The following is a 922,746-nucleotide window of genomic DNA, read 5'->3' on the forward strand; positions in this document are numbered from 1 at the left end:
CATTGAACTTCATTATTCCGCGAGCCATGCCTGGAGACCCAGTGACCATGATGTTCGCAAACGCAACAACGCAAGTAACGCCAGAACGAATCGAAGCGATGAAACAGCTTCTCGGTTTCGTTGATGGTCCGTTGCCCGTACAGTATTTGACCTATTTAAAAAGCATTCTAAGTTGGGAATTAGGCACGTCGATTAAGTTCTATCCGTTAAGTGTCAATGAATTACTGGGTAGTGCATTTGGTTGGTCGTTATTTCTAGCGGGTACTGCGGTTGTGATCTCGTTCTCAATCGGTTCTCTACTGGGCATTTTTGCCGCATGGAAACGAGGCAGTCGTTACGATACGTTTATTACCCCAGGGATGTTGGTTATACAAGCCGTTCCACAAGTGGTTATTGCGATGATCGCTATGTTTACTTTTGCTATCGGCTTGCAATGGTTCCCTACGGGTTATGCCTACACTGCTGGTACGATGCCAGATTGGACAAGTTGGACATTCATTAAAGATGTGGCTTACCACGCTTTCTTGCCTCTTGTCTGTGCGTCTCTAGTACAAATCGGTGGGTTTCTCGTCAACATGCGTAACAACATGATTAACCTGCTCGCTGAAGACTACATCACGATGGCGAAAGGGAAAGGGCTCAGCGAAAACCGTGTGGTTTTCCAGTACGCCGCTCGTAATGCTTTATTGCCAAGTGTCACCGCTCTATCGATGTCTTTGGGTATGGCTATCGGTGGCCAGCTCATCATTGAAATTATCTTTAACTATCCTGGCCTTGGTACCGTTTTATTTAATGCGATCAACGCTCGTGATTACCAAGTTCTGCAAGGGCAGCTACTGATTATGACGCTCTTTATGCTGTTCTTTAACCTGTTGGCGGACATGCTTTATGTCGTACTAGACCCTCGCCTACGCAAGGGAGGTAAATAATCATGAAAGATCTCATTAAACTCATTCGCGGCAATACCGTTGCCATGGTCGGTGTCATTATTTTGGGCCTATTTTTATTCATCGCCCTTGCTGCGCCACTGATCACCAAACATGCGCCAGATAAACGTACCGGAAATCCACACGAGTACCCATCGTTCGTCGTCAAAGCCGCTAAAGCAGATCCGAATGGCTGGATTGCTGAAAACTTGGCGACTGACCGCCGCACCTTACTACTCTCAAAAGGTGAAGACCATGTGCTAGGCACCTCTCGTATGGGACGCGATGTTTGGTCACAAGTGGTGTATGGCGCACGTGTCTCACTCGCCGTGGGTTTTGGCGCAGGAATGACCGTCTGCTTTCTTGCGACTGTGATTGGTGTTTCTGCCGGTTACTTTGGCGGTAAGGTCGATGACATTCTAACCGCCGCTATGAATATCATGCTGGTGATACCGCAATATCCTCTTTTATTCGTGGTCGCGGCATTTATTGGAGAGGCCGGCCCATTAACCATTGCACTCATCATTGGCTGCACCTCCTGGGCTTGGGGCGCTAGGGTCGTACGCTCACAAACCCTCGCACTGCGTGAAAAAGAATTTGTCAGAGCGGCGGAAGTCTTGGGTGAATCATCATGGCGCATCATTTTCGTTGAGATTCTACCTAACCTCATCTCCATCGTTGGCGCTAGCTTCATCGGTTCAGTGATGTACGCCATCATGATGGAAGCGACCATCTCCTTCCTTGGTCTTGGCGATCCAAACACCATCAGTTGGGGCATCATGTTGTACAACGTTCAAACGTCCTCTTCTATGCTGATTGGCGCTTGGTGGGAACTGCTTGCTCCTTGTATTGCTTTGACTCTGCTCGTTACTGGTTTGGCTTTACTGAACTTTGCGGTCGATGAAATTGCCAACCCACAACTGCGTTCACACAAAGGAATGAAGCGTTGGAAAAAACTCGCAGAGCAAGACAAGAAAGAGCGTCAGCCTGACCTGCCACCACAAAATGCACTTTGGAGCGGAGATAAATAATCATGACAAACCCACTTATTTCAATCCGTAACCTATGCGTTGACTACATCACCGACGCAGGTGATGTTCGAGCATGCAGCAACGTCAGTTTTGACATTGCACCTGGCGAAGTATTTGGCCTTGCTGGTGAATCTGGCTGTGGTAAATCAACTATCGCATTTTCACTGATGCGTCTGCATAAGCCGCCCGCGTTTATTACTGGCGGAGAAGTGATTTTTAATGGTGAAAATATCATTAAATACAGCGATGAACGCATGCAATCCTTTCGCTGGAGCCAAATGTCGATGGTGTTTCAAAGTGCGATGAACGCTTTGAACCCAGTATTGACGATGGAAGAGCAATTTTGTGACGTGATCATGCGCCATACCAACATGACTCGTGAACAAGCTAAACGCCGTGCTGAAGGTTTGTTAGAAATTGTCGATATTCACCCAAGTCGATTAAACGATTACCCACACCAATTCTCTGGGGGTATGCGTCAGCGCTTGGTGATTGCAATTGCTCTCGCGCTCAATCCTAAAATGATCATTATGGATGAGCCCACTACGGCACTTGATGTGGTTGTCCAACGTGAAATATTGCAAAAAATCTATGCGCTGAAAGAAGAGTTTGGCTTCTCTATCTTGTTCATCACCCATGACTTGTCGTTGATGGTCGAGTTCTCCGATCGGATTGGCATCATGTATTCCGGTGAATTAATTGAAGTGGCTCCTTCTAAACAGATTCTGGAAAGCCCTTTCCACCCTTACACCAAAGGGCTGGGTAGTTCTTTCCCTCCACTGACAGGCCCTAAAACGAAGTTAACTGGAATACCAGGTAACCCTTTGAACTTATTGGATATACCTCAAGGTTGTCGTTTCCAAGCTCGTTGCGATCGCGTACATGAAGCTTGCACCAAAATTCCAACGAGTTTGCGCCAAATAGAGCTTGGACGCTTCTCCAGTTGCCACCTTTACGGTGACCCAATTGCTCAAGTGAAACTGTAGAGCACAAGCTGTATTACAAAAATTTCTGGAGACAATTATGAGCAAAAATTTCGGTGAATTACTGGTTGAGGGGAAAAATCTAGTTAAAGATTTTCCAATCAACAGTAACACCCTAAAACAACCTATGATGCGAGCGATCAACGACGTATCGTTCAAAATGTTCAAAAGCCGCGGCTTGGCTGTCGTGGGTGAATCAGGCTCTGGCAAATCAACAACCGCTAAAATGATTGCCAAAATGTACGCCCCAACATCCGGTGTAATTGAATACAAAGGACGCGATATTTTAGACATCACTTCACGCAGTGACCTGATGCACTATCGCGAAGGCGTCCAGATGGTATGGCAAGATCCGTTTGGCTCACTCAACCCAACTCATACCATTTTTCATCATATTGCTCGTCCACTGCTTATCCATAAAAAAGTGACGTCAGGTAATAAGAGAGAGTTAGAAGAACGCGTTCACGATTTACTGGAACAAGTCGGCCTTATTCCACCAAAAGAAACAGCCGCGAAATATCCGCACCAGTTGTCTGGTGGACAGCGCCAACGTGTCAACTTAGCGCGTAATATCGCGGTTGGTGCCGAAGTGGTACTGGCTGATGAACCAACCTCCATGTTGGATGTGTCGATTCGTGCGGGTGTTCTCAACCTGATGGAAGAGATGAAATTTGAAAAGCAGATGTCGCTGCTTTATATCACGCACGACATCGCCACCGCACGCTACATCGCCGAAGACTTAGCCGTCATGTACGTCGGACATATGGTGGAATGGGGCGATACCGAAGAGATCATTCACGATCCTCAGCACCCATATACTCAACTATTGGTTTCCGCAGTACCCGATCCTAGTAAATCGATACACGAAAAGCTCAAAGGGAACAAAGGCGAAATTCCACTTTGGACTCCAGTATCAACAGGCTGCCCTTTTGCTGGTCGATGCATGCAGGCGAGTGACAAATGTCGTGAACAACTTCCAGCGGTGACTCAGTTGTCTGATAACCACTTTGTTCGTTGTTACTTATTTGAATAATCACTAACGCACACCTTAAGGTATTGAAGCCGCTGACATAACCTCATCAGTTTCAATACCTTAGGTAAAAATATAAAACAAAGTCAGCACACGCCCCCGACAGGTTGAGTGCTGGCGAGAAATCAAAGATCTGGCTTGGAGATGTTTAATGCTGCTACTGATTAACCATATTGGTTATGAGCCACAAGGGCCCAAACAGGCGATACTAATGAGTAACACGCTCCGTGTTTCTTCCGATATCGCCCTGCTTGTTTGTGCAAACAGCCATCAAACGGTGTCGACTTTCGTTGTTGAACCACAAGCTAAAGTCGCACATTGGCATTTAGGTAGCTTTTATACGATCGACTTTTCTCAATACACCACTTCAGGGCAGTATTACCTGCGTTTTGAAAATACCCACTCCCCTATTTTTGAAATTGGTGAAGGGATACTGATGAAAAAAACGTTTTCTGATGTATTGCACTACTTCAAATCACAACGTTGTGGTGGCATTTTCGACCAGCAAGATAAGCTCGTACCACTGCTTGGTACATCAACCACTGCCGATGTACACGGTGGCTGGTACGACGCTTCCGGTGACGTCAGTAAGTATCTGAGTCACCTTTCTTACGCCAACTATTTAAACCCTCAACAAACCCCAATGGTGGTTTGGAATATGCTAAAGGGATTGGCACAACTAGAACACCACTCGAGTTTTGCTGCATTTTCTCGCACTCGCCTTAAGGAAGAGGCGTTATTTGGTGCTGATTTTCTGATCCGCATGCAAAACTCCGAGGGGTTCTTTTATACAACGGTCTTTGACAAATGGAGCAAGGACATTAAGCAGCGAGAGATCTGCGCCTATGCCACTCAATCCGGCCACAAGTCTGACGATTATCAAGCCGGATTTCGCCAAGGAGGTGGAGTTGCGATTGCCGCTCTTGCGGTGGCAGCACGTTTAGATGTTCACGGTGATTTCACCTCAGAACACTATTTAACAGCGGCGGAGCATGGTTACTGGCATTTAAAAGAAAATAACACGCGCTATCTCGACGATGGCCAAGAGAACATCATTGATGCCTATTGCGCTCTGCTTGCATCGGTTGAGCTCTACCGCTCAACTCATCAAGCAAATTATCTACTTGAGTGTCGTCTTTGGGCACAAAGGTTATGCGCTTATCAACACAGCGACGCTAACATCGCTCATTATTGGGCAGCCAATAGTGATGCCAGTCGCCCTTATTATCACGCCGCCGAAGCTGGGATACCTGTGATTGCACTGTGCGAATATCTCGAGATTGAAACAGAAGAACACCGCAAACAATCAGTCGTTCAAGTGATTGAGAATGCTTGCCGCTTTGAGCTCACCATCACTCATCAAGTCAGTAACCCATTTGGCTACCCACGCCAATATGTGAAACCGATAAATGGCGACAAACGCTGCGCATTTTTTGTCGCTCACGACAATGAATCCGGCTACTGGTGGCAAGGCGAAAATGCGCGTTTAGGATCGCTCGCGTGTATGGCTTATCGCGCCCAAGCGTTCGTCAACGCGGATCTGCATGCCCCTTTAACCACCTTTGCACAAAATGCATTGAACTGGATTATCGGATTAAATCCATACGATATGTGCATGCTCGATGGGCACGGTCGCAACAATCCAGACTACCTCCCCCACCTAGGCTTTTTTAATGCCAAAGGGGGAGTGTGTAATGGCATTACAGGCGGTTTTGAAGATGAAGAAGATATCGCTTTCAACCCAGCGAAACAGAAGGATGACATGCTGCAAAACTGGCGTTGGGCTGAGCAATGGATTCCTCATGGTGCTTGGTATCTGCTGGCCATCACAACCCAGTTTTGCCACTTCTCAACACCAGACTTAGAGAGGCAATCATGACTTTTTATTATGTCGGTATTGATGGAGGCGGCACATCATGTCGCGCACGCATCCGCAACGAGCAAGGCGCGCTGTTAGGTGAAGCGAAAAGCGGTAGCGCCAATATTTTATTGGGTGTGGAACTTGCCATGCAGGCGATCATTGATGCAATTACTCAAGCGGCGCACCAAAGCGGGCTGACGAAAGAGAATTTTGCTCAGATGCACGTGGGTCTTGCTCTGGCTGGCGCAGAACAAAAATCCGCATGGCATGCGTTTATGTCTCAGAGACATCCTTTTGCTTCACTAACGCTCAACACAGATGCTTACGGTGCCTGTATTGGTGCTCATAATGGCGACGATGGCGCAATTATGATCGCGGGAACGGGCTCTTGTGGCCTATTTTTACACGCAGGGCAGCAGCATGTGGTGGGTGGACGAGAGTTTCCCATATCCGATCAAGGCAGCGGTGCCATCATGGGTTTACGCCTAATCCAGCGCGTGCTGCTCATTGAGGATGGCATCGGCGAACCTTCATTATTAAGCGCTCATGTGATGCAACATTTTAACCACGATGTTGATCAGATTGTCGAATGGTCAAAAACCGCACTCCCACGCGACTATGGCCAGTTCTCTCCCGTTATTTTTTCTCTAGCGCAACAAGGTGATGCGCTGGCGATCGAGCTTCTCAAACAAACCGCGGCAGACATCGAAATGTTTCTTGTCGCTCTTCATAACAAAGGAGCCAAGCGGATCTGCCTCATGGGTAGCATTGCAGAGCGTATCTTGTATTGGCTTTCTCCACCGGTACAGCAGTGGATTGTTCAACCTCAATTCGACGCTATCGAAGGCGCGATTATGTTTGCCGGCAAAGCCGAGCATAATTTGTATTAAGGAATTACTATGAGCTATCGAATTGACTTTGCGGTACTCTCAGAACAGAAGCAATTTTGCCGTTTTGGTTTAACGTTCCATAACTTAAGCGATCAAGACCTCAAAGACTGGTCGTTACATTTTGTGATTGATCGCTTCATTCAGCCAGACAGCATCACCCATGGCAACGTAGTGCAAATAGGCAGTTTCTGCTCATTAACGCCAGATATGACCGTGCTTGCTGCAAACTCACATTTTTACTGTGAATTTAGCATCAAAACCGCCCCTTTCCATTTTTACACTGATGGCGTAAAGCACGCTTTTGTTCAATGCAATGGTGAGCAACCGCTCGAACGTCATGATGTGATCGTAACTCCGATTGCTCTCGCCTCGCCTTATCGTGAGCGCAGTGAAATACCCGCAACAGAAGCCGCGAGCCTCAGTCTCATTCCATTACCAAACAAGATTGAATCCGGCACAGGGCATTGCACCTTAACGACTTCGAGCCAGATTACCTTGCAATCCACGTGCGCTGAGCAAGCTGCGACTTGGTTACAACAGGAACTCAACCGTATATTTGATTTTCAGCCCAAACCCATTGGCAGCGCTGATATTATCTACCGCACTAACCCGACCTTTGACGAGGGCGCGTATCAACTCAACGTCGATCGTACCGGCATTCGCTTAGAGGCGAGTGGCCATCAAGGCTTTATGTATGCTAGCGCGACCCTGTTGCAGTTGATCCAAGTTCAAGATCAATCCTGGTTAGTCCCCTGCGTCAAAATCAGTGATGCGCCACGCTTTAAGTACCGAGGCATGATGCTCGATTGTGCGCGCCATTTCCATGGAATCGAGACAGTTAAGCGGCTTATTAACCAATTAGCGCATTACAAATTCAATACGTTCCATTGGCATTTGACCGATGACGAAGGATGGCGTATCGAAATTAAAGCATTGCCTCAACTCACCGACATCGGTGCATGGCGAGGGGTTGATGAAGTGCTCGAACCTCAATACAGCTTGTTAACGCAGCGCCACGGTGGTTTCTATACACAACAAGAAATCAAAGAGGTTATCGCATACGCTCAAGAGCGTGGTATCACAGTGATCCCTGAAATTGATGTTCCCGGACATTGCCGCGCCGCGATCAAATCTCTGCCTCATCTGCTGGCCGATAAAGAGGATCAATCACACTATCGCAGCATTCAATATTATAACGATAACGTCCTCTCCCCCGCCCTTGAAGGAACGTATGAGTTCTTAGATATCGTCTTGCAAGAAGTCTCTGAGCTATTTCCATCCCCCTTTATCCATATTGGTGCCGACGAAGTGCCCGATGGGGTCTGGATTAACAGCCCTAAATGTCAACAACTGATGGCTGATAATGGCTATACCGAGGCCAAAGAATTACAAGGACACTTACTACGTTATGCCGAACAAAAACTGCGTACGCTTGGCAAACGCATGGTCGGCTGGGAAGAAGCGCATCATGGTAATAAGGTCAGTAAAGATACTGTTATCTACTCTTGGCTTTCTGAAGCGGCGGCATTGAACTGCGCGAAACAGGGGTTTGATGTGATTTTACAACCCGGTCAGTACACGTATCTGGATATTGCTCAAGATTATGCACCAGAAGAACCGGGCGTTGACTGGGCTGGTGTTACCCCATTAGAAAAAGCCTATCGCTATGAACCTTTAGCCGAAGTGCCCGAAAACGATCCACTCCGTAAGCGAATTCTCGGTATTCAGTGCGCTTTATGGTGTGAATTAATCAATAACCCACAGCGTATGGAATACATGATTTACCCACGCTTAACTGCACTCGCCGAAGCAGGATGGACTCATAAAGTGCATCGTGATTGGCAAGATTATCTGTCACGGCTCAAAGGACATCTGCCTATGTTGGACAAGCAAGGCATCCGTTACCGAGCACCATGGAAATAAACACAACACTTGGAGTCGGCATTACCTCTCCTTGGTTTTCACTAGCATAATTTTTGGCTGAAAAAGACGCAGTTTGTTTAAAAGGAAATGACAATGAAATACGGCTATTTCGATAACGACAATCGTGAATATGTCATCACACGCCCTGACGTTCCAGCGCCTTGGACCAACTACTTAGGGACAGAAAAATTCTGCACCGTGATCTCTCATAACGCGGGCGGTTACTCTTTTTACAATTCACCAGAATATAACCGTGTTACCAAATTTCGCCCGAACGCTTCTTTTGATCGCCCGGGGCACTATGTTTACTTACGTGACGATGCAACTGGCGACTATTGGTCTATTTCTTGGCAACCCGTAGCAAAAAGCTTAGAAGAAGCGAAGTATGAAGTCCGCCACGGCCTCTCTTACTCCAAATTCAAATGTGACTACAGCGGCATTACTGCCACTAAAACTCTCTTTGTACCGAAAGGCGAAGATGCTGAAATTTGGGATGTCGTCATTAAAAACGATTCCACTGAGACTCGCACTATCAGCGCTTTTTCGTTTGTTGAATTCTCTTTTAGTCACATTCAATCCGATAACCAAAACCATCAGATGTCGCTTTACTCTGCAGGTACCGCTTATCACGCGGGTGTGATTGAGTACGATCTTTACTACAACACCAATGATTTCGAAGGCTTTTACTACTTAGCCTCGACGTTTGATCCAGACTCTTATGATGGCCAACGCGATACCTTCCTCGGCTTGTATCGTGACGAAGCCAATCCCATTGCAGTAGAACGTGGTCACTGCTCGAACAGCGCGCAAACCTGCTACAACCATTGCGGCTCGCTGCACAAACAATTTGTGATCCAACCAGGTGAAGAAGTTCGCTTTGCTTATATTTTGGGAATTGGTAAAGGCAATGGCGCGCGTTTGCGGGCTAAGTACCAAGACTTGGCTAATGTCGATGCCGCTTTTGCTGGGATCAAAGCGCATTGGGATGAACGTTGTGCGAAATTCCAAGTAAAATCACCGAATGAAGGCCTTGATACCATGATCAACACTTGGACGCTTTATCAAGCGGAAACGTGTGTGGTGTGGTCTCGCTTTGCCTCTTTCATTGAAGTGGGCGGTCGTACTGGTCTTGGTTACCGTGATACGGCGCAAGATGCCATTTCAGTACCGCACGCAAACCCGAAGATGACCCGTAAACGCTTGGTTGATCTGCTTCGTGGTCAAGTCAAAGCGGGCTATGGCCTACACCTATTTGATCCTGACTGGTTTGATCCAGAAAAAGCGGATGTCAAACCATCAAAATCACCAACCGTTGTACCAACGCCAAGTGATGAAGATAAGATCCACGGCATTGAAGATACGTGTTCTGACGATCATCTCTGGCTCGTTCCAACCATCTGTAAATACGTGATGGAAACGGGTGAAACATCCTTCTTTGATGAAGTGATCCCTTACGCCGATGGTGGCAATGCAACGGTTTACGAACACATGAAGGCGGCGCTTAACTTCTCGGCAGAATACGTAGGGCAAACAGGTATCTGCAAAGGTTTACGTGCTGACTGGAACGATTGCCTGAACTTAGGTGGTGGCGAATCATCTATGGTTTCTTTCCTCCACTTTTGGGCGCTGCAAGAGTTTATCGACCTTGCAAAATACCGTGACAATGCAGAGGATGTTGCGAAATATACCGAAATGGCGGCGAACGTACGTGAAGCTTGTGAAACTCACCTTTGGGATGAAGAAGGTGGCTGGTATATCCGTGGCCTGACGAAAAATGGCGACAAGATAGGAACTGCTCAGCAAACCGAAGGTCGAGTTCACCTTGAATCAAACACACTCGCCGTCTTATCGGGCGCAGTGTCGCAAGAGCGTGGTGAAAAAGCGATGGATGCCGTTGATGAGAATCTATTCTCCGAATACGGCTTACATCTGAACGCACCTTCCTTCTCTACCCCTAATGATGATATCGGTTTCGTTACTCGTGTTTATCAAGGTGTTAAAGAAAATGGCGCTATTTTCTCACATCCAAACCCTTGGGCATGGGTTGCAGAAACGAAGCTTGGCCGTGGTGATCGAGCCATGAAGTTCTACGACGCATTAAACCCTTATAACCAAAACGACATCATTGAAAAGCGCGTTGCCGAACCTTACTCATACGTGCAGTTCATTATGGGACGTGATCACCAAGATCACGGCCGTGCGAACCATCCATGGTTAACAGGTACGTCTGGTTGGGCCTACTTTGCCGTCACCAACTTCATTTTGGGTGTTCGTGTCGGTTTTGATGGCCTCGTCGTCGACCCATGCATTCCTACCAATTGGCCTGGTTTTGAAGTCACTCGCCAATGGCGCGGCGCGACTTACAACATCACAGTGCAAAACCCGAACTCCGTCAGTAAAGGGGTGAAAACAATCACAGTGAATGGCGAAGCAGTAGAAGGCGTGATTCCTGTCATGGCACAAGGCAGTGTCAACGATGTAGTGGTTATTCTCGGTTAACGCGATTTGAGCCTCAGCGCGAAGGAGCTGAGGCTCAACATTCGTCCCACAAGGATTTTATTATGATCAAATTTGGTACAGGTGGCTGGCGCGCCTTTATTGGTGAAGAGTTTACCAAAGACAACGTCTGTCTAGTGGCTCAATCACTTGCCAACATCATTAACCACGAAAATGTGGCTAACAACGGGTTTGTTATCGGCTACGACCGCCGCTTTCTTTCTGACAAAGCCGCACGTTGGTTTGCGCAAGTCTTAGCCGCGAATGGCGTGGTGGTAAGTTTTATCGATAAGTTTGTTCCTACCCCTATTGTGATGTTCAAGGCTAAAGAGATGAATTGCGCCTATTCGGCGTGTATTACGGCATCCCACAACCCTGCGGACTACAACGGCATCAAAGTGTTCATTGAAGGTGGACGAGACGCTGATGAGGTAATCACACAAAAGATTGAACAACAAATCGCGTCACTGACGCTTGCCGATGTAAAACATGTCGAATTTGAACAAGCGCTGCAAGATAAATCGATTGTCATCATCAATCCAATGAATGAGTTTGTCGATTCAATCATCAACTTTATCGATATTGAAGCGATCAAAAAAGCCAACCTGCGTGTGTTGATTGACCCTATGTTTGGCGTCGCGAAAAATGCATTGCAGACGGTTCTGATCAATGGCCGCTGCGATGTGGATGTGATCAATGATGGCAAAAACCCCGATTTTGGCGGTTTAATGCCTTCCCCTAATGCAGCGACGCTTTATCGTCTCAAACATTTAGTGGCCGCAGAAGGTTACGATATTGGGATAGGTACCGACGGCGATGCAGACCGACTTGGTATTATTGATGAGAAAGGCAACTTCATCCATCCTAATGAAGTACTGATCCTGCTTTACTACTACCTGCTTGAATATAAGGGTTGGAAAGGATCCGTGGTGCGTAACATCGCCACCACCCACCTGCTGGATAAAATTGCCGCTGACCACGATGAGAAAAGTTTTGAAGTCCCCGTTGGCTTTAAGCACATCAGCTCACAAATGGAAGCGGATGATTCACTAATTGGTGGTGAAAGCTCCGGCGGTTTAACCATTCGTGGACACATCAAAGGTAAAGATGGGGTTTTTGCATCGAGTTTGTTGGTTGAAATGATCAGCGTGACAGGCAAAAAACTCTCCGAATTACTGGGGGAAATTTACGCGAAATACGGTTACGCCTACACCGCAGAAGGTGACTGCAAATTTAAAGCCGCACAAAAAGAGTCGTTGTATAACAAAATCTACGTTGAGAAACAGTTGCCTCAATTTGAGTATGAGGTTGAGAAAGTCAGTTACGAAGACGGAGCCAAAGTCTACTTTAAAAACGGCGGCTGGGTTATTGCTCGTTTCTCTGGCACTGAACCATTGCTACGCATTTTTGCCGAAATGGCAGATAAAGACACTGCAGAACGTGTTCTTCAACAGGTGAAAGATTTTCTATCGTTATAGCTTTTACCCACTTCGACTCAAATTTGAGTCGCTATACCCGCACAGTATGAAGAGGTTGTAGGTATATCGATGAAGAACACTTGCCCGGCGTCATGCCGGGCTTTTTTTAAAAAGCCAACACACCTTGCGTATCAATGCTGACTGCAACATTTTGCCCAACGCTCAACGGCTGTGAAGAACTCGCCAGCAACTTACTGCCATACGCATCAATCACATAACGGCAGTGATCGCCCATAAATTGCTGCTCTAACACGCGGACTTTGCTCTCTTGCTGCGCACTAATTTGAATGTGTTGTGGCCGCAGTAGTAATTCGCATTTGGCTTCAAGCTCAATAGGTTGCTGAGCTTTGGCGTCAACCACACCTAAATCGGTCTCAAATTGCCATTCTGAAATTCGTTTGGCGCTTAAATAACTTCCACCGCCCAAGAAATCGGCTACAAATTTACTAGACGGTTGGTAGTACAGTTCAGATGCGGTGCCATATTGCTCAATCACACCGTGGTTCATTACCGCCATTTTATCAGCAAAAGCAAAAGCTTCTTCGCGGCTATGGGTCACAAAAATAGCCGTCACACCCTGCTTTTTAAAAATGTTGCGAATTTCACCGATCAACTCATGGCGAACTTGGGTATCGATGTTGGAAAACGGCTCATCAAGCAGCAGTAGATCCGGTTTATACGCCAAGGAGCGAGCAATCGCCACTCGCTGCTGCTGTCCACCCGATAGTTGATGAGGATAACGATCCCCCAGCCCCGCTAAGTGCACTAATGCCAACATCTCTTCGACTTTCGCTTTGCGCTGGGTTTGAGATAGTTGACGCAATCCAAACGCGATATTTTCCGCAACAGTTAAGTGAGGAAACAGCGCATAATCTTGGAAAATCATCCCTATGTTTCGCGCTTCCGGTGGCAACCAATGTTGACCATCATCAATCGTCACACAATTAAGGCTCATCACCCCAGAGCTGAGTGGCAACAAACCCGCAACGGCTTTCAATAAGGTCGTTTTACCACAACCACTTGCTCCTAATAAACAGACGATTTCTCCCTGTTTTACTTCCAGCGACAGTGATTGTAAAACCGTTTGGTTTTCATATTTGCAAGTCAAATCATGAATAGACAGCGCACAACTCATCAGTGATTTTGCTCCAGTGAACGGTTAACAACGATAAGCGGAATTAAACCAACCGCGACCAAGAGTATCGCAGGCAAAGCAGACACTTCTAATTGTTCATCCGATGCGTAGTTATAAACATAGGTCGCCAAGGTTTCGAAATTGAACGGACGCAATAACAAAGCGGCATTCAGCTCTTTCATTGACTCAATAAACACCAACAACCCAGCGATAAGCGTACCACGGCGGATCAATGGCAGATGAACTCGCCACAGCATAGCGTTCGATCGATAACCCATAGTTCGAGCCGCCATATCCAAAGAAGGTGAGACTTTATTAAGACTACTTTCTATGCTACCAATCGCCACGGCCGAAAAACGCACCACTAAAGCAAAAATAATAGCAAACATCGAACCAGAAAAGATAAGACCCGGTCGCCCCCACTGCATCGCTTTAGCAACATCATTGACCCAATGATCCATAAACAGCACCGGAACCATCACACCAATCGCTAGCACGGTTCCAGGAACCGCATACCCCATAGAAGACAAGCGCATAAAGGCTAAAGTCGCCCCGTTGGCGTTCAACCGATGGCAAAAATTCACGACCAAAGCAATCAACACCGCCACCAGCGCGGCCGTCAACGAAACCGTTAAGCTATTGATCGCAAAGTCTTGGAACTCCGAAGTCCAACTTTTCGCAAAATAGTGATAAGCGAATGAGACCAACTGCAATAAAGGCAGAAGAAACGCGAGCGCAACTAGCCCCCAACACCAACACAAAGCGGCCCATTTTTTCCACCCTTGCAACTGATAGCGAAAATCTTCATGGCTGTTAAATTGGCTTTGAAATAATTTCTGTTTACGACGGCTATAGCGCTCTGCGCTCAGCAGTAATAATACAATCACCAACATGATGGCGGATATTTTCGCTGCCGCATTCAAATTAGAATAACCGAGCCAAGTGTCATATACCGCAGTCGTTAGGGTATTAACGGCAAAGTAACTCACCGTACCAAAATCTCCCACCGTTTCCATCGCCACTAAGGAGAGGCCAACCGCCATCGCTGGCCGTGCAAGCGGTAGTGAAATAAGACGAAAACTCTGCCACGGAGAGCATTTTAATAGACGAGCGGATTGCAATAAGGAGACGTTCTGTTCCATGAATGCTGCACGGCACAGTAGGTAAACATATGGATAAAGCACCAGCGCAAGCACAATGCTTGCCCCGCCCAAACTGCGAATGTCGGGAAACCAGTAATCAGCTGCACCCCAGCCAGTAAGATCTCTAAGTAACACTTGCACTGGGCCTGCGTAGTCAAACCAACCGGTAAAGATGTAACCGATAATGTAGCCAGGCATCGCAAGTGGTAACACCAAGGCCCATTGCAAAATACGTTCGCTAGGCAACCGGCACATCGCCATTAACCAAGCACTGGGAATGCCAAATAGCAAAGAAAGCCCCATCACACTGAACGTTAATACGACGGTATTAAAGGTATAGGTGGGCATCACGGTTGACATGAGATGAGCAAAAACCTCATCACTTTGTCCCGCAGCGGTAATAAAGATGGCTAAGATCGGCAAAACCAGTAGCACAGTGACACTGGCACTACTGGTTTTCCATAATGTATTTTTTTCTTTCATTGCCTAATTACAATAAGGCTTACTGACACATAAATGCGTTTGCAAATACATCTCATGCCCCTTCAATAGAATAGGGGCACTGTTATACCCCTAGAACCGATTAAAGGTCAAATTTCACTTCATCAAGCAGCTTAATTGCCGCGGCATGATTGTCGGCAATTTTTTCGAGCGGCAGTGGATCCGCTTTAAAATCACCCCATGAAGCGACTAGTGCAGAACGCTCAACACCTGCTTTTACTGGGTATTCAAAGTTGACGTCAGCGTACATGTGCTGTGCTTTATCGCTGGTCAAAAACTCCATCAGCTTAACTGCGTTTTCTTTGTTAGGCGCGTACTTCGCCATCGCCATACCACTCACGTTAACATGCGTGCCTTGCGCATTCTGACCTGGGAAGTTGATGTAGACAGCTTCAGCCCATGATTTTTGCTTCTCATCAGCTAACATTTTCCCTAAATAATAGCTATTACCCAATGAGACATCACACAAACCTTCTTTAATCGCTTTAACTTGGTCACGATCGTTACCTTGAGGCTTACGTGCTAAATTTGCTTTGACACCTTCAAGCCAAACTTTAGTGCTCGCTTCGCCTTGCTCTGCAATCATGGATGCAACCAGCGCCACGTTGTAAGGGTGCTTACCACTACGAGTACAGATTTTGCCTTTAAATTCAGGCTTCGCGAGGTCAGCGTAATTGAAGTCATCACCCAGCTTGCCTACGCGATCGCGTGATGAATAGACGCTACGGGTACGCACAGTCAGTGCAAACCACTCATCGGAGCTATCGCGATACTGGGCAGGAATGTTGGTTTCAATGGTTTTGTTATCCACCGCCTGGACTAAACCTTTTTCAGATAACTCAAAAAGACGGCTAAATTCTGAGGTTAAAATCACGTCAGCAGGGCTGTACTCACCCTCTTGTACCAATTTCTCAGCAATCCCTTCTTTCGCAAACTTCACATTCACTTTAATGCCCGTTTGTTGAGTGAACTCTTTAAACATCGGCTCAATCAAAAATGGTTGGCGGTATGAGTAAACGTTGACCTCATCTGCCGCAATCGCGCTCGGAGCAATAACACTACATGCTATAGCAGAAAGAGTAAGCAGTTTCTTCATTTCTAGTTCCCTTTAAAATTGGTAATGATAATGTTTATCAGTTTCGTTATTATATTGATGATGGATTGAAAAACAATTCAATCAATAAAAAAACCTGCCTTAATCGGCAGGTTTTTAGGTAGGTTATCTGTAAGGAAATATTACTTTATTGTGACAAATTCTGGGTAGGCCCCCACCCCACAGTCGTGCATATCCATCCCTTTTAACTCTTCTTCTTCCGAAACTCGAATGCCTATCGTTGCCTTAAGGATGCCCCAAACCACAAGACTTGCACCAAATACCCAAGCGAAAATCACTGCGGCTCCAAGTAGTTGAGCGCCAAAAGTCGCATCAGTATTGCTGATTGGCACAACCATTAAACCGAACAAACCACATACGCCATGTACTGAAATTGCGCCGACAGGATCGTCAATTTTCACTTTATCAAGGGCAATAATGCTAAACACCACCAACACACCCGCTACGGCACCAATTGCTACCGCATACAGTGGTGATGGAGAGAGAGGATCAGCAGTAATCGCGACTAACCCGGCCAACGCACCGTTGAGTACCATGGTTAGATCCGCTTTACCCCAAGTGGTTTTACACACTAATAGAGCCGCGATAGAACCCGCTGCTGCAGCGGCATTGGTGTTGAGGAAGATCTGACCCACCGCTGTCGCGTTTTCAAAATCAGACAGCATTAATTGTGAACCACCGTTAAAACCAAACCAGCCAAACCACAGGATAAATGTACCCAAAGTCGCAAGTGGCATGTTGGAGCCCGGAATAGGGTAAATTTCACCATTTTTACCGTATTTACCTTTACGTGCTCCCAACAAGATGACCCCAGCTAGCGCCGCCGATGCACCCGCTAAGTGAACAATACCAGAGCCTGCAAAATCACTGAAACCGGCAGCAGAAAGAAAGCCACCGCCCCAAGTCCAATAGCCTTCCATTGGGTAAATGAATGCGGTCAAAACGACGGAAAAAATAAGGAACGACCACAATTTCATTCGCTCAGCGACAGCGCCAGAAACCACCGACATCGCGGTTGCCACAAACACCACTTGGAAGAAAAAGTCTGATTCAAGGGAGTGATCCGCGCCTTCTGCTTGGCTACCTATCAAGGAGCCGAATGAAGGCAGCCAGCCTGCTTCTGCGTTATCAACATACATAATGTTGTAACCAACCACTAAATACGTGGTACAGGCAATCGCGTACAAACAAAAGTTTTTGGTTAAAATTTCAGTGGTGTTTTTAGAACGGACTAAACCCGCTTCTAACATGGCAAAGCCAGCTGCCATCCACATGACCAACGCACCCGAAATTAAGAAAAAAAACGTATCGAGTGCGTAACGTAGCTCTGTTACCGTTGCTGCTAATTCCATAATGGTTATCTCCAATCCTTTGAATCTTTACAGTGCTTCACTGTCCATTTCGCCAGTGCGAATACGCACAGCTTGGCTGAGGTCATACACAAAAATTTTTCCGTCACCAATTTTTCCGGTGTGCGCCGCTTTGATAATCGCTTCTATCACGCGATCGACATTTTCAGCTTGTGTCGCTATTTCTAATTTCACTTTAGGCAGAAAATCGACTTGATATTCCGCGCCTCGGTAGAGCTCGGTGTGCCCTTTTTGGCGACCAAAGCCTTTCACTTCGGAAACCGTCATCCCTTCGATGCCGACATCGGCCAAAGCTTCACGCACATCGTCTAACTTAAATGGTTTAATTATCGCGTTGATCAGTTTCATTGCATCCTCTCACAAGCAGTAGTCCGTTTACGATCAATACAATCCAAGCTGCGTGCCAACTTTTTAAATCAATGATTTTAAAATATTTTTAACCATTTCCTATGCCAAAAAGAAAAGGGTTGCACAAATGAGGTGCAACCCTTTCCCAAAAATAAAGCGAAGTGGTTAATCTTCACCAGTTTTGTGCAGCGCTAAGTGAAGTCCGCAGGTGAGTAACGTACAAATTCGCACCACTGCTTGATCATCAAAGCAAAATCATCAATGCCGCAGCTTGCGGTGCTTTCACAATCGTAAAAATCAAACTCACTGTCACTATCAAGCGCTTCACCATGCGTCAAAACATTGGCCTGAACCGTGACCTCATCGGCAAGAATCATCACGCTGATTTCCTGCCCCTCAAGCGTCTGCTCTTGATTAAATGCACGTTTCGATGCTGCCATTAGCGCAATAACTTGATCTATTTTGGGAAGATCGTTGCTGATCTCCTCTTGTAGCCAACGGCCAATAATTTCGTGCCCCATCGAAAAAGAGCAGTAATAGCTGCCATCTAAGGTATTTTTTTTAAATTCGTAGTCCATCGGGTTCTCGATATTGGTGCTTGGGGATACGGATAACTTTGTTATTATCGGTGATTATGGCTAACGAAACCACTTGAGATTATGCAGATCACAGAAACCACCGCACGCCAGATTGTAGAAAGAGCGATGAAGATCATCACTTATTCAGTCAACGTAATGGATGAAAAGGGACGCATTATTGGCTCAGGTGATCCCACTCGTTTGCACCAGAAACACGAAGGGGCGATTTTAGCCATCAATGAAAATCGAGTGGTTGAAATTGATCATGCCACCGCCAGTTACCTAAAAGGCGTTAAACCCGGCATCAATTTCCCCATCATTTATCAACAACGAGTGATCGGCGTGGTTGGAATTTCCGGTAACCCAACGGAGGTTCACCGTTATGGCGAGCTGGTCAAAATGACGGCGGAGCTTATCGTTGAACAAGCCGCACTGATGGCACAAGTACAGTGGAATAAGCGCCACCGTGAAGAGCTGCTATTACAACTAATTCAAGGTGCCACTCTCAACGAAACACAACTCAATTCAATCGCCGAGCGATTAGGGCTCGATCTTTCCCAGCCGCGTATCGCTGCCGTGGTCAAATTGATCCCAGATAACGACACTGCCTTATCGCTAGAACACTTACAGCAGTTAGTGCATCTGCTGGAATACCCTGAACGGGATAATTTGGTGGGGATCATTTCAGTTTCTCACAACGAAGTGGTGGTTTTAAAACCCATCTCACTCACCGAAAAAGGTTGGTCACAAGAGGCCGAAACTAAACGAGTCAATCAACTGTTGAAGCGAGTGAAAAAAGAGGGCAAATTCACCATCAAAATTGCACTAGGTGATTATTTTCCAACGCTCTCTGGGTTGGCTCAATCTTATCAAACCGCCAAGTTGACGATGCAAGCCTCCCATCATAAACAGGGAGACGTCTTCTTTTATCAAGATGATAAGTTACCTGTACTGCTCAATAGCGTACAGCATGAGCCATGGAGCCGCGAGCAGTTACGCCAACCCTATACCCTGCTGGAACGGTATGATACTAAGGGAATATTAATTAAAACCCTCCGCCATTATTTTGAGCAAAACTGCGATGTTCATCAAACTTGCCAAACACTGCATATTCACCGTAATACCTTGCGCTATAGGCTTGAAAAAATTGAGCAAGTAACTGCTTTAAAATTCAATCAGTTAAATGACATTACTCACCTTTATTTGGCTTTATCTTGCTTCAAATAAAAACATAAAATTGTGCATTTGCACAATTAATCAGTCGTATCAAAGCCAGTAATCTGTGCAATAGACTGAAGACTCTTTTATTTTTGCTCCCTATATTGCAGCCAATCACTGATAAAAAATATGGATATAGAAGATGATTGAAGTTTCAACTCTCGGAGCTCTGGCCGCATTAGTCGTGGCTATCACGCTCATTCTAAAAAAAGTACCACCCGCCTATGGCATGATCATCGGCGCGTTGGTCGGTGGCGTGATCGGCGGTGTATCGCTGACCGACACCGTTGCTCTGATGATTGGTGGCGCACAAGGCATTGTGACCGCAGTGCTACGCATTCTTGCAGCAGGTATTTTGGCTGGTGTATTGATTGAATCAGGCGCTGCCACTTCCATTGCAGAAACCATAGTGAAAAAGGTTGGAGAAACTCGCGCTTTATTTGCCTTGGCCTTAGCAACCTTAATTTTGACTGCGGTCGGCGTGTTTGTCGACGTGGCAGTAATCACCGTATCTCCTATCGCGCTGGCGATCGCTCGTCGTGCCGATCTCTCCAAGGCGGCCATTCTGCTAGCGATGATTGGCGGCGGTAAAGCGGGTAACGTAATGTCACCTAACCCTAATGCGATTGCCGCAGCCGACGCGTTTAACGTGCCACTTACTTCTGTCATGGCGGCGGGTATTATTCCTGGGATCTGCGGGCTTATTGTGGCTTACTTGATTGCCAAACGTTTAGTCAATAAAGGAAGTAAAGTCTCCGCCAGTGAAGTCGTTGCGGTGGATCATTCTAGGCTACCCCGCTTTAGCTCAGCGATCATCGCACCATTAGTGGCGATTGTGTTACTCGCACTACGCCCTATCGCTGGCATCAATGTGGATCCTTTAATTGCACTCCCATTAGGCGGATTAGTCGGTGCGGTCGTGATGGGACGATTTGCAGACACTAACCACTTCGCGGTTTCAGGTCTAACTCGCATGGCTCCGGTTGCAGTTATGCTGCTTGGTACTGGTACTTTAGCCGGCATCATCGCCAATTCAGGTCTTAAAGGCGGTTTAATCGAAGTACTGACCGCTTCTGGCTTGCCTTCTTACCTACTTGCACCGATCTCAGGTGCAATGATGTCACTGGCGACCGCTTCAACCACCGCAGGTACAGCCGTTGCTTCCAGCGTCTTTAGCTCCACTATACTCGAGCTAGGCGTACCCGCGCTGGCAGGGGCTGCCATGATCCATTCAGGTGCGACCGTACTTGATCATATGCCACACGGTAGTTTCTTCCACGCCACGGGCGGAGCGGTACATATGGACATTCGTGAGCGTCTCACCTTAATTCCTTATGAATCGACAGTAGGTTTAGTGATTGCCTTCATTTCTGTGATGATTTTTGGCGTATTTGGTCTGTTTGTTTAACGCAGTTAAGGTGTTAAAAATGAAAATTGTTATTGCTCCAGATTCTTATAAAGAGAGCCTAACGGCAATGGAAGTCGCCACCGCGATAGAGAATGGATTCAAACAAGTGTTGCCCGATGCGCACTACATTAAGTTACCGATGGCCGATGGCGGCGAAGGGACGGTCCAATCACTGGTTGATGCCACTAATGGATCGATTGTTACCACAACCGTAACGGCGCCGCTAGGTGAACAAGTCGAGGCTTTTTATGGCTTAATGGGTGATGGTAAAACAGCGATCATTGAGATGGCGGCCGCATCGGGCTTACACCTTGTGCCGCCAGAGCAACGCAACCCAATGAACACCACCAGCTACGGTACTGGTGAGCTGATTAAAACCGTGCTTGATCAAGGTGTTGAACACATCATCATCGGCATTGGTGGTAGTGCAACCAACGATGGTGGCCTCGGCATGGCGCAAGCCCTCGGCATTCAACTGCTTGATTCAGATGGCAATCCATTAGGCTTTGGTGGCGGTGAATTGTCAAAACTGGCCTCGATTGATCTCACACTACTGGACCCACGTTTAACCCGCATCAAACTGGAGGTCGCCTGCGATGTCGATAATCCACTGTGCGGCGTACAAGGCGCTTCGCACGTCTTTGGCCCACAAAAAGGAGCAACACCCGAGATGGTCGCGCAACTTGATGCCAACCTTGCGCATTATGCAAACATCATCAAAATGCAATTAGGTCGTGATGTTAAAGAGATGCCGGGTGCTGGCGCAGCAGGCGGTTTAGGTGCGGCGCTGGTTGGTCTACTAGGAGCGAGCCTTCGTCCGGGCATTGAAATTGTGATGGATGCCGTGAACCTTAGCGATGTAGTAAAGGATGCCGATTTAGTCATCACTGGGGAAGGACGCATTGATAGCCAAACCATCCACGGTAAAACGCCAATCGGTGTTGCGCGCACTGCCAAACGTTTTTCCGTGCCAGTGATCGGTATTGCAGGCTGCTTGTCAGCAGACTGCGCCGTTGTTCACCCACATGGCATCGATGCGGTATTCAGTATCGTTCCACGCTCGGTCGACTTGCCTACAGCCCTTGCCGAAGCGGCGCAAAATGTAGAAATGACCGCGCGTAATGTCGCGTGTGTTTTTAGCTTGTCTTACAGGCAATAACTATTTCGCTGAATACCATATGACGTTCACGCTCATTTTAACTCCATTGACAGAACAACGTTATGAATTATGGGTCAAGTCATTGTTGGCGGATGCAGCCACCGATCGAACTTAATCTAATGCTATTTCAGCATTGAGTGAGAAGCTAGAATGGTAAAAAGCCACCGAATCGGTGGCTTTTTTATCAGGAGGTTAGCTTGGATAGCTCTTACACCGCTTGCTGGACAATCACACTGTCTGCTTTTTTAGTGTATTGCGCCATACGATGGAAGTTGAGGTAGCGATAGGTGTCAGCTGCAGTTGCGTTGATCTGCTTCGCGTACTCTAGATACTCTTCCAGTGTCGGAATGCGGCCTAAAATGGCGCCCACGGCCGACAGCTCTGCCGAAGCAAGGTAAACATTCGCGCCAGTCCCTAAACGGTTCGGGAAATTACGAGTCGATGTCGACATGACGGTCGCTTTATCAGCAACACGCGCTTGGTTACCCATGCATAACGAACATCCTGGAGTTTCAATGCGTACCCCAGCGCGACCAAAGATGCCGTAATAGCCCTCTTCGATAAGCTGATCTTTGTCCATCTTAGTCGGTGGCGCAACCCACAAACGCGTATCTAACTGACCATTGAACTTCTCAAGCAATTTACCTGCCGCGCGGAAGTGACCAATGTTGGTCATACAAGAACCGATGAAGACTTCATCAATAGGCGTACCTTGTACATCAGAAAGTAAGCGCGCATCGTCTGGGTCATTTGGCGCACATAAAATCGGCTCTTTAATCTCAGCCAGATCAATCTCGATCACATGTGCGTATTCTGCATCACTATCCGCTTGCATCAACTCAGGATTGGCTAGCCACGCTTCCATCGCCGTAATACGACGCTCGATAGTCCGGCGGTCACCATAACCTTCGGCGATCATCCACTTCAACATAGTGATGTTAGAGTTGAGGTACTCTTCAATTGAGGCTTGTGACAATTTAACCGTACAACCTGCAGCACTACGTTCTGCCGAGGCATCAGAAAGTTCAAACGCTTGCTCAACCGTTAAGTGCTCAACCCCTTCGATTTCTAGCACACGGCCAGAGAATTCGTTAATTTTCCCCGCTTTCGCCACTGTAAGCAGGCCTTGCTTAATCCCGTAATAAGGGATCGCGTGCACTAGATCGCGCAGCGTGATGCCCGGCTGCATTTCACCTTTGAAACGCACCAAGACAGATTCTGGCATATCCAGTGGCATCACACCCGTTGCGGCCGCAAAAGCAACCAAGCCAGAACCGGCTGGGAATGAAATGCCAAGCGGGAAGCGTGTATGCGAGTCACCACCAGTACCGACGGTATCAGGTAACAACATGCGGTTTAGCCATGAGTGAATAACGCCATCACCCGGACGCAGTGAAACACCGCCACGGTTCATGATGAAATCAGGCAAGGTATGGTGGGTATTCACATCAACAGGCTTTGGATAAGCCGAGGTATGACAGAAAGATTGCATGACTAAGTCAGCAGAGAAACCGAGACACGCCAAATCTTTCAATTCATCACGTGTCATCGGGCCAGTGGTATCTTGCGATCCAACCGTGGTCATTTTAGGTTCGCAGTAAGTCCCCGGGCGAACACCCGTCACGCCGCATGCTTTACCGACCATTTTCTGAGCCAGTGTATAACCTTTGCCTGTATCAGCCACTGCAACTGGGCGACGAAATACTGTTGACGCTTCTAAGCCTAGTGCTTCGCGTGCTTTATCCGTTAAACCACGACCAACGATCAGTGGAATACGGCCGCCAGCGCGCACTTCATCAATCAATACGTCGGTTTTAAGCTTGAACGTGGCAAGCACTTCGCCAGTGTCGTGGTTACACACTTTGCCTTCAAATGGGTAAACATCAATCACATCACCCATGTTGAGTTTGGTAACGTCAACTTCAATCGGCAACGCGCCGGCATCTTCCATGGTGTTGAAGAAGATAGGTGCAATTTTACCGCCGAGCACGTAGCCACCCGCGCGTTTATTAGGCACAAATGGGATGTCGTCACCCATAAACCACAAAACAGAGTTAGTCGCGGATTTACGAGACGAGCCTGTACCGACCACATCGCCCACATAGACTAGCTGATGGCCTTTCTCTTTTAGAGCTTCGATTTGAGTGATAGGGCCAATGCTGCCTGCTTTATCGGGTTGAATGCCTTCACGTTCATTTTTCAACATAGCCAGTGCATGCACTGGAATATCTGGGCGTGACCATGCATCTGGCGCTGGTGACAAATCATCAGTATTGGTTTCGCCAGTAACTTTAAATACGGTTAGCGTGATCTTCTCTTGAAGCGCCGGTTTTGAAAGGAACCATTCCGCGTCTGCCCATGATTGCAACACTTTTTGTGCATGTGCATTACCCGCTTTTGCTTTCTCTTCAACGTCATAGAACGCATCAAACATCAGTAGAGTACGCGATAGTGCATCAGCCGCAATCGGTGCCAGCTCAGCATCATCAAGCAATGAGACTAGCGGCTCGATGTTATAACCACCTTGCATAGTTCCGAGTAGTTGCGCAGCTTTTGCGCGGCTCACTAACGGTGAAGAGACCTCACCTTTAGTGATGGCGGTTAAAAAGCCCGCTTTAACATAAGCGGCCTCATCCACACCGGGAGGAATTCGATTTTCAAGGAGATCAAGCATGAACGCTTCTTCACCTTGAGGGGGATTTTTCAACAGTTCAACAAGTCCTGCGACTTGTTCAGCATTTAGGGGTCTAGGAACAACTCCTTCGGCAGCACGCTCTGCGACGTGTTTACGGTAGGCTTCAAGCACGACTTTTTCCTCTCATTGCGGTTTACCCCATTATTATTGACATGATGGGCAAACATCCTTGGAAACTTGGCTCTCCATTGCCAGATATTTTTATGTAATCAGCGGCAGAGAGGCCAAACTGTGGGACGAAGAATAGCAAATTTAACTTTAAATTAAAATCTTATCATTTTGACCAACATAGCAACTTAAGACTAAAGTTCTATGATTTTTGAGTCACTTACCGCCCACTTTTCAGCTCAATTCTCGCTAAAAGGTAGTGCCAATACTCAAGTATATCGAATCAAAATTATCTTCGGTTCGACCATAAGCAAACATAATCGGTCCAATCGGCGAATCAACACCAGCAAACACCGATCCCGCACCGTATAATGGGGCGGTATCAAAGCTTAGATCAGGATCAGACCATACACCGCCGTATTCTATTGATGCACCGACATAAAATGGGGAACTGAACAGGCCAAAGTCATTATCAAACCAGCGATAACGATACACCAAACTGGTGAACGCTTTATTCTGTCCAATCAAGCTGTTACGAGGAATACCAGATAAATTTAAGAAACCACCAATGGATTTAGGGTTTATCGGCTCACTAGAATTTTTACTTTGTACCACACCGTAATCAAGATTACCGACCAAAGTATGCCTGCCAAGGCTATAAGCAGCGATCAATTCACCGGAAAATTCATACACCGTATCGTTTGATTCAAGATCGGAAGAGACACCAGAAACTTTATCGTGCGATGCAAGATACTCAAGATCAAGATAAACACCGCGGGTAGGCAAGCTGAAGTCATCTAAGGTATCAATGCGGTAGTTAGCAAACACACCAGCACGGGTGTAATCCATATTTCCCATGGATGGCCAATTTGACACTTCAGCCTCCCCATCGGTATAGCGGATCCCTAACTTAAACTCTCGCCATAATTTATCTTGATAACCAAGCGACAATTCTCCAATCCATTCTAAATAGCTGATCGGCAAATAATCTTTACTGGCTTCTAGACTGGTGTCATCAAACCCTTGCATTGGCTTATTACGTTTATCATTGCTAAACGAAATCAAAGCTGAGGTAAACGCTTTTTGCCCTGAGAACAGAGGAGAAAAAAGCTCCGCTTCGATGATCTTATCGGTGCCCATTTCTAAATTGAAACGTAATTCAGAACCAAACGAATTTAAGTTAGTGAAATTGGAAGAGATACCCAGCGCATACTGACTATCCGTATGAAAATCATCTTCTAAGAAAAAGCGAAAATTGAGGTAATTTGGCCCCCAAGATTTCTCTTTTACATCGATGACCAGTTGGTTCTTTCCTTCAAATTCTCGGTATTCATAGGTCACTAACTCAAACCGATCCAATGCATAGAGATTTTCGACCGTCGCTTCAATCTGCTCGGTTGATAGCGGTTGTCCTGTCTTTAAATGTAAACGGTTTTTTAACAATTGATCGCTGTAATGACTGCGGTTGTTGAGTACGATTTCATCAACCTGCACATCATCGCCATAAATTAAAGCCCTGCGGCGAGCTTGTTTTGCTTCCACATAGCGTTGATAACTAGCACTCGATAATGACAACGAAGTCAATACCGATTGGTTCGCCATTGCAATCTCATACCCTTTTTCATAAGCGGTAGGCATTTTATCAAATTCAGTGGTTTCCATACTGCCGACATCAGGGCGTAAAAAGACATCTTGCTCATTCAATAAACGTGCTTGTTTTTGAGTGCTTCTTTGTACGAGATAGTTGGAAAGCTGATCGGCTACCGTCAAAAAGGTGGTGAAAGCTTCTTGGTTTTTGTAATCGGTACTGATATCTATCGCGATAACAATATCAGCCCCTAAGGCACGTGCAACATCAACAGGCATGTTATTGGTCACACCGCCATCGACTAACCAACGACCATTAACTTCGTAAGGTGGCAGTGCTCCGGGTACTGACATACTCGCCATCATCGCATCCACTAAATAGCCACGATCCAACACTACTTCCTCAAGAGCAATGATATCAGTGGCTACCGCGCGATAAGGGATAGGCAGTTGGTCAAAGGACTGAAATTCAGAGAGATTGCCCGACGTTTCTCGCAAAATACGCAACATATTCTGCCCTTGCACCACACCGCGTGGTGCGCGGATCTCCCCCCAACGCAGTCCAAGGTCGGTGGTCAGTTGATAGCGGTCTTCGTACTCTTTATCCCGAACACGACGTTGGCTGCGGTTGACCCGGTCACGATAACCTTCATTCCAATCCACGCTGTAAATTAAACTTTCAATTTCATCGGCGCTCATACCACTGGCATAGAGGCCGCCCACATAAGCGCCCATGCTGGTACCAGTAATGAAATCAACGGGGATACGCATCTCTTCCAGCGCTTTGAGAACGCCAATGTGCGCTGCACCTTTTGCTCCGCCACCAGCAAGTACCACAGCAATCTTGGGGCGCGCAGCACTGTCCAGCATAGGTTTTTCAGCTTGTGGCTCATCGGCCACCGCGAAAGTCGCAGGAAACATGAATACCAAGAACAATAAGTTACTTAAAAACTGTTTCACGACTCTTCCTTAAATCCCTTTTAAATCAATTTAATATAAACTCCCCCAGCTACCACTGAAAGAGATTTTTTAACCATTGTCCCGGTTGTTTATCACAGCTCTGTTTCAATGCGCCGTTTTTATCCCACATGGGCAGTTTAAATTCGTTGTGACAATCTTGGACTAATTCACCCTCGGAACTGGTTTTAAAGCCAATCGTGGTAATGCCTTGCGGCCAAGGAAGAAGTAATTTTTCCGGGATCCGATGTTGTAAATATTCCGCGTACACCCGTAATGCACCACTCGAACCCGTAAGTTTGATCGGCTGATTATCATCGCGGCCAAGCCAAACCGTGGTGACTTCACGACCATCCACCCCGACAAACCAACTGTCGCGGCTATCGTTAGTGGTACCAGTTTTCCCCGCCAATGCCGCCCAAGCGAACTGGTTATTGAGATAGCGCCCGGTCCCTTCAAGTACTCCTCGCTTCATCGCATAAGTTGTAAGCCACGCCGCTTGCTGCTCAACGGCTTGGGATACTTTGGGAATTGATTGATAGAGCACATTGCCCTCTAAATCCAATACCGAGCGCAGCGCCGATAAGGGCGCTTTTTTACCCGAGTTGGTTAAGGTTTGGTACATCTGCGCCACTTGATAAGGCGTCAGAGAGAATGCGCCAAGAAACATCGACGGTACAGGACGGATCTCCTCTTTGTTGACACCAAGCCGCACCAAAGTGTCAGAAACTTGTTCAATCCCAAGCTGCATGCCCAATTGTACCGTGGGCACATTCAGTGATTTAGCTAACGCGAGATACAACGGCACTTCACCACGGAACTGACGATCAAAGTTGCGCGGTGACCACACTTCGCCTTTGTTCCCTTTGAGTGTGATGGGTTTATCGATAAGCGTGCTGGCTAAGTTGTATTTATCTGGCTGTGCGAGTGCGGTGAGATAGACCGCTGGTTTGACTAACGAGCCGATAGGACGGCTTGCATTTAAAGCGCGGTTAAAGCCGTCATAACCGGTCTGTTTACCGCCAACCATGGCACGGATCTCACCACTGGTTCGATCAACAGCGATCGCTGCGGCTTCTAAGTTTTTCCCCGCCGTTTTGGAAAGCACTGGAATTTGTCGATCAATCGCCAGCTCCAATTTGGCTTGCGAAACAGGATCGAGCGAGGTAAAAACGCGCAAGCCAGTATCCGCTTTGAAGATCTCGCCCACTTTCTCTTTCAGTTCAATTTTTAACTGCTGAAAATACGCTGGCTGGCGGCTGGCAATGTGAGGATGCTTTTGCACATCTAACGGTCGACTGGCCGCTTGTTCAAACTGTTTAGCCGTCAAAATATCTTGCTGCATCATCAGCTTTAAAACCAAGTCGCGACGCTCTTTCGCACGTTCAGGGTAACGCGCAGGGTTATAATAAGAAGGCCCTTTAACCATGCCCACCAACAACGCTAATTGATCAATGCGCAATTCTTGCAATGGTTGACCGAAATAAAGCCGTGAGGCGAGGCCGAAACCGTGAATCGCCTCACCGCCACTTTGCCCCAAATAAACCTCATTTAGATAGGCTTCTAAAATGCGATCTTTACTGTAGCGATAGTCAATAATGAGCGCCATATAAGCTTCACGCACTTTACGCCATAAGGTTCGATCGCTGGATAAGAAAATATTTTTTGCCAGCTGTTGAGTTAACGTGCTGCCGCCTTGCACAGTGCGCCCAGCCTTGATGTTGGCCACTAAAGCACGGGCAATCGCAAATGGAGAGATGCCATCATGTTGATAAAAATAGCGATCCTCGGTCGCAAGCAACGCATCCACCATCACTTCAGGAAACTGATCACGACGTAAAAACAGCCGCTGCTCATCGTTGCCTTTTTCAAGCATGCCGAGCATTTTGGGCTCAATACGCAAGTAACCTAAATCCCCTTTTTGCTCAAGAGATTGGATACGAACTAAACCGCTGTCATTAAAATGGAGCATCACATGGCGGTCAGGCTCAGGGCCATCGGCAAACTCAAAAGGGCGGCGGATGATCTCAATTTTGCTTGATGATGAAGAGTACTCGCCAGCATAGCGTGGCTGGTTCACTTTGCGATAGTTGAGTACATCAAGCTCGTTGCGCAGCTCTTGCAGCGGGATGTCATCACCGGGTGCTAAATTCAAAATGCGCGCATACACGACGGTCGGTAAATCAAAAAGCTGGCCTTCGAAGCGTTGTTTGACCACGCTATTTAGGTAAATACCAACAAACAACAGCACCGCGGCCAGTGCAAGGCTCAGTTTCCAGCCAATACCCCACACAATTTTCCACCATGCTTTGCGTGGCGGTGAAGGCTTCTTGGCCGGACGACGTGAAGGTTTTTTTACGCTATTTTTTTGAGTGCCCGTAGGCTTTTTCTGGGTTGTCATTGTGCTAATTGCCGCTTAGTTTTCGTCGTCGCTATATGGTTGGCAGGATCATCAGGCCAAACGTGTTTTGGGTAACGCCCTTTCATCTCTTTTTGTACTTCTTTATAAGCGCCCTGCCAGAAACCGGCGAGATCTTGAGTTACCTGCAAAGGCCGCTGCGCAGGTGAGAGCAGTTCCATTACCACTTTTTTACGCCCTTGAGCGATGGTGGGGGAATCTTGCTCGCCAAACATCTCCTGCATACGAACCGACAGCATCGGCTCCGCGCCCAGTTGATAACGAATGGCGGCTCGATTACCTGTGGGTAGCGGGTGGTGAGTTGGAAGCCAGCGATCAATCTCTTGGTTTAATGGCCAACCTAAATAGGCATTGAGCGCATCAAAAAGCGGTACTTTCGCTAACGCTTTGACCGATTTTACTCCGACTAAATAGGGGGCTAACCAAATTTCAAGATCATCAAGCAGCGCTTGTTCCTCGACAGCAGGCCACGCCGCTTCCGGTAGCCATTGCGCAGCGCAACGTATGCGCGTTAATAAAGCGCTCGCCGCTTCGCTCCACTGTAATACCGATAGCCCCTTGCGACGAACATAATTGAGCAAAGCTTGCGTCATTTTTTCATGAGCAGGCTCTGGCAGCGCTTCACGCTCAATGACCAATTTACCGCACAGGGTTAGCCTTTCCGCGCACAGTTTCCCCGCTTTCTCATCCCAATCGACTCGTTCTTGCGTACTAAATAGCTCTGGGAAATGGGCTTGCAGTGCATCCATATCCAACTCTGTCGCAACAAAGATTTGGCTCGCTTGTGAGCCGCTGCGCATTAAATCCACCACCACTAAATAGTGCGCGCCGGCGAGGCGTTCATCGTCACGCATTTGCGCGCCGTGACCATTCGCCAATAAAAACTGCCCCCGTTGCGACTCGCTGCGGCGCTGAGCAATGCGATCGGGAAAAGCCAAACTCAGCACTAACGCCAGCAATGATTCATCCACTTTTTTTAGCTGAAATTGGCCACCAAGTGTGCGCGAAAGCGTCGTGGCACGCTGATGTAGGTTTTGTGTTTTAGGGTGAGTCGCTTGCTGCCAACGCATTAAGCTATGTTGTAAATCCAGCACATTACGCTCAGGCTCTTCCAATAAAGCGGTCACAGCGAGCGCCGTATTTAGCATTGAATCACTCGTTTCATGGGCTTTGAGCAGCATACTCACTAGCCTTGGTTCCACACCAAGTGACTGCGCTTTTTTACCCAATGCGCTGAGCTGCTGTTTGCTGTCCATCAAACCAAGCGTATGCAATAGACTCCAAGCTTGCTGCATCGCTGCTGCTGGTGGAGTATCTAGCCAAGGCAAATCGTTAACCGACACCACACCCCACTGCGCAAGCTCCATCGCCAAAGGCGCTAAGTCACTGTGCAATATTTCCGCGCTCGGTACATTGGGTTGCTGCTTATATTGTGCTTCGCTGTAAAGGCGCAAACAGATGCCGGGTTCTAGGCGTCCAGCGCGCCCCGTACGTTGCTGCGCCGATGACTGGGCAATTTTCACTTGCTCTAAACGAGTGATGCCCGTTTTAAGATCAAACTTCGCTATCTGCTCTAGCCCCGCATCCACCACTAAGCGTATCCCTTCAATGGTCAGCGATGTTTCGGCAATATTAGTCGCTAGCACAATTTTACGTTTGCCTGCTACTGCAGGCGCAATCGCTTTTTGCTGCGCTTGTAGACTCAACTGCCCGTATAAAGGACAAATATCAAACTCATCGGCTAAGTGTGCGAGCTGCTGTTCAAGCTGTTTAATGGCTGAAACGCCAGGTAAAAAAGCCAGCAGAGAGCCACTTTCAGCTCGCATCAAGCCTTCAATCTGTTTGCTCATCGTCGGCACAAGATAATCATTGGCTCGCAGCGGTGCATAGCGCACTTCAACTGGATAAGCACGACCTTCAGATTGCACATAAAGCGCTTGGGGTAATAATGACTGTAATGCCAATTGATCTAAGGTTGCCGACATTACGACGATTTTAAGATCTTCTCGCAGCGCTGATTGCACTTCCAAACTTAATGCGAGAGCCGTATCCGCGTGAATACTTCGCTCGTGATACTCATCGAAGATCAAGAGATCGATGCCGCTTAGCTCAGGATCGGTTTGAATCATACGTGTCATGATCCCTTCTGTCACAATTTCAAGCTGCGTCGCTGCGCTGACTTTACTCTCACCACGCATACGATAGCCGACGGTTTGCCCAACACTCTCACCTAATTGCTGTGCTAAATAGCAAGCAATACTGCGCGCCGCCAAACGACGCGGTTCAAGCATGATGATCTTACCCGTGAATAATTGCGCTTTTAATAGCTGTAACGGGAAATGGGTCGACTTACCCGCGCCGGGAGCGGCTTTGACAATCATCTGTGGGTGAGCTTGTACTCCCGCCAGCAGCTCGGGCATCACAGCTTGAATGGGCAATTGTGACAATGTGCAATCCTTATGGTTAAATGGCGGCAACATTGTACATAAAAACAGTAGATAAATGCAGTTCAATCCTCCACTTCGATCCGCGACCTTACTCAAACGCTACAAGCGTTTTTTGGCCGACATTGAGTTTGCCGATGGTCAGCAAGAGACTATTCACTGCGCCAATACTGGCGCGATGACGGGCTGCGCCGAGGCGGGTAATCGTGTCTGGTTCTCCACCTCAGACAACCCTAAACGTAAATACCCACACAGTTGGGAGCTGACTGAAACCCAGCAAGGCCACTGCATTTGCGTCAACACGGCTCGGGCGAATACGCTGGCAGTAGAAGCGATTCAAAACGGCATCATCAAAGAGCTGCAAGGGTATGAGCAATTACAAACTGAAGTGCGCTACGGCCAAGAAAATAGCCGAATTGATATCTTGCTCAAATCACCCTCTAAACCGACGTGCTATATAGAAGTGAAAAGCGTCACCTTATTGGATGAGCGTTACTCTCCACACGACGATATCGCCTGCAATTCAGGACAAGGTTATTTCCCCGATGCCGTTACAACGCGTGGACAAAAGCATTTGCGTGAATTAACGGAAATGGCAAAAAGTGGAAGCAGAGCAGTACTTTTGTTTGCTGTTTTGCATTCAGGGATTGAAAAAGTCTCGCCTGCACTCCATATAGACGCAAACTATTCACTATTATTGAAACAAGCGCAAAAAGAAGGGGTGGAAGTACTGTGCTACAAGGCTGTACTTTCAAGGAATGAAATCAAGCTCGTTAACACTGTAGAATTCGCCCATTAGTGACAAAAAATTGATGGCGCCTTCACATTGACAATAAGTTTACGATTGAGTGTTTGCCTCCTATAGATCTTTTTGCTATAGATACCCGCCTAAAATTAGCTGCTCGCGCAGTTGACTAGGTGTTAGTAGGAGATGCTGCATGCCGGAATTAAAGAAAAAAGCGATAGGCATCCTAGCCATTGCAGGTGTTGAGCCGTATCAGGAAAAGCCAGGTGAAGAGTATATGTCACCTGAGCAAATAGCTCACTTTACAAAAATTTTAAGTGCTTGGCGCAACCAACTTCGTGAAGAAGTTGAGCGTACCGTTCACCATATGCAAGATGAAGCCGCAAACTTTCCCGATCCCGTTGATCGCGCTTCTCAAGAAGAAGAATTCAGCTTGGAATTGCGTAACCGTGACCGTGAACGTCGCTTGATCAAGAAAATTGAAAAAACATTAAGCAAAATTGAAGAAGATGATTTTGGTTTTTGTGAATCTTGTGGCGTGGAAATCGGCGTTCGTCGCTTAGAAGCTCGACCAACAGCGGACCTTTGCATTGACTGCAAAACGCTAGCCGAACTTAAAGAAAAACAGATGCAAGGTTAATCTTACCTTTTGTTTGTGTTAAAAAAGGGAGCTAAAGCTCCCTTTTTGTTTTCACTCGATACCCAAATAACTTGTAACTTGGATGAATCGCAATGCACTATATTGGCCGATTTGCCCCATCACCTTCAGGCCCACTTCATTTTGGTTCTTTGATCGCTGCACTTGGCAGCTACTTTCAAGCAAAATCACAGCAAGGTAAGTGGTTGGTTCGCATCGAAGATTTAGATCCGCCAAGGGAAATGCCAGGAGCCTCCACCCTGATACTTCAAGCCATTGAAGCCTATGGTTTGCATTGGGATGGCGAGGTGGTTTATCAAAGCCAGCGCCACACTTTATACCAAGATCAAATTGAGGCTTGGCTTGAATCAGGGCAAGCCTATTATTGTGATTGCACGCGTAAACAAATTAAACAGATGGGTGGCTTTTATCCCGGTACATGCCGCTATAAAAAACCAACATTAACCGAAGATTGCGCGGTTAGGTTGCGTGTTGATACACCGGTAGAGTCATTTTTCGACCAAAAACATGGCGAAATTCACATTCCTAAAGCATTAGCACAGGAAGACTTCATCATTAAGCGACGTGACGGTTTATTTGCTTATAATCTTGCCGTAGTGCTCGATGATATCGATCAAGGAGTGACGGAAGTGGTGCGGGGAGCCGATTTAATTGAACCAACAGGACGACAAATCAGCTTGTATCATTGCTTACATAAAACTCCGGTAAGCTACCTTCACCTGCCGCTCGCGATGGATGGTAATGGCAATAAATTATCCAAACAGAATCATGCCACAGCCATTGATATTCAAAACCCTAAACCTACCTTGCTTAAGGCAATGCGCTTTTTAGGGTTTGAGATAAAACAAGAGATTAGCGACGCTTCCATCGATGAAATTATCTTTTGGGGCAGTCAGAATTGGCACGTTGAACAACTCCCTCGGGAGACCGAGATCACACCGTGATTCTCAAAAGGCTATCCTTACGCTATGATTAGCCGCAAAATCGTCCCGAACGGGCACTTTAAATAACAAAAGCAAGGTTGGCAAAAACCAATTATTGCCAGATGCACATGAATAAAAACGACTATACACCACGCGAAAATCGCGTTTACCAAGACTTAGCTCTAAATATTATCACTCGTGATGAACACAATATTTCGCGCAAGCAAATCAGCGATAATGCGCTCAAGGTGCTATACCGACTTCATGGCGCAGGTTTTGACGCCTATTTAGTCGGTGGTGGAGTACGCGACCTACTATTAGGTGAGACACCAAAAGATTTTGATATCGCCACTAATGCAACACCAGAGCAAATACGCCAACAGTTTCGCAATTGCCGCTTGATCGGCCGTCGCTTTCGCTTAGCGCACATCATGTTTGGCCGCGACGTAGTGGAAGTGGCGACTTTCCGTGGACACCATCAAGAGCCGAGCCAAAACGTCTCAGCACAATCTGAAGCGGGTATGCTGCTTCGTGATAACGTCTACGGCACCATTGATGAAGATGCTGAACGCCGTGACTTCACGATTAACGCCATGTATTACAACATCGGTGATTACAGCATTCATGATTATGCTGGCGGCATGGACGACTTAGAAGATAAGCTCATCCGCTTAATTGGCGATCCTGAAACGCGCTACCGTGAAGACCCAGTGCGCATGTTGCGTGCGATTCGTTTTGCGGCCAAGCTCGATTTCGATATCGAAGAAGAGACTGCCGACCCAATCGAACATCTTGCTCCTTTACTGCAAGATATTCCTGCGGCACGTTTGTACGAAGAATCGCTAAAGATGCTGCAAACCGGCCACGGTTTAGAAACCTACCACTTAATGCGTGAGTACAACCTGTTCCAGCAGTTGTTCCCTGTGATAGCTCAAGAGTTCACTCCAGACTACGACTCGCACACAGAACAGATGTTGGATCTGGTCTTAGACTCAACCGACCTGCGTATTGAAGAAGGTAAACGCATCAACCCAGCCTTCATGTTTGCGGCCATGTTCTGGTACCCGACAGTGAAACTGGCTGATGCGTTAATGCAGCAGCGTAATTTCGCCTATTACGACGCCGTCATGGAAGCGAGTAACCTCATCCTTGACCAAGTGGTGAAAACCCTTGCCATACCTCGTCGTCATACCGCGACAATTCGCGAAATTTGGCAATTGCAGTTGCGCTTACCACGTCGCAATGGGAAACGCGCCTTCCGCCTTATGGAGCTCAACAAATTCCGAGCGGGTTTTGATTTTCTACAAATGCGTGGCGAGATCGAAGGCGGAGAGACTAAGAAGCTGGCTGACTGGTGGACAACGTTTGAAAGCGCCGGGCGGGATATGCGCCAAGCGATGGCAAATGATTTGGAAAGTGGCGCAAGTAACAAGCCGAATGTACGCCGCCGCAGAAGCCCACGTAATAAAAAGAGCCGCCCAGAATCATGATTCTCGTTTATATTGCTGTTGGCAGTAATTTAGGCGACCCAATCGCGCAAGCTGAGCAGGCCATTGAAGCCTTGAAATGTTTGCCACACTCTCGATTTTTAAGCGCCTCATCCTTGTACAGTAGTACACCGATGGGGCCACAAAACCAGCCCGATTACATCAATGCGGTGGTTGCGATAGAAACCGATTTAACGCCACTTGAACTGCTCGATTATACCCAAAGCATCGAGTTAGAACAGGGGCGTGTTCGCAAAGAAGAACGTTGGGGGCCAAGAACACTCGATCTGGATATTCTTCTTTACGGCAATGAGGTGATCGATTCCGAGCGATTGAGCATTCCTCACTACGGAATGAAAGTACGTGAATTCGTGCTCTATCCGCTCGCCGAAATTGCACCAAGTTTACAACTCCCTGATGGGACTGAGCTCAATCAACTGTTACCGCTTGTCGAACGTAACGGGCTCAGTATTTGGCACTCGCCAGCGCCTCGTAAGGACATTTAATGAAAAAAATTACCATAAACGATCTGATCCAATGGAAACAACAAGGTCGTAAATTTGCAACCGTCACCGCGTATGACGCAAGCTTTGCTCAGCTTTTTGAAAGCCAAGAGATGCCTGTATTATTAGTGGGCGATTCTCTAGGCATGGTGCTACAAGGTCACACAGATACCCTACCCGTCACCGTCGAAGAGATTGCCTACCACACACGCAGCGTGCGTGCTGGTAGCCCTAACTGTTTATTGATGGCTGATATGCCTTTTATGAGCTATGCCACACCACAACAAGCCTGTGAAAGCGCCGCTAAATTGATGCAAGCGGGTGCAAATATGGTCAAAATCGAAGGTGGTGATTGGCTGGTAGAAACGGTGAAAATGCTGACTGAACGCGCGGTTCCGGTTTGTGCACACCTTGGTTTAACACCGCAATCGGTCAATATTTTTGGTGGCTATAAAGTACAAGGCCGCGACCAAGAAAAAGCAGACCGAATGGTCAAAGACGCGTTGGCGCTCCAAGAAGCGGGCGCACAAATTGTGTTATTAGAGTGTGTACCGGCCAGCCTAGCAGCGCGAATTACCGAAGTGCTTGATGTGCCAGTGATTGGCATTGGCGCAGGTAACGTGACCGATGGACAAATTCTAGTAATGCACGATATGTTCGGAATTTCGGCGAATTACATGCCAAAATTCTCGAAAAACTTTCTTGCTGAAACAGGGGATATGCGTAAAGCCGTCGCAAAATACATCGCAGATGTAGAAAGTGCCGCTTTCCCTGATGACGCTCATACCATCGCCTAAAGGAGATATTCATGCAAACTTTTGCTGACATTTCAGCTCTTCGCGAGCAGATCAAACAGTATAAGCGTGAAGGCCGCCGAGTCGCTTTTGTGCCGACCATGGGCAATTTACATGAAGGCCACTTAACCCTAGTGCGTAAAGCACGTGAAGAGGGCAATGTGGTCGTGGTCAGTATTTTTGTTAACCCGATGCAATTTGACCGCGCGGATGACTTAAATAACTACCCGAGAACACTGGATGAAGACTTAAGTAAACTCAACGCGGAAGCGGTTGATTTGGTCTTTACCCCAACCCCAGAAATAATGTACCCGCAAGGATTAGAAAAACAGACCTTTGTTGAAGTACCGGGGCTTTCTCATATGCTCGAAGGCGCATCAAGACCAGGGCATTTCCGTGGCGTTGCAACCATAGTCGCTAAGCTGTTCAACATAGTGCAGCCGAATGTTGCCTGTTTTGGTGAAAAAGATTTTCAACAGTTAGCGGTGATCCGCCAAATGGTCAGCGATCTTTGTATGGATATCGAGATTGTCGGCGTCCCTACCGTCCGTGAAATGGATGGCTTAGCGATGAGTTCACGTAACGGGCTGCTGACGTTAGATGAACGCCAACGTGCGCCTGTCCTTGCTCGTACCATGCGTTGGATAAGCAGTGCACTGCGTGGTGGCCGCGACGATTACGCGTCGATCATTGAAGATGCCAGTGACCAATTGCGCGCTGCTGGGCTACAACCTGATGAGTTGTTTATTCGCGATGCCAAAACGCTGCAACTGATCTCGAATGAGACCACACAAGCGGTGATCTTAGTGTCTGCATTTCTGGGTAAAGTACGCTTAATCGACAACCAAGTGTTGGAATTTAGCGCCGAAACGAAAGCGGACCCTGAAGAAGAGTAATTGCTATTTCAAGTGATGAAGTGATGACTCATTCTCACTTCAAAACCCTATATTGCAAAGGTCGCCCATAAGGAGCGACCTTTTTTGTATCGTTATTTAACTGAGGTGAACACGATTGTCGGAGAACAATAATTATAAATAGCTTGTTACATGTAACCATATCTAACTTTTTGTTTTATATGACTTTGTTTAAGGTTGCACTTTTGGATACTTTTAACCATCTCAGAAGTAACCTTGATTTGAAATTATTATCTTTAAATTCAGATAATTAGCTGTATATTAGTTGCGTTACATTGCTATTGTCCGCACGAGCATTACTCAGAGCCATGTTTTTTCGTATGAACGTAGCATTTTGTGATTGAACTTTAGCTAGCATAGCTTTTAATTCTGCCACCTCAGACCGCAGCTCTCGATTGCGGTCTTTGTATTCATTCAGTTCAGTTTGTTTAGCGTCACGCTGTTGTCGAATGCCTTTATTTACACCACCTTTAATGCGCTCTAATAGGTCTGGGCAATCACGATGAATCAACGCTCGGCTTACGCCTGCTTCTTCGGCAACGGAAGCGACACTCATTTTGCGTTTATCAGAGACAACTTTAGGACGACCCTTTTCGATACGAATAATGGCAAGTCGAACCATTTTATGTGTCGCCTTTTCTTTCTGGTTAGACATTTATCACCTCGATATGCTCTCTCTCATTAATTTCTTGCTTCATGGTTTCAACATCAATACCCAATGCCGCCAGAACCTTTTCACAGCGTTCCATGCCCTTTTTGACCGCCGCTCTACCAACTTCACCAATATCATCTAATTGCATCAGTTTCATTTGCTGCACTAACATTCCCTCCCAATAAGGCAGGTGTCGCTTATCTACAATGCCACTTTCACAGCTATCAGGCTTACCACACTTACACTCATCATCATTGGTACACCACCCAATACCTGTTGAACGAATTGGTATGGAGCTGGAGTATGCCTTTGCCATAGCACTAAGCGAGCCAAAAGATCTGATTAACTCTTTATCTTCACGTACTACCTTGATGTTTTGAGCTATATCACCACCAGTGATAGGCATATCTAGTTCAAACCAATCTTGCTTAATTTCTTCTTCAACCAGATATTTCTCTCGGAGCATTTCTTCGAACAATTCCGCATCCAAATCATCATTAAAGGCATACAAAGCGGTCATGGTAATTGACCAATGTTTAAAGTGGTCTTTCAATGCTCTCAAGTCGCCAAATTCAGAATGAACCGCATAATTAGCAAAGGTACGCCTGAATTGGTGCGCTGATAGGTTCCAATTGCTCCCTATCTGTTTACATAAGTTTGGCAACCTACTGTTAGTCATGGCCACCCCCGACAATAGGTAAATTGCGTTTCCTTTTCCAAGGTTTTTCGATAGACAAATGTGGTCTGAGATTTCCTCAAGTCGATGTACTTCCAAATAGTCATTGCTTACTTGCGCTTTTAGTAAATCACACTCAAGCTGTCGTTGAAGTGGAGCACTCAAACGACCAAGGATATCAATCGCTTCCGTGGCTATCTTTGGCGCAATCCACTCAGCCAACCCTGTATGTGTTTTCTCAGATACAGTTTCGATGTAATAGTAAGTTGTGTCATCTTTCGTTTCAGAGCGATACGCATCACGCTTAATGCCTAATATTTCATGGATACGCATACCCGTTGTGAGTAGTAGCCAGAAGATACAGCTATCTCGTAGTAGCAATTTTTCTTTCTTTTTTGCTGATGCTAAAATTTCATCAGCTCTATCTAGGTAAGGTTTAGTAAGCTGGCACAACGGAATTAGCACTTTATCTGGAATAATGGGGGTCTTGCCTTTGACAATGGCTTCCCGATACGCTTCACCAACATAGCCCGCTTGCTCATTAGCGCTTGATCTAGGCCAAGGATGCTCTTCGACAAAATCAAACTCTTTGCAGTGGTAATAAAGGTCTTCTAGAGCGCGAAATCTATCCACTTTGGCGGTTGCCGTCAGTGGTTTAGTCTCGCTTTTTCGCTTTGAGGTCAAGGTATTTACGTGCCTAACGTAAGCATTAGAGGTAAAAGCTGTGAGCCCATGTGTCGCTGTAGTATCTGAGCTTAAAACCCACTGAAAGTAAATTTTCAACTTGCCCAATATTTTCAGCAGAGTGTTAATTGCTAAACCCTTTTTCATTTTGCTCCAGATTATCCACTTTGCCATGCGCTTCATTTGAGTGTCCGAAATGGTGGAAAAAGTAAGGTTTAATGCACTTGCTATAGTTGCTTTCGTTCCTTTACTGGCAGGAAACATCCATACATCTTCCTCAAATCGCGATAGCGTTTGGTATTCACTATTGGCCAGTTTGATGTAGGTAACGATACCCGTTAGAGAACCATCAATGGCTTGCTCAAGCGCACTGGTGCTTGGCTTTGGGCATTGCTGAATCGCAAACTCAGCTTGCGTGAGTATTAACTCAATTGAACTCATTGCGTCACCTTCAACATATCAAGATTTTGCCAGTACGGATGAGGATTAGTTCTTGCTCGTTCTTTTTCAGCCTCTACACGCTGTAACTGTCCAAGCTTTGTAAATTCAGGGACAACTTCTTCATCTACGACTCTTAGAACATTTTTTAAATGACGCTTCCAGTCTTTGCGACCAAACTCATCACGGTTGCGAATAATCGCCCAATAAAAACTAAAGAGTTTATACAAATCATCACCTGTAATAACGAAGCTCTTACAGCGGAAACAACCTAAGAAGTCATTACAGAATGTGCCATCTTTAGGTGCTCTATGGCCATTCTTAGGGTCTTTACAATGGCCTACAGGGACGCTTGGCTCTGCGCACGTTAGCTCTTTAACTCGTATCTCACCCATTAAGCCTAAGTTGCGCTTTGATTGCTCAGGAGCTTGCAGGTAGTGGTCAAGCGTTCCTGTCCCACTGTGTTTGGCTTGTTGCGCAGCAATTAACAAACTCTCACCACTCAGCTCATAAATACCATTGATGAACGTCTTGCGAAAACGGCTTACATTAAGTTTCATCGTTCGACCATCTTCATCTCTTAGGTCGTACTCTTTGATGAATTTTTTGATGTTATATCGAAGCAGCCTTTCTGCTAGAGAGGAGGCCCTACCACTCTCTGCACCTATGTGGGCAACTCTAGGCTCATAGACAAATACCAAGTCGGTATCGATAGACTTTCTCGCTTGGCTATTGCGCTCAATGATAGTCTCAATAAGATAAGCCACATCAAGCTTTATCCCTTGGACCACTTCAAGTTCCTGTGATTTTCGTAAATTGTGCAATTGCGTTGCGTTGCCTCTTTTTTTGAATACAGTTAACAGTTTGCGGCAATCTTTAAGTGGGTGGTCAGTCAATGAGTCGGTAGTCATATCGAGAAGCGGAGAGGTATTAATACCAGTCTGGATTGCCACAGCTAGTAAGCAAACCACTAATTCATAACCTGTCAATGGTTCAGTCTTTTGATAAATCGGCTTAATTGCTTGTTTTAGCGCAACCACTACCTGTCTTTTTTCATGGGGAGTAAGTGATTTCTCGCCCTTGGCACGTTTGCTTGAATTTGGAAATGGGTTCTTAGGAAAGAAATCATTGTTTAGGTTGATGTCACCAATGACAGACCAATAGCCCTTGTTTCTCATGTATATCAGCATTGACTTGAGGTGAGTGTAGTAACCTTTTTGGGTGTTATACCCTAACTCACAACCTCTAAGGTGCAGTAAATACTGCTCGATCAACTCTGGCGTAATGTCATCTTGTGTTAAGTCCTCACCCGCTGAATACCTAAATAATGTAAGGTATTCAGCGAAATGGGAAAAACCATTTGTAAAATAAGTTTTTTGAGTCTCCTCGCTAAGAGCATCGGTATTTTTCAGCAAAGCTTTTGCGGTGTAGTACACTCGACTTGTGATGTCATCAAAACCTTTGCCATAAAAACGAGTAAAATTGACGTTAGAACCATTGCCACCTTTTGAACCGATATTCGGGTAGTTCACAACAGGGCTGATTGGTCGGATAATCTCTTGGTTTTGAGTAGAGTCAATCGTTGGCTCAACTACAGATGTTTTCTTGAGCTTTTCTTTGTTAACCGTCAGGTTTTTTCGTTGTTTAGCCATACCTTACCTACGCAATCGCATCAATTTGTTGCTGATACTCAATCGACAGGTCATCGACTAAATCATTAACCAAGTGCAAATACTTCATCGTGGTTGTGATACTGGAATGTCCAAGCCGAGCTTGTAGGTACATCAAGGGTTCAAATTTGCTGCTTTTATGTTCTAACATTCCTTTCAGCATGTGCGTTGCGTAAGTATGTCTTAACATGTGCGGTGATACGTGAAAGGGTAAATTTAGCGACTTTAGAGCCTTACCAAAAGCAGAGCCTTGAGAAGTCCACTCTTGGCCATCAGACGTTAAAAACAAACAATCTGATACCACTCCTGACTCTTGCTGCTTCTGAAAACGAGCCTCATTGACATAACGCCACAAGTCCTCCATTAGACGTGTCGGGATGTGTATTTTGCGCTCTCTCTCACCTTTGGTTCGTGAAATATTGACCTCATAATAAGCTCTGTTTCCAGTAGGCTTTCTTATTATATGCAAGGGAAACAGCAACAGTTCTTTTCGTCTAATTCCTGCCTGTAGACATAAGCGAACCATCAGCTTTAAGGTTGGATTTTCAATCGCAGATAAAAGCTCTCTCACTTCAATTACCGATAAAAACTGAGCTTTCTTCTCAAAGGTTTTCATCATCAAATCAGAGCTGTATTTCTTACCACCATTTCTTTCTGTATGAGCCAAAAACTGCTGGCCTTTATTCACTGAAACGGATTCTAAAGAGTAAGGTAATGATTTAAACCACTTGCCAACACCATAAGAGTAGAAACGCACTATCGTTCTTAAATGCTGATTGGTTGAATTTACCGACATGCCCAACTCACCAACACAAAGGTCACGATAAGCACTGACTAACATTTCATCTTCACTGCTTTCTGAAATGTCTCGCCAATCCAAACTGTTCTGCTCACAGAATGTCAGGAATTGAGCTAGGTGATTGCCATACGTCCACCAAGTGTTCTCACTATTCACTCGACCTCGTTTTAAGCACTCATATACCAAGAACTGTAACGCCTCTACACAAAGCATTCCTGATTCAATCCCTAGATCTGAATTATCAGTCTCCCAAGTTAGCAAAGGGAAGTTAGGGTATTTGACGCTTTCTATCTCAAAGTCAGATGTGGATTTAATGCAAAGCATAGTGGCTCACTCAAACTGTATATACATACAGGTTAAGTGCTAAGGTTATACTTCGCAAGAGATTAGGGTGATTTTTATGCATACGTTGACTTGTAACACATTATTGGACAATTATCATTTTCGGAAAATCGAATATTAGCAATTTATGAATAACTATATGTATGGGAAACCACTTCCGAACTCAGTATTACGGTTGATTTAAAACACCGAGCCCCCATATTCTTAAAATCCACCCACAACGCTACCTTGGCTATGCAAATCAAACGAGACTTTGACTACTACCACAATCTTCACAACGTTATTACCCACGCCCTGCTTCATTTGCTGTGTCAGGTATCCGCATCTTCCCGTTTTGTTCCAGTAACATCACGCAATGACATACTAATAAAGTACCTTAAGCCAAAGCTCAACGATAAGTCGTTATCGAATATCAAAAAAGACATCAAACTGATGCTCAGCGTAGCAAGAAAAAAAGGTGGGAACCTAGAAATGAAACTGCATCAACTTAATTCACAGTCGAAGCATACTAAACTCGTCGGTGCTGAAAAGCTTTATAACCTACTCGTACACCTTTATGACGTAGAGGGTATCGAATCAAGACTGTTTGAGGAGGGTAGTGAAGCGGAGCCAGGGATTCTTTATATGCTAGAGGAACAAGTCAAATACGGTTTTGACCAAGAACACAATCAAGTCTCCCCACTATCGATGCTTATCCAACTAGAGCGTGCACCAGAGCTTATCAATTCGATTAATGCTCACGGCCTATTTCTTGCTGAAATGAAAGAGTGGAACACCGAGATACATCAAGCCCACATCTTAGTACACCCTGCTTAAAAAAGCTGGCTACCGCTCATTTAAACTTCCAATCATTCGTCCCACATGAGCTGGCTTCACCAGCTAGCTCGAAGTTGGACATTTACGTGTTACGACGAGATAGAGAGCCTTCTCTTTCAGATAACTTTTTCGGCTCTTCTCCGCTTTCATGAGTCTGTATGCACAGGCTCATTCATCATAATCACATGATTTATAATGCTTATTTTAAAAATAAGTCAGTAGTCTATTTTGTCGTCTTTGTCTTCCTCGTTATTTAGCTTTAAAGGCCAGTGTGTTGAATCTTGTTCAATAGAAGAAATGTCCCAAGGCGTACTCGTTCGCTGTCGTCGAGATCGTAGGTATAAAGTCAAAGAGCCAATATCAGGGACTTCCTGCACCGTCGATCACTACGTTAAAAGACGTCTTCAAGATTTACCTGTGAGTGGGCGACCTTGTACGATTGAGGTTGAGCTGGCTAAAACTAGAGACAAAGAAGGACGACGGTTGATCGAAGAGACTGAATATGTGGCTAAAGGTGGTCGTTATACCGCTCGCTTTTGCAAGTTCATCAGTGGGTTATGTCGCCATATGAGCATACATGCCGTCTCTCAACATTTAGGAATCCGTTGGGAAACAGTAAAAAATATCGATAGGGAATACTTGCGTTCAAGCTTACCAGCATTAGACCCCGAGAAACTGAATAACTTGGTTCATATTGGCGTCGATGAAGTTGCCAGAGCCAAGAGACACGATTATATGACGGTTGTTTATGACCTCGTCTCTGGGCATTTAATTTGGGTTGAACATGGCCGAAAAGCAGAAGTTCTGATCTCCTTCTTTGAGCAACTATCAGAAGAAACCAAATCAGGAATCAAAGCAGTATCAATGGATATGGGCCAGTCTTACCAGTCGGCGGTCAGGAAAATGCTTCCCAATGCTGATATTGTTTTTGACCGATTTCATGTCATGCAGAACTACTGCATCTTAATCAAAAAAGAGAGAGCAAAAGCTTTTAGAAATGGCTCTCACGACGAAAAAAAAATGTTGAAAGGAACGCTCTTCCTCCTACTGAAAAACGCTCACAAATTGGATGATAGACAGTCTGACAGACTTGATGACTTACTTGAGAGCAACAAGACTTTGTGCGTTGTTTACATGCTCAAAGAGCAGCTACAAGCCATATGGGATGAACCCGATTACGAAACAATGGTGGCAGCTCTAGAAGCTTGGTGTCGTCTTGCCAAATCGACCAGAATACTTTCCTTAATTAATTTTGCCGATGCTTTATTGGAAAGAAAAGTGGGTATTTGTAACTACGGAAAATACAAACTGACTAACGCTCGGGTAGAAGCAGGTAATGTCTCGATTGGCTTACTCAGACGAAGGGCAAGAGGGGTGAGAGATACAGACTATTTCAAATTGAAGATCAGACAAACATCGGTTCCCGATACACACTCAACTTTTTACCCAAATATCAAGCTCACCTAAGCGGAGAAGAGCCCTTTTTCTATTCCAAATCACGCGAGTCGCCTACAAACAGCAGACCAAATTCACTAACCCACTACACATAGACTTTTTAGTTAGCTCAGATAATCCAGTCATACAACCTCAATTGACTATATTGATAAAATAAAACATTTAACGCCCGCTTAAGGGGCAGACAACGCTACTACCAAGTTTCCGCATAATACCGTAATCACAGAAATCGACGCATAGTAAAAATGCTGCGCGTTGGCTGTCCCTCTTGAAGCGTTTGTTAAGCGGCTATAGAAACATGTCTGAGTGCATTTGCATAATAGTTATAATGCTTGTGATCTGCATTAAAGTTATTTTCAAAAGCAAGTAAAAGTGAGCCAAACAGAGCATCATTGGAAATACTTACTTTAGAATTAATTTGCTTAATACTAGCCGATATGAACTTTGACACCGCTGAGAATAAAAAATGCCCTCTTATAAAATCACTAAAATCTCTAGGTATTCCACCAATTAAATTGGTTATATGGTCTATTTCGCTTTGACAAACTGAAAAGCCAATATTTTCAATAAAATAATTAACTTTAGCTTCACACATATCATGGGATTTTTGTGATTTAAAGAATCTAGAACAATTATCACCAACAACGGAAATACCAATGCAGTTTAGCTCATTATGAACATCATAAATGACTAGCTTTTTCATGATCTGGATGAAGCAATTTAACCATATTTCCAATTCTTTAATAGGCATATTTTTAGTGGGTATTTTTCCTACACTTTTAATTACTTTTAATATTGTAGATGGGCAAATTAATGAATTTTCAATTGCGTACCCATAAGTTCTGATTATATTAGGATTGCATAAACTACCTTTGAGGATTTCGAAATCACTATCACAAGCAATTATTCCTTGTAATTTCCCTAATTCTAATTCGTCTATGTATTTGGCTAATTCTTTTGAACCGCCAACTTCTTGAATTTCAACTCTGTATTCAACCAAACAATTGAATATAACCTCCCAGAAAGGTACATCATCCTCACCTTCCACATAAACCATAACATCTGCACCATAAAACAAATGCACAATATTATTGGCTTCTTCGGAGTGGTAAAAATCATTCATTTATAATTCGCTCCATGTCGTAAATATAATCTCTGTACTTTGACGCAACTTCTGGTGAGTGTGTTGCTGCAATAATTTGCGCGTTAGGATTTAATTGCTTTATCGCTGGTATGATTTTTCTTTGCCATGAAATATGTAAAGATAACTCTGGCTCATCTGTTAAAAAAATATATGGCTTTTTTCTTTGCAAGAGCGTTTCAATAAACAATATTAACAACTGCTTTTCACCTGAAGATAAACCATCATAGCTAATTGAATTATGTTCATTGCTAATGACTAAATTACCTCCATTAAATTGAAAAATCTTATCGCTTATAAAATCTTTTATTATTTCTAAAAAAAGGTCTATAGGAGAAAAAATATGTGATGTTTTTTCTTCTGCAATTAAAGACATTTTAATTATTTTTTGAGTTCTCCTTAAAGCTTCAAGTGAAGAAAAGTCTATTTTAACATGTGATTTTTCTTTGTTATCTTTTTTCAATTCTGTAACAGTTTCATCAATTTTCATGACATGAAAATTGATTCTTCTCCTGACATCTGAATCTATTGCATTTAATTGACTATAAGCAGATATCAAGCTTGATTTTTCTTTATCTTTGTCAAAGTCTAACGCATACCCCTTTGTTTCCACATCTTCTTTAGAATAAAGAATCGATGCTAAAACATCTTTTTGAAGTGATGTCGCTACTTCTCTTGCTTGCTGAGATAGATCAAGTTGGTAATGTGTTAAACCACGAAGTAATTCTGTCAGACGGTAATCGACTGGTGCAACTGCTCTAGCCCCGTGTTTATCTCTTATTTCATAATCTTGACCATTTCGAAGTCTATAAACAGATAATGATGATAACGAAACTAAATCAGATAGCAGACGCCTAAGTTCTTCAGACTCTTCATGAGCCTTTCTCCGATGATGGATAGCAAAGCGTCTATCTTCTGCTGCGATGATCCTGACATTATATTTAGATTGTGATATTTGATATTCCATTGTTAAAAAAGGAACATTGTCATCCTCGATTTTAGTAGCCTTTATTGTCTTCTGCTTACCGTTTTGAGTTAATTTAATTTCAACATAACTAAAATCGTTATCGCTAATTCCATCTACATCTACAGATAAAATTGAGTACAGTATGTTCATGAATGTTGTCTTACCTGTACCATTTTTACCTATAATGATATTTACGTCTTCATTAAATTGACAACTTGCATTAAACCGCTGCCAGAAGTTATCTATTCTTACACTTTGGATTTTATACATAATTTAAAATCTACTCTTTATTATTGGAATCATGTGCGTACTTTCAGCCGCTTAACGCCGCGTTAAGTAGTGAGCAACGCTACCACAAAACCCAACCATATCACCGTAAACACAAAACCCAACGATGGAATGAAAAATGCCATGCGTTGGGAATCTGTCTTAAACGCTTTGTTAGAGCGCTACTAACTCTGCAAGTTTACTAGCAACATTACCTATTGGATCTTCTGCTGTATCTAAACCACTTCGAGAGCCAAGTAACGGACTTACATCACGAAGATCTTCATACGTAGTATCGTGGACAATTGGCACGAGCAAGTCTGTAGAGAGTAAAGCAGATAGCTCTTTGTCTGCGACACCCTCTCCGGCTATGCGCTTCAAAAATGATGGAGTTACCATGACGATTCCAATTCTTGATTTAGCCAAACCTTTATCGATTTCACGCATTAAATTTGAGCCGAGCAAAACGTCTTTTTCGCTAAACCAAACTGAAACACCTTTAGCTTCGAGTAAGTCATGTAACTCCTTGGCAATTCCTTTTCGGTCATCCCAAGCATGACATAGGAACACATCACGAAGATCAGGTTTAGAAGCTCGTCTCTCTACATTTTTTCGTACTGGAGTAAGAGTTCTAATTTCAGCCGGAGTATAAACCACTGAGGAACCGGGGCTTGACCAACTAGGTCTAGGACGGCTTGAACTTGAACCACTTGAGCTGTTGCTACTGCCGCCGTACGAAGAGTATGAAGACGATGGATACGAGGAATATGAACGGTAGCTACCACGACTACTACATGCTGGGCAGTTAGCTCTAGCACTTGCTGTTCGGTGACCATTTACTGGTGCTGTACATCTTGCCATTTAACGATTTCCTAAGTATGAATTCAATCCAATGATAAACGATTGAATACAATATGAAACAACGGCAGTAAGGCGTTTCAAAGACGGTCACAAAAATACCGGTGCGCTCTAACGCCCAATTAAGTGGTGAACAACGCACTGACCAAGCCGCTGCATAACACCGTAAACACTTTACCTAACGCATAGTAAAACTGCCACGCGTTGAGAATCCACTTGAATTGCTTGTTATGTGAATTTTACCGTGAATTCAAAGTAAACCACCGTAGAAATGAATAAATTTGAATAAGTTACGTACAAAAATGATGCTTACCAAAACCTAAAATTCACAGCGATCTGAGCCAAAGAGAGCCACTTACAAAGTCGACAACAAAGAAAGCGCCCTTCCAGCAACCGCTAAATTTTTTGCGTCACCAGATTTTCAGAGCTGAATGTCAGCAAGAAAACCAGTCAAAAGGACATTTCAATTAAAGCGATTTGAAACCACCGAAACCCAACGCAAACCAGATCCAGCACTCAATTGAGGCAACCCAAGAACCTTGAAAACGATCAATCTCAGGTTGTTCAAGAATCCATTTCGACCAAGCCAACTTGCCGAAAACACGGAGCGAATTCTCAATGAAATCGTAGAGTTAGCCCTAAAAACTCATCAAACACATAACGCCCAATTAAGTGGTGAACAACGCACTGGCCAAGCCGCTGCATTGCACCGTAAAACACTTTACTCAACGCATAGTAAAACTGCCACGCGTTGAGAATCCACTTGAATTGCTTGTTATGTGAATTTTACCGTGAATTCAAAGTAAACCACCGTGGAAATGAAGAGATTTGAATAAGTTACGTACAAAAACGATGCTGACCAAAACCTAAATTTCACAGCGATCTTAGCCGAAGAAAACCACTTACAGAATCAACAACAAAGAAAGCGCCCTTTCAGCAACCGCTAAACTTTTTGCTTCACCAGACTTTCAGTGCTGAATGTCAGCAAGCAAATCAGTCAAAAATGCATTTCAATTGAAGCGATTTGAAACCGATAAAACTCAACACAAACCAGATCCAAAACTCAATTGAGGCAACCCAAGAACCTTGAAAACGATCAATCTCAGATTGTTCAAGAATCCATTTCGACCAAGCCAATTTGCCGAAAACACAGAACGAATTTTCAATGAAATCGTAGATTTAACCTCAAAAACTCATCCAACACATAACGCCCAATTAAGGTGTGAGCCACGCTACCACAGCACTCAATTTGGACACCGTAAACACTAAACTAGACCCAAACCAAAAATGCCAAGCGTGGGGAATCACTCTTAAATTGTTTGTTAGCTTACCAGTTTCAAGTAACTCAAGACGATCTTGCCAAAAACAGAAACCTTGTATCCTGCATTTTTAGCAAACATCGATTGATGCCTCATGAATAAGCCTGAAACAGTAAGAAGTTCTAGCTGAGTATCAACATTGAAGTCCCTACTCCAGAAGCTAAACGAATTATCAGCTTCAAATTTTGCGCTAAGATCCTGAAATACTGAGTCGTTCCAAATAGCAGTTTCAGATGACTTTAACCCGCCAGAAGAAAACTCTCTCCTTTCAGGTTGCATAGAGGCTACAATAACAAATAACTTTCGCTGCTCGTCACTTAACTCACTGACTTTCCGCATTACCCATGCTTTTTGGTTATCATCTGTGAATTGATACATAGAGCTAACAGCATACAAATTTGAAATAGCCTCCACTTTTTCTTGTGAGTCTTCATACTCAATTAGAGTAATTAACTCCTTGAAAAGGTTTACCGCTTCTCCAGTCGAAAACCAATCAAGATTAATTGTACTTTGCTCTAAGTGACTATACTTTTCCTCAAGAGCTGTAATTGTAGCTTCTATGTTTCTAGTACGGATTTCATCTGACTTATCAAATATAAGATGGTCTAACGCACCACCGACAACAGGAATAGCAGATACTCCTGCTCGAAAAAATGAGCCTGTATTGGGGACATATTTTGAATCTTTTGCCTTTTCAGCAATCTCTGTAATTTTATCTTTCATCGTCATACTTACTCTGGTTAGCTAACGCCCAATTAAGTGGTGAACAACGCACTGGCCAAGCCGCTGCATTGCACTGTAAAGCACTTTACCTGACGCATAGTAAAACTGCCACGCGTTGAGAATCCACTTGAATTGCTTGTTATGTGAATTTTACCGTGAATTCAAAGTAAACCACCGTAGAAATAAAGAGATTTGAATAAGTTACGTACAAAGACGATGCTGACCAAACCCTAAATTTCACAGCGATCTTAGCCAAAGAGAGCCACTTACAGAATCAACAACAAAGAAAGCGCCCTTTCAGCCACAGCCAAACCTTTTGCGTCACCAGATTTTCAGAGCTAAATTTCAGAAAGTGAATCAGTCAAAAATGCATTTCAATTGAAGCGATTTGAAACCACCGAAACCCAACAAAAACCAGATCCGAAACTTAATTGAGGCAACCCAAGAATCTTAAAAACGATCAATCTCAAGTTGTTTAAGAATCCATTTCGACCAAGCCAACTTGCCGAAAACACAGAACGAATTATCAATGAAATCGTAGAGTTAACCTCAAAAACTCATCCAACACATAACGCTTTCTAGACGGCTTTCAGCCGCTTTTCATACTACTATCATGCAATCTTTCTAAATACAGTTCAATTGATAATCAATAGGTTAATGAGATGAATTGAGCATTAGATTGCAAAATGACGCATAGTTTTTAAAAAGTTTAGGTCGACATTCCCTCAGATAACTACAGGTAAGGCAAACGTACAGTCACAGATTATGAGTAAACTTTCGAGCTGAGAAGGAATGGGGCAGAAATGAGTTTGGCAACATCGCCTCTGTTTGTCGCCTCTGTTAGATTCCAATCAGCACAGAAAGCACTACCTCTATAAGAACTATGCTTTAGTTCAGTTCACCCTTACAACCGTAGATATTAACCATTAAGACAGACGTTACACTTTCAAGGATGCATAACAATATAGTTTGATCATTTTTGAGGTTCGTTACTACTACTGAGATTAATGAAATGATAATAAATAGAGATTAATTTCTAGCTCATTTTTGGACAAAAACTGTTTCAGCAAACCACGTCGATCATCATAAATGGCTTACTCTCAACGCTCACAAAACTAATTCCCTCCCCTTCAAGGGGAGGGTTAGGGTGGGGTGAACCCCCTCCTAGCCTCCCCCTAAAAGGGGGGAGGAACAGAACCGTTATGAGCTTCTACTTTAAAGCATTAAGTGGCAAAAATTGTTTTAGCAAACCACATCTATCATCATAAATGGCTTACTCTCAACGCTCACAAAACTAATCCCTCCCCTTCAAGGGGAGGGTTAGGGTGGGGTGACCCCTCCTAGCCTCCCCCTAAAAGGGGGAGGAACTATTAAGTCCTTAACCCGATACCACGCGAAACCAGATAATGCGCAACCCCATACAGCGCCACTACAAAAATACCAAGCACACTGAACGAGGTAACAATTCCCACATCCGACACACCAAGAAAACCGTAGCGGAAGGCATTAACCATGTAGACGATTGGGTTGATTTTCGATACCGAATAGGTTGATCGAATAAAACACCCCACCTAAGTAGGTTAATGGCGTCAATACAAAGGTAGGAATAATCGAAATGTCATCAAAGGTTTTAGCAAAAATGGCGTTAATCATGCCACCTAAAGCGAACACAACAGAGGTGAGAAAAACCGTCGCCACAATAATCCCCCAATGATCGACCTTGAGATCAACAAAGAACAGCGACACAAGGGTCACTATCGTACCCACCAGCAAGCCACGCACTACCCCGCCCATCACAAATCCGGCGATAATGACGTAGTTAGGTACAGGTGCAACTAACAACTCTTCGATGTTTTTCTGAAACTTCGCACTAAAGAAAGAAGAGGCGACGTTCGAGTATGAGTTAGTGATCACCGACATCATGATTAAGCCCGGGACAATATATTCCATATAGCTAAAGCCGTTCATCTGGCCAATACGCGAACCAATTAGGTTGCCAAAAATAATGAAATAGAGCGTCATGGTGATGGCTGGCGGTACTAAGTTTTGCACCCAAATACGCGTAAAACGGTTGATTTCTTTAGTCAGCAAACTGCAAAAAGCCGTCCAATATAAACGATACATCATGATTATCCTCGGCTTTGCTGTTGAACAATGCTGACAAACAGCTCTTCAAGGCGGTTCGCTTTGTTACGCATCGAAAGCACCGTAATTCCCTGTTCTGTTAACTGTGAAAAGACTGAATTTAGCCCTTTCGTTTTCTCCAACTCAATTTGTAACGAACCGTTGAGCATGGTTTGCGAGATCACACCACTGAGTTGTGGCGCTGGCGGAGAATTCTCTGCGATATCTAAAATAAAGGTTTCGAGCTGTAATTTGGCCAGCAAATCCTTCATCGAGGTATTTTCAATAAGCTCACCTCGGTTAATAATGCCGATATTGCGGCACAGCATCTCCGCTTCTTCTAAATAGTGCGTGGTTAAGATAATGGTGATCCCTTGCGCGTTAATCTCAGTTAAGAACTCCCACATCGAACGGCGCAGTTCAATATCCACACCAGCGGTGGGTTCATCTAAAATCAGCAACTTAGGCTCATGCATTAAGGCTCGAGCAATCATCAAACGACGTTTCATACCACCAGAAAGATTACGTGCACGCTCTTTACGTTTTTCCCACAAATCGAGTTTTGAGAGGTACTTCTCTGCCCTCTCTTTCGCTAACGCTTTCGTCACGCCGTAATACCCAGCTTGCTGCAACACAATTTGTTCAACCGTTTCAAACTGGTTGAAGTTAAACTCCTGCGGTACTAAACCAATATGTTGCTTGGCCAGTTCAAGATCTTTGTCAATATCAAAACCAAACACTTTAACGGTGCCAGAGGTTTTATTGACCAGCGAAGAGATAATGCCAATGGTGGTTGATTTCCCTGCCCCATTGGGCCCAAGCAGTGCGTAAAAATCGCCTTTTTCAACCTGTAAACTCACCCCTTTTAGGGCCTCAAACCCACCAGCGTAAGTTTTTCGTAATTGTTCTATTTTTAATGCGTACATTCCACGGATCACTCTTTGTGATGTTAACCTATCCAATGTGCTGCTAAGGCTCGCGTTTTTCAACCCAATATTAGAAATTGATAAAATAAAAAACGCAGATCCAACGATCTGCGTAATTAATTCTTGCACAACCTTAACGATTTTGGGCTACCTGCTTAACCGCAGCATTGAGCGCTTCATAACGAAACGAAAAAGTCTGCTCGGTTGGCACCAGATCCAAAATATGAAACTTTTCCAGTTGCTGTTTGGTGTGCACATTTGGGCAAAGTAAGTAGACCGCGCAGTGGGCATCTAAGGCATCATTAATCGCGTTTTCTAAAGCAAGCCCAACCGTCACATCAATCATAGGTACATCAGTAAGATCTAAAATCATCGCTTCATAGTCACTGATGTGATTGTGCTGGCGAGCGATCGCTTTAGATACACTAAAAATCATCGGCCCTGAGAGATAAAAAAACAGCACCTTACCATTGGCTTGATCCAATAAAGCTCGTTCGCTATCAGTCAATGGCACATCGTTTTCATCAGCATCACTAATGGCTTTCACTTGGCGAGCTTGCTCGCGGCTCAAGCGTTCTATGATCAAAATATTTGAGATAAAAACGCCCAAGCCAACCGCAACAATCAAATCGACAAAGACAGTTAACAGCATCACGCCATACATGATGGCCATCCCCTGCACACTCACTTTATGCGCGCGTTGGATAAAGCTCCAATCAAGAATGTTAAAACCAACATACACCGCAATCCCTGCCAATACCGCCATTGGAATCGGTTCGGTTAAGCCTCCTGCCACCAACACCACTAAGGCTAATATTAAGGCACGAACTACACCAGACAGAGGAGAACGCGCGCCGACCTGAATATTGGTCACCGTCCCCATGGTTGCACCTGCACCCGGCAACGCACCCAATAAACCCGCGATCATATTAGCCAGCCCTTGCCCTCGCAGTTCTTTATCGGAATCATGCTCTTTACGCGTTAGAGAATCGCCAATTACCGCGGTGAGCAACGTATCAATGCAGCCGAGCGTACCGAGTACTAAAGCGTCAATCACCATGGTGGTGAACATCTCGGCATTGAAGGTTGGAATAACAAAAGAGGGTAAGCCAGCAGGGATCACACCAATACGGCGGATCTCATCTCTATCAAATAACAGTACTGAAATAAGCGTCACCCCAACTAACGCAATCAACTGAACGGGCACTTGTTTGCGATATTGAGCCGGGAGAAAAAATAAAATGCCTAAGGTTAACAAACCAAGAAAGAGCTCACTGAACTTCATCTGGCTAATGATCTCGGGCAACGCGGTTAACGTTCCCATCACTCCCCCAGCGGGAGCCGCCTGACCAAGCAGCGGTGACAACTGCAGGATAATCAAAATCACCCCAATTCCTGACATAAAGCCGGAGATCACGCTATAGGGCATTAAGGTGATGTATTTCCCGAGTTTTAAAGTGCCAAGTACAATCTGAAAAGCGCCAGCCATCATGACAACCGTGAAGCTAACTGCAAGCCCCGTTTCAGGATAACGCGACACCATGCTGGTTAAAATGGCCGTCATAATGACCGTCATTGGCCCTGTAGGTTCAGAAATTAATGTAGATGAACCACCAAACAAGGCAGCAAACAGCCCCACCAATATTGCTCCCCAAAGCCCTGCTTCTGCCCCCGCACCAGACGCCACACCAAAAGCCAAGGCAAGTGGCAGTGAAATAATCGCGGTCGTGACGCCACCAAAGACGTCACCTTTTAGGTCGATATCGGCAAAACGGCCTCTAAACACAATGCTTTTCCTCATACTCAAAATAGGTTGCCTCACTGTAGCAAATCATCATTCTAATCATTAACCATTATTTTACATGTGATTGATTCTCTGTTGACCATCCAAATAGCGATGGAAACAGTTTAATTTTTTTACAGCGAAAACTCGTCAGATGAGTGAGTGTTTTGTCATTTTATAAGAGAACGGAATTGTAACATTGTGTATAGTCAGTCCTATTCTTGCGCATTACTATGATGCGGTTGCACTATTTTTAAGGGAAGTGAGATGCCAGAACTGAAACAGCTTTTTGAAAATAACTCACGTTGGTCTGAATCGATTAAGGCTGAACGTCCTGAGTACTTTGCAAAACTCGCTCGCGGGCAAGACCCAGATTTTCTATGGATTGGTTGTTCTGATAGCCGAGTTCCGGCCGAGCGTTTAACTGGGCTTTATTCTGGTGAACTATTTGTACACCGCAACGTTGCAAACCAAGTGATTCACACTGACCTTAACTGCCTTTCTGTGGTGCAGTACGCGGTTGACGTACTGAAGGTCAAGCACATCATCATCTGCGGGCACTATGACTGCGGTGGCGTCAACGCAGCGATTGATAACCCACCGCTGGGCTTGATCAACAACTGGTTACTGCACGTGCGTGACTTATACCTTAAGCACCGTACCTACTTAGATGCAATGCCAGAACAAGATAAAGCCGACAAATTGTGCGAAATCAACGTTGCCGAGCAAGTGTATAATTTAGGTAACTCAACCGTACTGCAAAACGCATGGGAGCGCGGCCAAGATGTCGAGTTGCATGGCGTGGTCTACGGTATTGAAGATGGACGTTTGGAATACTTAGGCGTTCGCTGCGATTCACGTGAGCGAGTCAACGACACCTATCAAAAAGCGATGGAAAAAATCCTTAATTCACAGCATAAATTACTGTGTCGATAACATCGCGTGTTAATTACCGTTAAAAGCAACACCTAAAAATGCACAATGCCCACTATTTTAGTGGGCATTCTATTATCGCTGGCAAAATTACGCTTGCGGCACAACTTTACCAATGTAAGGTAGGTGACGATATTTTTGCGCGTAGTCGATACCTACGCCCACGACAAATTCATCTGGGATTTCAAAACCGATCCACTTGACCTCTACAGGTACTTCACGGCGTGAAGGCTTATCCAGTAAAGTACAAATATGAATGGATTTAGGTTCACGTAAAGACAAAATTTCTTTTACTTTATTTAGTGTATTACCCGTATCAATAATGTCTTCTACCAGCAACACATCTTTACCTTTAATGTCATCATCCAGATCTTTCAGAATGCGCACATCACGTGAGCTTTGCATCGTGTTGCCATAACTTGACGCGGTCATAAAATCGACTTGATGAACTAAGTCGATCGCGCGAGCTAAGTCTGCCATGAAGACAAATGAGCCGCGCAACAAGCCCACCAGCACCAGATCTTCACTACCTTGGTAATGTTCTGTGATTTGTTTGCCTAATTCACGAATTCGTTCCTGAACGACTTGCTCAGAAATCATCACTTCAACTGTATGTTTCATACTGTTCTCTTTTCGGGTGATGCGACACGCTACGATCATCGCAGTTTAATGATGGCGTCGCGTAACTAGCTTGGCGCGTATAGTACCACTGCCACACAGGATAGTTAAATAATTAGCAAAACTCTGGATATGATGAAATAAAGCTCCTACGCTGCCGCAGATACGCTCACCACAAATACGCCACATCAATAAAAGCTACAATAAAACACGTTGAATCTGATGGGATTTAACACGATCGCACAAAAAACAAACTCGAAACGTTGACCTCAACCATATGCAGCAGTACACTCATAAAGCTTTAAAGCAACTAACAAAATAATCATTAGAGCGAAAAGCTCAATTCAACAGTCATTGGCAAGGATTAACAACTCATGGAAACATCGATAGAAAAACGCCCCAGAACTCGCTTATCACCACAAAAACGCAAACTTCAACTGATGGAAATCGCCCTTGAAGTGTTTGCAACACGGGGAATAGGCCGAGGTGGCCACGCAGATATTGCTGAAATCGCCCAAGTTTCAGTCGCTACTGTCTTTAACTACTTTCCAACCCGAGAAGATTTAGTCGACGACGTACTCACTCATGTTGTACGTCAGTTTTCAAACTTCCTCGCAGATAATATTGATCTTGATTTGCATGCGAAAGATAACTTAACCAACATCACCACTAAGATGATTTCTCTTGTGATTGAAGATTGTCACTGGTTAAAAGTATGGTTTGAATGGAGCGCTTCAACGCGCGAAGAAGTGTGGCCACTTTTTGTCTCCACCAACCGTACTAATCAACTTTTGGTACAAAATATGTTTATCAAAGCCATTGAACGTGGCGAAGTGTGCGATCAACATGAGCCAGAACATCTTGCTACGCTCTTTCTTGGTATCTTCTACTCACTGTTTGTACAAGCAAATCGCATACAAGACGAAGCCAGCATGGGCGTACTCGTGAAAAGCTACCTCAGTATGCTCTGCATCTATAAAAAAGATCACTAGGCTTAACTTCCTAGTCTCTGAATTATGAGCATAAAAAAACCGCTGAATTCAGCGGTTTTTACTATTTAACTAACCAGCAATTTAATGAACCGGCAATTTAACGCATCAGCGTTGAGGTTACTTTTTCTTCTTCGCTTTTGCGTTTGGCAGATCAGTAATCGTGCCTTCAAATACTTCCGCAGCAAGGCCTACCGATTCATGTAACGTTGGGTGAGCATGAATCGTCAAAGCGATATCTTCTGCATCACAACCCATCTCGATAGCCAAACCGATTTCACCAAGCAGTTCGCCGCCGTTAGTACCAACGATAGCGCCACCAATCACGCGGTGAGTCTCTTTATCAAAGATAAGCTTAGTCATACCGTCAGCACAATCAGAAGCGATAGCACGGCCAGAAGCTGCCCATGGGAATGTCGCGACTTCGTAGTTAATGCCTTCTGCTTTGGCTTCTTTTTCAGTTTTACCAACCCAAGCCACTTCTGGCTCAGTGTATGCAATTGAAGGGATAACTTTAGGATCGAAGTAGTGCTTCTTACCAGAAATTACTTCTGCCGCTACGTGGCCTTCATGCACACCTTTGTGCGCCAACATTGGTTGACCAACGATATCACCGATCGCGAAGATATGAGGAACGTTAGTACGCATTTGCTTATCAACATTGATAAAGCCGCGCTCATCCACTTCAATACCTGCTTTTTCAGCATCCATCAGCTTACCGTTTGGTACGCGGCCGATAGCAACAAGAACGGCATCATAACGCTCAGCTTGCGCTGGTGCTTTTTTGCCTTCCATTGAAACGTAGATACCATCTTCTTTTGCTTCAACAGCGGTTACTTTGGTTTCAAGCATCAGGTTAAATTTGTCTTTGATACGTTTGGTGTAGACTTTAACCATGTCTTTATCCGCCGCTGGGATAAGTTGGTCAAACATCTCAACCACATCAATCTTAGAACCTAGCGAGTGGTAAACCGTCGCCATTTCTAGACCGATGATACCACCACCCATGATCAACAGTTTTCCAGGAACTTCTTTCAGTTCAAGTGCATCCGTTGAATCCCAAATGCGTGGGTCTTCATGAGGAATGAATGGCAGTTTAATTGGACGAGAACCAGCTGCAACGATGGCGTTATCAAAGTTAACCACGGTTTTGCCGTCTTCACCTTCAACTTCAATGGCGTTAGGGCCAGTAAATTTGCCGAAACCGTTCACGACAGTCACTTTGCGCATCTTCGCCATGCCGCCAAGACCGCCCGTTAACTGGTTGATAACTTTTTCTTTCCAAAGGCGGATTTTATCGATGTCCGTTTGTGGTTCACCAAACACAATACCGTGCTGGGCCAATGCTTTCGCTTCTTCGATAACTTTTGCAACGTGCAACAACGCTTTTGATGGGATACAACCCACGTTCAAACACACACCGCCAAGGGTGCTGTAGCGTTCAACAAGTACTGTTTCAAGACCTAAGTCTGCACAGCGGAATGCAGCGGAGTAACCAGCAGGACCGGCACCAAGTACGACGACTTGGGCTTTGATTTCTTTGCTCATTTTGACCTCTTGTAGTCATTATCCCTAACAGGCTGAGTGGATGTTCTCGTTGTTTTTAGTGTTTAATCCAATGAATTAAACCCATGACTGAGCCAATTACTTAAAACAAATGAATTAAAACGAATTATTTTCAGACCGCAACAGTTTACAGAGATGTTAATGGTGTGAAAAGTAAATCCATTTAGCCTGTGAGCTAGACGACAATTCGATTAAGAAAAAACCCTTCATAATCCAATTGTTCAATTATTCGTGTTAACAAGGGCGGCTTTAACGGCCGCCCTCTCTTTCACTAAACTTGGCTTACAGAACCAGACGACGAATGTCTGATAGCGCGCCATTTAGGAATGTGATGAAACGCGCACCTTCCGCACCATCAATCACACGGTGATCGTATGACAGTGATAGTGGCAGTTGTAGGCGTGGTTCGAACTCTTTACCGTTCCACACTGGCTTAAACTCAGACTTAGATACCCCAAGGATACCGACTTCTGGCGCGTTAACGATAGGCGTAAACGCTGTACCGCCGATACCACCTAAGCTAGAGATAGTGAAACAGCCACCTTGCATGTCTGCAGCGGTCAGTTTACCTGCACGGGCTTTCTTCGATACTTCAGCCAGCTCTCTTGATAGCTCATAAATACCTTTTTTGTTCACATCTTTGAAGACAGGAACAACAAGACCATTTGGCGTATCAACAGCAATACCCACGTTCACGTACTTCTTCAGAATCAAGCTTTCGCCATCTTCAGAAAGTGAAGAGTTAAACGATGGGAATGCTTCTAGTGCTTTCGCTACCGCTTTCATGATGAACACCAGTGGGGTGATCTTCATGCCAGTGTCGTTCTTCGCTTCAATCGCATTTTGCTCTTTACGGAAGTTCTCAAGCTCGGTGATATCCGCATTATCCCATTGGGTAACGTGTGGGATCATCACCCAGTTACGATGCAAGTTAGCACCAGAGATCTTCTTAATACGTGAAAGCGGTTTTACTTCTGTGTCACCAAACTTGCTGAAGTCCACTTTTGGCCAAGGTAGCAAGCCAAGCGCGGCGCCATCACCTTTACCAGAAGCCACTGCGGCAGAACCCGATTCAAGACGCTTCAGCGCTTCTTTCACGTAGTTTTGCACGTCTTCTTTTAGGATGCGGCTCTTACGGCCAGAACCTTTGACTTTCGCTAGGTTAACACCAAATTCACGCGCAATACGGCGTACAACCGGTGATGCGTGAGAGTACTCATTGTTCTCTTCAAACTCGGCAGGTGCTGCCACCGCTGATTTTACCGCTTCCGCTTTTGGCGCTGATGCGGCTGGAGCCGCTGCTTGCGCAGGGGCCGCTACGGCAACGGGCGCTGCACCGGCAACTTCAAACACCATGATAAGAGAGCCTGTTGACACTTTATCGCCAGCTGCAACTTTGATTTCTTTCACAACACCAGCAAACGGCGCAGGAACTTCCATTGATGCTTTATCGCCTTCAACGGTGATAAGAGACTGCTCTTCACTCACGGTATCGCCAACCGCCACCATGATTTCCGTCACTTCGACTTCATCACCACCGATATCCGGTACGTGGATCTCTTTTGCTGCCGAAGCGGCTGGTGCTGCAGCTACAGGTGCTGCCACTTGAGCAGAGGCTGCCGCCGGAGCGGAACCCGCCACTTCAAAGATCATCACCAGTGAGCCTGTCGATACTTTATCGCCAGCGGCCACTTTGATCTCTTTCAGTACACCAGCAAATGGAGCAGGTACTTCCATTGAGGCTTTGTCACCTTCAACCGTCAGTAGAGATTGCTCTTCTGCGATTGAATCGCCGACTGCGACCATGATTTCAGTGACTTCCACTTCATCACCGCCGATATCTGGCACGTGAACTTCTTTAAGCTCAGCGACAGCCGCGGAAGCAGGAGCCGCAACTGGTGCAGCTTCCACTGCTGGCGCTGCGACCGCTGCGCCTTCTGCTTCAAAAATCATGATAAGTGAACCGGTCGATACTTTATCGCCAGCGACTACTTTGATTTCTTTTACAATACCCGCTTGAGAAGCCGGTACTTCCATAGAAGCCTTATCACCTTCTACAGTAATAAGAGATTGCTCTTCTTCAACCTTGTCGCCAACGCTGACAAGAATCTCAGTAACTTCAACCTCATCCGCACCAATATCCGGTACATTAATTTCGATTGCCATTATTCTTTCCTACCTTAATTAAGCGTATAGCGGGTTTGTTTTTTCAGTATCGATGTTGAATTTCTTAATCGCTTCAACCACAACTGATTTCTCAACATCACCACGTTTCACTAGTTCGCTTAGCGCGGCAACCACCACGTAACCTGCGTTCACTTCGAAGTGACGACGTAGGTTTTCACGGCTATCAGAACGACCAAAACCATCAGTACCTAGTACTTTGTATGATTCAGCCGGGATAAACGCACGCGCTTGCTCAGCGTAGTTCTTCATGTAGTCAGTTGCTGCGATGGCAGGCTCGCTGCCCATTACCGTTTGAATGTAAGGTACTTGCGGCTGCGCTTCAGGGTGAAGCATGTTGTAACGCTCACATGCTTGGCCATCACGAGTAACTTCATTGAATGATGTTACTGAGTAAACATCTGAAGCCACGCCGTACTCATCACTTAAGATTTGAGCCGCTTTGCGTACTTCGTTCATGATCGTACCTGAGCTCATTAACTGAACTTTACCTTTAGAGCCAGTCGTTCCTTGTGGAGCGTAGCTTTCTAATTTGTAGATACCTTTACGAATACCTTCTTCAGCACCTTGTGGCATTGCTGGCATTGCGTAGTTCTCGTTCATCAGCGTTAGGTAGTAGAACACGTTTTCTTGATCGCCATACATGCGGCGAATACCGTCTTGCATGATGACTGCAACTTCGTAAGCAAATGTTGGATCGTAAGAAAGACAGTTAGGAACCGTCGCCGCCAATATGTGCGAGTGACCATCTTCGTGCTGTAGACCTTCACCGTTCAGCGTCGTACGACCAGCAGTAGCACCCAATAGGAAACCACGTGCTTGTTGGTCACCTGCCATCCATGCCATGTCGCCAACGCGTTGGAAACCAAACATAGAGTAATAGATGTAGAACGGAATCATTGGCAGATCGTTTGTCGAGTATGAAGTTGCAGCAGCAACCCATGAAGACATAGCACCCAGCTCGTTGATCCCTTCTTGCAGTACCTGACCTGAAGTCGCTTCTTTATAGTAAGAAACGATGTCGCGGTCTTGAGGAGTGTAGTTCTGACCGTGTGGGTTATAGATACCGATTTGACGGAACAGACCTTCCATACCGAAAGTACGTGCTTCATCTGCAATGATTGGCACAATATTTTTACCAATGCTCTTATCTTTGAGCAAAATGTTCAACGCACGGACAAACGCCATTGTGGTTGAGATTTCACGTTTTTGCTCTTCAAGCAGAGGCTTGAACTCTTCAACCGCTGGAATCACAAGTTCTTGAGTGAACTTAGGCAAGCGTTGAGGTGTGTAACCTTTTAGCGCTTTACGACGAGCGTGTAAGTATTCGTGCTCTTTCGAGCCTTCTGCCAATGTTAGGTATGGCAACTCTTTCACAGCTTCATCCGTCAGAAGATCTTGTAGACCAAGACGATCACGCAGTTGCAGCACGTGAGTCATGTCCATTTTCTTCACTTGGTGAGCGATGTTTTTACCTTCTGCCGCTTCACCCATGCCGTAACCTTTAACGGTCTTCGCCAGAATCACGGTTGGCTTGCCTTTCGTGTCTTTAGCATTAGTAAAGGCTGCGTACAGTTTAGAAGACTCGTGACCACCACGCTTCAGCGCGAAAATTTGATCGTCAGTCATATCAGCAACAAGCGCCGCTGTTTCTGGGTATTTACCAAAGAAGTGTTTACGCACGTAAGCACCATCTTTCGCTTTAAATGTTTGGTAGTCACCATCGATGGTTTCGTTCATCAACTGAAGCAGCTTACCTGTGGTGTCTTTCGCCAGTAGAGAATCCCAGTTGTTACCCCAAATCACTTTAACAACGTTCCAACCTGCGCCTTTAAATAGGCCTTCAAGTTCTTGGATGATCTTACCGTTACCCATGACAGGGCCGTCTAGACGTTGCAAGTTACAGTTAACAAGGAAACATAGGTTATCAAGCTTCTCACGAGCGGCGAATGAAATCGCACCGCGTGATTCTGGCTCATCCATTTCGCCATCACCTAGGAACGCGTATACACGCTGTTCAGAAGTGTCTTTCATGCCACGGCCATCAAGGTATTTGAGGAAACGCGCTTGATAGATTGCAGAAATTGGACCCAGACCCATAGATACGGTCGGGAATTGCCAGAATTCAGGCATCAATTTCGGGTGTGGGTAGGAAGGAATACCTTTGCCATCCACTTCTTGGCGGAAGTTGTCAAGTTGCTCAGCCGTTAGGCGGCCTTCAACGAACGCACGTGCGTAGATCCCTGGAGAGATGTGACCTTGATAATAAACCAAGTCACCGCCATCTTTTTCATTCGGCGCACGGAAGAAGTGGTTAAAACATGTTTCGTAGAACGAAGCAGAAGACTGGAATGACGCCATGTGGCCGCCAAGATCGAGGTCTTTTTTCGATGCACGTAGAACGATCATAATCGCGTTCCAACGGATGATTGAGCGAATGCGACGCTCAAGCGTTGTGTCACCTGGGTATGCTGGTTCTTGCGCAGCTGGAATGGTGTTGATGTAGTTGGTGGTAATACCGGTTGGCATATCAACACCGTCTAGACGTGCTTTATCTAGAATTTGCTCAAGTAAGAACTGAGCGCGTTCTACACCTTCTTCACGTACAACTGACTCAAGGGCGGCTAGCCATTCCTGAGTTTCCAGTGCATCTACGTCATGCTTCATGTCAGACATGGCGATCTATCCTTCTATTGGTTGGATCTATAAAACAAGCAATTCGCCGTAGGTTACGACTCATTACCCTGCTGAATTCGGCGCAACGAACGCTCACGACGAGACTCTTCTTTGGTCAAATCCAACAATGTTTCTTCGATATAAGCTAAGTGAGAATGGGACATTTCGCGCGCCTTTTCCGGCTGACCAGAAACGATCGCATCCACGATATTAGCTCGGTGTCTACTTACTTTCTCCACCACTTCATGGCGGCGGTGTAATAGTTTTAAATTCTGTAGAACATTTTGCTCAAGCAAAGGGGCAAGACTGCGGACGATATGCAAAAGCACCACGTTATGAGCAGCTTCTGTAAGCGCGACTAAAAACGCGACTACAGCAGACGCTTCTGCTTCGACCTCTTTTTTTACTTGTTGTTCACCAATTCTCGCCAAACAGGCTTGAATGCGAGCAAAATCTTCCTCAGTACCACGCAATGCTGCGAAATACGCTGAAATACCTTCCATCGCGTGACGCGATTCCAATAGATCGAGCTGGGTTTCAGAGTGGCTAGACAATAAATTTAGCAGAGGATCAGAAAAACTCTGCCAAATGTTCTCACTGACAAACGTACCTCCACCTTGACGGCGGGTTAATAAACGCTTGGCTTCGAGGCGTTGAATGGCTTCACGAATGGATGGACGAGACACCTCGAACTGTTTTGCCAGTTCTCGTTCTGGAGGCAATTGTTGCCCCGGAGAGAGTGTTCCTTCCACTATCAGCCTTTCTAACTCCTGTTCAATTACATCAGAGAGTTTTGGCTGACGAATCCTTTGATAAGCCATAATTTATTATTCTTCTACTCTTTGCAGTCAATTGGTAATACCAATTTCAAGTTGGTGCAGAAATTAACATAATTAAAACGTAGCTGTCCAGCCAAAAGTTGACCTAAATCATAGAACAGCTCACGCTTAAACACTTTGATAACAACAGTCGATTAAAACAGCAATATTATTGGTCAGACCAATTACAAAATGAATACAGATGGGGAAATGATGGGCTAGAAATGGGGAAACATTCTTTGGCTCCTCCCCCTTCTAGGGGGAGGCTGGGAGGGGGTGTAATTCGAAAAACACAATATCAATCAAAAGATATACCCCACCCTAACCCTCCCCTAATAAGGGGAGGGAATGTAAGAGCAAACATTCGTTGAGATCTCCTTTCTAGGGGAGGGAAGGTTATGTCACGCATCGAAAGAAGAGAAATATCAAGCCGTTACTTCGCTTCGAGGTGATCAATCATCAATTGCAGTGACTGATTGCCGCGAAACTCATTAATATCAAGCTTATACGCAAGACGCACCGTTTTCACCGACGCATCTGGCCAGCGTCTTAAATCGACATTAAAAGCGATACCATCGATCATAATGTTGGTTGGGTGGCCTTTGAACAGCGGTTCAAGCATCAGTTTCAAATGCTTTTCTCCCACCAGCTTTTGGTGCAATAGTTTGAACTCACCGTCAAAGAGAGGCTCAGGAAACGCCTGCCCCCATGGGCCACCGGAACGCAAGGTTTCAGCGGTGTGCATCGAGAACTCTTCAGGTGTTAACTCCCCGTCGGATAAAATCACGCCCTTGAGCGCGCTTTCATCTAACTCGCGACGTACGGCTTGATCAAACAGCTCAGCAAAACGCTCAAACGCTTTTTCGGCAATAGTTAAACCTGCCGCCATCGCGTGACCGCCAAATTTGGCGATTAAACCGGGGTTTTGTGTATCAATGCGATCCAGCACATCGCGCATGTGTAACCCAGCAACAGAGCGGCATGACCCTTTGATACTGCCATCGCCACCATCGGCAAACGCAATCACAGGGCGATGATATTTATCTTTAATACGTGAGGCTAAAATACCAATTACACCTTGGTGCCAATCGCGTTGAAACAGCACTAAACCGTGCGGCAATTCGCTATTTTCACTCAGTTGTAAGCGCTCACAAAAAGCCAGCGCTTCTTGCTTCATCCCCTCTTCAATCTCTTTGCGAGTTTGATTAAGACCATCCAGCTCACTGGCCATTCTACGCGCAGCGTGAATGTCATTGCACATTAGCAACTCAACGCCAAATGACATGTCATCCAAGCGCCCTGCCGCATTGATGCGTGGCCCTAACGCAAAGCCAAAATCCGAGGCAACTAAACGCCTCGCGTCACGTTTAGCCACTTCAATCAAAGCTTGAATACCCGGCCTTGCATGCCCGGCACGAATGCGTTGCAAACCTTGATGCACTAAAATGCGATTGTTTTCATCGAGCGGCACAACATCAGCGACAGTACCCAGTGCGACTAAGTCAATCAGCTCCATCAACTTGGGTTCACTCATGCCTTGTCGAGTAAACCAGCCGTTTTTTCGCATATGCACGCACAGCGCCATCATCAAATAGAAAGCCACCCCTACGCCGGCTAATGCCTTCGAGGGAAACGGGCAGTTAGCCAAATTGGGATTCACCATCGCATCAACCTCTGGCAACTCGTGTCCCGGTAAATGGTGATCGGTCACCAAGACGGTCAGCCCTTGCTGCTTGGCATAACGCACCCCGTCGATAGAGGAGACGCCGTTATCGACCGTCATGATCATCTGCGCGCCAAGCTCAATCGCTTGATCGACCACTTCAGGGCTTAAGCCATAACCATCTTCAAAACGGTTAGGCACGAGATAGTCCACATTGTGCGATCCCAACATTCGCAACGCCAAAACAGATAAGGCGCAACTGGTTGCGCCATCAGCATCAAAATCCCCGACGACTATGATACGCTGCTGATGCTCGATGGCGTGAAAAAGTAGTTGTACCGCTCGTTCTATGCCACCTAATTGTTGGTAGGAATGCAGTGCTTTAGCGGCCTTGTCGAGTTGTTCAAGGTTCGTGATACCACGGTTGATATAGATACGTTTAAGCAGTGTTGGAATCGTGTCAGGAAGTTGCGAAAGATCGGGGGCTGGTCTTTGTTTTATCTCAATCATAAATCAGCGGGCTCAAGAACACTCAAGCCCGACTCCTAAAGTTATTGAATCTGCTGAAGGCGTTGCAACAATTGCTCTGGTGGTAAATAACCGCCAACCATTTCGCCATTCGGTAGGAAAATCGCAGGCGTGCCGTTGATGCCTAACTCACGCCCGAGCTGATAGTGTTTGGTAATCAACTGCTTAGCTTGTTGGATGTTCTGCCCTGCTTCTGGCAATTGATGATTGGTTTTTGCCTCATTCATCGCTGCCATTTTATCATCTGCATTCCAGATAGCGGCCATCTGATCAGCTACCTGCCCCGTAACGCCTTGACGCGGGTAAGCCATGTAGCGCACGGTGATCCCTAAATCGTTATACCCTTTCATTTGACTATGCAAACGAGTGCAATAACCACAGGTAATATCAGTAAAAACAGTCACCACGTATTTTTCATTGGCGGCTTTGTATTCGATCATACTCGATTCAAACTGCGCGATCTTCGCCGCATTAACGGGCGCTTGGCGTTTGGCTAACACATCGACATAACCACCATTCTTATCTAATTCATACAAGGTTCCGGCGATAAAATGGCTCGCGTCAGGCGCAGAAAACAGCACGCCACCGGAAGTTTGCACTTCAATCACTCCCGGAATATCAGAGGCTTGAACACTCAGCACTTCCAATCCGAGTTTAGAAAAACGTTGTTCAAAAACCGTTTTATCAAGCGCAGCCGCTTGCACAGCCGTTGACGTCACTTGCTCTGTGGTTTCGGCGTTACACGCCACAGCAAAAAGTGGCAATGTAAGAAGAGTCAGTTGGCGTAATACGCTCATTAAATTCACCTTTTCAAGCCCTTGGATGGTGCTCGCTATGTAATTGTTTAAGTCGCTCAGTCGCAACATGAGTATAAATTTGCGTGGTCGATAAGTCACTATGACCGAGCAGCATTTGCACTACACGCAAATCGGCACCGTAATTGAGTAGATGCGTGGCAAAAGCATGCCTTAATACGTGTGGAGAGAGTTTTTCCACATCGATTTGTGCGATCACTGCGTAGTGTTTAATTCGGTGCCAAAAGGTTTGACGAGTCATCTGCCTTGCTCGTCGGCTGGGGAAAACCACATCCGACGTTTGTTCGCCCAGCAGAGTAGACCGCCCTTGTTCAAGAAAAGTTTCAATCCAATCAACGGCATTTTCGCCCATCGGTACAAGACGCTCTTTGCCACCTTTACCAATCACTCTTACTACGCCTTGACGTAAACTGATATTTTCCATGGTCAGTGAAACCAATTCGGTCACCCGTAGCCCTGTTGCATACAAGAGTTCCAACATCGCTCTGTCACGTAATTCTAGAGGATTATTAGTATCGGGAGCATTCAATAAATCTTCCACTTGCTGCTCGGATAAATCTTTAGGCAGACGCTGCGGCAATTTAGGGCTAATTAAGAGCGCGCTCGGATCATCGCCGCGGAGCTTCTCACGGTGAAGATATTGAAATAAACGACGAATCGCCGACAACATACGTGCCCGCGAGGTTTGCTTATAGTCTTGATCAGCGAGCCACGCTTGGTACTGCTGCAAACCAGTGACACTAATAAAGTCAAGGCGATAATTATTGTGCTGCATCCATTGCAACAATTTCGTCAGATCATTGCGATACGATGAGAGCGTGTTTTCAGCTAAACCACGCTCCATCCACATCGCATCTAAAAACTGTTCCACAACCCCTTGATCAGGAGAAATATATTCAGACACATCAAACCTCTGTGGTGAAAATCGAGTTGCTCAGGTTATGTGAGCCACTGGTTTAATACCATAAAAAAACATCATCGGCAGGATAATCGCTGCAAAGCGCGTCATTTTATGGTTAGAATTCACTATTCTTGATTTAAAACGAACACAAAATTATGAAGATCGGTCTTTTTTACGGCTCAACAACTTGTTATACCGAAATGGCAGCAGAGAAGATCCGTGCGCTCATCGGTGAGGATTTGGTGGAGATTCACAATGTGAAAGAAACGCCACTCTCTTTGATGAGCAACTATGATCTTTTAATACTGGGCATCTCAACTTGGGACTTTGGCGAAATCCAAGAAGATTGGAGCGCAATATGGGATCAAATCGGTGGCGTGTCGCTAAACGGCAAGTACGTCGCATTATTCGGCTTAGGCGATCAAGAAGGTTATGGCGAATGGTACCTCGATGCGATGGGGATGCTGCATGATGAGCTAAAACAAATTGGTGCTCAATTGATTGGCTACTGGCCCAACCAAGGCTACCATTTTGAAGCGTCAAAAGCCCTAACGAAAGATGGCCGCCACTTTGTTGGTCTCGCACTCGATGAAGATTCGCAATACGAGCAAAGCGACGAACGCATTCAATGCTGGGTTGAGCAAATTTTAGTGGAATATCACGATTCGATTTAATTCGTTGTTCGCTATTTGTTGTTAGTCATTTGTTGCCAACAAGGTTCGATAGCACCGCCAATCAAATACCAAACCGGGGTCAGTTTTGCGTAATGGCGCAATGTATTGATGCCCGGTGATGCGTTGATTGGTGATGAGCGGATAACGCCGCTGCAATGCACACGTCAAAGTCGCTAAGGCTTGATATTGCGCAGGAGTATAAGCCGTCTCATCGCTCCCTTCCAATTCAATCCCAATCGAATAATCATTGCATTTTGCACGACCAGCGAAGCTTGACTGGCCCGCATGCCAAGCTCTGGCATTAAATGGCACAAATTGCACTACTTCTCCCTCTCGCCGAATAAGGCAGTGAGCCGAGACGCGCATCTGGTGGATGGTTTGAAAAAAAGGGTGTTGATTCGGGTCAAGCGTGCCAGTGAAAAACTGCTCAATATATGGGCCGCCGAACTGGCCCGGAGGCAAGCTGATATTATGTACCACCAGCAATGAAATATCTTGCGCATCGCTTCGCTGATCATAAAACGGCGATGGCACTCGACGTGCGCTTTGATACCAACCCTTTTTATCGATCATCAGTTGACCCCTTACACTCACACAAAAATGAACCTTAGCCAGAGGAAATGCGAGATTAGTGGCTGAATTTGAGTAAAACTCAGCGTATCATTCTCACTCTGTTCAACACCATATTAGATTTGCGATGAAAAATACACACAACAGCCAACAACGCCTTGATTATCTGAAACAGCAACTCCCATTGGAAATTACTCGTGCCGTTAGCGATGCACTCAGAGAAGATCTCGGTGGCAGCTTGGATGCGACTGCTGATATCACCGCAAACCTTATTCCAGCGGATGCGCGTAATACCGCGACTCTCATCACCCGTGAACATGGCGTATTTTGTGGCCAAGCATGGGCAGAGGAAATCTTCAAACAACTTGGTGGTGAAGTGAAAATTGACTGGCATGTCCAAGATGGTGATCAAGTTAAGCCAAACCAAGTTTTGTGCACTCTTGAAGGTCCAGCTCGCGCGCTGCTGACTGGTGAACGCAATGCGATGAACTTCATTCAAACCTTGTCAGGTTGCGCCAGCATTACTGCTCAGTATGCCAAACAGCTAGAAGGCACCGAATGCCGACTACTTGATACACGCAAAACTATCCCTGGCCTGCGCAGCGCACTAAAATATGCTGTCGCGTGTGGCGGCGGCTTTAACCATCGTATTGGCGTGTTTGATGCTTATTTAATTAAAGAAAACCATATCATTGCTTGTGGCGGTATTACCCAAGCCATCAGCACCGCTAAACAGCTCAACCCCGGTAAACCCGTCGAAGTCGAAACCGAAAGCTTGCAAGAGTTAGAAGAGGCGATTCAAGCGGGTGCTGACATCATTATGCTGGATAATTTTAGTATTGAGATGATGCGCGAAGCGGTAGCAATTAACGCAGGCCGCGCGGCTTTAGAAAATTCTGGTAACGTCACATTAGAAACCATTGGCGATTACGCGCGAACCGGTGTCGATTACATCTCAGTCGGCGCGCTGACTAAGCACATTAAAGCACTCGATCTCTCAATGCGCTTTCAGTAATTAATTACATCAATTATTGGAATAAAGATCAAAAATTTCAAATAGTTAAGGAAGCCTGACGAGCTTCCTTTTTTATTGCTTGCGTATCAAAAGCAAGACGGCATTTTTAAGTCAGTCGTATTTCAGTGATTGATATATGCAACTAAACAGGTAAAAAATCCAAATCGCTCGCGCACTGCTCTTTATCTCATTCCCACCAACCCACAAGCTTCTTATGCTCTGCCTATCCTTATGCGTTCAAACGGAGCAAATCAAATAATGAACACAAATAAGAAAACGAAACAAAGTGGTTTTACCTTAATTGAATTGATGATTGTGGTGGCAATTATTGGCGTACTCTCTGCGATTGCCGTTCCTGCTTATAAAGATTACGTAACAAAAAGCGAGGTAGCTTCGACTGTTGCAACATTAAAGTCGATTATTACTCCTGCTGAATTGTACTATCAAGAGGAAGGTAGCTTTCCAGCAAATGTTACTGAACTAAATAAAGTAGGTGTCAGCCAGGGCGCGATAAAAAACGGAACTCTTTCTATTGGTACTAACGGTAAAAGTATAGAGCTTACAATCAATGGACTACCAACCGGGGCTAAAGCAATTATTACTAGAGACAGTGACCTCGGTTGGAGCTGTGCAACCTCTGGTTTCTCCACCAAATCAGCAGCAGCACCCACGGGTTGTCCACATAGTTAAAATATATGCTAACCAACCTCCCTGCGATTCTGCGTCAGGCTCAGATATTGAGCCCGACGCAAGAACACGCAGTTATTGAACATATCAAAGCGTCTGGTGCGAATGTGCCAGAAGCTTTGCTCGCTTTGGATTTTTTCCATCCTCATGATCTGACTGAGCAGTTAAGTACCCTTTTTGGCCTACCGGACACCGACTTAACCCGCTACGACTACCCACAGCTCTGCCAACAGCTTGGTTTGCGTGATCTCATCACCCGTTACCAAGCACTGCCGATTGCCCATAATGGCCAAACCCTGACCATCGCGGTTTCCGACCCGACCCATTTACAAGTGGAAGATGATTTTCGCTTCGCGACAGGCTTACAAGTTGAACTGGTTTTAGCCGACTACAAAGCGCTGCAAGCAGCCATCCGGCGCTTGTATGGCCGAACGATTCAAGGATCCTCTTCTTCAGGGAAAGAGATCAGCCAAGATGAACTGGCGAACTTAGTTAAGCTATCTGATGATGAGATTCAATCGATTGAAGACCTCAGCCAAGATGACGCCCCAGTCAGCCGTTTTATTAACCAAATCCTGCTTGATGCGGTGCGAAAAGGCGCATCCGATATCCATTTCGAACCGTACGAAGCGCTTTACCGAGTACGATTGCGCTGTGATGGTATTTTGGTGGAAACGCAGCGTCCCTCAAGCAACTTAAGTCGCCGGCTTGCCGCGCGGCTTAAAATTTTATCCAAACTCGATATTGCCGAGCGGCGCTTACCACAAGATGGACGAATTAAACTGCGGTTGAATCAAGACACCGCCATCGATATGCGCGTTTCCAGCCTCCCCACTTTATGGGGTGAAAAAATCGTGCTACGTCTACTCGATAGCAGCGCTGCTAACTTAGATATCGACAAATTGGGTTATAACGACCAGCAAAAACAGCTCTACTTAGCTGCGCTGAAAAAACCACAAGGGATGATTTTAATGACGGGCCCGACGGGCAGCGGAAAAACCGTCTCGCTCTATACGGGGCTACGCATTTTAAATACTGCTGAAGTGAACATTTCCACCGCTGAAGATCCGGTTGAAATTAACTTATCCGGTATCAACCAAGTTCAAGTGCAACCAAAAATTGGCTTTGGCTTTGCGCAAGCATTACGCTCCTTCTTACGGCAAGATCCCGACATTGTGATGGTTGGCGAAATCCGCGATTTAGAAACTGCCGAAATCGCCGTGAAAGCGGCACAAACCGGGCATTTAGTTCTTTCTACCTTGCATACTAACTCCGCCGCCGAAACGGTAATTCGCTTGAGTAATATGGGAATTGAAGCGTTTAACTTAGCCTCTTCACTCAGTTTAATTATTGCCCAGCGTTTGGCTCGTCGCCTTTGTCGGCACTGCAAAATTGCCGTCGTGCCCTCAATGCAGTTGCAGCAACATTTTCAGCTGCTAGCGACAGAAACCATTTATGAAGCGAACCCGCATGGTTGCAACGAATGCACAGGGGGCTATTCAGGTCGAGTCGGCATTTATGAAGTGATGGCGTTTAACCCACAGCTGGCCGAAGCGATTATGCAAAAAGCAAGCATTCATCAAATAGAACAGATCGCGAAAGCCAACGGAATGCAGACACTACAAGAATCAGGCATTGAAAAGCTCAAAAACGGCGTCACCAGCTTCAAAGAGCTGCAACGCGTGCTCTATTTCTAACGCTTTGACCCCTCTTAGCTAGCCATTGAGTGACTCTATTGTATGAACACAAAAATCAAATCAGAACTCAAAAATTATCGTTGGAAAGGCATCAATAGTTCGGGCAAAAAAGTATCTGGCCAAACTCTCGCTTTAACCGAACTGGAAGTGCGTGACAAACTTAAAGAACAGCACATTCAGATCAAAAAAATCAAAAAAGGGGGCGTCTCTTTTATCACCCGCTTGACTCATCGCGTGAAGGCCAGAGACATCACCATTCTGACACGCCAATTGGCGACCATGCTGACCACGGGCGTGCCCATCGTGCAAGCCTTAAAACTGGTCGGAGATAACCATCGCAAAGCCGAAATGAAATCCATTTTGTCGCAAGTCACCAAAGGGGTTGAAGCCGGAACGCCAATTTCCAAAGCGATGCGTACCGCCAGCACCCATTTCGATACCTTGTATGTTGATCTCATTCACACAGGTGAACAGTCAGGTAACTTGGCTGAAGTGTTTGAGCGGCTAGCGACTTATCGAGAAAAAAGTGAACAACTGCGCGCTAAAGTCATTAAAGCACTCATCTACCCAACCATGGTGGTGTTGGTCGCGTTAGGTGTTTCTTACTTAATGCTTACTATGGTGATCCCTGAGTTTGAAAGCATGTTCAAAGGATTCGGAGCCGAATTACCTTGGTTTACACAGCAAGTATTGAAACTCTCTCATTGGGTGCAAAGTTACAGTTTGTGGGTAATCATCATCATAATCCTCACCACAATTGCCGTGAAAGCAGTACGGCAAAAATCTTTTTTAATACGCTTAAAAACCAGCCGATTAGGATTAAAGTTTCCCATTCTTGGCGGGGTGATAGGCAAAGCCTCTATTGCTAAATTCAGTCGCACACTCGCCACCAGTTTTAGTACAGGCATTCCGATTTTAGCCAGCTTAAAAACCACCGCTAAAACCGCTGGCAATGTCCATTTTGAGACGGCGATTAATGAGGTCTATCGTGATACGGCAGCCGGTATGCCAATGTATATTGCGATGCGTAATACCGAAGCCTTTCCTGAAATGGTGCTGCAAATGGTGATGATTGGTGAAGAATCAGGCCGATTGGATGACATGCTCAATAAAGTCGCCACCATTTACGAATTTGAAGTCGATAATACCGTCGATAACTTAGGCAAAATTCTCGAACCATTGATCATTGTCTTTTTGGGTACGGTGGTCGGCGGTTTAGTGGTGGCAATGTACTTGCCCATCTTTAACTTAATGAGTGTATTAGGATAGTATTAGCACTGCTAATCTTTTACTTATCGAGTCTGTGCATGGAAGTTTTTATTTATTACCCTTGGCTCTTTCCACTTTTTGCAGCGTTGTTTGGCTTAATCGTGGGGAGTTTTCTCAATGTGGTCATTTATCGTCTACCCAAAATCATGGAGCGAGAATGGCGACAAGAGTGCGCTGACTGCTTTCCCGAATATCACATTGCGCCACCGGAAGGGCAACTCACGCTCAGTCTCCCCCGTTCTAGCTGCCCACACTGTGATACGCCAATCCGTATTATTGACAATATTCCGCTACTCAGTTGGCTCTTTTTAAAAGGGAAATGTTCCCGTTGCCAAGGTCCGATCAGTGCACGCTATCCTTTGATTGAACTGCTCACCGCCAGTATGAGCTTTGTCGTGGCTAGCCACTTCGGTTTTAGTTATTTTTCACTAGCGCTATTGTTTTTCACTTTTGTGCTCATCGCGGCGACGTTTATCGATTTCGATACCATGCTATTACCCGACAAGCTGACACTGCCACTACTGTGGGCGGGCCTCAGCTTATCATTGATGCACATTAGCCCAGTCAGTTTGCAAGATGCGGTGATCGGCGCCATTGCTGGCTATCTGAGCTTATGGTCGGTCTATTGGCTGTTTAAACTCGTCACAGGCAAAGAAGGAATGGGTTATGGCGATTTCAAACTGCTGGCTGCTCTCGGCGCTTGGTTGGGCTGGCAATATCTGCCCATCATCATTCTCATGTCATCTGTGGTTGGCATTGTCTTTGGCCTAATTCAATTGCGCTTGCAAAAAAAAGGGATCGACAAAGCCTTTCCTTTTGGCCCCTATCTCGCCATTGCTGGCTGGCTAACCTTGTTGTGGGGTAACGATATTATGAGTTGGTATTTAGGTTCAATTATGGGGTTATCGTCATGGGGTTAGTAGTGGGTTTAACCGGCGGGATTGCCAGCGGAAAAAGCACCGTTGCTCACTTATTTCAGCAGCATTTCTCGATTGATGTCGTGGATGCTGACATCATCGCTCGAGAAGTCGTCGAACCAGGTAGTGAAGGATTAACGGCGATTTGCGCGCACTTTGGCCTCACCATATTAAAGCCCGATGGACAATTGGATCGCACCGCGTTAAGAGAAAAGATCTTTGCTGATGAGCAAGAAAAGGCTTGGCTTAATCAGCTTCTTCACCCAATGATCCGTGCAAAAATGATTGCTGATTTAGCAAAAACCACCTCGCCTTATGCTTTATTGGTTGTGCCATTATTGATAGAAAATAACCTACAAACCTTAGTCGATCGCATCTTAGTGGTTGATGTTGATCTAAAAACCCAAATCGCTCGCACTATGGCAAGAGACAAGGTATCAGAGCAACAAGTCCGTTCGATCTTAGCCGCTCAAGCGAGCCGTGAGCAAAGATTGCAATACGCTGACGATGTGATTAAAAATAGCGCAGAAAACCAAAAACTTTTGCCTCAAATCACAGAATTACACAAAAAGTATCTAGCCATATGCAGCCTAAGTCTGTAAGAATAACCCAGACCGGACCTAAGGCTAGCTAGATGACCACGCATAAGTTTGAACACCCACTGAACGAAAAAACTCGTATCTATTTAAGAGTCGAAGCGCTGCTTAACCAGTTGATGCATTCTGCTCAGTTTCGTGACGGTATTCAACACCAACTCTTCTTTCGTTCATTGTTTGATTTACTCGAAATCTTCGAACAGATCCAACTCAAAAGCGAGTTGGCTAAAGATATTGAAAAACAGCGTTTGAACTACCGTAGCTGGCTCAATGTGGATGGTGTTGATCAAGAAATGTTGCTAGCGCTCCTTGAAGAGATCGACGAGGTCCATCGTAATTTAATGAGCGCTGAACGCTTTGGTCAATCACTCAAAGAAGATCGTTTCTTAAGCACGATTCGCCAACGTTTTAATTTACCGGGCGGGTCGTGCTGTTTTGACCTGCCAGCTCTGCACTACTGGCTACACATTCCGATAGAAAAGAAGACCCAAGATGCGCACCAATGGATGGAAACGCTGCGACCGTTATCAGATGCGTTGCAACTTTGGCTGAAGTTAACACGCGAAACGGGCCATTTTAAAGCACGCCTAGCACGATTAGGTTTTTATCAAAGCGATGCCGAAGACGCTAATATCTTGCGCTTGTCGATCCCACTTGAGTATGGGGTATACCCCATGATCTCTGGACATAAAAATCGCTTCGCGATTAAGTTTATCGAATTCCAATCAGGCCAAGCAACAGGGCGCGATATCGAGTTTGATCTCGCCGTCTGCTGTTAATCAATTCCGCTTCAATTCCCGACTGACTCTTACTTTCCATTGCGTTAGGTAATACACTTACGCCTATCCATCGTTACTTGAAGTCCGTTATGTCAAAGAAAATTACCATTGTAAAATGCCCGCAGTGCAAAGCCGATGTCGAATGGGGAGAACAGAGCCCTTATCGTCCTTTTTGTTCCAAACAGTGTCAGATGATCGATTTTGGCGAGTGGGCCGATGAGGAAAAAAGTATTCCCGGTGCACCGGATATGTCAGACAGTGATGGTTGGTCAGAAGATCAATATTAGCGTACATATAAAAACAGGGGTCGATTACTCGCCCCCTGTTTATTACTATGAGAACGCTAGTTTATAGCATTACTTCTTAGCAAGTTTCTCTTTGATACGAGCTGACTTACCAGAACGCTCACGTAGGTAGTACAGTTTGGCACGACGTACTGCACCGCGGCGTTTAACTTCAATGCTATCAACCACTGGAGAGTGAGTTTGGAACGTACGCTCAACACCTTCACCGTTAGAGATCTTACGAACAGTGAATGCAGAGTGTAGGCCACGGTTACGGATTGCGATTACAACGCCTTCAAAAGCCTGTAGACGCTCACGATCACCTTCTTTTACCTTAACTTGAACAACAACAGTGTCACCTGGTGCGAATTTAGGTAGGCCTTGTTTCATTTGCTCTTCTTCAAGAGCCTTGATGATGTTACTCATTTTAAAAATTCCTAGAATAAACTGATACTAAATTAAATAGGTTACTGATGTATTTGAGTTTCTTTAATGAACTCAACCAGTAATAGTTCCTGTTCGTCAGTCAGAGCTAGGTTTTCCAGGAGCTCTGGCCTTCTATGCCAAGTTCGGCCCAACGACTGTTTCAGCCGCCAGCGACGAATATCCTCGTGATTACCGGATTTCAGTACCGCAGGTACTTCTTTTCCATCTAACACTTCAGGACGCGTATAGTGCGGGCAATCTAGCAAGCCATTTGCAAAAGAATCCTCTTCTGCTGATGCGAAATCTCCTAATACTCCCGGAACAAACCGAGAGACAGAATCAATCAACGTCATGGCTGGCAGTTCGCCGCCTGTCATCACAAAATCACCAATCGACCATTCTTCGTCAACTTCTGATTGGATGATACGCTCATCTACCCCTTCATAGCGTCCGCAAATAAGAACTAGGTTCTCATTCGTCGCCAGCTCTTCGACTCCTTTTTGGTCGAGTTTTCGACCTTGAGGAGAAAGGTAAATGACTTTCGTCTTTCCCGGTGCGGCTTGTTTTGCTGCATGAATGGCATCGCGCAAAGGCTGAACCATCATGAGCATTCCAGGACCACCACCGTAAGGTCTGTCATCGACGGTGCGATGTTTGTCATGAGTGAAATCTCGAGGATTCCAAGCTTCAATAGACAGCAAACCTTTTTTAACCGCTTGACCTGTTACTCCAAAATCAGTAACAGAACGGAACATTTCAGGAAATAGGCTTATAACGCCAACCCACATGTGTTCTCTCGCTCTGAAATTTTAGAGTTAGAATGCCGGATCCCAGTCAACTTCGATCCGTCGAGCTTCGCGATCAACATTCTTGATCACTTGCTCTTCAAGGTACGGTACCAACCGTTCCTTTTGGCCAAAAGCATCTTTCAAATTCGCTTTCACAACCAGAACATCGTTGGAGCCAGTTTCTAATAGGTCAGTGACCTCACCAAGGTTATACCCCTTAGTAGTAATAACTTGCATACCGAACAATTCACGCCAGTAGAATTCATCTGCTGACAATTCTGGTAATGATGCGGGATCAATAGCAATTTCAAAGTTGGTGAGTAGATGTGCGTCTTCTCGAACATCTAAACCTTCAAGTTTTACCACCATACTCTTGCCATGGCGCTTCCAACTCTCTACTTTGTACTCGATCCACTGGCCTTTTTGGTTAATAAACCAAGGGCTGTAATCAAAAATACTTTCAGCTTCGTCTGTGTAGGAAAAAACTTTGAGCCAGCCACGAATGCCATAGGTAGCACCAAACTTGCCCATAACAATCTTTTCGTTTTCTTTGCTCATTGTTTCTTTACCTTTCATCGACATAAGCTAATGTTCTTCTATAAAAGTAAGAATTAAGCCGCTTTTTGAGCGTCTTTTACTAGCTTAGCTACGCGATCAGATAGAGATGCGCCTTGACCAACCCAATGGTTAACGCGATCTAGATCAACACGTAGGCCTTCTTCTTGGCCAGTAGCCGTAGGATTAAAGAAACCTACTTTCTCGATGAAACGGCCAGTTACTGCGTTACGGCTATCCGCAACTACGATTTGATAAAATGGACGCTTTTTAGCGCCGTGACGTGCCAAACGAATGGTTACCATGTCGTCCTCTTTGCTTTCTCAATAATAAAATTAACCCCAAAAACCATTTACGAAAAACAGTCTGGGGTCTCGTGCCAAAATAAAGCCTCGGAATTTTACTCTTATTCCGAGGCTTTGCAAGGGGTTTAGCTATTTTTTCACCAGCAAAAGCATTATGCTTTTGCAGTGATGAGCATCACGCTTTAGTAAATTTTAAGCATCGCAATGAGTTAGGTTAACGACCAAAGAAACCGCCGCCACCCATGCCACCCATTCCGCCCATCATGCCTTGCATATTACGCATCATGCCTTTCATGCCACCTTTCTGCATTTTTTTCATCATTTTCTGCATTTGGGTGAACTGTTTCAGTAAGCGGTTAACATCTTGTACTTGGGTGCCAGAACCCGTCGCGATACGTTTTTTACGTGAACCTTTTATCATATCTGGGTGCTGACGCTCGTGCATGGTCATCGAACAGATGATCGCTTCCATCTGCTTGAACATCTTATCATCGACCTTATCTTTCACGTTGGCAGGTAGGTTTGCCATGCCAGGCAGTTTATCGAGCATGCCCATCATGCCGCCCATATTCTGCATTTGCCCGAGCTGTTCGCGGAAATCTTCTAAATCAAATCCTTTCTTTTCCTTGAATTTTTTAGCTAGGCGTTCTGCTTGCTCGTGATCAACATTACGTTGTAGATCTTCAATTAATGAGAGAACATCGCCCATTCCCAATATGCGTGATGCAATACGATCAGGATGGAAAGGCTCGAGCGCGTCAGTTTTTTCGCCGACCCCTAAGAATTTAATCGGTTTACCGGTGATATGACGAACGGAAAGTGCGGCACCACCTCGAGCATCACCATCAACTTTGGTTAAGATAACCCCCGTTAACGGCAGCGCATCACCAAAGGCTTTTGCGGTGTTCGCGGCATCTTGCCCCGTCATGGCATCCACAACGAACAATGTTTCAATCGGATTAATCGCCGCATGCAGATCTTGGATCTCTGCCATCATCAGTTCATCAATAGCAAGACGGCCTGCAGTGTCGACAATCAGCACATCGAAGAATTTCTTCTTCGCATGGTCAATGGCCGCATTGGCGATATCAATCGGTTTTTGGTCGGCTGAAGAAGGAAAAAATTCAACGTCCAGATCGTTAGCTAGCGTTTCAAGCTGTTTTATCGCCGCTGGGCGATAAACGTCAGCCGAAACCACCAGTACTTTCTTTTTATCGCGTTCTTTAAGCAGCTTAGCAAGCTTACCAACACTGGTGGTTTTACCCGCGCCTTGTAAACCCGCCATTAAAATCACTGCTGGCGGCTGGGCGGCAAGGTTAAGTGCTTCGTTGGATTCGCCCATTACCGCTTCAAGCTGCGCTTGAACAATCTTGATGAACTCTTGTCCTGGTGTCAGCGATTTAGACACCTCAACACCCACTGCGCCCTCTTTAACGCGCGCGACAAAATCACGCACTACAGGCAGTGCAACGTCCGCTTCAAGCAGCGCCATGCGCACTTCGCGTAGGGTTTCTTTAATATTGTCTTCGGTGAGACGGCCTTTGCCGCTGATATTTTTCAGCGTCTTGGATAGTCGATCCGTTAAATTTTCAAACATCGTTGTCTCTTCGCTAGTTCGGCGATTAATTGGGGTCAGTATACCTTAGCCAATCTAATAGTCATACCCATTGACGCTTCGCGATAAGCGACTTAAACCCGTAAACGTAACATTGGGTCCCCAAAACAGGGGGGTCAAAAAGAGTTATCTCTGCGATTTATGGAATAAAAGCCTTCACCCTGTTAATTATTTGCACCATGACCTCAACTAAGGTGGGTATATGTCAAATCAATCGGTATCCAACGTAGCTCATTATCGTGATGCAAGGTATAATTCGCCAATTCAGCCACCATTTTGTAAGAAGTATGGAAAACTTAATCGCAATAGTCGCCACTATTTTGTATTTTTTATCCATAGCGACCATTATTCCAGGCTTAGTTAATCAAACTGGGATTCGTGCGCAGACAGTATTGTTCAGTTCAGCACTGGCGCTGGCTTTTCATGCGTGGTTACTGAGTGATTTAATCTTCAACGCTAATGGGCAAAACCTCAGTATGCTCAATGTGGCATCATTGATAAGCTTTATCATCTCGCTGGTGATGAGCATTGCGATGTTAAAAACGCGATTGTGGTTTCTGTTGCCGGTGGTGTATAGCTTCGCCGCGATCAACGTCAGCGCCGCCTCATTTCTTCCCAGCATGTTCATGACTCACTTAGAAAACAATCCGCCACTGTTGTTGCATATTTCTCTAGCACTATTTTCGTATTCAACCCTTTCGATTGGCGCACTCTACGCTTTGCAATTGGCTTGGCTGGACTACAAGCTAAAGAAAAAGAAGATGCTAACCATCAACCCCAATTTGCCACCACTACTGATGGTAGAAAGGCAACTGTTTAAAATCATCTTGATAGGTAACGTATTACTTACTGGTACCTTGATTACTGGTTTTGATTTTGTCGGTGATATGTTTGCTCAAGGCAAAGCGCATAAAGGCATTTTGTCTTTCATTGCTTGGGTTGTCTATTCTGTATTGTTGTGGGGACATTACCGAAAAGGTTGGCGCGGTAGAAAAGTGACTTGGTTTGCTGTCGCTGGTGCAACCTTACTCACACTGGCCTACTTTGGTAGCCGTTTTGTAAAAGAAATCATTTTGAGCTAACTCAACACGTTTGATAGCGTATTGACACATTCATTTAATTAGATCATTACTTAATCACACTATTTATAAGGAAAAACCACGTTTTGGACGACATTTCAACGGGTATATTGTTTGCACTACTCGCGGGTCTCATCGTAATTTCGGCTTATTTTTCAGGTTCAGAAACCGGCATGATGTCTTTGAACCGCTACCGCTTAAAGCACTTGGCCAATACCGGCCACAAAGGTGCAAAGCGTGTTGAAAAACTGCTTGATCGTCCAGATCGCCTCATTGGTTTGATCCTCATTGGCAACAACCTAGTCAATATTTTAGCTTCTGCAATTGCCACTATTATTGGTATGCGCCTTTATGGGGATCTAGGAGTGGCCATTGCCACTGGTGCGCTGACGTTGGTCGTTCTGGTTTTTGCTGAAGTGACGCCAAAAACATTAGCAGCGCTTTACCCTGAACGCGTCTCTTACGCCAGCAGCATCTTACTGACCTTCTTAATGAAGATATTGTCACCATTGGTGATGTTCATTAACTTCATCACCAATGGTTTCATCCGCTTACTAGGCCTTAAGGCCAAGCATGGGGCGGAGGATCATCTAAGCTCTGAAGAGTTGAGAACCGTCGTCAACGAAGCGGGTGGTCTTATTCCTCGTCGCCACCAAGATATGCTGCTTTCCATTCTCGATCTCGAACATGTTACGGTGAACGACATCATGATCCCACGTAACGAAATTACTGGTATCAATATTAACGATGATTGGAAATCTATCGTGCGTCAGTTAACTCACTCGCCACACGGACGCGTGGTGCTTTACCGAGACAAAATTGATGAAGCGGTGGGCATATTGCGCCTTCGTGATGCTTCTCGTTTGATGTTGGAAAAAAAAGAGTTCAATAAAGAGATGATTTTACGTGCCGCTGATGAAGTCTACTTCATCCCGGAAGGCACACCGCTCAACGTACAATTACTTAAATTCCAACGCAACAAAGAGCGGATTGGCCTGATCGTTGATGAATACGGTGATATCAATGGCTTGATCACTGTTGAAGATATTCTCGAAGAGATTGTGGGGGAATTCACAACCTCGATGGCACCAAGCTTAGCCGATGAAATTACACCACAAAGTGATGGCAGCTTCTTGATTGATGGCAGCGCAAATATCCGTGACATTAACAAAGGGCTGAAGTGGAAACTGCCAACAACGGGCCCAAGAACCTTAAACGGTTTACTTTTGGAGCACCTTGAAGATATTCCAAGTAGCCATTTAAGTGTCAAAGTCTCTGGTCATGCGATGGAGATTGTGGATGTAGAAGAAAACCGCATTAAGCAGGTTAAAGTCTTTCCACGCAAAGCCAAAAAGCATTAATCGCCAGTCACTGCATAAAAGAAAGAAAAAAGCTTGGTCACTGCCAAGCTTTTTTCTTTTAAAGGGCCAGATCTGGCGGTCTTTAATCCACTTTCAGCTCTTTGAGCATCGACTCAGGTAAAGCAAGCTCATCATTTTTATTCACCGCAATACCTGCCGTGATAATCGCTTGAGCAATCTCTTTAGCTTCTGTTAACGAGTGCATTGAGGCTGTACCACATTGGTATTCGTTTAGTTCAGGGATCTGATCTTGGCTCTCTACTTTTAGCACATCATGCATCGCCGCTAACCACGCTTGCGCCACTTGCGCTTCTGTTGGCGCGCCAATCAAACTCATGTAAAAACCTGTGCGGCAGCCCATAGGTGAGATGTCGATGATTTCTACATCATGACCATTTAAGTGCGCGCGCATAAAGCCAGCGTATAAATGCTCTAAAGTGTGGATCCCTTTTTCCGAAAGAATATCTTTGTTTGGAGCAGTAAAACGGAGATCAAATACGGTGATTGTATCCCCTTTAGGCGTCTGCATATTTTTTGCCACACGTACCGCAGGCGCATGCATACGAGTGTGATCTACAGTAAAACTGTCGAGTAATGGCATTGCTTTCTCCTTATTTGGCAAAGAGCGATGCTCTGCCTATCAATGTTAGATTATGATCGAGAGATCATTTTAGGTACGAAAAATAGCTTTCAAGAAATTCTTCAAAACTTTGAGTATCGTGTTGTTCTATCTGTTGCTGAGCGGCTCGAGAACGCAGCACTTCCTCTTCCATCACAGACTCAGAATAAGTTTGATAGTGATGTGCCAGGTTGGCTTGTCGGTATTCGGCTCCTAATGCACAACCTACCTTACCGAGACCGCCAAACTGTTTAGTCTGTTCAAGTAGTTGGGCGGAAAAGGTTAATTCTGGATTATCAATCCACGAGCTTAGTTTCTCGCATACGGCTTGGTATGCGTTGCCACCACAAGCGCTATCCATTACTTGCGCTATTTTGCGTAAGTCATCGAATACATTATGCGCCCACGCTTGCAGCGTCAGTTTCTCTCCGCGACAGCCAATTTGTAGCTCTAAACCCGGTTTACGACCTTCTAAAATCACTTTGTTCCAGTTATCTCGCCAACATGCCAGCTCACAATTGTCCATCGGATCTGAATCTGAAAGAGCTGTCCAAGTGAGGAACAGATCGAGAAAACGCACTTGATCTTCAGTAATACCAATCGGGCTAAACGGGTTTACGTCTAACGAACGCACTTCGATGTATTCGACTCCGCCTCTCTCTAACGCTTGTGACGGCTTTTCGTCATTTTTGGCCACACGCTTAGGACGGATCGGTGCATAGAGTTCGTTTTCTATCTGCAAAACATTGCTGTTGAGCTGACGATGTTCACCATCGACATACACGCCTAGTTCTGCAAACTCTTTTGATGGGGTGCGGATCGCCTGATTCAACCCTTCTAGATATTGATCCAAGCTATTAAAACCAATTTGCAAGCCACTTTGCGCGCTATTGGTATAACCTAAATCACTGAGACGCAACGAGGTAGCATGAGGCAAATAAAGCGTTTTACCAATATTTTCAAATGGCAGATGGCTTTCACGTCCGCGCACAAACGATGAACATAACGCAGGTGATGCGCCAAAGAAATAGGGAATAAGCCAGCCAAAACGGTAGTAATTACGAATCACACCAAAATAGGCTTCCGATTTTGTCTCAGTACGCTGGGATTCAGTTTGCTCGCCATGCAAGGCATCCCAAAATGATTCTGGAAATGAAAAATTGAAATGCACGCCAGAAATGATCTGCATTAAGCTGCCGTAACGACGCTTTAAGCCTTCTCGATAAAGGGTTTTCATTTTACCCGTATTTGATGAACCATATTGCGCCAGTTCGATATCATCTTCGCTGCCAACATAACAAGGCATAGAAAGCGGCCACATCTTTTCGTCACCCAATTTGGTTTGAGCAAAATGGTGAATATCCGCCAGTTGTGAGAGTAAAGTCGGCACGTCATGAGAGACTGGTGTAATAAATTCAAGCAATGACTCCGCAAAATCAGTGGTGATCCAACGGTTGGTTAATGCGCTGCCGAGTGCTTCTGGATGAGGAGTCAGAGCTAACGAGCCTTCTGGGGTATAGCGTAACGTTTCACGCTCAACGCCTCGGCCAAACTGCTTAAACACTTCTGATTTTTTAGTGACTTGTTCAAGTCGTGCGGCAAAATTAGTCAAAATAATGATTCGCTTATAGGTGAATGATCCGAATGAAAGCGGCTCTAACTCAACAAGAGAGTAGAATGGAGGCAAACAATCTGCCCCCTATAAATGTGTACTCTAGCGGATGATTTCAAGCTCTTCTACGGGAATATCTAATTTTTCAAGTTGTGGCTTCAACGTTTTCGCATCACCCACCACGATAATTTGATACTCTTGTGGTGCAAACCATTTAGCGGCGAGTTTATTGAGCGTTGATTTTTTTACGTTTTCTACCAGTTCATTTCGTTGCTGTAGGTAATCTTCATCCAAACTATAGGTCAAAATATTACTAAGCAACTGCGCTTTTTGTGATGGTGTTTCATACGTCAGTGCATCTTGTTGGCCGACAGCAAGGCGCATAAATTTTAGCTCTTGGTCGGTTAAGCCACTTTGACTGAATGTTGCCATCTCTTTTTCTATTTCAACGATTGAAGCTACAGTGGCATCAGCACGCACTTGAGCATTGAAAACGATAGCGCCCACTTCTCGATTGCTCGCGAAATAACTCCCAGCGCCATAGGTGTAGCCTTTATCTTCACGCAAATTCTGATTAATGCGGCTGTTAAAGTTGCCCGCTAAATTGAAGTTAGCCAGTTGGCTGAGAAAAAGCTCGCCAGTGGCATCGAAAGGCAACCCTTTTCGCACAAAACGGACGATGCTCTGCGGCGCATCAGGCTTATCAACCAGATATATCTTCCGCTCTGTCAGTGAGTTCACCACTTGGGGATGTAACAAAGGAGAAGCTTCACCGCGCCACTGCCCCAAAAAGGTTAACTGTTTAGCGACCTCTTTTTTGGAAATGTCGCCAACGACAACGATTTGCGTACCATGTGGCGTGTAATGTTTCGCATAAAAGCGTTTTACATCTTCTAATGTTAAATCGTTTAGTGATTGCTCAGTGCCTTCACTTGAACGCGCAAAAATAGAGTTGCCAAACAGTACTTGACGAGTAGCTTGTGAAGCAAGCCATCCCGGTGTTTGATGCTGATAAACCAACCCTTCCAGCATCTGCTGCTTCAGCCGTGTAAAATCACTCTCTTTGAAAGCAGGATGAAATAAAACTTCTTCAACCACATCCAATGTTGCTGCAACATTCTTCTTCAAACTAGAGACCATAATACTGGTCGAATACTCATTGGCAGTAACACTGATAGTCGAACCTAACGTGTCGAGTTGAGCTTGAATGGCTTCCACTGAGCGTCGAGTTGAACCTTCTTCAAGTAGCGCCGCGGTTAAATTAGCTAACTCTTCTTTGCCACGCGCGGCATGTCGCTCTCCTGCTGGTAAATTGATATTAATTAGCACGGTCGGCGTTTCGCTGGTTTGTGTGGCTAATAACTCAATACCGTTATCAAAATAGAGTTCATACAGTGTCGGCATTTGTGCTTTCACACCTTTTGCCACAGAAGGCATGATTGAGCGATCAAATTGATCTTCAACCTGGCGATAAGCCAATTGATCTTCGGTTATCGTTTGATGCTCGGGCAGCACTCTTTTAGGGGATACGAAATTAGCTTTTTGAACGGCAAGATCGGCTTTATGTTTAGGCACAACACTTAAGGTAACCTTATGTTGATGAGCAATGAAGCGCTGATAAGTCTGTTGAATTGACTCTGGGGTGACCGCATGAATCTGAGCTAATTGTTGCTCTAGGCGATCAGGCTGCCCATAAAACGTTTCGTTGGACGCAAGCTGCGTCACTTTTCCAGATACACTTTGCAGCGCAAAGACCGCATTCGCTTCCGCCATACCGGTAATTTGATCAAGTCGACTCTGATCTACCCCTTGCTGTTCAAACTGACTGAGTGTTTGCATTAACTCTCGATACAAAGGAGCAAGCTGAGCCTTTTCACCCGAAGGGGCCATGGCATAAACATAGAAGGTACAAGCCAATTCGGCGCAATCTTGGAATGCACCCGCATTGACGGCTTTTTGAGTTTTGACCAACGCTTGGTAGAGATAACTATTGGTACCGCTGCCTAACACTTTGGCAAGCGCATCTAACGAGGCTTGACTTTGAGCACCGCGATATTCTGTCGGCCAACCCACCACAACCATGGGTTGCTGAATGCGATCTTCCAAGGTAATGAAACGATCTTGCGCCAACTGGGCCGGCTGTTTAGGTGCGTTATCAACGGCTGGGCCTGCCGGTATGGTGCCAAAATATTGATTAACCCATTCAAGTGTTTGCTGAACATCAATATCACCACCAATGGTCAGCACTGCATTATTCGGCCCATACCAACGTAAGAAAAACGCTTTAAGATCGTTGACGTCCACTCGGTCAAGATCTTCGACATAACCAATGGTTTGCCATGAATAAGGGTGCCCTTCGGCATACATCGCCTCCGCCATTTTTTCCCACATCAAGCCATAGGGGCGGTTGTCGTAGTTTTGTGCGCGTTCGTTTTTTACTGTGTCACGTTGGATCTCAAATTTACGTTGAGAAACCGCGTTGAGCAAAAATCCCATCCGATCAGATTCGAGCCACAACACTTTTTCTAGCTGATTTGAAGGCACGGTTTGGTAATAATTAGTACGGTCACGGTTGGTACTCCCATTCATGGTTCCTCCCGCTTCGGTGATCAAACGAAAATGTTCTTGATCGCCAACGTGCTCCGTTCCTTGAAACATCATGTGTTCAAAGAAATGAGCAAACCCTGATTTTCCAACCTCTTCACGTGCCGAACCCACATGATAAGTGACATCGACATGCACTAAAGGATCTGAGTGATCCGGTGAGAGCACGACAGTAAGGCCATTATCGAGCTGATATTTTGCATAAGGGATCATCACTTTTTCTGGTTGAGCATCCACTTGCTCAATCAGCGTAACCCCTTTCGGTAATGATGAAAAAAAAGCGATAGGTGCGACCGTTGATGAACAGCCATAAATGGCAATAAGAGAAAGGGCACCTAGCCAAATTTTTCTCATAACAGCTCCTTAGAAAAAACCATAGAATACAGCGGCAAGCATGATGTAACGCAGTGCTTTGCCGATCAAAATAATGACAAAAGTAGGTAAAAATTTCATGCGTAGCCAACCTGCGGCCAAACAAAGCACATCACCCACCACAGGTAGCCAACTAAATAAGAGAGCCCAATAACCATATTTATTGAGCCAAGCTAACGCTTTATGACCGTGCTTTTCGCTTTCAGTTCGATTAGGCAACCAGATACCGAGCCAATAGTTGGTCAGACCGCCGAGGGTATTGCCAGCGCTTGCAACGGCGATAACCCAAAATACGGGAAATTGATTCAGGCTTAATGTGGCGAATAAACTCGCTTCTGAGCTTCCCGGTAATAAGGTAGCACTGAGAAAACCACTAAAAAAAAGCACCCACAGAGCAGAGCCAGCAAACCAATACGAGAGCGGTTCCAAATAGGTGCTAAAAATGTCTAACATTTCATATCAAGAAGAACTTTGCCTCGAGTATGGCCTGTTTCAATCTGTTGATGAGCCGCAGCCACTTCCGCCATCGGATAAACAGCTTGAATTTCCGTTTTCAATAAGCCAACGCTGACCATATAAAGCATGGTATCAAGCTGTTCAGGATTAGGATCAACTAACATGCCTGTGGCTTCAAAACCAAGTAATTTTGCTTTTTCACAGATAAGCTCAGCACTTAGAGTGGGAACAGTAACGACACGCGCATGATCTTTCAAGCATTTCAAAGCGTCGAGAGCCGCATCACCCCCGACTAAATCAATCAGCACATCCACTTCTTCTAAACGCTGTGAAGCAGGAGCAAAATTATAATTAATCGCATGAGCACCAAGAGTCGCTAAATAATCCAAATTTTGTTCGCTGCACGTGGTATACACTTCGGCTTTTGCTGCTAAAGCAATTTGTACCGCTAAGTGCCCGACACCACCAGCGCCTGCGAGGATCAATACGCGATCCCCCTCTTTCACTTGCGCTTTATTTAGGGCTTGCGCCGCCGTTTGCCCTGCCAGTGGCAGCACCGCTGCTGCTTCTAAGGTCACAGCATCAGGAACAAGGCTGAGTTCGCTTTCTGCCACACACAGGTATTGGCTGTAACCGCCACCACGCAACGGAAACCCAACAAAGCCCGCCACATTATCTCCAATTTGAAAGCGGCGATTATCTTCCCCCACCTCAACAACTTGTCCAGAAATATCGTAACCTGGCACCCATGGCAGCTTATCTTTGTTTTGCGCTGCAGCCCACCCCAGACCAGCCCGAGTTTTTACATCAATAGGGTTTACACCAGCAAACGCCACTTTTACTAACACTTCGCCAGCTTTAGGTTGAGGAACGTCACTGGTTTGAATAACGAGCACCTCTGGTCCACCAAACTCAGTAATTGCGATCTGTTTATTATCCATGTCAAACTTCCCTATTGATAAAAAGAAAGGGATGCCTCAGCATCCCTTTGAATATATACCATTTTATTGCTTCTAGTTAATCTTTAGCTCGCAAAATAACCATCAGCTCGTCTAGGCTTAGCCAACAAGAGCAAGCAAAACACCCGCCGCAACTGCAGAGCCCAGTACACCTGCTACATTTGGCCCCATGGCGTGCATCAATAAGAAGTTCTGTGGATTAGCTTCAAGCCCCACTTTGTTCACTACTCGCGCCGCCATCGGTACCGCAGACACACCAGCCGCACCAATGAGAGGGTTAATATCCTCTTTCGAGAATTTATTAAGCACTTTCGCCATCAACACACCACCAGCCGTACCAATACTGAAAGCAATAGCACCGAGCGCCAAAATACCTAATGTTTCCAAGTTCAAAAACTTATCAGCCTGCAGTTTAGAACCAACGCCTAAGCCTAAGAAGATAGTAACGATGTTGATCAGTTCATTTTGCGCTGTCTTGGATAGACGCTCAACCACACCCGATTCACGCATTAAATTACCTAGACAGAACATACCCACTAATGGCGTTGCTGACGGTAAAAATAGAATCGTCATCAATAGCACCGCCAGAGGAAACAGTATTTTTTCTGTCTTCCCAACGTGGCGTAGCTGAGCCATTTTGATTTTTCGCTCCTCAGGTGTTGTAAGTGCCTTCATAATCGGTGGCTGAATGATAGGAACTAATGCCATATAGCTATAAGCCGCCACAGCGATTGCACCTAATAAATCCGGCGATAATTTACTGGCAAGGAAAATAGCGGTTGGGCCATCGGCTCCACCAATGATGGCGATGGACGCAGCATCGGCCATGGTAAATTCCATACCCGGTACATAGTTGAGTAATATCGCACCAAACAGGGTGGCGAAAATACCAAACTGAGCGGCCGCACCTAGCCATAACGTTTTAGGGTTTGCAATCAACGCCCCGAAATCGGTCATCGCGCCCACGCCCATAAAAATCAGCAGTGGAAAAACGCCCGTCTCAATACCAACATGATAAACGTAATAAAGCAGACCGCCGGGTTCGGTAAAACCCGCATTCGGAATATTCGCTAAAATCGCACCAAAGCCGATCGGCAATAACAGCAGTGGCTCAAAGCCTTTGCGAATAGCCAAAAACAGCAGTAAACAACCGACCAAAATCATGCAGATTTGGCCTAGCTGAAAATTAGCGATCCCTGTTTCAGACCATAAGGTCAATAATCCGTCCATGGTTCTCCCTTACGCTAAGCTCAGCAATGGTGCACCAACAGTCACAGCATCACCCTCTTTGACATGAAGATCTTGAACAATACCGCCACGTGCCGCACGGATCTCAGTTTCCATCTTCATCGCTTCCAGAATCACTAACACATCCCCTTCTAACACCTCAGAACCGGCTTGAACATTCACTTTAAAAATGTTGCCAGCGAGTGGTGAAGGAACCGCTTCTGCATTGTTACTTGCCGGCACGCTTGATGACTGTGCTGCTTGAGACTGGCTGGCAGCAATTGAGCTAAGCTGGCCTTGTGGTCCCACTTCAACCGTGTAAATTTGCCCATCCACTTTAACACTGTAGGTTTCAATACCACCTTTTGTCACAACGGTGGCAGGTGTAGGTTTGGCTGACTCCAAGGTTGGCGCAGGCTCAAATGCATCCGGATTGTGACGATTTTTCAAGAACTTCAAACCGACTTGTGGAAACAATGCATAAGTCAGAACATCATCCACCGTATCTGTAGCTAATGAAATTCCCTCTGCTTTTGCCTTTTCAAGCAATTCAGTGGTCAACACGGCCATTTCTGCATCCAACAAATCGGCTGGACGGCAAGTGATCGGCGTAAGATTACCCAACACCTTGGCTTGCAACTCAGTATTCACTGGCGCAGGCGTGGCACCGTATTCACCTTTTAATACCCCTGCAGTTTCTTTCGTGATGCTCTTATAGCGCTCACCAGTCAGGACGTTGATCACCGCTTGTGTTCCCACGATTTGAGATGTTGGAGTCACAAGGGGAATGAAACCTAAATCTTTTCGCACACGAGGGATCTCTTCAAGAACCTCATCAAGGCGATCGGCCGCTCCTTGTTCTTTTAGTTGACCTTCCATATTAGTCAACATACCACCAGGAACCTGCGCAATAAGAATACGAGAATCGACACCTTTTAACTGTCCTTCCCATTTAGCGTATTTCTTACGCACTTCACGAAAATAAGTGGCAATCGGTTCAAGCTGTGTCAGGCTCAAGCCCGTATCACGCTCGGTTCCTTCAAGCATAGCGACCACTGTTTCGGTTGGTGTGTGGCCATAAGTTTGGCTCATTGAAGAGATAGCGGTATCCAAAATATCGATACCAGCTTCTACCGCTTTAACGGCTGTTGCCGCTGAAAGACCAGTCGTTGCATGGCTGTGTAGCGCTAAAGGTACGGCACAAGAGGATTTAATACGGGTGATCAGATCTTCAGCTTCATACGGCTTGAGCAACCCTGACATATCTTTAATACACAAAGAGTGGCAACCGAGATCTTCCAACCGCTTGGCAAGATCAACCCAAGTATCTGAATTATGAACAGGGCTAGTGGTGTAAGACAGTGTGCCCTGCGCGTGTGCGCCAACATCAATTGTCGCTTTGACCGCTTTTTCAAAATTGCGAACATCATTCATCGCATCAAAAATACGGAAAACATCCATCCCATTCGCGTGAGCTCGTTCGACAAACTTTTCAACAACATCATCGGCATAGTGGCGATAGCCTAGTAAATTCTGGCCGCGTAGCAACATTTGCATTGGGGTGTTGGGCATCGCTTGCTTAAGCGAACGTAAACGCTCCCATGGATCTTCACCGAGAAAACGGATGCAAGCATCAAACGTTGCTCCTCCCCAAGTTTCCAGTGACCAATAACCGATCTTATCGAGCTCTGCTGCAATAGGCAGCATGTCTTCGATACGCATGCGCGTGGCAAATAGTGACTGATGGGCATCACGAAGGACCACATCCGTAATAGCTAGTGGTTTAGACATGCTCATAAACTCCTTTTCATCCTTTCTATGCTATTTAGCTAATGCGCGGTGCTGATGCACTGCTGCAGAAATTGCCGCCACAATTTGCGGGCTCACAGCTGAAGGGTTTGGTTGAACTTTTCGATGTTGAATCGGCGCTGCGATCGGTTGTGGTACTTCTTCCGGTACCAAGGTTGACATTAACCGAACGAGATAAACGAGAATAGTTAGAAAAATAAAGACTACAGCCATCCCCGTAATCATAAGGGTGGCGGCGTCAACTAATAGGCTTCCAATAGTAGTCATGTTGCTTCCTTTCTGTGTCATCCTGACAACAATTGCTACGCATTTTTACACATGCGATCTTGGCAAGTGGACTAGGATTATCTCGATTGGTTAATAATTGTCAATTTTGTTTAAGGGACTCTTGTAGATAACACACAAAATCGGCGAACAATTACTCACACAAATCACAAAACTCTGAATTTTCTCTATTAAGAAGGGCATTTAACTAGCCAATACGGCTACGTTAATCAAAAAATGATGCAGATACTGAGAGGGAGTTAAAACATTGCAGATTAACAAGATAAAACAAATAGTTGCCATTTTCAATTTAACAAAATAGCAACAAAAAACCAACATAAAAAAAGCCCCGCACAATGCGAGGCTTCTTAATAAATGGCGCGCTCAGGAGGATTCGAACCTCCGACCGCCTGGTTCGTAGCCAGGTACTCTATCCAGCTGAGCTATGAGCGCGCAAAGCTTTGATATTAATCAACGATAATCGCTAACAGTATCAGGATCAATGACCCTTTGAATAAGTGGCGCGTCCTGGAGGATTCGAACCTCCGACCGCCTGGTTCGTAGCCAGGTACTCTATCCAGCTGAGCTAAGGACGCGCAGAGTTAATGACAGTATCACTAACTTTAAATAAGTGGCGCGCTCAGGAGGATTCGAACCTCCGACCGCCTGGTTCGTAGCCAGGTACTCTATCCAGCTGAGCTATGAGCGCGCAAAGTTTTAATATTAATCAGCGATAATCGCTAACAATATCAGGGGCAATGACCCTTTGAATAAGTGGCGCGTCCTGGAGGATTCGAACCTCCGACCGCCTGGTTCGTAGCCAGGTACTCTATCCAGCTGAGCTAAGGACGCGCAGAGTTAATGACAGTATCACTAACTTTAAATAAGTGGCGCGCTCAGGAGGATTCGAACCTCCGACCGCCTGGTTCGTAGCCAGGTACTCTATCCAGCTGAGCTATGAGCGCGCAAGATGTGAATTGCATCACAAAAATTTTATTTCTGAACAAAAAAATTGACTCATGGTCAATAAATGGCGGTGAGGGAGGGATTCGAACCCTCGATACGGCTATAAACCGTATACTCCCTTAGCAGGGGAGCGCCTTCGGCCTCTCGGCCACCTCACCGCATTTTCACATTCAATATTACGAAAGAATATGGCGCGTCCTGGAGGATTCGAACCTCCGACCGCCTGGTTCGTAGCCAGGTACTCTATCCAGCTGAGCTAAGGACGCACATTGTTCTTTATTTGGATGCTAAACCAAATAAGCAAGAATGGCGGTGAGGGAGGGATTCGAACCCTCGATACGGCTATAAACCGTATACTCCCTTAGCAGGGGAGCGCCTTCGGCCTCTCGGCCACCTCACCGTCTTGCGGAGGCACATATTACTTTTTACCAAAAATATGTCAAACACTTTCTTGGTAAAAGCGACAAAAATCAAATCAACCGTTGGCTATTTAATCAAAGCGCTGTGAAATTAAACTTTTCTGTCATATCAGTGACTTCAAAGCATAAAAAAGGCCAGCAAAATTCGCTAGCCTTCCTTGTGATAATTAGTAGTTGCTAGGTGCAACACTACCATTACCTTTTTCAGCTTGAATGCGCATGTAGATTTCTTCACGGTGGACAGAAACCTCTTTCGGTGCATTCACACCGATACGCACTTGGTTACCTTTTACACCAAGAACTGTTACTGTCACTTCATCACCGATCATTAGTGTTTCGCCAACACGGCGAGTCAAAATTAGCATTCTTTGCTCCTTGAGTAATCTCTGTATTATATTGCAACTGCGCTATTATCCACTAAAAGTTATATTTTCGTAAACTATCTATTAGTGCGCTCTCACCCTAAAGAGACATGTTTTAGGTGAAAAGCTAATAGCTCATCTGACGTTATATAGGCCTCATGTAAAATATTGGCTGCCTTATCAACATGTTGTGGCTGCATAACTAGCATTAACGATTGTTTATCAACCGAAAGGGAACTCACTTCGATCCCTTGTTCTGCAAGTAATTCACATGAGCGTTCAACTAATTCCTGAGCTAGTAAACCTACCGTGGTCAATAAACTAACGGGTTCACTATTACGGATTTTGTCATTGAAAACCAGAGCTAATTTAGCACAAGCGTCTCGTTTTATAATGACACCTGTCCATTCTGCCTCTTCGATCACACTCCACACTTCCACACCGAGCATTTGGCACTGCTTGGCTAAACTCGGGAAATGATCATGTTGCACAGTAATAAGCGCCATATCGCGTTGAATCGCAATGCCACATACTGCTTTATGACACTGCTCACCTTTGATTAGACTGCCTGCGTTTACATCAAAAGTAGACAGTACGCGTAAAGGAACTTCATTTTCCCACGCATATTGCACACAAGGTAAATGCAGAACTTTAGCGCCTTTACGTGCCATTTCTTCCATTGACGGGAAATCAACGATCTCTAATTTTTGAGCCGTTGCAACCACACGTGGATCACATGTGTAAACACCATCCACATCAGTGAATATTTGACACTCATCGGCTTTAAGAGCTCCCGCTAGCGTCACAGCACTAGTGTCAGAACCTCCACGTCCTAAAGTGGTGATATCCCCATTCTCATTCACACCCTGAAAACCCGCTACCACCACAATATGATCTTGTGCCAGCAACTCGGTAATCGTTCGAGTATCAATCATTTTAATCGTCGCGTCATTGTGTTGATTATCGGTCACAATGTTCGCTTGAGCTCCGGTTAGTGAGCGAGCTGAATAGCCTAATTTATTGAGTGTCATCGCTAATAGCGCCATAGACACTTGCTCACCAGCAGAGAGCAAAACATCAAGTTCCCTTGCAGTTGGTACACTATCGATTTGTTGTGCTAAGCCCAACAGTCGATTGGTTTCTCCTGACATTGCAGAAACAACTACAACCACTTGATTACCATCATTCTTCGCCTTAATGATGTGTTCAGCGACGGTATGTATTCGTTCTATTGAACCCACCGAGGTTCCGCCAAACTTTTGCACGATAAGGGGCTTTTTCACCTATCTTCACCTTCCCAAGACCAAAGTCTCATTAGGACCAAATCGAAAGCAGAGCACTATGTTGAGTATCGATTCAGTAGTTACAAAAACAAAACCAAGCAGATAACTGGCTCGTATCCTATTGCGCCAATTAGACCACTTGGTTTGGTAAATAAAATTACGCCCAATCAAAAAACAGTGATTGAGCGTGACTTATTACAGCGGTTTATAGATGCTCAGCAATCCAAGCATCTACTGAAGCTAAAGCGCCAGGCAAGGCATTAACATCCGTACCTCCCGCTTGAGCCATATCCGGACGGCCGCCACCTTTACCACCCACTTGCAAGGCAACCATATTGACCAGCTCCCCTGCTTTAACTTTAGCGGTAAGATCTTTGGTCACACCCGCAATCAAACCCACTTTATCATCAGCCACATTACCCAGCATGATAATGCCACTGCCTAACTGATTTTTTAGCTCATCAACCATACCACGCAGCGCTTTGTTATCAGCGCCATTAAGTTGAGCAACTAGCACTTTCACACCCGCAATTTCTTTTACATTGCTGATCAGATTGGCACTTTCTTTCGCTGCAAGTTTATCTTTTAACTGCTGCAACTCTTTTTCCAAAGATTTCGCTTTAGCCGCCATTTCAGCCACTTTGACTTCATATTGAGCCTGCTGTTGATCCAATAGATCCAGCGCGCCTTCACCCGTCACCGCTTCAATACGACGAATGCCAGCGGCAATACCGCCTTCAGAAACTATTTTGAATAGGCCGATGTCACCGGTGTTACTTGCGTGAATACCACCACACAGTTCGGTTGAGAAATCACCCATCGACAATACACGAACTTCATCGTCGTATTTTTCACCAAACAGTGCCATAGCACCTTTGGCTTTTGCCGCTTCGATGTCCATAATATTGGTTTCAATCGTGTGGTTACGGCGAATTTGCGCGTTCACTAGACGTTCCACTTCTTTTAGCTCTGCGGGCGTCATTGCTTCTAAATGAGAGAAGTCAAAACGCAAGCTTTCCGCTTTTACCAATGAGCCTTTTTGCGCCACGTGCGTACCTAATACTTGGCGAAGTGCAGCATGCAACAAATGTGTGGCGGAGTGGTTCAGTGAAATTGCAGCGCGGCGCTTAGCATCAACAATGGCTTTCGCTTCATCGCCTTTGGCGAGTACGCCCTCGATAAGTTCACCGTGATGAGCAATGGCGTTGCCGAGTTTTTGTGTATCTTCAACTTTAAACAAGCCCGTGGCCGTTTGAATAACACCCGCATCACCACATTGACCACCGGATTCAGCGTAGAAAGGTGTTTCGCCCAAGATCAAAATCGCTTTATCACCCGCAGATAGAGTGTCAACTTCATTGCCGTCAACAAACATAGCGGCAATGCGGCTCTCGCCTTGTGTCGCGCTGTAGCCACAGAAAGCGGTATTGGTATCAACTTTAATGATTGCATTGTAGTCAGTGCCAAATTGGCCCGCTTCACGCGCTCGTTGACGCTGCTCTTCCATCGCTTTTTCGAAACCTTGTTCGTCAATGGTCAGCTCACGTTCACGTGCAACATCATTAGTTAAATCAGCCGGAAAACCGTAGGTATCGTAAAGTTTAAAGACAGTTTCACCATCCAGTACGCTACCCTCTAAATTATCGAGTGCATCATTGAGGATCGCCATACCGCGTTCAAGAGTGCGACCGAAGTTCTCTTCTTCAATGCGCAGCACTTTTTCTACAAGCGCTTGCTGCTTTTTCAGTTCTTCACCAGCCGTTCCCATCACTTGTGCTAGTGGGCCAACCAGTTTGTGGAAGAAAGCACCTTGTGCGCCCAATTTATTACCATGACGCACCGCTCGACGAATAATCCGACGCAGTACATAGCCACGGCCTTCATTCGATGGCATCACACCATCCACAATCAAGAAAGCACAAGAACGGATGTGATCAGCAACAACGCGTAGCGATTGATTGGAAAGATCGCCATAACCCGTTACATCAGCGGCGGCTTTAATCAAGGCTTGAAACACATCAATTTCATAGTTTGAGTGAACACCCTGCATGATCGCAGAAATACGTTCAATACCCATACCAGTATCAACGGAAGGTTTTGGAAGTGGCTCCATCGTGCCATCGGCATGACGGTTAAACTGCATGAATACGTTGTTCCAAATTTCAATGAAACGATCGCCATCTTCCTCTGCCGAACCTGGAGGACCACCCCAGATATGATCGCCATGATCGTAGAAAATTTCAGTACAAGGACCACACGGACCCGTGTCACCCATTTGCCAGAAGTTGTCTGACTCATAAGCTTTACCACCCGGTTTATCGCCAATGCGAATAATGCGCTCAGCCGGAATGCCTACTTTTTTATTCCAGATATCAAATGCTTCATCATCGGTTTCATACACGGTAACCAGTAGACGATCAGCGGGTAACTTGAGTGTTACAGTAAGAAACTCCCACGCGTATGCAATAGCGTCTTCTTTGAAATAATCACCAAAGCTGAAGTTACCCAACATTTCAAAAAAAGTATGGTGACGAGCGGTAAAACCAACGTTTTCCAGATCGTTATGCTTACCACCAGCTCGCACACAACGTTGCGCCGTTGTTGCACGTGTATAAGCACGCTTTTCTAAACCAAGAAAACAATCTTTAAATTGGTTCATTCCTGCATTTGTGAACAACAGGGTTGGGTCATTAGCGGGGACTAATGATGAACTATCAACAATTTGGTGTCCTTTACTTTCAAAGAACGAGAGGAACGCGCGGCGAACCTCATCAGTGCTCATAAACATGCAGCTCTTCCTGAAATACTCAAGTTAGAATTTTGCGTTATTGTAAAGCATGGACAAGAGTTCGACTAGTTTTCTTATAGAAAAGGCATGGCAGGAAATAAATTGCGGATCAGACGAAGAGTTAAGCTTCCGATGATGATAAAGCGTAGCTAATTTGCTCGAAGCTAAAACCTCGATACTGCAAAAAACGCACTTGTTTGGCATGTTCTTTTGAACCTTTTTCCGCAGGTTCTCTGAATTTTTTTTCAGCCACCGCTTTTGCCAATTCAAACCAATCTTGAGGCTCTTGATGTAAAGCGGTTTCAATATCATCGCTACTGACTCTTTTTTGGCTCAGCTCTTGTCGAATACGCCGCTCACCATGACCTTTAGTGACATGTTGTCTTATTTGACTTGCGGCATAGCGCAGTTCATCCAAATAATGGTTCTCAAGGCAGTAACTCATTGTTTGAACGATAATTTCCGCATCATACCCTTTACTCATGAGCTTTTGCTGTAGCTCATGCTCGCTGTGATCTCGTCGGCTCAGTAATTGCAATGCGCACTCTTTGCACGATAACGTCGATTTGAATTTAGAGGAATACATACTGTCCCTATTGGTCATGGATAAAACAAAGCCCTGCATTGCAGGGCTTTGTTGAAATATAAACGTGGAGAAGATTACAACTCTTCTTCTTGAGGCATTTCGCTCAAAATAGGTTCTTCAACAATTAACTCGGCTGGATTGAGCAGCATTTCACGTAACTTAGTATCAAGAGCCATAGCTGCAGCTGGATTCTCTCTCAAGAATTTACAGGCGTTTGCTTTACCTTGACCAATTTTATCACCGTTATAGCTATACCAAGCGCCCGCTTTCTCAACCAATTTATGTTTCACGCCAAGATCAACCAATTCACCTTCACGGTTAAAACCTTGTCCGTAAAGAATTTGAGTATCCGCTTGTTTAAAGGGAGCCGCGATTTTGTTCTTAACCACTTTAATACGCGTTTCATTACCCACGACTTCGTCACCCTCTTTAATAGAGCCTGTACGACGAATATCTAAACGAACTGAAGCGTAGAATTTAAGGGCATTACCACCTGTTGTGGTTTCAGGGTTACCAAACATCACACCAATTTTCATACGGATCTGGTTGATGAAGATACACATGCAGTTGGACTGTTTTAGGTTACCCGTTAACTTACGCATCGCTTGAGAAAGCATACGTGCTTGCAAGCCCATGTGGCTATCGCCCATTTCACCTTCAATTTCAGCTTTTGGTGTCAGTGCAGCCACAGAGTCAATGACGATAACATCAATGGCACCAGAACGGGCCAAGGCATCACAAATTTCAAGCGCTTGTTCGCCCGTATCAGGTTGTGAAACCAAAAGCTCATCGATGTTTACACCCAGTTTTTTAGCATAAATTGGGTCAAGGGCATGTTCTGCATCGATAAAAGCACAGGTTTTACCCACTCGTTGTGCTGCTGCGATCAATTCCAGCGTTAACGTTGTTTTTCCTGATGATTCAGGGCCGTAGACTTCAACGATACGTCCCATTGGTAAACCGCCAGCACCCAATGCAATATCCAAAGAAAGTGAACCGGTAGAAATGGTTTCAACATCCATTGTACGGTTGTCACCAAGGCGCATGATCGAACCTTTACCAAATTGCTTTTCAATTTGACCCAGTGCTGCGGCTAACGCCTTCTGCTTATTTTCGTCCATTACTTTCTCCAAACTGTCGCTGTGGGTAGCGGCTCGTTAAATTTTTTATCGACTCTTTAGTCGCCAATTGGGGTTAATTATACTGTTGATTCATACAGTGTCTATAGCTGTGTCGAAAAAATTTCGACTAGGTTCAATTTGGCTGCGATAAAAAGTGACTCACCACTTGTAATGCATGAGTAATCGCCTGCTTGCGCACCTGTGCGCGATCACCTTTAAAACAAAGCGTCTCAGCACGTTCCCAGCCTTGCTTAGAAGCCCATGCAAAGCATACCGTTCCCACTGGTTTTTCTGCGCTACCACCGTCAGGACCAGCAATACCACTGATCGCTACACCAATAGTGGCTTGGGAATGCAAAAGTGCTCCTTGTACCATTTCACGCACCACGGGTTCTGAAACCGCGCCAAAATCCACCAGTGTCTGTGCTTTGACACCGAGCATCTCTTGTTTAGCAAGATTACTGTAGGTCACAAACGATCGTTCAAACCAAGCCGAACTTCCTGCAACCTCGGTAAGTGCAAATGCCACACCACCGCCAGTGCATGATTCAGCACTGGTGAGGATCTCTTTTTGTGCTAACAATTGCTGACCTAATTGTTCACTTAATGCAAAAATCGCTTTCATTACGCCCTCTCCAAAGCCACGTTATTTTCGCTTGAACCTTTATAGCAGATTGAATCATCAGAAAACAGAATGGGCACGCAAGCGTACCCATTCTGAATCGTTCGTCCGTTGTATTTAGATCTCAAACATTAAACTATCTGTGTCTAAGAATGGCCAACGAATGGTGTGCGGAGTGCTGCTCTCCCCACCAAAAAAGTAGCCCACTTGTGGTGTAGCAAAGGTTTTGTCGCCTCGTGTGAGTGGTTGTTCACTCAATGCTCTATGGGTTAATTTTGCTTCCCATAATTGCTCACTCTCCCAGCCGACTGGCGCGAGTTCCACTCGCACTTCAGCGCCAACAGGATTGACAGAGACCACTTCAAAAGGCAATGAAGCTTGGCTATTTTGTTTGTTCGATAGGCTCAACTCATGGCTGCGCACATACAACTTTCCTGATTGATTAATCGCGTGATCTTTCGGCGGTAAGATAAACGATTGGCCATTGACCCACTGCTCGTTATTCCAGTTGGCTTGGAATACATTCACATTGCCAAAAAAGTCAAAGACGAAGCGACTGTTCGGTTGAGCATAAAGCTGCACTGGCGAGTCGATCTGTTCGATGCGGCCATTGCTCATCACGACCACGCGATCAGAGAGTTCAAGTGCTTCATCTTGATCGTGGGTGACAAATACGCTCGTAAAACCGAGCTCTTCGTGCAAGCTGCGCAACCAGCGGCGCAATTCTTTACGCACTTTGGCATCCAGTGCGCCAAAAGGCTCATCCAGCAGTAGCACTTCCGGCTTTGTTGCAAGAGCGCGAGCCAAGGCGATGCGCTGCTTTTGCCCGCCGGACAGTTGTTCAGGATAGCGCTCAGCTAAATGGCCAAGTTGTACAATATCTAATAGCTGTTTGACTCTTTTGGTGATCTCCACCGCCGCTGGTCTATGACGGCGATCCATCACTTGCAAACCAAACGCGACATTGTCGGCCACCGTCATATGACGAAAAAGTGCGTAGTTTTGGAACACAAAGCCAACTCGGCGCTCGCGGACGTGGACATGAGTCACATCGCGATCTCTAAAATGAATGGTTCCGCTATCGGCTCCTTCAAGGCCGGCAATAATGCGCAACAAAGTGGTTTTGCCTGAGCCTGAAGGACCAAGTAAGCCAATCATCTCGCCATCATCAATCTGTAACGAGAGCGGAGAGAGCGCTTGAAATTGACCAAATTGTTTGGAAATGTTGTCTAAACGTATACTCATACCGTCTCTTGCTCTCTGTTCGTTTTTGTCTGATTGTTGTGTTGACGCCATTCAACATAAGCTTTAAAAACTAAGGTTAATAATGCAATGAAAGCCAATAGCGAGGCGCTAGCAAACGCCGCTTCCGATTGATAATCTTCATACAGTAGCTGCACATGTAGCGGTAAGGTATTGGTTTCACCACGAATATTGCCAGACACAACTGCTACTGCGCCAAATTCACCAATGGCACGCGCATTGGTTAGGATGACACCGTAAATCAGTGCCCACTTTATATTTGGTAAGGTGACGCGACGAAACAGTTGCCACCAAGATGCACCCAAAATAACCGCCGCTTCTTCATCTGATCGGCCTTGCTGCTGCATCAGCGGGATCAGCTCACGCGCGACAAACGGGCAAGTCACAAAAACCGTGACCAATAAAATTCCCGGCCAAGCAAACATCACTTGCAGATCGCGCTCAAACAACCACTCACCTAACCAGCCGCTGCTGCCGTAAAGCAGTAAATACAGAAGGCCTGCAACAACCGGTGATACGGCAAACGGAATATCAATTAAAGTGGTTAATATTTTTCTACCCGGAAATTCAAAACGAGTCACAGCCCAAGCCAATAATACGCCAAACACTAAGTTAATTGGCACCGTGAGTAGCGCAACTAACAGTGTTAAACCAATGGCATGACGCGTATCGGGTTCAATTAAATGACTAATATAAGTCGATAAACCACTGGCAAAGGCTTGTTTGAAAATGCTCACTAGCGGGATAATCAGCAACAATGCAACCCAAAACAGCGCAAAGCCAATCAAACTCCACTTCACCCAAGGTGCTTCTCCGACTCGTAACGGTTGATGTGCTTTCATCATCGGTTCCTTAACGTCCATGAATTCGACGCAGGTATGCGCCTTGCCATAGATTGATCAGTAGTAGCAGCGATAACGATGCCATCAATACTACCGAGGCAATGGCACTCGCCGCCGGAAAATCAAATTCTTGTAAGCGTACAAAAATCATTAATGAGGTAATTTCACTGACGTAAGGCATATTGCCCGCAATGAAAATCACTGCACCAAACTCGCCCAAGCTACGCGTAAATGAGAGTGCAATACCAACCAATAGTGCTGGACGAATCGAAGGCATGATCACTTTCCAAAATACGGCGCTGTCTGATGCGCCTAACGTCATTCCCGCTTCTTCCTCTTCTTTGGAGATCTCCTCCAAGACGGGTTGTACCGTGCGCACCACAAACGGAATACTGGTAAACGCCATCGCGACAACAATCCCCAAGGGGGTATAAGCCACTTTAATTCCAAGCTCGCCAAGTACGCTGCCCACCCAGCCATTGGATGAGTAAAGCGTCGCCAACGTGATGCCTGCAACGGCGGTAGGCAAAGCAAACGGTAAATCGACTAAAGCATCAAGAATACGTTTGCCATAAAAATCATAACGAACCAGTACCCAAGCGAGTAATAATCCTAGCAAGCCATTAAACAATGAGGCGATGAGTGCCGCGCCCACCGTTACTTTGTAACTGGCCAGTACACGAGGGTCCGCCACCACCTGCCAATACTCGGTGAGCGACATTTGGCTCGTCTGCATAATCAAACCACTGGCGGGCAATAGCAGCACTAAGCTGACAAAAAACAGCGAAGTACCGAGGCTAATACCAAATCCGGGTAGCACCCTTTTATGGCGTGGGCGAGATAAAGAAGCGGTGAAGGAATTGCTCATAAACCCTCGAAACAAAACGGATGCGTAAGAAAACCACCCACACTCAGCGCAGGTGGCGATGACGAATTAACGACGTTGAAGTTGGTCAAGCTTCGCGCCATTGGCAAAATGAAGTTTCATGGCACTTTCCCACCCGCCAGCAATGCTCTCAACTGTTAGCAATTCAACTTCAGGGAAGCGATCAGCAAATTCTGCGTTCACTTTCTCATCATGAACGCGGTAGTTAAACCCAGCCAGTAAACGTTGCGCTTCTTCACTGTACAGATAAGCGAGATATTCTTTGGCTACCTCAAGCGTGCCTTTACGCTTGGCATTTTTTTCCACCACGGCCACGGGAAACTCGGCCAAGATAGAGGTCTTAGGCACCACTACTTGATATTCATCCACGCCATACTGCTGACGAATATTGTTCACTTCAGATTCAAACGTAATCAGCACATCGCCAATGCCACGTTCAACAAACGAAGTAGTCGCACCACGGCCACCAGTATCAAATACCGCGACATTGGCTAAAAATTGTTTGAGGAATTGATCCTGTTCGGCTTGGTTCTCTTTGCCAAAAGTCTTTTGTGCATAACCGACCGCGGCCAAATAGGTATAACGTGCATTGCCTGAAGTTTTAGGATTGGGGAATACAGAAGCCACATCAGCTTTAGCGAGATCGCCCCAATCTTGAATATTTTTTGGATTCCCCTTGCGCACTAAAAATGCGGTCGTGGAATAGTAAGGTGAGCTTGCATTGGGCAATTTTTCTTGCCAATTAGCATCGATAAGCTTGCCGCGATCGTGCAGCACCTGAACATCCGTTACCTGATTGAATGTCACTACATCGGCGGCTAACCCCTGCAAAATTGAGCGAGCTTGCGCAGATGACCCACCGTGCGACTGTTTGATCTCCACTGTTTGGCCTGTCTTTTGTTGCCAGTGTTTTTCAAACACTGGGTTATAAGAAGCAAACAGCTCGCGAGCGATGTCGTACGATGAGTTGAGAATGGTTTGATCCGCGGCCGAAACATTCAACGATCCTACGGCTAATAAGCTGGCTAAGGCTGACTTGATGAACTTCATATATTGCTACTCCCTAATCACTACGGCCAAAATGGCGTCCTTGGCAATTAGAGTATGAGGAAAATGAATTATAACAAAGAGGATAACTAGAACTTTTTGGAATAAACTCTAGCAATAAATTGTATGCCAATTACCAGCACGACTTTATAGTAGTGTTCGGTAAGGTGGATACGTCATCTTACTCTTCCGACTAAAAAAATTAAGGACAACATGATGGCGGACTTTCCAACGATTGAAGCATATGTCGGGCAAACGCCTTTAGTTCGCTTGCAGCGACTGGCGGCTCACACCTCAAGCACCGTATTGGTCAAGCTAGAAGGCAATAACCCAGCAGGTTCAGTCAAAGATCGCCCAGCACTCAATATGATAGTGCAAGCAGAGCGTCGCCAAGAGCTCCAACCGGGCGATACCATCATTGAAGCGACCAGCGGCAACACGGGTATTGCGCTGGCAATGGCGGCCGCCATCAAAGGCTACAAAATGATTTTAATCATGCCAGATAATGCCACCCAAGAGCGTAAAGACGCGATGAAAGCGTATGGTTGTGAGCTCATTTTAGTCAGCAAACAACAAGGCATGGAAGGAGCGCGCGATTTAGCATTAAAAATGCAAAGTGAAGGCAAAGGAAAAGTACTCGATCAATTCAATAACCCCGACAACCCGCAAGCTCATTTTGATTCAACTGGCCCAGAAATTTGGCAACAAAGCCACGGGGAAATCACCCACTTTGTCTCAAGTATGGGCACAACGGGCACCATCATGGGCACTTCTCGCTATCTAAAAACGAAAAATCCAGAGATAAGCATTGTCGGTTTACAACCAGCAGAAGGCAGTGCAATTCCGGGCATTCGCCGCTGGCCTCAAGCTTATTTACCCGGCATTTTTGAATCATCACGTGTTGATGTGGTACTCGATATCGAAGAGCAAGATGCCATCAATACGGCTCGTGCTTTGGCAACCCAAGAAGGTATTTGCGCTGGCGTCAGCTCTGGAGGCGCCGTTTTCGCTGCGTTACAAATCGCGCAACAAAATCCCGGAGCGGTGGTTGTCGCCATCATTTGCGATCGAGGCGATCGTTATCTCTCATCCGGTCTTTTTTCTTAGATCAAATATCCAACCCAACGGGCTAATCAGTGCTGACGCGCTCATCACTCTTTAGCCCTTGGCTTTGCTTCCACATCAGCATCCCTTGATTGCTCAGCAATAGCGAAGTTTGTTATCCTCTCCAACTATTTAAATGCATGTTCTGACGATTCTTTTTAACTCATGTCAGAGCTAAGGCCGCTGACATTCCTGTACAGTGGTCATTTTCACAGTCAGCCATTGATAATCGAGTGACGAATAACATGAGCAAATCCAGCGCATCTTCCGCCGAGTCTTCACCACAGCACACCCCGATGATGCGGCAATATCTGCAATTGAAAGCCGAAAACCCCGATATTCTGCTCTTTTATCGGATGGGCGATTTCTACGAGCTGTTTTACGATGACGCTAAACGCGCATCGCAATTGCTGGAAATATCACTAACCAAACGCGGTGCTTCTGCGGGTGAGCCTATTCCAATGGCGGGCGTTCCCTATCACGCCGTGGAAGGTTACTTAGCGAAATTGGTACAGCAGGGCGAATCCGTCGCGATTTGTGAACAAATTGGCGATCCTGCCACCAGCAAAGGCCCCGTTGAACGTAAAGTGGTGCGGATTGTCACGCCCGGCACGGTCACGGATGAAGCCTTGCTCTCTGAGCGAGTCGATAACTTAATTGCTGCCATCTACCACCACGATGGTCGCTTTGGCTACGCAACCTTAGACATCACTTCAGGGCGCTTCCAACTGAGTGAGCCAGAAACCGAAGAGGCGATGGCCACCGAACTGCAACGCACCGCACCGCGCGAACTGCTCTTCCCTGAAGATTTCACGCCAGTCACTTTAATGGGCAATCGCAAAGGAAACCGTCGCCGCCCTATTTGGGAATTTGAGTTAGAGACAGCAAAACAGCAGTTGAACCAACAATTTGGTACGCGTGATTTGGTCGGTTTTGGCGTAGAACAGGCTAAACTGGGCTTATGCGCCGCTGGCTGCTTGATTCAATACGTGAAAGATACGCAGCGCACTGCACTGCCTCATATTCGTTCGCTGACGTTTGATCGCCAAGATCACTCGGTGATCTTAGATGCCGCCACGCGCCGTAATTTAGAGATCACGCAGAACTTGTCCGGTGGCTTTGATAACACCTTAGCGGAAGTGCTCGATCACTGCGCCACCCCAATGGGCAGCCGCATGCTCAAACGCTGGTTACACCAACCGATGCGCTGTATTGATACGCTGAATCTACGCCTTGATGCGATCGGCGAGTTGAAACAGCTTGCTCTGTTTAGTGAATTACAACCTGTGCTGAAACAGATTGGCGATATTGAACGTATTCTTGCTCGTTTGGCATTGCGTTCCGCTCGCCCAAGAGACTTAGCACGCCTGCGACATGCGATGCAGCAATTGCCGCAGCTCAGTGAAATACTGCAACCCTTATCGCAACCCCACTTAGTTCAGTTAACTCATCATGTACAGCCATTGGATGAGCTGTGCACACTGCTTGAGCGAGCGATCAAAGACAACCCACCAGTTGTGATTCGTGATGGTGGCGTGATTGCCGATGGCTACAGCGCCGAACTGGATGAATGGCGTGATTTAGCCAACGGCGCAACCGAATACTTGAATAAATTAGAAGCTGAAGAGCGCGAACGTCACGGCATTGATACGCTAAAAGTCGGCTACAATGCGATTCACGGTTTCTACATTCAAGTCAGCCGTGGCCAGAGTCACCTTGTTCCTCCCCACTATGTGCGCCGCCAAACGCTGAAAAATGCCGAGCGTTATATTATTGCCGAGCTAAAAGCGCATGAAGATAAAGTGCTCAACTCGAAATCAAAAGCACTGGCAGTGGAAAAGCTGCTTTGGGAAGAGTTATTTGACTTATTGTTGCCTCATTTAGAGCAGATGCAAAACCTTGCATCTTCGCTATCGCAGCTCGATGTGTTGCAAAACCTTGCCGAGCGCGCTGAAAGCTTAGATTACTGTCGCCCGACCTTGAGTAAAGAGCCAGCGATCCATATCCAAGCGGGCCGTCACCCTGTCGTTGAGCAAGTGATGAATGAACCCTTCATTGCCAACCCAATTGAGCTCAATCCGCAACGAAAAATGTTGATCATTACCGGGCCTAACATGGGCGGTAAATCGACCTACATGCGCCAAACTGCATTGATTACTTTATTAGCGCATATCGGTTGCTATGTGCCAGCAGAAGCAGCACACATCGGTTCGATTGACCGCATCTTCACCCGCATTGGTGCATCGGACGATCTCGCCTCTGGTCGCTCTACTTTCATGGTTGAAATGACCGAAACTGCCAACATTTTGCATAATGCGACACAAAATAGCTTGGTATTGATGGATGAAATTGGCCGCGGCACCAGTACCTATGATGGGTTATCACTGGCTTGGGCAAGTGCACAATGGCTCGCAAGCCAAATTGGCGCGCTAACGCTATTTGCCACTCATTATTTTGAACTGACCGAGCTGCCAAACCAGTTACCTCACTTAGCCAACGTGCATTTAGATGCCGTGGAACATGGCGATAGCATTGCCTTTATGCATGCGGTTCAAGAAGGGGCGGCAAGTAAATCTTACGGCCTAGCAGTGGCAGGTCTTGCTGGCGTGCCTAAAACAGTGATCAAAAACGCGCGCGCTAAACTGTCGCAGCTCGAGTTATTGAGCCAACAGCAGCCCAATGGCAGCAAAAGCTCAACCGTAGATATTGCTAATCAACTCAGTTTGATCCCAGACCCAAGCGAAGTCGAACAGGCATTAGCAGCTATTGATCCTGACGATCTAACGCCTCGCCAAGCGTTAGAAGCGCTTTATCGCTTGAAGAAGCTAATATAACAATCTGATATTAAAAATAAAAAAGGCATCGATTTTAAGTCGGTGCCTTTTGTGCTTTTATGCAATAGTTTTATAAATCAACGGTTTTATAAATCAATGGTTCTATGAATCAAGGTCTTGTTGAACCAACCTTTAGTCGTATTCAACATTAAACAGCGCTTCCATGTTCAAGCCTTGTTTAACCAAGATCTCTCTCAAACGACGTAGGCCTTCCACTTGAATTTGACGAACTCGTTCACGGGTTAAGTTAATTTCGCGGCCTACCTCTTCTAAGGTGGACGGTTCATAACCTAATAGCCCAAAACGGCGTGCAAGTACCTCTTTTTGTTTTGGGTTTAGTTCATCTAACCAATTCAGTAGTGATTCACGGATATCATCATCTTGCGTAGAAATTTCAGGATCAGAGTTGTTCGCATCTGGGATGATATCGAGTAGTGCTTTATCACCATCGCCGCCAATCGGTGTATCAACAGAACTGATACGCTCGTTCAGACGCAGCATTTTACTGACATCTTCTACTGGCTTATCCAGTTGGAACGCAATTTCTTCTGCGGTAGGTTCATGATCTAACTTCTGCGATAGCTCGCGAGCCGTGCGAAGGTAGATATTCAACTCTTTAACGACGTGAATTGGCAAACGGATAGTGCGCGTTTGGTTCATTAATGCACGTTCAATGGTTTGACGGATCCACCAAGTAGCATAGGTTGAGAATCTAAAGCCACGTTCTGGATCAAATTTTTCTACCGCACGAATCAAGCCTAAATTACCCTCTTCAATTAGATCGAGTAAAGCTAAGCCACGATTACCATAACGGCGAGAAATTTTAACGACCAAACGTAAGTTACTTTCGATCATGCGTTTACGAGCAGCTTCATCGCCTCTCAGTGAACGACGAGCATAAAGTACTTCTTCTTGAGCTGTTAATAATGGAGAAAAACCAATCTCGCTAAGATACATCTGTGTTGCATCTAAGCTTTTTGTTGACGCATCAAATCCTTCTTTGGCATCTTCGATTTGAACATCGTCATCGCTTTGGCTTTTAGTGGTGGTGAGTTCTTCATCAACCTCAATCGAATCCATGATCTCTTGGTCTTCAAACTCTTCGACTTTCGTTACTGCATTGCTGATACTCATAGCGCCTCCCCCTGGCGAGCTAGCAAGACATTACTACTTTCTAATGTCGCTACATGACTCTTTCAAGTATGTTTACGGTAAGTAGCGTTTTGGATTCACCGACTTACCTTGATAACGAATTTCAAAGTGTAAACGAACACTGCTGGTTCCTGAGCTGCCCATGGTTGCTATTTTTTGGCCAGCTTTAACACTTTGTCCTTCTTTTACCAGTAACCGATCGTTATGAGCATAAGCACTGAGGTAGTTATCATTATGTTTAACAATCACAAGATTGCCATAACCTCTTAATGCATTTCCCGAATAGACAACGGTTCCTGCAGCAGTTGATAAAATGGATTGACCACGCTGTCCTGCGATATCGATCCCTTTATTTCCTTGATCGCCTGCTGAAAAGTTTTTAATTATTCTCCCTTGTGTCGGCCATAACCATTTTGAAACTTTATCATCTTTTGGTTTAGCAAAGGTTACATTAGCATTAACATTTTGCTTACCTTTTGAATCAACATACTCTTTTGATTTCGATTGTTCAACTACCTTAGGAGGATCTTTTTTTGCGACTTTGGTCGAAGAACTTGCGGCATTAGATCCACTATTTTGATTAGAGTTTTTACTCACTCCGTCTACAACCATTGGGGGGGAAACTAAGCCAGCCATTGTGCTCGAAGGGGTTGCAGCCACAATGACTTCTGTTACACCATTACCACCGTAAGCAGGAGGCGTGTAATTGGGGATCCATAATTTGAGTTTTTGACCAGGATGAATGGTGTAAGGTTTTTTTAAATTATTGAAACGGATCAAGTCGTTTACATTTTTATCTGTGACATAAGATATAAAATAGAGCGTATCGCCTTTTTGCACTTCGTAAAAACTGCCGCGATAACTACCACGAGGAATGGCATTATAGTCTTTATTGAGCCCAGAAACGGGTGCAGGAGTATGAGCAGCACATCCGATAAGGACGCTACTAATTAGCACCATTATTACTCTGTTTCTTAGGTTACTCATCATCACTAAGCTAAATCACCGGCAACTAAAGGAACAAAACGCACCATCTCAATGGTGTTAGAAATAAAATCATCGCCTTGGCGAACTATTTTCAATAACTGTTGCTCACTACTGCCGACAGGGATCACTAAACGGCCACCTTCCGCAAGCTGATCAAGCAGCGCATTTGGGACAAATTCGGCCGCCGCCGTAACAATGATCGCATCAAAAGGAGCTTTAGCATCCCAGCCCAACCAGCCATCACCATGCTTAGTGGAGACGTTATAAATATCAAGTTGCTTTAAACGACGCTTCGCGTCCCACTGTAATGACTTGATCCGTTCAATCGAATACACGTGCTCAACCAACTGGGCAAGCACAGCGGTTTGATAACCCGATCCTGTGCCAATTTCTAAGACCTTACTCTGCGGCTCAAGTTCTAAAAGCTGCGTCATTTTTGCCACAATGTAAGGTTGTGAAATCGTTTGTCCTTGGCCTATCGGCAAGGCATTGTTGTCATAGGCTTGATGCATCATCGCCTGAGAAACAAAGCTTTCTCTTGGCAAACAATGAATGGCATCCAAAACGGTTTGATCTTGGATACCATTCGCGATCAGAAATTCAATTAATCTGTCGGCATGTGGATTGGCCATTACCCTTTTTCCTTCAACCAGTTATCCATACTTGGCAGTGACTCATGAGCCGTGAGATCAACCTGCAACGGCGTCAAGGAGACATAGCCATGCTCAATCGCATAGAAATCAGTCCCTTGCCCTGCATCTTGCTCTTTACCCGGAGGACCTAACCAATAAATATCATGCCCACGAGGATCTTTCTGCTTAATCATACTTTCTGCGTGATGGCGAGCACCTAAACGCGTCACTTGAATACCCGCTAACTCCTCAAATGGACGATCTGGTACGTTCACATTCAATAATCGATTGGTTGGGATCGGGGCATTGAGATGCTGTTCGACCAACTGGCGCGCTATCTGCGCTGCCGTAGTAAAATTAGCCGTCCCGACCAGTGAAAACGCGATCGCTTGCACCCCAAGAAAGTGCCCTTCCATCGCCGCCGCAACCGTGCCCGAATAGAGCACGTCATCGCCCAAATTCGCACCATGATTGATGCCTGTCAGCACCAAATCAGGCAGATCATCTTTGAGCAGTTCATTGAGTGCAAAATGCACACAATCGGTTGGTGTGCCTTGCACTGAATAGGTATTGGGTGCAATGAGATCCACACGAAGCGGCTGCTCTAATGTCAGCGAATTGGAGGCTCCTGACCGATTACGATCCGGCGCGACAATCACGATCTCGGCGAGATCCGCCAGCGCGCGTGCTAGGGTATTTAAACCTTGCGCGTATACACCATCATCATTGCTTAATAAAATCTTCATCGAGTTTTTTCCTTAGAACTCGCGTTCAACCGCTATCTCTTCAACCAATTCGCGAATGACTGAGGTAGCAAAACTTCCTGCATCTAAATCAAAACGTAACGTCACATTGTCTTGTTCAACTGTCCAAGAAAGATTCTGCGGCTTAAGCATCAGCGCCCGGCGCTCATGACGCATACGATTACTGCGGATCAGTGCCATCAAGTCAGGTTCAGCATCAAGGTGAACTTGTTCTAAATCTAAAGCCTCGCCTTGCGTCGGTAGTGCGTTATCGCCCGCCAAAGCAGCACTTATTTGCACTTCATTCAATGCCAGTTTGTTATTGAGATCGGTAAGATTCGCCAAGGTGACTAAGGTCGTTTTCTCTCCCTCAAGTGCGATATCTCCTTCGATAAGTTGATGTAACTTATCTTGCTCGATACGGGCAGAGACAATTTGGTTGAAAATCCACGAACGGGCCGCCGAGAGATACAAACTGCGCTGATTTTGGTTACGTGAACGCACGTTCTCTTTTCCCCAGCGACGCGCTTCACTGAGGTTATTGCCGTGATTGCCAAAACGTTGGCTACCAAAATAATTAGGCACACCGTGAGTGGCAATGTGCTCTAATCGCGTCACTACTTCGGCGGTGTCGGTGACTTCAGAAAGCGTGATTTCAAAATGATTGCCAACTAAATCACCGGGGCGCAACTTTTTATTGTGACGCGTAATTTCCAGAATTTCGATGCTCGGATATTGAGCCAAAAACTCTGTAAAATCTGGCGTCTCACCTTTTGGTAAATGTACACTGAGCCACTGCTGCGTAACCGCATGACGATCTTTCAGACCAGCCCAACTCACATCTTTTGATTTCACACCGCATGCTTTGGCCAATTCATTGACCACAAAACTGGTATTCTCACCAGTTTTACGAATATGAACCATTAAATGTTCGCCACTTCCTGACAGTTCGAATCCTAAGTCTTCAATCACTTTAAAGTGCTCTGGCTTGGCTTTTATTTTGGCTTTAGCGGCTGGTTTACCACAAAGGTAAGCCAATGAAGATAATATATCTGACATGTTTTCATCCGTCGCTGACGCGAGTTGGCGGTAATAATAAAAACAGCGACGCATGAGCCGCTATTGCGCGTTACTGAGCGTGCCATTCGTTGGCGGTAGTCCATCAATAACGTGTTTTTACATAGAAGGAGAGGTAAGTGAATTACCATTACCTCTTCAATTTGGGTCGTTTTATTGAGGCGATATTATGCTTTGATCAACCGTGCATTTAATCTGTAGTACATTTGATCAATAAGACAACCGCTTCGCAAGCAATACCTTCTTTGCGCCCAGTGAAACCAAGGCGCTCGGTTGTGGTTGCTTTGACGTTAATATTATCTAGCGTCGTTTCAAGATCTTGCGCAATAGCAGCGCACATCGCTTCAATATACGGCGCCATCTTCGGCGCTTGCGCGATAATGGTGACGTCGGCATTTCCTAAACGGTAGCCTTGCGCTTTCACACGGCGATAGACATCTTTCAATAATTCACGGCTATCTGCCCCTTTCCATTTATCATCGGTATCGGGGAAATGGCGGCCAATATCACCTGCGGCAATCGCGCCAAGCAGCGCATCACTTAAAGCATGCAAGGCGACATCACCATCGGAATGAGCAATTAAGCCTTGCTCATAAGGAACGGCAATTCCCCCAATGATGACTGGGCCTTCACCGCCAAATTTATGAACATCAAAACCGTGGCCAATTCTAATCATGGTTATTTCCTATTGCGGCTAGTGAGGAAGTACGACCTAAATAAAACTCAGCTAAAGCGAGATCTTCGGGTTGCGTAATTTTGAGATTATCCGCTCGCCCAGCGACCAACGCTGGATGTAACCCTTGCCACTCCATTGCGGATGCTTCATCGGTGATGATGACTTGCTGATCTAACGCGTCCGACAAAGCCTCAAAAAGCGGCTTGGCTCTAAACATCTGGGGGGTGAGTGCATGCCATAATGCGACGCGATCAACGGTATGATCAATGTTGTTTTCGCCATCAGCACGCTTCATTGTGTCTCGAACAGGTGCAGCTAAAATCGCACCTACTGGATGCTCTTTAGCCGTCGTAATCAATCGGTCAATATCTGCAAAAGTAAGACAAGGCCGCGCTGCATCATGCACGAGAACCCATTCACCTAGGGAATTAGCTAAAACATATTGCAGCGCCGAGAGCACCGAGTCGGCTCGCTCTTGACCACCGCTGACACGAATAACATTGGGGTTAGTGGCTAATGGCAGAGCAAAATAGTAAGGATCATCGTCACTGACGGCGACAACAACGCGATCAATATTAGGGTGCGCGAGCAGCGTCGCTATTGTGTGTTCGAGAACGGTTTTGTTGTGTATGGTTAAATACTGTTTCGGACGATCCGCTTGCATTCGGCTGCCAACACCAGCAGCCGGTACAATCGCGGTAAGAGAAAGCGTACTGTGCGGCATTTATTGACTATCCTCACCGACCAATCGATAGAAAGTTTCACCTTCTTTTATCATTCCTAATTCATGACGCGCTCGCTCTTCAATCGCGTCCAATCCTTGTCGTAAATCATCAATTTCGACGAACATTTCCGAATTTCGTAGCGTTAGGTTTTCGTTTACTTGTTGCTGCACGTCAATTTCATCGACAATGGTTCGATAATCAGCAATGCCATTTTTACCGAGCCACAAATCGTACTGTAATAAACCGAATAATAACGCCAATGTCACCGCAAAAAGTCGCATCACATCTATAACCATTCAAAACGTTCACTATGAAAGAGAACGTAAACGATAAACAAAGCGTGCTGTTTAAAAAAAGTGACGCTCTAACACAGCACGAAAATGATGGCTATTTATACCACAAGCCTTTATTTAACTCATCATTAGGAACGCAAATAAGCCGCCACCCAGAATTAAACGGTAAATGACAAACGGAGTCATACCCATTTTAGAAATCAGTTTTAAGAAGAAATGGATACAAATATAAGCACTGATAAAGGAGGTCAGGATACCCGTCATTAAGAAACCAAAATGCACAGGTTCGCCACTGGTCACCAGCTTTAACCCTAAATAGCCACCCGCCAAAACAATGATAGGAATCGACATCAAGAAAGAAAAACGCGCGGCCGCTTCACGAGTAAAACCAAGATACAACGCCGCAGTGATGGTCGCTCCTGAGCGAGAGGTACCGGGGATAACCGCAACCGCTTGTGCCAAACCAATCATCAGCGATTTTTTCCAATCGGCTTGGTATTCATCATCCGCTAATGGAGCGTTTTTATCGACATACCACAGTAATAGACCAAAAATAATAGTGGTGGTTGCTATCACCCAAGCACTGCGTAGGTAGAGTTCAACAATATCTTTCATAAAAAAGCCGAAAATACAGGCAGGAATGGTTGCTAGTACGATCATCCATGCCAGTTTCGATTCTTTACTGCGCTCGCCTTTAAAAATCGAGGCAAAAAAAGCGCGCAGTAAAGTCACGACTTCTTTCCTAAAATAGATAACCACGGCAGCTAATGTGCCGACATGCACCGCCACATCAAAGGCAAGACCTTGATCTTCCCAGCCTAAAATGGCTGAAGGCAAAATTAAATGGGCGGAGCTGGAGATAGGTAAAAATTCGGTTAAGCCTTGAATCAAAGCCAAAAAAAACGCTTCTAAATAACTCATTACTGACTCTTATTAATTAATGTCGAACCAAAGTTTGACAGGGGTGAGCGATTCTAAGTTGATCGCCTGTTGCCATATTTGACGCACACTACGACCATCATTGGGAACGATTCGTTCCGGTGACAAATCGTAAAGTGGTTGTATGACAAATGGATATTTAAAGATATCACTGCGTGGCAGTTCAGGATCTTGCGCTGAAATGTCTTCACCAAACAAGATGATATCGAGATCTAAGGTGCGATCTTGAAATTTTTTCGCCTGCGGGTCGCGCCCCCATCGAGATTCAATCGCTCGAAGTTGCGCCACGAAATCACTCAACGAAAGCCTTGTTTCCAGCACAACGACTAAATTATAAAAGGCCGCACTATTGAACCCAACCGATGCACATTCGTAAATGGTCGAGATCTGTAGATGATTTCCGATGGTCGACAATTCCTCGATGGCCACTTCGATATGTTTGCGTCTTTCAATATTAGAACCGACGCCAACATAGACCGTAGTCATGCATCGCCTCGCTCAATAATAACGCCAACACTGGATGCCTGTGCTACCGCGCCGGGCTTTGCTAAGCGAATTTTAACCCAAGGAACGGAAAAACGCTGCATCAGAAGCTCTGCTACTTCTTCTGCAACACGCTCTACCAATAAAAAGCGACCATTTTCAATATGTGCGATCACCGCTTGACTCACTTGTGCGTAGTCTAATGCATCGCTCACATCATCACTTTTACCTGCGGGTTGATTGTCGTGCGCCATTTCGATGTCGAGCACCAACTTCTGCTTAATCTCTTGTTCCCAATCATACACGCCAATGGTCGTAATTACCGTCAGCTGTTCAATAAAGACTTTGTCCATTTTTGCGTCTCTTCCTCTAGAGGTCGGATACCCTAATTACGTAAAAAATCGTACTATTTTGCCTAATCGCGATATCATATACCCAAACTGAGTCGAGATGCGAAATCCAAAACATTTTTTTACTTTTCATCATGGTTAACAATGGCTTGTGAACTTGCTTTAGGGCATTTCCACTGCAGAGGTACTTATGACACCACTCGCACTGATAATGATCATTTCTGCCTATTTACTGGGTTCGATCTCAAGTGCGGTGTTGATCTGCCGTTTATTACGCCTGCCCGATCCTCGCAATATGGGCTCAAATAACCCCGGTGCAACTAACGTATTACGCATTGGTGGAAAAAAAGCCGCCATCGCGGTACTGCTGTGTGACATGCTCAAAGGTACTATTCCAGTATGGGGCAGCTACTATTTGGGGATTGACCCCATTCTATTGGGCCTAGTCGCCATCGCCGCTTGCCTTGGCCATATGTATCCTATTTTCTTTCATTTTAAAGGCGGAAAAGGTGTTGCAACAGCACTGGGAGCAATCGCACCGATCGGTTTAGATCTCACCGCACTTATCATATTGACTTGGGTCAGCGTTGCATTTTTATTTCGCTATTCATCCTTAGCGGCTTTGGTTACCGTGCTGCTCGCTCCGTTCTACACTTGGTTGATCAAACCGCAATATACCTTACCGGTAGCAATGCTGTGCTGCCTTATCGTGTTTCGTCATCACCAAAATATTAAACGGTTATTGGCTGGCACAGAGCCGAAAGTGGGTGAGAAAAAAACGCTTGGTTCTTGAGCTAGCTTGGATGATGGATAAACCCGCTTGCAAATAACGTCAATGACGAATAAGTAAAAGGCCTCTTACGAAGCCTTTTTTGATTAAGCATGACCCGCTAATAAGGGAAGACTAGCTAAGCGCTTTTTTCAAGAAACGGGTCAACATAGCGGTAACGTATTCAGGTTGCTCTAAGTTACTGATATGTCCAGCATTAGCAATAACCTCTAACTCACTGCCGTGAATGGCATCATTCATTAAGTAAGCCTCAAGAGGCGGACGAGGCATATCTTCAGCGCCAGCTGCAATCAACACTGGCAACCTCAATTGCTCCACCTCTTCAATCATGTCACGACGACCGAAGATCATTTTCCCCAACCGAGCCACTTCCACCGCTTGTTGACCAGTAAGCGCCGATAAATGTTGCTTGAATCCAGCCACTAATGCCGGAGATTTCTGCTCGCCATCTTTTGCAAAAAACATCGGTACAACTGCATCAACAATCGGTGATGGCACTTGCTGCATCGCCGCAATCGCATCGAGCATGGCAAAATATTTTGCATGGCTGACTTCAGGCTCTAGACCAACAAAGGTATCCATCATCACTAATGATTTCACGCGCGCAGGCGCAAGAACGGCTAACTCAGCCCCCCACATTCCACCTACAGAAAGACCAATGATAGAAAACTGCTCAATCGATAAGTGGTCCATCAAAGCCAAAATATGCTGAGCATAATCTTTTAGTGTGTTCATGGATGACGGTGCGAAATCTGACTGACCATGCGCCCATAAATCAGGCACGATACAGCGGTAGTGTTGACTCAACGCTTCCACCTGAGGTGCCCACATTGCGCTATCCCACAGATAGCTGTGACCGAAAACAAGCACTTCACCTTGTCCTTGATCCAAATAACGCATCTGGCAATCATCAATAACAAATGTCTTCATTGTGAATCCAATATTAGTAAAGTAGGTTGGCATTGTAGCATTGATATGAGCGATAACAGCTCAGAGCAGAATGTAAGCAATGGCTAATTAAAATCAATACAGAACGCCACAGAAACGGAAGTACCAAAGAACAAAACGGCCTCTAAAAAGAGACCGTTGCGACACCCGCTAAATAATGGGTTTAAGTTGATCAATCGGCCAGCGAGGTGTTGCCTGCACCGCTAAATCGACTGTTTCACCATTTTTTAAACGCTGCATACCCGCATAAGCAATCATTGCACCGTTGTCGGTACAAAACTCAGTACGTGGGTAATACACTTCGCCACCAATTTTTTTCGCCAGTGCGCCAAGCTCTGCGCGTAACTGCTTATTGGCACTCACGCCACCGGCAATAACAATACGTTTCATGCCAGTTTGCTCAAGGGCTCGCTTGCACTTAATCACTAAAGTGCCACACACCGCCTCTTGAAAGGCATACGCAATATCCGCTCGAGTCTGATCATCATTCTCATTAGCTGCAATCGTATTGGCTGTAAATGTTTTTAAACCAGAGAAACTCATGTCTAACCCTGGTCGATCCGTCATCGGACGCGGAAACTTAAAACGCCCTGGCGTTCCTTTTTCAGCCAAACGAGCCAACAATGGCCCCCCGGGATAATCAAGCCCCATCAGCTTCGCGGTTTTATCAAACGCCTCACCGGCCGCGTCATCAATAGACTCTCCGAGGATCTTATATTCACCAATCCCTTTCACCTCTACCATCATGGAATGACCACCGGAAACCAGTACGGCCACAAACGGAAACGGAGGCGGATTATCTTCAAGCATCGGAGCTAAAAGGTGCCCTTCCATATGGTGAACAGGCACCGCTGGCACATTCCACGCATAAGCCAAACTACGGCCAATCGTCGCGCCAACAAGCAGCGCACCCACTAAACCAGGACCTGCGGTGTAAGCCACGCCATCAATATCCGCTGGCGTCAAATTCGCTTCAGCCATCGCTGCTTTTATCAGTGGAATGGTCTTTTTAACATGGTCTCTAGAAGCAAGCTCCGGCACCACACCGCCGTAATCGGCGTGCAGTTTTACTTGGCTGTACAATTGATGAGAAAGTAAGCCTTTCTCTTCGTCATAAATGGCGATGCCAGTCTCGTCACACGAGGTTTCAATACCAATAATGCGCATAATTTTCTCAGCACGCTTTCATCAACAATTGGAAATGGCCGCCATGTTACCCCGCCTTGGCTCCGTAAACAAATTTTGTACAGACTATAATCGACAAAGTGCTTTACAAAGCTATTGCGATCGGATTAAAATTCCGCACCATTTTTGATCAAGCTGATAACCGAGCAAACAGACAAGAAATCTTGTGGTTTAAGCCTCAAAATATCAGCGTTAACGAATAACCCCTGAGGTGAAAGGCATATGCCAATAGTTAAAGTACGTGAAAACGAACCGTTCGATGTTGCATTACGTCGTTTCAAGCGCTCTTGCGAAAAAGCAGGTATCCTTTCTGAAGTGCGTCGTCGTGAGCACTATGAAAAACCAACTACCGTTCGCAAACGCGCTAAAGCAGCAGCTCAAAAGCGTCACGCTAAGAAGCTAGCTCGCGAAAACGCACGTCGCGTTCGCCTGTACTAATAACCTTTTTCCATTAAGGAACGAGAGTTATGGCTCTAATTGATATCCTCAAAGAAGAGCAAAAATTGGCGATGAAAGCCAAGGATAAAGTACGCCTTGGCACTATTCGTTTAGCCTTATCCGCGATCAAACAACGAGAAGTCGACGAGCAGATCACTCTGAACGACGACGATATTCTTGCTGTGATGGTAAAAATGGTTAAACAGCGTCGCGACTCTGTCGCTCAATATGAAGCTGCCAATCGTCAAGATCTCGCAGATGCAGAGCAAGCAGAAATCACTATCCTTGAGGCATTTATGCCTCAGCCGTTGAGCGATGATGAAGTGAGCGCATTAATTGATGATGCGATCACCCAGTCCGCTGCTGCTGGCATGCAAGACATGGGGAAAGTGATGGCTGTCTTGAAACCGCAAATTCAAGGGCGTGCAGATATGGGTAAAGTCAGCGGATTAGTTCGAACTAAACTCGCTTAAATGCCCGCATCAAATTGCATCAAGCCGTGCTATCCTCTGGAGCGCACGGCTTGTTTGTATCTAATCATTCGTTTTAATCTTTTCTTTTAGGTTTTATGGCAGGACACATCCCTCGCAGTTTTATTGATGATCTCCTTGCTCGACTTGATATTGTCGACATCATAGACGCACGTGTGAAACTTAAGAAAAAAGGTAAGAACTACGGTGCTTGCTGCCCATTTCATAATGAAAAAACGCCCTCATTTAGTGTAAGCCAAGAAAAACAGTTCTATCACTGCTTTGGTTGTGGCGTGCATGGCAACGCCATCGACTTCATGATGGAATATGAACGCCTTGAATTCGTCGAGGCCATCGAAGAATTGGCTTCTTTTGTGGGGCTAGAAGTTCCCCGAGAGCAACGCTCTAGTGGCCATTTCTCATCAGCCCCTAAAGCCAATAGTGAAGAAAAACGCACCCTTTATGACTTAATGGGCAGCATTGCGCAGTTTTACCGCAACCAACTCAAAGTTCCGGGTAATCGTCATGCCATCGAGTACCTAAAAGATCGCGGTCTTTCTGGCGAAATCGTGCAGAAATTTGGTATTGGCTATATCGCTGACGAATGGGATTTAGTGCGCAAAAACTTCGGTCAGCAACAAGAAAGCCAAGAGATGCTCGTCACTGGCGGCATGTTGATCGAAAATGACAAAGGCAACCGCTACGATCGTTTTCGTGGACGTATTATGTTTCCCATTCGCGACCGCCGCGGACGAGTGATCGGCTTTGGTGGACGCGTTACGGGTGATGGAACGCCAAAATACCTGAACTCCCCAGAAACCCCCATTTTCCATAAAGGTAAAGAGCTGTATGGCCTATACGATGTCATGCAAGCCTATCGTGAACCCCCGCAAATATTAGTTGTTGAAGGTTATATGGATGTGGTGGCTCTGGCGCAATATGGAGTGGACTACTCGGTTGCTTCGCTAGGAACCTCAACTACTGGCGATCACCTGCAACTGCTTTTTCGCCAAACCAATACGGTGGTCTGTTGCTATGATGGTGACCGAGCAGGACGAGAAGCGGCGTGGCGCGCACTGGAAAATGCGTTGAGTTATCTCAAAAGTGGCAATATTCTTAAATTTCTGTTTTTACCTGATGGTGAAGACCCAGATAGCTACATCAGAACCCATGGAAAAGCGGCCTTTGAACAGTTAGTGCAAGATGCTGAACCCTTATCCAAATACCTATTTACCAACCTACTGTCACAAGTTGATGTCGGTAATAACGAAGGGAAAGCAGCGCTTGAGGCGCTGGCATTACCACTGATTAATAAAGTGCCAGACACATCTCTACAAGCGCAATTGCTCAAAATATTAGGGCAAAAAACTGGGATTTATAAAAAGCCATCACTGCCAGAATCAGACAAACACCGCTCACAGCCACACAAAGAGCTCAAACGCACACCGATGCGTGAAGTGATCGCTTTGCTTATTCAAAATCCAAGCTATGCTGAAATGGTGCCTGATATTTCCAGCGTTCAATCCTTGCCCATACCCGGTTTAAGTTTATTAATTGAGGTACTTGAGAATTGTCAAGCGTACCCCAATATTACTACAGGCCAATTGCTTGAACACTGGCGCGGTAATAAAAACGAGACCCTTCTGTCTCGCCTCGCAAGTTGGGAAATTCCACTTGTTGAAGACAACCAAGAAGAACTATTTTTAGATTCATTGGACAAAATATTGGCTCAATGCATCGAAAAGCAAATTGAAAACCTGCAGGCAAAAGAAAGAAGCGTCGGTTTATCAGCCGAAGAGAGACGGGAGCTTCAAGACTTAATGAAAGACTTGAAAGCGTAACCCAGTTTAAATAGTCAGCAATGAATAAATTTGTTAGTATATGTGGTTTGCATTTCGCATACTAATTCCTTCACCAGATATGAAGTTGGATACCGTCTATGGATCAAAATCCGCAGTCACAGCTAAAACTACTTGTCATTAAAGGCAAAGAGCAAGGCTATCTGACCTACGCCGAAGTAAATGACCACCTACCAGCAGAAATCGTAGATTCCGAGCAGGTAGAAGATATCATTCAGATGATCAATGACATGGGCATTAAGGTGGTAGAAACTGCCCCTGATGCCGATGATCTTGCTCTAAATGATGACAACGCAATCACCGATGAGGATGCTGCCGAAGCTGCAGCCGCTGCATTATCCAGTGTAGAAAGCGAAATTGGTCGTACTACCGACCCTGTGCGCATGTATATGCGCGAAATGGGTACCGTAGAACTGCTGACTCGCGAAGGTGAAATTGATATCGCTAAGCGTATTGAAGATGGTATTAACCAAGTTCAACGCGCAGTGGCTGAATATCCAGGCACCATTCCATACATCTTAGAGCAATTTGACAAAGTTCTTGCTGAAGAACTTCGTTTAACAGACCTGATCTCAGGTTTTGTTGATCCTGACTCAGATGCAACGAACGCCCCAACAGCGACCCATATCGGTTCAGAGCTTGCTAGCGCTGACCTTGCTGATGAAGACGATCTTGATGATGACGACGATGACGACAGCGAAGATACTGACTCTGAAGAAGATGCAGGAATCGACCCTGAGCTTGCGCTAGAAAAATTCACCGAACTACGCAACAAGTATCAAAATCTTCAACTCGCGAAAAATGAGCATGGCTATGACAGTAATAAAGCCGCCCAAGCCACCGAGTTGATGTTGGATATTTTCCGTGAATTCCGACTCACGCCAAAGCAATTTGACTACCTAGTCAACAAGCTTCGCACCTCTATGGATCGTGTTCGTACTCAAGAACGTCTGATCATGAGAGCTGCGGTCGAATACGGTAAAATGCCTAAGAAATCATTCATTGCCTTATTCACTGGCAATGAATCAAGCGATGCATGGTTAGATGAAGTACTCGCTTCAGAAAAGCCTTATGCAGAAAAAATCAGACAACAAGAAGAAGACATTCGTCGTTCAATTCATAAATTGAAAATGATCGAAGAAGAAACGTCTTTGAATGTGCAGAACATTAAAGACATCAGCCGTCGCATGTCTATCGGTGAAGCGAAAGCTCGTCGAGCGAAAAAAGAGATGGTTGAAGCAAACTTGCGTCTGGTTATTTCTATCGCGAAGAAATACACCAACCGTGGCCTGCAGTTCTTGGATCTTATCCAAGAAGGTAATATCGGCCTGATGAAAGCGGTAGATAAGTTTGAATACCGCCGTGGTTATAAGTTCTCAACTTACGCCACTTGGTGGATTCGCCAAGCTATCACACGTTCAATTGCAGACCAAGCACGTACTATTCGTATTCCAGTACACATGATCGAAACGATCAACAAACTGAATCGAATCTCACGTCAGATGCTACAAGAGATGGGCCGCGAGCCTCTGCCAGAAGAATTGGCAGAACGCATGCAAATGCCAGAAGATAAAATTCGTAAAGTACTGAAAATTGCTAAAGAGCCAATCTCTATGGAGACACCTATCGGTGACGACGAAGATTCGCATCTTGGTGACTTTATCGAGGATACAACCCTTGAACTACCACTTGATTCTGCTACGGCCACCAGCCTAAGAGCAGCGACTCGTGACGTTCTTGCTGGCCTAACTCCTCGCGAAGCGAAAGTACTGCGTATGCGTTTCGGTATTGACATGAATACCGACCACACGCTAGAAGAAGTTGGTAAGCAGTTTGACGTAACGCGTGAGCGTATCCGCCAAATTGAAGCGAAAGCACTGCGTAAACTGCGTCACCCAAGCCGCTCTGAAACATTGCGCAGCTTCCTAGACGAGTAATCGCAACCTATCCAATCTAAAAGGTGAGCACAAGCTCACCTTTTTTGTATCTCATAGTTTAAGTGGATAAAAACTAAGCGCATTTACCCTATTTTGCGGGTAGACACTCATAACTCCATCCCCTATAATCACACACCTAATTTGGCCCCTTAGCTCAGTGGTTAGAGCAGTCGACTCATAATCGATTGGTCCCCAGTTCAAGTCTGGGAGGGGCCACCACTTTCTCTCCGATAACATCCGTCAAAACCTACAAAGCCAATTAAATCAATACGTACCAAATTATTCAGCATTCATAGTCTCTTGTGACATCAATGATTTAATGTACCATCGAATGTACCAGCGGCTAAATATCGACTGTTCTGGTGGTACATCATGGCGAAAAGAATAGCCCCTTAGCTAACACTCAAGCTAAACAAGCTAAAGAATCTAGAGTCCATCCTACCCAACATAGGGTAAGCGCCTCTAGGATTATTGGCTTGTGACTAAATCGAATAATCGAAAACGATGATCTCTTCGAGCAAAGGACGAAAGACATCCTTTAGCACGTTATGCTCTGGATGAGGTAGGTAATTTTGGCGCCCTTGCTCATCGCTAAATGTCATTAAAACGCTGTGAGTATAACCTTGGTTTTTGCCTTCTGGGCTGTCGTTCACGCCCCACTCAACGGCAGCGACCCCCTCGATTTTCTCTGGCATGGCTTCAAACAGCGACTTGAGCTGTTGAATGTCGGCAGGCTGAGCTTGTGGTTTGAATTTGATCAATAAGATATGGCGGATCATTGTTCGCTCCGTTTCTGGCCGTAGAATTTCTTTTCATAAAGAGGGATAACGCTGGCTCACTTTTGCTAAAGCTGCTGCGCTTAAAATAATAAAGCGGCAATCAAGATTTGAAGCGCCGCTTTACACCTTAAATGGGTTACAACCTTAACCAATATTGACCGATGAGCCACCAATAATTACGCCACCGCAGTCAACAGCATCGCCGACTCGCGCGGCGGGCTTGCCATCAATCATAACGCTACCCGAGCCGCCTTTAATTGCACGTGGGTGGCTTGGGTTTTTCGGTTTATCATGAGGCTCTAGCGGGTCGCCCTGCCTTGCCACTGCTTTGCCATCAATTTTTACCGTCGGTGACCCAGCGGTGATCGGCGTCGGAGGAAAACCATCATGATCGGATCCGATATCTCCTACTAATGCACCATTTGCCATTGATTTGCTCCTTATCAGATTCGTTGATTAAGCTTGTTGCGATGTTGTTTACCCTAAGGGCTTAGGATTTTATCGGCTAGTGATACACCATCAATACCGCTAAACAGCCAAAAGTGAGCTGTACGCCGGAGACACAATTAGAGTACCAAAGTGCCGCTGGTGTGAAAAACCTTTAAGCTATTCCTCTTTTAATTCTTGATTAAAGATAGGATGCTTGTACTGATCGTTAACTCGCTGTAACGGAAGATAGTCGACATTATTATGAACACTCTTCACGAGCTCAATAAAACGTGTTTTTTCATCAAAGGAACTAAAAAAAAGTGTTCTACTAAATCGAGGATGTCTTCTGCTTTCGGAATTCAATTTCACCATCTTTTCTTTGATCGGGTCAAAAACAATCAATTGGTCAGCAAAGTAAACCTCTTTCTGATGTACGGTGGGATGGAAGTTGGTCAAACCAAAGGCCAGCAGGGCAAAACCGCCTGCACCAACAAACGCTAACGGGCCAACAACGGCTAAGGCTAGCAAACAGACCGCAATCCCCACCCAAGCAAAACCACGTACAAAAGTGTAGGCCGCATCCGGAATCACTTCTTGGTCGGTATAATGAACCCCCGCTTGCGTTAGACTATAGCAATAGCGGTGGTCGGGCATAAAAAGATACCTCACCGCGGCCATGCCCGCTGCGCCAAAGCTGATAAAGCCCCAAAACTCTATACTGTTAAAAGCAATATCCCCGAACACAAGAAATAGTGAGGGAAGCAAAAAACCAACACCGATCGCGGTAACCCAACGTGATAAATAACTCTCATTCATATCACCTGTCGTACACTCCCACTGATACAGAACCTCACTATTGTGTAATTGTTCCTTTAATCGCTCTAACTCATCTTTATCTATTAACATTTAGCCCTTTCCTACAACGAGATTTCTTGTGGCAATATCATTCGCCTCTGCAGATTGTAAATCCAATTCCCCCGCGCGAGTTCCGCGGGCGCAAAATTTGAGACTCTGCTCCTTGACCCAATGCAGTGGTAGTGAAACGCAAACTCCAACGGTATCCTTCTCACTGCCACCCAGTGCAATACGATACACGGCTTACCCTCTGTCCATGATCCATATGCCCCGTTGTTGATTGTTAACCTGCGATCGCTTAAATAACAAAAGCTCCGCAATACGGCGCTGGGGATCGTCCATACTAAACAAAACTATACAAACGATAAGCAATAAACCTCGTTTAGATAAGGCAGTATCCATCACTAAGATGATGAAAAAACATTCAATACTGGGCCACTATCTGGCTGATTTTTTTTGCTGCTCTGCGATGTGTTTCAGGGTTTGCTGATATTCTTCATCACTCATATCACGCCAGTATCGCGGATTGCGTCCAGTCTGCTTATCATAGGCGGCAGTGGTTGGGTCTCTTTCACGTGCAGGCTCAAGCACTAAAATATCGGGCATGGGTTGGCTGATATCCATGTAACGTTGGATCATATTCCACAACCGATAATACTCTACCACCCTCTCATTACTGCCAATTAGATTACCGATAGGCACCCCAACGGAATAATCATGGTATCGATGCACCAACATCAGGTTGTAATTTAAGTGCCCTTGTGGGCTAGGGGCGGACATCAGCACACAATCAAACTCAATAAACGGATGGCTAAAACGCTCTTTATTGCCTTTTTTAAACAACGTGACCATGCCAGTTTGGCGATTGAGGCTATACACTCGTTTACTTTTTAAAAAGGGAGCCAGAAAAAGATGCCCAGCACTAACCAACTTAAAATGACCATAAATAAGTAAAAAAGGAAATGTTATATATAGGGTTAATCCATAAAAGGTTTCAGAACGAGCAGACCATCCACCACTTCCAAATATTAAGCCGATAAAAATCAAAAAATATGCAAGCGGCAAGACCAAAATTAAAGAAACTTTTACCATCCCAACGATAATAAAATAAAACTGTGACCAACCAGACAATGCCTCACTATTTAAATCTTTTTCATCCCAAAATAAATTATCTTGATTATAGCTTTGCATAGCGGACGGCTTAGTCTCTCTTGCTAGAGCCAATGAAATAGTTTCATTGGCTTTAGTAAAAGGAAATACCTGTCCTTTGGTTAAGACACGCCGTAAAAAACCTTGCGCCTCTTTAGGCGGCTGGAGGGTTAATTGTTCTGAGTTATAAGCCATTATCATTCCTAATGTTTTTGATGACCGATGCTACGCTTTACGCCAATACGGTATTTTGCGCCCAATCTTGATCACTGTTGTTATCTAAAGCAAACGTTGGAACCATATTCACGATACGAGAATCATCACGCTCTTCTAATGCTAATGTCGGAAAGCTGGCCTGCTCAACATGCAGCTTAGTTCTGAGCACAAAAACAGGCTGATAGCGATACTGATAAGAACGCATCATTAGTAGGCTAAAATCGGTACTGTATTCGGGGACGATTAAATCATATTTCACAAAATAGGCAGTACCTTCATTACGCTGCTCTTGATGGATAACCGTAACATTGTGCGGGCTTAGGTTGATCAGCTCACTACTTTCCCTTGAGCCCGTTCGGCTACTTGTTATGGTCTTTTTTTCAATCGCTTGTCGAGCATAAAACTCAACCGTGACCGATTGAGCATTGAGTAACGCCGCTAAATTGGTGTTGACATGGATAACATGGGTAGCACCTAATACTTGCATCTGCTGAGTAAACACCTCGGGGAATTCGGTTTGTGCGCCTAAGCGGTACGCTTTAACCGATAGATTGAAAATCAACCCAATAAACCGCTCAAACGCCGTCGTCGGGTCTTGCAAATGTGCGTAAGTCGCCGAGGGTGACTGACCAAACGGGCCATTTTTCAGCCACGCCTCCATTGGGGTATCCTTCCAAAACATGTAGAGCGCGAAACCTGCAACAGACAACCCAATCCCTAGCCATGCCACCGGTCCCATACCAAATAACACTGGAGCACTGGTGGTAAAAAAGCCCGTTGCAACCGTGGTGGTTAACGTTCCTATCGCCACCATACCCATCGCAACGCTGGCATCAAGATCATTTTCTTGCCAACGGCGCATCGCATCCCAACCAGCAATACCCGCAGTTAAAAAACCAGCAACAAGAGTTGTAAGCCCTAAAAAGCTCACTTTTTTTACTAGTTGAACTGCCCCATCTTGAAAAGTAAACCGATCAACCCATGCCTTAGGCATAACAACCGCGGCATTATGTGAAGCTGTCGCCAAACGAGAGGCATTTTGTGTATACAGATTTGAGGCATGAGTGAGCGCAATAGTAAGATCCAGGGCTGCACTTAGCGCGTTAGCAAGTGAATATGAATAGTTCGAATCTACACCTATAAATGTATTTATTAAATGCTGCTGATTATTTCTCAGGTTAATCAATTCCACTACCGCAATAAAGTAAGGAATTCTGAATTTTTCATAAGCATTACTGACGTTGAGATCCGTACGATTCATATCGCGTAACGCTCTTTGCGTATTCGCTTGATTGAGGGCCGCTGCCATGCGGCTTTCTTGAGAGACAACCACCACTTTAAGTGGTGATTTAGCCCCGACTGAACCTCGACTTTCTGAAATCAGATCGCTAGAGCTAAAAGCATTTTTATTGGTTGATGCCACCAATTTACCCGAACGATCATACAAACGACCAAAGGCTGACTTCTTCTTCGAGTCAACAAACTCACGATCAGCAGCGCTTAACCCATAGCTCAAACCATGACCGTGTACACCAACGACAATACCTTTCAACTCTGAACCACTGACGGGTACATAAGTGATATCCCCCAACATTTTGGCATTAGTGGCTTTCAACAAACCAAGTACTGGGGCATAAGCGGCGTTAAATTGGATCACTTTCGCTTCACTGGTGAGATCTTGGCTTAGGTTCAGTAAGGTATCAAAGTGCCCCTTTAAAATATCATTCATGATACTGGCAATACGCCGTTCAAGGTTAAAAGCCTTTTCCTGGTTGCTATTGGAAGGCGACATAAAAGCCAGATCCATCACTTGTAACTGCTCATCTTGAATGAGCATCTCCTCTTTCGACCACAAAGCTAACGATTCAAGCGTTGCAAATCCAGATCCCGAGTTAAATGGCAGTGGTGCGCTATAGCTAGCTTGCTCCAAATTTATCATACCTTCTTCTGGAAATAATATTCGGTGCAAAGGATGGTTATCTTTTGGAGAGAGGATTTGTCTAGCGGTTTCTAAATAAGGTGAACGAACGTCACTTTCAGGGTTTGACATTTGATCCAATTTATCAATATTCACGCTCAGAGCGCTCAGCGCATAGCCAACAATCACATGCGCAGCCGATGCGTTAATATCGTTCATTGAACTGATATCACGCAGCACTTGAGCCAATCTCTTCTGGTTCACCTGCAATTGGAGTTTCTCTTGCAATACCTTTACATCTTGGCAACAAAACTGTCGTTCAGTGGTACGTAATGTTCTATGGAAAACGCCTCCATAGTAATTGTCTATATCATTACGATATTGATAGTAAGGATTTTCTTGTTGTCCGAACTTGGCTGGAACCACCAATTTTTGCACTAGCTCTGCAGTGCGATAGTACTTTTGTTGACTCATATCGATATAGACTTGCTGTAAATACCCAACAGCAGATTGAGTAAGAAAAGCGTGATGTCTTAAATCAAAAAGAGGATCGTCCAATACAATTGCTCTCAGATGACGCTTTTTCGCATCTTCTAAAAAATCTTTCGAGTCACCAATAGTCCACAACTTAGCTTGATTTGGATCTGAGTTGATAATCTCAATCAGTGCGGCTTGCTTAATAGCATATTCATATCGATGAGGTTGAGCATATTTAAAAACCTGTACCGCCTTATCACCGTCTTCATTCGCGGATAAGATTTCCTCTTTGATGGTTTGGTAAGTGCGTGTTACCCACTCCCCAGAGAGATCACGGTTGAGATTACTTGGCTCAGCAAGAAATAACTCCAACTCCGGCGCTCTTATTCGCATTGGCGGCAGTAAGCTAGCTTTCAATACATCGACATTGCTATCCACATTCAACTGATGAAATGCAACAGCTCGTTGAACTAACTCGTTTTGATTCGCCTCAAGATAATTAAGATATTGTGCACTCCACTGAACTTCTGAAAAGGCAAGATGGATCCGTGCCCCCTTGTTATTCTCTTTAGCCGGTATCCAAATCTCTTTTAGTGCCACACCAGTTGCGATTCGATCTTCATCTTTAAACGGTTTATCTCTACCAGTACGATATTGGTAAAGATTGACATCTTTAAGAGAGTAATCACCGCTATCTTCTGGGCTAATTTGAATTTCACGCCATACTTTATGGTTGTAAAAGATATAAATAAAACCGGCTCGAACAGGAGCAATTCTCTCTTTATAAGTTAACGATGATTGATAAGTAGGTAAAAGCGTTAAAGGTAAAACTGCATGTACCAAATAATCTTGCTCGTCTTTCTTTCTTGGTATGTCTGCCACATTTTGAAAAAGCGGTAATTTGATTGGTTCATCTTCCGCTTCAATTTTCAGCCAAACATTTCGATTGGCACTCTCATCACACCAATCCCAACTGTATACCGTACTTTCATCAAGTTCAGGATCAATACTCTTTTTCGCTTCTAGAGCAGCCTGCTGTGACATATCAGTTAAGTCATAAAACTCAAAGTCTTGTTCAGAGCCATGTTGTATACCCGTTACTTCAATGAAAAACTTTTTACCATCACAGCTCGGACTTGAAGCAAACTTAGCAGACATATGCATTCTCCCTAGACATTAAGTATTCTATGTGTTCGACGATATTTTCTGATGTTTGATGCGATTTCGAATGAAAATTAAGATCATTGAGGGCAACATCATAGCGCTGTATTAAATGGCGTAATCGAGAAGAAATTTGAGGATCTGTTATCTGGTGTTGTGAGCAGAATAAATGAACCATTTTCTGTTTCTGCCAATTCAACTCTTTAATATTGTTTTCTGTAGCCCACTGCACGATCTCATTTTCATGATATTTATCATTGAGAGCATTTTCCTGAGATTCTGTAAGAAGCCAAAGATTTGAAGCAAGCTCCCCCCCCTCACTAACGACAACGACTTTGCTCCATTTAGCTAAATCACTGTATGTTTGACGATAAAAATAAAGGCTGCTGAAACATCCCAACCATTTGCCAGTATCGATCGTATCTGAACGCTCAAAAAAATAACTTGCCACTGAAGGACAATAATAATGAAACAGCCCTCTTCGATTACCTGAGAATTGAATATGTAATCGATTCCTTAGTTGAGCTAAGGCAACATCAAAAGAGACATTAAGTGGTGCAGAAAAATACAGTGTATGTTCTTTAGGTAAGATGTTTGTCATTGGATCTTGCTCATACAATGCAATCAACAAAGGGCTACGATTTAGTAATGACTCAACTGACGTCGATAAATATAACGGCTCAACCAAATGCCCAGAGATCCTCTCATAAACTTCAGCATGCATATTATGGTAATCATTGACTAGAGCAAACCAGTTCACTGCAACGTCATTACAGTGGCTATCGAGAACTAACATCATTTATTGTTTCCACAAGGGCAGTCACTTAACGGACAGCTTCCATCAGAACGCTTTTGACAAACCTGAGTGATTGGCATCTCCGTTTTGATATCGGCTATCACTTGTTGAATTAAACTCGCTGTTGGCAAGCTTAAGACCAGCTCATCCGGCGCACTTGGCGCTGCCAACCCCATAGGCAACGCCGCTACAACACCGCCATAACCCGATCCGCTGCCTGCGCTGCCGCCGGAGTTAAGGTTGATCGCAGGCCCGACTAGGTGCACGCCGCCGCCATCCACTTTGATAAAACTGCCCGCAGCTTTGATGGTGATCTCATTACCCGCGTCTAACACCAACTTATTGCCTGCTTTAAGGTGCACTTCATTACCTGAGTCAAAAACCGTTTTTTCACCGATTTTTTGGTGCAGTGAACCACCCACATCAAGGCTACGATCTAACGCTATTTTCTGACGGCTTTCGCCCTCGACCGTTAGGTGTTGGTTATTTTTAATGTGGCTGAACTGGTCGTTATCCACTGTCAGGTGTTTATCGTGTTTGATGTGTGTGGTGGCATCATTAAGCACTAGCGCTTCATAGTCTTTTTGCGCATGCAGGTAGATTTTCTCTTGCCCTGCTTGGTCTTCAAAACTAAGCTCATTAAAGCCTTCACCTTGATGCGTTTCACTGCGCAGTACGGTTTTGGTTTTGTTATCTGGCAGTGTGTAGGGCGCTTTATTGGTGGCGTGATAAGCGCGGCCCGTGACGATGGGTTGATCCGGATCGCCATTTAAAAAGTCGACAATCACTTCATGGCCAATTCTTGGGATAGCCATCATGCCATATTGGCTGCCAGCCCAACCTTGCGACACCCTCACCCAACATGAACCGTGTTCATCGCCGTTAGAATATCTGTCCCATGGGAAATGCAGTTTAACGCGGCCATACTCATCGCAGAAGATCTCTTCGCCATCGGGGCCAACCACATGGGCGATGCATGGGCCATCCACTTGCGGCTTCGTGTGTGGTGTTGCGCGCCACGTTACATCGGCCGGGATCAAGGTAAATTGGTTACTGTAGGTCGTTGCACCACTACCGCCAGATTCTTCTAATGCTTGCGGCTGCCGGCCTTGATGGTTTACTTGCACCACAACCCAATCTCGGTTCGCGCTGTCGTCTAAATGCTCGACCAAATCAAACAGGGTTCCGGCTTGCAAACGCGCTTCATTGCTTTGGCCTTGTGCGGTACGCGCCTGCCTTCTTAAGTACTCTAAACGAATTTGGTTAAACGCTTTGCCGCTCTCATCGTCCTTAAATCGACCCGGGAAATCAAAATGTTCATAGTGGGTCTGCTGGTAATCCATCGCGGTGCCGAGTGCACTTTGCTTAAAACCGTAAGTCGGTTTTTTAAAGCTGTAATCCGCCAATTGGCTTTCCGCCACTTGCGATTGCGTATGACTGATTAAGTTGGAAATGTAAGGCGTATCAGCGATACCACCGGACAGCACATTGTAAGGGATCGGCGTATCGAGCTTCGTTAAGCTTTGACTGTCGTCACTGAAAATGAGGGTATGTTTACCTTCTTCATGCAGGAGGTGATAGACCAAGCCCTCTTCGGCGGCTAAGCGGTGTAAAAAGTGGATATCGGTTTCACGGTACTGTACGCAGAATTCGCGCTGAAGACATTCTCGTTTAAGTGCGAAGGCATAGTCGTCAATGCCCATCTCTTGCAGCACAATAGAAAGAACTTCAGGTACAGTTTTAAGCTGGAAGATGCGGCTATTTTGGCGCAGCGACAAGCGTTCTAATGCCGGTACTAAAGTGAGTGAGTAAAAGGTGTGATGATGACCAATGTCGCCTTTACTAAACTGGCGCACGATGCCATGCACGCGCTGCACCACCCCGCCATTACGAAAAACCGTTAGCTGAGCCGTTTTGTCGACGACATCGATTGCACTCAAAATAGATTGACGGCTTGCGAGCTCAATGTGGTAACGAAACCCATAACAAGGCTCGCCATTGGCCAGCGCACTCTCCGATAAGGATTCTTGTCCTTGGTATTCTCGCACCACAAATGCATCGTCGGCGAGCCCGTCAACCTTTAACGTAAAATTCAGCGTGGCCATCTTCCATCCTCTTTACACTAGAAACAGCAAAGCCTTAAGCAAGTCACACTCATTGAATGCACTTTGCTTAAGGCTAAAAAAGGTGGCTGGCCGGATTGGCTTTGCTTACGCAACATCAGCCAGCCACCCAAATCAAAGCTTACGCTTCTACTGGTTTTCGCCAGTCATCTGAACCTGAAGTACCCGCGTTCACGTGATCCCACAGGATTTTACGGTAAGACATAGAAACCGTAACGTTTTGCGTGAAGTCGCCATTCGCAGGATCTTGGCAGTGTGGCATTTCGCAGTGAATATCGACGATAGACGCGCTTTCAAGTTTAGTGGTGAAGAAGTTCTCTTGTTTACCTTCGATAGACGTGCGGTACCATTTTAGCTCAACCGATTTCATCTTCTCGCCAGACGCCAACGCGTTATAAAGAAGAGGAACCGCTTTATTTAGCGCAACGGTGAATTTGAATGGTTTGTGAACACGTTGACCAGAAGGCTGACCTGATTGTGGGTCAGTCGGTACTGTCACAACGTGGTCAAACATTTGAACCAACATTTGATCTTCATGACCTTCAACGAAAGCATCGCCGATAGAGTCAGTAGAAAGAGCGCCTGCAGTGATGAGACCCTGAGTTTCGCCTTCGATAGAGATATAACATGGAGTTGGCATGACTTAATCCTTATTCAGTAAGAAAAAGCGATGGAAATTGCATCGCGTTATGTAATGTTTCTTAAAGCAAAGGGAATGCCAAAACAAAAACAGTTAAATTTCAAACAATTAAATTATAAGCTTTCATTTTCGAGCAAGAACTTGCTCGTCCGGGTAGAAACTTGCTCGTATCAAGCAAGTTTTCGCTGCGATTTCGCAATACGTCACTCTGTATCGCTTTTCTTAATCTAGCCACAATCTGCGGTAGATAACCTTAGCCACCTCAACTAGAATGCGGATTGAACACATTTTTACTTTGGTTGTATGCTCAAACTATCCAACACTATTGAACTGGCAGACTGGGAAATCGAACTTACTGCGATTCGTGCAGCCGGAAATGGCGGGCAAAACGTCAATAAAGTCTCCAGTGCGATCCACTTACGTTTTGACATCAGACGCTCAACGTTACCGGACATCTACAAACAAAAATTACTCGAAAGACCAGATTCCAGAATGACCAAAGAGGGCGTTATTGTCCTCAAAGCGCAATCTCACCGCACCCAAGAGCTGAATAAAGAAGATGCACTCAAGCGTCTCAAAGAGATTATTCTTTCTGCGATGGTGATAGAAAAACCGCGCCGGGCAACCAAACCGACAAAAAGTTCTCAACGTCGGCGAGTTGACGAGAAAAAACGGATAGCGGCCAATAAATCATTGCGCGGTAAAGTCTCTTTTTAAATGAATGGATTGGCAGCAAGGCAAAACAAAGAAGAAAAGAAATAAGCAACCTCGCGCTAAAAACAGCAACGGGAGCACGAAGCTCCCGTTTATTCCAGATCAGCAAAACAAAGGTTCAATTGACATTTTTATATTTTGTACCGCCCTTATAAGCTAGCACCAAATAAGCAGCACCAAAACAAAACCAGTTCATTTTGTGAGCAGAAAATGATTTATTGTTGCTAAAAAATCATTGTTGCATCAAAGATTCTAGTTCATCTCCAATTTGAGACGGATTTCATTAAACTGTAAAAAAAGAGCAATCAATTACTCACTTAAGCGCAGCCAGATTGTCATCTTCCCTCTTTAGCATAAGCACAAAGCATAAAATGCGAGGTTGCTATGCTCACGATAAGCCCTTTTAAATTACCGAGAAAAACGCCGTTTGGACTAGGTGAACACTTCACTGAGTGGGCTACAGGCCTTACTCGTTTAGATAAGTTTTATGCACAACGCCCACCCCATTGTGATACCGCAACATTTTTGCGTTTTACGTTAGAGGTATTGGGTATTGACTATCAAGTGGTGAAAGGATCATTAGCTCAAGTGCCCGCTCAAGGCGCGACAGTCGTTGTTGCAAATCACCCACTTGGCTGTGTGGAAGGCGTTATTCTGGCTGAGATGCTGCTTTCAATTCGCTCTGACGTGCAGATATTGGCCAATCACTATTTAAAAACCGTACCAGAGTTAGATTCGCTGTTTATTGGTGTAGATGTTTTTGAAGGCAAAGCAGCGCAAAAAGCAAATATGCAAGCCTTGAGAGCCGCCAATAAACACCTTGCTCAAGGTGGGCTACTATTGATGTTTCCAGCAGGTGAAGTGTCACAACTGGTTGATAGTAAAACTCAGAGACTGGAAGACAAATAGTGGAGCCGTTCAGTCAGCCGACTGATACAAAAGCATCAAGCAACGGCATTACCTGTGTTCATCAACGGGCAAAATTCGAAACGCTTTTACATGGCTGGAAAAATCCACCCGCTATTAAGAACATTAATGTTGGGCCGTGAACTGCTCAATAAAAAGCATCAGCGTATCGAAATTGCTATCGGAGATGCGATCAATCATAAAGAAATCCAACATCTGTGTGATGAAACACTGGTCAACTATTTAAGACTCAACACCTATCTTTTAAGCCACATCAGCCCAGCCAAGCGTAATAAAACCAATGATGAAACATTGCCACCAATCGAGCCACGACTGCCATTAAGCACTTTATTACACGATATCGAGCAGCTTTCTTTTTCTGATCATCTATTAAGGCATAACGAATTCGATGTGTATTGTACCAGCGCAGAAAACATCCCCTCGTTACTGCACGAAATAGGACGAGTGCGAGAGCACAATTTCAGGCTAGTAGGTGAAGGCACTGGCACCGAGCTCGATATCGATCAATACGATCGCAACTATCTGCATCTATTCATTTGGGATCGCGAAGCACAGAAATTGGTCGGAGCTTACCGTTTAGGCTTAGTCGACCGTATTGTGCCGATAAGCGGTATTGCAGGTTTGTACTCACGAACGCTGTTTCAGTATGACCACCGCTTTCTCAATACCATAGGTAATGCAATTGAAATGGGGCGTTCAGTCGTCGACATCGAGTATCAAAAAAGTATGGCTCCGCTATTGCTGCTTTGGAAGGGAATCGCAACCTATGTGCACCGAAACCCGCACTATACGCACCTATTTGGACCCGTAAGTATCAGCAATGATTACAGTGAAAGTGCGCGCCGTTTATTAGCCGACACAATGACGCAGCACTACTACAATAACCAACACGCCCATTTGGTAGAGGCAAGTAACCCACTCCCCAAGCAACAAGCTCCTTGGAATGCCAGTTTGCTGAGTGCATTGGCTGATTTACAATTGCTTTCAAAAGTGATTGCCCGGTTGGATGAAGGGAAAAGCGTACCGGTGCTACTGCGTCAATACCTCGGTTTAAATGGCAAGTTAGTCAGTTTTAACGTAGACCCTGATTTTAATGATTCGTTAGATGGCTTGATTGTGGTCGATTTACGCAACGTTCCGGTGCGCAGCTTAAGCCGCTACATGGGCACCAAAGAAGCATACGAATACCTCACCCATCACGCGCTTTAACTCTGTTGTTCGGGTTGTTTATACCTCCTCTTTTTAAGGGGAGGTATCCCTATAACACACTCCCCCAACCTAGCACTCCTTTTGAAGAAAACAGAGCTGATTTTCGCATATTGGATAGCACTATCAGGGGCGCTTTCAAATTAAAAATGGCTTACTCCCAACGCTCACAAAATTGATTCTCTCCCCCTAAAAGGGGAGGTACAGAACGTTTATCAACTTCCGCTCTAGAGCATAACTGAGCCTATAAACTATACATCCAGTGGAATAGTGGTATTGGTCATTTTAGCGACCAGTCCACCAATTCGTTTGCGCATCTCACGTCTATCTACAATCATATCTAGAGCACCATGTTCTAAGAGGAATTCACTTTGCTGAAAGTCCTCTGGTAGCTTCTCTCGAACGGTTTGTTCAATAACTCGGCGTCCTGCAAATCCGATCCTTGCTTTCGGCTCACCAATGTTAATATCACCCAACATGGCGATACTTGCAGATACCCCCCCATAAGTTTGATCGGTCAGCACAGATATGTAGGGTAACTTAGCCATTGATAACTGATTCAAGGCAGCACTGGTTTTAGCCATCTGCATCAATGCGATGAGTGATTCTTGCATTCGAGCGCCCCCACAAGCAGAAAAGCATACCAATCCACAATTTGCATCAATAGCCGTATTAATAGCCTTAACGAAGCGTGCGCCTACCACTGCCCCCATCGAACCAGCCATAAAAGAGAATTCGAATGCACAGGCCACAATAGGTAAGCCCATAAGTTTTCCTTTCATTGCAATTAACGCATCTTTTTCTCCTGTACTTTTCTGGGCGAGAACAAGACGTTCCTTGTAGCGTTTTAGATCCTTAAAATTCAGCAAATCTTTCGGTTCATATTCACTGGCAATCTCAATTCGCTCTGCTTTATCCAAAAAGCTATCTAATCGGCGGCGAGCTGACATCCTCATATGGTGATCGCATTTTGGGCACACATCTAAATTTCCCTCGAGGGCTATACGGTACAAGATCTGGTCACAGGACGGACATTTAATCCATACTCCCTCGGGAATCGGCGCTTTATGTGTACTGATGATCTTCTTCTTATCTATTAACCTTTCTAACCAACTCATGGGATGCCTCACTAGGTAACTTAGTGAGGAACATTGTATAAGCCAACTTCTGGTAATAAAGTGGTTTAAATGGGTTTGATAATCCAACTTAATGGGATTAAATGAGATGCTTGATAAGATTGATCAGCAGTGGCTAAAAAGTTTTCACTGCGTTTATGAGAACAAAAGCTTTAAACGAGCCGCGGAATTTCTATCTTTACCGACATCAAATGTCAGTCGCCATATCGCTTTACTCGAAGAACGGCTAGATATAAGACTATTTGACAGAACCACACGCCGAATCGCTCCGACAGACGCAGGAGAACATCTTTACTTACGCACACAGCCGTTGCTAGACAAACTTAATGATGCTCTTGAGGAAGTGACACTGCACTCCCATGAAGTCATGGGTCAACTGAGAGTTTTGATGCCTGATGCACCAACTTTAGCCCAAGCAGTGGTTTCATTTTGTACTCAACATCCCTCAATTTCATTATGTTGCGATACGAGTCTTAGCCCTAAAGAGGATCTGTTTGATCGGTTTGACATCATTTTAAGTTTTCATAGAGGAAGGCTCGAAGACACTAATTGGGTCGCGAAGAAGGTTAAATGTTGGCCAAGTGCGGTGGTGGCATCTCCCAAACTCCTTCAGACTACGCGAAGACCTTTCCAGATTACCGATTTGAAACATGTTCCTTGTATAAGTAGTTTTACCGTGTTAAACGGGACACCGTGGGTCTTCAAAAACGCTAAAGGTGAGCTGACAACCCAAAAGGTAAAGTCTTCATTTAAAGTCAATAGTGGACATTTAGCTAAATTAGGCGCGTTAGCTGGTTTGGGGTTCGCGATATTGCCAACCGAATCTTGTCGTAATGAGATAGAGGTAGGTTCTCTGGAAATAATAAAAATGGAGTACGCGCCTGAAGATTTGGTTTTATATGTCTTTTACGCTTCCAGAAAACACTTGGCAAAAAAGGTCTCAATGTTTATTGAACACTTACAATATTTGTATTTGGATAATAAAGTTTGATCAAAGTTAATAAAGTCTGATCAAAAGTAATAAAGTCTGATCAAAAAATACCTCTTGGTGTATGCTGAATACATCAGGAGGTATTTTTTATGCCAGACTCAAATAAACCAGTTCATCCAGCCGATCTCAAAAAGCTCAAAACACGTGGAAAAGGCGTGGGGAAAGATTATGAGCCTTTTATCTACATTCATGAATTAAGCAGTCTGGGCGAAAGCTGTCGCAGTAACAGCGCTACGGTTGGTCGAGTTCATCACCTCCTATCTCGACTTGAGTTAGCTGCTTTCCTCTCATTTGATTATTCCTCCAATACCATCGATATTCGAGAGCAGTTTCCCATTCCTATAGAAGATACTTTGGATATTTGTCGCCAGTTAGGAATTAAACATCCTCAGGTTTCAGGCAAACTCAAAGTTGTTACCACAGATTTTCTGTTTGATTTTAAAAAGCAGAAACAATTGGCATTGACCGTTAAGTACGTTGATGAGTTAGCGGATCCCCGAGTTATCGATAAGCTCCAAATTGAAAAAGCGTATTGGGAAAATAAGGGAGCTGACTGGCGTATATTCACTGAACGTCAAGTTGAACCTGGCCTAAAAGAGAATCTCCAGTGGATTCATCCAGCATTAGTTAATGATTCTGGTGAACGATCAAACCAAGAACTGTTGAGCATAGTGGAGCGCCTGTTAACTCATCAAAACGTAAAAGTCGGTGGCTTGTGTGCTCAACTTGATGATAGCTACCAAGTTGAACCTGGTTTTCATATATACCGAATCAACTTGAAGATGCAGGCTTGAGAACCTGAAAATGATCATTAATTCGAGATGTCAAAGAGCCTGCGATCTCTGGAAGAGTCACAGAAAAAAATTGGTCTATTGCCGCCTTGAAGTCCCGTTTTCTTTTGAAGTAAACGTTGTTCCTCGACTTCTCATTCATTACTTTCCATAGCCGCTCTATTGGGTTGAGGTTTGGACTGTAAGGTGGAAGATAATGCAGTTTAATATTCAGGACAAACGCCGCATCTTTGACTAAGTCACTGCGGTGATATCCCGCACCATCTAATATGATATGAAGCTTATGGGCTAACGAATAACTCTCTCTTAACTTACAGAAAAAACGAACAATCGATTCACTGTTAATGCTCTCATAGTCGTGAACAATGGTTGCACCAATATCCGACAGGTTCAGTGCGCCAATAATGTTCAATCGGCTACGATTACCCGTTGTTTCAATCACTTTATCCTGACCAGTACGTATCCAGCCATGCGATATCTTTGTTGATAGTGTTGGGTGAACTGCATCGATAAAGACTATCGATTCATCCTCGCCACAGCTTGCCTTTAGCGCTTCATACGCCTCTATGAATGCTTGCTGTTTTGCTTCATCAAACTTGTGTGGTATGCCTTTCGGTTGCTTGTAGCTAAAACCATTATGGTGAAGCCATTTGTTCATACCAGAAACAGTATAATCAAGCCCAAACGTCTCTTTAACATAGGCGACAATTTGATGAGTATGAGAATAGGTTTTCTCAGTCAAATGCTCGATTAGGTGCATGGTTTGAATAGCAGAAAGCTTGCTTTGGCTTCCTCCATTCTCAGGCTTAAGTTTTTCAGAAAGTACGTAGTCACTGAGGTGACGTGCAACGGTCGATTCATGAATACGAAGAGCTTGTGAAATCATAGTCTGACTCCAGCCTTCAGAAGCCAGCAAAACAGCCTTAATACGGTCGCAAACTCGACTATCACGCTCAATGTCGTGCATCTGTTCGAGTTGCAGTTTCTGTTGAGGAGTCAGTGTGATTTTCATGGTTTGTAGCATGATCCTGATTCTATTGAAAATCAAGCATCTTCAATGATCACGGGTATAGAAGCATTCAGATTAGCAATTGCGAGAAAGATAGTCTTAGCGCCATTGGCGCAATCATTTTACCACTGGACAACAAGTGAGTTGGTTATTACCGAGCACTCCTTAGCGTTAAGGAGAGGCAATGTATCTTAATCAAGTGTATTTAGAAAATTTAACTGAGCATCGCTATCGGGTTGTATGGGAACATCTGAACTTTTGTATGTTGATCGATATTGATGATGAAAGCGCATGGCCGATTCAGTTGAATCTTGATGACTTATTGAATCCCGAGCAATTTTCACTAATTAGTGAGCCATTTGTTTTACCGTCGGTTGAAATAGGGAGTATTTCGGCAGAAAGAAGAGATGAAGCTTATCGTGCCATTTCACATCTCCTTGATAACTACACTTTACTTTTTGATAAGGCGACTCGAAATCAGTTAATTCGAGAACAAGTAGAGAAGACTGATAAACCAAGAATCTATATTCTTCGTCAGCTCAGGCGTTATTGGAAACGCGGAATGGCTCCTGATGCTTTAGCTCCTGATTACGAGAAGTGTGGGGGCGCTGGCACTCCAAGGCGCAATGTTAAGAACAAGCTTGGCCGAAAGCGTAAAAATGCTGATGGTGAAGGAATTATTATTACCGACGAAGTGGCAGACTTATTTCGTTTGGCAATCGATGGCTTTTACTTGAAAAATGAAAAAGTGAATCTCAAGGATGCTAAAGACAGAGCTGTAGGTTTCTACAAATCTCGTTATCCTAAAGCGGATAAAACGAGCATACCCACACTCTCTCAATTTAAATATTTCTACAAAACCAACTATCAGACTACCAATGTTCTCAAAGCTCGAACCCCACAAATCCAATTCAATAAGGATACAAGCCCGTTAACGAGTACTTCTGCTTATTTGAATTTTGGTCCCGGTGCTAGATATGAAATTGATGCAACAATTGTTGATCTGTATTTAGTGTCTGGATTAGATAGAAATCGCATCATTGGACGCCCCGTTATTTATTACGTTAAAGACGTATTCAGTCGCATGGTAGTCGGCCTGTATGTGGGTTTAGAAAATCCATCCTGGGCGACAGCTACGATTGCCTTAGCGAATGCCTTTTCCGATAAAGTGAAGTATTGCCAACAATTCGGGATCGAGATTGATTCATCAATGTGGCCAAGTGTCGGTATTCCAGCCACGATTACGGCTGATAGAGGTGAAATGTTAGGTAGACAAGCCGACGTTCTAGTTAACCGTTTAGGTATTTCACTAACCAATACCCGAGCGTATCGGGGGAGTGATAAAGGTGTTGTTGAACGAGCATTTAAGGAAATGCATGCTCATATTAAGCCTTATGCCCAAGGTATTGTAGAACCTCTTAATGGCAAAAAGCGTATCGGACATAGATATGAGTTAGATGCTGAATTGTCGCTAACAGCATTTACCAAAATCGTTATTCATCATGTAATTAATCACAATACGACTCACGTTGTTACTGAATATGATTTTGCTCCTGATATGCCAACTGACCTTGCGTCTAAGCCAATTGACCTTTGGAATTGGGGAGTGAAAAATCGCACTGGTAAGCTAAGAGTTGTTGATGAAGAACTCACTTTTATCAATATGCTTCCTCAAGGTAAAGCAACGGTTTCTGTTACTGGAATCAAGTTTAATGGTATGTCCTATACCTGTAGTGAAGCTATGCAGATGGGATGGTTTCATCGGTCGAAATCAGTGACTAGACCCGAATCAGTTGATATTTCCTATGATCCTAGGAATACAAACGTAATTTACTTAAGACCTGATGCTCGATTCGATTCTTATTGGGTCTGTTTATTGTCGGATAAAAGCCGAAGGTACCGCGATATGACGTTTGCTGAAGCTAAGCTTTTGCTGTCACAGGCCAAGAAAACGGAAGCAACCAATCAACAACAAGAAGACTTTGAAGCTCCAGATTTACAGCAGAAAATCATGAAGATTGTTAAAGAAGAGCGAGATAAAAAAGCACAATCTCCATCTTCTCAGACTAATACTGAAAAGCTTCGTGGCATTCGGGAGAACCGCAATGCAGAAAAAGAATTAGAACGACAAAAAGATAGAGATGAGTTGGCTGATAAATCGAAAAAACAAGAACTTTCTCCAGTTGTTCCAATTCGTTCATCAGATTCGGATGAATCTTTTGATTTTCCAGATTTAGATTCATTCTTGGAGGATGATGATGAATAGAATTCGTACTGCATGTTACATTGATGCTGAAATTCAAGAGTATGAGGGACATCCGTTAATTAATGCCTTGCCACCAATTAACTCTCCGGAACAAACCGCTAAGTTATTGTATAGATACCCAAAGATCACCGATGAAGAAAGGGCTTTACCGGGGCATATTAAACGTCATGCGATGATGAGAATACTGGATAAGTTTTTGTATCCAACAAAAGCTCATTCTCAGCTCGAACAAATGATATCTGGGATGATACGTAGTGGGTATCTGAGCAGAAATATTGCAGATAAAAGCTATGTCGAATCATTAAATGCTGTCGATAGAGTCAAGAGTGTTAAATCTCGAAGGAATGCAGGCAATGAAGCTTTAGTTAGCTCGGTTATTGGCTGCTCTGGCGCAGGAAAATCGACGGCGGTTGAAGCGATTTTAAATAGTTATGAACAAGCCATATTGCATCCAGATTATCAGCATGTACAACTCGTATGGTTAAAGTTGGAATGCCCACATGATGGATCGGTTAAGAGTTTATGTATTAATTTTTTCAGGGCTGTTGATGAAGCATTGAATACTGATTATCAAGAAACCTATGTAAAACCTCGGTCATCGGCAGAATCATTGCTGGGTGATATCGCCAGAGTTGCTGCATTGCATTCGATTGGCATTTTGGTTATTGATGAAATTCAGCATCTTGATCATTTTAAGTCCGGCGGATCAGACCGAATTCTAAACTTCTTTGTGGCGTTAACTAACGTTATCAAAATCCCCGTTCTTTTTGTCGGCACACCAAAAGCAAACCAAATTTTTAGTCCAACTATGCGCAGTGCGAGGCGCGCAGCTCAATTTGGTAGTTTGAATTGGGGTCGTTTTAACCGTTCCACTCAACCTCAAAAAGACGATGAGTGGGAAAAATTCTTTGCTCGTTTATGGAAACTTCAGTGGTTTCAATCACCAGTTCCGTTAACCGATGGTATACGTGACTTATTTTGGGAGTATACTCAAGGAATTGCGCATATAGCTGTAGTTCTGTTTTATCTTTGTCAGGTTCGTGCGGTTATCGTTGGAAAAGAATTGATCGATAGAAAGCTTGTCGAGAAAGTGTATAACGAAGAGCTATCTATTGTTCATCCGATGATTAATGCTTTGCGAGGTGGGCGGGAAGAAGAGATTCTGAAATATGCGGATCTTGATTTGCCGCTCAAAGAGGTCTTGGTTCTTGCTGAAGGATCTGATGAGGTCATTGAAGATGCTTTTGAACAAGAAGAATCATCATTATGTTTTGATAAGCAATCCCAATTAGTAGCGTTGCTTCAGCAGTTTAATATTGGTAGTGATTTGGCTCCTATTTTAGCCAAACAAGTTATGGAGCAGTTTCCAAACGAGGATCTGTTTGGCTTAGTCGCTAAAGTTAAAGAACTGAAAGATCCAACACCCCAGATTAAAAAGAAAAAGCAGAAAAAAGAGTCAGGTTACATTCCGGTATACATTGATGAGGATTTGAGAGTATTGCGCGATAGCGATCCTGATATGAATTATGAAGCTTTATACCGTAGTGGTGTGATTATTGAGTTATCGGACTACTTATAAAAAATAGAACTCTATATATTCAAGGAGTGAATTGGTGACGTCAGAAGCAGATACCAGAGCAAACTACATCGATCCAGCGTTAAAAGCCGCACATTGGCAACCGGGCAATATCATTCGGGAGCACTACTTTACCGATGGCCGTAAGCTTGCTGGCGGTGTCCGTGGTCGTCGTTGTTTCGTCGATTATCTGCTGCACAAAGACAATCGTTACCTTGCGGTTGTTGAAGCCAAAAAAGAGTCCGAGCATCCAACCAAAGGTCTTCAGCAAGCCATCGACTATGCCAAGAAGCTACTCGTTCGTTTTGTCTATTCAAGCAACGGCAAACAAACCTATGAGTTCGATTTAGAAACTGGTAAAGGCGACTACATCGAGTTTTACCCAACACCACAAGAGCTTGAAAACCGCTACGCGGGTGTTAACTCGGACCTAGGCCAGCAGCTTCGTAATGTGCCCTTTCATTTAGAAGGCGCAATGCAGCCGCGTTATTACCAAGAATTAGCGGTACACGCCGCCACAGATGCCATTGGTAAAGGTAAACCACGCGTGCTTTTAACGCTGGCGACTGGCACAGGTAAAACCTTTATTGCCTTTCAAATCGTCCATAAACTGTTTCAGTCTCGTTGGAACAAAGAATCTCCGGGTACACGTAGGCCTAGAATTTTGTTTTTAGCCGATCGTAATATTTTGGCTGACCAAGCGATTAACACTTTCAATCCCTATGAAAAAGACCTCATCAAAATAAACGGTGAGGAGGTACGCAAGCGTGGCGGTGTAGTGCCAACCAATGCACATATCTTTTTTGCTATCTACCAAGCCATTGCTGAGCGAGAAAACATTGAAGGCTATTACAAAGCGTATCCAAGTGATTTCTTTGACCTAGTAATGATTGACGAGTGTCACCGTGGCAGTGCTAATGAGACAGGGTCTTGGCGAGCCATACTCGATCATTTTGGCAGTGCGGTGCATGTAGGTTTAACAGCCACACCAAAACGTGAAGCTAATGTGGATACCTATGATTACTTTGGAACCCCCGCATTTGAATACTCATTAAAAGACGGCATAAACGATGGCTTCTTAACGCCATATCGTGTTAAGCGGGTACGTACCAACTTAGATGAACTGGTGCTAACCAAAGATGACCAAGTAATCGAAGGAGAGTCTGGTCAAGACGTCTATCAGGTAGAAGACTACGACAAAAAAATCGTCGTAGATGAACGTACCGAACTGGTCGCAAAAGCCATTTTGGATAATATCAATCCACTAGAAAAAACCATCGTCTTTTGCGAAAACCAAAATCATGCACTGACAATGCGTGACATGATCAATAAACACAAAAAGCTGAAAGATCCACATTACTGTGTGCGTGTAACCAGTGATGAAGGTAAAGTCGGCCGCGAGCTACTGGAAAAATTCCAAGATAACGACAAAGACATTCCCACCATCATTACCTCATCGCAAATGTTAACCACGGGGGTAGATGCCCGTAATGTACGTAACGTAGTGCTGGATAGAACCGTCGGCTCAATGGTGGAATTTAAACAAATTATCGGTCGCGGCACCCGCGTTTTTGATGGCAAAGACTATTTCACGATTGTCGATTTTCGGGGTGCAACCAATAAGTTTTATGACAAAGATTGGGATGGCGAGCCTGAAGCACCAGAGCCCGGTGGCACAGGGGAGCCTAAACCGCCGCCATACACACCAGAACCACCCGAGGGAACAGATGGCCCAGAGCCTGAACCGGGTGAGCCAAAACCTCGGTTGAAAGTAAAGTTAGGCAAACACCGTGAACTGAAAGTCATTGACGTTGAAACCCGTTATATCGATGAAAACGGTAAACCTCTCACGGTGCAAGAATTTGTTGAGCGTTTGATCACTCAATTACCAGGGTTGTTTAAATCGGTTGAGGAATTGCGGCAGATATGGTCAGACCCAGACGAACGCGAAACCTTGATCGGTAAACTCGTACAAGCAGGCTTTGATAAAGAGCAACTCGCCATACTACGACGCATGTTTGAAGCAGAAGACTGCGATATCTTCGATCTGCTGGCTTTTTTAGCCTTTGAACAGCCAATGGCAACCCGTAAAGCTCGTGCCGATCAAGTACGTACTAACAGCGCTTTCTTTAATCAGTACCAACAAGAAAAGGCAAAGCAGTTTTTGCACTTTGTGCTTAACCGGTATGAGCAAACCGGCAGCACCGAGCTATCGCGTGAGCGCTTGCCAGCACTTATCGAGCTATCAGGGTTGGGTACTGTCAAAGACGCCTCAACAGCATTCGGTGGAAAACCAGCCTATTTGCTGGCGGCTTTTAAACAATTACAACAACAGCTTTATCACGTGAACTGAAATGGAATTAACACTCGCACCTAACCCGCTGTACGACCAGCCACAAACCTTAAACATCAATAAGGTTGCCACTTTAATTGGTGAAAATGGCAGCGGAAAATCCAGTATCTTACATTCGATCTTTAGAAAGCAGATTGAGGAACCTAGTGAAACGCTTCAGCTGATCTGTGCTACTTCAGGACAAAATGAAAACTTTTCTTCCTTTTTCGAACGAAGACTAGCCTCTTTACGATCAAGAAAAGATATAAGTGACATTGATTTTTCTAGCCTTTTCTTTACTCAGAAAGATGTTCGATTCCTTACGTTTCTCGCCTATACATTCAAGAGTAACGGCTTAGTTTTTAATTTTGTTAACAACCACAAGGCATTCAAGGATCAAGTTTCAGTTAAATTGAGACTGAAAATATCTGTTCCTGATACTTACATAAAGAATGTACAACAAGACCAGATAGCTGAAGCTAAAGACTATGAACACCCATCGATAAGAAAAAGACCTTTTAATCAGAGACTTGACGCCTTTCTTGAGAAGATAGAAACACTTCCAGACCTTGATGCTCTGCTAGAAAAAGGCAAAGGCTTAAAGTCAACCGAAGTCGAGGTAACTAATGAGAATTTTTTTGATGTTTTTGATGGCTCTAGAGTTGATGCTATAAAATTTCTAATCGAAGGCTCATACAACGAATATTTCTTTTCAGCTTCTGAAAGTTTGCTTTACCTAACTGATAATATTGAATTTTCATTGCTCAGTGATGGTGAGTATCAGTTTCTATTCGTTGCTTCACTAATTGATCTATTTGATAGCACTTCTTCTCTTTTCATGTTGGATGAAGTTGACTCACACCTGCACCATAAAAACGTTGAGCTCCTTTGGGACATCCTAAGCAAAACTAAGGGTAAGGTCATAACCACAACTCATTTAGTCGACTCAATCGCTGAGAATGACTTCGAATCATTGTTTTTGGTTGAAAATGGGCAGATAAAAAATGATCAGAAATCTCAAAAGCTCTTGGAAAGATTGAAAATTTTATCTAAAAGTAAAGTCGTCGAGTTAGAAATAGCCTCCAAATTGAACAACATCTGCTTGATTGACTACTACAACGATTGGAAGATTTTTGAGTTATTAGCAAAGAAGAAAGGGCTTGATTGGACACCTCTTTCCTCAATCAGTCCTATAGCAAAGTCATCTGGTTACAGTGCGGCAGGTGACAGCTTCGGCGCGCCTAAGATCAATTGGCTGCATGAATTGAGAGATATGAAAGAACATCTCAGAGTGTGCAAGGCGGAAGTGCACAGAAAAGATAAAGCTCTTCATCCACGCAAAATAACAAATGTGTTCATGGTATGCGATCGAGACGAACTGCCAGAAGCTAACATTCACGCACAAAGTGGTGTCAAGGTAGTTGGAGTTGATTACCCTGACAAATTTGACTTAGTTTTGCCTTGTCCAGAGAGAATAAACTGCTATTTACTGACTTGGAAACGCCGCGAAATCAAAAATTATCTGCTTTCACATACAGCGCTATCGCATCACAATGTTCTTGCTGAAATCAATAACGCTGATATTGCACTGCGAAATCATTTACAGCCAAACACCCCAGGTGATAACGACGATATCCGTCGATTGAATGCCAAAAATGTCATTGACCCTCTGATCAATACCGAAGGTATCGGGCTCGACATTAACAAGCTCCAAGCCTATATCGACCAGATTCCGCCAGACGAAATCAGCGAAGACATCACCAATATGTACAATTTTATTATCGGAAAACTATAAGCCATGTCATTACAACAAAAGATTGACCGAATTACCGACATACTGCGCCGCGACGATGGCATTAGTGGTGCAATGCACTATACAGAGCAAACCTCTTGGGTGTTGTTTTTAAAATTTTTAGATGATTACGAGTCTGAAAAAGAAGATGAAGCAATGCTGTCTGGTAAAGACTACCAACCGGTATTAGATGAAGAGCATCGTTGGTCAAATTGGGCATGCCCTAAAAATGCTGAGGGCAAACTGGATATTAACAAGGTCCGTACGGGTGATGACTTAACAAAATATGTTAACGATGAGCTGTTCCCCTACCTAAAGGGAGAAGAGTTCACTGGGGTTAACGTAGATAGAAAATCGTTTAAATACAAGCTTGGTGCTATTTTCCAATATTTAGATAACAAGGTAGCTTCTGGTCATACCCTACGCGAAGTACTTGATATTATCGATACGCTGAATTTCCAGTCTAGTGATGAAATGTTCGAACTGTCATTGGTTTACGAAGGGATGCTACAAAACATGGGCGATGCCGGTGGTTACGCCGGTGAGTTCTATACGCCGCGACCAGTAGTTCGTACCATGGTGAAGACGTTAGATCCCCAGCCTCTAGATAAAGTCTACGATGCAGCAGCAGGCTCTTGTGGTTTCTTAGTCGATGCTTTTGAGTATAATCTACCAAAAAATCGTAAAAAACGTGGAGTTAGAGAGCTCACAAGCGAAGAATATGACTTCCAGCGTTTCGATGCGTATTGGGGCTTTGAAAAAACGTCACTAGCCTATGTTATGGGCATGATGAACATGATTCTGCATGGTATCGAATCACCTAATCTGTTCCGTGGTAATACCTTAACTCAGAATATTCGTGATATTCAGGAAAAAGATCGTTACGATATTATTCTGGCTAACCCACCATTCGGTGGTAAAGAGAAAGACCAGATCCAACAAAATTTCCCAATTAAAGCAAACGCCACTGAACTGCTGTTTATGCAGCACTTTATGAAAACCCTGAAGAGTGGTGGTAAAGCTTCAATTGTCGTCCCGGAAGGTGTGCTATTCCAAACTAACAGCGCTTTTAAGCAGGTTAAACAAGAGTTACTGGAAAATTTTAACCTGCACACCATTTTAAGCCTGCCTGCTGGGGTATTTTTGCCCTATTCGGGTGTTAAAACCAACGTGCTGTTTTTTGAGCGCAGCGGCGGCACCAGCGATGTGTGGTACTACGAATGCGAACCCGAGCAAAAGCTCACCAAGAATAAACCCATTACCGACGAACACTTAAAAGAGTTTGTTGAGCTGTATAGCAGCCGCGAAACCACCGATCATTCGTGGACGGTTTCCGCCAGCAAACTGGCTGAAGATTATGACCTATCAGCCAAAAATCCAGCCAAGCAGAAAGATGCCGAGCATTTAGCGCCCAGCGATATCCTTAAGCAGATCCGTACCAAGGAAAATCTGGTATCTGGGCTGTTGGATGAAATTGAAAACCTGTTAGCGGAGAAATAAGCATGGAACAGGTTTTAAATCAACTACCTAAAGGCTGGATTAATGTTCAAGTCAAAGACGTGACGAAGTCTCTGAGCTCTGGGTTTGCATGTAACAAAAGTTTTGAAACTTCAGATGGCTACGTGCATTTAAGAACGCACAATATAAGCACAAGAGGTTGTTTGAATTTTGATCAAATAATCAAAGTTAGTCATGAAAAAATCGATGAAAAAAAGTCAAAAATATTCAAAGGTGAGATTCTATTTAACAATACTAATAGTAAAGAACTTGTCGGAAAAACGGCATATGTTGACCAAGACTATGATTTTGCATTTAGCAACCACCTTACAAGGATAGTTCCTAATGATAAGGTCCATAGCAAATTCTTGGTCTATTGGTTAGTTTCTCTCCAAACTTCTGGGTACTTCAATCAAATATGTAAAAAATGGATTGGTCAAGCAGGCGTAAACAATACGGTACTCAAAGGCCTGAGTGTTCCATTACCGAGCAAAGAAGAACAAAGACGTATCGTTGAAAAACTCGATGCATTGCTCACCCGCATCGATACCGCCATCGAGTATTTACAGAGCAAGCTCGATCTATCTAAACAACTGTTCGACAGCGTATTAGATGAATTTTTTAAACTGTCGGATTGTGATTCTGTGCCACTAACGGAAGTGGTTGATTTTATCGGTGGCTCTCAGCCTCCAAAATCACAATTTTCTGATGTTCAGAAAGAAGGCTATGTTCGACTAATTCAGATTCGTGATTATAAGACTGATAACCATATTGTTTATGTCGATAGCGCATCAACGAAAAAATTCTGTACGAAAGATGATGTGATGATTGGACGCTATGGACCACCAGTATTTCAGATATTGAGAGGGCTTAATGGCGCTTATAACGTTGCTTTGATGAAAGCCGTACCTAATGAGGATGTGCTGACGAAGGATTATCTATTTTGGTTCCTTCAGTATCCGTCAATACAGAACTATGTTATAGGCATTTCTCAAAGAGCTGCTGGTCAGTCAGGGGTAAACAAAAAAGCGTTAGAAAAATACCTAATCCCAGTTCCATGCAAAGCTATTCAGAATGATATTGTTGAAAAAGTGGGACAGTTAGTAAATAAAAGCCGCAATTTGGAAGCTAAAGTGTCAGCAGAAATTACGTCTCTGAACCAACTGAAAGCATCAATTCTCGATTCTGCCTTCAAAGGCGAGCTCTAAGGAGGGAGTATGGCATTCAATACCACAGTTTTTGAACAAAAAAAGTTCAGAGAAGCAATCAATAAACTCGAAGAATTGCTCTCACACTCAAAAGCGGTTCTGTTAGGTGCAGGGGCGAGTGTTTGCGCTGGCCTACCATTAACAAACCAGCTAACTGAAAGAGCACTAATAAGTGACAAGCTCTCTGATGATTCAAAGCAGATATTGACTGCCATACAAAACTCTTTTGCTGGCGCAAATCCAGCTTCGCATATAGAAGACTACTTAAGTGAACTCGTAGATTGGCTTGCCATCACTGCTCGTCGAGCAAATCGCAATGTAACCGCTAGTAGTGTATCTATTGGTGGTACTGAATATAGTAACGAGCAGCTATTACAAACGATAAACGAGATAAAACTCGCTATTTTTGACGTAATTAATGTTGAAGTAGACTCTGCTGTGCATGAGCGTTTTGTTCAGGCACTGCATCGACCAATGCGGCCAGGCAAAGACAGCCTTCCGAGCACCATTGATTATCTGGTGATGAACTACGACACGTTAATTGAAGACTCACTCGCACTATCACAATTGCGATATGCCGATGGTTTAGAAGGCGGCGTATCAGGATGGTGGAACCCTTCGACGTTTGAACAGAACAATCTAGATGCCCGAGTGTTTAAGCTACATGGTTCCATCAATTGGGCTGAACATGCTTCTTCATCAACACCACTGCGTATTGCTCCGCATTTGAAGCGCAGCCAAGATCAAGCTGCGAAGATTATGATTTGGCCTGCATCGACTAAATACCGTGAAACTCAACTCGACCCCTACGCAAATTTAATGCACAGAGCAAGAGCTGTTTTAAACCCGCGAGATGGTAGCCAACGAGTTTTATTGATTGCAGGTTATAGCTTTGGCGATGCCCATATCAATCTAGAAATCGAACGTGGTTTAAGGGCTTCAAATGGCAATTTAACCGTGATTGCGTTTACGAGCGACCCTGTACCTAGTGGCGCGCTGAAAATTTGGTATGAAGACAGCTCAATCAACGAACAAGTACTTATTTTTGCCGATAAAGGTTTTTATCACGCCGACCACAAGGCAATCTCAACCAATAGCATTGAATGGTGGAAGTTTGAAAACCTAACCCAGATCCTTGAAGGAGGTATTTGATATGGATAATAAATACATAAAACCCATTGAGAATCTCTCTATCGGGAAAATTATTGAGGTGGATGGCTCGCGTATTATCGCCGAGATCGACCCTACTATTTCAGACTTATCCCGCGTATTTGCTGGTGAAAACTATCCAATTGGCCAATTTGGATCAATCATCAAAGTCCACTTTGGCCGCCGCTCTATCTATGGTTTAGTCAGCCGATTGCGTATGAAGGCTGACTACCAGCTAGAAAAGGGCTTGCCTGTCGCGTCCTCAGATGAGCGAATAATTGAAGCTGATTTGTTCGGTGAAGGGGAGTGGCGCAGGAAAGATGAAAATGAGTTTGCCCTTGAGTTTGAACGCGGTATTGCTACTTATCCACTACCACAACAAACTATTTATCTGACACCCAAATCAGAACTTAGGTTTATTTACGGTGACGCCAAAGGTGCGGTTATTGAACTTGGTGAGCATGTTGGCTCTGGCGGTGCACCTTGTTACGCTGAGTTGAATGAATTACTAGGTAAGCACACTGCCATCCTTGGCTCCACCAGTGCCGGTAAATCAGGCACTGTAGCGGCAGTTATTCACAGTATTCTCGAACGTGGCCAGATAGCCAATCATGAACACTGGCACCCACAAATTATTATCCTTGACCCACATAATGAATACGGCAAAGCGTTCCCTGCACACCAACGTTTATCAACCGATGAAGGTTCACTAAAACTACCGTATTGGTTACTCGATTTAGAAGAGTCGTTGAGCTTGTTTATCGGCAAGACCGAGTTTGCAGCAACATCACAATCAAACATAATTAAAAATGCCCTAATAGCGGTTCGTGAGGCAGCAGCTGGACAGCTTGGGCTTGATAATAATCAGTTAACGGTTGACTCGCCGATCCCTTACATTATTGGAAGTGCAGAAGGCTTAGATCATTTCGGATTCAAAGATGGAGCACGATACGAAGAAGGATTAATCGGTGCCATCAACGCGCAGCGACCAGAAAACAAAGATAAAAAGCAGCATGAGGATTTTAGTCGAGTTATTCGAAAGATAGATTCATTGCTAAAAGATGGTCGACTCAAATTCATGATGGAAAGTTGGGATGGTGACAAAGATCCGTTACCTACAATCGTCAATCAGTTCTTAACGCAGCAAACCACAGTGCAGATTGTTGACTTGTCTGGTGTACCCAATGAAGTGGCAGGGGTAGCTAGCGCCGCAATCGCGAGAATCGTGTTTCAGCTTAAAGTCTGGCAAACCGAAGCTGAACGGCAAAATAGCCCTGTACTTTTGGTGTGTGAAGAGGCACACCGATACGTACCGAATCGTGGTGAAGCTCAGTATGAGGCAGCGCAGTCTGCAATTCGTCGAATTGCGAAGGAAGGCCGTAAGTATGGCGTTGGTCTGTTACTCGTTTCTCAGAGACCGAGTGAAGTTGAGGCAACGGTGTTATCGCAATGCAACTCATGGATTGTACTTCGAATAACCAATGATGCCGACCGTGAACATGTTCGTAGTGTGTTACCGGATTCGATGTCTGGCTTAACAAAAATGCTCTCCGGTTTAAGGCGTCAGGAGGCCATATTTGTCGGACAAGCAGCAACGTTACCAACTAGAGTGATGATTCGCAGCTTATCTGATGACCAGTTGCCTCGCTCAAATGATGTTAATTTCGATAAAGGTTGGCAGCAACAGGCGATGACGATAGAGCAGATTGGTGCGGTGGTGACGAAGTGGCGCTATCAGAGTAAATAGTGTTTAACTTGGAATGGGCGAGTAGTTTTTAAGTACTACACTTGGTTGTATTAAAACCTCATATAAAGGTTTTTTATGATCATGCAATTTCCGGTTCCCTATCAAGATGAACTGTTATCAAGTGTATTGGCTCGTTTTATCTTACGGCAAGGAATAAATGCCGATAAGCAGGCACTAGAGGTACTGTTCGGCTCAAGGAATTTTGTTCCATCTTCGATATTTCAGGGGCATATCCAGCTTTTACTATCAAATGTTGGTCATATCTGGAATATATCTCCTGAGCAAGTTATTGATGATCATTCTTTGCTTGGTGTTTTTAAGCCCTTTATGGATGTAGCTAGGTGCGATGCACAAAAGCAAGAGCTGATTGTTGGTAATAAGAACCAAAGCCTGACAAGTATTGGGATCAACGCATCTAAGCTTATCTGGCCGCAGCGTTTTCGATATTGTCCTGTTTGCCTTAAATATGATTTAGACACCCTCGGCGAAACCTATTGGCGACGTCATTTTCAATTGCCTGGTATGTCCTGCTGTTCAATTCATTCGTGCCTCTTAGTTGAGAGCGACATCAGTATTCATTCATCACAACGCCATGCTTTTGTGGTGCCACACTACGAAAAATCAAAATTTCTTTCGGTTGGCGCGGCAATGGTCGAGTCAGATACCAACCAAACGGTTCTCTCCAAACAAATTTATCGTTTGCTATGCTTTAGAGCTTCCTGTCATTCGGTTAACCAGTGGAGTCTCTATTATCAAAATCTAGCTCGTTCACTAAATTTAATGTTAGGAGGCCATATAGACCAGTCATTGATTCAGTTTATGGTTCGAAGTACTTGGGGTGACAACTGGTTGATTAAAAATGGATTGAATCTAGAAATTGAGAATAACTGGTTACTTGCAATGTTCCGCAAGCACCGTAGAGCTTTTTCGTATCTACATCATTTAGCTGTCATGATTGCATTATTGGGACAGTCTATGTCGATAGAGGACGAATGTTTAAAAGTTGATAAGTTGCCAGATACGCCAAGTTCGAAAAATCGCTATTTCACGTCTGAATATGAAGCACGAAAAACGGAGTATCGTTCGATTTGGTTAAAATTTCTCAAGACTTTTAACTCACTCAAAGATATTCGGTCGACTAGAGAGGGAGCGAGAGTTTATTCATGGTTATATCGGTTTGATCGTGATTGGCACATCCAGCATTCATTGGATCATGTGAAAAAAAGGCGTATAGATCGTCGCGTTGATTGGGAGATGAGAGATCGAGAATTAGTTAAAAAGCTCATATTTATAGAAAAGAAAACATACTTAGCTTTATTTTTGCCTAGGAAGTCTCGTCCATGGTTTGCAAAACAGGTTAATGCGACGAATTTGATCCCTGATAAACTTAGAAAACTACCTTTATGTAATTGTTTCCTAAATCGTTATCAAGAGTCGGTAGATGAGTACCAATTAAGACGATTACTCGCTATCGTTGTCGATAAGCTTAATCACGGACAGGCAATTCCTCAAATATATGAACTTGAACGTAGCGCTGGACTCAGTAAAGAACGCATTCGGGAACCTGCAAAAGAAATTCTCCGAGTGGACATCCCCAGAATCACGCGCCAAGCGCGGATTACCGGAGAATACAAAGTTAATTCAAATCGTTGGCATCGCGCTTCATCGTAATTTTAGACAAAAAGTACGTCCCCATTTAGTCTTGAATTGGGATGGTCATGATGATTGGGAATCCGTTCCAATAGAATTAGCTAGTATGATGGTCAGTCAAAGTTCGTACAAAGATAAGGAAAGGCTGGCAGATAAATCGCTTGAGAAGCTGTCTATAACCATTACTGGTGAATTACCACGCCAAGTAAGGCGAACCGTTGATGATACCGTGTATCGATGTTATACAACCAATCGTGACGTTACCATATCAGTGACTAATTTTGAGTTGGCCCGAGTTCTATTCTTCCATAACCAGTATCTGATAAGAGCCGCATTCAGCTCTGGCGGGGTTATGGATATAGCACATTACAATCAAGATCCAAGTGACCCCAAAATCATCTTTCCTGATTCAACCAACTACCCAGTTTCGAATATTAGATCTAGAAAATCGAAATCACATTTAGCATGGTTACTAACTGATCCATCTGCTGCGAAAAGTTTTTTCTCTATATTTAAATCTGTAAATGAAATCGACTCTTCTGATGTGTACGATTTTGGTTTTGTTCCTCCACCACTTGTGGGATGGGAGTTTGAATTAGCGGGTTCTTACTCTGAAAATCTAAAAAATTTCTGGGTATCAGAGATTGCTACGATCAATGACAATTCATTTGTTACTCCTGTTGGTTTGAAGATTAAGCATCCAAAGTTGAAACATTTAGTGCCAGTCCCTCATAAAGAACGTAAGGTTAAGAAATTGCCACCAAATGACCCTAATCCTGAATTAGATATGGGGGATTTACCAAAGTTAGGTAAAAGATTACATCGGAAAGACGATCAGGCTTTTAGTTTTAATTTTATAAATGCTGGCAATATAGGTTTAGAAATTGAGGATGAGCAAGAACGGCCTGGTAAATCAAAAAATCTACCTTCGGATGAAAAAAAATCAGAAGGGGCCAGTGTGGGCAATGCTGTCAAAGATGGAAACAATCAAGAGTTTGATTATGGACTAAACCGGAATGAAGGCGATGAGGATTCTAATAATCTTATCGACGCTGAACCAACGGAAAAATTCCGACTATTTGAGAGAGCTATTGAGGTTATTAAAACAAAGAAAGACTTCACGGTACATGGTGTGAGATGTGGTTCGTTCCCGCCACCAAAAACTGGCAGCCGAATGGTACTCAATACCGTAGACGGCAGCTTTCTTCGTTATCACATGGCAAACATCAGCTATTTAGATGTTGGTGCTGTTGTCATTGAAGTCGATGTAGATAGCTTAAATAGACCCACCAACGTGAGTACATTGGTTGTTTCATTTTTGACTGATTCAAATCCTGAACAGATATTAAAATCCATCCTCCAAGATTACTCAGACCAAGCCCGAGGCTGGAATCATGATTGGATCAAAAAGAATACCGCTGTGAGCAAGTTCTGCCGTCATCCTAAAAAGACTAAGAAAGAAAATGATGTAGAGCGTGATATTACCGCTGACGAGTACGTTGAAGCTTGGGCTGAGATACTGTGTGGGAAGTTGAGGAATATAAATGAGATTGTTACTTGATAGGACCTCTTCATAAATTTATAAAAGATATTTTTAAAATTAATTTATGTACTTAGCTCTGTATGAGCTAAATCAAACTTATTTAGAACTAATATTGAATGAATGAGCTTGTATAAGCTAAACTACGTTATGTTTTCGACATCGTATTAGGAGATTGCCATGAGCGAATCGGTAAATGATGTCTGTGATTATGTTATTGATAAAGTTACAGATTCAGGTGAGTCTTTAAGTAACTTAAAACTACAAAAATTAGTTTACTATGTTCAGGCATGGTATCTAGCTTTCGAAAATAGTTCATTATGTGATGAAAAATTCGAGGCGTGGGTCCATGGTCCTGTTTCAAGAGCGTTGTTCAACAGATTTGCCAGTGATAAGTCCTTGTATTCAGATATATATAGAAGCGACATGAGGGACGGATTCACTCCTGCGAACCTCAGTGCTGAAGCAAGAGCCCATATAGATAGAGTTCTATCTGTGTACGCAAAATTTTCTGGGCAGCAACTTGAAGATATGACTCATAAAGAAGATCCATGGGTTGAAGCCAGAAGCGGTTTTGAGCCATGGGAAAGGTGTACCAATAACATAGATGAGCAGACAATGAAGCGTTACTATGCTTCTCGCTTGAATAGATAAGTATGAATATACCTGTTCTTGATTTTGAACCAGGCTCCGAGAAGGAGCCTGTTTTACTTTCGAAACCACAAGATCGAAGATGGTCTTTTTCCTTTCGCTATTGGAAGCAGGTCGAGTTTTTCGGACTTGATCAGACTGACTCGAAATGGTTTGTATCATTGTTGGAAAAATTAAGGGAACTATGTGGTAAAAAAGTCGAGGACTTTATTTCTAATGAAGGTGAAAAAGGTTCTTGGAGATACCACAAGATAAATTGGAATCAAAAAAACATACCGATTCAGCGTGGTGACTTAGAATGGGTTGATAAAGTGTATAGAGATAATCCTGATGATTATCCGTTATTGCAGTTTCAAGTTTCTACAGCTCTTGGTCGTGTTGTAGGTTTTGGGATGAAAATAATGTATTCAACATTGTACTATTAGATCCATTACACAATATTCAACCATCAAAACACTTTGAATACAAAGTTGATAGATGTAGTCCACTATCATGCCAATATAGTGTGCTTTTATCCGAAATCGATACGCTGAAAAAGTTAAAAGCGTGCGATAAACCATGTGACTACCGTGAAAAAATCATGGATCTTTCATCAGTAAATACATCTACAAATATAATCATGCACTTCATAAGCGATATAGACAAAGCAATAATAGATGAGGCCCTACAAGCGATAGATGAAGATAACGGATATACTCAGTTGTTGCTATCTTCGGCTAGGGACTTATTAAAATAATGATCAAACTATGCTTTAGTTCAGTTCACCCTTACAACCGTAGATATTAACCATTAAGACAGACGTTACACTTTCAAGGATGCATAACAAACTTTATTATCAACTTTCTATTTAATCTCAGTAGTTTTTCATCAAAAACGATCAAACTTTGTTATTTTAGATTTGAAGAATGGCCCTCAATAGGGCCATTTATGATCAAACTATATTATCCACATACAAATATGCGCTCTAACCACCTTGTATCACTCAACCGTTACGGCTTTGGCCAGGTTACGAGGTTGGTCGACATCCGTACCTTTGATTAAAGCAACATAATAAGAAAGAAGCTGCATTGGAATGGTGTAGTAGATCGGCGCGGTAATTTCACTCACGTGTGGCATGGTGATGATTTTCATTGTTTCATCAGCCGCAAAGCCAGCGTCTTGATCGGCAAACACATACAGCAAACCGCCACGAGCACGTACTTCTTCAATGTTAGATTTTAGCTTCTCTAACAGCTCGTTATTTGGCGCAACCACGACAACGGGCATATCAGCATCAATCAGTGCTAATGGGCCGTGCTTTAATTCGCCTGCCGCGTATGCTTCAGCATGAATGTAAGAGATTTCCTTCAGCTTTAATGACGCTTCAAGCGCGATAGGATAAAACTCACCACGGCCCAAGAATAGAGTGTGGTGTTTATCTGCGAAATCTTCAGCCAGTGCTTCAATCTGCTTTTCATAGGCAAGGGCTGCATTAATTTGTGCAGGCAGTGCATGCAGAGCTTCAACAATTTCCGCCTCTTTTTCTTTATTAATGCACTGCTTTTGTTTACCAAGAGCGGTCACTAACATTAGCAAGGTTGCAAGCTGAGTAGTGAAGGCTTTGGTTGACGCCACACCAATCTCTGTTCCAGCGCGAGTCATGAATGCAAAGTCAGATTCACGAACCAGCGAAGAACCCGCTACGTTACAAATAGTCATCGCGGCCATGTAACCTTTTTCTTTCGCCAAGCGCAAAGCGGCTAAGGTATCTGCCGTTTCACCGGATTGAGAAAGCGTGATCAACAAGCTATTTGGACGAGTGACAAATTTGCGATAGCGAAATTCAGAGGCAATTTCCACATCGCAACTCACGCCTGCCAATGCTTCAAACCAATAACGCGCTGTCATGCCTGCGTTGTACGACGTTCCGCAAGCGACGATTTGTACATGTTCCACTTGGCTAAGAATTTCGGCAGCGTTCACGCCAATGCTTTCTGTCACTACGCTGTCTTTGGTGATGCGGCCTTCCATGGTGTTAATCAATGCCGTTGGCTGTTCAAAGATCTCTTTTTGCATGAAATGACGATATTTACCTTTATCGCCAGCGTCGTGCTCTGCGTTAGATTCGCTAATTTCACGCGTCACCTGTTCGCCGTTTGCAGCAAAAACCGTCACATCGCGGCGCGTAACTTCCGCAACATCACCCTCTTCAAGATACATAAAGCGGCGTGTAACATTCAGCAAAGCTAATTGGTCTGAAGCTAAGAAATTCTCACCGACACCAAAACCGATCACGATCGGGCTACCAGAGCGAGCAACCACAACACGGCTTGGATCTTTGCGATCAAGTACCACAGTACCGTAAGCACCCTCGAGTTGTTTAACCGTTTTTTGCACCGCTTCAAGCAGTGAACTGGCCGTGCGCAGTTCCCACTCAACAAGGTGAGCAATCACTTCGGTATCGGTTTGCGATTCAAAAAGGTAGCCGCGTTCACGCAGAACGTCACGTAGCGTTTCATGGTTTTCGATAATGCCGTTATGCACAACCGCAATATCGCCCGACATGTGTGGGTGAGCATTAATTTCGGAAGGTTCACCGTGTGTCGCCCAGCGTGTGTGCGCAATGCCAGTGCCTCCGGCAACATGTTGTTTTTCGACTGCATCGGCTAGCTCTTGCACTTTGCCTAAACGACGAACGCGCGTTAATTGACTCGCACTATCCACCACAGCAACACCGGCTGAATCATAGCCGCGGTATTCCAAGCGGCGTAGTCCTTCCACTAAAATTTCAGCCACATCTCGTTGTGCTACTGCACCGACGATTCCACACATAAGGTTTTTACTCCATTTTAGATTTATGCTTCATCCCTAAAGCCGCAAGCGAAGGCCTTTATTTAGGAATGGTTGAATAGGGGTTAATTAGGCTCGGATCACTCGCACTTGGTGCGATTCAATCAATGCGGCATCTTGAACGGTTAGATCGTTATCGGTCACTAACACGTCGATATGCTCCCAAGCGAGCTCAAGGTTGGGAATTTTTCGGCCAACTTTGTCTGATTCGATCATCACGATCACTTCTCGTGAGACTTCGGCCATCACTTTGCTCAGGCCAATCAGTTCATTGAAGGTGGTGGTGCCACGTTCAAGATCAATACCGTCAGCGCCAATAAACAGTTGGTCAAAATCGTAAGAACGCAGTACCGATTCAGCCACTTTGCCCTGAAAGGACTCGGAATGGGTATCCCAAGTACCGCCCGTCATTAATAGTGTCGGTTCACTTTCTAGTTCATTAAGGGCGTTCGCTACGTGCAATGAGTTGGTCATCACAACCAAACCGCGTTTATCATTCAGTTGCTGAATTAATGCTGCCGTAGTACTACCACAGTCAATAACGATGCGATTGTGGTCTCGAATTAACTTAGCTGCCGCCTTAGCTAGATTTATCTTTCGATTCGAAACTTTAGGATTAAACTCATCATTGACCACCTCTTTAGGCAGTGCAATCGCACCACCGTAACGGCGTAAGAGTTGACCGTTTTTCTCTAAAGAGGCCAAATCCTTTCTAATCGTCACCTCTGAGGTTTCAAACTGAGCAGAGAGTGCATCAACACTGACCTCACCCTGTTCATTCACAAGGTTAGCGATGGTGTGTCTTCTCAGTTGTGTATTTCGTTTCGACATTTATATTTTTCTTAAAGATTACGAATCGAAAGCAATATTAATCGAATCGAAACTTTATTGTCTATTTATTTCGATCTAAAAAATTAATAATTCACGCTAAAACCTTGTCCTAAGACAATTCTTAGGCAGTGATATTGAACTCATTAGGTGGTAGAATTCGCGCCGAAAAGAAAAAAAATTACAGAATTGACTGTTATTCTTTTGCAACTTAACCGATTTAAACTCAATAAGTGGCAAAATAACGCTATAAAATAGACAATGCTTGGTCATAAAATGACTAAACTGTTGAAAGACTTTCAGCTCTAATGTCACAAAATCACATTAATATTGTTGGGTAATAGATAAGAAAAATTGCCGCTTGTGATGACGCTAGAACACTCAACCAACTTCAAATTGTAATCATATTTACCGGAGAGAACCTTCCATGAAAAAGACCAAAATCGTATGTACGATTGGCCCTAAAACTGAATCTGTAGAGAAGCTTACTGAGCTAGTGAATGCTGGCATGAACGTTATGCGTTTGAACTTCTCTCACGGTGACTTCGTAGAACACGGCACTCGTATTGCGAACTTCCGTAAAGTAATGGAAAACACTGGTAAACAGCTTGCGATCCTTTTAGACACTAAAGGTCCTGAAATCCGTACCATCAAACTAGAAAATGGTGATGACGTTGATCTCGTGGCTGGCCAGGATTTCACTTTCACTACTGATGCAACCGTTATAGGTAACAAAGATAAAGTTGCCGTGACTTACTTAGGTTTTGCTAAAGACCTTACTGTAGGTAACAAAATTTTGGTTGATGACGGCCTGATTGAAATGGAAGTGATTGCAACCACAGAAACTGAAGTGAAATGTAAAGTGCTGAACAACGGCGCGCTAGGTGAAAACAAAGGTGTTAACCTTCCTAACGTTTCAGTGAACCTTCCAGCTCTTTCTGAAAAAGATAAAGCAGACCTTAAATTTGGTTGTGAGCAAGGCGTTGATTTTGTTGCGGCTTCTTTCATTCGTAAAGCTGACGACGTACGTGAAATCCGCGAACTGCTAACAGCAAACGGCGGCGCAGATATCCAAATCATCTCTAAAATTGAAAACCAAGAAGGCGTTGATAACTTCGACGAAATTCTTGAGCTTTCTGACGGTATCATGGTTGCTCGTGGCGACCTAGGTGTTGAGATCCCTGCTGAAGAAGTTATCTTTGCACAGAAGATGATGATCGAAAAATGTAACCGCGCACGTAAAGTGGTTATCACAGCAACTCAAATGCTTGATTCAATGATCAAGAACCCACGTCCAACTCGCGCAGAAGCTGGCGACGTAGCCAACGCGGTAATGGATGGTACAGATGCAGTGATGCTTTCTGGCGAAACAGCAAAAGGTAAATACCCTGTTGAAGCGGTCACTATCATGGCGCAAATCTGTGCTCGTACAGACCGCGTTCTACAAGCTGAGTTGGGTTCTCGTTTAGACAGCCCACGCCTACGCATTACTGAAGCCGTATGTAAAGGTGCGGTAGATACTGCTGAGAAATTGGCGGCTCCACTTATCGTGGTCGCAACTGAAGCGGGTAAATCAGCTCGTTCAGTGCGTAAGTACTTCCCAACTGCGAACATCATTGCCGTAACCACTAACAAGAAAACGGCGGCTCAACTCGTTCTAACTAAAGGTGTAACACCGGTTGTTGTTGATACTATCGACAGCACTGATGCGTTCTACATCAATGGTAAAGAGATTGCACTGGCTTCTGGTCTAGGCAAGAAGGGGGACATCGTAGTGATGGTTTCTGGTGCACTTGTCGCTTCAGGTACAACCAACACAGCTTCTGTTCACGTTCTATAATAGAAACGTAAGCTAGAAATAAAAAAATCGGGGCTTGCCCCTAATGCCGTTCACTTAAGAGTGAACGGCATTTTTGTTCTTAGCATACCGTTGTGGTCTAGGCTTAACTGTTCTAGGGAATGTTCTTTCCCTTCGCCCTTCAAGTATTAAGCTTTCAGCCATGTTGTGAAAACCCTTTAACTGACGAGGTATTGCTCCTGGTGTTGAGTAAGGTAAGCCTACAAGTAACGCAGATACATGAGCTAATGTGCCGTTAAAACTCAGTTGATAAGGAAGGTAGTTTCCCTTTAAATTGAAGCAGAGCTCTACCATCTGATATCGAATTAAATTGTAAGTAAGTAAGATGCCCCATAACTCCTGCTTTACCAACTCTGGCAAACGACTTCGCAGCGTGAGACGGTTTCCAAGCATGTATTGTTTTTGCTCTCGGTAGCCTAGCTCTATCTCCCAACGATGCTCATAAAGACCAGTAATATCTTTTGATGGGTAACGCAGCGGATCTGTCATAGAAGTTAATACTTGGTAGTCTTTTCCTTTAATTTTACGAGTGACAAGTCGAGCGGTTATCGACTTTGGTAAATCAGACCATCGCTTTCTAGCTCTTGGATTACTGTGTAATTGAACAAGTTTGTCATTTCGCCCTAAAGATTGAACAATGTCATATTGTGTATTTTTCTTGAGGGGAATAAGCCAATGGCGCTCTGAGCCAGAGTCTTGCCATTTATGTAATAAGCCTAAAGAATAGAACCCCTTATCGAACATTGTCACGCTATGATTCGGTGTTGTTTCTATCAGTTTTTCAGCTAATACCATTTCGTTTGTATTGTAGTTATCAAAAGCACTGGCCGTGATAATATGACTGCTTAGTTCCATTTGGCAGACCATTCTCACTTGCGGATATTGTGTCCCTTTTTGTCGAGAAAATGCATTTTCATTTTGCGGGTTATCGGGCGTGCGCCAAACCACTCCATCGACGCCAAGAAGCGTTAATCCATTCCACTGGGGTAACTTTGCACTTTTTAACCATGAAGTCGTCATTTGCTCAAAGACCGCTTTAATTGCGCCTTCACCCAACGTCTTTCGACGTTGAGTCAACGCACTCGGTGCGACAAAAGCTTTACCCGTACGATCGACAATATCAAGCTGGTTAACTAAGTCTTTCATGGATTTATTGTTATAGATAGCCATTCCAACAAGTAACCAAACCATGGATTCTAGAGTTAATTTCCTCTTTCTCATCGTGACGGTATCAGTAAGAGAATAAGCTTCGTTGATGAGGTCAATTGGAAGTAAGTCAGACAAAGTCTCAACGTTGCTAGGTTTCCAATCATTAATTATGTTTAGAGCTTGGGAAACATCCATAAAAAAATCCAAGTGCATTAAATACACTTGGATTTTGACAGCTCTGAAGGATCGTTCAACCGATCCCTTTGGCCTTAACTGATCGGCATTAGGGCTTGCCCCGATTTTTTTATTTCCGCTATTTACGCTTTACTTACCAAGCCCATCACTCTTTGTAGTATGCCTTAAGCAAGATCATCACTACTTTTACACAGTGAAACTCGATTTCGTCCTAAGGTTTTGGCCTCATATAAAGCAATGTCAGCGCATTTATACGAGCGTTTACCATCTGCGGTTAAGTCAGTAAAGCCAGCGCTGATAGTCACGGTGAGGCTTTGCTCTACCGCTACTCGTAATCGGTCTAGGACAGTCTCGGCTTCTTCTACAGAAGTATGCGGCATAATAATCGCAAACTCTTCACCGCCAATACGTGCCAGAAAATCCGTGGTACGCAATGTTTGGCTCAAAATTTCACCAACTTTAATAATGACGCGATCACCTTCATCATGTCCTTGTTCATCATTCACTCGTTTAAAGTAATCAATATCAATTAAGACGAGACAAACATGATGGCTTTCGGGATAACGTTGAATGATGTGCGTATGATGCTGCAATTCTGCTTCAAATTTACGCCGATTCCATAGCTGAGTTAACGCATCTTTTTCACTCAATTCTCGCAATCGGTTTTCTAAGACTTTGTACTGAGTAATATCGACTAAAGAGGTGATGTAATAACTGACTTTAGTCGCCTCTTTAATCGCTTGAATTCTCATGATGGCGGTTAGCGTCTCACCTTGTGTATTGACCATTTCTACTTCACCTTCCCAGAAATGTTGCTGCGATACCTCTTCAAGCACCTCGAGCATAAACTCCATACCATTTGGACTGAGCAGTAACTTTAATGCGTTACTGCCTTTTATCTCGTCAATAGTCAGACCGGTAATCTTTTCAAATTCGCCATTAACCATCATCACTTTGTGCTTTCTGTCTGAGATCATCACTGCAGACATACCATTCAAGGCCGCTCTTGCCAATTTGCTTTCAATACTTCGATGATGGTAATGCAACGCCATGGAAACCATGGGAAGCGCAAAAATGAGTATAACGAAGAAGACAAAAAAAGCTTCTTTGATTAAATCGTTGACGTCACGCTTCGCTCGATGATCTAATTGCTCATCGGTGAGTTGAATCATCAAAAAAACAGGTTTCAATGAAGCAAATTTAAGGGTTTTATAAACCGTAACCTTGCCATTTTCGAATACATAGCCAGAAGGAGTTGTCTGCATCTGCTGCCAAGTTTTCGGTAGCAGAAGTGCAAGATTCTCGTATTGATTGGACGGTAATAAGTCTCCAAATAATTTGGTTTTATCGTTGGAAGACCAATAGAAACCTGAATCGCCGATCAGCTCAGGAGTTAATTGTGGATCACGGACATGATTTAAACGCGAAGATTGTGACCAAATATCAACATCGAGGACTAAATAGCCTTTTCGCTCCCCTAATACGGTAACTGGCGTAATCACACATAGCATCGGCTGTATAGCCGCAGCACTTCGAGCACTAGCCAATGCAATGCCCCAAACCCCCACTTCTCCCTCTGACAGGTTTTCTGCAAAGGCAACATAACCATGATGTGACAGGTCTTGAAGATTTTTTGCACTAGAGGCTAAATGGTTGTCCGCAGAATAATCAATACGGAGTCGCTCATGCCCAAATAAATCCAAAAGTGTAATCGAACTATACCATGTTTGCTTTTCAGCAACCGAAGACCATATATTTTCAAGATGCTGCTGATTTATCTCTGAAGGAGAAAAAATAAATTCATACAAACTTTGGCTTCGACTAAGCAAATCAATAATGGAACCGACCTGAGCTTTCAACCCCCGATACTGTCGCTCACTTTCATTGAGTTGATCAAACGCCTCCGCTACCGTGTTTTGCGTTGCGTTGTCTTTCACTTCTTGGTAGCGCTGATAGTAATACCCAGTCACTATTGCGCTGAATAAGAAACAAATGATGAGAAGGATGCTGATTATTTTTGTGTATCTCATGACTTGTCTAAATATTAACCCTAAATAGTGATGAGCGGATTATAGCATCTTAAAAAATAGACAAAACAAAAAGCTACCGATTAATAATACAATCAATTTATGGAAGTAAAGGCTCGTTTTTATCCATTTTAAATTAACCAATCAATCAGTAGCTTAGGTAAGGGCTTAGTTGTTTAATTGATAGACTACGTCCACCCTATCGCGAATAATAAGCGTCGAGTCTTGGTAACTATTAGATTCAGATTTTGCATCCATTGCCATAGCACGCATCATAATCGGCTGCACGCTGGGCGAGTTGTAGTCTATCTGCCACACATCACCTAATTTCAACTTAAATCCTTCCGCCAATGATAGTGCTTTGGTATTCGCATCTTGAATCGCCGCTAGCCGAGCTTGTTGCTGGTATTGATCTTGATTCCGAACTTTAAGTTGAATATTGTCGACTTGGTTAATGCCCTCACCGAGCGCTACATCAAGGTATTGATTAAGCTGGCTTAAATCTTCAACCTCAACCGTGACACTTCTTGTTGCTTGATAACCCACTAACTCAGGCTTACCGGACTTAGGGTAGTGATATTGAGGGGCAAGGTAGAGATTTGAACTCGATATTTGTTGGGAAGTCACACCGGATTCTTTCAAACGCGCCACAAATGCTTCTACCACTTTGTCGACCGCTCTTTTTGCCTGCTCCGCCGTCAGCGTCGATTCAACCACTTTAACTGAAAACTCAGCCATATCAGGTGCCGCAACGACTTCACCATAACCTGTCGTTGAAAGATGAGGAAAATTCATTTCCTGCGCCATAGAACCAAAACTGAGCAATCCAGATAATAGCGTTACACTTGTCATTAATTTCATGGGAGTTACCTTACTCAAATGGGTGAATACATCATAGGCGATACTCTACATAAGCACAGTTAATAGCTTATGAAATGACACAACTTTGACGTTGAACTTTTGTCATTGCGGCAACACTTGGCGAGCATATTGAACGATGGCCTGAGAAATTTCCTGTAATATTCCCGTTTCTAACTGCCAATGATGCCAATAAATACGGTTGGTTAAAATGAACCCTGGTGTAATGTCGGTAAGCGTGCCTATTTCGAGCTCTTGTGCTATCTGTAAGCGAGGGATCAAACAATACGCCGCACCGGATAGGGCTAATTTAACAAAAGCTTCTGAACTACCCACGGTATGGTTTATGACGGCATCTCTTGGCACATTGAAGTGATCATGCAAATATTTTTTATGCAGATCATCATACTGATCATACGATACCGCTGGTGCTTTTTTTAAAGTATGAAAGTTCACACCTTGAGAGAAATAACGCTGATAAAACTCCGGGCTGGCAACACACACATAGTCCATTCGGCCTAAGTAGTCAGCATGACAACCAGGAATGGCTTGCGATTCTAAGCTTATTGCGCCAGCTACTTCGCCATTTTTAATTTTTTCGATCGTACGTGACTCACCGAAAACCGTCAGGTTCAACTCAACTTGCCGCGTTTTCATCGTATTCGATAACGCAGGAAGTAACCAAGTAGCCAAACTGTCCGCATTAGTGGCAATAGCTATTGAAACAGGCCGCGTATTCTCCTCATTCATCAATTCAGGCACCAGTTCATTTTCAAGCAAACACACCCTACGATACAGCCCTAGCAATTTTTTTCCCACCAGCGTTGGCCTTGGTGGCTGCTCTCGAATCAGGACCGGTTGGGCGATAAATCTCTCTAATTGCTTGATTCTTTGAGAAATAGCCGATTGTGAAATATAGAGATTTTCAGCGGCTCGTTCAAAGCTTCCTTGTTGCAGTACCGCATCTAATGCCTCAATCCATTTGTAATCTAGCCCTCTCATCCAAGGCTCCTTTTTATAATTATTAGTATTACTAATATAATATTAAAATCATTAATTATACTTATTTTTATACTCTCGCTATTGTGCGCTCACTGTATTGAATTATTACGACGAGGTGAGCTGTGAATGTGTGGATTTTGCTACAAGGTTTTGGATTAGGTGCAACGATGATTATTCCTATTGGTGCACAAAATGCCTATGTGCTAAACCAAGGAATTAAGCGCAATCACCACTTAACGACGGCGACCATCTGTAGTCTACTGGATGTGATTTTTATTTCTCTGGGTATATTTGGTGGCGGTGCCCTACTCTCAAGTAACGAAATCTTACTGACCTCGGTTACCTTAGGCGGTGTTGCTTTTCTCTCATTTTATGGATTTATTTCTTTAAGGAGTGCCTTCACTTCAACAAGCACTAATGAATCGGATGGCGAAGTGATCGCACGTGGTAAACGAACGGTTATTTTGGGCGCGTTAGCCGTTACTGTGCTTAACCCACATTTATACTTAGATACGGTTGTGATTTTGGGATCGATTGGTGGTCAGTTTGAAGGCCATGATCGCATCGCGTTTGCTCTAGGAACCATGATGGCCTCTTTTGTATGGTTTTATTCTTTATCAATTGGTGCTGCGAAACTGGGGCCGACGCTCTCAAAGCCTAACGTGAAGAAAGGAATAGACATGGCCGTGGCTGCAATGATGTTTAGCATCGCCTTTATCCTTGCAAAAGGGCTGGCAATTCAATATCTGGTGTAAGTGTATAACCAACAAAAAGAAAGGGCATGAACTGAATAATCATTTCATGCCCTTTTCACTTGATTGAAAATGAATTAATTCATTTTATTCAGATGAACATCCATTTGTGGGAATGGGATCTCAATACCTTCTTTATCTAACTCTTCTTTGATGGCTTGTAACAAATCAAAATAAACAGCCCAATACTCTGTCGTTTTCACCCAAGGACGAACCACAAAATTGACTGAAGAATCGGCCAAGGCCATTACACCGATAGTCGGTGCAGGATCTTTCAACAAACGAGGCTCTGCCGCGACTACTTTAGCCAGCACTTCCTTGGTTTTTTGCAGATTGGACTTATAAGAAACACCAATCACCAAATCAATACGACGAGTGTCATGGCGTGAATAGTTAACAATTGGGCCACTGATGATCGAACCATTAGGCACAATCACCATTTTATTGTCAGGCGTGCGCAGTACTGTTGAAAAAATTTGAATCGATTCAACCGATCCAGCAGTACCACTCACTTCCACGTAATCACCGGATTTAAATGGGCGGAATGCCACAATCAAAACGCCCGCAGCAAAGTTTGATAGGGAGCCTTGTAGCGCTAAACCAACCGCCAAACCAGCCGCACCGATAATGGCCACAACAGAAGCGGTTTGCACACCAATGCGACCTAAAGCGGCAATTAATACCACCACAAATAGCGTATAACGGACTAGACCATGAACAAACTCAACAACTGCTTTGTCCATGTCTTTCTTTTTCAGAGCCTTGGCAACACTTCCAGCCACAGCTTTAACAACAATGTTACCGATAAATAGGATCAGAATAGCGGAAATAATATTGACGCCGTATTGTATCAAAAGATCTGAATTATTGGTCAGCCAAGTATTGGCTTGCGCTAAACCATCGACTAATGGAGCTTCGATGCCCATTGATTCACCTGACATATTGCATTTCCTCTTTATAAAATCATTTTGAATGTTGTTACCACTGAACATCAAAGACAAAAAACGACTGACAGCAGAGTGTCAGTTTTTTGGCACAATATCTCACTTTGGTTATGTTGCAAAGTCAGTTTTATGTAAACACTGACAAAACAAATAGTTACTTGGAAGCATTGATATGAGCTTGTTAGAGGTTAAGCAATATTTTAACAATCCGCCAGTCATTTTGTCTGAATCTCGGCCATAAAAAAACCCGCTCATTGAGCGGGTTCATCACTTAGTCCAGATAAATGAACTTATAGTACGTCGATCGCATTAAGGTCAGCGAAGGCTTTCTCTAAACGAGCAACCATCGATGCTTGACCAGCACGTAGCCATACGCGTGGATCGTAGTATTTCTTGTTTGGCGCAGATTCACCCGTAGGGTTACCAATTTGACCTTGTAGGTAATCATGGTTTTCAGCTTCGTACTGACGGATACCGTCCCAAGTTGCCCACTGAGTATCAGTATCGATGTTCATTTTGATAACACCATAGCTGATTGACTCTTTGATCTCGGCTTCAGAAGAACCAGAACCACCGTGGAATACGAAGTTTAGAGAGTTCGCTGGAAGGCCAAATTTCTCAGAAACATACGCTTGTGAATCACGTAGGATAGTTGGAGTCAGTACCACGTTACCCGCTTGGTAAACACCGTGTACGTTACCGAAAGAAGCTGCGATAGTGAAACGGTGGCTCACTGCGCTCAATTTCTCGTAAGCGTAAGCTACGTCTTCAGGAGAAGTGTACAGCTCAGATGAATCCATGTCTGAGTTGTCAACGCCGTCTTCTTCGCCACCAGTACAACCCAGTTCGATCTCGATAGTCATACCCATTTTAGCCATACGCTCTAGGTATTTCGCACAAGTTTCAACGTTCTCTTCTAGAGACTCTTCAGAAAGGTCTAGCATATGAGAAGAGAACAGAGGCTTACCAGTTTGAGCGAAGAACTCTTCGCCTGCGTCTAGTAGACCGTCGATCCAAGGAAGTAGTTTCTTCGCAGCGTGGTCAGTGTGAAGAATAACAGGCACACCGTAAGTTTCTGCTACAGCGTGAACATATTTCGCGCCAGCAACCGCACCTAGGATTTGTGCACCTTGACCAGCAAGTTTAACGCCTTTACCAGCAAAGAAAGCCGCGCCACCGTTAGAGAACTGAACAACCACTGGCGCTTTAACTTTAGATGCAGCTTCAAGAACCGCATTGATAGAGTCAGTGTTCACTACGTTTACTGCAGGAAGAGCAAAGTTATTTTGTTTTGCAACTTCAAATACTTTCTGTACGTCATCGCCAGAAATTACGCCTGGTTTTACGAAATCGAAGATCTTAGACATGGATTTGATCCTATTTTTTCTATCGTTTTAAAAATAAAACAGTTAAGTTTAAATTCTTGCAAACGTTTGCTCACAACTGGCGTCATTCTATCAGAATAAAAACACACGTGCAGCAAACAAGAAAGCGGGAATCACTCCCGCTTTCATTAGTCATTAAGCTTTCGCGCGTGCTTCTAGCATTTCAACCGCTGGTAGTACTTTACCTTCAACAAACTCAAGGAATGCACCGCCGCCAGTAGAGATGTAAGATACGTCGGCTTTGATACCGAACTTGTCGATTGCCGCTAGTGTGTCACCACCACCAGCCACTGAGAAACCTGCAGATTTCGCAATCGCTTCAGAGATACCTTTTGTACCTGCTTCGAAGTTTTTGAATTCAAATACGCCAACAGGACCGTTCCATAGAATGGTTTTTGCGTTAGCGATGATTTCAGCCAGTTGTGCGGTTGAGTCTGGACCTAGGTCGAAAATCATATCGTCATCTTGAACATCCGCCACGTTTTTGATTTCCGCTTCTGCGTTTTCATCAAAGGCTTTTGCACAAGCAACATCTGTTGCTACTGGAATAGAACACTCTTTCATCAACTTTTTAGCCGTTTCAAGCAAGTCTGCTTCATATAGAGACTTACCTACGTTGTGGCCTGCTGCTGCGATGAAAGTGTTAGCAATACCACCGCCAACAACCAGTTGGTCAGCAATTTTAGATAGCGATTCTAGAACCGTTAGTTTAGTAGACACTTTTGAGCCACCAACGATAGCCACTAATGGACGCTCTGGGTTATCCATGGCTTTGCCTAGTGCTTCAAGTTCTGCTGCCAATAGTGGACCAGCACAAGCGATAGGTGCTTGCATACCAATGCCGTGAGTTGAGGCTTGTGCACGGTGAGCCGTACCAAATGCATCCATCACAAATACGTCGCAAAGAGCGGCGTACTTTTTAGATAGTTCTTCTTCGTTCTTTTTCTCGCCTTTGTTAAAGCGAACGTTTTCTAGAACAACAAGCTCACCTGCGTTTAGCTCTAGGCCATCTAGGTAATCTTTTGCCAGTTTTACTTCGCAATCTAGCGCGTCGTTCAGGTAATTAACCACTGGTAGTAGAGAGAACTCTTCCGCGTATTCGCCTTCAGTTGGACGACCTAGGTGAGAAGTAACCATCACTTTAGCGCCCGCCGCTAGGCAGTGCTGAATTGTTGGTAGCGATGCAAGAATACGTGCATCAGAAGTTACTTTGCCATCTTTCACTGGTACGTTTAGGTCAGCACGGATAAATACGCGTTTACCTGCTAGGTCCAGGTCGGTCATCTTGATTACAGACATGGTTTGTCCTCTCAAATATTAATAAATAAAGTTTTTGGAAACCCGGCAACCTTGCCGAGCCTATAAATTCTTCAAACTGGTTATCGATATGGAGATTTGAGTTATTTATTTCAAGCCTGAAAATAAATAAATCTCCATCATCCTGCTACTACTCGGATGCTTGCATTGCGAGTGCCGTATCCAGCATGCGATTCGCAAAGCCCCATTCGTTATCACACCAAACGAGCATTTTAACAAGCTGCCCGTTACTCACTCTTGTTTGTGAACCATCAACAATCGCACTATGGGGATCGTGGTTAAAATCGATGGAAACAAGCGGAGCTTCAGTATAGTCAACAATGCCACGTAATGTACACTGAGATGCGTTAACAATGGTTTGATTTACGTCATTAACTTTCACATTTGTATTAATTGTGACACTCAAATCCATCGCGGTGACATTAACTGTCGGTACGCGCACTGATATCGCTTCAAATTTGTTAGAAAATTTCGGAAAGATCCTTTCAATTCCTTTGTGCAACTTGGTGTCCACTGGAATGATGGATTGGCTTGCGGAACGTGTTCGACGCAAATCGGTGTGGTAGGCATCAATCACTTGTTGATCATTCATTGACGAGTGAATGGTGGTAATGGTTCCTGAATCGATACCAAACGCTTCATCAAGCACTTTAATAATCGGTACAATGCAATTGGTGGTACAGGATCCGTTTGACACAATGCGGTGTTCTGCGGTTAGCGTCTCATGGTTGACCCCATAAATGATTGTATTATCGAGATCATGTGAGCCTGGATGTGAAAAGAGTACCTTCTTTGCGCCTGCCTCAATGTGCTCCAAACCATCGGCTTTTGAGCCGTACACACCCGTGCAGTCGAGCACAATATCAACGCCTAAATCGCGCCATGGCAGAAGTTTGATTTCACTAAGGTGCAAAATTCGAATCGAGTCATACTCATCCAGCCCATGATGAACATAGATATGCTCTTGATCATTAGTGATCTTTTTACCAAATCGACCATGAGTAGTGTCGTATTGCAGTAGGTGCGCCATCGCATCAGGTAGCGCCAGCTCGTTCACCGCCACCACTTTTATCTGCTGACTTTTTCCACTTTCATATATCGCACGCAGCACGTTGCGCCCGATACGCCCAAAACCATTGATCGCGACTTTAAGCATCATTCCATCGTCTTAACTTTTTTCGTGGTACAGATAGTAACCGATAGCGACCAAGAGCAACACCCCAAGCCATCAGTTGTCGCAAAAGATTCCGTTTCTAAACGGACTCAAGGTACAAGCAACGGCGGCTACGACAAGAAAGGTGACCATAAAAAATGGCTCACCAAACGGGAGCCATTTCATTTGCGGTATTGATGGTTTAAAAGTTAACGTCAATACCTAACCAATAACGACGTCCATCTTCTACATAGCCATATTCTTGGTATGAAATTTCTTCATCGAGTAGATTGTAAATCGCACCTTTCAAGCTTACTTGAGAAGAAAGCGCGTAAGTGATGCCAGTATCGATGAACTGATAAGCTGGCTCAATCAAGCTGCTACGAGAAGGGCCAGTGACTGGGTTGCTCTCTTTTCCACGATAAGTCAGCTTCAACCAACTGCTCAAGTTGTCAGTCGCTTGCCAATCAATATCAGCGCTGAAGCGATGTTCAGGTTGTTGCTCAAGTGGCATACCTTGATATTTTCCGGTTTTTTGCTCTGAGTCAGTAAAGGTATAACTCGCGTTGAAATAAACCGTTTCTGTGATAGGTAAACCGAGCGTACTTTCGACCCCACGCGTGTACGCTTCATCAACGTTCACTCGATAAGTGGGATCAGAACCCCACTCGTTCGGACCTGCAGTACAAATGTGGTTGGGGCACACAACACGGGTAATTTTGTCTTTAAAATCATTATGGAAGAAAGTCAAACTCGCGTTAAGACCCGCTCCATTTTGGTACATCAACCCCAACTCTTTGTTGATTGAAGTTTCGGGTTTTAAATCTGGGTTGCCGTAGATATTACCGCCACCACTCACTTGCGCCCAATTTGGCGTGACTTCTCTGAGCTGCGGTGAACGGAAACCCGTGGCCACGCCACCTTTCAGAATCCACGCTGGATTGATGGTCCACACGCCATACGCTCTTGGGCTAAAATGAGAACCATAATTTTCATCGTGGTCAACACGGCCACCTAAGGTTAGGTTAAACGACTCGGTCATGCGCCACTCGTCTTCAACAAACGCCGCCCATTGAGTGCTTTCAATCTGAGTTAAATCAGAGGCTTTATTTGAGGTAAAATCTTCTAACTTTGAATGTGAAGCCTCAATGCCTACGGTTGCCGTATTGTTAGTCAATGGCACCACTAAGCTTGATTTAGCCACCGTATTGATGATCTCCATCTCACGGCTTTTATTGTTACTTACTTCACGTTGGACATAAGTATCCGACACACCATAGTCGCCCCAATCCCCTTGGTGAGAAAGGGAAATATAGGTTCTACGGTATTCGTTTAAGCTGTCTTCGCACCCACCTTTACAACCTGTCGTTGGCACGGATAACCCTACATTGCCTCGGCGATCTTGTGCGGAAGTGCCCACTTCAAAAGTCAGATCATGCTGCTCATTAAGTTGGTAGTTCAACTTTGAAGTTAAACTTTTTAAGCTTTTGTCTTGGTAGCCACGTTCAATCTTATCTTCATCGCGTTCGGTACTCTGTCCATAAACTTGCAGAGAAAGATTGTCGGCCAGTGGCCCTGTCAGGAAGAAGTTGACGCTGTTCTGATCGCCAGAATCGCGATTTTCTTGGAAAACCGTATCCAACTGAACACTGCCTGACCACTCTTGATTATCTTTTCGTGTGATGATGTTGATCACACCACCAATGGCATCTGAACCATACAAAGTCGACATTGGGCCACGAATCACTTCAATTCGTTCAATGGCTTGCAGTGGTGGCATCCATCCCTGCTCAATACCTGGGCCATCACTATTTGGTCGAGTTTGACGTGAAGATTGACGCTTACCATCGACTAACATCAAAGTGTAGTTTGAACTCATACCGCGCAAGCTGATGTCTGTTTTGTCACCACCTCCAGTCACCAACACGCCCGGCACACTGCGCAGTGCATCGGTTACATCACGATAATAACGTGATTGCAACTCTTCTCGTGTAATCACACTGATACTCGCTGGAGCCTGCGCTTGTGTTTGTTCAAAACCAGCCGCCGTCACCACTAATTTCTCATAAGATTGAATTTCTTCAGCGAACACGTGTGATGAGGTGAATAACCCGAGCGCTGCAGTAATTGCAACATTCAGCGGATTGAGTCTGGACATGTACCACTCCTTTAAATGATAATGATTATTAATTTCATGAGTGGATTATTCATAATTTTGATGATTGAGATAGATAGACAGATGGAATGGTCGATACCGAATATGGAACACAGTGATGATTAGATTAAAAGGCCATTTTACTTATGCATGATTTCAGTGCGATCAAAGCTTTCCATGCTCTCTGTCAATACAAAAGCCTGACTGCGGCGGCGAAAGCGCTGGAACAGCCTAAGTCCACCCTCAGTCGACGTTTGGCGTCTTTGGAAAACGATCTCGGACAAGCCTTAATTGCTCGGCAAGGCAACCGTCTAACTTTGACTAAAGCTGGGCAAGTTTTTGCAGTTTATACAGAACAACTGCTTGAATTAGCAGAAAAAAGCCATGAAGCACTGCAAGAGTTTAATAACCAAATCAGCGGTGAAATGACCTTGGTGGTTCATCCGAACTTAATTCGTGGCTGGTTGAGCAATGTATTGGATGAATTCATGCAAACCCACACCGAAATCAACATTCGACTCTACAGCCAATATGTGGCAGAAGAGTCGCATCTTGAGCCTGATTTATTGATTTGGATTGGCCCGTTTGCTCAACAAGGCTGGAGACGTGAATTGCTCGGCCATTGGCAATATTCACCTTATGCGTCGCCACACTATCTTGCCAATAACGACATGCCAGAGCATCCACAAGATCTAGTCAAACATCCTTGGATTGATTTTATCGCTTTTCGCCAAGAAGCTTTGGCTCTCATCCATCCTATTCACGGCAGCTATCTTTTACCTGCGCTCACAAGCCGCTTGCAGAGTGATAACCTAGCTATGCAAGCGGATGCAATAGCCAAAGGAAGAGGCATCGGCTTACTGCCGACATGGTTTGCCAAAGGCTTTGAACAAGCGCACCCAAACAGTGTGCAAGCATGTTTGCCAGAATGGTTGTCGCCACCCACTGAAATTAGTTGTCATTATCCAGCAGGCAGACATCCGCTCAAACTGCGTCTGTTTATCGACGCGCTACGTCAAGCCTGTCCTGAGGAATGGAAAGCACCATAAACATCAAGATCAAAAAAGCCCAGCGAGTCATTCGCTGGGCTTTTACATTAAAAATAAGAAGACTTAAGCAAGCAGCTCTTGTGCTTGTTTCACCACGTTTTCAGTCGTAAAGCCGAACATTTTGAACAGTTGATCCGCCGGTGCTGACTCACCAAAGGTAGTCATACCGATGATCTTGCCGCCAAAACCAACGTACTTGTACCAGAAGTCGGCGATACCTGCTTCAATTGCAATACGCTTAGTCACGGCGGCTGGTAGTACGGCTTCGCGGTAAGCTGCGTCTTGTTTATCAAACGCATCGGTCGATGGCATCGAAACTACGCGCACTTTCTTACCTTCTGCTGTAAGTTGCTCTGCGGCTTTTACCGCCAGTTCAACTTCAGAGCCAGTGGCAATCAGGATAAGCTCAGGCTGACCAGTGCACTCTTTTAGGATGTAACCACCTTTCGCGATATCCGCAACTTGCGTTTCACTGCGTGGCTGCTGCGCTAGGTTTTGACGAGAGAAAATCAGCGCTGATGGGCCATCTTTACGCTCAATCGCCAACTTCCATGCGACGGCTGATTCCACTTGGTCACACGGACGCCATGTGCTCATGTTCGGTGTCAAACGCAGTGAAGCCACTTGCTCAACTGGTTGATGGGTTGGGCCATCTTCACCTAAACCAATCGAGTCATGGGTGTAGACTTGGATGTTTTGGATTTTCATCAACGCCGCCATGCGCATCGCGTTACGGGCGTATTCCATAAACATCAGGAAGGTTGCGCCGTAAGGTACGAAACCACCGTGCAACGCGATACCATTCATGATGGCCGTCATACCGAATTCACGCACACCGTAGTGAATATAGTTACCCGAGAAGTCTTCCGCCGTGAGCGATTGAGAGCCCGACCACATGGTGAGGTTAGACGGTGCCAAGTCCGCCGAGCCGCCCATAAATTCTGGCAGCATTTTACCAAACGCTTCCAGCGCATTTTGTGACGCTTTACGTGACGCAATATTGGCTGGGTTAGCTTGAAGGTCAGCGATAATTTGACTCGCTTTCGCTTCCCATTCTGCTGGCAACTCGCCGTTTACGCGGCGTTTGAACTCAGCGGCTTCGGCTGGGTAGGCGGCGGCGTAGGCTTCAAACTTGGCGTTCCAATCGGTTTCTTTCGCTTGGCCAGCTTCTTTGGCATCCCACTGCGCGTAAATGTCGGCAGGGATGTGGAAAGGTGCATGCGGCCAACCCAGGAATTCACGCGCTGCTTTGATTTCTTCAGCGCCTAAAGGGGCACCGTGACAGTCGTGTGAGCCTGCTTTGTTTGGCGAACCAAAACCGATGATGGTTTTGGTGCAAATCAAGGTTGGACGAGGGTCTGCTTTCGCAGCCTCAATCGCGGCATTAATCGCTTCAGCGTTATGGCCATCAACCGCAGCAATAACATGCCAGCCGTACGCTTCAAAACGTTTTGGCGTGTCATCAGAGAACCAGCCTTCCACATGACCATCGATAGAGATGCCGTTGTCATCCCAAAACGCAATCAGTTTGCCAAGGCCTAGCGTACCGGCCAAAGAACACGCCTCGTGCGAGATGCCTTCCATCAAACAACCATCACCCATGAACACATAAGTGAAGTGGTCAACAATGTCGTGACCCGGTTTGTTGAACTGCGCCGCCAGTGCTTTTTCAGCCATCGCCATGCCGACCGCATTGGTAATACCTTGGCCTAGTGGGCCCGTGGTGGTTTCAATGCCCGGCGCGTAACCGTATTCTGGGTGACCTGGTGTTTTTGAGTGCAATTGACGGAAGTTTTTCAAATCATCAATCGACAGCGCGTAACCGCTCAGGTGCAATAAAGAGTAAATCAGCATTGAGCCGTGGCCGTTCGACAGCACAAAACGGTCGCGGTCAGCCCATTGTGGGTTTTGTGGGTTATGGTTTAAGTGGCCACGCCAAAGAACTTCAGCGATATCGGCCATACCCATCGGTGCACCAGGGTGACCAGAGTTAGCTTGTTGAACACCGTCCATACTAAGAGCACGGATGGCATTGGCGAGTTCTTTATTAGAAACAAGGTTATGGGAAGACATGTCTGCTCCTGAGTGCATTAAGCGAATCCAAATTAACGGAAATGGGCTGAAAATAGCGCGGCTATTCTCTCAAAGCACTTTTCTCACTGCAAACGTTTTACTGGAGGAATAGTGCTCTTTGGCGCTTATTTTTAGGATAAAAAACCAAACTCCAATTTTTCATCTAAATTTAAGCAAACGTTTGGTTTACAGACAGGCGTAAAAATAACTTGTAATTCGACTATTCAAAACTAGAATAGACGTCTAGATGTAGAAACACCTGCATAAACTAATGAATAACGATGGTGAGCAAAGCTTGCCATAGTCCAACGAATAAAAGTGGAGCTCCCATGGCTAAGCACCTGTTTACTTCTGAATCCGTTTCAGAAGGTCATCCAGATAAAATTGCAGACCAAATTTCTGATGCGGTTTTGGATGCGATTCTAGAACAAGACATCAAAGCGCGTGTTGCTTGTGAAACTTACGTGAAAACCGGCATGGTCATGGTTGGTGGTGAAATCACGACCTCTGCATGGGTGGACATTGAAGAGCTTACTCGCCAAACCGTTCGTGAAATTGGTTACGTCAACTCAGAGATGGGTTTCGATGCCAATTCTTGCGCCGTTTTGAATACCATTGGTAAACAGTCACCTGATATCAACCAAGGTGTTGATAAGGCCGATCCTAAAGAACAAGGCGCCGGTGACCAAGGTATTATGTTCGGTTACGCGACCAACGAAACTGAAATCCTGATGCCAGCACCGATCACCTACGCTCACCGCTTGATGCAAAAACAAGCAGAAGTGCGTAAAAATGGCACGCTTTCTTGGCTACGTCCTGATGCAAAATCTCAAGTTACCTTCCAATATGACCAAGGTAAAATTGTCGGAATTGATGCAGTCGTTCTTTCAACGCAACATTGCGACTCTATCTCGACAGCTGACCTACGCGAAGGCGTCATGGAAGAGATCATTAAGCCTGTGTTGCCAGCCGAGTGGCTTAGCAAAGAGACCAAATTCTTCATCAACCCAACCGGTCGTTTTGTGATTGGCGGCCCAATGGGTGACTGTGGTTTAACTGGTCGTAAGATCATTGTTGATACCTACGGCGGCGCAGCGCGTCACGGTGGTGGTGCATTCTCTGGTAAAGATCCATCAAAAGTAGACCGTAGTGCAGCCTACGCGGCGCGTTATGTAGCGAAAAACATCGTGGCGGCTGGCCTTGCTGACCGCTGTGAAATTCAGTTGTCATACGCCATTGGTATTGCAGATCCAACCTCAATCATGGTCGAAACCTTTGGTACTGAGAAAGTATCACAAGAGATCATCATTGAAGCGGTACGCCAGCACTTCGACCTACGCCCATACGGCCTACAAGAAATGCTCAATTTGCTGCAACCGATCTACAAGAAAACCGCCGCTTACGGTCACTTCGGCCGTGAAGAGTTTCCTTGGGAAGCGACTGACAAAGCCGCCATCCTACGTGACTTTGCTGGCTTGAAGTAATTTTCAACCTAGTTTAAATTTGTAAGCCCTTGCTCATTCGCAAGGGCTTTTTTCTAGGAATGAATCTGTGCCTAATTTTGAGCTACATTACCGTGCGCAAGTAAAAGCAAAACAGTGCATCACAACCGCTCGTCACTATTTTCAACACGACTTCCCTATGCCGAGTATCAGCTATCAGTTACGGGGAAAGGCGGCAGGTAAGGCTTATTTACAACGTTGGGAAATCAGACTGAATCCAGTGCTGTTTGCTGAAAATCAACGCGCCTTTCTCGATGAAGTGATCCCACATGAAATCGCCCACCTAATTACCTACCAGCGCTATGGTCGCGTTCGTCCACACGGTAAAGAGTGGCAGGGTGTGATGAATCAAGTGTTTCATTTACCAGCCAATACCACTCATCGCTTTGAAGTCTCTTCTGTGCAAGGCAAAACCTTTGAATATCACTGCGCCTGTGCGCATTATCCGCTCACTGTCCGTCGTCACAATAAAGTGATGCGCAATCAAGCCACCTACCGCTGTCAACACTGTGCGCAAACGCTCCATTTTACTGGCGTGCAGCTTTCCTAAATAAACTTTGGTTGCTGCTACTTGAATCCACAGCGGTGTGGTTACACCCATCTGCAATTAACAACAAAAACATCATTTATTATTCTTTAATCTGAGTGTTAGACTAATAAAAACCATACTTATATCAGTCTAAATGATGTCCTATTTTCGCTTATTGCTTGTGAATAGCAGCTTAGCTTTGTTCTCGTTTTGTGCCCTAGCTGCGCCTCCCGCTTCCTTTTCTCAAGCTAAAAAAGAAGCATTGAAAATCTATCATGATCATCCAGTGAGCTTTTATTGCGGTTGTGACATTGCATGGCAAGGTAAGAAAGGCACGCCCGACTTACAAGCTTGTGGTTACCAAGTTCGCAAACAACAAACTCGCGCCAGCCGTATTGAATGGGAACACGTCGTCCCTGCTTGGCAATTTGGCCACCAGCGTCAGTGCTGGCAACAAGGTGGGCGTAAAAATTGCACCAAAAATGATACTATTTTTCGTTCGATGGAAGCTGACCTTCACAACCTGACGCCGGCGATTGGCGAAGTCAACGGCGATCGTTCAAACTACAATTTCAGTCAGTGGAATGGCGTAGAAGGTGAAAGCTATGGCCGTTGTGAAATGCAGGTCGATTTTAAACAACGCAAAGTCATGCCACCCGATAGAGCACGTGGCTCAATTGCTCGTACCTATCTGTACATGAGCCAAAACTATGGCTTTCAGTTATCCAAGTCCCAAACACAACTAATGCAAGCTTGGAATCGCCAATACCCAGCCGATGAGTGGGAATGCAAACGCGATCAGCGAATTGCCAAAGTTCAAGGCAATCACAACCCATTTGTGCAGCAACAGTGCCGTTCATAAGGTACTTTTTGTGGGCCATTTTCGTGATTGAAACTCGCCCTTGCCCCTTGTTTTTTCAGTGTAAAGCATCCATGTTAATGGCTATTAAACGTCAGGTAGGAACTATCCATGCGTATCCCTAGAATTTATCATCCGACTCCTCTTCAACCCTCAAGCATTATTGCTCTCAATGATGATGCGGCTGGGCATATTGGCCGGGTGTTACGCATGCAAGCGGGCCAAGAAGTACTGCTTTTTGATGGCAGTGGCGCGGAATTCCCAGCGGAAATTACCGAGGTCAGCAAAAAAAATGTGCTGGTCAATGTGTTGAAAAGAGTCGAAAGCAGCTGTGAATCGCCTCTTAATTTACACCTTGGGCAGGTGATCTCACGCGGTGACAAAATGGAGTTCACCATTCAAAAATCGGTCGAACTTGGCATCAATACCATCACACCTTTGATTTCTGAACGTTGCGGCGTGAAATTAGATGCCAAACGTTTTGAGAAAAAACTTGAACAGTGGCAAAAAATTGCAATCAGCGCTTGTGAGCAGTGCGGCCGCAATATAGTGCCGCTGATCCGCCCAATTATGCAGTTGGAAGAGTGGTGTGCCGAACCCAGTGATGCGCTCAAGCTCAACTTACATCCACGTGCGAAGTATTCGATTAATACCCTGCCTCAACCCATCAATAAAGTCCGTTTGTTGATTGGCCCTGAAGGGGGCTTATCAGAATCAGAAATTAGCATGACTGAACAGTACCATTTTGAAGAAACCTTGCTAGGCCCACGCGTACTGCGTACTGAAACTGCGGCCTTAACGGCTATTACTGCTCTTCAAATTCGCTTTGGCGATCTTGGCTAACCGGAGAAAAACAATGATTAAACTTGGTATCGTCATGGACCCTATCTCGTCCATTAACATCAAAAAAGATTCCAGCTTTGCCATGTTGCTAGAAGCGCAGCGTCGTGGTTATGAAATCCACTATATGGAGATGAATGATCTACACTTAGATCAAGGTATCGCTTTTGCCGATACCAAAGTGGTGACATTAAAAGAAGATCCGAACGGTTGGTATGAGTTTTTATCTGAGCAAACTATTCCACTGGCTGATCTCGATGCAGTGTTGATGCGTAAAGATCCGCCGTTTGACACTGAATATATCTACGCAACCTACATTCTAGAACGAGCAGAAGAAGCAGGAACATTAATCGTCAATAAGCCGCAAAGCTTACGTGACTGCAATGAGAAACTGTTTACGGCATGGTTCCCTGAACTAACGCCAACCACCATAGTGACGCGTAAAGCGGAAAAAATTAAAGCCTTCCGCGCGCAACATGGTGATGTGATTTTAAAACCGTTAGACGGTATGGGCGGGGCATCTATCTTCCGCGTTAAAGAGGGTGATCCAAACGTATCTGTCATTATCGAAACATTAACTAACCACGGCCAAAACTACTGTATGGCGCAAACTTTTGTACCTGACATCAGCAACGGTGATAAACGTATTTTAGTGGTCGATGGTGAACCAATGCCTTACTGCCTAGCGCGAATTCCGGCACAAGGTGAAACCCGTGGCAATTTGGCAGCGGGTGGCCGTGGTGAAGCGCGTCCACTGAGCGAAACCGATAAAAAAATTGCTCAAGCTATTGCTCCAACATTGAAAGAAAAAGGCTTAATCTTTGTCGGACTTGACGTTATTGGCGACAAGCTCACTGAGATCAACGTGACGAGCCCTACGTGTATTCGTGAAATAGAGGCCGCCTTTGATATCTCAATTACCGGTAAGTTGATGGACGCGATTGAGCGTCGAATCAACAAGTCATGCTGAACTGGGCAAACTCTTGCCCAGTAATTTGCGATAGGTTGGAGGCAGTATGAATCTTACAAATCATTTTTTAGTCGCCATGCCAAGTATGAGAGACCCTTACTTCAAGCACAGTGTTATTTACATCTGTGAGCACAATGAAGAAGGGGCGATGGGCTTGATGATTAATGTGCCGATTGATATCACCGTGGGCGGCATGTTAAACCAAGTCGATGTTGAGCCAAGCTATCCGAAGCTTCAACTTGATAGCCTAAAAAGGCCCGTATTGAATGGCGGTCCTGTTTCTGAAGATCGTGGGTTTATTCTACATCGACCGAAAGATCATTATGAGTCCAGCATCCGTATGAGCGATGACATTGCCGTCACCACATCGAAAGATATTTTAGCGGTACTGGGCACGGATGCCGAACCAAGTCACTATCTTGTGGCTCTGGGTTATTCAGGCTGGGAGCCCGGTCAGCTTGAGTTAGAGCTGGCTGAAAATTCTTGGTTAACCATTGAGGCCGATCCAGAGGTTATCTTTAATACGCCCATTCACGATAAGTGGAATCAGGCGATTAAAAAACTCGGCATTGATCCCATCCAACTCTCAGCGCAAGCTGGGCATGCTTAACTTTTACGGCTCTAACCTTTACGGCTCTAACTAGGTAACGCGCCTTTTTAGAGCCTTTATTGCACCATTCAAGATACTGATTATGACATCCAGAACCATTATGGCTTTTGACTTTGGCACCAAAAGCATCGGCAGTGCGATTGGCCAAGAAGTTACAGGCACCGCATCGCCACTTAAAGCCTTTAAAGCCAATGACGGAATTCCACATTGGGAAGAGATCGAAAAGCAGATCAAAGAGTGGCAACCCCATTTATTGGTGGTAGGGCTACCAACAGATTTGCACGGCAAAGCATTAGAAACCATTACCCCACGAGCTAAAAAATTTGCGCAGCGTTTACACGGGCGCTTTGGCTTACCCGTCGAGATGCATGACGAACGGCTTTCAACCCGAGAAGCGCGCGCCGACTTATTTGCCATGGGCGGCTACAAAGCGCTGAGCAAAGGCAATGTCGATTGCCAATCAGCTGTAGTGATCTTAGAGAGCTGGTTTGAAGCGCAATGGGGCGCGTAACTTAACCTCACGCAACTTAACCTCGCGTAACTTAACTTTAATACAGCGGTGCAGAACAATCCCGAATCGAGTTCGGGATTGTTCGTCTTAAACTGCGACTATTCCATATCAATCTGCACGTTATTCAATGTGCCACTGCTGATCCCTTCGCCACGCTTTGTTTTTAACATTAAACGTAAATCGTTAGCCGAGTCAGCGCTGTGCAGTGCATCTTGTTCACTGATTTTGTCCTCAACGACCAGTTGATACAGTGCTTGGTCAAAAGTCTGCATCCCCACTTCTTTTGATTTGCCCATCGTCGCTTTCAATTCGTGCAGATCACCGCGGCGGATCAAATCGGAAATTCGAGGGCTGTTGAGTAAAATCTCAAACACACCATGTCGTCCCTTGCCATTTTTATCGCGGATCAACTGCTGCCCCACGACGCCTTTGAGGTTCATCGACAGATCAAATAAAAACTGCTCTTTTTGCTCTTTAGGGACCAAATGCAAAATTCGTTCAAGCGCTTGGTTGGCATTGTTAGCATGTAACGTTGCCATACATAAATGACCTGTCTCGGCAAAGGTCATCGCATATTCCATCGTTTCACGTGAACGGATCTCACCAATTAAAATCATATCAGGGGCTTGGCGCAGCGAGTTTTTCAGCGCCACTTCGTAACTCTCGGTATCCAACCCCACTTCTCGCTGGGTCACAATGCAACGCTGATGCTCATGCACAAACTCAATCGGATCTTCCACCGTTAAAATATGCCCTGTTCGGTGCGAGTTACGATAACCCGTCATGGCCGCCATGGTGGTCGATTTGCCCGACCCCGTCGCGCCGACCACCAGCACCAGCCCACGCTTTGCAATCGAGAGATCTTGCAACACACCCGGTAACTTTAATTCTTCAAAAGTGGGGATATGAGTTTCAATACGGCGGATCACCGCACCGGGCAGCTCACGCTGAAAAAAAGCACTGACACGAAAACGGCCAATCTCTCTCACCACTGCAAAATTGGCTTCACGTGTGCGTTGAAATTCACGGCGGCGATCCTCATCCATCATGGCATCTAACAACGCCATCACCTGCGTTTGGGATAACTTTTCGCCATGAGCTCTTAACTCTCCATCGACGCGAAATAACACTGGCGCTCCTACGGTGAGGTACAAGTCGGAAGCTTTTTGAGTCAACATACCCTCAAGACATTGGTTCAGTTCCATGAGCTCTCTCTTAAAATGGTGATGAATTGACTTCCAGTTTTTTCTGCACTTCTTCTTGATCGACAATACCTTGCGCAATCAACTGTTTGGAATTCTGTTCCATAGTTTGCATGCCATGCGCCGCACCCGTTTGGATGATGGAGTACATCTGCGCAACCTTATCCTCGCGGATCAAGTTACGAATCGCTGGAGTGGCAAGCATAATTTCATGACATGCGACGCGGCCCCCACCTAAACGTTTTAGCAACTTTTGCGCAATCACGGCTCGCAATGATTCAGAGAGCATTGAACGAACCATCTCTTTATCACTACCGGGAAACACATCAATGATCCGGTCGATAGTTTTCGCCGCAGAGCTGGTATGTAACGTGCCAAACACTAAATGCCCTGTTTCAGCCGCGGTTAACGCTAAGCTGATGGTTTCTTGATCGCGCAGCTCACCGACTAAGATTACATCCGGATCTTCGCGCAGCGCCGAGCGTAGCGCTGCTTTAAAACTGTGGGTATCTCGGTGCACTTCACGTTGGTTAACCAAACATTTATTGTTGCTATGCACAAACTCAATGGGGTCTTCAATGGTTAAAATGTGTTTGTTGTGATGAGAATTAATGTAATCAACCATTGCTGCCAGTGTGGTCGACTTACCCGACCCTGTTGGCCCAGTCACCAGCACCAATCCTTTCTCATAATTGGCGATTTTATTAAAAATGTCAGGTGTTTGCAGATCTTCCAAGGTTGGGATCACCGTAGGAATCGTCCGGAAAACCGCAGAGCAGCCACGAGATTGATGGAAAGCATTGACACGAAAACGCCCTACATTAGGCAGCTCAAATGAGAAATCCACTTCCAGTTTCTCTTCAAATTCACTACGCTGAGCATCGTTCATGATCTCAAAAATCAAACGATGCACGTCAGCATGAGTAAAAGCAGGCACTCCGAGCTTTCTTACTTCACCATCTATCCGTACCATAGGTGGAACACCTGCAGATAGGTGTAGATCCGAAGCGTTGTGCTTTACACTAAAATCCAGTAGCTCAGCGATATCCATTTAATTTCCTTAGTAAAGTCAGGCTATGAGTAGTATTCAACAAAACATTGAACAGATCACTTCACAAATTGAAAGTGCACAACAAAAGTGTGGACGCGCTCGAGAGAGAGTGCAACTTTTAGCGGTCAGTAAGACCAAACCTGTCGAGGCGATTCTAGAAGCAGCGCGCGCTGGGCAACGTTTATTTGGTGAAAACTATGTGCAAGAGGGCGCGTATAAAGTTCAATACTTCAATACCTTGCACCCCGAACTGGATTTAGAATGGCACTTTATCGGCCCAATTCAGTCCAATAAATCGCGCATTGTGGCCGAGAACTTTGCTTGGGTGCATACGGTGGATCGAAGTAAAATTGCCCAGCGTTTAAATGATCAACGCCCAGCAGGCATGCCACCACTACAGGTCTTGATTCAAGTCAACACCAGCGGTGAAAGCTCGAAATCGGGCATTGGTGAACACGAAATAGTTGAGTTGGCAGAGTTGATATCCGCGCTACCCAACCTCACGTTAAGAGGACTGATGTCTATTCCTGAGAATGTCCCCGATTACGCTGCGCAACTTGCCGCATTTCAAAAACTGGCGAGCTTACAAGCGCAATTGTCTGAACGTTTTTCAGGGTTAGATACGCTCTCAATGGGCATGAGTGGCGACATGCAAGCGGCGATTGAAGCTGGTAGCACTATGGTGAGGATCGGCACCGCTATTTTTGGTGCGCGTGATTACGCTTAGCACTGGCTTATCTATCAACCACATAATAATCAATCAGCGACAAGCAATTAGAGGTCAGCAGATGCAGCAGAGAAACATCACTTTTATCGGTGCAGGCAATATGGCCAAAGCAATTATTGCAGGCTTAGTCGCCAGCGGTTATCCAGCTGATAGAATTACCGTGACCGCACCGTCAGAAACAAGACACAAACCACTGGAAAGTGCTTATGGTATTCACACCACCAGCGATAATCTTGCCGCAGCGCAGCAAGCCGATGTGGTGGTACTGGCGGTCAAACCGCAGTTGATGGCCAGTGTCTGTCAACCTTTGCAATCCATTGATTTTAGAAATAAGTTGGTGATCTCCATTGCAGCAGGTGTTTCTGCGGCGCGCCTTAATGAGATGCTGGCGACCGAACTACAACTAGTACGCGCCATGCCCAATACACCTTCGCTGATCAATCGAGGCATGAGCGGTCTATTTGCCGCTCCAAGCGTATCAGAGCAAGACAAACGCTTTACCGCACAATTGCTACAAGCCGTTGGTGAAGTGTGCTGGGTTGAAAACGAGTCCGCCATTAATGGCATCATCGCCGCTGCAGGCAGTGCGCCTGCCTACTTCTTTTTGTTTATGGAAGCGATGCAAAATGAAGCCATCGCTCAAGGCTTTGATAAAGAAACGGCCCGTTTGTTAGTACAACAAGCGGCGTTAGGCGCAGCCGAAATGGTGGTGGCAAACCCTGAGATTGAACTCTCGACATTGCGTGAACAAGTGACCTCCAAAGGCGGCACCACCGCCGAGGCGATTCGCACCTTTAACGAGCATCAACTTGCCAATATCGTTGCACAAGCGATGCAAGCGGCCGTAACTCGTGCACAAGAAATGGAAAAACTGTTTTAATCCTAGTGGCGTTTCACTAAGCTATAGCGCAAAAGCGCAAACGACACTCTACTCATATTAAGGGCTAGCTATGAATTCAATGAGTTTTTTGATCTCCATCCTGTTTGATCTGTACATCATGGTCGTAATTTTACGTATCTGGTTACAAGCAGCGCGTGCCGATTTCTATAACCCATTCTCCCAGTTTATCGTCAAAGCAACACAACCTGTGGTTGGCCCACTGCGCCGAGCGATTCCATCCATTGGTAGCCTAGATTTGGCCACGGTTCTCTTTGCGTACGTGCTGTGCGTATTGAAATTTATTGCCTTAATGCTGGTGGCATCAGGTGGTGCAGTTAGTTTTAGCGTCTACTTTTTATTCTTAGGCTTACTCTCGTTAGTCAAAGCCGCTGGCGGTTTACTGTTCTGGGTGCTGTTGATCCGCGCTATTCTTAGTTGGGTTAGCCAAGGCCGCAGTCCGATTGAATACGTATTTCATCAATTAACCGAGCCGATGCTTGCGCCGATCCGCCGTATCCTACCAGCGATGGGTGGTTTTGATTTAAGTGTATTGGTGCTGTTTATTGTGCTGCAGTTTGCTAACTTCCTAATGGGCGATTTTATTGGCCCAGTATGGTATCAGTTGGTAATGTCATCTGCTGTTTGGCAAGAGGGAGAGGATCTAATCCTCAAGCTCTACATCCAACCCAAAGCAAGCCGCGATAGTATCGTCGGCCTTGCATGGTGAGGAACTCAAAATTGCCATCACCGCACCGCCTGTTGATGGCAAAGCCAACGCGCATTTAACCAAATTCTTGGCCAAACAATTTAAAGTCGCCAAAGGTTTAATCGAGATAGAAAAAGGGGAATTGGGACGTCATAAACAAGTCCGAATTCATTCACCTCAAGTGATACCACAGCCGATTGAAGCCATCTTGTGATGGCTTTTTATTTAGCCCACTCTGTTTTGTAAGGAGCACCACATGCGTAAATGGATGATAGCGTTTGTTATAGCCTTTATTTCGCTACCCACACTCGCCGAGCAGTTTCAAACCATCAAGAATGTTGAAGTTCACTACTCAGCTTTCAACTCAACATTTTTAACGCCACAAGTGGCGCGCAGTTATCAGTTAAAACGTAATGGTTACTCGGCTATTTTAAACATCAGCGTATTAGATAACTCGGCCTTAGGTAAACCAGCTATGGAAGCGACACTCAAAGGCAATGCGAAAAACCTAATCGGTCAGGTACGTGAACTTGAATTTAAACAATTCAAAGAGGGCAACGCGATTTATTACCTCGCTGAATTCCCCATTACCAATGAAGAGAATTTGAGTTTTGACATTGAGGTTGATGCGGGCTTAAAAGGCACCGGTAAGCTTAAATTCACCCAAAAATTCTACGTCGAAGAATAGAGAAATAGTGCAATGAAAAAAATAGTATTAGCCACAGGAAACCAAGGCAAAGTGCGCGAAATGGCTGATCTGCTGGTTGATTTCGGTTTTGATGTAGTGGCGCAAACAGAATTAAACGTCCCAGAAGCCGAAGAGACTGGCACCACCTTTATTGAAAATGCGATCATCAAAGCACGACATGCTGCCAAAATCACTGGCTTACCTGCGATTGCCGATGACTCCGGCTTAGAAGTGGATTATCTGCAAGGTGCTCCGGGAATTTACTCGGCGCGCTACGCGGGTGAAAATGCCAGTGACCAACAAAACCTAGAAAAATTATTAGCGGCGATGGAAGGTGTACCAGACGAACAACGCACCGCTCGTTTTCATTGCGTGCTGGTTTTCATGCGTCACGAAAATGACCCAACACCATTGGTCTGCCATGGTACGTGGCAAGGTCGCATCTTGCACCAAGCTCACGGCAGTAACGGTTTTGGTTATGATCCGATCTTCTTTGTCCCTGAAGATAACTGCGCTTCAGCTGAACTGCTACCTGCACGTAAAAAGCAGCTTTCACATCGTGGCAAAGCGCTAAAAATGCTATTTAAAACCTTAAGCGAGCAAAATTCATAATGTTGCAACCACCCGCGCTGAGTTTGTACGTGCACATCCCGTGGTGTGTACAAAAATGCCCCTATTGTGATTTTAACTCTCACGCGCTAAAGCACGATATTCCTGAACGTGAATACATTGATGCGCTATTGGAGGATCTCGATACCGATATCGCCAAATACCGCCTTGCAGACCATCCTCGCCCATTGCATTCCATTTTTATTGGCGGTGGTACACCGAGTCTTTTTTCTGCTGAAGGTATTGCTCGCCTGCTGCAAGGCATTGAAGCGCGTATTGCGTTTAAGCCTGGGATTGAAATCACCATGGAGGCCAACCCGGGCACGGTAGAAGCTGACCGTTTTGTTGGATATCGACAAGCAGGGGTGACGCGCATCTCGATTGGTGTACAAAGTTTTGAGCCACAAAAACTGGCACGTTTAGGGCGAATTCATGGTCAGCAAGAAGCGGTTAATGCCGCTCAATTAGCTCATCAAATTGGCTTAAACAGCTTCAACTTAGATTTGATGCATGGCTTACCCGATCAAAACTGTGAACAAGCGCTGGCCGATTTAGACAAAGCGATTGCACTAAACCCACCTCATCTTTCTTGGTATCAACTGACCATTGAACCTAATACGGTTTTCTACTTTAAACCGCCTACTTTGCCAGATGATGACGCACTGTGGGATATTTTTGAGCTAGGTCACCAAAAATTGGCCGCCGCTGGGTACGTGCAGTATGAAATTTCTGGCTATAGCAAACCCGGCTATCAATGCCAACACAACTTAAATTACTGGCGCTTTGGTGATTATCTGGGGATTGGTTGTGGCGCGCATGGCAAGCTCAGCTTTAACGACGGGCGTATTGTACGCACCACTAAAGTGAAGCATCCGCGTGGCTATCTCAATTTACTCAAACCTTACTTGGATGACGAATTTGAAGTCGCCGCTGCGGATCGCCCTTTTGAATTCTTCATGAACCGCTTTCGCTTGATGGAACCTTGTCCGAAACAAGACTTTGTTGAAACAACTGGATTAAGTTTAAGCGTGATTCAGCCAACGATAGATTGGGCACTAGCCGAACACTATTTAACGCAAACCGAAAGTCACTGGCAAATCACAGAAAAAGGAAAACTGTTTCTTAATGACTTGCTCGAAGCCTTTATGGCTGACGACTAAAAAGATAAACCCAAGAGATTGGCTAACCTAATCGGTAGCCAATCTTTTGCCAAAAGCACGGGCTGTCAGAGAATATTGAACTTAAAAGATAGAGCGCCCAATACGCTCAGCCAAGAGTTCTAACATCTTAGTGCCCGCTAAAGAATTACCTGACGCATCAAGCTCTGGCGACCAAACCGCAATCGTCATCTCCCCAGGAACAACAGCAATAATACCGCCACCTACGCCCGATTTACCCGGCATGCCAACACGATAAGCGAACTCTCCTGCGCCATCATACAAACCACAAGTCGCCAATAAGGCATTGATCTGCTTGCTTTGTGTTGGCGTTACTATCGCTTCCTTGGTATGCACGGACACCCCTTTATTCGCCAGATAACTGAAGGTTTTCGCTAATTGAACACAGCTCATTTTAAGTGAACAAGCGTGAAAATAGTTGTGCAGTACCGGGATAACGTCATTATCGAAATTACCGAACGATCGCATCAGATAGGCGATGGCAGCATTGCGATCGCTGTGCATCATTTCTGAAGCCGCTACCACTTTGTCGTATACGATGCCCTCTTCACCCGACAACTGACGTACAAACTCCAGTAAGCGCTGCCGAGGGGCTGATAAACGGCTATGCAGCATATCCGCCACCACAATAGCTCCAGCATTGATAAAAGGGTTACGCGGAATGCCCTGCTCCATTTCAAGCTGGATCATCGAATTAAACGCTTGGCCTGAAGGCTCTTTTCCGACACGAAGCCATAGCTCTTCTGGTTTATAAAGCATCATAGCAAGCGTTAAGCTCAAAGCTTTAGAGATGGATTGAATTGAGAATCCTTCCGTGGCATCTCCAGCCGAAATCACTTCACCTTGATTGGTGTAAACCGCGATCGCCAGCTTGTTATTCGGTACTTTAGCTAAAGCAGGAATGTAATCGGCGACTTTTCCTTTGCCGATCAGTGGGCGAACCTCACACAAAATATCAGCAAGTAGATTGGGTGTTAGCTTCATGGGTGACCTTACCTCGGGTGAGAAATGTTTTTCTCTATTTTTATAATGATTTTCGTAGGGCGCTAAGGCCGAAAAAGCCAACATTATAACAATGTTGGCTTTTCTTTAATCGCTAATTTTGTTGCAGCAACAAAAGTGAGTCGTTACGCGGTGCGTTTATATTTTATATCCCACACACCATGACCTAAACGGTGACCACGCGCTTCAAATTTAGTCAAAGGACGCTCTTCTGGACGAGGAATATAGTCACCTTCTGCGGCAATATTGGCAAAGCCCGGCGCTTGATTCATCACTTCAATCATATGCTCAGCGTAGTTTTCCCAATCGGTCGCCATATGAAAGATGCCCTCTTCCATTTTTAGTTTTTGACGCACCATTTCCGCAAATTCTAACTGCACAATACGGCGCTTATGGTGACGTTTTTTGTGCCAAGGATCAGGGAAGAACAGTTGCAGTGTATGCAGGCTACCATCAGGGATCATGTGTTCAAATACTTCCACTGCATCATGGCACATCACGCGTAAATTAGTCACGCCAGCATCACGAGCGGCTGACAAACAGGCGCCAACACCTGGGCTATGCACTTCAATACCAAAGAAGTTTTTTTGCGGTGCATTTTTAGCCATTTCAACTAATGAAGCGCCCATACCAAAACCGATTTCTAAAACCACCGGGTTATCGTTACCAAAAACCGCCGCCCAATCGAGCAATTGTGGCTGGAAATCAATACCCATTGTTGGCCAACATTCATTCATTGCCGCTTCTTGGCCTTTGGTTAATCGACCCTCACGACGAACGAAACTACGGATTCGACGCAGTATTTTGCCTTCTTCGGTATATTCGTTGGTGGTTACTTCACTCATTGATCTTGCCTGCACATTGATTAATCAAAGCGGGGATTATCCAAAGAATTATTCTCGGTGCAAGTGTTATCGAAATAAACTTGTTGGATAAATCCACACAATTTGTCCGTTTTACAACGTCACATTTATGTGGTGCAATTTTGCTCCACTAAAACTATAAACCAAAGAGCCTGTCGTGACACCTTTCGCTAACGCCATTTTAAAATGGTATGACGCCTATGGGCGCAAACATTTGCCGTGGCAACAAAACAAAACGGCCTACAGCGTTTGGCTGTCGGAAATTATGCTCCAACAAACTCAAGTCGCAACGGTAATCCCTTATTTCGAACGCTTCATGCAACGCTTTCCAACCGTGATTGATCTGGCCAATGCAGAACAAGACGAGGTACTGCACCTATGGACCGGCCTTGGTTATTACGCGCGTGCGCGCAATCTACACAAAGCAGCCAAAATAGTGGCCAGCGAATATGGCGGTGAGTTTCCCCTTGATATCGAACAGATGAATGCTCTACCGGGTATTGGCCGCTCAACCGCTGCGGCGGTGCTTTCTTCGGTTTATAAGCAGCCGCACGCCATTTTAGATGGTAACGTAAAGCGTACTTTAGCCCGCTGTTTTGCTGTCGAAGGCTGGCCGGGGCAAAAAAAAGTTGAAACTCAGTTGTGGCAACATGCCGAACAAAATACGCCAGCGCAAGATGTTGATAAATATAACCAAGCCATGATGGATATGGGGGCGATGGTCTGCACACGCAGCAAACCGAAATGCACGCTCTGCCCAGTTGAATCTTTTTGCATCGCCAATAAACAAAATAACCCACTCGATTATCCGGGCAAAAAACCAAAAACAGACAAACCAACCAAACAAACTTGGTTTGTGATGCTGCACCATAACCATCAAGTATGGTTAGAACAGCGCCCTCAAAGTGGAATTTGGGGTGGATTATTTTGCTTCCCTGAAAACCCCAATAGCGCCATCGAAGATCAACTTGATCACAGAGCCATCAAAGAGAGCGCTATCCGCTCTATTCGCCCACTCATCGCTTTTCGCCACACGTTTAGCCATTATCATTTAGAGATCACACCGATCTTGGTGGAGTTATCTCAACAACCGAACATCATCATGGAAGCAAGCAAAGGTCTTTGGTATAACTTAGCCCAACCGGAACAAATCGGCTTAGCCGCTCCTGTAAAACAGTTGCTAGAAAGCCTTCCATTTGAAATTAACCCTTAAAACACCGAAGAGGAAGTGACCATGAGCCGCACTGTATTTTGTGCTCGACTAAATAAAGAAGCCGACGGTTTGGATTTTCAACTGTACCCAGGTGAATTAGGTAAACGTATTTTTGACAACATCTCAAAAGAGGCTTGGGCACAATGGCAGCATAAGCAAACCATGCTGATCAACGAGAAAAAACTCAATATGATGGACCCTGAACATCGTAAATTGCTGGAAACCGAAATGACCAACTTCCTATTTGAAGGAAAAGAGGTCCATATCGAAGGCTACACGCCACCAAGCAAATAAGAGATACCTTATTTATTTCGAGGATAATCAATGACATCATGGTAAACGCTCTGATGTCATTTTTGTATTGGGAAGATAATGAGAAAGCTGACTTACTTTTTTATTGCAATGCTACTGGCCGGTTGTAGCCGAGAATTAGTTGAACGCATATACAGCGTCGACTATGAGCCGACCAATCGTTTTGCCAAAAACTTAGCGCAATTACCCGGGCAATTTGTCAAAGATACCGCCGCCTTAGATGCACTGATCAGCAGTTTTTCTGGCAACATCGAGAAACGCTGGGGCAGTAAAGAGATCAAAGTCGCCGGTAAAAGCAACTATGTAAAATACATCGATAATTACCTGAGTCGTTCCGAAGTCAATTTCTCCACGGGAACCATTATTATCGAAACAGTTTCCCCAACTGACCCCAAAAAACATCTGCGCAATGCCATTATTACCACCTTGCTCACGCCTGATGATCCCGCACACGTTGACCTTTTCTCTTCACAAAATATCGAATTGAATGGTCAGCCATTTTTGTACAACCAAGTGCTTGATCAAGATAAACAACCGATCCAGTGGGGTTGGCGCGCGAATCGATTTGCTGATTATCTTATTGAAAATAAATTAAAAGTTAAGAACGTTGATTTCAAAAAAGCCTACTATGTGGAAATTCCTATGGTAGCGGATCATGCCTCTAAACGAGGTTATAAATACGCCGACATCGTGCACCGAGCCTCGAAAAAATATAACATTCCCGAAGATCTGATCTACGCGATCATAAAAACTGAAAGTAGCTTTAACCCCTACGCTGTCAGTTGGGCCAATGCGTATGGCCTGATGCAAGTGGTTCCTAAAACCGCAGGTCGAGATGTTTTTAAACTGGTCAAAAATAAATCTGGTGAGCCCAGTCCTGAATATCTGTTTGATCCCGAAAAAAATATTGATACGGGAACGGCCTATTTTTATATTCTGAAAAACCGCTACCTCAAAGAGGTCAGCCATCCAACGTCACTCGAATACAGTATGATTTCGGCCTACAACGGCGGCACAGGAGGAGTACTGAATACCTTTAGCAAAGATAGGAAACGAGCGATGAGGGACTTAAATTCACTGCAACCCAATCAAGTCTATTGGGCGCTGACCCAAAAACACCCTAATGCTGAATCGAGAAGGTACTTAGAAAAAGTAACAAAATTCAAAAAGGAATTTAACGCAGGTGGATAAAAAAGCGCAGCTTTGTCTAAATTCGCAGCAAACAAACCGTTTTTTCAAAATATTTCCAAAAAGCAGTTGACGATTGAAGGGAAAATCCGTTTAATAGCGCTCCGTTGCCCGGATAGCTCAGTCGGTAGAGCAGAGGATTGAAAATCCTCGTGTCGGTGGTTCGATTCCGCCTCCGGGCACCACAAATTAAATTGTTGGTGCTTTTGTTAAAGTAGCAGCAAGCAATAAATAAAGTGCGCCGACTTAGCTCAGTAGGTAGAGCAACTGACTTGTAATCAGTAGGTCACCAGTTCGATTCCGGTAGTCGGCACCATTTATTGCCTCGATAGCTCAGTCGGTAGAGCAGAGGATTGAAAATCCTCGTGTCGGTGGTTCGATTCCGCCTCGAGGCACCATTATTTGGTGCGAAGTCTTAGACTTACACAAATAATTCCCCCTTAGTTCAGTCGGTAGAACGGCGGACTGTTAATCCGTATGTCGCAAGTTCAAGTCTTGCAGGGGGAGCCACTTTTAAAGCCAAGTCTAACGACTTGGCTTTTTTATTACCTGTCATATTTATCCAATCCCCTCTACCTCTACAGCGATTACCTCTACAACGATTGAATTATGGGTCAGTCCATTTTCCGTCAAAAACTAAAACCAGTCTGGTGAGTTTGCTCCTTTAGTGTAACCAAGCGGATAAACGTGTGTTTTTCAACGCGCTTTTATTCGCTATTTGCTCCATTCAAAGCTCCTATTTTCTTTTCAACGCCTCTTTCCCTATCTAATCTGACACTAATTTTTAACGAAAATGGGCAAAAACGAGTCACTAAGTATAGAAAAACAACAAACGACATTTTTTTTGCATTTTACTGTTGACGTTAAATGCGAAAAACCTTTTAATACACCCCGTCGCCCGGATAGCTCAGTCGGTAGAGCAGAGGATTGAAAATCCTCGTGTCGGTGGTTCGATTCCGCCTCCGGGCACCACAGTTTCTAAATTGTTGGTGCCTAGCACAGACAATAAATTTAAAGATAAAAATGTGCCGACTTAGCTCAGTAGGTAGAGCAACTGACTTGTAATCAGTAGGTCACCAGTTCGACTCCGGTAGTCGGCACCATTCTTTAAAACCTGTTCCCCCTTAGTTCAGTCGGTAGAACGGCGGACTGTTAATCCGTATGTCGCAAGTTCAAGTCTTGCAGGGGGAGCCACTTTTCATCAATGAGCACTGCTTATTGATTCGGCGCCGACTTAGCTCAGTAGGTAGAGCAACTGACTTGTAATCAGTAGGTCACCAGTTCGATTCCGGTAGTCGGCACCATTTATCTGCATAAGATAAGCAAACATTCGTTCCCCCTTAGTTCAGTCGGTAGAACGGCGGACTGTTAATCCGTATGTCGCAAGTTCAAGTCTTGCAGGGGGAGCCACTTTCTAAAGCCAAGTTTTCAAACTTGGCTTTTTTTGTGTCTTGCGTATGCTCATAATAAAAAGAGCCAGTTTTCACCAGCTCAATCGATTGGAACGTTCGCGGTAATTCACGATAGCCGGTTACTTAAAACCCTTCTCTTTCTTAATCAAATCGTACGCATTTTGGATCTCTTGCGATTTTTCTTTCGCAACGTTCATCATCTCTGGTGGTAAGCCTTTGGCCATCAATTTATCTGGGTGATGCTCATTCATCAATTTGCGATAGGCACGTTTAATTTCTTTAGCATCCGCATCTTCACTCACGCCTAACACATCGTAAGCATCAGTGAGGCGTTCAGCTTGCGCGGCTTGTTGCCACTGCCCAGATTGCTGGTAGCCTTGCTGTTGGCCACCAAAATTTCCGCCTTGTTGAAAACGAAAGGCCGCTTCTTGCATACGCAAGCGTCTTTCCAGTTGATCGGATGAGAAACCTAAACTACGAGCGATTTTGTGCAGTACATTGCGCTCGCTAGGGTGAACATCCCCATCGGCAAACGCGGCTGATATTTGCAATTCGAGGAAAAATTGCAACAAGTCAAAGCGTCCACCCGTCGAAAGGCGCACACGCTCCAACACTTCCTCTAAAGGAAAGCCACTCTCTTTACCCTCACGAAACGCATCTTGAGCCGCTTTACGTTGCTCACCATGTAAGTTCATACGCTCCATCATGATGGTAGCTAGCTGGATCTCTTCTTTGGTAACTTGCCCTTTCGCTTTAGCAACATGGCCCATGACCGCGAAAGCGGCTTTAAAAAATTCGTCTTGTCGCTCAGTTTGGCTTGGCCCAGAACCAAATGAGCCAGTTTTAAACCCCGCTTGATTCAAACGACAAGCTTTATCAAATTGATGCCCGAGAAACAAACCAAAAAATGCGCCAAACGGTCCTCCAAATAAGAAGCCAAAAAAAGCGCCAAGAATTTTGCCAAAAATATGCATTATGTGCTCTCAATCTATGAATTTTTCAGGAGTAAAGCGGTCTGATAGTGCCGGGAGCTTCAATTTCCTTTATGATAAGAAACGTTTTATTTTACATTCGGCCATCCATCTTCCGAATCAATCAAGTTCAAACAGGATAGTACAACTCGATGTCATGTTTTTCCCGCACCTTGTTAGCCGCTTCAATTAGCGCAGCTCTTTTTGTGCCACAGACTCAAGCAGAAGCTATGTTAGACAATAGTGTGCAGGAAATGCCCGCTATAGATCAATGTTTGATCAACGAACCTGAAGCAGAAAACTCAAGTCAGCAACCGATTAATGTCGAGGCTGATACGCTAGAAGCCGTGAACGGTGAACGCGCAAACTACTCAGGCAATGTGGTCGTTGTTCAAGGTAAAAAACGCATTCTAGCGGATACCGTTACCCTGCATCAGAAAGATAATATTGTGGTTGCGCAAGGTAATGTCAACTTCAGTGACGGTGAAGTAAGGACCATTTCTGACAAAGCCACCAACAATCTTAATACGGATTTAATGACATTAGAGAACACAAAATATCAATTTTTGTGTGAACCCGGCCGTGGTGAAGCTGTGTATATTTCCAAAACGGGTAAGGCCGTTTATGAGATAGAAGATGGTTCGATTACCTCTTGCCCTGAAGGCAATAATGCATGGCGATTGAAAGCATCCAGCATTGATATTGACCAAAATGAAGAGCAAGCCACTTTTTATAATCCGCGCTTCGAGATTCAAAATATTCCGATTTTTTATCTGCCATTTCTTACGGTGCCGATTGGCGACACACGTAAAACGGGATTTTTATACCCTACCGTTTCTTACGGTTCTAGCGATGGTTTTAAAGCCCAAGTACCTATTTATTGGAACTTAGCGCCAAACTATGACCTAGAAACGACCTTTAAATACATGCAAGAACGCGGTACGCAATTAAACAGTGAATTCCGTTATCTGAATGATTTTGGTACAGGTAACATTAAATCTGAATATTTACCTGATGACCAAAAACATCCGGAAAAGGGCAGCCGCTGGGGCTTCCAATACCAACACAGTGGTATTTTCAACCAAGCTTGGAAGTTTGAAATTGACTACTCTCAAGTCAGTGACATTAGCTACTTTAGTGATTTAGACTCAGGTATCGGTAACCGAGAAGATGGTCAGCTTATCCAAGAAGGTAAAGCCACCTACCGGACCCACAATTGGGATTCATCGATACTGGTTCGCGACTTTCAGCTGCTTACAGAAGACAAAACTAGCACCAACCAACCCTATCGCTTGATGCCACAGATTGCGTTTAATTACTATGCGCCCGAATTATTACCGTATTTGAACTTTGATATGGTGAGCCATCTATCGCGTTTTGAAACCGATGCAAGAGGAAAACCTGCAGCCACCCGAGCGCACATTGAACCGGGCTTTACTATTCCTATCAGTAACACCTGGGGCACTTGGACAACCGAAGCGCGAGTGCTTGGTACTTATTACCAACAAGATCTCAGCGGTGTTGACCTCAATTCGGATAACTATAAAGACCTAAAAGAGAGCGTTTCACGCATCATTCCGGAATTTAGAACTCATGCGGGATTAGTACTGGAAAGAGATACGGTTCTGTTTGATGACTATACGCAGACACTTGAGCCGCAGATTCAATACCTGTATGTACCGAGAGAAGATCAGCGCAATATCGGGCTGTACGATACAACGCTACTGCAAACCGATTATTATGGTTTATTCCGCAGCCGTAAATACAGCGGTGTCGATTATATTGCCCCGGCAAATCAGATCAGCTACGGTGCCTCTTCACGGTTTTTCGACGATCAGTATAAAGAACGTTTAAATATCTCTTTTGGTCAAATTTTTTACCTCAAAAAAAATCTCAAAAACTCCTCACCCAATGAGACTGAGAATTTAGACACTAACTCCAACTACTCGGCTTGGGCCGTCGAAATGGATTTCAACTATGATGATTTACTCTTCTACCATGGCGGGGTTCAGTACGACATTGACAGCAGTACGATGCAGCTCGCCAATAGTACTCTAGAGTACAGAGTGGGTTCTGGATACATTCAAACTAACTATCGTTACGTCACCAAAGAGTATATTGATAATACCGTTGGCGATACAATTACCAATATTAATGCCATTACCAAAGATGGCATTTCACAAGCCGGTTTACTGGCTGGGTATCAGATCTCCAAAAAGTGGAATGCTAGCGGACAGTACTTCTACGATTTAACCACGAAAAAGAGCCTGGAGTGGCTGGCTAACCTAAGCTACACCTCTGACTGCTGGTACATCGGTTTTACTTATAGTAATCAACTGCGGAAATGGGATGGTGATTTTGTTACCGACCCTAATGCTACGCCACTCTACGAAAATAACTTTAGTTTGAACTTTGGTATTGTCGGTTTTGGCACCACGATTGGTGCTGGTTCCGGAATGACTGGCGTAGACAGCGCTGGAAATTCATTAAGTTATGGTCGTCCATTTTTCCTAAACAACTAATTTATTCGGCCTTTGCTTAAGCGTAAAGGCCCTTGCTCATTTTGATAGGACTACAAATGAAATTGTGGAAACACACACTGATTGGATTGATGGCAACATTAAGCCTAAACACCGCATACGCTACTCCTGTTGAGCTCGATCGCGTCGCCGTCATCGTCAATAGTGGCGTTATTTTACAGAGTGACATTGATGGTGCATTAAAAACCTTGACCATTAATGCAAAGAAAAATGGTCAAACGCTACCCGAAGACACAGTGCTGCGTGAGCAAGTGGTTGAAAAATTGATTATTGATACCATTCAGCAACAAGAAGCACAACGCATTGGCGTTCGCATTGACGATAACCGACTCAGTGACGCGATCGCCGACATCGCGAAAAACAATAATCAAACCCTAGAACAGCTTAACGCTTCTGTTACTGCTGAAGGGCTGACTTATGCGGAATTTCGCGAACAAGTACGTAAAGAAATTGCAGCAAGTGAAGCGCGCAATGCTTTAGTTCGTCGCCGGATCAATATATTACCGGACGAAGTGGACAACTTAGCCAATATTCTTGCGCAAGAAACCAATGCAACGGTGCAATATAAAATCAGCCACATCCAACTGCGTGTTGACGACACTCAAGATAAGGCCGCAGTAGAACAGCAAGCCAAAACCTTAGTCGAAAAACTCAACCAAGGAGCGGATTTCAGCACCATGGCTTATACCTATTCAAAAGGTCCGAAAGCGCTGCAAGGTGGTGATTGGGGCTGGATGCGCAAAGAAGAAATGCCGACAATTTTTGCCGACCAAATCAAAATGCAAAACAAAGGCTCTATTATTGGGCCATTTCGCAGTGGCGTCGGCTTCCACATTCTTAAAATTGATGACGTCAAAGGATTAGAAACCGTCGCGGTCACGGAAGTTAATGCACGCCATATTTTAATCAAACCCACGGTTATTTTAAGCGATGACGGCGTACAAAAAGAGCTACATGACTTCATTCGTCGCATTAAGGCAGGTGAAGCGACCTTTGGTGAATTGGCGCAGCAATACAGCCAAGATCCCGGCTCTGCGGCGCAAAATGGCGAATTGGGTTATCAAACACCGGATCTGTACGTGCCGGAGTTTCAACATCAAATCGAAACATTATCTGTTGGGCAAATCAGCGAACCCTTTAAAACCGTTCATGGTTGGCATATTGTCGAAGTGCTTGATCGCCGTGAAGTCGACCGCACCGACTCCGCACTGAAAAACAAAGCTTATCGCATTCTTTTTAATAGAAAATTCAATGAAGAAGCCAGCGCATGGCTACAAGAAATGCGTGCCAGTGCCTTTGTCGAAATTATACAGGACAACCAAGATGACAATTAAACGCATCGTGGTTACCGCTGGCGAGCCCGCGGGTATTGGCCCAGATTTGGTGCTGGCCTTATCAAAAGAAGATTGGGCACATCAACTGGTGGTATGCGCGGACAAAAGCTTGCTTGCAGAGCGCGCTAAAGAGCTCAATATTGACGTTATATTGGAAGACTACTTAGTCACCTCCGCACCAAAACCACAGCAAGCGGGACGGTTAGTAGTGGATCATATTCCCCTCGGCGCACCGGTGATAACGGGGAAACTGAATGAAGCCAATGGACATTATGTATTAAATACATTAGAAAGAGCCGCTTTAGGCTGTATGAATGATGAATTTGATGCTATTGTCACCGGCCCTGTGCACAAGGGGGTGATCAACCGAGCTGGCGTTGCATTTAGCGGCCACACTGAATTCTTTGCAGAAAAGTCTAATACTCCACTGGTGGTTATGATGCTCGCAACAGAAGGGTTGAGAGTCGCGCTAGTGACAACACATATTCCACTGGCTTATGTATCAAAGGCAGTAACGGTCGAGCGGTTAGAAAAAATCATCACTATTTTGCATAAAGATTTGGTGGAAAAATTTGCTATTGCTCAACCCAAAATTTATGTGTGTGGTTTAAACCCACACGCAGGAGAAGATGGCTGTCTGGGCCGTGAAGAGATAGAAACCATCACTCCAACACTAGAAAAAATTCGTCAGCAAGATGGCATTAATTTGATTGGCCCACTACCAGCCGACACCATCTTCAATGACAAATACTTGCAAGATGCCGATGCTGTTTTAGGCATGTATCACGACCAAGTCCTGCCCGTATTAAAGTACAAAGGCTTTGGTCGTTCAGTAAATATTACTCTTGGTCTACCCTTTATAAGAACATCGGTCGATCATGGCACCGCACTCGAATTGGCAGGGAAAGGGCTTGCGGATACAGGGAGCTTTAGAACAGCACTCGCCTACGCGATTGACTTGGTAGAAAAGAAACCTAATTAATTTCGAGAAAACTATGAGAAATGATGTCCACTTAGGGCACAAAGCGCGTAAACGTTTTGGTCAAAACTTCCTAAACGATCCATACATTATTGATGGCATCGTCTCTGCGATTAACCCTCGTCCGGGACAAAATTTGGTTGAGATCGGCCCCGGTCTTGGAGCGATAACTGAGCCAGTCGGCCGCGAAGTGGATAAATTCACTGTTATTGAGCTAGACCGTGACTTAGCTGAGCGCCTGCGCAACCACCCAGAATTATCGAGTAAATTGACGATTCACGAAGGTGATGCGATGCGTTTTGACTTCACGCAGTTGGTGAAACCGAATAATAAACTGCGCATTTTCGGCAACTTGCCATACAACATTTCAACGCCATTAATGTTCCACTTATTTGAATTTCATAAAGATATTCAAGATATGCACTTCATGCTGCAAAAAGAAGTGGTCAACCGTTTAGCTGCCGGTCCCGGCAGTAAAGCTTACGGGCGCTTAACGGTTATGACGCAGTATTTCTGCAAAGTGGTTCCTGTGTTGGAAGTTCCGCCAACGGCCTTTGTACCGCCACCGAAAGTTGATTCAGCTGTTGTGCGCTTGGTGCCTTATGAAGTACTGCCGCATCCAACGACAAACATGAAATGGTTAGAGCGTGTCTGCCGAGATGGTTTTAACCAACGTCGTAAAACCGTACGCAACTGCTACAAAGGTTTGATTGAGGTGGAAACGCTAGAAGAACTTGGGGTCAACCCTGGCATGCGCCCGGAAAACCTAACACTTGAACAGTTTGTTGCTATGGCAAACTGGTTAGACGCTCATCACGCCTAATAACGATTGAGCGATAAACGGCCAATGTCTATCGCTCATCTATAAAAACAAGGAGTTAACATGGATATCTCTGAACCTTGTATCAAAATCCAAGTCCATACCCAGTATCTCCCCGAGCAGTCCAATCCCGATTTACACCGCTATATCTTTGCCTATGTGATCACCATCCGTAATCTCAGCAACCAGCAGGTACAGCTGATGAGCCGCCGTTGGTTAATTACCGATGCGAATGGCAAACAGATGTCTGTGGAAGGTGATGGCGTGGTCGGGGAACAACCGATTATCTTGCCCAATGATGAGTACCGCTATAACAGTGGTACGGCGTTGGAAACGCCAGTCGGTGTGATGCAAGGTCATTACATTATGTTAGATGAAGCAGACGCTGAATTTATTGTTGAAATTGAGCCGTTTCGTCTCGCTATTCCTAATGTTTTAAATTAAAAGAGGTAGCCGTGGCGAACTATATTGTCGGCGACATTCAAGGCTGTTTTGACGAACTACAGTGTTTATTGGCTCAAGTGCAATTCCAACCACAACAAGACACACTGTGGGTAGCTGGCGACTTAGTAGCAAGAGGCCCTAAATCTCTAGAAACGCTACGTTTTATCAAACAATTGGGTTGTTCGGCGCGTATCGTTCTAGGCAATCACGATCTTCACTTACTGGCCGTCTCGCTGGGCATCCACCCATGTAAACCTCGTGATAAAACCTTACCCATATTACAAGCGAACGATGCAACAGAGCTACTCACTTGGTTGCGCCATCAACCGCTCCTCGCTGAACATGCTGACTTTGTCATGTGCCATGCGGGGATTTCTCCTCTATGGGATCTTGAAACTGCACGTCAAGCAGCAAAAGAAGTCGAAAGTATTTTGCAAAGTGATCGTTGGCGTTGGCTTATCGAGCAGATGTACAGCAACACACCTGATATGTGGAGCTCGAAGCTAGAAGGGATTGATCGCTATCGCTATACCATCAATGCCTATACTCGGATGCGTTTTTGCTTTGCTGATGGGCGTCTTGATATGGCGTGCAAACTTCCCCCTCAAGAAATAAAAGATGAAGAATTGTTACCGTGGTTTGCCCTACCCAAACGCCTTAAACTCGATAAAACAGTCCTATTTGGCCACTGGGCTGCGTTAGAAGGTTACCGCAGCGACGAAGTGATAGGGCTTGATACTGGCTGTGTGTGGGGAGGATGTTTGACCATGCTACGCTGGGAAGATAAACACTACTTCACTCAACCAGCGTTAACCCATAAAGGCTAACGAATAAAAAGATTCGGATCGTTGCTTAATATCGATCCGAAATCCTCTATTGCTTATCAAAAACCACAAACTGCATGTTGTGAGCATTTTTGTCATCCGCTTGATACATTTCACGATGAACTTCTTGCCACTCACTCCCCCACTCGGGAAATTGCGTATCTCCCTCAATATTTAAGTCAATAAAGGTGAGGTATAGTTTATTGGCCTGTGGCATACAGGCTTGATAGATAGAGCCGCCACCAATGATCATCACTTCATCCACATGACCCGCAACCTCAATGGCTTCTTCAATCGAAGAGACAATACTCACCCCTTCAATAGCCAATGAAGCATCACGACTGATCACGATATTATGGCGACCGGGTAACGGGCGACCAATAGACTCATAAGTTTTTCGCCCCATGATCACTGGTTTGCCCAATGTACAGCGTTTAAACCATGCAAAATCGGCCGGTAAATGCCATGGCATTTGATTGTCTTTACCAATAATCCGGTTGTCTGCCATCGCGGCAATCATGCTGATGATCATAAATAAGATCCTAAAGTGTCATCACGAAAAATAGCCCATGCCCTTACACTATGGGTTTGCGCCGATAGAATAACAAACCCGGAACCGCAAGGCCAACCGCTAAGCCCGCGATAATAAACATCGCTTTTAAAAAATTATCCATCAGTATCGCCAGCAGCTCTGGCGTAAAACCAAGATGGTTAATTTCAACCATTGCAATCATCGCTTTAAAGGCAAAAACCCCGGGAACCATTGGGATCAAAGCCGCTACCGTAAACACTTTAGGGTGGGCTAAAAATTTACGCGACCAACGCACGCCAATCATTCCAACGATAGTTGCAGCAAAAAAAGTCGCCCACTCAATGGGAATTCCAAATTGCATCATTAAGTAACGTGAGCCATGACCAATCGCACCACCTAACGCACAATATTTTAGGGCTGGTACAGGAACATTAAACACCAAAGCAAAACCAACGGCTGGGATTGCAGCAAAAAACATATCATTGGCTAAACCGAGTAATAAATTCATCCAATCCATCGCTACCACCCCCATACACCCGTCACGCTCATCGCCGCAACGATGCCCAAACTCGTTGCCAGCGTCAGCAAACTTGCCATCACAAAACGGGCAATACCCATATTGATATAACCTTTAAGCATATCCGCGACCGCATTAATTAAAGGAAAACCGGGGACTAACATCAGTACAGAAGAAGCCATCACAATGGTTGGTTTATTGCCTAGCTGGTAGATGATAGCTTGCGCTGAAATGATCGAAGTGACAAATGAGGTCACCGTAAAGTTGACGAGCGGATTAAATTGGCGATGCCCAATCTCTTGGCGCACAATCATACCCGCCGCAGAAGCAATGAACGTCATCGTAAACACCGTCCAATCTCCGCCAGCTAAACGAGCAAATGCAGCACAAGAAAGACCAATCATCACCACAACTAACCAACGGTTGTAGCGTTCAGGGCTGATCTGATTAAGTTTTTTCTGCGCAAGGGAATAATCTAAAATCCCTTTTTCCATCATGATGCAGATGCGCTGGACTTGCGTCACTACCCGCATATTGATCCCACGATCAGGACAACGGCGCGCAGTCGTAATGCAATGGCCATCATAAACCGTGGTTAGCACAAGTGAACTCGCCGAGAGCGATACTTCCACTTCACTCATGCCACACGCCGCTCCCATGCGACGCATAATATCGCCCACCAGTGTACTTTCCGCACCATGAGCCAACAACATTTGCCCAGCCTGGGCGATCAATCGAGAAACAAGCCTCTGTTTGGATGTCATGATTCCTTTCCGAACGTCCTAAAAGCCCAATAGTGTGCCCGAAATTGGGTGCTTTAAATATGATTTAGCTATAAAAAAGCCGCAATAATTATTGCGGCTCAATCAATTCAGGAACATTAATCACGAACATAGATAACGTGACCGTCATCTTCTTCGTCGTCCCAATCATCCCAGTCATCACCATCTTCAGTGATCACATTTTGGCTGCTCATCTCATCTTTATGGTAATCATCCCACATGAAATCGACTTTCTGAGCTTCACTGAGCTCTTCCTGCTCACGAGGTAACGTTTCCATATAGTCAGCCAACTCACGGCACAAATCCGCCGTACCTTGTTGGTTTACTGCCGAAATTTTGAAGTATCGCCCTTCCCAAGCCAGCGCATCTAAGATCTCTTGGATCTTTTCATCGGCTTCTTCTTCAAGCATCAGATCAACTTTGTTGAACACCAACCAACAAGGTTTTTGTGACACTTTTTCACTGTATTGCTCTAGCTCATCAAAGATGGTCAGCGCATTTTGCGCAGGATCACTTTGATCAACAGGAAGGATGTCGATCATATGCAGCAACACTCGGCAACGTTCTAAGTGCTTTAAGAAGCGAATACCTAAACCAGCACCATCGGCCGCGCCTTCAATCAAGCCCGGAATATCAGCGATCACGAAACTTTTCTCAGGAACCACACTCACGACACCCAAACTTGGGATCAGCGTAGTGAAGGGGTAATCAGCGACTTTTGGCTTCGCTGCTGAAACAGAACGAATAAAGGTTGATTTACCCGCATTCGGCAAGCCAAGCATACCCACATCAGCTAACAGTAAAAGCTCAAGGCGTAATTCGCGCACCTCACCTTTTTTACCCATGGTTTTTTGGCGTGGTGCACGGTTAACGGATGACTTAAAGCGAGCATTACCTAAACCATGCCAGCCACCTTTAGCGACCATCACTTTTTTGCCATGCTCTGCAACTTCACCCACAACTTCATTGGTGTGAATGTCAACCGCTCGAGTCCCAACAGGCACCTTCAAAGTAATGTCTTTACCGCGCTTACCTGTACAGTTAGCACCGCCACCATTTTGGCCGCGCTCAGCAGCGTAAAAGCGTTGGAATCGGTAATCAACCAAGGTATTTAAGTTTTCATCGGCTTGGATATAAACGTCGCCACCATCGCCGCCATCGCCGCCATCAGGGCCGCCTTTCGTCACGAATTTTTCACGCCAAAAGCTCACGACACCGTTACCGCCATCACCCGCTTCGACTTTAATTATCGCTTCATCAACGAATTTCATTTGTTACTCCACGCTCTTTGCGTTGCGATATCATTGTCACACAATGATATAAATTCTAGCAGATACACATTCAGGATCGACCGTGATCATCCTTCGTTTTATCCACAATTGGAACACATAAGGAGAAACTCTAGTGATTAGAGTGTCTTCTTTTCTGTTCGGCTGATAAATAAAAAACCCCACCGTAACGGCAGGGCTTTTGAGTTCAGTTAGGTATAAATTTATTCAGCGTCGATGCTAACAAATTTACGGTTTTTAGGACCTTTAACTTCAAATTTCACTTTACCTTCAGTAAGAGCGAAAAGAGTATGGTCTTTACCGATACCAACGTTAGTGCCTGCGTGGAACTTAGTACCACGTTGACGAACGATGATGTTACCTGCAAGAACAGATTCACCACCGAAACGCTTAACACCAAGACGTTTGCTTTCTGAATCGCGGCCGTTACGAGTAGAACCGCCAGCTTTTTTGTGTGCCATTGTTAAACTCTCCTAAATTACTTAAGCGTTGATGCCAGTGATTTTCACTTCAGTGAACCACTGACGGTGGCCTTGTTGTTTACGAGAGTGTTTACGACGACGGAACTTAACGATTTTAACTTTATCGCCACGACCGTGTTGTACTACTTCAGCAGTAATTTTACCGCCTTCAACAAGAGGTGCACCAACAGTGATTTGCTCACCGTTAGCAACTAGTAGAACTTTATCAAATTCAACAGTTGCACCAGTTTCAACGTCTAATTTCTCTAAACGAAGAGTTTGACCTTCGCTTACACGGTGTTGTTTACCACCAGATTGGAAAACAGCGTACATATTTTACTCCGCTCTTTCCGCACAGCCGTATGCTTTTTATTTGAGCAATTTGGGTGTGCGCTAAACTAATCATCAATAGGGCGCAGATTCTACGCGAATGAGTACCCCAAGACAAGCCATATTTTGAAAAAATTGGCGAAAAGCTAATCGCCAATGAAAAGTGGCGCAATCATGCCTTTAAGCCTTGTATTAATCAACGTTTTTTAGTGTATTATTCGAGAATTATAGAAGAACACAACACCTTATAGGTTCTAACTTCAGCCGGATTAACCATGGATTTTAAAGCTATCCAAACGCTTACTGCCGATGACATGGCAAAAGTGAATGAAACGATTCAAGCTCAGCTCAACTCTGATGTATCTTTAATCAATCAATTAGGATTCTACATCGTCAGCGGAGGTGGGAAACGTCTGCGTCCTTTGCTGGCTATTTTGTCGGCTCGAGCCCTTGGTTATCAAGGTGAAGCGCACACGACTGCCGCTGCATTTATTGAATTCCTCCACACGGCAACCTTGTTGCATGACGACGTTGTCGATGAATCGGATATGCGCCGTGGCAAAGCAACAGCGAACGCGGCATTTGGCAATGCAGCGAGCGTGTTAGTGGGGGATTTCATCTACACGCGTTCCTTCCAAATGATGACTACACTAGGATCGTTAAGGATCCTTGAGCTGATGAGCGATGCGGTGAACGTTATCGCTGAAGGCGAAGTGCAACAATTGATGAACTGTAATGATCCAAACACTACCGAGGAAAATTACCTACAGGTGATCTACTCGAAAACGGCGCGTTTGTTTGAAGCAGCGACCCAGATTGGTGCGATATTAAGTAATGCTTCTCCTGAAATTGAAACGGCATTACAGAACTATGGTAAATACCTTGGCACGGCTTTCCAGCTCATTGATGACGTGATGGATTACACCTCTGATGGCAGTGAAATGGGCAAAAATGTGGGCGATGATTTAGCGGAAGGCAAACCAACACTTCCTCTATTGTACGCAATGCAGCATGGTACACCCGAACAAAAAGAGATGATCCGTGAGGCCATCGAAAAAGCCAATGGCATGGAACAGCTTGATGCGATTCTAGCGGCAATGAAACAAACAGGCTCGCTTGAATACACAACCAACAAAGCGCTCGAAGAAGCCGATAAAGCGATCAATGAGCTGTCTATCCTGCCAGAAAGTGAATATAAACAAGCACTGATAGCTCTAGCTCATATGGCTGTGAATAGGACAAAGTAGAACAGCAGCTAGCTTGGACGAAGAATCGACCTTTGCCTAGAAATGCACCGCTACAAAAAGAGCCTCAATTGAGTAATGCCGTTCACTTAAGAGTGAACGGCATTTTTGTTCTTAGCATACCGTTGTGGTCTAGGCTTAACTGTTCTAGGGAATGTTCTTTCCCTTCGCCCTTCAAGTATTAAGCTTTCAGCCATGTTGTGAAAACCCTTTAACTGACGAGGTATTGCTCCTGGTGTTGAGTAAGGTAAGCCTACAAGTAACGCAGATACATGAGCTAATGTGCCGTTAAAACTCAGTTGATAAGGAAGGTAGTTTCCCTTTAAATTGAAGCAGAGCTCTACCATCTGATATCGAATTAAATTGTAAGTAAGTAAGATGCCCCATAACTCCTGCTTTACCAACTCTGGCAAACGACTTCGCAGCGTGAGACGGTTTCCAAGCATGTATTGTTTTTGCTCTCGGTAGCCTAGCTCTATCTCCCAACGATGCTCATAAAGACCAGTAATATCTTTTGATGGGTAACGCAGCGGATCTGTCATAGAAGTTAATACTTGGTAGTCTTTTCCTTTAATTTTACGAGTGACAAGTCGAGCGGTTATCGACTTTGGTAAATCAGACCATCGCTTTCTAGCTCTTGGATTACTGTGTAATTGAACAAGTTTGTCATTTCGCCCTAAAGATTGAACAATGTCATATTGTGTATTTTTCTTGAGGGGAATAAGCCAATGGCGCTCTGAGCCAGAGTCTTGCCATTTATGTAATAAGCCTAAAGAATAGAACCCCTTATCGAACATTGTCACGCTATGATTCGGTGTTGTTTCTATCAGTTTTTCAGCTAATACCATTTCGTTTGTATTGTAGTTATCAAAAGCACTGGCCGTGATAATATGACTGCTTAGTTCCATTTGGCAGACCATTCTCACTTGCGGATATTGTGTCCCTTTTTGTCGAGAAAATGCATTTTCATTTTGCGGGTTATCGGGCGTGCGCCAAACCACTCCATCGACGCCAAGAAGCGTTAATCCATTCCACTGGGGTAACTTTGCACTTTTTAACCATGAAGTCGTCATTTGCTCAAAGACCGCTTTAATTGCGCCTTCACCCAACGTCTTTCGACGTTGAGTCAACGCACTCGGTGCGACAAAAGCTTTACCCGTACGATCGACAATATCAAGCTGGTTAACTAAGTCTTTCATGGATTTATTGTTATAGATAGCCATTCCAACAAGTAACCAAACCATGGATTCTAGAGTTAATTTCCTCTTTCTCATCGTGACGGTATCAGTAAGAGAATAAGCTTCGTTGATGAGGTCAATTGGAAGTAAGTCAGACAAAGTCTCAACGTTGCTAGGTTTCCAATCATTAATTATGTTTAGAGCTTGGGAAACATCCATAAAAAAATCCAAGTGCATTAAATACACTTGGATTTTGACAGCTCTGAAGGATCGTTCAACCGATCCCTTTGGCCTTAACTGATCGGCATTACCTCAATTGAGGCTCTTTTTGATTCTAAGCGTTATTTAAAACCCGCCTTGCCAAATCATGCCAAATGCAAAAACAGCCACGATCGTTAAAGCACAAGCTCCTAACTTTTCTTTGCCTTGAAAAGGATGAATGCCCTGCTCTCGTTTGGCTTTCATGTAGAAATAGAGCCCAGGTAAGTAGAGTAGCGCGGAGAGCATCAAATAGTGCAAACCAGAGGCATACAAAAGCCAAATCCCATAAATGGTGGCACAAGAACCTATCACCAGAAGTTTGCCTTTATTCTTCTGTTCAATCGCGATCTTTAACGTAAAGGCGCCGATCAAAAAATAGGGAACAAGGATCATTTCTGAAGCGAAGATCAGCAGCGTATCGTAGGTACTGCCTGCATACATCACCAGAATCAGTGAGACCTGAATGCAAATATTGGTTAGAGTTAACGCTTTTACTGGGCTCCCCGCTTCGTTTTGCTGGGCGTAGATGGCAGGAAACATCTTATCTCTAGCACATAAAAATGGCGCTTCGGAGGCCAGGACCGTCCAGCTAAGAAAAGCACCGCACACCGAAATAATTAATCCAACACCGATAATGTACTCACCCCAAGGACCAAGAATTGTCGTCAGCACTTTGGCCATTGAAGGATTCTGATATTGCGCCAATTCAACCGGTTTAATCACACCCATCGACAATAAGGTGACCAATACATAAATGGTCAACGCCGTAAGCAAACCGAGAATAGTCGCTTTACCGATATCAGCACGGTGGCGAGCGCGGCTTGACACGACAACCGCTCCCTCTATTCCGATGAACACCCATACCGTGATCAACATGGTGCTTTTTATTTGATCCAGCAGATCATGGCCAACACCGAAGTGTAAGCCTGTAAAATCCAATGTGAATTTGTCCCAAGAAAAAGCAAAAGCGGCACAAATGATGAACAACACTAGAGGGATCATTTTAGCAAAGGTGGTAACCAGATTAATGAATGCGGCCGTTTGTACTCCTTTTTTGACCAACGCATGCACCAACCAAAGTAATACCGATGCACTCCCAATGGAAAGCCACGTATTACCCGCCCCAAACATCACGTTATCTGGTGTATCAAACAACATACCTAAGGTACTAAAAACAATTACCAGATAAGAGACATTAGCCACCATGGCGCTAAACCAGTAACCCCATGCGGAACAAAAACCCGCAAAGTCACCAAATCCTTCTCGAGCAAAACCAAATACGCCACTATTAATATGAGGTTTATGGATGGCAAGTTGTTGAAAAGAGAGCGCGAGAAAGATCATACCAACGCCGGTGATCCCCCAACCGATCATTACCGCCAAAGGGCTGGCGACTGAGGCCATGTTTTGTGGCAGGCTAAAAACACCAGCACCAATCATTGAACCAATGACCAGTGCTGTCAGTGAGCCCAAACCAAGCTTATTATCCATGGGAACTATCCAGTGAGTGTTTACACATTAGAGGAAGGCGCTATTTTAGAGAACATATTTACCAGACATCAATCCCTATGTGATCGCGGTCACTGAGATAGTGAGTCAATAGTCAAATTCATTGCTAGGGATCAAAAAGTTTGTAAGTTCACGACGAAAATAATGCACTGCTCAGTAAAAAAAACCGCATATTACACAGTTCAAAGCATCATCATACAAAAATATTGGTAAAAACCATAAAAAATGCCGCTTGGATGAGCAAGCGGCATTTTTGTATAAGATAAGGTTATTCTTTATTTGGCGAAATCAACACCTAGCTGAATATCACCTTTCAGTGTTGTCAGCATTCCATCTAACGCGGCTTGTTCATAGGCACTCAATGCACCATAGCTCAACACTTCTTCGACACCCTCTTTACCGAGTTTAATCGGTTGTGCAAAGAATGAGGCATGCTCACTACCACCGTCAACGTAGGCACATTCCACAACACCTGGTTCACCTTGTAGTGCTTTGACTAATGATAAGCCAAAACGGCAAGCCGCTTGACCCATTGACAGTGTTGCACTGCCGCCACCCGCCTTCGCTTCCACCACTTCTGTACCTGCGTTTTGAATGCGCTTAGTTAGGGCTTCCACTTCTTCGGCCGTGAACTCAACCCCTTCAATTTGCGAAAGCAAAGGAAGGATAGTGACGCCTGAGTGGCCGCCAATCACAGGCACAATAATCTCGCTAGGGTTTTTATCTTTTAGTGCCGCGACAAACGTTTCTGAGCGGATCACATCCAACGTTGTCACACCAAATAGCTTACGCTTGTCGTAAACGCCTGCTTTTTTCAAGACTTCCGCTGCAATAGGTACTGTTGTATTGACAGGGTTGGTGATAATGCCCACACAGGCTTTTGGACAGACAACCGCAATCTTTTCAGCCAACGCTTTCACAATGCCAGCGTTAACATTAAACAGATCCGCGCGATCCATACCCGGCTTACGAGCGACACCTGCAGAAACAAGGACTACATCCGCACCTTCAAGCGCAGGTGTTGGATCTTCGCCAGCATAGCCTTTGATCGATACGGGAGTAGGAATGTGGCTTAGATCGGCAGCAACGCCCGGAGTCACCGGTGCGATGTCATACAGCGCCAGATCGGAACCAGCAGGAAGATGGTTTTTAAGTAGAAGTGCTAGGGCTTGACCGATGCCACCAGCGGCACCAATAACAGCTACTTTCATCGTAGTTCTCCTTGAGAATAAATCTCTTATAAATGTTTTTGTGTAGGGTATTTTTAAGCTAGAAAACTATAGCAATCACAATATGATTACAATCAATTAACGCTAGCTTTGCGACCTCGCGCAATTCGCTAAAATCATGCTACAGCACCGATGGCAATTATGACCTTGTTTATCTTTACCGACAAAGAGTTAAGTTGCCATTCGACCAAAGTTTTACATAAAAGTTTACAGTGACCTTTTAAACACTTTTGGACGATAATTTGGCGATGACTGCATAGCTATGCGAGAATATGCAGCAATAAATGGCTAATCGAAGACGATAACTATGCGCAACAATAATGATAAGCAAGATAATCTGGTTCGTGCTTTTAAAAATCTATTAAAAGAAGAACGTTTTGGATCTCAAGGTGACATTGTCGATGCCCTGCGTAATGAAGGGTTTGATAATATCAACCAATCCAAAGTATCTCGCATGCTGACTAAATTTGGCGCGGTACGCACTCGCAACGCAAAAATGGAGATGGTCTACTGCCTTCCTGCTGAACTCGGTGTACCAACCGTATCAAGTTCACTGCGCGAATTAGTGCTAGATATAGATCACAATGCCGCGCTGGTAGTGATTCATACCGGACCAGGGGCGGCGCAGCTTATTGCTCGGTTACTTGATTCTCTGGGCAAATCAGAAGGCATCTTGGGTGTGGTGGCCGGTGACGATACCATTTTTATCACACCGACACTGAACGTAACGACAAAGCAGCTGTTTGATTCAGTCTGTGATCTGTTTGATTACGCAGGGTAATTTGTCACTAAACGCATTTCATCTCACTCTCTAGTAGAATCACACTGAGTCAAGTCGGCGTGATTCTCTTCACATCTTCAACAATAAGTTGTCACAGCAGAAAGAGAAATAACTCCTTGATAGGCAAGCTATTGCCATATTTTGGCTCTGACAATGACGCTTATTGATAGCCAATTTCGCTACATTTTTTAACATTCCTGTAATTATGTGTCGATTTTTTGGTATTATTTAGCCACTTTTTCAACATACGGATTGAAAAAGATGCCGTTTCTAGATGAGGAAACTCCCCCGATACCCAAACAACTTGAAGTTGCGGGTAGGCGGCAAGTGAGTCAGTCGTCATAAGCATGGATAATTCTGTGAATGGGGTGAACCAACGTAGCCAACACCACAGCAACTTCAGGTGGGAAGGGTGTAACAACAATTATCTATGGGGTTAATAATGAATAAGGAAGGAAAATTCATGGCATTGAATAAATTGATTAAAGTTGGAATTATTGCAGCAGCGGTCATGGGTACAGGTACGTTAAGCGCACAAGAGTTCATTACGATTGGTACAGGATCCGTCACTGGTGTTTACTACCCGACAGGTGGTGCTATTTGTAAGCTGGTTAATAAAGGGCGTAAAGATCACAACATTCGCTGCTCAGTAGAATCAACGGGCGGATCGATCTACAACGTGAACACGATTCGTGCAGGTGAACTCGATTTCGGTATTGTTCAATCTGACTGGCAGTACCATGGTTATAACGGTACCAGTGAATTTGCCGAGCAAGGCCCGAATAAAAAACTGCGCGCAGTATTTTCCCTTCATACCGAACCTTTTAATATCATTGCCCGCGCCGATTCAGGCATTGAAAACGTGGCTGACTTGAAAGGTAAACGTGTCAACATTGGTAACCCAGGTTCTGGTGACAGGGCTACCATGGCAGTGGTGATGGATGCATTTGGTTGGACCAATGACAGCTTCAAACTGGCTTCTGAGCTCAAAGGCTCTGAGCGCTCTCAAGCATTGTGCGACAATAAAATAGATGCCTTTATTTATATGGTTGGCCATCCAAATGGTTCAATCAAAGAAGCAACGACCTCATGCGATGCAAAACTCGTCTCTGCTACTGGCCCTGAAATTGAAAAAATTGTTGCCAATAACCCTTACTACGCTTACAGCACGATTCCTGCTGGCATGTACCGTGGAACAGATAAAGATGTAACCAGTTTTGGTGTGGCTGCAACCTTGGTATCAAGCACTGATGTGTCTGATGAAGTCGCATACAATTTGGTCAAAGCGGTATTTGAAGATTTTGATACCTTTAAACGTCTTCACCCTGCCTTTGCTAACTTGAAAAAAGAAGACATGGTGAAAGCCGGGATCTCCATTCCTCTTCACCCTGGCGCAGAAAAATACTACAAAGAAATCGGTCTGCTAAAATAATTTCGCATCGCGAAAACCAACAATAGCGATACCGAATCAAAGGAGGCTGAACGTCTCCTTTGGTTGCCCTTTCAGTCACGAGCGATATGCCCTTTATCCCTTGGCGTTATGGTCAGCGATGATGGCCTGTTCTCTTACGTTTACAACGACTCTCTGGGCACATTTGGGTTTTAAATGATTAAACAACCCACCTTTTGTTCTGTTCCGCAATAGCCCACTTCTCATTAGCAGTGAATTGACCCTGTGACCAACCGAGACGTAGGCAGCCAATAATAAGGATAACGTACATGACGAGGACACTTACTCCGTCAACCGATGTGCAGGAAATGGTAGCGCAATCTGATACCGGCGCAAGAAACCCTCACGGCTTGCCGGGGCGCATTTTGTGGTTTGTCCCACTATGTTGGTCACTATTCCAACTTTGGTATGCTTCACCGCTGCCCTTTATTTTTAACTTTGCCATCTTAAACGATACGCAAGCACGAGCCATTCACCTCACATTCGCTGTTTTTCTCGCCTTTACTGCCTACCCTGCGTTAAAAAACTCACCACGCGATCGCATTCCATTGATTGATTGATTGGATTTTGGCATTGGCGGGCAGTTTCTCTGCTGCTTACATCTATTTATTTTACAATGAGTTGGCTGGTCGCTCTGGTGCGCCAACCTTGATTGATATAGCGGTCTCCGTCACAGGGATGGTGTTATTACTTGAAGCAACACGTCGAGCATTAGGGCCACCACTAATGTTGGTCGCAGCACTCTTTTTGCTCTACACCTTTGGTGGCCCCTACATGCCGGATGTGATCGCTCATAAAGGAGCGAGCCTAAACAAAGCGATGTCTCATTTATGGCTTACTACTGAAGGGGTTTTTGGGGTGGCTCTTGGAGTTTCCACCTCTTTTGTGTTCTTGTTTGTTCTATTTGGCGCAATGCTTGAACGAGCTGGCGCAGGTTCCTATTTTATCAAAGTAGCCTTTTCATTGTTGGGCCACATGCGAGGCGGTCCCGCGAAAGCAGCGGTTGTGGCCTCAGGCTTATCAGGGCTAGTGTCTGGCTCATCGATTGCAAACGTAGTTACCACCGGTACTTTTACCATTCCCTTGATGAAACGTGTCGGCTTTCCCGGAACCAAGGCGGGCGCTGTTGAAGTAGCCGCTTCCACCAATGGCCAATTAACACCACCTATCATGGGTGCTGCCGCATTTTTAATGGTGGAATATGTCGGTATTTCCTATGTTGAAGTAATCCGTGCGGCGCTACTGCCAGCGCTTATCTCTTATATTGCCTTAATTTATATTGTCCATTTGGAAGCCTGCAAAGCAGGAATGAAAGGCCTACCTCGCCGTCATACACCGACATGGGTGCAAAGCTTACTTTCATTTACGGGTACTATTTTAGGGCTTTGCGTTCTCAGCGCTGTTGTTTACTACGGCATTGGCTGGACCAAAGAGGTGTTTGGTGACGCCGCTACTCCAATTGTTACGGTTGCGCTTTTACTGACTTATGTCGCTCTGATTAAAATCTCATCTCGCTACGCCTCAGAAAGTACAATGGACATGGATATCCAAGAAGTACCCGACCCTGGGCCGACGGTAAAATCAGGGCTTCATTACCTGCTACCTATTGTGGTGCTCGTATGGTGTTTGACGGTCGAGCGCTTCTCGCCCGGATTATCCGCTTTTTGGGCCACGATATTTATGGTCTTCATTTTGATCACTCAGCGGCCAATCATGTCGTTACTCAATAAGAGCAACGATTTGAACACGCAAGTGAAGGCTGGGTTTGTTGATCTTGCCGAAAGCTTGGTTTCGGGCGCGCGGAATATGATTGGCATTGGTGTGGCAACCGCTGCCGCAGGAACCGTCGTTGGTGTCGTCACCTTGACTGGCATTGGCTTAGTGATGACCGATTTTGTTGAGTTTATCTCCGGTGGCAGCGTCATACTGATGCTGATTTTTACCGCCGTGATCAGCCTCATTCTTGGTATGGGCTTACCGACCACCGCCAACTACATCGTCGTATCAACCTTAATGGCTCCCGTCATTGTGACACTGGGAGCCGCTCATGGTCTTATCATCCCATTGATTGCCGTACACTTATTTGTGTTCTATTTCGGCATTTTGGCAGATGACACCCCACCAGTTGGCTTGGCGGCATTTGCCGCAGCCGCTATCGCTAAATCAGACCCTATTCGTACAGGTATTCAAGGGTTTGCTTACGATATTCGTACCGCCATTTTGCCCTTTATGTTCGTATTCAACACTCAACTACTGCTAATGGGAATTGATACATGGTGGCACTTAGCGTTAACCATTTTCTCGGCAATTACCGCAATGCTGCTGTTTTCTGCTGCGACTCAAGGTTGGTGGCTCACTCGCAATAAGTGGTGGGAAACCATCTTGCTGTTGGTGCTGACGTTCTCGTTCTTCCGACCCGGTTTTTGGTGGGACATGATTTATCCTGCGAGCGAGCTGCACCCAGGCACAGAGATAGCGCAAATTGTAGAAAACCTCGATGTGGGTCAATCGATAGAGCTTATCGTCGCTGGTGAAACCATTGAAGGTGATTACTTATCAAAAACAGTACTACTCCCTTTTGATGATCAAGCGTCAACGGCAGAACAGCGTATTCAATCAATGGGGCTAACCCTGAAAGAAACCAGTAATCGTATGCTGGTGGATATGATTGAGTTTGGCAGTCCAGCTGAAGCTGCAGGCATAGATTTTGATTGGGAAATCCGCTCAGTTGTGTTGGAAAGCCAGCGGCCAATGAAAGAGTGGGTTTTCTTACCTGCATTATTATTAGTGCTGACGCTAGCTTGGAATCAAAAACGCCGTATGAGAACACAAGAAATACGCGCTTAATCAATATGCCTAGCACGAGCTAGGCATATACTTTACGGAAACAAGGTGCTCTAAAGCACCCTATCGTAGATGAGATAATCCATAATGTATAAACACATCCTTGTTCCAGTGGACCTTAATGAAAAAGGCTTTTCTGACAAAGCCGTTGAACTTGCTGTTTGGCACGCGACACATTCCAATGCTGAAATTCATCTTTTAAATGTATTACCTGGTATCCACATGTCGATGGTCGCCACATACTTCCCGAAAGATGCCGCGGCGAAAATGAAAGAAGACGTCAAGCAACAGCTAAAACAGTTTGCTGATCAACATATCGCTGACGAAATAATCTACAAACTGCATGTAGCGGAAGGTAAAGCCTACACCACCATTTTAGATTACGCAGAAAAGCTCGGAGCTGATTTGATTATCATGCCAAGCCATAAACGATCGAAGATCGATAAAGTGATGCTGGGATCGGTGGCCAGTAAAGTAGTGCAAAACTCGCCAATCAATGTACTGGTTGTCAAACCGCAAGGATAGAAACCCTGCATCGTCATAAAAAAGCGCATGAGGCGCTTTTTTTATGCCAACGATAAGCGCCTCAGTTAGGAATTGGCTATCAAACTAATAGGTTCAATTATCTTTACTTGTTGAGAATAATTATCAATAATGTTTACATCAACCCGATAACCGTTTAGGTGAACATTATGAAAAAAACGCTTAGCTTTGCCGCGATCCATTTCAGTATTGCGTTTACCGTCGTTTATCTACTTACGGGCGACATTATTCTTGGTAGTCTGATTGCCATGCTTGAGCCGATGGTCAATACCGTTGCTTTTTACTTTCATGAAAAAGTATGGGCACACTACGCCCCGCTGCGCCGCTACTCACAATCAGCTAAAATTAAAACAGGTAGCTTCGCTGTAGTACACTTTAGTGTTGCATTTAGCGTGGCATATATCATGACCGGAAGTTTTATCATTGGTGGTGTGTTAGCCATGATCGAACCGAGCATTAATACGTGTGCTTACTACTTCTACGAGAAGTTCTGGCAAAAGAGGCATCCGCAAGAATGGTCAGCAATGAAATGCTCTCATTAGCTGTACGTTGATCAGATAGGAAAATGGGTAACACAGAGATCTTCGCTTAACGCGATATGGAAGGATTGCTGCTGACCATCAAGTTGCACCGATAAGGTATACAAATCATTCGGGTTAAGCTGTGTAAGATCTGCGTACTTCGGCGCTTCCACTTGAAATAAAGCACTGGCGTGCTGATGGCGCACATCAATAGGTAACTGATAGCTCATACCATTAAATTTCACCACCGCGGAAACTAATCCTGGTGCGTAGGTTTGATAATGTAAGTGAACCAAAAACTCACAGCCACCACCATAGTGCCAGATTTGCTCAGTAGTAACATGCTCCAAACGAACATGACGAATGCATTGCAGATAAGGCTCTTGCCAAATACCCATTCGCTCATCGTATTTCTTCACCGAGTGGTGTCCCAATGGGCATAATTGCGGTAAATCTTGATCCTCCAGCAACCACTCTTCTTCTTGCTCAACAAACAAAATTTCGAATCGATTGCGGCCAAGTTGCAGCAAAGGCCGAATGTCTTTTTTATACACCGCTTGGCTACCATCACAATCAAATAGTGCCACACCGTTTAAACGTATTTCCGCATAAAAATCGATCCCCTCAAGCACAAGATCAATTGCAGCAAAACCAAGCATCACTTTATCCACCTCAACATCATGCATCAAATGCCACTCTTGCTCGGCAATTTGTGCTTCTGTCATATCGTGAGGTAATACTTGGCTAAGAGGCGCAGGAAAACAAAGATCATCTTGCGGGATCGATAAATCAGTCAACGGTGAAAGCTGCCAAAAGCCAGCAAGAGAAATTCGCATAATAAACTTGAGCTAGATCAATGTTGAGCGATTATATACAAAATAAATAAAGATGTGCTGACAAAAATAATGATTCGTCACTAAAGTGCCCCGCTAGCTTTGCATAGCGAAAAAAATACCAGCCAAAGGGCTGGTATCTCACATCAAGGTAAATAACGCCTAATCACTCTTGGTCGTCTTCATCTTCTTCATCGTCGTATAGCGCATCTTCACCCGAGTAGTAAGTGCCCCATCCGTCGTAAATAATGTCATATTTTTCAGCAAGTTGAATAAGCTTCTCTGCCTGTTCATCGATCGCTTCGGCCTTCAGTACCGATTGCATAGTCGCGTCACAGCACAATAGTTTATTGCCGTCTTCATCTTCTGTTTCTTCTGCTTCAAGCACTTCAAAGCCCATTTTAAAGGCTTCAACAACCGCTTTTTCTAGCGTGTCAAAATCTTCAGCAAATAGGTGGTGCTCTATCTCATATAACGCATCTGGATCACTGCCATCTTCGAGCAGGGCTTGAATGATGTCGCGAGTATCTTCTTTTTGAATTTCGATTAACTCTTCAACGGATACGTAGTCATCTTGCTGAGGTTGAGACATAAGGTGCTCCAGATTTGGCTAAATGTAGACTATACTCCATCAACTTGGCGTTGCAGATAGGCGGCAAGTGAGTTCATCCCAATGAACATAGATAAACTATGTGACTGGGGTGAGCAAACGTAGCCAGCACCGCTGCAACTTCACGTCGGAAGGGTATAAATGAATTTCGACGAAATATGGCATGGTTCGCCTAAAATTGCCACCAACAACGTACCGCGATCTTTATCTTTCTAAAGGATCACTGCTCAATCAAGTACAGATCAAATAAAAAACACTTTAATTTAACAATTTATTTTCATTTTGCTAATTCAGTAGATTATCTGCCTGATGATTTGCTCTTTCACCGCATTAAACTGCCTGTTTATCAAACATTCATGCATAGCGAAAAAGGTCGCTTTGGCTAAACCTGCCCGCATTATGCACTTTTTATGTAAATAACCGCATAGAAAATCACTTATTCTTCATGCTTAATTCACCCTCCTCTGAGCCAAAAACGCATAACAAAGCACTTTGTCGTTATTAGGCTTATTTGGCTAGTTTTGGAGTTATTTTTTAATAAGCGCACACTTTAAAGCATACACAACTATAAGTTCACAAAATAACAGCTAATACCACCACTAAGTAGACTTGCATCGTTCGCTTAAGCTTGTCATAAAGAACATGAGAAATAAGAGTAGGGATACAAAATGAATAAGCTGTACGTTGGATCTGAAGTTGGGCAACTGCGCCGAGTATTACTCAATCGGCCAGAGCGTGCCTTAACTCATCTTACACCGTCGAACTGTCATGAACTGTTATTTGATGATGTGCTTGCCGTAGAAGATGCAGGAAAAGAGCATGATGCCTTTGCCAACACGTTGAAGGATCAAAATGTGGAAGTGCTGTTGCTGCATGATCTCTTAGTCGAAACCTTAGCCGTTGCCGATGCCAAAGCGTGGTTGCTCGATACGCAAATTTCTGATTTTCGCTATGGTCCCACTTTGGCGCGCGATCTGCGCTGCTATTTAGCTGACATGAATAACGAACACCTCGCCACTCTGCTACTCGGTGGTCTTGCTTATTCCGAACTGCCCATCCACTCCTCTTCGATGCTACCTAAAATGCATCGTCCGTTAGATTTTGTGATTGAACCGTTGCCTAATCATCTCTTTACCCGCGATACCTCTTGCTGGGTATATGGCGGCGTATCGCTTAATCCGATGATGAAACCAGCACGCCAACGTGAAACCAACCATTTACGCGCCATTTATCGTTGGCATCCTGTATTTGCAGGAGAGAATTTTATCAAGTATTTCGGTGATGAAGATCTGCACTACGATAATGCCAATATTGAAGGGGGCGACGTACTGGTGATCGGTAAAGGTGCAGTGTTGATTGGTATTTCCGAACGCACGACTGTGCAAGGGGTAGAAAATTTTGCTGCGAGTTTATTTAAACATGGGCAGGCCAAAGAGGTGATTGCCGTTAACCTGCCTAAACACCGCTCTTGTATGCATTTAGATACGGTGATGACACATATGGATGTCGACACCTTTTCTGTTTACCCCGAAATTATGCGTCATGATTTAGAAACATGGCGTTTAACGCCAAAAGGCGATGGCGGGATGAACGTCGATTCAATGCCAAGTTATGTTAATGCGATTGAACGCGCGTTAGGTTTGGACAAACTCAAAATCATCACCACTGGTGGTGATAGCTATGAGGCTGAGCGCGAGCAATGGAATGACGCCAACAACGTGCTAACGGTTAAACCCGGAGTTGTGATTGGCTACGAGCGCAATGTCTACACTAACGAGAAATACGATAAGGCGGGCATCAAAGTATTAACCATCCCCGGCAATGAACTCGGCCGAGGCCGAGGCGGCGCGCGCTGCATGAGCTGCCCGATCGAGCGAGATGATATTTAACCTTCTCAATTCAACGCAGTGAATAAAAGAGATAAAAAAGCGGCGCATCAAAACGCCGCTTTTTATTTGCTTACGCTGCGCGATACAAACCACGTCAGCTCTGAGCGAGTAACAACGTTATTCGGTGCCACCAACAGTGAGCGAATCTAGCTTAAGCGTAGGCTGCCCTACTCCAACAGGCACACTTTGTCCTGCTTTACCGCACACTCCAACGCCGCGATCAAGGCTCAAATCGTTACCCACCATCGAGACTTGTTGCATTGCCTCAATGCCAGAACCGATCAAGGTTGCACCTTTGATTGGATAAGTAATTTTGCCGTTTTCAATCATATAGGCTTCAGAGGCAGAGAACACAAATTTACCCGAGGTGATATCCACTTGGCCACCGCCAAAGTTGGGCGCATAAACGCCTTTCTTCACTGTTGAAATGATCTCTTCTGGCGTATGTTCACCCGGCAACATGTAAGTGTTGGTCATGCGCGGCATCGGTAAATGTGCGTACGATTCACGACGCCCATTACCCGTAGGGTTCACCCCCATCAAACGTGCGTTGAGTTTGTCTTGTATGTAGCCTTTCAACACGCCATTTTCAATTAAGGTGTTGTATTGACCATTGACACCTTCATCGTCGACATTGAGCGAGCCACGCAGATCTTTCAACGTGCCATCGTCAACAATCGTACAAAGCGTTGAGGTTACTTTCTGGCCAATTTTACCGGAGAAAACAGAAGATCCTTTGCGGTTAAAATCACCTTCTAAGCCATGCCCTACCGCTTCGTGAAGCAAGACACCCGGCCAACCAGAACCGAGCACAACAGGCATCGCGCCAGCAGGAGCTGCGACAGCTTCAAGGTTGACTAAGGCTTGTCGGATAGCTTCATCGGCAAACTGAAACGCAACTTTACAGCCATCTTGTTCTGTGAGGAAAAAGTCATAACCAAAACGACCACCACCGCCAGAGCTGCCTCGCTCGCGGCGATCACCTTTTTGTGCTAACACGCTGATCGACAAACGGACCAACGGGCGGATATCGCCTGCGTAAGTCCCATCGGTTGCAGCAACTAACATCTGTTCATGCACACCACTTAAGCTCACCGAGACTTCTTGGATCAAAGGCTCTTTGGTACGAATGTAAGCATCCAGCTCTTGCAGTAATTCTGTTTTTTGCTTTTTTTCCCAACTGGCTAGTGGGTTATCCGCCGCATAATAGGCTTGATTATCGCTACGTTTAAAGGCTTGAACACAACCACTTTTACCTTGCTGCGCAATGCCTCGTGCGGCTATTGCACTCTGTTTCAAACCTTCTAATTGGATTTGATCTGAATAAGCAAAACCCGTTTTTTCACCAGTGATGGCGCGCACACCAACACCGCAATCGATATTAAATGAGCCGTCTTTAATAATGCTGTCTTCGAGCACTAAAGATTCATGCCAGCTCGACTGAAAATAGATATCGGCATAATCAATTTGACGAGTGGCAATTGTCGCTAGTGTATCCGCAATATCTTGCTCGGTTAATCCTGCAGGTTTTAATAGTGCATCTTCAATGCGGTTAATACTCATAGTGTGCTCTTATTATCTATAAACTGATTGGTGAATCGGGTGTGTGCAGCAATGGGCATTTTTTGTCGAACTTGCTCAACGTAAGCCAAGTCAATATCGGCGACTAAATTCCCCACTTGCTGGTTTAAGCTTGCAATAACCTCACCCCACGGGCTGATGACCATCGAATGACCCCATGTCTCGCGCCCACATGGATGAAGCCCAGTTTGCCCAACCGCAACAACCCAACACTGATTCTCTATCGCTCGGGCTCTTAACAAGACTTCCCAATGTGCCTTTCCGGTCACCGCCGTAAAGGCCGCAGGAACCACTAATATCTGAGCACCCTGTACTCTTAATTGGGAATAGAGGTGCGGAAAGCGCACATCATAGCAGATGGAAAGGCCAATTTGACCAAATGGCGTCGACGCAACACTCAGCTTTGTGCCGCAGGTAAAAGTTTCCGATTCTCGATAGCGCTGGTGGCCGTCAGCGACATCGACATCAAACATGTGTAGCTTGTCGTAGTGCGCGACAAGATCGCCACTGGCGTCAAACAGCAAGGAGGTGGTCGTTACCCCGACCTCACGACGGATAGGCATGCTGCCCACCAACAGCCACACCCGATGAAAGCGAGCCATAGCAGCCAATTGGCTCTGAAAAGGACCTTGTCCCAATGGCTCGGCATGTTGGTGGTACTGTTGCCGCGTACCAAACACCAGTGCATTTTCCGGCGTGACAATCCACTTCGCACCTTGCGCCACAAGTAGTGACACTTGCTGTTCGATATAAGCCAAATTCTGCGCAGGTTCAGAGCTTGACGTCATTTGAATAAGTCCAACGCGATCCATGCTTTCTTCCTTATTTTTCAGTCAGCTTTCTCAGTTTTTCTGGCAATTTAAACTCGCCTCGACTACGCGAAAGCTCTTTAACAACCGGTGAATTAATTGGTCCTTTAACCTCATAATTGACTTGGGTAAAGACCTCAACCACAGGTGCAATCACGGTCGTAATAGCTAGGACATACAGCGCTGTTTGCGGCGTCACCGCAAAAGCCGTCAAGACGGGAATTCCTGATGTGATGTCTGGTACAAAATTCACCTCAGCATCAACAGTACGGCTATTGAGATCCGCTAAGCCTTTAATGGTCATTTCACCGGCAACAGCATCCATTTTGATGTTGTTGGTAACAAAAATCCCTTGCGAAATTTCACCACTGCCTGTAATTGAGTTAAAGGCCATTCCTTTATCAAACACGTCACTAAAATCGAGCTGCATTTTACGGATAATGGAATCTAAACTGAATAATCCGAGTAAACGAGCGGCACCGCTGACATCAGAAACTACCCCTTTACCCATAGTAGTCTCTATCTTGCCTTCTAAGCTGTCGATCTTCATTGACCAAGGCGCGCCATCCCATTCGGTTTGACTCGACATTTCAAATGGCGCTCTTTGGATACCGGAGCTGATGCCAAAGCGCTCCATCAAATCGCTATTATTGTCACCTTTCATGGTGAGATTCAGTTGGGTATGGCTACGCTCATCACCTTGTGCGTCTTTATTCAACGTCCAAGCACCACTGATATTGACTTGGTTTGAACCACTACTGATATCAATCTTCTTCCATTGCAAAGTATCACCTTGCCGTTGGAAGTCCATATTCATCTTGCCTACCTTGTAACCCTGCAACCAAAGATCATCAATGGCCAAAGTTAAGTTTGGCACCAATCGATGAAACTGTCGGTCAAAATCAGTAATAAGCGGCTCAGACTGGCGATCTTGATCAACCAACAGTGATTTTTTGGAGCTGTCCTCCAGCTCAGGAATGTAAACGTGCAAACGTTCAAGCGAGACGGACAAATCATAAGGTTCAATATAACTCGCTTGGCCTTTTGCTTCTTGGCTCTCGAGCTGTGCGTACCAACCGAGATTTTTACGTCTGGCATTAAAATCAACATCGTGCCACTCAATGCCCGCTAGTAGAAGTGCTTTGACGTTGATGTCCACTCTCTCTGGTGGTGGGATCTCGGGAGTATTCATCTCCGCTAGAGCTGATTTTTTCTTCGGCTGAGGCTCATTGGCCAAACTCAACCATTCATCCAAATTAAAGGTATCGCTGCGGATCTGCGCATGGTGGCCAACCACTGGGCTGATTTTGAAATTGCCGCTCCCTACTATGAGATTGGTGGCCGTCAGGCGTGGTTTTTTCGATGTGATATCGATTTCAGCTTGGTATTTCGCTTGTGGTAATTGTAGGCGGGCGGTGATCGACTCTTGGTTACCCGATGCTTGCAAGTGAGCCTTGCCTGCCACGTTGAAGGCTTTTTTTAGCGGGTAAGGGTAATCACTTTCTACCATTTTTAAATCGGCTAAGGTGTCGATTTGATAAGTGAAACCGACATCATTGAGCTGAATATCAACGCCCATTTGCCAAGGAGCATGCCCTTTTAAACGGTTTAGCCAGCGCTCACCGACAAAAGGCGTCAGGGGTTTAATATCCCAGTCTCCCACCACATCAATATTCACCGCATAACCTTGGCTGGCATTTTCACCTTTAAAATCAATCGCGATCGGTTGAGTCAGCAGATCCGCCGACAAACCGGCTGCCGTCACAACGTCATTATCAAATTCAATTTTGCCAGAGACACCCTCAAGCACCATTGGCGGTGCATCAATTTCCACGTGGTTATTATTTAAATTCGCCCAACCCCATGCTCGGGGTTCCTGCTCACTATCAAAAGGAATACGAAGCTGAAATTCAGATTGCACTTCGCCACTGACTTGGATCGCCGTTAACGCCGCTCCCACCGAATCCACTAAAGGTGTTGAGGTCATATAGTCGCGTACGGCATTGCCTTGGGCTGTTGCACTGGCTTCGATTTCGATGTGTCCACCTTCGGCTAGCTCAGGTATTCGCCCTGTGATCCGCTGGGCAGTGACATCCATTAAGGTCGCAGAGTGTGAATCAAGGTACATCGCATCGTTTTCAAACAGCAGATCGAGTTGCAAATTGGTGATCGGCGGCCACGCCGTATCAAAACTAAATTTCGCCTCTTTTAAACCAACCCAAGCTTGGAATACGCCATTGTTTTGTTGGTAGGGAAAATCGCCAAGCTCACCATACCAAAGCAGTTTAGCAGTGTTGGCTTTACCGCCTTGTATCGCAGTGGAGAGATAATCCGTCAAGTCATGGCCTAAAGCCAAGGTAGGCAAATAACGCCAAGTTTCACCCGCATTGTATAAATCAGCTTCCGCATAAAACGAAAGTAAAGGACTGCGTTTTTCAGGAAAATCGAGACGAAATGCTCCGAGCACTTGCAAATCAGGTGTCGCGGCTGTCACTTTACTGGCCCACAATGACCAGCCATCAGTTTGCTTTTGCCATACCACATCGGCTTCACCTTGACGAATATTCAATGGTGCTTGGAAAACCTCACCATAAGGTAACACGTCATCAATCAGCGTTACTTTGGCGCGAGCACTCTCCATGCTACCTGCAATGGAGGCTTTGAGATGGTGTACTTGTGGCAATAACTGCCATTGTGCCATGGCGCCATCACTGAGTTCAGCAGAATAACGAAGCGATTGCAGGCTATCTCCTTTGCTGAGCCGAATATCTTCTAAGGTGCCCCCCAAATCCAATTGCTGCAAAAGCTCGTTCGTTTGGCTGGAATCGGGCATCATTTTCACAAAGGGAAGCAAAGTTTTTATGTCCAACTGAGATAAGTTCAAACGCCATTGCGTCGGTTGCCATTCAAACGCGACATCAAGTTTAGGCCACACTTCGTCATCCGTGCGCAACTGAAGTGAGTAAGCGTTAACTTGCCATCCTTGTTCAATAGGTAACAGTTTGATGATTCCCGACTCTAACAGCAATTCATGCTGACGCTCTTCACCCCAAACCAGTTCAGAGGGCTCTAGTTCGACATAGCCATCTTTGGGTTGGTTATGTTCTAAGGTCAGCCATGCATTAAAACTCACCTGTCCTTTCTTAATGCCGGTTTCGTCTTTGAGATAACGAGTCAACCACGGGTTTATTTTGATATTGTCAGCGCTAACATAGAAGCGACCTGAAATATCGCGTAGTGAACCATGATCTTCAAAGTTAGCACTCACTAACAGAGAGTTAATACTGGTATCAGCGATGCTCACCACGCCTTCAGCTTTATGTTGCTGAGCGTTATTTTTCCACCGAAGACGTTCAATATCTAACTGGCGAATCTCCCCCGCGACAGATTGATAGAAAACCGTCGAGTCGAGTAGCGCAAAATCATCCAATTGCCGCAACAGTAGGTTGTCTAAACGCTCAATGACATTGCCTTGTGTGCGGCTCTGTTGGTTATCTTCCGCCTGTAGCTCAAGCCAGTTTACCGAGCGAATATCCAATTTGAGTTGATGAACACTGAGATCCGCGACCACAGGTTGCATTTGCAGTATTGACTGAATGAGGTCAAATTCAACATCGATTTGTTGCGCAGAAAAGTGAATTTGCGATCCATCAGGTAGCTTTGCTTTTAGCCCCTTAAGTGCAATTGACGGGTGAGTATTACGCCAAAAACCAGTGACCTCACTTAATTCAAATTCAAAACCTGAATTTTGGTTGATCAAGGTTTGTATTTCGCCTTGGAAACGATTCATTTGTGGCAAAAATACACGCAAGGTGGTGACAGCAACAGCCAACACCACTAGCACGCTAACGATAAACCACAATACTATTCGCCAAAGGCGCGTAAAAGTTGAGATCACAAAAACCCTACTACATCATCACAACGTCAAATTGTTCTTGGATATAAAGTGGCTCCGCTTGGATACGCACTTCTTTTCCAATAAACACTTCCAACTCAGCAAGGGCATGAGACTCATCACCTTGCAAGGTTTCTGCCACCGCAGGGGATGCGTAAACCACAAATTTATCCGCATCGTAAGCGCGGTTGACACGCGTGATTTCACGTAAGATTTCGAAACAGACGGTTTCAACGGTTTTCACACTGCCGCGGCCTTCACAGGTTGGACAACTCGAACATAACACGTGTTCAATACTTTCACGGGTGCGCTTACGCGTCATCTCGACCAAGCCTAACTGCGTAAAACCATTAATATTCGTTTTGACGCGATCTTTAACCAGAGCGGCATCTAACGAGTTGAGCACTCGCTTACGGTGCTCTTCAGACATCATATCGATAAAATCAATAATGATGATGCCCCCTAAGTTGCGCAAACGTAACTGACGGGCAATGGCTTGGGTCGCTTCCACATTAGTATTAAAAATGGTTTCTTCGAGGTTACGACGGCCAACAAACGCGCCAGTATTGATATCAATTGTGGTCATGGCTTCGGTTTGGTCGATGATAAGGTATCCACCAGACTTGAGCTCCACTTTACGCTCGAGAGAACGCTGAACCTCGTTTTCGGTGTCGTACATATCAAAAATAGGCTTGTCACCTTCATACAGTTCAAGCTTATCGGTTAACTCAGGCACAAACTCTGAGGTAAACTCTTTGAGGTTCTCAAATTCAAGTCGTGAATCGACTAAAATCCGCGTCAAATCGGTGCCGACAAAATCTCGTAAAATACGCTGAGCTAAACCCAATTCGCCATACAGTGTCGAGCGTGTTTTGTATTTAACTCGACGCTCCAACACTTTCAGCCATAGCCGTTTAAGAAAGGCGGCATCTTGTGAAAGCTCTTTCTCATCAGCCCCTTCAGCGGCGGTACGAATAATGAACCCACCGTGCTCATCACAATAATGAGCCACGACTTTTTTGAGACGATCACGCTCTGATTCACTTTCAATGCGTTGTGAGACACCAACATGACTTGCGCCGGGCATAAAAACGAGATAGCGCGAAGGTAGGGTAATATCTGTCGTTAAACGGGCGCCTTTAGTGCCTAATGGATCTTTGACCACTTGCACCACGATATCTTGGCCTTGACGAACTAGCTCTGAAATATCACGAACTTGAAACTGCTGTTTTTCGTTCTCAGCCACACATTCAGTATGAGGAACAATGTCAGAAGCGTGAAGAAAAGCGGCCTTGTCTAAACCAATATCGACAAAGGCGGCCTGCATTCCTGGAAGAACTCGGCTGACTTTTCCTTTGTAAATATTGCCCACAATGCCGCGTTTCGCTTCTCGCTCAATGTGGACCTCTTGAAGAACTCCGCCTTCAATCATCGCCACTCGAGTTTCACTCGGGGTGACGTTTAGTAGCAACTCTGCACTCATGAGTACACCTCAATGTTTTTAATTATATAAATTCGTGCAAGAGCTGGTCAGTTTCGAATAATGGTAATCCTACAACAGCGTAATAGCTGCCTTCGATCTTCGTTACAAATCGTCCACCCAATCCTTGAATGCCATAACTGCCAGCCTTATCGCAAGGTTCACCCGATTGCCAATATTGTTCTATTTCTTCATCTGACAAAGGTTTAAACCATACATCCGTCGTTACCACGACGGATTTAGAATGATCATGTGTTGCTACGGTTACGGCCGTCATCACTTGATGTTTTGTACCAGATAAGCTGCGTAACATCTGTTGTGCTTGAGCAAAATCAGCAGGTTTTTCAAGTACTGTTTCACCTTGCACGACTATGGTATCAGACCCAATAACTATCGAAGCAGGGTTGGATAAAGCAACACCAGCCAGTGCCTTATCACGTGATAAACGTTCAACATACACTGCTGGGGCTTCATGCTCATTACGGCATTCTTCAACGTTGGGCACCACAATATCAAACTGATAACCCAGTTGAGTCAGTAACTCTCGTCTTCTTGGCGAGCCAGAAGCTAATACAATTTTTTTATTCATCATCTAAGGTGCCAGTGGCGTCGCACACGACGAAGCAGTAGGAACATCCAAGGCCATAATATGCAATTGATCATACCAACCCATAGTGAGAGCGGGTTAAATGTCACATCTTGAATTAAATATTCGCCGCAAAAGATCAGCACTTCAAGCAACATAGATAACACGCCAATGATTACGGCTTGTTGCCATAACGCCATATTACGCAGCACTAAGAAGTTAATCGCCACTAAGTAGACAACAATGGCCATCATCATGCCACGAATGCCCAATGTTGAACCAAGCAGCAGATCCCATAACAAACCAAGGATCAAAGCCGACCCTACGTTGACTCGATGCGGCAACGCTAAAACCCAATAGCATGTCACCAGCAGTAACCACGATGGGCGCAGTAGATCCAGCTCACCCGGCCAAGGGATAGTTTGTAAAACCAGAGCAAAGAGAAATGATGCACCAATCACCAATTTACTTTTCACGACACTACTGGCCATCGGTTGCTTCCTCTAACATTTTCTCTGGTGTAACTTGCAATACTTTCTGTTGCCTATCTTCGTTAGGCCAGATCAACAGCAAATAACGTAGACGATCAAAATCCACCACGGGATCGGCGGTGATCGACGCAAATTCACGCTGAGTATCTTTGTCGACCACCGAAACGTGTGCGACAGGATAACCTTCAGGATATACGCCCCCTAAACCTGATGTGACGAGCAAGTCACCCACTTCAATATCGGTGCTGGTGGGAATGTGTTCCAATTGAATACGATCCACCTGGCCATTCCCTGAAGCAATCACTCGAATATCATTACGAATAATTTGCACTGGAATCGCACTATTGGTGTCAGTCAGCAACAACACCCGGCTGTTATGCGCCGCCACAAAAGTCACTTGACCAACAATACCTTTATCGTTGATAACGGGTTGCCCTTCGTAAACGCCATCCGTTCGCCCTTTATCAATCACAACTTGGTGACGATAAGGTGAGGTATCGACCGCCATCACCTCAGTGACAACCTTCTTTTCATCACGAACAAAAGAAGATCCAAGCAATTTACGTAACCGTTGGTTCTCTTCTCGGTATTGATCAAACAAGATCAAATCACTTTTCAAGGTGATCGCTTCTCGCTTTAAACGTTGATTCGATTCAATCAGTTTTTGATGAGTGGCGAATCGCTCATACAGATCATCAAACATGCTGCGCGGTAAATCCGCCATGTATTGAATGGGAGCCACTAAGCTATTAAGAAAAAAACGAACGTTGGAAAAAGCACCTAAACGACTATCAGCCAGCATAAGACTGGCTGATAAAATCACGGCAAAAAAGAGACGTAGCTGAAGAGATGGTCCTCGACCAAATATTGGCTTCATTCTATAAAAATCCTAGATGTCATGATGGGAGCTTTACGGCTCCCAAAGCCATTATTCTTCGCTAAATAGGTCGCCACCGTGCATATCGATCATTTCCAACGCTTTACCGCCACCAAGGGCAACACAGGTTAGAGGATTATCGGCAACCACGACTGGTATTCCCGTTTCTTCGGTCAAGAGGCGGTCGATATCTTTGAGCAGCGCTCCACCACCGGTTAATACCATACCATTTTCTGAGATATCAGAAGCAAGCTCTGGCGGACACTGTTCAAGCGCAACCATCACCGCAGAAACAATACCGGAAAGCGGTTCTTGCAGTGCTTCTAAGATTTCATTGGAGTTAAGAGTAAAGCTACGAGGGACCCCTTCAGCAAGGTTACGACCACGAACTTCAATCTCCATCACTTCATCGCCGGGGTAAGCCGAGCCAATTTCATGTTTGATTTTCTCTGCGGTCGCTTCACCGATTAAGCTGCCGTAGTTACGACGCACATAATTGATGATCGCTTCATCAAAACGATCACCGCCGATACGCACAGAGGAAGAGTAAACCACACCGTTCAAGGAAATAACGGCAACTTCAGTCGTACCGCCACCGATATCGACCACCATTGAACCCGTTGGTTCAGAAACACGCAGACCAGCACCGATGGCCGCCGCCATAGGCTCATCAATCAAATACACTTCACGCGCGCCAGCACCAAGTGCTGATTCACGAATCGCACGGCGTTCAACTTGGGTGGAGCCACAAGGCACACACACAAGAACGCGAGGGCTTGGTTTGAGTACACTGTTGTCATGCACCTGCTTGATGAAGTGTTGCAACATTTTTTCGGTCACGTAGAAATCCGCAATCACGCCGTCTTTCATAGGACGAATTGCAGAAATATTCCCCGGCGTACGACCAAGCATCTGCTTAGCGGCATGACCGACAGCAGCAACGCTTTTTCCACCACGACCTTTATCTTGGCGAATAGCAACAACGGAAGGCTCGTCGAGGACAATACCTTGTCCTTTAACGTATATAAGAGTATTGGCGGTACCTAAATCGATCGATAGATCGTTGGAAAACATGCCACGCAGTTTTTTGAACATATTCTTCGCTCGTCCTGCAAGAATTAGAAGATAGAAAATTGCACTAAATGTACCAATGCCTTGCGATCACAGCAAGGCGTTGACGCATAAACATGGACTGAAACACGCAATTTCTAACAGATTCCTAACTTAGGTAGAAAAATCTCTATGAATTTGTGTGAATTATCCGGTTAATTTTTTTCACGCCACCAGATTACCCGGTCGCTGCCTCGGTACAATCCAAACTGTACTCGGCCTGAGACTTCATTTTCAAACGCGCTATTTTGATCATTGTAGAGACGCAACCAAGGCAACCCATGAGCATTGAGATCAAGCAAAGTATCAATGAATCCTTGATGACCCGCTCCCGGAGCCGTAAAGTTGATATTCGCGGTACCCAAAGTGAGCGTTTGACTGACTAAAGTAGAATCGACTTCAGGAGCACCAGCCGATCCAAGAGTCAAATCGGTCGGTGTAAGTGTAAAATTCGCCAGTGCAGGTAATAACGTACAACGATCAAAGTTATTGGTAACAAACCCGTTTGAAGTGAAATATTCACTCGTGACTGGCTGACTCAAGCCGCTGGTTTCTGGGCCATAAGTGTCGTGGATTACCAGCTTACCCCAGCGCAGTTTCATCTCTTCATCAATATCTGTAATCGTATAGTCTAGGCAAGGATCACTGGCCGTTGCGCGGTAGCAAACCCCATCAAGATCTGTAAGATCGGATGCTAAGAGGATAAGATCTAGATTGCTGTTAAAAGGCACTATCGGCTGTGATGGTTTTTGATAAATTAACTCTTCCCCGAAAAGCTCAACGCGAGAATCAACGCCATTGACTCGGTTCACACTCGTCAAATCGCTATCAAAGCTGATTGGTAAACTATTCACAGTATCATTATATATTCGGTTGTCCCACTGCCGATCATAACGCCACCAAGCACTGTCGAAATAATTGATCGTTTCACTGCCTGACGCGGATCTTGGGTGTAAGTAAATACCCGGATTGTCTTTATATCCAAACGGTTGTCCTAAATAACTGAACGATTCGTCATTCGGAGAAGTCACCTCACACTCAGCCTGTAAGCTGGTCACCACCGAAGAAGGAGAAAAATAGGCTGGGATAAAACGACCTATCGGGCCCGTTGAGGCAACGGCAATCGGCAGATTCTCACTCGCTAAATCGAGTCCAAGATACGTCGTTGGCGCGTTCAGCGAGAAATCAAACACCCCAACCTCACTCACTCTTTGTTGTACAGTCGTCGAGCTACCTAATTGGTGATCATATTCAACTTCACCGAGAGCACCGGGCACGCCTGTCGCTGGTGCGATTAGAGTATGTTTAAGCTCAATGTTTGCTTGTTGATAATTTGTCACTACTAAATTGTTAGTGAAATCATTATCCTCAATCGGTGCCTCCGCAACCGCTTTGATATTGAGATTAAAGTTTTCATCCGCCCTAGCAAAAATATCACAGCTAATATCGGCATTAGGACACGCTCCACTAACACCATAATAACTGGTCGCGCTGAGTACTAAAGCACGAGGAACTCGTATAAAAGTCGTTTGACCTGTTAGTTGCAAATCCTGCTCATCACCACTTCCCGTTAAACGGGCATTCAAAGCCAGGCTGCCAGCCTCACGATAGGAGACGTTAATACTCGCCTCACCATTTTGGTTGAAATTGAGCACCACTGGCGCCGCAGTATTGGATGACGGCCCTACCGCCACACTATTCACACCAACCGATAAAGCTCTAAAACCTTGCCCCCCATTAGGGCTCAAGTAATCACTCCAAAAGGAAACGGGTTTTTGTACATTTTTAAAACTAGGCAAACACAGTTGTGAAGCGTTATCTTTTCGTACCGCTTTAATGGTCCCAGTTACCGATTGATTGGCATAGGAATTAGGCACATCCAAAATGAAGCCACTATCAACGAAATTAAGTGTACAATTTTGGGCAGAATACCCCCCACTACCATATCGACAAAGATTGGTCGAAAAAGGTTTCGCACTAGGTACTGAGCTCTGAACCCCCACAGTTACATTCCCTGCACTATTTTTACGAAGCTTCAGATTAGCAATACCATTCGTCATATTAACTTGGGAGCCACCTTGCCATCCACCGCCAGCAGAAGGCAATGAATTTGGTAGTAAAGTCGCGGTGATCGGCTGTTGGTAAAGCTCACTACAACTGCTATTTGCACAAGCTTGTATTTGTACATCAGCGGCGTTGCAAGTTAGCCCATCTGACGATGGTAAAGTAAAACGAAAATGATCAACCTGCTCCCCCACGTCACGAGACTTCAAGGCACAAACCTTAAAGTTTTCAATCTCATGGTTATTAACAGAAGCCCCTGTTGAGCCTGCAAGAGAAAGTAAAAACTCTTCAGGTGTCGCACCTTGATTAGGATTCGATAGCACATTAAACCAATCGATAACTGTCTGCATATTGCCATTCACCAGACGATCCACACGAACATAAACCGCGTTATTATTTCGTGAATCGATGGTGATGAAATAGCGATGCCCGGGACCTGGCCCTGGAAAAGAACAGTTACCGCCCCACCATTGACAAGTACGACGTACATCCAGCTTGGGGTTCAAATTAGCGGCAGTTCCCACTAGATAGCGATAACTTGCGGCTTCAGAGCCTCGAATGGCAACGGCTTGGCGACGAAAACCAGGCCCTCCGACTCTTCCCTCTGTTGGGTTGGAATAATTTCCCCATTCATCCAAACCAACCCCAAGCCAACCTCCAGCAAAACCCGGCTTAATTGGATTGGAACTTGTGGTGGGTGCATACCCTAGAGAGCCGCCAAAACCACCCGTTCTAGGGATAATCTCGGCATCCGAAAAAATAATCGACACCCCATCAGCACCATCACCGGTTAAATTCGCCCACGCATAGTAATCAAACTCAACAGTAACTAAGTTGCCAGCCGCTGGGAAAATTCGTTGATAAGTCACTGCGGTTGCTTGGTTATTCTGATCCTCAGTTAAGCGTAAGCGATTACTAATCAAACTCGGCGTAAAGCTACCAGTACTAGTATAAGGGATCCAATTCTGACCAAGCGAGGAGCGGTTAAAATCATCCTCAAAACAAGCATAGCCTTGCTGCTCATTTTGATTGATCTGAGTATTCCCCTCCATCATTAATCGGCGGCTTGTCGTACGGCCATTGATTGTGGCAGAGTTATTCAGAGCTAGAGTGTTACCTATGTAAACATAACCATTAACTTGTGTATTACCATTCAGAGAAAGATTATTAAATCCAACGATCGTTAAATTCCCCGCACCAGAAATATTGATATCTGAACTATTCCAGCTAGAACTATTTTTTATAAATAGCCGAACATCGCCTTCTACTTCAACAATTGCATTGGAGTTTAGCTGTAATGTTTCAATCCAATAGTCACCGGACGACAACACAAGAGTTGCGCTTGAGCCCATATCTAAAGACTTTATTTTATATTCAGACAACCCTGAAAATTGAAGCGTGCAGCTATCGTATAGTTGTAGTTTTCCTATATTTGATTGGTTCAATACTATGCTTTGTCCACTATAACACCAGTTGATTTGGTTATTATTATTACTGGAATTTTTGAATGCATTCCCACCGCTTAAACTTAAGGAAGCCACACCTCCCCCTGTAACTTGGCAAAACTGATCATCACAACGAGCATTTTGGCGTTCAGAAATATTGTTGATGGAACAAAATGCCAGTGGGTCACCCGCTGTTCCCGTAATCTGTGAGTATCCGTATTGGATAAGTTGAGGATTTGGAGAGCTTGCACAACTGCCCTGACCTTGGGCAACGTGAGGAAAATAGATAGAATTATCAATCTGCTGGAAAGCCATTACACTTGTAGCAGAGATAGATAGTATTGTGCTGAGCAGTATGCTAATCAGCCATTTATAGTGAATCACTTTTCACCCCCACTTCGATGACTCGCTGCAACATCCAATCGCCAGACTGACAACGCCCGGTTGACGAGAGTTGATGAACAGTACGGCCATCATCCATTGTACCCACCAAATTACATTTAACCTGTGCGCTACATTGCGCTAATCCTTCACCTTCAAAAGTGAGTGATTGTACTGAATTAGTATGGCAACTCCCGTCGGTTGTCGTTTGATAAAAACGACTCAGTTCAACGTTGATCGCCGATCGCGCCGCCATTTCAGCTCTTGTCCCTAACACCATCGAAACCAATTGCTGGCTATTGCGCTGTTGATTACGGTTAGCGACCGATGCAACAAAGCCGACCACCACAATGATAAAGATGACCAATACTAAGCCGCTGCCTTGCTGTTTACGGCGTGTTGTAGATAAGCGCATCATGGTCAAACTTTACCTCCTCGCCGCGGTCGGAAAATGTCAGTTCAATTTTCACTAAGCCGTTGCGTTGTAGCTCTGGCTGCGTGACGTGAAAATTGGCTTGGCTTATGTTTTCAGCCATCAATACTGGAGTGCCAAGCTGTTCAGGGCTGAGCGCACTGCGATTAAGCGTGTAATCCGCGTAACGATAAATACGGCTGTTCTGATAACAAAAAGCCACTGGCGTGCGATAAAAATAGACTCGCTTAGCTGGCGATTGAATTACAAACCCAGTCGGTTGTGTCAAGGCTACATCGACCATGCTTGTGTTGTTGGGTGGCGTAAAATCAACATCTCCGTTTACTTGCGCTGTTTGCCCGCTGGCACTTGGCGCTTGGCGTAGCGAAGCGGCGTTGGTTAGGAACACGACTAGACGATCGCCATTGAGTACCTTTTTGTCGATCGGCAATAAACGCACAGCAGCCGAAGGCGATTGCACGGTTGGCAGGTCGTTGTAGATCGCGCTGTCAGTGATCGGCAAAAACTCAATGCAACCATTTTCTACCATCACGCTGTTTGGTACCGCTTCACGCAGTTCTCGGCTCAGCCGCTCAGTAACAAAGCGCCCTTGTTGGATCAAAGCTTCGCGGGCGGTGGTATCAACATAAATACCCATACTTTGGCGGATCACAGAGCCTAAAAATAGCCCGACCACCGACAACAGAATAATCGCAATCACCATTTCAATCAGGGTAAAACCACGCATCAGAAATTGCCCTTAATCGCCGCAAACGGGTAGCGATTGCCCTTCGGGTCAATGATCACCACAGAAACCCGTTTATAGTGGGTCAGTTGGTTAGCGTTCACTCCGCTGAGTTGCCCACCACTGTCTTGCTCATAAAATACTTGAATCTCAACGTTATAACGTTGGTAATCAGCACTGATATCAATGCCTAATACGTCTTTAACCGATCCCGTTAGGCCATGGAAATCATCCACATCGTTGTACAACGTATTATTGGTTTCACTAGGTTCTGGACCCAGTAGCGCTACAGATGTACACACTTCTCGTCCTAATGCTGTCACTAATACACACTCAGGCACTCCACCATTAGGGCCGGAGTTTTCGTCAAAGGCTCGGCCCATCACTTCATCCATAACCGCGCGACCTAACTCGGCGGCTTTTACTGCTAGCACCTGTTCAGCGCTTTGTTGCGAGCGAGGATAAAGCGCGGCTGTAATGCCTGTCATGGCTATTGCTGTTACCGTGATAACGATGATCATCTCAATGAGAGTAAACCCGCGCGGCGCGTTAACACGCATAAATGTACCCCTCGCTATTGATGCACACTTGGCGAGATTCACCCGATTGCAGATTATTTAAGGTAACGGTGCAGTTTGCCGTTAAGCACTGCGTGGCGCGGCCTAAACTATCAAAATCTAAAAAATAGCTGCCATCGTTATTGGTTAACGTCAGGGTGATATCGTTCGCAGCCGCGTCAACAAAACTACTGTCGGTTGCAGGACTGAGCAGTGAAGTAGTGCAGGCACCAGCAGAAACAGAAGGAGATACTTGCTGCGCTTGATTATTGCTGACTAACCAGCGATTGCAAAAACCAGTGCGCTGCATAGCGCGGTTTTGGGTTAGACGCAATGAGGCCAACACTTCGCTTTGTGTGGTCACGCTTGAAAAGGAGGAGATACCGGTATAACGGCTTGCTGCATATACAGCCACAATGCCCAGCAGCACAATTACCACGACCAGTTCGATCAACGTAAAACCACGCCGTGCTGCTAAATGTTGCTGCATTTTATACCTCTAGCGAAAAAACAAGTGCTTAAAGTATATAAGAAATTTCCGTAGTGGGCTTAAGTTTTACTGACTTTTGTAGGTGAGAAATAACTAGCAGTAAAGGCCAGCAATGCTGGCCTTTATTAAATCTAATTACAATTTGAGACAGATATTGCAGGTTGAGCGTTACTTACCGCTGGATCAATTGCATAGGTCACAGAACATGAACTAGCATTTGCTCCTGTTACACCACTCTTAAAGCTATATGAAATCGATGTTGTTGGTGAAGATGCGACAACGCTCCAATCACCACTCAATCCAGAAACTGCTTTGCCAATACCATCAACACTTGCTTCAGGGTAACCCCAAACAAGTTTCACAGCGTCAGTTCCAATTGTGACTGTTTTACCTTGTGAGACAGACTCATTCCCATCAATAGCAGCTCGTCCATAAACTATCCCGGCGGATCCATCCATAGCTCCTTTTAACCCTTGTAAAGAAGCTTGGCGCGCATCGCCTTGCAAATTCAAAAAACGTGGTGCGGCGGTGACGGCGAGAATGCCGAGAATCACAATCACAACCACAAGTTCGATTAGGGTGAAACCGTTTTGTCTTTTCATAGTTACTTTCTCTCTATGTTTTAATCAATGCGCAGACTTACTGCAAAGTGACGGTCACACGACCAGTTTTTATCTCATACACAAACTGGTGCGCGGTTCCGCCCTCTTTTTGCACATAAGTGCAAGTGGCTTGACCGTCATCGGCTTGTGCTGAATATTTTACATTAGCGTTATTGGCTGCATTAGCGACTGTGTCAACTTTTGGTGGGTTTTGCAGCAAATTATCCATTAAATCAATACATGACTGATCCGTAATCGCCGCTGGATAACTGGTATTATCGGTATTGAGCGCCAACGGATAACCGTCCCTAAAACCGGTCGCGGCGCCACTGCTAGCTGTAGAGCGAGTCAGCCAGAAATTGACACCATCATAGTTGACGGTGTTTTGTTTTTCCGAGCCCAAAGTCACAGAGGTTCTTGCCTGAGCTTCCCACTGAGCACGCGCCGATAGAACACCTGTAGCAAAACCACCGGCAACCCCTTCGATGCTGGCTTTTTTCGCTTCATCGGTGACATCTAGAAAGCGGGGTAGCGCTGCAACGGCTAATAAGCCGACAACCACAATCACTACGACTAATTCAACTAAGGAAAAGCCCGTTTGTTTGTTATCCATGCTCTACCTATCTCTTTGTTATTACCGTGTATTATACGCATTTGTTCTCGCATCGCTACGAGCGAGTGCCCATTTCACTGCTTATGTCGAAAACTCATGCTGAAAAATCGACGCTTACTGTAAACTTATCCCTTAAAAGCTCAATGGTTATCACCTGTTTTTGGCTGTAAACATAGCGACATTGATACAGGTTCGCTTGATGGGCCGATTCAATTGAAATCACTTTGCTCTCAAGCAGTTGTTCATCTGGGTATAGCAGGCTTAACCAATAACGACAATTTATACTTGATTCATTCGCAGCCAATGGTAATACCCAGCCTGTTGCACTCATATTGAGTAATCGACCATTCGCGATTAAAGTTGAGGGCAGCCCCTTTAATAACCAATCTTGCTTATAAAAATTGGCACTTTCTACGATTTTACTGCTCGCCATCGCTAATGCGGTTTGATTGGCTTCTTTTTCTATCGACTGCCATGCTGATAGCAAAGCCATCAAAAGAACAAATACAATCAACCCCCAAATTACGAACTGAGAACGCTCTATCGCCGTTTTCATCTGACAACCTTTATCCTTTGATCGCGTCGAGCATTCCCCACATTGGCAAAAAGATGCCAAGTGCCAGCACCAACACCATAGCGGCAACAATCACCAATAAAATCGGCTCTATGCGCGCGGTGAGGGTTTTGAGATCGTAATCCACCTCTCTATCATAGAAGTCCGCGACTTCAAGTAGCAACTCATCAATGCGCCCTGTCTCTTCACCCACCGAAATCATCTGAATAACTAATGGCGTAAAAATATTGGCGTTTACCGCGGTGGTGGATACGCTTGTTCCCGCTTCAATGGCAGCTTTCATTTCTAACAGGCGAGATTCTAGAAATTTGTTATCCAACGCTTCGGCAGATAATGCTATCGATTGGTTTAACGGCACCCCCGCTTTCAACATCAAGGCAAAAGTTCGAGAAAAACGCGCCAATTGCGCTCGGTTCACTATGCCGCCGACAATAGGCATTCTTAAGCGAAACTTATCCCACTTTTGACGCCCTGCGGCTGTGCTAAGCCAAGCTCTGAAAGCAAATAAACACCCAAGCAATACGCCTATCATCATCGGCCAGTAGTTGACAAAGAAATCTGACATACCAATTAAAATGCGAGTTGGCAGCGGTAAATCAACCCCGAAACGGCTAAACATGCTAGTAAATTGTGGGATCACTTTAACGTTGAGAATGAACATCGCGACCAAAATAAAGCTGATAACAAAACTCGGATAACGCATCGCCGTTTTAATCCGTTTACGAGTTTCGACTTCTTGCTCGTAGTAATGAGACAATTGTAACAAGGCTTCATCAAGCCGCCCTGTGTTCTCACCGACGTGGATCATCGACACAAACAACGGGCTAAAGACTTTCGGGTACATCTGCATTGAGCTCGATAAACTGCGCCCGTTGGTTAGCTCATTACTAACCGCTTCCAATGCTTCTTTAAGCTGTTTATTGGCACAATTTTGGATAAGTCCTTTCATCGAGCGCAGCAGCGGCACTCCCGCCTTGGTCAAGCTGTAAAGCTGACGACAGAAGATTACCAACACCTCAAGTGGCACACTTGGGGTAAACAGCGATTTCCAATCAATCGAAAAATCAGCCCCTTGGTCTGACGAAATTAAGGTCGGAATCACGCCTTTGTTAAATAGCGCTTCCGCCGCGAGCTCTTCTGTCGGGGCATCAACATGCCCCGAGGTTTTGCTACCATCTAAATTTCGACCCTGATAACGATACGTTGGCATGAGTAACCTTAACTATAGATAGATGGCTTGAATGATGCCGGATGAATCACCTTCACCTAAGCTCATCACTTCATCTAAACTGACAACCCCTTGTAGCGCCAACTCCATCGCCGAAGCTAGCAGCGGTTTGTACTGCTTCGACTGACGAGCGGCTTGCGCAAAACTAACCGCATCGTTGGCGCGCAGCGCATCCATCATCTCGTGTTCAAGTTCTAGCATTTCAAAAACCCCAATTCGCCCACGGTACCCCGTCAAATTGCAGTTCTGGCACCCACGCCCACGCGTAAAAGCCGCTTCAACTTGATTTGGGAAACGCACCGTCAGCCACTGTCTACGGGCTTCATCAACCTCATCCACCGCTTTACAATCGGGGCAAACTTTACGCACTAAACGTTGGGCAACCACCGCCCGCACGGCGCTGGCCACTAAATAGCCCGGTGCGCCCATGTCCATCATGCGCAAGGCGCTATCAACCGCATCATTGGTGTGTAAGGTGCTCAACACTAAGTGGCCGGTTAAGGCCGCGCGCAAACCAATTTCAACGGTTTCTTGATCGCGCATCTCCCCGACTAGAATAATGTCCGGGTCTTGACGCAAAAAGGTTCTCAGCACCGTTGAGAAATCAAGGTCAATTTTAGGGTTGATTTGCACTTGGCTGATGCGTGGCAATCGGTACTCAACCGGATCTTCTGCGGTAATGATTTTTTTACCGGGAACATTGAGCTCTGATAACGCGCCGTACAGCGTCGTCGTTTTCCCTGAGCCAGTTGGGCCGGTTACTAAGATCATGCCGTGTGGACGTTTAAGTTGATGACGTAAACGCTGTAAAATATCATCAGGAATACCTGACTCTTCCAGTTTACGAACTCCGGATGATTGGTTGAGCAAACGCATCACCACCGATTCACCGTATTGTACAGGCATGGTCGACATACGAATATCGACCGATTGGCCTTTGGCTCGGATATTAAAACGGCCATCTTGTGGGAGGCGTTTTTCTGAGATATCAAGATTGGCCATCAATTTTAAACGCAGCACTAAAGCCGAAGCGATGTTGGTTTCATTGAGTAGGGTTTCGTGTAATACCCCATCAATCCGCTGGCGCAAACGCAATACGTTGGCATCAGGTTCGATATGAATATCAGACGCCCCGACCTGAATCGCATCTTCAAATAGAGAGTTGATGAGCTTAACAACGGTCACTTCATCACTGTCATCATCACCGATATCGAAATCAAAGGCGGTATTGCCTTGGTGTTCCAGTTGTAGCTGCTCGGCAAAGGACGCAATTTCCTTGGTGCGGCGATAGTAACGATCAAACCCTTCAACCAATTGTTTTTCTGGAGCAATAACAAATTCAAAACTGTATTGGGGTAATTGAGTGAGCAGAGATTCTTGAGCAAACAGATCCGCCGGATCACTCATTGCGATGCGCAGCGTGTCGCCATTTTTGCCAATGATTAAAGCGCGTAAACGGCGTGCATGTACCTCCGGGAGGATCTGCACTGCATCAATATCGACATTGGCTCGGCTGAGATCGATCAGCGGCAGCGAAAGTTGCTGCGATAAGAAGCTAAGCATCTGCTGCTCTGACAAAAAGCCGAGTTCGATCAGTGTGTCACCCAGTTTACGTCCACTGCGTTTTTGCGCAGCGAGCGCTTGTTCAACTTGATTTTCAGTGATGATCCCTTCTTCAACCAGCAGATCACCTAAGCGTTTTCGTAGCTTAATTTGCACTCGCACTCTCCTCTAAACTGCTTAGTACGACTAGGCGATCACGAATAAACAGTTGCGACTGACTCGAGAGGCCAACTTTCGCAAGCGCTTGTTGGTAGGTATATTTGGCCGCCTGAAAATCCATCGTACGCTCTTGTGCTATCGCAAGCCCTAACCACCAACGTGCGTTCTCAGCATCAAGCTTGACTAAGCGTTGATAGCTTTCTAATGCGAGTGCATCTTGCTTGGCTTTTTGTGCCAAGGCTGCCCTTAGCGAGAGATAATCGATCGAAGCATTGTCAGGTAAATGAACTAACGGGGTTAACGCCGCTTCACTCTGCTTCTCTTTAATCAGCAATTTAGCTAACGCGATCCGCAAGCTTTCTCCATTATGATTGAGCTTTATACCGCTTTGTAAAATTTCAAAAGCTTTGCGTGCATCACCTTTGCCGTAATAGAGTGCGGATAATTTTTGACGGGCGAGTTCATTATCTGGAGTAAAGCGTAGCACTTCACTGTACGCATCCAGTGCCTCTTTGAGCTCATTGCTGTCCACGGCTTTATCAGCGCGGCTCATTGCTTTTACCGCCAGTTGCTCTGGCGTCAAATCCACTTGTTCAATCAAAACACTTGAGATTTTTTGGCCACTTTCAGCACCGAGCGCGACCGCACGGTTAGAATACAACGGCTGTTGATTGGCTAAGGCCGAATCCTGTTTAACCGTCACTGTGGGCGTTGCTAAATTTGACGTTTTTTTGTCCACTGCAACAACGGCAGTTTGATAAACGGGACGATGAACTGGAACAATTTTGGTGGTCGGAGAAACAAGCGCAGGCGAAGAGCTTCGCTCATCAACCTCTAACAACAGGCTCTTAGGTTCATTCACTATCGCTTGATTGGCCAGTGTCTGACTGACCACTGTTTGACTGACCATAGTTTGACCGACAATAGTTTGGTCAACCGCAGCTTGGTCAACCATAGCTTGCTGCTGTGACACCGCCCATCCACCGACCGCAAGGCTGGCAGCAAACCCGGCTACCATCCACAACCAAGCGCGGCTGCGTTTTACTTTCGCAACTTGCGCTGGTTGCAAGTTCACCACTGATTGGCGTTGCGCTTGTGCCAGTTTTGATAGTGCATCGTTCATCGCACTCATGATTAACTCCATCCCCACATAAAAGGGCGTTTAAACTTAGGCTTACAGGTATCAAACGTATCGTGAATCGCTGTAAATAGGTGCTGATTGCGAATTGTGCTGTCGTTTTGCGTAAAAGCCAGCAACAGAGCTTTGTGACACACTTGGTTAATCAAACGAGGGGTACCATAACTGGCTCGCCACAACGCTTTTTTCTGTTCAAGATTAAACAGTTGCGCATCACCTCCGGCTTTGCTCAAGCGGCTCTCGATATAAGCGACTGTTTCATCTAAAGAGAGCGGCCGCAGATAAGCGCTAAAAGTAATTCGTTGGCGAAACTGGCGCAGATGGTGCTGCGCTAAACGCTCATCGAGCTCTGGTTGGCCGATCAACACCAGTTGCAACAACTTTGTGTATTCTGTTTCTAAATTGCCGAATAAACGCAGCACTTCTAATGCATCGTCTGGTAACGCTTGTGCTTCATCAACAATCGCGACTACTCGTTTCCCCTGCTGCTTTAGCACAATCAATTGTTGCTGAATACGATCAACAATATCCGCATCATCTTGCTTACTAAGGCCTAGTTCGCTGGCGACAGCTTGGCGAAGTTCTCGACCATTAAGCGCTGGGTTGGGTAAATAAATCAGTGCAATATGATCATGTAAATAATTGATCAACATACGACACACCATGGTTTTTCCGGTTCCGACTTCTCCGGTTATCTTGATCACCCCTTCGCCTAAATCAATGGCAGCACTCACTGTCTGAATCGCCTCGTAATGTGGCGCTAAGCCTAAAAACAGTGATGTATTAGGCGTGAGATGAAAAGGCAGTTGCTCAAAACCAAAGTGCTCAAGATACATGATGTTTATTCTTCGTCTGGGAACCACTCCTGTAGTAGTTCACGCGAGCGTTCGAGCTCTTTTTGCCACGTATTAACACCCACAACCGTTGGTTTAAGCAAAATCACCAATTCGGTTTTCTCAGTCAGCTCAGAGGTGTTACGAAACAGATACCCTAAACCGGGTAAATCCCCCAAAAAAGGGACTTTAGATACTTGATTGGAGGTGTTGGATTTCATTAATCCACCAATCACCACCACGTCACCATCTTGTGCACGGATTACCGAGTCTGATTCGCGGATCGTACTGCGCGCTAATGGCAACACAATTTGGTTGCCTGCATATTCAATTTGTTTCGTCTGCTCGTCGACTTCAATCACAGCGGGGTGCACGTGCAATAGCACATTGCCTTGGTCATCAATTTGTGGCGTCACGTCAAGCGAGATACCCGAGAAAAAAGGCGTTAGTTGGATATCTGGTGCAACATTGGAGTTATCGCCATTACCAACCACACCCGTTACGTCAGTGACATAGTATTCATCGGTGCCGACTTTGATCACCGCTTTTTGGTTATTAGCAGCGGTGACTCTTGGACTGGATAGGACATTCAAATCCCCTTGAGTTCCCATGAAGTTAAGCACTGCTTTAAAACTGCCATCTGAAATGGTGACATTGGTTTGGCCTTGCAGCAGAGTGCCAATCGCATCCATCCCCGGCAGTAACGAGGCCGCACTACCGACCTTATTAATCACAACATCACCATTGCCAAAGGACATATTTGACCAATTGATCCCTTGCTGGTAACCATCGCTCAAGGTGACTTCTAAAATTTTTGCTTCAAGGATCACTTGTCGCTGCAGACGTTGCTGAGAAATGCCTAAAAACTCTCGCACTTCACGTATTTCATCTGGGTAGGCTCGAACAGTGATTACGCTCGCTTGTGGCGTGACAACAACGCCTTGACCTTTGCCCGAGCCAATCAGCTGTGCAACGGCTTTTTCAAGCTGCGGCCAGAAATCGCTTTCACTGGTGGTTTCAATTTCCGTTCCACCTTTCGAATTACTGGATGAGTTACTCGAATTGGAATTAGAACTGGAATTTGAGCTAGAACTACTCGAGGAACTAGAACCGGTATCCGTATTAGTGATCGTACCGGTGGTGATGGAAGTTAAAGAACGGCCCGTACGTTTAAGTTGTAAATAATCGACCGGGATAGTCACAGTACGCAGACCTGATGGGTAAACCTGAATCACTTTACCCTTTTTAATAATTTCATAGCCATACATGTCACGAACGACGGCCAATACATCATCCAAAGTCACGTCGGTTAGATTTACCGTTACACTTCCAGTAACTTCAGGGTGGATGGCGGCACTAAACTCAGTTCCTTTCACTAAACTGGTAAAAAATACCCTTGCATCCACATTATCAGCTTGGATACGAAAGCGTTTAACCGTTTCTTGACTGCGCGCTGTGATTCCCTCAATGTCAGGCATCAAGTCAGCTTCTACGGAGGCCGGTAGAACGGCTAGATTTCGGCTGTTGGCTTCATTAATCGCCTGATTCAAAGACTGTTTCATCTCAACTGGATCGCGATGCCCCATAGAACAGCCCATTAAGGATACGATGACTACGCCTAATACGATTTTACGCATACGATTTCTATACCTTACTGCTTGATGTCCAGAGAAAAGAGGCCTAAATCCCACGTCTTTCCTCTGCGAGAAAGGGTCACTTGCTGTGGTTCAATGGCTTCTACTGTGTAGCCAAATAGCGACTCTCCGATGCCAACCACTTGATCGTTAAGCACTGCCACACAAGGTATGGTTTGTTGGCATACAATACTTTGCAACCTAGGTAGCGGGTAACTCTCTATTTTATTGACAGGTGATGCGCTCTCACTCGCCCAACCTAATGGCGCGGTAGGATCTTGCGCTGCCCAACTACTGCATACAACACACATCAACAGTAGTGAAAAAACGGATCTAACCACCAATAAACTCCTGTCTAATGCCTAATGTGTACACTTCCATAATGACTCTGGCTTGGGGGTAATTTTCTACCTTGTATTGGAAATGACGCCAATAATACTTCATCGGTAAACTTTCTAAATTGGTCAAATAATTCAATATCGCGAAGTAATTACCGGTGAACTCCAATCTCACAGGATGAACATAATAGCCTGAATATTCAGATGATTGGTTGTTATTTGCAATCGGCTCTGCTGCTAATGACTCCATGGAGACCAACGTCAACTCTGGGCTGGTTGCCAAAACACTTTCAAGCAATTGCGCCATCTTCGCGGGTGTAATCAGTGAATCAACCAATGCTACCAGCTCAAGCGAGAGAGTTTGGCTCTGCGCCATTAACTGTTTGAATTCTAGATTGATCTCTTGATTCGGATCTTTATTAAGCTTAGCAGTCAATAACAGAATTTCACCTTGCATTCGCTGGTTCATCTGCTCAACAGACTGAAGCTGTAACCGATTAGCCGCCACCGATTTCATCGCGGGTTCGAGTAACAAGCTAAACAAGAGCAGTGTAATCACCACTAAGCCACACAGGGCGATCAACATTTTTTCACGCGAACTGATGGCTAAGAATTTGTTGCTGATGCTCTGCCAATTCATTGGCTATCCTCCGCTTTAGTTTTAAGCTCAAAGATGAGAATGCCTTGCTCATTGCGCGCAATTTTTAACTTTTCAAAACTACGTCCCACTAGGTTCAGTTCGCTTTTAAACTGACTTAACCAGTTTGGAATATCTTTCGCCTCTCTAGCCAAGCCTTGCAAATCGAGCTGCTCATGATGGATGGTAATGGTCGTTAATGAAATATCATCACGGCTGAGTGTGGCTAGCGAACGCATGACTCCTGAGTAACCGACCTGTTGTGATTGATCAAACTCATTAATCGAATCCAATGTGGCTTGTTTGCCCTTAATTTGCTGCTTCAAACGCTCAATCGCCGCCATTTTTTCAACCGATGGCTTATGCTTATCAACTTTCTGTTTGGTCGTTTCTAATTCAGCAGCAAGGACTTTATTTTGCGCTTGTTTAGCTTGTAGCTGCTGTTTCAATTGACTATTTTGCCATTGATAACTGGCATATACCAATAGCATCACTAAAGCGACAATGCCCCAAATCGCGCAGACCATGGAGAGTGAAAAATACTCTTTCTTCGGCTTAAGATGCGCCGGGTATAAGTTGAGCATTGAATCGTCAATGCGAGTCACTTGCTCCACGAGCAGATGCGCCGAACTCGGTAACCGCTCATCAAGCAGGGAAACTTTGACATTTAGGCGTTCATTTAATGCATCGACCAACTCTTGCTGCGCTTCTTCATCACACAGCACTTTTAGCTGATGTAATGAGGCCCCTTTAAGCTGCGAGGAAAGGTAATCGATCGAACGTTGCAGTTCTAACGCTAAGCCATCGAGCTGTAAAACCGAGCTGGCGACACCAGTAATGGGAGAGACAACACCTCTCATTGTGCGTTGAAAACAGCATTTTCGATCCACAAATGCGTCAAACTTAAAACTGCTGTTTTTACTGCGCTGTAGCAGCAAAAAATGCTCAAGATCACCGGCACTTCTCGCCCACACTTCATCTTCGGGAATTACTTTGCCTAACTCTAAACCCATCGCACTCAGTTGCGACGCCACTTCCAATACCGTGCGTTTTGAGACCACGTAGGCTTGAATTTTATTATCTGCGGGTAACGGAAAAGCATCAGCGATGATGTCAGTGACTTTCTCTGTCACCAGATCTTTCAATAAAAATGGCAGGGCGACTGACCACTCTTCTTTGGGTAACTGCGGTTTTTCTATTTGATAAGTTTGATAAAAATGAGCGTGGAGGACAAGGTTAATTACCGTACCCTTGATGTTGAGCGGTTTGAGTGCGTGAAAGAGTACCTGTTGCCACGTTGCACCATCAAGCGGGATCTCTGTCGGCAAAGTCGCATCATCCAAAGCCGAGAAATAGAGAGCATCAGGTCTTACGACAACGAACAATTGCCGCAACGTCGCTTTAGATGGTTTTAATTTATCAATCAGTGACTGAAGATTCATATAGGTTCGCTTTTATTTTTTACGCCAACGATTTCTTCGCCCTAAGGTCACGCTAGGGCTAATTATTTTCTCAGGTAACAAAGGCTGTTCTTCTTCAAACAGTCGGCCTTGCCCACCATGAATGCCTAGGTTTTTTAGCGTTTGCCACTCTTGCTCTGTTTCGACACCGACCGCAATAACTTGAGTCTGAGTACCGCCACAAGCACCGATCATGCTACGAACAAACAGCTGATTTTCATGCCGTTGGTCTATTTTCTTCATCAAACTGCGGTGTAACTTAAGGAAATCAATCTTAAGATCTTTTATGTAGTGAGTGCTGACAATCGTTCTGCCAGCCTGCCCTACTACTACCTTAGCACCGAGGCCGGAGATCATCTTAATAACGGGGCGCATATAATCGAGATGCTGTACTAATCGCCCCTCTGGAAACTCAAAGGATAGCAGTACTCTGCTACTCGAGGTCAGTTGCAGCAATTCATGTCGAAACCACTTAAAATACGACTTATCGGCGAATGGGACGACATGCAAGTTCACTGACACATTAACCTTAACTTCAGAGCGTTTGAGTAAACGAACCACCTGCAGCAATACGGCTCGATCCATCACCATTTCATAACCTACAGTTTCTAAGGCTGAATGGAAGCGAGAGGTTTTTATAATACCTTGTTCTGGATCATCAATACGCGCAAACAACTCATCGTGCAGCCATACTAAATCATTCGTCTTTTCAAGCAAATAGCAAGGTTGACGGAATAAAATTATTTTCTCAGGCGTCAGCACCTGATCAAACAAAGTTCGCCAACGCACACTGCCGCGTTCCTCTTGGAAAAAAGTACTCTTTTTAAAGCGGCTCCACGTGTTCACTCGCTGTAACTGAGCACTTTTTAAGGCCGTTTCTGCCTCATCCAACACTCGACCACGCCGCTCGCCTTCGCTGTACATACTGATACCTATATGGCACCAGTTTTCTTTATCGAGCGGCTCTGGAGGCGATATGCGCGCTAAAAGCTTCAAACATTGTGTAGCAATAGAAGCGACCTCTTTTACCCCTTGGTGCGGCACAAAAATGGCAAAATCGGTATCGTAATAGCGAGATAAAATCACATCCGGGTAACGCTGTATGACGTTAGAGATGTTCTCCCCGACTTCCACAACGAGATCATCCGCTGCTTTTTTATCATTTTCTTCGCACAGAGAATCCCAATCATCGATACGCACTAACAAAACGCCACCACGCGCGCCATTCTCTAACAAGGCTGATTCCAATTTGCTATCAAAAAGGACACGGTTGGCCGTACCCGTCAACTTATCTAAGAAGGTTTGGGTCCGGATAAAAGTATCAAAGCGGCTACGCTCTTGACGAGCATCTTGCAGCTCATCAATCAGGACATCAAGCGCCTCACTCGCCGTATAAGGCCACTCGCGGTGATCACCTTTGGCGTACTGCTCCACTCGACCGGCGAGAATCATTCGCCCTCGCTCCTCCAACAATTCAGATCCAAGCAATTGCTCTTTAAGCCACTTTACCCCACGAATCAAACAAAACACGATGAGACCAACTGCCAACGTAATAGACCACATGGCACCCAATGAGTAGCTATAACTGAGATAGGGCGGAACGGCTTTAAAGCTGATGCTGTAGCCTGGATTACGTTCAAGGGTAATATCAATATGGTACAAACGGGCAGGGTCGACTTTGGACGAGGTATCTTTAAAACGGTAAATAACGCCTGCTGGTGAAGAGAGCTGCATTTCAACAATGCTACTGGCTTGCAACATTTTGGGCATCCAACGTTGCAATGAATAAGCGGCATCAGGATCTTCTATTTCTTTATCGACTACCTCCACAATTCCTGCTAGGTAGTGATTGAGATATTCTTGTCCAAGCCGTTGAAAAGACAAAGTTCCACCAATAAACAAAATGAACATTGCACTGGTTACGATGAGCGTAACAAAAGCTACTAACCGAGTACTCAGTTTCAGTGTTGGTGTATACCGCATGAATGCTGAATTCCTTTTCAACGTAAACTTTGTCGATCACTAAGCTGTGCTGACAAATAAGAAAATGCTAATAGTGATAACTATATAAAAAAGCCGCGGTTTTCGCGGCTTTTTTCGACATTCGAACGTTTAGAATGGGATGTCGTCATCAAAATCCATTGGTGGTTCATTATACTGAGGTTGAGCCTGTTGAGGAGCTGACTGTTGCTGTGGTTGCTTTTGCATCGCAGGCTGCTGAGGTTGCCCCCATCCGCCACCTTGTTGCTGTTGTTGTGGCATTCCACCTTGCGCTGGAGCACCACCCTGAGCACGGCCACCCAACATTTGCATCACACCATTAAAACCTTGTACGACAACTTCGGTGGTATAACGATCTTGTCCGCTTTGATCTTGCCACTTACGAGTTTGTAGCTGGCCTTCAATGTACACTTGTGAACCTTTACGTAAGTATTCACCAGCAACTTCGGCTAATTTGCCAAACAGCGCAACACGGTGCCATTCGGTTTTTTCGCGTTGCTCGCCAGTTGCTTTATCACGCCATGAATCTGACGTTGCAATGGTGATATTTGCCACAGCAGCGCCACCAGGCATATAACGAATTTCTGGGTCGTTACCTAGGTTACCCACTAAAATAACTTTATTTACTCCACGGCTTGCCATGTTTTGCTCCGTCTTCCATCATGAGTGTTCTTTAAATAGCTGACTAGGATACCACGCTTTATGCGAGGCACAAATCTTCACAGAAATAGTTGTCAAAATTCATCTCACAATCTTGCTCAATTTCCTATTTTTTAGAACCACTACCTCTAATTTAAGGATGACAAAACACTCAGTTACCTTACTATATGAAACTAAGCGCAATTTTATTTATCTCGTTGGCTTTATAACCTAATTTCCGTCATTTTCTAGACAGTTGTCTAACATTCTCGTCAAAAGGAAGTGACCATGAGAAAAGCAAACTATACCCGCACCATTTACTTTCTCTGTTTAGATAAAGAGCAAGAACACCCTTATATTGACCATTTAACCGATCGGCTTGGGCTGCCCATTCCTAAAATTGAGCCCGAAACCCTGCGCCAAGCGTATTGTTCAGATAAACACAAAATATTGATGATTGACCATGCCGATTATGCGCTACTGCAGCAACGCTTGGGAAACTGCCCATTAAGCAGTCAGCATCATGAAACGATCCTTATCAATGTGTTGCAAAGATTAACCACGAATGACTTATTAACCTTTGGCCATTTAAAGGGGCTATTTTATAAAAATGACACCCTAGATAAAATTGCATTTGGGCTTGGTGAAATCATTAACGGACAAAATTGGCTACCCAGACACGCTGTAAGTCAGTTACTGCACTACTATCGCTACGCGTTTGAGTCCCATACTGCTCAAGTGATTACAGACTTAACCGCCCGCGAAATACAGATCCTCCGCTGCTTACAAACTGGCGCATCGAATAACCAAATGTCGGAAGATTTATTCATCAGTGAATTCACGGTCAAATCACATCTCTACCAAATATTCAAAAAGCTATCGGTCAAAAATAGGGTCCAAGCGATTGCGTGGGCCAATCAAAATATTCTGTCTTAATTATGTGCTTTCACGCAGAATTTAACTGAGTTCACCGCTTTAGTGGTGATAGCGTTTCATAAAGCATGATAAGGTTGCGCCATCAATTAACAATTCAAATAAAAATAAGGTTATAGCATGATCAAAAAATGCCTATTCCCAGCCGCTGGCTACGGTACACGTTTTCTTCCAGCGACAAAATCAATGCCCAAAGAGATGATGCCAGTCGTCAATAAACCCTTGATCGAATATGGTGTTGAAGAGGCGATTCAAGCCGGAATGACCGGGATGTGTATTGTGACTGGGCGTGGAAAACACTCGATCATGGATCACTTCGATAAAAACTATGAGCTAGAGCATCAAATTAGTGGCACCAACAAAGAGGAGCTACTAGTTGATATTCGTGAAATCATTGATACCGCCAACTTCACCTACATTCGCCAACGTGAAATGAAAGGTTTAGGCCATGCGATTTTAACGGGTCGAGAGTTAGTCGGCGATGAACCTTTTGCGGTGGTGCTGGCCGATGACTTATGTGTCAATCAAGAAAAAGGTGTTTTGGCACAAATGGTCGCTCTGTATAAACAGTTCCGCTGCTCGATTGTTGCCGTTCAAGAAGTGCCTGAAAACAAAACACATAAATACGGTGTTATTTCCGGTGAAATGATCAAAGACGATCTGTTCCGAGTGGATGACATGGTTGAAAAACCAGAACCAGGCACCGCACCAAGCAATTTAGCCATCATTGGCCGCTACATTTTAACCCCAGATATTTTTGATCTGATTGAGCAAACAGAGCCGGGGAAAGGTGGCGAAATTCAAATTACCGATGCGCTACTCAAACAAGCGCAATCAGGCTGTGTATTGGCGTATAAATTCAAAGGCCAACGCTTTGACTGCGGTAGCGTAGAAGGCTATATCGAAGCCACTAACTACTGCTTTGAAAACATGTACAAAAAGAACGAACAAAAAGTCGCGCTGGATAAACATTCGACTCATAAAGCTTAAGTAAGCTAATGCGTTAGTCACCTAGTGCGTCAGTAACCTAGCGCCTCCCCAATAAAAACCACGGCAAGTTCCGTGGTTTTTATTTACTGTTTTTTTATCCAGTATCTATTTGCACAAAACTCACACTATGCAATACTTGCCTAACTTGTGTTACATAGAGCCTAGATGATGGACAAAATTGAAGTTAGGGGCGCTCGAACCCACAACCTGAAAAATATCAACCTGACCATTCCACGCGATAAATTAACAGTGATTACAGGGCTATCAGGCTCGGGGAAGTCGTCTCTCGCCTTTGATACACTCTACGCAGAGGGCCAACGCCGCTATGTTGAATCACTGTCTGCCTATGCACGCCAATTTTTATCTTTGATGGAAAAACCGGATGTTGACCATATTGAAGGTCTTTCACCGGCTATCTCTATTGAACAAAAGTCAACCTCGCATAACCCTCGTTCTACGGTTGGCACCATTACTGAAGTTTATGACTACTTACGTCTGCTTTATGCGCGAGTCGGTGAGCCGCGTTGCCCTGAGCACAAAGTGCCACTTCGCGCCCAAACCATCAGCCAGATGGTTGATAAGGTATTGGAGTTAGCTGAAGGTTCAAAGCTGATGCTGCTTGCACCGATTGTGAAAGAGCGCAAAGGTGAACACGTTAAAACGCTGGAAAACTTGGCCGCGCAAGGTTTTATCCGCGCCCGTATTGATGGTGAAACGTGCGATCTGACTGATCCACCAACCCTTGAACTGCACAAAAAGCACACCATTGAAGTGGTGGTTGATCGCTTCAAAGTTCGTCCTGACCTACAGCAACGCCTAGCCGAATCCTTTGAGACAGCGCTCGAGTTGTCAGGCGGTATTGCTGTGGTTACTGATATGGATGGTGAAGGCGAACAGATTGTATTCTCAGCCAATTTTGCTTGTCCACACTGTGGCTACAGTATGCAGGAGTTAGAGCCTCGGCTGTTTTCATTTAATAACCCAGCGGGCGCATGCCACACCTGTGATGGTTTAGGCGTACAACAATATTTTGACCCTGAACGCGTTATCCAAGATAGCCAACTCAGCCTCGCGCAAGGAGCGATTCGTGGCTGGGATCAGAAAAATTACTACTACTTCCAGATGCTCACGTCACTCGCTGCGCATTATGATTTTGATTTACATACCCCATTTAACAAACTGCCTAAAAAGGTTCAGGAAATCATCTTGAAAGGCTCGGGGAAAACTGAGATTGAGTTTAACTACATTAATGATCGTGGTGATATTCGGGTTAAACGCCATCCGTTTGAAGGCATTCTCAATACACTTGAACGGCGTTATCGCGATACAGAATCTAACTCTGTCCGTGAAGATTTGGTGAAATACATCTCGACTAAGCCTTGTACCAGTTGTAATGGCACCCGTTTACGCATCGAAGCTCGCAACGTATTTATCAATGACACCGCGCTCCCGGAAGTGGTGGAACTGAGCATTGCCGATGCCTTGCAATTTTTCCAATCTCTTGATTTAGAAGGCCAACGAGCACAAATTGCTGAAAAAGTAATGAAAGAGATCAATGACCGTTTGCATTTCCTCGTCAACGTTGGGTTGAATTATCTCAACCTTTCTCGGAGTGCTGAAACCCTGTCAGGAGGCGAAGCACAACGGATTCGCTTAGCGAGCCAAATTGGCGCTGGACTCGTTGGGGTAATGTACGTCTTAGATGAGCCATCGATTGGGCTCCACCAGCGTGATAACGAACGGCTATTAAAAACGCTCACGCATTTGCGCGATCTAGGCAACACGGTATTAGTTGTAGAACATGACGAAGACGCCATTCGTATGGCCGATCATGTAATTGATATTGGCCCCGGCGCTGGTGTGCATGGTGGGCAAGTCGTCGCAGAAGGGAATGTGAATGACATAATTTCCAACCCTAATTCGCTCACGGGACAGTACCTGAGCGGCGCAAAAAAAATTGCGATTCCTACCGTGCGTACCCCGAGAGATCCCAAGAAAACGGTGGAGCTTATCGGCGCGTCGGGTAACAACCTCAAGACGGTTGATTTATCAATTCCTGTTGGCTTATTTAGCTGCGTAACAGGAGTTTCAGGCTCCGGTAAATCAACCTTAATTAATGATACCTTTTTTAAAATTGCTCATACGGCCTTAAATGGAGCCACCACAGCAACGCCTGCTCCATATCAAAAAATCAAAGGGTTAGAGCATTTTGATAAGGTCATCGACATTGACCAGAGCCCGATAGGCCGAACTCCCCGCTCAAACCCGGCCACCTATACGGGCATTTTCACACCGATCCGTGAGCTATTTTCGGGCACTCAAGAGTCTCGCTCTCGAGGCTATAAACCGGGTCGTTTTAGCTTTAACGTACGCGGTGGACGCTGCGAAGCATGCCAAGGTGATGGTGTGATTAAGGTTGAAATGCACTTTTTACCCGATGTTTACGTGCCATGCGATGTGTGTAAGGGCAAACGCTATAATCGTGAAACATTGGAAGTCCGCTACAAAGGCAAAGCGATTGATGAAGTGTTGGAGATGACCGTCGAAGATGCTTACGCTTTTTTTGAGCCCGTACCGATGATCGCTCGCAAACTCAAAACTTTGATTGACGTGGGTTTATCCTACATACGCCTCGGACAAGCGGCGACGACATTGTCAGGGGGCGAAGCTCAACGCGTCAAACTGGCTCGTGAACTATCAAAACGCGATACAGGGAAAACCTTGTACATTTTGGATGAGCCAACGACAGGCTTACACTTCCATGACATCCAACAGCTCTTGACCGTACTGCATCGCTTGCGCGACCACGGCAATACCGTGGTGGTAATTGAACACAACTTAGATGTGATCAAAACCGCAGACTGGGTGATCGACCTAGGGCCAGAAGGTGGACAAGGCGGCGGCGAAATTATTGCTCAAGGAACGCCCGAAGATGTGGCGCAGATCGAAGGTTCACACACAGCACGCTTTCTTAAGCCTATGTTGAAATAGAAAAAAACGGTAAAGTAAAGAAACCAGCAAGTGGTTGCTGGTTTCTTTTAATTGGAACGCGAGACCTATGGCAACATTGCATCTAAGCGGTACACAACTTGAAGCACAAACACCCGCCATCCCCTTAAACAAACCCTTTTTGCTTTCGATTGGCATTCTCTATTTACTGGCAATGCATTTTTTTATGCCCAACCCTGGTGGCTCAGGTCTGGCTTTATCTTTTAATCCAACCACTTGGCTTGCCCTTAGTTTTACGCTCTCATTAGGTCTGTATCAACTCGCATCTAACCGTAGGTTACGCTATTCCAAACTGACCATCGGTCTTTTCATCAGTTGTACCATCATGACGATTCCGCTGCTTTATACGAATGCTCAAATTGAGTCGTCGTTGAGTCGAATGTTAGGACTATGGACTGGGCTGCTTTTTTTTGTATTGCTGCAACAATTTCGTTTTAGTAACAAACATAAGCAGCGATTACTTTGGTTTATCGTACTCGCGGTATTGATTGAAACTCTATTTGGTCTGTACCAATACTTTTTGCTTTCACCCGATAATATTTTTGGCTACAACACCCTCATCAACCGCCCTTACGGCATTTTTCAGCAACCGAATGTGATGGCGAGCTTTCTCGCGACAGGGCTAGTTATGTCCGGCTATTTACTGGCTCGTCAACCGAAAAAGTACAACCAGCATGTTAGCGAAGTGAGCCTACTTTATGTCACTCCACTGCTCACTGCACCGTTGCTGGTGATATTAGCCTCGCGCACTGGCTGGATTGGCGCGGTACTCGGCACGCTTTTTGTTCTGCCTTACCTATTTAAATTTTCGACGCCTAAACGGTTTTGGGGATGGAGCGCTGCAACGCTATTGGGTATTGCTTTAGGGTTTGTCGCTGTCTATTCCCAAGGCACGGGCGATTTTCTAGAGAATAAGGCTGATTTAGAGAGCCCTCGCCGTTATACCTTTCCTCAAACCATCGATATGGTCATAGAGAAACCCTTCACGGGTTATGGCTATGGCAAGTTTGAATCTGAATATTTGCTTTATACTGCAAGGCAACACCAATTAAACCCTAGCTACCAACCGGGGTTAGCGTCGATGGATCATCCTCATAATGAATTACTATTCTGGGCGGTGGAAGGCGGTTTGTTACCTGTGCTAGGGATCACACTGGCCATGCTTTTCGTGCTCATGCGGATGTATTCGGCCAAGAAAGGGACCAGGCTTGCGATGTTCGCCCTTTTCATCCCTATCGTGTTGCACAGCCAACTCGAATACCCATTTTACCATTCTGCCATTCATTGGATAACCTTCATTATTCTGCTTTTTTGGGTTGATCAACGCGTGGCTAAATACCGTTCGGCCCCTTTTGGCCTTATCAGTAAATCCCTATTTCGAGTATTGACTTTAGTAGTGCCGATTTTGACTGGCTTTTATATGCTCAGCGCACTGCACAGTAATTACGTGCTTACCCAATTTGAGAAATCTCAACCCAAGAACCCGGATATCCTACAAAAGGTGACGAACCCTGTGGTTTGGAAAGACCGTTTTGATTGGGATGTCTACAGCACTTACCTCAACATTGGCCTGTATAATCAAGATCCTAAATTGATTACGCCATACATCGACTGGTCATTGGCCATCATAAAACATAAACCGCGTCCTGCTTTTTACAATAATCTGATCTTGGCTTACCAAGGTATTGGTGACGAAAGCCGCGCCGAGCAAATTCGCTCCGAAGCCGCATTTTTGTTCCCCAATATGGATTTCAGTGAGGTGCAGTATAGCCCGCCAACCAGTTCGGCTGATCGTTCGTCTGCCGATTAAATCGATCATATGAGCCTTATTCATAAAAAAAGCTTTCCCAAAAATAGAGAAAGCTTTTGACCGTTGGGCTTATTTCACACTCCAACCAGTAGATCTCACTGCAGGATGGGTGGCTTACGTCACTGGTGGAAAATCCAACACCATGGTAGCAACGCTGAAATGTAAGCGCGTCATAAACCCCGCATTCTAATCACCTAGCCCGAATAATAAGATCAAACCTCCAACCCAAAGGAGATTTGAAATGGCCAAACGACGCACTAACCAAGAATGGCGAACCCTGTTCGAACACTATGAATCCAGCCAACTATCACAACGATTATTCTGTGAACGTAACGGACTGAGCCTCTCCACTTTTTACGCTAAGCGCCAACAGTTAAAGCACATCGAAAAACCGAACACGGTTGGCTTTGTTAAAGCAGAAGTCGTTGAAAAGACCACAAAGTATCAAGCCACTCACGTTGTCGTTGCCAATATGACGCTGCTCGTCAATGATGTTGAACTGAGCATCCCACAAGGCACGCCAGCGACCTATCTCGCAGAGCTTATCGGTGCGCTGTCATGAAACGTATGCTCAGTGCTCCCGAAATCTATCTCTATCGCGAAAGCGTCGATTTTAGAAAGTCCATCAACGGCCTCGCTGCGATTATCGAAAATGACACCGACTTGCCCTTGGGCAGCGGCGCACTGTTCCTGTTCACCAACAAACAGCGCGACAAAATCAAAGTGCTGTACTGGGATAAAACAGGCTTTGCTCTTTGGTACAAGCGCCTTGAAAAAGCCAAGTACAAGTGGCCATCAAAAGAGCAAAATGAGGTGTTTACCCTAACTCAATTCGAGCTTGACAGACTGCTTTCTGGCTTCACGATTATCGGCCATAAACCCGTTAGAATAAACGATTTTACAATGACTTAAGCGATAATATAGCCATATCCACCAAGCATTAACGGCATGATTTTAGTATAATCAATGCCATGAAAAAGACGCCAAATATCAACTCAGAAAGCCAAGATGTTGCCGAGCTACAAGCGATGGTGAAAGCGCTGTTGGCGTCAGAAACCCAATTGAAACAAGAGCGTCAATCGCTGCTTGAACAGCTCAAACTTGCCTTCGACCGTCAGTTCGCTAAACGCTCGGAGGCGTTAAAGCCTTACGATGAATCTCAAGGTGATCTCTTCAACGAAGCGGAGTGTGAGGCCGCTAAGGAAGAAGAGGTTGAAGTTGTCACAACGACCATCACAAAGAAGAAACGTGGTAAACGCAAACCACTGCCAAAGACCTTGCCTCGTGAAGTTATCGAACTCGATTTAAACGACGATGAAAAGCAGTGCACTTGCTGTCAACATAACCTGCATAAAATCGGTGAAGACCGTAGCGAGAAACTTGAGTTCACGCCAGCGGTACTAAAAGTGTTGGAATATGTTCGTCCTAAATATGCTTGCCGCCAATGCGAGCAAACAGAAGACAAAAACCACGTCGTTCAAAAGCCAGCGCCGCAAAGCATTATCCCGAAGAGCTTCGCCACAGAAAGCTTGTTGGCCAATATCATCCTCGGCAAATATCAATACGCGATGCCACTTTACCGCCAAGAATCCCTGTTTACCCAGTCGGGTATCGAACTCTCACGAACCACCATGGCAAGGTGGATTATCCAAGTCAGTGAGAAGTTCGCTCCACTTTACGCGGCCTTAAAAACGCACCTACTTGAGCAAGTGGTGATTCAGGCGGATGAAACGCCGCTCAATGTCCTCAAAGAAGATAAACAGTGTTATATGTGGCTTTACTGCTCGGGCGCAGACTCGCCTGAAGCCGCCCTCCCTAATGTGAGAAATATCGTCTTGTACGACTATCAAAACAGTCGAGCTAGGGCGTGCCCTGTTGCCTTCTTGGGGGATTACAGTGGTTATCTACAAACCGATGGCTATGGTGTTTATGATGGGCTTCATCTCGTCACCAATGTCGGTTGCTTGGCGCATGCTCGGCGCAAGTTCATGGAGGCGAAAAAGCTGCAAGGCAAAGGCAAGTCAGGCAAAGCGGATAGTGCATTGGCTAAAATCCAGAAACTCTATGGAATAGAATCACGCTTAAAAGGTGCCTGTGCCGAAAAACGGAAAGCAGAGCGCCAAGAGCATGCTAAGCCGATACTGGATGAGCTTTATGAATGGATGACAACTCAGAAAGTGCTTGAGTCTAGCCCGCTGGGTAAAGCGATAAAATACACGCTCGGTCAGTGGCCGAAGCTGAGCCGCTATATCGATGACGGTCACTTATCGATAGACAATAATCGTGCTGAACGCGCAATAAAACCGCTGGTTATAGGCAGAAAGAACTGGCTCTTCTCGACCAATCCCAATGGAGCTGAAGCGAGCGCGATGCTTTACAGTATCGTCGAGACAGCGAAAGCCAACGGCCTTATCCTTTACGACTACATGGTTAAGTGCATGAAAGAGCTAGCGAAATCTGAGCCTGATATCGATGCACTCCTGCCTTGGAACTTCCAACACTAACAATATCGCCCCGTGGGATCATGGGGCGGATACGCTGAAATAGATGATCACCCCGATAGAATCAGCAATGGTCGTGATCAACGGAGCACTGGCTGACGCAGGATCGAGCTTAAACTTATTCAGAATGAACGGAAGGAGCATTCCAACAATACAACCAATAATCACCACAATTTGCATCGTTACCGCAACGACAAAAGCGATATCACTGCCGCCTCGCCAAAAACCCAATAAAGAAACAGCAATGGCCATTGTTGCCCCTAATAACGCCGCAATCCCTAACTCTCGCACCAACATGGATAGCCAATCTTTCATCACCACTTCACCAGTGGCTAAGGCTCGAACCATCAACGTTGCTGACTGGGATCCTGCATTACCGCCGCTATCAATCAACAGTGGTAAGAAGAAGACCAAGGCGACATAGGTTTGAATCGTCTCCTCAAAGTACGCAATTCCGGCACCAGAAAAAAGATTACCAAAGACTAACAACACCAGCCAAAACACACGTTTCTTGTACATTAGCCATACGCTGGCTTCTTTAAGGTTACCGGTAAAACCAACCGCAGCGACTTTATGAAAATCCATATCCGCTTGCTGCTCGGCCACGTCCATCGCATCGTCATAAGTCACTATACCGACCAAACGGAATTGCTCATCAAAAACAGGCACCGCAAGTAAATCGTATTTACTGATGGCTTGCGCTGCACACTCTTGATCTTCATCAGCTCGAACAAACACTGTCTCTTTGGTCATGATGTCAGAGACAAGCGAGGTCGGTTGTGCCAGCACTAAATCCTTAAGCGAAAGTGTACCAAGTAAGCGATTCTGTTTATCAATCACATACGCTTGATAGATGGTTTCCCTCTCGTTGGCCATTTCACGTAAACGCGCAATCGCCTGCGGCACATCATCATCGGCGTTTAACGTCGCATAATCTGTCGTCATGATAGAGCCGACCGAGCCTTGAGGGTAGGCTGCGAGTTGTTGTACATCTTGCCGCTCTTGTTGATCCAGTAGAGCAAGTAGCGGCGGTTGGCGCGTCTCATCCAAGTGAGCATATAAGTCAGCCCTTTCATCATGGGGCATAACTTGAAGCACTTTCGCAAGCGCTTCGAGCGGCATTCTCTCCACCACTTTTTCTCTGATAGGCTCAGAAAAATACCCCAATAGCGCCGCTTGACGAGCGATTGGCATCAATTGCACCAGCTCAAAGACATCCTCTTCGCTCAAGGTCTGATTAGCCAACTGCTCAGCGAAGACTTGAGCAATATCAGCGATGGGATACTGTTCCATTAATTGATTTAAGTTTAATGGGTCACGATTAAAATTAATCGCAGCGAGTTCTAACGCTATTTTTTGTAATTTCATTATCATATCTCAGCCGATATTTAACTTTAAAAATAAACATAATAATTTTAAAGCTTATTTTTAGAATCAATGTATTCAATGAATAACTTAAATTTTAAGCACACTGTTCCAATCTCACTAAAATTTCATTTAGTGAAGTTGAGCGACTTATTTTAAAGTTTGTTAATATTTATTATATAGAATAGGCGCCAATCACTCGATTCCGACTATCGATGATAGGAATCATAGGCAAATGACTGTCTAATAATAACTTTCTAGCTTGAACCTTATCCATTAAGGCCGATACGGCAATATCGCTTTTGTGCATAATATCTTTCATGATGATATTCATCTGTGATACCACCACCTTGCTTAAATAAACAAACCCTAAGTATTCACCTGCATCACCAGAGATAAAGATAAGGTTTAAGCGCTTATCGGTTAAGGACGATGAGCGTAGAATCGCAATCACCGCTTCTACAGATAGCGATGCGCCTACACAAATAAAGTTGTTATCCATTTCGGTTTGAATAGAGTGAGCAGCAGGTAGCCGGTTGCCCATAGCTAATGATGTATTGTACATAACCATCTTTGTATCTCCTTGAAACTATCAAGGCAAAGAAACCAAATTATGCAGAAAATCCACGTAACTGAACTGCAATAAGCTTATACCATCAAGCTCAAGCATTCCCCGCTTTGAACAAGCAAGTTAGGAGAAGATAAAGTCAGTCAAATAGAGAAGCCGTGTACTTGCGAAAGTTCTAGCGGTGTACAGATGACACGCAAGAAATTCAAAAGCATTCACGCTCTAGCCAGTAGAAACGCTGTATTGAATAAATCATATGATCGACTTAAACAAACACGATACTCTATAAAAAGAGTGTGATATTGACAGGAGAGAACAAGAAAAGGAGCTTCGTTAGTATGAATACCAACTTAGCAAAAGCGAGGCTTTAAATGAAAAGTTGGCAACAAAACGTAGGCTTTTCTACTAACCAGAAAATACCACACTTGGATAATCGACTACTCGACGAGTCCATAGGTTTCTATTGCACCTCTAAAAAGTTAATAATAAGTATGCTTTCTCAGCGCGGTTATCCTAACGCAGATAAAATAATGGTCAACCAAAACAATCGAACAATGTTCATTTTTTACAATACCATGACAATACAAAGTAGTATCCAAACTGGTTCTAATATTTAGGCCACGAACTTTGTCATCGTATATTTATTATAAATACACAAAATGCCACTTATATTCATACGAGTAATTAAACCATTAACGACAAACTTTATCTTAAGATATCAATCACGAGTATTCCACTCAGGCCAGGGAAGAGCTAACAATAAAAATGAATTTTATGATTGATGCTGAGACGAACAACGTTCAGCATCAGCACCACTAAAAAGGAGCAAATGCTCCCTTATGTGTTTTTTTTGCTAATTTGTTAATGACTCTTCTAACGCCCGTAAGCATAAGGCCACGTTTTCACTGCGCGCCCCATACCCCATTAGACCAATACGCCACGCTTTACCCGCTAAAGTGCCAAGGCCTGCGCCGATCTCCAAGTTGTATTGATTGAGCAAATGCGCTCGCACTTTAGCCTCATCAACCCCCTCTGGAATATAGATCGCATTCAATTGCGGTAAACGACAATCTTCAGCAACGACAAATTCAAATCCTAATTTTTCTAGACCCTGCTTTAATTTGTCATGCATCACACGATGACGTGCCCAAGCCTGCTCTAGACCTTCGTTTCTCAACACCAGCAAGGCTTCATGCAATGCGTACAAACTGTTAACTGGCGCAGTGTGGTGATAACTGCGCTTGCCTGCACCGCTCCAATAACCAAGCACTAAGCTTTGATCTAAAAACCAGCTTTGAACGGGGGTTGTGCGAGATTGAATTTTTTCAATCGCTTGCGCTGAAAAAGTCAGTGGCGATAAACCCGGAGGGCACGATAAGCACTTTTGGCTCCCAGAATAGACGGCATCGAGCTGCCATTGATCCACATAAAGTGGCACGCCGCCTAAGGATGTCACCGCATCTACAATACTCAGCATGTTGTTTTGCTTAACCAGCAAACCTAATGCTTGCGCATCACTCAATGCACCAGTTGACGTTTCTGCATGGACAAACGCGAGAATTTTAGCATCAGGGTTAGCCTGTATGGCTTGCTCGACTTTATCGAGCGAAACGGGGGCTCCCCACTCATCATCCACCAGCACCACTTCTCCGCCACAGCGCACTACATTCTCGCGCATACGCTCGCCAAAAACGCCATTGCGACACACGATGACCTTATCTCCTGGCTCAATCAGGTTGACAAAGCACGCCTCCATACCAGCGCTGCCCGGCGCGGAAACCGCGATGGTAAACTCATTTTCCGTTTGAAAAGCGTATTTAAGCAGCTGCTTTAGCTCATCCATCATCTGGATAAAAAGCGGATCTAAGTGGCCAACAGTCGGCCTGCTCAGCGCTTGTAATACTTGGGGGTAAATATCTGACGGGCCTGGCCCCATCAAAATTCGCTGGGGTGGGTTAAAACTGGTAATGGACATAGTTGCTCCTTGCTTGCGGCCAAATACGAATACCCAGAGTAAAACAAATCCGCTGATGCAACAATTCGACCGAAGTCTAGAGGTCAAACCAGTGTCACACTCTGGTTAATTTTATTTTACATTTGGACTTAATTAGCGATTGACATTAACAGTTCAAAAACGTTCAATGAATGAGCTATCTAGCAGAAGAGGAGCACTGCCCAGGCAGATGTTTTGTGGAGCCTCAACTCCAATACAAAACATTAATGGGGAGCAGTGCCGAGATAAACCAAGGTTGTGGATTTGGTTTATCGGTTGAATGGGCTGAATCCCTTCAACTGTCATCAGCAACCCTGATGAAGAGCTTCTGAGGTAAACCAATCATAAAAACACCTCTTTATTTGCTCTAGAAAAACTCTCTTCAAACATTGGACGTTGGTACACCAACACTATTTTTATTTCAGGAAGTCGTGGGAGAAATGCCGTGAGCGCATTCAATGTCGCCAAATTTGGCGGAACAAGCGTTGCTAACTTTGAAGCAATGAGCCTTTGTGCCGCTGTGATCGAAAATAATCCAGAGACCAAATTAGTCGTGAGCAGTGCCTGCTCTGGCGTGACGAATTTATTGGTTGAATTAGCCAATGGCGTACAAGATGCTAATCAACGCTTAAGTATTATCAAACAGTTAGCTGATATTCATCATGCGATTATTGATAAACTTGCCGACCCGCTACAAGTTGAAAAAGAGGTACACTCAATTTTAGATATGGTGGCCAGTGTCGCAGAAGCGGCCTCTTTTCAAGCGAGTAAAAAACTGACCGATCACTTAGTGGCTTGTGGCGAGTTAATGTCGACCTTCATTCTGACGCAATTACTGCGTGAACGTGGCATGGATGCGATCCGTTTTGATATTCGAGAAGTGCTGCGTACTGATGATCACTACGGTCGGGCGGAACCGCAATTAGAGCAGATCCAGCAATTAGCCCAAGAGAAGTTAACACCACTTTGTCTGCAACACGTAGTGGTAACTCAAGGTTTCATCGGCGCTGATGAACAAGGGAATACAACCACATTAGGCCGAGGCGGCAGTGATTATTCTGCGGCCTTGATCGCCGAAGCGGTACAAGCTTCTGGCTTAGAAATCTGGACTGATGTGCCGGGGATTTATACAACTGACCCACGCATTGCGCCTAAAGCCGCTCCGATTGCGGAGATAAGCTTTAGCGAAGCATCGGAGATGGCAAACTTTGGCGCTAAAATTTTGCATCCATCGACGTTGCTGCCCGCGCTTCGCCACGATATCCCTGTGTTTGTCGGCTCCTCAAAAGAGCCTGAAAAAGGCGGCACTTGGATCCGTAAACGTGTGGAAAGCTCACCTCTATTTAGAGCCTTAACCCTACGCTGCAATCAAACCATGGTTACACTACGCAGCGCTAGCATGTTTCACGCATACGGCTTTCTTTCGAAGGTGTTTGAAATTTTAGCCAAACACAAAATTTCGGTGGATTTGATCACCACCTCTGAAATCAGCGTCTCATTAACATTAGATAAAACCGATACCTCAGGTGGAGCGCCTGAACTGCCTCAAGCGGTGCGCTTAGAATTAGAAGAGCTGTGTAAAGTTGAAGTCGAACATAATCTGTGTTTAGTTGCGCTGATCGGCAATAACATGAGTGAAAGCAAAGGCTATGCAAAACAAGTTTTTAGCACCTTAGAAGATTTCAATTTGCGTATGATTTGCTATGGTGCCAGCCCGCACAACCTCTGCTTTTTATTACACGAGTCGGTTTCTAAAGCGGCAATTCAGAAACTTCATCAAGATTTGTTTGAACGATAAAACCACATTGAGTAGTTACACGCTGAATAAAAAACAGGTTGGCTTAGCCAACCTGTTTTTTATTACTTAATCTAAATTCGGCCCAAGCCATTTTTCCGCTTCTTGTGCATTCCAACCTTTACGTTGCGCGTAATCTTGCATCTGATCTTGCTGAATTTGTGCAATGGCAAAATAACGAGAATCAGGATGCGAGAAGTACCAACCTGACACCGAAGCACCCGGCCACATAGCGTAACTGGTGGTTAAAGACATATCGATGGTCTGCTCAACTTGTAACATCTCCCACAAGGTGCCTTTTTCCGTATGCTCAGGACACGCTGGATAGCCCGGTGCTGGACGTATACCTTGGTATTTCTCACGGATCAAATCATCGTTCGACAACTCTTCGTCAGCAGCATAACCCCAAATTTCTTTACGAACTTGCTGATGCAAATATTCCGCAAAAGCCTCAGCAAGACGATCAGCCACCGCTTGGATCATGATGGCGTTGTAATCATCGCCTTGCGCTTTATATTGGTCTGCTAATTCTCGCTCACCAATTCCGCCTGTCACGGCAAATGCACCGATCCAATCTCGTTTACCACTCTCTTTTGGTGCAATGTAATCGGACAAGCAGTAGTTATAACCTTTGGGCTTTTCGGTTTGTTGACGTAAGTGATGAAGAACATGAGCAACCTCGGTGCGCGATTCATCGCGATACACTTCGATATCATCCCCCACACTCGCGGCCGGGAATAAAGCGCAAATACCGCGAGCCTTGAGTAGCCCTTCTCGCTCAACTCTATCAAGCAATGCATTAGCATCATGGAACAAACTTTGCGCTTCCTCTCCCACCTCTTCGTGTTCAAAAATCGTCGGATATTTACCCATCAATGACCATGTCATGAAAAATGGTGTCCAGTCGATGTAACGACGAAGGGTAGCCACATCAAAATCATCAAACACATGTACGCCCAATTTAGCCGGAACTGGCGGCGTATAGTTATCCCAATCGATAACCGCTTTATTTGCCCTTGCCACTTCTAATGAGACAGGCTTAGTTCGGGGGGTTTTACGGTGATGTTGATCACGCGTGCGTTCATAATCGAGGTTTAATTTTTCCACAAAAGCAGGACGTAACTCATCAGAAAGAAGCGAAGAACAAACGCCTACTGCGCGCGAAGCATTATTCACGTACACAACAGGCTGGTGATAATTTTGCTCAATTTTAACTGCGGTATGTGCTTTAGAGGTGGTTGCTCCGCCAATCAAAAGCGGTAATTTAAACCCTTGTCGCTCCATTTCTTTAGCGACGTGCACCATTTCATCTAAAGAGGGAGTGATGAGGCCGGATAACCCAATGATGTCGACATTCTGTTCTTTCGCGACTTTGAGGATCTGCTCGCATGGCACCATAACGCCGAGGTCAATGATTTCGTAGTTATTACACTGCAAAACGACGCCAACGATATTTTTGCCGATGTCGTGTACATCCCCCTTAACTGTGGCAAGAAGGATTTTGCCATTATTGGAACCCGCTTGCTTAAGCGCGTTGATGTAGGGCTCTAAATGCGCAACGGCTTGCTTCATAACGCGCGCCGATTTCACTACTTGCGGCAGGAACATTTTCCCTTCGCCAAAGAGGTCGCCGACCACGTTCATTCCATCCATGAGAGGCCCTTCGATCACATCCAATGGGCGAGTGGCATTTTGACGAGCTTCTTCTGTATCTTCAACAATATACTCGGTGATACCTTTGACCAACGCATGCTCTAAACGTTTTGCGACTGGCCATGAACGCCATTCCAGCGCACTGGCATCCTCTTCCTTACCGACACCTTTGTTCGCATATTCAGCCGCAATATCCAGTAAGCGTTCAGTGCCATCGCTGCGGCGATTGAGAATGATATCTTCGACTGCTTCACGCAGTTTCTCAGGCACGTTATCGTAAATCTCAAGCTGACCAGCATTGACGATACCCATGTCCATGCCGTTTTTAAAACAGTGATAAAGGAATACAGCATGGATCGCTTCACGCACATAGTTGTTACCGCGAAAAGAGAAAGAGACGTTGGAAACCCCGCCGGAAATCATCGCATGGGGTAAATTACGTTTGATATCAGCCACGGCTTCGATAAAGTCCACAGCATAATTATTATGCTCATCAATACCAGTCGCAACCGCGAAAATATTGGGATCAAAAATGATATCTTCAGCAGGGAAACCAACCTCATCAACCAAAATTCGATAAGCTTTGGTACAAATTTCAAGTTTTCGCTCACGGGTATCCGCTTGGCCTACTTCATCAAACGCCATCACGATCACAGCAGCACCATAGCGGCGAATGAGTTTAGCTTGTTCAACAAACTTCTCTTTTCCCTCCTTGAGGGAAATCGAGTTCACAATCCCTTTGCCTTGAATGCATTTGAGACCTGCTTCAATCACCTCCCACTTAGAAGAATCAACCATGATTGGTACTTTGGAAATATCCGGCTCAGAAGCGCATAAATTGAGAAAGCGGACCATGCAAGCTTGCGCATCCAACATCCCTTCATCCATATTGATATCGATGATTTGTGCACCGTTTTCGACCTGCTCTCGAGCAACATGCAGCGCCTCATCATACTGCTCATCTTTGATTAAACGCTTAAAACGCGCAGAACCAGTGACGTTAGTTCGCTCACCTACGTTGATGAATAAGCTCTCTTTGGTAATCGTCAGCGGCTCTAGACCGGATAGACGACAAGCCACTGGAATATCGGGTAACGCTCTTGGTTTCACACCTTCGACCACTTTTGCCATTTGTCTAATGTGCTCAGGAGTGGTTCCACAACAGCCACCAACAAGGTTCAAGAATCCCGCTCGCGCCCATTCCCCGATGTGCTGCGCCATCTCATCAGCTTCAAGATCATACTCACCGAATGCGTTAGGCAACCCCGCATTGGGATGAGCCGAGACATAACATTCAGAAATACGTGATAGCTCTTCAACGTATTGGCGCAATTCATCCGGACCGAGTGCGCAGTTCAAACCAAATGAGATAGGCTCAACGTGTCGCAGTGCATTATAAAAGGCTTCGGTTGTTTGCCCAGAAAGCGTTCGACCAGAGGCATCGGTGATTGTCCCTGAGATCATCACGGGCAGTTTGTAACCCAACTCTTCAAACACACAATCCACCGCAAAGGCACAGGCTTTAGCATTTAAAGTATCGAAAATGGTTTCAATCAAAATTAAGTCGCTGCCGCCACGAATTAAAGCACGTGTTGATTCTGAGTAAGCTTCAACTAATTGCTCAAAGCTGATATTTCGAAACCCAGGGTCATTCACGTCAGGGGAGAGCGAGCAAGTGCGGTTTGTTGGCCCTAGCACTCCCGCCACGTAACGAGGTTTATCAGGCGTTTTCGCCGTCCATTCGTCAGCAGCTTGGCGTGCAAGATTTGCAGCAGCGAAATTGATCTCATTGCTAATGGCTTGCATATCGTAGTCGGCCATTGCGATGCTCGTCGCGTTGAAGGTATTCGTCTCTAGGATATCAGCACCTGCTTCCAAGTAAGCACTATGAATTTCTTTGATTAACTGAGGCTGCGTCAAGACGAGAAGGTCATTATTTCCTTTCAGATCGCTTGGCCAATGGGCAAAGCGATCTCCGCGATAATCTTGCTCTTCCAATTTATAGCTCTGAATCATGGTGCCCATGCCACCATCAATCAATAATATTCTCTGTTGCAATTGAGCTTCAATTTGACTTCTAACTTCTCTTCCCACAGTACAGCCTCATTCCTTTTGGTTATTCGCTCATCCTATCATATAACCATTAGAAATCTAGACGTCTAAACTTCACTTTAATTATCGTTTGATACATCTGCAATCATGGCTAAAAAGTGTTTGCTATTTGTACATCATCCAAGGAGAATTTCATTCATATTTTGTTACACGACGAGAAAACAATGTCTGTCTATTACACTTTATGCTTCCTATCAGGAGCAGCAATGTTGATTGCCTTTCTAAACAGTAAGATAGGCAATATGCAAACCACTATCGCCATTACAGCAGGATCGATGATGTTGTCATTATTGATCTTAGTTGCAGGTCAAAATGATTGGTTTCATCTAACTCAAATAGCGACAGAAACCGTCAACAGTATTAACTTTGAAAATTTTCTGCTCAAAGGAATACTCGGTTTTCTACTTTTCGCTGGTGGCCTAGGCATCAAATTACCCAACCTAAAAGATCAGAAATGGGAAATCGCGGTTCTTGCGCTAGGCGCAACGCTATTTTCAACCTTCTTCATCGGTTTTGGGCTATACGCCTTCTGTCAATTTATCGGTATTCACTTCGATCTCGTTTACTGTCTGCTATTTGGTGCACTCATATCACCAACAGACCCAATAGCCGTATTAGCTATTGTTAAAAAGTTAAATGCACCAAAACGTATTTCAACCCAAATCGAGGGAGAATCGCTCTTTAATGATGGTTTTGGTTTGGTTATCTTTGTCACTATTTTCACTATTGCATTTGGTACAGAAGCACCAACCATAGGTAGTGTAACTATGTTGTTTATTCAAGAGGCAATGGGGGGCATCCTGTATGGCCTAGCTCTTGGGCTATTATTCCACTACCTCATCAGCGCCACCGATGATCACTCAATGGAACTGCTTTTAACCATTGGTATACCGACTGCTGGCTATGTTTTTGCAGATGTTATTCATGTTTCCGGACCTTTAGCTATGGTTGTATCAGGGATAATGATTGGCAACTGGACACGCTTCATTGGCTTTTCAAAAGAAAGTGAAGAACACCTTGACCACTTTTGGGAATTGGTTGACGAATTTTTGAATGGTGTGCTCTTCCTACTTATCGGTATGTCGATGCTACTTTTCAAATTCCATGAAGAGGACTGGATATTGATGGCTTTCGCCATTCCTCTTGTCTTATCTGCTCGCTATCTAAGCGTTTTTTTCTCTTACATCGGCTTCAAGCGTTACCGCTCCTACAATCCATGGTCAATAAAGATACTAACTTGGGGAGGGCTACGAGGTGGGCTAGCACTAGCAATGGCACTTTCTATCCCATCTGGCATATTAGTTATCCCAGACAAGCTTATTGATGTAAAAGAGATAATCCTTGTTATGACATACGCTGTCGTGGTGTTCTCAATACTTATTCAAGGTTCAACAATTACCCCATTGATAGATAAAGCAAAACAAGCTGAAAAATCGTCAATGTAGAAAGAAAACTGTCAGTAATGACTGATCAAACCAATTTTACCTCTAGCCGATGTTCTAGAACATCGGCTTTTGCTATCTTTACTTTGTTACTCCTCTCTCTATATCTACTGTAATACCAATTTAAAAAAATATGATCTAATTAAGGCTGTTGAACTATGGTGAAATATCACTATGGATAGCTTTAGTAACACTTATTTAAAAAGCTGGCGAACCCTATTCAAATGAAGGTGTGATGATGGCTCTCGCACACCCCAAAGAAAGTCATTCATGTACACAAATAATCACACAATAGCTTAAAGTCAGCCGAACAAGTTTGAACAAACAGGTTCAATGATTATTGAAGAAGGACGCCAAGTAAAACTACGGACCGGTAAGCGAGCCCTAGCTAATCAGAGTGTTACGAATTACAAGGAGTGAGTATGTAAGTATGCGTGGAATTGATTTTTAGAAGACGGCACTGAGAGTGATAAAAAATAAAATGCTATTTTACTCAAACGAAAAAAGCCCAGCTATTACTAGCAGGGCTTCTTAATAAGTGGCGGAGCGGACGGGACTCGAACCCGCGACCCCCGGCGTGACAGGCCGGTATTCTAACCAACTGAACTACCGCTCCGCAGCGTGTCTGGTTAGACAATATTCAAAGCCTGGCGATGTCCTACTCTCACATGGGGAGACCCCACACTACCATCGGCGCTGTTGTGTTTCACTTCTGAGTTCGGCATGGAATCAGGTGGGTCCACAACGCTATGGTCGCCAAGAAAATTTCTTAATTCGGAAAGCTGTTTCGTTCTCATTCACACATTCAATGTTCTTCCATTGAGTCCACAAAACCCCTTCGGTGTTGTATGGTTAAGCCTCACGGGCAATTAGTATTGGTTAGCTCAACGCCTCGCAGCGCTTACACACCCAACCTATCAACGTTCTAGTCTCGAACAACCCTTTAGGACACTTAAAGTGCCAGGGAAGACTCATCTCAGGGCTCGCTTCGCGCTTAGATGCTTTCAGCGCTTATCAATTCCGAACTTAGCTACCGGGCAATGCCATTGGCATGACAACCCGAACACCAGCGGTTCGTCCACTCCGGTCCTCTCGTACTAGGAGCAGCCCCCTTCAATCTTCCAACGCCCACGGCAGATAGGGACCGAACTGTCTCACGACGTTCTAAACCCAGCTCGCGTACCACTTTAAATGGCGAACAGCCATACCCTTGGGACCGACTTCAGCCCCAGGATGTGATGAGCCGACATCGAGGTGCCAAACACCGCCGTCGATATGAACTCTTGGGCGGTATCAGCCTGTTATCCCCGGAGTACCTTTTATCCGTTGAGCGATGGCCCTTCCATTCAGAACCACCGGATCACTATGACCTACTTTCGTACCTGCTCGAACCGTCATTCTCGCAGTTAAGCGGGCTTATGCCATTGCACTAACCTCACGATGTCCAACCGTGATTAGCCCACCTTCGTGCTCCTCCGTTACTCTTTGGGAGGAGACCGCCCCAGTCAAACTACCCACCAGGCACTGTCCGCAACCCCGATGAGGGGCCTACGTTAGAACATCAAAACGACAAGGGTGGTATTTCAAGGTCGACTCCACGCAATCTAGCGACTGCGCTTCTAAGTCTCCCACCTATCCTACACATGTAGGTTCAATGTTCAGTGCCAAGCTGTAGTAAAGGTTCACGGGGTCTTTCCGTCTAGCCGCGGGTACACTGCATCTTCACAGCGATTTCAATTTCACTGAGTCTCGGGTGGAGACAGCGTGGCCATCATTACGCCATTCGTGCAGGTCGGAACTTACCCGACAAGGAATTTCGCTACCTTAGGACCGTTATAGTTACGGCCGCCGTTTACCGGGGCTTCGATCAAGAGCTTCGACCTAAGTCTAACCCCATCAATTAACCTTCCGGCACCGGGCAGGCGTCACACCGTATACGTCATCTTGCGATTTTGCACAGTGCTGTGTTTTTAATAAACAGTTGCAGCCACCTGGTATCTGCGACTCTCGTCAGCTCCATCCGCGAGGGACTTCACCAATAAGAGCGTACCTTCTCCCGAAGTTACGGTACCATTTTGCCTAGTTCCTTCACCCGAGTTCTCTCAAGCGCCTTGGTATTCTCTACCCGACCACCTGTGTCGGTTTGGGGTACGATTGCTTATAATCTGAAGCTTAGAGGCTTTTCCTGGAAGCAGGGCATCAATGACTTCACTGCCGTAGCAGCTCGACGTCGTGTCTCAGCCTAACAAGAAACCGGATTTACCTAGTCTCTTAGCCTACGCACTTGAACCAGGACAACCGTCGCCTGGCCCACCTAGCCTTCTCCGTCCCCCCATCGCAATTATAAGCAGTACGGGAATATTAACCCGTTTCCCATCGACTACGCTTTTCAGCCTCGCCTTAGGGGTCGACTTACCCTGCCCCGATTAACGTTGGACAGGAACCCTTGGTCTTCCGGCGGGGAGGTTTTTCACCCCCCTTATCGTTACTCATGTCAGCATTCGCACTTCTGATACCTCCAGCATGCTTTACAACACACCTTCAACGGCTTACAGAACGCTCCCCTACCCAATACAGTAAACTGTATTGCCGCAGCTTCGGTTTACTACTTAGCCCCGTTACATCTTCCGCGCAGGCCGACTCGACCAGTGAGCTATTACGCTTTCTTTAAATGATGGCTGCTTCTAAGCCAACATCCTGGCTGTCTGAGCCTTCCCACATCGTTTCCCACTTAGTAGTAATTTGGGACCTTAGCTGGCGGTCTGGGTTGTTTCCCTCTCCACGACGGACGTTAGCACCCGCCGTGTGTCTCCCGGATAGTACTTACTGGTATTCGGAGTTTGCAAAGGGTTGGTAAGTCGGGATGACCCCCTAGCCTTAACAGTGCTCTACCCCCAGTAGTATTCGTCCGAGGCGCTACCTAAATAGCTTTCGGGGAGAACCAGCTATCTCCGAGTTTGATTGGCCTTTCACCCCTAGCCACAAGTCATCCGCTAATTTTTCAACATTAGTCGGTTCGGTCCTCCAGTTGATGTTACTCAACCTTCAACCTGCCCATGGCTAGATCACCCGGTTTCGGGTCTATATCCAGAGACTGAAGCGCCCAGTTAAGACTCGGTTTCCCTACGGCTCCCCTATTCGGTTAACCTTGCCACTGAATATAAGTCGCTGACCCATTATACAAAAGGTACGCAGTCACACCACGAAGGTGCTCCTACTGCTTGTACGTACACGGTTTCAGGTTCTATTTCACTCCCCTCACAGGGGTTCTTTTCGCCTTTCCCTCACGGTACTGGTTCACTATCGGTCAGTCAGTAGTATTTAGCCTTGGAGGATGGTCCCCCCATATTCAGACAGGATAACACGTGTCCCGCCTTACTCGATTTCACTTATAATGATGGAACAGTTACGGGGCTATCACCCTTTATTGCGCCACTTTCCAGAGGCTTCACCTGCATCATTAAAAGCTTAAGGGCTAGTCCAATTTCGCTCGCCGCTACTTTCGGAATCTCTGTTGATTTCTTCTCCTCGGGGTACTTAGATGTTTCAGTTCCCCCGGTTTGCCTCCTTACCCTATGTATTCAGGTAAGGATACGTGCTTATGCACGTGGGTTTCCCCATTCGGAAATCGTAGACTCAAGTGGCTGTTACTGCCTAATCTACGCTTATCGCAAGTTACTACGTCCTTCATCGCCTCTGACTGCCAAGGCATCCACCGTGTACGCTTAGTCACTTAACCATACAACCCGAAGAAGTTTCGTGTTGTAGACAAGTCACCAAGGTTGTCTCTCATTATTTGAATGAGCGAGAGACGTTTGATTTTGCCGGACTCAATTTTGAAAACTTACCGAAGTAAGCTTTCCCAAGAACACTTGAATGTGTTTGGTATCAATACGTTAAACGCATTGATGTTGAGAACTTTTATTTGATAACAACAAACACGTTCGTTGTTATCAGTCAGCTTTCTAAATTGTTAAAGAGCGAGTGGTATTCCTAACGGAATGAATCACTTTCTAATGACTTTCAGAGTCAAACAGACCAACCAGTTCAATTACTTAATCTGGTTTGGCAATGTGCATCCAAAAATCCTTAGAGAGTGGTGGGCGATACCGGGTTCGAACCAGTGACCCCCTGCTTGTAAGGCAGGTGCTCTCCCAACTGAGCTAATCGCCCACATGTTTTTTCACATTTCTTGTGGAAGAAATGGTGGAGCTAAGCAGGATCGAACTGCTGACCTCCTGCGTGCAAGGCAGGCGCTCTCCCAGCTGAGCTATAGCCCCACATGTTTTTTCACATTTCTTGTGGAAGAAATGGTGGGTCGTGCAGGATTCGAACCTGCGACCAATTGATTAAAAGTCAACTGCTCTACCAACTGAGCTAACGACCCCTTTACTTCACAACGAAAGTGGTATCCCGTAGGGGAGTCGAACCCCTGTTACCGCCGTGAAAGGGCGGTGTCCTAGGCCTCTAGACGAACGGGACACTAAGTAAGAATGTTTGGGAACATCCTCGTCTCTTAAACTGTATAAACCATCAATCTGTGTGGACACTCATCAGTGTAATCTTCGCATAAGGAGGTGATCCAGCGCCAGGTTCCCCTAGCGCTACCTTGTTACGACTTCACCCCAGTCATGAACCACAAAGTGGTGAGCGTCCTCCCCGAAAGGTTAAACTACCCACTTCTTTTGCAGCCCACTCCCATGGTGTGACGGGCGGTGTGTACAAGGCCCGGGAACGTATTCACCGTAGCATTCTGATCTACGATTACTAGCGATTCCGACTTCATGGAGTCGAGTTGCAGACTCCAATCCGGACTACGACGCACTTTTTGGGATTCGCTCACTATCGCTAGCTTGCTGCCCTCTGTATGCGCCATTGTAGCACGTGTGTAGCCCTACTCGTAAGGGCCATGATGACTTGACGTCGTCCCCACCTTCCTCCGGTTTATCACCGGCAGTCTCCCTGGAGTTCCCGACATTACTCGCTGGCAAACAAGGATAAGGGTTGCGCTCGTTGCGGGACTTAACCCAACATTTCACAACACGAGCTGACGACAGCCATGCAGCACCTGTCTCAGAGTTCCCGAAGGCACACCTGCGTCTCCGCTGGCTTCTCTGGATGTCAAGAGTAGGTAAGGTTCTTCGCGTTGCATCGAATTAAACCACATGCTCCACCGCTTGTGCGGGCCCCCGTCAATTCATTTGAGTTTTAATCTTGCGACCGTACTCCCCAGGCGGTCTACTTAACGCGTTAGCTCCGAAAGCCACGGCTCAAGGCCACAACCTCCAAGTAGACATCGTTTACGGCGTGGACTACCAGGGTATCTAATCCTGTTTGCTCCCCACGCTTTCGCATCTGAGTGTCAGTATCTGTCCAGGGGGCCGCCTTCGCCACCGGTATTCCTTCAGATCTCTACGCATTTCACCGCTACACCTGAAATTCTACCCCCCTCTACAGTACTCTAGTGAACCAGTTTCAAATGCGGTTCCGAGGTTGAGCCCCGGGCTTTCACATCTGACTTAATCCACCACCTGCATGCGCTTTACGCCCAGTAATTCCGATTAACGCTCGCACCCTCCGTATTACCGCGGCTGCTGGCACGGAGTTAGCCGGTGCTTCTTCTGTCGCTAACGTCAAATGATGCTGCTATTAACAACACCACCTTCCTCACGACTGAAAGTACTTTACAACCCGAAGGCCTTCTTCATACACGCGGCATGGCTGCATCAGGCTTGCGCCCATTGTGCAATATTCCCCACTGCTGCCTCCCGTAGGAGTCTGGACCGTGTCTCAGTTCCAGTGTGGCTGATCATCCTCTCAGACCAGCTAGGGATCGTCGCCTTGGTGAGCCATTACCTCACCAACTAGCTAATCCCACCTAGGCATATCCTGACGCGAGAGGCCCGAAGGTCCCCCTCTTTGGCCCGTAGGCATCATGCGGTATTAGCCATCGTTTCCAATGGTTATCCCCCACATCAGGGCAATTTCCTAGGCATTACTCACCCGTCCGCCGCTCGCCACCCAAGGAACAAGTTCCTCTGTGCTGCCGCTCGACTTGCATGTGTTAGGCCTGCCGCCAGCGTTCAATCTGAGCCATGATCAAACTCTTCAATTAAAGTTTTGTTGGTCCTAAGACCGGCTCAATGAATACTGACTTCAAAACTGCTCTTACTCGAAAATAAAAAAGTAATTTTAAAGCTATTGTTGTTCCAACAGAACAACAATGAATTGACTGTGCCAAAATCAAGTAAACTTGATTCTGATTGGTCACTCAGTTCATTGATAAATCTTTTTTGATTATCATCAACGAGTGCCCACACAGATTGATAGGTTTATATTGTTAAAGAGCTTTGCTTTCAGTGCCTTAACACTTAAGCAGGACGCGTATAATACGCTTTCCGCTTCGAAAGTCAACATAAAACTCTCACATTTTCATGAGAATATTATGGTGACTCGTCTCACTGAGACCAGTCGGAATTTAAGCCTGGCGATGTCCTACTCTCACATGGGGAGACCCCACACTACCATCGGCGCTGTTGTGTTTCACTTCTGAGTTCGGCATGGAATCAGGTGGGTCCACAACGCTATGGTCGCCAAGAAAATTTCTTAATTCGGAAAGCTGTTTCGTTCTCATTCACACATTCAATGTTCTTCCATTGAGCCCACAAAACCCCTTCGGTGTTGTATGGTTAAGCCTCACGGGCAATTAGTATTGGTTAGCTCAACGCCTCGCAGCGCTTACACACCCAACCTATCAACGTTCTAGTCTCGAACAACCCTTTAGGACACTTAAAGTGCCAGGGAAGACTCATCTCAGGGCTCGCTTCGCGCTTAGATGCTTTCAGCGCTTATCAATTCCGAACTTAGCTACCGGGCAATGCCATTGGCATGACAACCCGAACACCAGCGGTTCGTCCACTCCGGTCCTCTCGTACTAGGAGCAGCCCCCTTCAATCTTCCAACGCCCACGGCAGATAGGGACCGAACTGTCTCACGACGTTCTAAACCCAGCTCGCGTACCACTTTAAATGGCGAACAGCCATACCCTTGGGACCGACTTCAGCCCCAGGATGTGATGAGCCGACATCGAGGTGCCAAACACCGCCGTCGATATGAACTCTTGGGCGGTATCAGCCTGTTATCCCCGGAGTACCTTTTATCCGTTGAGCGATGGCCCTTCCATTCAGAACCACCGGATCACTATGACCTACTTTCGTACCTGCTCGAACCGTCATTCTCGCAGTTAAGCGGGCTTATGCCATTGCACTAACCTCACGATGTCCAACCGTGATTAGCCCACCTTCGTGCTCCTCCGTTACTCTTTGGGAGGAGACCGCCCCAGTCAAACTACCCACCAGGCACTGTCCGCAACCCCGATGAGGGGCCTACGTTAGAACATCAAAACGACAAGGGTGGTATTTCAAGGTCGACTCCACGCAATCTAGCGACTGCGCTTCTAAGTCTCCCACCTATCCTACACATGTAGGTTCAATGTTCAGTGCCAAGCTGTAGTAAAGGTTCACGGGGTCTTTCCGTCTAGCCGCGGGTACACTGCATCTTCACAGCGATTTCAATTTCACTGAGTCTCGGGTGGAGACAGCGTGGCCATCATTACGCCATTCGTGCAGGTCGGAACTTACCCGACAAGGAATTTCGCTACCTTAGGACCGTTATAGTTACGGCCGCCGTTTACCGGGGCTTCGATCAAGAGCTTCGACCTAAGTCTAACCCCATCAATTAACCTTCCGGCACCGGGCAGGCGTCACACCGTATACGTCATCTTGCGATTTTGCACAGTGCTGTGTTTTTAATAAACAGTTGCAGCCACCTGGTATCTGCGACTCTCGTCAGCTCCATCCGCGAGGGACTTCACCAATAAGAGCGTACCTTCTCCCGAAGTTACGGTACCATTTTGCCTAGTTCCTTCACCCGAGTTCTCTCAAGCGCCTTGGTATTCTCTACCCGACCACCTGTGTCGGTTTGGGGTACGATTGCTTATAATCTGAAGCTTAGAGGCTTTTCCTGGAAGCAGGGCATCAATGACTTCACTGCCGTAGCAGCTCGACGTCGTGTCTCAGCCTAACAAGAAACCGGATTTACCTAGTCTCTTAGCCTACGCACTTGAACCAGGACAACCGTCGCCTGGCCCACCTAGCCTTCTCCGTCCCCCCATCGCAATTATAAGCAGTACGGGAATATTAACCCGTTTCCCATCGACTACGCTTTTCAGCCTCGCCTTAGGGGTCGACTTACCCTGCCCCGATTAACGTTGGACAGGAACCCTTGGTCTTCCGGCGGGGAGGTTTTTCACCCCCCTTATCGTTACTCATGTCAGCATTCGCACTTCTGATACCTCCAGCATGCTTTACAACACACCTTCAACGGCTTACAGAACGCTCCCCTACCCAATACAGTAAACTGTATTGCCGCAGCTTCGGTTTACTACTTAGCCCCGTTACATCTTCCGCGCAGGCCGACTCGACCAGTGAGCTATTACGCTTTCTTTAAATGATGGCTGCTTCTAAGCCAACATCCTGGCTGTCTGAGCCTTCCCACATCGTTTCCCACTTAGTAGTAATTTGGGACCTTAGCTGGCGGTCTGGGTTGTTTCCCTCTCCACGACGGACGTTAGCACCCGCCGTGTGTCTCCCGGATAGTACTTACTGGTATTCGGAGTTTGCAAAGGGTTGGTAAGTCGGGATGACCCCCTAGCCTTAACAGTGCTCTACCCCCAGTAGTATTCGTCCGAGGCGCTACCTAAATAGCTTTCGGGGAGAACCAGCTATCTCCGAGTTTGATTGGCCTTTCACCCCTAGCCACAAGTCATCCGCTAATTTTTCAACATTAGTCGGTTCGGTCCTCCAGTTGATGTTACTCAACCTTCAACCTGCCCATGGCTAGATCACCCGGTTTCGGGTCTATATCCAGAGACTGAAGCGCCCAGTTAAGACTCGGTTTCCCTACGGCTCCCCTATTCGGTTAACCTTGCCACTGAATATAAGTCGCTGACCCATTATACAAAAGGTACGCAGTCACACCACGAAGGTGCTCCTACTGCTTGTACGTACACGGTTTCAGGTTCTATTTCACTCCCCTCACAGGGGTTCTTTTCGCCTTTCCCTCACGGTACTGGTTCACTATCGGTCAGTCAGTAGTATTTAGCCTTGGAGGATGGTCCCCCCATGTTCAGACAGGATAACACGTGTCCCGCCTTACTCGATTTCACTTATAATGATGGAACAGTTACGGGGCTATCACCCTTTATTGCGCCACTTTCCAGAGGCTTCACCTGCATCATTAAAAGCTTAAGGGCTAGTCCAATTTCGCTCGCCGCTACTTTCGGAATCTCTGTTGATTTCTTCTCCTCGGGGTACTTAGATGTTTCAGTTCCCCCGGTTTGCCTCCTTACCCTATGTATTCAGGTAAGGATACGTACTTATGCACGTGGGTTTCCCCATTCGGAAATCGTAGACTCAAGTGGCTGTTACTGCCTAATCTACGCTTATCGCAAGTTACTACGTCCTTCATCGCCTCTGACTGCCAAGGCATCCACCGTGTACGCTTAGTCACTTAACCATACAACCCGAAGAAGTTTCGTGTTGTAGACAAGTCACCAAGGTTGTCTCTCATTATTTGAATGAGCGAGAGACGTTTGATTTTGCCGGACTCAATTTTGAAAACTTACCGATGTAAGCTTTCCCAAGAACACTTGAATGTGTTTGGTATCAATACGTTAAACGCATTGATGTTGAGAACTTTTATTTGATAACAACAAACACGTTCGTTGTTATCAGTCAGCTTTCCAAATTGTTAAAGAGCACGATTTTCTAATGAAAACCATTTTTAAAAACACTATTGCTAGTGCACTTAAAGATGGTGGAGCTATGCGGGATCGAACCGCAGACCTCCTGCGTGCAAGGCAGGCGCTCTCCCAGCTGAGCTATAACCCCATCAGGTGTGTGATACTGTGTGCCAATCTTCTGGGATGAAGAATTGGTGGGTCTGAGTGGACTTGAACCACCGACCTCTCGCTTATCAGGCGAACGCTCTAACCACCTGAGCTACAGACCCAGCATCGTCTCTTAAACTGTATAAACCATCAATCTGTGTGGACACTCATCAGTGTAATCTTCGTATAAGGAGGTGATCCAGCGCCAGGTTCCCCTAGCGCTACCTTGTTACGACTTCACCCCAGTCATGAACCACAAAGTGGTGAGCGTCCTCCCCGAAAGGTTAAACTACCCACTTCTTTTGCAGCCCACTCCCATGGTGTGACGGGCGGTGTGTACAAGGCCCGGGAACGTATTCACCGTAGCATTCTGATCTACGATTACTAGCGATTCCGACTTCATGGAGTCGAGTTGCAGACTCCAATCCGGACTACGACGCACTTTTTGGGATTCGCTCACTATCGCTAGCTTGCTGCCCTCTGTATGCGCCATTGTAGCACGTGTGTAGCCCTACTCGTAAGGGCCATGATGACTTGACGTCGTCCCCACCTTCCTCCGGTTTATCACCGGCAGTCTCCCTGGAGTTCCCGACATTACTCGCTGGCAAACAAGGATAAGGGTTGCGCTCGTTGCGGGACTTAACCCAACATTTCACAACACGAGCTGACGACAGCCATGCAGCACCTGTCTCAGAGTTCCCGAAGGCACACCTGCGTCTCCGCTGGCTTCTCTGGATGTCAAGAGTAGGTAAGGTTCTTCGCGTTGCATCGAATTAAACCACATGCTCCACCGCTTGTGCGGGCCCCCGTCAATTCATTTGAGTTTTAATCTTGCGACCGTACTCCCCAGGCGGTCTACTTAACGCGTTAGCTCCGAAAGCCACGGCTCAAGGCCACAACCTCCAAGTAGACATCGTTTACGGCGTGGACTACCAGGGTATCTAATCCTGTTTGCTCCCCACGCTTTCGCATCTGAGTGTCAGTATCTGTCCAGGGGGCCGCCTTCGCCACCGGTATTCCTTCAGATCTCTACGCATTTCACCGCTACACCTGAAATTCTACCCCCCTCTACAGTACTCTAGTGAACCAGTTTCAAATGCGGTTCCGAGGTTGAGCCCCGGGCTTTCACATCTGACTTAATCCACCACCTGCATGCGCTTTACGCCCAGTAATTCCGATTAACGCTCGCACCCTCCGTATTACCGCGGCTGCTGGCACGGAGTTAGCCGGTGCTTCTTCTGTCGCTAACGTCAAATGATGCTGCTATTAACAACACCACCTTCCTCACGACTGAAAGTACTTTACAACCCGAAGGCCTTCTTCATACACGCGGCATGGCTGCATCAGGCTTGCGCCCATTGTGCAATATTCCCCACTGCTGCCTCCCGTAGGAGTCTGGACCGTGTCTCAGTTCCAGTGTGGCTGATCATCCTCTCAGACCAGCTAGGGATCGTCGCCTTGGTGAGCCATTACCTCACCAACTAGCTAATCCCACCTAGGCATATCCTGACGCGAGAGGCCCGAAGGTCCCCCTCTTTGGCCCGTAGGCATCATGCGGTATTAGCCATCGTTTCCAATGGTTATCCCCCACATCAGGGCAATTTCCTAGGCATTACTCACCCGTCCGCCGCTCGCCACCCAAGGAACAAGTTCCTCTGTGCTGCCGCTCGACTTGCATGTGTTAGGCCTGCCGCCAGCGTTCAATCTGAGCCATGATCAAACTCTTCAATTAAAGTTTTGTTGGTCCTAAGACCGGCTCAATGAATACTGACTTCAAAACTGCTCTTACTCGAAAATAAAAAAGTAATTTTAAAGCTATTGTTGTTCCAACAGAACAACAATGAATTGACTGTGCCAAAATCAAGTAAACTTGATTCTGATTGGTCACTCAGTTCATTGATAAATCTTTTTTGATTATCATCAACGAGTGCCCACACAGATTGATAGGTTTATATTGTTAAAGAGCGTTCTTCGCTGGATTGCCGAGGCTTCCTTTGAAGAGGCGGCCATTCTAGCGAGATAATGGAAAGTGTCAAACACTTTATTAAATTATTTCGTCTTACCGATTTGACCTACTGATTGGCTGCTGGTTGGGCTTGAACCCTTACTGGCTGTGCCGTGTCAGTGAGGTCGCATTATAGGGATCGTCGTCACGTTGGCAAGCGTTATTTTGTAAAAATTGCAAAAATAGCGCTTAATCACCAAATTACTGCTCAAAGCCTTATTTATTCAATTTTACTAAGATCAAGTAAACATGTTACCCACAGAGTTATGCACATTAGCTGTAATTTTTATCTTTTCAAACGTAGAAAAAGCGCCTTCAGACGCTTTTTCCGTTTCACTCATTTCTTTTTTACACTATGTAGAAGATTAAATACCTGCATCATCTCCTTAGTTATTCTCTTCATGAAGACCACACTCTCTTTTTAAGCCGAAGAAACGCGTTTCTTCTTCATTCATTCCCGGTTCCCATTTACGAGTGGTATGAGTGTCACCAACTGAAAGGTAACCTTGCTCCCATAATGGATGATACGGCAGGTGATTTTCTTGCAGATAATAATGTACATCTTTATTTGTCCAATCAATCACAGGTAGGAATTTAAACACACCATTTTGAATCGCTAAAATAGGTAATGTCGCCCGCGATTGTGATTGCTCTCGGCGTAGGCCAGAAAACCAAGTACCGATATTTAGTTCATCTAACGCTCTTCGCATCGGTTCTACTTTATTAAGGTGATTGTATTGTTCAATGCCAGTAACGCCTTGTTCCCAAAGTTTACCGTAACGCGCCTCCTGCCATGATGGACTTATCGTAGCGCTGAAGATATGCAGATTGAGATTTAGATGCTCCGTGAGCTGGTCAATAAATTGATATGTTTCAGGAAACAAATAGCCAGTATCCGTCAATACCACTGATATATCGCTTTTTACGCTAGAAACCAGATGCAGCATCAATGCGGCTTGAATGCCAAAGCTAGAAGAAAGCGCATGGGTTCCTTCTAGATTCTCAATCGCCCACATCACTCGCTGCTGCGCTGTTAACGTTTCGAGATAAGCATTTAATGGGGCAAGGTGTAACGTTTGCTCTACTTTAGTTAGCGCCAATAACTCGGACAATTTAGGAACTACTGGTACTTCAAGCATAGAAATCTCTCTTAGAGATGATCACCTCTTCTATAATGCCAGTGCGAATGGTGAAATCGCCAAAACCCTCATTGGATTGACGCTCTAGCGCCCAGCGTCCTACCAACTCATCAATTTCTTGAAGAATTTGTACATCGGTAATGTTTTCTTTATACATTTTAGGCACACGTGTGCCCGCTCTATTGCCGCCAAGATGTAGGTTGTAGCGACCGGGAGCTTTACCAACTAAACCAATTTCAGCCAACATGGCTCGGCCACATCCGTTCGGACAACCTGTGACACGTAAGATAATGTTTTCTTCTTTAGGTAACGCATGTTTTTGTAGGATCGTCTCTACGTCCGTTACAAATTGAGGGAGGAAACGTTCCGCCTCAGCCATAGCTAATGGGCACGTAGGGAAAGAGACGCACGCCATCGAATTTTTACGTTGCTCACTCACATTGTCATTGATCAAACCATGCTGACGCGCAATCTGCTCAATCGTGGCTTTTTGTACAGCTGGTACTCCCGCTACGATGAGGTTTTGATTGGCCGTCATACGAAAATCACCTTGGTGGATTTTAGCAATTTCTGCCACACCACTCTTTAGCGGTTTATCAGGGAAATCGAGTAAACGACCATTTTCGATGAAAAGTGTTAAATGATGCTTACCATCGATACCTTTAATCCACCCAATCCGATCACCACGTTCTGTGAGCTCGTAAGGGCGGCTGACCGCAAACTCAATACCAGCACGCTTTTCAACTTCGGCTTTGAACACATCGACGCCCACTCTATCGAGTGTGTATTTAGTTTTTGCATTTTTACGATTAGACCGGTTTCCCCAATCACGCTGAGTCGTAACCACAGCGGCGGCGACTTCTAAGGTTTTATCCAAAGGAATAAATCCGAAATCATCAGCACGACGCGGGTAAGTAGAAGTATCACCGTGCGTCATGGCTAGGCCGCCACCCACCAGCACATTAAAACCAACTAACCGACCTTGTTCGGCAATCGCAACAAAGTTTAAATCGTTGGCATGTACATCCACATCGTTTTGGGGCGGAATAACCACTGTCGTTTTGAACTTACGCGGTAAGTAGTTATTACCTAAAATCGGCTCTTCATCTGTAGTTTCTAGTTTTTCACCATCCAACCAAATTTCGGCATAAGCGCGCGTTTTAGGTAACAGATGTTCCGAAATCTTCTTCGCCCATTCGTAAGCTTCCTGATGCAGTTCAGACTCCACAGGATTGGACGTACACAGTACGTTACGGTTCACATCACCCGCTGTGGCAATCGAATCAATACCAATGCTGTTTAACGTTTGATGCATCAATTTAATGTTAGGCTTCAATACCCCGTGAAACTGAAAGGTTTGGCGAGTGGTTAAACGAATGCTGCCATATAGGCTGTGCTCAGTTGCAAATTTATCTATCGCTAGCCATTGTTTCGGCGTGATGATCCCGCCAGGCATGCGCGCACGTAACATCACATTGTGCAGAGGTTCTAACTTTTGTTTTGCACGTTCGTTACGAATATCGCGATCGTCTTGTTGATACATGCCATGAAAGCGAATCAACTGAAAGTTGTCAGCACTAAAGCCACCTGTGATGTGATCTTGCAGATCTTGCTCGATCGTCCCACGTAAAAAGTGACTTTCACGTTTCAAGCGCTCGTTATCTGACAATGGGCCTAGCTCTTGTCCTAATACTTCTTGATGATTAGATTGTTGTTTGGTGCTCATTAGTACACATCCCTTTGATAACGTTTTGCTTTGCGCAGATCGTTGATATATGTCTCTGCCTGTTCACGTGATAACCCACCTTGCTGCTGTGCAATAACAATTAGTGCATCATGCACATCTTTCGCCATGTGCGTTGCATCACCACAGACATAAAGATACGCACCGTTTTGAATCCATTGCCAGACCAGTTCGGATTGTTCAAGTAATCGATGCTGAACGTAGACTTTCTCATGCTGATCACGGCTAAACGCCACATCTAGACGACTCAGCACACCGGATTTCAGATATTTTTGCCACTCAACTTGATAGAGAAAATCTTGAGTAAATGTACGATCACCAAAAAACAGCCAGTTTTTTCCTTTTGCTTCACGGTTATCACGCTCTTGAATAAAGCTACGAAATGGCGCAATTCCGGTGCCAGGACCAATCATGATAATAGGCACATTATCATCTTGCGGTAGTTTGAAATTATTATTGTGTTCAATGAAAACCTTTACCTTGTCGCCCTCTTCTAAGCGCTGGCCAAGGTAACTGGACGCTCCCCCAAAACGGTGCTCATCTTGGTGTATATACTGAACAATGCTGACGGTAAGATGCACTTCAACTTCGCTTTGACTTGATGCGATAGAATAAAGACGCGGCGTTAAACGACGTAATAAAGAGAGTAGCGCTTGGGCCGTCAGTTTAGTTTGCTTCTCTCGCAGTACATCAATCACTTGATGATGGCTCGCATACAATCTGAGCTTCTCTTTATCCTCCACCAGCTCAAGCAGTTTCGTACAACCAGATAACTCAGCAAACTTGGTCACCATCTGAGGATTTGCAGCCGTAATTTCATATTTATGCATTAAAGCACTATGGATGGATAAACTTTCGCCATCGACCTCAACACTTTCGACACCCGATAGCCCAGTCGCAGATAACACGGCATTGACTAACTCTGTATCGTTTTCATACCATACTCCAAGCGCATCCCCAGACTGATACGTTATACCTGACTCACCCAAGTCAATTTCAATGTGGTGCACCTCTTTTCCTGAATCTCGCCCAGTAATTTTTTGACTCGTCAGTAAAGTCGCACTGTAAGGATTTTGCTTATTGTATTGAGATAGATGACTCGTGGTTTGACTCACGGGTAATTGCACAACTTGCGCAGGCGTACTTGCAAAAGCTTCTTTTACCACTGCTAATGCCTTGGCTTTCCACTCGGTGGCTTGATGTTCGTAATCAACGTCGCAATCCACTCGTTCAATAAAACGTTTGGCACCAAGCTGCTCTAAAAATGCATCAAAATCTTTGCCCGTTTGGCAAAAAAATTCATAACTGGAGTCACCTAAGCCAATCACACCATATTGCAAGTGAGGTAATTTCGGCGCTTTCTTGGATTGTAAAAATTCATGCAGCGCTAATGCATTGTCAGGGGCTTCGCCCTCGCCATTGGTCGATGCAACAAAAATAACATGCGTTTCTTTCGCAAGATCTTTGCCCTTGTAATCACTCGCATCGAATAATTGAACCGCGATACCGGCAGCCTGAGCTTCTCTTTCCAATCCTTCAGCAAGGCCTTTTGCATTTCCTGTTTGAGAAGCGAAAATAATGGTTAATTGAGTCGCAGGCTCCATTGATACTAAAGTGGCTGCTTGTGAGCTGGAAGTAGAAATACTTGATGCTTGAGACTGACTGAGGCCCCAAAAATATCCGCTAACCCAAGCAAGCTGCTGCGGGGAAAGTTCTGAAATAGTACGCTGCAATCCGTTCAGTTGCGCGTCATTGAGTGGGCTAGCTAAACTGGCTAGCTCTTGGGGTATGGTATTTCCTGAAGACATGGTCACGACTTCCCTATTCATTGCGTGACAATAGATTAACCACTCTCTTTAATAACAAGAAAGAATAGATAAGTATGTTTTATAACTTTTTGGAAGTAGGCATTACGCTTAATTCTCTCATTTAGACTCGACTCGAACTTGCTTAAAACCCACCTCCATAGCCGATTTAGAGGCAAGATCCAGATCGGTATACTGGCATTCGTCACCCTGAGAATCGGTTAATAGCACGAACCCACCACGGCAATGCCGAAACTCGACTATCCAATGCCCTTCTTGGAAAGAAGGTTCAATAATGGCTTCGATAAGCTTGTTCTCACGATACAAGTCCCTTAACTCGGTAATCGTCATCACCACACCATTTTCACATTATTCACTCGTGAATTAAGCATGGTACATTTTGCTTATTCTGCTAAGAAATTGCACAATAATATAATTATCAGTTATAAAAAACGCCACCTTGTAGAGGTAGCGTTTTATGGAAAATGCATTTAGCGCGTAAGTATCGAATCGATACTTAAAATTGAAATTCAGCCCCCAAGAACCAACCATCAACAAAGACAAATGAGTTTTTCGTTTTTGGGTCAAGTTCGGTGAATTCAAGATCAATCACACGATAGCCGCCACGCAATGCGACATTGCCAGCACGAATAGGTATGGAATACTGCAAACCCGCTAGTACATCTGCGCTTTTAATTCCGCCACTATCACCAAAATCAAACTGCCCAATCACATCAACTTGGGTATTGGGAATTTTAATTGTGGCATAGGCATACCAGTTAAAAGTCGTCTTATCAAAACTGTACTTCAAGCTATCTGGTGCTTGATACTGAGAACCACTATATTGAGTGAATGTAACACCCGCATCGAACGACATTAACTGTCGCTCTAACAGATTGTAATACAAGGTATAGTCGTACTTATCAAAGGATGCATAATCCGCCTCAAGCGTGGTATAACGAATACTCGCATTGGGCAAATAAGGTAGCTGATGCTCAAAAGCAACGTGGATTGAAGGTGTCTTCACATCATCACGACGAGTATTGTCGATTTTAGTGCTGCCCCACCACATGTCAGCGCCAACTTCTCCACGATAAAATGATTCTGCTTGAACCGATGCGGTTGACATCATCATTGCCACACTGACCAACGCTAACCAAATTGGTTTATTCATCCCTATTGCTCCCTATTTATTCGCTACTAATGCATGTTCTTAATTGAACGCGATAGTAGCATATTCCTGAAGTGAGTTAACGTTTCGTTGACTGCCACATTAGCGAGGGGTGTACACCACATGACGGAAGAACCAGACCCCCAAAACAATCACAATGATCCAAGGTAGTAGCTTAAACATCACTCCAATCATGCCTAGTAATGCCAATACTATGAAGCCCATGACCGTCGCAATAAACACAGTCGCCAAAGTGATGCCTGTCGCCAATAAAGTTGCAATAAAAACCAATAAGAAAATAAGTTCAAACATGATGCTTTCCTCCGTTTCTCTTACCACTAGCAGATATCGAGCCAACTTGTTATCACCACCTCTGATTTCAAGTCAAGACCAAAAAAATCACAGTTTCTTGGCCAATCAAGCACTTGAAAAGCAATATTTATTTCAATAAAAAAGCCAAATAACACCGAGTCATTTAGCCTTTCTATTGTTGGTAAAAATCACCACTTAAGTTGGTAATTTTTACACATTCAACTCTTTCGGAATTTTTGCTAATGCCGCTTGCACGACTTCAATTCCCGCACCGGGCTTATGTGCATTCTCACTGATATAACGTCGCCATTGACGAGCACCTGGCATATTTTGGAACATACCTAACATATGGCGGGTAATATGGCCAAGGTAAGACCCCTGAGCTAATTGACGTTCAATATAAGGAAACATCTCTTCAATAATTTGAGAACGTTTTTTAATCGGCGTATCCATACCAAAAATGGTCTGATCCACTTCCGCCAACAAATAAGGGCTTTGATAAGCTTCCCGGCCAATCATTACGCCATCAAGATGCTGTAAATGCTCACTGACTTCAGCTAAGGTTTTGACACCGCCATTCACAGCAATGACTAAATGTGGGAAATCTTTTTTCAGCTGATATGCCCGTGAGTAATCTAACGGCGGTATTTCACGGTTCTCTTTTGGGCTCAAACCACTAAGCCACGCCTTACGCGCATGAATAGTAAACTGTTCACAGCCCCCTTTCTCTGATACCAATGAAATAAAATCAGTCAAAAATTCATAAGAATCCATATCATCAATACCAATGCGCGTCTTTACGGTTACCGGAATATCAACGACTGATTTCATCGCTGCAACGCAATCCGCCACCAGTTGCGGCTCAGCCATTAAACAAGCACCAAAACGACCATTCTGGACGCGATCGGACGGACAACCTACATTGAGGTTGATTTCATCGTACCCGTACTGCTGGGCAAGTTTGGCACAATGAGCAAGGTCTTGAGGATTCGAACCACCCAATTGTAACGCTACTGGGTGTTCCTCCTCGTTGTAAGCCAAGAAGTCCCCTTTACCATGAATGATCGCGCCTGTCGTGACCATCTCGGTATACAGTAACGTTTGCGAGGACAGCAAGCGATGAAAGTATCGGCAGTGGCGATCTGTCCAATCGAGCATAGGGGCTACTGATAGCTTACAAGGGTGAGTCATGATTTAGATATCCCAATTCAGTCAGTTTCAATGGCTAAACTTACAGCCAAAAACAAAGTTTGGCATTGTAATCGCTTCGAGTTTATAGCGCCAACAGTTCTTCTTCTGTATCGTTTTGCATCGATATAAGGTAATTTAAGTACTATTTTCGTTGCAAACAACGATCACATCGCTAACTAACTCCAGAAAATGTTGTAGGCTACAAGGCTATTAATCTGGAAATAGTATATTATTATTAAAGTCCAATGGTTATGGTGATGAATTTGGACCACAAGCTAACGAAACAAATAGAAGAACTATGCGCAGCGAGAGGAGTACGACTAACTTCTCAACGAAAGAGAGTGTTTGAACTGATTTGTTCAAGCCAAAAAGCATCCAGTGCTTATGAATTGCTTGAAGATTTAAAGCAAAGCGAGCCCCAAGCGAAACCACCAACGGTGTATCGTGCTCTGGACTTTTTGTTAGAACAAGGCTTTATTCATAGAGTGGAGTCAACAAATAGCTTTATTTCATGTTGCTCTTGTAATGCTAATAAGCATTTCTCACACCTATTAATTTGTGACAAATGTGGCAATGTTATTGAACTTCAAGATGATAGTCTGATAGCCTTGCTAGCAAGCAACGCTGAGAAACACGGTTTTAACATCGTTAATCACGTTATTGAATCTCATGGTGTTTGCCAAACGTGTTCCTCAAGTCTGAAAGTATAAAAACAGTAGAAGAAGGTTATGCGCGCTGAATTTGTAAACCCGTTTTTAGCTTCTTTAATGAACGTGTTAAAAACGATGGCTTCATTAGAGTTGAAGCCACAGAAACCTCGTGTAAAGAAAGATGAGATTGCCCGTGGTGATGTCTCTGGCTTGATTGGTATGGTTGGTAGTCAAAGCCGCGGTTCCATGTCTATTACTTTTGATGAAAGTCTAGCATTGGAAATCATGCAAAATATGTTAGGTGAACGCCCCAACGGTCTCAATGAAGAAGTGACAGATATGGTCGGCGAAATCACCAACATGGTGACAGGCGGAGCTAAACGTATTCTTGCCGAGAGTGGTTTTGACTTTGATATGGCAACTCCGGTTGTTGTCTCAGGAAAAGGCCACACGATTCGTCATAAATGCGAAGGTGCAATTATTATCATGCCGTTTACCTCTCAGTGGGGTAACGCTTTTATCGAAATCTGTTTCGAGTAAGCTCTTTCATTAAAGAAAAAAAGGTTGATACCGTTAAGTATCAACCTTTTTTATTTGGATAAAACCTTACTCACATCCAAGTAAGGTTTTGACGCATTACGCTTTAAATGTCTTAAACGCGTTAATCAAACCATTGGTTGAGCTGTCGTGTGAACTCACTTGAGCATCGTCGGCTAACTCAGGCAGAATTTGGTTTGCTAACTGCTTACCAAGCTCAACGCCCCATTGATCGAAACTGAAGATATTCCAAATAACACCCTGTACGAAAATTTTATGCTCGTACATCGCAATCAGGTTGCCCAAAGTGCGTGGCGTGATCTGCTTAACTAAGATTGAGTTGGTTGGGCGGTTTCCTTCAAACACTTTAAATGGTGCGATTGCCGCCATTTCTTGTGCTGATTTGCCCGCCGCTTTTAGCTCAGCTTCAACGGTTTGCTGCGTTTTTCCAAACGCTAACGCTTCTGTTTGAGCAAAAAAGTTCGACATCAATTTTTGGTGATGATCACCCGCTGGGTTATGGCTGAGCGCTGGCGCAATAAAATCACACGGGATCAATTTTGTTCCCTGGTGGATCAATTGATAAAAGGCGTGTTGACCATTAGTACCGGGCTCACCCCAAATGATTGGACCCGTTTGGTAAGTTACCGCTTGACCGTTACGATCTACGTATTTACCGTTTGATTCCATATTACCCTGTTGGAAATAAGCGGCAAAGCGATGTAAGTATTGGTCATAAGGCAGAATCGCTTCTGATTCGGCACCGTGGAAGTTGTTATACCAAATACCAATCAAGGCTAGGATCACAGGAATATTTTGCTCAAAAGGTGTCGCCACAAAATGTTGATCCATCTCATGCGCGCCGGACAGCAGTTCCACAAAGTTGTCATAGCCTACAGCCAATACAATGGATAGACCAATCGCTGACCATAGTGAGTAGCGTCCACCGACCCAATCCCAAAATTCGAACATGTTGTCTGTATCAATACCAAACTCAGCGACTGATTTCGCATTAGTCGACAGCGCCGCAAAATGTTTTGCAACATGAGTTTCATCGCCTGCTTCCGCTAAGAACCAATCACGAGCCGTATGTGCATTGGTCATGGTTTCTTGGGTAGTAAACGTCTTTGAAGCCACTAAAAATAGCGTGGTTTCTGGATTGACTTTTTTCAACGTTTCAACGATGTGTGTTCCATCAACGTTAGAAACGAAATGAAGATTAAGATGATTCTTATACGGCGCAAGTGCTTCTGTGACCATGTATGGGCCAAGGTCTGAACCACCAATACCAATGTTGACAATATCGGTAATCGCTTTACCAGTGTAACCTTTCCATTCACCAGAAATCACTCGTTCAGAAAACGATTTCATCTTCTCAAGTACCGCATTCACGGCTGGCATCACATCTTCACCATCAACCATGACCGGTGTGTTACTGCGGTTGCGTAACGCAGTGTGCAGTACGGCACGGCCTTCAGTTTGGTTGATCGCGCATCCTTGCAGCATAGCGTCGATGGCTGACTTTAGTTCAGTCTCATTCGCCAATGCTTGTAAATGTTGTAAGGTCTCTTCGTTGATCAAATTTTTTGAGTAATCAACAAGAATATCTGAACCAAAACGAGTCGAGAATTTATCGAAACGTTGTGCATCTTGTGCAAAAAGTGATTTAAGGTCCATATCTTGCGCTGATTCAAAATGCGCAGTCAGTGCTTTCCAAGCGTTGGTTTGCGTTGGATTGATATTTTTCAACATGGTATCTATCCCGATGTGACAGTAGGTTTTATTCCTATCATTCCTAAACTCTGTTTCAAAATGATGGAATCCCCGATTGAGCAAAAAAAGAAAATGGTATCGACTGCCTATATTTGGAAGGCAACACGTCGTTATTCGTTTTGTGAGCGCCATTATGACGCAGCTTACCCGCTCTCATATTGAGTTAGGTCAGGTAAACCTAATGGGTGCATACTCTGGCTTTATTGATACGACATCTCAACACGAGAAGTGAGTTTCGTCACTAACTCGTAAGCGATCGTGCCGATGTGAGAGGCCACTTCTTCGGCTGGTAGCTCTTTTCCCCATAAAATAACCTCATCGCCCACCTTATCGCAGGCTTGTGGACCGAGATCGACCGTAAGCATATCCATTGAAACTCGCCCTGCAATCGGCACTTTACGCCCATTGACAACAACCGGAGTTCCATTGGGTGCAGTGCGAGGATAACCATCGCCATAGCCAATTGCGATAACACCAACCTTAGTGTCACGTAAGCTTGTCCAAGTGGCACCGTAGCCGACACTCTCTCCCGCTTTAACATCACGCACTGCGATCAAGTGAGATTTTAATGTCATTACAGGTTGATAGCCCAGCGCTTGCGCCGAGTTATCATCAAAAGGAGAAACGCCATACATAATAATACCTGGGCGAACCCACTCTAACTGGCTGTGCTTCCAAGCTAATAAACCAGCGGAGGCAGCAAGTGATCTTTCACCCTCATGACCTTTTGTCATTGCTAAAAATAGCTCAATTTGCTCAGAAGTGGTTGATTTATCGAGTTCATCGGCACAACCAAAATGACTCATATAACGCAATGGCTTCACTACGTTTTTACACGCTTGCAAACGTTCTAAAAAATCGGGGTATTGTTCTGGGCGCACACCTAAACGATGCATTCCGCTATCGATTTTCAACCAAACATTGACTGGGACATCTAATTGAGCTTGCTCTAAGGCGACTAACTGCTCCTCACAGTGAACAACGGTTTGAATGTTATTGGTCACCAATACAGCAAGATCCATCGGGGAATAAAAACCTTCAAGCAACAAGATAGGTTTTACCACACCGCTCGCTCTCAGTTGCAGCGCTTCTTCAATGCGCGCCACGCCAAATGCATCCGCGCCTAGTGCATGTTTCGCAACATGCCGAAGCCCATGACCATAACCATTTGCTTTGACCACCGCCATAATTTTACTGTTTGGTGCCTGCTGTTTTACTCGCTGTAGGTTGTGCTTTAACGCATCGAGATCGATGCAGGCGGTTGCCGCTTTCATGTAGCTCATCAAATTACTCATCGTCAAATGCAGGGCCTGCATAGTTGTCAAAACGAGAATACTGCCCTTGGAAGGTCAACCGTACAGAACCAATCGGGCCGTTACGTTGCTTGCCTATAATAATCTCTGCGATACCCTTTAACGAACTATCAGGGTGATACACCTCGTCGCGATAGATGAACATGATCAAATCGGCATCTTGTTCTATCGAACCGGATTCACGCAAATCGGAGTTGACTGGGCGTTTATCGGCGCGCTGCTCCAACGAACGGTTAAGCTGCGATAAAGCCACCACGGGCACATTCAATTCTTTAGCCAGTGCTTTTAACGAGCGGGAGATCTCCGCAATTTCTAAAGTACGGTTATCCGATTGCGAAGGAACTCGCATCAACTGCAAGTAGTCGACCATGATGAGCGACAAGCCGCCATGCTCGCGCGCAATACGACGAGCTCTAGAACGAACCTCGGTAGGCGTTAGGCCTGAGCTATCATCTATGTACATATTTTTCTTTTCCATGAGAATACCCATGGTAGATGAAATTCGTGCCCAATCCTCATCATCCAGCTGCCCAGTACGAATTTTGGTTTGATCAACGCGAGAAAGCGATGCCAACATACGCATCATAATTTGTTCAGCCGGCATCTCAAGAGAGAAGATAAGAACCGGTTTTTCTTGCTCCATGGCCGCGTTTTCACACAAGTTCATGGCAAACGTCGTTTTACCCATAGAAGGGCGAGCAGCCACAATGATCAAATCAGAACCTTGTAAACCAGCCGTTTTCTTATTGAGATCAGCAAACCCCGTATTCACGCCCGTGACGCCATCTTGTGGTGTTTTATACAGTAGTTCGATACGCTCTAAAGTTCTTTCTAAAATCGAATCAACATTCTGCGGGCCTTCATTTTCGCTGGTACGCTCCTCAGCAATGGCGAACACTTTACTTTCAGCCAGATCGAGCAAATCTTCCGAACTGCGCCCTTGCGGATCATAACCTGCATCCGCAATCTCATTGGCAACACCGATAAGGTTACGCACCAACGCTCGTTCCGCTACGATTTCAGCATAAGCATTAATATTAGCCGCACTGGGCGTATTTTTCGCCAAGTCTGCTAAATAGGCAAAACCGCCGACATCTTCCAACTGTTCGCGACGCTCAAGATACTCAGATAATGTAATAAGATCGAGCGGCTTACTGGCTTCCAAAATCGATTTAGCTGCATCAAAAATTAAACGATGCGCACGGCTATAGAAGTCTTTGCTGACCACACGCTCAGCCACCGTATCCCAACGTTCGTTATCCAATAGCAAGCCTCCAATCACTGATTGCTCAGCTTCGATCGAATGTGGAGGAACTTTAATTGCGTCGACTTGTGCGTCAAACGGTTTACGATTTCGTTGATCTGTTCGTGGTGCAGCCATGACTTCGCTCAATACTATCTAATGACCGACCATTATAGCCAGAATAGATCATTTGTAATTATGTAAACGAAACTTTGTGTTTATCTCGTAGAGAATTAACCTCATGCTGACCAAACAGAACCGCCCTACACCTACTATTTCGCCCACTATTTTTATTCACTTTAGGGGTGCTTCGTGTCCAAAATTTGGTTTCTTAGTTTTAGCCTGTTCGCGATGAGTGCAGCTTATGCTAATGAGGATCTTAAAAACAATACGGAAATCGAAGTTCCTTCTCCTTGGAATAGCCAAGTCGAATTGGGTTACCAAGCCCACTCAGGTAATACTGATTCAGAGTCATTGAATTCACGAGTCAAGACAGAATACATAACAGGTCGCCATCGAACCAATGGTGAGTGGAAATTGTATCGTCTTGATAAAAATGGAAAAGAGAATAAGCGGCAGGCAAACTATTCGCTGCAAAGTGACTATAAGTTAGCTTCAAAAGCCTATCTATACGCAAACTTTAACGGTGTTGATTCGAAATACAGCGCCTATTCCAAAGACTACACGCTATCTGGTGGAATGGGTTACCAATTGATGAATACCGACATATTGCTATTAGAGATTGAAATAGGGCCCGGTTTTCGTTACCAAAAACCCAATCTAGATGAGATATCAAGTACAGATATTGTATTTGCAAATACAGTCGAAGAAGTCATATTTCGTGGTAACTTAAAAGGTGTTTGGGCAACTTTCGATAATTTAACCATCTCCTCTGAACTGACTCTTGTCGCAGGAGAAAGTAACATCAGAACCGATAGCGAACTCATTTTAACCAATCACATTACTGATTCGATTGCGTTGAAAGTGAACTTGTCTCGCCAATACCACGATAAGGTTCCAGCAGGACTAAGTAAAGCCGATAGCGTTACTTCATTTAGTTTACAGTTTCGTTTCTAGGTAGTTTGAAGATAAAAAAACACCAGCCAAGGCTGGTGTTTTCAATTCATCCGAAGACTGAAATTACTCAGCAACGATTTGAATTTTCGCAGTTGCAAACACTTCTGAGTGAAGTTGGATGCTCACTTCGAAAGAACCTACGTTACGTAGAGCACCTTCAGGTAGACGAACTTCGCTCTTAGATACTGCAACACCTGCCGCTGTAATAGCGTCAGCGATATCACGAGTACCAATAGAACCAAATAGTTTACCTTCATCGCCCGCTTTAGAAGTAATAACAACAGCTTCAAGAGCGTTAACTTGTTCAGCACGAGCTTGAGATGCAACAAGTTGCTCAGCAACTTTAGCTTCAAGTTCAGCACGACGAGTTTCAAACATTTCAACGTTAGATTTAGTTGCCATTACAGCCTTACCTTGTGGGATAAGGAAGTTACGAGCATAACCAGATTTCACGCTTACAGTGTCGCCAAGGCTGCCTAGGTTACCGATTTTATCAAGTAGAATAACTTGCATTGATTAATCCTCTTTCTTAATAAACGGTGCCAATTACTGATGTTTATCAGTGTATGGCAATAGAGCTAGGTAGCGAGAACGCTTGATTGCACGAGCTAGCTGACGTTGGTATTTAGCGCTAGTACCAGTGATACGGCTAGGTACGATTTTACCAGCTTCAGTTATGTAGTTTTTAAGAGTTGCTACATCTTTGTAATCAATCTCTTGTACGCCTTCTGCAGTGAAACGGCAGAATTTACGACGACGGAAGAAACGAGCCATGGGCTATCTCCTGATCTTAAATTTGAGTAATGTGGTCGGCATGTAGCACCAATTTACCTACGCCATTATGGCTAGTTTGGTAAGCGACAAAGCCACTTACGGTTATGGTGCTGCCTTGTACTAAGTGTTGAGTGAGATTCGTTGACCTTTGCCCACTGACGACTACCGGCATACGACAATAGACTTGTCTCGGTAAATCAGCTTCTATCACTGTTGAGCGATGTTCAAGCCAGAAACGGCAATGTTCAATACCCGCAGGACTTTGGCTTCGAATGGGAGGTTTTGCGACAGTGCCACTCAACTCCATCCGATTGGTCATCAAATCAATTACTCAGCGTCTGCATCGAAACGAGTTTCATCACGCTTAGAACGCTCTTCTTTAGCTTTCAGCATGATTGATGGCTCGGTGATAGCAGCTTTAGTACGCATGATCATGTTACGTAGAACTGCATCGTTAAAACGGAAAGCAGTTTCTAGCTCATCAATCACAGCTTGGTCAGCTTCAACGTTCATAAGAACGTAGTGAGCTTTGTGAAGCTTGTTGATTGGGTAAGCCATTTGACGACGACCCCAATCTTCTAAACGGTGGATAGTACCGCCAGTTTCAGTGATAGAACCAGTGTAACGCTCGATCATGCCAGCAACTTGCTCGCTTTGATCTGGGTGCACCATGAATACGATTTCATAATGACGCATCGGTTGCTCCTTACGGATTATTCAGCTTCCAGGTTTGGCTCGGTCGTCCATAGGAAGCAAGGAACGAAAAAAAAGACCGAGAATTAAGGACGGCAAATAGTACAGAAACGAAGCAGGATTAGCAAGGGAAATGTACTAAGGGTCACATCAAACAAAAAGGGAAGCCTAAGCTTCCCTTTTTAATGCAGTGTGTGCATAAATTATCGAAAATTAAGCGATAACTTTAGCAACAACACCAGCACCTACTGTACGACCACCTTCACGGATCGCGAAACGTAGACCTTCATCCATCGCGATTGGAGCGATTAGCTCTACAACCATTTGGATGTTGTCACCTGGCATTACCATCTCTACGCCTTCTGGTAGAGAGATATCGCCTGTTACGTCCGTTGTACGGAAGTAGAACTGTGGACGGTAGCCTTTGAAGAACGGAGTATGACGGCCGCCTTCATCTTTAGACAGTACGTATACTTCTGACTCGAACTTAGTGTGTGGAGTGATTGAACCTGGTTTCGCTAATACTTGACCACGTTCTACTTCATCACGTTTAGTACCACGTAGAAGTGCACCAACGTTCTCACCTGCACGACCTTCGTCAAGCAGCTTACGGAACATCTCAACACCTGTACAAGTCGTTGTGATTGTGTCTTTGATACCAATGATCGCAACTTCGTCACCTACACGTAGGATACCGCGCTCGATACGGCCAGTTACTACTGTACCACGACCTTGGATTGAGAATACGTCTTCGATTGGTAGTAGGAATGCTTGGTCTACTGCACGCTCAGGCTCTGGAATGTAAGTGTCTAGCGCTTCAGCAAGTTCAATGATTTTCGCTTCCCACTGCTCTTCGCCGTTTAGTGCGCCTAGTGCAGAACCTTGGATAACTGGTAGGTCATCACCTGGGAAATCGTACTCAGATAGAAGCTCACGAACTTCCATTTCTACTAGCTCTAGAAGCTCTTCATCATCAACCATGTCACATTTGTTCATGAATACGATGATGTAAGGAATACCAACTTGGCGACCAAGTAGGATGTGCTCACGAGTTTGTGGCATTGGGCCATCTGTTGCAGCAACAACTAGGATACCGCCGTCCATTTGCGCAGCACCTGTGATCATGTTTTTAACATAGTCAGCGTGTCCTGGGCAGTCTACGTGTGCGTAGTGGCGTGCTGGTGTATCGTACTCTACGTGAGAAGTATTGATTGTAATACCGCGCTCGCGCTCTTCTGGAGCGTTATCGATAGATGCGAAGTCTTTCGCTTCACCACCGTACACTTTTGCAAGTGTAGTACAGATAGCAGCAGTTAGAGTTGTTTTACCGTGGTCAACGTGGCCGATAGTACCAACGTTTACGTGCGGTTTCGTACGTTCAAATTTTGCTTTAGACACGATCGTGTTCCTTCCTAGTTATGATTCGTCTTGAGTCACATATAGCTCAAGACGCGCCAGAAATTGCTATTTTATGCGCCAACTCTCATCAGCGCAATAGATTCGTTATTAAACAAATAACAGTTAACCACGTTCTGCAATGATTGCTTCTGCAACATTTTTTGGCACATCAGCGTACTCTGCAAACTCCATAGAGTAAGAGGCGCGACCCTGAGTGGCAGATCGTAAGTCTGTTGCATAACCAAACATTTCCGATAGAGGGACTCTAGCATGGATAATCTTAAGGCCTGCATGGCCTTCATCCATACCTTCAATCATGCCGCGACGACGGTTTAAGTCACCCACAACATCACCCATCCAATCTTCTGGAGTAGTTACTTCAACTTTCATCATTGGTTCAAGAAGAACAGGCTGCGCTTCTAAAGCACCTTTCTTGAACGCCATCGAACCAGCAATCTTAAACGCCATCTCGCTTGAGTCGACATCATGATATGAACCATCGAATAATGTCGCTTTCACATCCAGAATCGGATAACCAGCTAACACACCGTTGTTCATTTGCTCTTCGATACCTTTCGCAACCGAGCTGATGTATTCCTTAGGAATCACACCACCAACGATTTCGTCGACAAAGACAAAGCCTTCACCGAGTTCCGCAGGTTCAATCTTAAGCCAAACGTGACCATATTGACCACGACCACCAGATTGACGAACGAACTTGCCTTCTACTTCCGCTTTTCCACGGATAGTTTCGCGGTAAGCCACTTGTGGTTTACCAACGTTACAGTCCACACTGAACTCACGCTTCATGCGATCAACAATGATGTCTAGGTGAAGCTCACCCATACCAGAGATCAACGTTTGACCTGTTTCCTTATCGGTTTCGACACGGAAAGATGGGTCTTCCGCCGCCAGTTTACCTAGCGCAATACCCATTTTTTCTTGGTCAGCTTTAGAGCGAGGCTCTACCGCAATTTGAATCACTGGCTCAGGGAATTCCATGCGCTCAAGAACCACTTTGTGGTCTGGGTTACACAGCGTATCGCCTGTCGTGACATCTTTTAAGCCGATCGCAGCCGCAATATCGCCAGCACGAACTTCTTTAATCTCTTCACGTTTGTTGGCATGCATCTGTACGATACGACCAAAACGTTCTTTTTTCTGTTTCACTGAGTTGTAAACGGCATCGCCAGAGTTCACCACACCAGAGTAAACACGCATAAAAGTCAATGTCCCAACAAATGGGTCAGTGGCAATCTTAAATGCAAGTGCCGAGAAAGGTTCGTTGTCGTCAGCGTGACGTTCTACTTCGTTCTCGTTTTCATCCACGCCTTTAATGGCTGGTACATCTACCGGCGAAGGCAAATATTCAACAACCGCATCCAATACCGCTTGTACGCCTTTATTTTTAAAGGCACTACCACAAGTGGCCAATACGATTTCATTGTTAATGGTACGAGTCCGTAGCGCTTGTTTGATTTCCGCTTCTGTCAGCTCGCCGTCTTCAAGATACTTTTCCATTAACTCTTCACTAGCTTCCGCTGCCGCTTCTACTAGGTTGTTGTGCCATTCTTCGGCCAACTCAAGCATATCTTCTGGAATGTCTTCGTAAGTAAACGTCATGCCTTGATCGGCTTCATTCCAGTTGATGGCTTTCATCTTGATAAGGTCGATGACACCTTTGAACTCTTCTTCCGCACCAATATTTAATTGAATAGGAACCGGAGTCGCACCAAGACGATGTTTAATTTGGTTTACAACGCGTAAAAAGTCTGCGCCAGCACGGTCCATTTTATTAACGAACACCATGCGAGGAACACCGTATTTGTCAGCTTGACGCCATACAGTTTCAGACTGGGGTTCAACACCAGATGAGCCACAGAATACAACCACTGCACCATCAAGCACACGAAGTGAACGCTCTACTTCAATTGTAAAGTCAACGTGTCCTGGGGTATCAATGATGTTTACGCGATGATCTTGGAACTGTGCTTCCATACCACGCCAGAAGGTTGTCGTAGCAGCAGAAGTGATAGTGATACCACGTTCTTGCTCCTGCTCCATCCAGTCCATGGTTGCAGCACCATCGTGAACTTCGCCGATTTTGTGAGAAAGGCCAGTGTAGAACAGAATACGCTCAGTAGTGGTTGTTTTACCTGCATCTACGTGAGCACAGATACCGATGTTGCGGTAGCGCTCAATAGGAGTTTTCCGAGCCACGATTGTATCCTCTTACTAAGGTAATCCTTAGAGTATGAAAATGTGCTGCGAGAGAACCTCGCAGCACAGAAGGTATTACCAGCGGTAATGAGCGAATGCTTTGTTCGCTTCTGCCATACGGTGAACGTCTTCACGTTTCTTAACAGCAGTACCTTTATTTTCTGACGCGTCTAGCATTTCAGCAGCTAGGCGAGCAGCCATAGATTTTTCACCACGCTTACGCGCAGCATCAACTACCCAACGCATAGCAAGTGCGTTACGGCGAACCGGACGTACTTCTACTGGCACTTGGTAAGTTGAACCACCCACGCGGCGAGATTTAACTTCGACCGCTGGACGTACGTTTTCAAGAGCTTCTTCAAATACAGCTAAGTGACCTTTGCCAGATTTCTCAGCCATAGTGTCTAGTGCAGTGTAAACAATTTTCTCTGCAGTAGATTTTTTACCGTCAACCATAAGAATGTTAACGAATTTTGCCAGCAGTTCAGACTTGAACTTTGGATCTGGAAGGATCTTACGCTGACCAATAACGCGACGACGTGGCATGGATATTCTCCGTTGTCTTTTTCAGGTTATCCAAAACTTTTCAGTTTCTTCAAAAATTAAATAATTTAGTGTTTGGCCTTACTTAACGGAAATCCATTAAGATTTAGGACGTTTCACACCGTATTTAGAACGAGCTTGTTTACGGTCGTTTACGCCTGCACAGTCAAGTGCACCACGGATTGTGTGGTAACGCACACCTGGAAGGTCTTTTACACGACCGCCACGGATAAGAACAACTGAGTGCTCTTGAAGGTTGTGACCTTCACCGCCGATGTACGAAGTCACTTCGAAGCCGTTCGTTAGACGAACACGACATACTTTACGAAGTGCTGAGTTAGGTTTTTTAGGTGTAGTAGTGTAAACACGTGTACATACACCACGTTTTTGTGGGCACGCTTCTAGTGCTGGCACGTTGCTTTTAACAACTTGCTTTACACGAGGATTGCGGACCAACTGGTTAATAGTTGCCATTAACTAGCTCCTGAATTTACTTAAAGTAAGCTTTGTGAAAAATCTAGTCCCTAGTGCACTTAGTACAAATAGGGACGCAAAATTCTATGCAGCAGTGAGAGGTGTGTCAAGAAATATACAGATCTTTTTTAACCACCATAAGTAAAGGGTGGGTAATAGAGGGGTAATAGCGATAAGAAAATCTACCAAGTGATTGATTTTTCATAGTTAGTAGTAAGTTCAACGAAACCAGAGAAATCCACTTTGGTAATTTGTACTGAGCAGAGATCCTGCACCCCACGCGCGCAGAGATCCTCAAGTAAGACATAAACCCTGTTCAGATCGTTGAGTAGTAAAAAAGAGCCCGCACTAGGGTTACTCATATAAACCGCTTCTTCAACCAAGATAATACTATCCTCAGCCAAACAATAACGCTGCGCTAAGGCCAGTTTTGCCGTGTCTTTTACAATATGCAGCATAGGTACACCTTAGAACGTTAGTACTTGATCGCACTCGTGAAGTAACTGAGCGATTTGCTGAGGCGATTTTTTTTCAACATCAATGACCCATTGAGCCGATGCTAACCCCAACTCTTCAACGCTTTGCTCACACAGATAAAGGTGTTCAATATCGTATAACTCAAGCAGTTTAAACGCACTGATGTAATCACGGCTAAGCAGTTGTTGCGGTGATTGGTTGGCGACGATTTGCGTCACGCCAAGCCCAACAAAAAAGAGCGAGATCGCATCACAATAGGCAGAGGCTGCCAGTACAGCATCCAGCCCTTCTCTTCCAGCCGAACTAGAATGAGGCGAAGAATGAAAAACAAAACCGATTTTTTTCAAAACTGTACCACTCGATCTTGAGTTAATAACGCTTCAGCTAAGCTTCCTAACCCAGTTTGTGCAAAACCTTGTGCCAAATTATGCGCAGTGAGCTGGTGTTGCTGAGCTTCATTTTCACTGATAATGCCACGACGTAACGCTGCAGCAACACAGGTTTCTAAGCGTACATGGTGTTCAGTAGACAGCTTCTGCCATGCTTTCACAAGATCAAACTCATCGTTCGCAGGCGCGGTGATCGCAGAGCCATTGAAAACACCATCTTGATAAAAAAATACTTGCTTGAGTGAATGCCCTTTTTCTAGCAATGCACAGGCAAACAGATAAGCACTACGCGCTGCCTGTGTGCCATACACTGAGCCATTGACCAATAATGTGTAACTCAATACTGGCTCCACTAACATTCATCTCCGGTCTTGCGTTGGCGAATGTAGAGATAGACAGTATGTTTAGAGATATTGAGCCGATCAGCTACGCGGTTAATCGCATCTTTGATGTCAAAAATGCCTTTGTCGTACAACTCCATCACAATCTGACGATTCTTGGTATTGTTAGACACTGATTTATCGGCGTTGATCTCTTCAATTGTACGCTCTACCGTCTGATCCACCAGCTCTTCAACATCACTGGCAAAGTTAACCGATGAGGCGGCTTCCTGAGCTTCCTGAGTCGGCATGAATGATTGCAGAACTTGTGAGAACGGAGCATCTAAATTGACGTTGATACAAAGTAAGCCAATGACTCGGTTATCACCATTACGAATCGCGACCGTAATCGATTTCATCAACACGCCACCCTTGGCGCGAGAGAAATACGATCGTGAGAAGTTACGCTCCGATCCTTCAATATCTTTCAACATACGCAGTGCAAGATCGGTGATCGGGGAACCCACTTGACGTCCCGTGTTTTCACCATTGGCAATTTTAATCGCCGAGGTATTGAGATCTTCCAATGAGTGCAGAACGATCTCACAAAAAGGACCAATCAGGCTGGCGATACCGTCAACCACAGCTTCATAAGATCGAAGAATGATTTTATCGTGATCACTAAATGGCATCACGTGCACGGATTCCATTTCAAGCAACATATCCGCGTTTAAAGTTTCTGTCGTTGTCACTGTTATCTAGCCTTAGAGCGAAAAATCAACAAATTGACGTAAGTTTATCAGAAAATTTTAATCGAAAACTCTGTTAAGTCACTAACAAGTGATTTAGAACAACTAATTCGTGAGTCGTTAGAGACAGAAAAGGCCTGATTCATCAGGCCTTTGAGCTGGTTACAACGGTTCAACAATGGCTGATATTATTTAGCCGCATCGCTACCGTTATCAATTTTTAGCAACTCCACTTCAAACACAAGTGTTGAGTTTGCTGGAATAGTCGGTGTGTCTTGCTCACCGTAAGCCAGTTGCGGCGGGATAACAAACTTGTATTTTGCTCCCACTTGCATCAGTTGCACACCTTCTGTCCAACCAGGAATAACCCGATTGAGTGGGAATGTCGCTGGCTCACCACGATCATACGAGCTATCAAATTGAGTACCGTCAGCCAGTGTCCCTTTGTAATGAACTTGAACAGTATCGGTCTCTTTTGGTGACTCACCTTTTGCTGGCGTCAGTACTTGGTACAGTAAACCAGATTCAGTTTTCTTTACGCCATCTTGTTTTTCAAATTCAGCGCGGAATTCGTCACCAGCTTTTTCAGCAGCAGCCGCTTTTTCAGCGGCTTTCGCTTGCATGGTTTCAGAAACGCGTTTATCTAGAGCTTCTAGCGCTGCGCGTGTCTCTTCTTCACTCAACTCAGCATTGCCCGCGAAGACATGTTCAATCCCTTTTAGAACCAGATCTTTATTCAGATTGATACCAATTTCGGCTGGTTTTTCAATGCTGGTGCTGAGGTAATTTGCAAAAGAGACGCCAATCGCGTAAGCCGCTTTGTCATCTTCTGTTTTAAAGTGAACCGTTTTTCCCGCTTCCGTTTGTACTTGTTCTGCTGCAGGTGCTGCTTCAGTTTTCGGGGCTTCATCTTTCTGGCAGCCAACTGCAAGCATGACGGTTGCCGCAAGCAGTGACACTTTAAACAATGATTTCATTTATTTCTCCAATTTGTAGGCAAACCTTTTGTTATTACGCACAAATTTCGTTGAAAAACTGGTGCGCTAAACAGAGTTGTACCAATATAGCGATATGTTGATAGATTGTCTTTACACTCAAAGCGGATAATTAGACTTGATGCGAATAATTTCTCATTCAATCCTAGGTTGCATTGTCATCTTGATGTTAAATGGCTGTTTTTTCTCTAACAGCGATGTACAACGTTGGGATATAGAACCAAACGGTTCGACCAGTTTCGGTTTAAGCCGCGATGGTCGTTTTGCGCTACTCTATTCCAAACAAAGACAACTCGTTCTATGGGATCTTGAACAAAACAAAACCTTAGCCGAATTGGGACCTCAAGACCCACAAGCCAATACCGTTTCTCATATTCGACTCTCCGATAATGGCCGTTTTGCCGTGACCGCTAGCCAAATTAACTTTGCCGTATGGGACTTAGGTTGGACACAAGCTCAAGGTTTGTGGTCCATCTCCGATGGGCTGATCCGAGACATTGACATTGCCAATAACGGGAAACAAGTTCTGCTCGGTTTATCCAATGGTAAAGCGATTTACGTCGATTTAGTCACTGGACGTCGACTAGAGTTCCTTGCTCATCGAGAAAAAGTGAATTCTGTCGCCCTATCGCCCAATGGCCGCTTTGCTCTGACGGGAGGTAATGATTATTTTGCCTACCTTTGGGATACGCAAAGTGGGCAAATTTTACGATCGTTTGAACATGAGCAGCGGGTGAATCGAGTAGCGCTGCAGCGAGAGGGAAAATTAGCCTTTACCTCCGATGGTGGTAATCAATCCATTATTTGGGATCTCTCCTTGGGTAAGGAACAGGCGAAATTGCGCAGTTTTTCACGACAATTGATTTTCTCTACGGCGCGTTTTTCCGATGATGGCAGGTTGCTTGTGACAGGGAATCCTTCAAGCCAAGTCGCGGTTTGGGATACTCAAAGTGGTAAAAAACAGCAAGGATTCGAAGTAGAACCGCTAAAAGATGCTCGCCCACCCACTGCGGTGGTGTATGATGCGGCCTTTGATCATCAGCAACGAATTATTACCGGAAGCTCTGCAGGTATTGCTCAAGCTTGGAAACTCGACGATTAGTTATGAACGATAAGTATATTCAGCAATTAGAACAGCGTGTTAGTGACTTGGAATGCCAACTTGCTTTCCAAGAACAAACCATTGATGAACTCAATCAAGCATTATCAACACAGCAGCTCATGCTAACGAAAATGCAAGACCAAATGAAATATGTGGCTGGTAAAGTCAAAAATATGGATGCCTCACATTTAGCGGATCCATCAGAAGAGACTCCACCACCTCACTATTGATAGTGATCATACTGATAGTGATAAACTGATCATAATAAATCGGTTACCGCGCTATTGTGCATCACTATCGTGCGAAGTAGTAAGCAATGATGCCCCCAGCAACGACGAGACAACCACCGATGCGGCGCAGTTGATGATCGGGCTGCTGGCTGAGATCCGCCACCATCTTTCTCCAGCCATTAGGGGCGATTAACGGTCCAATACCTTCTGCAATTAACACCAGCCCCACAGCAAGCCAGATTGAATTCGACATAGTGCCTTCTCTCTTAAAGCCAATAAACGACAAAGGCTCCCTGAAGGAGCCTTTGAATAAACAACGGTCAATTATTTCGTTGTCAAACCTTTGGTGTTATTCATGTACTTGAAGAAATCACTCTTAGGATCAAGCACCAAGATATCACTCTTCTCGCTAAATGATTTCTCATAGGCTTTCAGCGAACGTAAGAACCCGTAAAACTCAGGATCTTTACTGTACACATCTGAGTAAATCTTCGCTGCTTTAGCATCAGCATCACCGCGAGTTACGCGAGCCGTTTTATCCGCTTCCGCTAAGATAGTCGCCACTTCAAGTTCAGCTTGAGCGCGAATAACTTCGGCTTTTTCACGACCTTGAGAGCGGTGTTTACGAGCTACTGACTCACGTTCAGCACGCATACGACGATAGATAGACTCACTGATCTCATCTGGGAGGTTGATTTTCTTAATACGGAAATCAACCACTCTCACGCCTAAATCTTTCAGTGCGCCTTTACGCGTATCTTCCAACACATTTTCCATCACTTGGTCACGCTGACCATCGATTTCCAATGCTTGTTTCGCAGCCTCAGTCGTGACGACTTCATCATCAGCACTTTCCGGCAAGACATCTTTATTACGTGGGCCTGAAACAATTTGTTTGATTTCACGAGAACCGATTTCAGAACGAAGAATGTCTGTCACTTTACGCTCTAACAGTGCTTGTGCCGTCAATGCATTGCCACCACCCGTTGCCAAGTAGTATTGACCAAAGTCTTCAATACGCCATTTGACATAGGTATCGATGATCACATCTTTTTTCTCTGAAGTCACGAAACGGTCAGAGCGGCCATCCATTGTTTGGATGCGCGCATCTAACGTTCTTACTCGATCAAACAGTGGCATTTTAAAATGCAAACCCGGTTCGTAGATTCGAGCAATTTCATTGTTATCTTTCAGAATACGACCGAAACGGACAACAATACCGCGCTCACCTTCAGGAATCACAAACAGCGACATCAACATCAATACCAGTGCAATCACTAATACTGGGATCATTAACTTACGCATTACTAGTATCTCCCTTGACGTGTATTGCTAGAGCGAGACGGTGTATTACCTGTATCACTGCTGGTTGGTGAATCAAGCTCTATCTGATCATAGGTTGATGATGATTTATCTTGACGTTTGGTGTCATTCTTACTGTCTTGGCCTGTAATTCGATCCAACGGTAGATAAAGCATATTGCCACTGGATTCTGAATCAATTAGCACTTTAGATGTGTTTGAATACACCTCTTCCATAGTATCTAGGTAGAGACGATTACGTGTCACATCTGGCGCGGCTTGATACTCAGGGAGCAGTTTTTCAAACTGTGCCACTTGACCCAATGCTTCGTTAATCGTGCGTTCTGTATAACCTTGCGCTTCTTTCTTCAAACGTTCAGCTCGGCCTGTTGCTTTAGGCAGGATTTCGTTCTTATACGCTTCAGATTCACGAATGAAACGCTCTTCATCTTCTCGCGCCGCAATCGCATCATCGAATGCATCTTTCACTTGCTCTGGCGGACGAGCCGACTGGAAGTTGACATCGACAATCATTAAGCCCATATCATAGCTATCAATGATTTGATTCAAGGTCGTTTGGGTACTTTGACGAATTTGCTGACGGCCACTGGTTAAGATACTGTCCATCAAAGAATCACCAACCACGGCACGTAATGCTGAGTCAGTTGCTTGGCGTAAGCTATCGTCAGCATTAGTCACACGATACAAGTACTTGTATGGATCAGACACGCGATATTGTACATCCATGCCAACAGTGACCACGTTTTCATCTTTGGTTAGCATCAAACCCGATGCACGTAGTGAGCGAATCGCTTGTACGTTAACGGCCGTCACTTCATCAACAAAGCGAGGACGCCAGTTCAAACCTGGATCAACGATGCGATCATACTTACCTAAACGCAGCACGACGCCACGCTCAGCTTCACCAATCGTATAGAAACCAGAAAAGAACCACACCGCAACTGCGATTGCTGCAATGACTCCAAAGCCAATTGCGCTACCACCAGAGAATGAAGGGCCTTTACCGCCTTTCTTACCAAATCGTCCGCCCAGTTTCTGGCTCAGTTTATTGAAAACCTCATCCAAATCTGGCGGTCCTTGATCACGGCCACCTTTATTTTTGTCACCACGATTATTACCCCAAGGGTCATTATCGCGGCCATTGTTGCCGTTGTTATTACCGGGCTCATTCCACGCCATTAGAAAGCTCCATCATTTGATATGACGTTATACTGTAGCAGTCCTTTAAGTAACTATAAAGTCACGCAAAACTGCTTCTTCTCTTTTTTCTAGTCTAAACCAATCAACTTGCTGCATACGAATGTTAATCAACAAATTACCATCTGGATCATATTCTTCTTGTTGAATACATTTCATTTGTGAAAATGCACTACGAATGCGACCTTGGTGCAGTGGTGGAATACACAATTGATATTGAATGACTTGACTCGCTAATCGCTCTGTCAATGCTTCGAAAAGCAGATCAATACCTTGTCCATCCATGGCTGATAACCACACGGTTCTCGGTATTCCCTCATCATCTTTTTCGATGCGAGGTTGTTGGCCTTCTAGATTATCGATCTTGTTCATGACGACAAGCGTTGGCACCTCATGGGCGTCAATCTCTTCCAATACATCATGGACGGCTTTGATATTCTCACGAAAACGCTCATCACTGGCATCAACAACATGTAACAAAATGTCAGCTTCTTGAGTTTCTTGTAACGTGGCTTTAAATGCTGCAACTAAATCGTGCGGCAGATGACGAATAAATCCTACGGTGTCAGCGAGAACGGCAGTACCAACGTCCGCCAATTCGATTTTCCGCAAGGTAGGATCTAAGGTTGCAAACAGTTGATCGGCTGCATACACCCCAGCTTCAGTAATGCGATTAAATAACGTTGATTTCCCCGCATTGGTATAACCCACTAGCGATATGGTGGGAATCTCAGCTCGATTTCGAGCTCGGCGTCCTTGTTCTCGCTGCTTAGCGACTTTCTCTAAGCGGCGTAATATCGCTTTAATACGTTCACGCAATAAACGTCTGTCGGTTTCTAGCTGCGTTTCACCAGGTCCACGTAAGCCTATACCGCCTTTTTGTCGCTCAAGGTGCGTCCAACCACGAATTAATCGTGTAGAGATGTGGCGCAATTGTGCCAGCTCTACTTGCAACTTCCCTTCATGGGTTCGTGCTCGTTGGGCAAAAATATCGAGGATGAGGCCAGTACGGTCAATCACTCGACATTGGCATAGTTGTTCAAGATTACGTTCTTGGGCAGGAGAAAGGGCGTGGTTGAAGATCACCACATCCGCTTCAACAAGTTGAACCGCATGCGCTATCTCTTGGGCTTTGCCCTCACCGACATAATATTTAGGGTGTGGAGTTTGACGGCTGCCAGTAATAATTTGCAGTGTCGACACTCCAGCAGAAGAAACCAGCATTTCACACTCGCTGAGATCATCCCACTCACCCTTTTGCGTGAAGTTGATATGAACAAGTACCGCTCGCTCACCGGCTTCGTAACGGTCAAACAAGCAACCAACTCCTTTGTAAGTAAATAATACTAATCAGAGAATTACTCTTCTGATTTGTCTGATGGACGATCAGACCCAGTGCGTGGCTCAGCAGTATGGTGGCTCACTGCACGTGCAGGAACAACCGTTGAAATCGCATGCTTATACACCATTTGATTGACTGTGTTTTTCAGTAAGATCACAAATTGATCAAAGGATTCAATCTGACCTTGAAGCTTAATTCCGTTCACAAGGTAGATGGATACTGGAATGCGCTCACGACGTAGTGCATTTAAGAATGGGTCTTGTAGAGATTGCCCCTTAGCCATTTTATTTTCCTTATTTGTATTTTGTTGTAGTTATTTAGCTAGTGGTGCACTGCATTATTGGTGCGGCCTTTGCATCTGAGCTAAATGAATAAAAACCCCGTTGCTACTTGTTATGACGGCGATAATGCCAAATATCAAGTAACGGATCCTTTACAGGGTACATCACGCAAAAGCGATCACATTATACACAGCTAACTCCATCAGATGCTATGGCATTTGAGAGAGTTTCTACTGCATGATCAATGTTTTCGCTATCTAACCAAGTTAAATCATCCCAGCTGCGTAACCAGGTGATCTGACGCTTGGCCAATTGACGGGTTGCACAGATTCCACGATATACCGCTTCCTCTAACGTACAATTCCCATCCAAATAGTCCCACATCTGTCGATAACCAACACAGCGAATCGATGGCAAATCCGGATGAAGATCGTTTCGAGCATAAAGTGCTTTCATTTCTTCTTCAAATCCAGCTTCGATCATCTTTTCAAACCTGAGTTCGATTCGACGGTGGAGCTCAGCCCTTTCCTTGGGAGCTATAGCAAACTGTTTAACTCGAAATGGCAGGCTTTCACCTTTCGTTTGAGTTAACTCTGTAAGAGTTTTACCTGAAATTCGGTAAACTTCCAATGCTCGTGACAATCTTTGTGGATCATTAGGATGAATTCTTGCCGCCGAAACCGGATCAATCGTTTGTAATTGATCGTGTAACTGACCCCAACCATGCGCCAAAGCCTCTTGCTCAATTTGTTGCCGTATCTCAGGGTTAGCCGCAGGAAGTGGTGAAAGCCCTTCAAGTAGAGCCTTGTAATACAACATAGTTCCCCCAACGAGCAGAGGAATTTTACCTTGCGCGGTAATATCATGCATTGCAAGTAATGCATCGCGACGAAAATCCGCCGCCGAATAGGCTTCACTTGGATCCAAAATATCGATCAGACGATGAGGTGCGAGTGCCAGTTCATGTGCATTAGGTTTGGCGGTGCCAATATCCATGCCTTTGTAGATCAGCGCCGAGTCGACACTAATGATTTCCACTGGGTATTTTTGGCGCAAACGAATCGCCAAATCTGTTTTACCTGATGCGGTCGGGCCCATTAAAAACAGAGCCAATGGTTGTGTTTGATTCATCATTCTTTTAATTCGTTATGCCAACAAGGCCGCTATGGTGGTGGAAAAATCAACGGGGCGGACAAAACTCGCATCATGAAGAGGAAGTTGCCCTTGCCAAAGCTGTTCAAGTTCCGAAATCATTTGGATGGCTTCAGACAAAGTGTAGTCACTTTTTACCACAGTGATGTGTTCAGCCAGCCAATCGGCAACAAGATCCACCGTAATAGGTTCATCATCAGCCGTAAAATTAGCGGACACGTAAGATAGCAGATCTGGGATTAAGTTTTGCAGGTTTTGTTGCCTCAACGGTTGAGGTACGCCCATCACCATGATGCTTGAACCATGACGTTCTTTAAGCTCAATCCCTAGCGTATTCAACATCGGCTGGCAATGCGCTAACGCTTGATGTTCTTGTGCTGAGAGCTTGATGGAGAGCGGCACGAGTAAAGGTTGGCTTTTCAAGCCGCCTTGTTCGGTATGCAATTGGCCGCGAGTTTTCAGCCATGCTCCTTTGATAAGAGAAAGCAATACGACGCCCTGTTTGGACCCCATTAACAGGTACTGCCCTTTGATTACTGCAATAGCTTTACCCAACTGTTCGAGCTGCAGCATTTCACCTTGATCTTGATGTGCGATAGGAGAAAGTTCGACTGCTGAAGCTGGCGGTTGAGTTGCCATCAGCTCTTGATAGAGCTTCACTTCCCCGCTCGAAGGTGAGCCCGTTGGCTGGCGCTCAGCTTTCGCCCGAGAAGAAGATGGAGAGCCGTTTTGCTGCCAATGGCTACGCTTTGGCGTTTCAGCTATGCCGTGCGCGGTTGTGCTTTCTCGCTCAGCTTTTCGTGGATAAGCGGGAGTGTTGTCAATCGCTTGCCACACTTGCTCTGGAACGGTGTTATGCCCCTCAGTTTCTTGGCACACACTATCAATTGCAGTGTCATTCTCAATGCGATCCACAGTCGCCGCATCGGGCTGATGAAAAGCCGATGGTTTGAGCTGCGGCTTTTCAATGTGTTTGCTTTCAGCCAGTGCACTACTGAGTGCTTGATAGATAAAATCATGCACTAATCGCGCTTGATGGAAACGCACCTCATGTTTCGCGGGATGGACATTCACATCCACTTGATGGGGATCGAGCTCAATGAAGAGTACATAAGTGGCGAACTGATCGCCTCTCAGGCTGGTTTCATAACTTTGCCGGATAGCATGATTAATCAGCTTGTCACGCATCATCCGCTCATTAACATAGCAGTATTGCAAATCACTCTGCTGGCGCGCACCTTCTGGAGTCGTTATCCAACCATGCAAGCGAAGCCCTTGATGTTCCAACTCAATGTTCAGCATATGGCGAACAAAAGCGTTGCCACACACAGCCGCGATTCTTTTTTCCTCTTGAGCGGCCGTTTTAGCCGCTCGATATTGACGTACCATCTTGCCGTTATGGCGCACATTGATGGTGACATCAAACCGGCTCAAAGCAATGCGTTTTAGTAGCTCATCAATGTGAGTAAATTCTGTTTTCTCTGTGCGTAAAAATTTGCGCCGAGCGGGCGTATTAAAGAACAGATCGAGCACTTCGACAGACGTTCCAATCGGGTGTGCGGTTGGCTGCAACTTAACCGCCATATCTCGACCTTCACTGTATGCTGCCCAAGCCTGTTCTTGCGTGGCTGGACGAGACGTCAATGTAAGCCGAGAGACTGAGCTAATACTCGCGAGCGCTTCTCCACGAAAACCTAAGCTGACGATCGCCTCTAAATCATCCAAGGTGTGAATTTTAGAAGTTGCATGGCGGCTTAAAGCGAGCGCCAATTCCTCTTTTACTATCCCTTGTCCGTTATCGCGCACACGAATAAGCTTCGTACCTCCCTTTTCGATATCGATATCTATACGAGAGGCGCCCGAATCCAAGCTATTCTCCACCAGCTCTTTGACGACGGAAGCCGGCCTTTCAACCACTTCACCTGCGGCAATTTGGTTAGCAAGACGTGCGGGTAGAATCTTAATCGTCATACTCATTACTACTTATTGGGAATGATCAACACTTGCCCTATGGCGAGCTGATCAGACCGAAGTTGGTTTACTTGGCGAATACTATTCAGACTCACTTGATATTGGCTGGCAATTTTGCTCAAAAACTCACCTTTTTCAACTTTATGCTTACGCAGCGGCTTATCCTTCAAACTCACCGTTATCTTCAGTTTCTGCCCCAGCGTTAAGGTGTCTGAACGCAAGTTATTCTCGCGTTTAATCGCATCCACACTCACTTTATAGGTGCTCGCTATCTTGCCCAAATACTCGCCAGATTTCACCACATGCGTAACAATTTCCGTTTCTACTGGGTTGCTGACCACAGGGACACGAATCGGAGCTGACGTGGCCGGAATCGTTAAGATTTGACCAATCGACAAATTGGCATTTTTTAGTTTGTTGGTTGCGATTAATGCTTGAGTCGAGGTGCCATATTTATTAGCGATAACCGAGAGTGATTCACCACGCTGCACTTTGTGCTTTTGCGTCTTACCGCGATTAGCAAACAGAGTGCCCTCGGGTGGGTTTTCTTCAAAATACTTGACAATAGCGGTTGCCAATGCGCGAGCCAATTTATCTTGATGCGAGCGCTGAAATAGCAATTGTTCCTCGGTAGGGTTAGAAATAAAACCTGTTTCAACCAACACCGAAGGAATATCGGGCGACTTAAGTACTGCCAAACTTGCGTTGACTGGCTCTGCTTTATGTAAGTGGGCTACTTTTCCCATTTCGCCTAGCAGATGAGTTGCCACCTTGTAACCCTCTTTTTGTGAGTGACTAAATTGCAAGTCCAGCAAGGTTTGGCTAACGTTTCGATCGCTATTGTTTTTTGCCAGCACTTCACCAGCCCCACCTAACAGTTCTGATTGCTGTTCGTGGTTCTCAACCCAGCGAGCTATTTCCGTATTCGCACGCTTGGTATTTAACACAAACACCGAGCCCCCCCTAGGTTGCGGGGTATGAAACGCATCGGCGTGAATGGAGACAAGTAGGTGTGACTTATTACGACGCGCAATTTCAGAACGTTTATTGAGATTGACAAAATAATCGCCACTGCGTGTCATGACTGCCTTCATTCCCGGAACGGCGTTAATTTGATCCGCGATTTTCTTAGAGATACTTAAAGTGGCATTTTTTTCATATTTTTTGGTCGGGCCAATCGAGCCGGGATCTTCTCCGCCATGACCGGCATCAATAGCCACCACGATATCCTCGGTTCCTAATAACTGCGAAGCATCGCGACTGACTTTAGTTTGGCTGGCTGGTTTTACTGTCGCCTTGCCACTATCCAAATTGTGGGGTAAATCAACCACCAAACGATGCCCATACTGACCACCCGGCGTTGGCGCAAGTTTAAATGGCTGAGGGTTCACTTTGCGCTGTAACTCAAACACCAAGCGATACGTCCCTTTCTCTGGAGGTGAGCTATTGCGAATTTGTTTGAGAACAGGACTCTCCGTGACTTTAAGCGGCAATTTTGTATTAAGCGTGGTGTTTTTTAAATCCACCACCAAACGCTCGGGGCTGCTTAAGGTGAAATAGCTATAATCCGCTTCAGTTTTGAGATCGATAACCACTCGAGTTTCATCTGGAGAAGGCCAAACGCGCACGCCTTCTAATGCATTCGCGTGCGTCGTTGAAGTAAATAAAGCACAGCCCCAAACCGCAAGCGATAGAGTTATCGTTCGTAACAAATGGATGATGTTCAACATAACTCCAACTGACTCAGCAATGAGGATCCATAGGGGCTGTTTGCACTCAGAAAAGCTTGCCTTTGTTCGCCATCGTAGCGTAGCTCAACGTCAATATCTGCGGTTGGAAGTAGACCGCTGCCTTTTTCTGGCCACTCAACAAGGCAGATCGCATCCGGTGTGAAATAGTCACGAATGCCCATAAATTCCAACTCTTCCGGATCGGCCAAGCGATAAAGATCAAAATGGTATACTTGCCAATCGGCTAGTTGATAAGGTTCAACTAAGGTATAAGTCGGGCTCTTGACGTTGCCAACATGGCCTAATGCGCGGATGAAGCCACGGCTGAAGGTTGTTTTTCCAGCACCGAGATCACCATGCAAATAAAGCGAGGTTTGCGCAGAGCATCGCTTAGCCAAAGCTGCGCCTAATTTTACCGTTTGCTGTTCGTCTTTTAAGGTAAAGATCTTAGTACTCATGAATTACCGCTCTCAAGTGTCGAAAATTGACTATATAAAAATCAAAAGAACTCGAATAGTAAACTGGGTTGGAATTGAGAGACAAGCTCTCTTCTGTAAGTAAAAGGAAAAAACTCGCTTTTTATGTCAGTTTAATCCACATCACAGGCGATCATTTCCTAGATCCTCAATAAAGGATCCGTTAAGATCCTCGCCCCTTTTTGCAACGAGCTCATCGATAATGGACTACCAAGTTCTGGCAGACAAAATTAAAATCTGGGCACGTGAACTTGGCTTCGAAAAGGTCGGGATCTGCGATATCGATCTCAGTGAGCACGAAGAGCCTTTGCAGAAATGGTTGGATGCTGGATTTCACGGTGAGATGGACTGGATGGCGCGCCATGGCATGATGCGAGCTAGGCCACATGAACTCCTTCCCGGCACCGTCCGTGTGATCAGCGCACGCATGAATTACTTACCCCCAGATGCTCGGTTTGCCAGTGATTTGAGTAATCCCAATTACGCTTATATCAGCCGCTACGCTCTGGGGCGTGACTACCATAAACTGGTACGCAACCAGCTCAAAAAACTCGGCGAAAAGATTGAACAAGAAGTGGGGGCACTCGGCTATCGCCCTTTTGTGGACTCCGCACCAATACTAGAACGGCCTTTAGCACAAAAAGCTGGGCTTGGTTGGACTGGCAAGCATTCGCTTATCCTTGATAAAGAGAGTGGTTCTTGGTTTTTTCTTGGTGAATTACTGATTGATTTGCCGCTGCCGGTCGATACACCAAGCAGTAATCAATGTGGCAAATGCACAGCCTGCATCACCTCATGCCCTACACAAGCCATCGTGGAAGAGGGTGTTGTTGATGCTCGCCGATGCATCTCTTACCTCACCATAGAATATGATGGCGTAATTGCTGAAGAGTTTCGCAAGGCAATGGGTAACCGCATTTACGGCTGTGATGATTGCCAGTTGGTCTGCCCTTGGAATCGCTTTTCCGACCTCACTCAACAAAGTGATTTTCATCGCCGTCAAGCACTGGATGAACCAGACTTAGTTGAACTGTTTGCTTGGGATGAGGCCACCTTCTTACGTTATATGGAAGGTTCGGCTATTCGCCGCATTGGCCACCAGCAATGGTTGCGTAATCTTTCCATCGCTTTAGGAAACGCGCCATATTCACAACGCATTATCGCAGCACTAAACACGAGGTTAGGCTTGTCTGATTTATTAGACGAACATATACATTGGGCGCTAGTAGAACAAAAACGAAAATCATCGGAGCCAGCGAGTGCATGCTCTAGCAATAAGAAGCAGCAGCGCTTAATTCGAATTGTCGAGAAAGGGTTACCGCGTGATGCGTAAAAAATGAGGTAATTGCATAACTAATGAACACAGACTTTGATATGTATCTCAAAATACCAATTTGTGGACAAAATTTTAAACACGACACTGTTTTCTATAATTAAGAAAAGTTAGCCACATCAGCAATTAATGACAAGGATCAAAGATCTTGATATTAATGATCATACAGTTAGTTGACCTAATGGTGATAAAAAAACAAAAATCAATTTAAAAACAATTAGTTACACAGAAAAACAGCAAGATTAGAGAACAGAGCCGCATTAAAAGATCTTTCACTGACGCTTACCAGCACTTCACTAAAAACACGTTATACACCAACTTATCCACAATTGATTTTTGTGGATAACTCTGTTAATGAATAAGAATAAATAGCGACGAAAAGCCAGATTCTACAGAGACTAACCTGTGTATTGAAATTCAGCACGTAAGTTATCAAGACGGCAATAAATCCGCTTAGAACCGCAGATTATTTTTATTTTAGGGAGTTATGCTTCACAGCATTAAAGAAAGAGCATAAACCAAATACTGGTTTGAGTTCAGAGAATACTCTGAAAGGAGCTGGAGCGACACATAACCGTTACCTCAACCTTGGTAAGGTTGCACTCTACCAACTGAGCTAGTGTCGCAATGATTAATCGTATTTACGCTTAATCTAAATTTGGTTGCGGGGGCTGGATTTGAACCAACGACCTTCGGGTTATGAGCCCGACGAGCTACCAAGCTGCTCCACCCCGCGTCCGTATTGTGTCACCGTTAAGTACGATGAAAACTTAAACCTGTTCACTTTCTAACAAAAAAAGTGGAGCGACACACGAGGTTCACTTTCTTTAAACAAAGAGGCGTGACCTCAACCTTAACTAGGTTGTGCGGCGCTATTCTTTTCTTCGAAAAGAATTTGGAGCGACACACGAGGTTCGAACTCGTGACCTCAACCTTGGCAAGGTTGCGCTCTACCAACTGAGCTAGTGTCGCAATGATTAATCGTATTTACGCTTAATCTGAATTTGGTTGCGGGGGCTGGATTTGAACCAACGACCTTCGGGTTATGAGCCCGACGAGCTACCAAGCTGCTCCACCCCGCGTCCGTATTGTGTCACCGTTAAGTACGGTGAAAACTTACACTCTCTAACAAGAGAATTTGTAGCGACACACGAAGTTCACTTTCTTTAAACAAAGAGGCGTGACCTCAACCTTGGCAAGGTTGCGCTCTACCAACTGAGCTAGTGTCGCAATGATTAATCGTATTTACGCTTAATCTAAATTTGGTTGCGGGGGCTGGATTTGAACCAACGACCTTCGGGTTATGAGCCCGACGAGCTACCAAGCTGCTCCACCCCGCGTCCGTATTGTGTCACCGTTAAGTACGATGAAAACTTATACTCTCTAACAAGAGAATTTGTAGCGACACACGAGGTTCACTTTCTTTAAACAAAGAGTCGTGACCTCAACCTTAACTAGGTTGTGCTGCGCGATTCTTTTCTTCGAAAAGAATTTGGAGCGACACACGAGGTTCGAACTCGTGACCTCAACCTTGGCAAGGTTGCGCTCTACCAACTGAGCTAGTGTCGCAATGATTAATCGTATTTACGCTTAATCTAAATTTGGTTGCGGGGGCTGGATTTGAACCAACGACCTTCGGGTTATGAGCCCGACGAGCTACCAAGCTGCTCCACCCCGCGTCCGTATTGTGTCACCGTTAAGTACGATGAAAACTTATACTCTCTAACAAGAGAATTTGTAGCGACACACGAGGTTCACTTTCTTTAAACAAAGAGTCGTGACCTCAACCTTAACTAGGTTGTGCTGCGCGATTCTTTTCTTCGAAAAGAATTTGGAGCGACACACGAGGTTCGAACTCGTGACCTCAACCTTGGCAAGGTTGCGCTCTACCAACTGAGCTAGTGTCGCAATGATTAATCGTATTTACGCTTAATCTAAATTTGGTTGCGGGGGCTGGATTTGAACCAACGACCTTCGGGTTATGAGCCCGACGAGCTACCAAGCTGCTCCACCCCGCGTCCGTATTGTGTCACCGTTAAGTACGATGAAAACTTAAACCTGTTCACTTTCTAACAAAAAAAGTGGAGCGACACACGAGGTTCACTTTCTTTAAACAAAGAGGCGTGACCTCAACCTTAACTAGGTTGTGCGGCGCTATTCTTTTCTTCGAAAAGAATTTGGAGCGACACACGAGGTTCGAACTCGTGACCTCAACCTTGGCAAGGTTGCGCTCTACCAACTGAGCTAGTGTCGCATTCACAACGTTTCCGTTGTTCAGGGCTGCGAATTATAAGAGCATTTTCTTATGATGCAAGCCCTTACTGGCAAAAAATCTTTTTTTTTTTTTTTGACGAAAAAGAACGCAAATATGGCGTATTAATCACAAAAACTGGTTAACACGCCATCACCAAAAAATGCCGTTCTGAAAATTAAATACTGAATATGGTCTTACGGTAGTACTGAAGCTCAGCAATAGACTCACGAATATCATCTAAAGCCAGGTGGCTACCTTGCTTAGAAAAGCCATCCAATACTTCTGGCTTCCAACGGCGAGTCAGCTCTTTTAGCGTACTGACATCCACATAACGGTAATGGAAGTAGGCTTCCAGCTCAGGCATATGTTTATAAAGAAAGCGGCGATCTTGCCCAATACTGTTGCCACAAATCGGAGATTTACCTTTAGGCACCCACTTTTCCAAAAACGTAATGGTCTGTTCAACCGCTTCTTGTTGTGTCACTGAGTCATGACGTACTCGCTCGACCAAACCGCTTTTGGTATGTGTGGTGGTGCACCATTCATCCATTTTAGCCAATTCAGCTTCTGATTGATGAACAGCCAACACTGGGCCTTCAGCCAAAATGTTCAACTCACTATCAGTCACAATGGTGGCAATCTCGATAATTTTGTGAGTTTCAGGGTCTAAGCCTGTCATCTCAAGATCAACCCAAATCAAGTTTTGATCGCTAAAAGACATAAATACGTTGCCTATATTGGTTTGCAGATAAAAAAGGTACTATACCCAAATTCAGATCCCCAAGATACCTTTGGACATTGGATCCAAACGGTATGATTTTGAGTAAAATCTCAACGTTGGATCAAAACGTATCATAATCATGAAGTAGATAATCGTGGCAAAGAAAAAGAAGCTGACGAAAGGTCAAGTACGACGCGTTCGTAATAATCAGAGTAAACGACTCAAAAAAGAGGACACAGTTTCGTGGGATGAAGCCATGCTCGGCACTGCAAAAACTGGGTTAGTGATTACTCGTTTTGGCCAACATGCCGATGTTGAAGATTTAGAGACTCACACCATCCACCGCTGTAATTTACGCCGAGGCATTGAAACGCTGGTCTCAGGAGATCGTGTTATTTGGCGACCTGGACTCGAATCGATGGCGGGTATCTCTGGCGTTGTCGAAGCGGTTGAACCGCGCAAATCGGTTCTGACTCGTCCAGATTATTACGACGGTTTGAAACCAGTCGCGGCAAACATTGATCAGATGGTCATTGTGTCATCCGTACTGCCGGAACTGTCACTTAATATCATCGACCGTTATTTGATCGCTTCAGAAACCGTGAATATTGCGCCACTAGTGGTACTGAATAAGATTGATTTACTCAGCGATGAATTGCGTAACCAATATCAAGAGTCGTTACGTGTGTACGAACGCATTGGCTACAAAGTGCTTTTTGTCAGCAAAAAAAGCGGTGAAGGGATTGCTGAGTTAGAAGCGGAACTTGGCGGACGGATCAACATATTTGTTGGTCAATCTGGCGTTGGTAAATCCAGCCTAGTGAACGCATTAATGCCAAATTTGGAAGATGAAATTGAAGAAGGTGAAGTTTCTCAAGCATCTGGACTTGGTCAACATACCACCACTGCGGCTCGCTTGTACCATATCCCTACAGGCGGTGATTTGATCGACTCGCCGGGAGTGCGTGAATTTGGTTTATGGCACTTGGAAGCTGAAGCGATCACTGAAGCCTTTGTCGAATTTCGTCCCTTCTTAGGCGGCTGTAAGTTTAGAGACTGTAAACACGCTGACGATCCGGGTTGCTTACTACGTGAAGCCGTGGAAAAAGGTGATATTAGTAACACGCGCTTTGAGAACTACCACCGAATTTTAGAAAGCATGTCGGAAAACAAAGCTAACCGCCAATATTCGCGTAACAAAAAAGCGGATTTATAAATAGCATCGAGTTTTACCCCGGCAAATGTCCGCAGACTTGATCGATAAATTTTTTATCTGTCGCCATCGAATAATCCGTAAGCAATGGTGACTAACTGCTGACATGGTGAGAGTTTTTCAGTAACATCTCGCGCTCAAAGTGAAGAACATACAGTTAACATTGGAATCAGAGACAATGGATAAAATTAAAGTTGGACTGCAATACTGGATCCCACAACATGGCTTAACACGCCTGATGGGTAAACTCGCATCAGCGAAAGCTGGCGGTCTAACCACTGCAGTCATTCGTTGGTTTATTAAACAATATAATGTCAACATGGATGAGGCTCTGCATTCAGATCCTAGCCATTTCAAAACATTCAATGAATTCTTTGTTCGTGAATTGAAAGCCGATGCTCGGCCAATCAGTGACGGTGATAGCTTAATCACCCATCCGGCCGATGCTTGCGTTAGTCAATTCGGGCCAATTCAAGATGGCAAGCTGATCCAAGCGAAAGGCCACCATTTTACAGCGGTAGAACTGCTCGGTGGTGATGCCAAGCTGGCGCAAGAGTTTGAAGATGGCGAATTTGCCACACTTTATTTATCACCTCGCGACTACCACCGCGTACACATGCCTTGCGATGGCGTGTTACGTCAAATGATTTATGTTCCGGGCGATCTTTTCTCGGTTAACCCACTAACCGCCGAAAATGTACCGAACCTGTTTGCTCGCAATGAGCGCGTGGTGTGTATTTTTGATACTGAGTTTGGCCCAATGGCACAAGTGCTTGTCGGAGCGACCATTGTTGGCAGTATTGAGCTAGTTTGGTCAGGTACTGTAACACCTCCGCGCGGCAATACCGTTTATCGCTGGGATTATCCAGCCCAAGGCAATACCTCTGTTGTACTGAAAAAAGGACAAGAGATGGGTCGCTTTAAGCTAGGCTCAACAGTGATCAACCTGTTTGCAAAAGATAAAATTCGCTTTGATGAGTCTATGCAACACAATGCTACAACGGTTATGGGTACTCCATACGCACAGCAACGTTAATCGCCATCTCTTAATGTTCCCTGCAAAATGCGTTAGCTCTGCATGTTCAGAGCTAACGCCTCTAGATATTTCGCTTTTTTTCTTTATTGATAAAAAACAAAGCTGCTGCATATTCCTTCGCTAAAACTCAAAATTTCAAGCCGCGTCTAAGACCTTCATTCACATATCATTTACGCTAATTACTTCAAGTTAACCTAATGAAGGTCATGTGATATGCCTACCATGAATACCGGAATGCTGATAAAGCTTGCGATCTGCTTTTTGCTGCCCATCGGTGTTTTACTGATGCCCATTGATGCAATACCGATTGATGACTTAACCTTAATTCAACATCGATTACTGGCTATTTTTTTATTGGCTGCTCTGCTTTGGGTATTGGAGCCAGTTCCTGTATTTGCCACCTCCATTTTGATCATTGCGCTCGAATTGGTGATGATTTCAGATAAAGGCTTGCATCTCTTTCGTTCGCCCCCCGCTGGGCATGATATCGGCGAGTTAATGAAGTACACCGATATTTTCAGCGCTTTCTCTTCACCGATTATTATCTTGTTCATGGGCGGCTTTGCACTGGCGATTGCTGCTTCTAAATATGAATTGGACAACAACTTAGCCCGAGTTTTACTCAAACCTTTTGGTACTCAACCCCGCTTTATTATGCTGGGGCTAATGTTGATCACTGCGGTATTTTCTATGTTTATGTCCAATACCGCGACTACTGTGATGATGCTGGCGCTGCTCGGGCCGATCGTCGCTTCAGCTCCAAAAGGGGATTTAGGCATCAAAGCCTTAGTGCTCTGCATTCCGATTGCAGCGAACACCGGTGGTATTGCCACGCCTATCGGTACGCCACCCAATGCGATCGCGCTGCAATATCTCACCGGAAGCAATAGCATTGATTTCTTTTCTTGGATGATGATGGGCTTGCCGTTTGTGATTATTCAGCTCACGTTAGCTTGGTTTTTGCTACAAAAACTGTTTCCCTCTTCAGAAAAACAGATGGTGCTGAAACTAAACGGAACATTCCAAAAAAATTGGCGTGCAATCGTGGTCTACATTACTTTTGCTGCCACCATAGTGCTGTGGATGACCACCTCTCTACACGGCATGAACACCTATGTGGTATCTATTATTCCTTTGGCGGTTTTTACACTCACCGGCATTATGGGTAAAGAGGAACTGAAACAGATCAACTGGGACGTCTTATGGCTAGTGGCTGGCGGGATAGCGATTGGAATTGGGCTAGATAAAACAGGGCTCGCTTCAGCATTAGCTCACGCGATTGATTACAGTTCTCTATCGCCTATCTCGGTCGTCATCACCCTGTCGCTCGTTTGTTGGCTCATGGCAAACTTCATGTCCAATACCGCGACCGCTAACTTACTCATGCCGATCGCCGCCGCAATTGGCACATCCATGGAAAGCTTGGCCAGTATTGGTGGTATACAAAGTTTGTTAGTGGTTGTCGCCTTTTCTGCCTCACTGGGTATGATTTTACCTGTCTCAACACCACCGAACTCACTGGCCTATTCTACCGGGCTTATTGAGAGTAAAGACATGGCCAAAACAGGTCTGATTATTGGCGTTGTTGGCTTGTGCATTGTCTATGCTGCCGCGCTATTACTGACCTAACCTTTGGTCACTGCGACTTGCATTGAGCGTCAAGACTGAATGCAAGTCGCAAGATGAATCATCTCTATCTAAAACTCAGCAAAAATGACTCAACTGGATGAGTAATAATCGAGCGCGATCATATTAATCAACATCATATTTTCGTAGGATTAGCCTGTTTTAGTTATTCATTTATCTGAAGAACCATGAAAAGACCTCATCATTTGGCTGCAAATAAGCACAGGTGCCGTTAATTCATCTTTTTTCCGTTCTGATCTATCGACACGCTGTTGTCAAACCGTTCTAGGGGCATAACCCATGAGACATACCATCAAATTTAAAATTCAAGTGGCGATCGCCATTATCATTGCGATAGTCAGTGGTGTACAAGCTTGGATCTCCGTCAGCCAACTGCAACAGGAGACGACTCACGCCATCAATAGTGAAATGGAAAATGTCAGTCTCGCCACCAGCCGTTATATCAGTGATTGGCTCGGGATCCGTAGCAATATGATGTTGGCCAATGAATCTTTTATCGCCAGTAATGACAACGCAGATCAAGCGCTACTGGTCACCAAAAAAGGCGGTGATTTTCTTTCTGTCTATGCTGGCTTCAGTGATGGCACCATCGCTTATGGTGATAAAACCGAAGATTGGCCAAGTGATTATGATCCAAGAACGCGCCCTTGGTATAAAGATGCAATGGCACAATCCGGGCTTATAATTACCGAACCCTACCAAGATTTTGATGGCAGCATCGTAGTCAGCTTCGCCAAAGCCTTTAAAGGTCAAAAACAAGGTGTACTCGCCGCCGATTTAACCGTAACCAATCTCATTAAAGAGGTACTGAGTGTTAAACTCGATAACCAAGGCTTTGCGTTTCTGGTTGATGGCAATAACAATATTGTCGCCTATCAAGATGAAGCCTTAAGCCAAAAACCTTTAACCAATTTAAACAACGAATTAGATTCCCAGCATATGGCCAGCTTAGCTAAAGAGAATCGCGTTGATACTATTGTTTGGCCAAAGCAAGGCAACAAATTAATTTACGTCTCACAAATACCAAATACCGATTGGTTACTGGGCATTGTGGTGGATAAAGAGATGGCCTACGCCTCGGTTTCTGAGCAGATCACCTTTACCGCCATTGCCTCTTTAGTACTCTACATTATTATCGCCAGCATCAGCACTTGGGTTGTAACCCGCTTACTGCAACCACTGCAGGTATTGTCGAACGCTTTAGCGCAATTAGCGCAAGGAGAAGGTGACCTCACCCAACGCATCGACATTCGACGCATGGATGAAATCGGTGAATTGGCCGAGAAAGTGAATCTCTTTTTAAGTCAAATGCAGGAGATGCTGAAAGGGATCGTCAGCCGTAGCCAACAACTTTCCCAGCAAGCACAAGATGCCAATGACCTTTCTGCTCAAGCTTCCATGCGAGTTGAGCACCAACAAAATGATGTCAACCAAATAGCCACCGCGATTCACGAGATGTCGGCTACCGCCGCTGAGGTGGCTAGCCATGCCGAACTGACCGCTAGCGCGTCACAAGCATCGGCCTCAGCTTGTGATGACGGGCAGGCGGTTATCAAAAAGAATCGAGATTCCATTACTCACTTAGCCAATCAGGTCGATAGTGCGGCCAAAGTGATCCGAGAGTTGGAGAGCAATGCTCAAAGTATCAACCAGATCCTATCCACCATTCAAAGTATTGCCGAACAAACCAATCTGTTAGCACTCAACGCAGCGATTGAAGCGGCCCGCGCAGGTGACCAAGGCCGTGGTTTTGCTGTGGTCGCCGACGAAGTTCGCGTGCTCAGCCAACGTACACATGGCTCAACGGAAGAGATCCGCACCATGATTGAAACCTTGCAGCGCAATACTCAACATGCGGTCGAGAATATGGAAGCCAGCACCAAACTGGCCGACCACAGTGTTGACTATGCCGAACAAGCTCACGACAGTTTAGTGCGGATCACGCAAGCCATTACCGAGATCAATGATATGGCCTTGCAAATTGCCAGTGCCGCTGAAGAGCAACGAGCCGTCAGCGAAGACATTAGCCGCAATACACAAGGTATCAAAGACGCTTCTGATGACCTTGCTAGTCAAACTCAGCAGAGCAGCCACAGCGCTCATGAAATGCATTTATCGGCAGAAGCCATGCGTAACGATATTCGCCGCTTCAAAGTGTAAATCCTCTTGGCTTGCCTCTTTTAATCACATTGAGGCAAGCCCATAAATTCCCTTTGTTTTCCCCTAGCGCTTAAGGCATATTGAGATCCTTCCCTCGTTCAAGGATGTTTACATGGGCTACGAATGGCTCGCGCTTGCTGCCGCGTTTCTTTGGGCAGTAGCCAGTTTACTGTCTGTTACTCCCGCTCGCCATTTAGGAACCTTTGCTTATAGCCGTTGGCGGATGGGCTGTACTTCTCTCATTTTAGTGAGCATGGCGTTGGCAACTGGCGGCTGGGCAACGGTAAACAGCGAGATGGTAACACCCATGATGTATTCGGGGTTGATTGGCATATTCATTGGCGATACGGCGCTGTTTGCGTGTTTAAATCGCATGGGGCCAAGACAAGCCGGTTTACTCTTTTCCTGCCATGCCGTTTTTTCGGCCATTCTCGGCTATTTTTTATTCAGCGAAAGCATGAGCCATGCAGAGCTAGTGGGCGCGACTTTTGTCTTTTCAGGCGTTCTAACGGCCATCTTTTTTGGCCGCCGAGGGCAAAATCATAATGCATTGGAAGCAATTAAAGGCCGAGTATGGGTTGGCATTGCACTTGGCCTTATCGCGGCTCTATGCCAAGCATTGGGTGGGATCATCGCCAAACCTGTGATGCAAACGGGGATCGACCCCATCGCCGCTTCCGCGATTCGAATGCTCACCGCTTTCACCGCACACTGCTTACTGTTGGCTACTGGTGCAAAATTAGCACGCGCCACTCAAGCCATTACGCTGCCCATTTTTACCATTACTGCCATCAACGGTTTTCTTGCGATGGCGGTCGGAATGACGTTAATTCTCTACGCACTGCGTGAAGGCAACGTGGGTATGGTGGCCCTGCTCTCCTCAACCACGCCCATCATGTTGTTGCCTATTTTATGGATGTATACCAAACAGCGGCCCAACCGCTTCGCTTGGTGCGGCGCACTGTTTGCCGTGCTTGGGACGGGAATTTTAGTTTATTAAATGGCGCTAAAAAGGCACCGATGTTGATCAATAGGCTACCTTTATAGGCATTGATAGGGAGAATCATTGATCTTAACCTACTGCAATCGCTTCAAAGTGTAGTAAAATTACGCTAATTTCTGTTTAAGTTACTTTGAATTTGACGAGGTCATAACTATGTCAGCTAAGAAGCCAATGGCTTTAGTAATTCTTGACGGTTGGGGTTACCGTGAAGATAACGCACACAACGCAATCAGCAATGCACATACTCCAGTCATGGATAGCTTAATTGCAAACAACCCAAACACTCTGATTTCTGCTTCTGGTATGGATGTAGGTTTACCGGATGGTCAAATGGGTAACTCAGAAGTCGGTCACACCAATATCGGTGCTGGTCGTATTGTTTACCAAGACCTGACACGCATTACTAAATCAATTCTTGATGGTGAATTCCAACAAAACGAAGTGTTAGTCAACGCGATGGATAAAGCCATCAAAGCGGGCAAAGCGGTTCACCTATTGGGGCTAATGTCGCCAGGTGGTGTTCACTCGCATGAAGATCATATCTACGCTGCCGTTGAAATGGCTGCTGCCCGTGGCGCTGAGAAAATCTACCTCCACTGCTTCCTTGATGGCCGTGATACGCCACCACGCAGTGCCGAAGCCTCATTGCAACGCTTCCAAGACCTATTTTCTAAATTAGGTAAAGGTCGTATCGCCTCACTGATTGGTCGTTACTACGCCATGGATCGCGATAACAACTGGGAACGCGTACAAAAAGCTTACGACCTATTGGTTGAAGCCAAAGCAGAATTTACTTTTGATTCCGCCGTGGCAGGCCTTGAAGCCGCTTACGCACGTGAAGAAAATGATGAATTTGTTAAAGCGACAGAAATCAAAGCTGAAGGCCAAGACTCTGCTGCGATTGAAGATGGCGACGCCGTGATTTTCATGAACTACCGCGCCGACCGTGCACGTGAAATTACTCGTGCCTTCATACCAGATTTCAACGGGTTTGAACGTGCGAAGTTCCCAGCAATTGACTTTGTGATGCTAACCCAATACGCCGCCGACATTCCTCTGTTGTGCGCATTTCCACCAGCATCACTAGAAAACACCTACGGTGAGTGGCTATCAAAGGCGGGTAAAACTCAGTTGCGCATCTCTGAAACAGAAAAATACGCGCACGTCACCTTCTTCTTTAACGGTGGTGTTGAGAACGAATTCCCAGGCGAAGAGCGCCAATTGGTTGCTTCACCTAAAGTGGCAACTTACGATCTGCAACCGGAAATGAGCGCGCCTGAACTGACTGAAAAACTCGTTGCGGCAATCAAATCGGGTAAATACGATGCGATTATCTGTAACTACCCGAACGGCGATATGGTTGGTCATACTGGTATTTACGAAGCGGCCGTGAAAGCATGCGAAGCGCTTGATGAGTGTATCGGAAAAGTGGTTGAAGCGATTAAAGAAGTCGATGGCCAGCTACTGATCACAGCAGACCACGGCAATGCAGAAATGATGGTGAACCCAGAAACAGGGGGCATTCATACTGCTCATACCAATCTGCCAGTGCCGCTTATCTACGTCGGTAACAAAGATCTTAAGCTAAAAGATGGTGGTAAGCTTTCTGACCTAGCACCAACGATGCTTGCTCTATCGAACATGGACATCCCGGCAGAAATGTCTGGTCAAGTGTTGTTTAAATAACTCACCAACCACGTAATGTTGAGCCTCGATAAATATCGAGGCTTTTTTTTCGCCCAAGAACTCGATTTGATTGCAAGTTTTGACATAGGGCTTTCGCCTCGCGGATGGCTTTGAGTATACTGACTCACTAATTTGTCGATAGAGACTTGAAAACGGATGAGAAACAAGCCTTCACCACACCCACTTACTATAACGACTTGGTGGCATGCACTTAGCCTAGTGATGGTGTTAGGGCTAGCTTGCCTCTCCAGCTCACCGTTAATGGCTGCCACACAACAAGAGCTAAAAGGGGTGAAAGGCGAAATTTCTCGTCAGCAGCAAGCGTTAAATAATCGACAAAAAGAGCTCGATTCGTTGCAAAATGCGCTTAAAAAGCAAGAAGTGGGTATTTCAAGTCTAGAAAATCAGATCAAAAACACCAAATCAGAATTAGTAGTGGCTAACGCTAATATCGCTAAACTCAAGCAAAAGATCACGGCCTTAGAAACACAACAAACACAACAAACCGCCAAATTAGCTCAACTGATCAAAACCTATTACGCCACTCAGCGAGCGACAGCCTCATCCAACATACTCAATAATGGCGTGGAAGAAGATCGCATCAGCCAGTATTACCAACACTTGGCGAAGGCGCGCAGCCAAACCATCCAACAGCTTGAACTTACGCAGACAGAGCTCAATGAAAGTGAAAAACAGCTACAACTTGAACGAGATCAAATAGCCTCGCTTTTAGAGCAACAGACCCAAAAGCGCGACACGTTGGCAAAAACGCAGTCAGAACGACGCAGTACAGTGGGTAAAATTCAAAAAAGCATTTCCGGTGATAAAGTCTACTTAGCGGAATTGCAACGCAATGAAACGCGATTACAAGCGGAAATCGCCAAAGCAGCAAAACGTAACGCTGTACTAATGGATGGGTTAGCGCCGCAAAAAGGCAAGCTACCTTGGCCAGTCAAAGGCAAAATCCTACATGCTTTTGGTACACGTCAAAGTGGACAAATTGATTGGAAAGGCCTAGTCATTGACGCCAATTATGGTCAAAACGTCAAAGCGGTTTATTCTGGCACGGTCGTGTTTGCTGAATATCTACGTGGTTATGGTCTGGTGGTTTTGCTCGATCATGGCAAAGGCGATATGACCTTATACGGCTTTAACCAAAGTTTGCTCAAAAAAGAGGGCGATAAAGTCACCGCAGGTGAAACCATTGCTTTAGCAGGCGACACTGGCGGTCAATCTCAGCCAGCGCTCTATTTCGAAATTCGTCGCAACAGTAAAGCCGAAGACCCAACACGCTGGCTCAGTCGCTAGCAAAATACATTCATCACCCAGTTAATCCGGGCGAGCGTTAGTGTGATGAATAGTACGCTTCTACTTGAGTAATGAATTGGGTCAATTGTCTTTTATCCAACGAATTAATACCCGCCGCCGCTTCTCGCCCGCCTCCGGTTGCAAAGGCGCTGCATAACCTATCCGCTCCCTGTTTATTGGCTAATGGAGCACGTAGCGAAACGGTATAACCACCCGATGAATTTACCGTTAAAACCATATGTGCCGCAGCGGGTGCTTGATTGGCTAGCCAATTACTAAACACACCACTCACTCGCTGTGATGATGCACAGTCTGGCAGCTCGTATACGCTCAAACAGGCACTTTTATAGATAGGCTCTAACGACTGAGCAAGCTGCATATCTTGCTCATAAGCGTGCTGCAAATGGTAAAAAGGGGAGTTGTCATCCTTCATTAAATCAAACGGCGAAGGGTAAACCAGCAAGGCTTGGTACAAATCAGCAGGGTGATAATGAAGCTGCTCTATCGTCTCTCCATAACCGTTATAATTAATCAAAGTGCCTAAGTTTTTTAGTTGTTCGGCTTGAGTGGTCGTTAGCCCTGCGTTGCGCGCTAAAGTATCCGCTTTAGCAATCAAATTATCGCCATAAGCTGCCACAATCGCCCACTCATGGAACGGACCACCTAACCACTGATCAATAATTAATGCCGTACAAGTATTAGGGTCCAAATCAATATGGGCGTCAAGCAGCGGAGTCTCGGGGATTGAGCCTGCATAGTGATGATCGGCATAAAACACCGTCACCCCCACCGCAAGAGCCTGCTGTAAAGGTCGCTGATTCTTCTCCATCGAAATATCTAACACGGTCAGACTATCTCGGGATTGAAGATTAAGACGCTGGAGTAATTTGATATCACGCTTAACCCCAGTAACTAGGGTCGTCGTGCGAGGGTAAGCAAGCCGCAGCTGAAGAAGAGAGATGATGCCATCAGCATCACCGTTAAAAACGTCATAGTGCATATCAACACCACCCTTAGAGATGTATAGCTAAGAAGCTAACAGCTTCAAAGGATTAAGAACAATACTCAAAGGTTATAACTAAGCACAGATTATGATGCGTGCATCGCCCGCACACCTTCCTCTAATAATAGAAGCTGTTCAAGACCTTGTTCCGTTGCTTTGGGTTTAACGACTGCGATCATCTGTAGCATGCCTTGATGAATCACTTGCTCGGTGATCTGCGTTTTGGAAAACATCGCTGACTGATAACTCAACCAACACGAGGCCGTCATATGGAGAGTGGTCACTAAAGATTGCATATCTTCTTTTCCGACAGACAGCAATTTCAGCTCAACAAAAGCGTGCATAATATTAATGAGATTAGTTTGCAGCTTTTCTTGTACTTGAATGTACTCACCATGTAGTACTTCATCACGCTGCAGGATTTCCGGTAAATTGGCATAGAAAAAACGGTATTTCCACATCAAAGTGAAGATCGAATCAAGATAATGCTTTAACAGAGTTAAGCTTTCGCGCTGTGCCGCAATCGGCTGAAAACGTTCGAGTAACTCTGCTGAATAGAGAGCAAAAATATCACGAACAATTTCTTGTTTATTACGAAAGTGATAATACAAATTACCTGGGCTGATTTCGATATGTGCTGCGATATGGTTAGTGGTCACCGTTCTTTCACCATGTTCATTAAACAGCGCTAATGCAGCATAAACGATCTTATCTTTGGTCTTCATCTTGTCTTATTACCTCTTTACTTCTGTGAACCTGCTCCTATCAAATAACAGGATGAGAGTGAGAAACGGTGCATTATCGGCGATAAGGCACCGCAAACCTATTATTGATGGTACGGTTTAGACAAGGCGTGCACCGCATCAACAAATATGCCCGCATTTTCCGGTGGCACATCTAAATGGATACCGTGTCCGAGGTTAAAGACATGGCCCGTTCCACCATGGCCGAACCCTTCAAGAATGGTCGCCACTTCTTGGCGAATACGATCATGCGGAGCATAAAGCATGGAAGGGTCCATATTGCCTTGCAGCGCCACCTTGTCACCGATACGCGCTTTGGCGTCGGCAATATTGATGGTCCAATCAAGCCCTACAGCATCACAACCCGTTGCAGCAATCTGCTCCAGCCACATGCCACCGTTTTTGGTAAACAGAGTGACGGGTACGCGGCGACCTTCATTTTCACGAATTAAACCATCCACAATTTTGTGCATATACTGTAGTGAAAAGAGGTTGTAGTCGCGCGGCGTCAGTACTCCGCCCCAAGTATCAAAGATCATAACAGACTGAGCACCCGCTTTGATTTGTGCGTTGAGGTATTCAATAACACTGTCTGCCAGTTTATCGAGCAAGGCGTGCAGCACGCTAGGATCGGCGTACATCATTTTTTTGATCTTAGTGAAGGCTTTTGAGCTGCCACCTTCCACCATATAAGTCGCGAGTGTCCATGGGCTGCCTGAAAAACCGATCAATGGAACTTCACCTTGTAGATCTTTGCGGATCTGGCGTACGGCATTCATCACATATTGCAGTTCGCCTTCCGGATCCGGTAAGCCAATTTTATCGACATCGGCTTTACAAGTGATCGGGCGTTCAAACTTTGGCCCTTCTCCCGCTTCAAAATACAAACCCAATCCCATGGCGTCAGGAATGGTTAAAATATCAGAAAATAAAATAGCGGCATCTAATGGAAAGCGGCGTAATGGTTGCAATGTCACTTCAGAAGCTAGCTCTGCATTTTTACACAGCGCCATAAAATCGCCGGCTTCGGCACGCGTTGCGCGATACTCTGGCAGGTAACGTCCCGCTTGGCGCATCATCCATACAGGGGTGCAATCGACAGGTTGTTTTAACAGTGCACGCAAGTAGCGATCATTTTTTAATTCAGTCATTCCGTCTTCCAATTTAAAGCTTGTTATTTTTTGTGGCGTTATTCTAGCACTGAATAAGCGCCAAAAACGGTGTGCTTTGCAAGCGAGATCATGTTATTAACTTTTAAATCAATGGTTAATTTGCAAGCAACCTTTAACGGTGTTAAAAATTTGTTCGCTAGCGAAAACTATAATTATAAACTGAGTACTCTGTACTCGGCATCTCATAACGACATCTTACTTACCCCCTCCTTCACCGGAGGTTTTTTTTTAGCAATGCGGCAGTGAATCTTTCTCGATTTCGCTTAACGTGTGCTCTATTAATGCTCTGGCTATCGTCCCTTCGGGCGCAACGGGAGGCAAAGCACTTGCTAAAAACCATTGTGCATCACTCAATTCACTATAGTCGGGTTTTATCGTGCCAGAGTCATATTCCGCCACAAAGCCCATCATCATACTCGATGGAAATGCCCAAGGCTGACTACCAAAATAGTGAATATTTTTCACATGAATCCCCGTTTCTTCAAGCACTTCACGTGCCACGCATTGCTCTAACGTCTCCCCGACCTCCAGAAAACCAGCAATGACGGTATACATGCCGTTACGATGCCTTGGGTGCTGGGCCAATAAAATTTTATCCTGATTTCGTACCGCGACAATAATGCAAGGAAAGATACGCGGATAATGTAACGTTCGACACTCAGAACATTGCATCGCCAATTGGTTATGGTTTAGGTAATTTCGCCCACCACATTGTGGACAAAAACGTAACGTTTGACTCATGTGACCATATTGAAGCGCTTTGCTGATCGCCAAAAACAGTTCTGGTTTGAGATGCAACAATTCGCGTAATGAAGTCATTTCTCGCTCGCCATCAAGATCGGCATCATTAACCCACATCACTGGGTAACCATCACAACTATCTACCACCACCGCTTTTTCTAAAGGCAGGGAATATTCACCCGCAGATCCTAGCGGTAACTCACCATTTATGGTCCAGATCTCACTTCCGGAAACTACACACCAATAAGCGATTTTTGTATCACTATTTTTCAACATGTTGCGACCTCTCTTCTTGCAGTTACCCCATTTTACTGGCAATCTAAATTCATACCAGAATTTGTAACGTTCCAAATTTAGTTCTATAAATTCTAGTAAGGACAATGAGTTGTATCTACGAAGTGCAACCCTACGCAAAGGAAACGGTCACCAGCTTTGTGACCCGATCATGAGGGCATGGTCATGCTAAAAAAACTAAAACGCACACAAGAGCAATGGGGCGGTTACAGTGACGTTATTGATCACTGGTTAAACACGCGACAAACCTTAATTGTAGAGTATTGCAAATTAGCCGCGCTGCAACCTTGCACCGCCAAAACGAATGTTAACGGGCTTCCCTCGCCAGAAGAGCTGCAACGTTTTTGCCAGCAACTGGTGGATTATATTTCCGAAGGCCACTTCAAAATTTACGATATGGTAATGGATAAGTGGCGTGCTACTGGCTTTGAGGCCACCGATGAAATTAACCAAACTTACGGTAAAATTATTGTTACTACCGAGCCGTTACTCAATTTTACAGATAAATACGCGGCAGTGAGTGATGAGGATGATCTCGAAAACTTTGACAACGACCTTTCGCTAATTGGTGAAATTATTGAGGTGCGTTTTGGAGTGGAAGATAGTTTGATTCAACTTATCGCGGACAGCTTGGCTATCCCTCCGGGTGCTTAATATTGAATATTTGGATGTAATCATTCGCGTAGATTGATTAAGCGCAACAAAAAAGGCACCCGAAGGTGTAATGCCGTTCACTTAAGAGTGAACGGCATTTTTGTTCTTAGCATACCGTTGTGGTCTAGGCTTAACTGTTCTAGGGAATGTTCTTTCCCTTCGCCCTTCAAGTATTAAGCTTTCAGCCATGTTGTGAAAACCCTTTAACTGACGAGGTATTGCTCCTGGTGTTGAGTAAGGTAAGCCTACAAGTAACGCAGATACATGAGCTAATGTGCCGTTAAAACTCAGTTGATAAGGAAGGTAGTTTCCCTTTAAATTGAAGCAGAGCTCTACCATCTGATATCGAATTAAATTGTAAGTAAGTAAGATGCCCCATAACTCCTGCTTTACCAACTCTGGCAAACGACTTCGCAGCGTGAGACGGTTTCCAAGCATGTATTGTTTTTGCTCTCGGTAGCCTAGCTCTATCTCCCAACGATGCTCATAAAGACCAGTAATATCTTTTGATGGGTAACGCAGCGGATCTGTCATAGAAGTTAATACTTGGTAGTCTTTTCCTTTAATTTTACGAGTGACAAGTCGAGCGGTTATCGACTTTGGTAAATCAGACCATCGCTTTCTAGCTCTTGGATTACTGTGTAATTGAACAAGTTTGTCATTTCGCCCTAAAGATTGAACAATGTCATATTGTGTATTTTTCTTGAGGGGAATAAGCCAATGGCGCTCTGAGCCAGAGTCTTGCCATTTATGTAATAAGCCTAAAGAATAGAACCCCTTATCGAACATTGTCACGCTATGATTCGGTGTTGTTTCTATCAGTTTTTCAGCTAATACCATTTCGTTTGTATTGTAGTTATCAAAAGCACTGGCCGTGATAATATGACTGCTTAGTTCCATTTGGCAGACCATTCTCACTTGCGGATATTGTGTCCCTTTTTGTCGAGAAAATGCATTTTCATTTTGCGGGTTATCGGGCGTGCGCCAAACCACTCCATCGACGCCAAGAAGCGTTAATCCATTCCACTGGGGTAACTTTGCACTTTTTAACCATGAAGTCGTCATTTGCTCAAAGACCGCTTTAATTGCGCCTTCACCCAACGTCTTTCGACGTTGAGTCAACGCACTCGGTGCGACAAAAGCTTTACCCGTACGATCGACAATATCAAGCTGGTTAACTAAGTCTTTCATGGATTTATTGTTATAGATAGCCATTCCAACAAGTAACCAAACCATGGATTCTAGAGTTAATTTCCTCTTTCTCATCGTGACGGTATCAGTAAGAGAATAAGCTTCGTTGATGAGGTCAATTGGAAGTAAGTCAGACAAAGTCTCAACGTTGCTAGGTTTCCAATCATTAATTATGTTTAGAGCTTGGGAAACATCCATAAAAAAATCCAAGTGCATTAAATACACTTGGATTTTGACAGCTCTGAAGGATCGTTCAACCGATCCCTTTGGCCTTAACTGATCGGCATTAACCCGAAGGTGCCTTTTTTAATCAGCGCTGAGATTACTCTTCAGAAGAGAAACCTGCGTTTAGCAGTGCCGCTAGGTTATCTGTCGCTTGTTCAGCAGACGGGCCTTTTAGCTGTGCCGCACGTTTAGCTTGACGTTCTTGGTGGTAAGCGAAACCTGTACCCGCTGGGATCAGACGACCAACGATTACGTTTTCTTTCAGACCGCGAAGATCATCACGTTTACCAGAAACAGCCGCTTCTGTTAGTACGCGAGTTGTCTCTTGGAACGATGCCGCAGAGATGAACGATTCAGTCGCTAGAGATGCTTTAGTAATACCTAGTAGCTCACGCTCGAAACGAGCAGGCTGTTTGCCTTCGGCTTCTAGGTTACGGTTTGCAACTTTCACTTGTGAGTATTCAACTTGCTCACCCGCTAGGAACTCAGAGTCGCCAGCATGAGTAATCGTACACTTACGTAGCATTTGACGAACGATAGTTTCAATGTGCTTATCGTTAATCTTAACGCCTTGCAGACGGTAAACTTCTTGAACTTCGTTAGCGATGTAAGACGTTACAGCATGGATACCACGTAAACGTAGAATATCGTGCGGAGTCTCAGGACCATCAGCAATAACGTCACCACGTTCGATCTTCTCACCTTCAAACACGTTAAGTTGACGATGCTTAGGAATCATTTCTTCATAAGTTTCGTCACCCTCACGAGTGATGATTAGACGACGTTTACCTTTGGTTTCTTTACCAAAGCTCACAGTACCTGTGTGCTCAGCAAGAATCGCAGGCTCTTTTGGTCGACGAGCTTCAAACAAGTCAGCTACGCGAGGTAGACCACCCGTGATGTCTCGGTTACCGCCAGATTTTTGTGGAATACGCGCTAATGTGTCACCAATACCAACTTCAGCACCATCTTCGATGTTAACGATCGCTTTACCCGGCAAGAAGTATTGAGCTGGCATATCAGTACCAGGGATCATGACATCTTTACCTTTCGCATCAACAAGTTTGATAGCTGGACGCATATCTTTACCTGCTGCTGGACGAGCGGCAGCTTCGGTTACTTCGCTTGAAGATAGACCCGTTAGGTCATCTGTTTGGCGAGAAACCGTTACACCATCAATCATATCAACGAATTGGATGCGACCAGCCACTTCAGTGATGATTGGCATGGTGTGCGCTTCCCAGTTAGCCACTGTTTGACCAGCTTCAACCGCGTCGTTATCACCTTTACTCAACACAGAGCCGTAAGGCAGTTTGTGTTTTTCTTTAGTGCGACCAAATTCGTCAATGATAGTCAGCTCTGATGCACGAGATGTGATAACCAGCTTCTTATCTTTGTTGATAACGAACTTAGCGTTGTGAAGTTTCACCGAACCTTTGTTCTTCGCTTGGATGCTGTTCTCTGCCGCAGCAGTAGAAGCCGCACCACCGATGTGGAACGTACGCATCGTTAACTGTGTACCCGGTTCACCGATAGATTGAGCAGCAATAACACCAACTGCCTCACCTTGGTTTACTAGGTGACCACGAGCAAGGTCACGACCGTAACATAGCGCACAACAGCCGAAGTCCGCATCACAGGTTACCACTGAGCGTACTTTCATATTATCGACAGAGTTCTCATCGATAATCTGACACCACTTCTCATCAATCAGAGTATTACGTGGAATAAGTACTTCTTCAGTGCCTGGCTTCATCACATCCTCAGCCACAACACGACCAAGAGCCAGTTCAGTTAAAGAAACTTTAACATCACCACCCTCGATATGAGGCATCATGTCGACACCTTCTTGAGTGCCACAGTCATGCTCTGTCACCACAACGTCTTGTGCAACGTCTACTAAACGACGAGTCAGGTAACCTGAGTTCGCTGTTTTAAGTGCAGTATCGGCTAGACCCTTACGTGCACCGTGGGTAGAGATAAAGTACTGTAGTACGTTCAGGCCTTCTTTAAAGTTTGCTGTGATAGGCGTTTCGATGATTGAACCATCTGGACGCGCCATCAGACCACGCATACCTGCAAGCTGACGAATCTGAGCAGCAGAACCACGAGCACCCGAGTCAGCCATCATATAGATGCTGTTAAACGATTCTTGTTGTTCTTCTACGCCATCACGGTTGATCACAGTTTCAGAAGATAGGTTATCCATCATCGCTTTCGCAACACGGTCGTTGGTAGACGCCCAGATATCGATAACTTTGTTGTAACGCTCACCCGCCGTAACAAGACCTGATTGGAACTGTTCTTGGATTTCGCGTACTTCTTCTTCAGCTTCAGCAATTTCAGTGTATTTCGCTGCTGGTACAACCATGTCGTCGATACCAACTGACACGCCTGACAGTGCTGCATAAGCAAAACCAGTATACATGATTTGGTCAGCAAATACGACCGTATCTTTCAAACCAAGCTTACGATACGCTTCGTTTAATAGATTTGAGATCTGTTTCTTACCAAGCTTCTGGTTCACGATGCTGTATGGCAGACCTTTAGGAACGATTTGCCATAGCATGGCACGACCGACAGTCGTATCGACCATCTTAGTCTCAGTTGTGCTGTAACCATCTTCATCAACAACGGTTTCAGTGATACGTACTTTAACGCGTGCGTGTAGCGCCGCTGTCTTAGTACGGTATGCCTTCTCAGCCTCTTTAGGGCCAGCCAGGTACATACCTTCACCTTGTGCGTTGATTTTTTCGCGAGTCATGTAGTACAGACCCAAAACCACGTCCTGTGAAGGTACGATGATCGGATCACCTGATGCTGGCGACAGAATGTTGTTGGTCGACATCATCAGTGTACGAGCTTCAAGCTGTGCTTCTAAAGTTAGAGGCACGTGAACCGCCATTTGGTCACCATCGAAGTCCGCGTTATACGCCGCACACACAAGTGGGTGCAGTTGAATCGCTTTACCTTCAATCAGTACAGGTTCGAACGCTTGAATACCAAGACGGTGCAGTGTTGGTGCACGGTTTAGTAGTACTGGGTGTTCACGAATCACTTCGTCTAGGATATCCCAAACAACCGCTTCTTCACGCTCAACCATTTTCTTAGCTGCTTTGATCGTCGTGGCCATGCCGCGAGTTTCTAACTTGCTGTAGATAAATGGTTTAAATAGCTCAAGTGCCATCTTCTTAGGAAGACCACACTGGTGCAGACGTAAATATGGACCTACTGTGATTACAGAACGGCCTGAGTAGTCTACACGTTTACCAAGTAGGTTCTGACGGAAACGACCTTGTTTACCCTTGATCATATCAGCAAGAGATTTCAGAGGACGCTTGTTAGAACCTGTGATCGCACGACCGCGACGACCGTTATCAAGTAGCGCATCAACAGACTCTTGCAGCATACGCTTTTCGTTGCGTACGATGATGTCCGGAGCTGCTAGCTCTAGAAGACGCTTCAAACGGTTGTTACGGTTGATCACACGGCGGTACAAATCGTTCAGATCAGATGTCGCAAAACGACCGCCATCTAGTGGTACTAGAGGACGTAGATCTGGCGGAAGTACCGGAAGCACAGTCAGGATCATCCACTCAGGGTTATTACCTGAGCTGATAAACGCTTCAACAAGCTTCAGACGCTTAGTCAGTTTTTTGCGTTTAGTTTCAGAGTTAGTGGTTTGTAACTCCTCACGCATCATCTCTGTTTCAGCGACAAGATCCATTGAACCCAATAGGTCCTTGATCGCTTCTGCGCCCATCTTCGCCGTGAACTCATCGCCCCACTCTTCTAGACGGTCAAGATACTCTTCTTCAGTAAGCATCTGACTCTTTTCTAGATCCGTCATACCCGGCTCTGTTACTACATACATTTCGAAGTAAAGAACACGTTCGATATCACGTAGAGGGATATCCATTAGCAGACCGATACGAGACGGTAGCGATTTTAGGAACCAGATGTGAGCAACCGGTGATGCAAGCTCGATGTGGCCCATACGGTCACGACGAACTTTAGTTTGTGTAACTTCAACGCCACATTTTTCACAGATCACGCCACGGTGTTTCAGACGCTTATATTTACCACAAAGACATTCGTAGTCTTTGACTGGACCAAAAATACGCGCACAGAACAGACCATCACGTTCAGGCTTGAACGTACGATAGTTGATCGTTTCAGGTTTTTTAACTTCACCAAAAGACCATGAACGAATCATGTCAGGTGAAGATAGACCGATTTTGATTGCATCAAATTCTTCGGTCTTATGCTGTGCTTTTAGAAAGTTTAATAAGTCTTTCACAATCAGCTCCTGTAAGGAGTTAAAAGGCGCTCGGCGAGCGCCTTTCTACCAGGATAATCCAGAGGGTTTACCGCCAAGATTACTCTTCGTCTTCTAGCTCGATGTTGATACCTAGCGAGCGGATCTCTTTCAGCAATACGTTGAAAGACTCTGGCATGCCAGGTTCCATGCTATGGTTACCATCAACGATGTTCTTATACATCTTCGTACGACCGTTAACGTCATCTGACTTAACAGTAAGCATTTCTTGTAGTGTATATGCAGCACCGTATGCTTCTAGTGCCCACACTTCCATCTCACCGAAACGCTGACCACCGAACTGAGCTTTACCACCAAGTGGTTGCTGAGTTACTAGGCTGTACGAACCTGTTGAACGAGCGTGCATCTTGTCATCAACAAGGTGGTTCAGTTTGAGCATGTACATGTAACCGACAGTTACAGGACGCTCGAATGCATCACCAGTACGACCATCAAACAGTGTTAGCTGACCAGAAGTTGGTAGGTCGGCTAGGCTTAATAGTTCTTTGATCGATGCTTCTGATGCACCATCAAATACTGGAGTTGCAATCGGTAAACCACCACGAAGGTTGTTCACAAGAGTACGAACATCACCATCAGACAGAGCAGCAATATCTACTTTCTGACGCGTATCGCCAAGATCATAAACCTTCTGTAAGAACTCACGCTGCTTAGACAGCTCTTGTTGTTCTTTAACCATTTGGTTGATCTTGTCACCAATACCTTTTGCAGCCAGACCTAAGTGAACTTCAAGGATCTGACCTATGTTCATACGTGACGGTACACCTAGTGGGTTTAATACGATATCAACCGGCTGACCGTTTTCATCGTAAGGCATGTCTTCAACAGGGTTGATCTTAGAGATTACACCCTTGTTACCGTGACGACCTGCCATCTTATCACCAGGCTGGATACGACGTTTCACCGCTAGGTAAACTTTAACAATCTTCAGAACGCCAGGCGCTAGATCATCACCTTGAGTGATTTTGCGACGTTTCGCTTCGAACTTCTTATCGAAGTCAGCTTTTAGCTCATCCCACTGCTCAGCAAGCTGTTCAAGTTGAGATTGTAGCTCGTCGTTTTCTAGTGTTTGTTCTAGCCATTTCTTACGATCGATCGCATCAAGCTTCGCTTCAGAATAGCCACCATTGATCAGTACAGCTTTCACACGCGCTAGTAGACCACCTTCAAGAATTTGGAACTCTTCAGTAAGGTCTTTCTTCGCTTCTTTTAGCTGCATGTGTTCAATTTCAAGCGCACGCTTGTCTTTCTCTACGCCATCGCGAGTGAAAACTTGAACATCGATAATGGTACCTGAAACAGAGTTTGGTACACGCAGTGACGTATCTTTAACATCAGAGGCTTTTTCACCGAAGATTGCACGTAGTAGCTTCTCTTCTGGAGTTAGCTGAGTTTCGCCTTTCGGCGTTACTTTACCAACTAGGATGTCACCACCCTTAACTTCAGCACCAATGTAAACGATACCTGACTCGTCTAGTTTAGACAGAGCCGATTCACCTACGTTTGGAATATCCGCTGTGATCTCTTCAGAGCCCAGCTTAGTATCACGAGCCACACAAGAAAGTTCTTGGATGTGGATAGTCGTGAAACGGTCTTCTTGAACGACGCGCTCAGATACTAAGATCGAGTCTTCGAAGTTATAACCATTCCAAGGCATGAATGCGATACGCATGTTTTGGCCAAGCGCTAGCTCACCAAGGTCTGTTGAAGGACCATCAGCAAGGACATCACCGCGAGCTACAGGTTCACCTGGCATCACAGTAGGACGTTGGTTAATACATGTGTTTTGGTTCGAACGTGTGTATTTAGTTAGGTTGTAGATGTCGATACCCGCTTCACCAGATACAAGTTCATCTTCATTAACTTTAACTACGATACGAGACGCATCAACTGACTGCACCATACCGCCACGTTTGGCAACGGCAGTTACACCAGAGTCAACCGCTACATTACGTTCGATACCAGTACCAACCAACGGCTTCTCAGCGCGTAACGTTGGAACCGCTTGACGTTGCATGTTCGCACCCATCAATGCACGGTTCGCATCATCGTGTTCTAGGAACGGGATAAGCGAAGCGGCGATTGATACGACCTGGTTAGTCGCAACGTCCATGTAGTCAACATGTTCACGAGGGTGAAGACCAGATTCACCTTTTTGACGAGCTGTGATCAGCTCATCTGCAAACGTACCTTCTTCAGTCAGAATGGCGTTTGCCTGCGCGATAACAAATTGACCTTCTTGGATAGCTGACAAGTAATCAACTTCATCAGTCACCACACCATCAACAACACGACGGTACGGAGTTTCTAGGAAACCGTATTCGTTACAACGTGCAAATGCTGACAATGAGTTAATCAGACCGATGTTCGGACCTTCTGGCGTTTCGATCGGACATAGACGACCGTAGTGAGTTACGTGTACGTCACGTACCTCAAAGCCAGCACGCTCACGAGTTAGACCGCCAGGACCCAATGCAGAAATACGACGTTTGTGCGTCACTTCTGAAAGTGGGTTGTTCTGGTCCATAAACTGAGAAAGCTGTGAAGAACCGAAGAATTCTTTAACGGCCGCAGAGATAGGCTTCGCATTGATCAAATCTTGAGGCATGATCGCATCAAGATCGCCAAGGCTTAAGCGCTCTTTCACTGCACGTTCAACACGCACAAGACCTACGCGGAATTGGTTTTCAGCCATTTCACCAACAGAGCGAATACGACGGTTGCCAAGGTGGTCGATATCGTCCACTTCGCCAATGCCGTTACGAATGGCGATCAACTTCTTCATCACTTCGATGATATCAGTTTCGTCAAGCGTACCAAGCTCGCCGGCATCTTCACGCTCAATTGAGCTGTTGAACTTCATACGGCCTACTGTTGATAGGTCATAGCGTTCTTCTGAGAAGAATAGGCTTTCAAACAGCGATTCGGCTGCTTCTTTTGTTGGTGGCTCGCCAGGGCGCATCATGCGGTAGATTTCTACTAGTGCAGAAATACGATCAACCGTACTGTCGATGCGGAGCGTCTCAGACACAAATGGACCATGATCAAGATCGTTCGTAAATAGAACTTCAAGTTTCTTATAGCCCGCTTGTGAAAGATTCGCTAATGCTTCCAAGCTAATTTCTTGGTTTGCGCTAACGATGACTTCACCAGTTGCTTCATTGACATAATCTTTAGAAGCGACTTTACCAACGATGTACTCAACGGGTACTTCGATAAAATCAACGTTATCTTTTTCTAGTTGACGAATATGACGAGCCGTTACACGACGACCTTTTTCGACATAAACGGTACCATTTGCTTCAATATCAAATGACGCTGTTTCGCCACGCAGGCGCTCAGGTACCAACTCCATAAGAAGAGTTTGGTCTTTGACTTCAAACTTCACTTTTTCGAAGAACAGATCCAAGATCTCTTCTGTCGATTTACCAAGTGCACGAAGAATGATCGATGCAGGCAGTTTACGACGACGGTCAATACGCACGTATAGGTTATCTTTTGGATCAAACTCAAAATCTAACCATGAACCACGGTAAGGGATAATACGTGCGTTATAAAGAACTTTACCTGATGAGTGAGTTTTACCCTTATCGCTGTCGAAGAATACGCCTGGGCTTCGGTGCAGCTGGGATACGATAACCCTCTCAGTACCATTAATTACGAAGGTACCATTGTCTGTCATGAGTGGAATTTCACCCATGTAGACTTCTTGTTCTTTAATATCTTTTACAGTACCTGCTGGCGCGTCTTTATCAAAGATCACTAGGCGTAGTTTTACGCGTAGTGGCTTAGAATAAGTTACACCACGAATTTGACATTCTTTAACGTCAAAAACTGGCTCACCAAGACGATAGCTAACGTATTGCAGCTCAGAATTGCCGTTATAGCTCTGAATAGGAAATACAGAACGAAAAGCAGCCTCAAGACCGTATTGTCCTTCAGGATCCTGTTCGATAAACTTGTCGAACGAATCGAGCTGGATCGATAGCAGGTATGGAATGTCCAACACTTGTGGACGAGTACCAAAGTCCTTACGGATGCGCTTTTTCTCGGTATAAGAGTAAACCATGGGGTTCCTCAGCTCGCTGATAAGTGACCCAAACTGCCCACCAATTATTCAAAAATAAAGGGTCATAGGACAGTGACTAACAGCTGTTTACTGTAGTAACACAACATCACTCAAAAATGATAGTTTGTGTGCTTTTGCACGAGTATAAGCGTCTAAACAGCGGGAAAATTCACCCATACCCTACAGCGCAAAAAGGCCGATGGTCAATAAACCACCAGCCATTAGCCTTGCGGCTAAGAAATTAAGTAATAATTACTTAACTTCAACAGTCGCACCAGCTTCTTCTAGCTCTTTCTTAAGTGCGTCAGCTTCTGCTTGAGAAACTGCTTCTTTAATTGCAGCTGGAGCGCCGTCAACTAGAGCTTTAGCTTCTTTAAGACCTAGGCCAGTTGCGCCACGTACTGCTTTGATTACAGATACTTTGTTTGCGCCAGCAGCAGTTAGGATTACGTCGAATTCAGTTTGCTCTTCAACAGCTGCTGCTGCTGGGCCGCCTGCAACTACTGCAGCTGCAGCAGAAACACCGAACTTCTCTTCCATAGCAGAGATAAGTTCAACAACTTGCATTACAGACATTTCTGCAACTGCATCTAGGATTTGCTCGTTAGTAATAGACATAACAATTCTCTTTTAAGTCAACAATAAGTTTATTTAGCAAACAATAAAAAGCAATGCGAATTACGCAGCTTCTTTTTGATCGCGGACAGCAGCGATAGTACGTACCAGCTTGCCAGCAGAAGCTTCTTTCATGCACATCATTAGGCGTGCGATTGCTTCGTCGTAAGTTGGTAGTGTCGCTAGTAGTTCTGCGTCAGTTAATGCGCCTTCAAATGCAGCTGCTTTGATTTCAAAGTGCTTGTTCTCTCTAGCGAAGTCTTTAAAAAGACGCGCTGCAGCACCTGGATGCTCGTTAGAGAATGCGATCAAAGTAGGACCTACGAATACGTCTTGTAGACATTCGTAAGCTGTGCCTTCCACTGCGCGACGTGCTAGAGTATTACGAACAACTCTCATGTAAACACCCGCTTCACGAGCTTGTTTACGTAGAGAAGTCATCGCGCCTACTTGAACGCCACGAGAGTCAGCAACAACTGCAGAAAGTGCACCACTGGCCGCTTCGTTGACTTCAGCAACAATTGCTTGTTTGTCTTGAAGGTTTAAAGCCATCTTGGATTTACTCCTGGTTGTCGTTACACCACTCACTATTATCACAACAGTGAGAGTTATTTCGGTGCAGTCCCAGAAGAAAGTTTATCTATTCAAAAAATAAATTATGCTTTCTGTCAGTTCGGGCACCATCTACGTAGGTACGATTAAGTCATTTATCAAACAGACAAATAACGCCTACGGTCTTGGACGGAGACTGGGTTATAGTTCTAAGAACTAAAATCAGCCCCAACCACAAATATTAGGCGCAGAATTATACACAAATTCCACACCTAATCAAATGTATTATTACGCTTGAGCGTTTAGCGTGTTCTGATCAACAGCAACACCAGCACCCATCGTAGTAGAAATGCTTACTTTCTTCAGGTAAGTACCCTTAGCAGAAGAAGGTTTCGCTTTCTTAAGTGCAACTAGAAGAGCTTCTAAGTTCTCTTGAAGTTGGTTAGTTTCGAAAGAAACTTTACCGATAGTTGTGTGGATGATGCCGTTTTTGTCATTACGGTAACGAACCTGACCTGCTTTAGCGTTCTTAACCGCTTCAGCAACGTTAGGAGTTACAGTACCAACTTTAGGGTTTGGCATTAGACCGCGAGGACCAAGAATGGTACCTAGTTGACCTACAACGCGCATTGCATCTGGAGAAGCAACAACAACGTCAAAGTTCATTTCGCCTTTCTTCACTAGCTCAGCTAGATCTTCCATACCCACTAAATCTGCACCAGCAGCTTTAGCCGCTTCAGCGTTTGCACCTTGAGTGAACACTGCAACACGTACTTCACGACCAGTACCGTGTGGCAGAACAGTTGCACCACGTACGTTTTGGTCAGATTTACGAGCATCAATGCCAAGGTTCACAGCAACGTCTACAGACTCAACGAATTTAGCCGTTGCAAGTTCTTTAAGAAGAGCTACAGCTTCGTTGATTTCGTATTCTTTAGTTGCGTCAACTTTCTCACGGATAGTGCGCATACGCTTAGTTAGTTTTGCCATGATATTAACCCTCTACCACTAAGCCCATTGAACGAGCAGTACCCGCAATAGAACGTTTCATCGCTTCAATGTCAGCACCAGTCATATCAGCCGCTTTCGCTTCTGCAATTTCTTGGATTTGAGCATCAGTAACCGTGCCCACTTTTTCAGTGTTTGGACGGCCTGAACCAGACTTGATGCCTGCAGCTTTCTTTAGAAGAACAGCCGCTGGAGCAGTCTTAGTTACGAACGTGAAAGAACGGTCGCTGTATACAGTGATAACAACTGGAGTAGGCAAGCCTTTCTCCATTGATTCTGTTCTTGCGTTGAACGCTTTACAGAATTCCATGATGTTAACGCCACGTTGACCTAGTGCAGGACCAACTGGTGGACTTGGGTTCGCCATACCAGATGCAACTTGCAACTTGATATAAGCTTCAACTTTCTTAGCCATGATATTTCCTAAATGTGGGTACAAACGCCAATCAGCTGATCAGCTCCCCGGTTACTTTGTCATAAAGACGTGTAAATAAGGCGCGAAATTATAATCACATTTCACGCCCTTAACAACCCTAAAAGGTGTTTTTTTAATCAAGCTTATCGACTTGGCCAAACTCAAGTTCAACAGGAGTTGCACGACCAAAGATAGATACTGACACTTTAATGCGGCTCTTCTCGTAATCCACTTCTTCAACGGTGCCGTTGAAATCAGCAAATGGACCTTCATTAACACGAACCACTTCACCTGCTTCAAACATCGTCTTAGGACGCGGAGCTTCGCTCGCTTTCTCTAGACGATTAAGAATCGCATCGGCTTCTTTGTCAGTGATAGGTGCAGGACGATCGGAGGTTCCACCAATGAAACCCATTACACGAGGAACACTACGAACTAAGTGCCAGGACTCATCATTCATGAGCATCTGTACCAATACATAGCCTGGGAAGAACTTGCGCTCACTTTTACGGCGTTGACCTGCACGCATTTCAACAACTTCTTCGGTTGGAACAAGAACTTCACCGAAGAATTCTTCCATTGCGTGCATCTTGATATGCTCACGCAGCGATTGCGCTACGCGACCTTCAAATCCAGAGAAGGCTTGAACTACATACCAGCGTTTTTTAGGAGCTTCACTCATGTATTAAACCCTCTATACCCCAGTCACGAAAGCGACAAGACGAACCATAATGCCGTCGATGCCCCAAAGTGCTAGAGCCATTACGATACTTACAGCTAAAACGATTAATGTTGTTTGCATGGTTTCTTGACGTGTAGGCCATACCACTTTGCGAACTTCCATACGAGATTCACGCGCAAACGCAATCGCCGCTTTTCCTTTTGTGGTTGTCGCAGCAACACCGAGTGCTGCAATAATCAGCGCAACCACACCTGCAGCGCGAAGCACTACAGACATTTCACCATACAGGTAATTACCCACAACAGCGGCAGCTAACAGAGCAAAAGTGACAATCCACTTAAATGTGTCTGCTGCACTTGAGCTATCAGGAATTTCAGCATTGTTTGCTTTCATAAACCAACCTGTTACAAGTCTTAACATAGACGACAACAACCCCGCTGTTGCAGGGCAAATCCATAGCACAGGTAAAGCTACCTATACATACTCATCAAGATAGAAATGTCTCTATCTTAAATCCTTTGCACTGGCTTTATCGACCAACAAATCGACAACGGCCAAATTTAGTGCAGAAAAAGGGCATCAAATGATGCCCTTTTTGGTAGTCGTTAGTCAAATACTATTCGTATTTAAACGGCTAAATCAGCAATTAAGCGATAACTTTAGCAACAACACCAGCACCTACTGTACGACCGCCTTCACGGATCGCGAAACGTAGACCTTCATCCATCGCGATTGGAGCGATTAGCTCTACAACCATTTGGATGTTGTCACCTGGCATTACCATCTCTACGCCTTCTGGTAGAGAGATATCGCCTGTTACGTCCGTTGTACGGAAGTAGAACTGTGGACGGTAGCCTTTGAAGAACGGAGTATGACGGCCGCCTTCATCTTTAGACAATACGTACACTTCTGACTCGAACTTAGTGTGTGGAGTGATTGAACCTGGTTTCGCTAATACTTGACCACGTTCTACTTCATCACGTTTAGTACCACGTAGAAGTGCACCAACGTTCTCACCTGCACGACCTTCGTCAAGCAGCTTACGGAACATCTCAACACCTGTACAAGTCGTTGTGATTGTGTCTTTGATACCAATGATCGCAACTTCGTCACCTACACGTAGGATACCGCGCTCGATACGGCCAGTTACTACTGTACCACGACCTTGGATTGAGAATACGTCTTCGATTGGTAGTAGGAATGCTTGGTCTACTGCACGCTCAGGCTCTGGAATGTAAGTGTCTAGCGCTTCAGCAAGTTCAATGATTTTCGCTTCCCACTGCTCTTCGCCGTTTAGTGCGCCTAGTGCAGAACCTTGGATAACTGGTAGGTCATCACCTGGGAAATCGTACTCAGATAGAAGCTCACGAACTTCCATTTCTACTAACTCTAGAAGCTCTTCATCATCAACCATGTCACATTTGTTCATGAATACGATGATGTAAGGAATACCAACTTGGCGACCAAGTAGGATGTGCTCACGAGTTTGTGGCATTGGGCCATCTGTTGCAGCAACAACTAGGATACCGCCGTCCATTTGCGCAGCACCTGTGATCATGTTTTTAACATAGTCAGCGTGTCCTGGGCAGTCTACGTGTGCGTAGTGGCGTGCTGGTGTATCGTACTCTACGTGAGAAGTATTGATTGTAATACCGCGCTCGCGCTCTTCTGGAGCGTTATCGATAGATGCGAAGTCTTTCGCTTCACCACCGTACACTTTTGCAAGTGTAGTACAGATAGCAGCAGTTAGAGTTGTTTTACCGTGGTCAACGTGGCCGATAGTACCAACGTTTACGTGCGGTTTCGTACGTTCAAATTTTGCTTTAGACATGAGTTGTCCCTCTAGGTACGGATTTAGGTGGCTTTGATGACCACGCAACCAAAATTATTGGTAAGGAGTATATATCAAAAGGAGATAATTGCTTGGAGAGCTGGTGCTGATACCCAGAGTTGAACTGGGGACCTCACCCTTACCAAGGGTGCGCTCTACCGACTGAGCTATATCAGCACTCAAAAATTGGAGCGGGCAGCGGGAATCGAACCCGCATCATCAGCTTGGAAGGCTGAGGTAATAGCCATTATACGATGCCCGCACACGTAACTCTGAGAGCTATTTCCTTAAGAATATGGTGGAGGGGGACGGATTCGAACCATCGAAGGCGGAGCCGGCAGATTTACAGTCTGCTCCCTTTGGCCACTCGGGAACCCCTCCAAATTTTTTCTTCATTCTTTCGAAAAAGAATGGTGCCGACTACCGGAATCGAACTGGTGACCTACTGATTACAAGTCAGTTGCTCTACCTACTGAGCTAAGTCGGCATAAGTGGAGCGCATTCTATTGAATGATGCTCAGCCTTGCAAGCCTAAATATTAAAAAAAAACCAATTTTCCATAAATCTCGCCTGTTCGTTGCTTTTTCAAGCAAAATGCGTTTTCTCACTCAATTCTATCGTTTAAGGCATTTCCATTCTTTTCACCTTAATGTATGTTTCATCCTCTTCTTTTTTCTGTCATTCATCGTTAGGTATTTTATGGGTCCTTATATCTCTTTTGATCGCAATCAATGGGCCGAGCTACGTAACTCTGTCCCGATGACTCTCTCTGAGGCTGACTTAAAAGAGCTACAAGGTATTAATGAAAACCTAACGATGAAAGAAACGGCTGAGATTTATCTGCCTTTGGCTCGCTTACTTAATTTATACGTGGCCGCCAGACAAAGCCGAAATGCGGTTTTGCATCAATTTCTCGGTAATACCGATATATCGCCTCCTTTTATCATCGGCATCGCAGGAAGTGTCGCCGTTGGGAAAAGTACTACGGCGCGTTTGTTAAAAGCGCTTCTTTCACGCTGGGAGAATCATCCCAAAGTTGAACTGATTACGACAGATGGGTTTCTTTTTCCCAACAAAATTCTTAATGAGAGAGGAATTATGGGGAAAAAGGGGTTTCCTGAATCTTATGATATGAAACGCCTGGTACAGTTTGTGTCGGATGTTAAAGCAGGAAAAAGAAATGTAAGCGCGCCGATCTATTCACATCTTACTTACGACATCACCACTGAAGAGAAAGTCGTCGATAGGCCAGATGTGTTGATCATTGAAGGATTGAACGTCTTGCAAAGCGGCATGGATTATCCACACGATCCACATCGAGTGTTTATATCTGATTTCTTAGATTTCTCACTGTATGTCGATGCGGACAGTCAACTTATTGAAAAGTGGTATGTTGAACGCTTTATGAAGTTTCGTCACAGCGCCTTTAAGGAGACGGGGTCGTACTTTAGCCACTACACAAAACTGTCTGAGCTAGAGGCGAGAGAAAAAGCTGAGAGCATTTGGCACTCGATCAACGGTAAAAATCTGCAACATAATATTTTACCGACCAAAGAGCGCGCTCAGTTAGTTTTGCGTAAAGGCCTCAATCATACTGTGGAAGAGATACTACTAAGAAAATAGTTTGGTAAAGCGGTTACTCTGCCTTGCGTAACGATATTTCGCCACCAATGTAACTCTCCATTCCATTCTCTGTTTCTAGCAACACCGCTCCATATTCGTTGATCCCGTGCACCACACCATAGACCTCTTTGGGGCCCATAAGCAGTTTAACTTTTCGACCAATAAAGTTATCGAGTCGATTCCAGCGCGGTATAAAATCCTTCATCCCATAAAGCTCGTAATCACGTAGCGCTTGGTCTAATGATTGAATAAAGACAGTAGCGAGCAAGTTCCTGTCTATTTTCAGACCGTCGGCTACCTGCGACAAACTTGCCCATGGCTGGTCAATGGCTTGCTCATTTTCGGGCATGAAAATGTTCATTCCCATCCCAATCACTAAATGTGCCGCTGCGCCAGCCTGCCCTGTCATTTCTACTAAAATGCCCGCCAGCTTTCTATCCTGAAAATAGAGATCGTTCGGCCACTTAAGCTTTACACCGTCAAATCCGATGCTTGCTAGCGCTTCCACAATCGCGACCCCGACCACAAGGCTAAGCCCCATTGCGGCCGCCATCCCCGCGTCGAGCCGCCAGTACATGGAAACATAAAGATTGCTGCCAAAAGGCGATATCCACTGACGCCCACGCCGACCCCGTCCATTAGCCTGATACTCTGCTAAGCAAACGCAGCCCGAAACAAGGTTATCTACACGTTCTAACAGGTATTGGTTGGTTGAATCGATAATGGGGAAAAGCTCGACAGGGTTATGCACGGCATTTTGGATCTGTGTCGCATCAAGTAGATTCAGTGATTGAGCAAGCTGATAGCCTTTGCCTTGGACGCGGAAAATATCAATTCCCCACTCCTGAATCCCTTTAATATGCTTACTTACTGCAGCGCGAGAAATACCAAGTTCTGCTCCTAGCAACTCACCAGAACAAAACTCGCCACTGGCCAGATGACGAAGTAATGATAGTTTGACACTGTGCTCTTTCACTTTAATTCCTTAGCAAGATGCTCAAGGTTCGTTTCACCAATCGCATCTAAAAATCGGACTTCATGCTCTAAAGATATCGAAAATTTATCCTGAACTGCTATGCAAACTTTAATCGCTAGTTGAATAACATCAAAGGCTGTAGCGCTACCTTTATTTACCAACACTAAAGCTTGCTTCGGATGCACTTGAGCATCACCTAAGCTATACCCTTTGAGCCCACACTGATCAATCAACCACCCAGCCGCTACTTTTCTGCCTTCTTCCACGGGGTAAGAAACAAGATCGGGATAACTCTCAAGAAGAGCCTGCCAATGTTCTAAACTAATAATTGGATTTTTAAAGAAGCTTCCTGCGTTACCTAGCACCCGCGGATCGGGTAATTTGGCATTGCGAGTAGCGCATACCCGTTTATAAATATCAATAGCTTGGCAGGTGTGACTATCCAGCTCTTGCAAAGGTCCATAATTCAGTACGGGTTGCCACTGCTTCAATAACTTTAGTCCTACCGCTACAACGATCGCGTTGCTGTGCAAAGCGTGCTTAAAAATAGAATCACGATAACCAAATAGACATTGTTTGGCGCTCAGGCGCTTGACGGTTAAGGAGTCTAAACAGAGATAATCAACGTAATCACACACATCTTGAAACTCTACACCATAAGCGCCAATATTTTGGATAGGAGCAGAACCTGCACAACCAGGTATCAAAGCCAAATTTTCAAGACCTGCAATATTTTGCTTCGCAGCCCATTCAACAAGTGAAGGCCAATCCTCACCACCAGAAACATGCAAATAATGGTAATTATCATCCTGCGTGTGCTGTAACCCTTTCAGTTGGTTGCTTAAAACCATTCCTTGAAAATCACAAGTAAAAAGGACATTGCTACCTTTTCCTAACATTAACTTAGGCAAAGTCTGCCATTCTGCGCTCTGGTAAATTTCCACCAAATCTTGCACAGAGAAAACTTCAGCTAATAATTGACAAGATTGTTCTAGGCCAAAAGTGTGGTATTTTTTTAAGCTCGCATTGGGATGTAATTGCATGGCATTCTATGGATAAATTAAACTCACGCCATTCTACAACAGATAACTATTCGAAGCAGGAAGAAATGTGGCAACTACAATTTGACATACTCCCCCCGATAAAACTTCCTTTGATCAAGCGAATGTACAAAGAACATTACCCTTCAGCAAAAGCTAGGAAAGATGAATTGTGCGTTATAGGCACGCTCGATGGGCAGATATCTGCTGTTGTCAGATTTAAAAATATTGATGTATATCGATTACTGACTGGCATGCTTGTGCTGCCAGAAAACCAAAAAAAAGGGATTGGGTCGCAGTTGCTCAATTATTGCAGCGAGAATATTCTCAATAATCAGGATTATTGCTTCGCATACGCTCATCTTGAGCCCTTTTATGCTCGTCATGGTTTTCACTCCATAATGACAGAAGAACTACCAATAGCTCTTATGCAACGGTTTGAGCGCTATGTATCCAGTGGTAAAGATCTCATTCCTATGAGATACCTAGGCTAGTATGACGAGAATGCGCGGCTTTTCTAGCAATTGAACCGTTGAATTTGGTAATATCCCCAGTTCGCAATTTTGCAAATAAGTAAGGTAAATCATCCAATATGATTGCTCATAGAAACCCATTCGAGCGATTGCCGACCATCGCACAATCACCGGATCATTTTGAAGTTTTATTTTCGGCAAAAGAATTTAAAAATCATCTGATCCAGTCGATCCGTCAGGCAAGTAAACGAATCTATCTTGTAGCGCTGTATTTAGAAGATGACGAAGCAGGCAGAGAAGTTTTAACGGAGCTATATAATGCCAAGCAAAGAAACCCTGGCTTAGATATTGCGATTTGCGTTGATTGGCATAGAGCGCAACGTGGATTAATTGGTGCGGCCGCTTCGGAAGGCAATGCTTCAATGTATCAAGAGTTCTCTCAGAACCACGAACACGCCATTCCCGTATACGGCATCCCCGTGCGAGGTCGCGAAGTTTTTGGTGTTTTACATCTCAAAGGTTTTATTGTCGACGACCAGGTGATCTATAGCGGAGCAAGCCTTAATAACGTTTATTTGCATCACAAAGAGCGCTATCGATTCGACCGCTATCACACCATCGACAATCAATCTCTTGCCGATAGCATGGTACAATTTATTCAGCAAAAAATGATAAGTCATCCTGCTGTCAATGACTTATCAAACACATCGAAGCCAACGACGAAAGATATCAAAACTGACATTCGGCAATTTAGAGCCTCTCTAGCAACAGCAAACTATGAGTTTGAGTCACAGATCCCAACAGCCGATCAAGTAGCTTTGACGCCACTGGTAGGTATTGGAAAGCGTCGAAATAAACTCAACCACAATATTAACCAACTGATCGCTCATGCTAAAGATGAAGTCTTTATCTGCACTCCGTATTTCAATTTTCCAAAAAGTGTCGCTAAAGAAGTTAAGAAAGCATTGAAACGGGGTGTAAAAGTTCACATTGTCGTTGGCGATAAAACGGCAAACGATTTCTATATTTCCCCAGAGCAAACCTTCAAGACAATCGGCGGCTTACCTTATTTATATGAGCTTAATCTACGCCGTTTTGCCAAAGTAAATGAAGCCCATATTGCCAGTCGAAATCTTTCTATCCATCTCTGGAAACATGAAGAGAATAGCTTCCATCTAAAAGGCGTATGGGTGGATAAGCGCTATATGTTGATCACTGGTAATAACTTAAATCCAAGAGCATGGAAGCTCGATCTCGAGAATGCCATTCTGATCCAAGATCACTATCACCACTTAACACCTAAGTTTGAGCAAGAGATCGACAACATCCTTCGACATACTCAACTTGTTTGTACCTACAAACAACTAGAGAAGATAGAAAACTACCCTGATGCGGTACAAAAACTACTGCGCAAAGTAACGCGAGTTAAGGCCGATAGAGTGCTCAAACAGATTCTGTAAAGCACAACACTAGACGATTAGCCGACACAACGTGTTGGCTTTTTTATATGCCTACACGTTGTTTTCATATGGCTATTGATTGAGATAGTAGCGCCTTTCATGCAGCTACTCTGTTCGATGAACATAAACCAAAAGAATTTCAGCGCTCAAGAGGAGATCAAGGAATAAGCACAGGGAATCTAGTTACATTAGAGATAGCTTAAAACGACTTAAGCAGCTCATTGAAACTCAAACGAAAAAAGCCCAGCTATTACTAGCAGGGCTTCTTAATAAGTGGCGGAGCGGACGGGACTCGAACCCGCGACCCCCGGCGTGACAGGCCGGTATTCTAACCAACTGAACTACCGCTCCGCAGCGTGTCTGGTTAGACAATATTCAAAGCCTGGCGATGTCCTACTCTCACATGGGGAGACCCCACACTACCATCGGCGCTGTTGTGTTTCACTTCTGAGTTCGGCATGGAATCAGGTGGGTCCACAACGCTATGGTCGCCAAGCAAATTTCTTAATTCGGAAAGCTGCTTCGTTCTCATTCACACATTCAATGTTCTTCCATTGAGTCCACAAAACCCCTTCGGTGTTGTATGGTTAAGCCTCACGGGCAATTAGTATTGGTTAGCTCAACGCCTCGCAGCGCTTACACACCCAACCTATCAACGTTCTAGTCTCGAACAACCCTTTAGGACACTTAAAGTGCCAGGGAAGACTCATCTCAGGGCTCGCTTCGCGCTTAGATGCTTTCAGCGCTTATCAATTCCGAACTTAGCTACCGGGCAATGCCATTGGCATGACAACCCGAACACCAGCGGTTCGTCCACTCCGGTCCTCTCGTACTAGGAGCAGCCCCCTTCAATCTTCCAACGCCCACGGCAGATAGGGACCGAACTGTCTCACGACGTTCTAAACCCAGCTCGCGTACCACTTTAAATGGCGAACAGCCATACCCTTGGGACCGACTTCAGCCCCAGGATGTGATGAGCCGACATCGAGGTGCCAAACACCGCCGTCGATATGAACTCTTGGGCGGTATCAGCCTGTTATCCCCGGAGTACCTTTTATCCGTTGAGCGATGGCCCTTCCATTCAGAACCACCGGATCACTATGACCTACTTTCGTACCTGCTCGAACCGTCATTCTCGCAGTTAAGCGGGCTTATGCCATTGCACTAACCTCACGATGTCCAACCGTGATTAGCCCACCTTCGTGCTCCTCCGTTACTCTTTGGGAGGAGACCGCCCCAGTCAAACTACCCACCAGGCACTGTCCGCAACCCCGATGAGGGGCCTACGTTAGAACATCAAAACGACAAGGGTGGTATTTCAAGGTCGACTCCACGCAATCTAGCGACTGCGCTTCTAAGTCTCCCACCTATCCTACACATGTAGGTTCAATGTTCAGTGCCAAGCTGTAGTAAAGGTTCACGGGGTCTTTCCGTCTAGCCGCGGGTACACTGCATCTTCACAGCGATTTCAATTTCACTGAGTCTCGGGTGGAGACAGCGTGGCCATCATTACGCCATTCGTGCAGGTCGGAACTTACCCGACAAGGAATTTCGCTACCTTAGGACCGTTATAGTTACGGCCGCCGTTTACCGGGGCTTCGATCAAGAGCTTCGACCTAAGTCTAACCCCATCAATTAACCTTCCGGCACCGGGCAGGCGTCACACCGTATACGTCATCTTGCGATTTTGCACAGTGCTGTGTTTTTAATAAACAGTTGCAGCCACCTGGTATCTGCGACTCTCGTCAGCTCCATCCGCGAGGGACTTCACCAATAAGAGCGTACCTTCTCCCGAAGTTACGGTACCATTTTGCCTAGTTCCTTCACCCGAGTTCTCTCAAGCGCCTTGGTATTCTCTACCCGACCACCTGTGTCGGTTTGGGGTACGATTGCTTATAATCTGAAGCTTAGAGGCTTTTCCTGGAAGCAGGGCATCAATGACTTCACTGCCGTAGCAGCTCGACGTCGTGTCTCAGCCTAACAAGAAACCGGATTTACCTAGTCTCTTAGCCTACGCACTTGAACCAGGACAACCGTCGCCTGGCCCACCTAGCCTTCTCCGTCCCCCCATCGCAATTATAAGCAGTACGGGAATATTAACCCGTTTCCCATCGACTACGCTTTTCAGCCTCGCCTTAGGGGTCGACTTACCCTGCCCCGATTAACGTTGGACAGGAACCCTTGGTCTTCCGGCGGGGAGGTTTTTCACCCCCCTTATCGTTACTCATGTCAGCATTCGCACTTCTGATACCTCCAGCATGCTTTACAACACACCTTCAACGGCTTACAGAACGCTCCCCTACCCAATACAGTAAACTGTATTGCCGCAGCTTCGGTTTACTACTTAGCCCCGTTACATCTTCCGCGCAGGCCGACTCGACCAGTGAGCTATTACGCTTTCTTTAAATGATGGCTGCTTCTAAGCCAACATCCTGGCTGTCTGAGCCTTCCCACATCGTTTCCCACTTAGTAGTAATTTGGGACCTTAGCTGGCGGTCTGGGTTGTTTCCCTCTCCACGACGGACGTTAGCACCCGCCGTGTGTCTCCCGGATAGTACTTACTGGTATTCGGAGTTTGCAAAGGGTTGGTAAGTCGGGATGACCCCCTAGCCTTAACAGTGCTCTACCCCCAGTAGTATTCGTCCGAGGCGCTACCTAAATAGCTTTCGGGGAGAACCAGCTATCTCCGAGTTTGATTGGCCTTTCACCCCTAGCCACAAGTCATCCGCTAATTTTTCAACATTAGTCGGTTCGGTCCTCCAGTTGATGTTACTCAACCTTCAACCTGCCCATGGCTAGATCACCCGGTTTCGGGTCTATATCCAGAGACTGAAGCGCCCAGTTAAGACTCGGTTTCCCTACGGCTCCCCTATTCGGTTAACCTTGCCACTGAATATAAGTCGCTGACCCATTATACAAAAGGTACGCAGTCACACCACGAAGGTGCTCCTACTGCTTGTACGTACACGGTTTCAGGTTCTATTTCACTCCCCTCACAGGGGTTCTTTTCGCCTTTCCCTCACGGTACTGGTTCACTATCGGTCAGTCAGTAGTATTTAGCCTTGGAGGATGGTCCCCCCATGTTCAGACAGGATAACACGTGTCCCGCCTTACTCGATTTCACTTATAATGATGGAACAGTTACGGGGCTATCACCCTTTATTGCGCCACTTTCCAGAGGCTTCACCTGCATCATTAAAAGCTTAAGGGCTAGTCCAATTTCGCTCGCCGCTACTTTCGGAATCTCTGTTGATTTCTTCTCCTCGGGGTACTTAGATGTTTCAGTTCCCCCGGTTTGCCTCCTTACCCTATGTATTCAGGTAAGGATACGTACTTATGCACGTGGGTTTCCCCATTCGGAAATCGTAGACTCAAGTGGCTGTTACTGCCTAATCTACGCTTATCGCAAGTTACTACGTCCTTCATCGCCTCTGACTGCCAAGGCATCCACCGTGTACGCTTAGTCACTTAACCATACAACCCGAAGAAGTTTCGTGTTGTAGACAAGTCACCAAGGTTGTCTCTCATTATTTGAATGAGCGAGAGACGTTTGATTTTGCCGGACTCAATTTTGAAAACTTACCGAAGTAAGCTTTCCCAAGAACACTTGAATGTGTTTGGTATCAATACGTTAAACGCATTGATGTTGAGAACTTTTATTTGATAACAACAAACACGTTCGTTGTTATCAGTCAGCTTTCTAAATTGTTAAAGAGCGAGTGGTATTCCTAACGGAATGAATCACTTTCTAATGACTTTCAGAGTCAAACAGACCAACCAGTTCAATTACTTAATCTGGTTTGGCAATGTGCATCCAAAAATCCTTAGAGAGTGGTGGGCGATACCGGGTTCGAACCAGTGACCCCCTGCTTGTAAGGCAGGTGCTCTCCCAACTGAGCTAATCGCCCACATGTTTTTCACATTTCTTGTGGAAGAAATGGTGGGTCGTGCAGGATTCGAACCTGCGACCAATTGATTAAAAGTCAACTGCTCTACCAACTGAGCTAACGACCCCTTTACTTCACAACGGAAGTGGTATCCCGTAGGGGAGTCGAACCCCTGTTACCGCCGTGAAAGGGCGGTGTCCTAGGCCTCTAGACGAACGGGACACTAAGGGGACACTAAGTAAGAATGTTTGGGAACATCCTCGTCTCTTAAACTGTATAAACCATCAATCTGTGTGGACACTCATCAGTGTAATCTTCGTATAAGGAGGTGATCCAGCGCCAGGTTCCCCTAGCGCTACCTTGTTACGACTTCACCCCAGTCATGAACCACAAAGTGGTGAGCGTCCTCCCCGAAAGGTTAAACTACCCACTTCTTTTGCAGCCCACTCCCATGGTGTGACGGGCGGTGTGTACAAGGCCCGGGAACGTATTCACCGTAGCATTCTGATCTACGATTACTAGCGATTCCGACTTCATGGAGTCGAGTTGCAGACTCCAATCCGGACTACGACGCACTTTTTGGGATTCGCTCACTATCGCTAGCTTGCTGCCCTCTGTATGCGCCATTGTAGCACGTGTGTAGCCCTACTCGTAAGGGCCATGATGACTTGACGTCGTCCCCACCTTCCTCCGGTTTATCACCGGCAGTCTCCCTGGAGTTCCCGACATTACTCGCTGGCAAACAAGGATAAGGGTTGCGCTCGTTGCGGGACTTAACCCAACATTTCACAACACGAGCTGACGACAGCCATGCAGCACCTGTCTCAGAGTTCCCGAAGGCACACCTGCGTCTCCGCTGGCTTCTCTGGATGTCAAGAGTAGGTAAGGTTCTTCGCGTTGCATCGAATTAAACCACATGCTCCACCGCTTGTGCGGGCCCCCGTCAATTCATTTGAGTTTTAATCTTGCGACCGTACTCCCCAGGCGGTCTACTTAACGCGTTAGCTCCGAAAGCCACGGCTCAAGGCCACAACCTCCAAGTAGACATCGTTTACGGCGTGGACTACCAGGGTATCTAATCCTGTTTGCTCCCCACGCTTTCGCATCTGAGTGTCAGTATCTGTCCAGGGGGCCGCCTTCGCCACCGGTATTCCTTCAGATCTCTACGCATTTCACCGCTACACCTGAAATTCTACCCCCCTCTACAGTACTCTAGTGAACCAGTTTCAAATGCGGTTCCGAGGTTGAGCCCCGGGCTTTCACATCTGACTTAATCCACCACCTGCATGCGCTTTACGCCCAGTAATTCCGATTAACGCTCGCACCCTCCGTATTACCGCGGCTGCTGGCACGGAGTTAGCCGGTGCTTCTTCTGTCGCTAACGTCAAATGATGCTGCTATTAACAACACCACCTTCCTCACGACTGAAAGTACTTTACAACCCGAAGGCCTTCTTCATACACGCGGCATGGCTGCATCAGGCTTGCGCCCATTGTGCAATATTCCCCACTGCTGCCTCCCGTAGGAGTCTGGACCGTGTCTCAGTTCCAGTGTGGCTGATCATCCTCTCAGACCAGCTAGGGATCGTCGCCTTGGTGAGCCATTACCTCACCAACTAGCTAATCCCACCTAGGCATATCCTGACGCGAGAGGCCCGAAGGTCCCCCTCTTTGGCCCGTAGGCATCATGCGGTATTAGCCATCGTTTCCAATGGTTATCCCCCACGTCAGGGCAATTTCCTAGGCATTACTCACCCGTCCGCCGCTCGCCACCCAAGGAACAAGTTCCTCTGTGCTGCCGCTCGACTTGCATGTGTTAGGCCTGCCGCCAGCGTTCAATCTGAGCCATGATCAAACTCTTCAATTAAAGTTTTGTTGGTCCTAAGACCGGCTCAATGAATACTGACTTCAAAACTGCTCTTACTCGAAAATAAAAAAGTAATTTTAAAGCTATTGTTGTTCCAACAGAACAACAATGAATTGACTGTGCCAAAATCAAGTAAACTTGATTCTGATTGGTCACTCAGTTCATTGATAAATCTTTTTTGATTATCATCAACGAGTGCCCACACAGATTGATAGATTTATATTGTTAAAGAGCTTTGCTTTCAGTGCCTTAACACTTAAGCAGGACGCGTATAATACGCTTTCCGCTTCGAAAGTCAACATAAAACTCTCACATTTTCATGAGAATATTATGGTGACTCGTCTCACTGAGACCAGTCGGAATTTAAGCCTGGCGATGTCCTACTCTCACATGGGGAGACCCCACACTACCATCGGCGCTGTTGTGTTTCACTTCTGAGTTCGGCATGGAATCAGGTGGGTCCACAACGCTATGGTCGCCAAGCAAATTTCTTAATTCGGAAAGCTGCTTCGTTCTCATTCACACATTCAATGTTCTTCCATTGAGTCCACAAAACCCCTTCGGTGTTGTATGGTTAAGCCTCACGGGCAATTAGTATTGGTTAGCTCAACGCCTCGCAGCGCTTACACACCCAACCTATCAACGTTCTAGTCTCGAACAACCCTTTAGGACACTTAAAGTGCCAGGGAAGACTCATCTCAGGGCTCGCTTCGCGCTTAGATGCTTTCAGCGCTTATCAATTCCGAACTTAGCTACCGGGCAATGCCATTGGCATGACAACCCGAACACCAGCGGTTCGTCCACTCCGGTCCTCTCGTACTAGGAGCAGCCCCCTTCAATCTTCCAACGCCCACGGCAGATAGGGACCGAACTGTCTCACGACGTTCTAAACCCAGCTCGCGTACCACTTTAAATGGCGAACAGCCATACCCTTGGGACCGACTTCAGCCCCAGGATGTGATGAGCCGACATCGAGGTGCCAAACACCGCCGTCGATATGAACTCTTGGGCGGTATCAGCCTGTTATCCCCGGAGTACCTTTTATCCGTTGAGCGATGGCCCTTCCATTCAGAACCACCGGATCACTATGACCTACTTTCGTACCTGCTCGAACCGTCATTCTCGCAGTTAAGCGGGCTTATGCCATTGCACTAACCTCACGATGTCCAACCGTGATTAGCCCACCTTCGTGCTCCTCCGTTACTCTTTGGGAGGAGACCGCCCCAGTCAAACTACCCACCAGGCACTGTCCGCAACCCCGATGAGGGGCCTACGTTAGAACATCAAAACGACAAGGGTGGTATTTCAAGGTCGACTCCACGCAATCTAGCGACTGCGCTTCTAAGTCTCCCACCTATCCTACACATGTAGGTTCAATGTTCAGTGCCAAGCTGTAGTAAAGGTTCACGGGGTCTTTCCGTCTAGCCGCGGGTACACTGCATCTTCACAGCGATTTCAATTTCACTGAGTCTCGGGTGGAGACAGCGTGGCCATCATTACGCCATTCGTGCAGGTCGGAACTTACCCGACAAGGAATTTCGCTACCTTAGGACCGTTATAGTTACGGCCGCCGTTTACCGGGGCTTCGATCAAGAGCTTCGACCTAAGTCTAACCCCATCAATTAACCTTCCGGCACCGGGCAGGCGTCACACCGTATACGTCATCTTGCGATTTTGCACAGTGCTGTGTTTTTAATAAACAGTTGCAGCCACCTGGTATCTGCGACTCTCGTCAGCTCCATCCGCGAGGGACTTCACCAATAAGAGCGTACCTTCTCCCGAAGTTACGGTACCATTTTGCCTAGTTCCTTCACCCGAGTTCTCTCAAGCGCCTTGGTATTCTCTACCCGACCACCTGTGTCGGTTTGGGGTACGATTGCTTATAATCTGAAGCTTAGAGGCTTTTCCTGGAAGCAGGGCATCAATGACTTCACTGCCGTAGCAGCTCGACGTCGTGTCTCAGCCTAACAAGAAACCGGATTTACCTAGTCTCTTAGCCTACGCACTTGAACCAGGACAACCGTCGCCTGGCCCACCTAGCCTTCTCCGTCCCCCCATCGCAATTATAAGCAGTACGGGAATATTAACCCGTTTCCCATCGACTACGCTTTTCAGCCTCGCCTTAGGGGTCGACTTACCCTGCCCCGATTAACGTTGGACAGGAACCCTTGGTCTTCCGGCGGGGAGGTTTTTCACCCCCCTTATCGTTACTCATGTCAGCATTCGCACTTCTGATACCTCCAGCATGCTTTACAACACACCTTCAACGGCTTACAGAACGCTCCCCTACCCAATACAGTAAACTGTATTGCCGCAGCTTCGGTTTACTACTTAGCCCCGTTACATCTTCCGCGCAGGCCGACTCGACCAGTGAGCTATTACGCTTTCTTTAAATGATGGCTGCTTCTAAGCCAACATCCTGGCTGTCTGAGCCTTCCCACATCGTTTCCCACTTAGTAGTAATTTGGGACCTTAGCTGGCGGTCTGGGTTGTTTCCCTCTCCACGACGGACGTTAGCACCCGCCGTGTGTCTCCCGGATAGTACTTACTGGTATTCGGAGTTTGCAAAGGGTTGGTAAGTCGGGATGACCCCCTAGCCTTAACAGTGCTCTACCCCCAGTAGTATTCGTCCGAGGCGCTACCTAAATAGCTTTCGGGGAGAACCAGCTATCTCCGAGTTTGATTGGCCTTTCACCCCTAGCCACAAGTCATCCGCTAATTTTTCAACATTAGTCGGTTCGGTCCTCCAGTTGATGTTACTCAACCTTCAACCTGCCCATGGCTAGATCACCCGGTTTCGGGTCTATATCCAGAGACTGAAGCGCCCAGTTAAGACTCGGTTTCCCTACGGCTCCCCTATTCGGTTAACCTTGCCACTGAATATAAGTCGCTGACCCATTATACAAAAGGTACGCAGTCACACCACGAAGGTGCTCCTACTGCTTGTACGTACACGGTTTCAGGTTCTATTTCACTCCCCTCACAGGGGTTCTTTTCGCCTTTCCCTCACGGTACTGGTTCACTATCGGTCAGTCAGTAGTATTTAGCCTTGGAGGATGGTCCCCCCATGTTCAGACAGGATAACACGTGTCCCGCCTTACTCGATTTCACTTATAATGATGGAACAGTTACGGGGCTATCACCCTTTATTGCGCCACTTTCCAGAGGCTTCACCTGCATCATTAAAAGCTTAAGGGCTAGTCCAATTTCGCTCGCCGCTACTTTCGGAATCTCTGTTGATTTCTTCTCCTCGGGGTACTTAGATGTTTCAGTTCCCCCGGTTTGCCTCCTTACCCTATGTATTCAGGTAAGGATACGTACTTATGCACGTGGGTTTCCCCATTCGGAAATCGTAGACTCAAGTGGCTGTTACTGCCTAATCTACGCTTATCGCAAGTTACTACGTCCTTCATCGCCTCTGACTGCCAAGGCATCCACCGTGTACGCTTAGTCACTTAACCATACAACCCGAAGAAGTTTCGTGTTGTAGACAAGTCACCAAGGTTGTCTCTCATTATTTGAATGAGCGAGAGACGTTTGATTTTGCCGGACTCAATTTTGAAAACTTACCGAAGTAAGCTTTCCCAAGAACACTTGAATGTGTTTGGTATCAATACGTTAAACGCATTGATGTTGAGAACTTTTATTTGATAACAACAAACACGTTCGTTGTTATCAGTCAGCTTTCCAAATTGTTAAAGAGCACGATTTTCTAATGAAAACCATTTTTAAAAACACTATTGCTAGTGCACTTAAAGATGGTGGAGCTATGCGGGATCGAACCGCAGACCTCCTGCGTGCAAGGCAGGCGCTCTCCCAGCTGAGCTATAACCCCATCAGGTGTGTGATACTGTGTGCCAATCTTCTGGGAGGAAGAATTGGTGGGTCTGAGTGGACTTGAACCACCGACCTCTCGCTTATCAGGCGAACGCTCTAACCACCTGAGCTACAGACCCAGCATCGTCTCTTAAACTGTATAAACCATCAATCTGTGTGGACACTCATCAGTGTAATCTTCGTATAAGGAGGTGATCCAGCGCCAGGTTCCCCTAGCGCTACCTTGTTACGACTTCACCCCAGTCATGAACCACAAAGTGGTGAGCGTCCTCCCCGAAAGGTTAAACTACCCACTTCTTTTGCAGCCCACTCCCATGGTGTGACGGGCGGTGTGTACAAGGCCCGGGAACGTATTCACCGTAGCATTCTGATCTACGATTACTAGCGATTCCGACTTCATGGAGTCGAGTTGCAGACTCCAATCCGGACTACGACGCACTTTTTGGGATTCGCTCACTATCGCTAGCTTGCTGCCCTCTGTATGCGCCATTGTAGCACGTGTGTAGCCCTACTCGTAAGGGCCATGATGACTTGACGTCGTCCCCACCTTCCTCCGGTTTATCACCGGCAGTCTCCCTGGAGTTCCCGACATTACTCGCTGGCAAACAAGGATAAGGGTTGCGCTCGTTGCGGGACTTAACCCAACATTTCACAACACGAGCTGACGACAGCCATGCAGCACCTGTCTCAGAGTTCCCGAAGGCACACCTGCGTCTCCGCTGGCTTCTCTGGATGTCAAGAGTAGGTAAGGTTCTTCGCGTTGCATCGAATTAAACCACATGCTCCACCGCTTGTGCGGGCCCCCGTCAATTCATTTGAGTTTTAATCTTGCGACCGTACTCCCCAGGCGGTCTACTTAACGCGTTAGCTCCGAAAGCCACGGCTCAAGGCCACAACCTCCAAGTAGACATCGTTTACGGCGTGGACTACCAGGGTATCTAATCCTGTTTGCTCCCCACGCTTTCGCATCTGAGTGTCAGTATCTGTCCAGGGGGCCGCCTTCGCCACCGGTATTCCTTCAGATCTCTACGCATTTCACCGCTACACCTGAAATTCTACCCCCCTCTACAGTACTCTAGTGAACCAGTTTCAAATGCGGTTCCGAGGTTGAGCCCCGGGCTTTCACATCTGACTTAATCCACCACCTGCATGCGCTTTACGCCCAGTAATTCCGATTAACGCTCGCACCCTCCGTATTACCGCGGCTGCTGGCACGGAGTTAGCCGGTGCTTCTTCTGTCGCTAACGTCAAATGATGCTGCTATTAACAACACCACCTTCCTCACGACTGAAAGTACTTTACAACCCGAAGGCCTTCTTCATACACGCGGCATGGCTGCATCAGGCTTGCGCCCATTGTGCAATATTCCCCACTGCTGCCTCCCGTAGGAGTCTGGACCGTGTCTCAGTTCCAGTGTGGCTGATCATCCTCTCAGACCAGCTAGGGATCGTCGCCTTGGTGAGCCATTACCTCACCAACTAGCTAATCCCACCTAGGCATATCCTGACGCGAGAGGCCCGAAGGTCCCCCTCTTTGGCCCGTAGGCATCATGCGGTATTAGCCATCGTTTCCAATGGTTATCCCCCACATCAGGGCAATTTCCTAGGCATTACTCACCCGTCCGCCGCTCGCCACCTAAGGAACAAGTTCCTCTGTGCTGCCGCTCGACTTGCATGTGTTAGGCCTGCCGCCAGCGTTCAATCTGAGCCATGATCAAACTCTTCAATTAAAGTTTTGTTGGTCCTAAGACCGGCTCAATGAATACTGACTTCAAAACTGCTCTTACTCGAAAGTAAAAAAGTAATTTTAAAGCTATTGTTGTTCCAACAGAACAACAATGAATTGACTGTGCCAAAATCAAGTAAACTTGATTCTGATTGGTCACTCAGTTCATTGATAAATCTTTTTTGATTATCATCAACGAGTGCCCACACAGATTAATAGGTTTATATTGTTAAAGAGCGTTCCTCTCCGGCTTGCCGAGGCTTCCTTTGAAGAGGCGGCCATTCTAGCGAGATAATGAAAAGTGTCAAACACTTTATTAAATTATTTCGCCTTACCGATTTGACCTACTGATTGGCTGGCTAATTGGGCTTGAACCCTTACTGGCTGTGCCGTGTCAGTGAGGCGGCATTATAAGGAGAACGAAGATGAGTGCAAGCAGTTTTTAATAAAAAATAAGAAAAACATCTATTTTGTTTAAATAGCAGCCACAAAGCGTCAAAAGAGAGCATTTCGCTCTCTTGTGATAGGCTTTAATCTCTCTCGATCTTAAATAAAAGCGTAGGCATCAGCAAACATGTGATCGCTTTTTGCATTTTTGTATTGGGTAAACTGTTCTCTTGCTGCTCCAGCCATATCAAAACGACCTGCAATATAAATGTCATACGCTTCTAACGACTCGAAATCATCATTGATCGCTTGGAGTACATTGCCAACCTTGCCATTCCAACCTTCATCAGCCGTTTCAACAACAGGTACAAAGTGGATGTTCTCAAATTGCTGAGCAATCTCACTCAGTTCTGTTTTTGCATAGAGTTGGTAAACGTCTTTTGCTCCCCAGTACAAATAGATAGCGTTACTTTTCTTTTGGCTAATACAGTGATCTAAAATCGAGCGTACATAGCTAAAACCTGTTCCTCCAGCAATGAGTAGTAGAGGGCGCTCATTTTCTTTTACCCACGCATCACCATGAGGTGCATCTATATTGACTAAACCCTTGTTGCTTAATGCCGTTCTCATTTTCTCAACCACTTCCTGTGCATAAGCATTGTGCTCGGCGGCACCAATGTGCAACTCTAGTTCACCAGTACGGCAAGGGCTGCTTGCGATAGAAAATGGACGTTTATCTTTCTCACCCATTTCTACCATGAGATATTGCCCAGCTTTAAATGCAAGAACGCTTTCAGGTTGGAGGATGATTTTATAAGTATTAGAGGCTAATGGCTCAATTGACTTTACTTTACATTGGGTGGTCATGTTTTTCCTCTGACTTACTCTGCAAAAGTAAGTACTAAGTTACTTGTTGCAAAGGCTTGGCAAGGGAATATCCAACCTTGTCGCTGCTCTTCGTCAGTCAACATCGGTTCTAAGTTATATTCCACTACACCTTCTAATTTTCTGCACATACACATAGCGCATGCACCTATTTGACAACGGTGTGGAAAAGAGATGTTCTTGTTGAGCGCAGCTTCCAACACCGTTGTACCGTCTTGCACTTCAAAAGTATCGCCTTTCGGAAGCAAGATCACCGTATAAGTCATAAAATACCTAGCTCATCCCAGAGCGAGTCTATTTTGGTGACGACCTCGTGATCTTTTTGGATTGGCGTCCCCCACTCTCGCTGAACTTCACCAGAGAGTTTGTTGGTTGCATCCAGTAGGAGCTTGGAACATTGCCCTTCATTAGCTTCTATACGATCAGTATCTCGAGACGGATCCATGCGCGTGGTTATCGCCCAAATCACATCATTCCAATCTCGGATATTCACATCATCATCACAGAGCACAACAAACTTCAGGTTTGAAAATGTCTCTAAAAATGCCCATATCTTTTTTAACAGCTCTTGAGATTGACCAGCGAACGCTTTGTTCATGGATACCATCAAGAAACCATCATTAGAAAATGGCACTAAATAGATATCAACAATCTCAGAATGCTGTGCTCTAAGCTGATCCACATGCTCAGCTTTGATCTGAGGAGCCGTTGATGGTGATGACTGTTGTCTTGTACCGTCACTCTCAACATCCCATTTAATGGTAGCATCTAAGCCCATTTTGGAGCCTAGCCCCACCACTGGGGAGGCAAAATCAAGTGAATCAATCGGTGTATGTTCGATGAATAAAGTGTCTCGGACTGGGTCCATATGTGTTGTCATTGCATTGATAACTGAATTCCAATCACGAGCATCGACTGATTCATCGCACACCACCACATATTTAGTGTACATAAACTGGCGAAGGAACGACCAAACTCCCATCATGACTCGCTTTGCATGACCAGGGTATTGCTTTTTCATCGTCACCACCGCCATTCGATAAGAACAACCTTCCGGCGGTAAATAGAAATCGACGATTTCAGGGAACTGTTTTTGGAGTATAGGTACAAACACTTCATTTAACGCAACACCAAGCACAGCTGGTTCATCAGGTGGGCGTCCGGTATAAGTGCTATGGTAGATAGGATTGCTGCGCATTGTGATATGCGTAACCGTAAAGACACGATGCTTTTCAACTTCATTATAGTAACCCGTGTGATCACCATAAGGCCCTTCGTCAGCATATTCGTTTGGATCTATGTAGCCTTCCAGCACAATTTCCGCACTAGCAGGCACATCTAGATCATTACTGAGCGATTTAACCACTTCTGTTTTACTGCCTCGTAGCAATCCCGCAAAAGCATATTCAGAAAGCGTATCTGGCACTGGTGTCACCGCACCTAAAATGGTTGCAGGATCAGCACCAAAAGCCACTGAAATGGGGAAATTCTCTCCGGGGTGAGTGTCCATCCAATCTCTTAAATCTAGAGCACCACCACGATGCGCCAACCAACGCATAATGACTTTGTTTTTACTGAGTTTCTGTTGGCGATAAATCCCGAGATTTTGTCGCTTCTTGTTTGGCCCTTTAGTGATGGTCAGCCCCCAAGTCAGAAGAGGAGCAACATCATCGGCCCAACAACTCATCACTGGGATTTTGTCTAAGTCAACATCGTTGCCCTGCCAAACAATCTCCTGGCAAGGAGCCTTGCGTAGTCGTTTGGTTGGCATGTTGAGCACTTGCTTAAATAAAGGCAATTTATCGATAGCATCTTTGAAGCCCTGTGGTGGCTCGGGCTCTTTGAGATAAGCCAGTAATTTGCCGACTTCCCTTAACTCTTGGACCTCTTTACGCCCCATGCCGATCGCGACGCGTTTTGCGGTGCCAAACAAGTTAGTGAGCACGGGAACCGTATAACCGATCGGGTTTTCAAATAGCAAGGCAGGACCTGCGGCACGCAAAGTGCGGTCGCTAATTTCCGTCATTTCATAATGAGGGTCAATCGGGCAAGTAATGCGTTTTAGTTGGCCTGTTTTTTCCAGATGGTCAACAAATTCACGTAAATCCTTAAAGCTCATAGGCCTACTACATCGCTGATTAAACTGCAGGCAGTATAACAAAAACAACCCATTAACGATCCCCAAATTTCATAGGGTTATTGAGAGAGGGCTTGCAAAATACCACGACTTTTCACCTGAGAATTACTCACCAGTAAATCCTTTAGCCAGCGGCTGTGTCCTTGCTCGACCAAAGCAGTAGCCACTAAATTGACCTCTTCATTGATTGACATTTTGGCTATCAGAAAGTCGCGGATATCAGGACGCATGGGGCTAATGCGAACTAATGCCTTAATCGCTTGTACTTTTAAACTTGGATTTTCACTGGCGGCCATGATCTGTTTTATCGCAAATTCATCGCTTACACTGGCTAATCGTGTGAGTTCCTGCTGAATGGAGAAATCGACCCGCATCAGCCACAGGAGTTTATAGATTTTAGGATCTGCACTAACTTGAGCTAATCGAACCATCACTTGTGTGGAAGGCAACCATCCGGTTACTGGCTCTGATGTCAGTTGCTCAGTGAGCGCAGCTAACGCACTTGGGGATAGTGTATCTAACTCGCGGATCAGTAACGTTTCGCGAATTTTTACTTGATATTGAGTCCCTGACAACCATGTTTTCAGTACTAGCTCTTGGCGCTCCGCCTTCACCAAGAAATCGAGAATGGTTTGTTCTTGCCGCCAACGCTTTAATAAACGGCTGGCTATCGCAGAAGAGTCAAAAGCTGGGGTTGAGAATTCATAGCCTTGTTCTTTTTCGACAACTTGATAAGTGGGTGCAAGCGCTTGCTGCTCTTCAATGAAGATCACCATATTCGGCGTTAGCGCGAGATCCAACTGCTCGATTTTTTGCAGCAACAGAAAACGTGCGGCTTCTTGCGGTAATAGTGCTAAACGTTGTAATGAAAAACGCAAAGAATCAAATTCATCATGTACCGCGTACTGCAATAGCTCTGCACTTTTATGGCGAATTTGTTCTTCCTGAAGCCATTTCTGAGCTGTATCAGACGTTATTTCTATAGAGGCAGCACTTGGCCACGCACAAAATAAAAATAGCGAGAGGAGAAGCGACGACAACATTCCTTGTTGCATTTTAACCTCCTTGTAACATTTGGCCTATTGTGGAAGGTTAATGGGTCAAATGCAAACAAAAACGCCACCGATAAACGGTGGCGTTGGTCATACTAAACTTAGCGTCTATTATTGACGGCGCATCGCATCAAAAAACTCATCATTAGTTTTCGTCATCGCGAGCTTATCAATTAGGAATTCCATTGCGTCACTTTCACTCATTGGGTGAACGATCTTACGCAGAATCCACATTTTTTGTAACTCATCAGGCTTAGTAAGCAACTCTTCACGACGAGTACCGCTGCGGTTGAAGTCGATAGCAGGGAAAACACGTTTTTCCGCAATTTTACGGTTAAGGTGCAATTCCATGTTACCTGTACCTTTAAACTCTTCGTAGATAACTTCATCCATTTTAGAGCCAGTATCAACCAGTGCCGTCGCAATAATCGTTAAACTACCGCCTTCTTCTACATTACGAGCCGCACCGAAAAAGCGCTTAGGGCGTTGCAATGCGTTGGCATCCACACCACCAGTCAACACTTTGCCAGATGACGGGATCACTGTGTTGTAGGCGCGAGCTAAACGAGTGATGGAATCAAGCAGGATAACGACATCTTTCTTATGCTCAACCAAACGTTTTGCTTTTTCGATCACCATTTCTGCCACTTGTACGTGACGTGAAGCTGGCTCATCGAACGTAGAAGCAACCACTTCGCCTTTCACAAGGCGTTGCATTTCCGTTACTTCTTCAGGACGTTCGTCAATCAGTAGCACCATCAACACACAATCAGGATGGTTGTTAGCAATACTTTGCGCGATATTTTGTAGCAACATGGTTTTGCCCGCTTTTGGCGGAGCTACAATCAAACCACGCTGGCCTTTACCAATCGGAGAGGCAAGGTCTAGAACTCGTGCCGTAATGTCTTCTGTCGAGCCATTACCACGCTCCATGATCATACGTTCATTGGCATGCAGTGGAGTTAAGTTCTCAAATAAAATCTTGTTACGTGCATTATCCGGTTTATCGTGGTTAACGGTGTTAACTTTTAACAATGCGAAATAACGTTCGCCTTCTTTTGGTGGGCGAATTTTGCCGGATACTGAGTCACCGGTACGTAAGTTGAAACGGCGAATTTGGCTTGGTGATACGTAGATATCATCAGGGCCAGCTAAATATGAACAGTCGGCGCTACGTAAGAAACCAAAACCGTCTTGAAGAATTTCCAAGACCCCATCACCAAATATATCTTCACCACTTTTTGCGTGCGCTTTTAGGATGGAGAAGATGATGTCTTGTTTTCTTAGACGCGCTAGGTTTTCGAGGCCTAGGCTCTCACCAAGTTTCACAAGATCAGACACAGGTCTGTTCTTCAATTCTGTTAGATTCATTGTGGTGGATACTTGTTTAGTCAAAATAGGATCTATTTTCTAGTTAAGATGGATTTTGGTCTCAGGATCGACCAAGAAGTGAACACTTGTCTAATTAACGTGCGATAAACTAGCACTAAATAATAGCCTAGTCTAGAGTTTGTTTCTTTTCAAAAAAACAAAGCCGTGCATCAGAAAATGTACGGCTTTGCGATACCCGTTATAGGTTTGCGTCCAAAAACTCTTTCAATTGAGTTTTTGATAACGCACCAACTTTCGTTGCAGCGACGTTGCCATTTTTGAACAGCAGCAAGGTTGGGATGCCACGAATACCAAACTTAGGTGGAGTACCTGCGTTGTGGTCGATATTTAATTTACCGATAGTCAGTTTGCCTTCGTACTCGCTAGCGATTTCATCCAAAATTGGTGCAATCATCTTACAAGGACCACACCATTCTGCCCAAAAATCAACAAGAACAGGGCCTGCAGCTTTGATTACATCGTTCTCAAAACCATCATCTGTAAGCTGCAAAATCTTATCGCTCATCTTCCACTCCAATATGTTTTTCTGCACTGATTATAAGCTAACCAGTAAATAGATGCTCTATTGGAATGTATTTACTTTCGTATTGCAAGCTTAAGCTGATATTCTATGGCGATGAAAAAGACACATATCACAGAGCAAAAGTTCGCCGATTTGGGATTACATCCTCAAGTTGTTGAAGGATTGGAAAAAAAAGGGTTCGATTACTGTACCCCGATCCAAGCCTTGGCGTTGCCGGTACTGCTCACCGGCCAAGACATTGCAGGCCAGGCCCAAACAGGGACTGGTAAAACGCTTGCGTTTCTCGCTGCTACTTTTAACCACTTACTAACAACCCCTGAACATGAAGGGCGAAAACCGACGCAGCCGCGTGCCATTATTATGGCTCCGACTCGTGAGTTAGCGATTCAAATTTATAACGACGCCGAACCTCTGATTGCCAGTACTGGCATCAAAGCCGCGCTGGCTTACGGTGGTGAAAGCTACGATAAGCAATTGTCTAAGCTGCAAGATGGTGTCGACATATTGATCGGTACAACAGGACGTATCATCGATTTCTACAAACAACACGTGTTTAACTTGAATAATATTCAAGCTGTAGTGCTGGATGAAGCCGATCGCATGTTTGACCTTGGTTTTATCAAGGACATTCGTTTTCTGTTTCGCCGTATGCCTGAACCTAAAGAGCGCCTGAACATGCTGTTTTCAGCCACGCTTTCTTATCGCGTTCAAGAGTTGGCGTTCGAGCACATGCATAACCCTGAGCACGTGGTTGTTGAACCAGAACAAAAAACTGGCCATCGCATCCAAGAAGAGCTGTTCTACCCGTCTAACGAACATAAGATGGCGCTATTACAGACACTGATAGAACAAGACTGGCCAGATCGCACCATCATTTTTGCCAACACAAAACACCGCTGCGACTCTATTTGGGGTCATTTAGCTGCAGATGGGCACCGTGTCGGCCTACTAACAGGTGATGTACCGCAGAAGAAACGTGAAAAGATCCTTGAGCAATTCACTACCGGTGATGTCGACATTCTTGTTGCAACCGACGTGGCAGCGCGAGGCTTACACATTCCTCAAGTCACACACGTATTCAACTACGACTTACCTGATGACTGTGAAGACTACGTGCACCGCATTGGTCGTACAGGTCGCGCAGGAGAGAGTGGTCACTCGATTAGTTTTGCCTGTGAAGAGTACGCCATTAACCTAACCGCGATTGAAGAGTACACCGGGCACGCGGTTCCTGTTTCTGATTACGATGCATCGGCGTTGATTGAAGACTTACCGCCGCCAATTCGTCTGCGTTCTCGTAATCCTCAGCAGCGCCGTACTAATAACAATGGCCCTCGTACTGGCAACCGTAAGCCACAAAGTCGTCGCCCACGTCAACCGCATCAAAGTAATAAGGGTTCGTAATCCATTTATGAGTAAAGCCGTCTCCTCGCCGCTCTACGCTGCCATCGACCTTGGGTCGAACAGTTTTCATATGCTCATCGTGCGTCATATTGATGGCAGTGTACAAACGATGGCCAAAATAAAGCGCAAAGTACGCTTGGCCGCCGGGTTAGATGATAACAACGCTCTTAGCCAAGAAGCGATGCAGCGAGGATGGGACTGCCTCAGTTTATTTGCGGAACGACTACAAGATATACCCGCCAGCAATATCCGTATTGTTGGCACTGCCACACTGCGTACAGCCACCAACGTTGAGCTGTTTTTAACTCAAGCCAACCAAATACTCGGCCACCCCATTCAGGTTATTTCCGGTGAAGAAGAGGCGGCGACTATCTATAAAGGAGTGGCGCACACTTCGGGTGGCTTAGGACGACGCTTGGTTGTCGATATTGGTGGGGCCAGTACTGAACTCATCATTGGTGAAGGGTTCGATGCCAAAGCGTTAACCAGTTTAAAAATGGGCTGCGTCACTTGGCTTGAGCGCCATTTTAAAGACAGACAGCTTAACGCGGCTAACTTTAATCGAGCGATCGATGCGGCAAAACAGACGTTAGCGCCTATCCTTGAACAATACTCACAGTTAGGTTGGGATGTGTGCGTGGGTGCCAGTGGCACAGTACAAGCGTTGCAAGAAATTATGTTAGCGCAAGGTATGGATGAGGTGATCACTCATACCAAACTAAAACGCTTGCAAAAACAAGCGATGCTCGCCGATCACTTGGAAGAGCTTGATATTGAAGGCTTAACTTTAGAGCGAGCGTTAGTTTTCCCAAGTGGCCTATCGATTTTAATTGCCATCTTTGAACTGATCGAGATTGAATCGATGACTTTAGCTGGCGGCGCATTGCGTGAAGGCTTAGTGTATGAAATGGTCGAAGAGCTGCGCCAAGATGACATTCGAACGCGTACCATCAATAGCGTTCAGGTGCGATATCAAATTGATGTTGACTACGCCAAGCAAGTGGCTCAACTTGCCCAATCGCTGCTCAAACAGTGTGGGGGGGAAGATTGGATTGCGGAACCGCAAGCTGAAATGCTGCTCACTACCGCTGCACAATTGCATGAAATAGGGTTAGCGATTGATTTAAAAAAAGGCGGTGAACACAGCGCCTACCTGTTACAAAACCTCGACTTACCCGGCTATACCCGTGCACAGAAACACTTTCTAGGCGAAATTGCTCGTCGTTATCGCGAGCAGCTCTCTTCATTGCCAGAGCAGTACGCTCTGTCGGGCAACAGCGCCAAACGGGTGTTACGTTTACTGCGCCTTGCCGTATTGCTCAGCCATCGTCGTAACAAGGCACTACAGCCTAAATTTACACTGCAAGCTCAAGGTGACCAACTGACTCTTCGGTTATCCGCCAAATGGTTAGCGGCCAATCCTCTCACCACCGCCGAGCTGGATATTGAAGCAAACCGTCAAAGCGACATTGGTTGGCCACTCATTATCGACCCATCATAATCATAAATAGTCATAAGATACATAAAAAAGCCCGAGCAGCACTTGCTCGGGCTTTGATTTTCTCTCTTCCTAGTATAATGGCTTGCTACTCCACTACTGAACATTTCAACTACTGAGCATTGATCCCAACGGTTCGAAAATCAGGGTTGACCGCTGTCAGCTTCCGGATCAAGTAATTGAGCAGCACACCGTACATCGGCACAAACAGGCCTAAACTGATCACCAGTTTAAAACCATAATCAACCAAGGCAATTTCGGTCCAATGTTCAGCCATGAACGGATCTGGGCTTTGATAGAAAGCAATCGCAAAAAAAGCGACCGTGTCTAGTGCATTACCAAATAACGTAGAACATGTTGGCGCAACCCACCACTGCTTCATCTGGCGCAGACGATTAAACACATGCACATCCATAATTTGCCCTAGCAAATACGCCATAAAACTGGCAATCGCAATACGCGCAACAAACAGATTAAACTCATGAAGCTGGGCAAGCCCTTGGAATTGACCTTCAAAAAATAGCACCGAGAGTGCATAAGAAACAATCAAAGCCGGTAACATCACTAAGAAAATGATTTTACGAGCCAACGCTGCACCAAAAATGCGTACAGTGAGATCCGTTGCCAGAAAAATGAATGGGAAAGTAAATGCGCCCCAAGTGGTATGTAAACCGAATACAGTAAAGGGCAACTGAACCAGATAATTGCTTGATGCAATAATGATCAAATGAAATAGCACTAAAAGTGCCAAAGCTTTGCGCTGCTGCGCAAGGGTAAAGTAACTCATTGTGTACCTTTTTAGTTTGTTTTGGGGGCGAGGGAACCCAAATCGAAGAATTAGTCTTGCATTAATTTATAGGCCTAACACGCGTTCATATTCAAATCACGAGCTCAGCGGCGGGCGATTATACAGTAATAAACCCCCTCGACAAGCCTTGAAATAAGAGCAAACGTTTACTCATTGAAGAAAATATAACCATTCCAAAATTCCCCTTTCACAGCTAAAGGCCGACCTTTTTGTTGTAGACATCCATGGGAACGTGCTACTCTTCGCCTCCATTTTTTCTGGCCTTATTTTCATTTTCTAGGATGAAACTCTCTGGGTCAGTGCTATCTTTTAACATGCTGATAGACGCAAATATCAGCATTCAATCCTAACCTAACGTGGAACAGAACAGATGGGCAAAGGTACTCTTTATATCGTCTCTGCACCCAGTGGTGCAGGCAAATCAAGCTTGATCTCTGCGATGTTGGAAACCAACCCAACCTATGCGATGAAAGTCTCTGTTTCACATACCACACGCGGCATGCGCCCGGGCGAACAAGATGGTGTTCATTACCATTTTGTACAAAAAGAGCTGTTTGAAGAGTTGATTACTAAAGGTGAATTTCTCGAACATGCTGAAGTATTTGGCAACTACTACGGCACCTCTAAGGTATGGATTAAAAATAACCTCAACAAAGGCATTGACGTTTTTCTTGATATTGACTGGCAAGGCGCGCGTCAAATACGCGACAAAATGCCGGATGCAAAAAGTGTGTTTATCCTTCCTCCTTCAAAAGAAGAATTGGAACGCCGCTTGAATGCTCGTGGTCAAGACAGTGAAGCCGTCATTGCTAAACGTATGAATGAAGCTCAAGCTGAAATCTCGCATTACACCGAATACGACTATGTCATCATAAATGATGATTTCGATGTGGCATTAATGGATTTCAGAGCTATTTTACGTGCTGAACGATTGAAGCAAGACAAGCAAGCTGCTAAATATAACAGCATGCTCAACGCGCTACTGGCGGAATAATCACCCGCTCAAACAAGGCAAAGTCTATCGCTAGTATAAACAAAGATTAGACTGTATACTCTCTCGTCATTTAAAAATTTTTAGTTAACTATTTGGAGTTCTCATGGCACGCGTAACTGTTCAAGACGCTGTTGAAAAAGTGGGCAATCGTTTCGACCTAGTTCTGATTGCGGCTCGCCGCGCTCGTCAAATGCAAACTGGCGGTAAAGATTCATTGGTGCCAGAAGAGAACGATAAGCCAACCGTTATCGCTCTGCGCGAAATCGAAGAAGGTCTTATCACGAAAGATGTGCTTGATGCTCGTGAGCGCCAAGAGCAGAAAGAGCAAGAAGCCGCAGAATTGGCCGCCGTAAGCAGCATCGCTCACAACCGTTAATTCTGCCATTCAAATTCAACAACCTTCCGGGCCTATAATTTGTATCTATTTGATAGCCTTAAAGACGTTGTCCAAGAATACCTAACAGAGCCTCAAATTGAGGCTCTGCGTCAATCTTATGTGGTCGCACGTGAAGCTCATGAAGGGCAAACCCGTTCTAGCGGCGAACCTTATATTATTCACCCTGTTGCGGTTTCTCGAATTTTGGCTGATATGCGCCTTGATTTGGAAACGCTACAAGCAGCGTTATTACATGATGTCATCGAAGATTGCGATGTCACTAAAGACGATCTTGAAGCGCAATTTGGTCACGCCGTGGCGGAATTGGTAGACGGGGTTTCTAAACTCGACAAGTTGAAATTTCGTGATCGTAAAGAAGCCCAAGCCGAGAACTTTCGTAAGATGGTGCTGGCAATGGTGCAAGACATTCGCGTTATTCTCATCAAACTTGCTGACCGCACACACAATATGCGTACCCTTGGCGCATTGCGCCCGGATAAAAAGCGTCGTATTGCCCGTGAAACGTTAGAGATTTACGCGCCTCTTGCCCACCGCTTAGGGATTCATAACATCAAGACTGAGCTAGAAGAGCTTGGCTTTGAAGCATTGTACCCAAATCGTTATCGCGTATTGAAAGAAGTGGTAAGATCCGCTCGCGGTAACCGCAAAGAGATGATCCAACGCATCCACAGTGAAATTGAAGGCCGCTTGCAAGATTTCGGTTTGAAAGCACGCGTGGTCGGCCGTGAAAAGAACCTGTTCTCCATCTATAACAAGATGAAAACCAAAGAACAGCGCTTTCACACCATTATGGACATCTACGCTTTTCGAGTCGTGGTCGACACTGCAGATACTTGTTATCGTGCATTAGGCCAAGTTCATAGCTTGTACAAACCTCGCCCGGGGCGCATGAAAGATTACATCGCCGTGCCCAAAGCGAACGGCTACCAATCTTTGCATACCTCGATGGTCGGCCCACACGGCGTCCCAGTTGAAGTGCAGATCCGCACTGAAGACATGGAACAGATGGCCGACAAAGGTGTTGCTGCTCATTGGTCTTATAAAGGTAATGGCGAACGCACTGGCACCACCGCGCAAATTAAAGCACAGCGCTGGATGCAAAGCCTACTTGAGCTACAACAAAGCGCTGGCAACTCGTTTGAGTTTATTGAGAACGTTAAGTCGGATCTTTTCCCTGATGAAATCTACGTCTTCACCCCCAAAGGCCGCATCGTTGAGCTGCCTGTCGGGGCAACTGCGGTTGATTTTGCCTACGCGGTACACACCGATGTCGGTAATACCTGTGTTGGAGCTCGTGTTGATCGAAACCCTTATCCGTTAAGTAAATCACTGAAAAACGGCCAAACGATTGAAATCATCAGCGCACCAGGGGCTCGCCCTAATGCCGCTTGGCTCAACTATGTGGTCACGTCTCGCGCTCGTACTAAGATACGTCAAGTGCTTAAAACCATGCGCCGTGAGGAATCGATCACACTTGGTAGACGTTTGCTCAATCACGCGCTGGGTGATCTTTCACTCAGTGACATCAGTGACGAGAACATTAAGCATGTGATTGGTGAGCTTAAAATGGCCACGGTCGATGATCTGCTGGCCGCGATTGGTTTAGGCGAACTGATGAGTATTGTCATTGCGCGTCGTCTGCTTGGCGATGCTGATGAGCTGACCGAAGTGGAAAGCAATGATGGCAAACCGAAAAAGAAACTACCGATCCGCGGTGCTGAAGGTATTTTGCTCACGTTTGCTAACTGCTGCCACCCCATCCCAGACGATCACATCATTGCGCATGTCTCTCCGGGTCGTGGTTTAGTGGTGCATCGTGAAACCTGCCCTAATGTTCGTGGCTACCAAAAAGAGCCGGATCGTTACATGGCGATTGAGTGGTCTAAAGATTACGACCAAGAGTTCATCACCGAACTGAAAGTGGACATGCAAAACCACCAAGGTGCGTTAGCGGAACTGACGAATGTAATCTCGAAAACAGGTTCCAACATTCATGGCCTCTCCACCGAGGAGCGTGATGGACGTTTGTATACTGTCACTGTGCTGCTGACCACCAAAGATCGCATTCACTTAGCAAACATCATGAAAAAAATTCGTGTGATGCCTCATGCACTGAAAGTGCGACGCCGGAAAAATTAAACTATCCAAATAAATAAAACCCCTTGCGGCTAACCACTCATGGGGGTTTTTATTTTCCGATACCTACCCCCATCTTGCATTTTAGGCGTCACTATTCAAATTAGTCGATGGCCTGCCGCTTATCGACCATTACATGATTTTATGCTGTACAAAAAAACAGTTCGATGGTTGAATAATAGATAACGATACTGTTAATGAGCCCTGTTATGTCACAGCTACTGTCCGCGATTCCTCTCACCTCACTCTCTGGCGTGGGTGCTAAAGTGGCTGAAAAACTGGAAAAGGTTGGCTTAATCAGTGTGCAAGATCTGCTGTTCCATCTCCCTTTACGTTATGAGGACCGCACACGGATCTACCCTATCGCTAAATTGCATCCCGGGCTTTGGGCCGCCGTGCAAGGTAAAGTCATGGCGGTGGATACGGTTTTTGGCAAACGCAAAATGCTCACAGTAAAAATAAGCGATGGTAACGGCACCATTATGCTGCGTTTTTTTAACTTTACTGCTGGGATGAAAAACAATTTCGCTGAAGGTAAGTTAGTGCACGCTTACGGTGAAATTAAACGTGGTGGATTCGGCCTTGAAATTGTTCATCCTGATTATAAATTTTATGCTCCTCAGCAACAGCCAGATGTCGAAGCTAACTTAACACCCGTTTACCCAACAACCGATGGCCTGCGCCAACTCACGCTACGCACACTCACTGATCAAGCATTAAGTTTACTCGACAAAGCCGCCGTACAAGAATTGCTACCTGCCGGGTTGTATGATCACCAAATTACGCTCTCTGAAGCGCTGCACATCATTCACCGGCCGCCACCGGGCATTAACCTGCAACTGTTTGATGAGGGGAAACATCCGGCGCAGGTTCGCCTAATTATGGAAGAGCTGTTGGCGCAAAACCTCTCCATGCTGGCTGTACGCCATCAAGGCCAGCAAGATATGGCATTGCCACTGGCTGGGTCTGGCACACTCAAACAACAACTGCTTGCACAACTGCCTTTCTCTCCCACTAAAGCGCAAACACGTGTTGTGACAGAGATCGAAGCCGATCTGGCAGAAGCTCACCCCATGATGCGTTTAGTACAAGGTGATGTGGGCTCAGGGAAAACCTTGGTCGCGGCATTAGCCGCCGCACGAGCTATCGAACATGGCTATCAAGTAGCATTAATGGCACCGACGGAATTGCTGGCCGAGCAGCACGCGATTAACTTTGCCAACTGGTTTGAAGCAATGGGCATCCAAGTCGGCTGGCTGGCGGGTAAATTAAAAGGCAAAGCGAAAGAAACAGAACTGGCTCGCATTGCCAGCGGTGAGGCAAAAATGATAGTGGGTACTCACGCTCTTTTTCAAGAACAAGTTGAATTTCATCACCTTGCGCTCGTCATCATTGATGAACAACACCGCTTTGGCGTCCACCAGCGTTTAGAACTGCGTGAGAAAGGAGCGAAGCAAGGCGCGTATCCGCACCAGTTGATCATGACCGCAACGCCGATCCCACGAACTTTAGCGATGACTGCTTACGCTGATTTAGAAACCTCCGTTATTGATGAACTGCCACCGGGACGAACGCCCATTCAAACTGTCGCAATCCCAGATACAAAGCGTGATGATATCGTCGAGCGCGTACGTCATGCCTGTTTGAGTGAAGGAAAACAGGCTTATTGGGTCTGTACTTTGATTGATGAGTCTGAGGTGCTAGAAGCACAAGCCGCCGCCGACACAGCGCAAGAGCTACAACGCACTCTGCCCGATGTCAAAATCGGTTTGGTGCATGGTCGAATGAAGCCAAGCGAAAAACAAGCGGTGATGCAAGCCTTTAAAAATAATGAACTGCACTTGCTGGTTGCCACAACGGTGATTGAGGTTGGCGTTGACGTGCCGAATGCGAGCTTGATGATCATCGAAAACCCTGAGCGTTTGGGCTTAGCACAGTTGCACCAATTACGCGGCCGCGTAGGGCGAGGCTCTGTCGCCAGCCATTGCGTATTGCTCTACCATGCGCCGCTATCGAAAACCGCGCAAAAACGCTTGGGTGTACTACGTGAGAGCAATGACGGTTTTGTGATTGCCCAACGAGACTTAGAAATTCGCGGTCCGGGTGAGCTGCTTGGTACCAAACAGACCGGCCTCGCGGATTTCAAAATTGCGGATTTAGTCCGTGACCAACGTTTAATTCCTGAAGTACAGCGCATTGCTCGCTACTTACACGACCATTATCCAAGCCACGCGACCGCCATTATCGATCGCTGGTTAGGAGAGAAGGACATCTACGCCAAAGCATAAGATTGTTCGTTCTGTATTCCCCTCTCCCTTACACAGCAAAAGCAAACGTTTGCTTTCTTGCGTAAACCCTCTATAATTTCGCCAATTTTTTTAGTGAACTACTCACTTATCCAGTCCGAGCAGATTCTGATTAACAGCAATCACAGATGACGTGTCTGCTCCACTTAGTGCTCCCACTCAGCGAACGCTAAGACAACAACGCACCATTAGGAAAACAGTATGACTATCCACAACGCTTCGCGTAAGTCTGATTTGGTTTATCAACTCAACGATAGGCCACCGCTACCCCAAACCATTTTCGCCGCTTTACAACATTTGCTAGCCATGTTTGTTGCGGTCATCACCCCTTCGCTCATTATTTGCCAAACACTTGGTGTTTCTGCCGAACAGACTAACACCATCATCAGCATGTCGCTGTTTGCATCTGGCTTATCCTCCTTTATCCAGATCCGCACCATTGGCCCGATTGGCTCCGGTTTACTTTCTATCCAAGGCACCAGTTTTAACTTTCTTGGGCCAATTATTGGCGCAGGCTTGTCATTAAAAGCGGGTGGTGCAGATATCAGCACTATGATGGCGGCGATCTTTGGCACCATTTTAGTCGCTTCTTTTGCTGAAATCCTATTATCACGAGTGCTGCAATACGCGCGCCGCGTGATCACGCCGCTGGTGTCGGGCATTGTGGTTACCCTGATAGGCTTAACACTGGTACAAGTTGGTTTAGTTTCTATGGGTGGCGGCTATGCTGCGCTCAGCGATGGCACTTTTGGCAGCTTAGACAAACTGGCGCTGGCGGGAACCGTGCTTGGACTTATCGTGCTGCTCAACCGCTCAAGTAACCCATACATTCGCGTAGCATCGATTGTGATTGCGATGTTCGTTGGTTATATCATGGCCTACTTGATGGGGATGGTGAACACTGATTCACTGAGTGAAACCGCCCTGATTGCCCTACCAATACCTATGCAGTTTGGTTTAGGTTTTGATTGGTCACTCTTTATTCCTCTGGTACTGATTTTCTTGATCACCGCATTGGAAGCGATTGGTGATATCACCGCCACTTCTGAAGTGTCGGGCGAGCCTGTCAAAGGGCCGATTTACATGAAGCGTATTAAAGGTGGTGTGCTGGCTGATGGTTTGAACTCCGCGCTGGCGGCGATCTTTAACAGTTTTCCCAACTCGACCTTTAGCCAAAACAATGGCGTAATTATGCTCACCGGGGTTGCCAGCCGTTATGTGGGTTACTTTATTTCCGCCATGTTGGTGTTGCTCGGCCTGTTCCCAGGCGTGGCAAGCTTTGTACAATTGATTCCTGAACCGGTACTTGGCGGTGCAACCATCGTCATGTTCGGCACCATTGCAGCCGCGGGTGTGCGTATTATTTCCCGTGTGGATCTCGACCGCCGCGCGATTTTAATCATGGCGCTATCGTTTTCGATGGGGTTAGGCATTGCGCAAAAGCCAGAGATTCTGCAATTTATGCCTGAGTTCATTAAGAGCATTTTTTCATCCGGCGTAGCGGCTGGCGGTATCACCGCAATTTTGCTCAACTTGCTGCTGCCAGAAAAATTGCCACGCGAAGAAGAAGAACTCGAAGAGATCAAAACCAACTGATCGCATGGATGTGCCCAAAAACTTCGGTCAGTAACCGAAAGGGCATAAACCGTAAACACAATGGGCTCAACTGAGCCCATTGTGTTATTTAGTTACGAAGCTTATTTGGTCGGAAAGCTCAGTTGCGCTTTGAGGCCACCTTCACTGCGGTTACTCACCACAACGCTGCCATGATGCTGGCTCACAATCCGTTTCACTATCGCCAAACCAAGCCCTGTACCTTCACTGCCGCGCGCGGTATCACCACGCGTAAAAGGTTCAAACACTTTACTCACTTGGCTAGGATCAATACCCGGGCCATTATCCTCCACACAAACCCAAGCCATTTTGTTATCTGCGGTACTGCCCGTACTCACCTTAACCCAACCATTACCATAACGAATGGCGTTCACCACTAAGTTGCTCACCGCGCGTTTAATGGCGATCGCATTGCCAAAGGCTGGCTGCATTGGTAAATGCAGCGCGACATCGATTTTGATCTCATAACCCCCTTCGGCAGTGGCGACATCATTGGCGATCTCATTGAGATCAACGGCGGTAAAGGTCTGTTTATTGACGGGTTTAAGGTAGTCCATAAACTGACTGATGATCTCGTTACACTCTTCCGTATCACTGATGATCCCTTCGGCGAGATAACTCTCTTCTGGAGACATCATTTCCGTGGCTAAGCGAATACGAGTCAGCGGCGTACGTAAGTCGTGGCTGATCCCCGCCATCAATAATGAGCGATCCTCTTCAAGTGCTTGGATCCCTTTCGACATTTGATTAAACGCCAACGTCACCGCGCGAATTTCAGAAGCGCCTTTGAGTGGCAATGGTGGCGGGTTCTCACCTCGGCCAACGGCTTTGGCGGCTTTTTCTAAGGCAATTAAAGGACGATTTTGCAGACGAATAAACAGCCATCCCCCTAAGACGATCAATAACGCCATCACCAAACTATTGTGAAATAGTGGCGCAAAATCCTCTTTTTGCAGCTCAGAGAGAGGGATGCGTATTAATGACCCCGGAAAAGAGTCCACTTTCATCCATAAAATATAACTCTCTTTACCCAAAATCATCCGCACATCGGTCGGCGAGCCGAGCTCATTGCTCATCTCCTCGCTCATCAAATCAATGCTGATGGCATCGTGATACTCTTGGGCCATCTCACTCTCTTCACCATGAATAGTGACACCCAACTGTTCTAACACTCGGCGGCGCTGTAAGGCGTCCATTCCCAGCTTCGATGTATTGTTCGCCGCATCATCCAGCATTAGGTTGATCTCATGGCCCAAAATCTTATTGAACTGCTGCAAACTGGGCATCAAAGCATAGTTAAATACGGCGTAATAAGAATACACTTGGCTGGCGATCAGCAATGAAAAGAAGAGCAAAATCGATTGAGTAAAGGAACTGCGAATGCGCATAGGAAAACCCGCTATGAACGTACTATCAAAAAGGCGACAAAAAAGCTCCTGTGGGTTAACCGACAGGAGCTGATTGAAATTTAAGACTCTTTACCATCTGGAACGAAGACGTAACCTAAGCCCCACACCGTTTGTATGTAGCGTGGTTTGCTTGGATCCACTTCAAGCATGCGACGTAAACGCGAGATTTGCACATCAATCGAGCGCTCCATTGCGGAGTATTCACGCCCTCTTGCCATATTCATCAACTTATCGCGCGACATTGGCTCACGCGCATTGGTGACTAGGGTCTTCAATACGGCAAATTCACCGGAAGTGAGCGGCATCGGCTCATCGCCACGGAACATTTCGCGGGTACCTAAATTCAGGCGAAACTCACCAAATTCAACCACCGACTCTTCAGCACTTGGCGCGCCAGGGGCTTCAATCACTTGGCGACGTAGCACGGCTTTGATTCGCGCCAGTAGTTCACGCGGGTTAAACGGTTTGGGCAGGTAATCATCCGCACCCACCTCCAAGCCAACAATACGATCCACTTCGTCGCCTTTGGCGGTCAGCATTAAAATCGGCAACATGTTATTGGCGTTACGCAAGCGGCGGCAAATAGACAAACCATCTTCACCCGGCAACATCAAATCAAGCACCATTAGGTGGAAGTTTTCACGAGTGAGCAGGCGATCCATCTGTTCGCTATTGGCGACACTACGCACCAGAAAACCTTGCTCTGACAAGTAACGCTCAAGCAATGCACGTAAACGCGCATCATCATCCACCACTAAAATTTTATAGTTTTCTTGCATCTGAGATCCCACCTAATTCTGAGCTTCAGCCAATATCAAACCGAGCGAGTAAAATGTAACACCGTTGCGGCTAAAATCATGCAAAGAATTGTTAACGTTTATGTCTTTTGTCGCGCTTCGTTGTTAGACACTAAGCGGATGACATCGTTTGTCAGTTCGGCTCTTTATCAAAGCGGCCAAAACGATAGCGATAGCCTAAACCAAAGGCAATATCGGTGCTGTTGTTGGCATTAAACATATTTTCGACCACAGTAACTTCAATCGCTGAATGGCTCATTTGATAACGATACCCCAAAATAAACTCGGTCGATGGTTTAGAAAAGTCATCCTCCCCCGTTGAAAGGCCTTGATAGAATGAGACCTGCCCAATCAGATAATGGCGTTCTAACCACTGATATCGATAACTGGTACCCATCGACCAAGTACTCGAATGATACTGTGTTTGGCCTGGTACATTGGTCGGGTTGCGAAAGGTGATAGCCAACAGCGTATCAAGTGCATGCTTACCTCTTCGGTAGCCATAATTAAGCTGCACCGCTTGTTCAAACTCGGATAGGTTGAATATTCCATGGTGTGGATCGTTGTAATAGAGTGAAACTCCCAATGACAAACCGTGATGAGGCTTATCCACCAGCTGGTACTGTAAATAGCTGGTCAACGCACGACTCAATGTCCGCCCACGCCGAGGGGATGGGAAGAGAAAAGAGAATAAACCAACAAATGCACTTACACTCCGTCATGCATACTCTCCGGCCAAAGCAACCTTTTGAATATATTAGACAATCATTAACGCTTAGTGAGTGACCATATCCCTTAATGATGATCTACCGTACACATTAAGTGTATGCGCTAATTCAGAAATATCATGAGATAGTGCTAACTTTTTCCGCAAGCTAGGGCGTTTTCAAATTCGGATTATCAAATTTTTTTTGAAAATGAATTAAGCAAGAGGCGGTTTCTTGTTTGGACTCAGTCCGTTATCTTAGCGCCATCTCGAATGTTATCTTCCCTAGGAGGGAAAAATGAATATTGTTCAAGCATCGCAAGCGCGCTATTCCACCAAAGCGTTTGACACCAACCGTAAACTGACTGAACAGCAAGTCGCTGATATTAAAGAACTGGTACGCATGAGCGCCTCTAGCGTCAATTCGCAGCCTTGGCATTTTATTTTGGCGGCTAGCGAGGAAGGCAAAACGCGTATCGCCAAAGCGGCGCAAGGTCAATTTTCCTTTAACGAACGCAAAATTTTGGATGCGTCTCACGTGATGGTGTTTTGCGCCAAAACCGATATTGATGATAACTACTTATTGGCACTGCTGGAAAACGAAGAGAAAGATGGCCGCTTTGCCAATGAAGAAGCCAAAACAGGCATGCACGGCGGACGCAGCTATTTTGTTAACTTGCATCGAGAAACGCTCAATGACGCCGAACACTGGATGCAAAAACAAGTTTATTTAAATGTTGGAACACTGCTGCTCGGAGCGGCTGCGATGGGCATTGATGCTGTCCCCATTGAAGGATTTGATGCCGAGGTGCTCAACCAAGAGTTTGGCCTGACTGAAAAAGGGTTCACCAGCTTAGTGATTGTACCGCTCGGTTACCACAGCGAAGAAGATTTTAACGCCAAGCTGCCGAAATCTCGCTGGCCAGAGCAAACCGTCTTTACTGAGTTATAAGCCATGATCCACTTATTAGCCGAAATCAAAGCCCTTCCCGACTCAATAGAGCGAGTGCAAGCTATGCTTGAAGCGCTGCTTGAACCAAGCCGCAACGAAACAGGCTGCTGCCAATATGAGCTCTATCGTGATAACTCGATTGACGGGTTATTCTTGATGCAGGAGATTTGGTGCTCAGAGGAGAGCTTGCAACAACACCAGCAGAGTGCGCATTTTCAGCACTTTCAACTACAGCTTAGCGAGCAAGAGGCATTGGAATACCTACAAATCCGCCCGCTAACGTTTGTTGGCTAATGCGGGATTAACTCTCACGCTGTTTGATGGCTGCCAGTACCGCTTGTCGTTGCTGGCAGCCTTTTCCACGAATAAATTCCTGAAAAGCGCGAATGGTTGGGGTGATCAAACGTCGATCTGCGCACACGATATAAATTGGCACTGGCCCACTTTCCCATTGAGGTAAAATGCGTACTAAGCGCCCATCAATAATATCCTGACTGATATCCATTAATGACTTATTGGCAATGCCTTTGCCTTTAACAGCCAATCGATGTACCACGTCACCATCGTTGCATGCGGGGTTTCCTTGCACTACCACACTCTGCGTTTCGCCCTCTCGGCTCAAAACCCACTTATTATGCAGCGTGTCAGCCAGCATATAACAAAGACAATTGTGATGTTGCAGATCGTCAGGATGGAGGATAGGTGGATGCGTTGCCAAATATTCTGGCGAGGCGCACAACACGCGCTCGTTTGATTCACACAGCGGCATCGCAACCAAATTGGAATCAGCAGGATGGCCATAACGAATCGCAATATCCATCGGGTGAGCATACATATCCGCTAAGCGATCAGAGAGATCCAGTTTAACGATGACGTTCGGGTGCAAGGCAATAAATTCATCGATCCAATCCAGCAGTAAATTGCGCCCCAAATCCGAAGGGGCACTGAGGTGTAGCTTCCCCGCTAGTTGACCGCGCGCGCATGCTATCTGATCGAGCCCTTCTTGCAACGTGGCAAGGGCTGTCTGAGTTTTGGCGAGGAAAATCTCCCCCTCTTGGGTTAAGCGCATATGACGTGTCGAGCGGACAAAGAGCGGAAACTGCACCTGCTCTTCTAAACGGCGAATGGCGGCACTGACCGCGGCCGTGGTCAGCGATACGCTGTTGGCCGCCTTAGAAAAACTGCCTTGGCGTGCGGTTTCGACAAACAAGTTCAGATCATTGAGTGCTTTCATATTCTCCGCCTATTGGGCTATTTCCATCGCAAAAATTTCCATGACAAGTGATATTAATCGGCTGATAGGCTTGCCAACACTTTTGCGCGCTAACATCGCCGCCTTGCGCTTTACGCTGATAATGCTGTTGCAATTGCGTCAGATAACGCTGGGCAATCATTTTTTGCTCATCATTGGCCACTTGCCAAATCGATTCGCCAACCAAACTAAGGGGTGGTAATTTTGGTTCTTTGCCTCGTACTGCAGGCGGATTAATCTGCACGTTCAGCAGCTCGTAGATACGCCGATTCTCTTCCACCAGTTGTTCCTGTTGTAATCTCGCGCCCAGTGTCATCAACTGTTCACGTAAGGTGTAGCCGTGATGCACAGGACAAAGCAGAAAATCGAACGAGCGATGCGGATAACGCTCAACCAGCGCGGCAATGAATTCACTCATTAAATCACCGCCAACCCCAGCGATGATCAGTAGATGCGAGCCAGAATGGTTATCAAGCGGCAAATCGCGCACATCAAGGCAATGTGCACGCCAGCGCGGTAACGCTGCCGTTACAGGGAAATAGCGCGTTAAATCAAGCGTCACCTTTTCAATCAACGCTGGCACAATATCTACAAAATGCACCACACTATTTGGACAGCGCTTCAGTAACGCCGCGCCAAGCAGACCGTGATCGCAGCAGCAATCCCAAATATGATCGTAGTGGCGGTTGATCTGCTGTACTAGTTGCGTGAGCCGTTTTCCTAATTTCATCTTTGCCCAACCAAGCCGCATGATACAACACGCCGCCGAATAAAAAGAGTGGCGGCCATTTTACTTGGATTTGAAGAAATGTTGCATAGAAAATAACAAACCCATCAATGAACATTTCTAGTTAACCTGTCAGTGATTTATAGTGAGCAACACTTAATCTATTCTGACAAAAGGAAATGTCATGGCAGCTCTGTTTTTCAAGTGCCTGCTTGGTGCGCTTGCCGTGTTGATCATCGCCCTGCTCTCCAAAAGCAAAAGCTTTTTTATTGCTGGTCTTGTACCGCTGTTTCCTACCTTCGCTCTGATTGCGCATTACATTGTCGGCACCGAACGCACGATGGAAGACCTGCGCACCACCGCGTTGTTTGGCCTTTACTCGCTTATCCCGTATGCGACATATCTGTTGGCAGTATACTACTTCAGTTATTGGCTACCTCTCACCAGTACACTGGTATGTGCCACTTTGGTGTGGTTGGCATTCGCTGCATTATTGTTAGTAAGTTGGACACGTTTAAACCCTGCGATAGCCTAAACCATCATCCCCGACGGTCATATCGATACGGGAGAAAGCCAAACGCAAGCACTACAACGTGAAGTGCTAGAGGAACGATGGCATTTACGCTGCACAATTTATTAAGGAAAGTCATAATGTTCGAAAGAGCTTCTTTTACTCTGTTTATTCACATTGTGGTGATCGCAGCTGTTGCGGCGAGTGTGGGAAGCCTGCTCGCCATTCCGCTTTCTGAAATGTTTATTGCCGCAGCTTTAGTCATTGTGCTGCATAAAAAACGCCTCTTATCCATTCGCGTTCCTAACGGGTTATTGTTGACGGTGCAAATTGTGCTCGGCATCAGCGTTGGGGCGAGCATCAGTTTAAGTCAACTGGGCGAAACCTTAACCCTACCGGTGATTATCGGTTTGGTTTGCTGCTTAAGCTTGCAGATCGCCAGCAGCTTTCTTTGGCTCCGCAAAAGAGAAGGTTGGTCACCGTTTGAATCTCTACTCGGTGCGGTACCGGGCGCGATGGCAGCGATTTTGGTGATCAGCGAATCAAGCCAGACTCCTTCAACCAAAGTGGTTTATTCGCACTCGGTGCGCTTGATGATCCTCACTTTACTGGCTCTTTTTATCTCCAATAGCACGCCCGACGTTGCCCCCGTTGAGAGCAGTTTGACGATTTACGCGTGGTTGATTTTCTTTGCGCTTGCGCTGCTTAGTCTACTGCTGGGCAAAGGCTCGACCTTGCTCGGTATTCCTGCGCCCTATATGTTGGCGGCACTGCTGGTCACGGCCAGTTTCAATAGTTTTTCGACAGGCATTGCGCTACAACTTCCAACATGGATGGTAGTATTCGCCACCGCACTGCTGGGCATTTTGATTGGCGCACGCCTTGCCGATACCACATTGCGCGAAGCCATGGCTTATTCGCGCGCGGGTGTGATGGTTTACACTGATTGGTCTGCTGGTCGCCGTCGCCGTGTCTGGCTTGTTTGCGTTACTGCTGGATAAATCTTGGGTGGTATTACTTTTAGCTTGGGTCCCCGGCAGCGTAGAAGCGATGACCGCCGTCGCCCTACTGCTGGGCATGGAACCCGCGTTTGTGATGATCAACCACGCCCTACGGCTACTGCTGCTCTACTCGCTACCCGCCGTGTTGAAAAAGCCGTTAGAGGCGTTGCGAAGCAAGTGAGGTGAGAAAAATGAGCGACCGAGGAATATTTTGAACCGAATACTCCGTTCACTGCCCTTTTTCATACTCAATCGAGTTAATAAACCACTCTTTGATACCGGTGGGCGTGGGCACTTGCACATCGTCATCAACCTCTTTTTTCAGCAGAGCACGCGCCATCGGTGAATCGATGGAGATGTAATCTTTCGCGTCACCGTAAATCTCTTCTGGGCCCACAATGCGAAAGCGCTTTACATCACCCGCTTCATTTTCAATTTCCACCCAAGCACCGAAAAACACTTTCCCCTCTTGTTGAGGCGAATAATCAACTATCGTCACTTCCGGTAAAAATTTTCTCAAAAAACGAATTCGGCGATCAATTTGCCGCAGTAAACGCTTATTAAAGGTGTAGTCTGCGTTTTCAGAGCGATCCCCGAGGCCAGCAGCCCAAGTGACTATTTTGGTAATTTCTGGCCGTTTTTCATGCCAAAGATGGTCATGCTCTGCCTTTAATTTATTGTAGCCCTCACGGGTAATCAGTTTGGTCTTCAAGATCTTTTCCCATTACACACCGCCGCACATTCAAGGTAGCCGCGGGTTATACATTCATCACGATGGCTTGCTACTATACTGTCATTTTCGCTCGGCACCAACTGACTGAGCTTATCTTTAGCCACCAAACTCATCTTCGGTTTTAGCGCTGCCAACGCTGAAAAATGACATCAAAATCACACGCGTTACGTGACCTCTTCGGCACAATCGGGTAGAAGGTTATCTCACTAATCTCATAACAGCGCGCCGTTAGACTAGAAATAAGTCTAACGTGCCCCAATAGTTACCCTATTCAAACCACCCTGAGTGGTGGTGCTACTGAACTACAAAAGAGAAACCACGGATGAGCCAAGCTATCTGCAAATTGATCGCACAAGAGCTAAATGTGCGTCTTGAGCAAGTGACAGCGACTGTCACACTTATTGATGACGGAAACACCGTTCCTTTTATCGCCCGTTACCGTAAAGAGGTCACAGGTGGGCTAGACGACACCCAACTGCGTACCTTAGACAGCCGTTTATCCTATCTGCGCGAGCTCGATGAGCGCCGCCAAACCATTCTGAAATCGATTCAAGAACAAGGCAAACTCACCGCCGAGCTAGCACAAGAGATCAACCAAGCAGATAGTAAAACTCGCCTTGAAGATCTCTATTTACCCTACAAACCTAAGCGTCGTACTAAAGGTCAAATTGCGATTGAAGCAGGGCTTGAACCACTGGCAGACAAGCTGTGGAATGAAGCGCAAACCGACCCTGAAACCGAGGCCGCACACTATGTGAACACCGAGAAAGGGATCAGTGATATCAAAGCAGCACTGGACGGTGCACGCGCCATTATCATGGAACGCATTGCTGAAGATGCCAACCTGCTGGACAAAGTGCGCCGCCATTTGACGCGCAGTGCCGAATTGGTCTCTCGCGTGGTCGAAGGCAAAGAGCAAGCAGGGGAGAAATTTAAAGATTACTTCGCGCATAATGAAACGCTCAGTAAAGTGCCTTCACACCGCGCATTGGCCATGCTTCGCGGCCGCAATGAAGGCTTTTTAAGTTTGAGCATGAATGCCGATCCAGAGCAAGAAGAGGGCGTGCGCCAATCGTATTGCGAAACGCTGATTGCACAACACTATGGCATTCACTTAAGCAGCGCCCCTGCCGATGGGTGGCGCAAACAAGTGATCAGTTGGGCGTGGCGCATTAAAGTGTCAATGCACATGGAAACCGAACTGATGGGCGCAATGAAAGAGCGTGCCGAAATCGAAGCGATTGAAGTGTTTGCCACTAACTTAAAAGATTTGTTGATGGCGGCACCGGCTGGCCCACGCGCCACTCTCGGCTTAGATCCTGGTTTGCGAACGGGTTCGAAAATTGCGGTAGTGGACGCCACGGGTAAGGTACTGGCGACCGAGACGATTTATCCGCATCAGCCGCATAACCAACATGACAAATCAGCGAAAATTGTTGAACAGTTAGTACGCCAATTTAACGTTGATTTGATTGCGATTGGTAACGGTACCGCATCGCGCGAAACCGATACTTTTGTCGCCGATGTCATTAAGCGCGGCAACCTGAAAGTGCAGAAAATCATTGTTAGCGAAGCGGGGGCATCGGTCTATTCAGCCTCTGAGTTGGCGGCCAAAGAGTTCCCCAATATGGATGTGTCGCTACGCGGCGCGGTGTCGATTGCTCGCCGCCTGCAAGACCCACTTGCCGAGCTGGTGAAAATCGATCCTAAATCGATCGGTGTGGGCCAATACCAACACGATGTCAGCCAGTCGATGCTCGCCAAACGCTTAGATGCGATTGTTGAAGACTGCGTCAACGCGGTCGGCGTGGATGTGAATACCGCCTCTGCCGCGCTGTTAACACGCGTGGCTGGCTTGTCTAACGCACTGGCGCAAAACATCGTTGATTATCGTGATGAAAATGGACGCTTCGCCTCACGCGCTACACTGAAAAAAGTCGCGCGCTTAGGGCCAAAAGCATTTGAGCAATGTGCGGGCTTCTTACGCATTATGGATGGTAAAAATCCACTCGATGCCTCTTCGGTTCACCCAGAAGCGTATCCCGTGGTGAAAGCCATCGCCGAAAAAAATAGCAAAGAGATCAAAGCACTGATCGGCAATAGTGAGTTTTTGCGCAATTTACACGCCGTCGATTATACCGACGAGCATTTTGGCCTACCGACTGTCACTGACATCATCAAAGAGCTCGATAAACCGGGCCGCGATCCACGCCCTGAGTTTAAGACCGCGACCTTTGCTGATGGCGTGACTGAAATGAAAGATCTGGAAATTGGGATGATTTTGGAAGGCGTGGTATCAAATGTGGCCAACTTTGGTGCTTTTGTTGATATTGGCGTTCACCAAGATGGCTTAGTGCATATCTCTGCGCTGACTGATCGTTTCATTGCCGACCCGCGTGAAGTGGTGAAAGCGGGCGACATAGTCAAAGTCAAAGTGATGGAAGTCGATGTGCAGCGAAAACGCATTGCACTCTCGATGCGCTTAAACGATGAGCCGGGTCAAGATAACCGCAGCCAACGCTCTGGCGCAACAAGTAGCAACACGCGTTCGCATCAAAATAGTGGCCAACCGCAACGCCGTCGTGAAGAGCCACAACAAAACGCGGCAATGGGTGGAGCTTTCGCCGCCGCCTTTGCTAAAGCGAAAAAATAGCAGCGATGCGTAACTTACTGGATAAACGAATCACAGTGAAAAGCACCTAACCACGTCGCTCATATCAGAGCCGCAAAAAACACAAATCCCCACTGCGGCCAACGCCTAAGTGGGGATTTTATTTATCGCGATAAGTCGCATTCATCGACCTACAACACCGCAATCACTTCAGAAGGCGTATTGGGGGCAACCGCGTGACCATAATAGTACTTAATTACAGTTCGCCGGCGCGCCATTTTGCCTTCGGTTATCGCAGCATCAATAATGTGTTTAGGTAACCTAAACCGCATCGTATAGCTTTTACCTTGATCCTTGCTGTAGGTGGCGAGAGCGAGCAAGTCAAACAGCCTTTCGAGCTCGCTTTTCTGCTCCTCTTGATAAGAAGTCGATGTTTCGTATTCGGTGCCAACCTCATAGCTTGGATGCTCTGAAGGGTCCCATGACGACTGTTTTCGTCTTTTATCATCCGCCTTTACCTTACGCTCAGCGTTGGTTTTAGCCAGTTCGACGGTTGGCATCACAGGGGCGCGGATCCGATTGTCACGCGCGGCCTGTTCCGTTTGCACATTAACCGATGGGGCGATAAGTGGCACACTTACGTTCGTTGGTGACACCATCATAGCCGAAACCTCCTCAGTATCGCCCGCCCCGATAGACCTGCTTTCGCTCAGCACTACTGGGTTAGACTTTATATCGACCAGATTGCTCAAACTTTTAGCAAATTTATTTTTAATTTAACATTTGCACCCAACGACTTGACGTTTCAGGATGCTACAGATAAAGACAGCAAACGGGCGAATCCCCATGAGAGAGCAACGATGTGATTGAGGTGAGCCAACACAGCTGTAGCTTTAAGTAGAAAGACATTGCATGGGTATCAATGCCTTAACGTGCAAAGGCGATGAGCTGCTGGCAAAAATCGTCCAGTTCAGTGATGAACGGTGCGTGGGAGGAATTGCCAAAAATGTACTGCTCGCTATTGGGCAAGGTTTTTTGCAACTCTTGCGCCACCTTAACCGGCACCAAACCATCAAGCCGACCATATAGACGAAGCATGGGAATCGAGAGTGCTGTCAAAGGCTGGCGCAAATCCACCTCGGCCAACATGACCAAACCCGCTAACAATGATTGTGGGTTCGGCGCGGGCCGTGATAACACCGCTTGTTTTAGGTATTTCACATCTTGCTTTGCCTGAGGGCTGCCCATCGCTTGCAGTGCCATAAAGCGCTCAACAGTAGCCTGAAAATCGTCCATTAACTGTTCAGTAAAGGCACTGAGCACTTGAGGGAGAATGCCACGCCACGGTTTCTGTGCCGCAAATTTGGGAGAGCTCGCCACAGTGACCAATTTGCTCACATAACTTGGGTGATGCAGTGCCATATGAGTCGCCACTAACCCACCCAAAGACCAACCGACCCAAATGGCTTGTTTAGGCGCTTGCATGATTAGCGCTTGCGCGATCTCTTCTAGATCAGCGGCGTGGCTAGCAGCGCTGTGACCATAACCAGGCAAATCAACCACGTGCACACGAAAATGTCCTTTAAGCACATCGACCGCTTGCTGCCATACTGCACCATTCATCCCCCAACCGTGCACCAAGACAAGATCATCGCCCTCGCCTGAGGCTTGCCAATATAACGCTGTGGCCATGCTCACAAATTCTCCCACTAAATTCACACTTCTTCACTGAAAAAATACCGATCATACACTCACTCACTTGAAATCACGGTCAACACAAAGACTGATTCAAGTTGCAAGAGTATAACCATACTTCGTTTCACAGCTTTGGTTGAGTTATGTTATCGCATTGGGTTCAAAAAACCATCACTCGCTTGGTAAGCCGTCAGTGTCTACTGTGTCGTTTACCGATTGAAACTCACCAAACTGGGGCTTGGTGTAAGACCTGCCTAACCTATTTTGCACCGCAACCTCGCTGCCAACAGTGCGGCCTGCCAACGCTTATTACCGTGCCTCAATGTGGGCAATGTTTAGCGAATCCTCCGCCTTGGCAACGCCTATACTGTGTCGGCGACTATATTTTTCCGCTCAGTCACACCATTCATCAACTCAAATATGAAGGTCAATTTTGGCAATCTCGCCATTTGAGTGCCTTACTGACGCCACGTATCGACACTCCCGCCCCGCTCATCACTAGCGTTCCGTTACACTGGCAACGGCGCTTAAAACGCGGCTTCAATCAAAGTGCGCTACTTGCCTCTCAATTAAGTCAACAACTGGGGGCTAGCTGCGATAACCAGTTGATCAAACGCAATCGCGCAACACCCCAGCAGCAAGGGCTTTCTAAATTACAGCGCAAACAAAATCTCAAACATGCATTCACACTACGACACCTTCCCACGCACAAGCACATTGCACTTGTTGACGATGTCGTGACCACGGGCAGCACCGTGCAGCAAATCTGTCAATTACTGCTTGAAGTCGGTGTCGAAAGGATTGATATTTACTGCATATGCCGCACTCCTGAACCTAAAGATTAACCAACACGGTTTTATTTAGCGCGTAAAAAGGACTGGATCCGCCGTGTTTCAGGAGTAGAATGGCAAGTAATAACCTATAAATTTACTCAGGTATTCGTCGTGTCAAATTCTATTATTATTACCGAAACAGCCCAAACCCATTTCGGCAAGTTGCTTGGGCAACAGCCTGATGGTACTAACATCCGAGTTTTTGTAGTCAATCCAGGCACTCAAAATGCAGAGTGTGGCGTCTCTTACTGCCCACCAGAGGCAGTGGAAGCGACTGATACTGAAATTGCCTTTGAAGGTTTTTCTGCGTATGTCGATGAACTGAGCTTGCCGTTTTTAGAAGACGCAGAGATCGATTTCGTCACTGATAAAATGGGTTCACAACTGACACTTAAAGCTCCGAATGCGAAGATGCGTAAAGTGTCTGATGACGCAAGCCTGATTGAACGTGTGGAATATGCGATTCAAACTCAAGTCAACCCGCAGTTAGCTGGCCATGGTGGCCATGTCAGCTTGGTTGAAATCACCGAAGATGGTATTGCGATTGTCGCCTTTGGTGGCGGCTGTAACGGTTGTTCAATGGTCGATGTCACCCTCAAAGAAGGCATTGAAAAAGAACTGCTTCAACAATTTGAAGGCGAATTAACCGCGGTGCGCGATGCCACTGAACATGATCGTGGTGAGCACTCTTACTACTAGTGACTCGCTAGATACGTGGATTACAGAAAAACGGAGCCGAGATGAGATTCTCGGCTTTTTTATACTTAAAATCATTTGCCGCGCTCAAGTCCTTTTCAATTAAGGTCATTTTCTCATATAGTTAGAAAAGTCATTTGCCTTACGGGAATTAGTGTATGCCAACCAGAAAACTGCCCGAAATTTTAGCCCAAAGAACGGCAGCTCAATCGACCCTGTTTACCATCGAATCATTAGATTTACGCTTTTCTAACGGCGAACAGCGCACCTATGAACGAATGAAACCGAGCGGCCGGCATGCAGTCATGATGGTGCCAGTAACGGCACAAGGAGATTTACTGCTGGTTCGAGAATATGCCGCTGGCACTGAACGCTATGAGCTCGGATTCCCTAAGGGTTTGATTGACCAAGGAGAAAGCCCGCAACAAGCAGCAAATCGTGAACTCAAAGAAGAAATTGGTTTTGGCGCAAGCACCTTAACCCCCTTAAAAGAGGTGGTACTTGCCCCCTCTTACTTTTCGAGCAAAATGACACTCTTCTTAGCACAAGATCTATACTCAGAAGTAATGGAAGGCGATGAACCCGAACCTTTAGAGGTCATTCGCTGGCCTCTGGCCCAAGCAGAAGAGCTACTGACTCACCTCGATTTCTGTGAAGCCCGAAGCATTACCGCACTACTGCTTGCTCTGCGCAGCCTAAAATAACAAAGTAGAGCTATAGGATTGATGATGCCAACAGCCAATAATTTATCTTACTTACTGCCTGACGTAATTGAAATCGCTCGCTCTGCCGGGCAATTGATTCTCGATATCTACGAAAAGAAAAACTACGAAGCGTTCACCAAAAGTGACCACACCCCAGTCACCAGTGCCGATCTTGCTGCGCATAAACTGATCTGCGAACGACTGAGTGAACTCACGCCAGATATTCCTGTTTTGTCGGAAGAGGCGGCGGACATTAGCCTAGAAAAACGCAGCCAATGGCAGCGGTACTGGTTGGTTGACCCGCTTGATGGTACGCAAGAGTTTATTGCGCGCAGTGGTGACTTTGCCACCATTATCGCACTGATCGAAGAAAACCAACCAGTGATGGGCGTCGTCTATGGGCCCGTTTCTGGCGTGACCTACTACGCCTACGCAGGCAAAGGCGCATGGAAGATCCCCGACATGTCTGAAAGCTTGCGTATTGAAACACACAAGCACGAAACCGTTGGGCAATCCATCGCGATTGCGATCAGTCGCCGCCAAGATATTAACCGTATTACAAGTTGCATGAGCAGCGCATGGAATTATGAGTTAGTGCCGCTGGGCTCGGCAGCGCTGAAAGCGTGTTTAGTCGCAGAAGGTGCTGTCGACTGCTATTTGCGTCTCGGCCCAACCGGTGAATGGGATACCGCCGCCACGCAATGCATCGTAGAAGAGGCGGGCGGACGCATCCTCAACACGCAACTACAACCGCTGTCCTACAATGAGCGTGAAACGTTAGAAAACCCCAACTTTATTGTGTTAGGGGATGCTGATTTGCCTTGGAATACCATTTTACAAGTCAAACCATAACGGCCATTGCCAATAAAAATGCTGCTCAATAGACTCAGCATTTTTATTGGGGGTATGAAATGATTACGGTAAAAAAACCAATCAAAGCTGGCCTTGATAATTAAACTGATATTTACCTTGGTTGTCTGGCGCTCCAATCCACTGTAATTGCTCCGCCATTTCGGGTGGGAATTGCGCTTCAGGTTTAAACCACGCTTTCGCACTGTAACTCATGTCTGGTTGCAGCTGCAGGGCAAATTCACTGCTCATTTGATCACTGTTTTGCTGACCGTTCAATGTCATCTGATTGCTTTGACATTGCAGATCTGCCACTACCGGACCAAGCGAGAGCTCTCCTAAAGGTGAGTCAACTCGGCCATGAGTCCACGCAAGTGAGCCTTCGGCAGATTCACACCACGGGCTATCATAGCGGTAATGGTTCAGGGACAATTCGACTTGCCCCTGAAAAGTCACTGGTACAGGCAGCGGAAACAGCGTCGCTAATTTATTAGCCGCGACAGAAACCACAACCTTGTCCGCATAAGGGCCAGAAAACCCCAGACCAAGATTGCCTTTGCCACGAACTCCCATATCACTACCGCGTCCAAAGCGTACCGCCACTTCAAACTTGGCCATCAGCAGTTGTGATACTTGGATGTCCCAGTTGAGATCGCCGACATTTTGCCCTTGCCAAAAGAGTTGCTGAGCACTACCAGACCACACCGTACCGTCAACACCAGTGACACGCATGACTTCGGAAGAGGAGAGTTGATTCATCACCAAGGAAGCCGGAATATGCGCGACCACACTGATGAGAAAAACCATTACAAGGAACCCGCTATAGAGCAATTTCTTTTTCACTCACCACCTCGCTTCAGTTGTAAGCGTTTTACTTCGACAACGCCACTTTGCTGAGCACGGTTGATGTCCATAAACTCGACATCGACACCTTGCTGCTCTTTTAGAAAGGCAAGCCAATCGACCAATTTAGAGAAAGGAAGTGGTTGTATCCAAACCTGCATCATTTCATCACGCGGTTGAATACGAATAAGCTCAATTTGAAAACGCTGCACACTTGATGAGATGACTTGATTGAGCGGTTGCGTCGTTGCCACCCCACCACCTTGTGCGCGCAATTGAGTAATGGCATCGGCCTTATCCGTCACCCAATTAAGCAATTGTCTTTCACTGATAATCCGGGCTTGCGCAAGCTCGGTTTTCTGATTAAGTGGCGCTAAAATGCCCCAATAAATGATCGCAACCACACACAGCGACACACCACCTAACAGTAATTTCTGTTCACGAGGGGAAAAGGCCGCCCATCGTTGTTGAAGTGCACTCAGGCTATTTTTCATGTCACTAACCTCACTGGCTTTTCAGTATGAAGGTACCATTAACTACAGAACCCGAGCGGTTTAACTGCCCTTGCTCAACCACAAACTGCTTTTCCAATTTAAGGCGCGCTTGTTCAAAGCTTTCAAAATCATTACTTTGAACTTCAAGGCGAATTTCACCCCGATTGCCATCATATTTAACACTTTGCAACTGCATGTTCGGTACGCTGCCGATACTGCTGGGCAACTTCGACAACCACTCCAACATCGAACCATTGGCTTCACCGCCAGAGAGCCGAGCAGCTTCATCATTCATCAGTCTTTTCAGGTAACTGATGGTGGGTATTTTCTGTTTATCAGGGAAAACCGCGCGAAAAACACGTTCACTCTCCGCTCGATAAGCATCGGCTTGCGCTTCGTAGTGCCCTGCTTGCAAAAGATGGTGGCTGGTTGAAATTACAATCAACACCGCGGCCGCTAATGCGCATTTTTGCCATACTTGCCAATGCTTCAAAAACGAGGACTTGGTTTTAAAACTTCCCGTCAGTAAAGTCACTTTGCTCGCTATTGCTTGCTGAGTCAGCAACGCCATGACTAAATGAGGCTCGGCCTGTTGCCAATGTTGCCCTTCAGCCAATGTCAGCTCAGGGAGCGGGGTATACGCCTCTAGCGGTAAATAGTGCCCCTCTTGCTTGACCCATTCTGAAGCACTAAACAGCGTTAACCACTGCGGTTCAATGCTCACCCCTAAATACTCACCTTTACGGATTAACCATTCTTGGCCGATCTGCAGTGCCGACAACCCCTCTGATGCAGGGATAGCCAACACATCCGGTAATACCTTTTTCACGTCAAAACCCGCGGCTTTGAGCTCATCTAAGCGGGTACGCAACCAAGCACGATCCACCCCGACAACGTAAGCAGTGGAAGCGGTTTTATGCAAAATTGAAAAATGCAGCTCATCGACATCTTGTGCGATCTCATCTTCGATTAGATAAGGCAACATTGACTCTAAGCGACGAGCCGCCCCTGATGGAATCGCGACCTCAGTGAGAACTAAATCACTGGCAGCGAGCAGCACAATCGTGGCGCGTTCAGCCGCATAGCTAGAGAGCTGAGATAGCTGCTCCCATCCGGATATTTCACCGCTGGCAATCACTTCTTGCTGCTGTGTTGACCACACCAGCCAAGGTATTTCAGCATCTTGTTGACTACTCAGCCGAACGGTCAGAAACTCGCTCACTGATCCCTCCAAAGCGACGGCGTATGACCGTTGCGGTTTCTCTATTATCACTAAACAATAAACTGCGAATACGAACTCGCGAGTCATCAACCAAGATTTGAGCATCCAGTTCAAAATAAGCACTATCGACAGCTAGGTACTGTTTCGCTTCTTCTTTCACTTTGCTCTCCACAGCAGCCAATGCGGCCTCTGCGAGAAAATTGTCTACCGAAGCCCAGCCATCAAATGGTCGGCTCTCGAGTAAGTTTTTTGCATCCCCTTCACTTAAGTGCGGGCTGAACATCGCCACCAATAACTTGGCATGATCGGGTTCCAAGGTATTGATATTCAAACGCCAATCATCAGTGGGGAGAGTACAGATATAAGGCGCTATTTTATTCATTACATCACCGCTCACCTGCTGAACCGCGCGCAACTCACTGTTATCCGCAAGTAAACTATTCGCCGCCAGATAAGCAGGAGACATTGATTCATACTGGCTGTCTTCTACGCCATAAGAGGACTGCACATCTGAATCGCCATCAATATACTCCCAAGCCGAATCGGCAATCACTTCGGCTTGATAGCTGTCGACCTCAAGCTCTTCCAATAACCGTTGCAACACTTGCACTAAATAGGGTTTTTCGACACTCCCTGCCGCAGGTCTGGCTCTCGAGAGTACATTCAGGTTAAAACAAGCCTGTTTATCAAGGATGCGCCCTTTCAGAGTGCCGTAATCCAATGGATACGTTTGCTCTTTCATCGCCCAAGGTTGACTTAAGTTAATCGTTTCGTTGTCTTTGTAGCTCTGCTCGATAGCAACTTTGGCTAAAGCTTCACTACCCACACTATACCAATAGGCTTGCTGGTAACTAATTTGATTATTCGCTCTTTGAAACTGTGTGAATAAACGCTCGGACATGGTTGCGGCAATCGACACCATAATCGCCAACAACAGCAAGATAACGATTAACGCCACACCGCGTTGGGCTCGATTAGGGTGCGCCATTATTATCAGCCTCTTTATTGGTCGAATTGATGCCACCACCAGCAGTAAGGTAGATACGCTCAATCTCGCCATAATCTTTCAGCGCCAATTTCACGGCCACCGCCCGTGGGATTTTCAAGGCATCACTCCACTCTTCACTCCATTTATCTTGGTTATAAAAGCGCAGCGATAGTGACTCAACATCATGTAACAATGGCGTGATGATCCCTTCTTGCCCTGCAGGAGTATCAGGATAACGCCACCATATACGCTCTAACACGCCCTCTTTAATTCGGTAGCCGACCTTAGTGACTTCCCCGCGTGGAAATTGCTGCTGTGGGTTATGCCAACCTAATCGTGCAAACAGCACTCCTTTTTGATCGGAGTCGAGCAAGTACTCTTTCCAAATCAGCATCTGTTGACTTGGCTCTTCACCATTGGTGCGAAATTGACGCGTTGCCATCTGCCGAAAATCGCCATCCATTAACACCATGGCGCGCTGCAATTCGTTCAAACGTTGGCTACGTTGGGCTGAAATCTCATTACTGCGCTGGACTTGGTTCAATACTTGGTAAGCACCAACGCTCAAACTAGCGAAAATCGCAATCGCCACCAGCACTTCAATCAGGGTAAAGCCTTTGTTTTGTTTATTTGGCGACATAACTTCTCACTGTCACCAAAGGTGATCCTTCTTTTTCACTAGCCACGCTGACATCAAAAGCTTTCAATAAATTATCCGCAGTGGGTACTAAAGTGACTTTCCAATACCAGGTTCGGCCCGCCAATACCTCACTGCCATTTTTCGCTTGTACGTTTTGAGGAGTAAGCATCACTTGCGCCATCTGGTTATCGACCACCATGGCGGCAAACGCTTTTTCTTCCAAATAACTCACGGTATTGATGTGTTGGCTGACCGAACGGATCACACTGATGGAAGCGGTGGCAAAAATAGCCAGCGCCACCAAGACTTCTAACAGCGTCATCGCTTTTTGTTTACCCATCGATCGCATCTCCCGGAGCGAACAGCGTGATTTCCCCGTTTTCTTTCACTACCACTCGCCAGCCTTGCTCTGCATCTTGCTGATTAAGATGGATGCTCAGGACAAAAGGCGTCAGCTCACCACTGGATAAAATAAACACTTGTGGTGGTAATTGTTTTTTTTGCTCGCCTTCATCAGCAAACTTATCGTCATCAAACAGACTGCCCGGTTTGAAGAGTCGATCATCGTTTTTCCATGCACTTCCTCCCAGCTCAAACTGGAGAGATAACCCCTCAGGCAGTTGGAGCTGTGAAGCCATTTTCTTGCTCTCTAGCGGCTGCCATCCCTTGTCCTCCATCGATAGGAAAACCAGATGCGATTTTTTTTCATCGACCCGCAAACCAAAATCTTTGCCACTGAGAATGGCTTCTTCATTGCTCAGTTGTAGACGCTGATAAAGGCTCATCGCGTACTGTTTCGCATCATCGTTGTTCGTGCTAGGTAGCGTCGATATAACGGCCACAGCACTGAGCGAGAGCAGCACGAGCACCAGCAGTATTTCGAGTAGGGTAAAACCGCGTTGAGATAGCATCAGATAAATGGGGCGGCTAAGGCCGCCCTCTCTCTTATTGGAAATCTTGCATGTTCCAGTTGCCTATGTCGGCACTGGCGCCTTCGCCGCCTTCTTGACCATCAGCACCCAGCGTGAAGATATCAATCGTACCGTTATCACCAGGGCTTAAGTATTGATAAGGGTTGCCCCAAGGGTCATTTGGCAAACGGCGAATATAACCGTTATCGCGGTAGTTGCGTGGCTCAGGATTCGACGGCTTGGTCACTAGCGCTTCTAAGCCTTGATCTGTCGTTGGGTACACGCTGTTGTCTAATTTATACATATCCAACGCATTTTCGAGTGCGACAATATCGGTAATCGCTTTTTGTTGGTCAGCTTTTTCTTTATTACCGAGCAAATTAGGCACCACAAAACTCGCCAAAATACCCAAAATAACTACAACCACCATCACTTCAAGCAAAGTAAAGCCCGACTGTTTATTTGTTTTTGTTCTCATTCCAATCTCCAACATAGTTTGGTCGTTATCATTGCAGAATTCAGTCATGATCAACGACTCATTAAATTATTCATTTCTAAAATCGGCATCAAGGTCGCCATCACGATAAACAGTACCAACCCAGCCATTAATGCAATCAGCGCCGGGGTAAAAATACCTAATGCGATGTTGACCGTCGATTCAAAACTCGCGTCTTGGTTATCGGCCGAGCGCGTCAGCATACTTTCGAGCTCACCACTTTGTTCACCACTGGCGATCATATGCAGCATCATCGGTGGAAATAACTTGGTTTGCTCAAGCGCTTTACGCAAGCTCGACCCTTCGCGAACATTGTCAGCCGCCAACAATACTTGTTGCTTGACGTATTTATTGGACATCACATCCACCGCCACACGCATCCCATCCAAAATAGGAATCGCACTGGAGGTACAAATAGACAAAGTTCGCGCAAAACGCGCAGTATTGAGACCGCGAGTGATTTTGCCAATCAACGGCATGCCGATGATTTTTTTATCCCACTTCAACCGCAAATTTGGCTTGCTTAACAACCATCGGACGAGATAAATCAAGATCACCAATAGCACCAGCAATTGGACACCCCAATGCTGGATAAAATCACTTGAGGAGAGTAAAAATTGAGTCGACTTCGGTAATTCTTGCCCCATTTGGACAAATTGTCCGACGATTTTAGGCACCACAGCCGCCAGCAAAAAAGCCACAATACACACCGCGAACACAACCAACACCACTGGATAAATCATCGCTTGTTGTAACTTGGAACGCATTTTTTGGCGATTTTCAGCATAGTCTGCTAAACGCTCAAGCACCGAATCCAAATGGCCTGATTTTTCGCCCGCTTCAACCATCGAACGGAACAGGTCATCAAAGATATGTGGATAATCACCCAAGCTGTCTGACAAGGTATAACCCTCGGTCACTTTGGAACGAACAGCGGCCAACATGGTGCGAATACGCGGCTTTTCCGATTGTTCAGATACCGCTTTCAAACACTCTTCCAATGGCATGCCTGACTGCACTAAAGTGGATAACTGGCGAGTAATGAGCGCTAAATCCGGTGTACTGATACCGCGCTTAAAACTCAAAGGCGATTGCTCACGCTGAGCCGCTTTCGCTTGCGTCTCAATGAGTTCAATCGGTATAAGCCCTTGCTCTTTTAAGCGCTGGCGAACCTGCCGAGCATGGTCCCCCTCAATAACACCCTTTTTTTGTTTGCCTTTGGCGTCGAGCGCTTTATATTCAAATGCCGCCATTATGCTTCCTTCGTCACTCGCATCACTTCTTCAAGTGAGGTAATGCCTTTCAGCACTTTATCAAGCCCGTCATCACGAATGCTCGGTGTTTTCGCCCGCACCGCTTTTTCAATCGCTTGCTCTCCGGCTTCGCTATGAATTAAGGCTTGTACCTCATCATCAATCAGCAACAATTCATGTATACCCGTTCGGCCTCGATACCCTTTGTGATTGCATTTGTCACAGCCCTTCGGACGATACAGTGTCAGCGACTCTTTTTTCTTACAATTGAACAGTTTTTTCTGCTCATTGTCTGCTTGGTAGGCCTCTTTGCAATCGGGACATAAGGTACGCACTAAGCGTTGTGCCAATACGCCAAGCAGCGATGATGAGATCAAAAAGGGTTCAATTCCCATATCGCGCAAACGTGTTATCGCACCGATGGCGGTATTGGTGTGCAAAGTCGACATCACCAAGTGTCCAGTTAAAGACGCTTGCACCGCAATCTGCGCGGTTTCTAAATCACGAATTTCCCCAACCATGACCACATCCGGGTCTTGACGCAAAATAGCACGTAATCCTCGTGCAAAAGTCATGTCCACTTTAGGATTGACTTGAGTTTGGCCGATACCATCAATATCGAACTCAATCGGGTCTTCCACGGTTAAAATATTACGCTCGTTGCTGTTGAGTTCTTGCAGGCCAGCGTACAAGGTGGTGGATTTTCCTGAACCGGTTGGACCCGTCACCAAAATAATGCCATGCGGTCGTTTGATTAATTGACGGAAGCTTTCGTGGTTGGCGGCCGTCATTCCTAGACTGTGCAGATCTAAGCGCGTGGCGTTTTTATCTAGCAAACGCATCACCACACGCTCACCGTGAGACGAAGGCATGGTGGACACGCGAACATCGACCGCTCGGCCGCCAATGCGTAATGAAATGCGTCCATCTTGTGGTACACGTTTTTCAGCGATATCAAGCTTAGCCATTACTTTGACGCGTGAAACCAGCAACGGCGCTAATTTACGACTCGGCGCTAACACTTCACGCAGTACTCCATCGACACGAAAACGAATCGACAAGATTTTCTCAAAGGTTTCAATGTGAATATCCGACGCGCCCTCTTTGATCGCTTCGCCAAGCATGGCGTTGATCAATTTGATGATGGGCGCATCGTTTTCTGACTCTAACAAATCTTCATTTTGCGGCAGCTCTTCGGCTAATGAGAAGAAATCATCACTGTCAGCACCAATATCTTCCATTAATTGTCGCGCTTCTGACGAGTCTCGTTGGTAAGCTTGGGTCAGCTTACTTTCAAATTCGGCCAGTGAAATTTCAACCAAGTTGAGCGGCTGTTTCACGACTCGTTTCACTTCGACTAATGATTCGATAGCCAGCGGAGCGACATAAAATAACGTCGGCAGCTCGTTGTCTTCTACCAGCTCTAATACCAATTTAAAACGATTGGCAAAGCTAAACGGTAAACGACGGTAGTGAGGTTGCGACAAAACTTCGGTCATTGCTGTTTTTCCATTTGTTCGATAAAGGCTTGTACTTCCGCAGAATGAGTACGGTCATCACCAAACTTAGGCAGCACAGGAATATTGTCGTTCGCCATCAACTTCAAACCGCGATCAGCGTTATAGAGCTGCTCAGCACGAATGTAGTTGTACTTACGCTGAGTGATGCCATCGGCCGTCATGCCATCACGAATGATGGTCGGCTTAATAAAGACCATCAGGTTTTTCTTCTCAACTTGGGTACTGGTCGATTTGAACAAATAGCCTAAAACCGGTATATCGCCTAATAGTGGGACTTTGGATTCACTTTCGACTGCGCGCTCATCAATCAACCCCCCCAGCACTAACATTTGACCGTCTTGAATGATGACCGATGTGTTTAATTGACGCTTTGCAAAACGGACATCGACGGCACCATTCGCTCCTAATACGTTGGATACCTCCTGTTCAATTTTCAGTTGAACTGAGTCGCCTTCGTTGATTTGTGGTACCACTTTCAGCTTGATACCGACCTCTTTGCGTTCTACGGTTTGGAAAGGATTATCGTTATTTGCGCCCGCGCTCGAACCCGTCAAAACAGGCACCTCTTCGCCCACGATGAAGGAGGCTTCTTCATTATCCATCACCGTAATACTCGGTGATGACAAGATGTTCGAGTTGGAGTCACTCGACACGGCGCTGATAAGGGCCGTCCAGTCGCCCATCACTAAGCTCATGGCTGCACCATTGACCGCACCGAGCGCTGACGCCAAAGTAGAGTAATCCCCTTTCTTCGTTGTTTCTTCGTAGTATTTTATTTCGCCTGTTGAGCTATATCGAATCGGTTTTTTCTCAACGCTATCTTTGGCTTCTTCTAAACCAATCATTACCTTACCGATTGGCGCGCCCGCGTTGCCATACTGAATTACAGAGCCGTTATCGAGTGAGCCCCATTGCACGCCTAAGTTGATGCCATCCCCTTCGGCCATTTCAACAATCAGCGCTTCAATCAATACCTGAGCGCGACGAATATCCAACTGCGCAACCACATCTTCTAGCTCTTTCATGATGTCTTGCGGAGCGGTAACAATTAAGGAATTGGTCGGTGCATGTGCTGAAATCATCACTTCGGTGCGTTGTGAACTTTGCCCTGTTTTTTGCCCAGACTGTTTTTCAGCCTGCAAGTTGTCAGACACCCCTTTCAACACATCAACCAAATCTTCCGCTTTCGCATTCTTAAGATAAATGACGCGGTTATTGCCTCTGGTCGCCATCTCGACATCAAGCTGAGTGATCAATCGCTTTAGGCGTTCACGGACTTTAGGATCACCTGAGATCAAAATCGAATTGGTACGATCATCGGCCACCAGCTTAGGTTGCAAAAACTCTGGAGTATTTTTGGCATCCGTGGTTTTGTTTAATGCCTCCACAATACGCACCATTTCAGCGGCAGATGCATTACTTAGTTCCACCACTTCGATGTCTTTGTCACCAGCTTGGTCAACTCGTTTGATGATATCGGCTAAACGGTTGACGACCGCAGCACGACCTGTAATCAAAATGATGTTCGCCGGATCATAATGCACTACGTTGCCCGCTCCTGCGTTATCGATCAACTGACGCAACAAAGGTGAAAGCTCTCGTACCGAAACATTCCGCACTGCAACAACGCGCGTGATCACGCTATCACCGTTCTCTTTTCCTTCATCGCCAACGACGGGAATCGCAGACGTTTTGGCATCTTTCGACTTGATCACTTTGAGCACGCCGTTGTCCATCTCCACCACGGCAAAACCATACACTTCTAATACATTCAAAAAGAAGCTGTAGTATTGCTCTTCATTAAGCGTGTCATAGCTGCGGACATCGACTTTCCCCCGAACTGAAGGATCAACAATGATTGTTTTTTCAAGATTACGGCCCACGATATTGATGAATTCTTGAATATCGGTGCCTTTAAAGCTGGCACTAAAATCGTTTGCCATGGCTAACGGCGATGACAACAAGCCACCCATCAATAACCACGTCGTTTTGTTTAACCAATGCTTCACGTCTTACTCCCTAAACTCATGCTCATGCATCAGTCTGTCTAAAATTGGATATAAATGTCATGGGATTGCCCGTCTCTTTCGACTGTTAAGTTCATTTCGGTTAACTCAGAGACTGACTGAAAAATCTTATTCATGGCGTCCGGGTCCGTTAAATCCTGACCGTTTAACGCGATTGCGACATCGCCATCTTGTAGCCCTACCGACTCAAACAACTCAGGAGATTGCCCAGGGCTCACTCGGTATCCAAGCACTTTGTCATCACGTTTCACTTGCGACAAGCGTACATATTTAAAGATTTCTTGCGGATTGCTGGCAATAGCGGCGCGAATGTCATCCAACTTCTCTTCTGCAGACGCTGGGTTATTACCACGCACATTCGATGCAACAACGCGCTCAGGCGTTGCCACACTCGGTTTATGATAGTCAATTCCATCCAACATCAAGGTTTCATCGCGCCCTGAGTTATCAATAATAACGCGATCATTGAACACCGCTTTCAATTTGACACGGGTTCCTTCAATGACTTCGTTAACACCATAGGTCGCTTGACTACCACGATTTGCGATTACCGCTAGACTCTTACTCGGTTCATTGCTCGCCACCACTCCAACCAATAATAAGCTAAGGCTGGTTTTAGGTGCATCTTTGACCACAGGCTGTGCGGCTTCGACCTTCTGCTCGCTATAGCGACCAAATAAACTTCCTTGTTGTAAAGAAGAGAGATCAAGCGAACGCGCCGCATTCGGCGTTGATGCGATTGCTCTTGGAGACCAAGGCGTTATATCAACCGCGTTTTGCTGAATCAGCCACACCATTTTTCCTAGAATCCAAGCCGACGTGACCAGCAATACTAAGGTAAGAAATTGGCTGATTTGTTTCTGCCATTGCGGTATTTTTTGTAGCAAACCTGCTTGCCATAAGCGAGATGAGGTCATACTGCTAAAATCGATTCGCCTCAAAAGATGTCCTTACTGATATTTTCTTACTTCAACCATGATATTTCACATTCATGAGCCGTTAGCCAGACGAAAACCGGCGGATTGGCCTCAAACTATACTTCCATTTCATTTAAACTATGCTTCCATTTAAATGGAACAGATACATAAGACCGCGAAGATCGCGCTACAAAAACACATTAATATATCATAGGAGACATTCTCGTCATTTTTACTGACATTATTTTGTCGGGTAGCTTGAAAATCTGGAACCAAAACACCATTATAAAGGCCATAAAACGTACAAGACTAACTCCCTTTGAGGCACATTTGTAGTATGAGTTCTGCGACAGAGCAAATAAGATTGGATAAATGGCTATGGGCAGCACGATTTTATAAAACGCGGTCGATCGCACGCAGTATGGTCGATGGTGGTAAAGTCCATTATAATGGCCAACGCACCAAGCCAAGTAAAATTGTCGAGCTTGGGGCAACGATTACCTTGCGCCAAGGCCAAGAAGAGAAAATCGTCACTGTGATCAATCTGTTAGGGCAAAGGCGCAGCGCGCCAGAAGCACAAACCCTGTATTCGGAAACCGCAGCAAGCATCGCCAAACGTGCCCATCATGCCGAGCAACGTAAGCTCAACGCACACAACCCAAGCCCCGAACGCAGACCAGACAAAAAAGAGCGTCGTGACATCATTAAATTTAAACATCAATAAAAGCTGGACCATGTTCCGAGGAAATAGCTAAATGGCAAATAACATTTTAAATCGCTACTTATTTGAAGATCTATCCGTACGTGGCGAGTTGGTACAATTAGACGACGCGTATCAACACATCCTTTCGAGCCAGGAATATCCAGCCCCAGTACAAAAACTTTTGGGCGAACTGCTCGTCGCAACGACCTTGCTAACCGCAACGCTGAAGTTTGAAGGCTCAATTACCATGCAATTGCAAGGCAATGGCCCAGTTTCCTTAGTCGTTATCAATGGTGATAATGAACAGAAAGTGCGTGGTGTCGCACGCTGGAAAGGCGATATTGCCGATGATGCCGACCTACACACTTTGATGGGTAAAGGTCATTTAGTTATCACTATCGAGCCCAAGAAAGGCGAGCGCTACCAAGGTGTGGTCGGTTTAGAGGGTGATAACTTAGTGGAAGTGCTGGAAGGTTACTTCATCCGCTCTGAACAGTTGAAAACACGCCTTTGGATACGCATTGGTACGCAAGATGGAAAAGCCTGTGCCGCTGGCATGTTACTGCAAACTATTCCAGATGGAACGGGTACGCCCGATGATTTTGAGCACTTAGAGCAGTTAACTAACACCGTAAAAAACGAAGAGCTGTTCACCTTAGAAGCCACTGATCTGTTGTATCGCCTGTATAACCAAGAGAAAGTTCAGTTGTTCACCCCACAACCCGTGGAATTCCATTGTGGTTGTTCACGTGAACGCAGTGGGGCGGCCATCATCACAATAGGCAAAGAGGAAATTTACGACATTTTATCGTCTGAAGGATCCGTTTCTTTACATTGTGATTACTGTGGCACCAACTACTCATTTGAAGAGGCTGAGATCGCAACACTCTACGCACAAGCCTCCTCAGGAAGCGACACAATTCATTAATTTGCATGAATTAACAAGCACGAAGAAAACGTATCAGAGCCAGCTTTATGCTGGCTTTTTTTGTGATCAAAACCCAGCAAAATCAAGCCTTAAACAAACAGAATGGCGTACTTATTTTTTTAAAAGTATTAATCTTATTGATCTAGCGCAAAGGTTTGCGTACGCGATAAAATAGTTGCGCCAATATGTGACGGGACACCTAAAACCACAGGAGTGTCATGGGCAATTTTTGAACTGTGTCCCTGTTTTATCCCCCACCCGTTGCTAGCATGGTGAGCAGATAACAATTACAAACATTATTACAAAATCCCTACAAAATCTCTTACAAGGAGCACCTATGACCGTTATGGAACATACAAAGGCTGCACAACTAGACCTGACCAAATACGGAATAACCAACGTAGTCGAAGTGGTTCGCAACCCAAGCTATGAACTGTTATTTGCCGAGGAAACTCGCCCAGACCTTGAAGGCTACGAAAAAGGCGTCGTCACTGAACTTGGCGCTGTTGCCGTTGATACTGGCATTTTTACAGGCCGCTCACCAAAAGATAAATTCATTGTCAAAGATGACACCACACGCGATACCCTATGGTGGACATCTGAACAAGCGAAGAACGATAACAAACCGATTAACCAAGAAGTATGGAATGATCTAAAAGCACTAGTGGGTCGTCAACTATCCGCTAAACGTCTATTCGTTCTTGACGGTTACTGTGGTGCCAACGCAGATACGCGCCTTTGCGTGCGCTTCATTACTGAAGTGGCGTGGCAAGCCCACTTCGTCAAAAACATGTTCATTCGCCCAACAGAAGAAGAGCTAGCTAACTTCGAACCTGATTTTGTGGTCATGAATGGTGCCAAATGCACCAATGACAAATGGCAAGAGCAAGGCCTGAACTCAGAAAACTTCACTGTGTTTAACTTAACGGAAAAAATGCAGTTGATCGGCGGTACTTGGTACGGCGGTGAAATGAAGAAAGGGATGTTCGCAATGATGAACTACTTCCTTCCACTGCAAGGTATTGCTTCAATGCACTGCTCAGCCAACATGGCTAAAGATGGCGATGTGGCGATTTTCTTTGGCCTATCTGGCACAGGAAAAACCACACTCTCTACCGATCCAAAACGCGCGTTAATCGGCGATGACGAGCACGGCTGGGATGATGATGGTGTCTTTAACTTTGAAGGCGGTTGCTACGCGAAAACCATCAAGCTCTCCAAAGAAGCCGAGCCTGACATCTACAACGCGATCCGCCGTGATGCGCTACTGGAAAACGTCACAGTACGTAGCGATGGTTCGATTGACTTTGATGATGGTTCTAAAACCGAGAATACTCGTGTTTCTTATCCTATCTACCACATCGAAAACATCGTTAAGCCTGTATCGAAAGGTGGTCACGCCAATAAAGTGATCTTCCTATCTGCGGATGCATTTGGTGTGCTTCCACCAGTCTCTAAATTGACTCCAGAACAAACCAAGTATCACTTCTTGTCTGGCTTTACGGCAAAACTAGCGGGTACTGAACGTGGCATCACCGAACCAACACCAACCTTCTCAGCCTGTTTTGGCGCAGCGTTTTTAACGCTCCACCCAACACAATATGCCGAAGTGCTGGTAAAACGTATGGAAGCAGCTGGTGCTGAAGCTTATCTAGTCAACACGGGTTGGAACGGCAGCGGTAAACGCATCTCGATTCAAGATACCCGCGCCATCATTGACGCTATCTTAGATGGTTCGATTGAGAAGGCAGCAACCAAGCATATTCCAATCTTCAATCTTGAAGTGCCAACCTCACTACCTGGTGTAAACCCAACCATTCTCGACCCACGCGATACTTACGTGGATCCTCTACAATGGACAAGCAAAGCCGAAGATCTCGCCTCGCGCTTTATCAATAACTTTGCCAAGTATACTGATAACGCAGAAGGTAAAGCATTAGTGGCCGCAGGCCCACAACTCGACTAAAACTGATAAGTCAGTAGCAAGCCCCTTTGATAAGGGGCTTTTTTTGTTGCTGCGTGAGGTAATTTGTTTCACTCTGTCGCAGGTAACGGTTTACGAGTAAGGACACCATGAACAAGGCTTTGGCATTGCTGATTGCGATCATCGCGCTATTTCTCACTTTCATGCTGGGTATGTTTGCACTGCTACATACCTCTTATGCTACTCCCGTTGCTCAAACTCTCGTTGAACGACTTTTGAAAGGAAACGTGACGTTTCAATCTCTTCAATACCAGTATCCTTTGCATTTTCAGTTCAACCAATTAACACTGCGGCAAAATAAGCAGTACATCCCGATAGAGCAAGCCGATATTTGGCTCAGCCCACAGCTCATTCGCGACCAAAAAATCGCCGTTGATAGCGTGCTACTTAGTGGTATCAGTCTACAAAATGGCCTTCCTACCGATTTGCGATCATGGCCCATTTCGGTGAGCCAAATCGCGCTCAATCACGCCGACATCGCCCAACAAGGTTGGCTAGCGCGCGGTGTTAACCTACAGATTAAAAATCCACATTGGTCGGATGATCCAACAGCTCTGCCTTTCGGCGAGATACAACTCTCAGCTGAACAATTTTATTGGCAAGGAGAAGCGCTGAATAACCTACTGCTCGATATGGATTACAAACCTGCCAACAGCACCGTCTATGGGCTCTCGTTGTCATGGCGCGGCGCGGCTATTTCAGGTCAAGCCGAGCAGTATCCTCAAGGTTGGTCGCTGATCAATGTGACACTGGAAAAACTCAATCTTAGCCGAGATATGAGTCATTCCTTACGCCAATCGGGTTGGTTTCAGCTCTTTGACAAAATAGACCATATCAATAGCTTAGATATTTTAAACAGTCAGATCGAGCTTGCGGATATCAGCTTGCGTAACGTCGATATTTCGCTGGAGAACATTTATCCACACAGCAATATTTGGCAGCAGCAACAAGGTAAGTTCTCGCTGCAAGCCGACGATGCAACTTGGCTAGGTCAGCAGTGGGTGGAGCCGACCTTTAGCCTGCGCACCGAGCCGGGTAAACTGATCATTGAGGATTTTAGTAGTGAATTTAAGCAAGGTGATATTCAATGGGCGGGTGTTATCACCCCAACCTCAGCATCGCTGCAACAGCTCACTATACGCGGTGTAAAATGGGTGAGCGAAAGCAAAGATGATTTTACGTCGCTGAGCCAGCATTGGCCGTGGGTTGATAACCTCACCATCGAGCAACTCACCATCGCCAATAGCCAACTCATTCAATTATTTGCGCCACCTTATTGGCAATTGTCTGGTGTCCATGCCAAAGGGAAGCAGTTAACTCTCGTAAAAGAAAAACGCTTGGGATTGTGGCAAGGCACGCTCAATATCAGCGCAAACAGCGCCAGCTACGATTCACTATTGAGCACGCAAAGCGTCGTTGAGATGCGCAGCGAGCAAGGCCAATGGTACCTAGATCGTTTATTCATGCCGTTAGAAAACGGTTATATCGATGCCACTGCGCGTTGGAATTTCCAAACGTTAAGTCAGCCTTGGCAAACCAACATTCATGCCGATGGGCTACCGCTAGCGGTGCTCAATAAAGTCACCCAGCTTCCCTTTACCATAGAGGGTCTCAGTGAATTGGAAGCGCAGGTCAACGGCCTCGCCGGAGACTACGCCACCTTCGCCCACTCCCTCACAGGTGAAGCAACGCTCAATATTCGACAAGGCATATTAACGCTAAGCGATCCTGAGCAAAACCTCAACCATGAGCCGTTTACGCTCGAAGGTTTAGTCATTCACTCAGACAGAGGGCGGATGATGATTAATACAACGCCGCTGGTTGGAAAGACGCTCAAGGCAAACCTTGATGGTCACGTGGATTTGGTCAAGTTGGAGAAAGGACAACTTAACCTTAACCTCCAACAGATGTGCCGTGAGATGCACTTCGAACTGCTCCACAACACACAGCACACCATCTATTCGTGTGATCCAGAAACCGACACTTACTCAGCCGATGATGCGGCGGCTAACAATGCCTTGTAATTGGGGTTCAACATATAGGTTCCCGTAAATTCAACGGCGGGTTTACCGCCACTGGTGATAGTGACATTGACGACGATACGCGCTTTACGTCCACTGGCTAAACGATCTAAATCGCCACTAATGCCATCCAATGAAGTGAAGGCTAAAGGGTTATGCACCACAGGGTGACGATAGCGGATGCGGCTATCAACCAAAACAATATCGCCATTCAGGCTTCGCTCACGCATCAGCAACCATGCCATTCCCCATCCGGTCAAGGTGGCAAGGGTAAATGCCGAGCCTGCAAATAAGGTGTTGTGTGGGTTCAAATTCGGATTGAGCTGAGCGCTGCACTCAAATTGGTAGCCCGTATATTGAGTCACCTTAATGCCCATTTTTTCGCTGATAGGAATGTGCGTGGCCCAGCGTTCTTGCAGTTCAGTACACCATTCAGGTTTGCGAATCACATTGGCCATGGGATCAAGCGGTTTGATCATTTGTTGATGTCGAACCGGACCGCGTTCATCATTGAGCGAGCCCCGGCGTTCAAAACCGTTCTTTTCATAAAATGCAATCGCATCTTCACGGGCGCTACAGACTAGGCGCTTTGCACCTTCTTGACGAGCCAGCGACTCTAGCGCCACCAGCACCAAAGAGCCCATACCTTTATTGCGACGGCTACTTTTAACCGCCATATAGCGAATTTGCCCTTCGCAATCTGGCGTAATGTACAAGCGACCAATGGCAATCGGTCGGTTACGACCATCGACAATCATCCTGTGGTGGCTCATGCCATCATACTCATCGCGCTCCGAGCCGATCGGTAGATGCCACGGCTCACGCAGCATTTGCCAGCGAAAATGGTAGTATTTATTCAGTTGGTTGTCGGTACTTGGCGTAATCAGTTTAAACATTTGGTTATCCCTAAATCACAGCCTCTCATACTCCGCATGATCCCAACGAAGGAGGCTCTATCCATTTCTTTATTAAACCTGAAGCCAGAATGTCACTGGGCCATCATTAATCAGCGAGACTTTCATATCTTGTGCAAAGCGGCCACGCTGAGTTGGCAAAATGTGCTCACACAAATCCGAAAAGTAATCATACAGACGCTCAGCATCAGCAGGGTGTGCACCTTTTGAAAATCCGGCACGCGTCCCCTTTTTGGTATCGGCTGGCAATGTAAATTGAGACACCACTAAAACCTGACCGTTCACTTGTTGCACGTTCAAGTTCATTTTTCCCTCTTCATCTTCAAACACGCGGTACTGAGTCACGCGTTCGACTAGACGTTTGGCCTTTGCCTCATCGTCATCTCTTTCGACCCCAAGTAGCACCAGTAAGCCTTGATTGATTTCGCCAACCACTTCCCCATCAACACGTACCGCCGCTTCACTCACTCTCTGGATCAACGCTATCACTCTGATTTCCCTTTATCATTTGCTCGGAGATAGGCAATGAGTTTAGCATTTCTTGCTCATTGCTCCAGTGCTCTTTTTCACCCAAAGTCGCCGTCACCTCCGCCCCAACGAGCACAATCATCCAGCATAAGTAGACCCACACAAACAGGATAGGGATCGCCGCCAGTGCGCCGTAAATCAGTTGATAGGAGGGAAACTGAGTAATATAAGCAGCAAACCCTTTTTTACTGAACTCAAATAAAATAGCCGCCACCATTGCCCCGACCAAGGCGTGTGAAAGATGCACTTTTTTATTCGGCACCAGCAGGTACAAACCGACAAAAGCAGAGAATGACAAAATAAAAGGTAGCCAGCGCAGCAACAAATTATAAGCACCAGAGAGTGCTTCGCTGTCAATAATCTTGAGTGAGGTAATATACGAGGTTGCCGCAATACTCGCGCCGACTAAAATTGGCCCGAGCGTAAGAACCATCCAATACATTGAAAAAGAGAGCACCATGCGCCGTTTATCTTTAACTCGCCAAATGTAGTTTAAATTCTTGTCAATATTAGAAATCAGCATTAAAGCTGCAACGAATAAAAATACCCCGCCCACGGCCGTCATCTTACCTGTATTCGCGATAAATTCGAGCAACGCCTCTCGCACTACATCGCCTGCGGCAGGCACAAAATGGGTGATCACAAAATCTTGAATAACCATACCGACATTGGCAAAAATAGAAAATGAGGAGAGAATTGATAACAGCACGGTAAGCATAGGTACGATCGACAACAACGTGATATAAGCCAAATAGCCCGCATTAACATTGACGCGGTCATGATCCATCCGGCTGAGTAAATAACGCGTAAACAGTAAACATTGTTTGCCAAGCTTTTTGATTTTCAAATGCCTTCTCCCTGCTTATTTTTATCATCAATCACCATTCTATACCTAAAACTGACTATATTGCAGATAAGCAAAGGGCGAGAAGTACACTCCTCGCCCTTAGATTAACTCGTTAACTTATACCATGACGGTATTAGCCACGGCTTGCACGTTTACGATCATTCTCAGTCAAATGACGTTTACGGATACGAATGCTCTGTGGGGTCACTTCCACTAGTTCATCGTCGTCAATAAACTCAAGTGCTTGCTCAAGTGTAAACTTGATTGCAGGTGACAATACTTGCGCTTCATCAGTACCAGAAGCACGAACGTTTGTCAGCTGCTTGCCTTTCAGGCAGTTCACTGTTAGGTCGTTAGAACGGTTGTGGATACCGATCACTTGGCCTTCGTACACTTCATCTGCGTGCTCAGTAAATAGGCGACCGCGCTCTTGTAGGTTGAACAGAGCGTAAGTCAACGCTTTACCTGTCGCGTTAGAGATCAACACGCCGTTGTTACGTTGACCAATGTTACCGCCTTTGTGTAGGCCGTAATGATCAAACGTATGGTAAAGCAAACCTGAACCTGAGGTTAAGGTCATGAATTCTGTTTGGAAACCAATCAAACCGCGAGAAGGCATCATGAAATCAAGACGCACACGGCCTTTGCCGTCTGGAGTCATGTTCGTCAGCTCACCTTTACGTAGGCCGATTTTCTCCATCACGCCGCCTTGGCTCTCTTCCATCACATCGATCGTTACGGTTTCGAACGGTTCCATTTTCTGGCCGTCTTCTTCCTTCAAAATAACTTCAGGACGAGAAACCGCAAGTTCAAAGCCTTCACGACGCATGTTCTCAATCAGGATTGATAGGTGAAGTTCACCACGACCTGAAACGCGGAAGCGATCTGGGTTGTCGGTTTCTTCAACACGCAATGCTACGTTATGAACAAGCTCTTTTTGCAGACGCTCAAGGATATTACGTGAAGTCACGTATTTACCTTCTTTACCTGCAAACGGTGAGGTATTGACTTGGAAAGTCATGGTCACTGTCGGTTCATCAACGGATAGTGGCACCATGGCTTCAACACAGTTTTGGTCACAAATGGTGTCTGAAATTTTCAGTTCACCTAAACCTGTTACCGCAATGATGTCGCCAGCGTTAGCTTGTTCAACTTCGTTACGCTCAAGGCCAAGATAGCCCAGAACTGTACCAACTTTACCGTTACGTTTCTTACCATCAGCGCCGACGACTGTTACTTGTTGGTTCGCTTTTACGCTACCACGAGTCACACGACAAACACCGATAACACCAACGTAAGAGCTGTAATCAAGTTGAGAAACTTGCATTTGTAGTGGGCCATCAAGGTCAACTTGTGGTGACTCTACATTGTCAACGATCGCTTGGAACAAAGGTTCCATGTTTTCGCCAACTTCGCCTTCGTTAAGTGTCGCCCAACCGTTCAGTGCAGAGGCATAAACCACTTTAAAGTCGAGCTGCTCATCTGTTGCACCAAGGTTGTCGAACAGGTCGAACACTTGATCCATAACCCAATCAGGGCGAGCACCAGGACGGTCAATTTTGTTAATAACAACGATTGGTTTCAAACCGTGAGCAAAGGCTTTTTGTGTTACGAAGCGAGTTTGTGGCATTGGGCCATCAACCGCATCAACAATCAGCAAAACAGAGTCAACCATTGACATGATACGCTCAACTTCACCACCGAAGTCGGCGTGTCCTGGAGTATCTACGATGTTGATACGGAAATCATTCCAGTTAATGGCTGTATTTTTTGCAAGGATAGTGATACCGCGCTCTTTCTCGATATCGTTCGAGTCCATGACCCGCTCTTCCGTATTACCGCGAGACTCTAACGTACCTGACTGTTGCAGCAGTTTATCAACCAACGTTGTTTTACCGTGGTCAACGTGTGCGATGATCGCGATATTTCTTAATTTATCAATCTGTGGAGTAGCCATGGATTTTGCTTCACTTATTAAGGGAGTAACTCGCTTCGGCATGAGGCCGCAACGAGCATAGAACTTGATTAAAAAAACGGTCAATAATGTACCAGATTTTGGCGAAAAACCTAGAAATATGTGATCTATCGCGCTGATTTTCGCTCACCACAAGCTTAGTCCGCTACTTGCTTTAAAACAAATTGCATCAAAATGGACTAAATCAGCATTGACAAGCCTAGTAAACCTAGGCTGAATAGTGTGCGCTTTGGTAGTTAATGGTGCAACATAAAACTCAAGGCACCAAAATAGTGCAAATAAGGATCTTTTTGGTGCAGAGAAGCATTTAAATTCGACAAAGAACAACCAAAGCACTTGAAATTAAAGGATTAATTTAATTGGCACGAATTTAGCTTTATTAGAAACAGCATCGATTAATAAGTTTAGAATGAAATTAATCAATGCTAGTTTCAATTCGATTCGGGCCATTACCGCTTTAATAACACTGGAGGTTATCCAAGATGTCAGTAGAAAACGTTCTATCGCTGATCCAAGAAAACGAAGTTAAGTTTGTTGACCTGCGCTTTACCGACACGAAAGGCAAAGAGCAACATATCTCTATTCCTGCTCATCAAGTCGACGCAGACTTCTTCGAAGAAGGTAAGATGTTCGATGGTTCATCCGTTGCTGGCTGGAAAGGAATCAATGAGTCTGACATGGTGATGATGCCTGATGCATCAAGTGCAGTTCTTGACCCGTTCACAGAAGACGCAACACTTAACATTCGTTGTGACATTCTAGAGCCTGCAACCATGCAAGGCTACGATCGTGACCCACGCTCTATCGCAAAACGCGCAGAAGATTACATGCGTTCAACAGGTATCGCAGACACCGTTCTTGTCGGTCCAGAGCCAGAGTTCTTCCTTTTTGATGACGTGAAATACACCAACAATATGTCTGGTGCCTCATTCAAAATTGATGATATCGAAGCGGCTTGGAACACTGGCGCTGAAATTGAAGGTGGTAACAAAGGTCACCGCCCTGGTGTGAAAGGTGGTTATTTCCCTGTTGCACCGGTTGACTCATCACAAGACATCCGTTCAGCCATGTGTTTGATCATGGAAGAGATGGGCCTCGTCGTTGAAGCTCACCACCATGAAGTAGCGACCGCAGGTCAAAACGAAATCGCCACGCGCTTTAATACGCTAACCACGAAAGCCGATGAGATCCAAATCTACAAATACGTGGTGCACAACGTTGCGCACGCCTTTGGTAAAACAGCAACCTTCATGCCTAAGCCTCTTGTTGGCGACAACGGTTCAGGTATGCACGTTCACCAATCTCTTGCAAAAGATGGTGTAAACCTATTTGCTGGTGACAAGTACGGCGGTCTATCTGACTTAGCGCTTTACTACATTGGCGGTATCATCAAGCACGCGCGTGCCATCAACGCATTTGCTAACCCATCAACAAACTCGTACAAGCGCCTTGTCCCTGGGTTTGAAGCACCGGTAATGCTAGCTTACTCGGCTCGTAACCGTTCTGCGTCTATCCGTATTCCAGTAGTACCAAGCCCGAAAGCACGTCGTATCGAAGCTCGTTTCCCAGATCCAGCAGCGAACCCATACCTAGCGTTTGCCGCTCTTCTAATGGCTGGTCTTGATGGTATCAAGAACAAAATCCATCCAGGAGAAGCGATGGATAAAGATTTGTACGACCTACCAGCAGAAGAAGCCGCTGAGATTCCAAAAGTAGCCGAGTCACTTGAAGTGGCACTAAAAGCACTGGATGAAGATCGTGAATTCCTGACCGCTGGCGGCGTATTCTCTGATGATTTCATCAACTCATACATCACGCTAAAAGCAAAAGATGTAGAACGCGTCAACATGGCCGTTCACCCACTAGAATTTGAATTGTACTACTCGGTATAATTCTTAGCTTTAGTACAAAATGTAACTTAGGTTACGGATTTATTAGGCTCGCCTCGCAGGTGAGCCTTTTTCATATTTGGGGTTAATTCCGAACGTCGTAACATTAGCGTTACAACAATAACGGCACTCAAAAGCCGATACCCTTAACGTGAAAACATCTCTATATAGGGGGATGCCTGTGAATCTGATCCGAACTTTACTCCTAACACTCATCATGCTTTATTCCGCGACTTCAATTGCACAAAACGTCTATACGTGGGTGGATGCGAACGGCGTGTTGCATCTTAGCGATGTCCCACAAGATAAGGGAGCAAAGCAAATTTCGATTCCTGATTTTCAGGCCGATGCGCCTGAGCCAACCTTTGAAAACTCTCACCCCGTCACTAACCTTACCAAAGAGCTGCCACTGGAAAAATCCGCAACCCATGTCAACAAAATAGAACCGCTAACCATTGCAATTCGCTCTCCGGCTGACGATGAAACCTTACGCAGCAATGCGGGCGTTATTTCAATCAACGCCGAACTCAATCGCAACTTAACCGTCAGTGAACAGTTGCAATTGGTCATGAATGACAAGGCCTATGGCGCCCCCGCCACTCAACCTACTTGGACGCTGAAAAATCTAGATAGAGGAACGCATCGCTTTTTAATTCAAGTAGTTGTAAACGGCAAGATTATTGCATCGTCTAACCCTGTGACGGTGCATTTACATCGAGCCAGCATCAAGTGATGAACTCTTCGCCAATAAGCTCGATATAACAACAGGTTTCACTTTTTCTTCTGACACCGATGCGCCATACTTAGCCATGCAATGCACCAAAGTTGTGCATTGCATCATTTGGGAACACGGACAAGGATGAAAACGTGAATTGTGAGCTAAGCCAAACGATTTTAAATAATATCGTTACCGCCACCTTGATGCTCGATGAGTCTCTTTGTATCCGTTATGCCAATCCAGCGGCTGAACAACTCTTCTCCCAAAGTGCTAAGCGAATTATCAACCAACCACTGTCAAAACTCATCCAGCACGCTTCTCTTGATTTAGCGCTGCTTTCTCAGCCGTTGCAAAGTGGCCAAAGTATTACTGATAGCGATGTTACGTTTGTGGTCGATGGTAAGCCACTGATGCTGGAAGTGACCGTGAGCCCTATATCTTGGCAACGCGAGCTGATGCTTTTGGTCGAAATGCGCAAAATTGGCCAACAACGACGGTTAACACAAGAGCTCAATCAGCACGCCCAACAGCAAGCGGCAAAGCTCTTAGTTCGCGGGCTGGCGCATGAAATTAAAAACCCATTAGGTGGGCTACGCGGCGCGGCGCAACTGCTAGAAAGAATGTTGCCGGACCACAGTCTCACTGAGTACACCCAAATTATTATTGAACAAGCCGATCGACTGCGCGCGCTCGTTGATCGTTTGCTCGGCCCACAAAAACCGGGCAAGAAGTGCTCTGAAAATCTCCATGTAATTTTGGAAAAAGTCCGCCAATTGATTGAGCTAGAAGCCAGCACACACTTGGTGATTGAACGAGATTATGACCCCAGCTTGCCCGATATTTTGATGGATACCGATCAAATCGAGCAGGCATTACTGAATATCGTCAGCAATGCGGCACAGATTTTATCTCATGATCCGCATGGTAAAATCACACTTCGCACCAGAACAGTGCACCAAGCCAATATTCACGGACAGCGCCATAAGTTAGTGGCACGCATAGAAATCAGCGATAACGGCCCAGGCATTCCTACCGAATTACAAGACACACTGTTTTACCCCATGGTCAGCGGCCGTGAAGGTGGGACGGGGCTGGGTCTTTCTATCTCACAAAACCTGATCGATCAGCACAATGGAAAAATCGAGGTTGAAAGCTGGCCAGGTCGAACCACATTTACTATTTATTTACCCATTTGACCGCTGTCAGATTGGGTTTGCTGCTAAGGAATAAACATTATGAGTAAAGGATACGTTTGGGTGGTGGACGATGATAGTTCGATCCGCTGGGTGATGGAAAAAACGCTCTCATCAGCCAACATAAAATGCGAAACGTTTTCCGATGCCGAAAGTGTGTTACTGGCGCTAGAAAGAGAAACGCCCGATGTGCTCGTTTCCGATATTCGCATGCCGGGCATGAATGGTATTGAGCTGCTAAACCAAGTTCATTCACGATCTCCTGAGTTGCCCGTCATCATCATGACTGCCCACTCAGATCTTGATGCCGCGGTGAATGCCTATCAAAAGGGTGCCTTTGAGTATCTGCCTAAACCTTTTGATGTCGATGAAACCCTCACCTTGGTTGAACGTGCCATTGCGCATAGTCAGGAGCAGCGCAAAGAACAATCCAATCAACAGATTGGCGTTGATAGTACACCGGAAATCATTGGAGAAGCCCCTTCAATGCAAGAGGTATTTCGGGCGATTGGCCGTTTATCACGTTCCTCAATCTCAGTCTTGATCAATGGTGAATCAGGAACCGGGAAAGAGTTAGTCGCTCACGCGCTTCATCGCCATAGCCCACGCGCCCAAAAACCGTTTATTGCCCTCAATATGGCCGCAATTCCAAAAGATCTCATCGAGTCAGAACTGTTTGGTCATGAGAAAGGAGCATTCACTGGTGCAAACAGTGTCCGCCAAGGGCGTTTTGAGCAGGCCAACGGGGGCACTCTATTCTTAGATGAAATTGGCGATATGCCGCTCGACATTCAAACTCGGCTACTGCGTGTTTTAGCCGATGGTCAGTTTTACCGAGTAGGAGGGCATTCAGCAATCAAAGTGGATGTCCGCATTGTCGCCGCTACTCACCAAAACTTAGAAAAGCTCGTTCATCAAGGAAAGTTTCGTGACGACCTTTTTCACCGTCTCAATGTCATTCGTATTCATATCCCAGCACTGCGTGAACGAAGCCAAGATATAGAAAAACTGACCAAGCACTTTCTCGCCTCTGCAGCAAAAGAATTAGGCGTAGAAATGAAAACGCTGCATCCTAAGAGCATTGAAATTTTGAATCGTCTTGAATGGCCGGGAAACGTACGACAACTTGAAAATATGTGTCGCTGGTTAACGGTAATGGCCAGTGGCAGCGAGGTGCTACCCAGTGATCTTCCTCCCGAATTATTGTCGGAAAAGAAAAATAGTGACTTTGATAGTGCTATAAGTTGGCAACAACAACTCGCAAGTTGGGCTAAATCTTCATTGGCTTCAGGAGAAACAGAGCTGCTTTCTTATGCACTTCCTGAATTTGAACGCATACTTTTGGAAGCAGCACTTCATCACACCAATGGTCACAAACAAGACGCAGCTAAGGTGCTTGGGTGGGGGCGCAATACGTTGACAAGGAAGTTAAAAGAACTTTACTGATAATTTTTTAATGATCAGGTGCAGTGATTCACTTTCTGGCACAATGCAATCACCCACCACCTTGCGTGTTTTACCGATAATTTGTATGGATGCAGAAGACACGACATGTCATTTACGAATCAAATAACGTTGAAAACAGCCGTTGTTCTACCATTTGTTATGATTTTCCTCATAACGATTGGAGTGATTGTGGGTGTACAAAAATACAGTTATGAAGAGATGGTTGATGACATTAGCAGCAAGCAGCTTTCATCATTAAATGCCAATGTAGAGCAGCGACTGATCAGTTTTCTCGATGAACCTTTTCAAGCCAGCCTCGCTTTAAGCCACACGATCGGCTTTAGTCAGTTCTATTCTGCGGACGATGTCAGTAAAGTAGAAGGATATCTGCTTGCCAGTTTTGAAACGCTTTATCGACCGCTAGAACAAATTGATGTGATCGGATTTGGTGGCGAACAGGCGGAGTACGTGGGCTTTCGCAAAGAGATTGGTGATAGTTTTACCTTGATGGTGAAAGATAATCGAACTCAGCAAAACTTGGTGATCTACTCAGGAAAAACCATCAATCAAGATATTCGCTCCACCATTGCCGATTATGATCCAAGAACTCGCCCCTGGTATACTCCTGTTGCACAAAGTTTAAGCCCAAGTTGGTCGCCAATCTACACTAATGTTGATGAACGCCAAGAGATCACGCTCTCTGCTTTAGCACCCGTTTTCTCTATGAACAAGTTCATCGGTGTTTTGGTGACTGATGTAAAAATCGATACGTTCAATGCGTTTCTGGCCTCACTGCAACAGAAAACTCATGCCAACGTGTATATTATTGATCCAGAAAAAAGATTGGTAGCTCACTCCAATACCAGCACCGTTGTCTCTTGGGGGACCGAACTGTCGGCAAAAGGAGAGCGACTACTGGCTATCGAAAATGCCAACCCAGTGATCCAAGCCAGTGCACATTATATTGATAACCATGACAAAATGCTGTCAGCAACACTCAACAAATTCGAAACGGTAGTTGATGGCACCCGCTATTTTAATCATCTCACTCCCTTTAAAGATAAACATGGCATCGAATGGTTTATTGGCGTCTCGATTTCAGAAACCGATCTACTTGGTCGATTGCCAGAAAACCAACAAAACAGTTGGATTATTGGCAGCATTGTTAGCCTTATCGGCATCGGTATAGGGCTCATTGCCTTTAATAGAATCACCACTCCAATTACCGCTACCGCGGCGGCTGCTCAGCATCTAGCAAAAGGGGATTGGGAAAGTAACATGCCGAAAGCTGGCAATATTTATGAAACGAGTTTGCTTGTTTATTCATTCAATGAAATGGCCAACAACCTAAAAGCCTCATTTAAGGCATTGCATTCCCAATTGATCTACGATTCCCTAACCAAGCTCTATAGCCGTGAAGGTTTAATTGATAACTTTAGTCAATCAAATCAAATTAATGGCAGCCTATTGCTTATCGGTATCGATAAATTCAGAGATATTAATGACAGCTTGGGACATCAGCAAGGTGACTTACTATTACAAATTATTGCTGAAAAATTACGCACACTATTTGCAAGCACCTCATGTATTGCTCGTACAGGTGGTGATGAATTCGCTATTTACATCCCCTCTTTACAACAAAAGAATGAAGCCCAATCCGCGGCTAACAGCATATTACAAATGTTTGCTGTCCCATTCTCAATGCATAATGAAAAAGTGGTCGTCAATGCCTCCATTGGCATCGTACTCCCTAATGACACACTCCATACTATGGCGCTATGGTTACGTAATGGTAGCATCGCACTCAGCCACGCCAAACAAGAGCGCTCAAGGATCTGCTATTACTCTCCAGAGATGGACGATGTTTCTCGTAAACGTACGCAAATGCTCACTCAAATTAAGCTTGCCATAGAGAACAAAGAATATATTCCGCATTATCAACCAATTGTAAACTTATCAACGGGAGATATCATCGGAGCTGAAGCCTTGGCACGCTGGGTGACACCAAGCGGTGATATCATTCCTCCCTTGGAATTCATTCCTATCGCTGAAGAAAGCGGCTTTATTGGCCTGATTGGTGAGCAAATCTTGTACCAAGCGTGTTTTGATACGATGCAAGGCATCAAGATGGGTAAATGGGGATCGACGTTTAAAATGCACGTCAACCTCTCAGTGAACCAGCTATCTCAACCTCAGTTTGTTCATGAACTCAAAGCGACTTTGGAAAGAACGGGGCTTGAACCCAATAACCTCGCTTTAGAGATCACAGAATCAAGAATTGTTGATAACGACCCAGTTATTTTAGCAAACATGAACAAACTCAAAGAGCTGGGCATCCATATCGCGATAGATGATTTTGGTACCGGATACAGCTCCCTTTCTTATTTGCATCAACTTCCATTCGATTGTTTAAAAATAGACAGGGCGTTTGTATCGCAGCTCGAACAGACAAATCTCAGTAGCTCAGTCGTTGCGGCAATCATCAACATGACTCGTGGGTTTAATGTCGAAATTGTGGCAGAAGGTATTGAAACCAAAGAGCAAGTCCATCTCCTAACCATGCTTAACTGCACTCAGGGACAAGGCTTTCTGTTTAGTAAAGCTATCCCTTTTAACGAATGGTCAACAGATATGGTAAACATAAAAGCCAAATAAACAGAATTGGGTGATTTAATACTCTTTGCTAGCTGACACTGGCCACATTGATTTTTATACTTGATGCCATACACACTTTCGGAAAAACATAATGATAACTAAAAATCTACCGCTTACTGATTTGCATCGCCATCTTGACGGCAACATTCGAACCAAAACTATCTTAGAACTAGGGCAACGATTTGGTGTAGCGCTGCCAGCTGGCAACATAGAAGAGCTCACACCTCATGTACAAATCGTCGAAGCAGAACCATCATTGGTCGCCTTTCTATCAAAACTTGATTGGGGAGTTGCCGTATTGGGTGATCTCGATGCTTGCCGAAGAGTCGCCTACGAAAATGTCGAAGATGCCTTAAATGCTCAAATTGATTATGCCGAGCTGAGGTTCTCTCCTTACTATATGGCTATGAAACATCAACTGCCTATCGCTGGCGTTGTTGAGGCTGTAGTTGATGGGGTACAAGCGGGCGTTCGAGACTTCGGTATTCAGGCTAACCTAATAGGAATTATGAGCCGCACTTTTGGCACCGATGCTTGTCAGCAGGAGCTAGACGCTATTTTGACTCAAAAGCAGCACATTGTTGCAGTCGACTTAGCGGGCGATGAACTTGGGCAGCCGGGCGAGCGATTTATTTCTCACTTTAAACAAGTACGAGATGCAGGACTAAGAGTTACAGTACATGCTGGAGAGGCGGCGGGGTCAGAAAGTATGTGGCAGGCAATTAAAGAGCTAGGCGCAGAACGCATTGGACACGGAGTAAAAGCCGTCCATGACCCTAAGCTAATGGATTATCTTGCCAAACATCGTATTGGCATTGAGTCTTGCCTAACGTCAAACTTCCAAACGAGCACAGTAAACTCTCTTGCTCATCATCCTATAAAACAGTTTTTAGAGCATGGGATACTTGCTTGTTTAAATACTGATGACCCAGCGGTTGAAGGTATTGAACTTCCATATGAATATGAAGTTGCAGCACCTCAAGCGGGTCTTTCTCAAGAGCAGATCAGACAAGCGCAAATTAACGGATTAGAATTAGCCTTTCTTTCAGACTCAGATAAAAAAGCACTGTCAGCCAAAGCCGCTTTGCGTAGCTAAATCTCCTGAACCATGTCTCTCTAGCCGATGTTTAATACATCGGCTTTTTTATACCTAAGACATAGAGACCGAAAAGAATAAGAATAGATTGAACAAAGTATAGCTACCACACGACGGTCCTGAGAGTGATAAAAAATAAAATGCTATTTTTCTCAAACGAAAAAAGCCCAGCTATTACTAGCAGGGCTTCTTAATAAGTGGCGGAGCGGACGGGACTCGAACCCGCGACCCCCGGCGTGACAGGCCGGTATTCTAACCAACTGAACTACCGCTCCGCAGCGTGTCTGGTTAGACAATATTCAAAGCCTGGCGATGTCCTACTCTCACATGGGGAGACCCCACACTACCATCGGCGCTGTTGTGTTTCACTTCTGAGTTCGGCATGGAATCAGGTGGGTCCACAACGCTATGGTCGCCAAGAAAATTTCTTAATTCGGAAAGCTGTTTCGTTCTCATTCACACATTCAATGTTCTTCCATTGAGTCCACAAAACCCCTTCGGTGTTGTATGGTTAAGCCTCACGGGCAATTAGTATTGGTTAGCTCAACGCCTCGCAGCGCTTACACACCCAACCTATCAACGTTCTAGTCTCGAACAACCCTTTAGGACACTTAAAGTGCCAGGGAAGACTCATCTCAGGGCTCGCTTCGCGCTTAGATGCTTTCAGCGCTTATCAATTCCGAACTTAGCTACCGGGCAATGCCATTGGCATGACAACCCGAACACCAGCGGTTCGTCCACTCCGGTCCTCTCGTACTAGGAGCAGCCCCCTTCAATCTTCCAACGCCCACGGCAGATAGGGACCGAACTGTCTCACGACGTTCTAAACCCAGCTCGCGTACCACTTTAAATGGCGAACAGCCATACCCTTGGGACCGACTTCAGCCCCAGGATGTGATGAGCCGACATCGAGGTGCCAAACACCGCCGTCGATATGAACTCTTGGGCGGTATCAGCCTGTTATCCCCGGAGTACCTTTTATCCGTTGAGCGATGGCCCTTCCATTCAGAACCACCGGATCACTATGACCTACTTTCGTACCTGCTCGAACCGTCATTCTCGCAGTTAAGCGGGCTTATGCCATTGCACTAACCTCACGATGTCCAACCGTGATTAGCCCACCTTCGTGCTCCTCCGTTACTCTTTGGGAGGAGACCGCCCCAGTCAAACTACCCACCAGGCACTGTCCGCAACCCCGATGAGGGGCCTACGTTAGAACATCAAAACGACAAGGGTGGTATTTCAAGGTCGACTCCACGCAATCTAGCGACTGCGCTTCTAAGTCTCCCACCTATCCTACACATGTAGGTTCAATGTTCAGTGCCAAGCTGTAGTAAAGGTTCACGGGGTCTTTCCGTCTAGCCGCGGGTACACTGCATCTTCACAGCGATTTCAATTTCACTGAGTCTCGGGTGGAGACAGCGTGGCCATCATTACGCCATTCGTGCAGGTCGGAACTTACCCGACAAGGAATTTCGCTACCTTAGGACCGTTATAGTTACGGCCGCCGTTTACCGGGGCTTCGATCAAGAGCTTCGACCTAAGTCTAACCCCATCAATTAACCTTCCGGCACCGGGCAGGCGTCACACCGTATACGTCATCTTGCGATTTTGCACAGTGCTGTGTTTTTAATAAACAGTTGCAGCCACCTGGTATCTGCGACTCTCGTCAGCTCCATCCGCGAGGGACTTCACCAATAAGAGCGTACCTTCTCCCGAAGTTACGGTACCATTTTGCCTAGTTCCTTCACCCGAGTTCTCTCAAGCGCCTTGGTATTCTCTACCCGACCACCTGTGTCGGTTTGGGGTACGATTGCTTATAATCTGAAGCTTAGAGGCTTTTCCTGGAAGCAGGGCATCAATGACTTCACTGCCGTAGCAGCTCGACGTCGTGTCTCAGCCTAACAAGAAACCGGATTTACCTAGTCTCTTAGCCTACGCACTTGAACCAGGACAACCGTCGCCTGGCCCACCTAGCCTTCTCCGTCCCCCCATCGCAATTATAAGCAGTACGGGAATATTAACCCGTTTCCCATCGACTACGCTTTTCAGCCTCGCCTTAGGGGTCGACTTACCCTGCCCCGATTAACGTTGGACAGGAACCCTTGGTCTTCCGGCGGGGAGGTTTTTCACCCCCCTTATCGTTACTCATGTCAGCATTCGCACTTCTGATACCTCCAGCATGCTTTACAACACACCTTCAACGGCTTACAGAACGCTCCCCTACCCAATACAGTAAACTGTATTGCCGCAGCTTCGGTTTACTACTTAGCCCCGTTACATCTTCCGCGCAGGCCGACTCGACCAGTGAGCTATTACGCTTTCTTTAAATGATGGCTGCTTCTAAGCCAACATCCTGGCTGTCTGAGCCTTCCCACATCGTTTCCCACTTAGTAGTAATTTGGGACCTTAGCTGGCGGTCTGGGTTGTTTCCCTCTCCACGACGGACGTTAGCACCCGCCGTGTGTCTCCCGGATAGTACTTACTGGTATTCGGAGTTTGCAAAGGGTTGGTAAGTCGGGATGACCCCCTAGCCTTAACAGTGCTCTACCCCCAGTAGTATTCGTCCGAGGCGCTACCTAAATAGCTTTCGGGGAGAACCAGCTATCTCCGAGTTTGATTGGCCTTTCACCCCTAGCCACAAGTCATCCGCTAATTTTTCAACATTAGTCGGTTCGGTCCTCCAGTTGATGTTACTCAACCTTCAACCTGCCCATGGCTAGATCACCCGGTTTCGGGTCTATATCCAGAGACTGAAGCGCCCAGTTAAGACTCGGTTTCCCTACGGCTCCCCTATTCGGTTAACCTTGCCACTGAATATAAGTCGCTGACCCATTATACAAAAGGTACGCAGTCACACCACGAAGGTGCTCCTACTGCTTGTACGTACACGGTTTCAGGTTCTATTTCACTCCCCTCACAGGGGTTCTTTTCGCCTTTCCCTCACGGTACTGGTTCACTATCGGTCAGTCAGTAGTATTTAGCCTTGGAGGATGGTCCCCCCATGTTCAGACAGGATAACACGTGTCCCGCCTTACTCGATTTCACTTATAATGATGGAACAGTTACGGGGCTATCACCCTTTATTGCGCCACTTTCCAGAGGCTTCACCTGCATCATTAAAAGCTTAAGGGCTAGTCCAATTTCGCTCGCCGCTACTTTCGGAATCTCTGTTGATTTCTTCTCCTCGGGGTACTTAGATGTTTCAGTTCCCCCGGTTTGCCTCCTTACCCTATGTATTCAGGTAAGGATACGTGCTTATGCACGTGGGTTTCCCCATTCGGAAATCGTAGACTCAAGTGGCTGTTACTGCCTAATCTACGCTTATCGCAAGTTACTACGTCCTTCATCGCCTCTGACTGCCAAGGCATCCACCGTGTACGCTTAGTCACTTAACCATACAACCCGAAGAAGTTTCGTGTTGTAGACAAGTCACCAAGGTTGTCTCTCATTATTTGAATGAGCGAGAGACGTTTGATTTTGCCGGACTCAATTTTGAAAACTTACCGAAGTAAGCTTTCCCAAGAACACTTGAATGTGTTTGGTATCAATACGTTAAACGCATTGATGTTGAGAACTTTTATTTGATAACAACAAACACGTTCGTTGTTATCAGTCAGCTTTCCAAATTGTTAAAGAGCACGATTTGACTTTCTACTAAAGAAAGAAACCATTTTTAAAGATTCTCGTAAGAACATTTAAAGATGGTATCCCGTAGGGGAGTCGAACCCCTGTTACCGCCGTGAAAGGGCGGTGTCCTAGGCCTCTAGACGAACGGGACACTAAGTAAGAATGTTTGGGAACATCCTCGTCTCTTAAACTGTATAAACCATCAATCTGTGTGGACACTCATCAGTGTAATCTTCGTATAAGGAGGTGATCCAGCGCCAGGTTCCCCTAGCGCTACCTTGTTACGACTTCACCCCAGTCATGAACCACAAAGTGGTGAGCGTCCTCCCCGAAAGGTTAAACTACCCACTTCTTTTGCAGCCCACTCCCATGGTGTGACGGGCGGTGTGTACAAGGCCCGGGAACGTATTCACCGTAGCATTCTGATCTACGATTACTAGCGATTCCGACTTCATGGAGTCGAGTTGCAGACTCCAATCCGGACTACGACGCACTTTTTGGGATTCGCTCACTATCGCTAGCTTGCTGCCCTCTGTATGCGCCATTGTAGCACGTGTGTAGCCCTACTCGTAAGGGCCATGATGACTTGACGTCGTCCCCACCTTCCTCCGGTTTATCACCGGCAGTCTCCCTGGAGTTCCCGACATTACTCGCTGGCAAACAAGGATAAGGGTTGCGCTCGTTGCGGGACTTAACCCAACATTTCACAACACGAGCTGACGACAGCCATGCAGCACCTGTCTCAGAGTTCCCGAAGGCACACCTGCGTCTCCGCTGGCTTCTCTGGATGTCAAGAGTAGGTAAGGTTCTTCGCGTTGCATCGAATTAAACCACATGCTCCACCGCTTGTGCGGGCCCCCGTCAATTCATTTGAGTTTTAATCTTGCGACCGTACTCCCCAGGCGGTCTACTTAACGCGTTAGCTCCGAAAGCCACGGCTCAAGGCCACAACCTCCAAGTAGACATCGTTTACGGCGTGGACTACCAGGGTATCTAATCCTGTTTGCTCCCCACGCTTTCGCATCTGAGTGTCAGTATCTGTCCAGGGGGCCGCCTTCGCCACCGGTATTCCTTCAGATCTCTACGCATTTCACCGCTACACCTGAAATTCTACCCCCCTCTACAGTACTCTAGTGAACCAGTTTCAAATGCGGTTCCGAGGTTGAGCCCCGGGCTTTCACATCTGACTTAATCCACCACCTGCATGCGCTTTACGCCCAGTAATTCCGATTAACGCTCGCACCCTCCGTATTACCGCGGCTGCTGGCACGGAGTTAGCCGGTGCTTCTTCTGTCGCTAACGTCAAATGATGCTGCTATTAACAACACCACCTTCCTCACGACTGAAAGTACTTTACAACCCGAAGGCCTTCTTCATACACGCGGCATGGCTGCATCAGGCTTGCGCCCATTGTGCAATATTCCCCACTGCTGCCTCCCGTAGGAGTCTGGACCGTGTCTCAGTTCCAGTGTGGCTGATCATCCTCTCAGACCAGCTAGGGATCGTCGCCTTGGTGAGCCATTACCTCACCAACTAGCTAATCCCACCTAGGCATATCCTGACGCGAGAGGCCCGAAGGTCCCCCTCTTTGGCCCGTAGGCATCATGCGGTATTAGCCATCGTTTCCAATGGTTATCCCCCACATCAGGGCAATTTCCTAGGCATTACTCACCCGTCCGCCGCTCGCCACCTAAGGAACAAGTTCCTCTGTGCTGCCGCTCGACTTGCATGTGTTAGGCCTGCCGCCAGCGTTCAATCTGAGCCATGATCAAACTCTTCAATTAAAGTTTTGTTGGTCCTAAGACCGGCTCAATGAATACTGACTTCAAAACTGCTCTTACTCGAAAGTAAAAAAGTAATTTTAAAGCTATTGTTGTTCCAACAGAACAACAATGAATTAACTGTGCCAAAATCAAGTAAACTTGATTCTGATTGGTCACTCAGTTCATTGATAAATCTTTTTTGATTATCATCAACGAGTGCCCACACAGATTGATAGGTTTATATTGTTAAAGAGCGTTCCTGCCGAACAGGACCGTTAAGTCCGTGTTGCTAGGGGTGCGAATAATACGCTTTAGTCTTTAAGAGTCAAGAGTTATTTTTAACTATCTTTCTCTTTCAACTAGTAACTCGTTTGTGAGGCTTGCCTCACTCCGTGTCAGTGAGGCGGCATTATAGGGAGGTTTTACAATGTGACAAGTTCTTTTTTAAAATCACCTTTCATTCGCTTAAAAAGCCACCAATGTCGCGTTTTATTGAATAAAACTTCAACATTTGAAGGTTATCACAGCAATAGGTTGGAAAAACACCAAGCATAAACGTAAGATTGATGTGTCTATTTTGTTAATCCTAGACATCCTTCTTCTTTTACTTGATATGTAGTATTCCAATATGAACTCTAATAAATCGATTTTACTGGTTGCATCTCTTGCAATAATAGGCGCAATCCTTTTTTCTCTGGTCGCGCTTTCTCCCGCAATTACTTTTGTTATTGGTGTTGTCTCTTCCGCTCTTGTTTTTAAATTTTTTGGCAGCAAAACGCTAACCGATGATGAGGAGTCAAAACTCTCAACGAAAACACTGTATGTCGGTAACTTGCCATACAAAGCGAATGAAGCTCATGTTCGTGAACTTTTTGCCAAATATGGAGAGGTCTTTGCCGTACGTTTGATGAAAGATAAGCGAACGGGCAAAAGGCGTGGATTTGGCTTTGTTGTGATGGCTTCTGCAAATGTAGATGGTGCTATTTCAGCTTTGAATGAGAAAGACTATATGCAGCGTACATTAAAAGTACGTGTGGCGAATGATCCTAAACATCCTGATGACGATATGTTTGAACAGGAGTAAAACCTAAGTGAGCTAATCGGCTATTGAGCGCGCTTTCTTCCCAAGGAGGTGCGCTTGATAATATCTTGTGTTGTTTGATTTTGCATTGTGGCTCGCTTTTCACACCCAATAGCTCTTGCACACGACGAGCAATAGCTTCTCCGGAATCAACTAGCACGACACTCTTCCCTAATACGGCTTGGATCTCTTCTTTTATTAATGGGAAGTGTGTACAGCCAAGGACCGCCACATCAATACGGTTCACCAAAGGGCTAAGAATCTCTTTTAATTCTGCAAGATCGACAGCTTTGCCCCTCAATTTTTCTTCTGCCATATCCACTAAGCGCGTTGACCCTAGCAATTCAACATTCTTGTCAGATGAGAAATCTCGAATCAAATCGTGAGTGTATTGACGAGTGATAGTCGCTGGGGTAGCAATGAGTCCCACGGCTTTATTTGCCAGTGACGAGGCCGGTTTAATCGCAGGGACAACCCCCACAACTGGTACAGCAAGACAAGAACGCAGCTTGGGTAAGACGATGGTGCTTGCGGTATTACAAGCAATAACAACCAAATCAATGCGCTCTTTCACAACGACATCGCTTACCAACCTAACCACACGCTTAATTAACACCTCTTGATTGAGCTCTCCATAAGGATAAGCTTCATTGTCAAACAGGTAGATGTAGTTTAATTGTGGTAGTTTGGCTTGGACCTCTTGATAAACCGATAACCCACCAACACCAGAGTCAAAGATAAGCACATTAAGCTGAGACGGTTGCGACACTCTGAGCACCTTATAATGAAAACGTTCCGATCATACTCGCTCTTTATCAATTGGCAATGCTCTTGCTCGGTATCTTTGGTGACAAAAACGTTCCCCCAGTTGGAGATGCGTCAACTCTAACTCCAGTGTTCCACCCAAAAAACAGGGCGCATCGGTGACCAGTGTATGAAACTCACCATTTTCGCCACACGGGTCAACCTTTGCTGGTAAAGAATCAATAAACGCTCGTCCATAAGGTTGTCCACAATAGTCTGGCGTGAGGCTGTGACCATCTGTCGTCATCACCATGGTTTGGATGCCGCGATTTATGATCTCTCGCGCAAGAGCGCTACTATCTTCGCCTAACAAGGGCAACACACACTCCCAGCCAGCCGGTTCAATATAGCTTTTGCGATACTGCGCAATACCGTTACAGAACATATCGCCAAAAGCAACGGCGTCTATCTCTAATCCACTTTGTTTTAATGCGCTGATGATGGTCGATTGATAAAGCTCGTTACTTGGAAATACGGCAGGCAGCTCTATTTTGACAACGGGTAATTTTAAAAGTCGTGCTTGTAGCTCAATTACATACAAGGGGGTGGCTTGAAAGGGCACTTCATCTTCGACATAAGTGGTAAAAATGCCCACCACACAATAACGGCTATCTTCCAATAAGCGCTCTAAAGTGAGGGTTGAATCTTTTCCGCTAGACCAACTGACGATAACGTTCTTTTTCATCATCACACTCGCAAAGTAAAAACCGCCCACAGGCGGTTTCAAAAATCAGAATTGGTAAGTAGCATTTACGTAATATGTACGCTCTGGAGATGGGTATCCACCAGCTGTCTCGTACTCTTCATCAGTAAGGTTCTCGACTCGACCGTTTAAAGTAAGATTTTCATTTACGTAGTAGTTAACTGAAACATCAAACAAACTGTATGCAGCCAACTCTTCAGAGAAGTCTGGTCGCTCACCGACGTATTGGTACCCCAATGACAAATCAACATCATCGAAACTAGCTGCCGCGTTATACTTATAAATCTTCTTAGCACGGCGGACTAACTGTTCACCAGATTGGTCTTTCGGATCTTGGAAGTTAGCGCTCACTTGGTGGTTAATAAAGCCTGTATCAAAACCGACAACCATTTCCACACCACGTAATTGGCTTTCACCATCAGTGTTGTAATACTTACTCGTCGCGTAATTATAATCAATTAAGTCTTCAACGTTTGTATCGTATCCAGTAATTGACCAATCAACCTCTTGGATTAAACCACTAAAAGTTAATTCAAATGAATCCGCTTTCTCGGCTTCTAGCTTGTCATTACCGTAGTAACTATATAGTTGATACAAGTTCGGAGCTTTAAACGATGTACCATAGGCAGCCTTAACCACAAGCCATTCTGCGTAACGATAACCTAACCCTGTGTTATACGTTGTTTCAGTACCAAACTGTTCATTGTCATCAGCACGAATGCTCAACTCACCAAACACCTTATCCGCATCTGCGTTTAATGCCGTGAAGTATGCAACATTGGTTCGATCATATTCAGTATTCGATGGCTTAACGATGTAGGCCTCATCTCGCCAATCAACACCACCACTTAACGTCAGTGCTGAAGTAACTTTGTATGAGTTTACCCATTGAACATTAAGTTGCTCAAGCTCATCAGACGTAGCCGAAGAAGAGTTCTTACCTAGAGACTTTTCGTAATTCCAGTTGTCTTGGTTTTGATAATTAACTAGGAATTCAGACTTTAGCTCACTGCCATTAAATTTAACGCCAGCAGCAACAGTAGAGTTTTGTACTTCAGCTTCTTTGTAAGAGTGGACAGGGTTGCCGGTATTATAATCAACATACGAACCATCATATTGAGAGATAGTCTCGAACATTCGGAAATTCGCAAAGCCACTCCACTGTTGGTCGAAGTTATGTACGTACCCGAGCAAAGCATTACGTGATTCAAACCCATGACGGTCACCATCGTTTACTCCGGGCATTGGGTGAACGTTATAGCCCTCATCAGAATCGTAACCAACCGATACGTTTAAATGACCGTTCTCGCCAACTTTAGTACCACTAACAAAACTTAATTCTTCATAATCACGGCTGCCTAATCCTGCACTCACTACAGTTTCTTCATTGTCAGAACTGACAACTGTAATGATATTAATCACACCACCAATAGCCTCTGAACCATACATAGCAGCACGAGCACCTCGTACATACTCTACTCGGTCAACAAATGCGATTGGCAGCTGGCTGAAATCGACACCACCTTTTGCAGCGCGAGCAAAACGAATGCCGTCAACTAAGACAAGAACCTGATCAGAGTTAGCACCTCGAACAAAGATCGAAGCTTGCTGGCCTCTACCACCATTCTGTGTAACTTGAATACCCGTTAATCGTTTGAATACATCAGTTAGTGACTTAGCTTGAATACGAGCTATATCTTGACGTGTCACAACCTCCACTTGAGCAATAACACTTTCGGTACTTTGCTCAAAACGGTTAGCCGTAACCACCATGGTTTCGTCAGCAGATGCTTCTTGGGCGTGTAAATTGGAGATAAGTGAAAGCAGCGATGCTACAGCCGCCGCTAAAAGGGATTTATTCATATTGTGATCCTAATTCGCGTAAGTCCTACCAAATCAACCAAAAGGTGGAATAGATTTGGCTGCTGGCAGGTATTCGGACTTGAGAGCTCTTGACCTACTAACCCGACTTCCCACAGCATTTTCCTGCAGTGTCATATTGGGTGTTCGTTCTCTCTTACCGCTGCGCGTCATACTTTTACAGTTGGGAAAGAATACGTTTAAAAAATAGACTAGATAGGGATAAAGCCTTTAAGAATGGAAGTTAGTGCGTCTAAAACTGAAAATATCTGCCCAATCCGTATCACTGTCTAAATTTTTCACATTCTCTTATGGTCTGTCTAACTTTTTATTCAATTAGACCATTGAGAATCATGAGATTCGCGTTCTTACTTTCCCTGCAACATAGACGGACAGAAAACCTAAACCTGCCAAAAAAATTAATTTTAATCAAAACCAATTTGATTGCCAGTTTAATTTATTGAAATTTAATAAAGTTGTTTATGAAATTTACTAATAGTGACTAGCCTAAAGTTCATTCTTTTGGAGATAAAAAGACTAACATTTAAGTTATATGTGCTGACTTTTCATGATCTGGATCGTATTAGCTCAGCAATTTCAGCAGCAATTTCATTTACAGTATGAGTTGCTGTACTCCTAGCCACTTTATCAGCCAAAGATGGGCTAAAATCAATAACTTGTTGTTTTGTAATATTATGCCAAATTGGTAGTAACACCTGTTCACCAGAGACTGTTCGAGTAACAATTCCATCTAGTTCATAATTGGTCCAGCCTTTCGCAATGAATGACGGAGATAAAACCACCAAACCGACTCTACTGTTTGCTAACCCTTTATCTATTTTCTGCCTTAAACTGTCACCAATTCTCAGTGTCATTTCATCGAACCAAACATTTAATCCCTCATTTATTAACGCATTAGCAAGAGGCCTTACGAATTCATCTTTATCTTCTGATGCATGTGAAATGAAGACATCATGTGTTTCTCTACTTGTATCTGTAGGAGGTGGGATGTTATCTCGAACCAAACTAGGAACCTCTGAAAGAGGTCGCTCTTGGAGGTCCGGCAAAGCACCAGGAACAACTCGAACTGAAGCATTTGTACTGCCTCTTAAGCCTTGCATATCAATAGCAACGTACCAGTGCCCAGAGTTAGGTACAGCAATTTGAACCGGAGATCTTTTTGCTAAACCGCCATAGTATTTATGCTTACGCCCATTTTTATAATTATTAAAATTCGAACTATCCATAAGGCGCACATTGGCACCGCTAGTCAAAGTGACTTCAACTAATTCACCTCTTTTGAGATTGCCAAGATCATATTTTAAAAAATTCAATGTTGATTCCCTCCAAGTATAAATTTGAAATAAGATGAAGCTTTAATTTCCACAGTTACTAAAGATTACTAGCCTTTACAAGCTTCAGCATTTCCGCATTTAAAAGCTCAAATTTGTAGAATCTCGATGTTTTAGTCTCTGATTTTTCTTCATCTGTTCTGTTATCGATGAACCATTCTTTTTCCATAATCCAAAGAAATGCACAACGTACAGATGTGGTTAGCTCGTCTTTGCCTTCAGGGATACCAAAATCAGTTCTGATTCGTCTTTTCTGATCTTCGTCTCTATCCGGATGGATTCTCAATTGAAGAGGAAGAACTAAGTTCCATTCCTTGTCAGATTCCAGAGTTTCATGAGGCAATGCCTTGTATTCTTTCTCTTCAAAGTGCTCAACTACATCTAATGCTCTAGAAAAATGAAAGTTCTTAAAGAAGACTTTGCTTTTGTCGTCCCGATGATAGCCTCTAAACATCCAGTTCACGCCATCGTGCATCATCGCAAGTGGAATGATCGTTCGTCTGTCATGATTGCCACTATTTTCAGAACGATATTTACAACTAATGGCGTATTTACCATTAATTGCTCTAGTAATTCTTGCAATAAACTTGGTTGAGAGCCGATTTGGTACCCGACCTATTTTCTCAAACGGGATAGTCGTTTTAGTCGGCTGAGATAGTTTGTTCTTATTGAAGCCATGAGCAAGCATCCCCAATGCAGTTTCTGCATCAAAATCTATAAGAGGTTCATAGGTATCCCTAACAATAGCGTTAGCCCTAACACTTCTGTTGTACTCAATATTCTTTTCACAAACACTACTGTAATCCGCTAGAACTTTTGAAGCGGCAGCATCAGATAAGTTAAACATTTCGCCGATGTCAGAACGTTTAACAATACCAGTAAAACGCAGCATAAAGTCAATATATGCTAGACGATCTGCGTTATTTGTATGTTTTTCTTTAAGTTCTTTGTAGGTAAGCATCGTCGGTGTGTCTCTATATATATGTTATATAAATATTACTCTAGCATTGATGTTGAGTCTACTTTTTAAGGTTGATTTTATATTTATGTGTAATTTTTATATTAATCGATGTTTATTTCACTTATAAAAATTAAACGTCACCATTGACGTGGTTATTTTTTGATCGTACCATCGATCAAAGTTGGAGAATGGGTCTTCAACGGATCACAAAGATAGGAGGTTGCTTATGGCAACTAACGGAAAAGTCGGTGATAACCACCGCAATGGGGCTGTTCGCGAACGTTCACAAACTCAAACTGGTTCCGGCCATTGGGTTAAACGTGATGCAAACACTGGACGATTCATGGACGTCAAAAGTGACGGAAAACCATTTAAAGGAGTTAGAAAGGAGAAATAAAAAAAGCACTTATCAGTTTGACTGAAAAGTGCTTTTCTTGTGAGGTGATTTATTCTTTCTGCGCCAACAGAATGAATAAGGCACAACACTCTAGTGTTTGTCCATTGAAGAACAGACTATCAACCTTTGAGAACGATGATAGTACCTTTCTTTAATGTTCACCTCAATATTACGAGCCGTTTCTTTAACAAAAATTTGAAGGAGCGACATGTTTTCCCCGGATTCGGCCCTGTTACTAACGCTATATCCGTGGGTAATAAACCTTATTGAGGTAACTACGAATGTGTAGAAAAGATTTACTAAACGACATTTCTATTACTTTTCAGGAACTTGGTTTTTCAGAAAGTACGTCTAATCAACCAATGACATACCAGCGTAATGTCAAATATCCGAGCATTTTCCCGGATAAAAGTGACTATGCGCACTTTGTTGTACATACACCAATGCGTACAATTCAGGTTGTCGCCAAATTTCAAGAATCCAGTGGGACTGCGATTGAGAAACTTGGTTATACCGTAATGGACGCAGCGAGATCTTCTTATGATGACTACTTAGTGGTCTGTGGCGGAAGTGAGTTGTTGAAACATGATCGAGCGATTGAGTTTTTAAATTCGTACCGTTCTTCAGCACCGAAACTAACAGCCGTCACTGTAGAAGAATTAGCTTCTTTTATAGGACCAGATTTAGGCAGTCACGCTGCTTAAGTCAGAACGACAACATGATGTGTGCCACTTTAGGCACACGTCCATGGTGATAAAAACGAAGGTATCAATGTCATTGGCTAATCCATCTCAAGAAATAGCAATACACCATCATAAAGGGCCTCTTCTTATCATTGCTGGTCCTGGCTCAGGTAAAACCTATACTCTGGTTGAACGAATTATGAACCTCATTCGAGTTCATGGAGCGAAACCAGAGCAGTTATTGGTTGTAACATTCACTGAAAAAGCAGCTCAGGAACTAAAAACACGAATAGCTAACCGCCTATTGGAGCTTGGCTCTGATTTTAACGTGGATGAAATGTACCTTACAGATGGTTCACACATTAAGCGGTGAACAGCGCTTCATACGACCTCACGTCGCACGCCCCATTGTTAGTTAGAGTTTAACCCATTCATCAAAAGCTTATACCCGTGATCATTGAAGATGCTTGATTTTCAATAGAATCAGGATCATGCTACAAACCATGAAAATCACACTGACTCCTCAACAGAAACTGCAACTCGAACAGATGCACGACATTGAGCGTGATAGTCGAGTTTGCGACCGTATTAAGGCTGTTTTGCTGGCTTCTGAAGGCTGGAGTCAGACTATGATTTCACAAGCTCTTCGTATTCATGAATCGACCGTTGCACGTCACCTCAGTGACTACGTACTTTCTGAAAAACTTAAGCCTGAGAATGGAGGAAGCCAAAGCAAGCTTTCTGCTATTCAAACCATGCACCTAATCGAGCATTTGACTGAGAAAACCTATTCTCATACTCATCAAATTGTCGCCTATGTTAAAGAGACGTTTGGGCTTGATTATACTGTTTCTGGTATGAACAAATGGCTTCACCATAATGGTTTTAGCTACAAGCAACCGAAAGGCATACCACACAAGTTTGATGAAGCAAAACAGCAAGCATTCATAGAGGCGTATGAAGCGCTAAAGGCAAGCTGTGGCGAGGATGAATCGATAGTCTTTATCGATGCAGTTCACCCAACACTATCAACAAAGATATCGCATGGCTGGATACGTACTGGTCAGGATAAAGTGATTGAAACAACGGGTAATCGTAGCCGATTGAACATTATTGGCGCACTGAACCTGTCGGATATTGGTGCAACCATTGTTCACGACTATGAGAGCATTAACAGTGAATCGATTGTTCGTTTTTTCTGTATGCGCCCCATGATCCCACGGGGCGTTTTAATTTGAATGTGAGAAGTTCCAGGGAAGCAGTGAGTTGATATCAGGCTCAGACTTTGCCAGCTCTTTCATACATTTGACCATGTAATCGTAGAGTATCAGTCCGTTCGCTTTCGCCGTCTCGATGATGCTATACAGCAAAGCACTCGCATCAGCACCAAGCGGATTCGTCGAGAATAACCAATTTTTTCTGCCAATGACCAGCGATTTGATTGCGCGTTCCGCTCGGTTGTTGTCGATAGATAAATGCCCATCTTCAACATAGCGTATCAGCTTAGGCCACTGACCCAAGGTGTACTTGATGGCTTTACCAAGAGGACTCGATTCGATGACTTTCTGCGTGGTTAACCAGTCATAGATGTCATCCAACATCGGTTTAGCCTGCGCTTGTCTTTCTGCCCAACGCTCTTCGACCGAAGCCAGTTTTAATCGAGATTCAAGTGCGTACAACTTTTGGATTTTGGCTAACGCCACATCCGCTTTACCTGTTTTACCTTTGCCCTGAAGCTTCTTCGCTTCCATGAACTTACGACGTGCATGAGCGAAGCAACCGACATTGGTGACGTTGGTTAATCCATCATAAGCCGCGTAACCATCACTTTGCAGATAGCCTGAGTAATCACCCAAGAAGTTCACGGGGCACACTCTCGCGCGACTGTTTTGATAGTCGAACAAGACGATATTTTTCATGTCAGGGAGTTTAGCTTCAGGGGAGTCGGCTCCCGAGCAGTACAACCACATATAACATTGCTTGTCTTCCTTGAGCACATTGAGCGGCGTTTCATCGGCCTGAACCACCACTTGTTCGAGTAAGTGAGTCTTCAGTGCCTGATAAAGCGGTTTGAACTTTTCACTAACCTGGATTACCCACCTGGCCATGGTCGTTCTCGATAACTCGATACCTGATTGGGTGAACAAGGTTTCCTGACGATACAGCGGAAGCGCATACTGATATTTGCCTAAAATAATGTTGGCAAGCAGACTTTCGGTAGCGAAGCTTTTGGGGATGATACTTATCGGTGCGGGTTGTTGGTGAATGTGGCTTTTTTCAGCCTCTTGTTCACACTGACGACAGGCGTATTTCGGGCGAACATATTCCAACACTTTTAGGACGGCGGGCGTGAACTCAAGCTTTTCACTGCGGTCTTCGCCGATTTTATGCAAAATGTGTTGGCAGCATGAGCACTGTTTGTCGTGCTCATCTAGGTCAAGCTCGATAATTTCACGTGGCAAGTCTTTAGGAAGCGGTTGACGTTTACCACGACGTTTGATTGTCGTCGTGGTGATAACCTCATCTTCCGATTTCGCCGCTTCACATTCCGCCTCATTAAAGAGGTCACCCTGTGCTTCGTTATACGGCTTTAACGCTTCCGAGCGTTTGGCGAATTGACGGTCAAGGGCCAGTTTAAACTGCTCAATTAAGGATTGGCGCTCTTGTTGCCACTCTTTTTTCTCCGACATCAACGCTTTCACCATAGCTTGAAGCTCGGCGATGTCTTGGCTTTCTGGGTTAATATCGGGCGTCTTTTTCATGGCATTGATTATATTAAAAACACCACGTCAAGGCTTGGTATAACTCACTTTTATCGGGTTCAACTCATTGTAAAGTTGTCTATTTTTATCGGTTTATGGCCGATTATCGTGAAGCCAGATAACAGTCTGTCTAGGTCAAATTGAGTCAGGGTGTATACCTGCTTTTTCTCTTGAGTGGGCCATTTGAATTTGGCTTTTTCCAACCGTTTATACCACAGAGCGAAGCCCGTTTTATCCCAGTACAAGACTTTGACTTTATCGCGTTGTTTATTGGTAAACAGGAACAGCGCACCGCTTCCGAGCGGTAAATCGGTTTCAGATTCAATAATCGCCGCCAGACCATTAATGGACTTTCTAAAATCCACGAACTCCCGATACAGGTAAACATTAGGGGCACTCAGCATTCTCTTCATGACAGTGCTCCGATTAACTCTGCCAGATACGAGGCAGGTGTTCCCTGGGGGATGCTGAGTTCAACGTCATTAATCAATAGTGTCATGTTGGCAATCGGTGTTTGAGTCATCTGGTAGCGTGTCGTTTTTTCAACGACTTCAGCTTTAACGAATCCACTGCTCTTAGGTTGCTCTATGAACTTTAGTTGCTGTCGCTTGGCATGGAAGGTTGAAAGGCTCAGCCCATTTTGTTCACAGAACACGCGTTGAGACAGATGACTGGATTCGTATTGATCGAATAGGGTATGCCATTCTTGATGAGAGAGTCTTTTTGCCATTTCAAATCTCCTTGAGGTTGGAGATTTGATCTTATGGCGTGCCGAGATTGATTAGAATGTGGGGTTTATGACGCGCTTACCCCTGAACAGGTGCACGAAGTAGAAGTACGGATTGATATCGTTAGCACGACAAGTCATGACCAGGCTATAGAGGTTTGCACTGGCCTTTGCTCCGCCAACTGAAGTTGAGAACATCCAATTTTTGCGCCCAGTCGTAAACGGACGCACATCTCTTTCAGTCACGTTATTATCGATGCTGATATTTCCGTCTGCCAGATAGGTAAGGAGTTTTGGCCACTGGTTTATCGTATAGTTGATAGCAACCCCGAGCTTTCCCTTCGGTAATTGTGTTTCTTTGATTCCGACCAGCCATTTGTGGAACTCATCAAGAACGGGGCTGGATTTTTGTTGCCTAATCTGCTGTCGTATTTCTGGACTTAGCCCTCTGACTTCCCGTTCAATGCCGTAGAGTTTTCCAATATAGTTCAACGCTTTCTCTACACGGCCCACTTTCTTTGTTGGTTGGGCTTTTTGAGCATCGGTGAACTTACGTCTCACATGTGCCATGCAACCCGCTTGTGTTACTGTTTTCAGTGTGTCATAGGCAGGATATCCATCTGACAGTAGATACCCTGAGTAGTCACCCAAGAAGGTTTTTACACAATTTGCACTTCGACTCGGTTGGTAATCGTAGATGACTACGGGAGTCGTATGGAACTCGCCACTTCGGTAGACCCACATGTAGGATTGACTCTGAGCTGTCTTGCCTGGCTCCGATAGCACCTGTACCGTGGTTTCATCTGCGCAGATAAGGCTTTCTGATAACAGATGGGCTTTCATCTGGTCGATAATGACTTCAACTTTACTCCCTAACTGAACGCACCAGTTTGCCAAAGTACCTCGGCTGATATCAATATCACCGCGTTTGAGGATATCAACCTGTCTGTATAGCGGTAATGCATCCACATATTTTGCTGTAACGATGGCGGCGAAGGTTTCTGGGCTGCCGATACTTTTGGGGATCATGCTAGCGGGTTTTGGAGCTGTCACTATCTTACTACTGATTTCGGTATGCTCGCACTGGCGGCAAGCATATTTGGTTCGTTCATGACGGAGCACACTGATTTTCTGAGGGATGATCTTCAGCTCTTCCGAAGTCTCCACGCCACACTTATGCAGTTCATGACCGCAACATTCGCAGTGTGGCGCATTCAGCGTATGCACCTGAACTTCGCGCTCTAACTCTTTGGGTAAAGGCTTACGTCCTTTTTTATGATGGGCTGGCTCTGGCTTGTTCAGCGCATTTTGCTGCTCTGCTTCGTTAAAGGTACCTTTAGCCACCTTTTCACTTTGGGAAGAGAACCGTTTGGATTTACTGAGATTGAGTTGCTCAAGTAGAAGTTCCACCCGTGTTTTAAGCTCAGCCATTTCTTCTTGCTGAGCCTGTAGCAGTTTATCCTTAGCCAGGTTGGCTTCCTGAAGCGCTAACAGTATCGCTTTCAGTTGTTCTACATCATCAGGAAGGTCATTCATTTGTCAGGCTCTTGGTCAAGATTATGCTGTTAGTCTGACAGAGGAAAAGGATCGTTCAAGCCCTTTATATCGATCATGGTTTTAGCTCACACTTCAAGACCATATAAGGGCTGGTGAGCCTTAGGATGCTCCAGATTAAGCCCTGATAATAGCCACTGAAGTTGCTGTCTGGAAATAGCTACGTGACCCAATTTATTTGGTTTCGGCCATTTAAAGCGGCCTTTCTCCAGTCGGCGGTAATAAAGCCAGAAGCCATTGGTATCCCAAAAGAGAATTTTGATTTTATCTCGTCCACGGTTGCAGAAGATAAACCAGGCTTCACTGAAGTATCCGCCCCATGATCCCACGGGGCGATATTGTTAGTGTTGGAAGTTCCAAGGCAGGAGTGCATCGATATCAGGCTCAGATTTCGCTAGCTCTTTCATGCACTTAACCATGTAGTCGTAAAGGATAAGGCCGTTGGCTTTCGCTGTCTCGACGATACTGTAAAGCATCGCGCTCGCTTCAGCTCCATTGGGATTGGTCGAGAAGAGCCAGTTCTTTCTGCCTATAACCAGCGGTTTTATTGCGCGTTCAGCACGATTATTGTCTATCGATAAGTGACCGTCATCGATATAGCGGCTCAGCTTCGGCCACTGACCGAGCGTGTATTTTATCGCTTTACCCAGCGGGCTAGACTCAAGCACTTTCTGAGTTGTCATCCATTCATAAAGCTCATCCAGTATCGGCTTAGCATGCTCTTGGCGCTCTGCTTTCCGTTTTTCGGCACAGGCACCTTTTAAGCGTGATTCTATTCCATAGAGTTTCTGGATTTTAGCCAATGCACTATCCGCTTTGCCTGACTTGCCTTTGCCTTGCAGCTTTTTCGCCTCCATGAACTTGCGCCGAGCATGCGCCAAGCAACCGACATTGGTGACGAGATGAAGCCCATCATAAACACCATAGCCATCGGTTTGTAGATAACCACTGTAATCCCCCAAGAAGGCAACAGGGCACGCCCTAGCTCGACTGTTTTGATAGTCGTACAAGACGATATTTCTCACATTAGGGAGGGCGGCTTCAGGCGAGTCTGCGCCCGAGCAGTAAAGCCACATATAACACTGTTTATCTTCTTTGAGGACATTGAGCGGCGTTTCATCCGCCTGAATCACCACTTGCTCAAGTAGGTGCGTTTTTAAGGCCGCGTAAAGTGGAGCGAACTTCTCACTGACTTGGATAATCCACCTTGCCATGGTGGTTCGTGAGAGTTCGATACCCGACTGGGTAAACAGGGATTCTTGGCGGTAAAGTGGCATCGCGTATTGATATTTGCCGAGGATGATATTGGCCAACAAGCTTTCTGTGGCGAAGCTCTTCGGGATAATGCTTTGCGGCGCTGGCTTTTGAACGACGTGGTTTTTGTCTTCTGTTTGCTCGCATTGGCGGCAAGCATATTTAGGACGAACATATTCCAACACTTTTAGTACCGCTGGCGTGAACTCAAGTTTCTCGCTACGGTCTTCACCGATTTTATGCAGGTTATGTTGACAGCAAGTGCACTGCTTTTCATCGTCGTTTAAATCGAGTTCGATAACTTCACGAGGCAAGGTCTTTGGCAGTGGTTTGCGTTTACCACGTTTCTTCTTTGTGATGGTCGTTGTGACAACTTCAACCTCTTCTTCCTTAGCGGCCTCACACTCCGCTTCGTTGAAGAGATCACCTTGAGATTCATCGTAAGGCTTTAACGCCTCCGAGCGTTTAGCGAACTGACGGTCGAAGGCAAGTTTGAGCTGTTCAAGCAGCGATTGACGCTCTTGTTTCAATTGGGTTTCTGACGCCAACAGCGCTTTCACCATCGCTTGTAGCTCGGCAACATCTTGGCTTTCTGAGTTGATATTTGGCGTCTTTTTCATGGCATTGATTATACTAAAATCATGCCGTTAATGCTTGGTGGATATGGCTATATTATCGCTTAAGTCATTGTAAAATCGTTTATTCTAACGGGTTTATGGCCGATAATCGTGAAGCCAGAAAGCAGTCTGTCAAGCTCGAATTGAGTTAGGGTAAACACCTCATTTTGCTCTTTTGATGGCCACTTGTACTTGGCTTTTTCAAGGCGCTTGTACCAAAGAGCAAAGCCTGTTTTATCCCAGTACAGCACTTTGATTTTGTCGCGCTGTTTGTTGGTGAACAGGAACAGTGCGCCGCTGCCCAAGGGCAAGTCGGTGTCATTTTCGATAATCGCAGCGAGGCCGTTGATGGACTTTCTAAAATCGACGCTTTCGCGATAGAGATAGATTTCGGGAGCACTGAGCATACGTTTCATGACAGCGCACCGATAAGCTCTGCGAGATAGGTCGCTGGCGTGCCTTGTGGGATGCTCAGTTCAACATCATTGACGAGCAGCGTCATATTGGCAACGACAACGTGAGTGGCTTGATACTTTGTGGTCTTTTCAACGACTTCTGCTTTAACAAAGCCAACCGTGTTCGGTTTTTCGATGTGCTTTAACTGTTGGCGCTTAGCGTAAAAAGTGGAGAGGCTCAGTCCGTTACGTTCACAGAATAATCGTTGTGATAGTTGGCTGGATTCATAGTGTTCGAACAGGGTTCGCCATTCTTGGTTAGTGCGTCGTTTGGCCATTTCAAATCTCCTTTGGGTTGGAGGTTTGATCTTATTATTCGGGCTAGGTGATTAGAATGCGGGGTTTATGACGCGCTTACTCACTGAACGGATCCATGTCCAGTACATCAGCAACAATCAGTGACAGGCCATCAATGGACTTACGCATATCGGTAATACCAGAGACCAGATAAATACCCGAATTTGGTGTTAACACATCAGCGCCTGTAACCAGTTCTGGATTTGGTGTGCTGGCATTTCAGCGGGCAACTCAGCCGTTATTCCTGTTGGTAGTGAGAGCACTACCGATTGAATATTGCTTTTTATTTTCGGTTTATCTTCGATCACAACAGGATGGACAAGCTGACGTTGCCCCCCGCCGTAAAGTTTTTTACGCCAGTAATAAAAAGTATGTTCCGTCAATTGATTTGCTTTGCAGAACGTGACAATGGATAACTCACTTTGGCTCTGCTGTTCAATGATTTCAGCCCAGAACTGAGGTTTATTGGATGGGTGCATGGTGACTCCTTAGTTATGGAGTCACTATGCCGAGCATGCGGAAATATTAGTAGGTGGGGTTAAATCGACGCTTACATTTAAACCAACAAACTCACTCCAACTATTTAACCCATAGTATACAACTGCCTGTATAGGTAGCCTTTCATCTAAACCACAAATAGCTCTATATTCATCTTCTGTAATTTCAGCACTACCAAGCAACTTAATAGCACGAACTAGAGCAACCTCTCGAGAATAAAAATGTTTTCGACCTAAGTAAGACGGCCAATCAACTGGTTTATGGTATGTATAAAATGGATTGCTCGGTAACTTCGGATCGTTTTTGAAGTACTTCGCATATTGTGTTCTAGTTGGTTCAATAATCCCAAGTTCTTTGAAAATAACATCCGTTGCCACTTTTGCTTCTTCAAATGTTTGGTATTTATCAACAACTATTCCTCTACCAAGAAACTCAGAGTATGAGATAAAGTCGTCGTAGTATCGTCTAGGATTTGATGGGAGCCGAGGGTCGTTCCAATATTCTCTCACATAGTCATTTGAAGTAGGGTTAGTGATACCAAGCTCTTCAAACATACTAATTGCAGCAACGGATGCTTCTTTCACTGTGGGATACAGCTCAATAGGCTCAATACCAAAGAATTTTGCGAACGTAGTAAATTTACTATAATACTCCTCTGGCGCAGATGGTAACTTAGGGTCTTCTTTGTAGTGTTTTCTGTATAAAACTCTAGTTGGCTTTTCTATGCCAAGCTCTTCGAATAGTGCAATTATTGCAGTCGATGCTTCTTCTAGCGTTTTATATTTACCAATAGGCTCCTTTTTGCCAAGGTAATTTATCCATCTGAATTTCTTGAATACTTCTCGTGGGTCTGCGTGTAGCCTTGGATCTTTTTCGTAATGCTCTGTATACAGAGCCACCGTTGGCTCATTAATACCGAGTTTCTTAAAAAGCGCGGCTGCAGCAGCTTTGGCTTCTTTATAGGTTGGGTACTTCTCAACAGGTTTTCCTTTACCCAAATACTCATTCCATGTCTTGAAACTCTCATATCTACGAGGATCCGATGGGAGTCTAGGATCTTTTTTATAATTATCTTTATATAACTCATAGGTTGGAGTACTTATGCCAAGTTTCTTGAATAGGACAACATTGGCAGCTATTGCTTCTTCAATTGTTGAGTATTTCTGCACCATCTCCGCTTTGCCTGCATATGCTTGCCATGTGGTAAAGTCATCATAGCGGCGAGGATCTATCGGAAGCATAGGGTCTTTCTTATAATTTTTCTTGTATAGGTCAACAGTAGGAAAACGAATGCCTATACTTTTAAATAGCGCTATAGTGGCATCCGAAGCTTCTTTTAGTGTTTTATATCTCTGGCTCATAAAGCCCCCTTGAGTAGATTGAGTTTTTCTTTTGTTTCCATAAATGCTGAAATTTTGTTTTCTGCCTTATCCATTTCCGCGTTAATTTCTTCATGCGAGGGTAGAGCGTACTCTTCTTGAGAATGGATACTTCTATGGTGCATCACGGACTGAATGATATGGCTACTTAAGTTCATCTTTTTTAAGTCGTCCTTATATAAGTGACGTAAGCCGTGAGGTGTAGTCCCCTCACTTTTTGAACTTATTAGCCCAACTCTCTCTACAGCTCTTTTAAGGCCGTCTTCTATAGCTTTATAGGACAACGGGTTGCCGTCTTTGAGGTTTGAAAATGCAAAGGGATGAGATTGATTCTTAGGTGCTTGGTACTTCAAATATAACTGCCAATAAATCAAAAACATCTCAGCTGCTTGAGTATTATTAAAGTACGCAATCATGTAATTCTGATTTGGAATAAGCACAGGGTTTTTCCAGCCTGTATACAATGATTTGGGAGAGTTACGGTTGTTTCTTGGCAGCATGCCGTATTCTGTCATCAAATACTCAGCCCTTCGAGCATCGGGTCTGTTATATTTTTTGCGCCATTCATCAGGAGCGAAACCCTTATCAGGGTGATGAACTTTAACTAGTGGTATTTTCTTATCTTTGCTCATATCACTTTTAGCGGGATCTACGGTGATATCTACAACGTATATATTTGGAACCTCAGAAATTCTTAACCCCGCATATCGCATGAGCATATACCGAATCAACTTGAAGATGCAGGCTTGAGAACCTGAAAATGATCATTAATTCGAGATGTCAAAGAGCCTGCGATCTCTGGAAGAGTCACAGAAAAAAATTGGTCTATTGCCGCCTTGAAGTCCCGTTTTCTTTTGAAGTAAACGTTGTTCCTCGACTTCTCATTCATTACTTTCCATAGCCGCTCTATTGGGTTGAGGTTTGGACTGTAAGGTGGAAGATAATGCAGTTTAATATTCAGGACAAACGCCGCATCTTTGACTAAGTCACTGCGGTGATATCCCGCACCATCTAATATGATATGAAGCTTATGGGCTAACGAATAACTCTCTCTTAACTTACAGAAAAAACGAACAATCGATTCACTGTTAATGCTCTCATAGTCGTGAACAATGGTTGCACCAATATCCGACAGGTTCAGTGCGCCAATAATGTTCAATCGGCTACGATTACCCGTTGTTTCAATCACTTTATCCTGACCAGTACGTATCCAGCCATGCGATATCTTTGTTGATAGTGTTGGGTGAACTGCATCGATAAAGACTATCGATTCATCCTCGCCACAGCTTGCCTTTAGCGCTTCATACGCCTCTATGAATGCTTGCTGTTTTGCTTCATCAAACTTGTGTGGTATGCCTTTCGGTTGCTTGTAGCTAAAACCATTATGGTGAAGCCATTTGTTCATACCAGAAACAGTATAATCAAGCCCAAACGTCTCTTTAACATAGGCGACAATTTGATGAGTATGAGAATAGGTTTTCTCAGTCAAATGCTCGATTAGGTGCATGGTTTGAATAGCAGAAAGCTTGCTTTGGCTTCCTCCATTCTCAGGCTTAAGTTTTTCAGAAAGTACGTAGTCACTGAGGTGACGTGCAACGGTCGATTCATGAATACGAAGAGCTTGTGAAATCATAGTCTGACTCCAGCCTTCAGAAGCCAGCAAAACAGCCTTAATACGGTCGCAAACTCGACTATCACGCTCAATGTCGTGCATCTGTTCGAGTTGCAGTTTCTGTTGAGGAGTCAGTGTGATTTTCATGGTTTGTAGCATGATCCTGATTCTATTGAAAATCAAGCATCTTCAATGATCACGGGTATAAAAACAAGTACCTTAGCTAAATCTAGGCGATTTTGAGGAGGGTCAGATATTTTTGAACCACAGATAATAAAACTATCCTCCACTTCCAATGATTTATCTCTTGGGAATGTATAAGTGACTTGCTTGTTTTTAGGCCCTTGATGTTTAGCTATAGCACGAACATGCCCTGCTTGTTCCCTGGCTTTGGAATCATCGTAAGTGTGCTTCAAAAATGAGTTGTTCTTTCTATGATGATACGCTGCGAGATTCAGCATTTTTTCATAGGGGGTTGCACTTCGTATAGGGTTGAGTAATGCAGATTCTTCTCCAGTTTCTACATATAACCAGTCAGAATACTCACTAATATATCTAATTAGTTTATTCGCGTGGTGTGGGCTACGCGGTTTCCAGCGCAATCCTATTGGGTCTGTTCCATCGACTTGAACGGTACCGTCATGGATTGCTACAGAAAATGCTTCAAACATTAGCCTAGGTGATCCATATACCCCTAATGTTGCTTGCCAATATTCTAGGAGTAGGCTCATGGCTAGAGCATTTTCGTGGTGCCAAGTTTTACCGCGACCGTTTTTTATTACCTGATATCGAAGAAAGGATTCAAGGATTGCACCGTTTAGAGAAACTACTCGAACCTTAATAGCTTTTAAGCCATCAATGGAAACCTGTCGGTTTCTACAAGTAATCGTAATTTTACCCATGTCATTGTCTCCTTTAATAATATTAAATATTATTTTATTAGGGGTATCTTTTTGTGGTGATTATTTAAGGTGAGTTCAGTATTTATGTCTAAACTCAACGAATGTAGTATAAATATCAAAAAAATATTACAGACTTTTAGGGGTATCTTTCATCTCGATTAAAATGATTTTCCCTAGTGCAGGTAGCATTACTGGATTAGCGGCGGGGGAAGAGCCCTTCATCGTACCGATGGCAATTCCGATGATCGCGGGTCCTTCAGTGATTGCGGCCTTACTGCTTCTTTCGACTCAGCACCCTGACAAACTCCTTGAGCTGTCAGCCTCTGTACTGCTCGCGTGGGGCGCTACTTTCATCATTTTGATGTTCTACGGTTTCTTCCACAAAGTGCTGGGTGAACGTGGTTTAAAAGCGGTCGAGCGTTTGATGGGATTATTGCTAGTTATGATCTCAACGCAAATGTTCTTAAATGGCGTAAAAAGCTATATGGGGCTGTGATTCGGGGATAAAAAAGCCGCCTATCGTGTGAACTTGAAGCGGCTTTTCCTATGTTGCTTTTTCTGTACCGTTAACTTACATCATGTGTTTACGGCGGATATCGAGCAGTGCGAAGACTCCAAATATCAGAATCGACCATTTTTCCCAACGGCTCATGCTGATCTTGTCACCAAACGCACCGATAAAAATCAGCATTTGCAGTCCGTGCATAATGAACAAAAATGCCGTCATAATATAAAGTGCAATCGCCGCTTTACCGGGGAATGGCATGAAAATATTCAGTAATAGAATCAACCAAACAAAAGCAATCGCCGCTTTTGCAAGTACCAGTAACACTCTCATTCCGAGCTCCTCTCAAATAGTCGATAACTGACTTGGCCTGCGTTTTTCTCACGGTGCAGACGCCAATTGGCAGGAATACCTTCTAGCGCCAACTCTTTTTCCGTCTCAATATAAATCAGCGCTTCATCGGCAAGCCAGCCATTTTGTTCTAAAAGCGAGACGGCTTCGCTTAATAAGCCTTGTCGAAAAGGCGGGTCGATGAACACCAGATGGTGAGGCGTCCCTTGCTGCTTGAGAAAGGCCAGTGCATCACTATTTATCGCTCGCAAGTTAGTTGCGTTGAGCGCACCAATATTGTGTTCAAGCTGTTTGAATGCCGTCGGGTTGAGCTCAATCAGCGTCACGGCTTGTGCTTGCCTTGAGGCAGCTTCAAACCCAAGGCTGCCAGAGCCTGCAAATAAATCTAAGCAGTGTGCACCAGCGATCTCCTGTGCTAACCAGTTAAAAAGAGTTTCTTTGACGCGATCCGTTGTGGGACGCAGACCTTGGGCATCATGAACAGGCAGTTTTCGACCTCTCCATAAGCCACTAATAATGCGAACAAAGCCCGTTGAAGGCTTATTTTGTGATGAGTTTTGTTGGCGACGTCTTACCATAGATTTTTTGACCGCTAATAAAGTGATACTATACCCAATCTGCCAACCCGAAACGGGTTTGGTATAGCCATTGAATTTCAATAATGACAAAGTTTACCAATCTAATTGGAAAGTTTTCACTGCTTTGTCATTTTTCTTTTTCTTACGAGGGATAATCCTTCAAGAAAAGGGTCGTAGTTAGTTAGTTAGTTAGTTAGGTAGATCTAGGATATCCCCAGATGACGGAAAAAAAGAAACGTGGATTACTCTCTTGGCTCGGTTTTGGTGACGAAGAATCAAGTAAATCAACCAGCGAAACAGAACAAGTGCTTGAGCCATCTACGCTTGTCGAACCAGTTGATGCTGAGCAAGAACAAGAAACGACGGCAGTTGCTCAACCCATCGAAGAGCCACACACTGCGCTAGCAGAAGCAGAAGCAGAAGCAGAAGCAGAAGCAGAAGCACGAATTCAAGAGCAAGAAAAACCCAGCGAGAGTTTTTTCGCACGCTTAAAACGCAGCCTTAGCCGAACCAAAGCCAATATTGGTGCGGGTTTCTTTGGCCTGTTTAAAGGCAAGAAAATTGATGATGAGCTGTTTGAAGAGTTGGAAGAGCAACTGCTGATTGCCGATGTTGGGATGGAAACCACACTCAAAATCATCAGCAATCTGACAGAAAAAGCCTCTCGCCACGCGTTGAAAGATGGAGAGGCACTCTACGGTTTACTGAAAGACGAAATGGCCGACATTTTGGCTAAAGTAGAGCAACCGTTAGTGATCGATAGCCAAAAAACGCCCTACGTTATTTTAATGGTCGGCGTCAACGGTGTAGGCAAAACGACCACGATAGGTAAGTTGGCCAAACAGTTTCAAGCTCAAGGTAAAAAAGTGATCTTAGCGGCGGGCGATACTTTTCGTGCGGCGGCTGTTGAGCAGTTGCAAGTGTGGGGCGAGCGTAACAACGTACCAGTAATTGCGCAGCACACTGGCGCAGACAGCGCATCAGTGATTTATGATGCGATTGAGGCCGCCAAAGCACGTGGTGTGGATGTGGTGATCGCCGATACTGCTGGTCGCTTGCAAAACAAGAGCAACCTCATGGAAGAGTTGCGTAAAATTGTGCGCGTCATGAAAAAAATTGATCAATCAGCGCCGCATGAAGTGATGCTGACGTTAGATGCCGCTACTGGGCAAAACGCCATCAGCCAAGCAAAACTCTTTAGTGAAGTGGCCCCGGTTACTGGGATCACCTTAACCAAGCTGGATGGCACGGCGAAAGGCGGCGTTATTTTTGCGCTGGCCGATCAGTTTGAAATTCCGATCCGCTTTATTGGGGTTGGCGAAGGGATTGACGATTTACGTCCGTTTGAAACGCAGCAATTTATTGAAGCTCTGTTTAGCCGCGAAGAGTAAGTGTGCGTGGGTGCTCAATGAGCACCTCATCATCCAATGGAGACTGGTGAGAGGAATAGCGAGTGATTAAGTTTCAACAAGTCAGCAAAGCGTATCGCGGAGGCCGTCAGGCGCTGCAAAAGGTCGACTTTCACCTACGCCGAGGAGAAATGGCGTTTTTGGGTGGGCACTCCGGAGCCGGTAAAAGCACCTTGTTGAAGTTAATCTGTGCGATTGAGCGTCCAACCGATGGGCGCATCAGCTTTAACGGTCACGATATTACGCGTATTCCCAATCAAGATATTCCCTTTTTACGCCGCAACATCGGCATCGTGTTTCAAGATCATCGCTTACTGATGGACAGAACGGTTTACGACAATGTGGCATTGCCAATGCGCATTGAATCGATTTCAGAAAATGAAATTAAGCGTCGCGTCTCAGCCGCGCTGGATAAAACCGATCTGCTAGACAAAGCACGCTGTTTACCGAGCCAACTTTCTGGGGGTGAGCAGCAACGAGTGGGTATCGCAAGAGCGGTCGTGAACCGACCTACCTTACTGCTGGCCGATGAGCCTACGGGTAACTTAGACCCAGAGCTTTCTAACCGTGTGCTTAAACTGTTTGAAGAGTTTAACCGTGCCGGAGTCTCTATTTTGCTTGCGACGCACGACATCAGCTTAGTCAACACGCGTCCTCAATATCGTCATTTAGAACTTAACCAAGGTTTTTTAAGCGAGGTAGAAGACTATGGCCGTTAAGTCGTCGAATAAAAGGAACGCGAAAGCACGTGAACCGAAACGGGCCAAAACCGATAGTTTTTTAGCCATCCACTTTAAGCAGGCCAAGGCCTCATTTTCAAGTTTATGGTCACGCCCACTCGGCAATATTTTAACGCTCGCCGTTATTTCGATGGCGCTTGCGATGCCAGCCTGTATGTACCTGCTGAGCAAAAATATCGCGTCTGTAGCCAATAATGTCACCAGCCCTGCTCAGATCAGTGTCTATCTACATGAGCGCACACCTGAAGCACGAATTATGGTGTTGAAAGATGAGCTAGAAAGTTTGGCCGATGTCGCCAGCGTGGAGTACATCTCACCGCAGCAAGGATTGGATGACCTGAGTCAATACGCCGGGTTTGAACAAGCCATTAGTTTATTGGATGATTACGCTTTACCTGGCGTGCTTATTGTTACCCCGCAGGTTGAGCAGCAAGAGCAAATCAAAGCGCTGGCGAAAAAAATACAAGCAGAACAAGACGTCACGGATGTTCGCTTGGATGAAGATTGGCTTGCTAGGTTAAACGCCATTCGAACTTTAGCGGCGATCATTGTCGCGAGTTTATCGGTATTGATGTTGGGCGCTGTATTTCTGATTGTGGGCAACACCTTGCGCTTTAACGTACAAGCCAATAAAGAAGAGATCCAAACCATGAAATTGATCGGTGCCACCGATCGCTACATTTTGCGCCCTTATCTCTATGCTGGCATGTGGTTTGGCTTGTTGGGCGCATTCGCCGCTTGGCTGTTAACCGCTTTTGTGACTATTTTATTGAACGGTGCTGTTGAAGATCTTGCCCTACTGTATGACAGCCGTTTTCGTCTTATTGGCCTAAGTTGGGATGAATCCTTACTGCTGTTGATGCTCGGTACTTTCTTAGGATGCGTAGCGGCAAAAGTATCTGCGCAGCGTCATTTAAAAGAAATTGAACCAGTTTAGTTGAATATTGTCATATGTAGGCAATAACTGTTGGCTAGCTTTAGCCACAGCACTTGTATAGGCGACTTGTTTATGCATAATAGTTTCCCCTTGCTTGAATCTTGTTCATTTTAGGTTCAAGATTGTCGGGTTAAAAACATCCATTACTCCAGATCAGAAATTGATGAGGAATTGAATGACAAACCAAACGTATCAAATGGCTCTCGTTTCACAAGACAGCTTAGACAGCTACATTCGTTCAGTGAACAGCTACCCAATGCTGAGCGCGGAAGAAGAGCGGTCACTCGCAGAGCGATTACATTACAAAGGTGAAATTGAAGCGGCGAAAGGGTTGATCTTATCGCACCTTCGATTCGTTGTTCACGTTGCTCGTGGCTATTCTGGTTATGGCCTGCCCATGGCGGATTTAGTTCAGGAAGGCAATATTGGCTTAATGAAAGCGGTGAAGCGTTTCAACCCAGAAGTTGGGGTGAGACTGGTTTCCTTTGCTGTGCACTGGATCAAAGCTGAAATTCACGAATACGTGTTACGCAACTGGCGCATTGTAAAAATAGCGACCACGAAAGCGCAACGTAAGCTATTCTTCAACCTACGCAAATCGAAAAAGCGTTTAGGCTGGTTTAATAGCGGTGAAGTGGAAGCGGTTGCCCGTGAGTTGGGCGTTGACCCGGCTGAAGTGCGAGAAATGGAATCACGCTTAGCCGCGCAAGATGCCACCTTTGAAATGTCGGCGGAAGACGATGATTCGAGCTCTTCTTACACGGCACCTGTGCTTTATCTCGAAGATAAGCATTCGGATCTTGCGGATAACATTGAAGCGGCGAATTGGGAGCATCACACCAACAATCGTTTAAGCTTGGCGTTGGCTAGCTTAGATGAACGCAGTAAACATATTGTGCGCTCTCGTTGGTTGGATGATCAAAAAGCTACGCTACAAGAGTTAGCGGAAGAGTATGGTGTCTCAGCTGAGCGTATTCGTCAGCTAGAAAAAAATGCAATGAAGAAGCTAAAGGATGCTGTCGGCGAGTTCTAATCACTGACTCATTGTGAAGCGCATTAAAAACCGAGATCGTAAGATCTCGGTTTTTTTATTTTTGATCACTTTAAGTGATCAAATTTTCAGCGCGCTGATTGTGGATAACTCTGTGACAAAATTATTCGTGAGCTGTCATCAAGTCGGTTAAATCAAGGCTTGAACACCGTTTTATATTTGGGGATATGTATTGTGTTACACACAGAAAAGTAAGGATCATCACTACATGTTGTGGATCTATTTCTCATTTACTACTTTATCAACGCAATCCACAAGATTATCCACAAGTGGCGAAAAAGTGATCAGTGGTGGATAACCTTATAAAGGCCGTGTACTTGATTGCCTTGGGATAGGTTACAATCAAATGCTAAAAATAAAACCAATCAGAGGAAGCGATGGATCAGTTTCAACATATCAATGCTCAAGCAGCACAAGCTTTAATGGAACAACATGATGCGCAATTAGTGGATATTCGTGATGCGCAATCTTTTGCGGTTGCACATGCAAATGGCGCATTCCACTTAACCAACGACAGCATGGTTTCATTTATGGAAAAAAGTGAATTTGACCAACCCATTTTAGTGATGTGTTATCACGGTATTAGCAGCCAAGGTGCTGCACAGTATCTGATTAACCAAGGTTTTGAACAGGTGTATAGTGTGGATGGTGGATTCGAAGCTTGGCATCGTGCAGGCTTGCCCGTAACCAGCAATTAGGATGACTTATGTTAAGACTGATCACGCTCAATAACCCAAGAATGGCGCAAGCCTTTATTGATTACATGGCCTCTCGTGAAATTGAGATTCAAATGATGCCGGAAGGGAGTGGTCAATTTGCGTTATGGTTACTTGATGAGCAACATCAGATTGAAGCCGAAGCGGAACTCAACCATTTTCTGCACAATCCAAATGACAGAAAGTATCAAGCCGCTTCATGGGATGTGGCTGAAAGCCGTAAAAGTCACTTTCAATATCGTTCACCGAGCATGTTGGCGATGCTCAAAGCCAAAGCTGGGCCTTTAACACTGGGCGTGATGATGGCATGCGCCATTATCTTTGCATTGCAGCAGTTTGGGCTAGCCAATCAAGTATTTTCTGCATTACATTTTCCTGCTTTGGCTGGGCAGCAATGGCAGATTTGGCGCTGGTTTAGTCATGCTTTACTTCATTTCTCTGTGCTACACATCGTCTTTAACTTGTTATGGTGGTGGCAGTTGGGGGGCGATGTTGAAAAACGGCTTGGCTCATTCAAACTTGGACAGCTATTTTTAGTGTCAGCATTGTTGTCCGGTGCGGCTCAGTACTGGGTTGAAGGAGCCAATTTGGGTGGTTTATCGGGTGTGGTCTATGCGTTGGTCGGTTATCTATGGATGCTTGGTTGGAAAGCCCCTCATCTTGGCTTGCAAATGCCCAAACCCGTGATCGGTTTCATGCTGGTGTGGTTGGTGCTCGGGTTTGTACAACCCTTTATGGCGATTGCCAACAGCGTGCATTTAGCGGGCCTATTTTCAGGAATCGCCTTTGGATTAAATGACGCCAGCCGTCATCGAACTCGTTAAGCAAAAACATCAATAGAGCGACAATCGCTGCTCTATTGATAGATGTATTTAGTAAACAGTAGGTCAGCAATAATGGTTCGGCCTATTTCAGGCAGTAACACCGCATTGAGCTCTGTGACCAACGTTTTTCTTAAATCTTCCCGACCTGCGAGTGATTTTATCGTCTCTTCGGTCTGTTTGCCGAGTAGCTCGACGATGGCATCACGAATCAGTGGTTGATGCCGTTCAACGGCGGGTAAATCGGCGTCGCTGGATACCATCACGTCGATACGAACTTGGATGTAACCTAACTTATTTCCTTTAGTGAAAAAGTTGGTGGTGAGATCCGGCTCTAAGGTAAAGTACGCCAGCCTAGGCGCTTTTTCATCTTGTGCATAACTTGGTAACGCACAAAACAAGCTTAGGGCGATAATTATTTGGGCTACATAACGTTTAAGCATATTTCTATCTTTTCTTTAGTTGGTTCACGATACTCGAATCGCTTGAGTCTTGTTACAATAGAGCATCGGATTGTAATCAAAATGCTTATCTCGTTGTTTGGAATATACCGCAGTTGTCGCTTCCCGTTTTTACAAGCGGGTTTTTAACCTCCAACCGAGGGATTCTGTGAGTGAGCGCTTTTTATGGTTGTGTTAACCAAAAATGGACCTTTATTGTATGTTGATAAAGCCACTAATTGAATACTAGTATGAATCAATCAATTTCGCTCTATCTGTCTGCTTTGCGAGAAGTAATTTGGCAACAACCTGACGTTTTTTCTTTTCCTGATCAGGTTTCTCAGTCTTGGCTTTTAGAGCAAGGATCATTATCTCGCGTGTTAGAGGCGCAGTGTCAGCAATTGAGCGTTGAACTACTGCACAATAAGCTCGTTGAGGCAGAAAAATTACAGGGTGATGAGATGGCTCTGTTATCTGATGAAGCCTGTTTGTTACGCCAGGTTGTGCTGCGTGGTGATCAACAGCCATGGGTTTTAGGCCGTACTTTAATTCCTCAATCTTCGATGCTGGGTCAGCAATATGACTTAGCGCGCCAAGGTGATATTCCGCTTGGGTTAACGGTTTTTCGTGCTGAGCACGTTAAGCGTGACGCACTACAAGTGGGCTGGGCAATGATGGAAGAGGGGCCGTTGCTTGCACGCCGTTCACGATTATGGATGAATAATAAACCGATGTTAGTTGCGGAGCTGTTTTTACCCTTTTCACCGATTTACTCTAAGGAGAGAGTGTCATGACTTTGGTTAAGGCGCGTGCTTATTGGCAACTGATGCGCATGGATCGGCCAATTGGTTCTTTGCTATTGTTGTGGCCAACCTTATGGGCATTGATTTTAGCCGCGCAAGGTTTCCCCGATCCTAAAGTATTATTGGTATTCGTGTTGGGGGTGTTGTTGATGCGCTCAGCGGGTTGCGTGATCAACGATTTTGCCGATCGCAGAGTCGATGGGCATGTTAAACGAACCAAACAGCGGCCTTTGCCTGCCGGGCGTGTGACAACCAAAGAGGCGATTGCACTGTTTTTAACGCTAGGTATCACTTCTTTCCTGCTGGTTTTGACCATGAATCCACTCACGGTTCAGCTCTCCTTTGTTGGTATCGCATTAGCGTTTGTTTATCCGTTCATTAAACGTTATACACACCTTCCGCAGTTGGTATTAGGGCTGGCCTTTAGTTGGTCTATTCCGATGGCATGGGCGGCGCAAGCCAACGAATTGCCAGCGGTGATGTGGGGGCTATTTTTGATCAATGCGTTGTGGACTGTGGCGTATGATACGCAGTATGCGATGGTTGATCGTGATGACGATATCAATATCGGAGTCAAATCGACCGCTATTTTATTTGGTCGTTTTGATAAAATCATCATCGGCATTTTACAGTTATTGGTACTGGCGTTGATGATCGCACTCGGTGGTTATTATCAGTTAGGGGCGAGTTTTTATTGGTCAGTATTGGCTGCAGCGGCTCTGTTTGTTTATCAGCAGCGTTTAATTCGTCATCGTGATCGTGATTTATGCTTCCACGCTTTTCTCAATAACAATCACGTTGGCATGGTGTTAACGTTGGGCCTGCTTTTTGCCTTTTGGTAAGTAGTTCACTAGTTTTTGTAAGTACTTCACGAATAAAGTAAAGGCATCCATTGGGATGCCTTTACTGTTTCTTACGACCGATTAGTTCGCTTGGCAGAGACTTTCTTGAATGGTTAAGCGAATTTCAGGATAGAGCATCGAGTAAAGTAGGCGTGCTAGCTGAACGGTTGGTTCTAAATGGCAATTGCCATCAACATCCAAATAGCCCTGCTCTTTGAGCGTGACAAATAGGGCGGAGAATACCCCTTTATCAAAAAACTCAGGGGCATTGATGCCATGCAAACGGCCAAGACGTTGTGCAATTTCTTGGCTTTTTTGCTCTAAATCAGATTTGCCCACTTCAGGGTTAGCAACCAATAGATTGAGAGCAATCGCGTAGCGTTGTAGGGTTTCTGAAATGGTACGACCGAGCAACATCAACACTTGTGTTTTGGCTTGGTTAATGGCCACGACACCCTCTTCTAGCGTCACTAATTGTTGACGTTGCAGTTCGTTAACGTAAGCGTTGACTACATCTGCGAGTTCATCTTGCGCAAAGCTTAAAAACAGCTCCTGCTTTAAGAAGGGATAAATCAGTGCCACATTGGCGGTTATCTGCTCTAGTGATAGCGTTTGCTGGCGGATCAACATCTGCGCAATCAGTGAGGGAATGGCAAACAGATGAATGATGTTATTGCGATAGTAGGTCATCAAAATCGACTGATTGCGGTCAAGAGAAATAATCTCACCCATGGTATCGGATTCAATTACAAATTTGTCGAGTGACTGTGCGTGGTTAACCAGTTCTTCCGCACTGGCTTTAGGAACAGTGCAGGTTGCTGAGTAGCGCACGTTATTTAGTAGCGATAAATAGCAGTCGATTTGCTTAACCAAATTGTCACGAGCCAGTGCGCTTTGGCGTGAAGCAAGTAACGCGGTGGCACACAAAGTTAAGGCATTGGCCGCCGCCGCATCGTTAATGTGCGTCATCATCTTGGTGGCCAGTTGGTTAACAATAGGGTTGATCCACTGCGGCTTGGTGCTGCCCATAGGGTCAATATCTTGCGTCCATTCTGGCACTTGCTCGTTAAGGTATTGGTTCAGCGGGATCGGTTCGCCGAAATTGACATAGCCTTGGCCAAAATTACGCAGCTTGCGAATCGTGCGCAGCACTAAACCCGCATTTTCTTTCTCTTTACTTTTGCCGCGTAGCTCTTTGGCGTAAGTGCTCACTTCCATCACGTGTTCATAACCGATATAAACAGGCACGAGGGTCACCGGGCGGTTAAGGCCGCGCAACATGGCTTGGATGGTCATCGCCAGCATGCCTGTTTTCGCTGGCAGTAAACGGCCAGTGCGTGAACGGCCACCTTCGCTGAAATATTCAACCGAATAGCCTTTGGCAAATAGCTCGGCCAGATATTCGCGGAAAATGGTCGAATAGAGCTTATTGCCTTTAAAGCTGCGACGAATGAAGAATGCGCCGCCACGGCGGAAAATCGGACCTGCTGGGAAAAAATTCAAGTTGATTCCGGCGGCAATATGCGGTGGCACCATACCTTCGCGATACAGCACATAAGAAAGTAAGAGATAATCCATATGGCTGCGGTGGCAAGGGACATAGACAATCTCGTGTCCATCTTGCGCAAGGCGACGTACGGTGGCGGCATTATTTATATTAAGCCCTTGGTAAATGCGGTTCCATAACCAGCCCAGTATGCGTTCTCCTTTCTTGATTAAGGAGTAAGAGAAATCAGCGGCAATCTCATCCATGATGTCATGCGCTTCTTTGCGCGCTTTTTCGAGGGAGATATTGTTGGCTTTCGCTTGATCTTCAATCGCTTTTTCAATCGCTTGTGATTTAATTAGGCGGTTAAACAGCGCTTGGCGATTGGGCAAATTTGGCCCAGAAGCTGCCAGCTTTTGGCGAGAGAAATGAATACGAGCCACTCGTGCCAATTTATGCGCGATAGATTCGTCGGTGCCGTGTGAATCAGCCATATAGCGCAGTGAAACGACGGGGCTAAAGCGCACCATGCAATCGCGTCCAGCAAAAATTACCGCGAGTGCTTTTTGTGGGCCATTTAAGGCTTGGAGATAGGGTTTCTCTTGCCCCTCTTTACCTGGTTTACGTCCCCAAAGCACCGTTGCTGGGATCATTTGAACGTCCAATTCCGTATCAAACTTATGTAGCTCAAGCAGTTCAGAAAAAAGAGCGATAGAGTCACTAGGAACGTGCTGATCATTGCGCATCAAGGTTGGGCGCACCGAGATGAAAACATAACGGGCAAAACTTTTGCCGTTTAGCTCAAGCGGTTGCAGCGGGTCAGGTAAACCCAGTTCTTTGGCGTGAGTTTGCAAGGTGAGCAAATCAACACTTGAGCGAAAAGGTAAGGCGTAAACAATCGGCTTGTGAATATCAATGCCGTGGTCTTCTATTGGATTAGAAGGGATCGCCGTGCCTTTGACCAACGCAGACAAAGGTAATTTTAGTAGTGAACGAGATAATGAGTGTCCAGAAGACATAAAGGTCGTCGCCTCAAGAATATTTCAATATGCTTAAGCGCATGTCCATTTCCCTGTGAGTTGATACTCAGAGAAATCGATATGCGCCGAAGCGGCTAGCTATTTTTGAGCCGCAAGGATACCAGAAACTGGTCAAACCTTTTAATCATTATTGTTTAGTAAAACAGCATCACTTGCGAGCGCAGTGAGTGAATCGGTAAGGTATTTATCGGTCGATTGCGGCATTTTTTGTAAATAGCCAAAAAATAAGCGTCCGCTCTTCCATTTATTCGATTACTGGATATACTCACAGTTAACTGTATAAACAGACAGGTGAGATATGAAGCCGTTAACGCCCCGCCAGCAACAAGTATTTGATCTTATCCGCAGTAAGATCGACGAAACCGGAATGCCACCGACTCGCGCTGAAATCGCACGCGAGCTGGGTTTTCGTTCCGCCAATGCCGCAGAAGAGCATTTAAAAGCACTGGCTCGTAAACAAGCGATTGAAATTATTCCGGGTGCCTCTCGTGGGTTGCGTATCTTACTTGAAGCTGCCAATGAGCCAGAAGATCTTGGCCTGCCTTTAATTGGTCGAGTCGCGGCGGGAGAGCCTATTTTGGCGCAAGAGCATGTCGAAGCGCATTACCAAGTGGATCCCAATATGTTTCGCCCTCAAGCGGATTTCTTACTGCGTGTGCAAGGCGAAAGTATGAAAGATATTGGCATTATGGACGGTGACTTACTCGCAGTGCACAAAACACAAGATGTGCGTAATGGGCAAGTGGTGGTGGCGCGTGTTGAAGATGATGTGACGGTAAAACGTCTAGAACGCAAAGGCTCTACCGTGTTATTGCACGCAGAGAATGAAGCGTTCTCACCAATTGAAGTGGATCTTAAATCTCAGCAGCTCACCATTGAAGGTGTGGCCGTCGGTATTATTCGCAATACCGATTGGATGTAATTTATTATTGAGATCTATTCTCAATAACTTGTTATTCTAACTGATATTCATTATCATCTTCTTTGTTGTTACATCGAGTTGCGACATAAGGAAGATGGTAATGCCTACCAATAAACATTCACTAACCCCACGTCATCATATTCCAACCAATTTAGTTCAACCGTTGTGGTTTCGTAGCCGCGAAAGTTTGGTTGATAACGGGTTAGTGTATGATCCGATCGCTGCAAAGGCCTGCCAGAGCTGTCACTTAGCCCCCGAATGTTTAAGCGGTGATATCGATCAAAAACAATTGCTGCATGCGACCTTAACGCAATTGTGCGATCAACAAGTGCGCGCGTTTATTGAGCGCAACCCTGATGGATGGATCATTAATGTCGGTGCAGGGTTAGATACCCGTTTTTATCGGGTAGACAACGGGCGTTGCCATTGGATAGAACTCGATATCACCGAAAACCTGCTGTGGCGGCAGAAATTGTTTCATCGCAGTGAGCGTTATCAACATGTGTGTGGCAGTGTCGATGATCTTCAGTGGTTGGATGGATTGCCTATTGCGGAATCCTCAGCCGTTTTAATCGTTTGTGAGCATGCGTTATTAGATTGTACGGCGCAGCAACTCACCTATTTTATCCGCGCATTGGGTTTGCATTTTTCTAATGCGGCGGCTTGTTTAATGCTGGCTGGAGACAAAACTGCTTCCACTTTAGGTCAGAAAATGGGCTCAGGCCATTACGGACATGGTTTTGCTAATCCAACCGAAGCGGTACTCAATGTCTTGCCTTGGGCTTCGTCGGCAAAAACGTTTTCACCGCTCGATCAACATTGTGGCCGCTGGAAATTATGGCAACGTTGGTTAAGTAAGGTGATGGTTTACAAGCTGCGCTTAACACCCGTTTTAGTTTATGTCCGTTGGTGAGTAACCGCTAGCCGTCCTCCTATCACTCCGCTACACTTTGCTCTCACCCATGAGAGGTCAACGTGTTGCAATCTATTTTACAAACGTTATCGAATCGTTCCGTACATCGACAAGTGTTGCTACTGGCGATACCTATGGTGCTGTCCAATATTACCGTACCGCTGTTAGGTTTAGTTGATGCGGCGGTGATTGGTCATCTGGAACACGCTTGGTATTTAGGTGGGGTAGCACTTGGCGGTACGGTAGTCAGTGTCACTTTCTGGTTACTCGGTTTTTTAAGAATGTCGACCACAGGCCTTGCGGCGCAAGCATACGGTGAACAATCGTCACAAAAACTGGCGTTAGTCTTGTTGCAAGGGCTCTTGATGGCACTGGCATTTGCGTTGTTGTTTTTGATTCTGCATCGATGGATTGGCGATGCGATTTTTTCAGCCAGCAGTGCCAGTGAGCAAGTAAAGCAATATGGGTTGCAGTATTTTGTGATTCGAGCGTGGAGTGCGCCCGCCGCATTGGCCAACTTTGTACTGCTCGGCTGGCTGTTAGCCACGCAAAATGCCAAAGCGCCAATGTGGATGGTAATCATCACTAACTTAACCAACATCGCGTTGGACATTCTGTTTGTGTTGGGTTTCGGCTGGAAAGTGGAAGGTGCTGCGCTGGCATCGGTTATCGCCGATTATGCGGGCATGAGCTTTGGCTTACTGTGTGTTTGGCGCTATTGGTTGCGGCATCAACTCCCTTCGCCACTGCAGCTAGGTGTTTTAGTGACACAAGGTCTTAGCCGCTTTGTGAAATTGAATCGCGATATTTTCCTGCGTTCACTCTGTTTGCAGGCGGCGTTTAGCTTTATGACCTTTCAAGGGGCGGCTTTTGGCGATCAAACTGTGGCGGCTAACGCTGTCTTAATGAGTTTTTTGATGATGATCTCTTATGGCATGGATGGCTTTGCCTATGCGATGGAGGCCATGGTTGGCAAAGCGATTGGTGCAAAAAGTGAGGCGCAGCTCAAAAGTGCTCTGATCGGCAGTTTTTTCTGGAGTGCGCTAATCTGTTTAGCGTTAACGGTGATGTTTGCGGTGTGGGGATCGGCGTTGATCACGCTGATCACTGACATTAACGCAGTTCAGCAAGCGGCTAACCGTTATCTACCGTGGCTGGTGGCGATGCCGTTAACCGCGATGTGGTGTTTTTTATTGGATGGTATTTTTATCGGCGCGACCAAAGGTAAAGAGATGCGCAACAGCATGTTTGTCGCGATGTGCAGTTTTTTCAGCGTTTTCTATCTGGCTCAGTCTTTGGGTAATCACGCCCTGTGGATGGCGATGATCAGCTTTATGGCGATGCGCGGCATCAGTTTAGGTGTGGTCTTTATCTCACAATGGCGACGCGGTGTTTTTCTCACTTGATCACCGAATCTATCCCTAAGTATTTCACTTACTAGGTTACCAAAAAGAAAGCCGCACTCGTTAGCGGCTTTCATTCTATTAGCAGGCAGAATTAGGTCGATGATTAGAACAATCGATTCAGGCCATTTAACGCCGCCACGCGGTAGGCTTCGGCCATGGTTGGATAATTGAAGGTGGTATTGACGAAATATTCGAGGGTATTGGCTTCGCCTTTTTGCTCCATAATTGCCTGTCCGATATGGATGATTTCAGCCGCGCGTTCTCCAAACACATGAATACCTAAAATTTCTTTTGTCTCTCGGTGAAACAAAATTTTCAAGCTGCCGATATCTTTGCCAGAAATTTGTGCTCGTGCGAGGTGTTTAAACGAAGAGCGGCCAACTTCATACGGAATTTTGGCCACGGTGAGTTCTTGCTCTGTTTTGCCCACTGAACTGATTTCAGGAATGGTGTAAATCCCAGTTGGAATGTCATCAATTAAGTGCCCTTGCGCTTGACCATGAGCAATCGCTTGAGCGACAAATCGACCTTGATCATAGGCTGCGCTCGCCAGGCTTGGGTAGCCAATTACATCACCGACTGCGTAGATGTGCTCCACCGAGGTTTGATAGTTACGATTGACGGCCAGTTGGCCACGTGAGTCGGCATTCAGGCCCACCGCTTTGAGGTTCAATTTGTCAGTGTTGCCCGTGCGTCCATTGGCATACAAGATACAGTCGGCTTTCATTTTTTTGCCCGATTGCAAGTGAACGATCACACCATCGTCAGTGCCTTCAATCTTTTCATGGGTTTCATCATTACGAATCACAATGCCGCTGTTCCAAAAATGGTACGAGAGTGCATCAGACGTTTCGTTATCCAGAAACGACAGCAAGCGGTCGCGGGTATTGATGAGGTCGGTTTTTACCCCTAAGCCGCGGAAAATCGAAGCGTATTCGCAACCAATGACGCCTGCGCCATAAATGATGATGTGGCGAGGATCGTGTTTAAGCGAGAGAATCGAATCGCTGTCATAAACTCGTTCATGAGTAAAATCAACATCATCAGGTTGATAAGGGCGTGAGCCAGTCGCAATCACAAATTTGTCGGCGCTGTATTTTTCGATGCTGCCGTCAGCGTGCGTAACCGCCACGGTATTTTTGTGGGTAAACTTAGCGTTACCAAAAATCAGCGTACACTGATTGCGATCGTAAAAGCCTTGGCGCAAGCGCGTCTGTTTATCAATCACAGATTTAGCATGGCCTAAAATATCAGAAAAAGTGAGATGAATACTGGTGTTGTTTTTACAAAATAGAGGGTTACTGTTGAATTCGATGATGCGGCTGACCGCATGGCGTAACGCCTTGGAGGGAATGGTGCCCCAATGGGTACAACCTCCGCCAACACTACTCTCTTTTTCGATAATGGCGACATTAAACCCCGCTTTAGTCAAACCCATTGCGGCGCCTTCTCCGCCCGGGCCGCTACCAATTACGATGACATCGAAGTGGTTTTGGTTCGCCATACTCTATTCCTTGTTGTATTTGTTTAACATTGCTGTAGCGAGATTTTAACTGATCCATCAGTGCGGTAAACGATGTTGCCATCAGAGAGTGGAGAGGATCACGCTCGAGAGGTGAAAATGCCACTTTATGCTATTGCTTTGTCCATCTTACTGTGGCGAGTGATTGAAATTAGGTTAGGTGACTGTTTAATTGGTCACTTTGTCCAAAGAGGCGATGTTGTGGCTTAGACAACGTGCTCAATCACGTTATAGTATGGCTCAGATAGTAAAAGAGAAGCGACTTAATATGAAATCGATGGGAATTCGCGCATTACAAAAAGAAAAAACACGTCGTTCATTGATTGATGCAGCATTTAGCCAATTAAGTGCCGATCGGAGTTTTTCTAACTTAAGTTTACGAGAAGTGGCCCGCGAGGCGGGGATTGCGCCCACCTCATTCTATCGACATTTTAAAGATATGGATGAGTTGGGTTTAACCATGGTTGATGAAGGCGGTTTACTGCTGCGCCAATTGATGCGTCAAGCACGGCAGCGCATTGTCAAAGAGGGCAGTGTGATCCGCACGTCGGTTGAAACCTTCATGGAATTTATTGAAAGTAGTCCCAATGTGTTTCGCTTATTACTGCGAGAACGCTCAGGTACTTCTTGCGAGTTTCGTGCCGCGGTAGTGCGAGAAATACAGCACTTTTCCGCAGAGCTCACCGAGTATTTGATGACGACAGGCATGGGTCGTGACGAGGCATTAACTCAGGCCGAAGCTTCCGTTATTTTGGTGTTCAGCTCCGGCGCTGAAGCTTTAGATTTAGATCGACGTGAGCGAGATGAGCTTGCTGAACGTTTGATCATGCAGTTGCGAATGCTAGCCAAAGGGGCATTTTGGTATCGCAAAGAACGTGAACGTAATCGGCTCAAAGGGGGGATAGAGTAATGTCGAATGAAAACAACACAACCCATCGTGGTTCGGAAAGAAAAACACTTGTGCTAGCGCTCATCGCAGGTATGTGCGGCGATGCTTTGTTGTCTTGGGTAACCATTAGCCAAGTTCCGTTCTCCATTTTCCCATTGATTGCATTAGTGCTTTCTGTGCAGGCGTTGTATCAAGAATATTTGCGCCATCCGGTGGCGGAAGATCTTCCATTGGTAGCGCTTGCCTGTTTCTTTGTCGGTGCTTTTGGTCATTCGGCATTTATCAAAGCACAGTATCCAGATTCTGGTTCTAACTTTTTCGCCATTCTCGTACTGCTGTTGTTGCTACTCTGGGTTGGAAGAAAATTGGGTTTTCTTGGTCGCCATCGCACCGACTAAGTCATCAATGACTAGGTAGATATAGCGTGCCATGTGACAGTCATCCAAGCCTATCAAAGACATATCACAGGGATGTGGACGCCGTTTTCTTGTCGTAGCGTCATGCATCCCGCTGCCACGTAATCGTTGTAAGTGGCGATAGCCGTTATCGGTGCGTTTTTAAATACGATGCGAAATTGCTTTGAACGATATTCGGTAAACGTAATTGTTGCCAGTTAGCTGGAATTCTTTGTGCACACTAGGGCTCCAAGAATCATCACCACCCACGCCCATGTGCTGATGGTCTAGGCGCACATAAATGGTTTTTTCTGCCATTAAATCACAGGTGTGTTTTGCTTTTGCCAGCGTCTGTTGAGTATATTGACTGACACTAAATTGGAAATCGCCAGATATCGCCAGTTCGTTCACTTGCAGCCATTGAGTACCACAACGTAAGCCACTGTCTGCTGGGAAAATGTACGGAGTGTGCATCTCTTCTAGCGTTTGCGTGTGCAAGCCAAAACGTGCTGCAGATAGGCGGTCTGGGTAGTTCTCAAACGGACCTAAACCTTGCCAAGTGATTGGTGTACTCTGCTCATGCAATGGCAATTGCAACTCCAAGCCGATACGTGGCATGGGTGGTAGATCATCGGCAAGTGTCACATCAACGGTCAGCTGCATTTCGCCACTGTTTTTCAGCGTATGCGTCCAAGTGGTGATGGCTTGCACGGCACCGTTGAAGTGGTAAGCGAAAGTTGATGTTACTTGCACGGCATGCGCTAAAATGTCGCTATGGCAACTGACACATTCGCGTTTCCATTGGCCAATACCAGCCATATCCCAACGACATACCCAAGCGTTTGGATCTACGTTATCCACTTCACTCACACCAATATCGTTATCCAGTGGCGCACGGAAGAAGTTATCTTGTGGTGCCGTCAGCATTTGCGTTTTGCCATCGACTTGCCAATTAATCATCAAGCCCGTTTGACTATCCCAGCACCATTGATACTTCTCATCTAAGCTTGTGACTACGATCATACCTTTTTGCTGGCTTATTGCTGGGGCTGGTTGCGTTTCCAACTTAGGCATGGCGAGACCTGCGGTATTACGTAGCGCAAATTGCTCAGAAGCACTCACATGTCCCGCGGGTGCCCAAAGCGTTTCTGTCACTAAGGTGATGTCAGTATTCAAGTGGTATCGCGTTTCTGCTTTAGGTGTAAATTCCAAAGCAATCTCTACGGTTGCTTGGCTATCGGCTTTGATGTTCAGCACCACCGAGCCAGATTGAATCAATTTGCCATCTTCTAAAAGTGACCAGTTCAATTGCTCGTTATCTATTGCACGAAATAGGTTTTCGTTAGTTACTAATAGATGACAGAATCCTTTCACTTGTTCTTGCAGCGACACGCGAATCATACGCTGGCAGTATTTGGCTTCTTCCAATGTTGGATGCACAGTGCGATCTGGGAAGATCAACCCGTTGATGCAGAACTGGCGGTCATTGATTTTATCGCCAAAATCGCCACCGTAAGCCCAGAAGTGTTGGCCGTTCTCGTCCCATTGGCTCAAGCCTTGGTCTACCCAATCCCAGATAAAGCCGCCTTGAAGGCGAGGAAACTCGCGGAATGCATCCCAATATTCATTAAAACTCCCCAAACTGTTACCCATCGCGTGGGCGTATTCACATAAGATCAGCGGGCGAGTTTCGTTGGGTAGAGAAATCCATTTTTTGATTGACCATTTTGGCACTGCTTCATCTTCGAGCGTTGTATCCACACGGGCGTACATAGGCGCAATGATGTCGGTTGCTGCGGTATTAGCACCACCACCTTCGTATTGAACAGGGCGCGACGGATCGTAGTTTTTCGACCAAGCGTACATCGCATTGTGGTTGCTGCCGTGGCCAGACTCGTTACCCAAAGACCAGATGAGAATAGAAGGATGGTTTTTATCGCGCATCACCATTTGGGTGTAGCGGCTCATGTATGCGTGCGCCCATTGTGGATTGCTCGAAAGGCGATTCATCGGCTGCATGCCATGTGTTTCGATGTTCGCTTCATCACACACGTACAAGCCGTATTGGTCACACAGTTCGTACCAACGAGGATGATTTGGGTAGTGCGCTGTACGTACCGCGTTGAAATTGTATTGCTTCATCAAACAGATGTCGCGGATCATGTCTTCTTCTGTCATCACATGCCCAAGCTCTGGATGATGCTCATGACGGTTAACACCACGGATCAGCAAAGGCTTGCCGTTGAGTTTCAACTGGCCGTCAGTGATTTCCACTTTGCGAAAGCCCACATGATAGGCTTCACTCTCTAGGTACATGCCATTTTCATCCAATAGGGAAACGACTAGACGGTATAGATTGGGGGTTTCTGCACTCCATTTTTTTGGCTCGCGCACATGCAATGTTTGAAATACCACGTCATCGTATGTACCTCGCTCGTCAATACGGCGGTTGTGCGGGCGATCAATTCGCGGCTCAGTCACTGCGCATTCACCATCAAAGAGCTGCACTTGCACTTGGTAACAATCTGGCGCTGAAATGTGCGTCACGATTGATAGTGAACCATCGCGATAACACGCATCCAAATCTGGCGTGACGAATACATCTTCAATGCAGTATTGCGGTTTAGAAAGCAAAGTTACGTCGCGGAAAATACCACTTAGCCACCACATGTCTTGGTCTTCTAGGTAGCTGCCATCACACCAACGCATCACCATCACGGCAAGTGTATTCTCGCCAGCCACTAGGTAGGGCGATAAGTCGAATTCGGAAGGCAAGCGGCTATCTTGGCTGTATCCCACCCAAGTGCCGTTGCACCATAGGTGGAATGCTGAGTTCACACCATCGAAGATGATGCGCTGGGTATTGGCAAGATCGGCTTCTGAGCGGGAAATCGTAGTGCGGTAACAACCTGTCGGGTTTTCAGCGGGCACGAATGGAGGGTTTACTTCAAACGGGTATTTTACGTTGGTGTAAATTGGTTTGTCGTAGCCTTGTAGCTGCCAGTTGGAAGGAACCGTTATTTCATCCCAGTTCGTATCATTGAATTTGGTTTGAATAAACTCGCCTTCGACTTGTTCTGGCGAGTCGAACACTTTGAATTTCCATTGGCCATTCAGCGATTGACGTTGGGCGTAAACGCCGTCACGGGCATGGTCAATATCTCGGTAACTGGAAAGTGGGCTGTGTGCTTTTAAGCAGTGAATATTCACTGATTGTGGGGTTTCCCAGTCACGTCGTTGGAGAATATCTGAAAATGCCTTCATGGTTTTCCTACTTGATTTTTTGTTTCTAACCGTGTTGAGCTACGGTAGTGAATACCGTAATGGATGACTTTTTTGTTCTGGTAATCGACGCTAACGCGGCCAAAAACAGTGCCATACATAGAGTAGCTAATCGTTTTATTTTTTGAGTCCTAGCTTGCTACTCAGTGTAAATAAAATGTGGAAACGTTTCCATTGTGGAGTTTACATTTTCATAGTAATAACGGATTTATTCTTCTTTCGTGTGATCATCCTCTCTTGAATGTGTTTTTAAGCAATTTTAACGGCGAGTGATGAACTTTCCTTGATGAGATTGGCTTTGGATCTGACGTTTATATCAAAATCAATCTGTAAACGTTCCCATGCATTTAGTTTGGCTCACCGATTATTTTGTTCTATTCATTGTGATGCGATGTAATTTCCTGCTTCAAAGTCAGGCAAAATGACAGATAACCATTGATTGAATTAACCGGTGGGCAGGCTCTACTGATTGTAGAATTGGGTGAGTATGCAGAGATTCTGCATTGGGGACAGAAGGTAAGCGGCGATCTCAACGGTTATCGTATGGGCTCTGCATCGCCCGCCCTGATTAAATCGTTAGTCAGAGCGAGCAGCATAATAGGTAATGTTGTCAGTACGAATGCGTGAAAGCCGATTAAATCGAAATTTAAATATCGATTGAAAGTCTTATTTAATCTTCTCCAGCATCACACCTGCTTCCATGTGGTGGGTAAATAGAGCCTTTAGTCCGTTAAAGTCTACAGAGTTATATTTTTTAACTTTAAGACTATGATTTTTAGTGTTTTTATGATCTTGTTGTCCGTTGAGGTCCAAAGCCGTACAATAGAAACTCGATGTTTCCCGTACCCCACGCCGTACCCAGAGCCGTACCCAGAAATGCAGAGGTTTTCCAACGATGACGAAACGAATCAGTACCAATGCAACGTTGCAAGCATTGAAGCCACAGGATAAGGAATACTCGATCCCCGATAAGAAGATCGAAGGATTGAACATTCGAGTTCGTCCAACAGGCACAATGACTTGGATCTTTCGTTTTCAAGTAGGGAAGAAACACGAAAAAATCTCTATGGGACGATACATTAAGATCAAACCAGAGCGCGGGATGACATTGGATCAGGCGCGAAAGGAAGCTGGCCGTTATCGAAGTTGGTTGGAGAATGGTAAGAACCCAAAGGTTGAACTAGATATAGAGAAACGAGCGCAAGATGAAGCGAAAACCTTTGATGATGCGTTTATTAGCTTTGATGAGAAACGGCTATCAAAACAGCTACGGGGTGACCAGTCGAGGACCATTTACAATCGAGATATCAAGCCAGTTCTCGGTAACATCAAATTGGTAGATTTAAGCATATATAACCTCAATAGGGTTTTTGATGCTAAGGTTGATAAAAACGGTAAGCGTATGGCGGGGGCCATTGGAGTTTGTCATAAAATCATCAATCAAGTGATTAACCATGCCCTAGCGCTAAATATGCTTGATACTCATCCGGCACCACAACTGAAAGCAAAAGACGTTGGCGGCGGCTCTAAAGTCACAAAACGTAATTTAAGCTTTTCAGAGTTAAAGATTCTGTTAACGAGCATGCCGTCATGGCGTACAGATCCTTCGAACATCCGTTTAATGCAGTTCTTACTTGGTTGTGGACAGCGTATTAGTGCCGTACTGGAAATGCGTTGGACTGAGTTAGATGTTGATGAGGGAATTTGGCTATTACCAGCCAGCTCAGAAGAGAGGCACACAAAAAGCCAAGACGCACGTAAAGTACCTTTAAGTGGCTACTTGCTTGCACTTCTAAAAGAGCAGCGTGACAGTGTGCCAAGTAAGTGGAAGTTGGTATGGCCTCAGCTAACGGTCGATAAAGTGCAAGAACCTGCGGCAGTACGGGGTAAGCGCGTCATAAACCCCGCATTCTAATCACCTAGCCCGAATAATAAGATCAAACCTCCAACCCAAAGGAGATTTGAAATGGCCAAACGACGCACTAACCAAGAATGGCGAACCCTGTTCGAACACTATGAATCCAGCCAACTATCACAACGATTATTCTGTGAACGTAACGGACTGAGCCTCTCCACTTTTTACGCTAAGCGCCAACAGTTAAAGCACATCGAAAAACCGAACACGGTTGGCTTTGTTAAAGCAGAAGTCGTTGAAAAGACCACAAAGTATCAAGCCACTCACGTTGTCGTTGCCAATATGGCGCTGCTCGTCAATGATGTTGAACTGAGCATCCCACAAGGCACGCCAGCGACCTATCTCGCAGAGCTTATCGGTGCGCTGTCATGAAACGTATGCTCAGTGCTCCCGAAATCTATCTCTATCGCGAAAGCGTCGATTTTAGAAAGTCCATCAACGGCCTCGCTGCGATTATCGAAAATGACACCGACTTGCCCTTGGGCAGCGGCGCACTGTTCCTGTTCACCAACAAACAGCGCGACAAAATCAAAGTGCTGTACTGGGATAAAACAGGCTTTGCTCTTTGGTACAAGCGCCTTGAAAAAGCCAAGTACAAGTGGCCATCAAAAGAGCAAAATGAGGTGTTTACCCTAACTCAATTCGAGCTTGACAGACTGCTTTCTGGCTTCACGATTATCGGCCATAAACCCGTTAGAATAAACGATTTTACAATGACTTAAGCGATAATATAGCCATATCCACCAAGCATTAACGGCATGATTTTAGTATAATCAATGCCATGAAAAAGACGCCAAATATCAACTCAGAAAGCCAAGATGTTGCCGAGCTACAAGCGATGGTGAAAGCGCTGTTGGCGTCAGAAACCCAATTGAAACAAGAGCGTCAATCGCTGCTTGAACAGCTCAAACTTGCCTTCGACCGTCAGTTCGCTAAACGCTCGGAGGCGTTAAAGCCTTACGATGAATCTCAAGGTGATCTCTTCAACGAAGCGGAGTGTGAGGCCGCTAAGGAAGAAGAGGTTGAAGTTGTCACAACGACCATCACAAAGAAGAAACGTGGTAAACGCAAACCACTGCCAAAGACCTTGCCTCGTGAAGTTATCGAACTCGATTTAAACGACGATGAAAAGCAGTGCACTTGCTGTCAACATAACCTGCATAAAATCGGTGAAGACCGTAGCGAGAAACTTGAGTTCACGCCAGCGGTACTAAAAGTGTTGGAATATGTTCGTCCTAAATATGCTTGCCGCCAATGCGAGCAAACAGAAGACAAAAACCACGTCGTTCAAAAGCCAGCGCCGCAAAGCATTATCCCGAAGAGCTTCGCCACAGAAAGCTTGTTGGCCAATATCATCCTCGGCAAATATCAATACGCGATGCCACTTTACCGCCAAGAATCCCTGTTTACCCAGTCGGGTATCGAACTCTCACGAACCACCATGGCAAGGTGGATTATCCAAGTCAGTGAGAAGTTCGCTCCACTTTACGCGGCCTTAAAAACGCACCTACTTGAGCAAGTGGTGATTCAGGCGGATGAAACGCCGCTCAATGTCCTCAAAGAAGATAAACAGTGTTATATGTGGCTTTACTGCTCGGGCGCAGACTCGCCTGAAGCCGCCCTCCCTAATGTGAGAAATATCGTCTTGTACGACTATCAAAACAGTCGAGCTAGGGCGTGCCCTGTTGCCTTCTTGGGGGATTACAGTGGTTATCTACAAACCGATGGCTATGGTGTTTATGATGGGCTTCATCTCGTCACCAATGTCGGTTGCTTGGCGCATGCTCGGCGCAAGTTCATGGAGGCGAAAAAGCTGCAAGGCAAAGGCAAGTCAGGCAAAGCGGATAGTGCATTGGCTAAAATCCAGAAACTCTATGGAATAGAATCACGCTTAAAAGGTGCCTGTGCCGAAAAACGGAAAGCAGAGCGCCAAGAGCATGCTAAGCCGATACTGGATGAGCTTTATGAATGGATGACAACTCAGAAAGTGCTTGAGTCTAGCCCGCTGGGTAAAGCGATAAAATACACGCTCGGTCAGTGGCCGAAGCTGAGCCGCTATATCGATGACGGTCACTTATCGATAGACAATAATCGTGCTGAACGCGCAATAAAACCGCTGGTTATAGGCAGAAAGAACTGGCTCTTCTCGACCAATCCCAATGGAGCTGAAGCGAGCGCGATGCTTTACAGTATCGTCGAGACAGCGAAAGCCAACGGCCTTATCCTTTACGACTACATGGTTAAGTGCATGAAAGAGCTAGCGAAATCTGAGCCTGATATCGATGCACTCCTGCCTTGGAACTTCCAACACTAACAATATCGCCCCGTGGGATCATGGGGCGGATACAGTACGGGCATTGATCAAACGTAATCTACCTACTGATTTTGAGCGCTTTTCACCTCATGACTTGCGCCGTACCTTTATCAGCCGTTGTAGTGAAATGGGGTTAGATATCGTAGCGATTGAAAAGACAGTCGGACACCAGCTACCAGGTATGCTCAGAGTCTATAACCATCATGATTATATCGATGAGCAGTTGAAGGTTCTGGAGGCATGGGGTAACAAGTTGCAATCGCTAATGGAAGCGAACGTCCACCCGTTACCCTCTGCTAAGATGGCCTAATTTAGTCTTTTCTTTACGGTCAGATTAACCGCTCTTTATGGAGCGGTGTCTGTTCGAATTGTGTATAGCTTGGTTAAGATTTAGCTGATGTGCGTCCGGTCTTTTCTCGATACTGCTTTTGCTTCCATGCCTTCATCATTGTGTACATAACTTCATTAGAAAGTAAGTTGAATGTACGTAGTGGTGACAACTTTAATTCTCGTGGAAGAGGCTTTTCTCTTCTTATTGCCCCATTTCTACATGTAAATAATGTATCTAATAACGCGATATTCGTATTGTAATACTGTGCTGTTGATATTGGCGGTGTTAGATGAGGTAAAAACTCAAGCTTTGATTTTATGTAGTTGTAAATCCATATGTTTTGCTTCTTATTCTTCGGATCTATCCATGAATAGTCGGGGCGTAGCTCGTTAGCTATGTATAACCATTTCTCCTTTAGAAGCGACATCAACCTATCTTTAGCTAACGTATTAGCTTGCCATTGGTCAAAGAACTCATAGATAAGCTCATGAGCTTCAATTCGGCTTAATGATAACAGATTTAAGCCTGATTTTTTATACGGATTTGTCTCTTCATTATGTAGATTGTTTTTACAGTATAGCGTTCCAAGTGCGTAGTCAAATCCTCGCTTATGGACATCTAAGTCATCTGAGATAGTTGAGACAAATCTTAGTAACGACCAAGCAAAGTAAACAATTCTATCCTCTTTTTTATCTATCCAAGCGAATGAACGATCAGCTAGTAATGACTTTAAAGCCTGTTTGTTCATATCTTCAATCTTAGGCTCTAGGTCATTATGTTGATTATTTAGTGCCAACTTAATTTTACGCTGTAACTCTTCTTTATCTTGGCTTTGAAATGTGAAGCGTATGTCTGCATGGGCGGAAATATAAGCAGCATAAAATCTTAAGTATCGGATGTTGTTTGCTCTAAACAATCCCTTATCAGCAAGTTCTCTTTCTGTTTTATTCATGATGATTTATCGATGTCTATTTGATGATTTACTGTATCAAAATTATAGTTTTAATGAAGTTTCTTAAATGATTTAATGTCAATTTTAATGAGTTTAATATGTGGTTTTTATGATGGTTTTTTGTAGTAAAAAAGTTCCTTAATTATACTTTGATTATGAACGGCGTTAGTTCTAAATCTAGTAATTTCAGGGCCTGTCGCTTTGTTTTAGATATTTTTGTAATGGTTTTTTTCATGATAATGTTCGAGTGACGTAAATGGAAATATTTCTTTTTTCAGTTGGTTTACTGTTTTTGAAGAAGAGGAAAGAGTAAGTGAGCTAATGTAAGCGTGTTATTTGTGACACTGTGTTCACAACACCGTGATGTATCGTTGTTGGTATAGGTAATATACATAACTACCAACTACTAAAATTTACGTTATTCCCAGTGTGTATGAGAGACACACGAATAGGGATAACAACACCATGAATCATCAATACACATCTGAAGACAAGTTCAACAGCTACGACCTACCTCAACCAACGAAACGAAAGCAACGATTCTTCTATCGTAAGTTTTACCTCTACAAGATTTCTCAATTGATAGAGAAAGCATTGAAGTATCATCCTAGGCTATCCGTCTTTCGGATAGACCTACACTTACCCGAAGATTTCGATGATGCAGATTCGAAAGTCATCACTCGATTCTTCAAATCCCTAAATGCCAAATTAGACGTAGATATAAAACGTAAAGAGAAAAGCTGGGGAAGGGGTTTAAAGAACAAGACCAGTTACATCTGGGCAAAAGAGAAGAATACCTCTGAGCAGTACCACTACCATGTTGCACTCTTCCTGAACAAAGATATCTATTATCAACTCGGGGATGTAGGGGCGTCAGACGGCTCTCTAGCCGACTTGATTAAGCAAGCATGGTGCAGTGCTATCAAACAGGAGAAACCAGCACTAGTTCATTTCTGCAAGAATGGTGTGTATCGCTTAAACCTGAAAGCATCGGATATTGAACAATCGAAGAATGAGCTATTCAAAAGGGTGTGTTATTTCGCTAAACCTAATTCAAAGGTATACGGAGTGACTATGAGAAACTTCGCTACTAGCTCTTAATCCCCTTAAAAATTACGTTGGAAACAGTTCCTGTGGGAATCACAACAAACCACAGGAACCAATCATGATTCATCAACTCAACGTGGCTCATCAAAGAGCCCACACTATCACTCATGACAGAACCTTTAATGGGAAACCACTCTACTACTTTGAGGATGGTCTCGTCCTCGAATACCTAGAGGAGATAGACCGAGTACTGACTGAAGCACTAAACCAATATCCAAGAATTTTTGCTGTTCACATCAACCTAAACCTACCGAGTGACTTCGGGGAAGATTACCTAGCGGTGTTTGCCCATTTCTTTCGTATTTTAGAATCGGAGACTAACGAGCTCTGTAAGGAAAAATACACCGACAGAACTTATCGATACCAACAAACGGTTATTCGCTATATCTGGACGACGGCGAGTGAGTCCACCAGCGATCACCATCATCTTATTTTGCTCTTTGATAGGGATCTCTTTCAAAACTTAGGCACTGGTCGAGAGGGTTGGGGTCGTTTTCTCTACAAAAAAGTGAGGAAAATATGGGATAGGGTGGTTGAAGCCTATTACAACCAACCATGCTCAGGATTAGCTTATTCCCCTACGAATGAGGGCTTTGAACTATTCTCCGATACAGACACGTTCCCGTTACAGTTAAACGAATTCTTCTATCGAATCAGTCGTCTTGCGAAGCCCATTGCCAACCGGAACGATCACTTCAACAAGAGCTTTGGTTGCAGTCACGACTCACCTTAAAAAAATACAGAGCGAGTAATGCCTATGTCATTAACACACAAAAGGTATTACTCATGGCGAATAGAACCTACCTCCCAAGCATTACCCTTGATAGAACTTTTGAAGATTACCCGCTGTATTACAGCGACAAGGGGTTATACGAATCAGCACTGACCTCAATGGCCGATATCTTTGAACAGGCACTCAGTCAGTTTGATATCGCTCTCGCAACACGTTTGGACTTATACCTGCCTAAAGATCATCAAGACACTGATCTCAGTACCCTTAAGGACTACTTTGAAATCCTGAAAGAGAAGCTGAACACCAATTCGTTGCATTACGTGTGGCGTAAGCGAGCGGATAGCTGTTCGCACCAGTATCAAGTGATGTTGTTTACTGATTATAAACAGCATTTTGGTGATGTTATTTCCATGGACAAGCGTAATGAAATTGTGGGGCATCTGAAAACAGCTTGGGGAGAAGCGATTAAAAAGCACTACAAAGGTAATGAGCGCTCAATGGTCCAACTGAACGACCGAGGGAATTATAGCTTGGGTACACGCTGTAAAAGCAAAGACACTGACATAAAGAACTGCGTCTATAAACGGATGAGCAGTCTTGCTGAAGCGTGGAGCGAGACGCGTTATTTCTTTGGCTCTAGTTTGGAGTAGACCGACTGCATTTTTTTACAGTGGCGGCTTATCACATGGGTATATACAAGAGGAGATAATTCCCATGAGATTTCTACGACTTAAAGAAGTGATGTCACTAACAGGACTAGGCCGTTCAACTATCTACAAGTTCATGGCAGATGAAACCGACTTCCCTAAGAGTGTGCCACTCGGTGGACGAGCGGTAGCTTGGGTAGAAAGTGAAATAGAGGAATGGATGGAATCGCGTCTGAGCATGCGAGACAACGCAGAATCCTTTCAGTAACACAAATATCAACGGGGTGCTGGCTAAGTAAAGTCATGCGCCCTTTTTCAATTAGAGAGATAAAAAAATGAGTTATTCAATTTACGTAGACGGCGCAGCACCAAACAACCAACACGAATGCAAACGAGGTGGTGTTGGGATGGTGGTTTTCAATGAAGACGATGATATTGTCCATGAAGAGGGGATCACCATTAACCGAAGTACAGACAATGCAGAGTTGGAGTTACTTGCACTTATCGAAGGGCTGGAATATGCCGAAGATGGTGATGTCATCTACTCAGACAGTGAGTACTGCGTAAAAGGTTTCAACCTTTGGCTTGATGGCTGGAAAAAGAAAGGCTGGCGTAGAGCCGATAAAAAACAGATTAAGAATCGATGCCTGTGGCAGACAGTCGATGCGCTTCGCGCAGACAAGTATGTCGAAGTAAAAAAGGTTAGAGCGCATTCTGGTGTCAGAGGGAATGAGATAGCGGATTCGTTAGCAGTTGATGCTGCTAGAAGTGGTATAGATTGATGTATGTAAGGCGGCTTGTAGACATAGTCCAACAGTATCCGCCCCATGATCCCACGGGGCGATATTGTTAGTGTTGGAAGTTCCAAGGCAGGAGTGCATCGATATCAGGCTCAGATTTCGCTAGCTCTTTCATGCACTTAACCATGTAGTCGTAAAGGATAAGGCCGTTGGCTTTCGCTGTCTCGACGATACTGTAAAGCATCGCGCTCGCTTCAGCTCCATTGGGATTGGTCGAGAAGAGCCAGTTCTTTCTGCCTATAACCAGCGGTTTTATTGCGCGTTCAGCACGATTATTGTCTATCGATAAGTGACCGTCATCGATATAGCGGCTCAGCTTCGGCCACTGACCGAGCGTGTATTTTATCGCTTTACCCAGCGGGCTAGACTCAAGCACTTTCTGAGTTGTCATCCATTCATAAAGCTCATCCAGTATCGGCTTAGCATGCTCTTGGCGCTCTGCTTTCCGTTTTTCGGCACAGGCACCTTTTAAGCGTGATTCTATTCCATAGAGTTTCTGGATTTTAGCCAATGCACTATCCGCTTTGCCTGACTTGCCTTTGCCTTGCAGCTTTTTCGCCTCCATGAACTTGCGCCGAGCATGCGCCAAGCAACCGACATTGGTGACGAGATGAAGCCCATCATAAACACCATAGCCATCGGTTTGTAGATAACCACTGTAATCCCCCAAGAAGGCAACAGGGCACGCCCTAGCTCGACTGTTTTGATAGTCGTACAAGACGATATTTCTCACATTAGGGAGGGCGGCTTCAGGCGAGTCTGCGCCCGAGCAGTAAAGCCACATATAACACTGTTTATCTTCTTTGAGGACATTGAGCGGCGTTTCATCCGCCTGAATCACCACTTGCTCAAGTAGGTGCGTTTTTAAGGCCGCGTAAAGTGGAGCGAACTTCTCACTGACTTGGATAATCCACCTTGCCATGGTGGTTCGTGAGAGTTCGATACCCGACTGGGTAAACAGGGATTCTTGGCGGTAAAGTGGCATCGCGTATTGATATTTGCCGAGGATGATATTGGCCAACAAGCTTTCTGTGGCGAAGCTCTTCGGGATAATGCTTTGCGGCGCTGGCTTTTGAACGACGTGGTTTTTGTCTTCTGTTTGCTCGCATTGGCGGCAAGCATATTTAGGACGAACATATTCCAACACTTTTAGTACCGCTGGCGTGAACTCAAGTTTCTCGCTACGGTCTTCACCGATTTTATGCAGGTTATGTTGACAGCAAGTGCACTGCTTTTCATCGTCGTTTAAATCGAGTTCGATAACTTCACGAGGCAAGGTCTTTGGCAGTGGTTTGCGTTTACCACGTTTCTTCTTTGTGATGGTCGTTGTGACAACTTCAACCTCTTCTTCCTTAGCGGCCTCACACTCCGCTTCGTTGAAGAGATCACCTTGAGATTCATCGTAAGGCTTTAACGCCTCCGAGCGTTTAGCGAACTGACGGTCGAAGGCAAGTTTGAGCTGTTCAAGCAGCGATTGACGCTCTTGTTTCAATTGGGTTTCTGACGCCAACAGCGCTTTCACCATCGCTTGTAGCTCGGCAACATCTTGGCTTTCTGAGTTGATATTTGGCGTCTTTTTCATGGCATTGATTATACTAAAATCATGCCGTTAATGCTTGGTGGATATGGCTATATTATCGCTTAAGTCATTGTAAAATCGTTTATTCTAACGGGTTTATGGCCGATAATCGTGAAGCCAGAAAGCAGTCTGTCAAGCTCGAATTGAGTTAGGGTAAACACCTCATTTTGCTCTTTTGATGGCCACTTGTACTTGGCTTTTTCAAGGCGCTTGTACCAAAGAGCAAAGCCTGTTTTATCCCAGTACAGCACTTTGATTTTGTCGCGCTGTTTGTTGGTGAACAGGAACAGTGCGCCGCTGCCCAAGGGCAAGTCGGTGTCATTTTCGATAATCGCAGCGAGGCCGTTGATGGACTTTCTAAAATCGACGCTTTCGCGATAGAGATAGATTTCGGGAGCACTGAGCATACGTTTCATGACAGCGCACCGATAAGCTCTGCGAGATAGGTCGCTGGCGTGCCTTGTGGGATGCTCAGTTCAACATCATTGACGAGCAGCGTCATATTGGCAACGACAACGTGAGTGGCTTGATACTTTGTGGTCTTTTCAACGACTTCTGCTTTAACAAAGCCAACCGTGTTCGGTTTTTCGATGTGCTTTAACTGTTGGCGCTTAGCGTAAAAAGTGGAGAGGCTCAGTCCGTTACGTTCACAGAATAATCGTTGTGATAGTTGGCTGGATTCATAGTGTTCGAACAGGGTTCGCCATTCTTGGTTAGTGCGTCGTTTGGCCATTTCAAATCTCCTTTGGGTTGGAGGTTTGATCTTATTATTCGGGCTAGGTGATTAGAATGCGGGGTTTATGACGCGCTTACGTCCAACAAGCCGCTATTGCCGATTATTTGCGTTTTTCTAGATAACATATATCTGAAGTTAAATACGCAGGGTGTTTTTTATCATCCTTTTTCTCGATAATGAGAGGTTATTTTAAGTCAACGTCATTCTTTGTGATGAGATGCTATGGAATATAAAAACTAGAAAGAATAAGGTTTCATAAACACTCTTGTGCATAATGAGGTTGGCAATGGCAGTTCCAAGACCAAGATTACGGAAGCTAACAATTAAAAACTTTCGATGTATTGGCAGTACGCCTGTTGAGATTGAGCTAGATGAAATCGTTGTTCTCGTAGGTCCGAATAATGTTGGTAAAAGTTCTATCCTCAGAGCATATGAGGTGGCAATGGAAGAAGCTTCCAAAACCGGGTTACTGACAATAAACGATTTTCCCAATGAATCTGTTGATCCCGAGAACCTCCCTGAAATAATTATTGAGACCGTAATCTTTGATGAGGGACAACCAGGTAAGCAGTGGGTTATAACTGATCCAGAGACAGAAGAAAAATACGTCAAAGAAAAATGGATTTGGGAATCCCCAGGTAAAGCCTCTCGTGTTGGATGGGATGTGGTAGCAAATGATTGGCATCCATCCAAGCGGCCGTGGGGGGCTCCAAATGTTGCTCAAGCATACAGATCCGAGCCTCATCGAGTTGATGCTTTTTCTGATCCAGATACCCAATCCAAAGAAATCATAAAACTTCTGCAAAGCGCATTAACAGAACGAGTAAAAGCGTTATCAGAGGAAGAGTTATCAGGTGGTGAATTAACTCCTTATCAGAAGCTACTACATAACGTTATCGAGTTACAAAAACTCATTGTGAAAGATACGGAAAAAGAGATTCAAGCAATTCAATCTGAAATGGAGAAGATGGTATGCGAAGTCTTTCCTGGATATGAAGTAAAGTTTGATGCCAGACCAGAAGATGAGGTTGATAAATGTATAAATCTCTTTAAAAACGATCCTCAGCTTCGCATGGGACATGTTGATGGTCATCAAACTTCTATTGAAAAGCAAGGAAGTGGTGCTCGTAGAACTCTTCTTTGGTCAGCATTAAGAATAATCTCTGAACAGAAACGAATGCAGTCTGGTAAAGGTTTAGAACGGCCTCATCTGCTTCTATTAGATGAGCCCGAACTATGCTTACATCCCAACGCTGTAAGAGAAGCTTGTAAGGTTCTTTATGATTTACCTAGAAATGGAAACTGGCAAGTAATGGTAACAACCCATTCCCCAGCTTTCATCGATCTATCTAGAGACAATACATCAATAGTGAGGGTTGAGAGATCAGGAGATGGGAATATTAAGGGAACAACGATTTTCAGACCTCATAGGGCGAAATTAGATCCTGACGATAAAGCACGATTAAAGCTATTAAATGTATTCGACCCTCATGTAGCGGAGTTTTTCTTTGGTGGTAATACTGTTCTTGTTGAGGGAGATACAGAATATACAGCGTTTAAGCATGTAATAGCGAAACATCCTGAATTATTTAAAGATACGCATATTGTTCGCGCAAGGGGTAAAGCGACATTAGCTTCTCTTGCAAAAATACTGAATCAGTTTGGTGCCCCTTATGCCTTACTTCATGACTCAGACAGACCTTTATGTAAAGCTAAAGCAGGACAATCTCCCAAGGCCAACCCTGCTTGGGGAACAAATAACAATTTGTTAGAGGTGGTTAAACAAGCTCCTGATTTTAAAAAAGTAAGACTGGTTGCTTCAGTACCAAACCTAGAAGAGGCTTATTTTGGTCAAGCGGTAACTTCAGAAAAACCCTATGCAGCTTTACAGATAATCAGTGATGAAAATGGTGAAGAGTTCTCTAAATTAAGACGGCTACTTGAAGCGCTCACTGATTTCACAAAACCACTCCCTGAAAACGCTGTGGAATGGAGTAATATTACTGATTTAGAGGATGCACTCAAGTAACTAAACTGACACTGAGATATGACAATAATACTTGTCATATCTCTAGTTTGCGTAATGGGTGATCATAAAAACACTTGAAGAATGTAGCCTTGAGTTCTTTGTCATCACACTTCTCAACTTCAAGCTTCACTCGCTTACCGTCCAGAAAATCTATGTCATACTGAACTCGTGATTGTTTAGCCTCTGACAACAGTGCTATTGACTCATCACTAAAGCGGCCAGTTGTCCAAATTTCAAAGCGTAGCTTTTTACTTTTCCAATCCGGATGAGTTTTGGAGTAACTTTTCAAAATCGACACTCGCTGATGCAGCCATTTTTTTACTTCATCATGCTCAACCATGCCTCCCGGTTGATGTCCTTTACACTCGATAAAAAGTATCTCTCCGTTCCCTTCTGATATCACATCAGCCTCCGCAGAACCGCCGGATGGCATTTTGCATTTCTCGTTGATTCTGATTCGAATAGAAGGGCGAATTTTGGGGATCAGTATTGCTGTAAAATATTCAAAGAGAGCCCCCCTTAGATTTCCTGCCGCCCCTTCTATTTTTCCAAGCGAATCAAATAGCGTATTGAACTTTTCTGGCTCTAATATCAACACTTTGGCAGCATCATTCAAGGTCTTTATTAAGAATTTTAAGCCCTTAGCAATTTCGGTTCCAAATAGGTTTTCCACGGTGGCGGGCATGACCCCCGCTTTTTTTGCTTCTTGGAATGCTTCGGCGTGAAATTCTTCTGCAACGAAGAAATGTAGTGTTCGGCCAACACGCTTTAATCCTCGAAGAGCTTTGCATTTCCTTATGAATGGCTCTATCCCAATAGTGCTGACTTTATCACCGAGATAAACATCACATGTGAAAAAACCAGGCTTAATTTCAGAATCTGATCCATTTTTGAAATCGGCAAGACCAGATACATAAGAGGGACCAGAAATATCCCACGCTGTGGTACTAACTTGAGGAAGAGCATCACTATCTCTATGTACTAACTTGTTGTAACTGACCATTCCGATGTTCTTTACCCAAGTAGATATAGCACTGATAAGTATGTTTTCCGCCAATAGACGAGCTTGCTGCTCTGCTACAAGCCAATCACGATCTTCGTGTTCAATTAAAATTACGCACTTACCTAATCCCTCAAAATACTTTTGCTTGATAACACCCACCGACTCAAGCCTTTTCAGAACTTCTTCGGGAGATAAATGTTTTTGTTGTTTAAGTGGAGAACCGCAGCAAATGAGAAAGTGTTTATAAGGTATGGGGCCTCCACGTTGTTTAAGCGCAGCAATAGCAATCCAATACGCAGAATTTGTTTCTTGAAATGCACCATACAATGCGTTCCAGTAAAAAGGCGAACGATAGTCTTTTTTGAGGTAAATGAATTTTGCATTTCTAACAAAATTTATGCCATTTAATCGGTGCATGTCTGGACATCCACGAGACACTTGCTTTCGAGCAGTCGCTGGAGATATGCCAAACTTTTCTACAAGTCTTTTATTCAAGTCAGAGCTCAGGCAAGGCCCATTTTCTCTCAATATCTTTTCAACATTGTTCATGTCACACTGCGCTATATATTTCCCTTAACAGGGATGAATAGGTTTCTTTTTCATGTCTGTATACAAGCATTTATATAACAGTAACTTACAATGTTAAAGTGATTTGAATTAGTTGTCTTTGTCACAGTCTCTTAAATCAAGCTGATAGTTTCGTGAGAATTAAGTCCTATGATTTGATTGAGCTACTTGCTTCAAAGATAAAAAAATGGGGAGCAATCAGGCTCCCCATTGTCATTTTTATCGTTGCTGGTGGTATTACTTTTCTGTGATGGCTTCACAGCCTTCAGGAACGGTGATGCTCGATACATCCTTACCTTCCTGCTGCGCCGCTTTTACATCCATTTTGTATTGAGTACATTTGCCTACACTGACGTTGACTGCACCCGAATCTGCGGATGGATTACCGCCCAGTGTTCCACCAGCAAAGGCGGAAGAGGTTGAGAAAACTAGCGCTGTAGCAATGAGTAGAGATGATTTTTTCATAGTTTATCCTTACGATTTGGTTGAGTGTGTTATTTGGGAATTGGAAGTTAGAAGTTGTAGACAAAGGTGCCCGCGCTGGAGGTGACTTCGATTTCTTTCACGCTGTCTACAGTGCAGTTGTTGCTGTATCCGGTGTAGGTTTGGCCGAAGTTCAATGAAACGTTTCTTGATAGCTCTGAGGTTGTGCCTGCGGGTAATCGGCAGTTGCCACGGTTAATCACTACATTGCTGATTACGGTGTTGTCGGTGATAGCTTGCAGGTCAAAGACCAATGTTCCCCAGTGAGGGTTAGCTGATATCGACACTTCAATATCTGCTGTTGCTGCTTGAGTCTCTTCTTGGTCGCCACAAGCGGTAAGCCCAATAAACAGGATGCTCATAGCGGCGTATTGGAGTAGGGTGTTGGTTAATGTCATAACGGTGCTCTCCTTATCGGTGAGTGAAATTCAGGCGCACTGATTCCATCGTGTTCACGTATGAACCGCTCAAGATTGAAATCAGTTGGATAGGTAAAAGAAAACGTCGATACACTGGCCTCATCAATCAAAGGCAAGGCTAGGGTGCGTATCGTGTGTTGACCGGATAATCGAAAGAGCAGCAAGAGCGCGTCACACTGAACCGAGAGTCCCAGTGGCTCAATGAGCGCCTTCTCTTGCTGCAATACTTGGCTAGATATCTTGAGCATACGGTTGTGCAGTAATGCCGTGTGTACCGCATTCAACACGTGCCGTTGCTCGTCACTCCACTCGCGAATCGTGGGCAATGCCACATGTACTTTGGCTAACCATGCTTGCTCTTTTGAATGTGCTGAACCTATATAGGACAAGGGTTTGTCTCTCTCCGAGGAGCACCCTTGCCCATAATTCAGTGCATCAGGAACCAGCGGCAGTAAGTACTTGTTGGTCAATTGCCAATAGAGCATTTCCTGCTTATTGAGCTTCAGTAATTGCTCTGAGGTTTTCCGATAAACATGGGGCATGCTCATCGAATCACACTCCACGTTAAACACGTCCACAATGATGTCATCGAGGTAGCGTTTAATACTGCGCGTGGTGCGGTGGATATCGAGTAGGGCTAACTGCTGCTGCAATTCCCTAACGGTAATCCATCGATGTTGAGGAATAAGCATCAGCGTGTGCAGCAAAGCGGATAACCCTTCAATGCTGGTTTTATTGCTCATGACTACGCTCTCAATACATCAAAGCTCCACACCGGAGTCGGACATTTAATGTCGGGAGAATAGAGGTGGGTTAGACACATAATGTCCAACGGTGAAAACAGCATCAATCGGCATCACTAAAGCGTGAGCCGATTAACATTAACGAGGCCTATGCTTATCACTGAGCTCGGCAATGGCTGCCAATAACCCAATCAACAGCACCACCAGAAATCCTAAAGTGGATAGGGCTCCAATAGCACCGAAGAACGGGGAAAGTGAAAACAGCGTGATGAGAGCAGTGACAAGTTTGATGATTTGTAGAAGAAGGGAAGTCATGAGCTATTGCGGGGTGACGGCTATCTCGTTGTAAGCATCCGTATCGACATAGGTAAGAAAGTTATTCTCCCATAGCCGATACAGCTCTTTAGCATCACGGCTACCCTGCATTGGTAGCCAGCCACGATAGGCCATAAAGAACTGCCCAACCCGAAAATCGAAATCCAAGTTGCGCTCTAGCTCTGGATAGTAATTCCCCATATAAGCAAAGTCGGTGATGTACTCAATACTCCATTCCCCTGTTGAGGTTTGGCAAATCGCCATCTCAACCGGATGGAAGCCACCTTCTTCCGCACTGTAACTATTATCGCGAAAGTTAAACACTAGATAACGGCTGGTGGTCAGTGTTTCACTATTTAGTAAATGAGCGTTGAAGTGCTCACTTAGCAGCGTGTGCAGTTGTTTCGATACAGGTAGTAAGGATGCTGTGAAGGTTAATTTGGACATAGTGAGTCCTCCTTGTTTCAGGATTCAAATAAGAAATAACAGAGTGAGAATTATTGGAACGTGCCGACCATCGTCAGTTGCACGTCATCAAAGACGTTTCTGGAAAGATGACGAGCAAAAGCTTTCATCCAGACCGAGAGCAGCTCTTGTACCTCTGGGTGGGATAAATCAGTACTCCCCACATCGGGCTGATAGCACCAGCGATTAGCAAGGTGAAAGTACAGTTCAGGTTCAACGGTTGTGCTGTTGTCATCGGGATAAGAGAAGCTGGCAAAGAACACCACCAGCCACGGGCTTGAGGCTGACTCACGTTTAAGCTGTACTTCAATGGGATGCAAACCTTGTCGATGTCGGTAGTAACTCATTTGGCGGCAGTTCAACACGAGTCGTTCCGCATTGTCCGAGATGTTGTATCTATTCAGAAGTGCTTCTAGTAACGCATGTAACGCATTATCAATGCACAGCTTGCCATAATGTTGTTCAATCATAACCATCCCCTTTCAGCAAACGAGGTGCAGGTATTGCCTGTCACGATATGGTCGAGAACGCGAACATCCACCAGTGCTAAAGCGTCTTTGAGTCTTTCGGTTATGCGTCTATCAGCTTGAGAAGGCGTTGAGTCTCCAGATGGATGGTTATGGGCAAATATCACCGCTGCGGCATTGACTTCCAACACCGCTTTCACCACTTCACGTGGGTAGACGCTGGCCGCATCCACTGTACCTTGAAACAGCTCTTTAAATTCAATTAGTCGGTTTTGGTTATCCAGCAGCAATAAGGCAAACACTTCACGCTCATAGCAGCCTAGCTTGCAGCGCACATACTCTTTGGTGGCATCAGGATTGGTGAGGGAATCACCACGCACGTAGCGTGTTGCCAGTATCTCAGCGGCATGCTCTAGGATTTCATTTTCCTGATAGCGTTGCTGCTTTTGGTAATCGGAAGTTTTGGGATTCATTTCAGGCTCCTGTCGAATCAATGATGGGTATTCACATGGATGACATATGCCTGAAGATTTTTGGATTGAGAGGGATGTGTGAGTGGGACTCAGGGGGTGATCAGTTTTTAAATTTTAAGATTAAAAAGTTGAGTTGAAATGAAATTTTTAATCTTGGTCGTTATTTTCTGATAGGATGCAGTATCAAAGAAGTCTTGCCGGAATGGATAGGAAGACATGATTAAATGCAACCTTGCCCGTATGATGGGGGAAAGGAAACTAAAAATTTCAGATGTCATTCGTGAAACAGGCTTAAGCCGTAACACCGTGACATTACTGTATAAAGAAACTGCACAAAAAGTGGATTTAGAAGCCATAGATAAACTGTGCATTTTATTTAACTGTCAAGTTGGTGAACTCTTTGAACAGTCATCACTACACAATCAATTGGGTGATAATTCAAGGAAGTTAAACTTGCCTACAAGAAAAGGATGACAAATGACAGTACCATTACAGCCCAAGATTTATCATATTGTTCATGTTGATAGGTTAGCGTCTATTCTTGATGCAAATGGATTGTTATGTGATGCCCAGATCATTGCGCAAAATGCGGTGGGAACCACAATAGGTATGAACACTATTAAACAGCGTCGACTCAACGAGTTAACGTTGGATAGTCATCCTGGTTTACATGTTGGACAATGTGTACCATTTTATTTCTGTCCACGCTCCATCATGTTGTATGTGATTTATCGAGCAGACAGTGATGAACTGGCTTACAAAGGCGGACAGGGACCAATAATTCACCTACAAGCTGATCTTCATGCAACCGTACAATGGGCGCAGCAGCAAGGACATCGTTGGGCATTTACTCTTTCAAATGCGGGGTCGTACTTTTTTGAAGATAGGAACGACTTAGCTTTATTACATGAACTAAATTGGCCAGCTATTAACGCTACACAATGGCAAAGTTGCAAGGATGGCAAACAGGCCGAGTTTCTTATCGAGCATAGCTTTCCCTGGCATTTAGTAGAGGCGATAGTGGTCAATTCAGACAATGTTTATCATCAGGTAGTCAACACGTTGCAAATGGCAGCACACCGGCCACCTGTTACAATTAATCGTGATTGGTATTATTGAGGGGGGCGTAGATATGATCGAAATTACTCGTGGTGATATTCTGCGTGCTGATGCAGAAGCAATCGTAAATACAGTTAACTGTGTTGGCGTCATGGGGCGTGGTATTGCTCTGCAATTTAAAAAAGCATGGCCTGAAAACTTCAAAGTTTATGCCGCAGCTTGTAAAAGCAAAGATGTTCAGCCTGGGAAAATGTTTATATTTGAAACTGGGCAGTTAGCAAACCCTCGTTTTATCATTAATTTTCCCACGAAGCGTCATTGGCGAGGCGCAAGCCGAATTGAAGATATTGACTCTGGCTTGTCAGCCCTTGTTAACGATATTCAAAGACTAGGTATTAAGTCTATTGCAATACCACCTTTAGGCGCAGGTTTAGGTGGGCTTGATTGGACGGTGGTACGTGAAAAAATCGAAGTTGCAATGCAGCCGCTGAAAGATGTTCAAGTTCTACTTTATGAGCCATCGGGCGCGCCGCAGAATGATAGAATGGCAAAGCAACAAGAAGTACCAAAGATGACACCAGGTAGGGCTGTATTGATTGAGTTGATTCAGCGCTACCTGAAAGGTTTACTTGATCCATCAGTCTCGTTACTTGAGGTTCATAAGTTATTGTATTTTATGCAGGAAGCAGGAGAGCCTTTACGCTTGTCCTATCAGAAGGCGCACTATGGGCCTTATGCAAAAAACCTACGCCATGTTCTTAATGCAATTGAAGGGCATTTTGTTTCTGGTTATTCAGATGGCGGTGATGCACCGGAGAAAGTACTTCAGTTGGTTCCTGGAGCGGTAAAAGAAGCACAAGAATTCTTGGACCAACATCCTGATACGCGAGAGAGATTTGAAAAGGTATCTCGATTGGTAGAAGGCTTTGAATCACCACAGGGCTTAGAGCTTCTTGCTACGGTGCACTGGCTTAATCGATATGAACAAGCAAAAAATACCGAACAAGTTATCAAAGGTGTTCATTCTTGGAACGCAAGAAAGCAGCAATTTACCCCAAGGCAAATTACTATTGCTGAAAAAGTACTTGATAGACAGCACTGGTTGAGCGTGTGAATTGAACGTTAGTAGAGACTCTTGGACAAGAGTCTCTACATACTTAAATTTAAGTTGAATCTGATTTTTATAAAAAATATATGAAACAGCAACCTTCTGTTTCGTTAATAAGGCTAGGGACTGTTTAATGCAAAAGGAACAGATCGAAACAACGAATATAAACCATGCAGGTATCAAGAAGCACTTTAATCGATGGAAGCTAACTCCAGAGAGAGCCGTTATAGAACTAATCGCCAATGGTTTTGATGCTAAAGCAACTGAGGTCAGAATTAGTACCAGTGAAGAGTTCCTTGGGACTACATCCGTACAGATTATTGATAATGGTTTAGGGATTGATCCTGATAAAAAACTAGAACATTTTTCGTGTTTCAATGATTCTCAAAAAGTTGGTGATGATGATACGCAAGGTGCACATGGCCGAGGCCGATTGGCGTTTCATCTTTTATGTGCGAATGCCGATTGGTATTCTCGATGTGGCTGTAAGGATACAAAGATCTCTATCAGCAGTGATGATTTACAACATTATTCGATGCTGAGTCTACTGCCTGAACAACAAAAGCATAGTGTTGTTGCAAATGGTCGGGGAACATGTGTTGAGTTGACAAATTTTACGACCAACCTACCTGACGATGAAACATTATTGTGTATATTGCAAAATGAATTCGGGTGGAGACTCGCCTTAAATGACAAATTGAAGCTGTATCTCAACAACACTGAGGTATCTGTTCCGATTAATGAAAGTCGTTTCGAGTCAATCGATATAGATGAAATTCCATTTACGGTTAACTTTTTTAGGTGGAAAACCAAACCGGGAACTGAAAATTCAAAGAACTACTTTGTAAATTCAGATGGTAGAGTTACGTACAGTGAAAACAACTCATTTAATAGAAAAAGCCAGTTTTATTTGAGCGTCTATATTCAATCGCCTTGGGTTGACCGATTTGATAAAAACGGCGGATCTTTAAGTTTTGATGAGCTGGATGTTCCACTTGCTACCCCAAGCTCACCAATCTTTAAGTCCCTCAAAACAAAGATTTTCGATATATCTCGAGATATCTATACTGGATTTCTTAGGCAGCAGGTTGAAAGTCAGTTAGATAGATATGAGCAACAAGGCTATTTCCCTACCTACAAAAACCTGAGTCAGCATGATGCTGAGTGGCGACACACTAATGTTCGAACTGTCATCAAGGAAATTTGGCTAGTTGAGCCTTCAATATTTAATAATCTAGGTGCGAAGCAAGCTAAAGTCATGATCTCATTATTAGATAAATTGCTTGTTTCTAATGAGAATGACAGTCTATTGGAAGTGCTAGAAAGTGTTGTAGAGCTGGACGAACATCGTCTCCATCAGTTAGCTGAGCAACTAAATAAGACAACGTTGGAGAACATTGTCAGTACGATTGAAGTATTGCAACGTAGGGAGACTGTTGTTAGAAAGTTAGAAGAGCTTATGATTAACAATTACAAGGATGTTTTAGAAACTCCGCACTTACAAGGGATTATTGAAGCGAATACTTGGCTTTTCGGTGAACAATACTCAATGATAGGTGCAGAAGAAGACGATTTTCAAAAAACAGCCCATAATCTTAGGCAGCATATTAAAGAAATCGATGTACTAGCAGAAGATGACTTCGAACAGCAAGACTTAGATGATGGTCTTACTATTGAAGGTGTGAGACGTCAGGTGGATCTATTTTTGGCTAGGAAGACAAAACAGTTTGATAGTTTTGGTAAGCCCTATTTCAAGTGTACGATTATAGAGATTAAGAAACCGAGTGTATCGTTGAACACAAAACACTTAAGGCAACTTGAAGACTACGCAGGGATCATAGCCCGTCATCCAGGTTTTAGTGTACCTAATATGCGATTCGAATTGATTCTAGTAGGAAGAAAGGTTTCGAATGATGATATGGGGATTCCGAGAGCGCTCAAGTCGTGTGAAGTTCATAACGAACCTGGTATCGTATTCAAAGAAGAGCGAATCAAAGGATATGTGAAGACTTGGTCTTCTATCAAATCTGAGTTTGAGTTAACAAACTCCTATTTGCTTGAAAACCTTAAAACGAGACGAGATACGTTTGAACATATGGGATCAAGTGAGCTAGTTGTCGATCTTCAGCAGGTTTGTTGATAGTGGTTTTTCATTTAGATAAGAGGCAGCATGTAGCTGCCTCTTTTTATATTTTTTGCCATTAGTAAGTATGCATTGTATGCGCCCCATGATCCCACGGGGCGTTTTAATTTGAATGTGAGAAGTTCCAGGGAAGCAGTGAGTTGATATCAGGCTCAGACTTTGCCAGCTCTTTCATACATTTGACCATGTAATCGTAGAGTATCAGTCCGTTCGCTTTCGCCGTCTCGATGATGCTATACAGCAAAGCACTCGCATCAGCACCAAGCGGATTCGTCGAGAATAACCAATTTTTTCTGCCAATGACCAGCGATTTGATTGCGCGTTCCGCTCGGTTGTTGTCGATAGATAAATGGTATCCGCCCCATGATCCCACGGGGCGATATTGTTAGTGTTGGAAGTTCCAAGGCAGGAGTGCATCGATATCAGGCTCAGATTTCGCTAGCTCTTTCATGCACTTAACCATGTAGTCGTAAAGGATAAGGCCGTTGGCTTTCGCTGTCTCGACGATACTGTAAAGCATCGCGCTCGCTTCAGCTCCATTGGGATTGGTCGAGAAGAGCCAGTTCTTTCTGCCTATAACCAGCGGTTTTATTGCGCGTTCAGCACGATTATTGTCTATCGATAAGTGACCGTCATCGATATAGCGGCTCAGCTTCGGCCACTGACCGAGCGTGTATTTTATCGCTTTACCCAGCGGGCTAGACTCAAGCACTTTCTGAGTTGTCATCCATTCATAAAGCTCATCCAGTATCGGCTTAGCATGCTCTTGGCGCTCTGCTTTCCGTTTTTCGGCACAGGCACCTTTTAAGCGTGATTCTATTCCATAGAGTTTCTGGATTTTAGCCAATGCACTATCCGCTTTGCCTGACTTGCCTTTGCCTTGCAGCTTTTTCGCCTCCATGAACTTGCGCCGAGCATGCGCCAAGCAACCGACATTGGTGACGAGATGAAGCCCATCATAAACACCATAGCCATCGGTTTGTAGATAACCACTGTAATCCCCCAAGAAGGCAACAGGGCACGCCCTAGCTCGACTGTTTTGATAGTCGTACAAGACGATATTTCTCACATTAGGGAGGGCGGCTTCAGGCGAGTCTGCGCCCGAGCAGTAAAGCCACATATAACACTGTTTATCTTCTTTGAGGACATTGAGCGGCGTTTCATCCGCCTGAATCACCACTTGCTCAAGTAGGTGCGTTTTTAAGGCCGCGTAAAGTGGAGCGAACTTCTCACTGACTTGGATAATCCACCTTGCCATGGTGGTTCGTGAGAGTTCGATACCCGACTGGGTAAACAGGGATTCTTGGCGGTAAAGTGGCATCGCGTATTGATATTTGCCGAGGATGATATTGGCCAACAAGCTTTCTGTGGCGAAGCTCTTCGGGATAATGCTTTGCGGCGCTGGCTTTTGAACGACGTGGTTTTTGTCTTCTGTTTGCTCGCATTGGCGGCAAGCATATTTAGGACGAACATATTCCAACACTTTTAGTACCGCTGGCGTGAACTCAAGTTTCTCGCTACGGTCTTCACCGATTTTATGCAGGTTATGTTGACAGCAAGTGCACTGCTTTTCATCGTCGTTTAAATCGAGTTCGATAACTTCACGAGGCAAGGTCTTTGGCAGTGGTTTGCGTTTACCACGTTTCTTCTTTGTGATGGTCGTTGTGACAACTTCAACCTCTTCTTCCTTAGCGGCCTCACACTCCGCTTCGTTGAAGAGATCACCTTGAGATTCATCGTAAGGCTTTAACGCCTCCGAGCGTTTAGCGAACTGACGGTCGAAGGCAAGTTTGAGCTGTTCAAGCAGCGATTGACGCTCTTGTTTCAATTGGGTTTCTGACGCCAACAGCGCTTTCACCATCGCTTGTAGCTCGGCAACATCTTGGCTTTCTGAGTTGATATTTGGCGTCTTTTTCATGGCATTGATTATACTAAAATCATGCCGTTAATGCTTGGTGGATATGGCTATATTATCGCTTAAGTCATTGTAAAATCGTTTATTCTAACGGGTTTATGGCCGATAATCGTGAAGCCAGAAAGCAGTCTGTCAAGCTCGAATTGAGTTAGGGTAAACACCTCATTTTGCTCTTTTGATGGCCACTTGTACTTGGCTTTTTCAAGGCGCTTGTACCAAAGAGCAAAGCCTGTTTTATCCCAGTACAGCACTTTGATTTTGTCGCGCTGTTTGTTGGTGAACAGGAACAGTGCGCCGCTGCCCAAGGGCAAGTCGGTGTCATTTTCGATAATCGCAGCGAGGCCGTTGATGGACTTTCTAAAATCGACGCTTTCGCGATAGAGATAGATTTCGGGAGCACTGAGCATACGTTTCATGACAGCGCACCGATAAGCTCTGCGAGATAGGTCGCTGGCGTGCCTTGTGGGATGCTCAGTTCAACATCATTGACGAGCAGCGTCATATTGGCAACGACAACGTGAGTGGCTTGATACTTTGTGGTCTTTTCAACGACTTCTGCTTTAACAAAGCCAACCGTGTTCGGTTTTTCGATGTGCTTTAACTGTTGGCGCTTAGCGTAAAAAGTGGAGAGGCTCAGTCCGTTACGTTCACAGAATAATCGTTGTGATAGTTGGCTGGATTCATAGTGTTCGAACAGGGTTCGCCATTCTTGGTTAGTGCGTCGTTTGGCCATTTCAAATCTCCTTTGGGTTGGAGGTTTGATCTTATTATTCGGGCTAGGTGATTAGAATGCGGGGTTTATGACGCGCTTACGATAAATGCCCATCTTCAACATAGCGTATCAGCTTAGGCCACTGACCCAAGGTGTACTTGATGGCTTTACCAAGAGGACTCGATTCGATGACTTTCTGCGTGGTTAACCAGTCATAGATGTCATCCAACATCGGTTTAGCCTGCGCTTGTCTTTCTGCCCAACGCTCTTCGACCGAAGCCAGTTTTAATCGAGATTCAAGTGCGTACAACTTTTGGATTTTGGCTAACGCCACATCCGCTTTACCTGTTTTACCTTTGCCCTGAAGCTTCTTCGCTTCCATGAACTTACGACGTGCATGAGCGAAGCAACCGACATTGGTGACGTTGGTTAATCCATCATAAGCCGCGTAACCATCACTTTGCAGATAGCCTGAGTAATCACCCAAGAAGTTCACGGGGCACACTCTCGCGCGACTGTTTTGATAGTCGAACAAGACGATATTTTTCATGTCAGGGAGTTTAGCTTCAGGGGAGTCGGCTCCCGAGCAGTACAACCACATATAACATTGCTTGTCTTCCTTGAGCACATTGAGCGGCGTTTCATCGGCCTGAACCACCACTTGTTCGAGTAAGTGAGTCTTCAGTGCCTGATAAAGCGGTTTGAACTTTTCACTAACCTGGATTACCCACCTGGCCATGGTCGTTCTCGATAACTCGATACCTGATTGGGTGAACAAGGTTTCCTGACGATACAGCGGAAGCGCATACTGATATTTGCCTAAAATAATGTTGGCAAGCAGACTTTCGGTAGCGAAGCTTTTGGGGATGATACTTATCGGTGCGGGTTGTTGGTGAATGTGGCTTTTTTCAGCCTCTTGTTCACACTGACGACAGGCGTATTTCGGGCGAACATATTCCAACACTTTTAGGACGGCGGGCGTGAACTCAAGCTTTTCACTGCGGTCTTCGCCGATTTTATGCAAAATGTGTTGGCAGCATGAGCACTGTTTGTCGTGCTCATCTAGGTCAAGCTCGATAATTTCACGTGGCAAGTCTTTAGGAAGCGGTTGACGTTTACCACGACGTTTGATTGTCGTCGTGGTGATAACCTCATCTTCCGATTTCGCCGCTTCACATTCCGCCTCATTAAAGAGGTCACCCTGTGCTTCGTTATACGGCTTTAACGCTTCCGAGCGTTTGGCGAATTGACGGTCAAGGGCCAGTTTAAACTGCTCAATTAAGGATTGGCGCTCTTGTTGCCACTCTTTTTTCTCCGACATCAACGCTTTCACCATAGCTTGAAGCTCGGCGATGTCTTGGCTTTCTGGGTTAATATCGGGCGTCTTTTTCATGGCATTGATTATATTAAAAACACCACGTCAAGGCTTGGTATAACTCACTTTTATCGGGTTCAACTCATTGTAAAGTTGTCTATTTTTATCGGTTTATGGCCGATTATCGTGAAGCCAGATAACAGTCTGTCTAGGTCAAATTGAGTCAGGGTGTATACCTGCTTTTTCTCTTGAGTGGGCCATTTGAATTTGGCTTTTTCCAACCGTTTATACCACAGAGCGAAGCCCGTTTTATCCCAGTACAAGACTTTGACTTTATCGCGTTGTTTATTGGTAAACAGGAACAGCGCACCGCTTCCGAGCGGTAAATCGGTTTCAGATTCAATAATCGCCGCCAGACCATTAATGGACTTTCTAAAATCCACGAACTCCCGATACAGGTAAACATTAGGGGCACTCAGCATTCTCTTCATGACAGTGCTCCGATTAACTCTGCCAGATACGAGGCAGGTGTTCCCTGGGGGATGCTGAGTTCAACGTCATTAATCAATAGTGTCATGTTGGCAATCGGTGTTTGAGTCATCTGGTAGCGTGTCGTTTTTTCAACGACTTCAGCTTTAACGAATCCACTGCTCTTAGGTTGCTCTATGAACTTTAGTTGCTGTCGCTTGGCATGGAAGGTTGAAAGGCTCAGCCCATTTTGTTCACAGAACACGCGTTGAGACAGATGACTGGATTCGTATTGATCGAATAGGGTATGCCATTCTTGATGAGAGAGTCTTTTTGCCATTTCAAATCTCCTTGAGGTTGGAGATTTGATCTTATGGCGTGCCGAGATTGATTAGAATGTGGGGTTTATGACGCGCTTACTTTTTTCTGTAAGTTAAGAGAGAGTTATTCGTTAGCCCATAAGCTTCATATCATATTAGATGGTGCGGGATATCACCGCAGTGACTTAGTCAAAGATGCGGCGTTTGTCCTGAATATTAAACTGCATTATCTTCCACCTTACAGTCCAAACCTCAACCCAATAGAGCGGCTATGGAAAGTAATGAATGAGAAGTCGAGGAACAACGTTTACTTCAAAAGAAAACGGGACTTCAAGGCGGCAATAGACCAATTTTTTTCTGTGACTCTTCCAGAGATCGCAGGCTCTTTGACATCTCGAATTAATGATCATTTTCAGGTTCTCAAGCCTGCATCTTCAAGTTGATTCGGTATAGATGCTGCTAATCTACTTTTTGCCACATTCTCACCTCAACGATTGTTGTGCAAATTGATTTTTACGCTGTGCGAACTCCAACCAGGTTTTATCATCATTCATATAATTTACATATTTTTGGGTGGTAGCTGTACTTTCATGCCCCATCAGAACTGCCAATTCGGGCATCAAAGCCTCAAAGGGCTTACCTGTTTCAATATGTCTCTTGTACAACCAATCAGTCGCAAAAGTAGCTCGCAAATCATGTGTAACAAAATAAATATCCAGCCCACTAAGAATCAAATCATTACGTACAGCTTCCACATACTTTTGAATTGTATTGGGTGCGTAGATGCAGCCATTAGATTGAACGAATAGATGGTTATGTCGTAATAACCCACTTTCAATGGCTTCCTTCCTTGCCTTGCTTAGCTTGTACTCATACAAAAGTTCCATAACGTAGTCTGGAATTTCAATAGTCCGCTCTTTTCTGTATTTGGTAAGACAACCGTTTATTCGCTCACCAATAGGAACTTTAACGACTTTAGCTTTTGGTTTCTCCACGACGGAGGCTGGAAAGGTTATCAGTTCTTCCAATCTCAACCCCACCTCTGTTGCTAAGTACAGCATCAAGGCTTTAGTATCAGATGTATTTTCAACATCAAGATATCTATAAAATTCTTGTTTTTCATCTTCTAGGAGTGGCCGAAGTTCTCGGATGTCGGCATTTTGAGGCTTTTGTATATTTTTAAACGGTTTTGTGAGACCTGTTGTGTATACAATAATATCCTCACCATGGTAGCCATTGAGATGTGAGAGCATGTCATGTTGTGCTCTTCTATTTCGGTGACTTATACGAACTTTCTTTACTGAAAATTCAAATGGCCGAAAAGTTTTGCTGAGTGGAACGACCCGTTGTCGATGAAGGAAGGTATAGAAAGCGACAACTTTTAGTACGTAACTCGACGCAGTATTTGGAGAGCCACCGATTTTTCCATTTTCATCTTCGGTATAAAGATTCTCTAATAAATAATCACGATATCTAACGATAGGGCTTTCTTCTACCTTCTCTGTGCAGTCAAATATTGTTAATGGAAGCTTCTCTTCAATCAAGACACCTGTTCTTTTGTCAGTATGTTCTGGGATTTCCATACTCATCCAACGATAGAAGCTTAATAAAGCATTTGCATGAGATTCAATTGTATCAACGGAAGATATATCTGGATTTGACAATAGAGAGTGCAGGTATAAATTGACTGGCACTACATTAATGCCATCTGGGTCAACTAAAGTCGGAAGTTTATAAATAAGTGGTTTTGAATTGTCATTTACTTCGTGGATTATCTCACCACTATCAGGGGCTACCCTACTGGTAAATGAAGGATATTTATCCGTATTGATCCACATAAGACAGTAATCAACACCATAGTCCTCTGGAAATGCCTCACTCTGCTCAATCATAGTAACACCGAATAATCAAACAATTATGGTGTTACACTAAACTCTTCCCCCTCTCTATGTCTAAATTTTTATTCATTTTAATTATTAACTTGCGACATCTAACAAAAATCCCAACCGTAGTTCTGGATTCACACCAGATTCCCTTTTCGGCCATCTATACCGCTAGATAGCACCAGCTGAGGGCGATACTATGGCTCTATTGATAATTTGTCTAGTACTGATTGGTGTCAGCTATTTTTGTTAGCTCGCAATTAATGACTAATTCAGGACAAAACTGGACAAGCGCGAGGGATTGAATAAAATCTGCGCTCTTTATTATTTGAATGCACCATACCCAAGCAAAGGTAATACCATGGCGACTCTTGATGTAAACCCACAACACTACCAGCAACAGTTGGCGGAAAAGACCGAGCGTCTGACCCAAATGTTCGCACAATACAACATGCCTCAGTTGGAAGTGTTTGAATCACCAGAGCAGCATTACCGTATGCGTGCAGAATTTCGAGTTTGGCACGAAGGTGATGAGCTTTATTACATCATGTTCAATCAAGAAACGCGTGAAAAATACCGCGTTGACCAGTTTCCTGCGGCCAGTCGTTTAATTAATGATTTGATGCCACTTTTGGTCGATGCACTTAAAGGCAGCGACTCACTGCGTCGTAAACTTTTCCAAGTCGATTTTCTCTCCACTCTTAGTGGTGAAGTACTGGTTTCTCTGCTTTATCATCGCCAACTCGATGAAGAATGGATAACCCAAGCAAAAGCATTAAAACAGCGTCTCAATGATGAGGGATTCAACCTCAATTTGATTGGCCGTGCACGTAAAATGAAAGTCGTGCTCGATCGAGATTTTGTGATTGAGAAGCTGAACGTACATGGTCAAAGTTATATTTATCAACAAGTGGAAAACAGCTTTACTCAGCCAAACGGTACTGTCGCACAAAAAATGTTGGAATGGGCCGTTGACTGTACGCAAGAGAGCCAAGGCGATTTATTAGAGCTCTACTGTGGGAATGGTAACTTTTCACTGGCATTGGCGAAAAACTTCGAGCGAGTGCTCGCAACCGAATTAGCCAAACCTTCTGTTGATTCCGCGCAATACAACATTGCGGCGAATAAAATAGACAATGTGCAAATCATCCGCATGTCTGCCGAAGAATTTACTCAAGCGATGGAAGGTCAACGTGAGTTTCGCCGTTTGCAACAGGCTGGAGTTGATCTCAAAAGCTATCGTTGCAACACCATTTTTGTTGACCCACCGCGCTCGGGGATGGATATCGATACCTGCAAAATGGTGCAAGGCTACGAGCGGATTGTGTATATCTCCTGCAACCCAGAAACCTTAAAAGAGAATTTAGACACTCTATGTGAAACACACAAAGTGACTCGTTTCGCTCTATTCGACCAATTCCCTTACACCCACCACATGGAAGCGGGTGTAATGCTAGAACGCATTAAATAAGGTATTTTACTGGTTATACATTCAATAAAAATCAATCTGGGTACGGCTCTGGGTACGGGAAGATTTTAACTCTCTGTATCCCGCTAACTATTAAACATAAGGTTTTAATGGAATTAAGGGAATGTACAGATATAACCGGTACTGAATGCATAGTAAGCGCGTCATAAACCCCACATTCTAATCAATCTCGGCACGCCATAAGATCAAATCTCCAACCTCAAGGAGATTTGAAATGGCAAAAAGACTCTCTCATCAAGAATGGCATACCCTATTCGATCAATACGAATCCAGTCATCTGTCTCAACGCGTGTTCTGTGAACAAAATGGGCTGAGCCTTTCAACCTTCCATGCCAAGCGACAGCAACTAAAGTTCATAGAGCAACCTAAGAGCAGTGGATTCGTTAAAGCTGAAGTCGTTGAAAAAACGACACGCTACCAGATGACTCAAACACCGATTGCCAACATGACACTATTGATTAATGACGTTGAACTCAGCATCCCCCAGGGAACACCTGCCTCGTATCTGGCAGAGTTAATCGGAGCACTGTCATGAAGAGAATGCTGAGTGCCCCTAATGTTTACCTGTATCGGGAGTTCGTGGATTTTAGAAAGTCCATTAATGGTCTGGCGGCGATTATTGAATCTGAAACCGATTTACCGCTCGGAAGCGGTGCGCTGTTCCTGTTTACCAATAAACAACGCGATAAAGTCAAAGTCTTGTACTGGGATAAAACGGGCTTCGCTCTGTGGTATAAACGGTTGGAAAAAGCCAAATTCAAATGGCCCACTCAAGAGAAAAAGCAGGTATACACCCTGACTCAATTTGACCTAGACAGACTGTTATCTGGCTTCACGATAATCGGCCATAAACCGATAAAAATAGACAACTTTACAATGAGTTGAACCCGATAAAAGTGAGTTATACCAAGCCTTGACGTGGTGTTTTTAATATAATCAATGCCATGAAAAAGACGCCCGATATTAACCCAGAAAGCCAAGACATCGCCGAGCTTCAAGCTATGGTGAAAGCGTTGATGTCGGAGAAAAAAGAGTGGCAACAAGAGCGCCAATCCTTAATTGAGCAGTTTAAACTGGCCCTTGACCGTCAATTCGCCAAACGCTCGGAAGCGTTAAAGCCGTATAACGAAGCACAGGGTGACCTCTTTAATGAGGCGGAATGTGAAGCGGCGAAATCGGAAGATGAGGTTATCACCACGACGACAATCAAACGTCGTGGTAAACGTCAACCGCTTCCTAAAGACTTGCCACGTGAAATTATCGAGCTTGACCTAGATGAGCACGACAAACAGTGCTCATGCTGCCAACACATTTTGCATAAAATCGGCGAAGACCGCAGTGAAAAGCTTGAGTTCACGCCCGCCGTCCTAAAAGTGTTGGAATATGTTCGCCCGAAATACGCCTGTCGTCAGTGTGAACAAGAGGCTGAAAAAAGCCACATTCACCAACAACCCGCACCGATAAGTATCATCCCCAAAAGCTTCGCTACCGAAAGTCTGCTTGCCAACATTATTTTAGGCAAATATCAGTATGCGCTTCCGCTGTATCGTCAGGAAACCTTGTTCACCCAATCAGGTATCGAGTTATCGAGAACGACCATGGCCAGGTGGGTAATCCAGGTTAGTGAAAAGTTCAAACCGCTTTATCAGGCACTGAAGACTCACTTACTCGAACAAGTGGTGGTTCAGGCCGATGAAACGCCGCTCAATGTGCTCAAGGAAGACAAGCAATGTTATATGTGGTTGTACTGCTCGGGAGCCGACTCCCCTGAAGCTAAACTCCCTGACATGAAAAATATCGTCTTGTTCGACTATCAAAACAGTCGCGCGAGAGTGTGCCCCGTGAACTTCTTGGGTGATTACTCAGGCTATCTGCAAAGTGATGGTTACGCGGCTTATGATGGATTAACCAACGTCACCAATGTCGGTTGCTTCGCTCATGCACGTCGTAAGTTCATGGAAGCGAAGAAGCTTCAGGGCAAAGGTAAAACAGGTAAAGCGGATGTGGCGTTAGCCAAAATCCAAAAGTTGTACGCACTTGAATCTCGATTAAAACTGGCTTCGGTCGAAGAGCGTTGGGCAGAAAGACAAGCGCAGGCTAAACCGATGTTGGATGACATCTATGACTGGTTAACCACGCAGAAAGTCATCGAATCGAGTCCTCTTGGTAAAGCCATCAAGTACACCTTGGGTCAGTGGCCTAAGCTGATACGCTATGTTGAAGATGGGCATTTATCTATCGACAACAACCGAGCGGAACGCGCAATCAAATCGCTGGTCATTGGCAGAAAAAATTGGTTATTCTCGACGAATCCGCTTGGTGCTGATGCGAGTGCTTTGCTGTATAGCATCATCGAGACGGCGAAAGCGAACGGACTGATACTCTACGATTACATGGTCAAATGTATGAAAGAGCTGGCAAAGTCTGAGCCTGATATCAACTCACTGCTTCCCTGGAACTTCTCACATTCAAATTAAAACGCCCCGTGGGATCATGGGGCGCATACGATGAGACGACCAATGATAAGCCAATATATTTTGATAATGGTGCGATGTATGGCCGTATTGTGTCTGCTCACAAAATGCTCGACTATCGAAACACACAAGAGCTCGCAAATCATCAGGTGTGGATTCCATTTCACTTTCTTCCTGGCAACCAGGGCTTTCCTTCAAACGTTAAACCAGATGGACGACTCATACATAGACTAGTTTGCAAACCAGACAGCGCTGTTGCAAGAGATATGCTGAGAATGGTGGCAACACATTGGCACAAGCCCTACGTGATGGGAATTGCCATGCATGTCTATGCGGATACTTTTTCCCATCAAGGTTTTGCTGGGGTGATCCACGACTACAACAAAGTAGATAACCTCGAATCGTCTTCTAGCTCTCTATTGCAACGAATTAAAGATGATTTGTTTAGTGGCGGTGTATCTGTTTCTTCTCCTCTTGGCCATGGTGCGGCTCTATCTTTCCCTGATAGACCACAGCAATGTATCGAGTGAAACAGTTGTTAGGTGGGGAAATTAAGCCTGAGGAACTACAACACTCAAGTTGGCGAGAGTTATGCCATGATCAAATCGCTGAATAAGCTTACAGGTGATAACAGTATTTTTGGAGCTATCGTAAACTCTGATTCATCCAGAGCTAGAAACGTGAGATTAACACCTCAAATAGCTTTGTTGTGTAATTCGATGTAGCAGCTCAGGAACTTACGACCTGATCAGCTACATCAGTCAATCATCGTAGTCATATGCCGAAACCTCGTTACAAAAAAACTAACTGGAAACAGTACAACAAAGCCCATTTGACTGTACCTCTAGTAGATCACTGCCTTTATTGGACTCAAAAACACAATAAGTCACCATCTATATGTCACATACAATTTTGTCATCACTTAAATGGCACATTAGATCTCTGTAAGAGTACGTTTTCGTTCCATTGGTGCGCAAACCCCGATCATGAAAATATTATATGAAAATATTGTATATAATACTTTCATACTAAGCCCAAACTCACTATCAAAACTGGATTTGATAGTGCTAATTAATTTAAATATTATTCTTTTAGGGGTAACTTTGGTGATGAAGAGAATGATACCGCCAGAAATGCTGAGAGTTTCCGGTTGCACGTGCAAAAAACCCATGATGTTTTTGCCAGCAAACAGGAACAACATCAAAATGATCAACGCAAAACAGAGTTCACGCACGAGCACAACACGGCGACGTTTGGGTTCAAGGTGTTTTAAGATGGAGAGCATGACCGGCAGGTTGCCAAGCGGGTCCATGATCAAAAAAAGCATGGTCGCCGCCGATAAAATATCCATCTCTCACTACTCACATCGATTTAAAGTGGCAGCAGTATATCAGCCCAGTCATGAGATTTCGATGCTCCTGAAAGTAACGATGTTTATGAAGCGATAATGTTTATAAGGCCACCGAGGCGGAGATTAACGCTTGCGCTAATAAATAGCTGCCAGAAATAAGATAGCGCCCACAAGGCAATGGCCTGCGGTAATCGTGAATGGCTAACAAACTGGCCGAGAGCATCAGCACCAGACAGCCAACAAACCCGGCAAAGGCAGGCACTGTTTGCGTCTGCAGCCACAACTCTCCCGCCGCCCACGCCAACTGAACTAACATCATACCCATAATGGTTACGGGAAAGATCAAGGTGTCAATTTGCGGCAGCAATAGGAAAAAAGCCACAATACTGGTCGCAATCAAAAGGGCAGGTAGCCACCACACCATAGTGTCAGAAAGTTGCGCCCAGAAGGCTTTACTGTACATCAACTGTGCGACAAGAAAGCTAGCAAAACAGAGTTTTGAGTAGCGTTGCAACAGATGCAATGTGTCCGCGATTGCGGAAATAAGCAGACCGAGCGTGACCCATAAGATAGGAGAAGTGAGCTGCGTGGTATGGTTTAGAACTATCGCCACCAATAACAGCATACTGAGTGTTTTAAGCATTACCGCTTGCTTGATTTTGTTACTTTCAACAGCCGAAATACTAATGAATCCAGACAAAGCAACGGAGAGCCAACTCCACATCTCATTTCCCCTTTAAAAATCTGCGGTCAGTGTAGGCATGTCATCATTGAAGTCCAGCAGATGAACGCAAAAATTGGATCTTGCTAGCGAATCGGAACGTTGGCTTTATTCAACAACAAAGAGTGCGAAAACAATCAAAGCTCACTCTTTACTCACTAACCCTCACTTTCAATCACCACAATGACACCCAGAGACATTCCACTCATTTACAATACACAAACAAAGAAAAACCAACAAAAAACGACACTAAAACAGAAATTATAAAAATAAAAATAAAAATAAAAATAAAAACAATGATTTAGGCAAAAAACCAAAAGAAAAACTAGAACTTAAAGCCTCTAATAAAAAAACAGCAACAACTGACTTACTAACTAGCAAAAAAACTGGTTTAACCAATTTTATTTGCGAGAACATCTCATTATTAAATTAATTTTTCTCGAAAAATGAGAATTCACCAAACTCTGACAATGATAAGCCACCTAAGATAGTAAAACCAAAAAAAACCATACAAGCAACATCACATTAACCTAATAAAATTAAACAAATTCAAAGAATTAAATAAATACAGATTAAAACAGCACCAAGAAGAACATTATATAAACACACCAAAACAAGCACTAAACATTGCCAATATTCCCTGAATATGATGATGTTAAGGTGTTATTTTGGATGCTTCATCAAATTGAGGTTGATCAACTAAACAAAGTAGTGCTATTCTCATATTCATAGAATGAAACCACAGAATAAAGGAGCAGTGTTATGATTTCTTCATCTCAAAAACAGGGACTTGTAATGATCGCGGTTATCGTAGGCCTAATGACACTGCCAATGATGTACTAAGTATCTAATTCCCAATAAAAAAAGAGGACACTTTCGTGTCCTCTTTTTTTATCTAACGATTGAGTAAAACGACCTAATACCATTTATGGCATTGTGACGTGTTTCGATAGGGCTTCCCAATGAAGATAGTAAAAAAGAAGCGCCGCTAACGTGATTAAGGTCATCAATGAAATGGCTACGCGCCAAATAAAACGACCGCTGCGCGGAGTCAGCTCCTTCTCACATTCCTCACACACACGAAGAAATGCTTTGCGATCTTCTAACTGATAGTTATCTTCATGCACAACTTTGTTACGAATAGTGGCAATGAACCTCAGCTTGCCCACCACATCATGTGGTAAACGCTCTTCACAGCTGGTCACCAATTGATGTAACCCCTTCCCCTCAGCGTGATATTGCTCTCTCAACAAGCTTTCCAATCGACGCGTTCGCAAAACCACTTTCTCAATATCTGACATTATCGCCCTCCTGTGCCAACTCTGGTGGCGCTCCATCTATTTTTATCATACTTCCCCACGAGATAGTTGAGCATTTTTGCTCGCTAATCTGCCGAGGAAATGTGATATCCGCCGGAAAAAAAACCGTCAAACCAATCAAACTCACGCTTTAGTAGCAAGCAACACTCCTTTGCCATATGTTGCACGCTAAAATGTCGCCTTCATCGCTAAGGAGTTCACCATGCCGCTTTCATTACTTATCGTTGTCGCTTTGTTAGTTATCTCTGCTATTTGGGTATTTAGCTATTTCTATCGTCGCCATGTACAAGGCGAAAACGCCCCCGAACGCACTGCTAATGTCACGATTATCGACAAGCAAGCCATCGTCATCCCTCATGCTCGTCCTGGGGAAGAGGATCAGGAGTTCTGGATTTACGTCCAAAAAGGCAAACTTGGCCCAAAGCGGGAATTTCAAGTCGGCGTGCATTATTACCATGCACTTAACCCAGGCGACCAAGGAATGCTGACTTATTGTGGACACAAGTTTCTACACTTTGCACTCAAGCGTTAAGGTAATAACCAACGTGTTTTTGCAGAGCGAGCAACCCATATACTCACCGCCAGTGATCCTGCGCCGCTTACGAGAATCCATAACGGGATCACCCATGCGGGATTCCCTTGATCCCACCCATACTCTTTTACAGGCCATAGAAAGATGGGATGTAATAAATAGATGCCTAAGCTGTGCTGGCTTATCACACTTACGACTTGCTTAGCACGAGCGGGCAATCTCTCAGCAAAATATCGACACACTATAAATATCATGCTGGCGGCTAACACAACGTTCAGTGTTTTATAAGAGAGCCAGCGACCAATCGTATACTCACCAGCTGCGACACTGTGGCTAACCACCATCCATACCGTCGTCAATAGTGCCAGACAGCCAAGCAGAATCGCCATACATAGCGTTACCCGGTTGAGTGGCACCTTCTGATAGAGCAAGTAACCCAACGGTAAATAACCAGCAAACAGCCATAGCTCATTGCTCCAAGGGCCATCAATACCGCATAAAAATAAGGTGGTCGTCAGCAGCCACACAGCAACTAATGCGTACAGCGCTTTATCATCAACTCTTCGGACCAGCAGTTGTAGAAAAGGGATCACAAAATAAAGTGGGATAAAGTAATAAAAAAAACCTAAATGGTAATACGTCGCGTGGTGCGTACTGTTACTCAGCACCGCCTTTGCAACTTGCCCATCAAATCCACTCGCACTCCAGCCGGACAAATAAGCATAGAAGAGCGACCAAACGATAAATGGCAGCAAAACTTTGCCAAGACGTCGCTGAACATAATAACGCGCATCAAAAGGGCGACGATCACTAAGCATTAAGGCTCCAGTGATCAATATAAAGACTGGCACAGCCCAACGGCTTACACTATTGATGCCAACCGCAACCACCCACTGCTCAAAAGGAATATCGCCGAGTTGCTGCCGATAGGGGGCCAACACATGAATACCGATCACCGCTACAGCAGCCAAACAGCGCAATAAATCAAAAAAAATAACTCGTTTGGTCATAGTGCCTATCCACAGTGTTTTAAGGTTTCTACTATAAAGTTGAAATAGTTGGCTATGTAATCCGCAAGTCAGTTATCGGTAAAGGATCACTAATGCCATTATAATTAATAGCTAATACCTATCGAATAAATCAATCAAAACGAATTTATTTTGTTCACTTCAAGGTGCAATCTAATGCTTAACAAGAGAAATCACTTATCCATGACAACGAGGTGAACACATGACAACAAATTTGATCGGTTTAGATACCAACCAAAGCCAACAACTTGCACAAGCGTTAAACCAATTATTGGCTAACTACCAAGTGTTTTATATGAATACTCGTGGTTACCATTGGAATATCAAAGGAAAAGAGTTCTTTGAACTGCACGCAAAATTTGAAGAGATTTACACTGACATACAGGTCAAAATTGATGAGTTAGCGGAACGAATTTTGACTTTAGGTTATCAACCGTTGCATAGCTTCAGCGCCTATTTAGCAACAGCACAAGTGTCAGAACACACTAACGCAACTAATGGTCAAGAAACCATGCAAGGATTGGTTAAGGGATTCAGTGTATTGATCCACCAGCAACGAGAAATTCTTGAAATTGCAACGCAGGCGGGAGATGAAGGCACTTCAGCACTGATGAGTGACTACATCCGCGAACAAGAGAAACTGGTATGGATGCTGAATGCTTGGCTGCAATAAACCCCAAGTTTGGGCAAACCGCCGTCGCTCATGACGGCGGTTTTTACATTCGCACGAAATTTATTACAGCAAACGATGAATATCTTGACTCCAGCGCTGCGCCGCCGAAAGCTCATCACTGACTTGATTTAATTCAAGCCCTAGCAGATCACAATGGCTTTCCACTCCTTGCCAGTCCGCTTGCTCAAAACACTCCTCAAGTGCCAACAGCTCGCCAATGGGTCCTTCACGCTTTTGCAGTGCTAGTTTGACCACGTCACATAAGGGTAACTGCGCAACCAGCTCTTCAATTGAAATATCCAGTAAGGCATCTAACACAGAAAAAAGACCAATTAAAAAAGCTTGCTCGCGATGTTGACGAAATGAAGGATGCCCAGACATTAATTGACAAAATTGAGCACGTTGCAAAGAGAGGTTATACAACTCTTTCGGCTTTTTAGCTGAGACAAATGAAGCAACGGCTAATGATACAAAGGTTTTGAGCTTGTCTTGACCAAGATAGACCAAGGCTTGACGAAAAGAGGAAATCGGCACAGATAAGCGATCAGACATAGTGTTGACGAATCTGAGCAACTTGTATGAGAGCGCTACATCTTGCGCGACAATGTATTCAATCCGTTCAAAATCAGCATTTGGCTTACAAACTTCTCGAAACAGCTCCAAGGCGATAATCTGCTCTGGTCCAACATAACGCTGCTTGATCATTTCTGGTTTACTAAAGAAATAACCTTGGAAAAAGCTAAAACCGGCATTACGTGTCACGGTGAACTGGTGATCCGTTTCAACTCGTTCCGCTAAATAACGACGCTTACTGCCTTCCGCTAAACGCTGACGTACAAACTCGCAAGCGTGATCTAAGCCCAGCGCCATAATATCGAGCTTGACGATATGCACATAACTCAGAAAGCGTTCCCATTCTGGCGCATACACAAAGTCATCCAGCGCCACCAGATAGCCACGCCGATACAACTCTTTAATCGCCTCAAGCAGTTCATCCGTCGGCTCACAGGTTTCGAGCACTTCCACCACAATTTGTTCTCGCGGCAACGTTAAAGGCAGACGTCGAATTAAACTCTTGTAGGGAAAATTAATAAAACAACGTGATTTGGGAATATTAGGATTAATCCCAACTGCCAGAAAGTTTTCGACGATCAAGCGATACGTAGCTCGATTCGACTCAATGTGCGCTGGAAACGCGTTTTTTTCCCCATCACGAAAGAGCAATTCATAGCCAAGCGTATGCTGCTTGGCATTTAAGATCGGTTGTCGTGCGACATAAGAATAATGCATTAGTGATTAACAACTAATAATTGAGACATAGCCATCTTAGGACTTCGCCACTGCTAGTAGCGCTCCACAACCAATAAACATCGAGCCAAATACTCGGTTAATCTTACTCATGACACTCTCTGAACGAATAAAGCGCCCCATTCGTGCGGCTAAGGAGGTATAACCAAGCATCACAATCGAATCAATGGTTACCGTGGTCACGCCTAACACCAGCAATTGAATGAACTGATCTTGGGTTGGGTCAATAAATTGTGGAAAAAGCGCCACCAGAAAGACGATGGATTTAGGATTTGTCAGGTTGATCAACACCGCTCGACGCAATAAAGACCAACTCGTTTGCATTTGAGCCGTTGCATTGGCCATCATACTCGAACGATCGCGCCATTTTTGAACACCTAACCACACCAGATACGCAGCACCAACCCACTTAATCACACTAAATGCCATGGCTGATTGTGCCACTAAGGCACCAATTCCGGCTCCCACCAACATGATGTGAAAAGCCAAACCCAATTGTAAACCCACAATCGCGGCTAGTGATTTACGTGTACCGTAGCTAAGGCCATTGCTGATGGAATTGACCGTACCTGAACCCGGCGCCAAACTAAACAGTATCGCGGTCACCACATAGGCAAGCCAAACATGAGTATCCATTGCAATTCCTCTCAACTAGACTAATCTAGCCTAAAAATGAACTATTCCTCGAATCTGTCCAATAAGAATAATCTATGAATCAGACGAGTCCAAACTCCCCACCTTATACTCAAGAGTCTTTCTTTGAGCAAGTGATCAATACCACGATTGCCGATTTCTGGCACTCCAGAGAAGAAGGTTTTATCAAATCTGCTGATAAAACAAAACTTTATTGGTGCAAACTTACCTCACCTCAACACTCAAAGGCGATCTTCGTCGTCAACGGACGAATTGAATCTTGCTGGAAATATCAGGAGCTATTTTATGATTTTTTCCAACAAGGTTATGATATTTATTCTTTTGATCACCGTGGCCAAGGGCTTTCTGATCGATTAATCGACGATCCACAAATCGGCCATGTCGGTGAATTTGATGACTACATTTTAGACATGCAGCGTGTCATTGAGCACTTTGACTTAAGCCATTATGCACAACGTTTTCTCGTCGCTCATTCGATGGGCGGTGCCATTGCGACCCGGTATGTACAAACATACCCTCAACACCCATTTTCGGCTATGGTGCTCAGCGCGCCAATGTTTGGTGTCAACATGCCATGGCAATTACGTCCTATCGCCATGACACTGAGCCAAGTGCTGACGGCGATGTATAGCAAACCAACCTATGCGCCAGGCTATCAAGCCTATTCGGCAAAGCCTTTTGAGATTAACCCATTAAGTCAAAGTCAGGTGCGTTACCAATGGTTTCGAGACCTGTACCAACGCAAACCCGAATTGCAAGTCGGCGGCCCTAGCACGCGCTGGGTATGGCAAGGGCTCATGGCAGCGAAGCAGTGCCAACTGATGACTCGTCAAGTGAAGTTACCAACACTCATCTTGCAAGCAAGACAGGATGAGATTGTCAGTAATGCGGATCAAATTCGCTTTGTCACTAAGCTGGCGAAAACCAATCCATCTAGCAAGCTGGTCATCATTGAAGGAGCAAAACATGAGCTCTTTTTTGAAAAGGATTGCTATCGAAACCAAGCACTTGATGAGCTATTTAAGCAATTCCAATCTCTTGAAAACACGGTTTAATCGCGGTGTTAGAACAGAGCAAATAGAGGAAATTTCAATTGAGAGTTTTACCCTCTTTTTCCTCTTTAAGATGGCGTAAACTAAGCCACACCAAAGTTTCTCCACCATCTGCGATCTGCAAACCAAATCGACCATGATAATGAGGGTTTTATGACCACCGAATGTAAAGAGCACGCGATTCATATCGTGGCGTCCGATCTCGACGGTACACTACTTGCGCCAAACCACCAATTGAGCGAATTCACCAAGCAAACGCTACAAGCACTTCACCAAAAAGGCTTTACTTTCATCTTCGCTACCGGTCGCCATCACGTTGATGTGGCGGGTATTCGCCAGTTAGCGGGCATTCCAGCCTACATGATTACTTCCAATGGCGCGCGCGTTCACGATCAACATGACAACCTGATGTACAGTAAAAATGTACCGCAAGAATTGGTACAGCCCGTCATTGACGTGTTTAAGCAAAACCCTGATATTTTTGTTCACATCTATCAAGATGAATCGTGGTTATTGAATAAAGAAGATGAAACGCTGCGTGATTTCCACGAAGAATCCGGCTTTAGCTACCAAGTATTTGATGTCAATAACGCACCTACCGAGGGCGTCGCCAAAATATTCTTCACCCACCCAGCGCAAGATCATGAGTTATTAGCTCAGTTTGAAGAACGCTTAAACGATATTTTTGGCGACAAACTGAACGTCGCCTTCTCAACACCTTGGTGTTTGGAAGTGATGGCAGCAGAAGTGTCGAAAGGGGATGCGCTCAAAGCCGTTGCAGAATCATTAAACCTGACCCTAGATAACTGTATTGCGTTTGGCGATGGCATGAACGATGTGGAAATGCTGTCGATGGCTGGTAAAGGCTTGGTGATGGGCACATCGCATCAAAAAGTGTTCAATGCACTGCCGAATAACACAGTGATTGGTAGCAATGCAGAAGACGCCGTGGCTCACTATTTGCGTGAAAATTTATTGTAACAGCAGCCTGCAGTAACGAGCGGTCACAAAACACAGCGCCATTTGAGCGCTGTGTTTTTGTTCATAACGGCTTCACGATTTATCTCTGATACTTGTCCGCGGGTTGTTAAATTCACACCCATCAGTTCAATTTGCCAGCGCCTTTGTGCCATAATCCAGCTTCGTTGCATTGCCCAAAAAGAGTCTGCTATGAAAGTGCTTCACTGTTCCGCGCTGTTATTGACCACGTTAATGCTGCAAGCCTGCGCGACAAAAAACGCATCACAGCCACCAGCCGTACCGATGGCGAGTTTGGATAAACCCAGTTCAATCAAAGCACAGTCCTTTATTATGCGTGGAGAAGTCGTGGTAGGTCATGAGGCGCAAACCTTTACACCTTGTGGTAGCAATCAACAATATTGGCTAGCACTGACGCCACAGCAGACTCAGCAAGCCTTGAGTTTGGCTCGCTCGCCTTATCAGCCTTTGTATGGAGAGCTCATCGGTACTTTATCAGCGCCAAGCCGCACAGGCTTCGATGCCGATTCCAGCGCACGTTTCAACGTGACCAGCATCAATATGCTCAGTGCTGAAAATCCTAAACGCTGCAATCAACCACTCAAATCGACACGCGCTTTTGGCAACGAACCGTCATGGTCCATTCACTTTGAAGGGAAAAACCTTAACTTTCAAACCATCAGCGGTGAAACTCAAACATTCGCTATCACAAAAAGTCAGCTATCTGAAACCAAGCGTGAGTACCAAATAAATCAAGGTTCGCTGCTCCTCACACAAAAAATGTGCAGTGACGGGATGAGTGACTCGCTGTACGGCTGGAGTTCCACCTTGAAGGTCGGTGAGAAAAGCTATCAGGGGTGTGCCACCTTAGGTAATAGTGATGCGACGCTTCCATGGGTTGGGGCTTATCATGCTACTTCGAGCCAAAATAGGGATTTCACGATTCGTTTGCAACTGAATGCTGATCATACCGCTAGCACTCATTATGACTACAACGATGGTCAGCCATCGACCGTAGAAAAGGGGTTTTGGCAGCCATTAAACCTAAATCAGATCCAGGTTGTCATGACGCGCCACCAGCAACAATATCTGCTTTCTGAACGTATCTTTACTCGCACTGGTTACCAACTGAAAGCAGAAAAAGAGAAGGTGGGCGATGTTCTCTACCCTATCGCCAATGGCGGTTTAACGTTATTTTCTGAAAATATCGAGACACCATAAGTGACCAGACCGTGCCCTTGCCCAGTTTGCCATTTTAGCTATCAATGCCTCTGTTCACTGCAACCAACACTGGATAGCCAACTGCGCATTGCACTACTGATGCATGAAAATGAACCGCATCGAGCGACCAATACTGGCAAGCTGCTGCTGCGTAGCTTGCCCAATTCCTCGGTGTATATCTGGGACCGAGTCTCTACGGCGAAATCATTACAAAAGAGAATTCTGGATGAGAAGTTAAACGCGGTGGTTATTTTCCCTTCGACGCGCAGTCAATCGCTCACCGAATACCAATCTCTCTCAACGTCTGACACTCAAGAAATCGTGTTTATTATCCTAGATGGGACATGGCAAGAAGCCAAGAAGATACTCAATAAGAGCCCTTGGTTATCCGATTTACCGCAGCTACACCTCACCCCAAATCAAATCTCTCAGTATGGATTAAGGCGAAATCAAGATGCTGGTCATTTATGCACGTTAGAAGTGGGCGTTGAGCTGCTCAACTCTCTCGGAGAACCAAATAATGCGAGAGAGTTACGCGCGTTTTTTACTTACTATCTCAAGGCTTTTCAAGCGGATAAAAGCGGTCACACCCTAAAGCTGCAGTAATGAATCCAGTTGATGGATTTCAATATCAGGCAAAACTTTGGCCTTACGACTGGCGAGCAAGGTTTGGCCTTGATCGTTATACCAACAGGCTTGGAAACCATTGCTTTTTGCGCCTTGCACATCGGTTATCAGATGATCACCAACGTGTAAAATCGAGGCTGCAGGTAGCTGTAATGCAGCCTGCGCTTTGTCAAAAAGATCCGGATACGGCTTGGCCAAGCCATCGGGACCCGCTTTAAAAATTTGTTGAAAATAATGCCCCAAGCCAATTTTGTGCGGGTCAACATTGCCGTTGGTAATCGCCACTAACGGCATGCGCTTTGCCAGTTCGGTCATCACGCGGTGCGTCTTCTCTGGCACCGTGATTAAGTGACGTAACCGCAACACTTCTTCAATGGCATTCTGCGCAGCCTGTAAAGCAAGTTGCGGCGAATAGCCTAATTGAATTAAGCCTTGTTCTATCTGCTTAAATCGCCACTGAGTGACATCATGACCGAGCAGTGGCTCTTGCAGCGCCAGTTGCTGTTTAAGTTGCTGCCACCAACTTATCGGACGCGTCGCGGAAAGCGGATGATGAGTGTGCAGCCACACGACCATTTGCTGCTCAACATGACGGATCACTGGATGGTTGTCATACAGCGTGTCGTCCAAATCAAAGCTCATCGCTCTAATGGGGCCGATATTGCGATAAAAGTGCATGCGTTACTCGCTCTGTTTCTTTTTACGTGCTCTTGGGTGCGCTTGGTCATAGGCCTGCGCAAGATGTTGAAAGTCCAAATGAGTATAGATTTGCGTCGTCGAAATGTTCTCATGACCCAGCAACTCTTGCACAGCACGTAAATTATTGCTCGATTCAAGCATGTGAGTCGCAAAAGAGTGGCGCAGTTTATGTGGGCTAATATGGCTAGCCACCGCCTGCTTTTGCCCCCACTCGGCCATGCGTTTTTGTACGTTGCGATGCGAAATACGAACACCCAGCTTTGAAACAAACAAGCTTTGCTCATCAGCGTTCGCAAACTGCGTCCGTATTTTCAACCAATGCGCCACCCATTCTTTGGCTTGCCCTGCAAAAGGCACCTTACGTTCTTTATCCCCTTTACCCACCACTCGAATCTCGCCGCGGCTAAAGCTCAGGTCTTTTACGTTAATGCTGACGAGCTCCGCTAAACGCAACCCAGCACCATACATCAGTTCCATCATGGCGCGATCGCGCACTGACAGCGGATCATCATCCTTGACTTCGAGCAGTTGTGCGACTTCATCCACATCTAAGTTTTTCGGTAACGGGCGTTTTTTACGCGGTGCTGCAACGCCTTTGGCCGGGTTAGCCGTCAGTTCACCACGCAAGATCAAGAAATCAAAAAAACTGCGCAATGAAGAGAGACGCGTCGCTAAACTGCTGGCTTTCATCCCTTCACGCATCCCTTTGCTCGCCAGCTGTCGCACCCAAGCGGCATCGACTTGTTGCCATTGATTCAGCCCCATCTGCACTAAATGCTGCGCCATGGTTTCCAGCTGTTGTTTGTAATTGCGTTGGGTGTGCAAGCTCAACCCTTTCTCGCTCCGCAGATATTCATAGAAGCGAGTTAAGGGCTGCTGTAAGCCGTTAGGCAGAGGTGTGGCTGATTCGGTCATGCTCAATCGGTTGCCAAGGTAGAGTCTCAATTAAATGAGAGAGAACTAACGCCAAATGACGTAAAAAGAGGGTATCCATGCTCGGTTGAAAATGGCCGCCATCTTCACTTGCAAACGCTAACACGCCTTGTGATGAGCGCTTACCTAATGGTAGCACCACATACGAACCCATTTCTGGCACAGCGGTTTGTTCACCAAATAACGCTTGGCGATCCAACTTTTTCATACGCCCTAAATAAGCATTTTTGCCATTAAAATGGTTAGTTGAAAAACGCTGCCATTGCTCTTGGGTCAATTGATAATCGGTTTCAGGCGAGGCCAGTAAACGAATATACGCTACCAAACCTAAGGTTTGCGCTTTGTTTTCTATTGCCTTGCATACTTGCGGCATTGAATGACATTTTAAGATCTGCTCTTGCAGATCCATAAATTCGTGGAAAGTGCGGTCATTATTGGCCGCTAATGACATAAAGGCTGTGATCTCTTCCTCTAACTCCTCAATTCTCTGGCGCTGACGATTCAGTTGTACATGCACCAAAGAGACCGCACCTTGTTGATGGTGCGGCAAGGAGAGCCTGTCAACCAGCTCTGAACGCTGGAGGAAAAAATCTGGGTGATCTCGTAAATATTCAGCCACAACTTCGGCTGTGAGTGCATCCGCTTCAACGTGTGACAAAATGATTCCTTATCTTACTTAACCCTAACAAGAGACTTGACCATCAAACACATGAGTCGCAGGGCCTGTCATATAGAGTGGCTTACCCGGCCCTTGCCAGTGGATCTCTAACGAGCCACCAGGTAAGTGTACTGTCACCTCTTCCGCCAATAACCCTTGAAGAATACCAACGGCAACCGCGCCACACGCGCCACTGCCACACGCTTGAGTTTCACCCGCGCCACGTTCATAAACACGTAGCTTCACTTCATTGCGATTCAGCACTTGCATGAAGCCTGCGTTAACACGCTCTGGAAAACGCTCATGAGATTCAAGCAGTGGACCCAAAATTTCAACCTCAGCGGTTGTCACATCCTCCACCACTGTCACCACATGCGGATTGCCCATGCTCACCGCCCCGCAGAACAAGGTTTTCTCTTCAACGCGCATGATGTAGGTTTTCTCTGCCTGTTTGGCTCGAAATGGAATCTTATTAGGCTCAAATTCTGGTATGCCCATGTTGACGGTGATTTGATCATCCTCTTCAACATTTAAAACCATTTTGCCTTTTTTAGTCGTGACTCCAATGCTGTACTTATTGGTCAGCCCTTTCATCCGCACAAAGCGAGCAAAGCAACGTGCGCCGTTGCCACACTGTTCGACTTCGCTGCCATCGGCATTAAAAATACGGTAGTGAAAATCACTTTCCGGATCATACGGCGCTTCAACCACTAATAGCTGATCAAACCCCACGCCAGTATGACGATCCGCCAAGCGGCGGATCAAATCAGGGGAGAAGAAGACGTTTTGTGTAATGCAATCAACGACCATGAAGTCATTACCCAAACCGTGCATTTTAGAAAAATGGAAATGCATAATGCTTCAATTTACTCCGGCAGAATACGCTCTAATGCCCATAGGCTCGATAGTGCTTCACGCTGACGAACAAGGTGGGTTTGTGCACCATCCACCATCACTTCCGCCACGCGAGTACGTGTATTATAGTTCGAAGACATCACAAAACCGTAAGCTCCTGCTGAGCGAACCGCCAGTAGATCTCCCTCATCCAAGACCAATGAACGATCTTTACCCAAGAAGTCACCGGTTTCACAAATAGGCCCAACCAAATCATAGGTTAGCGCTTCACCTTGGCGCGGCACAACAGGAACAATATCTTGCCAAGCCTGATAAAGCGCTGGACGCATCAAATCGTTCATCGCCGCATCAATAATGGCAAAGTTTTTGTGTTCGGTATGTTTGAGAAACTCTACTTTCGTCAACAACACGCCCGCGTTAGCCGCAATAGCACGTCCCGGTTCAAAAATCAGTTCGAGACCTTGATGGTTACTCAAACGCGCCAACAAGGCTTTGGCATAATCGGAAGGCTGCGGGGGTAACTCATCGCGATACACCACACCTAAACCACCACCAACATCCAAATGTTTAATGGTGATCCCTTCCTCTTTAAGCTGATCAATTAACGCAAGTAAGCGATCGGTTGCATCAATAAAAGGGGCAATAGCGGTCAGTTGAGAGCCAATGTGGCAATCAATACCGTGAATGCTGAGATTCTCTAGGCTTTGTGCCAAGCGATAAACATCCAGTGCACGGTCAAAAGCAATACCAAACTTATTGTCACGCAAACCGGTTGAAATATAAGGGTGGGTTTGTGCATCCACATCAGGGTTGATGCGCAGTGAAATCGGTGCTTTGACACCCAGCTCGCCAGCCACTTTATTTAAACGTGCTAATTCAGGCTCGGATTCAACGTTAAAGCATTTAATCTTGAGCTCCAACGCGCGTTTCATTTCAGCTTCCGTTTTACCGACGCCAGAAAATACCACTTTCGCCGGGTCACCACCCGCCACCACAACACGCTCTAGCTCTCCTGCCGAAACAATATCAAAACCTGACCCTAAACGCGCCAAGGTGTTTAATACGCCTAAGTTTGAGTTAGCCTTCACCGCATAACATACCAGATGAGGGTGTTCGCCTACCGACTTATCAAAAGCATGCCAGTGACGCTCTAAAGTAGCGCGAGAATAGACATACAAAGGCGTGCCGTATTGCTCAGCCAACTCTGTTAATGCGACATTTTCAGCCCAAAGCTGACCATCGTCCTGATAATTGAAGTAATCCAAAATTCGTTTCCTTTAAGCTAAATCAATGACTATGGCTGAGGTTGTTCACTCTGCTCAGGCTCTGCTGGCATGTATAACGGCCCGGTTTGACCACACCCTGCGAGAGCAAGGAGTGACAACATAAAAAGTGCAGCGATTGATTTTTTCATTTTGCATGTCGTGATTATTGAGTCAATGCCCCCTATAATCGCACCACAATCAGGAAAAGCAATAGGATAGACAGGATGAACGATACTGAATTTCACCAACTTGTCGATGAGCAGCTAGAAATCATTGAACAAGCGATAGACGACGCAGGTGCCGACATTGATTACGAAACCTCAGGCAATGTGATGACGTTAGAATTTGATGACCGCAGCCAAATTATTATTAACCGCCAAGAGCCAATGCATGAAATTTGGCTGGCATCAAAGTCAGGCGGTTTCCATTTCAAACTGATCGACCAAAACTGGATTTGTTCAAAAACAGGGCTGGAATTGATTGCGATGGTGAAACAAGAATGTGAAAAACACGCTGGCGAAACGATCGACTGGGTGTAAAGCAACAACGCCAAGTGACAGATGTGTGACTTGGCGCTACCGAACTAAGCGTTGACCGCTTTTGAAGGACGAGAATAGAGCGCGGAATCGTTACGATAAGGGACAATATAGCTTTCCCCTTCTTCTGGGTGGACGATTTGATAATACTGCGGCAGATTGAAGTTAATAAGTTTAGCGGAGAGTGGGTTACCGTCGCGCACTGAGGTATAAAAGCTGTTGACGTTAGTGATCATCTCATCTTTTTCGCCGCTGAACTGGTGATAGACTTCAATTTGGTTCGACTCATCCAACACATAAATGTTGAAGCCTTTATCAGTATCTTCAAAGAAAAACTGCACTAAGCCTTCACTAGCAAAACCATCGACGATTTCCGGCAGTTGATAATCTTGATCGCGATCGAGCATTAACAGCGGTGAACCTTTCAATTTGTTGGTTGAAATACTGCGGTAAAAATCTACCGAATTTTCCAACTTCTGTACCGAAACCCCTCGCCGTTCAAAAAACAGACCATACATTTGATCGCCAATGCGTAACGCTTTAAAACGGCGACGTTTCTCTTGCTCTACCGGTTTCAAACGCAAATCGATACATTCCGCCAGCAACTGGTACACCATGTTGCGCATCACGCCACGCAGACTTTTGCTGTAACAAAATACATCGACAGACTCTGGCGGTAGCGCATCTTGGTGCATTTTGCCAAGCACGGTTTTCAACGCGTCGAGCATCGCCGTTTCGCCAGTAAAATGGAGAGTCCGTACTTCATGCCACGAGTTGCGATACACTAAATCGACACTACCGACTAAGCTTTTTTGCTCAGATCCGAAACTGAAAATATCTATATTTTTCAAATCAATTTTGAGCGATTTACCGCTTAATTCCGCGGTAGGATCATTTTCAAAGTTGATGAACATCGCCAGTTGGCTGATTTCACAAGGACTTGCTAGAGCCTGCATGGTCGGCCGCCGCTTACGCAACGAGAAGGTATTACGCAAATCGCTAACCATTTGATAGAACTTATCAATATCCAACTGTGCGTCACGTACTACTGAATGCAAATGAGTTGATTCCGTGATCAAACCATTAAAGAAGGCCCAAGAAACCAGCTTACTGAGGTATTCATTATGCTCAAGGAAAGGTTGGCCAATCATACGATGGGCAACCAGAGGCTGCTTATACAGATACCAGCCTGCCTTATTGGTTCGCCCTTCTCGAACTTGAATAAACGAGAGATCCGGCTCGTGCAGATCTGGCGAAATTTGTGGATTCAGTAGCGTGACTTTACCCGGCAACACCTCAAATACCGCATACAACTTACGTGCGAGGATTGATATATCTTGTGGGCTAATGGCCGAGGTGATGTCATTACGACGCGCAAACTGGATCAGGTTTCGATAGCTCAGCATCAACGCATCTAACAACGCATGGTGGACAACTTTAACTTGTTCGACTTTCCAATTACGGCGATTGTCTAATTCTTGAACAACAGATTCCGACCAATTCCATTGCTGAATCATGTGGCTTAATGCTTCTCGACGCCATGCCACTGAGCCTAAGCTTGGCTCACGGGATAACTTTTCATGCGTTTTGAGATAGAAACAACGACGCACCAGATCAAGACGGGCAGAATCACCAATGCGTTCAAGGTAACGCGTCACTTTTTCAAGCATTAAATAGTAAGCATCCATACTGTACAAATCAGGTTCATGAGTAAAAAACCTTCGTTTGGTATCAATGCTTAATAATTGTGTGTGTGGGTACTCCCACGAATACGCCTCAAGCAGAATCGCTTTTAACACTGACTTGTAAGGCGAGTCGATGCTTTTATAAAGCTGCCAAAGGTTTGCGCCGAAATACTCTTCAGCAGGAATGCGGTTCAACTTACCAAAATCGCTCCATTCACTGCAATTAATGTAATCATTGCTGCACAATTCGTGCACGTATTCGTCGTAGCACTCTTCCATTTCAGGAGGCACAATTTGCCACAGTAAACGCTTGCCTGCCAACCGAACAGCAGAGCGATAGAACTCGTCTAATAGCAGAAGATGTTGCGATGAACCGCAGTTTTCGCCTGTCATCTGCTCAGAATGATTACTGCGAAAACGTAGCTCATCCATCAAGAAAAAGTTGGCTTCCACCCCTTGGCTCTTTGCCCAATCAGTGATCAACAAACATTTGTTGCTTAAGCTTTCCCGCTCATCACAGCTCATACTCGATGCTACACATACCCAAATATCTAAGTCACTCGAGGTGCTTTGACCAATCGACGAGGTACTGCCCATGGTATACAGAGCAAGAATAGCGGGGGTGTCTGCGGTCGGTAAGGGTTGACCTAAGGTTAGTTCTGTATCTTCAACCAGCTGACGTTGGATGTCGTTAGGCTCAAAACCATAGACACCATAAGGGACTTTTGCATCGTAGTAGCCGGGAATAATCGGGTGATTGAAGTGCAGTAATGCAGGAATGAAATGAAATACACGTTGACTTTGCAAATCCATAAGCGCCAGCGCACGCTCGGTACGTTGCTGGTTGAGATTGTCTAATCGTTGAATTAACGTCTTGGTGTAAGCCTGCAAGGTTGATTCCTTGGTTGAAACATTAACACGCGCTTTGATTATATTTTATTCTAAAGCACCAAAAAAACGTGATCAATCTAACATTTTCTTTCCATTTGGTAAAGCCCTCTCGATGCATATCACACTCAGGCGGAGCATGCCTACAATGCGCTCCAATGACCTTGGCTATAGTGTCGTAGCTATTTACACTTTGTCGTAATAGCTCATTATATAAACGAGATATAAATCACACAATTTTGACCAATTTATGCTATCTCTTCATCAATCCTTCACAGCGACGATCTAGTAGTAAACCTTTCATAGCGGGAATGATAGGATTAAACCATCCATTACCTACACTCGGGATTATCATGACTCACGCAACACCCATTCGAATCGCCACACGTAAAAGCCCGCTCGCCCTTTGGCAAGCTTATTATGTTAAAGATGCGCTGCAAGCGGCTCATCCTGGCCTAGAAGTGGAATTAGTGACCATGGTAACCAAAGGTGACGTCATTTTAGATACGCCTTTAGCTAAAGTGGGTGGTAAGGGGCTTTTTGTCAAAGAGTTGGAAGTCGCTATGCTTGAAGGCCGTGCCGATTTGGCAGTGCATTCAATGAAAGATGTTCCCGTCGATTTCCCTCAAGGGCTTGGACTAGTGACGATTTGTGAACGCGAAGATCCACGTGATGCTTTCGTTTCAAACACCTATCAAAGCATTGAACAACTGCCTCAAGGTGCCATAGTCGGCACCTGCAGTCTACGTCGCCAATGCCAACTCAAAGCATATCGACCAGACCTTGTGATTAAAGAATTGCGTGGCAATGTCGGTACTCGTCTTGGAAAACTCGATGCAGGTGAATACGATGCGATTATTCTCGCCGCAGCAGGTTTAAAACGTCTGAAGCTTGAAGATCGCATTCGCAGCATTATTGAACCAGAACAATCGCTTCCTGCAGTAGGGCAAGGTGCAGTCGGGATTGAATGCCGTTTAGATGACGAACGTTTAAGAGCATTGCTTGCGCCACTCAACCATTCTGACACGGCTGATCGCGTGAAATGTGAACGAGCCATGAACCTAACATTAGAAGGCGGTTGCCAAGTACCTATCGGTAGCTACGCATTGCTCGATGGTGATCATATTTGGCTAAGAGCATTAGTCGGTGAGCCTGATGGTTCTAAGATTGTGCAAGGTGAGATTCGCGGCCACCGCTCCGATGCCGAGCAACTAGGAATCACGCTTGCCCATCAATTGCTCAATGATGGAGCGCGAGATATTCTGTCCAAACTCTACTGCGAGCACGAATAACGCATGACGGTGTTGGTCACTCGCCCCGAAAATCAAGGGATTGAACTTTGCCAACAATTAGCGGATCTCGGTATCCGCTCCGTTCACCATCCACTGATTCAGATTAATGCAGGAGCCGATCTCCCGTATTTACTCCCAGAACTTCAGCAATGCGACATTATTATTGCGGTTAGCCAAAACGCGGTGACGTTCAGTCATCAATTTTTGCAAGATCACCGATATTTTTGGCCAAATGACGCCAGATACCTTGCCGTTGGTCAAAAAACCGCACATGTTTTCAGCAAATTAAGCCAACAAAAAGTACACTATCCGCAGATAAGTGACAGTGAACACCTGCTTGCCCTACCGCAGTTGCAATCAATATCGGGCCTTAAGGTGATGATTTTACGTGGTAATGGCGGACGTGAGCTCATCCACGACAGCTTAATCGAGCGTGGTGCTGATGTGGTGTATAAGGAAGTGTATCGACGCGATACGATCACCCTCTTTGCTGCCGAATCGATATCTCTGTGGCAGCAACAGCAAGTCACTCAGTTAGTTGTCACCAGCTCAGGTCAACTCAATTTTATGATGGATCAATTCTCTGATTCACAACGACTCTGGCTGCTAAATTTAGCTCTTTTTGTCCCAAGCGAGCGAATTCGACAAGAGGCGCTGCACATGGGATTTGGGTGCGTCACGAACGTGGGAAGCGCCTCCAATACAGAACTCGCGGCTAGTATTAGCCAATCTAGACAGGACTCTAAGCATGACAAGCAAAAATAATAACCCGCATATTGAACCTGAAAAAGCAGCCACACCTCCTCTGGTTACAGAAAAAGACGCAACGGATAACCTTGATTCACCAAAAAGTTACGTGCAGGATCCCACGTCTCAGCCTGAAGAAAAGAGTGATAAACGAGCAAAGCGCAGTATCAAACTTTCTGTTATTGCAATTAGCTTATCCATCATTTTCAGTGGTGGTATAGCCTATCAAATGCAGCAAAAAGACGCCTTTTACCAAGCCAAAATCAACGCATTGCAGACTCAATTAACACAAACCCAAAGTCAGCTCGCGGCTGAAATCAATCAAATAAAGCAAGAAACACAAGCCAAAGCGGACCAACTCACTCACAAAACTGACGTAGCCTTGAATCAACAGCAAAAAAGTATCGACAGCTTGCAACTGGCGATAGCTGATATCAAAGGCCGCCGTCCCAACGACTGGCTACTAGCAGAAGCTGACTACTTAGTGAAACTAGCAGGCCGTAAACTTTTTCTAGAACATGACATCGTCAGCGCGACCAAGCTAATGGAAAGCGCTGATCAGCGTATTGCTGAATTGAATGACCCAAGCTTAGTGCCGCTACGCAAAGCCATGGCGCGTGACATTACTCAGCTCAAAATCATCCCATTGATTGATCGTGAAGGGCTAGTGTTACGCTTAACAAGCTTACAGCAACAAGTTGACACTCTACCGCTGGCCAATGCCATGTTGCCTGAAACTCAGCAGCAATCAGCACCACAAGTTTCCGAAAATATTAACGACTGGCAAAATAATCTCGTTAGCTCATTGAAAGACTTCTCGGAGAACTTCATTACCTTCCGCACTCGAGACGGTAATGCCATTCCGCTACTGTCACCTGAACAGCACTTCTATCTAAAAGAAAATCTCAAAGCAAAATTAGAAACCGCCATCAAAGCCGTATATGCAGAACAACAAGAGATTTATACAACGGCACTGAGCACAGCAGATAAATGGTCAGCCAGCTTCTTTAATTCCGATGATCAGAGTGTGCAGCAGTTTAATCACGCGCTATTGCAGCTCAGTAAACAAAATATACAAGTGCAATATCCAGTTAAACTTGAAACTCAGCACGAACTCGCTGATGTCATCACTGAACGCCTACGCCGTGAAGTCTCTCCAATGAGCGTTACGGAGGACAAGTAATGTTTAGAGTCATCTTTCTTTTTGTAGTATTAGGAGCCGGTTTATTTGTCGGAACCCAATATGCTGGCCAGCAAGGTTATGTTCTTATCTCTATAGCTAATAGAACAATAGAGATGAGCGTAACCACCTTAATGATCTTTGTGATTGCACTCCTCTCTGGATTATTTAGCTTAGAATATCTCCTCAAAAAAGCATTCTACGCCAGTTCAAACACATTAAACTGGTTCAGCGTACGTAAGTTAAAGCGCTCTCGCCGTTATACCAATGAAGGTATCATTAAACTTCTAGAGGGAGACTGGAAGCAGGCAGAAAAGAAAGTCACTCGCTGGGCGAACCACCATGATATGCCGCTGCTCTGCTATCTTGTTGCATCGGAAGCCGCGCAGGGAATGGGCGACAGAGCAAAACGAGATCACTATTTAGATCTCGCTAGTCAGCAAAGTAATGCAGGCCTAGCTGTTGAATTAACTCGTGCCAAACAGCAAGTACGAGAAGGAGAGTTTGAGCAGGCGCTAAGCACTTTATCAGCCTTACAAGCCACTCATCCGAATAACACCATCGTGCTCAACTTACTCAAGACAACATACGTACACCTAGAACAGTGGCAACCGCTGCTTGAGCTTTTACCTAAGCTCCAAAAAGCAAAACAGATCGATACGGACGAGAGCCAACAACTGAACCAAAAAGCACAATGCGGTTTACTAAAAAACGTGGCCCAGCAGCAAGGTAGTGAAGGCTTAATCAATCATTGGGACAAGCTTCCAAGGAAAACCAAAAACGACGTCATTTTAACTCAATGCTTCATCGAGCAGTTGATTCAACGAAAAGCAGATTCGGAAGCATTTACCGTCATTAAAGAAACATTAAAAAAACATCCAATGCCAGCTCTGTATTCATTATTGGCAGAGCTCAATTTACCAGATAGATACCCAGCAATTTTGTTGTTACAAGAAGCCATTAGTAAGGATAGTGGTAACGCCGAAGCACACAGCGCACTGGCTCAATTGTATATGAGAGAGCAGAAATGGGCAGAGGCGCAAAGCCATTTGGAAAAAGCGTTATCGCTCCGTGCCAATGTATCTGATTACGCTTATCTTGCCGATAGCCTTGAAAAACAAAACTATCCTAAAGCCGCCGCAGAAGTCTCACGTAAGGCACTGACCATGATAGAGCATGTTTAAATGGCAATCTAACTAAGCACCTAAAAATAACCTTATACCAATTAAAGAAAAGTACGATCTCATTAAGGCTATCTAACTATTGTTAAATATCACGATGGATAGCCTTAATAGCACCGATTTCAAAACGCTGGCGAGCCAACAAAAACCATCCTAATTCTACTATTACCCGCTTGAACACCTGGGATTTCCTGGATAATTTCTTGATCAAAATGCCATTTGACTTAAGGCCGAGCACGGCACAAAACCTCGAACTGTGAAGCCACAGCGATTTGAATATGCGTATTTATTTGGGTCGGCTTGGGTCATGCCCCTAAAAATGAATAGGTGAGGCCGTCGTTATAATGGATGGTGCTAGTAGGTATATAAGTGCAGTTTAGTCATGTCAGTGTCATCACGTTTCTTCCTACTCACCGTGCTAAATCCAATAGAGCAAGTGTGCAGTTGGCTCACGCTAACCAACAAAGTTTTGCGGATCACAACGACATTATGTCTGAGGTGTTCAATGTGTAAAATCGATTTTTGGAAAGTACAGATAGGGTGATCAAGATATGTTCGAGGGATTGAATTAAGCTATTAATTTTCCAGATTGGCATGTTGATATAAAACGAAAAAAACCGCTGTAAAAACAGCGGTTTTTTCTTTAAAAGTGGCGGAGAGATAGGGATTTGAACCCTAGGATAGCTATTAACCATCGCCGGTTTTCAAGACCGGTGCTTTAAACCACTCAGCCATCTCTCCACAAATTGTCACTAAAAATTAGTCTTACTTTGATAATGCTATATTTTTAGTTTTGCTTTCATATTTTTAATGATATGTAAGCGATATTCAAAGCCTGGCGATGTCCTACTCTCACATGGGGAGACCCCACACTACCATCGGCGCTGTTGTGTTTCACTTCTGAGTTCGGCATGGAATCAGGTGGGTCCACAACGCTATGGTCGCCAAGAAAATTTCTTAATTCGGAAAGCTGTTTCGTTCTCATTCACACATTCAATGTTCTTCCATTGAGTCCACAAAACCCCTTCGGTGTTGTATGGTTAAGCCTCACGGGCAATTAGTATTGGTTAGCTCAACGCCTCGCAGCGCTTACACACCCAACCTATCAACGTTCTAGTCTCGAACAACCCTTTAGGACACTTAAAGTGCCAGGGAAGACTCATCTCAGGGCTCGCTTCGCGCTTAGATGCTTTCAGCGCTTATCAATTCCGAACTTAGCTACCGGGCAATGCCATTGGCATGACAACCCGAACACCAGCGGTTCGTCCACTCCGGTCCTCTCGTACTAGGAGCAGCCCCCTTCAATCTTCCAACGCCCACGGCAGATAGGGACCGAACTGTCTCACGACGTTCTAAACCCAGCTCGCGTACCACTTTAAATGGCGAACAGCCATACCCTTGGGACCGACTTCAGCCCCAGGATGTGATGAGCCGACATCGAGGTGCCAAACACCGCCGTCGATATGAACTCTTGGGCGGTATCAGCCTGTTATCCCCGGAGTACCTTTTATCCGTTGAGCGATGGCCCTTCCATTCAGAACCACCGGATCACTATGACCTACTTTCGTACCTGCTCGAACCGTCATTCTCGCAGTTAAGCGGGCTTATGCCATTGCACTAACCTCACGATGTCCAACCGTGATTAGCCCACCTTCGTGCTCCTCCGTTACTCTTTGGGAGGAGACCGCCCCAGTCAAACTACCCACCAGGCACTGTCCGCAACCCCGATGAGGGGCCTACGTTAGAACATCAAAACGACAAGGGTGGTATTTCAAGGTCGACTCCACGCAATCTAGCGACTGCGCTTCTAAGTCTCCCACCTATCCTACACATGTAGGTTCAATGTTCAGTGCCAAGCTGTAGTAAAGGTTCACGGGGTCTTTCCGTCTAGCCGCGGGTACACTGCATCTTCACAGCGATTTCAATTTCACTGAGTCTCGGGTGGAGACAGCGTGGCCATCATTACGCCATTCGTGCAGGTCGGAACTTACCCGACAAGGAATTTCGCTACCTTAGGACCGTTATAGTTACGGCCGCCGTTTACCGGGGCTTCGATCAAGAGCTTCGACCTAAGTCTAACCCCATCAATTAACCTTCCGGCACCGGGCAGGCGTCACACCGTATACGTCATCTTGCGATTTTGCACAGTGCTGTGTTTTTAATAAACAGTTGCAGCCACCTGGTATCTGCGACTCTCGTCAGCTCCATCCGCGAGGGACTTCACCAATAAGAGCGTACCTTCTCCCGAAGTTACGGTACCATTTTGCCTAGTTCCTTCACCCGAGTTCTCTCAAGCGCCTTGGTATTCTCTACCCGACCACCTGTGTCGGTTTGGGGTACGATTGCTTATAATCTGAAGCTTAGAGGCTTTTCCTGGAAGCAGGGCATCAATGACTTCACTGCCGTAGCAGCTCGACGTCGTGTCTCAGCCTAACAAGAAACCGGATTTACCTAGTCTCTTAGCCTACGCACTTGAACCAGGACAACCGTCGCCTGGCCCACCTAGCCTTCTCCGTCCCCCCATCGCAATTATAAGCAGTACGGGAATATTAACCCGTTTCCCATCGACTACGCTTTTCAGCCTCGCCTTAGGGGTCGACTTACCCTGCCCCGATTAACGTTGGACAGGAACCCTTGGTCTTCCGGCGGGGAGGTTTTTCACCCCCCTTATCGTTACTCATGTCAGCATTCGCACTTCTGATACCTCCAGCATGCTTTACAACACACCTTCAACGGCTTACAGAACGCTCCCCTACCCAATACAGTAAACTGTATTGCCGCAGCTTCGGTTTACTACTTAGCCCCGTTACATCTTCCGCGCAGGCCGACTCGACCAGTGAGCTATTACGCTTTCTTTAAATGATGGCTGCTTCTAAGCCAACATCCTGGCTGTCTGAGCCTTCCCACATCGTTTCCCACTTAGTAGTAATTTGGGACCTTAGCTGGCGGTCTGGGTTGTTTCCCTCTCCACGACGGACGTTAGCACCCGCCGTGTGTCTCCCGGATAGTACTTACTGGTATTCGGAGTTTGCAAAGGGTTGGTAAGTCGGGATGACCCCCTAGCCTTAACAGTGCTCTACCCCCAGTAGTATTCGTCCGAGGCGCTACCTAAATAGCTTTCGGGGAGAACCAGCTATCTCCGAGTTTGATTGGCCTTTCACCCCTAGCCACAAGTCATCCGCTAATTTTTCAACATTAGTCGGTTCGGTCCTCCAGTTGATGTTACTCAACCTTCAACCTGCCCATGGCTAGATCACCCGGTTTCGGGTCTATATCCAGAGACTGAAGCGCCCAGTTAAGACTCGGTTTCCCTACGGCTCCCCTATTCGGTTAACCTTGCCACTGAATATAAGTCGCTGACCCATTATACAAAAGGTACGCAGTCACACCACGAAGGTGCTCCTACTGCTTGTACGTACACGGTTTCAGGTTCTATTTCACTCCCCTCACAGGGGTTCTTTTCGCCTTTCCCTCACGGTACTGGTTCACTATCGGTCAGTCAGTAGTATTTAGCCTTGGAGGATGGTCCCCCCATGTTCAGACAGGATAACACGTGTCCCGCCTTACTCGATTTCACTTATAATGATGGAACAGTTACGGGGCTATCACCCTTTATTGCGCCACTTTCCAGAGGCTTCACCTGCATCATTAAAAGCTTAAGGGCTAGTCCAATTTCGCTCGCCGCTACTTTCGGAATCTCTGTTGATTTCTTCTCCTCGGGGTACTTAGATGTTTCAGTTCCCCCGGTTTGCCTCCTTACCCTATGTATTCAGGTAAGGATACGTGCTTATGCACGTGGGTTTCCCCATTCGGAAATCGTAGACTCAAGTGGCTGTTACTGCCTAATCTACGCTTATCGCAAGTTACTACGTCCTTCATCGCCTCTGACTGCCAAGGCATCCACCGTGTACGCTTAGTCACTTAACCATACAACCCGAAGAAGTTTCGTGTTGTAGACAAGTCACCAAGGTTGTCTCTCATTATTTGAATGAGCGAGAGACGTTTGATTTTGCCGGACTCAATTTTGAAAACTTACCGAAGTAAGCTTTCCCAAGAACACTTGAATGTGTTTGGTATCAATACGTTAAACGCATTGATGTTGAGAACTTTTATTTGATAACAACAAACACGTTCGTTGTTATCAGTCAGCTTTCCAAATTGTTAAAGAGCACGATTTGACTTTCTACTAAAGAAAGAAACCATTTTTAAAGATTCTCGTAAGAACATTTAAAGATGGTATCCCGTAGGGGAGTCGAACCCCTGTTACCGCCGTGAAAGGGCGGTGTCCTAGGCCTCTAGACGAACGGGACACTAAGTAAGAATGTTTGGGAACATCCTCGTCTCTTAAACTGTATAAACCATCAATCTGTGTGGACACTCATCAGTGTAATCTTCGTATAAGGAGGTGATCCAGCGCCAGGTTCCCCTAGCGCTACCTTGTTACGACTTCACCCCAGTCATGAACCACAAAGTGGTGAGCGTCCTCCCCGAAAGGTTAAACTACCCACTTCTTTTGCAGCCCACTCCCATGGTGTGACGGGCGGTGTGTACAAGGCCCGGGAACGTATTCACCGTAGCATTCTGATCTACGATTACTAGCGATTCCGACTTCATGGAGTCGAGTTGCAGACTCCAATCCGGACTACGACGCACTTTTTGGGATTCGCTCACTATCGCTAGCTTGCTGCCCTCTGTATGCGCCATTGTAGCACGTGTGTAGCCCTACTCGTAAGGGCCATGATGACTTGACGTCGTCCCCACCTTCCTCCGGTTTATCACCGGCAGTCTCCCTGGAGTTCCCGACATTACTCGCTGGCAAACAAGGATAAGGGTTGCGCTCGTTGCGGGACTTAACCCAACATTTCACAACACGAGCTGACGACAGCCATGCAGCACCTGTCTCAGAGTTCCCGAAGGCACACCTGCGTCTCCGCTGGCTTCTCTGGATGTCAAGAGTAGGTAAGGTTCTTCGCGTTGCATCGAATTAAACCACATGCTCCACCGCTTGTGCGGGCCCCCGTCAATTCATTTGAGTTTTAATCTTGCGACCGTACTCCCCAGGCGGTCTACTTAACGCGTTAGCTCCGAAAGCCACGGCTCAAGGCCACAACCTCCAAGTAGACATCGTTTACGGCGTGGACTACCAGGGTATCTAATCCTGTTTGCTCCCCACGCTTTCGCATCTGAGTGTCAGTATCTGTCCAGGGGGCCGCCTTCGCCACCGGTATTCCTTCAGATCTCTACGCATTTCACCGCTACACCTGAAATTCTACCCCCCTCTACAGTACTCTAGTGAACCAGTTTCAAATGCGGTTCCGAGGTTGAGCCCCGGGCTTTCACATCTGACTTAATCCACCACCTGCATGCGCTTTACGCCCAGTAATTCCGATTAACGCTCGCACCCTCCGTATTACCGCGGCTGCTGGCACGGAGTTAGCCGGTGCTTCTTCTGTCGCTAACGTCAAATGATGCTGCTATTAACAACACCACCTTCCTCACGACTGAAAGTACTTTACAACCCGAAGGCCTTCTTCATACACGCGGCATGGCTGCATCAGGCTTGCGCCCATTGTGCAATATTCCCCACTGCTGCCTCCCGTAGGAGTCTGGACCGTGTCTCAGTTCCAGTGTGGCTGATCATCCTCTCAGACCAGCTAGGGATCGTCGCCTTGGTGAGCCATTACCTCACCAACTAGCTAATCCCACCTAGGCATATCCTGACGCGAGAGGCCCGAAGGTCCCCCTCTTTGGCCCGTAGGCATCATGCGGTATTAGCCATCGTTTCCAATGGTTATCCCCCACATCAGGGCAATTTCCTAGGCATTACTCACCCGTCCGCCGCTCGCCACCCAAGGAACAAGTTCCTCTGTGCTGCCGCTCGACTTGCATGTGTTAGGCCTGCCGCCAGCGTTCAATCTGAGCCATGATCAAACTCTTCAATTAAAGTTTTGTTGGTCCTAAGACCGGCTCAATGAATACTAACTTCAAAACTGCTCTTACTCGAAAGTAAAAAAGTAATTTTAAAGCTATTGTTGTTCCAACAGAACAACAATGAATTGACTGTGCCAAAATCAAGTAAACTTGATTCTGATTGGTCACTCAGTTCATTGATAAATCTTTTTTGATTATCATCAACGAGTGCCCACACAGATTGATAGGTTTATATTGTTAAAGAGCGTTCTTCGCTGGATTGCCGAGGCTTCCTTTGAAGAGGCGGCCATTCTAGCGAGATAATGGAAAGTGTCAAACACTTTATTAAATTATTTCGTCTTACCGATTTGACCTACTGATTGGCTGGCTAATTGGGCTTGAACCCTTACTGGCTGTGCCGTGTCAGTGAGGCGGCATTATAGAGATCGCCGTCACGTTGGCAACCCCTTTTTGCTGTTTTTTTTGATTTTCTGTTCGTTGGGATAATTTTTATTCAAAAAGAGTTGTTTTGACGCTATTTCTGTTTAATTTATCTTATGGCGTCAGTTATTAAAGGAGACGAGCATGTCATCAATTCGTAGTTATAAAGGAATATCCCCACAAATCGGACAGCGCGTCTATATAGATAGTAGCTCGGTGTTGGTTGGCGATATTGTTTTAGGCGATGATTCCAGCATATGGCCATTGGTTGCAGCCAGAGGCGATGTAAACCATATTCACATTGGCCAACGTAGCAACATTCAAGATGGCAGCGTACTGCACGTGACTCATAAAAACACCGAAAACCCGGATGGTTTTCCACTTATTATTGGCGATGACGTCACAATTGGCCATAAAGTGATGCTGCATGGTTGCGTAATCCATGATCGAGTCTTAATTGGCATGGGAGCAATTGTGCTCGATGGCGTAGTCGTTGAATCGGAGGTGATGGTTGGAGCTGGCAGTTTAGTGCCACCAAACAAGGTATTGGCCAGCGGCTATCTTTATGTAGGATCCCCAGTGAAACAGATCCGCCCGCTAACAGATAAAGAGCGAGCTTTTTTGCTTAAATCTTCCGACAACTATGTGCAGAACAAAAATGACTATCTTACGAGTGTCAAAGAAAGCCATTAACTAAGCTTTAATCTCTATTTGTCCATCTAAATTGAACGCTTCATCTTCAATCAAGCTTTCAGCAAGCTCTTCAAGGTCAAATCGCCATTGTTCAAAAACTTGAATAGCTTGCTCACCGTTAGTAATCATTTCACCAGACAGATGGCTCAGTACTGACTTGTGTACCGTACATTCGAGCAGAGCTCCCGCGTGTTGAGCAGGAAAAAGTACGCTTTGGCTTGCCGAGTGCCACGTTTGTCGGTCAGGAAATAAAATCGCTTGGTTCATGATTAGCCTTCTAGATTTTTTCTCAGTTCTCTCAATATTTGTCGAGAACCCGGCCTGAGTCCGCGCCATAGCATAAAGCTCTCCGCAGCTTGCCCAACCAACATCCCCAAACCATCATAAGCATGAGCGCAATGATGACTTAATGCCCACTGATTGAATGTTGTTAATCCTTTGCCATACATCATGTCATAGGCCACACTGCTCTTACTGAAGATCGTCGGAGCGATATTTGGCAATTCACCATCTAAACTAGCCGAGGTCGAGTTAATGATGAGGTCAAAATGTTGATTAATCTCTTCCAACGCGATTGCTTTTACCGCGCCAAAGGGACTAAAAAGCGTGGCGAGCTGCTCGGCTTTTGCAAAGGTGCGGTTGGTAATCACGATACTTGTAGGGTGCTGATCGAGTAAGGGCTTAATCACGCCGCGCGCCGCGCCGCCAGCACCAATCACTAAAATGGAAGCGTCTCGTAGTGGCACTTGGTACTGAAGCAGATCTTGAACCAGCCCTTCACCATCAGTGTTATCACCGATGATTTCGCCATCATCTAATTTTTTCAGTGTATTGACCGCGCCTGCAAGTTGAGCTCGCTCGGTTAATCGATCCGCAAACTGATACGCTTCTTCTTTAAAAGGCACGGTAATATTGCACCCTCGACCACCGGAGGCAAAAAAGGTTTCAGCCGCTTGTTTAAAGCCATCTAGAGCCGCGAGTTGAGCGGTATAGTGCATTTCCTGACTGGTTTGCCGTGCAAAAAGTGTGTGGATCATCGGCGATTTACTGTGTCCGATTGGATTACCAAATACTGCATATTGATCAATGTGATGAGCCATATCCTTGCCTCTCGATAATTAACAGGACCACCTCGGCACCCCTATCATTGAAAATGTACCGCGGTCACCACTCCCTCGGCAGCAAGAAGGTGTTTAATTTCGCTTCTGCGCTGCCCTCTTCCGCTTGATAACGATATTGCCAACGAGCTAATGGCGGCATCGACATTAAAATCGATTCCGTTCGACCGCCACTTTGCAAACCAAACAATGTGCCGCGATCATACACTAAGTTGAACTCTACATAGCGACCACGGCGATAAAGTTGAAACTGGCGCTCTCTGTCACCGTACTCCATCGCTTGACGACGTTCAACAATCGGCAAATACGCAGCGGTGTATCCTTTACCGACAGCTTGCATATAAGCAAAACAGCGCTCAAATCCCCAAGCGTTTAAATCATCGAAAAATAGGCCACCAATACCGCGCGTTTCATTGCGATGAGGGAGGAAGAAATACTCATCGCACCACGATTTATGTTCGGCATACACTTTTTCACCAAAAGGAACACACAGGGCTTTCGCTGTGGCATGCCATGATTGAGCATCTTCTTCAAACGGATAGAAAGGCGTTAAGTCAAATCCTCCGCCAAACCACCAGATAGGATCTTCGCCTTCTTTTTCAGCGATGAAGAAACGAACATTGGCATGAGAAGTCGGAACATAGGGATTGTTTGGATGCATCACCAAAGAAACCCCCATCGCCTCAAAATGACGCCCAGCTAATTCAGGGCGATGCGCGGTCGCTGAAGCGGGCATTTGCTGCCCTTGCACATGTGAGAAATTCACGCCGCCTTGTTCAAAAACACGGCCTTCTTTCATCACTCGAGTTCGCCCACCGCCTCCCAAACGCTCACTCGGTTCGCGATGCCATGCATCTTCTTCAAACAGTGCTTGGCCATCCGCTTGTTCAAGTTGCTGGCAAATGGAATCTTGCAGCTCAAGCAAAAATTGTTTGACGGCTTGCTTATCAATGGTTGGCATCGCTTACTTCCTTAGCAGGGTTAACCCTGTCTTAATACTTGTGAGGTTTTCGCGTCACGAATTTCACTGGGCTTATTTCGACCACCGGTTTGACCATCTAAAATCGCAACCAGTTGCTCACCCAGTTGCGATTCAACTTCTTCCGTTGTCAGGCAAGGTGCAAGACCACTTAAATTCGCACTGGTCGAGGTTAATGGTTTTCCAAACGCATTGCATAGCTTTTGCACTAAAGGATGATCTGTCACACGTACGGCTATTGAATCAAATTGCCCACTCACCCAAGTAGAGACTTTATCACTGGTCGGCATTATCCATGTCACAGGGCCAGGCCAGGTGGCATGTACTCGTGCGATCTGCTCTGATGTCAACTGGCTCTCATCAATATAAGGAAGCAATTGTTCGTAAGAGGCCGCAATTAAAATCAACCCCTTTTCCACAGGACGCTGCTTGAGCGCTAAGAGCTTCTGAATGGCTTGCGGGTTATCTGGGTCACACCCAACCCCAAACACGCCTTCCGTTGGGTAGGCAATTACTTCACCGTCACGTAGAGCCTGCAAAGTGTGTTCAAAGTTATTCACAAAAACTGTCCATCGGTTTCTTTAATACAGTGCGGCTAAGTGTACAAACTTCGTTGAAAACTGGCTAAAGCTATTTGTTTATAAAATGTATCAATTGCACAATTAAGCTGACGCAAACGTTTTCCTAAGGAAAAAATACTCGTATAATGCGCTCAAATTATCCCGATCACCCCATTTTTAGAAGTATTAAGGAGTTTGAGATGAAAGTCGGAATTATCATGGGTTCAAAATCCGATTGGCCCACAATGAAGCTAGCTGCTGACATGTTGGATCAATTTGGTGTGGCATACGAAACCAAAGTTGTCTCTGCTCACCGCACACCTCAACTTCTTGCCGATTACGCCACCAGCGCAAGAGAACGCGGCCTTAAAGTCATCATAGCTGGCGCAGGCGGAGCCGCACACCTGCCGGGCATGACGGCAGCGTTTACTAGCTTGCCGGTACTTGGCGTTCCCGTTCAGTCAAAGGCACTCAAAGGGATGGACTCTTTACTCTCGATTGTGCAAATGCCAAAAGGGATTGCGGTGGGCACTTTAGCTATTGGAGAAGCAGGTGCGGCCAATGCTGGGCTGCTTGCCGCGCAAATCATCGGCACCAGTGATGAGGCCGTCATGGCAAAAGTGGAAGCATTTCGTTTAGCACAAACTGAAGCGGTGTTGAGCCACCCTAACCCTGCAGAGGATTGATACTATGCACGTTTTAGTCTTGGGCTCTGGGCAACTGGCACGCATGATGGCGCTGGCTGGCGCTCCTCTGAACATTCAAATCTCCGCTTTTGATGTGGGCAGCGGTAACATCGTCCATCCTTTGACATTACACATCACTGGTCATGGTTTAGACAATGCGATCAAACAAGCGGATGTCATTACCGCTGAATTTGAGCATATTCCCCATGAAATTCTCACTGTTTGTGAGCAAAGTGGTAAGTTTCTTCCTAGCGTCGAAGCCATTAAAGCCGGAGGCGATCGCCGTCTTGAAAAAGCGCTACTCGATGAAGCCAACGCAAAAAATGCCCAATACTTTGTGATTAATACTCGTGAAGATTTAGATGCCGCGATAACTAACATCGGCCTGCCTATAGTTCTAAAAAGTGCACTGGGTGGCTATGACGGAAAGGGGCAATGGCGTTTAAAAGAAGCTTCACAAGCAGAGCTCATTTGGCCAGAAATGGAAGCCTGTATCCAAGCAACTCCGACTCAAGCGATAGTGGCAGAGCAGTTTGTCCCCTTTGATCGTGAAGTCTCCTTAGTCGGCGCGCGTGCCAAAGATGGCAGCATCGCGGTTTACCCGCTGGCAGAAAATGTGCACATTAACGGTGTACTAAGTTTATCAACGGCGATAGATGACCCAGCCTTGCAAGAGCAAGCACTGTCGATGTTTACCTCGGTTGCCGCTCGTCTCAATTATGTCGGTGTGCTAGCGCTCGAGTTTTTTGATGTGCAGGGAACATTGTTGGTGAATGAAATTGCACCACGAGTCCATAACTCTGGTCACTGGACACAGCAAGGCGCAGAAACCTGTCAATTTGAGAATCACCTTCGCGCAGTATGTGGCTTACCTTTAGGCAGCACGAAGTTACTTCGCCCAACCGCGATGATTAATATTTTGGGTGAGGACAATTTACCAGAAGCCGTTATGGCGATTGAAGGTTGCCACATTCATTGGTATGGCAAAGAGAAACGTGCTGGGCGAAAAATGGGCCATATTAATGTCAGTGCAGATTACAACGCGCAGTTGCAACGAACGCTCTGTCGCTTGGCTGAAGTGCTTGATGCGACAACGTATCCAGCCTTGCACCATTTTGTTCAAGCGCTCAAGCCGACTCTCTAAAATAAACCTAATTGACGATAAATACGGATAAAAAATGGCACGTTCAATGTGCCATTTTCATATGCCGTCGCTTTACTCTGTGGCGGATTGAATATGACCACATTTTCGATCAGCACATTGCAGCTTGATACCACTGGCGAGTTTTTTCTCTATCAATAATCCAAACCCACATTTTTCGCATTTAACAGCAACAGGTTGCTGATTGAGGGCAAACTTGCATTTAGGGTAATTATCGCAAGCATTAAAAGTTTTACCATGGCGCGTTTTTCGCTCCACTAAATGGCCTTTCAAACATTCAGGACAAAGCTGTTTTGACTGAGGGACATTGTCTGCAGGGGAATCTGTATCTTGGATATGGTGGCAATGCGGATAATGGCTACACCCGATAAACATGCCATAACGACCTTGGCGTAACACTAATTCATGGCCACACTCTGGGCATGGCACACCCAACTCCTTAACGATATGACCATCATTTTGCTGCAGCGGCTTAATATAGTCACAATTGGGATAATGGTTACAGCCTAAAAACAGCCCATGCTTACCCTGACGAAGCTGTAATTGGCCACCACATTGCGGACAAGGCTCATGCTGCAGCGCTTGTCCATGCGCAGAAAAAAGGGGGGACTCAGTTTTACGACTCATAATGCTCAACTAAACGAACGGCTGCAATCAATGCAAAATACCTTGATCTTTGGTGTATAGCAGCTCTTCCATAAGCGTGTAAGCATTTTCATTTCCCGGAACATTAAATAGCACCATCAAAATGATCCACTTCAAGTCATCCAATTCAAATTCATTGGTTTCTAAACCCATCACTCGATCAATCACCATTTCACGAATTTCAGGGGTTAATACTTTCACTTGTTCAAGGAACAATAAAAAACCTCGGCTTTCAAGATCCAGCCTGTCCATCTCTTGTGCTGTGAACATCCGCATCGAAGTCGCAGCACTGGTTGCCATCGCTGAATGAGCATCGCTTTGTTGCAATGCTGCAAGCTCTTCTAACCAATTCAAGGCCTTATAGATATCTTTCTGGTGAAAACCGGCTCGAAGCAATTCATCTTCAAGCTCATCTTGATCGACTTGCAAATCTACATCGCTATGGACGTAGGTTTCAAATAGATACATCAATATATCCATCATCATAGCTAACCCTTCCCTTTACGAATATAGCCGCCAGAAACGGCAACAACATAACCTGAAAGCTCAAGCTCTAAAAGCTGCATCATGACTTCATGGACAGGTGTATCGGTCCTGCTCGCAAGAATATCAACAGGCGTAGCCTCTACTCCTACGTTAGCTAACAGTTCAGCAAATGGCAATTGCTGATCGCTCTGAGCTGAAAATAAATCCGGTTGAGGCGACTTTTGACGCAATGACCAATCCACTAAGGTGCCAATTTCGGACAATACTTGTTCACTGTTTTGCACCAAGCACGCCCCACAACGAATAAGTTGATTACTACCGTGGCAATTTGGGTTGGCAATTGAGCCCGGAATAACAAACACATCTCGCCCTTGCTCAGCCGCATAACGCGCCGTGATCAACGAGCCACTTTTCTCCGCCGCTTCCACCACTAAAACACCAACCGCTAACCCGCTGATAATGCGATTGCGCCGCGGAAAGTTATCCGGCCTTGGTTTGGCTTTGGGGCGAAATTCCGAGACTAATGCTCCGCTTTCCATCACCCGTTGCGCTAATTTTTTATGCCGCGCTGGGTAAATAGATTCAAGGCCCGAACCGAGCACGGCAATCGTCTCACCACCCGCTTGCAACGCACCGTCATGAGCATGTCCATCAATACCTAATGCCAAACCACTGGTGACTACCAAGCCCTGTTGCACAAATTCTCGCGCAAACTGATGAGCAACTCGTTGGCCATCAGGGCTCGCATTACGACTGCCGACGATCGCCATTTGCGGATCAGAGAGTGCTGTTATTCGTCCTTTGACAAATAAAACCGGAGGTACGGTAGCAATTTCTTTTAGTAAAGAAGGGTAACCATCGCAAAATGGAGTAAGGATGTAATGAGACTCATGAGCTTGCTGCCAACTTAGGCATTCTTCAACTTCTTGAGGGGCCGTCTCGCGCAGATAACGGATTTGCTCTTGAACTAGACCCAACGCGGCTAACTCCTGCTCGGAATAGTCAATTAAATGAGCAAGAGAAGCGACGCTAGCAAGGCGAGAAAGTTTCTTGCCACCCAATTTGGGCACAAAGCTGAATGCTAGCCACGCCGCTAATTCGTTCTGCTCCATCAGCTTGCGGTATCATCCTTAACCACCGAGTCCATATCGGCTTGTTCATTTGGCTCGATTGTTAGCTCTGGTTTGAGCGGCGAAACCGCGATGACACTTTTACCAATCGGCACGCGGCTATCGGTAATCAAAGCTAAGCTAAAATGTTCATAAGGTCGAATGACCATCAAACTGCCCACCAAGCTGCTTGGTAATTGCAGGGTTTCATCAAGGTTCTGTTGGTGCTGTCCTTTTTTTCCAGACACTTTAGAACCAGCTTGAATCAAATCAAACATCGTCCCTTGACGCAGTTGATCTGCAAGGCCTTTATCGATCACAACTACCTGATTCTGCGCCGAATACTCACTACCCTCCAACGATCCGAGGATGTGCGTTTCAGCTTGTAGTAGCGATGGCGATGGGAAAAAAGTGGTTGAAAGCGTTAAGGTTTCGACGCCCACTTCAGGTAGGGCAATATCATTGACTCTTATCTCTTGTTGCTGTGCGGTGATGGTTAGCCCGCTAAAAGCCTCATCGGCGGAGACCAATTCACCAGAAGCAATCAAACGCAAAGCAACCATAGTTTTATTTTTCGCGGCAGCATCATGACGAGAAAACTCAGCGATTTCACGATAAATACCCCATTTGGGGTGAGTCTGTTGCCCGCTTATGTAGAGCGTATCTTGCGCCGTCAGGTATTGTTTACCGTCGCTGGCACCGAGCACACGCTGGCTCTCTTGTAATGTTTGCTTATCCAGTAAGCGATCCGTATGCAGATACGGCAACACTAATCCCTCTTGCACCGTCGGAACCGCTTTTTTCTCAAGCATACGCACTTTCGGACTCAACTTGACCATAGGTTTTAAACTCAACACCGGCTGTCCGTTACGCCAGACTAAGGTCAGCTTATCGCCGGGATAAATCAAATGCGGGTTATCGATCTCTGGGTTAATTTGCCATAAACGTGGCCACAACCACGGGTTATCAAGATAGAGCGCAGAAATATCCCACAAGGTATCTCCTTTGACGACCGTGTATGTCTGCGGGGCATTTGCTTTGACGGTGAGCGCCATATCCTCCGCCGCCAACGCATTAACGACCAATGACAACGGTAAAAACACACACACTAAATAACGAATAAATCGTGACATGACCTCTGTTCCTTGGCCGAAATAAGTAAGGATGAATCAGATTATTAACATTTGGATGCTGTCATTTGGGTCATAAAATGTCTAGAATTGAGCCAACAAGCTTTAAGCTGTTTCGGCACAGTTCAATATTTCGAGTGTATATGTCTGTATTACAAGTATTAACATTCCCAGATGATCGTCTTCGTACCGTGGCAAAACCGGTAGAGAAAGTGACACCTGAGATCCAAAAAATCGTCGATGACATGATTGAGACTATGTACGACGAGGACGGTATCGGCCTTGCCGCAACGCAAGTCGATATTCACCAACGCATCGTTGTGATCGATATTTCAGAGAATCGCGACCAGCCAATGGTTCTGATTAACCCTGAAATTTTAGAGAAACGCGGTGAAGATGGCATTGAAGAAGGCTGTCTGTCGGTCCCGGGCTCACGCGCCCTTGTTCCTCGCGCAGCAGAAGTCACAGTCAAAGCGTTAGATCGTGATGGCAACGAATTCTCATTTGAAGCGGATGACCTTTTAGCCATTTGTGTTCAACACGAGCTTGATCACTTACAAGGCAAACTGTTTGTTGATTACCTTTCGCCATTAAAGCGTAAGCGTATTAGAGATAAGCTAGAGAAAATCAAACGCTATAACGAAAAAAACTAACTTAAGTGAGGTTACCTTGAGCCAATCATTACGCATTGTGTTTGCAGGTACTCCGGACTTCGCCGCCCGTCATTTGGCGGCGTTGTTGTCTTCGGAGCATGAGGTTATCGCGGTGTACACTAAGCCCGATAGCCCGGCAGGGCGCGGTAAAAAACTGACCGCCAGCCCAGTGAAACAGATGGCCGTTGAGCACAATATTGCTGTGTATCAGCCAGCGAACTTTAAGAGCGACGAAGCCAAGCAAGCGCTCGCCGATCTCAACGCAGATTTAATGGTAGTAGTCGCCTACGGATTACTGCTACCAAAGGCCGTACTTGATATGCCAAGGCTTGGCTGTATTAACGTACACGGTTCCATTCTGCCACGGTGGCGTGGTGCCGCACCGATCCAACGCTCGATCTGGGCGGGAGACAGTGAAACGGGTGTAACCATCATGCAAATGGATGTCGGCCTAGATACGGGCGATATGCTCAAAATTGCTAAGCTGCCGATTGAGGCAACAGACACCAGCGCTTCTATGTATGACAAACTGGCCGAGTTAGGCCCACAAGCGTTGGTAGAATGCATCGCCGATATCGCCAGTGGCAAAGCGATTGCCACTCAACAAGATGATACATTGGCTAACTACGCACAAAAACTTAGCAAAGAAGAAGCCAAAATCGATTGGTCAGCGGATGCCGCTTTTATTGAACGCTGCGTGCGTGCTTTTAATCCATGGCCAATGAGCCATTTTTATGTGGCTGAGAACAGCATTAAAGTGTGGCAAAGTCGCGTTGAAGCACAAACCAGCGACCACCCTGCAGGCACGATTGTTCAAGCCGATAAATCGGGTATTTATGTGGCAACCGGCAACGGCTTACTGGTGCTTGAGCAGTTGCAAGTGCCCGGCAAAAAAGCGATGTCAGTGCAAGATATTCTCAATTCGCGCGCAAGCTGGTTTGAAGTCGGCACACAACTTAGCTAAACCTTAACGAGGGCAGAGATGCCCCCATTGATTTTCATTTATTTAAAGTCGGTACTTCTATGAATGTTCGCGCAGCTGCGGCTAACGTGTTGTTTCAAGTGGTTGATAAAGGCCACTCACTTTCTCACGCACTTCCTGCGGCGCAAAAAACCATCCGCCCAAGAGACCACGCTCTGTTGCAAGAGATCTGCTACGGGGCTTTGCGTTATTTGCCTCGTTTGGAATCAATTGCCAATGAGCTAATGGACAACCCACTGAAAGGGAAAAAGCGGGTTTTTCACCATCTTATTTTAGTTGGTATCTACCAATTGAGCTTTATGCGCATTCCCGCTCACGCCGCAGTAGCCGAGACGGTTGAAGGCACCAAAACATTGCGCGGTGAAAATTTAGGTGGGCTAATCAACGCCGTATTGCGCAGCTACTTGCGCGATCAAGAAGCACTGGACGCTATCGCCGTTAGCCACAACGCAGGCAAATATGGCCACCCAAGTTGGCTACTTAAACTGTTACAACAAGCGTACCCAGAACAGTGGGAAACGGTTGTGCAAGCGAACAATCAAAAAGCGCCAATGTGGTTGCGCGTCAACCGTCAGCACCACACTCGTGATGAATATCTTGCACTACTAGCTAGCGAAAATATCGAGTGCAGCGTGCACTCTCACGCCGCCGACGCAATAAAACTCGCTGCACCTTGCGATGTAACGCTTTTACCCGGTTTTGATCGTGGTTGGGTATCGGTGCAAGATGCCGCTGCGCAGCTAGCGATTGACTACCTTCAACCTAAAGCAGACGAGCTTATTTTAGATTGCTGCGCCGCCCCAGGGGGTAAAACCGCGCACATCCTGGAGCACACACACGATACTGAAGTGGTTGCGATTGACAGCGATGCAACCCGCCTTGAACGCGTCTATGACAACTTAGAACGCCTGCAACTTCGCGCTGATGTGATCTGCGGTGATGCTCGTTACCCTGAAGAGTGGTGGCATGGCGAACAGTTTGACCGAATTTTATTAGATGCACCTTGCTCTGCCACTGGGGTTATTCGCCGTCATCCAGACATCAAATGGCTACGTCGTGGTAGCGATATTGAGGCATTGGCTCAATTACAAAGCGAAATACTGGACGCAATGTGGAAGCAATTAAAAGTCGGTGGCACTATGGTTTACGCAACCTGCTCGATCACTCCACAAGAAAACAGCTTGCAGGTCAAAGCCTTCTTAGAACGAACTCATAACGCTCAATTAGTGGGTTCCGATCGTGAGCAGCCGGGGCGTCAGATACTCCCCGGAGAAGAAGATATGGACGGTTTTTACTACGCAGTATTAACCAAACAAGCGTAAATTCGACGCACATTGGCAGCATTATTGCTGCCTTTTCAGTGGCCGATATTCGGCAGGTAGAAAGAGAACAGAGTATGAAAATCATTATTCTTGGTGCAGGTCAGGTCGGTGGCACACTGGCCGAAAACTTGGTCGGCGAGAACAATGACATCACCATTGTCGACAAAAATAGTGACCGCTTGCGCGAGCTGCAAGACAAGTACGATTTGCGGGTGATTCATGGCCACGCCAGCCACCCTGATGTACTGCGTGAAGCGGGCGCACAGGACGCGGACATGCTGGTTGCGGTCACTAATACCGACGAAACCAACATGGCGGCATGCCAGGTGGCGTTCTCTTTGTTTAATACGCCCAACCGAATTGCGCGTATTCGTTCTCCTGAATATCTGCTTGAAAAAGAGACTTTGTTTCAGTCAGGCGCGATCCCGGTGGATCACCTCATCGCTCCTGAAGAGCTAGTGACGAGCTATATTGAACGGTTGATCCAATACCCCGGCGCACTGCAAGTAGTGAGTTTTGCCGAAGAAAAAGTGAGCCTAGTGGCTGTGAAAGCTTACTACGGCGGGCCATTGGTGGGTAATGCTCTTTCAGCGCTACGTGAACACATGCCGCACATTGATACCCGCGTCGCGGCTATTTTCCGCCAAGGTCGGCCGATTCGCCCGCAAGGCACCACCATTATTGAAGCTGACGATGAAGTGTTCTTCGTGGCAGCCAGTAATCATATTCGCTCGGTCATGAGTGAGCTACAGCGGCTGGAAAAAACCTATCGCCGTATCATGATTGTTGGCGGGGGTAACATTGGGGCAAGCTTAGCCAAACGTTTAGAGCACAGCTACAGCGTTAAACTGATTGAGCGTAATTACCCACGTGCAGAGCAGTTATCGGAAGAGTTAGAAAACACCATAGTATTTTGTGGTGATGCGGCGGACCAAGAGCTGCTAGCCGAAGAGAACATCGACCAAGTCGATGTATTTATTGCGCTCACCAACGAAGATGAAACCAACATCATGTCCGCCATGCTCGCCAAGCGTATGGGCGCGAAAAAAGTGATGGTACTTATCCAGCGTGGCGCGTATGTCGATCTCGTACAAGGCGGCGTGATTGATGTCGCGATTTCACCCCAACAAGCCACCATTTCCGCACTGCTGACTCACGTACGTCGTGCCGATATCGTTAACGTCTCTTCGCTACGCCGTGGCGCGGCAGAGGCGATTGAGGCAATTGCACATGGCGACCAAAACACCTCTAAAGTGGTGGGACGCGCAGTGGGTGATATTAAACTGCCACCGGGCACAACCATTGGCGCGATTGTGCGTGGTGAAGAAGTGTTAATCGCCCATGACCGCACTATTATCGAGCAAGATGATCACGTGGTGATGTTCTTAGTGGATAAAAAGTACGTGCCCGATGTGGAAGCCTTGTTCCAACCTAGCCCATTTTTCCTATAGGTCATTGGCGTCATGCTGAATTTACGCCCCATTTCATTCGTTATAGGACTCGTGCTGTCTAAGCTCGCCCTATTTATGTATGTGCCGACACTGGTCGCTTTTTTTACCGGTACGGGTGGCTTCCTTGATTTTGCTCAAGCGGTCATCATCACTCATATTGTCGCCTTTATCTGCTTAAGCTTGGGGCGTACCGCGCACTTTAAGCTCAGCGTGCGCGATATGTTTCTCATCACCAGCTTAGTGTGGACGGTTGCCAGCGCTTTCGCAGCGCTCCCTTTCGTCTTTATCAACCACATCAGCTTTACCGACGCCTACTTTGAAACTATGTCAGGGTTAACCACTACAGGTTCAACCGTGCTCAGTGGCCTTGATAATATGCCGCCCAGCATCTTGTTGTGGCGTTCTATTCTGCAATGGCTTGGTGGGGTTGGGTTTATCGTAATGGCGGTAGCGGTATTACCAATGCTCAATGTGGGTGGGATGAAACTGTTCCAAACCGAATCGTCTGATTGGTCCGATAAAAGTAGCCCACGCGCCAAAACTGTCGCGAAAAATATTGTGCTGGTCTATTTGGTACTGACCTTACTGTGCTTGATTGGCTACATCCTCACTGGCATGACGCTTTTTGAAGCGATCAACCACTCATTCACCACCTTGTCGACTGGTGGATATTCCACCTCCGACGGTTCGATGAACCACTTCTCAAACGGTGCACACTGGGTAGCAACGCTGTTTATGTTTTTGGGGGGCTTGCCCTTTCTACTGTTTGTTGCTGCGGCACGAAAACAAAATATCAAAGTGATCATAAAAGACGCACAAGTTCGCGGATTTGCTTATCTTTTCCTAATTGCCAGTCTCATCATTGCGTTGTGGCTGAATCTCAAACTAGGCTACTACTGGTTGGACGCCCTGCGAGTGGCGATGTTTAATATCGTTTCAGTGGTCACGACTACTGGTTTTGGTTTGGAAGATTTCACCGCCTGGGGCGCACTGCCAAGCACGCTGTTCATCTTCTTAATGGCAGCAGGAGCTTGTTCCGGCTCAACCTCTGGTGGGATTAAAGTGTTCCGCTTCCAAATTGCGATGACGCTGCTCAATAAACAAATTATGAAGTTGGTCCATCCATCAGGCATCTTCGTACAGCGCTATAATCATCGTCCGGTTAATGATGATATTGTCCGCTCAGTCGTCGCTTTTGGTTTGACCTTTTTGATCACTGTCATTGCTATCGCAGGCGCGCTCAGTGCAATGGGCCTTGACCCTGTCACCAGCATTTCAGGTTCCATCACAGCAGTGGCCAACGTTGGTCCCGGAATGGGCTCGGTGATTGGCCCGACGGGCAACTTCGCACCACTGCCTGACGCAGCAAAGTGGGTTCTGAGCTTAGGGATGTTGATGGGGCGTTTAGAAATTTTGACGATTATCGTTCTGTTTTTCCCTGCATTTTGGCGACGTTAAGATGAAGACAATACCTGTGATAATGATGCTGTTAAGCGTGACAGCAAGCGCAGCATCTTGCGCGCAAGTTCTGACCTTAGAAGATGGCCGCCAAGTGAAACTCAATGATGATTTCACATGGCAATATGTTGAACCGCAATCAATGTCGCCGGAAACCGTCATTCACGCGGCCCCTATTGCTCAAAAAGCCCGAGCAACCACCTTTGAGATGGGGAGTGAAAAACCGATTTTACAACTGTCAGATTCTGGAGTGGAAGTGGTACTCGGCGCGGCTTACTACCAAGGAGATACACTCGTTATCCCAACAGCCATCACCAATCAAAGCTCGCAATCTGTCATTGCGGTAGTGCTCAGTATCACTCTTTATGACAAGCAAGGTCAACCGCTGCTCACTCAGCAGTTACCCATTTGGCAATCCATTAAACGGATGGCTGATAGCTATTTACGCCCACAAACTCAAGCGCAAGGAAAGCCGATTACCCTTCAGATTGATCGCCAGCAAGGCTATCAAATTTCGGCCAACATTGAGCGGGTCGAAATGCGTTAAGCACTTACTGGGTGAACAAAAAGGTAAACCGCAAAAAAGTGACAAGTACTGCCACCTAGCACGAATAAATGCCAAATCGCATGGTTATAGGGAATGCGTTTCGCTACATAAAAAATCACCCCGAGCGAATAGACCAAACCACCAACAGCAAGTAGCACCAAACCACCGACCTCGATATTGAGGGCCAGTTGGTAGATCACAACCAAGGATAACCACCCCATCGCCAAATAAGTCACTAGTGAGAACTTTTTAAAACGGTAGACAAAGGCAATTTTCATGATGATACCGAGCAGCGCCAGCAGCCAGATCACCACCATAAGACCTATCGCCAAAGGAGTGCGAAGGCTAACCAACAAAAAGGGTGTGTAACTTCCGGCAATCAGTAGATAAATGGCGCAGTGGTCGAACGTTTTTAGCCAGCGTTTGGCTTTCGGTGTCGCAACGGAGTGATACAGCGTTGAAGCAAGGAATAACGCTATCATGCTGCCACCATAGAGACTCATGCTGATATAAGTCAATGCATCGGCCTGCGCACTTGTTGCCTTGATCAGCAGCAAGACTAAACCGACAAAACTAAGTAATAGCCCCAAACCATGACTCAGTGCATTCGCCCGTTCTTCACCAGCACCATAGCCGTCATTGTCAACAACAGACATAAACACCATACCAAAAGCAATAAAATGTGGGCTTAGTATTGCACACCTCAGCTTACAGTTGTAAGCCTAAATACAAATTTCGTAACGAAACGGGTATCAAGGAGAGCGATAAATCGCGAGTTTTTCGTAAACGACATAGGTACCTCCTATTTAACAAAACGCGATGTAATGCCGATCAGATGACAAACTCAACCAAGCATCTCACACAATTTTAAGCTTTATTTGCAAGAATATTCATCTCAACAATCGTTCAACTATCGATCAATTCAAAACTTGGTGCTAATCTAACTACGATATGAAAGCATATCGTTATTCCTGAATCATTATTTGGATTGGCGAGAGCCAGAAGAGCCACCCTTCAATTATGAAGCTCAACTCATGGTGATTCAGGCCATTAGATTGGCAATGGATGTGCCTGACCGTTAGGTTAATGAATGCGCCCAACAGCTGTCAGGTTTTCGCACACAAACCGTAGTGCAATGCGTCGTCGTAGTGGTTTTGCTGCTGCTCCGACTGCAAAAAAAGTCGCTCCAGCAATGACTTTAGTTGAAAAAAATGCCCTTACTGCATCGAGCACAACTAATGTTGTTCAGGCAGCATAATTAAAAAGCGCAGCTAAACCCTGCGCTTTTTCTTTGCGCTCAATTGGACTTCAATCCGCAATTTGATACCTTTACTCAAAATACTTATAAAAATTGGGGAAAAGAGAATGCAATGTCATCGAATTGAAGAGCTAATTGAACTACTTGCGCCTGAATGGCAAAAAGATCAGCAGCTCAACTTAATGCAATTCATCACCAAACTGGCTCAAGAAGCGGGTTATAAAGGACCATTAGAAGCGCTTACAGATGATGTATTGATCTACCATCTAAAAATGCGCAACAGCGCCAAAGACGAAATGATTCCTGGCCTGAAGAAAGATCAGGAAGATGATTTTAAAACAGCCATTTTACGCGCGCGTGGCATCATAAAATGATGTAGCCCCTGTGATAATGATTAAGATAGCGGCCTTATTAGGTCGCTTTTTTATTATTAGCGATAAGCCTCACGAGTTGAGGCTTTATTGTTAAAGGTTGATAGTGTTAAAGAAATAAAATTGTTATTGGCGTTATACTTGCCGCTTAATAAAGATTGAACAATGATAATTTCTCATCTTGGTATTGTACCCAAAGAGAAAACAGCAATGTCGCAGAGTGTGAACTAAAAGAAATCACACCTTACAGCCCAACAAGGATCATTTCATGAGTCAGGACAAAATCGATATAAAGGATGTGACTCCTAAAATATTCAACCCCAAAACTCACAAAGGCAACGGTGACCGTTTTAACCCCAGCAACCGTATTTATGTGCGCGAAAGTAAAGGTACTTATCAACAACTCCGCCGTTATGGCGGCTGGTTTTTATTACTGCTTTTTACTTTGGTACCGTGGATCTCTTATGGTGATCGTCAAGCAATTTTGCTCGATATCGGCCACCAGCAATTTAACTTTTTCGGCACCACACTTTATCCACAAGACCTCACTCTACTTGCCCTGTTATTTATGATTGCGGCATTCGGCCTGTTTTTTATTACCACTTTTCTTGGCCGTGTCTGGTGTGGCTATCTGTGCCCGCAAACTGTGTGGACATTTATCTACATTTGGTTTGAAGAAAAACTCGAAGGCGCCGCCAATAAACGCCGCAAGCAGGACTCAGGAAAACTCACCGCTAATCTTGCTATAAGAAAAGCCATCAAACACATTGCTTGGCTGGCGATTGCACTCGGTACTGGTTTTACTTTTGTCGGCTATTTCGTCCCGGTACGCGAACTCGTGGTGAACTTTTTCACACTCGATGAAAGTTTCTGGCCCGTCTTCTGGGTACTCTTTTTCACCCTTTGTACTTACGGAAATGCAGGCTGGATGCGTTCGATCGTCTGCATTCATATGTGTCCTTATGCTCGCTTTCAGTCTGCGATGTTTGACAAAGATACCTTTATTGTTGGCTATGACAGCAAACGCGGTGAAACTCGTGGGCCACGCGCTCGTAAAGCCGATCACAAAGCACTCGGTTTAGGTGACTGCATTGATTGTGATTTGTGCGTACAAGTGTGTCCGACTGGCATCGATATTCGTGATGGCTTGCAGTACGAATGCATTAACTGCGGCGCTTGTATTGATGCGTGCGATACCACGATGGAACGTATGGGCTATGAAAAAGGGCTTATCAGCTATACCACGGAGCACCGCCTCTCCGGCCACCACACCAAAATACTCAGGCCTAAATTACTCGGTTATGGCACGGTACTGCTGGTGATGTTTGGCTTATTCATCGCTCAAGTAGCCAGCGTTGATCCGGTCGGCTTAAGTGTATTGCGTGATAGAAACCAGCTATTTAAAACCAACAGCAATGGTGAAATTGAGAACACTTACACCTTGAAAGTCATCAACAAAACTCAGCAAACGCAAGAGTATAAGCTTGACGTGAAAGGGCTATCGGACGTCTCTTGGTATGGTAAACAAACCATCCAAGTCAAACCAGGAGAGGTATTGAACCTACCAACCAGCCTTGGCGTCGCTCCTGACAAACTCAGCTCTCCTATAGCGACGATTCAGTTTATACTCACGGACAGTAACCAATTCACGATAGAAGTTGAGAGCCGGTTTATTAATAAACTCTAACTTCGTAACGAATGGAAAAGGGCTCAGTAATGGTAATGCCGATCAGTTAAGGCCAAAGGGATCGGTTGAACGATCCTTCAGAGCTGTCAAAATCCAAGTGTATTTAATGCACTTGGATTTTTTTATGGATGTTTCCCAAGCTCTAAACATAATTAATGATTGGAAACCTAGCAACGTTGAGACTTTGTCTGACTTACTTCCAATTGACCTCATCAACGAAGCTTATTCTCTTACTGATACCGTCACGATGAGAAAGAGGAAATTAACTCTAGAATCCATGGTTTGGTTACTTGTTGGAATGGCTATCTATAACAATAAATCCATGAAAGACTTAGTTAACCAGCTTGATATTGTCGATCGTACGGGTAAAGCTTTTGTCGCACCGAGTGCGTTGACTCAACGTCGAAAGACGTTGGGTGAAGGCGCAATTAAAGCGGTCTTTGAGCAAATGACGACTTCATGGTTAAAAAGTGCAAAGTTACCCCAGTGGAATGGATTAACGCTTCTTGGCGTCGATGGAGTGGTTTGGCGCACGCCCGATAACCCGCAAAATGAAAATGCATTTTCTCGACAAAAAGGGACACAATATCCGCAAGTGAGAATGGTCTGCCAAATGGAACTAAGCAGTCATATTATCACGGCCAGTGCTTTTGATAACTACAATACAAACGAAATGGTATTAGCTGAAAAACTGATAGAAACAACACCGAATCATAGCGTGACAATGTTCGATAAGGGGTTCTATTCTTTAGGCTTATTACATAAATGGCAAGACTCTGGCTCAGAGCGCCATTGGCTTATTCCCCTCAAGAAAAATACACAATATGACATTGTTCAATCTTTAGGGCGAAATGACAAACTTGTTCAATTACACAGTAATCCAAGAGCTAGAAAGCGATGGTCTGATTTACCAAAGTCGATAACCGCTCGACTTGTCACTCGTAAAATTAAAGGAAAAGACTACCAAGTATTAACTTCTATGACAGATCCGCTGCGTTACCCATCAAAAGATATTACTGGTCTTTATGAGCATCGTTGGGAGATAGAGCTAGGCTACCGAGAGCAAAAACAATACATGCTTGGAAACCGTCTCACGCTGCGAAGTCGTTTGCCAGAGTTGGTAAAGCAGGAGTTATGGGGCATCTTACTTACTTACAATTTAATTCGATATCAGATGGTAGAGCTCTGCTTCAATTTAAAGGGAAACTACCTTCCTTATCAACTGAGTTTTAACGGCACATTAGCTCATGTATCTGCGTTACTTGTAGGCTTACCTTACTCAACACCAGGAGCAATACCTCGTCAGTTAAAGGGTTTTCACAACATGGCTGAAAGCTTAATACTTGAAGGGCGAAGGGAAAGAACATTCCCTAGAACAGTTAAGCCTAGACCACAACGGTATGCTAAGAACAAAAATGCCGTTCACTCTTAAGTGAACGGCATTACTCAGTAATGGGCCCTTTTTAATCATGACCAAAGCTTCTTTCCATTTTGATGCACTCACCCCTGATACCATGTGGTATGCCTTAGAAAGCATCGGCATTCGTGCTGAATCAGGATTTCTGGCACTCAACAGTTACGAAAACCGCGTTTATCAATTCATCGATGAAGAACGCCAACGCTATGTGGTGAAATTCTATCGACCTCAGCGCTGGAGTGTTGAGCAAATTCAAGAGGAGCACGATTTCACACGCGAGCTGTACGCGGCGGAAATTCCGATTGCTGAGCCATTACTCATCAACGGTGCAACCTTACATCACTATCAGGGCTATCATTTCGCGCTGTTTAACAGTGTGGGTGGGCGGCAGTTTGAAGTGGACAATATGGACCAATTAGAAGGCGTGGGCCGATTTCTTGGACGCATTCATCACATCAGTGCCACTCGTACATTTGTTCATCGCCCGACCATCAGCTTAGATGAGTATCTTTATCAACCCAAACAGCTATTGGAAAATGCGTCCTTTATACCTCAGCACTTGCAAAATACCTTTTTCAGTGACTTATCGTTATTGATCAACAAAATTGAACAGCAATGGCCAGCAAAATCCGCGGCCATCCGCTTGCATGGTGATTGCCATCCAGGCAATATTTTGTGGCGAGATGGGCCCATGTTTGTCGATTTAGACGATGCTCGCAATGGACCAGCAGTACAGGATTTGTGGATGCTACTCAATGGCGAATTGCAAGATAAGCGAATGCAGTTGGACATTATCTTGGAGTCGTATCAAGAGTTTCACGATTTTAATCCAGCCGAATTGAAACTAATTGAACCGTTACGCGGTCTACGAATGGTGCATTACATGGCATGGTTGGCCAAACGATGGCAGGACCCTGCTTTTCCACTCGCCTTCCCTTGGTTTAATGACCCTAAATATTGGGAAAGCCAAGTGCTTGCGTTTAAAGAACAAATAGCAGCATTAGACGAGCCCACACTCTCACTAATGCCACAATGGTAAGTCACCTTGAAGCAATAAATGGAGTACACAATGAAGAAGCTTTTTGCACTGGTTGCAACCTTACTGCTGAGCTTATCGGCTCATGCAGCCCAATTTAAAGAAGGTGAGCATTATAAAGTGCTTGATCTTGAACCCTCTAAAAATCCAACCGTGACGGAGTTTTTCTCCTTTTACTGCCCACACTGTAATACCTTTGAGCCGATCATCGCCCAACTGAAAAAGCAGCTCCCACAAGGGGTGACTCTGCAGAAAAACCATGTTTCTTTTATGGGTGGCTCTATGGGTAAATCAATGAGTAAAGCTTACGCCACCATGCTTGCCCTCAAAGTTGAAGACAAAATGGTGCCCGTGATGTTTAACCGCATCCACACGATGCGTAAACCACCAAGAGATGATGCGGATCTACGCCAAATCTTCCTAGACGAAGGTATTGATGCAGCAAAATTTGATGCCGCCTTTAATGGTTTTGCCGTCGATTCAATGGTGCGCCGCTTTGACAAACAGTTCCAAGAAAGCGGCCTTTCAGGTGTGCCTGCTGTCGTGGTTAACAATCATTATTTGGTGCAAGGACAAGGTGTTAAATCGACCAATGAATACTTCGAACTGGTCAATTACCTACTGACCAAGTAATCATTCAAAAATGAGGAGCAACGGCTCCTCATTTTTACTTAATCAAGTTCAACCTTGCAGCGCTTTCTCATACAACCAATATTGAAACACAAGCCATCGCAGCACAAAACTGTGTATGTCTAAGACAAGGCTCACCCTTCATTCATAAAACGGTCAGATTAGTTTTATCGTGTCGTCATCCAAGTTTATTCATATACTTAACCACTATTGAATCAAAGTATGGAAACTCCTAATGAATAAATACCTGTCCATGACGCTTGTTAGCGCTCTGGCTTTTCATGTATCTGCCGAACTGGCTCCAGAAACAGGTTTAAGTGGTGAGATTGCCATTAATACTATTTTTGCATCTTCCCAATCATCATTTGATACGGGTGGAGATGAGCGTATTACATCACTCGAAACAAAGAGTAGCCGGCAGTCAAACTTTGCCGTTGGGCCTTTGGGTAACCTTGCTTACACCTTCGGGGACAAACGTCAACAACAGGTTTATCTAGGCACCTCACGTGATGATATTGCCGTCGGCACTTTAGCGCTTCAGCTGGGCTATCAATATGAGATGGAGACAGGTACCGTGGTTGATGTGGCTTTTTTGCCGACCGTGATGTCTGGAAAAACCTGGGCCAATCCTTACCAACTAAACAGTCAGCGCCAAGAAACCGATGAGTCAGGAAATGCCTACCGATTAACATTCAATAGTATTCAAGGCAGCCCATGGACTATCGATGTCGCTTACGCGACCAAAGAGATCGACAACGATCAGTTTCCAAGCCCTGAACTGGCTCGTGATGGTAAAAGTTACTACCTAAAAGGGCAGTATCGTTATTCTCTGAGCCCAACCAGTTTGTTACAGCCCTCCATCACTTATATCAACCACCAAGCGGATGGCGACGCCAATACTCATCACTCTTACGCCGCCGATCTCTCCTACTTCACGTTTATCAATCGCCATAAACTGGCGCTGACCGCTGGTTATACCAAGCGCGACTATCAAGGTGGAAATTCACTGTTTAATCACACTGTGCGTAATGACGATGAACTGAGCCTATTCTTCGCGTACGAATACAGTCAATTTATGGATTGGGATGATTGGTCATTAATCGCTTTAGCCGGTTATAACCAATCGAGCTCAAACCTCTCGTTTTACGACGAATCGTCTCTCTTTACAGCGCTAGGGTTAAATTACCAATTTTAAGTTCATTACACCGCTTGTGCGGTCAGTTGTTTCAACAAGCGGTCCATCGCTCGATAGCCGAGTGCTTCCGCTAGATGGGGCTTAGCAATCTGCTCGGCCCCTTCTAAATCAGCAATCGTACGCGCCACTTTGATAATGCGATGATACGCGCGGATGGAGAGCCCTAGGCGGTGCAGTGCATTTTCCAAAAATTCGGCGTCAGCCTTAGTTAAAGGGCAATACTGTTCAATTTCTCGGCTCCCCAACAAAGCATTAACCTTGCCATTACGAATCACCATCCGTTCACGAGCAATCAACACTCTTTCTTTAACCACAGCCGTTGCTTCACCTCTTTCGCCGCCATTTGCCAGCATTCCTTTGGGAAGCGAGGGGATTTCTATCGACATGTCAAAGCGATCAAGCAGTGGCCCCGATAAGCGTCTCAAATAGCGCAAAATACTCTGCGGGTTGGCTCTGGCTTGCGTGCCTTCGTAATAACCAGTTGGGCTGGGGTTCAACGCCCCCACTAATTGAAAGCGAGCTGGAAAACGCGTTTTGCCTTGCGCTCTTGAAATAATAATTTCACCTGACTCTAATGGCTCACGCAATGAGTCGAGCACTTTTCGTTCAAATTCCGGCATTTTCCTAATATCGAGTTTGAGTAATAAATATTGTCAGTTTGATGCTTGGAAAATTGTGAGTATTGTCAGAGTTAGTGGAGCGCATCGCTTCAGATGCTAGCGGAACGATAGGTCGTTCATTTTTGTATTTAGTCACTCTCGAATCCAAGGTACTCGTAATGATGGAAGATACACGTATACCTTGTTGAAAAATTTGATGTGTAAGGCTAACTCATTGATTGTAAATTGACATCTTGTCATGAAATTGTAAGCATAAGGAGAAAAAGGGGATCCTTATGAATCGAATCGTGATGATAATTTTATTAATGCTTCCGTCATATGTACAGGCAATCAGTTCGCTTAGTGAGATTTCACAGTTTGCTAAGGAGATTTGTGAGCAAATAAAGGCAAATGGCTCTGTTTCCTCAACCGAAGTCAAAGCTAAATTACAAGGCAATGCGGGGACAATCTCGAAACTGATTGGCGCCAAAATTGATGGTAGTGGTGACTTTATCGTTCATAATAACATATATAAAGGTATCCCTTACGAAGAGCTTTCAGTGCAAATGTTAGATTCTAGAGACTGTAAATTACAACTAGCATACTCGCTAATAGATAGAAAAAAAGCTATAGAACAAGGTTCAATTATCTCAGCTGAAAGTAGCAATTATATTATCAATGCTGATGGTGAAACAATTTTGTTAATGAAAAGTCCTAATTTTTTAAAATATAATAAAGACAAAACAAACGCAGAATATAAAAATATTTTAATACATAAAACTCCAATTAGGCTAATAGAATCTGGATATATTGAAGATATCCAAGGCGTAAAAGTCAGTTGGTCAAAAGTCCAAGTTTTGGCAGGTATGAACAATAAAGACATAGGCTGGACTCTAACAAGTAATATATCGTTTAAGTAGTGATATTTAATAAATATAGCTAAAAACATTAGAGTGTTAACGTTACCAACCTATTATAATAATGAAGGTATAAATCATGTTTTTCCCATTTGACGAAAAAAGTAATATTGGTTCTGAACTTAGAAGGCTGAAGATATCGACAAGAAACAAGGTCAGAGCAATTTCTTCTGCCAATGATAAAGAGTCTGTAGGTCTAATGAATAATCTTCGGAAAAAATGCAATGTTACAGAGTTATACCAAGCAGAAAAAGCAGTAAAAGCTTTATCCGTTGGCAGCAAGTTATTACCCGAACTATTCCCAAAGGAGCCTCAATTTCGGGAGGATTTTATAAGACTAGATGAGTTTGATCTGAATAAAAAACTCTCATATATGGATAATGTTATTAAATCAAATAAAAAAGAAATAGAAAAATTCTTTTTTGATTTGTTCAACATAAATGAGAGTATATATAAAAATGATCTATTCTTAGCTGAGAGTTTATTAAAAGGAGCTATCGATGAGCACGGTCATAGCCATGTTTTACTGAGAAAAGCAATATTTATCATTTCCCAAGATGAAACGTCTAAATTCGAGAGTCTTAGTGAGATTATTAAGTCATATGGAATTAGAAGTAATGTGGTAAATACGTTACTTTATTGTTACAAGGAAGAGCAAGATTATTTGAGTGTCAAAAAGTCTGTAATGTCTACAAAAAATAAAGGCGCCTTTAATCAATTTACAAGAGATTTATTGCGCATCGGCTTTCACCCTCATGCCAAAGATCCTTCAGACTTAATTCAGTTGACACAAAGTTGCTTACAATCAAGTTTAGTAGATGCAATCATTATCTTAAAAGTGAATGGTTATCATTTTGACAATTCAAAATATGGTTATATTGAATGGGTGTTTAACCTCATTAATGCTCATTCTAAGCCGATACAGCAAATACTCGACCTTGCAAAGGACTATGGCGATGCAGAAGGTGTTTTCTTTCAAAGAAGTTGTGCTTGGATTGAAAATGATGAAGTTGTTCAGTATCGGTTGCTTATTGATCACTTTAATGACGCTCCTGAGTCTTCATATTTCGATATAAACGATAATCTTGTATCTAGAGTAATTAAGAATATAAGTATAAATAGTATTGAAGAAATACTTAGTAAGGAAATGGTATTAGAGTTCGGTGGCAATAAATTATCTGTCAATAAATCTTCAATTTCTAACTCTGCACTGCTAAATTTAATTATTCATATAAATGAAGGAAAGATTTTCACTACGGAGGAAGTTTTACTGCGTTTAATGGAAAATACTCGAGATCTAGCTAGAACAATAAATATAGACCACATTAAAAACTTCATATTATCAGCTCCAAGTGAATTATCTGAGATTGTTTTACTATTATTAATATTCAAAAGAAGTAAGAATGAAGCAGATCATTACAAGTTGCGGAGAAAATTGCAAAACTATGTAATTGATAAAAATGGGTCTAGTTTAGTTAATTTTGTCGATAGTGTTTCTAAGAAATCTCAAGCAGTAGCAGAATATACTTATGAAGTATGTACAGAAGACTTTATCTCTAAGCTAAGTCACATAATTATCTCGACAGAAAAAATAACGGAAACTAGAGCAAACCTTCATGATTGGATGGGAGATGTTACAGGTGATAATAGTTATAAAGTAAGAGCTAAAAACTTAATTATTGACCATAAGATAAATCTTGTAAAAGGCGAGTTAGATGACAATAGAATATATGTTGATACTTCTAAATTCTTAGAATGGATGCAAGATGAAATCGCACAAGATTTAACTACAGTATTATCATTTTCATTACATGATAAGGACGCAGTAAATACCAATGAACCTCAAATAATTCAGATAATATCAAAATGTTATTCAGAGTTTTGTTCAAATAATTTATTTGGTATTGCATCTTACCTTGGAAGACGACTTCGTCATGGGACATTTAAAGGGCACCTTTATCATAGTGTTGTTAATGAAATAGAGCAAACTTATAACGAAATGATTAGCAACCCTTTAATATATCCACTATGGTCTTCATTTAAAGATAAATATAAAAATGAAGTGGACTCAATTGTTAAAAACAAGCTTCATATAAAGAAAAGTAGTACGTTCGAAGGTTTTCTTTCACCAGAAATTAGCGGGGCTAATAAAATAGAGGTTTTGAGTGGTTGTATTAACAACGTGTACTCTGACTTTGAAAAAAACAGTAGTTCCTATAACTCAATTTTATTGATTAATGAATATTGCTGGAGACTTGCAGAAATTGACATGAGATCTGTTCATGGTTTTTTGAAGAGTAGAAAAAACAATCTCGTAGATATGGAAATTCTAAGTGAGATAAGGAAAAAATCACTACAAATCACAATTGATAGCTCGAGAATATCTAGTTTTCAGAGGGATATTCAGCGTCTTGTAAATGATAAACTTACAGAGATGTATAGTTGGTTCAAAAAACCTCAAAGTGTGTCTCCCAAAGCATCTTTAAATCTTTTATATAAAGTTGTAGTTACTGAAGTGAAACAGAGCTATCCCAACTTTTCACCAGATACGAGTTTTGAGGAAGAAAACGATATTGAATTGATAGGTGGAGCTTATCACGTACTCTACGATGCTCTCTACGTAATAGTATTTAATGCAGCACAACATGGGAAAGAGTCTGGAGAAATATTTAGAAGCTTCACAATTGATCGTGATGAATCAAGTGCTTTTGTTCGAGTAAAGTTTGACTCAGAAATATGTGACACTTCAAATGAAGATAGTATAGTTGATCTACTTACAGTTAGCTTAGATGATGATGATATTGACCAAGCTCAAACTGTAGAAAACCTCAGTGGTATTAAAAAACTTTACCACTTAGACAAGTATGACGAGAACTTTGAAATAATTAACATAGAATGTGTTAAACGAAAAGTTTGTATTGAAATGATTTACAGGTTGGGCCACCTATGAAAAACATTTTAATTATCGAAGACGACAGCTTTAAAGCTGACAGTCTTGAACAATTTTTGATTCAGTATAATTCAAAAGCCGATATAAAGATTGCAGGTAGCTTAGCTGAAGCTATTAATTCTGTAAATAGAGAGGTTTTTGACTTGATTTTAGTCGATATGGCAATACCTAGCCATCCTTCTGTTGCTGGAGGTGGTGCTCCTACATCGCTTTTAACTGGCGGGATAGATGTATTATTAGAGCTTAATTATTTGAATAGAAAAGACCCTTGTATTGTCGTCACTCAATACCCTGATATTGATATTTCAGGAAAATTTTATGATTTAAAACAAGCAAAATTTGAGTTTAAAGACCAATTAGGTTGCGATGTGATAGATTGCATAGAATATAAAGAGGGTGAATCCTCTTGGCAACACAGTTTGAAAAATATATTGGATGAATTATGAAAGTATTAGTTGTTGAGGATAACCCCGAGAAGTTGTCTGAAATAAAAGACGTTTTGAATGGCATAGGTTTTGATATAAAAATAAAAGACTGTAATTCAATCATTAGTTTCAGTGCTGAGATAAATAAGGAAACGTTTGATTTAGTAGTTGTTGACCTGGTTCTTCCTATATTTGGGGAAACTGTTCTAGACAAGCCTCAGGATGTTACATCGAGAATGGTTGAAATAATTAGAGATTATGATTCTAAAAATTATAAGACTCCTGTTATTGCAATTACCCAGTTTTCTGATTCAGCTGAAAGTAATTTTTCGAACTTAAATAGACATGATATTAATGTCATAACTTACGAGCAAGGTTCTGAAGATTGGAAAAAATCTTTTATAAGGAAAATAGTATCCTGCATACCTAAGGTGACATACGATTTTATAATTGTATGTGCATTGGAAAAGGAAGCAGAATCATATATAGAGGCTGGTTATACGAAACCAAAGACTTCAATTAAATTCGGATTGAATTGCCAAGATATTATGATCGATGGTCATAGTGGGATAATTATTGTTCCTCCAAGGATGGGGCTAGTTAATACATCAATTGTTAGTGCTCGAGCCATTGATTTATTCGAACCAAAAATAATATGTATGAGTGGGATTTGCGCTGGGATTGAAGGTAAGGCTAATATTTACGATATTGTAATCCCTTCACAATGTGATCAGCATGATGCTGGTAAATGGTCAAGTGAAGGCTTTGTACCTGAAAGTTACTCTATTCCACTAATTCACGATACTGAGGTAGCTATTAATCGGATAGTGAAAGAAAAGTCTTTTATTGATGAGATAAGTTGCGATGTGCTTTTACAGGGTTCTGAAATGATTGATGATTCATCATCCTTAGATGTAAAAATATATACAGCGACTACATCCAGTGGAAGTAGTGTCATTGCCGATGAAACAATGTTGGATCATGTCACTGCTCAACATCGAAAAAAGACGGCTTTTGAGATGGAATCGTACGCACTTTATGAAGCTGCTAGACGTTCTCCATTAAAACCAAACTATTTTAGCGCAAAGTCAGTTGTAGATAATGGTAATACAAGTAAAGGGGATGAATACCATCGAGTTGCCGCTTTAATATCGGCTAAGGCTGTATATGGATTGATCAAAGAACTAATATAAAGTTCTAATTGACTTCGTTATTCATAAACACAGCTGTTTATCTAAACAATTGTTAATATTTACTTGTTAGAAGTTTGAGGAAAAGAATGTCCGAACCCAAGGATTTCTGTGTGGACTCTGTTGATAGCTACGCTTTAGCCCAGGCTAAACATTACCAAAAGAAAGCAGATCATAATAAGTTTGAAAGTATCTGGTGTTTTCGCGGCGTTATGATTTGCTCTTTACTCGCTCCGTTGTTTGTAAGTTTTGGTGAGGGCATATGGTTGTCAAAGGTTGTTCCGTCTGGATTATCGGCCATTGCTGCATTTTCGACAGCGTGGATCCAATTGAGAAAGCCACAAACCCTTTGGACTGTATATAGAACAGCACAAAGAAGAATAGAAACAGCTTTAATTCATTACCGATATAAAACAGACGCATATGAAGATTTGCCAGATACTGTAGCTGATAAGTTGCTGATTTCGGAAGTTACAAGCTTTGCTTCAGAAGCACACAATATGTGGACTAAAGCAGTACCTGATACCAATTCGCTTAGTAATTTTGCACCTGATGATGCGAAAGCAAAATAGGGCTTATTTTATTAAAAGCAACTTGACTTAGTTTTTATCTTTTGATATTCATGATGAGGTTAATTGACTTAGACACTTGTAACTAGGCTTGCAGATTTAAGTGATGAAAACCCTTATTTATCAAAGGGTTGCGAAATAACTTTAGCGAGCGATAGGCTTCAAATCCCTATCTCTCCGCCACACTCTAAGCCCTAGCAGAAATGCTAGGGTTTTTTCCGTTTCTGCATCACAGGTTAAAAAATAATAGTGTCGAATATTGCCTTTTTCCTTCCATAGTTACCAATACTTGAGCTAATCCATAGTTCGCTAAATTAGCAAGCGAGCTGACATGTTTTTGTCCAGAAATGTTTCAGCGCTATCCCTGCTAACTGCTATCCCTGCTAACACAATTTGTTATCACGATGAGACAATACTTTTATCAATATCTAACTGAAAGGCTTCCAACATCACCTCGAACTCCCTAAGCGCAGCGGTAGTGGTCAGCTCTTTCCTTGCTACCTGTTCTCTTAATAGCTCGACCTGACGTTTTGCTAGATTAACACTCGACTTTAGAGAAACTGCATTGTAAACCTCTGTATAGCCATGAATATCAGCAAATGCGAGGTCAATGTAAGTATCTAGAGAACTCAATTGCGTATGACCTGTCCATTGCTGAAGCTGCATTTTAAATGTTTGTGTATGAAGCAAATGTTTTCGGAAATCATCTTTATCATTCACTTCTTTAGAGGCAAGAATAAGTTCCTTAAGCTTGTCTGTAATGAATGCGTGCCTCCACAGGTGTGGATGTAACTCCCCCTCGATGCCAAGCTCTTTTTTCCAAGCGTTCATGTACGTTATCCATGAGCCAGCAGATAAGGGGTGACCTGTGGTTAAGCTGATAAAGAGGTAGTCATGCTGAACCTTTTTCTTCCTCATCGCTTTCTTACGAACTTTGACGTAATCGGCAATCATTGATAACAAAAGGTGTGGCACAGGAATCTTTCGAGTGCTGTTATCGTCCCTACGCTTCAGAGTGGTGAGAGTGAGCATACCTGTGCGTCTAGCTTCCTCATAATCGGTCATTTTAATCAAGTGAAGCTCCGATACACGACCACCTAGTTGCTCCATTGCAGCGTATAACGCCATGTCCCTTCTGCGCTTATCTTTGTTTTTCTGAATCTTTATAAACTCCCACACACGCAAGGCATCATCTTCCGAAACAGGGTGACGTTTCTTGATCTCATCTTTTGTTGGTACAGCAGGGTGCGTAATTTTAGTGCCTTCAATGAACCCTTTATAGCCTTCCTGTTTGCGCTTGTAATGTTTTTCAAGTATCTGAATTGAGTTACCTTTATCTTTGCCAATAAAAGCGCTTAAATCATGGAAGCCTTGGACAAACTCCAAAAAATCCAGACAGGTGTGTGCAATCTTTATAACTGAGTTATTCTTGCGTTTTAGCTCGCCAAGCGGCGTTCTCTCAGCCTGTAGTGACTGAACGAAAAGGGTGAATGTTGCGTCTGTAAGTTGACTAAACCGACTCAGCATTGGCTGTTTTTCAATAAAATGAACCAAGTGGATGATATCGTGGGCATATCCTCGAATAGTGTCGCTTTTTAAGTTTCTCACCATCAAACTATGGATGTAGCCATTGGCTTCATAGCAAGGAGTATGATCGCTGTAGGTTACGAAAGGAATATCCAATGGCTTACGAAAGACAAGCTTGCCATCAAACCCAAGGTGACTCCATTGCTCAAAGCCTTCAAGCTTACGAACCGCCATCATACCTCTCCATTCAGTGTGAAATTCATCTGCGCTTCAATCTTCCGATTGTGCTCTCGATAAAGCTCCCGTCGCTCTTCTACTGTTCCTTCATGCATCGCCAGTTGCTTTAGTCTAGAGCGCAGCTCTGAGACCATAACGGTTAGTAAAGAATTGCTGCGCTGTGCTGTATCCAGCTCTGATTCAAGCTCAGCAACTTTGTGCTTTAAACCCACTACGGTTTGCTTGTTGCCTTTGGAGGCTTTCTCAACGTGATGTGCAGCCTCTATCGCCAGTTTTGCATTAATACGAAGCTCATCTAAGGATAAGAAGCCTCTCTCTAGAAGTGCTTCTGAGATGTTTTTTACTGTGTTTAGCGAGCACGACGTGATATTACGCTCTTCATTCTGGTATTTAGCGATACCAGATTGAGACTTGAGCGCTTTTAGTAGTTCTTCATCATTTTTAAACTCAGCAGGGATTGTGATGATTTCCCTTAACAGCTTTTCTGTTTCAAGTACCTTGGTTTGGTTTTTCTCTAAAACTTTCATTTTCACAATCCTTAATCAAGGTCACTGATTTTTAAAATTAGATTAAAGGTTTGAGTTGTATTTCCATCAGCATCTTCGATGGTAAAGAACTCTGGCTCAAGCGTGATTCGACCTTCTTCTAAAAGCTGAATAACCTCTGTTTCAATGTCCTGTTCTTTTTGAAGTTGGCTTATATGAGGGACGGTTAGATAAGACTCATCATCGTAATCTTCTGCTGCTTCACTCAGTGATTCTATAGTGATTGGTGTTGAGCTATCACCAGTCAGGTGTTCTGCAATGATTTTACGAACCTCTTCTATCCCTTCGAGCTTCGCAAGCTCAGAGGTAGAATCAACCACACCACGAACAATTACACTAGCTTTAGCCCCGTTTAGGACCGCCCCAGTTTCCGATTCAGAGATATAGTGATATAGATGTTCCATGTCTGAATGTCCGAGCATCCAACGCAGGGCATCCATACCATCGAACCCTTTAGACCAGAAGAATGTCATTGCAAAGAAACGTCTTAATTGGTGCTGACGAACGTAATTACGGCGGTATTCACCGTTGTCATACTGTACCAAGTCCGTTTCGACGTAATCGCATAAGGCATCAAAGTGTGCGTTATAAGTCGTGTGGACTACCTGACTTAACTGGCAACGCATTGAGTGATCCGCACCACCAGTTTTGGACACCTAATTAAGTGAGTACAATCACTAATGAGGTGAACCATGACAAACAAGAAAAAACGTATTCTCCATTCTGCTGAATTTAAAGCAGAAGCACTGAAGCTAGCAGAAAAGCTGGGAGTAGCTACGGCAGCGCAACATCTCTCGTTACACGAATCCCAGATCTACGGTTGGCGTAAAGCAGCCAAGAAAGATACTAGCACCAGTCAGCGGGAAAAAGATCTAGCCGCTGAAGTCGCAAAGCTCAAAAGGCAATTGGCCGAGCAAGCTGAAGAGCTAGATATCGTAAAAAAGGCCGCCACCTACTTCGCGAAAAATCTAAAGTAGATAGCTACGAATTTATGCTCGAACACCTGCTGTGCTTCAGTGCTGTCCGCATGGCTAAGGTGTTCGGGGTTTCACGAAGTGGGTTTTATTACTGGATTAAGCATCGCCACAAGGCCACTCAGCGCGAGGTAACTCGCCAAGAGCTTGATACGAAGGTCAAAAAGGCTTTTGACAACAGCAAAGGCCGTGATGGTTCAAGGCGTATCCAGAAAGAGCTGGCAGAGAACGGTGATAGCCGTAATGTTAAAACCATTGCCGCTAGTATGAAGCGTCAGGATTTAACGCCGAAAGCGGCACGTAAGTTTAGGTGCACTACGGATAGCAAACATAAAATGCCAGTTGCTCCGAACCTGCTAGCTCAGGATTTTAACGCGGAGGCTCCGAATCAAAAGTGGGCGGGAGACATCACCTATGTTGCGACAAGTGAAGGCTGGCTGTATTTGGCGGTAATTATTGACCTTTATTCAAGGCAAGTAGTCGGCTGGTCTATGGATACCAGAATGACCGCAACACTGGTCTGCGATGCATTATCAATGGCCTTGTTCCGTCGTGGGTTCCCTGAGCAGGTGATCGTTCATAGTGACCGAGGTAGTCAGTACTGCTCAAAAGATTATCGAGACATCATAACCGCTTATAATCTAAAGCAAAGTATGAGTAGGAAAGGAAACTGCTGGGATAATGCTTGTGTTGAGAGCTTCTTCCATTCAATGAAGGTTGAAGCGATCCAATATGAGCCGATCATGACGCGAGACGAGATGCGTCAAACGCTCTTTGAATACATCGAGGTTGATTATAATCGGACAAGAAGGCACAGTGCTCTTGGGTATCTAAGTCCAGTTAACTTTGAAAATAAAAATGTCGCTTAATGAAGTGTCCAGTCTGGCTGGAGCAGATCAGTTAAGATAGAGAGCGCGCAATTAACCAGATCGGATGAAAAGCTCGCAGGGTTCTTACGGAAAGGTGAGGTAGCCCATTGAAGGTTGCTGCTTTGGACTCTTGTTAATTCATTCCCAGTAAAGTAACTGAATTTAACCCCAAGCAACTCCCAACAAACCCTCTCGATATCATTTTTTTCCAGTACACGTAGATCACTAGAATCCTCTTCTGATTTTGCAGAAACAGCGTGATATATAATACCTTGAGGGGAGTCTATCGTGAGCAACTGATCCGTTGTCATGATAATCGGTTCTTTCGTATGAGGGTGGGTAGGGTGTTTAACCCCAAGGGTTTTAGCAACTTTCTGCGTAAAATTTAAAGGGAAGAGAGGAAATTGTTCTCTGATATCAACTACACGGTTCGAAAACTCAGCAAGATAAAAGTGCTCACTTTCTATTGAGGACATCATATGGTGGTCTCTTTGAGATTTCCTACCGTAAATCAGCGAGCGTATACCCTTAGATTTGACATCCTGAATCCTAAGCCAAGGTTTATAGTTAGCGCCTTGGCCTATACCGTATTTGTTCTTTAAGTGCCGTTGATAATCATCCAACGACTCAATTTTTCGGCCATGTCCCATGCTAAATCCAATAAAGTTCGCCTAAACTAATCATAGTAAGCAGAGCTACTACGGGCAAACTTTATTGTCTCAAAATGCTCTTGCGGGCAGACTTTAGTGCTTACGGGCGAACTTTATTGTTTCTACACAGAATTACACCCACTGTCCGGCGACATAGCCGCTTGACCAACACCATTGGAAATTATAGCCGCCAAGCCAGCCCGTTACATCCATTACCTCACCAATAAAATAGAGGCCCGGAACCGATTTGCATTCCATGGTTTTCGATGAGAGGCAATCGGTGTCTACGCCACCTAATGTGACTTCGGCTGTGCGATAACCTTCAGTACCATTGGGAAGAATCGGCCAATGTTGTAAGTCGTGTTCGATAGCGGTTATTTCGTGTGGGTTTAACTGTTTGAGCGGTTTATCGACAAAAGCTTTGCGCTCAATCAGTACTTCAACTAAACGCTTAGGCAGTACTTTCGCGAGTGTATTTTTTAAGCTTTGATTTGGGTGTGCTTCACGTGATTCATTTAATAGCCGCTCGATGTCTACTTCCGGCACTAAGTTGATACTGACCTTCTGCCCCGCTTTCCAGTAAGAAGAAATTTGCAACACCGCCGGCCCAGATAAACCACGATGAGTAAACAGCAGTGCTTCTTTAAACACTGTGCCATCTTCAGTAGTGATTTCAGTTGGAATGGCAATGCCGGCCAGTTCGGCGAAATCTTCTTTATCTTGTTTATGCAGTGTAAAAGGCACGAGCCCGGCCGTGGTTGGGATCACCGCCAGTCCAAACTGCTCTGCAATTTTGTAACCAAAAGGAGTCGCACCAAGCTTGGGCATCGACAAGCCACCCGTTGCGACCACCAGTGACTGGCATTGGATCGGCCCGTCATTGGTGGTGAGCTGAAAGCCGTTTGGCACCTTATCTATCGATTGAATCTCGACTTGATAACGCTGCTTGACCGTCGGTAAATCGCACTCTTTTAGCAACATATTGACGATGTCCTTCGCCGAATCAAGGCAAAAGAGCTGGCCATGATCGCGCTCTTCAAACGCAATATTGTATTTACTGACCAGCGAGATAAAGTCCCACTGGCTGTACTGCGATAACGCTGATTTAACGAAATGGGGATTGCGGCATAAGTAGTTAGCGGCCGATAGTTCATAATTGGTGAAATTACAGCGACCGCCACCTGAGATCAAAATTTTACGGCCAGGCTTTTTGGCATGATCGAGAACGCATACGCTGCGCCCGCGCAGGCCAGCTTGCGCGGCGCACATTAGCCCGGCGGCGCCAGCACCAATAACGACAACATCAAACGACTGACTCATGCTTTCACCTTCATTTAACTAGACGCATACGCACCTAATGACAAACAAAAAGGATGCAGCGCTAGTAGCGTACATCCTTATCAATGGGGGACATTTTAACGACTAATTGAGTGAAGACAAGGTTAATCCACCAGCGACGGTATTAGACGAGCTGCTCGGCAAGCTCGCGCCCTTTTCCGCGAACGGCGTCAATTGTTTCAGCAAATGTGGCAGATATTGCCAGCACACGAGCATCTGGGTGCTCAGCCAGAAATAAGCGTTTTTCTTTTTCGGTCAGGATATCCCATTGATGGTGGATATCACGGGCAAAATGCAATACACGGGCAAGTTTTGGTGAAAGCTGCGCTTTTTCTGGCTGCGCAGAGTAGGCGATCGCATCGACCATCTCATCAGGAAACTTCCAAGCTTTGGCTAGCTTCGCCCCCAGTACATTAGCATCGGTATGGATGATTTGCTGTTGTGCTTCTAGTTCAACTTCACCAGCATCAACACAAAGACGAATTTTCAACGCTTCTTGCGGCGCTAATGTGTGGATCATCAATTGGCCAATGTTGTGCAATATTCCGGTAGTAAAAACGCTATTGGCATCGAGTTTACAAGCGGCCCCCAGTTTGCTGGCGATAATGGCAATTTCAAAGGTATCGGACCAATATTGCTGCAGATCCAAGGTGTCAATTTTAGGAAAAGCACTGGATAATACCGATGCCACCACCATAGTTCTCACCGAGCCACTTCCGACACGAATCACCGCATCATTGATAGAGGCCACTGTGCGGCTTCCGCCAAAATGTGCCGAATTTGCAAGGCGAAGCAGCCGCGCACTCAACACTTGTTCCATGGCAATTTTTTTTGTGAGCGCACCAAAATCGACCTCTTCCTTATTAACCATTTCGAGTAGTTCTTGTAATACTTGTTGAATACGAGGTAACTCATTCAAACGTGCGAGCAGTGCTTTTTCATCCATTATTTTTCTCCTTTCGATTGCTCTTGCTAATAATAGTCGCCGTACAATGAAGATGCATAATAGTGAAGAAATAAGTCGATGACTTTATACAGACGATAAAAAAGGAGCACGATAGCTCCTTTAATCAATACAATGACTGGCTCAGTTATACGATACAAGCCGCGAAGGTTGTCACCGCCAGCAATGACATCGACAAGATAAACAGCGCTCTAACGCGATCACACTTACCCGTAAATAGGGGATCGTGGTGATGGTGATACTCTTTACCTTTCAAATAGTGGAAAAGACGAACCTGCTTTGTGACATTACCGTGAGTGGTAAAAAAGCCACCGCCATCCACTTGTTGATAAAGCAATGGATGAGCTTCGCGCATGATGTAAATAAGTGAGCGTAGCGCAGTAAGATACCTGGCTAGGTTAACCCCAGTGACCAGCATTAGCGCAAATAAAATTGTATCCCCAGTGATCATCTTTTCCTCCCTACACCTTTGCATAGAACCCAAAGAAAAAGACGATCGCTTCATACTCTTTCTGCTGCGATTACACAGCTTGGGTATCCATTACAGAAGATGAGCCAGCTTTTGCCATTGCGGCTAGGTCTTTGTCGATGAAGAACAGCGCCTTACCATCATCACCCACAAGCTCTAGCTTATCTAAAATCCCTTTAAACAACTTCTCTTCTTCATGTTGCTCCGCAACGTACCACTGAAGGAAGTTAAACGTTGAGTAGTCTTGAGATGTGAACGCCGCATGAGCGAGTTTATTAATCTGCTGAGTAATCATCTGCTCATGTTGATAAGTTTCGCGAAACACTTCACCAAGGCTCGTAAACTTATGTTTTGGCGCTGCGATCGCACCAAGGATAGGCAGTGCACCCGTTTCACTCACGTAGGTGAATAAACGCTGCATGTGCTGCATTTCTTCTACGGCATGAGCGCGTAAAAACTCGGCAGCACCTTCAAATCCTTTATCTTCACACCAAGCACTCATTTGTAAGTATAGATTGGATGAAAAAAATTCCAGATTAATTTGTTCATTCAGTTTTTCAACCATAGCTTGTGACAACATGTCGACTCCTAGTTTATGTAACGATTTGAATTGACTATACCATGAACCTCACCATAACACTTTGAGTCAGGTATGCGGATATGAGATCACGACGACAAAAAACTCTCGGCCTCAGTGCTAATCTTTAATCAGTACCCCATCAGGAGATAATACAATGAGTTATCAACATATTTTGGTTGCCATTGATCTTTCAGAAGACAGTAAACTCTTAGTCGACAAAGCTGTTGCACTGGCAAAACCACTCGATGCTGACGTTTCTTTCATTCACATTGATGTCAACTATGCCGAGCTGTATACCGGACTCATTGATATCAATTTAGCAGAAACTCAACATCACGCGATGGAAGCGTCACAAAAGCAGCTGCAAGCCTTAGCGGAACACGCGCAATACCCTATCCGCCATACACTAGTAGGCAGCGGCGACCTCAGTAATGAGCTATGCGAAACCATCGCTGAATTCAGTGTTGATTTGGTGGTCTGCGGTCATCATCAAGATTTTTGGAGCAAGTTACTCTCATCCACTCGGCAACTGATTAACTGTTCGCCAGTCGATATGCTTGTAATACCACTTCACGACTGACGACAAGCCAAAACTCGGTTAGACTGCAGGTTATTTACTGTTCAGCGTTGTTTGTTATGGCCTATCTCTCTGCAGTCACCCTACTTTGGGCATTTTCATTTAGCTTGATCGGCGTTTATCTCGCCGGTCAAGTTGATTCTTGGTTCGCGGTTTGGATGCGCGTTGCATTAGCGAGCTTAGTATTTCTACCTTTGATCAGGTTTAAAACCGTTCCCGCTCCGTTGATCGCTAAGTTGATGACCATTGGTGGAATCCAACTGGGCCTGATGTACTGTTTCTACTATCAATCATTTTTACTGCTATCGGTTCCTGAAGTTTTGCTGTTTACGGTGTTTACACCAATCTACGTCACGCTGATCTACGATCTACTGAAAGGCCGCTTTTCTCCGTGGTACTTAGTGACGGCGGCCATTGCCGTAATCGGTGCCGTTTTTATTAAATTTGCAGCAATAAACGAGCACTTTTTGCTGGGTTTTTTGGTGGTGCAAGGGGCTAACCTCTGTTTTGCTATCGGCCAAGTGGCTTATAAATACGTCATGGAAAAAGAGACCATCACTTTAGCGCAACACAGCGTATTCGGTTATTTCTACTTAGGTGCATTGGTGGTAGCAAGCGTGGCATTTTTACTGTTTGGTAATAGTGAAAAACTGCCCACTACCTCTTTGCAATGGGGTATTTTGATCTACTTAGGGGTAATTGCTTCTGGGCTTGGTTACTTCGTGTGGAACAAAGGAGCCTGTTTAGTCAACGCAGGCGCATTAGCGATTATGAATAATGCGCTGGTTCCCGCCGGATTAGTGGTGAATATTCTGATTTGGAATCGCGACGTAGATTTAATGCGCCTTGCAATTGGCGGCGTGATCATTTTGTTCTCACTGTGGGTCAATGAAACTTGGGTAAAGCGCAAAGTCCCTGCCAGCCGTACTCACTGAATAAGGTTGAGCGTTAAAAATAACAAAGCCCGCAATCATCGCGGGCTTTGTTGTTGAAAAAGGGGCTATCGTGGCTCGGTTTAACTCACCATCTGTTTTCAGTAAACCATCTATTTTTAGTAAACTATCTGTTTTTAGTGAATCTGCCGTTGTAGTGAACGTTCACTAACCGAAGAAATTCGTTGATTCACATCGGCAAACTTTACTTGTAATACAGGGTGTTTCTTTAACAGTTTTTGCTGCTGTTTCAGCACTTTTTCTAACTTCTTCAGTACTTTTTTTTGTTTTTTTAACGCTTTCTTGTTCTGTTTTTCCGATCGCTTGGCGGCCTTTTTACCTTTGTCCGTCATGCCATTTGACGTACCAGAGCGCAGTTGTTTCTTCCCTTCCGAAACAAGATTTGTCGATGCACTCGGAATAGCAGCAGGCTTACACAGCGTGTTTTTATCCGATGATGAACGAGCACATGAGCGACAAAGAAATTTTGGCGCAGCCACAATCTGATGGATATCCCCAAGCTGGCTAGTAATATCGTGTCGGTTCAATTTGCATAAACGCTTATTCATGTACGCCTCGATCACGAATAGGAATAATTATTAGTTAGATATACAATTCCAAACACGATTAAGCAAGCACTAAATTACATCTATGGGCCACGAGATTTTCTCGCCAAAGCTAACGTATTGAATGCGTTAGACCATCGCCGCTTTCACATACACATCAAAACGATTTTTCTTGGTTTCAATTGCCATACTCGGCTTTTGTTTGTCTAACCAATCGGCATAGTCAGGGCGCTTCACCACCACGCGTTTGGTCGCCAAACTCAAGGCTGGGTTTAATAATGCATCAGCATCTAAGTCAGCGCCCACCAGCGATTGAAAGACGCGCATCTCCTTTTTTACCAAAGCCGTTTGTTTTTTACTTTCCGGGTGCGGGTACATGGGGTCAAGATACACCACATCTGGCTTTACAAAATCTTCATCTTGCGCCAGTTTTTCGAGCGCATCATGACTCGAAGCGTGAAGTAACGACATTCGCTCGCTTACCCAGCCGCCAATCTCTGCATCTTGCTTGGCACGCTCTAAACCATCATCAAGCAGCGCGGCCACAACGGGATGCCGCTCGACCATTTGAACTTTACAGCCGAGCGAGGCCAACACAAAAGCATCACGACCTAACCCTGCCGTTGCATCTAACACGGTCGGTGTCGCTCCTTTGTTTAGTCCAGCAGCTTTAGCTATCGACTGACCTTTACCGCCACCAAATTTACGTCGGTGAGCAACCGCCCCCGTGACTAAATCGACATAAATAGCGCCGAGTTTAGGCTCATCCAGTTTACGCAACTCAAGACGATACTGAGTTAATACCAAGGCAAATGGGCTCTCAGCGCATGGTTTTAATCCCCAACGCGCGGCTAATGTATCCAAATGTGCTTGCTGAGCAGGAACTTCGCAAATCAGTTGTAGCTGCAAGTTAACTCCGAAACAAAGGAAATAATGAGGAGGCTTGAGTTTACCCAATTTTCACTGACGTGACTAAAGCTTATCGCTTTTCTTAAACGGCGGCTTACGAGAAACAACGACCAGTGATAAACTGAGCGAACCATTTCAATGATAAGGATGCTGTGATGCAAGCCACTACCGCTAAACTGGACGAACTCGACCGCGCCATTTTAAAAATTTTAATGGACGATGCACGCACGCCCTACGCAGAAATGGCCAAGCAGTTCAACGTTAGTCCTGCCACTATCCATGTTCGCATTGAAAAGATGAAATCGGCCGATATCATTCAGGGTACGGAAGTGATCGTCAATACTAAAAAATTGGGTTATGACGTGTGTTGTTTTATCGGTATCAATCTCAATGCCGCGCGAGACTACCATTCGGCGCTCGCCAAACTCAATGCGCTGGATGAAGTGGTGGAAGCCTATTACACCACAGGAGCCTATAATATTTTTGTGAAGTTAATGTGCCGCTCGATTGAGGAATTACAATTTGTGCTGATCGACAAATTACAGGCAATTGATGAAGTGCAATCCACAGAGACGCTTATTTCCTTGCAGAACCCGATTAACCGAAATGTGAATCCTTAATCACCGAAGCTGCAAACACCACGCAATAAAAAGCCCGAAACTAAATTCCGGGCTATGGCATCGGTACTGATAATAAATTATTTGTTCAGATAAGTTAAAAGCTCTTCAGCCGAAATACCCTGCTTTGCCAATTCCTTCGCCATGATTTCGACTTGCTCGCCTTTACGCGCTTCAATCACTTGTTGAAACTGAAAGACTAAATCACGCAGAACTGGTAATGGTACTTGTTTGGCGGCACTGCGAATACGCTCACTACTTTGGTTGCCTAATTCATTCAGCAATTTTCCGAACATGACCTTTTCTGGAGACTCGTCGAGTTGTTCCCAAATTCGAGCCATTTCATAGGTTGTCATTGACATTGTTGTTTCGTTTCCAAAGTGCAATTGAAATAATTAAGTGGCTAAATATACACCCGTTAAAAAGAATATAAAACAGCAGGTGACAATTTATTAATTCACCACTAATTGATGCCAATAACGCCCTGCTTTAGAAAACAGGATAAACAACGCTGGCGCAATCAGCCACATTTGCAGTGCAATTAATATCTGAGGCTCTAACCCAACACGCTGCATGGTGCCAACTAACAGGCCAGCACCACTCATCTGAAACAAACCAAGCAGTGCTGCGGCGGTTCCCGCACGGTCACCAAATGGCGCCAGTGCTTTTCCTGCGGCCGCTCCCAGAATCCAAGCAAAACCGATTGATGACATAAAAATGGGCAGCATAAAGGCAATCGCCGTTTTCTGTTGTGCCAGCGCGACCATGGTAGTCCCCGCAACCAATAACGTGCCAATTCCAACCACCAGCGCCATATGGGTACCAAACCTATCCATAAATTTCGGCGCACTCAGGCAAGCAACGATATTAATGATGGCATTGAGTCCAAACCAGAAAGTAAATTCATTCATGGTCAATCCATAACCTTCCATTAATACCACTGGGGCAGAAGTGACATAGGCTAAAATAACCGCCATCGCTAACATACATAATGAAGCATGGAAGAGAAAAGATGGTGTTTTCAATACGGACCAGTAACGCGATAACTTAAAGAACGCTTGCTGTTCGGTGGCTTGCGGGTTGGTTTCTTTCATACCAATCACCATCATTAAACCCGCGACCACGGCAAAACCAGCCATAAAGCTGAAGTTACTGCGCCAGCCAAATTGCTGAGTTAACCAACTACCAAGGATTGGCGCTAATGCAGGAATAAAACAGATTGCACCATTTAAGTAGCTGATCATTTTGCCGCTACGTTGTGGGCCAAAAATATCGCGAACTGTTGCAAAAGCCGCTACCGATGTCGCGCACGCACCGAAGCCTTGTAGTAGCCGAGCCATCAGCATCCATTCAATACTTTGAGCGGCCCACGCCAAGCAAGCACTCAATGCATAAATACTGATCCCTCCCAATGCAACAGTTCGACGACCGAGTTTGTCCGCTAGCGGGCCAGCGAAGAGTTGACCGACTCCCATAGCAAACAGAAACCAAGTAATCGTATCTTGTGCATAAGCGTGTTCCACGTGAAACGTTTGAGAAATTTGCGGTAAAGCTGGTAGATAAATATCAATCGCTAACGGGCTAAACAGAACCAACAAAATCAGTAATGCCAATTGACGCTTACTATGCGCGTCAGAGGTTATTTGCTTCACGAAACACTCCAATAATGAGAAAGAACACACTTTTACAACTGAGCTATAATAGAGCAATGATGATATGAATAGAAATGGCTTATACTCATCACAATTATTCCCAAATGGAAATACAGATGAATATAGAAAAATTAGCCAGAATCGATCTTAATTTGCTTGTTTGTCTGTCCGTACTGCTAGAAGAACTGAACGTAACGCGCGCCGCCCATCGCCTCTGTTTGAGTCAATCTGCCGTCAGTAAATCGCTTGCCAAGCTTCGTCAGCAGTTTAATGACCCGTTGTTTATTCGTAATTCACATGGCTTAAAGGCAACGCCGCAAGCGCTCTATCTCAAACCCAAACTCGACACTCTCATCAATCAGCTCGAGCTACTCACTCAACCACAACAATTTTCACCACAAAGCAGTGAATACCGTTTTCATATTGCGGCCGTAGAAAGCGTCTACCCATTGATTCTCCCCCATTTTTTGCCCGCTATTTTCAGCCAAGGCCCAAACCTCAACATCAACACTCACTCATGGAACGATCAAACCTTTAAGAAATTGCAGCTTGGTGAGTTGGATTTAGGCATTACCGGCAAGGACATTGATATCAATGATGCCAAATTAACAATGCTGCCACCCAGTGATATCTGTGAGCAAGAGATCTATCGAGATAGCCAAATGTGCGTGGTACGTAAAGACCACCCAGCATTACGAGACAATTGGACGTTAGAGCGCTATTTATCGCTACGTCATGTACAAGTGCGCTGCGATGGTAACGATCGCTGGCTACTCGACTATCGCTTGGCGGATATCGGCCGAGAAAGGGACATCGCAATTACAGTACCGGATTTTAATAGTGCCGCCAGCCTTTGTACTTATACTGATTTTATCTTTACCGCGCCGAGCCACTTCACCCACCTAGTAGCCAAGCAGATGGATCTCGTCGTGTTGCCATTACCGATGGAATTTCCACCTATGGCTTATACGTTATTTTGGCACAGAGACAGAGAAAGTGACCCCGCATTGAGCTGGTTAAGGCAGATGATCCAAACCAAAACACTGCATCTCAGATGAAGCTGCGGTTTGCGCCAGTTCGATAAAAAGAGTAGCTTATTGAAGCTCGTCCCCATCGCCACAACCCCATAGACACAATAGTAAAGTCAGGGTTCGCTATGGATTTGCACAGTTCCCTACAACGGACGGTTATGAGAAAGGATATAACACAGATGCATGATTCAATCGCACAACGCGTATCAGCCTTACGTGGCTGGCTCACACAGCAAGGGCTTGATGCCATCATCATTCCACACGAAGATGAATATCTCGGGGAATATGTACCGCAACACAACGAACGCCTGCATTGGTTAACTGGTTTTACTGGCTCGGCAGGCGCGGCAGTAATCACCCACGATAACGCGGCTATTTTTGTGGATGGCCGCTATACAGTGCAAGTTCGTAAACAAGTGCCAGAGGCAACCTTTGAGTACCGTCACTTGATTGAAGAGCCCGTTCTCGATTGGCTCCAAAGCGCATTGGTCTCAGGTAGTAAAGTGGGATTTGATCCGCGCATGCATCGAGCAAGCTGGCTTAAAGCAGCACAGGCAAAATTGTCTGATGAGTTACAGCTTATTGCCGTCGGCAGTAACCCAATCGATGAATTATGGAAGGACCGTCCTAGCGCTGCAATTTCAGCAGTGCGCTTGATGGGTAATGAACTCGTCGGTATCAGTAGCCATGATAAGCGTGAGCAAATAGCTCATCAGCTGAGTAAGAAAAAGATTGATGCGGCGGTACTGACAGAACTTGATTCCATCTGCTGGCTGCTAAATATCCGTGGCCTTGATGTTTCCCGATTACCAGTATTACTTTCCCATGCCATTATTTATGCTGACTCCAGCGTCGATTTCTTCCTTGACCCTGCTCGTCTTCCTGCGGAATTTGACAAGCATGTCGGTGGCGGCGTTCGCGTTCACCATCCAGATCAATTAGAAAAGCAGCTTAACTTACTCGCAGGTAAAAAGGTGATGATCGATCCTGCTACCAGTAATGCATGGTTTACGCTGACTTTACAAAATTCCGCTGCTGAAATCATTAATGACGCCGATCCGTGCTTACTGCTAAAAGCGGCAAAAAATGCAACCGAAGTCTCTGGAATGAAAGCGTGCCACGTGCGTGATGGTGTGGCGATGACGAAATTTCTTGCTTGGTTGGATAATGAAGTGGCTAGCCAAAGACTGCACGACGAAGGCTATTTATCTGACCGCTTACAAGCATTTAGAGAGGAAGATCCAACTCTAGCCGATCTTAGTTTTGATACTATTTCAGCGGCAGGCAGTAATGCAGCTATGTGCCATTACAACCACATCAACCAAGTAAAACCAGGACAATTAGCTCAAGACTCACTTTATCTTGTCGATTCTGGCGGTCAATATTGTGATGGTACGACTGATATTACGCGTACCATTGCCATTGGTAACCCCAGTGAAGAGATGAAAAAACAGTTCACTTTAGTGCTTAAAGGTCATATTGCGCTAGCCAGAGCACGCTTTCCAAAAGGCACTTGTGGTCATCAGCTTGATGTACTTGCCCGTCAGCACCTATGGGCTAATGGCTTCGATTATGATCATGGCACTGGTCATGGAGTCGGCCACTTTTTGAGTGTCCATGAAGGGCCACAACGCATCAGCAAAGTTTTCAACAACGTCGCACTGCTTCCGGGTATGGTACTGTCGAACGAGCCCGGTTATTACCGTGCCGATGCGTTTGGCATTCGTATAGAAAACTTAGAACTGGTGGTCGAAGTTGAAACACAAGGTGATTTCTCTGTGTTGGGGTTTGAGTCTCTCACGCGTTGCCCGATTGATAAGCGCGCGATCAACATCAATATGTTAACTCGACCAGAGCTCACATGGCTAAATGACTATCATCAAAAAGTATGGGATCAAGTTGGTCCACTCGTTGAGGGTGATAACAAAGCGTGGTTGCGCCAAGCGACGCTAACTATTGAGCATGATTAAACTTCAACATGATAAAACAAATGTGCTGTAAGCAGTCTCTGTGTAGTAACTTAACCTAGAAAGATGAAAGGCGACTTCGGGTCGCCTTTACTTTAACTTATGATTCTCTTAACTCGAACTCACCTTAATTAGCCAAATCACCATACTTTAATGAATGCATCCATATGTTTCACGTGAAACGTGCAAGCCATGACCTCATCCAGAATAGGCAGCATGCCAATCTCGCCACACAACTTCAAAGCCTTGCCCTTTAACAGCGGCGGCAACTTGTGCGGCTGTACGTTCATCGCTAATCACAAATTGCTCAAGCTCGGCCTCTTGCATTGCATAACCTCCAGGCTGTGTTTTTGATCCCGCCGATATGCTGGTGATCCCCAGTGGAATGAGCTTATCCCTAAAGTGCGCCGATTCGCGGGTAGAAAGCGAGAGTTCCACTTCTGAATTTAGCAAGCGAAATGCACAGATGAGCTGAACCAGTTGCTTGTCAGACATAACCGATTTAGGTTGCAGGCCACCTTCACAAGGTCGCAAGCGAGGAAACGAAATCGAATAGCGCGTCTTCCAATATCTCTTTTCAAGATAATCCAGGTGAGCGGCCACGTAAAAACAATCGGCCCGCCAATCTTCCAAGCCAATCAAAGCGCCAAGACCAATCTTATCAATCCCCGCCCGGGCAAGTCGGTCCGGTGTTTCAAGGCGAAAGTTAAAATCCATTTTGTTGCCTCGCAGATGATGTAAAGCGTACGTCGATGGATGATAAGTCTCTTGATATACCATTACCGCATCTAAACCTAAGCTCTTTAGCTCCGCATAGTGCGCTTGCTGAAGCGGTTGAACCTCCATAGCAACATAGCTGACTTGACGCTTTATCAACGGCAGTATCTGCCGGAAATAGTTCATGCCTACTTTGGTTTCATGCTCACCGGTTACCAACAACACATTATCAAACTGCATCTGCTTGATAACTGCCAATTCACGTTCAACTTCATGCAAACTTAATGTACGCCGCTTGATGCGATTCTCCATCGAAAATCCACAATAAGTGCACGCATTGGCACACAAATTTGAAAGATAAAGCGGGATATAAAAAGAAAGAGTATTGCCAAAGCGTTGCCTCGTCAGTGAGTAAGAAAGTTGCGCTAACTGCTCGATATAAGGATCAGCAGCAGGAGAGATTAATGCCTTGAAATCCTCCAAATCGCGCTTCTCTTTATGCAATGCTCGCTCGACATCTGACGCTGTTTTGGAACGGATTGATAACGCAATATCGTCCCAATCGAGTTGTTTGAAACGTTCTAAAAAGCTCATCGCTATTGATCCAAAAATGCAGTTAGAGGGCTGGATGCGATAGCATGATGAACCTGAGTTGCAAGCCCAGCCTCATAAGCCATTCGACCCGACTCTACCGCCAACTTAAATGCCAACGCCATTTGTATCGGATCGCGCGCGGCCGCAATTGCGGTGTTAACTAAGACAGCATCCGCGCCCAATTCCATCGCAAAAGCCGCATGCGAAGGCGCGCCAATACCGGCATCAATAATCACGGGGACACGAGCTTGGCTGATGATGATTTCTAAAAAATCTCGTGAGACCAGCCCCTTATTCGATCCAATTGGCGCACCTAATGGCATTACGGCCGCGCACCCCACTTCCTCTAAACGCTTACACAACACGGGGTCAGCATGGCAATAAGGTAATACGATAAATCCATCTTTCACTAATTGTTCCGCTGCCTTTAACGTTTCGATAGGGTCAGGCATCAGATACTTAGGATCGGGATGAATTTCTAGCTTCAGCCAAGATGTCGATAACGCTTCACGCGCTAAATGGGCAGCAAAAATCGCATCATTCGCATTTTTCGCACCCGATGTATTGGGTAAGAGATTGACGCCTGACTCGATAAGTGGCGCTAAAATATCATCATTTAATTGGTTAAGATCGACTCGCTTTAATGCCATCGTCGCCATTTGTGAACCAGATATGGCAATAGCTTTTGTCATTAACTCTCGGTTGGCAAATTTCCCCGTACCAGTGAACAGGCGAGATTCAAACTGTTTATTCGCTATCGTTAACATTTAGCCTCCTGCAATGGCTTGAAACAGCGATATTTGATCGCCTTCACTTAATAGGGTCGTTGACCACGCACTACGTGGCACCACGCTCTGATTCAGGGCAAACACACAACCGGTAATAGCGATAGAAAGCAGTTTGGTGAGATCCGCAATACTGGTTCCCGCTGAAACTTGATGAAACTGCTGATTAATCTTGATCGTTATATCTGACATGTGGCTTCTCCCTTCATCTGATCAGTCTGTGGGTACCCACACACCTTACACTGAGGATCTTTAACAACATTTAAGGTTTGGAATTGAAACAAATGAGCATCAAACAGTGTCAGTTGGTTAGCATTACGCATCGTCTGTCGAGTCAATATCATGATGGCTTGCAAAGCTTGCAGGGTTCCGATGATTCCGACGACAGGCCCCAGAATACCGAATTCATTACAACGCTGCGCGGCAGGCAGTTCGCTATCAGGCACTAAACAGTGATAACAAGGTGACAACGGCAGTTGATCAAAAGCAATGACTTGCCCCTTCCATCCAATAGCCGAACCTGAAATCAATGGCTTAATTAGTTTACGGCACAACTGGTTAATTTGCTGACGGCTGTGGATGTTATCCGTGCAGTCAAGAACGACATCAGCATTCAGCACTTCCAGTTCGAGCTGAGTACCAATAAGGCGTTTAGATATCGCTCTTACTCTGCAATTAACGTTGATGGCTTTAATTTGTTCTGCCATCGCATCGACTTTGGTTTGACCAATTTGCCTCTCTCGGTAGATCACCTGCCGAGGTAAGTTGCTGCTTTCAACTCGGTCATCATCCACTATTACCAGTTGTCCAATACCAGCACTCGCCAAATACAAAACGGCCGCAGACCCTAAACCACCACAACCAATAACCAGCACTCGGCTATCAAGTAAAGATTGCTGTCCATTCTCACCTATTTCAGGGAGCGCAAGTTGTCTTTGATAACGGATAAATTGCGCATCAGAAAGCATAATCACATACCTCCTCAGCACTACTTGGTAATCGGTTTTGTATGATTCGATTGAAACTATCAATGACCAACTGAGGTGATTTTGCTTCTGTTACTGCACGTACAACGGCCAAGCCTGATACATCGCACTGCCAAACTTGCAATGCGTTCTCTAGGTTAATTCCGCCAATTGCAACTGTGGGTATTTTTGCACTTACAACTTCATCTGAGTTGGCGGCACAACTTAAACTCTCAATTAGCAGCTGGTAAATTTTCAACCTAACAAGCCCCTGTGGCTTAGAGGGCATAATTTTGGTGGTGGTTGGGAATATGTGACCCAAAGCGATATAGCTGGGATCTAGTGAAGCGATGTTCAGAATCTCATAATAGCCGTGAGTTGAAATGCCTAAACAGATCCCAGCTTGAGCAATTTGTGCTAAATCTGCATTGGTGAGATCTTCTTGTCCAAGATGAATGCCAAAAGCACCATGCTTTATCGCAAGCTGCCAATGATCATTAATAAAAACCTGTGCTTGATAGGCTTGTCCAAGCTCAATAGCGGCGATAATTTGTGATTCGAGATCAGGATGTGTTGAATCTTTTATTCGCAGTTGGATTGTCTTTACATCAAACTTCAATAACCGCTCGACCCACTCAGCGCTATCCACAACAGGGTAAAGGCCAATATTTTTGTCTATCTTTGGAAAATAGATATGATTTTGTTTATCGTCAGCAAAGATGCCAGCTACTGAATGTTGTAGCTGAGGAAAATATCGGCTATCCGTTGGCCATGTTTCACGTGAAACACTCATTGCCGCGCGAGCAACCACTAAAGCATCCTCTAGTGGAAAGTCGAGACACAACAATGATAGAACCCAAGCAAAGTGCTCACTCTTTGCATCAGCAGCATGAGCATTCGTAGAATATCTTATACGACGCAGCTCTTCTCCGTGATACCACTCATCAACATAGTCGTGTGAGTCAGCAGCTGTAAGCCCTATCTTGACCAAACAAGTTTCTCGTTTCTGGGAGTGCTCAAATGGCATTTGAGCGCAAAAATTGACTTGGTATTGCAAGAATAAATTGGGCTTATCAGTTAAAACACTTAGCGCATCTTCGCACGAGGCTAAGCAATCGCTGCCAATCAAAGATGAGTATGAAGGCGTTACTAATTGACAATATAAAGTTGGGCTGGCACCCAAAAAAATATCATCGATATCAAAACCATGATGCTTGGCCAATAGCAAAACCTGTTGTACTTGAGCAGTCAACGCAATGTCATCACGGGGGATAAGTAATTGAATCATCTAATTACTCCTCGCTAACGACTGACCGTTGACTAACAGCAGGATGATAAAGCTCTGATCCTGAGGCTTTAAACTCTTGCGATTTCTGTCTCATGCCTTGTAACGGGTCATCTAGCAGCGTAACGGAAATGAGCGCATCAGCAGCAACTTGCTTGGTATCTAGCGCATACTCTCGAACCTCTTGAGAGATTTTCATCGAGCAGAATTTCGGCCCGCACATTGAGCAAAAATGCGCGACTTTACCAGACTCTTGCGGAAGAGTTTCATCGTGAAAAGCACGCGCCGTAACTGGGTCTAATGCAAGATTAAATTGGTCTTCCCAACGAAACTCAAAACGTGCTTTCGATAACGCATTATCGCGCACTTGTGCTCCCGGGTGCCCTTTCGCAAGGTCTGCAGCATGTGCTGCCAATTTATAAGTAATTAAACCCGTTTTAACATCTTCTTTGTTTGGTAAACCAAGGTGCTCTTTCGGTGTTACATAGCAAAGCATCGCGCAACCATACCAGCCAATCATCGCAGCGCCAATGCCGGAAGTGATGTGATCATATCCCGGAGCAATATCGGTAGTTAATGGGCCCAAGGTATAGAATGGCGCTTCATGGCAATGCTTTAATTGTTCATCCATATTCTCTTTAATCAAATGCATGGGGATATGGCCAGGGCCTTCAATAATGACCTGTACATCATATTCCCACGCTATTTTGGTCAATTCACCTAAAGTGCGCAGCTCTGCAAATTGTGCTTCATCGTTAGCATCGGCAATGGATCCTGGCCGTAGTCCATCCCCTAAGGAAAGGGCGACGTCATACTTGGCGCAAATTTCACAAATTTCACGGAAATGAGTGTAAAGAAAACTCTCGGTATGATGGGCTAAACACCATTTAGCGATAATAGAGCCGCCACGCGAAACGATGCCAGTAACACGTTTCGCGGTCATTGGCACATAACGAAGCAATAAACCAGCATGAATTGTAAAGTAATCAACACCTTGCTCCGCTTGCTCAAGTAAGGTATCGCGCATTACTTCCCATGATAAATCCTCCGCAATACCATTTACTTTTTCCAATGCTTGATACATAGGCACAGTGCCAATCGGTACGGGGCTATTACGCAAAATCCATTCTCGAGTTTCGTGAATATTGCGCCCAGTAGAGAGATCCATCACGGTATCCCCACCCCAGCGGGTTGCCCATACCAATTTTTCAACCTCTTCTTCAATTGATGAAGAGACAGATGAGTTACCGATATTCGCATTCACTTTGACGAGAAAATTACGACCAATGATCATCGGCTCTGATTCAGGATGGTTAATATTCGACGGGATAATGGCTCGTCCTTCGGCAACCTCACGACGCACAAACTCAGGAGTTATTTGCTTTGGTAGATTAGCCCCCAAATGAATCCCTGCATGTTGCTGGCTCAGCTGTGCATCCATACACTCTCCACGTCGCGTATTTTCGCGAATGGCAATGTATTCCATTTCGGGTGTGATAACACCTTGCCGCGCATAATGAAGTTGAGTAACGCACTTCCCTTTCTTTGCTCGGCGTATAGCTGGTAAGTTCCCATAACGTAGTTCGTCCAATGTATCATCAGATAAACGTTCTTTAGTGTAAGCAGAACTGACCTCATCAAGCCACTCGGTATCATCCCGATCAGCGATCCATTTATCCCTTAATTTAGGCAAACCCTGATATAAGTCGATAGTATGAGATGGGTCGGTATAGACACCTGAAGTGTCATAAACGCATATAGATTCATTCGGTTGATAAATCTGTGAGGACTTTGTGCCTCCGACCAAGCTGTCAGATAGTTTAATCTCACGCATTGGCACGCGGATATCCGAACGTGAACCAGTAATATAGATTTTAGAGGAATTTGGGTAGGGTTCGACAGACAATGTGTCAATGAATTGTTTGGCTTTCAGTCTCGCTTGTTTGCGACTCGACATAGCATCTTCCTTTTTTGTACTAGGGATAAATGCTTGACGGATTAATGCACAAGAGTTGATCAAAATAGAATTTTGATCTTAAGGACATAACGCTAGATAGATCACTAGCAGGTTATATTCTCTTGTTCCCTTCGCAGGTATTAGCCTGATCAGGTTCAACGGATCCCGAAAATACGGTCTCAGCCTTATGGCACTCCGACAAGTTGAATCACGATTATAGGGAAAGACTATCCATTAACCAAGATGAAATTGTAATTTCGTTAACTTTTCATCAACAACTGGAAACCTATCCAAGCCGCTGAGATACTTAGCACCACGTTTAATAAGACATTAACACCCATTTTCAGAAAGGCTCCTTGCTGCATCAGCAATACATTATCCATTGAGAATGTAGAAAATGTGGTTAATGCACCCAAGAAACCCAAACCAATAATCTGGCGCCATGGCTCAGTTGCAAGTAATTCACTCTCAAAAGCAGCGATCAACAATCCCATAATAAATGAGCCGACAACGTTGACCATCAGCGTTCCATAAGGGAATCCACGCCCTAATAACTGAACACTTAGCTCGGTAACCAAATAACGAGCGCACGCACCAAATGCACCACCTAATGCAATAAAACCTAAAATAGACAGCTGTCCCATAACGAATTCCTAAAAGTAACCGTCGTTATTTTAACCGCTAAGCATAATAAATCGAACCTAATTACTAAAATAATCAAGGAAAGTTATGCTGATAATCTAGTGCTTTTAAAAAGTTACATCCGTCACTTACTGAGTAAATGGATAAGCTAAACCGCTCTTAATGCCAATTGAAGTAACAATATGATCTAATTAAGGCTATTTCACGCTCGGGATCGCTTTCTTGGATACAGCTTGAGTACAGAGAGCTGGCCACAAAAATGTGCCGAAGGGATGAGGTAAACGGAATTAGTTAATTTTTCGGATTGCTATCTATAGAGGAAGTGAACAGATAGCAAAAAGCCTCAGCATTTCTGCGGAGGCTTGATAGATGGCAGGGGTGGAGAGATTCGAACTCCCAACACGCGGATTTGGAATCCGCTGCTCTGCCAGTTGGAGCTACACCCCTAAAACTTTATCTTACTCATTGAAGAAAACCTCAACATGACTGCTGAGGCACTTAATAAGTGGCGGAGCGGACGGGACTCGAACCCGCGACCCCCGGCGTGACAGGCCGGTATTCTAACCAACTGAACTACCGCTCCGCAGCGTGTCTGGTTAGACAATATTCAAAGCCTGGCGATGTCCTACTCTCACATGGGGAGACCCCACACTACCATCGGCGCTGTTGTGTTTCACTTCTGAGTTCGGCATGGAATCAGGTGGGTCCACAACGCTATGGTCGCCAAGAAAATTTCTTAATTCGGAAAGCTGTTTCGTTCTCATTCACACATTCAATGTTCTTCCATTGAGCCCACAAAACCCCTTCGGTGTTGTATGGTTAAGCCTCACGGGCAATTAGTATTGGTTAGCTCAACGCCTCGCAGCGCTTACACACCCAACCTATCAACGTTCTAGTCTCGAACAACCCTTTAGGACACTTAAAGTGCCAGGGAAGACTCATCTCAGGGCTCGCTTCGCGCTTAGATGCTTTCAGCGCTTATCAATTCCGAACTTAGCTACCGGGCAATGCCATTGGCATGACAACCCGAACACCAGCGGTTCGTCCACTCCGGTCCTCTCGTACTAGGAGCAGCCCCCTTCAATCTTCCAACGCCCACGGCAGATAGGGACCGAACTGTCTCACGACGTTCTAAACCCAGCTCGCGTACCACTTTAAATGGCGAACAGCCATACCCTTGGGACCGACTTCAGCCCCAGGATGTGATGAGCCGACATCGAGGTGCCAAACACCGCCGTCGATATGAACTCTTGGGCGGTATCAGCCTGTTATCCCCGGAGTACCTTTTATCCGTTGAGCGATGGCCCTTCCATTCAGAACCACCGGATCACTATGACCTACTTTCGTACCTGCTCGAACCGTCATTCTCGCAGTTAAGCGGGCTTATGCCATTGCACTAACCTCACGATGTCCAACCGTGATTAGCCCACCTTCGTGCTCCTCCGTTACTCTTTGGGAGGAGACCGCCCCAGTCAAACTACCCACCAGGCACTGTCCGCAACCCCGATGAGGGGCCTACGTTAGAACATCAAAACGACAAGGGTGGTATTTCAAGGTCGACTCCACGCAATCTAGCGACTGCGCTTCTAAGTCTCCCACCTATCCTACACATGTAGGTTCAATGTTCAGTGCCAAGCTGTAGTAAAGGTTCACGGGGTCTTTCCGTCTAGCCGCGGGTACACTGCATCTTCACAGCGATTTCAATTTCACTGAGTCTCGGGTGGAGACAGCGTGGCCATCATTACGCCATTCGTGCAGGTCGGAACTTACCCGACAAGGAATTTCGCTACCTTAGGACCGTTATAGTTACGGCCGCCGTTTACCGGGGCTTCGATCAAGAGCTTCGACCTAAGTCTAACCCCATCAATTAACCTTCCGGCACCGGGCAGGCGTCACACCGTATACGTCATCTTGCGATTTTGCACAGTGCTGTGTTTTTAATAAACAGTTGCAGCCACCTGGTATCTGCGACTCTCGTCAGCTCCATCCGCGAGGGACTTCACCAATAAGAGCGTACCTTCTCCCGAAGTTACGGTACCATTTTGCCTAGTTCCTTCACCCGAGTTCTCTCAAGCGCCTTGGTATTCTCTACCCGACCACCTGTGTCGGTTTGGGGTACGATTGCTTATAATCTGAAGCTTAGAGGCTTTTCCTGGAAGCAGGGCATCAATGACTTCACTGCCGTAGCAGCTCGACGTCGTGTCTCAGCCTAACAAGAAACCGGATTTACCTAGTCTCTTAGCCTACGCACTTGAACCAGGACAACCGTCGCCTGGCCCACCTAGCCTTCTCCGTCCCCCCATCGCAATTATAAGCAGTACGGGAATATTAACCCGTTTCCCATCGACTACGCTTTTCAGCCTCGCCTTAGGGGTCGACTTACCCTGCCCCGATTAACGTTGGACAGGAACCCTTGGTCTTCCGGCGGGGAGGTTTTTCACCCCCCTTATCGTTACTCATGTCAGCATTCGCACTTCTGATACCTCCAGCATGCTTTACAACACACCTTCAACGGCTTACAGAACGCTCCCCTACCCAATACAGTAAACTGTATTGCCGCAGCTTCGGTTTACTACTTAGCCCCGTTACATCTTCCGCGCAGGCCGACTCGACCAGTGAGCTATTACGCTTTCTTTAAATGATGGCTGCTTCTAAGCCAACATCCTGGCTGTCTGAGCCTTCCCACATCGTTTCCCACTTAGTAGTAATTTGGGACCTTAGCTGGCGGTCTGGGTTGTTTCCCTCTCCACGACGGACGTTAGCACCCGCCGTGTGTCTCCCGGATAGTACTTACTGGTATTCGGAGTTTGCAAAGGGTTGGTAAGTCGGGATGACCCCCTAGCCTTAACAGTGCTCTACCCCCAGTAGTATTCGTCCGAGGCGCTACCTAAATAGCTTTCGGGGAGAACCAGCTATCTCCGAGTTTGATTGGCCTTTCACCCCTAGCCACAAGTCATCCGCTAATTTTTCAACATTAGTCGGTTCGGTCCTCCAGTTGATGTTACTCAACCTTCAACCTGCCCATGGCTAGATCACCCGGTTTCGGGTCTATATCCAGAGACTGAAGCGCCCAGTTAAGACTCGGTTTCCCTACGGCTCCCCTATTCGGTTAACCTTGCCACTGAATATAAGTCGCTGACCCATTATACAAAAGGTACGCAGTCACACCACGAAGGTGCTCCTACTGCTTGTACGTACACGGTTTCAGGTTCTATTTCACTCCCCTCACAGGGGTTCTTTTCGCCTTTCCCTCACGGTACTGGTTCACTATCGGTCAGTCAGTAGTATTTAGCCTTGGAGGATGGTCCCCCCATGTTCAGACAGGATAACACGTGTCCCGCCTTACTCGATTTCACTTATAATGATGGAACAGTTACGGGGCTATCACCCTTTATTGCGCCACTTTCCAGAGGCTTCACCTGCATCATTAAAAGCTTAAGGGCTAGTCCAATTTCGCTCGCCGCTACTTTCGGAATCTCTGTTGATTTCTTCTCCTCGGGGTACTTAGATGTTTCAGTTCCCCCGGTTTGCCTCCTTACCCTATGTATTCAGGTAAGGATACGTGCTTATGCACGTGGGTTTCCCCATTCGGAAATCGTAGACTCAAGTGGCTGTTACTGCCTAATCTACGCTTATCGCAAGTTACTACGTCCTTCATCGCCTCTGACTGCCAAGGCATCCACCGTGTACGCTTAGTCACTTAACCATACAACCCGAAGAAGTTTCGTGTTGTAGACAAGTCACCAAGGTTGTCTCTCATTATTTGAATGAGCGAGAGACGTTTGATTTTGCCGGACTCAATTTTGAAAACTTACCGAAGTAAGCTTTCCCAAGAACACTTGAATGTGTTTGGTATCAATACGTTAAACGCATTGATGTTGAGAACTTTTATTTGATAACAACAAACACGTCTGTTGTTATCAGTCAGCTTTCCAAATTGTTAAAGAGCGAGTGGTATTCCTAACGGAATGAATCACTTTCTAATGACTTTCAGAGTCAAACAGACCAACCAGTTCAATTACTTAATCTGGTTTGGCAATGTGCATCCAAAAATCCTTAGAGAGTGGTGGGCGATACCGGGTTCGAACCAGTGACCCCCTGCTTGTAAGGCAGGTGCTCTCCCAACTGAGCTAATCGCCCACATGTTTTTCACATTTCTTGTGGAAGAAATGGTGGGTCGTGCAGGATTCGAACCTGCGACCAATTGATTAAAAGTCAACTGCTCTACCAACTGAGCTAACGACCCCTTTACTTCACAACGGAAGTGGTATCCCGTAGGGGAGTCGAACCCCTGTTACCGCCGTGAAAGGGCGGTGTCCTAGGCCTCTAGACGAACGGGACACTAAGTAAGAATGTTTGGGAACATCCTCGTCTCTTAAACTGTATAAACCATCAATCTGTGTGGACACTCATCAGTGTAATCTTCGTATAAGGAGGTGATCCAGCGCCAGGTTCCCCTAGCGCTACCTTGTTACGACTTCACCCCAGTCATGAACCACAAAGTGGTGAGCGTCCTCCCCGAAAGGTCAAACTACCCACTTCTTTTGCAGCCCACTCCCATGGTGTGACGGGCGGTGTGTACAAGGCCCGGGAACGTATTCACCGTAGCATTCTGATCTACGATTACTAGCGATTCCGACTTCATGGAGTCGAGTTGCAGACTCCAATCCGGACTACGACGCACTTTTTGGGATTCGCTCACTATCGCTAGCTTGCTGCCCTCTGTATGCGCCATTGTAGCACGTGTGTAGCCCTACTCGTAAGGGCCATGATGACTTGACGTCGTCCCCACCTTCCTCCGGTTTATCACCGGCAGTCTCCCTGGAGTTCCCGACATTACTCGCTGGCAAACAAGGATAAGGGTTGCGCTCGTTGCGGGACTTAACCCAACATTTCACAACACGAGCTGACGACAGCCATGCAGCACCTGTCTCAGAGTTCCCGAAGGCACACCTGCGTCTCCGCTGGCTTCTCTGGATGTCAAGAGTAGGTAAGGTTCTTCGCGTTGCATCGAATTAAACCACATGCTCCACCGCTTGTGCGGGCCCCCGTCAATTCATTTGAGTTTTAATCTTGCGACCGTACTCCCCAGGCGGTCTACTTAACGCGTTAGCTCCGAAAGCCACGGCTCAAGGCCACAACCTCCAAGTAGACATCGTTTACGGCGTGGACTACCAGGGTATCTAATCCTGTTTGCTCCCCACGCTTTCGCATCTGAGTGTCAGTATCTGTCCAGGGGGCCGCCTTCGCCACCGGTATTCCTTCAGATCTCTACGCATTTCACCGCTACACCTGAAATTCTACCCCCCTCTACAGTACTCTAGTGAACCAGTTTCAAATGCGGTTCCGAGGTTGAGCCCCGGGCTTTCACATCTGACTTAATCCACCACCTGCATGCGCTTTACGCCCAGTAATTCCGATTAACGCTCGCACCCTCCGTATTACCGCGGCTGCTGGCACGGAGTTAGCCGGTGCTTCTTCTGTCGCTAACGTCAAATGATGCTGCTATTAACAACACCACCTTCCTCACGACTGAAAGTACTTTACAACCCGAAGGCCTTCTTCATACACGCGGCATGGCTGCATCAGGCTTGCGCCCATTGTGCAATATTCCCCACTGCTGCCTCCCGTAGGAGTCTGGACCGTGTCTCAGTTCCAGTGTGGCTGATCATCCTCTCAGACCAGCTAGGGATCGTCGCCTTGGTGAGCCATTACCTCACCAACTAGCTAATCCCACCTAGGCATATCCTGACGCGAGAGGCCCGAAGGTCCCCCTCTTTGGCCCGTAGGCATCATGCGGTATTAGCCATCGTTTCCAATGGTTATCCCCCACATCAGGGCAATTTCCTAGGCATTACTCACCCGTCCGCCGCTCGCCACCTAAGGAACAAGTTCCTCTGTGCTGCCGCTCGACTTGCATGTGTTAGGCCTGCCGCCAGCGTTCAATCTGAGCCATGATCAAACTCTTCAATTAAAGTTTTGTTGGTCCTAAGACCGGCTCAATGAATACTGACTTCAAAACTGCTCTTACTCGAAAGTAAAAAAGTAATTTTAAAGCTATTGTTGTTCCAACAGAACAACAATGAATTGACTGTGCCAAAATCAAGTAAACTTGATTCTGATTGGTCACTCAGTTCATTGATAAATCTTTTTTGATTATCATCAACGAGTGCCCACACAGATTAATAGGTTTATATTGTTAAAGAGCGTTCCTCTCCGGCTTGCCGAGGCTTCCTTTGAAGAGGCGGCCATTCTAGCGAGATAATGAAAAGTGTCAAACACTTTATTAAATTATTTCGTCTTACCGATTTGACCTACTGATTGGCTGGCTAATTGGGCTTGAACCCTTACTGGCTGTGCCGTGTCAGTGAGGCGGCATTATAGAGATCGCCGTCACGTTGGCAACCCCTTTTTGCTGTTTTTTTTGATTTTCTATTTGTTCGAACAGAAAAAAGCCAAAAGACGCTAAAAATCGACTTTTTATTTACAATTTTTTAAAGTTATCACTAAAAAGAGATACTTTTTGCCAGTTTGTGTACTCAACTTCTTTTGAGGTGTCAGTTTCACCGCCAGTCAATGACATGATGAAACGAATCATCACCTTATCGAAAAAGTGATAACGTGGATAGTAAAGAGCACCAGCGAAAACTCCGATTAGCTTGGGTTGCCATGCTGATTTACTGAGAAAGGTTTTAATATAGACACTTCCTTCTGGAGTATCTTTACCCTGCGCTTCTTTTCTTGCAGTTAAGTTGACACAAAAGAACGCCGCTTTAGCGAGTGCTAATTGCTCGGCATGTTTTTCTATAAATTGATAAAGCTTTTTATTTAAATGTCCGTAGCGAATAGAAGCACCAATTAAGACTCGATCGTAAAGAGCTAAATCAATATCCTCAATTTGATGTAAATCGGCAAGTTCGCAATCAAACTCAGAAAGTTCCTCTTTTATATAGTTAAGAATTTTCTTGGTTTGACCTTCACGGGAAGAATAGAGAAAAAGAGCTTTTTGCACGGGATATCCTTAACTGCGCCAAAACGTAGGGGTAAGCAGTATTAATAGTGTAAAAATTTCTAAGCGACCAAAGAGCATCGAAACAACCAATACCCATTTTGCACTGTCATTAACATCCGCAAAGTGTACGGAGACTTGACCCAATCCAGGCCCTAAGTTATTCAATGTTGCAGCGACGGCAGAAAATGCACTCAGTTCATCCATTCCTGTTGCGATCAATGCCAACATACACGCCACGAAGACCAGTGCGTACGCTGAGAAAAATCCCCAAACCGCGTCAACAACTCGCTGTGAAAGAGCACTTCCGCCCACCTTAATCGTATACACGGCTCTTGGGTGGATAAGGCGTTTCATCTCACGAGCACCTTGTAAGGTAAGTAATAAGATACGGATCACTTTCATGCCACCGCCCGTAGAGCCAGCACACCCACCTATAAATGAAGAAAACAGCAATAATACAGGTAAGAATAACGGCCAATCTGCAAAACCTGTTGTGGTAAAGCCTGCCGTCGTCGAAATGGATACCGTTTGAAATAGCGCCTGATCAAAAGCGTCATAAAAAGAGTCGTAAGAATGGTGTTTGAGTAAAATCGAAAAGCAAACCGCAAACAAAATGACTTGTATAAGAGCAAAAGCTCTAAACTCTGGATCTTTAAGGTAATATTTTGGATGAACACCACCTGTCGCAAACGCCGCGTAATGGAGCGTAAAATTACAGGCTGAAATGAGCAAAAAAACAACCGTAATTAAATTGATCGCATAACTGTCAAAATACCCCATGCTTGCATCATGAGTCGAAAACCCACCAATAGCGATCGTAGAGAAGCTATGACAAATCGCATCAAATAGGGTCATCCCTGCTGCCCAAAAAGCAGTCGCGCAGGCAATCGTTAAGCTTAAATAGATGTACCAAAGTGCTTTAGCGGTTTCGGCGATTCTTGGAGTGACTTTAGTATCTTTGACCGGGCCTGGAATTTCTGCTCGATATAACTGCATTCCCCCAATTCCCAATACTGGCAAAATGGCCACCGCTAGAACGATGATCCCCATCCCACCAAACCATTGTAAAAACTGCCGATAGAACAAAATCGCTTTAGGTAATTCATCTAACCCAACAATGACGGTTGCTCCGGTGGTGGTTAATGCTGAAAACGATTCAAAAAACGCATCCGTCACCGATACATTAGGGTTATCCGCTAACCAAAATGGTAATGAACCCGCACTACCGATAACCGTCCAAAACAGTACAACGATCAAAAAACCGTCTCTGGCTTTCAATTCATGTCGATAGCGGCGGTTTGGAAACCAAAAAAAACCGCCACACATCAACAATACAAAAAAGGTCGTGACAAAAGGTACACCTGCACCATCGCGGTACAGCAAAGCCACCAGCGCAGGGGCAAGCATAGAGACACTAAATAGCGCGAGCAAAAGCCCGACGATACGAATAATAGATCGAATTTGCATTGCTTTTTCTGAAGCGAAGCTTCTGACTTCCTAATTATTTTTTATGGCGGTCACTACAGCTTTTGCACCGCTTTTATTAATGATAGTTTGAGTAAAGGCATCAAGATGGCGCAATTCTATCTCAACAAGAAATTTAACCTGTTCTTTATAATCGGCTTCGACTTCTAATGCTTCATACTGCGCGATGATGGATTGAGCAATCGGCACAAAACTGTAGTCTAACGTTAGGGATAATTTTGTGGTGATTTTTTTCTCAATAGTTTGAAGCTGCTTGAGTGCTTGTTGTACTCCGCCACCATAAGCTTTAACTAACCCACCAGTGCCAAGACGAATCCCACCATAATAGCGAGTGACGACGGCCGTTAACTCCCCGACACTCGATCCGGCTAGCTGCGCCAATATCGGTTTGCCCGCCGTCCCTGATGGCTCACCATCATCACTAAAACCCCACAACATCGAATCTTCCGGTCGTCCGGCAACAAAGCCCCAGCAGTTATGTCTGGCGTCGCTATGTTTTGTCTTTATTTGCGCAACGAAGGCTTTGGCAGCATCTACACTCGGAGTATGGGCCAAATAGGTAATAAAGAGGCTTTTTTTGATTTCCTCTTCAAATTGGGTGGGCAACGCTGGAATTAAATAAGGTTGTTCGTTCATGTGAAATCATAGATCGAGCGGATGGCAAGAGTGTAACACGTGCACTTAAAAAAGCAGCGCTGATCTCCATTCGCACTCAATGTTAAACAGTTGTTTAAAAAATGTATTGAAATTAAACAATCCTCAGGTCAAACTAAACCGACTGGTCAAACCAGAACCATTAATACAACAAAAACTCTCACACACGATCTTAAGGTTGTATGTCACGGAGATAGACAATGATTTACCAAGCCAACACCCTACAGGTAAAGGAATTACAAGATGGTATTGCGGAGTTGCGTTTCTGCTCCAAGGAGTCAGTGAACAAACTTGACCTTGCCACTCTTGAATCGCTCAACCATGCACTTGATGCCCTAAAAGCCCACCAAGGACTGAAAGGCCTTATTCTTACTTCCGATAAAGAATCTTTTATTGTCGGGGCTGATATCACTGAGTTTTTAGGTCTCTTTGCTAAACCTGCGCAAGAACTCGACCAATGGCTGCAATTTGCCAATAGCATTTTCAACAAACTAGAAGATCTACCCGTTCCGACACTAGCCGCTTTAACAGGGCACGCGCTAGGCGGTGGATGTGAGTGTGTACTCGCTACCGATTTCCGTATTGGTGACGCGACCACCAGCATAGGATTACCGGAAACAAAGCTTGGTATTATGCCGGGGTTCGGTGGCTGTGTGCGTCTGCCTCGTGTAATTGGTGCCGACAATGCTATGGAAGTGATCACTCAAGGCAAAGCATGTCGTGCTGAGGAAGCCCTTAAAATTGGACTGCTCGATGCGATTGTTGATAGCGACAAACTGCTTGAGTCAGCACTCAAAACCATCACATCGGCCATCAATGAAACCGTTGATTGGAAAATGCGTCGCCAGCAAAAAATGTCCGCGCTGACACTCAGCAAATTAGAAGCCATGATGAGCTTCACCATGGCCAAAGGCTTGGTTGCACAGCATGCCGGACCTCATTATCCAGCGCCAATAACCGCTGTTATTGCAATAGAAGAAGCCGCGCGCTGTAGCCGTGATGAAGCATTGGCCATTGAGCGTAGACACTTCGTTAAGCTCGCTCATTCTGAAGCGGCGAAATCCTTGGTCGGTTTATTCCTCAACGACCAATATATTAAAGCACTGGCAAAAAAAGCGGCTAAATCAGCCAATAAAGAAACCGGACGAGCGGCTGTACTTGGTGCGGGTATCATGGGCGGCGGCATTGCTTATCAATCGGCAGTAAAAGGCGTGCCTGTTTTGATGAAAGATATCGCTCAATCGTCCCTTAATTTAGGTATGACCGAGGCATCTAAGTTACTCAACAAGCAGCTAGAGCGCGGAAAAATTGATGGTTTTAAAATGGCAAGTGTGCTGGCATCGATTACGCCTAGCCTGCATTATGCGGGGATTGAGCAAGCGGATGTGATTGTTGAAGCTGTGGTTGAAAACCCGAAAATCAAAGCCGCGGTACTAAGTGAAGTGGAAGCCCATGTTGGTGAGGATGCGGTTATCACCTCGAACACCTCAACCATTCCAATCAACCTACTGGCCAAATCACTCAAACGTCCAGAAAACTTCTGTGGTATGCACTTTTTTAACCCAGTACATCGTATGCCATTGGTGGAAATTATTCGTGGTGAACACACTTCCGATGAAACCATCAATCGAGTTGTCGCTTACGCGGCCAAAATGGGTAAATCCCCCATCGTGGTCAATGACTGCCCTGGGTTCTTCGTAAACCGCGTACTTTTCCCTTACTTTGGTGGCTTTAGTTTATTACTGCTCGATGGCGCTGATTTCACTCAAATCGATAAAGTGATGGAACGTAAGTTTGGTTGGCCAATGGGCCCTGCTTATCTTCTAGATGTGGTCGGTATTGATACCGCTCACCATGCACAAGCAGTAATGGCACAAGGTTTCCCTGAACGTATGGGCAAACAGGGCCGCGATGCTATTGATGCACTGTTTGACGCCAATAAATATGGCCAGAAAAATGGCAGCGGTTTCTATCAATACACTTTAGATAAGAAAGGCAAACCGAAGAAAACTTTCTCTGAAGAGGTCCTCACTGTTCTTAACGTAGAATGTGGTGATAAACGTACTTTTGACGATCAAACCATCATTGAACGCATGATGATTCCGATGATCAATGAAGTGGCACTCTGTTTAGAAGAGAAGATCATCGCCTCACCCCAAGAAGCTGACATGGCGTTGGTGTACGGCTTGGGGTTCCCTCCTTTTAGAGGCGGCGTATTCCGCTATCTCGATAGTCTTGGCTTACAAAACTACGTTGCAATGGCAAGCCAATACCAAGCATTGGGCGCGATGTATCATGTACCTCAACTGCTGCTTGATATGGCAGAAAAAGGCGAGACCTTCTACGGTACTCAACAAGCAAGTTCTATCTAAGGAGAGATGTCCAAATGACTTCACATAAGAGAAATGTCGTAATTGTTGATTGCCTACGCACCCCGATGGGTCGCTCAAAAGGTGGGGCATTTCGTCATACTCGTGCGGAAGATTTATCTGCACATCTGATGAAAGGCATTTTAGCCCGTAATCCACAAGTCAACCCAAAAGAGATCGAAGATATCTACTGGGGTTGTGTGCAACAAACCTTAGAACAAGGCTTTAACGTCGCGCGTAATGCGGCACTGTTAGCTGGCTTGCCGATTGAAATTGGTGCCGTCACCGTTAACCGTTTATGTGGTTCATCAATGCAAGCACTGCATGATGCCACCCGCGCCATTATGGTTGGTGATGCTGAAATCTGCCTTGTGGGCGGCGTTGAGCATATGGGGCACGTACCGATGAACCATGGCGTTGATTTCCATCCCGGCATGTCAAAAACCGTTGCCAAAGCTGCGGGGATGATGGGGTTAACGGCTGAGATGTTAGGTAAAATGCACGGCATTAGCCGTGAGCAACAAGATACCTTTGCCGCTCGTTCGCATCAACGCGCTTACGCAGCAACCGTTGAAGGTCGCTTCAAAAATGAAATCCTTCCCACCGAGGCTCATGCTGAAGATGGTACTCTGTTCACGCTGGATTTTGATGAAGTGATCCGCCCGGAAACCACTGTTGAAGGGCTAGCACAGTTACGTCCTGTTTTTGACCCAGCCAATGGTACTGTAACAGCAGGCACCTCATCGGCTCTATCCGATGGCGCATCGGCAATGTTGATCATGAGCGAAGAGAAAGCCAATGCGCTTGGCTTAAATATTCGCGCGCGTGTGAAATCAATGGCCGTCGCTGGTTGCGATCCTTCAATTATGGGTTATGGGCCAGTTCCGGCTACCCATAAAGCGCTACAGCGTGCAGGCCTCACCATGCAAGATATGGATGTGATTGAGTTAAACGAAGCGTTTGCAGCTCAATCTCTACCTTGCGCGAAAGATCTCGGTTTGCTCGATGTAGTGGATGAGAAGGTTAACCTAAATGGAGGGGCGATCGCACTGGGTCATCCTCTCGGGTGTTCTGGCACGCGCATCTCCACCACACTGATTAACTTGATGGAAGCGAAAGACGCCAAATATGGTCTAGCAACGATGTGCATTGGTTTAGGCCAAGGCATTGCGACTATTTTTGAGCGCCCATAACCATTCTGTTTTTCTTCTCACTGAAGAGTCTTTTAAGAGCCAGCACTGCTGGCTCTTCTTATTAGGTTATTTAGCTTGAAGCCAATCACGATAAAGTTGATCGCTACTGCCCAGATAATTCACCATCCACTCGATCAATTTATGATTATCATCTTTGCGCCATACTAAACAGCATTGACTAAGCAGTTTATCAACGGTGAGAACCCGTTCAACCAACCCACCATCAACAATCAAAGGTTGTGCAATGTGTCTTGGCATGTAGCCCACACCGACTTCATTTTTTAAGCATTCAATCGCACTATACCAATTCGGTAAAAGTAAACGCCGTTGCTGCGGGTAGTGATCCGTATGTCGCTTGGGTAATACACTTGACGTGTCATCCAAACAAATCGCCGGGAACTGACTGACAAAATCTTCGCTTAAATAGGGCTCTTGAGCACAAGGGTGACGAGGAGACATTACAAATGCCCAATCCAACACACCCATGTCACGCACTTCAAAATCACCACCGACAGGAATCGCAGAGGTTGCACCAATCACAATGTCAGCTCGACCTTGCGCAATAGCTTCCCATGAGCCATTAAACACTTCCATGTTGATTTGCAGCTCAGCAAACTCAAACGTGCGATAAAAATCTTCCACCAGCGGTTTCATTTTGTCGAGTTTAACCACGTTATCAAGCGTCAATTTTAGCGTTTTCTGCCAACCATGCGCCGCGCGTTTAGTTTGTGAACGAATCTCTTCCATCTGCCTAAGCAATTGGCGAGCCTCCACCATAAACAGCTCACCAGCGGGCGTCAGTTCCACCTTTCTAGGTAAACGGCGAAACAGCAGCACATCCAAATCTTGTTCGACTTGGCGAACGCCGTAGCTGATCGCTGACGGCACTTTATGCAAAACTTCCGCAGCGGCGGTAAAACTACCCAACCGTGCGACAGTATCAAGCATTTCTAATGAGGATTTAGAAAACACAAGCCTTCAATTTTTTTGATGAATAACCAACAAATTTAGCGTTTCATTTAATATTAAACGAAAAATAGAATAGATGAGTAGATAAATTAAGGTTGGCATAGATTAATGCTGGCCAAATATTGATTAATTTTTTTGAATGGTAATAAAAATGAAAGCATCAAAATTACAGTTGCTGTACTTAGCCGCGCTCTCTATGCTTGGCTTCATTGCCACAGACATGTACCTCCCTGCCTTTAAAGCGATGGAAATGGACTTTGCCACAGGGCCAGAGCAAATAGCCTTGTCTCTCACCGTTTTTCTGGTCGGTATGGCATTAGGTCAACTGGTGTGGGGCTTAGCTTCCGATAAATATGGTCACCGTAACACTTTAGCGGCTGGCCTAGTTCTCTTCACGTTGGCATCATTTGGTTTAGCTTTTAGCGAGCAGGTGTGGCAATTATTAGCGTTGCGCTTTGTGCAAGCTTTAGGGGTGTGTGCTCCCGCAGTGATCTGGCAAGCAATGGTAATTCAACGCTACCCAGCTAAAACAAGCCAGCAAATATTCGCCACCATCATGCCTTTGGTCGCGCTTTCACCCGCGCTTGCACCTCAATTAGGCGTCTTACTGGCCGATAACTTTGGTTGGCACAGTATTTTTGTGACATTGACATTAATGGGTGTTGCGCTTGTAGCCTGTACTTTTGCTCAAAAAAATGAACAATCACAACCCAAACAAACCTCAATTAAGCAAGATATCAAAGCTCTGCTCAGCACTAAAACCTACTTGGGTAATGTGATGATGTTTGCTTGCGCTTCTGCGGCCTTCTTTGCTTACTTGACTGGGATGCCAGAGATTATGGCACGCCTTGGTTATGCCGCTAAAGATATCGGTTTGAGTTTCATTCCTCAAACGATCGCTTTCATGGTTGGTGGCTACTTAGGTAAGGTGGGAGTGAATAAATTTGGTGACGAAAAAGTGCTCAAGCAGTTGATTGGCCTCTTCAGCGTTGCCACTTTATTAGTATTCATTGCATCACAGTGGCAACTGACCTCAATTTGGCCAATTTTGGCACCGTTTTGCTTAATAGCAGTTGCCAACGGAGCGCTTTACCCTATCGTGGTGAACCGCGCACTATCGAGTGCCAAACAAAGCCCAGCCACTGCAGCGGGTTTACAAAATAGCTTACAAATCTGCGTTAGTAGTTTAGCCAGCGCATTGGTCGCAACGTTGGCCAGCCAAGCACAAATGGTGACGGGTATTGCAATTATGATTTGTATGGGCGGGCTATGGATTGGTTATATCGTCTCGAACCGCGAACTTTCTCAACACTTCACCGCACCAGATAATGCACGCGTAGTCAGCGATGAAGAGTAAGTCTTTTAATAAGAACTGATAAAAAGCCGCTCATTATGAGCGGCTTTTTAATCGTTCATTTGTTAGCTACGCTTAACAGGACGCTTCCAACCATTGATTTTGCGCTCTTTCGCGCGAGTGATGACTAACTCACCTTCAGCAACGTTACTGCTTAGCGTAGTGCCAGCACCAATCGTTGCACCATTGGCGATCGTTACAGGAGCAATCAACTGGCTGTCTGAACCGACAAACACATCATCACCAATTGTGGTTTTGAATTTATTGACACCATCGTAATTACAAGTGATAACGCCAGCTCCGACATTAACACGCTGGCCAATTTCAGCATCACCAAGATAAGTTAAGTGATTGGCTTTTGAACCTTCACCCAAACGAGTATTTTTTACTTCTACGAAATTACCCACGTGCGCATCATTACGCAGTTCAGCACCAGGACGTAAACGGGTAAAAGGCCCAACGGTACAGTTTTCTGCAACGGTTGCCCCTTCAATGACGCTGTATGGGCGGATCACTGTGTTATCATCAATTTCGCAATCTTTAAGCACACAACCCATGCCGATAATCACGTTATCACCCAAAGAGACATTTCCTTCGATGATGACGTTAGCATCAATCTCAACATCCATCCCACACTGTAATTCACCACGCAGATCAAAACGCGTAGGATCACGTAGCATCACACCTTGTTCTAATAGCTTTTTCGCTTGTGTTGCTTGATAAGCACGCTCTAAACGAGCCAGTTGAGCGCGATCATTTACTCCTTCCACTTCAATAGAGCTGGCAGGATGAACAGCCTCAACTGCGCGGCCTTCATTGTGCGCGGCAGCGATAACATCTGTCAGATAATATTCGCCTTGTGCGTTCTCATTACTTAAGCCTGACAACCAGCGCTTGAGATCGCGCCCCGTTGCCACCATCACGCCCGTATTGATCTCTTTAATTAACTTTTGCTCATCAGTGGCATCTTTTTGTTCAACAATTGCCACCACAGGGCCATGCTTACGCACGATACGGCCATAACCGGTTGGGTTATCCAGTACCACTGTCAGCAAGGCTATTCCATCATTAGGCTGTGCATCTAACAAGCTTTCCACGGTTTCTTCCGAGATCAATGGAACATCACCGTACAACACGAGGATCTTCTCATCGTCTTGGAAATGAGGCGAGGCTTGATCAACGGCATGGCCAGTTCCTAATTGATCCGCTTGCAGCACCCAGTTAACCGACTCTTCGGCAAGCGCTTGCTGCATTTGCTCACCACCATGACCATAAACCAAGTGGATATTTTGGGCACCTAAGCTATTGCACGTATCAATTACGTGTTTCACCATTGGCTTACCCGCCAGTGTGTGCAGCACTTTAGGCATATTAGAATACATTCGAGTACCTTTACCTGCTGCGAGGATCACTGCGCTAAATTTCATTGACAACCTATTGACGTTAAAAAAGTTAAGCCGCATTTTAGCGGTAATTAAAGAGATAGTTAATTTAACTAAATAATTTTCTGTTAAAAAATAAGCAAAAAGGCGACCTATAGGTCGCCTTTTTACATCACGTCTTAATTATAAAACACATTAACGACGTTTTTTGGTCAGCTCGATAACTCGTAACTGAGCCATGGCTTTAGCCAGTTCACTGGCCGCTTGTGCGAAGTTCATATCGCCATGCTGATTTGAAATATTCTCTTCAGCTTTGCGTTTGGCTTCTTCTGCCTTAGCTGCGTCTAGTTCTTCACCACGAATTGCCGTATCAGCCAGTACTGTAGCAGTACCCGGTTGCACTTCGACAATACCACCCGAAACATAAATAATTTCTTCGTGGCCGTGTAGCTTAACGATACGCACCATACCAGGCTTAATAGCGGTCAGCAGCGGTGTGTGACCATGGAAAATTCCCAGTTCACCTTCGCTACCGGTCACCTGAAACGTTTCGACTTGGCCAGAGAAGATTTTCTTCTCTGCACTGACGACGTCTAGGTGAAAGGTTATTGCTGCCATATCGCCTCCTAGTTATCCTTATAGCTTCTTAGCATTCTCAATCGCATCGTCGATAGTACCGCAGTACATAAACGCTTGCTCTGGAATGTCATCGTATTCACCAGATAGAAGACCTTTGAAGCCACGTAGCGTCTCTTTTAGAGGTACGTAAACACCAGGGTCACCTGTAAATACTTCAGCTACGTGATAAGGCTGAGTTAGAAAACGTTCAATCTTACGTGCACGTGATACAACTTGCTTATCAGATTCAGACAACTCGTCCATACCCAAGATCGCAATGATGTCTTTCAGCTCTTTGTAGCGCTGAAGCGTCTGCTGAACGCCACGAGCGATGTCGTAGTGCTCTTGACCTACGACGAGTGGGTCTAGCTGACGAGACGTTGAATCGAGTGGGTCGATCGCTGGGTATAGGCCCATTGCTGCGATGTTACGGTTAAGTACAACCGTTGCATCCAAGTGCGCGAACGTTGTGGCTGGAGACGGGTCCGTCAAGTCATCTGCTGGTACATATACCGCCTGTACAGACGTGATAGAACCTTGCTTAGTTGACGTAATACGCTCCTGAAGCACACCCATCTCTTCTGCAAGAGTAGGTTGGTAACCTACCGCTGAAGGCATACGACCTAGCAGTGCTGATACTTCCGTACCGGCAAGCGTGTAACGGTAGATGTTATCGATGAACAGAAGTACGTCACGACCTTCGTCACGGAAACGTTCTGCCATTGTCAAACCCGTCAGTGCAACACGTAGACGGTTGCCTGGTGGCTCGTTCATCTGTCCGTAAACCATCGCTACTTTTGATTTTTCAGGCTCTTCGATGTTTACAACACCTGCTTCCTGCATCTCATAGTAGAAATCGTTACCTTCACGAGTACGTTCACCAACACCCGCAAATACTGAAAGACCTGAGTGTTGCAGTGCGATGTTGTTGATAAGTTCCATCATGTTAACGGTCTTACCTACACCTGCACCACCAAATAGACCGATTTTACCACCCTTAGAGAATGGACAAACCAAATCGATTACTTTTACACCGGTTTCAAGAAGAGCAGTTTCGTTTGATTGCTCTTCATAGCTTGGAGCTGGACGGTGGATAGAGTAAAGCTCTTCCGCACCGATTTCACCACGCTCATCAATCGCATCACCAAGCACGTTCATGATACGACCTAAAGTCTTAATACCGACTGGTACTGAAATTGGAGCGCCAGTATTTTCAACTACCAAACCACGACGTAAACCATCAGAGCTACCCATTACGATTGCGCGAATCACGCCACCGCCAAGCTGCTGTTGAACTTCAAGAACGAGACGTTCTTTTGAATCCACAACATTCAGAGCATCGTAAACACTTGGTACTTCGCCCTGTGGGAACTCTACGTCGACTACCGCACCGATGATCTGTACGATCTTACCTGTAGCCATCGTTAATCCTCTAAACTGTTTGTTTTACCTAAGCTTAAACCGCTGCTGCACCAGAAACGATTTCCGATAGTTCTTGTGTAATCGCCGCCTGACGGGCTTTGTTATACACAAGCTGTAAATCATCAATCAAGTTGCTTGCGTTATCGGTAGCTGCTTTCATCGCAATCATTCGAGCAGCTTGCTCACAAGCAAGATTCTCAACCACACCCTGATAAACCTGAGACTCTACATAACGCAGCAATAGTGCATCGAGTAGAGGCTTTGGTTCAGGCTCATAGATGTAATCCCAAGAATGTTCGCGTTTCATCTCTTCGCTATTCGATCTAGGCAAAGGTAGTAATTGATCGATCGTTGGTTCTTGAACCATAGTATTCACAAATTTGTTGAACACTACGTATAGGCGATCCAACTCACCTGCATCATATTTCTTCAGCATAACACCAACGGAACCGATCAAATCTTCCAAGGTTGGGCTATCGCCCAAACCAGAGACTTGAGCAGCGACTTTAGCGCCACTGTTTCTAAAGAAAGCCGTTGCCTTTGAGCCCACAATTGCCAGCTCAACCTCAGCACCTTTCTCCGACCAATCTTTCATGTCATGTAGAGCTTTTTTGAACAAGTTCACGTTCAAACCACCACACAAACCACGGTCTGTTGAAATAATGATGTAACCAACACGTTTGGCTTCGCGCTCTTCTAGATAAGGATGACGATATTCTAGATTTGCACTCGCCACATGACCGATCACTTTACGCATTGTTTCAGCGTATGGACGAGAAGCTTCCATGCCGTCTTGCGAACGACGCATTTTTGAAGCTGCTACCATTTCCATCGCTTTCGTAATTTTCTGCGTGCTTTTAACACTACCGATTTTATTACGTATCTCTTTTGCGCCGGCCATCGTTTTACTCTCTTTTAAGGTAATCCGTTATTGGTCAGTGGTGACCCTAGGGTCACCCACCAATTACCAGGTCTGGGTTGCCTTGAAATCGTCAACCAGTTTCTTGAACTGAGCTTCGATTTCATCGTTATAAGCACCCGATTTGTCGATATCTTTTACAAGATCAACATATTGACCACGAGCATACGACAGTAGAGCAGATTCAAAATCAGCCAGTTTATTCAACGCAACATCATTTAAATAACCACGCTCTGCCGCAAAGATAACCAACGCTTGGTCAAACACAGACATCGGAGCATATTGTTTCTGCTTCATCAGCTCTGTTACTTTCTGACCATGGTTTAGCTGTCTCTTCGTCGCTTCATCAAGATCTGACGAGAACTGAGCAAATGCAGCAAGTTCACGGTACTGTGCAAGCGCGGTACGGATACCACCTGACAGTTTCTTGATGATTTTCGTCTGAGCGGCACCACCTACACGAGATACTGAAATACCAGGGTCAACGGCTGGGCGAACACCCGCGTTGAATAGTTCAGTTTGTAGGAAGATCTGACCATCGGTAATCGAGATTACGTTAGTCGGTACGAATGCTGAAACGTCACCCGCTTGTGTTTCAATGATAGGTAGAGCGGTTAAAGAACCGGTTTTACCTTTCACTTCACCCTTAGTGAAACGTTCTACATACTCTTCGCTAACACGAGCAGCACGCTCAAGTAGACGAGAGTGGAGATAGAAAACGTCACCTGGGAATGCTTCACGGCCTGGTGGGCGTTTGAGTAGTAGTGAGATCTGACGGTAAGCAACCGCTTGTTTAGATAAGTCATCATAAACAATCAGTGCATCTTCACCGCGATCGCGGAAGTATTCACCCATTGCACAACCTGCATATGGCGCAAGGTATTGCAATGCCGCGGATTCAGAAGCCGATGCAACAACCACAACTGTGTTTGCAAGCGCGCCGTGCTCTTCTAATTTGCGTACTACGTTAGCGATAGTTGAGGCTTTTTGGCCAATCGCAACATAGATAGAGTAAATACCTGAATCTTTTTGGTTAATAATTGCGTCGATCGCCATTGCTGTTTTACCAGTTTGACGGTCACCGATGATAAGTTCACGTTGGCCACGACCGATTGGGATCATAGAGTCAACTGACTTATAGCCGGTTTGTACTGGTTGATCGACTGATTTACGGTCGATTACACCAGGTGCAATCATTTCAACAGGTGAAGACAATTTCGCTTCGATAGGACCTTTACCATCGATAGGCTGACCGAGTGTATTCACTACGCGACCTAACAATTCAGGACCAACTGGCACTTCAAGAATACGACCAGAACCTGTTACTTTCATGCCTTCCTTAAGGTCAGCATATGGGCCCATGACAACCGCACCAACCGAGTCACGCTCAAGGTTAAGTGCAAGTGCATAACGGCCACTCGGTAATTCAATCATTTCACCTTGCATCACGTCCGCTAGGCCGTGAATGCGAATGATACCATCGCTTACCGATACGATAGTACCTTCATTGCGAGCTTCACTAACAACGTCGAAAGATTCGATACGTTGTTTAATTAGATCGCTAATTTCCGTGGAATTAAGTTGCATGCTCCAATCCCCATCAAGACTGTAATGCATCGCTCAGGCGGTTTAAACGACCGCGGGCTGAGTTATCGATGACAAGGTCTCCGGCTCGAATTATAACCCCACCAAGTAGGGTCTCATCTATACTGCAATTCAGCTGAACTTTGCGTTCAAGACGCTGCTCAAGTTTGGTGCTGATATTGACAAGCTGTTCATCAGAAAGCTCAGTTGCTGAAATCACTTCAACATCCATCTGCTTCTCATGCTCTTGTTTCAGAGCAAAGAACTGTTCACTAACATCAGGAAGAGCCTTTAATCGGCCATTCTCAGCCATCACCTTTAACAGGTTCTGGCCATAAACATCAAACTGTTCGCCACAAATTGCGATGAAAATTTCCGCTAATTTCTCAGCCGAAACAGAGCCCGTTAGTAGCTCTTTCATTTGCTCGTTCTTTGCGACCTCGGCAGCAAAAGCTAACATCTGACCCCATTGGTCAAGTTGCTTTTTCTCTACCGCAAAATCGAATGCTGCTTTAGCATAGGGGCGTGCAATTGTAGTCAAATCAGACATAAAGCGCCCCCATCCTTAAAGTCTTGCAGTAATGTTGTCGAGAATATCTTTGTGCGCATCTTTATCGATAGAACGCTCAAGGATTTTCTCAGCACCAGCTACAGCCAGAGTTGCAACTTGTTTACGCAGCTCATCGCGGGCACGGTTACGTTCAGATTCAAGTTCAGCTTCCGCTTGAGCAAGGATTTTCTGGCGTTCTGCCTGAGCTTCCTCACGTGCTTCGTCTAAAATTTGAGCTTTACGTTTATTTGCCTGTTCGATGACCTCAGTTGCAGTGCGCTTCGCTTCTTTCATTTGTTCAGAAGCGTTGGCTTGTGCTAGATCCAAGTTTTTAGCAGCGCGCTCAGCGGCTGAAAGACCGTCAGCAATTTTCTTCTGACGCTCTTCGATCGCATTCATGATTGGCGGCCATACATATTTCATGCAGAACCACACAAACAGTGCAAACGCGATTGCTTGACCTAGCAGAGTTGCGTTCATATTCACAACAGCTACCCCTCTATTTGTTCACCAACGAAAAGTATTAATCAACGACAAATCATCAATTTGTGTGATCGGTTGATTAACCTAGTTGACCAACAAATGGGTTCGCGAAAGTGAATAGAAGCGCAATTACGATACCGATCATAGGAACCGCATCAAGTAGACCCGCGATGATAAACATCTTAACTTGTAGCATAGGAGCCATTTCTGGTTGACGAGCAGCACCTTCAAGGAATTTACCGCCTAGAAGTGCGAAACCAATCGCTGTACCAAGAGAAGCAAGACCGACGATAATACCTACGGCGATTGCAGAAAAGCTCAGTAAAGTTTCCATTACTATCTCCAATTTATAGTTGTTGGCTTATGTGCCCAAATAAAAAGCTTTAAAAAATTAATGATCACTATCTTCGTGTGCCATTGATAGATAAACAATAGTCAACATCATGAACACGAAAGATTGAATCAGAATTACCAGAATATGGAAAATCGCCCACGGTAGTGAACCCATCCATTGTAGCCACCATGGTAGCATCGCTGCGATAAGAATAAATACCACCTCACCTGCGAACATGTTACCGAATAGACGCATACCGAGTGAGAGAGGTTTCGCAAGTAACGATACCACTTCAATAAGTAGGTTAAACGGAATCATGGTCCAGTGATTGAATGGATGTAGAGCTAATTCTTTCGCAAAACCACCTAGGCCTTTCACTTTGATGCTGTAGTAAATCATCAGAGCAAATACGCCTAGAGCCATAGCCATGGTGATATTTACATCAGCTGACGGAACCACTTTTAGATAAGGGATACCAAGCCAATGTTGTGCTGGATACGGTAAGAAATCGATGGGCACTAAGTCCATGATGTTCATTAACAATACCCAACAAAAGATAGTCAGTGCCAGCGGTGCTATAAGTGGATTGCGTCCATGAAAGGTGTCTTTGACGTTTTGATCGACAAATTCTACCAATATTTCAACAAAACACTGCAGCTTACCGGGTACACCCGCTGTTGCTTTCTTTGCTACAGAGCGAAATATCCATAGGAATATTAAGCCAGTAAACAAGGAAAAAAACAGGCTATCGATATGTACGTTCCAGAAACTCGTCTCACTAATTGACAGCCCCAAATCGTAATGCTCAGAAATCTTCGCAAGAGAGAGGTTCGTCAAGTGGTGTTCAATGTATCCGGACGATGTTAGCGCTTCACCTGGCGCAGCCATAACTCATCCTATTTTTTGTTGTTAATGAATAGCACTGGCGCACAGATATTAATACCTAGAGCCAGCAAATAGGTTAGTTTGAGGGGAACGAGTTCCACCTGCATATACATGTAGGCAACACAGAACAGTGCAACTGTGATGAGGATCTTGAGTACTTCGCCAGTGTAGAAAGAGGCCGCGACTTGCTTCGCAGCACGAGCTCCACTAAACATAAAAGCACACAGCGCAAAAACCGCATTGGCAATGACAAAGATGCCACCCCCAATCAGCGCAGAAAAGCCCCATTCAGCATTTACAGCTACCGCCATTCCTGCCGCCACAAAAATAACCGCGCCAGACTGGATCATTAACAATCGCTTAGCAAGCTCTCGTCCTGGTCTAGCCAACGCAGCTACCATGTATTCGTACCTCTAGTAATATCCTCAGCTCATCTACAACATAGGGCTGGGAAATTGGCGAAAATTATACGGTGAGTCGAACTGATTGCAATTGAAAGACAGCAAAAAGTTACAATTTTGTTTACAAACCGACAACTTTCAAATAAAAAAACGTTTTTTGCATAATTGACTTAAATCAATTATCTCATTTAGCTTTCTAGCTTGGCAATTAGTTGCTCTAATTTGTGAGGCTCATCAAGACTAATCGTCATTTTGGCTTTGCCACCTTTTGAACGAATGATCGACACTTTAGCCCCTAACATTTCACTCAATCTTTGTGACATTTGTTGTGCATCTAAGTCTTCCGATGCCGATCCGTCCTCAGAAGGCTGTGTTAGACACTTTTTCACTAATTGCTCAGTTTGTCTCACGGTCAGCTGTTTTGCGGCCACACGTTGTGCAATTTCAATTTGTTGATCGCCTTCGAGCATCAATAATGCTCGTGCATGGCCCATTTCAAGTTGCTTGGTTTCCACTAAACGCTTCACGCCATCCGCCAATTGATTTAAGCGTAATAAGTTACTCACGGTAGTGCGTGATTTACCAATCACATCAGCCACCTGTTGGTGAGTGAGCTTAAATTCGTCTTGCAACCGCTCTAAAGCTTGTGCTTCTTCAATCGCATTCAAATCTTCGCGTTGAATATTTTCTATCAGTGCCATCGCAATCGCAGCGCGATCTTGGACATTTTTGATCAAACAGGGCACTTGCTTTAAACCTGCTTGTTTTGCAGCGCGCCAACGGCGTTCACCTGCAATAATTTCATAGCCGCCAAGCTCTAAACGTCTTACCACGATCGGCTGGATAATACCTTGCGATTGGATAGACGCAGACAGCTCTTCCAACGCTTCTGCCGACATATCTTTACGTGGTTGATACATGCCAGGTTTCAAATTTGATACCGCGATATCCATTAATTCGCCATCAGAAGAGAGTGCTTGGCTATGTGAGGCGGCTTGCTCCTTTTCACGAGCAAGAGAACTGGTTGCGAGCAATGCATCCAATCCTTTTCCTAAACCACGTTTAGTCATGTAGACGAATTCCTTTAGTTGAGATTATGCGGGTATTTCTTCTCGACGAAGCATTTCGCCAGCTAAGGCGAGATACGCTTTTGCCCCAGCTGAATACTTGTCGTAGTACATTGCTGGCTTGCCATAACTTGGCGCTTCAGCAAGACGGACATTACGAGGAATAACGGTGCGATAGACTTTGTTTCCAAAGTGCTTTTTCAGTTGATCGGATACTTCATTGGCTAGGCGATTACGCGGATCGTACATCGTTCGAAGTAACCCTTCGATTTTCAGGTTTTCGTTGACTACCGCGGCTAACTTGCTGATGGTATCCATTAACGCCGTTAAACCTTCTAATGCAAAATACTCACATTGCATTGGCACTAACACAGAATCCGCTGCGGCCATGGCGTTGATTGTAAGAAGATTTAAAGAAGGAGGACAATCAATAAAGATGAAATCATAGTTATCACGAACTGGCGCGAGGGCATTTTTCAAACGCACTTCGCGAGCAAAGACTTCCATTAATTTGATTTCAGCGGCTGTCACGTCTCCGTTCGCCGCAATCAAATCGTAGTGTCCCGTTGTTTTGCGACACACGACTTCATCAAAAGGGGTGTCTTCGACCAACAATTCGTACGCGGTTGCATCTACTTGATACTTATCAACACCACTGGCCATCGTTGCATTGCCTTGTGGGTCGAGATCGATCACTAAAACTTTACGCTTAGTCGCCGCCATAGAGGCCGCTAAGTTAATGCACGTTGTTGTTTTTCCTACGCCACCTTTCTGGTTGGCGATTGCTACGATTTTGCCCACGGTATGCCTCGCTGTTATCCCTTGCGAGATAAGATTACAAGATGACGGTCACCTTCCAACTCAGGAACTTTCAAAGCTTTGACATCAGTCACAGAACACCACTCAGGTAGTGTGGCTATTTCCTCATCTGGCCGTTGTCCTTTCAGGGCTAAAAATCGGCCCGATGTTTCTTTTGGTAAATGGTGACACCATTCCACCATATCGAGCATTGAAGCAAACGCACGGCTCAGTACGCCATCAAATTTTACTTCAGGCTGAAACTCTTCGACTCGACTTTGAATCGTGGTCACATTTTTAATACCAAGCTCATGCAGAACTTGTTTAATAAAACGAATGCGCTTACCTAAACTATCGAGTAAGTAAAAGGTTTTATCAGGATTCATGATAGCGAGAGGTATACCAGGTAAACCAGGCCCAGTACCAACGTCGATAAAACGCTCACCCTGTAAGTGAGGACTTACCACTATACTATCTAAAATATGTTTCACCAACATATCCATAGGATCGCGCACTGAGGTGAGATTGTAGGCTTTGTTCCATTTATTCAGCAGTTCCACGTAACCGACTAATTGGCTACGTTGCTGCTCATTGACCTCGAGATCGGTTTGACCAATTAAATCATCGAGACGCGTTCTTAACTCGCTCATGCGGCGTCTTCCCCTTTCTTCAGTACACCTTGCTTTTTCAAATAAACCAATAAGATAGAAATAGCAGCAGGTGTAATACCAGAAATACGAGAGGCAATACCAACTGTTTCAGGCTTGGCATTGTTAAGCTTAAGGATCACTTCGTTGGACAAGCCTTTGACCTGTTTATAGTCAAGATCCAGCGGCAATTTAGTGTGCTCATGGCGCAATGATTTGTCGATCTCATCTTGCTGACGCTGAATATAACCATCGTATTTGATTTGAATTTCAACTTGCTCAGCCGCTTCACTATCGTTCAATGCTGGTGCAAATGACTCAAGCGACGTGAGCTGTTGATAGGTGATTTCAGGTCGACGTAGTAGATCTTCACCACTTGCTTCACGAGACATGGGTGTTTTGAGCAACGCATTCAGTGCATCAACACCAACGGAGTTCGGGTTCATCCACGTTTGTTTCAAACGTTGACGCTCGATTTCCATGTTTTCCATTTTTTGATTAAAACGCGCCCAGCGCACATCATCGACTAAACCTAACTCTCTGGCTTTTTCGGTTAAACGCAAATCGGCGTTATCTTCGCGTAGCAGTAAGCGATATTCAGCGCGAGAGGTAAACATGCGATAAGGTTCTTTGGTACCCATAGTGGAAAGATCATCGATCAACACGCCCATGTAAGCTTGATCACGGCGTGGACTCCAGCCTTCTTTTTCTTGGCTAAATAAGCTTGCATTCAAACCAGCCATTAACCCTTGCGCTGCCGCCTCTTCGTATCCGGTGGTGCCGTTGATTTGACCAGCAAAGAACAAACCACTGATGAATTTGGTTTCATAGGTTTGTTTTAAATCTTGTGGATTGAAAAAATCGTACTCTATGGCGTAACCCGGACGAACAATATGTGCGTTTTCAAACCCTTTCATTGAGCGAACGATCTGTACTTGTACATCAAACGGTAAGCTGGTGGAAATACCGTTAGGGTAGAGTTCTGTCGTGGTCAAACCTTCAGGCTCGATAAAAATTTGATGGCTATTTTTGTCGGCAAAACGCATAACTTTGTCTTCGATCGATGGGCAGTAGCGTGGGCCGATACCTTCGATGACACCTGCGTACATCGGACTACGATCAAGATTGGCACGGATCACATCATGCGTTTTATCGTTGGTATGCGTGATGTAGCATGGTATTTGACGTGGATGCTGTTCACGTTGTCCCATGAAGGAAAAAACAGGCGTTGGGTTATCACCGTGTTGTGTTTCTAACACTGAGAAGTCCACGCTACGGGCATCGATCCTTGGTGGCGTACCCGTTTTTAAACGATCGACTCGAAACGGCAGTTCACGTAAACGTTGCGCTAATGCGATCGATGGAGGATCTCCTGCGCGGCCTCCTGAGAAGTTTTCAAGACCAATGTGGATCTTTCCACCAAGGAAGGTGCCTACCGTCAATACCACCGCTTTGGCGTGGAATTTGAGGCCCATTTGAGTCTCAACGCCCATTACACGATCATTTTCAACGATAAGATCATCGACCGCTTGTTGGAACAAAGTTAAGTTTGGCGTGTTTTCAAGCACATCACGCACATACGATTTGTAAAGCGCACGATCTGCTTGGGCTCGAGTCGCTCGAACCGCTGGCCCTTTTGAGGCATTGAGTGTTCTAAATTGAATACCTGCATGATCAATCGCTTGTGCCATTAGACCGCCCATGGCATCAACTTCTTTAACCAGATGTCCTTTACCAATTCCGCCGATCGCAGGATTGCACGACATCTGTCCTAGAGTTTCAATGTTATGGGTAAGCAATAGCGTACTTTGACCAGTACGAGCTGCAGCGAGAGCGGCTTCCGTTCCAGCATGGCCACCACCGACCACAATGACGTCAAATTTTTCGTGATAAAGCATGAACCGACCTCAGGTATTCAATGAAGCATGGACTGACAAAAGAGGCGTATTCTACCTGCTTTCCACTGGCTAGAAAATCGCTTTTCTGCTTTTTTAATCTGAGCTTGGTAAGTTAATAATATATAAGATCTATATAGAGATCTTTTATTAGATCTATTATTAGGATCGAGCATATCTGTGGATAACCGATAAATGATCAACAAGATCATGGTTTTTAAGAGGATCATAAGCTGTGATCCTGACATGATCTAATCGTGTATTAGCTGGGATCAAAAAGGCTAGTTATGCACAGGGTCGTGAAATGCATAAGTTATTAATTGGATAACTATAGGTTAATCACCGAATAACAGCATAGTTATACACATTAAAATATTTAAAATGGACTTAACTTTTCTATGGCAAGTATTGAGACAGTTATACACAGAGCTTAAAAGTACAAAAAAAGCGGCTCACAGGCCGCTTGGTGACTTTATGCTATTCGCTAGAATTGTTCGATGTGCTGTTTGAGCCATACTTCAGCGGCATCTTCAGGAACGGAATATTCTAATATATCTATGGTGAAACAGTCGCTAATTGGCGTTGCACCTATATCCTCAAGCAGTTGATATGCATGCTTACCTGCTGCGCAAAACGTGTCATAGCTTGAATCGCCAAGTGCTACCACGGCATATTTTAACTCGCTCGTGTTCGGTGGTGTTGATTGCAAAGAAGCGATAAAAGGTTGGATATTGTCTGGGTAGTCACCCGCTCCATGCGTGGAGGTGACAATGAGCCAAGTCCCTTGTGAGGGTATATCACTTAAGTTGGGTTGGTTGTGGATAGTCGTAGTATAACCTTGCTCTTGCAGTAGATCGTTGAGATGATCGGCGACATATTCAGCGCCTCCTAAGGTGCTGCCAGTGATGATATGGATCATGAGATATTCCTATAATTAAGAGTGATCAAGCTTCTCTCTGCGATCATTTGCCGATACAGAACGACGAAAAGATGCGCCCTAACAAGTCATCGGAGCTAAATTCGCCCGTTATCTCGTTTAGATGTTGCTGCGATAAACGCAGTTCTTCCGCTAAGATTTCACCAGCCATGTAGCCTTCGAGCTGCTGCTGACCAATCATGAGGTGCTGTGCGGCGCGCTCTAGCGCGTCCAAATGGCGTCGTCTGGCCATAAAGCCGCCTTCATTGCCCCCAGCAAAGCCCATGCACTCTTTGAAATGAGTACGCAGAGCATCAACGCCCTCTCCAGTTTTTGCCGACAGGCGGATTAATGTTGGAGAATTAACATGACAGATACCGAGCGATTCTTTGGTTTGATCGACTTTGTTGCGGATCACCGTCATGCCGATGTTTTCAGGCAATCGATCGACAAAATCTGGCCAGATTTCTTTCGGATCGGTGGCATCGGTGGTGGTGCCGTCAACCATAAAGAGCACACGATCTGCTTTTGCTATTTCATCCCAAGCACGCTCAATACCTATTCTTTCGACTTCGTCATTGGCATCACGTAAGCCAGCGGTATCGATGATATGCAGTGGCATGCCATCGATGTGGATGTGCTCTCGCAGCACGTCACGTGTGGTTCCTGCGATGTCTGTAACGATGGCTGAATCTTTGCCTGAAAGCGCATTCAATAGACTCGATTTGCCCGCGTTAGGACGCCCTGCTATCACCACTTTCATCCCTTCGCGTAAAATGGCCCCTTGATTGGCCTCTTTGCGCACGGCGTCTAAGTTGTCGATGATATTTTGCAGATCTGCGGCAACTTTACCATCGGCAAGAAAATCGATCTCCTCTTCAGGAAAATCAATCGCTGCTTCAACGTAAATTCGCAGGTGGATTAGGGAATCGACCAAGGTATGAATGCGTTTGGAAAATTGACCTTGCAATGAATGAAGGGCGGATTTGGCCGCTTCTTCAGAGCTGGCGTCAATCAAATCGGCAATCGCTTCCGCTTGGGTTAAATCCATTTTGTCGTTTAAAAACGCACGCTCAGAAAATTCACCCGGGCGCGCTGCGCGCAAGTCACTGATAGCCAAAATGCGTTTGATCAGCATATCCATGACGACCGGACCGCCGTGTCCTTGTAGTTCGAGCACATCTTCGCCGGTAAAGGAGTGAGGGTTAGGAAAATAGATCGCGATGCCTTGGTCAAGTTCGGTGCCATCTTGATGCTTAAAAGGCAAGTATTCCGCATAACGAGGTTTTAGCGTTTTCCCGGTTACTTCAAGCGCGACTTGAGCGGCTTTCGGGCCTGAGACGCGAATAATCCCCACGCCACCTCGGCCTGGAGCGGTTGCTTGAGCAACAATGGTGTCTGTAGACATAAGGGTACCTAACATAGGGGTGTATGAGCGCAATTGTAATCAGCCAAAAACAAAAAGGCGACCAAAAGGTCGCCTTTTTTCACTTGTCAGTGTGACTTCTTGCTGAAGTGGCTACTTAGAGTGTAAGCCTTTTTTCTCCAGCGCTTTGTAAATCAAGGTTTGCTGGATCAAGGTAACGATGTTCGATACCAACCAGTAAATCACTAAACCTGATGGGAAGAACAAGAAGAAGAATGTAAACATAACCGGCATAAAGGTCATGATCTTCTGTTGCATCGGGTCAGTGACTGTCGTCGGGCTCATTTTCTGGATCATAAACATACTCACACCCATCAGCAGTGGCAAGATGTAGTATGGGTCTTGTGCTGAAAGGTCATGAATCCAACCAAAGAAAGGTGAATGACGAAGTTCAACCGATTCCATTAATGACCAGTAAAGCGCAATGAAGATAGGCATTTGCAGGAAGATAGGTAAACAACCACCGAGTGGGTTTACTTTCTCTTTCTTATACAGCTCCATCATTTCTTGGCTCATGCGTTGGCGGTCATCGCCGATGCGCTCACGCATTGCTTGCAGCTTTGGTTGCAGCATGCGCATTTTTGCCATAGAGGTGTATTGTGCTTTGGTCAGTGGGTACATAGCACCACGAACAATGAAGGTTAAGCAGATGATTGCTACACCCCAGTTGCTAACGAAGCTTTGAATGAATGAAAGCAACATGTGTAGTGGTTTTGCAATAAACCATAACCAGCCGTAGTCGACAACTAGATCAAGATTTGGCGCAACAGCAGCCATCTCATCTTGCAGTTTTGGACCGACCCAAAGTGTGGCTAAGAATGTTGCTTTTTCACCGTTGGCGATGGTTTTATTTGGCATGCGAACACCAATATCACCTAAGTTGCCAATCACGCGAGTGTATAAGTTTGAACCTGCTGCATCACGTGGGATCCACGCGCTGGCAAAGTAGTGTTGGATCATCGCCGCCCAACCTTCACCGTTAACCAAAGGCAGTGACAAGTTACGATCTTGCATATCATCGAAACTGTATTTCTTATAACGTGTATCTTGTGTTGAGTAAGCACCGCCACGGTAAGTTGGCATAGCCAAGCTGCCACCAGCGTCCAATAAATTTTGGCGTAGGTGTGCATACATACCCAGTGTCGCGTTATTACCAGATTGGTTGACTACATCAAATTCAACATCCAAGGCGTAGCTGCCACGTTTAAGGATGAAGGTTTTGGTGTATTCAAGGCCATTGGCTTGATAAGTCATGGGAATGCGCAGTTCGTCTTGACCATCCGCTAGAGCAAAGGTGTCGGCGCTAACAGTATAGTTTGGACGATTGTTGCTGCTTAAATCGATCCCTTGCGGTCCCACTAAACCACTTTGCGCGATAAACTGGTGACCAGGAATGTCTTTAAGTAGCACAAATGGGTCTTCTGAATTGAGTTCAGCATCGTACTTATTCAGCTCGGCCTTCACTACATCACCACCTACCGTGTCAATTGACAGAGTCAGTACATCAGTCTTGACGGTGATGGTTTTTGCAGACGCATTGGTTACTGCTGGTGCTGGGTCTAACTCATCAGCCATAGATGGTGCAGTTAAAGTGCTGCTATTTTGTGCCTGCTCAACCGCTTGAGGTGCTGGGTTCTTTGCTACTTGCCATTGCTGGAAAAGTAAAAAAGAAACGAGTGCCAAGGCGATTAACAGGATATTACGTTGAGAATCCATCGTTAATTATCTCTGTCTTGTTTTTGGACTGGTGGCGGAACGGGGTCAAAACCCCCTTCGTTCAAAGGGTGGCATTTTAATAGACGTTTGCCTGATAACCAACACCCTTTTACAAAACCGTGAGCTTTCAACGCTTCTATCGCATAGTTTGAACAGGTTGGAGTAAAACGACAGCGTGGTCCAAGCAGAGGACTGATGATTCCTTGGTAAAGACGGACGAATCCGATTGCTAACCACGCGAAGGGCGAGACAGGCGATGCCATAATTTTTCAAATAGTTTGAACATTTCTTCATTGCTTAAATCTTGCGCGCTCTTTTTCGCAATCACAACAAAATCTTTGTTAGGAAGTTGATGCTGTTTATTACGGAAGCTTTCGCGAGCGAGGCGTTTGAAGCGATTACGGCCAACAGCAGTTTTGATCTGTTTTTTGGGGACGGCCAACCCTAACCTTGGGTGGGTAAGAGCGTTTTCGCGAGCAATGATAGTGAAATGGGGGGAGCCTGCGCTGTGCGCTTGCTGGAAGACTTTTTTATAATGTTCGGGAGTTAACAAACGTAACTCCCGATTGAACGCGTACGTATTCAAAATAATCGCGAATTATTTTGACAGGCGCGCGCGGCCTTTAGCACGACGTGCATTAATAACCTTACGGCCATTCTTAGTTGCCATGCGTGCACGGAAACCGTGAGTACGCTTGCGCTTTAGAACGGTAGGTTGAAAAGTGCGTTTAGACATGTGTAATTACCTTACTGATCAGTAGTTTTTAGGTTCAAATAAACCCGGCGTGGGCATATTTTCGCTTCTTTAATAGAAAGAAAGGAATCCGACGCCTCTCAACAAAGAGGCGGAATTGTAATCACTGTCACAATAAGTGTCAACGATTGGGTTCACTAAAATTCCGGTCGGGGGATTATACGCAGTCTCCTTTAAATCACAAGGATCCTTCGTCGATCCCCACCTGATTTAAAAATTTCTTGAGCTTAGGATCCTGTGGATTACCAAAGATATCCTGTGGAGAGCCTTGCTCTACAATTTGCCCATCAGCCATGAAGATCACGCGATCGGCTACCTCTTTTGCAAACTGCATCTCATGGGTAACCACCAGCATTGTTTGGTGATGAGTGGCTAATTTCTTCATTAAAGCAAGCACTTCGCCAACCCATTCAGGATCGAGTGCTGACGTAGGTTCATCAAATAGCAGTAATTCTGGTTGTAGCGCCATCGCACGACCGATCCCAACGCGCTGCTGCTGGCCACCAGAAAGCGCTGCGGGATAACTCTCTCCTTTATCCCCAAGACCGATGTCATCCAAAATCTGCTGCGCACGGGTCAGGGCGAGATCTTTTTTCCAACCGTGCACCGTAATGAGCCCTTCGGCGACATTTTGCCTCGCCGTCATATGAGCAAACAGCGCGTAGTTTTGAAAAACAAAGCCTGTTTTTCTGCGCAGTGCTAATACATCTGCTTTGGTCTGTTGCTGGGTGTCGACGGTGACATCATCAATAGTAATGGAGCCTTGGTCTGCGCGTTCTAGGAAGTTGACGCAGCGCAGTAAGGTCGATTTACCTGTACCGCTTGAGCCAATAATGACGATGATTTCACCTTTTTCTATTGCTAAGCTGATTCCTTTGAGCACTTCAGTATCGCCAAAGCGCTTATGAATATTATCGAGTTTAATCATCGTACATACGCCTTATTGAGCCTATCTTCAGCCCAAATTTGTACCCGAGTCAGTACCACCACTACGGCCCAGTAAATTAATGCAACGGCGAGGAAAGCTTCAAAGAAGCGAAAGCTTGACGAAGCTTCCATCTGCGCTCTGGCCATGATCTCAGCGACTCCTAATGTAAAAGCTAATGAGGTCGATTTGATCATATCAATGAAGTAATTCATTAATGATGGCAACGCTATACGAGTGGCTTGCGGCAAAATAATGCGGCGCATTGCTTGGCTTGTGGTCATACCCACAGACAAACTCGCTTCCATTTGGCTGCGATCAATACCCAAAATGGCGGCGCGAATACTTTCTGCCATATAAGCGGCGAAGTGAAGAGTTAGCCCGATCACCGCGGCGCTAAATGCATTTAAACCGACCATCCACGGTAACACTTGCGGCAGACCATAGTAGAGTAGAAATAGTTGTACCAGCAGGGGAGTACCGCGGAAAAAGCTGATGTACAGCTGGCTTAGCGGATCCAAAATGGGCACTTTGAACACACGAATATTGGCTAAAATGACCGACAGGATCAAAGCAAACACTAAGCCCCAAGTCGCCATCTCCATGGTGGTGCCTAAATACCTGAGCAGTATTGGCATCAGCTCAAGCATATAGTGAAAATCAAATCCCATCGGCTTACCTTTTTAAAACAAAAAAGGTGGAATGTGTGGTTCCACCTCAATCCTATCTTTTGATAATAGGGGAATTTACTTATTGGTGATATCGGCAGCAAACCATTTTTCAGAAATCGCACTCAGTGTGCCATCAGCGCGCATCGAGGCTAACGCTTGATTCACTTCAGCTTGCAGTTTTTGGCCTTGCTCGTTGTTAACAAACGGCCAAGCGTTTTCAATGGTTTCAAAAGGGTGACCAGCCAATTGCAACGGTAAGCCCGTTGTTTTAATCAATTCCAGAGCCGAAAGGCGATCCATCACAAACGCATCGGCACGGCCAAGAGCAACGTCATGTTCAATGCCAGTATCGTAAGTTTTGATGATGATTTTATTGTCTTTGTCAAAGCTGCGTAGTAGCTGCTCGAAGTTTGAGCCTAAATTGACCGCGACCGTTTTGCCGGCAAGATCGTCAATCCCTTTAATGCTGTCATTACCTTTGCGAACGGTAATTTGTGCACCGTCGATGACATACGGGTCAGCAAATAAGTATTTCGCTTTACGTGCTTCTGTGACGGTGATTTGGTTTGAAATGGTATCAATTCGGCCAGTTTCAAGCAGGCCAAAGAGACCGGAGAAATTAGCAGTAACATATTTTACATCGTAATCATTGCGTTTACCTATCTCATCCCAAACATCCACTTCAAAGCCTTGCAGCTTGTCTTGTTTGACAAAAGTGAATGGAAAATAGCGCCCTGACATGCCGACTTTTATTTCCGTTGCCGCGTGTACGCTTGCAGCGGATAGTGCAATTGCAGTAATGGCGACTTTAACCCAGTTTTTCATCTTGAAACTCCTTATATTTATAGAGAGGGATGTTACTGGTAAAGCACTCAATAGAATAAATAACCAGTAGTTATTAACCATAACCGAACATAGTGACACAATTGGGGATAAGTATAGAGGATCCTTGTATATGTGGATCATCGTGTGGGTAAAGTGGTGCTAATTGTGAAGATCGACAAAAATCAAGCGCAAATTGTGTGAATAACTTCGATCTTATTCACTGGATCACGGATCAATCGCTGGCGATCTTGGTTATCAACAGGTAAAATCGCCAGTCTTTTCGATCATTTACTTAGGGTGAGGGCAACCGTGTCATCTTCGCTTTGGTTGCAATGTTTGCAACAGCTTCAAGAAGAGTTACCAGCAGCGGAATTCAGCATGTGGGTACGTCCGTTACAAGCGGAGCTCAATGACAATACTCTCACTTTATTCGCCCCAAACCGATTTGTGCTTGATTGGGTGCGCGATAAATACATCAACAGCATCAACCGACTACTGCAAGAGCATTGTGGCCACGATACCCCGAACCTGCGTTTTGAAGTGGGTAGTCGCCGGGTCAGCGCGCCTAAAGCTGCTCCCGTTCGTACTCAAGCGGATGTCGCGGCTGAATCTTCAGCTCCTGCACAGTTACAAGCGCGTAAACCAGTACATCGTACGTGGGAAAACGACACGGTTGTGGCAGACATTAATCACAGATCAAACGTTAACCCTAAACATAAGTTCAATAACTTCGTTGAAGGTAAATCGAACCAACTTGGTTTGGCTGCAGCGCGTCAAGTTTCCGATAACCCCGGCGCGGCCTATAACCCACTCTTCTTATACGGTGGTACAGGGCTAGGTAAAACACACTTATTGCACGCCGTTGGTAATGCGATTGTTGATAACAACCCGAATGCGAAAGTGATTTACATGCACTCAGAGCGTTTCGTGCAAGATATGGTGAAAGCGCTGCAAAATAATGCGATTGAAGAGTTCAAACGCTATTACCGCAGTGTTGATGCACTCTTGATCGATGATATTCAATTCTTTGCCAATAAAGAGCGTTCGCAAGAAGAGTTCTTTCATACCTTTAACGCATTGCTTGAAGGTAACCAACAAATCATTTTGACTTCCGACCGCTATCCGAAAGAGATCAATGGGGTGGAAGATCGCCTTAAATCTCGTTTTGGTTGGGGTTTGACGGTTGCGATTGAGCCACCAGAGCTTGAAACGCGTGTCGCGATTTTAATGAAGAAGGCAGAAGATCACCAAATTCATCTTGCCGATGAAGTTGCCTTTTTTATTGCCAAACGCTTACGTTCCAACGTGCGTGAATTGGAAGGCGCACTAAACCGTGTTATCGCCAACGCTAACTTTACTGGCCGTCCGATCACCATCGATTTTGTGCGTGAAGCGCTGCGTGACTTATTAGCTTTGCAAGAAAAATTGGTCACCATTGATAACATTCAAAAGACCGTGGCGGAATACTACAAAATTAAAGTGGCGGATTTGCTTTCTAAACGTCGCTCTCGCTCGGTTGCTCGTCCACGCCAGTTGGCGATGGCACTGGCTAAAGAGCTGACTAACCACAGCTTGCCTGAAATTGGTGATGCGTTTGGTGGCCGAGATCATACGACAGTGCTGCACGCTTGCCGTAAAATCCAGCAGTTACGTGAAGAGAGCCACGACATCAAAGAAGACTATTCGAATTTAATTCGTACCCTGTCTTCTTGATGCACAACCTTCTTATATCAGCTATTTTAACCCTCACATTTGGGGTTGCCCGATAACATCGTAAGAGCTAACTATGAAATTTACTATTGAACGTAGCCACTTCATTAAGCCACTTCAGCAAGTATCTGGAACATTAGGCGGACGTGCGACTTTGCCAATTCTTGGTAATTTGTTGCTCAAAGTGGAAGAGAACGTGCTGTCGATGACGGCGACCGATCTTGAAGTCGAACTGATTAGCCGCGTGACACTTGAAGGTGAGTGCGAAGCAGGAAGCATCACTGTCCCTGCGCGTAAATTTTTAGATATTTGTCGTGGCTTGCCCGATAGCGCCGTGATCACTGTGGTATTGGAAGGCGATCGCATTCAGATGCGTTCTGGCCGTAGCCGTTTCTCTTTGGCAACCTTACCTGCCAGTGACTTTCCTAATATTGAAGATTGGCAAAGTGAAGTGGAAGTGTCGCTCACTCAGGCAGAACTGCGCAGTTTAATTGAGAAAACCCAGTTTTCGATGGCTAACCAAGATGTGCGTTATTATCTGAACGGTATGCTATTTGAAATCGACGGTTCAACCTTGCGCTCTGTGGCAACCGATGGACACCGTATGGCGGTTTCGCAAACGGCACTCAGCGCGGATTTTGCCAATAAACAGATCATCGTGCCGCGTAAAGGGATACAGGAACTGGTCAAGTTACTTGATGCGCCAGAACAGCCGGTTGTGCTGCAAATTGGTAGCTCAAATTTGCGCGCCCAAGTGAATAACTTCATCTTCACTTCTAAGCTGGTTGATGGCCGCTTCCCTGATTATCGCCGCGTTATGCCGCAGCAAACGACCAAAACCTTAGAAACGGGCTGTGATGAGTTACGTCAGGCATTTTCTCGTGCCGCTATTCTCTCAAATGAAAAGTTTCGCGGGGTACGGGTTAATCTTGCGGATAATGAAATGCGCATTACCGCCAACAACCCAGAGCAAGAAGAAGCGGAAGAGTTGTTGGATGTCACCTTTGAAGGCGACGCCATCGAAATCGGTTTTAACGTCAGCTATGTGCTCGATGTACTGAATACATTACGTTGTGAACAGGTTCGTGTATCGATGTCTGACGCCAACGCCAGCGCGCTGATTGAAAATCGCGATGACGACAGCGCAATGTATGTCGTCATGCCGATCCGACTTTAAGTTTGCGCAATGCCGCTGACTCGTTTAATCGTCCAACAATTTCGCAATATTAAAGCCTGTGATATCCCATTATCATCAGGCTTTAACTTTCTTATTGGCCCTAATGGCAGCGGCAAAACCAGTGTACTGGAAGCGATTTACCTGCTGGGTCATGGCCGCTCGTTCAAAAGCGCCTTAACCGGACGCGTCATACAAAATGAGTGTCAGGAGCTGTTTGTGCATGGGCGTTTTTTGACCTCGGATCAATTTGAGCTACCGATTGGCATTAATAAGCAGCGTGACGGTTCAACAGAGGTTAAAATAGGCGGTCAATCTGGACAAAAACTGGCGCAATTGGCACAAGTTTTACCTTTGCAATTGATTCATCCGGAAGGGTTTGATCTGCTCACCGATGGACCAAAACAACGACGTGCATTTATTGATTGGGGGGTATTTCATAGTGAACCTGCCTTTTATGATGCGTGGGGGCGTTTTAAGCGCCTCAATAAGCAGCGCAATGCGTTGTTAAAAACGGCAACCCATTATCGTGAACTCAGTTATTGGGATCAGGAGATGGCGCGCTTGGCTGAACAAATCGATGCATGGCGCACACATTATGTGACGCAAATGAAGTGTGTTGCCGAGGCGTTGTGTCGCAGTTTTTTGCCAGAATTTGATGTGCAAATGAAGTATTATCGTGGTTGGGAAAAAGAGACGCCCTATCAACAAATCCTCGAGAAAAACTTCGAACGCGATCAATCGCTAGGCTACACATTCAGTGGCCCGAACAAAGCGGATTTAAAAATAAAGGTCAATGGAACACCGGTTGAAGATGTTCTATCACGCGGTCAGCTTAAATTAATGGTGTGTGCACTGCGCGTCGCACAAGGACAACACTTAACCGAGCTGACAGGTAAGCAATGCATCTATTTAATTGATGACTTTGCTTCCGAATTAGATAGCCATCGTCGTAAGCGTTTAGCGGATTGCTTAAAATCGACGGGGGCACAAGTTTTTGTAAGTTCTATTACGCAAGGCCAAGTTGCAGACATGATTGAGTCAAACAGCAAGATGTTTCATGTGGAACATGGCACAATAGGGCACGGATAAAATAGTGAGAGAGTAACTCATGTCGAATAATTACGATTCATCGAGTATTAAGGTACTGAAGGGTCTGGACGCGGTTCGTAAACGTCCAGGAATGTACATCGGCGACACGGATGATGGCACCGGTCTGCACCACATGGTTTTTGAGGTGGTGGATAACTCAATTGATGAAGCGTTGGCAGGTCACTGTAAAGACATCGTAGTGACTATTCACGAAGACAATTCAGTTTCAGTTAGCGATGATGGCCGTGGTATTCCTACCGACCTTCACGAAGAAGAACAAGTTTCTGCCGCGGAAGTTATTATGACGGTTCTGCATGCGGGCGGTAAATTTGATGACAACTCATACAAGGTTTCGGGTGGTCTGCATGGTGTCGGTGTGTCCGTCGTCAACGCGCTGTCTGAAAAAGTGCTACTGACTATCTATCGTAACGGCGCTATTCACACACAAACTTATTGTCACGGTGTGCCACAAGCGCCGTTGGCTGTGGTGGGTGAAACCGATAAAACAGGGACAACCCTGCGTTTTTGGCCAAGTGCTGAAACCTTTACCAACATTGAATTCCATTACGATATTTTAGCTAAGCGTCTGCGTGAGCTCTCTTTTCTAAACTCTGGTGTATCCATCAAACTGTTTGATGAACGCGAAGAAGACAAAAAAGACCACTTCAGATATGAAGGTGGTATTAAAGCGTTTGTTGGCCATTTAAACCGCAATAAAACGCCGATCCATGAAAAAGTATTCCATTTCAGCTCTGAGCGTGACGATGGGATTACCGTGGAAGTGGCGATGCAGTGGAACGATGGTTTCCAAGAAAACATTTACTGCTTTACCAACAATATTCCTCAACGTGATGGTGGTGCCCACTTAGCGGGTTTCCGTGGGGCGTTAACTCGTACCCTAAACACCTTCATGGATAAAGAAGGCTTCTCGAAAAAAGCGCAAGCGGCGACCTCGGGTGATGATGCTCGTGAAGGTTTAACCGCGGTGGTTTCAGTGAAAGTGCCGGATCCTAAGTTCTCTAGCCAAACTAAAGATAAATTGGTTTCATCCGAGGTGAAATCTGCGGTTGAGTCAGCAATGGGTGAGAAATTGGCGGAGTTTTTGGCTGAAAACCCAAGCGAAGCCAAAATGGTCTGTTCAAAAATCATTGATGCGGCTCGTGCTCGTGAAGCGGCGCGTAAAGCGCGTGAAATGACACGTCGTAAAGGTGCGTTAGATCTTGCCGGTTTGCCGGGTAAACTCGCCGATTGCCAAGAAAAAGATCCTGCACTATCTGAACTGTACATAGTGGAAGGGGACTCTGCTGGCGGTTCTGCCAAGCAGGGACGTAACCGTAAAAACCAAGCGATTTTGCCACTGAAAGGTAAAATTCTTAACGTTGAAAAAGCACGTTTCGACAAAATGCTTTCTTCGCAAGAAGTCGCAACGCTTATCACCGCATTAGGCTGTGGCATTGGCCGTGATGAATATAACCCAGACAAACTGCGTTATCACAACATCATCATCATGACCGATGCGGACGTCGACGGTTCGCACATCCGTACGCTACTGTTGACCTTCTTCTATCGTCAAATGCCTGAGCTGATTGAGCGTGGCTACATCTACATTGCTCAACCGCCTTTGTATAAAGTGAAAAAAGGCAAGCAAGAGCAGTACATCAAAGATGAAGATGCGATGAACCAATACCAAGTTGCTTTAGCATTGGATGGAGCCTCATTGCATGTTAACCCTCAAGCGCCAGCATTAGCAGGTGAAGCGTTAGAAACCTTGGTTAAGCAATACAATGTCGCCATTAAGCTGGTGGAGCGTATGAGCCGCCGCTACCCTTACGCCTTGATCCATGAATTCATCTATATGCCGCGTATCATTGTTGATCAATGCGCTGATTCTGCAGTAGTAGAAGCGTGGGGCAAACAGCTGGTGGAGCAGTTAAATGCGAAAGAAGTTGGCGCAAGCCAATACAGCATTGAAACTGAGCACAATGCAGAGCTTGGTATTTATCAGCCTAAGATTGTAGTGCGCACTCATGGTGTAACGCACCAACATCTATTAAGTGCTGATTTGCTCAATTCGAAAGAGTACAGCAAGCTGGCGGACCTTTCTGAAGCACTTTATGGCTTAGTTGAAGAAGGGGCTTACATTCAACGTGGTGAGCGTATTCAACCTGTCGATAACTTTGTTGAGGCGTTGAACTGGTTAATTAAAGAGTCTCGTCGTGGCCTAAGCCTGCAACGCTACAAAGGTCTAGGTGAAATGAACCCAGATCAGTTGTGGGAAACGACGATGGATCCTGAATCTCGCCGTATGCTGCAAGTCACGATTGAAGATGCTGTTGGTGCTGATGAACTGTTTACCACCTTGATGGGTGATCAAGTTGAGCCGCGTCGCGCATTCATCGAAGAGAACGCCTTAAAAGTTGCCAACCTCGATGTCTAAGTCGTTGCTATAAAGCAAATCCCAAAAACACCGTTTCGCAAGAGCGGTGTTTTTTTATGGTCAATACAAAGTCACCCAACGTGGGAGCAACCATTTTTAGCATCAACACTTTCTACTTATCTTAGGTTGTCTTCAAGGATAAAAGGTCATAAACGTTTTTTTATTGGGATTTTCTCTCAATAAAAAAAAGTATCTACTATTTTATTTTATTCCATGTTTTTATAGGTTTTTATGAGCTTGAATTATATTTTTTGGCCGATATAGTATTCATTAATTACTTTTTAGGAGATGTGGGTTTGTTATTTATCTTACAGTAATAAATCCGAAGGTCTAACTTTCGGATATTATCTAATCTATTTTTGGAATTATTGTAAGGAGTAATAAATATCAACTTATTTAAGCGTTGGCTTGTTTTTTTTAAAAGTAAAATAATAACAAGCTTATTTGTTACCTATCAGTCTCCACTGATTTTACTGACTCTTTTCGAGAGAATAGAAGCAGAATTATTGGCTAGATATTCTACGGCAGAGCGCCGAGTCAACGTTGGAGATAGGGTCAGCTTTGTTGATACAGAAAAGTGTCAACCTTATCAAATTATTATAGTGCTTGGTGAGCGGAACAACCCTAATGATGGTCTCGTATCACTTTACTCTTATTTAGGCGCTTCTATTTTTGGATTACGTGAACAAGAGTGTTTTAAATTATATATTTTAGGAAAAGAGCGAGAATATAAAGTGGTTAATATTCTTCCTGAAAAGTCACTAACGTGTGTAAATTAAATTTCTTCGTTAAAATAAGGAGATTACTATGAGTAAGAAAGATATGAAAAAAGCGCAACTTAGCCTAAAAGAAAAGCGGAAATTAAAGCAAGAAAAAATGGAAGAAAGCAGTGTAATTAAAGAAAGGAAAAAACGCGGAAAATAAAATAAGTTTTCATCGGTTAAAGTGCAAAATAAAGCCTAATGATATCGTTAGGCTTTTTTATGTCTCTGTATTGACTCTATATCCTGCTAAGGAAGGCTTTGTAACTCTACGGAGTATCAGTTTGATTCGATGTCCTCTTTCTAGTTTCTGTTCGCTTTAGCGAGGACTAAAAAATTTTTCAAAAAATCCTTGAAAAGAATTTTAGTGCCCCTATATATATCAATGAAGAGGATGCCGTAAGGACCTCTGGAATGGCGACACAGGTTTGCTCTCTTAAGAGGAGCCTTGTGTTGTGATCATTAAATGTGTTGTTAGCTCCATGTTGAAAGAATGGCTGCTAACGGCTTAGCGTCTATGCGCTAAGGCTATTGCTTATGATGAGGATAGTATGATGAGAACAGTAGATTTCACTCCTTTATACCGTAACGCAATTGGTTTTGACCGTCTATTAAACATGATGGAATCCAGTTCAGCGAAGAATAGTTCTGCGGGTTACCCTCCGTACAATATTGAACAGCAAGACGACAATAAATATCGCATCACGATGGCGGTAGCTGGTTTTTCTGAAGAGCAGATTGAGATTACTCAACAAGAAAATACGCTGATTGTACGTGGCGAACGTAAACCCGAAGAGAATAAAAACTACGTCTACCAAGGTATTGCTGAGCGCGATTTTGAACGTAAATTCCAATTGGCCGACTATGTCAAAGTGCTCGGAGCCACAATGGAAAATGGCTTGCTACACGTGGATCTTGAACGTGAAACACCTGAAGCGATGCAACCACGTAAAATTGCGATTAATGGCAAAAACTTAATTGAGAACAATTAAGTTACTGGCCACATTAAAGTAGTGAAAGAGCGCCTTTTGGCGCTCTTTTTCATGGCAGAAAGGATGAATTACTGTTGATAAGCTAATGCCACTTCTTGAGCAATAATTTGAATGCCCTTTTGCATGGCTTCATCATCTTGCACGTAGTTCATGCGCAGACACTGATGCGCGTGTTGCCAATCGTCTTGTTGACCAATAAAGAAATATTCACCCGGTACAATCAATACTCCTCTGGCTTTTAGACGTTGGTAAAGTTCCATGGTGGTTATAGGGAGCTCATCAAACCAGAGCCATAAAAAGATCGCCCCTTCTGGTTTATGGATACGAAAGCGCGGGTCGCTAATGGCTTGCTTGAGTAACTCGACTGCTCTTTGTGATTTCTGCTGGTAGAAGGGTTTGATCACATCGCGACTGAGCCTTAATAGATCGCCTTTTTCAATCATGTGATGAGCAATGGCTGGGCCGATGCTGCCTGGCGCTAAACTAATGATGCCATTCATGTTGGTTAATGCTTGGGTAATGGTTTCGTTGGCAATGACGATACCGCAGCGCACACCGGGTAAACCCAGTTTCGAAAGGCTCATGCATAAAATGGTGTTGTCATTCCAAAAGGGTTCAATCTCTTCAAAAATGATGTTGGGAAATGGAACGCCGTATGCATTGTCGATAATCAGTGGGATATTGTTCTCTCTAGCCAGCTTATCGAGCTTGTGGATCTCTTGTTCTGTGAGCACATTTCCCGTCGGATTGGTTGGACGGGAAGCACAAATGGCGGCTACCGACGAATCCACGCTCAAGGTTTCGAAATCCACGTGGTATTTGAATAAGCCATTGTCGAGTAGTTCTATTTCTGGGCGATAGGAGACAAAAATATCTTCATCTATCCCGGCATCACCATAACCAATATATTCAGGCGCTAATGGCAGTAAAATTTTCTTATGTGAACCATCAGCTTGCTGGCCAGCAAATAGATTAAATAGATAGAAAAATCCACTCTGGCTGCCATTGGTTAAGCTAATGTTCTTTTCACTGATTTCCCAGCCATAGGTTTCTTTGAGCAGTTTTGCGAGAGATTTAACGAACAGATCTTTACCTTGTGGGCCATCATAGTTGGCGAGGGCAGCGATCAGTTCACCACTGCTAAGCATGTCAGCACTGGTTTGATGAAAGTAGTCAATCATGGCGGGAATGGCGGCTGGGTTACCACCGCCGAGCATAATGGCTCAGGGAGTGCGCAGGCCATCATTGAGATCGTCCATTAACTGGGTAATACCGGAATACTGATTAAATTTTTCACCAAATTTCGAAAACTGCATTGCTGACTGCCTAATTCATTCTTGTATTTGCTTGCATAAAGGGGCATGAAACGATGCCATGCCCATCGAGTAATCCTTGAACATACCCCAATGTTTTTGCGAGTCAAAGCACTATTTTTCGCCAAATAACACACTGCGGTCAGATAAAACAAAAAGCCCAGCGGATGGCCGCTGGGCTTTGATAGATTAATTTGTGTGCCGAAATATCAGCGACTACTTTTGCAGCAGTGAAATATCAGCAATTTGTAGGAACAGATTACGCAAGTTGTTGAGCAGCGTTAAACGGTTTTGTTTTAATGCTTCATCGTCTGCCATCACCATGACATTATCAAAGAAAGCATCAACAGGTTCACGTAGTGCTGCCAGCTTGCTCAGTGCTTGTTGGTAATCACCGGTAGCGAAAGCAGGTTCTAGTGCTTCGGTCATCACTTCCACTTCTTCCGCTAAGGCTTTTTCGGCCGCTTCTTGAAGAAGTGTTAGGTTGATTTCTGCAGCCAGTTCACCGTCAAATTTCGCTAAAATGTTACCGACACGCTTGTTTGCCGCCGCTAGGGCTTCAGCCGCTTCCAGTTCACGGAAGTGGGAAACTGCTTTAACACGTTTGTCAAAATCAGCGGGTTTGGTTGGACGACGAGCAAGTACCGCTTGGATGATGTCGACGCTAAAACCTTCATCTTGATACCAAGCACGGAAACGGCCAAGCATAAACTCAATTACATCGTGCTCAACGTTGTCGTTGGTAAGGCGATCACCAAACAGCGATTTCGCTTTTGCTACGAGGTCAACTAAGTCCAAGTTATAGCCGTATTCAACGATGATGCGCAGTACACCCAGTGATGCGCGACGCAGAGCAAAGGGATCCGAGCCTTTTGGCGCTTGGCCAATACCGAAGATGCCGACTATGGTGTCTAGCTTGTCTGCGATTGCCACAGCGGCGGAAACGCCATTGGTTGGCAGAGCATCGCCAGCAAAGCGTGGCATGTACTGTTCGTTTAGTGCAACGGCGACTTCTTCTGCTTCTCCGTCATGGCGAGCATAATGCATACCCATCACGCCTTGCGTGTCGGTAAATTCAAACACCATTGAGGTCATCAAATCGCATTTAGCCAGTAAGCCCGCACGTTTTGATTTTTCTACATCCGCGCCAATCTGTTCTGCAATGTAACCAGCCAGTTCAGTAATACGGTCAGTTTTATCTTTAATCGTACCCAACTGCTGCTGGAAAATTGCGGTTTCTAGTCGTGGTAGACGATCGACTAATTTGCTTTTGAGATCGGTATTAAAGAAGAATTCCGCGTCCGCTAAGCGTGGACGAACGACTTTCTCGTTGCCTTCGATAACATGGCGAGGCTCTTTCGACTCGATGTTAGAGACGAAAATAAAGTTAGGCAGCAATTGCTTATTCGCGTCGCTCATCTGATGAGAATAAACCGGGAAGTATTTTTGGTCACCTTTCATGGTGTAAACCAAAGCTTCTGACGGTACTTTAAGGAATTTTTCTTCAAATTTCGCCGTCAGCACCACTGGCCATTCAACCAGTGAGGTCACTTCTTCAACCAAGTCATCGTCAAGATCGGCAACACCGCCAACCTGTAGCGCTGCTTTTTGTGCATCCGCAATAATTATCGCTTTACGCGCATCGTAATCGGCGATCACTTTACCGCGCTGTTCTAAAATCGCTGGGTATTGTTCTGCTGAATCGATGGTGAACTCTTTTTCGCCCATAAAGCGGTGACCACGAATGGTGCGCGCAGAAGCTACGCCTAAGATCTCACCTTCGATCAGTTCATCACCCATCAAAATAGTCAGAGTTTTTACTGGGCGGATAAATTGTGTTTCTTTATCACCCCAGCGCATGGGTTTGGCGATAGGCAAGTTTGCTAACGCTTTGGCGGCAAGTTCAACCACAATGGCTTTGGCATCTTGGCCTTTGACTTCCTGTTTGAACAGTAGCCATTCACCTTGTTCTGTTGTTAGGCGATCCGCTTGCTCAACAGTAATGCCGTTACCACGCGCCCAGCCTTGTGCTGCTTTGGTTGGATTGCCATCGGCATCAAAAGCAACAGAAATAGCGGGGCCACGTTTTTCGACCACTTTATCCGCTTGACCTTGGGCCAAGTTGGTCACTTTCAGTGCTAAACGGCGAGGGGTTGCAAACCATTTGATGCCTTCGTGTGCCAGTTCAGCGGTTTTCAATTCTGCGGCAAAGTTAGCCGCAAACGCTTCAGCCAAAGTGCGAAGTTGTTTTGGTGGTAGCTCTTCTGTGCCTAATTCAATTAGAAATTCTTTTGCCATCTTATTTGTCCTCACCCTTTTTACACATAGGGAAGCCGAGTGCTTCACGAGATGCGTAGTACGCTTCTGCAACCGCTTTGGTCAGGTTACGGATGCGTAGGATGTAACGTTGACGTTCTGTCACCGAAATCGCTTTACGCGCGTCCAATAGGTTAAAGGCATGGCCCGCTTTCAAAATACGCTCATAGGCAGGAAGTGGCAGCGGTTTTTCTAGCTCAAGTAGATGCTTACACTCTTTTTCGCACTGGTCGAAGAAAGTGAAAAGAAAATCGACATCCGCGTGTTCGAAGTTGTAAGTGGATTGTTCGACTTCATTTTGATGGTAAATGTCACCATAGGTGACTTTACCTAATGGGCCATCTGTCCAGACTAAGTCATACACTGAATCCACGCCTTGAATATACATGGCGAGACGTTCAATACCGTAAGTGATTTCGCCGGTGACAGGCTTGCACTCAAGGCCACCGACTTGTTGGAAGTAAGTAAATTGAGTTACTTCCATGCCGTTTAGCCACACTTCCCAGCCAAGACCCCAAGCACCTAAGGTTGGGTTTTCCCAGTTATCTTCCACGAAACGAATATCGTGTACTAGTGGGTCAACACCGAGCACCTCTAAAGACCCTAAATACAACTCTTGAATGTTGTCTGGTGAAGGTTTGATGATGACTTGGAATTGGTAATAGTGTTGCAGGCGGTTTGGGTTTTCACCATAACGACCGTCCGTTGGACGACGAGAGGGTTGAACATACGCCGTTGCAATGGGCTCTGGGCCTAAAGCTCGCAGGCATGTCATTGGGTGAGAGGTTCCTGCACCAACTTCCATGTCTAATGGTTGAACAATGGTACAGCCTTGTTGGGCCCAATAATCCTGCAGCGCGAGGATCATACCCTGAAAGGTTTTGATATCGTATTTTTGCATAGTCAGGTTCGCGCGATTCTTCTGTCTGAATGGATGAAAATAACGAACAAGTATACCCAGATATTCGCTCAGCGAGTAGGGGTAATCTTGCTTAATTAATGGTCGAAAATCCGTTTTGGTCGAATTTATCGCATCGATTGTGCCAAATTCCTGCACATGAACGATTTTGACTTATTTCTAACTTGAGATTTTCACTCGGCCTGATTAGAATTGCGCCGTCTTTGGGGAGTAGCTTACCAGTGAGATTTCTTATCTTGATGGTTCGTTCGTCAACATAATTGGTGCCAAATCACCGTGGCGTTCGAGGCTAAAGTCATTTTAGCTTAGCAAGACCTTAGACAAACATCACAAACCGGGGCGGGGAGTGGCGTTTGTCTATGGTTATTATAATTATCCCGCCCCATTGAGCCTGTCGTGAGCGTATTAGCTATTTCAATTACTACCGTCGCCTTAGCTGAAATTGGCGATAAAACCCAACTGCTTTCTCTGCTGCTAGCCAGTCGTTATCGTAAACCTTTGCCTATTATTGCCGCCATTTTTGTCGCAACGATGGTTAACCATGCACTCGCTGCTTGGCTGGGCGTGGTCGTTGCCGATTACCTGTCACCAGAAATCCTTAAATGGGTGTTGGTCGCCAGCTTCCTTGCCATGGCGGGGTGGGTATTAATTCCAGATAAACTCGACGGCGATGAAAAAATTACCAATCGAGGTCCTTTTGTCGCCAGTTTTATTGCTTTTTTTGTCGCTGAAATTGGCGATAAAACCCAAATAGCAACGTCTATTCTTGGTGCACAATATGCTGATGCTCTACTGTGGGTGGTGCTCGGAACGACAATTGGTATGTTGCTAGCTAACGTACCTGTGGTGCTGATTGGTAAATTATCCGCCGATAAAATGCCGCTAGGACTTATTCGTAAAATCACGGCGGTACTCTTTTTGATATTAGCGATCGGCGCGGCGATTTGGTAATTCCAATCGATTAGATGATTGGGCGAGTGAGCGTGACACAATTTATTACTCAACTTGTCGCCCAACGTCTACGGTTGCGTGATGAGTGACAAATTTATGCCATACTGGTCATGTTACTGTAGTGCTAGATGATGCAAGTCTAAGAGGGAATGCATATGCTGACACGTTATATGGGAATGACCGCCAAGAGCCAAAGTTACTTGTTTACGTTCGGTTTTGTGCTGACGTTGTTGGGTATGGCGTTGACGGAAATGTGGCTACCCATGGTGGCCGGCGCAATCATATTGTGTGGCTTAATGGTGGAATCTTGGATCCGAGTCGCGCACATTATCCCGATGCACGATGAAATTCGAACCCTGCAAAAGCAGATCACAAAACTACAATCAGAGATCCGCACCATCGAGTTTAATGAGTAGTGTGTAGCGCAATGAATCAATGAATCAATGAATTAATAGCAAAAGGCGGCCCTTTTGAGGTCGCCTTTTCTTTTGCGTACGCATCACTTAGATCGAGGCTTAACTCAATCCTTTCTTAATCAAATAGAGATAGGGCAATGTGTCCACTTTCTCCGCAATTAACTGATGATCCATAAAGCGGCAAAAACTGGGAATGTCTCGAGTGGTTGACGGGTCATCGGCTTTCACTAGTAAAATTTCGCCATCTTGCATGGTTCGAATGGTTTTTCTGACCATCATTACAGGCTCGGGACAGCGCAATCCTTCGGCTTCGAGTGTTTGTGTGGCAAGTGCCGGATCAAATGTCATATTCAAACCTAATCGATGTTATCGCAAGGCGTAGATAATACTGGCGAGGAAAAAATATTCAATAACCACTTGGCAAAGTGATCTTTTTGTTTTAACTTACTTAACAAGTTGATAACAATTTAGTGAGGCACTTATGTTAACAGCGCTTGATAGGTTAACCATTTATTCGGTTCTCTGCTTTATCTCATTTTGTGCCTTAGTGATGCGAACGCCTGCAGAAACGTCGTGGATGCCACTTTTTGGTGTCAGTGCGTCACTGGTTGGGATCTGGCTTGAGATGCATCTTTGGAAAGGCATCTCAGAAGAGCAGAATCACTAATCCATCACATATTGATCAACGCATTGCACTAATACGACACGTAACACATTCCGACACTATCCCCATTTTCTTGGGCTTCCCCGCTGAAAGGCGGGATTTTTTTTGCCTAACGCGTACACTGAGCCTATTTACCAATGACAAAAGTGGGGTTATTGCATGGAGTTGGAAGATATCTATCGTCGCGATCTGAATTTATTGATTGCACTGAGAGTGTTGATAGAAGAGAGCAGTGTCAGTAAAGCGGCCCAGCGTTTAAATCTTAGCCAGTCAGCCATGAGCCGTGTATTAGGCCGGTTACGTGATCTGCTCAATGATCCTCTTTTTACGCGTCAAGGTCAGCATCTCATTCCGACTGAAAAAGCGCTGGAGCTTAATCGCGCCTTAGGCGAGCCATTGGAGTCTCTACGTCAAATCCTTTCACCTATTGAATTTGACCCCCAGCAATGTGAACAAACCTTCACCATTGCCACGACAGATTACGCAATGCAGACCATCTTACCGTTTGCTTTACCAAGGATATATCAAGAGGCACCAAACGTGTCGTTTGAGTTTTTACCTTTGCAGCATGATAGGTTGGCCGATCAACTGACTTATGAAGGAGCTGATTTAGCGATTTGTCGCCCAACGTCGCCAGTAGCACCATTGATGAGTGAGGTGCTTGGGCGAGTCGGTGTGCTTTGTTTGCTCTCCCAACACCATCCGTTGGCGAATCGGCAGATCTCTTTAGCGGATTACCTGACATACCCTCATGCGATGATTGCGATCAGTGATGGTGTTAATGCCTTAATTGAACAAGCATTAAGTGGGCAGCCTAAACGGAAAATGGTGCTCAGAGCCTATCATTTAGAAGCCGCGCTAGCGATTGTTGATACCATGCCATTGATTATTACGGTGCCTGCGGATCTGGCTTATTTAGTGGCAGAACGTTACGCATTAGTGGTGAAGCTGTTACCGTTTCAGTTTACGCCGTTTGACTACTCTATGATTTGGCACTCGCGATGTGAGCATTCTCCTGCCCAAGAATGGTTAAGGCAGATCGTCAAGCAAGAGTGCAGCCGGTTGATTGCTAAGCGTATTGAAGAGATGCAGTTAGAGGGGTAAAATCATCAAGCTTTGAGTAAGACCAAAGCTTGATGAATGAATGGTTTAAAGCTTAATCACCACGCGACCAGTCACTTGACCATTGGTGATCGTTTCAGCGTACTGCGCTGTTTGTTCGAGGGTGATTTCCTCACACGCTTGCTCAAAGTAGCTTGCAGGTAGCAGTTTCGCTAAGCTTTCCCATGCTGCCATGCGTTTTTCTAGCGGGCAAGAGACGGAGTCGACACCTTGCAGGCGTACATTGCGCAAAATGAACGGCATGACGGTGGTGGGCAAATCAAAACCACCCGCTAAACCACACGCGGCAACCGTGCTGTTGTAGTCCATTTGGGCTAACACTTTGGCTAACATTTTGCTGCCTACTGTATCGACCGCGCCAGCCCAAATCTGTTTTTCCAGCGGACGAGCTGGCTCTTCAAATTCGCTGCGATCAATAACGCGGCTTGCTCCTAGTTTTTCTAGCAGTGGACCATTTTGTTCAACACGACCAGTTACCGCAGCAACTGTATAACCTAGCTTAGCTAATAGTGTTACAGCAACTGAACCCACGCCGCCACTGGCACCCGTCACCAATATTTCACCCTTTTCCGGTTGAATACCCGCATCTAAAATGGCTTGCACGCAAAGCATGGCAGTAAAGCCAGCAGTGCCAATCATCATCGCTTTTTTGCTATCAAGACCGTGCGCGAGTGGTACTAACCAATCGGCTTTCAAGCGTGCTTTTTGCGCCATACCACCCCAATGGTTTTCACCCACTCCCCAACCGGTTAGTACAACTTTATCACCGGTTTGGTAGCGAGTATCTTGGGATTCAAGTACGGTTCCCGCAAGATCAATGCCCGGTACCATAGGGAAATTGCGAATGATTTTGCCTTTACCTGTAATGGCTAAACCATCTTTGTAATTCAATGATGAGTAATCGACCGCGACTAAAACTTCACCTTGCGGTAATTGTGATTCGTCGATTTGTTCAATGGTGGCAACTGTGTTTTTTTCTTGTTGATTAAGGATTAACGCTTTAAACATTCGGATCTCCAGATTGGCACAGCAAGCATAAGATGTCGCTAAGTGTAGTACTGAATTAACTATGACTAAAATGAAACTTTAGCATTGGTTCTATGCGTATTATGCATCACTCATAAAAAATGCCAGTCGTGGGACTGGCATTGAGCTTTAGGATAAGAAGAACTGGTATGAAGGATTGTCCGTCTCATCTTTGCATTGGTAACCCAATTCTCTAAGGTGAGCGGAGAAGCGGTTTAAATCGCTTTCTTCGAGTTCAAAACCACACAATACGCGGCCATAATCGGCGCCATGATTGCGGTAATTAAACAAGCTAATGTTCCAGTGTGTGCCAAGCGTGCTGAGAAATTTCAGCAGAGCGCCCGGATATTCCGGAAATTCGAAGCTGTATAATCGCTCTTTTAGCGGCTTAGAGGGTTTGCCTCCAATCATATAACGGACATGCAGTTTGGCCATTTCATCATCCGATAGATCCACCACAGGGTAGCCACCTTGGCGTAAATCGTGAATGATGTTGTCGAGCTCTTCTTGCCCACTTAACAGGCGTACACCGACGAAAATATTGGCCAGCTTGTCATCGTTATAGCGATAGTTGAACTCGGTGACCGCGCGACCGCCAATGATATTACAAAACTCAAAAAACGCGCCTTGACGTTCAGGTATGGTCACCGCCAAAAGCCCTTCACGTTTTTCGCCTAGCTCACATCGCTCCGACACGTAACGCAAGCCGTGGAAATTGGTGTTAGCCCCTGAAAGTACGGTGCCTAACTGTTTATCCACCAGCTTATGTTTTTCCGCGAATTTCTTCAGACCAGCCAGAGCAAGCGCTCCAGAAGGTTCGGCAATCGCACGCGTGTCTTCGAAGATATCTTTAACCGCCGAGCAGATTTCATCGCTTGATACCGTGATGTGGCCATCAATGTATTGCTGACACAAACGGAAGGTTTCATCACCAATACGTTTTACCGCCACACCGTCGGCAAACATGCTGACTTGGTCAAGCACCACGGGTTTACCTGCCTCGAGTGCTGCTTTTAAACAAGCAGAATCTTCAGGTTCAACCGCAATGACTTTGATTTCTGGCATCAGCTGTTTGATGAGCACCGCGACCCCAGCGGCTAAACCGCCACCGCCGACTGGTACAAAAATGTAATCAAGGTGGCCATTTTGTTGCAGCATTTCCATGCCAATCGTGCCTTGCCCTGCAATGACCAGTGGGTGATCGAACGGTGGGACAAACGTATAACCTTGCTCGTGAGCCAAGCGTTCCGCTTCGGCTTTGGCTTCATCAAAGTTGTTGCCATGCAAAATCACCAAACCGCCAAAACCGCGCACCGCTTCGACTTTGATATCAGGGGTAGTTTTAGGCATCACAATGGTGGTTTTAATGCCTAATTTTGTTCCCGATAGAGCCATTCCCTGCGCGTGGTTGCCTGCTGACGCGGCAATCACCCCAGCTTGTTTTTGCACCTCAGATAAACTCGACACCATATTATAAGCGCCACGTAATTTAAAAGAGTGCACAGGCTGGCGATCTTCACGCTTGAGCTGAACGCGATTTTTGATGCGCGCCGATAAGCGGGGCATATCCTGCAGTGGCGTCACCGTTGCGACGTCATACACGGGGGCGCGCAGGATCTGGCGCAGATAATCTGCGCCAGTTTGAGTTGCGTTACCTGAGTCGCTCATCCGCTAGCCCTCTAGCTTAGATTTGTCTCGAACAGCCCCTTTATCAGCGCTGGTGGCCATACTTGCGTAGGCTTTCAATGCCAAAGAGACTTCACGTTGGCGATTGACAGGTTTCCAACCGAGCTTATCTTGTTTCACGCGGCGCTCAGCCAGTTCAGCTTCAGAAACGTTGAGCGTAATGGAGCGGTTTGGAATATCGATGGCGATAATATCCCCAGAGTTCACCAAACCTATCGTGCCGCCGTTGGCTGCTTCTGGAGAAACGTGACCAATTGATAAACCGGAAGTCCCGCCAGAGAAACGACCGTCAGTCAGTAGCGCGCACTCTTTGCCTAGCCCCATTGATTTGAGGTACGTGGTTGGGTAAAGCATTTCTTGCATACCCGGGCCGCCTTTCGGGCCTTCATAGCGGATGACGACAACATCACCAGCCTTCACTTTACCGCCTAAAATACCTTCAACGGCACTTTCTTGGCTTTCAAAGACCACGGCTGGGCCTGCAAATTTCAGACTACCTTCATCAACCCCTGCTGTTTTTACAATACAGCCATCAACGGCAATGTTGCCTGATAGAACGGCTAGGCCACCATCTTGGCTAAAAGCATACTCTTTGGTACGAATACAGCCTTCTTTGCGATCGTCATCGAGGCGATCCCAGCGGCATTGTTGTGAGAAGGCTTTAGTGGTACGAATGCCCGCAGGACCGGCACGGAAAAAGGTTAAGACATCTTCATCTTGCGTTTGCATGATGTCGTATTGAGCCAACTGCTCTTTCATCGATAAACCCAACACGGTGCGAGTTTGATTATTGATGAGACCGGCGCGATCCAATTCACCAAGAATCGCCATCACCCCACCCGCGCGGTGTACATCTTCCATGTGATATTTTTGAGTCGATGGCGCGACTTTACACAGATGAGGTACGCGGCGTGACATGCGGTCGATATCACCCATGTCAAAATCGATTTCACCTTCTTGAGCGCCTGCTAATAGGTGCAATACCGTGTTGGTTGAGCCGCCCATGGCAATATCGAGCGCCATCGCATTTTCGAACGCGGCTTTGTTGGCAATATTACGCGGTAAGGCGGATGCATCATCTTGCTCGTAGTAACGCTTGGTTAATTCAACAATGCGTTTACCTGCGTTGATGAAGAGCGCTTCACGATCGGCATGCGTGGCCAACATCGAACCATTACCCGGTTGAGAAAGTCCCAATGCTTCGGTGAGACAGTTCATTGAGTTGGCGGTAAACATGCCAGAACAAGAACCACAGGTTGGGCAGGCCGAGCGTTCAATTTGTTCACTTTGTGCATCGGAGACTTTAGGGTCAGCGCCTTGGATCATCGCATCGACCAAATCGAGTTTGATGATTTGATCAGAAAGCTTGGTTTTACCCGCTTCCATTGGCCCGCCAGAAACAAAGATGACGGGAATATTAATGCGCAGTGCCGCCATCATCATCCCAGGGGTGATTTTGTCGCAGTTGGAAATGCAGACCATCGCATCAGCGCAGTGCGCATTAACCATGTACTCGACAGAGTCTGCGATCAACTCGCGTGATGGTAGTGAGTACAGCATGCCGCCATGCCCCATGGCGATACCATCATCTACCGCGATGGTATTAAATTCTTTGGCGATGCCGCCGGCTTTTTCGATTTCACCCGCAACCAATTGCCCCATATCTTTGAGGTGCACGTGGCCCGGTACGAATTGAGTGAACGAGTTAACCACCGCAATAATCGGCTTACCGAAATCTTCATCTTTGACGCCAGTGGCGCGCCATAATGCGCGCGCTCCAGCCATATTACGTCCGTGTGTCGTTGTTGCGGATCTATACTTTGGCATTGTCTATCGTCCTCTATTACTTCGGTTGTGGGTACACGTAATCCAACCAGCCCCACTTGTCTTCAGTGGTGCCGTTAAATAGGCCAAAGTAAGCTTCTTGCATCACTTTCGTGATTGGCCCACGTTTGCCCTCTCCAACCGTAATTTGGTCTACGCTCCGTACAGGGACGATTTCGGCGGCGGTGCCAGTCATAAAAATTTCGTCAGCAAGGTAGAGAGCTTCACGCGCAATGTTCACTTCACGCACTTCGTAGCCCATTTCTTTAGCCAGCGTCATGATCGAATCACGCGTGATGCCCGGCAAGATGGAGCTGGTGGTTGGTGGCGTGAGCAGCACACCGTTTTTGATGACGAAAATGTTTTCGCCTGCACCTTCAGATAAATAACCATCCACGCTTAAGGCGATACCTTCGGCATAGCCATGACGACGAGCTTCACCACCGACAAGCAGAGACGATAAATAGTTACCACCCGCTTTGGCTGCGGTTGGAATGGTGTTTGGCGCAGCGCGATGCCAGCTAGAAACCATCGCATCCACACCATTTTCTAGCGCTTCATCACCTAAGTAAGCACCCCAAGGGAAGGCGGCAATGATTAACTCCATTTCAGTATTCACTGGTGGGCAAACGCCAAGGCCAACGTTGCCAACAAAGCCAAGTGGGCGAATGTAGGCTGAATCCAGTTTATTGACGCGCAATGTTTCACGTGTCGCTTCCATGATCTCTTCTATCGTATAGGGGATAGGGAAACGGTAAATTTTTGCTGAATCTTTTAGGCGTTGAGCGTGCTCTTTATGACGGAAGACGATTGGACCTTTAGGAGTGTTATAACAACGCACACCTTCAAACACCGAAGTGCCGTAGTGCATTGCGTGTGTCAGTACATGAACGTTTGCATTTGCCCACGGAACCATTTCACCGTTGAACCAAATGTAATCTGCAGTTTTTGTTGCCATTTATTGCCTTCCTTATGCACAAATCTTTTGTTGTAAATTGTTATTCGGTAGTTCGTTATTTTTTATTGGGGTGACATCGACACTGCGAATATCCCATAATTTTTCAATTTGATTGATCAGTGTGCTGATGGGGCGATCACTATCAACAATGATTTCAACACTGGCGACTTTGCTGGCGTGGTTTTGCGTTGCGGCCACTTGTTTTATCACAAATCCACGATGGCGAATCACGCGCAGAACACGCTCTAATAGCACCGGTTTATCATCGGCTTTGATGTCTAATAGGTATCTATCCATTAGGTGTTCTCCAACATATCACTATTTGAGGCGCCCGGTGGTACAAGCGGCCATACGTTTTCTTCTTCATCAATCAAAACGTGAAGCAGATAAGCTGTTTTGCTGGCCAGCATTTCTTTAAGTGCTGGTTCAACTTCTTCTTTTTTGGTGATGGTTTTGCCAGGAATATCGAACGCCTTAGCTAGCATCACGAAATCTGGGTTGTCATCCAAAATCGTTTCACTATGGCGGCCATCAAAGAACAGCGATTGCCATTGGCGCACCATACCCAAACGGTGGTTGTTCAGTAGTACCATCTTGACCGGGATTTGGCGGCGCTTGAGCGTACCAAGTTCTTGAACATTCATCATGAACGAGCCATCCCCAGAAATGAGAATGGATTGATCATCTGGGCGAGCAACGGCAGCGCCCATTGAGGCGGGCAACCCAAAGCCCATAGTTCCAAGGCCAGCTGAGGTGATGAAGTTCTGTGGAGCACGCGGCTGAATGTGCTGCGCGGCCCACATTTGATGTTGGCCAACGTCGGTTGAGACGATGGCTGAATCGGGCATCATGTCGGACAGTTGTTTGAGTAACAATGGTGCAAAAATGAGATCGCCCGGGTGGTCATAGCGCCACTTAAAGCCACTGCGCAAACTTTCACTGTGGTGAACCCACGGTGCGATATCACGCGTCAGTTCCAGTTGTGGAAGAATGAGATTGATGTCACCACGTAGTGACGCATTGGCGATACGGAGTTTATTAAACTCGGCCGCATCGATATCGATATGAATCACTTTGGCGTGTGGTGCAAAAGTATCCAGTTTTCCCGTTACTCGGTCATCAAAGCGCGCTCCAACCACAATCAACAAATCACACTCTTGAACGACCAAGTTTGCCGCCTTAGTCCCATGCATACCAAGCATGCCAAGGTAGTGCGGGTCATGGCGCTCAATCGTGCCCAAGCCTTTTAAGGTACTTACTGATGGCATCGGATTGAGGCGTAAAAACTCGCGTACGGAATCGGTCGCTTTGGCCAGTTGAACGCCACCGCCAACATACAATACAGGACGAGAGCTTTGTGAAAGCAGTTGTTGCGCTGCGTGAAGCTGCTCTTGGCTGGCAACTGGCATGGCTGGCGCAGTGAACGCAGGTAGCTCAGTCACGGGGGTTTTTGCCAGTTGTACATCTTTAGCGATATCCACAATCACCGGGCCGGGGCGACCCGCTTTCGCTACCTCAAAGGCTTCGGCAAGGGTGGGTGCGAGATCGTGGATATCGGTAACGAGGTAGCTGTGTTTGGTGCAAGAGAGTGACATACCAATCACGTCCATCTCTTGAAAAGCATCGGTACCAATGTGCGAGCTTGCGACTTGGCCGGTGATGGCGACAAGGGGGATTGAGTCAAGAAATGCATCTGCAAGACCAGTGACCAAATTGGTCGCTCCGGGTCCTGAGGTGGCCATGCACACCGCGACATCTTGTGTCGAGCGCGCCATGCCAATCGCCGCCATGGCTGCACCTTGTTCGTGGCGACAGAGGATGTGTTCTACACCGCCATCGTATAATGCATCATAGATTGGCATGATAGCGCCGCCGGGATAACCAAAAACGGTTTTGATTCCCTGCTGCTTTAATGCGGCTACAACCAGTTGTGCTCCTGTCATCGTAACCCTCCCAAACTGTGTATGGCACAGTAAACCATGTTGTGTTTGCACTTCATGTGCGCTCCCATTCTTCCTGTCATATCGGGTTGGATAATCGCCAACCAGTATGAACTTTTTAGTTTAATAGTTGTAAAAAAACCCCCGGACTTTTCAGTGCGGGGGTCTTTTGAATCTGGTGGTTATTTTGCGCCCACTAGCCCCCGCGCGGAATCAATAATGACCACGATAATCAGGCTTAGCAGTAGGTTAATGTGAGCGTTCAAATTCATCACTTAATTCTTAAAATAGTTGGCGTAATATCTTACGAAATTGTTTGCGTCTCTAATGGTAACACACAATTCCGTTAAATGACAAGCAAAAACTCATTCTTTTTTCACATTCTTTCAGCATCACAACAAGCTATATAACAATCTCTCGTGTGCAAATAAGGGCGCAGAAACAGAACGAACGCTTTTTAAACAACCACAAAGGAATGAAATGGGACTCGCAATTATTCACAGCCGAGCCAGTGTTGGCGTGCAAGCACCGACAGTGACAGTTGAAGTACATATTAGCAATGGCATGCCCGGTTTTACGTTGGTTGGCTTGCCAGAAACGACGGTCAAAGAGTCTCGTGATCGCGTGCGCAGCGCTATCATTAATTCCCGCTTTGAGTTTCCCGCCAAGCGTATTACGGTCAATCTAGCGCCGGCGGATCTCCCCAAAGAGGGCGGTCGATTTGATTTACCGATCGCGTTGGGGATTTTGGCAGCCTCACAGCAGATAGCGCTAACGAAGTTAGATGGGTATGAGTTTATTGGTGAATTAGCCTTATCTGGTGAGTTGCGTCCTGTTAAAGGTGTATTACCCGCCGCTTTAGCTGCGAATCGAGCCAAGCGCTGTTTGGTGGTGCCTCATGGTAATGGTGATCAAGCCGCGTTAGTGGCAAAAGATCAGCATAAATCGGCGCAAACGCTGCTTGAGGTGTGTGCTGATTTGTGTGGCCAGCAAACCCTCTCTCTTTTTCAAACCGAACCTAAGCCGTGCCGAGATAAAAACACTCGCGATCTGCAAGATATCATTGGTCAACAGCAAGGAAAGCGAGCGTTAGAAATTGCCGCTGCGGGCAACCATAACCTGCTTTTTCTCGGTCCACCCGGAACGGGTAAAACCATGCTTGCCTCTCGGTTGTGTGATTTATTGCCAGAAATGAATGAGGATGAAGCGATGGAAACCGCTTCGGTTGCTTCTCTGACTCCACAAGACATCAACCAGCACAACTGGAAGCAAAGGCCATTTCGCTCACCTCATCATTCCAGTTCAATGGCGGCGCTGGTCGGTGGTGGTTCTATTCCGAGGCCGGGTGACATTTACATTGCTAAAGAGTAATAATTGAACACATGCAGTGCATTTTTACATCATATTTATGTACTGATAAACAAAGATATTGTGTAATGACTTCACTAAAACATGTTTACGCGCTACTGGGTTAGATTATGTCTGTTCGTACAATTCCAAAAAACTACCGAAACTTAACAGGGTTGGCTGCATCGACTAAAGCGGAAAAGCCGTTCTTTGAGTCGACGTTAGAAAGAGATTTCTTAACGTTGTTAGAGTTTGATAGAAGCGTCTATACATATGACGTTCAGCCAATAGAGGTTTCTTGGACAGATGACAATGAACGTCACCGAGTTTATACACCGGATGTTTTAGTTCATTACTATCCTCCTCAACAGAATATTCTCTATGAAGTTAAATATCGTAGTGACCTCAGAGCGAACTGGAAAGAGCTAAAACCAAAGTTTAAAGCAGCTATTTCTCATGCAAAATCTAATGGTTGGAGGTTTAAGCTAATTACAGAAGTAGAAATTCGAACCTCATATATGGAAAACGCTCGTTTTTTACTTCCTTACTTGCGAGTAGAAACTAACGAAGAGCACAGTGATATGTTGTTACGTCAACTTGTTCAGATGCGTCAGTGTTCCATTGAGGCACTTATAAAGGCCATCTTTAATGATCGTTGGGCACAAGCTGAGTTAGTTCCTACGCTTTGGTACTTAATTGCTTCAGGTAGAGTTTGTACAGATCTGAATATACCTCTAACGATGTCATCCAATATTTGGCTTAGGAAATGAAAATGATTAAATCTTCAAGTTCTACACTTTCATTTCAGCAAGGTAGTGTGGTTTATTTTGGTGCAAATGAATTCCAAGTCATTCAAATAATCGATCTCACCTATGTGCTTTGTGAAAATATTAAAACGAAAGAGATATGTCGTCTCAGAATAGATGATCTGAATGCGGAACCAACAAAAGAGATGACACCCTCTGCTGTAGCAATAGATGCTCTTCCCGATAAGGATTGGCAATTAGCCCAAGCAAGACTCGAAATTATAAGACCTCTTGTTCACCAAGATGGACGCACTAAGGATGACGTAGATTCTGTTGCAGAAAGCCATGGCTTGCATCGAAATACTATCTATAAATGGCTTCGTTTATATGAGTCGCAAGGATTACTGTCCAGTTTAGCTCCAAAAACTCGCTCAGACTCGGGATCAAAGAAATTATCACAAGAGAGTGAAGCTATAGTCTCTGCCTGCATTGAAGATGAATACTTATCTAAGCAGAGAAAATCGATAGCAAATCTTTATATAGAAATAAAAAGACAATGCCGAAACGCCGGAATTTGTGCACCACATGTCAATACAGTAAGAAACCGAGTTAACCTGCTTTCCTCCGATTTAAAAATTAGAAAGCGCTTTGGAGCTAAAAAATCCCATGAGTCTCTTCATATGAACCAAGGGATGTTTCCGCATGCGGAATATCCACTCTCAGTCATTCAAATTGATCACACTCCGCTAGATATTGTTTTGGTTGATGAAATTCATCGACAACCGCTAATGCGTCCTTGGGTAACAATGGCGATAGATGTATATAGTCGAATGGTTGTGGGGTTCTATGTTTCTTTTGACCCACCAGGAGCAGTTAGTGTAGGTGCATGCTTATCTCATGCGATTTTGTCAAAAGAGCATTGGATTGTTGAAAATGAAGTAGATGCTACTTGGCCCTGCTGGGGCTTTCCTCGAACCGTTCATGCCGATAATGCAAAAGAATTCAGAGGAAGAATGTTGCAACTCGCTTGTGACCAGTATGGTATCAACCTTGAGTGGAGACCTGTTGCAAGACCACATTTTGGTGCGCATATCGAACGGTTGCTCGGAACATTTGCGAAAAGGATCCATGCTCTACCGGGAACAACGTTTTCAAGCACTTCTGAAAGAGAAGGTTATGATTCAGCTAAACACTCTGCTTTCACTCTTAAAGAGTTTGAGCGTTGGTTAGGGTTGCTAATCGTCCAGTCGTACCATAATAGTTTTCATACAGGAATAAATAACACTCCTCTAGCTAGATATGAAGAAGGTATTTTGGGAGGGAAGAACTCGAAAGGCGTTGGGCTGCCTGCGAGAGTAAAAGATGAAAAAACACTCAGACTTAACTTTCTTCCCTTTGAAGAACGGACTATTCAAGCGTATGGCGTGCAGATAGACAATGTTCATTATTATCATGACGTGCTTCGTATATGGATTAACTCAACCGTAGAAGGAAATAGTAAACAGAAGCGCAAGTTCATTTTTCGTCGAGACCCTCGGGATATCAGTACCATCTGGTTTTATGATCCGCAGCTTGAAATGTACTACCCAATACCTTATCGGAACACTTCTTTTCCAGCGGTAACCATATGGGAGTTCAAGGCTGCACTTTCAAAACTCAAAGAAGAAGGCCGTAGAGCTGTAGATGAGGACATAATATTTGATGCAATTGAGAAAATGCGTCTTATAGAGTCTTCAGCAGTTAGTGATACGAAGAAAGCACGTAGAGCGGATCAGCGTAGACGTTCGTCTTCTGCTAAATCAGTTAAGACGCAGTTGAAAAATACAGCACTCACCCTTCCATCCGAACCATCTGAAGAGCTCTCATTTGATGAAGACGATGAGGAAACAGTTCAACCATTTGACGAATTATTGGACATGAATCGCTATGAGTGAATTGAAAAAGAAAATGTACCCTCATTTGAGCTCCGCTGCTTTGGAATATGTTGACAGTTCTACAGACGATAGAATTCGATACATTCGTTCTCCAAGGTGGATTGGTTATACACGGGCGAAAGAAATACTGAGTAAGTTAGAAGACTTACAGGCTTATCCCAAACGACACCGGATGCCAAATCTACTTATTGTAGGAGAGAGTAATACTGGGAAAACGATGCTTGCTGAGCGATTTCTTGATATGAATCTTGCGTATGAACGAGAAGATGGTGAGGGGATCGTTATTCCAGCTCTTTATGTGCAGTCTCCTCCTGTTCCCAATGAATCTAGGCTATACAACAATATTTTAAATAAGCTGTTTGCACCATATCGCCCGTCTGATTCTATTGATAAGAAGAGCTTTCAAGTCTTACAGTTGATGAAGCATTGCAACGTGAAAATGCTAGTCCTTGACGAAATTCACTCCCTACTAGCGGGTAGTCTAGAGAAGCAGAGGATGTTTTTGAGCGTACTTAGAAATCTAGGTAATGAACTTCAAATTCCAATTGTAGGCTTAGGTACCCGAGATGCATTGAGAGCTATAAAAACCGACCCTCAATTAGAAAATAGATTTAAACCTGTTTTGCTACCGCGTTGGGAATATGGAATAGACTTTAGACGTTTATTAGTAAGTTTCGAATGTATGTTGCCTCTAAAAAAAGCGTCAGGGCTGCAAAGTAAAAAGATTGCTTTTAAGCTACTCACAATGAGTGAGGGGCTGTTAGGAGAGTTATCAGAACTGTTGTCCGAAGCCGCGGTGATGGCCGTAGAGACAGGTAAAGAACAAATAGATATAGAGCTTCTATCATAAATTGACTGGATGTCTCCAACTCAACGGAAAACTCAAAGTGTTTAATGTTTCTTGGCCAATGCATCCTCAGCCTCTACCAGATGAGATTTTTTCATCTTGGATGGCTCGGGCCGCCGTATGTAATGGTGAAGGTTTATCTCGCTTCATAAAGCTAACGATTCCAGAACTAAGAGCAATAGATAAGAGTATTGACAACTTTCTTTCAGAAACAATGATTAAGCGCGTTTCAACGAAAATGAATACTTCTTTTCGATGTGTTCACCAAACAACGCTAGATAGCTATGTTGGCTTTGTATGTGAAACTGATACGAACCGTTGTCATAGAAAGTACAATATTCTCAACTCTGGGGAAACGAGCGCACTTCGTTATTTTCAGCAGTTTTGTCCTATATGCCTTAAGGAAGGAAAGGCGTATTTCAGGAAAACATGGCGCTTAAGCTTTGTGACCGTATGCTGTGTTCATAATTGCTTATTGGAAGACAGATGCTCCAAGTGTGGTTCGCCAGTCTTAGTTATGAGTAATAAACACCAAGACAAACGCAGGACTTATCTTGGCTCAATATCCACTTGTCATAAATGTTTGCATGATCTTTCAGATATAGATAGAAGGCCTGCTTTAGAGTCTGTCATAAAGTATGCGCCCCATGATCCCACGGGGCGTTTTAATTTGAATGTGAGAAGTTCCAGGGAAGCAGTGAGTTGATATCAGGCTCAGACTTTGCCAGCTCTTTCATACATTTGACCATGTAATCGTAGAGTATCAGTCCGTTCGCTTTCGCCGTCTCGATGATGCTATACAGCAAAGCACTCGCATCAGCACCAAGCGGATTCGTCGAGAATAACCAATTTTTTCTGCCAATGACCAGCGATTTGATTGCGCGTTCCGCTCGGTTGTTGTCGATAGATAAATGCCCATCTTCAACATAGCGTATCAGCTTAGGCCACTGACCCAAGGTGTACTGTATCCGCCCCATGATCCCACGGGGCGATATTGTTAGTGTTGGAAGTTCCAAGGCAGGAGTGCATCGATATCAGGCTCAGATTTCGCTAGCTCTTTCATGCACTTAACCATGTAGTCGTAAAGGATAAGGCCGTTGGCTTTCGCTGTCTCGACGATACTGTAAAGCATCGCGCTCGCTTCAGCTCCATTGGGATTGGTCGAGAAGAGCCAGTTCTTTCTGCCTATAACCAGCGGTTTTATTGCGCGTTCAGCACGATTATTGTCTATCGATAAGTGACCGTCATCGATATAGCGGCTCAGCTTCGGCCACTGACCGAGCGTGTATTTTATCGCTTTACCCAGCGGGCTAGACTCAAGCACTTTCTGAGTTGTCATCCATTCATAAAGCTCATCCAGTATCGGCTTAGCATGCTCTTGGCGCTCTGCTTTCCGTTTTTCGGCACAGGCACCTTTTAAGCGTGATTCTATTCCATAGAGTTTCTGGATTTTAGCCAATGCACTATCCGCTTTGCCTGACTTGCCTTTGCCTTGCAGCTTTTTCGCCTCCATGAACTTGCGCCGAGCATGCGCCAAGCAACCGACATTGGTGACGAGATGAAGCCCATCATAAACACCATAGCCATCGGTTTGTAGATAACCACTGTAATCCCCCAAGAAGGCAACAGGGCACGCCCTAGCTCGACTGTTTTGATAGTCGTACAAGACGATATTTCTCACATTAGGGAGGGCGGCTTCAGGCGAGTCTGCGCCCGAGCAGTAAAGCCACATATAACACTGTTTATCTTCTTTGAGGACATTGAGCGGCGTTTCATCCGCCTGAATCACCACTTGCTCAAGTAGGTGCGTTTTTAAGGCCGCGTAAAGTGGAGCGAACTTCTCACTGACTTGGATAATCCACCTTGCCATGGTGGTTCGTGAGAGTTCGATACCCGACTGGGTAAACAGGGATTCTTGGCGGTAAAGTGGCATCGCGTATTGATATTTGCCGAGGATGATATTGGCCAACAAGCTTTCTGTGGCGAAGCTCTTCGGGATAATGCTTTGCGGCGCTGGCTTTTGAACGACGTGGTTTTTGTCTTCTGTTTGCTCGCATTGGCGGCAAGCATATTTAGGACGAACATATTCCAACACTTTTAGTACCGCTGGCGTGAACTCAAGTTTCTCGCTACGGTCTTCACCGATTTTATGCAGGTTATGTTGACAGCAAGTGCACTGCTTTTCATCGTCGTTTAAATCGAGTTCGATAACTTCACGAGGCAAGGTCTTTGGCAGTGGTTTGCGTTTACCACGTTTCTTCTTTGTGATGGTCGTTGTGACAACTTCAACCTCTTCTTCCTTAGCGGCCTCACACTCCGCTTCGTTGAAGAGATCACCTTGAGATTCATCGTAAGGCTTTAACGCCTCCGAGCGTTTAGCGAACTGACGGTCGAAGGCAAGTTTGAGCTGTTCAAGCAGCGATTGACGCTCTTGTTTCAATTGGGTTTCTGACGCCAACAGCGCTTTCACCATCGCTTGTAGCTCGGCAACATCTTGGCTTTCTGAGTTGATATTTGGCGTCTTTTTCATGGCATTGATTATACTAAAATCATGCCGTTAATGCTTGGTGGATATGGCTATATTATCGCTTAAGTCATTGTAAAATCGTTTATTCTAACGGGTTTATGGCCGATAATCGTGAAGCCAGAAAGCAGTCTGTCAAGCTCGAATTGAGTTAGGGTAAACACCTCATTTTGCTCTTTTGATGGCCACTTGTACTTGGCTTTTTCAAGGCGCTTGTACCAAAGAGCAAAGCCTGTTTTATCCCAGTACAGCACTTTGATTTTGTCGCGCTGTTTGTTGGTGAACAGGAACAGTGCGCCGCTGCCCAAGGGCAAGTCGGTGTCATTTTCGATAATCGCAGCGAGGCCGTTGATGGACTTTCTAAAATCGACGCTTTCGCGATAGAGATAGATTTCGGGAGCACTGAGCATACGTTTCATGACAGCGCACCGATAAGCTCTGCGAGATAGGTCGCTGGCGTGCCTTGTGGGATGCTCAGTTCAACATCATTGACGAGCAGCGTCATATTGGCAACGACAACGTGAGTGGCTTGATACTTTGTGGTCTTTTCAACGACTTCTGCTTTAACAAAGCCAACCGTGTTCGGTTTTTCGATGTGCTTTAACTGTTGGCGCTTAGCGTAAAAAGTGGAGAGGCTCAGTCCGTTACGTTCACAGAATAATCGTTGTGATAGTTGGCTGGATTCATAGTGTTCGAACAGGGTTCGCCATTCTTGGTTAGTGCGTCGTTTGGCCATTTCAAATCTCCTTTGGGTTGGAGGTTTGATCTTATTATTCGGGCTAGGTGATTAGAATGCGGGGTTTATGACGCGCTTACGAAAGAGCTGGCAAAGTCTGAGCCTGATATCAACTCACTGCTTCCCTGGAACTTCTCACATTCAAATTAAAACGCCCCGTGGGATCATGGGGCGCATACACTATTGCTTAATGAAAGTACCTTCACTGGTAATAAAAATTCTTAGACTACAGCACATTATAGGGCCTGAAATCATTACCAAAGCTTATCAACCATTAACGCTTCAGGGCAATCTTGATTCAGGCTAATTTGTGCAACAGGCTGTTGCATAATTGGAGTTGTTGGTAGTGTTTGCTGATTCTGCAACAACTGAATTTTCTCATGGCTCAGACAATTTCAGACAATTATTGCAAAGGTTGCAACAGTTCAACTGCCGAGAACTCCTCGGTAGTTACTTGATAAGCAATGTGCATATTTTACACATTAGCCAGTTCTATTGCCCAAACTGTATTGTCTTCCAACTGGTACATCAAAACATTTACCTCCATATGGAAGGACGGACGTAAGAGGCTGCATTAGAAATTTTGGTGGCATTTGTTTATAGGCTCTTCTCCGCTTTCATGAGTCTGTATGCACAGGCTCATTCATCATAATCACATGATTTATAATGCTTATTTTAAAAATAAGTCAGTAGTCTATTTTGTCGTCTTTGTCTTCCTCGTTATTTAGCTTTAAAGGCCAGTGTGTTGAATCTTGTTCAATAGAAGAAATGTCCCAAGGCGTACTCGTTCGCTGTCGTCGAGATCGTAGGTATAAAGTCAAAGAGCCAATATCAGGGACTTCCTGCACCGTCGATCACTACGTTAAAAGACGTCTTCAAGATTTACCTGTGAGTGGGCGACCTTGTACGATTGAGGTTGAGCTGGCTAAAACTAGAGACAAAGAAGGACGACGGTTGATCGAAGAGACTGAATATGTGGCTAAAGGTGGTCGTTATACCGCTCGCTTTTGCAAGTTCATCAGTGGGTTATGTCGCCATATGAGCATACATGCCGTCTCTCAACATTTAGGAATCCGCTGGGAAACAGTAAAAAATATCGATAGGGAATACTTGCGTTCAAGCCTACCAGCATTAGACCCCGAGAAACTGAATAACTTGGTTCATATTGGCGTCGATGAAGTTGCCAGAGCCAAGAGACACGATTATATGACGGTTGTTTATGACCTCGTCTCTGGGCATTTAATTTGGGTTGAACATGGCCGAAAAGCAGAAGTTCTGATCTCCTTCTTTGAGCAACTATCAGAAGAAACCAAATCAGGAATCAAAGCAGTATCAATGGATATGGGCCAGTCTTACCAGTCGGCGGTCAGGAAAATGCTTCCCAATGCTGATATTGTTTTTGACCGATTTCATGTCATGCAGAACTACTGCATCTTAATCAAAAAAGAGAGAGCAAAAGCTTTTAGAAATGGCTCTCACGACGAAAAAAAAATGTTGAAAGGAACGCTCTTCCTCCTACTGAAAAACGCTCACAAATTGGATGATAGGCAGTCTGACAGACTTGATGACTTACTTGAGAGCAACAAGACTTTGTGCGTTGTTTACATGCTCAAAGAGCAGCTACAAGCCATATGGGATGAACCCGATTACGAAACAATGGTGGCAGCTCTAGAAGCTTGGTGTCGTCTTGCCAAATCGACCAGAATACTTTCCTTAATTAATTTTGCCGATGCTTTATTGGAAAGAAAAGTGGGTATTTGTAACTACGGAAAATACAAACTGACTAACGCTCGGGTAGAAGCAGGTAATGTCTCGATTGGCTTACTCAGACGAAGGGCAAGAGGGGTGAGAGATACAGACTATTTCAAATTGAAGATCAGACAAACATCGGTTCCCGATACACACTCAACTTTTTACCCAAATATCAAGCTCACCTAAGCGGAGAAGAGCCTGTTTATATAATGATAGGTAAATGAAGGAAGAGTATAAGGTTTCCTAAACCGCGGGACTAATGTGGTTCTATTACACTTTAGTGATGTATATTACATATTTTCGTTGTAATTGACAAAGCAAGTGGGAAGTCAGCACATTGCCGTAAGTTGGAAATCACGCAAAGGGTCTACCAATGCGCAGCAGGAGGTTGTACTCAATGAGTTTTCTAAATCTGTAGTTGAGTTCTTGATACAGCATACTCACATGAGCCGTGAATACCTAAAAGAGAAGGGGGATATCAATTGGAGAAAGATGATTTTAGTCGCCACCGCTACCTATGTTGTCTGCCCAGAGAGCTTGAATACTACTCTTAACTCCGCGAATGAATTCTGCGATTGGTTACGAGATGAATCACTGCTTGATAACAGCAGCGATATCACCCTAGAGGATGCACAAGCCATTTCGGGTATACATTCATTACGCTCGATTAGACGACACCGTGGTCTGCAAATTTATCTTGAGACGCGATCAATGGATGCGGTTGCCGAGGCGCTGGGTCATAAAAAGAAAGATACCAAACTACTGACATCTTATCTTCCTAAACCACTGATGGACTTCTTTAATGACCGCTGGGTGCGTCAGTTCCAGAATGCCATTTTGCTTGAAGCCATGAAAGACTCCGTGCATTGCCTTGATGCCGTTAACATGAGCGCTCAAGACATTGAGGAATTCTTAAACAATCACGGTATCAGTAACATTCCAGAGCATTTCGAACACGGTTTTGTCCAAAAGGCTGCTATTGATAATGAAACCTCTGAACCCTTAGCGTTCGACCAGTTGACCTACACTATTTCCACCTCTCTTTTGCAGTTGCTAATGGCGATACGCCTTATTGTTGATAGTAGCGATGATGAATGTTCCTTTTTAGATATTGTTTTCCACTGGTATCAGTCAGCGGTGTTTATCTTAGATACATTAAATTCAGGCAAGCATTGTGCTGATACAGATTTAATGGAAATGCTTGATATTGCGATTAATAACAAGCTTGATGCTGATTTAATTAAAGGAGCGCTGCTATGTTAAGTGTCGCTATCGACAATACTTCCATTGTTAGCCTCATTGAAGACATCGTTTTAGACCACTCGACACTGAATGGTCTAAGCACAGAAACGCTTGAGCAAATTATAAATTTCTCAGTAGCCAATGATGATTATCGAGCATTAGATATCATCACTCATATTCATACTGGCATCTACGGTTACGATGACAGACAACCTGAATGGTTAGAGTCCAGGTTTGACGCAGATAAATGGATACTAAAATTTAGTAAAACTCCAAAAACAATCCATTGGGATAGTGTTTATCTAGATGACGGAAAGAGGCTCACGGACATAAAGCATCTCAAGTTATTAAACAGTTTTAAATACTGGATCACAGCAGCAGATAACCCGCTTGAAAATGGTGGGAAGATTATTAGCCCAACAACGGCTTCTGCGAAAGTTGGCAAAGTTATCGCCCTCATCAATGCGATCTTGCTGCACTCGAAGGAGTTAAAGTTGGCAAAATGCCACCTTCTGAATGTGAATGATGACTTTTGGTTGAACATCCTGACGAAATACGCTGAGTACGGAAATTTCCAAGGTGTGTACGAGATTGATAAGCTCACCAAAGTATTATTGGATAATGCGTCTCAGGGTATTTCAGGTGCAGATGTACAAACGTTTAAAGAGAAGTACCCCTGCATTTCACAACGTATTGCTCTAGATGAAACTTTCTTATCACTAACCGAGAGGGAGAAGGCGTGTGCTTGGCTTTTTGAGCAAGGTTATTATCAAGATGCTGGGAAAGCAATTAAGTACGCTGGCAATAGTGCTGTGCTCGGCAAGTTGTTGTTTGATGGCAAGATGCTTTATCATGACATTAATGCTCCCAACTATGCAGAGCTTCAACTCAAAGAGCCAACCCAAAACACAGAGTATCGTGCAGTTAACAATATAAACACTTCATCAGGCACTACTCAACGAGCAATCTCGAGCTACATTGAAGCAATTCGATTGATTCATACCAACCTTGAGCGTGAAGATGCTGCAAGTCCCTCAATCCTGTCTGAGCGAGTTAGTGCAGGTAACATTAGTCGGTTAGTTAACTTCAAAAAAGCAGGACGCACCCGCTCTTTACCGCCTAAATTTGTGTTTAATTTAATTCGTCAGTGCTATGAGTTTGCCAAAGAGCATTTACCTACAAGAGAAGGCACTGTTACTTTACTAGACGAAACTTTAACTCTGCTGTCTAAAGCAAGAAGTAAATCTACTGCAAGAGGCTCCAATACACTCCGACCACAACAAAGCACCCTAGCGTGGAATGAAGTGTTGCATCGAGATATGTCATCTACAGAGCGAGGATACTGGTTTCAAACGGAAGCCATCAATTGATCTGCTCCAGCCAGACTGGACACTTCATTAAGCGACATTTTTATTTTCAAAGTTAACTGGACTTAGATACCCAAGAGCACTGTGCCTTCTTGTCCGATTATAATCAACCTCGATGTATTCAAAGAGCGTTTGACGCATCTCGTCTCGCGTCATGATCGGCTCATATTGGATCGCTTCAACCTTCATTGAATGGAAGAAGCTCTCAACACAAGCATTATCCCAGCAGTTTCCTTTCCTACTCATACTTTGCTTTAGATTATAAGCGGTTATGATGTCTCGATAATCTTTTGAGCAGTACTGACTACCTCGGTCACTATGAACGATCACCTGCTCAGGGAACCCACGACGGAACAAGGCCATTGATAATGCATCGCAGACCAGTGTTGCGGTCATTCTGGTATCCATAGACCAGCCGACTACTTGCCTTGAATAAAGGTCAATAATTACCGCCAAATATAGCCAGCCTTCACTTGTCGCAACATAGGTGATGTCTCCCGCCCACTTTTGATTCGGAGCCTCCGCGTTAAAATCCTGAGCTAGCAGGTTCGGAGCAACTGGCATTTTATGTTTGCTATCCGTAGTGCACCTAAACTTACGTGCCGCTTTCGGCGTTAAATCCTGACGCTTCATACTAGCGGCAATGGTTTTAACATTACGGCTATCACCGTTCTCTGCCAGCTCTTTCTGGATACGCCTTGAACCATCACGGCCTTTGCTGTTGTCAAAAGCCTTTTTGACCTTCGTATCAAGCTCTTGGCGAGTTACCTCGCGCTGAGTGGCCTTGTGGCGATGCTTAATCCAGTAATAAAACCCACTTCGTGAAACCCCGAACACCTTAGCCATGCGGACAGCACTGAAGCACAGCAGGTGTTCGAGCATAAATTCGTAGCTATCTACTTTAGATTTTTCGCGAAGTAGGTGGCGGCCTTTTTTACGATATCTAGCTCTTCAGCTTGCTCGGCCAATTGCCTTTTGAGCTTTGCGACTTCAGCGGCTAGATCTTTTTCCCGCTGACTGGTGCTAGTATCTTTCTTGGCTGCTTTACGCCAACCGTAGATCTGGGATTCGTGTAACGAGAGATGTTGCGCTGCCGTAGCTACTCCCAGCTTTTCTGCTAGCTTCAGTGCTTCTGCTTTAAATTCAGCAGAATGGAGAATACGTTTTTTCTTGTTTGTCATGGTTCACCTCATTAGTGATTGTACTCACTTAATTAGGTGTCCAAAACTGGTGGTGCGGATCATAACCGTTCGGCAGTACTTTATTGAAGACCTTTGTAATCAACTAATCTCATTGAATGTTACTACTCATGAAGATGCTCTATTACTAATTCGTTTCTTAATCGCTGATAGATACATTGAAGTGGATCTTTCTACAAATATTGTTGAATCAGGGCTTATTGACGTAACGTATGTGACTGAACAACAAGGAGGCATTCTATATGGAGCTTCCTAGAAATAGCGTTTGGAGTGTGAATGATTCGGATCTGCTTGAAGATGGGCTCTATCGTTTGCTGGATATCATGCAAGATGTTGAGTCTGTCATTTTATACTCGCTAGAGGTTACAACGGTAAGACCTATAGCAGTTTCTCTAGAAGGTTTCATTGAGCTCGTTTCTAGCCGTAAAGCTAAAAAAGCTCAGTATGAATTGCCAGTTTATCTATTAGTTGATGAAGAAAGCATCCCAGATGAACATATTGGCCGTCGAGACAATAATTATAATTTAATCAAAGGTGTTATATCAGATAGTACTTTTATTTTTGATTATGCGACTAAGAGGCGCTCACCTCAGCTTGCTGAATATGCGAAACAAGTTAATGTTGACCGTAAGTCTTTAGCCCGACTACTTTCTCAATATTGGCGAAATGGACAGGACAGAATGGCTCTGTTGCCCGCATTTTCGAACAGTGGAGGTTCTGGGCTAGAGCGAATTCCAACAACGAAACCATTGGGAGCACCAAAACAACCAAGAACTCTAGCTGTGGATAGAGTGGCTAAATATATTGTGAATGATGATGATAAAATTAAATTCAGAAAAGCGTTAAAAAAGTATTACCTTAGAGAGTCAGGTCTGACACTAGCAAAAACCTATGACAACTTACTCAAAGATAGCTATTCAAAAGAGATAAAATTAGCTGAAGCTAGTGGTAGGCCTCCCTTAGTCCCAACCCAAAAGCAGTTTAGTTATTGGCGAACAATGATCCGCACCACCAGTTTTGGACACCTAATTAAGTGAGTACAATCACTAATGAGGTGAACCATGACAAACAAGAAAAAACGTATTCTCCATTCTGCTGAATTTAAAGCAGAAGCACTGAAGCTAGCAGAAAAGCTGGGAGTAGCTACGGCAGCGCAGCATCTCTCGTTACACGAATCCCAGATCTACGGTTGGCGTAAAGCAGCCAAGAAAGATACTAGCACCAGTCAGCGGGAAAAAGATCTAGCCGCTGAAGTCGCAAAGCTCAAAAGGCAATTGGCCGAGCAAGCTGAAGAGCTAGATATCGTAAAAAAGGCCGCCACCTACTTCGCGAAAAATCTAAAGTAGATAGCTACGAATTTATGCTCGAACACCTGCTGTGCTTCAGTGCTGTCCGCATGGCTAAGGTGTTCGGGGTTTCACGAAGTGGGTTTTATTACTGGATTAAGCATCGCCACAAGGCCACTCAGCGCGAGGTAACTCGCCAAGAGCTTGATACGAAGGTCAAAAAGGCTTTTGACAACAGCAAAGGCCGTGATGGTTCAAGGCGTATCCAGAAAGAGCTGGCAGAGAACGGTGATAGCCGTAATGTTAAAACCATTGCCGCTAGTATGAAGCGTCAGGATTTAACGCCGAAAGCGGCACGTAAGTTTAGGTGCACTACGGATAGCAAACATAAAATGCCAGTTGCTCCGAACCTGCTAGCTCAGGATTTTAACGCGGAGGCTCCGAATCAAAAGTGGGCGGGAGACATCACCTATGTTGCGACAAGTGAAGGCTGGCTGTATTTGGCGGTAATTATTGACCTTTATTCAAGGCAAGTAGTCGGCTGGTCTATGGATACCAGAATGACCGCAACACTGGTCTGCGATGCATTATCAATGGCCTTGTTCCGTCGTGGGTTCCCTGAGCAGGTGATCGTTCATAGTGACCGAGGTAGTCAGTACTGCTCAAAAGATTATCGAGACATCATAACCGCTTATAATCTAAAGCAAATTATGAGTAGGAAAGGAAACTGCTGGGATAATGCTTGTGTTGAGAGCTTCTTCCATTCAATGAAGGTTGAAGCGATCCAATATGAGCCGATCATGACGCGAGACGAGATGCGTCAAACGCTCTTTGAATACATCGAGGTTGATTATAATCGGACAAGAAGGCACAGTGCTCTTGGGTATCTAAGTCCAGTTAACTTTGAAAATAAAAATGTCGCTTAATGAAGTGTCCAGTCTGGCTGGAGCAGATCAGCATGATTATCTCCGCCGGAATAAACACAAACGAATTAGTATTTAATGATGATTATCATTTAGTTGATTGGTTTGGGCATGTTGGCAGTGATTTTTTCAAAGCTATGACCGTTCTTTCTACTAGTGCTTATGTGGTTAGCTTAACTGTAGGTTTGGGTATTGCTCTACCGATATTAGCAGGTGTTGTCCTGTGGGTTGGTGTTGATTGGGCAATAAATGAAATTTGGGAATCATTTAAAATTGAAGATGCTATCGTTGAAGGATTGAAAAATGCCACAAATAGCTAATAAGCTTATATATTCATACGGTGCATTAGTGAGTTTAATTGGTTTGCCCTTTGCACTTTACTTGAGTTTAGAAGACATTTTTAATGTTTATAAACTTAGTAGTAAAACCATAGAGTTAAGCTATTTTTTTGCTATTTCCCCCATCCTATTTTGGATTCTAAGTATTGTTATCGTAGGCACGTATTCATTATTTTTTAATACAAGAATGAAGCTTTCACGGCCCATGAGAAAGGCGATAGGCATATACATACCTATCATTGCTGTTTCACTTTCTTTGGCCATGGGTATTTTTCTAAAACCGCTAATGGCCGATCACTTAGTAGCTCATGGGTATACATTGGAAAAAACTATTTCGGCTTCAGTACCATGGCGTTCTGACATTGATGTTTATACACGAAACGGCCAGTAATGATTGAACTAAAAGTACTAAAGCATCAATTGCATTTGTAGGAGGACAATATGGTTTGTTATAAGTCCTTAAAAGTGTAACACCTACCTTAATAGTTAATATCTAAGATTACGTGGGTGAACTGAAAGAAAGCATAGTTCTTATAGGAGCAGTGTTTTTTTGCTGATTGGGATCAAATAGGACAATGTTGGTAAGCTCATTTCTGCCTGTACGGTTCTGAGGAGGGAGGCACCTGGTAACAGATGCCGCCTATCCGACAATTTCGAGTCAGTTAATAATGTGTGATTGGCGAAGAGCTCCTGTATTGCTTCTGTTGATATTATCGAATGATATTGTTTCCTATATTCCAGAACGTTACTTGTTAAACATTTCCCCATCACGGTTACGTTCTAGGAAAATTATTTTTCTAGCGCTAGCCTACTTCGATCAAACATTTGATTAAAGTACATAACTATTTGTGACCCACCTCGTTTACATATTTATTTCTCATATGAATTCGACTTCATTATTGTTATATTTCCAGAGTTTCATATTCAGTATGCAGTGACAAACAGACCGTTCAAAAAACGCAAGTAAGGCGAGATTGATACTGTTTAGCCATTCGGCGGTTGTGACTCTATTCGCTGCAGCATGCTTAATGTAATAGTCATGCCAATGGAGGCCCGAATGCAAATAGATGGACATCATACTCTAACTTACGTTATCGCTCGGTATGCGGGGATTGAGCATACCGACGCTGAAAAAGTAGCGTATTCGGCTCAATATGTAGATGAGGCCACAAATGATAAGCCAATCCATTTTGATAATGGTGCGATGTACGACCGTATTGTATCTGCTCACAAAATGCTCGACTATCGAAACACGCAAGAGCTTGCAAATCATAAGGTATGGATACCATTTCACTTTCTTCCAGGCAACCAAGGCTTTCCTTCAAACGTTAAACCAGATGGAAGGTTTATACATCGGCTAGTTTGCAAACCAGACAGCGCTGTTGCAAGAGATATGCTGAGAATGGTGGCAACACATTGGTATAAGCCCTACGGCGTTCATCTGATGGGGATTGCCATGCATGTTTATGCAGATACTTTCGCCCATCAAGGTTTTGCTGGGGTGATCCACGACTACAACAAAGTAGATAACCTCGAATCGTCCTCCAGCTCTCTGTTACAACGAATTAAAGATGATTTGTTTAGTGGTGGGGTATCTGCTTCTTCTCCTCTTGGCCATGGTGCGGCCCTATCTTTTCCTGATAGACCTTACACTTCTTGGAATTATCTAAATGGAGAAGGGGAACACGTAGTAAGAGATAATACCTTGATATTTCTACAAGCCGCGGATGCGATGTGCAAAGCATTGCAATGTTGGAAACATGGTGACGCCGAGATCAATATCGATAATCAACCAGGTTTGACCACGCAGCAGCGCTCTTTAATAGAGCACGCTTTAACAACCATAGATGATGAAGATGGTGAAGCTCGCCATACCAAGTGGCTTGAGTGGCTGCGAGAAGGAAAATTTGGCTTTGCTGCAGTCGATTTGTCGTTTGACAAGGATGGAGAGAACAGTTGGAAGCAACAGGCGAGGGGGCAAGGTTTTACACAAGACGGTAAATTTGTTTATCGCTACTCGTCATCCTTTTTAAATTCAGACTGGAAACTCTTTCATGATGCGCTCAAAACCTATCGCATAGAAGTGATCAGAGATGTCCTACCTAAGTACGGGATTTGTATCGCTTAGTGCGTCCACTCCTTAATAGTAAAAGGGAAAATACATGATTAAATGGTTTAAAGTCTCCGCTGTTACAAGGTTGAGGTTTATCACAACGGCTTCGCTGGTAGTGATAGGCCTTAGTGGCTGTGCATCGAATGAATCGATTACAATGGTGGGAGAGTACGCCAAGCAATCTACAGAAGTTCAAGACGCGCTAATCGCTGTATATGAATCTGCCGATGACGCGCGCATTAACGCTGAACTGATGAAAGCAACACGGGATGGTGTCACTGGCTCAGACCTAAATATTTCTACCATCAACAATGCCGGTCAAGAGGCTCTACTCAAAAACTTGAATACATTTTCCCAGAGTATTTATCTGCTTGCGACCGACGATAGAAGCGAAGCTCTGGATAAATACTCGGAGAAGCTAAATTCGTCGTTGGTATCTCTATCCCGGATGCCCCAAGTCGGAGAGATTGATGTAAACGACGTTGAATTACTCTCAACTAGCGTGAATGCAATCGCGCGTGCTTATACGGAGAAAAAGCGTTATGACCTATTAAAGAAAATCGTCATTGATTCAGAGAATATAGTTCAAAGCGCATTTAAATCATTAGAGGGTGAATTGGACTCTTGGAAGAAAGCGACAAGGATTTCTTTGGAAAAAGAACTGCGTATTCGCCTGTATCTACTCAACAACCCCAATCGCTGTGAAACCAGTGACAACATACGCTGTGTGACGTTCTATCATTCACTTGAAGAGCGAGCTGATGCTTACAAGAAAGCTTATGAGATCAGAGTGCGTATAAACGAGCTAGATGCGAAGTTTGCAAAACTTGAACGTGCCTTAGTGGATATTCAAAAGTTGAACCAATCGATAGTCATATCTTTAAAAAATGATGACGACTTAACGAAGGACGCGGCCAAGAAAGCGCTCAAATCTACTAAGACACAGATCGATGCGATCAAAGAGTTTCGCGATAGCCTAGAGGACTAACTAATGGACCATAGCCACAACACTGTATACGCTGAATTGGAAAGTATGTATGACGAACTTCAAAGCTACCTTGACTCCGTCATGTTAGATCCAGAAGATGAGCCGTTGTTACTACAATGCGAACAACTGGGTGACCAAATTTATGCCTACAATGTGGTCATACTAGAAAACAATTCGGTCACACTCGCTAAAGGACAAGGAAGTCTTAAGGAGCTTATCAATCAAGCGAAAGGAGCGAAGGAAGCTTTAAAGAGCGCGGAAGACAAGGTTAAAGTGCTAGCTCAGGTAGCTAATGCAATCGATAAGGTATTAGTACAGTTGGCTAAATTCTTATAAGCGTTTTCGTTTTTTGCATCTTAACACCTATGTAGTGGATGAATTTAATTAGCCACTCAATTAGAGGCTTTGTAATACTTTGTGTAATTAATTAAATGCTAATTTAGTCAAAGCGCTGAGAAAGTTCTGTCCAGTTCTGAGTTACATACCTAAGCAGGAATGTGTGATCACCAAGCGATTCTGTCGTACCTTAATTAGGAATATATAACGATACAGATGCTGATTTCGGGCTAGGAACTCCGCTTTTGAATGGAACTGTGAGTTTTCTTCCACCACATGTTTAACGGCAACTATGAGCTAAAGTACAGCGATTTTCGTGACACAATTTGCCACTGAGTAAAGTTCTCTGGTTTGCGTCTGTCGCGTCAGACAGCAGAGACCCACAATCATAAAGGAATGATCGGTTAGAGCAGAATATTCTCTTGTTCGGGCATCTGAAATGGGGTGTGATCGCGCTACTCAGAATAAGTGATCGGGTGAGGTGGAATACGCAGATAGGGCGGAGCCACCGAACTCACTTCTAGCATATGATGTTTAATTTATTCTCACTGCTTACTACGGGCAAACTTTATCGTCTCAAAATGCTCTTACGGGCAAACTTTATTGTCTCTACACAAATTCAGCACACCTTGGTCCTTATGGTACTAAAATACTCCCATTATGGGTTTTGGTGCTGCTTTAGTAACTCGGTTGCTTCTTTAACACCAACCGGCCTGCCTAAATAATATCCTTGACCGAATTGGCAACCAATGCTGTTAAGGTAATGACGTTGCTGTTCATCTTCAATACCTTCGGCTGTAATGTTGAGTGACAGACTTTTTCCCATGGCCACAACGGCGGCAACAATGGCGTTACTTTCCGAGTTGTTGGGTATGTCGTGAATAAAGGAGCGATCGATTTTAAGCTTCTGCAGCGGTAAGCCTTTTAAATACGATAGTGATGAGTAGCCCGTTCCAAAATCATCTAATGCGATACGAATGCCTTGTTCGACAATTTTTTGCAGGTCATGAATCGCTTTTTGTTGGTTTTCAATTAGAAAGCCTTCAGTGATCTCGAGTTCTAACTTACATGCGGGGAATTGTGAGTGCGCTAAAATTGCCTTCAGTTTACTAAGAAAGTTAGCTTGCTTAAGCTGAATGGTTGAAATATTAATAGCCAAAGTATCGATATGATATCCATCATCGAACCATTTTTTTCCTTGTTCACAGGCCGTACGCAGTACCCACTCTCCAATTGCAGTAATGAGGCCAGATTTTTCGGCAATCGGAATAAATTCGGCGGGAGAAATTTGACCAAGTTGAGGGTGTTGCCAACGAATCAGGGCTTCAAAACCGAGCAATTTGTTACTGCTTAATTCAAATTGGGGCTGATAGACGAGATAAAATTGGTCATGCTCCAGCGCTTGGTATAGTGCTGATTGCAAGCGGATTTGCGTTAAGGCTATATCAGTCAGTTCTGGTGAGTAGAACGCATAACCATTGCGGCCATTTTTTTTCGCTTGATACATGGCTGTGTCAGCATTTTTTAATAATGCTTCTGGTGTCTCACCATCTTGTGGGTAGATTGCCACACCGATACTTGTCGATAAACGTAATGACTCCTCCCCGAGCACAATATGCTGTTCAAAAATCGAAAAAATCTTAGAGATAATGGGGCTTAAGTGACTATCTTGAGCAAGGTGGGTTAATAATATTACAAATTCATCACTACCAATTCGTGCAAGGTGATCCGTATCGGTCAAGCAGGTTTTGAGGCGATTGGCAATCTCAATAAGTGCCTGATCGCCACTATAGTGGCCAAAGCTGTCATTAATATGCTTAAAGTGGTCGATATCTAAAAACAGTATGGCGAATGACTCCCCAATCTTTTGGCTATGTTTGATTTGTACTGCCATTTCTCGTAGAGCGGTTGTTCGGTTGGGTAGCGTCGTCAATACATCAAAATGCGCCAACTGTTTGATGGTTTCTTCGTGCTCGCGGCGAAGGGAAATATCTTCAAAAACACAAATGTAATTGACCACTTCTAGTTCATTATCAAATACCGGAGTAATGGTCGATAATTGAGGATAGAGGCTACCGTTTTTGCGTCGATTAACAAATTCACCTTTCCACGGCTTTTTATCGCGGATGGTTTGCCATATCTGCTGGTAAAAGGAGGCATCATGATAACCCGACTGTAGAATGCGCGGGTTGTTACCTAGTACTTCTTCTGCTTGGTACCCCGTAATGACACTAAAGGCAACATTGACGCTGATGATGTTGGCTTGTGCATCCGTGATCACGACGCCTTCACGTGAATGATTAAATATTTGTGTTGTGAGGTTGAGTTGGTTTTCGAGTTGGCGATAGCGTGAGATATCTCTAGTCATGCCGAGCACGCCAAGCAAGGTATGCCCATCAGTAGAATAAACCGGGGATTTGCTTGTTTCGTACCAGTGCTGTTGTTCGTTGGAGGTAAGTTGCGAGCAGCGGTCGGTTACTAAAGGTCGTTTTTGGTCTACAACCCATTGATCTGCTTCGATGAATTTCTGAGCAAGTTCAGCGCCAAAAAGTTGCTCATCCGTGCTACCAACAATATGTGACTTTTTTTTGTTCCAAGCTTGTTCTACAGCCTTGTTACACAGTACATACACGCCGTTCAGATCTTTTAACCAAACATGCTCATCAAGGCTGTCTAAAAACTCCTGTAAGCTCGGGAGCAGGTTGTTAGGTTCTTTATTCATCATCGTCACACTTCGTTACTTACTGCGATAGCTATCGCAGTGTATCAGTATAGCAGAGCTGATCAGCACAACAGAGCCGCAATTTAGCCTTCATTGAGGGTTGGCAGTGCTTTTTTTCGCTTCATTTGCTGTACTAATAATCCCAACATAATAAATATCAAACCGATTAGTGTTGTCGGGTGAATGGCTTCCCCGATAATCGTTGCTAGCAGAATGAGCGAGATAAATGGGGAGGCAAAGATTAGGTTGCTGATGCGGGCGGTGTTTTGCGTTAGTTTGAGAGCGCTCAGCCACAAAACAAAGGTGATCCCCATTTCAAACAAGCCGACATAAGTGACAGCTGCCCATCCTTGAAGGCTAATATGGTGCCATTGTGCTCCTTCATAATAACTAAGCACAAAAGCAAGCGGAGTCGCGACTAAGAAGCCGAGTAGTACGCCAACAACAGGATCTGCTTGGTTTTTGGTATTTAAAATCCAGTACCCCGCCCAAAGCAAAGTGGATAAAAGCGCTAGCCCAACACCCAACGGGCTATCAAACTGCATGGCCAAAATATCACCTTTAGTCGCGATAACCACCACTCCAAAATAGCTCAGTGCACACGCTATCCAATCTTGTTTACGAATGGTTTGTCCTAAAAATACAGCGGCCATCAGTGTCAGGGTGATGGCCCAGCTGTAGTTGATCGCTTGCGCTTGAGAGGCGGGCAGCAGTGAGTAGGCCTTAAACAGAATGAGGTAGTATGCGAGAGGATTAATTAAGCCCAATAACAAGTAATACCAAGGGTTAGCGAGAAAGGTACTCACCACTTGGTTGAGCTTGCCTTGCAGCGCGCAAATGCCCAGCAGTACGCACCCAGAGACAGCACTCGCAACCGTCAGCATCTGGATCGGCGTTAATTCAGCCAGCGTAAGTTTGAAAGCCGTAGCAACCGTTGACCACAATAATACTGCCAATACCCCAAATCCCAATGCGCGTCGCTCGTTCATATGGCCTCATTTTTAGTGACTAAACCACTACTGTGCGATTAAGGGCAGGTGGCTAGCAAAAGAACAGATGTTGTCCAAATGTTGCTTAATGATGTCAGTTTATCGTTTGCTTTGAAGTTGTACAAACTGGACATTTATCCAGTATCGAAATACCATTTGTCCATGACTGATAAAATGAGTTAACCCGTTATCATGCAATGGATTATCGAAAATCAAGCGTTAGTGCTTTCAACGTTAAGCAGCGCCGTGCTGAGCGGCTCAGTGGCTGGCTGGTGGGTTAAGCAGAAGCTCAATTTGAAAAGTGAGTTATTACAACAGCAGTTAGAGACTCATCAAGCCCATCATCAGCAGCAGATAATCGAACTCAAACAAGCCTTGCAACAGGCGCGACAAGAGCTAGATGAGCTGGATGAAGAACGAGATAAAGCCGCATTTGAGCTTAAGCAATCGCACGGGAAATTCATGGCCGCGATGGAAAAGTTGCGCTACTTCGAAGTGGTTAAGCAAGAGCGGCAACAAAGCATGGAAGATGCGCACGCTCTGCGCGAGCAGAAATCGCAACTTGAGGCTCAACTGCGTGAGCAAGAAGCGCGGCATGAACAGCAAATTCAATCGAGCCAAGAAAAACTACAGTTACTTGAACACGCTGAGGAACGCCTAAAGCAGCAGTTTGAGCAGCTAGCCAATCAGTTATTTGAAGTCAAAACCGCGAAAGTGGATCAGCAGAACCGTCAAAGTTTGGAAGGGCTACTTTCTCCACTGAAAGAGCAGCTCGAAGGGTTTAAAAAGCAGGTCAATGACAGCTTCAATCATGAAGCGAAAGAGCGCCATACGTTGGTTCATGAATTGAAAAACTTACAACGCCTCAATGAACAGATGGCGCAAGAGGCACTCAATTTGACCCAAGCACTGAAAGGCGACAATAAACAGCAAGGCAATTGGGGCGAAGTGGTTCTCGCGCGGGTGCTGACCGAATCAGGCCTGCGTGAAGGGCACGAATATCACACTCAAGTCAGTTTGCAAAACGAGGCGGGTAAGCGCTATCAACCGGATGTGATCGTCAATTTGCCACACGACAAACAGGTGGTGATTGACTCGAAAATGGCGCTGGTGGCTTATGAGCGTTATTTCCATGCTCAAACTGAAAGTGAACGTGCTCGCGCATTAAGTGAGCATTTACTTGCGCTGCGCGCCCATATAAAAGGACTCGGTCAGAAAGATTATCATCAGCTCAAAGGGCTACAAAGTTTGGATTACGTGCTGATGTTTATTCCCGTCGAACCTGCATTCCAAGTGGCGATTCAAGCTGATCCCAGCTTGGTAAAAGAGGCGATGGAGCAAAATATTTTGCTGGTTAGCCCAACCACCTTGTTGGTTGCGCTGCGTACGATCGATAATTTATGGCGCAATGATCGACAAAACCAGAACGCGAAGTTGATCGCTGAGCGGGCCAGCAAATTGTACGATAAATTACGCTTGTTTATGGAGGATATGGAAGGGCTTGGCGGCGCGTTAGACCGTGCAAACCAAAACTATCAAGGGGCGATGAATAAGCTCGCGACAGGGCGTGGCAACGCACTGCGTCAAGCCGAAAGTTTTAAACAACTTGGCGTCGAGATAAAACGTTCCATAAACAGTGAATGGGTCGAACAAGCACAAAATGAGGCATGGGCAGACAGTGCGGTGGAAAATGCACCTTTAGTAGAAAGACATCACGCTGAGGATAAAGTAAACTGATCGCTCGCAGTCGCCTTTAACAACACAGTGCTGCCCAAGAGGAACCTTCATGACGGATACCAGCGTGCAATCAAAAACAGCATTAGAGACACAAAATACCACTCACTTTGGTTTTGAAACCGTAGCGAAAGAAGAAAAAGTCGCCAAAGTTGCGCAAGTTTTTCACTCGGTTGCGGCCAAATACGACATGATGAATGACCTGATGTCTGGTGGCATTCATCGCTTATGGAAGCGTTTTACCATTGATTGCAGTGGTGCTCGCCCGGGCCAACGTATTTTGGATCTTGGTGGTGGTACGGGCGATCTAACCGCCAAATTTTCACGCATTGTGGGCGAAAAAGGTCATGTTATTCTGGCTGATATCAACAACTCGATGCTCAATGTCGGACGAGATAAATTGCGTGATAAAGGTGTAGTGGGCAACGTACATTACGTTCAAGCCAATGCCGAAGAACTGCCTTTCCCTGATAACTATTTCGACTGCATTACCATCAGTTTTTGCCTGCGTAATGTGACGGACAAAGATAAAGCGCTGAGCTCGATGTTCCGCGTTTTAAAACCGGGTGGCCGTTTGTTGGTACTTGAGTTCTCCAAGCCAGTGCTTGAGCCATTATCCAAAGTATACGATGCGTATTCGTTCCATCTATTGCCGAAAATGGGCCAAATCATTGCCAATGATGCCGACAGCTACCGCTATCTTGCGGAATCTATCCGCATGCATCCCGATCAAGAAACCTTAAAAGGGATGATGGATCAGGTTGGTTTTGAGCAAACGAGTTACTACAACTTAACGGGCGGTATTGTTGCGCTGCACCGTGGTTACAAATTCTAAGGATTAAGCATGCCGTTTGAGCCTTTAGTTACCGCCGCAATTGAGACCACACTCAACACCTTAATTCAAGACGATCCTGAGTTGGTGCGCCGATTATCACGCCTGAAAGGGCAAGTCATCCAAGTGCATCTCAAAGAGTTCAATAAAACGCTGACCTTCATTTTTAGCCAGCAAATTGATGTGTTAGCGGCTTACGAAGGCGAGTCGAATTGCTACCTGTCGCTCAATGTTTCCATTTTGCCCGAGCTACGCGAGCAAGCGAACATCACCCAACTGATCAAACAAGATAAGTTGGTGCTGGAGGGCGATATTCAACTGGCGCAAAAATTTGCCCAGTTGATCACCGATTGCAAGCCGGATGTTGAAGAGTGGTTGTCACGCCTGACGGGCGATGTGCTGGCTCACGCTTTAGTGCAGGGTGTGAAAGACATAGGTCAAGCGCTGCAATCACAACGAAGCAAGCATCAAAACCATCTCAGCCAAGTGTTAACGGAAGAGTGGTGTTTATTGCCCAGCTCGCTCGAGGTGGCTTATTTTTGTGACCAAGTGGATGATCTCAATAGCCAAGCGGCGCGTATCGAAGCCAAAATTCAACACTTGTTGGAGCAAGCATGACGCCAACTGAACTCAAGCGGTTGTACCGAATTATCAAGGTACAATTGGAATATGGTCTAGATGAATTGTTGCCAGAACATCAACTCACTAAAGCGCCAATATTAGCGCGTAAAGGATTGTTCTGGATTAAAAATCAGCATGCGGACAAACCATTAGGTGAGCGCTTGCGCTTAGCCTTGCAAGAGCTTGGTCCAGTGTGGATTAAGTTTGGTCAGATGATGTCAACGCGGCGTGACCTGTTTCCACCGCACATCGCAGACCAACTTGCGTTACTGCAAGATAAAGTCGCTCCGTTTGATGGTGTACTTGCTAAAACTCAGATGGAAAAAGCGTTGGGCGGCGCTTTAGAAACTTGGTTTGATGAATTTGATATTGAACCACTTGCTTCGGCGTCGATTGCTCAAGTCCATACCGCCAAACTCAAATCATCTGGCCGGGAAATCGTACTCAAGGTGATTCGGCCAGATATTCGGCCAGTGATTGATGCCGATATCAAACTCATGTATCGCATGGCAAAAATTGTTGCCAAAGCATTACCTGAAGCAAGGCGACTGAAGCCCGTTGAAGTGGTACGTGAATACGAAAAAACTCTGCTTGCTGAACTCGACCTACGCCGAGAAGCAGCCAACGCCATTCAACTGCGTCGTAACTTTGAAAATAGTGAAGAGTTATACATTCCAGAGATAATTCCTGACTTTAGTAATGAAACTGTCATGGTTTCTGAGCGAATATACGGCATTCAAGTTTCTGATATTGAAGGTTTAGCGGCCAACGGCACTAATATGAAGTTGCTTGCTGAACGCGGGGTGAGCGTGTTCTTTACCCAAGTGTTCCGCGACAGTTTTTTCCATGCCGATATGCACCCGGGCAATGTCTTTGTTAATCCCGCGCATCCTGACAATCCACAATGGATTGGCTTAGATTGTGGTATTGTCGGTACCTTAAACAGTGAAGATAAACGTTATTTAGCCGAAAACTTCTTAGCTTTTTTCAACCGAGATTACCGCCGAGTGGCACAATTGCACGTTGATTCTGGTTGGGTTCCACGTGAAACCAACATCGATGAATTTGAGTTTGCTATTCGCGTGGTCTGTGAGCCAATTTTTGCCAAGCCATTGTGCGAAATCTCATTTGGTCATGTGTTGCTAAACTTGTTTAACACGGCTCGTCGCTTCAATATGGAAGTGCAGCCGCAATTGGTCTTGTTGCAAAAAACGCTATTGTATGTCGAAGGGTTAGGGCGTCAGCTTTATCCTCAATTGGACTTGTGGCAAACCGCTAAACCATTTTTAGAAAAATGGATGATGAACCAAGTTGGGCCGCAAGCGTTTATCCGTGCAGTAAAAGAGCGAGCTCCGCTTTGGGCTGAAAAATTACCTGAATTGCCAGAGCTGCTTTACGATAGCCTCAAACAAGGTAAAGCAATGAACCAAAGGTTGGATCAGTTGTACCAAGGTTATCGAGCCAGTAAGCGTCAACAGGCAACAGGAAAGTTTTTATTTGGTATTGGCGCCACTTTGGTCGTATGCTCGGCGATATTAGTGACCAGTGCTTATCAGCCGTTTGCAATAACCAGTGCGATTGCAGGTGTTGTATTTTGGCTACTCAGTTGGAGTGCTTACCGTCGTTAAGCGGTCTTTTATTTGAAATCAATTTGTTGAGAAATTCCTGAGGTGTAGAGAATGGGTGGTATCAGTATTTGGCAACTTCTAATTATTGCCGTGATTGTTGTATTACTATTTGGAACCAAGAAACTGCGTGGCATCGGTAGCGATCTCGGTGGTGCGGTTAAGGGGTTCAAAAAGGCGATGAGCGATGAAGAGCCAACCAAGAAAGACGCAGATTTTGAACCTAAAAATATAGAGCAGCAGAAGACAGAAGCGACTGCTGAGACTAAAAAAGATAAAGAGCAGGCCTAACACGTGTTTGATATCGGTTTTTGGGAGCTGGTATTAATATCGGTTGTCGCGTTGGTCGTTCTTGGCCCTGAGCGTTTACCTCATGCTATTCGCAGTGTGGCAAAATTTGTTAGCACGGCAAAGAACATGGCGAACAGTGTCAAAGATGAATTAGCACATGAGCTCAAAATTCAAGAGCTGCAAGAAAACTTGCGTAAAGCAGAGCAAATGGGGATGGAAAATTTATCTCCAGAGCTTAAATCTTCTGTGGATCAGCTCAAGCAGGCTGCGCAAGATGTACAACGCCCTTATGCGAACTCATCGCCCTCTGAAACAAAAACAGAGCGCGATGAACAAAGCGTTGAAGTGATTCCCGCTACAACGATTTCGTCGCCTGAAACGGCCGATAAGAAAGCCGACCCATCTCTGTAGGAGGAGTTATTGCTACCACTGTAACTCCTCCTCTTATGCTCTATTTATACGAGGTTCGATATGTCTTCCGTTGAGCAGACACAGCCTTTAATCAGTCACTTGCTAGAGCTACGCGATCGTTTATTGCGTTCAATAGCTGCGGTGATCGTGATTTTTATCGGCTTAGTCTATTTCTCTAGCGACATCTACGATTTTGTCTCCAAACCATTGGTTGAGCGTTTGCCTGAAGGGGCGACGATGATTGCGACCGATGTTGCCTCGCCCTTTTTCACGCCACTCAAACTTACTTTGATCGCGTCTGCTTTTCTCGCGGTGCCTTTTATCCTTTATCAAATCTGGGCCTTTGTCGCTCCAGGTTTGTATAAGCATGAACGCCGTTTAGTCATGCCATTGATGTTTTCAAGCTCATTGTTGTTCTATTGCGGTGTGGCGTTTGCGTACTTTGTGGTATTTCCACTGGTGTTTGGCTTTTTTACCGCCATCTCTTTAGGCGGGGTTGAGTTTGCAACGGACATTGCCAGTTATCTCGATTTTGTGCTTGCGCTCTTTTTCGCTTTTGGTATCGCCTTTGAGGTTCCCGTCGCTATCATTTTACTGTGTTGGACGGGGGCGACGACGCCGAAAACCTTGAGTGAGAAAAGGCCTTATATCGTGGTTGGGGCATTTGTGGTGGGTATGTTACTGACGCCGCCTGATATGGTGTCGCAAACCTTGCTCGCCATTCCGATGTGTTTATTGTTTGAGGTTGGACTTTTCTTTGCTCGTTTTTATGTGCGCAAAGATGAGGAAGATCCGGAAGATGAAAGTCATTAATACATGAAAAAAGCGGCGAATAGCCGCTTTTTTTGTACCTATGATAGTGGACTATTTAATCTTCAAAAGATAACCGCACTGAGAGCATCGATAGACTTCCTTGATACCCAGAAGTTTTTGCCAGAAGGTTCGATGTTGACGTTGTAAGTGATTACCATGTTCACACATATTAGCCACGTTTATGTATTAAAATTTTGCCGCATACTATAGTGTTTGGGTGATTATTTTTGTGACATATATCACGCTGATGTGTATGTCACTCTATCTATAGTTCTATAAATTATAATTTAAACAGTGAGTTAGCATTAGTGTTTGTAATGTTATTCACTTCAACCAACGAGAGTTCAGTGAGTTCTGCGATGCGTTTGGCAACTAGCGTTGTGTAAGCTGGTTCGTTGCGCTTACCTCTGTGAGGGACAGGGGCTAAATAGGGACAATCTGTTTCTAGCAGAACAAAGTTCATATCGAGATGCGGTAATACTTTATCCATACCGCCATTTTTAAACGTTGATACACCACCAATCCCAAGATGAAACCCTAGCTCATTAATTGCTTTAGCTTCTTCAAGCGTGCCGCCAAAACAGTGGAATACACCGCTAAGTGAGCCATCTTGCTCTTTTTCCAGCAGTTGTAGAGTTTGAGTGATGGAATCACGAGTGTGGATGACAACAGGCAAATCGCGCTCTTTGGCCCAATTAAGTTGAGTGCCGAAAGCCATCTCTTGTTCGGCCTGAAAGGTTTTGTCCCAATACAGATCAATGCCAATTTCACCAATGGCGATAAAAGGGTGTTTATCTAGCCAAGATTCTATAACCGCTAGCGTTTGCTTCACATTTCCATCTACATAGCATGGGTGCAGCCCCATCATCGATCGGCAAAGTTCAGGGTAAGCCGCTTCTGTTTTAAGCATAGGCTCAATGGAGGCAAGATCGATATTGGGCAACAAAATAGCCTCAATGCCTTGCGCCTTAGCGCGTTGCACGACCTCATCTCGATCGTGATCAAATTCAGCGGCATAAATGTGAGCGTGAGTGTCAATCATGGTGTGTCTCGATAAACAGAGAGTGGGAGAACAGTATACGGAAGTGTGAGCCTGAGGTCATTTTTCTGATTTTTGTCGATTGGCGCTAGCGTCAAAAAGCGAGAGTGATATGATTTCGCCACACTTGAGCGATAGCGGTAGTGAAGAAAGAATGCTTTCTCACACCGCGTATAAACAAGGAGAAGAGAGTGTCAGTATCCATTCAAGGTCAGTTCCCAGGGCGTCGCATGCGTCGCTTACGCAAGCATGATTTTAGCCGCCGTTTGATGGCTGAGAATCAGTTATCGGTTAATGATTTAATTTATCCCATGTTTATTTTGATGGGTAAAGATCGCCGCGAGCCAGTGGAGTCTATGCCCGGTATTGAGCGTCTCTCTATCGACTTAATGCTCGAAGAAGTGCTGTATTTGGCTAATCTCGGCGTGCCAGCCATCGCACTTTTTCCAGTGGTTAATCAAGATGCTAAAAGCTTGTGTGCTGCTGAAGCACATAATCCTGACGGCTTAGTGCAACGTGCGGTGAAATTATTAAAAGAGCATATACCACAAATGGGTGTCATTACCGACGTCGCGCTGGATCCTTTCACGACCCATGGCCAAGATGGCATCATCGATGAAAGTGGCTATGTGATGAATGATGAGACCACCGAGGTGTTGATCAAACAAGCGCTGTCTCACGCTGCAGCCGGTGCCGATGTGGTTGCCCCTTCCGATATGATGGATGGACGAATTGGTAAGATCCGCGAAGCGCTTGAAGAGGCGGGTTTTATTCACACACAGATCATGGCTTACTCTGCGAAATACGCGTCATGTTATTACGGCCCATTCCGCGATGCGGTTGGTTCCTCTTCGAACCTGAAAGGGGGAGACAAGAAAAACTATCAGATGGATCCGGCCAACAGCGATGAAGCCATTCACGAAGTGGCGATGGATATCAATGAAGGGGCTGACATGGTGATGGTGAAGCCCGGCATGCCATACCTTGATGTGGTGCGCCGCGTGAAATCTGAATTACAAGTTCCTACGTTTGCGTATCAAGTGTCTGGCGAATATGCGATGCATAAAGCGGCCATTTTAAATGGTTGGCTCAAAGAACGTGAAACCGTAATGGAGTCATTATTGTGCTTTAAACGCGCTGGGGCAGACGGCATTTTAACCTATTTTGCTAAAGACGTTGCGCAGTGGCTGGCAGAAGATAACGCCAAAACGGCACAATATTTACATCAAGATAACTAAGTTGTGAATTTAGTCTGGGGAGCGAGTTTTTCTATCTATTTGAAAATCAATTAAAAAAAGATTTCATGAAATAGATGGGTAGGTGTTTTTAGCATGATTAGAAAATAAATGAGATTTTTTCTCATTTAGGGGTTGATAATTAAATGAGAATCATTATTATTAACCATGTCTTAGGGAATGGCGAAGTTCACAAGGACGTCGAGTTTACGATTAACGAATTGCTAGGTGTTAAAAGTAACAAGACAAATTGGCGACGAACTTACGCAAGTTCTTTTTGACACGACATTGCTCACATTGCTTCCAGTGTAATTTATAGCTTTATCGTAAGGCTGAATGAATCACTTCACTTAGTTTTACCTGTTTTTGCTAGGCGACATCCTCGGGTGTCGCTTTTTTTATCGCTCATTTTCAAGAGGATGCTTTTGTTGTGAATAAAAGGCCATCGATAGTCTTTTCCACAATCAATGATCGTAAAAAGATCATGATAGGAATGTTCGATCTTTGTTTTATTCATTTATAAACAATAATTTAATGTCATTTGTTTCCTCGTTAATCACTGTTTAATAACCAGTGGATAAAAACTATGAACAGAGTTATCCACAGAGTGTCATTTGCGGTGGTGGACAAATCAGCAAAATGTTTCGTTGCTCAAGGTGCATTGGCGTGGAATCCTCAAGACAGTCATGGCATCCTTAGCCACTACATTTCGTACTCGCTTTGGATTGCAAAAGACTATGGCTCGCATACCTGACAACCCGTTCATTCTGATTGATGGCTCTTCTTACCTTTACCGTGCATTTCATGCCTACCCAGGCACCATGAGTAATGGCGAAATTCCAACTAATGCTGTCTATGGCGTGGTCAATATGCTCCGTAGCATGATGCGCCAGTTTTCCGCTGAGCGTATGGTGGTTATTTTTGACGCGAAAGGAAAAACCTTCCGCGATGATATGTACCCACAATACAAAGCTAACCGTCCACCAATGCCTGATGATCTACGTTGTCAGATTGAGCCGTTGCACAATGTTATCCGTGCGATGGGGCTACCGCTGATATCGATTGAAGGTGTCGAAGCCGATGACGTGATTGGTACGCTAGCCTCTCAAGCATCACAAGCTGGCATGCCAGTGCTGATCAGCACTGGTGATAAAGACATGGCACAGCTGGTGGACGAGAATGTCACCTTGATCAATACCATGACGAATGTGGTACTTGACCGTGAAGGGGTGATTGAAAAATTCGGTATCCCTCCTGAGCTTATCATCGATTATCTGGCCTTGATGGGCGATAAAGTCGATAACATTCCTGGTGTACCGGGTGTCGGTGAGAAAACAGCGATTGCGTTACTACAAGGCATTGGCAGCCTAGAGCAAATTTACGATAACCTCGAAAAAATTGCGCTACTGGGCTTCCGTGGTTCTAAAACTATGGCGCAAAAACTGGCGGATAACCGTGAAAACGCATTTCTCTCTTACCAATTGGCCACCATCAAGCTGGATGTCGCTTTGGAAGAGAAACCAGAGACCTTGTGCAAAACCCAGCCCAATATTGATGAGTTGATTAAGCTTTATGGTCAGCTCACGTTTAAATCTTGGTTAACAGAATTGCTGGATGGTGGTAATGGGGTGATTGACGCTGATGAAAAAGTGGGTGCGGTAAACACTTCTTCTTCACAATCAAAGGAGATGGATACAACCGCCGCCACGATTGATCGCAGCCAATATCAAACCATTTTAGATGAAGAGACGTTTAATGCTTGGTTAGAAAAACTGAAAGCGGCAGAAGTGTTTGCGTTTGATACGGAAACCGACAGCCTCGATTATATGGTAGCGAATTTAGTTGGCCTCTCTTTTGCAATCGAAGAGGGCGTTGCAGCGTATGTTCCTGTTGCGCATGACTATCTTGACGCACCAAAGCAACTGGACCGTGATTGGGTACTCGCCCAACTTAAACCCATTTTAGAAGATGAAAGCCAAGCCAAAGTGGGGCAGAACCTAAAATACGATGCCAGCATTGTTGCGCGTTACGGTATCAATATGAAAGGCATCAAGCACGATACGATGCTCGCATCTTATGTGTACAACAGCGTCGGTGGCAAACATGATATGGACAGTTTGGCGCTACGATTCTTGCAACACAGCTGTATTTCATTCGGACAGGTGGCGGGCAAAGGTAAAAACCAGCTGACCTTCAACCAAATCGAACTTGAGCAAGCGGCACCGTACGCTGCGGAAGATGCTGATGTGACTTTGCGACTTCATCACCGTTTGATGAGCCATATTGAGCAAGATGAGAAGCTCAATCGCATCTACCAACAGATAGAAGTACCTCTTGTTCCCGTGTTGTCACGTATGGAACGCACAGGCGTGATGATTGATGATATGTTGCTTGGCGCGCAATCACATGAAATCGCTGCTCGTTTAGAGCAACTAGAACAACAAGCGTTTGATATCGCGGGTCAACCTTTCAACCTAAGCTCACCAAAACAGCTGCAAACCATTTTGTTTGAACAGATGGGGCTACCGGTGATTAAGAAAACGCCAACAGGTACACCTTCCACCAATGAAGAAGTACTGCAAGAGTTGGCACTCGACGGTTATCCTCTGCCTAAAGTAATCATTGAACATCGTGGTTTAGCTAAGTTGAAATCAACCTATACCGATAAACTGCCTAAAATGATCAACCCAACCACAGGGCGAGTGCATACCTCGTATCACCAAGCTGTAACCGCCACTGGTCGTTTGTCTTCAACCGATCCAAATTTGCAAAACATTCCGATCCGTAACGAAGAAGGACGCCGGATCCGTCAAGCCTTTATCGCTCCTCATGGCTGGAAAATTCTGGCTATCGATTACTCGCAAATTGAGCTGCGGATTATGGCGCACTTGTCCGGCGATAGAGCGCTGCTTGAAGCATTCCAGCAAGGGAAAGATATCCATGCAGCGACCGCGGCTGAAATTCTTGGAGTGAGTATTGAGCAAGTCAGCAGTGAGCAGCGTCGCCGTGCGAAAGCGGTTAACTTTGGTTTGATTTACGGGATGAGCGCCTTTGGTTTAGCCAAGCAGCTCGGCATTCCTCGTTATGAAGCCCAAGAATATATGGATAAATACTTTGAGCGTTATCCTGGCGTGATGCAATACATGGAAGATACACGCTCTACGGCTAGTGAACTTGGCTATGTTGAAACTTTATTTGGTCGCCGTTTGCATCTGCCTGAAATTAAATCGCGTAATGGGATGCGCCGCAAAGCCGCTGAACGTGCCGCGATCAATGCTCCAATGCAAGGTACGGCGGCGGATATCATCAAAAAAGCGATGCTATTAGTCGATGCTTGGATTGAGGAGCATGGACAGGGACGCGTTAAACTCTTGATGCAAGTGCACGATGAACTGGTGTTTGAGGTGCAAGAGACGGCTTTAGCCGAAATTGAAATTAAAGTACAACAATTGATGGAATCAGCGGCAACGCTAGCGGTGCCATTGGTCGCGGATACTGGTCATGGAGACAACTGGGATCAGGCGCATTAGTTGTTTTTTAAGCAGAATTAGCTAATTTATATGAGCCGACGCACAAATGTCGGCTTTTTTATGGCCTAGAAACAAGTGTTCTTGATTTTAAACTTTGTGTTGTTTAATAAAATTTTAATGAAAAAAAACTACAAAAATAGTTTTCATTTCTGACCATTTGTTATACATTAACTCTCGTAGGGTACAGAGGTAAGATGTTCTATCTTTCAGACCTTTTGTTTCACGTTATTGGATTAGGCTGATTCAGCCGCCCCAGTCAGTATTTGACTGGGGCGTTTTTTATTGGGCCAAAGAAAATATTCATCACTGTTTTTTACGAGAATTTAGGTGATAAAAACACACTATTCTATTGCTGAGTAGTTACTTTATTTCTTTTATAAACACCTAATTCTGTAACTGGCTAACAGTCACACTTTGATTATTTCTAATGAGAAATCAAGTTCGCCTCAAACACAAAGAATATGTTTAAATATCATTAATATTCATTGTGTTATGTTGATTTTGTTGGGGTGAGCCAGAGGAGTGTTCGGTAGGTGAGTGAATTGATGACTCTTTGACCTATTGAAAAGTTGGAGGGATTAAGGAATGCTTAGCAAAACAATAATAAATTACCTCCTACTTCTCTCCCGTTGCCCCACCAGGATGGTGGGGATTTTTCTTTTTACTATTCGCATTTGGATTTAAAGCCCATAAAAAAAGCCCCACGATTAGGTAGGGCTCTGTTGGAGTCACGATTTTTAGTGTTCTTCAGAATGGTCTGGATTCTCTTCTATCTCTTCTAAGTCTAAATGAGTTGAATCACACTCATCCATCTCTTCCACTGTTTCTTGCTCGGCTAAATGTGCGAGTGCGGGTGCAAACCACGTATCCAATTTGTTACGCAGCACATCGACGCCTAAGCCTTTCAATGATGAAAAAGCATCGACAGTGACATCGCCGCCAAAAGAGCGTGCCTCTTCACGAATTTTTAACACTTGAGCTTTACGTGCGCCACTTTTTAGCTTGTCCGCTTTAGTCAGTAGTACTAGTACTGGGATGTAGCAATCGACAGCCCAAGAAATCAATTGCTGGTCGAGATCTTTCATCGGATGGCGAATGTCCATTAGCACAACCAGCCCTTTTAAGCTCTTACGCTTTTGTAGGTATTCACCTAATGATTTTTGCCATTTTTTCTTTAGTTCCAAAGGAACTTGAGCAAAACCATAGCCCGGTAAATCCACAATATGACAACCTTCAGTGACTTTAAATAGGTTGATCAGTTGGGTTCGACCCGGAGTTTTACTGGTTTTAGCCAAGCTCTTCTGATTCGTTAAGCGATTCAACGAACTCGACTTACCTGCATTGGAGCGTCCTGCAAACGCAATTTCGATCCCTTCATCATCAGGTAGATGACGAATGTCAGGCGCACTGGTAATGAAATGCGTGTTTTGATAATGAATTTTTACGCTCACTGTTAACTCCATCTCGACTTTGTGTAGTCGATTGATTACTTTTTTGTGAAATTGTGTAAAATAACCGTGCTCGGCATAAGGTCGCCTATTGTACCATGAGTCGCCACTGAGAGTGAGTAGCAACTGCAAAGTGGTACTGGAAGCTTGATAATTATAAATGGAATGTCATGAAGAAATTAGCGCTAATCTTGAGTCTTTTAGCCAGCTGCTCAGTGTGGGCCCAAGGCAGCATTGAAGCTGGTAAAGCAAAATCCCAAACGTGTGTTGCCTGTCACAGTGCTGATGGCAATAGTCTACTTACAATCTATCCTAAAATTGCTGGTCAGCATGAGAAATACATAGAGAAGCAATTGCATGATCTCAAACTGGGAATGACAAGCGGTGGCAAACAAGGTCGTTACGATCCCGTAATGAGTGCCATGGCGATGCCTCTTAGCGACGAAGATATAGCTGATCTTGCAGCGTATTTTGCATCACAAACTATTTCAGCGAACTCAACGCCTGAAGACGTTGCAGTGAAAGGAAAAGCACTTTATAGCGCAGGTGATGCAGAGCGTGGTTTAACCGCTTGTATTGCGTGTCATGGCCCGCGTGGTAATGGTACTGAGCTTTCAGGTTTCCCTAAAATTTCTGGTCAGCATGCTGACTACATCAAAGCTCAACTGCAAAAATTCCGCGATGACGCTCGTAATAATGATATGAATGCCATGATGCGTGATGTCGCGAAAAAGCTCAGCGACACTGACATCGAAATACTTTCTAAATACGTTGGCGGCCTTCACTAAACCCTACACCGTTCGAGCACTGTTGTTTGAAAACGCCTTAGCACTGAGCTAGGGCGTTTTCTTTTGTACTGAAGAAAACGTAATTTTTTGCTCAATGATCGGCTTACCTATCGCTTTTTTTATCTTTTTTTGCCTAGCTGGTGAAAAAATACGCGCTGACTCTCCACTCTAATGCCACTTTCTGGTATGTTGCGCATCCCTGTTTGAGGATGTTACATGCACATTTGCTCATTATGTTTTAGTGAACAAATAGTTCCTTATTTTGCCGATAAAGTTCGCCCTTATCTGCAGTGCCAACACTGTGCACTTGTGTTTGTTAGCCCTGAACATCGTCTTGACGAAAAAGCGGAAAAAGCATTTTATGATTTGCATGAAAATAACCCGCAGGATAGGGGTTATCGCCAGTTTTTGTCACGCGTTTGTGCGCCGATGTTGGAGAGGCTTTCTCCGGCATCTAACGGGTTAGATTTTGGTTGTGGGCCGGGGCCAACCTTATCCATTATGTTGGAAGAGGCTGGGCACACAATGTCGTTATACGATATCTTTTTTCATCCAGATGAAAAGGTGTTGCAGGCGACCTATGATTTTATGACTGCCACTGAAGTGATTGAGCATTTACATAAGCCGCACCAAGTTTGGCAGCAATGGTTAAATTTAGTTAAGCCAGGAGGCTGGATTGGGTTAATGACCAAACTAGTCAAAGACGTGGAGGCGTTTGCTGGGTGGCACTACAAAAATGATCTCACACATGTGATCTTTTTTAGTCGTGAAACCTTCCAGTACTTGGCCAAGCGGGATGAGCTTGAACTTGAATTTATTGGTAATGATGTAATTTTACTGAGGAAACCCCAGTAATGAGCCGTAGTAAAAAATCGAGAAAGCCGGGTTCAGCCGGTGAAGGCGACGTGATTGTCACGCGTAATCGCAGTGAGGCAGATGTTGAAGGCCGTTTGCGTAAGCGAGTTAAAAAACAGAAAGGTCTGAAAGCGGGTAGCCGCCATTCCGATGGTTCAGATCAGCAGCAGCGAGAAGCCGCTAAAGCGCGCGATCCACGTTTAGGCAGCAAGAAAAAAATTCCTCTGGTGGTTGAGCCAGCGAAGAAAATGACCAAGCAAGAGCGTCGTTTGTCGGCTGAGCAAGAGCTCGAAATGCTGGAAAATGATGCGCAATTGAACGTGTTGCTCGATCGTATTGATAATGGCGAAAACCTAGGTGCCGGCTTGCAAAAATACGTTGATGAGAAACTCGATCGTATTGAAGCACTGATGAAGCAACTTGGTCTGTATGCTGAAGAGCAAGAAGATGTTTTCGAGCCAATCGTGACTGGCGGTAGTGCCAAAAAATCACGTTCAGATGATGATTTATTATCAGATTTTGAAGGCTTCGACCTAAATGATTTAAAAGGATAGAAAGTGCCATGAATGTAACCTTGTTAGCCATTGCTGGTGGAATCATTATTCTCGGCTTAGCGTCTTACGCTGGTTACCTTCTGCTGCAACTGAAAAAGCAAAAGGATTTGCAGCTTCAACATCAAACATTGGCCATTGAAAAACGCAATGCAAATATTTTTGATAGCGTAAATACGCTTTGCATGGCTGGGATTCAAGGCCAATGTGATCTCTCCGAGATCAGCATCCGTGTCTACTGCATTATGGATTATGTTCAAGGCGAACAGAGAATCGACTTTGATAGTTCGTATCCCGCTATTTCCGAACTGTATTCTATAGTGAAGGATATGCCGCGTGGCGAAGAGCGCAGCCAACTCGCTAAACAAGAGCGAATGAAGCATAACTTAGTGCGCCAAAAGGCGGAGGCCCGTTTAATGGATGCGATTGTTGAAGAGTTAAAAGTTCTGCAAAAACGCATTGCCCCTTTGAATAGTCAAATTCCGATTCAAATGATGTAATGGCTCGACTGCCTCTTTCGAGTGAGTGATCGCGTTAGCAGTTTAGAACATTTATACACAAATTTCGTTTTGTCACCCGACGTCCATCATTGTCATGTGGCAAAATAGCCCGTCAAAGTTTCGAACGGAAAGCACAGCATGTCTTCGCAAGTCGTACCCAGCCAACAGATCGTATGGGATCAAGCTGTTTTAGATAAGTATAACTATTCAGGCCCGCGTTATACCTCTTATCCTACAGCACTTGAATTCCATGAAGCATTTACTATTGCCGATTATGATATGGCGTGTGCCCAATACTCTGACAGGCCACTTTCGCTTTATATTCATATCCCGTTTTGTCACAAACTTTGTTACTACTGTGGTTGTAATAAGGTGATTACCCGTCATTCGCATAAAGCTGACGACTATTTAGATGTGCTCGAACATGAGATTCGCCAACGAGCCTCTTTGCTGCATGGCCGTAGAGTCACACAACTGCATTTCGGTGGTGGCACACCAACCTTTTTAACTCAATTGCAAATTAGCCGTTTAATGGCCATTTTGCGTGGTGAGTTCCGCTTTGAAAATGACGCAGAAATCAGTATTGAAGTTGATCCGCGTGAAATCGAGTTAGAGATGCTTGATCACCTGCGCAGCGAAGGATTTAACCGCCTGAGCATCGGCGTACAAGATTTCAACAAAGAAGTGCAAAAGCTGGTGAACCGCGAGCAAGATGAAACCTTTATTTTTGCTATGGCGGAACGAGCTAAACAACTGGGTTTTCGCTCAACCAACCTTGATCTCATATACGGCTTGCCTAAGCAGACTAAAGGCTCTTTTGCTAAAACATTAGCGCAAGTGTTGGAGATGAAGCCGGGTCGATTGTCGGTATTTAACTACGCGCACATGCCGCAGCTGTTCGCTGCGCAGCGTAAGATTAAAGATGAAGATCTACCTACGGCGGAAGAAAAACTGGCCATATTACAAGACACGATCGCGACCTTGACAGGTGCTGGTTATCAGTTCATTGGCATGGACCATTTTGCTCTGCCCAATGATGAGTTGGCCGTCGCGCAGCGTGAAGGCATTTTACATCGCAACTTTCAAGGTTATACCACGCAAGGTAACTGCGACTTAGTTGGCTTTGGTGTCTCAGCCATTTCAATGATTGGGGATGCGTATGCGCAGAACCAAAAAGAGCTGAAAAAATACTATGAGCAAGTCAATGAGTTACGTCATGCACTCTGGAAAGGGGTGGCACTGGATAGTGATGACTTACTTCGTCGCGAAGTGATCAAGCAGCTTATCTGCAATTTCAAACTGGATAAAAGCCAAATTGAAGCACAGTTTAACGTGACGTTTAATCACTACTTCAAGCAAGATCTTGAGTTACTACAAACTTTTATTGATGATGAGTTAGTGGAAGTCGATGAAAAAGAGATCCGCGTTACTTTGCGCGGGCGGTTGTTGATCCGCAACATCTGCATGTGCTTTGATAAATACTTGCGTGTTCGTGTTCGTGCTCGTCAGCAACAATTTTCGCGGGTAATTTAATGCCCTTACCATGAATCAAAAAGCCACTGCTCGTCAGTGGCTTTTTCTTTGAAAAGAGGGATGAGTTATGGCGTCAGGTATTTATTCGCTGCAACATCCCACAATGCTTTGATTAATGGGTTATCAAGCTGTGAGCGTTTGCAGCACACACCGAGCTGAAATGGTTTTACGGGTGCTAATTTAAGGCGCTGGATCTTGTCTCTCACCGGGCTATTGTTGATCACCACATCCGGCGCAATGCCGATACCACAACCGAGCGCGACCATGCTGACAATCGCTTCATGCCCTGAGCTCTGCGCGTAAATATTGGGTTTGATCTTCATTTTTTTAAACCATGCATTGGCTCTATCTCTTGCCGTTCCCGCTTCAGGAACAATAAAAGGGACAACTGACCAATCGGGTGTGTCATTTTGCAGTTGTTCGATAAAGCTACTGATCCCGAGCGGCGCGATCACCGATAAGGGGATTTCACCAATCGTTTCAAATTCAACGCGAGCTGGTAGCTGTTCGGGCATGGCTGAAATGGCAATATCCGCTTCATCATTCAAAATCTTATCAATCGCTTGAGCAGGATCGCCAGTCAAGAGTTTGAACTCAATATACGGATGGCGAACTCGAAAATCGGACAGTAACTGAGGCAGGTGGCTGTAGCTGGCGGTGACTGAGCAAAACAAGCGAATTTCCCCTTGTAATACGCTGTTTTGGTTTTTCATTTGTACGTTATATTGCTGCCACTCTGTAATGATTTTGAGTGCAACAGGAACCAGTTTACTGCCTGCTGGCGTTAGCTCAACGCTACGATTATCACGCACAAATAAGCTTTGGCTAGTTTCTTCTTCCAGCTTCTGGATCTGCCGGCTGAGCGCGGATGGGCTGATGTGCATCGCGGCGGCGGTCTTACTGAAGTTTTTACTCTCACACAGATGGATAAACATCTGCAGGTTTTTAATGTTCATAAGTTAATCACATCACGTTGCATAAATTGCAATAACTAATTGTGAATATATCACTTTAAGCAACTTGATGTCTGCTTTAGTATCAGTTTATTCGGTTCTAGAAACCGACCTGATGGAAAGAATCTTTAAAGGAGAGCGCTAACATGGCTAACTATTTCAATACCCTAAATCTACGCCAACAACTTGACCAACTTGGTCGTTGCCGCTTTATGGATCGCTCTGAGTTTGAAAGCGAAGCCGAGTACCTTAAAGGTAAGAAAGTGGTGATTGTCGGTTGTGGTGCACAAGGTTTAAACCAAGGTCTGAATTTACGAGACTCTGGCCTTGATGTCTCTTATGCATTGCGTCAAGCGGCGATCGACGAACAGCGTCAGTCCTATAAAAATGCTAAAGAGAATGGTTTTGAAGTGGGTAGCTATGAAACGCTCATTCCTCAAGCAGACTTGGTAATTAACCTAACGCCAGATAAACAGCACAGCAATGTTGTCGAAACCATCATGCCGCTGATGAAAAAAGGTGCAGCATTGGGGTATTCTCACGGCTTCAACGTGGTTGAAGAAGGGATGCAGATCCGTAAAGACATCACGGTTGTGATGGTGGCGCCTAAGTGCCCGGGAACCGAAGTGCGTGAAGAGTATAAGCGTGGTTTCGGCGTGCCGACTTTGCTTGCTGTTCACCCAGAAAATGACCCTCAAGGTGAAGGTTGGGATATCGCAAAAGCTTGGGCGGCCGGAACGGGCGGTCATCGTGCTGGCTGTTTGGAATCCTCTTTCGTTGCCGAAGTAAAATCGGACCTTATGGGCGAGCAAACCATCTTGTGTGGCATGCTACAAGCGGGTTCGATTGTGTGCTATGAGAAGATGGTAGCAGAAGGTATTGACCCAGGTTACGCAGGTAAACTACTGCAATACGGTTGGGAAACGGTAACCGAAGCGCTGAAATTTGGTGGCATCACTCACATGATGGATCGCCTATCAAACCCAGCAAAAATCAAAGCGTTTGAGCTATCTGAAGAGCTTAAAGACTTGATGCGCCCACTGTACAACAAACATATGGATGACATTATTTCTGGTCATTTCTCTAGCACTATGATGGCTGACTGGGCCAACGATGATGCTGATTTGCTGGGCTGGCGTGCTGAAACCGGTGAAACTGCGTTTGAAAACTACCCACAGTCTGATGTACAGATCACTGAGCAAGAGTACTTCGACAAAGGTATTTTGATGATTGCCATGGTTCGTGCTGGGGTTGAGCTGGCATTTGAAGCTATGACGGCTTCCGGTATTGTTGAAGAGTCAGCTTACTATGAATCCCTGCATGAGCTGCCACTGATAGCTAACACAGTAGCACGTAAGCGTTTGTATGAAATGAACGTGGTTATTTCTGATACGGCAGAGTATGGTAATTACCTGTTTGCCAATGTCGCAACACCTTTACTGCGCGAAAAGTTCATGCCAAAAGTATCTACTGATGTGATTGGTAAAGGCCTTGGTGAAAGCTCGAATTTCGTTGATAACGCGACCTTGATTGAAGTGAACGAAATTCTTCGCAACCATCCGGTTGAGTACATCGGTGAAGAGTTGCGCGGTTACATGACAGATATGAAACGCATTGCTTTCGGTGGCTAAAGGCTAATTCACCTTCCGGTGGTTAAGAAGGGGCCGAGAGTTCGCCCCTTTTCAATGACGAGAATGATGACGTAAAGCTCCAGACTGACTGGAGAGAATAAATACAAAAGCAAACACAATATAAAACAAAAGGCTTGGTCGCCGTTGACCAAGCCTTTTTTATTGGGAAATTTTTATCTCAACCGGGCAATATTATTTGGCGGTGATTTTCGCTTCTAGCTCGGCCAATTTTTGCTCCATTTCAGTGAGCTTTTGGCGAGTACGCATCAATACTTGAGTCTGTACATCAAATTCTTCACGGCTCACCACGTCCAATTTATTTAATTGGCCTTGGATCACTTGGCGGATTTTTTGATCAACGTCGGCACCCAAATCTTTTACGGGTTGAGGCATTGAATCGTGAATTTGTTTGGCAATTTGCTCAAGTTTTTTAGGGTCAAACATAGCGGCTTACACTCCTGTCAGTTTGTCTCCATTCTAAGCAATTGAGCTGAGAATGTCGTTATTCAAGGTAAGAAAAAGGCCACTGAGGTGGCCTTTTTTGAAGCAGTCTTAATTATATTGTGTTATTTATTTTCAGCGAGTCGGCGTTGTGCTGCTTTGGCCTCGTCAACTCTGGCTAGCTTTTCGAGGTCTTTATCCTCAACAAACACAGGCAGTGGCTTATGTTTTTCGGCTAGATAGCTGTAAATTACAGGCAGTACGAATAGCGTAAATAGTGTACCAATCGCAAGACCTGCCACAATCACAATACCAATACTAAAGCGCTGAGCTGCACCTGCACCCGTTGCGTACATCAACGGGATCAAACCTGCAATCATCGCTGCTGTCGTCATTAGAATTGGGCGAAGACGCACTTTGGCTGCCTCCATCACCGCTTCGATGCGAGACTTGTTATGGTGTAGCTGCTCTTCTTTCGCTACTTCACAAATAAGAATACCGTGCTTGGTGATAAGACCAACCAGTGTAATCAACCCTACTTGCGAGTAGATGTTCATGGTTGCTGCGCCCCAAGCCAGTGCAATTAATGCTCCGCAAATGGCGAGAGGAACAGATACCATGATAACCAATGGATCTTTTAACGACTCAAATTGAATCGCCAGTACCAAGAAGATGATGGCGAGTGCCAAACCAAAGGTCGCGTAGAGTGCGCTTCCCTCAGTCACGTATTGACGTGCTTCACCCATATAATCGTGGTTGTAGCCTGCGGGCAGTTTAGTCGCGGCAACATCCTCAAACCACGTAATCGCATCACCCATTGCAACTCCTGGGCCCGGTACACTTCCGACGGTTGCCGAGTTTAGCTGGTTAAAGTGTGGCAGTGAGCGCGGCTCTGCAATCACATCAATGGTAATTAGGCTCCCTAATGGGATCATTTTTCCGTCAACGGCACGCACAAAGTAGTGATTCATCGATTCAGGGTTGAGGCGATATTTACGTTCAACCTGCGGGATCACTTCATAAGAGCGGCCATTGAGATCGATGCGGTTGACATAGCCATCCGCCATCATGGTCCCTAATGTCGTGCCAATATCCTTCATCGTGATGCCATAAACCCCAGCTTTATCTTTGTCGATATTGATTTTCATCGTCGCAGAATCGTAATTGAGGTCTAAATCGGAGTACACAAACATCGGGCTTGCTTTCACTTCTGTTAGCACTTCAGTGGCAATAGCAAACAAACTTTCAAAGCTATTGGGTGTAGTGATGACAAATTGAATTGGCAATCCAGAGCCTGCGCCGGGAAGTTCAGGCATTTGGAAGGCCGTCACGGCCATGCCTGGAATATCTTGCACTAAGGTGCCGACTCGAGTGGCAACCTCAGCTTGGCTTGCCTGGCGTTCACTCCAAGGCACCATAGAGGCAATACCAAACGCTTGGTTGGAGCTTGGAACACCGGTAAAGACTTGAGCAAACTGAACTTCTGGCTGTTCAGACAGAATCGTATTCACGTCATTCATGGTGTTTTGTAAATAGTCCAAGTTCGCATTCGAAGAACCCGTACCAATTAACATGACCACGCCTTTATCTTCAGAAGGGGCAAGCTCACTTGGAATGAATTTGAACAGCATAGGCAGGCTGGCAAACACGATCACCGCAAAGGCAATCACGACAGGACGGCGCTGCATTACTTTCTCGAGTAATTTCGTGTAGCGGTTACTCATTGAATCAAGTAATCCATGCACTTTTTGTTCAAACTTGTTGGGCTCTTCGTGCGCTTTAAGCATTTTAGAACACATCATGGGTGAAAGTGTCAGTGCAACAATACCTGAAACAAATACAGCACCAGCCAGTGTGAGTGCAAACTCTTTAAAGAGTGAGCCTGTTATGCCACCCATCATCGCTATCGGTGCATAAACGGCGCCCAGTGTCAGCGTCATCGCAATTACCGGAACGGCGATTTCACGAGTACCAATAATCGCGGCACGAAATGGTGATTCACCCAGCTTAATGTGGCGGTCAACGTTTTCTAGTACAACGATTGCATCATCCACCACAAGGCCGATAGCCAATACCATCGCTAGCAGTGTCATCAAGTTCCATGAGAAGCCCATTCCCTGCATTACCATAGCAACACCAACTAAGGATAGTGGAATGGTAACAATCGGGATGATAACGGCACGTAAAGAGCCTAGGAATAGGGTAATGACGACAAGTACGATCAAGGCGGCTTCAGCGATGGTTTTTATGACCTCGTGGATCGATTCATTGATCGCCACCGTGGAGTCATACATCACGTTCATTTCGATGTTACTTGGTAGATTACGCTTTAACTGCGGTAACAGATCCAACACATCTTGAGCAATGTTGATTGGGTTTGCGCTAGGTGCTGCGTTGATGGCTGCTACAACCGCTTCTCGGCCGTTTGCACTTGCGCGGTAAACATCATGGCTTTTTTCTAGCGTGACGTTTGCAATATCACCTAGGCGAATAACATTGCCGTCGCCCGTTTTAACCACCAGGTTTTTCAGCTCATCGACATTTGACACTTGCGTATCGGCACTACCGTTATACAGCACGAATTCGCCAGTGGCTTGTCCTGTTGCTGATTGATAGTTGTTGGCATTCAGCACGTTCATCACATCGCCCGCAGTGAGCTGTAGTCCTGCCATTTTTGCTGGATCAAGCCAAATGCGAAGGGCGTATTTCATGCCACCATACAAGTCAATCTTAGAGACGCCGTTGACGGTGAATATTTGAGGGTTAAATACACGCTCAAGATAGTCAGTAATTTGGCTTGAACTAAGTTCATCACTAGTGAAACCAATATACAGCACCGCGGTGGTTGAGCCGGTAGACATAGTTACCGTCGGATCTTCGGCCTCTTTAGGAAGCTGTGAGCGTACCGAGTTCGTTTTTGCTAACACATCTGAAAGTGCAGCGTTGGGATCGGTATTGAGCTTCATCGTTACGGTAATCGTTGATTTACCCAATACCGAAGAAGAAGTCATATAATCAATGTTGTCGGCTTGTGCGACTGCTTGTTCCAAAGGTTGAGTGATAAAACCTTGGATTAAGTCGGCACTTGCACCGTAATAGCCTGTACTCACTGTAACAACGGTATTCGTCATTTCAGGGTATTCACGAACCTGCATTTTGAAAATAGCTTGAAAACCAAGCAGAGCTATCAAAAAGCTGATCGATACCGCGAGCACTGGACGTTTTATAAAAACATCAGTAAAATGCATGATTCCTCCAATTACAGCATCGGTGTTTCAGCAGGTGGTGTAGTCGCATTACTTTCGACTACCCGAACTTTCGAATGGTTACTTAAGCGCACTTGACCTGAAGTGACCACGATGTCTCCATCTTGTACACCCTCTAAAATATGCGCCACAGCACCTTTGCGTTCACCTACTTTTACAACGCGCTGCTCTACTCGTTTAACGCCATCTTCTTCTTTCAACACGTAAACATTATCACCATACAGGGTGAAGGTAATGGCGGTTTGAGGAAGCGTGACTTGGTTTTCTAATTTCGGCAGGATGATGTTGGCACGAGCAAACATACCGCTGCGTAGTTTACCGTCACTATTTGGAATATCGGCTTGCACTTGGATTAAACCACTTTGAACGCTAACGGCAGGCTCAATCGCAGTGATGGATCCTGTAAACGCTGCATTAGGATAAGCATCGATAAAAATATCCACTTGCTGGCCTAATGAAATACGTGAAATATCCGTTTGTGGAACGGTAAAGCGCAGACGCATTACACTGGTATCTTCCAAGCGAACAATATCGGTGCCTGGCTGTAGGTATTGGCCTAAATACACATTACGGATACCCACCACACCAGCAAAGGGAGCTTTGATTTCACGACGATCAATAGAAGCTTTTAAACTTTCAATATCTGCAGACAAAGAGTAGTAGTTTGCTTCGGCTTCATCATAAGCTTCTTTTGAAATCGACCCTTTAGCAAATAGACCTTTATAGCGTTCGTATTTCGCTTTTGCAGCAGGTAGGCGAGCTTGTGAGCTTTTTAAATTCGCTTTCTCAACCGCAGAATCAAGCAAAACTAAAGGTTGGTCTTCCTCAACTTGTGTCCCTGATTCAAATGAAATCTTATCGATCACGCCGCTGGTTTCAGATGTCAGTGTCACGCCTTGATTAGGTTCAATAAAACCAATCGCTTCAATCACTGGGATCCAATCAACAGGAGTTACATCGGTCACTGTCACTGGAAATTCAGGTTCAGGACGGTTGGCCATAAACTCGGCAATTTTTTGTTGTTTAAACAGATTAAAACCTATCACGCTACCAAACAGTAGGAAGGCGATAAGTAACATAAAGAATGTCCACTTTTTCATTCTAGTCAGAACTCCAAGTTAGTGTTGAGTAATTGCATCCCAACTGGCGTCAATCACGGCACTGAGTGCGCTGTCATCCAGTTGATAACATTCCATCGCTTTTTTACGGGCAAGGGCGACCGTTGTTTCGAAGCTTAAAGCAGACAAAATCTGGTTATCCAACGGCTTGAATAATCCCTGCTCTTTACCTTGATCAAATAGTAAATCCACTTTGGCAAACATTTTTCGCTCAAGTTCCTTAACATTGCAACTGATTGTTGTTGGCAATGACTCATATTGAACTCGGTTGCTGAGTGTTGCACTGCTTGATTGTGCTAATTCCCAGATATTAAGCCACATCATTTTAAAGCGTTCTTTCAAAGGCATCTCATCATCAATATTGGCTTGCACCGCATCAGCAATATGCTGACAAACGTGCAAGCGAACGGTCACGAGAAGATGATCTTTGTCATCAAAGTAACGGTAAATCGTTCCTGTTGCGACACCGGCTTCTTTGGCTAATTTGTGCATCGATAAGCCTTGAAATCCAGATTCAGCGATCAGCTTTTCAGCGGCCACCAATATCTGCTGGTACTTATCCACGTGAATACAGTTAGACATGCTGACATCCCACAGTGAATGAACGTTCATTCATTATAGACCAAACTATAGCCCCTTATGCAATACACTAGTGTAGTAAAATGACAAAAATCTTATGGTGAATGACGTAGTAATCGGTAAAGCGCGGCATTATCATAGACGGCCCAAATAAAAGTGATACGAGTACCTCATGAAGCTGAATCCAAGACAAGACGAAGCCGTCAAATATGTATCGGGCCCATGTCTAGTATTGGCGGGGGCTGGCTCGGGTAAAACGCGCGTAATTACCAACAAGATCGCTTACTTGGTTCAACAGTGTGATTATAAAGCGCGCAACATTGCTGCCGTTACATTTACTAACAAAGCCGCTCGAGAAATGAAGGCGCGGGTAGCACAAACGCTTGGAAAAGCTGAGTCAAAAGGGCTGCTCGTTTCCACATTTCATACTTTAGGCCTCAATATTATCCGTCGGGAATATAAATTTTTGGGCTTGAAAGCGGGGTTCTCTCTGTTTGACGACCAAGACCAGCTTGCGCTGCTCAAAGAGTTGACAGAGAAACAGCTCGAGGGCGATAAAGATCTGCTGCGCCAATTGCTCAGCACCATCTCCAACTGGAAGAACGACATGTTGACGCCAGAGCAAGCGAAAGGTTTTGCTCAAGGTGAACAACAACAGCTGTTCGCTTACTGCTTCGATCTTTATCAAAAGCAAATGAAAGCGTATAACGCGCTCGATTTTGATGATCTTATTTTAATGCCAGTGCTGTTATTGCAAAACAACGCCGAAGTTCGTCAGCGTTGGCAAAACCGCATTCGCTACTTGCTGGTGGATGAATATCAAGATACCAATACCAGTCAATACGAGTTAGTGAAATTGTTGGTTGGAGAACGTGGCCGTTTAACCGTGGTGGGTGATGATGATCAATCCATCTATTCTTGGCGAGGGGCGAAACCGCAAAACCTCGTGTTGCTGGGGCAAGATTACCCAAATCTTAAACTGATTAAGCTTGAGCAGAACTACCGTTCAACCAGCCGTATTTTGAGAGCGGCCAATATTCTGATTGCTAACAACCCACACGTGTATGACAAAACGCTTTTTTCTGAGATCCCTGAGGGTGAAAAACTCAAAGTTCTGCTAGCGAAAAATGAAGATCATGAAGCGGAGCGGGTCACTGGTGAACTGATTGCGCATAAATTTCTCAATCGCACCGAATATCGTGATTACGCGATATTGTACCGCGGTAATCATCAGTCACGCTTAATTGAAAAATCGCTGCTGCAAAACCGCGTGCCTTATAAGTTATCCGGTGGAACGTCATTTTTTGCCAGAGCCGAAATTAAAGACATCATGGCTTACCTCAAAGTGTTGGTGAATCCTGACGATGACAATGCTTTTTTACGCATTGTGAACACGCCAAAACGAGAAATTGGCCCAGTCACGTTAGAGAAATTGGGTAGTTACGCCAATATGCGTGGCAAAAGCTTGTTTTCGGCCAGTTTTGAACTTGGCTTAGAGCATCATTTGTCTGGAAGAGGGCTCGACAACTTGCGTCAGTTTACGCAATGGTTAGTGGCTATCTCAGATCAAGCTGAACGAGGCAATACCGTTGAAGCGGTGCGATCGTTAGTCCGAGATATTCATTATGAAGATTGGCTGTATGAAACCTCTTCCAGCCCCAAAGCGGCCGAAATGCGTATGAAAAACGTCTCTGATCTCTATTCTTGGATTGTGGCCGACCTTGAAGGTGACAACTATGACCAACAAGAAAAATCGCTCAAAGAAGTTGTACAGCGCTTAACCCTACGCGACATGATGGAGCGAAGTGAAGAAGAGGATGAGAGTGATGCCGTTCAGTTGATGACACTGCATGCATCGAAAGGCCTTGAATTTCCTTACGTTTATTTGATTGGCACTGAAGAGGGTATTCTTCCTCATCAAACCAGTATCGATGAGGACAACGTCGAAGAAGAACGTCGTTTGATGTATGTCGGGATAACTCGCGCGCAGCGAGAACTGACTTTCACTATGTGTAAAGAACGTCGTCAATACGGGGAACTGCTTAAACCCACACAAAGTCGCTTTTTGGATGAATTACCCTTTGACGATGTTGAGTGGGAACAGAGCAAAAAGCCAGTAAGTCAAGAAGAGCGAATGGCGAAAGGACAAAGTCATATTGCTAATTTGCGCGCTGCCATGTTTAAGAAATAGTGCTTAAAAAATAATAAAAACAAAGGTTTGGAATTAAAGCCAAACCTTTGTTTTATAGGGGTTAATGTATTAAAGACCTGCAATCATATGCTCAATGGCGGCAACGATTTCGTCGTCAGAGCAATCCATACAGGTTCCTTTAGCTGGCATGGCATTAAAGCCTTGCAGTGCATGATTTTTCAATACATCTTTACCTTGGGCGATACGTGGAGCCCACTCTTCGGCATTGCCAATTTTAGGTGCGCCACTGATGCCTGTAGAGTGGCAAGCGATACAGAATGTACCATAAACTTGCGCGCCATCACGAGGGCCTGTCGGCTCTGCCGCAACGGGTTCACTACCCGCTAAGTAAACATCACCTACAGGTTTAATGCGATCAGCAATGGCATCGTATTCAGCTTGGCTGGTTGCCAATGCAACACTAGAAAAGGTTAAAGCAGCGAATAACACGCTTATGATTCGTCGAGACATATCCATTAAACTCACTTTATATTCCAAAGGTAAGTTCATGCTTACCTATTTATACTTAGATTTAGAGTGTGGCTGATTTAAAAGCCATTCAAGCTGTTAAATCAATGTAAATATTGGGTGATTATATCCCGATAAGTTGTTGCAATAAACAACAAGTTGCGATCTTCAAGGGGTGAGTCACATCCTTATTATAGAGGTAATAATGGTTATCTGATGAAAAAGGCGTCAAACGATAAAAAAAGTTGAAAAAGTACTAGACGCCCTAGTGTGAACTCCGTATTATTCCACTCCGCCGATAGGGCATGCGCCCGTAGCTCAGCTGGATAGAGCGTTGGCCTCCGGAGCCAAAGGTCGAAGGTTCGAATCCTTTCGGGCGCGCCATCCGGATGCTTATGTAAATAAGTAGCAAATTGGCAAAACAGTGGTGGCTATAGCTCAGTTGGTAGAGCCCCGGATTGTGATTCCGGTTGTCGCGAGTTCAAGTCTCGTTAGCCACCCCATTATTTGGTAACTTCGGTTTCCTTTCTTGATGAAAGTCGAGAAAAAAAGATTTACATCGATGAATAGACTAGTTTGATAGTGCATCATGATGTTAGGAATAGCGGATCAGAGTGTTCTCTATCGCTTATTCCAAAAAATGAATTTGTATCGGTGAATAGCGCAGCTTGGTAGCGCATCTGGTTTGGGACCAGAGGGTCGGGGGTTCGAATCCCTCTTCACCGACCACTTTTCTTTTCTTCTCATTGGTTAAAAATGAAAAGAAAAATAACGGCAAGCAAGCGGTTATTGCAAAGTTTGATGGTGGCTATAGCTCAGTTGGTAGAGCCCCGGATTGTGATTCCGGTTGTCGCGAGTTCAAGTCTCGTTAGCCACCCCATTATTCGGTAACTTCGGTTTCCGTTCTTGGTGAAAATCGAGAAGAAAGATACATCGGTGAATGACCTAGTTTGATAGTGCATGCTGATGTTAGGAATAGCGGACCAGAGGGTTTCCTCTCGTTAATTCCAAAAAATGAATTTGTATCGGTGAATAGCGCAGCTTGGTAGCGCATCTGGTTTGGGACCAGAGGGTCGGGGGTTCGAATCCCTCTTCACCGACCACCTTAATAAGCCTCAGTCGAAAGACTGGGGCTTTTTAACATCTGGTGTTTGGAGCCTTAATCAAGGTAATGAGAGCCAAAGTGGGGTTCGCCTGATCTTCAAAACCGGGCTCTTCACCGGCCATTTTAATAAGCCTCAGTCGAAAGAGGATTCTCTCTATTCAATGTTCGATTCCTTATTGGCTCTTATCTCATTAAGACGGTGAATTATCATGTTTAAAGGCTAAACCCTAAATTTTCTGTTCAGATGAATTCACTGCTTTTCTGTCTTGTCATTGGTTTTTAGTCTGGCATTTTATTGGTTACTCTGGTTTTTGTTTCTAATGTGTTACGTGATATGCCGCAATATAATTTGAAATTTTATTCTGCATTCTTTTTTAGAATACATGGTGAATTGGCGTTTTTTTAGGCGTTACGTCTATGTTTTGGGGTGTATTACTGCGTGCTAGAATATTGGTCATACCAATGATTAATGCATATGTGGTGCATAAAAATACGATGTTACTGCTTTGGTTTGATTTGATATCGACTTTTTATCCTATCGATGTTGCTTTTCTGTGAAATATTTGCCAAATTGATGGCCTTGTTAATTACCAGAATATTGTACTGGTATGAATGGATTCATTTTTACTGGCTTTGAACGCTTTGTTGTTCAAAGGTAGTTACAGACAGGGCACAACACTGCCCAAGTCGTAGAGGTCTGGGATGTCACTTTTAGAAGTAAAAAACCTGCGTATTGAATACCCATCGCGTCATGGTGTTCACGTTGCTGTGAAATCGCTTTCGTTTAATATCGAGCGGGGTGAAATTGTTGGGGTTGTGGGAGAATCAGGCGCCGGAAAATCGACCGTAGGCAACGCGGTTATCGATTTATTGAGCCCACCCGGTCTCATTGCCAGTGGCGATGTGTTCTTAGATGGTGAAAAGATTTCAGGCCTATCGCCTGAGCAGATGCGCCAAGTTCGCGGCTCTAAAATTGGTTTTATTTTTCAAGACCCAATGACGTCGCTTAATCCGCTATTTACTGTTGAACATCAACTGACAGAAACCATCCACGCCAATATGAAAGTGACTGAGGAAGAAGCGTATCAGCGTGCACTTTCTTTGATGAAGCAAGTGGGGATTCCTCAGCCTGAAAACCGTTTGAAGCAGTATCCACACCAATTCTCTGGTGGCATGCGTCAACGTGTTGTGATTGCCATTGCGCTGGCGGGTGAACCTGATCTTATTATTGCCGATGAACCGACCACTGCATTAGACGTTTCTATTCAAGATCAAATCTTGAGCCTCATCCGCGAGCTATGCATTAAAAACAATGTTGGTTGTATGCTGGTCACCCATGATATGGGTGTGGTCTCGAATGTGACGGATCGCGTCGCGGTGATGTATCGCGGTGACTTGGTTGAATTTGGACCGACAGCTAAAGTGTTGGGCGCTCCGGATCACTCCTATACGCGCAGTTTGATTTCCGCCGTTCCTCGCTCAGATAAAAAACTCGATCGCTTTCCGCTGGTGAGCTATATCGAAGAGGCAAGTGAGTTAAAACCACTGGATGTTAAAAACCATTGGTTGGGTCAGAGCCAAGATAATCGCCAATACACAGGCCCACTGCTGACAGTAGAAAACGTGAATTTACGCTTTACGACCAAAGACTCATTGTTTGAAAGTCGCCGTGAATATGTCCAAGCTTCAAATGACGTCAGTTTTGAGGTGTTTGAAGGGGAAACTTTTGGTTTGGTTGGGGAATCAGGTTCCGGTAAATCAACCATCGCACGCGTGATTGCGGGTCTGTACGCTCCAAACTCAGGCAAAGTCTGTTTTGAAGGAATTGATCTTACTGCGCTGAAATCGGAAAACGAGCGCCGTCCGATGCGCCGCCAGATGCAGATGGTGTTTCAAAACCCTTATACCTCAATGAATCCGAGAATGAAGATTTTCGATATCATTGCCGAGCCGATTCGTTTTCATAAATTAACCCGTAGCGAAGCGGAAACACGGCAAATTGTGCATGATCTTTTAGAGCACGTAGGCCTAGGTAAGATGGCGGGAGTGAAATATCCGCACGAGTTTTCCGGCGGTCAACGTCAACGTATTTCGATTGCTCGCGCACTCGCCACGCGTCCTCGCTTATTGATTTGTGATGAACCTACGTCCGCGCTCGACGTGTCTGTGCAAGCGCAGATCTTAAACCTATTGAAAGATCTGCAAGATGAGCTCAATTTGACCATGCTGTTCATCAGCCATGATTTACCTGTGATCCGCCAAATGTGCGATCGTGTCGGGGTCATGCAAATGGGGACCTTACTGGAGGTCGCCCCTACAGAGCAGTTGTTTAAGTCACCTCAACACCAATACAGCCAGCATTTGATTTCTTTAATGCCTGAGTTTACGGGCTTAAGAGAAGATGTAGTAACGGCGTAAGCCAAAAAAGTTACAGATAGAGATATCATGACCAAGCGTGCTTGGAATGAATAAACAGAAGCAATTACAACAACTAGGGATTTGGATTCCCGCATAAGGAGTTATGCAATGAAAACCATGAAAAGCAAACTAACAGTAGCTTTGATGGCGGCAGGCTTAAGCTTTGCAGCTAGCGCGGCCAATATTACCGTCGCTTATGATGCTGACCCAGTGTCACTTGACCCGCATGAGCAGCTATCTGGTGGTACGCTACAAATGTCTCACATGGTGTTTGATCCTCTTGTTCGTTACACCCAGACATTTGATTTTGAACCTCGCCTTGCTGAGAAATGGGAACGTGTCAACGATACAACGTTCCGTTTTACGCTGCGTAAAGGGGTGAAATTCCATTCAGGTAACGAAATGACGGCAGACGATGTGGTCTGGACGTTCGATCGTTTACAAGATTCTCCTGATTTCAAAGCTATTTTTGAACCGTATGAAAAGATGGTCAAAGTGGATGATTACACCGTCGAGATCGTATCCAAAGGCGCTTATCCGCTGGTTCTGCAAACCGCAACCTACATCTTCCCTATGGACAGCAAGTTCTATTCGGGCAAAGCGGCTGATGGTAAAGAGAAATCTGAAATTGTGAAGCACGGCAACTCGTTTGCTTCGACCAACGTTTCTGGTACTGGCCCATTTAGAGTGACTTTCCGCGAACAAGGCGTAAAAGTGGAATTTGAACGCTTTAAAGATTATTGGGATAGCGCATCAAAAGGCAACGTAGACAAACTGACCTTAGTACCGATTAAAGAAGATGCCACTCGTGTTGCGGCGCTCCTTTCGGGTGATGTGGATATGATTGCACCTGTTGCGCCAAACGATCATAAACGTGTGGAAGAAGCCAAAGGTATTGATCTTGTGACCTTACCGGGTACGCGCATCATCACCTTCCAAATGAACCAAAACAGCAATGAAGCACTGAAAGATGTTCGTGTGCGTCAAGCCATTGTTCACGCCATCAACAACCAAGGTATCGTTGACAAAATCATGAAAGGTTTTGCGACAGCAGCTGGCCAACAAGGCCCAGCGGGTTATTCTGGTTATGACGCGAACCTTGTGCCTCGTTTTGATTTGAAAAAAGCGAAAGAGCTGATGAAAGAGGCTGGTTATGAGAAAGGGCTGACGCTCACCATGATCGCGCCAAACAACCGTTATGTGAACGATGCGAAAGTCGCACAAGCTGCAGCGGCGATGTTGTCGAAAATTGGTATTAAGGTTGATCTTAAAACCATGCCAAAAGCGCAATATTGGCCTGAGTTTGATAAGTGCGCCGCGGATCTGTTAATGATTGGCTGGCACTCAGATACTGAAGACTCAGCAAACTTCACCGAGTTCTTAACCATGACACGTAACGAAGAGAGTGGTAAAGGCCAGTACAACTGTGGTCACTACTCAAATCCAGAAGTGGATAAGTTGGTTGAAGCGGCAAACGTAGAAACCGATCCTGCGAAACGTGCACAGATGCTGCAAAAAGTCGAAGTGACTTTGTACAACGACGCAGCATTTGTTCCACTGCATTGGCAAAACCTAGCGTGGGGTGCGAAATCTACTTTAGATATCAAACCGATTGTTAACGCGATGGAATTCCCTTATTTCGGCGACCTAGTCGTTAGCGAGTAATTACTTAAGTTGGCCGCTCATGTGATGTGGGCGGCGCTTAAGTCACTCAAGGCATCCGCTTGGATGCCTTATTAAGATCTCCGCACTTTGCTTTATTTCAGTCGGGTCGAGTGTCATTTTTTAGGCTGAATTTTTTCGTTCCTATTAAAGTTAATTCAATTTTAAAAAGAACCATCATGGATAGTTTAAGGGGCAAGGAATGTTTTCGTTTCTGGTCAAGCGCCTGTTTCAGGCACTGATAGTGATGTTTGTGATCAGTCTGGTGGCGTTTGCCATTCAGGATAACTTAGGCGACCCATTGCGTGAGCTTGTTGGGCAGTCTGTTTCAGAAAGCGAGCGCCAAGCGCTGCGCGATGAACTTGGACTGAATGATCCTTTCATTGCCAAATATACTCGTTTTATTACGGCCGCGGTGCAGGGTGATTTAGGCACGTCTTACTTTTTCAAACGTCCTGCGGTAGACGTTATTCTCGATAAATTAATCGCAACGTTAGAGCTTGTGCTCGGTGCGACTGTAATCATCATTGTCTGTTCCATTCCATTAGGGGTTTACACAGCCATTCATCCCAAAAGCTTCTTTACCAAAGTGGTGATGGCGGGCAGCAGTATTGGTATTTCTATCCCAGTGTTCTTAACTGCGATTATGTTGATGTACGTTTTCTCGATCACGTTAGGTTGGTTACCGTCGTATGGACGAGGGGAAACCGCCAATTGGTTGGGTTGGGAATCTGGCTTTTTCACGGCTGATGGCTTAGCACACTTGGTGCTGCCTTGTGTTTCACTGGCGTCGATCATGCTGCCGCTGTTTATTCGTTTAGTGCGTTCTGAAATGTTGGAAGTGCTGAGCTCGGAATACATCAAATTTGCTAAAGCTAAGGGCTTGGCATTGAACAAAATTTACTACCAACATGCACTTAAAAATACCATGTTACCGGTGCTAACCGTCGGCGGTGTACAAATTGGGACTATGGTGGCCTACACCATTTTAACCGAGACTGTTTTTCAGTGGCCGGGTACGGGCTTTCTTTTCCTTGAAGCGATCAACCGAGTTGATACTCCGCTGATCACCGCTTACGTCATATTCGTGGGCCTGATTTTTGTTGTCACCAACACCATTGTCGATCTGTTATACGGTCTGATTAACCCGACTGTGAACCTTACTGGAAAAGGAGCTTAACCATGAGCCAATTTGCTGCTGCTCCATCTCGTTGGGAGCGTTTTAAACAGTCTGATTTTTTGTACTATTTCTTGCGTGATAAAGTGGCGATGACCAGCTTCGTCATCTTTTTGGTATTCTTAACTTTGTCTGTCGCTGCGCCACTCATTGCCCCCAGTAACCCGTACGACCTATCATCGATTGATCTGATGGATGCAGAATTACCTCCCTCTTGGATGGAGGGAGCCGATGAGCGTTTTGTTCTCGGCACGGATGAGCAAGGGCGCGATATTTTGTCGACCATACTGTATGGTTCGCGTCTATCACTGACGATTGGCTTTTTGGCGGTCGGTTTACAGTTGCTACTTGGTATCGTGATTGGCCTTTCTGCTGGCTACTTTGGCGGACGTATTGATAGCTTTTTGATGCGTTTTGCCGATGTACAGCTATCGTTTTCAACCATGATGGTGGCGATCATTGTTTCGGCAATTTTCAAAGCCAGTTTTGGGAGTGAATTTTATAGTCAGTATGCGGTTGTGATGTTGGTGGTGATTATCGGTGTGGCTGAGTGGCCACAATACGCGCGGACAATTCGTGCGTCAGTGCTCGCCGAGAAGAAAAAAGAGTATGTGGAAGCGGCTCGTGTGATGGGTTTTAAATCGCCACGCATCATGTTTCGCCATATTTTACCTAACTGTTTATCGCCTATTTTGGTTATCTCAACTGTACAAATTGCCAATGCGATCATGTCTGAAGCGGCACTCTCTTTCCTAGGTTTAGGTTTGCCAGTCGATCAGCCATCATTGGGTGCTTTGATTAGCATGGGCTTTAACTACATCTTCTCTGGCGCTTGGTGGATTACGGCTTTCCCAGGTTTTGTACTCGTCACATTAGTGTTGGTGATCAATCTGTTGGGTGACTGGCTACGCGATGTTTTTAACCCAAAAATTTACAAAGGGTGATGTGGCAATTGATTTTTGCTAAAGAAAATCCCTAAACTAAAAGCCGCCGTCAAATGCGGCTCTTTTTTTGCTAGTATTTTTGTTATACCCAACCCAAATCCATTGAACTAGGGAACATTGAATCGGTAATGTTGTCACTACTATTAAGCAAGTATATGGACTCAATATGATGACCCTGATGCGGAAAACGACCCTGTGTGTGACATCAAGCCTAACGGTGTTGGCGTCGCTGGCTTTATTTCAACCCGCTTGGGCGGAAGATTTTCTTTGTGATGCGACTCAAGCTTCTGTCGATCAGCTGCCCATTCTTGATAAAGCATGCCCAATAGGGCAAGGTTTATGGGGAAAGAAAAAGCCCAAAGGGCAATCATCCACTTTTTGGATTCAGTGTGGTGTGTTAAATAAGCCATTATCTTTGCTGAAAGCCAAAGCGTTTTATACCCATATTTCTACCGATGTATGGCTAAAACCAGAAGCGAAAACGTATCGTTGCTTAATCGGTCCTTATACTGATTATGAGCAAGTAAAAAAAGAACTGCCTCTTATCCAGCAAATCCCCGGTTACAAAGAAGCTTTCATTCGTGAGGTTGTCAAAGGGCGCCCACAGTCTAGCTCGCCGATAAAAAAGACAACTTCCGCTCAAGCAACGTCTGCCGCAAAACAAATCACCAAAAAGTCTTTACCGAAACCACAAGTGGAAATGGCGAGTTCGCCATTATCAACGAAACCATCAACCAAAGCGCCAGCTCTTAATGTTCCGCCAGCGGTTGAAATTCGTTTGAGCACCACCGCAAACGGTTTGCAGTTTGTGGTGCCTCATTTACGTTCGAGTGATGAACAGTTCTATATGGAACATGGTCTAGCATGGAGCCGCCTAAATTATGAGGTGGCAGAAAAAACCTGCCAAAAAATGGCGATGCGTTTGGTAACGGAAGAAGAGTGGCAACGCCTTTTGGATTCAAAACAGATGGACAGTAACCAATGGCCAATGCACTTACCTTATTGGGGATGGTCGCAAAAAGGGCTTTTTACCAACGGCAAAGTCAGCCAACTGAAAGGTTCCTCATTACTCAATGTGATTTGCGTTAAATAAGTGTCTCAGTTTGCCGTCAGAAATGGCGGCAGCGCTACTCTTTCTTTCCCTCTTCGAGTAATTGTAGATAGCGTTGTTCGATAAAATCTTTCTCTTTACTGATGTGATACAACTGTTTTTTCATCGCTTCGACATCGACAGAAGTGCCACCTTGTTTGGCTTGCTCTTTGTATTTCTCAATGGTCTCTAGTAGTTCTTTTTTCTCGGCTTGATAATTTTTTGCCATTTCGTAGAAATCACCCGCTTTACTGATCTTGATGTATTCCGCTTCTAACTGTTCAAACTCTTTTTCGATAGTGGCTTTTTCTTCTTTCAAACTGTCAACGGTATCAGTTTGAGCAAAGAGTTTTTTACGAGTCACTCGTAGCCCTTTCACACTTTTATCGAGATCGCCTTTCAGTTTGCGGATCAACTTATGCGATTTACTCAATTTCTCATTGAGCTCATCAATTGAAGCCTGATCTTCTGCACTAATGCCCTGAGAAGAGGAATTTTTGATGAGAGAAACCTGTTGCTCGAGCGCTTTTTGAATGATGATTAAATCATTCAGAGTCGAGCTATGCTCTGCGGTGTAGTTCAACGCATTTTCAACGGATTGTTGGCATAAATGAAGCGTGTCTTCATCGCTATCACTTTTACTACGAGTAAAACCATGCGCAAATTTCCTAAATTCACGCAGGATCAGCAGTAGGATAAAAAACCAAGCCAACAAGATAATAAGCCCGAGATCGATCGCTAAGAGCGATAAAACCTTTTCGGTGAGGAACTCTTGTATTGGCATCACATAAACCCACTTTTGTTGCTGTATTTTCAGGTAAGTTTAGTTGTTGTAAAAAAATGTGCCTATACTTTGAACAAGTTAGGTCATAGAAAAATGTGCTGTGAAGATTCTCATTGTTGATGACAGTAAAGCGACACTTGAAATAGTCAGACGAGCCTTAGAGGCGTTTGGCTACCGACGTTTGTCCATTCAAAAGGCAGACAATGGTAAGGCCGCACTCAAGCTGATTGGCAGTTGGCAGCCGGATATTGTCTTAACAGATTGGCACATGCCCGGCATGACGGGGCTGGAGCTGACACAAGCGATAACCAAACGTAAGCTCGGGATAAAAGTGGCAATGCTCACCACGGTGGCCGATGAGCAACAAATCAAACAGGCGCTTGAAGCTGGAGCGTCGTTTGTGTTATCGAAACCGTTTGACGATGGTGAACTGCACCAAAAGTTGCTTCCTTTAGTGCAAGGAGCGGAAGAGAGCTGCATTGAATTAGATGAAATGGTCGAGCTGCAAGATGAGTTGGCTTTACCAAAGCTTTCGCAGCTAGAGAAGCTGCTAAAAAGAGCGGTAGGTGCTGATATCGTGCTGAATAATATTCGTCGCCAATCGTTTGATGAGAGCAAAATTCCTTGTTTGATGGCAGTCTATGAAGATGGCGAAACGCAAAAGCCGCGCGCGGTGGCACTGCTTGATATCTACGCCGTTTGTGTCTTTGCTAAAGGCAACCCCAGCATTACCAAAGAGCAACTACAACAAGCGGTACACAGCAAAATGGTCAGTAAAGATATTCTCGATACTTGCCAGAAAGTGTTAAGTGCCTCCGCATTAGCGTTTCTTGATAATCAAACCCGCAAAAGCTTGAAGTTAAAAAATATCAGTTTTATCCCTCAATCGTTTGAAAAGCTCGAAACCCTATTTGCCAAAGAAGCGGATAAACGGGTCGATTTTTCCTGCCAAATGGGGGCGTTAGCCCAAGGGAAAATTACTTTGGTGGGATTTTAATCATCTTTAAGAGCATATTCTGAGGTTATCTTTATGACAGGATGATTTTTGCTATTGGGTATATTCTTAGATGATATTGATGAGCCGTTATTCATGAGATATAAGCAAAATTGCCACTTAGTGACTATATTTAAGTTATTCCTAAAAATATTTAACATTAGGATTAATTGATTAATTAAAGGAAGCGATATGATAAAGTTTATACGGATATTCATCATTGGTTGCTTAAGCCTATTTATGTCAGCCCCACTTTTAGCGAATGTTACGTGGGAGGGGCATTGCCGAGATAGAAAACCCTATCTTTATTTTGAAAATGGTGAGTGTAAAGGCCCTGGTGGTGATGTGATTAACCAGGTTATTCTTAAGTTGGGGCATAAAGTCCATTGGACAAAAGTTCCTTGGGCAAGAACCATTGGTGTCGCTCCACAGGGTGGAGTTGATCTTATTCCTCTGCACTCTATGGATGAAGAGAGAGAACAGTTTCTTCACCCATTATTAATGGGGTATGGTGAAAGAGAGGTGTTTTATTTTACTCGGACGAACTCGGATATTGATGCAAATAGTTTTGATGAAATTGTCAGCCGAGGTTTTGTTATTGGTGCACTCAATGGCAGTTTTTATAGTGACCAATTTAACCAAAATACAGACAAATTAAAAATCAGTTTTGTTACTAGCGTAGAAAAAATTATTAATATGCTAGAGGCTAGTCGCATCGATCTTGCTATCACCTCTGAACAGCATGGGCTCAATCTTTTTGAAAATGACCCTAAATTAAAGAAAATAAGTTATAAAAACATTTACCTAAATGGTCGTTTTTTTAGTGTACCCAAACGATCGGCGAACTATCAGTATATCGATCAGCTAGAGAGTATTTTAGCTGAAATGCGTCGTTCCGGAGAGATTACTAGGATATACGAATCTTATAACTTAGAAGCCCCAATTCAGAAAGAGTAGATTGAGGAATATTACTTTTTATTTTTATATTTCATTGCGATATATCTATTCGTAATTTAAACAGCAGCGAGGCGGCTTATGACTCGCTGCTATTTTACGATAAAGAATATATTTAGTTTCTCATAGTAATAAACTACCAACACAAGTGGGTTCTGAAATAAATCTGGAAAGGTTTGAGTGGTAAGGCTTGTTAGCCTTTTCCAGAAAAATAGAGAATTTTAATTATTTTTCCTAAAATTTGAGTTTTGATAGTACCAGTTTCCAGAAAATTAGTCACTGAATAAAGAGTGCGTTTTAAGATGTTGTGGCTGATGGATAATACCACCAAGCTCATTTATGCCCCTTTATCATTTTCACACGCTTCATCTTCACTGTTTTGTTGCTATCTTTTTAGCCCAACCTGTCCTTGTGAGTATGAATATTTATTCAACCATACACAAAGAGCAACCGTGATTGCATTTACGCTCGTTTGAATTGAGTTCATAATGGACTTTTTCTGTTCACCAAGGAGGTTGTATGACAGAGCAAGAGCTTTACGAGTATGCGGTTACTTTACTATCAAAACGTGATTACTCATCTGGAGATTTGAAATACCAACTATCGCGCTTATCCGATGATCATCAGGTTGATGCGTGCGGTTATGGAAAGGTTGCTTTCTCACCACTATGTAGATGATACACGGCTTATCGAGCGAGAGATTCAAAAGCAGCTCACAAAGCTCCATGGCGAAACGCGTATTAAGCACGAATTAAGAAAATAAGGGCTTGATGCGTTGTTAATCGCACAATCCCTTGAAGATCTCGATGTTGATTGGTTTGAGCTTTGTCTAACCGCTAAAGTGAAAAAGTTTGGCTCGAATAAGCCGAAAGATGAAAAAGAAAAAGCTCAGGTGATCCGTTACTTGCAGTATAGGGGCCACCATATGGGAGCAATCCTAGAATCGCTAAGTTAATACAATACAAACCGCTTTTTATGACCTTCAATGAATACTTCGAAAAAATACAACGACAAATAAGTAGAGCAAGCTCACTAGAAGACCTTTTAGTTTGGCGTAAAAGAATCAATATTGGTATCGCAGGCTTACCTTACAAAGCAAATAAAGGGTGCTTAGTCGCTCATTGTTATACATCGAACAAAGAAGAATCTAAGAGAAACAATCAATATGACAACCTTGATCACACGTGATGAGGTGATTCAACTTGTTAAACAAGAGCGTGAATTGAAAGGGATTGTAGATCAAAAGCACGCAGCGCCCGATCTCAGTTAATTACTACCAGATCTGAAGTACATCATTGTAGAAGCGCTCTTAATACATACTCGTGGCAATCAAGCGCTGGCCGCCCGAATGCTTGGGGTTAATCGTGGTACATTACGGAAAATTTATAAACAAGGCTTTAAGGATGGAAGCTATCTATTAGCAAGAAGCGGCTTTTGTAACGCCTATTAATTGCTGCATAAGAATGGAACAAAAGCCGCCAAAGAATAAAAACGTTTTCTATTCTTCCTTCAAGATGCCTCATCGAAAGTCTTGGACGGATATTAAAAGAGCCATCAAGAAGGAAAGCGAGACTAAAGTAGTCACAACCAACCGTCAAGCATCTTCCATTAACCACTGTCATTTCTTCTTTACACCATCCACTAACCTTACTAAGGCCACTTCTTAAGTTAGACTGGAGGTCAATTATGTGGACAAAGAAAGGTCACCTCACTGGGCAGAAAAAGCCCTTCAAGCTCGAAGATATCTGGCGGATTCGCACTAGACTAGAAATCGAAGGCAACATCATGGAATTGGCTCTGCTCAATCTCGCTATCGACTGCAAATTGCGTTCATGTGATTTGCTCAGAATGAAAGTGAGGGATATCTCTTCTGGTGGTGTAATTCAAGAACGAGTACTTTACAGTCAGAGTAAAACTGGCAGAGAAGTACAATTTGAGATTACTTCTCGTACTGCACAATCATTAGCTCAATGGCTAATGCAGCGCCAGCTGACGGCATCAGACTATATCTTCCCTAGTCCTAGGAGGCAGGGGAAATCGATGAGTTATAGCAACTATGCCACTATCATTCGCCGCTGGGTAACCGAACTCGGCTACGATCCCTACCTCTATGGTACACACTCGATGCGCCGTACCAAGGCGACCTTAATTTATGCGAGAACTAAAAACATTCGCGCTGTGCAGTTATTGCTTGGCCATGTGAAGTTAGATAATACCATTCGCTATTTAGGTGTAGAAATAGAGGATGCTCTAAACATATCTGAGGGGATAGACTCATAGTGAGGTTAGGATGTAACTCATAGATAGGTCGTTTTTATTTATCATAAAAAAGTAAATATAAATCAATATTTTATGGTTTTTTTGTGTTTTTTAACGCCGTATATCTTCTTTTGAATGTGCCGTATTTCTTTCTGTCATTATAAGGTTGCGTTATACTACCGACACGTATGAAAGCTAGGAGGTTCAAATGACAGCAGTTGAACGCGTTTATCAAAAGATAAAGCGCTCGAGACGTTATGTTTTTGAGCGCAAAGACTTTGATGGTTTTGCTAGCTACGACCAAATCGGTCGAGCGTTAAGGCAGTTAGTTAAGCAAGGTGAGTTAATCAAGCTTGGCTACGGTCTATACACAAAAGCAAGAATGAATAGTCTAACCGGCAGACCCATGCCCACAAACCCTGGCGGAAGCGATGCCCTGATGCGTGAAATTTTAAAGATGAAAGGTGTCGATTTTGAAATGGACAAACTGTCTTTACAAAGCCTATCTGGTAAAAGCACCCAAATCCCATCCTCCATTCAATACTCCTGGAACCATAAACAGTTTAATCGCAAGTTAGCTGTCGGTAACCGAGTCTTAAACTCACCGAGTTAATATGGAAAAACTAAAACAACAATTCCTTGAGGTTTCCGATGCGCTTGAGCTCGGAAACCCAGCCATTATTGAAAAAGATTACTGGGTCGTCGCCTTACTTAGCGAATTAGCGAAGGTATCGCCTGTGAATCATCAAATGGTTTTTTCTGGGGGGACTGCGCTAGCCAAGTCAAACGTTAAAATCCTGAGAATGTCAGAAGATGTGGATATAAAGCTCATTCCCCATCAAGAATTTGGTGAGCTGAGTCGCGGCCAAAAGAAAGCCGCCCGTAAGACATGCATTCACGAGATTGAAATGGCGATCACTCAAACAGAGCGATTTACCGTTGAGTCGCGTCTCGTTCGTGATGAATATCGCTATGTCGAGTTTGAACTCAGATACCCGCAGTAGTTTAGCCAAGCGCCATGTCTTCGCCCCATCATTAAACTTGAGTTAATAGAGACGATCCCCCTACTGGATGTAGAACCACGGCCGGTCCAATCATTGGTAGCGGAACTGTATCGACAGCCACAAGAAGTAAAAGCGTTTGATTGCGTCTCTATTCAAGCGACCTTGGTGGAGAAAGTGATTTCAATGTTGCGCCGTACCATGTCAGTAAAGCGCGATACGCAACGTAAGGACGATGCCACGCTTGTACGCCACATCTATGATGTTTACTGCATTTTAAAGACCGAAGCACAATTAGAAAACTTCGACCTTACAGCAATGACAGCGTTGTTTAACACGGTATTGAAGGAAGATATCGATCGCTTTGGTAATCAACACACTGAGTTTGTAGCTAACCCTAAACAAGAGCTACAGCTCGGGCTAAAAGAACTTGAAGATAACCCAGTTTTTCGCCAGCGCTTTCAGGACTTTGTTACCCCTATGGTGTTTAACACCGAGCCTCATGATTTTGATACCTGCTTTGCCTCGTTTAAACGCATTGCGCAGTCGTTAATTAAAACAATCTAACCGATTTGAGAACCATTCATGCCACACACTAAAATCAATCAAGATCCGCTATACCAAGAACAAGTCAATAAAGCCGTATAGGCGGATTGTAATACCTTCCTAGGCACGGTGGACCCTTCTATCTATAGATACTTCATCATGACTATGATGTCGTCAGATAACCAAATATCAATGCCCCCCGATCACGCAAACTTTGTTTCTATTCGGCATAATTGGTTTGTCGATAGGTGTGCTTTTTGAAATGATGACACCTGGATTCATTGTATTCTTTAGGCATGAATATTGAGTTGGATACGAAGACAGATGGGCAAGGTTAAAAGAAGACACGCTCAAATCATAATGAGCGCGCTAACAAAGCCCTCTCGAGGCGGTAGGATAGAGCCATCTTCAGTTCTTGCAACGAGCCTTTCCAGCTGCAACACTCGCAGTAAAACAAGTAATATCGTCTACCTTGATTCAAGTGCATGGTGGCGAAGAACATTGACTCTTTGTTTATCAATCGTGAGTTCTAGCGTTGGATGCCAAACTTTCTTGTCTCTGTGTGTTACCACAATAACAGTTGAACCTAATGCTTGAGTTTGTTGTGCTATTTTCTGTTCGGTTACTTCATCAAGTGCAGAGGTGGCTTCATCTAAAATTAGAATAGGTGCTTTTTTTATAAGAGCGCGAGCAATTGCGACTCTTTGTCTTTCCCCTCCAGAAAGCCTTGATCCTTTCTGGCCTACACTTTGGTTTATTCCATCGCCGGATAAGTCAATAAGTTCACTCAGTTGAGCTTGCCTAGCAAAAAGTTCTACTTCAGCATTACTTGCCTCTGGATTACCCAAACGAATATTTTCGGCCAATGTCCCAGTAAATATTATTGGATCCTGAGCGACATAGGCAATGTGCTGGATTAATATGTCATATGGAATATTCTGGAGGTTTATACCACCTAGCGAAATATGACCTTGGTTAGGGTCATCAAACCTTAAGAATAATCCTAATAACGTGCTCTTTCCGCTACCACTTACGCCATTGATTACCACTTTTTCACCTTGTTCTATCTCTACATTGGCGTCCTTGAAGAGGTCCAAATAGCCAACATGATTGAGTTCGAAATTGTAGCTATTAGGGCTAATAGCATTTTCCGGTTTGGGTTCAGGCAGAGTTGGTACATTGGTTAGCTGGTTGTAATCTCTTATTGAGGACTTTACGTCGTTGATGGCGAAACCGGCTAAGGCTAATTCTCCTAGTGGTGCAGCCGCTCTGGTAATTAATATCAGCAGCCCCAAAATCAATAGTGGTTGGGTAATCCCTTCTGTAACTAGGTAGATAGTGACGCAGGCCAAAGGGAAGACCGTTGCAAGTGCTGAGGTTAAAGTGGCCATGGATGCTGTTAGGTTGATTCTCGAATGTACTTTCTCTTGTGTACACCAACTTTGCTCAATCCTTTCTATCGCTCGTTCAGGTCCTGCCGATGAACGAAGTAAATCAAGGTGATCTATGAGTTCGAGCGTTGATTTTGTGGCTTGAACATCAGCGTTGTGTCTTTCGCTGTCAGAGTTACTGAGGTGATTCTGTGCTTTGTATTGCAGCAGAAATGCACCTATCAATGAGACTGCACTGATTAGTGCAACATCTGCCCCCCCAACGATTCCGATGCCAGCGATCAAGAATAAGGGTACTAATGGCGTGTGCAAAAATGTTTGTAATTGGTGAGCTGGGATTGACATAAAGCCAGGTATGCCTCGTTCGGCAAGTTGAGTCAGTTGCGTTCGATGCTGATCGCTAAACCAAGAAAGTTTTGCTTTACTAAGAGATTGACCGACTGCTGAGTACAAATCGCCGGCTAGTTGCGCACCAGATAGAAAACCCGATCGGGTTACTAAAACCGTCACCAAAATAGCGATAATTGCTGTTGATATGACACCTAGTGGCGGGGCTTGTTTTACTAATGATAGTGCAAGAACTGTGTAGGTTAAGGCTTCGAGTGCTGCAACCAACACCCATCCAGATCCCACTCGGTATAAACGATATTTTGCGCTCACGGGAATGTTTGATTTGGAAGATGGGGTATTTTGATATGTCATACTTCTTCATCCTGTAATTGAGCATTTTTTGGTAGTGTCAATATAAAGTCGGCTCGTTGGGCTAGCTCTGCATCATGGGTTACCATGACTATGGTTTTATTTTCTTTCTGCGCGAATTCCGTTAGGTTTTGCATGATGGATAAGGCTGTTTTTTTATCAAGTGCACTCGTTGGTTCATCTAACAAGAAAATGCTGGCTTGATTGAGAAATATACTAGCTAGAGCGACCCGTTGCTGCTGGCCACCAGAAAGAAGGCTGGCATCATAATCGAGGTTAATATCTACCTCGGCTAGAGCTAAGGCGTCAAAGAATTCGCTATCGCAGGCATTTGGTGCCGTTAGTTGTAAGTTCTGTCTCACTGTCGTTTTAAGTACCCCTATCTCTTGAGGAACATAACGTATCGCCATGTGACGCGACATTTCGGTAAGTGTGGACAGTTCATAACTGCCAAGCATGGTGGTTCCTGAATAAGGTACTTCTTGACCGGCTAAAATACGCAGCAACGTACTTTTTCCTATGCCGCTTGGCCCCATAATGGCAGTGCATGAACCAGTTGGAAAGCGGTGGGTGAAGCTATCGATAATGGTTGTGGTGTCATTAATTACCGAGATTTTTGAAGCCTGCAAAGGAAGTGTTTTAGAACCTACATTGACGTTTCCACAACCTATAGGTGTTTGTTTCAAAAGCTTACCAATGTTCTTAGCTGCATTCTTACCTGCAGTGACATAGTCTAATCCGTGACCAAGCTTTAATACTGGTGAAACGACAGCCAGGCCGAAAAAAAACACAGAAGCCATCGCTGATGGACTTAGTCGGTAAGAAATTGAATAAGCTATAGCAAAAGTAGAAACTGCTTGAAGTAAAGCTATTGCGATGGAAGCTGGAAGTGCCACACTCCCTACCCATTTTATAATGCCATTAGTGAAGCGTTGAGTTGCCCCGTGATAACTCGCGAGCGCACCTGATTGAGTTCCATAAACCCGGTTAACTCTAATGCCTCTGGTGTAGTCATTTACTGCGGTGACGATTTCTCCCATTATGTTCATACGTTCTGCACCATATTTAGCGGCGAATCTAGGCAGAAAGACAAGGTAGTATAATGATGCAATAAGGCCAGGGAGTAAGGTTAAGAGCGCCATAGGACCGGCCATATTTAGCATAATGGTAATGGACATTACCGGAACGATGGCGAAAGTTACAAATTCTGAAGGCAGATGAGCAACCATATGATGTAGAGTATTGATGTCTTCTGAAACCAAGCGGCGAAGTTGATTATCACCATACCGAGAGAGAGTCTTGCTTGGAAGGCGCATTAAGTGTTGTGCCACCTGACGACGTAATCTTGCTGAAAATAGAGATTCAGCATTGTGTACTAACCAAGAGGACAAAGATGAGAGCAATGCGCTAAAAATCCAAAGCCCGATGGCTGCGTAAACCCATCGGTTAGATAGATCATCGATTAATTGTATTAAACATAGCAATGCACCAATTTTTGCCACTGCAGCAAAAATTTCGCTTAAAGTCCCTAAAGTAAGTTTTGCTAATGACGGCCTTAAGGCCGGCATTAAGGCAGGTGTAACGTAATGTTGGCCGATCTTATTTATCATTTTTCCACCCTAGTTAACCAACAAAGTTGGGATAGAGTGAGTTTTGGTGAGTTTGTTGAGTTTGTTGAGCTCTCTCCATGTTTCATATAAAGCCTATTGAAATGAGGTTGATAGAATTAAACTATTGTTATGAATACAAAGTTATTGAGGAATATAAGTACTGTCGATATACGGAAACTCCCTTACCATTGACTTTAATCGCTAAAGTTAGGTTGAATTCAAGAGTAGCCGTTCAGAAGTGCCCCTAACCAGAAAGGTCAAGGGCAAAATTGACCGAGATTAGAAATCGGCTGTAGCAGATAACATCACCGTACGAGGGGCACCCAACGCAAGGTTAGCGTAATGGGTGGTAGTCCAATATGCTTCATCGGTTACGTTGTTGACCGCAAGACGCCAAATGACACTTTGATTGGCGATGGTAGAGTTATAGCGAGCACCTAAATCAAAAATAGTCTGTGCAGACAGTGATTGAGTGTTTTGCGCATCAATATATTGCTCTGACATGTAATTTGCTTGACCAATAAGTGTAAGTTCACGCATCGTTGGTAGGTTCCATTCCAATGCTAACTTAGCTTGAAGATCGGGTAACTTAATCGCTTTTTTCCCCTCAGTTGTGACATCTGTAGCTTTAGTGATCTCTGCGTCTGTATAAGCGATACCACCAGTCAGCGTGTAGTCCTCTAATAACGTACCGTAGAACCCCCATTCAATGCCTCGATTACGTTGCTCGCCACCAAAAGAGTAAATATTTGTATCTGGATCTTGATATCCGTTAGGCTTTTTGATCTCAAACAGGCTGAAAGTATGAGCAAAGTCGTTCATGTTAAGCTTTAGGCCAGCTTCTGTTTGTTTGGTTTTTTGTGGTTCAAACGCTTCACCTGCGTTAGCGGCTCCTGAGCCTGCTGTTTTTCCGTTTGTTAAACCTTCGGTGTAGTTACCGTAAAGAGAAGCTGAGTTAGAAAGTTTGTACAACGCGGCAATCGCCGGGGTGTAGGTGCTTTCCTTGAACTTGGTTGTAGGAAAAGCACTCCCATTCCAGCTGATTCCTGATTCATAATCAATACTTTGGCGACGTAAACCTAATGTGAGTTGGTATTTGCCATCAGCTAAAGATAAGGTATCAGCGATACCATAACTGATCTGTGTGGAATCGACCAGTAGTTTATAATAGTTGTCATAGCTAGAATCTTCAGGCCCCCATGCTGGATCGTAAATATTGGCCGTCCATGATTCAGCCGCATTATTTCCTGCGGGATTATCGTTTTTATCTTCTCTAAAGTAGGTACTATTCAGTACTAAATAATGCTCGACAGGTCCGGTATCAAAATTACTTCGAATTCCGGCCTCACCTGAAGTACGTTTGCTGTCTAGCTTCACAGAACCAAGAGAAACCTCAAGATCACCAGTATTATCTTTAATTTTGACACTTTGCGCACCATTTGAATCAAAGTCGGTACGACTAGCCCCCAACGCACTGTAAACCGTTATGGAATCAGTTATATCGAGTTCTGCGCGGATCATCATGCCTTTATCATCACTGTCATTGTATGCCCAACTTAGGCTAAGTAAAGTATCTGACGAAGGGGGTGACGGCACGTCAACGCCAGACTTTATGCTTAAACCTCGATTTGCACCATCAACTCGCTCTGTACTAAAGTATAAATCGGCTTCAATCAGCGCAATATCATTACGCCAATCAAGGCTCAACGATGCGAGTTGCGCTTTACGACTTTGACCATCAACTGACGCATCCCCATCTCTGAAAACCCCATTAAAACGAACCCCAAATTGTTCGTTTTCACCAAAACGGCGACCAATATCAACATGACCGCCAAATTGAGAATCCGACATATAAGTGCCAGTAAAGGAGGTGTTGGGCGCTTCTTGAGCTCGTTTAGTCACCAAATTGATCGAACCACCAACGGAACCGTTCGGTGGCATACCATTAAGCAAAGAAGCCGGGCCTTTCAGTACATCGATGCGTTGGTACATCTCTGGAGAGCTACGATAGTAAGGAGCGATACCATATAAACCATTGAACATTACATCGCCAATATCCGAACTGAACCCTCGGATCTTAAAACTTTCTTTGTTTAACCCGGTTTCCCCACTGGTAAAAACAGAAGGATCAGAAGCAGAGATGACATCGGATATATCTTGTGCATGCTGGTCTTGAATGTGTTTTTCTGTGTATCCAATGGCATTAAAAGGAGTGTCTAGGAAGTCTTTATCGCCGAGCATCCCCATATTAGTTGCCTGTGAGATTTTTCCTGCCGCATACGCTTCATTAGCTTGGCCGTAAACAGTGACTGACTCATCAGTTTGATCTTCAGAATGAGCGATACTGATTGGCAATGCCGAAGCACTTATTTGAAGTGCGACTAAAAGAGCGATACGACTTGGGGTTGGCTTGCCACTGACTGAGCATTTTTTAGATAAATTCGCTATCTGATGATAGTGGTGATTCATTGATTATTCCTTTTTATCCTATTTTAGGTTGGCTCACATCTGTACTAGTAAATAGTAACTGACTTGTTTTGCTAGACTTCGTTGGTCTGGCTTATTATTTTTAAATCTAGTTTTGATAACCTTTGAGGCTCTTCTCCGCTTAGGTGAGCTTGATATTTGGGTAAAAAGTTGAGTGTGTATCGGGAACCGATGTTTGTCTGATCTTCAATTTGAAATAGTCTGTATCTCTCACCCCTCTTGCCCTTCGTCTGAGTAAGCCAATCGAGACATTACCTGCTTCTACCCGAGCGTTAGTCAGTTTGTATTTTCCGTAGTTACAAATACCCACTTTTCTTTCCAATAAAGCATCGGCAAAATTAATTAAGGAAAGTATTCTGGTCGATTTGGCAAGACGACACCAAGCTTCTAGAGCTGCCACCATTGTTTCGTAATCGGGTTCATCCCATATGGCTTGTAGCTGCTCTTTGAGCATGTAAACAACGCACAAAGTCTTGTTGCTCTCAAGTAAGTCATCAAGTCTGTCAGACTGCCTATCATCCAATTTGTGAGCGTTTTTCAGTAGGAGGAAGAGCGTTCCTTTCAACATTTTTTTTTCGTCGTGAGAGCCATTTCTAAAAGCTTTTGCTCTCTCTTTTTTGATTAAGATGCAGTAGTTCTGCATGACATGAAATCGGTCAAAAACAATATCAGCATTGGGAAGCATTTTCCTGACCGCCGACTGGTAAGACTGGCCCATATCCATTGATACTGCTTTGATTCCTGATTTGGTTTCTTCTGATAGTTGCTCAAAGAAGGAGATCAGAACTTCTGCTTTTCGGCCATGTTCAACCCAAATTAAATGCCCAGAGACGAGGTCATAAACAACCGTCATATAATCGTGTCTCTTGGCTCTGGCAACTTCATCGACGCCAATATGAACCAAGTTATTCAGTTTCTCGGGGTCTAATGCTGGTAGGCTTGAACGCAAGTATTCCCTATCGATATTTTTTACTGTTTCCCAGCGGATTCCTAAATGTTGAGAGACGGCATGTATGCTCATATGGCGACATAACCCACTGATGAACTTGCAAAAGCGAGCGGTATAACGACCACCTTTAGCCACATATTCAGTCTCTTCGATCAACCGTCGTCCTTCTTTGTCTCTAGTTTTAGCCAGCTCAACCTCAATCGTACAAGGTCGCCCACTCACAGGTAAATCTTGAAGACGTCTTTTAACGTAGTGATCGACGGTGCAGGAAGTCCCTGATATTGGCTCTTTGACTTTATACCTACGATCTCGACGACAGCGAACGAGTACGCCTTGGGACATTTCTTCTATTGAACAAGATTCAACACACTGGCCTTTAAAGCTAAATAACGAGGAAGACAAAGACGACAAAATAGACTACTGACTTATTTTTAAAATAAGCATTATAAATCATGTGATTATGATGAATGAGCCTGTGCATACAGACTCATGAAAGCGGAGAAGAGCCCCTTTGATAATGTCATCAATCATAATTTTTAGTGATGTGATACTTGCTGAAGTGATGTACCAGGCATCAGCATCAACAAAGATCACTTTGCCGTTTTTCCATGCTTTAGTTTGTCGAAGAAGAGGATTTGCCAAATGTTCCGCATCAATAATCGGTTTACCTTCCATGACAGCTGTCCGATCAATGATATAAAGAATGTCAGGGTTGGCTTGATTAATAAATTCGCTGGAAATCGGCTGACCATGTAAATTTGCGGCAACTTCAGTACTCGCAGGTTTAACTCCCAGTACATCAAAGACAAAACCATAGCGAGACTCAATGCCAAATGAGCTAAAAGCACCATTGTTATGCATTACAACTAAGGCCTTTTCAGAACGTTCAGCCGTGATAGCTCGCACCTCATCGACCTTGACATCAATTTCAGCGACTTTCTTTTGTGCAAGCTCTTGCTTATCAAAGATCTCACCGAGATCAATAACGTGTTGTTTAATTATATCGACGTGATGTCCATGACTATTACGGAAATCGATATCAAAATGTATCGTAGGTGCGAGCTTAGAGAGTTCTTCATATTGATTGGCATGCAGTGGAGTCATCAATATCAGGTCGGGTCTCAGTTCATAGATTTTTTCCATATTAGGTTGAACTATCGCGCCAAGATCGACAATGTCTGGAGTATTTTTGTATTTCGCCAAAAAATCAGGGATAAAGTCTTTTACCATACCTGCAATCGGTACATTCAACTGGTCTAAGAAATCCACTTCATTCATATCGAGTGCAGCTACTCTTTGAAGACGGTTTGAAATAACGGTTTGACCTAAGTTGTGTTCAATCACGATAGGGGTTTCTAATGGCTGAACGACTTGAGATTGAGCGGCAGTCGGCTCGCAGCCCGTTAGAGTTACAAGGGAGCCGCAAGCAAGTGCGACAGCAAGATTTAGGGTACTTTTAAACATGGGGTGAGGATCCTTATGTTGCAGTAAGTTGCCAATAAACAGGCGATAAGCAGACTCTATAGCTGGCTTCTTGCTCGCATAGTGATGACAAGAAAGTACCCGCCACAAAGGACGTTGACTAAAATAGAGACTGTTGTTTTATAATTAAAAAAGTGTTCAACCATCAATTGAGCCGTTAGAAACATCACAATAGCGATGATGCAAGCCATCGGTAAGGTGTGTCTGTAACGCGGAGAACCTGTGATGGAATAAGCAATGTTGGCAATGAAAACCCCCATGAACGCCGTTGGTCCAACTAAACTAGTAGAGATGGCCACAAGAATTGCGATGACAGCAAAGTATTTCGGAATATAGTGCGTATCGTTAAGTCCTAATGACATTGCTTGATCTCGCCCTAGTCCTATCACATCTAGCTCATTCGCCCATTTATTGGCAAAGAGGGCGAGAATGCTCAACACAGTGCCAGCAAATAACAATGTAGATGGTTTCGCCCTTTCAAATGAGGTGTAACTTAACCCCTGTAAGATAGAGAACTCTCCAGGACTGATTCTAATCTGGATAAATTGAGCAACCGTTGTCAGTACCATGGTCAGTACAAATCCAATCAGCAACACTTGATGCATATCATGTTGAAATCGCTTGAGCACCCAGAATTGAATAAAGAATGAATACAACAAAATGAGTACCGCTGATACGACAAAATTACCCACCACTCCCAAAACAGCACTGCCAGAGGTGCCTACAAATAATAAGAGTAGAGCTTGCCATACAAGATAAATGGACTCGTAACCCATGATAGATGGCGTCAATATGCGATTTCTGGCCAAGGCTTGAAAAATGACAGCAGAGATAGCCACACAACTGCCCCCGATTATGATCGCACTGAGTTTAATGAGTCTTCTGGGGATGATGTACTCAAGGTCAAACCCTGAATTAATGAAAATAAAAGCGATAGATAACAGGATCACGAGTACAACACTCACTCGTAAGTTCAAGTTAAGTGGTGTCATGCTTTTGCTCCCTTAAGCAAAAAGGCAAGAAACATAACTCCACCTACGGCACTTGCGGTCAAACCTATTGGCACCTCGAACGGAAAAAGCACTACCCGACTAATGACATCGCAAAAAATCAGTAGCGAGGCACCGCCCAATGCAACAATAGGTAAAGTGTTTTTGAGGTGGTCGCCGTATTTTAGCGCCACTAAGTTAGGGATAACTAAGCCAACAAAATGAATGGCGCCCACCGTCACTACTGTGACTGCAACCGTGATTGAAACGAGTATCAACCCTAATGCGGCGGTCATGGCGTAACTGATGCCTAAATTGGAGGCTATATCTTCCCCCATCCCCATCACTGTAAATCTATGAGCATAGAGGTAGGTCAACAAGGTTATAGGCAAGATCAAAAAAATGATTTCATAATGCTCTTGGACCACTTTGGAGAAGTCCCCCATCAACCAGCCAGACATACTTTGTAAAATATTATTTTGATAGGCGTAAAATTCAGCAAGTGCACTGAGTACACTACCAAACATCAAGCCAATCACTGGAACCAACGCAGTATTACTGAACTTAACCTTACGTATTATAGCGATGTAGACCAAGCCAGCGGCAAAGCAAAACAGGACAGCAAAGAACATACGTTCCAATTTGTCTGATGATGGCAGCATCACGATTGAAACCAAAATACCTAGTTTGGCCGCATCAAGGCTGCCGGTAGTTCCGGGTTCAACAAAACGATTTCTAACGATGTGTTGGAGAATAACGCCGCACATCGCCAAGCCGGACCCCGTAAGAAGTATGCGCCCCATGATCCCACGGGGCGTTTTAATTTGAATGTGAGAAGTTCCAGGGAAGCAGTGAGTTGATATCAGGCTCAGACTTTGCCAGCTCTTTCATACATTTGACCATGTAATCGTAGAGTATCAGTCCGTTCGCTTTCGCCGTCTCGATGATGCTATACAGCAAAGCACTCGCATCAGCACCAAGCGGATTCGTCGAGAATAACCAATTTTTTCTGCCAATGACCAGCGATTTGATTGCGCGTTCCGCTCGGTTGTTGTCGATAGATAAATGCCCATCTTCAACATAGCGTATCAGCTTAGGCCACTGACCCAAGGTGTACTTGATGGCTTTACCAAGAGGACTCGATTCGATGACTTTCTGCGTGGTTAACCAGTCATAGAAGTCATCCAACATCGGTTTAGCCTGCGCTTGTCTTTCTGCCCAACGCTCTTCGACCGAAGCCAGTTTTAATCGAGATTCAAGTGCGTACAACTTTTGGATTTTGGCTAACGCCACATCCGCTTTACCTGTTTTACCTTTGCCCTGAAGCTTCTTCGCTTCCATGAACTTACGACGTGCATGAGCGAAGCAACCGACATTGGTGACGTTGGTTAATCCATCATAAGCCGCGTAACCATCACTTTGCAGATAGCCTGAGTAATCACCCAAGAAGTTCACGGGGCACACTCTCGCGCGACTGTTTTGATAGTCGAACAAGACGATATTTTTCATGTCAGGGAGTTTAGCTTCAGGGGAGTCGGCTCCCGAGCAGTACAACCACATATAACATTGCTTGTCTTCCTTGAGCACATTGAGCGGCGTTTCATCGGCCTGAACCACCACTTGTTCGAGTAAGTGAGTCTTCAGTGCCTGATAAAGCGGTTTGAACTTTTCACTAACCTGGATTACCCACCTGGCCATGGTCGTTCTCGATAACTCGATACCTGATTGGGTGAACAAGGTTTCCTGACGATACAGCGGAAGCGCATACTGATATTTGCCTAAAATAATGTTGGCAAGCAGACTTTCGGTAGCGAAGCTTTTGGGGATGATACTTATCGGTGCGGGTTGTTGGTGAATGTGGCTTTTTTCAGCCTCTTGTTCACACTGACGACAGGCGTATTTCGGGCGAACATATTCCAACACTTTTAGGACGGCGGGCGTGAACTCAAGCTTTTCACTGCGGTCTTCGCCGATTTTATGCAAAATGTGTTGGCAGCATGAGCACTGTTTGTCGTGCTCATCTAGGTCAAGCTCGATAATTTCACGTGGCAAGTCTTTAGGAAGCGGTTGACGTTTACCACGACGTTTGATTGTCGTCGTGGTGATAACCTCATCTTCCGATTTCGCCGCTTCACATTCCGCCTCATTAAAGAGGTCACCCTGTGCTTCGTTATACGGCTTTAACGCTTCCGAGCGTTTGGCGAATTGACGGTCAAGGGCCAGTTTAAACTGCTCAATTAAGGATTGGCGCTCTTGTTGCCACTCTTTTTTCTCCGACATCAACGCTTTCACCATAGCTTGAAGCTCGGCGATGTCTTGGCTTTCTGGGTTAATATCGGGCGTCTTTTTCATGGCATTGATTATACTAAAAACACCACGTCAAGGCTTGGTATAACTCACTTTTATCGGGTTCAACTCATTGTAAAGTTGTCTATTTTTATCGGTTTATGGCCGATTATCGTGAAGCCAGATAACAGTCTGTCTAGGTCAAATTGAGTCAGGGTGTAGACCTGCTTTTTCTCTTGAGTGGGCCATTTGAATTTGGCTTTTTCGAGCCGTTTGTACCACAGAGCGAAGCCCGTTTTATCCCAGTACAAGACTTTGACTTTATCGCGTTGTTTATTGGTAAACAGGAACAGCGCACCGCTTCCGAGCGGTAAATCGGTTTCAGATTCAATAATCGCCGCCAGACCATTAATGGACTTTCTAAAATCCACGAACTCCCGATACAGGTAAACATTAGGGGCACTCAGCATTCTCTTCATGACAGTGCTCCGATTAACTCTGCCAGATACGAGGCAGGTGTTCCCTGGGGGATGCTGAGTTCAACGTCATTAATCAATAGTGTCATGTTGGCAATCGGTGTTTGAGTCATCTGGTAGCGTGTCGTTTTTTCAACGACTTCAGCTTTAACGAATCCACTGCTCTTAGGTTGCTCTATGAACTTTAGTTGCTGTCGCTTGGCATGGAAGGTTGAAAGGCTCAGCCCATTTTGTTCACAGAACACGCGTTGAGACAGATGACTGGATTCGTATTGATCGAATAGGGTATGCCATTCTTGATGAGAGAGTCTTTTTGCCATTTCAAATCTCCTTGAGGTTGGAGATTTGATCTTATGGCGTGCCGAGATTGATTAGAATGTGGGGTTTATGACGCGCTTACGCTCAAGCACTGAGTCCGTTACTTTTGATATCAGCGTTGGCGAGACATCGGCATCATACATTTCCTTGAACGTTGCGACGATTTCACGTGTGGTCATGCCTTTCGCGTACAAGCTCAATATCTTGTCGTCCATGGATTGGAATCGAGTTTGGTGCTTGCGGACGAGTTGAGGTTCAAAGCTGGCTTCACGGTCGCGGGGAACGTCGATATCGATTTCTCCATCATCGGTGATGATTGACTTGCCCGAGTAGCCATTGCGGGAGTTGGAGCTGGTTCTAGATTGGTGTTTTTGATATCCAAGGTGCTCATCGAGTTCAGCGTTTAACGCCGTTTCAACGGTCACCTTGGTTAACATTTTGCGGAAGTCATCAAGATCAGATTCTGTCTTAATTGACTTTGCTGCTTCACGAGCAAAAGCTTCGAGTGCTTTCTTATCCATATTGTCCATCCTTAGCCTTTAAGGCTTAAGTTTAGACAGTTACACAGAATTCAGGACACTCTCGCTTTACATAATGTCCGTTGAAGGAGACATTCAGACCACCACAACCATTGTCATCACTGACTACCAATACATTATACTCCAGACTAATTAGAAGCTCACAACCATCGATATCATAATGTATTTGGTTACCATCTAAGGCCACAATTCCACCTATCTCCCCGACATTTATAAGGCCAGATGTGGGATCTCCAATCCAAGACGATGTACCTGACACTCTATATTTGTTTAAATCAATCTTGATCAAATCAATAAAAGCAGAATTAGAATCTAGCTGCCCATTAACATAGCGCTCGTAGTTGCCTTGAACGTGAAGATCAATTTCTGCGTTTACTAATAAAGGAAAAATCAGAATACTTAAGAAAGTAATTACATTCTTCAACAGAAAGTCTCCTCAATAGCCTAACGCCCGCCTAAGGGGTTGGCAACGCATTAACACGTAACTCAAACGCAACAGCCGTAATCACTTCGGCTCAATAGGACTAGAAACGCCACGCGTTGACAGTCACTCTTGAGGCTTTTGTTAGTTGCTACAAGCCAAATGTTCCACGAATTAATAACACAACCAACGCAAAGAGAATGAAGGTTGAAAAGTAGTATAAAATCCCATGAAATGTGCCTCCGCCACCTTTGCTAAATGCTACATGTTTTGTCATCGGGCATTCATAAGTTTTCGCTATGTGCCTATAAGCAACGAAGTACCAAATCGACACTAAAGGCTAAAGTGATCTGCTCCAGCCAGACTGGACACTTCATTAAGCGACATTTTTATTTTCAAAGTTAACTGGACTTAGATACCCAAGAGCACTGTGCCTTCTTGTCCGATTATAATCAACCTCGATGTATTCAAAGAGCGTTTGACGCATCTCGTCTCGCGTCATGATCGGCTCATATTGGATCGCTTCAACCTTCATTGAATGGAAGAAGCTCTCAACACAAGCATTATCCCAGCAGTTTCCTTTCCTACTCATACTTTGCTTTAGATTATAAGCGGTTATGATGTCTCGATAATCTTTTGAGCAGTACTGACTACCTCGGTCACTATGAACGATCACCTGCTCAGGGAACCCACGACGGAACAAGGCCATTGATAATGCATCGCAGACCAGTGTTGCGGTCATTCTGGTATCCATAGACCAGCCGACTACTTGCCTTGAATAAAGGTCAATAATTACCGCCAAATACAGCCAGCCTTCACTTGTCGCAACATAGGTGATGTCTCCCGCCCACTTTTGATTCGGAGCCTCCGCGTTAAAATCCTGAGCTAGCAGGTTCGGAGCAACTGGCATTTTATGTTTGCTATCCGTAGTGCACCTAAACTTACGTGCCGCTTTCGGCGTTAAATCCTGACGCTTCATACTAGCGGCAATGGTTTTAACATTACGGCTATCACCGTTCTCTGCCAGCTCTTTCTGGATACGCCTTGAACCATCACGGCCTTTGCTGTTGTCAAAAGCCTTTTTGACCTTCGTATCAAGCTCTTGGCGAGTTACCTCGCGCTGAGTGGCCTTGTGGCGATGCTTAATCCAGTAATAAAACCCACTTCGTGAAACCCCGAACACCTTAGCCATGCGGACAGCACTGAAGCACAGCAGGTGTTCGAGCATAAATTCGTAGCTATCTACTTTAGATTTTTCGCGAAGTAGGTGGCGGCCTTTTTTACGATATCTAGCTCTTCAGCTTGCTCGGCCAATTGCCTTTTGAGCTTTGCGACTTCAGCGGCTAGATCTTTTTCCCGCTGACTGGTGCTAGTATCTTTCTTGGCTGCTTTACGCCAACCGTAGATCTGGGATTCGTGTAACGAGAGATGCTGCGCTGCCGTAGCTACTCCCAGCTTTTCTGCTAGCTTCAGTGCTTCTGCTTTAAATTCAGCAGAATGGAGAATACGTTTTTTCTTGTTTGTCATGGTTCACCTCATTAGTGATTGTACTCACTTAATTAGGTGTCCAAAACTGGTGGTGCGGATCAAACGGTCGGTAACACCTGTGATGGTGGCCTCAGAGACATCAATGCCATACATATCTTCTACGTGACCACGGATATCACGGTAGCTCATACCGAGCGAGAACATAGATAGGATCTTACGGTCGATCTCATCGTATCCGCCCCATGATCCCACGGGGCGATATTGTTAGTGTTGGAAGTTCCAAGGCAGGAGTGCATCGATATCAGGCTCAGATTTCGCTAGCTCTTTCATGCACTTAACCATGTAGTCGTAAAGGATAAGGCCGTTGGCTTTCGCTGTCTCGACGATACTGTAAAGCATCGCGCTCGCTTCAGCTCCATTGGGATTGGTCGAGAAGAGCCAGTTCTTTCTGCCTATAACCAGCGGTTTTATTGCGCGTTCAGCACGATTATTGTCTATCGATAAGTGACCGTCATCGATATAGCGGCTCAGCTTCGGCCACTGACCGAGCGTGTATTTTATCGCTTTACCCAGCGGGCTAGACTCAAGCACTTTCTGAGTTGTCATCCATTCATAAAGCTCATCCAGTATCGGCTTAGCATGCTCTTGGCGCTCTGCTTTCCGTTTTTCGGCACAGGCACCTTTTAAGCGTGATTCTATTCCATAGAGTTTCTGGATTTTAGCCAATGCACTATCCGCTTTGCCTGACTTGCCTTTGCCTTGCAGCTTTTTCGCCTCCATGAACTTGCGCCGAGCATGCGCCAAGCAACCGACATTGGTGACGAGATGAAGCCCATCATAAACACCATAGCCATCGGTTTGTAGATAACCACTGTAATCCCCCAAGAAGGCAACAGGGCACGCCCTAGCTCGACTGTTTTGATAGTCGTACAAGACGATATTTCTCACATTAGGGAGGGCGGCTTCAGGCGAGTCTGCGCCCGAGCAGTAAAGCCACATATAACACTGTTTATCTTCTTTGAGGACATTGAGCGGCGTTTCATCCGCCTGAATCACCACTTGCTCAAGTAGGTGCGTTTTTAAGGCCGCGTAAAGTGGAGCGAACTTCTCACTGACTTGGATAATCCACCTTGCCATGGTGGTTCGTGAGAGTTCGATACCCGACTGGGTAAACAGGGATTCTTGGCGGTAAAGTGGCATCGCGTATTGATATTTGCCGAGGATGATATTGGCCAACAAGCTTTCTGTGGCGAAGCTCTTCGGGATAATGCTTTGCGGCGCTGGCTTTTGAACGACGTGGTTTTTGTCTTCTGTTTGCTCGCATTGGCGGCAAGCATATTTAGGACGAACATATTCCAACACTTTTAGTACCGCTGGCGTGAACTCAAGTTTCTCGCTACGGTCTTCACCGATTTTATGCAGGTTATGTTGACAGCAAGTGCACTGCTTTTCATCGTCGTTTAAATCGAGTTCGATAACTTCACGAGGCAAGGTCTTTGGCAGTGGTTTGCGTTTACCACGTTTCTTCTTTGTGATGGTCGTTGTGACAACTTCAACCTCTTCTTCCTTAGCGGCCTCACACTCCGCTTCGTTGAAGAGATCACCTTGAGATTCATCGTAAGGCTTTAACGCCTCCGAGCGTTTAGCGAACTGACGGTCGAAGGCAAGTTTGAGCTGTTCAAGCAGCGATTGACGCTCTTGTTTCAATTGGGTTTCTGACGCCAACAGCGCTTTCACCATCGCTTGTAGCTCGGCAACATCTTGGCTTTCTGAGTTGATATTTGGCGTCTTTTTCATGGCATTGATTATACTAAAATCATGCCGTTAATGCTTGGTGGATATGGCTATATTATCGCTTAAGTCATTGTAAAATCGTTTATTCTAACGGGTTTATGGCCGATAATCGTGAAGCCAGAAAGCAGTCTGTCAAGCTCGAATTGAGTTAGGGTAAACACCTCATTTTGCTCTTTTGATGGCCACTTGTACTTGGCTTTTTCAAGGCGCTTGTACCAAAGAGCAAAGCCTGTTTTATCCCAGTACAGCACTTTGATTTTGTCGCGCTGTTTGTTGGTGAACAGGAACAGTGCGCCGCTGCCCAAGGGCAAGTCGGTGTCATTTTCGATAATCGCAGCGAGGCCGTTGATGGACTTTCTAAAATCGACGCTTTCGCGATAGAGATAGATTTCGGGAGCACTGAGCATACGTTTCATGACAGCGCACCGATAAGCTCTGCGAGATAGGTCGCTGGCGTGCCTTGTGGGATGCTCAGTTCAACATCATTGACGAGCAGCGTCATATTGGCAACGACAACGTGAGTGGCTTGATACTTTGTGGTCTTTTCAACGACTTCTGCTTTAACAAAGCCAACCGTGTTCGGTTTTTCGATGTGCTTTAACTGTTGGCGCTTAGCGTAAAAAGTGGAGAGGCTCAGTCCGTTACGTTCACAGAATAATCGTTGTGATAGTTGGCTGGATTCATAGTGTTCGAACAGGGTTCGCCATTCTTGGTTAGTGCGTCGTTTGGCCATTTCAAATCTCCTTTGGGTTGGAGGTTTGATCTTATTATTCGGGCTAGGTGATTAGAATGCGGGGTTTATGACGCGCTTACCGTAAGAATCAGAGCCACGAGTCTTGGTAACCTGCTGGCTATAATAGGCAACCAAGCTTTCTCATTAAGCGTCGGCAATAATGACCACTCGATCTGGTTCGCACCAAAAAAAAGAGATGTAGCGCACAAAGTTAAGAACGCCAGAATCGTACGAAAAGTCATTTAGAATGCTCTTCAAAATAGTAGGGATATTGAGACGCATCTAGCATCTAAATTCAGGGGAAAATCAAGTAGAATGAAGTACTCATAAAATAGAATCACCATCAATAAATGTCGAATTCTAAAAAATGGTAACTATGTTTCTTTTTAATAAAAAATAAGGTCACAACTAAACTCTCAAAAATTTTTAGATCTACTACAGATGTAAAGTAATTAGGGTGAAACAGAGCCTCACTAGTCTAAACAAATCAAAAGATAATGAGAATGGATGTCATTTTTATTTATGATATCATACGCATTCATTTATGCAATAATATGAAATGTAGTTTATCGCACATTCGAGCTAATTAAGCGGTCTGCCTTTATTACCATTTTCGACTGGCATAACTGCTAACGCCATACATATTAGCTTTTGTATCCGAACTCTTAAAGAAGCGCTTAGGCACGGTGATCCTCCCTATTCTTTAACACCGGTATGTGTGATTAATAATTGGGTCTGCGGTTTTAATTTTATGTTCTTGTTGTTACGTACCAGAATTCAGTAAAGGTAATAAATAGTGATTAAATTAACAGGGTTAAGTAAGATGATCTGCTCCAGCCAGACTGGACACTTCATTAAGCGACATTTTTATTTTCAAAGTTAACTGGACTTAGATACCCAAGAGCACTGTGCCTTCTTGTCCGATTATAATCAACCTCGATGTATTCAAAGAGCGTTTGACGCATCTCGTCTCGCGTCATGATCGGCTCATATTGGATCGCTTCAACCTTCATTGAATGGAAGAAGCTCTCAACACAAGCATTATCCCAGCAGTTTCCTTTCCTACTCATACTTTGCTTTAGATTATAAGCGGTTATGATGTCTCGATAATCTTTTGAGCAGTACTGACTACCTCGGTCACTATGAACGATCACCTGCTCAGGGAACCCACGACGGAACAAGGCCATTGATAATGCATCGCAGACCAGTGTTGCGGTCATTCTGGTATCCATAGACCAGCCGACTACTTGCCTTGAATAAAGGTCAATAATTACCGCCAAATACAGCCAGCCTTCACTTGTCGCAACATAGGTGATGTCTCCCGCCCACTTTTGATTCGGAGCCTCCGCGTTAAAATCCTGAGCTAGCAGGTTCGGAGCAACTGGCATTTTATGTTTGCTATCCGTAGTGCACCTAAACTTACGTGCCGCTTTCGGCGTTAAATCCTGACGCTTCATACTAGCGGCAATGGTTTTAACATTACGGCTATCACCGTTCTCTGCCAGCTCTTTCTGGATACGCCTTGAACCATCACGGCCTTTGCTGTTGTCAAAAGCCTTTTTGACCTTCGTATCAAGCTCTTGGCGAGTTACCTCGCGCTGAGTGGCCTTGTGGCGATGCTTAATCCAGTAATAAAACCCACTTCGTGAAACCCCGAACACCTTAGCCATGCGGACAGCACTGAAGCACAGCAGGTGTTCGAGCATAAATTCGTAGCTATCTACTTTAGATTTTTCGCGAAGTAGGTGGCGGCCTTTTTTACGATATCTAGCTCTTCAGCTTGCTCGGCCAATTGCCTTTTGAGCTTTGCGACTTCAGCGGCTAGATCTTTTTCCCGCTGACTGGTGCTAGTATCTTTCTTGGCTGCTTTACGCCAACCGTAGATCTGGGATTCGTGTAACGAGAGATGCTGCGCTGCCGTAGCTACTCCCAGCTTTTCTGCTAGCTTCAGTGCTTCTGCTTTAAATTCAGCAGAATGGAGAATACGTTTTTTCTTGTTTGTCATGGTTCACCTCATTAGTGATTGTACTCACTTAATTAGGTGTCCAAAACTGGTGGTGCGGATCAGTAAGGGCGGCTCTATTTAATTGGCACGACCTTGCTCCTTTTCAGTTTGGCAAGTTCCTCCCTAAGCTCCGCATTCTCATACTCAAGGTCATCGATACGAGCCAATGCCTGAACCAACTTGTCGTTGAGATGGTGTTGTGCAGCCGAGAAAAGGGCTAGCTTCTCCCGTTCGCTCTCATACTTGGCCTTGAAGTTATCCTTGATGCGCTTTTCCTCGTTCAGCTTTGCACGTACCGTCTGGATCTCTGGCCGGATGATTTCACCTTTGCCTGCCGCAATTTCAGCTTTGGTCTTTTTAATCTTTTCAACAAAATCAGGGTAGTAATAACCACTGCCATTACCCAAGTTTGCTTCTTCTTCAACGGCTCTCACACTGAGCTTACGATGAGTAGGTATCCGTCTGGGTTTCCCTTTAGCAATTCGGTCTAAAGCAGCTTCTAGCGCAACGAGTGTATTTTCACTTTTCCCCATGCCTAAACCTCCATCACGGCCAGTTCTGCTTCAAAGACCGTAAATTCCATACCAAAATCTCGCATCACGTTTTCTGCCGCCCTAATTTGAGTAATATAGTGACTTCTGTCTGTTACCGATATATCGTCACCATAAGCCATATAAGTTGTTAAGCTTCGGTGCTTTCTCTGCCACCACTTAGCTTGTTGCTCATCAATGATGCTACTGCCAGAACCACAATCCACACAGAATTGAGGCATTAATACACCATCCATATCGCAATTGTATCCATTTTTACAGTAGCTATGACTTGTGCCGTGAAGGGTCAGTTTTCCTTTTTTGACTGCTCTGTAGATAACGTCCCATGAACTGTAGATTGTCGGAACATCACCTCGCATCTTCATTATGGCTTGACCGTGAGAACCTGAGAGTTTTTCATCAGAGTGCCATTGTTTAAAAATTTTATTCGCGGTGGATTCAGCATTAATCTCTTCGAGTGCTTGCTGTATTTTCGTATCCACCTTTAAATCTCGCAGGCTCGCTAGTTTACCACCGTTGGTATACCACTCTGCCATTGAGAGATACAGGTGTTTAAATTGCTGTTTAAGCGCAACCAGTGTCCCTAAACGGTTCTTCACGCAGTAAAACGCTAGGGTGCGTCTAAATTGGTGGGTAGCCATAGGCCAAGGTTTACCGATAATAACGAATTCTTTAACTTTATCTAATGAGCGAGGATTGGAGGTTAAACACTCTTGATAATCTTCTTCTGTGACCACGAAATCAAATTGCTTACAAAAACGCTGTAATCGCTCATTCCACTTCGTGATTAACCTCGGTGGTACCGAGCGAGCACTCTGGTTCAGCCATAATGAATCCGCGTACTTCTCATCAGGGTAAGTCGCTTCGCTTCGCCAGCGTTTCGTTAGCATCGTCATTAAGTCAATTGCTGTTTTGGAAGAGGCCGCTGTCACCCACGTTTCGCGCTTTTCTCCTAGCTTAAAGGTATGAGATTGCAGCATGTGGTGTACTCGACCGCTCAAGGTGTCTTTGTAATAACTGTTTGGTGTGAGTTTATCCAATTCTGAATCTCGCATCCCACTGAACCCACCGCATACAATATAACTCGCGGTAATGAGTTGCCCTAGGTAGCGTTTGAATTCGTTAGCATTTTTAAGTGGGACGTGAGGGAGTTTTTCTGCCAATGGAGAAATAAGAGAGTGAGGCTCACGAGGTTGGTAGTCCGCAATGGCTGTTGAGTATTTTCGGTTATCAATACTTCCATCACCGTTCATAAAAGTATAAGAGTGGCCTTGCTGAACCTTACTGTCCAAAATCCTCTTGCCTGCAATATAGTTGTCTTGTAGCGCACTTTCTGTATCGGCCAGCAGTTGGGCGTGAGGCAGTGCCTCTTCAATGAGCGCTATCGCCTTGCCGTAGATGGCGTGACATAACCGCTCTGGAATAACCAGAGTTTGCTGCCCATCTTTATCACTCAGTCTTTGAGCCTCTTTGTTTGATTTAATCGGTTTGATATCCAGAGGTATGTTGTGCCAACCTGCATCACCGATTGCGCCATTGATAGCAACAAATGTTTGCTCAAGTGTTCCCTGAGCATAACCCTGCTCTTGAAGAAAATTATCAAGCTTTAACCTAAGTGGCGCAGAGGACAGTGCAGCCAGTGAGGTTTGGTTTTGCTCCTTTAAGAATGAGTAAACTTTTTTTATGTCTGTTAGTCGAGAACTAGCACCTGAAAAACTCAGGGCTTTTTTCCCTTTTGGACTGGCGTTAAAAAGCCAGCCCACGGTAAATATCTTGAGTTCACGTTGCAATTCAGGTGCGGCGTCAAACATTGAGAAGTTGAGTGTGTTTCTCTCTTTCTTGCGTGAGAAAGGAAGGCAATCCCAATTGCTTTGCCCAAAAGTCGCTGTCACGTTACCGTCTCTATCTTTGCAAATAACCACGGCATCCAACTCTTCAAATCGCCCTTCGTGATATAGAGTAATGATGTCCACGCATTGCACTTTATGCTCTTCGGGGAAATCTGAAGTATATAAGTGGCTGGTTTTCATTATGATAACTCCTGAGAGTGCGATGGGATGAGACCAAGAACGGAGTCCGCATCATCCCAGTTGGGGTGATAACCTTCATCATCAAGCTTGTTTTCTGCTTGTTTGAGTAGTTTTTTGTCGATACTGGGTAAGATGTTCTCGTCTATGAAGGTCACGATGTTTTCAAAGTTCTGTCGGTAGTGGCTGGCATCGAGATGTAGGTAGAGTGATTCCTCGATACACGCTTTAAAGCTGAGTAGACACCAGATATCTGAGAGCGATTGAACAATGACCTGACTGGGGCAGCCGAAACAACCGAGTAAATCAGCACAGGCCAATTTTTCCCCTTCTCTTAGCAGCCCTTGCTTAAGCGCTTTCTTGGTGTATTTTTCTGACTTCTCACCAAAGGGAGTGGCACAGCTCCCACCGTTGGGGGTGCGACTTAAATCCGGTAGGTTGATTTTGTTTTCTTCTTCAATGACCAGAACATCAATGCCTAAATTGGTCTGCGCCTGTTTCGTATTAACCCCCCGCTTAATCTCTTCTTCGCGTATCGACATCGCATCCTGCATCATGCCATCGTTAGTTATTCGGTTTCCTTCGCTATAGCTTTTCTTTCTCGTGTTAGGGGTATTGCCTAGCATGATGTCATTCATCATTTCGCCTTGGTGATAGGCGGTAATCTGTGCGCCCGTTTCACGAAAACGGCTAATAACTGGGCGTAGTCTTCGTCCAGTTTGGCCGGTGAAGGTAAAGTGCTTTTCAACCCAGTGCCTCAGGAAGTCATTAAGAGTTGCGCTTTTCAGCGTAGTCGCTTTCTGCGCTACTACGGTTTGAAGCAGTGTTGCGTTTTCATCCGTTGATATTAAGCGTGACGCATTGAGTAAGTGGTCGAAAAATCGCATGGCGTATTTCGGTATATCCAGTTCATGCTCGCCTATCTCAACCTGAATGGTTTTGAATGCTCTGCGCTTAAAAGCAGGCATGGTGTACCACGTTTCTCCGGCAGACGTCGAGGCATTGCGCGGCTGAGGTAGCTGGAATAGGGCACTGGTGTTTGCATAGGTGTAATAAGACAAAAGGTACGCACCAGCGCTCATCATCTTCGAAATTGCACCACACAGGTTATAGGTTTGGCCTTTCCACTCAAAGGTCATTGTACTCTTGTGGTTATAAGCCTTGATGTGCGTCTCAGGCGATTCAATAAACTGGTGGTAGGTTTGTTTGAACAGACTGCGCAAGAATGGGAGCAGTTGGTTTAAATCACTGCGGGTATAGGCTTCGAATGGCTCTGTATCGCTGGCATCTAACACCGTGATAGCGTTAAAATAGCTTGATGGTAAATCTAAATAATCACGAAATAGCACCAACAAATCAGAGTGGTACCTTTTATAAGTAGACCTTTTCAATGTTCCCTGCATAACCCTTGTATGCAGATGAGACATATAGCCTTCCAGTGAGTCTTGTGTAAATGCAATCGCGTTAGTTAAGTCACACCAACGAAGGTACTGAGACAGTCCATTGTAATAACTATACAGAGTTGCATGACTCGCTCCTTCTTCTATCTTTTCACCAAATCGGGCTTTGATTTGATGCACAAAGCCTAGACGGTCGGCATCTTTAAATTGACCGCCTTGCTGTAGATTTTTCGTGACAGGAAAGTACTTAACCAGAAAGCGATTAAAGTCTGCGACATTGTTACGCTCCGTGTTTAGCTGAAAACAAAGCTCCGAATCCCAGCCGTGGAGGTATGAAACCTTATTATTCATCCTCACCACCTAGTGCTTCGTGCATGATGCTATCTAAAATGCCAAACTTCACTTTGAACGCTTCTTTGCGTTGTAGGTAACGTAGATACTTCCAAGTCGTGGATTCATTTCTATGCCCCATCCAGCCCATTAACAGCTCCATACACTCCATTGGAGATAGGCCAGCCTCAAGCAAGTCATTTAATCGGTATGTACCGTAGGTTGAGCGCAGGTCGTGGAAGCGATGAGTAAAGGAGGGGTATTTTTTTTGATGGACGTTCTAAACTCTGTCCACCGAGCTTCAATAGATTTAGCGGTCACTGGATTGCCTTGCTCACTCACAAAAAGAGGCTCATGACGCTCGCACAGCTCAAACCTTTCGATGGCATCTTGTTTTAGGGACGGTGCATTCTCGGGCAATGATTCTAATTTGACATTGAGTTTGTTTACCCGTTTGATTCTCCGCTCAGAGGTTCGGTATTCATTCAGTGTGGTTAATAGTTCTGATGAGATTTCTACACGCCTTTGCTTTAAGTATTTAGTCTGAACACCTGTCGATTGAGGTGATAAAACTATCTCGTAACGATGCTCACTTTCAGCCAGTGGTGTTGCGGTATCAAGGGCATTCAGGGAGAGAGTTGCCACCTCTTGGATTCGCATTCCCGTATCAATAGAGACCAACACCTGTAAGCGCAACTCTTCGGAAGCGCTAGGAAGGTGCTGTGTCAGTATGCCCAGTGACTCTTGACTGAGGGGTGATAAAGGTCGAATGTTCTTACTGCTTGCATCCTTGGGTACTTTTATTCGCAAGTCACTCGTTTCAACGGTAAACGTTGGCGATATATGTGCCAGCATTCCAGTGCTTTGAACGGATACAAACTCCATCTTAAAAGGAGCCTCTTTCTCGTTCTTGATTTTTAAGTAACCATCATGCATTAACCATTTGTAGTAGTTAACAATTTGATTCATTCGGACGCTTGCTGTGCTGTGAGCTAATTCACCGTTCTTGATTTGTTTTAACAGGTGAGAACGAAATAGATAAGTTGGTTTTAGTCTTTTGACGGGAGGGAATTTATCCCATGCTAATTGTTTATCCTCAAGGAATTGGTAGTAAGCATGTAACGCTTGAGCGCAGGGGGAGAGGTCTTTAGCTGCTTTGATGGCTTTTTGGTAGAAGAGGTAACTATTTGCTTCGTGGTTGAACGAACCATCTTGATTAAACAGTGTAGGCAGTGAGCCGATATTCCCCTCAACAGGAGAGCATTGACAGTTGTTATCACTGACTGATAGTTCTGTCCGTTTATAGACATTGCTTGATTGTATGAGATACATAAATTCACCTAGAAAACTACTGACCATACATACGGTATAGTCAGTGAGTGATTATTTTCCAGATTTATTTATGTGTGTAAGATGCTTTTCCTACACTAACCTGTCATGGTAACAAACTCTTCACTACCCGTTGGGTGTATTGCCACAACTGAATCAAAATCGGCCTTGGTTGCGCCCATTTTCATGGCTACGCCAAAGCCTTGAATCATTTCATCAACCGCAAAACCGATGCCGTGTAGGCCAACAACGGTTTCTTCAGGGCCAGCGCATACTAGTTTCATTTTGCATGGTTGACGGTGAGAGGTGACGGTGGTGTACATGGCCGTGAAGCTAGATGTATACACTTTGACATTCTCTTCGCCATATTGCGCTTGGGCTTCTTGCGTGGTGAGGCCAATTGTGCCGATTGGCGGATGGCTAAAGACCACGGTCGGGACCAGTTTGTAATCCATCTTCGCATCGGTTTTGCCATTAAACAGGCGCTCTGAAAGTTGACGGCCTGCTTTGACGGCAACAGGTGTGAGTTCAATACCGCCTTCCATGATATCGCCGACACAGTAAATGCCCGCGACGTTGGTTTGCTGGTACTCATCAACCTTAATATAGCCTTGTGCATTGGTTGCCACACCCGTTGCTGCTAGGTTTATCGCATCGGTTGCTGGGTGGCGGCCGATTGCCCAAATGAGCGTATCAACGTTTTGGCTTTGGCCATTTTCAAGGTGTAGAGTCAGGCTGCCATCGGCTTCTTTGATCACTTCTTTTGGCACTGAATGAGTATGTAATGTTGGGCCTTCCGCCGCCATGACTTCAGTGAGTGTTTCGATGATCATGGGATCAAAGCTGCGCAGTGGTGATTCTTTGCGCACGTAAAGGTGCGTTTCAGTGCCGAGTGCGTTGAGTACGCCCGCGATTTCAACCGCAATATAACCTGCGCCCACAACCGCGACGCGTTTAGGTTGTTCGGTCAAGTCAAAGAAACCATTGGAATCAATGCCGTATTGCGCCCCTGGGATCGCCGGAATCGTTGGGCGTCCGCCAACGGCAATCAGGATATGATCTGCCGTGTAGTGTTCACCGTTTACTTCTACGGTTTTTGCATCAACAAAGCGTGCAAAACCGCGGATCACTTCCACTTTATTATTGCCCAATACGCGGTCGTACGATTGATGAATACGGCCAATATACGCTTGGCGGCTCTCAATCAGTTTTGACCAATCTAATCCTTTGACATCGACATCGAAGCCATAATCTTTGGCATAAAGGTGCATTGCTTCAGCAATTTGCGCGCCATGCCACATCACTTTTTTCGGAACACAACCGACGTTGACACAAGTGCCGCCAAGGTCTTTGGCTTCAATCAGTGCGACTTTCGCACCATACATTGCCGCGCGGTTCGCTGAAGCGATACCACCAGAGCCACCACCGATACAGATATAATCAAAATGCGTTGTCATTACTTTCTCCATTATTCTTTTTTCATCCTATTTGACCTTGGTTTTGTACGGTGTTGGCAACCATAGCAAGGCGAAAAAGGTTCTCTACTTCTTTGATAGATTGGGTCAGTTTATTCTGGTACAACCCATTCGACTTTAAAATGACCGGTTACCGGGGCAATCGCTTGCTGAAGAAACGGTAAAATTTCCTGCATTTGCCCTTCCAGTGTCCACGGTGGGTTAATCACTATCATGCCTGAAGCGGTCATGCCACGTTCATGGGTGTCTGGCGACACGCCCAATTCAATTTGTAAGATTTTGCGAATGCCGAGGCTTGCCAGCCCTTCAAGCAAGTCATCAATGGTGTCGCGATTCACTACGGGATACCAAATGGCGTAGATACCCGTCGCCCAGCGCTTATAACTTTGGGCAATGGCTCTTACGACATCGCTGTACTCTTTGGCCAATTCGTAAGGGGGATCGATCAACACTAAGCCGCGACGCTCTTTCGGTGGCAGGCTACCGATTAAGCGTTGGAAACCATCTTCTTTGTAAATCGATACCTGACGATCTCGGTGGAACTCTTGCTCGAGCAAAGGGTAATCGCTCGGATGCAATTCGGTGAGCACCATACGATCCTGTGCGCGTAGATGAGCACGCGCCACACGTGGTGAGCCGGGGTAGTAACGTAACTCTTCGCTTTCATTGAGCGCTTTTACTGCCTCAAGGTAGCTTTGAATGGCGGGTGGCGTTACATTTTGTTGCCAAATACGAGCAATCCCTTGTTTATATTCACCAGTTTTTTCTGACCATTCATGGGTCAAGTCATAACGGCCCACACCAGAGTGGGTGTCATGATAAACAAAAGGCTTCTCTTTTTGCTGTAATGCATTGAGGATAAGGCTTTGTACGATATGCTTTAATACATCCGCGTGGTTGCCCGCGTGAAAACTGTGGCGATAACTTAGCAAAATAGGCTCTCAAAACACCCCAAATGGAGTGTGTTTCATCAATCAAACGTATTGGCTGATTATACGCCACTATTGAAAATTGCTGAACCTACCTATATTTACTATTTCAGATAAACAAAATCGACGGTTGCCGTGAAACAATCAGTGACTGTTGCAGAGAAATGCATCAACGTGCAGGCGCGTCTTAACTTAAAAGGAATGTTTTATGTCTAATCCACTTCTCACTTTCACGGATTTACCGCCGTTTTCCGCCATTAAGCCAGAGCATGTGAAGCCTGCGGTTGAGAAAGCGATAGAAGATTGCCGCACCGAAATTGAAAAACGCCTTGCTGGCAATAGCACCCCAACGTGGCAAAACTTGATTGCACCCATTGAAGAGGTGGATGATCGCTTAAGCCGCATTTGGTCGCCAGTAAGCCACCTTAATTCTGTGCTCAATAGCGATGAACTGCGTGATGCGTACGAAAGCTGTTTGCCGCTGCTGTCTGAATACGGCACTTGGGTTGGGCAACATAAAGGCCTGTTTGAAGCCTATAAGAGCATGAAAGCCAGCGATACTTTTTCCTCGCTCTCTCAAGCGCAGCAAAAAACCATCAATGATGCACTGCGTGATTTTGAGTTATCGGGGATCGGCTTGCCATTGGCAGAGCAAAAACGGTACGGCGAGATCAGTAAACGTCAATCTGAGTTGGGTTCTAAGTTCTCTAATAACGTACTGGATGCCACGATGGGCTGGACCAAGCACATTACTGACGCCAATCAATTAGCGGGCATGCCAGAATCGGCGTTAGCAGCGGCACAAGCGGCGGCGCAAGCCAAAGAGCTCGATGGTTATTTATTAACGCTCGACATTCCTTCTTATCTGCCAGTGATGACTTATTGTGATAACCAAGCTTTGCGCAAAGAGCTCTATGAAGCGTATGTCACACGTGCCTCGGATCGCGGGCCAAATGCGGGCAAGTGGGATAACAGCGAAATCATCGCTGAGAAGCTCAAACTGCGTCATGAAATAGCCCGTATGCTCGGTTTTAATACCTACAGTGAAAAATCACTGGCGACTAAAATGGCGCAAACGCCCGATCAAGTGTTAGGGTTTTTAAATGATTTAGCCACCAAAGTGAAACCGCAAGGTGAGCGTGAAGTCGAAGAGTTGCGTCAATTTGCGCAGCAAGAGTTTGGCGTGACCACGCTAGAGTTGTGGGATATCGCTTACTACAGCGAAAAACAGAAACAGCACTTGTTTGATATTTCAGATGAAGAGCTGCGCCCTTATTTCCCAGAATCGAAAGTGGTGAGCGGCCTATTTGAAGTACTCAACCGCGTATTTGGCATGAGCGTCAAAGAGCGCTCTGGGGTTGATACTTGGCATCCATCGGTGCGTTTTTTCGATATTTTTGATGCGAAAGGATCACTGCGTGGCAGCTTCTATCTCGACCTGTATGCGCGCGAACATAAGCGTGGCGGCGCGTGGATGGATGATTGCCGTGGCCGCCGTATCACTCAAAATGGCGAGCTACAAACACCAGTGGCTTATTTGACCTGTAACTTTAATCGCCCAATCGGTGATAAACCTGCGTTATTTACTCATGATGAAGTGGTCACTTTATTCCATGAGTTTGGACACGGGATCCACCACATGTTGACTCAAGTTGAAGTGGGTGCGGTATCTGGCATCAACGGTGTACCGTGGGATGCGGTTGAACTGCCCAGTCAGTTCCTTGAAAATTGGTGCTGGGAAGAAGAGGCGTTAGCGTTTATTTCAGGTCATTACGAAACGGGTGAACCGCTACCAAAAGAAATGCTCGATAAAATGCTCGCGGCGAAAAACTTCCAGTCAGCGATGTTTATTTTGCGTCAACTTGAATTTGGTTTGTTCGATTTCACCTTGCACACCACTTACGATCCCGAAGTAGGGCCGCAAGTGTTGGAAACTCTCGCCCAAGTGAAAAAGAAAGTGGCCGTGTTACCAAGCCTTGAGTGGAACCGTTTCTCACACAGCTTTAGCCACATCTTTGCTGGCGGTTACAGCGCAGGTTACTACAGCTACTTATGGGCAGAAGTACTTTCGGCTGATGCGTTTTCTCGCTTTGAGGAAGAGGGGATTTTTAACCCACAGACTGGACAAAGTTTCTTGAACAACATCCTTGAAATGGGTGGTAGTGAAGAGCCGATGGAGCTATTTAAACGCTTTAGAGGCCGCGAGCCGAAAATTGATGCGTTGCTGCGTCATGCGGGGATCGCCGCGTAGTCACGCGCTTAAAATGCGATGAAGCTCGAATTAGCCCACCTTTGCGGTGGGCTTTTCATTTTTGAATGCCCAGAAAAATGTGATAGAGACGAGCATCTTGCCGCGATTTGAGGTTATAATCTGGACAATTATGTATAAATAACCAGTAGCTTAGCCATGATGGATCCTTCTCTCTTACTCGACGGTCTCAACGATAAACAGCGCGAAGCGGTTGCCGCGCCTTTAGAAAACTTGCTGGTGCTTGCCGGAGCGGGGAGTGGTAAAACCCGAGTATTGGTGCATCGCATTGCTTGGCTTATCTCGGTTGAAAACGCCTCGCCTTTTTCAGTGATGTCGGTGACTTTTACCAACAAAGCGGCGGCGGAAATGCGTGGCCGAATTGAAGAGTTGATGATGGGCAGTGCATCGGGCATGTGGAATGGTACCTTCCACGGTATTTGCCACCGTATTTTACGCGCTCACTATCTTGACGCTCGCCTGCCTGAGGATTTTCAGATCCTCGATTCTGAAGATCAACTGCGTTTGCTGCGTCGCTTAATCAAAGCACAAAACCTAGATGAGAAGCAGTGGCCTACGCGCCAGGTGTGCTGGTGGATTAACGGTAAAAAAGATGAAGGTCTTCGTCCGAAGCACATCGATGCGTACCGCGATCCCGTGACTCAAACCTATTTGCAGCTTTATTCCGCGTACCAAGAGGCGTGCGATCGCGCAGGTTTGGTTGATTTTGCCGAAATTTTGCTGCGTTGCCACGAGATGTTGCGTGATAAGCAGCACATTCGTGAACATTATCAAGCGCGCTTTAAACACATCTTGGTCGACGAATTTCAAGACACCAATAACATCCAATACGCGTGGCTGCGCATGATGGCTGGGCGCGATTGTCACGTGATGATCGTCGGTGATGATGATCAGTCCATTTATGGCTGGCGTGGTGCCAAAATTGAAAACCTCGAAAAATTCACGCAGGAATTTCCAAGCGTTAATACCATTCGTTTAGAGCAAAACTACCGTTCAACCAAAACCATTTTGCAAGCCTCGAACGCACTGATCGCGAACAACACCGAGCGAATGGGTAAAGAGCTCTGGACAGATGGCAGCGAAGGCGAGCCAATTTCTCTCTATTCGGCCTACAACGATCTTGATGAGGCGCGTTTTACCGTCAATAAAATCAAAGAGTGGCGAGATAAAGGTGGCGCATTAGAGGATTGTGCGATGCTTTATCGCAACAACGCCCAATCTCGTGTTTTGGAAGAAGCCTTGATTCAAGCAGGCTTGCCCTACCGTATCTACGGCGGCATGCGCTTCTTCGAGCGCCAAGAGATAAAAGATGCGTTAAGTTACTTGCGTTTGATGTCTAACCGCAATGATGATTCGGCCTTTGAGCGAGTCGTAAATACGCCACCGCGTGGCTTGGGTGATAAAACGCTGGAAACCATTCGTTTTGCGGCGCGAGATCGCGGCTGTACCTTGTGGCAAGCGAGCCTTGTACTGTTGGAAGAAAAAGTGCTCACAGGACGTGCGGCAAGCGCATTAAGCCGGTTTATTGAACTGGTCAATGCCCTTGAAGATGATAGCGCTGAGATGCCGTTACACAGTCAAACCGACCATGTAATCAAAACCTCAGGTTTGTTTGAGATGTATCAGCTTGAAAAGGGTGAAAAGTCCAAAGCCAGAATTGAAAACTTGGAAGAGCTAGTCACCGCAACACGCCAATTTGAAAAGCCAGAAGAAGCGGATGAGATGAGCATGTTGACGGCCTTTTTAACCCACGCAGCGCTGGAAGCGGGCGAAGGGCAGGCTGACGAGTTTGATGATGCCGTACAGTTAATGACACTGCACAGCGCGAAAGGGTTAGAGTTCCCGTTGGTGTTTATGGTTGGCGTTGAAGAGGGCATGTTCCCTAGCCAAATGTCGGCCGAAGAAGCGGGGCGATTGGAAGAGGAGCGCCGTTTGTGTTACGTCGGAATGACGCGCGCCATGCAAAAGCTCTACATTACTTACGCTGAAATTCGCCGTTTATACGGTCAGGATAAATACCATAAGCCGTCACGCTTTATCCGTGAGCTGCCAGAAAACTGCCTTGATGAAGTGCGCATGAAAGCGCAAGTGAGCCGACCAAGCAGTGCTGGGCGTTTTAGTCAAACAGCGGTCAAAGAGAACTTTAACGAGACGGGCTTTAGTTTGGGCGCACGCGTGAAACACCCTATTTTTGGTGAAGGCACCATCATTAATTTCGAAGGTAGTGGCCCGCAAAGTCGAGTGCAAGTCGCTTTTAACGGTGAAGGCATTAAATGGCTAGTGACTGCTTATGCCAAGCTAGAGAAACTATGATCTTCCTTGTACAAAGAAAGGGTACTTTTCTTTGCTGAGATGGTTGGATTGTTCTCCTCCCTCTTTGAGGGGGAGGCAGGGAGGGGTGTTTATGGCGTTGTTTAAACCAAATACCTAACCTAGCCGTTCAAGATATGAAAGCTGGATAACTCATATGCTTATCCAATCCAAAAGAAAAACCCCGAGGGCTTGCGCCCTGCGGGGTTATAGTCTTACTTGCAGCAATCCAGCTACGAAAGTGCTCCATGCATCAAATCCATGATAGTGGCTGAATTCCGTCAGCTTAATCCGTTCTTCGCCTTCCTAGCGGTGTCCTTGGCGACTTCCTAGTCTGCTAACCATCCACGTTAGCGCGCTTCACTTGTTCCTTGAGCGGTGTCCTTTACATCATCCTGATGTTCAGTCCTTGCCTCGTCCAGAGGTGTCCATCGTCTTTCCTTAGTAGTAACCATCCTAGCTACTATTGCGTCCATTCAATGTCCAATTTGCTTTCCGTGCCGACCATTCATCCTGAGCAGTCGTCTCTTCATCCTGAAGATGACCAATCCGTGGTGCTTTCCTGTTCCGTGTCAGAATCCTTCCGACAAGGTTCATATTACCCATCTCTAATTTATCGGCAATGCTAGAGAAACTCTTTTTTCGCAAAGGGTTTCTCTAGCTGGTTATTATTTTATTTAAAATCAATTATTTAGGTTTTTTGGTGTTGATTTTCCTACTCAAAAAGCGATATTTGCTCACTCGTTTGTAAGAGATCTCGCACAAAAATGGGCGCGAATCGCTGCATCAATGGCTAAGGCTAAGCAGCGCTTGCAATAAAATAAGTCCACCGATGAGCGTAAAAATGATGCCACATACCGCATCAATATACACAGTGAGTGATTGCAAACGTTTTTGTAGGCGGGCGGTGGAGAGCATCCACGCCAAGGTTGAGAACCACATAAAAGAGAGCCCCCAAAGAATCAGCAAGGCGATACCTTTACCTGAAAAGGACATCCCCACAGGCACTAAACTCGACATTAAGCTGATAAAAAAGACCAAAGCTTTTGGATTAAAAATATTGGTGATAAAACCGCGGGAAAAGGCTTGGCGTTGATTTTCGATCAGCTTGTAGCGCTCATTGTTGACTCCGACAGCTTGTGGCGATCGCCAGGTGGTGTAGATGGATTTGAGTGCGCCCAAGCCTAAATAGAATAAATACCCCCCGCCGGCCAGTTGCACCATCGCAAACAGTGCAGGTTGTTGATGCACCAAATAGCTTATCCCTGTGAGGCTAAGCAATGAGTGAATGACAATGCCACATGATAACCCTAGCGCAATAAAAACTCCGGTTCTGCGACCGTAACGGGTGGCATTTTGTACCACCAGTGCCACATCTGGGCCGGGGCTTAATAATGCCATAAAATGTACGCCAGCCAATGTGGCCAATATGGAAAGTTCGTTCATGTATTCTCCTCATGTTTTACGGTGAGTATGCGTGGAGAAAACGTGCTTGCCTTGTAAATTTCTGACAGTTTGGTTAGTAAAGTGTGCGATTGATGGCGGAGGGTGGCAGGCCAAAGGTTGCTTTGAACGCCTTACTGAAATGGGCTTGATCATAAAAACCGACTTGATAGGCGACTTCAGTGCTAGAGGTGCCGGTTTTCAACAATTTCATCGCTTGCTCTAAACGTAAACGCAATAACCATGCATAAGGTGTGATGCCCGTTTGCGCCTTGAAATGGCGCTGAAACTGAGTGGGTGAAAGCTGGCAAAGCTGAGCGAGTTGCTCGAGGCGGATTGGTTGGTCGAGTTGACTGAGTACCCACTCTTTCAGCGTGGCGAGGTTGCGCTGGCCAAGCGGTTTAACCTCCGGCAGTTTCAAGTGGCTATAGCGTTCAAGTAAAGGTGTGAACCCTTGGTAGGGTAAGCAATCTTTAGCGAGTTGGCTGAGCTTATCCTGCTTCATGGTGTGATGAAGTTGCAGCAGTGAGCAAAAAAGTGGCGCGTCATCGACTATTAACTGCTCAAAACCCAGCACTTGTTCAATCTGCTTGGCTTCTAAGGTTTGCTGTAGCCAAGTAGGTTCAATAGCAAACACTTGCACTTGGTAGCCAGAGCCATTGTGCGCTTGCCCATCGTGCAGTTCATCTGGCGACATCAGAACTACGCCGCCCCGTTGTACCTGATGCCAGGCGCCTTGGTGGTAGAAGCGCTGCGTTCCTTGAGTGATAAGGCCAATATGAATATCAAGATGGTAGTGGCGATCAAACGCAAACTGGCGATAGTCTGCATCAATCAGACCGATCGCAGGATAGGCCGTTTGGCTGTAGCTCACTTTATCCATAGAGACCAAAATTTAGGGTTGAATAATGCAAGCTTAGCCAGCCATGTCGCCACTGTCTTGTAAAAAATGATCACAGAACCCTCGATCGCTTTGACGAACGAGGGGAATAAACAATCCTAATTAAACGGATGCCCTCTGAGCGCGTCGCGCGGTTCGGCCTGTTTTTAAACCATCAAAACTGAACAGCAACAATGCTGCCCAAATAAAGGCAAAAGTGATGGCTTTATCACTAGAGAAGGCTTCACCATACACCAAGACAGCGAGCAAAAACATCAAGCTTGGGCCGATGTATTGGAAGAAACCCAGCGTTGAAAGTTTTAAACGCGTTGCTGCTCCTGTGAAACAAAGCAAAGGCAAGGTCGTGATGACGCCAACTGCGATCAGCAGTAGGTTGAGGTTAAGCGGATTGAGCGTCATATCTGAAGTTGGCGAGCTGGCGATAAACAATAGATAAATCAACGCCGCGGGCAACATCACCAAGGTTTCGATAAACAAACCTGTTTGGGCATCAACCGCCACTTTTTTACGCAGTAAGCCATACAAACCAAAAGTAGTAGCCAAAGCGATGGCGACCACAGGAATCGAGCCAAACACAATTAACTGAATGGCCACACCAATGGTGGCTAGCGCTACCGCGACCCACTGCAGTTTGCGTAATCGCTCACCAAGAAAAAGCATGCCGAGCACCACATTGAGCAGTGGGTTAATGTAATAGCCTAAACTGGCATCTAACATATGATTAGCATTGATCGCCCAGATGAAAATTAACCAGTTCACCGCAACCAGACAAGCGGTGGTCATTAGATAGATCATCTTTGATTTATGAGTAATCACACTGCGTACACTACGCCAGTTGCGGCCAAAATGAAGTAGTGCTGCTAACAAGAAAAACGACCACACTACGCGATGAGTGAGGATCTCAAGTGCAGGAACATTGTTGATTGCTTTAAAATAGATCGGTGCGATGCCCCACATAGTGTAAGCACCAATAGCGAGTAAAACGCCTTGTCTGGAGCGTTGTTGTTCTTCTGCGGTCATGATGAATTCTCAAAGGAGTGAAGTGCTGAGCCAGCGAAACGATTCGACAGTATATACTGTTCCTCAAGTAAGTTGCAGCTTTGTTAATCGACCGCCTACTCGGGAGTTTGAGTGGCGAATAATGGCCGAGAATCAAGTGATTCGCTTTACCGCTACATTTTGCGGTTTTATTCACCATCGAACCCCACTACAATAAGACGCTTTGCGGTATAGCGGTTGCTCTACCCCTTTTGTTCACCCTTGGAAATTTCATGACCGCAACGTTAATGGCTCAACAAACCGATCCTCAACCTGAGACACAGCACAGTATTTTACAGACTGTGTTCGGTTATCAGTCGTTTCGTGTCGGCCAGCAAGAGGTGATTGACGCTTCGTTAGCGGGGCAAGATAGCTTAGTTATCATGCCAACGGGTGGGGGGAAATCGCTCTGTTATCAGATCCCTGCGTTAGTCAAAGAGGGCATCACTTTAGTCATCTCGCCGCTCATTTCGTTGATGAAAGACCAAGTGGATCAGCTCAAAGCCAACGGTGTCGCGGCTGAGTGTATTAATTCAAGTATGTCACGTGAGATGCTGATGTCGGTGTATAACCGAATGAACGCGGGGCAACTGAAGCTGATTTACGCGTCGCCTGAGCGCGTTTTGATGCCCGATTTCATCGAACGCTTGCAGCAGTTGCCATTGGCGATGATTGCCGTGGATGAAGCACACTGTATTTCTCAATGGGGGCACGATTTTCGCCCTGAGTATGCGGCGTTAGGCCAACTTAAACAGCATTTTTCACACGTGCCTTTTATGGCACTGACGGCAACGGCCGATGACGCCACGCGCGTGGATATTTTGCACCGTTTGCAGTTGCAAGAACCGCACGTCTATCTGGGCAGCTTTGATCGTCCTAATATCCGCTATACCTTGGTCGAAAAGCACAAACCGGTTTCACAGGTGATCCGCTATCTTGATACGCAAAGAGGACATTGCGGCATCATTTATTGTGGCAGTCGCAAAAAAGTAGAAATGCTGACAGAGAAACTGTGCAACAACCATTTACGAGCGGCCAGTTACCATGCGGGTATGGACGCCGATGAGCGCGCTTATGTGCAAGAAGCATTTCAGCGTGATGACATTCAGATAGTGGTTGCTACCGTCGCATTTGGAATGGGGATTAATAAACCCAACGTGCGTTTTGTGGTGCATTTTGATATTCCGCGCAACATCGAATCTTACTATCAAGAGACCGGGCGCGCAGGGCGAGACGGTTTGCCAGCCGAAGCGATGATGCTCTATGATCCGGCCGACATCAGTTGGCTGCGTCGAATGTTAGATGAGAAGCCGGAAGGGCCACAAAAGCAGGTGGAAAGCCATAAGTTGGGCGCGATGAGCGCTTTTGCTGAAGCACAAACTTGTCGCCGCCAAGTGTTGCTCAATTATTTTGGTGAATATCGAGACAAACCTTGCGGCAACTGCGATATCTGCCTTGATCCCCCCAAGCATTTCGATGCCACGCAAGAGGCGCAAAAAGCATTATCGTGCGTTTATCGCGTCAACCAAAGTTTCGGTATTGGTTATGTGGTGGAAGTGATGCGCGGTATGCAAAATATCCGTATTCGTGAAAATGGCCACGACAAGCTCACGACTTACGGCATTGGTCGCGATCATAGCCATGATTATTGGGTGAGTATTTTCCGTCAGTTGATCCATAAAGGGTTGTTGCAGCAAAACATTACTCGCAATTCGACCTTGCAGTTGACGGAAGAGGCGCGGCCGCTGCTGCGTGGAGAAATGCCATTAGAGTTAGCTATTCCACGCTTAGATACTGCCGCTCGTGCGGCGAAATCAGATAAGTTATCCAACAAAAACTACGACAAACCACTGTTTGCCAAATTGCGTAAATTGCGTAAATCGATTGCTGATGAAGATGGCCTGCCGCCTTACGTGGTCTTTAGCGATGCGACCTTAATTGATATGGCGGAAATATTGCCCACTTCGTACGGAGAAATGTTGGCCGTTAACGGCGTTGGGCAACGCAAGCTTGAAAAATACGCCGACCCATTCTTAGACTTGATTCAGGAGCACTTAACCCACCATGGCTGAGTTCGGTTTAGCACACAATTTACAAGATGAAGGGCGACTCGTCCTGAGTACACCGCGTTTTGACGTCGATACTTTTCCTGCACTAGGCGAGCGTTTGGTCAAGCAGCTTTCGGCTACAGTGATAGAAAAACAGTGGGATGCGGACATTCACTCATGGTTGATTGATTTTGAAGGTTGCTTACTTTTTCTCAAAGCCGAGCATTACAGCGAGTCGGTTTGGCTTGAAGCACTTGCCATCAAAGAGAGCCAAGAAGAGCTGGCGTTTCTCGCGCAATTATTAGCGCGAGGTTTCTAAGCGTGTAGATCAACTCTGCATATCCGCCTTTTGGTCCTTCATTATTAAGCCGCCATTGCTTATGATGAGGCCAACATCAAGGAGGCTGGCGTGAAATTTGAGTCGATTCATCAAGAAGTTATCTCCGTTGAGCGTTTTACATGGCGCTGCTTACGCTATGCGGCGATCGCTGCGTTACTGCTGTTGACTGGCCTCATTCCCGGAGTGGTGGGTTTTGTCTACCTAGCTGATCTCCCAGCGGCGCAAGCGTGGTTGAATGCGCTTTCGATGGTCAGTGGTCTCGAGCTTCCCTACCCGATAATCAATCTGTATCTTGCGCCGAGCTTGCATCTCTTTTTAGCCTTTTACAGCTTATTTATCGAAACGGTCTTTTTCGTTTCATTGGCTACCCTATTTGCACCGATCATTCATCGCGTTTTTCATCGCATGCACTGCATTGAAGAGAGCGATTAGTTCCGTTAAAAGATTTGACGAATATCAGATGAAATGTCTTGGATCAATTGACGCGCCGACTCGTCTCTTTGCTGTACAAGAGTAATAAACAACAGGTCGGTTAGAACGTTCTGCGCGGTGCGAGAGGCGATGGATGAGCTGCGATGTTCACTTTCATCGGCAATCGTATCAAAAGAGAGATCGGCTAATTCACGTAATCGATTTTTCTTCGGAGAGGTTAGCGCGATAACGCTTGCTCCTTGCTGCTTGGCCGCTTCGGCGGCAATCAAAATCTCTTTTCTCTCTCCTGAAAATGAAATCACAATTTGAACATCTTGCGCACCCAGCGTGCGTGCGGTGGCGATTTGTACGTGGCTATCTTGTTCTGTGAGCGCTGTGATGCCTAATTTCAGGAGCTTAAAAGCCAAATCTTTTGCGGTGAGCGCAGAGCCGCCGATACCGATAATTTGCACGCGGTTGGCGAGGTTTATCCACTGTACCGCTTGGTTGAAATGGGGAAATGAAAGCGCGTTGGTGGTGTGAAACATCGCCTCTGTTTTCGCTTGCACCAATTTTTGTGCGATCACCGCCAGTGGGTCGTCAGCCAGAATATTGCTGTGCAGTGGCGTGGTCTGAAACGCCAATTTACGGCCAAGCTCTTCGGCCAGCGCTAACTTAAACTCACTGTAGCCCCTAAAGCCAATTTTCTGGGTAAATTTGACAATGCTCGATTGGCTGACTTTTGCGTGTTCGGCCAATGCTTGGCTAGTGGCGAGCGCGGCTTTTTCTGGATGAGCGATGATCCAATCGGCGATTTGTAATTCACTGCGAGAGAGTTGAGTGCGGCGGCTGACGATTTTATGCATCACAGACATGCGCGATCCTTGTATTGTTTTGAATAAATTATTCCAAATTTAAAATAACGAACATTAGTATAGTGGCTTGTATTAACTAGCCTTTTGTTCAGAGGCTTAAAAGATATCGGTGCATTGTAGGCCATTATTCCATGCAATGACTGGTCAAGGAATAACCTTTGTTGTGATTTTTGTCACTAAAATGGAATATTTTATTCCATAGAATCGCCCTCAGTTCCGAATTCAAACCGAGAAATAGACGATGAACCTAGACCTAACCCAGTTGGTTACCGAAAGCCGCAACCCTGCCAGTGCTGACATTGACACCCTTTCCACCTTCGAGATGTTGCAAGTCATTAACCATGAAGATCAACTGGTCGCGTTGGCGGTTGAAAAAACCTTACCGCAGATAGCGCAAGCGGTGGATGCCATTACCTTGGCATTTCAAGCGGGTGGACGTTTGATCTACATGGGAGCGGGAACCTCCGGTCGCTTGGGGATTTTAGATGCTAGCGAGTGCCCACCCACCTACGGCTCTGACCCTAAACAAGTGGTTGGGCTTATTGCGGGCGGACACCCAGCGATTCTTAAAGCGGTTGAAAATGCCGAAGACAATGTTGAGCTTGGGCAAAGCGATCTGAAAAATATTAATTTGACCCGCAACGATGTGGTGGTGGGTATCGCCGCCAGTGGTCGCACACCCTATGCGCTAGGCGGCATGGCTTACGCTAAATCACTGGGTGCAACGGTTGTGGCAGTAGTGTGCAACCCAGATTGCGCGATGCAGCACGCGGCTGACATTGCCATTGTGCCTGTGGTGGGCGCGGAAGTGGTCACGGGCTCTTCACGTATGAAAGCGGGCACGGCGCAAAAACTGGTGCTTAACATGTTAACCAGCGGCGCGATGATTCGTTGCGGTAAAGTGTTTGGCAACCTCATGGTCGATGTCGAGGCAACCAATGCTAAGTTGATTCAGCGCCAAAATAACATTGTGGTCGAAGCGACAGGTTGCAGCAAAGAGGAAGCAGAACAAGCACTGAGCGCCTGCCATCGTCACTGTAAAACCGCCATTGTAATGATTCTTGCGGGGCTAAGCGCCGAGCAAGCGACGCAAAAACTGGCCAAGCATAATGGTTTTATTCGCGCGGCACTGAATGATCAATAACCCGACTGGATCTATCCAAGGATGTCCCAATGGCAAAAATAACCTCAAATATGATCGCCAAGCTGCTTAGTGCAGTCGGTGGTAGTGGCAATATCGGTAAGTGCGGTAACTGCATGACGCGCTTACGTTTGACATTAAATAATACGGCATTGGCCGATCAGGCTCTGCTGAAAACCCTTCCCGGCGTAATGGGCGTGGTGGAGAGTGACCAACAACTGCAGATCATTTTAGGCCCGGGCAAAGCGCAAACGGCGGCCGATATGATGAATGAGATGATCGCCAACGGTGACGGTGCTGAGACGGATGTGGCCATAACTGCCGATCTATCCGCGATTGCTGCTGAGCAGAAAAAGCAGATGAAGAGCAAGCAGACCAGCGGCGTACAACGTTTTTTAAGCAAATTTGCGACCATTTTTACGCCGCTGATCCCCGGTTTCATTGCTGCGGGTTTGTTGCTTGGTTTTGCCACTTTGCTGGAGCAAATGTTCGTTATCGATCAATCGCCTAGCCAGTTTATGCTCGATCTCATTACTTATATGAAAGTGTTTGGTAAAGGGCTCTTTGCTTTCTTGAGTATTTTAATTGGTTATAACGCGCAGCAAGCTTTCGGTGGCTCGGGTGTTAATGGTGCCATTTTAGCTTCGCTGTTTGTGCTGGGGTATAACCCAGAGGCGACAACGGGTATCTACTCGGGTATGAGTGAATTCTTTGGCTTCGCCATTGACCCACGCGGCAACATCATCGGGGTACTATTAGCCTCTATTTTGGGCGCGCAAGTAGAACGTAAAGTGCGCCAATACATGCCTGATGATTTGGATATGATCTTAACCTCTGTGGTGACGTTACTCATCATGGGCGCGGTGACTTTCTTGGTGATCATGCCGATTGGTGGTGAGCTGTTTAAAGGTATGTCATGGTTGTTTTTGAACCTCAATGATAACCCGTTGGGCGCGGCGTTACTGTCGGGTTTGTTCTTAATTTCGGTGGTGTTTGGTATTCACCAAGGGTTTGTGCCAGTCTATTTTGCGCTGATGGATGTACAAGGGTTTAACTCTCTGTTTCCTATTTTGGCGATGGCGGGCGGCGGCCAAGTGGGTGCGTCACTGGCACTCTATTTCAAAGCCAATAAAGATGCGTTGCTGCGCACGCAAGTGAAAGGGGCGATCATTCCCGGTATTTTGGGAATTGGCGAACCACTGATTTATGGCGTGACCTTGCCGCGGGTTAAACCGTTTGTCACTGCTTGCATTGGTGGGGCGGCGGGCGGTTTCTTCGTCGGCTTAGTTTCTTACCTTGGTTTGCCAGTAGGATTAAATACGGTGTTTGGCCCGTCAGGCATTGTCGCCATTCCATTGATGACTTCCGAGCAAGGGATTTTTGCTGGGATGATGGTGTTTGTTGGCGGTCTTTTAATCTCCTACACTGTTGGCTTTCTCGCGACCTACTTTTTTGGCTGCAAAGATGTCGATTTAAGCTAATTCACCCCCCCCCCCTATGTATGGTATGCAAAATACCCAAACTCGGTCAAGTGAGGGTATTGGGTGAAATAGCGCGGCCTTTAGCACATCTTCTTTCTCTGTTGGATGTGTCTAAAGGCCTTTTCTTTGGCCTAAAGAGCATCCACTACGCAAGTTCGCCTATAAACCCACCCGTTTGATGCGCCCATAGCTGAGCATAAACGCCTTGTTGTTGCAGCAACTCTTGGTGTGAGCCTTGTTCAATGATTCGTCCTTCATCCAGCACAATTAAGCGATCCATGGCGGCAATGGTTGATAAACGGTGCGCAATGGCGATCACGGTTTTGTTTTCCATCAGCGTTTCAAAATTTTCTTGAATAGCCGCTTCTACTTCTGAATCTAGGGCCGAGGTGGCTTCATCCATGATCAGAATCGGCGCATTTTTTAATAGCACTCTGGCAATCGCAATGCGTTGGCGTTGGCCGCCAGAGAGTTTGACACCGCGTTCTCCCACTTGAACATCGTAGCCAAGGTTGCCATTCTCATCCTGCAACTGCGCGATAAAATCATGAACATGCGCTTGACGGCTTGCTTCTATCAGAGCTTCTTCCCCGGCATCTGGGTTGCCATACAGAATGTTGTCGCGGATTGAGCGGTGCAACAGAGAAGTATCTTGCGTGATCATACCAATGTGTTGGCGCAGTGAATCTTGGCTGACCTGCGAAATATCTTGCCCATCAATGCAGATTTTGCCGCCATTCAAATCGTAAAATCGCAGCAGCAAGTTAACCAGTGTGGATTTACCCGCGCCCGAACGACCTACTAACCCCACTTTTTCGCCCGCTTTTAACTCAAAGTTAAGCGCTTCAAACACAGTGTTTTCTTGTCCATAGTGAAAGTGAACGTTATGGAAGCTGATTTGCCCTTGCGTTACTTGCAGCGGCGGCGCATTGGCTACATCCGTTATGGTCACTGGTTGCGACAAGGTATTCATTCCATCCACCACAGTACCGATATTTTCAAATAGTGCGCTCACTTCCCACATGATCCATTTCGACATGCCTTGTACGCGCAGCGCAATGCTAATCGCAATCGCAATGACACCGACAGTCACTGAGGCATCGAGCCACAAATTGATTGATAAAGCGGCGATAGAAAACAGCAGTAAATAGTTGATGGCGTCAACACTCCACAACAGGCACGTCACCATGCGCATCTGTTGGTACACGGTGTTCAAAAACCGTTTCATGCTGCTTTTGGCGTACTGCATTTCTCGTTGCGAATGGGAAAACAGTTTCACGGTGGCAATGTTGGTGTAACTGTCGACTATGCTGCCCGTCATAGTTGAGCGAGCATCGGCTTGATCGGTCGCCACTTTTTTCATCTTGGGAATGAAATACAATTGAATGATGATGTAGGCCACGAGCCAAATCAGAATCGGGATCATCAAGATGCGGTCAGATTCGCCCATCATCCAAATCATCGAGACGAAGTAGACCGCGATGTAAACCAGTACATCGACCAGTTTCATCACTGTTTCTCGCACAGCGAGTGAACTTTGCATCACTTTGGTGGCGATCCGCCCCGCGAAATCGCGTTGGAAAAAACTGACGCTCTGTTTGAGTAAGTAGCGGTGGATCATCCAACGTATCGACATCGGGTAATTACCCAGTAGCGTTTGGTGCATGATCATGGAGTGGAAGAAAGCCAGCAGCGGCATAATGACCACCACCAGCGCGGCCATTACCCACAAGCGGTCACTCTGATCAGCCCAGAATGTGGCACGTTGTTGGCTGCCAAGCATATCAACCAATTCACCCATATAGCGAATGAGGGTGACTTCGGCAATCGCCACACAAGCACTGAGCAGTGACATGACCAATAACGGTACTTCAAAACCTCGCGTGTAATGACGGCAGAAGGCTAATAAGGAGTTAGGCGGTTGTTGCGGCTCTTCTTTAGGAAACGCCGTCGTGAGATTTTCAAACCATTGAAACATAGGTGATCAACTTATGGTGATGTGCGAGTGAGATTCATTCTTATTTTTATCTGTTAAATATTGAATTTATCAGTAAAATGACGGGCAATAATAATGATAATAAAAACGTTTCTCAAACTAATTAAAGCAGGAGGTATCCTTTAATGGATCTAATTCGCCCAAGCTTGCTGGGGACAGCAATTCACAACATATTAAAAATCAGCGCATTACCTTGTCTGTTCATGGTTTCGGCTACGGCACAAGCTGAGCAAACACCGCCACCAGTTTTAGACACGATCGTGGTAACGGCATCGGCATTGAAAGTCGATACCCCGACACAAGAAACTGCAAAGTCGGTCACTGTCATTGAACGTGATGAACTCGACCAGCATAACGTACAAAAACTGGATGAAGCATTGCGCTATACGCCGGGATACACCTCACCTTATGGCGCGGATAACGACGCCGAATGGATGTTTGTGCGTGGTTTTGAACCGAGTGTCTATCTCGATGGTAACCGTCTTTATAAAGAAGGTTTCTTTGCTTGGACGGTTGAACCCTTTGGTTTAGAGCGAGTTGAATTGGTGAAAGGCCCGTCTTCTGTGCTGTATGGTGAGTCCATGCCGGGCGGTATTGCCAACGTGGTGCAGAAAAAGCCGACCGATGGGGCGCAGCATTCCGTATCTCTGTCGGTGGGGAATAAAAATTACCAGCAGTTGGGTGTCGATATTGCCGATTGGGCCAACCAAGATGGCAGCCAGCGCTACCGCTTGGTGGCGATGGTTAATCAAAAAGAGGGTGAATTGGATGGCATTGAGAGCCAGCGCGTTTATGTTGCGCCAAGCTACGCTATCGATTTATCAGATCAAACCACGCTAACGCTGATGGCCACTTTCTTGAAAGATAACGGCGTGCCACAAAACGGTTTCTTCCCAAGCGATGGCACATTAGTGGCGCTGCCCAATGGTGAGACGATTGCGCCTAACCGCAACTTTGGCGAGCCGGATCACGATGATTTCGATAAAACACAATTGTCGTTCGGCTACCAACTCTCTCATCAACTGAACGACACTTGGAGCCTCAAGCAAAACTTCAACTACGCCTATGTTGATCTGTACCTGCGAAGCTCTTCGGCCTATCAAAATGCTTGGCAAGATAGCGACCCATACACATTGGCACGTTATACCTTGATCAATGATGGTGATGCACACAGCGTAACCTTAGATAACAACGCCCAAGCACAGTGGCAAAGTAGCCAATTTGAGCACCGCTTACTGGCCGGGTTTGACATTCAGTATCACCAAAATAAATGGCTGGGTAATGGCACTGGTTCACCGGTGGGCGTGATCAACAGCCTTAATCCGACCTACGGCAATGTGCCAGATCTTTCAAGCAGCTTGTATGACAATGAGATTGTCAAACAGCAACTGGGAGTGTACGCGCAATATCAAACGAAGTGGCAACAGAAATGGGTTCTGAATTTAGGTGGCCGCTACGACAAAATTGATGTTGAAAGCAAAGGTTTGAATAAAGATGAGCTTGATGATGGCCAACTGTCATTAAACAGCGGTTTGATCTATTTAGCCGATAACGGTTTGTCACCTTATGTGAGCTACTCTGAATCTTTCTATGTGATCAGCAGCTTAGATTTTACCACCAACAAACTCTACAAACCCGTCGAGAGCAACCAAACCGAGGTGGGTGTGAAATACATGCCAAGCTGGCTCGATGGCTATGTCAATCTGGCGTGGTTTGATATCGACCAGAAAAACGCAACCGCCTCTACTGTCGGCAGCAATGGTGCGTTAACCACCAGTCAATCGGGCACAAAAACCAATACGCAAGGGCTCGAAGTGGAAGCTCGCATGGCTGTGACAGAGAATCTGATGCTGAATGCCAGCTACACCTATCTCGATGCTCATACGGGTGAAGGAACGAGCCAGAAGCGCAAGTCGATGATTCCGCGCCACTTAGCGACAGGTTGGGCGAGCTATGATTTTGCAGGCCTTGGGATTGAGGGGCTGACGTTGGGCTCTGGCGTGCGTTATACCGGAACGTCTGTGGATGCCTCGCTCGATAAAAAGGTGCCTGCTTATATGCTGTGGGATGCAATGGCAAGCTACGCCATCAATACACAGTGGGATGTGCAGGTTAACCTCAATAATATTTTGGATGACGAGTCCTTTGCTGGTTGTGATTTCGGAACCTGCTATTACGGCGAATCACGTCGTATGGTGGCAAGCGTGAATTACCGCTGGTAAGTCAGCATGAACTCACCTTCGCTGAAGGTGAGTTTGACGGTTTTTGAACATTCCCGCGCCGGCGGGGATGTGTGTTTTAGGTGGTTCGATTTTTGGGGGAGAGTGATGTTTACCTTATCAAATGTTCAAGTGGTACGCGGTGGACGAAGCATTTTATCCATTGAATCACTGAATATTCCCACCACAGAGTTAACTGTGGTACTCGGCCATAATGGCTCTGGTAAATCCACGCTGGTGAGTTTGATTTCTGGTCAGCAAGCACCTGACCGTGGCGACGTGTTACTTAACCAGCAGCCGATTGCCGAGCTCAGCGCCAGAGCGCTGGCTAAAGCGGTGGCGTTTTTGCCACAAAAATTGCCAACTTCAGCGGGGTTAACGGTACGAGAGTTAGTGCGCCTTGGGCGTTTTCCGTGGCGTGGTCCTTTTGGTCGCTGGCAAAATCAGGATGAAGTGATCATCGATCAAGCGATCGCCCAAACCGGCGTCACTGAATTTGCCTATACCTTGGCAGATGAATTGTCTGGCGGTGAAAGGCAACGCGCTTGGGTGGCGATGCTGTTGGCGCAGCAGTCTCCGGTGCTGATTTTAGATGAGCCAACTTCAGCGTTAGATGTGCAGCACCAATATCAGTTAATGGCTCTGCTTGCGCAATTAAACCAAACACAAGGCTGCGGAATTATCGTCATTTTGCATGATTTGAACCTTGCGCTACGTTACGCGACCCACATTGTCGCGCTCAAGCAGGGCAAGGTTGCTTTTGAAGGCGATGCCTCTTTATTGGTCGATGAAGCACGTTTATCGGCGCTTTATCAAACGCCGATCCAACTGCTGGATCACCCAATGTCCAATTCAGATTCTCACACGCATAAGGTCGCGATTGTATGTGCTTAAACCTTGTAAAGCGCTGGCTGGTTGCTGGCTTACTCTCTGTTTTTTCGAGTGTCGCTTTTAGCGCGCCATTGACCGTACACGACAGCCGCGGAGAGCAAACTCTACAGCAGCGGCCACAACGTGCGGTGGTGCTCAATTGGGATTTACTTGAGCAAGTGATTGAACTGGGTATCACACCCGTTGGCGCGCCAGAGCTTGCCAGTTATCAAGATTGGGTTGTCAAACCGCAAGTGCCGCAAGGGGTAGAAGATATCGGCACGCGCGTTGAACCCAATTTGGAAAAAATTGCTGCACTGAAACCAGATCTCATTCTCGCTGCTGCGCCGCAGCAAGATTTAATCACACCGTTAGAGCGCATTGCTCCGGTACTCTATTTCTCTAATTTTCAAGCCAGTGATGACAGTGGTGCAGTCGCGATTGACCATTTTCGCCAATTAGCGCAGCTCTTTGACAAGCAAGCGCTCGCCGAGCAAAAACTGACCACAATGACGGAACGTTTTGCGCAGTTAAAAGCACAAATTGACATCGCGTTTTCTCATCAAACACCCGCGGTGGTGGCGATGCGTTTTGCTAATCCAACCTCGGTGTTCCTTTACGGTGAAAACTCCACCACTCATTATGTGCTGAAGCAATTGGGCTTGTATGAAGCGCTGCCTCAGCCCGCCAAAGAGTGGGGGATTGTGCAACATCGGTTAACGGATTTGCAGTATGTTGAGCAAGGTTATGTGCTCTATTTCTTGCCATTTGCCCAGCAAGCACAGCTAGAAAAATCAATGCTTTGGCAAGCGATGCCGTTTGTGCGTCAAGCGCGAGTGAACTCGGTTGAGAGTGTCTGGAACTACGGCGGCGCGATGTCACTACAATACATTGCAGAAGCGCTGACACGCAGTTTGCTTGAGGTTGCGCCTAAGTCATGAACGGAAAACTGTTTCTCGCACTGAGTAGTGCGCTGCTGCTTGTGGCAATGCTCAGTGTGCAAATTGGCAATGGCGTTGATCTAGTCACGCAATGGCAACTGTTGTGGGCGCAACGTGAAGCGAGCTCTTTTGCGGAGTTCAATTTCCTATATGGTCAATTGCCCCGTTTGGTGATGACGTTGCTGGTGGGCGCGATGTTAGGTTTGGTCGGCAGTGTGATGCAACAACTGACGCAGAATAACCTCACTTCACCATTGACGCTGGGCACCTCATCTGGAGCTTGGCTGGCGCTGATTATTCTCAACATTGGTTTTCCAAGCCTAGTTGCCAGTTACAGCGCGTTGGTGGCAATGAGTGGTGCTTTGCTCGCATTTGCGTTGATCGTGGTGATTGCTGGTGTGCGTAACATGACGGGCTTGCCGTTAATTGTGGCAGGCATGGTGGTGAACCTGCTACTTGGCGCGATTGCGACGGCACTGATTCTACTCAATGAACAATACGCCAAAAACGTCTTCATGTGGGGCGCGGGCGATCTGGCGCAAAATGGCTGGGATTGGGTGCAGTGGTTGCTGCCGCGGTTATCGGTCTCTTTATTGATTTTACTGTTTGCACCAAGGGTTCTGACGTTATTGCGTTTAGGTCATCAAGGTGCTGCGGCTCGTGGTCTGCCGGTCATTCCTGCATTTTTAATCTTAATGGTGCTCGGGATTTGGTTGGTTTCAGCCTCGATTACAGCGGTGGGCGTCATCAGTTTTATCGGGCTACTCACGCCAAACATCGCCCGTGCTATGGGGGCAAGAACGCCCAAACAAGAGCTCTATTCGAGCTTACTGCTTGGCGCGTTACTGCTTTTATTAACCGATATGCTCGCAATGTGGTTGAGCCTATGGACTACGCAAGTCATCGCCAGCGGTATCACAGCCGCGGCGATTGGCGCGCCCGCATTGATCTGGTTTAGTCGCCGTCAGCTCAAGGCGCAAGATACCTTGACTATCTCACTGCCTCAGTCGCGCGCATCATTAAGCCGTGTCGCATTATTGGGGTTGTTGTTAATGATGCTGGCAGCACTTGGGTTGCATACGTTGTTTCAAATGAACGAACTCAGTTGGCAATTGGCACTGCCAAGCAGCTATCAGTGGTCATTACGCTGGCCGCGCATGCTTACCGCATTGTGTGCCGGTATTGGTCTTGCACTAGCAGGTAGCATTTTGCAACGTTTGATATACAACCCGTTAGCCAGCCCAGATATTTTAGGGGTCTCGTCAGGGGCGACGTTTGCGTTGGTGTTTGCCAATCTCTTTTTAGGTCAAAGCTTGTTAGCCGCTCATTGGGTGACAGCGTTGTTGGGTAGTTTGCTGGTGTTGGCGGCATTAGTTGTGCTGGGTAAGCGCCATCAATACGCCGCGTCGAGTTTGATTTTAACCGGGATAGCCATCACCGCATTGCTTGAATCCTTAGTGCAATTTTGCTTGGCTAAAGGGTCAGAAGACAGTTATCGAATTTTACAGTGGTTGGCAGGCTCAACCTATCGCGTTACGCCTGACCAAGCGCTGTTGCTGGCCGTTTTGGTGCTGTTGCTGGCCGCGGCCACCATCGCGCTGTCGCGTTGGCTGACTTTAATCTCCATTGGTCGTCGTTTTGCCAGTGCGCGCGGCGTTAATGCGCAAAGCACCAGTTTGATTTTATTGACCATTGTGGCGCTGTTATGTACGCTGGTGACGGCGACGATGGGGCCAGTGTCGTTTGTGGGTTTGATTGCGCCACACATGGCGATGATGCTAGGCGCGCAGCAAAGTAAAACCCAACTGCTGGTGGCAAGTTTAGTCGGTGCATCATTAATGTTGTGGGCGGATTGGCTCGGACAGGTGATCGTTTATCCGATGCAAATTGCGGCTGGCACGCTGGTGGCGATTCTCGGTGGGAGCTATTTCTTGCTGTTACTGTTGGTCAATCGTTCAAAATAAGCTCAGTCTATTTACCATTGGCATCGATGGTATTTAGCATCGTAACAAAGCTGCTCACTGTGCCAGATAAGTCGTTTTTCTTATTAATAAAATGATGGTAGTGCCTTGGCGTAGCAACGATATGTAACCCACATGATCGATAGTGTTAACGAATAGCCCTGTGTATACAGGGCTTGCGGCTATTTTTTGGTGATTTTATCTAAATAACCCATCGCAAAGGCCGATAAGACAAAGGTAATGTGCAGCAGTAAGTACCACTTGATTTTTTCACTGTCGATATTTTCAGTGTTCATGAAGACTTTCAGCAAATGAATTGAGGAGATGGCGACAATCGATGCCGAAACCTTATTTTTCAACGATCCTGTGTCTAATTTTCCGAGCCAGCCGAGCTTATCATCCTCTTCGGCGATATCAATTTTAGAGACAAAATTCTCATAGCCTGAAAACATCACCATCACAATCAACCCACCAACCAATGAAATATCAATCAAAGAAAGTGTCACTAAAATCAGGCTGACTTCATCGGTGCTCAAGATGTTAGGTAACAGATGAAACACTTCTTGGAAAAATTTAATGCCTAATGCCAGCAGCACTAAACTTAACCCCAAATAGATAGGCGCCATAATCCAGCGCGCTGAATAGAGTAGTTTTTCGACGATATTTTCCATAATTATTCCGTTTATGATCTCCACGAAGTATGTGGAATAAGGGGTGATAATACTGTGTTTTCTTGTAATTTGGCTACGTTATTGCACAAAGTTTTTGTAGAGCAATATAAGCCAGCCAAGCTGATATTCAAGGGGGGCGTGATACGCGTTTGATCACCATGGCATGATGTTGAAAATATTGTACTGTTTTGTATGGAATTGTCTTGATGCATTTATAAATTCAATAAATGGGTGATAATAAGCGCTCAATTCGAATGAGTGTCGTTCCATACATACTGAGAATCTTAATTTGCGTAATATTCTATTTTTTCACCCATTAAGCTTATTATTGCTGCTTGTCATATCGGCCAGTTCGCTATCGACGGAGTTACCCAAAAGTCATCGCATTCACGAAGGTCAGCTTGAAAACGGCTTAAGGTACCAATTAGTCCATAACACGACACCTGCTCATGCTGTCATTATGCGTATGCGCATTGCGGGTGGTTCTTTAGTCGAGTCAGAGCAAGAACAAGGCTTGATGCATCTTTTAGAACACATGGCTTTTAAAGGTTCGGACTCTGTAGCCGAAGGGGAGATGATTCGCCAACTTGAACGCTTAGGATTAAGTTTTGGATCCGATACCAATGCGGTGACTCAATTCAATCAAACCGTGTATGAGTTCAATATTGCTCAAGGAGACTCACAAAAAGTAGCAACTGGTTTGTGGCTTATGAGAGAGATTGCGGATCGCCTTAAGCTTGAACCAAAGGCGTTGGAGCAAGAAAAACCGGTTGTTGTTGCGGAATGGAAAGAGAGAAATTCCGCTGATGTAGATAATTATCGTCAACAGCTGAGCTTCTTATATCCGAGGAGCCCTTTGTCAAAACGTTTGCCAATTGGTGATCTCGATGTAGTAAAACATGCTAGCTCAGAGCAGTTACGTTCACTCTATCAACGTTTTTATACGCCAGAACGTACCACGATCATTGTGGTGGGAGACCTTGATGTTGCTCAGGCCGAAGAGCAGATCAAACGACTTTTTTCTAACTGGGTACCTCACCGAGATGCGGTACCGCTACGGGCTGACCATTTGATGTTGCCTGCAGTAAGGACGCACTTGCAAGCCGATGTTTTCTTTGATGCTCGCTTGCCGACCCAAATTTCGCTTGGTGTGATTGCACCACAAGAGCGACAAGCTGATAGCGTTGAAAGTCGCCATGAAATGATCATTGAATCAATATTGTCGAACTTACTCTACCAACGGTTACTTCCCCATCTGATAGACCAAGAGGGGATAACGAATGCTTTTGTTAATATTGATCAAGACTTCGGCATCGCATCACGGATGGAATTGTCACTGGTAACCTTGCCCGAGCAGTGGCGGCATGGGCTGACATTACTTGAACAGACGGTGCGACAAGCGATTCGATACGGCTTTAATCAGAGCGAAATTGATCAAGCGATCAAGTTAATACATGCTGATTATCAGCAAAGAGCAGCAAGTAGCGATACCTTGCATAGTTTTTCGATTGCGCAAGGCCTAGTGACAAGTGATGCTCAGCAATTTGTCCCGATTGAACCGACGTTCGCGCTTGCTTTTTTTGAAGCTTATCAACCTCAAATCACCGCAGCTCGATTGCGCGACCTGCTTACAGAACGTTGGCAAGGTAAGCCGTGGATTTATCTTTCTGGGCCATACAAGGTTGAGGAAATCAATCAAACGCTACTCGATGTATATGAACAAAGCCAAAAACAGCCAGTAGAGCCTTATCAAATATCATCGGTCGAGGCATTTGCCTACCGTGAATTTGGTGAGGCGGGCACGCTCGTTCACGACAAGCGAGATCCCGAAACGGGGATTCGGATGTTGAAATTTGCCAATGGCGTTAAGCTCAACATCAAGCCAACTGAGTTAGAGAAAAACGTCATCTACCTCAATCTTTCATTAGGTTTTGGCGAATATCCGTTACCTAGAAAAGAGGGCATTCAGGCACTGTTTAATGATGGCTTTGTTGCTGGTGGGTTAGAGCAGCATTCGTTTCAGCAGTTAATTCATCTCTTTTCTGCTGCCAATGTGACGACGGGGTTCAATGTTGGAACGCTTGGTTTTGCGAGTCAGGATTTCACCAATCAAGCGTCGCTTGACCAACAGTTAGCACTGCAAACGGCATTTTTAACGAGCCCGGGCTGGCGAGAAGAGGGGATGAACCAATTTCGTCAACGAGTACTGGCAGCGAGTAACAGCCAGAACACGACGCCAGAAGAGGCATTTTGGACGGTATTACCTGAATTATTGCACCCTGACGACCCACGATTTCGTAGCCATGACGAGGAACTGTTAAAGCGTCATTTTTCAGAATTAGCCCCAGTGTTTGCCTCGGCGGTAGATAAAGGCCTTTTAGAAATTGCCATTGTGGGTGATCTTGACGAAGAGAAAACGATTCAATCGGTTGCTAAAACACTGGGCGCTTTGCCGCGTCATCCAGAAAAAGAGCTGCAAGTTGAGCGCGTTGAGTTTCCATCATTGCCTGCTTCACATATTGTTGAGCATCAAGGTTCAGCCAATGCCGCGGCACTGGCTTGGCTGTGGCCAACGACTGATAAGGTGAATGCCGAACACTACGCAAAACTGATGCTGCTTGAAGAGGTTCTCAGTATTTTGTTGACGGAAGAAGTGAGAGAAAAGGCTGGCGCGAGTTACTCACCTTACCCATTTAGCAGCAATGATTTCCTTCCCACAGGATTTGGTTATTTGGGGCTGTTCAGTGTGACAGACACAACGCAACTTAAATTAGTGGAAGAGAGTTTCGATGCGGTATTGTCTCGAGTGAAAGCTGATCATGGCATTGATGCTGATATGTTGCAACGAGCGAAACAACCGCTTCTACAATGGTTAGATAGCCTGCCAGAAAAGAATGTATTTTGGCTTGATGTCGCATCGTTAACTCAAACTTATCCGCATCGCTATAGTCGTTGGCAGGAGGTTCGTCACGCCATCAATCAGGTGAGTACGAATGATCTGCGTCATGTTGCTAATCAATATTTACAAGCAGACAAACGACTGAGTGTTAAGATATTACCCAGCACTACCTCTGCAATCTCAAAATAAAATGAGCCTCCTGTTGGGGGTAATGCCGATCAGTTAAGAAATTTTCGAGATCATTTGACCGATCTTTAAAAGGCTTCAAAATCCGATATTAGTTATCTGATATCGGATTTTTTTATGCGTTTTGAAAGCGAATTAGCCACAGCCTTTAAGTCCTGTAATACCTTCCATACTTTTGAAAAATACGCAGAGTTGCTATCGCCAGAGCTTATTCAGCAAGGGTTCGAACAAGCTGGAGTCGCCACGTTGAGAAAGTGCCGACTACCACTCGAAACGGTGCTATGGTCAATCATCGGAATGGCACTATATCGTCAGAAGTCTGTCTGGGATATCGCTACTCAGATGGATATCATGTTGCCAAATAGAAAACCGTTGGTCGCACCAAGTGCTTTGGTCCAAGCAAGGCAACGTTTGGGGGCGGATGCAGTAAAAGAGGTATTTAAAGCCGTCGCTCAACACGTATATGAAACGAATTCGTTTGAACAATGGGCGGGACTTAATTTATTCGCCGTTGATGGCGTAGTATGGCGAACCGCAGACACGTTAGAAAATCATCAAGTCTTTGAAACTCAAAGTAATCAACATCGCGAAAATACTTACCCTCAAATTAGAATGGTCTGTCATATGGAATTGACAAGCCCTGGCATTACTCTTTTCTGGGGCGTTGCTACAGGTTTGAAGGTGTTGAGAGAGTGGAAAATGCGTAAGCATGGCAAGGAAAAGCGCCGTTTTTGGCGAAAGCTACACCTTGCGATTGATTCAAGTACGCATGAACTGATTTCCGCTGTTGTCAGCCTAGAATCTGTCGGCGAAAATGAAGTTCTACCGACGTAGCTCAACCCGTTACGCCACCAAATTGTGAAAGTCTGTGCTGATGGAGCCTACGATACAAAGCCTTTTGAAGGTGCTGGGAAGTCTTTGTTTTCGGGAGTGTTCATGATTTTTCAGTGTTGGGAAGTCTTTATTTTCGGCAATGTTCATGATTTTTCAGTGGTGGTGCTAATAAATATACCGAAAATTATAAATTTAATAATAAGAGGGTATTAAATAATGTTTAATCAGAAAAACACGCTAGTCTCAGTAGCCGATAAAAACTACTATCGGGCTTTAGGCCTAACCATCCTTTTCTCTGGCCTACTTTTAAATCCAATATCTCAGGCTATTGCTGCTGAGTTTAGCGCTGATGCGGTTGCTGAGTCAGAGGGGCAATGGTGGAGCACTTACACCTTAGCGATTAAAAATACAGGAGCAGATTCAGCGGATATGCGCGATGCGGTCATCGAATTTGTATTACCCGTTGCGATTAACGATATAGGTTGGCAATCATCGGCGCTATCCCATCCTACGTGGAGTCTATCTCATACCGCTCAAGCAGGCGGTATTCTCCATTCAGTGGCGCTTAAATTCCCTGAAGGTGCTTGGGTTGACAGCGTTCTGAATGCCTCAGAATCACTCTCCTTGACGATCGCTTTTGGTGGTTCATTGGAAAACCTGAGTGCTTTTGAAGATTCTGTTATTGTGAAAATGGAAGGGGGCATCACACCACCGCCCGATTTTTCGCTAGATATTCTCTCTCCAGCGCCAAATTCAGTGGTATACACAGGCACAGGCGTCAGCATTATGGCTCGTATTGATGGTGAGAGCGCTGGTAAGCTTGAGTTTTGGGCTAACCAAGACAAAATTGCTCAACAACCATTGAAGCAAGGTGTCACCGAGTATCAGCAAGTGTGGCAACCGAAAGAAATAGGAGCCGCTTCCATTTCAGTTATCGCGTTCAATGAGGAAGGCGATAAGCTCTCTGAGCAAAGCGTGCCTGTTTCTGTCGAGTCAGAATCGACGGCGCCTAATCCTCCGGTCGTTGAGTTCATTTCCCCAGAAGCGGCATCGTCCCACCCACAAGGTACAAGTTTGACGATCTCTGCTGAAGTGACCGATGCTGATAATGATCTGGCTACCGTTAAATTTTTTGCTAATGACACCGAAGTTTGCAGTATCGATGCCAAAACAGAGCAAGTGTTCTCTTGTGACTGGACCCCTCAAACGGCCGGAAGCGCTGCATTACGTGTTGAAGCGCAAGATGATGAACGGCATGTAACACAAAAAAATCTGACGATTACGGTTACTGATGTGAGTGGTAGTTGCGGTGACGTTGCTCAGTACCAAGATGGCGTGAGCTATCAAGTGGGAGATGAGGTAACCAATATTGGCCATATCTACTCATGTGAAATCGCAGGTTGGTGTGGTAACCCAGTATGGACACCAGGTACTGGGCATCCAAATTATCCAGATGCATGGAAAGATGCATGGAATGACGTTGGTGAGTGCGATCCTAACCCTGTTCCTGAAGTGCATGTTCAATCGCCAGAAAATGGACAAAAAATAGCACCCAATCAGCCATTTGAGGTGGTCGTTGAGGCGAGCGACGATACCCAAGTGGCGCGTGTCGATGTTCAATTGAATGGCGAAGTCGTTGCAACATCCATCTCTTCTTCGGGCGACCTCTACACCATCACTGTGCCTGCTCAAGTTGAAGGACAATACACACTCACGGTTGCCGCGTATGACGATCAAGGCGCAAGTGCTCAAACTGCACCGATTTCGATTGCCATTACTGATAAAGATCTGCTGGTGTCACTCTCTTCCCCTGTAGACGGTTCAAGCTTCTTTGAAGGCCGAGCGATCTCAATCAAAGCGGATGCTAAGAGCTATGAAGGCGAGGTGGCGTCCGTGACGTTTATTGCCAACGGCAAGGTGCTGAATCAAGACACCGAAGCACCTTATGAATATGAGTGGATTGGAGCGCAAGCAGGCAACTACGCTATTTACGCAAAGGCGCTCAACAGTGCCAATCAAGAGCAAATGTCAGCCCCATCCAATATTACAGTGAAAGAGAGTACCGGTGGTGGTGGCCTTGCCGATAACCCAGACCGTGCCATTAGTTATCTCACTTCTTGGGGATTAAACGATTATGAAAAACTGTTTAATTCTGAAGGTGACGGTTATTTATTATCGTTCGGTAAATGGGATGCTAGCGGCAACATTACGATTTCTGATGACATGGTAACCCCACCAAGTTACAACCCAGATTGGATGCCATCTCAGTACTTAGCGTGGTCAACCTTAAAACACGATAATAGCAATGTCACCATGATGGTCGCGTTTGGTGGTCAAACTTATGAAAGTATTTGGTCTGCGATTGGTAGCGATGTAAATCGGGAGGCGGTGGCCAATGGCCTCGTTGAATTGGTCAACAAACCCTTCCCTGTCTATAAGAAGAACCTAAAACCAGAAGAGGTGGTGGGTGACTGCCTTGCGACGGGGGGTGATGGCCAATGTGATTACAGCAAGTACCAATTAGCGGGTTATGTGCAAATCGATGGTCTTGACTTCGACTTCGAGAAAGCAGCGCGCATTACCGATAAAGAGAACCAAGACCTAACCGCATTGATTAAACTGATACGCCAAAAAGTGGGAGACAATAAAGTGTTGTCGCTGACCACATACCATGTCGGTGCTGATCCTGTGGCATGCATGGATTCAAGTGTGTTTGAAAATTGTTCTTACGTTGAGCCATCAGGTCGCTCGTCTCACCATGGTGAAGTGATCGATCTGTTACAAGCAACCAAGAACGATTTCGATTTCTTCAACGTCATGACCTATGACGCCGGCCAAAACTTCCTCTACGATGTCGCGATGGCCAATTACGCTCAATACATTGGAGACAAGTCGAAAATTGTTTTGGGCAATACGATCAATAGCCAGTGGGGGCCAAACGGCAATTTTGTGGAAAGCCGTGAAAACAACCTCAACCGTGCCAAGTGGCAAAAAGAGAATGGTTACGGTGGTTTCTTTATCTGGGCGCTGGGTTCAAATAATCAAAGTCTGAGCATGGAACAGCAAGTCGAGTACTTCAACGAAATGATCAGTGTCAGTAAGTAGCCTGCATGGTTACTTTGTGAGTTAACTAGATAACGGAAGGCTATGGTGCCTTCCGTGTTTTTATCCATCGTCATCAACTTAATCTGAATCGCCGAAGCTGAAAAACTATTCGATGTTTTGAATTTGCTCTCTCATTTGTTCAATCAGAACCTTAAGTTCGACGCCGGAGGCCGTGATGTCGGTGCTGATTGATTTCGAGGCTAATGTGTTCGATTCGCGGTTAAATTCTTGCATCATGAAATCGAGCTTACGGCCACATGAACCGCCTTTTTTGAGCACATTACGTGCTTCTTTGACGTGCGAATCGAGGCGGTCTAACTCTTCGGCAACGTCTGATTTTTGTGCAAGTAAAATCAGCTCTTGCTCAACGCGTGTCGCATCAAGCTCAATCTTTGCTTCTTCAAACTTAGTCAATAGGCGTTCACGTTGCCATTGCAGGATTTCTGGCATGCGTGCGCGCACTTTGACCACTTCTTCACTGATCGCCGTCAGGCGTTGCTCGATTAACGCCTTCATGTTGTCACCTTCACGGCCACGTGCGTCAATGAATTCAATGATTGCGTCATCAAAGCCTGCTAATAAGGCTTTATTAATACTGTCCATGTCTTGTTCTGGTGTTTCCATTACGCCGGGCCACTGCATGATTTGAAATGGATTAATGCGGCTTAACTCGCCCGTCATGTGCATGACTTGGTTGGCGGCTTTAATCACTTGATTGGCGAGTGCTTCATTGATATTCAGCTCACTTTTGGCCGCAGGGTTTGCTTCATAACGTAAGTGACATTCTACTTTGCCGCGCGCTAAACGTTGGCGAAAGCGTTCACGCAGTACAGGCTCAAGACCACGAAATTGTTCCGGCAGGCGGAAGTAGGTTTCAAGATAACGTTGGTTTACCGAGCGAATTTCCCATACCGCGGTACCCCAATCACCTTTAACTTCTTTACGCGCGTACGCGGTCATGCTGTAAATCATTGATTTGTCCTTTGCTCACGAAGATGAAATATCAAACGAGAGATATGTTAGCACTAGCTTCACGCGTATACTAGGTTCACGCCAATGCAAAGGGTGACCAACCTAGCGTCAAGGCGGCTAATCCGCTATAATCTCGCCCCAATCGATTCCGTCTCACCCGATAAAAGGTAGATGCACTATGCGTCCAAATGACCGCGCGGCCGATCAAATTCGCCCAATTAAAATCACTCGCAACTACACTGCTTATGCTGAAGGGTCAGTATTGGTGGAATTTGGTAATACCAAAGTATTGTGTAATGCCACTGTCGAAGAGGGTGTTCCTCGCTGGTTGAAAGGTCAGGGTAAAGGTTGGGTTACTGCCGAATACGGCATGCTGCCACGTGCAACCCATTCACGGACTCGTCGTGAAGCGACCAACGGTAAGCAAGGTGGCCGCACCATGGAGATCCAACGTCTCATCGCTCGCAGCTTACGTGCTGTGGTGGATTTAGAGGCCATGCCAGAGGTGATGATCACGGTTGACTGTGACGTTATTCAAGCGGACGGTGGTACTCGTACTGCATCAATTACGGGCGCAAGTGTGGCACTAGCGGATGCGTTTGCTCATTTGGTTGCTAGCGGTAAATTGAAGAAGAATCCAATGAAAGGCCATGTTGCTGCTGTCTCAGTTGGCATCTTGGGTGAAAACATTTTATGTGATTTGGAATACGTGGAAGATTCTGCCGCTGATACCGATATGAATGTGGTGATGACTGAAAACGGTAAGATGATTGAAATTCAAGGCACCGCAGAGGGTGAACCGTTTAGCCATGAAGAGCTGATGGATTTACTGGCCGTTGCCAAGAAAGGCATCGCTGATATTGTTGAAGCGCAGAAAGCATCGTTATTAGATTGATCAAGTAGCTCCCAGTTGGGGGCTATTTTTTTGCCCGTTTTATTCATTGTATTGTTGTACGTGATGACCCCACCCTAACCCTCCCCTATAAGGGGAGGGAATGAAGGAAGTGTTCCTAATATCGCCCTTGAGGGGAGGTGAGCACCATCTTAGTACCTCCCCCCTTTTCGAGGGAGGCTAGGAGGGGGTTGTTCTTGTTGAGAAAGAGAAATAAACCAAAGTGTATGAGTTAAGAGAGAGAAAATCATGAAAGCATACCAGCGTGAATTTATTGAATTTGCACTAGAAAAAGAAGTCTTGAAGTTTGGCGAGTTTACTTTGAAGTCTGGCCGAAAAAGCCCTTATTTCTTTAACGCTGGCTTGTTTAATACTGGCCGTGATTTAGCGCGCTTAGGGCGTTTTTATGCCGCTGCTTTGGTCGATTCTGGGATTGAGTTTGATGTGCTATTTGGACCGGCGTACAAAGGGATCCCAATTGCGACTACAACGGCAGTAGCGTTGGCTGATCATCATGATGTTGATACGCCGTATTGCTTTAACCGTAAAGAAGCGAAAGACCACGGTGAGGGCGGTAACTTGGTCGGTAGCGCATTAGAAGGGCGCATTATGCTGGTGGATGATGTCATTACAGCTGGTACTGCCATTCGTGAGTCGATGGAAATCATTCAAGCTAACGGTGCGGATCTTGCTGGTGTTTTGGTAGCAATTGACCGCCAAGAAAAAGGCAAAGGAGAGCTTTCTGCAATTCAAGAAGTCGAGCGTGATTTTGGTTGCGCGATCATCTCAATTGTTAGCCTGACCGATCTGGTTACTTACCTTGAAGAGAAAGGGGCAGATGCTAAGCACCTTGAGGCGGTAAAAGCGTATCGTGCTCAGTACGGAATTTAAGCATCAACTTATTTGCGAATCGTAGAGCCACTTATTGAAAAGTAAAAGCCCCGAGTTTGTCGCTCGGGGCTTGTTTGTTATTAGTTTAGTTATTCTAGCGATTAACTTTGATCGCCATGGTGCGAGTTATCGTAAATTTCCGAGCCATCACGCTGCGTTTTCAACAGTGATAAATTCCACATGTACTGTTCTGGGCGTGGTGTGACTAAATCTTCAATCGCCTTATTCATAGCACGTGCATCTTGCTCTTCATCGCCAGTTGGAAAGTTTTCTAATGCAGGCAAAATATGCACTTCGTACTTACAGGTTTTATCGTTATAAGCAGGCAAAATTGGCACGACTTTCGCCTTTGATAGGCGCGCCATTTTACCAAAACCTTTTAACGTGGCTTTTTCAGTGCCAAAGAATGGAACAAAGACCGAGTTGGCCGGGCCAAAGTCTTCATCGGGCAGCCAGTAGCCTAAGTATCCATCTTTAATTGAACGTACAAACGGTTTTACTCCAGCATCACGTGCAAAAATACGCCCGCCATATTGCATGCGTTGGACGTGCATTAACCAATCACCGATAGGATTGCGCTGTGGCTTCATGATGGTGGTTACTTTATAGCCTTTTGCCGCAAGCATTACCGCAGGGTAATCGACCGCCCAAGCGTGAGGAGCGAGGATGATCACGTTCTCGCCAGCATCTAACAATGGCAATAAGTTCTCTTCACCAATCATGATGCCGCGTTGCTGATTGTGTTTTGTGGAACGAACCAAAAACTCCGAATAACCGAGCATGTATTGTGCTGCTTTGACAAAGGTTTCTTCCAAAATAGCCTGGCGTTCTTGCGGGGATTTTTCAGGAAAGCATTTTTCCAGATTCACTCGCGTGCGGCGTACAACACGACCGTTTTTGCGTACCGCAAAGGTGGATAATTTGCGTGCTAGCCTATCTCGCCATGCGGGTGGCATAAAGGCGAACAGAGCGGCAAAGAAGATCCCAATCCAAGTTCCCCAATGTTTTGGGTGTAAAAAAGACCATTGGAATGTGGGGTTGTGCAAGTGTTTGTCTGTGCTGTTTTCGTTGTTGCTCATTGAAAGCAAAACCTTTTTCTAGTTATAAATAGCGAGAGTTAGTTAACGTTTCATCTGGCAAAGATTTAAAACGCTTATGCAGCCACATCCACTGTTCTGGTGCGCGTAGAATCACTTCTTCAACGTATTTATTCATGTAAGCGGCGGCAGCGGTCATGTCATCTTTTGGATAGTCGCCATCAATGGTTTTATCGGCGATGATTTCATATTTTCCGTTGGCGTTTCGAAACCCTGAACCAGGGACAATCGCACATTGGCTAGTATAAGCCAGAATACTGGTGCCTGTGGTGGTACACGCTTCTTTGACCGAAAAGAAGGGAACAAACACCGATTTGTTATGGCCGTAATCTTGATCGGGTAGATAAAATAGGCGCTCGCCCTTTTTGAGTACGCGGATCATCTGTTTAATGTCGGTGCGGTAGATTAGTTTATTGCCATTGCGTGTGCGACCACGGTATTGGATAAATTCATACGCAGGGTTGCTGTGTGGGCGGTAAACGCCATAGCCTTCAAGGCCTATTACACCAAAAGCGCGTGCTGTAATTTCTAAATTTAACGCATGTACGCAACACAGCAGTGCGCCACGTTTTTCTTGTTTGAGTTGCAAAAGGGCACTGACATCTTTCACATCAAGCAGGCGAGCAAAACGCCAAGTCGGCCAAAACCAAGTAATTCCGGTTTCTATCAGCGCCATGCCAGTGTTTTTAAAGTTTTCGTTAACAATATGCTCAATCTCACCTGCACTTTTCTCTGGAAAAGATAGCTGTAGATTACGCGTGGCAATGTGTACTCGCTTGTTAGCAAAGCGCATTCCAAACGCGCCCATGCTGCGTCCTATTTTTAGTAACGCAGAATAAGTAAGCAGGTTGACCATTAAAGCGAGTAGTCCAAAGCTAAGCCACACGCCCCAATATTTAGGGTGCAGTAGCGAGAGGGAAAACTCAGGTTTACCGTATTTTTCTTTGCTCATTACTCTTGATTCTTTCACTGATGATTCTTTATCACGACGTTGGCGGCGGTTTTTACTCAATCTGAGCGCTTAATAACGCCCAATACGCTTCAAAATTTGCCGTCGGTTGGTATTTAAAGTCAGATCGCACAAAGCGATTTAAGCTGCCTTCCACTTGACCAAGCAATTGAGCGGCTAAAATGCTTTCGTCGACGGGGAAGGATTTACCTTCACGCAGTTTACGTTCGCGAAGGATCTGGCGTAGTGACGTTTCTATGCGTTCGAACAGTTGGTTGATCCGTTCACGCAGTCGCTCATTTTCAAACATTAGAGCATGGCCGGATAAAATTCGTGTCAAGCCCGGGTTACGTTCCGAAAAAGCCAAGATAAGTTGTAGCACTAAGCGGATGCGGTTGAGTGTATCTTTCTCTTCATCCAAAATGCGATTAATCCGCGACATTAAAGACTCTTCAATAAACTCAATCAAGCCTTCAAACATCCGTGCTTTACTCGGAAAATGACGGTACAAAGCCGCTTCAGAAACGCCCACTTGCTTAGCAAGCTTTGCTGTGGTGATGCGTGATGCACCATCGTTAGATTCCAGCATTTCAGCGAGTGCTTGTAGAATCTCTTCACGACGATTGATTTTCTTATTGACGGCCATGACCCGATTTCCTTTTAGTTACCACATGCTTGTGAGCAAATATTTATACCCTTCAGATGGTTTGGGTATTGTCCGTTAAGCGCAGTAGTTTAACGGACAGTTTTCGGACTGCGTAGCGTAAAAATGAAAATGATTGAACTGGGTGGTGATTTTACCACCCAATAAACGCTATGAACCCTAAAAGAAGCTTAGAACGTCTGTTTGTCGCCTACAGTTGACTCGCGATCAGTTGCATCAGTGCGTGAGCTAATGCAGATTTTGAACTCAAAGGTAATGCTTGCTCTCCGCCTTGCCAATAGACGGTTAATGCATTGTCGTTGCTGTTAAAGCCTTGGCCCGCAACAGAAACATCATTGGCGCAGATCATATCCAGTTTTTTGTTGAGCAGTTTAGCACGGGCATATTTTTCAACTTGCTGCGTTTCAGCTGCAAAGCCTACCGTGAACGGGCGGTTTTCTTTCAATGCGGCTACACTAGCGACGATGTCGGGATTTTTGACCATGGTGATGAGCATGTGATCGCTCGCATCGGTTTTTTTGATCTTTTGATCGGCGACGATCTCAGGGCGATAGTCGGCTACGGCGGCGCAACTGATGAATACATCATGTGATTGCGCTTGCGCCATCACTTGCTGATGCATATCGCAGGCACTTTCCACATCAATACGTTGTACTTGTGGCGGTGTGAGCAAATTGACCGGGCCACTGATCAGAGTCACTTTCGCGCCCAATTGAGCGGCGGCCTGCGCAATCGCATAGCCCATTTTGCCTGAACTGTGGTTACTGATATAGCGAACTGGATCGAGCGCTTCACGGGTTGGGCCTGCGCTAATCAACAGTGATTTTCCCGCGAGCAGTGTGTTGTTCGCTACCTCTGTTTGGAAAAAAAACTCGCAGCGCTCAACCAATTGCATTGGCTCAAGCATGCGGCCCGGGCCAACATCGCCACACGCCTGTTCACCAGCTGCAGGGCCCCAAATCATCATTCCTCGGCGTTTAAGCGTGGCAATATTCTCTTGTGTGGCGATATTGCGATACATCTGCTGATTCATTGCCGGCGAGACGGCCACTGGCGCATTGGTGGCTAAAATCAAAGTGGTGAGTAAATCATTACCCATCCCTGCGGCGACGCGGGCAATGAGATCCGCTGTCGCGGGAGCTAGCAGGACTAAGTCTGCCCATTTGGCAAGTTCAATATGGCCCATAGACGCTTCGGCGGCTGGGTCTAATAAGCTATCTGAAACTGGCCTGCCAGAGACGGCTTGCATGGTCAGTGGCGTTATAAACTCTTTTGCAGCGTGAGTCATCACCACTTGTACTTGTGCGCCACGTTCAATCAAACGACGCGTTAACTCAGCACATTTATACGCAGCAATACCGCCGCTAATGCCGAGCAGAATCTTTTTTCCTGCCAGTGTTTGCATTATCTTTTCCTCAAAAATTCTGCGCATTATGTTAGCACAACTCTCGCATCGAGTGACCTTATGATCCGCTCAATCCTTTCATATTGGACGAGTGTTTCTGCGTCTTTCATCACTTATCAATTACAAAAAACCATGAATCAAGCCTAAATAAAGAGAAGCAAAGTTGCAGGCTTGGCTATTTCTCTATGTTGTCTGAGTACCTTTAGCCCTAGGAGTGCTTAATGAGCCTCAAATCACTGCCCACAGAATCAATGCCACGCGAAAAATTGCTTGCTCGCGGTCCTCAGGCATTATCGGATGCTGAACTGCTGGCGATTTTCCTTCGTACTGGTACTCAAGGAATGAATGTACTCGCTCTCTCGGATCTGCTGCTGCGCGAGTTTGGATCACTTCGAGCGCTTTTTTCGGCCAACCAGCAAGAGTTTTGCCGCCATAAAGGGTTGGGCGAAGCCAAATACGTTCAATTGCAGGCGGTGCTTGAAATGACGCAGCGCTATTTGGCCGAAACGCTCAAACGAGGTGGCGCTTTGACTAGCCCAGAGCAAACCAAGCTTTATTTATCGAGTGTGCTACGCGATCGCCATCGAGAAGCCTTCTATATTCTGTTTTTGGATAATCAACACCGAGTGATCAGCGATGAAGTGCTGTTTGAGGGGACGATTGACGCGGCCAGCGTTTACCCTCGAGAGGTAGTTAAAAGAGCACTCCACCATAATGCAGCGGCATTAATATTGGCCCATAATCATCCGTCAGGCGTTGCTGAGCCTAGCCAAGCCGATCGCAGAATCACACGTCGATTAACCGATGCGCTTGCGTTAGTGGACATCCGTATTTTGGACCATTTTGTGGTGGGCGACGGCGAGGTAATTTCTTTTGCAGAAAGAGGGTGGATTTGAATCACATTTTAGGTTGTGACTTAAGATTATTCTGGTATGATTCGCGCACTAAATTATCAACCTAAATCAGCTCTGCTTAAAAAAAGATCGCCAAATCCGTAAAAAGGATCTGTTCGGGTCTTGAGCAATGCATGTCAAGTTAGTATAATACGCGACCTTTGATAGCCTTGTATGGATTTTCCATAACGGTTTTTAACCTCAAACTTCTTAATACATCGAGAACGAGGTTCGGCCACCAAGGTTGATATCGAGCTGAAACGATTTGGAGAAGACATTCATGTCCCGAGTATGCCAAGTAACTGGTAAGCGTCCAATAACGGGTAACAACCGTTCACACGCACGAAATGCTACTAAGCGTCGTTTTCTGCCGAACCTACAAACTCATCGTTTCTGGGTAGAGAGCGAAAAACGTTTTGTTAAACTACGTCTAACTGCTAAAGGCATGCGTATCATCGATAAGAAAGGCATTGATGCTGTTCTTGTTGATATCCGTGCACGTGGCGAAAACGTTTAAGAGGAATTGAGCAATGGCTAAAGGCATTCGTGAGAAAATTCGACTAATATCTTCTGCAGGTACTGGTCACTTCTACACAACTGACAAGAACAAACGCAACATGCCAGGCAAATTTGAGATCAAGAAATTTGATCCAGTAGTTCGCCAGCACGTTCTTTACAAAGAAGGCAAAATCAAGTAATTGATTTTACGCTTTGTAAGCATTGAAAGACCCAGCTTTGGCTGGGTTTTTTATTATCTGGAATTTGTACCCTGCAATGTCAGCTCTCACTATAATGTGCTAAGTTACTCAAAGATAAACTCTTAGGGATCACTTATGCGTATCAATCGCCGCCGTTGGAATAATATTCTTATCTTGGCTGTTATTGCTTTTATTGCCATTTTGAATTTACCCACAGTCATCAAAACTTATCTTATTGAACCGCCTGCTAGCCCTTATCCTTATGTGATTAATCCAAATGCACAGCTGCAAGCACTGCATTTTACTGACTGGTCACTTGAACTGAATCAAAACCGTTGGCGATCAAGCAAAGCAATTTCAGTTGCTCCTGAAATATTGGCACAACGCTGGCAGAGTTTAGTTGGTACAGAAGTAGATGATGCCACTTACGAGTCGCTTGCGTCTCTACTACGCAACCCACAAACCGTGGAGGTGTGGTATCAGGATCGCGAAGAGCCGCAAAGGATCACCTACTACCAAACCCCCCAGTTTTGGTTATTGAAAAATTGGCAAGAGAAATGGGTGGCACTTTCGGTAGAAGAAGCTTTTCTTTTTCCGAACTGAGTCATTATTTCTCTTTGAGCGTTGAACAAACCAATAACGACGAACGAAGAATCGAGATTTATCATGCCTGAGTTACCCGAAGTTGAAGTAAGTAAAATGGGGATTAGCGCGCATCTAGTTGGGCAAACGATCCAACAACTGACATTTCGCACGCCCAAATTACGTTGGGCCATCCCTCAAGAGCTGAAACAGTTAGAAGGGCAAGTGATCCGCAATATTGCCCGCCGGGCCAAATATTTATTGATAGAGACCGATATTGGCAGCGCGATTGTTCATTTGGGAATGTCAGGTTCATTGCGAGTATTGGAGTGTGATTTTCCGGCAGGCAAGCATGATCACGTTGATCTGCGATTAACCAATGGCAAGGTGCTGCGCTACCACGATCCTCGTCGATTTGGCGCTTGGTTATGGTGCGAACAAGGAGAAAGCCACTCTGCGTTGAGTAATATCGGTCCAGAGCCATTAACCGATGATTTTGATGCAGATTACATTGCGCAAAAAGCGAACAATAAACGTATCGCCGTTAAGCAATTTATTATGGAAAATAAAGTGGTGGTTGGCGTAGGCAATATCTACGCGAGTGAATCACTGTTTAATGCGCGAATTCTCCCCACTCGGCCCGCTCATTCGCTGACACTGACTGAATGGAATTGCCTCGTGCGAGAAATTAAATCAGTCTTAGCAACGGCGATTCAACAAGGTGGCACAACCTTAAAAGATTTTGCACAAGCGGATGGCAAACCGGGCTATTTTGCTCAAGAGCTTAATGTGTATGGCAAAGCGCAGCAGCCTTGCCCAGCGTGTGGGCAAGCGATTGAAGCGCTGAAAATTGGTCAGCGTAACACCTTTTTCTGCTCTGCTTGCCAAAAATAAGGTACGTCCTAAAGGCTATATTTTCTTGCCATGCAAGGCGTTAGCGACAATGTCAGGAACAAATTGATCAACTTCTCCACCATGAATCGCCACTTCTCGCACAATGGTGGAGGAGATAAACGCATGCTCCTCTGATGGCGTAAGAAACACACTTTCCAGCCCCGGCATCAAACGGCGGTACATGTTGGTCAAACCAAATTCATACTCGAAGTCAACCGTAGTACGCAAACCGCGGATCAGCACATTGGCTTTTTCATCACGCGCAAAATCGACCATTAACCCAGCAAATCCTTTGGCAGTGACATTCTCTAAATGTTGAGTGACGGCGCTGGCAAAGGCGACCCGCTCTTGCAGAGTAAACATGGTGTTTTTGCTTGGGCTGGCGGCGACGGCGATGATCACTTCATCAAACATATTGGCGGCGCGTTCGATCAGATCCAAATGACCATTGGTGATGGGATCAAAAGTGCCGGGATAAATCACACGCGAAATTCTTTTTTGGCTCACAGTGGAAGGCTCATATTGGTTAACTGGCACTGATATTAACAAAAAGACTCAAAATTACCTATTGAACTCGGTATGATGTAGCCCGCACTAAACTGTGACACTTAGCGAGTGAGAGAAGAGACGATGAATAAGTTGTTGGTGATCCGTAACGATAAAATTGGTGATTTCATGCTGGCTTGGCCAAGTTTTGCGATGCTAAAAGCCTCGTTGCCAGATTGCCATATTACCGCGCTAGTCCCCAGCTATACCGTCGCGCTGGCCGAGCTTTGCCCGTGGATTGATGCGGTGATGGTCGACCCAACGGAAAACGCGTCCTCTGCGCAGAAAAAGCAATGTATTCAAGCGATTAAACAGCAACACTTTGATGCCTCGATCAACCTCTTCTCGACCACTTACAATGCACTATTAGTTTGGAAATCTCGTATTCCTTATCGTTTAGCGCCGGCGACTAAATTCGCTCAAATTTTTTACAACAAACGAATTAAGCAAAAACGCTCTCAATCAGCCAAACCAGAATATGAGTATAACTTAGATTTGGTACGCGCTTTTTTGCATGATATTGGCAAAGAGGTTGTCGAGCCGAGCGCACCTTATCTACAATTTGATCAAGCGAAGCTTGTTGAACAAAAAAGCAAACTGGCTACGCAACTTCATCTCGATACCAGTAAAGCGTGGGTGTTTGTTCATGCCGGAAGCGGCGGCTCAGCGAATAATTTGTCGCTAGAGCAATACACGCAGTTAGTGATGGGGATTGATAGCAAGCAAGAAATTATCCTCACCGCTGGGCCGGGAGAAGAGGTGAAAGCCGCGCAGTTAAAAGCTTTGATTGAAGAAAAGGGCGGGCGAGCGGCACTGTATGATAAAAATGAAGGGCTTGTTGATTTCTCACGCTCGATTGCTTGCGCTGATATTTTTATCGCAGGTTCAACTGGGCCTTTGCATATTGCCGCTGCGATTGATGTGCCCACAGTTGGCTTTTTCCCCGCCAAACGTTCAGCCACGCCACTGCGTTGGCGACCATTGAATTCACAAGGTCGCCATATCGCTTTTTGTCCACCACAAGCAAAAGACAAAGAAACTCAGGCCGATATGAGTCGCATTGATATTAATGCGGTGTTAGCTGAACTTAACCCTTGGGCGGCTCAGTACTGGTTCTAACCCATAAATCGGCGTATTTAACAAAGGTTGAGTGCGCCGATAATAAAGAAAGCAAGAAGCCTTGCTTACCATCTAAAAAGCCTGCTTTTAAAACGTACATTTTCAAAAAGCAGCCAAACGCATGAAAAATACCTTGGCTAATGCTGCTTTTCTTACCACGTTTTTCTCGTTGCTCTGCCCATGCCTTGGCATAACCTGCGGATTTAACTAAATAATGATGAATATCGTTATAGGTGTAGTGAATCGCATCACCTGCAAGATTCTCGACTTTCATGCCATCTGCGACTTCGACTTTTTCATGCACCAAAGCCTCGTTATATTGCGTTAATTGAGTTGGGTAGAGGCGCAACACGCGATCAGGATACCAACCACAGTGGCGAATATAGCGGCCAAAAACCCAACTCAAACGGGCAAATTGATACAGTGTATTGGGTTTATTAGCCGCGACCGCTTGCTGAATGCTCTCTTTTAACTCTTTGGTCACGCGTTCATCGGCATCTAGCCACAACACATAATCAGACTCGACATACGACTGCGCTAAGCGGCGCTGTGGGCCAAACCCAGGCCACTGCGAATTGACAAAAAACTTGTCAGTATAACGGCGTGCAATCTCTTCGGTATTATCACTGCTACCTGAATCTAAGACGACGATTTCATCTACCCATTGGTGAACGGTTTCCAAGCAAGCTTGCAGATGTTGCGCTTCATTTTTAACGATCAGCGCAACGGCTAAAGTAGGTTTGTTCACATTCATTCCTCGGATATTGGGTTTAGCTGAAAATCAGCCGTTATCTTATCAAACATTTGGATAACATGGCTTGCTTGAATGCGCTGCATCGCTTGTTCATCTTTGACGCGAGTACGCCAACTGACTTGCTCTTTCGTTTTTCCTGTTTCGGCAAACAGTGCTTCGTCATAAGCCGACACCACATAATCACGATACTGATAAGGCCCTGTGCGCTGCGGATTATGGTGAGCGTATAAACCGATAACTGGGGTATTCATTGCATTGGCCATGTGCGCTGGGCCTGTATCTGGCGCTATCACTAAATCGGCTAAGTCGAGCAGTGCCAACATCTCTTTAAGTTGGCTTTTACCAACGACATTGAGTACCGGCTGAGTCAGTTTACTCGCTATTTCGGCTGCTAGATCAACTTCAATTTGCGCAGGGCTACCGGCTAAAATAATATGCCAACCAAGTTGTTGAGCATGAGTTATCACTGCTACATAACCTTCAGCGGTCCAATTTTTATAAGCCTTACTCGCGGCAGGAACCACGACTAAATTACGCTTTGAATGTGCAAGTTGCTGCTTGGCCCATTGATGATCGGAATCTGAATAAGTGAGTGACCACTTAGGTTCTAGAACTTTGACTCCAAGGCATTCTGCAAACGCGAGTAAGCCATCTAATACATGAGGCGCTTGAGGCGATATCACTTTTACATTGGTAAATAGGTGCTGGAAATCTTGGCTGCGGGCGGCATCAAAACCGAGTTTATATTTAGCTTTAATACCCAGAGTGGCAATACTGGCACGAAAGGCATACTGCATATGCAAAAGCGCATCGAAGGATTGCCCTTTAAGTTCTGCCCACAGTTTTTGATACGCTTTCCACCCCTGTTTTTTGTCGAATATAACCACGTTTACATTCGGTAAATCAGTGAGTAACTGCGCTTCCAGTTTTCCTGTGATCCACGTGATATGAGTTTCAGGCCATTGGTGTTGAATTGCTTGCACGGCGGCCACTGCATTGCACACATCGCCAATCGCCGACAGACGCAACACACAAATTGAGCGTGGGGCAGAAGAAAAAAGAGCCATAAGTGACATCGATAGAGAGAAAGTTAGTAAGAATTATGCAGATAGCGCCGATAAATGTAAAATGCCAAACAAGCACAATGAAGCACATTCAATCTCGTCATTAAAAAGTGAAACGATGAAAACGCTGAAAAAAGAGAATCAAACAATTTGGTATGACGAGCATTTGCTAGTTGAAGATCCGCTCCGCTGTTTTAACCCCGAGTTTTGGCAGCAGGCTGGTAGCGTCACAGGTAGTGCAACTGGGCGCGGCACGACATGGTTTGTAAAAGCTGAAAAAGTAGAAGCGGCACTACGCCACTATAAGCGTGGTGGATTGTTCGGTAAGTTGGTCAGTGATCACTACTTTTTCTCAGGTTGGAAGAAAACTCGCAGCTTCCAAGAATTCGAATTGCTCAATACTCTGAGAGAGTCTGGGGTAAATGTCCCACGCCCGATTGCAGCGCGAGCAGTAAAGCGCACTTTTTGTTATCAGGCCGATTTACTCAGCGAAAAAATCCCGAATGCCCGCGATCTGGTGTCTATTTTACAAGAACGTCCATTACCGACTGAAATGTATGAGAAAATCGGCCTAGAAATTCGCAAAATGCATGATGCGCAAGTCAATCACACCGATCTCAATATCCATAACATCTTGATTGATGGCCAAGAAAAGGTATGGATTATTGATTTTGATAAGTGCTGCCAGCAACAAGGTGAGAGCTGGAAGAAAGGAAATTTAGATAGATTGAAGCGATCGTTTGAAAAGGAATTAATCAAACGGAAAATCCATTGGACCAAAGAGCATTGGGAATTAATGCTGGCGAGTCAATAAGTAGAATTAAATGAGTAATCTGAAATATAGAGCAGATATTGACGGTTTGAGAGCGATAGCCGTTTTGATGGTGGTTTTATTCCACATGAATGCTGATTGGATCCCTGGAGGATTTATTGGTGTTGATATTTTCTTTGTTATCTCTGGCTATATCATAACGTCAGCGATTTATCCTCAGATTGTAAATAAAGAATTTTCGTTTAATCAGTTTTATGTAAAACGAATCAAAAGAATCCTACCGCTATTTTATCTGGTAGCGATGACAAGTCTTGTTTTTGCATATTGGCTTTATACTCCGAATGATTTTATGGGCTTTGCCGATAGCTTACGGTATGCAAGCACATTCATTGCTAATGTTTACTTTGAAAAACACTCCGGTTATTTTGCTCCAACCTCAGAAACGTTGCCATTACTCCATACTTGGTCATTATCTATCGAAGAACAATTTTACTTTGTCTGGCCGATGGTCTTAATCCTCGCTGCTCGTTACCTCAATTCGCGCTTTTTCTGGGGAGTAATGTCTGCGACTTTAGTTGGATTCATTGGTTATTCTGAATATATGGCTAGATTAGGAGACAGCTCTGGTTATTATTTAATTCAAAGTAGAGCTTTTGAACTCTTGATGGGAGCGCTGTTAGCAATAATGGTTTACCCAAAAAGCCAAAACAGCAGGGAATTACCCAGAGGCTTTTATCATTTTACTGGGATTGTCGGGATGGTTAGCCTAGTTTGGCTCTCTTTCTCTTTGAATGAAAGTGATGTGTTTCCCGGTATTCATGCGCTATTTGTGACTATCGCTTCCGCTTTAGTCATTGTCTCTGGGACGTCAAAAACCAGCACTATTTCGTACGTATTGAGTTTGCGCCCCATGGTGCTCATCGGTCGTTTGTCTTACTCATTGTATCTATGGCATTGGCCGGTATTGGCTTTTTATCGTTACTATTTCATTAGCTTTACGATTGTCGATGCCATCATTTGTGGAGTGATCACGGTTATTCTCTCTTTTGCCTCTTGGCTGTGGGTAGAAAACCCTTTGCGGCATGCGCAGATTGGCAAGCGATGGGTTTACTTGTTTTATTTGATTTTGCCGATTGGATGTTCGGTCGTGATTGCTAAACAGATTGTTGCGCAAGATGGTTATCCAACACGATTCAGTGATTCAGTCCAAGCGATATTTAGCCAATCCGCTTATACGTTTGATGATAATAAGAATCATCGTATGCAGATTGTGGATTCGTACCCTTTTGAATCACCAGTGATAGGAGACATCGAGCAACCGATTACAGCTTATATCTGGGGGGATTCACATGCAGGCCATTTTAGAAGTTTTGTTGATGTTTTAGGCAAGCAAGAGGGGTTTGCTGCACTGTTTGGAGGTTTAGGTGGCTGCCCTCCTGTTATTGGAAGCGATTTGATTAAACATGGAAAGCCAGAGCAAAAGTGTTCTGAACGTAATAATGAAATAGCCCTTAAGTTAGCTGAGTTGAAGCCGGATGTGGTTTTTTTAGCTGGACGTTGGACTATGTATGTAGAAACAACACGTTCTGTTGGCGAGAAAGGTAGTCGTGTCTACTTAGGCGATGAAACGGATTATAGCGAATCGATTGATAATAGCCGTAGAGCTTTCAAAGAAGGTTTAGAACGGACAATTAAGCATTTGGTTGAAGCTGGTATCAAGCCTATTTTGTTTGAACAAGTGCCAGATTATGACTTCAATCCTAGCAATTGTTTAGTTAAGAAAGCTACCTATGGATGGATGAAAGATGCATCCTGTGATTTACCTTTAAGTGCAATGATTGAACGTCAGGAGATGACAAATACAATTATTGATGAGATTGCAAAAAAATATCCACAAGTTGAAATTATCCCAATCTTATCAATTATTTGTGATGAGGTTAGTTGTAAAAGTCAGCTAAATAGTACTCCTTTGTATATGGATAATAATCATCTTAATTATGAAGGTGCGAGAGTATTAGCAGAACACTGGTTAGGGATAAATCAATGAAATTTCAGTAAGGGGCTAGCTGACCCATCTGAACTGAGTGATACCTCAAGTAGCTTAATTCTGTATTCTTAGTGATTGATATATTAAAAAACGCAATTGGCTGACGATTGCGTTTTTTGTTTTATGACCAAAACGGAGGGGGAATACATTAGTCCAGTGGCATATGTCTTGTAGGATAAAGCACAGGTCAGCTAGCTTAGATGAATTTTTTCTGGTGTATATGGCTTAAGTTTGAGGAGTTGTTGGCCAAAATAGTCACACAGCTGTGCACCTGAGAAATTCAAATCCATACCTACAAAATCTTTATAGTGATAATTCCACCATTTTAGTTCTAGGAGCTGACAGATCTCACTTTCTGAGAAGCGATATTTTATCACTTTGGCCGGAATGCCGCCGACAACTGCGTATGGAGGGACATCTTTGGTTACGACTGCATTGGCTGCGATCACTGCACCATCAGCAATCTTTATCCCTGCCTTTAAAGATACATTCTGTCCAATCCATACATCATTACCTATGACCAATCTTTCTGCTGTTTTGAGCGGTTTTAGTGCGAATGGCTGGCGCTCACCACCCAGAAAATCATACTCATAAGTTAATGGCGATGTTGTAAAGGTGTGGAGAGGATGCTCAGTACCGATTATTTTTAAACCGCCAGAGATCGAGCAGTATCGACCAACGATTGAATCTACTGGCAGTGCAGAATGGGAGTATGAAAATGCCCCCATTTGCCACAAATGATTTCTTGAGATACTAAAGTGTGTGTGGCTCAATCGCGAGTGGCTCAGCGATCTTATAGGCTTTCTTAAACCACTTTTTGAGCGTGATATGGGACTTTTTTAACTGAATAAGCTCATTAACAGTTAAAAAGCGTTTTTGGGTTTTCATAGTCAATTAATCTTGTTCACTCGCTTTGCTATCAATTGGAAACTCTTATTTTGTCACTCGAGTTGGATGGATTTTCTTAATCATCAATCCTGTCCATTTTTTATATGCTCTATAAATACGCTTTTTATCGATTAGAGTATTTTTAGAGATCAAACCGTTAAGATATAGCCAATCATTTAAGTCATATTCAAGCGCCAGATTACCTCGTTTATAGAAGCGCTCAGTGACATCCAATCCAATATTTTCTGGACAATCCATGAGTAAGTTATTGGCCATAAACTGTGGCCAAAACTCTTCACCTAACCCTGCATGATCGCAGGTTTTACTCTCGATATGGTGCTCTTCACTGAGTAGCGCTGAGATCCAATTTAGACATAAAATTTGCTCCGTTGCTGGGTGGCGTGCTTTGTAACCCGGTTTCAGAGTGAAATGTAGTTCTGGTATCCAGCGATCAGACCAAATTTTTAATAGATCTTGAGCTAGGCCAAAATCAAACAGATCGCTTTTATGAAAATGAACCGGATGCCCGTAGTGGCTTGAAATAAAAAACGTACTGCTGGTGAGCACTCGCTGAGTCAAAAACTGATAATTTTGTGCTCTGGGTAGATCGGCATACTCTTGATACAGTTCAACAAATTGGCGACCAGTCAGCAGATTATCGGTACGCAGCTTAACTGCGTAAGGCGTTGTTACCGCTTTCAGCCCCATGTGAGTGCTGTACATCTGACGATTGTTATTGAGTTTGAGCGGCTTACCGTCATAAAAAACGGTATTTGAGCCGGGATCATCCAATTCCAACACTTGGTCGTAATCAAGGCCATCCAACGGCTGCCCTTTCCAAGTCGACAGAATGATGGTCGATTTAGGAAAAAAGCGCAGTATGGACTTCAAGCACTGCTCTGTGATGCCCGAGATTTGCTGGCGACTGGCACTGGCTTGCACTGGCCCCTGCACAACAAAGGTGATCGCTTCATCATCAATATTGATCATGGTTGTGGCTGCCTCAAAAAGTCACTGTACTCATCTGGCACGCCACAAAAAATGACCTCATGGCGTGCGATCAAGTGGTAGTGAATATTCAACCCTTTTTCAATGAGCAGGTTGTAGATCGGTGCAATGTATAGCTCGCCTCGCTCCCATTCTTGGCTTGGTCTGGCAACGTATTCGCGATACGCCTCCAAGTAATCTTCTTTGCGATTGAAATGATAAAGCCCGGTACTACAGAGATCGGAAATCGGGTTTTTCTCCGCGGTCTGGATCACTTTAGTACTGCCGGCATGTTCTGGTTTGGCGAAAGAGCAGTTGTCACCGCTGCCCTGAAACACTTCTAGGTAGCCATCGCTATGTTGACTAATGTCCGGGAATACAAAGTTCGGACGGAATGTGTCGATGTTAAACACAGTGATCGAACCTTGATAGTCCACGCCCTGTTTTGCGAGTTCTTCTAACCCTAAAGTCACCGTTTCGGCTTGGCCGCGAGTTTCTGTATGCAATTCAGCGATGTAAAACTGTTTAATGCCAAGTTGAGTGGCTTTTTCGCGCACAAACGCTGGGGTGTCGTAAGCATTACGCACAATGAACAGAAACGGTGTGTTAGCAAAATACTCGGCAAAACTGTTGACCGAGTGTTCAAACAGGGTTTGACCGTGGGCTTCAAGCATATATTTCGGCTGTGTATAACCTGCTTTAAAGAAGCGAGAACTCATTCCCGCCATTGGGATCACAATCATTGATCAAGCCTCAATAAAATTTGGTGGAGACGAAATGCATTGGCAAATAGAGCATCTTGACGGTGACGATCATCGGCATGCAAAGGCAACATCGATAAGAAAAGTTGAATTTGCATCGCGTAGAGATTTTTCGCCGTGAGGCCAAAAGTCTGTTCAATTAACTCGATAAAGCCTTGCTGCGTCTCTTTATGTTGACTCTGTTCGGCAATCTTTAATTCGATCGCGTTATCGGCAATCTCAACATGGTAGTAACCGGCAATAATCCAGTCATATAAACCTAGAATCGAATGACTCAGCTTAGCGAGATCGTAGCGGATATCACCATACAGTGTTTTCTGCCCGTCAGGCGTCATCCCTCTAGGGTCGATCGTTTTAATTTTGTTGTCTCGGAAGTCATACAAAATATTGCTAAAGCAAAAATCACCGTGCAAGACGCCCAGTAAGGGTTCTCCATTAGGCAGATGTTTTTGGCTATCGCGCAGAATTTGCGCGAGCGAGACATCTTGTCCTGCAAATTGCCACTTTTTTTCTAACGTGATGCGTCGCGATGCACAGAATTCGTTAAGGCGTAGAGTGGTTTTATCGGCAAACAGTATGTCGAGAGTATTGATGGGATCATTCGGCTCGGTAGGTTGCTCAAGGCATAGGCTTAAAAACTCCACCGCGCTGGCTAAGATTTTTTGCCAGATTTGACTCGGCAGCTTGGAAAAAACGAATAACTCATTCAGCGCAGTGAGGTAGAGATATTCTAAGCGATAGGAAATTTTCCCTTCGCTGTTTTGGCTGCCTAAATATTGTGGAATGAAACCACGCATCGTCATCGGCAGATTGTCAAACCAGTAGGCTTCGGCAGCGATTTTTTGGTTCTTTATGCTCGATTTTTCAATCCATTTGGCGGTTATGGTTAGTTCATTAAAGGCGCGCTGGGTGGTGAATTCAGCCTTGGAGTGATAGTAAGTATTCACATGACCAAAATCGAGCCAGCCAATCGAGTTAACGGCACTTAAGCCTACGTTTTTATGATAGCGGTTAAGACCAGCAATAAATTGCCACTCACTCTGTGTAATACTGCGAACCAGTTCCCGTGGGCGGCTGAACTTGAAGTAGCCATCAATGATCCGCTGACTTTCGTGATTCATTGGAGTGTTGGCATCTTGTAGCCAATCAACTTCATCATTAGTCAATACGGCCCAGTTATAACTGTCTTTCGCGGTGGAAACGCTGACAATATCATCGCCAACAGGAAGTTGATTAAAAAGCGTATCACCGTAGAGGATGTGCAATGGTGCATTAAGTGAGTGGCCACTAATATTGAGTGCAGCAACCAAAGAAGCGCCAAGGCTCAGTCCATCAGGCGTAGCGATAATCGTCACCTGATGCTGTTCAAGCCACTGACTGTCGATTTCTGAGATGGTAAACGACTCGGGCAAGGATGCACCCCCTGCGGTGCTAAAGCGACTTGATGTTGGAAAAGAGGTCGATTGCCTAAAGGTAGAAAGCTAGGTGGAATACGTCCAAATTCAGATTCCAATTCTTGGCCGACGTAGGCACCAGACATTATCAGGAACATGATTTTTCCTTTGCAAACAGTTGGTGGATCTCTTCCAAACTCATCGAGGCAAATTCGGTAGGGCGCACGGCGCGATCATCAATGTAAAAGCCGTCGTGTCCACACCAAGGTTTGCCCACTAAAATTTCATCATACGGAACTTGGTGTTTATCCAGCCACTCAGTAATGATAGGCAGAGTGTGGATATTGATTTTACCGACGTTACCGTCATAAGTGCGCATATTACGCGCCGTTGAAATCACAATCTCAAACCCCTTTTGCTTATAATTCCGCAGTTGTTCAATCACATCCATTCTCGGTAGGACGTTTTTATAATCGGAAGTATTGGCTTGAGTTAGTGTCCCATCAAGATCAACAATTAGTCGTTTCATTAAGAGTATTCTCTTTATAAATCTAAATATTCAAGTGTTTTGGCAAGAGCGCCACGGTTTTGTTCTACGATTTGATAACCCTGCTTGCCGCAATGAATACGCTGTTTGTTATCAGTGAACCATTCACAAAGCATTTGTGCAATTTGCTCTGCATCTTGTGTGATCACACAAGCATCGGCTTGATTGAGGGCTTGAGTGATTTCACTGAAGTTGTAATAGCTTGGGCCAGTCAACATGGGTAAACCAAGCGCAGCTGGCTCGAGTAAATTATGTCCACCGACTTTGTCACCCGCTAAGCTTCCGCCCATAAAGCAAATGTCAGCAGATCCCATGAGTACTAGCATCTCCCCCATAGTATCAGCTAGATAGACCTGTACTTCTAGATCGAGTTTATTCTCTGTTTGAGTTCGCAGAACACTCATAAATTGTGTTTTGCATAACTCAAAAACAGCATTAAATCGCTCAGGGTGGCGCGGAACAAGCATAAGCAGTGCGCTAGGGTGTGCTTTAAGTACTTTTGCATGAGCGGCTAACACTTGTTCATCTTCACCTTGGTGAGTGCTTGCGGCAATCCAAATTGGTCGTTCTTTACCTAGTTGATGCCTTAACTGCTGGCCTTTTTCTATGGTTTGTTGATCGATATTGATATCAAACTTCATCGAACCGGTGACTGTCACTTTGTCAGCAGGTAATCCGAGTCGAATGAAGCGCTGCGCATCATCTGGGTACTGACAAAGTACATGGGTTAAGTGAGAGGCTAACAAGTTAAATATCGGTTGAAATTTAGCGTAGCGTTGGCATGAACGCTCAGATAAGCGAGCATTAATAACAGTGATAGGAATGCCCGCTTTTGCAACAGTATGCAGCGTGTTCGGCCAAAGTTCAGTTTCCATGATCAGCATTTGGCTTGGTTTTATCCGCTTGATGAAAGCGTGTACGGCAAAAGAGAAGTCAAATGGCATATAGCGATGTTCGGCAATGCCTTGTAATTTAGCCGCTTGCTCAGCGCCCGTAGCCGTTGTTGTTGTAATGACAATCGGTTGATCAGGATATTGTGATTTGAGTTTTTTTATCAGTGGAGAAACGGCAAGCGTTTCTCCAACGGATACCGCGTGGATCCAAATAGGGGATTGATTAGTTTTAAGCGGTGGCGTGAAGCCAAAATGCTCTTTCCAGCGAGCACCAACACACGGCTTGCCCGGCCGCTTTTTGTACAAGCTCCACATTAAAAAAGGAGAAGCTACACAGAGCAGTAAGGTATAGAGAGCTCGAATCACCACTCTACGGTTCCTTTTTCTTTACCAAATCATCCGGATTAATGTGAGTCCACTTCGAACGAGGGCGATCTATATATTGAAAATGTTCATTGGTAAAACTACCTTGAATACAAACGTATTTTCTATCTTTTGTGCAAAGATCTTCTCTGCCTTTTAGTAATTCATCAAATACGCCAGGCCCGGTTGAATAATAAACGCCCATTTTAGGGTCGTAGTTCTCAATGTTATGCAGTACTTTTTCAATCGCTTGGCTGAGGTCGTTATTATTAGGTGCTGAGGCGATAAAGTAGTTGGTAAAACGGGTATTGTTGTCAATCTTTATGTAAACCGCTTGTTGTTCATCGCCAATCAGTTTATCGAGAGACCATACCAAAGTTGCATCAATGTCCATATAGACGCCCCCTTCGTTATTGAGTACGACCAAACGCCATAAATCGGCTTGAGCAGCGCCGTTGGTTAGCCGCATGTAAGCATCATAGATTTCAGTTGATGCGTGGGTTTGTAAATACTCACCACGGGCTTCGGTACTCACATAGCGATAGTCACAATTGAGCGACATTAATCGATTAAATAAGTAGTTAATATAAACGGGTAGAGAGGCTTGATCGGTAAAGTTGGTTTGCCAAATTGTACGTGGGATAGCGCTGCGATTAGAGCGTGCCAATTTTGCTGGTGAATAGGCAGGAATGGTAAAACGCAATTTTGGAAACACCCAATGAAATGGGTAAGCGAGTATTTTAAAAATATTCCCGGTCAAGCGGATTAATCGGTTGGCGATTAATACGGTTACTTGGCTCATATTGATTGATCCTATCTGTTTTTTTCGGTTATCGAGCGCTGTTTCAACGTGGCAGTAATCGCTGCAGTAATTTGCTCAGTAGAAGGCTTTTCACCATTGGCATTCATCACGATCGTATGTGTTTCATAAAGTGGTGTATAACGAAAAGGGACGGTAGCGTAAAAAAAACCAACAGTTGGTGTGTGGGTCGATATGGCCACATTGCGTATGCCTGTGTCTGGAGCAATCACTAACGTTGCTTTCGCAATAAACGTGACTAATTCATCTAAAGGTAAGCATGGCTGAATCGTTAATTTTCCAGCCTTTGCAAGATCTTGTAGATACTCACCTTTTTCAAACTCATTTTTTCCCTCAAGGAAGACATGTTTTACATTGGGTTGCTGCTCAATAGTTTGCTCGATGACAGCACGCATTTCAGGCTTAGATAAGATTTTTCTCAGCTGCGAAGCTCCACTGAAATAGACAAGGTAAGGTGTCTCAAAATCACAAAGTTGCCTGTTGTCTGGGTAGGCAAAATCGAGAGGATAGCTTGGGCTGTGGCCAAGGATTTTAAGCATATCGAGCATGCATTCTACTTCTGGTTGAAAGTCAGAGCGAAATACTGCCAAGTTATACAAGGTGCCACATAAAAATGGCGTGTAAGGAAAGCCAACTTTGAGTTTTGCTTTAGTCAGTAATGTCATCCAGTAAGAACGATTTGTCCCAGCGACATCAAATATAATATCTTGCTCTTCCAGTTGGCTGTAGTCTTGCCATTTTTGCTTGAGTGATAAGTGTTTTGAATCCTCACGGCTTTTCATTACCACTGTTTTATCCGCTAACTCTGCTGGTGTTCCATAGAGGTAGTTTGAAACGGTGACTAATGTTATTTCTGCATGAGGGAAGAACTTCCGAGCTTCAATCAAAAAGGGGCGCACAATGACTTGATCACCGAGCGCAGCATGGCGAATGACGGCAATTTTCTTGATCGCTAAAGGATTAAAATAACCATTCAAGTATTGGCGCGCGGCCTTCGAGGCATAAGCCCCTTTTTCAAACCAGAGGTGTTTCATGAATCTTTTCCAATAAATCTATCTAAAGCTTGAATAACTTGCACCGGTTGCAGTTGATTTAGGCAATTTAAGTGCCCTAATGGGCAGGTTCGCTTAAAGCATGGGCGGCATTCAATATCGGTATACACCATTTCTAAGCGCTCAGTTAGCGGTGGCGTGTATTGCGGTGAGCTTGATCCATAAATTGCGACGATATTACAATCTACGGCGGCGGAGACATGCATTAATCCTGAATCATTACTGATGACGGTATGGCAAGCAGCCAACAGATCCACAGCTTCAACAAGTGAGGTTTGTCCAGCTAGATTAAAGGCATATTTTTGTTGTTCGGTGCTAAGTGCTGAACGAATGAGGTCACATACTTTGCTATCCTTGGTCGAGCCAAAAAGCCAGATTTGATAGCCGCTTTCAATAGCGTGTTGTGCAACTTGAGCATAATAGTGGTCAGGCCATCTTTTAGCCGGACCAAACTCAGCCCCTGGGCATAAACCGACAATTGGTTTGGTTGTCGATAAGCCTAATCTTGAAATGGCATATTGCTGAGCTTTGCTATCAACTAATAAAGAAGGGTGAGGGCAGTTTTCTAGCTGTACTTCATCGAGCATGCTTTCTTTTGAATAAGCAAGAGCCACATAGCGTTCAACCATATACTGGAACACTTTACGATTAGGGCGAAGATCAGTAAGTAAGCCGTAGCGAAACTCACCCTTCCAGCCAGTACGAGAAGGAATACCCGCAAATAGCGGTATGAGTGCTGATTTTGCCGAATTTGGTAAGACATAGGCATGAGTGTAATTGTTGCGTTTTAGCTCTTGTGCGAGCGCCCATCGACCTGCAAGATTAAAAGCGCCGTGCCCAATCGACATTTCAATCGCGCAATTAACTTCTGGCATGCGTTCCAAAATAGGTTTGCACCAAGCGGGGGCTAGAACGTCAATTTGTGCATCAGGGTGCTGTTGCTTAAGGCGTTGATATAAACTTTGTGACATCACCATATCGCCTACCCATGAAGGGCCCACAATCAGTAACTTCATTTTTCACCGTCATTCTTATTTTGCGGCCATTCTAGCACAGCGCTCGTTTGATAAAACTCAATTTCTATTAAAAAATGCATTCAAATGCTAGGCAAGATATGCTCTAATCCGCCTCAACCTGAGAATAAGTATTGTGCAGCATGTTGGCGAGCATATTATAGAAATTCGAGTTTTTGTGATGAAAATCTACGTTATTAGCCTTAAAAACAGCCTAGAAAGACGAGCATCCATTGAGCAACAAATGGCTAATTACGGCCTAGATTTTGAGTTCTTTGATGCGATTGATGGTCGAGTTGTTCCGCCACACCCTTTATTTGCCAATTATGACTATACCAAGCGGTTATGGTTTACCAGTGGTAAAATGCCTTCAAAAGGGGAGATGGGCTGCTACGCGAGCCATTACCTACTCTGGCAAAAGAGTGTTGAGTTGAATGAGCCGATCATTGTTTTAGAGGATGATGCTGAGCTATTACCCTGCTTTATACATTTTATTGATCTAATCAAAATTAAAACCCAAGAATATGGCTTTTTGAGATTGGAGGAAGCTTGTGAACGCAGTCAACTGTTCTTGAAGGAACAGGCAAAGAACTACGACATCTATTTTCTAAGTAATAATTTTGGTGGCACTAGAGCTTATGCACTTTCTCCTGATGCAGCAACGAAATTACTTAAAGCTTCACAGTATTGGTCGATGCCTGTTGATAACTATATGGGGTCACTATATTTGCATCAGATGCCTTCATTTTTATTTTTACCAAGTGTGGTTGCAAATCCTCAATACTTTGACACAACGTTTCAAAACGAACAGCAACCCAAGGCTCCATTGCACAGAAAACCCACTCGTGAATTGTACTCACTGTATCGCAAAGTAAAAATGGCCTTAGCAAATAATGCTTATAAAAAATAAAAAAATTAATCATATAGAAAAGTTATTTTTACTATCACCATTAGTGGTCGTGTTAATGCTTATATTTAATTTTTCTGATAGTAAGTTTATTCTTTCACGGTTGATACCAATAGTTTCTCTTTATTGCTTGTTAAAATATCGACATGCAATTAGTGAAAACTGGAATTCAGAGTTAAGGGGCTTTTTTATCTCTGGATTATTGATGATAGTGATTTTCTCTGGCTATCACTTTGTCCGTGGTGATGAATTTTCTTTACCTAGAACGTTGATTGCAAGTTTGGTTTATTTGCTTTTTGTGCCGTGGAATAAAATATCACGCCAGTGGATTTATTACATTGTTGCATTAGCTTCAGTTATTTGTGGGCTAAATGCGTTGTATGAACATTTTGTGATGAACATTGCGCGTGTTGGCATTGCGACAAACCCGATACCTTATGCTTTATATGTCTCTTTTCTCTTGTTGTGTTGCGTTTACTTTGTTTTAAATCAATCAGATAAAGTGTTGAAAACGCTTGCTGGTATAGGCGGCTTGCTTTCATTGGCGGCCATTATCATGACCGATGTGCGAGGGGTAATTCTCTTTTTACCTGTGGCGATTCTTTATTTGATGATTGTTGCAGTAAAGCCGACCGTTAAACATTATATTTTTTTGTGTTTTTCAATATGTGTCATTTCGGTGCTATTTTATGCATTTTTTGAGAAAGAAATTGATACTCGGATTAAACAGACGCAATACGAAATTTCGATGATAGAGAAAGGGAACCATAATACCTCTATCGGTATTCGGTTCGACTTATGGAAGCATGGTTTGGATGTGATTGTTCATGACCCTATTTTGGGTCTTGGGGATGACAGTTTGCAAGACAGCATTTCCGGTATGAAAAATCGTGGTGCAGCTATTCAGCCCCATTTACATAATCAATATTTAGATTCTTTAGCCCGCTATGGGGTGGTGGGAACTCTGGTAATGTTTTTATTTTGTTTTACTTTAATCATTAATTTTACTTGTTCGGGTGTTAAATATATCGGTAATCCACTAGTTAATAGCATGCTTATTATGCTTATGCTTGCAGGTTTAACTGATGTTCCTTTGCACCATACACATCTTATTTATTTACTAACGATCTTATGTGGCTTGTTGATCCGTTTTTCAGAGATAGGAAAGGATAAAAATTCGCCATCTTTTTAAATAATATTTATTGAATAATGAGTAAACGGTTAGTTTAAAAAGTTAACTCTTCCTGCCAAACTATAGAATCAGCGATAACTCGAGCAGGATTACCCGCTGCTGCTGAGTTATCGGCAACGGAATGTGTTACTGTTGAGTTAATACCAACGATCGAACCATTGCCAATTGACACGCCTTTTAATACAGTGACGTTATCGGCTAACCAAACTCGTGAACCGATATAAATACTTTTAGCTAAATTGATACGCTTCCCATCACGCAATATATCATGGCCATCACTGGTCATTATCTTTACATTACGTGAAAACATACAGTTGTCACCGATAAAAAGTTGAGTATTACGTTCTCGGCAAGAGAAAAAGCAATTCTCCCCTATAACACAATTTGTCCCGATTTCTAAGGTACAGTTTTCACCATTCAACTCAATTGAGACGCCTTTTAAATTAGCACCATCATGAATGATAAGGTGATTGTTTTTACCATTAACGTGAATGTCACAGTAACGGATTCGAGTATTTTTACCAACCTGAATATGATTGTTCGGTTTAATCCTAATTTTATTACGCAATTTTTCTATAAAAGAGAAACCAGACATATTCAATCCCTTAGTATGAGTTTCGGTTAATAAACTAAAGTTGTTATTATTTGCACGCCATAGTTAGTTTCCTAATTTACGAAACGTATAATTACCACGTACTTTACGCCATAGGCCAAATACATCGGTTTTAGGGAAAATAGCAATACGTCGTATTTGATATGGATCTTGATGCATTAACAATGGGCCGCTGTTGGTTGCAACCGCAAATTGATAGCCACATTGATGCACGATCTGTTTTGAGTGCGCATCATGATCGCCATAGGGGTATGCAAAAGAAACCAGTTGTTCGTCTAGTAGCTCTTCGAGTTCAAGCTTATTGCGTGAGATCTCTTGACGCTGTTCAGATTCACTGAGTTTGCTGAGAAATGGATGAGTCATTGTATGACCCCCAATTTCAACTAGCCCTGAATCGTGTAATGCTTTGACTTGCTGACGAGACATTAAAGGCACTGGTTTTTCTGGGTTGCTCGGTACTTCAACATCCCAACGGTTAAAACCCTCCCCCGTTACTATATAGACAACCGCTTTAAAACCATATTTTCGTAATAGCGGCAACATCAATTCGTAGTTATCTTGATACCCGTCATCAACCGTTAAGATGATATAGCGCTTGCCTGATTCAAGGCGGTGAATGAGTCCTTTATCCGCTAAATCTTTAAAGGTTAGCGTTTCAAACCCCATTTTTTTTAGCAGGTTGAAGTGCTTTTCAAGCATGTCAATATGCAGATAGGTTCCATGTACGCCTTTTTCACTATCATCCTTAATAAAACGATGGTACATGATGATTGGCATCTCTTTACGCAGTTTTTCAACGTAAACCGTTTGATAAATATCTTCTATTTGATCGACCACATTGGTTAAGCTGTAGCTGTGCTGAATTATCTCTCTGACTTGTGGCGAGCAGTGTGGTGTTTTTAACCCTTGTTCCACATATTGACTAATTTTTGCAAAATCAATATCGAGATCTTTCGGCCCGATGTCACCGAAGTTGCTTGCCATGGCCGCAGCGATATTATCGTCATCGACAATACCAATTGCACTTGCCTCACCGATTGCCAGGGTAGGCCGTCCACATAGCAAAGATTCCATTGCCACTCTGCCAGCCCCAATGACTAAGTCTGATTGAGCAAGTATCGAGACGACATCTTGTGAATAACCAAGAAAGTGAACGTCGGAAGTAAACTTATCAAAACGTGCTTCAATTTTAGAGCCAGATATGACCTGAATGTGGTATTTCGCTGAGTCTAAACACTCATCGAGCAACCGATAACAAAGATCCCCTTTTGGGCCGGTTAACCTACCAATAATACTGACCACGGGTTTGCTATTTTGAGGAGCGTTTTGCCAAGTGAATTCTTGCGTTTCAATGCCGTTTCGGCTTACGACGAGCAAGCTTTGTGGAACATTCAATTCAGTCATGAGTTGTTGTTCAATGGCCTCACAAACCGGTAGTGCTTTGTCACCCATGGCGTGAAATTTTTTACGAGATGCGTGTACAGGCTGACGACCATGTACTGTGGTGACCATAGGCGTATTTGTTAATTTGCAAGCAATGTGACAACTCCAGCTGGAGGCGCGAGAGTGAGCATGCACTAGCTGGATATGGTGTTTCTTAATCAGATAAATAAGATAACCCACATGCCAAAAGCGGCGAGGAATACTGCGTTTATTAAAACGGAGTTTATAAAATAGCCCTTGGTGAGGTTTTGTTAGCGTATCGGAAACATAAAATACCTTATGCCCACGCTTTGTTAGTTCATCACCAGCGGTTGTGGCGTAAACCTCTGCCCCAGTGACCTCAAGTTGAGATAAGGCCATTAATATATTCATTAATACTCCACGAGTTAGCAGCAAGGGCTTTTCATATGTCTAAGAAACATGATCAATTTTTCATTCCTCCCCTTTTAGGGAGAGATGTTTATTAATTCCTCCCCCTTTTAGGGGGAGGTTAGGAGGGGGTGATTACAGCCTCACTACTTATTAATCAACATCATATACTCAGCCACACCTTCAGCCACCGTCTTAAATTGATGCTGACAACCTGCGGCGCGCAATTTCGTTAAATCGGCCTCAGTGAACTCTTGGTACGCACCTTTCAAGTGATCTGGGAATGGAATGGTTTCAACCTCACCTTTACCATGGTGCTTGATAACGGCTTTAGCCACTTCTTGGAAAGATTCTGCGTTGCCAGTACCCAAGTTATAAATACCAGATACACCGTTGTTCATAAACCATAAGTTCACAGCCGCAACGTCACCTACATAAACGAAATCACGCTGGAAGGTTTCACTACCTGCAAACAGTTTCGGGTTTTCACCGGCATTCATTTGATTATTTAAATGAAAAGCAACAGAAGCCATTGAGCCTTTGTGCTGTTCACGCGGGCCATAGACATTGAAATAACGAAAACCGGTAATTTGGGAAAGGGTCTCACCGTGTGCTTGTGCTTCTTGCCAAATACGGCGTACATAGTTATCAAACTGCTGTTTGGAATAGCCGTATACATTCAGCGCACCTTCATACTCTTTTTCTTCAATGAAGGTATTGGTATCGCCATAGGTTGCGGCTGATGAAGCATACAAAAATGGAATGCCGCGCTCTAAGCAGTAGTGCAGTAGTTCTTTAGAATACTCATAGTTATTAAGCATCACATACTTGCCATCCCATTCGGTAGTGGCAGAGCAAGCGCCTTCATGAAATACGGCTTCGATAGGACCAAAATCCTCACCAGACATGATCTGCACCAAGAAATCGTCTCGGTCCATGTAATCGGCAATGTCCAGATCAACTAGGTTTTTGAATTTACGCCCATTTTTTAAGTTATCGACAACAAGAATATCAGTAATGCCTTGTTCATTTAGCGCTTTGATAATGTTGCTGCCAATCATGCCAGCGCCACCCGTTACGATGATCATACAAAATTCCTATGGTTATAATACGAACAATTATGCGCATTATAGCGGCTTAGCTAGTGGCTGTAATCACAAAAGCTCGCTTTTCTCATTGAACGTCTAGCCTTGAAAAGGGTTTTGCTTTAAACTTCGGCACGCAAGGTGGCAAGGTGGCTCGAAATTGACAAATTCGATAAAGCTTGAACAACAATTTAAACAGTCAGCCTTTAGGAGCGGATACCTAAGGGCGGTAGCGTGCCTAAAAACCAATGATAGGATCAACACTGTGAATCAATCCCCTTTTTCGCACTCTTCATACCCACCAGTGCCTTCTTACTATCAGCAAAGCAATAATGATGAAATTGACCTGCGTGAGTTGTTTAGTGTGCTATGGCAAGGGAAATTGACCATAGTGCTGTGCACTGTTTTGTTTGCTGTGATGGCGGTGGTATATGCATTGACGGCGCAGCAGTGGTGGAGCGCTAAAGCAACCGTTACCCAGCCTGAATTAAGCCAAGTTGTAACCTTCCTGCAACAGGTGAAGCAGTATCAGCCATTGTTTGATCTCTACCAAGAAGATGGCACCATTATTGTGAGTAAAGAGCTTGATGGCTTAATTAACCCAGCCACTATTTTCCAGCGTTTTGTGCGTGCATTTAATACTAATGACAATAAAAAGCGCTTTATGCAAAGTAACCCTACTTTTTTAGCCATTGAGCAGCAACAGCTTAAAGTGAATGAAAATAACGAAACTGATGATGTGGCGCGCTTTTATCAAAGTTGGTATGGCAAAATTACGGCTCAAGAAGTGGGTAAGACACAAGCGGGTGATTTTTATCTCAGCTTTCAGTCAATTGATAAAGCCAGCAGTTTAGTGTTGCTTAACGCCTATATCGACTTTATTAACCAACAACTGAACCAGCAGCTAACCAATGACCTTACCAGTAAATTGACGGTAAAACATAACCAACTTAGCCAGCAATACAGTAGTTTGCAGCAGCAAACCCAATTGCGCCTGCAGGTGGAATTGGCGCGAGTGCAGAATGCATTGGCAATTGCAAAAGCGGCCAATATTAATGAGCCTGTACAAAATCTGAATGAAGAGAAGCTGTTTGCCATTAGTATTGGTAGTAAAGCATTGCAAGCCAAAGTCGATGCATTAAAAAGTATAACGAATTTAAGTGTGTTTGAACCACGCTTAGCGCTGCTGCAAGCCCAAGTTCAGCAGGTTGAGCTATTAGGTAAAGTAAAACCAGCGCAAGTGCAAGGTTACGCTTACTTAGAGCAACCAGAAGCGCCGATTAGCCGTGATGAGCCCAAACGAGCATTGATAGCGGTGCTTGGAACCTTACTGGGCGGCATGCTTGGCGTTGCGATTGTGCTGGTGAGGTTTGCGTTTAGAAAAGAAGAAGAAAAAGCTTAGACCAGGCAGCAGGGAAACCGCATGAAGGTCGTTGATATATAAGGGCTGCAAAGATGCTAAGAATCCGCTTTGAACCTATCACGAATCCCAACTATTGAATGTAACCAAATGAAAATCAAGATCTGCTTGTGGATCATTTTTGTTGTTTTCTAATTGCTCCTAGACAATATAGGAGCCTAAATATGAGCGAGTTAACCAACCCATTTATGCACTTTCAAATCATTAAAGATTATCGACAGGAAAATAAAATAGCACACAAATTATCAGACATTATTTTGCTGACAATTTGTGGCGTTTTGTCGGGTCATGATGGCTGGGATGGCATTATCGATTTTGGCAATGCTCGCTTAGATTTCCTCAAACGATATGGTCACTTTGACGCTGGTATTCCTTCTGCAGATACGCTGTCTCGTGTGATGGGCATGATTAATCCGACAGCGTTGCAAAGAAGCTTTTTGGATGAAGGACTGCCATACACTGACGGATGGAGAAGTCATCGCTATCGACGGTAAAACATTACGTGGCTCTTATGACCGCTCGAAGGGTAAAGGAACGATTCACATGGTGAACGCTTTTGCTACTGCAAACGGAATGAGTATCGGCCAACAGAAGGTTGATAGTAAAAGTAATGAAATTACCGCGATCCCCAAGCTACTTGACTTGCTAGAGGTAAAAGGCTGCTTGGTTACGATTGATGCAATGGGATGCCAAAAGAAAATAGCGCAAAAAATTCTCGATGATAAAGAAGCGGATTATTTGTTAGCAGTGAAAGGTAATCAGGGAATGCTTGAGCAAGCCTTTGATGATTATTTTCGAATGGACATGCTTCAAGACTTTGACGGCAGTTCTTACAGTACACAAGAAAAAAGTCACGGAAGAACGGAAACGAGAGTGGCTTTAGCGAACCGTGATTTGTCGGTTTTAGGTGATATTGAGCATGAATGGCCCGAGCTAAAATCAATGGGCATCGTCGCTTCGATTCGCCAAGAATCGGCTGTAGCAACAGAGCAAGATGTGAGTATTCGTTACTATATCTGTTCTAAAGAATTAGAAGCCCAAACGCTGCTTGAAGCGACGCGTTCTCATTGGGGCGTAGAGGCCATGCATTGGTCCCTTGATACCGCATTTAGTGAGGACAACTCTCGTATTAGAGTCGATGATCGCGCAGAGGCTTTAGCAAGGATCAGGCAGATGTGTTTGAACCTATTAAAGAGTGAAACCACCTTTAAAGGTGGCATTAAACGCAAACGGATGAACTGCGCAATGGACGAAAACTACCTAAGTAAGGTTCTCGAAAGCCTTACCGGGCGGTGATGTTCATGCGATTTCCGTGGACTATCACTGAGATAAAAAGTAGCAAATTAGAGTGATTAATATGATAAAAAATAGAAAAATTCGAATAGCAGTCGTTGGTTGTGGGCGTATTTCTAAAAATCATTTTGGCTCAATTGAGCAGCTTGATTCAGAATATGAGCTGGTCGCGGTGTGCGATAACAACCCAGAAGTGTTAGAGCTGCATTCAAATAAATACGGCGTTCCGGGTTATCACTCGATAGATGATCTGCTCGCTTCACAAACACTTGATATCGTCACCTTGTGTACCCCGAGTGGCATACATGCACCACAAACTATTAAAGCTGCGAAAGCCGGTGTACATGTGATTACCGAAAAACCGATGGCGACCAAGTGGGAAGATGGACTAGCAATGGTTAAAGCGTGTGATGACGCTGGGGTGCGTTTATTTGTGGTTAAACAAAACCGCCGTAATTCAACATTGCAATTACTTAAGCGTGCAGTGACGGAAAAGCGTTTTGGTAAAATCCATATGGTGCATTTAAATGTGTTTTGGACCAGACCTCAAGAGTATTACGACCGCGCTGCTTGGTCTGGTACTTGGCACATGGATGGTGGTGCTTTTATGAATCAGGCGACTCATTATGTCGATCTTCTCCATTGGCTAGTGGGGCCTATTGAAACCATCCATGCTATGACCTCCACTCATCGTGATATTGAAGTTGAAGATACTGGTGTGGTGAACATCAAATGGCGTAATGGCGCGTTAGGCTCAATGGCGGTCACTATGTGTACTTATCCCAATAATTTAGAGGGTTCAATCACTATTTTTGGGGAAAAAGGGACAGTGCGTGTTGGTGGCGTGGCGGTTAATGAAATCCAAGAATGGAATTTTGCAGAATCAAAAGATTACGATCAGCAAATTGAACAAGCCAACTACCAAACCACTTCAGTCTATGGATTTGGTCATCCACCTTACTTTAAAAACGTTGCCGATGTATTGCGTGGCGAGGCAGAGCCAGAAACCGACGGCCGTGAGGGTTTAAAATCACTTGAGCTATTGATCAGCATTTATCGCTCAGCTCGCGATCATAAAGAAATTGGTTTGCCATTGAATCTGTAATTACGAGTAAAGAAAAATGAAGTTAGAAAATGTAAAGATTGGCATTATTGGTTTAGGCTATGTTGGCTTACCGCTTGCGGTTGAGTTTGGTAAGAAGTTTAGCACGGTAGGTTTTGATATTAACCAGAAAAGGGTCGCTGAATTACACTCTGGCATTGATTTAACCTTGGAATGTTCCGAAGAGGAACTGCGTAGTGCTCCATTGCTGAGTTACACTCACCAATTGGAAGAGATTAAAGACTGTAATTTTTATATCGTTACCGTGCCTACACCAATCACAGATGAAAAAACACCGGATCTTAACCCACTAAAAAAAGCTTCTGAAGCTCTTGCGAAAGTGGTCTCCCACGGTGATATTGTCGTTTTCGAATCAACAGTTTATCCCGGTGCAACGGAAGAAGTGTGCCTTCCTATCATCGAGAAAAATTCAGGTTTAGTGTTTAATCGCGATTTCTTTGCTGGTTATAGCCCAGAGCGTATCAATCCAGGAGATAAAGTGAATCGTTTAACTACGATCATGAAAATAACTTCTGGCTCTACGCCTGAAGTGGCTGATTTTGTTGATCAAGTATACTCTTCGATAGTCACTGCTGGTACCCATAAAGCGCCATCAATCAAGGTGGCAGAAGCCGCTAAAGTTATTGAAAATACCCAGCGTGATCTAAATATTGCTGTAATCAATGAGTTTGCCAAAATTTTTAATCGACTAGGTATTGATACTGAAGCTGTTTTAAAAGCAGCTGGCACAAAGTGGAACTTTTTGCATTTCAAGCCGGGGTTAGTTGGAGGTCACTGCATCAGTGTGGATCCTTACTACCTCACCCATAAAGCACAAGAAGTTGGCTATCGACCAGAGGTGATTTTAGCTGGTCGTCGTATTAATGATGGTATGGGTGAATACGTCGCCACACAATTAGTTAAATCTCTGTCACGTAAAAAAATTCATATTGATGAAGCAAAAGTGCTGATCATGGGCTTTACCTTTAAAGGTGATTGTCCTGATTTTCGTAATACCAAAATTATTGATATTGTTAACGAATTGCAAGATTTCAACATGTCAGTTGATGTATACGATAGCTGGGCCTCGAAAGAGGAAGTGAAGCATGAGTACGGTATTGAGTTGATTGATGAGCTGCGCGATGGTTACTACGATGCAATCGTACTGGCCGTGGATCATAGTCAAACCAAACAGATGGGTGTTGAAAAGTTACGTCGTTTAGGTAAAAAAGAGCATGTACTTTATGATGTGAAGCATGTATTAACCGCCGATGAAGCAGACATCCGCCTTTGATTAATAGCCAAACTACTTGGAGTTGCAGGTAGGCGGCAAGTGAGTGAATGAATCCCCATGAGCATAGATAAACTATGTGATAGGGGTGAACCAACGTAGCCAACACCGCTGCAGCTTCAAGTAGTAAGGGTATAGCCTTCACAAGGGAAGTGTTCAGCTTCCCTTCTCAATCGATAGAACATTTTTCATGAAATATTTTAAACACGAAACAGCCATTATTGATGATGGTGCACAAATAGGTGATGGCAGCCGAGTGTGGCACTGGACACACGTTTGTGCCGGTGCCCATATTGGCCAAGGTGTATCACTGGGCCAAAACGTATTTGTGGGAAACAAAGTTACGATTGGCGATCATTGTAAGATTCAAAATAACGTCTCAGTGTATGACAATGTGCATTTAGAGGAGGGAGTATTTTGTGGGCCAAGCATGGTATTTACCAATGTTTATAATCCACGGTCACTGATTGAACGCAAAGATCAATATCGCGATACCTTAGTTAAAAAAGGGGCTACGCTTGGTGCTAATTGTACGATTGTCTGTGGTGTAACTATTGGGGAGTTTGCTTTTATCGGCGCGGGGGCAGTTGTGAACAAAGATGTTCCTGCTTATGCAATGATGGTGGGTGTACCAGCTAAACAAAAAGGTTGGATGAGTGAATTTGGTGAGCAGCTAGACTTGCCATTGAGCGGAGACGCTGAAGTGATTTGTCCTCATACTGGTGCTGTTTATATCCTCAGCGGTGACACTGTGATTAAAAGACATCAGTGCTAATAAATAATTCTTTGATGTAAATATATTTGCAAGTTGCTGAGGATTCACTTGGCTATCAGGCTAGGAGCTAAAAATGCAGTTTATTGATTTGGGTGCGCAGCAGGCGCGAATTAAAGAAAAAATTGATGTCGGAATTCAGAAAGTACTCGCCCATGGTCAGTATATTTTGGGTCCTGAGGTGGCTGAACTAGAGCAAAAATTAATTGCATATACTGGAGCTAAGCACTGTATCACGGTTGCTAATGGTACTGATGCATTGCAAATCGCCCAAATGGCATTAGGTGTTGGCCCTTGTGATGAAGTGATAACCCCTGGATTTACTTATATCGCTACCGCAGAAACCGTCGCCCTTTTAGGGGCGAAACCGGTTTATGTTGATGTCTGCCCGAAAACTTACAATTTAGATCCGGCTAAACTAGAAGCGGCTATTACGCCAAGAACCAAAGCAATTATTCCAGTAAGTTTGTATGGACAATGTGCTGACTTTGATGCAATTAATACGATTGCCGCCAAGTATGGCATACCAGTGATTGAAGACTCTGCGCAAAGTTTTGGGGCCAGTTACAAAGGCAAAAAATCGTGTAACTTAAGCACCATTGCCTGTACCAGTTTTTTCCCAACTAAGCCATTAGGTTGCTATGGTGATGGCGGTGCTATTTTCACTAATGATGATGAATTGGCCCTTGTCATGCGCCAAATTGCTCGTCACGGACAGGATCGTCGCTACCATCATATTCGTGTAGGTGTAAACAGCCGTTTAGATACCTTACAAGCTGCGATTTTATTACCAAAACTTGAGGTTTTGCATGAAGAAATCGAGCTAAGAAATCAGGTAGCCAATACCTATACTCGTTTATTAAATAAGGCTGGTATTCTCTCAACCCCATTTGTGGAAGCACATAATATTTCGGCTTGGGCACAATATACCATCCGAGTTAAGAATAGAGCTGAAATTCAGCACAAGCTGCAAGAGGCTGGCATTCCAACTGCCGTACATTATCCCATTCCCTTGAATAAACAACCAGCAGTTGCTGATAGCAGTATTCAATTGCCGATAGGCGATGAAATTGCAGAAGAAGTGATGAGTTTACCAATGCATCCTTATTTGACTGAGCAAGATATTCAACGTGTGGTAGAGAGTTTGGCACAGTGAGTTCTGTTCCTCATCGTAAGGATATTCAAGGATTAAGAGCCATAGCAGTACTTGCTGTTATGGTTTTTCACTTAAACCCGACATGGCTTCCTGGAGGCTTTGTTGGTGTCGATGTTTTCCTCGTGATTTCTGGCTTTTTAATTACTAGCATTTTGCTGCATAAAAAATCCAGTGCTGGCTATTCTCTTACTGAAACTCTGAAATATTTCTATGTGAGTCGCTTTAAGAGGATTGTTCCAGCATACTTTTTGATGCTGATAATAGTAGCTCTAGTGGCAGCAATATTGTTTCTACCAAGTGATTTCAACACGTTTCGAAAAGGGTTGGAAAAAGCAACTTGGTTTAGCAGCAATCGGTATTTCGCTGACTTTGGTGATTATTTTGCTCCGGCCAGTTATGAACAGCCGTTACTACACACATGGTCATTAGCCGTAGAAATCCAGTTCTACTTATTAGCCCCTTTTATTGTATTACTGCTGCCGATTCGCTTATTAAAATGGTTTTTTGTCGTTTTATTGATTGGGTTAACTGCATTAGCCGAATACCGCCTGCGGTTTTTGGGCATGGAGCAAGCAACTTACTACAGTCTGTATGCTCGGCTGCCTGAATTTTTTGTGGGCGGTCTGGCAGCTCTGTATGTAACAACAGTGTCTAGGGTGGAGGGAAGCACTGCCTGGCTTGGTATACTTGGGATGCTGTTGATTGTTATTTCTGCAATTACCCAACCACTGCTAGGGTCTTTTCCTGGCATTCTAGCTCTGTTACCTGTCGTTGGAAGCGTGCTTCTACTCAGTCAGCCAACACAAGGATGGGTAGGCGAATTGTTGAGTTGCAAAACTCTGGTGTGGCTTGGTGGGCTGTCTTATTCACTCTACCTTTGGCATTGGCCAGTATTGGCCTTTTTGCGCTACTACACAAGTGCAGAGGTACTCGATATAGAATTCAGCATCCTGTTTGTTCTGCTGACATTCATACTATCTATTGTTTCCTACTATGGGGTTGAACGGGTTTTCAGAAGCAAGAGTACCAACAAGAAACAAGCACTTAGTTGGGGGCTTCTGGTTTTTGGTGTATTAGGTGCATCTCAGACCATGGCGAAAGTGAATGCCATGTTTACTCCTGTAGCCTTGCCACTAGAGTATTTGCGCTATGGCGATGATTCACAAAATTGCCATGGGCATATAGTTGGTGATTGTCTGAGAGGGGACCTGGATAGTGTAAAAGAGATATTGGTCTTGGGCGATTCGCACGCAGCTATGCTCAATCACTTTTTTGATCATATTGGAAAAGAAATTGGCTTTAAAGCTAGGGTTATAACTGCGAGTAGTTGCGTGACTATTCCTGGATTTGATTACAATCGGATTGCTGAATGGGCACAGCAATCATGTGTTGCCCAAATTGAACAGACAAAATCCTATCTGGAGAATGTTGAGTTAATATTTATAACGGCATCTTGGAATTGGCATCTCCGTAGTGAGGAATTTAATCGTGCTTTACGTGATTTTTTACAGAATATGGCGTCACAGGCGCAAGTTTATATTTTGAGTCAGGTTCCACTATTAAATCGAAATCCACAGCGTGCTAAGAGGTTTTTGTCCTTAGGGTTGACACCGTATGTGAATATCAATCCAGACTATTTGCGTACAAATGAATACTTATATGATCTAAGCATGGTCATTGATCGTGTTCATTACCTTGAACTTAATTTTTTGCCTGTTTTCAAAAGTCCTCCTTTTTATAATGGTGAATTGCTTTATTACGACGAGCACCACTTAAATGAAGTAGCAGTGGTTGAGTATGCAAAGCAGGCCTTGCCGACTTTCGAAGAGATATTTATAGAGTGGAATATTGTTGAATAAAAGCTTTTCAAAAAATGTACTTACGTTAATGACAGGGACAGGTATTGCTCAAGCAATACCCATTGCAATTATTCCTATACTAACTCGGATGTTTTCACCAGAAGATTTTGGTCTTTTGGCTCTCTATGCAGCATGCGTATCTATATTGGGAGTGGTTGCTACTGGGCGTTATGAAATAGCTATTATGTTGCCAAAAGATGATGAGGATGCCCGTCTTCTTTTGCAACTTTCAATGCTAGTTGCTCTGTTTTTTTCTTTGCTGATTAGTATACCTATATCGATTTGGAATGCGCAAATTGCTCGTTTTCTAGGTAATGAGGATATTGCTGTTTGGTTGTACTTAGTCCCTGTATCTGTGTTGTTCACAGGTATTTATCAAGCTCTAACTTATTGGAATAATAGGCAGAAAAAATTCATAAACACAGCAGTGTCGCGTGTGAATCAAAGCTTATTTCAAGGTTTCGCCCAAACGTCACTTGGTTTTTTACAGGTATCAGGTGGTCTTATTTGTGGGCAGTTCGTAGGAATAGTATCTGGTTCAATATACCTTTTAAAGAAAGATAGAAACTATAAGTCGCTAATAAGAAAGTCAAAAATAAATTCGATACAAAAACAAGGTATAAAGTATCATAAGTTCCCGACTTATGGAGTTTTGGGGGCTCTGTGCGATGCAGGAGCTGTACAAATGCCGGTTATACTGTTGACGAAGTTCTATTCAAATTCAGTGACGGGAATGTTTAGTCTGACTTTTCGTGTTTTGAATATGCCGACATCGATTATTTCATCTGCTATTGCACAGGTTCTCTTTCAAAAGGTAGTTGAAATAAGTCAAACAGAGCCAGAGAAACTTAATCTTTATATAATAAAAATGTTTTTGTTACTTTTTATTATATACCTCCCCGCTGTGCCTGTTTTATTCATATGGGGTGAAAGTTTGTTTTCAATTATTTTTGGTAATGAATGGTCACAAGCTGGGGTTTATGCAGGTTATTTAGTCATAGCTGTTGCAGTACGTTTCGCTGTCAGCCCATTAAGTGCAGTTCTTGGTTTAGAACAAAACATAAAGATGGGGGTTTTATGGCAAGTTCTCTATCTATGTACGATTAGTGTAACATTGTATTTCTCCTCTTCTCTTTCAATTGAAGAGTTTCTGATTGCTTTTGTTGTGCATGAAGTTGTTTTATATCTTATTTATTTGTTCCTTATTCTTAAAGGAACTAAGGAAATAGCTAAATGCTGAAAAATTTTAAGGTTTAATATGTGTGGAATTGCTGGTTATATTTTTAGTGGCGTATTAGATAAATCGAATCTTAAGAAAATGACTGATTCAATAATTCATCGAGGTCCTGATGGTGAGGGGCATTATTATGGAGATGGTTTTTTCTTTGGACATCGTAGATTAGCTATTGTTGATTTAACCGAGCATGGTAAACAGCCAATGCTTTATCAAGATAGATATATCATAACTTTTAATGGCGAAATTTATAATTATATAGAAATAAAAAAAGAGCTTATTGATGTAGGATATCGATTCAATAATGATACCGATACGGAAGTCATTATGGCGGCATATGATTACTGGGGAGTAAATTGTCTTGACCGTTTTAATGGTATGTGGGCATTCGTTCTATATGATAAGAAAGAGGATGTTTTTTTTATATCACGTGACCGATTTGGGAAAAAACCGCTTTATTACAGCTTAGATAATAATAAATTTGTATTTTGTAGTGAAGTTAAAGGTCTCTATGCTAGTGGATTGGTAGAAAAAGCACCCAACAAAAGCTACCTGAAAAACTACGTGGAAAACGGGCCTAATGAGTACGATGCAGAAACGGCTTTCGCTAACGTTTATCGTTTTCCTTTTGCACACTACTTTCTTGGTAGCAAAGAACAACTGCTCAATCAACCGAAGTTTACTCGGTACTGGGAATTAACCACTAATACCAGCAAAGAACGCTTCTGCCCCAATAAAGCCAAAGAATACGCCAAACAATATTACGACCTACTAGCAGATGCGGTAAGACTACGCTTAAGAGCCGACGTAAAAGTGGGTTCTGCACTTTCAGGCGGTTTAGACAGTAGCTCGATTGTTTACCTAGTCAACGAACAGTTAAGAGCTCAAGGTAAAGCTGATCTACAGGAAACCTTTTCTTCTGTTTACAAGTCTGATGGTACCCAGAATTGTGATGAAAGCGTATATATAGACCTTCTAGCAAAGGCGCTGAATGTTAATTCAAATCAAATAGAGCCTCAGGAAGGTGATATTCCTGTTGAGCATCAAAAAATGATTTGGGCCATGGAAAATCCACCAGAAAGTACCTGTATGTCTGGTTGGCACACCTTTATTAAAGTGAAAGAATCAGGTGTAAAGGTAACTTTAGATGGCCAAGGTGCTGATGAGCAGTTAGCTGGGTATCTACCTTACATCGCTAGTTATTTAACATCAATTTCATTGATTGACTTATATAAAGAGTTCTTTTATTTCTTAAAAATACCAGGTGCGAAAAAAACGTTACTGCTTAGTTTTTTAATGGCAAATTTTAAGTTCATCTTCGGTATGAAAGCTTATCAAGCGCTATTCAAAAAAATAAAAGGGCGACAACCACCTACTGAATTAAATTTAGAATTAAAATCTGCTATCGAAAAGGGATTAATTAACCTTATTCATTACTCTGATCGTGTTTCAATGGGACACAGTATAGAATCCAGAATGCCCTTTATGGACTATCGATTAGTCGAGTTTTTAGCTCAAGTTCCTGCATGTTATAAAATGCATAATGGTTGGACTAAATACTTGGCTCGCCTAGCATTCGACAAAAAACTACCTGATGAAATTACCTGGCGAAAAGACAAAATGGGTTGGCCAATTCCGGAAGAACATTGGTTCAGAGGAAACTTGAGGTTGTGGGCTTCAGATACATTAATGAATTCAAAAGTTTTAAAAGAAATATCTCCAGAATTAGATGCAGAGACTGAATTTAAAAGTAATATAAAGAAGAGCATAAGAAAGCTGAATATTGCAACTATTAATAAATTGAATTTTTGGTGATTCATATATGCGAATTCTGATAATTACAAGTGGGTTGACGCGTATTGTCTCACCTGTATTAGATAGTGGCCATGAGATTTTAGGTATCGTTGAGTCTATGCCACGAGGTTGGAGTGAAAAGCAAGAAAAACCTTTTCTTTTTCAGTTTGCCCAAAAAATACACAGGATTTTCTTGGGGAGAAAGAAAACGTTGAAGCAATTCTGTGAGATTAGAAATATAAGATATAACTATATATCAAAAGGAAGAGATGCAGAGGTAACTAATTGGGTTAAGGAACTCAACCCCGACCTGATTGTAGTTTTTAGCATGTCTCAACTCCTTAAAAAAGATTTAATAGATATTCCCAAATATGGGGTTATAAACCTACATCCATCAATGTTGCCAGAGTATCGTGGGCCTAATCCAGATTTTTGGCAGTACTATAATATGGAAATGAACCCAGGTGTAACGGTCCATTATATTGATGAAGGTGAAGATACTGGAGATATCATCTTTCAGGAACGTGTGCATATCCCTTTAGGAATCAAGTCACCTGAAAGGCTGGATAAGCTAATTGGTGGTGTTGGCTCTTCTCTGCTTGTAAAGGCAATCCAAGCTATAAAATCGGGTTCGGCACCACGAATTCCCCAGCCAAGCCATAGTTCAACTCTTCGAGCCAGAAACTTAAAATCCGAAGAACACAAAGAAATTATAGATTGGCAAAATTGGCCGATAGAACGAATTTGGCATGTGCTACGTGGTACAGAGCTTTGGCTTAATGCTAATGATCAACCCAAAGGCATTTTTAAAGGCCAGCGATGGGTCGTCGGAGAGTACGAGAGAAAGGACAATATTGATCTGCCGGGTGCGATAGTGCGTTATAAAGGAAGAAAAGCTCTGGCGACTCCAGATGGTTATATTTTTATTGATATAAACTTCAGCTTAAAAAAAGCTTTACTTTTCGTACTTAATTTTAAATTTTGAGTGAATCAATGATCAATAAAGAAAAATATCGTCAATTGTGTGAAGAAGAACCTACCATTCCAATTTTCAGTCAAGCTTGGTGGTTAGACGCCGTTGCTGGAGATAACTGGGATGTGTGTATTGTCGAGAAAGGTGACAAAATACAGGCAACAATGCCTTATATAATACAGAAGAAATTTGGGCTAACCCTATTGACCCAACCTAAACTAACCCAAACACTCGGTCCTTGGCTTAGACCTTCAACGGCAAAATACAGTAAACAGCTTTCACAGCAAAAAGATTTGATGGAAGCACTGATTGATCAACTACCAAAATATCACTACTTCAGCCAAAACTGGCATTATTCCAATACCAACTGGTTACCTTTTTACTGGAAAGGATTTGAGCAAATAACGCGTTATACTTATCTGATTGATGACTTATCTAATATCGATGATGTTTGGGATTCCTCGCTTGCAAATATCAGAACAGATATTCGCAAGGCTGAGAATAAGTTTAATCTTGTTGTAAAGGAAAATTTGCCATTCAGTGATTTTTTATTACTTAATCGTCAAACCTTCTTACGACAAGGAATGCAGTTACCTTATTCCGAAAGCTTTGTAAACCAGTTGGTATTTACAGCAAAAGATCGTAATCAATGTCGCTGGTTTATTGCTCAAGATAACGAAGGCAGAAATCATGCAGGTGTTTTGCTGGTTTGGGATAGTGAATCGGCGTATTACTTAATGGGTGGTGGTGATCCTGATCTAAGAAATAGTGGTGCAACGAGCCTTTGTATGTGGGAAGCAATTAAATTTGCATCAACTGTTACAAAGCGATTTGACTTTGAAGGTTCGATGATTGAACCAGTTGAACGTTTCTTCAGAGCTTTTGGCGCAAAACAAACTCCATACTTTGCACTCACTCATCGACCTTCGCGTTGGTTAAATACGGCAATTCATTTTAAAAAAGCCCTAAAAGGTCAAGCTTAGTTTTGAACGAATGATTACTCACTCTATAAAATCTTTTAGCAACATTGCTACGGCAGGTAAACTCCAAGATAGGTAATACATGATTCATTTTTCTGAGGGTGCAATACGTTGGCTCGAGACCATTTTATTTGAACGTTTTGGCCATCGTTTTATACTGGCTCAACAACCTAATACACTACAATTTTATTTAAATGATAGTCAGGGTTCCATAACGTTCGCTAGGTTGCAAGGCATATTTCATCAGTCGCGTTCAGATTTTCCGTGTCAGCAGTGGCAAGCTTCCAGCGAAGGCTTTATAGCGCCAATCGAAGACTACATACCAGCCCCTTCCTTAAACGCACTACCAGACCCGCTTATTGAGTTTACTGAGCAAGGAGCAATTTTACACTACGATATTCTCAGTTTAACCTACTGGACGCTAACGAGGTTAGAAGAAGTTGGACGTAAGGATTTAGATAATCATCAACGCTTTCCAGCGGTTTTTTCTCACGCTTATCAACATGGTTATCTTGAGCGCCCAATTGTTGATGAATGGCTGATGATTCTAGGGCAGGTTATTCAGCGTGTTTGGCCTGATATTGAGTTAAAGCAACATGAGTTCAGTATTAAGGTCTCGCACGATGTAGATAGCCCGAGCATGTATGGCTTTAAACCTTGGCCGACCATCGGCCGGATGATGGCGGGGCACCTGCTGAAACGGCGCGATCTCAAGGCTTTTTTTACTGCGCCCTATGTTAAACTTGCGACACACAGCCAGCTACACCCAGCCGATCCTTACAACACTTTTGAGTGGTTGATGGATATATCTGAAGCTAACAACATCAAAAGTGCATTTTATTTTATCTGTGGTGGCAATCATTCTCATGATGCTGACTATTTGCCTGAGCATCCTGCGATCCGTAATTTGATGCGCCGAATCCACGAACGCGGTCATGAAATAGGGTTGCATCCTAGTTACGGTACTTTCCAGCAGCCTGAGTTGATTAAGCAAGAAGCAGAACGGCTGAAACGTATCTGTGCGGAAGAAAGTATTGATCAACATGTATGGGGTGGACGAATGCACTACCTGCGCTGGGAACAATCCACCACCATGCGTGCTTGGGCGGGTGCAGGTATGACTTATGATTCTACACTTGGTTATGCCGACAGGCCGGGTTTTCGCTGCGGCACCTGTTTTGAATATCCTGCTTTTGATCCCGTGGCTCAGGAGCAATTGAACCTTCGAATCAGGCCGCTGGTGGTGATGGAATGTACGGTGATTGATGCTGTTTACTTAGGGTTAGGTGTAACTGATGCCGCAGAAGAAAAAATTCAGCAATTGAAAATGAGCTGTCAGCAGGTAAGCGGTACTTTTGGTTTACTATGGCATAATTCATACTTTAAAAATTCTAATTTACGGAATATTTATAAAAATGTTCTAGGAAGTCAGTTGTGAGATTTATACCATATAATAAAGTCATTGTATTAAAGATAATAATTATTCTTCAACTCACCACATTACTAATTTATCTCAATGCAAACATTGTTGATGTTGGTGAGATGGGAGTTGCCTTACACTTACTTATAGAGTTTGTGGGCTTGACAAGTTTGTTATTTGCGATGTTTTGGGTAAAAAAAAAGCTCTACTTCCATATCCACTTTTTTTTCTTCCTTTTACTAATATGTTGGATAGCTTTTCGAATAGTTTTTGATTTAAATGATCTTGAATATTTAAAACAACTAACAGTGGCTACCACTGGTGGCGTTTTATTGTTTTATATTACAGGTGCATCACTAGGTTTAACGAGGCATAGTCTGGCTAGCCTTAGGAGTGATATAAAGATAGAAAAATATATTATTTTACTTTTTTATTTTCTATCTATCTGGATGCTCTACAATTTCTCTCAGCGCCTACATGATTCGCTTTTCTACTTAAAAGATATTGATGGTAGCTATCAAAGGTCTGGAAATTTCTTATCAATTTCATTTATTATTGTTTCATTCGCTTACCTTAATCTAGTATTAAAGAATATTGCTCAAGGTGCTACTATTTTAGCTAGGTTTTTCTGGTTGTCCGTATATACCTTATCAACCTTGATGGCATTAGTTGGATCACAGCTTTTTGGCTCTAATAGCGCAACCGCTGTTATTTTAGGTGTTTATCTTATTACGCTGGTTATGTCTCTTGTAACTGCTAAAAAAACAGTCTGGCTGAGCTATCTCAAGCATAAACTAGTCTTACCTTGGTCGAAGCGCCTAGTGAAAAATCTTAGCCTGATGGCTCTAATTGGCTTAGCTATTTTTGTAGGGGCACTGGTGCTGATTATAGGTATATCAGGTTTTGATATTACTAGTTTGCGGTTACTAGGCTTTGGTTCTGGTTCTAATGCTTCTTTACTAAGCAGAGTGGATATTTTATTAGAAACTGGAGCTAATCAACTCAACTATGCTCCCTTCTTAGGTAACATAAATGTTGCTTATCTTACCACTGGTAATGCAGGCAAAACTCTGCATAGTTTTTTCCCTTATGTGATGGCTAACTTGGGGCTGGTAGGATTACTAGCCGTGCTGACTCTTTTTACGAATGTACTACTACAGCTTTATCGTGAGACTAAGCAAGCTAAGTATACTGGGCTTTATGGTTATCAGCTAAGTATGGTTGCACTTTATTCCATTTTTCTGTTTCTCTATATTCTATTTTTTGCGAACTTGTCCACTGGTATCGAGTGGCCTGTTCTTTGGTTTACGCTTGGTTTTATATCCAAGCCTTTGGGTTTTAGATAATGAAAAATATTCATATAACACTAACAGAGTTTCGGAACGAATCTCGTGTACTTAAAGAAATTTCATCACTTGAGGCTTCTGAAACCTTTGACTCTTTTACTGTTATCGCGCTTGGCGCTGATGATCTGCCTATTGCAGACTCTATAAAGTCAAAAGCAAAGGTCTGTAGAATCAGGTTGCTAACTCGAAAGTTGCCTAAAAGTGCATTTTTTCAGTTGTTCAAGTTTATTGAATTTATGTTCAAATGCTTATTGATGGTGAGGAAGGAAAAAGCCCAGGTTGTCAATATCCATACCCTCGCTCTTTTGCCATTAGGGTGGCTACTAAAGAAGTTATTTAAGGTGAAGCTGGTTTATGATGCCCATGAACTGGAAACTGAAAAGAATGGGCTGAACGGCTTTCGCCAGCGCATCTCTAAGTATATAGAATCTTTATTCATCCGTTCGTGTGATTTAATAATCGTAGTGGGCGAAAATATTGCAGACTGGTATGCCAATGCCTACAAGATAGAACGCCCCTTAGTTGTGAAAAACTCGCCCAGGTTTCGTCTGCAAGCTAAAAAAAACCTCTTCCGTGAACGTTTGGGTATTTTGCCAAATCAGAAGATTTTGCTTTATCAAGGTGGTTTGATGAAAGGGCGTGGTGTGCAGCTCATATTGGACGCTTTCAAAGAAAGAAAAGATAGTCATGTGGTCGCTGTTTTTATGGGGTATGGGGATTTAACAACTGAAGTAGAGCAGGCAGCAAAAAACCATCAGAATATTTTTTACTTTCCAGCCGTTTCACCTAATGTTGTCCTTGACTATACTGCCTCTGCCGATATTGGTATTTCGTTAATTGAGAATACCTGCCTTTCTTATTATTTTTGTATGCCAAATAAGCTCTTTGAATATGCAATGGCAGGTATACCTGTGATCGTCTCTGATATGAAAGAAATGGCTGAGGCTGTTCAGGCAGCAGATTTTGGGGTGGTGCTTACCGAGTATTCTGTTGAAGCGCTCAATGAAGCGGTGGATCGCTTGGCTGAACGAGATCTAACCGAGTTATCGAATAATGCTTACCAGTTTGCGCAGGGTCAGGCTTGGGAGCAACAGGAAAGGGTAATGCTTGAAGGGTATCAGAGGATGTTAGCATAATGATAAAAATTCTTGATTACGGTATGGGTAACTGCGGCTCGATAAAGAATATGTTACGTTACCTAGGAGCAGAGGCAGAGATTGTTGATCAATCAGTTGGTTTGGAAAATTCTAAAGCTATTATTCTGCCGGGGGTTGGTTCTTATGATCACGGTGTGAAACATTTGGAGCCTTTCAAGGCCATGTTAGAACAAAAGGTATTACATGAGAAAATACCTTTCCTGGGCATTTGTCTTGGTATGCAGCTTGTTCTTGAAAAGAGTGAAGAAGGGCAATTACCAGGATTGGGGTGGATTAAAGGCGAGGTCAAACGCTTTGATTTCTCTAAGCTCACTAGCGAACAACGCCACGTAATCCCTCATATGGGATGGAATGAAATTTTTCCCGCTGAATCACCAGAGATTTTGCAACCACTTGAAGCAGATCGCCGAGATCGCTTTTATTTTGTTCATTCATATCATGCGGCAGATGTACCAAGTGAGAATAAATTGGCTATCTGTCATTATGGTTATGAATTTACTTGTGCCATTCGCAAAAATAATATCTTCGGTGTTCAGTTTCATCCTGAAAAAAGTCATAAGTTTGGCAAACAGCTTTTCAAGCAGTTTATAGAGTTAATCCAATGTTAAAAAAGCGTGTTATCCCTGTTTTGCTATTGCAGGATGGTGGTTTGGTTAAAGGTGAAAAATTTAAAAAGCATAAGTATGTAGGTGATCCTATCAATGCGGTAAGAATTTTCAACGAAAAGGAAGTTGATGAATTGGCTTTTGTTGATATTTCTGTCGGTGTTAATCGTGGTGAGCCTGATTATGAACTAATTGGTGACATGGCTTCTGAAGCTTTTATGCCAATCGCGTATGGTGGTGGTATTAGCCGTGTTGATCAGGTTGAGAAATTATTTCGGCTTGGTGTTGAAAAAGTCATTATCAATAGTGAATTTCATCTGAACCCAGAGTTGGTCACAAAATGCAGTCAGATTGCTGGTGCTCAAAGCATTGTAGTAGCGATTGATGTTAAAAAAAGCTTGTTTGGCAAATATGAGGTATACACTAAAAATGGCACCTGTAAAACTGGCACTTGCCCAATCGAGTATGCAAGAAAGGCACAGCAATACGGTGCAGGTGAGATTATTTTAACGTCTATTGACCGCGAGGGTTCAGCGCAGGGCTTAGATCTTGATTTAATTAAAAAAGTCACATCAGTCGTTGAAATACCTGTAATTGTGCAGGGTGGTGTTGGTAGTTTAGAGCATATTAAAGATGCTGTTAAAATGGCCGGAGCTTCAGCCGTTGCTGCGGGTACATACTTTACTTTTCATGGAAAGTACAAGGCGGTACTTTTGACTTATCCTGCTTTCCATGAGCTTGAATATTTATTTTTAGATTGAGGTTTTATGACTAACAGTAGCTATCAAATGTGTACTCGCTGTGTGATGGATACAACAGATCCTGAAATTACATTTGACGAGCAAGGTATGTGCAACCATTGTCATGAATTTGACAATGTAATCAGTAAGCGTTGGTTTCCGAACGAAGAAGGCAAGCAGCAACTGGAGCAGATATTCAATCGAATCAAGGAAGAGCGCAAAAATTACGAGTATGACTGTATCCTTGGTTTAAGTGGTGGTCTGGATAGTGCGTATCTTGCATTGGTAATGAAAGAGTACGGAATGAGGCCATTGGTTGTTCATGTTGATGCAGGCTGGAACAGTGAGCTAGCAGTATATAACATTGAAAAAATCGTCAAATATTGCGGCTACGATCTGCATACCCATGTGATGAACTGGCCAGAAGTTCGCGATTTGCAACTGGCTTACCTGAAAGCGGGTGTGGCGAATCAGGATGTTGTTCAGGATCATGCTTTTTTTGCATCGCTATATCATTTTGCTGTTGATAACAAAATTAATTATGTTATTAGTGGTGGAAATATTGCGACAGAATCTGTGATTGCATCGGCTTGGCAGCATGGCGCAATGGATGCTATTAACTTAAAGGCTATTCATAGAAAGTTTGGTAAGCTTCCGCTGAAAGATTATAAAGTTATTGGATTTCTACAATATTACTTTTACTACCCTTTTGTTAAGAAGATGAAGGTCATTAGACCGCTCAATTATTTACCTTACTCTAAAGACTTTGCACAAAAGGAACTGGAAGATAAAGTAGGCTATAAAGCATACGGTCGTAAGCATGGTGAGTCTCGCTTTACTAAATTCTTTCAAAACTACTACTTACCCACTAAGTTTAATATTGATAAAAGGCGCTCTCACTTAGCAAGCCGTATTCTTTCAGGTGATATTACAAGAGAAGAAGCACTTGATGAGCTAAATAAACCTTTATATGATGAGGCTGAATTAACAGAAGACAAACACTTCGTGGCGAAAAAACTTGGAATCACAGTAGAGAATTTAGATGAAATGACCAGTAGTCCTGGCCGTTCTTATAAAGAGTTTAAAAACTGGGACTCAAGATATAATATGATGAAGGGTTTGCAAAGATTTTTAAATAAAATGCTTAAAACAAAGGTCAGGATGCACTAACAAGGCTATTATGAAAAAAATAATACAAGACGTTTTTAAATATATCTTAGGTACGGCTGATTTTTCATTAGTGACGCAGAGTAATAGTGGTTTTTTATATCCGATATGCTTGAATTTCACATTAGAAAACAATAGGTTTTATTATAATCTTTTAGATGATAATGGAATACCCTACAGGTTTTATCAGTCGGTTGGTGTGCAATATAATCCGACACGAATAGCAGCCTATGGATTAGCCCATTTCAACCGATACATTGATAAGGCCTTTGATAATGATAAAGAAATTTTTATGAAGTGTGCTAACTGGTTTCTTGATCTGGATAATGCACGCTATGAATATAACTTTGATTGGGGGCAGCTTAAATCACCCTGGATCTCCTGCATGGCTCAAGGTGAAGCAGCAAGTGTTCTTATCAGAGCTTACAAATTGACGGGTGAGGACAAGTACTTACTCCAGGCAGAAAAATCACTTACACCATTGTTTTTGCCTATCACTGAGAGTGGCGTACAGTCTGTACTACCTGATGGTTCTATTTTCCTTGAGGAGTATCCTTCACTTAAACCAACTCATGTTCTTAATGGCTTTCTTTATGCATTGATAGGCCTCGGTGAATATATTGATGTTACGGGCAGTAACGTTCATCAAGATTTATTTGACAAGCTTGTAAACTCACTTTGTCAAAATATCAGTATTTGGTGTTATGCAGGTTGGTCTCTTTATGAGGATAGTGTTAAGGCTAAGGGCTTAAATTTTTGCACACCCTCTTATCATAATCTTCAAATTACACAACTCAAGTGGCTCAATAAGCGAGTCAACAACCCAGATATTCAACATGTTATAGAAGTCTGGGAAAAGGGGCTCAACAGTTTTCTTATGCGTGTTTTTGCGCTTTTAGGAAAGGTGTGTTTTCGCCTTAAGAATAAGGCACAGAGATGAATAAAATTGCTCACTTGTCTTCAGTACACACTCGCTATGACACCCGTATTTTCCTAAAGGAATGTACAACCCTTGCTAAAAATGGGTACTCGGTATCACTGGTCGTAGCAGACGGTAAGGGTGATGAAACTAAAAACAATGTGTCTATCTACGATGTAGGCGCATCTAAAGGGCGTTTGGATCGCATTCGTAATGCACCTGGTCGTGTGTTGACTAAAGCTTTGGACTTGGATGCAGATATCTACCATCTGCATGATCCTGAATTAATCCCCATTGGTTTGAAACTCAAAAAGCACGGCAAGGTGGTGATTTTTGATGCCCATGAAGATGTACCCAAGCAGTTGTTGGGTAAACCCTATCTAAATAAGCCAGCCAAGTTGTTGCTGTCTAAAACCTTTGCCATTTATGAGCATTGGGCCTGTCGTCAGTTGGATGCCGTTATTGCAGCGACCCCTTACATTCGTGATAAGTTTATTGCGATAGGGGTGCGTTCTGTGGATATCAACAACTATCCACTATTAGGCGAGCTCTCAACTGATGAGGTCGATTGGTCACAGAAAAAAGCACAGGTTGGGTATGTTGGTGGTATTGGACAGATTCGAGGTATATCTCAAGTTGTTCAAGCTATGGGTATGTTGCACTCAGATGCGCGTTTACAGCTAGCAGGTAAATTTAATGAGCATGTTGTTGAAGCAGCCGCCCATGCTGATAAAGGTTGGCAACGTGTAGATGCACTAGGTTTTGTTGGGAGGGAAGATGTTCGTGATATACTGTCTCGTTGTGTCGGTGGTTTGGTTACTTTTTTACCTTCACCTAACCACATCGATGCGCAACCCAACAAAATGTTTGAATACATGAGTGCTGCTGTTCCTGTCATCGGTTCTAATTTTCTCCTTTGGAAACAAATTATTGAGGGTAATCAGTGTGGCTTGTGTGTTGATCCACTGGCTCCTCAAACGATAGCAGAAGCGATTGACTACCTGGTTACTCATCCTGTTGAGGCTGAACAAATGGGACGTAATGGCCAGAAAGCGGTGCAGGAAAAGTACAACTGGGGTATCGAAGAGCAAAAACTACTTAATTTCTATAAATCCATATAAGTGACAAAGATGCAAAGAATTTTTACCATCATAGGCGCACGTCCACAGTTTATTAAAGCTAGCGTTGTATCGCGCGCTATTCAGCAAGTCGACGGTATTGAAGAGATTATGCTGCATACGGGCCAGCATTTTGATGCCAATATGTCGGATATTTTTTTCAACCAACTGAATATTCCACGGCCGCATATTCAGTTAGATATTCACGGTGGTAGCCACGGTGACATGACCGGGCGTATGCTGAAAGAAATTGAACAGGCCTTGCTAACCCATAAGCCAGATCGTGTCTTGGTGTATGGAGATACCAACTCAACACTTGCTGGCGCGCTTGCGGCAGCAAAACTGCATATACCTGTTGCTCACATTGAAGCAGGCTTGCGCAGCTTTAATATGCAAATGCCGGAAGAGATTAATCGTATCCTCACCGATCAAGTGAGTGATTTACTCTTTTGCCCAACGGATACGGCAGTGCAAAATCTGAATAACGAAGGCTTTGCAAACAAGCAGGTACGGGTATTGCAAGTTGGCGACGTAATGCAGGATGCGGCGCTCTTATTTGCCCAAAAAGCGGTTGCACCAGCAGGTGAGCTGCCAGATGAGTTTATTTTGGCTACATTACATCGTGCTGAAAACACAGATAGCCCCGAGCGCTTGGCGAATATTGTGAATGCACTGAATCAACTTCATCAGACTTTGGCTCCTATTGTACTCCCTTTGCACCCACGGACGCGCAAACTGATCGCCGAACAAGGTCTTGAGTTGAACGTTCATTTGACTGATCCCGTCGGTTATTTTGAGATGGTCTGGCTACTAGATCACTGCCAGTTGGTACTGACAGATAGCGGCGGTGTGCAGAAAGAAGCGTTTTTCTTTGGTAAGGCCTGTGTCACGATGCGTGACCAAACCGAATGGGTAGAGCTGATAAAAGCGGGAGCTAATGAGTTAGTTGGTGCTGACATTACAAAGATTATTGAAGCCGCTACTCGTAATCTTGGACGTAAAATCCAAGATACACACAATCTGTATGGTGGCGGGAAAGCTGCACAGCAGATTGTGGATGTTATCCTGAAGGCTAGTATATGAGTAAAACAGTTTGGATTGTACAACAGTACGCGTCTACCCCGGCAACGGGGATTGGAGGGCGCCATTACTACTTAGGGCGTGAACTAGTAAAGCTGGGGTATAAGGTATATTTGATTGCTTCTGCTTCACACCATCTGTTACGTGAAAAGCCAGTTTTAAATCAGCCATTTAAAATAGAAACGCTGGAAGAAGGTTTCTATTTTGTGTGGGTTAATATGCCTGATTATACAGAAGCACACAGCAAGCAACGTGCTTTGAATTGGTTTTTATTCCCTTGGCAGATTCAAAAATTGGCACGAAAAATTGCTGATAAGCCGGATGCTGTTTTATCTTCTTCTCCCTCACTTATTGCTTTTTTAGGCGCTCAACGACTGGCTAAAAAATTCAAAGCCCGTTTGGTTTTTGAGGTACGTGATATCTGGCCGTTGACCTTGACTGAAATTGGTGGTTATTCACCTAAGCATCCTTTTATTCGTTTGATGCAGTGGGTGGAAGATAAAGCCTATCGTGACTCTGATGCGGTTGTATCTAATCTTAAAAACTCTGTTGAACATATGGCTGGCCGTGGTATGGCGCGTGATAAATTCAGTTGGGTGCCTAATGGGTTCTCTTTAGATGAAGTGAATCAAAAAATCCCACTCAATCATACTGCTGCCGCTCAGCTTCCAAAAAATAAATTTATCATTGGCTATACAGGTACGCTGGGCGTGGCTAACGCGTTGCAAACGCTAATTGAAGCTGCTGAGCGGTTGCAGGAATATACTGAGATTGCCTTCGTGTTAGTGGGTGCGGGAAAAGAGAAAGCCGCTCTCCAGTCTTTGGTTGCAGAGAAACAATTGCGTAATATATTCTTTATTGACCCCATTCCAAAAGTTGAAATTCAGTCTATTTTGAGCGAGTTTGATGCTTGTTACATCGGGCTTACAAAAGACCCATTATTCCGATTTGGTGTCTCACCTAACAAACTATTTGATTACCTTTATTCAGGTAAGCCGATTGTTTACGGTATTGAGTCTGGTGAGTATAAGCCAATCGAAGACTCTAAGGCGGGGCTACAAGTCCCGGCCCAAGCTCCAGAGCAACTGGCTGATGCTGTCTTAAGCCTTTATCAGATGCCAGCAGAGGAAAGGCTGGCTATGGGGGAAAATGGCCGTAAAGCTGCACTTAAGCAGTATGAGTATGGGCAACTGGCTAATCAATTGATAAAAGTATTGTTTAACTAAGTGCCTTCTGACAAGGTAACCGCATGAACATCCTTGACTTTAGATGTACATACTTTCAGAGAAAAATCATCAACATGCCTATGTTTAAAGGGTGAATTCCATAGATTGGTTGCTCTGTTGGATAGCGTTATCACACAACAAACAATTAACCGATGATCATTTTCAGTGTTTTCTAATATCTCCATAGACAAATTGGAGGTTAAACAATGAGTAACCAGCACCCATTTATGCATGTTGACGCCATCCCAGATTACCCTTAGTACTAAGTCTGAAGTGAAACGACATTGAAAGCGATTATTAAACATAAAAGGGTGATGGATCCAGAGTGCCTTTTGAAGGTATTGGGAAGCCTTTATTTACGAGAATGTTCATGATTTTTAAGTATAGTTCTGAATTTTATAGGTAGATAATGAAAAGGATATTTGATTTCCTGATTTCACTCGCGGTGCTCATTGTTTTATCCCCAATCACTGTGCTCGTTGCTTGGAAAATACGTTCAAACCTTGGCTCCCCAGTGCTTTTTCGCCAAATCAGGCCGGGTTTAAATGGTCAGCCTTTTGAAATGATCAAGTTTCGTACCATGAAAGATGCTGTGGATGCTAATGGTAACCCATTGCCGGACTCTGAACGCATGACTCCTTTCGGTGATAAGTTGCGTAATTCAAGTCTAGATGAACTGCCAGAACTGTGGAATGTGCTAAAAGGTGAGATGAGTTTGGTTGGCCCACGCCCATTGTTAATGCAATATTTACCTCTGTATAGCAAAGAGCAAGCTCGTCGGCATGAAGTCCGTCCGGGGGTGACCGGGTGGGCGCAAATTAATGGTCGTAACGCCATAAGTTGGGAAGAAAAATTCAAACTCGATGTTTGGTATGTTGATAATCGCTCTTTTTGGCTAGATTTAAGAATTCTGTTGTTAACAGTAAAAAAGGTGTTTGTTAAAGAAGGTATTTCGGCGGATGGTCACGTCACAATTGCCCCATTTACAGGGAAAGATCAACAAGGAACAGGTAATGAACGTTAAGCCTGTGAGTAAAAACTCGTTAGGTTCTTGTGCGATTCTCGGTGCCAGCGGACATGGCAAGGTCATTGCTGAAATGGCTGAGCTCAATGGCTATTCTGATATTCATTTTTATGATGACCGCTGGCCAAGTCTAGGACGAATAGAGCTTTGGCAGGTGTCAGGCAATAGTGAAACCTTACTCAAGCAAGCGCAGCATTATGCTAATGTTGTTGTTGCTATAGGCAATAACGCAACTCGCTTAGAGAAGTATAATCAACTGGTTGCGTCTGGAGCTAGCTGTCTGCCTTTGGTTCATCCCTCTGCCATAGTTAGTCGATATGCCAATGTGGAAAATGGTACGGTAGTGATGGCTGGTGCGGTGATTAACCCGTTTAGCCGTATTGGGCAGGTCTGTATTATTAATACAGCTGCTACGGTAGATCACGATTGTATCATTGAGGATGGAGTGCATCTGAGTCCTGGTGTACACCTTGCTGGCGGGGTAGAAGTTGCACAAGCTAGTTGGCTGGGAATTGGTTGTCAGATTAAGCAATTAATCAAAATTGGTTCAAACGCTGTTGTTGCAGCAGGAGCAACAGTGATAAACGATGTATTATCGAATCAGGTGGTGGTAGGTGTCCCTGCAAAACCTATTTGCCCTAAGGAATTATAACTGTGTTAAATACCCCTTTTTCTCCTTGGCCGAGTTTCACTCAAGAAGAGGCCGATGCAGTCAGCCGTGTGCTGTTATCAAACAAAGTCAATTACTGGACAGGCACGGAATGCCGTGAGTTTGAAAAAGAGTTCGCAGCCTGGGCAGGCTGTGAATACGCGATTGCGCTAGGCAACGGCACGCTCGCGCTAGATGTTGCCTTAAAGGCCTTGGGCGTTGGCGAAGGGGATGAAGTGATCACCACTTCACGTACTTTTTTGGCCTCTGCTTCTGCCATTGTCACCGCTGGTGCCAATCCTGTGTTTGCTGATGTTGATCTCAACAGCCAAAATATTACTGCTGAAACCATTGCGGCCGTAGTCACTGAAAAAACCAAAGCAGTAATTGTGGTGCATTTGGCGGGTATGCCAGCCGAAATGGACGTGATTATGGCACTCGCCGCCGAACGCGGTTTCTATGTGATTGAAGATTGCGCCCAAGCCCATGGCGCGAAATACAAAGGCCGTAGTGTCGGCACCATTGGTCATATTGGCGCTTGGTCATTCTGCCAAGATAAAATCATGACCACCGGCGGTGAAGGCGGCATGGTGACGACCAACGATCATGCGCTTTGGTCAACCATGTGGTCTTACAAGGATCACGGTAAAAGCTATGATGCGGTATACAACCGTCAGCACCCGCCGGGCTTTCGTTGGTTACATGAAAGCTTTGGTACTAACTGGCGTATGACGGAGATCCAAGGTGTATTGGGCCGTATTCAACTGCAGCGTATGGCAGAGTGGACAGCCAAACGCCAGCACAACGGCAAGTTGATTGATCAAGCAGTAGCGGATTTGGCCATTGTGCGCCGAGTGGAAGTCGCGGACTATATTGAGCACGCAGAGTACAAGCATTACCTGTTTGTTAACCCTGAGCAATTGAAGGACGGTTGGAACCGCGATCGTATCGTGGAAGAAATCAACGCCTCGGGTGTGCCTGCATATCAAGGCAGCTGTTCGGAGATTTACCTCGAAAAAGCCTTTGACAACACGCCATGGCGCCCTGCAGAGCGTCTACCTAATGCTCTGCTAGTTGGTGAATCCAGTTTAATGTTCCTCGTTCATCCTACTTTGACTGAGCAAGAAATGAATAAAAGTTGTGATGTGATTAGGAGAGTTTTAACTGAGGCCACTCTCGGATAATGAAGACTAAATGAAATTTATAAAGGCGTTACATGGCTAGGCTGAACTTTATCTGGAACTTATCGCGGGTTAATAAGCGCATTATCAGCGTCATTATTGACCTTCTTTTTATCGTCTTCTCTTTTTATGCCGCTTATTGGGTAAGAATTGGTGAAATTGCTTTGATCAAATCACCAACGGTTCCTTACCTTCTGGGTTGTGTTGCTATCATCACCATCCTTTCTTTCACACGGCTTGGGCTCTACCGTGCGGTATTGCGTTACCTTACTTTTCATGCGTTAGCGGTGGTCAGTATTGGCACGGTGATTTCAGCGGCTTCTGTTGCCGTTCTTGCATTTTATTTTAGTGCGCCTATTCCGCGTTCTTTACCCATTATTTACGGAACCTTTCTCTGCCTTTTATGTGGAGGCTCGCGACTTATCGTTCGTGTGCTCGTTGCCCAACTCAATGGTCAAGGAAACAAGCCTGTGCTGATTTATGGTGCGGGCTCAGCTGGAAGGCAGCTTGCACTAGCGCTCAGAAATTCGGAAACTCATAAAGTAGTAGGGTTTATTGATGAAGATAAAACCCTTGAAAACACCGTGATTATGGGGTTGTGTGTACATAATGTTGGTCATGCAGATAGGTTAGTTGCTAAACATAATGTAAAGCAGATACTACTTGCAGTGCCAAGTGCTTCGCGTGCTCGAAGAAAGAAAATATTGGATTCTTTGGTTTATCTTTCTGCAGAAGTACTTACCGTACCAGATATGAAAGATATTGTTGAAGGTAAGGCGAGTATTGATGAGCTAAAAGACGTTGCGATTGAGGACTTACTTGGGCGAGATCCGGTTATACCGCAGCGCTCTTTAATGGAAGCGAACATCAAAGATAAAGTTGTTATGGTCACCGGGGCTGGGGGCTCGATTGGCTCAGAGCTGTGTCGACAAATTATTCTCAGCCAGCCGAAAAAGTTGATTCTTTTTGAGCTTTCTGAATTTGCGCTATACCAAATTGATCGAGAGCTTAGTCAACTTAGTGTCCGCAAAAAACTAAATATTGAAATCGTACCTCTGCTTGGTTCTGTTCAGCGTATTAATCGTTTATCAATGGTGATGAAAAGCTTTAGCATTCAAACCATTTACCATGCCGCCGCCTATAAGCATGTTCCTTTGGTAGAGTTCAACGTAGTGGAAGGGGTACGAAACAATGTGTTTGGTACATACTACACTGCAAAAGCTGCAGTGGAGGCTCAGGTTGAGTCCTTTGTGCTTATCTCTACAGACAAAGCAGTTAGGCCTACTAATGTAATGGGTACGACTAAGCGTATGGCTGAATTAGGTTTACAAGCCTTGGCAGAGCAAGAAAATGAGAAGCCTAAAGGCACCCGTTTTTGTATGGTGCGTTTTGGTAATGTGCTGGGTTCTTCTGGTTCAGTGGTGCCACTGTTTAAAAAACAGATAGCAACAGGCGGCCCTTTAACTGTTACTGATCCTGAAATAACGCGTTATTTTATGACCATTCCAGAAGCCGCACAGTTAGTGATCCAAGCAGGAGCGATGGGCAAAGGTGGTGATGTCTTCGTTCTCGATATGGGGGAATCTGTGCGTATTTCAGATCTTGCCAAAAATCTTATTCAGCTTTCTGGGTTGGAAGTGAAAGACGAATCTAACCCATACGGTGACATTGAGATAAGTTATACCGGGCTACGCCCTGGAGAGAAGCTGTATGAAGAGCTTCTGATTGGTGACAATGTTGAGAATACGGCGCATGAGCGAATTATGACTGCGACAGAAGTAAACTTACCGTTACCTCAATACATGCATCTTTTGGAAGAACTCGATATTGCTTGCCATAACTTTGATCATGAGCGTATCCGTGAGCTATTGCTTGATGCGCCGACAGGCTTTACCCCTAGTGATGGTATTTGTGATTTGGTGTGGAAGAGAAATCATCCAGGAGAAATGTCCAAAGAGTGCTTAGCAACATATTAGCCAAACCAGATACGGTATAAAAGGGTTCATCACTATGTGATGAACCCTTTTGCGTTTTAGGGCAAAAATATTAGTGAGCTATACATCGGTTAGAATGAAACTTTGCCAGCTGCGACGAATTTTTTAACAGACCATCTGTTGTGATGAATAAATAGCGCGCACTATCGATTCAATTACTCCATAAAAAATGAAAGGATTGAACATGCAGATCATCCACCACGGTGGAAAAGAGACCGTCACAGGCTCTTGTCATGAGCTGAGGCTCGGGAAGAAAGGGATTTTAGTTGATTGCGGCTTATTCCAAGGGCGTGATAGCCGACCAATGGCGATTGATTTTCCATTAACTCATCTGCAGGCGTTGTTGTTAACCCACTCGCATATTGATCACATCGGCCGTATACCTTGGTTATTAGCGGCGGGTTTTCATCAGCCTATTTATTGCACACCCGCTACCGCAGAATTACTCCCATTAATGTTAGAAGATGGGTTAAAGCTTCAACTTGGCTTAGGGCAAGCACAGCGTACAAGAATATTAGAAAGGCTGAATAAACAAATAAAGCCGGTGAATTATGGCGTGTGGCAGCGTATTTCTCGTGATTTAGACAATACTTATTTTCGCTTTACGCCTGCGGGCCATATTTTAGGGTCAGCGTTTATTGAAGTGAAACTGCCAAATAATGAAATTGTCCTGTTTTCAGGTAAGCGTCGATTTAACCCCACCTACTAATATTTCCGCATGCTCGGCATAGTGACTCCATAACTAAGGAGTCACCATGCACCCATCCAATAAACCTCAGTTCTGGGCTGAAATCATTGAACAGCAGAGCCAAAGTGAGTTATCCATTGTCACGTTCTGCAAAGCAAATCAATTGACGGAACATACTTTTTATTACTGGCGTAAAAAACTTTACGGCGGGGGGCAACGTCAGCTTGTCCATCCTGTTGTGATCGAAGATAAACCGAAAATAAAAAGCAATATTCAATCGGTAGTGCTCTCACTACCAACAGGAATAACGGCTGAGTTGCCCGCTGAAATGCCAGCACACCAAATCCAGAACTGGTTACAGGCGCTGATGTGTTAACACCAAATTCGGGTATTTATCTGGTCTCTGGTATTACCGATATGCGTAAGTCCATTGATGGCCTGTCACTGATTGTTGCTGATGTACTGGACATGGATCCGTTCAGTGAGTAAGCGCGTCATAAACCCCGCATTCTAATCACCTAGCCCGAATAATAAGATCAAACCTCCAACCCAAAGGAGATTTGAAATGGCCAAACGACGCACTAACCAAGAATGGCGAACCCTGTTCGAACACTATGAATCCAGCCAACTATCACAACGATTATTCTGTGAACGTAACGGACTGAGCCTCTCCACTTTTTACGCTAAGCGCCAACAGTTAAAGCACATCGAAAAACCGAACACGGTTGGCTTTGTTAAAGCAGAAGTCGTTGAAAAGACCACAAAGTATCAAGCCACTCACGTTGTCGTTGCCAATATGACGCTGCTCGTCAATGATGTTGAACTGAGCATCCCACAAGGCACGCCAGCGACCTATCTCGCAGAGCTTATCGGTGCGCTGTCATGAAACGTATGCTCAGTGCTCCCGAAATCTATCTCTATCGCGAAAGCGTCGATTTTAGAAAGTCCATCAACGGCCTCGCTGCGATTATCGAAAATGACACCGACTTGCCCTTGGGCAGCGGCGCACTGTTCCTGTTCACCAACAAACAGCGCGACAAAATCAAAGTGCTGTACTGGGATAAAACAGGCTTTGCTCTTTGGTACAAGCGCCTTGAAAAAGCCAAGTACAAGTGGCCATCAAAAGAGCAAAATGAGGTGTTTACCCTAACTCAATTCGAGCTTGACAGACTGCTTTCTGGCTTCACGATTATCGGCCATAAACCCGTTAGAATAAACGATTTTACAATGACTTAAGCGATAATATAGCCATATCCACCAAGCATTAACGGCATGATTTTAGTATAATCAATGCCATGAAAAAGACGCCAAATATCAACTCAGAAAGCCAAGATGTTGCCGAGCTACAAGCGATGGTGAAAGCGCTGTTGGCGTCAGAAACCCAATTGAAACAAGAGCGTCAATCGCTGCTTGAACAGCTCAAACTTGCCTTCGACCGTCAGTTCGCTAAACGCTCGGAGGCGTTAAAGCCTTACGATGAATCTCAAGGTGATCTCTTCAACGAAGCGGAGTGTGAGGCCGCTAAGGAAGAAGAGGTTGAAGTTGTCACAACGACCATCACAAAGAAGAAACGTGGTAAACGCAAACCACTGCCAAAGACCTTGCCTCGTGAAGTTATCGAACTCGATTTAAACGACGATGAAAAGCAGTGCACTTGCTGTCAACATAACCTGCATAAAATCGGTGAAGACCGTAGCGAGAAACTTGAGTTCACGCCAGCGGTACTAAAAGTGTTGGAATATGTTCGTCCTAAATATGCTTGCCGCCAATGCGAGCAAACAGAAGACAAAAACCACGTCGTTCAAAAGCCAGCGCCGCAAAGCATTATCCCGAAGAGCTTCGCCACAGAAAGCTTGTTGGCCAATATCATCCTCGGCAAATATCAATACGCGATGCCACTTTACCGCCAAGAATCCCTGTTTACCCAGTCGGGTATCGAACTCTCACGAACCACCATGGCAAGGTGGATTATCCAAGTCAGTGAGAAGTTCGCTCCACTTTACGCGGCCTTAAAAACGCACCTACTTGAGCAAGTGGTGATTCAGGCGGATGAAACGCCGCTCAATGTCCTCAAAGAAGATAAACAGTGTTATATGTGGCTTTACTGCTCGGGCGCAGACTCGCCTGAAGCCGCCCTCCCTAATGTGAGAAATATCGTCTTGTACGACTATCAAAACAGTCGAGCTAGGGCGTGCCCTGTTGCCTTCTTGGGGGATTACAGTGGTTATCTACAAACCGATGGCTATGGTGTTTATGATGGGCTTCATCTCGTCACCAATGTCGGTTGCTTGGCGCATGCTCGGCGCAAGTTCATGGAGGCGAAAAAGCTGCAAGGCAAAGGCAAGTCAGGCAAAGCGGATAGTGCATTGGCTAAAATCCAGAAACTCTATGGAATAGAATCACGCTTAAAAGGTGCCTGTGCCGAAAAACGGAAAGCAGAGCGCCAAGAGCATGCTAAGCCGATACTGGATGAGCTTTATGAATGGATGACAACTCAGAAAGTGCTTGAGTCTAGCCCGCTGGGTAAAGCGATAAAATACACGCTCGGTCAGTGGCCGAAGCTGAGCCGCTATATCGATGACGGTCACTTATCGATAGACAATAATCGTGCTGAACGCGCAATAAAACCGCTGGTTATAGGCAGAAAGAACTGGCTCTTCTCGACCAATCCCAATGGAGCTGAAGCGAGCGCGATGCTTTACAGTATCGTCGAGACAGCGAAAGCCAACGGCCTTATCCTTTACGACTACATGGTTAAGTGCATGAAAGAGCTAGCGAAATCTGAGCCTGATATCGATGCACTCCTGCCTTGGAACTTCCAACACTAACAATATCGCCCCGTGGGATCATGGGGCGGATACTTCAGTGAAGCCTGGTTTATCTTCTGCAACCGTGGACGAGATAAAATCAAAATTCTCTTTTGGGATACCAATGGCTTCTGGCTTTATTACCGCCGACTGGAGAAAGGCCGCTTTAAATGGCCGAAACCAAATAAATTGGGTCACGTAGCTATTTCCAGACAGCAACTTCAGTGGCTATTATCAGGGCTTAATCTGGAGCATCCTAAGGCTCACCAGCCCTTATATGGTCTTGAAGTGTGAGCTAAAACCATGATCGATATAAAGGGCTTGAACGATCCTTTTCCTCTGTCAGACTAACAGCATAATCTTGACCAAGAGCCTGACAAATGAATGACCTTCCTGATGATGTAGAACAACTGAAAGCGATACTGTTAGCGCTTCAGGAAGCCAACCTGGCTAAGGATAAACTGCTACAGGCTCAGCAAGAAGAAATGGCTGAGCTTAAAACACGGGTGGAACTTCTACTTGAGCAACTCAATCTCAGTAAATCCAAACGGTTCTCTTCCCAAAGTGAAAAGGTGGCTAAAGGTACCTTTAACGAAGCAGAGCAGCAAAATGCGCTGAACAAGCCAGAGCCAGCCCATCATAAAAAAGGACGTAAGCCTTTACCCAAAGAGTTAGAGCGCGAAGTTCAGGTGCATACGCTGAATGCGCCACACTGCGAATGTTGCGGTCATGAACTGCATAAGTGTGGCGTGGAGACTTCGGAAGAGCTGAAGATCATCCCTCAGAAAATCAGTGTGCTCCGTCATGAACGAACCAAATATGCTTGCCGCCAGTGCGAGCATACCGAAATCAGTAGTAAGATAGTGACAGCTCCAAAACCCGCTAGCATGATCCCCAAAAGTATCGGCAGCCCAGAAACCTTCGCCGCCATCGTTACAGCAAAATATGTGGATGCATTACCGCTATACAGACAGGTTGATATCCTCAAACGCGGTGATATTGATATCAGCCGAGGTACTTTGGCAAACTGGTGCGTTCAGTTAGGGAGTAAAGTTGAAGTCATTATCGACCAGATGAAAGCCCATCTGTTATCAGAAAGCCTTATCTGCGCAGATGAAACCACGGTACAGGTGCTATCGGAGCCAGGCAAGACAGCTCAGAGTCAATCCTACATGTGGGTCTACCGAAGTGGCGAGTTCCATACGACTCCCGTAGTCATCTACGATTACCAACCGAGTCGAAGTGCAAATTGTGTAAAAACCTTCTTGGGTGACTACTCAGGGTATCTACTGTCAGATGGATATCCTGCCTATGACACACTGAAAACAGTAACACAAGCGGGTTGCATGGCACATGTGAGACGTAAGTTCACCGATGCTCAAAAAGCCCAACCAACAAAGAAAGTGGGCCGTGTAGAGAAAGCGTTGAACTATATTGGAAAACTCTACGGCATTGAACGGGAAGTCAGAGGGCTAAGTCCAGAAATACGACAGCAGATTAGGCAACAAAAATCCAGCCCCGTTCTTGATGAGTTCCACAAATGGCTGGTCGGAATCAAAGAAACACAATTACCGAAGGGAAAGCTCGGGGTTGCTATCAACTATACGATAAACCAGTGGCCAAAACTCCTTACCTATCTGGCAGACGGAAATATCAGCATCGATAATAACGTGACTGAAAGAGATGTGCGTCCGTTTACGACTGGGCGCAAAAATTGGATGTTCTCAACTTCAGTTGGCGGAGCAAAGGCCAGTGCAAACCTCTATAGCCTGGTCATGACTTGTCGTGCTAACGATATCAATCCGTACTTCTACTTCGTGCACCTGTTCAGGGAATTACCGAAGCGCTCTTCAAGTGATGATCTGACTGATCTTATGCCATGGAATGTAGAAATCCGTGAGGCTGAATAAGGCCTCACTGGTTAATTGAGCGTTTACGTTTTCAGGGGATTTAGGTCCCAGCAACACACCCTTATTGCCGGACCCAGTCTCTCCGCCTCGCGCTGATTATCTGCTGATTGAATCAACCTACGCGAACAAAACCCACGACAATGTGCAGCTGCGGGCGCAGCGCTTAAAGGACATCATCAACCGTTCTTTGCAAGACGGTGGCACCATTTTAATTCCAGCATTCAGTGTGGGCCGAACACAAGAGCTGCTGTTTGATATTGAACAATTGATCTTCAGCGGTGAAATCGATGGCAATATTCCGATTATTTTAGATTCACCCATGGCGCAACAGGTGACGAAATCTTACCGAAAGTTTAAAAAAATTGTGGGGAAAAGAGGCGAAAAATCGTTTGGATGCACAAAGGCATCCGCTTGCGTTTGAACAGTGTATTACCGTTCAAGATTATCGAAGCCATCAAGCATTGGTCAACCGTTTAGCCTCAACAGGGGAAGCGGCGATTGTGGTGGCCGCGTCTGGCATGTGTGAAGGTGGCCGAGTGATGGCCTATTTAAAAGCGCTGTTGCCTGATAAAAGAACCGATGTGATCTTTGCGGGCTTCCAAGCACAAGGCACTCTGGGCCGAGCAATTGCGCAAGGCGATCACTCGGTAATGATCGATGGCGATGACGTACTAGTGAATGCACAGGTTCACAGTATGTCGGGCTATTCTGCCCATGCCGACCAAGCCGATTTGTTGCGCTTTATTGAGGGCATTGCCACTAAGCCTAAGCAAATTCATTTGATTCATGGAGAGCCCACCACAAAGCAAGCTTTTGCGGTTACGTTGCGCAGTTTAGGTTATGAGGTGATAGATTGAGCGCAATGTTTTGCCGTGTTAATTGCACTGTTAATAGCAATAACTTACTATTAATGGGTGTAAAAGATTTGTATCCATTAGCAACTAAACGATAACGCTTTGTAGCTTAGATTGTGGCTTGGACTTTTTGTCGGTTAATTACGACGCGGTGTGAGTGCAAAGTGTACATGTGTAGTGGGCGATTCTTACAAGTAAAATCTAATCTATTTCACCAATGGGGGTGAGTTGTGAATCTATCGTTAAAAGGTAAGTTGATAATGACAAGTTTGCTTGTTGTTATTGTGATGGCGGTGGTGTTGACGTTACTGTCGGCAAATTTATTGAAAGATGAAACGGAGAGTGGCATCAAGGAAAGGGTGTATGGTATCTCGAAATCGGCAACGAGTTCGATTACCCAATGGTTGGATGTTCGTAGCAAAGTCATTAGTGCGGTGATCCCTCACACGATGAAGGAAGATTCACTGCCTTTTTTACAGCAAGCTCAGCAAGGCGCACAGTTTGATTTACTCTATTTCGGCACTGAGCAAGGCACCACGCACCGTTCTATTCCGTCTCGAGGCGCAGACAATGCAAGCTATGATCCTCGGACAAGAGGATGGTATCAAGAAGCGAAAAATAGCTCCGGCACGATATTAACTGCCGCCTATGCTGATGCGATCACGGGCGCTTTGATGGTAACGCTCGCTGAACCGATTAAAAAAGACGGACAGTTTTGGGGCGTTATTGGTGCTGATGTGTTAATTGATCAATTGGTGAAGGATGTCATTGCGATTGATGCAGGGGCAAAATCAAACGCTATGTTGATCAACCGTGATACCGGGTTAATTGTTGCACACCGTAATAAAGATTTGATTCTCAAACCGCTGGCTTCTTATAGCCCTAACCTAACGCAGCAAGTCATCGACCGCTCAATGGCAGAGAATAAAATACAAACCGTGATGGTTGGTGATGTCGAAAAATTATTATTCTTTACCGCCGTTCCTGAGACTGACTGGGTGCTCGGCATTGAGCTCGATAAAGAGGTGGAGTACACCAATATTGGCGCGCTCTTTATGCAGTTAACCTCGATATCAGTCGCCATTACAATCTTGGTCGTGATCGTGTTTTCGGCATTGGTTGGCTTCTTACTGCGTGACTTGGGCCGAGTCTCCCAAGCATTGGCGGAAATTGCAGACGGTGATGCTGACCTTACCCAGCGCATTGAACCACGTTATCAAGATGAAGTAGGCGCACTGGCGAATAACTTTAATCAGTTCGTCGGTAATATGCACGGCATGATCAAGCGCTTCCATGAAGTGTCGCAAGGGTTAACACTGCAAGCAGAAAACACCGCAGCGCAAGCCCATGAGCGTACCCGACGCATTATGGTGCAACAAGATGAAATCAACATGGTGGCCACTGCGATTAACGAAATGGCAGCCGCAACGCAAGAGATTGCAGGCAATGCAGATAATACAGCGGCCACGTCTTTGGATACGGTGAAAATTTCTAACCACGGTGTTGAGCAGGTGAAAAATACTCAACAGTCGATCAGTGAGTTGTCGAAAGAGATGACGGTGGCCAAAGAAGTCATTGAGAACTTGAACCAGCACGCACAAAATATTAATACGATCTTGTCAGCGATTCAGGGCATTGCTGAGCAAACCAACTTACTGGCACTGAATGCGGCGATTGAAGCGGCAAGGGCAGGTGAGCAAGGGCGTGGATTCGCGGTGGTAGCGGATGAAGTTCGGGTACTCAGCCAACGGACGCACAGTTCGACACAAGAAATTCAACAGACGATTGAAACCTTGCAGAAAACCACGACTCAGGCCGTGAACATCATGACTGAGAGTAGCAAGCTTTCCGAAAGTAGCGTGGAAGATGCTAACGTGGCCGCGCAAAGCTTAGTGAAAATTGGTGAAGCGGTCGGCACGATCAGCGATATGGCAACCCAAATTGCAACCGCCGCAGAAGAACAGGCGTCAGTCACAGAGGAAATTACGCGTAATACCCAAGGTATACGCGACGTCTCTGATGAACTGGCAAAAGAAGCGCAAGAAGCTTCCCAACAAGCTGAATTGCTTTCTAGCTTATCTAAAGAGCTTCAACAAGAAATTAACCGCTTTAAACTGTAACCCTTCTCGATCACTTTATGATTAAACCTCCCCCATTAGGGGGAGGAAACTCAGGCAATGTCATGTTTACCTTGCGAGTGCTTGAAAGTCACTGCCAGTTGGCGCTTGAGAAACGCGTAGGCCGAAGTCGGGCAGTACGGAGTAAATGTGGTCAAAAATATCGGACTGAATACCTTCATACTCGACCCACACGACCGTATTGGTGAAACAATAGATCTCCAGCGCGACGCCATCGTGCGTGGGGGCCAGTTGGCGCACCATTAATGTCATGCCTTGGTGAATTTGGGGATGGTTACGCAAGTAACGTTCTAGATAGGCACGAAAACTGCCAATGTTGGTTAAGCGGCGGCCATTGATGCGGCAGGCTAAATCGAGTTGGCTCATCTGATTATAGGCGTTGAGCTCTTGTTCTTTCTCGGCCAAGTAGGGCTCTAAGAGTTGTGCTTTGCGTAGGTAGCTTTGCTCTTCTGGCGTCAGAAAGTGAATGCTATTGGCATCAATTAATACGCTGCGTTTAATGCGTCGGCCGCCTGATTCTTGCATCCCTTTCCAGTTTTTAAACGAATCAGAGATCAAGGCATAAGTAGGAATAGTGGTGATGGTTTTATCCCAGTTTTGCACTTTGACTGTGGTCAGGCTAATGTCGATGACGTTACCGTCTGCGCCATATTTGGGCATTTCAAGCCAGTCACCGACGCTTAGCATTTGGTTCGCTGAAAGCTGAATCCCCGCCACTAATCCTAAAATCGGGTCTTTAAATACCAGCATGATGACCGCCGTCATCGCACCTAAACCGCTCAGCAGTAGCACTGGTGATTTGCCAATTAAAATCGACGTCGCGAACAGTGCCGCGATAACAAATGCGATGATTTTGATGCTTTGAATAATGCCTTTGAGCGGAATGTTACGGCTGGTTGCGCTGCGATAAAGTAACGTTTCCACCACATTGAGCAGAGCGTAACTGCTTAACAGGCCAAAGAGGATAATCCACAGTAAGGTCAATGTATGCAGCAGTTCGTAAGTCGCACTGGCGTGGCTAAGCCATAACTGAGTTTGAATTGAAATGACAATCCCTTGAATTAACAAGGCAAAGCGGCTGAAAAGCTTTTTGCTAAACAGAATGTTTTGTAAAACTTGTGCGTTGGTTGTGCGCCGCTGTAGCCATAGGCTCACCCCTCGGTGCAACACTAAATGGATAACGATAGAAATAAGCGCGATAAGCCCAAGTGCTTCAGCAATCGGCAGCAGTTGTTCTAAATTAATGTTCAGTGATTGTAGCCACGAAGTGATGGCTGAAGGCATGATTTGCTCCTTGTGTCATTAGGCGATACCGTTCCTGTTTTACCGCATTAACTCGTGTTCGATGCGGCAGTGTATTCTCGACAGCAATGGCAAGTGGTTTGCGTGTCTATAGTAACATTGAGTTAAGGTTTCCCTAGGCTTAGTGCCGATTATTAACCGCTATTTGACCTAATAGCCTTTTTCAAAATCAATTCTGTTTTCAAGTTGGAACCCGTCGCGCCACAAGCCGTAATTACGGGTGAAAATCTCCACCACTTGCTCAGGAAAACTCACTGCCGCGATGTGCGGGGTAAGGCTAATGGCAGGGTGCGTCCAGAACGGGTGATCTTCGCTTAATGGCTCTTTTTCAAATACATCGAGGTAGGCGTGTTGAATGTGCCCCTCTTCAATCAATGCAATCAAATCACTCTCAATAAGGTTTTTACCGCGCCCGACATTAAACAGTAATGCATTGTGGCAATGGCTCAATGTACTTTGATTGAGTAAGCCTTTGGTGTGCGGCGTGTTGGGTAACGTACTGACCACAACCTCCGCGTGGGCGAGGGCAGTAGCAAGCTCGTTAATGTGATAGGTTTTATCAAAACCCCCGTTTTTGGCTGGGATGCCAGTGCGGTTGACGCCAATCACGTGCAAACCAAAGGCTTTGGCTACTTTTGCTAAATGGCTGCCAATCGAGTCTGTGCCGAGGATCACCATGGTTTTATCATTGATCGATTGATAAGGGTGGGTCTGCCACTGTTTAGCCGCTTGTTGCTGCGCGTAGCAAGCAAAGTGGCGAAAGTGTGTAATCAGGTTGCCCAGAACGTATTCAGCAATTTGCTGGCCGAAGATGCCTTTAACGTTGGTGAGCTCATAATCTTGACGAAGTTGTGGCGACATTAAGGTGTCGACGCCTGCATATTCCGAGTGCAACCATTCCAGTTGCGGAAAATCGTCCAAATACTTTGCCGCCAGTGGTGGTGCGGCCAGCAAAATGGTTGCTTCGCTGCGATCGTCAGTGATGGCTAAGCCGCTCAACTGCGCCTGTTCAATCGCTTGTCGATAAATATCGTTGTGTTCGGTCAGAATATAGAGTTTATGAGTGAAATTGTTCATCGGCTTTGCTTTTTTCCCTGTTGGTTATCAAGTACACTTCCGCTGTCTTTTTCTGCTGCGATTGAGTGATTATGCTACAAAACCCTCTGCAGGTTCGTCTTGAGAAATTTGAACCTTGGCAACAAATTACTTTTATGGCGTGTTTGTGTGAACGTATGTACCCGAACTATGCCATGTTTTGCGACAATACTGAATTTGCTCACACGCGAGTATATCGAGATATTCTCGACAGTGTTTGGGAATTGCTCACGGTAAAAAGTGCCAAAATCAATTTCGAGAACCAATTGGAGAAGTTGGAAGAGATCATTCCAAGCTCAGAAGATTTTGATGTTTACGCTGTGTATCCAGCAATTGATGCGTGTGTGGCTTTGTCTCACCTACTTCACGGCCTGCTTGATCGCGATTATCTGTATGAAAACATGCAAAAAATCAGTCAGGTGTCGGTGCTGACAGTGGCGCAGTTAGAAGAAGCGCAAACGGGCGAAGAGATCACCAACGACAATCAAAAACAAAATGAAGCGGTCTGCGCCGAATGGGATGTACAGTGGGCTATTTTCCGCCCTCTGCGTGAAGCCGTAGAGCGAGATATTGATTTGATTAAAGACCTACGCCAAGAGCTACGCGACGAAGGCGTGAGCAACATTGGCGTGAGTTTGTAGAAAAATGGGAGCTAAAGCACTAATGCCGTTCACTTAAGGTGAGCGGCATTGTATTTTCTAGGGTATCGGCTTGGCTTCTTCTTCACGACTTCATAAATCAGCCCTTTTTTCTTCGCTGTGTTAATGCACTTGGAGCAACAAATAGCTTACCTGTGCGGTCAACAATATCGAGCATATTGACAATGTCAGCCATGGATTTATCGTTATAGATGGCCATGCCAACCAGTAACCATGCCATCGACTCTAAAGTGAGCTTTCGTTTTCTTAGAGTAACGGTATCCGTAAGCTCATAAGCACTATTGATGAGCTCAATGAGCAAGAGGTCTGCGAGCGTTTCAACTTGATTGGGTTTATAACTGTTGATGATATCGAGGGCTTGAGAAACGTGTAAAAATCCGATAAACAAGGTCTATCGGATTTTTACATAAAGGTAGGATCATTCAACTGATCTGCCGATTAAAGTCTTAACTGATCGGCATTAGAGCTAAAGCTCCCATCATCCCTGTTTTCAATGACGCCGTGTGTATTTTGCCACATTGCCTTGCATTGACAGGCCATTACTGCGATGTATTGGGCCTTTGTACCCAAGGAGAGCGGGCATCTGTTCTATCATATAATTGATGTTTCTTTCTCAACATTTGCCCACCGTCGCGAGTGATTGGCTCCCAATTTAGTATTGCTCTGTTCGTTGATGGCTTCACTGTCATGATGTCAAAAGGAATTGAGACATAGAATCCTTTGTTATAGCTTCCTTCGCCATACTCATCAGCGGTTAAGTCTGTAAATACCGTATAAACACCAGCAATCACACCCGACTTGAATTGTTTAGAAAAATCAATTCGGGCACCAATATCTCCCCCTAAGAATTTGCCTGCACTAACTTTAAATAGCGTATTACTAAGAAACGACCAGTCAGGGGTATAGTAGGTGGTTAGGTGGCCTGTCGTACCTTGGTTTAACACATAAGCTCGGCAACTTGTTGGGTTATTAATACAAGTCTGAGAGTCTGGATTTACACCATTGTAGTAGAAGTAATTATCTGAATAAATCCCAAACCAAGAGTCAGCTTCACGCTGACTGAGGTAGTTCATATCCAATCCTAGAGCCCAGTTAGAGTTCATGGGGCGATATAATATTTCGCTACCCACACCAGCAAACATCGATTCTAAATATCCGCCGTAAACTTGTGTGTAGATACTCTCTGTTGGCTGTTCAAACCAAGTTAGCTGTAATTGGCTCAGACGCACGGGATCTTGTACGTAGCTACGGAACATCGTACGAACTCGAGGCGTCGCTTCATTTCGAACATGTGGTGACTGTGGGCTATCAATACCGTAATTGAATTTGTCGTAGTTATCGATAATGTTGATGTAGATCGCGCCGCCAAGTTCAAGTTTAGGCGTGAGCCAATAATTGGAGTGCGCGCTCAGGCCTAGGCTGAATAAATAGAAAGCTTCCGGTCCACCAAGAGATTGTTGTAGTGACGGTGATAAACCGTAATCCCAATGTTTGATAGATTGAGCCACTATAGAAGAAAATGTTGGGGTCGGTTCTTGATATTTATCGAAAGTAGACTGAGGAGTAAGCCCAAGTTGGTTATAATTGGCTGCCGAGATATAGTCTTCTCTATTAATTATGGTTTCAGTTAATGCGACACCATTGTTTTGTTCTATGATATGAAATTCCGTAATGTCATCACTAGCATAATGAGTTAAAACAGCTGCAGCTCGCTCAAGTGCTTCGTCTTTATCACGATATTTAACTTGTTCACCTGTCACGATAACTTTGGTATTAGAAACCGCAATGGTATTCTGTTGATAGCCAGCATTATGTAACAGCTCAATTGATGCTTGCTGCCAATCATTGGATGTAGGGGCTGCTTGAACTTTGGGTTTCGGCGTATCCAACCAACTTGCTTTCATGTGATTGAAGTTGGTATAAAAGTTAAAGCCTAGCGTTAGAGTATCACCTCGTTGATAACTGATTTTCGCATCTCCCCAGTCCCCCAATCGGTAATTCATACCAATATTCCAAGGAGTGTGCTGAGTCATATCAGAGTTGGCTCTTACTTGTGGCCCATCTTCAGAATAATCGTTGCCATCGTACTCAATTTTAATTCGCAGTGGCTCGTAAGGTGTTTGATATTCGATTCCACCATATAATGCCGCGGGGCCTTTAAACCAACGTTCAAAATCAACCATGCCGCCATTGTCTTTAAAATCACTCGGTCGGTTACAAAATCGGTCGCTTATTTTACAAACCGGGTTACTGACGTTGCCACTTTGCCCTATGTATCCCCAGCCGATACCCAGTGTGAAATCAAGGTTGCCAAAACGTTTAGTTGCAGCGACAAACTCACCGTCAAACATACCAGTACCACCAAAATCTCGCACGCCAATAGATGTTTCTGGTAGCCAGTAGCTTTCTTCAATGAGGCGAACTTTAAAATCCATACCTTTGTCTGTATACAGGTTATCGCCGCTGTAGTCTGGATTTGAATTATAGAGAACATCGGGTAAGCGGGTATAGCGAATTGTCGCATCAAGCCATGGCATCACTTGCATCGAAGCAACGTAATGGTGGTAGTCGTTATTAAAACTGACACCGATATTAAATTCACCTTCTTCTGCCATGCGGCCTGAAGGCATTTGCATTAGACCAGTACCACCAAAGTCCATTTGTGATGGTTTCCAATCATTCGTGTTGCCTAGGGCAATCGATGCATAACTAACAGAGATCAGACTTAAAGACGAAATAAGAAATGAAGAATATTGAGGTTTCATAAAAAGCCTTTTCTTGACCGAAGTAGCGAAACAATCTCGCTTTCGAAACCTAATAACTGAGCGTTTGAGCTGTTAAATCCTACGAAAATGACGCTACCCGGTGCTAGGAGAGTTTGTTCATCATTCCAGTAGGCATATCCCGCTTGTTTGGCATGACCATCAGGATAAATCACCCAGACATTGCTGTTATTGGCGCTCGATAATAATGTTGTTTGGTTAAGGTAATCTGCGACAGTTAATCCACCAATAAACGGTTTAGTGACCGGAGAGAAAAGTAACCCTTCAATACGAACTGTTTTGGGCCTTTTGGGCGTAATTATCTCGAAATTGCCTTCTAGCTGAGGGTTGTTCTTCGGTGCGATCCGTATTACATCATAATCAAGATTGATGAATTCACGATAACCAACATTCCAACGACTGATTTGCTCATTCAATAAAGCAATGCTTGCTTTAGATTTTGGATGATCATGTGTGTAGGCAGTTAAACGTTGAAGTAAGGTTTGTTTTATTTTTTCCACTTCGCTCGCTTTATCTTGATTAAAAAGCATATTGTTCAATGGATAAGTGGTTAATGCAGCGAGTGGTCCGTTTGGGTTGTTATAAGCCATTTCTACGGTTTTTTGTTGGTTAATAATGTCAGTGAATATTTTTTCCAGCCGTTCTGGTTGGCTATATTCAAGTACTTTTTTTTCATCGGGTAAGTGTATCGTTAACACGGAAGCAAAGCCGCTTGCTGAAAAAGCAGCCATAAATAGTGCTAGAAGACAATAATTCATAAATGACAGCCTATAATTACTGAGGTTTGTAAGGTTTTAATATTTCCATGTCGATTTTTAAGGCATCAGGAATTAACCATTGTGAGGACTTAACGACATTGCCGTTTCTATCAACCCAGAAAGTGTTGCTCATGCTTTTACCACTTTTATCGAACTGAACGTTTTCTTGCCACACACTTGTATTTTCTTGCCACAGTACTGATTCGATATATTCGGTGGCGACTTGACGAGTTGATATGGTGGCTCGTTGACCGAATTGATACTCAGGTTGCCAATCGTATTGGGCTTGCCATTGATTATCGTTGGTTAAAGACGGGAAGTTTTTTAGAGGCAATACGCTGTAAAGGTTTGCGGTCGGCATATTGATTGTTTTGATGATTCTACCATTTTCAGTAACGATCATTGCACTGTCAGAAGAGAGCCATTTATACTGTTTTTTACCTGAAGTTGGATGTATATCAATGAATGCCAATACCATGAAAATTTGTGCTTTATCGTTGATAGTCACGTAGCTGCTTAAATAAGGGATCTGCTCGATTTGTTGCTTGGTTAATGTCACATTATCGACGCCGAATGCGGCAAATTTAATCGAATCATTAATACTAGAAAACTTAGTTGAACAGCCACTAGCGGTCATTAATCCCAAAGACAGCAGAGCCGAGATCAGAGGTTTCGCCGTTTTTATTTTGCTCGACATCGATATTATCCGTTTTATGTCAGTAATTTGTTGTTTCTGGTAAGCATAAAAAACATCCTTAACAAAGTTAAGGATGTTTGTAGGAGCAAACTTAGTTTGTTGTGCCGTCAGTGCCTGTTGTCCCATCACTGTCTGATGCAGCAACAACTGCTACAACAGCAACAGCAAGGGCACCAGCTACGATACCTGATGTAGCAACAGCGCCAGTAGCAGCGGCTGATGCACCTTCTGCTCCTGCAGCTACCGCAGCTTCTTCAGCAAACGCTGTACTTGATAAACTCAAAGCAACTAATGCCGCTAATGCAATTTTTTTCATAGTATATCCTTGTAAATTTACAAATAAAAACATCGATGTCGGCAATGCATAAGCACGCCTATTGACATGGTATGCAAAATAGACACCAAAGTAAAAGTTTATCAATAGTCATTGAGTGTTTTAAAGAGTGATATCCCATTTAATGTATTCATTTTTTTAATATAAATGCAGTCACTATGAATTAGTTGAGTTGGTATGATGTATTTAGTATGCTACGCGCCAGTGTACACTTTAGTTTATTTAATAATATTAGCATTTAGGACTTTGCAGTGGTTAATAATGGATGGATGATGAAATCACTGGTTGTGCTCTTAGGGGGCTGCATTGTTTGCAAGCAAGCTTTTGCTTCCCCATGGTTAGAAACATCCGATCCTTTTGTGCGCTCAGATCTTGCGGCTCTGTCAGATTCAGGGAGGGTCAATAGCCCTACCAATCACTTTCCAATGCTCTGGTCGATGTTAGATAGTTCTATATCTCAGTTTAATGTTCTTTCTTCCTCTTTAAATTCTGAATATTCTCATCTCAGATACCGTTATCAAGCCGCTCAGTTAGAACGTGGAAATCGCAAATTTGCCGTAATTGTAAATAGCGAACCATTGGTAAATAATGCTTTTGGTCGAGAGAGTAATGATCATTGGGGCGCTTATGCTAGCTATGAAATGCTTAAGCCGCATTACGCTTTTCGTCTAACGACAGGGTATTCTGATGATGGTGAAGATCGCGATATCCGTTGGCAAGACAGTTACTTAGCGCTTAATACTGGTGGGTGGGTTTTTAGCATTGGTACTTTGCCTCGCTGGTGGGGACAAGGTTGGCAGCATAATTTGGTATTGAATACACACGAGTCGGTACCTGAGATTAGCCTTAGCTATACGAGCGAAAATAACTGGTTGGGTGTTTGGAGTTTGGAAACATTAGTCAGTGATGTTGATGATATTTACCAATACCAATGGTCTTCTCGATTAATAAGTAAGCCATTTTCTATACTGGAATATGGCCTTACTTACCATCAGTGGCTGAAACCTATTGATGACAGTGATTATCTAGATGAGCAAGTAACCTTCGATGCTAAGTTATCGCTACCTAGCGTTTGTGATTTTTATCATAGCGTCTATGTTGAAGTTGCTTCGGATCTTAGAGCCTCTCAGCTTGGGGCATTATTGTTTGGTTGGTCTGGTTTTATACCCTTCGATAAATACTCTTTTCGTTTGGTTATTGAACGACAACAAGGTCGTGATGATGATTTACATGTCTTGACAGACATGAAGTTATTTAATGATAAGTTCATGAGAAATAGCTATTTAGTGGAAGATGGTTGGTCTGTATCTGGTTACGTGCAGTTAGCGAATGACCATCAAATAGAAGCGACATATCAAGAGCAAACACAGTACCAACAGCAGGGCAAAGAATTGTATCAGGTAAGTTATCGACTCCCAGCGTTGAGTGGAAGACTTACCTTTGGTGTGGACAGAGAGCAAAGTGAAAGTAGTCAGACGAATTATTGGTCGAACTACGAATTTCGATTTTAACGTAGCTCTTTTAGATAAAAATAACTAATTAAAGATGATGGCTAGCATAAAATGATGAAGTGTAATTTTTTCTTTAACTCTTTCCTGCTGGTGTTTGTGGCTATTTTGCCAAGCACTGCGTTAAGTTTTACTCCAACAGCAGCGCAAATATCTCAATTTAAATCGCTTCCAAAGGCCCAGCAAGAGCAGTTAGCAAAGCAGTATGGGTTTGATTTAAATGCTATCTCTTCAGCATCTGCATCAAACGGAGTAAATGGAAAAGAAAAAATTGCTGAGCCGAAAAGAGCAACTTCCATTCAAGAGAATTCGAATGTTGAGTCGTTAAACTTAAAAGAATCTGATGAATCTGAACTTCCGCTATTTGGTTACGATTTATTTGTTGGCACTCCAATGGATTTTACGCCAGTGGATAATCTTCCAATCCCTTTAGATTATGTAATGGCACCTGGCGATGAAATACTGGTTCAGCTTTATGGTAAATCCAATCAGCGCTATTCAGTGACTATCGATCGTGATGGTAAAGTGGATTTCCCAGAGTTAGGTGCCGAATACATTGCAGGACAAACATTTGGCGAAATTAAGCAATACATTGTAAGTTTGGTTGAAAGAAAGCTCATTGGTGTTGAGGCGGTCGTTTCTTTAGGAAGTATCAGAACGATTCAAATATACATTGCTGGTGAGGCAACTCAACCAGGTGCTTATAATGTTAATGGGCTTACTACGCTCACTCAAGCGATTGTAGCAAGTGGCGGCGTTAAAGAGAGTGGAAGTTTGCGCAACATTCAGCTCAAGCGCAAAGGTAAGGTCATTCAATATTTTGATGCTTATAATTTATTGCTTAACGGTGATAATTCACAGGATATACGGTTGCAAGCGGGTGATACATTATTTATTCCCACCAGACAAGCAAGTGTTGCCGTTAAAGGTGAAATTATTCGTCCCGCCAAATATGAGCTAAAAGGGAAAACCACTCTTGAATCCATCTTAAAAATGGCAGGTGGTGCTTTACCTAATGCCTATCTTTCATTAGTCAATGTCCGACGAGTGAGTACTAATGGCGTTGAACTTATTACCCTCGATTTTTTAAATCAACCTCACCGTTCATTTATGTTACAACCAGGGGATGAAGTGTCTCTAGCTCCTGTTAACCAAAGCTTTAGTAATGTGGTTGCCGTTCATGGGGAGGCCATTAGGCAAGGTACCTATTCTTTTGTTCCTGGAATGAAAGTAAATGATGTGATTAAAGATATCGAACAAGATTTAAAGGAAACCGCCGATCTTCATTACGCTCTTTTAGTGAGAGAAGATGTGGCTCCCCGTAAGCTCAGAGTAAAACAATTCAGTTTACTTAACGCGATCTCTCAGCCTTTATCTGCGGATAATTTGCCACTTCAAGCTCGCGATCAAATTTTTATTTTTGATAATGGTATTGATTTGGAATATTGGTATCGCAAAGATAAAAATATAAAGGTAGATGTAGCCTCTACGGAGAAACCTAAGTTTGTTGAGGTAGTTGATCAAACTACAGGTGCGTTGGTGGAACTAGACACCACTAGTCAACTTGATCTTTTAGGGGAAGAAAAGGTTTCTAAGAGTGATAGCCTTAAAAAAAGCAGCCGAGAGTTATTACTTGAACCTATCATTGAGCGTTTGAGAGCACAGGCAACCTTTGATTCTCCTGCTCAACTTATCGAAGTAACCGGCGCAGTTAAATATCCAGGTGTTTATCCTTTACCTGACGATGTAAACTTTAAGGCGTTGATCGATGCTGCTGGTGGCTTTGCTGAGCATGCCTACCTTGCTCAGGCGGAAGTAACGCGTTCTCAGCGTGTCAATGATAGTTTTGATGTCGAGCACTATACAATTTTCCCTCGAAAACTAATCGATGGAGACATGTCGTTTGATTTTGTTGCTCAAGATTCGATCATGGTAAAACGTCAACCCGATTGGCAGCGCGATTTATCTATTGAGCTGCAAGGCGAGGTTAAGTTTCCTGGAACGTACACCTTTGCTCGTGGTGAAACCCTCTCTGATGTTATTGCTCGAGCTGGCGGTTTTACCCGATTTGCCTATCCTGCGGGTGCGGTATTTAGTCGTGAAAGTTTAAAGCGCCAAGAGCAAGAGCGATTAAAGTTACTTAATGTTCAGTTGAAACAGGAAATTGCTAGCCTAGCATTACGCCGTCAAAGCTCTTCAGCGAGCTACACCACTAGCCCTAATGATGCCATGGCGATCGCTGAAGAGTTAGAAAAAACAGAGGCGCTTGGACGGTTGGTTATCGACTTAAAGCAAGCTGTTGCGGGTGATAGTACTAATAATATCATGTTGGAGAGTGGCGATAAGTTATACGTGCCTGCTCTTCAACCAATACTCAGTGTCATGGGTGAGGTTCAATTTGCTTCGAATCATACTTATCGTCCGGGAATGAGTATAGAAGATTATATATCCGCAGCTGGAGGAACGAAAAAGCAAGCCGATACTGATAGAATCTATGTGATTCGTGCTGATGGTTCAGTTATGTTGCCAAATAATTCTTTCTGGTTTAGCCGGAAATCAAAACCACTGGAGCCAAGTGATACGATAGTGGTTCCAATTGATACCGATTACTTAGATGGGCTAAGTACTTTAACCTCTGCTACTCAGATACTGTACCAAATCGGTGTTGCTTGGAGCGCAATCAAAGATTAATGGGTTTTCGTCATTTTTATGTTGGCGTATTGAATGCGCCAACGTTTGCTAGTGTGTGATTATGAATAAACCAATGTTACAACAACCTATATTTAGTCATATGGATAAGTTAGGCGTTTCAGATGATGAGATTGACCTACGAGAACTTTTTGGGGCGTTATGGAAAGGTAAGTTGCTCATCGTGTTATGTACGGCTGTTTTTGCAGTTGGTGGTGTGATTGTTGCGCTATCAAAACCGAATACCTATCAAGCGGAAGCGAGTTTAGTTGCTGCCAATGAAGATAGTGGTGGTGGGTTAACGTCAATGGGAGGGCAACTGGGCGGATTGGCATCCTTAGCTGGCATTAACCTAGGAAGTGGTCGCTCAGGAGATAAGGCGATGTCTTTGGCTGTATTGCAGTCTCGTCAGTTTATCAATGCTTTTATCAACCGCCATCAGTTACTTGTGCCTCTAATGGCCGCTGAATCTTGGGATCGTGTATCTGGTGAGATGGTTATCGACCCAGCTCTTTATGACGTAGAAACACAGCAATGGATCCGAAAAATTGAGCCTCCACTCTCTTCTACTCCTAGTGATTGGGAGGCTCATAAAGCATTCAAAGAAATCTTTTCTGTTTCAGAGGCGAAAGATAATGGGTTGGTAAAGGTATCAATTACCCATCTTTCACCACTTATAGCCCAGCAGTGGGTTGAATTGCTGGTTAAAGACTTAAATGATTGGATTAAAAATGAAAAATTGACAGAAACCCGTCAGAATATTAGTTATCTTGAGCAGCAACTAGAAAAAACCAAATTAGTTGATATGCAGTCTGTTTTTTATCAGTTGATTGAAGAGCAGATGAAAAGTTTAATGCTGGCAGAAGTTAAAGATGAATTTGCTTTTAAAACGATTGACCCAGCCGTTGTTCCTGAAGAAAAAGCAGGGCCGAAACGGGCATTGATTTGTGTTTTAGCGACGTTACTCGGTGGAATGCTCGGTATTGCTATTGTGCTGGTTAGATTTGCTTTTAAAAAACCATAGAGTCGTTACTACCTTCATATGTATTACATGAGCCTCTATCCATAACCGCAAGTTGTGTATTGTGCAAAAAATTCGATATCTTTGTTTCGATATCGGATTTTTTGCATTTAATTTAACCTTTATTAAGCGTGAGTTTATAAGTCTATTTTCCCTTTTACTATTGTTAACTACACTTAGGCAGATTGGCGACTATTCCTCATCCCTGTTTTCAATGACGCCGTGTGTTTTCTTCCAACGTTCCCAGCGCTGGTAAGCGAGCTGCTGCATGTCGGTGGTTTTATCTGCTTCATCAATGATCTCTTCACCCAGTAGGTATTCAAAAATATCCTCTAAGGTCAGAATGCCTTGTACTGTGCCGTATTCATCAACGATTAACGCCAATTGCAGCCGTTTTTGCATCATTTGATCAAACGCCTTTAATAAGCTCATTTTGTTGAGCAGCGCATGAAGCGGCCTCATGACTTCTTCTAAACGTTTACTGCCTTGGCCCTTTTGTTGCAGTTTAAATAGCTCTAAGCGATGTACAAAACCGATGATGTCCTCTTTGCTTTCGCCATAAATAAGCGGACGCGAGAAGGGCGTATCTCTATGTTGCACGAGAAACTCGTCGATAGTGAGTTGCGCGCTGGCGCGAAACAAAACCGGGCGCGGTGTCATCACTTGAGTCACTGGGACGTGTTGGATAGCCAACAAGTTATTGAGTATTTTTGATTCGCCATCGGCAAACTCACCGCTTTCATTGGCCAGCATGGCCATCGCGGAGAGTTCATCACGCATTTTGGGTGCTTCATGGTGACGCGCTAAGCGTTTGGTGATCTGCTCTGAAAACCAGACAAAAGGTGTCAGAGCCCACACCATCCAGCGTAAAACTACCGCAGAAGCTGGCGCAAGTTGACGCCAATAGGTTGCGCCAATGGTTTTCGGTACGATTTCCGACAACACCAAAATGCCTAGAGTTAGCACCGCAGAAAATACGCCGAGCCATTCGCTACCAAATACGACCGCCGCTTGTGCGCCTGCGCTGGCGGCACCGATGGTGTGAGCAATGGTGTTGAGCGTGAGAATCGATGCCAAGGGACGGTCAATGTCCGCTTTGAGCTTGCTTAATTTATCAGCTGAAGGGTGAGCATTTTGGCGCAACTGAGCAAGGTAACTTGGTGTGATGCTCAGTAGCACAGCTTCAAGAACCGAACAGATAAAAGAGACACCGATGGCAACGGCAATATAAACCGTAAGCAAAAACATGATTGTTCCTTAGTTTTAATCTATACCAAATCAATACTGCGTTGAGCTTGATCCATGCCAATGTCGATCATTGGAGGCTCTACCTGCGTAGGATTGTACTGATATATTAGGTCGCTTAAGTGACCTGAAATATCAGGTATCCAAGCATAAGTACGCTATAAATAAGGGCTTACAGCGTCAAAAACAAGCGGATATTCTTTGTCAATCAGTAACAAATTGTGAGTTATTGCTCATATTGTGGTTAAAAGTGCGGCATAGAGACAAAAGATCAGCGACAAACCTTTGCCAGACGGGGGCTTTATGTTTTAGAGTGAGGTCAATTCGATAACACATGAGAAGGGAAACCTAATGAACAAGACCCAATTAATCGACTTTATCGCTGAAAAAGCAGACTTATCTAAAGCACAAGCAAAAGCTGCTCTTGAAGCGACTTTAGGCGCAGTTGAAGGCGCTCTCAAAGAGGGTGACCAAGTTCAACTAATTGGTTTTGGTACATTCAAAGTAAACCACCGTGCAGCGCGTACTGGCCGTAACCCTAAAACAGGTGCTGAGATTCAAATCGCAGCAGCTAACGTTCCAGCATTTGTAGCCGGTAAAGCACTGAAAGATTCAGTGAAATAATTTATACTACGCCGAGATACTCTCTCGGCGTAGATTTCTCCCATGAAAAAAATTCTTTTATCCATTCTATTTCCCCTAGTCTTAGTGGGATGCTCCTCCTCTAGCCATACGCCTAGTCTCGAACAATATTCCAATTATACCAGTGGGCAAACCATGGGTGATGCCACCAGTTTTTATTGGTATATCGAGCGTTCAGCTTCTCCAAACAGCGCCGCCGATTATGTCGCATCAGGTGATTATGGTTGGTATAAAACCAATTATCGCTGGGATGAAGGGACATTAAGAGAGCTCAAGCGCGAAGGTGAGCAGCTACAAAAGAAATCGCTCGTACCTTATTCGGTTCACTTACGTTTTAATGACGCTGGCGAGGCCATTTATCAACAATACCGTGTCGATGGAAAAATACTGCCACTCGATGAAGAACAGCTTTCCCATTACCTGCAACAAGCACAATACCTGATCTCAGAAACCAAAAATAAAGACAACCAAGGGTTAGAGCTGATTCAAGGGGTGTGGGATGGCGAAGTGTTTGAAACCTGCACGGGTCATGAATACACGCAGATGGAATTTAACCAAACGCTGCCCAGTTTTGTGGTCAGTCGTTTAGCATCATTGGATAACTACATTGCCTTTTTAGGTAAAATCCGCAATAACCGTGTCTATATCGAAGAGCTATTAATGCTTGCTGATGAGAATCATGGCTGTGTCGAAAAACCGCAATTGTTGAAGTGATGATTAAGTTCATCTCGAAGTGAGTTTAACACCAAGCCAATACCGAAGTATGAATATGAAGTATAAAAATAAGGCGCTCAATGAGCGCCTTATTGGATCATAACCTAGCTTTGTCGTTGTTATTTTGTTGTCTGTTGTTCACGAGCTATCGCGCGGTAGCCAATATCGCTGCGATAGAACATGCCATCCCAGTTGACCTGTTTGGCTAATTGGTAAGCGCGCTGCTGCGCTTGTGAAACCGTGTTACCAAGTGCGGTTGCGCATAACACGCGACCACCGTTAGTGACGACTTCTCCAGCTTGGTTGCTTGTGCCTGCGTGGAAGATTTTCTCACCCGCGACTTCTTGCGTTGGTAAGCCAGAAATGACATCCCCTTTCGCGTAGTCGGCAGGGTAACCGCCAGCGGCCAAAACAATACCGATAGAAGCGCGTGGGTCCCATTTTGACTCCACTTGATCAAGTTTGCCTTCTAGAGCGGCAAAGCAGAGTTCGACCAAATCCGATTGCATCCGCATCATGATCGGCTGAGTTTCAGGGTCACCAAAGCGGCAGTTGTACTCAATCACTTTTGGTGTGCCTTGCGCGTCAATCATTAGCCCAGCGTACAGAAAACCTGTGTAAGGGTTGCCTTCTGCTGCCATACCGCGAACGGTTGGATAAATGACCTCTTGCATCACGCGTTCATGGATCTCAGGCGTGACCACCGGAGCTGGCGAGTAAGCGCCCATGCCGCCAGTATTGGGGCCAGTGTCTTTATCACCGACGCGTTTATGATCTTGGCTGGTGGCCATAGGTAGCACGTTTTCACCATCGACCATGACAATGAAGCTCGCTTCTTCTCCATCTAAGAACTCTTCAATCACCACGCGGCTGCCTGCATGACCAAAGGCATTGCCTGCGAGCATATCTTGAATCGCGTCTTCGGCCTCTTGCAGCGTCATCGCCACAATGACTCCTTTGCCAGCGGCAAGGCCATCAGCTTTGACCACAATCGGCGCGCCTTGCTGGCGGACGTATGCCAAAGCAGGTTCAATTTCTGTGAAATTAGCGTAAGCCCCAGTAGGAATATGATGACGAGCTAAGAAATCTTTGGTGAACGCTTTAGAGCCTTCGAGCTGCGCTGCCGCTTGAGTCGGGCCAAAGATGGGTAAATCCGCCTTACGGAAAGCATCCACCACGCCAAGCACTAAGGGTGTTTCTGGGCCAACAATGGTCAGTTCAATACGTTTTTCTTGAGCAAAAGCGACCAAACCAGCAATGTCTTCCACTGCAATGTTGACGTTCTCAAGTTTAGGCTCAAGCGCTGTGCCCGCATTACCCGGAGCAACAAAGACAGTTTTAACATTTGGGTTTTGAGCGACTTTCCAACCCAGAGCGTGCTCACGACCGCCAGCACCTATAATCAGAATGTTCATCTATGAGTATCCTTTAACGTATAGAGTTTGTTTGTTGCCATTTACCCCCTCCTAACCTCCCCCTTAAAGGGGGAGGAACTTGGATGACAATATCTCCCCTTAAAGGGAAGGAACTTGGAGAACAATACCTCTTTCTAAAAGTTAGGTGAGGTCACTTGGTTTCTATTCCCTCCCCTTCTAGGGGAGGGCTAGGGTGGGGTAAGGTTTTTAGTGACGGAAGTGACGCATACCAGTAAAGATCATCGCCATACCGTGTTCATCGGCGGCGGCAATCACTTCGTCATCGCGCATCGAACCGCCCGGTTGAATCACACACTTGATGCCCGCTTGCGCCGCGGCATCAATGCCGTCACGGAACGGGAAGAAGGCATCAGAAGCCATCACACATCCTTCGACTTGCAAACCTTCATCAGCCGCTTTAATGCCCGCAATTTTGGCTGAATAAACGCGGCTCATTTGGCCTGCGCCCACGCCAACAGTCATGTCACCTTTTGAGTAAACAATCGCGTTTGATTTGACGTATTTAGCTACTTTCCAGCAGAAAAGAGCATCTTTGATCTCTTCTTCACTCGGCTGGCGCTTGGTTACGATTTTGAGATCATCAAGGCTAACCATGCCTTGATCGCGATCTTGTACCAGTAAGCCACCATTGACGCGTTTCACGTCAAAGCCCGTGGTTTTCGCTGACCATTCACCGCACTCAAGCAGGCGCACGTTTTTCTTCGCCGCAACCACTTCAATCGCTTCCGCTGAAACGGTTGGTGCGATGATCACTTCAACAAACTGGCGCTCAACAATCGCCGCTGCAGTTTGTGCGTCTAGCTCGCGGTTAAAAGCGATGATGCCACCAAAGGCAGACGTTGGGTCGGTTTGGTAAGCGCGGTTGTAGGCTTGAAGAATATCACTGCCCAAGGCAACGCCACATGGGTTGGCGTGTTTGACAATCACACACGCTGGCTCAGCGAACTCTTTCACACACTCAAGAGCGGCGTCGGTATCGGCGATGTTGTTGTAAGAGAGCGCTTTACCTTGGAGTTGGCGTGCAGTAGAGACTGACGCTTCCTCTGGGTTGGCTTCAACATAGAAAGCGGCCGCTTGGTGACTGTTCTCACCGTAACGCATGTCTTGTTTTTTCAGGAATTGTTGGTTGAAGGTGCGCGGGAATTTGCTCTCTTCATCACCTTCTTTGTTCTCTCCGTAGGATGGAACCATAGTGCCGAAGTAGTTGGCGATCATGCCATCGTAAGCGGCGGTGTGTTCAAAAGCGGCAATCGCAAGGTCAAAACGTGTTTCGAGTGTTAGCGAATTGTCGTTCGCATCCATCTCGGCAATGACACGGTCGTAGTCATGTGCATTCACCACTATGGTCACGTCTTTGTGGTTTTTCGCCGCAGAACGCACCATAGTTGGCCCACCAATGTCGATATTTTCTACCGCATCAGCTAGGGTACAACCTGCTTTAGCAACGGTTTCGGCAAACGGGTAAAGGTTGACGACCACCATATCAATCGGCTTAATACCGTGTTGTTGCATGATGTCGTCATCTTGACCGCGGCGGCCCAGCACGCCACCGTGTACTTTCGGGTGCAATGTTTTTACGCGACCGTCCATCATCTCAGGAAAACCGGTGTAGTCAGAAACTTCTGTAACAGCAATACCTTGGTCTGCTAATAAGCGAGCGGTGCCACCAGTAGAAAGAATATCGACACCGCGCTTCGCGAGAGCTTGAGCGAACTCAACAATGCCGGTTTTGTCTGATACGCTGATCAATGCGCGGTGAATAGGACGAGCGTTATTCATGCTTTGGTCTTCCTCAAATCATGGAGTTAATGGGAAATTTGATGGCGCACATTCTAACCAAACAATCATCAAAAAGCTCGCGCAATCGTTTGGCATCGCAAAATTTTTTATAAAAACGGCGATATTGGGTATCAAACGTAATAAAAACGTTAAAGGAGAATGAGATGTTTCAAATTGGAGAACTTGCCAAACGCTGTAAAGTTTCAACCGATACGCTGCGTTTTTATGAAAAAAATGCGCTAATAAAACCGGCGGGGCGCAGTGAGTCTGGTTATCGTTTATATAATCAAAAAAATCAGCAGCAGGTGAGTTTTATTCTTAAAGCCAAAGAGCTAGGGCTCAGTCTGGATGAGATCAAAGAGTTACTGGAAATAAAGCTGGAAGCGACCGAACACAGCTGTGCAGAAGTGAAATCGATCACCAGCGCTAAGCTGGTGGTGATTGATCAAAAAATCGCCGAGTTAACGGCGATTCGTCAAGCGCTAAAAAAAATCAACGATGCGTGCTGCGGTCATATAGACGACAACGCCAGCCACTGCTCAATTTTAGCGGCATTGGAGTGATCTCATCAGCCGATAAGGCGTGAGTTACTCACACTTTAAAATGGCTAATGCTCTGTTTCAGTTGTTGGCCACTGTCTGAGAGATATTGACTGGCTGTCGACACTTGATCGGCTTGGGCTGCAGCTTGGGAGCTGTGCTCGGCAATATGAGTCAGATTGCGATTAATCTCTTCTGTAGCGGTGGTTTGCTGGGCGCTTGCCTCAGCAATATGTTCATTGAGTGAGAGAATCTGTTTTACTTGCTCATCGATCTCATCGAGCACTTGCTGCGCTAAAACGGCTTGTTGCTGTGTGGCGGTTGATTGTTGCTGCGTTTGAGCCATAAATTCTCCCAGCTCTTTTGCGCGAGCCTGTAATCTATTGATTATCTGCTCTATCTCGTTGGTGCTGGTTTGAGTACGCGTTGCCAGCGCCCGTACTTCATCCGCGACGACCGCAAAGCCTCTTCCTTGTTCACCAGCACGTGCTGCTTCAATCGCCGCATTCAGGGCCAATAAGTTGGTTTGTTCAGCTATCCCTTGGATGACCGCCAGTATCGCTCCGACATCTTGTGTCTCTTTCGCGAGGTTTTTAGTGGTGGTGTCAGTGGTGGTCAGTAGTGCAGACAGGGAGTCCATAAAATCAGAAGCTTTGCCAATCACCGAGCTGCCTTCTTTGCCTTTGCTGCTGGCCGTATGCGCGGCTTTCGCGGCACTACTCGCTGCATTAGCCACTTCTTGATTGCTCGCATGCAGTTCGTTCATTGCTGATGCGACTGTATCGACGGATTGCTGCTGCTCTAAGGCTTTGATTGAGGCATGTTGTGAGAGTTGAGTAAGCTCATTTGCCGAGTGGTTAACATTGTCGGTGATCGGTGTGATATTGGTAATGGTATGACGAATCTTCTCTGTGAACTCATTGAAGGCTTGCGCTATGTGTGACAGCTCATCACTACCTTGCACCGAGAGCTGTTTGGTTAAATCACCGTCGCCTTTGGCGATTTCTTCGAGTGCCTGTTTGGTTTCTTCACACGGTTTAGTGATGCTATTTCCTATCACTACTGAAAGAATCAGCATCACAATAATGACGAGGCTAAGAATGAGCAATATCGATTGTAGGCGTTGCCAAATCAACGCATTGACATCGTCGATGTAGACTCCAGAACCGAGGATCCAACCCCAAGGTTTAAATAATTTTACATAAGAGATTTTACCCACATCGACGCTAGAACCTGGTTTGGGCCACATATAGTCGACAAAGCCTTCACCCTGCTGTTTAGCGACTTTAGTAAATTCTACAAACAGTTTTTTTCCGGTCGGGTCGGCGGCATTGGAGAGATCTTTGCCGTCCAATTGGGGCTTCATTGGGTGCATGATCATACTTGGCTGAAGGTCGTTGATCCAAAAATAATCATCAGCATCGTAGCGCAGTTTCGCGATGGCTTGTTTGGCTTGAGTCTGTGCTTGTTGCTCGGACAAAGTGCCATCGATTTGTAATTGGTGGAAGTAACTTAATACGCCGTACCCTGTTTCGACGATGTGGCGAGTTTTTGTCTGTTTTGATTGCATTAAATCGTGTTGATAACTATTGAGCATGGAGACAAATGGGATCAACAGTAGCAGTGTGGTGACCGTGGTCAGCAGGTATAAACGCGTTCTAATTTTGGTCTGGCGCAAGTTCAGTAAGCTCATTGACGTCACTCCTTGTCAATCTTCCGAGTGGTTTTATCATTATAGGCCCATTTGACTTGGTGTTTAGATTGTTGCGTCGCCGAGCTCATCTTAGTCACTCCATTTTTGGGGGGATAAAGCCTTACTCATTGTATGCACTGTTCACGACAAGTGATTTGGGGATCGGTCGGTAAATTTCCATCACATGCACAATGTAACCAGTTTGTTGCGGTCGCGTAAATGCGACAACAGAAGAAGAGAGAGCCCGCTCAAACAATCAGATCTCTTTATTGCATTAATGCAAAGTAAAGCAGCCCGTTGATATTTTAGTTATCCGTTGGGTGAAAATGAAAAAACCGAGCGCAGAGGCTCGGTTTTAAAAGCGATGGTATCTAGTTGCTAGATTTGTGCAGTAGCTAGATTAGTTCATGCCGTATTTTTTTAGCTTCTTACGAAGAGTGCCGCGGTTGATGCCCATCATGGTTGCTGCGCGAGTTTGGTTACCGCGAGTGTACTGCATGATGGTGTCGAGTAGTGGCTGTTCAACTTCAGCAAGAACTAACTCGTATAGTTCTGTCACTTCTTGGCCGTTTAACTGCGCAAGGTAGTTTTTAAGAGATGCTTTAACTGAATCACGTAGTGGCTTTTGCGTGATTTGATCTTGTGAAGTTACGGTTGTTACTGTGAAAGCTTCTGAAGTCAGGTTTTGTTCGAACATATGCGGTCTAGCTCTTCTCTTAATTATGATGCAACGTTATCAAAATAACCTTCGAGCGCGTCAATTTGCAGCGGTGCTGCGTCAATAGCGTTGAAGGTACGGCGAAACTCACTCGCTTGTTCATGTTCTTTCAGATACCAACCCACATGCTTACGAGCGATGCGAGGGCCTAAATACTCACCATAGAAACTGTGGAGAGCCTGTACATGGCCAAGCATAATATCTTTCACTTCCGCAGCCGGAAGTTCAGACATCGTGGTGCCGTTTTCCAAATAGTGTTGGATTTCTTGGAAAATCCACGGGCGACCTTGGGCAGGGCGTCCAATCATTAAAGCGTCAGCGCCGGTGTAATCCAGCACGTATTTCGCCTTCTCTGGGCTATCGATATCACCGTTAGCAATAACCGGAATAGAGATGGCGTTTTTCACCGCTTTAATGCTGTCGTATTCGGCCTCGCCTTTGTACATACACGCTTTGGTTCTGCCATGCAGGGCTAAAGCTTGTATGCCGCAGTCTTCGGCTAATTTAGCGATGTAGACACAGTTTTTGTTGTCTGTGTCCCAGCCAGTACGGGTCTTTAATGTCACTGGGACATCAACGGCGTTCACCACCGCTTTCAAGATCTGTTCAATCGTCTCCGGAAATTGGAGTAAGGCTGAACCCGCCAGCTTTTTATTCACCTTTTTTGCTGGGCAACCCATGTTGATGTCGATGATCTGAGCACCGTTCTCAACACTAAATTGGGCTGCATCGGCCATAAGCTGTGGGTCGGCTCCCGCAATTTGTACCGAGCGAATGCCCGATTCGCCCTCATGTACCATACGTTGCATCGACTTTGACGTATTCCATAGAGCAGGATTAGAGGACATCATTTCACTGACGGCCATGCCTGCTCCATAGCGAAGACACAACTCTCGAAATGGTCTGTCAGTTACTCCTGCCATAGGGGCAACGATAAGATTGTTCTTAAGTTGATAGTTTCCGATTTTCAAAACGTCATCACAGTTCTGTACCAGCAAGGGCGCGCATTTTACGCATTTTTTTACTGCGTGAAAAGACTAATATTTGAGCATTTACAATTTGTTTTAGTAAATCGTATAAAATACAGTCTATTAGCACGCAAAGTCTTATCTAGCCTTGCTTGCGACCCGAGATGCGGCACCACTCATTGAGCTCAATTATCGGGTCAATGTGAAGCTCGTCACGATAATGGTTGGCAACTTCTTCGGCTTGAGTGTCTAAAACACCGGACATCGCAAGTTGGCCATTGGGCTTAAGTAACCCTTTTATCACACCATTCAGGTCACGCAGTGGGCCGGCCAAAATGTTGGCCACAACCACGTCAGCGATTAAGCCTTCAGGTTGGTCTTGTGGCAAATACACTTCAAGTTGGTCAGCTACGCCATTGCGCCCTGCGTTGTCGTTAGAAGCAAGCAGTGCTTGTGGGTCGATATCAATACCGACGACTTTGGCTGCGCCCAATTTGATCGCCGCAATGGCTAAGATGCCTGAACCACAACCAAAATCGATGACGGTTTTGCCTGTCAGATCGAGCCCTTCGAGCCACTCTAAACATAATGCGGTCGTCGGGTGAGTACCTGTACCGAATGCAAGGCCAGGGTCGAGCATTACGTTGACAGCGTCAGGCTCTGGGATTTCACGCCAGCTTGGGCAAATCCACAAACGTTGACCAAATTTCATCGGGTGGAAGTTGTCCATCCATTCACGTTCCCAGTCTTTATCTTCGAGCTGTTCAACTTTGTAGGCAAAGTCATCACTCAGCAGTTTGCTTGAGCGAATTTGGTCTATGATCCATGCGCTATCGGCTTCGGCATCATACAGCGCCAGCACGTCGGTATCGCCCCAAAGGCGAGTTTCGCCCGGAAGCGGTTCAAAAACAGGGGTGTCGTGAGCATCAAGAAAAGTGACGGATACTGCGCCCGTCTCTTCCATCAGCATGTCGCCAATTGGCTCGGCATTGGCGTTAGTTGCGTTCAGTTTAATTTGAATCCAAGGCATGTCAGTTGCTCTGTTATGTCGTCAGTTGGCGCAGAGTTTAGCAGAAACTGACTCGGCTGCCGAAAACAAAAATGCTCACCGAAGTGAGCATTTGGTCTCTCGCGACGCGAAAATTAGTGCTGTAAACCCAATTTCTTCTCAAGGTAGTGGATGTTCGCTCCACCGTGTTGGAAGTTCTCATCTTGCATGATTGATTGCTGCAAGGTGATATTGGTTTTAATGCCATCGACGATCATTTCGTTTAACGCATTTTTCATGCGCGCAATCGCCACGTCACGGTTTTCACCGTAAGTGATGAGCTTGCCGATCATTGAATCGTAATGTGGCGGCACTGTGTAGCCAGCATAAATGTGCGATTCCCAACGAACGCCCATACCGCCCGGCGCGTGAAAACGTTCAATTTTGCCCGGTGAAGGGAGGAAACGAACCGGATCTTCCGCGTTGATACGGCATTCAATTGCATGGCCACGGATCTTGATGTCATCTTGGGTAAACGACAGTGGTTGACCTGCGGCGACGCGAAGCTGTTCTTTGATGAGGTCAACGCCAGTGACCATTTCAGTGACTGGGTGCTCAACTTGAATACGCGTGTTCATCTCAATGAAGTAGAACTCGCCGTTTTCGTATAGGAACTCAAACGTACCGGCACCACGATAGCCAATTTCGAGACAAGCGCGTGTACAACGTTCACCAATGTATTTACGCATCTCTTCGGTAATACCTGGTGCTGGAGCTTCTTCAACCACTTTTTGGTGACGACGCTGCATTGAGCAGTCACGTTCACCAAGGTGAATTGCGCCACCTTGACCATCCGCAATAATTTGTACTTCAACGTGACGTGGGTTTTCTAGGAATTTTTCCATGTAAACCATGTCATTGTTGAATGCTGCTTTGGCTTCGGCACGCGTCATTGCGATCGCTTGAGTCAGTTCATTTTCGCTACGAACCACGCGCATACCACGACCGCCGCCTCCGCCAGAAGCTTTGATGATCACAGGGTAGCCGATGCGTTTCGCATGAGCTTTGTTTTTGACTTCATCGCCATCCAGTGGGCCGTCAGAACCCGGCACACAAGGAACGCCCGCTTTTTTCATTGCGCTGATGGCTGACACTTTGTCACCCATCATGCGAATGGTATCGGCTTTCGGGCCAACAAAAATGAAGCCTGAACGCTCGACTTGTTCAGCAAAGTCGGCGTTTTCAGAAAGAAAACCGTAACCGGGGTGAATTGCTACTGCGCCAGTTACTTCTGCTGCAGAAATAATGCGTGGAATGTTTAAGTAGCTGTCAATACCACGTGCTGGGCCAATACAGATGGTTTCGTCGGCCAACAGTACGTGTTTTAAATCACGATCGGCAGTGGAGTGCACGGCAACAGTTTTGATGCCAAGCTCTTTACATGCGCGCAGAATACGAAGTGCAATTTCACCTCGATTCGCGATGACTAATTTATCTAACATAAAGCAAACCTCGATTATTCGATAACAACAAGCGGTTGGTCGAATTCAACGGTCTGGCCGTCTTCAAGTAGGATTGCCGTAACGATACCTGCTTTATCGGCTTCGATTTGGTTCATCATTTTCATCGCTTCAACGATGCATAGTGTGTCACCGACTGAAACACTTTGACCGACTTCGATGAACGCTTTTGAATCTGGACTTGGTGAGCGGTAGAAAGTACCGACCATTGGCGAAAGCACTTGGTGACCTTTTGGCGCTACAGGCGCGGCGGCTTCAGCCGTTGGCGCAGGTGCAGCGACTGGCGCGGCTTGTTGTGCTGGCGCTGGTGCAGCGTAATGCATCTGAGCCATCTGTACTGGCGCAGTGTTACGACTGATGCGTACCGATTCTTCACCTTCAGAGATTTCTAGTTCAGAAATGCCAGATTCTTCTACCAGTTCGATAAGCTTTTTGATTTTACGAATATCCATCTTTTCTTTCTCTTTATCTTGTGAATACGTCAGCCCTTAAGGTTGGGCCGTAGAGTGTTTGTTTATCGTTGATCGTCTGTGGGTTATTTTGCCTGTAGCGCTTTTATGGCAGCTGCAAGAGCAAATTCATAACCTTGTGCACCTAACCCGCAAATCACCCCTTGCGCCTTATCCGACAGATAGGAGTGATGGCGAAAAGGTTCACGTGCGTGAACGTTGGATAGATGCACTTCAATAAATGGGATGGCGACACCCAATAACGCATCGCGCAGTGCCACACTGGTGTGCGTCAATGCGGCGGGATTAATGATGATGAAGTCGACCTTGCCGTAAGCGGCATGGATGGCTTCGATCAGCTCATATTCGCGGTTCGATTGAAGATGTTCTAACTCAATATCTGCTTTTTGCGCTTGTTCGCGTAATGTCTCGACAATGTGCGCTAAGGTGTCAGAACCATAATGTGCAGGTTCACGTAGCCCTAACAGGTTAAGATTTGGCCCATTTAAGACCAGAATGCGAGATTTAGCAGTCATTGTGTCGACATCTCCCTATATCGTGAAACGAATATTAATATTCCCATATTATTCTTAGGTCAGAGTGAATTTTTCGTCAAAAATTCCCTGAATTTAAGAAATTGCCCAAGATTATAGCTAATTCAGCGCAAATGGCAGCAATTTACTGGTCTTATCAGATAGTTTACTCATTTAATTCTGCAACCGAGTTAACAGAATGAGAAGAACTGAGAGGGAAAGAAAAAGCCGCCACAAGTGTGACGGCTTAATCATCTCAATGCCTCGCGGCAGGTAGAATCGTTAGCGTTAAGACAATTCTGCTTTTTCGGCGATCAATTTATCCACTACGCTAGGATCGGCCAGTGTCGAGGTATCGCCCAAATTGCTGGTGTCGCCGGTGGCGATTTTACGCAAAATACGGCGCATGATTTTGCCAGAACGGGTTTTGGGCAGTGAATCGGTCCAGTGCAGTACATCGGGCGTTGCAATTGGGCCAATCTCTTTTCGTACCCAATCTTTGACCTCTTTGTGCAACTCGGCACTGGGGTAGACGCCATCATTTAAGGTGATGTAAGCATAAATGGCTTGGCCTTTAATATCGTGTGGTACGCCGACAATTGCCGCTTCTGCAATTTTATCAAAAGCAACCAAAGCTGATTCAATTTCCGCGGTGCCCATGCGGTGGCCAGAAACGTTTAACACGTCATCCACGCGGCCCGTTATCCAGTAGTAGCCATCCTCATCGCGGCGTGCGCCATCACTGGTGAAATACATACCTTTGAAGGTTGAAAAATAGGTTTGTTCAAAACGGTCATGATCGCCATAAACGGTGCGCATTTGACCCGGCCATGAATCTAAAATAACCAAGTTACCTTCGGCAGCCCCTTCAATGATGTTGCCCATGTTATCGACCAAGGCTGGTTGCACGCCAAAAAATGGCCGTGTGGCCGAACCCGGTTTAAGTGCTGTCGCGCCCGGCAGTGGCGTAATTAAAATGCCACCCGTTTCGGTTTGCCACCATGTATCGACAATCGGTGATTTTTCGTTACCGATGGTTTTGTAGTACCACTCCCACGCTTCTGGGTTAATTGGTTCTCCCACCGAACCCATAATGCGCAAACTGGTGCGTGACGTCTCTTTGACGGCTTCATTGCCTTTCGCCATCAAGGCGCGAATAGCGGTCGGCGCAGTGTAAAGAATGTTGACTTGGTGTTTATCCACCACTTGACTCATGCGGTTGGTGTCTGGGTAGTTGGGAACCCCTTCAAACAGAACGGTTTTTGCACCATTGGCCAAAGGACCGTAAACCAAGTAGGTGTGGCCAGTGATCCAGCCCACATCGGCGGTACACCAAAACACTTCGCCCGGCTGATAGTCAAACACATATTTGAAGGTCATCGCCGCGTAAACAAGGTAGCCACCGGTTGTGTGCAGCACTCCTTTGGGTTTACCGGTTGAGCCTGAGGTGTAGAGGATGAAGAGGGGATCTTCCGCTTTCATGGCTTCGGCTGGGCAATGGTCGGAAGCTTTTGCGGTCGCTTCATGCCACCACACATCACGATGTTCGTGCCAGTCAATTTGGCCACCAGTGCGTTTAAACACGATCACTTTGCTGATGTTTTTCACTTCAGGATGAGTCAAGGCTTCATCGACGTTTTTCTTCAAGGGCACAGCGCGACCGCCACGTATACCTTCGTCGGCAGTGATGACTATTTTGGAATCGGAATCGATAATGCGACCGGAAAGGGCTTCCGGTGAAAAGCCTCCAAACACCACAGTGTGCACTGCGCCAATTCGAGTACAAGCGAGCATCGCAACGGCTGCTTCTGGCACCATTGGCATGTAAAGACAGACCACATCTCCTTTGCGTACTCCTTGATCTTTTAACACATTAGAAAAGCGACACACTTGTTGATGGAGCTCTTTAAAGGTGAGGGTTTTATCGTCAGCCGGATCGTCACCTTCCCAGATAATCGCCACTTCATCACCACGAGTGGCAAGGTGGCGATCGATGCAGTTAGCAGAGACGTTTAATGTGCCGTCTTCAAACCAGCGAATATCTACATGGCCAGTATCAAACGAGGTTTGTTTCACTTGAGTGAAAGGCTTAATCCAATCCACAATCTTGCCGTGTTCACTCCAGAAGCCTTCTGGGTCGGTCACTGATTGTTGGTACATCGCTAGGTAAGTGTCATTATCCGCATGTGTTTTGGCTTTGATGTTCTCTTTTACCGGATAAACGTGGGCTTCACTCATTGCTTTTCTCCTTGTGAATTCGAACAATTTCCCTGTTGATTGGCGATCAAATTGCGCTGAAAGGAAAATCTGTATGTGGGTAACTGTCAGTCAGAGTGCGATTTTCTACAATTAGACTTTAGGATGAGTGTGGGGTAAGTGCTAGCGCGAGTAAGGTGCAACAAAGGGAGGCAGATCACCTTTGGTCAAGCGTACAAACACTAATGCCGCGGCGATGGCATCTTGCAGCGCGTCGTGTTTATCCTGCATCGGCAAGTCAAGATGGCGACAAATCGCCTCTAAGCTGAGGTCGATGTACGCGTTCGGCAGCATTCTCTCTAACTGATCATGATAGATTTGACTTACTTCGATGAGGGCATTGGGCAGTGGAAAGCCTAAATGTCGCCGGCAAGCGAGGTCGAGGATTTTTTTGTCATAACGAATGTGATAGCCCACTAAAGGTCGGTTGCCGATAAAGTCTAATAGGTGAGTGATGGCCTCTTGCTCGTCGATGCCATCGACCAGATCTTGATGGCGAATTTTGTGGATTTTGACTGAACCCGAGTCGAGCGATTGTGGCGCGCTCAAACGCACTTCAAATGGCTGGCTGGTTAAAATGCGGTTGTCGATGATTTTGGTGGCGGCAATCGTCACTAACTCGGCGCGATTCGGGTCAAGGCTGGTGGTTTCGCAATCGAGCGACACATATTCCCCTTGCATCGGCGTTGCAAACAACGGCTGATAAGGCGAGTCTTTCAGCTTGTGAAACCAATAATGGCGTGTAAACCAATTCAATTGTTCGCCTCCACTATTCGCGAATTTGATAGTGATAGCCAAGCCACTGCTTGAATTTTTTCACCACGTGTAAACTGTGCCTGAGCAGGTCACGCTCGGTTCGGTCGAGCTGTTTTAAATCGAGTTTATTGGTGCTGTGTTGATTGCTCAGTTGCTGAGCTAAGCGCAATTTAAAGAACTGTTTGAGCGCTTCACTGAGATTATCGGCGGTTTCTTTTTCCAAAACCCGTTGCTCTACTAGCACCTCGATGCGTTCAAAGGTGTTGTTTTGTTGAACTTGATGTTCAAGGCTTAGGGCGCGAATGCCATGCACAATCGGGAAAATGCCACCTTGTTTAATATCTAAGCCAGATTTGGAGTGTTTTACGGTGCCAAACAGCGTGAGTGGTACAGAAAAGCTCAGCGCGGGGCGAGTAAACTCCATCAAAATCAATTCTTGGTCGGCCATTAAATGGCTCAAGTGATGTTTAATAGGGGCCAATAAGTGTTTGTTGCCCGCGACGGCGTGTGCGTCGGCCATGATCGCAATCTCCATCACTTGCTCGGGTTTGGCCGCTTTTACCCATTGGCTAAGCGTGGTTTTCCACTCAGTTTGGCTTTTGACCCATTTGGGATTATTGACCATCACATTGCCCGGACAAAGCGGATAGCCGAGCTGCTGTAAGGTGTGGGTGAGCGTGTCCATGACCACACCCATTTGATGCCACTGCAAGCCATCTTTGATGATCAGCGCGTTATCTTGGTCGGTTTTGAGGATCTGCTCTCCACGGCCTTCGGAGCCGAGTACGATCAAGCAGCAGTGATCATGCAGCGCGGGTGGCACAACCAAATGAAAGGCTTTTTCGATGATCTGTTCATTGACTGCTGAAATCAGCTCCATAATAAAACGAGTGCGAATGCCATTGTTGATTAGGCTTTCAACCAGTTGCCGCTGTTTGTTGGAGGCGAGAGCTAACTCTTCCACGCAGTTGGCGCGAGCAATACTTAACGTCAGCACGTGAGAATGAGTGGAGAAAGCACTGAGAATTTGTGTCATGTCCAGCATGCCAACCGCTTGATGGCCATCACACACCATCACTCGTTTTATGCGGTTGCGCGTCATGGCAATCATCGCATTAAACAGAAAATCGCCATCGTTGATGTGCAGCACAGGAAAGGTAGCAATTTCCCCAACAGGGGTATCGAGCGGGTGGTTATCGAGCATAACGGAATGCAGCATATTGGTGCGCGTGACGATAGCATAAGGGTGCGCGCTGGGGTTTTCGATTAAGCGTTGATCATGCTCGGCAAGACGAACTAAGGCCGCATCAACTCCGTTATCGCGTAATTGCTTGGTCACTTGGTTGAGCGGTTGATCTGGGCTTAAAATCATCGGTGGATGGTAAATTGAGTCATCCACCTTAGTTAAAATAAATTCGGCTAAATTCTTTTGCTGGTGTGCCACATCAAGCAGAGCTTGGCGTTTGGCGAGGTTATTGTCGAAGTAGGCGGCGAACTGACCGTTGTCATTATACAGTTCGAGAAAGACGGCTTTCGGCAGCAGATAGCTCAAGGTGTCTTCCAGCGCCACGTACTGATGCTTGGCTTTTTCTTCAAACAGTGCGCGTACATCAAACATGTCATCGTTGGCGTAGTGAGCAAAAATCTCTTTGCCATCTGGCGAGCGTTCTTCGACCGCGCCTTTGATCAGTACGTGTAGATACACGCTGGGCCTGTCGCTGGCCTGCAGCAGATCGTTGCTACGAAAATACGCCACATCCAAGGATGAGCGAAGTCGCTGTTGCTGCGGCGGTGTTAAGCGGTCAAAGGGCGGTGACTGCATGTTGAATTTGTCAGGCATAACGATCGTCACTCAGAAGAAATTCCTATCTAAGTGTGACAAAAATCGCCACTACCTCCAGACGACTTTGGTCTAATGAGTGATATGACCCGCAAGGTTGTGAATAAGGAAACAGATTTATCAGTAAACTTCCCTTTTTAGAATCTTAAACTGCCTGCATAATACGGCGGTTTTCTCTCCCTCGTTTTGTTCAGGATGAATCATGCTTAACCCCTCTCCATATGGTTGGATATCGCACTACTTTATTGGTTTCTTCTTTGCGTATGGCGTTTACTTGCCATTTTGGGCGCTGTGGTTTGAAACCCAAGGTGTGTCTGCAACCGATATCGGCGTATTAATCGGTATGGGCTTTGCTACGCGTTGCGTCGCTAATTTGGTGATTACGCCGCGTATCCATAAGGCCGAGCTTCTTCTACCAGCACTGCGTTGGTTAAGTTTGGCGGCGTTTTTATTTATTGGTTTTCACTTCTTTACGGGCGGCAGTTTCTGGCTGATGGCGTTAGCTACTGTGTTGTTTAACCTTTGCTGTGGCCCCGTGGTGCCGCTATCTGATGCGATGGCTAACTATTATGCACGCTTAAAAATGCTCGATTATGGTCGCACTCGCTTATGGGGGTCGGTGGCTTTTATCGCTGGTTCTACTGTGGTTGGCGTACTTGTGGCACGTTATGGTTCTGACATGATCCTCTACACCGCCTTGGCTGGGGTGTTTGTTTCACTATTGATTAGCTTGCGCAATCCCAACCCAATGCCCGTGACGGTTGGTGATGCACATGCCGTCCGACCTAAACTGACGCAGTTATTGCGTGAGTGGCCAGTGATAAAATTCTTGATTTTAGCGGCGCTAATACAGGGCAGTCACGCGGCGTATTACAGTTTCAGTTCGATTCACTGGAAAGCGGCGGGGCATTCGGAAGAGCTGATTGGCTATTTATGGAGTTTAGGGGTTGCCGCTGAAGTCGCGGTATTTGCGCTCAGCAAACGCCTTTTTTCAGGCTGGTCACTACGCACATTATTTGTTGTCGCGTCGATTGGGGTTGTGGTGCGTTGGACGTTAATGGCATCGACCACCGCGCTGCTTGCGCTAGGGACGATTCAACTGCTACATGGGGTGACGTTTGCGATGGCGCATATAGCGGCGATTCAATACATTCAGCACGCACCGCAAAGCAAAATGGTGGCTATGCAAGCGCTGTATAATGCCATTCCACTTGGGGCATTTATTGCTTTGATGACCACCTTGAGTGGCTGGGGTTATGAACGCTGGGGCGCTAATGTATTTTGGGCGATGGCGGCAATGGGCATCTTGGCGCTGTTGATTAAAGTCGAACCCACATCATCCAATGAGTCAGGTACTGAAAGCAGCGCCTGAAGCACAGAATTAACCTTAACTGATTGAGATTAAAAATTATCCTTAGTTAAATGAAGCCTCTTCTTTGAAGAGGCTTTTTTGAACCGATAAGGATATCAAATGCAAGGATGGATCGTCGTTCCCGTTTCGCTCGCTTACTTAGGCGTGCTGTTTCTCGTCGCTTGGTATGGTGATAGGCAAAGCCAATGGCTGGCGAAATGGCGACCGTGGATCTACAGCTTATCGATCGCGGTTTATTGCACCTCTTGGACTTTTTACGGCACTGTCGGTCAAGCGGCTAGCAACCCTTGGTCATTTCTGCCTATCTACATTGCGCCTATTTTAGTGTTTACCCTTGGCTGGCGTATGTTGGCGCGGCTGATTTTGATCGCGAAGCGCGAACATATTACCTCCATCGCCGATTTTATTGCTGCTCGCTACGGAAAATCGCAAGGATTAGCGGTAACCGTAACTTTGATTGCCGTGGTGGGCATTTTACCTTACATCGCCTTGCAACTGCGCGGCATCACTATGGGGCTTGAGATTGTCGCCCCCAACCTCGCTACGCAATTTGGTTATCAGAATTATCACGTCTCGTGGTTTGTGGTCGCGGCTTTAGCGCTATTTACTATGCTGTTTGGTACACGGCATATTGATAACACCGAGCACCACCGCGGCATGATGATGGCGATTGCGTTTGAATCGATTGTTAAATTGGTCGCTTTTTTAACCGTGGGCGGTTTCATCATTTATCTGGCTTCAAGCCGTGAAACGGTTGATCTAAGTGCGATTGCCCAGCAGACGTATCAAGCGCCCAACTGGCCAACGCTGTTGATCCACACCGTATTAACCATGATGGCGATCATCTGCTTACCGCGTCAGTTTCATACCATGGTGGTAGAAAATGAACGCGCGCAAGATCTACACACGGCGCGCTGGTTATTTCCTCTTTACCTGACTTTGATGGGGTTATTTGTTCTACCTATTGCATGGGTTGGGCAAAGTTTGCTAAGCGGCAGCCCTGCCGATACTTATGTACTCAGCGTGCCTATGTCGGTGGGCGCCGAGCAGATAGCGTTACTGGCGTTTTTAGGTGGCACATCAGCGGCCAGCGGCATGGTGATTGTCTCGACCATTGCATTGGCGATCATGGTTTCTAATGATTTGGTGATGCCGCTTCTGCTGCGCCGCATGCGTTTAACTCAGCGCAACTACCGTCATTTATCAGGGTTGTTGCTCAACATCCGTCGCGGGTTGATTCTATTGCTGCTGCTTGGCGCTTGGGGTTTTTATCAGGCGTTGGATGCGATTGGTTCCTTATCGGCGATCGGTTTTCTCTCATTTGCGGCGATTACCCAATTTGCCCCTTCATTGATTGGTGGCATGTACTGGCGTGAAGGCAACCGCAAAGGCGTTTATGTTGGATTGGCGGTTGGTTTTACCTTATGGCTAGTAACCTTAATGAGCCAAACCGACATGCTGGCGGGCGATGCACAAACTAACGTTCTGTTATGGATGATCACCCCGCCGGATTGGTTGGTGCAGATGGGACTGAAAAACTCAGATTGGGGCATGATGCTCAGTGTTGCTCTTAACACATTCTGCTACGTTGTTGTCTCTATGGTGACTCGTCCGAGTTTGAGTGAGCGTTTACAATCGGCCTCTTTTGTCGGTACGCCGCTGCCTGAGAGTGAGAATCTCAGCTTGTATCAAAGCCGCGTGACAGTGGCTGAGCTTGAAATGTTGGCCGCTCGTTTTGTGGGGCGCACTCGTGTTCGCACTGCCTTTCGACAATATTGGAGCCAGCAGAGAGAGACGTTACTACCTAACCAACAAGCGCCATCTACCTTAATCCGTCATACAGAAAGAGTGCTGGCGGGGGTGTTTGGTGCTTCTTCAGCCAAATTGGTGCTCACTTCCGCGCTGCAAGGACGCAACATGCAGCTTGAGGAAGTGGCGACCATTGTTGATGAAGCATCCGAGCTGTACGACTTTAGTCGCGGCTTATTGCAAGGGGCCATTGAGCATATTGGTCAAGGAATTACCGTGGTCGATAAAAAGCTACGGCTGGTGGCGTGGAATCAACGCTATCTCGAACTGTTTGAGTTTCCCGCTGGGCTGATTCAAGTGGGGCGGCCGATTGCGGATGTGATACGGCACAACGCGCAACACGGATTATGCGGCCCTGGTGACCCAGAGGATCACGTGCGGCGGCGGGTGTATCACCTTGAGCAAGGAACCAGACACACCTCGGCGCGTATTCGTCCTGATGGACGAGTTATTGAAGTGCAAGGAAACCCGATGCCGGGCGGCGGGTTTGTGATGAGCTTTAGCGACATCACCGTTTTTCGCGAAGCGGAGCAGGCATTAAAAGAGGCCAATGAAACCTTGGAAGAGCGCGTGCACCAACGCACCCTAGAGCTTGAAACCCTCAACAAACGCTTGGTGGCGGCAACTCAAAAATCAGACCAAGAATCGCAATCAAAATCGCGCTTTTTGGCCGCTGTCAGCCACGATTTAATGCAGCCGTTGAACGCTGCGCGCCTGTTTGCCTCTTCGCTCTCGGAAGTAGCCAAAGAGACGGAAGTGAAAACGTTGGCGGGTTATATAGAGAGTGCTCTGGGCGCGGCTGAAGATCTGATTGGTGATTTGCTGGATATTTCACGTTTAGAGTCCGGCAAGCTCGATGTGCATTCTCATAGCTTTGCTATTAATGATGTATTTTCGAATCTTAACGCTGAATTTAGCGCCTTAGCTAAGCAGCAAGGGATTGATTTTAAAGTGATCCCATCCTCGAACTATGTGATGTCTGACCCTAAATTATTACGTCGCGTGGTACAAAACTTTCTCACTAATGCGTTTCGCTACAACCCTAAAGGTAAAGTGGTGCTGGGTGTACGCCGAGTGCGAGATCAGGTCAGGATTGATGTTTGGGATAATGGCATTGGTATCGAGCAAGATAAGCAGCAAGAAATCTTCGAAGAGTTTAACCGTGGTAGCCAAGTCCGTTCTGACCAAGGTTTGGGGCTCGGTTTAGCGATTTCAAAAGGCATTGCATATGTGCTGGGGCATGAAATTTCGATGCGCTCTTGGCATGGAAAAGGCAGCGTATTTTCGCTCTCTTTGACGCGAGCTGAACCTGTCAAACAGGCTCCGACACTGGCGATAGAGCAAGGTATGCCATCTGATCTCAATCATCTGCGCGTACTGTGTGTGGACAACGAAGCTGATATTTTAGTCGGCATGAACGATCTGCTCGCAAGGTGGGGGTGTGATGTCAAAGTAGCAGCGGACTTACTGCAAAGCCTGAAAGCATTAGAAAACAATTGGTTGCCTGATGTTATTTTGTCGGATTACCGCTTAGATAATGGTCGCACTGGTTTAGAAGTGTTGCAGCAGTGTCGCTTGCGGCTTGGAGATAGCTTTGAAGGGGTCATCATCAGCGCTGATCGCACTGAAGAGATGATGGATGCGATTAAATCCAATGGCTTTAGCTTTATTCCCAAACCAATAAAACCACTCAAACTGCGCGCGCTGTTGAATCGAGTTAATTAAGCATGCAGCATAAAGCCGATGCGTGGGCATCGGCTTTATGGTTGTTATCACACTTCACTGCGGAGCGAACATCGAGCATGACGCTCGCAGGTGAAGATTAGTGGTCGTGAGCTTGCCCCGCGCCTTTCGGGAAGCGGATTGACTCCACCATTTCTTGCACTTCGGTTGGAACTTCTGCGGTAAATTTATTCACCACAATCGATACCACGAAGTTCAAACACATACCTAACGTACCAATGCCTTCAGGGCTGATACCAAACAACCAGTTATCTGGCGTGCTGGCTGCCGGGTTAATGAATTTGAAGTAGATGATGTAGGTTGCAGTAAAGATAATCCCTGCGACCATGCCCGCGATCGCGCCTTCTTTATTCATCTTCTTGTAGAAGATGCCCAAAATAATGGCCGGGAAGAAGGAGGCGGCTGCCAAGCCGAAGGCAAACGCTACCACCTGAGCCACAAAACCCGGTGGGTTAATGCCTAGGTAACCAGCACCCACAATCGCAATGATGGCGGCTAAGCGTGCGGCTAACAGCTCTTGTTTATCGGTCATGTTTGGTTTGAAGCCTTTCTTCAATAAGTCGTGAGAAATTGACGTCGAGATAACCAATAAAAGACCTGCAGCTGTCGAAAGCGCAGCAGCTAAACCCCCAGCTGCGAGCAAGCCAACCACCCAGTTTGGCAGTTTTGCCAGTTCAGGAGACGCCAATACGATGATGTCACGGTTAATGTTCATCTCGTTGCGCTCATCGCCAGAATAGAACATACGACCGTCATTGTTCTTATCTTTCCAGCTTACAAGGCCAGTATTCTCCCAGTTCTTAAACCAAGTAGGCGCGTCTGTTGCGGGTACGCCTTGCATGTCTGGGCCATTAATGGTCTCAATCATGTTCACGCGAGCAAAAGCGGCAACACCTGGCGCTGTGGTGTATAGCAAAGAGATGAACAGCAATGCCCAACCTGCTGAGATACGCGCATCACGCACTTTAGGCACAGTGAAGAAGCGAATAATGACGTGAGGAAGACCAGCAGTACCCACCATCAAGGCTGCGCAGATAAAGAACACGTCAACCTTGCTCTTGTTGCCTTCGGTATAGGCGGTGAAGCCGAGCTCTTGAGTTAAGCCATCGAGTTTATCGAGTAGGTAAACATCGGTACCGGTAATGGTTGAGCCCATACCAATTTGTGGCAGAGGGTTACCTGTCATCATGATCGAGGTGAAAATGGCGGGAACAAGGAAGGCGAAAATGAGCACGCAGAACTGTGCAACTTGCGTATAAGTGATGCCTTTCATGCCACCGAGTACCGCATAGAAAAACACGATCCCCATACCGATGACGATACCAACGTTAATATCCACTTCGAGGAAGCGAGAGAATACCACGCCGACGCCGCGCATTTGCCCCGCAACATAAGTAAACGAGATAAAGATGGCGCAAAATACCGCCACCATACGCGCGGTTTTTGAGTAGTATCGCTCACCGATAAAATCTGGCACGGTGAACTGGCCAAATTTACGCAAGTAAGGTGCAAGGCAAAGTGCCAATAACACATAGCCGCCTGTCCAGCCCATCAAGTACACGGTACCATCATAGCCAATGAACGAAATGATACCCGCCATTGAGATAAATGAAGCGGCTGACATCCAGTCCGCTGCGGTTGCCATGCCGTTGGCAACAGGGTGAACACCACCGCCAGCAACATAGAATTCACTGGTCGATCCTGCACGGGCCCAAATGGCAATGCCGATATAGAGTGCAAACGTAATACCGACCAGAATAAACGTCCAAGTTTGAATATCCATTTCGTAAACCTCTTAGTCTTCCTGCACGTTGTATTTCTTGTCGAGCGCATTCATGCGCACAACGTAAATAAAGATCAAGGCGACAAAGGTATAGATGGACCCTTGTTGTGCGAACCAGAACCCTAGTTTGAACCCGCCTAAATGAATCGTATTAAGTGCGTCGACGAAAAGAACGCCTGCACCATATGATACCAAGAACCACACTGCCAGCAGTGAGCCCATAATTCCCAAGTTTTCTTTCCAGTAGGCTTGAGCATGTTCGGTTGATTGGAACGCCATGACCTTCTCCTTCGGTTTGCATATCGTGGTGTTAATTTAATGTTACGAAATTAAGATAGCAGTGAAAGGGTGGTGGGTCTGTGCAACTTTAGTCGGGAGGTTGTTTTTTCCAATTCATTGTAACTAAATGAAATGCCTCAATTTAGAAGGTCTTTCTTATGTTGAATAAATGTTAAATTAGCCAAAAGTATAAGATCATAAGCTCTTGATTGGAAAATCGCTCATGGCGAGTTAACGATTTTTTATGTGGTTGGTTATTCATGCCGCGATAAAAACGATCAATGTTTACATAAAGTTGTCTTAAAAACGGATTAAACTAAGGCACAATGGAACGCGAATTTATGTTGGTTATTCAATCAATAATAATTAAATCAATAAGGAAGGAATATGGATGCAATCGCTATCAATGGTTTTTTTCTCGTAGGTGCTTTGCTGATTGCATTAAGTGTGTTGTTAAGTCCAGTCTCTTCTAAGCTAGGAATTCCTATTCTGCTCGTTTTTTTATTGGTGGGTATGTTGGCTGGGGAGGATGGCCCCGGTGGCATCTTATTTGATAATTATCCGATTGCCTATTTAGTCAGTAACTTAGCGCTTGCCATCATCTTATTGGATGGCGGCATGCGTACCCGTGTTGCCAGTTTTCGGATTGCCTTTTGGCCGTCAGTTTCGTTAGCGACGTTTGGGGTGGCGATCACCACCATTCTCACCGGCTTGATGGCGGCGTGGCTGTTTAATTTGGAATTGCTGCAAGGTATTTTGGTGGGTGCGATTGTTGGCTCAACCGATGCGGCGGCGGTTTTTTCCCTGCTTAAAGGGAGAAGCTTGAATGAGCGCGTCGGTTCAACGTTAGAGATTGAATCGGGCACTAACGATCCAATGGCGGTGTTTTTAACCGTGACATTAATTGCGGTACTGGGTAGCCAAGGCGATGATCTCAGCGCAGGATTCTTGCTGCTGAGTTTTATCCAGCAATTTGGTCTCGGGGCTTTATTTGGATTAGCCGGAGGTTGGCTGCTCTGGAAGCTGATTAATAGCAATCAACTTCCAGAAGGGCTCTACTCCATTTTGGCCATCAGTGGCGGTTTGATTATCTTTGCGCTGTCCAATTCACTCGGCGGCAGTGGTATTCTATCCATCTACTTGACGGGTTTATTGCTGGGCAATAAACCGACTCGTTGCCGCTATTCCATTCTGAACGTACTGGATGGGATGACGTGGCTTAGCCAAATTGGTATGTTCTTGGTGCTTGGGTTATTGGTCACACCTTCTGAATTGCTGACCATTGCGGTGCCGGGCTTTGCGCTCGCCTTTGGTATGATTTTGTTTGCGCGCCCCATTTCTGTATGGATTGGTTTATTGCCATTCAAAGCATTTACTGCGCGTGAAAAGTGGTTTATATCTTGGGTTGGACTGCGCGGCGCTGTACCCATTATTTTAGCGGTTTTCCCAATGATGGCTGGTTTACCGAATGCGCAGCTCTATTTCAACTTAGCCTTCTTCGTGGTGATGGTGTCGCTAGTGGTACAAGGGGGAACCTTGATGAAAGCGGCCGCTTTGGCTCGCGTTGAACTACCGCCCAAACCTGAGCCAATTTCACGTACCGGTGTTGAGATATACCCGTGCAGCGAATGGGAAATGTTGGTCTATAAACTCAAACAAGATAAATGGTGTATTGGTGAGCCATTACGCAATCTCTCAATGCCTGAAGGAACACGTATTACCGCTGTGTTTCGTGACGAGCAACTGCTTCACCCATCGGGCAGCACCAAGTTGCAAGAGGGCGATGTCTTGTGCGTGTTAGCACAGGAGAAAGATCTCGAATCACTGAGCAACCTATTCAGTGAAGCGCCAGAAAAAGCCTCGTTAGAGCGCTTCTTTGGTGACTTCTTTTTGGATGTGGATGCAAAACTCGTTGACGTTGCTGCTTATTATGGTTTGACGATTGAGCACCTCAATCAAGAGATGACGCTCAACGATTTACTGATCCAAGAGCTCGGAGCCACACAAGTACTGGGTGACCATTTTGAATGGCAAGGTCTGTATCTGGTCGTGGCGGACGTGGCCGATTGGCAAGCAACCAAAGTCGGTTTACGATTACCTTTAGAAGAGACGTTAGATGAAGCGAGCGAGTAGCCGACTACTCGCCCAACTCATTGAGTAAAATTACTGCTTGAGTGCGGTTTTTCACCCCAAGTTTACGGAAAATAGCCGTCATATGCGCTTTGATGGTCGCCTCAGAAACATTAAGCTCATAGGCGATTTGTTTGTTGAGTAGCCCATCAGAGAGCATGCCTAATACTTTGTATTGTTGTGGGGTTAAGGCGGCAATTTTCTTGGTTAAATCATTGCATGCGGCGTGATTGGCAATTAGCCCTTCAGGGAAAAATGGGTCACCGGCTAGGACTTGATTGAGCGCCGAGATCAGCGCGCGCATGTCACTCGATTTAGGAATAAAACCAAAGGCACCGTGGCTTTTTACTTGCGCCACCACCGAAGGTTCTTCACTGGCTGAAATCACCACAATCGGTAAATCAGGGTATTCGGCTCGCAAGTGAATGAGCCCTGACATCCCATTTGCGCCTGGCATTTTGAGATCCAACAGCAGCAAATCCACATCGCTCTGTTTGGTTAATAAGGCTAACAGGGCATCTAGCGAATCCGCTTCCAATAAATTGGCACCGCTTATCGCCATATGCACTGATTGAAATAGCGCATTGCGAAACAGAGGGTGGTCGTCAGCAATGATGATGGTGTAGGTCGAATCCATGACGTTTTACACTTTTAGCAATGTCGTTAAATCGATTATTGACCGCGATCTCTCGCTGAACAATCTTTATACGCTAAAAGTCTGAACTGTATCCACTTTTTGTCTGATACTTAGTAGTGACTGAGCCTGATCTGAGAGTGGTGCATGCCAAGCGGTTCGAGAAGAAGTGATGGCGTTCACGCGCTATTATTGCCGACGGTTGCAATGGCTTGCTCAAACAGTCGGCAATAATCGGTAAACCTTAAAGCTGGTGGGCGGTGAGGTGCGCTAAAAAGCGATCGGCTGGTATAAAACCGCTGATACGTGCGTTTGAAACGCGTTCACCTTGCGCATTCCAAAAATCAATCGTCGGTAACCCTAGCACGTTCATCGCCTTGAGTAGCTCAATATCTTGTGGCTGATTTTTGGTGACGTCCGCTTGCAATAGCACAAAGTTTTGCAGTTTCTGCGCGACCTCTTGCTGATGGAAAGTGTACTTTTCAAACTCTTTACACGCCACGCACCAGTCGGCGTAGAAATCGAGCATGACGGGTTTACCTGCTAATTTGGCTTGGCTCAACTGCAAGTTGAGCTCAGCAATATTATTCACCCGAATGAACTCGACATGGCTACGGCTTGCTAGGTTGGTTTGTTCTGGCTTAAACCACACATCCAGTGCGGGTTGCGCTGAAGCAAACAGACCCAATACCGCAATAATGCCAACCATGCTCTGTTTCCAGCCACCAAACGGCAAGCTGTTTTTACAATGATAGAGCCAACCAAACGCGGCGATCCCAAGCACAGACCAGAGCGCCGTTGACCACACTGGTGGCAATAAGCGTTCTAGTAAGAAGGTCGGCGCAGCCAGTAAAATAAAGCCAAATAGTGTTTTTACTCTCTCCATCCAGCCACCGGCTTTGGGGAGTAGTTTGTTACCAAACACGGCGACCAAAATCAGCGGAATCCCCATGCCCATTGCTAAGGCATACAGTGCAATCGCCCCCGTGAATAGGTCGCCACTTTGCGCGACATACAGCAGCGCGCCAGAGAGAGGCGCGGTGGTGCACGGTGAGCAAACCAAACCGGAAATCGCGCCCATGGCAAACACGCCAACACTGCTACCGCCTTGCTGCTTATTACTCAGGCTGTTTAGCCACGTCTGCACTTTGCTTGGCAGTTGCAAGGTATAAACGCCAAACATCGACAGGGCGAGTAGCACAAATAGGGTACTGAGACCAATCAGTACATAAGGGTGCTGCATCGCGGCTTGAAATTGTAACCCAGCCGAAGCGACGACTAGGCCAAGTACGGTATAAGTGAGCGCCATACCTTGCACGTAAATAAACGACAAAATCAACGCGCGCTGTTGTGAAAGTTGACCACGACCAAGCACGATACTGGTGAGGATCGGGTACATAGGGAGTACACAAGGGGTAAAGGCTAGGCCAACGCCAAGTGCTAAAAAGAGTAGCGGTGTCCACCAAGAATCGGCGAGGCGGTTTGCTAGCCCGTCTTGTTCAGCCACGGGCGCTTTTGGCGAATCTGTTTCGCTTTTCGCCATATTGGCCGCCGTGTTGTTGTCAGAGCGAGTATCGCTTGCCACAGCTTGAAGGTCGATAATTCGCGTTTCTGGTGGATAGCAAAAGCCCGCTTTTGCACACCCTTGGTACTGGATAATTAATTTGGCGTTCGCTGCTGCACTGAGGAGCGGTACGTCGACAAACAGTGGCTCAGTATAAATCTTCACATCACCAAAAAATTCATCGTGATATGGCTGACCATCGAGCATCTCGATTTCACCAAGCTGTGCATTTTCGGCGCTGATACTGATCCGATCTTGGTAGAGGTAATAGCCCTGCTTGACCTGCCAATCTAAGAAGATCTGCTTACCTTGCTGCTCGGCATGAAAAGGAAACGCTTGGTCAACTGGGACAAATTGATTGTCGGCTGAGGCCAAACCGAGGTTGTTACCACTATTGAATGGATTGTCATTGCCGAAGACCGCCAACGCAGGTTGGGAAAGTGTCAGCAGAGCTAGCAGTACAAAGGAAAAGAGTAGGCGCATACAAAAATCGAGTCTTCATTAGGTGAGTGTCATCTTAACCCAATCAGACCGCTTTTCGGCGCAATAAGTTTCACAGTGATGGAAAAATCGTCGCTGATGAGGCAGTGAAGCGAGAAAAGCCAAGTGAGGTTGTGGACCTCACTTGGCTGGGCGATGGGGGTTAAGCGACACCTAGGCGAGTTTTCACCACCGCTTCACACGCTTCAATATTATTGATGTCTTTGGGAATAATAAGCACAGTGTCATTACCACCGACCGTTCCTAAAATCTCAGTGTGGGGATCAATATCAACCAATCGCGCGACCAATTGAGCACTTCCAGGATGAGTTTTTACCACCACAGTGGATTGATTGTGAGTGATAAACTCAATTTGTGAGGCGATAGATGACTCAACACGCACTGGCGCGGTTTCGACCGTAATGCAGTACACTTTTTTGCCGCACGCATTTTGCACTTTCACCACACCAAGTTGGGAAAGCAAGCGTGACACAGTGGATTGGCTAATGCCTTCGTAGCCGAGCTCTATTAGCCTGAGTCGTAGCTCATTTTGGTTAGCAAAACTTTGTTGTTGTAGGATTTTTTTACAAGCGGAAGCTAACGTTTTGTCATCGGTTTGCATTGCGCCGTGGGGGATTTTTCTGTTCACGGGCGGTTCCTTTTATACACGCTACTGCGTCTGGGGTATCGGTGATCCTTACCATGCCAGCACACTCCCAAAGCCATAGAGTGTGAGTTCACGTTATGTTTGACGCCAATGGCGCAACGGTTGAGCATTGCTCTTTTCCCCTCTATAAGTGGTGGGGGATTATTATTGATGCCTGTAGCTTAACATTAATCAATGTGTCGCTTTTTGCGGGGGATCACCAAATAATAAACTAGATTACCGATTGATTTTTGGCGTTTTATGTTGATTTGATGGAATAATATGCACGGAAATATGCAAGATTCGTAAGTTGGTCCAGCGCCGAGTTAGGACGCTGGAGGCTGGCAGGGCTGTAAACGCGATGGATGCGCGCTTAGTGCTGTTTTAGCAACGTTCAGTCATGATTTCGCGCGAGAATACTTTCTCACAATAGTGGCATTTGAGATGCACATTCTCTTGTTTGAGCTGCACTTTAAAGCGGCTCTCGACAGGCTCGCCATGAGAGATGCAGTTGCTGTTTGGGCAACGAAATACGCTGTCAATTCGCTCTGGCAAAGTGAGGGTCAGTTTGTTGACCACTTTATACTCTTCAATTTGATTGACGGTGGCTTTCGGGGCATACAGTGCTAATTGGTTCGCTTGCTCTTTGGTGAGATAAAGGTTTTCTATTTTAATCAGATCTTTATTACCTAACGCAGAAGAGGGTAGGTTTAGGCCAATCGTCACACGTTGATTGGTTTCATTTAACTTAAACAAAGAGAGAATTTTGATCCCAAGGTTGGCAGGGATATGGTCAATCACGCTACCGTTACGAATCGCTTCAACTTGTAATTGGGTCTCTTTTACCATGATGTTATCTCCTACTTATAAGGTTGGGTTAAGAACAAGGGCTAATAAAGCTTCACGCGCATAAACGCCGTTTTCGGCTTGTTGGAAATAGTAGGCGTAAGGTGTTTTATCGACATCGGTGGTGATTTCATCGACCCGAGGCAGTGGGTGCAGCACTTTTAAATTGTGGCGCGCTTCTTTTAATGTTTCTGCGGTTAAGATGTAAGCCGATTTCATATGTGCGTATTCGGATGCATCAAAGCGCTCTTTTTGTACGCGCGTCATGTACAGCACATCCAGTTCAGGCACGACCTCTTCAATGCTGGCGTGCAAACTAAACGCAATGCCAGCCTCTGAGAGCTCTTCGCAAATGTAATCCGGCATCGCCAGTACTTCTGGAGCGATAAAAAAGAAACGTACATTGTTGAATTTCGATAAGGCTTGGGTGAGCGAATGGACGGTGCGGCCATATTTTAAGTCGCCGACGAATGCGACGTTAAGGTTATCGAGCCTGCCTTGCGTTTCATAAATGGAAAACAGATCGAGCAAGGTTTGAGTTGGATGCTGGTTAGCACCATCGCCACCGTTGATTACTGGAACGCCGTTGGAAAACTCAGAGGCTAAACGTGCAGCGCCTTCTTGTGGGTGGCGCATAACAAATGCATCGACATAAGAGGAAATAACTTGCACCGAGTCAGCTAAGGTTTCCCCTTTCTTGGCAAGTGACGTATTGCCGCCATTATCAAAACCAATCACTGTGCCGCCTAGGCGCTGCACTGCCGTTTCAAACGACAAACGGGTACGTGTAGAAGGTTCAAAGAAGCAGCTTGCTACTACTTTATTTTTGAGAAGTTCAGGGTTTGGTTCCGCTTTAAGCCTTGTTGCGGTTTCAACAATCAGCTCCAGTTCCGTGCGGCTCAGTTCTGGAATGGAAATGATGTGCTTGTTAAATAACGAATGCGCCATAACGTGTCTTCCCTCTGTATGGTTCGCTTTGGCTACTAGCCTTTGCGAAATTTTGCTTAAAAAAAAGCCCCCTAAAATAGGAGGCTTCAATAACGTTCAGAATAGAAAAACAAAACAGCTAACTCGACCGGCGCCGGGTGTAATGGATGGCGTTGATGGGGAGTGCTGCGGTTCATTTTCTGCTCCGTTTAGACAAATTGCGAAGGATTATACGGACAAAAAACACGCTGGCAATACTCTTTGAAAAATATCCAGAAAATGGATTTTTATGCGAAATTAGCTTGATTTAGATGTTATTTACTACGCGTTTACAGCTAAAGCATAAGTGCGATTTGTGAGTGTTATTGACTGAAAAAAAATGCGAGCTTTATTCAAGCTCGCATCGATTCAACATCAAAGAGATGAAGTAGACGATTCATCGCCTACATTCATTATCTACTATTCGTTACCTAAGTTAGTTACCTAAGGTGGCCACCATCACGGCTTTGATGGTGTGCATGCGGTTTTCAGCTTCATCGAACACGATGGAATGCTCAGATTCAATCACTTCATCGGTCACTTCAACGCCTTTGGCAAGCACTGGGTAGTTTTTCGCAAGCTCTTTACCAACGGTGGTATCTTCGCCGTGGAAAGCAGGCAAGCAGTGCATGAATTTCACATGTGGGTTACCAGTGGCTTTTAGCATTGCCATGTTCACTTGGTAAGGCAGCATCAATTCAATGCGCTCTGCCCATGCTTCTTTCGCTTCGCCCATCGATACCCAAACATCGGTGTAAAGGAAATCACAGCCTTGAACGCCTTCTTGAACATCATCTGTGAGCGTAATTTTCGCGCCTGTTTGCTTTGCAATAGTGCGACATTCCGCGACTAATTCTTCGGTTGGCCAGAACGCTTTTGGTGCAACAAGGCGAATGTCCATGCCCATTTTCGCAGCGCCCACCATCAAGGAGTTACCCATGTTGTTGCGTGCATCACCGAGGTAGGCAAATTTCATTTCATGGAGGCGTTTGCCACGGCCATGTTCGATCATGGTAAGGAAATCAGCCAGAATTTGTGTTGGGTGGAATTCGTCAGTTAAGCCGTTCCATACTGGTACGCCAGCGTAGGAACCAAGCTCTTCAACGATCTCTTGACCAAAGCCGCGATATTCGATGCCGTCATACATACGGCCTAAGACGCGCGCGGTATCTTTCATCGACTCTTTGTGGCCAATTTGTGAACCTGATGGGCCTAAGTAGGAGACTTGAGCACCTTGGTCAAACGCTGCTACTTCGAATGCACAGCGAGTGCGCGTTGAGGTTTTTTCAAAAATAAGTGCAATGTTTTTGCCTTTGAGACGAGGCTGCTCATAACCGTTGTATTTGGCTTTTTTCAGCTCAAGTGATAGATCCAATAGGTGCTGGATTTCGCGTGGAGTGAAATCAAGAAGTTTTAGAAAGTTACGGTTGCGTAAGTTAAAAGCCATGATCTTTTCCTCATTTGCAACGCTTGCTTCTGGTGAGAGGGTGGAAGAAAGCGTTACTATTTGTTTAAAGTTAAAACAGATTCGGTTTATAAAATAGTTTTTAAAAACAATGTGTTAGTCACGCGTAATATTGGTACCTGCTGTGCCTTCTAAGATGCGTAGGCCATCTTCTAACGCGCCGATCCCAACGACTTTCCCGCCTTGTTGAATGAATTCGCACGAGGCTTCAATTTTTGGCCCCATAGAACCAGCATCAAATTGATAGTTGGCAAGCTCACTTGGCGTTGTGCTGCGCAGCGCATGTTGGGTTGGTTTACCCCAATCAAGGTAAACGGCGTCAGCATCGGTCAAAATGAGCAGCGCGTCGGCGTTCAATTGTTTGGCAAGAAAGGCAGCAGACATGTCTTTGTCGATCACTGCTTCTACACCGACTAATTTGCCGTTTTCACGTTTGACTGGAATACCGCCACCACCGGTGCAAATCACTAAATGACCAGCACTGATAAGCTGGGAAATCGCATCATGTTCGACGATGCCTATCGGTTGAGGGCTCGGAACCACACGGCGGAAGTATTGGCCGTCGGGCTTGACTGTCCAGTGGTATTTCTCAGCCAATTCACGCGCTTCTGCTTCTTGATAAACTGGGCCAATCGGTTTGGTTGGGTTGGCAAAGGCAGGGTCTTTCGGGTCGACCATCATTTGGGTCAACATGCACGAAATGTTGCGTTCAGGCAGCATGTTTTTGAACTCTTGCATCAACATGTAGCCAATCATCCCTTGAGTTTCACTGCCCAATACGTCGAGTGGGTACGGCGCTACTTTTTTGTATTCGAGACCTTGTAGTGCCAGCAGGCCAACTTGAGGGCCATTGCCATGCACCAGCACCACGTTATAGTGTTTGGCTATTTCGGAAATGGTTTTGACTGCAATTTCAATGTTGCGACGTTGAACATCTGCTTCTAATGGCTGACCACGACGAAGTAGCGCGTTTCCACCTAATGCAACAACGACAGTTTGTTTGCTCATAATTCTATCTCTTCTAAGGTGGGTTGAGGCGTGCAGAGGAAATTTGCCTCAACCCATTTGATTAACCTAAGGGCTAGATACCGTCACGCTCAATTGGGCAGCTCATGCAGCGTGCGCCGCCACGGCCACGGCCCAATTCGTCACCAGGAATAGACAGAACAGTGATGCCTGCTTTGTCGTATTTTTCATTGGTATAGGTGTTGCCTTCATAGCCAATCACTACGCCAGGTTTGACGGTTAGGACATTGTTTGCATCGTTCCACTGTTCACGTTCTGCGTTGAAGTTGTCACCGCCCGTTGTGATTAGGTTGAGCTTGTCAACGCCAAGTGCTTTTTCGATGGCGGTCACGAAATAACCTTCTTCTTTCACGTTCACGGCACCAGACTCATCGCCTGTGAGGCTCCAGCATTTCACATCTTTGCGTACCACTTCTGGGTAAACAGAGAAGGTGTCTTCACGCATGTGTGTCATGACGGTATCTAAGTGCATGCAAGAGCGGTGTTTTGGTAGTTCCATCGCAATGATTTGCTTCGCTTGGCCATGTTTAAATAGGCCCGCAGCTAAGTGTTCAACACCTTGCGCTGTGGTGCGCTCAGACATACCAATCAGTACTGCACCTTTGCCAATCACAAGAACGTCGCCACCTTCAATGGTTGAATTATCGTAATTAATGCTCTCGTCATCACCGAAGTATTTAATGAAGTCTTGGCCCGCAAAGCTTGGGTGCCAGCGGTAAATCGCACGCACATGGTTGGTTTCACGTTGACGTGCAGGTTTTGCCATCGGGTTGATTGACACGCCACCGTATACCCAGCAAGACGTATCGCGAGTAAAGAGATGGTTTGGCAGTGGTTCAATGATGAAATCGGTTGGTGCATGCAAGCCTTGCATCATTGAAGAGGATTTCATTGGCATTTCAGCGTAAGACAAACCACCTGTCAGGATTTTTGCCAATTCAAGGTTTGGCAGATCGCTGAGGTAGCAGCGCACGTCATTCGCAAATGTTTTGCCAAGGCGGTAATCCGATACTTGTTGAGTAAGCAGCCACTCTTTTGCGACGGGAACCGCTAGCGTGTCGGCTAATAGATCGGTCAGCAGTAAAACTTCAACACCTTGGTCACGTAGCGTTTGTGTGAACGCATCATGCTCTTTCCCCGCACGCTCTACGGCCAATACATCATCAAACAAAAGGTCGTGACAGTTGGATGGTGTTAAGTGAGTGAGTGAGCGTCTTGGGCGGTGAACAAGAACTCGACGTAATTGACCAATTTCAGAACCAACATATAACTTACTCATAATAGTATCTCTCTTAATTTATATGCATTTATGCCGTTATATTTTTGACATTAAATTCAACTTGTTCTGGATAAATACATAATTATTTCTGTAGGGAATTCAGTATGAATTTATTTATTCACTTCTTTGTTCTGCAATTAATATTACCCTTGGTCTGTATATGTTCTTAGAGGTCCATCACAGAATGATTTATATTGAAATTCGGCGAAAATAATAGTTTTTTAACAATGTTTATGCAGTGTTTATATTGTGAGTGTCATATTTATTACTGCTTTTTTTATGGATGTTCATTCAATTTAAATCTCACGCAGCACTACTCCATATAGGATCGGTATTTTGGTTGGGAATTTTATGCACCAAAAACCCATCGATAATTCATCGAATGGGTTAAGAATATGCACTTGAAAAGGGTATATAGTTGAATATGAGTCGAAGAAATGGGTTGTGTTAACATAACTTTCTTAATAAAACTTGATCTCACGCAGGCTTTCTAATGTAGATGTTTTGTCTGAATTGGCGTAATAGAGGACGGAAAATGAGAGATGAAATAGCAGGCGATCTGAATTTGGTGATAAAGGAATATATACCCGTGATCATTGAAGATGCTTGATTTTCAATAGAATCAGGATCATGCTACAAACCATGAAAATCACACTGACTCCTCAACAGAAACTGCAACTCGAACAGATGCACGACATTGAGCGTGATAGTCGAGTTTGCGACCGTATTAAGGCTGTTTTGCTGGCTTCTGAAGGCTGGAGTCAGACTATGATTTCACAAGCTCTTCGTATTCATGAATCGACCGTTGCACGTCACCTCAGTGACTACGTACTTTCTGAAAAACTTAAGCCTGAGAATGGAGGAAGCCAAAGCAAGCTTTCTGCTATTCAAACCATGCACCTAATCGAGCATTTGACTGAGAAAACCTATTCTCATACTCATCAAATTGTCGCCTATGTTAAAGAGACGTTTGGGCTTGATTATACTGTTTCTGGTATGAACAAATGGCTTCACCATAATGGTTTTAGCTACAAGCAACCGAAAGGCATACCACATAAGTTTGATGAAGCAAAACAGCAAGCATTCATAGAGGCGTATGAAGCGCTAAAGGCAAGCTGTGGCGAGGATGAATCGATAGTCTTTATCGATGCAGTTCACCCAACACTATCAACAAAGATATCGCATGGCTGGATACGTACTGGTCAGGATAAAGTGATTGAAACAACGGGTAATCGTAGCCGATTGAACATTATTGGCGCACTGAACCTGTCGGATATTGGTGCAACCATTGTTCACGACTATGAGAGCATTAACAGTGAATCGATTGTTCGTTTTTTCTGTAAGTTAAGAGAGAGTTATTCGTTAGCCCATAAGCTTCATATCATATTAGATGGTGCGGGATATCACCGCAGTGACTTAGTCAAAGATGCGGCGTTTGTCCTGAATATTAAACTGCATTATCTTCCACCTTACAGTCCAAACCTCAACCCAATAGAGCGGCTATGGAAAGTAATGAATGAGAAGTCGAGGAACAACGTTTACTTCAAAAGAAAACGGGACTTCAAGGCGGCAATAGACCAATTTTTTTCTGTGACTCTTCCAGAGATCGCAGGCTCTTTGACATCTCGAATTAATGATCATTTTCAGGTTCTCAAGCCTGCATCTTCAAGTTGATTCGGTATAGGCCGCGTTTTATTTAGTCACCAAAAGTGGTTATTTATCCCAGCCGATTGCTATAAAAAAATAGCCATCAAAACTAATGACTATCTAACGACGTTGAAAGCCATCATTTCCTGATTTGGCTAACGTATCATGTTTAGAGTTGAGTAGCTGCGCAGCCAATGAGCCTAAGTCGGCCTGCCAATAAAAAAGCCGCAATCATGCGGCTTTTAAAGGGTGTGACGCGGTTTTTACCTACGACATATCGTTGATCAGTTTGGCGCTATAGCATCGCACCTATGCTGAGAGATAGCATAATGAATACGCACAATATGCCTAACAGTGGTGCGACCCATTTCACCCAGCGAACATAAGGTACACGAGCAATTGCTAAGCCGCCCATCACTACCGCAGAGGTTGGCGTGATGAGGTTGACTATCCCTGAAGCCGATTGGTAAGCCGTGACGACAAGGTCGCGACCAACGCCTGCAAAGTCAGCCAATGGAGCCATGATGGGCATGGTTAATACCGCAAGGCCAGAAGACGAAGGTACAAGGAAAGAGAGAAGAATTTCCAGTAAATACATTACGTTAATAAAAATGACGGATGAAAGGCCAGTAACCATTTGCTCGGCTGAGAACAAAATAGTGTCGGTGATCATCCCGCGGTCCATGATCACCACAATGCCGCGTGCGATACCAATGATCAGCGCTACGCCTAATAGGTCTCGTGCACCATCAATAAAGCTGGTGGTGAATTCCTCTTCACTCATACGAGCAATTAAACCGATAATGATGGTTGCACCCAAGAACATCGCTGAGATCTCAGCCATCCACCATCCAGCAACAGATACCCCATAAATCATCACGCCAAAAGCGGCCGCGAAAATGGTCAAAATAACTTTGCGGGTGGCGGTGAATTCGAGTTTCTCTCCACTTTGATTGCCAAGGAAGTGAGCTTTGTTCTCTTCGTACTTATCGTACACAATCGATTTGCTTTGATCTGCTTGCACCATTTTCGCATAGCGCATCACGTACAGAACACAGATAACCCAGCCGACAGCTAACATTGCTAAGCGCAACATGATGCCATCAGTAAACGGAATGCCCGCTGCGTTGGCCGCAATTACGGTGGCAAACGGGTTGATAGTGGAGCCCAGCGTACCGATACCCGCGCCAAGCAGTACGGTAGCGGCGGCAACCAGTGGGTCAAAACGAGCGGCCATCATCACAGGTACGAGTAAGGTGTAGAAAGGTAAGGATTCTTCCGCCATACCGTAAATCGTACCGCCTGCGGCAAACAGCGCCATCAGGATGGGTATCATCAACTCTTCACGCCCTTCAAGCCGCGCTGTTACGCGTTCAATGCCCGCATCAATCGCACCTGTTTTGGTCACTAGGCCCAAAAAGCCACCAATGACTAAAATGAACAGAGACACGTCAATCGCGGCAGCTTCGTAGCTGTTGTGGTCATAAAAGCCGTCAATCGGTGCCATCAACACATCGATCACCCCTTGTGGGTTACCTTCTGCGTGTTGATAAGTTCCCGCAATAGGCACTTCTTTGCCCAGTTCTTCATTCATGGTGCGCTGATACTGACCGGCAGGCACAATCCAGGTTAAAAGGGCTACAAGAGCAATTAGAATGAAAAGGATGGTGTAAGCGGAAGGAAACTTAAAGTTAGCAAAGAAGCCACCTTTAGGTTCCGTGGATACAGTTTGGGTTGTCATAGCGATCTCCTTACACTCAGAGAACAACGAGATTCTGAGTGTGTTCAGCGGCTAATGTTCTTCAGTCTTCCATCCCATTAAAATATTATTTACTAGGGGTGAAAGAATAAAAAGTTATTGGAACTTCAATTAAATACGTTAAATGAAAAGTTTTAATTATTATTAAGTGAACATAAATGCTCACTTGCTCAGATATCTGTATAAATTCTAAGGTGAGTTTTAAAGCGTAACTTTGTCTTGCTTCACAAAACAATAGTACCGAGTTACACACCATTTTTTTAGGGAATTTAATTTAGGGTAATTGAGTGTAAATAATGGAATTATATTCTTACGCTTTTTATTCGAAGACATGGAGATAGGCGGATAATCGTTGTAGGGTAAATATATTGAAATTTTATTCATTAAGCTGAATGAGTGAAGAGAAGTAATTATTTATTGCTTTATTGATATGTATCAATATTTTATACGTGACAAATAAAAAGGGAGCCAAAGCTCCCTTATAACAATAGTAGAGATTACATCAAAATATTGGAGAACAACAAACCAAAACCAATACTAAACACCATGCTTAACAAGCCTGGGAGCATAAAGCTGTGGTTGAAAATATACTTACCAATACGAGTGGTACCAGTCCGGTCAAAGTCGATAGATGCGATGATAGGGCCGTAGTTTGGAATGAAGAAGTAACCGTTAACGGCAACGAAAACCGCAATAATAATGGCTGGTGGCAAACCCAAGGTTATTGCAACAGGGACTAACACGGCTGTTGTTGCGCCTTGGCTATTGACCATCACCGACAGAGCAAATAACGCGAACGCGAATGTCCATGGTGCGACTTCCACTAAGCCAGAGACCGCTTCTTTGACCATGGCACCATGGCCAGCAATGAAGGTGTCACCTAACCAAGCGATACCGAAGATCGCCACGATGGCACGCATACCTGCATGGAATACGGAACCTTGGCTGATGGCGTTGCCGTCAGGTTTGCACAGTAAAATGATCAGCGCCGCGATAGACAGCATCACGATTTCAATCGTGTGCGCCATCCCCATGGCTGAGCCGTTAAATTGTGGGCGCAAGCTAGGCAATGCACCCATCACCACCACCACAATGGCACCGAACAAAAATAGCCCGACCGATTTTTTCGCTTGTGGCGTGATTTGAATATCAGCAATCGATACTTCTTGTTCCATCTCTGCGCGGAATTCTGGGTCTTGCAAGCGACGCTGATATTCTGGGTCGTCTTTCAGCTCAACACCGATTTTATTGACGAATAAGCACGCGCAAGCCAAACCAAGAATGGTACTTGGGATGGTGATCATCAACACATCCGTTAGCGTGATGCCTTGTGGTTCTAAGAAGGCGACTAACGCCACGACGGCGGCCGCAATTGGGCTAGCTACAATCGCAAATTGTGACGCGATCACCGCCATACCTAAAGGACGTTCTGGACGAATACCACTGCGACGGCTTACTTCAGCAATAACGGGCAGTACTGAATAGGCCACGTGACCTGTACCAGCCATCATTGTAAAAAAGTAAGTTACCAAAGGGGCGATGAAAGTGATGTGGCGAGGGTTTTTATGCAAAATGTTAGTGGCAATTTTGATCAAATAATCTAAACCGCCAGCCGCTTGCATTGAGGCTGCTGCTGCAACCACGGCCATGATCATCAACATCACATCAATCGGTGGGCTGGTTGGTTGCATGCCAAATCCAAAGCTCAGTACAGCAAGGCCAATACCGCCCATCACACCAAGCCCAATACCACCAATCCTTGCACCAATTAGGATACATCCTAATACGATAAGGAACTCAATTAAGAACATCTTATACTCCTAAAGATAATGAAAAATAGGGTCATTCTACAGGTTCAGCGATATTGAACGGTATGCTTTGCGCCATGATGTAACGCAATTTTTTCTCACTTAATAACTTGTAGAAAGTAAAAAGGCTCTGAATCAGAGCCTTTTTTGATTATTCGTAGCGTTTCGCTTTGTACTGCGGGCGCATAAAGTTTTCGACAGATAAGATGTCATCGAGCTCTTCGGCGGTGAGTAAGCCTCGCTCAAGCACTACTTCACGTACGCTCTTACCCGTTTCCGCACAAATTTTACCCACGATGTCACCTTCATGGTGGCCAATATATGGGTTAAGGTAAGTCACGATACCGATAGAGTTGAATACGTAAGCTTCACACACTTCTTTATTGACAGTGATGCCGTCAACACACTTGTCACGAAGGTTTATGCAGGCGTTTGAAAGAATTTCAATTGACTCAAACATGCTTTGTGCAATCACAGGTTCCATCACGTTTAGCTGTAATTGGCCACCTTCTGCGGCAAAGGAAATAGTGTTGTCGTTACCAAGTACTTTAAAGCACACTTGGTTGACCACTTCAGGCACCACAGGGTTTACTTTTGCAGGCATGATGGAAGACCCAGCCTGCAGTTCAGGTAGGTTCAACTCGTTTAGACCCGCGCGAGGGCCAGATGAAAGAAGACGTAAGTCATTACAGATTTTAGAGAGTTTCACAGCAAGGCGTTTTAGCGCGCCGTGCGCCATAACATAAGCACCGCAGTCAGAGGTTGCTTCAATTAAATCTTCCGCTGGTACCACAGCTAAGCCAGTCACCGCAGCAAGGTGTTTCACCGCCGCCGCTTGATATCCCGGCGCCGCATTCAGGCCAGTACCGATCGCTGTTGCGCCAAGGTTGATCTCAAGCAGCAGTTTAGAGGTGTACTCTAGGTTGCGGATCTCTTCATTAATGGTGACCGCCCAAGCGCGGAACTCTTGACCTACGGTCATCGGTACGGCGTCTTGCAATTGAGTACGACCCATTTTCAAAATGCCAGAGAACTCTTGGCTTTTTAGCTCAAATGCACCTTTTAGATAGGCAATAGAATCAATCAGTTTCAGGATGCTGTTGTATACCGCAATGCGAAAACCGGTAGGGTAAGCACAGTTGGTTGATTGGCTTTTATTAACGTGGTCATTAGGGTTGATGAACTCGTACTGACCCTTTTCTTTACCCATCAATTCCAGAGCAAGGTTTGCGATCACTTCGTTGGTGTTCATATTGACGGAAGTACCGGCACCGCCTTGGTATACGTCTGACGGAAATTGATCCATGCACTTACCTGTTTCTAGGATCAAGTCACACGCTTGGAGGATGTAATTAGCCACTTGGCTTGGAATGACGCCGAGCTCTTTGTTGGCTAGCGTGGCGGCTTTTTTGGTCATCACCATACCGCGTACAAATTCAGGCACATCAGAAATGGTTGATTTTGAAATATTAAAGTTTTCGATAGCGCGCAGCGTATGAATGCCGTAATACGCGTCAGCAGGAACGTGACGTTGACCTAATAGATCTTCTTCGATACGAGTGGCCGAGTTAGCTGTAGCAGCTGTCGTTTCTGATAGGGTAGCCATAACAGGATCCTTAGAGAATTATTCTGATAATTAGTGAAATTATTAGCCATTTCTGCAGTTTAAGAATCCATTCGTCAGAATTTTAGGCTGGAAAATCCGTCCTGACTTCTGTGGCACATCATACTCAACCTAGATTTAAAAAATAGTAAGTGGATCACCTTTTAGGTCAATATTTTATGAAAATTTGATACGCACTCACATGCGTTATTTTTAGGTTTTAAAAACAGTTATCGCGTTGATAAATAGTTGTGATGCAGGCGGTTGGATTTGTCTGTGTGGTATGAGATTTGTTCAGGTTTTGTTAGCAAAATGAACGAATGAATGGATTTCAGATAGAGCCAATATTAGGTCTATTTTAAGATAGATACTGGCTCTATCTAGTCATTTAGGCTGTGAGGTGGTGCTCTTTTATTGAGCGTTGAGTGTTGTAGTCGCCTGTGGTTGGCGGTAAGGTGAGAGCAATAAACAAAGGAGGGCGTGTGTTTCCAATCTTACTTCTGGCTTTTATTTTTGTGCCAATCATTGAAATTGGTCTCTTTATCCAAGTAGGCAGCTTGCTAGGTATGTGGCCAACTATCGCCTTGGTGCTGATTACGGCATTTGTTGGTGCATCATTGGTTCGTAGTCAAGGGATACAAACTTTACTTAGCGTTCAACACCGTTTGCACCAAGGTGAGCTACCTGCGCAGCAAATTATTGAGGGCGTGATGCTGGCGGTGGCGGGTGTGCTACTTTTAGTACCGGGTTTTTTGACCGATGCACTTGGTATGGTGGTGTTATTGCCTGCGCCTCGGGCTTTGCTTGCCAACTATTTGATGAATAAAGTGGTGGTGAATGGTGTATCAGGCCGTTTTCAGGCGCAGTTTGATGATAGCCGTCATAACAAAGCCCCATTTGATCGTGACTTTGAACCATCTGAAACGGGAAAAACCTTCGAAGGTGAATTTGAACGTAAAGATGATGAGCATAATAGGTTGAAATAAAAGACTTTTTATGGTGTTTCTTACTCTATTGTTTTGAGTTGTAAAAATTAAATGCCGAAATAGATTGCTTAGTGCAACGTTAGCGAATATAGTTACCTCGCTCTGTTGTTCAGGGGTTATTAATGAAACAAAAAATAAAAGTAAAAGTAAATTCTCAGAATCCCATCGTAAAAGTTGATGTCCTCAGTGTTTCCCTTACCTTATTAGTAACATTAAATAATTCAATCTATCAGTGCATTGCGCATAAGCGCGATAACTTTATGAATTTAAATAAAAGGGACACATTATGTCTAACAAAACAACTGGTTCTGTAAAATGGTTTAACGAAACTAAAGGTTTCGGCTTCCTTACTCAAGATAACGGCGGCGCTGACGTGTTCGTACACTTCAATGCAATCGCTTCTGACGGTTTCAAAACTCTAATTGAAGGCCAAAAAGTGTCTTTCAATGTAGAAAACGGTCAAAAAGGCCTACAAGCAGCTCAAGTAACTGTTCTGTAATCTAGCCTAATATCTAGAATTAATAAAAAGGTCGCCTAGGCGGCCTTTTTGCTATTTGGTGATTTATCTTCCTACCGTTTTAGAACACTAGCGCTGTTATTGCGCACCTTCAAAGCCCATTTGACGCCACGCTTCAAACGCAATAATAGCGACCGCATTAGAGAGATTTAAACTGCGAGCTTCTGCCATCATCGGAATACGAATACGTTGTGTCATCGGTAGGCTTTCGATGACTTGCGCTGGTAATCCACGAGTTTCTGGGCCAAACATCAACACATCTCCTTTTTGAAACTGCGCATCGACGTGGTGCCCCGTGGTTTTAGTGGTACAAGCAAAAATCCGGTACGTTTCGCGCTCTGCATTAAGGTAGTCCATAAAGGCATCCAAGTTGGCATGACGCGTTACGCGCGCTAAATCGTGGTAATCAAGTCCTGCGCGGCGCACTTTCTTCTCTTCTAGATCAAAACCTAGCGGTTCAATAAGATGCAAATTAGCGCCGCAATTGGCACACAAGCGAATAATATTTCCGGTATTAGGGGCGATTTCAGGTTCGTAAAGTGCGATATCAAACATGGTATAGCTGCTCTTAAAGAGTGTGGGCCGGAAGTATAAGGTGACGAGCCTATTGAGTACAAGTCACCCGTTATTTGGCGATATAGGCATAAGTGGAATTTAACTATCCAATGGGAGCGTGAATTGTACTTTTAACCCACCTAATTGGCTGCGACTTGCGTGAATCGTACCGCTGTGTTGACGAATGGCACTTTCGGTGATGGCTAAACCTAACCCTGTACCACCACTGTGCCTATCACGCGCAGTGGAAACACGATAAAAGGGGCGGAAAATATCGTCTAACTCGTTTTCGGGAACGCCTTCACCATTGTCTTCCACGCAAACCGATAGTCTGCCTTTTTCGACCGAAAAGGTAATATTGATTTCATCTTTGCCATAGTAAATGGCGTTACGCACAATGTTTTCCAATGCGCTCATCAGCAGTTTTGGTGTACCGGAAATCGTGTGCGGTGGAATCGCATTATAGGTGAGTCTTTTTTCCATCTGCTCCGCCTCAAATTGGGCATCACTCAATAATTCCTCCCATAAACTGGATAGCGGTTGAGTTTCTCGGCTGAGATGGCTATTGGTTTGCATACGCGAAAGCGTCAGAAGTTCACCGATCATCTGCTCTAAACGCTGTGCTTCGGTGTCGATCCGCTCCAATTCTGAGCTGCTACCTTGTTTTCGAGTGGCAAGTGCATTGGCCATTCTCAGTCGCGTTAAAGGGGAGCGCAGTTCGTGTGAAATATCCGACAGCAATCGCTGCTGGCCAGAAATCATCTGATTGACGGCTTCTACCATTTGGTTAAAGCTTTTTCCCGCTTGGCGAAATTCACTGGTGCCTTTTTCTAAGCTTGGGTCGACCACAAATTCGCCGCGAGCGACCCGTTTGGCGGCTTGCTCGAGGCGGCTGGCGGGTTGACTCAATGCCCATGCGAGCCATAAGAGTAGTGGTGTACTGACGAGCATCACGGCAAGCAGTAGGCCGAACGGACGGTCAAATAGTTGCAATAAGAACGGGGGGGGCTCATTCCAGCGAATACCGACAAACATGAGTAGATCTTGCTTAGCAAGGGTAATTGGCAATGGACCTGAAATCATATAACGGCCATAGAGCTTCTGTTGTGGCTTATCAATGGATTCAATGCTGGTCACGAAATTTTGGAGTGCTTTAAACTTAAAGTCGGCTTGAGTTTTGGTGGTGAGGATTGTGCCATCTGGCGTTGTGATAAAGAATTGTGGAGTGCCGTTCTTCTCGCGCATGTGCCCTTCACCACGCTTGTTGCTGCTACTTTCTAAACGAAAGAGGATGCGTGTGAGTTCATGCTCATCTTTAAACATACTCTCTATTTTCTGTTTTAAGTGTGTAAGACGTTGGTATTCATCGCTAGGTATATCACGTGTTTTACGAGGATCAAGGTGCGGCAGTGCTAATACTGCGATCAGCACCAGCAGCATCGTAAACCAAAAAATGGCAAAAATTCTGCCATAAAGGCTGTTGATTTTAGGTAGGCGCATTAATCCTCCAGAATCATGAGGTAGCCACGACCACGCAGCGTTTTAATCCGTGATTTACCATCGACACGCTCAGGTAATTTCTTGCGTAAATTCGAGACGTGCATATCAATCGCGCGGTCAAAGGCCGCCAACCGTTTTCCTAGAACATCAAGGCTGAGCGCTTCTTTAGTTAAGGTTTCGCCTGGGTTTTGCACAAAATGAGTCAGCAGGGCAAATTCCGTGGTGGTAAGGTCCAACAATTGCCCTTGGCAATAGGCTTCCTGCTTGCTGGGGTATACTTGAATATCTTGGCACTCAATGACTTCATTATGTTTGGTGCCATTGCTGGTTTGGGTTCGGCGCAAAATCGCGCGAATGCGTGCCAGCAGTTCTCGGTCACTGAAAGGCTTCGGTAAATAGTCATCCGCGCCGAGTTCTAGACCGATGACGCGATCGATCTCCTCTCCTTTGGCGGTGAGCATTAATACCGGGGTATGCCAGTTTTCACGTAACTTTTTCAGCGTTTCCATCCCATTAAGATTAGGCATCATTACATCGAGTAAGACAAGATCAATGCGATCATGAATGGCCGCGAGCCCGCTCTCTCCATCATTCGCTTCAGAGACATCGAAGCCTTCATAGCTCAAGACTTCTTTTAGTAAGCTGGTGAGCTCAGTATCATCATCAATCAGAAGAATATGCGCCATGTGTCGCCTCGTCGTTGGGGAAGTTATGGGTACAGTTTACTGCGAAATAGGCAAGATATTCAGTGAGCAATAAGCTCTTTACGATTCTTTACGCTCACTATACGTTGCTTTACCGTACAGATCCTATTCTACACTCAAGCGCTGTGAATACAGCTTGTTAGAATCTACTTAGTGAAGGAATAGAATGATGAAAATGGCAAAAAAATTAGTACTCGCGGCGGTGATACTTCCTCTGACTCTTAGCACAGCAAGCGTCTTTGCATTTGGTGGTAAAGAGCAGCATAAAGGCCCAAATGATGAGTGTGGCGGTTTTGATCGCGGCATGATGCAGCAGCTTGATTTGACGTCTGATCAACAAGCAAAGCTGAAAGGAATGCGTGAGGCGAAGCGCGAAGCGATGAAGGGTGAGCACAAAGGTCAACGCCAAGCGAAAATGAAAGCGCACCATGACAAAGTACAGGCTCTCGTGCTCGCTGAAAACTTTGATGCGGCAGCGGCAAATGAACTAGCCAAAGAGATGGTCGATCAACAGGTCGCTCACCGTGTCAAGATGCTAGAAAAACGTCATGACATGATGAGTGTGCTAACTCCGGAACAAAAAGCAAAACTGCAAACGCTACAACAAGATCGCATGCAGAAGTGCATGGAAAATGGTCCTAAGCACATGAAAAAAAATAGCTAGTCATTGATAACCGCTAATCATTGATAATAGGCCTCGGGTGAGGCCTGTTCATTTTTGTGTCATATTCATTCTTAATTTGAGAAGGTATACTACCTGCTCATTCTCAAGCTGATTTTAGTGATATGAAACAAGAATACGCACGCCTTGTTACGCTTGCTGCCTGGACAGCAACCCTTGTAGCCTCATTGTTGCTGATAGTAAAAGTGATCGCTTGGTGGGTTACTGGCTCGGTCAGCCTACTCGCATCCTTGATTGATTCCTTACTTGATATTGCCGCTTCCGTGGTCAATTTAATTGTGGTGCGTTACGCACTGCAGCCCGCAGATAAAGAGCACGCCTTTGGTCATGGTAAGGCGGAATCGCTTGCGGCTCTTGCCCAAGCGATGTTCATTTCAGGCTCGGCCTGTTTTCTTATCCTCAATGGGGTTGACCGTTTTTTCCGCCCACACGAATTAACTTCTCCTGAATATGGCGTTTATGTCAGCCTGTTTGCAATGCTAGTGACTTTTGGCTTAGTGTTGTTCCAAAAGCATGTCGTGAAAAAAACGGGCAGCCAAGCCATTGCCGCGGATTCATTGCATTACCAAACCGATCTGTTCATGAATGCGGCGATTATGATCGCGCTTATATTGAGCTGGTTTGGCTTTAAACAGGCCGATGCCATCTTTGCGATCGGCATTGGCGTTTATATTCTTTACAGCGCTTTTCGTATGGTGCAAGAGGCCATTCAGACCTTATTGGATCGTAAGTTACCTGATGAGGAATTGAAGCAAATCCGCACAGAATGTCTTTCTGTGGCTGGTGTGTTGGGTGTGCATCAATTAAGAACTCGCATGTCTGGACCTGTAAGATTCATTCAATTACATCTGGAACTAGATGACAATATCCGCTTGATTGAGGCGCATCGCATTTCCGATGAGGTGGAAGATAAGCTACTCGAGGCTTTTCCCGGAGCTGATGTATTAATCCACCAAGATCCTTATTCTGTGGTGTTTGGACCAGAAAAAAAGCAAAAATCACAAGGGTGGTAGCGACAAAAACGCGCTTATTAACTATCTTTTTAAGAACAATAAATAAGCCTGATTCTGATATGAATCAACAAAGCATTAACTCAAAACTGTAATACTCTTACATAAGTAGCAAACTTACATAATTTCGTGCAAATAACAGTAGTATTCCTCTTTAGGAAAGGTAACATTATGCACAGATTAGAAAGATTTTGCTGTCGGTTTTATCGCTAACGGACAGCGTAAAAAATTAGTATTAAGTTCCCAAAAAATCGAGGGTGAGCATGATTAAGAAGATCGGTGTTTTGACTAGTGGCGGTGACGCACCTGGCATGAACGCAGCAATCCGTGGTGTTGTTCGTACGGCACTCGGTGCTGATTTGGAAGTATTTGGTATTTACGATGGCTACCTTGGTCTTTATGAAGATCGTATTAAAAAATTGGATCGTTCAAGCGTTTCTGACGTTATCAATAAAGGTGGTACTTTCCTAGGTTCTGCGCGTTTCCCTGAATTTCGTGAAGTCGCAGTACGTGAAAAAGCGATCGAAAACCTAAGAAAGCATGGTATTGATGCTTTAGTTGTCATCGGCGGTGACGGTTCTTACATGGGTGCGAAAAAACTGACCGAAATGGGTTTTCCATGCGTTGGTTTACCAGGCACGATTGATAACGACATTGCAGGTACCGATTACACCATTGGTTACTTAACAGCATTAAATACGGTTATCGATGCGATTGACCGTTTACGTGATACTTCCTCTTCTCATCAACGTATTTCTATTGTTGAAATTATGGGTCGTCATTGCGGTGATTTGACTCTGATGTCGGCGATTGCAGGCGGTTGTGAATACATCATCACCCCTGAAACTGGCCTGAATATGGAGCAACTGATTGCAAATGTTCAAGACGGTATTAAGAAAGGTAAGAAACACGCCATTATTGCACTGACTGAGTTGATGATGGATGCTAACCAACTGTCGAAAGAAATTGAAAAAGCAACGGGACGTGAAACTCGCGCTACCGTGCTGGGTCATATTCAACGCGGTGGTCGCCCGACGGCGTTTGACCGTGTTCTTGCGTCACGCATGGGTAATTTTGCGGTACATTTACTGCTTGATGGCCACGGTGGTCGTTGTGTTGGTATTCAGAAAGAGCAGTTGGTTCACCACGATATTATCGACGCAATTGAAAATATGAAGCGTCCAGTTCGCACTGATTTGTATAAAGTGGCGGAAGAGCTGTTTTAATCGCTTCTTCCATCTCGGTATAAAGTGATTAAGTAAAAAAGACCGCATTGCGGTCTTTTTTGTCTCTCTATGCTTTGTCTTTAAAATAAAACAGAGCAAAGCACTGGCGGATTACAAAATGATCGCGCGCACTTCTGGGTCTTTACGCTCTAAGTAGTGAATTGATTTAATACGGCGAATGGTACGACAGCGGCCACGAATTAATAGCGTTTCTGTGGTGGCGATGTTGCCTTTGCGGGTAATACCTTCCAGCAGATCCCCTTTGGTGATACCAGTAGCTGAGAAAATGACGTTATCACTGCGGGCCATCTCTTCCATTTTCAACACTATGCCAGCTTCGACACCCATTTCCGCGCAGCGAGCTAACTCTTTTGCACCGTAAATGCGGTTTTCTTCCGTATCGCCTTTGACTTCATGACGTGGTAGTAGACGACCATGCATGTCACCATCTAGAGCTCGGATGACCGCGGCTGAAACCACTCCTTCAGGTGCACCTCCGATGCAGTACATCACGTCGACTTCACTATCAGGCATGCAAGTTAGGATCGAGGCGGCGACATCGCCATCTGGCACAGCAAACACGCGAACACCCATCTCTTGCATCTGCGCTATGGTGGCATCATGGCGAGGTTTCGCTAAGGTGATCACAACTAGAGTGTCTAATGGTTTATTCAGCGCGGCGGCGACATTTTCTAAATTCTCTTTTAAAGGCTTATTGAGGTCAATGCACCCTTTAGCGCCGGGGCCAACCACCAATTTTTCCATGTACATATCAGGTGCTTTAAGGAAGCTGCCTTTTTCGCCAGCCGCCAAAACAGCCAATGCGTTTGACTGGCCCATTGCCGTCATGCGCGTACCTTCAATAGGATCCACTGCGATATCAACCGCATCGCCACCAAGGCCAACAAGCTCGCCAATGTAGAGCATTGGAGCATCGTCAATTTCGCCTTCACCGATTACAATTTCACCTTGGATGTCGGTTTTATTGAGTAGGTTGCGCATGACTTCTACCGCTGCGCCATCGGCCGCATTTTTATCGCCTCGGCCAAGCCATTTGTAACCTGCCAGTGCGGCACCTTCAGTGACTCGAGAGAATGCCATTGCTAAATCGCGTTTCATGCTAGCTCCAAAGAAAAGGGAATAGGAAATTTCGGCGGGAATTTTAGCATATCAAATAGTAAACGTTTGCTTTTTTAGTTCACAAGGGTTGCACTTGATCAAAGCTAAGCCTCAAATTGAGCAAATCCATGGCCAGATAAAGTGTTTTTCGGTCTAGGTTTGGCGCTTAAGTGAGTTGACGGTTAAGTTGAGCCGATTTTTTAGCCAAATAGCGAGAAAATTTGCATATAGTGAGTGTTTCTGAGCGCTGTGCTGAGTAGAATGAACCAATAAGTGAAATTTTGTTCACCTCAACCGAATAACTAAGGGTATGCACCATGTCTTTTGAAGTATTAGAACTACTAGAAGCAAAAATTCAAACCGCAGTTGACACCATCGCACTTCTACAAATGGAAGTGGAAGAGCTTAAAGAAGAGAAACAGCAGCTCGTGAATGAAGCGAATGAGCTAAAAGTAGCGCGTGAAGAGCTTGAGCAAAAAGCGCAACAAATGGAGCAAGAGCAGAATGCATGGCAAGATCGTATTCGTAGCTTACTTGGTAAAATGGACGACGTGGAATAATCTGCTCGCTTAAGTGATACCACAACGCCGACATCAAGTCGGCGTTACTTTTAATCAATCATCGCGTTTTATCACGAGCAACATTTACCAATAATAGCGTTATGAGTGCAGAGAAAGTTTATGCTTTCGGTCTTACGCCCAACGTATGGCACAATGCGTAGGTCATTTCAGCGCGATTGAGCGTATAGAAATGGAAGTCTTTGACGCCTTCACGGCTTAAAATACGAACCATGTCAATTGCTTGGCTTGCACCCACGAGCTGGCGTGTGGTTGGGTCATCATCTAATCCATTAAATTGTTTCGCCATCCATCCGGGGACTTTAACGTTGTTTTGCGCGGCAAAGCGAGAAGCTTGTTTAAAGTTTGATACCGGTAGAATGCCCGGTACAATTTCAGCATCAATACCAGCAGCTACGCAGCGGTCGCGAAATCGTAAGTAGCTTTCAACATCAAAAAAGAATTGAGTAATTGCGCGGTTTGCACCTGCATCAATTTTGCGTTTTAGATTGACCAGATCGGATTGCGCGCTTTTCGCTTCAGGGTGGACTTCTGGAAATGCCGCGACAGAAATATCAAAATCATGGCGAGATTTGAGTAGAGTCACTAAGTCGGAAGCATACATTTCTGGTTTGCCGCCACCAGCGGGAATATCGCCACGCAGTGCAACTATGTTCTGGATGCCGTTGTGCCAGTAGTCATCGGCAATCTGAATAAGCTCATCGCGAGAGGCATCGATGCAAGTGAGGTGCGGTGCTGCAATAAGGCCAGTTTGATCTTTAATCTCTTTAATGATCGAATGGGTGCGGTCGCGCTCGCCAGAGTTTGCTCCGTAAGTCACAGAAACAAATTTAGGTTGCAGGGTTTTTAAACGGTGAACGGAATTCCACAATGTCTCTTCCATTTGCGCTGAGCTGGGTGGAAAAAACTCAAATGAGACATTGATATTATCTGATAGCTCAGCCACGTTCTGGTTGAGTGCATCAATATGACCGGCGTGCGTGTATCCCATTTTATTTCTCCCTGTGGCGTTCTTCCGCCAATCTATCATTCCTTAAGTTGACGTTTAGACGTCTATATGTCCACAGAATGTATTGAATAGAATTTAATGTCAACACTGTAATTATGAATATTATTCATGTTGATTGTGAGTGACCTTCAAGTCATGCTCAACCTCGGTATGCATGAACTAATATCATCCTTTCGCAGTTAAATTAAGGAGCCTAGTGGCTAATGCCGTTCACTTAAGAGTGAACGGCATTTTTGTTCTTAGCATACCGTTGTGGTCTAGGCTTAACTGTTCTAGGGAATGTTCTTTCCCTTCGCCCTTCAAGTATTAAGCTTTCAGCCATGTTGTGAAAACCCTTTAACTGACGAGGTATTGCTCCTGGTGTTGAGTAAGGTAAGCCTACAAGTAACGCAGATACATGAGCTAATGTGCCGTTAAAACTCAGTTGATAAGGAAGGTAGTTTCCCTTTAAATTGAAGCAGAGCTCTACCATCTGATATCGAATTAAATTGTAAGTAAGTAAGATGCCCCATAACTCCTGCTTTACCAACTCTGGCAAACGACTTCGCAGCGTGAGACGGTTTCCAAGCATGTATTGTTTTTGCTCTCGGTAGCCTAGCTCTATCTCCCAACGATGCTCATAAAGACCAGTAATATCTTTTGATGGGTAACGCAGCGGATCTGTCATAGAAGTTAATACTTGGTAGTCTTTTCCTTTAATTTTACGAGTGACAAGTCGAGCGGTTATCGACTTTGGTAAATCAGACCATCGCTTTCTAGCTCTTGGATTACTGTGTAATTGAACAAGTTTGTCATTTCGCCCTAAAGATTGAACAATGTCATATTGTGTATTTTTCTTGAGGGGAATAAGCCAATGGCGCTCTGAGCCAGAGTCTTGCCATTTATGTAATAAGCCTAAAGAATAGAACCCCTTATCGAACATTGTCACGCTATGATTCGGTGTTGTTTCTATCAGTTTTTCAGCTAATACCATTTCGTTTGTATTGTAGTTATCAAAAGCACTGGCCGTGATAATATGACTGCTTAGTTCCATTTGGCAGACCATTCTCACTTGCGGATATTGTGTCCCTTTTTGTCGAGAAAATGCATTTTCATTTTGCGGGTTATCGGGCGTGCGCCAAACCACTCCATCGACGCCAAGAAGCGTTAATCCATTCCACTGGGGTAACTTTGCACTTTTTAACCATGAAGTCGTCATTTGCTCAAAGACCGCTTTAATTGCGCCTTCACCCAACGTCTTTCGACGTTGAGTCAACGCACTCGGTGCGACAAAAGCTTTACCCGTACGATCGACAATATCAAGCTGGTTAACTAAGTCTTTCATGGATTTATTGTTATAGATAGCCATTCCAACAAGTAACCAAACCATGGATTCTAGAGTTAATTTCCTCTTTCTCATCGTGACGGTATCAGTAAGAGAATAAGCTTCGTTGATGAGGTCAATTGGAAGTAAGTCAGACAAAGTCTCAACGTTGCTAGGTTTCCAATCATTAATTATGTTTAGAGCTTGGGAAACATCCATAAAAAAATCCAAGTGCATTAAATACACTTGGATTTTGACAGCTCTGAAGGATCGTTCAACCGATCCCTTTGGCCTTAACTGATCGGCATTAGAGCCTAGTGGCCCCTTAATCTGGAATAAGCTGGAGTGTTACAGCAAGCTTGACAGCAAGTTGAGGTCCGATTGGATAGCTCCTGCTGTCACTTCTCTACCAGCGCCCGGGCCACGAATCACTAACGGGTTATCGCGATACCATTTACTCTCGATAGCAAAAATGTTGTCACAAGGTAAAAGGTTAGCCAAAGCGTGTTCACGCTCTAAAGCTTCAACCCCCACCGTTGCTTTGCCATTTTTCTCAAGCCTTGCGACATAGCGTAGCACTTTATCTTCACGTTGTGCTTTGGTTAGTCTCTCTGCTAATTTTTCACTCAGCAGTTGGCCTTTGTCTAAAAAGTCATCCAGTGAGAGGTGCTTGAGCTCATCAGGAACCAGTGATTCAACTTTGACATTTTCCGGTTCGATATGTAATCCCGCTTCACGGGCTAGGATCACCAGTTTGCGCATTACGTCTGAACCATCCAGATCGCTGCGCGGGTCAGGCTCGGTAAGTCCTTGTTGCCATGCTAAATCGACCAGTTCGCTAAACGGTATTGAGCCGTCGAATTGCTGAAATAACCAAGATAAAGTGCCAGAGAAAATACCAGAGAGGGCGACGATTTCATCACCGCTTTCACGCAAATCACGTACCGTGTGGTTAATGGGTAAGCCTGCGCCAACCGTCGCGTTGTAGAGCCAATGGCGGCTAATTTTCGCGAACGCTTCTTTTATTTGGTGGTAATCGACGCTAGAGGAAGAGCCCGCGACTTTATTCGCTGAGATGAGGTGCACCCCATTTTCAGCAATGTTGAGGTAGTGATCAGCCAGTTCTTTGCTTGCGGTTACATCGAGCACAACCGCTTCGTCATATCCTTGAATATTACTTAATCGTTGTAGCCAAGCGATTCCTTCACTGGCAATCGCTTCATCGTCAAAATGCTTTAAAACCGATGCCGCATCAATACCTTGTTCATCAAACCAATAGGTTTGGCTATCGACCACCGCGACCAACTCGAAGTTCATGCCATGGCGTTTTTCTAACTCTGATTTTTGTTCAGCAAAAAGTTTTAACCAACTCGAACCAATGTTGCCTTTGCCACACAGTGCCAGTGCGACCCGTTTTTGCGCCTGAAATAGTTGGTTATGCATACCCACCACTAAGGGGGTGATCGGCGTTTTACGCAGTACTGCGACTAAACTCAGCCCAGATTCGGCTTCACAGATAAACTCGATCGGTGATGAACGTAGCTGTTGATAAAAGCCGTAGCAGTGATTGGGGTTTTTCGTCACTCCCGCACCCACGGCACCGACTAATGAAAAGCCTTCTTTGAGTTTAATTTCTGCTTCAAAAGCGGCATCTTGCAGATGGGCTAGGGCTCCACCTGAAATCTCAGCAGTATAGGCAAGGCGCAGTTGGTGTTGATCGGCTTGAGTATCGAAAGCTAGCGGTTCGAGTTGAGCACGACGCAAGCTGCGTAGTACATCATTTTGTAGGCGCTGGAAGTCATGCCCGTGAGCAAAATTAAGCTCAATCAACAGCACATCATCAAGTGAAGTAATGATTTTGGCACCGCGTCCCGATGCCAATACACGCTCAATACGAGTCGATCCTGCTTCGGGTTGATAACTGCAGCGCAAGTGCAAATCCATGGTGCTTTGCGCCACGGGCTGCAAAGTTCGGCTGTGCAATACTGGGGCGGCAAGGCGCGCTAACTCGTTGGTTTCGTCCAAACGCAGTAGCGGCAGTAAACAGGCATCACTAACAATGCGCGGGTCGGCGCTATAAACACCGGCCACATCACTCCAAATCGTTACTCGGTTTACTTCCGCAAGTGCGCCGATCATAGTGGCGGAGTAATCGGAACCATTGCGCCCAAGTAGCACAGTATCACCTTGTTCACTGCGAGCCATAAAGCCTGTGATGATCACTCGGTGATGCGCGTGTTGTGCCAAAATTTCTTTCAGCAAAGGGTAGGAGCGAGCGCGATCCACTTCCGGTTGTGTGCCTGCTTGCGCGCGAAGAAATTCGCGGGCGTCTTGTGCCACAGCCGCAAGGTTATGTTGATTGAGTAACGCCGCCAATAAGCGTGATGACCACACTTCACCATGGCCAAGTACCGCCGCTTGTTGAGCTGGCGATAGGGGCGCGCAAAGCTGACCCAAGGTGCGAATTTCGTTGGTGAGTAAAGTGATGAGCGGTTGCGCTGCATCTTTATCGAGCAGCGCGTTGATTAAATCGATTTGGTACTGACGGACCGATTGCAAGTTCTCATGAGCCACTCGGCCATCTTTATTGAGAGCGTCGAGAAATTCGATTAAACGATTGGTGGTTTTTCCTGCGGCAGAAACCACCACCAAATCATCAGCTTGAGAATACTCTTTTAAGATATTAACGACCCGTTTGTAGCATTCAGGATCGGCAAGGCTGCTACCGCCAAACTTGTGCAATTGACGTAGGGCAGTCATTAATAGGCCTCCTTCGCTTTAGCAAAGGCTTGAGCGAGATCGTCAATCAAATCTTGGGCATCTTCTAAGCCGACCGATAGGCGTAATAGCTGCTGTGAAACACCGGCTTCGGCCAACGCTTCTTCGCCCATCGCTCGGTGAGTCATCGAAGCGGGGTGGCAGATTAAGCTCTCCACGCCTCCTAATGATTCTGCCAGTGAGAATAATGTTAACTGAGAGACAAAATATTTGAGCTGTTCAAAGCTGCCCGCAAACTCAAAACTTAGCATAGATCCAAAGCCAGATTGCTGCTTTTTCGCTATCTCATGGCCAGGATGCTCTGGCAAACTCGGGTGATAAATGACCTTTACTAAGGCTTCGCTTTGCAGATAGTCCAAAATGGCACGTGAGCTTTCCTCATGGACGCGCATTCTTGCGCCTAAGGTACGAATGCCACGCAGCGTCATATAGCTATCAAAAGGGGTTCCCGTTGAGCCAAGGCAGTTGCCCCACCATGCTAGCTCTTCAGCGTGCTGCTCTGTTTTGGTGATAACAACTCCGCCAATCACATCGGAGTGGCCGTTGATGAATTTGGTGGTGGAGTGGATGACAAAATCTGCGCCCAACTCTAATGGTTTTTGGAACACTGGCGTTAAGAAGGTGTTGTCAACCGCCACTAATGCACCGACGGCGTGTGCTTGTTGGCAAATATCAGCAATATCTACCACGCGAACTAATGGGTTGGATGGGGTTTCAATGAGTACCAATTTGGGTTTTTTCGCCAAAGCGGCCTGCAAAGCGTTTGGATCGGATTGATCAATAAAGAGTGTCTTAAAATCGCCTTTTTTGGCGCGTGTATTAAACAGGCGATATGTGCCACCGTAACAGTCATGCGGGGCCACAATCAGATCGTCAGGACTTAAAAAGGCGGAAACCCATAGATTCAGCGCCGAAGTGCCACAGTTAGTCACCACCGCGCCTTGACCCGATTCGAGTTCAAACAACGCTTTTTCGAGCAGACCTCGATTCGGGTTGCCAGAGCGTGTGTAATCGTATTTAGGCACTTCACCAAACGCAGGAAAGCTATAATTTGTCGAAAGATAAATTGGAGGCACAACAGCATGATATTGAGAGTCGGATTCAATACCGGTTCTAACGGCGATGGTGGCTGGCTTGCGAGTGGTCATGACGGTTTCCTTACTTAATAAACTCAATAAACTGACTTTTATTGAGGGGGTTCCTGCCTTATTCGGGGACAACTAAGGTGGCAATTTCAATTGTCTAGAGTATTAGCTATATCCGATAGTGCGCTATATTGCTATCTCTCAGTCGATAATGGCACACTTTACTGAACCAAAAAGAAGACGTCAATATATCCAGAC

At 45.2% G+C, this 922,746-nt stretch carries 771 protein-coding genes, 59 tRNA genes, 21 rRNA genes, 35 pseudogenes and 4 riboswitches (1 of these 890 cut by a window edge); of the genes and pseudogenes, 374 read left to right on the forward strand and 512 right to left on the reverse strand.

What is annotated here, in order from left to right:
* The 9 genes from N5E84_RS10070 to N5E84_RS10110 form a co-directional block, all read left to right on the forward strand.
* Positions 1 to 929: the 3' portion of an ABC transporter permease gene (locus N5E84_RS10070; protein ID WP_013857640.1), read on the forward strand. Its footprint begins 58 nt before the window's first position; the window shows 929 of its 987 coding nt (coding positions 59-987); its start codon lies beyond the left edge, outside the window; its stop codon occupies positions 927 to 929.
* Between the two features lie 2 nt (positions 930 to 931).
* The gene (locus N5E84_RS10075; RefSeq protein ID WP_013857641.1) at positions 932 to 1,957 is read left to right on the forward strand and encodes an ABC transporter permease; all 1,026 of its coding nucleotides are present in this window, start codon (positions 932 to 934) and stop codon (positions 1,955 to 1,957) included.
* A 2-nt stretch (positions 1,958 to 1,959) separates the two neighbouring features.
* The gene (locus tag N5E84_RS10080; RefSeq protein WP_013857642.1) at positions 1,960 to 2,943 is read left to right on the forward strand and encodes an ABC transporter ATP-binding protein; all 984 of its coding nucleotides are present in this window, start codon (positions 1,960 to 1,962) and stop codon (positions 2,941 to 2,943) included.
* 37 nt (positions 2,944 to 2,980) lie between these two features.
* Positions 2,981 to 3,973 (forward strand): ABC transporter ATP-binding protein, encoded by a 993-nt coding sequence (locus N5E84_RS10085; RefSeq protein WP_013857643.1) that lies wholly within the window; start codon positions 2,981 to 2,983, stop codon positions 3,971 to 3,973.
* Between the two features lie 148 nt (positions 3,974 to 4,121).
* Positions 4,122 to 5,849 (forward strand): glycoside hydrolase family 9 protein, encoded by a 1,728-nt coding sequence (locus N5E84_RS10090; protein WP_019283248.1) that lies wholly within the window; start codon positions 4,122 to 4,124, stop codon positions 5,847 to 5,849.
* Positions 5,846 to 6,721 carry an N-acetylglucosamine kinase gene (locus N5E84_RS10095; RefSeq protein WP_019283249.1) on the forward strand — a complete coding sequence of 292 codons (876 nt, stop codon included), beginning with the start codon at positions 5,846 to 5,848 and terminating at the stop codon, positions 6,719 to 6,721. The genes N5E84_RS10090 and N5E84_RS10095 overlap by 4 nt, the downstream gene beginning before the upstream one ends.
* A 9-nt stretch (positions 6,722 to 6,730) precedes the next feature.
* Positions 6,731 to 8,644, forward strand: a complete 1,914-nt coding sequence (locus N5E84_RS10100) for a beta-N-acetylhexosaminidase (RefSeq protein ID WP_019283250.1) — start codon at positions 6,731 to 6,733, stop codon at positions 8,642 to 8,644.
* Between the two features lie 93 nt (positions 8,645 to 8,737).
* The gene (locus tag N5E84_RS10105) at positions 8,738 to 11,143 is read left to right on the forward strand and encodes a GH36-type glycosyl hydrolase domain-containing protein (RefSeq protein WP_029388442.1); all 2,406 of its coding nucleotides are present in this window, start codon (positions 8,738 to 8,740) and stop codon (positions 11,141 to 11,143) included.
* A 62-nt stretch (positions 11,144 to 11,205) separates the two neighbouring features.
* On the forward strand, positions 11,206 to 12,618 hold the full coding sequence (locus tag N5E84_RS10110; RefSeq protein WP_019283252.1) for a phosphoglucomutase/phosphomannomutase family protein: 1,413 nt from the start codon (positions 11,206 to 11,208) through the stop codon (positions 12,616 to 12,618).
* 106 nt (positions 12,619 to 12,724) lie between these two features.
* On the opposite strand, the gene N5E84_RS10115 is transcribed toward N5E84_RS10110, so the two are convergent.
* From N5E84_RS10115 to N5E84_RS10140, 6 genes are all read right to left on the reverse strand, one after another.
* Positions 12,725 to 13,753, reverse strand: a complete 1,029-nt coding sequence (locus N5E84_RS10115; protein WP_019283253.1) for an ABC transporter ATP-binding protein — start codon at positions 13,751 to 13,753, stop codon at positions 12,725 to 12,727.
* On the reverse strand, positions 13,753 to 15,378 hold the full coding sequence (locus N5E84_RS10120; protein ID WP_019283254.1) for an ABC transporter permease: 1,626 nt from the start codon (positions 15,376 to 15,378) through the stop codon (positions 13,753 to 13,755). The genes N5E84_RS10115 and N5E84_RS10120 overlap by 1 nt, the downstream gene beginning before the upstream one ends.
* 100 nt (positions 15,379 to 15,478) lie before the next feature.
* Positions 15,479 to 16,492 carry a Fe(3+) ABC transporter substrate-binding protein gene (locus N5E84_RS10125; protein WP_019283255.1) on the reverse strand — a complete coding sequence of 338 codons (1,014 nt, stop codon included), beginning with the start codon at positions 16,490 to 16,492 and terminating at the stop codon, positions 15,479 to 15,481.
* Between the two features lie 140 nt (positions 16,493 to 16,632).
* Positions 16,633 to 17,862, reverse strand: coding sequence for an ammonium transporter (locus N5E84_RS10130; protein WP_029388443.1), 1,230 nt, complete (start codon positions 17,860 to 17,862; stop codon positions 16,633 to 16,635).
* A gap of 27 nt (positions 17,863 to 17,889) precedes the next feature.
* Complete coding sequence (locus N5E84_RS10135) at positions 17,890 to 18,228, reverse strand: P-II family nitrogen regulator (protein WP_010317537.1); 339 nt, start codon at positions 18,226 to 18,228, stop codon at positions 17,890 to 17,892.
* Between the two features lie 191 nt (positions 18,229 to 18,419).
* Positions 18,420 to 18,806 carry a YacL family protein gene (locus N5E84_RS10140; protein ID WP_010317535.1) on the reverse strand — a complete coding sequence of 129 codons (387 nt, stop codon included), beginning with the start codon at positions 18,804 to 18,806 and terminating at the stop codon, positions 18,420 to 18,422.
* Positions 18,807 to 18,887: 81 nt separating this feature from the next.
* Here N5E84_RS10140 and N5E84_RS10145 point away from each other — a divergent pair, with 81 nt between their 5' ends.
* From N5E84_RS10145 to N5E84_RS10155, 3 genes are all read left to right on the forward strand, one after another.
* A complete protein-coding gene (locus N5E84_RS10145; protein ID WP_013857654.1) occupies positions 18,888 to 20,033 on the forward strand; it encodes a sugar diacid recognition domain-containing protein in 1,146 nt (381 codons plus the stop codon).
* Positions 20,034 to 20,166: 133 nt separating this feature from the next.
* Positions 20,167 to 21,432: a GntP family permease gene (locus N5E84_RS10150; RefSeq protein ID WP_019283257.1), complete on the forward strand. Its 1,266-nt coding sequence runs from the start codon at positions 20,167 to 20,169 to the stop codon at positions 21,430 to 21,432.
* Positions 21,433 to 21,451: 19 nt separating this feature from the next.
* Positions 21,452 to 22,591 (forward strand): glycerate kinase, encoded by a 1,140-nt coding sequence (locus N5E84_RS10155; RefSeq protein WP_029388444.1) that lies wholly within the window; start codon positions 21,452 to 21,454, stop codon positions 22,589 to 22,591.
* Positions 22,592 to 22,799: 208 nt separating this feature from the next.
* Here the strand turns inward: N5E84_RS10155 and acnB are convergent, their stop codons facing one another.
* The 4 genes from acnB to hrpB all read right to left on the reverse strand — a co-directional run bounded on the left by acnB (position 22,800) and on the right by hrpB (position 32,804).
* Positions 22,800 to 25,397, reverse strand: coding sequence for a bifunctional aconitate hydratase 2/2-methylisocitrate dehydratase (acnB, locus tag N5E84_RS10160; RefSeq protein ID WP_013857657.1), 2,598 nt, complete (start codon positions 25,395 to 25,397; stop codon positions 22,800 to 22,802).
* 246 nt (positions 25,398 to 25,643) lie between these two features.
* A complete protein-coding gene (locus N5E84_RS10165; RefSeq protein ID WP_172859040.1) occupies positions 25,644 to 27,902 on the reverse strand; it encodes a patatin-like phospholipase family protein in 2,259 nt (752 codons plus the stop codon).
* 88 nt (positions 27,903 to 27,990) lie between these two features.
* Entirely contained in the window at positions 27,991 to 30,339 is a 2,349-nt protein-coding gene (mrcB, locus tag N5E84_RS10170; protein ID WP_019283260.1) for a penicillin-binding protein 1B, read from the reverse strand.
* Complete coding sequence (hrpB, locus tag N5E84_RS10175) at positions 30,336 to 32,804, reverse strand: ATP-dependent helicase HrpB (RefSeq protein ID WP_019283261.1); 2,469 nt, start codon at positions 32,802 to 32,804, stop codon at positions 30,336 to 30,338. The genes mrcB and hrpB overlap by 4 nt, the downstream gene beginning before the upstream one ends.
* Positions 32,805 to 32,859: 55 nt before the next feature.
* Here hrpB and sfsA point away from each other — a divergent pair, with 55 nt between their 5' ends.
* The 7 genes from sfsA to panC all read left to right on the forward strand — a co-directional run bounded on the left by sfsA (position 32,860) and on the right by panC (position 38,807).
* Entirely contained in the window at positions 32,860 to 33,600 is a 741-nt protein-coding gene (gene sfsA / locus N5E84_RS10180) for a DNA/RNA nuclease SfsA (RefSeq protein ID WP_017048364.1), read from the forward strand.
* Positions 33,601 to 33,739: 139 nt separating this feature from the next.
* On the forward strand, positions 33,740 to 34,186 hold the full coding sequence (gene dksA / locus N5E84_RS10185; RefSeq protein WP_013857662.1) for an RNA polymerase-binding protein DksA: 447 nt from the start codon (positions 33,740 to 33,742) through the stop codon (positions 34,184 to 34,186).
* A gap of 92 nt (positions 34,187 to 34,278) precedes the next feature.
* Positions 34,279 to 35,148 (forward strand): tRNA glutamyl-Q(34) synthetase GluQRS, encoded by an 870-nt coding sequence (gene gluQRS, locus N5E84_RS10190; protein WP_019283262.1) that lies wholly within the window; start codon positions 34,279 to 34,281, stop codon positions 35,146 to 35,148.
* Between the two features lie 107 nt (positions 35,149 to 35,255).
* Positions 35,256 to 36,617, forward strand: coding sequence for a polynucleotide adenylyltransferase PcnB (pcnB, locus tag N5E84_RS10195; RefSeq protein ID WP_026028232.1), 1,362 nt, complete (start codon positions 35,256 to 35,258; stop codon positions 36,615 to 36,617).
* Positions 36,614 to 37,120: a 2-amino-4-hydroxy-6-hydroxymethyldihydropteridine diphosphokinase gene (gene folK, locus N5E84_RS10200; RefSeq protein ID WP_019283263.1), complete on the forward strand. Its 507-nt coding sequence runs from the start codon at positions 36,614 to 36,616 to the stop codon at positions 37,118 to 37,120. The genes pcnB and folK (N5E84_RS10200) overlap by 4 nt, the downstream gene beginning before the upstream one ends.
* Positions 37,120 to 37,914 (forward strand): 3-methyl-2-oxobutanoate hydroxymethyltransferase, encoded by a 795-nt coding sequence (gene panB / locus N5E84_RS10205; protein ID WP_010319550.1) that lies wholly within the window; start codon positions 37,120 to 37,122, stop codon positions 37,912 to 37,914. The genes folK (N5E84_RS10200) and panB overlap by 1 nt, the downstream gene beginning before the upstream one ends.
* Before the next feature lie 11 nt (positions 37,915 to 37,925).
* Complete coding sequence (panC, locus tag N5E84_RS10210; protein ID WP_010319549.1) at positions 37,926 to 38,807, forward strand: pantoate--beta-alanine ligase; 882 nt, start codon at positions 37,926 to 37,928, stop codon at positions 38,805 to 38,807.
* A gap of 268 nt (positions 38,808 to 39,075) precedes the next feature.
* On the opposite strand, the gene N5E84_RS10215 is transcribed toward panC, so the two are convergent.
* Genes N5E84_RS10215 through N5E84_RS10230 form a run of 4 tightly spaced genes read right to left on the reverse strand, consistent with a single transcriptional unit; the run spans position 39,076 to position 43,900 of the window.
* The gene (locus N5E84_RS10215; RefSeq protein WP_019283264.1) at positions 39,076 to 39,480 is read right to left on the reverse strand and encodes a hypothetical protein; all 405 of its coding nucleotides are present in this window, start codon (positions 39,478 to 39,480) and stop codon (positions 39,076 to 39,078) included.
* The gene (locus tag N5E84_RS10220) at positions 39,473 to 41,278 is read right to left on the reverse strand and encodes a site-specific integrase (RefSeq protein ID WP_019283265.1); all 1,806 of its coding nucleotides are present in this window, start codon (positions 41,276 to 41,278) and stop codon (positions 39,473 to 39,475) included. The genes N5E84_RS10215 and N5E84_RS10220 overlap by 8 nt, the downstream gene beginning before the upstream one ends.
* Complete coding sequence (locus tag N5E84_RS10225) at positions 41,275 to 42,927, reverse strand: phage integrase SAM-like domain-containing protein (protein ID WP_019283266.1); 1,653 nt, start codon at positions 42,925 to 42,927, stop codon at positions 41,275 to 41,277. The genes N5E84_RS10220 and N5E84_RS10225 overlap by 4 nt, the downstream gene beginning before the upstream one ends.
* 7 nt (positions 42,928 to 42,934) lie before the next feature.
* On the reverse strand, positions 42,935 to 43,900 hold the full coding sequence (locus N5E84_RS10230) for a tyrosine-type recombinase/integrase (RefSeq protein WP_234830724.1): 966 nt from the start codon (positions 43,898 to 43,900) through the stop codon (positions 42,935 to 42,937).
* A gap of 420 nt (positions 43,901 to 44,320) precedes the next feature.
* Here N5E84_RS10230 and N5E84_RS10235 point away from each other — a divergent pair, with 420 nt between their 5' ends.
* A complete protein-coding gene (locus N5E84_RS10235; protein ID WP_019283268.1) occupies positions 44,321 to 44,902 on the forward strand; it encodes a DUF2913 family protein in 582 nt (193 codons plus the stop codon).
* Positions 44,903 to 45,199: 297 nt separating this feature from the next.
* Positions 45,200 to 46,369 (forward strand): ISL3-like element ISVa10 family transposase, encoded by a 1,170-nt coding sequence (locus N5E84_RS10240; RefSeq protein ID WP_076611988.1) that lies wholly within the window; start codon positions 45,200 to 45,202, stop codon positions 46,367 to 46,369.
* A 268-nt stretch (positions 46,370 to 46,637) separates the two neighbouring features.
* Here the strand turns inward: N5E84_RS10240 and N5E84_RS10250 are convergent, their stop codons facing one another.
* The 7 genes and pseudogenes from N5E84_RS10250 to N5E84_RS10285 form a co-directional block, all read right to left on the reverse strand.
* Entirely contained in the window at positions 46,638 to 47,480 is an 843-nt protein-coding gene (locus N5E84_RS10250; RefSeq protein WP_029388394.1) for a DUF4435 domain-containing protein, read from the reverse strand.
* Positions 47,473 to 48,735 carry an AAA family ATPase gene (locus N5E84_RS10255; RefSeq protein WP_019282973.1) on the reverse strand — a complete coding sequence of 421 codons (1,263 nt, stop codon included), beginning with the start codon at positions 48,733 to 48,735 and terminating at the stop codon, positions 47,473 to 47,475. Before N5E84_RS10255 ends, N5E84_RS10250 begins: the two co-directional genes overlap by 8 nt.
* Positions 48,736 to 48,906: 171 nt before the next feature.
* Positions 48,907 to 49,593, reverse strand: coding sequence for a toll/interleukin-1 receptor domain-containing protein (locus tag N5E84_RS10260; RefSeq protein WP_095661234.1), 687 nt, complete (start codon positions 49,591 to 49,593; stop codon positions 48,907 to 48,909).
* Positions 49,594 to 50,912: 1,319 nt separating this feature from the next.
* The gene (locus tag N5E84_RS10270; protein WP_019283448.1) at positions 50,913 to 51,632 is read right to left on the reverse strand and encodes a hypothetical protein; all 720 of its coding nucleotides are present in this window, start codon (positions 51,630 to 51,632) and stop codon (positions 50,913 to 50,915) included.
* A 1,370-nt stretch (positions 51,633 to 53,002) separates the two neighbouring features.
* A pseudogene (locus N5E84_RS10275) lies at positions 53,003 to 53,756 on the reverse strand (ABC transporter permease).
* Between the two features lie 5 nt (positions 53,757 to 53,761).
* Positions 53,762 to 54,682, reverse strand: a complete 921-nt coding sequence (locus N5E84_RS10280) for an ABC transporter ATP-binding protein (RefSeq protein ID WP_029388351.1) — start codon at positions 54,680 to 54,682, stop codon at positions 53,762 to 53,764.
* 133 nt (positions 54,683 to 54,815) lie between these two features.
* Positions 54,816 to 56,483 (reverse strand): SulP family inorganic anion transporter, encoded by a 1,668-nt coding sequence (locus N5E84_RS10285; RefSeq protein WP_043004678.1) that lies wholly within the window; start codon positions 56,481 to 56,483, stop codon positions 54,816 to 54,818.
* A 249-nt stretch (positions 56,484 to 56,732) separates the two neighbouring features.
* Here N5E84_RS10285 and can point away from each other — a divergent pair, with 249 nt between their 5' ends.
* On the forward strand, positions 56,733 to 57,401 hold the full coding sequence (gene can / locus N5E84_RS10290; protein WP_010319545.1) for a carbonate dehydratase: 669 nt from the start codon (positions 56,733 to 56,735) through the stop codon (positions 57,399 to 57,401).
* A gap of 87 nt (positions 57,402 to 57,488) precedes the next feature.
* Here can and hpt read toward each other — a convergent pair whose 3' ends face one another.
* Positions 57,489 to 58,019 carry a hypoxanthine phosphoribosyltransferase gene (gene hpt / locus N5E84_RS10295; protein ID WP_010319544.1) on the reverse strand — a complete coding sequence of 177 codons (531 nt, stop codon included), beginning with the start codon at positions 58,017 to 58,019 and terminating at the stop codon, positions 57,489 to 57,491.
* Between the two features lie 371 nt (positions 58,020 to 58,390).
* Here hpt and N5E84_RS10300 point away from each other — a divergent pair, with 371 nt between their 5' ends.
* Positions 58,391 to 59,008, forward strand: a complete 618-nt coding sequence (locus N5E84_RS10300; protein WP_017043694.1) for a LuxR/HapR/OpaR family quorum-sensing transcriptional regulator — start codon at positions 58,391 to 58,393, stop codon at positions 59,006 to 59,008.
* A gap of 117 nt (positions 59,009 to 59,125) precedes the next feature.
* On the opposite strand, the gene lpdA is transcribed toward N5E84_RS10300, so the two are convergent.
* The 7 genes from lpdA to xerD all read right to left on the reverse strand — a co-directional run bounded on the left by lpdA (position 59,126) and on the right by xerD (position 70,159).
* Positions 59,126 to 60,553, reverse strand: a complete 1,428-nt coding sequence (gene lpdA / locus N5E84_RS10305) for a dihydrolipoyl dehydrogenase (RefSeq protein ID WP_013857673.1) — start codon at positions 60,551 to 60,553, stop codon at positions 59,126 to 59,128.
* Positions 60,554 to 60,853: 300 nt separating this feature from the next.
* Positions 60,854 to 62,737: a pyruvate dehydrogenase complex dihydrolipoyllysine-residue acetyltransferase gene (gene aceF, locus N5E84_RS10310; RefSeq protein ID WP_019282813.1), complete on the reverse strand. Its 1,884-nt coding sequence runs from the start codon at positions 62,735 to 62,737 to the stop codon at positions 60,854 to 60,856.
* 18 nt (positions 62,738 to 62,755) lie between these two features.
* Positions 62,756 to 65,431 carry a pyruvate dehydrogenase (acetyl-transferring), homodimeric type gene (gene aceE, locus N5E84_RS10315; protein WP_019282814.1) on the reverse strand — a complete coding sequence of 892 codons (2,676 nt, stop codon included), beginning with the start codon at positions 65,429 to 65,431 and terminating at the stop codon, positions 62,756 to 62,758.
* A gap of 53 nt (positions 65,432 to 65,484) precedes the next feature.
* Entirely contained in the window at positions 65,485 to 66,252 is a 768-nt protein-coding gene (gene pdhR / locus N5E84_RS10320; protein ID WP_010319539.1) for a pyruvate dehydrogenase complex transcriptional repressor PdhR, read from the reverse strand.
* A 430-nt stretch (positions 66,253 to 66,682) separates the two neighbouring features.
* A complete protein-coding gene (recJ, locus tag N5E84_RS10325) occupies positions 66,683 to 68,422 on the reverse strand; it encodes a single-stranded-DNA-specific exonuclease RecJ (RefSeq protein WP_019281898.1) in 1,740 nt (579 codons plus the stop codon).
* A 41-nt stretch (positions 68,423 to 68,463) separates the two neighbouring features.
* Positions 68,464 to 69,237, reverse strand: coding sequence for a thioredoxin fold domain-containing protein (locus tag N5E84_RS10330; protein ID WP_017045785.1), 774 nt, complete (start codon positions 69,235 to 69,237; stop codon positions 68,464 to 68,466).
* A 13-nt stretch (positions 69,238 to 69,250) separates the two neighbouring features.
* Positions 69,251 to 70,159, reverse strand: a complete 909-nt coding sequence (gene xerD / locus N5E84_RS10335; protein WP_013857679.1) for a site-specific tyrosine recombinase XerD — start codon at positions 70,157 to 70,159, stop codon at positions 69,251 to 69,253.
* A 152-nt stretch (positions 70,160 to 70,311) separates the two neighbouring features.
* On the opposite strand from xerD, the gene fldB reads away from it, so the two are divergent.
* Entirely contained in the window at positions 70,312 to 70,830 is a 519-nt protein-coding gene (fldB, locus tag N5E84_RS10340) for a flavodoxin FldB (protein WP_013857680.1), read from the forward strand.
* A gap of 21 nt (positions 70,831 to 70,851) precedes the next feature.
* Here the strand turns inward: fldB and ampD are convergent, their stop codons facing one another.
* On the reverse strand, positions 70,852 to 71,403 hold the full coding sequence (gene ampD / locus N5E84_RS10345) for a 1,6-anhydro-N-acetylmuramyl-L-alanine amidase AmpD (RefSeq protein WP_214650766.1): 552 nt from the start codon (positions 71,401 to 71,403) through the stop codon (positions 70,852 to 70,854).
* A gap of 124 nt (positions 71,404 to 71,527) precedes the next feature.
* Between ampD and nadC the strand changes: the two genes are divergently transcribed.
* From nadC to yacG, 8 genes are all read left to right on the forward strand, one after another.
* Positions 71,528 to 72,415 (forward strand): carboxylating nicotinate-nucleotide diphosphorylase, encoded by an 888-nt coding sequence (nadC, locus tag N5E84_RS10350; RefSeq protein WP_019281900.1) that lies wholly within the window; start codon positions 71,528 to 71,530, stop codon positions 72,413 to 72,415.
* Positions 72,416 to 72,670: 255 nt separating this feature from the next.
* Positions 72,671 to 73,105: a type IV pilin protein gene (locus N5E84_RS10355; protein WP_050934217.1), complete on the forward strand. Its 435-nt coding sequence runs from the start codon at positions 72,671 to 72,673 to the stop codon at positions 73,103 to 73,105.
* A gap of 5 nt (positions 73,106 to 73,110) precedes the next feature.
* Positions 73,111 to 74,799 (forward strand): type IV-A pilus assembly ATPase PilB, encoded by a 1,689-nt coding sequence (gene pilB, locus N5E84_RS10360; RefSeq protein ID WP_029388146.1) that lies wholly within the window; start codon positions 73,111 to 73,113, stop codon positions 74,797 to 74,799.
* A gap of 42 nt (positions 74,800 to 74,841) precedes the next feature.
* A complete protein-coding gene (locus N5E84_RS10365; RefSeq protein WP_069212069.1) occupies positions 74,842 to 76,068 on the forward strand; it encodes a type II secretion system F family protein in 1,227 nt (408 codons plus the stop codon).
* 38 nt (positions 76,069 to 76,106) lie between these two features.
* Positions 76,107 to 76,988 (forward strand): prepilin peptidase, encoded by an 882-nt coding sequence (locus tag N5E84_RS10370; protein WP_019281902.1) that lies wholly within the window; start codon positions 76,107 to 76,109, stop codon positions 76,986 to 76,988.
* Complete coding sequence (coaE, locus tag N5E84_RS10375) at positions 76,979 to 77,587, forward strand: dephospho-CoA kinase (protein WP_013857688.1); 609 nt, start codon at positions 76,979 to 76,981, stop codon at positions 77,585 to 77,587. The genes N5E84_RS10370 and coaE overlap by 10 nt, the downstream gene beginning before the upstream one ends.
* 32 nt (positions 77,588 to 77,619) lie before the next feature.
* Positions 77,620 to 78,360, forward strand: coding sequence for a cell division protein ZapD (gene zapD, locus N5E84_RS10380; RefSeq protein WP_019281903.1), 741 nt, complete (start codon positions 77,620 to 77,622; stop codon positions 78,358 to 78,360).
* Positions 78,361 to 78,449: 89 nt separating this feature from the next.
* Positions 78,450 to 78,647 carry a DNA gyrase inhibitor YacG gene (gene yacG / locus N5E84_RS10385; protein WP_010319526.1) on the forward strand — a complete coding sequence of 66 codons (198 nt, stop codon included), beginning with the start codon at positions 78,450 to 78,452 and terminating at the stop codon, positions 78,645 to 78,647.
* A gap of 69 nt (positions 78,648 to 78,716) precedes the next feature.
* Here the strand turns inward: yacG and rplS are convergent, their stop codons facing one another.
* From rplS to ffh, 5 genes are all read right to left on the reverse strand, one after another.
* Positions 78,717 to 79,070 carry a 50S ribosomal protein L19 gene (gene rplS, locus N5E84_RS10390; protein ID WP_010319525.1) on the reverse strand — a complete coding sequence of 118 codons (354 nt, stop codon included), beginning with the start codon at positions 79,068 to 79,070 and terminating at the stop codon, positions 78,717 to 78,719.
* 41 nt (positions 79,071 to 79,111) lie between these two features.
* Positions 79,112 to 79,858 carry a tRNA (guanosine(37)-N1)-methyltransferase TrmD gene (gene trmD, locus N5E84_RS10395; protein WP_010319524.1) on the reverse strand — a complete coding sequence of 249 codons (747 nt, stop codon included), beginning with the start codon at positions 79,856 to 79,858 and terminating at the stop codon, positions 79,112 to 79,114.
* 27 nt (positions 79,859 to 79,885) lie between these two features.
* Positions 79,886 to 80,440, reverse strand: coding sequence for a ribosome maturation factor RimM (rimM, locus tag N5E84_RS10400; RefSeq protein ID WP_013857691.1), 555 nt, complete (start codon positions 80,438 to 80,440; stop codon positions 79,886 to 79,888).
* 29 nt (positions 80,441 to 80,469) lie between these two features.
* On the reverse strand, positions 80,470 to 80,718 hold the full coding sequence (gene rpsP / locus N5E84_RS10405; RefSeq protein ID WP_010319522.1) for a 30S ribosomal protein S16: 249 nt from the start codon (positions 80,716 to 80,718) through the stop codon (positions 80,470 to 80,472).
* 214 nt (positions 80,719 to 80,932) lie between these two features.
* Complete coding sequence (ffh, locus tag N5E84_RS10410) at positions 80,933 to 82,315, reverse strand: signal recognition particle protein (protein ID WP_019281904.1); 1,383 nt, start codon at positions 82,313 to 82,315, stop codon at positions 80,933 to 80,935.
* Positions 82,316 to 82,620: 305 nt separating this feature from the next.
* Between ffh and N5E84_RS10415 the strand changes: the two genes are divergently transcribed.
* Positions 82,621 to 83,415 carry an inner membrane protein YpjD gene (locus N5E84_RS10415; RefSeq protein ID WP_026027563.1) on the forward strand — a complete coding sequence of 265 codons (795 nt, stop codon included), beginning with the start codon at positions 82,621 to 82,623 and terminating at the stop codon, positions 83,413 to 83,415.
* A gap of 83 nt (positions 83,416 to 83,498) precedes the next feature.
* Complete coding sequence (locus tag N5E84_RS10420; RefSeq protein ID WP_017045776.1) at positions 83,499 to 84,773, forward strand: HlyC/CorC family transporter; 1,275 nt, start codon at positions 83,499 to 83,501, stop codon at positions 84,771 to 84,773.
* 82 nt (positions 84,774 to 84,855) lie between these two features.
* On the opposite strand, the gene luxS is transcribed toward N5E84_RS10420, so the two are convergent.
* The 26 genes from luxS to cysP all read right to left on the reverse strand — a co-directional run bounded on the left by luxS (position 84,856) and on the right by cysP (position 106,883).
* A complete protein-coding gene (luxS, locus tag N5E84_RS10425; protein ID WP_010319518.1) occupies positions 84,856 to 85,374 on the reverse strand; it encodes an S-ribosylhomocysteine lyase in 519 nt (172 codons plus the stop codon).
* A 64-nt stretch (positions 85,375 to 85,438) separates the two neighbouring features.
* Positions 85,439 to 87,004, reverse strand: coding sequence for a glutamate--cysteine ligase (gshA, locus tag N5E84_RS10430; protein WP_026027564.1), 1,566 nt, complete (start codon positions 87,002 to 87,004; stop codon positions 85,439 to 85,441).
* 102 nt (positions 87,005 to 87,106) lie between these two features.
* Positions 87,107 to 89,962, reverse strand: a complete 2,856-nt coding sequence (locus N5E84_RS10435) for a M16 family metallopeptidase (protein WP_069212070.1) — start codon at positions 89,960 to 89,962, stop codon at positions 87,107 to 87,109.
* A 9-nt stretch (positions 89,963 to 89,971) separates the two neighbouring features.
* Positions 89,972 to 90,433, reverse strand: coding sequence for a YqaA family protein (locus tag N5E84_RS10440; RefSeq protein ID WP_013857698.1), 462 nt, complete (start codon positions 90,431 to 90,433; stop codon positions 89,972 to 89,974).
* Positions 90,427 to 91,377, reverse strand: a complete 951-nt coding sequence (locus N5E84_RS10445) for an NADP-dependent oxidoreductase (RefSeq protein ID WP_017045772.1) — start codon at positions 91,375 to 91,377, stop codon at positions 90,427 to 90,429. Before N5E84_RS10445 ends, N5E84_RS10440 begins: the two co-directional genes overlap by 7 nt.
* A gap of 117 nt (positions 91,378 to 91,494) precedes the next feature.
* Entirely contained in the window at positions 91,495 to 92,625 is a 1,131-nt protein-coding gene (locus tag N5E84_RS10450) for a sodium ion-translocating decarboxylase subunit beta (protein ID WP_013857700.1), read from the reverse strand.
* A 9-nt stretch (positions 92,626 to 92,634) separates the two neighbouring features.
* Complete coding sequence (gene oadA, locus N5E84_RS10455; RefSeq protein ID WP_029388147.1) at positions 92,635 to 94,413, reverse strand: sodium-extruding oxaloacetate decarboxylase subunit alpha; 1,779 nt, start codon at positions 94,411 to 94,413, stop codon at positions 92,635 to 92,637.
* A 30-nt stretch (positions 94,414 to 94,443) separates the two neighbouring features.
* The gene (locus N5E84_RS10460; RefSeq protein ID WP_029388148.1) at positions 94,444 to 94,698 is read right to left on the reverse strand and encodes an oxaloacetate decarboxylase subunit gamma; all 255 of its coding nucleotides are present in this window, start codon (positions 94,696 to 94,698) and stop codon (positions 94,444 to 94,446) included.
* Positions 94,699 to 95,071: 373 nt separating this feature from the next.
* A tRNA-Arg gene (locus N5E84_RS10465) sits at positions 95,072 to 95,148 on the reverse strand.
* Between the two features lie 66 nt (positions 95,149 to 95,214).
* A tRNA-Arg gene (locus N5E84_RS10470) sits at positions 95,215 to 95,291 on the reverse strand.
* A gap of 36 nt (positions 95,292 to 95,327) precedes the next feature.
* A tRNA-Arg gene (locus N5E84_RS10475) sits at positions 95,328 to 95,404 on the reverse strand.
* Positions 95,405 to 95,470: 66 nt separating this feature from the next.
* Positions 95,471 to 95,547 (reverse strand) — tRNA-Arg (locus N5E84_RS10480).
* 36 nt (positions 95,548 to 95,583) lie between these two features.
* Positions 95,584 to 95,660, reverse strand: a tRNA-Arg gene (locus N5E84_RS10485).
* 66 nt (positions 95,661 to 95,726) lie between these two features.
* A tRNA-Ser gene (locus N5E84_RS10490) sits at positions 95,727 to 95,819 on the reverse strand.
* A 31-nt stretch (positions 95,820 to 95,850) separates the two neighbouring features.
* A tRNA-Arg gene (locus tag N5E84_RS10495) sits at positions 95,851 to 95,927 on the reverse strand.
* Positions 95,928 to 95,968: 41 nt separating this feature from the next.
* A tRNA-Ser gene (locus tag N5E84_RS10500) sits at positions 95,969 to 96,061 on the reverse strand.
* 186 nt (positions 96,062 to 96,247) lie between these two features.
* Positions 96,248 to 96,445, reverse strand: a complete 198-nt coding sequence (gene csrA, locus N5E84_RS10505) for a carbon storage regulator CsrA (RefSeq protein WP_010320440.1) — start codon at positions 96,443 to 96,445, stop codon at positions 96,248 to 96,250.
* A gap of 92 nt (positions 96,446 to 96,537) precedes the next feature.
* The gene (locus tag N5E84_RS10510; RefSeq protein WP_013857703.1) at positions 96,538 to 97,725 is read right to left on the reverse strand and encodes an aspartate kinase; all 1,188 of its coding nucleotides are present in this window, start codon (positions 97,723 to 97,725) and stop codon (positions 96,538 to 96,540) included.
* A 205-nt stretch (positions 97,726 to 97,930) separates the two neighbouring features.
* On the reverse strand, positions 97,931 to 100,513 hold the full coding sequence (gene alaS, locus N5E84_RS10515) for an alanine--tRNA ligase (protein ID WP_019281907.1): 2,583 nt from the start codon (positions 100,511 to 100,513) through the stop codon (positions 97,931 to 97,933).
* A 121-nt stretch (positions 100,514 to 100,634) separates the two neighbouring features.
* On the reverse strand, positions 100,635 to 101,138 hold the full coding sequence (gene recX, locus N5E84_RS10520; protein WP_017047536.1) for a recombination regulator RecX: 504 nt from the start codon (positions 101,136 to 101,138) through the stop codon (positions 100,635 to 100,637).
* 35 nt (positions 101,139 to 101,173) lie between these two features.
* Positions 101,174 to 102,220: a recombinase RecA gene (gene recA / locus N5E84_RS10525; RefSeq protein WP_010320444.1), complete on the reverse strand. Its 1,047-nt coding sequence runs from the start codon at positions 102,218 to 102,220 to the stop codon at positions 101,174 to 101,176.
* Between the two features lie 133 nt (positions 102,221 to 102,353).
* On the reverse strand, positions 102,354 to 102,845 hold the full coding sequence (gene pncC / locus N5E84_RS10530) for a nicotinamide-nucleotide amidase (protein ID WP_013857707.1): 492 nt from the start codon (positions 102,843 to 102,845) through the stop codon (positions 102,354 to 102,356).
* A gap of 114 nt (positions 102,846 to 102,959) precedes the next feature.
* Complete coding sequence (locus tag N5E84_RS10535) at positions 102,960 to 104,087, reverse strand: sulfate/molybdate ABC transporter ATP-binding protein (RefSeq protein ID WP_019281908.1); 1,128 nt, start codon at positions 104,085 to 104,087, stop codon at positions 102,960 to 102,962.
* Positions 104,084 to 104,947, reverse strand: coding sequence for a sulfate ABC transporter permease subunit CysW (cysW, locus tag N5E84_RS10540; RefSeq protein ID WP_017046720.1), 864 nt, complete (start codon positions 104,945 to 104,947; stop codon positions 104,084 to 104,086). The genes N5E84_RS10535 and cysW overlap by 4 nt, the downstream gene beginning before the upstream one ends.
* Before the next feature lie 10 nt (positions 104,948 to 104,957).
* On the reverse strand, positions 104,958 to 105,815 hold the full coding sequence (gene cysT, locus N5E84_RS10545) for a sulfate/thiosulfate ABC transporter permease CysT (RefSeq protein ID WP_029388149.1): 858 nt from the start codon (positions 105,813 to 105,815) through the stop codon (positions 104,958 to 104,960).
* A gap of 66 nt (positions 105,816 to 105,881) precedes the next feature.
* Positions 105,882 to 106,883, reverse strand: a complete 1,002-nt coding sequence (gene cysP, locus N5E84_RS10550; protein WP_019281910.1) for a thiosulfate ABC transporter substrate-binding protein CysP — start codon at positions 106,881 to 106,883, stop codon at positions 105,882 to 105,884.
* Between the two features lie 213 nt (positions 106,884 to 107,096).
* On the opposite strand from cysP, the gene cysM reads away from it, so the two are divergent.
* Positions 107,097 to 107,987: a cysteine synthase CysM gene (cysM, locus tag N5E84_RS10555; protein ID WP_029388150.1), complete on the forward strand. Its 891-nt coding sequence runs from the start codon at positions 107,097 to 107,099 to the stop codon at positions 107,985 to 107,987.
* Between the two features lie 242 nt (positions 107,988 to 108,229).
* Positions 108,230 to 110,818: a DNA mismatch repair protein MutS gene (mutS, locus tag N5E84_RS10560; RefSeq protein ID WP_029388151.1), complete on the forward strand. Its 2,589-nt coding sequence runs from the start codon at positions 108,230 to 108,232 to the stop codon at positions 110,816 to 110,818.
* 132 nt (positions 110,819 to 110,950) lie between these two features.
* Here the strand turns inward: mutS and rpoS are convergent, their stop codons facing one another.
* The 11 genes from rpoS to folB form a co-directional block, all read right to left on the reverse strand.
* A complete protein-coding gene (gene rpoS / locus N5E84_RS10565) occupies positions 110,951 to 111,952 on the reverse strand; it encodes an RNA polymerase sigma factor RpoS (protein WP_017047531.1) in 1,002 nt (333 codons plus the stop codon).
* A 72-nt stretch (positions 111,953 to 112,024) separates the two neighbouring features.
* Positions 112,025 to 112,957, reverse strand: a complete 933-nt coding sequence (gene nlpD / locus N5E84_RS10570) for a murein hydrolase activator NlpD (RefSeq protein WP_041769244.1) — start codon at positions 112,955 to 112,957, stop codon at positions 112,025 to 112,027.
* 5 nt (positions 112,958 to 112,962) lie between these two features.
* Positions 112,963 to 113,589: a protein-L-isoaspartate(D-aspartate) O-methyltransferase gene (locus N5E84_RS10575; protein WP_013857716.1), complete on the reverse strand. Its 627-nt coding sequence runs from the start codon at positions 113,587 to 113,589 to the stop codon at positions 112,963 to 112,965.
* A complete protein-coding gene (gene surE, locus N5E84_RS10580; protein ID WP_010320454.1) occupies positions 113,589 to 114,335 on the reverse strand; it encodes a 5'/3'-nucleotidase SurE in 747 nt (248 codons plus the stop codon). The genes N5E84_RS10575 and surE overlap by 1 nt, the downstream gene beginning before the upstream one ends.
* Before the next feature lie 12 nt (positions 114,336 to 114,347).
* The gene (gene truD / locus N5E84_RS10585; RefSeq protein ID WP_019281913.1) at positions 114,348 to 115,445 is read right to left on the reverse strand and encodes a tRNA pseudouridine(13) synthase TruD; all 1,098 of its coding nucleotides are present in this window, start codon (positions 115,443 to 115,445) and stop codon (positions 114,348 to 114,350) included.
* A 154-nt stretch (positions 115,446 to 115,599) separates the two neighbouring features.
* Positions 115,600 to 116,085 (reverse strand): 2-C-methyl-D-erythritol 2,4-cyclodiphosphate synthase, encoded by a 486-nt coding sequence (ispF, locus tag N5E84_RS10590; protein WP_013857718.1) that lies wholly within the window; start codon positions 116,083 to 116,085, stop codon positions 115,600 to 115,602.
* Entirely contained in the window at positions 116,078 to 116,809 is a 732-nt protein-coding gene (gene ispD / locus N5E84_RS10595) for a 2-C-methyl-D-erythritol 4-phosphate cytidylyltransferase (RefSeq protein WP_010320457.1), read from the reverse strand. Before ispD ends, ispF begins: the two co-directional genes overlap by 8 nt.
* Positions 116,810 to 117,091, reverse strand: a complete 282-nt coding sequence (gene ftsB / locus N5E84_RS10600) for a cell division protein FtsB (RefSeq protein ID WP_026027578.1) — start codon at positions 117,089 to 117,091, stop codon at positions 116,810 to 116,812.
* 129 nt (positions 117,092 to 117,220) lie between these two features.
* The gene (locus N5E84_RS10605) at positions 117,221 to 118,024 is read right to left on the reverse strand and encodes an undecaprenyl-diphosphate phosphatase (RefSeq protein WP_017046711.1); all 804 of its coding nucleotides are present in this window, start codon (positions 118,022 to 118,024) and stop codon (positions 117,221 to 117,223) included.
* Between the two features lie 12 nt (positions 118,025 to 118,036).
* Complete coding sequence (gene folK / locus N5E84_RS10610) at positions 118,037 to 118,528, reverse strand: 2-amino-4-hydroxy-6-hydroxymethyldihydropteridine diphosphokinase (RefSeq protein ID WP_019281914.1); 492 nt, start codon at positions 118,526 to 118,528, stop codon at positions 118,037 to 118,039.
* A complete protein-coding gene (gene folB, locus N5E84_RS10615; protein WP_013857722.1) occupies positions 118,525 to 118,878 on the reverse strand; it encodes a bifunctional dihydroneopterin aldolase/7,8-dihydroneopterin epimerase in 354 nt (117 codons plus the stop codon). The genes folK (N5E84_RS10610) and folB overlap by 4 nt, the downstream gene beginning before the upstream one ends.
* Before the next feature lie 187 nt (positions 118,879 to 119,065).
* Between folB and plsY the strand changes: the two genes are divergently transcribed.
* Positions 119,066 to 119,668 (forward strand): glycerol-3-phosphate 1-O-acyltransferase PlsY, encoded by a 603-nt coding sequence (gene plsY, locus N5E84_RS10620; RefSeq protein ID WP_017047525.1) that lies wholly within the window; start codon positions 119,066 to 119,068, stop codon positions 119,666 to 119,668.
* Between the two features lie 111 nt (positions 119,669 to 119,779).
* Here plsY and N5E84_RS10625 read toward each other — a convergent pair whose 3' ends face one another.
* Together N5E84_RS10625 and tsaD are read right to left on the reverse strand one after the other, a co-directional pair.
* The gene (locus tag N5E84_RS10625; protein WP_013857724.1) at positions 119,780 to 120,628 is read right to left on the reverse strand and encodes an alpha/beta fold hydrolase; all 849 of its coding nucleotides are present in this window, start codon (positions 120,626 to 120,628) and stop codon (positions 119,780 to 119,782) included.
* Positions 120,629 to 120,763: 135 nt separating this feature from the next.
* A complete protein-coding gene (gene tsaD / locus N5E84_RS10630) occupies positions 120,764 to 121,780 on the reverse strand; it encodes a tRNA (adenosine(37)-N6)-threonylcarbamoyltransferase complex transferase subunit TsaD (protein ID WP_017046706.1) in 1,017 nt (338 codons plus the stop codon).
* A 240-nt stretch (positions 121,781 to 122,020) separates the two neighbouring features.
* Between tsaD and rpsU the strand changes: the two genes are divergently transcribed.
* The 5 genes from rpsU to N5E84_RS10655 all read left to right on the forward strand — a co-directional run bounded on the left by rpsU (position 122,021) and on the right by N5E84_RS10655 (position 126,721).
* Entirely contained in the window at positions 122,021 to 122,236 is a 216-nt protein-coding gene (rpsU, locus tag N5E84_RS10635; RefSeq protein WP_004396009.1) for a 30S ribosomal protein S21, read from the forward strand.
* Between the two features lie 29 nt (positions 122,237 to 122,265).
* Entirely contained in the window at positions 122,266 to 122,709 is a 444-nt protein-coding gene (locus N5E84_RS10640; RefSeq protein ID WP_010318215.1) for a GatB/YqeY domain-containing protein, read from the forward strand.
* A gap of 95 nt (positions 122,710 to 122,804) precedes the next feature.
* Positions 122,805 to 124,547 (forward strand): DNA primase, encoded by a 1,743-nt coding sequence (gene dnaG, locus N5E84_RS10645; RefSeq protein ID WP_013857726.1) that lies wholly within the window; start codon positions 122,805 to 122,807, stop codon positions 124,545 to 124,547.
* Positions 124,548 to 124,645: 98 nt separating this feature from the next.
* A complete protein-coding gene (rpoD, locus tag N5E84_RS10650) occupies positions 124,646 to 126,502 on the forward strand; it encodes an RNA polymerase sigma factor RpoD (protein WP_013857727.1) in 1,857 nt (618 codons plus the stop codon).
* 143 nt (positions 126,503 to 126,645) lie between these two features.
* Positions 126,646 to 126,721: transfer RNA gene (locus N5E84_RS10655), tRNA-Ile, on the forward strand.
* Between the two features lie 263 nt (positions 126,722 to 126,984).
* Here the strand turns inward: N5E84_RS10655 and N5E84_RS10660 are convergent.
* The 9 genes and pseudogenes from N5E84_RS10660 to N5E84_RS10700 all read right to left on the reverse strand — a co-directional run bounded on the left by N5E84_RS10660 (position 126,985) and on the right by N5E84_RS10700 (position 137,045).
* The gene (locus tag N5E84_RS10660) at positions 126,985 to 127,281 is read right to left on the reverse strand and encodes a Dabb family protein (protein WP_019281915.1); all 297 of its coding nucleotides are present in this window, start codon (positions 127,279 to 127,281) and stop codon (positions 126,985 to 126,987) included.
* A 144-nt stretch (positions 127,282 to 127,425) separates the two neighbouring features.
* Positions 127,426 to 127,710: a type VI secretion system PAAR protein gene (locus N5E84_RS10665; protein ID WP_010318209.1), complete on the reverse strand. Its 285-nt coding sequence runs from the start codon at positions 127,708 to 127,710 to the stop codon at positions 127,426 to 127,428.
* Between the two features lie 177 nt (positions 127,711 to 127,887).
* Entirely contained in the window at positions 127,888 to 128,616 is a 729-nt protein-coding gene (locus tag N5E84_RS10670) for a hypothetical protein (protein WP_069212162.1), read from the reverse strand.
* Positions 128,617 to 128,808: pseudogene (locus tag N5E84_RS10675) on the reverse strand (hypothetical protein); the annotation flags it as partial.
* Between the two features lie 195 nt (positions 128,809 to 129,003).
* Positions 129,004 to 129,909 (reverse strand): hypothetical protein, encoded by a 906-nt coding sequence (locus N5E84_RS10680; RefSeq protein WP_232513669.1) that lies wholly within the window; start codon positions 129,907 to 129,909, stop codon positions 129,004 to 129,006.
* A gap of 37 nt (positions 129,910 to 129,946) precedes the next feature.
* Positions 129,947 to 133,483: a toxin VasX gene (locus tag N5E84_RS10685; RefSeq protein ID WP_019281917.1), complete on the reverse strand. Its 3,537-nt coding sequence runs from the start codon at positions 133,481 to 133,483 to the stop codon at positions 129,947 to 129,949.
* Positions 133,473 to 134,285 carry a DUF4123 domain-containing protein gene (locus tag N5E84_RS10690; protein ID WP_017046701.1) on the reverse strand — a complete coding sequence of 271 codons (813 nt, stop codon included), beginning with the start codon at positions 134,283 to 134,285 and terminating at the stop codon, positions 133,473 to 133,475. The genes N5E84_RS10685 and N5E84_RS10690 overlap by 11 nt, the downstream gene beginning before the upstream one ends.
* Positions 134,282 to 136,387, reverse strand: a complete 2,106-nt coding sequence (locus tag N5E84_RS10695) for a type VI secretion system Vgr family protein (protein WP_019281918.1) — start codon at positions 136,385 to 136,387, stop codon at positions 134,282 to 134,284. The genes N5E84_RS10690 and N5E84_RS10695 overlap by 4 nt, the downstream gene beginning before the upstream one ends.
* 139 nt (positions 136,388 to 136,526) lie before the next feature.
* Positions 136,527 to 137,045 carry an Hcp family type VI secretion system effector gene (locus N5E84_RS10700; RefSeq protein ID WP_013857791.1) on the reverse strand — a complete coding sequence of 173 codons (519 nt, stop codon included), beginning with the start codon at positions 137,043 to 137,045 and terminating at the stop codon, positions 136,527 to 136,529.
* A gap of 303 nt (positions 137,046 to 137,348) precedes the next feature.
* On the opposite strand from N5E84_RS10700, the gene arfB reads away from it, so the two are divergent.
* Entirely contained in the window at positions 137,349 to 137,762 is a 414-nt protein-coding gene (arfB, locus tag N5E84_RS10705) for an alternative ribosome rescue aminoacyl-tRNA hydrolase ArfB (protein ID WP_017043428.1), read from the forward strand.
* Between the two features lie 381 nt (positions 137,763 to 138,143).
* Positions 138,144 to 139,895 (forward strand): annotated as a pseudogene (locus tag N5E84_RS10710) (lysophospholipid acyltransferase family protein).
* A gap of 248 nt (positions 139,896 to 140,143) precedes the next feature.
* On the opposite strand, the gene accD reads toward N5E84_RS10710, so the two are convergent.
* The gene (accD, locus tag N5E84_RS10715) at positions 140,144 to 141,010 is read right to left on the reverse strand and encodes an acetyl-CoA carboxylase, carboxyltransferase subunit beta (RefSeq protein WP_017045524.1); all 867 of its coding nucleotides are present in this window, start codon (positions 141,008 to 141,010) and stop codon (positions 140,144 to 140,146) included.
* Positions 141,011 to 141,116: 106 nt separating this feature from the next.
* On the opposite strand from accD, the gene N5E84_RS10720 reads away from it, so the two are divergent.
* Positions 141,117 to 142,019 (forward strand): LysR family transcriptional regulator, encoded by a 903-nt coding sequence (locus tag N5E84_RS10720; protein WP_196363822.1) that lies wholly within the window; start codon positions 141,117 to 141,119, stop codon positions 142,017 to 142,019.
* A gap of 89 nt (positions 142,020 to 142,108) precedes the next feature.
* On the forward strand, positions 142,109 to 142,813 hold the full coding sequence (locus tag N5E84_RS10725; RefSeq protein WP_234834140.1) for a TnsA endonuclease N-terminal domain-containing protein: 705 nt from the start codon (positions 142,109 to 142,111) through the stop codon (positions 142,811 to 142,813).
* Here the strand turns inward: N5E84_RS10725 and N5E84_RS10730 are convergent.
* Positions 142,791 to 143,822, reverse strand: coding sequence for an IS630-like element ISVa15 family transposase (locus tag N5E84_RS10730; RefSeq protein WP_026027704.1), 1,032 nt, complete (start codon positions 143,820 to 143,822; stop codon positions 142,791 to 142,793). The genes N5E84_RS10725 and N5E84_RS10730 overlap by 23 nt on opposite strands.
* A gap of 181 nt (positions 143,823 to 144,003) precedes the next feature.
* Between N5E84_RS10730 and N5E84_RS10735 the strand changes: the two genes are divergently transcribed.
* From N5E84_RS10735 to N5E84_RS10785, 12 genes are all read left to right on the forward strand, one after another.
* Positions 144,004 to 146,085, forward strand: coding sequence for a Mu transposase C-terminal domain-containing protein (locus N5E84_RS10735; RefSeq protein WP_019281921.1), 2,082 nt, complete (start codon positions 144,004 to 144,006; stop codon positions 146,083 to 146,085).
* A complete protein-coding gene (locus N5E84_RS10740) occupies positions 146,078 to 147,664 on the forward strand; it encodes an ATP-binding protein (RefSeq protein ID WP_019281922.1) in 1,587 nt (528 codons plus the stop codon). The genes N5E84_RS10735 and N5E84_RS10740 overlap by 8 nt, the downstream gene beginning before the upstream one ends.
* Positions 147,665 to 147,698: 34 nt before the next feature.
* Positions 147,699 to 150,014, forward strand: coding sequence for an EcoAI/FtnUII family type I restriction enzme subunit R (gene hsdR, locus N5E84_RS10745; protein ID WP_019281923.1), 2,316 nt, complete (start codon positions 147,699 to 147,701; stop codon positions 150,012 to 150,014).
* Position 150,015: 1 nt separating this feature from the next.
* Positions 150,016 to 151,788 (forward strand): AAA family ATPase, encoded by a 1,773-nt coding sequence (locus tag N5E84_RS10750; protein WP_019281924.1) that lies wholly within the window; start codon positions 150,016 to 150,018, stop codon positions 151,786 to 151,788.
* 3 nt (positions 151,789 to 151,791) lie between these two features.
* The gene (locus N5E84_RS10755; protein ID WP_019281925.1) at positions 151,792 to 153,285 is read left to right on the forward strand and encodes an N-6 DNA methylase; all 1,494 of its coding nucleotides are present in this window, start codon (positions 151,792 to 151,794) and stop codon (positions 153,283 to 153,285) included.
* A gap of 2 nt (positions 153,286 to 153,287) precedes the next feature.
* Positions 153,288 to 154,490 carry a restriction endonuclease subunit S gene (locus N5E84_RS10760; RefSeq protein ID WP_019281926.1) on the forward strand — a complete coding sequence of 401 codons (1,203 nt, stop codon included), beginning with the start codon at positions 153,288 to 153,290 and terminating at the stop codon, positions 154,488 to 154,490.
* A 9-nt stretch (positions 154,491 to 154,499) separates the two neighbouring features.
* On the forward strand, positions 154,500 to 155,642 hold the full coding sequence (locus N5E84_RS10765) for an SIR2 family protein (RefSeq protein ID WP_012592957.1): 1,143 nt from the start codon (positions 154,500 to 154,502) through the stop codon (positions 155,640 to 155,642).
* A gap of 1 nt (position 155,643) precedes the next feature.
* Positions 155,644 to 157,386, forward strand: coding sequence for an ATP-binding protein (locus tag N5E84_RS10770; RefSeq protein WP_095661233.1), 1,743 nt, complete (start codon positions 155,644 to 155,646; stop codon positions 157,384 to 157,386).
* Between the two features lie 81 nt (positions 157,387 to 157,467).
* Complete coding sequence (locus N5E84_RS10775; RefSeq protein ID WP_214609404.1) at positions 157,468 to 159,057, forward strand: TnsD family Tn7-like transposition protein; 1,590 nt, start codon at positions 157,468 to 157,470, stop codon at positions 159,055 to 159,057.
* Between the two features lie 766 nt (positions 159,058 to 159,823).
* Entirely contained in the window at positions 159,824 to 160,597 is a 774-nt protein-coding gene (locus tag N5E84_RS21365) for a Tn7-like element transposition protein TnsE (RefSeq protein WP_410001438.1), read from the forward strand.
* 159 nt (positions 160,598 to 160,756) lie between these two features.
* A complete protein-coding gene (locus tag N5E84_RS10780; RefSeq protein ID WP_019281930.1) occupies positions 160,757 to 161,230 on the forward strand; it encodes a Panacea domain-containing protein in 474 nt (157 codons plus the stop codon).
* Positions 161,231 to 161,232: 2 nt separating this feature from the next.
* Positions 161,233 to 161,652, forward strand: a complete 420-nt coding sequence (locus N5E84_RS10785) for a hypothetical protein (RefSeq protein ID WP_019281931.1) — start codon at positions 161,233 to 161,235, stop codon at positions 161,650 to 161,652.
* A gap of 553 nt (positions 161,653 to 162,205) precedes the next feature.
* On the opposite strand, the gene glmS is transcribed toward N5E84_RS10785, so the two are convergent.
* Positions 162,206 to 164,038: a glutamine--fructose-6-phosphate transaminase (isomerizing) gene (glmS, locus tag N5E84_RS10790; protein ID WP_017045440.1), complete on the reverse strand. Its 1,833-nt coding sequence runs from the start codon at positions 164,036 to 164,038 to the stop codon at positions 162,206 to 162,208.
* An 87-nt stretch (positions 164,039 to 164,125) separates the two neighbouring features.
* Positions 164,126 to 164,887, reverse strand: coding sequence for a DeoR/GlpR family DNA-binding transcription regulator (locus tag N5E84_RS10795; protein WP_019281933.1), 762 nt, complete (start codon positions 164,885 to 164,887; stop codon positions 164,126 to 164,128).
* A gap of 424 nt (positions 164,888 to 165,311) precedes the next feature.
* On the opposite strand from N5E84_RS10795, the gene pykF reads away from it, so the two are divergent.
* Positions 165,312 to 166,724, forward strand: coding sequence for a pyruvate kinase PykF (pykF, locus tag N5E84_RS10800; RefSeq protein ID WP_029388154.1), 1,413 nt, complete (start codon positions 165,312 to 165,314; stop codon positions 166,722 to 166,724).
* 54 nt (positions 166,725 to 166,778) lie between these two features.
* Here the strand turns inward: pykF and N5E84_RS10805 are convergent, their stop codons facing one another.
* The 4 genes from N5E84_RS10805 to N5E84_RS10820 all read right to left on the reverse strand — a co-directional run bounded on the left by N5E84_RS10805 (position 166,779) and on the right by N5E84_RS10820 (position 171,973).
* Positions 166,779 to 168,086, reverse strand: coding sequence for an IS4-like element ISVa16 family transposase (locus N5E84_RS10805; protein WP_029388402.1), 1,308 nt, complete (start codon positions 168,084 to 168,086; stop codon positions 166,779 to 166,781).
* Positions 168,087 to 168,250: 164 nt separating this feature from the next.
* The gene (locus N5E84_RS10810; RefSeq protein WP_019282286.1) at positions 168,251 to 170,116 is read right to left on the reverse strand and encodes a sensor domain-containing diguanylate cyclase; all 1,866 of its coding nucleotides are present in this window, start codon (positions 170,114 to 170,116) and stop codon (positions 168,251 to 168,253) included.
* Between the two features lie 165 nt (positions 170,117 to 170,281).
* Complete coding sequence (locus N5E84_RS10815; RefSeq protein WP_038169970.1) at positions 170,282 to 170,974, reverse strand: oxidative stress defense protein; 693 nt, start codon at positions 170,972 to 170,974, stop codon at positions 170,282 to 170,284.
* Positions 170,975 to 171,076: 102 nt separating this feature from the next.
* A complete protein-coding gene (locus tag N5E84_RS10820) occupies positions 171,077 to 171,973 on the reverse strand; it encodes a LysR family transcriptional regulator ArgP (RefSeq protein WP_017045436.1) in 897 nt (298 codons plus the stop codon).
* A gap of 122 nt (positions 171,974 to 172,095) precedes the next feature.
* Between N5E84_RS10820 and N5E84_RS10825 the strand changes: the two genes are divergently transcribed.
* Entirely contained in the window at positions 172,096 to 172,728 is a 633-nt protein-coding gene (locus tag N5E84_RS10825; RefSeq protein WP_017047512.1) for a LysE/ArgO family amino acid transporter, read from the forward strand.
* 74 nt (positions 172,729 to 172,802) lie between these two features.
* Here N5E84_RS10825 and mscS read toward each other — a convergent pair whose 3' ends face one another.
* The 5 genes from mscS to N5E84_RS10850 all read right to left on the reverse strand — a co-directional run bounded on the left by mscS (position 172,803) and on the right by N5E84_RS10850 (position 179,682).
* A complete protein-coding gene (gene mscS / locus N5E84_RS10830; protein WP_094128468.1) occupies positions 172,803 to 173,666 on the reverse strand; it encodes a small-conductance mechanosensitive channel MscS in 864 nt (287 codons plus the stop codon).
* Between the two features lie 293 nt (positions 173,667 to 173,959).
* Entirely contained in the window at positions 173,960 to 175,036 is a 1,077-nt protein-coding gene (gene fbaA, locus N5E84_RS10835; protein WP_013857804.1) for a class II fructose-bisphosphate aldolase, read from the reverse strand.
* Between the two features lie 153 nt (positions 175,037 to 175,189).
* Positions 175,190 to 176,353: a phosphoglycerate kinase gene (locus N5E84_RS10840; RefSeq protein WP_026027969.1), complete on the reverse strand. Its 1,164-nt coding sequence runs from the start codon at positions 176,351 to 176,353 to the stop codon at positions 175,190 to 175,192.
* Positions 176,354 to 176,501: 148 nt separating this feature from the next.
* On the reverse strand, positions 176,502 to 177,527 hold the full coding sequence (gene epd, locus N5E84_RS10845) for an erythrose-4-phosphate dehydrogenase (protein ID WP_026027970.1): 1,026 nt from the start codon (positions 177,525 to 177,527) through the stop codon (positions 176,502 to 176,504).
* 199 nt (positions 177,528 to 177,726) lie between these two features.
* The gene (locus N5E84_RS10850; protein WP_017047513.1) at positions 177,727 to 179,682 is read right to left on the reverse strand and encodes a ligand-gated channel protein; all 1,956 of its coding nucleotides are present in this window, start codon (positions 179,680 to 179,682) and stop codon (positions 177,727 to 177,729) included.
* 143 nt (positions 179,683 to 179,825) lie between these two features.
* On the opposite strand from N5E84_RS10850, the gene N5E84_RS10855 reads away from it, so the two are divergent.
* Positions 179,826 to 180,728 carry a LysR family transcriptional regulator gene (locus N5E84_RS10855; RefSeq protein WP_019282284.1) on the forward strand — a complete coding sequence of 301 codons (903 nt, stop codon included), beginning with the start codon at positions 179,826 to 179,828 and terminating at the stop codon, positions 180,726 to 180,728.
* A 63-nt stretch (positions 180,729 to 180,791) separates the two neighbouring features.
* Here the strand turns inward: N5E84_RS10855 and tkt are convergent, their stop codons facing one another.
* Entirely contained in the window at positions 180,792 to 182,801 is a 2,010-nt protein-coding gene (tkt, locus tag N5E84_RS10860; protein WP_164732780.1) for a transketolase, read from the reverse strand.
* Positions 182,802 to 183,130: 329 nt separating this feature from the next.
* On the opposite strand from tkt, the gene metK reads away from it, so the two are divergent.
* The 7 genes from metK to ruvX all read left to right on the forward strand — a co-directional run bounded on the left by metK (position 183,131) and on the right by ruvX (position 188,622).
* Positions 183,131 to 184,285 (forward strand): methionine adenosyltransferase, encoded by a 1,155-nt coding sequence (gene metK, locus N5E84_RS10865; protein ID WP_010320654.1) that lies wholly within the window; start codon positions 183,131 to 183,133, stop codon positions 184,283 to 184,285.
* Positions 184,286 to 184,352: 67 nt separating this feature from the next.
* Positions 184,353 to 184,853 (forward strand): SprT family zinc-dependent metalloprotease, encoded by a 501-nt coding sequence (locus tag N5E84_RS10870; protein ID WP_019282289.1) that lies wholly within the window; start codon positions 184,353 to 184,355, stop codon positions 184,851 to 184,853.
* Positions 184,854 to 184,986: 133 nt separating this feature from the next.
* The gene (gene endA / locus N5E84_RS10875) at positions 184,987 to 185,694 is read left to right on the forward strand and encodes a deoxyribonuclease I (RefSeq protein ID WP_013857813.1); all 708 of its coding nucleotides are present in this window, start codon (positions 184,987 to 184,989) and stop codon (positions 185,692 to 185,694) included.
* Between the two features lie 108 nt (positions 185,695 to 185,802).
* Positions 185,803 to 186,534, forward strand: a complete 732-nt coding sequence (gene rsmE, locus N5E84_RS10880; RefSeq protein WP_019282290.1) for a 16S rRNA (uracil(1498)-N(3))-methyltransferase — start codon at positions 185,803 to 185,805, stop codon at positions 186,532 to 186,534.
* 13 nt (positions 186,535 to 186,547) lie between these two features.
* Positions 186,548 to 187,501 carry a glutathione synthase gene (gene gshB / locus N5E84_RS10885; RefSeq protein WP_043004432.1) on the forward strand — a complete coding sequence of 318 codons (954 nt, stop codon included), beginning with the start codon at positions 186,548 to 186,550 and terminating at the stop codon, positions 187,499 to 187,501.
* A gap of 46 nt (positions 187,502 to 187,547) precedes the next feature.
* Positions 187,548 to 188,111 carry a YqgE/AlgH family protein gene (locus tag N5E84_RS10890; RefSeq protein WP_017045507.1) on the forward strand — a complete coding sequence of 188 codons (564 nt, stop codon included), beginning with the start codon at positions 187,548 to 187,550 and terminating at the stop codon, positions 188,109 to 188,111.
* Between the two features lie 82 nt (positions 188,112 to 188,193).
* Positions 188,194 to 188,622, forward strand: coding sequence for a Holliday junction resolvase RuvX (gene ruvX, locus N5E84_RS10895; RefSeq protein ID WP_019282292.1), 429 nt, complete (start codon positions 188,194 to 188,196; stop codon positions 188,620 to 188,622).
* Between the two features lie 98 nt (positions 188,623 to 188,720).
* On the opposite strand, the gene N5E84_RS10900 is transcribed toward ruvX, so the two are convergent.
* The gene (locus N5E84_RS10900; protein ID WP_069211910.1) at positions 188,721 to 189,827 is read right to left on the reverse strand and encodes a PilT/PilU family type 4a pilus ATPase; all 1,107 of its coding nucleotides are present in this window, start codon (positions 189,825 to 189,827) and stop codon (positions 188,721 to 188,723) included.
* 10 nt (positions 189,828 to 189,837) lie between these two features.
* The gene (locus tag N5E84_RS10905) at positions 189,838 to 190,875 is read right to left on the reverse strand and encodes a type IV pilus twitching motility protein PilT (RefSeq protein ID WP_010320646.1); all 1,038 of its coding nucleotides are present in this window, start codon (positions 190,873 to 190,875) and stop codon (positions 189,838 to 189,840) included.
* A 25-nt stretch (positions 190,876 to 190,900) separates the two neighbouring features.
* On the opposite strand from N5E84_RS10905, the gene N5E84_RS10910 reads away from it, so the two are divergent.
* The 7 genes and pseudogenes from N5E84_RS10910 (at position 190,901) to hemW (ending at position 195,645) form a co-directional block, all read left to right on the forward strand.
* Positions 190,901 to 191,602, forward strand: a complete 702-nt coding sequence (locus N5E84_RS10910) for a YggS family pyridoxal phosphate-dependent enzyme (RefSeq protein ID WP_019282293.1) — start codon at positions 190,901 to 190,903, stop codon at positions 191,600 to 191,602.
* 61 nt (positions 191,603 to 191,663) lie between these two features.
* Positions 191,664 to 192,482, forward strand: coding sequence for a pyrroline-5-carboxylate reductase (gene proC / locus N5E84_RS10915; RefSeq protein WP_029388237.1), 819 nt, complete (start codon positions 191,664 to 191,666; stop codon positions 192,480 to 192,482).
* A gap of 70 nt (positions 192,483 to 192,552) precedes the next feature.
* Positions 192,553 to 193,107, forward strand: a pseudogene (locus tag N5E84_RS10920) (YggT family protein); the annotation flags it as partial.
* Between the two features lie 3 nt (positions 193,108 to 193,110).
* Positions 193,111 to 193,402: pseudogene (gene yggU / locus N5E84_RS10925) on the forward strand (DUF167 family protein YggU).
* A gap of 42 nt (positions 193,403 to 193,444) precedes the next feature.
* The gene (locus N5E84_RS10930; RefSeq protein WP_013857823.1) at positions 193,445 to 193,876 is read left to right on the forward strand and encodes a DUF4426 domain-containing protein; all 432 of its coding nucleotides are present in this window, start codon (positions 193,445 to 193,447) and stop codon (positions 193,874 to 193,876) included.
* A gap of 12 nt (positions 193,877 to 193,888) precedes the next feature.
* Positions 193,889 to 194,488 carry an XTP/dITP diphosphatase gene (locus tag N5E84_RS10935; protein ID WP_017042394.1) on the forward strand — a complete coding sequence of 200 codons (600 nt, stop codon included), beginning with the start codon at positions 193,889 to 193,891 and terminating at the stop codon, positions 194,486 to 194,488.
* Entirely contained in the window at positions 194,488 to 195,645 is a 1,158-nt protein-coding gene (gene hemW / locus N5E84_RS10940; RefSeq protein WP_019282295.1) for a radical SAM family heme chaperone HemW, read from the forward strand. The genes N5E84_RS10935 and hemW overlap by 1 nt, the downstream gene beginning before the upstream one ends.
* Before the next feature lie 81 nt (positions 195,646 to 195,726).
* Here the strand turns inward: hemW and glsB are convergent, their stop codons facing one another.
* On the reverse strand, positions 195,727 to 196,647 hold the full coding sequence (gene glsB, locus N5E84_RS10945; RefSeq protein WP_026028230.1) for a glutaminase B: 921 nt from the start codon (positions 196,645 to 196,647) through the stop codon (positions 195,727 to 195,729).
* Positions 196,648 to 196,790: 143 nt separating this feature from the next.
* Positions 196,791 to 197,510 carry a tRNA (guanosine(46)-N7)-methyltransferase TrmB gene (gene trmB, locus N5E84_RS10950; protein WP_026027213.1) on the reverse strand — a complete coding sequence of 240 codons (720 nt, stop codon included), beginning with the start codon at positions 197,508 to 197,510 and terminating at the stop codon, positions 196,791 to 196,793.
* Positions 197,511 to 197,685: 175 nt separating this feature from the next.
* On the opposite strand from trmB, the gene mutY reads away from it, so the two are divergent.
* The 12 genes from mutY (at position 197,686) to N5E84_RS11010 (ending at position 201,651) form a co-directional block, all read left to right on the forward strand.
* Positions 197,686 to 198,741: an A/G-specific adenine glycosylase gene (gene mutY, locus N5E84_RS10955; protein WP_013857828.1), complete on the forward strand. Its 1,056-nt coding sequence runs from the start codon at positions 197,686 to 197,688 to the stop codon at positions 198,739 to 198,741.
* Between the two features lie 21 nt (positions 198,742 to 198,762).
* On the forward strand, positions 198,763 to 199,035 hold the full coding sequence (locus N5E84_RS10960; protein WP_010320634.1) for an oxidative damage protection protein: 273 nt from the start codon (positions 198,763 to 198,765) through the stop codon (positions 199,033 to 199,035).
* A gap of 78 nt (positions 199,036 to 199,113) precedes the next feature.
* Positions 199,114 to 200,244 carry a membrane-bound lytic murein transglycosylase MltC gene (gene mltC / locus N5E84_RS10965; protein WP_013857830.1) on the forward strand — a complete coding sequence of 377 codons (1,131 nt, stop codon included), beginning with the start codon at positions 199,114 to 199,116 and terminating at the stop codon, positions 200,242 to 200,244.
* Between the two features lie 106 nt (positions 200,245 to 200,350).
* Positions 200,351 to 200,426, forward strand: a tRNA-Phe gene (locus tag N5E84_RS10970).
* Between the two features lie 55 nt (positions 200,427 to 200,481).
* Positions 200,482 to 200,557: transfer RNA gene (locus tag N5E84_RS10975), tRNA-Thr, on the forward strand.
* A gap of 6 nt (positions 200,558 to 200,563) precedes the next feature.
* A tRNA-Phe gene (locus N5E84_RS10980) sits at positions 200,564 to 200,639 on the forward strand.
* 36 nt (positions 200,640 to 200,675) lie between these two features.
* Positions 200,676 to 200,751, forward strand: a tRNA-Asn gene (locus tag N5E84_RS10985).
* A 386-nt stretch (positions 200,752 to 201,137) separates the two neighbouring features.
* Positions 201,138 to 201,213: transfer RNA gene (locus N5E84_RS10990), tRNA-Phe, on the forward strand.
* A gap of 55 nt (positions 201,214 to 201,268) precedes the next feature.
* Positions 201,269 to 201,344 (forward strand) — tRNA-Thr (locus N5E84_RS10995).
* A gap of 15 nt (positions 201,345 to 201,359) precedes the next feature.
* Positions 201,360 to 201,435 (forward strand) — tRNA-Asn (locus N5E84_RS11000).
* Between the two features lie 34 nt (positions 201,436 to 201,469).
* Positions 201,470 to 201,545: transfer RNA gene (locus N5E84_RS11005), tRNA-Thr, on the forward strand.
* Between the two features lie 30 nt (positions 201,546 to 201,575).
* Positions 201,576 to 201,651, forward strand: a tRNA-Asn gene (locus N5E84_RS11010).
* Between the two features lie 121 nt (positions 201,652 to 201,772).
* On the opposite strand, the gene djlA is transcribed toward N5E84_RS11010, so the two are convergent.
* On the reverse strand, positions 201,773 to 202,627 hold the full coding sequence (djlA, locus tag N5E84_RS11015) for a co-chaperone DjlA (RefSeq protein WP_019282296.1): 855 nt from the start codon (positions 202,625 to 202,627) through the stop codon (positions 201,773 to 201,775).
* 149 nt (positions 202,628 to 202,776) lie between these two features.
* Between djlA and lptD the strand changes: the two genes are divergently transcribed.
* Genes lptD through apaH form a run of 6 tightly spaced genes read left to right on the forward strand, consistent with a single transcriptional unit; the run spans position 202,777 to position 209,568 of the window.
* Positions 202,777 to 205,146 carry an LPS assembly protein LptD gene (gene lptD, locus N5E84_RS11020; protein ID WP_029388238.1) on the forward strand — a complete coding sequence of 790 codons (2,370 nt, stop codon included), beginning with the start codon at positions 202,777 to 202,779 and terminating at the stop codon, positions 205,144 to 205,146.
* A gap of 56 nt (positions 205,147 to 205,202) precedes the next feature.
* Positions 205,203 to 206,498 carry a peptidylprolyl isomerase SurA gene (gene surA / locus N5E84_RS11025; protein ID WP_019282297.1) on the forward strand — a complete coding sequence of 432 codons (1,296 nt, stop codon included), beginning with the start codon at positions 205,203 to 205,205 and terminating at the stop codon, positions 206,496 to 206,498.
* Positions 206,488 to 207,480, forward strand: coding sequence for a 4-hydroxythreonine-4-phosphate dehydrogenase PdxA (gene pdxA, locus N5E84_RS11030; RefSeq protein WP_017043800.1), 993 nt, complete (start codon positions 206,488 to 206,490; stop codon positions 207,478 to 207,480). The genes surA and pdxA overlap by 11 nt, the downstream gene beginning before the upstream one ends.
* Positions 207,481 to 207,493: 13 nt before the next feature.
* On the forward strand, positions 207,494 to 208,300 hold the full coding sequence (gene rsmA / locus N5E84_RS11035) for a 16S rRNA (adenine(1518)-N(6)/adenine(1519)-N(6))-dimethyltransferase RsmA (RefSeq protein WP_013857835.1): 807 nt from the start codon (positions 207,494 to 207,496) through the stop codon (positions 208,298 to 208,300).
* A 60-nt stretch (positions 208,301 to 208,360) separates the two neighbouring features.
* Entirely contained in the window at positions 208,361 to 208,741 is a 381-nt protein-coding gene (gene apaG / locus N5E84_RS11040; protein ID WP_013857836.1) for a Co2+/Mg2+ efflux protein ApaG, read from the forward strand.
* Positions 208,742 to 208,752: 11 nt separating this feature from the next.
* Entirely contained in the window at positions 208,753 to 209,568 is an 816-nt protein-coding gene (gene apaH / locus N5E84_RS11045) for a bis(5'-nucleosyl)-tetraphosphatase (symmetrical) ApaH (RefSeq protein ID WP_017045399.1), read from the forward strand.
* Positions 209,569 to 209,614: 46 nt separating this feature from the next.
* Here apaH and folA read toward each other — a convergent pair whose 3' ends face one another.
* The 6 genes from folA to rplU all read right to left on the reverse strand — a co-directional run bounded on the left by folA (position 209,615) and on the right by rplU (position 213,479).
* Positions 209,615 to 210,097 carry a type 3 dihydrofolate reductase gene (gene folA / locus N5E84_RS11050; RefSeq protein ID WP_017045398.1) on the reverse strand — a complete coding sequence of 161 codons (483 nt, stop codon included), beginning with the start codon at positions 210,095 to 210,097 and terminating at the stop codon, positions 209,615 to 209,617.
* 43 nt (positions 210,098 to 210,140) lie between these two features.
* Positions 210,141 to 210,629: a threonine/serine exporter family protein gene (locus N5E84_RS11055; protein ID WP_013857839.1), complete on the reverse strand. Its 489-nt coding sequence runs from the start codon at positions 210,627 to 210,629 to the stop codon at positions 210,141 to 210,143.
* A complete protein-coding gene (locus tag N5E84_RS11060) occupies positions 210,617 to 211,378 on the reverse strand; it encodes a threonine/serine exporter family protein (protein ID WP_013857840.1) in 762 nt (253 codons plus the stop codon). Before N5E84_RS11060 ends, N5E84_RS11055 begins: the two co-directional genes overlap by 13 nt.
* 116 nt (positions 211,379 to 211,494) lie before the next feature.
* Positions 211,495 to 212,667 (reverse strand): Obg family GTPase CgtA, encoded by a 1,173-nt coding sequence (gene cgtA, locus N5E84_RS11065; protein WP_017045397.1) that lies wholly within the window; start codon positions 212,665 to 212,667, stop codon positions 211,495 to 211,497.
* Between the two features lie 221 nt (positions 212,668 to 212,888).
* The gene (rpmA, locus tag N5E84_RS11070) at positions 212,889 to 213,146 is read right to left on the reverse strand and encodes a 50S ribosomal protein L27 (RefSeq protein WP_010320621.1); all 258 of its coding nucleotides are present in this window, start codon (positions 213,144 to 213,146) and stop codon (positions 212,889 to 212,891) included.
* Between the two features lie 21 nt (positions 213,147 to 213,167).
* Positions 213,168 to 213,479: a 50S ribosomal protein L21 gene (gene rplU / locus N5E84_RS11075; protein WP_010320620.1), complete on the reverse strand. Its 312-nt coding sequence runs from the start codon at positions 213,477 to 213,479 to the stop codon at positions 213,168 to 213,170.
* Between the two features lie 272 nt (positions 213,480 to 213,751).
* Here rplU and ispB point away from each other — a divergent pair, with 272 nt between their 5' ends.
* On the forward strand, positions 213,752 to 214,723 hold the full coding sequence (ispB, locus tag N5E84_RS11080; protein ID WP_017047084.1) for an octaprenyl diphosphate synthase: 972 nt from the start codon (positions 213,752 to 213,754) through the stop codon (positions 214,721 to 214,723).
* 86 nt (positions 214,724 to 214,809) lie between these two features.
* On the opposite strand, the gene N5E84_RS11085 is transcribed toward ispB, so the two are convergent.
* The 3 genes from N5E84_RS11085 to mdh form a co-directional block, all read right to left on the reverse strand.
* Positions 214,810 to 216,117 carry an IS4-like element ISVa16 family transposase gene (locus N5E84_RS11085; protein WP_029388402.1) on the reverse strand — a complete coding sequence of 436 codons (1,308 nt, stop codon included), beginning with the start codon at positions 216,115 to 216,117 and terminating at the stop codon, positions 214,810 to 214,812.
* 126 nt (positions 216,118 to 216,243) lie between these two features.
* Positions 216,244 to 217,650, reverse strand: coding sequence for a basic amino acid/polyamine antiporter (locus tag N5E84_RS11090; RefSeq protein WP_019282018.1), 1,407 nt, complete (start codon positions 217,648 to 217,650; stop codon positions 216,244 to 216,246).
* Between the two features lie 293 nt (positions 217,651 to 217,943).
* The gene (gene mdh, locus N5E84_RS11095) at positions 217,944 to 218,879 is read right to left on the reverse strand and encodes a malate dehydrogenase (protein WP_017043806.1); all 936 of its coding nucleotides are present in this window, start codon (positions 218,877 to 218,879) and stop codon (positions 217,944 to 217,946) included.
* 325 nt (positions 218,880 to 219,204) lie between these two features.
* On the opposite strand from mdh, the gene argR reads away from it, so the two are divergent.
* The 5 genes and pseudogenes from argR (at position 219,205) to N5E84_RS11120 (ending at position 225,057) form a co-directional block, all read left to right on the forward strand.
* The gene (gene argR / locus N5E84_RS11100; protein ID WP_013857844.1) at positions 219,205 to 219,678 is read left to right on the forward strand and encodes a transcriptional regulator ArgR; all 474 of its coding nucleotides are present in this window, start codon (positions 219,205 to 219,207) and stop codon (positions 219,676 to 219,678) included.
* Positions 219,679 to 220,141: 463 nt separating this feature from the next.
* Positions 220,142 to 221,110, forward strand: coding sequence for a TAXI family TRAP transporter solute-binding subunit (locus N5E84_RS11105; protein ID WP_026027829.1), 969 nt, complete (start codon positions 220,142 to 220,144; stop codon positions 221,108 to 221,110).
* Positions 221,111 to 221,397: 287 nt separating this feature from the next.
* Positions 221,398 to 223,975: pseudogene (locus N5E84_RS11110) on the forward strand (TRAP transporter permease).
* Between the two features lie 84 nt (positions 223,976 to 224,059).
* The gene (locus tag N5E84_RS11115; RefSeq protein ID WP_013857847.1) at positions 224,060 to 224,497 is read left to right on the forward strand and encodes a universal stress protein; all 438 of its coding nucleotides are present in this window, start codon (positions 224,060 to 224,062) and stop codon (positions 224,495 to 224,497) included.
* Positions 224,498 to 224,664: 167 nt separating this feature from the next.
* Complete coding sequence (locus N5E84_RS11120; protein WP_029388185.1) at positions 224,665 to 225,057, forward strand: DUF2061 domain-containing protein; 393 nt, start codon at positions 224,665 to 224,667, stop codon at positions 225,055 to 225,057.
* A gap of 11 nt (positions 225,058 to 225,068) precedes the next feature.
* Here the strand turns inward: N5E84_RS11120 and N5E84_RS11125 are convergent, their stop codons facing one another.
* Complete coding sequence (locus tag N5E84_RS11125) at positions 225,069 to 225,872, reverse strand: glycosyl hydrolase 2 galactose-binding domain-containing protein (protein ID WP_019282021.1); 804 nt, start codon at positions 225,870 to 225,872, stop codon at positions 225,069 to 225,071.
* Positions 225,873 to 226,035: 163 nt separating this feature from the next.
* Positions 226,036 to 226,461 (reverse strand): ribonuclease E inhibitor RraB, encoded by a 426-nt coding sequence (rraB, locus tag N5E84_RS11130; protein ID WP_017043813.1) that lies wholly within the window; start codon positions 226,459 to 226,461, stop codon positions 226,036 to 226,038.
* 686 nt (positions 226,462 to 227,147) lie between these two features.
* Here rraB and arcA (N5E84_RS11135) point away from each other — a divergent pair.
* Complete coding sequence (arcA, locus tag N5E84_RS11135; RefSeq protein WP_019282022.1) at positions 227,148 to 228,368, forward strand: arginine deiminase; 1,221 nt, start codon at positions 227,148 to 227,150, stop codon at positions 228,366 to 228,368.
* A gap of 117 nt (positions 228,369 to 228,485) precedes the next feature.
* Here arcA (N5E84_RS11135) and tldD read toward each other — a convergent pair whose 3' ends face one another.
* The 26 genes from tldD to N5E84_RS11265 form a co-directional block, all read right to left on the reverse strand.
* Positions 228,486 to 229,931 carry a metalloprotease TldD gene (gene tldD / locus N5E84_RS11140; RefSeq protein ID WP_069212140.1) on the reverse strand — a complete coding sequence of 482 codons (1,446 nt, stop codon included), beginning with the start codon at positions 229,929 to 229,931 and terminating at the stop codon, positions 228,486 to 228,488.
* Positions 229,928 to 230,761 (reverse strand): carbon-nitrogen hydrolase family protein, encoded by an 834-nt coding sequence (locus N5E84_RS11145; protein WP_019282023.1) that lies wholly within the window; start codon positions 230,759 to 230,761, stop codon positions 229,928 to 229,930. Before N5E84_RS11145 ends, tldD begins: the two co-directional genes overlap by 4 nt.
* A 10-nt stretch (positions 230,762 to 230,771) precedes the next feature.
* The gene (locus N5E84_RS11150) at positions 230,772 to 234,656 is read right to left on the reverse strand and encodes a YhdP family protein (protein ID WP_069212139.1); all 3,885 of its coding nucleotides are present in this window, start codon (positions 234,654 to 234,656) and stop codon (positions 230,772 to 230,774) included.
* A 10-nt stretch (positions 234,657 to 234,666) separates the two neighbouring features.
* Positions 234,667 to 236,136, reverse strand: coding sequence for a ribonuclease G (gene rng / locus N5E84_RS11155; RefSeq protein WP_017047090.1), 1,470 nt, complete (start codon positions 236,134 to 236,136; stop codon positions 234,667 to 234,669).
* Positions 236,137 to 236,158: 22 nt separating this feature from the next.
* Positions 236,159 to 236,725: a Maf family protein gene (locus tag N5E84_RS11160; RefSeq protein WP_026027832.1), complete on the reverse strand. Its 567-nt coding sequence runs from the start codon at positions 236,723 to 236,725 to the stop codon at positions 236,159 to 236,161.
* Entirely contained in the window at positions 236,722 to 237,210 is a 489-nt protein-coding gene (mreD, locus tag N5E84_RS11165; protein ID WP_013857872.1) for a rod shape-determining protein MreD, read from the reverse strand. Before mreD ends, N5E84_RS11160 begins: the two co-directional genes overlap by 4 nt.
* Positions 237,200 to 238,087: a rod shape-determining protein MreC gene (gene mreC, locus N5E84_RS11170; RefSeq protein WP_013857873.1), complete on the reverse strand. Its 888-nt coding sequence runs from the start codon at positions 238,085 to 238,087 to the stop codon at positions 237,200 to 237,202. The genes mreD and mreC overlap by 11 nt, the downstream gene beginning before the upstream one ends.
* 51 nt (positions 238,088 to 238,138) lie before the next feature.
* Positions 238,139 to 239,182 (reverse strand): rod shape-determining protein, encoded by a 1,044-nt coding sequence (locus N5E84_RS11175; RefSeq protein ID WP_013857874.1) that lies wholly within the window; start codon positions 239,180 to 239,182, stop codon positions 238,139 to 238,141.
* Positions 239,183 to 239,352: 170 nt separating this feature from the next.
* On the reverse strand, positions 239,353 to 243,021 hold the full coding sequence (locus tag N5E84_RS11180) for a DUF6701 domain-containing protein (protein ID WP_019282024.1): 3,669 nt from the start codon (positions 243,019 to 243,021) through the stop codon (positions 239,353 to 239,355).
* Positions 243,022 to 243,076: 55 nt separating this feature from the next.
* Positions 243,077 to 243,505 carry a hypothetical protein gene (locus tag N5E84_RS11185; protein ID WP_019282025.1) on the reverse strand — a complete coding sequence of 143 codons (429 nt, stop codon included), beginning with the start codon at positions 243,503 to 243,505 and terminating at the stop codon, positions 243,077 to 243,079.
* A complete protein-coding gene (locus N5E84_RS11190) occupies positions 243,477 to 244,247 on the reverse strand; it encodes a PilW family protein (RefSeq protein ID WP_019282026.1) in 771 nt (256 codons plus the stop codon). The genes N5E84_RS11185 and N5E84_RS11190 overlap by 29 nt, the downstream gene beginning before the upstream one ends.
* Positions 244,247 to 244,804, reverse strand: a complete 558-nt coding sequence (locus N5E84_RS11195; RefSeq protein ID WP_029388188.1) for a prepilin-type N-terminal cleavage/methylation domain-containing protein — start codon at positions 244,802 to 244,804, stop codon at positions 244,247 to 244,249. The genes N5E84_RS11190 and N5E84_RS11195 overlap by 1 nt, the downstream gene beginning before the upstream one ends.
* Positions 244,794 to 245,291, reverse strand: a complete 498-nt coding sequence (locus N5E84_RS11200) for a prepilin-type N-terminal cleavage/methylation domain-containing protein (protein ID WP_019282028.1) — start codon at positions 245,289 to 245,291, stop codon at positions 244,794 to 244,796. The genes N5E84_RS11195 and N5E84_RS11200 overlap by 11 nt, the downstream gene beginning before the upstream one ends.
* A gap of 131 nt (positions 245,292 to 245,422) precedes the next feature.
* A complete protein-coding gene (locus tag N5E84_RS11205) occupies positions 245,423 to 245,893 on the reverse strand; it encodes a type II secretion system protein (RefSeq protein WP_019282029.1) in 471 nt (156 codons plus the stop codon).
* A gap of 37 nt (positions 245,894 to 245,930) precedes the next feature.
* A complete protein-coding gene (locus tag N5E84_RS11210; RefSeq protein ID WP_010320593.1) occupies positions 245,931 to 246,506 on the reverse strand; it encodes a prepilin-type N-terminal cleavage/methylation domain-containing protein in 576 nt (191 codons plus the stop codon).
* Positions 246,507 to 246,600: 94 nt separating this feature from the next.
* A complete protein-coding gene (locus N5E84_RS11215; protein ID WP_019282030.1) occupies positions 246,601 to 247,062 on the reverse strand; it encodes a hypothetical protein in 462 nt (153 codons plus the stop codon).
* A gap of 10 nt (positions 247,063 to 247,072) precedes the next feature.
* Positions 247,073 to 248,290: a type II secretion system F family protein gene (locus N5E84_RS11220; RefSeq protein WP_013857883.1), complete on the reverse strand. Its 1,218-nt coding sequence runs from the start codon at positions 248,288 to 248,290 to the stop codon at positions 247,073 to 247,075.
* Between the two features lie 12 nt (positions 248,291 to 248,302).
* Positions 248,303 to 250,027 (reverse strand): GspE/PulE family protein, encoded by a 1,725-nt coding sequence (locus tag N5E84_RS11225; RefSeq protein WP_029388189.1) that lies wholly within the window; start codon positions 250,025 to 250,027, stop codon positions 248,303 to 248,305.
* Positions 250,017 to 251,162, reverse strand: coding sequence for a tetratricopeptide repeat protein (locus tag N5E84_RS11230; protein WP_069212138.1), 1,146 nt, complete (start codon positions 251,160 to 251,162; stop codon positions 250,017 to 250,019). Before N5E84_RS11230 ends, N5E84_RS11225 begins: the two co-directional genes overlap by 11 nt.
* A 2-nt stretch (positions 251,163 to 251,164) precedes the next feature.
* Positions 251,165 to 252,004 carry an ExeA family protein gene (locus N5E84_RS11235; RefSeq protein ID WP_029388190.1) on the reverse strand — a complete coding sequence of 280 codons (840 nt, stop codon included), beginning with the start codon at positions 252,002 to 252,004 and terminating at the stop codon, positions 251,165 to 251,167.
* A 5-nt stretch (positions 252,005 to 252,009) separates the two neighbouring features.
* Positions 252,010 to 253,638: a pilus (MSHA type) biogenesis protein MshL gene (mshL, locus tag N5E84_RS11240; protein ID WP_069212137.1), complete on the reverse strand. Its 1,629-nt coding sequence runs from the start codon at positions 253,636 to 253,638 to the stop codon at positions 252,010 to 252,012.
* 14 nt (positions 253,639 to 253,652) lie between these two features.
* Entirely contained in the window at positions 253,653 to 253,979 is a 327-nt protein-coding gene (locus N5E84_RS11245) for an MSHA biogenesis protein MshK (protein WP_017043833.1), read from the reverse strand.
* Entirely contained in the window at positions 253,969 to 254,613 is a 645-nt protein-coding gene (gspM, locus tag N5E84_RS11250) for a type II secretion system protein GspM (RefSeq protein WP_019282033.1), read from the reverse strand. Before gspM ends, N5E84_RS11245 begins: the two co-directional genes overlap by 11 nt.
* Entirely contained in the window at positions 254,610 to 256,052 is a 1,443-nt protein-coding gene (locus N5E84_RS11255) for a hypothetical protein (protein WP_019282034.1), read from the reverse strand. The genes gspM and N5E84_RS11255 overlap by 4 nt, the downstream gene beginning before the upstream one ends.
* Positions 256,053 to 256,064: 12 nt before the next feature.
* A complete protein-coding gene (csrD, locus tag N5E84_RS11260; protein ID WP_029388191.1) occupies positions 256,065 to 258,053 on the reverse strand; it encodes an RNase E specificity factor CsrD in 1,989 nt (662 codons plus the stop codon).
* 129 nt (positions 258,054 to 258,182) lie between these two features.
* A complete protein-coding gene (locus N5E84_RS11265) occupies positions 258,183 to 258,713 on the reverse strand; it encodes a single-stranded DNA-binding protein (protein WP_019282036.1) in 531 nt (176 codons plus the stop codon).
* 285 nt (positions 258,714 to 258,998) lie between these two features.
* On the opposite strand from N5E84_RS11265, the gene N5E84_RS11270 reads away from it, so the two are divergent.
* The 7 genes from N5E84_RS11270 (at position 258,999) to N5E84_RS11300 (ending at position 267,956) form a co-directional block, all read left to right on the forward strand.
* Positions 258,999 to 259,646, forward strand: coding sequence for a LuxR C-terminal-related transcriptional regulator (locus tag N5E84_RS11270; RefSeq protein WP_029388192.1), 648 nt, complete (start codon positions 258,999 to 259,001; stop codon positions 259,644 to 259,646).
* A 117-nt stretch (positions 259,647 to 259,763) separates the two neighbouring features.
* Positions 259,764 to 260,633, forward strand: coding sequence for a UTP--glucose-1-phosphate uridylyltransferase GalU (gene galU / locus N5E84_RS11275; RefSeq protein WP_019282038.1), 870 nt, complete (start codon positions 259,764 to 259,766; stop codon positions 260,631 to 260,633).
* A 168-nt stretch (positions 260,634 to 260,801) separates the two neighbouring features.
* Entirely contained in the window at positions 260,802 to 263,624 is a 2,823-nt protein-coding gene (gene uvrA / locus N5E84_RS11280; RefSeq protein ID WP_026029161.1) for an excinuclease ABC subunit UvrA, read from the forward strand.
* A 34-nt stretch (positions 263,625 to 263,658) separates the two neighbouring features.
* On the forward strand, positions 263,659 to 265,452 hold the full coding sequence (locus N5E84_RS11285) for a PglL family O-oligosaccharyltransferase (protein WP_019282039.1): 1,794 nt from the start codon (positions 263,659 to 263,661) through the stop codon (positions 265,450 to 265,452).
* Positions 265,453 to 265,693: 241 nt separating this feature from the next.
* The gene (gene tnpA, locus N5E84_RS11290) at positions 265,694 to 266,014 is read left to right on the forward strand and encodes an IS66 family insertion sequence element accessory protein TnpA (protein ID WP_019283194.1); all 321 of its coding nucleotides are present in this window, start codon (positions 265,694 to 265,696) and stop codon (positions 266,012 to 266,014) included.
* A complete protein-coding gene (gene tnpB / locus N5E84_RS11295) occupies positions 266,011 to 266,364 on the forward strand; it encodes an IS66 family insertion sequence element accessory protein TnpB (protein ID WP_019283195.1) in 354 nt (117 codons plus the stop codon). Before tnpA (N5E84_RS11290) ends, tnpB (N5E84_RS11295) begins: the two co-directional genes overlap by 4 nt.
* Before the next feature lie 59 nt (positions 266,365 to 266,423).
* Positions 266,424 to 267,956, forward strand: coding sequence for an IS66-like element ISVa11 family transposase (locus N5E84_RS11300; RefSeq protein ID WP_069211897.1), 1,533 nt, complete (start codon positions 266,424 to 266,426; stop codon positions 267,954 to 267,956).
* A gap of 18 nt (positions 267,957 to 267,974) precedes the next feature.
* Here N5E84_RS11300 and mgtE read toward each other — a convergent pair whose 3' ends face one another.
* The 3 genes from mgtE to N5E84_RS11315 form a co-directional block, all read right to left on the reverse strand.
* On the reverse strand, positions 267,975 to 269,327 hold the full coding sequence (gene mgtE, locus N5E84_RS11305) for a magnesium transporter (RefSeq protein ID WP_069212221.1): 1,353 nt from the start codon (positions 269,325 to 269,327) through the stop codon (positions 267,975 to 267,977).
* A gap of 166 nt (positions 269,328 to 269,493) precedes the next feature.
* Positions 269,494 to 269,889 carry a hypothetical protein gene (locus N5E84_RS11310; protein ID WP_017050669.1) on the reverse strand — a complete coding sequence of 132 codons (396 nt, stop codon included), beginning with the start codon at positions 269,887 to 269,889 and terminating at the stop codon, positions 269,494 to 269,496.
* A gap of 850 nt (positions 269,890 to 270,739) precedes the next feature.
* Positions 270,740 to 271,861 (reverse strand): pyridoxal-phosphate-dependent aminotransferase family protein, encoded by a 1,122-nt coding sequence (locus N5E84_RS11315; protein ID WP_029388224.1) that lies wholly within the window; start codon positions 271,859 to 271,861, stop codon positions 270,740 to 270,742.
* A gap of 178 nt (positions 271,862 to 272,039) precedes the next feature.
* Positions 272,040 to 272,215, forward strand: a riboswitch (Lysine riboswitch).
* Between the two features lie 109 nt (positions 272,216 to 272,324).
* On the opposite strand from N5E84_RS11315, the gene lysC reads away from it, so the two are divergent.
* The gene (gene lysC, locus N5E84_RS11320; protein WP_017043419.1) at positions 272,325 to 273,677 is read left to right on the forward strand and encodes a lysine-sensitive aspartokinase 3; all 1,353 of its coding nucleotides are present in this window, start codon (positions 272,325 to 272,327) and stop codon (positions 273,675 to 273,677) included.
* A gap of 66 nt (positions 273,678 to 273,743) precedes the next feature.
* On the opposite strand, the gene metH is transcribed toward lysC, so the two are convergent.
* On the reverse strand, positions 273,744 to 277,421 hold the full coding sequence (gene metH / locus N5E84_RS11325) for a methionine synthase (RefSeq protein WP_019282178.1): 3,678 nt from the start codon (positions 277,419 to 277,421) through the stop codon (positions 273,744 to 273,746).
* Between the two features lie 182 nt (positions 277,422 to 277,603).
* Here metH and N5E84_RS11330 point away from each other — a divergent pair, with 182 nt between their 5' ends.
* Positions 277,604 to 278,884 (forward strand): cation:proton antiporter, encoded by a 1,281-nt coding sequence (locus tag N5E84_RS11330; protein WP_026027845.1) that lies wholly within the window; start codon positions 277,604 to 277,606, stop codon positions 278,882 to 278,884.
* Positions 278,885 to 279,420: 536 nt separating this feature from the next.
* Here the strand turns inward: N5E84_RS11330 and N5E84_RS11335 are convergent.
* From N5E84_RS11335 to dusA, 20 genes are all read right to left on the reverse strand, one after another.
* Positions 279,421 to 279,497 (reverse strand) — tRNA-Asp (locus N5E84_RS11335).
* 29 nt (positions 279,498 to 279,526) lie between these two features.
* Positions 279,527 to 279,642: ribosomal RNA gene (gene rrf / locus N5E84_RS11340) — 5S ribosomal RNA — on the reverse strand.
* Positions 279,643 to 279,729: 87 nt separating this feature from the next.
* Positions 279,730 to 282,620 (reverse strand): 23S ribosomal RNA (locus N5E84_RS11345).
* Positions 282,621 to 282,978: 358 nt separating this feature from the next.
* A tRNA-Val gene (locus tag N5E84_RS11350) sits at positions 282,979 to 283,054 on the reverse strand.
* Between the two features lie 31 nt (positions 283,055 to 283,085).
* Positions 283,086 to 283,161 (reverse strand) — tRNA-Ala (locus tag N5E84_RS11355).
* A gap of 31 nt (positions 283,162 to 283,192) precedes the next feature.
* Positions 283,193 to 283,268: transfer RNA gene (locus N5E84_RS11360), tRNA-Lys, on the reverse strand.
* A gap of 19 nt (positions 283,269 to 283,287) precedes the next feature.
* Positions 283,288 to 283,363: transfer RNA gene (locus N5E84_RS11365), tRNA-Glu, on the reverse strand.
* Between the two features lie 88 nt (positions 283,364 to 283,451).
* A 16S ribosomal RNA gene (locus tag N5E84_RS11370) occupies positions 283,452 to 284,996 on the reverse strand.
* 367 nt (positions 284,997 to 285,363) lie between these two features.
* Positions 285,364 to 285,479 (reverse strand): 5S ribosomal RNA (gene rrf / locus N5E84_RS11375).
* 87 nt (positions 285,480 to 285,566) lie between these two features.
* Positions 285,567 to 288,457, reverse strand: a 23S ribosomal RNA gene (locus N5E84_RS11380).
* Between the two features lie 298 nt (positions 288,458 to 288,755).
* Positions 288,756 to 288,831 (reverse strand) — tRNA-Ala (locus N5E84_RS11385).
* A gap of 44 nt (positions 288,832 to 288,875) precedes the next feature.
* Positions 288,876 to 288,952, reverse strand: a tRNA-Ile gene (locus N5E84_RS11390).
* A 65-nt stretch (positions 288,953 to 289,017) separates the two neighbouring features.
* Positions 289,018 to 290,562, reverse strand: a 16S ribosomal RNA gene (locus N5E84_RS11395).
* Together the 16S, 23S and 5S rRNA genes with 7 tRNA genes alongside form the textbook arrangement of a ribosomal RNA operon.
* A gap of 659 nt (positions 290,563 to 291,221) precedes the next feature.
* On the reverse strand, positions 291,222 to 291,974 hold the full coding sequence (locus tag N5E84_RS11400) for a phosphoadenylyl-sulfate reductase (protein WP_019282798.1): 753 nt from the start codon (positions 291,972 to 291,974) through the stop codon (positions 291,222 to 291,224).
* Positions 291,967 to 293,700, reverse strand: coding sequence for an assimilatory sulfite reductase (NADPH) hemoprotein subunit (gene cysI, locus N5E84_RS11405; RefSeq protein WP_019282799.1), 1,734 nt, complete (start codon positions 293,698 to 293,700; stop codon positions 291,967 to 291,969). Before cysI ends, N5E84_RS11400 begins: the two co-directional genes overlap by 8 nt.
* Positions 293,700 to 295,547, reverse strand: coding sequence for an assimilatory sulfite reductase (NADPH) flavoprotein subunit (locus N5E84_RS11410; protein WP_019282800.1), 1,848 nt, complete (start codon positions 295,545 to 295,547; stop codon positions 293,700 to 293,702). Before N5E84_RS11410 ends, cysI begins: the two co-directional genes overlap by 1 nt.
* Before the next feature lie 96 nt (positions 295,548 to 295,643).
* Positions 295,644 to 295,874 (reverse strand): hypothetical protein, encoded by a 231-nt coding sequence (locus N5E84_RS11415; RefSeq protein ID WP_038149123.1) that lies wholly within the window; start codon positions 295,872 to 295,874, stop codon positions 295,644 to 295,646.
* Between the two features lie 166 nt (positions 295,875 to 296,040).
* Complete coding sequence (locus N5E84_RS11420) at positions 296,041 to 296,697, reverse strand: TIGR04219 family outer membrane beta-barrel protein (RefSeq protein WP_019282801.1); 657 nt, start codon at positions 296,695 to 296,697, stop codon at positions 296,041 to 296,043.
* A gap of 99 nt (positions 296,698 to 296,796) precedes the next feature.
* Entirely contained in the window at positions 296,797 to 297,006 is a 210-nt protein-coding gene (gene pspG / locus N5E84_RS11425) for an envelope stress response protein PspG (RefSeq protein ID WP_026027454.1), read from the reverse strand.
* 210 nt (positions 297,007 to 297,216) lie between these two features.
* Complete coding sequence (gene dusA, locus N5E84_RS11430; protein ID WP_013857910.1) at positions 297,217 to 298,197, reverse strand: tRNA dihydrouridine(20/20a) synthase DusA; 981 nt, start codon at positions 298,195 to 298,197, stop codon at positions 297,217 to 297,219.
* 251 nt (positions 298,198 to 298,448) lie between these two features.
* On the opposite strand from dusA, the gene zur reads away from it, so the two are divergent.
* Both zur and N5E84_RS11440 read left to right on the forward strand, forming a co-directional pair.
* Entirely contained in the window at positions 298,449 to 298,907 is a 459-nt protein-coding gene (zur, locus tag N5E84_RS11435) for a zinc uptake transcriptional repressor Zur (protein WP_029388347.1), read from the forward strand.
* A gap of 18 nt (positions 298,908 to 298,925) precedes the next feature.
* A complete protein-coding gene (locus tag N5E84_RS11440) occupies positions 298,926 to 299,387 on the forward strand; it encodes a chemotaxis protein CheX (RefSeq protein ID WP_017043302.1) in 462 nt (153 codons plus the stop codon).
* Between the two features lie 96 nt (positions 299,388 to 299,483).
* Here the strand turns inward: N5E84_RS11440 and pgi are convergent, their stop codons facing one another.
* From pgi to N5E84_RS11455, 3 genes are all read right to left on the reverse strand, one after another.
* Positions 299,484 to 301,136: a glucose-6-phosphate isomerase gene (gene pgi / locus N5E84_RS11445; RefSeq protein ID WP_029388348.1), complete on the reverse strand. Its 1,653-nt coding sequence runs from the start codon at positions 301,134 to 301,136 to the stop codon at positions 299,484 to 299,486.
* A 221-nt stretch (positions 301,137 to 301,357) separates the two neighbouring features.
* Complete coding sequence (alr, locus tag N5E84_RS11450; protein ID WP_197056815.1) at positions 301,358 to 302,431, reverse strand: alanine racemase; 1,074 nt, start codon at positions 302,429 to 302,431, stop codon at positions 301,358 to 301,360.
* Between the two features lie 13 nt (positions 302,432 to 302,444).
* Positions 302,445 to 303,851: a replicative DNA helicase gene (locus N5E84_RS11455; protein WP_013857915.1), complete on the reverse strand. Its 1,407-nt coding sequence runs from the start codon at positions 303,849 to 303,851 to the stop codon at positions 302,445 to 302,447.
* Between the two features lie 174 nt (positions 303,852 to 304,025).
* Between N5E84_RS11455 and N5E84_RS11460 the strand changes: the two genes are divergently transcribed.
* On the forward strand, positions 304,026 to 304,790 hold the full coding sequence (locus tag N5E84_RS11460; RefSeq protein WP_019282804.1) for a YdiY family protein: 765 nt from the start codon (positions 304,026 to 304,028) through the stop codon (positions 304,788 to 304,790).
* A gap of 63 nt (positions 304,791 to 304,853) precedes the next feature.
* On the opposite strand, the gene rplI is transcribed toward N5E84_RS11460, so the two are convergent.
* From rplI to fkpA, 13 genes are all read right to left on the reverse strand, one after another.
* Positions 304,854 to 305,303 (reverse strand): 50S ribosomal protein L9, encoded by a 450-nt coding sequence (gene rplI / locus N5E84_RS11465; protein WP_013857917.1) that lies wholly within the window; start codon positions 305,301 to 305,303, stop codon positions 304,854 to 304,856.
* 33 nt (positions 305,304 to 305,336) lie between these two features.
* On the reverse strand, positions 305,337 to 305,564 hold the full coding sequence (rpsR, locus tag N5E84_RS11470) for a 30S ribosomal protein S18 (RefSeq protein ID WP_000090472.1): 228 nt from the start codon (positions 305,562 to 305,564) through the stop codon (positions 305,337 to 305,339).
* A 16-nt stretch (positions 305,565 to 305,580) separates the two neighbouring features.
* Positions 305,581 to 305,883, reverse strand: a complete 303-nt coding sequence (gene priB / locus N5E84_RS11475) for a primosomal replication protein N (RefSeq protein WP_026027846.1) — start codon at positions 305,881 to 305,883, stop codon at positions 305,581 to 305,583.
* A gap of 8 nt (positions 305,884 to 305,891) precedes the next feature.
* Positions 305,892 to 306,260 (reverse strand): 30S ribosomal protein S6, encoded by a 369-nt coding sequence (gene rpsF / locus N5E84_RS11480; protein ID WP_013857919.1) that lies wholly within the window; start codon positions 306,258 to 306,260, stop codon positions 305,892 to 305,894.
* 210 nt (positions 306,261 to 306,470) lie between these two features.
* Positions 306,471 to 307,655, reverse strand: a complete 1,185-nt coding sequence (gene tuf, locus N5E84_RS11485) for an elongation factor Tu (RefSeq protein WP_013857920.1) — start codon at positions 307,653 to 307,655, stop codon at positions 306,471 to 306,473.
* A 123-nt stretch (positions 307,656 to 307,778) separates the two neighbouring features.
* Positions 307,779 to 309,875 (reverse strand): elongation factor G, encoded by a 2,097-nt coding sequence (gene fusA, locus N5E84_RS11490; RefSeq protein WP_010318928.1) that lies wholly within the window; start codon positions 309,873 to 309,875, stop codon positions 307,779 to 307,781.
* Positions 309,876 to 309,950: 75 nt separating this feature from the next.
* Positions 309,951 to 310,421: a 30S ribosomal protein S7 gene (gene rpsG, locus N5E84_RS11495; protein ID WP_013857921.1), complete on the reverse strand. Its 471-nt coding sequence runs from the start codon at positions 310,419 to 310,421 to the stop codon at positions 309,951 to 309,953.
* Positions 310,422 to 310,517: 96 nt separating this feature from the next.
* Positions 310,518 to 310,892: a 30S ribosomal protein S12 gene (gene rpsL / locus N5E84_RS11500; RefSeq protein WP_010318930.1), complete on the reverse strand. Its 375-nt coding sequence runs from the start codon at positions 310,890 to 310,892 to the stop codon at positions 310,518 to 310,520.
* 182 nt (positions 310,893 to 311,074) lie between these two features.
* Positions 311,075 to 311,350 (reverse strand): sulfurtransferase complex subunit TusB, encoded by a 276-nt coding sequence (gene tusB / locus N5E84_RS11505; protein ID WP_013857922.1) that lies wholly within the window; start codon positions 311,348 to 311,350, stop codon positions 311,075 to 311,077.
* 9 nt (positions 311,351 to 311,359) lie between these two features.
* Positions 311,360 to 311,716, reverse strand: a complete 357-nt coding sequence (gene tusC, locus N5E84_RS11510) for a sulfurtransferase complex subunit TusC (protein WP_013857923.1) — start codon at positions 311,714 to 311,716, stop codon at positions 311,360 to 311,362.
* Positions 311,713 to 312,117: a sulfurtransferase complex subunit TusD gene (tusD, locus tag N5E84_RS11515; protein WP_010318933.1), complete on the reverse strand. Its 405-nt coding sequence runs from the start codon at positions 312,115 to 312,117 to the stop codon at positions 311,713 to 311,715. Before tusD ends, tusC begins: the two co-directional genes overlap by 4 nt.
* Positions 312,111 to 312,830 carry a transcriptional regulator gene (locus tag N5E84_RS11520; RefSeq protein WP_013857924.1) on the reverse strand — a complete coding sequence of 240 codons (720 nt, stop codon included), beginning with the start codon at positions 312,828 to 312,830 and terminating at the stop codon, positions 312,111 to 312,113. The genes tusD and N5E84_RS11520 overlap by 7 nt, the downstream gene beginning before the upstream one ends.
* A 185-nt stretch (positions 312,831 to 313,015) precedes the next feature.
* Positions 313,016 to 313,804: an FKBP-type peptidyl-prolyl cis-trans isomerase gene (fkpA, locus tag N5E84_RS11525; protein ID WP_010318935.1), complete on the reverse strand. Its 789-nt coding sequence runs from the start codon at positions 313,802 to 313,804 to the stop codon at positions 313,016 to 313,018.
* 139 nt (positions 313,805 to 313,943) lie between these two features.
* On the opposite strand from fkpA, the gene N5E84_RS11530 reads away from it, so the two are divergent.
* Both N5E84_RS11530 and N5E84_RS11535 read left to right on the forward strand, forming a co-directional pair.
* Complete coding sequence (locus N5E84_RS11530; protein ID WP_029388113.1) at positions 313,944 to 314,924, forward strand: WD40 repeat domain-containing protein; 981 nt, start codon at positions 313,944 to 313,946, stop codon at positions 314,922 to 314,924.
* A 2-nt stretch (positions 314,925 to 314,926) separates the two neighbouring features.
* Positions 314,927 to 315,154, forward strand: coding sequence for a SlyX family protein (locus N5E84_RS11535; protein ID WP_010318937.1), 228 nt, complete (start codon positions 314,927 to 314,929; stop codon positions 315,152 to 315,154).
* Between the two features lie 64 nt (positions 315,155 to 315,218).
* On the opposite strand, the gene N5E84_RS11540 is transcribed toward N5E84_RS11535, so the two are convergent.
* The 9 genes from N5E84_RS11540 to tsaE all read right to left on the reverse strand — a co-directional run bounded on the left by N5E84_RS11540 (position 315,219) and on the right by tsaE (position 324,607).
* On the reverse strand, positions 315,219 to 315,407 hold the full coding sequence (locus tag N5E84_RS11540; RefSeq protein ID WP_017045795.1) for a DUF2065 domain-containing protein: 189 nt from the start codon (positions 315,405 to 315,407) through the stop codon (positions 315,219 to 315,221).
* A gap of 71 nt (positions 315,408 to 315,478) precedes the next feature.
* Positions 315,479 to 316,459: a protease modulator HflC gene (hflC, locus tag N5E84_RS11545; RefSeq protein WP_013857929.1), complete on the reverse strand. Its 981-nt coding sequence runs from the start codon at positions 316,457 to 316,459 to the stop codon at positions 315,479 to 315,481.
* Between the two features lie 2 nt (positions 316,460 to 316,461).
* On the reverse strand, positions 316,462 to 317,655 hold the full coding sequence (gene hflK, locus N5E84_RS11550; protein WP_013857930.1) for an FtsH protease activity modulator HflK: 1,194 nt from the start codon (positions 317,653 to 317,655) through the stop codon (positions 316,462 to 316,464).
* Between the two features lie 45 nt (positions 317,656 to 317,700).
* A complete protein-coding gene (hflX, locus tag N5E84_RS11555; protein ID WP_010318941.1) occupies positions 317,701 to 318,990 on the reverse strand; it encodes a ribosome rescue GTPase HflX in 1,290 nt (429 codons plus the stop codon).
* 41 nt (positions 318,991 to 319,031) lie between these two features.
* Positions 319,032 to 319,298, reverse strand: a complete 267-nt coding sequence (hfq, locus tag N5E84_RS11560) for an RNA chaperone Hfq (protein ID WP_013857931.1) — start codon at positions 319,296 to 319,298, stop codon at positions 319,032 to 319,034.
* Positions 319,299 to 319,479: 181 nt separating this feature from the next.
* Positions 319,480 to 320,427, reverse strand: coding sequence for a tRNA (adenosine(37)-N6)-dimethylallyltransferase MiaA (miaA, locus tag N5E84_RS11565; protein WP_029388112.1), 948 nt, complete (start codon positions 320,425 to 320,427; stop codon positions 319,480 to 319,482).
* A 15-nt stretch (positions 320,428 to 320,442) separates the two neighbouring features.
* Positions 320,443 to 322,425 (reverse strand): DNA mismatch repair endonuclease MutL, encoded by a 1,983-nt coding sequence (gene mutL, locus N5E84_RS11570; RefSeq protein ID WP_019281685.1) that lies wholly within the window; start codon positions 322,423 to 322,425, stop codon positions 320,443 to 320,445.
* A 2-nt stretch (positions 322,426 to 322,427) separates the two neighbouring features.
* Positions 322,428 to 324,149 (reverse strand): N-acetylmuramoyl-L-alanine amidase, encoded by a 1,722-nt coding sequence (locus tag N5E84_RS11575; protein WP_019281684.1) that lies wholly within the window; start codon positions 324,147 to 324,149, stop codon positions 322,428 to 322,430.
* Positions 324,143 to 324,607 carry a tRNA (adenosine(37)-N6)-threonylcarbamoyltransferase complex ATPase subunit type 1 TsaE gene (gene tsaE, locus N5E84_RS11580; RefSeq protein WP_019281683.1) on the reverse strand — a complete coding sequence of 155 codons (465 nt, stop codon included), beginning with the start codon at positions 324,605 to 324,607 and terminating at the stop codon, positions 324,143 to 324,145. Before tsaE ends, N5E84_RS11575 begins: the two co-directional genes overlap by 7 nt.
* A gap of 220 nt (positions 324,608 to 324,827) precedes the next feature.
* Between tsaE and queG the strand changes: the two genes are divergently transcribed.
* Positions 324,828 to 325,958 (forward strand): tRNA epoxyqueuosine(34) reductase QueG, encoded by a 1,131-nt coding sequence (queG, locus tag N5E84_RS11585; RefSeq protein WP_029388111.1) that lies wholly within the window; start codon positions 324,828 to 324,830, stop codon positions 325,956 to 325,958.
* 559 nt (positions 325,959 to 326,517) lie between these two features.
* Here the strand turns inward: queG and N5E84_RS11590 are convergent.
* From N5E84_RS11590 to orn, 11 genes are all read right to left on the reverse strand, one after another.
* Positions 326,518 to 326,584, reverse strand: a tRNA-Gly gene (locus tag N5E84_RS11590).
* A 33-nt stretch (positions 326,585 to 326,617) separates the two neighbouring features.
* Positions 326,618 to 326,694: transfer RNA gene (locus N5E84_RS11595), tRNA-Met, on the reverse strand.
* 160 nt (positions 326,695 to 326,854) lie between these two features.
* Positions 326,855 to 326,930, reverse strand: a tRNA-Gly gene (locus N5E84_RS11600).
* A gap of 33 nt (positions 326,931 to 326,963) precedes the next feature.
* Positions 326,964 to 327,040: transfer RNA gene (locus N5E84_RS11605), tRNA-Met, on the reverse strand.
* Between the two features lie 181 nt (positions 327,041 to 327,221).
* Positions 327,222 to 327,298, reverse strand: a tRNA-Met gene (locus tag N5E84_RS11610).
* Positions 327,299 to 327,451: 153 nt separating this feature from the next.
* Positions 327,452 to 327,527: transfer RNA gene (locus N5E84_RS11615), tRNA-Gly, on the reverse strand.
* 33 nt (positions 327,528 to 327,560) lie between these two features.
* Positions 327,561 to 327,637: transfer RNA gene (locus N5E84_RS11620), tRNA-Met, on the reverse strand.
* A gap of 153 nt (positions 327,638 to 327,790) precedes the next feature.
* Positions 327,791 to 327,866: transfer RNA gene (locus tag N5E84_RS11625), tRNA-Gly, on the reverse strand.
* A 33-nt stretch (positions 327,867 to 327,899) separates the two neighbouring features.
* Positions 327,900 to 327,976 (reverse strand) — tRNA-Met (locus N5E84_RS11630).
* A gap of 160 nt (positions 327,977 to 328,136) precedes the next feature.
* Positions 328,137 to 328,212 (reverse strand) — tRNA-Gly (locus tag N5E84_RS11635).
* A gap of 175 nt (positions 328,213 to 328,387) precedes the next feature.
* Positions 328,388 to 328,933 (reverse strand): oligoribonuclease, encoded by a 546-nt coding sequence (gene orn, locus N5E84_RS11640; protein WP_010318948.1) that lies wholly within the window; start codon positions 328,931 to 328,933, stop codon positions 328,388 to 328,390.
* Positions 328,934 to 329,087: 154 nt separating this feature from the next.
* Here orn and rsgA point away from each other — a divergent pair, with 154 nt between their 5' ends.
* The 7 genes from rsgA to N5E84_RS11675 all read left to right on the forward strand — a co-directional run bounded on the left by rsgA (position 329,088) and on the right by N5E84_RS11675 (position 338,986).
* Positions 329,088 to 330,149 (forward strand): small ribosomal subunit biogenesis GTPase RsgA, encoded by a 1,062-nt coding sequence (gene rsgA / locus N5E84_RS11645; protein WP_013857936.1) that lies wholly within the window; start codon positions 329,088 to 329,090, stop codon positions 330,147 to 330,149.
* 175 nt (positions 330,150 to 330,324) lie between these two features.
* Positions 330,325 to 331,182, forward strand: coding sequence for an archaetidylserine decarboxylase (gene asd / locus N5E84_RS11650; protein ID WP_013857937.1), 858 nt, complete (start codon positions 330,325 to 330,327; stop codon positions 331,180 to 331,182).
* A 213-nt stretch (positions 331,183 to 331,395) separates the two neighbouring features.
* Entirely contained in the window at positions 331,396 to 332,811 is a 1,416-nt protein-coding gene (locus N5E84_RS11655; RefSeq protein WP_064624225.1) for an SLC13 family permease, read from the forward strand.
* Positions 332,812 to 333,108: 297 nt separating this feature from the next.
* Positions 333,109 to 334,989 (forward strand): methyl-accepting chemotaxis protein, encoded by a 1,881-nt coding sequence (locus tag N5E84_RS11660; RefSeq protein ID WP_019282806.1) that lies wholly within the window; start codon positions 333,109 to 333,111, stop codon positions 334,987 to 334,989.
* A gap of 112 nt (positions 334,990 to 335,101) precedes the next feature.
* Complete coding sequence (locus N5E84_RS11665; protein ID WP_013857940.1) at positions 335,102 to 335,989, forward strand: DMT family transporter; 888 nt, start codon at positions 335,102 to 335,104, stop codon at positions 335,987 to 335,989.
* 156 nt (positions 335,990 to 336,145) lie between these two features.
* Positions 336,146 to 337,678, forward strand: a complete 1,533-nt coding sequence (gene gpmM / locus N5E84_RS11670; protein WP_019282807.1) for a 2,3-bisphosphoglycerate-independent phosphoglycerate mutase — start codon at positions 336,146 to 336,148, stop codon at positions 337,676 to 337,678.
* A gap of 222 nt (positions 337,679 to 337,900) precedes the next feature.
* Entirely contained in the window at positions 337,901 to 338,986 is a 1,086-nt protein-coding gene (locus tag N5E84_RS11675; RefSeq protein WP_231494664.1) for a murein hydrolase activator EnvC family protein, read from the forward strand.
* 37 nt (positions 338,987 to 339,023) lie between these two features.
* Here the strand turns inward: N5E84_RS11675 and N5E84_RS11680 are convergent, their stop codons facing one another.
* The 4 genes from N5E84_RS11680 to nudC form a co-directional block, all read right to left on the reverse strand.
* Positions 339,024 to 339,986: a hypothetical protein gene (locus tag N5E84_RS11680; protein ID WP_019282809.1), complete on the reverse strand. Its 963-nt coding sequence runs from the start codon at positions 339,984 to 339,986 to the stop codon at positions 339,024 to 339,026.
* A gap of 89 nt (positions 339,987 to 340,075) precedes the next feature.
* Complete coding sequence (locus N5E84_RS11685; protein WP_013857945.1) at positions 340,076 to 340,714, reverse strand: TetR/AcrR family transcriptional regulator; 639 nt, start codon at positions 340,712 to 340,714, stop codon at positions 340,076 to 340,078.
* A 101-nt stretch (positions 340,715 to 340,815) separates the two neighbouring features.
* Positions 340,816 to 341,883, reverse strand: a complete 1,068-nt coding sequence (gene hemE / locus N5E84_RS11690) for a uroporphyrinogen decarboxylase (protein ID WP_010318957.1) — start codon at positions 341,881 to 341,883, stop codon at positions 340,816 to 340,818.
* 249 nt (positions 341,884 to 342,132) lie between these two features.
* Entirely contained in the window at positions 342,133 to 342,918 is a 786-nt protein-coding gene (nudC, locus tag N5E84_RS11695; RefSeq protein WP_170889804.1) for an NAD(+) diphosphatase, read from the reverse strand.
* A gap of 180 nt (positions 342,919 to 343,098) precedes the next feature.
* Here nudC and N5E84_RS11700 point away from each other — a divergent pair, with 180 nt between their 5' ends.
* Positions 343,099 to 343,593, forward strand: coding sequence for an Rsd/AlgQ family anti-sigma factor (locus N5E84_RS11700; protein WP_019282811.1), 495 nt, complete (start codon positions 343,099 to 343,101; stop codon positions 343,591 to 343,593).
* Between the two features lie 81 nt (positions 343,594 to 343,674).
* Here the strand turns inward: N5E84_RS11700 and N5E84_RS11705 are convergent, their stop codons facing one another.
* From N5E84_RS11705 to N5E84_RS11770, 14 genes are all read right to left on the reverse strand, one after another.
* The gene (locus N5E84_RS11705) at positions 343,675 to 344,982 is read right to left on the reverse strand and encodes an IS4-like element ISVa16 family transposase (protein WP_029388402.1); all 1,308 of its coding nucleotides are present in this window, start codon (positions 344,980 to 344,982) and stop codon (positions 343,675 to 343,677) included.
* Between the two features lie 124 nt (positions 344,983 to 345,106).
* Positions 345,107 to 349,309, reverse strand: coding sequence for a DNA-directed RNA polymerase subunit beta' (rpoC, locus tag N5E84_RS11710; RefSeq protein ID WP_013857949.1), 4,203 nt, complete (start codon positions 349,307 to 349,309; stop codon positions 345,107 to 345,109).
* Positions 349,310 to 349,388: 79 nt separating this feature from the next.
* Complete coding sequence (gene rpoB / locus N5E84_RS11715; protein WP_010318961.1) at positions 349,389 to 353,417, reverse strand: DNA-directed RNA polymerase subunit beta; 4,029 nt, start codon at positions 353,415 to 353,417, stop codon at positions 349,389 to 349,391.
* A gap of 252 nt (positions 353,418 to 353,669) precedes the next feature.
* Positions 353,670 to 354,035 carry a 50S ribosomal protein L7/L12 gene (gene rplL, locus N5E84_RS11720; RefSeq protein ID WP_010318962.1) on the reverse strand — a complete coding sequence of 122 codons (366 nt, stop codon included), beginning with the start codon at positions 354,033 to 354,035 and terminating at the stop codon, positions 353,670 to 353,672.
* 60 nt (positions 354,036 to 354,095) lie between these two features.
* The gene (gene rplJ / locus N5E84_RS11725; protein ID WP_026027617.1) at positions 354,096 to 354,584 is read right to left on the reverse strand and encodes a 50S ribosomal protein L10; all 489 of its coding nucleotides are present in this window, start codon (positions 354,582 to 354,584) and stop codon (positions 354,096 to 354,098) included.
* A 288-nt stretch (positions 354,585 to 354,872) separates the two neighbouring features.
* Entirely contained in the window at positions 354,873 to 355,574 is a 702-nt protein-coding gene (gene rplA, locus N5E84_RS11730; protein WP_013857952.1) for a 50S ribosomal protein L1, read from the reverse strand.
* A gap of 4 nt (positions 355,575 to 355,578) precedes the next feature.
* Entirely contained in the window at positions 355,579 to 356,007 is a 429-nt protein-coding gene (gene rplK / locus N5E84_RS11735; protein WP_010318965.1) for a 50S ribosomal protein L11, read from the reverse strand.
* A gap of 133 nt (positions 356,008 to 356,140) precedes the next feature.
* Positions 356,141 to 356,689, reverse strand: a complete 549-nt coding sequence (gene nusG, locus N5E84_RS11740) for a transcription termination/antitermination protein NusG (RefSeq protein ID WP_013857954.1) — start codon at positions 356,687 to 356,689, stop codon at positions 356,141 to 356,143.
* Positions 356,690 to 356,701: 12 nt separating this feature from the next.
* Positions 356,702 to 357,082 carry a preprotein translocase subunit SecE gene (gene secE / locus N5E84_RS11745; RefSeq protein WP_026027616.1) on the reverse strand — a complete coding sequence of 127 codons (381 nt, stop codon included), beginning with the start codon at positions 357,080 to 357,082 and terminating at the stop codon, positions 356,702 to 356,704.
* Between the two features lie 253 nt (positions 357,083 to 357,335).
* Positions 357,336 to 358,520: an elongation factor Tu gene (tuf, locus tag N5E84_RS11750; RefSeq protein ID WP_013857920.1), complete on the reverse strand. Its 1,185-nt coding sequence runs from the start codon at positions 358,518 to 358,520 to the stop codon at positions 357,336 to 357,338.
* 101 nt (positions 358,521 to 358,621) lie between these two features.
* Positions 358,622 to 358,697, reverse strand: a tRNA-Thr gene (locus tag N5E84_RS11755).
* Positions 358,698 to 358,707: 10 nt separating this feature from the next.
* A tRNA-Gly gene (locus N5E84_RS11760) sits at positions 358,708 to 358,782 on the reverse strand.
* Between the two features lie 34 nt (positions 358,783 to 358,816).
* Positions 358,817 to 358,901, reverse strand: a tRNA-Tyr gene (locus N5E84_RS11765).
* Between the two features lie 30 nt (positions 358,902 to 358,931).
* Positions 358,932 to 359,007 (reverse strand) — tRNA-Thr (locus tag N5E84_RS11770).
* Positions 359,008 to 359,219: 212 nt separating this feature from the next.
* Between N5E84_RS11770 and coaA the strand changes: the two genes are divergently transcribed.
* Positions 359,220 to 360,143 (forward strand): type I pantothenate kinase, encoded by a 924-nt coding sequence (gene coaA, locus N5E84_RS11775; RefSeq protein WP_010318972.1) that lies wholly within the window; start codon positions 359,220 to 359,222, stop codon positions 360,141 to 360,143.
* A 13-nt stretch (positions 360,144 to 360,156) separates the two neighbouring features.
* Here coaA and birA read toward each other — a convergent pair whose 3' ends face one another.
* Positions 360,157 to 361,119, reverse strand: coding sequence for a bifunctional biotin--[acetyl-CoA-carboxylase] ligase/biotin operon repressor BirA (gene birA / locus N5E84_RS11780; RefSeq protein ID WP_019282719.1), 963 nt, complete (start codon positions 361,117 to 361,119; stop codon positions 360,157 to 360,159).
* Positions 361,116 to 362,162, reverse strand: coding sequence for a UDP-N-acetylmuramate dehydrogenase (gene murB, locus N5E84_RS11785; protein ID WP_069212256.1), 1,047 nt, complete (start codon positions 362,160 to 362,162; stop codon positions 361,116 to 361,118). Before murB ends, birA begins: the two co-directional genes overlap by 4 nt.
* A gap of 8 nt (positions 362,163 to 362,170) precedes the next feature.
* Here murB and N5E84_RS11790 point away from each other — a divergent pair, with 8 nt between their 5' ends.
* Complete coding sequence (locus N5E84_RS11790) at positions 362,171 to 362,653, forward strand: GNAT family N-acetyltransferase (RefSeq protein ID WP_013857960.1); 483 nt, start codon at positions 362,171 to 362,173, stop codon at positions 362,651 to 362,653.
* 98 nt (positions 362,654 to 362,751) lie between these two features.
* Entirely contained in the window at positions 362,752 to 364,092 is a 1,341-nt protein-coding gene (gene pssA, locus N5E84_RS11795; RefSeq protein WP_013857962.1) for a CDP-diacylglycerol--serine O-phosphatidyltransferase, read from the forward strand.
* Between the two features lie 274 nt (positions 364,093 to 364,366).
* Here the strand turns inward: pssA and N5E84_RS11800 are convergent.
* The 18 genes from N5E84_RS11800 to trxA all read right to left on the reverse strand — a co-directional run bounded on the left by N5E84_RS11800 (position 364,367) and on the right by trxA (position 381,765).
* Positions 364,367 to 364,443 (reverse strand) — tRNA-Asp (locus N5E84_RS11800).
* A gap of 29 nt (positions 364,444 to 364,472) precedes the next feature.
* Positions 364,473 to 364,588 (reverse strand): 5S ribosomal RNA (gene rrf / locus N5E84_RS11805).
* A gap of 87 nt (positions 364,589 to 364,675) precedes the next feature.
* Positions 364,676 to 367,566: ribosomal RNA gene (locus N5E84_RS11810) — 23S ribosomal RNA — on the reverse strand.
* A 358-nt stretch (positions 367,567 to 367,924) separates the two neighbouring features.
* Positions 367,925 to 368,000 (reverse strand) — tRNA-Val (locus N5E84_RS11815).
* Positions 368,001 to 368,030: 30 nt separating this feature from the next.
* Positions 368,031 to 368,106 (reverse strand) — tRNA-Lys (locus N5E84_RS11820).
* A gap of 19 nt (positions 368,107 to 368,125) precedes the next feature.
* Positions 368,126 to 368,201, reverse strand: a tRNA-Glu gene (locus N5E84_RS11825).
* Between the two features lie 99 nt (positions 368,202 to 368,300).
* Positions 368,301 to 369,845 (reverse strand): 16S ribosomal RNA (locus N5E84_RS11830).
* Positions 369,846 to 370,212: 367 nt separating this feature from the next.
* A 5S ribosomal RNA gene (rrf, locus tag N5E84_RS11835) occupies positions 370,213 to 370,328 on the reverse strand.
* Between the two features lie 87 nt (positions 370,329 to 370,415).
* A 23S ribosomal RNA gene (locus N5E84_RS11840) occupies positions 370,416 to 373,306 on the reverse strand.
* 298 nt (positions 373,307 to 373,604) lie between these two features.
* Positions 373,605 to 373,680: transfer RNA gene (locus N5E84_RS11845), tRNA-Ala, on the reverse strand.
* A 44-nt stretch (positions 373,681 to 373,724) separates the two neighbouring features.
* A tRNA-Ile gene (locus tag N5E84_RS11850) sits at positions 373,725 to 373,801 on the reverse strand.
* A 65-nt stretch (positions 373,802 to 373,866) separates the two neighbouring features.
* A 16S ribosomal RNA gene (locus tag N5E84_RS11855) occupies positions 373,867 to 375,411 on the reverse strand.
* 542 nt (positions 375,412 to 375,953) lie between these two features.
* The gene (gene fre / locus N5E84_RS11860) at positions 375,954 to 376,661 is read right to left on the reverse strand and encodes an NAD(P)H-flavin reductase (RefSeq protein WP_017044373.1); all 708 of its coding nucleotides are present in this window, start codon (positions 376,659 to 376,661) and stop codon (positions 375,954 to 375,956) included.
* A gap of 14 nt (positions 376,662 to 376,675) precedes the next feature.
* A complete protein-coding gene (locus tag N5E84_RS11865; protein WP_013855397.1) occupies positions 376,676 to 376,945 on the reverse strand; it encodes a 2Fe-2S iron-sulfur cluster-binding protein in 270 nt (89 codons plus the stop codon).
* A complete protein-coding gene (ubiD, locus tag N5E84_RS11870) occupies positions 376,942 to 378,798 on the reverse strand; it encodes a 4-hydroxy-3-polyprenylbenzoate decarboxylase (protein WP_029388360.1) in 1,857 nt (618 codons plus the stop codon). The genes N5E84_RS11865 and ubiD overlap by 4 nt, the downstream gene beginning before the upstream one ends.
* A 77-nt stretch (positions 378,799 to 378,875) precedes the next feature.
* Positions 378,876 to 379,871 (reverse strand): hypothetical protein, encoded by a 996-nt coding sequence (locus N5E84_RS11875; protein ID WP_019282831.1) that lies wholly within the window; start codon positions 379,869 to 379,871, stop codon positions 378,876 to 378,878.
* Between the two features lie 108 nt (positions 379,872 to 379,979).
* Positions 379,980 to 381,239, reverse strand: coding sequence for a transcription termination factor Rho (gene rho, locus N5E84_RS11880; protein ID WP_010319292.1), 1,260 nt, complete (start codon positions 381,237 to 381,239; stop codon positions 379,980 to 379,982).
* Positions 381,240 to 381,438: 199 nt separating this feature from the next.
* Positions 381,439 to 381,765, reverse strand: a complete 327-nt coding sequence (gene trxA / locus N5E84_RS11885; RefSeq protein WP_010319293.1) for a thioredoxin TrxA — start codon at positions 381,763 to 381,765, stop codon at positions 381,439 to 381,441.
* A 111-nt stretch (positions 381,766 to 381,876) separates the two neighbouring features.
* Here trxA and rhlB point away from each other — a divergent pair, with 111 nt between their 5' ends.
* Positions 381,877 to 383,187, forward strand: a complete 1,311-nt coding sequence (rhlB, locus tag N5E84_RS11890; RefSeq protein WP_029388361.1) for an ATP-dependent RNA helicase RhlB — start codon at positions 381,877 to 381,879, stop codon at positions 383,185 to 383,187.
* Positions 383,188 to 383,194: 7 nt separating this feature from the next.
* Positions 383,195 to 384,688, forward strand: coding sequence for a guanosine-5'-triphosphate,3'-diphosphate diphosphatase (gppA, locus tag N5E84_RS11895; protein WP_069211982.1), 1,494 nt, complete (start codon positions 383,195 to 383,197; stop codon positions 384,686 to 384,688).
* Positions 384,689 to 384,797: 109 nt separating this feature from the next.
* On the opposite strand, the gene N5E84_RS11900 is transcribed toward gppA, so the two are convergent.
* Positions 384,798 to 385,472, reverse strand: coding sequence for a 7-cyano-7-deazaguanine/7-aminomethyl-7-deazaguanine transporter (locus N5E84_RS11900; RefSeq protein WP_026028324.1), 675 nt, complete (start codon positions 385,470 to 385,472; stop codon positions 384,798 to 384,800).
* Between the two features lie 391 nt (positions 385,473 to 385,863).
* On the opposite strand from N5E84_RS11900, the gene gmk reads away from it, so the two are divergent.
* From gmk to N5E84_RS11925, 5 genes are all read left to right on the forward strand, one after another.
* Positions 385,864 to 386,487 carry a guanylate kinase gene (gmk, locus tag N5E84_RS11905; RefSeq protein WP_019282833.1) on the forward strand — a complete coding sequence of 208 codons (624 nt, stop codon included), beginning with the start codon at positions 385,864 to 385,866 and terminating at the stop codon, positions 386,485 to 386,487.
* 103 nt (positions 386,488 to 386,590) lie between these two features.
* Complete coding sequence (gene rpoZ, locus N5E84_RS11910; protein WP_013855406.1) at positions 386,591 to 386,863, forward strand: DNA-directed RNA polymerase subunit omega; 273 nt, start codon at positions 386,591 to 386,593, stop codon at positions 386,861 to 386,863.
* A 39-nt stretch (positions 386,864 to 386,902) separates the two neighbouring features.
* Entirely contained in the window at positions 386,903 to 389,023 is a 2,121-nt protein-coding gene (gene spoT, locus N5E84_RS11915) for a bifunctional GTP diphosphokinase/guanosine-3',5'-bis pyrophosphate 3'-pyrophosphohydrolase (protein WP_019282834.1), read from the forward strand.
* A gap of 206 nt (positions 389,024 to 389,229) precedes the next feature.
* Positions 389,230 to 391,308, forward strand: a complete 2,079-nt coding sequence (gene recG, locus N5E84_RS11920; protein WP_029388362.1) for an ATP-dependent DNA helicase RecG — start codon at positions 389,230 to 389,232, stop codon at positions 391,306 to 391,308.
* 219 nt (positions 391,309 to 391,527) lie between these two features.
* The gene (locus N5E84_RS11925) at positions 391,528 to 392,922 is read left to right on the forward strand and encodes a uracil-xanthine permease family protein (RefSeq protein ID WP_019282836.1); all 1,395 of its coding nucleotides are present in this window, start codon (positions 391,528 to 391,530) and stop codon (positions 392,920 to 392,922) included.
* 101 nt (positions 392,923 to 393,023) lie between these two features.
* Here the strand turns inward: N5E84_RS11925 and envZ are convergent, their stop codons facing one another.
* From envZ to N5E84_RS11940, 3 genes are all read right to left on the reverse strand, one after another.
* Positions 393,024 to 394,328: a two-component system sensor histidine kinase EnvZ gene (envZ, locus tag N5E84_RS11930; RefSeq protein ID WP_017043535.1), complete on the reverse strand. Its 1,305-nt coding sequence runs from the start codon at positions 394,326 to 394,328 to the stop codon at positions 393,024 to 393,026.
* 80 nt (positions 394,329 to 394,408) lie between these two features.
* Positions 394,409 to 395,128, reverse strand: coding sequence for a two-component system response regulator OmpR (gene ompR, locus N5E84_RS11935; RefSeq protein WP_010319303.1), 720 nt, complete (start codon positions 395,126 to 395,128; stop codon positions 394,409 to 394,411).
* Between the two features lie 151 nt (positions 395,129 to 395,279).
* A complete protein-coding gene (locus N5E84_RS11940) occupies positions 395,280 to 395,798 on the reverse strand; it encodes a DUF3187 family protein (protein ID WP_231494648.1) in 519 nt (172 codons plus the stop codon).
* A gap of 352 nt (positions 395,799 to 396,150) precedes the next feature.
* On the opposite strand from N5E84_RS11940, the gene N5E84_RS11945 reads away from it, so the two are divergent.
* Positions 396,151 to 396,804 (forward strand): oxygen-insensitive NAD(P)H-dependent nitroreductase NfsB, encoded by a 654-nt coding sequence (locus tag N5E84_RS11945; protein WP_019282837.1) that lies wholly within the window; start codon positions 396,151 to 396,153, stop codon positions 396,802 to 396,804.
* Between the two features lie 3 nt (positions 396,805 to 396,807).
* Entirely contained in the window at positions 396,808 to 397,098 is a 291-nt protein-coding gene (locus N5E84_RS11950; protein ID WP_019282838.1) for a putative quinol monooxygenase, read from the forward strand.
* A 7-nt stretch (positions 397,099 to 397,105) separates the two neighbouring features.
* Here the strand turns inward: N5E84_RS11950 and N5E84_RS11955 are convergent, their stop codons facing one another.
* Positions 397,106 to 398,038, reverse strand: a complete 933-nt coding sequence (locus N5E84_RS11955; RefSeq protein ID WP_017045708.1) for a LysR family transcriptional regulator — start codon at positions 398,036 to 398,038, stop codon at positions 397,106 to 397,108.
* Positions 398,022 to 398,786, reverse strand: coding sequence for a tRNA (adenine(22)-N(1))-methyltransferase (locus tag N5E84_RS11960; RefSeq protein ID WP_231494649.1), 765 nt, complete (start codon positions 398,784 to 398,786; stop codon positions 398,022 to 398,024). The genes N5E84_RS11955 and N5E84_RS11960 overlap by 17 nt, the downstream gene beginning before the upstream one ends.
* A gap of 181 nt (positions 398,787 to 398,967) precedes the next feature.
* Here N5E84_RS11960 and N5E84_RS11965 point away from each other — a divergent pair, with 181 nt between their 5' ends.
* The 3 genes and pseudogenes from N5E84_RS11965 to N5E84_RS11970 all read left to right on the forward strand — a co-directional run bounded on the left by N5E84_RS11965 (position 398,968) and on the right by N5E84_RS11970 (position 400,476).
* Positions 398,968 to 399,318, forward strand: a complete 351-nt coding sequence (locus N5E84_RS11965) for a GlpM family protein (RefSeq protein ID WP_019282840.1) — start codon at positions 398,968 to 398,970, stop codon at positions 399,316 to 399,318.
* A 6-nt stretch (positions 399,319 to 399,324) separates the two neighbouring features.
* Positions 399,325 to 399,423 carry an NUDIX domain-containing protein gene (locus tag N5E84_RS21370; RefSeq protein ID WP_256375990.1) on the forward strand — a complete coding sequence of 33 codons (99 nt, stop codon included), beginning with the start codon at positions 399,325 to 399,327 and terminating at the stop codon, positions 399,421 to 399,423.
* Positions 399,424 to 399,434: 11 nt separating this feature from the next.
* Positions 399,435 to 400,476, forward strand: a pseudogene (locus tag N5E84_RS11970) (AbrB family transcriptional regulator).
* 48 nt (positions 400,477 to 400,524) lie between these two features.
* On the opposite strand, the gene greB reads toward N5E84_RS11970, so the two are convergent.
* Positions 400,525 to 401,007 (reverse strand): transcription elongation factor GreB, encoded by a 483-nt coding sequence (gene greB, locus N5E84_RS11975; protein ID WP_019282841.1) that lies wholly within the window; start codon positions 401,005 to 401,007, stop codon positions 400,525 to 400,527.
* Between the two features lie 343 nt (positions 401,008 to 401,350).
* On the opposite strand from greB, the gene N5E84_RS11980 reads away from it, so the two are divergent.
* Entirely contained in the window at positions 401,351 to 403,681 is a 2,331-nt protein-coding gene (locus N5E84_RS11980) for a Tex family protein (RefSeq protein ID WP_019282842.1), read from the forward strand.
* 149 nt (positions 403,682 to 403,830) lie between these two features.
* Here the strand turns inward: N5E84_RS11980 and N5E84_RS11985 are convergent, their stop codons facing one another.
* Positions 403,831 to 404,301, reverse strand: coding sequence for a hypothetical protein (locus N5E84_RS11985; protein ID WP_026027513.1), 471 nt, complete (start codon positions 404,299 to 404,301; stop codon positions 403,831 to 403,833).
* 265 nt (positions 404,302 to 404,566) lie between these two features.
* Positions 404,567 to 405,331, reverse strand: a complete 765-nt coding sequence (gene bioH / locus N5E84_RS11990) for a pimeloyl-ACP methyl ester esterase BioH (protein WP_038148688.1) — start codon at positions 405,329 to 405,331, stop codon at positions 404,567 to 404,569.
* 146 nt (positions 405,332 to 405,477) lie between these two features.
* Between bioH and N5E84_RS11995 the strand changes: the two genes are divergently transcribed.
* The 4 genes from N5E84_RS11995 (at position 405,478) to cysQ (ending at position 408,419) form a co-directional block, all read left to right on the forward strand.
* Positions 405,478 to 406,179 carry an amidophosphoribosyltransferase gene (locus N5E84_RS11995; protein WP_019282843.1) on the forward strand — a complete coding sequence of 234 codons (702 nt, stop codon included), beginning with the start codon at positions 405,478 to 405,480 and terminating at the stop codon, positions 406,177 to 406,179.
* Between the two features lie 99 nt (positions 406,180 to 406,278).
* Complete coding sequence (nfuA, locus tag N5E84_RS12000) at positions 406,279 to 406,866, forward strand: Fe-S biogenesis protein NfuA (protein ID WP_013855425.1); 588 nt, start codon at positions 406,279 to 406,281, stop codon at positions 406,864 to 406,866.
* 155 nt (positions 406,867 to 407,021) lie between these two features.
* Positions 407,022 to 407,567 carry an ADP compounds hydrolase NudE gene (nudE, locus tag N5E84_RS12005; protein ID WP_013855426.1) on the forward strand — a complete coding sequence of 182 codons (546 nt, stop codon included), beginning with the start codon at positions 407,022 to 407,024 and terminating at the stop codon, positions 407,565 to 407,567.
* Between the two features lie 24 nt (positions 407,568 to 407,591).
* Positions 407,592 to 408,419: a 3'(2'),5'-bisphosphate nucleotidase CysQ gene (gene cysQ, locus N5E84_RS12010; protein WP_010319313.1), complete on the forward strand. Its 828-nt coding sequence runs from the start codon at positions 407,592 to 407,594 to the stop codon at positions 408,417 to 408,419.
* An 81-nt stretch (positions 408,420 to 408,500) separates the two neighbouring features.
* On the opposite strand, the gene N5E84_RS12015 is transcribed toward cysQ, so the two are convergent.
* Genes N5E84_RS12015 through gspC form a run of 12 tightly spaced genes read right to left on the reverse strand, consistent with a single transcriptional unit; the run spans position 408,501 to position 419,727 of the window.
* Entirely contained in the window at positions 408,501 to 409,259 is a 759-nt protein-coding gene (locus N5E84_RS12015; RefSeq protein WP_019282844.1) for a type II secretion system protein N, read from the reverse strand.
* A complete protein-coding gene (locus tag N5E84_RS12020; RefSeq protein ID WP_013855429.1) occupies positions 409,256 to 409,753 on the reverse strand; it encodes a type II secretion system protein M in 498 nt (165 codons plus the stop codon). The genes N5E84_RS12015 and N5E84_RS12020 overlap by 4 nt, the downstream gene beginning before the upstream one ends.
* A 10-nt stretch (positions 409,754 to 409,763) precedes the next feature.
* Positions 409,764 to 410,975 carry a type II secretion system protein GspL gene (gene gspL, locus N5E84_RS12025; RefSeq protein ID WP_017049386.1) on the reverse strand — a complete coding sequence of 404 codons (1,212 nt, stop codon included), beginning with the start codon at positions 410,973 to 410,975 and terminating at the stop codon, positions 409,764 to 409,766.
* Positions 410,944 to 411,963, reverse strand: a complete 1,020-nt coding sequence (gene gspK, locus N5E84_RS12030) for a type II secretion system minor pseudopilin GspK (protein WP_017048718.1) — start codon at positions 411,961 to 411,963, stop codon at positions 410,944 to 410,946. Before gspK ends, gspL begins: the two co-directional genes overlap by 32 nt.
* Positions 411,950 to 412,603 carry a type II secretion system minor pseudopilin GspJ gene (gene gspJ / locus N5E84_RS12035; RefSeq protein WP_019282845.1) on the reverse strand — a complete coding sequence of 218 codons (654 nt, stop codon included), beginning with the start codon at positions 412,601 to 412,603 and terminating at the stop codon, positions 411,950 to 411,952. Before gspJ ends, gspK begins: the two co-directional genes overlap by 14 nt.
* A complete protein-coding gene (gene gspI / locus N5E84_RS12040) occupies positions 412,590 to 412,952 on the reverse strand; it encodes a type II secretion system minor pseudopilin GspI (RefSeq protein ID WP_017045697.1) in 363 nt (120 codons plus the stop codon). The genes gspJ and gspI overlap by 14 nt, the downstream gene beginning before the upstream one ends.
* The gene (gene gspH / locus N5E84_RS12045; RefSeq protein ID WP_017045696.1) at positions 412,936 to 413,514 is read right to left on the reverse strand and encodes a type II secretion system minor pseudopilin GspH; all 579 of its coding nucleotides are present in this window, start codon (positions 413,512 to 413,514) and stop codon (positions 412,936 to 412,938) included. Before gspH ends, gspI begins: the two co-directional genes overlap by 17 nt.
* 34 nt (positions 413,515 to 413,548) lie before the next feature.
* Positions 413,549 to 413,992 (reverse strand): type II secretion system major pseudopilin GspG, encoded by a 444-nt coding sequence (gspG, locus tag N5E84_RS12050; protein WP_010319321.1) that lies wholly within the window; start codon positions 413,990 to 413,992, stop codon positions 413,549 to 413,551.
* 50 nt (positions 413,993 to 414,042) lie between these two features.
* Entirely contained in the window at positions 414,043 to 415,263 is a 1,221-nt protein-coding gene (gene gspF / locus N5E84_RS12055; RefSeq protein ID WP_017045694.1) for a type II secretion system inner membrane protein GspF, read from the reverse strand.
* Positions 415,263 to 416,762 (reverse strand): type II secretion system ATPase GspE, encoded by a 1,500-nt coding sequence (gene gspE / locus N5E84_RS12060; RefSeq protein WP_019282846.1) that lies wholly within the window; start codon positions 416,760 to 416,762, stop codon positions 415,263 to 415,265. The genes gspF and gspE overlap by 1 nt, the downstream gene beginning before the upstream one ends.
* Positions 416,759 to 418,792 (reverse strand): type II secretion system secretin GspD, encoded by a 2,034-nt coding sequence (gspD, locus tag N5E84_RS12065; protein ID WP_019282847.1) that lies wholly within the window; start codon positions 418,790 to 418,792, stop codon positions 416,759 to 416,761. Before gspD ends, gspE begins: the two co-directional genes overlap by 4 nt.
* Before the next feature lie 38 nt (positions 418,793 to 418,830).
* Complete coding sequence (gene gspC, locus N5E84_RS12070) at positions 418,831 to 419,727, reverse strand: type II secretion system protein GspC (RefSeq protein ID WP_231140402.1); 897 nt, start codon at positions 419,725 to 419,727, stop codon at positions 418,831 to 418,833.
* 337 nt (positions 419,728 to 420,064) lie between these two features.
* On the opposite strand from gspC, the gene hslR reads away from it, so the two are divergent.
* The 4 genes from hslR to N5E84_RS12090 all read left to right on the forward strand — a co-directional run bounded on the left by hslR (position 420,065) and on the right by N5E84_RS12090 (position 425,366).
* A complete protein-coding gene (hslR, locus tag N5E84_RS12075) occupies positions 420,065 to 420,451 on the forward strand; it encodes a ribosome-associated heat shock protein Hsp15 (protein WP_026028320.1) in 387 nt (128 codons plus the stop codon).
* 31 nt (positions 420,452 to 420,482) lie between these two features.
* On the forward strand, positions 420,483 to 421,358 hold the full coding sequence (hslO, locus tag N5E84_RS12080) for an Hsp33 family molecular chaperone HslO (RefSeq protein WP_013855441.1): 876 nt from the start codon (positions 420,483 to 420,485) through the stop codon (positions 421,356 to 421,358).
* 337 nt (positions 421,359 to 421,695) lie between these two features.
* Complete coding sequence (gene pckA / locus N5E84_RS12085; RefSeq protein WP_013855443.1) at positions 421,696 to 423,324, forward strand: phosphoenolpyruvate carboxykinase (ATP); 1,629 nt, start codon at positions 421,696 to 421,698, stop codon at positions 423,322 to 423,324.
* A 107-nt stretch (positions 423,325 to 423,431) separates the two neighbouring features.
* On the forward strand, positions 423,432 to 425,366 hold the full coding sequence (locus tag N5E84_RS12090; protein WP_019282849.1) for an AsmA family protein: 1,935 nt from the start codon (positions 423,432 to 423,434) through the stop codon (positions 425,364 to 425,366).
* Here the strand turns inward: N5E84_RS12090 and N5E84_RS12095 are convergent.
* The 4 genes from N5E84_RS12095 to typA form a co-directional block, all read right to left on the reverse strand.
* A complete protein-coding gene (locus N5E84_RS12095) occupies positions 425,327 to 426,259 on the reverse strand; it encodes a bifunctional GNAT family N-acetyltransferase/hotdog fold thioesterase (protein ID WP_019282850.1) in 933 nt (310 codons plus the stop codon). The two genes, N5E84_RS12090 and N5E84_RS12095, sit on opposite strands and share 40 nt — an antisense overlap.
* 72 nt (positions 426,260 to 426,331) lie before the next feature.
* On the reverse strand, positions 426,332 to 426,766 hold the full coding sequence (gene dtd, locus N5E84_RS12100) for a D-aminoacyl-tRNA deacylase (protein ID WP_013855445.1): 435 nt from the start codon (positions 426,764 to 426,766) through the stop codon (positions 426,332 to 426,334).
* Entirely contained in the window at positions 426,738 to 427,652 is a 915-nt protein-coding gene (locus N5E84_RS12105) for a virulence factor BrkB family protein (RefSeq protein WP_017045688.1), read from the reverse strand. The genes dtd and N5E84_RS12105 overlap by 29 nt, the downstream gene beginning before the upstream one ends.
* A gap of 133 nt (positions 427,653 to 427,785) precedes the next feature.
* A complete protein-coding gene (typA, locus tag N5E84_RS12110; protein ID WP_010319743.1) occupies positions 427,786 to 429,609 on the reverse strand; it encodes a translational GTPase TypA in 1,824 nt (607 codons plus the stop codon).
* A 500-nt stretch (positions 429,610 to 430,109) separates the two neighbouring features.
* On the opposite strand from typA, the gene glnA reads away from it, so the two are divergent.
* From glnA to add, 6 genes are all read left to right on the forward strand, one after another.
* On the forward strand, positions 430,110 to 431,519 hold the full coding sequence (gene glnA, locus N5E84_RS12115; protein WP_017043509.1) for a glutamate--ammonia ligase: 1,410 nt from the start codon (positions 430,110 to 430,112) through the stop codon (positions 431,517 to 431,519).
* 148 nt (positions 431,520 to 431,667) lie between these two features.
* The gene (locus N5E84_RS12120) at positions 431,668 to 432,249 is read left to right on the forward strand and encodes a DUF4124 domain-containing protein (protein ID WP_019282852.1); all 582 of its coding nucleotides are present in this window, start codon (positions 431,668 to 431,670) and stop codon (positions 432,247 to 432,249) included.
* Positions 432,250 to 432,383: 134 nt separating this feature from the next.
* Positions 432,384 to 433,430: a nitrogen regulation protein NR(II) gene (gene glnL / locus N5E84_RS12125; protein WP_029388366.1), complete on the forward strand. Its 1,047-nt coding sequence runs from the start codon at positions 432,384 to 432,386 to the stop codon at positions 433,428 to 433,430.
* A gap of 39 nt (positions 433,431 to 433,469) precedes the next feature.
* Complete coding sequence (glnG, locus tag N5E84_RS12130; RefSeq protein ID WP_019282854.1) at positions 433,470 to 434,873, forward strand: nitrogen regulation protein NR(I); 1,404 nt, start codon at positions 433,470 to 433,472, stop codon at positions 434,871 to 434,873.
* A gap of 81 nt (positions 434,874 to 434,954) precedes the next feature.
* Positions 434,955 to 437,528, forward strand: a complete 2,574-nt coding sequence (locus N5E84_RS12135; protein ID WP_019282855.1) for an EAL domain-containing protein — start codon at positions 434,955 to 434,957, stop codon at positions 437,526 to 437,528.
* A gap of 91 nt (positions 437,529 to 437,619) precedes the next feature.
* Complete coding sequence (gene add, locus N5E84_RS12140) at positions 437,620 to 438,624, forward strand: adenosine deaminase (protein ID WP_017049395.1); 1,005 nt, start codon at positions 437,620 to 437,622, stop codon at positions 438,622 to 438,624.
* Positions 438,625 to 438,822: 198 nt separating this feature from the next.
* Here the strand turns inward: add and N5E84_RS12145 are convergent.
* The 6 genes from N5E84_RS12145 to N5E84_RS21375 all read right to left on the reverse strand — a co-directional run bounded on the left by N5E84_RS12145 (position 438,823) and on the right by N5E84_RS21375 (position 444,243).
* Positions 438,823 to 438,899, reverse strand: a tRNA-Asp gene (locus tag N5E84_RS12145).
* Between the two features lie 29 nt (positions 438,900 to 438,928).
* Positions 438,929 to 439,044: ribosomal RNA gene (rrf, locus tag N5E84_RS12150) — 5S ribosomal RNA — on the reverse strand.
* An 87-nt stretch (positions 439,045 to 439,131) separates the two neighbouring features.
* A 23S ribosomal RNA gene (locus N5E84_RS12155) occupies positions 439,132 to 442,022 on the reverse strand.
* Between the two features lie 307 nt (positions 442,023 to 442,329).
* A tRNA-Glu gene (locus N5E84_RS12160) sits at positions 442,330 to 442,405 on the reverse strand.
* An 88-nt stretch (positions 442,406 to 442,493) separates the two neighbouring features.
* Positions 442,494 to 444,038 (reverse strand): 16S ribosomal RNA (locus tag N5E84_RS12165).
* A gap of 25 nt (positions 444,039 to 444,063) precedes the next feature.
* Positions 444,064 to 444,243, reverse strand: coding sequence for a hypothetical protein (locus N5E84_RS21375; protein ID WP_013855455.1), 180 nt, complete (start codon positions 444,241 to 444,243; stop codon positions 444,064 to 444,066).
* A 402-nt stretch (positions 444,244 to 444,645) separates the two neighbouring features.
* Between N5E84_RS21375 and N5E84_RS12170 the strand changes: the two genes are divergently transcribed.
* Complete coding sequence (locus N5E84_RS12170; RefSeq protein ID WP_019282938.1) at positions 444,646 to 445,101, forward strand: RNA recognition motif domain-containing protein; 456 nt, start codon at positions 444,646 to 444,648, stop codon at positions 445,099 to 445,101.
* Here N5E84_RS12170 and murI read toward each other — a convergent pair.
* The 5 genes from murI to N5E84_RS12195 form a co-directional block, all read right to left on the reverse strand.
* The gene (gene murI, locus N5E84_RS12175) at positions 445,064 to 445,867 is read right to left on the reverse strand and encodes a glutamate racemase (RefSeq protein ID WP_026028593.1); all 804 of its coding nucleotides are present in this window, start codon (positions 445,865 to 445,867) and stop codon (positions 445,064 to 445,066) included. The two genes, N5E84_RS12170 and murI, sit on opposite strands and share 38 nt — an antisense overlap.
* A gap of 30 nt (positions 445,868 to 445,897) precedes the next feature.
* Positions 445,898 to 446,587 (reverse strand): ATPase, encoded by a 690-nt coding sequence (locus N5E84_RS12180; protein WP_049785465.1) that lies wholly within the window; start codon positions 446,585 to 446,587, stop codon positions 445,898 to 445,900.
* Between the two features lie 45 nt (positions 446,588 to 446,632).
* Positions 446,633 to 448,468 carry a TonB-dependent vitamin B12 receptor gene (gene btuB, locus N5E84_RS12185; RefSeq protein ID WP_019282937.1) on the reverse strand — a complete coding sequence of 612 codons (1,836 nt, stop codon included), beginning with the start codon at positions 448,466 to 448,468 and terminating at the stop codon, positions 446,633 to 446,635.
* Between the two features lie 46 nt (positions 448,469 to 448,514).
* Positions 448,515 to 448,826: riboswitch (cobalamin riboswitch) on the reverse strand.
* Positions 448,827 to 449,031: 205 nt separating this feature from the next.
* Positions 449,032 to 449,799 (reverse strand): DUF1883 domain-containing protein, encoded by a 768-nt coding sequence (locus N5E84_RS12190; RefSeq protein ID WP_019282936.1) that lies wholly within the window; start codon positions 449,797 to 449,799, stop codon positions 449,032 to 449,034.
* 58 nt (positions 449,800 to 449,857) lie between these two features.
* Positions 449,858 to 450,778, reverse strand: coding sequence for a WYL domain-containing protein (locus N5E84_RS12195; RefSeq protein WP_019282935.1), 921 nt, complete (start codon positions 450,776 to 450,778; stop codon positions 449,858 to 449,860).
* A gap of 226 nt (positions 450,779 to 451,004) precedes the next feature.
* On the opposite strand from N5E84_RS12195, the gene N5E84_RS12200 reads away from it, so the two are divergent.
* From N5E84_RS12200 to N5E84_RS12215, 4 genes and pseudogenes are all read left to right on the forward strand, one after another.
* On the forward strand, positions 451,005 to 451,175 hold the full coding sequence (locus tag N5E84_RS12200; RefSeq protein ID WP_164732779.1) for a hypothetical protein: 171 nt from the start codon (positions 451,005 to 451,007) through the stop codon (positions 451,173 to 451,175).
* 281 nt (positions 451,176 to 451,456) lie between these two features.
* A complete protein-coding gene (locus tag N5E84_RS12205) occupies positions 451,457 to 451,879 on the forward strand; it encodes a PD-(D/E)XK nuclease superfamily protein (protein ID WP_019282933.1) in 423 nt (140 codons plus the stop codon).
* A gap of 67 nt (positions 451,880 to 451,946) precedes the next feature.
* Positions 451,947 to 452,231 (forward strand): UvrD-helicase domain-containing protein, encoded by a 285-nt coding sequence (locus tag N5E84_RS12210; RefSeq protein ID WP_019282932.1) that lies wholly within the window; start codon positions 451,947 to 451,949, stop codon positions 452,229 to 452,231.
* Between the two features lie 118 nt (positions 452,232 to 452,349).
* Positions 452,350 to 453,057 (forward strand): annotated as a pseudogene (locus N5E84_RS12215) (IS630-like element ISVa15 family transposase); the annotation flags it as partial.
* A 30-nt stretch (positions 453,058 to 453,087) separates the two neighbouring features.
* Here the strand turns inward: N5E84_RS12215 and N5E84_RS12220 are convergent.
* The 14 genes from N5E84_RS12220 to N5E84_RS12285 all read right to left on the reverse strand — a co-directional run bounded on the left by N5E84_RS12220 (position 453,088) and on the right by N5E84_RS12285 (position 463,915).
* The gene (locus tag N5E84_RS12220) at positions 453,088 to 454,620 is read right to left on the reverse strand and encodes an IS66-like element ISVa9 family transposase (RefSeq protein WP_069212063.1); all 1,533 of its coding nucleotides are present in this window, start codon (positions 454,618 to 454,620) and stop codon (positions 453,088 to 453,090) included.
* A 59-nt stretch (positions 454,621 to 454,679) separates the two neighbouring features.
* The gene (tnpB, locus tag N5E84_RS12225) at positions 454,680 to 455,033 is read right to left on the reverse strand and encodes an IS66 family insertion sequence element accessory protein TnpB (RefSeq protein ID WP_069212062.1); all 354 of its coding nucleotides are present in this window, start codon (positions 455,031 to 455,033) and stop codon (positions 454,680 to 454,682) included.
* Positions 455,030 to 455,350: an IS66 family insertion sequence element accessory protein TnpA gene (gene tnpA, locus N5E84_RS12230; RefSeq protein WP_081245520.1), complete on the reverse strand. Its 321-nt coding sequence runs from the start codon at positions 455,348 to 455,350 to the stop codon at positions 455,030 to 455,032. Before tnpA (N5E84_RS12230) ends, tnpB (N5E84_RS12225) begins: the two co-directional genes overlap by 4 nt.
* A gap of 51 nt (positions 455,351 to 455,401) precedes the next feature.
* Complete coding sequence (gene tnpC / locus N5E84_RS12235; protein WP_095661214.1) at positions 455,402 to 456,883, reverse strand: IS66 family transposase; 1,482 nt, start codon at positions 456,881 to 456,883, stop codon at positions 455,402 to 455,404.
* A gap of 86 nt (positions 456,884 to 456,969) precedes the next feature.
* On the reverse strand, positions 456,970 to 457,230 hold the full coding sequence (gene tnpB / locus N5E84_RS21380; protein WP_095661215.1) for an IS66 family insertion sequence element accessory protein TnpB: 261 nt from the start codon (positions 457,228 to 457,230) through the stop codon (positions 456,970 to 456,972).
* A 12-nt stretch (positions 457,231 to 457,242) separates the two neighbouring features.
* Positions 457,243 to 458,775 (reverse strand): IS66-like element ISVa11 family transposase, encoded by a 1,533-nt coding sequence (locus N5E84_RS12245; RefSeq protein WP_069211897.1) that lies wholly within the window; start codon positions 458,773 to 458,775, stop codon positions 457,243 to 457,245.
* Between the two features lie 59 nt (positions 458,776 to 458,834).
* Positions 458,835 to 459,188, reverse strand: a complete 354-nt coding sequence (gene tnpB, locus N5E84_RS12250) for an IS66 family insertion sequence element accessory protein TnpB (protein WP_019283195.1) — start codon at positions 459,186 to 459,188, stop codon at positions 458,835 to 458,837.
* On the reverse strand, positions 459,185 to 459,505 hold the full coding sequence (gene tnpA / locus N5E84_RS12255) for an IS66 family insertion sequence element accessory protein TnpA (RefSeq protein WP_019283194.1): 321 nt from the start codon (positions 459,503 to 459,505) through the stop codon (positions 459,185 to 459,187). The genes tnpB (N5E84_RS12250) and tnpA (N5E84_RS12255) overlap by 4 nt, the downstream gene beginning before the upstream one ends.
* A gap of 76 nt (positions 459,506 to 459,581) precedes the next feature.
* Entirely contained in the window at positions 459,582 to 459,701 is a 120-nt protein-coding gene (gene tnpB / locus N5E84_RS12260) for an IS66 family insertion sequence element accessory protein TnpB (protein WP_019282914.1), read from the reverse strand.
* Positions 459,695 to 460,003 (reverse strand): IS66 family insertion sequence element accessory protein TnpA, encoded by a 309-nt coding sequence (gene tnpA / locus N5E84_RS12265; protein WP_019282915.1) that lies wholly within the window; start codon positions 460,001 to 460,003, stop codon positions 459,695 to 459,697. The genes tnpB (N5E84_RS12260) and tnpA (N5E84_RS12265) overlap by 7 nt, the downstream gene beginning before the upstream one ends.
* A gap of 24 nt (positions 460,004 to 460,027) precedes the next feature.
* A complete protein-coding gene (locus N5E84_RS12270; RefSeq protein WP_095661216.1) occupies positions 460,028 to 461,383 on the reverse strand; it encodes an integrase repeat-containing protein in 1,356 nt (451 codons plus the stop codon).
* Positions 461,380 to 462,033, reverse strand: coding sequence for a site-specific integrase (locus N5E84_RS12275; RefSeq protein WP_157731292.1), 654 nt, complete (start codon positions 462,031 to 462,033; stop codon positions 461,380 to 461,382). The genes N5E84_RS12270 and N5E84_RS12275 overlap by 4 nt, the downstream gene beginning before the upstream one ends.
* A 95-nt stretch (positions 462,034 to 462,128) precedes the next feature.
* Positions 462,129 to 463,160: an IS630-like element ISVa15 family transposase gene (locus N5E84_RS12280; protein ID WP_026027704.1), complete on the reverse strand. Its 1,032-nt coding sequence runs from the start codon at positions 463,158 to 463,160 to the stop codon at positions 462,129 to 462,131.
* Positions 463,161 to 463,192: 32 nt separating this feature from the next.
* A complete protein-coding gene (locus tag N5E84_RS12285) occupies positions 463,193 to 463,915 on the reverse strand; it encodes a hypothetical protein (RefSeq protein ID WP_095661217.1) in 723 nt (240 codons plus the stop codon).
* Between the two features lie 151 nt (positions 463,916 to 464,066).
* On the opposite strand from N5E84_RS12285, the pseudogene N5E84_RS12290 reads away from it, so the two are divergent.
* A pseudogene (locus N5E84_RS12290) lies at positions 464,067 to 464,411 on the forward strand (MarC family protein); the annotation flags it as partial.
* 75 nt (positions 464,412 to 464,486) lie between these two features.
* On the opposite strand, the gene N5E84_RS12295 reads toward N5E84_RS12290, so the two are convergent.
* Positions 464,487 to 464,753, reverse strand: a complete 267-nt coding sequence (locus N5E84_RS12295; protein WP_010316906.1) for a DUF1145 domain-containing protein — start codon at positions 464,751 to 464,753, stop codon at positions 464,487 to 464,489.
* Positions 464,750 to 465,349 (reverse strand): 16S rRNA (guanine(966)-N(2))-methyltransferase RsmD, encoded by a 600-nt coding sequence (rsmD, locus tag N5E84_RS12300; protein ID WP_029388401.1) that lies wholly within the window; start codon positions 465,347 to 465,349, stop codon positions 464,750 to 464,752. Before rsmD ends, N5E84_RS12295 begins: the two co-directional genes overlap by 4 nt.
* Positions 465,350 to 465,567: 218 nt before the next feature.
* Between rsmD and ftsY the strand changes: the two genes are divergently transcribed.
* From ftsY to glpG, 6 genes are all read left to right on the forward strand, one after another.
* Positions 465,568 to 466,740, forward strand: coding sequence for a signal recognition particle-docking protein FtsY (ftsY, locus tag N5E84_RS12305; protein ID WP_019283014.1), 1,173 nt, complete (start codon positions 465,568 to 465,570; stop codon positions 466,738 to 466,740).
* A 62-nt stretch (positions 466,741 to 466,802) separates the two neighbouring features.
* Positions 466,803 to 467,477 carry a cell division ATP-binding protein FtsE gene (gene ftsE / locus N5E84_RS12310; protein ID WP_010316903.1) on the forward strand — a complete coding sequence of 225 codons (675 nt, stop codon included), beginning with the start codon at positions 466,803 to 466,805 and terminating at the stop codon, positions 467,475 to 467,477.
* On the forward strand, positions 467,467 to 468,435 hold the full coding sequence (gene ftsX / locus N5E84_RS12315) for a permease-like cell division protein FtsX (protein WP_013855492.1): 969 nt from the start codon (positions 467,467 to 467,469) through the stop codon (positions 468,433 to 468,435). Before ftsE ends, ftsX begins: the two co-directional genes overlap by 11 nt.
* 175 nt (positions 468,436 to 468,610) lie before the next feature.
* The gene (rpoH, locus tag N5E84_RS12320; protein WP_013855491.1) at positions 468,611 to 469,468 is read left to right on the forward strand and encodes an RNA polymerase sigma factor RpoH; all 858 of its coding nucleotides are present in this window, start codon (positions 468,611 to 468,613) and stop codon (positions 469,466 to 469,468) included.
* 395 nt (positions 469,469 to 469,863) lie between these two features.
* Positions 469,864 to 470,184, forward strand: a complete 321-nt coding sequence (gene glpE, locus N5E84_RS12325) for a thiosulfate sulfurtransferase GlpE (RefSeq protein ID WP_010316900.1) — start codon at positions 469,864 to 469,866, stop codon at positions 470,182 to 470,184.
* Between the two features lie 8 nt (positions 470,185 to 470,192).
* A complete protein-coding gene (gene glpG / locus N5E84_RS12330) occupies positions 470,193 to 471,026 on the forward strand; it encodes a rhomboid family intramembrane serine protease GlpG (protein ID WP_019283013.1) in 834 nt (277 codons plus the stop codon).
* A 32-nt stretch (positions 471,027 to 471,058) separates the two neighbouring features.
* Here glpG and N5E84_RS12335 read toward each other — a convergent pair whose 3' ends face one another.
* Positions 471,059 to 471,466, reverse strand: a complete 408-nt coding sequence (locus N5E84_RS12335; protein WP_013855488.1) for a flagellar basal body-associated protein FliL — start codon at positions 471,464 to 471,466, stop codon at positions 471,059 to 471,061.
* 236 nt (positions 471,467 to 471,702) lie between these two features.
* Here N5E84_RS12335 and N5E84_RS12340 point away from each other — a divergent pair, with 236 nt between their 5' ends.
* Both N5E84_RS12340 and ubiA read left to right on the forward strand, forming a co-directional pair.
* Positions 471,703 to 472,257 (forward strand): chorismate lyase, encoded by a 555-nt coding sequence (locus tag N5E84_RS12340; RefSeq protein WP_013855487.1) that lies wholly within the window; start codon positions 471,703 to 471,705, stop codon positions 472,255 to 472,257.
* Positions 472,254 to 473,108, forward strand: a complete 855-nt coding sequence (gene ubiA / locus N5E84_RS12345; RefSeq protein WP_019283012.1) for a 4-hydroxybenzoate octaprenyltransferase — start codon at positions 472,254 to 472,256, stop codon at positions 473,106 to 473,108. Before N5E84_RS12340 ends, ubiA begins: the two co-directional genes overlap by 4 nt.
* Before the next feature lie 81 nt (positions 473,109 to 473,189).
* Here ubiA and plsB read toward each other — a convergent pair whose 3' ends face one another.
* Positions 473,190 to 475,613: a glycerol-3-phosphate 1-O-acyltransferase PlsB gene (plsB, locus tag N5E84_RS12350; RefSeq protein ID WP_019283011.1), complete on the reverse strand. Its 2,424-nt coding sequence runs from the start codon at positions 475,611 to 475,613 to the stop codon at positions 473,190 to 473,192.
* A gap of 319 nt (positions 475,614 to 475,932) precedes the next feature.
* Between plsB and lexA the strand changes: the two genes are divergently transcribed.
* The 3 genes from lexA to dinF all read left to right on the forward strand — a co-directional run bounded on the left by lexA (position 475,933) and on the right by dinF (position 478,875).
* Positions 475,933 to 476,556 (forward strand): transcriptional repressor LexA, encoded by a 624-nt coding sequence (gene lexA, locus N5E84_RS12355; protein WP_026028591.1) that lies wholly within the window; start codon positions 475,933 to 475,935, stop codon positions 476,554 to 476,556.
* A 94-nt stretch (positions 476,557 to 476,650) separates the two neighbouring features.
* Complete coding sequence (locus tag N5E84_RS12360; RefSeq protein ID WP_019283010.1) at positions 476,651 to 477,469, forward strand: class I SAM-dependent methyltransferase; 819 nt, start codon at positions 476,651 to 476,653, stop codon at positions 477,467 to 477,469.
* Positions 477,470 to 477,531: 62 nt separating this feature from the next.
* Entirely contained in the window at positions 477,532 to 478,875 is a 1,344-nt protein-coding gene (gene dinF, locus N5E84_RS12365) for an MATE family efflux transporter DinF (protein ID WP_019283009.1), read from the forward strand.
* 103 nt (positions 478,876 to 478,978) lie between these two features.
* On the opposite strand, the gene sthA is transcribed toward dinF, so the two are convergent.
* Positions 478,979 to 480,379, reverse strand: coding sequence for a Si-specific NAD(P)(+) transhydrogenase (sthA, locus tag N5E84_RS12370; protein ID WP_069212053.1), 1,401 nt, complete (start codon positions 480,377 to 480,379; stop codon positions 478,979 to 478,981).
* A gap of 286 nt (positions 480,380 to 480,665) precedes the next feature.
* Here sthA and fabR point away from each other — a divergent pair, with 286 nt between their 5' ends.
* Both fabR and N5E84_RS12380 read left to right on the forward strand, forming a co-directional pair.
* Entirely contained in the window at positions 480,666 to 481,307 is a 642-nt protein-coding gene (fabR, locus tag N5E84_RS12375) for an HTH-type transcriptional repressor FabR (RefSeq protein ID WP_017048583.1), read from the forward strand.
* Positions 481,307 to 481,684: a YijD family membrane protein gene (locus N5E84_RS12380; RefSeq protein WP_013855478.1), complete on the forward strand. Its 378-nt coding sequence runs from the start codon at positions 481,307 to 481,309 to the stop codon at positions 481,682 to 481,684. Before fabR ends, N5E84_RS12380 begins: the two co-directional genes overlap by 1 nt.
* A gap of 15 nt (positions 481,685 to 481,699) precedes the next feature.
* On the opposite strand, the pseudogene N5E84_RS12385 reads toward N5E84_RS12380, so the two are convergent.
* Positions 481,700 to 481,845: pseudogene (locus N5E84_RS12385) on the reverse strand (substrate-binding domain-containing protein); the annotation flags it as partial.
* Positions 481,844 to 484,945, reverse strand: coding sequence for a beta-galactosidase (locus N5E84_RS12390; RefSeq protein ID WP_069212052.1), 3,102 nt, complete (start codon positions 484,943 to 484,945; stop codon positions 481,844 to 481,846). The gene N5E84_RS12390 and the pseudogene N5E84_RS12385, both read right to left, overlap by 2 nt.
* 453 nt (positions 484,946 to 485,398) lie before the next feature.
* On the opposite strand from N5E84_RS12390, the gene N5E84_RS12395 reads away from it, so the two are divergent.
* From N5E84_RS12395 to N5E84_RS12420, 6 genes and pseudogenes are all read left to right on the forward strand, one after another.
* Positions 485,399 to 485,590, forward strand: a complete 192-nt coding sequence (locus N5E84_RS12395) for a hypothetical protein (protein WP_081245252.1) — start codon at positions 485,399 to 485,401, stop codon at positions 485,588 to 485,590.
* A gap of 268 nt (positions 485,591 to 485,858) precedes the next feature.
* Positions 485,859 to 486,848: pseudogene (locus N5E84_RS12400) on the forward strand (tyrosine-type recombinase/integrase); the annotation flags it as partial.
* Between the two features lie 81 nt (positions 486,849 to 486,929).
* Positions 486,930 to 487,250 (forward strand): IS66 family insertion sequence element accessory protein TnpA, encoded by a 321-nt coding sequence (tnpA, locus tag N5E84_RS12405; RefSeq protein ID WP_095661309.1) that lies wholly within the window; start codon positions 486,930 to 486,932, stop codon positions 487,248 to 487,250.
* A complete protein-coding gene (gene tnpB / locus N5E84_RS12410; RefSeq protein WP_019283195.1) occupies positions 487,247 to 487,600 on the forward strand; it encodes an IS66 family insertion sequence element accessory protein TnpB in 354 nt (117 codons plus the stop codon). Before tnpA (N5E84_RS12405) ends, tnpB (N5E84_RS12410) begins: the two co-directional genes overlap by 4 nt.
* A 59-nt stretch (positions 487,601 to 487,659) precedes the next feature.
* Positions 487,660 to 489,192 carry an IS66-like element ISVa11 family transposase gene (locus tag N5E84_RS12415; RefSeq protein WP_069211897.1) on the forward strand — a complete coding sequence of 511 codons (1,533 nt, stop codon included), beginning with the start codon at positions 487,660 to 487,662 and terminating at the stop codon, positions 489,190 to 489,192.
* A gap of 34 nt (positions 489,193 to 489,226) precedes the next feature.
* A pseudogene (locus N5E84_RS12420) lies at positions 489,227 to 489,502 on the forward strand (tyrosine-type recombinase/integrase); the annotation flags it as partial.
* A gap of 73 nt (positions 489,503 to 489,575) precedes the next feature.
* Here the strand turns inward: N5E84_RS12420 and N5E84_RS12425 are convergent.
* Entirely contained in the window at positions 489,576 to 490,475 is a 900-nt protein-coding gene (locus tag N5E84_RS12425) for a hypothetical protein (protein WP_019283006.1), read from the reverse strand.
* Positions 490,476 to 490,940: 465 nt separating this feature from the next.
* Between N5E84_RS12425 and N5E84_RS12430 the strand changes: the two genes are divergently transcribed.
* The 5 genes from N5E84_RS12430 (at position 490,941) to N5E84_RS12450 (ending at position 493,744) form a co-directional block, all read left to right on the forward strand.
* Positions 490,941 to 491,576 (forward strand): inovirus Gp2 family protein, encoded by a 636-nt coding sequence (locus tag N5E84_RS12430; protein WP_019283005.1) that lies wholly within the window; start codon positions 490,941 to 490,943, stop codon positions 491,574 to 491,576.
* A gap of 64 nt (positions 491,577 to 491,640) precedes the next feature.
* Entirely contained in the window at positions 491,641 to 492,315 is a 675-nt protein-coding gene (locus N5E84_RS12435; protein WP_019283004.1) for an inovirus Gp2 family protein, read from the forward strand.
* Positions 492,316 to 492,368: 53 nt separating this feature from the next.
* Positions 492,369 to 492,965: an inovirus-type Gp2 protein gene (locus N5E84_RS12440; RefSeq protein WP_019283003.1), complete on the forward strand. Its 597-nt coding sequence runs from the start codon at positions 492,369 to 492,371 to the stop codon at positions 492,963 to 492,965.
* 64 nt (positions 492,966 to 493,029) lie between these two features.
* Positions 493,030 to 493,230, forward strand: a complete 201-nt coding sequence (locus N5E84_RS12445) for an AlpA family transcriptional regulator (RefSeq protein WP_001211743.1) — start codon at positions 493,030 to 493,032, stop codon at positions 493,228 to 493,230.
* A gap of 67 nt (positions 493,231 to 493,297) precedes the next feature.
* Positions 493,298 to 493,744, forward strand: a complete 447-nt coding sequence (locus N5E84_RS12450; protein WP_019283002.1) for a ribonuclease HI — start codon at positions 493,298 to 493,300, stop codon at positions 493,742 to 493,744.
* Between the two features lie 67 nt (positions 493,745 to 493,811).
* On the opposite strand, the gene N5E84_RS12455 is transcribed toward N5E84_RS12450, so the two are convergent.
* The 3 genes from N5E84_RS12455 to tnpA (N5E84_RS12465) are packed head-to-tail and all read right to left on the reverse strand — an operon-like array spanning position 493,812 to position 496,074.
* A complete protein-coding gene (locus N5E84_RS12455; RefSeq protein ID WP_069211897.1) occupies positions 493,812 to 495,344 on the reverse strand; it encodes an IS66-like element ISVa11 family transposase in 1,533 nt (510 codons plus the stop codon).
* 59 nt (positions 495,345 to 495,403) lie between these two features.
* Entirely contained in the window at positions 495,404 to 495,757 is a 354-nt protein-coding gene (gene tnpB / locus N5E84_RS12460) for an IS66 family insertion sequence element accessory protein TnpB (RefSeq protein WP_019283195.1), read from the reverse strand.
* On the reverse strand, positions 495,754 to 496,074 hold the full coding sequence (tnpA, locus tag N5E84_RS12465; protein WP_019283194.1) for an IS66 family insertion sequence element accessory protein TnpA: 321 nt from the start codon (positions 496,072 to 496,074) through the stop codon (positions 495,754 to 495,756). The genes tnpB (N5E84_RS12460) and tnpA (N5E84_RS12465) overlap by 4 nt, the downstream gene beginning before the upstream one ends.
* Positions 496,075 to 496,363: 289 nt before the next feature.
* On the opposite strand from tnpA (N5E84_RS12465), the gene N5E84_RS12470 reads away from it, so the two are divergent.
* Positions 496,364 to 498,106, forward strand: coding sequence for an ATP-dependent nuclease (locus N5E84_RS12470; RefSeq protein ID WP_019283001.1), 1,743 nt, complete (start codon positions 496,364 to 496,366; stop codon positions 498,104 to 498,106).
* A 34-nt stretch (positions 498,107 to 498,140) separates the two neighbouring features.
* Here the strand turns inward: N5E84_RS12470 and N5E84_RS12475 are convergent, their stop codons facing one another.
* From N5E84_RS12475 to radC (N5E84_RS12505), 7 genes are all read right to left on the reverse strand, one after another.
* Positions 498,141 to 499,658 (reverse strand): hypothetical protein, encoded by a 1,518-nt coding sequence (locus N5E84_RS12475; RefSeq protein WP_069212051.1) that lies wholly within the window; start codon positions 499,656 to 499,658, stop codon positions 498,141 to 498,143.
* A 255-nt stretch (positions 499,659 to 499,913) separates the two neighbouring features.
* Positions 499,914 to 500,141, reverse strand: a complete 228-nt coding sequence (locus tag N5E84_RS12480) for a hypothetical protein (protein ID WP_019283000.1) — start codon at positions 500,139 to 500,141, stop codon at positions 499,914 to 499,916.
* A gap of 47 nt (positions 500,142 to 500,188) precedes the next feature.
* A complete protein-coding gene (locus N5E84_RS12485) occupies positions 500,189 to 500,557 on the reverse strand; it encodes a hypothetical protein (protein ID WP_069212050.1) in 369 nt (122 codons plus the stop codon).
* Entirely contained in the window at positions 500,554 to 501,321 is a 768-nt protein-coding gene (locus N5E84_RS12490; protein WP_019282926.1) for a WYL domain-containing protein, read from the reverse strand. Before N5E84_RS12490 ends, N5E84_RS12485 begins: the two co-directional genes overlap by 4 nt.
* Positions 501,322 to 501,639: 318 nt before the next feature.
* A complete protein-coding gene (locus N5E84_RS12495; protein WP_019282928.1) occupies positions 501,640 to 502,083 on the reverse strand; it encodes a DUF2787 domain-containing protein in 444 nt (147 codons plus the stop codon).
* Between the two features lie 50 nt (positions 502,084 to 502,133).
* Positions 502,134 to 502,571, reverse strand: a complete 438-nt coding sequence (locus tag N5E84_RS12500; protein ID WP_029388384.1) for a DUF2787 domain-containing protein — start codon at positions 502,569 to 502,571, stop codon at positions 502,134 to 502,136.
* Positions 502,568 to 503,041 (reverse strand): RadC family protein, encoded by a 474-nt coding sequence (gene radC / locus N5E84_RS12505; protein ID WP_069212049.1) that lies wholly within the window; start codon positions 503,039 to 503,041, stop codon positions 502,568 to 502,570. The genes N5E84_RS12500 and radC (N5E84_RS12505) overlap by 4 nt, the downstream gene beginning before the upstream one ends.
* 216 nt (positions 503,042 to 503,257) lie before the next feature.
* Between radC (N5E84_RS12505) and N5E84_RS12510 the strand changes: the two genes are divergently transcribed.
* The 4 genes from N5E84_RS12510 to N5E84_RS12525 all read left to right on the forward strand — a co-directional run bounded on the left by N5E84_RS12510 (position 503,258) and on the right by N5E84_RS12525 (position 507,348).
* A complete protein-coding gene (locus N5E84_RS12510) occupies positions 503,258 to 503,515 on the forward strand; it encodes a helix-turn-helix domain-containing protein (protein ID WP_019282082.1) in 258 nt (85 codons plus the stop codon).
* Positions 503,516 to 503,518: 3 nt separating this feature from the next.
* Entirely contained in the window at positions 503,519 to 504,160 is a 642-nt protein-coding gene (locus N5E84_RS12515; protein ID WP_019282081.1) for a DUF4433 domain-containing protein, read from the forward strand.
* A 13-nt stretch (positions 504,161 to 504,173) separates the two neighbouring features.
* The gene (locus N5E84_RS12520) at positions 504,174 to 505,214 is read left to right on the forward strand and encodes a macro domain-containing protein (RefSeq protein WP_029388202.1); all 1,041 of its coding nucleotides are present in this window, start codon (positions 504,174 to 504,176) and stop codon (positions 505,212 to 505,214) included.
* A 127-nt stretch (positions 505,215 to 505,341) separates the two neighbouring features.
* The gene (locus N5E84_RS12525) at positions 505,342 to 507,348 is read left to right on the forward strand and encodes an ATP-binding protein (RefSeq protein WP_019282079.1); all 2,007 of its coding nucleotides are present in this window, start codon (positions 505,342 to 505,344) and stop codon (positions 507,346 to 507,348) included.
* A gap of 106 nt (positions 507,349 to 507,454) precedes the next feature.
* On the opposite strand, the pseudogene N5E84_RS12530 reads toward N5E84_RS12525, so the two are convergent.
* The 7 genes and pseudogenes from N5E84_RS12530 to tnpA (N5E84_RS12560) form a co-directional block, all read right to left on the reverse strand.
* A pseudogene (locus tag N5E84_RS12530) lies at positions 507,455 to 507,703 on the reverse strand (transposase); the annotation flags it as partial.
* Between the two features lie 33 nt (positions 507,704 to 507,736).
* Positions 507,737 to 509,269 carry an IS66-like element ISVa11 family transposase gene (locus N5E84_RS12535; RefSeq protein WP_069211897.1) on the reverse strand — a complete coding sequence of 511 codons (1,533 nt, stop codon included), beginning with the start codon at positions 509,267 to 509,269 and terminating at the stop codon, positions 507,737 to 507,739.
* A gap of 59 nt (positions 509,270 to 509,328) precedes the next feature.
* The gene (gene tnpB / locus N5E84_RS12540; RefSeq protein WP_019283195.1) at positions 509,329 to 509,682 is read right to left on the reverse strand and encodes an IS66 family insertion sequence element accessory protein TnpB; all 354 of its coding nucleotides are present in this window, start codon (positions 509,680 to 509,682) and stop codon (positions 509,329 to 509,331) included.
* A complete protein-coding gene (tnpA, locus tag N5E84_RS12545; RefSeq protein ID WP_019283194.1) occupies positions 509,679 to 509,999 on the reverse strand; it encodes an IS66 family insertion sequence element accessory protein TnpA in 321 nt (106 codons plus the stop codon). The genes tnpB (N5E84_RS12540) and tnpA (N5E84_RS12545) overlap by 4 nt, the downstream gene beginning before the upstream one ends.
* 79 nt (positions 510,000 to 510,078) lie before the next feature.
* Positions 510,079 to 511,371, reverse strand: a pseudogene (locus N5E84_RS12550) (IS66-like element ISVa9 family transposase); the annotation flags it as partial.
* 59 nt (positions 511,372 to 511,430) lie between these two features.
* On the reverse strand, positions 511,431 to 511,784 hold the full coding sequence (gene tnpB, locus N5E84_RS12555) for an IS66 family insertion sequence element accessory protein TnpB (RefSeq protein WP_069212062.1): 354 nt from the start codon (positions 511,782 to 511,784) through the stop codon (positions 511,431 to 511,433).
* A complete protein-coding gene (gene tnpA, locus N5E84_RS12560) occupies positions 511,781 to 512,101 on the reverse strand; it encodes an IS66 family insertion sequence element accessory protein TnpA (RefSeq protein WP_081245520.1) in 321 nt (106 codons plus the stop codon). Before tnpA (N5E84_RS12560) ends, tnpB (N5E84_RS12555) begins: the two co-directional genes overlap by 4 nt.
* Positions 512,102 to 512,182: 81 nt before the next feature.
* Here tnpA (N5E84_RS12560) and N5E84_RS12565 point away from each other — a divergent pair.
* Positions 512,183 to 512,524 (forward strand): annotated as a pseudogene (locus N5E84_RS12565) (transposase); the annotation flags it as partial.
* A gap of 39 nt (positions 512,525 to 512,563) precedes the next feature.
* Here N5E84_RS12565 and N5E84_RS12570 read toward each other — a convergent pair.
* Positions 512,564 to 513,973, reverse strand: coding sequence for a tyrosine-type recombinase/integrase (locus N5E84_RS12570; protein WP_019282465.1), 1,410 nt, complete (start codon positions 513,971 to 513,973; stop codon positions 512,564 to 512,566).
* A gap of 352 nt (positions 513,974 to 514,325) precedes the next feature.
* Here N5E84_RS12570 and trmA point away from each other — a divergent pair, with 352 nt between their 5' ends.
* The 6 genes and pseudogenes from trmA to N5E84_RS12600 form a co-directional block, all read left to right on the forward strand.
* Positions 514,326 to 515,435 (forward strand): tRNA (uridine(54)-C5)-methyltransferase TrmA, encoded by a 1,110-nt coding sequence (gene trmA / locus N5E84_RS12575; protein ID WP_029388281.1) that lies wholly within the window; start codon positions 514,326 to 514,328, stop codon positions 515,433 to 515,435.
* A gap of 232 nt (positions 515,436 to 515,667) precedes the next feature.
* Positions 515,668 to 515,988 carry an IS66 family insertion sequence element accessory protein TnpA gene (gene tnpA / locus N5E84_RS12580; protein WP_081245520.1) on the forward strand — a complete coding sequence of 107 codons (321 nt, stop codon included), beginning with the start codon at positions 515,668 to 515,670 and terminating at the stop codon, positions 515,986 to 515,988.
* The gene (gene tnpB, locus N5E84_RS12585; RefSeq protein WP_069212062.1) at positions 515,985 to 516,338 is read left to right on the forward strand and encodes an IS66 family insertion sequence element accessory protein TnpB; all 354 of its coding nucleotides are present in this window, start codon (positions 515,985 to 515,987) and stop codon (positions 516,336 to 516,338) included. Before tnpA (N5E84_RS12580) ends, tnpB (N5E84_RS12585) begins: the two co-directional genes overlap by 4 nt.
* 59 nt (positions 516,339 to 516,397) lie before the next feature.
* A complete protein-coding gene (locus N5E84_RS12590) occupies positions 516,398 to 517,930 on the forward strand; it encodes an IS66-like element ISVa9 family transposase (RefSeq protein WP_069212063.1) in 1,533 nt (510 codons plus the stop codon).
* Positions 517,931 to 518,004: 74 nt separating this feature from the next.
* Positions 518,005 to 518,457: a DUF6765 family protein gene (locus tag N5E84_RS21260; RefSeq protein WP_019281074.1), complete on the forward strand. Its 453-nt coding sequence runs from the start codon at positions 518,005 to 518,007 to the stop codon at positions 518,455 to 518,457.
* Positions 518,439 to 518,553: pseudogene (locus tag N5E84_RS12600) on the forward strand (IS5/IS1182 family transposase); the annotation flags it as partial. The gene N5E84_RS21260 and the pseudogene N5E84_RS12600, both read left to right, overlap by 19 nt.
* Positions 518,554 to 519,026: 473 nt before the next feature.
* On the opposite strand, the pseudogene N5E84_RS12605 reads toward N5E84_RS12600, so the two are convergent.
* From N5E84_RS12605 to N5E84_RS12615, 3 genes and pseudogenes are all read right to left on the reverse strand, one after another.
* Positions 519,027 to 519,278: pseudogene (locus N5E84_RS12605) on the reverse strand (MarC family protein); the annotation flags it as partial.
* Positions 519,279 to 519,378: 100 nt separating this feature from the next.
* The gene (locus N5E84_RS12610; protein ID WP_019281806.1) at positions 519,379 to 520,002 is read right to left on the reverse strand and encodes a lysoplasmalogenase; all 624 of its coding nucleotides are present in this window, start codon (positions 520,000 to 520,002) and stop codon (positions 519,379 to 519,381) included.
* Positions 520,003 to 520,925: 923 nt separating this feature from the next.
* The gene (locus tag N5E84_RS12615; protein ID WP_026027131.1) at positions 520,926 to 521,300 is read right to left on the reverse strand and encodes a hypothetical protein; all 375 of its coding nucleotides are present in this window, start codon (positions 521,298 to 521,300) and stop codon (positions 520,926 to 520,928) included.
* Between the two features lie 220 nt (positions 521,301 to 521,520).
* Here N5E84_RS12615 and N5E84_RS12620 point away from each other — a divergent pair, with 220 nt between their 5' ends.
* Positions 521,521 to 521,850 carry a DUF2500 domain-containing protein gene (locus N5E84_RS12620; RefSeq protein ID WP_017044543.1) on the forward strand — a complete coding sequence of 110 codons (330 nt, stop codon included), beginning with the start codon at positions 521,521 to 521,523 and terminating at the stop codon, positions 521,848 to 521,850.
* Here the strand turns inward: N5E84_RS12620 and N5E84_RS12625 are convergent.
* Positions 521,847 to 522,860: an acyltransferase gene (locus N5E84_RS12625; protein ID WP_013855506.1), complete on the reverse strand. Its 1,014-nt coding sequence runs from the start codon at positions 522,858 to 522,860 to the stop codon at positions 521,847 to 521,849. The genes N5E84_RS12620 and N5E84_RS12625 overlap by 4 nt on opposite strands.
* A 220-nt stretch (positions 522,861 to 523,080) precedes the next feature.
* Between N5E84_RS12625 and N5E84_RS12630 the strand changes: the two genes are divergently transcribed.
* Positions 523,081 to 523,551 (forward strand): Dps family protein, encoded by a 471-nt coding sequence (locus N5E84_RS12630; RefSeq protein ID WP_019281805.1) that lies wholly within the window; start codon positions 523,081 to 523,083, stop codon positions 523,549 to 523,551.
* A gap of 63 nt (positions 523,552 to 523,614) precedes the next feature.
* Here the strand turns inward: N5E84_RS12630 and N5E84_RS12635 are convergent, their stop codons facing one another.
* Both N5E84_RS12635 and rhtB read right to left on the reverse strand, forming a co-directional pair.
* The gene (locus N5E84_RS12635) at positions 523,615 to 524,841 is read right to left on the reverse strand and encodes an EAL and HDOD domain-containing protein (protein ID WP_013855508.1); all 1,227 of its coding nucleotides are present in this window, start codon (positions 524,839 to 524,841) and stop codon (positions 523,615 to 523,617) included.
* Positions 524,842 to 524,877: 36 nt separating this feature from the next.
* Positions 524,878 to 525,495 (reverse strand): homoserine/homoserine lactone efflux protein, encoded by a 618-nt coding sequence (rhtB, locus tag N5E84_RS12640; RefSeq protein ID WP_029388131.1) that lies wholly within the window; start codon positions 525,493 to 525,495, stop codon positions 524,878 to 524,880.
* 74 nt (positions 525,496 to 525,569) lie between these two features.
* Between rhtB and N5E84_RS12645 the strand changes: the two genes are divergently transcribed.
* The 4 genes from N5E84_RS12645 to N5E84_RS12660 all read left to right on the forward strand — a co-directional run bounded on the left by N5E84_RS12645 (position 525,570) and on the right by N5E84_RS12660 (position 529,370).
* Positions 525,570 to 526,568: an alpha/beta fold hydrolase gene (locus tag N5E84_RS12645; protein ID WP_029388130.1), complete on the forward strand. Its 999-nt coding sequence runs from the start codon at positions 525,570 to 525,572 to the stop codon at positions 526,566 to 526,568.
* 150 nt (positions 526,569 to 526,718) lie between these two features.
* Positions 526,719 to 527,546 (forward strand): Cof-type HAD-IIB family hydrolase, encoded by an 828-nt coding sequence (locus N5E84_RS12650; RefSeq protein WP_019281803.1) that lies wholly within the window; start codon positions 526,719 to 526,721, stop codon positions 527,544 to 527,546.
* Between the two features lie 189 nt (positions 527,547 to 527,735).
* Positions 527,736 to 528,764 (forward strand): COG3650 family protein, encoded by a 1,029-nt coding sequence (locus tag N5E84_RS12655; RefSeq protein ID WP_019281802.1) that lies wholly within the window; start codon positions 527,736 to 527,738, stop codon positions 528,762 to 528,764.
* The gene (locus N5E84_RS12660; protein ID WP_019281801.1) at positions 528,765 to 529,370 is read left to right on the forward strand and encodes a tRNA-uridine aminocarboxypropyltransferase; all 606 of its coding nucleotides are present in this window, start codon (positions 528,765 to 528,767) and stop codon (positions 529,368 to 529,370) included.
* On the opposite strand, the gene yigB is transcribed toward N5E84_RS12660, so the two are convergent.
* Genes yigB through lptM form a run of 6 tightly spaced genes read right to left on the reverse strand, consistent with a single transcriptional unit; the run spans position 529,356 to position 533,950 of the window.
* Positions 529,356 to 530,069, reverse strand: coding sequence for a 5-amino-6-(5-phospho-D-ribitylamino)uracil phosphatase YigB (yigB, locus tag N5E84_RS12665; protein WP_019281800.1), 714 nt, complete (start codon positions 530,067 to 530,069; stop codon positions 529,356 to 529,358). The two genes, N5E84_RS12660 and yigB, sit on opposite strands and share 15 nt — an antisense overlap.
* Positions 530,070 to 530,072: 3 nt before the next feature.
* Complete coding sequence (gene xerC, locus N5E84_RS12670) at positions 530,073 to 531,005, reverse strand: tyrosine recombinase XerC (protein ID WP_010319873.1); 933 nt, start codon at positions 531,003 to 531,005, stop codon at positions 530,073 to 530,075.
* Positions 530,977 to 531,681, reverse strand: a complete 705-nt coding sequence (locus tag N5E84_RS12675; protein ID WP_017049935.1) for a DUF484 family protein — start codon at positions 531,679 to 531,681, stop codon at positions 530,977 to 530,979. Before N5E84_RS12675 ends, xerC begins: the two co-directional genes overlap by 29 nt.
* Positions 531,682 to 531,705: 24 nt before the next feature.
* The gene (dapF, locus tag N5E84_RS12680) at positions 531,706 to 532,536 is read right to left on the reverse strand and encodes a diaminopimelate epimerase (RefSeq protein ID WP_010319875.1); all 831 of its coding nucleotides are present in this window, start codon (positions 532,534 to 532,536) and stop codon (positions 531,706 to 531,708) included.
* An 11-nt stretch (positions 532,537 to 532,547) separates the two neighbouring features.
* Positions 532,548 to 533,801 (reverse strand): diaminopimelate decarboxylase, encoded by a 1,254-nt coding sequence (lysA, locus tag N5E84_RS12685; RefSeq protein WP_019281799.1) that lies wholly within the window; start codon positions 533,799 to 533,801, stop codon positions 532,548 to 532,550.
* Positions 533,802 to 533,830: 29 nt separating this feature from the next.
* A complete protein-coding gene (gene lptM, locus N5E84_RS21385; protein WP_033197445.1) occupies positions 533,831 to 533,950 on the reverse strand; it encodes an LPS translocon maturation chaperone LptM in 120 nt (39 codons plus the stop codon).
* Positions 533,951 to 534,025: 75 nt separating this feature from the next.
* On the opposite strand from lptM, the gene cyaY reads away from it, so the two are divergent.
* Entirely contained in the window at positions 534,026 to 534,340 is a 315-nt protein-coding gene (cyaY, locus tag N5E84_RS12695) for an iron donor protein CyaY (RefSeq protein ID WP_010319878.1), read from the forward strand.
* A gap of 44 nt (positions 534,341 to 534,384) precedes the next feature.
* On the opposite strand, the gene N5E84_RS12700 is transcribed toward cyaY, so the two are convergent.
* Entirely contained in the window at positions 534,385 to 536,913 is a 2,529-nt protein-coding gene (locus tag N5E84_RS12700; protein WP_019281798.1) for a class I adenylate cyclase, read from the reverse strand.
* Between the two features lie 350 nt (positions 536,914 to 537,263).
* On the opposite strand from N5E84_RS12700, the gene hemC reads away from it, so the two are divergent.
* The 4 genes from hemC to N5E84_RS12720 are packed head-to-tail and all read left to right on the forward strand — an operon-like array spanning position 537,264 to position 541,313.
* Positions 537,264 to 538,202, forward strand: a complete 939-nt coding sequence (gene hemC, locus N5E84_RS12705; protein WP_026028808.1) for a hydroxymethylbilane synthase — start codon at positions 537,264 to 537,266, stop codon at positions 538,200 to 538,202.
* A gap of 3 nt (positions 538,203 to 538,205) precedes the next feature.
* A complete protein-coding gene (locus N5E84_RS12710; RefSeq protein WP_013855520.1) occupies positions 538,206 to 538,967 on the forward strand; it encodes a uroporphyrinogen-III synthase in 762 nt (253 codons plus the stop codon).
* Entirely contained in the window at positions 538,951 to 540,132 is a 1,182-nt protein-coding gene (locus N5E84_RS12715) for a uroporphyrinogen-III C-methyltransferase (RefSeq protein ID WP_019281797.1), read from the forward strand. Before N5E84_RS12710 ends, N5E84_RS12715 begins: the two co-directional genes overlap by 17 nt.
* Complete coding sequence (locus N5E84_RS12720) at positions 540,132 to 541,313, forward strand: heme biosynthesis protein HemY (RefSeq protein ID WP_019281796.1); 1,182 nt, start codon at positions 540,132 to 540,134, stop codon at positions 541,311 to 541,313. The genes N5E84_RS12715 and N5E84_RS12720 overlap by 1 nt, the downstream gene beginning before the upstream one ends.
* A 647-nt stretch (positions 541,314 to 541,960) precedes the next feature.
* Here N5E84_RS12720 and N5E84_RS12725 read toward each other — a convergent pair.
* The 5 genes from N5E84_RS12725 to N5E84_RS12745 form a co-directional block, all read right to left on the reverse strand.
* Positions 541,961 to 542,051, reverse strand: a tRNA-Ser gene (locus N5E84_RS12725).
* Between the two features lie 92 nt (positions 542,052 to 542,143).
* A 5S ribosomal RNA gene (rrf, locus tag N5E84_RS12730) occupies positions 542,144 to 542,259 on the reverse strand.
* A gap of 87 nt (positions 542,260 to 542,346) precedes the next feature.
* A 23S ribosomal RNA gene (locus N5E84_RS12735) occupies positions 542,347 to 545,237 on the reverse strand.
* A 307-nt stretch (positions 545,238 to 545,544) separates the two neighbouring features.
* Positions 545,545 to 545,620 (reverse strand) — tRNA-Glu (locus tag N5E84_RS12740).
* 88 nt (positions 545,621 to 545,708) lie between these two features.
* Positions 545,709 to 547,253, reverse strand: a 16S ribosomal RNA gene (locus N5E84_RS12745).
* Positions 547,254 to 547,805: 552 nt separating this feature from the next.
* Here N5E84_RS12745 and N5E84_RS12750 point away from each other — a divergent pair.
* Positions 547,806 to 548,354, forward strand: coding sequence for a gamma carbonic anhydrase family protein (locus tag N5E84_RS12750; RefSeq protein WP_069212092.1), 549 nt, complete (start codon positions 547,806 to 547,808; stop codon positions 548,352 to 548,354).
* Here N5E84_RS12750 and N5E84_RS12755 read toward each other — a convergent pair whose 3' ends face one another.
* From N5E84_RS12755 to N5E84_RS12770, 4 genes are all read right to left on the reverse strand, one after another.
* Positions 548,355 to 548,621, reverse strand: a complete 267-nt coding sequence (locus N5E84_RS12755) for a DUF1488 domain-containing protein (protein ID WP_010319906.1) — start codon at positions 548,619 to 548,621, stop codon at positions 548,355 to 548,357.
* 2 nt (positions 548,622 to 548,623) lie between these two features.
* A complete protein-coding gene (gene aroE / locus N5E84_RS12760; RefSeq protein ID WP_017046340.1) occupies positions 548,624 to 549,454 on the reverse strand; it encodes a shikimate dehydrogenase in 831 nt (276 codons plus the stop codon).
* A 64-nt stretch (positions 549,455 to 549,518) separates the two neighbouring features.
* Positions 549,519 to 550,433, reverse strand: a complete 915-nt coding sequence (gene hemF / locus N5E84_RS12765) for an oxygen-dependent coproporphyrinogen oxidase (RefSeq protein WP_010319908.1) — start codon at positions 550,431 to 550,433, stop codon at positions 549,519 to 549,521.
* A 20-nt stretch (positions 550,434 to 550,453) separates the two neighbouring features.
* Positions 550,454 to 551,011 (reverse strand): L-threonylcarbamoyladenylate synthase, encoded by a 558-nt coding sequence (locus tag N5E84_RS12770; protein WP_010319909.1) that lies wholly within the window; start codon positions 551,009 to 551,011, stop codon positions 550,454 to 550,456.
* Between the two features lie 200 nt (positions 551,012 to 551,211).
* Here N5E84_RS12770 and purE point away from each other — a divergent pair, with 200 nt between their 5' ends.
* Both purE and N5E84_RS12780 read left to right on the forward strand, forming a co-directional pair.
* Positions 551,212 to 551,697, forward strand: a complete 486-nt coding sequence (gene purE / locus N5E84_RS12775) for a 5-(carboxyamino)imidazole ribonucleotide mutase (protein WP_010319910.1) — start codon at positions 551,212 to 551,214, stop codon at positions 551,695 to 551,697.
* A 4-nt stretch (positions 551,698 to 551,701) separates the two neighbouring features.
* Entirely contained in the window at positions 551,702 to 552,841 is a 1,140-nt protein-coding gene (locus N5E84_RS12780; RefSeq protein ID WP_019283084.1) for a 5-(carboxyamino)imidazole ribonucleotide synthase, read from the forward strand.
* A 72-nt stretch (positions 552,842 to 552,913) separates the two neighbouring features.
* Here N5E84_RS12780 and N5E84_RS12785 read toward each other — a convergent pair whose 3' ends face one another.
* From N5E84_RS12785 to N5E84_RS12800, 4 genes are read right to left on the reverse strand one after another with little or no spacing between them, the layout of a single operon-like run.
* Positions 552,914 to 553,486: a type I DNA topoisomerase gene (locus N5E84_RS12785; protein WP_029388412.1), complete on the reverse strand. Its 573-nt coding sequence runs from the start codon at positions 553,484 to 553,486 to the stop codon at positions 552,914 to 552,916.
* 27 nt (positions 553,487 to 553,513) lie between these two features.
* Positions 553,514 to 553,990, reverse strand: a complete 477-nt coding sequence (locus tag N5E84_RS12790) for a DUF494 family protein (RefSeq protein WP_019283082.1) — start codon at positions 553,988 to 553,990, stop codon at positions 553,514 to 553,516.
* Positions 553,991 to 553,992: 2 nt separating this feature from the next.
* The gene (gene dprA / locus N5E84_RS12795; RefSeq protein ID WP_019283081.1) at positions 553,993 to 555,102 is read right to left on the reverse strand and encodes a DNA-processing protein DprA; all 1,110 of its coding nucleotides are present in this window, start codon (positions 555,100 to 555,102) and stop codon (positions 553,993 to 553,995) included.
* A complete protein-coding gene (locus N5E84_RS12800) occupies positions 555,102 to 556,232 on the reverse strand; it encodes a LysM peptidoglycan-binding domain-containing protein (protein WP_069212091.1) in 1,131 nt (376 codons plus the stop codon). Before N5E84_RS12800 ends, dprA begins: the two co-directional genes overlap by 1 nt.
* Positions 556,233 to 556,372: 140 nt before the next feature.
* On the opposite strand from N5E84_RS12800, the gene def reads away from it, so the two are divergent.
* The 6 genes from def (at position 556,373) to N5E84_RS12830 (ending at position 562,642) form a co-directional block, all read left to right on the forward strand.
* Positions 556,373 to 556,882, forward strand: coding sequence for a peptide deformylase (def, locus tag N5E84_RS12805; protein WP_043004842.1), 510 nt, complete (start codon positions 556,373 to 556,375; stop codon positions 556,880 to 556,882).
* Between the two features lie 16 nt (positions 556,883 to 556,898).
* Positions 556,899 to 557,846 (forward strand): methionyl-tRNA formyltransferase, encoded by a 948-nt coding sequence (gene fmt / locus N5E84_RS12810; RefSeq protein WP_019283079.1) that lies wholly within the window; start codon positions 556,899 to 556,901, stop codon positions 557,844 to 557,846.
* A 59-nt stretch (positions 557,847 to 557,905) separates the two neighbouring features.
* On the forward strand, positions 557,906 to 559,186 hold the full coding sequence (gene rsmB / locus N5E84_RS12815) for a 16S rRNA (cytosine(967)-C(5))-methyltransferase RsmB (protein ID WP_019283078.1): 1,281 nt from the start codon (positions 557,906 to 557,908) through the stop codon (positions 559,184 to 559,186).
* A 74-nt stretch (positions 559,187 to 559,260) separates the two neighbouring features.
* Positions 559,261 to 560,637 carry a Trk system potassium transporter TrkA gene (gene trkA / locus N5E84_RS12820; protein ID WP_026027554.1) on the forward strand — a complete coding sequence of 459 codons (1,377 nt, stop codon included), beginning with the start codon at positions 559,261 to 559,263 and terminating at the stop codon, positions 560,635 to 560,637.
* A 12-nt stretch (positions 560,638 to 560,649) separates the two neighbouring features.
* The gene (locus tag N5E84_RS12825) at positions 560,650 to 562,095 is read left to right on the forward strand and encodes a TrkH family potassium uptake protein (protein WP_019283077.1); all 1,446 of its coding nucleotides are present in this window, start codon (positions 560,650 to 560,652) and stop codon (positions 562,093 to 562,095) included.
* Position 562,096: 1 nt separating this feature from the next.
* A complete protein-coding gene (locus tag N5E84_RS12830) occupies positions 562,097 to 562,642 on the forward strand; it encodes a DUF3157 family protein (RefSeq protein ID WP_019283076.1) in 546 nt (181 codons plus the stop codon).
* On the opposite strand, the gene trhA is transcribed toward N5E84_RS12830, so the two are convergent.
* Positions 562,639 to 563,298: a PAQR family membrane homeostasis protein TrhA gene (gene trhA, locus N5E84_RS12835; protein WP_095661213.1), complete on the reverse strand. Its 660-nt coding sequence runs from the start codon at positions 563,296 to 563,298 to the stop codon at positions 562,639 to 562,641. The genes N5E84_RS12830 and trhA overlap by 4 nt on opposite strands.
* A 434-nt stretch (positions 563,299 to 563,732) precedes the next feature.
* Here trhA and N5E84_RS12840 point away from each other — a divergent pair, with 434 nt between their 5' ends.
* The 7 genes from N5E84_RS12840 to N5E84_RS12870 all read left to right on the forward strand — a co-directional run bounded on the left by N5E84_RS12840 (position 563,733) and on the right by N5E84_RS12870 (position 570,236).
* Entirely contained in the window at positions 563,733 to 563,900 is a 168-nt protein-coding gene (locus tag N5E84_RS12840; protein ID WP_010319922.1) for a hypothetical protein, read from the forward strand.
* A gap of 107 nt (positions 563,901 to 564,007) precedes the next feature.
* The gene (locus tag N5E84_RS12845) at positions 564,008 to 564,274 is read left to right on the forward strand and encodes a YihD family protein (RefSeq protein WP_029189868.1); all 267 of its coding nucleotides are present in this window, start codon (positions 564,008 to 564,010) and stop codon (positions 564,272 to 564,274) included.
* 265 nt (positions 564,275 to 564,539) lie between these two features.
* Positions 564,540 to 565,958, forward strand: a complete 1,419-nt coding sequence (gene ccoG, locus N5E84_RS12850) for a cytochrome c oxidase accessory protein CcoG (protein ID WP_017046352.1) — start codon at positions 564,540 to 564,542, stop codon at positions 565,956 to 565,958.
* Between the two features lie 124 nt (positions 565,959 to 566,082).
* Positions 566,083 to 567,390 carry an IS4-like element ISVa16 family transposase gene (locus N5E84_RS12855; protein WP_029388402.1) on the forward strand — a complete coding sequence of 436 codons (1,308 nt, stop codon included), beginning with the start codon at positions 566,083 to 566,085 and terminating at the stop codon, positions 567,388 to 567,390.
* A gap of 37 nt (positions 567,391 to 567,427) precedes the next feature.
* On the forward strand, positions 567,428 to 568,414 hold the full coding sequence (locus tag N5E84_RS12860; protein WP_026028515.1) for a serine/threonine protein kinase: 987 nt from the start codon (positions 567,428 to 567,430) through the stop codon (positions 568,412 to 568,414).
* Positions 568,415 to 568,444: 30 nt separating this feature from the next.
* On the forward strand, positions 568,445 to 569,044 hold the full coding sequence (locus N5E84_RS12865; RefSeq protein WP_026028316.1) for a thiol:disulfide interchange protein DsbA/DsbL: 600 nt from the start codon (positions 568,445 to 568,447) through the stop codon (positions 569,042 to 569,044).
* Positions 569,045 to 569,276: 232 nt separating this feature from the next.
* On the forward strand, positions 569,277 to 570,236 hold the full coding sequence (locus tag N5E84_RS12870; protein ID WP_017048695.1) for a DUF2860 domain-containing protein: 960 nt from the start codon (positions 569,277 to 569,279) through the stop codon (positions 570,234 to 570,236).
* 5 nt (positions 570,237 to 570,241) lie between these two features.
* On the opposite strand, the pseudogene N5E84_RS12875 reads toward N5E84_RS12870, so the two are convergent.
* Positions 570,242 to 570,880: pseudogene (locus N5E84_RS12875) on the reverse strand (ATP-binding protein); the annotation flags it as partial.
* Between the two features lie 251 nt (positions 570,881 to 571,131).
* Here N5E84_RS12875 and N5E84_RS12880 point away from each other — a divergent pair.
* The 5 genes from N5E84_RS12880 (at position 571,132) to N5E84_RS12900 (ending at position 576,889) form a co-directional block, all read left to right on the forward strand.
* Complete coding sequence (locus N5E84_RS12880; RefSeq protein ID WP_019283117.1) at positions 571,132 to 571,755, forward strand: hypothetical protein; 624 nt, start codon at positions 571,132 to 571,134, stop codon at positions 571,753 to 571,755.
* 76 nt (positions 571,756 to 571,831) lie between these two features.
* Entirely contained in the window at positions 571,832 to 574,702 is a 2,871-nt protein-coding gene (locus tag N5E84_RS12885; RefSeq protein ID WP_198303352.1) for a hypothetical protein, read from the forward strand.
* Positions 574,699 to 575,148, forward strand: coding sequence for a response regulator (locus N5E84_RS12890; protein ID WP_019283385.1), 450 nt, complete (start codon positions 574,699 to 574,701; stop codon positions 575,146 to 575,148). The genes N5E84_RS12885 and N5E84_RS12890 overlap by 4 nt, the downstream gene beginning before the upstream one ends.
* The gene (locus N5E84_RS12895) at positions 575,145 to 576,320 is read left to right on the forward strand and encodes a nucleoside phosphorylase (RefSeq protein WP_019283384.1); all 1,176 of its coding nucleotides are present in this window, start codon (positions 575,145 to 575,147) and stop codon (positions 576,318 to 576,320) included. Before N5E84_RS12890 ends, N5E84_RS12895 begins: the two co-directional genes overlap by 4 nt.
* Before the next feature lie 110 nt (positions 576,321 to 576,430).
* Complete coding sequence (locus N5E84_RS12900) at positions 576,431 to 576,889, forward strand: DUF4231 domain-containing protein (protein WP_232513663.1); 459 nt, start codon at positions 576,431 to 576,433, stop codon at positions 576,887 to 576,889.
* A gap of 396 nt (positions 576,890 to 577,285) precedes the next feature.
* On the opposite strand, the gene N5E84_RS12905 is transcribed toward N5E84_RS12900, so the two are convergent.
* The 3 genes and pseudogenes from N5E84_RS12905 to N5E84_RS12915 all read right to left on the reverse strand — a co-directional run.
* A complete protein-coding gene (locus N5E84_RS12905) occupies positions 577,286 to 578,647 on the reverse strand; it encodes a tyrosine-type recombinase/integrase (RefSeq protein WP_019283382.1) in 1,362 nt (453 codons plus the stop codon).
* The gene (locus N5E84_RS12910) at positions 578,647 to 579,177 is read right to left on the reverse strand and encodes a hypothetical protein (RefSeq protein ID WP_019283381.1); all 531 of its coding nucleotides are present in this window, start codon (positions 579,175 to 579,177) and stop codon (positions 578,647 to 578,649) included. Before N5E84_RS12910 ends, N5E84_RS12905 begins: the two co-directional genes overlap by 1 nt.
* Positions 579,178 to 579,188: 11 nt before the next feature.
* A pseudogene (locus tag N5E84_RS12915) lies at positions 579,189 to 579,827 on the reverse strand (integrase); the annotation flags it as partial.
* A gap of 60 nt (positions 579,828 to 579,887) precedes the next feature.
* On the opposite strand from N5E84_RS12915, the gene N5E84_RS12920 reads away from it, so the two are divergent.
* Positions 579,888 to 581,038, forward strand: a protein-coding gene (locus N5E84_RS12920) for an IS3 family transposase (RefSeq protein WP_095661212.1) whose coding sequence is annotated in 2 segments (ribosomal slippage) — positions 579,888 to 580,131 and positions 580,131 to 581,038 — 1,152 coding nt in all. Because the reading frame shifts where the segments join, the coding sequence is not laid out codon by codon here.
* On the opposite strand, the gene N5E84_RS12925 is transcribed toward N5E84_RS12920, so the two are convergent.
* The 5 genes from N5E84_RS12925 to ftnA form a co-directional block, all read right to left on the reverse strand.
* Positions 581,035 to 581,688 carry a TnsA endonuclease N-terminal domain-containing protein gene (locus N5E84_RS12925; RefSeq protein WP_232513662.1) on the reverse strand — a complete coding sequence of 218 codons (654 nt, stop codon included), beginning with the start codon at positions 581,686 to 581,688 and terminating at the stop codon, positions 581,035 to 581,037. The genes N5E84_RS12920 and N5E84_RS12925 overlap by 4 nt on opposite strands.
* Before the next feature lie 132 nt (positions 581,689 to 581,820).
* Positions 581,821 to 583,008: an NAD(P)/FAD-dependent oxidoreductase gene (locus N5E84_RS12930; RefSeq protein ID WP_019282128.1), complete on the reverse strand. Its 1,188-nt coding sequence runs from the start codon at positions 583,006 to 583,008 to the stop codon at positions 581,821 to 581,823.
* Between the two features lie 142 nt (positions 583,009 to 583,150).
* Complete coding sequence (locus tag N5E84_RS12935) at positions 583,151 to 583,972, reverse strand: HDOD domain-containing protein (RefSeq protein ID WP_019282127.1); 822 nt, start codon at positions 583,970 to 583,972, stop codon at positions 583,151 to 583,153.
* A 145-nt stretch (positions 583,973 to 584,117) separates the two neighbouring features.
* The gene (gene uspB / locus N5E84_RS12940; protein ID WP_029388213.1) at positions 584,118 to 584,441 is read right to left on the reverse strand and encodes a universal stress protein UspB; all 324 of its coding nucleotides are present in this window, start codon (positions 584,439 to 584,441) and stop codon (positions 584,118 to 584,120) included.
* Positions 584,442 to 584,511: 70 nt separating this feature from the next.
* The gene (ftnA, locus tag N5E84_RS12945) at positions 584,512 to 585,039 is read right to left on the reverse strand and encodes a non-heme ferritin (protein ID WP_013855622.1); all 528 of its coding nucleotides are present in this window, start codon (positions 585,037 to 585,039) and stop codon (positions 584,512 to 584,514) included.
* Positions 585,040 to 585,193: 154 nt separating this feature from the next.
* Between ftnA and N5E84_RS12950 the strand changes: the two genes are divergently transcribed.
* Together N5E84_RS12950 and N5E84_RS12955 are read left to right on the forward strand one after the other, a co-directional pair.
* Positions 585,194 to 585,619: a universal stress protein gene (locus N5E84_RS12950; protein WP_010319581.1), complete on the forward strand. Its 426-nt coding sequence runs from the start codon at positions 585,194 to 585,196 to the stop codon at positions 585,617 to 585,619.
* 56 nt (positions 585,620 to 585,675) lie between these two features.
* Positions 585,676 to 586,551, forward strand: a complete 876-nt coding sequence (locus N5E84_RS12955) for a carboxylate/amino acid/amine transporter (RefSeq protein WP_069212080.1) — start codon at positions 585,676 to 585,678, stop codon at positions 586,549 to 586,551.
* A gap of 134 nt (positions 586,552 to 586,685) precedes the next feature.
* Here the strand turns inward: N5E84_RS12955 and N5E84_RS12960 are convergent, their stop codons facing one another.
* Both N5E84_RS12960 and N5E84_RS12965 read right to left on the reverse strand, forming a co-directional pair.
* Positions 586,686 to 587,132 carry a hypothetical protein gene (locus N5E84_RS12960; protein WP_069212081.1) on the reverse strand — a complete coding sequence of 149 codons (447 nt, stop codon included), beginning with the start codon at positions 587,130 to 587,132 and terminating at the stop codon, positions 586,686 to 586,688.
* 111 nt (positions 587,133 to 587,243) lie between these two features.
* On the reverse strand, positions 587,244 to 588,023 hold the full coding sequence (locus N5E84_RS12965) for a class I SAM-dependent methyltransferase (RefSeq protein ID WP_069212082.1): 780 nt from the start codon (positions 588,021 to 588,023) through the stop codon (positions 587,244 to 587,246).
* Positions 588,024 to 588,178: 155 nt separating this feature from the next.
* Here N5E84_RS12965 and asnC point away from each other — a divergent pair, with 155 nt between their 5' ends.
* Positions 588,179 to 588,643 (forward strand): transcriptional regulator AsnC, encoded by a 465-nt coding sequence (asnC, locus tag N5E84_RS12970; RefSeq protein WP_010319577.1) that lies wholly within the window; start codon positions 588,179 to 588,181, stop codon positions 588,641 to 588,643.
* Positions 588,644 to 588,720: 77 nt separating this feature from the next.
* Here the strand turns inward: asnC and N5E84_RS12975 are convergent, their stop codons facing one another.
* Positions 588,721 to 589,002 (reverse strand): hypothetical protein, encoded by a 282-nt coding sequence (locus tag N5E84_RS12975; protein ID WP_017044523.1) that lies wholly within the window; start codon positions 589,000 to 589,002, stop codon positions 588,721 to 588,723.
* Positions 589,003 to 589,092: 90 nt separating this feature from the next.
* On the reverse strand, positions 589,093 to 590,292 hold the full coding sequence (locus tag N5E84_RS12980; protein ID WP_010319414.1) for a multidrug effflux MFS transporter: 1,200 nt from the start codon (positions 590,290 to 590,292) through the stop codon (positions 589,093 to 589,095).
* Between the two features lie 116 nt (positions 590,293 to 590,408).
* Here N5E84_RS12980 and N5E84_RS12985 point away from each other — a divergent pair, with 116 nt between their 5' ends.
* Both N5E84_RS12985 and N5E84_RS12990 read left to right on the forward strand, forming a co-directional pair.
* Positions 590,409 to 591,350: a LysR family transcriptional regulator gene (locus tag N5E84_RS12985; RefSeq protein ID WP_026027502.1), complete on the forward strand. Its 942-nt coding sequence runs from the start codon at positions 590,409 to 590,411 to the stop codon at positions 591,348 to 591,350.
* 152 nt (positions 591,351 to 591,502) lie between these two features.
* On the forward strand, positions 591,503 to 593,293 hold the full coding sequence (locus N5E84_RS12990) for an aminopeptidase P family protein (protein WP_029388212.1): 1,791 nt from the start codon (positions 591,503 to 591,505) through the stop codon (positions 593,291 to 593,293).
* A gap of 195 nt (positions 593,294 to 593,488) precedes the next feature.
* Here the strand turns inward: N5E84_RS12990 and thiH are convergent, their stop codons facing one another.
* The 18 genes from thiH to N5E84_RS13080 form a co-directional block, all read right to left on the reverse strand.
* Entirely contained in the window at positions 593,489 to 594,601 is a 1,113-nt protein-coding gene (gene thiH, locus N5E84_RS12995; protein ID WP_019282123.1) for a 2-iminoacetate synthase ThiH, read from the reverse strand.
* A gap of 2 nt (positions 594,602 to 594,603) precedes the next feature.
* Positions 594,604 to 595,368: a thiazole synthase gene (locus tag N5E84_RS13000; RefSeq protein ID WP_017048428.1), complete on the reverse strand. Its 765-nt coding sequence runs from the start codon at positions 595,366 to 595,368 to the stop codon at positions 594,604 to 594,606.
* Positions 595,369 to 595,578: a sulfur carrier protein ThiS gene (gene thiS / locus N5E84_RS13005; RefSeq protein WP_017048427.1), complete on the reverse strand. Its 210-nt coding sequence runs from the start codon at positions 595,576 to 595,578 to the stop codon at positions 595,369 to 595,371.
* Entirely contained in the window at positions 595,566 to 596,354 is a 789-nt protein-coding gene (locus tag N5E84_RS13010; protein WP_019282122.1) for a HesA/MoeB/ThiF family protein, read from the reverse strand. Before N5E84_RS13010 ends, thiS begins: the two co-directional genes overlap by 13 nt.
* Positions 596,344 to 597,639 carry a thiamine phosphate synthase gene (gene thiE, locus N5E84_RS13015; protein ID WP_019282121.1) on the reverse strand — a complete coding sequence of 432 codons (1,296 nt, stop codon included), beginning with the start codon at positions 597,637 to 597,639 and terminating at the stop codon, positions 596,344 to 596,346. Before thiE ends, N5E84_RS13010 begins: the two co-directional genes overlap by 11 nt.
* Positions 597,640 to 597,643: 4 nt before the next feature.
* Entirely contained in the window at positions 597,644 to 599,593 is a 1,950-nt protein-coding gene (gene thiC / locus N5E84_RS13020; RefSeq protein WP_029388211.1) for a phosphomethylpyrimidine synthase ThiC, read from the reverse strand.
* A gap of 109 nt (positions 599,594 to 599,702) precedes the next feature.
* Positions 599,703 to 599,801: riboswitch (TPP riboswitch) on the reverse strand.
* A 52-nt stretch (positions 599,802 to 599,853) separates the two neighbouring features.
* Entirely contained in the window at positions 599,854 to 600,237 is a 384-nt protein-coding gene (gene crcB, locus N5E84_RS13025; protein WP_019282120.1) for a fluoride efflux transporter CrcB, read from the reverse strand.
* A 368-nt stretch (positions 600,238 to 600,605) separates the two neighbouring features.
* Positions 600,606 to 600,682: transfer RNA gene (locus N5E84_RS13030), tRNA-Trp, on the reverse strand.
* Positions 600,683 to 600,741: 59 nt separating this feature from the next.
* Positions 600,742 to 600,818: transfer RNA gene (locus tag N5E84_RS13035), tRNA-Asp, on the reverse strand.
* Between the two features lie 29 nt (positions 600,819 to 600,847).
* Positions 600,848 to 600,963 (reverse strand): 5S ribosomal RNA (gene rrf / locus N5E84_RS13040).
* Between the two features lie 87 nt (positions 600,964 to 601,050).
* Positions 601,051 to 603,941, reverse strand: a 23S ribosomal RNA gene (locus tag N5E84_RS13045).
* Positions 603,942 to 604,299: 358 nt separating this feature from the next.
* A tRNA-Val gene (locus tag N5E84_RS13050) sits at positions 604,300 to 604,375 on the reverse strand.
* 30 nt (positions 604,376 to 604,405) lie between these two features.
* Positions 604,406 to 604,481, reverse strand: a tRNA-Lys gene (locus N5E84_RS13055).
* 19 nt (positions 604,482 to 604,500) lie between these two features.
* Positions 604,501 to 604,576: transfer RNA gene (locus N5E84_RS13060), tRNA-Glu, on the reverse strand.
* Positions 604,577 to 604,664: 88 nt separating this feature from the next.
* A 16S ribosomal RNA gene (locus tag N5E84_RS13065) occupies positions 604,665 to 606,209 on the reverse strand.
* Positions 606,210 to 606,719: 510 nt separating this feature from the next.
* Positions 606,720 to 607,247 (reverse strand): menaquinone-dependent protoporphyrinogen IX dehydrogenase, encoded by a 528-nt coding sequence (gene hemG, locus N5E84_RS13070; RefSeq protein WP_013855605.1) that lies wholly within the window; start codon positions 607,245 to 607,247, stop codon positions 606,720 to 606,722.
* 9 nt (positions 607,248 to 607,256) lie between these two features.
* Positions 607,257 to 608,714, reverse strand: a complete 1,458-nt coding sequence (locus N5E84_RS13075; protein WP_017046377.1) for a TrkH family potassium uptake protein — start codon at positions 608,712 to 608,714, stop codon at positions 607,257 to 607,259.
* 30 nt (positions 608,715 to 608,744) lie between these two features.
* On the reverse strand, positions 608,745 to 609,368 hold the full coding sequence (locus N5E84_RS13080) for a YigZ family protein (protein ID WP_017044107.1): 624 nt from the start codon (positions 609,366 to 609,368) through the stop codon (positions 608,745 to 608,747).
* Positions 609,369 to 609,586: 218 nt separating this feature from the next.
* Here N5E84_RS13080 and fadB point away from each other — a divergent pair, with 218 nt between their 5' ends.
* Together fadB and fadA are read left to right on the forward strand one after the other, a co-directional pair.
* On the forward strand, positions 609,587 to 611,758 hold the full coding sequence (gene fadB / locus N5E84_RS13085; RefSeq protein WP_019281689.1) for a fatty acid oxidation complex subunit alpha FadB: 2,172 nt from the start codon (positions 609,587 to 609,589) through the stop codon (positions 611,756 to 611,758).
* A 14-nt stretch (positions 611,759 to 611,772) separates the two neighbouring features.
* Positions 611,773 to 612,948, forward strand: a complete 1,176-nt coding sequence (fadA, locus tag N5E84_RS13090; protein WP_019281690.1) for an acetyl-CoA C-acyltransferase FadA — start codon at positions 611,773 to 611,775, stop codon at positions 612,946 to 612,948.
* A 66-nt stretch (positions 612,949 to 613,014) separates the two neighbouring features.
* Here the strand turns inward: fadA and punR are convergent, their stop codons facing one another.
* Positions 613,015 to 613,920 carry a DNA-binding transcriptional activator PunR gene (punR, locus tag N5E84_RS13095; protein ID WP_019281691.1) on the reverse strand — a complete coding sequence of 302 codons (906 nt, stop codon included), beginning with the start codon at positions 613,918 to 613,920 and terminating at the stop codon, positions 613,015 to 613,017.
* Positions 613,921 to 614,068: 148 nt separating this feature from the next.
* Between punR and punC the strand changes: the two genes are divergently transcribed.
* Complete coding sequence (gene punC / locus N5E84_RS13100; protein ID WP_026027660.1) at positions 614,069 to 615,274, forward strand: purine nucleoside transporter PunC; 1,206 nt, start codon at positions 614,069 to 614,071, stop codon at positions 615,272 to 615,274.
* Between the two features lie 62 nt (positions 615,275 to 615,336).
* Here the strand turns inward: punC and glmU are convergent, their stop codons facing one another.
* The 23 genes from glmU to N5E84_RS13215 all read right to left on the reverse strand — a co-directional run bounded on the left by glmU (position 615,337) and on the right by N5E84_RS13215 (position 635,489).
* Entirely contained in the window at positions 615,337 to 616,698 is a 1,362-nt protein-coding gene (gene glmU, locus N5E84_RS13105) for a bifunctional UDP-N-acetylglucosamine diphosphorylase/glucosamine-1-phosphate N-acetyltransferase GlmU (protein ID WP_026029111.1), read from the reverse strand.
* A 150-nt stretch (positions 616,699 to 616,848) separates the two neighbouring features.
* Positions 616,849 to 617,271 carry a F0F1 ATP synthase subunit epsilon gene (locus N5E84_RS13110; RefSeq protein ID WP_013855597.1) on the reverse strand — a complete coding sequence of 141 codons (423 nt, stop codon included), beginning with the start codon at positions 617,269 to 617,271 and terminating at the stop codon, positions 616,849 to 616,851.
* An 18-nt stretch (positions 617,272 to 617,289) separates the two neighbouring features.
* Positions 617,290 to 618,693, reverse strand: a complete 1,404-nt coding sequence (gene atpD / locus N5E84_RS13115; protein ID WP_010319968.1) for a F0F1 ATP synthase subunit beta — start codon at positions 618,691 to 618,693, stop codon at positions 617,290 to 617,292.
* A gap of 34 nt (positions 618,694 to 618,727) precedes the next feature.
* Complete coding sequence (gene atpG / locus N5E84_RS13120) at positions 618,728 to 619,594, reverse strand: F0F1 ATP synthase subunit gamma (protein WP_013855594.1); 867 nt, start codon at positions 619,592 to 619,594, stop codon at positions 618,728 to 618,730.
* A gap of 63 nt (positions 619,595 to 619,657) precedes the next feature.
* Entirely contained in the window at positions 619,658 to 621,199 is a 1,542-nt protein-coding gene (gene atpA / locus N5E84_RS13125) for a F0F1 ATP synthase subunit alpha (protein WP_026027662.1), read from the reverse strand.
* Positions 621,200 to 621,212: 13 nt separating this feature from the next.
* A complete protein-coding gene (atpH, locus tag N5E84_RS13130; protein WP_013855592.1) occupies positions 621,213 to 621,746 on the reverse strand; it encodes a F0F1 ATP synthase subunit delta in 534 nt (177 codons plus the stop codon).
* Between the two features lie 15 nt (positions 621,747 to 621,761).
* Complete coding sequence (gene atpF, locus N5E84_RS13135) at positions 621,762 to 622,232, reverse strand: F0F1 ATP synthase subunit B (protein ID WP_013855591.1); 471 nt, start codon at positions 622,230 to 622,232, stop codon at positions 621,762 to 621,764.
* A gap of 76 nt (positions 622,233 to 622,308) precedes the next feature.
* Complete coding sequence (atpE, locus tag N5E84_RS13140; RefSeq protein WP_002540812.1) at positions 622,309 to 622,563, reverse strand: F0F1 ATP synthase subunit C; 255 nt, start codon at positions 622,561 to 622,563, stop codon at positions 622,309 to 622,311.
* 57 nt (positions 622,564 to 622,620) lie between these two features.
* Entirely contained in the window at positions 622,621 to 623,451 is an 831-nt protein-coding gene (gene atpB / locus N5E84_RS13145) for a F0F1 ATP synthase subunit A (protein WP_013855589.1), read from the reverse strand.
* Positions 623,452 to 623,459: 8 nt separating this feature from the next.
* Positions 623,460 to 623,849: a F0F1 ATP synthase subunit I gene (locus N5E84_RS13150; RefSeq protein ID WP_013855588.1), complete on the reverse strand. Its 390-nt coding sequence runs from the start codon at positions 623,847 to 623,849 to the stop codon at positions 623,460 to 623,462.
* 188 nt (positions 623,850 to 624,037) lie between these two features.
* The gene (locus N5E84_RS13155) at positions 624,038 to 624,919 is read right to left on the reverse strand and encodes a ParB/RepB/Spo0J family partition protein (protein WP_017044113.1); all 882 of its coding nucleotides are present in this window, start codon (positions 624,917 to 624,919) and stop codon (positions 624,038 to 624,040) included.
* A 24-nt stretch (positions 624,920 to 624,943) separates the two neighbouring features.
* The gene (locus tag N5E84_RS13160) at positions 624,944 to 625,717 is read right to left on the reverse strand and encodes a ParA family protein (protein ID WP_013855586.1); all 774 of its coding nucleotides are present in this window, start codon (positions 625,715 to 625,717) and stop codon (positions 624,944 to 624,946) included.
* A gap of 14 nt (positions 625,718 to 625,731) precedes the next feature.
* A complete protein-coding gene (gene rsmG, locus N5E84_RS13165; RefSeq protein ID WP_010319958.1) occupies positions 625,732 to 626,364 on the reverse strand; it encodes a 16S rRNA (guanine(527)-N(7))-methyltransferase RsmG in 633 nt (210 codons plus the stop codon).
* Positions 626,361 to 628,259 carry a tRNA uridine-5-carboxymethylaminomethyl(34) synthesis enzyme MnmG gene (gene mnmG / locus N5E84_RS13170; protein ID WP_019281693.1) on the reverse strand — a complete coding sequence of 633 codons (1,899 nt, stop codon included), beginning with the start codon at positions 628,257 to 628,259 and terminating at the stop codon, positions 626,361 to 626,363. The genes rsmG and mnmG overlap by 4 nt, the downstream gene beginning before the upstream one ends.
* Before the next feature lie 481 nt (positions 628,260 to 628,740).
* The gene (gene mioC, locus N5E84_RS13175) at positions 628,741 to 629,175 is read right to left on the reverse strand and encodes an FMN-binding protein MioC (RefSeq protein ID WP_017044116.1); all 435 of its coding nucleotides are present in this window, start codon (positions 629,173 to 629,175) and stop codon (positions 628,741 to 628,743) included.
* Between the two features lie 43 nt (positions 629,176 to 629,218).
* Complete coding sequence (gene mnmE, locus N5E84_RS13180; RefSeq protein ID WP_029388114.1) at positions 629,219 to 630,580, reverse strand: tRNA uridine-5-carboxymethylaminomethyl(34) synthesis GTPase MnmE; 1,362 nt, start codon at positions 630,578 to 630,580, stop codon at positions 629,219 to 629,221.
* A gap of 111 nt (positions 630,581 to 630,691) precedes the next feature.
* On the reverse strand, positions 630,692 to 632,314 hold the full coding sequence (gene yidC / locus N5E84_RS13185) for a membrane protein insertase YidC (protein ID WP_017046370.1): 1,623 nt from the start codon (positions 632,312 to 632,314) through the stop codon (positions 630,692 to 630,694).
* 2 nt (positions 632,315 to 632,316) lie between these two features.
* A complete protein-coding gene (gene yidD, locus N5E84_RS13190; RefSeq protein WP_010319953.1) occupies positions 632,317 to 632,577 on the reverse strand; it encodes a membrane protein insertion efficiency factor YidD in 261 nt (86 codons plus the stop codon).
* Positions 632,544 to 632,900, reverse strand: a complete 357-nt coding sequence (gene rnpA, locus N5E84_RS13195; protein ID WP_026027667.1) for a ribonuclease P protein component — start codon at positions 632,898 to 632,900, stop codon at positions 632,544 to 632,546. Before rnpA ends, yidD begins: the two co-directional genes overlap by 34 nt.
* A gap of 12 nt (positions 632,901 to 632,912) precedes the next feature.
* Positions 632,913 to 633,050, reverse strand: coding sequence for a 50S ribosomal protein L34 (rpmH, locus tag N5E84_RS13200; RefSeq protein ID WP_010319951.1), 138 nt, complete (start codon positions 633,048 to 633,050; stop codon positions 632,913 to 632,915).
* Between the two features lie 196 nt (positions 633,051 to 633,246).
* Complete coding sequence (locus tag N5E84_RS13205) at positions 633,247 to 633,996, reverse strand: amino acid ABC transporter ATP-binding protein (protein WP_013855580.1); 750 nt, start codon at positions 633,994 to 633,996, stop codon at positions 633,247 to 633,249.
* Positions 633,993 to 634,664: an amino acid ABC transporter permease gene (locus tag N5E84_RS13210; protein WP_029388115.1), complete on the reverse strand. Its 672-nt coding sequence runs from the start codon at positions 634,662 to 634,664 to the stop codon at positions 633,993 to 633,995. Before N5E84_RS13210 ends, N5E84_RS13205 begins: the two co-directional genes overlap by 4 nt.
* Positions 634,665 to 634,739: 75 nt before the next feature.
* Positions 634,740 to 635,489, reverse strand: a complete 750-nt coding sequence (locus tag N5E84_RS13215; protein ID WP_026027668.1) for an amino acid ABC transporter substrate-binding protein — start codon at positions 635,487 to 635,489, stop codon at positions 634,740 to 634,742.
* A gap of 309 nt (positions 635,490 to 635,798) precedes the next feature.
* Here N5E84_RS13215 and dnaA point away from each other — a divergent pair, with 309 nt between their 5' ends.
* The 6 genes from dnaA (at position 635,799) to N5E84_RS13245 (ending at position 643,655) form a co-directional block, all read left to right on the forward strand.
* Positions 635,799 to 637,202, forward strand: coding sequence for a chromosomal replication initiator protein DnaA (gene dnaA / locus N5E84_RS13220; RefSeq protein ID WP_010319947.1), 1,404 nt, complete (start codon positions 635,799 to 635,801; stop codon positions 637,200 to 637,202).
* A gap of 73 nt (positions 637,203 to 637,275) precedes the next feature.
* Complete coding sequence (dnaN, locus tag N5E84_RS13225; protein ID WP_019281695.1) at positions 637,276 to 638,376, forward strand: DNA polymerase III subunit beta; 1,101 nt, start codon at positions 637,276 to 637,278, stop codon at positions 638,374 to 638,376.
* A 9-nt stretch (positions 638,377 to 638,385) separates the two neighbouring features.
* Positions 638,386 to 639,465: a DNA replication/repair protein RecF gene (gene recF, locus N5E84_RS13230; protein WP_019281696.1), complete on the forward strand. Its 1,080-nt coding sequence runs from the start codon at positions 638,386 to 638,388 to the stop codon at positions 639,463 to 639,465.
* Between the two features lie 19 nt (positions 639,466 to 639,484).
* Positions 639,485 to 641,902, forward strand: coding sequence for a DNA topoisomerase (ATP-hydrolyzing) subunit B (gyrB, locus tag N5E84_RS13235; RefSeq protein WP_019281697.1), 2,418 nt, complete (start codon positions 639,485 to 639,487; stop codon positions 641,900 to 641,902).
* A 506-nt stretch (positions 641,903 to 642,408) separates the two neighbouring features.
* Positions 642,409 to 642,681 (forward strand): GreA/GreB family elongation factor, encoded by a 273-nt coding sequence (locus N5E84_RS13240; RefSeq protein ID WP_017046366.1) that lies wholly within the window; start codon positions 642,409 to 642,411, stop codon positions 642,679 to 642,681.
* A 536-nt stretch (positions 642,682 to 643,217) separates the two neighbouring features.
* Positions 643,218 to 643,655 (forward strand): Hsp20 family protein, encoded by a 438-nt coding sequence (locus N5E84_RS13245; RefSeq protein WP_010319943.1) that lies wholly within the window; start codon positions 643,218 to 643,220, stop codon positions 643,653 to 643,655.
* Positions 643,656 to 643,723: 68 nt separating this feature from the next.
* Here N5E84_RS13245 and N5E84_RS13250 read toward each other — a convergent pair.
* The 3 genes and pseudogenes from N5E84_RS13250 to glyQ all read right to left on the reverse strand — a co-directional run bounded on the left by N5E84_RS13250 (position 643,724) and on the right by glyQ (position 648,185).
* A pseudogene (locus N5E84_RS13250) lies at positions 643,724 to 644,971 on the reverse strand (valine--pyruvate transaminase).
* Positions 644,972 to 645,184: 213 nt separating this feature from the next.
* Positions 645,185 to 647,266 (reverse strand): glycine--tRNA ligase subunit beta, encoded by a 2,082-nt coding sequence (gene glyS / locus N5E84_RS13255; RefSeq protein ID WP_019281084.1) that lies wholly within the window; start codon positions 647,264 to 647,266, stop codon positions 645,185 to 645,187.
* A gap of 1 nt (position 647,267) precedes the next feature.
* Entirely contained in the window at positions 647,268 to 648,185 is a 918-nt protein-coding gene (glyQ, locus tag N5E84_RS13260) for a glycine--tRNA ligase subunit alpha (protein ID WP_013855568.1), read from the reverse strand.
* Positions 648,186 to 648,396: 211 nt separating this feature from the next.
* A riboswitch (yybP-ykoY riboswitch) is annotated at positions 648,397 to 648,509 on the forward strand.
* Positions 648,510 to 648,599: 90 nt separating this feature from the next.
* Here glyQ and N5E84_RS13265 point away from each other — a divergent pair.
* A complete protein-coding gene (locus N5E84_RS13265) occupies positions 648,600 to 649,154 on the forward strand; it encodes a TMEM165/GDT1 family protein (protein WP_017046363.1) in 555 nt (184 codons plus the stop codon).
* A gap of 155 nt (positions 649,155 to 649,309) precedes the next feature.
* A complete protein-coding gene (locus tag N5E84_RS13270) occupies positions 649,310 to 649,570 on the forward strand; it encodes a hypothetical protein (protein ID WP_010319938.1) in 261 nt (86 codons plus the stop codon).
* A 99-nt stretch (positions 649,571 to 649,669) separates the two neighbouring features.
* Here N5E84_RS13270 and tusA read toward each other — a convergent pair whose 3' ends face one another.
* The gene (gene tusA, locus N5E84_RS13275) at positions 649,670 to 649,918 is read right to left on the reverse strand and encodes a sulfurtransferase TusA (protein ID WP_010319937.1); all 249 of its coding nucleotides are present in this window, start codon (positions 649,916 to 649,918) and stop codon (positions 649,670 to 649,672) included.
* 133 nt (positions 649,919 to 650,051) lie between these two features.
* Here tusA and N5E84_RS13280 point away from each other — a divergent pair, with 133 nt between their 5' ends.
* Together N5E84_RS13280 and N5E84_RS13285 are read left to right on the forward strand one after the other, a co-directional pair.
* Positions 650,052 to 650,237, forward strand: a complete 186-nt coding sequence (locus N5E84_RS13280; protein WP_010319936.1) for a hypothetical protein — start codon at positions 650,052 to 650,054, stop codon at positions 650,235 to 650,237.
* 156 nt (positions 650,238 to 650,393) lie between these two features.
* Positions 650,394 to 651,338 carry a LysR family transcriptional regulator gene (locus N5E84_RS13285; protein WP_019281698.1) on the forward strand — a complete coding sequence of 315 codons (945 nt, stop codon included), beginning with the start codon at positions 650,394 to 650,396 and terminating at the stop codon, positions 651,336 to 651,338.
* 45 nt (positions 651,339 to 651,383) lie between these two features.
* On the opposite strand, the gene N5E84_RS13290 is transcribed toward N5E84_RS13285, so the two are convergent.
* The 6 genes from N5E84_RS13290 to ilvG all read right to left on the reverse strand — a co-directional run bounded on the left by N5E84_RS13290 (position 651,384) and on the right by ilvG (position 658,793).
* Positions 651,384 to 652,364, reverse strand: a complete 981-nt coding sequence (locus N5E84_RS13290; RefSeq protein WP_017047824.1) for an MDR family oxidoreductase — start codon at positions 652,362 to 652,364, stop codon at positions 651,384 to 651,386.
* Positions 652,365 to 652,511: 147 nt separating this feature from the next.
* Entirely contained in the window at positions 652,512 to 654,050 is a 1,539-nt protein-coding gene (gene ilvA, locus N5E84_RS13295) for a threonine ammonia-lyase, biosynthetic (protein ID WP_017046359.1), read from the reverse strand.
* Positions 654,051 to 654,053: 3 nt separating this feature from the next.
* A complete protein-coding gene (ilvD, locus tag N5E84_RS13300) occupies positions 654,054 to 655,895 on the reverse strand; it encodes a dihydroxy-acid dehydratase (RefSeq protein WP_019281699.1) in 1,842 nt (613 codons plus the stop codon).
* 16 nt (positions 655,896 to 655,911) lie between these two features.
* Complete coding sequence (gene ilvE, locus N5E84_RS13305) at positions 655,912 to 656,850, reverse strand: branched-chain-amino-acid transaminase (protein WP_010319931.1); 939 nt, start codon at positions 656,848 to 656,850, stop codon at positions 655,912 to 655,914.
* 12 nt (positions 656,851 to 656,862) lie between these two features.
* Positions 656,863 to 657,147: an acetolactate synthase 2 small subunit gene (gene ilvM, locus N5E84_RS13310; protein WP_010319930.1), complete on the reverse strand. Its 285-nt coding sequence runs from the start codon at positions 657,145 to 657,147 to the stop codon at positions 656,863 to 656,865.
* Complete coding sequence (gene ilvG / locus N5E84_RS13315; protein ID WP_017044151.1) at positions 657,147 to 658,793, reverse strand: acetolactate synthase 2 catalytic subunit; 1,647 nt, start codon at positions 658,791 to 658,793, stop codon at positions 657,147 to 657,149. Before ilvG ends, ilvM begins: the two co-directional genes overlap by 1 nt.
* Positions 658,794 to 659,270: 477 nt before the next feature.
* Between ilvG and N5E84_RS13320 the strand changes: the two are divergent.
* The 5 genes and pseudogenes from N5E84_RS13320 to N5E84_RS21390 all read left to right on the forward strand — a co-directional run.
* A pseudogene (locus N5E84_RS13320) lies at positions 659,271 to 660,152 on the forward strand (YifB family Mg chelatase-like AAA ATPase); the annotation flags it as partial.
* 116 nt (positions 660,153 to 660,268) lie between these two features.
* Positions 660,269 to 660,907: a heteromeric transposase endonuclease subunit TnsA gene (locus N5E84_RS13325; RefSeq protein WP_019281701.1), complete on the forward strand. Its 639-nt coding sequence runs from the start codon at positions 660,269 to 660,271 to the stop codon at positions 660,905 to 660,907.
* 2 nt (positions 660,908 to 660,909) lie between these two features.
* Complete coding sequence (locus N5E84_RS13330; protein WP_019281702.1) at positions 660,910 to 662,817, forward strand: Mu transposase C-terminal domain-containing protein; 1,908 nt, start codon at positions 660,910 to 660,912, stop codon at positions 662,815 to 662,817.
* Complete coding sequence (locus N5E84_RS13335) at positions 662,810 to 663,667, forward strand: TniB family NTP-binding protein (protein ID WP_019281703.1); 858 nt, start codon at positions 662,810 to 662,812, stop codon at positions 663,665 to 663,667. Before N5E84_RS13330 ends, N5E84_RS13335 begins: the two co-directional genes overlap by 8 nt.
* Before the next feature lie 58 nt (positions 663,668 to 663,725).
* Positions 663,726 to 664,370, forward strand: a complete 645-nt coding sequence (locus tag N5E84_RS21390) for a TniQ family protein (RefSeq protein WP_410001439.1) — start codon at positions 663,726 to 663,728, stop codon at positions 664,368 to 664,370.
* Here N5E84_RS21390 and N5E84_RS13340 read toward each other — a convergent pair.
* From N5E84_RS13340 to tnpA (N5E84_RS13355), 4 genes and pseudogenes are all read right to left on the reverse strand, one after another.
* Positions 664,330 to 664,632: pseudogene (locus N5E84_RS13340) on the reverse strand (transposase); the annotation flags it as partial. The gene N5E84_RS21390 and the pseudogene N5E84_RS13340 sit on opposite strands and share 41 nt — an antisense overlap.
* Positions 664,633 to 664,661: 29 nt before the next feature.
* Complete coding sequence (locus N5E84_RS13345; protein ID WP_069211897.1) at positions 664,662 to 666,194, reverse strand: IS66-like element ISVa11 family transposase; 1,533 nt, start codon at positions 666,192 to 666,194, stop codon at positions 664,662 to 664,664.
* A 59-nt stretch (positions 666,195 to 666,253) separates the two neighbouring features.
* Complete coding sequence (tnpB, locus tag N5E84_RS13350; RefSeq protein WP_019283195.1) at positions 666,254 to 666,607, reverse strand: IS66 family insertion sequence element accessory protein TnpB; 354 nt, start codon at positions 666,605 to 666,607, stop codon at positions 666,254 to 666,256.
* Positions 666,604 to 666,924 (reverse strand): IS66 family insertion sequence element accessory protein TnpA, encoded by a 321-nt coding sequence (tnpA, locus tag N5E84_RS13355; protein ID WP_019283194.1) that lies wholly within the window; start codon positions 666,922 to 666,924, stop codon positions 666,604 to 666,606. The genes tnpB (N5E84_RS13350) and tnpA (N5E84_RS13355) overlap by 4 nt, the downstream gene beginning before the upstream one ends.
* Before the next feature lie 768 nt (positions 666,925 to 667,692).
* Between tnpA (N5E84_RS13355) and N5E84_RS13360 the strand changes: the two genes are divergently transcribed.
* From N5E84_RS13360 to N5E84_RS13370, 3 genes and pseudogenes are all read left to right on the forward strand, one after another.
* Positions 667,693 to 668,862, forward strand: a complete 1,170-nt coding sequence (locus N5E84_RS13360) for an ISL3-like element ISVa10 family transposase (RefSeq protein ID WP_076611988.1) — start codon at positions 667,693 to 667,695, stop codon at positions 668,860 to 668,862.
* Positions 668,863 to 668,991: 129 nt separating this feature from the next.
* Positions 668,992 to 669,939: pseudogene (locus tag N5E84_RS13365) on the forward strand (hypothetical protein); the annotation flags it as partial.
* Positions 669,933 to 671,285: pseudogene (locus N5E84_RS13370) on the forward strand (integrase); the annotation flags it as partial. The pseudogenes N5E84_RS13365 and N5E84_RS13370, both read left to right, overlap by 7 nt.
* Positions 671,286 to 671,315: 30 nt before the next feature.
* On the opposite strand, the gene N5E84_RS13375 reads toward N5E84_RS13370, so the two are convergent.
* Positions 671,316 to 672,466, reverse strand: a protein-coding gene (locus tag N5E84_RS13375; RefSeq protein ID WP_095661212.1) for an IS3 family transposase whose coding sequence is annotated in 2 segments (ribosomal slippage) — positions 671,316 to 672,223 and positions 672,223 to 672,466 — 1,152 coding nt in all. Because the reading frame shifts where the segments join, the coding sequence is not laid out codon by codon here.
* 260 nt (positions 672,467 to 672,726) lie between these two features.
* On the opposite strand from N5E84_RS13375, the gene N5E84_RS13380 reads away from it, so the two are divergent.
* The 7 genes from N5E84_RS13380 (at position 672,727) to N5E84_RS13410 (ending at position 678,468) form a co-directional block, all read left to right on the forward strand.
* A complete protein-coding gene (locus tag N5E84_RS13380) occupies positions 672,727 to 673,521 on the forward strand; it encodes a hypothetical protein (RefSeq protein ID WP_232513661.1) in 795 nt (264 codons plus the stop codon).
* Between the two features lie 24 nt (positions 673,522 to 673,545).
* Positions 673,546 to 674,696, forward strand: a protein-coding gene (locus N5E84_RS13385) for an IS3 family transposase (protein ID WP_095661335.1) whose coding sequence is annotated in 2 segments (ribosomal slippage) — positions 673,546 to 673,789 and positions 673,789 to 674,696 — 1,152 coding nt in all. Because the reading frame shifts where the segments join, the coding sequence is not laid out codon by codon here.
* A 32-nt stretch (positions 674,697 to 674,728) separates the two neighbouring features.
* Positions 674,729 to 675,013, forward strand: a complete 285-nt coding sequence (locus tag N5E84_RS13390; protein WP_019282930.1) for a hypothetical protein — start codon at positions 674,729 to 674,731, stop codon at positions 675,011 to 675,013.
* Complete coding sequence (locus N5E84_RS13395; RefSeq protein WP_019282931.1) at positions 674,997 to 675,422, forward strand: hypothetical protein; 426 nt, start codon at positions 674,997 to 674,999, stop codon at positions 675,420 to 675,422. Before N5E84_RS13390 ends, N5E84_RS13395 begins: the two co-directional genes overlap by 17 nt.
* A 666-nt stretch (positions 675,423 to 676,088) precedes the next feature.
* Complete coding sequence (locus N5E84_RS13400) at positions 676,089 to 677,159, forward strand: DUF6765 family protein (RefSeq protein WP_019281809.1); 1,071 nt, start codon at positions 676,089 to 676,091, stop codon at positions 677,157 to 677,159.
* Positions 677,160 to 677,193: 34 nt separating this feature from the next.
* On the forward strand, positions 677,194 to 678,132 hold the full coding sequence (locus N5E84_RS13405) for a hypothetical protein (protein ID WP_019281810.1): 939 nt from the start codon (positions 677,194 to 677,196) through the stop codon (positions 678,130 to 678,132).
* A gap of 3 nt (positions 678,133 to 678,135) precedes the next feature.
* The gene (locus tag N5E84_RS13410) at positions 678,136 to 678,468 is read left to right on the forward strand and encodes a hypothetical protein (protein WP_017046104.1); all 333 of its coding nucleotides are present in this window, start codon (positions 678,136 to 678,138) and stop codon (positions 678,466 to 678,468) included.
* A 658-nt stretch (positions 678,469 to 679,126) separates the two neighbouring features.
* Here N5E84_RS13410 and N5E84_RS13415 read toward each other — a convergent pair.
* A complete protein-coding gene (locus N5E84_RS13415; protein ID WP_069212132.1) occupies positions 679,127 to 681,193 on the reverse strand; it encodes a GGDEF and EAL domain-containing protein in 2,067 nt (688 codons plus the stop codon).
* An 80-nt stretch (positions 681,194 to 681,273) separates the two neighbouring features.
* A complete protein-coding gene (locus N5E84_RS13420) occupies positions 681,274 to 682,179 on the reverse strand; it encodes a DMT family transporter (RefSeq protein ID WP_019281811.1) in 906 nt (301 codons plus the stop codon).
* Positions 682,180 to 682,371: 192 nt separating this feature from the next.
* On the opposite strand from N5E84_RS13420, the gene rmuC reads away from it, so the two are divergent.
* From rmuC to tatC, 7 genes are read left to right on the forward strand one after another with little or no spacing between them, the layout of a single operon-like run.
* The gene (gene rmuC / locus N5E84_RS13425) at positions 682,372 to 683,916 is read left to right on the forward strand and encodes a DNA recombination protein RmuC (protein ID WP_017048499.1); all 1,545 of its coding nucleotides are present in this window, start codon (positions 682,372 to 682,374) and stop codon (positions 683,914 to 683,916) included.
* 49 nt (positions 683,917 to 683,965) lie between these two features.
* Entirely contained in the window at positions 683,966 to 684,748 is a 783-nt protein-coding gene (gene ubiE / locus N5E84_RS13430) for a bifunctional demethylmenaquinone methyltransferase/2-methoxy-6-polyprenyl-1,4-benzoquinol methylase UbiE (protein ID WP_010319838.1), read from the forward strand.
* Between the two features lie 9 nt (positions 684,749 to 684,757).
* Entirely contained in the window at positions 684,758 to 685,363 is a 606-nt protein-coding gene (locus N5E84_RS13435; protein WP_069212131.1) for an SCP2 domain-containing protein, read from the forward strand.
* Entirely contained in the window at positions 685,360 to 686,994 is a 1,635-nt protein-coding gene (ubiB, locus tag N5E84_RS13440; protein ID WP_013855638.1) for a ubiquinone biosynthesis regulatory protein kinase UbiB, read from the forward strand. The genes N5E84_RS13435 and ubiB overlap by 4 nt, the downstream gene beginning before the upstream one ends.
* Positions 686,995 to 687,045: 51 nt before the next feature.
* Positions 687,046 to 687,282: a Sec-independent protein translocase subunit TatA gene (gene tatA / locus N5E84_RS13445; RefSeq protein ID WP_019281812.1), complete on the forward strand. Its 237-nt coding sequence runs from the start codon at positions 687,046 to 687,048 to the stop codon at positions 687,280 to 687,282.
* A 3-nt stretch (positions 687,283 to 687,285) separates the two neighbouring features.
* A complete protein-coding gene (tatB, locus tag N5E84_RS13450) occupies positions 687,286 to 687,693 on the forward strand; it encodes a Sec-independent protein translocase protein TatB (protein ID WP_019281813.1) in 408 nt (135 codons plus the stop codon).
* A 60-nt stretch (positions 687,694 to 687,753) separates the two neighbouring features.
* Positions 687,754 to 688,506, forward strand: coding sequence for a twin-arginine translocase subunit TatC (tatC, locus tag N5E84_RS13455; RefSeq protein ID WP_019281814.1), 753 nt, complete (start codon positions 687,754 to 687,756; stop codon positions 688,504 to 688,506).
* Between the two features lie 280 nt (positions 688,507 to 688,786).
* Here the strand turns inward: tatC and N5E84_RS13460 are convergent, their stop codons facing one another.
* The gene (locus N5E84_RS13460) at positions 688,787 to 689,548 is read right to left on the reverse strand and encodes a TatD family hydrolase (RefSeq protein WP_029388132.1); all 762 of its coding nucleotides are present in this window, start codon (positions 689,546 to 689,548) and stop codon (positions 688,787 to 688,789) included.
* A gap of 188 nt (positions 689,549 to 689,736) precedes the next feature.
* On the opposite strand from N5E84_RS13460, the gene hemB reads away from it, so the two are divergent.
* The gene (gene hemB / locus N5E84_RS13465) at positions 689,737 to 690,783 is read left to right on the forward strand and encodes a porphobilinogen synthase (protein WP_029388133.1); all 1,047 of its coding nucleotides are present in this window, start codon (positions 689,737 to 689,739) and stop codon (positions 690,781 to 690,783) included.
* A 734-nt stretch (positions 690,784 to 691,517) separates the two neighbouring features.
* Positions 691,518 to 694,310, forward strand: coding sequence for a DNA polymerase I (gene polA / locus N5E84_RS13470; RefSeq protein ID WP_029388134.1), 2,793 nt, complete (start codon positions 691,518 to 691,520; stop codon positions 694,308 to 694,310).
* Positions 694,311 to 695,047: 737 nt separating this feature from the next.
* Here polA and yihA read toward each other — a convergent pair.
* Positions 695,048 to 695,761 carry a ribosome biogenesis GTP-binding protein YihA/YsxC gene (gene yihA, locus N5E84_RS13475; RefSeq protein WP_019281817.1) on the reverse strand — a complete coding sequence of 238 codons (714 nt, stop codon included), beginning with the start codon at positions 695,759 to 695,761 and terminating at the stop codon, positions 695,048 to 695,050.
* A gap of 167 nt (positions 695,762 to 695,928) precedes the next feature.
* On the opposite strand from yihA, the gene N5E84_RS13480 reads away from it, so the two are divergent.
* The 5 genes from N5E84_RS13480 (at position 695,929) to hemN (ending at position 699,985) form a co-directional block, all read left to right on the forward strand.
* Positions 695,929 to 696,546: a c-type cytochrome gene (locus tag N5E84_RS13480; protein ID WP_013855644.1), complete on the forward strand. Its 618-nt coding sequence runs from the start codon at positions 695,929 to 695,931 to the stop codon at positions 696,544 to 696,546.
* 216 nt (positions 696,547 to 696,762) lie between these two features.
* Positions 696,763 to 697,401, forward strand: a complete 639-nt coding sequence (locus N5E84_RS13485; RefSeq protein WP_069212130.1) for a class I SAM-dependent methyltransferase — start codon at positions 696,763 to 696,765, stop codon at positions 697,399 to 697,401.
* Positions 697,401 to 697,955 carry a Der GTPase-activating protein YihI gene (gene yihI / locus N5E84_RS13490; protein WP_013855646.1) on the forward strand — a complete coding sequence of 185 codons (555 nt, stop codon included), beginning with the start codon at positions 697,401 to 697,403 and terminating at the stop codon, positions 697,953 to 697,955. The genes N5E84_RS13485 and yihI overlap by 1 nt, the downstream gene beginning before the upstream one ends.
* Positions 697,956 to 697,963: 8 nt before the next feature.
* On the forward strand, positions 697,964 to 698,452 hold the full coding sequence (locus N5E84_RS13495) for a DUF2489 domain-containing protein (RefSeq protein WP_017042451.1): 489 nt from the start codon (positions 697,964 to 697,966) through the stop codon (positions 698,450 to 698,452).
* A gap of 138 nt (positions 698,453 to 698,590) precedes the next feature.
* Positions 698,591 to 699,985, forward strand: coding sequence for an oxygen-independent coproporphyrinogen III oxidase (gene hemN / locus N5E84_RS13500; RefSeq protein ID WP_019281818.1), 1,395 nt, complete (start codon positions 698,591 to 698,593; stop codon positions 699,983 to 699,985).
* Between the two features lie 65 nt (positions 699,986 to 700,050).
* Here hemN and ilvY read toward each other — a convergent pair whose 3' ends face one another.
* Positions 700,051 to 700,941, reverse strand: coding sequence for an HTH-type transcriptional activator IlvY (ilvY, locus tag N5E84_RS13505; RefSeq protein ID WP_013855649.1), 891 nt, complete (start codon positions 700,939 to 700,941; stop codon positions 700,051 to 700,053).
* A gap of 143 nt (positions 700,942 to 701,084) precedes the next feature.
* On the opposite strand from ilvY, the gene ilvC reads away from it, so the two are divergent.
* Positions 701,085 to 702,569 (forward strand): ketol-acid reductoisomerase, encoded by a 1,485-nt coding sequence (ilvC, locus tag N5E84_RS13510; protein WP_019281819.1) that lies wholly within the window; start codon positions 701,085 to 701,087, stop codon positions 702,567 to 702,569.
* Positions 702,570 to 702,761: 192 nt separating this feature from the next.
* Here the strand turns inward: ilvC and ubiK are convergent, their stop codons facing one another.
* The 4 genes from ubiK to N5E84_RS13530 all read right to left on the reverse strand — a co-directional run bounded on the left by ubiK (position 702,762) and on the right by N5E84_RS13530 (position 708,006).
* Complete coding sequence (gene ubiK / locus N5E84_RS13515; RefSeq protein ID WP_010319855.1) at positions 702,762 to 703,013, reverse strand: ubiquinone biosynthesis accessory factor UbiK; 252 nt, start codon at positions 703,011 to 703,013, stop codon at positions 702,762 to 702,764.
* 122 nt (positions 703,014 to 703,135) lie between these two features.
* Positions 703,136 to 706,258 (reverse strand): multidrug efflux RND transporter permease subunit, encoded by a 3,123-nt coding sequence (locus N5E84_RS13520; RefSeq protein ID WP_116285027.1) that lies wholly within the window; start codon positions 706,256 to 706,258, stop codon positions 703,136 to 703,138.
* An 11-nt stretch (positions 706,259 to 706,269) separates the two neighbouring features.
* The gene (locus tag N5E84_RS13525; RefSeq protein WP_017042454.1) at positions 706,270 to 707,376 is read right to left on the reverse strand and encodes an efflux RND transporter periplasmic adaptor subunit; all 1,107 of its coding nucleotides are present in this window, start codon (positions 707,374 to 707,376) and stop codon (positions 706,270 to 706,272) included.
* An 18-nt stretch (positions 707,377 to 707,394) separates the two neighbouring features.
* Positions 707,395 to 708,006 (reverse strand): TetR/AcrR family transcriptional regulator, encoded by a 612-nt coding sequence (locus N5E84_RS13530; protein WP_013855653.1) that lies wholly within the window; start codon positions 708,004 to 708,006, stop codon positions 707,395 to 707,397.
* Between the two features lie 139 nt (positions 708,007 to 708,145).
* Between N5E84_RS13530 and rep the strand changes: the two genes are divergently transcribed.
* A complete protein-coding gene (gene rep, locus N5E84_RS13535) occupies positions 708,146 to 710,164 on the forward strand; it encodes a DNA helicase Rep (protein ID WP_019281821.1) in 2,019 nt (672 codons plus the stop codon).
* Between the two features lie 69 nt (positions 710,165 to 710,233).
* On the opposite strand, the gene N5E84_RS13540 is transcribed toward rep, so the two are convergent.
* A complete protein-coding gene (locus N5E84_RS13540; RefSeq protein ID WP_088718017.1) occupies positions 710,234 to 710,641 on the reverse strand; it encodes a c-type cytochrome in 408 nt (135 codons plus the stop codon).
* Positions 710,642 to 710,939: 298 nt separating this feature from the next.
* Here N5E84_RS13540 and N5E84_RS13545 point away from each other — a divergent pair.
* From N5E84_RS13545 to N5E84_RS13590, 10 genes are all read left to right on the forward strand, one after another.
* Positions 710,940 to 711,016 (forward strand) — tRNA-Arg (locus N5E84_RS13545).
* 43 nt (positions 711,017 to 711,059) lie between these two features.
* Positions 711,060 to 711,135, forward strand: a tRNA-His gene (locus N5E84_RS13550).
* Between the two features lie 149 nt (positions 711,136 to 711,284).
* Positions 711,285 to 711,361, forward strand: a tRNA-Pro gene (locus tag N5E84_RS13555).
* A 75-nt stretch (positions 711,362 to 711,436) separates the two neighbouring features.
* Positions 711,437 to 711,512 (forward strand) — tRNA-His (locus N5E84_RS13560).
* Positions 711,513 to 711,658: 146 nt separating this feature from the next.
* Positions 711,659 to 711,735 (forward strand) — tRNA-Pro (locus N5E84_RS13565).
* A 704-nt stretch (positions 711,736 to 712,439) separates the two neighbouring features.
* Complete coding sequence (locus tag N5E84_RS13570) at positions 712,440 to 714,155, forward strand: dipeptide ABC transporter ATP-binding protein (RefSeq protein WP_019281822.1); 1,716 nt, start codon at positions 712,440 to 712,442, stop codon at positions 714,153 to 714,155.
* Positions 714,156 to 714,263: 108 nt separating this feature from the next.
* Positions 714,264 to 715,820, forward strand: a complete 1,557-nt coding sequence (locus N5E84_RS13575; protein ID WP_026027967.1) for an ABC transporter substrate-binding protein — start codon at positions 714,264 to 714,266, stop codon at positions 715,818 to 715,820.
* A gap of 199 nt (positions 715,821 to 716,019) precedes the next feature.
* Complete coding sequence (locus N5E84_RS13580; protein WP_013855660.1) at positions 716,020 to 716,997, forward strand: ABC transporter permease; 978 nt, start codon at positions 716,020 to 716,022, stop codon at positions 716,995 to 716,997.
* Positions 716,998 to 716,999: 2 nt separating this feature from the next.
* Positions 717,000 to 717,938 carry an ABC transporter permease gene (locus N5E84_RS13585; RefSeq protein ID WP_017046673.1) on the forward strand — a complete coding sequence of 313 codons (939 nt, stop codon included), beginning with the start codon at positions 717,000 to 717,002 and terminating at the stop codon, positions 717,936 to 717,938.
* 166 nt (positions 717,939 to 718,104) lie between these two features.
* On the forward strand, positions 718,105 to 719,031 hold the full coding sequence (locus tag N5E84_RS13590) for an SPOR domain-containing protein (RefSeq protein WP_019281823.1): 927 nt from the start codon (positions 718,105 to 718,107) through the stop codon (positions 719,029 to 719,031).
* A gap of 34 nt (positions 719,032 to 719,065) precedes the next feature.
* Here N5E84_RS13590 and N5E84_RS13595 read toward each other — a convergent pair whose 3' ends face one another.
* Complete coding sequence (locus N5E84_RS13595) at positions 719,066 to 719,815, reverse strand: chromosome partitioning protein ParA (RefSeq protein WP_081317722.1); 750 nt, start codon at positions 719,813 to 719,815, stop codon at positions 719,066 to 719,068.
* A gap of 97 nt (positions 719,816 to 719,912) precedes the next feature.
* On the opposite strand from N5E84_RS13595, the gene N5E84_RS13600 reads away from it, so the two are divergent.
* The 8 genes and pseudogenes from N5E84_RS13600 (at position 719,913) to N5E84_RS13635 (ending at position 725,587) form a co-directional block, all read left to right on the forward strand.
* Positions 719,913 to 720,809 carry a response regulator gene (locus N5E84_RS13600; RefSeq protein WP_017046676.1) on the forward strand — a complete coding sequence of 299 codons (897 nt, stop codon included), beginning with the start codon at positions 719,913 to 719,915 and terminating at the stop codon, positions 720,807 to 720,809.
* Positions 720,810 to 720,998: 189 nt separating this feature from the next.
* Positions 720,999 to 721,763 carry a substrate-binding periplasmic protein gene (locus tag N5E84_RS13605; RefSeq protein WP_019281824.1) on the forward strand — a complete coding sequence of 255 codons (765 nt, stop codon included), beginning with the start codon at positions 720,999 to 721,001 and terminating at the stop codon, positions 721,761 to 721,763.
* 516 nt (positions 721,764 to 722,279) lie between these two features.
* Entirely contained in the window at positions 722,280 to 722,438 is a 159-nt protein-coding gene (locus N5E84_RS13610; protein WP_194578617.1) for a hypothetical protein, read from the forward strand.
* A 163-nt stretch (positions 722,439 to 722,601) separates the two neighbouring features.
* Positions 722,602 to 722,715, forward strand: a complete 114-nt coding sequence (locus N5E84_RS21395; RefSeq protein ID WP_410001440.1) for a hypothetical protein — start codon at positions 722,602 to 722,604, stop codon at positions 722,713 to 722,715.
* Positions 722,716 to 723,042: 327 nt separating this feature from the next.
* Positions 723,043 to 723,210, forward strand: a complete 168-nt coding sequence (locus N5E84_RS13620; RefSeq protein WP_268842317.1) for a helix-turn-helix domain-containing protein — start codon at positions 723,043 to 723,045, stop codon at positions 723,208 to 723,210.
* Positions 723,211 to 723,446: 236 nt separating this feature from the next.
* Positions 723,447 to 724,040, forward strand: a complete 594-nt coding sequence (locus tag N5E84_RS13625; protein WP_019281827.1) for a tyrosine-type recombinase/integrase — start codon at positions 723,447 to 723,449, stop codon at positions 724,038 to 724,040.
* Positions 724,041 to 724,227: 187 nt separating this feature from the next.
* The gene (locus tag N5E84_RS13630; protein WP_008218079.1) at positions 724,228 to 724,632 is read left to right on the forward strand and encodes a DUF6088 family protein; all 405 of its coding nucleotides are present in this window, start codon (positions 724,228 to 724,230) and stop codon (positions 724,630 to 724,632) included.
* A 1-nt stretch (position 724,633) separates the two neighbouring features.
* Positions 724,634 to 725,587, forward strand: a pseudogene (locus N5E84_RS13635) (nucleotidyl transferase AbiEii/AbiGii toxin family protein).
* Between the two features lie 446 nt (positions 725,588 to 726,033).
* Here the strand turns inward: N5E84_RS13635 and N5E84_RS13640 are convergent.
* The 24 genes and pseudogenes from N5E84_RS13640 to N5E84_RS13755 all read right to left on the reverse strand — a co-directional run bounded on the left by N5E84_RS13640 (position 726,034) and on the right by N5E84_RS13755 (position 753,277).
* Positions 726,034 to 727,659 carry an ATP-binding cassette domain-containing protein gene (locus N5E84_RS13640; RefSeq protein WP_019281830.1) on the reverse strand — a complete coding sequence of 542 codons (1,626 nt, stop codon included), beginning with the start codon at positions 727,657 to 727,659 and terminating at the stop codon, positions 726,034 to 726,036.
* Positions 727,656 to 729,266, reverse strand: coding sequence for an ATP-binding cassette domain-containing protein (locus N5E84_RS13645; RefSeq protein WP_069212128.1), 1,611 nt, complete (start codon positions 729,264 to 729,266; stop codon positions 727,656 to 727,658). Before N5E84_RS13645 ends, N5E84_RS13640 begins: the two co-directional genes overlap by 4 nt.
* Before the next feature lie 279 nt (positions 729,267 to 729,545).
* Positions 729,546 to 731,735 carry a TonB-dependent receptor gene (locus N5E84_RS13650; RefSeq protein ID WP_069212127.1) on the reverse strand — a complete coding sequence of 730 codons (2,190 nt, stop codon included), beginning with the start codon at positions 731,733 to 731,735 and terminating at the stop codon, positions 729,546 to 729,548.
* A 139-nt stretch (positions 731,736 to 731,874) separates the two neighbouring features.
* A complete protein-coding gene (locus N5E84_RS13655) occupies positions 731,875 to 733,044 on the reverse strand; it encodes an ISL3-like element ISVa10 family transposase (protein WP_076611988.1) in 1,170 nt (389 codons plus the stop codon).
* Positions 733,045 to 733,152: 108 nt separating this feature from the next.
* Positions 733,153 to 734,166 (reverse strand): siderophore ABC transporter substrate-binding protein, encoded by a 1,014-nt coding sequence (locus tag N5E84_RS13660; RefSeq protein WP_116285026.1) that lies wholly within the window; start codon positions 734,164 to 734,166, stop codon positions 733,153 to 733,155.
* A gap of 56 nt (positions 734,167 to 734,222) precedes the next feature.
* A complete protein-coding gene (locus N5E84_RS13665) occupies positions 734,223 to 735,176 on the reverse strand; it encodes an iron chelate uptake ABC transporter family permease subunit (RefSeq protein WP_019281833.1) in 954 nt (317 codons plus the stop codon).
* Complete coding sequence (locus N5E84_RS13670) at positions 735,173 to 736,003, reverse strand: ABC transporter permease (protein WP_410001441.1); 831 nt, start codon at positions 736,001 to 736,003, stop codon at positions 735,173 to 735,175. The genes N5E84_RS13665 and N5E84_RS13670 overlap by 4 nt, the downstream gene beginning before the upstream one ends.
* Positions 735,993 to 737,525 carry an IS66-like element ISVa9 family transposase gene (locus N5E84_RS13675; RefSeq protein ID WP_095661379.1) on the reverse strand — a complete coding sequence of 511 codons (1,533 nt, stop codon included), beginning with the start codon at positions 737,523 to 737,525 and terminating at the stop codon, positions 735,993 to 735,995. The genes N5E84_RS13670 and N5E84_RS13675 overlap by 11 nt, the downstream gene beginning before the upstream one ends.
* Positions 737,526 to 737,584: 59 nt before the next feature.
* Positions 737,585 to 737,938: an IS66 family insertion sequence element accessory protein TnpB gene (gene tnpB, locus N5E84_RS13680; protein WP_069212062.1), complete on the reverse strand. Its 354-nt coding sequence runs from the start codon at positions 737,936 to 737,938 to the stop codon at positions 737,585 to 737,587.
* A complete protein-coding gene (gene tnpA / locus N5E84_RS13685; protein WP_081245520.1) occupies positions 737,935 to 738,255 on the reverse strand; it encodes an IS66 family insertion sequence element accessory protein TnpA in 321 nt (106 codons plus the stop codon). Before tnpA (N5E84_RS13685) ends, tnpB (N5E84_RS13680) begins: the two co-directional genes overlap by 4 nt.
* Positions 738,256 to 738,333: 78 nt before the next feature.
* Positions 738,334 to 738,774: pseudogene (locus N5E84_RS13690) on the reverse strand (transposase); the annotation flags it as partial.
* Positions 738,775 to 738,805: 31 nt separating this feature from the next.
* Entirely contained in the window at positions 738,806 to 739,216 is a 411-nt protein-coding gene (locus tag N5E84_RS13695) for a hypothetical protein (RefSeq protein WP_019283126.1), read from the reverse strand.
* 373 nt (positions 739,217 to 739,589) lie between these two features.
* Positions 739,590 to 740,740, reverse strand: a protein-coding gene (locus N5E84_RS13700) for an IS3 family transposase (protein WP_095661212.1) whose coding sequence is annotated in 2 segments (ribosomal slippage) — positions 739,590 to 740,497 and positions 740,497 to 740,740 — 1,152 coding nt in all. Because the reading frame shifts where the segments join, the coding sequence is not laid out codon by codon here.
* 57 nt (positions 740,741 to 740,797) lie between these two features.
* Positions 740,798 to 740,932: pseudogene (locus tag N5E84_RS13705) on the reverse strand (transposase); the annotation flags it as partial.
* Between the two features lie 33 nt (positions 740,933 to 740,965).
* Positions 740,966 to 742,498 carry an IS66-like element ISVa11 family transposase gene (locus N5E84_RS13710; RefSeq protein ID WP_069211897.1) on the reverse strand — a complete coding sequence of 511 codons (1,533 nt, stop codon included), beginning with the start codon at positions 742,496 to 742,498 and terminating at the stop codon, positions 740,966 to 740,968.
* 59 nt (positions 742,499 to 742,557) lie between these two features.
* The gene (gene tnpB / locus N5E84_RS13715) at positions 742,558 to 742,911 is read right to left on the reverse strand and encodes an IS66 family insertion sequence element accessory protein TnpB (protein ID WP_019283195.1); all 354 of its coding nucleotides are present in this window, start codon (positions 742,909 to 742,911) and stop codon (positions 742,558 to 742,560) included.
* A complete protein-coding gene (gene tnpA, locus N5E84_RS13720; RefSeq protein WP_019283194.1) occupies positions 742,908 to 743,228 on the reverse strand; it encodes an IS66 family insertion sequence element accessory protein TnpA in 321 nt (106 codons plus the stop codon). The genes tnpB (N5E84_RS13715) and tnpA (N5E84_RS13720) overlap by 4 nt, the downstream gene beginning before the upstream one ends.
* A gap of 854 nt (positions 743,229 to 744,082) precedes the next feature.
* Positions 744,083 to 745,233, reverse strand: a protein-coding gene (locus tag N5E84_RS13725) for an IS3 family transposase (RefSeq protein ID WP_095661212.1) whose coding sequence is annotated in 2 segments (ribosomal slippage) — positions 744,083 to 744,990 and positions 744,990 to 745,233 — 1,152 coding nt in all. Because the reading frame shifts where the segments join, the coding sequence is not laid out codon by codon here.
* A 74-nt stretch (positions 745,234 to 745,307) separates the two neighbouring features.
* Positions 745,308 to 745,766, reverse strand: a complete 459-nt coding sequence (locus tag N5E84_RS13730; protein ID WP_019283409.1) for a hypothetical protein — start codon at positions 745,764 to 745,766, stop codon at positions 745,308 to 745,310.
* A gap of 2 nt (positions 745,767 to 745,768) precedes the next feature.
* On the reverse strand, positions 745,769 to 747,814 hold the full coding sequence (locus N5E84_RS13735) for a hypothetical protein (protein ID WP_069212054.1): 2,046 nt from the start codon (positions 747,812 to 747,814) through the stop codon (positions 745,769 to 745,771).
* Positions 747,814 to 749,562 carry a phage integrase N-terminal SAM-like domain-containing protein gene (locus tag N5E84_RS13740; RefSeq protein ID WP_019283408.1) on the reverse strand — a complete coding sequence of 583 codons (1,749 nt, stop codon included), beginning with the start codon at positions 749,560 to 749,562 and terminating at the stop codon, positions 747,814 to 747,816. The genes N5E84_RS13735 and N5E84_RS13740 overlap by 1 nt, the downstream gene beginning before the upstream one ends.
* Positions 749,555 to 750,873 (reverse strand): annotated as a pseudogene (locus N5E84_RS13745) (tyrosine-type recombinase/integrase). The gene N5E84_RS13740 and the pseudogene N5E84_RS13745 overlap by 8 nt, the downstream one beginning before the upstream one ends.
* 95 nt (positions 750,874 to 750,968) lie before the next feature.
* Positions 750,969 to 752,327, reverse strand: a complete 1,359-nt coding sequence (gene gorA, locus N5E84_RS13750; protein WP_029388472.1) for a glutathione-disulfide reductase — start codon at positions 752,325 to 752,327, stop codon at positions 750,969 to 750,971.
* Positions 752,328 to 752,437: 110 nt separating this feature from the next.
* The gene (locus N5E84_RS13755) at positions 752,438 to 753,277 is read right to left on the reverse strand and encodes a 23S rRNA (adenine(2030)-N(6))-methyltransferase RlmJ (RefSeq protein ID WP_013855685.1); all 840 of its coding nucleotides are present in this window, start codon (positions 753,275 to 753,277) and stop codon (positions 752,438 to 752,440) included.
* 205 nt (positions 753,278 to 753,482) lie between these two features.
* Between N5E84_RS13755 and prlC the strand changes: the two genes are divergently transcribed.
* Positions 753,483 to 755,525, forward strand: coding sequence for an oligopeptidase A (prlC, locus tag N5E84_RS13760; protein ID WP_019283406.1), 2,043 nt, complete (start codon positions 753,483 to 753,485; stop codon positions 755,523 to 755,525).
* Positions 755,526 to 755,681: 156 nt separating this feature from the next.
* Positions 755,682 to 757,856 (forward strand): DNA helicase II, encoded by a 2,175-nt coding sequence (uvrD, locus tag N5E84_RS13765; RefSeq protein ID WP_019283405.1) that lies wholly within the window; start codon positions 755,682 to 755,684, stop codon positions 757,854 to 757,856.
* Positions 757,857 to 758,639: 783 nt separating this feature from the next.
* Here uvrD and N5E84_RS13770 read toward each other — a convergent pair.
* The 3 genes from N5E84_RS13770 to rarD form a co-directional block, all read right to left on the reverse strand.
* A complete protein-coding gene (locus N5E84_RS13770) occupies positions 758,640 to 759,299 on the reverse strand; it encodes a LysE family translocator (RefSeq protein ID WP_069212055.1) in 660 nt (219 codons plus the stop codon).
* Positions 759,300 to 759,372: 73 nt separating this feature from the next.
* Positions 759,373 to 760,179, reverse strand: a complete 807-nt coding sequence (locus tag N5E84_RS13775) for an AraC family transcriptional regulator (RefSeq protein ID WP_026028188.1) — start codon at positions 760,177 to 760,179, stop codon at positions 759,373 to 759,375.
* A 120-nt stretch (positions 760,180 to 760,299) separates the two neighbouring features.
* A complete protein-coding gene (rarD, locus tag N5E84_RS13780) occupies positions 760,300 to 761,217 on the reverse strand; it encodes an EamA family transporter RarD (RefSeq protein ID WP_019282797.1) in 918 nt (305 codons plus the stop codon).
* A 251-nt stretch (positions 761,218 to 761,468) separates the two neighbouring features.
* Between rarD and recQ the strand changes: the two genes are divergently transcribed.
* From recQ to N5E84_RS13795, 3 genes are all read left to right on the forward strand, one after another.
* Entirely contained in the window at positions 761,469 to 763,307 is a 1,839-nt protein-coding gene (gene recQ / locus N5E84_RS13785) for an ATP-dependent DNA helicase RecQ (protein WP_029388346.1), read from the forward strand.
* Positions 763,300 to 763,602, forward strand: a complete 303-nt coding sequence (locus tag N5E84_RS13790) for a DUF3630 family protein (RefSeq protein WP_013855693.1) — start codon at positions 763,300 to 763,302, stop codon at positions 763,600 to 763,602. The genes recQ and N5E84_RS13790 overlap by 8 nt, the downstream gene beginning before the upstream one ends.
* 90 nt (positions 763,603 to 763,692) lie before the next feature.
* A complete protein-coding gene (locus tag N5E84_RS13795; protein ID WP_019282795.1) occupies positions 763,693 to 764,055 on the forward strand; it encodes a hypothetical protein in 363 nt (120 codons plus the stop codon).
* 5 nt (positions 764,056 to 764,060) lie between these two features.
* Here the strand turns inward: N5E84_RS13795 and N5E84_RS13800 are convergent, their stop codons facing one another.
* Positions 764,061 to 764,909, reverse strand: a complete 849-nt coding sequence (locus N5E84_RS13800; protein ID WP_013855695.1) for a MurR/RpiR family transcriptional regulator — start codon at positions 764,907 to 764,909, stop codon at positions 764,061 to 764,063.
* Between the two features lie 241 nt (positions 764,910 to 765,150).
* On the opposite strand from N5E84_RS13800, the gene murQ reads away from it, so the two are divergent.
* Together murQ and murP are read left to right on the forward strand one after the other, a co-directional pair.
* Entirely contained in the window at positions 765,151 to 766,053 is a 903-nt protein-coding gene (gene murQ, locus N5E84_RS13805; RefSeq protein WP_019282794.1) for an N-acetylmuramic acid 6-phosphate etherase, read from the forward strand.
* A 29-nt stretch (positions 766,054 to 766,082) separates the two neighbouring features.
* Positions 766,083 to 767,531: a PTS N-acetylmuramic acid transporter subunit IIBC gene (gene murP / locus N5E84_RS13810; RefSeq protein WP_017048240.1), complete on the forward strand. Its 1,449-nt coding sequence runs from the start codon at positions 766,083 to 766,085 to the stop codon at positions 767,529 to 767,531.
* A gap of 145 nt (positions 767,532 to 767,676) precedes the next feature.
* Here murP and N5E84_RS13815 read toward each other — a convergent pair whose 3' ends face one another.
* Positions 767,677 to 769,509, reverse strand: a complete 1,833-nt coding sequence (locus N5E84_RS13815) for an ABC transporter ATP-binding protein (protein ID WP_069212056.1) — start codon at positions 769,507 to 769,509, stop codon at positions 767,677 to 767,679.
* Between the two features lie 143 nt (positions 769,510 to 769,652).
* Here N5E84_RS13815 and N5E84_RS13820 point away from each other — a divergent pair, with 143 nt between their 5' ends.
* From N5E84_RS13820 to fhuB, 4 genes are all read left to right on the forward strand, one after another.
* Positions 769,653 to 771,749, forward strand: coding sequence for a TonB-dependent siderophore receptor (locus tag N5E84_RS13820; RefSeq protein ID WP_019282793.1), 2,097 nt, complete (start codon positions 769,653 to 769,655; stop codon positions 771,747 to 771,749).
* 105 nt (positions 771,750 to 771,854) lie between these two features.
* Entirely contained in the window at positions 771,855 to 772,640 is a 786-nt protein-coding gene (locus tag N5E84_RS13825; protein WP_029388345.1) for an ABC transporter ATP-binding protein, read from the forward strand.
* Positions 772,631 to 773,557 carry an iron-siderophore ABC transporter substrate-binding protein gene (locus N5E84_RS13830; protein WP_069212057.1) on the forward strand — a complete coding sequence of 309 codons (927 nt, stop codon included), beginning with the start codon at positions 772,631 to 772,633 and terminating at the stop codon, positions 773,555 to 773,557. Before N5E84_RS13825 ends, N5E84_RS13830 begins: the two co-directional genes overlap by 10 nt.
* The gene (gene fhuB / locus N5E84_RS13835) at positions 773,554 to 775,521 is read left to right on the forward strand and encodes a Fe(3+)-hydroxamate ABC transporter permease FhuB (protein WP_019282791.1); all 1,968 of its coding nucleotides are present in this window, start codon (positions 773,554 to 773,556) and stop codon (positions 775,519 to 775,521) included. The genes N5E84_RS13830 and fhuB overlap by 4 nt, the downstream gene beginning before the upstream one ends.
* A gap of 179 nt (positions 775,522 to 775,700) precedes the next feature.
* On the opposite strand, the gene N5E84_RS13840 is transcribed toward fhuB, so the two are convergent.
* Positions 775,701 to 776,189: a TIGR00645 family protein gene (locus tag N5E84_RS13840; protein ID WP_017045929.1), complete on the reverse strand. Its 489-nt coding sequence runs from the start codon at positions 776,187 to 776,189 to the stop codon at positions 775,701 to 775,703.
* 289 nt (positions 776,190 to 776,478) lie between these two features.
* Between N5E84_RS13840 and N5E84_RS13845 the strand changes: the two genes are divergently transcribed.
* From N5E84_RS13845 to N5E84_RS13860, 4 genes and pseudogenes are all read left to right on the forward strand, one after another.
* A complete protein-coding gene (locus N5E84_RS13845; RefSeq protein WP_019282790.1) occupies positions 776,479 to 779,277 on the forward strand; it encodes a M16 family metallopeptidase in 2,799 nt (932 codons plus the stop codon).
* A 114-nt stretch (positions 779,278 to 779,391) separates the two neighbouring features.
* Positions 779,392 to 779,706 (forward strand): annotated as a pseudogene (locus N5E84_RS13850) (transposase domain-containing protein); the annotation flags it as partial.
* Positions 779,686 to 780,168, forward strand: a pseudogene (locus N5E84_RS13855) (transposase); the annotation flags it as partial. The pseudogenes N5E84_RS13850 and N5E84_RS13855, both read left to right, overlap by 21 nt.
* 156 nt (positions 780,169 to 780,324) lie before the next feature.
* Positions 780,325 to 783,213 carry an Ig-like domain-containing protein gene (locus N5E84_RS13860; RefSeq protein ID WP_069212058.1) on the forward strand — a complete coding sequence of 963 codons (2,889 nt, stop codon included), beginning with the start codon at positions 780,325 to 780,327 and terminating at the stop codon, positions 783,211 to 783,213.
* A 105-nt stretch (positions 783,214 to 783,318) separates the two neighbouring features.
* Here the strand turns inward: N5E84_RS13860 and N5E84_RS13865 are convergent, their stop codons facing one another.
* Positions 783,319 to 784,185 (reverse strand): YicC/YloC family endoribonuclease, encoded by an 867-nt coding sequence (locus N5E84_RS13865; protein WP_013855720.1) that lies wholly within the window; start codon positions 784,183 to 784,185, stop codon positions 783,319 to 783,321.
* A 178-nt stretch (positions 784,186 to 784,363) separates the two neighbouring features.
* On the opposite strand from N5E84_RS13865, the gene rph reads away from it, so the two are divergent.
* On the forward strand, positions 784,364 to 785,080 hold the full coding sequence (gene rph / locus N5E84_RS13870) for a ribonuclease PH (RefSeq protein ID WP_017042236.1): 717 nt from the start codon (positions 784,364 to 784,366) through the stop codon (positions 785,078 to 785,080).
* A gap of 246 nt (positions 785,081 to 785,326) precedes the next feature.
* Positions 785,327 to 785,968, forward strand: a complete 642-nt coding sequence (gene pyrE, locus N5E84_RS13875) for an orotate phosphoribosyltransferase (RefSeq protein ID WP_013855722.1) — start codon at positions 785,327 to 785,329, stop codon at positions 785,966 to 785,968.
* A gap of 101 nt (positions 785,969 to 786,069) precedes the next feature.
* Here the strand turns inward: pyrE and lpxM are convergent, their stop codons facing one another.
* The 4 genes from lpxM to coaBC all read right to left on the reverse strand — a co-directional run bounded on the left by lpxM (position 786,070) and on the right by coaBC (position 790,083).
* Positions 786,070 to 787,047, reverse strand: a complete 978-nt coding sequence (lpxM, locus tag N5E84_RS13880) for a lauroyl-Kdo(2)-lipid IV(A) myristoyltransferase (RefSeq protein ID WP_029388344.1) — start codon at positions 787,045 to 787,047, stop codon at positions 786,070 to 786,072.
* Positions 787,048 to 787,069: 22 nt separating this feature from the next.
* Positions 787,070 to 788,017, reverse strand: a complete 948-nt coding sequence (gene lpxL / locus N5E84_RS13885) for an LpxL/LpxP family Kdo(2)-lipid IV(A) lauroyl/palmitoleoyl acyltransferase (protein WP_029388343.1) — start codon at positions 788,015 to 788,017, stop codon at positions 787,070 to 787,072.
* A 52-nt stretch (positions 788,018 to 788,069) separates the two neighbouring features.
* The gene (gene slmA, locus N5E84_RS13890; RefSeq protein ID WP_010318996.1) at positions 788,070 to 788,660 is read right to left on the reverse strand and encodes a nucleoid occlusion factor SlmA; all 591 of its coding nucleotides are present in this window, start codon (positions 788,658 to 788,660) and stop codon (positions 788,070 to 788,072) included.
* A gap of 208 nt (positions 788,661 to 788,868) precedes the next feature.
* Positions 788,869 to 790,083, reverse strand: a complete 1,215-nt coding sequence (gene coaBC, locus N5E84_RS13895; protein WP_064626049.1) for a bifunctional phosphopantothenoylcysteine decarboxylase/phosphopantothenate--cysteine ligase CoaBC — start codon at positions 790,081 to 790,083, stop codon at positions 788,869 to 788,871.
* 221 nt (positions 790,084 to 790,304) lie between these two features.
* Between coaBC and radC (N5E84_RS13900) the strand changes: the two genes are divergently transcribed.
* The 5 genes from radC (N5E84_RS13900) (at position 790,305) to mutM (ending at position 793,150) form a co-directional block, all read left to right on the forward strand.
* Positions 790,305 to 790,979, forward strand: coding sequence for a RadC family protein (gene radC, locus N5E84_RS13900; protein WP_010318993.1), 675 nt, complete (start codon positions 790,305 to 790,307; stop codon positions 790,977 to 790,979).
* A 277-nt stretch (positions 790,980 to 791,256) separates the two neighbouring features.
* Positions 791,257 to 791,493, forward strand: coding sequence for a 50S ribosomal protein L28 (gene rpmB / locus N5E84_RS13905; protein WP_004397476.1), 237 nt, complete (start codon positions 791,257 to 791,259; stop codon positions 791,491 to 791,493).
* Between the two features lie 13 nt (positions 791,494 to 791,506).
* Positions 791,507 to 791,674: a 50S ribosomal protein L33 gene (gene rpmG / locus N5E84_RS13910; RefSeq protein WP_010318992.1), complete on the forward strand. Its 168-nt coding sequence runs from the start codon at positions 791,507 to 791,509 to the stop codon at positions 791,672 to 791,674.
* 135 nt (positions 791,675 to 791,809) lie between these two features.
* Complete coding sequence (locus N5E84_RS13915) at positions 791,810 to 792,277, forward strand: hypothetical protein (protein WP_013855728.1); 468 nt, start codon at positions 791,810 to 791,812, stop codon at positions 792,275 to 792,277.
* 63 nt (positions 792,278 to 792,340) lie between these two features.
* A complete protein-coding gene (mutM, locus tag N5E84_RS13920) occupies positions 792,341 to 793,150 on the forward strand; it encodes a bifunctional DNA-formamidopyrimidine glycosylase/DNA-(apurinic or apyrimidinic site) lyase (RefSeq protein WP_019282786.1) in 810 nt (269 codons plus the stop codon).
* Positions 793,151 to 793,165: 15 nt separating this feature from the next.
* On the opposite strand, the gene coaD is transcribed toward mutM, so the two are convergent.
* Complete coding sequence (gene coaD, locus N5E84_RS13925; protein ID WP_026028196.1) at positions 793,166 to 793,657, reverse strand: pantetheine-phosphate adenylyltransferase; 492 nt, start codon at positions 793,655 to 793,657, stop codon at positions 793,166 to 793,168.
* Between the two features lie 123 nt (positions 793,658 to 793,780).
* On the opposite strand from coaD, the gene N5E84_RS13930 reads away from it, so the two are divergent.
* Positions 793,781 to 794,815: a glycosyltransferase family 9 protein gene (locus N5E84_RS13930; protein ID WP_019282785.1), complete on the forward strand. Its 1,035-nt coding sequence runs from the start codon at positions 793,781 to 793,783 to the stop codon at positions 794,813 to 794,815.
* Here the strand turns inward: N5E84_RS13930 and N5E84_RS13935 are convergent.
* Positions 794,784 to 795,569 (reverse strand): glycosyltransferase family 2 protein, encoded by a 786-nt coding sequence (locus tag N5E84_RS13935; protein WP_019282784.1) that lies wholly within the window; start codon positions 795,567 to 795,569, stop codon positions 794,784 to 794,786. The genes N5E84_RS13930 and N5E84_RS13935 overlap by 32 nt on opposite strands.
* On the reverse strand, positions 795,566 to 796,636 hold the full coding sequence (locus N5E84_RS13940) for a glycosyltransferase family 9 protein (RefSeq protein ID WP_019282783.1): 1,071 nt from the start codon (positions 796,634 to 796,636) through the stop codon (positions 795,566 to 795,568). The genes N5E84_RS13935 and N5E84_RS13940 overlap by 4 nt, the downstream gene beginning before the upstream one ends.
* 115 nt (positions 796,637 to 796,751) lie before the next feature.
* Between N5E84_RS13940 and N5E84_RS13945 the strand changes: the two genes are divergently transcribed.
* On the forward strand, positions 796,752 to 797,447 hold the full coding sequence (locus N5E84_RS13945) for a 3-deoxy-D-manno-octulosonic acid kinase (protein WP_029388341.1): 696 nt from the start codon (positions 796,752 to 796,754) through the stop codon (positions 797,445 to 797,447).
* A gap of 10 nt (positions 797,448 to 797,457) precedes the next feature.
* Entirely contained in the window at positions 797,458 to 799,452 is a 1,995-nt protein-coding gene (locus tag N5E84_RS13950; RefSeq protein WP_019282781.1) for an acyltransferase family protein, read from the forward strand.
* Positions 799,453 to 799,643: 191 nt separating this feature from the next.
* On the opposite strand, the gene N5E84_RS13955 is transcribed toward N5E84_RS13950, so the two are convergent.
* From N5E84_RS13955 to waaF, 9 genes and pseudogenes are all read right to left on the reverse strand, one after another.
* Positions 799,644 to 800,180, reverse strand: a complete 537-nt coding sequence (locus N5E84_RS13955) for a CatB-related O-acetyltransferase (RefSeq protein ID WP_019282780.1) — start codon at positions 800,178 to 800,180, stop codon at positions 799,644 to 799,646.
* A gap of 205 nt (positions 800,181 to 800,385) precedes the next feature.
* Positions 800,386 to 801,330 (reverse strand): WavE lipopolysaccharide synthesis family protein, encoded by a 945-nt coding sequence (locus tag N5E84_RS13960; protein ID WP_019282778.1) that lies wholly within the window; start codon positions 801,328 to 801,330, stop codon positions 800,386 to 800,388.
* Positions 801,327 to 802,070, reverse strand: coding sequence for a glycosyltransferase family 2 protein (locus N5E84_RS13965; RefSeq protein ID WP_019282777.1), 744 nt, complete (start codon positions 802,068 to 802,070; stop codon positions 801,327 to 801,329). Before N5E84_RS13965 ends, N5E84_RS13960 begins: the two co-directional genes overlap by 4 nt.
* Positions 802,067 to 803,640 (reverse strand): annotated as a pseudogene (locus tag N5E84_RS13970) (capsular biosynthesis protein). The gene N5E84_RS13965 and the pseudogene N5E84_RS13970 overlap by 4 nt, the downstream one beginning before the upstream one ends.
* Positions 803,631 to 804,011, reverse strand: a complete 381-nt coding sequence (locus N5E84_RS13975; protein WP_010320770.1) for an HAD-IIIC family phosphatase — start codon at positions 804,009 to 804,011, stop codon at positions 803,631 to 803,633. Before N5E84_RS13975 ends, N5E84_RS13970 begins: the two are co-directional and overlap by 10 nt.
* 14 nt (positions 804,012 to 804,025) lie before the next feature.
* Entirely contained in the window at positions 804,026 to 805,291 is a 1,266-nt protein-coding gene (gene waaA, locus N5E84_RS13980) for a lipid IV(A) 3-deoxy-D-manno-octulosonic acid transferase (RefSeq protein WP_019282775.1), read from the reverse strand.
* 1 nt (position 805,292) lies between these two features.
* On the reverse strand, positions 805,293 to 806,087 hold the full coding sequence (locus N5E84_RS13985; RefSeq protein WP_019282774.1) for a glycosyltransferase family 32 protein: 795 nt from the start codon (positions 806,085 to 806,087) through the stop codon (positions 805,293 to 805,295).
* 11 nt (positions 806,088 to 806,098) lie between these two features.
* Entirely contained in the window at positions 806,099 to 807,139 is a 1,041-nt protein-coding gene (locus N5E84_RS13990; RefSeq protein ID WP_069212059.1) for a glycosyltransferase family 9 protein, read from the reverse strand.
* Positions 807,136 to 808,173 carry a lipopolysaccharide heptosyltransferase II gene (waaF, locus tag N5E84_RS13995; protein WP_019282773.1) on the reverse strand — a complete coding sequence of 346 codons (1,038 nt, stop codon included), beginning with the start codon at positions 808,171 to 808,173 and terminating at the stop codon, positions 807,136 to 807,138. Before waaF ends, N5E84_RS13990 begins: the two co-directional genes overlap by 4 nt.
* A 178-nt stretch (positions 808,174 to 808,351) precedes the next feature.
* Between waaF and N5E84_RS14000 the strand changes: the two genes are divergently transcribed.
* Both N5E84_RS14000 and N5E84_RS14005 read left to right on the forward strand, forming a co-directional pair.
* Positions 808,352 to 809,080, forward strand: coding sequence for a glycosyltransferase family 25 protein (locus N5E84_RS14000; protein ID WP_029388340.1), 729 nt, complete (start codon positions 808,352 to 808,354; stop codon positions 809,078 to 809,080).
* Positions 809,064 to 810,269, forward strand: a complete 1,206-nt coding sequence (locus N5E84_RS14005) for an O-antigen ligase family protein (RefSeq protein WP_029388339.1) — start codon at positions 809,064 to 809,066, stop codon at positions 810,267 to 810,269. Before N5E84_RS14000 ends, N5E84_RS14005 begins: the two co-directional genes overlap by 17 nt.
* 34 nt (positions 810,270 to 810,303) lie before the next feature.
* Here the strand turns inward: N5E84_RS14005 and N5E84_RS14010 are convergent, their stop codons facing one another.
* The 3 genes from N5E84_RS14010 to rfaD all read right to left on the reverse strand — a co-directional run bounded on the left by N5E84_RS14010 (position 810,304) and on the right by rfaD (position 813,782).
* Positions 810,304 to 810,864 (reverse strand): acyltransferase, encoded by a 561-nt coding sequence (locus tag N5E84_RS14010; RefSeq protein WP_019282770.1) that lies wholly within the window; start codon positions 810,862 to 810,864, stop codon positions 810,304 to 810,306.
* A 63-nt stretch (positions 810,865 to 810,927) separates the two neighbouring features.
* On the reverse strand, positions 810,928 to 812,697 hold the full coding sequence (locus N5E84_RS14015; RefSeq protein ID WP_029388338.1) for a polysaccharide deacetylase family protein: 1,770 nt from the start codon (positions 812,695 to 812,697) through the stop codon (positions 810,928 to 810,930).
* Between the two features lie 143 nt (positions 812,698 to 812,840).
* A complete protein-coding gene (gene rfaD, locus N5E84_RS14020; protein WP_019282768.1) occupies positions 812,841 to 813,782 on the reverse strand; it encodes an ADP-glyceromanno-heptose 6-epimerase in 942 nt (313 codons plus the stop codon).
* A 262-nt stretch (positions 813,783 to 814,044) separates the two neighbouring features.
* Between rfaD and N5E84_RS14025 the strand changes: the two genes are divergently transcribed.
* The 35 genes and pseudogenes from N5E84_RS14025 to N5E84_RS14195 all read left to right on the forward strand — a co-directional run bounded on the left by N5E84_RS14025 (position 814,045) and on the right by N5E84_RS14195 (position 851,658).
* A complete protein-coding gene (locus tag N5E84_RS14025) occupies positions 814,045 to 815,181 on the forward strand; it encodes an LPS O-antigen chain length determinant protein WzzB (protein WP_081245192.1) in 1,137 nt (378 codons plus the stop codon).
* A 182-nt stretch (positions 815,182 to 815,363) separates the two neighbouring features.
* Positions 815,364 to 816,495, forward strand: a pseudogene (locus N5E84_RS14030) (ISAs1 family transposase).
* A 61-nt stretch (positions 816,496 to 816,556) separates the two neighbouring features.
* Positions 816,557 to 817,597, forward strand: a complete 1,041-nt coding sequence (locus N5E84_RS14035) for a Gfo/Idh/MocA family protein (protein ID WP_019282767.1) — start codon at positions 816,557 to 816,559, stop codon at positions 817,595 to 817,597.
* A gap of 16 nt (positions 817,598 to 817,613) precedes the next feature.
* Positions 817,614 to 818,888 (forward strand): Vi polysaccharide biosynthesis UDP-N-acetylglucosamine C-6 dehydrogenase TviB, encoded by a 1,275-nt coding sequence (gene tviB / locus N5E84_RS14040; RefSeq protein WP_069211956.1) that lies wholly within the window; start codon positions 817,614 to 817,616, stop codon positions 818,886 to 818,888.
* A 187-nt stretch (positions 818,889 to 819,075) separates the two neighbouring features.
* Positions 819,076 to 819,660: an acyltransferase gene (locus N5E84_RS14045; protein ID WP_019282766.1), complete on the forward strand. Its 585-nt coding sequence runs from the start codon at positions 819,076 to 819,078 to the stop codon at positions 819,658 to 819,660.
* Between the two features lie 73 nt (positions 819,661 to 819,733).
* Complete coding sequence (locus N5E84_RS14050; RefSeq protein WP_019282765.1) at positions 819,734 to 820,813, forward strand: DegT/DnrJ/EryC1/StrS family aminotransferase; 1,080 nt, start codon at positions 819,734 to 819,736, stop codon at positions 820,811 to 820,813.
* Positions 820,810 to 822,672, forward strand: coding sequence for an acyltransferase family protein (locus tag N5E84_RS14055; RefSeq protein WP_069211955.1), 1,863 nt, complete (start codon positions 820,810 to 820,812; stop codon positions 822,670 to 822,672). The genes N5E84_RS14050 and N5E84_RS14055 overlap by 4 nt, the downstream gene beginning before the upstream one ends.
* Positions 822,665 to 823,912, forward strand: a complete 1,248-nt coding sequence (locus tag N5E84_RS14060) for a lipopolysaccharide biosynthesis protein (RefSeq protein WP_069211958.1) — start codon at positions 822,665 to 822,667, stop codon at positions 823,910 to 823,912. Before N5E84_RS14055 ends, N5E84_RS14060 begins: the two co-directional genes overlap by 8 nt.
* A gap of 18 nt (positions 823,913 to 823,930) precedes the next feature.
* Positions 823,931 to 825,721, forward strand: coding sequence for an asparagine synthase (glutamine-hydrolyzing) (gene asnB / locus N5E84_RS14065; protein WP_019282763.1), 1,791 nt, complete (start codon positions 823,931 to 823,933; stop codon positions 825,719 to 825,721).
* A gap of 7 nt (positions 825,722 to 825,728) precedes the next feature.
* On the forward strand, positions 825,729 to 826,685 hold the full coding sequence (locus tag N5E84_RS14070; protein WP_019282762.1) for a methionyl-tRNA formyltransferase: 957 nt from the start codon (positions 825,729 to 825,731) through the stop codon (positions 826,683 to 826,685).
* Between the two features lie 8 nt (positions 826,686 to 826,693).
* The gene (locus tag N5E84_RS14075; RefSeq protein WP_019282761.1) at positions 826,694 to 827,656 is read left to right on the forward strand and encodes a GNAT family N-acetyltransferase; all 963 of its coding nucleotides are present in this window, start codon (positions 826,694 to 826,696) and stop codon (positions 827,654 to 827,656) included.
* Between the two features lie 79 nt (positions 827,657 to 827,735).
* Positions 827,736 to 829,091 carry a polysaccharide deacetylase family protein gene (locus N5E84_RS14080; protein ID WP_069211954.1) on the forward strand — a complete coding sequence of 452 codons (1,356 nt, stop codon included), beginning with the start codon at positions 827,736 to 827,738 and terminating at the stop codon, positions 829,089 to 829,091.
* Complete coding sequence (locus N5E84_RS14085; RefSeq protein ID WP_069211953.1) at positions 829,088 to 830,419, forward strand: hypothetical protein; 1,332 nt, start codon at positions 829,088 to 829,090, stop codon at positions 830,417 to 830,419. Before N5E84_RS14080 ends, N5E84_RS14085 begins: the two co-directional genes overlap by 4 nt.
* Positions 830,419 to 831,555: a glycosyltransferase gene (locus N5E84_RS14090; protein WP_019282758.1), complete on the forward strand. Its 1,137-nt coding sequence runs from the start codon at positions 830,419 to 830,421 to the stop codon at positions 831,553 to 831,555. The genes N5E84_RS14085 and N5E84_RS14090 overlap by 1 nt, the downstream gene beginning before the upstream one ends.
* Complete coding sequence (gene hisH, locus N5E84_RS14095) at positions 831,555 to 832,184, forward strand: imidazole glycerol phosphate synthase subunit HisH (protein WP_019282757.1); 630 nt, start codon at positions 831,555 to 831,557, stop codon at positions 832,182 to 832,184. The genes N5E84_RS14090 and hisH overlap by 1 nt, the downstream gene beginning before the upstream one ends.
* A complete protein-coding gene (locus N5E84_RS14100; protein WP_019282756.1) occupies positions 832,178 to 832,942 on the forward strand; it encodes an AglZ/HisF2 family acetamidino modification protein in 765 nt (254 codons plus the stop codon). Before hisH ends, N5E84_RS14100 begins: the two co-directional genes overlap by 7 nt.
* 6 nt (positions 832,943 to 832,948) lie before the next feature.
* Positions 832,949 to 834,091: an N-acetyl sugar amidotransferase gene (locus N5E84_RS14105; protein WP_019282755.1), complete on the forward strand. Its 1,143-nt coding sequence runs from the start codon at positions 832,949 to 832,951 to the stop codon at positions 834,089 to 834,091.
* A gap of 10 nt (positions 834,092 to 834,101) precedes the next feature.
* Entirely contained in the window at positions 834,102 to 835,028 is a 927-nt protein-coding gene (locus N5E84_RS14110; RefSeq protein WP_010317086.1) for a D-glucuronyl C5-epimerase family protein, read from the forward strand.
* Entirely contained in the window at positions 835,025 to 836,128 is a 1,104-nt protein-coding gene (locus N5E84_RS14115; RefSeq protein ID WP_019282754.1) for a glycosyltransferase family 4 protein, read from the forward strand. The genes N5E84_RS14110 and N5E84_RS14115 overlap by 4 nt, the downstream gene beginning before the upstream one ends.
* 9 nt (positions 836,129 to 836,137) lie before the next feature.
* Complete coding sequence (gene wecB, locus N5E84_RS14120) at positions 836,138 to 837,208, forward strand: non-hydrolyzing UDP-N-acetylglucosamine 2-epimerase (RefSeq protein WP_019282753.1); 1,071 nt, start codon at positions 836,138 to 836,140, stop codon at positions 837,206 to 837,208.
* Positions 837,205 to 838,431 (forward strand): glycosyltransferase family 4 protein, encoded by a 1,227-nt coding sequence (locus N5E84_RS14125; RefSeq protein WP_010317081.1) that lies wholly within the window; start codon positions 837,205 to 837,207, stop codon positions 838,429 to 838,431. The genes wecB and N5E84_RS14125 overlap by 4 nt, the downstream gene beginning before the upstream one ends.
* A 409-nt stretch (positions 838,432 to 838,840) precedes the next feature.
* On the forward strand, positions 838,841 to 839,455 hold the full coding sequence (locus N5E84_RS14130; RefSeq protein WP_019282752.1) for a sugar transferase: 615 nt from the start codon (positions 838,841 to 838,843) through the stop codon (positions 839,453 to 839,455).
* On the forward strand, positions 839,445 to 840,107 hold the full coding sequence (locus N5E84_RS14135) for an acetyltransferase (protein ID WP_019282751.1): 663 nt from the start codon (positions 839,445 to 839,447) through the stop codon (positions 840,105 to 840,107). The genes N5E84_RS14130 and N5E84_RS14135 overlap by 11 nt, the downstream gene beginning before the upstream one ends.
* A gap of 2 nt (positions 840,108 to 840,109) precedes the next feature.
* On the forward strand, positions 840,110 to 841,288 hold the full coding sequence (locus N5E84_RS14140) for a DegT/DnrJ/EryC1/StrS family aminotransferase (RefSeq protein ID WP_019282750.1): 1,179 nt from the start codon (positions 840,110 to 840,112) through the stop codon (positions 841,286 to 841,288).
* A gap of 32 nt (positions 841,289 to 841,320) precedes the next feature.
* Positions 841,321 to 843,261 carry a polysaccharide biosynthesis protein gene (locus N5E84_RS14145; protein WP_019282749.1) on the forward strand — a complete coding sequence of 647 codons (1,941 nt, stop codon included), beginning with the start codon at positions 841,321 to 841,323 and terminating at the stop codon, positions 843,259 to 843,261.
* Between the two features lie 202 nt (positions 843,262 to 843,463).
* A pseudogene (locus tag N5E84_RS14150) lies at positions 843,464 to 843,961 on the forward strand (MBL fold metallo-hydrolase); the annotation flags it as partial.
* A 73-nt stretch (positions 843,962 to 844,034) separates the two neighbouring features.
* Entirely contained in the window at positions 844,035 to 844,343 is a 309-nt protein-coding gene (gene tnpA, locus N5E84_RS14155; RefSeq protein ID WP_019282915.1) for an IS66 family insertion sequence element accessory protein TnpA, read from the forward strand.
* A complete protein-coding gene (gene tnpB, locus N5E84_RS14160) occupies positions 844,337 to 844,456 on the forward strand; it encodes an IS66 family insertion sequence element accessory protein TnpB (RefSeq protein WP_019282914.1) in 120 nt (39 codons plus the stop codon). Before tnpA (N5E84_RS14155) ends, tnpB (N5E84_RS14160) begins: the two co-directional genes overlap by 7 nt.
* 76 nt (positions 844,457 to 844,532) lie before the next feature.
* A complete protein-coding gene (gene tnpA / locus N5E84_RS14165) occupies positions 844,533 to 844,853 on the forward strand; it encodes an IS66 family insertion sequence element accessory protein TnpA (RefSeq protein WP_019283194.1) in 321 nt (106 codons plus the stop codon).
* Positions 844,850 to 845,203 carry an IS66 family insertion sequence element accessory protein TnpB gene (gene tnpB / locus N5E84_RS14170; protein WP_019283195.1) on the forward strand — a complete coding sequence of 118 codons (354 nt, stop codon included), beginning with the start codon at positions 844,850 to 844,852 and terminating at the stop codon, positions 845,201 to 845,203. Before tnpA (N5E84_RS14165) ends, tnpB (N5E84_RS14170) begins: the two co-directional genes overlap by 4 nt.
* A 59-nt stretch (positions 845,204 to 845,262) precedes the next feature.
* Positions 845,263 to 846,795, forward strand: a complete 1,533-nt coding sequence (locus N5E84_RS14175) for an IS66-like element ISVa11 family transposase (protein ID WP_069211897.1) — start codon at positions 845,263 to 845,265, stop codon at positions 846,793 to 846,795.
* Positions 846,796 to 846,807: 12 nt separating this feature from the next.
* Positions 846,808 to 847,068 carry an IS66 family insertion sequence element accessory protein TnpB gene (gene tnpB, locus N5E84_RS21400; protein ID WP_095661215.1) on the forward strand — a complete coding sequence of 87 codons (261 nt, stop codon included), beginning with the start codon at positions 846,808 to 846,810 and terminating at the stop codon, positions 847,066 to 847,068.
* Between the two features lie 86 nt (positions 847,069 to 847,154).
* Positions 847,155 to 848,684, forward strand: a complete 1,530-nt coding sequence (gene tnpC, locus N5E84_RS14185; protein WP_081245518.1) for an IS66 family transposase — start codon at positions 847,155 to 847,157, stop codon at positions 848,682 to 848,684.
* 28 nt (positions 848,685 to 848,712) lie between these two features.
* A pseudogene (locus N5E84_RS14190) lies at positions 848,713 to 849,541 on the forward strand (beta-CASP domain protein); the annotation flags it as partial.
* Between the two features lie 227 nt (positions 849,542 to 849,768).
* Positions 849,769 to 851,658, forward strand: a complete 1,890-nt coding sequence (locus N5E84_RS14195; RefSeq protein WP_019282259.1) for a methyl-accepting chemotaxis protein — start codon at positions 849,769 to 849,771, stop codon at positions 851,656 to 851,658.
* 66 nt (positions 851,659 to 851,724) lie between these two features.
* Here the strand turns inward: N5E84_RS14195 and N5E84_RS14200 are convergent, their stop codons facing one another.
* On the reverse strand, positions 851,725 to 852,960 hold the full coding sequence (locus N5E84_RS14200; protein WP_017045418.1) for a mechanosensitive ion channel family protein: 1,236 nt from the start codon (positions 852,958 to 852,960) through the stop codon (positions 851,725 to 851,727).
* A 168-nt stretch (positions 852,961 to 853,128) separates the two neighbouring features.
* Positions 853,129 to 854,055: a D-2-hydroxyacid dehydrogenase gene (locus tag N5E84_RS14205; RefSeq protein ID WP_019282258.1), complete on the reverse strand. Its 927-nt coding sequence runs from the start codon at positions 854,053 to 854,055 to the stop codon at positions 853,129 to 853,131.
* Between the two features lie 71 nt (positions 854,056 to 854,126).
* Here N5E84_RS14205 and N5E84_RS14210 point away from each other — a divergent pair, with 71 nt between their 5' ends.
* Positions 854,127 to 854,714 carry a YjaG family protein gene (locus N5E84_RS14210; protein ID WP_026028258.1) on the forward strand — a complete coding sequence of 196 codons (588 nt, stop codon included), beginning with the start codon at positions 854,127 to 854,129 and terminating at the stop codon, positions 854,712 to 854,714.
* 106 nt (positions 854,715 to 854,820) lie between these two features.
* On the opposite strand, the pseudogene N5E84_RS14215 reads toward N5E84_RS14210, so the two are convergent.
* The 5 genes and pseudogenes from N5E84_RS14215 to N5E84_RS14235 form a co-directional block, all read right to left on the reverse strand.
* Positions 854,821 to 855,114: pseudogene (locus N5E84_RS14215) on the reverse strand (transposase domain-containing protein); the annotation flags it as partial.
* A 157-nt stretch (positions 855,115 to 855,271) separates the two neighbouring features.
* A complete protein-coding gene (locus tag N5E84_RS14220; protein ID WP_069212002.1) occupies positions 855,272 to 857,497 on the reverse strand; it encodes a YjbH domain-containing protein in 2,226 nt (741 codons plus the stop codon).
* The gene (locus N5E84_RS14225; protein ID WP_019282255.1) at positions 857,494 to 858,246 is read right to left on the reverse strand and encodes a capsule biosynthesis GfcC family protein; all 753 of its coding nucleotides are present in this window, start codon (positions 858,244 to 858,246) and stop codon (positions 857,494 to 857,496) included. Before N5E84_RS14225 ends, N5E84_RS14220 begins: the two co-directional genes overlap by 4 nt.
* A gap of 43 nt (positions 858,247 to 858,289) precedes the next feature.
* The gene (locus tag N5E84_RS14230) at positions 858,290 to 858,970 is read right to left on the reverse strand and encodes a YjbF family lipoprotein (protein WP_019282254.1); all 681 of its coding nucleotides are present in this window, start codon (positions 858,968 to 858,970) and stop codon (positions 858,290 to 858,292) included.
* 91 nt (positions 858,971 to 859,061) lie between these two features.
* Positions 859,062 to 859,286: a hypothetical protein gene (locus N5E84_RS14235; RefSeq protein WP_017048458.1), complete on the reverse strand. Its 225-nt coding sequence runs from the start codon at positions 859,284 to 859,286 to the stop codon at positions 859,062 to 859,064.
* 287 nt (positions 859,287 to 859,573) lie between these two features.
* Between N5E84_RS14235 and N5E84_RS14240 the strand changes: the two genes are divergently transcribed.
* The 3 genes from N5E84_RS14240 to N5E84_RS14250 all read left to right on the forward strand — a co-directional run bounded on the left by N5E84_RS14240 (position 859,574) and on the right by N5E84_RS14250 (position 864,524).
* On the forward strand, positions 859,574 to 860,815 hold the full coding sequence (locus tag N5E84_RS14240; RefSeq protein WP_232513656.1) for a capsule assembly Wzi family protein: 1,242 nt from the start codon (positions 859,574 to 859,576) through the stop codon (positions 860,813 to 860,815).
* A 51-nt stretch (positions 860,816 to 860,866) separates the two neighbouring features.
* Positions 860,867 to 863,503, forward strand: coding sequence for an SLBB domain-containing protein (locus tag N5E84_RS14245; protein ID WP_019282252.1), 2,637 nt, complete (start codon positions 860,867 to 860,869; stop codon positions 863,501 to 863,503).
* A gap of 73 nt (positions 863,504 to 863,576) precedes the next feature.
* Complete coding sequence (locus tag N5E84_RS14250; protein ID WP_019282251.1) at positions 863,577 to 864,524, forward strand: Wzz/FepE/Etk N-terminal domain-containing protein; 948 nt, start codon at positions 863,577 to 863,579, stop codon at positions 864,522 to 864,524.
* Positions 864,525 to 864,713: 189 nt separating this feature from the next.
* Here N5E84_RS14250 and N5E84_RS14255 read toward each other — a convergent pair whose 3' ends face one another.
* Positions 864,714 to 865,769: a CNNM domain-containing protein gene (locus N5E84_RS14255; RefSeq protein WP_017048893.1), complete on the reverse strand. Its 1,056-nt coding sequence runs from the start codon at positions 865,767 to 865,769 to the stop codon at positions 864,714 to 864,716.
* A 348-nt stretch (positions 865,770 to 866,117) separates the two neighbouring features.
* Here N5E84_RS14255 and hupA point away from each other — a divergent pair, with 348 nt between their 5' ends.
* Both hupA and N5E84_RS14265 read left to right on the forward strand, forming a co-directional pair.
* Positions 866,118 to 866,390 (forward strand): nucleoid-associated protein HU-alpha, encoded by a 273-nt coding sequence (gene hupA, locus N5E84_RS14260; protein WP_010320328.1) that lies wholly within the window; start codon positions 866,118 to 866,120, stop codon positions 866,388 to 866,390.
* Positions 866,391 to 866,432: 42 nt separating this feature from the next.
* Positions 866,433 to 867,122, forward strand: a complete 690-nt coding sequence (locus tag N5E84_RS14265; RefSeq protein ID WP_019282250.1) for a DUF1481 domain-containing protein — start codon at positions 866,433 to 866,435, stop codon at positions 867,120 to 867,122.
* 119 nt (positions 867,123 to 867,241) lie between these two features.
* Here N5E84_RS14265 and purD read toward each other — a convergent pair whose 3' ends face one another.
* Both purD and purH read right to left on the reverse strand, forming a co-directional pair.
* On the reverse strand, positions 867,242 to 868,537 hold the full coding sequence (purD, locus tag N5E84_RS14270; protein ID WP_019282249.1) for a phosphoribosylamine--glycine ligase: 1,296 nt from the start codon (positions 868,535 to 868,537) through the stop codon (positions 867,242 to 867,244).
* 207 nt (positions 868,538 to 868,744) lie between these two features.
* Positions 868,745 to 870,337: a bifunctional phosphoribosylaminoimidazolecarboxamide formyltransferase/IMP cyclohydrolase gene (purH, locus tag N5E84_RS14275; RefSeq protein WP_019282408.1), complete on the reverse strand. Its 1,593-nt coding sequence runs from the start codon at positions 870,335 to 870,337 to the stop codon at positions 868,745 to 868,747.
* Between the two features lie 164 nt (positions 870,338 to 870,501).
* On the opposite strand from purH, the gene zntR reads away from it, so the two are divergent.
* On the forward strand, positions 870,502 to 870,900 hold the full coding sequence (gene zntR / locus N5E84_RS14280) for a Zn(2+)-responsive transcriptional regulator (protein ID WP_017046798.1): 399 nt from the start codon (positions 870,502 to 870,504) through the stop codon (positions 870,898 to 870,900).
* Between the two features lie 28 nt (positions 870,901 to 870,928).
* On the opposite strand, the gene N5E84_RS14285 is transcribed toward zntR, so the two are convergent.
* From N5E84_RS14285 to N5E84_RS14330, 10 genes are all read right to left on the reverse strand, one after another.
* Positions 870,929 to 872,569, reverse strand: a complete 1,641-nt coding sequence (locus N5E84_RS14285) for a methyl-accepting chemotaxis protein (protein WP_019282406.1) — start codon at positions 872,567 to 872,569, stop codon at positions 870,929 to 870,931.
* A gap of 400 nt (positions 872,570 to 872,969) precedes the next feature.
* Entirely contained in the window at positions 872,970 to 873,266 is a 297-nt protein-coding gene (gene fis, locus N5E84_RS14290) for a DNA-binding transcriptional regulator Fis (RefSeq protein ID WP_010320338.1), read from the reverse strand.
* Between the two features lie 23 nt (positions 873,267 to 873,289).
* Positions 873,290 to 874,258 (reverse strand): tRNA dihydrouridine synthase DusB, encoded by a 969-nt coding sequence (gene dusB / locus N5E84_RS14295; RefSeq protein WP_010320339.1) that lies wholly within the window; start codon positions 874,256 to 874,258, stop codon positions 873,290 to 873,292.
* A gap of 139 nt (positions 874,259 to 874,397) precedes the next feature.
* Positions 874,398 to 875,285 (reverse strand): 50S ribosomal protein L11 methyltransferase, encoded by an 888-nt coding sequence (gene prmA, locus N5E84_RS14300; protein ID WP_013855808.1) that lies wholly within the window; start codon positions 875,283 to 875,285, stop codon positions 874,398 to 874,400.
* 113 nt (positions 875,286 to 875,398) lie between these two features.
* Positions 875,399 to 876,745 (reverse strand): acetyl-CoA carboxylase biotin carboxylase subunit, encoded by a 1,347-nt coding sequence (gene accC / locus N5E84_RS14305; RefSeq protein ID WP_013855809.1) that lies wholly within the window; start codon positions 876,743 to 876,745, stop codon positions 875,399 to 875,401.
* 14 nt (positions 876,746 to 876,759) lie between these two features.
* Positions 876,760 to 877,215, reverse strand: coding sequence for an acetyl-CoA carboxylase biotin carboxyl carrier protein (gene accB / locus N5E84_RS14310; protein WP_013855810.1), 456 nt, complete (start codon positions 877,213 to 877,215; stop codon positions 876,760 to 876,762).
* An 83-nt stretch (positions 877,216 to 877,298) separates the two neighbouring features.
* A complete protein-coding gene (aroQ, locus tag N5E84_RS14315; protein ID WP_013855811.1) occupies positions 877,299 to 877,748 on the reverse strand; it encodes a type II 3-dehydroquinate dehydratase in 450 nt (149 codons plus the stop codon).
* 285 nt (positions 877,749 to 878,033) lie between these two features.
* The gene (gene acs / locus N5E84_RS14320) at positions 878,034 to 879,983 is read right to left on the reverse strand and encodes an acetate--CoA ligase (RefSeq protein ID WP_029388264.1); all 1,950 of its coding nucleotides are present in this window, start codon (positions 879,981 to 879,983) and stop codon (positions 878,034 to 878,036) included.
* Between the two features lie 141 nt (positions 879,984 to 880,124).
* Positions 880,125 to 880,757, reverse strand: a complete 633-nt coding sequence (locus tag N5E84_RS14325; RefSeq protein WP_026027882.1) for a 3'-5' exonuclease — start codon at positions 880,755 to 880,757, stop codon at positions 880,125 to 880,127.
* Positions 880,758 to 880,770: 13 nt separating this feature from the next.
* Positions 880,771 to 882,597, reverse strand: coding sequence for a DUF294 nucleotidyltransferase-like domain-containing protein (locus N5E84_RS14330; RefSeq protein ID WP_029388263.1), 1,827 nt, complete (start codon positions 882,595 to 882,597; stop codon positions 880,771 to 880,773).
* A 202-nt stretch (positions 882,598 to 882,799) separates the two neighbouring features.
* On the opposite strand from N5E84_RS14330, the gene N5E84_RS14335 reads away from it, so the two are divergent.
* Positions 882,800 to 883,969, forward strand: coding sequence for a 3-phenylpropionate MFS transporter (locus N5E84_RS14335; RefSeq protein WP_029388262.1), 1,170 nt, complete (start codon positions 882,800 to 882,802; stop codon positions 883,967 to 883,969).
* 99 nt (positions 883,970 to 884,068) lie between these two features.
* The gene (locus tag N5E84_RS14340; RefSeq protein ID WP_019282403.1) at positions 884,069 to 887,503 is read left to right on the forward strand and encodes a PAS-domain containing protein; all 3,435 of its coding nucleotides are present in this window, start codon (positions 884,069 to 884,071) and stop codon (positions 887,501 to 887,503) included.
* Positions 887,504 to 887,600: 97 nt separating this feature from the next.
* On the opposite strand, the gene N5E84_RS14345 is transcribed toward N5E84_RS14340, so the two are convergent.
* Both N5E84_RS14345 and N5E84_RS14350 read right to left on the reverse strand, forming a co-directional pair.
* Positions 887,601 to 889,304 (reverse strand): sodium:solute symporter family protein, encoded by a 1,704-nt coding sequence (locus N5E84_RS14345; protein WP_017048884.1) that lies wholly within the window; start codon positions 889,302 to 889,304, stop codon positions 887,601 to 887,603.
* A 12-nt stretch (positions 889,305 to 889,316) separates the two neighbouring features.
* Positions 889,317 to 889,583 (reverse strand): DUF4212 domain-containing protein, encoded by a 267-nt coding sequence (locus N5E84_RS14350; RefSeq protein WP_013855818.1) that lies wholly within the window; start codon positions 889,581 to 889,583, stop codon positions 889,317 to 889,319.
* Positions 889,584 to 889,970: 387 nt separating this feature from the next.
* Here N5E84_RS14350 and N5E84_RS14355 point away from each other — a divergent pair, with 387 nt between their 5' ends.
* Complete coding sequence (locus N5E84_RS14355) at positions 889,971 to 891,716, forward strand: potassium/proton antiporter (RefSeq protein WP_013855819.1); 1,746 nt, start codon at positions 889,971 to 889,973, stop codon at positions 891,714 to 891,716.
* A gap of 4 nt (positions 891,717 to 891,720) precedes the next feature.
* On the opposite strand, the gene N5E84_RS14360 is transcribed toward N5E84_RS14355, so the two are convergent.
* From N5E84_RS14360 to arcA (N5E84_RS14395), 8 genes are all read right to left on the reverse strand, one after another.
* Positions 891,721 to 892,350, reverse strand: coding sequence for a response regulator transcription factor (locus N5E84_RS14360; RefSeq protein WP_013855820.1), 630 nt, complete (start codon positions 892,348 to 892,350; stop codon positions 891,721 to 891,723).
* Between the two features lie 241 nt (positions 892,351 to 892,591).
* Complete coding sequence (locus N5E84_RS14365) at positions 892,592 to 894,394, reverse strand: protein-disulfide reductase DsbD (protein ID WP_019282402.1); 1,803 nt, start codon at positions 894,392 to 894,394, stop codon at positions 892,592 to 892,594.
* Positions 894,395 to 894,554: 160 nt separating this feature from the next.
* The gene (locus N5E84_RS14370; protein WP_088718009.1) at positions 894,555 to 895,013 is read right to left on the reverse strand and encodes an arginine repressor; all 459 of its coding nucleotides are present in this window, start codon (positions 895,011 to 895,013) and stop codon (positions 894,555 to 894,557) included.
* A gap of 408 nt (positions 895,014 to 895,421) precedes the next feature.
* Positions 895,422 to 895,886: an aspartate carbamoyltransferase regulatory subunit gene (pyrI, locus tag N5E84_RS14375; protein WP_017042201.1), complete on the reverse strand. Its 465-nt coding sequence runs from the start codon at positions 895,884 to 895,886 to the stop codon at positions 895,422 to 895,424.
* Positions 895,887 to 895,901: 15 nt separating this feature from the next.
* Complete coding sequence (pyrB, locus tag N5E84_RS14380) at positions 895,902 to 896,831, reverse strand: aspartate carbamoyltransferase (RefSeq protein ID WP_029388261.1); 930 nt, start codon at positions 896,829 to 896,831, stop codon at positions 895,902 to 895,904.
* Positions 896,832 to 897,285: 454 nt separating this feature from the next.
* Positions 897,286 to 898,296, reverse strand: coding sequence for an ornithine carbamoyltransferase (locus N5E84_RS14385; protein WP_019282400.1), 1,011 nt, complete (start codon positions 898,294 to 898,296; stop codon positions 897,286 to 897,288).
* Positions 898,297 to 898,410: 114 nt separating this feature from the next.
* Positions 898,411 to 899,322 carry a carbamate kinase gene (gene arcC / locus N5E84_RS14390; protein WP_013855827.1) on the reverse strand — a complete coding sequence of 304 codons (912 nt, stop codon included), beginning with the start codon at positions 899,320 to 899,322 and terminating at the stop codon, positions 898,411 to 898,413.
* Positions 899,323 to 899,395: 73 nt separating this feature from the next.
* Positions 899,396 to 900,619 carry an arginine deiminase gene (gene arcA, locus N5E84_RS14395; RefSeq protein WP_017046788.1) on the reverse strand — a complete coding sequence of 408 codons (1,224 nt, stop codon included), beginning with the start codon at positions 900,617 to 900,619 and terminating at the stop codon, positions 899,396 to 899,398.
* A 642-nt stretch (positions 900,620 to 901,261) separates the two neighbouring features.
* On the opposite strand from arcA (N5E84_RS14395), the gene N5E84_RS14400 reads away from it, so the two are divergent.
* Positions 901,262 to 902,293 carry an IS630-like element ISVa15 family transposase gene (locus N5E84_RS14400; protein ID WP_026027704.1) on the forward strand — a complete coding sequence of 344 codons (1,032 nt, stop codon included), beginning with the start codon at positions 901,262 to 901,264 and terminating at the stop codon, positions 902,291 to 902,293.
* Between the two features lie 268 nt (positions 902,294 to 902,561).
* Here N5E84_RS14400 and N5E84_RS14405 read toward each other — a convergent pair whose 3' ends face one another.
* From N5E84_RS14405 to aspA, 3 genes are all read right to left on the reverse strand, one after another.
* The gene (locus N5E84_RS14405) at positions 902,562 to 904,007 is read right to left on the reverse strand and encodes a YfcC family protein (protein ID WP_029388379.1); all 1,446 of its coding nucleotides are present in this window, start codon (positions 904,005 to 904,007) and stop codon (positions 902,562 to 902,564) included.
* Positions 904,008 to 904,522: 515 nt separating this feature from the next.
* Positions 904,523 to 905,836, reverse strand: coding sequence for an anaerobic C4-dicarboxylate transporter family protein (locus tag N5E84_RS14410; RefSeq protein WP_017042196.1), 1,314 nt, complete (start codon positions 905,834 to 905,836; stop codon positions 904,523 to 904,525).
* A 148-nt stretch (positions 905,837 to 905,984) separates the two neighbouring features.
* Positions 905,985 to 907,439, reverse strand: coding sequence for an aspartate ammonia-lyase (gene aspA / locus N5E84_RS14415; protein WP_017042195.1), 1,455 nt, complete (start codon positions 907,437 to 907,439; stop codon positions 905,985 to 905,987).
* Positions 907,440 to 907,918: 479 nt separating this feature from the next.
* Here aspA and N5E84_RS14420 point away from each other — a divergent pair, with 479 nt between their 5' ends.
* The gene (locus N5E84_RS14420) at positions 907,919 to 908,422 is read left to right on the forward strand and encodes an FxsA family protein (protein ID WP_038149154.1); all 504 of its coding nucleotides are present in this window, start codon (positions 907,919 to 907,921) and stop codon (positions 908,420 to 908,422) included.
* Positions 908,423 to 908,708: 286 nt separating this feature from the next.
* Positions 908,709 to 908,921 (forward strand): cold-shock protein, encoded by a 213-nt coding sequence (locus N5E84_RS14425; RefSeq protein WP_013855834.1) that lies wholly within the window; start codon positions 908,709 to 908,711, stop codon positions 908,919 to 908,921.
* A 96-nt stretch (positions 908,922 to 909,017) separates the two neighbouring features.
* Here N5E84_RS14425 and trmL read toward each other — a convergent pair whose 3' ends face one another.
* The 3 genes from trmL to N5E84_RS14440 all read right to left on the reverse strand — a co-directional run bounded on the left by trmL (position 909,018) and on the right by N5E84_RS14440 (position 911,680).
* A complete protein-coding gene (trmL, locus tag N5E84_RS14430) occupies positions 909,018 to 909,494 on the reverse strand; it encodes a tRNA (uridine(34)/cytosine(34)/5-carboxymethylaminomethyluridine(34)-2'-O)-methyltransferase TrmL (protein WP_013855835.1) in 477 nt (158 codons plus the stop codon).
* Positions 909,495 to 909,593: 99 nt separating this feature from the next.
* The gene (gene cpxA, locus N5E84_RS14435) at positions 909,594 to 910,994 is read right to left on the reverse strand and encodes an envelope stress sensor histidine kinase CpxA (protein WP_013855836.1); all 1,401 of its coding nucleotides are present in this window, start codon (positions 910,992 to 910,994) and stop codon (positions 909,594 to 909,596) included.
* Positions 910,994 to 911,680 (reverse strand): response regulator, encoded by a 687-nt coding sequence (locus N5E84_RS14440; RefSeq protein WP_019282904.1) that lies wholly within the window; start codon positions 911,678 to 911,680, stop codon positions 910,994 to 910,996. Before N5E84_RS14440 ends, cpxA begins: the two co-directional genes overlap by 1 nt.
* 187 nt (positions 911,681 to 911,867) lie before the next feature.
* On the opposite strand from N5E84_RS14440, the gene N5E84_RS14445 reads away from it, so the two are divergent.
* From N5E84_RS14445 to pfkA, 3 genes are all read left to right on the forward strand, one after another.
* Entirely contained in the window at positions 911,868 to 912,362 is a 495-nt protein-coding gene (locus tag N5E84_RS14445) for a CpxP family protein (RefSeq protein ID WP_194548959.1), read from the forward strand.
* A gap of 122 nt (positions 912,363 to 912,484) precedes the next feature.
* Positions 912,485 to 913,393 carry a CDF family cation-efflux transporter FieF gene (fieF, locus tag N5E84_RS14450; RefSeq protein WP_010318335.1) on the forward strand — a complete coding sequence of 303 codons (909 nt, stop codon included), beginning with the start codon at positions 912,485 to 912,487 and terminating at the stop codon, positions 913,391 to 913,393.
* 260 nt (positions 913,394 to 913,653) lie between these two features.
* Positions 913,654 to 914,616 (forward strand): 6-phosphofructokinase, encoded by a 963-nt coding sequence (gene pfkA / locus N5E84_RS14455; RefSeq protein WP_029388378.1) that lies wholly within the window; start codon positions 913,654 to 913,656, stop codon positions 914,614 to 914,616.
* 111 nt (positions 914,617 to 914,727) lie between these two features.
* On the opposite strand, the gene glpX is transcribed toward pfkA, so the two are convergent.
* Positions 914,728 to 915,735, reverse strand: coding sequence for a class II fructose-bisphosphatase (gene glpX, locus N5E84_RS14460; RefSeq protein ID WP_019282901.1), 1,008 nt, complete (start codon positions 915,733 to 915,735; stop codon positions 914,728 to 914,730).
* Between the two features lie 317 nt (positions 915,736 to 916,052).
* Between glpX and zapB the strand changes: the two genes are divergently transcribed.
* Entirely contained in the window at positions 916,053 to 916,295 is a 243-nt protein-coding gene (gene zapB, locus N5E84_RS14465; protein WP_010318338.1) for a cell division protein ZapB, read from the forward strand.
* A 118-nt stretch (positions 916,296 to 916,413) separates the two neighbouring features.
* On the opposite strand, the gene metF is transcribed toward zapB, so the two are convergent.
* From metF to N5E84_RS14485, 4 genes are all read right to left on the reverse strand, one after another.
* Positions 916,414 to 917,304 carry a methylenetetrahydrofolate reductase gene (gene metF / locus N5E84_RS14470; protein ID WP_017043191.1) on the reverse strand — a complete coding sequence of 297 codons (891 nt, stop codon included), beginning with the start codon at positions 917,302 to 917,304 and terminating at the stop codon, positions 916,414 to 916,416.
* Positions 917,305 to 917,536: 232 nt separating this feature from the next.
* On the reverse strand, positions 917,537 to 918,844 hold the full coding sequence (locus N5E84_RS14475) for an IS4-like element ISVa16 family transposase (protein ID WP_029388402.1): 1,308 nt from the start codon (positions 918,842 to 918,844) through the stop codon (positions 917,537 to 917,539).
* A 129-nt stretch (positions 918,845 to 918,973) separates the two neighbouring features.
* On the reverse strand, positions 918,974 to 921,385 hold the full coding sequence (locus N5E84_RS14480) for a bifunctional aspartate kinase/homoserine dehydrogenase II (RefSeq protein ID WP_019282913.1): 2,412 nt from the start codon (positions 921,383 to 921,385) through the stop codon (positions 918,974 to 918,976).
* The gene (locus N5E84_RS14485; protein ID WP_017049224.1) at positions 921,385 to 922,551 is read right to left on the reverse strand and encodes an O-succinylhomoserine (thiol)-lyase; all 1,167 of its coding nucleotides are present in this window, start codon (positions 922,549 to 922,551) and stop codon (positions 921,385 to 921,387) included. Before N5E84_RS14485 ends, N5E84_RS14480 begins: the two co-directional genes overlap by 1 nt.
* Positions 922,552 to 922,746 lie beyond the last annotated feature (195 nt).

Source organism: Vibrio sp. J502, assembly GCF_025397955.1.
Classification (GTDB): Bacteria; Pseudomonadota; Gammaproteobacteria; order Enterobacterales; family Vibrionaceae; genus Vibrio; species Vibrio anguillarum.

Bases quoted from the DNA above. Each gene is read 5' to 3' on its own strand.
- lexA (WP_026028591.1), top strand. From the start codon at position 475,933: ATGAAGCCGTTAACGCCCCGCCAGCAACAAGTATTTGATCTTATCCGC.
- hemC (WP_026028808.1), top strand. From the start codon at position 537,264: ATGACTCACGCAACACCCATTCGAATCGCCACACGTAAAAGCCCGCTC.
- yidD (WP_010319953.1), bottom strand. From the start codon at position 632,577: ATGGCATCGCCTGTCTCGCCCTTCGCGTGGTTAGCAATCGGATTCGTC.
- N5E84_RS13830 (WP_069212057.1), top strand. From the start codon at position 772,631: ATGTGCTTAAACCTTGTAAAGCGCTGGCTGGTTGCTGGCTTACTCTCT.
- N5E84_RS14355 (WP_013855819.1), top strand. From the start codon at position 889,971: ATGGATGCAATCGCTATCAATGGTTTTTTTCTCGTAGGTGCTTTGCTG.
- N5E84_RS13665 (WP_019281833.1), bottom strand. From the start codon at position 735,176: ATGACACCACTTAACTTGAACTTACGAGTGAGTGTTGTACTCGTGATC.
- rpoD (WP_013857727.1), top strand. From the start codon at position 124,646: ATGGATCAAAATCCGCAGTCACAGCTAAAACTACTTGTCATTAAAGGC.
- ilvA (WP_017046359.1), bottom strand. From the start codon at position 654,050: ATGAGCGACTCAGGTAACGCAACTCAAACTGGCGCAGATTATCTGCGC.
- def (WP_043004842.1), top strand. From the start codon at position 556,373: ATGTCTGTATTACAAGTATTAACATTCCCAGATGATCGTCTTCGTACC.
- N5E84_RS13000 (WP_017048428.1), bottom strand. From the start codon at position 595,368: ATGTTAACGATAGCGAATAAACAGTTTGAATCTCGCCTGTTCACTGGT.
- N5E84_RS10905 (WP_010320646.1), bottom strand. From the start codon at position 190,875: ATGGATATCGCTGAGCTACTGGATTTTAGTGTAAAGCACAACGCTTCG.
- gyrB (WP_019281697.1), top strand. From the start codon at position 639,485: ATGTCGAATAATTACGATTCATCGAGTATTAAGGTACTGAAGGGTCTG.
- wecB (WP_019282753.1), top strand. From the start codon at position 836,138: ATGCAAAGAATTTTTACCATCATAGGCGCACGTCCACAGTTTATTAAA.
- rplA (WP_013857952.1), bottom strand. From the start codon at position 355,574: ATGGCAAAACTAACTAAGCGTATGCGCACTATCCGTGAGAAAGTTGAC.
- tnpB (WP_069212062.1), bottom strand. From the start codon at position 455,033: ATGAAGAGAATGCTGAGTGCCCCTAATGTTTACCTGTATCGGGAGTTC.
- zur (WP_029388347.1), top strand. From the start codon at position 298,449: ATGGTGATGAATTTGGACCACAAGCTAACGAAACAAATAGAAGAACTA.
- pspG (WP_026027454.1), bottom strand. From the start codon at position 297,006: ATGTTTGAACTTATTTTCTTATTGGTTTTTATTGCAACTTTATTGGCG.
- N5E84_RS13945 (WP_029388341.1), top strand. From the start codon at position 796,752: ATGAAAACGCTGAAAAAAGAGAATCAAACAATTTGGTATGACGAGCAT.
- N5E84_RS10605 (WP_017046711.1), bottom strand. From the start codon at position 118,024: ATGAGTTATTTAGAAGCGTTTTTTTTGGCTTTGATTCAAGGCTTAACC.
- apaG (WP_013857836.1), top strand. From the start codon at position 208,361: ATGGATATCTCTGAACCTTGTATCAAAATCCAAGTCCATACCCAGTAT.
- hfq (WP_013857931.1), bottom strand. From the start codon at position 319,298: ATGGCTAAGGGGCAATCTCTACAAGACCCATTCTTAAATGCACTACGT.
- luxS (WP_010319518.1), bottom strand. From the start codon at position 85,374: ATGCCATTACTCGACAGTTTTACTGTAGATCACACTCGTATGCATGCG.
- mnmG (WP_019281693.1), bottom strand. From the start codon at position 628,259: ATGCTTTATCACGAAAAATTTGACGTCATTGTGGTCGGTGGTGGCCAT.
- N5E84_RS10085 (WP_013857643.1), top strand. From the start codon at position 2,981: ATGAGCAAAAATTTCGGTGAATTACTGGTTGAGGGGAAAAATCTAGTT.
- rpoS (WP_017047531.1), bottom strand. From the start codon at position 111,952: ATGAGTATCAGCAATGCAGTAACGAAAGTCGAAGAGTTTGAAGACCAA.
- N5E84_RS10365 (WP_069212069.1), top strand. From the start codon at position 74,842: ATGAACACAAAAATCAAATCAGAACTCAAAAATTATCGTTGGAAAGGC.
- N5E84_RS12790 (WP_019283082.1), bottom strand. From the start codon at position 553,990: ATGATGATGGATATATTGATGTATCTATTTGAAACCTACGTCCATAGC.
- asnC (WP_010319577.1), top strand. From the start codon at position 588,179: ATGCAAGCCACTACCGCTAAACTGGACGAACTCGACCGCGCCATTTTA.
- tkt (WP_164732780.1), bottom strand. From the start codon at position 182,801: ATGTCTTCCCATAACCTTGTTTCTAATAAAGAACTCGCCAATGCCATC.
- N5E84_RS11925 (WP_019282836.1), top strand. From the start codon at position 391,528: ATGACTATCCACAACGCTTCGCGTAAGTCTGATTTGGTTTATCAACTC.
- N5E84_RS10440 (WP_013857698.1), bottom strand. From the start codon at position 90,433: ATGTTAGACATTTTTAGCACCTATTTGGAACCGCTCTCGTATTGGTTT.
- rpsG (WP_013857921.1), bottom strand. From the start codon at position 310,421: ATGCCACGTCGTCGCGTTATTGGTCAGCGTAAGATCCTTCCAGATCCA.
- rpsF (WP_013857919.1), bottom strand. From the start codon at position 306,260: ATGCGTCATTATGAAATCGTATTCATGGTGCACCCAGATCAAAGCGAG.
- rpoZ (WP_013855406.1), top strand. From the start codon at position 386,591: ATGGCACGCGTAACTGTTCAAGACGCTGTTGAAAAAGTGGGCAATCGT.
- miaA (WP_029388112.1), bottom strand. From the start codon at position 320,427: ATGAATCAAACACAACCATTGGCTCTGTTTTTAATGGGCCCGACCGCA.
- N5E84_RS11330 (WP_026027845.1), top strand. From the start codon at position 277,604: ATGTCTGTCTATTACACTTTATGCTTCCTATCAGGAGCAGCAATGTTG.
- glyQ (WP_013855568.1), bottom strand. From the start codon at position 648,185: ATGCAAAAATACGATATCAAAACCTTTCAGGGTATGATCCTCGCGCTG.
- N5E84_RS11535 (WP_010318937.1), top strand. From the start codon at position 314,927: ATGAACGATAAGTATATTCAGCAATTAGAACAGCGTGTTAGTGACTTG.
- ispF (WP_013857718.1), bottom strand. From the start codon at position 116,085: ATGATTAGAATTGGCCACGGTTTTGATGTTCATAAATTTGGCGGTGAA.
- N5E84_RS14125 (WP_010317081.1), top strand. From the start codon at position 837,205: ATGAGTAAAACAGTTTGGATTGTACAACAGTACGCGTCTACCCCGGCA.
- rph (WP_017042236.1), top strand. From the start codon at position 784,364: ATGCGTCCAAATGACCGCGCGGCCGATCAAATTCGCCCAATTAAAATC.
- tnpA (WP_081245520.1), bottom strand. From the start codon at position 738,255: ATGGCAAAAAGACTCTCTCATCAAGAATGGCATACCCTATTCGATCAA.
- plsB (WP_019283011.1), bottom strand. From the start codon at position 475,613: ATGTCTTCTGGACACTCATTATCTCGTTCACTACTAAAATTACCTTTG.
- lptM (WP_033197445.1), bottom strand. From the start codon at position 533,950: ATGAAAAAATCAATCGCTGCACTTTTTATGTTGTCACTCCTTGCTCTC.
- N5E84_RS14400 (WP_026027704.1), top strand. From the start codon at position 901,262: ATGAAAATCACACTGACTCCTCAACAGAAACTGCAACTCGAACAGATG.
- N5E84_RS11255 (WP_019282034.1), bottom strand. From the start codon at position 256,052: ATGAATCTTCAGTCACTGATTGATAAATTAAAACCATCTAAAGCGACG.
- N5E84_RS12440 (WP_019283003.1), top strand. From the start codon at position 492,369: ATGGCGAATAGAACCTACCTCCCAAGCATTACCCTTGATAGAACTTTT.
- N5E84_RS14405 (WP_029388379.1), bottom strand. From the start codon at position 904,007: ATGACAACCCAAACTGTATCCACGGAACCTAAAGGTGGCTTCTTTGCT.
- N5E84_RS13460 (WP_029388132.1), bottom strand. From the start codon at position 689,548: ATGATTGACACTCACGCTCACATTTATGCCGCTGAATTTGATCACGAT.
- N5E84_RS12950 (WP_010319581.1), top strand. From the start codon at position 585,194: ATGAGTTATCAACATATTTTGGTTGCCATTGATCTTTCAGAAGACAGT.
- crcB (WP_019282120.1), bottom strand. From the start codon at position 600,237: ATGGGACAGCTGTCTATTTTAGGTTTTATTGCATTAGGTGGTGCATTT.
- N5E84_RS10235 (WP_019283268.1), top strand. From the start codon at position 44,321: ATGCAAATCAAACGAGACTTTGACTACTACCACAATCTTCACAACGTT.
- mgtE (WP_069212221.1), bottom strand. From the start codon at position 269,327: ATGATAATGAAATTACAAAAAATAGCGTTAGAACTCGCTGCGATTAAT.
- metK (WP_010320654.1), top strand. From the start codon at position 183,131: ATGGCTAAGCACCTGTTTACTTCTGAATCCGTTTCAGAAGGTCATCCA.
- N5E84_RS12655 (WP_019281802.1), top strand. From the start codon at position 527,736: ATGAAAGTGCTTCACTGTTCCGCGCTGTTATTGACCACGTTAATGCTG.
- N5E84_RS11105 (WP_026027829.1), top strand. From the start codon at position 220,142: ATGGCATTGAATAAATTGATTAAAGTTGGAATTATTGCAGCAGCGGTC.
- sfsA (WP_017048364.1), top strand. From the start codon at position 32,860: ATGCAGTTCAATCCTCCACTTCGATCCGCGACCTTACTCAAACGCTAC.
- N5E84_RS13395 (WP_019282931.1), top strand. From the start codon at position 674,997: ATGCCACAAATAGCTAATAAGCTTATATATTCATACGGTGCATTAGTG.
- N5E84_RS13215 (WP_026027668.1), bottom strand. From the start codon at position 635,489: ATGAAAAACTGGGTTAAAGTCGCCATTACTGCAATTGCACTATCCGCT.
- N5E84_RS10080 (WP_013857642.1), top strand. From the start codon at position 1,960: ATGACAAACCCACTTATTTCAATCCGTAACCTATGCGTTGACTACATC.
- N5E84_RS10255 (WP_019282973.1), bottom strand. From the start codon at position 48,735: ATGTATAAAATCCAAAGTGTAAGAATAGATAACTTCTGGCAGCGGTTT.
- N5E84_RS12090 (WP_019282849.1), top strand. From the start codon at position 423,432: ATGAACAAGGCTTTGGCATTGCTGATTGCGATCATCGCGCTATTTCTC.
- N5E84_RS11875 (WP_019282831.1), bottom strand. From the start codon at position 379,871: ATGCAACAAGGAATGTTGTCGTCGCTTCTCCTCTCGCTATTTTTATTT.
- cysQ (WP_010319313.1), top strand. From the start codon at position 407,592: ATGCCAACAGCCAATAATTTATCTTACTTACTGCCTGACGTAATTGAA.
- arcA (WP_017046788.1), bottom strand. From the start codon at position 900,619: ATGAGTAAGTTATATGTTGGTTCTGAAATTGGTCAATTACGTCGAGTT.
- N5E84_RS10220 (WP_019283265.1), bottom strand. From the start codon at position 41,278: ATGAGTTCAATTGAGTTAATACTCACGCAAGCTGAGTTTGCGATTCAG.
- N5E84_RS13915 (WP_013855728.1), top strand. From the start codon at position 791,810: ATGCGTATCAATCGCCGCCGTTGGAATAATATTCTTATCTTGGCTGTT.
- folB (WP_013857722.1), bottom strand. From the start codon at position 118,878: ATGGACAAAGTCTTTATTGAACAGCTGACGGTAATTACGACCATTGGC.
- uvrA (WP_026029161.1), top strand. From the start codon at position 260,802: ATGGACAAAATTGAAGTTAGGGGCGCTCGAACCCACAACCTGAAAAAT.
- mnmE (WP_029388114.1), bottom strand. From the start codon at position 630,580: ATGTCTACAGACACCATTGTTGCTCAAGCAACCGCTCCAGGCCGAGGT.
- mscS (WP_094128468.1), bottom strand. From the start codon at position 173,666: ATGTCAGGTGAATCAATGGGCATCGAAGCTCCATTAGTCGATGGTTTA.
- gspE (WP_019282846.1), bottom strand. From the start codon at position 416,762: ATGACCGAAGTTTTGTCGCAACCTCACTACCGTCGTTTACCGTTTAGC.
- N5E84_RS14335 (WP_029388262.1), top strand. From the start codon at position 882,800: ATGCTTAACCCCTCTCCATATGGTTGGATATCGCACTACTTTATTGGT.
- N5E84_RS10910 (WP_019282293.1), top strand. From the start codon at position 190,901: ATGAGTAGTATTCAACAAAACATTGAACAGATCACTTCACAAATTGAA.
- N5E84_RS13245 (WP_010319943.1), top strand. From the start codon at position 643,218: ATGAGAACAGTAGATTTCACTCCTTTATACCGTAACGCAATTGGTTTT.
- aroE (WP_017046340.1), bottom strand. From the start codon at position 549,454: ATGGCTCATCACATTGATCAATATGCAGTATTTGGTAATCCAATCGGA.
- N5E84_RS12510 (WP_019282082.1), top strand. From the start codon at position 503,258: ATGATTAAATGCAACCTTGCCCGTATGATGGGGGAAAGGAAACTAAAA.
- argR (WP_013857844.1), top strand. From the start codon at position 219,205: ATGCGCAACAATAATGATAAGCAAGATAATCTGGTTCGTGCTTTTAAA.
- N5E84_RS10840 (WP_026027969.1), bottom strand. From the start codon at position 176,353: ATGTCTGTAATCAAGATGACCGACCTGGACCTAGCAGGTAAACGCGTA.
- N5E84_RS13150 (WP_013855588.1), bottom strand. From the start codon at position 623,849: ATGGTAGCTGCGTTGGCTAGACCAGGACGAGAGCTTGCTAAGCGATTG.
- N5E84_RS11300 (WP_069211897.1), top strand. From the start codon at position 266,424: ATGAAAAAGACGCCAAATATCAACTCAGAAAGCCAAGATGTTGCCGAG.
- N5E84_RS11410 (WP_019282800.1), bottom strand. From the start codon at position 295,547: ATGAATAGGGAAGTCGTGACCATGTCTTCAGGAAATACCATACCCCAA.
- tnpB (WP_019283195.1), bottom strand. From the start codon at position 666,607: ATGAAACGTATGCTCAGTGCTCCCGAAATCTATCTCTATCGCGAAAGC.
- N5E84_RS10935 (WP_017042394.1), top strand. From the start codon at position 193,889: ATGAAAAAAATAGTATTAGCCACAGGAAACCAAGGCAAAGTGCGCGAA.
- N5E84_RS12785 (WP_029388412.1), bottom strand. From the start codon at position 553,486: ATGAGTCGTAAAACTGAGTCCCCCCTTTTTTCTGCGCATGGACAAGCG.
- atpG (WP_013855594.1), bottom strand. From the start codon at position 619,594: ATGGCCGGCGCAAAAGAGATACGTAATAAAATCGGTAGTGTTAAAAGC.
- N5E84_RS13580 (WP_013855660.1), top strand. From the start codon at position 716,020: ATGTTTTCGTTTCTGGTCAAGCGCCTGTTTCAGGCACTGATAGTGATG.
- N5E84_RS11145 (WP_019282023.1), bottom strand. From the start codon at position 230,761: ATGGATCGCGTTGGACTTATTCAAATGACGTCAAGCTCTGAACCTGCG.
- N5E84_RS12870 (WP_017048695.1), top strand. From the start codon at position 569,277: ATGAATAAATACCTGTCCATGACGCTTGTTAGCGCTCTGGCTTTTCAT.
- N5E84_RS13205 (WP_013855580.1), bottom strand. From the start codon at position 633,996: ATGATTAAACTCGATAATATTCATAAGCGCTTTGGCGATACTGAAGTG.
- rarD (WP_019282797.1), bottom strand. From the start codon at position 761,217: ATGACCGCAGAAGAACAACAACGCTCCAGACAAGGCGTTTTACTCGCT.
- rpmH (WP_010319951.1), bottom strand. From the start codon at position 633,050: ATGTCTAAACGCACTTTTCAACCTACCGTTCTAAAGCGCAAGCGTACT.
- N5E84_RS14250 (WP_019282251.1), top strand. From the start codon at position 863,577: ATGTTACAACAACCTATATTTAGTCATATGGATAAGTTAGGCGTTTCA.
- trkA (WP_026027554.1), top strand. From the start codon at position 559,261: ATGAAAATCATTATTCTTGGTGCAGGTCAGGTCGGTGGCACACTGGCC.
- N5E84_RS14080 (WP_069211954.1), top strand. From the start codon at position 827,736: ATGATTCATTTTTCTGAGGGTGCAATACGTTGGCTCGAGACCATTTTA.
- pyrB (WP_029388261.1), bottom strand. From the start codon at position 896,831: ATGGCGCATTCGTTATTTAACAAGCACATCATTTCCATTCCAGAACTG.
- trhA (WP_095661213.1), bottom strand. From the start codon at position 563,298: ATGTCTGTTGTTGACAATGACGGCTATGGTGCTGGTGAAGAACGGGCG.
- N5E84_RS12435 (WP_019283004.1), top strand. From the start codon at position 491,641: ATGATTCATCAACTCAACGTGGCTCATCAAAGAGCCCACACTATCACT.
- N5E84_RS10280 (WP_029388351.1), bottom strand. From the start codon at position 54,682: ATGTACGCATTAAAAATAGAACAATTACGAAAAACTTACGCTGGTGGG.
- N5E84_RS11680 (WP_019282809.1), bottom strand. From the start codon at position 339,986: ATGCACTATGACGTTTTTAACGGTGATGCTGATGGCATCATCTCTCTT.
- ubiK (WP_010319855.1), bottom strand. From the start codon at position 703,013: ATGTTTGACCCTAAAAAACTTGAGCAAATTGCCAAACAAATTCACGAT.
- slmA (WP_010318996.1), bottom strand. From the start codon at position 788,660: ATGGCCGTCAATAAGAAAATCAATCGTCGTGAAGAGATTCTACAAGCA.
- coaE (WP_013857688.1), top strand. From the start codon at position 76,979: ATGGGGTTAGTAGTGGGTTTAACCGGCGGGATTGCCAGCGGAAAAAGC.
- murQ (WP_019282794.1), top strand. From the start codon at position 765,151: ATGAACCTAGACCTAACCCAGTTGGTTACCGAAAGCCGCAACCCTGCC.
- N5E84_RS13390 (WP_019282930.1), top strand. From the start codon at position 674,729: ATGATTATCTCCGCCGGAATAAACACAAACGAATTAGTATTTAATGAT.
- gorA (WP_029388472.1), bottom strand. From the start codon at position 752,327: ATGACAACGCATTTTGATTATATCTGTATCGGTGGTGGCTCTGGTGGT.
- tusD (WP_010318933.1), bottom strand. From the start codon at position 312,117: ATGTTAGTGGAGCCAGTATTGAGTTACACATTATTGGTCAATGGCTCA.
- accB (WP_013855810.1), bottom strand. From the start codon at position 877,215: ATGGATATTCGTAAAATCAAAAAGCTTATCGAACTGGTAGAAGAATCT.
- N5E84_RS14115 (WP_019282754.1), top strand. From the start codon at position 835,025: ATGAATAAAATTGCTCACTTGTCTTCAGTACACACTCGCTATGACACC.
- dksA (WP_013857662.1), top strand. From the start codon at position 33,740: ATGCCGGAATTAAAGAAAAAAGCGATAGGCATCCTAGCCATTGCAGGT.
- N5E84_RS11790 (WP_013857960.1), top strand. From the start codon at position 362,171: ATGGATAAATTAAACTCACGCCATTCTACAACAGATAACTATTCGAAG.
- atpE (WP_002540812.1), bottom strand. From the start codon at position 622,563: ATGGAAACTTTACTGAGCTTTTCTGCAATCGCCGTAGGTATTATCGTC.
- N5E84_RS13630 (WP_008218079.1), top strand. From the start codon at position 724,228: ATGACAGCAGTTGAACGCGTTTATCAAAAGATAAAGCGCTCGAGACGT.
- ubiD (WP_029388360.1), bottom strand. From the start codon at position 378,798: ATGAGCTTTAAGGATTTACGTGAATTTGTTGACCATCTGGAAAAAACA.
- N5E84_RS10735 (WP_019281921.1), top strand. From the start codon at position 144,004: ATGTATCTTAATCAAGTGTATTTAGAAAATTTAACTGAGCATCGCTAT.
- priB (WP_026027846.1), bottom strand. From the start codon at position 305,883: ATGACCAATCGGATGGAGTTGAGTGGCACTGTCGCAAAACCTCCCATT.
- ftnA (WP_013855622.1), bottom strand. From the start codon at position 585,039: ATGTTGTCACAAGCTATGGTTGAAAAACTGAATGAACAAATTAATCTG.
- N5E84_RS10150 (WP_019283257.1), top strand. From the start codon at position 20,167: ATGATTGAAGTTTCAACTCTCGGAGCTCTGGCCGCATTAGTCGTGGCT.
- N5E84_RS12830 (WP_019283076.1), top strand. From the start codon at position 562,097: ATGAAGACAATACCTGTGATAATGATGCTGTTAAGCGTGACAGCAAGC.
- tnpA (WP_081245520.1), bottom strand. From the start codon at position 512,101: ATGGCAAAAAGACTCTCTCATCAAGAATGGCATACCCTATTCGATCAA.
- N5E84_RS10660 (WP_019281915.1), bottom strand. From the start codon at position 127,281: ATGATCCGCCATATCTTATTGATCAAATTCAAACCACAAGCTCAGCCT.
- N5E84_RS10665 (WP_010318209.1), bottom strand. From the start codon at position 127,710: ATGGCAAATGGTGCATTAGTAGGAGATATCGGATCCGATCATGATGGT.
- fhuB (WP_019282791.1), top strand. From the start codon at position 773,554: ATGAACGGAAAACTGTTTCTCGCACTGAGTAGTGCGCTGCTGCTTGTG.
- N5E84_RS12825 (WP_019283077.1), top strand. From the start codon at position 560,650: ATGCTGAATTTACGCCCCATTTCATTCGTTATAGGACTCGTGCTGTCT.
- N5E84_RS10105 (WP_029388442.1), top strand. From the start codon at position 8,738: ATGAAATACGGCTATTTCGATAACGACAATCGTGAATATGTCATCACA.
- tnpB (WP_069212062.1), bottom strand. From the start codon at position 737,938: ATGAAGAGAATGCTGAGTGCCCCTAATGTTTACCTGTATCGGGAGTTC.
- lpxL (WP_029388343.1), bottom strand. From the start codon at position 788,017: ATGAGCAAAGAAAAATACGGTAAACCTGAGTTTTCCCTCTCGCTACTG.
- ffh (WP_019281904.1), bottom strand. From the start codon at position 82,315: ATGTTTGAAAATTTAACGGATCGACTATCCAAGACGCTGAAAAATATC.
- N5E84_RS11400 (WP_019282798.1), bottom strand. From the start codon at position 291,974: ATGCTTGAAGTACCAGTAGTTCCTAAATTGTCCGAGTTATTGGCGCTA.
- N5E84_RS13950 (WP_019282781.1), top strand. From the start codon at position 797,458: ATGAGTAATCTGAAATATAGAGCAGATATTGACGGTTTGAGAGCGATA.
- N5E84_RS10250 (WP_029388394.1), bottom strand. From the start codon at position 47,480: ATGAATGATTTTTACCACTCCGAAGAAGCCAATAATATTGTGCATTTG.
- glnG (WP_019282854.1), top strand. From the start codon at position 433,470: ATGAGTAAAGGATACGTTTGGGTGGTGGACGATGATAGTTCGATCCGC.
- N5E84_RS14035 (WP_019282767.1), top strand. From the start codon at position 816,557: ATGATAAAAAATAGAAAAATTCGAATAGCAGTCGTTGGTTGTGGGCGT.
- csrA (WP_010320440.1), bottom strand. From the start codon at position 96,445: ATGCTAATTTTGACTCGCCGTGTTGGCGAAACACTAATGATCGGTGAT.
- ubiA (WP_019283012.1), top strand. From the start codon at position 472,254: ATGACTTTGGTTAAGGCGCGTGCTTATTGGCAACTGATGCGCATGGAT.
- N5E84_RS13280 (WP_010319936.1), top strand. From the start codon at position 650,052: ATGTTAACAGCGCTTGATAGGTTAACCATTTATTCGGTTCTCTGCTTT.
- N5E84_RS11440 (WP_017043302.1), top strand. From the start codon at position 298,926: ATGCGCGCTGAATTTGTAAACCCGTTTTTAGCTTCTTTAATGAACGTG.
- N5E84_RS13290 (WP_017047824.1), bottom strand. From the start codon at position 652,364: ATGTTTAAAGCGTTAATCCTTAATCAACAAGAAAAAAACACAGTTGCC.
- fadB (WP_019281689.1), top strand. From the start codon at position 609,587: ATGATTTACCAAGCCAACACCCTACAGGTAAAGGAATTACAAGATGGT.
- N5E84_RS13360 (WP_076611988.1), top strand. From the start codon at position 667,693: ATGTCCCAAGGCGTACTCGTTCGCTGTCGTCGAGATCGTAGGTATAAA.
- aspA (WP_017042195.1), bottom strand. From the start codon at position 907,439: ATGGCTACCCTATCAGAAACGACAGCTGCTACAGCTAACTCGGCCACT.
- tnpA (WP_019283194.1), bottom strand. From the start codon at position 496,074: ATGGCCAAACGACGCACTAACCAAGAATGGCGAACCCTGTTCGAACAC.
- N5E84_RS12430 (WP_019283005.1), top strand. From the start codon at position 490,941: ATGAATCATCAATACACATCTGAAGACAAGTTCAACAGCTACGACCTA.
- N5E84_RS13815 (WP_069212056.1), bottom strand. From the start codon at position 769,509: ATGTTTCAATGGTTTGAAAATCTCACGACGGCGTTTCCTAAAGAAGAG.
- fabR (WP_017048583.1), top strand. From the start codon at position 480,666: ATGAAATCGATGGGAATTCGCGCATTACAAAAAGAAAAAACACGTCGT.
- N5E84_RS12335 (WP_013855488.1), bottom strand. From the start codon at position 471,466: ATGCTTAAACGTTATGTAGCCCAAATAATTATCGCCCTAAGCTTGTTT.
- rsmB (WP_019283078.1), top strand. From the start codon at position 557,906: ATGAATGTTCGCGCAGCTGCGGCTAACGTGTTGTTTCAAGTGGTTGAT.
- N5E84_RS13330 (WP_019281702.1), top strand. From the start codon at position 660,910: ATGATTAAATCTTCAAGTTCTACACTTTCATTTCAGCAAGGTAGTGTG.
- plsY (WP_017047525.1), top strand. From the start codon at position 119,066: ATGACACCACTCGCACTGATAATGATCATTTCTGCCTATTTACTGGGT.
- N5E84_RS14000 (WP_029388340.1), top strand. From the start codon at position 808,352: ATGAAAATCTACGTTATTAGCCTTAAAAACAGCCTAGAAAGACGAGCA.
- N5E84_RS13735 (WP_069212054.1), bottom strand. From the start codon at position 747,814: ATGAAAACCAGCCACTTATATACTTCAGATTTCCCCGAAGAGCATAAA.
- N5E84_RS13010 (WP_019282122.1), bottom strand. From the start codon at position 596,354: ATGCTTTCTGATGCGCAATTTATCCGTTATCAAAGACAACTTGCGCTC.
- fbaA (WP_013857804.1), bottom strand. From the start codon at position 175,036: ATGTCTAAGATCTTCGATTTCGTAAAACCAGGCGTAATTTCTGGCGAT.
- cysT (WP_029388149.1), bottom strand. From the start codon at position 105,815: ATGAGCAATTCCTTCACCGCTTCTTTATCTCGCCCACGCCATAAAAGG.
- tatA (WP_019281812.1), top strand. From the start codon at position 687,046: ATGGGTGGTATCAGTATTTGGCAACTTCTAATTATTGCCGTGATTGTT.
- epd (WP_026027970.1), bottom strand. From the start codon at position 177,527: ATGCTTAAAGTCGCGATCAATGGTTTTGGGCGTATCGGGCGCAACGTG.
- N5E84_RS13775 (WP_026028188.1), bottom strand. From the start codon at position 760,179: ATGGATAAAGTGAGCTACAGCCAAACGGCCTATCCTGCGATCGGTCTG.
- N5E84_RS11190 (WP_019282026.1), bottom strand. From the start codon at position 244,247: ATGCGTGGTTTTACCCTGATTGAAATGGTGATTGCGATTATTCTGTTG.
- fkpA (WP_010318935.1), bottom strand. From the start codon at position 313,804: ATGAAATCATTGTTTAAAGTGTCACTGCTTGCGGCAACCGTCATGCTT.
- alr (WP_197056815.1), bottom strand. From the start codon at position 302,431: ATGAAAGCGGCAACCGCCTGCATCGATCTCGATGCGTTAAAGCACAAC.
- atpH (WP_013855592.1), bottom strand. From the start codon at position 621,746: ATGTCTGATTTGACTACAATTGCACGCCCCTATGCTAAAGCAGCATTC.
- dapF (WP_010319875.1), bottom strand. From the start codon at position 532,536: ATGCATTTCCATTTTTCTAAAATGCACGGTTTGGGTAATGACTTCATG.
- N5E84_RS10330 (WP_017045785.1), bottom strand. From the start codon at position 69,237: ATGAGCGTATTACGCCAACTGACTCTTCTTACATTGCCACTTTTTGCT.
- N5E84_RS14350 (WP_013855818.1), bottom strand. From the start codon at position 889,583: ATGGCGTTCCAATCAACCGAACATGCTCAAGCCTACTGGAAAGAAAAC.
- N5E84_RS11175 (WP_013857874.1), bottom strand. From the start codon at position 239,182: ATGTTCAAAAAACTGCGTGGCATGTTTTCCAACGATCTATCGATCGAT.
- N5E84_RS11685 (WP_013857945.1), bottom strand. From the start codon at position 340,714: ATGAAGACCAAAGATAAGATCGTTTATGCTGCATTAGCGCTGTTTAAT.
- N5E84_RS14110 (WP_010317086.1), top strand. From the start codon at position 834,102: ATGAAAAAAATAATACAAGACGTTTTTAAATATATCTTAGGTACGGCT.
- glnA (WP_017043509.1), top strand. From the start codon at position 430,110: ATGTCAGTAGAAAACGTTCTATCGCTGATCCAAGAAAACGAAGTTAAG.
- fre (WP_017044373.1), bottom strand. From the start codon at position 376,661: ATGACCACCCAATGTAAAGTAAAGTCAATTGAGCCATTAGCCTCTAAT.
- N5E84_RS14485 (WP_017049224.1), bottom strand. From the start codon at position 922,551: ATGACCACTCGCAAGCCAGCCACCATCGCCGTTAGAACCGGTATTGAA.
- N5E84_RS10445 (WP_017045772.1), bottom strand. From the start codon at position 91,377: ATGGATAATAAACAGATCGCAATTACTGAGTTTGGTGGACCAGAGGTG.
- N5E84_RS10370 (WP_019281902.1), top strand. From the start codon at position 76,107: ATGGAAGTTTTTATTTATTACCCTTGGCTCTTTCCACTTTTTGCAGCG.
- dusA (WP_013857910.1), bottom strand. From the start codon at position 298,197: ATGACTCACCCTTGTAAGCTATCAGTAGCCCCTATGCTCGATTGGACA.
- djlA (WP_019282296.1), bottom strand. From the start codon at position 202,627: ATGCATATTTTTGGCAAAATTCTTGGCGCTTTTTTTGGCTTCTTATTT.
- uspB (WP_029388213.1), bottom strand. From the start codon at position 584,441: ATGATCACTGGGGATACAATTTTATTTGCGCTAATGCTGGTCACTGGG.
- N5E84_RS14105 (WP_019282755.1), top strand. From the start codon at position 832,949: ATGACTAACAGTAGCTATCAAATGTGTACTCGCTGTGTGATGGATACA.
- N5E84_RS12620 (WP_017044543.1), top strand. From the start codon at position 521,521: ATGCCGCTTTCATTACTTATCGTTGTCGCTTTGTTAGTTATCTCTGCT.
- recJ (WP_019281898.1), bottom strand. From the start codon at position 68,422: ATGATTGAGATAAAACAAAGACCAGCCCCCGATCTTTCGCAACTTCCT.
- cysW (WP_017046720.1), bottom strand. From the start codon at position 104,947: ATGAAAGCACATCAACCGTTACGAGTCGGAGAAGCACCTTGGGTGAAG.
- N5E84_RS14285 (WP_019282406.1), bottom strand. From the start codon at position 872,569: ATGAGCTTACTGAACTTGCGCCAGACCAAAATTAGAACGCGTTTATAC.
- glmU (WP_026029111.1), bottom strand. From the start codon at position 616,698: ATGAAATTTAGCGCAGTGATCCTCGCAGCAGGTAAAGGTACTCGAATG.
- N5E84_RS12390 (WP_069212052.1), bottom strand. From the start codon at position 484,945: ATGAAGGCATTTTCAGATATTCTCCAACGACGTGACTGGGAAACCCCA.
- N5E84_RS12220 (WP_069212063.1), bottom strand. From the start codon at position 454,620: ATGAAAAAGACGCCCGATATTAACCCAGAAAGCCAAGACATCGCCGAG.
- tnpB (WP_019283195.1), bottom strand. From the start codon at position 495,757: ATGAAACGTATGCTCAGTGCTCCCGAAATCTATCTCTATCGCGAAAGC.
- sthA (WP_069212053.1), bottom strand. From the start codon at position 480,379: ATGGCGAACCAAAACCACTTCGATGTCATCGTAATTGGTAGCGGCCCG.
- N5E84_RS13335 (WP_019281703.1), top strand. From the start codon at position 662,810: ATGAGTGAATTGAAAAAGAAAATGTACCCTCATTTGAGCTCCGCTGCT.
- thiC (WP_029388211.1), bottom strand. From the start codon at position 599,593: ATGTCGAGTCGCAAACAAGCGAGACTGAAAGCCAAACAATTCATTGAC.
- N5E84_RS13770 (WP_069212055.1), bottom strand. From the start codon at position 759,299: ATGAACGAACTTTCCATATTGGCCACATTGGCTGGCGTACATTTTATG.
- N5E84_RS14205 (WP_019282258.1), bottom strand. From the start codon at position 854,055: ATGAACAATTTCACTCATAAACTCTATATTCTGACCGAACACAACGAT.
- hemN (WP_019281818.1), top strand. From the start codon at position 698,591: ATGTCTTCGCAAGTCGTACCCAGCCAACAGATCGTATGGGATCAAGCT.
- N5E84_RS12360 (WP_019283010.1), top strand. From the start codon at position 476,651: ATGGTAATGCCTACCAATAAACATTCACTAACCCCACGTCATCATATT.
- N5E84_RS10810 (WP_019282286.1), bottom strand. From the start codon at position 170,116: ATGAGATACACAAAAATAATCAGCATCCTTCTCATCATTTGTTTCTTA.
- N5E84_RS10695 (WP_019281918.1), bottom strand. From the start codon at position 136,387: ATGGCCACGCTGAATTTTACGTTAAAGGTTGACGGGCTCGCCGACGAT.
- N5E84_RS13270 (WP_010319938.1), top strand. From the start codon at position 649,310: ATGCTGACACGTTATATGGGAATGACCGCCAAGAGCCAAAGTTACTTG.
- N5E84_RS10765 (WP_012592957.1), top strand. From the start codon at position 154,500: ATGGCATTCAATACCACAGTTTTTGAACAAAAAAAGTTCAGAGAAGCA.
- murP (WP_017048240.1), top strand. From the start codon at position 766,083: ATGGCAAAAATAACCTCAAATATGATCGCCAAGCTGCTTAGTGCAGTC.
- N5E84_RS12755 (WP_010319906.1), bottom strand. From the start codon at position 548,621: ATGAACCAAGCGATTTTATTTCCTGACCGACAAACGTGGCACTCGGCA.
- atpA (WP_026027662.1), bottom strand. From the start codon at position 621,199: ATGCAACTTAATTCCACGGAAATTAGCGATCTAATTAAACAACGTATC.
- N5E84_RS12800 (WP_069212091.1), bottom strand. From the start codon at position 556,232: ATGTCACGATTTATTCGTTATTTAGTGTGTGTGTTTTTACCGTTGTCA.
- mutM (WP_019282786.1), top strand. From the start codon at position 792,341: ATGCCTGAGTTACCCGAAGTTGAAGTAAGTAAAATGGGGATTAGCGCG.
- N5E84_RS10700 (WP_013857791.1), bottom strand. From the start codon at position 137,045: ATGCCAACTCCATGTTATATCTCTATCGAAGGCGAAACTCAGGGTCTC.
- lpxM (WP_029388344.1), bottom strand. From the start codon at position 787,047: ATGAGCAACAACGAAAACAGCACAGACAAACACTTGCACAACCCCACA.
- tnpB (WP_019283195.1), bottom strand. From the start codon at position 742,911: ATGAAACGTATGCTCAGTGCTCCCGAAATCTATCTCTATCGCGAAAGC.
- N5E84_RS13345 (WP_069211897.1), bottom strand. From the start codon at position 666,194: ATGAAAAAGACGCCAAATATCAACTCAGAAAGCCAAGATGTTGCCGAG.
- ompR (WP_010319303.1), bottom strand. From the start codon at position 395,128: ATGCAAGAAAACTATAAAATTTTAGTGGTGGATGATGATGCGCGTTTA.
- N5E84_RS11215 (WP_019282030.1), bottom strand. From the start codon at position 247,062: ATGAAAACGGCGATAGAGCGTTCTCAGTTCGTAATTTGGGGGTTGATT.
- hemE (WP_010318957.1), bottom strand. From the start codon at position 341,883: ATGACTGAATTAAAAAATGATCGCTACTTGCGTGCACTGTTAAAACAA.
- ftsB (WP_026027578.1), bottom strand. From the start codon at position 117,091: ATGCGACTTTTTGCGGTGACATTGGCGTTATTATTCGGTTTATTACAG.
- N5E84_RS12280 (WP_026027704.1), bottom strand. From the start codon at position 463,160: ATGAAAATCACACTGACTCCTCAACAGAAACTGCAACTCGAACAGATG.
- N5E84_RS13730 (WP_019283409.1), bottom strand. From the start codon at position 745,766: ATGGGGAAAAGTGAAAATACACTCGTTGCGCTAGAAGCTGCTTTAGAC.
- csrD (WP_029388191.1), bottom strand. From the start codon at position 258,053: ATGCGGTATACACCAACACTGAAACTGAGTACTCGGTTAGTAGCTTTT.
- N5E84_RS14480 (WP_019282913.1), bottom strand. From the start codon at position 921,385: ATGACTGCCCTACGTCAATTGCACAAGTTTGGCGGTAGCAGCCTTGCC.
- pcnB (WP_026028232.1), top strand. From the start codon at position 35,256: ATGAATAAAAACGACTATACACCACGCGAAAATCGCGTTTACCAAGAC.
- rplK (WP_010318965.1), bottom strand. From the start codon at position 356,007: ATGGCTAAGAAAGTTGAAGCTTATATCAAGTTGCAAGTTGCATCTGGT.
- mutL (WP_019281685.1), bottom strand. From the start codon at position 322,425: ATGAGTATGACGATTAAGATTCTACCCGCACGTCTTGCTAACCAAATT.
- nlpD (WP_041769244.1), bottom strand. From the start codon at position 112,957: ATGAGTAACCTAAGAAACAGAGTAATAATGGTGCTAATTAGTAGCGTC.
- ilvE (WP_010319931.1), bottom strand. From the start codon at position 656,850: ATGGCAACAAAAACTGCAGATTACATTTGGTTCAACGGTGAAATGGTT.
- N5E84_RS12750 (WP_069212092.1), top strand. From the start codon at position 547,806: ATGTCATCAATTCGTAGTTATAAAGGAATATCCCCACAAATCGGACAG.
- pssA (WP_013857962.1), top strand. From the start codon at position 362,752: ATGATTGCTCATAGAAACCCATTCGAGCGATTGCCGACCATCGCACAA.
- aceF (WP_019282813.1), bottom strand. From the start codon at position 62,737: ATGGCAATCGAAATTAATGTACCGGATATTGGTGCGGATGAGGTTGAA.
- N5E84_RS11980 (WP_019282842.1), top strand. From the start codon at position 401,351: ATGAGCCAAGCTATCTGCAAATTGATCGCACAAGAGCTAAATGTGCGT.
- gmk (WP_019282833.1), top strand. From the start codon at position 385,864: ATGGGCAAAGGTACTCTTTATATCGTCTCTGCACCCAGTGGTGCAGGC.
- N5E84_RS13825 (WP_029388345.1), top strand. From the start codon at position 771,855: ATGTTTACCTTATCAAATGTTCAAGTGGTACGCGGTGGACGAAGCATT.
- prlC (WP_019283406.1), top strand. From the start codon at position 753,483: ATGTCTAATCCACTTCTCACTTTCACGGATTTACCGCCGTTTTCCGCC.
- N5E84_RS13400 (WP_019281809.1), top strand. From the start codon at position 676,089: ATGCAAATAGATGGACATCATACTCTAACTTACGTTATCGCTCGGTAT.
- N5E84_RS12495 (WP_019282928.1), bottom strand. From the start codon at position 502,083: ATGTCCAAATTAACCTTCACAGCATCCTTACTACCTGTATCGAAACAA.
- N5E84_RS13640 (WP_019281830.1), bottom strand. From the start codon at position 727,659: ATGACATATCAAAATACCCCATCTTCCAAATCAAACATTCCCGTGAGC.
- N5E84_RS14440 (WP_019282904.1), bottom strand. From the start codon at position 911,680: ATGGCGCATATTCTTCTGATTGATGATGATACTGAGCTCACCAGCTTA.
- N5E84_RS14345 (WP_017048884.1), bottom strand. From the start codon at position 889,304: ATGGATATTCAAACTTGGACGTTTATTCTGGTCGGTATTACGTTTGCA.
- zapD (WP_019281903.1), top strand. From the start codon at position 77,620: ATGACCACGCATAAGTTTGAACACCCACTGAACGAAAAAACTCGTATC.
- galU (WP_019282038.1), top strand. From the start codon at position 259,764: ATGATCAAAAAATGCCTATTCCCAGCCGCTGGCTACGGTACACGTTTT.
- N5E84_RS10110 (WP_019283252.1), top strand. From the start codon at position 11,206: ATGATCAAATTTGGTACAGGTGGCTGGCGCGCCTTTATTGGTGAAGAG.
- rsmG (WP_010319958.1), bottom strand. From the start codon at position 626,364: ATGAGCGAGTTAAGAACGCGTCTCGATGATTTAATTGGTCAAACCGAT.
- N5E84_RS14045 (WP_019282766.1), top strand. From the start codon at position 819,076: ATGAAATATTTTAAACACGAAACAGCCATTATTGATGATGGTGCACAA.
- N5E84_RS12180 (WP_049785465.1), bottom strand. From the start codon at position 446,587: ATGAAAAAGAACGTTATCGTCAGTTGGTCTAGCGGAAAAGATTCAACC.
- alaS (WP_019281907.1), bottom strand. From the start codon at position 100,513: ATGTTTATGAGCACTGATGAGGTTCGCCGCGCGTTCCTCTCGTTCTTT.
- N5E84_RS10855 (WP_019282284.1), top strand. From the start codon at position 179,826: ATGCATGATTTCAGTGCGATCAAAGCTTTCCATGCTCTCTGTCAATAC.
- glmS (WP_017045440.1), bottom strand. From the start codon at position 164,038: ATGTGTGGAATCGTCGGTGCAGTAGCACAACGAGATGTGGCTGAAATT.
- N5E84_RS12615 (WP_026027131.1), bottom strand. From the start codon at position 521,300: ATGTCAGATATTGAGAAAGTGGTTTTGCGAACGCGTCGATTGGAAAGC.
- N5E84_RS12500 (WP_029388384.1), bottom strand. From the start codon at position 502,571: ATGATTGAACAACATTATGGCAAGCTGTGCATTGATAATGCGTTACAT.
- N5E84_RS10450 (WP_013857700.1), bottom strand. From the start codon at position 92,625: ATGGACGGATTATTGACCTTATGGTCTGAAACAGGGATCGCTAATTTT.
- rraB (WP_017043813.1), bottom strand. From the start codon at position 226,461: ATGTCTCAACCTCAGCAAGATGACTACGTATCCGTTGAAGAGTTAATC.
- N5E84_RS11950 (WP_019282838.1), top strand. From the start codon at position 396,808: ATGATCCACTTATTAGCCGAAATCAAAGCCCTTCCCGACTCAATAGAG.
- N5E84_RS12985 (WP_026027502.1), top strand. From the start codon at position 590,409: ATGAATATAGAAAAATTAGCCAGAATCGATCTTAATTTGCTTGTTTGT.
- hpt (WP_010319544.1), bottom strand. From the start codon at position 58,019: ATGAAACATACAGTTGAAGTGATGATTTCTGAGCAAGTCGTTCAGGAA.
- N5E84_RS10140 (WP_010317535.1), bottom strand. From the start codon at position 18,806: ATGGACTACGAATTTAAAAAAAATACCTTAGATGGCAGCTATTACTGC.
- arcC (WP_013855827.1), bottom strand. From the start codon at position 899,322: ATGAGCAAACAAACTGTCGTTGTTGCATTAGGTGGAAACGCGCTACTT.
- N5E84_RS10670 (WP_069212162.1), bottom strand. From the start codon at position 128,616: ATGTTAATAGATAAAGATGAGTTAGAGCGATTAAAGGAACAATTACAC.
- N5E84_RS14230 (WP_019282254.1), bottom strand. From the start codon at position 858,970: ATGTCGAGCAAAATAAAAACGGCGAAACCTCTGATCTCGGCTCTGCTG.
- N5E84_RS12210 (WP_019282932.1), top strand. From the start codon at position 451,947: ATGTCATTGGCTAATCCATCTCAAGAAATAGCAATACACCATCATAAA.
- folK (WP_019283263.1), top strand. From the start codon at position 36,614: ATGATTCTCGTTTATATTGCTGTTGGCAGTAATTTAGGCGACCCAATC.
- N5E84_RS11900 (WP_026028324.1), bottom strand. From the start codon at position 385,472: ATGAGTTACTTTACCCTTGCGCAGCAGCGCAAAGCTTTGGCACTTTTA.
- ftsX (WP_013855492.1), top strand. From the start codon at position 467,467: ATGGCCGTTAAGTCGTCGAATAAAAGGAACGCGAAAGCACGTGAACCG.
- uvrD (WP_019283405.1), top strand. From the start codon at position 755,682: ATGATGGATCCTTCTCTCTTACTCGACGGTCTCAACGATAAACAGCGC.
- N5E84_RS12715 (WP_019281797.1), top strand. From the start codon at position 538,951: ATGACAAGCAAAAATAATAACCCGCATATTGAACCTGAAAAAGCAGCC.
- trmD (WP_010319524.1), bottom strand. From the start codon at position 79,858: ATGTGGGTTGGCGTTATAAGCCTATTTCCTGAAATGTTCCGTTCTGTT.
- polA (WP_029388134.1), top strand. From the start codon at position 691,518: ATGGCTCGCATACCTGACAACCCGTTCATTCTGATTGATGGCTCTTCT.
- N5E84_RS12525 (WP_019282079.1), top strand. From the start codon at position 505,342: ATGCAAAAGGAACAGATCGAAACAACGAATATAAACCATGCAGGTATC.
- N5E84_RS12910 (WP_019283381.1), bottom strand. From the start codon at position 579,177: ATGAAAGTTTTAGAGAAAAACCAAACCAAGGTACTTGAAACAGAAAAG.
- N5E84_RS14370 (WP_088718009.1), bottom strand. From the start codon at position 895,013: ATGCAAACCGATGACAAAACGTTAGCTTCCGCTTGTAAAAAAATCCTA.
- rpsP (WP_010319522.1), bottom strand. From the start codon at position 80,718: ATGGTAACCATTCGTTTGGCACGTCACGGCGCTAAAAAGCGTCCATTT.
- N5E84_RS12880 (WP_019283117.1), top strand. From the start codon at position 571,132: ATGAATCGAATCGTGATGATAATTTTATTAATGCTTCCGTCATATGTA.
- N5E84_RS12780 (WP_019283084.1), top strand. From the start codon at position 551,702: ATGCACGTTTTAGTCTTGGGCTCTGGGCAACTGGCACGCATGATGGCG.
- N5E84_RS12635 (WP_013855508.1), bottom strand. From the start codon at position 524,841: ATGCATTATTCTTATGTCGCACGACAACCGATCTTAAATGCCAAGCAG.
- N5E84_RS10795 (WP_019281933.1), bottom strand. From the start codon at position 164,887: ATGTCGAAACGAAATACACAACTGAGAAGACACACCATCGCTAACCTT.
- tnpB (WP_019283195.1), top strand. From the start codon at position 487,247: ATGAAACGTATGCTCAGTGCTCCCGAAATCTATCTCTATCGCGAAAGC.
- trmL (WP_013855835.1), bottom strand. From the start codon at position 909,494: ATGTTTGATATCGCACTTTACGAACCTGAAATCGCCCCTAATACCGGA.
- coaA (WP_010318972.1), top strand. From the start codon at position 359,220: ATGGGTCCTTATATCTCTTTTGATCGCAATCAATGGGCCGAGCTACGT.
- bioH (WP_038148688.1), bottom strand. From the start codon at position 405,331: ATGGCCACAGCGTTATATTGGCAAGCCTCAGGCGAGGGCGATGATCTT.
- glpG (WP_019283013.1), top strand. From the start codon at position 470,193: ATGTTAAGACTGATCACGCTCAATAACCCAAGAATGGCGCAAGCCTTT.
- N5E84_RS10740 (WP_019281922.1), top strand. From the start codon at position 146,078: ATGAATAGAATTCGTACTGCATGTTACATTGATGCTGAAATTCAAGAG.
- N5E84_RS10100 (WP_019283250.1), top strand. From the start codon at position 6,731: ATGAGCTATCGAATTGACTTTGCGGTACTCTCAGAACAGAAGCAATTT.
- recF (WP_019281696.1), top strand. From the start codon at position 638,386: ATGCCGCTGACTCGTTTAATCGTCCAACAATTTCGCAATATTAAAGCC.
- gluQRS (WP_019283262.1), top strand. From the start codon at position 34,279: ATGCACTATATTGGCCGATTTGCCCCATCACCTTCAGGCCCACTTCAT.
- rhtB (WP_029388131.1), bottom strand. From the start codon at position 525,495: ATGGATACTCATGTTTGGCTTGCCTATGTGGTGACCGCGATACTGTTT.
- accC (WP_013855809.1), bottom strand. From the start codon at position 876,745: ATGTTAGATAAATTAGTCATCGCGAATCGAGGTGAAATTGCACTTCGT.
- tnpA (WP_019282915.1), bottom strand. From the start codon at position 460,003: ATGCACCCATCCAATAAACCTCAGTTCTGGGCTGAAATCATTGAACAG.
- dnaN (WP_019281695.1), top strand. From the start codon at position 637,276: ATGAAATTTACTATTGAACGTAGCCACTTCATTAAGCCACTTCAGCAA.
- pfkA (WP_029388378.1), top strand. From the start codon at position 913,654: ATGATTAAGAAGATCGGTGTTTTGACTAGTGGCGGTGACGCACCTGGC.
- ilvG (WP_017044151.1), bottom strand. From the start codon at position 658,793: ATGACAGGAGCACAACTGGTTGTAGCCGCATTAAAGCAGCAGGGAATC.
- truD (WP_019281913.1), bottom strand. From the start codon at position 115,445: ATGCGTCGCTGTTTTTATTATTACCGCCAACTCGCGTCAGCGACGGAT.
- N5E84_RS12170 (WP_019282938.1), top strand. From the start codon at position 444,646: ATGAACTCTAATAAATCGATTTTACTGGTTGCATCTCTTGCAATAATA.
- N5E84_RS12885 (WP_198303352.1), top strand. From the start codon at position 571,832: ATGTTTTTCCCATTTGACGAAAAAAGTAATATTGGTTCTGAACTTAGA.
- N5E84_RS11455 (WP_013857915.1), bottom strand. From the start codon at position 303,851: ATGGCTGCACCACGAACAGATCAACGAAATCGTAAACCGTTTGACGCA.
- panB (WP_010319550.1), top strand. From the start codon at position 37,120: ATGAAAAAAATTACCATAAACGATCTGATCCAATGGAAACAACAAGGT.
- N5E84_RS11865 (WP_013855397.1), bottom strand. From the start codon at position 376,945: ATGACTTATACGGTGATCTTGCTTCCGAAAGGCGATACTTTTGAAGTG.
- N5E84_RS10725 (WP_234834140.1), top strand. From the start codon at position 142,109: ATGCCAGACTCAAATAAACCAGTTCATCCAGCCGATCTCAAAAAGCTC.
- mioC (WP_017044116.1), bottom strand. From the start codon at position 629,175: ATGATCCATATCATCACTGGCAGCACCTTAGGAGGCGCTGAATATGTC.
- rpmB (WP_004397476.1), top strand. From the start codon at position 791,257: ATGTCCCGAGTATGCCAAGTAACTGGTAAGCGTCCAATAACGGGTAAC.
- N5E84_RS14145 (WP_019282749.1), top strand. From the start codon at position 841,321: ATGGCTAGGCTGAACTTTATCTGGAACTTATCGCGGGTTAATAAGCGC.
- dprA (WP_019283081.1), bottom strand. From the start codon at position 555,102: ATGGAGCAGAACGAATTAGCGGCGTGGCTAGCATTCAGCTTTGTGCCC.
- ampD (WP_214650766.1), bottom strand. From the start codon at position 71,403: ATGATCGATAAAAAGGGTTGGTATCAAAGCGCACGTCGAGTGCCATCG.
- rpmA (WP_010320621.1), bottom strand. From the start codon at position 213,146: ATGGCACACAAAAAAGCTGGCGGTTCTACTCGTAACGGCCGCGATTCA.
- rmuC (WP_017048499.1), top strand. From the start codon at position 682,372: ATGCAATGGATTATCGAAAATCAAGCGTTAGTGCTTTCAACGTTAAGC.
- N5E84_RS12095 (WP_019282850.1), bottom strand. From the start codon at position 426,259: ATGTTTAAACTGATTACGCCAAGTACCGACAACCAACTGAATAAATAC.
- N5E84_RS12245 (WP_069211897.1), bottom strand. From the start codon at position 458,775: ATGAAAAAGACGCCAAATATCAACTCAGAAAGCCAAGATGTTGCCGAG.
- tnpB (WP_069212062.1), top strand. From the start codon at position 515,985: ATGAAGAGAATGCTGAGTGCCCCTAATGTTTACCTGTATCGGGAGTTC.
- N5E84_RS10125 (WP_019283255.1), bottom strand. From the start codon at position 16,492: ATGAAGAAACTGCTTACTCTTTCTGCTATAGCATGTAGTGTTATTGCT.
- N5E84_RS14200 (WP_017045418.1), bottom strand. From the start codon at position 852,960: ATGCCTTCAGCCATCACTTCGTGGCTACAATCACTGAACATTAATTTA.
- gspC (WP_231140402.1), bottom strand. From the start codon at position 419,727: ATGACCTCATCTCGCTTATGGCAAGCAGGTTTGCTACAAAAAATACCG.
- hslO (WP_013855441.1), top strand. From the start codon at position 420,483: ATGGCAAATAACATTTTAAATCGCTACTTATTTGAAGATCTATCCGTA.
- tnpB (WP_019283195.1), bottom strand. From the start codon at position 509,682: ATGAAACGTATGCTCAGTGCTCCCGAAATCTATCTCTATCGCGAAAGC.
- N5E84_RS10730 (WP_026027704.1), bottom strand. From the start codon at position 143,822: ATGAAAATCACACTGACTCCTCAACAGAAACTGCAACTCGAACAGATG.
- tatC (WP_019281814.1), top strand. From the start codon at position 687,754: ATGTCTTCCGTTGAGCAGACACAGCCTTTAATCAGTCACTTGCTAGAG.
- trmA (WP_029388281.1), top strand. From the start codon at position 514,326: ATGGCGACTCTTGATGTAAACCCACAACACTACCAGCAACAGTTGGCG.
- N5E84_RS14445 (WP_194548959.1), top strand. From the start codon at position 911,868: ATGAAAATGGCAAAAAAATTAGTACTCGCGGCGGTGATACTTCCTCTG.
- N5E84_RS12425 (WP_019283006.1), bottom strand. From the start codon at position 490,475: ATGAATAAAACAGAAAGAGAACTTGCTGATAAGGGATTGTTTAGAGCA.
- N5E84_RS21365 (WP_410001438.1), top strand. From the start codon at position 159,824: ATGGGGGATTTACCAAAGTTAGGTAAAAGATTACATCGGAAAGACGAT.
- N5E84_RS14015 (WP_029388338.1), bottom strand. From the start codon at position 812,697: ATGAATATATTAATGGCCTTATCTCAACTTGAGGTCACTGGGGCAGAG.
- recQ (WP_029388346.1), top strand. From the start codon at position 761,469: ATGACCGCAACGTTAATGGCTCAACAAACCGATCCTCAACCTGAGACA.
- folA (WP_017045398.1), bottom strand. From the start codon at position 210,097: ATGATCATCAGCATGATTGCCGCGATGGCAGACAACCGGATTATTGGT.
- N5E84_RS11530 (WP_029388113.1), top strand. From the start codon at position 313,944: ATGCGAATAATTTCTCATTCAATCCTAGGTTGCATTGTCATCTTGATG.
- N5E84_RS13930 (WP_019282785.1), top strand. From the start codon at position 793,781: ATGAATAAGTTGTTGGTGATCCGTAACGATAAAATTGGTGATTTCATG.
- N5E84_RS13955 (WP_019282780.1), bottom strand. From the start codon at position 800,180: ATGGGGGCATTTTCATACTCCCATTCTGCACTGCCAGTAGATTCAATC.
- N5E84_RS12650 (WP_019281803.1), top strand. From the start codon at position 526,719: ATGACCACCGAATGTAAAGAGCACGCGATTCATATCGTGGCGTCCGAT.
- trmB (WP_026027213.1), bottom strand. From the start codon at position 197,510: ATGAGTGAAGTAACCACCAACGAATATACCGAAGAAGGCAAAATACTG.
- pilB (WP_029388146.1), top strand. From the start codon at position 73,111: ATGCTAACCAACCTCCCTGCGATTCTGCGTCAGGCTCAGATATTGAGC.
- thiH (WP_019282123.1), bottom strand. From the start codon at position 594,601: ATGAGCTTTTTAGAACGTTTCAAACAACTCGATTGGGACGATATTGCG.
- N5E84_RS12445 (WP_001211743.1), top strand. From the start codon at position 493,030: ATGAGATTTCTACGACTTAAAGAAGTGATGTCACTAACAGGACTAGGC.
- N5E84_RS14365 (WP_019282402.1), bottom strand. From the start codon at position 894,394: ATGCGCCTACTCTTTTCCTTTGTACTGCTAGCTCTGCTGACACTTTCC.
- recX (WP_017047536.1), bottom strand. From the start codon at position 101,138: ATGCAGGGCTTTGTTTTATCCATGACCAATAGGGACAGTATGTATTCC.
- mltC (WP_013857830.1), top strand. From the start codon at position 199,114: ATGAGAAAGCTGACTTACTTTTTTATTGCAATGCTACTGGCCGGTTGT.
- N5E84_RS12485 (WP_069212050.1), bottom strand. From the start codon at position 500,557: ATGACATTAACCAACACCCTACTCCAATACGCCGCTATGAGCATCCTG.
- hemF (WP_010319908.1), bottom strand. From the start codon at position 550,433: ATGCCAACCATTGATAAGCAAGCCGTCAAACAATTTTTGCTTGAGCTG.
- thiS (WP_017048427.1), bottom strand. From the start codon at position 595,578: ATGTCAGATATAACGATCAAGATTAATCAGCAGTTTCATCAAGTTTCA.
- yidC (WP_017046370.1), bottom strand. From the start codon at position 632,314: ATGGATTCTCAACGTAATATCCTGTTAATCGCCTTGGCACTCGTTTCT.
- tnpB (WP_019283195.1), top strand. From the start codon at position 266,011: ATGAAACGTATGCTCAGTGCTCCCGAAATCTATCTCTATCGCGAAAGC.
- nusG (WP_013857954.1), bottom strand. From the start codon at position 356,689: ATGAGTGAAGCTCCTAAAAAACGCTGGTATGTAGTTCAAGCCTTCTCT.
- N5E84_RS12275 (WP_157731292.1), bottom strand. From the start codon at position 462,033: ATGAGCAAAGATAAGAAAATACCACTAGTTAAAGTTCATCACCCTGAT.
- N5E84_RS13485 (WP_069212130.1), top strand. From the start codon at position 696,763: ATGCACATTTGCTCATTATGTTTTAGTGAACAAATAGTTCCTTATTTT.
- ruvX (WP_019282292.1), top strand. From the start codon at position 188,194: ATGACATCCAGAACCATTATGGCTTTTGACTTTGGCACCAAAAGCATC.
- N5E84_RS12925 (WP_232513662.1), bottom strand. From the start codon at position 581,688: ATGGGACATGGCCGAAAAATTGAGTCGTTGGATGATTATCAACGGCAC.
- purD (WP_019282249.1), bottom strand. From the start codon at position 868,537: ATGAACATTCTGATTATAGGTGCTGGCGGTCGTGAGCACGCTCTGGGT.
- recG (WP_029388362.1), top strand. From the start codon at position 389,230: ATGTCACAGCTACTGTCCGCGATTCCTCTCACCTCACTCTCTGGCGTG.
- N5E84_RS10770 (WP_095661233.1), top strand. From the start codon at position 155,644: ATGGATAATAAATACATAAAACCCATTGAGAATCTCTCTATCGGGAAA.
- tnpA (WP_019283194.1), bottom strand. From the start codon at position 666,924: ATGGCCAAACGACGCACTAACCAAGAATGGCGAACCCTGTTCGAACAC.
- radC (WP_010318993.1), top strand. From the start codon at position 790,305: ATGAGCCTCAAATCACTGCCCACAGAATCAATGCCACGCGAAAAATTG.
- N5E84_RS10095 (WP_019283249.1), top strand. From the start codon at position 5,846: ATGACTTTTTATTATGTCGGTATTGATGGAGGCGGCACATCATGTCGC.
- N5E84_RS21390 (WP_410001439.1), top strand. From the start codon at position 663,726: ATGCATCCTCAGCCTCTACCAGATGAGATTTTTTCATCTTGGATGGCT.
- oadA (WP_029388147.1), bottom strand. From the start codon at position 94,413: ATGTCTAAACCACTAGCTATTACGGATGTGGTCCTTCGTGATGCCCAT.
- N5E84_RS10750 (WP_019281924.1), top strand. From the start codon at position 150,016: ATGGAATTAACACTCGCACCTAACCCGCTGTACGACCAGCCACAAACC.
- N5E84_RS10225 (WP_019283266.1), bottom strand. From the start codon at position 42,927: ATGGCTAAACAACGAAAAAACCTGACGGTTAACAAAGAAAAGCTCAAG.
- waaF (WP_019282773.1), bottom strand. From the start codon at position 808,173: ATGAAGTTACTGATTGTGGGCCCTTCATGGGTAGGCGATATGGTGATG.
- zntR (WP_017046798.1), top strand. From the start codon at position 870,502: ATGTTTCAAATTGGAGAACTTGCCAAACGCTGTAAAGTTTCAACCGAT.
- N5E84_RS10460 (WP_029388148.1), bottom strand. From the start codon at position 94,698: ATGACTACTATTGGAAGCCTATTAGTTGACGCCGCCACCCTTATGATT.
- tusA (WP_010319937.1), bottom strand. From the start codon at position 649,918: ATGACATTTGATCCGGCACTTGCCACACAAACACTCGAAGCCGAAGGA.
- mshL (WP_069212137.1), bottom strand. From the start codon at position 253,638: ATGCGTAAAATCGTATTAGGCGTAGTCATCGTATCCTTAATGGGCTGT.
- yacG (WP_010319526.1), top strand. From the start codon at position 78,450: ATGTCAAAGAAAATTACCATTGTAAAATGCCCGCAGTGCAAAGCCGAT.
- N5E84_RS10815 (WP_038169970.1), bottom strand. From the start codon at position 170,974: ATGAAATTAATGACAAGTGTAACGCTATTATCTGGATTGCTCAGTTTT.
- N5E84_RS14220 (WP_069212002.1), bottom strand. From the start codon at position 857,497: ATGAAACCTCAATATTCTTCATTTCTTATTTCGTCTTTAAGTCTGATC.
- N5E84_RS12865 (WP_026028316.1), top strand. From the start codon at position 568,445: ATGAAGAAGCTTTTTGCACTGGTTGCAACCTTACTGCTGAGCTTATCG.
- tnpA (WP_019283194.1), top strand. From the start codon at position 844,533: ATGGCCAAACGACGCACTAACCAAGAATGGCGAACCCTGTTCGAACAC.
- N5E84_RS13080 (WP_017044107.1), bottom strand. From the start codon at position 609,368: ATGAACGAACAACCTTATTTAATTCCAGCGTTGCCCACCCAATTTGAA.
- N5E84_RS12490 (WP_019282926.1), bottom strand. From the start codon at position 501,321: ATGAGCAATAAAACCAGCATTGAAGGGTTATCCGCTTTGCTGCACACG.
- N5E84_RS13210 (WP_029388115.1), bottom strand. From the start codon at position 634,664: ATGGGATTTGATTTTCACTATATGCTTGAGCTGATGCCAATACTGCTC.
- N5E84_RS10120 (WP_019283254.1), bottom strand. From the start codon at position 15,378: ATGAAAGAAAAAAATACATTATGGAAAACCAGTAGTGCCAGTGTCACT.
- arfB (WP_017043428.1), top strand. From the start codon at position 137,349: ATGCTCAAACTATCCAACACTATTGAACTGGCAGACTGGGAAATCGAA.
- N5E84_RS12990 (WP_029388212.1), top strand. From the start codon at position 591,503: ATGCATGATTCAATCGCACAACGCGTATCAGCCTTACGTGGCTGGCTC.
- tnpA (WP_019283194.1), bottom strand. From the start codon at position 509,999: ATGGCCAAACGACGCACTAACCAAGAATGGCGAACCCTGTTCGAACAC.
- proC (WP_029388237.1), top strand. From the start codon at position 191,664: ATGCAGCAGAGAAACATCACTTTTATCGGTGCAGGCAATATGGCCAAA.
- nudE (WP_013855426.1), top strand. From the start codon at position 407,022: ATGCCAACCAGAAAACTGCCCGAAATTTTAGCCCAAAGAACGGCAGCT.
- can (WP_010319545.1), top strand. From the start codon at position 56,733: ATGCCAGAACTGAAACAGCTTTTTGAAAATAACTCACGTTGGTCTGAA.
- mrcB (WP_019283260.1), bottom strand. From the start codon at position 30,339: ATGACAACCCAGAAAAAGCCTACGGGCACTCAAAAAAATAGCGTAAAA.
- surA (WP_019282297.1), top strand. From the start codon at position 205,203: ATGAAATTGTGGAAACACACACTGATTGGATTGATGGCAACATTAAGC.
- glsB (WP_026028230.1), bottom strand. From the start codon at position 196,647: ATGAAGCTAACACCCAATCTACTTGCTGATATTTTGTGTGAGGTTCGC.
- N5E84_RS14130 (WP_019282752.1), top strand. From the start codon at position 838,841: ATGAAAAGGATATTTGATTTCCTGATTTCACTCGCGGTGCTCATTGTT.
- N5E84_RS12200 (WP_164732779.1), top strand. From the start codon at position 451,005: ATGGCAACTAACGGAAAAGTCGGTGATAACCACCGCAATGGGGCTGTT.
- N5E84_RS11315 (WP_029388224.1), bottom strand. From the start codon at position 271,861: ATGTCCATTACCAGTTTTAACCCACCCCAGCGAATTTTGATGGGGCCA.
- cyaY (WP_010319878.1), top strand. From the start codon at position 534,026: ATGAACGATACTGAATTTCACCAACTTGTCGATGAGCAGCTAGAAATC.
- rplS (WP_010319525.1), bottom strand. From the start codon at position 79,070: ATGAGTAACATCATCAAGGCTCTTGAAGAAGAGCAAATGAAACAAGGC.
- N5E84_RS10850 (WP_017047513.1), bottom strand. From the start codon at position 179,682: ATGTCCAGACTCAATCCGCTGAATGTTGCAATTACTGCAGCGCTCGGG.
- zapB (WP_010318338.1), top strand. From the start codon at position 916,053: ATGTCTTTTGAAGTATTAGAACTACTAGAAGCAAAAATTCAAACCGCA.
- N5E84_RS13965 (WP_019282777.1), bottom strand. From the start codon at position 802,070: ATGATTGTGATCCCAATGGCGGGAATGAGTTCTCGCTTCTTTAAAGCA.
- N5E84_RS14235 (WP_017048458.1), bottom strand. From the start codon at position 859,286: ATGAAAAAAATTGCATTAGCGGCATTAGTTGCTTTGAGTTTATCAAGT.
- N5E84_RS10760 (WP_019281926.1), top strand. From the start codon at position 153,288: ATGGAACAGGTTTTAAATCAACTACCTAAAGGCTGGATTAATGTTCAA.
- N5E84_RS10270 (WP_019283448.1), bottom strand. From the start codon at position 51,632: ATGAAAGATAAAATTACAGAGATTGCTGAAAAGGCAAAAGATTCAAAA.
- gspJ (WP_019282845.1), bottom strand. From the start codon at position 412,603: ATGTCGCCAAATAAACAAAACAAAGGCTTTACCCTGATTGAAGTGCTG.
- N5E84_RS13975 (WP_010320770.1), bottom strand. From the start codon at position 804,011: ATGAAACGACTAATTGTTGATCTTGATGGGACACTAACTCAAGCCAAT.
- folK (WP_019281914.1), bottom strand. From the start codon at position 118,528: ATGACTACGGTCTATGTTGGCGTCGGTTCTAATATTGAAAGACGCAAA.
- tldD (WP_069212140.1), bottom strand. From the start codon at position 229,931: ATGAGTATTAACCGCATTGAAGATGCACTATTAAAACCTGCAGGATTA.
- N5E84_RS13860 (WP_069212058.1), top strand. From the start codon at position 780,325: ATGTTTAATCAGAAAAACACGCTAGTCTCAGTAGCCGATAAAAACTAC.
- N5E84_RS12975 (WP_017044523.1), bottom strand. From the start codon at position 589,002: ATGTCAATGACAACCTATGAAATGGCTCGAATTTGGGAACAACTCGAC.
- N5E84_RS12475 (WP_069212051.1), bottom strand. From the start codon at position 499,658: ATGAACAATGTTGAAAAGATATTGAGAGAAAATGGGCCTTGCCTGAGC.
- N5E84_RS11705 (WP_029388402.1), bottom strand. From the start codon at position 344,982: ATGGATGTTTCCCAAGCTCTAAACATAATTAATGATTGGAAACCTAGC.
- N5E84_RS14210 (WP_026028258.1), top strand. From the start codon at position 854,127: ATGCTACAAAACCCTCTGCAGGTTCGTCTTGAGAAATTTGAACCTTGG.
- N5E84_RS12520 (WP_029388202.1), top strand. From the start codon at position 504,174: ATGATCGAAATTACTCGTGGTGATATTCTGCGTGCTGATGCAGAAGCA.
- tnpC (WP_095661214.1), bottom strand. From the start codon at position 456,883: ATGAATGACCTTCCTGATGATGTAGAACAACTGAAAGCGATACTGTTA.
- N5E84_RS14265 (WP_019282250.1), top strand. From the start codon at position 866,433: ATGAAAAAAATTCTTTTATCCATTCTATTTCCCCTAGTCTTAGTGGGA.
- hflK (WP_013857930.1), bottom strand. From the start codon at position 317,655: ATGGCGTGGAATGAGCCCGGTAATAACAACGGCAACAATGGCCGCGAT.
- N5E84_RS11205 (WP_019282029.1), bottom strand. From the start codon at position 245,893: ATGAAAAGACAAAACGGTTTCACCCTAATCGAACTTGTGGTTGTGATT.
- N5E84_RS13985 (WP_019282774.1), bottom strand. From the start codon at position 806,087: ATGAGCCAAGTAACCGTATTAATCGCCAACCGATTAATCCGCTTGACC.
- envZ (WP_017043535.1), bottom strand. From the start codon at position 394,328: ATGCGCATTCGCAGTTCCTTTACTCAATCGATTTTGCTCTTCTTTTCA.
- N5E84_RS14050 (WP_019282765.1), top strand. From the start codon at position 819,734: ATGCAGTTTATTGATTTGGGTGCGCAGCAGGCGCGAATTAAAGAAAAA.
- arcA (WP_019282022.1), top strand. From the start codon at position 227,148: ATGAATAAGCTGTACGTTGGATCTGAAGTTGGGCAACTGCGCCGAGTA.
- N5E84_RS12930 (WP_019282128.1), bottom strand. From the start codon at position 583,008: ATGAGTCAGTCGTTTGATGTTGTCGTTATTGGTGCTGGCGCCGCCGGG.
- cysI (WP_019282799.1), bottom strand. From the start codon at position 293,700: ATGAGCACCAAACAACAATCTAATCATCAAGAAGTATTAGGACAAGAG.
- rpsR (WP_000090472.1), bottom strand. From the start codon at position 305,564: ATGGCTCGTTTCTTCCGTCGTCGTAAATTCTGCCGTTTCACTGCAGAA.
- N5E84_RS10805 (WP_029388402.1), bottom strand. From the start codon at position 168,086: ATGGATGTTTCCCAAGCTCTAAACATAATTAATGATTGGAAACCTAGC.
- N5E84_RS13585 (WP_017046673.1), top strand. From the start codon at position 717,000: ATGAGCCAATTTGCTGCTGCTCCATCTCGTTGGGAGCGTTTTAAACAG.
- N5E84_RS10785 (WP_019281931.1), top strand. From the start codon at position 161,233: ATGAATATACCTGTTCTTGATTTTGAACCAGGCTCCGAGAAGGAGCCT.
- asnB (WP_019282763.1), top strand. From the start codon at position 823,931: ATGTGTGGAATTGCTGGTTATATTTTTAGTGGCGTATTAGATAAATCG.
- pdxA (WP_017043800.1), top strand. From the start codon at position 206,488: ATGACAATTAAACGCATCGTGGTTACCGCTGGCGAGCCCGCGGGTATT.
- tnpB (WP_019283195.1), bottom strand. From the start codon at position 459,188: ATGAAACGTATGCTCAGTGCTCCCGAAATCTATCTCTATCGCGAAAGC.
- N5E84_RS13840 (WP_017045929.1), bottom strand. From the start codon at position 776,189: ATGGAAAATATCGTCGAAAAACTACTCTATTCAGCGCGCTGGATTATG.
- N5E84_RS13380 (WP_232513661.1), top strand. From the start codon at position 672,727: ATGGAGCTTCCTAGAAATAGCGTTTGGAGTGTGAATGATTCGGATCTG.
- secE (WP_026027616.1), bottom strand. From the start codon at position 357,082: ATGAAAGCAAACAATGCTGAAATTCCTGATAGCTCAAGTGCAGCAGAC.
- tsaE (WP_019281683.1), bottom strand. From the start codon at position 324,607: ATGAGTACTAAGATCTTTACCTTAAAAGACGAACAGCAAACGGTAAAA.
- N5E84_RS10215 (WP_019283264.1), bottom strand. From the start codon at position 39,480: ATGTCTAACCAGAAAGAAAAGGCGACACATAAAATGGTTCGACTTGCC.
- N5E84_RS12845 (WP_029189868.1), top strand. From the start codon at position 564,008: ATGCAATGTCATCGAATTGAAGAGCTAATTGAACTACTTGCGCCTGAA.
- tsaD (WP_017046706.1), bottom strand. From the start codon at position 121,780: ATGCGCATTATTGGTATTGAAACCTCGTGTGACGAGACTGGCATCGCC.
- N5E84_RS10130 (WP_029388443.1), bottom strand. From the start codon at position 17,862: ATGGAATTAGCAGCAACGGTAACAGAGCTACGTTACGCACTCGATACG.
- yigB (WP_019281800.1), bottom strand. From the start codon at position 530,069: ATGCACTTTTATCGCAATATCGGCCCCATTAGAGCGATGAGCTTTGAT.
- N5E84_RS13480 (WP_013855644.1), top strand. From the start codon at position 695,929: ATGAAGAAATTAGCGCTAATCTTGAGTCTTTTAGCCAGCTGCTCAGTG.
- N5E84_RS10720 (WP_196363822.1), top strand. From the start codon at position 141,117: ATGCTTGATAAGATTGATCAGCAGTGGCTAAAAAGTTTTCACTGCGTT.
- recA (WP_010320444.1), bottom strand. From the start codon at position 102,220: ATGGACGAAAATAAGCAGAAGGCGTTAGCCGCAGCACTGGGTCAAATT.
- tnpA (WP_019283194.1), top strand. From the start codon at position 265,694: ATGGCCAAACGACGCACTAACCAAGAATGGCGAACCCTGTTCGAACAC.
- N5E84_RS14425 (WP_013855834.1), top strand. From the start codon at position 908,709: ATGTCTAACAAAACAACTGGTTCTGTAAAATGGTTTAACGAAACTAAA.
- fldB (WP_013857680.1), top strand. From the start codon at position 70,312: ATGAAGATCGGTCTTTTTTACGGCTCAACAACTTGTTATACCGAAATG.
- N5E84_RS13865 (WP_013855720.1), bottom strand. From the start codon at position 784,185: ATGATTTACAGCATGACCGCGTACGCGCGTAAAGAAGTTAAAGGTGAT.
- N5E84_RS12905 (WP_019283382.1), bottom strand. From the start codon at position 578,647: ATGGCGGTTCGTAAGCTTGAAGGCTTTGAGCAATGGAGTCACCTTGGG.
- N5E84_RS13285 (WP_019281698.1), top strand. From the start codon at position 650,394: ATGGAGTTGGAAGATATCTATCGTCGCGATCTGAATTTATTGATTGCA.
- N5E84_RS11085 (WP_029388402.1), bottom strand. From the start codon at position 216,117: ATGGATGTTTCCCAAGCTCTAAACATAATTAATGATTGGAAACCTAGC.
- N5E84_RS11960 (WP_231494649.1), bottom strand. From the start codon at position 398,786: ATGAAATTAGGAAAACGGCTCACGCAACTAGTACAGCAGATCAACCGC.
- add (WP_017049395.1), top strand. From the start codon at position 437,620: ATGATAACTAAAAATCTACCGCTTACTGATTTGCATCGCCATCTTGAC.
- N5E84_RS13940 (WP_019282783.1), bottom strand. From the start codon at position 796,636: ATGGCTCTTTTTTCTTCTGCCCCACGCTCAATTTGTGTGTTGCGTCTG.
- N5E84_RS11230 (WP_069212138.1), bottom strand. From the start codon at position 251,162: ATGAGTGCGATGAACGATGCACTATCAAAACTGGCACAAGCGCAACGC.
- pyrE (WP_013855722.1), top strand. From the start codon at position 785,327: ATGAAAGCATACCAGCGTGAATTTATTGAATTTGCACTAGAAAAAGAA.
- ubiB (WP_013855638.1), top strand. From the start codon at position 685,360: ATGACGCCAACTGAACTCAAGCGGTTGTACCGAATTATCAAGGTACAA.
- tnpA (WP_081245520.1), bottom strand. From the start codon at position 455,350: ATGGCAAAAAGACTCTCTCATCAAGAATGGCATACCCTATTCGATCAA.
- N5E84_RS13710 (WP_069211897.1), bottom strand. From the start codon at position 742,498: ATGAAAAAGACGCCAAATATCAACTCAGAAAGCCAAGATGTTGCCGAG.
- rng (WP_017047090.1), bottom strand. From the start codon at position 236,136: ATGAGTGCAGAGTTGCTACTAAACGTCACCCCGAGTGAAACTCGAGTG.
- mreC (WP_013857873.1), bottom strand. From the start codon at position 238,087: ATGAAGCCAATATTTGGTCGAGGACCATCTCTTCAGCTACGTCTCTTT.
- atpD (WP_010319968.1), bottom strand. From the start codon at position 618,693: ATGGCTACAGGTAAGATCGTACAGATCATCGGTGCGGTAGTCGACGTA.
- N5E84_RS13610 (WP_194578617.1), top strand. From the start codon at position 722,280: ATGACAGAGCAAGAGCTTTACGAGTATGCGGTTACTTTACTATCAAAA.
- N5E84_RS14385 (WP_019282400.1), bottom strand. From the start codon at position 898,296: ATGGCTTTTAACTTACGCAACCGTAACTTTCTAAAACTTCTTGATTTC.
- pgi (WP_029388348.1), bottom strand. From the start codon at position 301,136: ATGTTGAAAAATATCAATCCAACGCAAACCAACGCTTGGAAAGCACTG.
- panC (WP_010319549.1), top strand. From the start codon at position 37,926: ATGCAAACTTTTGCTGACATTTCAGCTCTTCGCGAGCAGATCAAACAG.
- cysM (WP_029388150.1), top strand. From the start codon at position 107,097: ATGGCGGACTTTCCAACGATTGAAGCATATGTCGGGCAAACGCCTTTA.
- N5E84_RS14100 (WP_019282756.1), top strand. From the start codon at position 832,178: ATGTTAAAAAAGCGTGTTATCCCTGTTTTGCTATTGCAGGATGGTGGT.
- rplI (WP_013857917.1), bottom strand. From the start codon at position 305,303: ATGCAAGTTATTCTACTTGATAAAATCGGTAACCTAGGCAGCCTTGGC.
- accD (WP_017045524.1), bottom strand. From the start codon at position 141,010: ATGAGTTGGTTAGAAAGGTTAATAGATAAGAAGAAGATCATCAGTACA.
- tnpA (WP_019283194.1), bottom strand. From the start codon at position 743,228: ATGGCCAAACGACGCACTAACCAAGAATGGCGAACCCTGTTCGAACAC.
- fadA (WP_019281690.1), top strand. From the start codon at position 611,773: ATGACTTCACATAAGAGAAATGTCGTAATTGTTGATTGCCTACGCACC.
- pckA (WP_013855443.1), top strand. From the start codon at position 421,696: ATGACCGTTATGGAACATACAAAGGCTGCACAACTAGACCTGACCAAA.
- rplL (WP_010318962.1), bottom strand. From the start codon at position 354,035: ATGTCTATTACTAACGAGCAAATCCTAGATGCAGTTGCAGAAATGTCT.
- N5E84_RS12895 (WP_019283384.1), top strand. From the start codon at position 575,145: ATGAAAGTATTAGTTGTTGAGGATAACCCCGAGAAGTTGTCTGAAATA.
- N5E84_RS12535 (WP_069211897.1), bottom strand. From the start codon at position 509,269: ATGAAAAAGACGCCAAATATCAACTCAGAAAGCCAAGATGTTGCCGAG.
- N5E84_RS12295 (WP_010316906.1), bottom strand. From the start codon at position 464,753: ATGAGAGTGTTACTGGTACTTGCAAAAGCGGCGATTGCTTTTGTTTGG.
- N5E84_RS10145 (WP_013857654.1), top strand. From the start codon at position 18,888: ATGCAGATCACAGAAACCACCGCACGCCAGATTGTAGAAAGAGCGATG.
- N5E84_RS12470 (WP_019283001.1), top strand. From the start codon at position 496,364: ATGGCAGTTCCAAGACCAAGATTACGGAAGCTAACAATTAAAAACTTT.
- tuf (WP_013857920.1), bottom strand. From the start codon at position 358,520: ATGTCTAAAGCAAAATTTGAACGTACGAAACCGCACGTAAACGTTGGT.
- orn (WP_010318948.1), bottom strand. From the start codon at position 328,933: ATGTCTTTTAGCGATCAAAACTTGATTTGGGTTGATCTTGAGATGACA.
- N5E84_RS12570 (WP_019282465.1), bottom strand. From the start codon at position 513,973: ATGATTGAGCAGAGTGAGGCATTTCCAGAGGACTATGGTGTTGATTAC.
- N5E84_RS10930 (WP_013857823.1), top strand. From the start codon at position 193,445: ATGCGTAAATGGATGATAGCGTTTGTTATAGCCTTTATTTCGCTACCC.
- N5E84_RS10960 (WP_010320634.1), top strand. From the start codon at position 198,763: ATGAGCCGCACTGTATTTTGTGCTCGACTAAATAAAGAAGCCGACGGT.
- dnaG (WP_013857726.1), top strand. From the start codon at position 122,805: ATGGCAGGACACATCCCTCGCAGTTTTATTGATGATCTCCTTGCTCGA.
- N5E84_RS14175 (WP_069211897.1), top strand. From the start codon at position 845,263: ATGAAAAAGACGCCAAATATCAACTCAGAAAGCCAAGATGTTGCCGAG.
- N5E84_RS14475 (WP_029388402.1), bottom strand. From the start codon at position 918,844: ATGGATGTTTCCCAAGCTCTAAACATAATTAATGATTGGAAACCTAGC.
- thiE (WP_019282121.1), bottom strand. From the start codon at position 597,639: ATGATTCAATTACTTATCCCCCGTGATGACATTGCGTTGACTGCTCAA.
- prmA (WP_013855808.1), bottom strand. From the start codon at position 875,285: ATGCCTTGGATTCAAATTAAACTGAACGCAACTAACGCCAATGCCGAG.
- N5E84_RS11160 (WP_026027832.1), bottom strand. From the start codon at position 236,725: ATGATGAATAAAAAAATTGTATTAGCTTCTGGCTCGCCAAGAAGACGA.
- yihI (WP_013855646.1), top strand. From the start codon at position 697,401: ATGAGCCGTAGTAAAAAATCGAGAAAGCCGGGTTCAGCCGGTGAAGGC.
- N5E84_RS10820 (WP_017045436.1), bottom strand. From the start codon at position 171,973: ATGAGAGGGCTAGATTACAAATGGATTGAGGCATTAGATGCGGTACTG.
- mutS (WP_029388151.1), top strand. From the start codon at position 108,230: ATGAGCAAATCCAGCGCATCTTCCGCCGAGTCTTCACCACAGCACACC.
- rpmG (WP_010318992.1), top strand. From the start codon at position 791,507: ATGGCTAAAGGCATTCGTGAGAAAATTCGACTAATATCTTCTGCAGGT.
- N5E84_RS11420 (WP_019282801.1), bottom strand. From the start codon at position 296,697: ATGAATAAACCAATTTGGTTAGCGTTGGTCAGTGTGGCAATGATGATG.
- N5E84_RS11985 (WP_026027513.1), bottom strand. From the start codon at position 404,301: ATGATGGTGTCACCAACGAACGTAAGTGTGCCACTTATCGCCCCATCG.
- N5E84_RS10240 (WP_076611988.1), top strand. From the start codon at position 45,200: ATGTCCCAAGGCGTACTCGTTCGCTGTCGTCGAGATCGTAGGTATAAA.
- N5E84_RS13410 (WP_017046104.1), top strand. From the start codon at position 678,136: ATGGACCATAGCCACAACACTGTATACGCTGAATTGGAAAGTATGTAT.
- N5E84_RS10900 (WP_069211910.1), bottom strand. From the start codon at position 189,827: ATGGAACTGAACCAATGTCTTGAGGGTATGTTGACTCAAAAAGCTTCC.
- tnpA (WP_019282915.1), top strand. From the start codon at position 844,035: ATGCACCCATCCAATAAACCTCAGTTCTGGGCTGAAATCATTGAACAG.
- murB (WP_069212256.1), bottom strand. From the start codon at position 362,162: ATGCAATTACATCCCAATGCGAGCTTAAAAAAATACCACACTTTTGGC.
- glpX (WP_019282901.1), bottom strand. From the start codon at position 915,735: ATGAAACGCGATTTAGCAATGGCATTCTCTCGAGTCACTGAAGGTGCC.
- nadC (WP_019281900.1), top strand. From the start codon at position 71,528: ATGAAAAATACACACAACAGCCAACAACGCCTTGATTATCTGAAACAG.
- N5E84_RS10165 (WP_172859040.1), bottom strand. From the start codon at position 27,902: ATGTTTCCTGCGACTTTCGCGGTGGCCGATGAGCCACAAGCTGAAAAA.
- rsmD (WP_029388401.1), bottom strand. From the start codon at position 465,349: ATGGTAAGACGTCGCCAACAAAACTCATCACAAAATAAGCCTTCAACG.
- N5E84_RS13935 (WP_019282784.1), bottom strand. From the start codon at position 795,569: ATGAATGTGAACAAACCTACTTTAGCCGTTGCGCTGATCGTTAAAAAT.
- xerC (WP_010319873.1), bottom strand. From the start codon at position 531,005: ATGACCGAATCAGCCACACCTCTGCCTAACGGCTTACAGCAGCCCTTA.
- N5E84_RS10285 (WP_043004678.1), bottom strand. From the start codon at position 56,483: ATGAGGAAAAGCATTGTGTTTAGAGGCCGTTTTGCCGATATCGACCTA.
- N5E84_RS12630 (WP_019281805.1), top strand. From the start codon at position 523,081: ATGACAACAAATTTGATCGGTTTAGATACCAACCAAAGCCAACAACTT.
- N5E84_RS12380 (WP_013855478.1), top strand. From the start codon at position 481,307: ATGTCGAATGAAAACAACACAACCCATCGTGGTTCGGAAAGAAAAACA.
- rplU (WP_010320620.1), bottom strand. From the start codon at position 213,479: ATGTACGCTGTTTTCCAATCTGGTGGTAAACAACACCGTGTAAGCGAA.
- ccoG (WP_017046352.1), top strand. From the start codon at position 564,540: ATGAGTCAGGACAAAATCGATATAAAGGATGTGACTCCTAAAATATTC.
- N5E84_RS10685 (WP_019281917.1), bottom strand. From the start codon at position 133,483: ATGTCTGCTAAGTTTGCTTCAAGTCCGAGCTGTGATGGTAAAAAGTTT.
- N5E84_RS11195 (WP_029388188.1), bottom strand. From the start codon at position 244,804: ATGCGTGTTAACGCGCCGCGCGGGTTTACTCTCATTGAGATGATCATC.
- N5E84_RS11185 (WP_019282025.1), bottom strand. From the start codon at position 243,505: ATGATGCGCTTATCTACAACACGCCGTAAACAGCAAGGCAGCGGCTTA.
- radC (WP_069212049.1), bottom strand. From the start codon at position 503,041: ATGAATCCCAAAACTTCCGATTACCAAAAGCAGCAACGCTATCAGGAA.
- N5E84_RS10575 (WP_013857716.1), bottom strand. From the start codon at position 113,589: ATGGCCAATCCACATGCCGACAGATTAATTGAATTTCTGATCGCGAAT.
- gspI (WP_017045697.1), bottom strand. From the start codon at position 412,952: ATGCGATCGATGGGTAAACAAAAAGCGATGACGCTGTTAGAAGTCTTG.
- N5E84_RS10690 (WP_017046701.1), bottom strand. From the start codon at position 134,285: ATGATGTTAGTTCTCGATAGCCACTGTAATGACGTTGCAGTGAACTGG.
- N5E84_RS10780 (WP_019281930.1), top strand. From the start codon at position 160,757: ATGAGCGAATCGGTAAATGATGTCTGTGATTATGTTATTGATAAAGTT.
- N5E84_RS12515 (WP_019282081.1), top strand. From the start codon at position 503,519: ATGACAGTACCATTACAGCCCAAGATTTATCATATTGTTCATGTTGAT.
- N5E84_RS10135 (WP_010317537.1), bottom strand. From the start codon at position 18,228: ATGAAACTGATCAACGCGATAATTAAACCATTTAAGTTAGACGATGTG.
- rsmE (WP_019282290.1), top strand. From the start codon at position 185,803: ATGCGTATCCCTAGAATTTATCATCCGACTCCTCTTCAACCCTCAAGC.
- tnpC (WP_081245518.1), top strand. From the start codon at position 847,155: ATGAATGACCTTCCTGATGATGTAGAACAACTGAAAGCGATACTGTTA.
- rho (WP_010319292.1), bottom strand. From the start codon at position 381,239: ATGAATCTAACAGAATTGAAGAACAGACCTGTGTCTGATCTTGTGAAA.
- ilvY (WP_013855649.1), bottom strand. From the start codon at position 700,941: ATGAACATTAAAAACCTGCAGATGTTTATCCATCTGTGTGAGAGTAAA.
- N5E84_RS10300 (WP_017043694.1), top strand. From the start codon at position 58,391: ATGGAAACATCGATAGAAAAACGCCCCAGAACTCGCTTATCACCACAA.
- N5E84_RS11180 (WP_019282024.1), bottom strand. From the start codon at position 243,021: ATGGCTTTCCAGCAGATTGATAATTCTATCTATTTTCCTCACGTTGCC.
- N5E84_RS12855 (WP_029388402.1), top strand. From the start codon at position 566,083: ATGGATGTTTCCCAAGCTCTAAACATAATTAATGATTGGAAACCTAGC.
- N5E84_RS12270 (WP_095661216.1), bottom strand. From the start codon at position 461,383: ATGAGCCAGAGATATAAAACACTAAAAGAAGCTTCGGATGCCACTATA.
- N5E84_RS11415 (WP_038149123.1), bottom strand. From the start codon at position 295,874: ATGACGATTACCGAGTTAAGGGACTTGTATCGTGAGAACAAGCTTATC.
- N5E84_RS13960 (WP_019282778.1), bottom strand. From the start codon at position 801,330: ATGATCAATATTGATGATGAAGCGATCACCTTTGTTGTGCAGGGGCCA.
- queG (WP_029388111.1), top strand. From the start codon at position 324,828: ATGGACTACCAAGTTCTGGCAGACAAAATTAAAATCTGGGCACGTGAA.
- N5E84_RS11665 (WP_013857940.1), top strand. From the start codon at position 335,102: ATGGGCTACGAATGGCTCGCGCTTGCTGCCGCGTTTCTTTGGGCAGTA.
- N5E84_RS14225 (WP_019282255.1), bottom strand. From the start codon at position 858,246: ATGGCTGCTTTTTCAGCAAGCGGCTTTGCTTCCGTGTTAACGATACAC.
- N5E84_RS13525 (WP_017042454.1), bottom strand. From the start codon at position 707,376: ATGAAAAAGTGGACATTCTTTATGTTACTTATCGCCTTCCTACTGTTT.
- N5E84_RS14010 (WP_019282770.1), bottom strand. From the start codon at position 810,864: ATGTCTGGTTTCTCTTTTATAGAAAAATTGCGTAATAAAATTAGGATT.
- N5E84_RS12020 (WP_013855429.1), bottom strand. From the start codon at position 409,753: ATGAAAAATAGCCTGAGTGCACTTCAACAACGATGGGCGGCCTTTTCC.
- ftsY (WP_019283014.1), top strand. From the start codon at position 465,568: ATGACGGAAAAAAAGAAACGTGGATTACTCTCTTGGCTCGGTTTTGGT.
- tusB (WP_013857922.1), bottom strand. From the start codon at position 311,350: ATGCTGCATATTGTAAAAGACACGGCAAAACTGGCCTTAGCGCAGCGT.
- rpoB (WP_010318961.1), bottom strand. From the start codon at position 353,417: ATGGTTTACTCTTATACCGAGAAAAAGCGCATCCGTAAGGACTTTGGT.
- N5E84_RS11210 (WP_010320593.1), bottom strand. From the start codon at position 246,506: ATGGATAACAAACAAACGGGCTTTTCCTTAGTTGAATTAGTCGTAGTG.
- gppA (WP_069211982.1), top strand. From the start codon at position 383,195: ATGAGTAAAGCCGTCTCCTCGCCGCTCTACGCTGCCATCGACCTTGGG.
- ubiE (WP_010319838.1), top strand. From the start codon at position 683,966: ATGACGGATACCAGCGTGCAATCAAAAACAGCATTAGAGACACAAAAT.
- N5E84_RS10535 (WP_019281908.1), bottom strand. From the start codon at position 104,087: ATGAGTATACGTTTAGACAACATTTCCAAACAATTTGGTCAATTTCAA.
- pncC (WP_013857707.1), bottom strand. From the start codon at position 102,845: ATGAAAGCGATTTTTGCATTAAGTGAACAATTAGGTCAGCAATTGTTA.
- lpdA (WP_013857673.1), bottom strand. From the start codon at position 60,553: ATGAGCAAAGAAATCAAAGCCCAAGTCGTCGTACTTGGTGCCGGTCCT.
- N5E84_RS13540 (WP_088718017.1), bottom strand. From the start codon at position 710,641: ATGGATATGTCTCGACGAATCATAAGCGTGTTATTCGCTGCTTTAACC.
- N5E84_RS10775 (WP_214609404.1), top strand. From the start codon at position 157,468: ATGCAATTTCCGGTTCCCTATCAAGATGAACTGTTATCAAGTGTATTG.
- rsmA (WP_013857835.1), top strand. From the start codon at position 207,494: ATGAGAAATGATGTCCACTTAGGGCACAAAGCGCGTAAACGTTTTGGT.
- N5E84_RS14070 (WP_019282762.1), top strand. From the start codon at position 825,729: ATGCGAATTCTGATAATTACAAGTGGGTTGACGCGTATTGTCTCACCT.
- N5E84_RS14240 (WP_232513656.1), top strand. From the start codon at position 859,574: ATGATGAAATCACTGGTTGTGCTCTTAGGGGGCTGCATTGTTTGCAAG.
- tnpB (WP_019283195.1), top strand. From the start codon at position 844,850: ATGAAACGTATGCTCAGTGCTCCCGAAATCTATCTCTATCGCGAAAGC.
- N5E84_RS12455 (WP_069211897.1), bottom strand. From the start codon at position 495,344: ATGAAAAAGACGCCAAATATCAACTCAGAAAGCCAAGATGTTGCCGAG.
- ilvM (WP_010319930.1), bottom strand. From the start codon at position 657,147: ATGGATAGATACCTATTAGACATCAAAGCCGATGATAAACCGGTGCTA.
- ilvC (WP_019281819.1), top strand. From the start codon at position 701,085: ATGGCTAACTATTTCAATACCCTAAATCTACGCCAACAACTTGACCAA.
- N5E84_RS13405 (WP_019281810.1), top strand. From the start codon at position 677,194: ATGATTAAATGGTTTAAAGTCTCCGCTGTTACAAGGTTGAGGTTTATC.
- N5E84_RS13155 (WP_017044113.1), bottom strand. From the start codon at position 624,919: ATGACTAAACGTGGTTTAGGAAAAGGATTGGATGCATTGCTCGCAACC.
- N5E84_RS11965 (WP_019282840.1), top strand. From the start codon at position 398,968: ATGGCAGCTCTGTTTTTCAAGTGCCTGCTTGGTGCGCTTGCCGTGTTG.
- N5E84_RS11235 (WP_029388190.1), bottom strand. From the start codon at position 252,004: ATGTATCTTGAGCACTTTGGTTTTGAGCAACTGCCTTTTCATCTCACG.
- pyrI (WP_017042201.1), bottom strand. From the start codon at position 895,886: ATGGTAAAAGAGACCCAATTACAAGTTGAAGCGATTCGTAACGGTAGC.
- endA (WP_013857813.1), top strand. From the start codon at position 184,987: ATGATGTCCTATTTTCGCTTATTGCTTGTGAATAGCAGCTTAGCTTTG.
- trxA (WP_010319293.1), bottom strand. From the start codon at position 381,765: ATGAGCGATAAGATTTTGCAGCTTACAGATGATGGTTTTGAGAACGAT.
- N5E84_RS11540 (WP_017045795.1), bottom strand. From the start codon at position 315,407: ATGTCGAATTCAATCTGGCTTGCTGTGGGGCTGGTGTTAATTGCAGAA.
- N5E84_RS10075 (WP_013857641.1), top strand. From the start codon at position 932: ATGAAAGATCTCATTAAACTCATTCGCGGCAATACCGTTGCCATGGTC.
- punC (WP_026027660.1), top strand. From the start codon at position 614,069: ATGAAAGCATCAAAATTACAGTTGCTGTACTTAGCCGCGCTCTCTATG.
- N5E84_RS12840 (WP_010319922.1), top strand. From the start codon at position 563,733: ATGCGCCCAACAGCTGTCAGGTTTTCGCACACAAACCGTAGTGCAATG.
- gspK (WP_017048718.1), bottom strand. From the start codon at position 411,963: ATGGCGCACCCTAATCGAGCCCAACGCGGTGTGGCGTTAATCGTTATC.
- hisH (WP_019282757.1), top strand. From the start codon at position 831,555: ATGATAAAAATTCTTGATTACGGTATGGGTAACTGCGGCTCGATAAAG.
- N5E84_RS10155 (WP_029388444.1), top strand. From the start codon at position 21,452: ATGAAAATTGTTATTGCTCCAGATTCTTATAAAGAGAGCCTAACGGCA.
- N5E84_RS12590 (WP_069212063.1), top strand. From the start codon at position 516,398: ATGAAAAAGACGCCCGATATTAACCCAGAAAGCCAAGACATCGCCGAG.
- asd (WP_013857937.1), top strand. From the start codon at position 330,325: ATGGATAAAATTAAAGTTGGACTGCAATACTGGATCCCACAACATGGC.
- gspG (WP_010319321.1), bottom strand. From the start codon at position 413,992: ATGAGAACAAAAACAAATAAACAGTCGGGCTTTACTTTGCTTGAAGTG.
- N5E84_RS13495 (WP_017042451.1), top strand. From the start codon at position 697,964: ATGAATGTAACCTTGTTAGCCATTGCTGGTGGAATCATTATTCTCGGC.
- cgtA (WP_017045397.1), bottom strand. From the start codon at position 212,667: ATGAAATTCGTTGATGAAGCGATAATTAAAGTCGAAGCGGGTGATGGC.
- N5E84_RS14360 (WP_013855820.1), bottom strand. From the start codon at position 892,350: ATGGATTCGACCTACACCATCATCATTGCTGACGACCACCCTCTGTTT.
- tnpB (WP_069212062.1), bottom strand. From the start codon at position 511,784: ATGAAGAGAATGCTGAGTGCCCCTAATGTTTACCTGTATCGGGAGTTC.
- N5E84_RS12890 (WP_019283385.1), top strand. From the start codon at position 574,699: ATGAAAAACATTTTAATTATCGAAGACGACAGCTTTAAAGCTGACAGT.
- cysP (WP_019281910.1), bottom strand. From the start codon at position 106,883: ATGAAGTTCATCAAGTCAGCCTTAGCCAGCTTATTAGCCGTAGGATCG.
- rpsU (WP_004396009.1), top strand. From the start codon at position 122,021: ATGCCAATAGTTAAAGTACGTGAAAACGAACCGTTCGATGTTGCATTA.
- N5E84_RS12645 (WP_029388130.1), top strand. From the start codon at position 525,570: ATGAATCAGACGAGTCCAAACTCCCCACCTTATACTCAAGAGTCTTTC.
- N5E84_RS13570 (WP_019281822.1), top strand. From the start codon at position 712,440: ATGTCACTTTTAGAAGTAAAAAACCTGCGTATTGAATACCCATCGCGT.
- ilvD (WP_019281699.1), bottom strand. From the start codon at position 655,895: ATGCCAAAGTATAGATCCGCAACAACGACACACGGACGTAATATGGCT.
- N5E84_RS11115 (WP_013857847.1), top strand. From the start codon at position 224,060: ATGTATAAACACATCCTTGTTCCAGTGGACCTTAATGAAAAAGGCTTT.
- hupA (WP_010320328.1), top strand. From the start codon at position 866,118: ATGAACAAGACCCAATTAATCGACTTTATCGCTGAAAAAGCAGACTTA.
- N5E84_RS13605 (WP_019281824.1), top strand. From the start codon at position 720,999: ATGATAAAGTTTATACGGATATTCATCATTGGTTGCTTAAGCCTATTT.
- N5E84_RS12610 (WP_019281806.1), bottom strand. From the start codon at position 520,002: ATGTGGAGTTGGCTCTCCGTTGCTTTGTCTGGATTCATTAGTATTTCG.
- N5E84_RS12415 (WP_069211897.1), top strand. From the start codon at position 487,660: ATGAAAAAGACGCCAAATATCAACTCAGAAAGCCAAGATGTTGCCGAG.
- purH (WP_019282408.1), bottom strand. From the start codon at position 870,337: ATGAATAACGCTCGTCCTATTCACCGCGCATTGATCAGCGTATCAGAC.
- N5E84_RS10755 (WP_019281925.1), top strand. From the start codon at position 151,792: ATGTCATTACAACAAAAGATTGACCGAATTACCGACATACTGCGCCGC.
- hslR (WP_026028320.1), top strand. From the start codon at position 420,065: ATGAGTTCTGCGACAGAGCAAATAAGATTGGATAAATGGCTATGGGCA.
- rpoH (WP_013855491.1), top strand. From the start codon at position 468,611: ATGACAAACCAAACGTATCAAATGGCTCTCGTTTCACAAGACAGCTTA.
- N5E84_RS13800 (WP_013855695.1), bottom strand. From the start codon at position 764,909: ATGTCTGTGATGCATAAAATCGTCAGCCGCCGCACTCAACTCTCTCGC.
- glpE (WP_010316900.1), top strand. From the start codon at position 469,864: ATGGATCAGTTTCAACATATCAATGCTCAAGCAGCACAAGCTTTAATG.
- N5E84_RS13655 (WP_076611988.1), bottom strand. From the start codon at position 733,044: ATGTCCCAAGGCGTACTCGTTCGCTGTCGTCGAGATCGTAGGTATAAA.
- N5E84_RS13520 (WP_116285027.1), bottom strand. From the start codon at position 706,258: ATGCATTTTACTGATGTTTTTATAAAACGTCCAGTGCTCGCGGTATCG.
- N5E84_RS11055 (WP_013857839.1), bottom strand. From the start codon at position 210,629: ATGGGGGTGGTAGCGATGGATTGGATGAATTTATTACTCGGTTTAGCC.
- N5E84_RS14245 (WP_019282252.1), top strand. From the start codon at position 860,867: ATGATGAAGTGTAATTTTTTCTTTAACTCTTTCCTGCTGGTGTTTGTG.
- N5E84_RS11125 (WP_019282021.1), bottom strand. From the start codon at position 225,872: ATGCGAATTTCTCTTGCTGGCTTTTGGCAGCTTTCACCGTTGACTGAT.
- pykF (WP_029388154.1), top strand. From the start codon at position 165,312: ATGAAAAAGACCAAAATCGTATGTACGATTGGCCCTAAAACTGAATCT.
- N5E84_RS11700 (WP_019282811.1), top strand. From the start codon at position 343,099: ATGGTCATGCTAAAAAAACTAAAACGCACACAAGAGCAATGGGGCGGT.
- gspF (WP_017045694.1), bottom strand. From the start codon at position 415,263: ATGGCGGCATTTGAATATAAAGCGCTCGACGCCAAAGGCAAACAAAAA.
- lptD (WP_029388238.1), top strand. From the start codon at position 202,777: ATGTCATGTTTTTCCCGCACCTTGTTAGCCGCTTCAATTAGCGCAGCT.
- N5E84_RS11995 (WP_019282843.1), top strand. From the start codon at position 405,478: ATGTTATCGCATTGGGTTCAAAAAACCATCACTCGCTTGGTAAGCCGT.
- N5E84_RS13660 (WP_116285026.1), bottom strand. From the start codon at position 734,166: ATGTTTAAAAGTACCCTAAATCTTGCTGTCGCACTTGCTTGCGGCTCC.
- N5E84_RS13820 (WP_019282793.1), top strand. From the start codon at position 769,653: ATGGATCTAATTCGCCCAAGCTTGCTGGGGACAGCAATTCACAACATA.
- acs (WP_029388264.1), bottom strand. From the start codon at position 879,983: ATGAGTGAAGCCCACGTTTATCCGGTAAAAGAGAACATCAAAGCCAAA.
- hemW (WP_019282295.1), top strand. From the start codon at position 194,488: ATGTTGCAACCACCCGCGCTGAGTTTGTACGTGCACATCCCGTGGTGT.
- N5E84_RS12935 (WP_019282127.1), bottom strand. From the start codon at position 583,972: ATGGATGAAAAAGCACTGCTCGCACGTTTGAATGAGTTACCTCGTATT.
- btuB (WP_019282937.1), bottom strand. From the start codon at position 448,468: ATGAATAAATCCCTTTTAGCGGCGGCTGTAGCATCGCTGCTTTCACTT.
- N5E84_RS13625 (WP_019281827.1), top strand. From the start codon at position 723,447: ATGTGGACAAAGAAAGGTCACCTCACTGGGCAGAAAAAGCCCTTCAAG.
- N5E84_RS11120 (WP_029388185.1), top strand. From the start codon at position 224,665: ATGAAAAAAACGCTTAGCTTTGCCGCGATCCATTTCAGTATTGCGTTT.
- N5E84_RS14075 (WP_019282761.1), top strand. From the start codon at position 826,694: ATGATCAATAAAGAAAAATATCGTCAATTGTGTGAAGAAGAACCTACC.
- N5E84_RS10260 (WP_095661234.1), bottom strand. From the start codon at position 49,593: ATGGCAAGATGTACAGCACCAGTAAATGGTCACCGAACAGCAAGTGCT.
- N5E84_RS13075 (WP_017046377.1), bottom strand. From the start codon at position 608,714: ATGCAAATTCGATCTATTATTCGTATCGTCGGGCTTTTGCTCGCGCTA.
- N5E84_RS13420 (WP_019281811.1), bottom strand. From the start codon at position 682,179: ATGAACGAGCGACGCGCATTGGGATTTGGGGTATTGGCAGTATTATTG.
- N5E84_RS13645 (WP_069212128.1), bottom strand. From the start codon at position 729,266: ATGATAAATAAGATCGGCCAACATTACGTTACACCTGCCTTAATGCCG.
- rep (WP_019281821.1), top strand. From the start codon at position 708,146: ATGAAGCTGAATCCAAGACAAGACGAAGCCGTCAAATATGTATCGGGC.
- mdh (WP_017043806.1), bottom strand. From the start codon at position 218,879: ATGAAAGTAGCTGTTATTGGTGCCGCTGGTGGCATCGGTCAAGCCCTA.
- N5E84_RS12720 (WP_019281796.1), top strand. From the start codon at position 540,132: ATGTTTAGAGTCATCTTTCTTTTTGTAGTATTAGGAGCCGGTTTATTT.
- N5E84_RS21260 (WP_019281074.1), top strand. From the start codon at position 518,005: ATGTATGGCCGTATTGTGTCTGCTCACAAAATGCTCGACTATCGAAAC.
- atpB (WP_013855589.1), bottom strand. From the start codon at position 623,451: ATGGCTGCGCCAGGTGAAGCGCTAACATCGTCCGGATACATTGAACAC.
- ispD (WP_010320457.1), bottom strand. From the start codon at position 116,809: ATGCCGCACAGTACGCTTTCTCTTACCGCGATTGTACCGGCTGCTGGT.
- tnpA (WP_019283194.1), bottom strand. From the start codon at position 459,505: ATGGCCAAACGACGCACTAACCAAGAATGGCGAACCCTGTTCGAACAC.
- N5E84_RS10415 (WP_026027563.1), top strand. From the start codon at position 82,621: ATGGAAAACTTAATCGCAATAGTCGCCACTATTTTGTATTTTTTATCC.
- N5E84_RS13110 (WP_013855597.1), bottom strand. From the start codon at position 617,271: ATGGCAGCAATAACCTTTCACCTAGACGTCGTCAGTGCAGAGAAGAAA.
- fis (WP_010320338.1), bottom strand. From the start codon at position 873,266: ATGTTCGAACAAAACCTGACTTCAGAAGCTTTCACAGTAACAACCGTA.
- gspM (WP_019282033.1), bottom strand. From the start codon at position 254,613: ATGAATTGGCAGAGCATCAGCAACAAATTCTTAGCCATCAGTTCGCGT.
- pdhR (WP_010319539.1), bottom strand. From the start codon at position 66,252: ATGGCTTATCAAAGGATTCGTCAGCCAAAACTCTCTGATGTAATTGAA.
- tnpA (WP_095661309.1), top strand. From the start codon at position 486,930: ATGGCCAAACGACGCACTAACCAAGAATGGCGAACCCTGTTCGAACAC.
- typA (WP_010319743.1), bottom strand. From the start codon at position 429,609: ATGGCTACTCCACAGATTGATAAATTAAGAAATATCGCGATCATCGCA.
- N5E84_RS13530 (WP_013855653.1), bottom strand. From the start codon at position 708,006: ATGAACGTTCATTCACTGTGGGATGTCAGCATGTCTAACTGTATTCAC.
- N5E84_RS14135 (WP_019282751.1), top strand. From the start codon at position 839,445: ATGAACGTTAAGCCTGTGAGTAAAAACTCGTTAGGTTCTTGTGCGATT.
- gpmM (WP_019282807.1), top strand. From the start codon at position 336,146: ATGTCAGCTAAGAAGCCAATGGCTTTAGTAATTCTTGACGGTTGGGGT.
- N5E84_RS14330 (WP_029388263.1), bottom strand. From the start codon at position 882,597: ATGCCTGACAAATTCAACATGCAGTCACCGCCCTTTGACCGCTTAACA.
- glyS (WP_019281084.1), bottom strand. From the start codon at position 647,266: ATGGCAAAAGAATTTCTAATTGAATTAGGCACAGAAGAGCTACCACCA.
- N5E84_RS11270 (WP_029388192.1), top strand. From the start codon at position 258,999: ATGAGAAAAGCAAACTATACCCGCACCATTTACTTTCTCTGTTTAGAT.
- coaBC (WP_064626049.1), bottom strand. From the start codon at position 790,083: ATGCAAACACTGGCAGGAAAAAAGATTCTGCTCGGCATTAGCGGCGGT.
- tviB (WP_069211956.1), top strand. From the start codon at position 817,614: ATGAAGTTAGAAAATGTAAAGATTGGCATTATTGGTTTAGGCTATGTT.
- N5E84_RS13325 (WP_019281701.1), top strand. From the start codon at position 660,269: ATGTCTGTTCGTACAATTCCAAAAAACTACCGAAACTTAACAGGGTTG.
- N5E84_RS12625 (WP_013855506.1), bottom strand. From the start codon at position 522,860: ATGACCAAACGAGTTATTTTTTTTGATTTATTGCGCTGTTTGGCTGCT.
- N5E84_RS13675 (WP_095661379.1), bottom strand. From the start codon at position 737,525: ATGAAAAAGACGCCCGATATTAACCCAGAAAGCCAAGACATCGCCGAG.
- N5E84_RS10680 (WP_232513669.1), bottom strand. From the start codon at position 129,909: ATGGCTTATAACTCAGAACAATTAACCCTCCAGCCGCCTAAAGAGGCG.
- N5E84_RS14005 (WP_029388339.1), top strand. From the start codon at position 809,064: ATGCTTATAAAAAATAAAAAAATTAATCATATAGAAAAGTTATTTTTA.
- N5E84_RS10090 (WP_019283248.1), top strand. From the start codon at position 4,122: ATGCTGCTACTGATTAACCATATTGGTTATGAGCCACAAGGGCCCAAA.
- cpxA (WP_013855836.1), bottom strand. From the start codon at position 910,994: ATGCGCCTACCTAAAATCAACAGCCTTTATGGCAGAATTTTTGCCATT.
- rhlB (WP_029388361.1), top strand. From the start codon at position 381,877: ATGAAAAAGACACATATCACAGAGCAAAAGTTCGCCGATTTGGGATTA.
- N5E84_RS13740 (WP_019283408.1), bottom strand. From the start codon at position 749,562: ATGAATAATAAGGTTTCATACCTCCACGGCTGGGATTCGGAGCTTTGT.
- N5E84_RS12480 (WP_019283000.1), bottom strand. From the start codon at position 500,141: ATGAAAAAATCATCTCTACTCATTGCTACAGCGCTAGTTTTCTCAACC.
- ispB (WP_017047084.1), top strand. From the start codon at position 213,752: ATGGATTTTAAAGCTATCCAAACGCTTACTGCCGATGACATGGCAAAA.
- tnpA (WP_081245520.1), top strand. From the start codon at position 515,668: ATGGCAAAAAGACTCTCTCATCAAGAATGGCATACCCTATTCGATCAA.
- N5E84_RS13415 (WP_069212132.1), bottom strand. From the start codon at position 681,193: ATGATGAATAAAGAACCTAACAACCTGCTCCCGAGCTTACAGGAGTTT.
- N5E84_RS11265 (WP_019282036.1), bottom strand. From the start codon at position 258,713: ATGGCAAGCCGTGGAGTAAATAAAGTTATTTTAGTGGGTAACCTAGGT.
- N5E84_RS11310 (WP_017050669.1), bottom strand. From the start codon at position 269,889: ATGGTTATGTACAATACATCATTAGCTATGGGCAACCGGCTACCTGCT.
- N5E84_RS11575 (WP_019281684.1), bottom strand. From the start codon at position 324,149: ATGTTGAACATCATCCATTTGTTACGAACGATAACTCTATCGCTTGCG.
- N5E84_RS14410 (WP_017042196.1), bottom strand. From the start codon at position 905,836: ATGTTCTTAATTGAGTTCCTTATCGTATTAGGATGTATCCTAATTGGT.
- rplJ (WP_026027617.1), bottom strand. From the start codon at position 354,584: ATGGCTTTAAACCTTCAAGACAAACAAGCAATTGTTGCTGAAGTCAAC.
- N5E84_RS13650 (WP_069212127.1), bottom strand. From the start codon at position 731,735: ATGAATCACCACTATCATCAGATAGCGAATTTATCTAAAAAATGCTCA.
- N5E84_RS14255 (WP_017048893.1), bottom strand. From the start codon at position 865,769: ATGTTTTTGCTTACGGTTTATATTGCCGTTGCCATCGGTGTCTCTTTT.
- N5E84_RS13575 (WP_026027967.1), top strand. From the start codon at position 714,264: ATGAAAACCATGAAAAGCAAACTAACAGTAGCTTTGATGGCGGCAGGC.
- N5E84_RS13590 (WP_019281823.1), top strand. From the start codon at position 718,105: ATGATGACCCTGATGCGGAAAACGACCCTGTGTGTGACATCAAGCCTA.
- N5E84_RS14090 (WP_019282758.1), top strand. From the start codon at position 830,419: ATGAAAAATATTCATATAACACTAACAGAGTTTCGGAACGAATCTCGT.
- N5E84_RS10115 (WP_019283253.1), bottom strand. From the start codon at position 13,753: ATGAGTTGTGCGCTGTCTATTCATGATTTGACTTGCAAATATGAAAAC.
- rpsL (WP_010318930.1), bottom strand. From the start codon at position 310,892: ATGGCAACTATTAACCAGTTGGTCCGCAATCCTCGTGTAAAGCAAGTT.
- N5E84_RS11090 (WP_019282018.1), bottom strand. From the start codon at position 217,650: ATGGATAATAAGCTTGGTTTGGGCTCACTGACAGCACTGGTCATTGGT.
- purE (WP_010319910.1), top strand. From the start codon at position 551,212: ATGAAAGTCGGAATTATCATGGGTTCAAAATCCGATTGGCCCACAATG.
- N5E84_RS10890 (WP_017045507.1), top strand. From the start codon at position 187,548: ATGAATCTTACAAATCATTTTTTAGTCGCCATGCCAAGTATGAGAGAC.
- N5E84_RS13435 (WP_069212131.1), top strand. From the start codon at position 684,758: ATGCCGTTTGAGCCTTTAGTTACCGCCGCAATTGAGACCACACTCAAC.
- N5E84_RS11655 (WP_064624225.1), top strand. From the start codon at position 331,396: ATGCCTACCATGAATACCGGAATGCTGATAAAGCTTGCGATCTGCTTT.
- metF (WP_017043191.1), bottom strand. From the start codon at position 917,304: ATGGGATACACGCACGCCGGTCATATTGATGCACTCAACCAGAACGTG.
- aroQ (WP_013855811.1), bottom strand. From the start codon at position 877,748: ATGACTGCTAAATCTCGCATTCTGGTCTTAAATGGGCCAAATCTTAAC.
- gshB (WP_043004432.1), top strand. From the start codon at position 186,548: ATGATTAAACTTGGTATCGTCATGGACCCTATCTCGTCCATTAACATC.
- N5E84_RS12205 (WP_019282933.1), top strand. From the start codon at position 451,457: ATGTGTAGAAAAGATTTACTAAACGACATTTCTATTACTTTTCAGGAA.
- N5E84_RS10640 (WP_010318215.1), top strand. From the start codon at position 122,266: ATGGCTCTAATTGATATCCTCAAAGAAGAGCAAAAATTGGCGATGAAA.
- N5E84_RS10625 (WP_013857724.1), bottom strand. From the start codon at position 120,628: ATGCCAACCTACTTTACTAATATTGGATTCACAATGAAGACATTTGTT.
- N5E84_RS11955 (WP_017045708.1), bottom strand. From the start codon at position 398,038: ATGAAAGCACTCAATGATCTGAACTTGTTTGTCGAAACCGCACGCCAA.
- N5E84_RS11675 (WP_231494664.1), top strand. From the start codon at position 337,901: ATGGTGTTAGGGCTAGCTTGCCTCTCCAGCTCACCGTTAATGGCTGCC.
- rimM (WP_013857691.1), bottom strand. From the start codon at position 80,440: ATGTCGATGAAAGGTAAAGAAACAATGAGCAAAGAAAACGAAAAGATT.
- N5E84_RS11945 (WP_019282837.1), top strand. From the start codon at position 396,151: ATGAATATTGTTCAAGCATCGCAAGCGCGCTATTCCACCAAAGCGTTT.
- N5E84_RS13790 (WP_013855693.1), top strand. From the start codon at position 763,300: ATGGCTGAGTTCGGTTTAGCACACAATTTACAAGATGAAGGGCGACTC.
- N5E84_RS12195 (WP_019282935.1), bottom strand. From the start codon at position 450,778: ATGCTTACCTACAAAGAACTTAAAGAAAAACATACAAATAACGCAGAT.
- N5E84_RS12860 (WP_026028515.1), top strand. From the start codon at position 567,428: ATGACCAAAGCTTCTTTCCATTTTGATGCACTCACCCCTGATACCATG.
- gspH (WP_017045696.1), bottom strand. From the start codon at position 413,514: ATGCTATCTCAACGCGGTTTTACCCTACTCGAAATACTGCTGGTGCTC.
- N5E84_RS12710 (WP_013855520.1), top strand. From the start codon at position 538,206: ATGACGGTGTTGGTCACTCGCCCCGAAAATCAAGGGATTGAACTTTGC.
- mreD (WP_013857872.1), bottom strand. From the start codon at position 237,210: ATGGCCAGTAGTGTCGTGAAAAGTAAATTGGTGATTGGTGCATCATTT.
- rfaD (WP_019282768.1), bottom strand. From the start codon at position 813,782: ATGATCATCGTAACGGGTGGCGCTGGCATGATTGGCAGCAACATTATC.
- surE (WP_010320454.1), bottom strand. From the start codon at position 114,335: ATGAAGATTTTATTAAGCAATGATGATGGTGTATACGCGCAAGGTTTA.
- N5E84_RS11660 (WP_019282806.1), top strand. From the start codon at position 333,109: ATGAGACATACCATCAAATTTAAAATTCAAGTGGCGATCGCCATTATC.
- N5E84_RS10435 (WP_069212070.1), bottom strand. From the start codon at position 89,962: ATGAGAAAAATTTGGCTAGGTGCCCTTTCTCTTATTGCCATTTATGGC.
- aceE (WP_019282814.1), bottom strand. From the start codon at position 65,431: ATGTCTGACATGAAGCATGACGTAGATGCACTGGAAACTCAGGAATGG.
- fieF (WP_010318335.1), top strand. From the start codon at position 912,485: ATGAAACAAGAATACGCACGCCTTGTTACGCTTGCTGCCTGGACAGCA.
- N5E84_RS11200 (WP_019282028.1), bottom strand. From the start codon at position 245,291: ATGCAGCAACATTTAGCAGCACGGCGTGGTTTTACGTTGATCGAACTG.
- N5E84_RS14340 (WP_019282403.1), top strand. From the start codon at position 884,069: ATGCAAGGATGGATCGTCGTTCCCGTTTCGCTCGCTTACTTAGGCGTG.
- N5E84_RS11060 (WP_013857840.1), bottom strand. From the start codon at position 211,378: ATGACATCCAAACAGAGGCTTGTTTCTCGATTGATCGCCCAGGCTGGG.
- N5E84_RS12450 (WP_019283002.1), top strand. From the start codon at position 493,298: ATGAGTTATTCAATTTACGTAGACGGCGCAGCACCAAACAACCAACAC.
- N5E84_RS11220 (WP_013857883.1), bottom strand. From the start codon at position 248,290: ATGCCAACGTATCGTTATCAGGGTCGAAATTTAGATGGTAGCAAAACC.
- N5E84_RS12955 (WP_069212080.1), top strand. From the start codon at position 585,676: ATGGCCTATCTCTCTGCAGTCACCCTACTTTGGGCATTTTCATTTAGC.
- N5E84_RS12285 (WP_095661217.1), bottom strand. From the start codon at position 463,915: ATGGGTAAAATTACGATTACTTGTAGAAACCGACAGGTTTCCATTGAT.
- hflC (WP_013857929.1), bottom strand. From the start codon at position 316,459: ATGCGTAAGTTAATGATCCCAGTATTAGTGATTGCACTGGTATTGATG.
- N5E84_RS13990 (WP_069212059.1), bottom strand. From the start codon at position 807,139: ATGAAACACCTCTGGTTTGAAAAAGGGGCTTATGCCTCGAAGGCCGCG.